General features: G+C 40.6%; 951 protein-coding genes, 40 tRNA genes, 6 rRNA genes, 1 other RNA gene, 215 pseudogenes, 8 riboswitches and 1 other annotated feature (2 of these 1222 only partly in view). Of the genes and pseudogenes, 827 read left to right on the top strand and 386 right to left on the bottom strand.

Going from position 1 to position 922,746, the window contains the following annotated elements; all coding sequences use genetic code 11:
* The 3 genes from G4D76_RS06480 to G4D76_RS06470 form a co-directional block, all read left to right on the top strand.
* On the top strand, positions 1 to 822 hold the 3' portion of the coding sequence (locus tag G4D76_RS06480; protein ID WP_250130245.1) for a PDDEXK family nuclease. It extends 18 nt beyond the left edge of the window; 822 of the gene's 840 nt are visible here — the last part of the coding sequence; its start codon lies off the left edge, out of view; it ends in the stop codon at positions 820 to 822.
* A 227-nt stretch (positions 823 to 1,049) separates the two neighbouring features.
* Positions 1,050 to 1,211: a hypothetical protein gene (locus tag G4D76_RS06475; protein ID WP_213810866.1), complete on the top strand. Its 162-nt coding sequence runs from the start codon at positions 1,050 to 1,052 to the stop codon at positions 1,209 to 1,211.
* Between the two features lie 270 nt (positions 1,212 to 1,481).
* Entirely contained in the window at positions 1,482 to 2,315 is an 834-nt protein-coding gene (locus tag G4D76_RS06470) for a benzoate/H(+) symporter BenE family transporter (protein ID WP_213810865.1), read from the top strand.
* Between the two features lie 359 nt (positions 2,316 to 2,674).
* Here G4D76_RS06470 and G4D76_RS06465 read toward each other — a convergent pair whose 3' ends face one another.
* On the bottom strand, positions 2,675 to 3,166 hold the full coding sequence (locus tag G4D76_RS06465; protein WP_213810864.1) for a hypothetical protein: 492 nt from the start codon (positions 3,164 to 3,166) through the stop codon (positions 2,675 to 2,677).
* A 47-nt stretch (positions 3,167 to 3,213) separates the two neighbouring features.
* Between G4D76_RS06465 and G4D76_RS06460 the strand changes: the two genes are divergently transcribed.
* Positions 3,214 to 3,891 (top strand): hypothetical protein, encoded by a 678-nt coding sequence (locus G4D76_RS06460; RefSeq protein WP_213810863.1) that lies wholly within the window; start codon positions 3,214 to 3,216, stop codon positions 3,889 to 3,891.
* Between the two features lie 18 nt (positions 3,892 to 3,909).
* On the opposite strand, the gene G4D76_RS06455 is transcribed toward G4D76_RS06460, so the two are convergent.
* A complete protein-coding gene (locus G4D76_RS06455; RefSeq protein WP_213810862.1) occupies positions 3,910 to 4,839 on the bottom strand; it encodes a diacylglycerol/lipid kinase family protein in 930 nt (309 codons plus the stop codon).
* Positions 4,840 to 4,955: 116 nt separating this feature from the next.
* Here G4D76_RS06455 and G4D76_RS06450 point away from each other — a divergent pair.
* The 3 genes from G4D76_RS06450 to G4D76_RS15885 all read left to right on the top strand — a co-directional run bounded on the left by G4D76_RS06450 (position 4,956) and on the right by G4D76_RS15885 (position 5,540).
* A tRNA-Thr gene (locus G4D76_RS06450) sits at positions 4,956 to 5,026 on the top strand.
* 23 nt (positions 5,027 to 5,049) lie between these two features.
* On the top strand, positions 5,050 to 5,343 hold the full coding sequence (locus G4D76_RS06445) for a hypothetical protein (protein ID WP_213810861.1): 294 nt from the start codon (positions 5,050 to 5,052) through the stop codon (positions 5,341 to 5,343).
* A gap of 71 nt (positions 5,344 to 5,414) precedes the next feature.
* The gene (locus G4D76_RS15885) at positions 5,415 to 5,540 is read left to right on the top strand and encodes a hypothetical protein (RefSeq protein WP_256440543.1); all 126 of its coding nucleotides are present in this window, start codon (positions 5,415 to 5,417) and stop codon (positions 5,538 to 5,540) included.
* A 36-nt stretch (positions 5,541 to 5,576) separates the two neighbouring features.
* Here the strand turns inward: G4D76_RS15885 and G4D76_RS06440 are convergent, their stop codons facing one another.
* Together G4D76_RS06440 and G4D76_RS06435 are read right to left on the bottom strand one after the other, a co-directional pair.
* A complete protein-coding gene (locus G4D76_RS06440) occupies positions 5,577 to 5,930 on the bottom strand; it encodes a YsnF/AvaK domain-containing protein (protein WP_250130300.1) in 354 nt (117 codons plus the stop codon).
* 26 nt (positions 5,931 to 5,956) lie between these two features.
* Entirely contained in the window at positions 5,957 to 6,310 is a 354-nt protein-coding gene (locus G4D76_RS06435; RefSeq protein ID WP_213810860.1) for a hypothetical protein, read from the bottom strand.
* A 114-nt stretch (positions 6,311 to 6,424) separates the two neighbouring features.
* Between G4D76_RS06435 and G4D76_RS06430 the strand changes: the two genes are divergently transcribed.
* Entirely contained in the window at positions 6,425 to 7,198 is a 774-nt protein-coding gene (locus tag G4D76_RS06430) for a serine hydrolase (protein ID WP_213810859.1), read from the top strand.
* Between the two features lie 43 nt (positions 7,199 to 7,241).
* Here the strand turns inward: G4D76_RS06430 and G4D76_RS06425 are convergent, their stop codons facing one another.
* Positions 7,242 to 7,568, bottom strand: coding sequence for a four-helix bundle copper-binding protein (locus tag G4D76_RS06425; RefSeq protein ID WP_213810858.1), 327 nt, complete (start codon positions 7,566 to 7,568; stop codon positions 7,242 to 7,244).
* Between the two features lie 88 nt (positions 7,569 to 7,656).
* Positions 7,657 to 7,753: riboswitch (TPP riboswitch) on the top strand.
* Between the two features lie 79 nt (positions 7,754 to 7,832).
* On the opposite strand from G4D76_RS06425, the gene tenA reads away from it, so the two are divergent.
* From tenA to G4D76_RS06395, 6 genes are all read left to right on the top strand, one after another.
* A complete protein-coding gene (tenA, locus tag G4D76_RS06420; protein ID WP_213810857.1) occupies positions 7,833 to 8,513 on the top strand; it encodes a thiaminase II in 681 nt (226 codons plus the stop codon).
* A 142-nt stretch (positions 8,514 to 8,655) separates the two neighbouring features.
* Entirely contained in the window at positions 8,656 to 8,826 is a 171-nt protein-coding gene (locus tag G4D76_RS06415; protein WP_156897183.1) for a hypothetical protein, read from the top strand.
* A gap of 125 nt (positions 8,827 to 8,951) precedes the next feature.
* Positions 8,952 to 9,140 (top strand): hypothetical protein, encoded by a 189-nt coding sequence (locus G4D76_RS06410; RefSeq protein WP_035785199.1) that lies wholly within the window; start codon positions 8,952 to 8,954, stop codon positions 9,138 to 9,140.
* A 140-nt stretch (positions 9,141 to 9,280) separates the two neighbouring features.
* Positions 9,281 to 10,672, top strand: a complete 1,392-nt coding sequence (locus G4D76_RS06405) for an MFS transporter (protein ID WP_250130244.1) — start codon at positions 9,281 to 9,283, stop codon at positions 10,670 to 10,672.
* A gap of 78 nt (positions 10,673 to 10,750) precedes the next feature.
* The gene (locus G4D76_RS06400; protein WP_213810856.1) at positions 10,751 to 11,569 is read left to right on the top strand and encodes a metallophosphoesterase; all 819 of its coding nucleotides are present in this window, start codon (positions 10,751 to 10,753) and stop codon (positions 11,567 to 11,569) included.
* A gap of 150 nt (positions 11,570 to 11,719) precedes the next feature.
* Positions 11,720 to 12,688, top strand: coding sequence for a nuclease-related domain-containing protein (locus G4D76_RS06395; RefSeq protein ID WP_213810855.1), 969 nt, complete (start codon positions 11,720 to 11,722; stop codon positions 12,686 to 12,688).
* 262 nt (positions 12,689 to 12,950) lie between these two features.
* On the opposite strand, the gene G4D76_RS06390 is transcribed toward G4D76_RS06395, so the two are convergent.
* Entirely contained in the window at positions 12,951 to 13,382 is a 432-nt protein-coding gene (locus G4D76_RS06390; protein ID WP_213810854.1) for an acyl-CoA thioesterase, read from the bottom strand.
* A gap of 132 nt (positions 13,383 to 13,514) precedes the next feature.
* Between G4D76_RS06390 and G4D76_RS06385 the strand changes: the two genes are divergently transcribed.
* On the top strand, positions 13,515 to 14,372 hold the full coding sequence (locus tag G4D76_RS06385; RefSeq protein WP_213810853.1) for a fumarylacetoacetate hydrolase family protein: 858 nt from the start codon (positions 13,515 to 13,517) through the stop codon (positions 14,370 to 14,372).
* 6 nt (positions 14,373 to 14,378) lie between these two features.
* Complete coding sequence (locus G4D76_RS06380; RefSeq protein WP_213810852.1) at positions 14,379 to 15,089, top strand: MOSC domain-containing protein; 711 nt, start codon at positions 14,379 to 14,381, stop codon at positions 15,087 to 15,089.
* Between the two features lie 24 nt (positions 15,090 to 15,113).
* Here the strand turns inward: G4D76_RS06380 and G4D76_RS06375 are convergent, their stop codons facing one another.
* From G4D76_RS06375 to G4D76_RS06355, 5 genes and pseudogenes are all read right to left on the bottom strand, one after another.
* Positions 15,114 to 15,890, bottom strand: a complete 777-nt coding sequence (locus G4D76_RS06375) for an alpha/beta hydrolase (protein ID WP_213810851.1) — start codon at positions 15,888 to 15,890, stop codon at positions 15,114 to 15,116.
* A gap of 65 nt (positions 15,891 to 15,955) precedes the next feature.
* Complete coding sequence (locus tag G4D76_RS06370; RefSeq protein WP_213810850.1) at positions 15,956 to 16,645, bottom strand: ABC transporter permease; 690 nt, start codon at positions 16,643 to 16,645, stop codon at positions 15,956 to 15,958.
* A gap of 1 nt (position 16,646) precedes the next feature.
* Positions 16,647 to 17,459 (bottom strand): osmoprotectant ABC transporter substrate-binding protein, encoded by an 813-nt coding sequence (locus G4D76_RS06365; protein ID WP_250130243.1) that lies wholly within the window; start codon positions 17,457 to 17,459, stop codon positions 16,647 to 16,649.
* Positions 17,460 to 17,582: 123 nt separating this feature from the next.
* A pseudogene (locus G4D76_RS06360) lies at positions 17,583 to 18,203 on the bottom strand (ABC transporter permease).
* Positions 18,200 to 19,352 (bottom strand): annotated as a pseudogene (locus tag G4D76_RS06355) (betaine/proline/choline family ABC transporter ATP-binding protein). The pseudogenes G4D76_RS06360 and G4D76_RS06355 overlap by 4 nt, the downstream one beginning before the upstream one ends.
* Before the next feature lie 263 nt (positions 19,353 to 19,615).
* On the opposite strand from G4D76_RS06355, the gene G4D76_RS06350 reads away from it, so the two are divergent.
* The 25 genes and pseudogenes from G4D76_RS06350 to G4D76_RS06240 all read left to right on the top strand — a co-directional run bounded on the left by G4D76_RS06350 (position 19,616) and on the right by G4D76_RS06240 (position 40,658).
* Positions 19,616 to 20,530, top strand: coding sequence for an AEC family transporter (locus G4D76_RS06350; protein ID WP_250130242.1), 915 nt, complete (start codon positions 19,616 to 19,618; stop codon positions 20,528 to 20,530).
* A gap of 107 nt (positions 20,531 to 20,637) precedes the next feature.
* The gene (locus tag G4D76_RS06345; protein ID WP_250130241.1) at positions 20,638 to 21,816 is read left to right on the top strand and encodes a M20 metallopeptidase family protein; all 1,179 of its coding nucleotides are present in this window, start codon (positions 20,638 to 20,640) and stop codon (positions 21,814 to 21,816) included.
* Between the two features lie 408 nt (positions 21,817 to 22,224).
* Entirely contained in the window at positions 22,225 to 23,784 is a 1,560-nt protein-coding gene (locus tag G4D76_RS06340) for an ABC transporter substrate-binding protein (protein ID WP_250130240.1), read from the top strand.
* A gap of 85 nt (positions 23,785 to 23,869) precedes the next feature.
* On the top strand, positions 23,870 to 24,787 hold the full coding sequence (locus G4D76_RS06335; RefSeq protein ID WP_213810848.1) for an ABC transporter permease: 918 nt from the start codon (positions 23,870 to 23,872) through the stop codon (positions 24,785 to 24,787).
* A gap of 13 nt (positions 24,788 to 24,800) precedes the next feature.
* Positions 24,801 to 25,707: pseudogene (locus tag G4D76_RS06330) on the top strand (ABC transporter permease).
* Positions 25,708 to 25,723: 16 nt separating this feature from the next.
* Positions 25,724 to 26,729 (top strand): annotated as a pseudogene (locus G4D76_RS06325) (ABC transporter ATP-binding protein).
* 2 nt (positions 26,730 to 26,731) lie between these two features.
* Complete coding sequence (locus G4D76_RS06320; protein ID WP_213810847.1) at positions 26,732 to 27,748, top strand: ABC transporter ATP-binding protein; 1,017 nt, start codon at positions 26,732 to 26,734, stop codon at positions 27,746 to 27,748.
* A 17-nt stretch (positions 27,749 to 27,765) separates the two neighbouring features.
* The gene (locus G4D76_RS06315) at positions 27,766 to 28,905 is read left to right on the top strand and encodes a M20 family metallopeptidase (RefSeq protein ID WP_250130239.1); all 1,140 of its coding nucleotides are present in this window, start codon (positions 27,766 to 27,768) and stop codon (positions 28,903 to 28,905) included.
* 146 nt (positions 28,906 to 29,051) lie between these two features.
* Positions 29,052 to 29,585, top strand: a complete 534-nt coding sequence (locus G4D76_RS06310; RefSeq protein WP_213810846.1) for a thioredoxin domain-containing protein — start codon at positions 29,052 to 29,054, stop codon at positions 29,583 to 29,585.
* Between the two features lie 57 nt (positions 29,586 to 29,642).
* Positions 29,643 to 29,915 carry a YciI family protein gene (locus G4D76_RS06305; RefSeq protein WP_213810845.1) on the top strand — a complete coding sequence of 91 codons (273 nt, stop codon included), beginning with the start codon at positions 29,643 to 29,645 and terminating at the stop codon, positions 29,913 to 29,915.
* A gap of 15 nt (positions 29,916 to 29,930) precedes the next feature.
* On the top strand, positions 29,931 to 30,203 hold the full coding sequence (locus tag G4D76_RS06300) for a hypothetical protein (protein ID WP_213810844.1): 273 nt from the start codon (positions 29,931 to 29,933) through the stop codon (positions 30,201 to 30,203).
* Positions 30,149 to 31,270 carry an anthrax toxin lethal factor-related metalloendopeptidase gene (locus G4D76_RS06295; RefSeq protein WP_213810843.1) on the top strand — a complete coding sequence of 374 codons (1,122 nt, stop codon included), beginning with the start codon at positions 30,149 to 30,151 and terminating at the stop codon, positions 31,268 to 31,270. The genes G4D76_RS06300 and G4D76_RS06295 overlap by 55 nt, the downstream gene beginning before the upstream one ends.
* Positions 31,271 to 31,431: 161 nt before the next feature.
* Entirely contained in the window at positions 31,432 to 31,866 is a 435-nt protein-coding gene (locus G4D76_RS06290; protein WP_213810842.1) for an MBL fold metallo-hydrolase, read from the top strand.
* A gap of 312 nt (positions 31,867 to 32,178) precedes the next feature.
* Positions 32,179 to 33,404, top strand: a pseudogene (locus tag G4D76_RS16750) (Nramp family divalent metal transporter).
* An 18-nt stretch (positions 33,405 to 33,422) separates the two neighbouring features.
* On the top strand, positions 33,423 to 34,295 hold the full coding sequence (locus G4D76_RS06275) for a DUF6282 family protein (RefSeq protein WP_250130238.1): 873 nt from the start codon (positions 33,423 to 33,425) through the stop codon (positions 34,293 to 34,295).
* A 29-nt stretch (positions 34,296 to 34,324) separates the two neighbouring features.
* The gene (locus G4D76_RS06270; protein WP_213810839.1) at positions 34,325 to 35,026 is read left to right on the top strand and encodes a FadR/GntR family transcriptional regulator; all 702 of its coding nucleotides are present in this window, start codon (positions 34,325 to 34,327) and stop codon (positions 35,024 to 35,026) included.
* Between the two features lie 9 nt (positions 35,027 to 35,035).
* A pseudogene (locus G4D76_RS06265) lies at positions 35,036 to 36,440 on the top strand (FAD-binding oxidoreductase).
* Positions 36,433 to 36,608 (top strand): annotated as a pseudogene (locus G4D76_RS16745) (4Fe-4S dicluster domain-containing protein); the annotation flags it as partial. The pseudogenes G4D76_RS06265 and G4D76_RS16745, both read left to right, overlap by 8 nt.
* Positions 36,609 to 37,049 carry a 4Fe-4S binding protein gene (locus G4D76_RS14845; protein ID WP_371814660.1) on the top strand — a complete coding sequence of 147 codons (441 nt, stop codon included), beginning with the start codon at positions 36,609 to 36,611 and terminating at the stop codon, positions 37,047 to 37,049.
* The gene (locus tag G4D76_RS14840; protein ID WP_250130236.1) at positions 37,046 to 37,222 is read left to right on the top strand and encodes a heterodisulfide reductase-related iron-sulfur binding cluster; all 177 of its coding nucleotides are present in this window, start codon (positions 37,046 to 37,048) and stop codon (positions 37,220 to 37,222) included. The genes G4D76_RS14845 and G4D76_RS14840 overlap by 4 nt, the downstream gene beginning before the upstream one ends.
* Before the next feature lie 146 nt (positions 37,223 to 37,368).
* Positions 37,369 to 37,698 (top strand): annotated as a pseudogene (locus G4D76_RS14835) ((Fe-S)-binding protein); the annotation flags it as partial.
* A pseudogene (gene lhgO / locus G4D76_RS06255) lies at positions 37,699 to 38,890 on the top strand (L-2-hydroxyglutarate oxidase).
* A gap of 207 nt (positions 38,891 to 39,097) precedes the next feature.
* Positions 39,098 to 39,424 (top strand): helix-turn-helix domain-containing protein, encoded by a 327-nt coding sequence (locus tag G4D76_RS06250; RefSeq protein WP_213810838.1) that lies wholly within the window; start codon positions 39,098 to 39,100, stop codon positions 39,422 to 39,424.
* Positions 39,397 to 39,765 carry a helix-turn-helix domain-containing protein gene (locus G4D76_RS06245; RefSeq protein ID WP_213810837.1) on the top strand — a complete coding sequence of 123 codons (369 nt, stop codon included), beginning with the start codon at positions 39,397 to 39,399 and terminating at the stop codon, positions 39,763 to 39,765. Before G4D76_RS06250 ends, G4D76_RS06245 begins: the two co-directional genes overlap by 28 nt.
* A gap of 38 nt (positions 39,766 to 39,803) precedes the next feature.
* Positions 39,804 to 40,658, top strand: coding sequence for an IS3 family transposase (locus G4D76_RS06240; protein WP_213810949.1), 855 nt, complete (start codon positions 39,804 to 39,806; stop codon positions 40,656 to 40,658).
* A 105-nt stretch (positions 40,659 to 40,763) separates the two neighbouring features.
* On the opposite strand, the gene G4D76_RS06235 is transcribed toward G4D76_RS06240, so the two are convergent.
* Positions 40,764 to 41,915: an aminotransferase class I/II-fold pyridoxal phosphate-dependent enzyme gene (locus G4D76_RS06235; RefSeq protein ID WP_213810836.1), complete on the bottom strand. Its 1,152-nt coding sequence runs from the start codon at positions 41,913 to 41,915 to the stop codon at positions 40,764 to 40,766.
* A 139-nt stretch (positions 41,916 to 42,054) separates the two neighbouring features.
* Between G4D76_RS06235 and G4D76_RS06230 the strand changes: the two genes are divergently transcribed.
* The 6 genes from G4D76_RS06230 to G4D76_RS06205 all read left to right on the top strand — a co-directional run bounded on the left by G4D76_RS06230 (position 42,055) and on the right by G4D76_RS06205 (position 45,944).
* On the top strand, positions 42,055 to 43,056 hold the full coding sequence (locus G4D76_RS06230; RefSeq protein ID WP_026858860.1) for a DctP family TRAP transporter solute-binding subunit: 1,002 nt from the start codon (positions 42,055 to 42,057) through the stop codon (positions 43,054 to 43,056).
* A gap of 107 nt (positions 43,057 to 43,163) precedes the next feature.
* Positions 43,164 to 43,517, top strand: coding sequence for a TRAP transporter small permease (locus tag G4D76_RS06225; protein WP_250130234.1), 354 nt, complete (start codon positions 43,164 to 43,166; stop codon positions 43,515 to 43,517).
* Positions 43,517 to 44,800, top strand: coding sequence for a TRAP transporter large permease (locus tag G4D76_RS06220; protein ID WP_213810835.1), 1,284 nt, complete (start codon positions 43,517 to 43,519; stop codon positions 44,798 to 44,800). The genes G4D76_RS06225 and G4D76_RS06220 overlap by 1 nt, the downstream gene beginning before the upstream one ends.
* Positions 44,801 to 44,813: 13 nt before the next feature.
* A complete protein-coding gene (locus G4D76_RS06215) occupies positions 44,814 to 45,149 on the top strand; it encodes a cupin domain-containing protein (protein WP_026858857.1) in 336 nt (111 codons plus the stop codon).
* Between the two features lie 55 nt (positions 45,150 to 45,204).
* A complete protein-coding gene (locus G4D76_RS06210) occupies positions 45,205 to 45,696 on the top strand; it encodes a hypothetical protein (protein ID WP_213810834.1) in 492 nt (163 codons plus the stop codon).
* A gap of 62 nt (positions 45,697 to 45,758) precedes the next feature.
* Entirely contained in the window at positions 45,759 to 45,944 is a 186-nt protein-coding gene (locus G4D76_RS06205) for a hypothetical protein (protein WP_213810833.1), read from the top strand.
* Positions 45,945 to 45,981: 37 nt separating this feature from the next.
* Here G4D76_RS06205 and pdxS read toward each other — a convergent pair whose 3' ends face one another.
* Positions 45,982 to 46,836, bottom strand: a complete 855-nt coding sequence (pdxS, locus tag G4D76_RS06200; protein WP_035785178.1) for a pyridoxal 5'-phosphate synthase lyase subunit PdxS — start codon at positions 46,834 to 46,836, stop codon at positions 45,982 to 45,984.
* Positions 46,837 to 46,928: 92 nt separating this feature from the next.
* Between pdxS and G4D76_RS14830 the strand changes: the two genes are divergently transcribed.
* A complete protein-coding gene (locus tag G4D76_RS14830; protein ID WP_250130233.1) occupies positions 46,929 to 47,219 on the top strand; it encodes a GntR family transcriptional regulator in 291 nt (96 codons plus the stop codon).
* 169 nt (positions 47,220 to 47,388) lie between these two features.
* On the top strand, positions 47,389 to 48,252 hold the full coding sequence (locus G4D76_RS06195; protein WP_250130232.1) for an aminotransferase-like domain-containing protein: 864 nt from the start codon (positions 47,389 to 47,391) through the stop codon (positions 48,250 to 48,252).
* 645 nt (positions 48,253 to 48,897) lie between these two features.
* Here the strand turns inward: G4D76_RS06195 and G4D76_RS06190 are convergent.
* Positions 48,898 to 49,977, bottom strand: a complete 1,080-nt coding sequence (locus tag G4D76_RS06190) for a branched-chain amino acid aminotransferase (protein WP_026858853.1) — start codon at positions 49,975 to 49,977, stop codon at positions 48,898 to 48,900.
* 211 nt (positions 49,978 to 50,188) lie between these two features.
* Here G4D76_RS06190 and G4D76_RS06185 point away from each other — a divergent pair, with 211 nt between their 5' ends.
* The 11 genes and pseudogenes from G4D76_RS06185 to G4D76_RS15875 all read left to right on the top strand — a co-directional run bounded on the left by G4D76_RS06185 (position 50,189) and on the right by G4D76_RS15875 (position 60,135).
* Positions 50,189 to 51,289, top strand: coding sequence for an NADH-dependent flavin oxidoreductase (locus tag G4D76_RS06185; protein ID WP_213810832.1), 1,101 nt, complete (start codon positions 50,189 to 50,191; stop codon positions 51,287 to 51,289).
* Positions 51,290 to 51,428: 139 nt separating this feature from the next.
* The gene (locus G4D76_RS06180) at positions 51,429 to 52,958 is read left to right on the top strand and encodes an AbgT family transporter (protein WP_213810831.1); all 1,530 of its coding nucleotides are present in this window, start codon (positions 51,429 to 51,431) and stop codon (positions 52,956 to 52,958) included.
* Between the two features lie 89 nt (positions 52,959 to 53,047).
* Positions 53,048 to 54,208 carry a M20 metallopeptidase family protein gene (locus G4D76_RS06175; protein WP_250130231.1) on the top strand — a complete coding sequence of 387 codons (1,161 nt, stop codon included), beginning with the start codon at positions 53,048 to 53,050 and terminating at the stop codon, positions 54,206 to 54,208.
* A 127-nt stretch (positions 54,209 to 54,335) separates the two neighbouring features.
* Positions 54,336 to 54,633: pseudogene (locus G4D76_RS06170) on the top strand (metal-sensing transcriptional repressor).
* An 18-nt stretch (positions 54,634 to 54,651) separates the two neighbouring features.
* Positions 54,652 to 57,025 (top strand): annotated as a pseudogene (locus tag G4D76_RS06165) (heavy metal translocating P-type ATPase).
* 43 nt (positions 57,026 to 57,068) lie between these two features.
* Positions 57,069 to 57,275 (top strand): copper chaperone CopZ, encoded by a 207-nt coding sequence (gene copZ / locus G4D76_RS06160; RefSeq protein ID WP_026858847.1) that lies wholly within the window; start codon positions 57,069 to 57,071, stop codon positions 57,273 to 57,275.
* Positions 57,276 to 57,398: 123 nt separating this feature from the next.
* On the top strand, positions 57,399 to 58,628 hold the full coding sequence (locus G4D76_RS06155) for a hemolysin family protein (RefSeq protein ID WP_371814659.1): 1,230 nt from the start codon (positions 57,399 to 57,401) through the stop codon (positions 58,626 to 58,628).
* A 19-nt stretch (positions 58,629 to 58,647) separates the two neighbouring features.
* A complete protein-coding gene (locus G4D76_RS06150; protein ID WP_250130230.1) occupies positions 58,648 to 59,337 on the top strand; it encodes a metallophosphoesterase in 690 nt (229 codons plus the stop codon).
* Positions 59,334 to 59,507, top strand: a complete 174-nt coding sequence (locus G4D76_RS14825) for a hypothetical protein (RefSeq protein WP_250130229.1) — start codon at positions 59,334 to 59,336, stop codon at positions 59,505 to 59,507. The genes G4D76_RS06150 and G4D76_RS14825 overlap by 4 nt, the downstream gene beginning before the upstream one ends.
* The gene (locus G4D76_RS15880) at positions 59,504 to 59,881 is read left to right on the top strand and encodes a LysE family translocator (RefSeq protein WP_213810829.1); all 378 of its coding nucleotides are present in this window, start codon (positions 59,504 to 59,506) and stop codon (positions 59,879 to 59,881) included. The genes G4D76_RS14825 and G4D76_RS15880 overlap by 4 nt, the downstream gene beginning before the upstream one ends.
* Positions 59,830 to 60,135 carry a LysE family translocator gene (locus G4D76_RS15875; protein ID WP_213810998.1) on the top strand — a complete coding sequence of 102 codons (306 nt, stop codon included), beginning with the start codon at positions 59,830 to 59,832 and terminating at the stop codon, positions 60,133 to 60,135. The genes G4D76_RS15880 and G4D76_RS15875 overlap by 52 nt, the downstream gene beginning before the upstream one ends.
* A gap of 402 nt (positions 60,136 to 60,537) precedes the next feature.
* Here the strand turns inward: G4D76_RS15875 and menC are convergent, their stop codons facing one another.
* Positions 60,538 to 61,677: an o-succinylbenzoate synthase gene (gene menC, locus G4D76_RS06135; protein ID WP_213810828.1), complete on the bottom strand. Its 1,140-nt coding sequence runs from the start codon at positions 61,675 to 61,677 to the stop codon at positions 60,538 to 60,540.
* A gap of 154 nt (positions 61,678 to 61,831) precedes the next feature.
* On the opposite strand from menC, the gene G4D76_RS06130 reads away from it, so the two are divergent.
* Both G4D76_RS06130 and G4D76_RS06125 read left to right on the top strand, forming a co-directional pair.
* Positions 61,832 to 62,944 (top strand): amidohydrolase, encoded by a 1,113-nt coding sequence (locus G4D76_RS06130; RefSeq protein ID WP_213810827.1) that lies wholly within the window; start codon positions 61,832 to 61,834, stop codon positions 62,942 to 62,944.
* 68 nt (positions 62,945 to 63,012) lie between these two features.
* A complete protein-coding gene (locus G4D76_RS06125; protein ID WP_213810826.1) occupies positions 63,013 to 63,894 on the top strand; it encodes an SDR family oxidoreductase in 882 nt (293 codons plus the stop codon).
* Positions 63,895 to 64,052: 158 nt separating this feature from the next.
* On the opposite strand, the gene G4D76_RS06120 is transcribed toward G4D76_RS06125, so the two are convergent.
* The 4 genes from G4D76_RS06120 to G4D76_RS06105 all read right to left on the bottom strand — a co-directional run bounded on the left by G4D76_RS06120 (position 64,053) and on the right by G4D76_RS06105 (position 68,152).
* Positions 64,053 to 64,652, bottom strand: a complete 600-nt coding sequence (locus tag G4D76_RS06120) for a hypothetical protein (protein ID WP_213810825.1) — start codon at positions 64,650 to 64,652, stop codon at positions 64,053 to 64,055.
* 91 nt (positions 64,653 to 64,743) lie between these two features.
* Positions 64,744 to 64,989: a hypothetical protein gene (locus G4D76_RS06115; protein ID WP_213810824.1), complete on the bottom strand. Its 246-nt coding sequence runs from the start codon at positions 64,987 to 64,989 to the stop codon at positions 64,744 to 64,746.
* A 69-nt stretch (positions 64,990 to 65,058) separates the two neighbouring features.
* Complete coding sequence (locus G4D76_RS06110; RefSeq protein WP_213810823.1) at positions 65,059 to 67,698, bottom strand: MMPL family transporter; 2,640 nt, start codon at positions 67,696 to 67,698, stop codon at positions 65,059 to 65,061.
* Positions 67,682 to 68,152 carry a MarR family winged helix-turn-helix transcriptional regulator gene (locus G4D76_RS06105; RefSeq protein ID WP_026859541.1) on the bottom strand — a complete coding sequence of 157 codons (471 nt, stop codon included), beginning with the start codon at positions 68,150 to 68,152 and terminating at the stop codon, positions 67,682 to 67,684. The genes G4D76_RS06110 and G4D76_RS06105 overlap by 17 nt, the downstream gene beginning before the upstream one ends.
* A gap of 158 nt (positions 68,153 to 68,310) precedes the next feature.
* On the opposite strand from G4D76_RS06105, the gene G4D76_RS06100 reads away from it, so the two are divergent.
* The 3 genes from G4D76_RS06100 (at position 68,311) to G4D76_RS06090 (ending at position 71,241) form a co-directional block, all read left to right on the top strand.
* Complete coding sequence (locus G4D76_RS06100; protein WP_213810822.1) at positions 68,311 to 69,303, top strand: hypothetical protein; 993 nt, start codon at positions 68,311 to 68,313, stop codon at positions 69,301 to 69,303.
* 117 nt (positions 69,304 to 69,420) lie between these two features.
* Positions 69,421 to 70,344, top strand: a complete 924-nt coding sequence (gene rarD / locus G4D76_RS06095; RefSeq protein WP_213810821.1) for an EamA family transporter RarD — start codon at positions 69,421 to 69,423, stop codon at positions 70,342 to 70,344.
* Between the two features lie 69 nt (positions 70,345 to 70,413).
* The gene (locus G4D76_RS06090) at positions 70,414 to 71,241 is read left to right on the top strand and encodes a hypothetical protein (RefSeq protein WP_213810820.1); all 828 of its coding nucleotides are present in this window, start codon (positions 70,414 to 70,416) and stop codon (positions 71,239 to 71,241) included.
* 298 nt (positions 71,242 to 71,539) lie between these two features.
* Here the strand turns inward: G4D76_RS06090 and G4D76_RS06085 are convergent, their stop codons facing one another.
* Together G4D76_RS06085 and G4D76_RS14815 are read right to left on the bottom strand one after the other, a co-directional pair.
* Complete coding sequence (locus G4D76_RS06085; protein WP_250130228.1) at positions 71,540 to 72,178, bottom strand: VOC family protein; 639 nt, start codon at positions 72,176 to 72,178, stop codon at positions 71,540 to 71,542.
* Entirely contained in the window at positions 72,121 to 72,465 is a 345-nt protein-coding gene (locus tag G4D76_RS14815) for a VOC family protein (RefSeq protein WP_250130227.1), read from the bottom strand. Before G4D76_RS14815 ends, G4D76_RS06085 begins: the two co-directional genes overlap by 58 nt.
* Before the next feature lie 162 nt (positions 72,466 to 72,627).
* Between G4D76_RS14815 and G4D76_RS14810 the strand changes: the two genes are divergently transcribed.
* Together G4D76_RS14810 and G4D76_RS06080 are read left to right on the top strand one after the other, a co-directional pair.
* The gene (locus tag G4D76_RS14810; protein ID WP_250130226.1) at positions 72,628 to 72,765 is read left to right on the top strand and encodes a hypothetical protein; all 138 of its coding nucleotides are present in this window, start codon (positions 72,628 to 72,630) and stop codon (positions 72,763 to 72,765) included.
* Positions 72,740 to 73,174 (top strand): alpha/beta hydrolase, encoded by a 435-nt coding sequence (locus tag G4D76_RS06080; RefSeq protein WP_250130225.1) that lies wholly within the window; start codon positions 72,740 to 72,742, stop codon positions 73,172 to 73,174. Before G4D76_RS14810 ends, G4D76_RS06080 begins: the two co-directional genes overlap by 26 nt.
* On the opposite strand, the gene G4D76_RS06075 is transcribed toward G4D76_RS06080, so the two are convergent.
* Positions 73,169 to 74,020: a Cof-type HAD-IIB family hydrolase gene (locus G4D76_RS06075; RefSeq protein WP_026859284.1), complete on the bottom strand. Its 852-nt coding sequence runs from the start codon at positions 74,018 to 74,020 to the stop codon at positions 73,169 to 73,171. The two genes, G4D76_RS06080 and G4D76_RS06075, sit on opposite strands and share 6 nt — an antisense overlap.
* A gap of 122 nt (positions 74,021 to 74,142) precedes the next feature.
* Here G4D76_RS06075 and G4D76_RS06070 point away from each other — a divergent pair, with 122 nt between their 5' ends.
* From G4D76_RS06070 to G4D76_RS06025, 10 genes and pseudogenes are all read left to right on the top strand, one after another.
* Positions 74,143 to 75,018, top strand: coding sequence for a hypothetical protein (locus G4D76_RS06070; RefSeq protein WP_213810819.1), 876 nt, complete (start codon positions 74,143 to 74,145; stop codon positions 75,016 to 75,018).
* A 65-nt stretch (positions 75,019 to 75,083) separates the two neighbouring features.
* A pseudogene (locus G4D76_RS06065) lies at positions 75,084 to 75,182 on the top strand (SEC-C metal-binding domain-containing protein); the annotation flags it as partial.
* Positions 75,183 to 75,238: 56 nt separating this feature from the next.
* Positions 75,239 to 75,787: a chromate transporter gene (locus tag G4D76_RS06060; protein WP_035785379.1), complete on the top strand. Its 549-nt coding sequence runs from the start codon at positions 75,239 to 75,241 to the stop codon at positions 75,785 to 75,787.
* Positions 75,784 to 76,314 (top strand): chromate transporter, encoded by a 531-nt coding sequence (locus G4D76_RS06055; protein ID WP_213810818.1) that lies wholly within the window; start codon positions 75,784 to 75,786, stop codon positions 76,312 to 76,314. The genes G4D76_RS06060 and G4D76_RS06055 overlap by 4 nt, the downstream gene beginning before the upstream one ends.
* An 84-nt stretch (positions 76,315 to 76,398) precedes the next feature.
* Positions 76,399 to 76,566: a hypothetical protein gene (locus tag G4D76_RS06050; protein ID WP_213810817.1), complete on the top strand. Its 168-nt coding sequence runs from the start codon at positions 76,399 to 76,401 to the stop codon at positions 76,564 to 76,566.
* A complete protein-coding gene (locus G4D76_RS06045; RefSeq protein WP_213810816.1) occupies positions 76,502 to 76,906 on the top strand; it encodes a GNAT family N-acetyltransferase in 405 nt (134 codons plus the stop codon). The genes G4D76_RS06050 and G4D76_RS06045 overlap by 65 nt, the downstream gene beginning before the upstream one ends.
* Positions 76,907 to 76,978: 72 nt before the next feature.
* Complete coding sequence (locus tag G4D76_RS06040; protein ID WP_026859279.1) at positions 76,979 to 77,191, top strand: hypothetical protein; 213 nt, start codon at positions 76,979 to 76,981, stop codon at positions 77,189 to 77,191.
* 49 nt (positions 77,192 to 77,240) lie between these two features.
* Positions 77,241 to 77,501, top strand: coding sequence for a carboxymuconolactone decarboxylase family protein (locus G4D76_RS14805; RefSeq protein ID WP_371814618.1), 261 nt, complete (start codon positions 77,241 to 77,243; stop codon positions 77,499 to 77,501).
* A gap of 176 nt (positions 77,502 to 77,677) precedes the next feature.
* Entirely contained in the window at positions 77,678 to 77,986 is a 309-nt protein-coding gene (locus tag G4D76_RS06030) for an OsmC family protein (protein WP_213810815.1), read from the top strand.
* Positions 77,987 to 78,527: 541 nt separating this feature from the next.
* The gene (locus tag G4D76_RS06025; RefSeq protein WP_213810814.1) at positions 78,528 to 78,710 is read left to right on the top strand and encodes a hypothetical protein; all 183 of its coding nucleotides are present in this window, start codon (positions 78,528 to 78,530) and stop codon (positions 78,708 to 78,710) included.
* On the opposite strand, the gene coaW is transcribed toward G4D76_RS06025, so the two are convergent.
* On the bottom strand, positions 78,703 to 79,497 hold the full coding sequence (gene coaW, locus G4D76_RS06020) for a type II pantothenate kinase (RefSeq protein WP_213810813.1): 795 nt from the start codon (positions 79,495 to 79,497) through the stop codon (positions 78,703 to 78,705). The genes G4D76_RS06025 and coaW overlap by 8 nt on opposite strands.
* A gap of 75 nt (positions 79,498 to 79,572) precedes the next feature.
* Positions 79,573 to 81,023: pseudogene (locus tag G4D76_RS06015) on the bottom strand (BCCT family transporter).
* Positions 81,024 to 81,320: 297 nt separating this feature from the next.
* Between G4D76_RS06015 and G4D76_RS06010 the strand changes: the two are divergent.
* The 34 genes and pseudogenes from G4D76_RS06010 (at position 81,321) to fabZ (ending at position 109,777) form a co-directional block, all read left to right on the top strand.
* On the top strand, positions 81,321 to 82,151 hold the full coding sequence (locus tag G4D76_RS06010) for a GNAT family N-acetyltransferase (RefSeq protein ID WP_250130224.1): 831 nt from the start codon (positions 81,321 to 81,323) through the stop codon (positions 82,149 to 82,151).
* Positions 82,152 to 82,224: 73 nt separating this feature from the next.
* Positions 82,225 to 82,731, top strand: coding sequence for a DNA-directed RNA polymerase subunit delta (gene rpoE / locus G4D76_RS06005; protein WP_026859273.1), 507 nt, complete (start codon positions 82,225 to 82,227; stop codon positions 82,729 to 82,731).
* Between the two features lie 140 nt (positions 82,732 to 82,871).
* The gene (locus tag G4D76_RS06000) at positions 82,872 to 84,476 is read left to right on the top strand and encodes a CTP synthase (RefSeq protein WP_250130296.1); all 1,605 of its coding nucleotides are present in this window, start codon (positions 82,872 to 82,874) and stop codon (positions 84,474 to 84,476) included.
* A gap of 310 nt (positions 84,477 to 84,786) precedes the next feature.
* Complete coding sequence (gene ehuB / locus G4D76_RS05995) at positions 84,787 to 85,665, top strand: ectoine/hydroxyectoine ABC transporter substrate-binding protein EhuB (RefSeq protein ID WP_213810811.1); 879 nt, start codon at positions 84,787 to 84,789, stop codon at positions 85,663 to 85,665.
* A gap of 68 nt (positions 85,666 to 85,733) precedes the next feature.
* Positions 85,734 to 86,394, top strand: a pseudogene (locus tag G4D76_RS05990) (amino acid ABC transporter permease).
* A pseudogene (locus tag G4D76_RS05985) lies at positions 86,394 to 87,093 on the top strand (amino acid ABC transporter permease). Before G4D76_RS05990 ends, G4D76_RS05985 begins: the two co-directional pseudogenes overlap by 1 nt.
* A 7-nt stretch (positions 87,094 to 87,100) precedes the next feature.
* Positions 87,101 to 87,880: pseudogene (locus tag G4D76_RS16380) on the top strand (amino acid ABC transporter ATP-binding protein).
* A 530-nt stretch (positions 87,881 to 88,410) separates the two neighbouring features.
* On the top strand, positions 88,411 to 88,701 hold the full coding sequence (locus G4D76_RS16740; protein WP_371814617.1) for a transaldolase family protein: 291 nt from the start codon (positions 88,411 to 88,413) through the stop codon (positions 88,699 to 88,701).
* A 33-nt stretch (positions 88,702 to 88,734) separates the two neighbouring features.
* A pseudogene (locus tag G4D76_RS05970) lies at positions 88,735 to 89,999 on the top strand (UDP-N-acetylglucosamine 1-carboxyvinyltransferase).
* A 93-nt stretch (positions 90,000 to 90,092) separates the two neighbouring features.
* A complete protein-coding gene (gene glpX / locus G4D76_RS05965) occupies positions 90,093 to 91,058 on the top strand; it encodes a class II fructose-bisphosphatase (protein ID WP_213810810.1) in 966 nt (321 codons plus the stop codon).
* 274 nt (positions 91,059 to 91,332) lie between these two features.
* Positions 91,333 to 92,624 (top strand): annotated as a pseudogene (rho, locus tag G4D76_RS05960) (transcription termination factor Rho).
* Between the two features lie 116 nt (positions 92,625 to 92,740).
* Positions 92,741 to 93,001 (top strand): type B 50S ribosomal protein L31, encoded by a 261-nt coding sequence (locus G4D76_RS05955; RefSeq protein ID WP_026859267.1) that lies wholly within the window; start codon positions 92,741 to 92,743, stop codon positions 92,999 to 93,001.
* 100 nt (positions 93,002 to 93,101) lie between these two features.
* Positions 93,102 to 94,181 (top strand): peptide chain release factor 1, encoded by a 1,080-nt coding sequence (gene prfA, locus G4D76_RS05950; RefSeq protein ID WP_026859266.1) that lies wholly within the window; start codon positions 93,102 to 93,104, stop codon positions 94,179 to 94,181.
* Positions 94,168 to 95,022, top strand: a complete 855-nt coding sequence (prmC, locus tag G4D76_RS05945) for a peptide chain release factor N(5)-glutamine methyltransferase (protein ID WP_213810809.1) — start codon at positions 94,168 to 94,170, stop codon at positions 95,020 to 95,022. Before prfA ends, prmC begins: the two co-directional genes overlap by 14 nt.
* Positions 95,015 to 96,058 (top strand): L-threonylcarbamoyladenylate synthase, encoded by a 1,044-nt coding sequence (locus G4D76_RS05940; RefSeq protein WP_213810808.1) that lies wholly within the window; start codon positions 95,015 to 95,017, stop codon positions 96,056 to 96,058. The genes prmC and G4D76_RS05940 overlap by 8 nt, the downstream gene beginning before the upstream one ends.
* Positions 96,051 to 96,527: an arsenate reductase/protein-tyrosine-phosphatase family protein gene (locus G4D76_RS05935; RefSeq protein ID WP_250130223.1), complete on the top strand. Its 477-nt coding sequence runs from the start codon at positions 96,051 to 96,053 to the stop codon at positions 96,525 to 96,527. The genes G4D76_RS05940 and G4D76_RS05935 overlap by 8 nt, the downstream gene beginning before the upstream one ends.
* A pseudogene (gene rpiB, locus G4D76_RS05930) lies at positions 96,524 to 96,949 on the top strand (ribose 5-phosphate isomerase B). Before G4D76_RS05935 ends, rpiB begins: the two are co-directional and overlap by 4 nt.
* Positions 96,918 to 97,464 (top strand): annotated as a pseudogene (locus tag G4D76_RS05925) (TIGR01440 family protein). The pseudogenes rpiB and G4D76_RS05925 overlap by 32 nt, the downstream one beginning before the upstream one ends.
* Before the next feature lie 14 nt (positions 97,465 to 97,478).
* Positions 97,479 to 98,705, top strand: a pseudogene (gene glyA / locus G4D76_RS05920) (serine hydroxymethyltransferase).
* Between the two features lie 60 nt (positions 98,706 to 98,765).
* Positions 98,766 to 99,392 (top strand): annotated as a pseudogene (gene upp, locus G4D76_RS05910) (uracil phosphoribosyltransferase).
* Positions 99,393 to 99,411: 19 nt separating this feature from the next.
* A pseudogene (wecB, locus tag G4D76_RS05905) lies at positions 99,412 to 100,549 on the top strand (non-hydrolyzing UDP-N-acetylglucosamine 2-epimerase).
* 126 nt (positions 100,550 to 100,675) lie between these two features.
* Positions 100,676 to 101,038 (top strand): ATP synthase subunit I, encoded by a 363-nt coding sequence (locus G4D76_RS05900; RefSeq protein WP_213810806.1) that lies wholly within the window; start codon positions 100,676 to 100,678, stop codon positions 101,036 to 101,038.
* Between the two features lie 4 nt (positions 101,039 to 101,042).
* Positions 101,043 to 101,776: pseudogene (gene atpB / locus G4D76_RS05895) on the top strand (F0F1 ATP synthase subunit A).
* Between the two features lie 46 nt (positions 101,777 to 101,822).
* Positions 101,823 to 102,038, top strand: a complete 216-nt coding sequence (gene atpE / locus G4D76_RS05890; RefSeq protein WP_026859255.1) for a F0F1 ATP synthase subunit C — start codon at positions 101,823 to 101,825, stop codon at positions 102,036 to 102,038.
* A 99-nt stretch (positions 102,039 to 102,137) separates the two neighbouring features.
* Positions 102,138 to 102,656 carry a F0F1 ATP synthase subunit B gene (locus tag G4D76_RS05885; RefSeq protein WP_026859254.1) on the top strand — a complete coding sequence of 173 codons (519 nt, stop codon included), beginning with the start codon at positions 102,138 to 102,140 and terminating at the stop codon, positions 102,654 to 102,656.
* Complete coding sequence (locus G4D76_RS05880; protein WP_026859253.1) at positions 102,656 to 103,198, top strand: F0F1 ATP synthase subunit delta; 543 nt, start codon at positions 102,656 to 102,658, stop codon at positions 103,196 to 103,198. The genes G4D76_RS05885 and G4D76_RS05880 overlap by 1 nt, the downstream gene beginning before the upstream one ends.
* Before the next feature lie 15 nt (positions 103,199 to 103,213).
* Positions 103,214 to 104,722, top strand: a complete 1,509-nt coding sequence (atpA, locus tag G4D76_RS05875; protein ID WP_026859252.1) for a F0F1 ATP synthase subunit alpha — start codon at positions 103,214 to 103,216, stop codon at positions 104,720 to 104,722.
* A gap of 30 nt (positions 104,723 to 104,752) precedes the next feature.
* Positions 104,753 to 105,628, top strand: a pseudogene (gene atpG, locus G4D76_RS05870) (ATP synthase F1 subunit gamma).
* Positions 105,629 to 105,649: 21 nt separating this feature from the next.
* Positions 105,650 to 107,059 carry a F0F1 ATP synthase subunit beta gene (atpD, locus tag G4D76_RS05865; RefSeq protein ID WP_213810805.1) on the top strand — a complete coding sequence of 470 codons (1,410 nt, stop codon included), beginning with the start codon at positions 105,650 to 105,652 and terminating at the stop codon, positions 107,057 to 107,059.
* A 16-nt stretch (positions 107,060 to 107,075) separates the two neighbouring features.
* On the top strand, positions 107,076 to 107,480 hold the full coding sequence (locus G4D76_RS05860) for a F0F1 ATP synthase subunit epsilon (protein WP_213810804.1): 405 nt from the start codon (positions 107,076 to 107,078) through the stop codon (positions 107,478 to 107,480).
* 56 nt (positions 107,481 to 107,536) lie between these two features.
* Positions 107,537 to 107,764, top strand: coding sequence for a DUF1146 family protein (locus tag G4D76_RS05855; protein ID WP_213810803.1), 228 nt, complete (start codon positions 107,537 to 107,539; stop codon positions 107,762 to 107,764).
* A gap of 69 nt (positions 107,765 to 107,833) precedes the next feature.
* A pseudogene (murA, locus tag G4D76_RS05850) lies at positions 107,834 to 109,124 on the top strand (UDP-N-acetylglucosamine 1-carboxyvinyltransferase).
* Positions 109,125 to 109,136: 12 nt separating this feature from the next.
* The gene (locus G4D76_RS05845) at positions 109,137 to 109,325 is read left to right on the top strand and encodes a DNA-directed RNA polymerase subunit beta (protein WP_026859246.1); all 189 of its coding nucleotides are present in this window, start codon (positions 109,137 to 109,139) and stop codon (positions 109,323 to 109,325) included.
* Between the two features lie 8 nt (positions 109,326 to 109,333).
* A complete protein-coding gene (gene fabZ / locus G4D76_RS05840; protein ID WP_026859245.1) occupies positions 109,334 to 109,777 on the top strand; it encodes a 3-hydroxyacyl-ACP dehydratase FabZ in 444 nt (147 codons plus the stop codon).
* A gap of 53 nt (positions 109,778 to 109,830) precedes the next feature.
* On the opposite strand, the gene G4D76_RS05835 is transcribed toward fabZ, so the two are convergent.
* Complete coding sequence (locus G4D76_RS05835) at positions 109,831 to 110,259, bottom strand: YwpF family protein (RefSeq protein WP_026859244.1); 429 nt, start codon at positions 110,257 to 110,259, stop codon at positions 109,831 to 109,833.
* A gap of 197 nt (positions 110,260 to 110,456) precedes the next feature.
* Here G4D76_RS05835 and G4D76_RS05830 point away from each other — a divergent pair, with 197 nt between their 5' ends.
* The 11 genes and pseudogenes from G4D76_RS05830 (at position 110,457) to yidC (ending at position 118,213) form a co-directional block, all read left to right on the top strand.
* Positions 110,457 to 111,005 (top strand): single-stranded DNA-binding protein, encoded by a 549-nt coding sequence (locus G4D76_RS05830; protein WP_051239009.1) that lies wholly within the window; start codon positions 110,457 to 110,459, stop codon positions 111,003 to 111,005.
* Between the two features lie 443 nt (positions 111,006 to 111,448).
* Positions 111,449 to 111,778, top strand: coding sequence for a LysM peptidoglycan-binding domain-containing protein (locus tag G4D76_RS05825; protein WP_213810802.1), 330 nt, complete (start codon positions 111,449 to 111,451; stop codon positions 111,776 to 111,778).
* Positions 111,721 to 112,218, top strand: coding sequence for a LysM peptidoglycan-binding domain-containing protein (locus tag G4D76_RS16375; RefSeq protein ID WP_371814658.1), 498 nt, complete (start codon positions 111,721 to 111,723; stop codon positions 112,216 to 112,218). Before G4D76_RS05825 ends, G4D76_RS16375 begins: the two co-directional genes overlap by 58 nt.
* A 211-nt stretch (positions 112,219 to 112,429) precedes the next feature.
* Positions 112,430 to 113,305, top strand: a complete 876-nt coding sequence (locus G4D76_RS05815; RefSeq protein ID WP_342664942.1) for an ABC transporter ATP-binding protein — start codon at positions 112,430 to 112,432, stop codon at positions 113,303 to 113,305.
* On the top strand, positions 113,302 to 114,768 hold the full coding sequence (locus G4D76_RS05810; protein WP_213810801.1) for an ABC transporter: 1,467 nt from the start codon (positions 113,302 to 113,304) through the stop codon (positions 114,766 to 114,768). Before G4D76_RS05815 ends, G4D76_RS05810 begins: the two co-directional genes overlap by 4 nt.
* A gap of 139 nt (positions 114,769 to 114,907) precedes the next feature.
* A riboswitch (TPP riboswitch) is annotated at positions 114,908 to 115,007 on the top strand.
* A gap of 71 nt (positions 115,008 to 115,078) precedes the next feature.
* Positions 115,079 to 115,872, top strand: a pseudogene (gene thiD, locus G4D76_RS05805) (bifunctional hydroxymethylpyrimidine kinase/phosphomethylpyrimidine kinase).
* 28 nt (positions 115,873 to 115,900) lie between these two features.
* Positions 115,901 to 116,389: a hydroxyethylthiazole kinase gene (locus G4D76_RS15870; protein ID WP_256440542.1), complete on the top strand. Its 489-nt coding sequence runs from the start codon at positions 115,901 to 115,903 to the stop codon at positions 116,387 to 116,389.
* 2 nt (positions 116,390 to 116,391) lie between these two features.
* Positions 116,392 to 116,640, top strand: a complete 249-nt coding sequence (locus G4D76_RS15865; protein WP_256440541.1) for a hydroxyethylthiazole kinase — start codon at positions 116,392 to 116,394, stop codon at positions 116,638 to 116,640.
* Complete coding sequence (locus tag G4D76_RS15860) at positions 116,640 to 116,768, top strand: hypothetical protein (RefSeq protein ID WP_256440540.1); 129 nt, start codon at positions 116,640 to 116,642, stop codon at positions 116,766 to 116,768. Before G4D76_RS15865 ends, G4D76_RS15860 begins: the two co-directional genes overlap by 1 nt.
* A gap of 34 nt (positions 116,769 to 116,802) precedes the next feature.
* Entirely contained in the window at positions 116,803 to 117,255 is a 453-nt protein-coding gene (gene thiE / locus G4D76_RS05795) for a thiamine phosphate synthase (protein ID WP_250130222.1), read from the top strand.
* 96 nt (positions 117,256 to 117,351) lie between these two features.
* Positions 117,352 to 118,213 (top strand): annotated as a pseudogene (gene yidC / locus G4D76_RS05790) (membrane protein insertase YidC).
* A gap of 175 nt (positions 118,214 to 118,388) precedes the next feature.
* Here the strand turns inward: yidC and cls are convergent.
* Positions 118,389 to 119,868 (bottom strand): annotated as a pseudogene (gene cls, locus G4D76_RS05785) (cardiolipin synthase).
* A gap of 120 nt (positions 119,869 to 119,988) precedes the next feature.
* Here cls and G4D76_RS05780 point away from each other — a divergent pair.
* Entirely contained in the window at positions 119,989 to 120,138 is a 150-nt protein-coding gene (locus tag G4D76_RS05780; RefSeq protein WP_169516118.1) for an Lmo0850 family protein, read from the top strand.
* Between the two features lie 39 nt (positions 120,139 to 120,177).
* Here the strand turns inward: G4D76_RS05780 and G4D76_RS16735 are convergent.
* Positions 120,178 to 121,349, bottom strand: a pseudogene (locus G4D76_RS16735) (FtsW/RodA/SpoVE family cell cycle protein).
* Positions 121,350 to 121,443: 94 nt separating this feature from the next.
* Between G4D76_RS16735 and murF the strand changes: the two are divergent.
* The 17 genes and pseudogenes from murF to G4D76_RS05690 all read left to right on the top strand — a co-directional run bounded on the left by murF (position 121,444) and on the right by G4D76_RS05690 (position 134,682).
* Positions 121,444 to 122,796 (top strand): UDP-N-acetylmuramoyl-tripeptide--D-alanyl-D-alanine ligase, encoded by a 1,353-nt coding sequence (murF, locus tag G4D76_RS05760; protein WP_213810798.1) that lies wholly within the window; start codon positions 121,444 to 121,446, stop codon positions 122,794 to 122,796.
* Positions 122,783 to 123,496 (top strand): alpha/beta hydrolase, encoded by a 714-nt coding sequence (locus G4D76_RS05755; RefSeq protein ID WP_250130221.1) that lies wholly within the window; start codon positions 122,783 to 122,785, stop codon positions 123,494 to 123,496. Before murF ends, G4D76_RS05755 begins: the two co-directional genes overlap by 14 nt.
* Before the next feature lie 66 nt (positions 123,497 to 123,562).
* Positions 123,563 to 125,083 (top strand): annotated as a pseudogene (locus tag G4D76_RS05750) (DEAD/DEAH box helicase).
* A 97-nt stretch (positions 125,084 to 125,180) separates the two neighbouring features.
* Entirely contained in the window at positions 125,181 to 125,579 is a 399-nt protein-coding gene (locus G4D76_RS05745; RefSeq protein ID WP_213810797.1) for a PH domain-containing protein, read from the top strand.
* Between the two features lie 55 nt (positions 125,580 to 125,634).
* Positions 125,635 to 126,471, top strand: coding sequence for a PH domain-containing protein (locus G4D76_RS14785; protein WP_250130220.1), 837 nt, complete (start codon positions 125,635 to 125,637; stop codon positions 126,469 to 126,471).
* 2 nt (positions 126,472 to 126,473) lie between these two features.
* Complete coding sequence (locus G4D76_RS14780) at positions 126,474 to 126,923, top strand: PH domain-containing protein (RefSeq protein ID WP_250130219.1); 450 nt, start codon at positions 126,474 to 126,476, stop codon at positions 126,921 to 126,923.
* A gap of 13 nt (positions 126,924 to 126,936) precedes the next feature.
* Positions 126,937 to 127,200 (top strand): PH domain-containing protein, encoded by a 264-nt coding sequence (locus G4D76_RS14775; RefSeq protein WP_250130218.1) that lies wholly within the window; start codon positions 126,937 to 126,939, stop codon positions 127,198 to 127,200.
* Positions 127,157 to 127,642 carry a PH domain-containing protein gene (locus G4D76_RS05735; protein ID WP_026859229.1) on the top strand — a complete coding sequence of 162 codons (486 nt, stop codon included), beginning with the start codon at positions 127,157 to 127,159 and terminating at the stop codon, positions 127,640 to 127,642. Before G4D76_RS14775 ends, G4D76_RS05735 begins: the two co-directional genes overlap by 44 nt.
* Positions 127,639 to 127,998, top strand: coding sequence for a holo-ACP synthase (gene acpS / locus G4D76_RS05730; RefSeq protein WP_026859228.1), 360 nt, complete (start codon positions 127,639 to 127,641; stop codon positions 127,996 to 127,998). The genes G4D76_RS05735 and acpS overlap by 4 nt, the downstream gene beginning before the upstream one ends.
* Positions 127,985 to 129,137, top strand: a pseudogene (gene alr / locus G4D76_RS05725) (alanine racemase). Before acpS ends, alr begins: the two are co-directional and overlap by 14 nt.
* A gap of 80 nt (positions 129,138 to 129,217) precedes the next feature.
* Positions 129,218 to 129,403 (top strand): hypothetical protein, encoded by a 186-nt coding sequence (locus tag G4D76_RS05720; RefSeq protein ID WP_026859226.1) that lies wholly within the window; start codon positions 129,218 to 129,220, stop codon positions 129,401 to 129,403.
* The gene (locus tag G4D76_RS05715; protein WP_213810796.1) at positions 129,404 to 129,829 is read left to right on the top strand and encodes a type II toxin-antitoxin system PemK/MazF family toxin; all 426 of its coding nucleotides are present in this window, start codon (positions 129,404 to 129,406) and stop codon (positions 129,827 to 129,829) included.
* Positions 129,826 to 130,845: a SpoIIE family protein phosphatase gene (locus G4D76_RS05710; protein WP_051239008.1), complete on the top strand. Its 1,020-nt coding sequence runs from the start codon at positions 129,826 to 129,828 to the stop codon at positions 130,843 to 130,845. Before G4D76_RS05715 ends, G4D76_RS05710 begins: the two co-directional genes overlap by 4 nt.
* A gap of 81 nt (positions 130,846 to 130,926) precedes the next feature.
* A pseudogene (locus G4D76_RS05705) lies at positions 130,927 to 131,252 on the top strand (STAS domain-containing protein).
* Positions 131,253 to 131,255: 3 nt separating this feature from the next.
* Positions 131,256 to 131,727 (top strand): annotated as a pseudogene (rsbW, locus tag G4D76_RS05700) (anti-sigma B factor RsbW).
* On the top strand, positions 131,705 to 132,457 hold the full coding sequence (gene sigB, locus G4D76_RS05695; RefSeq protein WP_213810795.1) for an RNA polymerase sigma factor SigB: 753 nt from the start codon (positions 131,705 to 131,707) through the stop codon (positions 132,455 to 132,457). Before rsbW ends, sigB begins: the two are co-directional and overlap by 23 nt.
* Before the next feature lie 86 nt (positions 132,458 to 132,543).
* Positions 132,544 to 134,682 (top strand): annotated as a pseudogene (locus G4D76_RS05690) (Tex family protein).
* A 41-nt stretch (positions 134,683 to 134,723) separates the two neighbouring features.
* Here G4D76_RS05690 and G4D76_RS05685 read toward each other — a convergent pair.
* Positions 134,724 to 136,225, bottom strand: a pseudogene (locus tag G4D76_RS05685) (catalase).
* 312 nt (positions 136,226 to 136,537) lie between these two features.
* Between G4D76_RS05685 and G4D76_RS05680 the strand changes: the two are divergent.
* The 14 genes from G4D76_RS05680 (at position 136,538) to G4D76_RS05620 (ending at position 146,903) form a co-directional block, all read left to right on the top strand.
* A tRNA-Glu gene (locus G4D76_RS05680) sits at positions 136,538 to 136,613 on the top strand.
* Positions 136,614 to 136,815: 202 nt separating this feature from the next.
* Positions 136,816 to 136,904: transfer RNA gene (locus G4D76_RS05675), tRNA-Leu, on the top strand.
* A 27-nt stretch (positions 136,905 to 136,931) separates the two neighbouring features.
* A tRNA-Gly gene (locus G4D76_RS05670) sits at positions 136,932 to 137,005 on the top strand.
* 183 nt (positions 137,006 to 137,188) lie between these two features.
* Positions 137,189 to 138,740: ribosomal RNA gene (locus G4D76_RS05665) — 16S ribosomal RNA — on the top strand.
* A 234-nt stretch (positions 138,741 to 138,974) separates the two neighbouring features.
* Positions 138,975 to 141,862 (top strand): 23S ribosomal RNA (locus tag G4D76_RS05660).
* Positions 141,863 to 141,945: 83 nt separating this feature from the next.
* Positions 141,946 to 142,060: ribosomal RNA gene (gene rrf / locus G4D76_RS05655) — 5S ribosomal RNA — on the top strand.
* The 16S, 23S and 5S rRNA genes sit together here with 3 tRNA genes alongside, the layout of an rRNA operon.
* Before the next feature lie 109 nt (positions 142,061 to 142,169).
* The gene (gene tsaE / locus G4D76_RS05650; RefSeq protein WP_213810794.1) at positions 142,170 to 142,559 is read left to right on the top strand and encodes a tRNA (adenosine(37)-N6)-threonylcarbamoyltransferase complex ATPase subunit type 1 TsaE; all 390 of its coding nucleotides are present in this window, start codon (positions 142,170 to 142,172) and stop codon (positions 142,557 to 142,559) included.
* A gap of 248 nt (positions 142,560 to 142,807) precedes the next feature.
* Positions 142,808 to 142,993 (top strand): hypothetical protein, encoded by a 186-nt coding sequence (locus tag G4D76_RS16730; RefSeq protein WP_371814610.1) that lies wholly within the window; start codon positions 142,808 to 142,810, stop codon positions 142,991 to 142,993.
* Positions 142,994 to 143,238: 245 nt separating this feature from the next.
* Positions 143,239 to 143,664: a ribosomal protein S18-alanine N-acetyltransferase gene (gene rimI / locus G4D76_RS05640; RefSeq protein ID WP_051238955.1), complete on the top strand. Its 426-nt coding sequence runs from the start codon at positions 143,239 to 143,241 to the stop codon at positions 143,662 to 143,664.
* On the top strand, positions 143,657 to 144,721 hold the full coding sequence (tsaD, locus tag G4D76_RS05635) for a tRNA (adenosine(37)-N6)-threonylcarbamoyltransferase complex transferase subunit TsaD (protein ID WP_213810793.1): 1,065 nt from the start codon (positions 143,657 to 143,659) through the stop codon (positions 144,719 to 144,721). Before rimI ends, tsaD begins: the two co-directional genes overlap by 8 nt.
* 226 nt (positions 144,722 to 144,947) lie before the next feature.
* A complete protein-coding gene (locus G4D76_RS14765; protein ID WP_250130217.1) occupies positions 144,948 to 145,592 on the top strand; it encodes an ATP-binding cassette domain-containing protein in 645 nt (214 codons plus the stop codon).
* A gap of 25 nt (positions 145,593 to 145,617) precedes the next feature.
* Positions 145,618 to 146,400, top strand: coding sequence for an ATP-binding cassette domain-containing protein (locus G4D76_RS14760; RefSeq protein WP_250130216.1), 783 nt, complete (start codon positions 145,618 to 145,620; stop codon positions 146,398 to 146,400).
* Positions 146,401 to 146,466: 66 nt separating this feature from the next.
* Positions 146,467 to 146,745, top strand: coding sequence for a VOC family protein (locus G4D76_RS05625; RefSeq protein ID WP_213810792.1), 279 nt, complete (start codon positions 146,467 to 146,469; stop codon positions 146,743 to 146,745).
* Complete coding sequence (locus G4D76_RS05620) at positions 146,688 to 146,903, top strand: VOC family protein (RefSeq protein ID WP_213810791.1); 216 nt, start codon at positions 146,688 to 146,690, stop codon at positions 146,901 to 146,903. The genes G4D76_RS05625 and G4D76_RS05620 overlap by 58 nt, the downstream gene beginning before the upstream one ends.
* A 334-nt stretch (positions 146,904 to 147,237) precedes the next feature.
* On the opposite strand, the pseudogene G4D76_RS05615 reads toward G4D76_RS05620, so the two are convergent.
* Positions 147,238 to 149,153, bottom strand: a pseudogene (locus G4D76_RS05615) (ABC-F family ATP-binding cassette domain-containing protein).
* A 126-nt stretch (positions 149,154 to 149,279) separates the two neighbouring features.
* On the opposite strand from G4D76_RS05615, the gene G4D76_RS05610 reads away from it, so the two are divergent.
* From G4D76_RS05610 to G4D76_RS05555, 12 genes and pseudogenes are all read left to right on the top strand, one after another.
* Positions 149,280 to 149,912 carry a redox-sensing transcriptional repressor Rex gene (locus G4D76_RS05610; protein WP_026858549.1) on the top strand — a complete coding sequence of 211 codons (633 nt, stop codon included), beginning with the start codon at positions 149,280 to 149,282 and terminating at the stop codon, positions 149,910 to 149,912.
* A 41-nt stretch (positions 149,913 to 149,953) separates the two neighbouring features.
* Positions 149,954 to 150,184, top strand: a complete 231-nt coding sequence (locus tag G4D76_RS05605; protein WP_051238956.1) for a twin-arginine translocase TatA/TatE family subunit — start codon at positions 149,954 to 149,956, stop codon at positions 150,182 to 150,184.
* A gap of 80 nt (positions 150,185 to 150,264) precedes the next feature.
* Positions 150,265 to 150,978: pseudogene (gene tatC / locus G4D76_RS05600) on the top strand (twin-arginine translocase subunit TatC); the annotation flags it as partial.
* 24 nt (positions 150,979 to 151,002) lie between these two features.
* Positions 151,003 to 152,169, top strand: a complete 1,167-nt coding sequence (locus tag G4D76_RS05595; protein ID WP_213810789.1) for a glycoside hydrolase family 32 protein — start codon at positions 151,003 to 151,005, stop codon at positions 152,167 to 152,169.
* Complete coding sequence (locus tag G4D76_RS05590) at positions 152,126 to 152,461, top strand: GH32 C-terminal domain-containing protein (RefSeq protein ID WP_213810788.1); 336 nt, start codon at positions 152,126 to 152,128, stop codon at positions 152,459 to 152,461. The genes G4D76_RS05595 and G4D76_RS05590 overlap by 44 nt, the downstream gene beginning before the upstream one ends.
* Positions 152,462 to 152,601: 140 nt before the next feature.
* On the top strand, positions 152,602 to 153,438 hold the full coding sequence (locus G4D76_RS05585; RefSeq protein ID WP_026858553.1) for a MurR/RpiR family transcriptional regulator: 837 nt from the start codon (positions 152,602 to 152,604) through the stop codon (positions 153,436 to 153,438).
* Positions 153,439 to 153,592: 154 nt separating this feature from the next.
* Entirely contained in the window at positions 153,593 to 154,462 is an 870-nt protein-coding gene (locus tag G4D76_RS05580) for a hypothetical protein (protein WP_213810787.1), read from the top strand.
* Between the two features lie 28 nt (positions 154,463 to 154,490).
* Positions 154,491 to 154,730, top strand: coding sequence for an LPXTG cell wall anchor domain-containing protein (locus G4D76_RS05575; RefSeq protein ID WP_213810786.1), 240 nt, complete (start codon positions 154,491 to 154,493; stop codon positions 154,728 to 154,730).
* 305 nt (positions 154,731 to 155,035) lie between these two features.
* Positions 155,036 to 155,386: a hypothetical protein gene (locus G4D76_RS05570; RefSeq protein WP_213810785.1), complete on the top strand. Its 351-nt coding sequence runs from the start codon at positions 155,036 to 155,038 to the stop codon at positions 155,384 to 155,386.
* Between the two features lie 18 nt (positions 155,387 to 155,404).
* A complete protein-coding gene (locus G4D76_RS05565; RefSeq protein ID WP_213810784.1) occupies positions 155,405 to 156,097 on the top strand; it encodes a hypothetical protein in 693 nt (230 codons plus the stop codon).
* Between the two features lie 112 nt (positions 156,098 to 156,209).
* Positions 156,210 to 156,383: a hypothetical protein gene (locus G4D76_RS05560; RefSeq protein ID WP_213810783.1), complete on the top strand. Its 174-nt coding sequence runs from the start codon at positions 156,210 to 156,212 to the stop codon at positions 156,381 to 156,383.
* 176 nt (positions 156,384 to 156,559) lie between these two features.
* Positions 156,560 to 156,949, top strand: a complete 390-nt coding sequence (locus tag G4D76_RS05555; protein WP_250130295.1) for a WxL protein peptidoglycan domain-containing protein — start codon at positions 156,560 to 156,562, stop codon at positions 156,947 to 156,949.
* Here G4D76_RS05555 and G4D76_RS05550 read toward each other — a convergent pair.
* Positions 156,935 to 158,079, bottom strand: a protein-coding gene (locus G4D76_RS05550) for an IS3 family transposase (protein WP_213810781.1) whose coding sequence is annotated in 2 segments (ribosomal slippage) — positions 156,935 to 157,833 and positions 157,833 to 158,079 — 1,146 coding nt in all. Because the reading frame shifts where the segments join, the coding sequence is not laid out codon by codon here. The two genes, G4D76_RS05555 and G4D76_RS05550, sit on opposite strands and share 15 nt — an antisense overlap.
* A 660-nt stretch (positions 158,080 to 158,739) precedes the next feature.
* Here G4D76_RS05550 and G4D76_RS05540 point away from each other — a divergent pair.
* Positions 158,740 to 159,789, top strand: coding sequence for a tartrate dehydrogenase (locus G4D76_RS05540; protein ID WP_213810780.1), 1,050 nt, complete (start codon positions 158,740 to 158,742; stop codon positions 159,787 to 159,789).
* A gap of 55 nt (positions 159,790 to 159,844) precedes the next feature.
* Here the strand turns inward: G4D76_RS05540 and G4D76_RS05535 are convergent, their stop codons facing one another.
* Entirely contained in the window at positions 159,845 to 161,545 is a 1,701-nt protein-coding gene (locus tag G4D76_RS05535) for a M3 family oligoendopeptidase (protein WP_213810779.1), read from the bottom strand.
* A 160-nt stretch (positions 161,546 to 161,705) separates the two neighbouring features.
* Here G4D76_RS05535 and G4D76_RS05530 point away from each other — a divergent pair.
* Positions 161,706 to 162,300 (top strand): annotated as a pseudogene (locus G4D76_RS05530) (LemA family protein).
* Complete coding sequence (locus tag G4D76_RS15855) at positions 162,300 to 163,139, top strand: TPM domain-containing protein (RefSeq protein WP_026858558.1); 840 nt, start codon at positions 162,300 to 162,302, stop codon at positions 163,137 to 163,139. The pseudogene G4D76_RS05530 and the gene G4D76_RS15855 overlap by 1 nt, the downstream one beginning before the upstream one ends.
* A 155-nt stretch (positions 163,140 to 163,294) precedes the next feature.
* On the opposite strand, the gene G4D76_RS05520 is transcribed toward G4D76_RS15855, so the two are convergent.
* Positions 163,295 to 164,059: a CPBP family intramembrane glutamic endopeptidase gene (locus G4D76_RS05520; RefSeq protein WP_213810778.1), complete on the bottom strand. Its 765-nt coding sequence runs from the start codon at positions 164,057 to 164,059 to the stop codon at positions 163,295 to 163,297.
* 189 nt (positions 164,060 to 164,248) lie between these two features.
* Here G4D76_RS05520 and groES point away from each other — a divergent pair, with 189 nt between their 5' ends.
* Both groES and groL read left to right on the top strand, forming a co-directional pair.
* Entirely contained in the window at positions 164,249 to 164,533 is a 285-nt protein-coding gene (groES, locus tag G4D76_RS05515) for a co-chaperone GroES (protein ID WP_026858560.1), read from the top strand.
* 39 nt (positions 164,534 to 164,572) lie between these two features.
* Positions 164,573 to 166,196, top strand: a pseudogene (gene groL / locus G4D76_RS05510) (chaperonin GroEL).
* Between the two features lie 61 nt (positions 166,197 to 166,257).
* Here groL and G4D76_RS05505 read toward each other — a convergent pair.
* Both G4D76_RS05505 and G4D76_RS05500 read right to left on the bottom strand, forming a co-directional pair.
* A pseudogene (locus G4D76_RS05505) lies at positions 166,258 to 167,384 on the bottom strand (tyrosine-type recombinase/integrase).
* A 60-nt stretch (positions 167,385 to 167,444) separates the two neighbouring features.
* Complete coding sequence (locus G4D76_RS05500) at positions 167,445 to 167,918, bottom strand: helix-turn-helix domain-containing protein (RefSeq protein WP_213810777.1); 474 nt, start codon at positions 167,916 to 167,918, stop codon at positions 167,445 to 167,447.
* Between the two features lie 158 nt (positions 167,919 to 168,076).
* Between G4D76_RS05500 and G4D76_RS05495 the strand changes: the two genes are divergently transcribed.
* The 18 genes from G4D76_RS05495 (at position 168,077) to G4D76_RS05415 (ending at position 176,096) form a co-directional block, all read left to right on the top strand.
* Positions 168,077 to 168,310, top strand: coding sequence for a helix-turn-helix transcriptional regulator (locus G4D76_RS05495; protein WP_213810776.1), 234 nt, complete (start codon positions 168,077 to 168,079; stop codon positions 168,308 to 168,310).
* Complete coding sequence (locus G4D76_RS05490) at positions 168,288 to 168,590, top strand: helix-turn-helix domain-containing protein (protein ID WP_213810775.1); 303 nt, start codon at positions 168,288 to 168,290, stop codon at positions 168,588 to 168,590. Before G4D76_RS05495 ends, G4D76_RS05490 begins: the two co-directional genes overlap by 23 nt.
* 14 nt (positions 168,591 to 168,604) lie before the next feature.
* Positions 168,605 to 168,793, top strand: a complete 189-nt coding sequence (locus G4D76_RS05485) for a hypothetical protein (protein WP_213810774.1) — start codon at positions 168,605 to 168,607, stop codon at positions 168,791 to 168,793.
* Positions 168,794 to 169,060, top strand: coding sequence for a hypothetical protein (locus G4D76_RS05480; protein ID WP_213810773.1), 267 nt, complete (start codon positions 168,794 to 168,796; stop codon positions 169,058 to 169,060).
* Entirely contained in the window at positions 169,047 to 169,223 is a 177-nt protein-coding gene (locus tag G4D76_RS05475) for a hypothetical protein (RefSeq protein ID WP_213810772.1), read from the top strand. Before G4D76_RS05480 ends, G4D76_RS05475 begins: the two co-directional genes overlap by 14 nt.
* Positions 169,207 to 169,335, top strand: coding sequence for a hypothetical protein (locus G4D76_RS15850; RefSeq protein WP_256440539.1), 129 nt, complete (start codon positions 169,207 to 169,209; stop codon positions 169,333 to 169,335). The genes G4D76_RS05475 and G4D76_RS15850 overlap by 17 nt, the downstream gene beginning before the upstream one ends.
* Positions 169,328 to 170,605: a bifunctional DNA primase/polymerase gene (locus tag G4D76_RS15845; RefSeq protein WP_213810771.1), complete on the top strand. Its 1,278-nt coding sequence runs from the start codon at positions 169,328 to 169,330 to the stop codon at positions 170,603 to 170,605. The genes G4D76_RS15850 and G4D76_RS15845 overlap by 8 nt, the downstream gene beginning before the upstream one ends.
* Complete coding sequence (locus G4D76_RS05465; RefSeq protein ID WP_213810770.1) at positions 170,565 to 171,773, top strand: DUF927 domain-containing protein; 1,209 nt, start codon at positions 170,565 to 170,567, stop codon at positions 171,771 to 171,773. Before G4D76_RS15845 ends, G4D76_RS05465 begins: the two co-directional genes overlap by 41 nt.
* A 329-nt stretch (positions 171,774 to 172,102) precedes the next feature.
* Positions 172,103 to 172,528, top strand: a complete 426-nt coding sequence (locus G4D76_RS05460) for a hypothetical protein (protein WP_213810769.1) — start codon at positions 172,103 to 172,105, stop codon at positions 172,526 to 172,528.
* Positions 172,529 to 172,607: 79 nt separating this feature from the next.
* Positions 172,608 to 172,898, top strand: coding sequence for a hypothetical protein (locus tag G4D76_RS05455; RefSeq protein WP_213810768.1), 291 nt, complete (start codon positions 172,608 to 172,610; stop codon positions 172,896 to 172,898).
* A gap of 59 nt (positions 172,899 to 172,957) precedes the next feature.
* Positions 172,958 to 173,533, top strand: a complete 576-nt coding sequence (locus G4D76_RS05450; protein ID WP_213810767.1) for a hypothetical protein — start codon at positions 172,958 to 172,960, stop codon at positions 173,531 to 173,533.
* Positions 173,534 to 173,551: 18 nt separating this feature from the next.
* Entirely contained in the window at positions 173,552 to 174,127 is a 576-nt protein-coding gene (locus G4D76_RS05445; RefSeq protein ID WP_213810766.1) for a hypothetical protein, read from the top strand.
* Positions 174,128 to 174,145: 18 nt separating this feature from the next.
* Complete coding sequence (locus G4D76_RS05440; protein WP_213810765.1) at positions 174,146 to 174,364, top strand: hypothetical protein; 219 nt, start codon at positions 174,146 to 174,148, stop codon at positions 174,362 to 174,364.
* 5 nt (positions 174,365 to 174,369) lie between these two features.
* On the top strand, positions 174,370 to 174,777 hold the full coding sequence (locus G4D76_RS05435; protein WP_213810764.1) for a hypothetical protein: 408 nt from the start codon (positions 174,370 to 174,372) through the stop codon (positions 174,775 to 174,777).
* Positions 174,778 to 174,920: 143 nt separating this feature from the next.
* Positions 174,921 to 175,187: a hypothetical protein gene (locus G4D76_RS05430; RefSeq protein ID WP_213810763.1), complete on the top strand. Its 267-nt coding sequence runs from the start codon at positions 174,921 to 174,923 to the stop codon at positions 175,185 to 175,187.
* Positions 175,184 to 175,384, top strand: coding sequence for a P27 family phage terminase small subunit (locus G4D76_RS05425; protein WP_250130215.1), 201 nt, complete (start codon positions 175,184 to 175,186; stop codon positions 175,382 to 175,384). The genes G4D76_RS05430 and G4D76_RS05425 overlap by 4 nt, the downstream gene beginning before the upstream one ends.
* An 11-nt stretch (positions 175,385 to 175,395) precedes the next feature.
* Entirely contained in the window at positions 175,396 to 175,617 is a 222-nt protein-coding gene (locus G4D76_RS05420; protein ID WP_213810761.1) for a hypothetical protein, read from the top strand.
* Between the two features lie 2 nt (positions 175,618 to 175,619).
* On the top strand, positions 175,620 to 176,096 hold the full coding sequence (locus tag G4D76_RS05415) for an HK97 family phage prohead protease (RefSeq protein ID WP_213810760.1): 477 nt from the start codon (positions 175,620 to 175,622) through the stop codon (positions 176,094 to 176,096).
* A gap of 551 nt (positions 176,097 to 176,647) precedes the next feature.
* On the opposite strand, the gene G4D76_RS05410 is transcribed toward G4D76_RS05415, so the two are convergent.
* On the bottom strand, positions 176,648 to 177,307 hold the full coding sequence (locus tag G4D76_RS05410; RefSeq protein ID WP_250130214.1) for an SAV1803-related protein: 660 nt from the start codon (positions 177,305 to 177,307) through the stop codon (positions 176,648 to 176,650).
* An 88-nt stretch (positions 177,308 to 177,395) separates the two neighbouring features.
* Between G4D76_RS05410 and G4D76_RS05405 the strand changes: the two genes are divergently transcribed.
* Positions 177,396 to 177,686: a YolD-like family protein gene (locus tag G4D76_RS05405; protein ID WP_213810759.1), complete on the top strand. Its 291-nt coding sequence runs from the start codon at positions 177,396 to 177,398 to the stop codon at positions 177,684 to 177,686.
* Between the two features lie 139 nt (positions 177,687 to 177,825).
* On the opposite strand, the gene G4D76_RS16725 is transcribed toward G4D76_RS05405, so the two are convergent.
* The 4 genes from G4D76_RS16725 to G4D76_RS05390 all read right to left on the bottom strand — a co-directional run bounded on the left by G4D76_RS16725 (position 177,826) and on the right by G4D76_RS05390 (position 179,061).
* Complete coding sequence (locus G4D76_RS16725) at positions 177,826 to 178,038, bottom strand: deoxynucleoside kinase (RefSeq protein ID WP_371814605.1); 213 nt, start codon at positions 178,036 to 178,038, stop codon at positions 177,826 to 177,828.
* 85 nt (positions 178,039 to 178,123) lie between these two features.
* Entirely contained in the window at positions 178,124 to 178,312 is a 189-nt protein-coding gene (locus G4D76_RS16720; protein WP_371814604.1) for a hypothetical protein, read from the bottom strand.
* A 186-nt stretch (positions 178,313 to 178,498) separates the two neighbouring features.
* Positions 178,499 to 178,801, bottom strand: a complete 303-nt coding sequence (locus G4D76_RS05395) for a hypothetical protein (protein ID WP_213810758.1) — start codon at positions 178,799 to 178,801, stop codon at positions 178,499 to 178,501.
* Positions 178,802 to 178,854: 53 nt separating this feature from the next.
* On the bottom strand, positions 178,855 to 179,061 hold the full coding sequence (locus G4D76_RS05390) for a hypothetical protein (protein ID WP_213810757.1): 207 nt from the start codon (positions 179,059 to 179,061) through the stop codon (positions 178,855 to 178,857).
* Positions 179,062 to 179,670: 609 nt separating this feature from the next.
* Here G4D76_RS05390 and G4D76_RS14750 point away from each other — a divergent pair.
* The 3 genes from G4D76_RS14750 to G4D76_RS05380 all read left to right on the top strand — a co-directional run bounded on the left by G4D76_RS14750 (position 179,671) and on the right by G4D76_RS05380 (position 183,244).
* Positions 179,671 to 180,069: an Abi family protein gene (locus tag G4D76_RS14750; protein ID WP_250130213.1), complete on the top strand. Its 399-nt coding sequence runs from the start codon at positions 179,671 to 179,673 to the stop codon at positions 180,067 to 180,069.
* A 165-nt stretch (positions 180,070 to 180,234) separates the two neighbouring features.
* A complete protein-coding gene (locus G4D76_RS14745) occupies positions 180,235 to 180,633 on the top strand; it encodes an Abi family protein (protein ID WP_371814657.1) in 399 nt (132 codons plus the stop codon).
* Between the two features lie 1,339 nt (positions 180,634 to 181,972).
* Entirely contained in the window at positions 181,973 to 183,244 is a 1,272-nt protein-coding gene (locus G4D76_RS05380; RefSeq protein WP_213810756.1) for a RidA family protein, read from the top strand.
* Positions 183,245 to 183,285: 41 nt separating this feature from the next.
* On the opposite strand, the gene G4D76_RS05375 is transcribed toward G4D76_RS05380, so the two are convergent.
* From G4D76_RS05375 to G4D76_RS16715, 4 genes are all read right to left on the bottom strand, one after another.
* Complete coding sequence (locus tag G4D76_RS05375) at positions 183,286 to 183,735, bottom strand: QueT transporter family protein (protein WP_026858563.1); 450 nt, start codon at positions 183,733 to 183,735, stop codon at positions 183,286 to 183,288.
* 9 nt (positions 183,736 to 183,744) lie between these two features.
* A riboswitch (PreQ1 riboswitch) is annotated at positions 183,745 to 183,788 on the bottom strand.
* A complete protein-coding gene (locus G4D76_RS05370; RefSeq protein ID WP_213810755.1) occupies positions 183,788 to 184,561 on the bottom strand; it encodes an NRDE family protein in 774 nt (257 codons plus the stop codon). Its footprint overlaps the riboswitch before it by 1 nt.
* Positions 184,548 to 185,063 carry an RluA family pseudouridine synthase gene (locus tag G4D76_RS05365; protein ID WP_371814656.1) on the bottom strand — a complete coding sequence of 172 codons (516 nt, stop codon included), beginning with the start codon at positions 185,061 to 185,063 and terminating at the stop codon, positions 184,548 to 184,550. The genes G4D76_RS05370 and G4D76_RS05365 overlap by 14 nt, the downstream gene beginning before the upstream one ends.
* Before the next feature lie 2 nt (positions 185,064 to 185,065).
* Positions 185,066 to 185,224, bottom strand: a complete 159-nt coding sequence (locus tag G4D76_RS16715; RefSeq protein WP_371814603.1) for a hypothetical protein — start codon at positions 185,222 to 185,224, stop codon at positions 185,066 to 185,068.
* 131 nt (positions 185,225 to 185,355) lie between these two features.
* On the opposite strand from G4D76_RS16715, the gene G4D76_RS05360 reads away from it, so the two are divergent.
* Together G4D76_RS05360 and G4D76_RS05355 are read left to right on the top strand one after the other, a co-directional pair.
* Positions 185,356 to 186,450, top strand: a complete 1,095-nt coding sequence (locus G4D76_RS05360) for a phospholipase D-like domain-containing protein (RefSeq protein WP_213810754.1) — start codon at positions 185,356 to 185,358, stop codon at positions 186,448 to 186,450.
* Positions 186,413 to 186,799: a phospholipase D-like domain-containing protein gene (locus G4D76_RS05355; protein ID WP_213810753.1), complete on the top strand. Its 387-nt coding sequence runs from the start codon at positions 186,413 to 186,415 to the stop codon at positions 186,797 to 186,799. Before G4D76_RS05360 ends, G4D76_RS05355 begins: the two co-directional genes overlap by 38 nt.
* Positions 186,800 to 187,172: 373 nt before the next feature.
* Here G4D76_RS05355 and G4D76_RS05350 read toward each other — a convergent pair whose 3' ends face one another.
* On the bottom strand, positions 187,173 to 187,724 hold the full coding sequence (locus tag G4D76_RS05350) for a cysteine hydrolase family protein (protein ID WP_213810752.1): 552 nt from the start codon (positions 187,722 to 187,724) through the stop codon (positions 187,173 to 187,175).
* Between the two features lie 47 nt (positions 187,725 to 187,771).
* Positions 187,772 to 188,659 carry a fructose bisphosphate aldolase gene (locus tag G4D76_RS05345; protein WP_213810751.1) on the bottom strand — a complete coding sequence of 296 codons (888 nt, stop codon included), beginning with the start codon at positions 188,657 to 188,659 and terminating at the stop codon, positions 187,772 to 187,774.
* 151 nt (positions 188,660 to 188,810) lie between these two features.
* Here G4D76_RS05345 and G4D76_RS05340 point away from each other — a divergent pair.
* Positions 188,811 to 189,729: pseudogene (locus tag G4D76_RS05340) on the top strand (aldo/keto reductase).
* Positions 189,730 to 189,737: 8 nt separating this feature from the next.
* On the opposite strand, the gene G4D76_RS05335 reads toward G4D76_RS05340, so the two are convergent.
* From G4D76_RS05335 to G4D76_RS14730, 9 genes are read right to left on the bottom strand one after another with little or no spacing between them, the layout of a single operon-like run.
* A complete protein-coding gene (locus G4D76_RS05335) occupies positions 189,738 to 189,953 on the bottom strand; it encodes a hypothetical protein (protein ID WP_213810750.1) in 216 nt (71 codons plus the stop codon).
* Positions 189,954 to 190,008: 55 nt separating this feature from the next.
* Complete coding sequence (locus G4D76_RS05330) at positions 190,009 to 191,139, bottom strand: ABC transporter permease (protein WP_213810749.1); 1,131 nt, start codon at positions 191,137 to 191,139, stop codon at positions 190,009 to 190,011.
* Positions 191,126 to 191,341: a hypothetical protein gene (locus G4D76_RS05325; RefSeq protein WP_213810748.1), complete on the bottom strand. Its 216-nt coding sequence runs from the start codon at positions 191,339 to 191,341 to the stop codon at positions 191,126 to 191,128. The genes G4D76_RS05330 and G4D76_RS05325 overlap by 14 nt, the downstream gene beginning before the upstream one ends.
* A complete protein-coding gene (locus G4D76_RS05320) occupies positions 191,341 to 191,553 on the bottom strand; it encodes a hypothetical protein (RefSeq protein ID WP_213810747.1) in 213 nt (70 codons plus the stop codon). The genes G4D76_RS05325 and G4D76_RS05320 overlap by 1 nt, the downstream gene beginning before the upstream one ends.
* A 28-nt stretch (positions 191,554 to 191,581) precedes the next feature.
* Entirely contained in the window at positions 191,582 to 191,833 is a 252-nt protein-coding gene (locus tag G4D76_RS05315) for a hypothetical protein (protein WP_213810746.1), read from the bottom strand.
* 44 nt (positions 191,834 to 191,877) lie between these two features.
* Positions 191,878 to 192,174: a hypothetical protein gene (locus tag G4D76_RS05310; protein ID WP_213810745.1), complete on the bottom strand. Its 297-nt coding sequence runs from the start codon at positions 192,172 to 192,174 to the stop codon at positions 191,878 to 191,880.
* Positions 192,174 to 192,869: an ABC transporter ATP-binding protein gene (locus G4D76_RS15840; RefSeq protein WP_256440538.1), complete on the bottom strand. Its 696-nt coding sequence runs from the start codon at positions 192,867 to 192,869 to the stop codon at positions 192,174 to 192,176. Before G4D76_RS15840 ends, G4D76_RS05310 begins: the two co-directional genes overlap by 1 nt.
* Positions 192,870 to 192,886: 17 nt before the next feature.
* A complete protein-coding gene (locus G4D76_RS15835; protein ID WP_256440558.1) occupies positions 192,887 to 192,964 on the bottom strand; it encodes a hypothetical protein in 78 nt (25 codons plus the stop codon).
* Entirely contained in the window at positions 192,949 to 193,101 is a 153-nt protein-coding gene (locus tag G4D76_RS14730) for a hypothetical protein (RefSeq protein WP_250130343.1), read from the bottom strand. The genes G4D76_RS15835 and G4D76_RS14730 overlap by 16 nt, the downstream gene beginning before the upstream one ends.
* A gap of 113 nt (positions 193,102 to 193,214) precedes the next feature.
* Between G4D76_RS14730 and G4D76_RS05300 the strand changes: the two genes are divergently transcribed.
* From G4D76_RS05300 to G4D76_RS05265, 9 genes are all read left to right on the top strand, one after another.
* A complete protein-coding gene (locus tag G4D76_RS05300) occupies positions 193,215 to 193,367 on the top strand; it encodes a hypothetical protein (protein ID WP_213810744.1) in 153 nt (50 codons plus the stop codon).
* Complete coding sequence (locus G4D76_RS05295; protein WP_213810743.1) at positions 193,355 to 194,272, top strand: sensor histidine kinase; 918 nt, start codon at positions 193,355 to 193,357, stop codon at positions 194,270 to 194,272. The genes G4D76_RS05300 and G4D76_RS05295 overlap by 13 nt, the downstream gene beginning before the upstream one ends.
* A complete protein-coding gene (locus G4D76_RS05290) occupies positions 194,253 to 194,843 on the top strand; it encodes a response regulator transcription factor (protein WP_213810742.1) in 591 nt (196 codons plus the stop codon). Before G4D76_RS05295 ends, G4D76_RS05290 begins: the two co-directional genes overlap by 20 nt.
* A 21-nt stretch (positions 194,844 to 194,864) precedes the next feature.
* Positions 194,865 to 195,359, top strand: coding sequence for a GNAT family N-acetyltransferase (locus G4D76_RS05285; RefSeq protein ID WP_213810741.1), 495 nt, complete (start codon positions 194,865 to 194,867; stop codon positions 195,357 to 195,359).
* Positions 195,360 to 195,435: 76 nt separating this feature from the next.
* Entirely contained in the window at positions 195,436 to 195,861 is a 426-nt protein-coding gene (locus G4D76_RS16710) for a nucleoside hydrolase (protein WP_371814601.1), read from the top strand.
* Positions 195,862 to 195,883: 22 nt separating this feature from the next.
* Positions 195,884 to 196,384 (top strand): nucleoside hydrolase, encoded by a 501-nt coding sequence (locus G4D76_RS16705; RefSeq protein WP_371814599.1) that lies wholly within the window; start codon positions 195,884 to 195,886, stop codon positions 196,382 to 196,384.
* Complete coding sequence (locus G4D76_RS05275) at positions 196,377 to 197,312, top strand: nucleoside hydrolase (protein WP_213810740.1); 936 nt, start codon at positions 196,377 to 196,379, stop codon at positions 197,310 to 197,312. The genes G4D76_RS16705 and G4D76_RS05275 overlap by 8 nt, the downstream gene beginning before the upstream one ends.
* Before the next feature lie 21 nt (positions 197,313 to 197,333).
* On the top strand, positions 197,334 to 198,218 hold the full coding sequence (rbsK, locus tag G4D76_RS05270) for a ribokinase (RefSeq protein WP_026858578.1): 885 nt from the start codon (positions 197,334 to 197,336) through the stop codon (positions 198,216 to 198,218).
* A gap of 399 nt (positions 198,219 to 198,617) precedes the next feature.
* Entirely contained in the window at positions 198,618 to 200,618 is a 2,001-nt protein-coding gene (locus G4D76_RS05265) for a CocE/NonD family hydrolase (protein ID WP_213810739.1), read from the top strand.
* A gap of 47 nt (positions 200,619 to 200,665) precedes the next feature.
* On the opposite strand, the gene G4D76_RS05260 is transcribed toward G4D76_RS05265, so the two are convergent.
* The 4 genes and pseudogenes from G4D76_RS05260 to G4D76_RS05245 all read right to left on the bottom strand — a co-directional run bounded on the left by G4D76_RS05260 (position 200,666) and on the right by G4D76_RS05245 (position 203,872).
* Positions 200,666 to 201,190, bottom strand: coding sequence for a hypothetical protein (locus tag G4D76_RS05260; RefSeq protein WP_026858580.1), 525 nt, complete (start codon positions 201,188 to 201,190; stop codon positions 200,666 to 200,668).
* A 134-nt stretch (positions 201,191 to 201,324) separates the two neighbouring features.
* A complete protein-coding gene (locus tag G4D76_RS05255) occupies positions 201,325 to 201,789 on the bottom strand; it encodes an S-ribosylhomocysteine lyase (protein WP_026858581.1) in 465 nt (154 codons plus the stop codon).
* A 210-nt stretch (positions 201,790 to 201,999) separates the two neighbouring features.
* Positions 202,000 to 203,291: pseudogene (locus G4D76_RS05250) on the bottom strand (nucleobase:cation symporter-2 family protein).
* On the bottom strand, positions 203,291 to 203,872 hold the full coding sequence (locus G4D76_RS05245; protein ID WP_026858583.1) for a xanthine phosphoribosyltransferase: 582 nt from the start codon (positions 203,870 to 203,872) through the stop codon (positions 203,291 to 203,293). The pseudogene G4D76_RS05250 and the gene G4D76_RS05245 overlap by 1 nt, the downstream one beginning before the upstream one ends.
* 208 nt (positions 203,873 to 204,080) lie before the next feature.
* Here G4D76_RS05245 and G4D76_RS05240 point away from each other — a divergent pair, with 208 nt between their 5' ends.
* The 16 genes and pseudogenes from G4D76_RS05240 to G4D76_RS05175 all read left to right on the top strand — a co-directional run bounded on the left by G4D76_RS05240 (position 204,081) and on the right by G4D76_RS05175 (position 215,244).
* Positions 204,081 to 204,806: a GntR family transcriptional regulator gene (locus tag G4D76_RS05240; RefSeq protein ID WP_213810738.1), complete on the top strand. Its 726-nt coding sequence runs from the start codon at positions 204,081 to 204,083 to the stop codon at positions 204,804 to 204,806.
* Positions 204,807 to 204,980: 174 nt separating this feature from the next.
* Positions 204,981 to 205,400 (top strand): phosphonate C-P lyase system protein PhnG, encoded by a 420-nt coding sequence (gene phnG, locus G4D76_RS05235; protein WP_026858585.1) that lies wholly within the window; start codon positions 204,981 to 204,983, stop codon positions 205,398 to 205,400.
* Positions 205,401 to 205,410: 10 nt separating this feature from the next.
* Complete coding sequence (gene phnH, locus G4D76_RS05230) at positions 205,411 to 205,971, top strand: phosphonate C-P lyase system protein PhnH (RefSeq protein WP_213810737.1); 561 nt, start codon at positions 205,411 to 205,413, stop codon at positions 205,969 to 205,971.
* Complete coding sequence (locus tag G4D76_RS05225; protein ID WP_213810736.1) at positions 205,972 to 207,051, top strand: carbon-phosphorus lyase complex subunit PhnI; 1,080 nt, start codon at positions 205,972 to 205,974, stop codon at positions 207,049 to 207,051.
* Positions 207,048 to 207,898 (top strand): annotated as a pseudogene (locus tag G4D76_RS05220) (alpha-D-ribose 1-methylphosphonate 5-phosphate C-P-lyase PhnJ). Before G4D76_RS05225 ends, G4D76_RS05220 begins: the two are co-directional and overlap by 4 nt.
* Positions 207,885 to 208,727 carry an ATP-binding cassette domain-containing protein gene (locus G4D76_RS05215; protein WP_213810735.1) on the top strand — a complete coding sequence of 281 codons (843 nt, stop codon included), beginning with the start codon at positions 207,885 to 207,887 and terminating at the stop codon, positions 208,725 to 208,727. Before G4D76_RS05220 ends, G4D76_RS05215 begins: the two are co-directional and overlap by 14 nt.
* Before the next feature lie 13 nt (positions 208,728 to 208,740).
* On the top strand, positions 208,741 to 209,916 hold the full coding sequence (gene phnM / locus G4D76_RS05210) for a phosphonate metabolism protein PhnM (protein ID WP_213810734.1): 1,176 nt from the start codon (positions 208,741 to 208,743) through the stop codon (positions 209,914 to 209,916).
* Between the two features lie 10 nt (positions 209,917 to 209,926).
* On the top strand, positions 209,927 to 210,625 hold the full coding sequence (locus G4D76_RS05205) for a phosphonate C-P lyase system protein PhnL (RefSeq protein ID WP_213810733.1): 699 nt from the start codon (positions 209,927 to 209,929) through the stop codon (positions 210,623 to 210,625).
* On the top strand, positions 210,622 to 211,440 hold the full coding sequence (locus G4D76_RS05200; protein ID WP_213810732.1) for a PHP domain-containing protein: 819 nt from the start codon (positions 210,622 to 210,624) through the stop codon (positions 211,438 to 211,440). Before G4D76_RS05205 ends, G4D76_RS05200 begins: the two co-directional genes overlap by 4 nt.
* A gap of 94 nt (positions 211,441 to 211,534) precedes the next feature.
* A complete protein-coding gene (locus tag G4D76_RS16700) occupies positions 211,535 to 212,083 on the top strand; it encodes a PhnD/SsuA/transferrin family substrate-binding protein (RefSeq protein ID WP_371814597.1) in 549 nt (182 codons plus the stop codon).
* A complete protein-coding gene (locus G4D76_RS16695) occupies positions 212,062 to 212,589 on the top strand; it encodes a PhnD/SsuA/transferrin family substrate-binding protein (protein WP_371814596.1) in 528 nt (175 codons plus the stop codon). Before G4D76_RS16700 ends, G4D76_RS16695 begins: the two co-directional genes overlap by 22 nt.
* 96 nt (positions 212,590 to 212,685) lie before the next feature.
* A complete protein-coding gene (locus G4D76_RS05190; protein ID WP_213810731.1) occupies positions 212,686 to 212,847 on the top strand; it encodes a hypothetical protein in 162 nt (53 codons plus the stop codon).
* A 15-nt stretch (positions 212,848 to 212,862) separates the two neighbouring features.
* Positions 212,863 to 213,602 (top strand): annotated as a pseudogene (gene phnC / locus G4D76_RS05185) (phosphonate ABC transporter ATP-binding protein).
* Between the two features lie 7 nt (positions 213,603 to 213,609).
* Entirely contained in the window at positions 213,610 to 213,945 is a 336-nt protein-coding gene (locus G4D76_RS16690) for a hypothetical protein (RefSeq protein WP_371814595.1), read from the top strand.
* Between the two features lie 25 nt (positions 213,946 to 213,970).
* Positions 213,971 to 214,423: a PhnE/PtxC family ABC transporter permease gene (locus G4D76_RS16685; protein WP_371814594.1), complete on the top strand. Its 453-nt coding sequence runs from the start codon at positions 213,971 to 213,973 to the stop codon at positions 214,421 to 214,423.
* On the top strand, positions 214,423 to 215,244 hold the full coding sequence (locus G4D76_RS05175; RefSeq protein WP_213810730.1) for a PhnE/PtxC family ABC transporter permease: 822 nt from the start codon (positions 214,423 to 214,425) through the stop codon (positions 215,242 to 215,244). The genes G4D76_RS16685 and G4D76_RS05175 overlap by 1 nt, the downstream gene beginning before the upstream one ends.
* 85 nt (positions 215,245 to 215,329) lie before the next feature.
* Here the strand turns inward: G4D76_RS05175 and G4D76_RS05170 are convergent, their stop codons facing one another.
* Positions 215,330 to 215,596 carry a hypothetical protein gene (locus G4D76_RS05170; protein WP_026858597.1) on the bottom strand — a complete coding sequence of 89 codons (267 nt, stop codon included), beginning with the start codon at positions 215,594 to 215,596 and terminating at the stop codon, positions 215,330 to 215,332.
* A 112-nt stretch (positions 215,597 to 215,708) separates the two neighbouring features.
* Here G4D76_RS05170 and G4D76_RS14725 point away from each other — a divergent pair, with 112 nt between their 5' ends.
* From G4D76_RS14725 to G4D76_RS05135, 11 genes are all read left to right on the top strand, one after another.
* Positions 215,709 to 216,095 carry an alpha/beta fold hydrolase gene (locus G4D76_RS14725; RefSeq protein WP_250130212.1) on the top strand — a complete coding sequence of 129 codons (387 nt, stop codon included), beginning with the start codon at positions 215,709 to 215,711 and terminating at the stop codon, positions 216,093 to 216,095.
* Positions 216,096 to 216,140: 45 nt separating this feature from the next.
* Positions 216,141 to 216,425, top strand: a complete 285-nt coding sequence (locus G4D76_RS14720; RefSeq protein WP_250130342.1) for a hypothetical protein — start codon at positions 216,141 to 216,143, stop codon at positions 216,423 to 216,425.
* Positions 216,332 to 216,544, top strand: coding sequence for a serine aminopeptidase domain-containing protein (locus tag G4D76_RS14715; RefSeq protein ID WP_371814593.1), 213 nt, complete (start codon positions 216,332 to 216,334; stop codon positions 216,542 to 216,544). Before G4D76_RS14720 ends, G4D76_RS14715 begins: the two co-directional genes overlap by 94 nt.
* Entirely contained in the window at positions 216,544 to 217,134 is a 591-nt protein-coding gene (locus G4D76_RS05160; protein ID WP_213810729.1) for a nitroreductase family protein, read from the top strand. Before G4D76_RS14715 ends, G4D76_RS05160 begins: the two co-directional genes overlap by 1 nt.
* A complete protein-coding gene (locus G4D76_RS05155; RefSeq protein WP_213810728.1) occupies positions 217,135 to 217,299 on the top strand; it encodes a hypothetical protein in 165 nt (54 codons plus the stop codon).
* A gap of 111 nt (positions 217,300 to 217,410) precedes the next feature.
* Positions 217,411 to 217,536 carry a hypothetical protein gene (locus tag G4D76_RS15830; protein WP_256440537.1) on the top strand — a complete coding sequence of 42 codons (126 nt, stop codon included), beginning with the start codon at positions 217,411 to 217,413 and terminating at the stop codon, positions 217,534 to 217,536.
* Positions 217,537 to 217,544: 8 nt separating this feature from the next.
* Positions 217,545 to 218,762, top strand: a complete 1,218-nt coding sequence (locus G4D76_RS05150) for a polysaccharide deacetylase family protein (protein ID WP_256440557.1) — start codon at positions 217,545 to 217,547, stop codon at positions 218,760 to 218,762.
* Positions 218,759 to 219,115 (top strand): hypothetical protein, encoded by a 357-nt coding sequence (locus tag G4D76_RS16680; RefSeq protein WP_371814592.1) that lies wholly within the window; start codon positions 218,759 to 218,761, stop codon positions 219,113 to 219,115. The genes G4D76_RS05150 and G4D76_RS16680 overlap by 4 nt, the downstream gene beginning before the upstream one ends.
* Positions 219,103 to 220,059 (top strand): putative glycoside hydrolase, encoded by a 957-nt coding sequence (locus G4D76_RS05145; protein WP_371814591.1) that lies wholly within the window; start codon positions 219,103 to 219,105, stop codon positions 220,057 to 220,059. The genes G4D76_RS16680 and G4D76_RS05145 overlap by 13 nt, the downstream gene beginning before the upstream one ends.
* A 279-nt stretch (positions 220,060 to 220,338) precedes the next feature.
* Entirely contained in the window at positions 220,339 to 221,751 is a 1,413-nt protein-coding gene (locus G4D76_RS05140) for a purine-cytosine permease family protein (RefSeq protein ID WP_213810727.1), read from the top strand.
* 112 nt (positions 221,752 to 221,863) lie between these two features.
* Positions 221,864 to 222,478, top strand: coding sequence for a DUF421 domain-containing protein (locus G4D76_RS05135; protein WP_213810726.1), 615 nt, complete (start codon positions 221,864 to 221,866; stop codon positions 222,476 to 222,478).
* A gap of 183 nt (positions 222,479 to 222,661) precedes the next feature.
* Here G4D76_RS05135 and G4D76_RS05130 read toward each other — a convergent pair whose 3' ends face one another.
* The 3 genes from G4D76_RS05130 to G4D76_RS05120 all read right to left on the bottom strand — a co-directional run bounded on the left by G4D76_RS05130 (position 222,662) and on the right by G4D76_RS05120 (position 226,773).
* Entirely contained in the window at positions 222,662 to 223,861 is a 1,200-nt protein-coding gene (locus G4D76_RS05130; protein ID WP_213810725.1) for a dicarboxylate/amino acid:cation symporter, read from the bottom strand.
* Positions 223,839 to 224,705 carry a prephenate dehydratase gene (locus G4D76_RS05125; protein ID WP_026858604.1) on the bottom strand — a complete coding sequence of 289 codons (867 nt, stop codon included), beginning with the start codon at positions 224,703 to 224,705 and terminating at the stop codon, positions 223,839 to 223,841. Before G4D76_RS05125 ends, G4D76_RS05130 begins: the two co-directional genes overlap by 23 nt.
* 319 nt (positions 224,706 to 225,024) lie before the next feature.
* Positions 225,025 to 226,773: an ABC transporter ATP-binding protein gene (locus G4D76_RS05120; protein WP_213810724.1), complete on the bottom strand. Its 1,749-nt coding sequence runs from the start codon at positions 226,771 to 226,773 to the stop codon at positions 225,025 to 225,027.
* Between the two features lie 129 nt (positions 226,774 to 226,902).
* Between G4D76_RS05120 and G4D76_RS05115 the strand changes: the two are divergent.
* The 3 genes and pseudogenes from G4D76_RS05115 (at position 226,903) to pepT (ending at position 229,710) form a co-directional block, all read left to right on the top strand.
* Positions 226,903 to 227,954: pseudogene (locus tag G4D76_RS05115) on the top strand (D-alanine--D-alanine ligase family protein).
* Positions 227,955 to 227,968: 14 nt separating this feature from the next.
* On the top strand, positions 227,969 to 228,472 hold the full coding sequence (locus G4D76_RS05110) for a GNAT family N-acetyltransferase (RefSeq protein ID WP_213810723.1): 504 nt from the start codon (positions 227,969 to 227,971) through the stop codon (positions 228,470 to 228,472).
* A gap of 18 nt (positions 228,473 to 228,490) precedes the next feature.
* Positions 228,491 to 229,710 (top strand): annotated as a pseudogene (pepT, locus tag G4D76_RS05105) (peptidase T).
* Between the two features lie 128 nt (positions 229,711 to 229,838).
* Here the strand turns inward: pepT and G4D76_RS05100 are convergent.
* Together G4D76_RS05100 and G4D76_RS05095 are read right to left on the bottom strand one after the other, a co-directional pair.
* Entirely contained in the window at positions 229,839 to 231,320 is a 1,482-nt protein-coding gene (locus tag G4D76_RS05100) for a DHA2 family efflux MFS transporter permease subunit (protein WP_026858609.1), read from the bottom strand.
* 72 nt (positions 231,321 to 231,392) lie between these two features.
* Complete coding sequence (locus G4D76_RS05095; protein ID WP_169516108.1) at positions 231,393 to 231,569, bottom strand: hypothetical protein; 177 nt, start codon at positions 231,567 to 231,569, stop codon at positions 231,393 to 231,395.
* 119 nt (positions 231,570 to 231,688) lie between these two features.
* Here G4D76_RS05095 and G4D76_RS05090 point away from each other — a divergent pair, with 119 nt between their 5' ends.
* Positions 231,689 to 232,480, top strand: coding sequence for a class I SAM-dependent methyltransferase (locus G4D76_RS05090; RefSeq protein WP_026858610.1), 792 nt, complete (start codon positions 231,689 to 231,691; stop codon positions 232,478 to 232,480).
* 332 nt (positions 232,481 to 232,812) lie between these two features.
* Positions 232,813 to 232,971, top strand: a complete 159-nt coding sequence (locus tag G4D76_RS05085) for a hypothetical protein (RefSeq protein WP_213810722.1) — start codon at positions 232,813 to 232,815, stop codon at positions 232,969 to 232,971.
* Positions 232,972 to 233,168: 197 nt separating this feature from the next.
* Here G4D76_RS05085 and G4D76_RS16675 read toward each other — a convergent pair whose 3' ends face one another.
* Entirely contained in the window at positions 233,169 to 233,393 is a 225-nt protein-coding gene (locus tag G4D76_RS16675; protein ID WP_250130210.1) for a VOC family protein, read from the bottom strand.
* Between the two features lie 209 nt (positions 233,394 to 233,602).
* Between G4D76_RS16675 and G4D76_RS05075 the strand changes: the two genes are divergently transcribed.
* The 13 genes and pseudogenes from G4D76_RS05075 to G4D76_RS05025 all read left to right on the top strand — a co-directional run bounded on the left by G4D76_RS05075 (position 233,603) and on the right by G4D76_RS05025 (position 243,539).
* On the top strand, positions 233,603 to 234,268 hold the full coding sequence (locus G4D76_RS05075; RefSeq protein ID WP_371814655.1) for a methionine ABC transporter ATP-binding protein: 666 nt from the start codon (positions 233,603 to 233,605) through the stop codon (positions 234,266 to 234,268).
* Positions 234,261 to 234,947 (top strand): methionine ABC transporter permease, encoded by a 687-nt coding sequence (locus tag G4D76_RS05070; RefSeq protein ID WP_213810721.1) that lies wholly within the window; start codon positions 234,261 to 234,263, stop codon positions 234,945 to 234,947. Before G4D76_RS05075 ends, G4D76_RS05070 begins: the two co-directional genes overlap by 8 nt.
* A 12-nt stretch (positions 234,948 to 234,959) precedes the next feature.
* Positions 234,960 to 235,091, top strand: a complete 132-nt coding sequence (locus G4D76_RS15825; protein WP_256440536.1) for a hypothetical protein — start codon at positions 234,960 to 234,962, stop codon at positions 235,089 to 235,091.
* Positions 235,088 to 235,786 carry a MetQ/NlpA family ABC transporter substrate-binding protein gene (locus G4D76_RS05065; RefSeq protein ID WP_213810720.1) on the top strand — a complete coding sequence of 233 codons (699 nt, stop codon included), beginning with the start codon at positions 235,088 to 235,090 and terminating at the stop codon, positions 235,784 to 235,786. The genes G4D76_RS15825 and G4D76_RS05065 overlap by 4 nt, the downstream gene beginning before the upstream one ends.
* Positions 235,787 to 236,617 (top strand): MetQ/NlpA family ABC transporter substrate-binding protein, encoded by an 831-nt coding sequence (locus G4D76_RS05060; RefSeq protein WP_213810719.1) that lies wholly within the window; start codon positions 235,787 to 235,789, stop codon positions 236,615 to 236,617. It abuts the gene before it with no gap.
* 108 nt (positions 236,618 to 236,725) lie between these two features.
* Positions 236,726 to 236,977 (top strand): AAA family ATPase, encoded by a 252-nt coding sequence (locus G4D76_RS16670; protein ID WP_371814590.1) that lies wholly within the window; start codon positions 236,726 to 236,728, stop codon positions 236,975 to 236,977.
* A 37-nt stretch (positions 236,978 to 237,014) separates the two neighbouring features.
* Positions 237,015 to 237,683: an AAA family ATPase gene (locus G4D76_RS05055; RefSeq protein WP_371814589.1), complete on the top strand. Its 669-nt coding sequence runs from the start codon at positions 237,015 to 237,017 to the stop codon at positions 237,681 to 237,683.
* A gap of 226 nt (positions 237,684 to 237,909) precedes the next feature.
* A complete protein-coding gene (locus G4D76_RS05050; RefSeq protein ID WP_213810718.1) occupies positions 237,910 to 238,278 on the top strand; it encodes a hypothetical protein in 369 nt (122 codons plus the stop codon).
* Between the two features lie 54 nt (positions 238,279 to 238,332).
* Positions 238,333 to 238,878: a DUF58 domain-containing protein gene (locus tag G4D76_RS05045; RefSeq protein WP_213810717.1), complete on the top strand. Its 546-nt coding sequence runs from the start codon at positions 238,333 to 238,335 to the stop codon at positions 238,876 to 238,878.
* A complete protein-coding gene (locus G4D76_RS05040; RefSeq protein WP_213810716.1) occupies positions 238,875 to 239,771 on the top strand; it encodes a hypothetical protein in 897 nt (298 codons plus the stop codon). Before G4D76_RS05045 ends, G4D76_RS05040 begins: the two co-directional genes overlap by 4 nt.
* Positions 239,772 to 240,153: 382 nt before the next feature.
* On the top strand, positions 240,154 to 241,305 hold the full coding sequence (locus tag G4D76_RS05035; protein ID WP_213810715.1) for a hypothetical protein: 1,152 nt from the start codon (positions 240,154 to 240,156) through the stop codon (positions 241,303 to 241,305).
* Between the two features lie 18 nt (positions 241,306 to 241,323).
* On the top strand, positions 241,324 to 242,547 hold the full coding sequence (locus G4D76_RS05030; protein WP_213810714.1) for a metal-dependent hydrolase family protein: 1,224 nt from the start codon (positions 241,324 to 241,326) through the stop codon (positions 242,545 to 242,547).
* Positions 242,548 to 242,649: 102 nt separating this feature from the next.
* Positions 242,650 to 243,539, top strand: a pseudogene (locus G4D76_RS05025) (YitT family protein).
* A 134-nt stretch (positions 243,540 to 243,673) separates the two neighbouring features.
* On the opposite strand, the gene G4D76_RS05020 reads toward G4D76_RS05025, so the two are convergent.
* The 5 genes from G4D76_RS05020 to G4D76_RS05000 all read right to left on the bottom strand — a co-directional run bounded on the left by G4D76_RS05020 (position 243,674) and on the right by G4D76_RS05000 (position 247,739).
* Entirely contained in the window at positions 243,674 to 244,441 is a 768-nt protein-coding gene (locus G4D76_RS05020) for a class I SAM-dependent methyltransferase (protein WP_213810713.1), read from the bottom strand.
* A 663-nt stretch (positions 244,442 to 245,104) separates the two neighbouring features.
* Positions 245,105 to 245,728 carry a lysophospholipid acyltransferase family protein gene (locus G4D76_RS05015; protein WP_213810712.1) on the bottom strand — a complete coding sequence of 208 codons (624 nt, stop codon included), beginning with the start codon at positions 245,726 to 245,728 and terminating at the stop codon, positions 245,105 to 245,107.
* A gap of 9 nt (positions 245,729 to 245,737) precedes the next feature.
* Complete coding sequence (locus tag G4D76_RS05010; protein ID WP_026858624.1) at positions 245,738 to 246,676, bottom strand: phosphatidate cytidylyltransferase; 939 nt, start codon at positions 246,674 to 246,676, stop codon at positions 245,738 to 245,740.
* Positions 246,673 to 247,278, bottom strand: a complete 606-nt coding sequence (locus G4D76_RS05005) for a CDP-alcohol phosphatidyltransferase family protein (protein ID WP_026858625.1) — start codon at positions 247,276 to 247,278, stop codon at positions 246,673 to 246,675. Before G4D76_RS05005 ends, G4D76_RS05010 begins: the two co-directional genes overlap by 4 nt.
* A gap of 32 nt (positions 247,279 to 247,310) precedes the next feature.
* Positions 247,311 to 247,739, bottom strand: coding sequence for a GNAT family N-acetyltransferase (locus G4D76_RS05000; RefSeq protein ID WP_213810711.1), 429 nt, complete (start codon positions 247,737 to 247,739; stop codon positions 247,311 to 247,313).
* Between the two features lie 150 nt (positions 247,740 to 247,889).
* Here G4D76_RS05000 and G4D76_RS04995 point away from each other — a divergent pair, with 150 nt between their 5' ends.
* From G4D76_RS04995 to G4D76_RS04880, 26 genes and pseudogenes are all read left to right on the top strand, one after another.
* Complete coding sequence (locus G4D76_RS04995) at positions 247,890 to 248,312, top strand: SRPBCC family protein (RefSeq protein ID WP_213810710.1); 423 nt, start codon at positions 247,890 to 247,892, stop codon at positions 248,310 to 248,312.
* Between the two features lie 33 nt (positions 248,313 to 248,345).
* Positions 248,346 to 249,073: pseudogene (gene pxpB, locus G4D76_RS16665) on the top strand (5-oxoprolinase subunit PxpB).
* Positions 249,063 to 250,052, top strand: a complete 990-nt coding sequence (locus tag G4D76_RS04985; RefSeq protein WP_213810709.1) for a 5-oxoprolinase subunit C family protein — start codon at positions 249,063 to 249,065, stop codon at positions 250,050 to 250,052. Before pxpB ends, G4D76_RS04985 begins: the two are co-directional and overlap by 11 nt.
* A 27-nt stretch (positions 250,053 to 250,079) precedes the next feature.
* On the top strand, positions 250,080 to 250,487 hold the full coding sequence (locus tag G4D76_RS04980) for an acetyl-CoA carboxylase biotin carboxyl carrier protein (RefSeq protein ID WP_250130208.1): 408 nt from the start codon (positions 250,080 to 250,082) through the stop codon (positions 250,485 to 250,487).
* Positions 250,488 to 250,489: 2 nt separating this feature from the next.
* Positions 250,490 to 251,834: pseudogene (locus G4D76_RS16660) on the top strand (acetyl/propionyl/methylcrotonyl-CoA carboxylase subunit alpha).
* Between the two features lie 5 nt (positions 251,835 to 251,839).
* Positions 251,840 to 252,603, top strand: a pseudogene (locus G4D76_RS04970) (LamB/YcsF family protein).
* 14 nt (positions 252,604 to 252,617) lie between these two features.
* On the top strand, positions 252,618 to 253,829 hold the full coding sequence (locus G4D76_RS04965) for an NRAMP family divalent metal transporter (RefSeq protein WP_213810707.1): 1,212 nt from the start codon (positions 252,618 to 252,620) through the stop codon (positions 253,827 to 253,829).
* An 8-nt stretch (positions 253,830 to 253,837) separates the two neighbouring features.
* Positions 253,838 to 254,662, top strand: coding sequence for a putative hydro-lyase (locus tag G4D76_RS04960; RefSeq protein WP_213810706.1), 825 nt, complete (start codon positions 253,838 to 253,840; stop codon positions 254,660 to 254,662).
* An 87-nt stretch (positions 254,663 to 254,749) separates the two neighbouring features.
* Positions 254,750 to 255,232 (top strand): 5-(carboxyamino)imidazole ribonucleotide mutase, encoded by a 483-nt coding sequence (gene purE, locus G4D76_RS04955; protein WP_026858634.1) that lies wholly within the window; start codon positions 254,750 to 254,752, stop codon positions 255,230 to 255,232.
* A pseudogene (purK, locus tag G4D76_RS04950) lies at positions 255,219 to 256,338 on the top strand (5-(carboxyamino)imidazole ribonucleotide synthase). The gene purE and the pseudogene purK overlap by 14 nt, the downstream one beginning before the upstream one ends.
* Positions 256,339 to 256,343: 5 nt before the next feature.
* A pseudogene (gene purC, locus G4D76_RS04945) lies at positions 256,344 to 257,043 on the top strand (phosphoribosylaminoimidazolesuccinocarboxamide synthase); the annotation flags it as partial.
* Positions 257,044 to 257,303, top strand: a pseudogene (gene purS, locus G4D76_RS04940) (phosphoribosylformylglycinamidine synthase subunit PurS).
* A complete protein-coding gene (gene purQ, locus G4D76_RS04935; RefSeq protein WP_115885409.1) occupies positions 257,304 to 257,966 on the top strand; it encodes a phosphoribosylformylglycinamidine synthase subunit PurQ in 663 nt (220 codons plus the stop codon). It abuts the pseudogene before it with no gap.
* A 1-nt stretch (position 257,967) separates the two neighbouring features.
* Positions 257,968 to 260,145: a phosphoribosylformylglycinamidine synthase subunit PurL gene (purL, locus tag G4D76_RS04930; protein WP_213810705.1), complete on the top strand. Its 2,178-nt coding sequence runs from the start codon at positions 257,968 to 257,970 to the stop codon at positions 260,143 to 260,145.
* On the top strand, positions 260,124 to 261,542 hold the full coding sequence (gene purF, locus G4D76_RS04925; RefSeq protein ID WP_115885411.1) for an amidophosphoribosyltransferase: 1,419 nt from the start codon (positions 260,124 to 260,126) through the stop codon (positions 261,540 to 261,542). Before purL ends, purF begins: the two co-directional genes overlap by 22 nt.
* A 2-nt stretch (positions 261,543 to 261,544) precedes the next feature.
* The gene (purM, locus tag G4D76_RS04920) at positions 261,545 to 262,564 is read left to right on the top strand and encodes a phosphoribosylformylglycinamidine cyclo-ligase (protein WP_213810704.1); all 1,020 of its coding nucleotides are present in this window, start codon (positions 261,545 to 261,547) and stop codon (positions 262,562 to 262,564) included.
* A pseudogene (gene purN, locus G4D76_RS16655) lies at positions 262,557 to 263,124 on the top strand (phosphoribosylglycinamide formyltransferase). Before purM ends, purN begins: the two are co-directional and overlap by 8 nt.
* Before the next feature lie 2 nt (positions 263,125 to 263,126).
* Complete coding sequence (gene purH / locus G4D76_RS04910; protein WP_213810703.1) at positions 263,127 to 264,602, top strand: bifunctional phosphoribosylaminoimidazolecarboxamide formyltransferase/IMP cyclohydrolase; 1,476 nt, start codon at positions 263,127 to 263,129, stop codon at positions 264,600 to 264,602.
* Positions 264,603 to 264,620: 18 nt separating this feature from the next.
* Positions 264,621 to 265,873, top strand: a pseudogene (purD, locus tag G4D76_RS04905) (phosphoribosylamine--glycine ligase).
* A gap of 101 nt (positions 265,874 to 265,974) precedes the next feature.
* Positions 265,975 to 267,546, top strand: coding sequence for a glutathione ABC transporter substrate-binding protein (locus G4D76_RS04900; protein ID WP_213810702.1), 1,572 nt, complete (start codon positions 265,975 to 265,977; stop codon positions 267,544 to 267,546).
* A gap of 175 nt (positions 267,547 to 267,721) precedes the next feature.
* Entirely contained in the window at positions 267,722 to 268,018 is a 297-nt protein-coding gene (locus G4D76_RS04895; protein ID WP_213810701.1) for a hypothetical protein, read from the top strand.
* 43 nt (positions 268,019 to 268,061) lie between these two features.
* Positions 268,062 to 268,184 (top strand): pyroglutamyl-peptidase I family protein, encoded by a 123-nt coding sequence (locus tag G4D76_RS15820; protein WP_256440535.1) that lies wholly within the window; start codon positions 268,062 to 268,064, stop codon positions 268,182 to 268,184.
* The gene (locus tag G4D76_RS04890) at positions 268,180 to 268,629 is read left to right on the top strand and encodes a pyroglutamyl-peptidase I (protein ID WP_371814654.1); all 450 of its coding nucleotides are present in this window, start codon (positions 268,180 to 268,182) and stop codon (positions 268,627 to 268,629) included. Before G4D76_RS15820 ends, G4D76_RS04890 begins: the two co-directional genes overlap by 5 nt.
* Before the next feature lie 9 nt (positions 268,630 to 268,638).
* A complete protein-coding gene (locus G4D76_RS04885; RefSeq protein ID WP_371814588.1) occupies positions 268,639 to 269,118 on the top strand; it encodes a glucosamine-6-phosphate deaminase in 480 nt (159 codons plus the stop codon).
* Between the two features lie 34 nt (positions 269,119 to 269,152).
* Positions 269,153 to 269,353 carry a 6-phosphogluconolactonase gene (locus G4D76_RS16650; RefSeq protein ID WP_371814586.1) on the top strand — a complete coding sequence of 67 codons (201 nt, stop codon included), beginning with the start codon at positions 269,153 to 269,155 and terminating at the stop codon, positions 269,351 to 269,353.
* 52 nt (positions 269,354 to 269,405) lie between these two features.
* Positions 269,406 to 269,585, top strand: coding sequence for a hypothetical protein (locus G4D76_RS04880; protein ID WP_026858647.1), 180 nt, complete (start codon positions 269,406 to 269,408; stop codon positions 269,583 to 269,585).
* A gap of 69 nt (positions 269,586 to 269,654) precedes the next feature.
* On the opposite strand, the gene G4D76_RS04875 is transcribed toward G4D76_RS04880, so the two are convergent.
* The 4 genes and pseudogenes from G4D76_RS04875 to G4D76_RS04860 form a co-directional block, all read right to left on the bottom strand.
* Positions 269,655 to 270,014 (bottom strand): DUF6176 family protein, encoded by a 360-nt coding sequence (locus tag G4D76_RS04875; protein WP_213810700.1) that lies wholly within the window; start codon positions 270,012 to 270,014, stop codon positions 269,655 to 269,657.
* Positions 270,015 to 270,076: 62 nt separating this feature from the next.
* Positions 270,077 to 270,814: an ABC transporter permease gene (locus G4D76_RS04870; protein ID WP_250130206.1), complete on the bottom strand. Its 738-nt coding sequence runs from the start codon at positions 270,812 to 270,814 to the stop codon at positions 270,077 to 270,079.
* A 50-nt stretch (positions 270,815 to 270,864) separates the two neighbouring features.
* The gene (locus tag G4D76_RS04865; protein WP_213810699.1) at positions 270,865 to 271,425 is read right to left on the bottom strand and encodes an ABC transporter permease family protein; all 561 of its coding nucleotides are present in this window, start codon (positions 271,423 to 271,425) and stop codon (positions 270,865 to 270,867) included.
* Positions 271,418 to 272,314 (bottom strand): annotated as a pseudogene (locus tag G4D76_RS04860) (ABC transporter ATP-binding protein). The gene G4D76_RS04865 and the pseudogene G4D76_RS04860 overlap by 8 nt, the downstream one beginning before the upstream one ends.
* Before the next feature lie 98 nt (positions 272,315 to 272,412).
* Here G4D76_RS04860 and G4D76_RS04855 point away from each other — a divergent pair.
* From G4D76_RS04855 to G4D76_RS14675, 9 genes are all read left to right on the top strand, one after another.
* Positions 272,413 to 274,068: an ABC transporter ATP-binding protein gene (locus G4D76_RS04855; protein ID WP_371814585.1), complete on the top strand. Its 1,656-nt coding sequence runs from the start codon at positions 272,413 to 272,415 to the stop codon at positions 274,066 to 274,068.
* A gap of 94 nt (positions 274,069 to 274,162) precedes the next feature.
* Positions 274,163 to 274,711 (top strand): VanZ family protein, encoded by a 549-nt coding sequence (locus G4D76_RS04850; protein ID WP_026858652.1) that lies wholly within the window; start codon positions 274,163 to 274,165, stop codon positions 274,709 to 274,711.
* A gap of 107 nt (positions 274,712 to 274,818) precedes the next feature.
* Positions 274,819 to 275,109 (top strand): hypothetical protein, encoded by a 291-nt coding sequence (locus G4D76_RS04845; protein ID WP_213810698.1) that lies wholly within the window; start codon positions 274,819 to 274,821, stop codon positions 275,107 to 275,109.
* A gap of 85 nt (positions 275,110 to 275,194) precedes the next feature.
* A complete protein-coding gene (locus G4D76_RS04840) occupies positions 275,195 to 275,479 on the top strand; it encodes a hypothetical protein (protein WP_213810697.1) in 285 nt (94 codons plus the stop codon).
* A complete protein-coding gene (locus G4D76_RS04835; RefSeq protein WP_213810696.1) occupies positions 275,448 to 276,125 on the top strand; it encodes an ABC transporter substrate-binding protein in 678 nt (225 codons plus the stop codon). The genes G4D76_RS04840 and G4D76_RS04835 overlap by 32 nt, the downstream gene beginning before the upstream one ends.
* A 1-nt stretch (position 276,126) precedes the next feature.
* Positions 276,127 to 276,468 (top strand): hypothetical protein, encoded by a 342-nt coding sequence (locus G4D76_RS14685; protein ID WP_250130205.1) that lies wholly within the window; start codon positions 276,127 to 276,129, stop codon positions 276,466 to 276,468.
* 187 nt (positions 276,469 to 276,655) lie between these two features.
* The gene (locus tag G4D76_RS14680) at positions 276,656 to 276,988 is read left to right on the top strand and encodes a M23 family metallopeptidase (protein WP_250130204.1); all 333 of its coding nucleotides are present in this window, start codon (positions 276,656 to 276,658) and stop codon (positions 276,986 to 276,988) included.
* A gap of 1 nt (position 276,989) precedes the next feature.
* Positions 276,990 to 277,865, top strand: a complete 876-nt coding sequence (locus tag G4D76_RS04825) for a CapA family protein (RefSeq protein ID WP_250130203.1) — start codon at positions 276,990 to 276,992, stop codon at positions 277,863 to 277,865.
* Positions 277,866 to 277,927: 62 nt separating this feature from the next.
* A complete protein-coding gene (locus G4D76_RS14675) occupies positions 277,928 to 278,104 on the top strand; it encodes a hypothetical protein (protein ID WP_250130202.1) in 177 nt (58 codons plus the stop codon).
* Here G4D76_RS14675 and G4D76_RS04820 read toward each other — a convergent pair.
* Positions 278,101 to 278,283, bottom strand: coding sequence for a hypothetical protein (locus tag G4D76_RS04820; protein WP_213810695.1), 183 nt, complete (start codon positions 278,281 to 278,283; stop codon positions 278,101 to 278,103). The genes G4D76_RS14675 and G4D76_RS04820 overlap by 4 nt on opposite strands.
* Before the next feature lie 79 nt (positions 278,284 to 278,362).
* Between G4D76_RS04820 and G4D76_RS14670 the strand changes: the two genes are divergently transcribed.
* From G4D76_RS14670 to G4D76_RS04795, 6 genes and pseudogenes are all read left to right on the top strand, one after another.
* On the top strand, positions 278,363 to 278,521 hold the full coding sequence (locus G4D76_RS14670; RefSeq protein ID WP_250130201.1) for a thiamine-binding protein: 159 nt from the start codon (positions 278,363 to 278,365) through the stop codon (positions 278,519 to 278,521).
* Positions 278,518 to 278,664, top strand: a complete 147-nt coding sequence (locus G4D76_RS14665; RefSeq protein ID WP_250130200.1) for a hypothetical protein — start codon at positions 278,518 to 278,520, stop codon at positions 278,662 to 278,664. Before G4D76_RS14670 ends, G4D76_RS14665 begins: the two co-directional genes overlap by 4 nt.
* A 68-nt stretch (positions 278,665 to 278,732) precedes the next feature.
* Positions 278,733 to 279,059: a TIGR04104 family putative zinc finger protein gene (locus G4D76_RS04810; RefSeq protein ID WP_026858659.1), complete on the top strand. Its 327-nt coding sequence runs from the start codon at positions 278,733 to 278,735 to the stop codon at positions 279,057 to 279,059.
* A gap of 1 nt (position 279,060) precedes the next feature.
* Complete coding sequence (locus tag G4D76_RS04805; RefSeq protein ID WP_213810694.1) at positions 279,061 to 280,167, top strand: iron-containing alcohol dehydrogenase; 1,107 nt, start codon at positions 279,061 to 279,063, stop codon at positions 280,165 to 280,167.
* A gap of 19 nt (positions 280,168 to 280,186) precedes the next feature.
* Positions 280,187 to 280,607: pseudogene (locus G4D76_RS04800) on the top strand ((deoxy)nucleoside triphosphate pyrophosphohydrolase).
* A 12-nt stretch (positions 280,608 to 280,619) separates the two neighbouring features.
* Positions 280,620 to 280,793: a hypothetical protein gene (locus G4D76_RS04795; protein WP_213811067.1), complete on the top strand. Its 174-nt coding sequence runs from the start codon at positions 280,620 to 280,622 to the stop codon at positions 280,791 to 280,793.
* A 33-nt stretch (positions 280,794 to 280,826) separates the two neighbouring features.
* Here the strand turns inward: G4D76_RS04795 and G4D76_RS04790 are convergent, their stop codons facing one another.
* Positions 280,827 to 281,768, bottom strand: a complete 942-nt coding sequence (locus tag G4D76_RS04790; RefSeq protein WP_213810693.1) for a metal ABC transporter solute-binding protein, Zn/Mn family — start codon at positions 281,766 to 281,768, stop codon at positions 280,827 to 280,829.
* Between the two features lie 241 nt (positions 281,769 to 282,009).
* Between G4D76_RS04790 and rpmG the strand changes: the two genes are divergently transcribed.
* Both rpmG and G4D76_RS04780 read left to right on the top strand, forming a co-directional pair.
* The gene (gene rpmG, locus G4D76_RS04785; protein WP_035785093.1) at positions 282,010 to 282,159 is read left to right on the top strand and encodes a 50S ribosomal protein L33; all 150 of its coding nucleotides are present in this window, start codon (positions 282,010 to 282,012) and stop codon (positions 282,157 to 282,159) included.
* A gap of 108 nt (positions 282,160 to 282,267) precedes the next feature.
* Positions 282,268 to 283,140: a bifunctional 5,10-methylenetetrahydrofolate dehydrogenase/5,10-methenyltetrahydrofolate cyclohydrolase gene (locus G4D76_RS04780; protein ID WP_213810692.1), complete on the top strand. Its 873-nt coding sequence runs from the start codon at positions 282,268 to 282,270 to the stop codon at positions 283,138 to 283,140.
* 9 nt (positions 283,141 to 283,149) lie between these two features.
* Here the strand turns inward: G4D76_RS04780 and G4D76_RS04775 are convergent, their stop codons facing one another.
* On the bottom strand, positions 283,150 to 283,536 hold the full coding sequence (locus G4D76_RS04775; RefSeq protein ID WP_026858664.1) for a YolD-like family protein: 387 nt from the start codon (positions 283,534 to 283,536) through the stop codon (positions 283,150 to 283,152).
* A 114-nt stretch (positions 283,537 to 283,650) separates the two neighbouring features.
* Here G4D76_RS04775 and G4D76_RS04770 point away from each other — a divergent pair, with 114 nt between their 5' ends.
* The 3 genes from G4D76_RS04770 to G4D76_RS04760 all read left to right on the top strand — a co-directional run bounded on the left by G4D76_RS04770 (position 283,651) and on the right by G4D76_RS04760 (position 285,100).
* Positions 283,651 to 283,935 carry a hypothetical protein gene (locus G4D76_RS04770; RefSeq protein WP_026858665.1) on the top strand — a complete coding sequence of 95 codons (285 nt, stop codon included), beginning with the start codon at positions 283,651 to 283,653 and terminating at the stop codon, positions 283,933 to 283,935.
* 191 nt (positions 283,936 to 284,126) lie between these two features.
* The gene (locus G4D76_RS04765) at positions 284,127 to 284,360 is read left to right on the top strand and encodes a hypothetical protein (protein ID WP_213810691.1); all 234 of its coding nucleotides are present in this window, start codon (positions 284,127 to 284,129) and stop codon (positions 284,358 to 284,360) included.
* 11 nt (positions 284,361 to 284,371) lie between these two features.
* Positions 284,372 to 285,100 carry a nuclease-related domain-containing protein gene (locus tag G4D76_RS04760; protein ID WP_213810690.1) on the top strand — a complete coding sequence of 243 codons (729 nt, stop codon included), beginning with the start codon at positions 284,372 to 284,374 and terminating at the stop codon, positions 285,098 to 285,100.
* 310 nt (positions 285,101 to 285,410) lie between these two features.
* On the opposite strand, the pseudogene G4D76_RS04755 reads toward G4D76_RS04760, so the two are convergent.
* Positions 285,411 to 286,336, bottom strand: a pseudogene (locus G4D76_RS04755) (manganese-dependent inorganic pyrophosphatase).
* A gap of 185 nt (positions 286,337 to 286,521) precedes the next feature.
* Between G4D76_RS04755 and G4D76_RS04750 the strand changes: the two are divergent.
* From G4D76_RS04750 to gatB, 13 genes and pseudogenes are all read left to right on the top strand, one after another.
* Positions 286,522 to 287,971: pseudogene (locus tag G4D76_RS04750) on the top strand (nicotinate phosphoribosyltransferase).
* A gap of 6 nt (positions 287,972 to 287,977) precedes the next feature.
* Positions 287,978 to 288,794, top strand: a pseudogene (gene nadE, locus G4D76_RS04745) (ammonia-dependent NAD(+) synthetase).
* 26 nt (positions 288,795 to 288,820) lie between these two features.
* Positions 288,821 to 289,474 (top strand): annotated as a pseudogene (locus tag G4D76_RS04740) (DUF2179 domain-containing protein).
* Complete coding sequence (locus tag G4D76_RS04735; RefSeq protein ID WP_213810689.1) at positions 289,437 to 289,649, top strand: NETI motif-containing protein; 213 nt, start codon at positions 289,437 to 289,439, stop codon at positions 289,647 to 289,649. The pseudogene G4D76_RS04740 and the gene G4D76_RS04735 overlap by 38 nt, the downstream one beginning before the upstream one ends.
* Positions 289,646 to 290,937, top strand: a pseudogene (purB, locus tag G4D76_RS04730) (adenylosuccinate lyase). Before G4D76_RS04735 ends, purB begins: the two are co-directional and overlap by 4 nt.
* A pseudogene (locus tag G4D76_RS04725) lies at positions 290,937 to 291,613 on the top strand (D-alanyl-D-alanine carboxypeptidase family protein). Before purB ends, G4D76_RS04725 begins: the two co-directional pseudogenes overlap by 1 nt.
* A 231-nt stretch (positions 291,614 to 291,844) precedes the next feature.
* Positions 291,845 to 292,508: pseudogene (locus G4D76_RS04720) on the top strand (heptaprenylglyceryl phosphate synthase).
* Between the two features lie 18 nt (positions 292,509 to 292,526).
* On the top strand, positions 292,527 to 294,704 hold the full coding sequence (pcrA, locus tag G4D76_RS04715) for a DNA helicase PcrA (protein WP_213810688.1): 2,178 nt from the start codon (positions 292,527 to 292,529) through the stop codon (positions 294,702 to 294,704).
* A 6-nt stretch (positions 294,705 to 294,710) separates the two neighbouring features.
* Positions 294,711 to 296,682: pseudogene (ligA, locus tag G4D76_RS04710) on the top strand (NAD-dependent DNA ligase LigA).
* Positions 296,683 to 296,685: 3 nt separating this feature from the next.
* Positions 296,686 to 297,894, top strand: coding sequence for a CamS family sex pheromone protein (locus G4D76_RS04705; protein ID WP_213810687.1), 1,209 nt, complete (start codon positions 296,686 to 296,688; stop codon positions 297,892 to 297,894).
* Positions 297,895 to 297,966: 72 nt separating this feature from the next.
* The gene (gatC, locus tag G4D76_RS04700; RefSeq protein WP_213810686.1) at positions 297,967 to 298,269 is read left to right on the top strand and encodes an Asp-tRNA(Asn)/Glu-tRNA(Gln) amidotransferase subunit GatC; all 303 of its coding nucleotides are present in this window, start codon (positions 297,967 to 297,969) and stop codon (positions 298,267 to 298,269) included.
* A gap of 15 nt (positions 298,270 to 298,284) precedes the next feature.
* The gene (gene gatA, locus G4D76_RS04695; RefSeq protein ID WP_213810685.1) at positions 298,285 to 299,763 is read left to right on the top strand and encodes an Asp-tRNA(Asn)/Glu-tRNA(Gln) amidotransferase subunit GatA; all 1,479 of its coding nucleotides are present in this window, start codon (positions 298,285 to 298,287) and stop codon (positions 299,761 to 299,763) included.
* 1 nt (position 299,764) lies between these two features.
* Positions 299,765 to 301,191 (top strand): annotated as a pseudogene (gene gatB, locus G4D76_RS04690) (Asp-tRNA(Asn)/Glu-tRNA(Gln) amidotransferase subunit GatB); the annotation flags it as partial.
* A gap of 352 nt (positions 301,192 to 301,543) precedes the next feature.
* Here the strand turns inward: gatB and G4D76_RS04685 are convergent.
* Positions 301,544 to 302,290, bottom strand: coding sequence for a hypothetical protein (locus tag G4D76_RS04685; protein WP_213810684.1), 747 nt, complete (start codon positions 302,288 to 302,290; stop codon positions 301,544 to 301,546).
* A gap of 180 nt (positions 302,291 to 302,470) precedes the next feature.
* Between G4D76_RS04685 and G4D76_RS04680 the strand changes: the two genes are divergently transcribed.
* The 9 genes from G4D76_RS04680 to G4D76_RS04645 all read left to right on the top strand — a co-directional run bounded on the left by G4D76_RS04680 (position 302,471) and on the right by G4D76_RS04645 (position 308,252).
* Positions 302,471 to 302,662 carry a GrpB family protein gene (locus G4D76_RS04680; RefSeq protein WP_213810683.1) on the top strand — a complete coding sequence of 64 codons (192 nt, stop codon included), beginning with the start codon at positions 302,471 to 302,473 and terminating at the stop codon, positions 302,660 to 302,662.
* Entirely contained in the window at positions 302,625 to 302,912 is a 288-nt protein-coding gene (locus G4D76_RS04675; protein ID WP_213810682.1) for a hypothetical protein, read from the top strand. Before G4D76_RS04680 ends, G4D76_RS04675 begins: the two co-directional genes overlap by 38 nt.
* Before the next feature lie 23 nt (positions 302,913 to 302,935).
* Positions 302,936 to 303,883, top strand: a complete 948-nt coding sequence (locus G4D76_RS04670) for a diacylglycerol kinase (RefSeq protein ID WP_213810681.1) — start codon at positions 302,936 to 302,938, stop codon at positions 303,881 to 303,883.
* A gap of 34 nt (positions 303,884 to 303,917) precedes the next feature.
* Positions 303,918 to 304,256: a metallophosphoesterase family protein gene (locus G4D76_RS04665; RefSeq protein WP_213810680.1), complete on the top strand. Its 339-nt coding sequence runs from the start codon at positions 303,918 to 303,920 to the stop codon at positions 304,254 to 304,256.
* The gene (locus G4D76_RS04660; protein WP_213810679.1) at positions 304,253 to 305,476 is read left to right on the top strand and encodes a 5'-nucleotidase C-terminal domain-containing protein; all 1,224 of its coding nucleotides are present in this window, start codon (positions 304,253 to 304,255) and stop codon (positions 305,474 to 305,476) included. Before G4D76_RS04665 ends, G4D76_RS04660 begins: the two co-directional genes overlap by 4 nt.
* Positions 305,460 to 305,681 carry a hypothetical protein gene (locus G4D76_RS04655; protein ID WP_213810678.1) on the top strand — a complete coding sequence of 74 codons (222 nt, stop codon included), beginning with the start codon at positions 305,460 to 305,462 and terminating at the stop codon, positions 305,679 to 305,681. Before G4D76_RS04660 ends, G4D76_RS04655 begins: the two co-directional genes overlap by 17 nt.
* 25 nt (positions 305,682 to 305,706) lie before the next feature.
* A complete protein-coding gene (gene rlmD, locus G4D76_RS14650; RefSeq protein WP_250130196.1) occupies positions 305,707 to 306,573 on the top strand; it encodes a 23S rRNA (uracil(1939)-C(5))-methyltransferase RlmD in 867 nt (288 codons plus the stop codon).
* A 51-nt stretch (positions 306,574 to 306,624) separates the two neighbouring features.
* The gene (locus G4D76_RS14645) at positions 306,625 to 307,086 is read left to right on the top strand and encodes a class I SAM-dependent RNA methyltransferase (protein ID WP_256440555.1); all 462 of its coding nucleotides are present in this window, start codon (positions 306,625 to 306,627) and stop codon (positions 307,084 to 307,086) included.
* Between the two features lie 833 nt (positions 307,087 to 307,919).
* On the top strand, positions 307,920 to 308,252 hold the full coding sequence (locus tag G4D76_RS04645; protein WP_213810677.1) for a hypothetical protein: 333 nt from the start codon (positions 307,920 to 307,922) through the stop codon (positions 308,250 to 308,252).
* Between the two features lie 134 nt (positions 308,253 to 308,386).
* Here G4D76_RS04645 and G4D76_RS04640 read toward each other — a convergent pair whose 3' ends face one another.
* The 3 genes from G4D76_RS04640 to G4D76_RS04630 form a co-directional block, all read right to left on the bottom strand.
* Entirely contained in the window at positions 308,387 to 308,536 is a 150-nt protein-coding gene (locus G4D76_RS04640; protein ID WP_213810676.1) for a CoA-transferase, read from the bottom strand.
* An 11-nt stretch (positions 308,537 to 308,547) separates the two neighbouring features.
* Positions 308,548 to 309,375 carry an alpha/beta hydrolase gene (locus G4D76_RS04635; protein ID WP_213810675.1) on the bottom strand — a complete coding sequence of 276 codons (828 nt, stop codon included), beginning with the start codon at positions 309,373 to 309,375 and terminating at the stop codon, positions 308,548 to 308,550.
* Between the two features lie 72 nt (positions 309,376 to 309,447).
* Positions 309,448 to 309,777 (bottom strand): dioxygenase family protein, encoded by a 330-nt coding sequence (locus G4D76_RS04630; protein WP_250130195.1) that lies wholly within the window; start codon positions 309,775 to 309,777, stop codon positions 309,448 to 309,450.
* Between the two features lie 279 nt (positions 309,778 to 310,056).
* Between G4D76_RS04630 and G4D76_RS04625 the strand changes: the two genes are divergently transcribed.
* The 3 genes and pseudogenes from G4D76_RS04625 to G4D76_RS15815 all read left to right on the top strand — a co-directional run bounded on the left by G4D76_RS04625 (position 310,057) and on the right by G4D76_RS15815 (position 312,200).
* Positions 310,057 to 310,395: an endonuclease/exonuclease/phosphatase family protein gene (locus G4D76_RS04625; RefSeq protein ID WP_213810674.1), complete on the top strand. Its 339-nt coding sequence runs from the start codon at positions 310,057 to 310,059 to the stop codon at positions 310,393 to 310,395.
* Positions 310,374 to 310,823 carry an exodeoxyribonuclease III gene (locus G4D76_RS04620; protein ID WP_213810990.1) on the top strand — a complete coding sequence of 150 codons (450 nt, stop codon included), beginning with the start codon at positions 310,374 to 310,376 and terminating at the stop codon, positions 310,821 to 310,823. Before G4D76_RS04625 ends, G4D76_RS04620 begins: the two co-directional genes overlap by 22 nt.
* A 175-nt stretch (positions 310,824 to 310,998) precedes the next feature.
* Positions 310,999 to 312,200, top strand: a pseudogene (locus tag G4D76_RS15815) (DUF819 domain-containing protein).
* 86 nt (positions 312,201 to 312,286) lie between these two features.
* On the opposite strand, the pseudogene G4D76_RS04610 reads toward G4D76_RS15815, so the two are convergent.
* Positions 312,287 to 313,518, bottom strand: a pseudogene (locus G4D76_RS04610) (YeeE/YedE family protein).
* Positions 313,519 to 313,761: 243 nt separating this feature from the next.
* Between G4D76_RS04610 and G4D76_RS16645 the strand changes: the two are divergent.
* Genes G4D76_RS16645 through G4D76_RS16635 form a run of 3 tightly spaced genes read left to right on the top strand, consistent with a single transcriptional unit; the run spans position 313,762 to position 315,169 of the window.
* Positions 313,762 to 314,301, top strand: coding sequence for an MFS transporter (locus tag G4D76_RS16645; RefSeq protein WP_371814584.1), 540 nt, complete (start codon positions 313,762 to 313,764; stop codon positions 314,299 to 314,301).
* An 8-nt stretch (positions 314,302 to 314,309) separates the two neighbouring features.
* On the top strand, positions 314,310 to 314,804 hold the full coding sequence (locus tag G4D76_RS16640) for an efflux MFS transporter permease (protein ID WP_371814583.1): 495 nt from the start codon (positions 314,310 to 314,312) through the stop codon (positions 314,802 to 314,804).
* A gap of 38 nt (positions 314,805 to 314,842) precedes the next feature.
* The gene (locus tag G4D76_RS16635) at positions 314,843 to 315,169 is read left to right on the top strand and encodes an MFS transporter (protein WP_371814582.1); all 327 of its coding nucleotides are present in this window, start codon (positions 314,843 to 314,845) and stop codon (positions 315,167 to 315,169) included.
* Positions 315,170 to 315,277: 108 nt separating this feature from the next.
* Here G4D76_RS16635 and G4D76_RS04600 read toward each other — a convergent pair whose 3' ends face one another.
* Positions 315,278 to 316,237 (bottom strand): threonine ammonia-lyase, encoded by a 960-nt coding sequence (locus G4D76_RS04600; RefSeq protein ID WP_213810673.1) that lies wholly within the window; start codon positions 316,235 to 316,237, stop codon positions 315,278 to 315,280.
* A gap of 493 nt (positions 316,238 to 316,730) precedes the next feature.
* Here G4D76_RS04600 and G4D76_RS04595 point away from each other — a divergent pair, with 493 nt between their 5' ends.
* Both G4D76_RS04595 and G4D76_RS16630 read left to right on the top strand, forming a co-directional pair.
* Positions 316,731 to 317,393, top strand: a complete 663-nt coding sequence (locus tag G4D76_RS04595; protein WP_213810989.1) for a DUF4097 family beta strand repeat-containing protein — start codon at positions 316,731 to 316,733, stop codon at positions 317,391 to 317,393.
* A gap of 12 nt (positions 317,394 to 317,405) precedes the next feature.
* Positions 317,406 to 317,705 (top strand): TIGR04104 family putative zinc finger protein, encoded by a 300-nt coding sequence (locus G4D76_RS16630; protein ID WP_213810672.1) that lies wholly within the window; start codon positions 317,406 to 317,408, stop codon positions 317,703 to 317,705.
* An 82-nt stretch (positions 317,706 to 317,787) separates the two neighbouring features.
* Here G4D76_RS16630 and G4D76_RS04585 read toward each other — a convergent pair whose 3' ends face one another.
* Both G4D76_RS04585 and G4D76_RS04580 read right to left on the bottom strand, forming a co-directional pair.
* Complete coding sequence (locus tag G4D76_RS04585; protein WP_213810671.1) at positions 317,788 to 318,381, bottom strand: DUF2812 domain-containing protein; 594 nt, start codon at positions 318,379 to 318,381, stop codon at positions 317,788 to 317,790.
* Positions 318,374 to 318,685: a PadR family transcriptional regulator gene (locus G4D76_RS04580; protein WP_213810670.1), complete on the bottom strand. Its 312-nt coding sequence runs from the start codon at positions 318,683 to 318,685 to the stop codon at positions 318,374 to 318,376. Before G4D76_RS04580 ends, G4D76_RS04585 begins: the two co-directional genes overlap by 8 nt.
* A 179-nt stretch (positions 318,686 to 318,864) precedes the next feature.
* Between G4D76_RS04580 and G4D76_RS15810 the strand changes: the two genes are divergently transcribed.
* Both G4D76_RS15810 and G4D76_RS04575 read left to right on the top strand, forming a co-directional pair.
* On the top strand, positions 318,865 to 319,149 hold the full coding sequence (locus G4D76_RS15810; RefSeq protein ID WP_256440534.1) for an iron-containing alcohol dehydrogenase: 285 nt from the start codon (positions 318,865 to 318,867) through the stop codon (positions 319,147 to 319,149).
* Complete coding sequence (locus G4D76_RS04575; protein WP_256440533.1) at positions 319,122 to 320,075, top strand: iron-containing alcohol dehydrogenase; 954 nt, start codon at positions 319,122 to 319,124, stop codon at positions 320,073 to 320,075. Before G4D76_RS15810 ends, G4D76_RS04575 begins: the two co-directional genes overlap by 28 nt.
* Positions 320,076 to 320,108: 33 nt before the next feature.
* On the opposite strand, the gene G4D76_RS04570 is transcribed toward G4D76_RS04575, so the two are convergent.
* The gene (locus tag G4D76_RS04570; protein ID WP_026858706.1) at positions 320,109 to 320,315 is read right to left on the bottom strand and encodes a hypothetical protein; all 207 of its coding nucleotides are present in this window, start codon (positions 320,313 to 320,315) and stop codon (positions 320,109 to 320,111) included.
* A gap of 207 nt (positions 320,316 to 320,522) precedes the next feature.
* Between G4D76_RS04570 and G4D76_RS04565 the strand changes: the two genes are divergently transcribed.
* From G4D76_RS04565 to G4D76_RS04540, 6 genes are all read left to right on the top strand, one after another.
* Complete coding sequence (locus G4D76_RS04565; RefSeq protein WP_213810669.1) at positions 320,523 to 321,152, top strand: ABC transporter substrate-binding protein; 630 nt, start codon at positions 320,523 to 320,525, stop codon at positions 321,150 to 321,152.
* On the top strand, positions 321,109 to 321,462 hold the full coding sequence (locus tag G4D76_RS04560; protein WP_213810668.1) for a TroA family protein: 354 nt from the start codon (positions 321,109 to 321,111) through the stop codon (positions 321,460 to 321,462). Before G4D76_RS04565 ends, G4D76_RS04560 begins: the two co-directional genes overlap by 44 nt.
* Positions 321,463 to 321,476: 14 nt before the next feature.
* Positions 321,477 to 322,571 (top strand): NAD(P)/FAD-dependent oxidoreductase, encoded by a 1,095-nt coding sequence (locus G4D76_RS04555; protein ID WP_213810667.1) that lies wholly within the window; start codon positions 321,477 to 321,479, stop codon positions 322,569 to 322,571.
* Positions 322,572 to 322,907: 336 nt separating this feature from the next.
* Positions 322,908 to 324,089 carry an IS256 family transposase gene (locus G4D76_RS04550; protein ID WP_213810316.1) on the top strand — a complete coding sequence of 394 codons (1,182 nt, stop codon included), beginning with the start codon at positions 322,908 to 322,910 and terminating at the stop codon, positions 324,087 to 324,089.
* 237 nt (positions 324,090 to 324,326) lie between these two features.
* Positions 324,327 to 325,721, top strand: a complete 1,395-nt coding sequence (rlmD, locus tag G4D76_RS04545) for a 23S rRNA (uracil(1939)-C(5))-methyltransferase RlmD (RefSeq protein WP_051238960.1) — start codon at positions 324,327 to 324,329, stop codon at positions 325,719 to 325,721.
* Positions 325,722 to 325,971: 250 nt separating this feature from the next.
* Positions 325,972 to 326,289: a GNAT family N-acetyltransferase gene (locus G4D76_RS04540; protein WP_213810666.1), complete on the top strand. Its 318-nt coding sequence runs from the start codon at positions 325,972 to 325,974 to the stop codon at positions 326,287 to 326,289.
* 52 nt (positions 326,290 to 326,341) lie between these two features.
* On the opposite strand, the pseudogene G4D76_RS04535 reads toward G4D76_RS04540, so the two are convergent.
* Together G4D76_RS04535 and G4D76_RS04530 are read right to left on the bottom strand one after the other, a co-directional pair.
* Positions 326,342 to 327,313: pseudogene (locus G4D76_RS04535) on the bottom strand (NADP-dependent oxidoreductase); the annotation flags it as partial.
* A gap of 119 nt (positions 327,314 to 327,432) precedes the next feature.
* Positions 327,433 to 328,620 carry an NADH-dependent flavin oxidoreductase gene (locus tag G4D76_RS04530; protein WP_213810988.1) on the bottom strand — a complete coding sequence of 396 codons (1,188 nt, stop codon included), beginning with the start codon at positions 328,618 to 328,620 and terminating at the stop codon, positions 327,433 to 327,435.
* A gap of 163 nt (positions 328,621 to 328,783) precedes the next feature.
* On the opposite strand from G4D76_RS04530, the gene G4D76_RS04525 reads away from it, so the two are divergent.
* The 8 genes and pseudogenes from G4D76_RS04525 (at position 328,784) to G4D76_RS04490 (ending at position 333,982) form a co-directional block, all read left to right on the top strand.
* The gene (locus tag G4D76_RS04525; protein WP_213810665.1) at positions 328,784 to 329,206 is read left to right on the top strand and encodes a hypothetical protein; all 423 of its coding nucleotides are present in this window, start codon (positions 328,784 to 328,786) and stop codon (positions 329,204 to 329,206) included.
* A gap of 21 nt (positions 329,207 to 329,227) precedes the next feature.
* Positions 329,228 to 330,244, top strand: a complete 1,017-nt coding sequence (locus G4D76_RS04520) for an LLM class flavin-dependent oxidoreductase (RefSeq protein ID WP_213810664.1) — start codon at positions 329,228 to 329,230, stop codon at positions 330,242 to 330,244.
* A gap of 72 nt (positions 330,245 to 330,316) precedes the next feature.
* Complete coding sequence (locus G4D76_RS04515) at positions 330,317 to 330,589, top strand: glycine cleavage system H family protein (RefSeq protein ID WP_213810663.1); 273 nt, start codon at positions 330,317 to 330,319, stop codon at positions 330,587 to 330,589.
* 88 nt (positions 330,590 to 330,677) lie between these two features.
* Positions 330,678 to 331,444, top strand: a pseudogene (locus G4D76_RS16625) (protein-ADP-ribose hydrolase).
* 16 nt (positions 331,445 to 331,460) lie between these two features.
* Positions 331,461 to 332,327 carry an SIR2 family NAD-dependent protein deacylase gene (locus G4D76_RS04505; RefSeq protein WP_026858717.1) on the top strand — a complete coding sequence of 289 codons (867 nt, stop codon included), beginning with the start codon at positions 331,461 to 331,463 and terminating at the stop codon, positions 332,325 to 332,327.
* A 19-nt stretch (positions 332,328 to 332,346) separates the two neighbouring features.
* Positions 332,347 to 333,354 (top strand): annotated as a pseudogene (locus G4D76_RS04500) (lipoate--protein ligase); the annotation flags it as partial.
* A gap of 124 nt (positions 333,355 to 333,478) precedes the next feature.
* On the top strand, positions 333,479 to 333,775 hold the full coding sequence (locus G4D76_RS04495) for a hypothetical protein (RefSeq protein ID WP_213810661.1): 297 nt from the start codon (positions 333,479 to 333,481) through the stop codon (positions 333,773 to 333,775).
* Positions 333,776 to 333,817: 42 nt separating this feature from the next.
* A complete protein-coding gene (locus tag G4D76_RS04490; RefSeq protein ID WP_213810660.1) occupies positions 333,818 to 333,982 on the top strand; it encodes a hypothetical protein in 165 nt (54 codons plus the stop codon).
* Positions 333,983 to 334,500: 518 nt separating this feature from the next.
* On the opposite strand, the gene G4D76_RS04485 is transcribed toward G4D76_RS04490, so the two are convergent.
* The gene (locus G4D76_RS04485; protein WP_213810659.1) at positions 334,501 to 335,487 is read right to left on the bottom strand and encodes an NAD(P)/FAD-dependent oxidoreductase; all 987 of its coding nucleotides are present in this window, start codon (positions 335,485 to 335,487) and stop codon (positions 334,501 to 334,503) included.
* 73 nt (positions 335,488 to 335,560) lie between these two features.
* Between G4D76_RS04485 and G4D76_RS04480 the strand changes: the two genes are divergently transcribed.
* From G4D76_RS04480 to map, 3 genes and pseudogenes are all read left to right on the top strand, one after another.
* Entirely contained in the window at positions 335,561 to 336,127 is a 567-nt protein-coding gene (locus tag G4D76_RS04480) for a DUF3267 domain-containing protein (RefSeq protein ID WP_213810658.1), read from the top strand.
* Between the two features lie 50 nt (positions 336,128 to 336,177).
* Positions 336,178 to 337,247: pseudogene (dinB, locus tag G4D76_RS04475) on the top strand (DNA polymerase IV).
* Between the two features lie 50 nt (positions 337,248 to 337,297).
* The gene (gene map / locus G4D76_RS04470) at positions 337,298 to 338,053 is read left to right on the top strand and encodes a type I methionyl aminopeptidase (protein ID WP_213810657.1); all 756 of its coding nucleotides are present in this window, start codon (positions 337,298 to 337,300) and stop codon (positions 338,051 to 338,053) included.
* 307 nt (positions 338,054 to 338,360) lie between these two features.
* Here map and G4D76_RS04465 read toward each other — a convergent pair whose 3' ends face one another.
* The 5 genes from G4D76_RS04465 to G4D76_RS04450 all read right to left on the bottom strand — a co-directional run bounded on the left by G4D76_RS04465 (position 338,361) and on the right by G4D76_RS04450 (position 340,813).
* Positions 338,361 to 338,660 carry a hypothetical protein gene (locus G4D76_RS04465; RefSeq protein WP_213810656.1) on the bottom strand — a complete coding sequence of 100 codons (300 nt, stop codon included), beginning with the start codon at positions 338,658 to 338,660 and terminating at the stop codon, positions 338,361 to 338,363.
* Positions 338,661 to 338,846: 186 nt separating this feature from the next.
* A complete protein-coding gene (locus tag G4D76_RS04460) occupies positions 338,847 to 339,413 on the bottom strand; it encodes a beta-class carbonic anhydrase (protein WP_213810655.1) in 567 nt (188 codons plus the stop codon).
* Position 339,414: 1 nt separating this feature from the next.
* On the bottom strand, positions 339,415 to 339,969 hold the full coding sequence (locus G4D76_RS04455; RefSeq protein ID WP_256440531.1) for a YihY/virulence factor BrkB family protein: 555 nt from the start codon (positions 339,967 to 339,969) through the stop codon (positions 339,415 to 339,417).
* Positions 339,970 to 340,034: 65 nt separating this feature from the next.
* A complete protein-coding gene (locus G4D76_RS15805; RefSeq protein WP_256440530.1) occupies positions 340,035 to 340,442 on the bottom strand; it encodes a YihY/virulence factor BrkB family protein in 408 nt (135 codons plus the stop codon).
* A 53-nt stretch (positions 340,443 to 340,495) separates the two neighbouring features.
* The gene (locus G4D76_RS04450) at positions 340,496 to 340,813 is read right to left on the bottom strand and encodes a YtxH domain-containing protein (RefSeq protein WP_213810654.1); all 318 of its coding nucleotides are present in this window, start codon (positions 340,811 to 340,813) and stop codon (positions 340,496 to 340,498) included.
* 181 nt (positions 340,814 to 340,994) lie between these two features.
* Here G4D76_RS04450 and G4D76_RS04445 point away from each other — a divergent pair, with 181 nt between their 5' ends.
* The 12 genes and pseudogenes from G4D76_RS04445 (at position 340,995) to G4D76_RS14600 (ending at position 346,538) form a co-directional block, all read left to right on the top strand.
* Positions 340,995 to 341,195 (top strand): DUF1128 family protein, encoded by a 201-nt coding sequence (locus G4D76_RS04445; RefSeq protein ID WP_026858729.1) that lies wholly within the window; start codon positions 340,995 to 340,997, stop codon positions 341,193 to 341,195.
* Between the two features lie 7 nt (positions 341,196 to 341,202).
* Positions 341,203 to 342,432: an aminopeptidase gene (locus G4D76_RS04440; protein WP_026858730.1), complete on the top strand. Its 1,230-nt coding sequence runs from the start codon at positions 341,203 to 341,205 to the stop codon at positions 342,430 to 342,432.
* 84 nt (positions 342,433 to 342,516) lie between these two features.
* Positions 342,517 to 342,672: a hypothetical protein gene (locus tag G4D76_RS04435; RefSeq protein WP_169516111.1), complete on the top strand. Its 156-nt coding sequence runs from the start codon at positions 342,517 to 342,519 to the stop codon at positions 342,670 to 342,672.
* A 58-nt stretch (positions 342,673 to 342,730) separates the two neighbouring features.
* Positions 342,731 to 343,207: an acyl-CoA thioesterase gene (locus G4D76_RS04430; protein WP_213810653.1), complete on the top strand. Its 477-nt coding sequence runs from the start codon at positions 342,731 to 342,733 to the stop codon at positions 343,205 to 343,207.
* Positions 343,208 to 343,245: 38 nt separating this feature from the next.
* Positions 343,246 to 343,608, top strand: a complete 363-nt coding sequence (locus G4D76_RS16345; protein WP_213810652.1) for a regulatory protein RecX — start codon at positions 343,246 to 343,248, stop codon at positions 343,606 to 343,608.
* Between the two features lie 25 nt (positions 343,609 to 343,633).
* A complete protein-coding gene (locus G4D76_RS16340) occupies positions 343,634 to 343,918 on the top strand; it encodes a hypothetical protein (protein ID WP_213810651.1) in 285 nt (94 codons plus the stop codon).
* Positions 343,836 to 344,009 carry a hypothetical protein gene (locus G4D76_RS16620; RefSeq protein ID WP_371814581.1) on the top strand — a complete coding sequence of 58 codons (174 nt, stop codon included), beginning with the start codon at positions 343,836 to 343,838 and terminating at the stop codon, positions 344,007 to 344,009. Before G4D76_RS16340 ends, G4D76_RS16620 begins: the two co-directional genes overlap by 83 nt.
* Complete coding sequence (locus tag G4D76_RS04415) at positions 344,002 to 344,328, top strand: DUF1811 family protein (protein ID WP_026858733.1); 327 nt, start codon at positions 344,002 to 344,004, stop codon at positions 344,326 to 344,328. Before G4D76_RS16620 ends, G4D76_RS04415 begins: the two co-directional genes overlap by 8 nt.
* Positions 344,328 to 344,477, top strand: a complete 150-nt coding sequence (locus tag G4D76_RS04410) for a hypothetical protein (RefSeq protein WP_213810650.1) — start codon at positions 344,328 to 344,330, stop codon at positions 344,475 to 344,477. The genes G4D76_RS04415 and G4D76_RS04410 overlap by 1 nt, the downstream gene beginning before the upstream one ends.
* Before the next feature lie 104 nt (positions 344,478 to 344,581).
* Positions 344,582 to 345,813, top strand: a pseudogene (locus G4D76_RS04405) (hypothetical protein).
* 10 nt (positions 345,814 to 345,823) lie between these two features.
* A complete protein-coding gene (locus tag G4D76_RS14605) occupies positions 345,824 to 346,288 on the top strand; it encodes a hypothetical protein (RefSeq protein ID WP_250130191.1) in 465 nt (154 codons plus the stop codon).
* Positions 346,257 to 346,538, top strand: a complete 282-nt coding sequence (locus G4D76_RS14600) for a hypothetical protein (protein ID WP_250130190.1) — start codon at positions 346,257 to 346,259, stop codon at positions 346,536 to 346,538. The genes G4D76_RS14605 and G4D76_RS14600 overlap by 32 nt, the downstream gene beginning before the upstream one ends.
* 57 nt (positions 346,539 to 346,595) lie before the next feature.
* Here G4D76_RS14600 and G4D76_RS14595 read toward each other — a convergent pair whose 3' ends face one another.
* The 3 genes from G4D76_RS14595 to G4D76_RS14585 are packed head-to-tail and all read right to left on the bottom strand — an operon-like array spanning position 346,596 to position 347,570.
* Positions 346,596 to 346,817: a hypothetical protein gene (locus G4D76_RS14595; RefSeq protein ID WP_250130189.1), complete on the bottom strand. Its 222-nt coding sequence runs from the start codon at positions 346,815 to 346,817 to the stop codon at positions 346,596 to 346,598.
* Positions 346,818 to 346,834: 17 nt separating this feature from the next.
* Positions 346,835 to 347,158 carry a hypothetical protein gene (locus G4D76_RS14590; protein WP_250130188.1) on the bottom strand — a complete coding sequence of 108 codons (324 nt, stop codon included), beginning with the start codon at positions 347,156 to 347,158 and terminating at the stop codon, positions 346,835 to 346,837.
* Positions 347,115 to 347,570, bottom strand: a complete 456-nt coding sequence (locus G4D76_RS14585; protein WP_250130187.1) for a metal-dependent hydrolase — start codon at positions 347,568 to 347,570, stop codon at positions 347,115 to 347,117. The genes G4D76_RS14590 and G4D76_RS14585 overlap by 44 nt, the downstream gene beginning before the upstream one ends.
* 65 nt (positions 347,571 to 347,635) lie before the next feature.
* On the opposite strand from G4D76_RS14585, the gene G4D76_RS14580 reads away from it, so the two are divergent.
* The 6 genes and pseudogenes from G4D76_RS14580 (at position 347,636) to G4D76_RS04375 (ending at position 351,663) form a co-directional block, all read left to right on the top strand.
* Positions 347,636 to 348,067 (top strand): HhH-GPD family protein, encoded by a 432-nt coding sequence (locus G4D76_RS14580; RefSeq protein WP_250130186.1) that lies wholly within the window; start codon positions 347,636 to 347,638, stop codon positions 348,065 to 348,067.
* Between the two features lie 29 nt (positions 348,068 to 348,096).
* A complete protein-coding gene (locus G4D76_RS14575) occupies positions 348,097 to 348,348 on the top strand; it encodes a hypothetical protein (protein WP_250130185.1) in 252 nt (83 codons plus the stop codon).
* Positions 348,345 to 348,587 carry an NUDIX domain-containing protein gene (locus G4D76_RS14570; RefSeq protein WP_250130184.1) on the top strand — a complete coding sequence of 81 codons (243 nt, stop codon included), beginning with the start codon at positions 348,345 to 348,347 and terminating at the stop codon, positions 348,585 to 348,587. The genes G4D76_RS14575 and G4D76_RS14570 overlap by 4 nt, the downstream gene beginning before the upstream one ends.
* 135 nt (positions 348,588 to 348,722) lie before the next feature.
* Positions 348,723 to 349,256, top strand: a pseudogene (locus G4D76_RS04385) (DUF402 domain-containing protein).
* 50 nt (positions 349,257 to 349,306) lie between these two features.
* A pseudogene (locus G4D76_RS04380) lies at positions 349,307 to 351,039 on the top strand (ABC transporter ATP-binding protein).
* Positions 351,040 to 351,054: 15 nt separating this feature from the next.
* A complete protein-coding gene (locus G4D76_RS04375; RefSeq protein ID WP_213810648.1) occupies positions 351,055 to 351,663 on the top strand; it encodes a DNA-3-methyladenine glycosylase in 609 nt (202 codons plus the stop codon).
* A gap of 29 nt (positions 351,664 to 351,692) precedes the next feature.
* On the opposite strand, the gene G4D76_RS14565 is transcribed toward G4D76_RS04375, so the two are convergent.
* The 3 genes and pseudogenes from G4D76_RS14565 to G4D76_RS04365 form a co-directional block, all read right to left on the bottom strand.
* Positions 351,693 to 352,403, bottom strand: coding sequence for a hypothetical protein (locus G4D76_RS14565; protein WP_250130183.1), 711 nt, complete (start codon positions 352,401 to 352,403; stop codon positions 351,693 to 351,695).
* Positions 352,342 to 352,800, bottom strand: coding sequence for an FUSC family protein (locus G4D76_RS14560; protein ID WP_250130182.1), 459 nt, complete (start codon positions 352,798 to 352,800; stop codon positions 352,342 to 352,344). Before G4D76_RS14560 ends, G4D76_RS14565 begins: the two co-directional genes overlap by 62 nt.
* 11 nt (positions 352,801 to 352,811) lie before the next feature.
* A pseudogene (locus G4D76_RS04365) lies at positions 352,812 to 354,103 on the bottom strand (glutamate-1-semialdehyde 2,1-aminomutase).
* Between the two features lie 151 nt (positions 354,104 to 354,254).
* Between G4D76_RS04365 and bcp the strand changes: the two are divergent.
* The 4 genes and pseudogenes from bcp to perR all read left to right on the top strand — a co-directional run bounded on the left by bcp (position 354,255) and on the right by perR (position 356,177).
* The gene (gene bcp, locus G4D76_RS04360) at positions 354,255 to 354,701 is read left to right on the top strand and encodes a thioredoxin-dependent thiol peroxidase (RefSeq protein ID WP_213810647.1); all 447 of its coding nucleotides are present in this window, start codon (positions 354,255 to 354,257) and stop codon (positions 354,699 to 354,701) included.
* Positions 354,702 to 354,706: 5 nt separating this feature from the next.
* Positions 354,707 to 354,886, top strand: coding sequence for a hypothetical protein (locus G4D76_RS14555; RefSeq protein WP_250130181.1), 180 nt, complete (start codon positions 354,707 to 354,709; stop codon positions 354,884 to 354,886).
* Between the two features lie 14 nt (positions 354,887 to 354,900).
* Positions 354,901 to 355,638: an NAD(P)-dependent oxidoreductase gene (locus tag G4D76_RS04355; protein ID WP_250130180.1), complete on the top strand. Its 738-nt coding sequence runs from the start codon at positions 354,901 to 354,903 to the stop codon at positions 355,636 to 355,638.
* A 76-nt stretch (positions 355,639 to 355,714) separates the two neighbouring features.
* Positions 355,715 to 356,177 (top strand): annotated as a pseudogene (gene perR, locus G4D76_RS04350) (peroxide-responsive transcriptional repressor PerR).
* A 79-nt stretch (positions 356,178 to 356,256) separates the two neighbouring features.
* Here perR and G4D76_RS04345 read toward each other — a convergent pair.
* A complete protein-coding gene (locus G4D76_RS04345) occupies positions 356,257 to 356,652 on the bottom strand; it encodes a DUF2614 family zinc ribbon-containing protein (RefSeq protein ID WP_213810646.1) in 396 nt (131 codons plus the stop codon).
* Positions 356,653 to 357,306: 654 nt separating this feature from the next.
* On the opposite strand from G4D76_RS04345, the gene G4D76_RS04340 reads away from it, so the two are divergent.
* The 28 genes from G4D76_RS04340 to G4D76_RS04205 all read left to right on the top strand — a co-directional run bounded on the left by G4D76_RS04340 (position 357,307) and on the right by G4D76_RS04205 (position 364,613).
* Positions 357,307 to 358,855: ribosomal RNA gene (locus G4D76_RS04340) — 16S ribosomal RNA — on the top strand.
* Positions 358,856 to 358,995: 140 nt separating this feature from the next.
* Positions 358,996 to 359,072: transfer RNA gene (locus tag G4D76_RS04335), tRNA-Ile, on the top strand.
* Between the two features lie 15 nt (positions 359,073 to 359,087).
* Positions 359,088 to 359,163: transfer RNA gene (locus tag G4D76_RS04330), tRNA-Ala, on the top strand.
* 142 nt (positions 359,164 to 359,305) lie between these two features.
* Positions 359,306 to 362,191, top strand: a 23S ribosomal RNA gene (locus G4D76_RS04325).
* A gap of 83 nt (positions 362,192 to 362,274) precedes the next feature.
* Positions 362,275 to 362,389, top strand: a 5S ribosomal RNA gene (rrf, locus tag G4D76_RS04320).
* Between the two features lie 76 nt (positions 362,390 to 362,465).
* Positions 362,466 to 362,541, top strand: a tRNA-Val gene (locus tag G4D76_RS04315).
* Between the two features lie 4 nt (positions 362,542 to 362,545).
* Positions 362,546 to 362,621: transfer RNA gene (locus G4D76_RS04310), tRNA-Thr, on the top strand.
* Between the two features lie 11 nt (positions 362,622 to 362,632).
* A tRNA-Lys gene (locus tag G4D76_RS04305) sits at positions 362,633 to 362,705 on the top strand.
* An 11-nt stretch (positions 362,706 to 362,716) separates the two neighbouring features.
* A tRNA-Leu gene (locus tag G4D76_RS04300) sits at positions 362,717 to 362,801 on the top strand.
* Between the two features lie 33 nt (positions 362,802 to 362,834).
* Positions 362,835 to 362,909, top strand: a tRNA-Gly gene (locus G4D76_RS04295).
* 6 nt (positions 362,910 to 362,915) lie between these two features.
* Positions 362,916 to 363,004: transfer RNA gene (locus G4D76_RS04290), tRNA-Leu, on the top strand.
* Positions 363,005 to 363,024: 20 nt separating this feature from the next.
* Positions 363,025 to 363,098, top strand: a tRNA-Arg gene (locus tag G4D76_RS04285).
* 10 nt (positions 363,099 to 363,108) lie between these two features.
* Positions 363,109 to 363,182: transfer RNA gene (locus G4D76_RS04280), tRNA-Pro, on the top strand.
* 26 nt (positions 363,183 to 363,208) lie between these two features.
* Positions 363,209 to 363,284: transfer RNA gene (locus G4D76_RS04275), tRNA-Ala, on the top strand.
* A 41-nt stretch (positions 363,285 to 363,325) separates the two neighbouring features.
* Positions 363,326 to 363,402: transfer RNA gene (locus G4D76_RS04270), tRNA-Met, on the top strand.
* Between the two features lie 5 nt (positions 363,403 to 363,407).
* A tRNA-Ile gene (locus G4D76_RS04265) sits at positions 363,408 to 363,484 on the top strand.
* Positions 363,485 to 363,504: 20 nt separating this feature from the next.
* Positions 363,505 to 363,597 (top strand) — tRNA-Ser (locus G4D76_RS04260).
* A 21-nt stretch (positions 363,598 to 363,618) separates the two neighbouring features.
* Positions 363,619 to 363,690, top strand: a tRNA-Met gene (locus tag G4D76_RS04255).
* A 26-nt stretch (positions 363,691 to 363,716) separates the two neighbouring features.
* Positions 363,717 to 363,792, top strand: a tRNA-Asp gene (locus tag G4D76_RS04250).
* Positions 363,793 to 363,822: 30 nt separating this feature from the next.
* Positions 363,823 to 363,898 (top strand) — tRNA-Phe (locus tag G4D76_RS04245).
* Between the two features lie 5 nt (positions 363,899 to 363,903).
* Positions 363,904 to 363,976 (top strand) — tRNA-Thr (locus G4D76_RS04240).
* Between the two features lie 9 nt (positions 363,977 to 363,985).
* Positions 363,986 to 364,066, top strand: a tRNA-Tyr gene (locus G4D76_RS04235).
* A 7-nt stretch (positions 364,067 to 364,073) separates the two neighbouring features.
* Positions 364,074 to 364,144 (top strand) — tRNA-Trp (locus G4D76_RS04230).
* 9 nt (positions 364,145 to 364,153) lie between these two features.
* Positions 364,154 to 364,229, top strand: a tRNA-His gene (locus G4D76_RS04225).
* Positions 364,230 to 364,233: 4 nt separating this feature from the next.
* Positions 364,234 to 364,305: transfer RNA gene (locus G4D76_RS04220), tRNA-Gln, on the top strand.
* Positions 364,306 to 364,322: 17 nt separating this feature from the next.
* Positions 364,323 to 364,393 (top strand) — tRNA-Cys (locus tag G4D76_RS04215).
* Positions 364,394 to 364,409: 16 nt separating this feature from the next.
* Positions 364,410 to 364,481: transfer RNA gene (locus tag G4D76_RS04210), tRNA-OTHER, on the top strand.
* A 47-nt stretch (positions 364,482 to 364,528) separates the two neighbouring features.
* A tRNA-Leu gene (locus G4D76_RS04205) sits at positions 364,529 to 364,613 on the top strand.
* Positions 364,614 to 364,731: 118 nt separating this feature from the next.
* Here G4D76_RS04205 and G4D76_RS16615 read toward each other — a convergent pair.
* The 4 genes from G4D76_RS16615 to G4D76_RS04185 are packed head-to-tail and all read right to left on the bottom strand — an operon-like array spanning position 364,732 to position 366,532.
* Positions 364,732 to 364,956: a hypothetical protein gene (locus tag G4D76_RS16615; protein ID WP_213810645.1), complete on the bottom strand. Its 225-nt coding sequence runs from the start codon at positions 364,954 to 364,956 to the stop codon at positions 364,732 to 364,734.
* Between the two features lie 23 nt (positions 364,957 to 364,979).
* A complete protein-coding gene (locus G4D76_RS04195) occupies positions 364,980 to 365,423 on the bottom strand; it encodes a site-specific integrase (RefSeq protein ID WP_213810644.1) in 444 nt (147 codons plus the stop codon).
* The gene (locus G4D76_RS04190; RefSeq protein ID WP_213810643.1) at positions 365,404 to 365,787 is read right to left on the bottom strand and encodes a tyrosine-type recombinase/integrase; all 384 of its coding nucleotides are present in this window, start codon (positions 365,785 to 365,787) and stop codon (positions 365,404 to 365,406) included. Before G4D76_RS04190 ends, G4D76_RS04195 begins: the two co-directional genes overlap by 20 nt.
* A 40-nt stretch (positions 365,788 to 365,827) precedes the next feature.
* Positions 365,828 to 366,532: a S24 family peptidase gene (locus tag G4D76_RS04185; protein ID WP_250130179.1), complete on the bottom strand. Its 705-nt coding sequence runs from the start codon at positions 366,530 to 366,532 to the stop codon at positions 365,828 to 365,830.
* 199 nt (positions 366,533 to 366,731) lie between these two features.
* On the opposite strand from G4D76_RS04185, the pseudogene G4D76_RS04180 reads away from it, so the two are divergent.
* The 13 genes and pseudogenes from G4D76_RS04180 (at position 366,732) to G4D76_RS04125 (ending at position 371,745) form a co-directional block, all read left to right on the top strand.
* A pseudogene (locus G4D76_RS04180) lies at positions 366,732 to 366,942 on the top strand (XRE family transcriptional regulator).
* A 14-nt stretch (positions 366,943 to 366,956) separates the two neighbouring features.
* A complete protein-coding gene (locus G4D76_RS04175; protein ID WP_213810642.1) occupies positions 366,957 to 367,259 on the top strand; it encodes a DUF771 domain-containing protein in 303 nt (100 codons plus the stop codon).
* Between the two features lie 4 nt (positions 367,260 to 367,263).
* Entirely contained in the window at positions 367,264 to 367,422 is a 159-nt protein-coding gene (locus G4D76_RS04170) for a hypothetical protein (protein ID WP_213810641.1), read from the top strand.
* A 225-nt stretch (positions 367,423 to 367,647) separates the two neighbouring features.
* The gene (locus G4D76_RS04165; protein WP_371814578.1) at positions 367,648 to 368,307 is read left to right on the top strand and encodes a phage antirepressor KilAC domain-containing protein; all 660 of its coding nucleotides are present in this window, start codon (positions 367,648 to 367,650) and stop codon (positions 368,305 to 368,307) included.
* Positions 368,308 to 368,309: 2 nt separating this feature from the next.
* Complete coding sequence (locus G4D76_RS16610; RefSeq protein ID WP_371814577.1) at positions 368,310 to 368,405, top strand: hypothetical protein; 96 nt, start codon at positions 368,310 to 368,312, stop codon at positions 368,403 to 368,405.
* Positions 368,405 to 368,773: a hypothetical protein gene (locus G4D76_RS04160; RefSeq protein ID WP_213810640.1), complete on the top strand. Its 369-nt coding sequence runs from the start codon at positions 368,405 to 368,407 to the stop codon at positions 368,771 to 368,773. The genes G4D76_RS16610 and G4D76_RS04160 overlap by 1 nt, the downstream gene beginning before the upstream one ends.
* A complete protein-coding gene (locus G4D76_RS04155) occupies positions 368,770 to 368,958 on the top strand; it encodes a hypothetical protein (RefSeq protein ID WP_213810639.1) in 189 nt (62 codons plus the stop codon). The genes G4D76_RS04160 and G4D76_RS04155 overlap by 4 nt, the downstream gene beginning before the upstream one ends.
* Positions 368,945 to 369,181: a hypothetical protein gene (locus G4D76_RS04150; RefSeq protein WP_213810638.1), complete on the top strand. Its 237-nt coding sequence runs from the start codon at positions 368,945 to 368,947 to the stop codon at positions 369,179 to 369,181. Before G4D76_RS04155 ends, G4D76_RS04150 begins: the two co-directional genes overlap by 14 nt.
* 5 nt (positions 369,182 to 369,186) lie before the next feature.
* Positions 369,187 to 369,330, top strand: coding sequence for a hypothetical protein (locus G4D76_RS04145; protein ID WP_213810637.1), 144 nt, complete (start codon positions 369,187 to 369,189; stop codon positions 369,328 to 369,330).
* Positions 369,330 to 369,524, top strand: coding sequence for a hypothetical protein (locus tag G4D76_RS04140; RefSeq protein ID WP_213810636.1), 195 nt, complete (start codon positions 369,330 to 369,332; stop codon positions 369,522 to 369,524). Before G4D76_RS04145 ends, G4D76_RS04140 begins: the two co-directional genes overlap by 1 nt.
* Positions 369,525 to 369,794: 270 nt before the next feature.
* The gene (locus G4D76_RS04135) at positions 369,795 to 370,343 is read left to right on the top strand and encodes an ATP-binding protein (RefSeq protein WP_213810635.1); all 549 of its coding nucleotides are present in this window, start codon (positions 369,795 to 369,797) and stop codon (positions 370,341 to 370,343) included.
* Between the two features lie 5 nt (positions 370,344 to 370,348).
* On the top strand, positions 370,349 to 371,113 hold the full coding sequence (locus G4D76_RS04130; RefSeq protein ID WP_213810634.1) for a hypothetical protein: 765 nt from the start codon (positions 370,349 to 370,351) through the stop codon (positions 371,111 to 371,113).
* A gap of 71 nt (positions 371,114 to 371,184) precedes the next feature.
* Entirely contained in the window at positions 371,185 to 371,745 is a 561-nt protein-coding gene (locus G4D76_RS04125; RefSeq protein WP_250130178.1) for a hypothetical protein, read from the top strand.
* Here the strand turns inward: G4D76_RS04125 and G4D76_RS04120 are convergent.
* Entirely contained in the window at positions 371,734 to 372,399 is a 666-nt protein-coding gene (locus G4D76_RS04120) for a DUF4145 domain-containing protein (protein WP_213810633.1), read from the bottom strand. The genes G4D76_RS04125 and G4D76_RS04120 overlap by 12 nt on opposite strands.
* A 55-nt stretch (positions 372,400 to 372,454) precedes the next feature.
* Between G4D76_RS04120 and G4D76_RS04115 the strand changes: the two genes are divergently transcribed.
* The 37 genes and pseudogenes from G4D76_RS04115 to G4D76_RS03935 all read left to right on the top strand — a co-directional run bounded on the left by G4D76_RS04115 (position 372,455) and on the right by G4D76_RS03935 (position 395,109).
* Positions 372,455 to 372,622 (top strand): hypothetical protein, encoded by a 168-nt coding sequence (locus G4D76_RS04115; protein ID WP_213810632.1) that lies wholly within the window; start codon positions 372,455 to 372,457, stop codon positions 372,620 to 372,622.
* Positions 372,622 to 373,527 carry a recombinase RecT gene (locus G4D76_RS04110; RefSeq protein WP_213810631.1) on the top strand — a complete coding sequence of 302 codons (906 nt, stop codon included), beginning with the start codon at positions 372,622 to 372,624 and terminating at the stop codon, positions 373,525 to 373,527. Before G4D76_RS04115 ends, G4D76_RS04110 begins: the two co-directional genes overlap by 1 nt.
* Complete coding sequence (locus tag G4D76_RS04105) at positions 373,527 to 374,231, top strand: MBL fold metallo-hydrolase (RefSeq protein WP_213810630.1); 705 nt, start codon at positions 373,527 to 373,529, stop codon at positions 374,229 to 374,231. Before G4D76_RS04110 ends, G4D76_RS04105 begins: the two co-directional genes overlap by 1 nt.
* A gap of 1 nt (position 374,232) precedes the next feature.
* Complete coding sequence (locus tag G4D76_RS04100; protein WP_213810629.1) at positions 374,233 to 374,472, top strand: hypothetical protein; 240 nt, start codon at positions 374,233 to 374,235, stop codon at positions 374,470 to 374,472.
* Positions 374,473 to 374,682: a hypothetical protein gene (locus tag G4D76_RS04095; RefSeq protein ID WP_213810628.1), complete on the top strand. Its 210-nt coding sequence runs from the start codon at positions 374,473 to 374,475 to the stop codon at positions 374,680 to 374,682.
* On the top strand, positions 374,679 to 374,894 hold the full coding sequence (locus tag G4D76_RS04090; protein WP_213810627.1) for a hypothetical protein: 216 nt from the start codon (positions 374,679 to 374,681) through the stop codon (positions 374,892 to 374,894). The genes G4D76_RS04095 and G4D76_RS04090 overlap by 4 nt, the downstream gene beginning before the upstream one ends.
* Positions 374,895 to 375,102: 208 nt before the next feature.
* A complete protein-coding gene (locus G4D76_RS04085; RefSeq protein ID WP_213810626.1) occupies positions 375,103 to 375,291 on the top strand; it encodes a hypothetical protein in 189 nt (62 codons plus the stop codon).
* Positions 375,278 to 375,523, top strand: a complete 246-nt coding sequence (locus G4D76_RS04080) for a hypothetical protein (protein WP_213810625.1) — start codon at positions 375,278 to 375,280, stop codon at positions 375,521 to 375,523. Before G4D76_RS04085 ends, G4D76_RS04080 begins: the two co-directional genes overlap by 14 nt.
* A 215-nt stretch (positions 375,524 to 375,738) precedes the next feature.
* A pseudogene (ssb, locus tag G4D76_RS04075) lies at positions 375,739 to 376,214 on the top strand (single-stranded DNA-binding protein).
* A 15-nt stretch (positions 376,215 to 376,229) separates the two neighbouring features.
* The gene (locus G4D76_RS04070) at positions 376,230 to 376,781 is read left to right on the top strand and encodes a phage replisome organizer N-terminal domain-containing protein (protein ID WP_213810624.1); all 552 of its coding nucleotides are present in this window, start codon (positions 376,230 to 376,232) and stop codon (positions 376,779 to 376,781) included.
* 296 nt (positions 376,782 to 377,077) lie between these two features.
* Positions 377,078 to 377,782, top strand: a complete 705-nt coding sequence (locus G4D76_RS04065) for an ATP-binding protein (RefSeq protein ID WP_213810623.1) — start codon at positions 377,078 to 377,080, stop codon at positions 377,780 to 377,782.
* 89 nt (positions 377,783 to 377,871) lie between these two features.
* Positions 377,872 to 378,075 (top strand): hypothetical protein, encoded by a 204-nt coding sequence (locus G4D76_RS04060; protein WP_213810622.1) that lies wholly within the window; start codon positions 377,872 to 377,874, stop codon positions 378,073 to 378,075.
* 110 nt (positions 378,076 to 378,185) lie between these two features.
* Entirely contained in the window at positions 378,186 to 378,491 is a 306-nt protein-coding gene (locus G4D76_RS15800) for a dUTP diphosphatase (protein WP_213810621.1), read from the top strand.
* Positions 378,475 to 378,711, top strand: coding sequence for a dUTP diphosphatase (locus G4D76_RS15795; RefSeq protein ID WP_213810620.1), 237 nt, complete (start codon positions 378,475 to 378,477; stop codon positions 378,709 to 378,711). The genes G4D76_RS15800 and G4D76_RS15795 overlap by 17 nt, the downstream gene beginning before the upstream one ends.
* Positions 378,712 to 378,723: 12 nt before the next feature.
* On the top strand, positions 378,724 to 379,065 hold the full coding sequence (locus G4D76_RS04045) for a hypothetical protein (RefSeq protein WP_213810619.1): 342 nt from the start codon (positions 378,724 to 378,726) through the stop codon (positions 379,063 to 379,065).
* Positions 379,052 to 379,384 carry a hypothetical protein gene (locus tag G4D76_RS04040; RefSeq protein ID WP_213810618.1) on the top strand — a complete coding sequence of 111 codons (333 nt, stop codon included), beginning with the start codon at positions 379,052 to 379,054 and terminating at the stop codon, positions 379,382 to 379,384. Before G4D76_RS04045 ends, G4D76_RS04040 begins: the two co-directional genes overlap by 14 nt.
* Positions 379,385 to 379,396: 12 nt before the next feature.
* Positions 379,397 to 379,816 carry a DUF1064 domain-containing protein gene (locus G4D76_RS04035; RefSeq protein WP_213810617.1) on the top strand — a complete coding sequence of 140 codons (420 nt, stop codon included), beginning with the start codon at positions 379,397 to 379,399 and terminating at the stop codon, positions 379,814 to 379,816.
* The gene (locus tag G4D76_RS04030) at positions 379,816 to 380,049 is read left to right on the top strand and encodes a hypothetical protein (protein ID WP_213810616.1); all 234 of its coding nucleotides are present in this window, start codon (positions 379,816 to 379,818) and stop codon (positions 380,047 to 380,049) included. Before G4D76_RS04035 ends, G4D76_RS04030 begins: the two co-directional genes overlap by 1 nt.
* Positions 380,050 to 380,051: 2 nt before the next feature.
* Complete coding sequence (locus G4D76_RS04025; RefSeq protein ID WP_213810615.1) at positions 380,052 to 380,474, top strand: hypothetical protein; 423 nt, start codon at positions 380,052 to 380,054, stop codon at positions 380,472 to 380,474.
* Positions 380,475 to 380,494: 20 nt separating this feature from the next.
* Positions 380,495 to 380,938: a hypothetical protein gene (locus G4D76_RS04020; RefSeq protein ID WP_213810614.1), complete on the top strand. Its 444-nt coding sequence runs from the start codon at positions 380,495 to 380,497 to the stop codon at positions 380,936 to 380,938.
* 233 nt (positions 380,939 to 381,171) lie between these two features.
* Positions 381,172 to 381,474, top strand: coding sequence for an HNH endonuclease (locus G4D76_RS04015; RefSeq protein ID WP_213810613.1), 303 nt, complete (start codon positions 381,172 to 381,174; stop codon positions 381,472 to 381,474).
* Between the two features lie 162 nt (positions 381,475 to 381,636).
* On the top strand, positions 381,637 to 381,954 hold the full coding sequence (locus G4D76_RS04010) for a P27 family phage terminase small subunit (protein ID WP_213810612.1): 318 nt from the start codon (positions 381,637 to 381,639) through the stop codon (positions 381,952 to 381,954).
* Positions 381,941 to 383,624: pseudogene (locus G4D76_RS04005) on the top strand (terminase large subunit). Before G4D76_RS04010 ends, G4D76_RS04005 begins: the two are co-directional and overlap by 14 nt.
* A gap of 15 nt (positions 383,625 to 383,639) precedes the next feature.
* Positions 383,640 to 384,890, top strand: a complete 1,251-nt coding sequence (locus G4D76_RS04000) for a phage portal protein (protein WP_250130177.1) — start codon at positions 383,640 to 383,642, stop codon at positions 384,888 to 384,890.
* A pseudogene (locus G4D76_RS03995) lies at positions 384,883 to 385,606 on the top strand (head maturation protease, ClpP-related). The gene G4D76_RS04000 and the pseudogene G4D76_RS03995 overlap by 8 nt, the downstream one beginning before the upstream one ends.
* 11 nt (positions 385,607 to 385,617) lie before the next feature.
* Positions 385,618 to 386,781 carry a phage major capsid protein gene (locus G4D76_RS03990; RefSeq protein ID WP_213810611.1) on the top strand — a complete coding sequence of 388 codons (1,164 nt, stop codon included), beginning with the start codon at positions 385,618 to 385,620 and terminating at the stop codon, positions 386,779 to 386,781.
* A 28-nt stretch (positions 386,782 to 386,809) separates the two neighbouring features.
* Complete coding sequence (locus G4D76_RS03985; protein ID WP_250130176.1) at positions 386,810 to 387,130, top strand: head-tail connector protein; 321 nt, start codon at positions 386,810 to 386,812, stop codon at positions 387,128 to 387,130.
* Positions 387,114 to 387,440 carry a head-tail adaptor protein gene (locus G4D76_RS03980; RefSeq protein WP_213810610.1) on the top strand — a complete coding sequence of 109 codons (327 nt, stop codon included), beginning with the start codon at positions 387,114 to 387,116 and terminating at the stop codon, positions 387,438 to 387,440. Before G4D76_RS03985 ends, G4D76_RS03980 begins: the two co-directional genes overlap by 17 nt.
* Positions 387,441 to 387,555: 115 nt before the next feature.
* On the top strand, positions 387,556 to 387,852 hold the full coding sequence (locus G4D76_RS03975; protein WP_213810609.1) for a hypothetical protein: 297 nt from the start codon (positions 387,556 to 387,558) through the stop codon (positions 387,850 to 387,852).
* A 405-nt stretch (positions 387,853 to 388,257) separates the two neighbouring features.
* On the top strand, positions 388,258 to 388,533 hold the full coding sequence (locus G4D76_RS03970) for a major tail protein (protein ID WP_213810608.1): 276 nt from the start codon (positions 388,258 to 388,260) through the stop codon (positions 388,531 to 388,533).
* Positions 388,523 to 388,876 (top strand): major tail protein, encoded by a 354-nt coding sequence (locus G4D76_RS03965; protein WP_213810607.1) that lies wholly within the window; start codon positions 388,523 to 388,525, stop codon positions 388,874 to 388,876. Before G4D76_RS03970 ends, G4D76_RS03965 begins: the two co-directional genes overlap by 11 nt.
* 23 nt (positions 388,877 to 388,899) lie before the next feature.
* Positions 388,900 to 389,250 carry a hypothetical protein gene (locus tag G4D76_RS03960; protein ID WP_213810606.1) on the top strand — a complete coding sequence of 117 codons (351 nt, stop codon included), beginning with the start codon at positions 388,900 to 388,902 and terminating at the stop codon, positions 389,248 to 389,250.
* Positions 389,251 to 389,290: 40 nt separating this feature from the next.
* Complete coding sequence (gpG, locus tag G4D76_RS03955) at positions 389,291 to 389,710, top strand: phage tail assembly chaperone G (protein WP_213810605.1); 420 nt, start codon at positions 389,291 to 389,293, stop codon at positions 389,708 to 389,710.
* Between the two features lie 50 nt (positions 389,711 to 389,760).
* Positions 389,761 to 389,910, top strand: a complete 150-nt coding sequence (gene gpGT, locus G4D76_RS03950; RefSeq protein WP_213811066.1) for a phage tail assembly chaperone GT — start codon at positions 389,761 to 389,763, stop codon at positions 389,908 to 389,910.
* A gap of 48 nt (positions 389,911 to 389,958) precedes the next feature.
* Positions 389,959 to 393,996 carry a peptidoglycan DD-metalloendopeptidase family protein gene (locus G4D76_RS03945; protein WP_213810604.1) on the top strand — a complete coding sequence of 1,346 codons (4,038 nt, stop codon included), beginning with the start codon at positions 389,959 to 389,961 and terminating at the stop codon, positions 393,994 to 393,996.
* Complete coding sequence (locus G4D76_RS03940; protein WP_213810603.1) at positions 393,989 to 394,846, top strand: phage tail family protein; 858 nt, start codon at positions 393,989 to 393,991, stop codon at positions 394,844 to 394,846. Before G4D76_RS03945 ends, G4D76_RS03940 begins: the two co-directional genes overlap by 8 nt.
* An 11-nt stretch (positions 394,847 to 394,857) precedes the next feature.
* Positions 394,858 to 395,109, top strand: coding sequence for a hypothetical protein (locus G4D76_RS03935; RefSeq protein WP_213810602.1), 252 nt, complete (start codon positions 394,858 to 394,860; stop codon positions 395,107 to 395,109).
* Here G4D76_RS03935 and G4D76_RS03930 read toward each other — a convergent pair.
* Positions 395,084 to 395,341, bottom strand: a complete 258-nt coding sequence (locus G4D76_RS03930; RefSeq protein WP_213810601.1) for a hypothetical protein — start codon at positions 395,339 to 395,341, stop codon at positions 395,084 to 395,086. The two genes, G4D76_RS03935 and G4D76_RS03930, sit on opposite strands and share 26 nt — an antisense overlap.
* A complete protein-coding gene (locus tag G4D76_RS03925) occupies positions 395,328 to 395,942 on the bottom strand; it encodes a hypothetical protein (protein WP_213810600.1) in 615 nt (204 codons plus the stop codon). Before G4D76_RS03925 ends, G4D76_RS03930 begins: the two co-directional genes overlap by 14 nt.
* A gap of 98 nt (positions 395,943 to 396,040) precedes the next feature.
* On the opposite strand from G4D76_RS03925, the gene G4D76_RS03920 reads away from it, so the two are divergent.
* The 11 genes and pseudogenes from G4D76_RS03920 (at position 396,041) to G4D76_RS03875 (ending at position 404,385) form a co-directional block, all read left to right on the top strand.
* The gene (locus tag G4D76_RS03920; protein ID WP_213810599.1) at positions 396,041 to 397,009 is read left to right on the top strand and encodes a hypothetical protein; all 969 of its coding nucleotides are present in this window, start codon (positions 396,041 to 396,043) and stop codon (positions 397,007 to 397,009) included.
* 74 nt (positions 397,010 to 397,083) lie between these two features.
* Positions 397,084 to 398,079, top strand: a complete 996-nt coding sequence (locus G4D76_RS03915; protein ID WP_213810598.1) for a hypothetical protein — start codon at positions 397,084 to 397,086, stop codon at positions 398,077 to 398,079.
* 33 nt (positions 398,080 to 398,112) lie between these two features.
* Positions 398,113 to 398,595, top strand: a complete 483-nt coding sequence (locus G4D76_RS03910; RefSeq protein WP_213810597.1) for a hypothetical protein — start codon at positions 398,113 to 398,115, stop codon at positions 398,593 to 398,595.
* Positions 398,502 to 398,897, top strand: a pseudogene (locus G4D76_RS16605) (phage tail protein); the annotation flags it as partial. The gene G4D76_RS03910 and the pseudogene G4D76_RS16605, both read left to right, overlap by 94 nt.
* Before the next feature lie 6 nt (positions 398,898 to 398,903).
* Entirely contained in the window at positions 398,904 to 399,947 is a 1,044-nt protein-coding gene (locus G4D76_RS03905; RefSeq protein WP_250130175.1) for a hypothetical protein, read from the top strand.
* The gene (locus tag G4D76_RS03900) at positions 399,940 to 400,263 is read left to right on the top strand and encodes a hypothetical protein (RefSeq protein ID WP_213810596.1); all 324 of its coding nucleotides are present in this window, start codon (positions 399,940 to 399,942) and stop codon (positions 400,261 to 400,263) included. The genes G4D76_RS03905 and G4D76_RS03900 overlap by 8 nt, the downstream gene beginning before the upstream one ends.
* 39 nt (positions 400,264 to 400,302) lie before the next feature.
* A complete protein-coding gene (locus G4D76_RS03895; protein WP_213810595.1) occupies positions 400,303 to 400,692 on the top strand; it encodes a hypothetical protein in 390 nt (129 codons plus the stop codon).
* A 4-nt stretch (positions 400,693 to 400,696) separates the two neighbouring features.
* Positions 400,697 to 400,954: a hypothetical protein gene (locus G4D76_RS03890; RefSeq protein ID WP_213810594.1), complete on the top strand. Its 258-nt coding sequence runs from the start codon at positions 400,697 to 400,699 to the stop codon at positions 400,952 to 400,954.
* Positions 400,955 to 400,956: 2 nt separating this feature from the next.
* On the top strand, positions 400,957 to 401,235 hold the full coding sequence (locus G4D76_RS03885) for a holin (protein WP_213810593.1): 279 nt from the start codon (positions 400,957 to 400,959) through the stop codon (positions 401,233 to 401,235).
* A gap of 65 nt (positions 401,236 to 401,300) precedes the next feature.
* Positions 401,301 to 402,779 carry an N-acetylmuramoyl-L-alanine amidase gene (locus tag G4D76_RS03880; RefSeq protein WP_213810592.1) on the top strand — a complete coding sequence of 493 codons (1,479 nt, stop codon included), beginning with the start codon at positions 401,301 to 401,303 and terminating at the stop codon, positions 402,777 to 402,779.
* 181 nt (positions 402,780 to 402,960) lie between these two features.
* The gene (locus G4D76_RS03875) at positions 402,961 to 404,385 is read left to right on the top strand and encodes a P-loop ATPase, Sll1717 family (protein WP_213810591.1); all 1,425 of its coding nucleotides are present in this window, start codon (positions 402,961 to 402,963) and stop codon (positions 404,383 to 404,385) included.
* A gap of 213 nt (positions 404,386 to 404,598) precedes the next feature.
* Here the strand turns inward: G4D76_RS03875 and G4D76_RS03870 are convergent, their stop codons facing one another.
* Complete coding sequence (locus tag G4D76_RS03870) at positions 404,599 to 404,982, bottom strand: hypothetical protein (protein WP_213810590.1); 384 nt, start codon at positions 404,980 to 404,982, stop codon at positions 404,599 to 404,601.
* A gap of 88 nt (positions 404,983 to 405,070) precedes the next feature.
* On the opposite strand from G4D76_RS03870, the pseudogene G4D76_RS16600 reads away from it, so the two are divergent.
* The 3 genes and pseudogenes from G4D76_RS16600 to G4D76_RS03860 form a co-directional block, all read left to right on the top strand.
* Positions 405,071 to 405,167, top strand: a pseudogene (locus tag G4D76_RS16600) (YolD-like family protein); the annotation flags it as partial.
* The gene (locus G4D76_RS03865; RefSeq protein ID WP_371814653.1) at positions 405,146 to 405,442 is read left to right on the top strand and encodes a YolD-like family protein; all 297 of its coding nucleotides are present in this window, start codon (positions 405,146 to 405,148) and stop codon (positions 405,440 to 405,442) included. The pseudogene G4D76_RS16600 and the gene G4D76_RS03865, both read left to right, overlap by 22 nt.
* Positions 405,443 to 405,591: 149 nt before the next feature.
* On the top strand, positions 405,592 to 405,843 hold the full coding sequence (locus G4D76_RS03860) for a hypothetical protein (RefSeq protein WP_213810588.1): 252 nt from the start codon (positions 405,592 to 405,594) through the stop codon (positions 405,841 to 405,843).
* A 424-nt stretch (positions 405,844 to 406,267) separates the two neighbouring features.
* Here G4D76_RS03860 and G4D76_RS03855 read toward each other — a convergent pair whose 3' ends face one another.
* The 3 genes from G4D76_RS03855 to G4D76_RS03845 are packed head-to-tail and all read right to left on the bottom strand — an operon-like array spanning position 406,268 to position 407,157.
* Positions 406,268 to 406,465, bottom strand: a complete 198-nt coding sequence (locus G4D76_RS03855; protein WP_213810587.1) for a hypothetical protein — start codon at positions 406,463 to 406,465, stop codon at positions 406,268 to 406,270.
* A gap of 45 nt (positions 406,466 to 406,510) precedes the next feature.
* A complete protein-coding gene (locus G4D76_RS03850) occupies positions 406,511 to 406,714 on the bottom strand; it encodes a hypothetical protein (RefSeq protein ID WP_213810586.1) in 204 nt (67 codons plus the stop codon).
* A 17-nt stretch (positions 406,715 to 406,731) separates the two neighbouring features.
* On the bottom strand, positions 406,732 to 407,157 hold the full coding sequence (locus G4D76_RS03845) for a hypothetical protein (protein WP_213810585.1): 426 nt from the start codon (positions 407,155 to 407,157) through the stop codon (positions 406,732 to 406,734).
* Positions 407,158 to 407,689: 532 nt separating this feature from the next.
* Between G4D76_RS03845 and G4D76_RS03840 the strand changes: the two are divergent.
* The 3 genes and pseudogenes from G4D76_RS03840 (at position 407,690) to G4D76_RS03830 (ending at position 411,483) form a co-directional block, all read left to right on the top strand.
* Positions 407,690 to 408,779: pseudogene (locus G4D76_RS03840) on the top strand (carbohydrate kinase).
* A pseudogene (locus G4D76_RS03835) lies at positions 408,776 to 409,689 on the top strand (pseudouridine-5'-phosphate glycosidase). The pseudogenes G4D76_RS03840 and G4D76_RS03835 overlap by 4 nt, the downstream one beginning before the upstream one ends.
* Positions 409,690 to 411,051: 1,362 nt before the next feature.
* Entirely contained in the window at positions 411,052 to 411,483 is a 432-nt protein-coding gene (locus G4D76_RS03830) for an alpha/beta hydrolase family protein (protein WP_371814574.1), read from the top strand.
* Between the two features lie 38 nt (positions 411,484 to 411,521).
* Here the strand turns inward: G4D76_RS03830 and G4D76_RS03825 are convergent, their stop codons facing one another.
* A complete protein-coding gene (locus G4D76_RS03825) occupies positions 411,522 to 411,950 on the bottom strand; it encodes a MarR family winged helix-turn-helix transcriptional regulator (RefSeq protein WP_026859498.1) in 429 nt (142 codons plus the stop codon).
* Between the two features lie 94 nt (positions 411,951 to 412,044).
* Between G4D76_RS03825 and G4D76_RS03820 the strand changes: the two genes are divergently transcribed.
* Complete coding sequence (locus G4D76_RS03820; protein ID WP_026859499.1) at positions 412,045 to 413,448, top strand: DHA2 family efflux MFS transporter permease subunit; 1,404 nt, start codon at positions 412,045 to 412,047, stop codon at positions 413,446 to 413,448.
* A gap of 39 nt (positions 413,449 to 413,487) precedes the next feature.
* Here G4D76_RS03820 and G4D76_RS03815 read toward each other — a convergent pair whose 3' ends face one another.
* The 3 genes and pseudogenes from G4D76_RS03815 to G4D76_RS03805 form a co-directional block, all read right to left on the bottom strand.
* On the bottom strand, positions 413,488 to 413,988 hold the full coding sequence (locus G4D76_RS03815; protein ID WP_213810583.1) for a hypothetical protein: 501 nt from the start codon (positions 413,986 to 413,988) through the stop codon (positions 413,488 to 413,490).
* Positions 413,952 to 414,290 carry a hypothetical protein gene (locus tag G4D76_RS03810; RefSeq protein WP_213810582.1) on the bottom strand — a complete coding sequence of 113 codons (339 nt, stop codon included), beginning with the start codon at positions 414,288 to 414,290 and terminating at the stop codon, positions 413,952 to 413,954. Before G4D76_RS03810 ends, G4D76_RS03815 begins: the two co-directional genes overlap by 37 nt.
* Before the next feature lie 150 nt (positions 414,291 to 414,440).
* Positions 414,441 to 415,744: pseudogene (locus G4D76_RS03805) on the bottom strand (Na+/H+ antiporter NhaC family protein).
* A 62-nt stretch (positions 415,745 to 415,806) separates the two neighbouring features.
* Positions 415,807 to 415,908: riboswitch (SAM riboswitch) on the bottom strand.
* 252 nt (positions 415,909 to 416,160) lie between these two features.
* Between G4D76_RS03805 and G4D76_RS03800 the strand changes: the two are divergent.
* From G4D76_RS03800 to G4D76_RS03785, 4 genes are all read left to right on the top strand, one after another.
* Entirely contained in the window at positions 416,161 to 416,691 is a 531-nt protein-coding gene (locus G4D76_RS03800; RefSeq protein ID WP_213810580.1) for a YceI family protein, read from the top strand.
* A 198-nt stretch (positions 416,692 to 416,889) separates the two neighbouring features.
* A complete protein-coding gene (locus tag G4D76_RS03795; RefSeq protein ID WP_213810579.1) occupies positions 416,890 to 417,882 on the top strand; it encodes an LLM class flavin-dependent oxidoreductase in 993 nt (330 codons plus the stop codon).
* A gap of 84 nt (positions 417,883 to 417,966) precedes the next feature.
* Positions 417,967 to 419,295, top strand: a complete 1,329-nt coding sequence (locus G4D76_RS03790; protein WP_213810578.1) for an FAD-dependent oxidoreductase — start codon at positions 417,967 to 417,969, stop codon at positions 419,293 to 419,295.
* Positions 419,296 to 419,578: 283 nt separating this feature from the next.
* Positions 419,579 to 419,992, top strand: a complete 414-nt coding sequence (locus G4D76_RS03785) for an immunoglobulin-like domain-containing protein (RefSeq protein WP_213810577.1) — start codon at positions 419,579 to 419,581, stop codon at positions 419,990 to 419,992.
* A 128-nt stretch (positions 419,993 to 420,120) separates the two neighbouring features.
* Here the strand turns inward: G4D76_RS03785 and G4D76_RS03780 are convergent, their stop codons facing one another.
* Entirely contained in the window at positions 420,121 to 420,675 is a 555-nt protein-coding gene (locus tag G4D76_RS03780) for a Maf family protein (RefSeq protein ID WP_213810576.1), read from the bottom strand.
* Between the two features lie 187 nt (positions 420,676 to 420,862).
* Here G4D76_RS03780 and G4D76_RS03775 point away from each other — a divergent pair.
* Positions 420,863 to 421,215, top strand: a pseudogene (locus G4D76_RS03775) (DUF6176 family protein).
* 42 nt (positions 421,216 to 421,257) lie between these two features.
* Here G4D76_RS03775 and abc-f read toward each other — a convergent pair.
* Positions 421,258 to 422,760, bottom strand: a complete 1,503-nt coding sequence (abc-f, locus tag G4D76_RS03770; protein WP_213810575.1) for a ribosomal protection-like ABC-F family protein — start codon at positions 422,758 to 422,760, stop codon at positions 421,258 to 421,260.
* Between the two features lie 295 nt (positions 422,761 to 423,055).
* Between abc-f and queG the strand changes: the two are divergent.
* The 4 genes and pseudogenes from queG to G4D76_RS03750 all read left to right on the top strand — a co-directional run bounded on the left by queG (position 423,056) and on the right by G4D76_RS03750 (position 427,105).
* Positions 423,056 to 424,183, top strand: a pseudogene (gene queG / locus G4D76_RS03765) (tRNA epoxyqueuosine(34) reductase QueG).
* A gap of 12 nt (positions 424,184 to 424,195) precedes the next feature.
* Entirely contained in the window at positions 424,196 to 424,666 is a 471-nt protein-coding gene (trmL, locus tag G4D76_RS03760) for a tRNA (uridine(34)/cytosine(34)/5-carboxymethylaminomethyluridine(34)-2'-O)-methyltransferase TrmL (RefSeq protein WP_213810982.1), read from the top strand.
* Positions 424,667 to 424,675: 9 nt separating this feature from the next.
* Positions 424,676 to 425,422: an oxygen-insensitive NADPH nitroreductase gene (gene nfsA, locus G4D76_RS03755; RefSeq protein WP_371814573.1), complete on the top strand. Its 747-nt coding sequence runs from the start codon at positions 424,676 to 424,678 to the stop codon at positions 425,420 to 425,422.
* Positions 425,423 to 425,557: 135 nt separating this feature from the next.
* Positions 425,558 to 427,105 (top strand): glutathione ABC transporter substrate-binding protein, encoded by a 1,548-nt coding sequence (locus G4D76_RS03750; RefSeq protein WP_250130174.1) that lies wholly within the window; start codon positions 425,558 to 425,560, stop codon positions 427,103 to 427,105.
* Positions 427,106 to 427,311: 206 nt separating this feature from the next.
* Here G4D76_RS03750 and G4D76_RS03745 read toward each other — a convergent pair whose 3' ends face one another.
* Both G4D76_RS03745 and G4D76_RS15790 read right to left on the bottom strand, forming a co-directional pair.
* Entirely contained in the window at positions 427,312 to 428,016 is a 705-nt protein-coding gene (locus G4D76_RS03745) for a dihydropteridine reductase (protein ID WP_213810573.1), read from the bottom strand.
* Between the two features lie 195 nt (positions 428,017 to 428,211).
* A complete protein-coding gene (locus G4D76_RS15790) occupies positions 428,212 to 428,340 on the bottom strand; it encodes a hypothetical protein (RefSeq protein ID WP_256440529.1) in 129 nt (42 codons plus the stop codon).
* A 198-nt stretch (positions 428,341 to 428,538) separates the two neighbouring features.
* On the opposite strand from G4D76_RS15790, the gene G4D76_RS14545 reads away from it, so the two are divergent.
* The 13 genes and pseudogenes from G4D76_RS14545 to G4D76_RS03685 all read left to right on the top strand — a co-directional run bounded on the left by G4D76_RS14545 (position 428,539) and on the right by G4D76_RS03685 (position 439,306).
* Positions 428,539 to 428,847, top strand: coding sequence for a hypothetical protein (locus G4D76_RS14545; protein ID WP_250130173.1), 309 nt, complete (start codon positions 428,539 to 428,541; stop codon positions 428,845 to 428,847).
* An 8-nt stretch (positions 428,848 to 428,855) separates the two neighbouring features.
* Positions 428,856 to 429,116, top strand: a complete 261-nt coding sequence (locus G4D76_RS14540; RefSeq protein WP_250130172.1) for a sugar phosphate isomerase family — start codon at positions 428,856 to 428,858, stop codon at positions 429,114 to 429,116.
* Positions 429,117 to 429,190: 74 nt separating this feature from the next.
* Positions 429,191 to 430,573 (top strand): annotated as a pseudogene (fumC, locus tag G4D76_RS03735) (class II fumarate hydratase).
* Between the two features lie 10 nt (positions 430,574 to 430,583).
* Positions 430,584 to 431,141, top strand: coding sequence for a Ppx/GppA phosphatase family protein (locus G4D76_RS16595; RefSeq protein WP_371814572.1), 558 nt, complete (start codon positions 430,584 to 430,586; stop codon positions 431,139 to 431,141).
* 334 nt (positions 431,142 to 431,475) lie between these two features.
* Positions 431,476 to 432,108, top strand: a complete 633-nt coding sequence (locus G4D76_RS16590; protein ID WP_371814571.1) for a hypothetical protein — start codon at positions 431,476 to 431,478, stop codon at positions 432,106 to 432,108.
* 39 nt (positions 432,109 to 432,147) lie between these two features.
* A pseudogene (locus G4D76_RS03725) lies at positions 432,148 to 434,270 on the top strand (RNA degradosome polyphosphate kinase).
* Positions 434,271 to 434,482: 212 nt separating this feature from the next.
* Positions 434,483 to 434,674 (top strand): FadR/GntR family transcriptional regulator, encoded by a 192-nt coding sequence (locus tag G4D76_RS16585; protein ID WP_213810981.1) that lies wholly within the window; start codon positions 434,483 to 434,485, stop codon positions 434,672 to 434,674.
* 774 nt (positions 434,675 to 435,448) lie between these two features.
* Positions 435,449 to 435,793, top strand: coding sequence for a type 2 periplasmic-binding domain-containing protein (locus G4D76_RS15785; protein ID WP_213810571.1), 345 nt, complete (start codon positions 435,449 to 435,451; stop codon positions 435,791 to 435,793).
* Positions 435,794 to 435,819: 26 nt separating this feature from the next.
* Complete coding sequence (gene dctP, locus G4D76_RS15780; RefSeq protein ID WP_213810570.1) at positions 435,820 to 436,389, top strand: TRAP transporter substrate-binding protein DctP; 570 nt, start codon at positions 435,820 to 435,822, stop codon at positions 436,387 to 436,389.
* A gap of 25 nt (positions 436,390 to 436,414) precedes the next feature.
* Positions 436,415 to 436,723, top strand: coding sequence for a TRAP transporter small permease (locus G4D76_RS03700; protein WP_213810569.1), 309 nt, complete (start codon positions 436,415 to 436,417; stop codon positions 436,721 to 436,723).
* A gap of 283 nt (positions 436,724 to 437,006) precedes the next feature.
* On the top strand, positions 437,007 to 438,290 hold the full coding sequence (locus G4D76_RS03695; protein ID WP_256440528.1) for a TRAP transporter large permease: 1,284 nt from the start codon (positions 437,007 to 437,009) through the stop codon (positions 438,288 to 438,290).
* A gap of 21 nt (positions 438,291 to 438,311) precedes the next feature.
* Positions 438,312 to 439,103 (top strand): ornithine cyclodeaminase family protein, encoded by a 792-nt coding sequence (locus G4D76_RS03690; RefSeq protein WP_213810567.1) that lies wholly within the window; start codon positions 438,312 to 438,314, stop codon positions 439,101 to 439,103.
* On the top strand, positions 439,100 to 439,306 hold the full coding sequence (locus tag G4D76_RS03685) for a hypothetical protein (protein WP_213810566.1): 207 nt from the start codon (positions 439,100 to 439,102) through the stop codon (positions 439,304 to 439,306). The genes G4D76_RS03690 and G4D76_RS03685 overlap by 4 nt, the downstream gene beginning before the upstream one ends.
* Positions 439,307 to 439,980: 674 nt before the next feature.
* Here the strand turns inward: G4D76_RS03685 and G4D76_RS03680 are convergent.
* From G4D76_RS03680 to G4D76_RS03670, 4 genes are read right to left on the bottom strand one after another with little or no spacing between them, the layout of a single operon-like run.
* Entirely contained in the window at positions 439,981 to 440,748 is a 768-nt protein-coding gene (locus G4D76_RS03680) for an RluA family pseudouridine synthase (RefSeq protein ID WP_213810565.1), read from the bottom strand.
* 47 nt (positions 440,749 to 440,795) lie between these two features.
* Positions 440,796 to 441,074, bottom strand: coding sequence for a thioredoxin family protein (locus tag G4D76_RS14530; protein ID WP_250130283.1), 279 nt, complete (start codon positions 441,072 to 441,074; stop codon positions 440,796 to 440,798).
* Complete coding sequence (locus tag G4D76_RS14525) at positions 441,071 to 441,292, bottom strand: hypothetical protein (protein ID WP_250130171.1); 222 nt, start codon at positions 441,290 to 441,292, stop codon at positions 441,071 to 441,073. Before G4D76_RS14525 ends, G4D76_RS14530 begins: the two co-directional genes overlap by 4 nt.
* 19 nt (positions 441,293 to 441,311) lie before the next feature.
* Positions 441,312 to 441,719, bottom strand: a complete 408-nt coding sequence (locus tag G4D76_RS03670; protein ID WP_213810564.1) for a disulfide oxidoreductase — start codon at positions 441,717 to 441,719, stop codon at positions 441,312 to 441,314.
* 131 nt (positions 441,720 to 441,850) lie between these two features.
* On the opposite strand from G4D76_RS03670, the pseudogene G4D76_RS03665 reads away from it, so the two are divergent.
* The 10 genes and pseudogenes from G4D76_RS03665 to yhaM all read left to right on the top strand — a co-directional run bounded on the left by G4D76_RS03665 (position 441,851) and on the right by yhaM (position 452,498).
* Positions 441,851 to 442,941: pseudogene (locus G4D76_RS03665) on the top strand (GAF domain-containing sensor histidine kinase).
* Entirely contained in the window at positions 442,942 to 443,574 is a 633-nt protein-coding gene (locus tag G4D76_RS03660; RefSeq protein ID WP_026860174.1) for a response regulator, read from the top strand. It begins immediately after the preceding pseudogene.
* 157 nt (positions 443,575 to 443,731) lie between these two features.
* Positions 443,732 to 445,051 carry a dicarboxylate/amino acid:cation symporter gene (locus tag G4D76_RS03655; RefSeq protein WP_213810563.1) on the top strand — a complete coding sequence of 440 codons (1,320 nt, stop codon included), beginning with the start codon at positions 443,732 to 443,734 and terminating at the stop codon, positions 445,049 to 445,051.
* 226 nt (positions 445,052 to 445,277) lie between these two features.
* A pseudogene (locus G4D76_RS03650) lies at positions 445,278 to 445,723 on the top strand (helix-turn-helix transcriptional regulator).
* Between the two features lie 86 nt (positions 445,724 to 445,809).
* Positions 445,810 to 446,940 (top strand): DUF445 domain-containing protein, encoded by a 1,131-nt coding sequence (locus tag G4D76_RS03645; protein ID WP_026860171.1) that lies wholly within the window; start codon positions 445,810 to 445,812, stop codon positions 446,938 to 446,940.
* 53 nt (positions 446,941 to 446,993) lie between these two features.
* Positions 446,994 to 447,344 carry a YlbF/YmcA family competence regulator gene (locus tag G4D76_RS03640; RefSeq protein ID WP_035786020.1) on the top strand — a complete coding sequence of 117 codons (351 nt, stop codon included), beginning with the start codon at positions 446,994 to 446,996 and terminating at the stop codon, positions 447,342 to 447,344.
* An 89-nt stretch (positions 447,345 to 447,433) separates the two neighbouring features.
* Positions 447,434 to 448,618 (top strand): metallophosphoesterase family protein, encoded by a 1,185-nt coding sequence (locus tag G4D76_RS03635; protein ID WP_026860169.1) that lies wholly within the window; start codon positions 447,434 to 447,436, stop codon positions 448,616 to 448,618.
* A gap of 7 nt (positions 448,619 to 448,625) precedes the next feature.
* The gene (locus G4D76_RS03630; protein ID WP_250130169.1) at positions 448,626 to 451,115 is read left to right on the top strand and encodes an AAA family ATPase; all 2,490 of its coding nucleotides are present in this window, start codon (positions 448,626 to 448,628) and stop codon (positions 451,113 to 451,115) included.
* A 147-nt stretch (positions 451,116 to 451,262) separates the two neighbouring features.
* Entirely contained in the window at positions 451,263 to 451,547 is a 285-nt protein-coding gene (locus G4D76_RS14520) for an ATP-binding protein (RefSeq protein ID WP_250130168.1), read from the top strand.
* Positions 451,548 to 451,559: 12 nt separating this feature from the next.
* Positions 451,560 to 452,498 (top strand): 3'-5' exoribonuclease YhaM, encoded by a 939-nt coding sequence (gene yhaM / locus G4D76_RS03625; RefSeq protein ID WP_213810562.1) that lies wholly within the window; start codon positions 451,560 to 451,562, stop codon positions 452,496 to 452,498.
* Positions 452,499 to 452,977: 479 nt separating this feature from the next.
* On the opposite strand, the pseudogene G4D76_RS14515 reads toward yhaM, so the two are convergent.
* The 4 genes and pseudogenes from G4D76_RS14515 to G4D76_RS03610 form a co-directional block, all read right to left on the bottom strand.
* Positions 452,978 to 453,471: pseudogene (locus G4D76_RS14515) on the bottom strand (peptidylprolyl isomerase); the annotation flags it as partial.
* A gap of 31 nt (positions 453,472 to 453,502) precedes the next feature.
* On the bottom strand, positions 453,503 to 454,090 hold the full coding sequence (locus tag G4D76_RS14510) for a peptidylprolyl isomerase PrsA (protein WP_250130167.1): 588 nt from the start codon (positions 454,088 to 454,090) through the stop codon (positions 453,503 to 453,505).
* A gap of 109 nt (positions 454,091 to 454,199) precedes the next feature.
* Positions 454,200 to 454,583 (bottom strand): YtxH domain-containing protein, encoded by a 384-nt coding sequence (locus G4D76_RS03615; RefSeq protein WP_026860165.1) that lies wholly within the window; start codon positions 454,581 to 454,583, stop codon positions 454,200 to 454,202.
* A 52-nt stretch (positions 454,584 to 454,635) separates the two neighbouring features.
* Positions 454,636 to 455,066, bottom strand: a pseudogene (locus tag G4D76_RS03610) (HIT family protein).
* 89 nt (positions 455,067 to 455,155) lie between these two features.
* On the opposite strand from G4D76_RS03610, the gene G4D76_RS03605 reads away from it, so the two are divergent.
* Genes G4D76_RS03605 through G4D76_RS14500 form a run of 3 tightly spaced genes read left to right on the top strand, consistent with a single transcriptional unit; the run spans position 455,156 to position 457,086 of the window.
* Positions 455,156 to 455,896: an ABC transporter ATP-binding protein gene (locus G4D76_RS03605; protein WP_305794288.1), complete on the top strand. Its 741-nt coding sequence runs from the start codon at positions 455,156 to 455,158 to the stop codon at positions 455,894 to 455,896.
* The gene (locus G4D76_RS14505; protein WP_250130166.1) at positions 455,886 to 456,494 is read left to right on the top strand and encodes an ABC transporter permease; all 609 of its coding nucleotides are present in this window, start codon (positions 455,886 to 455,888) and stop codon (positions 456,492 to 456,494) included. The genes G4D76_RS03605 and G4D76_RS14505 overlap by 11 nt, the downstream gene beginning before the upstream one ends.
* A complete protein-coding gene (locus G4D76_RS14500; RefSeq protein ID WP_250130165.1) occupies positions 456,475 to 457,086 on the top strand; it encodes an ABC transporter permease in 612 nt (203 codons plus the stop codon). The genes G4D76_RS14505 and G4D76_RS14500 overlap by 20 nt, the downstream gene beginning before the upstream one ends.
* Here G4D76_RS14500 and G4D76_RS03595 read toward each other — a convergent pair.
* Positions 457,083 to 457,622 (bottom strand): hypothetical protein, encoded by a 540-nt coding sequence (locus G4D76_RS03595; protein WP_213810559.1) that lies wholly within the window; start codon positions 457,620 to 457,622, stop codon positions 457,083 to 457,085. The genes G4D76_RS14500 and G4D76_RS03595 overlap by 4 nt on opposite strands.
* A gap of 174 nt (positions 457,623 to 457,796) precedes the next feature.
* Between G4D76_RS03595 and hemE the strand changes: the two genes are divergently transcribed.
* The 8 genes and pseudogenes from hemE (at position 457,797) to G4D76_RS03555 (ending at position 464,821) form a co-directional block, all read left to right on the top strand.
* A complete protein-coding gene (gene hemE / locus G4D76_RS03590) occupies positions 457,797 to 458,822 on the top strand; it encodes a uroporphyrinogen decarboxylase (RefSeq protein ID WP_026860160.1) in 1,026 nt (341 codons plus the stop codon).
* A gap of 8 nt (positions 458,823 to 458,830) precedes the next feature.
* Complete coding sequence (gene hemH, locus G4D76_RS03585) at positions 458,831 to 459,748, top strand: ferrochelatase (RefSeq protein WP_213810980.1); 918 nt, start codon at positions 458,831 to 458,833, stop codon at positions 459,746 to 459,748.
* A gap of 65 nt (positions 459,749 to 459,813) precedes the next feature.
* Positions 459,814 to 461,137, top strand: a pseudogene (gene hemY, locus G4D76_RS03580) (protoporphyrinogen oxidase).
* Positions 461,138 to 461,207: 70 nt separating this feature from the next.
* The gene (locus G4D76_RS03575; protein ID WP_213810558.1) at positions 461,208 to 462,200 is read left to right on the top strand and encodes a lipoate--protein ligase; all 993 of its coding nucleotides are present in this window, start codon (positions 461,208 to 461,210) and stop codon (positions 462,198 to 462,200) included.
* Between the two features lie 524 nt (positions 462,201 to 462,724).
* Positions 462,725 to 463,318, top strand: a pseudogene (locus tag G4D76_RS03570) (competence protein ComK).
* Between the two features lie 224 nt (positions 463,319 to 463,542).
* Positions 463,543 to 463,617, top strand: a tRNA-Asn gene (locus tag G4D76_RS03565).
* Positions 463,618 to 463,620: 3 nt separating this feature from the next.
* Positions 463,621 to 463,709: transfer RNA gene (locus tag G4D76_RS03560), tRNA-Ser, on the top strand.
* A gap of 854 nt (positions 463,710 to 464,563) precedes the next feature.
* Entirely contained in the window at positions 464,564 to 464,821 is a 258-nt protein-coding gene (locus G4D76_RS03555; RefSeq protein WP_213810557.1) for a hypothetical protein, read from the top strand.
* 76 nt (positions 464,822 to 464,897) lie between these two features.
* Here the strand turns inward: G4D76_RS03555 and G4D76_RS03550 are convergent, their stop codons facing one another.
* Complete coding sequence (locus G4D76_RS03550) at positions 464,898 to 465,608, bottom strand: sulfite exporter TauE/SafE family protein (protein ID WP_213810556.1); 711 nt, start codon at positions 465,606 to 465,608, stop codon at positions 464,898 to 464,900.
* Positions 465,609 to 465,715: 107 nt separating this feature from the next.
* Complete coding sequence (locus G4D76_RS03545) at positions 465,716 to 466,705, bottom strand: C45 family autoproteolytic acyltransferase/hydrolase (protein WP_213810555.1); 990 nt, start codon at positions 466,703 to 466,705, stop codon at positions 465,716 to 465,718.
* Positions 466,706 to 466,997: 292 nt separating this feature from the next.
* On the opposite strand from G4D76_RS03545, the gene G4D76_RS03540 reads away from it, so the two are divergent.
* Entirely contained in the window at positions 466,998 to 467,756 is a 759-nt protein-coding gene (locus G4D76_RS03540; RefSeq protein WP_213810554.1) for a deoxynucleoside kinase, read from the top strand.
* A gap of 145 nt (positions 467,757 to 467,901) precedes the next feature.
* Positions 467,902 to 468,102 (top strand): cold-shock protein, encoded by a 201-nt coding sequence (locus tag G4D76_RS03535; protein WP_026859579.1) that lies wholly within the window; start codon positions 467,902 to 467,904, stop codon positions 468,100 to 468,102.
* Positions 468,103 to 468,181: 79 nt separating this feature from the next.
* Here the strand turns inward: G4D76_RS03535 and G4D76_RS03530 are convergent, their stop codons facing one another.
* Positions 468,182 to 468,625: a PH domain-containing protein gene (locus G4D76_RS03530; protein WP_213810553.1), complete on the bottom strand. Its 444-nt coding sequence runs from the start codon at positions 468,623 to 468,625 to the stop codon at positions 468,182 to 468,184.
* A 229-nt stretch (positions 468,626 to 468,854) separates the two neighbouring features.
* Positions 468,855 to 469,718, bottom strand: a complete 864-nt coding sequence (locus tag G4D76_RS03525; RefSeq protein WP_213810552.1) for a VOC family protein — start codon at positions 469,716 to 469,718, stop codon at positions 468,855 to 468,857.
* A 124-nt stretch (positions 469,719 to 469,842) separates the two neighbouring features.
* Between G4D76_RS03525 and G4D76_RS03520 the strand changes: the two genes are divergently transcribed.
* The gene (locus tag G4D76_RS03520; protein ID WP_026859582.1) at positions 469,843 to 470,172 is read left to right on the top strand and encodes a winged helix-turn-helix transcriptional regulator; all 330 of its coding nucleotides are present in this window, start codon (positions 469,843 to 469,845) and stop codon (positions 470,170 to 470,172) included.
* A 40-nt stretch (positions 470,173 to 470,212) separates the two neighbouring features.
* On the opposite strand, the gene G4D76_RS03515 is transcribed toward G4D76_RS03520, so the two are convergent.
* Positions 470,213 to 470,779, bottom strand: coding sequence for a thermonuclease family protein (locus G4D76_RS03515; RefSeq protein WP_213810551.1), 567 nt, complete (start codon positions 470,777 to 470,779; stop codon positions 470,213 to 470,215).
* A gap of 129 nt (positions 470,780 to 470,908) precedes the next feature.
* Between G4D76_RS03515 and G4D76_RS03510 the strand changes: the two genes are divergently transcribed.
* Positions 470,909 to 471,640: a MerR family transcriptional regulator gene (locus G4D76_RS03510; RefSeq protein ID WP_213810550.1), complete on the top strand. Its 732-nt coding sequence runs from the start codon at positions 470,909 to 470,911 to the stop codon at positions 471,638 to 471,640.
* 20 nt (positions 471,641 to 471,660) lie between these two features.
* On the opposite strand, the gene G4D76_RS03505 is transcribed toward G4D76_RS03510, so the two are convergent.
* The 3 genes from G4D76_RS03505 to G4D76_RS03495 form a co-directional block, all read right to left on the bottom strand.
* Positions 471,661 to 472,104, bottom strand: coding sequence for a Rieske 2Fe-2S domain-containing protein (locus G4D76_RS03505; RefSeq protein ID WP_213810549.1), 444 nt, complete (start codon positions 472,102 to 472,104; stop codon positions 471,661 to 471,663).
* A complete protein-coding gene (locus tag G4D76_RS03500) occupies positions 472,101 to 472,781 on the bottom strand; it encodes an FAD-binding oxidoreductase/lyase (protein ID WP_371814652.1) in 681 nt (226 codons plus the stop codon). Before G4D76_RS03500 ends, G4D76_RS03505 begins: the two co-directional genes overlap by 4 nt.
* A gap of 147 nt (positions 472,782 to 472,928) precedes the next feature.
* Positions 472,929 to 473,180 carry an FAD-dependent oxidoreductase gene (locus G4D76_RS03495; RefSeq protein WP_213810547.1) on the bottom strand — a complete coding sequence of 84 codons (252 nt, stop codon included), beginning with the start codon at positions 473,178 to 473,180 and terminating at the stop codon, positions 472,929 to 472,931.
* 180 nt (positions 473,181 to 473,360) lie between these two features.
* Here G4D76_RS03495 and G4D76_RS03490 point away from each other — a divergent pair.
* The 7 genes from G4D76_RS03490 to G4D76_RS03460 all read left to right on the top strand — a co-directional run bounded on the left by G4D76_RS03490 (position 473,361) and on the right by G4D76_RS03460 (position 474,000).
* A tRNA-Met gene (locus G4D76_RS03490) sits at positions 473,361 to 473,432 on the top strand.
* A 24-nt stretch (positions 473,433 to 473,456) separates the two neighbouring features.
* A tRNA-Asp gene (locus G4D76_RS03485) sits at positions 473,457 to 473,532 on the top strand.
* 21 nt (positions 473,533 to 473,553) lie between these two features.
* A tRNA-Phe gene (locus G4D76_RS03480) sits at positions 473,554 to 473,626 on the top strand.
* 19 nt (positions 473,627 to 473,645) lie between these two features.
* A tRNA-Gly gene (locus tag G4D76_RS03475) sits at positions 473,646 to 473,719 on the top strand.
* Positions 473,720 to 473,731: 12 nt separating this feature from the next.
* Positions 473,732 to 473,803, top strand: a tRNA-Asn gene (locus G4D76_RS03470).
* A gap of 3 nt (positions 473,804 to 473,806) precedes the next feature.
* Positions 473,807 to 473,876: transfer RNA gene (locus G4D76_RS03465), tRNA-Glu, on the top strand.
* Positions 473,877 to 473,913: 37 nt separating this feature from the next.
* Positions 473,914 to 474,000 (top strand) — tRNA-Ser (locus G4D76_RS03460).
* 206 nt (positions 474,001 to 474,206) lie between these two features.
* On the opposite strand, the gene G4D76_RS03455 is transcribed toward G4D76_RS03460, so the two are convergent.
* The 3 genes from G4D76_RS03455 to G4D76_RS15775 all read right to left on the bottom strand — a co-directional run bounded on the left by G4D76_RS03455 (position 474,207) and on the right by G4D76_RS15775 (position 475,573).
* Positions 474,207 to 474,926, bottom strand: a complete 720-nt coding sequence (locus G4D76_RS03455) for an SNIPE associated domain-containing protein (RefSeq protein ID WP_213810546.1) — start codon at positions 474,924 to 474,926, stop codon at positions 474,207 to 474,209.
* 109 nt (positions 474,927 to 475,035) lie between these two features.
* Positions 475,036 to 475,200, bottom strand: coding sequence for a hypothetical protein (locus tag G4D76_RS03450; RefSeq protein ID WP_213810545.1), 165 nt, complete (start codon positions 475,198 to 475,200; stop codon positions 475,036 to 475,038).
* Positions 475,201 to 475,288: 88 nt separating this feature from the next.
* On the bottom strand, positions 475,289 to 475,573 hold the full coding sequence (locus tag G4D76_RS15775; RefSeq protein WP_256440554.1) for a PH domain-containing protein: 285 nt from the start codon (positions 475,571 to 475,573) through the stop codon (positions 475,289 to 475,291).
* A gap of 790 nt (positions 475,574 to 476,363) precedes the next feature.
* Between G4D76_RS15775 and G4D76_RS16580 the strand changes: the two are divergent.
* The 7 genes and pseudogenes from G4D76_RS16580 (at position 476,364) to G4D76_RS03410 (ending at position 485,549) form a co-directional block, all read left to right on the top strand.
* Positions 476,364 to 477,924 (top strand): annotated as a pseudogene (locus G4D76_RS16580) (acyl CoA:acetate/3-ketoacid CoA transferase).
* A 17-nt stretch (positions 477,925 to 477,941) separates the two neighbouring features.
* Complete coding sequence (locus G4D76_RS03435) at positions 477,942 to 479,450, top strand: long-chain-fatty-acid--CoA ligase FadD (RefSeq protein WP_213810544.1); 1,509 nt, start codon at positions 477,942 to 477,944, stop codon at positions 479,448 to 479,450.
* 56 nt (positions 479,451 to 479,506) lie between these two features.
* Positions 479,507 to 480,712 (top strand): acyl-CoA dehydrogenase FadE, encoded by a 1,206-nt coding sequence (locus tag G4D76_RS03430; protein WP_026859589.1) that lies wholly within the window; start codon positions 479,507 to 479,509, stop codon positions 480,710 to 480,712.
* Positions 480,713 to 480,762: 50 nt separating this feature from the next.
* A pseudogene (locus G4D76_RS03425) lies at positions 480,763 to 483,018 on the top strand (3-hydroxyacyl-CoA dehydrogenase NAD-binding domain-containing protein).
* A 33-nt stretch (positions 483,019 to 483,051) separates the two neighbouring features.
* The gene (locus tag G4D76_RS03420; protein WP_213810543.1) at positions 483,052 to 484,236 is read left to right on the top strand and encodes a thiolase family protein; all 1,185 of its coding nucleotides are present in this window, start codon (positions 483,052 to 483,054) and stop codon (positions 484,234 to 484,236) included.
* Between the two features lie 193 nt (positions 484,237 to 484,429).
* On the top strand, positions 484,430 to 485,041 hold the full coding sequence (locus tag G4D76_RS03415) for a GNAT family N-acetyltransferase (RefSeq protein WP_245573127.1): 612 nt from the start codon (positions 484,430 to 484,432) through the stop codon (positions 485,039 to 485,041).
* Positions 485,042 to 485,138: 97 nt separating this feature from the next.
* Positions 485,139 to 485,549, top strand: a complete 411-nt coding sequence (locus G4D76_RS03410) for a FixH family protein (RefSeq protein WP_213810542.1) — start codon at positions 485,139 to 485,141, stop codon at positions 485,547 to 485,549.
* A gap of 37 nt (positions 485,550 to 485,586) precedes the next feature.
* On the opposite strand, the pseudogene G4D76_RS03405 reads toward G4D76_RS03410, so the two are convergent.
* Positions 485,587 to 486,533 (bottom strand): annotated as a pseudogene (locus G4D76_RS03405) (bile acid:sodium symporter).
* A 217-nt stretch (positions 486,534 to 486,750) separates the two neighbouring features.
* Between G4D76_RS03405 and G4D76_RS03400 the strand changes: the two are divergent.
* Positions 486,751 to 487,218 carry a hypothetical protein gene (locus G4D76_RS03400; protein ID WP_213810541.1) on the top strand — a complete coding sequence of 156 codons (468 nt, stop codon included), beginning with the start codon at positions 486,751 to 486,753 and terminating at the stop codon, positions 487,216 to 487,218.
* 267 nt (positions 487,219 to 487,485) lie between these two features.
* Here the strand turns inward: G4D76_RS03400 and G4D76_RS03395 are convergent, their stop codons facing one another.
* Positions 487,486 to 488,139: a DUF4352 domain-containing protein gene (locus tag G4D76_RS03395; protein ID WP_213810540.1), complete on the bottom strand. Its 654-nt coding sequence runs from the start codon at positions 488,137 to 488,139 to the stop codon at positions 487,486 to 487,488.
* An 80-nt stretch (positions 488,140 to 488,219) separates the two neighbouring features.
* Positions 488,220 to 489,135 (bottom strand): annotated as a pseudogene (locus G4D76_RS03390) (1,4-dihydroxy-2-naphthoate polyprenyltransferase).
* A gap of 487 nt (positions 489,136 to 489,622) precedes the next feature.
* On the opposite strand from G4D76_RS03390, the gene G4D76_RS14480 reads away from it, so the two are divergent.
* The 8 genes and pseudogenes from G4D76_RS14480 to menE all read left to right on the top strand — a co-directional run bounded on the left by G4D76_RS14480 (position 489,623) and on the right by menE (position 495,289).
* Complete coding sequence (locus tag G4D76_RS14480; protein ID WP_250130160.1) at positions 489,623 to 489,847, top strand: hypothetical protein; 225 nt, start codon at positions 489,623 to 489,625, stop codon at positions 489,845 to 489,847.
* A gap of 26 nt (positions 489,848 to 489,873) precedes the next feature.
* Positions 489,874 to 490,601: pseudogene (locus G4D76_RS14470) on the top strand (chorismate-binding protein); the annotation flags it as partial.
* A 112-nt stretch (positions 490,602 to 490,713) separates the two neighbouring features.
* Positions 490,714 to 491,271 (top strand): thiamine pyrophosphate-binding protein, encoded by a 558-nt coding sequence (locus G4D76_RS14465; protein WP_371814651.1) that lies wholly within the window; start codon positions 490,714 to 490,716, stop codon positions 491,269 to 491,271.
* 73 nt (positions 491,272 to 491,344) lie between these two features.
* Positions 491,345 to 491,515 (top strand): hypothetical protein, encoded by a 171-nt coding sequence (locus G4D76_RS14460; protein ID WP_250130159.1) that lies wholly within the window; start codon positions 491,345 to 491,347, stop codon positions 491,513 to 491,515.
* A gap of 246 nt (positions 491,516 to 491,761) precedes the next feature.
* Entirely contained in the window at positions 491,762 to 492,265 is a 504-nt protein-coding gene (locus tag G4D76_RS14455) for a thiamine pyrophosphate-binding protein (protein WP_250130158.1), read from the top strand.
* Entirely contained in the window at positions 492,252 to 493,046 is a 795-nt protein-coding gene (menH, locus tag G4D76_RS03375) for a 2-succinyl-6-hydroxy-2,4-cyclohexadiene-1-carboxylate synthase (protein WP_213810539.1), read from the top strand. The genes G4D76_RS14455 and menH overlap by 14 nt, the downstream gene beginning before the upstream one ends.
* The gene (gene menB / locus G4D76_RS03370) at positions 493,043 to 493,861 is read left to right on the top strand and encodes a 1,4-dihydroxy-2-naphthoyl-CoA synthase (protein ID WP_213810538.1); all 819 of its coding nucleotides are present in this window, start codon (positions 493,043 to 493,045) and stop codon (positions 493,859 to 493,861) included. The genes menH and menB overlap by 4 nt, the downstream gene beginning before the upstream one ends.
* Before the next feature lie 57 nt (positions 493,862 to 493,918).
* The gene (gene menE / locus G4D76_RS03365; protein WP_213810537.1) at positions 493,919 to 495,289 is read left to right on the top strand and encodes an o-succinylbenzoate--CoA ligase; all 1,371 of its coding nucleotides are present in this window, start codon (positions 493,919 to 493,921) and stop codon (positions 495,287 to 495,289) included.
* A gap of 27 nt (positions 495,290 to 495,316) precedes the next feature.
* Here the strand turns inward: menE and yidD are convergent, their stop codons facing one another.
* Complete coding sequence (gene yidD, locus G4D76_RS03360) at positions 495,317 to 495,550, bottom strand: membrane protein insertion efficiency factor YidD (RefSeq protein WP_026859603.1); 234 nt, start codon at positions 495,548 to 495,550, stop codon at positions 495,317 to 495,319.
* Positions 495,551 to 495,779: 229 nt separating this feature from the next.
* Here yidD and G4D76_RS03355 point away from each other — a divergent pair, with 229 nt between their 5' ends.
* Positions 495,780 to 496,085, top strand: coding sequence for an NUDIX domain-containing protein (locus tag G4D76_RS03355; RefSeq protein ID WP_250130157.1), 306 nt, complete (start codon positions 495,780 to 495,782; stop codon positions 496,083 to 496,085).
* A gap of 241 nt (positions 496,086 to 496,326) precedes the next feature.
* On the opposite strand, the pseudogene pckA reads toward G4D76_RS03355, so the two are convergent.
* Positions 496,327 to 497,914 (bottom strand): annotated as a pseudogene (gene pckA / locus G4D76_RS03350) (phosphoenolpyruvate carboxykinase (ATP)).
* Positions 497,915 to 498,190: 276 nt separating this feature from the next.
* Positions 498,191 to 498,295: riboswitch (SAM riboswitch) on the top strand.
* 99 nt (positions 498,296 to 498,394) lie between these two features.
* Here pckA and metK point away from each other — a divergent pair.
* The 12 genes and pseudogenes from metK to G4D76_RS03295 all read left to right on the top strand — a co-directional run bounded on the left by metK (position 498,395) and on the right by G4D76_RS03295 (position 509,779).
* Positions 498,395 to 499,583, top strand: a pseudogene (gene metK, locus G4D76_RS03345) (methionine adenosyltransferase).
* Positions 499,584 to 499,612: 29 nt separating this feature from the next.
* Positions 499,613 to 500,521, top strand: a complete 909-nt coding sequence (locus tag G4D76_RS03340; protein ID WP_213810536.1) for a nuclease-related domain-containing protein — start codon at positions 499,613 to 499,615, stop codon at positions 500,519 to 500,521.
* A gap of 71 nt (positions 500,522 to 500,592) precedes the next feature.
* Positions 500,593 to 501,971, top strand: a pseudogene (locus tag G4D76_RS03335) (NAD-dependent succinate-semialdehyde dehydrogenase).
* A gap of 691 nt (positions 501,972 to 502,662) precedes the next feature.
* Positions 502,663 to 503,509 (top strand): annotated as a pseudogene (locus G4D76_RS03330) (patatin family protein).
* 136 nt (positions 503,510 to 503,645) lie between these two features.
* Positions 503,646 to 504,355: pseudogene (locus G4D76_RS03325) on the top strand (threonine/serine exporter family protein).
* A 9-nt stretch (positions 504,356 to 504,364) separates the two neighbouring features.
* Positions 504,365 to 504,763, top strand: coding sequence for a threonine/serine exporter family protein (locus G4D76_RS03320; RefSeq protein WP_371814570.1), 399 nt, complete (start codon positions 504,365 to 504,367; stop codon positions 504,761 to 504,763).
* Between the two features lie 73 nt (positions 504,764 to 504,836).
* Entirely contained in the window at positions 504,837 to 504,995 is a 159-nt protein-coding gene (locus G4D76_RS14450; protein ID WP_250130156.1) for a hypothetical protein, read from the top strand.
* Positions 504,962 to 505,411: a GNAT family N-acetyltransferase gene (locus tag G4D76_RS03315; protein WP_371814650.1), complete on the top strand. Its 450-nt coding sequence runs from the start codon at positions 504,962 to 504,964 to the stop codon at positions 505,409 to 505,411. Before G4D76_RS14450 ends, G4D76_RS03315 begins: the two co-directional genes overlap by 34 nt.
* Before the next feature lie 61 nt (positions 505,412 to 505,472).
* Positions 505,473 to 506,145 (top strand): annotated as a pseudogene (locus tag G4D76_RS16575) (GPP34 family phosphoprotein).
* A gap of 174 nt (positions 506,146 to 506,319) precedes the next feature.
* Positions 506,320 to 506,709: a hypothetical protein gene (locus tag G4D76_RS16570; protein ID WP_371814569.1), complete on the top strand. Its 390-nt coding sequence runs from the start codon at positions 506,320 to 506,322 to the stop codon at positions 506,707 to 506,709.
* Entirely contained in the window at positions 506,598 to 508,139 is a 1,542-nt protein-coding gene (locus G4D76_RS03300) for a purple acid phosphatase family protein (protein ID WP_371814568.1), read from the top strand. Before G4D76_RS16570 ends, G4D76_RS03300 begins: the two co-directional genes overlap by 112 nt.
* Positions 508,140 to 508,369: 230 nt before the next feature.
* Positions 508,370 to 509,779, top strand: coding sequence for a Na+/H+ antiporter NhaC family protein (locus G4D76_RS03295; RefSeq protein ID WP_213810534.1), 1,410 nt, complete (start codon positions 508,370 to 508,372; stop codon positions 509,777 to 509,779).
* 33 nt (positions 509,780 to 509,812) lie between these two features.
* On the opposite strand, the gene G4D76_RS03290 is transcribed toward G4D76_RS03295, so the two are convergent.
* Both G4D76_RS03290 and G4D76_RS03285 read right to left on the bottom strand, forming a co-directional pair.
* Positions 509,813 to 510,721, bottom strand: coding sequence for an aminoglycoside phosphotransferase family protein (locus G4D76_RS03290; protein WP_213810533.1), 909 nt, complete (start codon positions 510,719 to 510,721; stop codon positions 509,813 to 509,815).
* Positions 510,714 to 511,238 carry an isochorismatase family protein gene (locus tag G4D76_RS03285; RefSeq protein WP_213810532.1) on the bottom strand — a complete coding sequence of 175 codons (525 nt, stop codon included), beginning with the start codon at positions 511,236 to 511,238 and terminating at the stop codon, positions 510,714 to 510,716. Before G4D76_RS03285 ends, G4D76_RS03290 begins: the two co-directional genes overlap by 8 nt.
* Before the next feature lie 88 nt (positions 511,239 to 511,326).
* Between G4D76_RS03285 and G4D76_RS15770 the strand changes: the two genes are divergently transcribed.
* The 10 genes and pseudogenes from G4D76_RS15770 to G4D76_RS03240 form a co-directional block, all read left to right on the top strand.
* Entirely contained in the window at positions 511,327 to 511,650 is a 324-nt protein-coding gene (locus G4D76_RS15770) for a DUF429 domain-containing protein (RefSeq protein WP_256440527.1), read from the top strand.
* Positions 511,647 to 512,069 (top strand): DUF429 domain-containing protein, encoded by a 423-nt coding sequence (locus G4D76_RS15765; protein ID WP_256440526.1) that lies wholly within the window; start codon positions 511,647 to 511,649, stop codon positions 512,067 to 512,069. The genes G4D76_RS15770 and G4D76_RS15765 overlap by 4 nt, the downstream gene beginning before the upstream one ends.
* A gap of 78 nt (positions 512,070 to 512,147) precedes the next feature.
* A pseudogene (locus G4D76_RS03275) lies at positions 512,148 to 513,194 on the top strand (2,3-butanediol dehydrogenase).
* 590 nt (positions 513,195 to 513,784) lie between these two features.
* Entirely contained in the window at positions 513,785 to 514,144 is a 360-nt protein-coding gene (locus G4D76_RS03270; protein WP_213810531.1) for an FYVE zinc finger domain-containing protein, read from the top strand.
* A gap of 73 nt (positions 514,145 to 514,217) precedes the next feature.
* A pseudogene (locus G4D76_RS03265) lies at positions 514,218 to 515,228 on the top strand (lipoate--protein ligase).
* A 234-nt stretch (positions 515,229 to 515,462) separates the two neighbouring features.
* Positions 515,463 to 516,014, top strand: coding sequence for a M20/M25/M40 family metallo-hydrolase (locus tag G4D76_RS03260; protein ID WP_213810530.1), 552 nt, complete (start codon positions 515,463 to 515,465; stop codon positions 516,012 to 516,014).
* 231 nt (positions 516,015 to 516,245) lie between these two features.
* Positions 516,246 to 516,515, top strand: coding sequence for a M20/M25/M40 family metallo-hydrolase (locus G4D76_RS03255; protein ID WP_250130155.1), 270 nt, complete (start codon positions 516,246 to 516,248; stop codon positions 516,513 to 516,515).
* A gap of 23 nt (positions 516,516 to 516,538) precedes the next feature.
* The gene (locus G4D76_RS03250; protein WP_184282574.1) at positions 516,539 to 516,904 is read left to right on the top strand and encodes a PH domain-containing protein; all 366 of its coding nucleotides are present in this window, start codon (positions 516,539 to 516,541) and stop codon (positions 516,902 to 516,904) included.
* A 95-nt stretch (positions 516,905 to 516,999) separates the two neighbouring features.
* Positions 517,000 to 517,197 (top strand): DUF1413 domain-containing protein, encoded by a 198-nt coding sequence (locus G4D76_RS03245; protein ID WP_250130154.1) that lies wholly within the window; start codon positions 517,000 to 517,002, stop codon positions 517,195 to 517,197.
* 272 nt (positions 517,198 to 517,469) lie between these two features.
* A pseudogene (locus G4D76_RS03240) lies at positions 517,470 to 519,043 on the top strand (solute:sodium symporter family transporter); the annotation flags it as partial.
* 73 nt (positions 519,044 to 519,116) lie between these two features.
* On the opposite strand, the gene G4D76_RS03235 reads toward G4D76_RS03240, so the two are convergent.
* From G4D76_RS03235 to G4D76_RS03220, 4 genes and pseudogenes are all read right to left on the bottom strand, one after another.
* The gene (locus tag G4D76_RS03235) at positions 519,117 to 519,479 is read right to left on the bottom strand and encodes a fluoride efflux transporter FluC (protein WP_213810529.1); all 363 of its coding nucleotides are present in this window, start codon (positions 519,477 to 519,479) and stop codon (positions 519,117 to 519,119) included.
* The gene (locus G4D76_RS03230) at positions 519,472 to 519,837 is read right to left on the bottom strand and encodes a fluoride efflux transporter FluC (RefSeq protein ID WP_213810528.1); all 366 of its coding nucleotides are present in this window, start codon (positions 519,835 to 519,837) and stop codon (positions 519,472 to 519,474) included. The genes G4D76_RS03235 and G4D76_RS03230 overlap by 8 nt, the downstream gene beginning before the upstream one ends.
* Before the next feature lie 18 nt (positions 519,838 to 519,855).
* Positions 519,856 to 520,838, bottom strand: a pseudogene (locus tag G4D76_RS03225) (proline dehydrogenase family protein).
* 91 nt (positions 520,839 to 520,929) lie between these two features.
* Positions 520,930 to 521,427, bottom strand: a pseudogene (locus G4D76_RS03220) (gamma carbonic anhydrase family protein).
* 79 nt (positions 521,428 to 521,506) lie between these two features.
* On the opposite strand from G4D76_RS03220, the gene G4D76_RS03215 reads away from it, so the two are divergent.
* Positions 521,507 to 522,313 carry an alpha/beta fold hydrolase gene (locus G4D76_RS03215; RefSeq protein WP_213810527.1) on the top strand — a complete coding sequence of 269 codons (807 nt, stop codon included), beginning with the start codon at positions 521,507 to 521,509 and terminating at the stop codon, positions 522,311 to 522,313.
* 22 nt (positions 522,314 to 522,335) lie between these two features.
* Here G4D76_RS03215 and G4D76_RS03210 read toward each other — a convergent pair whose 3' ends face one another.
* Complete coding sequence (locus G4D76_RS03210; RefSeq protein WP_213810526.1) at positions 522,336 to 522,881, bottom strand: tRNA 5-(aminomethyl)-2-thiouridylate-methyltransferase MnmM; 546 nt, start codon at positions 522,879 to 522,881, stop codon at positions 522,336 to 522,338.
* Positions 522,882 to 522,934: 53 nt separating this feature from the next.
* Between G4D76_RS03210 and G4D76_RS03205 the strand changes: the two genes are divergently transcribed.
* The 6 genes and pseudogenes from G4D76_RS03205 (at position 522,935) to G4D76_RS16565 (ending at position 528,339) form a co-directional block, all read left to right on the top strand.
* Positions 522,935 to 523,624 (top strand): ABC transporter ATP-binding protein, encoded by a 690-nt coding sequence (locus G4D76_RS03205; RefSeq protein WP_250130153.1) that lies wholly within the window; start codon positions 522,935 to 522,937, stop codon positions 523,622 to 523,624.
* A 169-nt stretch (positions 523,625 to 523,793) separates the two neighbouring features.
* Positions 523,794 to 524,360 (top strand): hypothetical protein, encoded by a 567-nt coding sequence (locus G4D76_RS03200; protein ID WP_213810525.1) that lies wholly within the window; start codon positions 523,794 to 523,796, stop codon positions 524,358 to 524,360.
* A gap of 50 nt (positions 524,361 to 524,410) precedes the next feature.
* Entirely contained in the window at positions 524,411 to 525,214 is an 804-nt protein-coding gene (locus G4D76_RS03195) for a hypothetical protein (RefSeq protein ID WP_371814649.1), read from the top strand.
* Between the two features lie 12 nt (positions 525,215 to 525,226).
* Positions 525,227 to 525,688 carry a methylated-DNA--[protein]-cysteine S-methyltransferase gene (locus G4D76_RS03190; protein ID WP_213810523.1) on the top strand — a complete coding sequence of 154 codons (462 nt, stop codon included), beginning with the start codon at positions 525,227 to 525,229 and terminating at the stop codon, positions 525,686 to 525,688.
* Between the two features lie 237 nt (positions 525,689 to 525,925).
* Positions 525,926 to 527,670, top strand: a pseudogene (leuS, locus tag G4D76_RS03185) (leucine--tRNA ligase); the annotation flags it as partial.
* The gene (locus G4D76_RS16565) at positions 527,650 to 528,339 is read left to right on the top strand and encodes a class I tRNA ligase family protein (RefSeq protein WP_371814648.1); all 690 of its coding nucleotides are present in this window, start codon (positions 527,650 to 527,652) and stop codon (positions 528,337 to 528,339) included. The pseudogene leuS and the gene G4D76_RS16565, both read left to right, overlap by 21 nt.
* Positions 528,340 to 528,566: 227 nt before the next feature.
* Here the strand turns inward: G4D76_RS16565 and G4D76_RS03180 are convergent.
* Positions 528,567 to 529,818 (bottom strand): annotated as a pseudogene (locus tag G4D76_RS03180) (NAD(P)/FAD-dependent oxidoreductase).
* Positions 529,819 to 529,901: 83 nt separating this feature from the next.
* Here G4D76_RS03180 and G4D76_RS03175 point away from each other — a divergent pair.
* The 8 genes from G4D76_RS03175 (at position 529,902) to G4D76_RS14440 (ending at position 537,733) form a co-directional block, all read left to right on the top strand.
* Positions 529,902 to 531,536, top strand: coding sequence for a putative polysaccharide biosynthesis protein (locus G4D76_RS03175; protein WP_213810522.1), 1,635 nt, complete (start codon positions 529,902 to 529,904; stop codon positions 531,534 to 531,536).
* Positions 531,536 to 532,222: a pseudouridine synthase gene (locus G4D76_RS03170; RefSeq protein ID WP_213810521.1), complete on the top strand. Its 687-nt coding sequence runs from the start codon at positions 531,536 to 531,538 to the stop codon at positions 532,220 to 532,222. The genes G4D76_RS03175 and G4D76_RS03170 overlap by 1 nt, the downstream gene beginning before the upstream one ends.
* Before the next feature lie 77 nt (positions 532,223 to 532,299).
* Complete coding sequence (locus G4D76_RS03165) at positions 532,300 to 532,797, top strand: hypothetical protein (protein ID WP_213810520.1); 498 nt, start codon at positions 532,300 to 532,302, stop codon at positions 532,795 to 532,797.
* Positions 532,798 to 533,141: 344 nt separating this feature from the next.
* Positions 533,142 to 534,557 carry a dipeptidase PepV gene (gene pepV, locus G4D76_RS03160; protein ID WP_213810519.1) on the top strand — a complete coding sequence of 472 codons (1,416 nt, stop codon included), beginning with the start codon at positions 533,142 to 533,144 and terminating at the stop codon, positions 534,555 to 534,557.
* A 427-nt stretch (positions 534,558 to 534,984) separates the two neighbouring features.
* Positions 534,985 to 535,797 carry a phosphotransferase family protein gene (locus tag G4D76_RS03155; RefSeq protein ID WP_213810518.1) on the top strand — a complete coding sequence of 271 codons (813 nt, stop codon included), beginning with the start codon at positions 534,985 to 534,987 and terminating at the stop codon, positions 535,795 to 535,797.
* 22 nt (positions 535,798 to 535,819) lie between these two features.
* Complete coding sequence (trmB, locus tag G4D76_RS03150; RefSeq protein ID WP_213810517.1) at positions 535,820 to 536,452, top strand: tRNA (guanosine(46)-N7)-methyltransferase TrmB; 633 nt, start codon at positions 535,820 to 535,822, stop codon at positions 536,450 to 536,452.
* An 86-nt stretch (positions 536,453 to 536,538) separates the two neighbouring features.
* Complete coding sequence (locus G4D76_RS14445) at positions 536,539 to 537,003, top strand: beta C-S lyase family protein (protein ID WP_250130152.1); 465 nt, start codon at positions 536,539 to 536,541, stop codon at positions 537,001 to 537,003.
* Positions 536,963 to 537,733, top strand: coding sequence for an aminotransferase class I/II-fold pyridoxal phosphate-dependent enzyme (locus G4D76_RS14440; RefSeq protein WP_250130151.1), 771 nt, complete (start codon positions 536,963 to 536,965; stop codon positions 537,731 to 537,733). Before G4D76_RS14445 ends, G4D76_RS14440 begins: the two co-directional genes overlap by 41 nt.
* 14 nt (positions 537,734 to 537,747) lie before the next feature.
* Here G4D76_RS14440 and G4D76_RS03140 read toward each other — a convergent pair whose 3' ends face one another.
* Complete coding sequence (locus G4D76_RS03140) at positions 537,748 to 538,017, bottom strand: hypothetical protein (RefSeq protein WP_213810516.1); 270 nt, start codon at positions 538,015 to 538,017, stop codon at positions 537,748 to 537,750.
* A 96-nt stretch (positions 538,018 to 538,113) separates the two neighbouring features.
* Between G4D76_RS03140 and G4D76_RS03135 the strand changes: the two genes are divergently transcribed.
* The 9 genes and pseudogenes from G4D76_RS03135 (at position 538,114) to ccpA (ending at position 546,799) form a co-directional block, all read left to right on the top strand.
* A complete protein-coding gene (locus tag G4D76_RS03135) occupies positions 538,114 to 539,187 on the top strand; it encodes a M42 family metallopeptidase (RefSeq protein WP_026859642.1) in 1,074 nt (357 codons plus the stop codon).
* A 3-nt stretch (positions 539,188 to 539,190) separates the two neighbouring features.
* A pseudogene (locus G4D76_RS03130) lies at positions 539,191 to 540,178 on the top strand (PTS transporter subunit IIC).
* A gap of 15 nt (positions 540,179 to 540,193) precedes the next feature.
* Positions 540,194 to 541,006 (top strand): DUF1444 family protein, encoded by an 813-nt coding sequence (locus G4D76_RS03125; RefSeq protein WP_213810515.1) that lies wholly within the window; start codon positions 540,194 to 540,196, stop codon positions 541,004 to 541,006.
* Positions 541,007 to 541,023: 17 nt separating this feature from the next.
* The gene (ytpR, locus tag G4D76_RS03120) at positions 541,024 to 541,608 is read left to right on the top strand and encodes a YtpR family tRNA-binding protein (RefSeq protein ID WP_026859644.1); all 585 of its coding nucleotides are present in this window, start codon (positions 541,024 to 541,026) and stop codon (positions 541,606 to 541,608) included.
* A 12-nt stretch (positions 541,609 to 541,620) separates the two neighbouring features.
* The gene (locus G4D76_RS03115) at positions 541,621 to 543,306 is read left to right on the top strand and encodes a DNA translocase FtsK (RefSeq protein ID WP_213810514.1); all 1,686 of its coding nucleotides are present in this window, start codon (positions 541,621 to 541,623) and stop codon (positions 543,304 to 543,306) included.
* Positions 543,307 to 543,321: 15 nt separating this feature from the next.
* Positions 543,322 to 544,623, top strand: a complete 1,302-nt coding sequence (gene murC / locus G4D76_RS03110) for a UDP-N-acetylmuramate--L-alanine ligase (protein WP_026859646.1) — start codon at positions 543,322 to 543,324, stop codon at positions 544,621 to 544,623.
* A gap of 94 nt (positions 544,624 to 544,717) precedes the next feature.
* Positions 544,718 to 545,191 (top strand): DUF948 domain-containing protein, encoded by a 474-nt coding sequence (locus G4D76_RS03105; protein ID WP_051239043.1) that lies wholly within the window; start codon positions 544,718 to 544,720, stop codon positions 545,189 to 545,191.
* A gap of 35 nt (positions 545,192 to 545,226) precedes the next feature.
* On the top strand, positions 545,227 to 545,682 hold the full coding sequence (locus tag G4D76_RS03100) for a YtxH domain-containing protein (protein WP_026859647.1): 456 nt from the start codon (positions 545,227 to 545,229) through the stop codon (positions 545,680 to 545,682).
* A gap of 128 nt (positions 545,683 to 545,810) precedes the next feature.
* Positions 545,811 to 546,799, top strand: a pseudogene (gene ccpA, locus G4D76_RS03095) (catabolite control protein A).
* A 132-nt stretch (positions 546,800 to 546,931) separates the two neighbouring features.
* On the opposite strand, the gene G4D76_RS03090 reads toward ccpA, so the two are convergent.
* The 3 genes and pseudogenes from G4D76_RS03090 to G4D76_RS03080 form a co-directional block, all read right to left on the bottom strand.
* Entirely contained in the window at positions 546,932 to 548,059 is a 1,128-nt protein-coding gene (locus G4D76_RS03090) for an acetoin utilization protein AcuC (protein ID WP_213810513.1), read from the bottom strand.
* Positions 548,060 to 548,303: 244 nt separating this feature from the next.
* Positions 548,304 to 548,690, bottom strand: a complete 387-nt coding sequence (locus G4D76_RS14435; RefSeq protein ID WP_250130150.1) for a CBS domain-containing protein — start codon at positions 548,688 to 548,690, stop codon at positions 548,304 to 548,306.
* Positions 548,691 to 548,708: 18 nt separating this feature from the next.
* A pseudogene (locus G4D76_RS03080) lies at positions 548,709 to 549,277 on the bottom strand (N-acetyltransferase).
* Between the two features lie 265 nt (positions 549,278 to 549,542).
* Here G4D76_RS03080 and acsA point away from each other — a divergent pair.
* A pseudogene (gene acsA / locus G4D76_RS03075) lies at positions 549,543 to 551,244 on the top strand (acetate--CoA ligase).
* Positions 551,245 to 551,384: 140 nt separating this feature from the next.
* Positions 551,385 to 553,048, top strand: a pseudogene (locus G4D76_RS03070) (formate--tetrahydrofolate ligase).
* 227 nt (positions 553,049 to 553,275) lie between these two features.
* On the opposite strand, the gene G4D76_RS14430 reads toward G4D76_RS03070, so the two are convergent.
* Together G4D76_RS14430 and G4D76_RS14425 are read right to left on the bottom strand one after the other, a co-directional pair.
* A complete protein-coding gene (locus tag G4D76_RS14430) occupies positions 553,276 to 554,742 on the bottom strand; it encodes a transglycosylase domain-containing protein (protein ID WP_250130149.1) in 1,467 nt (488 codons plus the stop codon).
* Positions 554,743 to 554,840: 98 nt separating this feature from the next.
* A pseudogene (locus G4D76_RS14425) lies at positions 554,841 to 555,471 on the bottom strand (transglycosylase domain-containing protein).
* Between the two features lie 747 nt (positions 555,472 to 556,218).
* Here G4D76_RS14425 and tyrS point away from each other — a divergent pair.
* Positions 556,219 to 557,474, top strand: a pseudogene (gene tyrS, locus G4D76_RS03060) (tyrosine--tRNA ligase).
* 411 nt (positions 557,475 to 557,885) lie between these two features.
* Here tyrS and G4D76_RS03055 read toward each other — a convergent pair.
* Complete coding sequence (locus G4D76_RS03055; RefSeq protein WP_250130148.1) at positions 557,886 to 558,881, bottom strand: YjiH family protein; 996 nt, start codon at positions 558,879 to 558,881, stop codon at positions 557,886 to 557,888.
* A 472-nt stretch (positions 558,882 to 559,353) separates the two neighbouring features.
* On the opposite strand from G4D76_RS03055, the gene G4D76_RS16560 reads away from it, so the two are divergent.
* Complete coding sequence (locus tag G4D76_RS16560; protein WP_371814566.1) at positions 559,354 to 559,926, top strand: dipeptidase; 573 nt, start codon at positions 559,354 to 559,356, stop codon at positions 559,924 to 559,926.
* A 164-nt stretch (positions 559,927 to 560,090) separates the two neighbouring features.
* Complete coding sequence (locus G4D76_RS16555) at positions 560,091 to 560,294, top strand: membrane dipeptidase (protein ID WP_371814565.1); 204 nt, start codon at positions 560,091 to 560,093, stop codon at positions 560,292 to 560,294.
* Between the two features lie 47 nt (positions 560,295 to 560,341).
* Here G4D76_RS16555 and G4D76_RS03045 read toward each other — a convergent pair whose 3' ends face one another.
* Together G4D76_RS03045 and G4D76_RS03040 are read right to left on the bottom strand one after the other, a co-directional pair.
* The gene (locus G4D76_RS03045) at positions 560,342 to 560,548 is read right to left on the bottom strand and encodes a hypothetical protein (protein ID WP_213810512.1); all 207 of its coding nucleotides are present in this window, start codon (positions 560,546 to 560,548) and stop codon (positions 560,342 to 560,344) included.
* Between the two features lie 88 nt (positions 560,549 to 560,636).
* Positions 560,637 to 560,831 carry a hypothetical protein gene (locus G4D76_RS03040; RefSeq protein WP_213810511.1) on the bottom strand — a complete coding sequence of 65 codons (195 nt, stop codon included), beginning with the start codon at positions 560,829 to 560,831 and terminating at the stop codon, positions 560,637 to 560,639.
* A gap of 115 nt (positions 560,832 to 560,946) precedes the next feature.
* On the opposite strand from G4D76_RS03040, the gene G4D76_RS14420 reads away from it, so the two are divergent.
* From G4D76_RS14420 to G4D76_RS16545, 12 genes and pseudogenes are all read left to right on the top strand, one after another.
* A complete protein-coding gene (locus tag G4D76_RS14420) occupies positions 560,947 to 561,123 on the top strand; it encodes a hypothetical protein (protein WP_250130147.1) in 177 nt (58 codons plus the stop codon).
* Entirely contained in the window at positions 561,105 to 561,947 is an 843-nt protein-coding gene (locus tag G4D76_RS03035) for an MFS transporter (RefSeq protein WP_250130146.1), read from the top strand. Before G4D76_RS14420 ends, G4D76_RS03035 begins: the two co-directional genes overlap by 19 nt.
* Positions 561,935 to 562,087, top strand: coding sequence for a hypothetical protein (locus G4D76_RS14415; RefSeq protein WP_250130145.1), 153 nt, complete (start codon positions 561,935 to 561,937; stop codon positions 562,085 to 562,087). The genes G4D76_RS03035 and G4D76_RS14415 overlap by 13 nt, the downstream gene beginning before the upstream one ends.
* 61 nt (positions 562,088 to 562,148) lie before the next feature.
* Positions 562,149 to 562,418: a hypothetical protein gene (locus G4D76_RS03030; protein WP_026859661.1), complete on the top strand. Its 270-nt coding sequence runs from the start codon at positions 562,149 to 562,151 to the stop codon at positions 562,416 to 562,418.
* A 168-nt stretch (positions 562,419 to 562,586) separates the two neighbouring features.
* The gene (locus G4D76_RS03025) at positions 562,587 to 563,792 is read left to right on the top strand and encodes a DUF418 domain-containing protein (protein WP_250130144.1); all 1,206 of its coding nucleotides are present in this window, start codon (positions 562,587 to 562,589) and stop codon (positions 563,790 to 563,792) included.
* Positions 563,793 to 563,803: 11 nt separating this feature from the next.
* A pseudogene (locus tag G4D76_RS03020) lies at positions 563,804 to 564,476 on the top strand (response regulator transcription factor).
* 6 nt (positions 564,477 to 564,482) lie between these two features.
* Complete coding sequence (locus tag G4D76_RS03015; protein WP_213810510.1) at positions 564,483 to 565,169, top strand: sensor histidine kinase; 687 nt, start codon at positions 564,483 to 564,485, stop codon at positions 565,167 to 565,169.
* The gene (locus tag G4D76_RS03010) at positions 565,139 to 565,474 is read left to right on the top strand and encodes an ATP-binding protein (protein WP_213810509.1); all 336 of its coding nucleotides are present in this window, start codon (positions 565,139 to 565,141) and stop codon (positions 565,472 to 565,474) included. Before G4D76_RS03015 ends, G4D76_RS03010 begins: the two co-directional genes overlap by 31 nt.
* A gap of 102 nt (positions 565,475 to 565,576) precedes the next feature.
* Positions 565,577 to 566,338 (top strand): annotated as a pseudogene (locus tag G4D76_RS03005) (ABC transporter ATP-binding protein).
* Positions 566,325 to 567,605, top strand: a complete 1,281-nt coding sequence (locus tag G4D76_RS03000) for an FtsX-like permease family protein (RefSeq protein ID WP_371814563.1) — start codon at positions 566,325 to 566,327, stop codon at positions 567,603 to 567,605. Before G4D76_RS03005 ends, G4D76_RS03000 begins: the two are co-directional and overlap by 14 nt.
* Positions 567,602 to 567,892, top strand: coding sequence for a hypothetical protein (locus G4D76_RS16550; RefSeq protein WP_371814561.1), 291 nt, complete (start codon positions 567,602 to 567,604; stop codon positions 567,890 to 567,892). The genes G4D76_RS03000 and G4D76_RS16550 overlap by 4 nt, the downstream gene beginning before the upstream one ends.
* A gap of 5 nt (positions 567,893 to 567,897) precedes the next feature.
* A complete protein-coding gene (locus G4D76_RS16545) occupies positions 567,898 to 568,272 on the top strand; it encodes a hypothetical protein (RefSeq protein ID WP_371814560.1) in 375 nt (124 codons plus the stop codon).
* A gap of 96 nt (positions 568,273 to 568,368) precedes the next feature.
* Here the strand turns inward: G4D76_RS16545 and G4D76_RS02995 are convergent, their stop codons facing one another.
* Together G4D76_RS02995 and queF are read right to left on the bottom strand one after the other, a co-directional pair.
* Positions 568,369 to 568,977, bottom strand: coding sequence for a queuosine precursor transporter (locus G4D76_RS02995; protein ID WP_250130143.1), 609 nt, complete (start codon positions 568,975 to 568,977; stop codon positions 568,369 to 568,371).
* 84 nt (positions 568,978 to 569,061) lie between these two features.
* Positions 569,062 to 569,550, bottom strand: coding sequence for a preQ(1) synthase (queF, locus tag G4D76_RS02990; RefSeq protein WP_026859668.1), 489 nt, complete (start codon positions 569,548 to 569,550; stop codon positions 569,062 to 569,064).
* Between the two features lie 52 nt (positions 569,551 to 569,602).
* Positions 569,603 to 569,648: riboswitch (PreQ1 riboswitch) on the bottom strand.
* A gap of 143 nt (positions 569,649 to 569,791) precedes the next feature.
* On the opposite strand from queF, the gene G4D76_RS02985 reads away from it, so the two are divergent.
* A complete protein-coding gene (locus G4D76_RS02985) occupies positions 569,792 to 570,610 on the top strand; it encodes an alpha/beta hydrolase (RefSeq protein ID WP_213810508.1) in 819 nt (272 codons plus the stop codon).
* A 107-nt stretch (positions 570,611 to 570,717) separates the two neighbouring features.
* On the opposite strand, the gene G4D76_RS02980 is transcribed toward G4D76_RS02985, so the two are convergent.
* Entirely contained in the window at positions 570,718 to 570,933 is a 216-nt protein-coding gene (locus tag G4D76_RS02980) for a hypothetical protein (protein ID WP_026859670.1), read from the bottom strand.
* A gap of 82 nt (positions 570,934 to 571,015) precedes the next feature.
* On the opposite strand from G4D76_RS02980, the gene G4D76_RS02975 reads away from it, so the two are divergent.
* From G4D76_RS02975 to G4D76_RS02910, 17 genes are all read left to right on the top strand, one after another.
* Positions 571,016 to 571,639: a GNAT family N-acetyltransferase gene (locus tag G4D76_RS02975; RefSeq protein WP_035785696.1), complete on the top strand. Its 624-nt coding sequence runs from the start codon at positions 571,016 to 571,018 to the stop codon at positions 571,637 to 571,639.
* Positions 571,640 to 571,678: 39 nt separating this feature from the next.
* Positions 571,679 to 572,854, top strand: a complete 1,176-nt coding sequence (locus G4D76_RS02970) for a M20 metallopeptidase family protein (protein WP_213810507.1) — start codon at positions 571,679 to 571,681, stop codon at positions 572,852 to 572,854.
* A 2-nt stretch (positions 572,855 to 572,856) separates the two neighbouring features.
* Positions 572,857 to 573,513, top strand: a complete 657-nt coding sequence (locus G4D76_RS14410) for a M20/M25/M40 family metallo-hydrolase (RefSeq protein ID WP_250130142.1) — start codon at positions 572,857 to 572,859, stop codon at positions 573,511 to 573,513.
* 17 nt (positions 573,514 to 573,530) lie between these two features.
* Positions 573,531 to 573,821 (top strand): peptidase dimerization domain-containing protein, encoded by a 291-nt coding sequence (locus tag G4D76_RS14405; protein WP_250130141.1) that lies wholly within the window; start codon positions 573,531 to 573,533, stop codon positions 573,819 to 573,821.
* 11 nt (positions 573,822 to 573,832) lie between these two features.
* The gene (locus tag G4D76_RS14400; RefSeq protein WP_250130140.1) at positions 573,833 to 574,132 is read left to right on the top strand and encodes a zinc-binding metallopeptidase family protein; all 300 of its coding nucleotides are present in this window, start codon (positions 573,833 to 573,835) and stop codon (positions 574,130 to 574,132) included.
* Between the two features lie 119 nt (positions 574,133 to 574,251).
* The gene (gene pruA, locus G4D76_RS02960; RefSeq protein ID WP_213810506.1) at positions 574,252 to 575,793 is read left to right on the top strand and encodes an L-glutamate gamma-semialdehyde dehydrogenase; all 1,542 of its coding nucleotides are present in this window, start codon (positions 574,252 to 574,254) and stop codon (positions 575,791 to 575,793) included.
* Between the two features lie 296 nt (positions 575,794 to 576,089).
* Positions 576,090 to 577,400: a CitMHS family transporter gene (locus G4D76_RS02955; protein WP_213810505.1), complete on the top strand. Its 1,311-nt coding sequence runs from the start codon at positions 576,090 to 576,092 to the stop codon at positions 577,398 to 577,400.
* 169 nt (positions 577,401 to 577,569) lie between these two features.
* Positions 577,570 to 578,271: a hypothetical protein gene (locus G4D76_RS02950; RefSeq protein WP_213810504.1), complete on the top strand. Its 702-nt coding sequence runs from the start codon at positions 577,570 to 577,572 to the stop codon at positions 578,269 to 578,271.
* A gap of 32 nt (positions 578,272 to 578,303) precedes the next feature.
* On the top strand, positions 578,304 to 578,915 hold the full coding sequence (locus G4D76_RS02945; RefSeq protein WP_213810503.1) for a thermonuclease family protein: 612 nt from the start codon (positions 578,304 to 578,306) through the stop codon (positions 578,913 to 578,915).
* Between the two features lie 164 nt (positions 578,916 to 579,079).
* Positions 579,080 to 579,280, top strand: coding sequence for a cold-shock protein (locus G4D76_RS02940; RefSeq protein ID WP_035785698.1), 201 nt, complete (start codon positions 579,080 to 579,082; stop codon positions 579,278 to 579,280).
* A 131-nt stretch (positions 579,281 to 579,411) separates the two neighbouring features.
* Positions 579,412 to 579,729: a hypothetical protein gene (locus G4D76_RS02935; protein ID WP_213810502.1), complete on the top strand. Its 318-nt coding sequence runs from the start codon at positions 579,412 to 579,414 to the stop codon at positions 579,727 to 579,729.
* Positions 579,683 to 580,417, top strand: coding sequence for a hypothetical protein (locus G4D76_RS02930; RefSeq protein WP_213810501.1), 735 nt, complete (start codon positions 579,683 to 579,685; stop codon positions 580,415 to 580,417). The genes G4D76_RS02935 and G4D76_RS02930 overlap by 47 nt, the downstream gene beginning before the upstream one ends.
* 89 nt (positions 580,418 to 580,506) lie before the next feature.
* Positions 580,507 to 580,800 (top strand): hypothetical protein, encoded by a 294-nt coding sequence (locus G4D76_RS14395; RefSeq protein WP_250130139.1) that lies wholly within the window; start codon positions 580,507 to 580,509, stop codon positions 580,798 to 580,800.
* Positions 580,709 to 581,158, top strand: coding sequence for an AAA family ATPase (locus G4D76_RS16540; protein ID WP_371814647.1), 450 nt, complete (start codon positions 580,709 to 580,711; stop codon positions 581,156 to 581,158). Before G4D76_RS14395 ends, G4D76_RS16540 begins: the two co-directional genes overlap by 92 nt.
* Positions 581,159 to 581,211: 53 nt before the next feature.
* Entirely contained in the window at positions 581,212 to 581,604 is a 393-nt protein-coding gene (locus tag G4D76_RS02920; RefSeq protein WP_371814646.1) for a hypothetical protein, read from the top strand.
* The gene (locus G4D76_RS16535; protein WP_371814556.1) at positions 581,495 to 581,764 is read left to right on the top strand and encodes an AAA family ATPase; all 270 of its coding nucleotides are present in this window, start codon (positions 581,495 to 581,497) and stop codon (positions 581,762 to 581,764) included. Before G4D76_RS02920 ends, G4D76_RS16535 begins: the two co-directional genes overlap by 110 nt.
* Positions 581,719 to 582,201, top strand: coding sequence for an AAA family ATPase (locus tag G4D76_RS02910; RefSeq protein WP_213810498.1), 483 nt, complete (start codon positions 581,719 to 581,721; stop codon positions 582,199 to 582,201). The genes G4D76_RS16535 and G4D76_RS02910 overlap by 46 nt, the downstream gene beginning before the upstream one ends.
* Positions 582,202 to 582,337: 136 nt before the next feature.
* Here the strand turns inward: G4D76_RS02910 and rpsD are convergent.
* Together rpsD and G4D76_RS02900 are read right to left on the bottom strand one after the other, a co-directional pair.
* Positions 582,338 to 582,941, bottom strand: a pseudogene (gene rpsD, locus G4D76_RS02905) (30S ribosomal protein S4).
* A 220-nt stretch (positions 582,942 to 583,161) separates the two neighbouring features.
* Positions 583,162 to 583,629, bottom strand: a complete 468-nt coding sequence (locus G4D76_RS02900) for a GAF domain-containing protein (RefSeq protein WP_213810497.1) — start codon at positions 583,627 to 583,629, stop codon at positions 583,162 to 583,164.
* A gap of 115 nt (positions 583,630 to 583,744) precedes the next feature.
* Here G4D76_RS02900 and G4D76_RS02895 point away from each other — a divergent pair, with 115 nt between their 5' ends.
* The 4 genes from G4D76_RS02895 to G4D76_RS02880 all read left to right on the top strand — a co-directional run bounded on the left by G4D76_RS02895 (position 583,745) and on the right by G4D76_RS02880 (position 588,071).
* A complete protein-coding gene (locus G4D76_RS02895) occupies positions 583,745 to 585,439 on the top strand; it encodes a septation ring formation regulator EzrA (protein WP_213810496.1) in 1,695 nt (564 codons plus the stop codon).
* Positions 585,440 to 585,496: 57 nt separating this feature from the next.
* The gene (locus tag G4D76_RS02890) at positions 585,497 to 586,624 is read left to right on the top strand and encodes a cysteine desulfurase family protein (protein ID WP_213810495.1); all 1,128 of its coding nucleotides are present in this window, start codon (positions 585,497 to 585,499) and stop codon (positions 586,622 to 586,624) included.
* Entirely contained in the window at positions 586,621 to 587,796 is a 1,176-nt protein-coding gene (gene thiI / locus G4D76_RS02885) for a tRNA uracil 4-sulfurtransferase ThiI (RefSeq protein WP_213810494.1), read from the top strand. The genes G4D76_RS02890 and thiI overlap by 4 nt, the downstream gene beginning before the upstream one ends.
* A 110-nt stretch (positions 587,797 to 587,906) precedes the next feature.
* The gene (locus G4D76_RS02880) at positions 587,907 to 588,071 is read left to right on the top strand and encodes a hypothetical protein (protein WP_213810493.1); all 165 of its coding nucleotides are present in this window, start codon (positions 587,907 to 587,909) and stop codon (positions 588,069 to 588,071) included.
* Positions 588,072 to 588,385: 314 nt separating this feature from the next.
* On the opposite strand, the gene G4D76_RS02875 is transcribed toward G4D76_RS02880, so the two are convergent.
* Positions 588,386 to 588,769: a cytidine deaminase family protein gene (locus tag G4D76_RS02875; protein ID WP_213810492.1), complete on the bottom strand. Its 384-nt coding sequence runs from the start codon at positions 588,767 to 588,769 to the stop codon at positions 588,386 to 588,388.
* Between the two features lie 15 nt (positions 588,770 to 588,784).
* Positions 588,785 to 589,582, bottom strand: coding sequence for an NAD kinase (locus G4D76_RS02870; RefSeq protein WP_026859684.1), 798 nt, complete (start codon positions 589,580 to 589,582; stop codon positions 588,785 to 588,787).
* Positions 589,583 to 589,787: 205 nt separating this feature from the next.
* On the opposite strand from G4D76_RS02870, the gene G4D76_RS02865 reads away from it, so the two are divergent.
* The 10 genes and pseudogenes from G4D76_RS02865 (at position 589,788) to G4D76_RS02825 (ending at position 595,386) form a co-directional block, all read left to right on the top strand.
* Complete coding sequence (locus tag G4D76_RS02865; protein ID WP_213810491.1) at positions 589,788 to 590,042, top strand: AsmA family protein; 255 nt, start codon at positions 589,788 to 589,790, stop codon at positions 590,040 to 590,042.
* The gene (locus tag G4D76_RS02860) at positions 590,039 to 590,314 is read left to right on the top strand and encodes a DUF6241 domain-containing protein (protein WP_213810490.1); all 276 of its coding nucleotides are present in this window, start codon (positions 590,039 to 590,041) and stop codon (positions 590,312 to 590,314) included. The genes G4D76_RS02865 and G4D76_RS02860 overlap by 4 nt, the downstream gene beginning before the upstream one ends.
* Before the next feature lie 144 nt (positions 590,315 to 590,458).
* On the top strand, positions 590,459 to 590,734 hold the full coding sequence (locus G4D76_RS14390) for a hypothetical protein (protein WP_250130138.1): 276 nt from the start codon (positions 590,459 to 590,461) through the stop codon (positions 590,732 to 590,734).
* Positions 590,722 to 591,459 (top strand): signal peptide peptidase SppA, encoded by a 738-nt coding sequence (sppA, locus tag G4D76_RS02855; RefSeq protein WP_371814645.1) that lies wholly within the window; start codon positions 590,722 to 590,724, stop codon positions 591,457 to 591,459. The genes G4D76_RS14390 and sppA overlap by 13 nt, the downstream gene beginning before the upstream one ends.
* A gap of 12 nt (positions 591,460 to 591,471) precedes the next feature.
* The gene (locus G4D76_RS02850) at positions 591,472 to 591,969 is read left to right on the top strand and encodes an RDD family protein (protein WP_213810489.1); all 498 of its coding nucleotides are present in this window, start codon (positions 591,472 to 591,474) and stop codon (positions 591,967 to 591,969) included.
* Positions 591,970 to 592,160: 191 nt separating this feature from the next.
* Positions 592,161 to 592,826, top strand: a complete 666-nt coding sequence (locus G4D76_RS02845; protein ID WP_213810488.1) for a class I SAM-dependent methyltransferase — start codon at positions 592,161 to 592,163, stop codon at positions 592,824 to 592,826.
* Positions 592,827 to 592,856: 30 nt separating this feature from the next.
* Positions 592,857 to 593,057: a hypothetical protein gene (locus G4D76_RS02840; protein ID WP_213810487.1), complete on the top strand. Its 201-nt coding sequence runs from the start codon at positions 592,857 to 592,859 to the stop codon at positions 593,055 to 593,057.
* Positions 593,032 to 594,253, top strand: a pseudogene (locus G4D76_RS02835) (acetate/propionate family kinase). The gene G4D76_RS02840 and the pseudogene G4D76_RS02835 overlap by 26 nt, the downstream one beginning before the upstream one ends.
* A 28-nt stretch (positions 594,254 to 594,281) precedes the next feature.
* Entirely contained in the window at positions 594,282 to 594,785 is a 504-nt protein-coding gene (locus G4D76_RS02830) for a GNAT family N-acetyltransferase (RefSeq protein WP_026859689.1), read from the top strand.
* An 82-nt stretch (positions 594,786 to 594,867) separates the two neighbouring features.
* A complete protein-coding gene (locus tag G4D76_RS02825) occupies positions 594,868 to 595,386 on the top strand; it encodes an isochorismatase family protein (protein ID WP_213810486.1) in 519 nt (172 codons plus the stop codon).
* A 647-nt stretch (positions 595,387 to 596,033) separates the two neighbouring features.
* Here the strand turns inward: G4D76_RS02825 and G4D76_RS02820 are convergent.
* Both G4D76_RS02820 and G4D76_RS02815 read right to left on the bottom strand, forming a co-directional pair.
* The gene (locus tag G4D76_RS02820) at positions 596,034 to 597,089 is read right to left on the bottom strand and encodes an LLM class flavin-dependent oxidoreductase (RefSeq protein ID WP_213810485.1); all 1,056 of its coding nucleotides are present in this window, start codon (positions 597,087 to 597,089) and stop codon (positions 596,034 to 596,036) included.
* A 110-nt stretch (positions 597,090 to 597,199) separates the two neighbouring features.
* A complete protein-coding gene (locus tag G4D76_RS02815; protein ID WP_026859692.1) occupies positions 597,200 to 597,697 on the bottom strand; it encodes a universal stress protein in 498 nt (165 codons plus the stop codon).
* 140 nt (positions 597,698 to 597,837) lie between these two features.
* On the opposite strand from G4D76_RS02815, the gene ald reads away from it, so the two are divergent.
* Positions 597,838 to 598,953: an alanine dehydrogenase gene (gene ald / locus G4D76_RS02810; protein WP_026859693.1), complete on the top strand. Its 1,116-nt coding sequence runs from the start codon at positions 597,838 to 597,840 to the stop codon at positions 598,951 to 598,953.
* A 104-nt stretch (positions 598,954 to 599,057) separates the two neighbouring features.
* Here the strand turns inward: ald and G4D76_RS02805 are convergent, their stop codons facing one another.
* On the bottom strand, positions 599,058 to 599,621 hold the full coding sequence (locus G4D76_RS02805; RefSeq protein WP_213810484.1) for a hypothetical protein: 564 nt from the start codon (positions 599,619 to 599,621) through the stop codon (positions 599,058 to 599,060).
* Between the two features lie 96 nt (positions 599,622 to 599,717).
* Between G4D76_RS02805 and G4D76_RS02800 the strand changes: the two genes are divergently transcribed.
* Complete coding sequence (locus G4D76_RS02800) at positions 599,718 to 600,407, top strand: metal-dependent hydrolase (RefSeq protein WP_213810483.1); 690 nt, start codon at positions 599,718 to 599,720, stop codon at positions 600,405 to 600,407.
* A 110-nt stretch (positions 600,408 to 600,517) separates the two neighbouring features.
* Positions 600,518 to 601,780: a DRTGG domain-containing protein gene (locus G4D76_RS02795; protein ID WP_213810482.1), complete on the top strand. Its 1,263-nt coding sequence runs from the start codon at positions 600,518 to 600,520 to the stop codon at positions 601,778 to 601,780.
* A gap of 82 nt (positions 601,781 to 601,862) precedes the next feature.
* Here G4D76_RS02795 and G4D76_RS02790 read toward each other — a convergent pair whose 3' ends face one another.
* On the bottom strand, positions 601,863 to 602,198 hold the full coding sequence (locus G4D76_RS02790; protein WP_250130137.1) for a YtpI family protein: 336 nt from the start codon (positions 602,196 to 602,198) through the stop codon (positions 601,863 to 601,865).
* A gap of 75 nt (positions 602,199 to 602,273) precedes the next feature.
* Between G4D76_RS02790 and G4D76_RS02785 the strand changes: the two genes are divergently transcribed.
* The 29 genes and pseudogenes from G4D76_RS02785 to G4D76_RS02655 all read left to right on the top strand — a co-directional run bounded on the left by G4D76_RS02785 (position 602,274) and on the right by G4D76_RS02655 (position 631,733).
* Complete coding sequence (locus G4D76_RS02785) at positions 602,274 to 603,230, top strand: DHH family phosphoesterase (protein WP_213810481.1); 957 nt, start codon at positions 602,274 to 602,276, stop codon at positions 603,228 to 603,230.
* Between the two features lie 14 nt (positions 603,231 to 603,244).
* Positions 603,245 to 603,664: pseudogene (locus tag G4D76_RS14385) on the top strand (PHP domain-containing protein); the annotation flags it as partial.
* 236 nt (positions 603,665 to 603,900) lie between these two features.
* Positions 603,901 to 605,630 (top strand): annotated as a pseudogene (dnaE, locus tag G4D76_RS14375) (DNA polymerase III subunit alpha).
* Positions 605,631 to 605,816: 186 nt separating this feature from the next.
* The gene (locus tag G4D76_RS14370; protein WP_250130136.1) at positions 605,817 to 606,389 is read left to right on the top strand and encodes an OB-fold nucleic acid binding domain-containing protein; all 573 of its coding nucleotides are present in this window, start codon (positions 605,817 to 605,819) and stop codon (positions 606,387 to 606,389) included.
* A 67-nt stretch (positions 606,390 to 606,456) separates the two neighbouring features.
* Positions 606,457 to 607,672 (top strand): annotated as a pseudogene (locus G4D76_RS02775) (NADP-dependent malic enzyme).
* A gap of 315 nt (positions 607,673 to 607,987) precedes the next feature.
* Positions 607,988 to 608,110, top strand: a complete 123-nt coding sequence (locus G4D76_RS15760; RefSeq protein WP_256440525.1) for a hypothetical protein — start codon at positions 607,988 to 607,990, stop codon at positions 608,108 to 608,110.
* A gap of 18 nt (positions 608,111 to 608,128) precedes the next feature.
* Positions 608,129 to 608,978: pseudogene (accD, locus tag G4D76_RS02765) on the top strand (acetyl-CoA carboxylase, carboxyltransferase subunit beta).
* Positions 608,979 to 608,980: 2 nt separating this feature from the next.
* Entirely contained in the window at positions 608,981 to 609,928 is a 948-nt protein-coding gene (locus G4D76_RS02760) for an acetyl-CoA carboxylase carboxyltransferase subunit alpha (RefSeq protein ID WP_213810480.1), read from the top strand.
* A gap of 188 nt (positions 609,929 to 610,116) precedes the next feature.
* Complete coding sequence (gene pfkA, locus G4D76_RS02755; protein ID WP_213810479.1) at positions 610,117 to 611,073, top strand: 6-phosphofructokinase; 957 nt, start codon at positions 610,117 to 610,119, stop codon at positions 611,071 to 611,073.
* 12 nt (positions 611,074 to 611,085) lie between these two features.
* Positions 611,086 to 612,845, top strand: a pseudogene (pyk, locus tag G4D76_RS02750) (pyruvate kinase).
* 18 nt (positions 612,846 to 612,863) lie between these two features.
* Positions 612,864 to 613,034 carry a hypothetical protein gene (locus G4D76_RS02745; protein ID WP_213810478.1) on the top strand — a complete coding sequence of 57 codons (171 nt, stop codon included), beginning with the start codon at positions 612,864 to 612,866 and terminating at the stop codon, positions 613,032 to 613,034.
* Between the two features lie 83 nt (positions 613,035 to 613,117).
* On the top strand, positions 613,118 to 613,597 hold the full coding sequence (locus G4D76_RS02740; protein WP_213810477.1) for a hypothetical protein: 480 nt from the start codon (positions 613,118 to 613,120) through the stop codon (positions 613,595 to 613,597).
* 348 nt (positions 613,598 to 613,945) lie between these two features.
* Positions 613,946 to 615,061 (top strand): citrate synthase, encoded by a 1,116-nt coding sequence (locus tag G4D76_RS02735; protein WP_213810476.1) that lies wholly within the window; start codon positions 613,946 to 613,948, stop codon positions 615,059 to 615,061.
* Between the two features lie 25 nt (positions 615,062 to 615,086).
* A pseudogene (gene icd, locus G4D76_RS02730) lies at positions 615,087 to 616,348 on the top strand (NADP-dependent isocitrate dehydrogenase).
* Between the two features lie 97 nt (positions 616,349 to 616,445).
* Positions 616,446 to 618,015, top strand: a pseudogene (locus G4D76_RS02725) (AbgT family transporter).
* A gap of 433 nt (positions 618,016 to 618,448) precedes the next feature.
* Positions 618,449 to 621,044 (top strand): annotated as a pseudogene (gene polA / locus G4D76_RS02720) (DNA polymerase I).
* A gap of 9 nt (positions 621,045 to 621,053) precedes the next feature.
* Positions 621,054 to 621,917 carry a bifunctional DNA-formamidopyrimidine glycosylase/DNA-(apurinic or apyrimidinic site) lyase gene (gene mutM, locus G4D76_RS02715; protein ID WP_213810475.1) on the top strand — a complete coding sequence of 288 codons (864 nt, stop codon included), beginning with the start codon at positions 621,054 to 621,056 and terminating at the stop codon, positions 621,915 to 621,917.
* Positions 621,918 to 621,975: 58 nt separating this feature from the next.
* Positions 621,976 to 622,518, top strand: a complete 543-nt coding sequence (gene coaE, locus G4D76_RS02710; RefSeq protein ID WP_250130135.1) for a dephospho-CoA kinase — start codon at positions 621,976 to 621,978, stop codon at positions 622,516 to 622,518.
* Positions 622,519 to 622,590: 72 nt separating this feature from the next.
* Positions 622,591 to 623,594: pseudogene (gene gap, locus G4D76_RS02705) on the top strand (type I glyceraldehyde-3-phosphate dehydrogenase).
* Positions 623,595 to 623,675: 81 nt separating this feature from the next.
* Positions 623,676 to 624,095, top strand: a complete 420-nt coding sequence (locus tag G4D76_RS02700) for an antibiotic biosynthesis monooxygenase family protein (RefSeq protein ID WP_213810474.1) — start codon at positions 623,676 to 623,678, stop codon at positions 624,093 to 624,095.
* A gap of 454 nt (positions 624,096 to 624,549) precedes the next feature.
* Positions 624,550 to 625,008, top strand: coding sequence for a transcriptional regulator NrdR (nrdR, locus tag G4D76_RS02695; protein WP_026859713.1), 459 nt, complete (start codon positions 624,550 to 624,552; stop codon positions 625,006 to 625,008).
* Position 625,009: 1 nt separating this feature from the next.
* Complete coding sequence (locus G4D76_RS02690) at positions 625,010 to 626,356, top strand: replication initiation and membrane attachment family protein (RefSeq protein ID WP_026859714.1); 1,347 nt, start codon at positions 625,010 to 625,012, stop codon at positions 626,354 to 626,356.
* Positions 626,357 to 626,464: 108 nt separating this feature from the next.
* On the top strand, positions 626,465 to 627,283 hold the full coding sequence (gene dnaI / locus G4D76_RS02685; RefSeq protein ID WP_250130134.1) for a primosomal protein DnaI: 819 nt from the start codon (positions 626,465 to 626,467) through the stop codon (positions 627,281 to 627,283).
* 309 nt (positions 627,284 to 627,592) lie between these two features.
* Positions 627,593 to 629,522: pseudogene (thrS, locus tag G4D76_RS02680) on the top strand (threonine--tRNA ligase).
* A 48-nt stretch (positions 629,523 to 629,570) separates the two neighbouring features.
* Positions 629,571 to 629,709 (top strand) — a sequence feature (ribosomal protein L20 leader region).
* A gap of 14 nt (positions 629,710 to 629,723) precedes the next feature.
* The gene (gene infC, locus G4D76_RS02675; protein WP_213810973.1) at positions 629,724 to 630,254 is read left to right on the top strand and encodes a translation initiation factor IF-3; all 531 of its coding nucleotides are present in this window, start codon (positions 629,724 to 629,726) and stop codon (positions 630,252 to 630,254) included.
* Positions 630,255 to 630,276: 22 nt separating this feature from the next.
* Positions 630,277 to 630,480, top strand: a complete 204-nt coding sequence (gene rpmI / locus G4D76_RS02670; protein ID WP_026859718.1) for a 50S ribosomal protein L35 — start codon at positions 630,277 to 630,279, stop codon at positions 630,478 to 630,480.
* A gap of 20 nt (positions 630,481 to 630,500) precedes the next feature.
* Positions 630,501 to 630,860 carry a 50S ribosomal protein L20 gene (rplT, locus tag G4D76_RS02665; RefSeq protein WP_026859719.1) on the top strand — a complete coding sequence of 120 codons (360 nt, stop codon included), beginning with the start codon at positions 630,501 to 630,503 and terminating at the stop codon, positions 630,858 to 630,860.
* 181 nt (positions 630,861 to 631,041) lie between these two features.
* A complete protein-coding gene (locus G4D76_RS02660) occupies positions 631,042 to 631,272 on the top strand; it encodes a hypothetical protein (RefSeq protein WP_213810473.1) in 231 nt (76 codons plus the stop codon).
* Entirely contained in the window at positions 631,233 to 631,733 is a 501-nt protein-coding gene (locus tag G4D76_RS02655) for a nuclease-related domain-containing protein (RefSeq protein WP_213810472.1), read from the top strand. Before G4D76_RS02660 ends, G4D76_RS02655 begins: the two co-directional genes overlap by 40 nt.
* Before the next feature lie 268 nt (positions 631,734 to 632,001).
* Here the strand turns inward: G4D76_RS02655 and G4D76_RS02650 are convergent, their stop codons facing one another.
* The gene (locus G4D76_RS02650) at positions 632,002 to 632,190 is read right to left on the bottom strand and encodes a hypothetical protein (protein ID WP_213810471.1); all 189 of its coding nucleotides are present in this window, start codon (positions 632,188 to 632,190) and stop codon (positions 632,002 to 632,004) included.
* Positions 632,191 to 632,477: 287 nt separating this feature from the next.
* Here G4D76_RS02650 and G4D76_RS02645 point away from each other — a divergent pair, with 287 nt between their 5' ends.
* The 32 genes and pseudogenes from G4D76_RS02645 (at position 632,478) to G4D76_RS02500 (ending at position 659,843) form a co-directional block, all read left to right on the top strand.
* Positions 632,478 to 633,167 carry a YhfC family intramembrane metalloprotease gene (locus tag G4D76_RS02645; RefSeq protein WP_213810470.1) on the top strand — a complete coding sequence of 230 codons (690 nt, stop codon included), beginning with the start codon at positions 632,478 to 632,480 and terminating at the stop codon, positions 633,165 to 633,167.
* A 349-nt stretch (positions 633,168 to 633,516) separates the two neighbouring features.
* Entirely contained in the window at positions 633,517 to 635,070 is a 1,554-nt protein-coding gene (locus G4D76_RS02640; protein WP_213810469.1) for an alanine/glycine:cation symporter family protein, read from the top strand.
* Positions 635,071 to 635,184: 114 nt separating this feature from the next.
* Positions 635,185 to 636,261, top strand: coding sequence for a M42 family metallopeptidase (locus tag G4D76_RS02635; protein WP_213810468.1), 1,077 nt, complete (start codon positions 635,185 to 635,187; stop codon positions 636,259 to 636,261).
* Entirely contained in the window at positions 636,255 to 636,998 is a 744-nt protein-coding gene (locus tag G4D76_RS02630; RefSeq protein ID WP_026859723.1) for a TrmH family RNA methyltransferase, read from the top strand. The genes G4D76_RS02635 and G4D76_RS02630 overlap by 7 nt, the downstream gene beginning before the upstream one ends.
* Before the next feature lie 303 nt (positions 636,999 to 637,301).
* Positions 637,302 to 638,366, top strand: coding sequence for a phenylalanine--tRNA ligase subunit alpha (gene pheS / locus G4D76_RS02625; RefSeq protein ID WP_026859724.1), 1,065 nt, complete (start codon positions 637,302 to 637,304; stop codon positions 638,364 to 638,366).
* Positions 638,353 to 640,753 (top strand): annotated as a pseudogene (gene pheT / locus G4D76_RS02620) (phenylalanine--tRNA ligase subunit beta). Before pheS ends, pheT begins: the two are co-directional and overlap by 14 nt.
* 46 nt (positions 640,754 to 640,799) lie before the next feature.
* Positions 640,800 to 641,303 carry a hypothetical protein gene (locus tag G4D76_RS02615; RefSeq protein ID WP_213810467.1) on the top strand — a complete coding sequence of 168 codons (504 nt, stop codon included), beginning with the start codon at positions 640,800 to 640,802 and terminating at the stop codon, positions 641,301 to 641,303.
* 187 nt (positions 641,304 to 641,490) lie between these two features.
* Positions 641,491 to 641,727, top strand: coding sequence for a cell division protein ZapA (zapA, locus tag G4D76_RS02610; protein ID WP_213810972.1), 237 nt, complete (start codon positions 641,491 to 641,493; stop codon positions 641,725 to 641,727).
* Complete coding sequence (locus G4D76_RS02605) at positions 641,724 to 642,254, top strand: CvpA family protein (RefSeq protein ID WP_250130132.1); 531 nt, start codon at positions 641,724 to 641,726, stop codon at positions 642,252 to 642,254. Before zapA ends, G4D76_RS02605 begins: the two co-directional genes overlap by 4 nt.
* The gene (gene polX, locus G4D76_RS02600) at positions 642,233 to 643,990 is read left to right on the top strand and encodes a DNA polymerase/3'-5' exonuclease PolX (protein ID WP_213810466.1); all 1,758 of its coding nucleotides are present in this window, start codon (positions 642,233 to 642,235) and stop codon (positions 643,988 to 643,990) included. The genes G4D76_RS02605 and polX overlap by 22 nt, the downstream gene beginning before the upstream one ends.
* Positions 643,983 to 646,115 (top strand): endonuclease MutS2, encoded by a 2,133-nt coding sequence (locus G4D76_RS02595; protein WP_250130131.1) that lies wholly within the window; start codon positions 643,983 to 643,985, stop codon positions 646,113 to 646,115. The genes polX and G4D76_RS02595 overlap by 8 nt, the downstream gene beginning before the upstream one ends.
* Positions 646,112 to 646,309 carry a Smr/MutS family protein gene (locus G4D76_RS14365; protein ID WP_250130130.1) on the top strand — a complete coding sequence of 66 codons (198 nt, stop codon included), beginning with the start codon at positions 646,112 to 646,114 and terminating at the stop codon, positions 646,307 to 646,309. The genes G4D76_RS02595 and G4D76_RS14365 overlap by 4 nt, the downstream gene beginning before the upstream one ends.
* 178 nt (positions 646,310 to 646,487) lie before the next feature.
* Entirely contained in the window at positions 646,488 to 646,802 is a 315-nt protein-coding gene (gene trxA, locus G4D76_RS02590) for a thioredoxin (protein WP_026859731.1), read from the top strand.
* A gap of 52 nt (positions 646,803 to 646,854) precedes the next feature.
* On the top strand, positions 646,855 to 648,630 hold the full coding sequence (uvrC, locus tag G4D76_RS02585; protein WP_305794277.1) for an excinuclease ABC subunit UvrC: 1,776 nt from the start codon (positions 646,855 to 646,857) through the stop codon (positions 648,628 to 648,630).
* Between the two features lie 113 nt (positions 648,631 to 648,743).
* Positions 648,744 to 649,355, top strand: a complete 612-nt coding sequence (locus tag G4D76_RS02580) for a succinate dehydrogenase cytochrome b558 subunit (protein WP_213810465.1) — start codon at positions 648,744 to 648,746, stop codon at positions 649,353 to 649,355.
* Between the two features lie 14 nt (positions 649,356 to 649,369).
* A pseudogene (sdhA, locus tag G4D76_RS02575) lies at positions 649,370 to 651,113 on the top strand (succinate dehydrogenase flavoprotein subunit).
* 52 nt (positions 651,114 to 651,165) lie between these two features.
* Positions 651,166 to 651,915: a succinate dehydrogenase iron-sulfur subunit gene (sdhB, locus tag G4D76_RS02570; protein ID WP_213810970.1), complete on the top strand. Its 750-nt coding sequence runs from the start codon at positions 651,166 to 651,168 to the stop codon at positions 651,913 to 651,915.
* Positions 651,916 to 652,982: 1,067 nt separating this feature from the next.
* Positions 652,983 to 653,426: a MarR family winged helix-turn-helix transcriptional regulator gene (locus tag G4D76_RS02565; protein ID WP_026859737.1), complete on the top strand. Its 444-nt coding sequence runs from the start codon at positions 652,983 to 652,985 to the stop codon at positions 653,424 to 653,426.
* Positions 653,419 to 653,745: a glutamate racemase gene (locus tag G4D76_RS14360; protein ID WP_250130129.1), complete on the top strand. Its 327-nt coding sequence runs from the start codon at positions 653,419 to 653,421 to the stop codon at positions 653,743 to 653,745. Before G4D76_RS02565 ends, G4D76_RS14360 begins: the two co-directional genes overlap by 8 nt.
* Positions 653,742 to 654,236, top strand: coding sequence for an aspartate/glutamate racemase family protein (locus G4D76_RS14355; RefSeq protein ID WP_371814644.1), 495 nt, complete (start codon positions 653,742 to 653,744; stop codon positions 654,234 to 654,236). The genes G4D76_RS14360 and G4D76_RS14355 overlap by 4 nt, the downstream gene beginning before the upstream one ends.
* A pseudogene (locus G4D76_RS02555) lies at positions 654,233 to 654,822 on the top strand (XTP/dITP diphosphatase). Before G4D76_RS14355 ends, G4D76_RS02555 begins: the two are co-directional and overlap by 4 nt.
* A gap of 12 nt (positions 654,823 to 654,834) precedes the next feature.
* Positions 654,835 to 655,320 (top strand): metallophosphoesterase family protein, encoded by a 486-nt coding sequence (locus G4D76_RS02550; RefSeq protein ID WP_026859740.1) that lies wholly within the window; start codon positions 654,835 to 654,837, stop codon positions 655,318 to 655,320.
* A 17-nt stretch (positions 655,321 to 655,337) separates the two neighbouring features.
* Positions 655,338 to 655,877: a GNAT family N-acetyltransferase gene (locus G4D76_RS02545; protein WP_250130128.1), complete on the top strand. Its 540-nt coding sequence runs from the start codon at positions 655,338 to 655,340 to the stop codon at positions 655,875 to 655,877.
* 78 nt (positions 655,878 to 655,955) lie between these two features.
* Positions 655,956 to 656,029: transfer RNA gene (locus G4D76_RS02540), tRNA-Arg, on the top strand.
* Between the two features lie 199 nt (positions 656,030 to 656,228).
* Positions 656,229 to 656,423, top strand: coding sequence for a hypothetical protein (locus G4D76_RS02535; RefSeq protein ID WP_213810464.1), 195 nt, complete (start codon positions 656,229 to 656,231; stop codon positions 656,421 to 656,423).
* 66 nt (positions 656,424 to 656,489) lie between these two features.
* Positions 656,490 to 656,562 (top strand) — tRNA-OTHER (locus G4D76_RS02530).
* Positions 656,563 to 656,915: 353 nt separating this feature from the next.
* Positions 656,916 to 657,125, top strand: coding sequence for a transposase (locus tag G4D76_RS02525; RefSeq protein ID WP_256440524.1), 210 nt, complete (start codon positions 656,916 to 656,918; stop codon positions 657,123 to 657,125).
* A 180-nt stretch (positions 657,126 to 657,305) separates the two neighbouring features.
* Positions 657,306 to 657,614, top strand: coding sequence for an IS3 family transposase (locus G4D76_RS02520; RefSeq protein WP_213810462.1), 309 nt, complete (start codon positions 657,306 to 657,308; stop codon positions 657,612 to 657,614).
* Complete coding sequence (locus G4D76_RS16530; protein ID WP_213810461.1) at positions 657,554 to 658,078, top strand: IS3 family transposase; 525 nt, start codon at positions 657,554 to 657,556, stop codon at positions 658,076 to 658,078. Before G4D76_RS02520 ends, G4D76_RS16530 begins: the two co-directional genes overlap by 61 nt.
* Entirely contained in the window at positions 658,033 to 658,473 is a 441-nt protein-coding gene (locus G4D76_RS02510) for a M23 family metallopeptidase (RefSeq protein ID WP_213810460.1), read from the top strand. Before G4D76_RS16530 ends, G4D76_RS02510 begins: the two co-directional genes overlap by 46 nt.
* A gap of 72 nt (positions 658,474 to 658,545) precedes the next feature.
* Complete coding sequence (locus G4D76_RS02505) at positions 658,546 to 658,815, top strand: lysozyme family protein (protein ID WP_213810459.1); 270 nt, start codon at positions 658,546 to 658,548, stop codon at positions 658,813 to 658,815.
* A 773-nt stretch (positions 658,816 to 659,588) separates the two neighbouring features.
* Positions 659,589 to 659,843 (top strand): hypothetical protein, encoded by a 255-nt coding sequence (locus tag G4D76_RS02500; RefSeq protein WP_213810458.1) that lies wholly within the window; start codon positions 659,589 to 659,591, stop codon positions 659,841 to 659,843.
* On the opposite strand, the gene G4D76_RS02495 is transcribed toward G4D76_RS02500, so the two are convergent.
* Positions 659,840 to 660,322 carry a hypothetical protein gene (locus G4D76_RS02495; RefSeq protein WP_213810457.1) on the bottom strand — a complete coding sequence of 161 codons (483 nt, stop codon included), beginning with the start codon at positions 660,320 to 660,322 and terminating at the stop codon, positions 659,840 to 659,842. The genes G4D76_RS02500 and G4D76_RS02495 overlap by 4 nt on opposite strands.
* 117 nt (positions 660,323 to 660,439) lie before the next feature.
* Between G4D76_RS02495 and G4D76_RS02490 the strand changes: the two genes are divergently transcribed.
* The 12 genes and pseudogenes from G4D76_RS02490 (at position 660,440) to G4D76_RS02435 (ending at position 669,179) form a co-directional block, all read left to right on the top strand.
* The gene (locus tag G4D76_RS02490; RefSeq protein WP_213810456.1) at positions 660,440 to 661,936 is read left to right on the top strand and encodes a DUF4886 domain-containing protein; all 1,497 of its coding nucleotides are present in this window, start codon (positions 660,440 to 660,442) and stop codon (positions 661,934 to 661,936) included.
* Positions 661,933 to 662,313, top strand: a complete 381-nt coding sequence (locus G4D76_RS02485; protein WP_213810455.1) for a DUF4886 domain-containing protein — start codon at positions 661,933 to 661,935, stop codon at positions 662,311 to 662,313. The genes G4D76_RS02490 and G4D76_RS02485 overlap by 4 nt, the downstream gene beginning before the upstream one ends.
* 48 nt (positions 662,314 to 662,361) lie before the next feature.
* Positions 662,362 to 662,616 (top strand): hypothetical protein, encoded by a 255-nt coding sequence (locus G4D76_RS02480; RefSeq protein ID WP_213810454.1) that lies wholly within the window; start codon positions 662,362 to 662,364, stop codon positions 662,614 to 662,616.
* Positions 662,617 to 662,798: 182 nt separating this feature from the next.
* The gene (locus tag G4D76_RS02475; RefSeq protein ID WP_213810453.1) at positions 662,799 to 663,941 is read left to right on the top strand and encodes a phage tail protein; all 1,143 of its coding nucleotides are present in this window, start codon (positions 662,799 to 662,801) and stop codon (positions 663,939 to 663,941) included.
* Between the two features lie 54 nt (positions 663,942 to 663,995).
* Complete coding sequence (locus G4D76_RS02470; protein WP_213810452.1) at positions 663,996 to 665,024, top strand: tail fiber domain-containing protein; 1,029 nt, start codon at positions 663,996 to 663,998, stop codon at positions 665,022 to 665,024.
* Entirely contained in the window at positions 665,021 to 665,221 is a 201-nt protein-coding gene (locus G4D76_RS02465; RefSeq protein ID WP_213810451.1) for a hypothetical protein, read from the top strand. Before G4D76_RS02470 ends, G4D76_RS02465 begins: the two co-directional genes overlap by 4 nt.
* A 204-nt stretch (positions 665,222 to 665,425) precedes the next feature.
* Positions 665,426 to 666,196, top strand: coding sequence for a CHAP domain-containing protein (locus G4D76_RS02460; protein WP_213810450.1), 771 nt, complete (start codon positions 665,426 to 665,428; stop codon positions 666,194 to 666,196).
* Positions 666,193 to 666,822, top strand: a pseudogene (locus G4D76_RS02455) (LysM peptidoglycan-binding domain-containing protein); the annotation flags it as partial. The gene G4D76_RS02460 and the pseudogene G4D76_RS02455, both read left to right, overlap by 4 nt.
* 9 nt (positions 666,823 to 666,831) lie before the next feature.
* Positions 666,832 to 667,002 (top strand): LysM peptidoglycan-binding domain-containing protein, encoded by a 171-nt coding sequence (locus tag G4D76_RS02450; protein WP_256440552.1) that lies wholly within the window; start codon positions 666,832 to 666,834, stop codon positions 667,000 to 667,002.
* A gap of 189 nt (positions 667,003 to 667,191) precedes the next feature.
* A complete protein-coding gene (locus G4D76_RS02445; RefSeq protein WP_213810448.1) occupies positions 667,192 to 667,473 on the top strand; it encodes a hypothetical protein in 282 nt (93 codons plus the stop codon).
* 307 nt (positions 667,474 to 667,780) lie between these two features.
* Complete coding sequence (locus G4D76_RS02440; RefSeq protein WP_213810447.1) at positions 667,781 to 668,248, top strand: hypothetical protein; 468 nt, start codon at positions 667,781 to 667,783, stop codon at positions 668,246 to 668,248.
* Between the two features lie 37 nt (positions 668,249 to 668,285).
* Positions 668,286 to 669,179, top strand: coding sequence for a hypothetical protein (locus tag G4D76_RS02435; protein ID WP_213810446.1), 894 nt, complete (start codon positions 668,286 to 668,288; stop codon positions 669,177 to 669,179).
* 298 nt (positions 669,180 to 669,477) lie between these two features.
* On the opposite strand, the gene G4D76_RS02430 is transcribed toward G4D76_RS02435, so the two are convergent.
* The 3 genes and pseudogenes from G4D76_RS02430 to G4D76_RS02420 all read right to left on the bottom strand — a co-directional run bounded on the left by G4D76_RS02430 (position 669,478) and on the right by G4D76_RS02420 (position 670,693).
* A complete protein-coding gene (locus tag G4D76_RS02430) occupies positions 669,478 to 669,822 on the bottom strand; it encodes a hypothetical protein (protein WP_213810445.1) in 345 nt (114 codons plus the stop codon).
* A 53-nt stretch (positions 669,823 to 669,875) separates the two neighbouring features.
* Positions 669,876 to 670,043, bottom strand: coding sequence for a hypothetical protein (locus tag G4D76_RS02425; protein WP_213810444.1), 168 nt, complete (start codon positions 670,041 to 670,043; stop codon positions 669,876 to 669,878).
* A 424-nt stretch (positions 670,044 to 670,467) separates the two neighbouring features.
* Positions 670,468 to 670,693, bottom strand: a pseudogene (locus tag G4D76_RS02420) (DUF2188 domain-containing protein).
* Between the two features lie 317 nt (positions 670,694 to 671,010).
* Between G4D76_RS02420 and G4D76_RS02415 the strand changes: the two are divergent.
* From G4D76_RS02415 to G4D76_RS16525, 24 genes and pseudogenes are all read left to right on the top strand, one after another.
* Positions 671,011 to 671,624 (top strand): annotated as a pseudogene (locus G4D76_RS02415) (NUDIX domain-containing protein).
* Positions 671,614 to 672,222, top strand: coding sequence for a hypothetical protein (locus G4D76_RS02410; RefSeq protein WP_213810443.1), 609 nt, complete (start codon positions 671,614 to 671,616; stop codon positions 672,220 to 672,222). Before G4D76_RS02415 ends, G4D76_RS02410 begins: the two are co-directional and overlap by 11 nt.
* 17 nt (positions 672,223 to 672,239) lie before the next feature.
* Positions 672,240 to 672,554 carry a hypothetical protein gene (locus tag G4D76_RS02405; protein ID WP_213810442.1) on the top strand — a complete coding sequence of 105 codons (315 nt, stop codon included), beginning with the start codon at positions 672,240 to 672,242 and terminating at the stop codon, positions 672,552 to 672,554.
* An 81-nt stretch (positions 672,555 to 672,635) separates the two neighbouring features.
* Positions 672,636 to 673,924, top strand: a pseudogene (gene tig, locus G4D76_RS02400) (trigger factor).
* A 132-nt stretch (positions 673,925 to 674,056) separates the two neighbouring features.
* Positions 674,057 to 675,310 (top strand): ATP-dependent Clp protease ATP-binding subunit ClpX, encoded by a 1,254-nt coding sequence (clpX, locus tag G4D76_RS02395; protein WP_213810440.1) that lies wholly within the window; start codon positions 674,057 to 674,059, stop codon positions 675,308 to 675,310.
* Between the two features lie 47 nt (positions 675,311 to 675,357).
* Positions 675,358 to 675,944: pseudogene (yihA, locus tag G4D76_RS02390) on the top strand (ribosome biogenesis GTP-binding protein YihA/YsxC).
* A 105-nt stretch (positions 675,945 to 676,049) separates the two neighbouring features.
* The gene (locus G4D76_RS14350) at positions 676,050 to 676,622 is read left to right on the top strand and encodes a glutamyl-tRNA reductase (protein WP_250130126.1); all 573 of its coding nucleotides are present in this window, start codon (positions 676,050 to 676,052) and stop codon (positions 676,620 to 676,622) included.
* 51 nt (positions 676,623 to 676,673) lie between these two features.
* The gene (locus G4D76_RS16335; protein WP_305794287.1) at positions 676,674 to 676,760 is read left to right on the top strand and encodes a hypothetical protein; all 87 of its coding nucleotides are present in this window, start codon (positions 676,674 to 676,676) and stop codon (positions 676,758 to 676,760) included.
* Positions 676,761 to 676,831: 71 nt separating this feature from the next.
* Entirely contained in the window at positions 676,832 to 677,392 is a 561-nt protein-coding gene (locus G4D76_RS14340; RefSeq protein ID WP_256440523.1) for a glutamyl-tRNA reductase, read from the top strand.
* Positions 677,393 to 677,407: 15 nt separating this feature from the next.
* Positions 677,408 to 678,232 (top strand): cytochrome c biogenesis protein CcsA, encoded by an 825-nt coding sequence (gene ccsA, locus G4D76_RS02380; protein ID WP_213810439.1) that lies wholly within the window; start codon positions 677,408 to 677,410, stop codon positions 678,230 to 678,232.
* A gap of 14 nt (positions 678,233 to 678,246) precedes the next feature.
* Positions 678,247 to 679,176: pseudogene (gene hemC / locus G4D76_RS02375) on the top strand (hydroxymethylbilane synthase).
* Positions 679,163 to 679,399, top strand: a complete 237-nt coding sequence (locus G4D76_RS02370; RefSeq protein WP_213810438.1) for a hypothetical protein — start codon at positions 679,163 to 679,165, stop codon at positions 679,397 to 679,399. The pseudogene hemC and the gene G4D76_RS02370 overlap by 14 nt, the downstream one beginning before the upstream one ends.
* Entirely contained in the window at positions 679,396 to 679,863 is a 468-nt protein-coding gene (locus G4D76_RS02365) for a uroporphyrinogen-III synthase (protein ID WP_213810437.1), read from the top strand. Before G4D76_RS02370 ends, G4D76_RS02365 begins: the two co-directional genes overlap by 4 nt.
* Positions 679,853 to 680,831: pseudogene (hemB, locus tag G4D76_RS02360) on the top strand (porphobilinogen synthase). The gene G4D76_RS02365 and the pseudogene hemB overlap by 11 nt, the downstream one beginning before the upstream one ends.
* A gap of 1 nt (position 680,832) precedes the next feature.
* Complete coding sequence (gene hemL, locus G4D76_RS02355; protein ID WP_213810436.1) at positions 680,833 to 682,119, top strand: glutamate-1-semialdehyde 2,1-aminomutase; 1,287 nt, start codon at positions 680,833 to 680,835, stop codon at positions 682,117 to 682,119.
* Positions 682,120 to 682,192: 73 nt separating this feature from the next.
* Complete coding sequence (locus G4D76_RS02350; RefSeq protein ID WP_250130125.1) at positions 682,193 to 682,555, top strand: hypothetical protein; 363 nt, start codon at positions 682,193 to 682,195, stop codon at positions 682,553 to 682,555.
* Positions 682,540 to 682,689 carry a c-type cytochrome gene (locus G4D76_RS14335; RefSeq protein WP_250130124.1) on the top strand — a complete coding sequence of 50 codons (150 nt, stop codon included), beginning with the start codon at positions 682,540 to 682,542 and terminating at the stop codon, positions 682,687 to 682,689. The genes G4D76_RS02350 and G4D76_RS14335 overlap by 16 nt, the downstream gene beginning before the upstream one ends.
* Positions 682,690 to 682,767: 78 nt before the next feature.
* Entirely contained in the window at positions 682,768 to 683,019 is a 252-nt protein-coding gene (locus G4D76_RS14330) for a hypothetical protein (protein ID WP_250130123.1), read from the top strand.
* On the top strand, positions 683,016 to 684,086 hold the full coding sequence (locus tag G4D76_RS02345; RefSeq protein WP_250130122.1) for a DHA2 family efflux MFS transporter permease subunit: 1,071 nt from the start codon (positions 683,016 to 683,018) through the stop codon (positions 684,084 to 684,086). Before G4D76_RS14330 ends, G4D76_RS02345 begins: the two co-directional genes overlap by 4 nt.
* A complete protein-coding gene (locus tag G4D76_RS14325; RefSeq protein WP_250130121.1) occupies positions 684,041 to 684,202 on the top strand; it encodes a hypothetical protein in 162 nt (53 codons plus the stop codon). Before G4D76_RS02345 ends, G4D76_RS14325 begins: the two co-directional genes overlap by 46 nt.
* Before the next feature lie 493 nt (positions 684,203 to 684,695).
* Entirely contained in the window at positions 684,696 to 684,944 is a 249-nt protein-coding gene (locus G4D76_RS14320) for an AbrB family transcriptional regulator (protein ID WP_250130120.1), read from the top strand.
* Between the two features lie 10 nt (positions 684,945 to 684,954).
* Positions 684,955 to 685,755, top strand: coding sequence for an AbrB family transcriptional regulator (locus G4D76_RS02340; RefSeq protein ID WP_250130119.1), 801 nt, complete (start codon positions 684,955 to 684,957; stop codon positions 685,753 to 685,755).
* A 326-nt stretch (positions 685,756 to 686,081) separates the two neighbouring features.
* Positions 686,082 to 688,709: pseudogene (locus G4D76_RS02335) on the top strand (valine--tRNA ligase).
* Positions 688,710 to 688,712: 3 nt separating this feature from the next.
* Positions 688,713 to 689,966, top strand: a pseudogene (locus G4D76_RS16525) (folylpolyglutamate synthase/dihydrofolate synthase family protein).
* A gap of 338 nt (positions 689,967 to 690,304) precedes the next feature.
* Here G4D76_RS16525 and mscL read toward each other — a convergent pair.
* Positions 690,305 to 690,691 carry a large conductance mechanosensitive channel protein MscL gene (gene mscL / locus G4D76_RS02325; RefSeq protein ID WP_213810435.1) on the bottom strand — a complete coding sequence of 129 codons (387 nt, stop codon included), beginning with the start codon at positions 690,689 to 690,691 and terminating at the stop codon, positions 690,305 to 690,307.
* 276 nt (positions 690,692 to 690,967) lie between these two features.
* On the opposite strand from mscL, the gene acnA reads away from it, so the two are divergent.
* Positions 690,968 to 693,670 (top strand): aconitate hydratase AcnA, encoded by a 2,703-nt coding sequence (gene acnA / locus G4D76_RS02320; protein ID WP_213810967.1) that lies wholly within the window; start codon positions 690,968 to 690,970, stop codon positions 693,668 to 693,670.
* Between the two features lie 273 nt (positions 693,671 to 693,943).
* On the opposite strand, the gene plsY is transcribed toward acnA, so the two are convergent.
* Positions 693,944 to 694,534, bottom strand: coding sequence for a glycerol-3-phosphate 1-O-acyltransferase PlsY (plsY, locus tag G4D76_RS02315; protein ID WP_213810434.1), 591 nt, complete (start codon positions 694,532 to 694,534; stop codon positions 693,944 to 693,946).
* Positions 694,535 to 694,732: 198 nt separating this feature from the next.
* On the opposite strand from plsY, the gene parE reads away from it, so the two are divergent.
* From parE to G4D76_RS15755, 3 genes and pseudogenes are all read left to right on the top strand, one after another.
* The gene (gene parE / locus G4D76_RS02310; RefSeq protein ID WP_213810433.1) at positions 694,733 to 696,694 is read left to right on the top strand and encodes a DNA topoisomerase IV subunit B; all 1,962 of its coding nucleotides are present in this window, start codon (positions 694,733 to 694,735) and stop codon (positions 696,692 to 696,694) included.
* Between the two features lie 8 nt (positions 696,695 to 696,702).
* Positions 696,703 to 699,121: pseudogene (gene parC, locus G4D76_RS02305) on the top strand (DNA topoisomerase IV subunit A).
* A gap of 84 nt (positions 699,122 to 699,205) precedes the next feature.
* Positions 699,206 to 700,605, top strand: a pseudogene (locus tag G4D76_RS15755) (alanine/glycine:cation symporter family protein).
* A gap of 85 nt (positions 700,606 to 700,690) precedes the next feature.
* Here the strand turns inward: G4D76_RS15755 and G4D76_RS02295 are convergent.
* Positions 700,691 to 701,359 carry a potassium channel family protein gene (locus G4D76_RS02295; protein ID WP_026859766.1) on the bottom strand — a complete coding sequence of 223 codons (669 nt, stop codon included), beginning with the start codon at positions 701,357 to 701,359 and terminating at the stop codon, positions 700,691 to 700,693.
* Positions 701,360 to 701,589: 230 nt separating this feature from the next.
* Here G4D76_RS02295 and G4D76_RS14285 point away from each other — a divergent pair, with 230 nt between their 5' ends.
* The 5 genes from G4D76_RS14285 (at position 701,590) to G4D76_RS02280 (ending at position 703,793) form a co-directional block, all read left to right on the top strand.
* The gene (locus tag G4D76_RS14285) at positions 701,590 to 701,781 is read left to right on the top strand and encodes an NUDIX hydrolase (protein WP_250130115.1); all 192 of its coding nucleotides are present in this window, start codon (positions 701,590 to 701,592) and stop codon (positions 701,779 to 701,781) included.
* Positions 701,763 to 701,927: an NUDIX domain-containing protein gene (locus G4D76_RS14280; RefSeq protein ID WP_250130114.1), complete on the top strand. Its 165-nt coding sequence runs from the start codon at positions 701,763 to 701,765 to the stop codon at positions 701,925 to 701,927. The genes G4D76_RS14285 and G4D76_RS14280 overlap by 19 nt, the downstream gene beginning before the upstream one ends.
* Positions 701,924 to 702,109 carry an NUDIX hydrolase gene (locus tag G4D76_RS14275; RefSeq protein WP_250130113.1) on the top strand — a complete coding sequence of 62 codons (186 nt, stop codon included), beginning with the start codon at positions 701,924 to 701,926 and terminating at the stop codon, positions 702,107 to 702,109. Before G4D76_RS14280 ends, G4D76_RS14275 begins: the two co-directional genes overlap by 4 nt.
* Before the next feature lie 29 nt (positions 702,110 to 702,138).
* Entirely contained in the window at positions 702,139 to 702,444 is a 306-nt protein-coding gene (locus tag G4D76_RS02285) for a TIGR04104 family putative zinc finger protein (RefSeq protein WP_213810432.1), read from the top strand.
* Positions 702,445 to 702,575: 131 nt separating this feature from the next.
* Complete coding sequence (locus G4D76_RS02280; RefSeq protein ID WP_213810431.1) at positions 702,576 to 703,793, top strand: MFS transporter; 1,218 nt, start codon at positions 702,576 to 702,578, stop codon at positions 703,791 to 703,793.
* Between the two features lie 311 nt (positions 703,794 to 704,104).
* On the opposite strand, the gene G4D76_RS02275 is transcribed toward G4D76_RS02280, so the two are convergent.
* On the bottom strand, positions 704,105 to 705,067 hold the full coding sequence (locus tag G4D76_RS02275; RefSeq protein WP_213810430.1) for a DUF1002 domain-containing protein: 963 nt from the start codon (positions 705,065 to 705,067) through the stop codon (positions 704,105 to 704,107).
* Positions 705,068 to 705,218: 151 nt separating this feature from the next.
* Positions 705,219 to 705,347, bottom strand: a complete 129-nt coding sequence (locus G4D76_RS15750) for a hypothetical protein (protein ID WP_256440522.1) — start codon at positions 705,345 to 705,347, stop codon at positions 705,219 to 705,221.
* 281 nt (positions 705,348 to 705,628) lie between these two features.
* Between G4D76_RS15750 and G4D76_RS02270 the strand changes: the two genes are divergently transcribed.
* From G4D76_RS02270 to G4D76_RS02260, 3 genes and pseudogenes are all read left to right on the top strand, one after another.
* On the top strand, positions 705,629 to 706,636 hold the full coding sequence (locus tag G4D76_RS02270; RefSeq protein WP_213810429.1) for an LCP family protein: 1,008 nt from the start codon (positions 705,629 to 705,631) through the stop codon (positions 706,634 to 706,636).
* A 61-nt stretch (positions 706,637 to 706,697) separates the two neighbouring features.
* A pseudogene (locus G4D76_RS02265) lies at positions 706,698 to 706,991 on the top strand (transposase); the annotation flags it as partial.
* 67 nt (positions 706,992 to 707,058) lie between these two features.
* Entirely contained in the window at positions 707,059 to 708,309 is a 1,251-nt protein-coding gene (locus G4D76_RS02260; RefSeq protein ID WP_213810427.1) for a cytochrome P450, read from the top strand.
* Positions 708,310 to 708,370: 61 nt separating this feature from the next.
* Here G4D76_RS02260 and G4D76_RS02255 read toward each other — a convergent pair whose 3' ends face one another.
* Positions 708,371 to 708,625 carry a hypothetical protein gene (locus G4D76_RS02255; RefSeq protein ID WP_213810426.1) on the bottom strand — a complete coding sequence of 85 codons (255 nt, stop codon included), beginning with the start codon at positions 708,623 to 708,625 and terminating at the stop codon, positions 708,371 to 708,373.
* An 83-nt stretch (positions 708,626 to 708,708) separates the two neighbouring features.
* Between G4D76_RS02255 and G4D76_RS02250 the strand changes: the two genes are divergently transcribed.
* Positions 708,709 to 709,299 carry a YdcF family protein gene (locus G4D76_RS02250; protein ID WP_213810425.1) on the top strand — a complete coding sequence of 197 codons (591 nt, stop codon included), beginning with the start codon at positions 708,709 to 708,711 and terminating at the stop codon, positions 709,297 to 709,299.
* Between the two features lie 85 nt (positions 709,300 to 709,384).
* Here the strand turns inward: G4D76_RS02250 and G4D76_RS14270 are convergent, their stop codons facing one another.
* On the bottom strand, positions 709,385 to 709,576 hold the full coding sequence (locus G4D76_RS14270; RefSeq protein WP_250130112.1) for an ion channel: 192 nt from the start codon (positions 709,574 to 709,576) through the stop codon (positions 709,385 to 709,387).
* Between the two features lie 313 nt (positions 709,577 to 709,889).
* Here G4D76_RS14270 and G4D76_RS02240 point away from each other — a divergent pair.
* Positions 709,890 to 709,991 (top strand): annotated as a pseudogene (locus G4D76_RS02240) (transposase); the annotation flags it as partial.
* Positions 709,992 to 710,229: 238 nt separating this feature from the next.
* Positions 710,230 to 711,558 (top strand): branched-chain amino acid transport system II carrier protein, encoded by a 1,329-nt coding sequence (gene brnQ / locus G4D76_RS02235; RefSeq protein WP_213810423.1) that lies wholly within the window; start codon positions 710,230 to 710,232, stop codon positions 711,556 to 711,558.
* Positions 711,559 to 711,637: 79 nt separating this feature from the next.
* Here the strand turns inward: brnQ (G4D76_RS02235) and G4D76_RS02230 are convergent, their stop codons facing one another.
* Both G4D76_RS02230 and G4D76_RS02225 read right to left on the bottom strand, forming a co-directional pair.
* Positions 711,638 to 713,065: an NAD-dependent epimerase/dehydratase family protein gene (locus G4D76_RS02230; protein WP_213810422.1), complete on the bottom strand. Its 1,428-nt coding sequence runs from the start codon at positions 713,063 to 713,065 to the stop codon at positions 711,638 to 711,640.
* A gap of 158 nt (positions 713,066 to 713,223) precedes the next feature.
* A pseudogene (locus G4D76_RS02225) lies at positions 713,224 to 714,385 on the bottom strand (YeeE/YedE family protein).
* Positions 714,386 to 714,602: 217 nt separating this feature from the next.
* Here G4D76_RS02225 and G4D76_RS02220 point away from each other — a divergent pair.
* The 3 genes from G4D76_RS02220 (at position 714,603) to G4D76_RS02210 (ending at position 716,737) form a co-directional block, all read left to right on the top strand.
* Positions 714,603 to 715,958, top strand: a complete 1,356-nt coding sequence (locus G4D76_RS02220; protein ID WP_213810421.1) for a M20/M25/M40 family metallo-hydrolase — start codon at positions 714,603 to 714,605, stop codon at positions 715,956 to 715,958.
* A gap of 61 nt (positions 715,959 to 716,019) precedes the next feature.
* Positions 716,020 to 716,244 (top strand): hypothetical protein, encoded by a 225-nt coding sequence (locus G4D76_RS02215; protein ID WP_213810420.1) that lies wholly within the window; start codon positions 716,020 to 716,022, stop codon positions 716,242 to 716,244.
* A complete protein-coding gene (locus G4D76_RS02210) occupies positions 716,219 to 716,737 on the top strand; it encodes a hypothetical protein (protein ID WP_213810419.1) in 519 nt (172 codons plus the stop codon). The genes G4D76_RS02215 and G4D76_RS02210 overlap by 26 nt, the downstream gene beginning before the upstream one ends.
* Positions 716,738 to 716,861: 124 nt before the next feature.
* Here G4D76_RS02210 and G4D76_RS02205 read toward each other — a convergent pair whose 3' ends face one another.
* On the bottom strand, positions 716,862 to 717,599 hold the full coding sequence (locus G4D76_RS02205; RefSeq protein ID WP_213810418.1) for a MerR family transcriptional regulator: 738 nt from the start codon (positions 717,597 to 717,599) through the stop codon (positions 716,862 to 716,864).
* A gap of 251 nt (positions 717,600 to 717,850) precedes the next feature.
* Here G4D76_RS02205 and G4D76_RS02200 point away from each other — a divergent pair, with 251 nt between their 5' ends.
* The 18 genes and pseudogenes from G4D76_RS02200 to G4D76_RS02110 all read left to right on the top strand — a co-directional run bounded on the left by G4D76_RS02200 (position 717,851) and on the right by G4D76_RS02110 (position 730,130).
* Positions 717,851 to 718,696: a hypothetical protein gene (locus tag G4D76_RS02200; RefSeq protein ID WP_213810417.1), complete on the top strand. Its 846-nt coding sequence runs from the start codon at positions 717,851 to 717,853 to the stop codon at positions 718,694 to 718,696.
* Positions 718,677 to 719,453 (top strand): hypothetical protein, encoded by a 777-nt coding sequence (locus G4D76_RS02195; RefSeq protein WP_026859778.1) that lies wholly within the window; start codon positions 718,677 to 718,679, stop codon positions 719,451 to 719,453. The genes G4D76_RS02200 and G4D76_RS02195 overlap by 20 nt, the downstream gene beginning before the upstream one ends.
* Entirely contained in the window at positions 719,443 to 719,868 is a 426-nt protein-coding gene (locus tag G4D76_RS02190; RefSeq protein WP_213810416.1) for a hypothetical protein, read from the top strand. Before G4D76_RS02195 ends, G4D76_RS02190 begins: the two co-directional genes overlap by 11 nt.
* A gap of 110 nt (positions 719,869 to 719,978) precedes the next feature.
* Positions 719,979 to 720,137, top strand: coding sequence for a hypothetical protein (locus G4D76_RS02185; protein WP_213810415.1), 159 nt, complete (start codon positions 719,979 to 719,981; stop codon positions 720,135 to 720,137).
* Positions 720,138 to 720,140: 3 nt separating this feature from the next.
* Positions 720,141 to 720,815: an ATP-binding protein gene (locus G4D76_RS02180; RefSeq protein ID WP_213810414.1), complete on the top strand. Its 675-nt coding sequence runs from the start codon at positions 720,141 to 720,143 to the stop codon at positions 720,813 to 720,815.
* 354 nt (positions 720,816 to 721,169) lie between these two features.
* On the top strand, positions 721,170 to 721,565 hold the full coding sequence (locus tag G4D76_RS02175; protein WP_213810413.1) for a hypothetical protein: 396 nt from the start codon (positions 721,170 to 721,172) through the stop codon (positions 721,563 to 721,565).
* Positions 721,514 to 722,089, top strand: a complete 576-nt coding sequence (locus tag G4D76_RS02170; protein WP_213810412.1) for a hypothetical protein — start codon at positions 721,514 to 721,516, stop codon at positions 722,087 to 722,089. Before G4D76_RS02175 ends, G4D76_RS02170 begins: the two co-directional genes overlap by 52 nt.
* Positions 722,089 to 722,679, top strand: coding sequence for a hypothetical protein (locus G4D76_RS02165; protein ID WP_213810411.1), 591 nt, complete (start codon positions 722,089 to 722,091; stop codon positions 722,677 to 722,679). The genes G4D76_RS02170 and G4D76_RS02165 overlap by 1 nt, the downstream gene beginning before the upstream one ends.
* A 174-nt stretch (positions 722,680 to 722,853) precedes the next feature.
* Positions 722,854 to 723,488 (top strand): annotated as a pseudogene (locus tag G4D76_RS02160) (FusB/FusC family EF-G-binding protein).
* Between the two features lie 447 nt (positions 723,489 to 723,935).
* Entirely contained in the window at positions 723,936 to 724,169 is a 234-nt protein-coding gene (locus G4D76_RS02155) for a hypothetical protein (RefSeq protein ID WP_213810410.1), read from the top strand.
* Positions 724,170 to 724,198: 29 nt separating this feature from the next.
* Positions 724,199 to 724,879 (top strand): SIR2 family NAD-dependent protein deacylase, encoded by a 681-nt coding sequence (locus G4D76_RS02150; RefSeq protein WP_213810409.1) that lies wholly within the window; start codon positions 724,199 to 724,201, stop codon positions 724,877 to 724,879.
* Complete coding sequence (locus tag G4D76_RS02145; protein ID WP_213810408.1) at positions 724,869 to 725,054, top strand: hypothetical protein; 186 nt, start codon at positions 724,869 to 724,871, stop codon at positions 725,052 to 725,054. Before G4D76_RS02150 ends, G4D76_RS02145 begins: the two co-directional genes overlap by 11 nt.
* Positions 725,055 to 725,177: 123 nt before the next feature.
* Positions 725,178 to 725,519 carry a hypothetical protein gene (locus G4D76_RS02140; protein WP_213810407.1) on the top strand — a complete coding sequence of 114 codons (342 nt, stop codon included), beginning with the start codon at positions 725,178 to 725,180 and terminating at the stop codon, positions 725,517 to 725,519.
* Positions 725,520 to 725,521: 2 nt separating this feature from the next.
* Positions 725,522 to 725,932 (top strand): AAA family ATPase, encoded by a 411-nt coding sequence (locus G4D76_RS02135; RefSeq protein WP_213810406.1) that lies wholly within the window; start codon positions 725,522 to 725,524, stop codon positions 725,930 to 725,932.
* 127 nt (positions 725,933 to 726,059) lie between these two features.
* Positions 726,060 to 726,944: a coiled-coil domain-containing protein gene (locus tag G4D76_RS02130; RefSeq protein WP_213810405.1), complete on the top strand. Its 885-nt coding sequence runs from the start codon at positions 726,060 to 726,062 to the stop codon at positions 726,942 to 726,944.
* 36 nt (positions 726,945 to 726,980) lie between these two features.
* Positions 726,981 to 727,346, top strand: coding sequence for a hypothetical protein (locus G4D76_RS02125; protein ID WP_213810404.1), 366 nt, complete (start codon positions 726,981 to 726,983; stop codon positions 727,344 to 727,346).
* Between the two features lie 509 nt (positions 727,347 to 727,855).
* Positions 727,856 to 729,379: pseudogene (gene istA / locus G4D76_RS02115) on the top strand (IS21 family transposase).
* Entirely contained in the window at positions 729,369 to 730,130 is a 762-nt protein-coding gene (locus G4D76_RS02110) for an ATP-binding protein (protein ID WP_213809565.1), read from the top strand. The pseudogene istA and the gene G4D76_RS02110 overlap by 11 nt, the downstream one beginning before the upstream one ends.
* 110 nt (positions 730,131 to 730,240) lie before the next feature.
* Here G4D76_RS02110 and G4D76_RS02105 read toward each other — a convergent pair whose 3' ends face one another.
* On the bottom strand, positions 730,241 to 730,327 hold the full coding sequence (locus G4D76_RS02105) for a type I toxin-antitoxin system Fst family toxin (protein WP_371814643.1): 87 nt from the start codon (positions 730,325 to 730,327) through the stop codon (positions 730,241 to 730,243).
* Between the two features lie 181 nt (positions 730,328 to 730,508).
* Here G4D76_RS02105 and G4D76_RS02100 point away from each other — a divergent pair.
* The 3 genes and pseudogenes from G4D76_RS02100 to G4D76_RS02090 all read left to right on the top strand — a co-directional run bounded on the left by G4D76_RS02100 (position 730,509) and on the right by G4D76_RS02090 (position 733,607).
* Positions 730,509 to 731,770: pseudogene (locus tag G4D76_RS02100) on the top strand (Y-family DNA polymerase).
* 19 nt (positions 731,771 to 731,789) lie between these two features.
* Complete coding sequence (locus tag G4D76_RS02095) at positions 731,790 to 732,047, top strand: hypothetical protein (RefSeq protein ID WP_213810401.1); 258 nt, start codon at positions 731,790 to 731,792, stop codon at positions 732,045 to 732,047.
* A gap of 456 nt (positions 732,048 to 732,503) precedes the next feature.
* Positions 732,504 to 733,607 carry a sodium:solute symporter family protein gene (locus G4D76_RS02090; protein ID WP_250130111.1) on the top strand — a complete coding sequence of 368 codons (1,104 nt, stop codon included), beginning with the start codon at positions 732,504 to 732,506 and terminating at the stop codon, positions 733,605 to 733,607.
* A 227-nt stretch (positions 733,608 to 733,834) separates the two neighbouring features.
* Here G4D76_RS02090 and G4D76_RS02085 read toward each other — a convergent pair whose 3' ends face one another.
* Positions 733,835 to 734,419: a TVP38/TMEM64 family protein gene (locus G4D76_RS02085; RefSeq protein WP_250130110.1), complete on the bottom strand. Its 585-nt coding sequence runs from the start codon at positions 734,417 to 734,419 to the stop codon at positions 733,835 to 733,837.
* 117 nt (positions 734,420 to 734,536) lie between these two features.
* On the opposite strand from G4D76_RS02085, the gene G4D76_RS02080 reads away from it, so the two are divergent.
* From G4D76_RS02080 to G4D76_RS02060, 5 genes and pseudogenes are all read left to right on the top strand, one after another.
* A complete protein-coding gene (locus tag G4D76_RS02080) occupies positions 734,537 to 735,097 on the top strand; it encodes a DUF488 domain-containing protein (RefSeq protein WP_213810400.1) in 561 nt (186 codons plus the stop codon).
* A 188-nt stretch (positions 735,098 to 735,285) separates the two neighbouring features.
* Positions 735,286 to 735,630 (top strand): hypothetical protein, encoded by a 345-nt coding sequence (locus G4D76_RS02075; protein ID WP_213810399.1) that lies wholly within the window; start codon positions 735,286 to 735,288, stop codon positions 735,628 to 735,630.
* A complete protein-coding gene (locus G4D76_RS02070; RefSeq protein WP_213810398.1) occupies positions 735,609 to 736,127 on the top strand; it encodes a hypothetical protein in 519 nt (172 codons plus the stop codon). The genes G4D76_RS02075 and G4D76_RS02070 overlap by 22 nt, the downstream gene beginning before the upstream one ends.
* 112 nt (positions 736,128 to 736,239) lie before the next feature.
* Positions 736,240 to 737,018: pseudogene (locus tag G4D76_RS02065) on the top strand (acetoin reductase).
* 312 nt (positions 737,019 to 737,330) lie between these two features.
* Positions 737,331 to 739,059, top strand: a pseudogene (locus tag G4D76_RS02060) (GMC family oxidoreductase).
* A 171-nt stretch (positions 739,060 to 739,230) separates the two neighbouring features.
* Here the strand turns inward: G4D76_RS02060 and G4D76_RS02055 are convergent.
* The 5 genes and pseudogenes from G4D76_RS02055 to G4D76_RS02040 form a co-directional block, all read right to left on the bottom strand.
* The gene (locus G4D76_RS02055) at positions 739,231 to 739,380 is read right to left on the bottom strand and encodes a c-type cytochrome (protein ID WP_250130109.1); all 150 of its coding nucleotides are present in this window, start codon (positions 739,378 to 739,380) and stop codon (positions 739,231 to 739,233) included.
* 64 nt (positions 739,381 to 739,444) lie between these two features.
* Positions 739,445 to 739,579 carry a hypothetical protein gene (locus G4D76_RS15745; protein WP_256440521.1) on the bottom strand — a complete coding sequence of 45 codons (135 nt, stop codon included), beginning with the start codon at positions 739,577 to 739,579 and terminating at the stop codon, positions 739,445 to 739,447.
* 141 nt (positions 739,580 to 739,720) lie between these two features.
* Positions 739,721 to 741,873, bottom strand: a pseudogene (locus G4D76_RS02050) (heavy metal translocating P-type ATPase).
* Positions 741,866 to 742,234, bottom strand: coding sequence for an ArsR/SmtB family transcription factor (locus G4D76_RS02045; RefSeq protein ID WP_213810397.1), 369 nt, complete (start codon positions 742,232 to 742,234; stop codon positions 741,866 to 741,868). The pseudogene G4D76_RS02050 and the gene G4D76_RS02045 overlap by 8 nt, the downstream one beginning before the upstream one ends.
* Before the next feature lie 123 nt (positions 742,235 to 742,357).
* Complete coding sequence (locus tag G4D76_RS02040; RefSeq protein WP_213810396.1) at positions 742,358 to 742,951, bottom strand: helix-turn-helix transcriptional regulator; 594 nt, start codon at positions 742,949 to 742,951, stop codon at positions 742,358 to 742,360.
* Positions 742,952 to 743,586: 635 nt separating this feature from the next.
* Between G4D76_RS02040 and G4D76_RS02035 the strand changes: the two genes are divergently transcribed.
* From G4D76_RS02035 to G4D76_RS02020, 7 genes and pseudogenes are all read left to right on the top strand, one after another.
* Positions 743,587 to 744,837, top strand: a complete 1,251-nt coding sequence (locus G4D76_RS02035; RefSeq protein WP_213810395.1) for an aminoacyltransferase — start codon at positions 743,587 to 743,589, stop codon at positions 744,835 to 744,837.
* Positions 744,838 to 744,953: 116 nt separating this feature from the next.
* Positions 744,954 to 745,151: a peptidoglycan bridge formation glycyltransferase FemA/FemB family protein gene (locus tag G4D76_RS16520; protein WP_371814539.1), complete on the top strand. Its 198-nt coding sequence runs from the start codon at positions 744,954 to 744,956 to the stop codon at positions 745,149 to 745,151.
* A gap of 44 nt (positions 745,152 to 745,195) precedes the next feature.
* Positions 745,196 to 745,995, top strand: a pseudogene (locus tag G4D76_RS16515) (peptidoglycan bridge formation glycyltransferase FemA/FemB family protein).
* On the top strand, positions 745,955 to 746,107 hold the full coding sequence (locus G4D76_RS16510; RefSeq protein ID WP_371814642.1) for a peptidoglycan bridge formation glycyltransferase FemA/FemB family protein: 153 nt from the start codon (positions 745,955 to 745,957) through the stop codon (positions 746,105 to 746,107). The pseudogene G4D76_RS16515 and the gene G4D76_RS16510 overlap by 41 nt, the downstream one beginning before the upstream one ends.
* Positions 746,108 to 746,131: 24 nt before the next feature.
* Positions 746,132 to 746,991 (top strand): annotated as a pseudogene (locus tag G4D76_RS14265) (peptidoglycan bridge formation glycyltransferase FemA/FemB family protein).
* Positions 746,927 to 747,433 carry a peptidoglycan bridge formation glycyltransferase FemA/FemB family protein gene (locus G4D76_RS14255; protein ID WP_250130107.1) on the top strand — a complete coding sequence of 169 codons (507 nt, stop codon included), beginning with the start codon at positions 746,927 to 746,929 and terminating at the stop codon, positions 747,431 to 747,433. Before G4D76_RS14265 ends, G4D76_RS14255 begins: the two are co-directional and overlap by 65 nt.
* 1,271 nt (positions 747,434 to 748,704) lie before the next feature.
* Entirely contained in the window at positions 748,705 to 748,929 is a 225-nt protein-coding gene (locus G4D76_RS02020) for a hypothetical protein (RefSeq protein WP_213810394.1), read from the top strand.
* A gap of 163 nt (positions 748,930 to 749,092) precedes the next feature.
* On the opposite strand, the gene G4D76_RS02015 is transcribed toward G4D76_RS02020, so the two are convergent.
* Entirely contained in the window at positions 749,093 to 749,920 is an 828-nt protein-coding gene (locus G4D76_RS02015; protein ID WP_250130273.1) for a lactonase family protein, read from the bottom strand.
* Between the two features lie 255 nt (positions 749,921 to 750,175).
* On the opposite strand from G4D76_RS02015, the gene G4D76_RS02010 reads away from it, so the two are divergent.
* Complete coding sequence (locus tag G4D76_RS02010; protein ID WP_213810393.1) at positions 750,176 to 750,421, top strand: hypothetical protein; 246 nt, start codon at positions 750,176 to 750,178, stop codon at positions 750,419 to 750,421.
* An 837-nt stretch (positions 750,422 to 751,258) separates the two neighbouring features.
* Here G4D76_RS02010 and G4D76_RS02005 read toward each other — a convergent pair.
* Positions 751,259 to 751,450 carry a hypothetical protein gene (locus G4D76_RS02005; protein WP_213810392.1) on the bottom strand — a complete coding sequence of 64 codons (192 nt, stop codon included), beginning with the start codon at positions 751,448 to 751,450 and terminating at the stop codon, positions 751,259 to 751,261.
* Between G4D76_RS02005 and G4D76_RS02000 the strand changes: the two genes are divergently transcribed.
* Both G4D76_RS02000 and G4D76_RS01995 read left to right on the top strand, forming a co-directional pair.
* Positions 751,449 to 751,904, top strand: a complete 456-nt coding sequence (locus tag G4D76_RS02000) for a DUF6241 domain-containing protein (protein ID WP_213810391.1) — start codon at positions 751,449 to 751,451, stop codon at positions 751,902 to 751,904. The two genes, G4D76_RS02005 and G4D76_RS02000, sit on opposite strands and share 2 nt — an antisense overlap.
* 19 nt (positions 751,905 to 751,923) lie before the next feature.
* Positions 751,924 to 752,097: a hypothetical protein gene (locus tag G4D76_RS01995; RefSeq protein WP_213810390.1), complete on the top strand. Its 174-nt coding sequence runs from the start codon at positions 751,924 to 751,926 to the stop codon at positions 752,095 to 752,097.
* Between the two features lie 216 nt (positions 752,098 to 752,313).
* Here G4D76_RS01995 and G4D76_RS14250 read toward each other — a convergent pair.
* Positions 752,314 to 752,607: pseudogene (locus G4D76_RS14250) on the bottom strand (helix-turn-helix domain-containing protein); the annotation flags it as partial.
* Between the two features lie 266 nt (positions 752,608 to 752,873).
* Here G4D76_RS14250 and G4D76_RS01985 point away from each other — a divergent pair.
* The 9 genes and pseudogenes from G4D76_RS01985 to G4D76_RS01945 all read left to right on the top strand — a co-directional run bounded on the left by G4D76_RS01985 (position 752,874) and on the right by G4D76_RS01945 (position 758,036).
* Complete coding sequence (locus G4D76_RS01985) at positions 752,874 to 753,305, top strand: hypothetical protein (protein ID WP_213810389.1); 432 nt, start codon at positions 752,874 to 752,876, stop codon at positions 753,303 to 753,305.
* A gap of 5 nt (positions 753,306 to 753,310) precedes the next feature.
* Complete coding sequence (locus G4D76_RS01980) at positions 753,311 to 753,637, top strand: helix-turn-helix domain-containing protein (RefSeq protein WP_213810388.1); 327 nt, start codon at positions 753,311 to 753,313, stop codon at positions 753,635 to 753,637.
* 1,141 nt (positions 753,638 to 754,778) lie between these two features.
* Complete coding sequence (locus G4D76_RS01975; RefSeq protein ID WP_213810387.1) at positions 754,779 to 755,135, top strand: YflT domain-containing protein; 357 nt, start codon at positions 754,779 to 754,781, stop codon at positions 755,133 to 755,135.
* A gap of 101 nt (positions 755,136 to 755,236) precedes the next feature.
* A complete protein-coding gene (locus tag G4D76_RS01970) occupies positions 755,237 to 755,902 on the top strand; it encodes a helix-turn-helix domain-containing protein (RefSeq protein WP_213810386.1) in 666 nt (221 codons plus the stop codon).
* A gap of 164 nt (positions 755,903 to 756,066) precedes the next feature.
* Positions 756,067 to 756,279, top strand: coding sequence for an IS3 family transposase (locus G4D76_RS16505; protein WP_213810385.1), 213 nt, complete (start codon positions 756,067 to 756,069; stop codon positions 756,277 to 756,279).
* An 18-nt stretch (positions 756,280 to 756,297) separates the two neighbouring features.
* Positions 756,298 to 756,795: pseudogene (locus G4D76_RS01960) on the top strand (IS3 family transposase); the annotation flags it as partial.
* Between the two features lie 214 nt (positions 756,796 to 757,009).
* Entirely contained in the window at positions 757,010 to 757,360 is a 351-nt protein-coding gene (locus G4D76_RS01955) for a hypothetical protein (RefSeq protein ID WP_213810383.1), read from the top strand.
* Positions 757,361 to 757,374: 14 nt separating this feature from the next.
* Positions 757,375 to 757,689, top strand: coding sequence for a hypothetical protein (locus G4D76_RS01950; RefSeq protein ID WP_213810382.1), 315 nt, complete (start codon positions 757,375 to 757,377; stop codon positions 757,687 to 757,689).
* Entirely contained in the window at positions 757,596 to 758,036 is a 441-nt protein-coding gene (locus G4D76_RS01945; RefSeq protein WP_213810381.1) for a lysozyme inhibitor LprI family protein, read from the top strand. The genes G4D76_RS01950 and G4D76_RS01945 overlap by 94 nt, the downstream gene beginning before the upstream one ends.
* 226 nt (positions 758,037 to 758,262) lie before the next feature.
* On the opposite strand, the gene G4D76_RS01940 is transcribed toward G4D76_RS01945, so the two are convergent.
* On the bottom strand, positions 758,263 to 758,526 hold the full coding sequence (locus tag G4D76_RS01940) for a hypothetical protein (RefSeq protein ID WP_213810380.1): 264 nt from the start codon (positions 758,524 to 758,526) through the stop codon (positions 758,263 to 758,265).
* Positions 758,527 to 758,716: 190 nt separating this feature from the next.
* Between G4D76_RS01940 and pepF the strand changes: the two are divergent.
* Positions 758,717 to 760,521, top strand: a pseudogene (pepF, locus tag G4D76_RS01935) (oligoendopeptidase F).
* A gap of 424 nt (positions 760,522 to 760,945) precedes the next feature.
* Here pepF and G4D76_RS01930 read toward each other — a convergent pair.
* Positions 760,946 to 761,674, bottom strand: a complete 729-nt coding sequence (locus tag G4D76_RS01930; RefSeq protein ID WP_250130106.1) for a CvfB family protein — start codon at positions 761,672 to 761,674, stop codon at positions 760,946 to 760,948.
* Positions 761,634 to 761,813: a S1-like domain-containing RNA-binding protein gene (locus G4D76_RS14245; RefSeq protein WP_250130105.1), complete on the bottom strand. Its 180-nt coding sequence runs from the start codon at positions 761,811 to 761,813 to the stop codon at positions 761,634 to 761,636. Before G4D76_RS14245 ends, G4D76_RS01930 begins: the two co-directional genes overlap by 41 nt.
* Before the next feature lie 186 nt (positions 761,814 to 761,999).
* Between G4D76_RS14245 and G4D76_RS01925 the strand changes: the two are divergent.
* The 8 genes and pseudogenes from G4D76_RS01925 (at position 762,000) to lysA (ending at position 770,737) form a co-directional block, all read left to right on the top strand.
* Positions 762,000 to 763,603, top strand: a pseudogene (locus G4D76_RS01925) (ABC-F family ATP-binding cassette domain-containing protein).
* A 62-nt stretch (positions 763,604 to 763,665) separates the two neighbouring features.
* Positions 763,666 to 763,845, top strand: a riboswitch (Lysine riboswitch).
* Between the two features lie 86 nt (positions 763,846 to 763,931).
* Positions 763,932 to 764,908, top strand: a pseudogene (locus G4D76_RS01920) (aspartate-semialdehyde dehydrogenase).
* Positions 764,909 to 764,922: 14 nt separating this feature from the next.
* Positions 764,923 to 765,805: pseudogene (gene dapA / locus G4D76_RS01915) on the top strand (4-hydroxy-tetrahydrodipicolinate synthase).
* A gap of 25 nt (positions 765,806 to 765,830) precedes the next feature.
* Positions 765,831 to 766,512 (top strand): annotated as a pseudogene (dapB, locus tag G4D76_RS01910) (4-hydroxy-tetrahydrodipicolinate reductase).
* Positions 766,496 to 767,240 (top strand): annotated as a pseudogene (gene dapD / locus G4D76_RS01905) (2,3,4,5-tetrahydropyridine-2,6-dicarboxylate N-acetyltransferase). Before dapB ends, dapD begins: the two co-directional pseudogenes overlap by 17 nt.
* Entirely contained in the window at positions 767,240 to 768,406 is a 1,167-nt protein-coding gene (locus tag G4D76_RS01900) for a M20 metallopeptidase family protein (protein WP_213810379.1), read from the top strand. Before dapD ends, G4D76_RS01900 begins: the two are co-directional and overlap by 1 nt.
* 2 nt (positions 768,407 to 768,408) lie before the next feature.
* Positions 768,409 to 769,479: an alanine racemase gene (locus tag G4D76_RS01895; RefSeq protein ID WP_213810378.1), complete on the top strand. Its 1,071-nt coding sequence runs from the start codon at positions 768,409 to 768,411 to the stop codon at positions 769,477 to 769,479.
* A complete protein-coding gene (gene lysA, locus G4D76_RS01890; RefSeq protein WP_213810377.1) occupies positions 769,469 to 770,737 on the top strand; it encodes a diaminopimelate decarboxylase in 1,269 nt (422 codons plus the stop codon). The genes G4D76_RS01895 and lysA overlap by 11 nt, the downstream gene beginning before the upstream one ends.
* 33 nt (positions 770,738 to 770,770) lie before the next feature.
* Here lysA and G4D76_RS01885 read toward each other — a convergent pair whose 3' ends face one another.
* The 5 genes from G4D76_RS01885 to G4D76_RS01865 form a co-directional block, all read right to left on the bottom strand.
* Positions 770,771 to 771,106: a LysR substrate-binding domain-containing protein gene (locus tag G4D76_RS01885; protein WP_213810376.1), complete on the bottom strand. Its 336-nt coding sequence runs from the start codon at positions 771,104 to 771,106 to the stop codon at positions 770,771 to 770,773.
* Positions 771,107 to 771,473: 367 nt separating this feature from the next.
* The gene (locus tag G4D76_RS01880; RefSeq protein ID WP_213810375.1) at positions 771,474 to 772,076 is read right to left on the bottom strand and encodes a hypothetical protein; all 603 of its coding nucleotides are present in this window, start codon (positions 772,074 to 772,076) and stop codon (positions 771,474 to 771,476) included.
* A 106-nt stretch (positions 772,077 to 772,182) separates the two neighbouring features.
* Positions 772,183 to 772,449, bottom strand: coding sequence for a nuclease-related domain-containing protein (locus G4D76_RS01875; protein WP_213810374.1), 267 nt, complete (start codon positions 772,447 to 772,449; stop codon positions 772,183 to 772,185).
* Between the two features lie 492 nt (positions 772,450 to 772,941).
* Positions 772,942 to 773,142, bottom strand: a complete 201-nt coding sequence (gene cspA / locus G4D76_RS01870) for a cold shock protein CspA (RefSeq protein ID WP_026859816.1) — start codon at positions 773,140 to 773,142, stop codon at positions 772,942 to 772,944.
* A gap of 87 nt (positions 773,143 to 773,229) precedes the next feature.
* Positions 773,230 to 773,553: a DUF1033 family protein gene (locus G4D76_RS01865; protein WP_026859817.1), complete on the bottom strand. Its 324-nt coding sequence runs from the start codon at positions 773,551 to 773,553 to the stop codon at positions 773,230 to 773,232.
* 123 nt (positions 773,554 to 773,676) lie between these two features.
* Here G4D76_RS01865 and G4D76_RS01860 point away from each other — a divergent pair, with 123 nt between their 5' ends.
* Together G4D76_RS01860 and G4D76_RS01855 are read left to right on the top strand one after the other, a co-directional pair.
* Positions 773,677 to 774,399 carry a 5-bromo-4-chloroindolyl phosphate hydrolysis family protein gene (locus G4D76_RS01860; protein ID WP_026859818.1) on the top strand — a complete coding sequence of 241 codons (723 nt, stop codon included), beginning with the start codon at positions 773,677 to 773,679 and terminating at the stop codon, positions 774,397 to 774,399.
* A 1-nt stretch (position 774,400) separates the two neighbouring features.
* Complete coding sequence (locus tag G4D76_RS01855; RefSeq protein ID WP_213810373.1) at positions 774,401 to 775,591, top strand: toxic anion resistance protein; 1,191 nt, start codon at positions 774,401 to 774,403, stop codon at positions 775,589 to 775,591.
* A gap of 401 nt (positions 775,592 to 775,992) precedes the next feature.
* Here G4D76_RS01855 and brnQ (G4D76_RS01850) read toward each other — a convergent pair.
* The 9 genes and pseudogenes from brnQ (G4D76_RS01850) to G4D76_RS01810 all read right to left on the bottom strand — a co-directional run bounded on the left by brnQ (G4D76_RS01850) (position 775,993) and on the right by G4D76_RS01810 (position 783,866).
* Positions 775,993 to 777,305 (bottom strand): annotated as a pseudogene (gene brnQ, locus G4D76_RS01850) (branched-chain amino acid transport system II carrier protein).
* Between the two features lie 94 nt (positions 777,306 to 777,399).
* Positions 777,400 to 777,594, bottom strand: a complete 195-nt coding sequence (locus G4D76_RS01845) for a DUF6501 family protein (protein ID WP_213810372.1) — start codon at positions 777,592 to 777,594, stop codon at positions 777,400 to 777,402.
* A 69-nt stretch (positions 777,595 to 777,663) separates the two neighbouring features.
* Positions 777,664 to 778,913 (bottom strand): annotated as a pseudogene (gene odhB / locus G4D76_RS01840) (2-oxoglutarate dehydrogenase complex dihydrolipoyllysine-residue succinyltransferase).
* A gap of 18 nt (positions 778,914 to 778,931) precedes the next feature.
* Positions 778,932 to 781,723: pseudogene (locus G4D76_RS16500) on the bottom strand (2-oxoglutarate dehydrogenase E1 component).
* 109 nt (positions 781,724 to 781,832) lie between these two features.
* A pseudogene (locus G4D76_RS01830) lies at positions 781,833 to 782,155 on the bottom strand (sensor histidine kinase).
* Positions 782,156 to 782,360: 205 nt separating this feature from the next.
* On the bottom strand, positions 782,361 to 782,534 hold the full coding sequence (locus tag G4D76_RS01825; RefSeq protein ID WP_213810371.1) for a histidine kinase dimerization/phospho-acceptor domain-containing protein: 174 nt from the start codon (positions 782,532 to 782,534) through the stop codon (positions 782,361 to 782,363).
* Positions 782,531 to 782,656 carry a hypothetical protein gene (locus G4D76_RS15740; RefSeq protein ID WP_256440520.1) on the bottom strand — a complete coding sequence of 42 codons (126 nt, stop codon included), beginning with the start codon at positions 782,654 to 782,656 and terminating at the stop codon, positions 782,531 to 782,533. The genes G4D76_RS01825 and G4D76_RS15740 overlap by 4 nt, the downstream gene beginning before the upstream one ends.
* A gap of 176 nt (positions 782,657 to 782,832) precedes the next feature.
* Positions 782,833 to 783,195, bottom strand: coding sequence for a hypothetical protein (locus tag G4D76_RS01815; RefSeq protein WP_213810370.1), 363 nt, complete (start codon positions 783,193 to 783,195; stop codon positions 782,833 to 782,835).
* Complete coding sequence (locus tag G4D76_RS01810) at positions 783,192 to 783,866, bottom strand: response regulator transcription factor (RefSeq protein ID WP_213810369.1); 675 nt, start codon at positions 783,864 to 783,866, stop codon at positions 783,192 to 783,194. The genes G4D76_RS01815 and G4D76_RS01810 overlap by 4 nt, the downstream gene beginning before the upstream one ends.
* Positions 783,867 to 784,015: 149 nt before the next feature.
* Between G4D76_RS01810 and G4D76_RS01805 the strand changes: the two genes are divergently transcribed.
* A complete protein-coding gene (locus tag G4D76_RS01805; protein ID WP_213810368.1) occupies positions 784,016 to 784,171 on the top strand; it encodes a hypothetical protein in 156 nt (51 codons plus the stop codon).
* Complete coding sequence (locus tag G4D76_RS01800) at positions 784,168 to 784,407, top strand: hypothetical protein (protein WP_213810367.1); 240 nt, start codon at positions 784,168 to 784,170, stop codon at positions 784,405 to 784,407. The genes G4D76_RS01805 and G4D76_RS01800 overlap by 4 nt, the downstream gene beginning before the upstream one ends.
* A 231-nt stretch (positions 784,408 to 784,638) precedes the next feature.
* Here G4D76_RS01800 and G4D76_RS01795 read toward each other — a convergent pair whose 3' ends face one another.
* From G4D76_RS01795 to G4D76_RS01670, 27 genes and pseudogenes are all read right to left on the bottom strand, one after another.
* Positions 784,639 to 785,259, bottom strand: a complete 621-nt coding sequence (locus tag G4D76_RS01795; protein WP_035784842.1) for a GNAT family N-acetyltransferase — start codon at positions 785,257 to 785,259, stop codon at positions 784,639 to 784,641.
* A gap of 81 nt (positions 785,260 to 785,340) precedes the next feature.
* Positions 785,341 to 785,910 carry a phosphatase PAP2 family protein gene (locus G4D76_RS01790; RefSeq protein ID WP_250130104.1) on the bottom strand — a complete coding sequence of 190 codons (570 nt, stop codon included), beginning with the start codon at positions 785,908 to 785,910 and terminating at the stop codon, positions 785,341 to 785,343.
* Positions 785,911 to 785,958: 48 nt separating this feature from the next.
* Positions 785,959 to 787,035, bottom strand: a complete 1,077-nt coding sequence (locus G4D76_RS01785; protein ID WP_213810366.1) for an undecaprenyldiphospho-muramoylpentapeptide beta-N-acetylglucosaminyltransferase — start codon at positions 787,033 to 787,035, stop codon at positions 785,959 to 785,961.
* Positions 787,036 to 787,136: 101 nt separating this feature from the next.
* Positions 787,137 to 788,243: a S41 family peptidase gene (locus G4D76_RS01780; protein WP_250130271.1), complete on the bottom strand. Its 1,107-nt coding sequence runs from the start codon at positions 788,241 to 788,243 to the stop codon at positions 787,137 to 787,139.
* Positions 788,207 to 788,707, bottom strand: coding sequence for a S41 family peptidase (locus tag G4D76_RS14230; RefSeq protein ID WP_250130103.1), 501 nt, complete (start codon positions 788,705 to 788,707; stop codon positions 788,207 to 788,209). Before G4D76_RS14230 ends, G4D76_RS01780 begins: the two co-directional genes overlap by 37 nt.
* A gap of 105 nt (positions 788,708 to 788,812) precedes the next feature.
* The gene (gene deoD / locus G4D76_RS01775) at positions 788,813 to 789,526 is read right to left on the bottom strand and encodes a purine-nucleoside phosphorylase (protein ID WP_026858035.1); all 714 of its coding nucleotides are present in this window, start codon (positions 789,524 to 789,526) and stop codon (positions 788,813 to 788,815) included.
* Positions 789,527 to 789,540: 14 nt separating this feature from the next.
* Positions 789,541 to 789,762, bottom strand: a complete 222-nt coding sequence (locus tag G4D76_RS01770; RefSeq protein WP_026858036.1) for a YozE family protein — start codon at positions 789,760 to 789,762, stop codon at positions 789,541 to 789,543.
* Position 789,763: 1 nt separating this feature from the next.
* Positions 789,764 to 790,198: a peptide-methionine (R)-S-oxide reductase MsrB gene (gene msrB / locus G4D76_RS01765; protein ID WP_213810365.1), complete on the bottom strand. Its 435-nt coding sequence runs from the start codon at positions 790,196 to 790,198 to the stop codon at positions 789,764 to 789,766.
* Entirely contained in the window at positions 790,198 to 790,719 is a 522-nt protein-coding gene (msrA, locus tag G4D76_RS01760; RefSeq protein ID WP_213810364.1) for a peptide-methionine (S)-S-oxide reductase MsrA, read from the bottom strand. Before msrA ends, msrB begins: the two co-directional genes overlap by 1 nt.
* 13 nt (positions 790,720 to 790,732) lie before the next feature.
* Complete coding sequence (locus G4D76_RS01755; RefSeq protein WP_026858039.1) at positions 790,733 to 791,284, bottom strand: DUF2140 family protein; 552 nt, start codon at positions 791,282 to 791,284, stop codon at positions 790,733 to 790,735.
* A gap of 3 nt (positions 791,285 to 791,287) precedes the next feature.
* Positions 791,288 to 791,764 carry a dihydrofolate reductase gene (locus G4D76_RS01750; RefSeq protein ID WP_213810363.1) on the bottom strand — a complete coding sequence of 159 codons (477 nt, stop codon included), beginning with the start codon at positions 791,762 to 791,764 and terminating at the stop codon, positions 791,288 to 791,290.
* Positions 791,765 to 791,774: 10 nt separating this feature from the next.
* Positions 791,775 to 792,727 (bottom strand): annotated as a pseudogene (locus G4D76_RS01745) (thymidylate synthase).
* A 207-nt stretch (positions 792,728 to 792,934) separates the two neighbouring features.
* Positions 792,935 to 793,366, bottom strand: a pseudogene (locus G4D76_RS01740) (BrxA/BrxB family bacilliredoxin); the annotation flags it as partial.
* A gap of 2 nt (positions 793,367 to 793,368) precedes the next feature.
* Positions 793,369 to 794,480, bottom strand: a pseudogene (locus tag G4D76_RS01735) (conserved virulence factor C family protein).
* A gap of 16 nt (positions 794,481 to 794,496) precedes the next feature.
* Positions 794,497 to 794,667, bottom strand: coding sequence for a zinc-finger domain-containing protein (locus G4D76_RS01730; RefSeq protein WP_084135631.1), 171 nt, complete (start codon positions 794,665 to 794,667; stop codon positions 794,497 to 794,499).
* Between the two features lie 41 nt (positions 794,668 to 794,708).
* A complete protein-coding gene (locus G4D76_RS16495) occupies positions 794,709 to 794,900 on the bottom strand; it encodes a reverse transcriptase-like protein (RefSeq protein ID WP_371814641.1) in 192 nt (63 codons plus the stop codon).
* 4 nt (positions 794,901 to 794,904) lie between these two features.
* Positions 794,905 to 795,114: a ribonuclease H family protein gene (locus G4D76_RS01720; RefSeq protein ID WP_213810361.1), complete on the bottom strand. Its 210-nt coding sequence runs from the start codon at positions 795,112 to 795,114 to the stop codon at positions 794,905 to 794,907.
* A gap of 5 nt (positions 795,115 to 795,119) precedes the next feature.
* Entirely contained in the window at positions 795,120 to 795,995 is an 876-nt protein-coding gene (locus G4D76_RS01715; RefSeq protein ID WP_026858046.1) for a 5'-3' exonuclease, read from the bottom strand.
* Positions 795,996 to 796,020: 25 nt separating this feature from the next.
* Positions 796,021 to 797,955: a dynamin family protein gene (locus tag G4D76_RS01710; RefSeq protein ID WP_213810360.1), complete on the bottom strand. Its 1,935-nt coding sequence runs from the start codon at positions 797,953 to 797,955 to the stop codon at positions 796,021 to 796,023.
* A complete protein-coding gene (locus G4D76_RS01705) occupies positions 797,861 to 798,292 on the bottom strand; it encodes a hypothetical protein (RefSeq protein WP_213810359.1) in 432 nt (143 codons plus the stop codon). Before G4D76_RS01705 ends, G4D76_RS01710 begins: the two co-directional genes overlap by 95 nt.
* Entirely contained in the window at positions 798,285 to 798,548 is a 264-nt protein-coding gene (locus G4D76_RS01700; protein ID WP_213810358.1) for a hypothetical protein, read from the bottom strand. The genes G4D76_RS01705 and G4D76_RS01700 overlap by 8 nt, the downstream gene beginning before the upstream one ends.
* 310 nt (positions 798,549 to 798,858) lie before the next feature.
* A complete protein-coding gene (locus tag G4D76_RS01695; protein ID WP_213810357.1) occupies positions 798,859 to 799,395 on the bottom strand; it encodes a dynamin family protein in 537 nt (178 codons plus the stop codon).
* A pseudogene (locus tag G4D76_RS01690) lies at positions 799,396 to 800,517 on the bottom strand (class I SAM-dependent RNA methyltransferase). It abuts the gene before it with no gap.
* 102 nt (positions 800,518 to 800,619) lie between these two features.
* Positions 800,620 to 801,010: RNase P RNA component class B (gene rnpB / locus G4D76_RS01685), an RNA gene on the bottom strand.
* 50 nt (positions 801,011 to 801,060) lie between these two features.
* Positions 801,061 to 801,386 (bottom strand): annotated as a pseudogene (gene gpsB / locus G4D76_RS01680) (cell division regulator GpsB).
* Between the two features lie 11 nt (positions 801,387 to 801,397).
* Complete coding sequence (locus tag G4D76_RS01675; RefSeq protein WP_213810356.1) at positions 801,398 to 801,937, bottom strand: SLOG family protein; 540 nt, start codon at positions 801,935 to 801,937, stop codon at positions 801,398 to 801,400.
* 96 nt (positions 801,938 to 802,033) lie between these two features.
* Positions 802,034 to 802,258 (bottom strand): hypothetical protein, encoded by a 225-nt coding sequence (locus tag G4D76_RS01670; protein WP_213810355.1) that lies wholly within the window; start codon positions 802,256 to 802,258, stop codon positions 802,034 to 802,036.
* A gap of 93 nt (positions 802,259 to 802,351) precedes the next feature.
* Between G4D76_RS01670 and recU the strand changes: the two genes are divergently transcribed.
* From recU to G4D76_RS01655, 3 genes and pseudogenes are all read left to right on the top strand, one after another.
* Positions 802,352 to 802,942, top strand: a complete 591-nt coding sequence (recU, locus tag G4D76_RS01665) for a Holliday junction resolvase RecU (RefSeq protein ID WP_026858052.1) — start codon at positions 802,352 to 802,354, stop codon at positions 802,940 to 802,942.
* A gap of 11 nt (positions 802,943 to 802,953) precedes the next feature.
* Positions 802,954 to 805,175: pseudogene (locus tag G4D76_RS01660) on the top strand (transglycosylase domain-containing protein).
* Positions 805,142 to 805,378: a hypothetical protein gene (locus tag G4D76_RS01655; protein WP_213810354.1), complete on the top strand. Its 237-nt coding sequence runs from the start codon at positions 805,142 to 805,144 to the stop codon at positions 805,376 to 805,378. The pseudogene G4D76_RS01660 and the gene G4D76_RS01655 overlap by 34 nt, the downstream one beginning before the upstream one ends.
* 142 nt (positions 805,379 to 805,520) lie before the next feature.
* On the opposite strand, the gene G4D76_RS01650 is transcribed toward G4D76_RS01655, so the two are convergent.
* The 50 genes and pseudogenes from G4D76_RS01650 to G4D76_RS01460 all read right to left on the bottom strand — a co-directional run bounded on the left by G4D76_RS01650 (position 805,521) and on the right by G4D76_RS01460 (position 841,659).
* Entirely contained in the window at positions 805,521 to 805,760 is a 240-nt protein-coding gene (locus tag G4D76_RS01650; protein WP_213810353.1) for a transposase, read from the bottom strand.
* A 28-nt stretch (positions 805,761 to 805,788) separates the two neighbouring features.
* Positions 805,789 to 806,226 carry a transposase gene (locus G4D76_RS01645; RefSeq protein ID WP_213810352.1) on the bottom strand — a complete coding sequence of 146 codons (438 nt, stop codon included), beginning with the start codon at positions 806,224 to 806,226 and terminating at the stop codon, positions 805,789 to 805,791.
* Positions 806,223 to 806,483, bottom strand: a complete 261-nt coding sequence (locus G4D76_RS01640) for a transposase (protein WP_213810351.1) — start codon at positions 806,481 to 806,483, stop codon at positions 806,223 to 806,225. Before G4D76_RS01640 ends, G4D76_RS01645 begins: the two co-directional genes overlap by 4 nt.
* Before the next feature lie 341 nt (positions 806,484 to 806,824).
* A pseudogene (locus tag G4D76_RS01635) lies at positions 806,825 to 807,712 on the bottom strand (BREX system Lon protease-like protein BrxL); the annotation flags it as partial.
* A 159-nt stretch (positions 807,713 to 807,871) separates the two neighbouring features.
* Positions 807,872 to 809,778: pseudogene (locus G4D76_RS01630) on the bottom strand (heavy metal translocating P-type ATPase).
* Between the two features lie 269 nt (positions 809,779 to 810,047).
* Entirely contained in the window at positions 810,048 to 810,359 is a 312-nt protein-coding gene (locus G4D76_RS01625) for an ArsR/SmtB family transcription factor (protein WP_213810350.1), read from the bottom strand.
* A gap of 343 nt (positions 810,360 to 810,702) precedes the next feature.
* Positions 810,703 to 811,844: pseudogene (locus G4D76_RS01620) on the bottom strand (IS3 family transposase).
* A 187-nt stretch (positions 811,845 to 812,031) separates the two neighbouring features.
* Positions 812,032 to 812,709: pseudogene (nth, locus tag G4D76_RS01615) on the bottom strand (endonuclease III).
* On the bottom strand, positions 812,681 to 813,304 hold the full coding sequence (locus tag G4D76_RS01610) for a DnaD domain-containing protein (RefSeq protein ID WP_026858054.1): 624 nt from the start codon (positions 813,302 to 813,304) through the stop codon (positions 812,681 to 812,683). The pseudogene nth and the gene G4D76_RS01610 overlap by 29 nt, the downstream one beginning before the upstream one ends.
* 58 nt (positions 813,305 to 813,362) lie before the next feature.
* Positions 813,363 to 814,642: pseudogene (gene asnS / locus G4D76_RS01605) on the bottom strand (asparagine--tRNA ligase).
* Between the two features lie 392 nt (positions 814,643 to 815,034).
* A pseudogene (locus tag G4D76_RS16490) lies at positions 815,035 to 815,590 on the bottom strand (aminotransferase class I/II-fold pyridoxal phosphate-dependent enzyme).
* Positions 815,591 to 815,615: 25 nt separating this feature from the next.
* On the bottom strand, positions 815,616 to 815,867 hold the full coding sequence (locus G4D76_RS16485; RefSeq protein ID WP_371814536.1) for a hypothetical protein: 252 nt from the start codon (positions 815,865 to 815,867) through the stop codon (positions 815,616 to 815,618).
* A complete protein-coding gene (locus G4D76_RS14220; RefSeq protein WP_250130101.1) occupies positions 815,857 to 816,270 on the bottom strand; it encodes a helicase C-terminal domain-containing protein in 414 nt (137 codons plus the stop codon). The genes G4D76_RS16485 and G4D76_RS14220 overlap by 11 nt, the downstream gene beginning before the upstream one ends.
* Positions 816,233 to 816,394, bottom strand: coding sequence for a hypothetical protein (locus tag G4D76_RS14215; RefSeq protein ID WP_250130100.1), 162 nt, complete (start codon positions 816,392 to 816,394; stop codon positions 816,233 to 816,235). The genes G4D76_RS14220 and G4D76_RS14215 overlap by 38 nt, the downstream gene beginning before the upstream one ends.
* Complete coding sequence (locus G4D76_RS14210) at positions 816,378 to 817,412, bottom strand: hypothetical protein (protein WP_250130099.1); 1,035 nt, start codon at positions 817,410 to 817,412, stop codon at positions 816,378 to 816,380. The genes G4D76_RS14215 and G4D76_RS14210 overlap by 17 nt, the downstream gene beginning before the upstream one ends.
* Positions 817,413 to 817,850: 438 nt before the next feature.
* Positions 817,851 to 817,982, bottom strand: a complete 132-nt coding sequence (locus tag G4D76_RS15735; RefSeq protein WP_256440551.1) for a PolC-type DNA polymerase III domain-containing protein — start codon at positions 817,980 to 817,982, stop codon at positions 817,851 to 817,853.
* Positions 817,928 to 818,356 (bottom strand): 3'-5' exonuclease, encoded by a 429-nt coding sequence (locus G4D76_RS14205; protein WP_256440519.1) that lies wholly within the window; start codon positions 818,354 to 818,356, stop codon positions 817,928 to 817,930. Before G4D76_RS14205 ends, G4D76_RS15735 begins: the two co-directional genes overlap by 55 nt.
* Positions 818,357 to 818,368: 12 nt before the next feature.
* A complete protein-coding gene (locus tag G4D76_RS01590; RefSeq protein ID WP_213810349.1) occupies positions 818,369 to 819,325 on the bottom strand; it encodes a biotin--[acetyl-CoA-carboxylase] ligase in 957 nt (318 codons plus the stop codon).
* Complete coding sequence (locus G4D76_RS01585) at positions 819,279 to 820,493, bottom strand: CCA tRNA nucleotidyltransferase (protein ID WP_213810348.1); 1,215 nt, start codon at positions 820,491 to 820,493, stop codon at positions 819,279 to 819,281. The genes G4D76_RS01590 and G4D76_RS01585 overlap by 47 nt, the downstream gene beginning before the upstream one ends.
* Positions 820,471 to 821,634 carry an N-acetyl-alpha-D-glucosaminyl L-malate synthase BshA gene (bshA, locus tag G4D76_RS01580; RefSeq protein WP_213810347.1) on the bottom strand — a complete coding sequence of 388 codons (1,164 nt, stop codon included), beginning with the start codon at positions 821,632 to 821,634 and terminating at the stop codon, positions 820,471 to 820,473. The genes G4D76_RS01585 and bshA overlap by 23 nt, the downstream gene beginning before the upstream one ends.
* A gap of 663 nt (positions 821,635 to 822,297) precedes the next feature.
* Positions 822,298 to 822,996, bottom strand: coding sequence for a zinc metallopeptidase (locus G4D76_RS01575; RefSeq protein ID WP_256440518.1), 699 nt, complete (start codon positions 822,994 to 822,996; stop codon positions 822,298 to 822,300).
* A gap of 55 nt (positions 822,997 to 823,051) precedes the next feature.
* Positions 823,052 to 823,633, bottom strand: a complete 582-nt coding sequence (locus tag G4D76_RS01570; RefSeq protein WP_213810346.1) for a DUF1405 domain-containing protein — start codon at positions 823,631 to 823,633, stop codon at positions 823,052 to 823,054.
* 45 nt (positions 823,634 to 823,678) lie between these two features.
* A complete protein-coding gene (locus G4D76_RS01565) occupies positions 823,679 to 824,479 on the bottom strand; it encodes a menaquinol-cytochrome c reductase cytochrome b/c subunit (RefSeq protein WP_213810345.1) in 801 nt (266 codons plus the stop codon).
* 15 nt (positions 824,480 to 824,494) lie between these two features.
* Positions 824,495 to 825,169: a menaquinol-cytochrome c reductase cytochrome b subunit gene (qcrB, locus tag G4D76_RS01560; RefSeq protein WP_026858063.1), complete on the bottom strand. Its 675-nt coding sequence runs from the start codon at positions 825,167 to 825,169 to the stop codon at positions 824,495 to 824,497.
* Positions 825,170 to 825,180: 11 nt separating this feature from the next.
* Positions 825,181 to 825,679: pseudogene (locus G4D76_RS01555) on the bottom strand (ubiquinol-cytochrome c reductase iron-sulfur subunit).
* 248 nt (positions 825,680 to 825,927) lie between these two features.
* The gene (locus tag G4D76_RS14200; protein WP_250130098.1) at positions 825,928 to 826,113 is read right to left on the bottom strand and encodes a DUF2487 family protein; all 186 of its coding nucleotides are present in this window, start codon (positions 826,111 to 826,113) and stop codon (positions 825,928 to 825,930) included.
* Complete coding sequence (locus G4D76_RS14195; protein WP_250130097.1) at positions 826,107 to 826,244, bottom strand: YpiF family protein; 138 nt, start codon at positions 826,242 to 826,244, stop codon at positions 826,107 to 826,109. Before G4D76_RS14195 ends, G4D76_RS14200 begins: the two co-directional genes overlap by 7 nt.
* Positions 826,245 to 826,249: 5 nt before the next feature.
* A complete protein-coding gene (locus tag G4D76_RS01545; RefSeq protein ID WP_213810344.1) occupies positions 826,250 to 826,726 on the bottom strand; it encodes a YpiB family protein in 477 nt (158 codons plus the stop codon).
* Entirely contained in the window at positions 826,707 to 827,432 is a 726-nt protein-coding gene (locus G4D76_RS14190; protein WP_250130095.1) for a tetratricopeptide repeat protein, read from the bottom strand. The genes G4D76_RS01545 and G4D76_RS14190 overlap by 20 nt, the downstream gene beginning before the upstream one ends.
* Positions 827,429 to 827,974 carry a tetratricopeptide repeat protein gene (locus G4D76_RS14185; RefSeq protein ID WP_250130094.1) on the bottom strand — a complete coding sequence of 182 codons (546 nt, stop codon included), beginning with the start codon at positions 827,972 to 827,974 and terminating at the stop codon, positions 827,429 to 827,431. The genes G4D76_RS14190 and G4D76_RS14185 overlap by 4 nt, the downstream gene beginning before the upstream one ends.
* Before the next feature lies 1 nt (position 827,975).
* Positions 827,976 to 829,105, bottom strand: a pseudogene (aroA, locus tag G4D76_RS01535) (3-phosphoshikimate 1-carboxyvinyltransferase).
* 32 nt (positions 829,106 to 829,137) lie between these two features.
* Positions 829,138 to 829,263 (bottom strand): hypothetical protein, encoded by a 126-nt coding sequence (locus G4D76_RS15730; RefSeq protein WP_256440517.1) that lies wholly within the window; start codon positions 829,261 to 829,263, stop codon positions 829,138 to 829,140.
* The gene (locus G4D76_RS14180; protein WP_250130093.1) at positions 829,260 to 829,661 is read right to left on the bottom strand and encodes a 3-dehydroquinate synthase family protein; all 402 of its coding nucleotides are present in this window, start codon (positions 829,659 to 829,661) and stop codon (positions 829,260 to 829,262) included. Before G4D76_RS14180 ends, G4D76_RS15730 begins: the two co-directional genes overlap by 4 nt.
* 158 nt (positions 829,662 to 829,819) lie before the next feature.
* Positions 829,820 to 830,081, bottom strand: a pseudogene (locus G4D76_RS14175) (hypothetical protein).
* A gap of 220 nt (positions 830,082 to 830,301) precedes the next feature.
* The gene (aroC, locus tag G4D76_RS01525) at positions 830,302 to 831,468 is read right to left on the bottom strand and encodes a chorismate synthase (protein ID WP_213810343.1); all 1,167 of its coding nucleotides are present in this window, start codon (positions 831,466 to 831,468) and stop codon (positions 830,302 to 830,304) included.
* An 87-nt stretch (positions 831,469 to 831,555) separates the two neighbouring features.
* Complete coding sequence (ndk, locus tag G4D76_RS01520; protein ID WP_026858071.1) at positions 831,556 to 832,002, bottom strand: nucleoside-diphosphate kinase; 447 nt, start codon at positions 832,000 to 832,002, stop codon at positions 831,556 to 831,558.
* A 66-nt stretch (positions 832,003 to 832,068) separates the two neighbouring features.
* The gene (locus G4D76_RS14170) at positions 832,069 to 832,326 is read right to left on the bottom strand and encodes a hypothetical protein (protein ID WP_250130092.1); all 258 of its coding nucleotides are present in this window, start codon (positions 832,324 to 832,326) and stop codon (positions 832,069 to 832,071) included.
* Positions 832,286 to 833,020: a polyprenyl synthetase family protein gene (locus G4D76_RS01515; RefSeq protein ID WP_250130091.1), complete on the bottom strand. Its 735-nt coding sequence runs from the start codon at positions 833,018 to 833,020 to the stop codon at positions 832,286 to 832,288. The genes G4D76_RS14170 and G4D76_RS01515 overlap by 41 nt, the downstream gene beginning before the upstream one ends.
* Positions 833,017 to 833,589: pseudogene (locus G4D76_RS01510) on the bottom strand (ubiquinone/menaquinone biosynthesis methyltransferase). Before G4D76_RS01510 ends, G4D76_RS01515 begins: the two are co-directional and overlap by 4 nt.
* A gap of 124 nt (positions 833,590 to 833,713) precedes the next feature.
* Entirely contained in the window at positions 833,714 to 834,220 is a 507-nt protein-coding gene (locus G4D76_RS01505; protein WP_213810342.1) for a hypothetical protein, read from the bottom strand.
* A 58-nt stretch (positions 834,221 to 834,278) separates the two neighbouring features.
* Positions 834,279 to 834,551 carry an HU family DNA-binding protein gene (locus G4D76_RS01500; protein ID WP_026858074.1) on the bottom strand — a complete coding sequence of 91 codons (273 nt, stop codon included), beginning with the start codon at positions 834,549 to 834,551 and terminating at the stop codon, positions 834,279 to 834,281.
* A 115-nt stretch (positions 834,552 to 834,666) separates the two neighbouring features.
* Positions 834,667 to 835,185 carry a hypothetical protein gene (locus tag G4D76_RS01495; protein WP_250130090.1) on the bottom strand — a complete coding sequence of 173 codons (519 nt, stop codon included), beginning with the start codon at positions 835,183 to 835,185 and terminating at the stop codon, positions 834,667 to 834,669.
* On the bottom strand, positions 835,140 to 835,385 hold the full coding sequence (locus tag G4D76_RS14165) for a hypothetical protein (RefSeq protein WP_250130089.1): 246 nt from the start codon (positions 835,383 to 835,385) through the stop codon (positions 835,140 to 835,142). Before G4D76_RS14165 ends, G4D76_RS01495 begins: the two co-directional genes overlap by 46 nt.
* Positions 835,373 to 835,528: a hypothetical protein gene (locus G4D76_RS01490; RefSeq protein ID WP_250130269.1), complete on the bottom strand. Its 156-nt coding sequence runs from the start codon at positions 835,526 to 835,528 to the stop codon at positions 835,373 to 835,375. Before G4D76_RS01490 ends, G4D76_RS14165 begins: the two co-directional genes overlap by 13 nt.
* Positions 835,529 to 835,599: 71 nt before the next feature.
* Positions 835,600 to 836,649, bottom strand: a pseudogene (locus G4D76_RS01485) (NAD(P)H-dependent glycerol-3-phosphate dehydrogenase).
* Positions 836,650 to 836,665: 16 nt separating this feature from the next.
* Positions 836,666 to 837,975: pseudogene (der, locus tag G4D76_RS01480) on the bottom strand (ribosome biogenesis GTPase Der).
* 90 nt (positions 837,976 to 838,065) lie between these two features.
* A pseudogene (gene rpsA, locus G4D76_RS01475) lies at positions 838,066 to 839,232 on the bottom strand (30S ribosomal protein S1).
* The gene (locus G4D76_RS01470) at positions 839,229 to 839,720 is read right to left on the bottom strand and encodes a lysophospholipid acyltransferase family protein (RefSeq protein ID WP_250130268.1); all 492 of its coding nucleotides are present in this window, start codon (positions 839,718 to 839,720) and stop codon (positions 839,229 to 839,231) included. The pseudogene rpsA and the gene G4D76_RS01470 overlap by 4 nt, the downstream one beginning before the upstream one ends.
* Before the next feature lie 235 nt (positions 839,721 to 839,955).
* Positions 839,956 to 840,609: a (d)CMP kinase gene (cmk, locus tag G4D76_RS01465; protein ID WP_213810341.1), complete on the bottom strand. Its 654-nt coding sequence runs from the start codon at positions 840,607 to 840,609 to the stop codon at positions 839,956 to 839,958.
* Positions 840,610 to 840,627: 18 nt separating this feature from the next.
* Positions 840,628 to 841,659 carry a LysM peptidoglycan-binding domain-containing protein gene (locus G4D76_RS01460; RefSeq protein ID WP_213810340.1) on the bottom strand — a complete coding sequence of 344 codons (1,032 nt, stop codon included), beginning with the start codon at positions 841,657 to 841,659 and terminating at the stop codon, positions 840,628 to 840,630.
* 179 nt (positions 841,660 to 841,838) lie between these two features.
* Here G4D76_RS01460 and G4D76_RS01455 point away from each other — a divergent pair.
* Positions 841,839 to 842,092, top strand: a pseudogene (locus G4D76_RS01455) (ferredoxin).
* Positions 842,093 to 842,257: 165 nt separating this feature from the next.
* Here the strand turns inward: G4D76_RS01455 and G4D76_RS01450 are convergent.
* The 14 genes and pseudogenes from G4D76_RS01450 to G4D76_RS16480 form a co-directional block, all read right to left on the bottom strand.
* Complete coding sequence (locus G4D76_RS01450; RefSeq protein ID WP_213810339.1) at positions 842,258 to 842,812, bottom strand: ECF transporter S component; 555 nt, start codon at positions 842,810 to 842,812, stop codon at positions 842,258 to 842,260.
* A 15-nt stretch (positions 842,813 to 842,827) separates the two neighbouring features.
* Complete coding sequence (locus G4D76_RS01445; protein ID WP_213810338.1) at positions 842,828 to 843,505, bottom strand: sensor histidine kinase; 678 nt, start codon at positions 843,503 to 843,505, stop codon at positions 842,828 to 842,830.
* Positions 843,502 to 843,909: a hypothetical protein gene (locus tag G4D76_RS01440; protein ID WP_213810337.1), complete on the bottom strand. Its 408-nt coding sequence runs from the start codon at positions 843,907 to 843,909 to the stop codon at positions 843,502 to 843,504. Before G4D76_RS01440 ends, G4D76_RS01445 begins: the two co-directional genes overlap by 4 nt.
* A 2-nt stretch (positions 843,910 to 843,911) precedes the next feature.
* Positions 843,912 to 844,154 (bottom strand): hypothetical protein, encoded by a 243-nt coding sequence (locus G4D76_RS01435; RefSeq protein WP_213810336.1) that lies wholly within the window; start codon positions 844,152 to 844,154, stop codon positions 843,912 to 843,914.
* Positions 844,155 to 844,237: 83 nt separating this feature from the next.
* Entirely contained in the window at positions 844,238 to 844,462 is a 225-nt protein-coding gene (locus G4D76_RS01430) for a hypothetical protein (protein WP_213810335.1), read from the bottom strand.
* Between the two features lie 44 nt (positions 844,463 to 844,506).
* On the bottom strand, positions 844,507 to 845,217 hold the full coding sequence (locus tag G4D76_RS01425; RefSeq protein WP_213810334.1) for a response regulator transcription factor: 711 nt from the start codon (positions 845,215 to 845,217) through the stop codon (positions 844,507 to 844,509).
* 18 nt (positions 845,218 to 845,235) lie between these two features.
* The gene (gene ccsB / locus G4D76_RS01420; RefSeq protein ID WP_213810333.1) at positions 845,236 to 846,441 is read right to left on the bottom strand and encodes a c-type cytochrome biogenesis protein CcsB; all 1,206 of its coding nucleotides are present in this window, start codon (positions 846,439 to 846,441) and stop codon (positions 845,236 to 845,238) included.
* A gap of 10 nt (positions 846,442 to 846,451) precedes the next feature.
* On the bottom strand, positions 846,452 to 847,225 hold the full coding sequence (locus G4D76_RS15725) for a cytochrome c biogenesis ResB family protein (RefSeq protein WP_256440516.1): 774 nt from the start codon (positions 847,223 to 847,225) through the stop codon (positions 846,452 to 846,454).
* On the bottom strand, positions 847,216 to 848,088 hold the full coding sequence (locus G4D76_RS01415) for a cytochrome c biogenesis ResB family protein (protein WP_256440515.1): 873 nt from the start codon (positions 848,086 to 848,088) through the stop codon (positions 847,216 to 847,218). The genes G4D76_RS15725 and G4D76_RS01415 overlap by 10 nt, the downstream gene beginning before the upstream one ends.
* Positions 848,089 to 848,099: 11 nt before the next feature.
* Positions 848,100 to 848,630: a redoxin domain-containing protein gene (locus G4D76_RS01410; protein WP_213810332.1), complete on the bottom strand. Its 531-nt coding sequence runs from the start codon at positions 848,628 to 848,630 to the stop codon at positions 848,100 to 848,102.
* A gap of 102 nt (positions 848,631 to 848,732) precedes the next feature.
* Positions 848,733 to 849,456, bottom strand: a pseudogene (locus tag G4D76_RS01405) (pseudouridine synthase).
* A complete protein-coding gene (scpB, locus tag G4D76_RS01400) occupies positions 849,453 to 849,989 on the bottom strand; it encodes an SMC-Scp complex subunit ScpB (RefSeq protein WP_213810331.1) in 537 nt (178 codons plus the stop codon). Before scpB ends, G4D76_RS01405 begins: the two are co-directional and overlap by 4 nt.
* Positions 849,990 to 850,022: 33 nt before the next feature.
* Entirely contained in the window at positions 850,023 to 850,376 is a 354-nt protein-coding gene (locus tag G4D76_RS01395; protein ID WP_213810330.1) for a hypothetical protein, read from the bottom strand.
* Positions 850,373 to 850,573, bottom strand: coding sequence for a segregation/condensation protein A (locus tag G4D76_RS16480; RefSeq protein WP_371814534.1), 201 nt, complete (start codon positions 850,571 to 850,573; stop codon positions 850,373 to 850,375). The genes G4D76_RS01395 and G4D76_RS16480 overlap by 4 nt, the downstream gene beginning before the upstream one ends.
* Before the next feature lie 136 nt (positions 850,574 to 850,709).
* Between G4D76_RS16480 and G4D76_RS01385 the strand changes: the two genes are divergently transcribed.
* Positions 850,710 to 851,255 (top strand): DUF309 domain-containing protein, encoded by a 546-nt coding sequence (locus tag G4D76_RS01385; RefSeq protein WP_213810328.1) that lies wholly within the window; start codon positions 850,710 to 850,712, stop codon positions 851,253 to 851,255.
* Between the two features lie 351 nt (positions 851,256 to 851,606).
* On the opposite strand, the pseudogene deoB reads toward G4D76_RS01385, so the two are convergent.
* The 4 genes and pseudogenes from deoB to G4D76_RS01360 form a co-directional block, all read right to left on the bottom strand.
* Positions 851,607 to 852,778: pseudogene (deoB, locus tag G4D76_RS01380) on the bottom strand (phosphopentomutase).
* Between the two features lie 7 nt (positions 852,779 to 852,785).
* A pseudogene (locus tag G4D76_RS01370) lies at positions 852,786 to 853,528 on the bottom strand (tyrosine recombinase).
* Positions 853,529 to 853,662: 134 nt separating this feature from the next.
* Positions 853,663 to 854,121 carry a ferric iron uptake transcriptional regulator gene (locus tag G4D76_RS01365; protein ID WP_026858097.1) on the bottom strand — a complete coding sequence of 153 codons (459 nt, stop codon included), beginning with the start codon at positions 854,119 to 854,121 and terminating at the stop codon, positions 853,663 to 853,665.
* A gap of 81 nt (positions 854,122 to 854,202) precedes the next feature.
* The gene (locus G4D76_RS01360; RefSeq protein WP_213810326.1) at positions 854,203 to 854,754 is read right to left on the bottom strand and encodes an NUDIX hydrolase; all 552 of its coding nucleotides are present in this window, start codon (positions 854,752 to 854,754) and stop codon (positions 854,203 to 854,205) included.
* A 113-nt stretch (positions 854,755 to 854,867) separates the two neighbouring features.
* On the opposite strand from G4D76_RS01360, the gene G4D76_RS01355 reads away from it, so the two are divergent.
* The gene (locus tag G4D76_RS01355) at positions 854,868 to 855,812 is read left to right on the top strand and encodes an alpha/beta hydrolase (RefSeq protein ID WP_213810325.1); all 945 of its coding nucleotides are present in this window, start codon (positions 854,868 to 854,870) and stop codon (positions 855,810 to 855,812) included.
* Here the strand turns inward: G4D76_RS01355 and rnz are convergent.
* Positions 855,763 to 856,689: a ribonuclease Z gene (gene rnz / locus G4D76_RS01350; protein WP_213810324.1), complete on the bottom strand. Its 927-nt coding sequence runs from the start codon at positions 856,687 to 856,689 to the stop codon at positions 855,763 to 855,765. The two genes, G4D76_RS01355 and rnz, sit on opposite strands and share 50 nt — an antisense overlap.
* Positions 856,690 to 856,791: 102 nt before the next feature.
* On the opposite strand from rnz, the gene G4D76_RS01345 reads away from it, so the two are divergent.
* Entirely contained in the window at positions 856,792 to 857,550 is a 759-nt protein-coding gene (locus G4D76_RS01345; protein ID WP_213810323.1) for a helix-turn-helix domain-containing protein, read from the top strand.
* A gap of 648 nt (positions 857,551 to 858,198) precedes the next feature.
* On the opposite strand, the gene G4D76_RS01340 is transcribed toward G4D76_RS01345, so the two are convergent.
* Positions 858,199 to 859,323, bottom strand: a complete 1,125-nt coding sequence (locus G4D76_RS01340) for a M20/M25/M40 family metallo-hydrolase (RefSeq protein WP_213810322.1) — start codon at positions 859,321 to 859,323, stop codon at positions 858,199 to 858,201.
* Positions 859,324 to 859,406: 83 nt separating this feature from the next.
* Between G4D76_RS01340 and prli42 the strand changes: the two genes are divergently transcribed.
* Complete coding sequence (gene prli42, locus G4D76_RS16475) at positions 859,407 to 859,508, top strand: stressosome-associated protein Prli42 (protein ID WP_156897159.1); 102 nt, start codon at positions 859,407 to 859,409, stop codon at positions 859,506 to 859,508.
* 60 nt (positions 859,509 to 859,568) lie between these two features.
* Here the strand turns inward: prli42 and G4D76_RS01330 are convergent, their stop codons facing one another.
* The 9 genes and pseudogenes from G4D76_RS01330 to G4D76_RS01295 form a co-directional block, all read right to left on the bottom strand.
* Complete coding sequence (locus tag G4D76_RS01330) at positions 859,569 to 860,006, bottom strand: BrxA/BrxB family bacilliredoxin (RefSeq protein ID WP_026858103.1); 438 nt, start codon at positions 860,004 to 860,006, stop codon at positions 859,569 to 859,571.
* A gap of 80 nt (positions 860,007 to 860,086) precedes the next feature.
* Positions 860,087 to 861,332, bottom strand: a pseudogene (locus tag G4D76_RS01325) (dihydrolipoamide acetyltransferase family protein).
* A 12-nt stretch (positions 861,333 to 861,344) separates the two neighbouring features.
* Positions 861,345 to 862,326 (bottom strand): annotated as a pseudogene (locus G4D76_RS01320) (alpha-ketoacid dehydrogenase subunit beta).
* Positions 862,319 to 863,314, bottom strand: a complete 996-nt coding sequence (locus G4D76_RS01315; protein WP_026858106.1) for a thiamine pyrophosphate-dependent dehydrogenase E1 component subunit alpha — start codon at positions 863,312 to 863,314, stop codon at positions 862,319 to 862,321. Before G4D76_RS01315 ends, G4D76_RS01320 begins: the two are co-directional and overlap by 8 nt.
* Before the next feature lie 16 nt (positions 863,315 to 863,330).
* Positions 863,331 to 864,679: pseudogene (locus tag G4D76_RS16470) on the bottom strand (FAD-dependent oxidoreductase); the annotation flags it as partial.
* Between the two features lie 52 nt (positions 864,680 to 864,731).
* A complete protein-coding gene (locus G4D76_RS14150; RefSeq protein WP_250130087.1) occupies positions 864,732 to 864,884 on the bottom strand; it encodes a hypothetical protein in 153 nt (50 codons plus the stop codon).
* Complete coding sequence (gene buk, locus G4D76_RS01305; protein WP_250130086.1) at positions 864,884 to 865,813, bottom strand: butyrate kinase; 930 nt, start codon at positions 865,811 to 865,813, stop codon at positions 864,884 to 864,886. The genes G4D76_RS14150 and buk overlap by 1 nt, the downstream gene beginning before the upstream one ends.
* Before the next feature lie 2 nt (positions 865,814 to 865,815).
* Entirely contained in the window at positions 865,816 to 866,910 is a 1,095-nt protein-coding gene (locus G4D76_RS01300) for a Glu/Leu/Phe/Val family dehydrogenase (RefSeq protein ID WP_213810321.1), read from the bottom strand.
* Between the two features lie 22 nt (positions 866,911 to 866,932).
* Positions 866,933 to 867,817, bottom strand: a complete 885-nt coding sequence (locus G4D76_RS01295; RefSeq protein ID WP_213810320.1) for a phosphate acyltransferase — start codon at positions 867,815 to 867,817, stop codon at positions 866,933 to 866,935.
* A gap of 236 nt (positions 867,818 to 868,053) precedes the next feature.
* Between G4D76_RS01295 and G4D76_RS01290 the strand changes: the two genes are divergently transcribed.
* A complete protein-coding gene (locus tag G4D76_RS01290; protein WP_026858111.1) occupies positions 868,054 to 868,311 on the top strand; it encodes a DUF2627 domain-containing protein in 258 nt (85 codons plus the stop codon).
* Here the strand turns inward: G4D76_RS01290 and G4D76_RS14145 are convergent.
* From G4D76_RS14145 to G4D76_RS01205, 21 genes and pseudogenes are all read right to left on the bottom strand, one after another.
* On the bottom strand, positions 868,308 to 868,988 hold the full coding sequence (locus G4D76_RS14145; RefSeq protein WP_250130085.1) for a DNA repair protein RecN: 681 nt from the start codon (positions 868,986 to 868,988) through the stop codon (positions 868,308 to 868,310). The two genes, G4D76_RS01290 and G4D76_RS14145, sit on opposite strands and share 4 nt — an antisense overlap.
* Before the next feature lie 13 nt (positions 868,989 to 869,001).
* A complete protein-coding gene (locus tag G4D76_RS14140) occupies positions 869,002 to 869,919 on the bottom strand; it encodes an AAA family ATPase (RefSeq protein WP_250130084.1) in 918 nt (305 codons plus the stop codon).
* A 64-nt stretch (positions 869,920 to 869,983) separates the two neighbouring features.
* The gene (ahrC, locus tag G4D76_RS01280) at positions 869,984 to 870,436 is read right to left on the bottom strand and encodes a transcriptional regulator AhrC/ArgR (RefSeq protein ID WP_026858113.1); all 453 of its coding nucleotides are present in this window, start codon (positions 870,434 to 870,436) and stop codon (positions 869,984 to 869,986) included.
* Positions 870,437 to 870,524: 88 nt separating this feature from the next.
* Positions 870,525 to 871,310 carry a TlyA family RNA methyltransferase gene (locus G4D76_RS01275; protein WP_026858114.1) on the bottom strand — a complete coding sequence of 262 codons (786 nt, stop codon included), beginning with the start codon at positions 871,308 to 871,310 and terminating at the stop codon, positions 870,525 to 870,527.
* Positions 871,288 to 873,177: pseudogene (gene dxs / locus G4D76_RS01270) on the bottom strand (1-deoxy-D-xylulose-5-phosphate synthase). Before dxs ends, G4D76_RS01275 begins: the two are co-directional and overlap by 23 nt.
* A 94-nt stretch (positions 873,178 to 873,271) precedes the next feature.
* Positions 873,272 to 874,153 (bottom strand): polyprenyl synthetase family protein, encoded by an 882-nt coding sequence (locus tag G4D76_RS01265; RefSeq protein ID WP_213810319.1) that lies wholly within the window; start codon positions 874,151 to 874,153, stop codon positions 873,272 to 873,274.
* Positions 874,137 to 874,346 (bottom strand): exodeoxyribonuclease VII small subunit, encoded by a 210-nt coding sequence (xseB, locus tag G4D76_RS01260; protein WP_213810318.1) that lies wholly within the window; start codon positions 874,344 to 874,346, stop codon positions 874,137 to 874,139. The genes G4D76_RS01265 and xseB overlap by 17 nt, the downstream gene beginning before the upstream one ends.
* Positions 874,339 to 875,676, bottom strand: a complete 1,338-nt coding sequence (xseA, locus tag G4D76_RS01255) for an exodeoxyribonuclease VII large subunit (RefSeq protein ID WP_213810317.1) — start codon at positions 875,674 to 875,676, stop codon at positions 874,339 to 874,341. The genes xseB and xseA overlap by 8 nt, the downstream gene beginning before the upstream one ends.
* A gap of 6 nt (positions 875,677 to 875,682) precedes the next feature.
* Positions 875,683 to 876,062, bottom strand: a pseudogene (gene nusB, locus G4D76_RS01250) (transcription antitermination factor NusB).
* A 26-nt stretch (positions 876,063 to 876,088) separates the two neighbouring features.
* A complete protein-coding gene (locus G4D76_RS01245; protein WP_026858120.1) occupies positions 876,089 to 876,439 on the bottom strand; it encodes an Asp23/Gls24 family envelope stress response protein in 351 nt (116 codons plus the stop codon).
* A 583-nt stretch (positions 876,440 to 877,022) separates the two neighbouring features.
* Positions 877,023 to 878,204 (bottom strand): IS256 family transposase, encoded by a 1,182-nt coding sequence (locus tag G4D76_RS01240; RefSeq protein ID WP_213810316.1) that lies wholly within the window; start codon positions 878,202 to 878,204, stop codon positions 877,023 to 877,025.
* Between the two features lie 272 nt (positions 878,205 to 878,476).
* Complete coding sequence (locus G4D76_RS01235; protein WP_250130083.1) at positions 878,477 to 879,220, bottom strand: Ltp family lipoprotein; 744 nt, start codon at positions 879,218 to 879,220, stop codon at positions 878,477 to 878,479.
* A gap of 110 nt (positions 879,221 to 879,330) precedes the next feature.
* Positions 879,331 to 879,621, bottom strand: a complete 291-nt coding sequence (locus G4D76_RS01230) for a hypothetical protein (protein ID WP_213810315.1) — start codon at positions 879,619 to 879,621, stop codon at positions 879,331 to 879,333.
* Positions 879,622 to 879,719: 98 nt separating this feature from the next.
* On the bottom strand, positions 879,720 to 879,866 hold the full coding sequence (locus G4D76_RS01225; protein WP_213810314.1) for a hypothetical protein: 147 nt from the start codon (positions 879,864 to 879,866) through the stop codon (positions 879,720 to 879,722).
* A 104-nt stretch (positions 879,867 to 879,970) separates the two neighbouring features.
* Entirely contained in the window at positions 879,971 to 880,273 is a 303-nt protein-coding gene (locus G4D76_RS14135) for a hypothetical protein (protein ID WP_250130265.1), read from the bottom strand.
* A 141-nt stretch (positions 880,274 to 880,414) separates the two neighbouring features.
* A pseudogene (locus tag G4D76_RS14130) lies at positions 880,415 to 880,849 on the bottom strand (acetyl-CoA carboxylase biotin carboxylase subunit); the annotation flags it as partial.
* Complete coding sequence (locus G4D76_RS14125) at positions 880,774 to 880,980, bottom strand: hypothetical protein (protein ID WP_250130341.1); 207 nt, start codon at positions 880,978 to 880,980, stop codon at positions 880,774 to 880,776. The pseudogene G4D76_RS14130 and the gene G4D76_RS14125, both read right to left, overlap by 76 nt.
* A gap of 33 nt (positions 880,981 to 881,013) precedes the next feature.
* Positions 881,014 to 881,313 (bottom strand): biotin carboxylase N-terminal domain-containing protein, encoded by a 300-nt coding sequence (locus G4D76_RS14120; RefSeq protein ID WP_250130082.1) that lies wholly within the window; start codon positions 881,311 to 881,313, stop codon positions 881,014 to 881,016.
* Entirely contained in the window at positions 881,310 to 881,741 is a 432-nt protein-coding gene (gene accB / locus G4D76_RS01215) for an acetyl-CoA carboxylase biotin carboxyl carrier protein (protein WP_026858124.1), read from the bottom strand. Before accB ends, G4D76_RS14120 begins: the two co-directional genes overlap by 4 nt.
* A 105-nt stretch (positions 881,742 to 881,846) precedes the next feature.
* A complete protein-coding gene (efp, locus tag G4D76_RS01210) occupies positions 881,847 to 882,404 on the bottom strand; it encodes an elongation factor P (protein ID WP_026858125.1) in 558 nt (185 codons plus the stop codon).
* Positions 882,405 to 882,431: 27 nt separating this feature from the next.
* Complete coding sequence (locus tag G4D76_RS01205) at positions 882,432 to 883,487, bottom strand: M24 family metallopeptidase (RefSeq protein ID WP_213810313.1); 1,056 nt, start codon at positions 883,485 to 883,487, stop codon at positions 882,432 to 882,434.
* Between the two features lie 115 nt (positions 883,488 to 883,602).
* Here G4D76_RS01205 and G4D76_RS01200 point away from each other — a divergent pair, with 115 nt between their 5' ends.
* From G4D76_RS01200 to G4D76_RS01185, 4 genes and pseudogenes are all read left to right on the top strand, one after another.
* Positions 883,603 to 884,163: a hypothetical protein gene (locus G4D76_RS01200; RefSeq protein ID WP_213810312.1), complete on the top strand. Its 561-nt coding sequence runs from the start codon at positions 883,603 to 883,605 to the stop codon at positions 884,161 to 884,163.
* Between the two features lie 15 nt (positions 884,164 to 884,178).
* Positions 884,179 to 885,085: pseudogene (locus G4D76_RS01195) on the top strand (DUF1385 domain-containing protein).
* Positions 885,082 to 885,296 (top strand): annotated as a pseudogene (locus G4D76_RS01190) (SA1362 family protein); the annotation flags it as partial. The pseudogenes G4D76_RS01195 and G4D76_RS01190, both read left to right, overlap by 4 nt.
* Positions 885,297 to 885,324: 28 nt before the next feature.
* Entirely contained in the window at positions 885,325 to 885,711 is a 387-nt protein-coding gene (locus tag G4D76_RS01185) for a rhodanese-like domain-containing protein (RefSeq protein ID WP_026858130.1), read from the top strand.
* Positions 885,712 to 886,301: 590 nt separating this feature from the next.
* Here the strand turns inward: G4D76_RS01185 and gcvT are convergent.
* The 9 genes and pseudogenes from gcvT to G4D76_RS01140 form a co-directional block, all read right to left on the bottom strand.
* Complete coding sequence (gene gcvT, locus G4D76_RS01180) at positions 886,302 to 887,384, bottom strand: glycine cleavage system aminomethyltransferase GcvT (RefSeq protein ID WP_213810311.1); 1,083 nt, start codon at positions 887,382 to 887,384, stop codon at positions 886,302 to 886,304.
* Positions 887,385 to 887,458: 74 nt separating this feature from the next.
* Positions 887,459 to 887,549, bottom strand: a riboswitch (glycine riboswitch).
* A gap of 65 nt (positions 887,550 to 887,614) precedes the next feature.
* Positions 887,615 to 888,102 (bottom strand): annotated as a pseudogene (locus tag G4D76_RS16465) (shikimate kinase).
* A 178-nt stretch (positions 888,103 to 888,280) separates the two neighbouring features.
* On the bottom strand, positions 888,281 to 888,697 hold the full coding sequence (locus tag G4D76_RS01165; RefSeq protein ID WP_213810309.1) for a hypothetical protein: 417 nt from the start codon (positions 888,695 to 888,697) through the stop codon (positions 888,281 to 888,283).
* Positions 888,666 to 888,923, bottom strand: coding sequence for a hypothetical protein (locus G4D76_RS01160; RefSeq protein ID WP_026858134.1), 258 nt, complete (start codon positions 888,921 to 888,923; stop codon positions 888,666 to 888,668). Before G4D76_RS01160 ends, G4D76_RS01165 begins: the two co-directional genes overlap by 32 nt.
* A complete protein-coding gene (locus G4D76_RS01155) occupies positions 888,913 to 889,344 on the bottom strand; it encodes a prepilin-type N-terminal cleavage/methylation domain-containing protein (RefSeq protein ID WP_256440514.1) in 432 nt (143 codons plus the stop codon). Before G4D76_RS01155 ends, G4D76_RS01160 begins: the two co-directional genes overlap by 11 nt.
* Positions 889,322 to 889,645 (bottom strand): competence type IV pilus major pilin ComGC, encoded by a 324-nt coding sequence (comGC, locus tag G4D76_RS01150; RefSeq protein WP_213810307.1) that lies wholly within the window; start codon positions 889,643 to 889,645, stop codon positions 889,322 to 889,324. Before comGC ends, G4D76_RS01155 begins: the two co-directional genes overlap by 23 nt.
* A gap of 13 nt (positions 889,646 to 889,658) precedes the next feature.
* Positions 889,659 to 890,432 (bottom strand): competence type IV pilus assembly protein ComGB, encoded by a 774-nt coding sequence (gene comGB / locus G4D76_RS01145; protein ID WP_250130081.1) that lies wholly within the window; start codon positions 890,430 to 890,432, stop codon positions 889,659 to 889,661.
* Positions 890,429 to 890,713: a type II secretion system F family protein gene (locus G4D76_RS14115; RefSeq protein ID WP_250130080.1), complete on the bottom strand. Its 285-nt coding sequence runs from the start codon at positions 890,711 to 890,713 to the stop codon at positions 890,429 to 890,431. The genes comGB and G4D76_RS14115 overlap by 4 nt, the downstream gene beginning before the upstream one ends.
* A pseudogene (locus G4D76_RS01140) lies at positions 890,676 to 891,675 on the bottom strand (ATPase, T2SS/T4P/T4SS family). The gene G4D76_RS14115 and the pseudogene G4D76_RS01140 overlap by 38 nt, the downstream one beginning before the upstream one ends.
* Positions 891,676 to 891,891: 216 nt before the next feature.
* Here G4D76_RS01140 and G4D76_RS01135 point away from each other — a divergent pair.
* Positions 891,892 to 892,140 carry a DUF2626 family protein gene (locus G4D76_RS01135; RefSeq protein WP_213810306.1) on the top strand — a complete coding sequence of 83 codons (249 nt, stop codon included), beginning with the start codon at positions 891,892 to 891,894 and terminating at the stop codon, positions 892,138 to 892,140.
* 52 nt (positions 892,141 to 892,192) lie between these two features.
* Here G4D76_RS01135 and G4D76_RS01130 read toward each other — a convergent pair whose 3' ends face one another.
* Entirely contained in the window at positions 892,193 to 892,804 is a 612-nt protein-coding gene (locus G4D76_RS01130) for an MBL fold metallo-hydrolase (RefSeq protein WP_213810305.1), read from the bottom strand.
* Positions 892,805 to 892,902: 98 nt separating this feature from the next.
* Here G4D76_RS01130 and G4D76_RS01125 point away from each other — a divergent pair, with 98 nt between their 5' ends.
* Positions 892,903 to 893,139, top strand: a complete 237-nt coding sequence (locus G4D76_RS01125) for a DUF2759 domain-containing protein (RefSeq protein ID WP_026858146.1) — start codon at positions 892,903 to 892,905, stop codon at positions 893,137 to 893,139.
* 57 nt (positions 893,140 to 893,196) lie between these two features.
* Here G4D76_RS01125 and argH read toward each other — a convergent pair.
* The 16 genes and pseudogenes from argH to G4D76_RS01055 all read right to left on the bottom strand — a co-directional run bounded on the left by argH (position 893,197) and on the right by G4D76_RS01055 (position 905,367).
* Positions 893,197 to 894,565 (bottom strand): annotated as a pseudogene (gene argH, locus G4D76_RS01120) (argininosuccinate lyase).
* Positions 894,558 to 895,762 (bottom strand): annotated as a pseudogene (locus G4D76_RS01115) (argininosuccinate synthase). Before G4D76_RS01115 ends, argH begins: the two co-directional pseudogenes overlap by 8 nt.
* 88 nt (positions 895,763 to 895,850) lie before the next feature.
* Positions 895,851 to 896,906 (bottom strand): rhomboid family protein, encoded by a 1,056-nt coding sequence (locus tag G4D76_RS01110; RefSeq protein ID WP_213810304.1) that lies wholly within the window; start codon positions 896,904 to 896,906, stop codon positions 895,851 to 895,853.
* A gap of 134 nt (positions 896,907 to 897,040) precedes the next feature.
* Entirely contained in the window at positions 897,041 to 897,259 is a 219-nt protein-coding gene (locus tag G4D76_RS01105) for a hypothetical protein (protein WP_213810303.1), read from the bottom strand.
* Complete coding sequence (locus G4D76_RS01100) at positions 897,249 to 897,821, bottom strand: 5-formyltetrahydrofolate cyclo-ligase (RefSeq protein ID WP_213810302.1); 573 nt, start codon at positions 897,819 to 897,821, stop codon at positions 897,249 to 897,251. Before G4D76_RS01100 ends, G4D76_RS01105 begins: the two co-directional genes overlap by 11 nt.
* Positions 897,822 to 897,917: 96 nt before the next feature.
* Entirely contained in the window at positions 897,918 to 898,181 is a 264-nt protein-coding gene (locus tag G4D76_RS14110; protein ID WP_250130079.1) for a PhoU domain-containing protein, read from the bottom strand.
* Positions 898,182 to 898,206: 25 nt separating this feature from the next.
* A complete protein-coding gene (locus G4D76_RS14105) occupies positions 898,207 to 898,569 on the bottom strand; it encodes a phosphate signaling complex PhoU family protein (protein ID WP_250130078.1) in 363 nt (120 codons plus the stop codon).
* 3 nt (positions 898,570 to 898,572) lie between these two features.
* Complete coding sequence (gene pstB / locus G4D76_RS01090; RefSeq protein ID WP_213810301.1) at positions 898,573 to 899,406, bottom strand: phosphate ABC transporter ATP-binding protein PstB; 834 nt, start codon at positions 899,404 to 899,406, stop codon at positions 898,573 to 898,575.
* A gap of 23 nt (positions 899,407 to 899,429) precedes the next feature.
* Positions 899,430 to 900,308 carry a phosphate ABC transporter permease PstA gene (gene pstA, locus G4D76_RS01085; protein ID WP_213810300.1) on the bottom strand — a complete coding sequence of 293 codons (879 nt, stop codon included), beginning with the start codon at positions 900,306 to 900,308 and terminating at the stop codon, positions 899,430 to 899,432.
* Positions 900,309 to 900,310: 2 nt separating this feature from the next.
* A complete protein-coding gene (gene pstC / locus G4D76_RS01080) occupies positions 900,311 to 901,243 on the bottom strand; it encodes a phosphate ABC transporter permease subunit PstC (protein WP_213810299.1) in 933 nt (310 codons plus the stop codon).
* Positions 901,244 to 901,314: 71 nt separating this feature from the next.
* Positions 901,315 to 902,337: a phosphate ABC transporter substrate-binding protein PstS family protein gene (locus tag G4D76_RS01075; protein WP_213810298.1), complete on the bottom strand. Its 1,023-nt coding sequence runs from the start codon at positions 902,335 to 902,337 to the stop codon at positions 901,315 to 901,317.
* A 186-nt stretch (positions 902,338 to 902,523) separates the two neighbouring features.
* Positions 902,524 to 903,273 (bottom strand): penicillin-binding transpeptidase domain-containing protein, encoded by a 750-nt coding sequence (locus G4D76_RS15720; RefSeq protein WP_213810297.1) that lies wholly within the window; start codon positions 903,271 to 903,273, stop codon positions 902,524 to 902,526.
* Positions 903,273 to 903,761, bottom strand: a complete 489-nt coding sequence (locus tag G4D76_RS16460; RefSeq protein WP_371814640.1) for a penicillin-binding transpeptidase domain-containing protein — start codon at positions 903,759 to 903,761, stop codon at positions 903,273 to 903,275. Before G4D76_RS16460 ends, G4D76_RS15720 begins: the two co-directional genes overlap by 1 nt.
* Before the next feature lie 48 nt (positions 903,762 to 903,809).
* Positions 903,810 to 903,926, bottom strand: a pseudogene (locus G4D76_RS15710) (hypothetical protein); the annotation flags it as partial.
* 266 nt (positions 903,927 to 904,192) lie between these two features.
* On the bottom strand, positions 904,193 to 904,633 hold the full coding sequence (locus G4D76_RS01060; RefSeq protein WP_213810296.1) for a hypothetical protein: 441 nt from the start codon (positions 904,631 to 904,633) through the stop codon (positions 904,193 to 904,195).
* A 132-nt stretch (positions 904,634 to 904,765) separates the two neighbouring features.
* Positions 904,766 to 905,367: pseudogene (locus G4D76_RS01055) on the bottom strand (superoxide dismutase).
* Positions 905,368 to 905,499: 132 nt separating this feature from the next.
* On the opposite strand from G4D76_RS01055, the gene G4D76_RS01050 reads away from it, so the two are divergent.
* The 5 genes from G4D76_RS01050 to G4D76_RS01030 all read left to right on the top strand — a co-directional run bounded on the left by G4D76_RS01050 (position 905,500) and on the right by G4D76_RS01030 (position 909,479).
* On the top strand, positions 905,500 to 906,243 hold the full coding sequence (locus G4D76_RS01050; RefSeq protein ID WP_213810295.1) for a DUF1189 family protein: 744 nt from the start codon (positions 905,500 to 905,502) through the stop codon (positions 906,241 to 906,243).
* Positions 906,244 to 906,318: 75 nt separating this feature from the next.
* The gene (ispG, locus tag G4D76_RS01045; RefSeq protein WP_156897161.1) at positions 906,319 to 907,440 is read left to right on the top strand and encodes a flavodoxin-dependent (E)-4-hydroxy-3-methylbut-2-enyl-diphosphate synthase; all 1,122 of its coding nucleotides are present in this window, start codon (positions 906,319 to 906,321) and stop codon (positions 907,438 to 907,440) included.
* A gap of 120 nt (positions 907,441 to 907,560) precedes the next feature.
* Positions 907,561 to 907,752, top strand: a complete 192-nt coding sequence (locus tag G4D76_RS01040; protein ID WP_026858160.1) for a hypothetical protein — start codon at positions 907,561 to 907,563, stop codon at positions 907,750 to 907,752.
* Between the two features lie 558 nt (positions 907,753 to 908,310).
* Positions 908,311 to 908,673 (top strand): helix-turn-helix domain-containing protein, encoded by a 363-nt coding sequence (locus G4D76_RS01035; RefSeq protein ID WP_213810294.1) that lies wholly within the window; start codon positions 908,311 to 908,313, stop codon positions 908,671 to 908,673.
* Complete coding sequence (locus tag G4D76_RS01030; RefSeq protein ID WP_213810956.1) at positions 908,634 to 909,479, top strand: IS3 family transposase; 846 nt, start codon at positions 908,634 to 908,636, stop codon at positions 909,477 to 909,479. The genes G4D76_RS01035 and G4D76_RS01030 overlap by 40 nt, the downstream gene beginning before the upstream one ends.
* 107 nt (positions 909,480 to 909,586) lie before the next feature.
* Here the strand turns inward: G4D76_RS01030 and G4D76_RS01025 are convergent, their stop codons facing one another.
* From G4D76_RS01025 to G4D76_RS01005, 5 genes and pseudogenes are all read right to left on the bottom strand, one after another.
* Entirely contained in the window at positions 909,587 to 910,000 is a 414-nt protein-coding gene (locus G4D76_RS01025) for a Fur family transcriptional regulator (RefSeq protein ID WP_026858161.1), read from the bottom strand.
* Positions 909,975 to 910,824: pseudogene (locus tag G4D76_RS01020) on the bottom strand (metal ABC transporter permease). The gene G4D76_RS01025 and the pseudogene G4D76_RS01020 overlap by 26 nt, the downstream one beginning before the upstream one ends.
* Positions 910,821 to 911,603, bottom strand: coding sequence for a metal ABC transporter ATP-binding protein (locus G4D76_RS01015; RefSeq protein WP_026858163.1), 783 nt, complete (start codon positions 911,601 to 911,603; stop codon positions 910,821 to 910,823). Before G4D76_RS01015 ends, G4D76_RS01020 begins: the two are co-directional and overlap by 4 nt.
* Positions 911,604 to 911,718: 115 nt before the next feature.
* Positions 911,719 to 912,624, bottom strand: a complete 906-nt coding sequence (locus G4D76_RS01010) for a deoxyribonuclease IV (RefSeq protein WP_213810293.1) — start codon at positions 912,622 to 912,624, stop codon at positions 911,719 to 911,721.
* 12 nt (positions 912,625 to 912,636) lie between these two features.
* The gene (locus G4D76_RS01005) at positions 912,637 to 913,965 is read right to left on the bottom strand and encodes a DEAD/DEAH box helicase (RefSeq protein ID WP_213810292.1); all 1,329 of its coding nucleotides are present in this window, start codon (positions 913,963 to 913,965) and stop codon (positions 912,637 to 912,639) included.
* A gap of 141 nt (positions 913,966 to 914,106) precedes the next feature.
* On the opposite strand from G4D76_RS01005, the pseudogene G4D76_RS01000 reads away from it, so the two are divergent.
* Positions 914,107 to 915,085: pseudogene (locus tag G4D76_RS01000) on the top strand (4-hydroxy-3-methylbut-2-enyl diphosphate reductase).
* Positions 915,086 to 915,203: 118 nt separating this feature from the next.
* A pseudogene (locus G4D76_RS00995) lies at positions 915,204 to 916,521 on the top strand (IS3 family transposase).
* A 64-nt stretch (positions 916,522 to 916,585) separates the two neighbouring features.
* Here G4D76_RS00995 and G4D76_RS14090 read toward each other — a convergent pair.
* The 12 genes and pseudogenes from G4D76_RS14090 to G4D76_RS00940 all read right to left on the bottom strand — a co-directional run.
* Positions 916,586 to 916,942: a Nif3-like dinuclear metal center hexameric protein gene (locus G4D76_RS14090; protein ID WP_250130076.1), complete on the bottom strand. Its 357-nt coding sequence runs from the start codon at positions 916,940 to 916,942 to the stop codon at positions 916,586 to 916,588.
* 85 nt (positions 916,943 to 917,027) lie between these two features.
* Positions 917,028 to 917,186, bottom strand: coding sequence for a hypothetical protein (locus G4D76_RS14085; protein WP_250130075.1), 159 nt, complete (start codon positions 917,184 to 917,186; stop codon positions 917,028 to 917,030).
* 268 nt (positions 917,187 to 917,454) lie between these two features.
* Positions 917,455 to 917,655, bottom strand: a complete 201-nt coding sequence (locus G4D76_RS14080; RefSeq protein ID WP_250130074.1) for a Nif3-like dinuclear metal center hexameric protein — start codon at positions 917,653 to 917,655, stop codon at positions 917,455 to 917,457.
* Positions 917,639 to 918,330: pseudogene (locus G4D76_RS00985) on the bottom strand (tRNA (adenine(22)-N(1))-methyltransferase TrmK). Before G4D76_RS00985 ends, G4D76_RS14080 begins: the two are co-directional and overlap by 17 nt.
* Positions 918,331 to 918,388: 58 nt before the next feature.
* Positions 918,389 to 918,769, bottom strand: a complete 381-nt coding sequence (locus G4D76_RS00975) for a c-type cytochrome (protein WP_213810289.1) — start codon at positions 918,767 to 918,769, stop codon at positions 918,389 to 918,391.
* Positions 918,770 to 918,861: 92 nt separating this feature from the next.
* A pseudogene (gene rpoD, locus G4D76_RS00970) lies at positions 918,862 to 919,970 on the bottom strand (RNA polymerase sigma factor RpoD).
* A 25-nt stretch (positions 919,971 to 919,995) separates the two neighbouring features.
* Positions 919,996 to 920,394 (bottom strand): hypothetical protein, encoded by a 399-nt coding sequence (locus tag G4D76_RS00965; RefSeq protein ID WP_213810288.1) that lies wholly within the window; start codon positions 920,392 to 920,394, stop codon positions 919,996 to 919,998.
* Positions 920,391 to 920,615, bottom strand: a complete 225-nt coding sequence (locus G4D76_RS00960; protein WP_213810287.1) for a hypothetical protein — start codon at positions 920,613 to 920,615, stop codon at positions 920,391 to 920,393. Before G4D76_RS00960 ends, G4D76_RS00965 begins: the two co-directional genes overlap by 4 nt.
* Positions 920,612 to 920,938, bottom strand: a complete 327-nt coding sequence (locus G4D76_RS00955; RefSeq protein WP_213810286.1) for a toprim domain-containing protein — start codon at positions 920,936 to 920,938, stop codon at positions 920,612 to 920,614. Before G4D76_RS00955 ends, G4D76_RS00960 begins: the two co-directional genes overlap by 4 nt.
* Before the next feature lie 8 nt (positions 920,939 to 920,946).
* Positions 920,947 to 921,744, bottom strand: a complete 798-nt coding sequence (dnaG, locus tag G4D76_RS00950) for a DNA primase (RefSeq protein ID WP_213810285.1) — start codon at positions 921,742 to 921,744, stop codon at positions 920,947 to 920,949.
* Positions 921,745 to 921,748: 4 nt separating this feature from the next.
* Complete coding sequence (locus tag G4D76_RS00945) at positions 921,749 to 922,573, bottom strand: pyruvate, water dikinase regulatory protein (RefSeq protein ID WP_026858172.1); 825 nt, start codon at positions 922,571 to 922,573, stop codon at positions 921,749 to 921,751.
* 7 nt (positions 922,574 to 922,580) lie between these two features.
* A protein-coding gene (locus tag G4D76_RS00940) for a transcriptional regulator CcpN (RefSeq protein WP_026858173.1) crosses the window boundary here: on the bottom strand, positions 922,581 to 922,746 show its 3' end. The gene runs 452 nt beyond the window's last position; 166 of the gene's 618 nt are visible here — the last part of the coding sequence; the start codon falls outside the window, past its right edge; the stop codon is at positions 922,581 to 922,583.

Raw genomic sequence — 922,746 nt, 5'->3', positions numbered from 1 at the left:
CAGGTAAGAAATGACAGCAAGGGGATTAGTGATCTTACTGCGATTGATAATAATGGTAATCTCGTCCTGATTGAGATTAAACGTGACCTAAAAGATATCACCAGCAGGAAAGAGGCTTTCGAATTTCAGGCGATTCGTTATGCTGCCAGCTATGCAACTATTCAGACACCTGAGGACTTAGTCGAACGTATCTATGCGCCTTACATAGAGAGATATCATAAGGAGTATGCTGAATTGAGTTTGACAAGTAGTGAGATTGCTGCCCGTAAATTGCAGGAATTTCTTGAAACTAACCACGCAACTCAAACATTTAATCACTCTCAGCGTATTATACTGGTTGCTTCTGAGTACGATGATCAAACATTATCGGCTGTTTCCTGGCTGAATCACAACAATGTAGACATTGAATGTTATAAGATCATTCCCTATCAGCTGCAGGATAATCTCTATATTTATCCGGAAAAGTTATTGCCAGTGATTCAGAATGAAGACTACTATATTCCATTCTCGGTAAAGTCAAAATCTAGTGCTAAAACAGAGAGTGCTGTAACACGGAGAAATCTGCCGAAAATCAAAGAAATGCTCGACTGGGGCGTCGTTAAACCAGATGACATTATCACGCCAAAAGATCGTGAAGGAGAAGGTGTGCTTACAGAAAATGGTCATATCAAAGTAGATGGAGAAGAGTTGTCTCTGCAGCAATGGTTGAAAGAAATCTATGGATGGTCCAGCATTCAAACCTATGCGTTTGCCATTCACAAAGAGAAAGGTATTTCCTTATCTCAAATACGAAAAGCGTATATGGATAGCAATAAACTATGATTCATTTCATAATGGAACGTCTATTAGTCTATATCATTTATTGATTTATAGAAGGTTACAAATATACTGGCTGGAGTAAGTTAGATTATTAATGGATATAACCTAATTTACGATAGGGATAATAAAAATCTCAGGATATAGTGATTTATAAAAAGTAAGGTAAATACTTTGGTATTCATCTTTATTATATTACGAATTCCATTGCAAGATCCTTAATCAGTAATAAAATGAATCAGATTTCTTTAATATCCAGTACTTTAAATAATCCGTTCTTTGTTGAAGATACGAGAACTATCGTCAATGCAGCATACCAAAAAGGATTTATAGTTAATGTATTCTTTGAAGAGGATGTAAGCAAAGTGAGTTTATACAAAACAGTTTTCAGTTAGAAGTCAGAGGGGATTATTCTTTCTTCTATGTATTACGAAAGTCAGTACTTTGAAGGTGGGATTGAAAATACCAGCACAAAAGCGGACACGCATGCATGCGTGTGCGTAGCAAATTCCATTTTGTTTTTTTGCTTGTCTACTTGACAGAGGGCAGTTCATGAATTTACTACAGGGGTTAATCTTATTGAATATTTAATTATTTATACTCATCGATTATTAAGTAATGGTATCATCAGAGTATTACATATCTAACGTAACGGAGACATCCATATGAACAATACTTATAACAGAGGATTTATAAATGATTTAAATACACAGAATATATCCGCCGGAATTATCACCGGGACGCTCGGCATCGTAGGAGCACCGATTATCGTCATTGAAGCGGCCGCAGCGGGCGGTTTTTCTCATATCGAGACAATCTCCTGGTTTTACGCTGTGCAGTTCTTTGGTGCCTTATTCGGGCTGATAATGGCATTCTATTACCGCATGCCGATTGTCGGGGCCCACTCCATTACCGGCGTCGCATTTTTAGTTACCGTGACTCCGCATTTTACATATGCGGAACTGGTTGGCGGCTTTATAATTACTGCCATTATAATTATGCTGTTCGGTATTTCCGGTATATTTAAAAAGGTCATGAGCTGGATTCCAAGGGAGATTATTTCCGCCATGCTCGCCGGTATTATAACGAGTTACGTAGTCGGATTAATTCCAGCAGCACAGGAGCTGCCGATTGTCGGCGTTACCGCAATTGCCGTCTACTTTATATTAACAAAGTGGGATTTAAGAATTCCGCCGATGCTCGGATCAGTGCTCACAAGTGTGATTGTTTTCTTCGTATTTCATGAATTTGATATGTCCGCACTTGGCACGGAAGTTGTAATGCCGATTGTGCATATTCCGGAGTTTTCACTGGCGGGGGCAGTCTCAATTTCAATTCCGCTGGCACTGATGATTTTAAGCAATGATGCGACACCAGCTGTCGGTGCGCTTGAACGCAGCGGTTATCATGCACCGACAAATAATATTTTAACGGTGAGCGGGATTCTGTCGATATTTACAAGTTCTTTGGTGGACAGTCGGCCAACGTTGCAGGAATGATGACGACAATCGCTTCTGATGAAGAGTCGGGTGAGATTGATAAACGTTACGTTGCTTCAGTCATATCAAGTATTATTATGTGATCTCGGACTGTTTGCATGGGCACTCGTGCTGATGTTGAATTGCCGGAAGCATTAATGGCGATGCTTGCAGGTTTTGTTTTACTAGGGGTATTGCTTCAACGATGAGAACAAGCGTTGGGAATTCCAAATACCAATGGCAGTCATTTTCACTATATTATTTCTGTATCGGGAATTTCATATTTTATGTCAGGCACCGGTATGGCGCTGTGATTGGAACAATTCTGGCAAAAGTCGTCAGGAAATAAACTAAAAAGCGTTTGATTCAAAAAATGTTTATTATTTCTTAAATTGTAATAGGACTGTTAAACATGGACCGAGTATACCAACTAATTTTGTAATTCCCAGAAGCTTTTGAGTTTTTAACTCTTTTAGTAAATTTTGTATACCTTTAAACAAGTAGCTTATACATATTGTGAATAAGAATAAGAAAGGAAAAATATAAAGATAATTTATAATGTATACTATTATATTTTTTCCAAAGATAAGTATAATTATGTATGGGAAAAACAAACCAATTAAAATTGACAATGAAGCAAAAAACAATGTAGTTATGCTTTTGAGTAAATTGTTTTCACTTTTCCCTGTTTCTGAAAGAAAACCAATAACCCCAATAAAGCCGGATAATCCACCAATTATGTAATTCATAATATCGGTTGGTAAAATAGCTGAGATGAAATCTGGGTTCCAAATTAGCAACACACTTACTAAAGAGAAAGCCATTGCTAGAGACATCCCAATATCATTTTTAGATAGACTATTCTTGGTCAAATTTATCACGCTTTCTAATTTTATAAAATATTTCAAAAGGAGCAATCATGAAAGACGAAAGAAAAATTGAAACATCAGTACTTACATCTATAATAATTATACTACTAATAGTATTTATTACATTTATCTGGACACTAAATTTTAATGAACTAGCTCATAATCAAATGATATTTAAAAGTGCCCATGTAGCATTAACATTTCTTGGGGTATTCTCTACTTTTTTTGGTGCTTTAATAGGTGCGAAAATATCGGGCGATAAAGCATTGAAAATTTCACGAGAAGAAAGAGAAGAAGTGAAAAGGAAAGAGGTTTATTCTTTTCAGGTAGAACAAGAAATTAAAGTACTAGACTTAAAAATAATTTTACAGGAAAAAATGCCTGGAAATATTTACTCCTACGCATATTTTAATGGTGAAAAAAAGCTTATTAACCATTTAAATACCATGAAACTGAAAAGTGAAAAAATTGATGAAATGTTCATTGAACAATTGAATATGAGTAAAAGAACATTATTGGAATTGAAGAAACACCCAGGATATCTTGTCTCTGTTGATAATAAAGTTAATCATTTAGATAAACTAATGAGCCAACTAGGGAAATTTATTGTGAGTTGTAAAAATAATTTTCAATTCGATAAAGAAGGAAGAATAAGCCAGGCTACAGGAAGTTTTTTAGATAATAGCCTAGAGTCAGTATATAAAGAAATAATTAAAATTATTGATTAGAAGCAGTATCTTTCAATTTTATTTTAGAAATAAACAAAGGGGCAGGGGATTTTTATCAGCAATGATTTGGTTTTTATTTTCAGCAAGTGACATACTGTCTTTAACCACCGATACTTTCACATCTTTATAATCGTGCAAATCTCCATCGATGTTCATTTCAGTTAAATCTCTTGTCGAAATCTCGACCTGTTCTGCTGTTAAATACATCACTTTCCGATGATTTGTAATATTTCCTGTAAACGCCATATAGATCAGCTGCACGATGTCTTTAATATTAATCGGTTCGATATTTAGTATATGAAGCAGTCCGTCATCCGGTCTCGCTTCAGGGAGCAGTTTCTCGACGCTGCCGACTGACGATATTTTAGAGACAAGTGTAAACACAGAGTCTGTTTCCATCTCCAGTTTATCTATTTTAATACTCACGCGATATGGATTTAACTTTATCAGTGTTTTGATTCCTTTAATGAGATAGGCGATACGTCCCACTTTATTTTTTACCGAGCTGTTTACTTTCGCAAATGATGTCATAAAGTTGCCGAATGCCACCATGTAGCCTGCATACGTATCATTGATTTTAATCGTGTCGATTGTTTTTGTGCGGGTTGTATCCAATTCTTTAGCAGCAAGAATCGGATTGAGCGGAATGTTATTGGCTCTGGCAAAGTCATTAACCGTGCCGGCGGGAATCACCGCAACAGGGAGATTAATATTATGTTTGCCAAGAATGCTGACGAGTTCACTGATGGTCCCGTCACCGCCTGCAGCAACGATTAGATCAATGCTTGCAGCGTGTGCCGCAAGTATATTTTCGAACCCGGTCGGTTCCGTATATTTGATAACCGGTTCATAATCCTGCGATTTTAAATTGCGGATCAGTGCCTCTTCCAGCCGTGCTTTTTTACCCATGCCTGAAGTCTTATTAATAATAATCAATGCCTTCTTCATATTCCACCCTCCGTTCTGTATAAGTCTCTAACACTTATTATACCGCAGCAGCAGAACAGATTGGGGTAGATAAAACACGGAGAATATACTATAGTAAAAGCTGATACTAAAAACATGCCGACATAGTTTAATGGCAGAACGCAGCCATGGTAAGGCTGAAATGCGAGTTCGATTCTCGCTGTCGGCTTAAGAAAAGGGAGACTACCCAACATGATTACAATAGGTGCAGTGCTCCTTATTGTTTTGATTTACGCAATTGTTATTGCAAGACAGTTTTTTAAAGATACCGGGCTCAGTAAGGAAGTGAAAGAGAAGATGCTGGCAAAGGCATTTAAGGCAGCTTTCATTACTGTAACAGCCGGCTGGTTTTTCTTTGAATTATTTATGATTATGAGAATAGATCCATCATTTGAAGTCTATCGTCTTGTAATGCTGATTCTTGTGATTATTTCATTTATCGTCTTCGGGCTGAATTTAAAAGTACAGAATCAGCGTCCTGAATAAGTAATCTTTTATTTTAATGCCTCTTCATGATAAGATTAAGAAAATTTAAATAGAAGATTGTAGGTTAATATATGAAGAACTTAATTATTAGAGTAATTAAGGAAACAATGAAAGATCCTGTTAAAAGAGAAAAAGTGATGAATTACGTTAAGCCGATTATTTCCAACTATACAAATAAGAATAATAAGAAGAAATAGAGAAAAATCCGGTCCTCAAAGAGGTCCGGATTTTTATTATTTATCAATATCTATATTCTTTACTTCTCTGACCTTAACGTCTTCATTCTTCACTTCATTGACTCTGATATCATCATGCTTCACAGTGCCTGATACATGCTCCATCTTCTCAACGACTTCTTTTGTAATTACAATTTCTTCTGTTACCACATGTTCCTTAATTACTCTGATACGTTCTTTTGTTACCGGAATTCGAATAATCCCGAGGTCGTCATCCGAGTCTTCTGTATTGTTATAGGTTTCAAACAAAGGCTCGCCTTCAACTGCACGGCGTTCTACCGTGACGTTATCCATATTTACAGGGACATCAAATTCTTCAACTTTTGAATCCGTATATTTCTCAACGACAATTTCTCCTGTTTGGACTTTCTCTTTATTTACTGCAAGCCGTTCTTCACGAAGTTCAAATGTTTCTTCGCCTTCAGGTGTATCCAGTTCAGATTCATCATCAATATAAACAGCAGTTCTCCATTATTCAGAGCGTTCGAATAATTTTCACGTTCCTGATTCGTCATCGTGAGACGCTGGCTGCCGTCAAGCTGTATAAGCAGTTCTTCCAAAGTGTTTCCGGCAGTCATACGCTCGTTCACTCCCGGATAATCCAAGAGGAAATCCTCATAACCGCGAGTCGACACCACAGTTAATTTGTTCTCGGGTACTTTTAAATCTCTGTAATGCTGCAATCTTTCCTGTAAATGACGTTCATTTGCAATCAATTCAATTTGCCCCATAATGTCAAACCTCCATGTAAATTATTACTGCTTTATTCCCCGTATAGACTAAGTGCAAACGGATACCTTGTTGTGATACTCTTTACTTAAACAGCAACAGGGGGAGATGACTAGATGTTTATAGATGAAATCAACGCATTGATTGAAAGCCAGCCGACGAAAGATATTTCTTACAAGATTCAGTTTGATAATAAGGTGTACGTACATAATGAACACCAGGTATATCCTTCTGCCAGCACGATAAAGGTGCCGATCAGCTTAATTAATCTGCAGCAGCATTTTCATAACTATGAAGATATTTCACTTACGGTCGGAAAAAAGGTCGGGGGCTGCGGCGTACTTCATACGCTTCAGAGCGTTAAACGCCTGACGTTATGGGATACGATTGTACTGTCGATTATCGTGTCTGATAATACTGCGTCCAACATGCTGATTGATAATATCGGCATCGAGCGGATCAACGAAGGTTTTACAGCACTCGGTCTGCATGACACAACACTCGCACGTAATTACTATGACACGACAGGCATTAATGAAGGAAAACGCAACGCAACATCTGCCGCTGATATGTTCACGTCGATGCAGTACGTCATTAAAGAAAATGATGTGCTGCCGGAAGAACTCAGACAGGCATTCTTTGAAGTTATGAAAAAACAGCAGATTAACGACAGAGTCGGCGGATTTTTTAATATCGATGAAGACCAAGAGGCCGAATTTATCGCGTCGAAAACAGGATCTGTGACAGCGCTCGAGCATGAATTCGGCATGATTCAGCTTAACGGCAAACAGCTGCTGTTCTCGGTGTTCTCAAATAACTGGCCATCGAACCAAGAAGGCAAACATTTCCTGAATGAGCTTGGTAAAATATTTAAAAAATATATGGATTAGAAAAAAGGCCGGGACAAATTGTCCCGGCCTTTTGCAATTTAATTTACGCCGCTGCTTTACACGCTTCTGCACATTCGAAACATGCTTTCGCACATTGCTGGCAATGATCGTGGTCGTGTTTCTCACACTCAGTGCCGCACGCTTCACAAATCGTCGCACAAACGCCTGCAAGTTCTTTAACAAATGGTGAATTTCTCGTAATTGCTTGTTCTAAATATGCACACATGTCTGCACATTCGCGGTCCAGTCTAATGCACTCCGCCATCATTTTTACGTCCGATTCTTTTAAGCACGCGTCGAAACAATGATTGCACGCTTCCATACATTCGTGCAGTGTCTTAAGTAATTGCTGATGCTGTTCGTGAGCCATTCATTATTCCTCCTTAAAATTATATACAATTTATTAATTCCCGAAGCAAAATCTTTTAAACTGTAGTACAGTGGATGTGTAAAAAAATATAAACGGCTGGGGGCGCACTGTGAGTGCTGAGAGATAATATCGACCCTTTGAACCTGTAGGTTAGTACCTGCGCAGGGAAGTCTGAGCTGATATATGTATAAAATTTCAGCCCGGACCTTCTCATGAGGTTCGGGTTTTTATCGTCTTCAGCTGAAAAGAAAAGGGGATAATATAATGAAGTTTACTGACAGACTATGGAACAGTGTGGAGGATATTTGGAATGGATATCTTCGCCATCCGTTTGTGACCGGGCTAGGTGACGGTACGCTCGAAGTAGATAAGTTTCAGCATTGGCTGAAGCAGGACTATGTCTATCTGGTTGAGTATTCAAGGCTGATGGCAATCGGTGCCGAAAAAGCGCCGGATTTACAGACGATGAATATGTTTTCTGAAATGCTTCACGGGACGCTGTTTGGCGAGATGCAATTGCACCGAAAATATGCTGCGGAGTTCGGTATTGAAGAGAGCGAATTGCTTAGGACGGAATCTTCTGCTGTAAACACGGCTTACACGAGCTATATGCTGAATCATGCACAGCGGGGTGATGCGGCGTCTGTGGCCGCGTGTTTACTAGCCTGTGCGTGGAGTTATAACTATATCGGCAGAGCGTTAGCCGATAAAAACCCGGATCTGGAAAGTAATCCTTATAAGCAGTGGGTTGATACTTATTCCGGTGAGGATTTCAGCGAATTAAATGGTACGGCGATGACCCTTTTGAATGAACTTGCTGATGGGAAACCGGAGCGCGAGCTTAAGCAGCTCGAGGAAATTGTCGTAAAAACGAGTCTGTATGAGTATATGTTTTGGGATATGTGTGAGGCGCGTGAAGAATGGCCTGTTCAGCTGAACTTATAGCTGGTTATGATTTTGCATAAGTTTTCGAAATTGTTAAGGGTCGGTAAATTATGCATATAGATGTTTTATCTGAGGTATGGTGACAGTAACATCAATGATCAGTCTGGAATCTACTATACTTTTTAAGGAGCTGGAACTTTAGATGAAGAAACTTTTAACTGTCGGATCACTTGTAGGCGTATTAGCACTTGCAGCATGCGGAGGAGGAACAGAAGAAGAAGGTACTGAAACAGAAACTGAGGAAACAGGCACGGAAGGTACAGAGACTGAAACAGATACAGAAAGTACAGAAACTGAAGACGATGGTGCTTAAATAAAAATGAATATTATATTGCCGCGGGTGTTTAACCTGCGGCAATTTCTTATAGTTCTGCGGTGTTAAATCATCAAATTATGGGTATATACATATTAATTCAGAAATTAGGAGTGATCGGACTTATGAAGAAATTCGCAGTTGTTTCAACAATGCTCGCAGTACTCGCACTTGCGGCATGCGGCGAGGATACAGAAGATGAAGACACAGGCGTTGAAGAAACGGGCGTCGAAGAGTCTGATATGGAAGACGATATGCTCGACGATTCCGACGACGATGATGAAGAAGACAGCGAAATTGAAGATGATGATTAATAATTGATTAGGTGCTGCCGGGTTCGGCGGCATTTTTTTAATCAGAATGACTTTTTTGTGACTTTCAATGTTCCAGCAAATAATTTTAAGCGTTTTCATTTATAATGGACGGGAATCTAACAAAAACAGAGATGAGAATTTTGTCTCAGACAATTATGAAAGCGCAAACCCCTAATAAGGTAATACTGGGTGTTATTTTATCCATCCTGACTTACGGGCTGTTTGCCCAAGCATTTTTAAACATTGCACCTGAAGTTCAAGCAACTTACAGCACGACGAGCCGCAGTATTATTAACCTGTCTGTCAGTTTAACATCGCTGATTACCGGGATTTTCATGGTCGCAGCAGGAAACATCGCAGATAAGATTGGCTATACGAAGATTACTTATATCGGTATTTTCTTAAGTATTATCGGGTCAATCATTATTATTCTGCCATTCCATACATCATTTTTAATTATCGGACGTATTGTTCAGGGCTTCTCGGCAGCAATGATTATGCCGGCAACTATTTCAATTTTTAATAACATATTTGAAGGCGAGCAGCGCCGCAAAGCGCTCAGTTACTGGTCGCTCGGTGCATTCGGCGGTACCGGTCTTGCATCACTTTTCGCAGGAACGATGGCAACATTCGTTGCATGGCAGTGGATTTTTATCGTGTCGATTGTGCTGTCGATTATCGCTTTATTTTTACTTAAAAACATTAAAGACGTACAAGATAAAAACCGCGGGCCGATTGAATTCGACTTTGCAGGCTTATCTATTTTCGTTGTGATGATCGGTGCAATCAGTATTTTTATTACGCAGGGAGAGGTGCTCGGGTGGGGCAGTCTTACATCGATTCTGCTGATAGCGGTGTTCGTTATCGGACTGATTGTTTTTGTTATTGTAGAACAGCGAAAACATGCGCCGTTTCTCGATTTAACTCTGTTTTCGAATAAAGCATTTTTAGGCACTGTCGTAACGAACTTCCTGTTAAATACAGCGGTCGGTTCGCTCGCATTATTCAATATTTATACGCAGCAGGGACTTGGTATGACTGCATTTTCAGCTGGGCTTATAACGATTCCTTATATTTTAACGATGCTCATTGCCATTAAAATCGGAGAGAAAAGCATCGCTAAACTCGGGCCGAAACCTGCGCTTGTGTCTGCACCCTTACTCTTAGCTGCCGGGTTAATTATGCTGTCTCTGACATTCTTAGGCAGTACGGCATATATTGTTTCCAGCCTGATTGGATTCGGATTTTTCGGTATCGGTATTGGTCTGTTTGCGACACCGGCGCTCGATACGGCCGTGTCAACGACGCCGAAAAATAAAGTCGGCGTTGCGTCTGCGATTTTCAAAATGGCATCGACGCTCGGCGGGGCATTCGGTATTGCGATTATCGTCGCAGTTTACTCGGCACTGTCGAACACAGTTTCAGTCGCAGCAGCGGGGAGCGCGGCGTTTATCGTTAACGTTGTTCTCTTAATAGCGGCATTTGTCTTCGCACTGGTTGTCATTCCAAAAGTCAGTGTGAAAGATAAGTAGCGTGAAGCGGAACTTTTTATGAAGGATAAAAGTTGTGGTAGCATTGAATAAATAAATTGATGCGGGAGCGAATGAGTAATGAAAATTGGAGTTATTTCAGATTTGCATATCGATCGCTACAACAGCGAGACTTTGAAGCAGAAAGACTTTTCTCTCACGCTTGCAAATGAAGTGTCGAGAGAGGCGCTCGACATGCTGCTGATTGCCGGCGACATTTCAAACGACCACGTCCGTTCGTACCGCTTTATGCAGGAACTCGAGCAGATGACCGGTGTGACAATTTATTTCGTGCCGGGCAACCATGACTTTTGGAACTTCAGCGGGGATCAGAAAAGTACCCGCGAAATATATGATTTTTTTAAAGACACGAAATATTTTAAAGAAGGTTCGCCGATTGATCTCGGTGATGACTGGGCACTTGTAATGAATCCGGCCTGGTACGATTATACGTATGCGAGTGACCGTTTTTCTCAGGAACGTTTAAGTCAGCGGGAATTTTACGGCGGCACGTGGCAGGATAAAGTAAAAATAAATTGGGGTATGACGGATCCGGAAGTATCTAAGTTGATGGCGGAACGCGCCGCAGCTGTTTTGGAATCGGTGCGTGATAAAAAGATTATTCTGATGACACACGTCGCGACTCACAAAGCATTCCGTGTGCCGATGCCGAACCGTCTGTTCGATTACTATAATGCATTCATCGGCACATCGGACTTCGATCAGTTTTACGAAGACTACGATATCCGCTACAGCATTATGGGACATATTCATTTTAGACATCAGGTCAGTGAAGGCGGCACGGATTATCTCTGTGCATGTCTCGGCTATAAACGCGAGTGGCGGACGAAAGATATCGTGCATGAAATGCGCGATGCGCTGCAGATTATAGAGATTTAATGATCATGGACCGCCTTCGGGCGGTTTTTTCCATTTTGGCGGGAATTATTTCAGTATTTACAGGTTTATAAATTAACCTGTACGAAATAAAAATAAATCGCTGATTTTCCGTATATATAGTATGAAGGGACTTTTTATAAGGAGGAACTCATGATTATATCGGAACGGAAAATCAGTAAAGAACTCGCGTATTACAGAGCATTAAGTTTTCGGTGCCAGCTGAACGGTGAAGATGCGAAAAAATTATCGGTGCTGGAACGCGGGTTTGCTGGCGAATTTATTTACGATGAAGTATTTGATGATGTTGGGCACGGTTCTGTTTTTGTGTTCCGCGATATTTATTTAGGGATTGAAGATAGTGTTGCACAGTACGATGCGTTAATCGTGAGCGATGCGGGAATTACAGTTAACGAGATTAAAAACTACTCGGGTTTTTATCGTGTGGAAAAGGAGAAGTGGTTTGCCGGGAATTTTGAAGTTCCTGATGATCCGCCGTCTCAGCTGAAGCGTGCGATGAACAAACTGCTCAGGCTTCAGTACATTCACCGGCTGAATTTCGAGATATCAGGGAAAGTTGTGTTTCCGCATATTGATTTCCGATTGAACTGCGATAATCAGGAAGTGCGGAAAAAGCTGGTGATGCGGTCGGAGCTGCGGGATTATTTAAAGCAGTTTAAAAATGATTATGCAGGACGATACGCAGAAGGTATTGTGGACGCGATTTCGGCACATATTATCGATAATCCATATTTTGATAAAAGTGCGGATTTTGAAGCGGTGCGTAAAGGATTATATTGCGGAAACTGCGGGAGTTTTGAGGTTGAGAAATTATCATATCACTTCTTTTGTACTTCATGCGGGTCTAAAGAAACGAAAGAATATCACATCATTCGGGCATTGAGTGATTATACTGTTTTGTTTATGAATGAAAAACTGACAAGGAAACGATTTTTGGAGTTTATCGATTATAGACTAAGCCCGCGCACGGTTGTGAGAATGCTGGGTAAATATTGTACTCGTTTCGAGATGAGTACGGCGAGCTATTATGAATTTAATTACGGTACTTATGAAGATGTGGTTGGAAACCAGGAATATTTAGAAGATACAAGAATCATCTGACTAAAATTTAGATTGCGCGCCACCGAAAAACGACGGTGACACAGAACAGGGGATTGCGCGCCACCGAAAAACGACGGTGGCACAGAACAAGGGATTGCGCGCCACCGAAAAACGACGGTGGCACAGAACAAGGGATTGCGCGCCACCGAGAAACTACGGTGGCACAGAACAAAGGATTGCGCGCCACCGAGCACGATTATGATAAACATCCGACCTAATCCAAACAAAAAAACGCGCCGCCAGGCGCGTTCCCAAATAAATATTATTTTTTAACTTTGATTTCTTCGTATTTGGCGTGCCATTCCGGAAAAACGCGCTTGAAAATGACGGGCTGGAATTCGCCGTCTACTTTTTTAACGACAATTAGTGTTGTTGTGCCGTGCGTACAGACTTCGCCGTCACCATTGACGATTTCGAACCCGTAAATTGTACGTACACCGGTGTTTTCTTCGATCCATGTACGAACGAATGCGCGATCACCATACTTGAGTGATTTTGCATAGGTAATGTTGACGTTATGGACAGGTGCTAGGTATCCTTCGCGTTCCATTTTCAAATAATCATAACCGATATCTTCAATAAGCTGCATGCGTCCAAGTTCCAGCCATTTATAGCTGCCGTGGTAGATCACTCCCATCATGTCGGTATCTGCATACAATATCTGTATTTCTTTTTCTGCTACATAAGCGCTCATGAAATTTCCTCCTAAAGATAACTTAAGGTAATTATATCATTCTGCCTCAATAATATTTCAAAGGAGTTTATCGTTTTTGGTTAAAAGGGTATGATAGATAGATAAGGCAATCAGAAATGGGGCAAAATTGACATGAAATTACTGACTTTTGTAGATGAAACAACCGGAAAATATCATCTTGGTGTGCTGACATCTAAAGGTGTGCTGGATATTTCCGAAGATTTTGAAACGCTGCAGGATGTCATGGCGAACAAAGAAAAGGCAGAGGCTTTGATTGAATTTTATCTGGAAGCGGAGTATATCGAACTGAAGCGTATCGACGAACTCGAGCTTGGACCGGTAGTGCCGAATCCGGAAAAGATTATTTGTATCGGAGTGAATTATAAGCGCCATGCGGAAGAAATGAAAATAGAAATTCCGGAAATGCCAATTATTTTTTCAAAGTTTAATAATACGCTGGCTGCGCATAACAGTACGATAAAAATACCGCAGGATAAATATATGATTGATTACGAGGGCGAGCTTGCGATTATTATCGGTAAAGAAGGCCGCAATATAAACCGTGAAGATGCGATGGATTACATATTCGGCTATGCTAATGCGAATGATGTATCTGAAAGAAGCTCGCAATTTTCGACGAGCCAGTGGCTGGCCGGTAAAACATATGACGGATTCTGCCCGGTCGGACCGTATATCGCGACGTTAGGTGAAATCGGTGAACCGCATAAGCTGCGTATTAAAACGTATGTTAATGACGAGTTGCGCCAGGATTCAAACACTAATGACATGGTGTTTAAGAGCAGAGGACTCGTCAGTCATATTTCAAAATATATGACATTGAAACCCGGAGATATTATTTTAACAGGGACACCGGAAGGTGTAGCTTCAGGTTATAAAACGGCTGACAAACCATGGATTAAAGCCGGCGATACAGTCACGGTAGAAATAGAATCGCTCGGCCGTCTGACAAATCGATTTGAAAAGGAATGATGTTTGATGTCGATCTACGGAAAAATTCATACACTTTACAAAGGCAAAGTGAAAACTGTCGGCAATCCTGAAGCGAAGAGCAAAATGGATCAGCAGTGGGAGACCGGTGCGTTTAAAAGTCAGACTGATGAGCCCGTATTTTTATCGGAAGAAGGGCTGAAGGGCGACGAGTGTGCGGATAAGAAAAATCACGGCGGCGCTGAAAAAGCATTATTTGCGTACAGCCTTGCGCATTACGATAAGTGGCAGCGTGAGCTCGGGAATCCGGCAATTACAGCCGGCGGCAACGGTGAAAATATTGCGGTCATGCATATGGATGAAACCACTGTGCATATCGGTGATATATACGAACTTGGTGAAGCAGTAATTCAAGTATCGCAGCCGCGCCGGCCGTGCTGGAAACCGGCACGCCGTCATCAGGATATCGATTTAGCGAAGAAAATTGAAGATACAGGCCGTACCGGCTGGTATTTCCGTGTGCTTAAAGAAGGTAATATCCAAGCCGGCGATACATTTAAATTGATCGAACGACCATGTCCGGAATGGACGATTGCCCGGATGAACGAAGTTCTGTACCATAATCGTGGAAATATTGGTCTGATGGAGAATCTGCGGGATTCTGAATATACGCCGCCAAGCTGGAAATCAACACTCGATAAACTGCTTGCCGGAGAACAGATAGATGACTCAAAACGACTCTACGGACCCAACGTATAATAAAAAAAATGAGCAAGGCTGATTTCAGCCTTGCTCATTTTTCGTCATCCACTGTATCGCTTTCAGGATACCTTGATCCCAGTATGCGTAGTCGTGTTCCCCGGGACCTTCCTCGTATTTAAATGAAATACCTTTAGAGTCAAGAAATGATTTGAACTCCACGTTATCTTCATATATGAAATCTTCAGTCCCGCACATCATGTATAACTCAGGAAGTTCCTTAATTCCAGCTGCATCAATTCCACTCTCAACAATCTGCTTAATATCAAGCGGTGTCCCTGCAGTGGTCGTGACGTCCCCGATAATGCCGCGCATTTTAAAGTCCGGCCAGTCGTAATTTAACAGCCGTTCGATGTCAGTTGCACTGGACATAAAGCATGCTTTCCCGAAGAGCTCAGCTTGCTCAAATGCTGTTTTAATAACTCCGAAACCGCCCATGGAATGACCGGCTAAAAAGTTATCTTTCCGCTCTTTTGACAAGGGGAATACCTGGTGGGCGTAGCGCCACACTTCCATAATATGATCGGCATAGCTGTGACCGTACAGCATATTAGCATAGAAACTGTGGTCGCCATCCGGTAAAATGACTGCGATATTGTGTTCATTTGCGTAGCGTTCAACATTCGTAAACCGTAAATATGAATTGTTATCGCTCGATAAACCGTGAAGTATCATCACTGACGGCAAGTGGGAAGGTACCTCACTAATATCATAATGTTCTTGCTGCTCCGGCAGTATTAAATTAAAGTGATGATGTTTACCGAGTGCTTCCGAGAAAAAATTAATTCGCATTAAAGCCATCTGATAATCTCCTTTTATAAGTTAATAAAAAACAGCCCCGCCAAAACGGCAGGACTGAAAAGATGTTAATCGTTAACCGTTTGGGCTTTCGGTGTTTTATCGTCCGGGTTATAAGTCGGATCGAGTTTGCGTTCCAGAAAGCGGAGCGCAAAGTCGATCATAATCGCGATTAATGCGATTGGAATTGCACCGGCCAAAATATATACCGTGCCGTCAGTTGCATTCGTACCGCGGATAATTAAATCCGACAGCGTCGGCGCACCGATGAATGAACCGATGGCAACAATACCGATCGCAACGACGAGCGCAATGCGCAGCCCGCCGATAATAACTGACAGTGCAAGCGGCAGCTCGATCATGCGCAGTACCTGGTTGCGCGTCATGCCCATACTTTTCCCGGCGTCGGTAATATTTTTATCGACACCTGTAATACCTGAGTAAGTATTTTTAATAATCGGCAGGAGTGCGTACAGAAATACCGTCAGAATAACCGTATTTGTACCAAGTCCCATAACGAGCATTAAAATCGACAGCATCGCGAGGGCGGGAATCGTCTGGATAATATTCGCAAGTGTAATCACAACACCTGAGAGTTTCGCATAACGCGCGATAAAAATCCCAATCGGAATACCGACGATTGCTGCAAAAAGCACGCCGTAAATACTCATCAGCAGGTGGTCTGTAAACAGGCTCAGCAGGTAGGCGAAGTTGTTGACGAAATAATTATATAAATCTGTTAATATATTACCTGTCATATTATTCACCTTCCTCTTCAAAGTAGTTGTGTTCTTCTAAAAATTCTTCCGCAACGAGCGCAGGCTCAATGCCTTCTTCATCGGAACGGTAGTTTAAATTCTGCATTGTCTCTGTTGAAACTGTGCCGACCAGACGAGATAGCGCATCGTCAATTTCCGGATATTCTTCAATTATTTCATGTGTCGCAAATGGTGACGCATCATACGGCGGGAAGAACTGTAAATCATCTTCCAGGACAACTAAATCATATGCGGGGATACGGCCGTCAGTCGTATAGCCGAGTGCAAGGTCCAGACTGCCAGTGTTTAATGCTTCATATACAAGACTGATCTGCATCGCACGGATATTGTCGAACTCGAAGCCGTATGCTTCCTGGACAGGATAACCGTCACCTGGGCGATTGAACCATGAAGTATCAACGCCGACTGCGAATTCATCCGTGTAGTCGGCTAAATCTGATGTCGTTTCAAGATCGTATTCTTCAGCAGTTTCACGCGTTACCATAAAGGCATACGTGTTATCGAAACCGTAAGAGTCGTAAAATTTCATATCGAAATCTTCATCAAAAGCTTTCTGTGTCTGTTCCAGTGCAATATCAGGATCGCTTTCGGGGTCTTTGTCTAACACGCCGGTAAGCTCAGTGCCGGTATAGCGTACACCGGATACCTGTGCATCTCCTGAGAGCAGTGCATTGTGCTGAATTGTTGATGAACCGAGGTTGTTAATCATCGTCGGTTCGATTTCTCCGTCGCTGTAATGTTCAATCATTAAGCGAGACATGTGAGAGACAATCTGTGATTCTGTTGTTGTCATTGATGTGATTGCAATACCATCACTGGAACTGCTGCTGAGACCGGGCAGGCTGCACCCGGATAAGACAGTCAGAGATACCAGTACGACGGCTAATAATTTTTCATTTGTCTCATGATACTCCTCCTATCGGGATACTTTTAAACCTTTTGGCGTCGCCCATTTTTCTGTCAGCGATAAAATAAAATCTGCAATGAGTGCGAGCAGGGTAACCATAACGGCAGCACTGATAATCAGTTCAGCTGGTACGAGTTCAGACCATTGAAGACAAAGTCTCCAAGACCGCCGGCACCGATGTAGCTGGCCAGTGTTGCCCATGAAATGACATAGACCGATGATAATCTGATACCGCTTAAAATTAACGGTATGGCGATCGGCAGTTCGACATTCCATATTAGCTGCATACGTGTCATGCCCATACTTTTCGCTGCTTCTCTGACGTTTGGATCAATGTTTTTAACACCGATAATCGTATTATTTAAAATTGCAGGAGGATAGGCGCTAAGCGCGATAATCGCCGGTACGCGTCCGACTCCAAAGCGGAATCCTCAGCGCGAGCACTGCGAGGGTCGGTACAGTCTGCAGCACGCCTGCAGTTTAGGACTAGTTACTTAATTTTTTAGTATTGCAATCGACATGCCTAAGGCACAGCATCAGAACACCAATAATTAATGAAATTTGAAGGTAAAAGTGTTCCCAGGTTTTAACGAGCAGTTCTGAGCCGTTTACACTTAAAAATTCCATCATACTTCATCAGCTCCTGACGTAACCGGAGCAGCCGTCTCCTCGCCCCAGATTGTGTCGTACACGATATCTACTAAGTTAGAGCGCGTGATTAAGCCGATTAATGTATTATTATCATCGACTACAGGAATGTTTCTGACGTTACGTTTTAAAATCGTGCGGACAGAATCCTGGAGTTTTGAATCGATGCCGATTTTGTAAATATCGCGGCCCATTAAGTCAACGATATCCATACCTTTACGGTAGCCATCGTTAATGTCTTCAATATCGATAAAGCCGAGCAGCTTTTTGACTGTCGGTAATAAGAATTGTATCGATGCGTTTTTCGCGCATCAGTGCAATACAATCGTTAATAGACTTGTCGATAGTAATGCTGACGGGCGTAATCATTGCATCTGCAACAGTACGCATATTCGGTCTGTCTTGAATCAGGCGGCCTTCACCGATAAAATCGCGGACGAAGTCATTTGCCGGATTGCGCAGAATTTCGTCAGGTGTGTCAAACTGAATAATGTCGCCGTGGCTCATAATACAAATTCTGTCTGCGAGTTTTATCGCTTCATCCATATCGTGAGTAACAAAAATAAATGTTTTGCCCAGTTTCTGCTGAAGTTCTTTAACCAGGTCCTGTAATGTATCGCGTGTAATTGGATCGAGTGCCCCGAAAGGTTCGTCCATAAGTATAATGTCCTGTTCGGCTGCGAGTGCTCTGACAACACCGATACGCTGCTGCTGTCCGCCTGAAAGTTCAGAAGGATAGCGGTCTAAAAATTCTTCCGGCAGATCGACGAGCTTAATTAATTCTTTTGCTTTTTTATCTTTATCTTCGTCGGACCATTTTAAAAGTCGCGGGACTAAAGTGATATTCTCTTTAATCGTCATATGCGGCAACAGACCAATCTGCTGAATCACATAGCCGATTTTTCGGCGGAGTTCCACCGGGTTTTTCTTCGTGATATCTTCACCGTTTATCGTAATTGTGCCTGAAGTCGGTTCAATCATACGGTTAATCATACGGAGTGCAGTCGTCTTACCGCTGCCGCTCGTGCCGATAAATGCGATAAATTCACCTTCCTCGATATCGAGGGAAATGTCGTTAACGGCTTTTTTATTGCCGCCGTAAATCTTAGTTAAATTCTTTATACTTAACATAGTCGTCTCCTTTACTTTATAAAGTTGAGCAAATTTATACTTTATAACTATAACATAATAGGGAATCTATTTCATTTTGCTCTTGGGATTTCACACATAAGAAATGTGGTTTTACGCATATTCTGTAATGCATTGTGAAAATTTAAACTGAAATTTTATTATATTAATTATAAAAAATATAAAATTATTTCTATTATAATTTCAGCTGATTTTGACAGTGATGATAGAATAAAAAAAACATAGTATATAGAAGGGGAATGCCAATGCTGTCATTATTAATGATTGTCGTGCCTGTATTCCTGGTTTTTGTGATTGGCTTTACCGCACAAAAACTTTTGAAAATGGACATTAAATCTGTGTCATCCGTCTCGCTTTACATATTATTTCCCGCACTGGCCTTTACGACATTTTATACGAATCCGCTGGACGGGGAATTTTTATATGCGCTGCTGTTCTCGGTAATTTTAATGCTGATTTTAACAGCAATTACTATAGTGATTGCGAGATTTCTAAAATACGGCAGAGCGGAAATCGGTGCGATGCTGCTTGGCGTGCTGTTTCCAAACAGCGGAAACTACGGTGCACCGGTCGTCCTGTTTGCGATAAATGCCGCGGCATTTGATTATGCAATTATGCTGACAGTTATTCATACATTTATTATCAGCACGGTCGGAATCTTTATAGCATCATACGGCAACGGTGCAGCGATTACTGTACGTGAAGGTCTGAGAAGCGTTATGCGCGTACCGGTAATATATGCGGTCGTGCTTGCAATTGTATTTCAGCTGATAAACTTTGAAATCCCGGCAGCTTTTATGGAAATTATTGAAATGATTGGCGCGGCATCCATTCCAATCGTTATGCTGATTTTAGGTATGCAGCTCGCTGAAATGAAAATGGGTCACAGTAGAATCACTGAAGTTACAGGGCTTGTGACAATGCGTATGGTTGTGTCGCCCGTCATTGCAATGGTACTGACTTTATTCATGCCGATTGACAACATTTTTAAACTGGTTTTTATCATTCTGAACGCGATGCCGGTCGCAGCGAATGCAACAATGATTGCTGCGGCATATAATACGAAACCGGACACCGTCTCCCTTGGGGCTTTTATCACCACGCTGTTAAGCCTGATAGCTCTGCCAGTCTGGCTCTTCGTTCTTGGAATTGGTGTATAGGCGTAAATCTAACTACTCTTTTTAATAGATTATTCAGACTATTGATTGACATGATTATTCGCCTAAGGTAGGTTTAAATCAAATTAATATTAAAGGGGATGCAGTATTTGAGTAATCACACTAGTTTACCTTACGCAGAAGAATTAAAAGATAAAATCATCGAATGGCGCAGACATTTGCATAAGCACCCGGAATTATCATTTGAAGAATACAAAACAGCGGAATTTGTAAAAGAAAAACTGGAGAAACTCAATTTTGAAATTGAGTACCCGGTAGCGAAAACAGGATTGGTTGCGACGTTAAAAGGAAAAACGGAAGGGCCGACGGTGGCTCTGCGTGCCGATATGGATGCTCTGCCGATTCAGGAAGAAGGCGAGACGGAATATAAATCAACCGTGGACGGTGTGGGTCATCTCTGTGGTCATGATGCTCACACAGCGATACTGCTCGGAGCTGCTCATATCATCAGTGAAAATCCGCCGGAACGCGGTAACATCAAGCTCTTGTTTCAGCCGGCGGAAGAAGGGTACGGCGGAGCTGATGTTATGGTGCAGGAAGGCGCTTTGAAAAATCCAGATGTAGATGTTGTTGCTGGATTACATGTACATCCTACGATTAAAACCGGAGAAACTTCTATTACGGAAGGGTTTGCAACAGCATGTACAGATTCTTTTGATATTAAAATTATTGGAAAAGGTGGTCACGCCGCCCATCCTCATTTATCTATCGATCCTATAGCAATATCATCGACAGTCATTGCATCTCTGCAACAGATTGTCAGTAGAAATATCGATCCTCTTGAAAATATTGTACTAACTATTGGCAAAATAGAAGGCGGATTTGCTAGAAATGTCATCGCGCCTGAAGTAAGAATGGAAGGGACGGTTCGTTTATTAAATCCTGAACTTCGTTCGAAAGTAAAAGAAACGATGCACGAATATTTAAATGGTGTAACTAGCGGAATGGGTGCTTCATATGAAATGGAGTACACATACGGTTATCCATCGGTGTATAATGAACCGTCACTGATTCCGACATTAAGATCCACAGTCGATAAAATTCTCGGAAAAGGCCAGCTGCTCGACGTCAATCCGAGTATGGGCGGCGAGGATTTTTCTTACTTTGCTCGCGAAGTGCCCGGCGTATTTTTCAGGCTCGGGACAAATGGCGGAGAAGATACTGCATATCCAAACCACCATCCGAAATTTAACGTGGATGAAGATGCACTTCCTTATGGTGCAGCAATATTAAGTCAGTTTGCTTATGATTATATAGAGAAAAACTAATATGAGTAGAAATAAATAAAAAAACTCTCAAATATTTTTGGGAGTTTTTTTCGTATTTATAATATTAATAATTACATAAAAACTCATTAAATATGTATAAAAATAATGTTTAATATTAAATTTTTAAATAATATATAAACAACATTAATTTCAAATGAATTATTTAACATTTAAATTATAATTACATATAAAAGCTCTACGAATTATTTTTGTAACCGCTTTAAAGATTAAAAATTTTAAACTTTCAGACTTATTATTGACATATCATATTATATAGGTTAATTTATAAAAAATGAATAAAATAAAGAGGTGAATGATTCACGGATTTTAATTGGGTTAATCTCTACTACTGAATAAATTAAAGGGGATGGGTGTATGAATTAAAAAGTTTTACTTTTTTTGATGTTGATGACACTGGTATTAGTTTTGGCTGCCTGCGGCGGCAATTCAGATGAAGACACTGGCGAAGCTAATGGTGAGAGTGAAGAAGAAACGGCTGGCGAAGAAACGGCAGCAGGAGATGAGAAAGTATTAACAATCGCTCTCGGCACTGATATGGTGTCATTTGATGTACATAACCATGTAAATACTTCAACGGAAGCAATTCATATAAACATGTTTAACTACCTTGTTAAACGTGATCCTGAGAGTGGAGAGTATGTATCGGATTTAGCAGAATCATTTGAAGCTGTAGATGATACGACTTGGGAATTTAAACTTAAAGAAGGTATTACTTTCCACAATGGTGAGGCATTGGATTCCAACGACGTTAAATATTCATTGGAAAGACCAGCACAGGATGATACGACGCTTGAACATATCAATTATGAAGTTATAGAAGAAGTTGAAGTCATCGATGATCTTAATTTCCGGATTCATACCAAAACACCGGACCCCGCTTTACTTAACCGTATCGCCCGACTCGGTTCTTCAATTTTACCAAGTGAATATATTGAAGAGAACGGTTTTGATCATTTTATGGCTGAACCTGTAGGTACAGGTCCTTTCCAGTTTGTAGAATGGGTTAAAGATGACCGTATCGTACTTGAAACATACGAAGATTATTTCGAGGGACAAAACGAAGAGTGGGATGAAGTTGTTTTCAGAATTATCCCTGAAAACTCTACAAGGGTTTCAGAATTAATGACCGGTGGTGTTGACATAGCAGTAAATATGCCGCCAAGTGAATGGGAAAGAATTGATAGCAATGAAGGCACACATATGTCTTATGAAACATCTAACAGAACGATGATGTTATTTACAAGACATACTGAAGGATGGCCGACAGCAGATAAAAAGGTAAGGGAAGCATTAGATCTGGCAATCGATAATAATGCGATTTCTGAAAACTTATTAGCAGGCAGAGCAGTACCAACGATTACGCGTGTTGCTCCGGGTAACTTCGGATTTGATGAAGAACTGTATGACACATATAACTACGATCTGGATCGTGCACGTGAGTTATTAGAAGAAGCGGGTTACGGTGACGGCTTGGAGATTACATTGCATTCGCCAAGAGGCAGATATTTACAAGATGCTGAGGTTGCCGAAATGGTTGCAGGTATGTGGAGTCAAATTGGTGTGACTGCAAACGTAGAGTTTATGGAATGGAGCAGTTTCGTCGATATGCGTAATGCGGGGGAGAACAAAGATGTATTTCTACTCGCACTTGGCAACTCGATGTTCGATGCGGCAAATGCACTTGACTGGTATGATTACGAACGTTTCGAAGGACAAATTGATTACCAGAATGAGGAATTTGAAACACTAGTAGAAGAAGCAGAGCAGAATATGGATCTAGAAGAGCGTGAACAGCAGTATATCGAAGCTCAGAAAATACTGGCTGAAGATGTCGCCCATCCTGTACTGCACCAGGAGTCAATTAATATTGGTGTCAGTGACTTCATTGACTACACACCGACTCTTGATGAAATGATTTATGTAGAGTCGATTACGCGAGCTGAGTAACAGCTGAACAATAAAAGATTTCATCCAGGGTATAGAAGAATTTTTCTTGCTATACCCTGTTTTATATTTAAGGAGGGCTGTATGAATGAATAATTACTTTGTCAGAAGAATTCTTCAAATTATACCGGTTTTATTTATTATCTCATTCATAGTATTTACATTAGTTTTTGTGGCAGGAGATCCGGTTTCGCTGATGCTGCCTGATGATGCACCGCCGGAAGCACGAGAAGAATTAATGGAAACGATGGGACTAAATGAACCATTCATTGTTCAGTACATTACATATGTAGGCAATATGCTGCAGGGTGATTTTGGAGATTCTTACAGATTCAATCAGCCGGCTTTGGATATTGTCCTGGACCGCTTGCCTGCAACACTGGAACTGGCAATTTTTGCAATTGTTATAGCTACAGTTGTGGCGATTCCTCTTGGAATATGGTCTGCTACAAAGCAAAACACAAGCCTGGATTTAATTGCAACGGGGGCGGCAGTTGTAGGTAAGGCTATGCCGAACTTTTGGCTAGGCATTATGCTGATTTTATTATTCTCAGTAACGCTGGGAATGTTTCCGGTATCTGGCCGGGGGACAGCGATGCATGTTATTCTGCCGGCTATTACACTTGCCACCGGTATTGCTGCTGAAATGACGAGACTGATTCGTTCAAGTATGCTGGATTCACTATCTCAGGATTATGTGCGGACAGCACGAAGCAAAGGTTTGAGAGACAGAATTGTAGTCTACAAGCACGCATTTAGAAATAGTTTAATTCCTGTGGTGACAATAACATTTTTACAAACATCGACACTGGTCGGCGGTACTCTTATAACAGAAACTGTGTTTGCTTGGCCGGGGCTCGGACAGCTGCTTATTCAGGCAGTAAATACGAGAGATATGGCAATTGTACAAGCGAGTGTATTTATTATTGCCATATTAGTAATAGTAATGAATCTTATTGCAGATATTTTATACAGATTCCTCGATCCGAGAATTAAATATAACTAAGGAGGGCACATATATGAGTCATGAAGCACAAACAGTAGTGAATGAAATCAAAACTGATGACTATAAAGAGCAGCGTCCGTCCTCCTTGAAAAGATGGGGAAGATTGCTGTGGCGCAGTAAGACTGGAACGGTAGGTTTGATTATTGTAGTACTTGCATGTTTAATCGCATTATTTGCACCGATTCTTGCGCCTTATGAACCGCAGGCAATTAATCCTGCCAATATGCTGCAGCCTCCATTTTGGATGGAGAGTGGGTCTACAGAACACATACTGGGAACAGATAACCTTGGGCGCGATATTAAGCCGTATACTTTATGGTTCGCAGATATCAATTTTAGTTGGTGTAATGTCCGTTGTAGTCGCAGGTTTTATAGGGGTGACTGTTGGCTTAGTTTCGGGATATTTTGGAGGAATTATAGATAATATTTTAATGCGTCTGGTCGATTCATTCCGACGAATTCTTTTGCTTTGGTAATTCTGGCAATTTTTGATTCAGGTGTTTTTACTTTGATTATTGTTCTAGGAGTTACAAATTGGGTGAATTACGCCAGACTGGTCCGAGGTGAAGTACTTACATTAAAGAAAGAGATTATGTTAAAGCAGCTCACTCAATTGGAGTCATAATTTTAAAATTATCGTAAGACACCTGCTCCCAAATGTTATTTCATCATTTATTGTTATTTCTACATTAAGTGTTGCAACAACAATTATTCTGGAAGCCTCTCTTAGCTTCTTAGGACTTGGTGTACAGCCCCCAATTGTTTCATGGGGATCAATACTAAGTGACGGCAGAGACTACTTAGCAACAAGCTGGTGGTTAGCGACGTTTCCTGGTATTGCTATTACGATTACAGTACTTGGAATAATATTCTTAGGTGATTGGTTGAGAGATGTGCTTGATCCACGTACACAAAAATAACGAAGGGTGAGTAATCATGAGTGAAAAACTATTAGAGATCAATAATTTAAAAACTCATTTTTTTACTGAAGCAGGTGTAGTACCTTCCGTTGACGATGTTTCTTTTTCTATAAATAAAGGTGAAATCGTTGCTGTTGTAGGTGAATCAGGCTCAGGGAAAAGTGTAACTGCGTTATCTATTATGAAGTTATTAGACAAAGCTGGAAAAGTTGTTAATGGCGAAATATTATTTGATGGAAAATTTAACTAAAGCGAGTGAAAAAGAGTTAAGGAATCTGCGAGGTGATGATATCGCAATGATTTTCCAAGAACCTTTAACTTCACTAAATCCAGTATTTACAATTGGAAATCAGATGATGGAACCGACAAGACTTCATTTGAAATTAAGTAAAAAGGATGCTAAAGCCCGTTGTATCGAGATGCTAGACAAAGTGGGTATTCCTAGAGCAGATAAGTCTTGATTCCTTTCCGCATTCATTAAGTGGCGGTATGAGGCAAAGGGTTATGATCGCAATGGCTCTGTCCTGTAATCCGATGTTACTTATTGCTGATGAACCAACCACTGCTCTTGATGTTACTATTCAAGCGCAGATATTAAATTGATGAGAGATATAGTAGAAGACTTGGGAACTGCGATTTTACTAATTACACACGACTTAGGTGTAGTAGCAGAGATGGCAGATAAAGTAGTAGTTATGTATGCCGGACAAGTTGTCGAATATGCAGACGTATTTACTTTATTTAAAAACCCTAAGCATCCGTATACACAAGGCTTAATTGACAGTACCCCTAAAATCAACCAGTTATATGAAAAACTGCATTCAATACCCGGGACAGTTCCGAACCCATTAAATTATCCAACGGGATGTCGATTCGCCGACCGGTGTCCATTTGCTATGAAACAATGTTTAGCTCATGAACCTAACAATATTTCTACAGAAGATGGGCATACTGTGAAATGCTGGCTGCATGAAATGGATGAAATTGAAAATGAAGCTTTAAAAGAGAAGGTGGGGAATTAATAATGCAGGAGGAAAAATTACTTGTTGTTAATAACTTGAAAAAGCATTTTGATGTGACTAAAGGTTTCTTAAACAAAGATAAAAGTTATGTCTATGCAGTTGATGGATTAAACTTTGATGTTAATAAAGGAGAAGTACTGGGAATCGTAGGTGAATCAGGATGTGGTAAATCTACGGCAGGAAATATGATTGGTCAATTGCTTGAACCGACGGATGGAGAAATTATTTTTGAAGGAGAAAATTTATTGAATCTTTCTCGAAGCCAGCTTCGAAAGCGCCGGGCAGAAATTCAAATGATATTTCAGGATCCCTTTTCGTCGTTAAATCCAAGGATGAGAGTCTTTGAACTTATAGCTGAACCAATACGTACACATAGAAAACTAAATAAAAAAGAATTAAGAGCCCGTGTAGAAGAACTGATGGATTTAGTAGGTTTAAACAGAGCGTACATGAATCGTTATCCACACGAATTCAGCGGTGGACAGCGTCAAAGAATCGGGATTGCAAGAGCTATAGCATTGAATCCAAAATTAATCATATGTGATGAACCGGTTTCAGCTTTAGATGTTTCCATACAATCTCAAATTTTAAACTTACTTGTTAAATTACAAAAAGAGCTTGATTTAACGTTCATTTTTATAGCGCATGGCTTGCCTGCTGTAAAGTACATCAGTGATCGAATAGCGGTAATGTACCTTGGTAAAATTGTTGAACTGACAACCAAAGAAAAACTATTTGAAGGAGCTCTGCATCCTTATACAGAAGGATTATTGTCTGCAGTACCTATTCCAGATCCTGAAGAACGTAGTAAAGAACGTCATATTATTGAAGGTGACATTCCGAGTCCGGAAAACCCGCCGAGTGGGTGTAATTTCCATACACGGTGTCCATTTGCAAAAGACATTTGCCGAAATGAAGAACCAGAGTTTGAGAAAAAAGCAAATGGTCGTTTTGCTGCCTGCCATTTCCCATTGAATACACATTTATTAGAAAAAAATGACACTGTTCAAAATACATAGTAAAAGGGGATGTTAATGTGAGTGATATAGAAGATAAACAGCAAGAGATGATTAAACTGCTAGAGAAGTTAGTGAATATTGACAGTGGATCTAATTTTAAAGTAGGTGTGGATAAAGTAGGTTCTATCTTAAGAGCAGAGTATGAAGAGATAGGGTTTACATGTGAAATAATACAAGAGGAGAAGGTAGGTAACCATTTAATGTTACAGCATAACACAGTGGACAAGCCTTCAATACTTCTCATTGCTCATATGGACACTGTTTTTAAAGAAGGAACAGCAGACGAGAGACCATTTTATATTAAAGACAATCGGGCATATGGTCCGGGTGTCGCAGATATGAAAGGGAGTCAAGTTACTTTACTTTATGCAATGAAGTATTTATTGGAAAACTCACCTGAATCGTTGGAAAAAGTGATGATACTATTAAATAGTGATGAAGAAATTGGCTCTCCTACTTCTAGGAAGGTCATTGAAAAATTATCGGTAAAAGTTGAATATGCACTCGTCATGGAACCGGCAAGAAAAGACGGCTCTATTGTAACGTCAAGGCGGGGCGGTGGTACATATAAATTGAGAATAACAGGTAAATCAGCTCATTCAGGTGTTGCACCTCAAGATGGACACAGTGCCATCGAAGAAATGGGGCATAAGATTGTAAGATTAAGTGAATTAACAAATCATGATGAAGGTGTATCGATTAACGTTGGTAAAGTTAACGGTGGAGAAGCAACAAATGTTGTTCCTGATGAAGCTACATTACATGTTGATGTCAGGGTAAGCAATGTAGAACAAAGTGAGTATATCGAGCAACAAATAGAAGATATTTGTGCAACTCCCGATATTCAAGGTACTAAAATAGAATTGACTGGTGGTATTAGAAGACCACCTATGGAGTTAGATCAAGAAAATATGGAATTATTAAATATTATTCAAGATGTTGGTGAATCACTGGATATCGAAGTATCGCATACACATACTGGTGGCGGCTCTGATGCATCTTTCCCATCGCATTTAGGTGTAGCCACCGTAGATGGATTGGGGCCGGTAGGTGGAGAAATGCATAGCGAGAAAGAATACCTGGAAATAGATTCAATTACAGAGAGAACAGTGCTTCTCGCTGAAACGATTCATAATTTAACAAGTAATACACATTAAATTTGCTTAGCTGTTTTAAAATATATAACCCCTTAACAGGCACTTTCCACCCGGGAAAGTGTCTGTTCTCTTTTATTAATGAGATTGCTCAGCAGTGAATTTGGGTATGTTTAGTACTAAGCGAAATAAAAATTGGGGGAGTTTTTGTGAAGAACAGATATACTGCTGATATAGAATACTTAACGGTGGGGCTCGAGAACGCATCGATTGAAGTGGAAGCTTTTGTGAATCTTGGGTGTCCGTACAGTGCGAAGTTTTTTGAAATTGCATCTGAAGTGATTAAACCGTATACAGACAGCGGTCACGTGAAATTTGTAGTTAAGCATGTAGACCGGACGAAGGAGCAGCTGCTCCGCGGAACTGTTGCTAATAACTATGTCGACCACGATGATCCAGTAGAAGGTTTTGTCGCAATGAAGAAATTATTCCAGACCCAGGAATCTTGGGTGAAGAGTTTCAGAAAAACACTCGAAATGTGTGAAGATACATTGGGGCTACCTGAAAAAACTGCGGCGTATGAACGCGGTGCGGCAGTGCTCGAAGATTTTAATGAACGCGGACTGAAGATTGTTCCGGCAGTATTTATTAACGGGGAGCATCTGACTGAATATAAACCTGCGGATCAGAGTAAAGAAGAAATCATCACACTCTTAACAGAGCGAATAGAGTCGTTAAAATAGGCTGGAGTTTCCAGTCTGTTTTCTTTTAGTGTATATTACTGTTAAGGAGATGAAGTGATGAAGTATTTCGCAGTGTTTTTATCGATGAAAGATGAAGAATTATCGCGTGTACACAGACCGGAACATTTGGATTTTTTAGCAGGTCAGAGAGAGGCTGGTACCGTACTGATGAACGGCAGGTTTACCGACGGTGCAGGCGGTCTTATTATTTACCGTGCTGAAGATGAAGAGTCAGCGGTCTCACTCGTAAAGCAGGATCCCTACATTTCGCTGGGTGCGAGAGATTATGAAATTCATGAATGGGATATGGAAACAAATTACGAGTTCTAAAAGTTCGGAGTGATAATGATGAAGCCAGCTAAGAGAGTTACATTATTAATACTGGGAATACTATTGTTGTGGGCACCGGGAATTCATGCACAGGGAGCAATAAATCCTTATTTGCAGAATATGGTGGATGTGCGGGCATCATCGGATGAAAGCTGGCAGGAAGCCCAGCAGATGATCAGCCGTCTGAATCACGTTGAAAACAGCATTCTATACCAGACAGCAGCAATGGTGCTGTGTTTATACTCGCTGATACACCGATTACAGAGCAGCCGGAATTTGCACATTTAAAAGGAGTGGTGCCGAGAGGCCATACAAACTCCTGGGATGACATTCCAGGTGCAGGCGGTCATGTGTCCATGGCACGTATCGGATACAGTGAGTACGGTAAAGGTCATTCGGCAATTAACCTGGAACTCCATGAATACGGACATGTCGTCGATGCATTTACGGTCGGCGTGCAGGTCAGTGAAACAGAAGAGTTCAGAGCGATTCATGCTGCTGAGGTGGATTCTCTGATGAACAGCAACTCACAGCGTGATTATTACGATATCGTTGAAGAATATTTCGGTGAAACATTCGCGATGTATTACTACACAGCGGAATCACGTGCGGAACTGGCAGAGAAAGCACCGAGAACATTTGCGTTCTTTGATGACTTTAACCACCGTATTTTATCGACCGGAGAAGTGACAGGGAACACTGTAACAATGTACTGGGATCTGCATGAAGATGCCGTGGAATACGAAATGTTCCGGAACGGTGAATCTGTCGGTACGACAGCAGGCAGCAGCTTCAGAAACGAAGGATTAAATACGGATACAACTTATGATTTTAAAGTTGTCGCAAAAAATGCGGGCGGTGAAGAAATCTATACATCCTATACACGTTCGGCACTGACAGGCAGCGTGCCGGATGCAGATACGACCGAACTTGAAGCAACAATTTCAGAAGTTGAAGCGGCCTATCAGGACCGTGAGATGGGACAGCCGCTGACAAGAGCGCTGGCCAATGCAAAGAGTTATATATCTGATGTGTATAGTCCGAAACAGGATGAAGTGGATAACTTAAACAGCTATCTGCAGGAAACATGGGAAGCCGATGAAGCAGCACAGCAGGCAGCAGAAGAACAGCGGCTGCGTGAAGAACAGGAAGCTCGTGAAGAAGCAGAACGTAAAGCTGAAGAAGAACGAATAGCAAAAGAAAAACAAGAAGCGCAGGAAGCGGCAGAACGTGAAAAAGCTGCGGAAGAAGCAAGAAAACAGGAACTTCAGGATACGATTATTAAAATAGCAATTGGTGCAGTGGGGATCATTGCTGTTGTTATTGGTGTAATTGCTTACAGGAAAAGAAAATAAGATGTAAACAGTTGAAACTCTCAGGGATTCCCTGAGAGTTTTTTCTTTCTATAAAGTTAAAAGAATTATCAGAATAATATTGTAAAATTTAAATCTCTATTGTAAGATTGTCATATTGTATTACAAGTGTAAGCGCATTCAAATTAAAAAGGGGGGATTATTTGGGATTTGAAATCATACCACTATTTCATGGCTTTCCTGCCAAGTCTTCTAGAGGATTTTTAGGGTGGAGTAGCGTATATCTCATAAAGGTTGAAGAACAGAATCAAGAAAAATTTATGTTATTTGATACAGGGGGTTATAATGAAAGATTTGAATTAATAAGACGATTAGAAGAGTTAAATCTAAATCTCAAAGATATAAACTCTGTATTTATAAGTCATTTACATTTTGATCATGCCGTAAATTGGACTTTATTTCCAAATGCGAATATCTATATTAGTTCAAGGGAGCTAATTGCTCAAGAAACAGTTGAAGATCTTATGATTCCTGATTTTCATTGTGAAAAATTAAAAAATCATATAAATACAAAGAAAATAGAAGAAGGGGATGTGATCCATGGCTTTGAAGTTGTCAGCTTACCCGGCATACTTTGAACTTAATGGGCTTAAAAAGAGGTGAAACTTACTTAGTTAGTGATGCTATCAAAATCGAAGAGAAATTCAAAAAAGTCGATTAACCAATACAATTAATAAAGAATTAGCAGTGAGTACAATAGATTTTATAATAAACAATGCAAATATAATTTATCCAGGACACGATGTTCCTTTAATAAAAAGGTCTGGGAATTGGGAACCAGTAATTAATAATGAAATGTCAATATTATATTCAGATTGTTTAATAGATCTTAATGGGAAATCAAAAATACAGTTAAATATTAAAGATTAACTAATTAGAGGGGTATGTAAATGAGAAAATTTTTAAGTATGATTAAAGAGATTGGTCCAGGAATGCTAGTTGCTGGCGCATTCGTTGGAACAGGAACAATTACCACAAGTATCGTCGCAGGAACAGAACATGGTTATACGTTATTATGGGCATCTGTTACGGCAGCAGTAATTATTACAATAATTCTACAGGAAATGACAGCGCGTTTAGCTATGACTACAGGAGAACCCTTGGCTAAAACGGTACGTGATAAATTAGGTTTATGGGCAAGTATCATGGTAATCATAGCAATCGTTGGCGGAAATTCAGTATATTCAGTCGGTAACTTGACCGGTGTTAATATAGCCATGGGCGGGTTAATTGAAGGTGTACCAGCGAGTTTCTGGATAATTTTAGTTACGCTAATATACTGGACTTTATTGATGATTGGTAATATAATGTTTTGGAAAAAACTGTTACAATACTTGTTGTTTTAATGGGGCTAGTGTTTTTGATAAATATGATTTATGTGAGACCAGATTATACCAATATAATCACAGGTTTAGTAGTTCCTACATTTGAATTAAATCATATAACTTTAATAATTGCTTTAATAGGAACAACTGTTGTTCCTTATAACTTTTATCTACATTCTACAGCTGTATTAGAACGAGGATGGCATAAAAATGCTAAAGCTAATGTGACACTTATGCGCTTCGATACTATCATTCCAATTTTTATTGGAGGTTTGGTAACTATGGCTATTGGTGTAGTAGCTGCAGCAGTTTTACACCCTTTACATTTATCAACAGGATTAGAGATTCAAGGAGCTAATGAAATGGCTATGACCTTAGAACCTATCCTTGGTAATATAGCATATTTTTTATTTAGTATAGGACTCTTTGCAGCAGCCGTATCTTCAATGCCTATGGCTGCACTTTCTGCAGCGTATGTTTTTACACAAAGTTTGGGCCTGTCTACAGATTTGAAAAGCACTCCATTTAGACTAGTATTTAGCTTTGTAGCCTGGGTTCCGGTATTTTTTGCTGTTGGAGTAACAAACCCAGTTTGGACGATTGTGTTAGCACAATCAATTAATGGAATGCTTCTACCAATCACTGCCGTATTAGTGATTTATTTGATTAATAGAAAAGATATTAGTGGAACATTAAGAAATAATAAAGCTCTTAATATTATAGGTGGCTGTGCTGTATTATTTACAATAATACTCGGTATTTTAAATATAATTCAAACTTTTGGATCATAATTAGAAAGTGGGATCGACGTGAAAAAGTGGAATTCATTACTAACTGATGCTATAGAAATGCATGCTCATTCGTCGCCAAGCATTTTTGAAAGAAGACAAAATGATTGGGAGTTATTAGAAGATGTTAATGAAGCAGGAATGAATGGGATTGTTTTGAAATCTCATGAGAGTACAACTTTTGACAGAGCAGAATTACTTCAGATTAAATATCCTGAATTAAATATATTCGGAGGAATTGTCTGTAATTTATTTACTGGAGGCTTAAATAATAACTCGGTCAATATGGCATTAAAAATGGGCGCTAAGATAGTATGGATGCCAACTTTATCAGCCTTACAACATAAAAAATATTTTTCTCAGAATACTAAAGGAAACATATTTAAAACTAGTAAGAATGTAGATGACTCTTCAGAGGGTTTAACAGTAATTAACTCTCAAAATAAAGTGAAAGATAATGTAAAGGAAATACTAACATTGATTGCTGAGTATGATGCAGTGCTAGCTACTGGTCATTTAAATCATTCTGAGGTACTTCTATTGGTGGAGGAAGCTAGAAGAATAGGTGTAGAAAAAATACTGATTCAACATGCAGACCTTGGCATAGCAGCCATCCCTTTAGAAGAACAAGTTTATTTGGCCCAACGAGGGTGCTATATAGAGAAATGTTATCTAGCATGTGGCCAAGATTTCAATAACTTATCCGTTAAAGAGTTAGCTGATTCAATTTTAGAAATTGGTGATAATCACTGTGTATTGGTAACTGATTATGGGCAAGCTCACAATATACCTGTTATTAATGCTTTAGAACAATTCATTGAAAGGCTAGTAGAAGAAGGTGTTCCTGAGGATAGTATCAAAAAATGGTTAGTGAAAACCCTAAATTTTTGCTAAATATCTAGTATATGTTTAACGGAGGAAGTATGGAGCCTATTAAGAAAGAGAAATTATCAGATTTAATTTTCGACAACCTTGTCGAACAAATAAAAAGAGGGGATTATAAGATAGATGATAAACTTCCTTCTGAGAATGAGCTGGCTAAGTTTTATAAGGTGAGCCGTGTGCCAATCAGAGAAGCATTAAGTAAACTCATTTCGATTGGTTACGTCGAATCCAGTCAAGGTAAAGGAACGTATGTGAAAAATACGTCTGTTTCAGAACAAGTTAAGCAATTTACTTATGGAACTTTTAATAAGAAAGAACTCTTTGATTTACTGGAAATGAGAACAGTAATAGAAGTCCGCTCAGCATACTTTGCAGCAGAACGCAGAACTGAAGTCGATCTTTTAAAAATTGAAGAAGCATTAAATCATTTTAAAAAAATTACTACGAATCAGCAGATTATAGGTATGGAAGCTGACTACGATTTTCACAAATCAGTGGTTATTTCGACTCAGAATGACTATCTGATTCAGACTTTTAAAAATCTGCAGTCGGTACACCGTGATGCACTTGAGTTTTCTCTTAAATTAAATGTCGGTAAACCTAGAAAAAGAGAACGGGTTTATGATGAGCATGTGATTATTTACGAAGCTATTAAAAATCAGAATCCGGAGCTTGCAGCTGACCTAATGAAGGAACATTTATTTAATATGAGAAGAAAACTTGGTGACGATAGAATTTAGGTGGTTTATATGGAAAAGATAATTGTGGATAAATTAAATGAAATTTTTAAAGAAAGATTACTGAAGGATGTAGACGATAGAGTTTCATATAGCTACGACGCTTCTTTTGGTCAGCATCTGCCGGATTTGGTTGTTCAGGTATTAAGTTCTGAAGAAGTCCAAAAAACTGTCGAGATTGCAGATGAATTTGAAATACCAATTTACCCAAGAGGTGCGAGTACCAGTTTATCCGGAGGCCCTCTGCCAGTTCATGGCGGTATCGTGATGGATTTCTCACAGTGGAAAAAAACTTGAGATTTATCCGGATGATCTGATTATAAAGGTTAGTCCAGGTGTAAAAACCGGAGATATTCATAGGTTGGCAGAACATTATAATTTAATGTATGCTCCAGATCCATCTTCTTCTTCTATTTGCACCATTGGCGGGAATCTGGCTGAAAATGCAGGAGGTCCAAGAGGTGTCAAGTACGGAGTAACTAAAGACTACGTAATCGGCCTGGAAGTAGTCACTGCTCAAGGGAAACTAATAAAAACTGGCGGCAGTACCGTGAAAAACGTGACGGGTTATGATTTGACAAAACTGCTTATCGGCTCTGAAGGAACACTTGGAATTATTACTGAAGCGACATTGCGATTAATACCTAAACCTTTGGATACGATGACTGCTATGATTATTTTTGATGATTTATATACTGCAGGGAAATCTATATCCAAAATACTGACTGCAGGTGTGAGACCTTCTAAAATGGAGATTTTAGATCAAAATTCAATAAATAAAGTAGAAGATTATGCAGGATTAAATTTACCAAGAAATGCGGCAGCAATTATTCTTGTTGAAGTGGACGGAGATCCTGAGGTATTGCCGAAAGAACTTGCTGTTATTAAGAAAGCATTAGAAGAAATTGGAGTTACAAATATTCAGGTTGCAGAAAATAAAGAGCAGGAACACAAGTTGTGGCAAGTGCGCAAGCTGGTCTCTCCTGCGATAGTAACAAGCGGATATACCAAAATATCTGAAGATGCAACAGTGCCGCTAAGTAAAATACCAGAAATGTTTAAAAAAATTGATGAAATCAAAAACAAGTATAATCTTAATATTGTTGTTTTTGGTCATGCAGGAGACGGTAACTTACATCCTACAATAAATACAAATATGAGAAATATAGAAGAAGTAAAAAACGTTGAGTTTGCAGTAGAAGAAATATTTAACTACGCAATTGAACTTGGTGGCACATTGTCGGGTGAACATGGCATTGGGACAATGAAAAAAGCATTTATGGTAAATGAAGTTGGCGAAGACGGGCTGGCTTTCCAAAAAGCAATAAAGCAAGCCCTGGATCCTAAAAACATTTTGAATCCGGGCAAAATATTTCCTGAAAAAGGAGAAAAAAGGTTAGTGTTGCGAAATGACTAATACATTATTGAATAAACTAGATCTCGAAGCGACGTTTGATTGTGTACAATGTGGTTACTGTCTGCCAGTTTGTCCGACATATATAGCATTTAAAAAGAGAAACACTCACCGAGAGGCAGAATTAATCTTGTTCAAATGGCAGCGAAAGGTAAAATAACTATTGAAGATATGCAAGAAGGAATAGATCTTTGTTTAGGTTGCAGAGCCTGTGAAACGGTCTGTCCGACCAATGTCAGATATGGAGACATACTTATGTCTGCTGTGGAAGTTTTGAAAGAAAATAAAGACATGGATGTAATTGAAAAGGTTAATCGAACAGCAGCTTTTAAATTTGCTCTGAAAAATAAAAGTGTCCTTAGAATTATGAATAAGGGACTTTATGCTTATCAGGTATCGGGAATACAGAAAGTAGTTAAAAATTATAATCTGCTGAAACCAATCAAGAAATTCAATCAGATGAATAAGGCGATGCCGGATGTAATCCTGAGTAAAAGAATTACACGGAATATCAATCCATTCCGACGCAATGATTTATCAATTGGTTCTTTTCAAGGTTGTATAATGGATTCATTTTTGCGAACATTAACGAACTTGCCATCAAAATCATGAAGAAGCACTATGTACAGGTAACAAATATACCGAAGCAGACATGCTGCGGTGCGTTGCAGCATCATGCAGGTGAAACACCACAAACAGTAGAACTGGCGATGCAGAATATTAAAGCATACGAGCAGTATGACTTTGATATCGTTAACACTATTGGCGGCTGCGTGCGACTTTAAAAGAATACGATAAATTTTGAGCCTGGAACTGAATGGCATAAACGCGCTGTTGATTTTACTAATAAAGTAAGAGATATCTCGCAGATTATGTCATTAATCGATTTGGATTTAGTGAATGGAATCGATAAGATGCAGTTTATCAGCCGTCATGTCACTTGGAAAATGTACAGAAAGTATTCAATGATCCGTTAAAACTGATTAACAGAATTCCTAAGTTAAATTACATAGAGATGCCTGAAAAATCTTTATGTTGCGGATCTGCAGGAATATATAATATTCTGCACTTCGATGAATCAATGCAGATTTTAGATATGAAGATGAATAATGTTAAATCGTCAAAACCCAATTTAATTATCACTTCCAACCCAGGTTGTCATATTCAGATGCAGCTGGGTGTCGAACGTGAAGGTTTAAGTAATGAAGTAGCAGTGAAACATATTGTTGAAGTCATTGCAGAAGCATGCGAGGTGGAATAAGTGAAAGCAGATATTTTAATTGTAGGTGCAGGGATAATCGGCTTGAGCACAGCATACCAATTGTCCGAGATAAACCCTTCTAAAAAAATTGTTGTGCTGGATAAAGAATCGAGAGCTGCTGAACATCAGACAGGGCATAACAGCGGAGTAATACACTCTGGGATTTATTACCGTCCGGGGTCTTACAAAGCAGAGTTCGCCAAAAATGGTTCAGCATCAATGATAGAGTTTTGCAAAAAACACAACATTGAATATAACCAATGTGGAAAAGTAATCGTCGCGACTGAGGAAGAAGAACTGGAACGTATGCGTAATTTATACGAACGGGGATTGGAGAACAAACTGGACGTTACACTGCTGGACGGAGAAGCGGTACGTAAAATTGAACCGTACGTTAATACAGTCGGTGGTATTCATGTGAAGAATACAGGGATTGTTAATTTCCGGGAAGTTACTGAGAAGTTTGGCGAACTGTTTATTAAAAATGGTGGAGAAATTCATTACAATAATAAAGTTGAAAAAGTGAATAACACTGCTGATACTATTGAAGTGACAACGAACAAGACTGTTTATGAAGCGGACTACCTTGTTAACTGTGCAGGTTTATATGATAAGCTAGCCAAACTGAGCGGAATTGATACGGATGTGAAGATTATTCCTTTTCGTGGAGAATACTTTAAGCTTAATGAAGATGTAGAGAACTATGTTAAAACATTAATATATCCGGTACCGAATCCCGAGCTACCTTTCCTGGGTGTTCATTTTACAAACATGGTTGGCGGGGGAGTAGATGTAGGACCGAATGCTGTCCTTGGATTTAAAAAAAAGCCTACAAGAAAATTGGTTTTGATAAATCTGAGACATTAGAGATTTTAACATTCCCGGGGCTTTATCGAATGGGATTAAAAAATGTTAAAGAAGCAATAGGGGAATACTACCGATCATTTAATAAAAAAGCATTTATTAAAGCGGCGCAGAAATTAATACCGCTTATAAAACAAATGACATAACGCCGATGGAAGCAGGGGTCAGAGCGCAAGCGATGAAACCTGACGGAACATTATTAGATGATTTTTACTTTGAAGAAAATGACCGCAGTATTCATGTGCTGAATGCACCATCACCTGCGGCAACATGTTCAATCGAAATAGGAAGAGAAATTGCCCAGCGCTTTAACTCTAAATTCAATTAAAAAGAGCACATGAGACCTGTATTTATATCAGGATTTTATGCGCTCTTTATATAAAAAATGAAATCCGTGCCACCGAGAACTGACGGTGGCACGCTCCTCAGATATAATCCCAAATACCCATTAAAAAAGGTTCGCCGGAAATTTGAGCTGACCCCCTCCAGGTTTACAGATGAAACAAAAATCTGTAAACCTGGAGGGGGTTCTTTTATGACAGGGAGAAATTTTTCGCCCGAAGAAAAACTGGAGATCATCCAAGAATGGATCCAAGGCGCCAGCCCAAGCCATCTGGCCGCAAAGCATCGGCTTCCTGACAAAACATTCAGAGAGTGGCGAAGAAAATATGAGACATATGGAACTGAGGGATTAAAGAGACGGAGCAGGCACAGGACCTACACCCGCACATTCAAAGAAATGATCGCAAGAGAACACCAGAATGAGACGATTTCCCTTACTGAACTTGCATACAAATACGACATCCCGTCAAAAGAGACTGTAAGAAATGGATTATGCGCTACAATAATGGTGAAGAAATAAGAACGACACGGGAGGGTGCTTCACCATTGAATAAGGGACGGAAAACAACATACGCAGAACGGATTGAGATCGCACAGTATCATGCGCAGAGAGAGATCAGCTATCGTGAGCTTGCCGAAAGGTTCGAGGTGAGCTACCAGCAGGCCCGGAACATTGTTGTGAAGTATCGGGAATATGGTGAAGTGGGCCTTGAGGACAAACGTGGAAAAGGAAAATCGGAAGCCCAGCTCACCGAGACGGACCGATTGAACAGGGAGATTTCCATGCTCAAAGCAGATAAACGGAAGCTTGAGGTGGAGAATGCGCTTTTAAAAAAGTTGGAGGAACTCGAGAGGGATTAAAATACAGCCGGGTTCACAGCGAAACGCTTCACACTGCCATCACTGCGCTGCATAATGAAGGCTACGCCATCTCTGAATTATGTCATGCGGCTGGCATCTCAAGACAGGCTTATTATCAATATCGGAAACGTTCCGTCCCCCACACTGAAGCAGAGAATGATATAGTGGCCAGTACGATTGCCGAAATCTATGTCGAAACGGACGGCATCTATGGCTATCGTCAGATGTGCTATGCGGTCAACAAAACCTTGGAGACGGCATACAACAGGAAGCGCATCTATCGGCTGATGACACGGATGGGCTTGAAATCGGTGACTCGGATTAAAAGGCAGCACTATATTCCCCACACCCCACAACAGGTCGCTGAGAATGTATTGAACAGAGAGTTCCACGCAGACCATGTGAATGAGAAATGGCTCACCGATGTGACTGAATTCAAAGCGTTGAACGGAGAGAAAGCCTACTTGAGCGCGATCATCGATCTGTACGACAACAGTATTGTGACTTACAAATTCGGCCGTTCAAACAATAATCAACTTGTTTTCGATACATTCACTTCCGCGATTCAAAAGCATCCGCAGGCAACACCGCTTGTGCACAGCGACCGTGGCTTCCAGTACACCTCCTACGGCTTTAAAAAGATTCTGGATGCCCAGCAGATTCAACAAAGCATGTCCCGTGTTGGAAGATGCATCGACAATGGCCCAATCGAAGCATTCTGGGGAAAGATCAAATCGGAACGCTTCCATATCAAACGCAAACAGAAATACTATAATGATTATCAGTCGATTATAGAAGACATTACACGCTACATCGACTTCTACAACCACCGCAGACCCCAGCACAAATTCAAGGGATTGAGTCCGCTTGAATTCAGGGCATTGGCGGCATAAAAAACGCCTGAGAATCCAGATTCTCAGGCGGGAAACATTTATATTATTTCATCTGTCAACTTGGCAGGGTTCAGGTCAATTTTCCGGCGAACCTTTTTCTGTTTATTAACTCAAGTCTTTCACAAATGCTTCCAGTCTATTCATACCTTCTTCCAGAGTTTCAATCGTGCTCGCAAAAGATATACGAATATGGCCGGCACCGTGTTCTGAAAACGAAGATCCCGGGACGACTGCCATATGTTTTTCTTTCAGTAATGCTGTAGCGAAGTCCCAGTCGTCCATTCCCGTAAATGCGATGTTCGGGAATATATAAAATGCGCCGCCCGGTTTTTCTACGGTACACCCCATCTTAATGAGTCGTTCGTAAACGTAGTCCCGGCGTTTTAAGTATGCTTCATTCATTACTTTAGGGAAGTCTTTGGAATTCGTTAACGCTTCAAGTGCCGCGTACTGGCTTGGTACTGCTGCACAGATTGAGTTATTTAAATGTACTTTTAATATTTCATCGCTTAAGTGTCTGGGTGATAATGTATAGCCGACTCTCCAGCCTGTCATCGAATGTGATTTAGATACGCCGTGAATCAGTATTGTTTTATCGCGTATATTTTCCATGCTGCCAAACGAAATATGTTTATTTTCATAAACATTTTCGCTGTATATTTCATCGCTGATAAGGAATAAGTCCTTAGTGCCTATGTAATTGGCGATATCCTTCACATCTTTTTCCGATAAAGATGCGCCCGTCGGGTTCGATGGGTAGTTTAAGAGCACAGCTTTAGTGCTATTAGTAACTAGAGCATCTAATTTCTCAATATTCGGAACAAATTCTGTATCGCTGACATCAAGGTATTTAACAACACCGCCGTTCAGTTTAATCAGCGATTCATATGCAGGATAGGCAGGTGCCGTAATAATCACTTCATCACCATCTGTTAATATCGTACGGAGTACTGAGTCCAATGCCTCACTTGCACCGTTCGTAATAACCACTTCGTCAGCCGTGTAGTGAGCGTTATACTTATCTGCAAAAAAGTCCGCAGCGGCCTGGCGCAGTTCTACGATGCCTGCGTTTAATGAATAGCCGGTTTTATTATTATTGATTGCTGTGATCGCCGCTTCCTTTACGCTGTCGGGTGTCGGGAAGTCAGGCTGTCCGATTGTTAAATTGACGCCATCTTCAAACAGCTGAACCTGATTTGAAAATACTCTGATTCCGGGGATGGATAATGCTGTTGCACGCGGATTTAATTCTGGCATTTATTTCACTCCTATAATGAACTATTCTTTCTATTATAGAATTTTCAGTTAATAAAAAGCAAATTGAATTCTAATTTGTATAATATTGCATTTTAACTTATAATTATAAGAAAAATAACAAAGGGGAGCTGATGTGGGTTTGAAAAAACATATATTATTAATCGGTATTTTATCGTTTTTATTATTACTCAGTGCATGCAGCAATGAAGATGAAAGTGTGACCTTGCAACTTGGACACGCCTTGCCGCCGGATACAAATCAGGCAATTAAAATTAATGAAATGGCCGAAGCTGTTGAAAGGGAGACCGACGGCAGAGTGAAATTTGAAATTTACCCGAACTCACAGCTCGGCAGTGAAACTGAAATGCTGCAGCAGGTTGATGTCGGTGCAATGCACGGACTTGCAGTGATGGTCGGTTCGATGCAGACGATGGATATGAGGCTCGCGATTGAAGACCTGCCTTATATGTGGCCGGACGAACATGCGGCACGTGATGCATATGATGGTGAATTTGGAGATTACATAGCAGATATTGCAGGGGAGTACGGCATGCACACGGCGGGATATTTGGAATGGGGCTTCCGTCACGTGACGAATAATGAAGGACCGGTCGTCGAACCGGAAGATTTACAGGGGATGAATATCAGGGTTGCTGAAACTGCACTTCGTGTCGATACGTTTGAACAGGTCGGTGCGCTGCCTACAGTCATGGCGTTCAGTGAAGTGTATGGCGCACTGCAGCAGGGCGCGCTCGATGCACAGGAAAACCCACTCGCGAACATCGTTGCACCGCGTTTTAATGAAGTGCAGGATTATTTATCATTGACCGGACATTTTTATAACACGGTAATGGTTGTCTTCGACGGTGAAACTTGGGAGAAAATCAATCCCGAGGATCAGCAGATAATTACCGATGAAATCGATAAAATTTCTAAAGAAATTCAGGATGCAAACGATGATACAGAATCGGAGCATATAAAATACCTTACTGAGAACGGTATGGAAGTTAACGATGATGTGAATAAAGAAGCATTCAGAGAAGCGATGCTGCCTGTTTACGAGCAGTGGGAAGAGGACGTGTTCGGTGAAGAAATGATGAATATGTACCGCAGGAATTCCGGATGGGAGGATGATGAGTAATATGACGAAAGCATTAGTAAAGGTTTTATATTGCGTGTGCAGTTGTTATTGCTCTGCTCACATTAATTGTTCTGACGCAGGTCATATCGAGATTTTTTGATTATTCAATGCCAGGGACTGAAGAGCTTTCCCGTTTGTTAGTTGTCTGGATGACGTTCCTCGGAATGAGCGTTGCTGTTTATGAACGGGGACACCTCGCGGTTAACTTTTTTGTTAAACGTGCGAGTGATAAGGTGCGTCCTTATTTATACTTAATGGTCAATATGCTGCTCGGACTGTTTTTCCTGGTCCTGACAGTATACGGTTTTGTATTCTCTTATCAGTCGCTTGATTTTACATCGTCGACGCTGCAATTGCCGATGACTGTATTTTATCTCGCGATACCGGTCAGCAGTTTACTATCGCTTTACTTCTTAATATTAAATGCCTGGAAACCTCAAGAAGAAAGTGAGGCGGTTTAATGCTCGCAATCTGTATGCTTATATTATTCTTTCTGCTCCTGTTCTTAGGAATGCCAATCGCATTTGTTATCGGGATTGTCGGACTTGTCATGCTGCTCGCTGGCGGCGTGCCGCTCGAAATTATTATTCAGCGGAGCTTTGCCGGTGTTAATAACTTTTCATATTTAGCGATTCCGTTATTTATACTGGCAGGGGACATTATGGGAAAAGGCGGCCTCACGAAACGCTTAATGGCATTTGCGAATGCTTTCGTCGGCAAGATGTCAGGCGGGACGGCAATTACGACTGTTGTGACCTCAGCGCTGTTCGGAGCGGTTTCGGGCTCCACAGTCGCAACGACTTACGCAGTTGGTTCCGTACTGGTGCCGAGATTGAAAGAAGAGAAATACTCTAATTCGTTTATCGCGAGCATTATTGGACCAGCGGGGGTACTTGGGCTGATTATCCCGCCGAGTATTACGATGGTTATTTTAGGTATTACAGCAAATATTTCAATCGGCGATCTATTCTTCGCGGGTATTATACCGGGGGTGCTGCTGGCGCTCGCACTATGTATTTACGTCTGGTATATGAGTAAGAAAAAAGGATTCGGTGATATACGGACAGAAAAAATTACAGGGAAAGAATTATGGAAAGTTACGAAATCCGCATTCTTCCCGCTTTTAACACCGATATTTATTTTAGGCAGCATCTTTTCAGGCTATGCAACAGCAACTGAAGCGGCTGTAATCGCAGTGGTGTATGGCTTTATTTTATCGCTGTTTTACAGAGAACTGAACTGGGCTAAAGTTAAAGATATTATGTCAGGTTCTGCGGTAACATCTGCAACGATTCTAATTATTATTTCGATGGCGAACGTCTTTACATACGTACTGACTGTGAATCATATTCCCGATGCAGTATCAGGATTCTTCCTGAACTTCGCGGATTCACCGCTTGTATTCCTATTAGCCGTATCTCTGATACTATTAGTATTAGGAATGCTGACAGAGGTGACATCACTGATTGTTCTGTTAACACCGATCTTTATGCCAATTGCGATGGAATTCGGTATTGATCCGATTCACTTCGGCATGGTTATGATTATGAACTTTGCACTAGCGAACATTACACCGCCGGTTGGACTGTCATTGATTGCCGGGGCATCTGTAACCGATAAAAAGATGGGAATCGAAGAAACACTCCCGTACATCCTGCACGTGTTATTTATTGTAGCGATTATGGTGGTACTGATTATATTCGTGCCGTCAATCTCAACATTCCTGCCAAACTTACTTAAATAAAGGAGCGGATTAAATGATTATCAATCCACAAGAGACTATTGAATTAAAAAACAGATTTGACGGCAGGGGCAGCATTTTTTCGACATCTTATATTAAAGAAGGGGATTTTGAAGGTATTCGCAAAGTGCTGGAAATTGAACTTGAACCGCATGCATCAATCGGCTATCACCAGCATATAGATGAGGGCGAAATCTATCATATAATAGAAGGGAAAGGTGAATTCCAGGATTCGGATGGTACATTTAAATCTGTAACGAAAGGTGATTGCTGCATCATTACTTCAGGTCAGTCGCACGGTTTAGTAAACACTGAAGATACACCGCTTAAAATAGTCGCAATTATATTTTAGAATTGAGTGAATATTATGATATATTTATTGTATTGTAATATTCAGGAGGGGTAGCATGAATGATGCACAGAAATTATATGATGCAAGATTAAAAAGAACTAATTTAAGGCCGGGACAGGATATCACAACTGATACTGTTGAAGCGGCATATGAAATTCAGGATGAAATTTTAAATATGCAGAATGAATCTGCAGCAGGCTATAAAATCAGTATGACGAGTCCTGAGACTCAAAGACTGTTTGACAGCAGTGAACCGGTCTTTGGTCCATTTACTGAAAGCCAGATTATTTCTGAAATGAGTTTAGCAGATTATAATATTCCTTTGGCAGAGCTCGAGCTTGTGTTTTATGTGAATGAAACGCTGAGTTTAGAAGATGACGCTGAAAATATATTATCGAAATGTACAGTGGCACCGGCACTTGAACTGCCGGACGGCAGATATGATGACTGGTTTCCGAATATTTCAAATACGAAGTCGTTGCAGACTGTGCCGTTGCCGGTGCAATTGTCATCGGGGAAGCTAAATCAGCGAGCTATGATGAGCTAGATAATATTACCGGAACACTTAATTTCAATGGTGAAGAACTTAAAAGCGGACAGTCGGGCGAAGTGATGGGACATCCTGTAAACGCAATGAAATGGCTGATTGAAAAACTGGGCAGCCAGGGCAAACAGCTTGAAGCGGGACAATTCGTTTCGTCAGGTACATTCATTCTGCCGGTGAAACTGGAAGTTGGAAAGTATGAAGGTATTTTTGAAGGATTCGGCAGTGTTGAAATAGAAATAAAAAAATAAGCTTCCCTTTGGGGAGCTTATTTTTGACCGATTCACGTTACCAGCCGCGTTCTGCCATGCGCTCTTCAAGTGATAGACCGTGAACATCAAGACCTCTCATCGCACTGCCGAGTTCCTTAGACAGTTCACCGATTAATTTATAATCTGTATAGTTTTCTGTTGCTTTAACGATTGCTTTTGCGAATTTTTCAGGGTTTTCCGATTTGAAAATACCTGAGCCGACGAAGACGCCGTCTGCACCGAGTTCCATCATTAATGCTGCATCCTGAGGTGTTGCAACGCCGCCTGCTGCGAAATTCGTTACAGGCAGTTTGCCTTCTGCTTTAATCTGTTTAAGAACATCGTACGGAGCGCCTAAATCTTTCGCTGCAGTCATTAATTCATCATCACTCATCACGCTGATTTGTTTGACCTGCTGATTGACTAAACGAATGTGACGGACTGCTTCAACGATATTTCCTGTACCAGGTTCGCCTTTTGTACGCAGCATTGATGCACCTTCACCGATACGTCTTGCAGCTTCCCCTAAATCTTTACAGCCGCAGACGAAGGGTGCTTTGTAGTCATCTTTTTTAAGATGGTATTCTTCATCAGCCGGTGTCAGCACTTCCGACTCATCTATGTAGTCGACACCCATTGATTCCAAGACGCGCGCTTCAACGATGTGTCCGATACGGCATTTCGCCATAACCGGTATTGATACTGCATTAATTACTTCTTCAATAATTGTCGGATCACACGCACGGGCTACGCCGCCTTCTGCACGAATGTCCGATGGTACACGTTCCAAGGCCATTACTGCAACTGCCCCTGCTGCCTCCGCGATTTTTGCTTGCTCCGCGTTAACAACGTCCATTATGACGCCGCCTTTTAATTCTTCTGCCAATCCCATATTTATCCCTCTTCCTTCTTAATTTAATATCAGTTTAAAATATAATGTGATATTCTATAAGTGTCAGAATACATAAAAAAAGGGGTCAGATTATGTTTATCAATCTCGATAAAGAAAACACTATACCGTTATATGAACAGCTGTACCAGGATATTAAGAAGAAGATTTTAAACGGACACCTGGCTGGAGAGACGAAATTGCCGAGTAAAAGACAGCTGAGTGCGGATCTTGCAATCAGCATGACAACGATTGAGCGGGCGTACAATCTGCTGGTTGATGAAAATATGATTTATACGAAAGAAAAAAGTGGTCACTTTGTTGTGCCGACAGAAACCCTCCGTACGCAGGATAAAAACTTTCGGCCATTCGTTTGCCTAAATTAAGTGAATCTGTACTGCCGCTCGGAAAAGTGGATACGTCGATTGTCCAGAACGATGTCATCAGACTGCTGAGTGCTGCAGTGTTTTCGGATATATCATTGTTAAATAGCGGAAATAAAAGCGGTGAAGCTGAACTGAAAGAAGCCATTCGTGAATATTTATATGTAAACCGGTGCAATGCAGCGCGGAACAGATATTTATCGGACCTTCAACAGAGCATTTGCTTGAACAGGTATTTTATCTGCTGGATTATCCGAAAGTGACATTGGAAGATCCGGGTTATCCAACGGTCAAGAATGTGCTGGAGAGATTAAAAATACCTTATGACACGGCACCAGTGGAGTTTGATGGAATTAATATTGAAACAGTAAAACAGCTGAATAATAAGTTGACGCACATTACACCGTCACACCAGTTCCCGAGCGGCGCGGTAATGTCTTTGAACAAACGAATCAGATTGTTAAATGCGATGAGTGAGCGGAACGGTTATTTAATAGAAGACGATTACGACAGTGAATTCCGTTATACAGGACGTCCGTTGTCCTCTCTGCAGGGGCTGGATCATAATGACCGAACAATATATATGAATACATTTTCGAAATCAATATATCCATCATTGAGAGTTGCTGTGATGATACTGCCGCCGGAACTGGCTGAGAAATATTATGAGAGCGGCTTGTCATGCAACGTTTCAAGACAGATGCAGCATATCGTCGCGCGATTTATTGATGATGGTTATTTAGTCAGGCATATAAACCGGGTCCGGAAATTTTACGGAGATAAGATGGAGAAAATCGTTGCAGAATTGGGGAGCCGTTATCCAGACATTGAAATCAGCGGAGAACATACGGGCATGCACTTTGTCCTTAAGGTACCCGGAGCTGATCTGCGGAGTGAGGCAGAAAAACATAAAATTATTTGTATGTCTGCATATTCATTGGAAGAAAACTTTAATGATACAGTGCTGGTCGGAATAGGCGGGAAGAGTGCAGATGAGATTGTCGGAATTCTGGATGGATTTTTAGAAGAAGTTTAAAATAGAGTTCTAGGATACACATGAGACCCGATCACGCCAGTTCTGGGAGTCTGGGATACACATGAGACCCGATCACGCCAGTCCCGGGAGTCTGGGATACACATGAGACCCGATCACGCCAGTTCTGGAAGTCTAGGATACACATGAGACCCAATCACGCCAGTTCTGGGAGTCTGGGATACACATGAGACCCGATCACGCCAGTTCTGGAAGTCTGGGATACACATGAGACCCAATCACGCCAGTCCTGGGAGTCTGGGATACACATGAGACCCGATCACGCCAGTTCTGGAAGTCTGGGATACACATGAGACCCGATCACGCCAGTTCTGGAAGTCTGGGATACACATGAGACCCGATCACGCCAGTTCTGGAAGTCTAGGATATACATGAGACCCAATCACGCCAGTCCACACCAGCAGCTTACTAATCAATAACCGCAGAAAACAAAAAACACAAAAACTAAGATTTCTGTGCAGATAAAACCACTATTACATTGAAGTATAACCGCCGTTTACGTTTAAAACAGTTCCGGTCAAGTAAGTTAATAAATCTGAAGCTAGCCATGCATTTGCTTGTGCAGCTCCTGGAGCTACTGAGTTAAAACGGACCGGCTCAAAGAGCCGATCCGTTATTTAAATTATATTATTTCACCGTCGATGTTACCTGATGTACCCAGCCGTATTTATCTTCAAGTTCACATGTCTGAATGCCTGTCAGGTTATCGTAGAGTTTCTGTGTCACTTCACCGATTTCATTGCCGTTAATTCTGTAGTCCGTGCCGTGGATATTCATAATGCCGACGGGAGCGATTACAGCAGCAGTGCCTGCACCGAATACCTCAGTGACAGAGCCATCTTTGATTCCTTCTTCTATATCTTTAATATGAATGCGTTCTTCATTTACTGTATAGCCCATACCGCTTGCGAGTTCAATCAGAGATTTTCTAGTAATACCCGGTAAGATTGAGCCGTTTAATTCAGGTGTCAGTAATTCTCCGTTTCTTACGAAGAAAATATTCATGCTGCCGACTTCTTCCACATATTCCTGATGCACACCGTCAAGCCATAATACCTGCTCGTAGCCGAGGTCAGCCGCTTTTTGCTGAGCGTGAAGGCTGGCAGCGTAGTTACCGCCGAATTTCACTTCACCGACACCGCCACGTACTGCACGCACGTAGCTGTCTTCAACGAAAATACTTGTCGGATTAAGCTGCGCGCCGTAATATCCCGCCACCGGTGACAGTACAATCAGCATCTTATAATTTTTAGCCGGACGTACACCGAGATAAGGTTCGTTGGCGAATACAAACGGGCGTACATATAAAGCCTGGCCTTCGCCACCCGGTACCCAATCTTGTTCCAGTTTCAGAAGTTCGGTTAAGGCAAGGAGTGCAAATTCTTCATCGATTCTCGGCATAGACAGACGTTCAAGCGAACGGTTTAGCCGTTTAAAGTTTTCATCCGGTCTGAATAAAGTGACATCACCATCTACATTATATGCTTTTAGTCCCTCAAATACGGTTTGTCCGTAATGCAGCGCCTGTGCGCTGGGTGATACTTCGATAGGCGCGTATGGAATAATAGACGCATCATGCCATCCAAGTTCTGCCGAGTAGTCCATTGAAAACATGTGGTCTGTAAAGTAACTTCCGAAAGGAATACCCGCCACTTCAGGTTTTTCTTTTAAATTTCGTGCTTTAGTTATTTGAAGTTGCTGTGTCATACATTGGGTCCCCCTAAATTGTCTCTATCAAATTTGAAAATTGTTATCATTGTATCAGCTGGGAAATAAAAAGGCAATATATTATCAGATAATTTAGAATTTAATTTAAACTTACAATTCATACTAAAGTAATATGTTATTTTAGTAGGATAACATGTAGAATGAGTATATATAAAATATGTTTTATCAGCAGAAGATAGGAGAATTTATAATGACTAAAAATATATTCGATAAAGTTCAATTATCATCCGGACAGACATTTGAAAACCGACTGGTCATGGCGCCGATGACAACGCAGTGCTCTTATCATGACGGTTCGGTTACCGATGAGCTGGTTCAATATTATTCACTCCGCGCAGGCGGGCCGGCAGCAGTTATCGTAGAAAGTACTTTTATCGACAATTACGGGCGTGCATTCGAAGGCGCACTTGGTGCTGATACAGACGATAAAATCCCAGGTCTGAAAAAGCTCGCAGCAGGCATTAAAAATAAAGGGTCGAAAGCGATTATTCAGCTTTATCATGCAGGGCGCATGGGCACACCTGAACTGAATAAAGGCCGTCAGCCGATTTCAGCGAGCAATATTGCAGCGCTGCGTGATAATGCTGCAGAACCCCGCACGCTTGAAGTGGAAGAAATAGAAGAGATTCAGCTGTTTGCGGATGCTGCACGACGTGCAATTGAAGCAGGATTCGACGGCGTGGAACTGCACGGTGCAAATACATATCTGCTGCAGCAGTTTTACTCACCGCATTCAAACAGACGCGATGATGAGTGGGGCGGATCCAGAGAGAACAGACTGCGCTTTCCGAGAAGAGTTACTGAGAAAGTACGCGAAACCGCAGTGAAATTAAATAAGCGGGACTTTATTATCGGCTATCGTTTCTCTCCGGAAGAGCTTGAAGAGCCGGGTATTGATTTTGACGATACGATGTATCTGTTAAATCATTTGGCTGACTATACGATAGATTATTTCCATTTCAGTACTAACAGCTGGCAGCGTACATCGATTATCGATACAGAAGACGAGCAGCTGCTTTTAGAAAAGTATCTGGATAATGCAGGTGACAAGCTGAAAGAAATTCCTATAATGGGTGCGGGGGGGATAAAATCTGTCGAAGATGCAGAGGAAGCAATTGGCAGCGGCTTTGATTTAATGAGTGTCGGCAAAGCCCATTTAATTAACCCGGACTTTGTTGACCATTTAAAAAATAATGAATTACCCAAGTCACTGTTAGCTGAAGGCGACGATGAAAAACTGACAATCCCCGCACCGCTGTGGAATATTCTCGGATTTTTAAAAGAAAAATAAATATATAAAATTTTATCAGATAATTCACAACCTTTGCAGTATTTCTGCAAAGGTTTGTTTTTATTTAGACAGAAGTATAGTAAAATCGTTTTTATAAGTCTTTGTGAAAAGGCTTACTGACAAAAATAAATAAAAGGGGATGTCATCTTTTGGAAAAAAAAAAAAAAAAGGAATAGGACAGTCCTTTTTGGACATTATTGAAAAACTGGGTAATAAACTCCCGGATCCGATAGTATTATTCATGCTTATCGCAGCATTAATACTTGTCGCTTCATGGATTGCCGGCATGCTCGGTGTATCCGTTAAAAATCCTGCTGATGGGGAAACGATTGAAGCTGTAAACTTATTATCCGGCGAAGGCCTAGTAATGATACTTACTGAAGCGATAAGTAATTTCGGCGCGTTCCCGCCGCTTGCGATGGTGCTTGTCGTTATGATCGGTATCGGTATCGCTGAGAAAACAGGATACTTTGAAGCACTGATGAAACGTTCATTGGAAATCACACCGACGTTTTTAATTATTCCGATGGTAATTTTTGTAGGGATTATCAGTAACGTTGCTGGTGATGCGGGGCCGGTAATTCTGCCGCCAATCGCAGCAATGATATTTATACGTCTCGGATTAAATCCGATCGGCGGAATATTCATGGCATATGCAGCGACGAACGGTGCATTTGCTGCAAACTTTATATTGGGTATGACAGATGCATTGGCAGTAGCATTTACTAGACCGGCAGCACAGTTAGTCAATCCGGATTATACCGGAAATATTGCAATGAACTATTACTTTATTGCTGTATCAGCAATATTTTTAATGATGATTATTTACTTTGTAGCGAAGAAAATTTCAATTCCCCGTTTAGGAAAATACGATGGTCCTCCTGTTGATGAGGAGCCTTTATCTAAAAAAGAAAAATCATCATTACTGTGGGCTAATATATCAGCACTTATTACCGTAGCTATCATTGCGGTGGCAACACTGCTGCCTGACGGAATACTCCGTAATGCTGAGACAGGTTCAATACTTCAGGAATCACCGCTGATGGACTCGGCAGTACTTCTGATTACAATATTATTCTTTGTACCAGGTTTAGTATTTGGTATGTTAATGAAAAATATTGACGGCACTAAAGGTTTTGCAAAAATGCTCGGCGATTCGATGGGGTCAATGGGACAATACATAGTACTCGTGTTTTTCGCAGCACAGATGCTCGCATACTTCGACTGGAGTAATCTTGGACCGATTCTCGCTGTAGGGGGTTCAGACTTGCTTCAGACGATTAATTTAACAGGAATTCCGCTCTTCATCGGCTTTATTCTTGTCGTTGCTCTGATTAACCTGCTGATTGGCTCAGCGAGTGCCAAATGGGCAATTCTTGCACCGGTCTTCGTGCCGATGTTTATGTTCTTAGGTTACGATCCGGCATTTACACAGATGCTCTACAGAATCGGCGACTCGGTCAGTAATCCGATTGCTCCGATGATGCCGTTCCTGCCGCTGATTATTATGTACGCCCAGCGTTATCAGAAAGATATCAAACTCGGTACGGTCATTGCGAACCTTCTGCCGTATTCGATCGCACTGCTGATTTCATGGTCTGTATTTATAATTATCTGGTACCTGATCGGCCTGCCTGTCGGTCCAAATGGTCCAATTTACCTGCCATAGTAAAATAATGATATACTATATTTAAATTATCAGAAGACTTCGATAAATATCGGGGTCTTTGATTTTAAAACAGGGAGATGAATGATTTTATGATAGATGATGCAATTAAAAAAGTTGAACCGAAAGTAATTGAATGGCGACGTGCGATGCACAGACATCCTGAACTTTCATTTGAAGAGTACTGGACAAGCGAATATATTGAAACGGCTTTAAAAGGAATGAACGGTATTGAAATAAGCCGGCCGACAGAAACGAGCGTGCTGGGTATTATTAAAGGTGATCATCCGGGACGTAAAGTGGGTCTGCGCGGGGACATTGATGCGCTGCCGATTCAGGAAGACCGCGACGACCTGGATTTCGTCTCTGAAATTGACGGCGTAATGCACGCATGCGGGCATGATTCACATGCTGCAATGCTGCTCGGTGCGGCACAGGTGCTCGCCGATAATAAAGATAAAATTCACGGCGAAATTTATCTTATATTCCAGCACGCGGAAGAACTGCCGCCGGGCGGAGCACAGGAAATGGTCGCAACGGGTCTGTTCGATGATCTGGATGTTGTGTTTGCACAGCATATTATGACGTCCAAACCGCTTGGTGAAATTCATATTAAATCCGGTGCAGTGACTGCGAACTCTGACCAGTTTGAAGTAACGATCAATGGTCAGGGCGGGCATGCGTCACAGCCGGAAAACTCAGTTGATCCGCTCTTAATCGGTTCCCGTATCGTTACACAGCTGCAGGATATCGTATCTCGTTTAGCCGGACCGATGGATAATTTAGTGATTTCTGTGACGAACTTTAATGCTGGAACTGGTGCTAAAAACGTTATTCCGCATACTGCGAAACTTAGCGCGAGTGTCCGTTCAGCAAGTGCTGAAATCAGAGCACTTGCCAAAGAGAAAATTGAAGCGGTAATAAAAGCGAACTGTGAAATTTACGGTGCGACGTACGATCTGAACTACGAGTACGGCTATGCAGCAGTAATGAATGACGAAGCTGAAACTGCACGAGTCAGACAGACATTAAATGAAGTATTCGGTGACGACAGAGTCATTGAACAGGAAATGATGATGGGCGGCGAAGACTTCGGCGCATTCACTGAGAACCTGCCGGGGGTATATATTCTTCTCGGAACTTATAATGAAGAGAAGATTATATCTACCCGCATCACCACCCTAAATTTGCAATTGATGAAGACGCATTTATCGACGGGGTCCGTGCACATGTCAATGTTGCACTCGGATTAGGTCAATAGAAGCAATAACTTCAGCCGGCTGTCCAGATAACAGACAGCCGGTTTTTTCAACACTTGACTAATACCCTATGGGGGTATATAATAAAAGTAATGAAAGATAAAAATGAGAGTGGGTGTAAATGATGGAAGACGTAAAACATATGTCGAGACCGCGTCCGGATGATGAGAAGCAGAAAATCTTAAATCGTCTTAAACGCTTGGAAGGACAGGTGCGCGGCATTCAGACGATGTCGAGGAAGATCGTTACTGCATTGATATTTTAGTACAGATCAGCGCAATTCAAAGTGCCTTAAAAATACGGGAATTATGATAACAGAACGCCACATGAAGCATTGTGTGACCGATGCGATAAATTCAGGTGACGGAGAAGCCTCAATTGAAGAATTAATGGCTGTGCTCAAACAATTTTCTAAATAGGGAAAGGGGGATTTATCCATGACAGAAAAAGAACGTGTTAATTTAAATATCAGCGGCATGACATGTGCAGCGTGTTCAAACAGAATAGAAAAAGTACTGAACAAAATGGACGGTGTCGATGCGAGCGTGAATTTAACGACTGAAAAAGCAAGTGTCGATTACGAAAAAGACAAAGCTTCAGTTGAAGATATCACGAAACGCATCGAAGATATCGGCTACGGTGTACTGTACGAGAAAAGTGATTTGGACATTACAGGCATGACATGTGCTGCGTGTTCAAATAGAATAGAGAAAGTGCTCAATAAAACAGATGGTGTAAAATCAGCTACAGTTAACTTAACGACGGAAAATGCGACGATTGAATATAATCCCGGAGTCATTGACGAGCGTGAAATTATCGGCCGTATCGGCAATCTCGGCTACGGTGCAGAACCGAAAAAATCAGCTGAAGATAAAATTTCACATAAGGATTCAGAACTTAAAAAGGAGTGAAGAAAGTGATTATAGCATCATTATTATCACTGCCTCTCTTAGTTACAATGCTCGATCATTTATTCGGTATGAGCCTGCCGGCAATCTTTATGAACCCCTGGTTCCAGCTGGCCTTCGCGACACCGGTCCAGTTTATACTCGGCTGGCAGTTCTATGTCGGGGCATATAAAAATTTAAAAAACTTTACAGCGAATATGGATGTACTCGTTGTTATGGGGACAACAGCAGCATACGGTTTCAGTTTATATCAGACGTATTTATGGATGACAGGTGCAGTCGAACATCCGCATCTGTACTTTGAAACCAGTGCCATTATTATTACACTGATTTTATTCGGTAAATATTTAGAAACAAGAGCGAAATCCCAAACGACCGGCGCGATTTCAAAACTGCTCGATATGCAGGCGAAAGAAGCGCGTGTTGTGCGTGACGGAATAGAGTCTATGGTTCCGGTTGAAGACGTTAAAGTAAACGATGTGCTTATCGTTAAGCCGGGTGAGAAATTCCCGCTGGACGGCGAGCTGGTCCGCGGACGGACGTCAGTTGATGAATCAATGCTGACGGGCGAATCAATTCCGGTAGAAAAAGAAATAGGTGATTCGGTAATCGGCGCGACGATGAACCAGAACGGTACAGTGAATTTAAAAGTAACAAAAACAGGGAAAGATACTGCCCTTGCGGGTATTATCAAAGTTGTTGAAGAGGCACAGGGGAATAAGGCGCCGATTCAGCGGATGGCTGATATTATTTCAGGCTACTTTGTGCCGATAGTTATTGTTATAGCCCTGATGACATTTATCGTGTGGTATTTCTTCGCCTCAGGGTAATCTCGAACCTGCTCTCGTTGCAGCGATTTCAGTGCTCGTTATCGCGTGTCCATGTGCGCTTGGTCTTGCAACCCCGACATCGATTATGGTCGGTACAGGTAAAGGTGCTGAAAACGGTATTCTTTATAAAGGCGGCGAGCATTTAGAGAAAACACATAAAGTCGACGTTGTTGTACTCGATAAAACAGGGACAATCACGAACGGGGCACCTGAAGTAACAGACTTCTCGGGTGATGATGAGGCACTTCGTCTTCTCGCGAGTGCAGAAAAGGATCAGAGCACCCGCTGGCATCAGCGATTACGGCTTATGCAGCTGAGAATAATATGAACTTGCTGAAGCGGACGATTTTTCAGCTATACCAGGACATGGTATCCGTGCGGTTTGACGGACATGAGGTGTGGTCGGTACACGGAAGCGATGAAGGATGAAAATATAGATATTTCGCAATAGAAGAAGATATGAAGCAGTTGAATATGAAGGCAAGACAGCAAATGATTGTCGCTGCTGACGGTAAACTGCGCGGAACTGTTGCAGTCCTTGATACAGTTAAAAGACAGCGAAACAGGCTGTTAAAGAAATGCACGAGCAGGGACTTGAAGTAATTATGCTGACAGGTGATAACGTGAGAACAGCAGAAGCAATTGGGCGTGAAGTCGGCATTGATCAAGTCATTGCAGAAGTACTGCCCGAACAAAAGGCGGAAGAAATCCGTAAGATTCAGGAGACAGGAAAAGTTGTTGCAATGGTCGGAGACGGCGTCAATGATGCACCGGCACTGGCACTTGCAGATGTTGGTATCGCAATGGGAACAGGAACTGAAGTAGCGATTGAAGCGGCTGACCTGACTATTTTAGGTGAAGATTTAACGCTGATACCAAGAGCAATTAACTTAAGCCACAAAACAATTAAAAATATTAAGCAGAACTTGTTCTGGGCATTTCTGTACAACACGCTCGGGATTCCAATTGCTGCACTCGGATTTTTAGCACCATGGGTAGCGGGCGCTGCGATGGCGTTTAGTTCTGTGAGTGTTGTAGCAAACGCATTACGTTTAAAACGTGTTAAAATATAGGTATATAAGAGTATAAATAAAATTATAACGGAGGATGAATATTATGGCTAAAACAGTAATCGATGTAGAAGGCATGACTTGCGGACACTGCAAATCATCAGTAGAAGGGGCGCTTCACAATCTGGACGGTGTTTCTACAGCAGCCGTTAATTTAGAAGAGAACAATGTCACTGTGGAATACAATGATACAATTGTCGACCGCGGAAAAATGACAGAAGCAATTGAAGATCAGGGTTACGATGTAAAATAATTTGAAAATATGAACCGGACGCATTCTGAGTGTCCGGTTCTTTGTTTGTGTAAATTTAAATCAGATAATGATAGAATGTTCTATAAGATTAAGTACATTAGGAGGAAAAAACGCTTGATATTTGTGATTATATTTTTACTGTTTATGTCACTGTTCTTTTCAGGCAGTGAAACTGCACTGACTGCAGTGAATAAAATCAAATTGCAATCCAAAGCAGCCGGGGGAGATCAGAAAGCGCAAAAGCTGTATAATCTGGTCAGCAAACCGAGTCAGTTCATTACAACAATATTGATTGGTAATAATATTGCGAACTTAATCGCACCGGTGCTTGTGACAGCGATGGCGATTCAGTACGGGTGGAGTGTAACAATCGCGTCAATTGTGCTGACAGTGACGATTATTATTTTCGCAGAGGTTATTCCAAAGTCAATCGCTGCGGCATTCCCTGAACGTGTATCGCACACGGTCAGGCCGATTATTGCTTTTTTAAATGTAGTTCTTTATCCGTTAACATTTTTACTCAACTCGCTGACAGACGTGATTACGCGCTTATTGTCAAAAGGAACTCAGCCGAGCTGGACGGTTTCTCGTGAAGAGATTGTTAATCTTGTGCAGATTGCAGATACAGAAGGTGCAATCGGCGGTGTGGAATCGCAGCGTCTGAAAGGCATTTTGGACTTCAGAGATTTAAACGTAAAAGATGTTATGACAACGCCCCGCACGGAAATGGTTGCGGTGCATATTGACGACAGTTATGAAACGGTTAGAGATAAAATTATTGATGAAATGCATACGAGATATCCGGTATACGATGAGGATCTCGATAACATTGTCGGCGTGTTTCATTCGAAATATCTATTGAAGTGGTCACTGAGTCCAAAACAGCCGCTGATGAATTTCTGTGACAACGATCCGTTTACGGTAAGAGAATTCCAAAATGTTGAAGATGTGCTGCGCCGAATGAGCAAACAGCGCCGTCACTTAGCTATCGTACTCGATGAGTACGGCGGCACAGAAGGTGTTTTAACACACGAAGATATTATTGAAACGATGCTCGGTTTTGAAATCGAAGATGAAAAGGATCTTAAAAATGATTCGGTGGTTCGTTCATTCAGTGAAGATCAAATTCTCTGCGATGGAAAAATTACACTGCACCGTCTGAATCAGCTGTTCGATACTGACATTCCACAGGAAGAAGATACATTGTCAGGCTTCCTGCTGTCTGAATTTGAAGAAGTTCCTGCGGAAAATGATATTACACATCTCGGCAACCTTGAATTTAAAGTGATGGAGATGGAAGATAATATGATTCGTCTCGTTAAAATTACAAAATTGGATGCTGGGACCATGTAAGCAGAATGAGGCGTGGAAAATGAAAAAATTAAATAAAGTAAAACTGAGTCAGGCCGTTTTTGGATTTATGATTGCTTCGCTCAGATTTTTATGGACAGAAGATAAGCATATTGTGACGACGCATTACACGTATCGTTCAAAAAATCTTCCGAAGAGTTTTGACGGCTATAAAATTGTCCAGGTGTCGGATTTTCACAACGCTTATTTGGGGCGCCGTTCGAAAAATCTGCTGAAAGCTGTTGAAGAGGCTGAACCGGATACGATTGTTATCACGGGTGATATTGTGGACCGCCGGACGCCGAATTTAAAACGTGCAGCGGTTTTAATCGAAAAAATCACTAAGATACAAGAGACATTTTATATCACGGGTAATCATGAGGCGCATTATAAGCATTTCAACAAGCTTTATGAGGTGATCGGCAGGTCCGATGTCCGCAATATTACGAAGCACAGCGCTGTGCTTGAACGTAATGGTGAAAAGATTAACCTCACTGGCATTAATGATGTCTGGTTTTTTGGTGATGAAGTGAATCCGAAGACGTATCGAAATTTTCAAAATGAGCTTCGGAATAAAGTGAGTGAACTGCCGCACGATTTACAGTGCTGCTTGCACACCGTCCTGAGCTTTTATCAATCTACAGTAAGAATGATGTCGATCTTGTTTTTTGCGGTCATGCGCATGGCGGACAGATTCGTCTGCCGGTTGTGAAAGGACTGTATGCGCCGCATCAGGGTGTGAATCCGAAGTATACAGAAGGTATGCATGAACAGAACGGTACAACCATGATGGTCAGCCGGGGTCTCGGCAACAGCCGTTTCCCATTCAGAGTGTTTAATCATCCGGAAGTTGTTGTCGTTGAATTGAGGGCTGAAGCATGAATGAAATAGTGTCATACATACTGGTCGTATCAGTACTGACAATAATGCCGGGTGCTGACTCGATGATTGTGATGAAGAATACAATGGTATATCAAAAATCGGCGGGACGTATGACAGTGCTTGGCATACTTGCAGGCCACTTTTTGTGGATTGTCGTATCGATTCTCGGACTTGCTGTTATTATTACGAATTCTCCGGCCTTATTTAATATTATTAAATATTTGGGTGCAGCGTATTTAATCTATATCGGTGTGAAAAGTTTTATGGCGACGACTCTTGTATCGGCGTCATCGCTCGATCATGCGGAAGATAAAAATCCGAAATCGAACGGTCTGCGCTCATCTTATATGAACGCTTTGTCAGCAATATACTGAATCCTAAAGTACTCATATTCTATATTACGATTCTGCCGCAGTTCGTCATGCAGGATGCGGAAATATCCGGAGTAATACAGTTAATTATTTTAGCTCTTATTATGCTGGTTATATCGATGACCTGGTTCCTGCTTGTCGTTGAAACCGTCAGCTATATGAAACGCTGGCTGCATAAACCGGGCTTCCAGAGTGCTCTTGCAAAAGGTGCCGGAATTATCATCATCCTGTTTGGAATCCGTACGGCGCTGTCGTAGGTTTTGCCGGGAAAGTCGTTTGCTCCGCAATGAGCGGGTGTCATTCCCGAGAAAGAGCGTTTGCTCCGCAATGAGCGGCTGTCATTCCCGAGAAAGAGCGCTTGCTCCGCAATGAGCGGGTGTCATTCCCGAGAAAGAGCGTTTGCTCCGCAATGAGCAGCTGTCATTCCCGAGAAAGAGCGTTTGCTCCGCAATGAGCGGGTGTCATTCCCGAGAAAGAGCGTTTGCTCCGCAATGAGCGGGTGTCATTCCCGAGAAAGAGCGTTTGCTCCGCAATGAGCGGGTGTCATTCCCGAGAAAGAGCGTTTGCTCCGCAATGAGCAGCTGTCATTCCCGAGTAAAGACAAATATTCCAACAAAAAAACCACTTTCCAAGTTCAAGACTTGAAAAGTGGTTATTTTTTAATTGTGCATAATCATATCGAGTTCATCGTCGGCTGTAATCGAGTCGACTTTAACTAAATACTGTTCCATCTTACCGAAGTCTACTTCTGCACCGATTCCGGGTTTGTCGCTGACTTTAACGACACCTTTTTCTGCAACGACTTCAGGTGTGATGATATCTTCAAACCAGTATCTTGAAGATGATGCTGTGTCGCCTGGAAGTACAAATTCGCTTAATGCTGTAATCGCCACGTTGTGCAGGCGTCCAACACCGGCTTCCAGCATGCCGCCGCACCACAACGGAATGTTGTGCTTTTTAGCAAGGTCATGGATTTTTATCGACTGGGTAATCCCGCCGACGCGTCCGACTTTAACGTTGATGATTTCACAGCTGCCGAGTTCGATTGCTGCAGCGGCTGATTCATATGAGTCGATGCTTTCGTCGAGACAGACAGGTGTTTTAATTTGTTTTTGCAGTTTCGCGTGATCGATAACGTCACCTGCCATTAACGGCTGTTCAATCATCATCAGATTAAATTCGTCCAAGGCTTTAAGCGTATCGATATCATCAAGAGTATACGCTGAGTTTGCATCAACCATTAATGGAATATCAGGGTAAACTGCGCGGATTTTACGAACCATTTCAACGTCGCGGCCAGGTTTGATTTTAACTTTAATGCGTTTGTAGCCTTCTTCAACTTTTTCGCCTATACGTTCAAGAAGCAGTTCATCAGTATCTTCAAGACCGAGTGAGACACCGACATCAACCTCTTTTTTAGCACCGCCTATTGCTTCGGCTAAAGAAATACCTTTTTTCTTAGCATATAAATCCCAGACAGCGCCTTCAATAGAAGCTTTCGCCATATTGTTGCGTTTGAATGGCTTGTAGATTTCCCAAACTTCGTCAGGATGTGAGATTTCTTTATTAATTACGAGCGGACCGAAATACTTTTTCAACGCGATGAGTGTAGCATCCATGAATTCTTCGGAGTAGAGCGGGTCTTCACCGGATACACATTCACCAAAACCGCTGGTACCATCTTCATCTATTGCTTCTACGATTGTAACAAAACGCTTCTGCTGAGTTCCGAATGATGTTGTGAACGGATTTTTCATCGTCATTAAGAGTTGATGGAGCTTAATTTCTTTTATTTTCATGTTATAGCCTCCGTAAAATGATGTATTCTTTATAGACGTATAAATATATTATACATAAGATATATTATATACAAATTAATTTAAATTTTCTTACAACTTATTTTGTGATATATTACAATAATATTAATGCTTAATTAGCTGAAAGAGGGATTTCATGATAGATACTAAAATAACTGAAATATTCAATCACGTACATACCAATGCTGAACTGAGCAATGAGGAGTATAAAACGACGGATTACATATATAATTTTTTAAAAGATGAAGGTTTTGAGCCTGTTAAATTTAAAAATATTACCGGCCTCTATTGCGATGTCGGAAATTGGAGCGGAGATTATCCGTTAATCGGCATTCGTGCAGATATTGATGCGCTGTATCAGGAAGTGGATGGCAAGCTGCAGGCGAATCATTCATGCGGCCACGATTCGCACATTGCGATGGTTATCGGTGCAATGCTGAAGATAAAAGACCACGAGGCTTTAAAAACACGCGGGGTGCGTTTTGTTTTCCAGCCTGCTGAAGAAGTTGGGACAGGGGCGCTTGATGTGCTTAAAGAAGGTGTAATCGAACCGCTTGATTATATGTTTGGCATTCATTTACGCCCAATCGAAGAAGCGGGTGACGGGTATTTATCGCCTAGCATTGAACATGGTTCCGCCGGTTCATTTGAATTTAAAATCGTCGGCAATGATGCACACGGCGCACGTCCTCATTTAAACCACAATTCGATTGAAGTCGGTACGGATATTGTGAATATGCTGTCGAAAATTCATATCAATCCGATGGTACCATCCAGTGCAAAAATGACCAAGTTCATGGCTGGTTCAAAATCGCTGAACATTATTCCGGGCTCTGCGGAATGCGGTATCGATGTGCGTGCCCAGACAAATGAAGCGATGAAAGAATTAAAATCACGTGTTCATAATATTTTAGAATATATTGAAGAATTTTATGATGTGAAGATAGAAGACTTGGAAGTGTCGAGCATGGTGTCGAGCGAGAGCAACGATGAAGCGATTGAAGTTTTCCGCTCTGCGATTATCGACACTGTCGGAGAAGAATATTTACTGGATCCTCTTGTGACGAGCGGGGGAGACGATTTTCATAACTACACGGTGCAGTATCCTGAATTAAAAGGTGCAATGCTCGGGCTCGGATGTGATTTAACTCCGGGACTGCATCATCCTGACATGACGTTCAACCGTGACCGTATGGAAACTGGTGCTGATGTACTGTATCAAGCAATTTTAAACGTGCCTGCTGAATAAAAATTATGTTTAAATCTTCCGTAACGTGGAATTATTATATATTCAATTCTTGAAGGAGGATATTATTAATGACTTCACCTAAAGATCCTAGAAATGAATTTTACACTGGAGATTTTGACAAACAGAAACAGCCGTATCCTGGCGTTCAAAAAGAGATGGAGCAAATTCCCGATTGCGGAGAAGAAACTTATAAAGGCAACGGCCGTTTATCCGGCAGAAAAGCATTAGTTACAGGCGGAGACTCAGGTATCGGCCGTGCAGCAGCGATTGCATACGCTAAAGAAGGCGCAGACGTTGCAATTAATTATATGGAAGAAGAACAAAAAGACGCTGAAGAAGTGAAGAAAGTCATTGAAGACGCGGGACAAAAAGCTTATTTATTCCCGGGAGATTTACGCGATGAAAAATTCGCAAGACAGCTTATTCACGATGCTAATGAATCACTCGGCGGACTGGATACGCTCGTGTTAAACGCTTCTATGCAGCAGGCAGTTGAGGAGTTCTCCGATTATACTGCAGAGCATCTGGAAACGACTTATAAAATTAATGTCGTCGCACCGGTAATGCAAATGCAGGAAGCTGAGAAAGTAATGTCTGAAGGTTCAAGCATTATTACCACTTCAATTCAGTCATTCTCGCCGTCAGCTCATATCGCTGACTATGCAATGACTAAAGCTGCACAAACAAACTTAATTAAATCACAGGCGCAGCACTTTATGGATAAAGGCATCCGTTTAAACGGTGTTGCACCAGGTCCAATCTGGACGCCGATTCAAATTTCAGGCGGCCAGCTGCAGGAAGCTCTGCCTGAATTCGGTCAGGATTCATTCGTTGGCCGTGCCGGTCAGCCGGTTGAACTAGCCGGAACTTACGTACACCTTGCAAGCGATGAAGCCAGCTATACAACTGGACAAGTCTACGGTGTTACAGGCGGCGCACCAATTAACTAATGAAATTTAATACTGAAATAAAAAAGTCGAAATCCGGATGATGGATTTCGACTTTTTTGTTTATCGGAAGAAGCCCGCTGCCGTGACAATGAGGGCAGCATCTCCACCTGGTAAAATGCAAAAAAGCCGGACTCTCCATGAGTCCGGCTGAATATCATTTAAATGTCTCTATTTAAATTCGGGTCGTTTGGATGTGAAGGGCGCGAGTCAGTGTGACCGTCTGCATCAGTACTGCCGTATCCTGCAGCGTCTGCTAAATCATCTTCTCCATATTTACCGTTAAATTCTTCTTTTAATTTACGGCTGTAGAGGAAGAGTATAACAATTGCAGCAATACCCGCAGTAACAACGTTTAAGAGTGCAAGCAGCACGGCGATTACCGGTTGTTTTACATATGCTGTAAAAATTCCGATAAATGCTATTGATTCCATCAGTAAGTACGTAATAACGAGGTCGCCGATTGATAGTCCCATTAAGTAGAGCACGAGTCCTGTAATCGCAAATGCAAGTCCGATATGTTTAGGGTCAAATGAACCCTTCTTTAAAATATTTCCGTCGTAGCCTTGTCCGCCGATGTAAAATGTTCCGAACGGTATGAAACTAAGCCATGGCAAATGGTATGATTTTATCTCCGCGACTCTGAATAAGAAGTATCCCTGCAGGAGCCATTTCAGTAAACCGATAATAAATATTGCAAACAGGATAAATATCCCGAGGGCAGCAGCTCCGAAAAATAGTGCAATGAATTCCCAGCCCATATTTTCACATCCTTTATAAGTTATTTCCAGTATAGCATTATCTTACCTTAGACAAAATAAATAGGGGCTGGATATCCAGCCCCTGTATTACTTATCGCCGTGAATTATATAATCTGCGGTTTACGCGTTCCGCATGGCGGTAGGCGTTTATGACACCGTATAACCACACAATCGGGAACGTGATAAAACCGATTAAAAGATACATCAGCAAACCGTTAATGACTTGTATGATAATGAGCAGGATACCTTTAAATATCTGCCCGTTATAAATTTGTCCGAGACCTGTAATGAAAAAGCTGAGTACAGCTGCGATTCCGGAATTTTTTGCTCCTGGCATATGTCAGCCTCACTTTCTGTTTAAATTCGTCTAGGTATTTATACCCGTTTTCGTACATTTTCAAACTGTTTATCTGTCGTCAAAACGGTCTTCGCGAGCTTTGCCGCCCGGCATTCTGAGGGGCCACCAGCTGCCGCGTTTCAGTGTGACGATCATTGCCGGGACTAAGAGCGGCAATACGATAAATGCATAGAACAGGAGCGCGAATATAATAACGCTTGTGACCTGAACCAGTATCGCTATACCTGACGGATACAATGCAGCGAATGTACCAGTTAAGATAATGACCGCTGTAATAACAACAGTGCCCATGCGGCGAATTGATGTTTCAATCGCATCACGGATTGTACGGTATTTCACTTCTTCTCTGAAGCGGTCGATAATAAATATCGAGTAATCAATACCGAGTGCGACAAAGATAATTAAACTGAAGAATGGAACAGCCCAGTTTAACTGATCGATACCGAACATCGACAGAATCCATTGTGATATTGTCATCGATGCAAAGTACGTAATGAAAATTGAACCAATCATTAATACAGGCAGTACGAGCGATCTAAACAATACAGTTAAGATAATGAACAGCGTCACGATAAACAGTATAACAACGTTTGTGTAATCGTCGCTTGTTACTGTATCAAGGTCTCTGTTCATGCTTGTGACACCTGAGAAGTACGCTTCTGTATCAGGGCGGTCAAGTCGTGAAAGTTCGCCGTTAACAGTTTCTTCAACCTCGTCGAGCACACCAAGTGCTTCGTTGCTGTATGGATCCACTGCAAGTACGACGTTCATCTTCACAGCCTCGCCGTCAGCGAATGAATACTGATCGATTGCCGCTTCAAATTCTTCTTTTTCAAGTATTGCAGCAGGTACGTTAATACCTGTCGCATCTACAGCTTCGTTCTCTTCAAAGGAAGTCATTAAATCACTGACTTCTGTTAAACCGTCATTAATATCTTCAATACCTGCTGAAATTTCACCGAGACCTGCTGCAAGTTCTTCCATTTGTCCGGCAGCTTCTGCGGTCATTATCTCTATTTCTGTATTTGCTTGTGAGACGCCTTGTGACAGCTGGTCAGCACCCTGAGACAATTGCTGCAGCTGCTGTGCTGCTCCCGCAGTGTCGCCTGTTGCTGCCAGGTACTGGTTTACACCGTCGATACCGTCAGAAATCTGGTTCACGCCAGTCTCAAGCTCTGTTAAATCACCAGCTTGTGTCTCAGAACTTGAAAGCTGCTCGTTAATATCAGACAAAGCAGTCGACATTTCAGTCAGGCCGTCCTGAATTTCAGCAAGTCCTGCATTTGCTTCGCCGAGCTGATAAGAGACAGTTAACTCATCCATCTTATCGCCGACCGGGCGTGTTAAGGTCTGTACTTCTGTGACGCCGTCCAGCTGAGATACTGCATTAGCGACGGACTCGAGACGTGTTAAGCCATCTTCTGTAACCAGGTCGTCACCGTTAGTGAAGATAACTTCCACAGGGAAAGTCGACCCCGCGTCAAAACTGTCACTGATAACATTCACTGCATGAACTGCAGAGTATGAATCATCGAGTTCTGCTAAAGAATCGTAGTGCACTTCATCATCGTAGAAGTAAATTAATGCGATAAGTACCGCAACGACTGAGAAAATAACACGAGTTGGATATTTAAGTGACAGCATACCAAGCGGCGTCCAGATTTTGCTTTCTCCTGAACCGGATGTCTGTTTGCTAGGCCAGAAAATATATTTTCCGAGTACAGCCATCAGTGTCGGTAAGACTGTAAACAGTGACAAGAGCAATGCAAGAATACCAATTGCCACGCCGACTGCCGAACGGTAAATTTCAAAGTTTGCAAAGTAGAGTACTCCGAAAAGAATTGCACCTGAGATACCGCTGATAAATACCGTTTTTCCGGCTGTTCTGAATGTATTGATAACAGCCTGGTTTTTATCGTGATGCTCGAGTTCTTCTTTAAATCTGTTTAAAAGTAATATGACATAATCGGTTCCGATACCGAATAATATTACGATTAAGAAACTTTGTGTCTGCGGGGAGACAGGGAAGCCGAACCATTCTACAAACCAGCCGACGAATGATTGTCCGAGCAGGTAGGCAATGCCGACTGCAATCAGCGGAACGAATGGTGTGACGACTGAACGGAACATTACGAGCAGGACGATAACGATAATCGCAATAGTAAATATTTCGGTCGTACGCACGCCGTTCATCGCATCTTCTTCAAGCGTGCGCTGAATCATCTCATTGGATGTCGATGAGATTTCTGCATCTGTATTATTCAAACTCTCTATTTCTTCAGCGTTATTAAGAATTTCAGGTGCTTCGCCTGTATATTCCAGCGGAATCATAATAACTCCGGAATCTTCATTGATAAAGTTTTCCTGCAAATCTGCATTGAAAGTAAATGGATTAATCACGTTATCCGTATAATCCAAAGTTCCAAGTTCTTCTATATAAGTTTCAATTTCCTCCTGATGTTCTGATGGTGCATCGTCAAACTCCAGCACAATCGACATCATTTCAAGATCCTGATTATTTTCTTCCAGGTATTTGCGGGCCTCTTCACTCGGCATATTATCCGGCAGCTGTACATCACCTTTTTCAGTTGCCAGCTGAGTTAAATTGGGTGAGATAATAAATGATACGACTGCAGCGATAAGCATCAGTACTGTAATCGGCCATTTAAATTTAAGCACGTGTTTCATTATATAATCCTCCATCTAAATTTATAATCTTAATAATTGTCCGTGCTGCTTCTCTCAGCGTCTTTGTATCTTCTGCTGAAATATCTTTAATGTGTTCGCCGATAATATTCTGTATATTACCGATAAACTCATCGAGTAGCTCGGCAGCTGCAGGAGTCAGTGAAATAAGCTTTGAGCGTTTGTCGTTGGTCAGCTTATTTTTCTCTGTCGAGATCAGTTTTTTCAGAGCGAGCTTTCTGAGTGCGTGTGCAATGGAGCTTTTATGTACATTAAGTTCAGTGGAGAGCTCTGTTGGAGTTGCTTCATTATGAAGATACAAGTACTCAATAATAGCCATCTGCTCTTTTGAAATATGCATTTTTCTTACTGATTCTGTGACTTCTGAGAAAATATGTGCATAACCGTAACCGAAAACAACGGTGAGATCTTCAATTGTCTGGCGCTGTAATGTCACTTTTTTATCAGTCCTTCCATTAAATATTTTAATAAGCAAAAGTAGTTTAACATGCTCAACTAATTAACGCAAAAGAAATCGTCAGTGTATTTTTTTCTTAAATATGTATGTGTATAATTAGAATAGGGTAAAGATTAAAAAAGGAGCGTGTCTAAAGTATGTTTGAGTATATTTCCCTGTACAGAAAAAACGGCGCCGGACAGCACGGCAAAGTAATTGGATTTACGATACTGCAGTTTATTTTATGTGTCTTCCTGCCTATGGCAGTTATTTTCGGGGCAATGCTGCTTCCTTTATTATTAACGATGACAGATGTCAGCGGAGAAACAGTTGGCATAACAATGGCGATATGGATGCTTGTAATAATGATTGTCTTTATTCTACTTATGCTTTTTGTAATTTATCCGATATTTGTCGGCATTCTGCGTTACTTTGCGAGTGCATATAAAGGTAAAGAGTTTACATTTGGCGAAGCTTATAAAGTTTTTAAAAACGGCAACTATTCCAAACTGATTAAAATCGCACTGCTCGTATTGGTACTATATTTTGTATTATCAATGATTATTGGGTTTATCGTAAATATTTTAATGACAATTGTGTTTATTCCGCTGCTGCCTCTCGGCGTAATGATGGAGGATCCAAATGCAGCAATGACAGGCGGGGCAATTGCACTGATTATTTTGGCAGTGGTCCTGATGTTTATCGTTATGATCGTCGCGTATATTCCATATATCATTCTGTATATTTACTTTGCAGTCGTATTTATGGTGTATATCGATGAACCGAAAATTCCGACTGTGGATAAACTGAAAGTGGCATGGAATGTTTCATTCAGCTCGGATGCGAGCATGGTCAAATTGTTCTTCAGCAATCTGCTTATGTACATTCTGATGACTGCGGTGATGTTTGCAGTCATGATTGCGATTGTACTTGCATCTGTATTCTTAATGGATTCTCCGGCAATAATTTCAGTAATTACCATTATTGGAACATTAATTGCGATTGCTGTCAGCATTTACATTTCTTATCTGATTGTCGGATCGATTGTGGCTTATTATTTTGTCGGCAGAGAGTCTCTGGACCGTAAAGCGGATATGAGATTTGAAGAAACAGCACCAGCATATAATAATGAGAATATTGATCTGCAGTAAAGGATTAAAACTAAACCGCCGGCTTAATACCCGGCGGTTTTTTATGGTTTAAATATTTGCATAATTCAGTTTCAGAGTTAAAATTAATTTATACATCAAAGAATTGTGGGTGAGTTAATGTCCGGAAAACAAAAAGGTATACTGTTCGTTTCAGGTGCATACATAATCTGGGGAGTGCTCCCGATATACTGGCGGCAAATCGAATCGATATCACCATTCGAAATTATAGCGCACCGGATATTCTGGTCCTTTATATTTATGGTGCTGTACATAATGGTCACAGGCAGATGGCAATATTTAAAAACGAATTTAACGTTTATTTTCAGCAATAAGAAAAAAGCGCTGAGCTTACTCGCAGCATCGATTATTATATCTGTAAACTGGCTGACTTACATATTTGCGGTTAACGCGGGGCATATACTGGAAGCAAGCCTCGGCTATTATATCAATCCGTTTATCAGCATACTGCTCGCATATTTTATTCTTAAAGAACGATTTTCAAAAGGCGAATGGCTGGCGATTTTTATCGTGTCGTTCGGAGTAATTTATATGTCGCTCGGCGTCGGACACATTCCATGGCTGGCGCTTACACTGGCAGTGACTTTTGGAGTGTACGGCCTGATTAAGAAAACGATAAATATCGATGCAACATATGCACTCGCAGTGGAAACCGCGGTGCTGGCACCGGTAGCGCTTTTGTATATACTGTATTTAAATGCCACGGGTGTAAACACACTTGATTTCGGACTGAATAGAGATACGGCGTTTACGATGGGAACAGGTGTCGTGACGGCAATTCCGCTTCTACTGTTCGCACTCGGCGCAATACGGATTCCATTATCACTGACAGGGCTGCTTCAGTACATCGGCCCGACACTGATGCTCATTATCGGCATAGTTCTCTACGGCGAATCATTTACAACGACACATAAAATCGCATATGGGCTTATCTGGACAGGGCTGATTTTCTACACGCTGCTGCGCTTTAAATCATCGCGTCCGCGTCGTCAGAAACAGAAAATCAAGCTGACAGATGATTAGGTTATTGTTAGATATAAAGATAACTCCATGTTACTATTTAGAAAGATTTTAGTGTAAGGGGAATGAGTCATGCGATATTTAAAAAACTTTGGCTTATTGTTGGCAGTAACAGGTGTTTTGGCAGCATGTCAGAATACTGACTTTGAGAGCGGCAGCGAAGTTGTCTCTGAAGATACAAATGTTGCTGCAACCGATGAAGAATCCGGAACTGAAAAAGATAAAAGAGAACCGGCAGGAGAAAATACTTCGGCAGCCGAACCGGCTGATATAGAAGATGTAGACGAACAGAAAATCGAAGATGATGCGTTAACAGATATTGTCGATAAGGCAGAAAATATAGAGAGCTACAAAGCAGAGCTGAATATGTCAGCAGCACTGGACGATACAAAACCGCGTGATTTAAATGCGGAAGTGCTGTATATCAACAGTGAGCCGCCGCAATTGCTGCTTCGTGCATTCGGTGAAGACCGGACGATTTCAAAAGACGGTAAAACATATTATAATAACAACTCGGAATGGATCGATATCAGTGATTCGATCGATGTTAATTTACTGTACAGTGTGACCTATGACAATGCAGTCGCATCTTTTGCAGAAATGCAGCCTCATATGGAAGCGGAAAAAAATGATGATGAGATTGTTTATACTTATGAAGGTAATAATGCAGAAATATATAAGACAATCGAATCCTTAGTGCAGGTTAACTTCGGCGAAATGCATATCGAAAACGTGAACTCGGCAGTGCAGGTTACTGTGAGTAAAGAAGATAATCTGGTTGAAGAAATAAAATTCGAAGCAGACGGTACAGATACACAGGGAACATTTAAACTGGACGGTGAAGCAGTATTCGATTCATTCAACGAAGTAGAAGAGATAGAAATTCCGGAAACGGAATAATTAAATATAAATAAAAATGCGCCTGACTCATTTATGAGCCGGGCGCATTTTCTATTGTGGATTTCATGCGTATCCGAGTAGTTTAGGACTGGCATGAGCGGATTTCATGCGTATCCGAGTAGTTTAGGACTGGCATGAGCGGACTTCATGCGTATCCGAGTAGTTTAGGGTTGGCATGAACGGATTTCATGCGTATCCGAGTAGTTTAGGGTTGGCATGAACGGATTTCATGCGTATCCGAGTAGTTTAGGACTGGCATGAGCTGACTTCATGCCAACCCCACTTACCAGCCATCCCCTCAACTCAGCGGATGCAGTCTCATTTCGATAAAGTCCCGGTCCTGCTCTAAAAATGGTGGCAGTGATAAGCTTTCACCTAAAGTTTCAAGGGGTTCATCGACTGTGAATCCGGGTGTGTCTGTCGAGATTTCGACTGTGATATTACCCACGGCACTGATGTACAGTGCTTTAAAGTAATGGCGGTCGACAACGCCTGAGTTTCGCCATTTTTCTCTGGTAACGCGTTCACCGATTTCTTTCAGTGCTGCTTCGTCTTTGACGCGCAGTGAAAAGTGGTGCACGCTGCCGTAGCCCTGCTTTTCAACGTTCGTCGTGCGCGTTTCTACAACGAAAACAGAGTCATCGCCGAAACGGACGCGTGCCTGCTCTGCATTATCAATATCTCCGTCGTATTTTCCGCCGAGCAATTGTAAAAACTCCACCATCGGTTTTAAATACTGAACGGTTACCTCGACACCGAATATGCCGGTAACTGCATATTCAAGCGGTATACTTCCACCGCCTGCATAGGGTTCTGAGTCATTATATACGCTGTCTGCGAGGAGCGCGAAGCGCTGTCCTTCTTCGTCAGAGAATTTCATTATTGTTTCTCCGAAGTAATCGATGATGCCTTCATGATAAACACCTTGTTCTTCCATACGTGTTCTGAAGTATTCAATGGCTTCGACTGAAGGTACACGAAGAATAGTACGGGAGATGGAATTTGTTCCCGGCGTAAATTTCGGGGCCATGCCGATTTCAAAAATGTGACATCGGTTCCCGGTGTTCCTTTATAATCGCTGTAAAATAGATGATACATATCCGGACTGTCCTGGTTGACTGTTTTCTTGACCAGTCTATGGCCGAGAAACTGTGTAAAGAAGTCGTGGTTTTCAATAATATCCTTTGTAATTGCCGATACATGATGAATGCCGTATGCGCTCACAGTGCATCCTCCTTTAATCTCTTTGATGTTATTATATAATACAAGTATACGTATCTCTATTAGGAGGACTTGTTATGAAACATTTATATTAAATCAAGAAAAGAAGCAGCGGAAGAAACACTCATATTATTTCACGGCACCGGGGGCCGTGAAACCGATCTTTTGGACGTTGCAACGACAGTAAACAATGAAGCAAATATTTTAAGTTTCAGAGGAGACGTTGATGAGAACGGCCAGACGCGTTTCTTTAAACGTTTATCTTTAAAAACTTACGATGAACAGCTTAAAAGAAGAAGCTGACAAAATTTACGATGAGCTTAAAAAACTGAGCGCAGAGTACAATTTTGATTTGGCGAAAGCTGTAATTATCGGCTATTCCAACGGCGCGAATATCGCGGCATATCTAATGCTTAATTATGAACTCGGTGTGAAAGGTGCAATGCTGATGCACAGCGCGTACCGCAGCGAAACGATTGGCAAAGGGATGATGTTTGATACGGAAGTGCTGCTGACTGCAGGAGCACAGGATACAACGGCAACAGCAGGTGAATCCTATACGCTTAAAAAAATGCTCGAAAATAAAGGGGCAAATGTCAGCGTGAAATTAACGGACGGCGGACATGAAATATCCCCTATGGAATTAATGGAAGGGCATGTCTGGTACATGCCGATCAAAAAATCCATAAGGGATGAGGATAAGTTACTATAAGTAATTTTTTCGTAAATACTGTTCCAGGCCATCTTCATCACAGCTGAATTCAGTAACATCATCAGCTATCTGTTTAACCTCTTCATTGCCGTTTTGCATCGCCGTTGATTTCCCGGCAATTTTAAACATTGGAATGTCGTTCATTGAATCACCGAATGCATGAACATCGTCTATAGAAATGTTCATTTTCTCAAGCAGTGTTAAAAGACCGGTACCTTTGTCCGTGCCGTAAACCATAATTTCAGAGTTGTGGTTAGATGTACGGTATATCTGATAGCCGGCATCAGTTGTAAATTCTTTATTCAGCAGTGTGAACCAGCGTTCAAGTTTTTCTTTATTATTGCTGAAAAAGTAAAATTTTATAATATCTGACCGGTCAATGCCATCTTCATCGATCCACTGTTCTGTACTATTCAGCGTACTTGCAGTGCCAATATTTTCATATTCGAGCACAGTCGTATCAGGCGTTTGTGTCAAATCATTTAAAGAATAATCGCGGTCTGTATTAAATGTATACGGGCCGCCATGAGTGCCCGTTGTAATCTCGTAGTAAATTTCATTCTCACGGACTTTTGACAGTACAAAGTCAATCTGTTCTTTAGTAAATGCAGTCCGTGCGAGGAGCGTGTCACCATGATGTACAGTCATGCCGCTGGCACCGACATAACCGTCAGCAGGTACGTCATGCGGCACCTTTTTATGTATCATCTGCAAAGAACGTCCGGTTGCGATAATGATTTTAATACCTTTATCGTGAACAGCCTTTAAAGTCTGTACGAGAGAGTCGGGAAATTCACCGGCATTATTTAAAACTGTACCATCTAAATCGAGAGCAATTGCCTTCATAATTTATAAAAGCTCCTATCTTCAGTTAATATTTTTGATGTCTGGATACTGCCTAAATTTTAGCATATTTTCATGTATGATAAAATTACATTACCAACAGTTCAGTAAAGGAGTCGTTAAAGATGACAAACACTGCAGCTTATTTAAAAAAGTATGATCTGGAAGACCTTCATCAGCTCGCGGTTAATACCGGAGTGACAAATGAAAAGGCACTCGATAAAGACGGATTAATAGAAGAAATCTCAGAAAATCTGCTGAATGATGATGTAATTAAGTATGCATTTCTGTACAGCGATGATGCAGCACTTTCGAGCTGGGAACAGGGAGCATTGGACGAAGAGTACGCCCGGAACCTCAGCCTGACAGATGTTTACGGATTATATATAATGGGCCACGCCTATGAATCACTTAATGAAGAAGACAGCTTTTTTATTATCGATGAAGTGCTCGAAAAATTTGATACAGTAAATACTGAAGAAAACCGGGAAGCGCGTACAGCGGTCCAGCGTCAGCTGAACTTAATACGTTCTGCACTGCATCTGTACGGCGTTGTTGAATTTAAACAGATTGTTCATTTATTTAAAAAATATTACGGGATGGACGTCACGATTGAAGAAGTCGTGGACCTGGTCAACCGTTCGCCTTACGTTATTACGATTAACGATAAGAACAAAGAATTTATTATCGATGATATGACGAATGAGCAATATGAGATTATCCGGAATACCCAGCAGAAATATAAATATTACGAGCCTGAATTCGGCAAGTTTATAAAATTCAGCAATCCGGGTTATATCGATGAATCAGCTGCTCATGAGTCTTTAAAAAAATGGGTGTCAGAACATCTGAATACGGACGTCGCGTCCGATTATGAATTGTATCTGCACGTACTCCGCATGATTATCAGCGGACGTAAGCGTGAAGATATTTCCGGGGAAAAAAAAATCTCGGTTATACGTTCCAGTCAGAAACAGAAGAAAATCAATTTTTTGAAATGATTCGTGATGTTGTTAAACAGACACGGCACTTCCAGTACCGCGGAAAAAGCGAAGCGGATATCGGGCAGAAAACTATTGTTAAAGAAGTTAAGGTTGGCCGCAACGATCCATGTCCATGCGGCAGCGGCAAAAAATATAAAAAGTGCTGCGGCAAAGCAGTATAGCAAGAAGTGGCTGGTATAACTACCATCCACTTTTTACATAGCGGGAGATGGGTATCATGCATTTTAAAATATTTATGGTGTTTTTCAGAGTGGGGATACTCGGTTTCGGCGGCGGTCCGTCATCGATTCCGCTCGTTAAAATAGAAGTCGTCGATAAATACGGCTGGATGACCAATGAAGACTTCCAGGATACGCTGGCGATTGCGAACGTCCTCCCCGGACCGATTATTACAAAACTCGCGGGGCATATTGGCTATCAGCTGAAAGGATGGACCGGCATTATTAATGCACTCATCGCGATTATCTTACCTACTGCAGTCTTAATGACAGTACTGCTCACACTATTTTCAGAGTTTAAGGACCTGGCCTGGGTGCAGGGCATGAGCGCAGGCGTCGTGCCTGTTGTACTTGTAATGCTGGCGGTCCTCACTGTCGAATTTATGAAAACAGCAAAAAATGCTTCAACATGGAAATTTTTAATTCCATTTACACTTGGTATGCTCGTTGTGCTTGAAGTACTGAACATTCACCCGGCGATAGTAATCGGTATTATTATAGTGTTCAGCCTGCTTCAGAAAAGCGGCAGAAAAGCAGGTGTCTCATGATTTATTTAGAAATATTCTTAGCATTTTTAATACCCGGCATACTCGGCTACGGCGGCGGACCGTCATCAATACCGCTCGTTGAACGTGAAGTCGTCGGTACATATGAGTGGATGACCACGGCTGAATTTGCGGAAGTGCTGGCCCTCGGCAATGCGCTGCCGGGACCGATTCTAACCAAGATGGGTGCATATATCGGCTATGAAGCGGGCGGAGTGTTTGGGAGTATCGTGGCAATATCAGCAAGTGTGCTGCCGTCGCTTCTGTTAATGATATTCTTAGCGTCCATACTGTATAAGCTGAAGGGCACGAACAAGTTCAAGACGCTGACGTTATTAATACGGCCGGTCATTGCAATTCTGCTCGGCGTTATCGTTGTAGACTTTCTGTTCAGCTCACTGGAAGTATCAGGAACATTCCATACAGTCTTTTTAATCGGCCTGTCATATGTGCTGCTGCATGTTGTTAAAATTCATCCTGCACTTGTTATTGTCATCGGACTGGTTTACGGCGCGGTGTTTATCAGGTGAGTAAGCACAAAATTTAAAACAGCTTTCTGAATGTACTATACTTGTGAAGAGTAAATAGTCAATCCAGAAAGGAAGTTAGCACAAATGGCATATGAAATTCGTAAAATGGAAGTACAGGATGCTGCCAGTATTATTGAACATAAAAAACTTGTGACAGCAGAAAATCCGGATACGCTGGCGACGGCGATTGAAAACAAAACAATTACAATCGAGAAGAGAAGAAGCAACGATAAAATCACTTGGTCCGAATGATCTGGGGATTGTTGCAGTCGATGGGAATACAGTTATCGGCATGCTGAACCTGCGTCAGGATCACCGGAAGAAGTTCGAGCATATCGGACAGTTCGGAATCAGTCTCCAAAGAGCATATACCGGCTCAGGTACAGGTACGAAAATGGTGGATCAGGCGATAGATTTTGCACGGAATAATGAAAAAATCGAAAAAGTAATTTTAACAGTCTTTGCAAATAATCCAGGTGCGATTAAGCTGTATAAAAGACTCGGCTTTGAAGAAGAAGCGACATTAAAAAATCAGGTGAAATTAACGGATGGCTATACAGATTTAGTCTATATGGCGAACTTTTTAAAATAATGAACATTCTGTTTAATTAAAGTGATATTATAACGTTAAGAATGACTATACTTTTAAAAATCAGGTGATTAAATGAAAGTTGTCCAGCTACTGACGTACGCGCTGCTCTTAACGTTGTTCACAGCAGGTATCATCTTCTCGACGATGGCATCTTATACGGAAGCTTCACCGCTGTCCTACACAGTAATCGGGATTTTTATGACAGTTTTATTTATCGTGTATACAGCTGTCTTAATTAAATACCGGGAGAGAAGAATCGAAAATGGTAAAGAGAATCGCGCCTAAGCGGTTCTTTTTGTATTTTAAAAAATATATTGAAGGATGGTGTGTTTAAATGGGAAACTTTGAAGAAATTAATAAGAGAGCACAAAAAAATACGGGGCGTATCCAGGAAGAGCAGCCTGATTTTATGAGAGCATTTAAAAAACTTCAGCAGGAAGGCTACAAAGCGAATGCGCTGGATGAAAAAACGAAAGAATATGTAGCACTCACATACGCGATTGCGGATAAATGCGAGGGCTGTATCGGAAACCATGTGAAAAACTTGTTAAACTTGGTGCAACGCGTGAAGAAATCAGTGATATCGTTGCGGTAACAATCGTTATGGGCGGCGGACCGGCAAGTGTCTACGGCGGTAAAGCACTGGAAGCATTTGATGAAGCAGTGGAAACAAAATAATTTAAACGGGGGAATCAGCATGAAAGTTAACTTAAAGTGGCAGGGGAAGTTGAAATTTGAATCGACAGAGAAACGACGGGATATAAAGTAGCAATGGATGCGAACGAAGCTGCGGGCGGAGATGCATCAGCGCCGTCACCGATGGAAATGGTGCTTCACGGTGCTGCAGGCTGTATGGCAATCGATATCGGCGTGATTTTAAGACATCATATGGGAAAAGTGACGAAGCTTGAAATTGAAGCGGACGGAGAACGTGCAGAAACAGAACCGAAATATTATAAACACATCACGATGAATATTATAATTGATGGAGATATCACAGCAAACAGGCCAGCGAGCAGCAGATTGTCAAAAGATAAATACTGCTCCGCAGTCATTCACTCGTTGCAGATGTCGACTTAAAAGTAATATTAAATGGCGAAGCGCTGTAATATGTCACTAAAAAAAGCTTGGTATCTATTACGGCAGCTTCAGCGCCGCAGCAGGAAAATATTGAATTTGAACCGGGCATACACGTGTGCTTGGTGAAAACGGCAGCGGGAAAAGTTCTGTACTGACCGGTGTTACAGGCTACAATCCCATGTAATTACAGTCCGTGAATTAGAGCTGAATATGAGCTGATCGACAAGACAGCAGATTATATCAGCTACTTGCCTCAGCAGAATATACCGTTTCAAATTACTGTCGAAGACTTTATTAAAATGACTGCGCAAACAAGACCATCTCAAAAAGACAGGCAGACGCTTCAGAAATTCGGCTGGAAAATTTTCAATATTCGTGCCGACAGTTTAAGCGGCGGTGAATTTAAGCGTGCTTTATGTGCGCAGCTTCATCTGGAAATAAGCAGGTCATGATATTTGATGAAATCGAACAGGGGCTGGATATTAACTATCACACCTGGTAATGAAGTGGCTTAAACATAAGCCGTTATAAAGTCATTATTATGGCGATGCATGATTTAAATGCTCGCACTCCGGTATGCAGTACGGTAACATGTATGAAAAAAGGCACCTTAACCGAAGTTAAAGTGCCTGTTAAAGAAGTAACTGAAAGAATGCTTACCGATACTTTTTCACGTGAAATGAAAATAATTCATTACGAGGATAAAGTAATCGCTGTCAGCTGATTGCACCAAGTGCACCGCTGTATTCGCCGTTTGGCACGACGAAAGCCCGGGCATTTTTCAATTCGCTGTATCTGTAAATAATATCGGTCATGGCTTTATTATCCAGTAAAGTAGAACCGATGAATACCATATCCTTCGTTTCGAATGCATCGGCTAAATTAATTGCCATTGCAGTGACAGTTTCTGCCACGAGCCCGATGACAGCAATCAGCTGATCTTCGGTCGAGGCAGTTTTTTGTGCGTTCAGAATATGTCCAAAGTTACTCGCAGTTAAGTCGCCGGGTATCGGTGAAGGTCTGCCATTATAAATATGGTGAACTTTTAAATCAACATTGTCACGGATGCCGTCTTTTGCACGTTCAATTATCGTATCGAAATCTCCGATGCCTGTAAGCAGGTAGCTTAAACCGATCATCGTGCCCCCGCCGACTCCGGAACCGCCGACCCGTTTTTGTGAATTCCGTGTAGCCTGATGGAAACTCGTTCCGGTGCCTACGTTTAAGTAAACGTATCGGTCGAGATCCATATCCGCTTCTTTTAAAAGCTGAGTCAGACCGCGGAATGTTGCATCAAATTCTATCGAAGCAGTCGTCTTAAAATTCAATTTTTCCTGAATGTATTCAGCTTTCCCCCCGGTTAAATAAACATCATCATCAGCGTGTTCGCTGTTCAGCATATTAATCACCTGGTCGATTTCTGCAGCAGGATACTTTTTGAAGGCTCTGCTGAGATCACTTAATAATACAACTTTAATTAGTGTACCGCCGGCGTCGATTCCTATCTTCATATCTTTACTCCTCACAAATGCGAAATTAAACAGCGCTCAAGATTATTGAGCGCTGTTCTAATCATTACTTCTATTTTAATACTTTTTACGTCGTTGTCTACGTTTCATTGCTTCGTTCGGTTCTCTTCTAAGTCCTTTCGAGACGGATGCGATCATCATTATGAGAATAATGGCGAACGGCAGACCGGCGAGCAGCGAAGCTGCCTGAAGACTTGTGAGACCGCCTGCAAGAATTAATGCGATGGTTAAGATACCAAGAAGAAGTCCCCAGAGTATTTTCAGTCCGGTAGGCGGATTATCCGTATTACCGATACTCATTCCTGCAACGATAAATGTTGCTGAGTCAGCTGATGTTACAAGGAATGTGAAGATCAGTATAATCGCGATTGCTGAGGTCAGCCATGAAAACGGCAGAGTCTCGAACAATGCGAACAGCGCCTGTGTCTGGTCATCTAAGACGATTTCCCCGATATTTGTGTTATTAAATAAATCCGAATAAATCGCTGTGCCCCCGAGTGCACCGACCCAGAGAAAGGACAGCATAGGCGGAACGATTAAAATACCCATAACGTATTCACGGATACTGCGTCCGCGGGATACACGCGCAACGAATGAACCGATGAACGGGCTCCAGGCGATTACCCATGCCCAATAGAATACTGTCCAATCCTGAACCCAGGCTTCGCCTGAATAAGGCTGCAGGCGTAATGAGTAGCCGACGAAATTCGTCAGGTAGTCACCGAGGCCGACAATAATTGTTTCCATAATAAATGTAAAAGGACCAACGGCCATAATAAACACCGTTATTACCAATGCAAGAATCATGTTTAAGCTGCTGAGAATTTCATCCCGCGCTTAAGTCCTGTAATTGTTGAGAAAATAAATAATCCTGTCATTAATGCAGTTAGAATAATTTGCGTTAACGGACCGGATGGTATGCCGAAAGCGATATCCAGACCGCCGTCCATTTGCATAATACCTAAACCTACTGACGTTGACATACCTGTAATCGTCGCGATGATTGCAAGGATGTCGATTGCTTTTCTGGCATTCTGATTATACTCGAGACCAAATAGAGGCTCGAGAGCTGTTGATACTAATCCATCGCGGTTTTTACGGAATTGGAAATATCCAATTGCAAGACCTGCGACACCGAAGATTGACCACTGTGAAATACCCCAGTGGAAATAAGTATATCCCATTGCGATTCTGGCAGCTTCTGCTGATTCAATAGGGCCGCCGAGGAATGGTGATTTCATATAATGTTCCATCGGTTCAGCGACACCATAGAAAACTAATCCGACACCTAAACCACTTGAGAATAACATTCCGATCCATGACCAGAATGAAAATTCAGGTTTAGAATTATCGCCGCCGAGTTTAACACGGCCGTAAGGCGAAAGTGCCAGGAATAATAGAAATACTCCAAATCCAAATACTACCAGCAGGAAAAACCAGCTGAAGTACTGTGAAACTGCTGCATAGATATTTTCTGAAGCAGCCTGGAACTGGGCCGGGATAATCATTGCAATTGCGGAAACAACTAAAATTATCGCAGTTGATACCCAGAAAACAGTGCCGAGCTGCCTCATATTAAATTTCTCCGGCTTTTCCGGATCTGTACTTTGCTTTGACGTAGTGCTGTCATCATTCGTCAAGTGAGTTCCTCCTAAATTGATATTAGTTCCTTACCTATTACCCATACAATACCAACAAAAAACGCTGAAATAATGAAAGTTGTAATGTAATGTCTAAATTGTCACTATAGGGGGTATGGAACTATAATAGCAAACTATAAAAAGATGTCAAAAAAGGGGTTAAACATGGATATTAAGATTAGAGAGTTTACAGAGGCGGACAGAGAACACCTGAAGAATTACATATTGAGCGAAAGACAGCGGGTATATTCGAGCATGCCGCTTGAAGTGCTTGATGATGCGCTTAAAGACAAGAACCGTACTGCCAATGTTGTCGTTACGGACCTGGGAGAGGTCATAGGATTTTTCGTGCTGCATAAGCATTATCAGCACGAAGGCTATGATACGCCTCACGAAGTCGTGTACGTGCGCTCTTTATCGATTAATGAAAAATATCAGGGGAACGGTTACGGTACAGCGGTTGCACAAAATCTGCCGGTGTACGTACAGGAGAATTTTTCAGCATTCGATCATTTATATTTAGTTGTGGATGGTGAGAATACGGGAGCGTGGAATTTATATGAACGTGCAGGATTCCTGCATCTGGCGACGAAAGAAGAGGGGCCAATCGGCAAAGAACGGCTCTATTATCTGGATTTAAACCGCAGCTATGTGCCGAATTTAAGACTGGAACTCGATGAAGAGACGCTAAGACCTGGAGTTAAATTGATACTTAAGCGGGATGACAGGGAAGCCGGGTATATCGAAGCGGAACTTGAAGAAGGTGTACTGGATATTAAACACATATACGTAGACGAAGCAGACCGTGAAGAAGGGGTGGCGGAAAGCGCGATGCGTCAGTTTGCAACAGTGGTCAGACGGAAGATTAATGAGGTGCATACTGCAACGGTTACAGTGTCGGATCCGGCGTTTTTAAGTCTGTTTACAAATGCGGGATTTGTCCTGATTGATGACCCGGAAAATACAAACCGTTATGTTAAATTAGTAAGATATTAATATAAAGCTTGAAACATCTGACAAATATTTGTATTATATCCTAAGGTATTTACATCTTGAAAGGATGACGTAAATGAGACTGGACAGCTATACAAAAGAAATGATGGACGAATATTCGTTTATAGATATGTCGCACATATATTTAGAAGATAAAGGCAAAGAAACAAATCTTTATGAAATGACTGATAAATTTAAAGAGATCGGCAATTACACTGAAGGTGAAATTGAAAACCGTATTTTACAATTCTATACGGACTTAAACACTGATGGACGTTTCCTCAGCACAGATGACGGCGTGTGGGGTCTCCGCGAGTGGTATGCAGTAGATGATATCAGCGATAAGATTGCACCGACAATTCACAAAATTGAGGCCGCAGCTGAGGAAGAATATATCGAAGAAGAAGTCGATGCAGACTTCCCGGGTGCGAAAGAGTTAGGCGAAGACCAGGAAGAAATCGATGAGACACTTCACGGTGAAGAAGAAGAAGAAATTGCCAGCAAAGATGCTGACGAAGAAATCGAGTTTGAAGAAAAAGAAAAACTCGAAGATGATTACGATGATGAAGCAGATGCATACTAATTTTTAATTGACTTTTTGTTTTAAAGTGATAGTATTTTATTTGGGCTCCCTAAAACAGGGACTAGTAAACGAGCTCCTTTTCACGCAGGTGAAAGGGAGCTATTTTTATTTTATACAGGAGGATACTTACATGACAAAATATCTTTGTAACAGGTGGCGTAGTGTCATCATTAGGTAAAGGAATTACAGCTGCATCTCTCGGCAGATTATTAAAAGACAGAGGATTTAACATTACAATTCAGAAATTTGATCCGTACTTAAACGTTGACCCGGGTACGATGAGCCCTTATCAGCACGGTGAAGTGTTTGTTACTGAAGACGGCGCGGAAACGGACTTGGACTTAGGACACTACGAGCGTTTTATAGATATCAATGTAAGTAAATATTCAAACGTTACTGCTGGGAAAGTATACTCCGAGGTGATTAGGAAAGAACGCCGCGGTGACTATCTCGGCGGAACTGTGCAGGTTATTCCGCACATTACCAATGAAATTAAATCACGTATTAAAAAAGCGGGTGAATCTTCAAAAGCTGATATCGTAATTACTGAAATCGGCGGTACAGCAGGTGATATTGAATCACTGCCGTTTATCGAATCAATCCGCCAGTTAAGAAGCGACCTTGGTAAAGAAAATGTAATGTTCATTCACTGTACGCTTCTGCCGTATATTAAAGCTGCCGGTGAAATGAAAACTAAACCGACACAGCACAGTGTTAAAGAGCTTAGAGGACTTGGAATTCAGCCGGATATGATTGTTGTGCGTTCTGAATTCCCGATGACAGAAGATCTGCGCGATAAGATTGCACTGTTCTGTGATATCGACGAGAAGAGTGTTATTAACGCAAAAGATGAAGAGACAATTTACGAACTTGTAATGTCACTTCAGGCACAGGATATGGATGATTTAGTACTTGAAAACCTGAATATCGAAGCAACGGGTGAAGCACAGCTTGATGACTGGAAACACCTTCTCGATAACTTAAGCAAAATCGATAAAACGATTAAAATCGGTTTAGTCGGTAAATACGTGGAGCTTCAGGATGCTTACCTGTCAGTTGCTGAATCACTTCGCCACGCAGGTTATGAAGTACACGCTGACATCGATATTCACTGGATTAATTCACAGGATGTTACACCTCAGAACTATAAAGAAATTTTAAGTGAAGTTGACGGTATCGTTGTGCCTGGAGGATTTGGCGACCGCGGCATCGAAGGTAAAATCCTGACATTAAACTATGCACGTGAAGAAAAAGTGCCGGTACTTGGGATTTGTCTCGGTATGCAGCTTGCAACAGTTGAATTTGCACGTAACGTTGCCGGTTTAACAGGTGCGAACTCATCTGAACTTGATGAGCATACACCGCATGCGATTATCGATTTAATGCCGGATCAGAAAGATGTTGTTGATCTTGGCGGAACGCTGCGTCTCGGCAGCTTCCCATGTGTTATTAAAGAAGGTACGAAAGCACGCGAACTGTATCAGGTAAACGAAGTGGATGAACGCCACCGTCACCGTTTCGAGTTTAATAATGCATATAAAGAACAGCTTGAAGAAGCGGGCATGATTTTCAGCGGAACATCACCTGATGGCCGTCTTGTGGAAATGGTCGAACTTAAAGATCACCCTTACTATGTGGGTGTTCAGTTCCACCCTGAATTCCAATCGCGTCCAACACGTCCGCATCCGTTATTCAGCGGTTTAATTAAAGCGTGTCTGAACGAAGAAGTGCAGGAAGAAAACTAAATAATTAACTATATAAATAAAGCTCCCCGGAGCCGGATCAGTAATTATATTGAACCGGCTGCCGGGGATTTTTTGTGTATTTATTCTCTTTTAATTTAGTTATTGTAATATATCCTTTAAAATTTATTGAATTATCTGTCAGCTGTAGTATTCTAAACTGTAAGAGATTAATGAAAATTCCACTTTTCACCTGAAAAATCCTTTTTATGGATTTGAAACCTCAATTTGACATAAGACCTATCTTTTGTATACTCAGTAATGTACAACTCGATCCAAAATAAGGAAAAACTTACCAGGAGGAGATTGTTTTATGAGAAAGGTTACGATATTACTTACTTTCGCTTTCGCACTTGTGCTCAGCGCATGCGGAGACAGCGGCACAGAAGGCGGAGAAGGTCGTGTGGCCGAGCTTCAGGAGGCTAACACGGTGAACATAGGATTTGCGAATGAACCGCCATATGCATATGAAAACTCTGATTCAGGAGAACTTGAAGGTGCTGCAATTGAAATTGCAGAAGCGGTATTCGCCGAAATGGGAGTCGAAAATGTTGAAGGGCATCTGACAGATTGGGGAGAATTGATTCCCGGTGTGCAGGCAGGTCAGTACGATGTAATTACAGCAGGTATGGCGATTCAGCCTGACAGATGTGAAAATGCATTATTTGCAGAACCTGAGATGCAGTACGGTGAAGGATTAGTAGTCGCAGCCGGCAACCCGCTTGATATAGAAAGCTATGCTGATATCGGTGAAAATCCTGATATCACAGTTGCACTGATGGAAGGGACAACACAATTTGAATTCCTTGAAACAGAAGGCGTCGATTCATCACAGTTTATGTCTGTTGCAGATATTCCGGCACAGCTTGCCGCAGTCCAGTCAGGAAACGCTGATGTTACGGCAGCAACTGAAGCTACTTTAAGAGCAGCATATGAGTCTCTCGGCAGCGATGATGTTGAAATTGTAGAAAATTTTGAGCAGCCTGATATCCAGGGCATTCCAAGCTTTGGTGCTGCTGCATTTAATATAAACGATGAAGAATTGCGCACAGCTTATAACGAAGCACTTGAAACATTAAAGAAGAATGGCACAATCGATGAAATTCTGGATGCTTCAGAAGGATTTACTGCTGATAACAACCGTGTGGAAGTTGGGGAAGTTACAGCATCTGCACTATGCGAAGGTGAATAATTAATAAAGGCCCAGTAATTCCTCAGGAGACACTGGGCCCTTTTATTTTAAAAATAAGGAGTGAGAGGATGTTTGATTCTGCCTTAAACATACTGTCCTACCTATCTCAAGGGTTAGGGACAACGGTCAGCCTGTTTTTAGCAGCAAACGGTTCTTGCATTTATTATTGCGTTCGTTGCAGGCTTGTGCCGAATTGTTAAGAACCCGCTTGTACGCGGCTTTACGATGTTCTACGTGGAACTTTTCAGAGGGACATCATTAATTGTTCAATTATTCTGGCTGTATTACGCCGTACCAATTCTGTTTATTCATCTCGGCAGCAACTGGTGGATTGGTGTTATAGCAATTGCCTTAAACTACGGTGCTTATATGTCTGAAGTAGTAAGAAGTTCAATACTTGCTGTCGACAAGGGACAGACTGAAGCAGCGATTGCCTTAAACTTGTCACGTGTACAGCGGATGAGACATATTATACTGCCGCAAGCATTACGGCTGATGCTGCCTGAGTTCGGCAACTATTCTATTCAAATACTTAAAGGTACAGCGTTAGTATCGCTGATCGGTCTGACGGATATTCTGTATTACGGTGATATTTACCGTTCAACAAATCTTTCAGAAGGCCCTCTTGCCTACTTTATGGTGCTGGTAATGTACTTTATTATCGCACTGCCGTTAATCTGGCTTTCTAAAAAAGGTGAAAAAATTGCGAAGAGAGGGGTGGCGAGCTAATGTGGAGCTGGGAAACATTTGCAGACGCATTTCCAATTATCATTACGGGAATCACCGTAACACTCGGGCTGACGATTACGAGTTACGCTTTAGCGCTCGCGGCCGGTTTTATCTGGCTCGTGCTTGAATCGACACCGCTTAAAATATTTAATTTTATCGTATACTGGATCAGAGAATTTATACGCTCAACCCCGCCCATCGTACAAATATTCTTTCTGTACTTTGCGTGGCCGATGGTCCCTTATATCGGTACGTCGTTTACGCCGTTTGTCGCAGCAATGCTCGCACTCGGCATCCACTTTTCCACTTATATTGCGGAAGTATACCGTTCGGGTATTGAAAGTGTTGATAAAGGCCAGTGGGAAGCAGCGAAAGCACTTAACTTTTCACAGAAGGACACGTGGTTTAAAGTCGTGCTCCCGCAGGCACTGCCGCCGACAATACCAATGCTCGGCAACTATTAATCATTTTTATCATTTTGTTTAAAGAAGTGCCGCGGCAGACTATCGGTGTGGTCGGTATATTAAGTCTCGCACGTCATATGGCGCAAACACATGGTCATACATTGAACCGCTGACAATAGTCGCGATTCTGTTCCTCGTGCTGAGCTATCCATCTGCACTCTTAATCAGACAGCTTGAGAAAAAGATGAACCGCAGATTTGATAAAAAGAATATGAAAGTGAAGGTGACGGAATAGTGAAACCATCGTTCAATATAAAGAAATTCATAAGTCATTTGGGATACCCATGTCTTAAAGGAATTAATCTGGATATAAATCCGACAGAGAAACTGGCGATTATCGGGCCGAGCGGTTCCGGTAAGACGACAATTATCCGTCTTTTATGACGCTGGAAGAGCCGTCGGACGGAGATATTATTGTCGATGGTACAAACTTATGGAAAATGGAAGCCGGCGGCAAAGAGAAAACAGCGAATGAAAACATTTAAGCAAAGTACGCAATGATATCGGGATGGTATTTCAGCACTTTAATCTGTTTCCGCATAAAACATTTTGGAAAACTGTGTGGTGCCGCTGGTCAATGTCCGGAAAATGAATAAAAAAGAAGCGGCTGAGCTTGCTAAAACATGCTGGACCGTGTGGGCTCGGGGATAAACACGATTCATACCCGTCTCAGCTGTCCGGCGGACAGAAACAGCGCGTTGCGATGGCGCGGGCACTCGTAATGAAACCGAAAATTATGCTGTTTGACGAAGTGACGTCGGCGCTCGACCCGGAACTTGTCGGCGAAGTGCTGGAAGTTATACGCGACCTTGCAGAACATGAAGATAGGCTATGGTGCTTGTCACACATGAAATGGGTTTTTGCACTGGAATCGAGACAGGGTGCTGTTTCTTGATGAAGGTGTAATAGCTGAAGAGGGAACCGCGGATGAAGTGATTAATAAATCTGACAACCCGAGACTGCAAGATTTCTTAAAACGTTTCAGAGGAGAGATAGTTACAGGCCAATATGGTATATTATAATAAGAAAAAATGACCGCGTTTTTTAAGCGCGGTCATTTTTTTATAAAATATTAAAATACCTTGCAGCAGTCGATACAGCAATTATTAAAATGTTTTAATTAAATTTAAATGAACTGTTAATGGTAAAGCATTGTCAGTTTGAGAAGCTTTAATTTATAATCTTAATATCACATTATTGGAGGACGAAAACAAGATGAAATACTTTATAGATACAGCAAATATGGACGAAATTAAAGAAATCCCGAGTGGGGCGTACTGAGCGGTTTAACACAAACCCGTCATTAGTAGCTAAAGAAGAGATATTTCATTCCACGACAGACTTGTTGAAATTTGCGAACTTGTCGGCGGACCTGTCACGGGGAAGTTATCTCGCTTGACGCTAAAGGCATGATCGAAGAAGGCGTGAACTTGCGAACTTCACGAGCATATTATTTAAATACGATGACAGCAGACGGTATGAAAGCAGTCAGCGTACTTGCTTCTGAAGCATTAAAACAAACGTTACTTTAGTATTCAACACAGTGCAGGCATTGAGCAGCACGCGCGGGCGCAACTTATGTGTCGCTTTTATCGGTCGTCTTGACGATATTGGTCTGGACGGACTGCAGTTAATTGAAGATATCGCAGCGATTTTCGCAATTCACGATATCGATACTGAAATTATCGCAGCATCAATCCGTAATCCGGGTCATATGCACGGCGCAGCAATTCGCGGTGCTGACATTGCAACGATTCCTTATAAAGTAATTAAGACATTAACAGACCACCCTTTAACTGATAAAGGAATCGAACAATTCTTAAACGACTGGAACAATAAGTAGTCTCCACATAATTAAATGACAAGGAGCTTTTATATGGCTGAAGATGTAATTAAAGTCCGGGGCGGTAATTCATTGACGGGGCAAGTTGATATCAGCGGGGCTAAAACAGTGCGGTTGCACTGATTCCAGCGTCGCTCATGGCTTCTTCCGGTACAGTTAGACTGGAGGGGCTGCCTGAAATCAGTGACGTTAAAACGCTGATGAGTCTTTTAAATGACCTGAATATTAAAACGGAATTATCAGGGACGACACTGGAAGTCAATGCTGAAGAAGCAGTGAATATGCCGCTTCCGAACAACAAAGTACAATCCTTACGCGCTTCATATTATATGATGGGTGCGATGCTCTCGCGCTTTAAGAAATGTGTTATCGGACTGCCGGGCGGCTGTCCGCTTGGCCCGAGACCGATCGATCAGCACATTAAAGGATTTGAAGCACTTGGCGCTAAAGTAACAAACGAGCACGGCGCGATGTATCTGACGGCAGAGAAACTGACAGGCGCAAAAATATTTTTCGATGTTGTATCAGTTGGTGCAACGATTAATATGATGCTTGCAGCGAGCTGTGCAGAAGGGCGCACGGTTTTAGAAAACGTGGCGAAAGAACCTGAAATCGTCGACGTGGCATCACTGCTTAATAACATGGGTGCAAATATTAAAGGTGCAGGTACGGATACAATTCGTATCGAAGGCGTAGAATCGCTGCACGGTACGACTCACAATATTATTCCTGACCGTATTGAAGCCGGTACTTATATGATTGTCGGTGCAGTTGCCGGAAAGAATTATAGAGTGAATAATATTATCCCGACGCACATGGAGTCACTGTCGGCAAAACTGGAAGAAATGGGTGTTGAACTGGACATCGGCGACGACTATGTCGTAATTAACAAGCCTGAGAAATTTAATGCTGTATCGATAAAAACCCAAGTGTATCCGGGTTTTGCAACGGATTTGCAGCAGCCGATAACACCGCTTATGTTTTTAGCTGATGGTGTCAGTAAAATTACTGAAACCATTTATCCGGCAAGATTCAGACATGTTGATGAATTGTCCCGCATGAGTGCTCATATTGAGAAGAAAAGCGGCAGTGCACTGATTTATCCGTCACAGCTTAAAGGTGCAGAAGTGTATGCAAGCGACCTCCGTGCAGGCGCATGTCTGTTAATTTCAGGCCTCATTGCTGACGGCGTAACGACAATTCATAACGTTAATCATATCGATAGAGGATATTCAGATATAGTTAAAAAACTGTCAGCGCTCGGTGCGGATATTTGGCGTGACACTTTAGAAGATTAAGGATGAGAAGACTGGAATTCATAAGAATTGCAGTCTTTTTTCTGTGTTATAATAGTTTAGAAAAATCAGCACGGATATTAGGGGGAGACAGTTTTGGAAAGAGGATTATCGATGGAGCTCGTAAGAGTGACAGAAGCAGCCGCACTTGCCAGTGCAGCATGGACAGGAAAAGGTCTGAAGAATGAAGCGGATGATGCGGCGACAGAAGCAATGCGCCGTCTGTTTGAAACGATTCCGATGACAGGTAAAGTTGTAATCGGTGAAGGCGAGATTGATGAAGCACCGATGCTGTATATCGGGGAAGAACTCGGAACGAAAGACGGTCCGGAACTCGATATTGCGGTCGATCCGCTGGAAGGCACAACGACTGTCGCAGAAGGCACTTTAGGAGCAATGACAGTACTCGCGGTTGCTGATAAAGGCAATCTTCTGCACGCTCCTGACATGTATATGCAGAAACTCGCAGTCGGACCGGACTGCCGTGGTTTTATCGATATTGATATGTCTGTGGAAGAAAATATCCGTGCAGTAGCAAAAGCGAAAAACAAAAATGTTGAAGACGTCACAGTAACAATTATTAAACGCGAACGCAGCAAAGAGATTATTGATCAGGTCCGTACACTCGGTGCACGAATTATTATGTTTGATAACGGTGACGTCGGTGCGGCAATTAATACTTGTTTTGACTGGACTGGAATCGATATTTTAATGGGCGTCGGCGGTGCACCTGAAGGTGTTATTGCAGCAGCTGGAATTAAGGCGCTTGAAGGAGACTTCCAGGGACGGCTCTTGCCGAGAAATGACGCAGAACACGCGCGCTGCATAGAGATGGGCGTCGACCCGGATAAAAAACTCGGACTTGAAGATTTAGTCAGCGGTGACGATGCAATCTTTGCAGCAACAGCAGTGACTGACGGTGAACTGATGAAAGGCGTCCAGTTTAAAAGCGGCTTTGCTGAAACCTCATCTGTCGTAATGCGCGCTAAGTCAGGAACTGTTCGATTTGTGAACAGCCGTCACAGCATGAAGAAGAAACCGAATATGATTGTGGATAAGTAATTAAATGGTCTGGAGCACGCCGCCGGGAACTGACGGTGGCACGCTCAGTTTCATCCCGGCAGTTTTTTCTTTGACATCGGCTGTGCTCCGGATGTAATATATATATGCCTTTCAAAAAAACTTCAGCATTGTACTCCAAATGAAGGATTCAACCCGCAGCTCCAGCGCAATTTCTAAATTTAATCCAAAAATATACAAAACGATAGACGAACATAAATTTATAAAATCAGTATTAGGAAGTGTAAATATGTCTGAGAAATCAAAGACACAGGATATGAAATATGAAACATTCGATGCTTTGTATAAAATAATACGACTAAAGCATTAACTGAACGTGCAAAAAGTTTACGGTTATCGAACTACAGCAAATTAAATAAAAAAGAATTAGTTCTTGCAATTTTAGAAGCTGAAATGGAAAAAGACGGTAACTATTACATGGAGGGTATTCTCGATGATATTCAGCAGGACGGCTACGGTTTCCTCCGTACGGTAAACTATTCAAAAGGTGAGAAAGATATTTATATATCTGCATCGCAGATTCGCCGTTTTGAACTGAAAAAAGGTGATAAGGTTACCGGTAAAGTCCGCAAACCTAAGGAAAATGAGAAGTATTACGGTCTTCTCCAGGTTGATTTTATTAACGACCATAATGCTGAAGAAGTGAAGAAACGCCCGCATTTCCAGGCACTGACGCCTTTATATCCGGATGAGCGTATCCGACTTGAGAACGAGCCGGCTGATATGTCGACGCGTATTATGGACCTTGTGACACCGATTGGTTTCGGTCAGCGCGGAATGATTGTTGCGCCGCCTAAAGCGGGTAAAACATCGCTGTTAAAAGAAATTGCTCAGGCAATTACGACGAATCATCCGAATGTGAAACTCTTTATCCTCCTAATCGGCGAACGTCCGGAAGAGGTTACGGATCTGGAACGTTCAGTTGAAAATGCTGATGTTGTGCATTCAACTTTTGATGAGCCGCCTCAGCACCATGTTAAAGTTGCAGAATTATTATTGGAACGTGCGAAACGCCTCGTTGAAATGGGTGAGGATGTTATCATTTTAATGGACTCAATTACGCGTCTGGCACGGGCTTACAACTTAGTGATTCCGGCATCCGGCCGTACATTATCGGGTGGTCTTGATCCTGCGAGTTTACACCGTCCGAAACATTTCTTCGGTGCAGCACGTAATATCGAAGCAGGCGGCAGCCTGACGATTCTGTCGACTGCACTTGTTGATACAGGCAGCCGTATGGACGATGTTATTTACGAAGAGTTTAAAGGTACGGGGAACATGGAACTTCACCTCGACCGTAATTTAAGTGAACGCCGTATTTATCCGGCAATCGATATCAGACGTTCGAGCACGCGTAAAGAAGAGCTGCTGCTCGATAAAAAAGAGCTTGAGATTTTATGGCAGTTGAGAAATCTGTTTAAGGATTCCTCCGACTTTACAGAGCGTTTCCTCCGGATTTTAAAAACAACGAAGACGAACGAAGAGTTTTTCGATGTACTGAGAGACCGTATGGTCAGCTCTCAGAAGACAGGAAAACCGGTTATATAAATTTTCGTGCGGATATTGATTTTTACAGTCTCAGCATGTATAATGGCAAAGTAATGCGTGGTGATAGCCACAAATAACTCTGTTCCAGATGGTCCAGGGCAAAGGAGCTGACAATTATGAAACAAGGAATTCATCCTGAATACAAAAAAGTAATCTTTTTAGATTCAACTACAGAATTTAAATTCTTAAGTGGATCTACACGTACTTCTTCTGAAACTATGGAGTGGGAAGATGGTAACGAGTACCCGGTTATTCGTTTAGATATATCTTCAGATTCACACCCGTTCTACACAGGACGTCAGAAGTTCGCATCTGCAGATGGCCGTGTTGAGAAATTCAACAAAAAATTCGGTCTTAAATCAAGCAACCAAGAATAACAAAATTTCAACTGTACTGAGATTCTCAGTGCAGTTTTTTTGTCTTAAAAATATGCTATAATAAAGTAACTAAAAAGTACCAGGAAAAGGACGTATTCTTATGTTTGATCAACTCGAAATAATAGAAAATCGATATGAACAGTTAACTGAATTACTCAGCGACCCCGATGTAGTCAGCGATCCTGACAAACTGCGCACTTATTCTAAAGAGCAAAGTGATATTCACGATACTGTTGAAGTCTTCCGCGTATACAGAGGACACATGGAAACAATTGAAGAATCTAAAGGAATGCTGAAAGAAACAGACGATCCGGAAATGATTGAAATGCTGAAAGAAGAAATTTCAGAGTCTGAAAGCATGCTGCCGAAACTGGAAGAAGATCTAAAAATTCTTATCATCCCTAAAGACCCGAATGACGATAAAAACGTTATTATGGAAATTCGCGGTGCTGCAGGCGGCGACGAAGCACAGATTTTTGCAGGAGATCTGTTTAGAATGTATACAAGATATGCCGAAGACCAGGGATGGCGCACGGAAACTGTTGACGCTTCAAGCAGTGAACACGGCGGATTTAAAGAAATCAGCTTCCTGATTCAGGGTAAAGGGGCATTCTCAAAACTTAAGTTTGAAAATGGTGCACACCGCGTTCAGCGTGTACCGGAAACAGAATCAGGCGGACGTATTCACACATCTACTGCAACTGTCGCGGTATTGCCTGAAGTAGAAGACGTAGAAGTGAATATCCGCAACGAAGATATTAAAATTGACACGTACCGTTCAAGCGGTGCCGGCGGACAGCACGTTAACACGACTGACTCGGCAGTTCGTATTACTCACCTGCCAAGTGGCACGGTAGTAACATCACAAGATGAAAAATCACAGATAAAAAACAGAGAGCGCGCAATGAAAGTACTTAAAGCGCGCGTTTACGACATGATGCAGCAGGAAGCACATGCGGAATATGCTGAAAAGAGAAAATCAGCAGTAGGTACCGGAGACCGTTCTGAACGTATCCGGACATATAACTATCCGCAAAACCGTGTGACTGACCACCGTATCGGTTTAACAATTCAAAAACTGGATCAGATTATTGACGGGAATCTCGATGAAATTATTGAAGCGCTGGCAATTGAAGAGCAGACTTCAAAACTGGAAGAATTGAACAATGAAACAATATAAAGCGGTACTTAAAGAGGCGGAAGCCTCTTTAAGTGTATCTGGACAGGAAATCCGCGTGGCTTCGATTGTAATGGAAGAACTATTTGGAATGAATTTTGCAAAGCTGATGATATACGGAGAAGATATGATGCCAAAAGAAGATTATGAAAAATTCGCATCTGTCATCGAACGTGTCTGCCATAATGAACCTTACCAGTATGTACTCGGAGAAGCATTTTTTTACGATGATTACTTTACAGTAACGCCGGACACGCTGATTCCAAGAAATGAAACAGAAGAGCTCGTGGAATTCGTCCTGAAGAATGAAAATGATCTCGGCTTAACAGCAGTCGATATCGGTACCGGGACAGGTGCAATCGGCTTAACATTAGCGGCTCACTGGAAATCGAATAAGGTAATAGTTACGGATCTGTCAGCGGGCGCCCTCAGAACTGCCAAAAAGAACGGAGAGCGCCTCGGAGTCAATGTTGAATATTTGGAGGGCAGCTTATTTGCACCATTAGTGGATAAAGAAATTAAAGCTGATATAATCATCTCTAATCCTCCATATATAAGCGAGGATGAGAAACATCTTATGACACCGTCCGTTCTTGAATACGAACCTGGTACAGCGCTGTTTGCAGACGATAATGGACTGGCGCTTTATAAAGCAATGATTCGTAGGCTCTCAGACGTGCTGAAACCCGGCGGCCGGGTATATTTTGAAATTGGCTTTAGTCAGGCAGATGCATTAAAGGAATATATCGGCAGCGTCTGGCCGGGCGTTGTCGTGCAGGTGGTTAAAGATATTAATCAACAAGATAGAATATTACATTTTACGTGGGGTGAATACAGTGACTAAAATATGGAATATTACCGAAGCCGATTTGACTGACGAGAGTAAAAAAGAGCTCCACGAACAGCTCGAGGAAATAAAAATTGCTTTTACTTACGGTGAAATTATCGGTATCCCGACAGAGACAGTCTATGGTCTTGCGGCTGATGCCCGGAACGGAGAGGCAATTAATAAGATTTTTTCTGCCAAAGGACGTCCGGGAGATAACCCATTAATTATACATATACATGATATTGGCCAGCTGAAAGATTTCACAGCTGCGCTTGACGAACGCGTGACTAAATTAATGGAAGCATTTTGGCCGGGGCCGATATCTTTTATCCTGCCGTTAAAAGGAGATTATCTATCCACAAATGCAGTGGCGGAACTCGATTCTGTTGCGGTGCGCATGCCGAGCCATCCGGTGGGACGAAAAATTTTGCAGTATGCTGATATACCGCTTGCTGCTCCCAGTGCTAATATCAGCGGCAAACCATCGCCGACGAATGCGCAGCACGTCATCGATGATCTTGAGAATAAATTGTACGGTGTTATCGACAGTGAGTCGGCAATTTACGGTATCGAAAGCACTGTGCTCGACTGCACGCAGTTCCCTTACAGAATTGCCCGCCCGGGTGCGGTGACGAAAGAAGAACTGGAAGAAGTTCTGGAAGCAGCTGTCGATACGGTAACTGAACAAACCGACAAACCGATTTCACCAGGTATGAAATATAAACATTATGCACCAAGACAGCCGCTGATTGTTATCGAAGGGGGTATCAATAATACGAAGCTGCCTGTCGGGCGCGATCAGAAAGTGGGTATTATTGCTCCGGAAACGAGCAGGGAATTCGTCGGCGAAGATATGCAGTTTATCAGTCTGTGCAGGGAACGGGATAGCTATAAAGAAGCGGCACGGAACTTATATTCAGCTCTGCGTATCATGGATACATCGGACGTGGATATTATTTTCATACATGGTTTCGATAAAGTGCCGGAATCTGAAGGACTGATGAACCGTGTTTATAAAGCGACGGGGAATGAAGTGATTCGGAGTGACTAAAATTATTTTTGTATGTACAGGAAATACGTGCCGCAGCCCGCTGGCAGAAAGTTACGCACGTATGAAGTATCCGCATGTGGACATTTCATCACGCGGACTCTCCGTTGTAAACAGCAGTACGAGCAGCCAGTCGCTGTCTCTTATAGAAGAGGCGGGATTGCCGGTGCCGTCACAGCCTGAGCAGCTGACAGAAGACGATATTGAAAACAGTACGCTGCTCGTTATGGGAAACAGTCATAAGAATGCAATCCTGGAACACTTCCCAACAGCAGATGTCAAACTTATATCTGAATGTGCGGATGGTGAAATAAAAAACATACCCGATCCATACGGTGGCACAAAAGCGCAATACGATGAAGTATTTTACATCTGCAAAAATACATCGATAAATTTAACTGGTAAGTCCGGTAATCTTTTGAAACTCTTAGCACTGATAGTTATAATATATTTTAAGGAGATGAGTGTATGAAAGTTGTGATTGCATCCGACCATGGCGGGCTCAATTTAAAGAGGATCGTTACGGAATATTTAACTGACAAGAAAATTGATTTTACAGATCTCGGGCCTGACAATACGGATTCTGTGGATTACCCGGATTATGCTAAGCCGGTCGCAGAAAAAGTAGCTGCGGGAGAATTGATAAAGGTATTTTAATTTGCGGTACCGGCATCGGCATGAGTGTTACTGCAAATAAAACTAGAGGCATTCGCTGTGCACTCGTGCACGATACATTTTCAGCAAAAGCAACACTGCACATATGATTCCAATGTACTCGCGATGGGTGAAAGAGTTATCGGCCCGGGTCTTGCACTTGAAGTGGTGGACACATGGCTGAACACTGAATTTGAGGGTGGTAGACATGAAAAACGCGTTTGTAAGATTGAAGAATGATATACAGACACTGACTGATGATTTATATGAAACAGAATTTTTTACATCGGGGAAAGTGCTCGTTATCGGATGTTCGACATCGGAAACTATAGGGAAGCACATCGGTAAAAGCAGTTCGGATGAAGCGGCGGAAGTTATATACAGCCACTTTCTAAAATTGCAGGGCAGGAAAACATGCATTTATTATTCAGGGATGCGAGCATATTAACCGTTCTCTGACAACGTCAAGACACACGATGGAAGCTTTGAATTTAGAAGAAGTTACAGTAGTGCCGCACAAAGAAGCGGGAGGCAGTCTGAGTGAATTTGCGTATAAAGAGCTGTCAGACCCCGTTGTCGTTGAGTCGGTCATTGCAGACCGCGGCATTGATATTGGCCAGACACTGATCGGTATGCATTTAAAACATGTTGCCATACCGGTAAGAACGTCTGTTAAAACAGTTGGCGAAGCAGTAGTGACGATAGCAACAACCCGTCCGAAATTAGTCGGCGGACCGAGAGCGCATTATAAATAAAGGGGAGATTTACAATGTCTAATATTAAATCACAAGATCCACAAGTACAGGAAGTTATTGATAAAGAACTGGAAAGACAAAACAACAACATCGAACTTATCGCGAGCGAAAACTTCGTTTCACCCGCAGTACTGGAAGCACAAGGTTCTATTTTAACGAACAAATATGCAGAAGGATATCCGGGGAAACGTTACTACGGCGGATGTGAACATGTAGACGTTGTGGAAAACCTCGCACGTGACCGTGCAAAAGAAATTTTTGGTGCAGAACATGCCAACGTGCAGCCTCACTCAGGCTCTCAGGCAAACATGGCAGTATACTTCTCGGTGCTTGAGCACGGAGACAAAGTGCTTGGTATGGATTTATCGCACGGTGGACATTTGACACACGGTTCACCTGTTAACTTCAGCGGGAAATTATTTAACTTCTTATCTTACGGTGTTGAGAAGGACACTGAAACAATTGATTACGATAAAGTTATGGAAATCGCTAAAAAAGAACAGCCTAAAATGATTGTTGCAGGCGGCAGTGCATATGTTAAAACACTGGACTTTAAAAAGTTCCGTAAAATTGCTGATGCAGTCGGTGCGTATTTACTGGTAGATATGGCGCATATCGCAGGATTAGTTGCAGCAGGACTGCACCGAACCCGGTACCGCATGCTGACTTTGTAACGTCAACAACGCATAAAACATTACGCGGACCGCGCGGAGGGTTAATTTTAACAACTGCAGAACATGCTAAAGCTGTTGATAAAAATATTTTCCCTGGTATTCAAGGCGGACCTTTAATGCATGTTATCGGAGCGAAAGCCGTGGCATTCGGTGAAGCAATGCAGCCGGAATTTAAAGCATACCAGCAGCGTGTTCTGGATAATGCGAAAGCGTTGGCTGAGTCACTCGCTGACGGCGGTCTTCGTATCGTTTCAGGTATGACAGATAACCACCTTGTACTCGTAGATTTAAGACTTTTGGTCTGACAGGAAAAGTGGCTGAGGAAGCACTTGATGAATCGGTATTACTGTTAATAAAATACAATTCCTTTGATGGCATCGCCATTCGTGACGAGCGGTATCCGCTCGGAACGCCTGCGATGACAACGCGTGGATTTACAACAGAAGATATGACAGAAGTGGGTCATATTATCGTTGAAACACTGACGCGTGTTAAAATGAAGAGAATCTGGATGGGATTTCAGATAAAGTTACTAAATTAACAGGAAAGTATCCACTATACAAATAAACTGCGTTATAATATATACGGATGGGATCATCCGGTTAATTTTTAGAGTGAGGAAGATATATGTCAAAGATACAAGTAATGGATCATCCGTTAATCCAGCATAAATGAGCTATATCCGTGATGAAAACACGTCGACTAAAGAATTCAGAGAATTGGTTGATGAAGTTGGGGTATGCTTAGGCTTATGAGAACGAGAGATCTTACACTCGAAGATGTGTCAGTACAGACACCGGTTCAGGAAACTACAGCTAAACGCCTGAGCGGAAAAAAACTGGGTATCGTCCCAATTTTACGCGCGGGCCTTGGTATGCAGGATGGTATTTTAAAACTTATTCCATCGGCTCGTGTCGGGCATATCGGATTGTACCGGGATCCTGAAACACTGAAAGCTGTTGAATACTATGCGAAGTTCCCGGGAGATATTGAAGAGCGTGATATTTTCGTTATCGACCCGATGCTTGCTACAGGCGCATCAGCGGTGGAAGCAATTACTGCAGTTAAAAAACATGGAGCGACAAAAATTCGTTTCATCTGTCTGATTGCAGCACCGGAAGGTGTAGAAGTATTAAAAGAAGCACACCCGGATGTGGATATTTACATCGCAGCACTCGATGAGAAATTGAATGAGAGAGTTACATCGTTCCTGGCTTAGGCGATGCCGGTGACAGATTATTTGGTACACGATAATAAATCATAGGAGATTGTTATGAAAAAAATTATGGCGATTTTCGGTACGAGACCTGAAGCTATTAAAATGGCTCCCCTTGTACTCGAAATGAAAAAATGAAGATATTGAACCGGTTGTAGTAGTTACTGCACAGCACAGAGAGATGCTTGATCAGGTACTGACAACGTTCGATATTACACCTGATTACGACTTGAATATTATGAAAGCGGGCCAAACATTGTCAGAAGTTACAGGGCGTGTAATTAACGGTCTCGAATCAGTTATTAAAGAAGTAAAACCGGATATGATTTTAGTGCACGGTGATACGACGACAACATTCGCAGGTTCACTTGCTGCGTTTTACAATGAAGTGGATATCGGTCACGTTGAAGCAGGTCTCCGCACTCATAACAAATATTCACCATTCCCTGAAGAAGCTAACCGTCAGATGACAGGTGTTTTAGCAGATCTTCATTTCTCACCGACAGAAGATGCACGTCAGAACCTGCTGAATGAAGCAAAAGATGATACAAAGATTTCAGTTACAGGAAACACTGCGATCGATGCACTGGCAACAACAGTTGATGAAAACTATCACAGCGATATTATCGAAAAACATAAAGACAACAAAGTGGTGCTCTTAACAGCGCACCGACGCGAAAATATCGGCCAGCCAATGCATAACATTTTCGGTGCGGTTCGTCAGATTGTTGACGAATTTGAAGATGTGACAGTTGTTTATCCAATGCATAAAAACCCTAAAGTACGTGAAATTGCCGAGGAGTACTTAGGCGATCACGAGCGCGTTGAATTAATTGAGCCGCTCGATGTACTTGATTTCCATAACTTTGCTGCAAGAAGCCACCTGATCTTAACTGACTCGGGCGGGGTGCAGGAAGAAGCGCCTTCACTTGGCAAGCCGGTACTTGTACTGCGCGATACTACTGAACGTCCTGAAGGTGTTAAAGCAGGGACGCTTAAACTTGCCGGTATTGAGCAGGAAAACATTTACAACATGACAAAAGAGCTGCTGACAGATGAAGAATTGTACAATGAAATGTCACAAACGCAAAATCCTTACGGTGACGGACAGGCTTCACGCAGAATTTGCGACAACATAAAGTATTATTATGGAATAACTAAAGAAAAACCTATCAGTTTTTCTGTAAATGATTAGCAAATGTGAACATGTTGTTAAAATTTCCATATTTTGTTGACACAAAAATTGCACTCCTATAAAATCATTAGAGTATGTAATTGTTTTCACAACATGCTTACATTACCCGAGGAGTCGTAAAAGACAGTGGAAATTTTTAAAGGATATTTTAAAAACTTTATGAAATATTTAATAATACTTTTAATATTGAGTATTATTGCTTATATATTTACTTCTTTGCCGTTCTTTGCAGGGTTGTGCATCGGTATCTTCGGATCGATGCTGCTGTCTTATAATTGGTACTACAATTTAAGAACGGCACAGCTCAGTGATGGCGAAAAAGTTAAAACAGGAACGTTAACGAGAATGCTTATTGTCGCAGCGGCCTGTTTAATATGGGTGAGGTTTCCTGAAACTTTGAATATCATCGGTATTTTAATCGGGCTGCTCCTCACTTATGCGCTGATTTTCTGGCGCGCAGCATTAGAACTTTTTAAACGGAAGAGGTGAAGAAATGGAACACGGAATTCCAACGTGGTCGTTTGATTTGTTCGGAATACCAATCGTATTCGAACTTGCAACTTCAATGATGATTATCATTACATGTCTGCTTATCTTCTTTACATTATTTTTCATGACGAGAAAGCTCGCAGTGCGTCCGACCGGTAAAGGTCAGGTGCTCGTTGAGGCGTTAATGAACTTCGTTAAAGGAATAATTAAAGCAATATGGCATGGAAAGAAGGCGCACAGTTCCACTTTTTAGCGCTGACATTGTTCTTATTCATTTTAATCGGCAACTTAATCGGTATACCGCTGTCGTTCGTCGCACCGGACGCGGATCATACACTGTGGGTGAAATCACCAACAGCTGACCCGGTCGTTACGCTGACGCTGGCAGGACTAATGATAGTACTGACACACTACTATGGTGTGAAGATGCAGGGAATGCGCGGTTATTTGAAACAATATGTTACGCCGATGTGGTGGCTTGCACCAATCAAATTCATCGAAGAATTTACATATAACTTAACACTCGGTTTACGTCTTTACGGTAACGTTTATGCTGGTGAGATACTTCTGTTACTCCTGTTGGGATTAGTAACCGGAGGCACGGTATTAGGCGCATTAGGATTTATTCCTATGATGGTATGGCAAGGATTCAAAGTATTTATAGGTGCGATTCAGGCATTTATATTCGTAATGTTATCAATGGTTTATCTATCACATAAAGTGAGCGATGATCATTAATATAATAAAAAATAATAATATACAATTTTCTAGGAGGAAATATTTTATGAATTTACTAGCAGCTGGTATTGCAGCAGGTTTAGCGGCTCTTGGCGCATCTTTTGGTATTGGTATGGTTGTTTCGAAAACAGTTGAAGGTGTTGCTCGTCAGCCAGAGTCACGTGGTCCGTTACAAACGATTATGTTCATCGGAATTGGTGTAGTTGAGGCTGTTCCAATTATGGCTATCGTTATCGCGTTCCTACTTATGTTCACGTTCTAAGAGTCGTTATATAAGGCGAAGTCTTGCTTGAAGATTTCGCCATCTTATTATGTAAATAACTACGAGAGTTAGAGACTTTTTTGAAAGGAGTGTACATAGGTGGAACTATTAATTTTAGGTGCTGCTGGTGAAACTATGGGCACGGCTGTTGGAACATCGCTTGTTCTACTGGCGAGTTTTCTGACGCTGCTTGCAGTATTGTCATACTATGTGTGGAAACCAGTTAAGAAAGTTATGGATGACCGTGAACAACTAATCCATGACGATATTGATTTTGCTGAAAACAGAAAATTAGAAGCTGAACGCTTAAAAGAAGAGAACGACGCACTGCTGAAATCAACGCAGGCTGAAATCTCTGAACTTATGGAAAACGCTAAAAGTCAGGCGAAGAAAGAACAAGAGTCAATCATCAGAGATGCTGAGGCGCGTTCTTCTCAACTGATGACAGAAGCGAAGACTGATATTGAAAGAGAAAAAGAAAAAGCAGTCCGCGATATCAACGATCAGGTTGCTGAACTTTCAGTACTGATTGCAGAGAAGATGATCCGCAAGGAACTTAACTCTGAAGATCAGAAAAACCTTGTTCAGAACTACTTACAGGAAGCAGGCGATAAATAATGGCTAATATCAGTCAAAAATACGCCAGTGCTTTGTTCGATGTAGCAGTTCAGCACGATAATCTTGAGAATGTTAAAGCTGATTTCTTTGAAGTAACTGAAGCAGCAGCTTCAGTGGAGAACTTTATCGAATTCATGGATAACCCGAAGATTACACGTAATAAAAGAACGGCAGCGGTAGAAGCAGCGTTTGGTAAAAGCGACAGACTTCTATTAAACCTGCTGCGCATCCTGTCGGATAAAAAACACATGTCATTACTCGAAGAAATATACAGCGAGTTCTTATCACTATATGATGAAAGTCATGATCAGGCTCGTGTAACAGTAGAATCGGTTTACAAATTATCTGCAGAAGAGCTGGATCAGCTTGGTCAGATATTTATCGATAAAACAGGTTATAAAAAGCTGCTTATTACGAATGAAATTAATGAAGAGCTTATTGGCGGCGTACGCGTGCTTCTAGGTTCGAAAGTTTACGACGGTTCTGTAAGAAACCAGTTAGACGGTATCAGAAATAATTTTAAAGAACATGCGAATAGCTAAAGGAGTGACATTTTCATGGCAATCAAAGCTGACGAAATAAGTGCTCTCTTAAGAAGCCAAATCGAAAATTATGATAAGGATATGCAGGTTACCGATGTCGGTACTGTTATCCAGGTGGGTGACGGAATAGCACTTGCTCATGGTTTAAACGATGCGATGGCAGGAGAGTTAATTGAGTTCCCGAGTGGTGTACTTGGACTTGCTCAAAACCTTGAAGAAAATAATGTTGGTATCGTAATACTTGGACCAAGTGACGATATTAAAGAAGGCGACGAAGTTAAACGTACTGGACGTATTATGGAAGTTCCAGTTGGTGAAGAACTTATCGGGCGTGTAGTAAACCCGCTCGGTCAGCCAATCGACGGAAAAGGTCCTATCAATACTACTAAAACACGTCCTATCGAAAGTCCTGCGACTGGAGTTATGGACCGTAAGAGTGTTGATGAGCCGTTACAAACAGGAGTTAAAGCAATTGACGCATTAGTGCCAATCGGCCGCGGACAGCGTGAGTTAATCATCGGTGACCGTCAGACTGGTAAGACGACAATTGCAATCGATACAATTATTAACCAAAAAGATCAGGATATGATTTGTGTTTACGTAGCGATTGGACAAAAAGAATCAACTGTACGCGGTACAGTTGAAACTTTACGTAAAAACGGTGCGCTTGATTACACAATCGTTGTTTCTGCCGGTGCAGCAGACCCTGCTCCATTACTGTATATTTCACCATATGCTGGTGTATCTATGGCCGAAGAATTCATGTTTAACGGTAAACACGTATTAATCGTATATGATGACTTAACGAAACAGGCTGCGGCTTACCGTGAATTATCATTACTATTACGCCGTCCGCCGGGCCGTGAAGCATTCCCGGGTGACGTATTCTACCTTCACAGCCGTCTTCTTGAACGTGCTGCGAAATTAAATGATGATTTAGGCGGCGGTTCTATTACTGCATTGCCATTCATCGAAACTCAGGCAGGAGATATCAGTGCATTCGTTCCAACGAACGTTATCTCTATTACTGACGGTCAGATCTTCCTGCAGTCAGACCTGTTCCACTCAGGTGTACGTCCAGCGATCAACGCCGGTCTTTCAGTATCACGTGTAGGTGGTTCAGCACAGATTAAAGCAATGAAGAAAGTAGCGGGTACGCTGCGTTTAGACCTTGCAGCATACCGTGAACTTGAAGCATTCGCTCAGTTCGGTTCAGATCTTGACGAGTCGACAAAAGCTAAACTTGACCGTGGTGCGCGTACAGTTGAAGTGCTTAAACAGCCTGAAAATGCCCCATTAAAAGTAGAGAAACAAGTTGTAATTCTTTTCGCACTTGTTAACGGCTACCTGGACGATGTTCCAGTTGAAGACATTACACGTTTCGAAGCTGAATTCATGAGCTGGCTTGAAGCGAACGACGCTGAATTATTAAACCAGATCGCTCAAACTAAACAACTTCCTGACAGTGAAGCATACGATAAAGCAATTAACAGTTTCAAAAAGCTTTTCAACCCTTCTAACTAAGAAGTAAGTAATTACTAAGGTGGTGAATTCATGGTTTCACTAAGAGAAATTAAAGGTCGTATTGGCTCTACGAAAAAGATGAGTCAATTGACAAGTGCAATGCATATGGTTGCTAACTCCAAACTGACCCGGGCTGAACAGAATTCAAAAAAATTCCAGCCGTACATGGATAAAATCCAGGAAACAGTCAGAGCTATTGCAGCCGGTGATACTGAAAGCTCACACCCTATGTTAGAAGAGAGAGACCAATTAAGAGAACGGGCTATATCATAATTTCAAGTGACACAGGTAAAGCTGGTCCTTATAATAACAACGTCGTTAAAGCAATTACTGAAGAAGCTAACAAACGACATGATAACAATCCCGATTCATATGATTTATTCGTCCTCGGAAAAATTGGCTATGAAACTTTAACAGGGCGTGGCTTCCATGTTACAAATCATCGTCTTGGATTACCCGAACAGCCGGACTTTGCCAGCGTGAAAGAAATCGCTGCTCAGTCGGTTAACGGATTTATAAACGAAGATATCGATGAGCTTTATATTATTTATAATAAATTTGTGAATATTTTAGAGCAGGGTAACAGTTCGTAAAGTATTACCATTAACAGAAACTGATATTCAGACAAATCATTCTGATTCAGCACTCGCAAGTTACGAGTTTGAACCGGATAAAGAAACAATTCTGGAAACAATTTTACCTCAGTATGCCGAAAGCCTGATTTACGGTGCACTGCTTGACGCAAAAGCGAGTGAGCATGCAGCGCGTATGACAGCTATGAAGGCAGCAACTGATAATGCAACTGAGCTTGTTGGCGATCTTCAGCTGCAGTATAACCGCTTAAGACAAGCGGCGATTACGCAGGAGATTACAGAAATCGTCGGTGGCGCATCTGCACTAGAATAATTGAGATTAGGAGGAAATTAAATGGCTTTAGGTCAAGTAGTCCAAGTAATGGGACCTGTAGTTGACGTGCGCTTTAATGAAGGTGAATTACCTGAAATTAATAACGCACTGGTAGTTAAAATTGACAATGCTAATTCAGAGCCAATCTCTCTGACACTTGAAGTTGCGTTACACCGCGGCGATAACATTGTCAGAACGATTGCAATGAGTTCTACTGACGGCTTACGCCGTGGTGCTGAGGTAGAGAACGCAGGTTCTCCAATCACAGTACCTGTAGGAGAAGAGACTCTTGGTCGTGTATTCAACGTATTAGGTGAACACATCGACCTAGATGGACCACTTTCAGCTTCCCAGCGCCGTGATCCAATTCACCGTTTAGCTCCGAAGTTTGATGAATTATCAACTTCAACTGAAATTCTTGAAACTGGTATTAAAGTAGTAGACCTTCTTGCACCTTACACTAAAGGTGGTAAAGTTGGACTCTTCGGTGGTGCCGGCGTTGGTAAAACAGTTCTTATCCAGGAACTTATTAACAATGTTGCACAAGAACACGGTGGTATTTCGGTATTCGCCGGTGTTGGTGAACGTACTCGTGAAGGTAACGACCTTTACTACGAAATGAAAGATTCAGGTGTTATCCAGAAAACTGCAATGGTTTTCGGTCAGATGAACGAACCGCCTGGTGCACGTATGCGTGTAGCACTTTCAGGATTAACAATGGCAGAATACTTCCGTGACGAACAAGGTCAGGACGTTCTGCTGTTTATTGATAACATTTTCCGCTTTACTCAAGCAGGTTCTGAAGTAGCGCTCGGACGTATGCCTTCAGCAGTAGGTTACCAGCCTACACTTGCAACTGAGATGGGTCAATTACAGGAAAGAATTACGTCAACTAACGTTGGTTCAGTAACGTCAATTCAGGCAGTATTCGTACCAGCCGATGACTATACTGACCCGGCTCCGGCTCAGACGTTCGCTCACTTAGATGCGACGACTAACTTAGAACGTAAACTTTCAGAGATGGGTATTTACCCGGCTGTGGATCCATTAGCATCTACTTCACGTGCACTTTCTCCGGCAATTGTTGGTGAAGAACATTATAAAGTAGCAAGAGATGTTCAGTCTACGCTTCAAAAATACCGTGAGCTGCAGGATATTATTGCAATTCTAGGTATGGATGAGCTTTCTGAAGAAGATAAAAATACTGTTGGACGCGCACGCCGCATCCAGTTCTTCTTAAGTCAGAACTTCCACGTAGCAGAACAATTTACAGGACAAAAAGGTTCTTACGTACCTGTTAAAGAAACAGTTCAAGACTTTAAAGCTATCCTGGAAGGTAAGTATGACCACGTTCCTGAAGATGCTTTCCGTCTTGTTGGCGGCATCGAAGACGCACTTGATAAAGCGCGTCAGCAAGGTGTAGAAGTCTAAAACGGGAGGGTAAAACATGGCAACAATTGCACTTGATGTAGTTACTCCTAACGGTTCTGTTTTCCACGAAGAAGATGCGGAAATCGTTGTTCTTCAAACTAAACAGGGTGAGCTTGGTGTGATGGCCGGTCATATTCCGACTGTAACACCGCTTAAAATAGGTGTCCTTCGTGTTAAAATAAACGGTAAATTCGAATACCTGGCTGTTACTGAAGGGTTTGCAGAAATCAGACCTGAACAGATTACAGTACTTGTACAGGCTGGCGAGTTTTCAAAAGATATTGATTCAGAACGTGCAGAGTCTGCGAAAGCGAGAGCAGAACAGCTGCTTTTAAAATCGCAGGATGAACGTGTCGATACGTATCGTGCAGAACTTGCATTACAGCGCGCGGTTAACCGTATAGAAGTATCTAAATATTAATTCAAACTAAAAGACTGGATCTTCCAGTCTTTTTTTTATCGAAAGGAGGAATTTTTTTGGGTTTTTCTCAGTTCGCGTTAATGCATATTATTCTGCATATTTTGTGTATCGGTCTTGCATTCTGGGTATTACAGGGAATAAGGATTGAAAATTCATTTAATAAAGGTGATGTTGGACGAATTCGACTGGTGCTTATCATGCTGAGTGTCTTATTAGGTACAGCGATGAGTAACTTATCATGGACATCTTTAGATACACAAGAAGCAGCGCTCATGTTCAGCTAATTGCTTTACAAGTGATACCCAAACACCGTATTATTATAATGAATGGTATAGAGAAATATGGAGTGAGAGATGGATAAAATCATTGTAAGGGCGGACAAAAACTGTCTGGTTCGTTGAGATCGAAGGAGCCAAAAATGCAGTATTGCCAATTCTGGCAGCATCGCTGCTGGCTGGCGAAGGACGCTCAATAATTAAAAACGTACCCGAATTATCAGATGTAAATACATTAACAAAATTAATTACCACACTCGGTGCAGAAGCATCGGCTGAAAAAAATAGTGTTACTATCGATGCGAGCGGAGAATTGAATTGTATCGCACCTTACGAATTAGTTAGTAAAATGCGTGCAAGCATGCTTGTCATGGGTCCATTATTAAGCCGTTACGGCTACTGTAATATTGCTATGCCCGGAGGCTGTGCAATCGGTTCACGTCCGATTGAACAGCACATTAAAGGTCTGGAAAAAATGGGTGTAGCTTTCGAACAGGCTGGCGGTTATATCGAAGGTAAGATTGACGGTCGTCTTCAGGGTACTAAAATCCACATGGATTTCCCAAGTGTCGGTGCGACTCAGAACTTAATGATGGCAGCGAGTCTGGCTGAAGGTACAACGCATATTGAAAATGCTGCGATGGAGCCTGAGATTACGGATCTTGCGAACTATATTAACTCAATGGGCGGCCGTGTGATTGGTGCAGGTACGGGTCATCTTAAAATTATCGGTGTAGAGAAACTGCATGGTTCAGAACACACTGTAATCCCGGACCGTATCGAAGCAGGAACATTTATGATTGCTGGTGCGATTACACGCAGTGAAATTCTTTTGAAGAATGTTGTGATTGAACACTTATCTGCAGTAGTAGCAAAGCTTGAAGAAGTTGGTATACGTTTTGTCGAAGAAGGCAATGATGTAAGAGTAATTCCTGCAGAGGAATATAAACCGACTGATCTGAAAACAATGCCGCATCCGGGATTCCCGACAGATATGCAAAGTCAGATGATGGCGCTCTTAACGACAATCGAGGGAACGAGTATCGTTACTGAAACAATATTCGAGAACCGCTTTATGCATGTGAGAGAATTTTCAGCGATGAATGCCAATATTTCACTTGAAGATAACCACGCGGTCATCCGCGGTGGAAACCAGCTGTACGGAGCGACTGTACGCGCATCAGATTTAAGAGCGGGTGCAGCGTTAGTACTTGCAGGCCTTGCAGCAGAAGGTTATACTTCTGTAACTGAACTTCAGCATCTGGACCGCGGTTACGTGCGTTTCCATGAAAAACTGAAAGCACTTGGTGCAGATATTAAGCGCGTGAACGACAGTGCGTCTGATAAGCATTTGGTGACATCAAAGTAAAGGGGTAATACTATGGCAGAACAACAACAGAAAATCGTTCACCGTAGGTTCCCATTGTTGGTTAGAATTCTATTGTTTTTCTACGTTGCAATCGTCCTCGTCTTTTTAGGACTGATGATTGGCTTTGGAATACTGGATAATCCATTTGGAGTATTCCGTATTGAAACGTGGGAACATATCATTAACTTAACTAGGGGTTGACGACAGACATGCTGACATACGATCAGATTAAAGCAATAATACCGCACCGCCCGCCGTTTCTTCTTATAGACAGAATTACAGAAGTAGAACCGGGTAAAAGCTGTAAAGGTATAAAACAGGTATCTGGGAACGAACCGTTTTTTGAAGGACACTTCCCGGATTATGCTGTTATGCCCGGAGTACTGATAGTAGAATCACTTGCGCAGGTAGGTGCTGTTGCATTGCTGCAGCAGGAAGAATTTAAAGGGAAGCTCGCGTTCTTTGCCGGTATTGATAAATGCCGATTCAAAAAACAGGTGACCCCGGGTGATACTTTGGAGCTGTCAGTAGAAATTACTAAACTCCGCGGACCGATAGGCAAAGGCTCTGCAGTTGCAACTGTCGATGGACAGGTTGCATGCCAGTGCGAAATAACATTTGCCATTTCAGATATTAAAACAGGCGAAAAATAAATAAAAAACCGTCTGAAAATCTTAAGCTAAGATTTTCAGACGGTTTTTTATTTTTACTCTTCATCTTCTTTTTTGAAGTCTTCTTTTGATTCCATACGAGAGTTAAATTCATTAATCAGTGTTTTGCCTTCGTAACCTTCTTCAACAAGGAACTCGAGCAGTTCTTCTGCGTAGTTCGGTCCTTGGACGATAATAGCTCCTTTAAAAACAACTGAAATCATATCATCCATCTGATTGATATCCATTACTCTGGCTGAGAATTTAGCAGGCGCATTGGACGGCCGTGTAATAGTGACCATCATTTCCAGCTGCTGTCCTTTCAGCTTTTCTAAAATTGAAGATAAATCTCCAGCGGTTACAATCTCAATAATCCACGGATTGTCTCCGTACTCCATATTAATAATAATGCCGTCTTTAACTTCGGGAACGATAAAGTTCTGCTCTTGAATAATCTTCATATCTATCACTTTAAACGATTTCATAATTACTGACCCCTTTTTAACAAAGTACAAAATTAGTTAATTTGCAGTGCAAAATAACCGGTAATAATAAAACTGAGTAATTTAAAGTATGTATTTCTAATTATTGTATTATATATCACACTGAAAAGAAATTATTGTCTTTTGCAGAATATTTATTCACCCCTTACATTGTAATTAGGAGAGGGGGGTGATAAAGAATGATGAACAAAGTATTGCTTGTCGGCGAACTTATCAGCAATAATGTTATTGCAAAAAATGCGCAGGGGAGTGTAAATGCATTTATCATTGCAACAGTTCGAGCACCAAAGGATACAAGGAGGGATAAAGAAGTCCACTTCCTCTATTGTAAAGCTTTTGGTAAAAGTATACCGGGTGTGCTTGACGAAACGAAAGCCGGTGACATTTTATGTGTCAGCGGCCAGCTCGCAACCACATCATTTACTAAAAAAGACGGATCAAGAGAATACCGCATGGAAATATGGGCAGAGAGCATAAAACATGTACCGGATAAGATTCAGGAACGCACTGATATATCCAATCCGTCCCGCTTAATTGAACAAGCAGTACATCATTATAATATCAATGAATCACTTGGCGAAAAGTATGTACATACACTCAGCCAGGAAAAAGCAGAACAGAAAAGCGAAAAAGAAAAGCATATTGAAATGATTTCAAGCATTGTAGATGAAAACGACAACGACAAGAACAAGCCCGCACCGGACGATAATAAAGCAAAAGTCTCCTAATAAATAACGTACCCTCTTGAACTGTGTTCTACACTCATTCATTTCTCACACACATGCATACTGATGACCAGCTGCGGTTCATCAGTATGCTTTTTAATGTTTAAAGAAATAGATTCTTTACAGCCGTTACTGTTATGTTACAAATGACAGACTAGTCAGTCGGATTGCAACATATATTTACCCATTACATAAACTTTACAAAGTCTGATTTGATAACGTTCCGTGTACTTTTAAAAAAACGGCTGGAAACTATGCTGTCACTGATACAGAGAATGTGTAATATAACTTGTCATTCAGAAATGAGTTTGTAACAAAATTGTAAAATAACAGCTGTCTTATTATATGCCTGTAACCTATGAAACATAATTATCCTCTATAATATGAAATAGTTAAAAAAACGAAAACGACAAAAAAAGGTCGTAAAATATATTAACAAATTATTTTTGGAGGAAGACATTTATGAAGAAAGTATTAGCTTTAGGTGCAGCAGTCGCTGTATCAACGACGATTCTTACAGTGCAGAAGCAGCATCTCATACAGTAGAATCAGGAGACTCACTTTGGGCTCTTGCTGAAGAAAATAACGTAACTATTGAATCAATTAAAAAAGAAAATAAATTAACTTCTGATATTATCGTTCCAGGTCAGATTATTGAAATCGACGGCGAGAAAGAAGAAAAGAAGAAGTTAAAGAAGAAGATAAAGAAGAAACAGAAATTTACACAATCAAAGCAGGCGATACATTATTTGAAATCGCAGTTGAATTTGATGTAACTGTTGCAGATCTTAAAGAATGGAACAACTTATCATCAGATCTTATTTTTGAAGGTAAAGAATTAATCGTTTCAGGTGACGCAGTACAAGCTGCAGCACCAGTAGAGGAAGCGCCGGCAGTTGAGGAAACTCCAGCAGCTCCTGCACAGGAACAAACATACGAAGAGCCTGCTCAAACTGAAAACACAGATACTAGCTACAACAACCAGTCTGAAGAGCCTGCACAAACAGCACCTGTACAGCAGCAACCTGTACAGCAGCCAGCTCCACAGACACAAAATGTCAGCACAAGCTCTAATTCTAACAGCGGCTTAAACTGGGGTGCTTTAGCAGCATGTGAATCAGGCGGCAACGCTAGCGTAGTAAGTTCAAATGGTCTATACCACGGACTTTACCAGTTTGATGCTCAAACTTGGCAGTCAGGGGCGGTTCTGGTGTAGCTTCAGACGCATCAGCAGCTGAACAGACTCAAAGAGCACAGCAGTTATATGATTCAAGAGGTTCACAGCCTTGGCCTGTATGCGGTGCGAGACTGTAATATAAATAAAAATTTTAAAGATCAGGACAATTGTCCTGATCTTTTTTCATGTCTAAAATGAATATGGTAAAATTGAACTGAAAACTAGGAGTAGGACTAGGGAGGGATTGCCGATGCTAAGTCTTAATAAGGTATCAAAACATTTCGGGAAAGTGCGCGCTGCTGAAAATCTTTCTTTTACATTAGAAAAAGGTGAAGTTTTTGGTTTTATCGGGCCGAATGGTGCAGGTAAATCGACGACGATACGAATGATTATCGGCGCATTGAAACCGACACAGGGAGAAATTCTGTACGACGGCAAAAATATAAAGAAAAATAAAAAATACATTGAAAAAATTGCTTACGTCCCGGGAGACGTTAATTTGTGGGGGAATTTAACCGGCGAAGAAGTTATTAATTTTATGATGAAGTCACGCGATTACAAAAATGACGATGAAAAATTGCGTCTGATCGGTAAATTTAAACTCGACGGCAGTAAAAAATGTAAGACGTATTCGAAAGGGAACAGACAAAAAGTTGCACTGATTTGTGCATTTCTAAGTGACGCAGAACTTTTAATATTTGATGAACCGACAACAGGACTTGATCCGTTAATGGAACGTGTATTCCATGAAGAAGTAATACAGGCGAAATCGACGGGCAAAACAATTCTGCTGTCCAGCCATATTTTATCGGAAGTGGAGAAGCTGGCTGACCGTATTGCGATCATTAGAAATGGTGAAATTATAGAGTCGGGAAGCATGAAAGAACTGCGGCATATTACCAGAATGGAATACATTGTCGAGACGGATGATGATATTACTGCACTAAAACACCGCAGTTTCGTTCATGAATTTTCCGAGTCACCTGACGGATATCATCTGTTTATCGATAATGATAAAATTCCGGAATTTCTGAAGTATTTAAAATTATATAATCTGAAAAATTTAACGACGGCACCGCCGCGGCTGGAAGATATTTTCATGCGCTATTATGAGGGCGCAAAATGACTTATTTTAAATTGCTGATGAAAAATCTGAGAATGAAAGCAGCGCTCTGGATATTTGCATTGTGCGGTTTGTCGATATCGGTACCGCCGGTATTTAACGGGCTGTACAGTACCGCGGCGGAGCAGGAAGGTATGAAAATGACCGTCGATAATCCTGCAATGGTTGCGCTGATTGGACCGGTACCGGGCGGAGATTATACATCAGCTGTTATGTTCGGTCACCAGATGCTGATGTTTATGGCACTGTTTCACGGCCTGTTCGGTATTTTGATTGCGAACGGTATTGCCCGGAGAGCTGAAGAGTCAGGATTAACAGAGTATGTACTTAGTGCCGGTATCAGCAAGAAGACAATTGTTACGTCTCAGCTGATGAGCGGAATTTTAATAAATTCACTTGTTTTTATTATATTATTCGGCGGTTTAAGCTTGTATGATATCGAAGGGCTTTCTATTACTGGAAATTTATACTATGCACTTGGACTGGCATTGTTTGGTCTATTGTTTTTCGTTATGACTCTTGTAATCGGAAATTTATTTGACAGTGGAGATATGACATTCGGCATCGCTCTGTCACTGCTGATTATATTTTATTTATACCGCGCGGTGACCGATGTCATGAATACAGCATACTCTGTAATTTCACCATATCACTGGTTGTCCCGGATTGAAGTATATGGAGATAATAGAGAAATATGGCTGATACCGTTCACTGTAATTTTAATTTTGATAATACTCAGCTATGTATTATTTTTAAAGCGGGATATCGGAGACAGTTATATAAAAATTGGTAAGGAAAAGAATTTGAGAAAAATATACAGTTATCCGAAATTAGCTTTTATTAATATGAGAGTAATGATAATCAGCTGGCTCATCGGACTATTTGCTGCCGGTTTGTCGTACGGATCCATATTCGGTGATTTAGAAAGTCTAATCGGAGAAAATGATATGCTCCGGGAGTCGCTCGGCAGCAATGATGCGGCAGGGTTCTTTATCAGCATGCTGCTCGTTATTTCAGCGCTGATGGCTGCGGTGCCTGCTCTGATGATTACCGGGCGCATGCTTAACGAAGAGAAAGACGGACGTCTTGAAGTGATTATCGCTGGTACAATGAACCGGAAAGTGTCCCGCACGAAAGTGTTTATCACACATTATCTGTACGGAGTTGCTGCCGGTGTTTCATCGTTTCTCCTCACCATACTCGGCATGTATCTCGCGAGTATGAATGTTGATGATTTAAGTATTACGATTAAAGATTATGTGCTTTCTGCTGTAAATTACAGTGCGGGCATTATATTTATTATAGGAGTATCTGCACTTTTTGCCGGCATTTCTAAAAAACTTCATCTTGCAGCATGGCTCTACGCAGCTTATATATTCTTTGCGAATTATTTCGGCGTACTGATCAATATCGATGAAGTATTTAATGCTCAGTCCATTTTATTATTTAAGCAATATGCCTTATGAAAGTATGGATATTCCAGCAGTCTTAATTATTGCGGGTCTTGGCATTATGCTTCTGATGATTGGAACGGCTGTATTTAAGCGCCGCAATTTGCTTTGATGCTTAAAAGAATTGTGTTACGCTTGTGTCAATAAAAACAATAAAACCCACTGGGGGCGCCGATACGGCTGAGATAGCGAATGCTTGTCCCTTTTCACCTGATCCAGATCATGCTGGCGTAGGGAAGTGCTGATGATTACAGGGAAGTTCTCTGAATCTACTCTGCCTACTTCGCCCCGGGAAGTGGGCTTTTATTATAGGAGGACATATTTTATGGTTGAATTTCCAATTGGTTTAACTGTTGCAGGCACTGATCCGACAGGCGGTGCAGGAATACTCGCAGATCTTAAGGCAATGCATTCACGGGCGTTTCGGAAGGCGGCGGGGTGACATCACTGACGGCGCAAAACACACTCGGGGTGCAGGACGTTTACAACGTGCCGGCGGATTTTATCGACAAAGAACTGAACAGTATATTTTCAGATGAAGTGCCGCATGCGATGAAGACCGGAATGGTCGCCGAGGCGGATATGATGACTGTAATTGCGGACTACATTAGAAAATACAATATTCCCTACGTAATGGATCCGGTAATGATTGCAACGAGCGGGGACCGCTTGATGACGGACGCATCGATGTCGACGCTGATTGATACGCTGATTCCTCTGGCAACGATAGTGACGCCGAATCTGCACGAAGCAGAAGCGATTACAAAGATGACAATCCGGACGGAAGAAGATATTCACCGGGCGCTGAAAATATTCACTGATGATATGGGCGCAGAGAGTGTCATTATTAAAGGCGGTCATCTGTCAGGTGATGCGACTGATTATTTATATGACGGTATAAATATTTCAACATTAACAGCAGCACGCATCGACACGGATCAGACTCATGGAACAGGCTGTACGTTTTCGGCAGTTTTAACTGCGGAGCTTGCGAAAGGCCGGACGATTGATGAAGCGTTCAAAACGAGTAAAGCGTATATTACCAATGCGATACAAAATTCACCAGGTATCGGCAAAGGCAGCGGACCGGTGAACCATTTCAGTTATAAAGGGGAGTAATTATAATGATAGAACAGTTAAAAAAGACGTGCCGCTCGTTGTGTGCATTACGAATGATGTCGTGAAGCCGTTTACTGCAAACAGTCTCTTGGCACTCGGCGCATCTCCGATTATGAGCGGTGAAAAAAGTGAAGCGGCGGATATTTTAAAACATGCGGGCGCATTGCTGTTAAACATTGGCACATGCTCGGAAGATAAAGTAATGCTGTATGAAAAGATGGCGAACTATGCTAATCAGTATAATATTCCCGTGGTACTGGATCCGGTAGGCTACGGCGCTTCGGCTTTTCGCAGAAATTTAACGGATAAACTGCTGAGTGATTATGACATTGCGCTGGTTAAAGGCAATGCTGGGGAAATACATGCATTAAGCGGCCGGGAAGCTGTGTCTAAGGGTGTTGATTCTATTATTGAAGGAAATACTCTTGATATTGCCCAAGCGGCACATGGGGTATTACACGTGCCTGTGCTGGTTACCGGTGAAACAGATGCACTGGTTACCGGTGAACAGATATAGTAATGCACAACGGTCATCATTATCAGGAAAGAATTACAGGATCCGGCTGTGTGCTCGGTGCAATAGCAGCATCCTTTTTAGCTGTTGAAAACAAGGCGGATAGTATTGTTAATGCGGTAAGCCTGTATAATATAGCAGCTGAAAAAGCAGCAGCATCAGCAGGAGGGCCCGGGACATTTGCGGTTCAGCTTATCGATGAAATTTATAATTTTAATGAAGATGACTACACTGCGAAAAGAGTGAACTATTAATGAATAAAGAAATTATGAGATTATATCTGATAGCGAGCTCCGGCAGTTTTAAAAATCCGCTCGGAGATTTGGAAACTGCATTCAAGTCAGGTGTGACATGCTTTCAGCTGCGGGAAAAAGGGCAGTGATATTAAAACAGGCGAAGACCTTAAAGATTTTGCAATGGAAATTAAGTCGCTGTGCAGACAATACGAGGTGACATTTATTATTAACGACGATGTAAAACTGGCTGAAGAAATCGAAGCAGACGGCATTCACATCGGCCAGGATGATATGGAACCTGATATGCTGCCTGACTATTTTAACGATAAAATTATCGGTTTATCGGTTGGCAGCGTAAAGGAACTTGAAGCGAGCAGCCTCGACAGAGTATCTTATCTCGGCATCGGTCCGGTATTCAGCACTTTATCGAAAGATGATGCCGGAGATGCTATCGGTACAAATGGTTTAAAACAAGTAGTGAACAGAACAAAACTGCCGACTGCAGCAATAGGCGGCATAACTGAACAAAACTATAAATCCTGCCTCGAAAACAACGCAGACGGCATTTGTGTTATCTCGGCGATTACCAAATCGGATAATATTGAACAAACCGTGACAGCTTTGTTGCAGTAACTTTGTGAAATATTGTACGGATACTATGAAATTGGTTTTTATACACATTTATTATGGTACAATTTTTTATGTGAGATAAAACTTAGAGGTGAAGAAATGATTAAAAAGTGGCTATTACCAGCGACTATGGTACTCGTACTGTTCCTCGCCGGGTGTGACTATTCCGAACCTGAGAATAGAGACGGCTTCTTCTATAACACTCGTCCAGCCAATGGATACGTTACTGCATTGGCTAGGAGATAATCTGGACAATAACTATGGTCTGGCTATTATCGTCATCACGCTGATTGTGAGACTAGCAATTTTCCCATTCATGATGCGTACATACAAAAATCAGATGATGATGAGAGAAAAAATGAAGATTGTCAAACCTGAAATGGAAGCAATCCAGCAGCGAGTTAAAGTTGCGACGACACAGGAAGAAAAAATGGCAGCCCAGCAGGAAATGATGGGTCTTTATAAGAAGCATGATATAAATCCGCTGAACATGGGTTGTTTACCTATTCTTATACAAATGCCGGTTGTTATGGCGTTATACTTTGCATTAAGATTCCCTTCAGAAGGCGGAATCACTTCTCATCCGGACTTCTTATGGATGAACTTAACACAAACAGACTACTTCATGGTTGCAATTGCAGGTATTGTATACGCGATTCAGGCATGGGTATCAACACGATATGTAGCAGAAGAGCAACGCAAACAAATGCAGCTGTTCATGTACATCTCACCGATAATGATTATCTGGATTTCAGCAATTTCACCATCAGCACTCCCATTATACTGGGCAGTCGGCGGTATCTTCCTGATATTCCAAACTTGGGCGGGTAACACGTTCTATCGTAAGAAAGTTAACGAAGAAATGGCTCCGATTATCGCTGCACACGAACGTGAGCAGGCAGAAAAAGAAGCACGTGTTAAAAACGCTAAAGTTAAGCCTAAGAAAAAACGTAAAAAATAAAAAAATATTAAATTTTTGAGAGCGGAACCCGAAGAGGCTTCCGCTCTTTTTGTTGCATAGATGTTTTTATCCGGGCGACATGTTCAATTACGGTAGTGATAGCCCGCCGTAATTCAATAGTAATCCGCACAAAAAGTCCCCTGAAGCTCATATAAGCTAAAGGGGATAAGATACGTTACAGTATCGGTGATATTAAATTGGCAAGGCCTTCTTTCATTTTTATCCGGAAGCCTCGGTTTTCATATTTCCTCTGTGAGTATTTCGCAATGTTTAATATCATCTTCAAATATTTTGCGGTGTTTCGTCGCTTCCTTCTCGCCGTACATAAATGCATTGACTTCAAAGTTTAAAAAAGCTGCGGTTATCAATATTTGTCGTTCCGACTGACACAACTTCATCATCGATAATAAATACTTTCTGATGGAGGAAGCCCGGCTGATACATGTATACTTCAGCACCCATTCTCATCAGAGAGGCAACATTTGAATACGTCGCCCAGTAAACGAATGGATGGTCAGGGAAACTTGGAATCATTATTTTAACCCGCACGCCGGATAATATGGAGATACGAATTGCTTCCATTATTGACTGATCGGGGATGAAATAGGGCGACTGAATATGAATCGTATGCTGTGCTCTGTAAATCATCTTCAGGTATCCGAATTTAATCTGCTGATAATTTTCATCCGGTCCGCTCGAAGCGATTTGCATCGTTGTCTTGCCGACAGAGTCAATTTCAGGGAAATAATGATCTTCATGTTTCATATTGTTGCGCGTGTCATGCGAGTTCCAATCCAGCATAAAGCGGAGCTGCAATGATTTAACAGCATTTCCTTCGATGCGGAGATGAGTATCACGCCAATCACCCATCTTCGGATCACGGCCAAGATATTCATCACCGACGTTGGCACCGCCAATATATCCGACCCTGCCGTCAATGACGACGATTTTACGGTGATTCCGGTTATTAATACGCGGGTTGATTAACGGGAGTTTACTCGGGAAAAATGCCTCGACCAAACCTCCGGCATGGCGTATATCGCTGAAGTTTCTAAGCGATAAAGACCGGGACCGATGTCGTCATAAAGAATTCGTACAGAGACGCCTTCTCTTTGTTTTTGAAGCAGGGCTTTATACAGCTGTGTGCCGATATTATCCATTTTAAAAATATAATACTGGAAGTGGATATGATCTTCAGCAGCTTCAATATCTTTTAACATCTGATCGAATTTTTCATGCATATCAGTAAAAGTCGTTACATCATTATTGCTTGTCACAAATGATTGGTTATTATAAAGAAGCATATGAATTTGTTTTTTATGTTTCTCTGCAATGGGGTTTGAAAATGTTAAACGGTTATGTTTGATTTCCTCCAGCTGTTCACTGACCAGATGTTCCAGTCCGACTTTGTCATCTTCATCAAGTTTGAAAAGTTCCTGCCGGTAAATTGTGCGGCCGAAAAGCATGTAGAGCACGAAGCCGACAATCGGCAGAAAGAACAGGACTAAAATCCATGCCCATACACTCTGGGCGCTGCGGCGTTCAAGAAAGACAAGTCCGGCGGCTAAAAGGAAGTTAATTATAAATAAGATGACAGTAATGATTGTTACTAAAGTAGCATCTGTGATGTAAATGTTCCAAATTGGTATCGTCATAGGTGTCCACCTTCTTTGCAATTTAAAAAATTAATAAGTCTGTAATAATTAATGCCTGAAAAGTATAGATAATTATAGCAACGAGTACAATTAAGTTAGCTATAAAAAGGGAGTGTCAATATGCGCAAAAACGACAAAAGCAAAGTAAAAGAAGTCGTCCAGATGCTGCATGAACTCGGTGTTAAAGTGACGGTTTCGAAATCAAGATTTGAAATTATGAACCGCATAGCAAATAAAGATCAACTCAGACTGAAAGAAAATAATATTTAAAATAAAAACTGCTGAGGAGGGTAATCCCCTTCAGCAGTTTTATATGTTTTTAGCGCCTTTACTGAGGTGATGGAAATACATGCTGAGCAGAATTCCGACAGCGAGCATATTTGACCACAATCCGCTTCCTCCGTAATGATGAACGGCAGAGGAAGGCCGGTGATCGGCAGCAATTGAATTGTCATGCCGATATTCTGGATAATGTGAAGACCAGTAAAGCAATATAGCCGATAACAAAATACGATGCAAAGCTGTCAGTTGCCATAAATGCCATACGGATTAAATGCATAATCAGCATAAACAGTACGATAATTACAATAGTTGAGCCGATAAAACCGAATTCCTCGCCGATAATCGTAAAGATGAAATCGGTATGGTTTTCAGGAATATAAATAATCCCATCAGTGTATCCCTTACCTGTAATGCCGCCGGAACCGATTGCGATAAGCGAGTTTGTCAGCTGGAATCCGCTGTCCGACTGAAAAGCTTCCGGTGTAATCCGGAGTAGATACGTTCGAACTGATAGGGATGTATGCGAGATAACGTTCAAGCAGATCCGGGGGTAAAAATACCGAGAATCAACGCAAGACCGGTTGACGCGGCAACGAAAGTGTCGGGATAATCAGCCACCAGCTGATTCCTGAAACACACGACGAGCCCGAGGAAGATAGCAATCATTACGAGCACCGTTCCAAGGTCGTCTGCAGCAGGATAAAGAGCATCGGCAAAATGGAAATTAAAATCAGCTTTAACAGCAGTCTTAAATCCATTGATAATGTGTTCGTTAATTTATATTTGTTATGCTGGCTGATGACGAAGCCATCGTTAAAATATAAATAATTTTTACAAACTCGGAAGGCTGGATACTGAAGAATCCAAATTGATACCAGCTCTTAGCGCCGTTTATAATTGGAGTCACGATGACACCGGTGCGATATATAAATAACCAGGCTCAGCACACCGAAAAATATAAACGCCCAGTATAGTTTTTTAATGAATTTAAACGGTACGAAAGGCGACGCAAGGACGAAACCTAAACCGTAAAATGCAATCTGGCGTGTGCTGAAATCCGTCCCGTACTGACCGCTGGTCATAGCCGAACTGATGGAAACGACACTGATTGCAGCAAGCATCAGAATTAAAATAACAAGAATCCAGTCGATGCGTGCAAAAAAGTTTGAATTTTGACGTGTATATTTGTTATTACTCAAGAAAGTCACCTAATTCATATAGAAATCATGACATTTAGTATACAACTATTTTATAATTATAAACAGCAAATACAAAACATTAGGATGAAATATTATGATAAAAGCGACTATAGAACAAATATCTGAATTCTGCGGGGGCACGATGAACAGCCGTGCAGAAACAATTAAAAACAGCATGATTAAAGGTGTATCTATCGATACACGTACTATAGAAGAAGGAAATGTGTTTGTTCCTTTTAAAGGAGAACATGCCGATGGCCATAAATTTATAGAGATGGCATTTTCAAAAGGTGCAGGCGTCACGCTCAGCGAAGAGCCGTACGGAGAGTCGGATTATCCGGTCATCCACGTGGCCGATGGACTTGCAGCTCTTCAAAGTATTGCCCGGGAGTATTTAAGCCTAGTAAATCCTAAAGTAATCGCAGTGACAGGCTCCAATGGTAAAACGACGACGAAAGATATGCTTGAATGTGTCTTAAGCACAAAATACAAAGTTCAGAAAACACCCGGAAACTTCAATAATGAAATTGGTATGCCCTTGACAATTTTACAATTGGACGAAGATACGGAAGTATCTATTCTGGAAATGGGTATGGATAGAATGGGGGACATAAATTTCTTAAGCAGAATGGCTGAGCCCGATATCGCAGTAATTACGAGTGTTGGTGAATCGCATATCGAAATGCTGGGGTCGAGAGAAAACATTGCCAAAGCAAAATACGAAATTGTCGATTATTTAAAAGATAACGGCACATTTATCTATTCAAGAGACTATCCACTTCTAGATACGATTGCGGATAAAGACACGGCATATGATATTCAAACTGCAGGACTTCTAGAGGGTAATCAGCACACAATCAGCAGCGTAACTGAAGACGATCAGGGTACACACTTTACTTTTAAAGACGTCCAGTTCGCTATTCCGCAGCTCGGTATTCACAACGCACTGAACGCTTCTCTTTCGATTCTTGCAGGAGAAACGCTCGGCGTGTCACTTAAGGAAGCTCAGAAAAACTTGTCCAAACTAGAAGTGACGAGTATGAGAATGGAACGCGTGACGCATGACAGCGGTGCATTAATTGTCAACGATGCCTACAACGCTTCAAAAGCGAGTATGATCAGCGCCATAGATACAGTTGGCCGCATGGCTCACACAAACAAGATTCTTGTACTGGCTGATATTCTGGAGCTCGGGAGTTACAAACAGGAACTTCATGAAGACGTTGCAAACTTTATTAATGAAGGAACGTATCAGTTTACGAAAATATATACGTTCGGTGACGGCGCGAAATATATTCACGATGCTTTAATGGTGGGTGAGAAAGAGCATACGTCATCAATTGAAGAATTGCGCGACAGAGTAACTGAACATTTTAATGAAGATACAGTTATTCTGCTTAAAGGATCACGCGGTATGGCAGTGGAGAGGGTGATTGACGATATCTAAAATCGGAGTGCTGTTTTTACACGGCTATACAGGCGGGCGGTTTGAGCTGGAGCCGACATTTCAATATTTAAAGAAACGCTATGATTTTGAATATGAATTCCCCCAGTACCCAGGACATGGCACGACGCTCGATTTATCAAGGGTAACCGGAGACGACTGGTATGAAGAAGCGGAGAAAGCGTATTTTAATTTAGCTGCACGCACCGATAAAATATACGTCATCGGTTTTTCAATGGGCGGGGTTTTCGCAAGTTTTATCGCGCAGAACTTCCATGTTGATAAGCTGGTGTTAATTGCCCCGGCATTTGACCATACGAAATTAAGCAGACTGAACAGGATTAAGCTGTCGCCCGCTGAGGTAAACGATCATTTGAAGCTGAATCTGATGTCCAGAGTGAGGCCGAGATTAAAAAACATTCCCATCAGAGCAATGCAGGAGTTCATTAAAATTGTGGATGCGAAAATTGGCGACCTTGAGAGCATTCATTGTGATACACTCTTAATTCATGGAAAGATTGATTTGCTCGTACCGTACCAGACGAGTATTGAAGCACAAAAAAGAATCCCGCATTCAAAACTTGTACTTATGGAACACACACCACACCTGATTATGTTCACAGAAGATAAGCTGCTGGAGCTTAATATTCTCACCGAGAGATTTTTATTTCTTGACAGCCAGTTAAAACATCTTGTGGATTAAAGTGTTAAGTGTTACTATAGAGAAGTTGTACATGCGAGAAATGAAATAGTCAAAGGAGACTAAAGTTTGAAGATTTTTAAAGAGTTAGGTATTAGTGACGACACAATTCAGTCACTAACTGATATGGGGTTCACTGAACCTACACCGATTCAAGTGGAAAGTATTCCACTAGCATTAGAGAAAAAAGATATCATTGGTCAAGCTCAGACTGGTACTGGTAAAACCGGTGCATTTGGTATTCCGATTATAGAGAATACAACTAAGGGTGCAGGCACTCAAGTTGTTATATTAACGCCGACTAGAGAATTAGCAGTACAGGTCAGCGAACAAATTAAAGCATTTGCTAAGAGAAAAAAATTAGCTACTGCAGTTATTTTCGGCGGTATGAGCATAGATCGTCAAATTAAAGATTTAAAAAGACAACCAGAAATTATTGTTGGTACGCCAGGCCGTATGATCGACCACATCAACCGCCGTACGCTTAAATTACAAGATGTTCATACACTTGTATTAGACGAAGCGGATGAAATGATGAACATGGGCTTCATCGATGATGTTAAATTCATCATGAGCAAAGTACCTGAAGACAACCGTCACACACTTCTATTTTCTGCTACAATGCCTAAGGCAATCCAGGATTTAGTAACGCGTTTTATGGACAAACCTCACGTCGTTAAAACGATGAACCAAAACAATTCAGATCCGTTAATCGATGAATATTACACAATTGTAAAAGAGCTGGAAAAACTTTCTGTATTTACATCGTTCCTTGATGTTCATCAGCCTGAGCTTTCAATCGTATTCGGCCGTACAAAACGCCGTGTTGACGAATTGACAAGTGCTTTAATTGCAAAAGGTTATCGTGCGGAAGGTTTACACGGGGATATTACTCAATCTAAACGTCTTGAAGTATTGAAGAAATTCAAAAACAATTCATTAGACATTCTGGTAGCTACTGATGTAGCTGCAAGGGGCTTAGATATTTCAGGAGTATCACATGTGTACAACTTCGATATTCCACAGGATACTGAGTCATATACACACCGTATTGGACGTACTGGCCGTGCCGGTAAAGAAGGAATGGCGTTAACATTCGTTAACCCTGTAGAAATGGAATTTTTACGTCAGATTGAAAAAGACAAGAAGAACCAATTGTTACACTTCGTCCACCAAGTAAAAAAGAAGTAGAAAAAGCTCGTGAAAACGAAGTCTTTGAAAAAATCGGTGCATGGTTAGCTGATAACAAGAATGAGCACACTTTCGAAGTGGCTGATGGGTTAATGAAAACTCATGAATCACGCGAAGTCATTGCAGCGTTAGTAAACGAACTTCTGTATGCCAAAGAAGATGACAATATTCAATTGTCATTTGAAAAACCACTTTCTCGCAAGGGTCACGGCGGACGCAGAGGTAAATCAAGTTATGGTAAAGGCGGCCAAAGAGGCGGCGGCGGTAATAGACGCCAACGCGATAATGGCGGCAGACCAGCAAGAAACAGCAGCGGCGGCAAACGTCAGGGCGGAAAAACCGTCATCAGGCGGACGCACTAGCAAACAAGGCCGTGTATTCAAAGATCATCAGAAATAATAATGACTTTACAAAGCATTCACTTTTAAGTGAATGCTTTTTTATGTTTTCTGAGTGTTGTATCATAGAGATAAACTAACAGTTGGAAGGGTAGCTTATGATAGAGTTGAACGAACGCGTCAGGCCGTACATGACGGTCAAAGCATTATTAGTATGGGTAACCAGTATTCTTATTTTCAGCAGCCGGTGCCGCAGTGTATTTTTTTCCTGGCCGGTGTGGCTGTATTACACTTTTATCGGTCTGCTCATTTTAGAGCTGGCTGGATTTGTTTTCTTGCGGCCATGGATTTATACAAAGGTGACATCTTATGAACTGCTCACCGACAGAATAATTGTGAGACAGGGTTTCTTTACGGTGAAAACACAGATGATTCCGCTTAAAAGGGCTCAGGGTGTTGAATTTAAAACGGGTCCTCTGTCGAGACGGTATGATCTTGGTTCTGTCCGTATTAAAACTGCGGGTATCGGCATTGATATGCCGCCTTTAAAAAACTGATGAAGCACGCGAGCTGAAAAGGAATATCATCGATATAGTAAAGGGGGAAAAACTGATGTATAATCCTCAGAAGCTTCATCCTGTTGCATATGCCGGGAGTGTAGTAAAAGGAATTAAAACGACGTTTTTCCCTGCCATTATTATCTTTTTTAACATGCGGGAAGAACTTTTTTCAGGTTCAATTAATCCGTGGATGCTGTTTGGCGGCATCGGCATACTCGCGCTGATTTTTATCGTGTTTACAGGATTCGATATGCTTAATATATACCGTACGAGATTCTGGCTTGAAAATAATAAATTTGTTTTTAAAAACGGGATATTCACCCGCAATGAAAAAGAGCTGGATATTAAACGTATTCAGTCGATTGATTTTAATCAGCCTTTTTTTCACCGTATTTTTGGAGCGGTTCAGCTCGATATTTTAACTCCGGGTGACGGTATAAAAATCGACACGATTAAAAAATCACAGGGGGAAGATATCCAGAAAGTCATTTACGAGACTCAGCAGGATATTGAAAGTGAAGAAACTGCAGTAAATATTGGAGATGCGAGTGTCTGGCCGAAAGAGCAGAATACAGAAATTACGCCTAAAACTGCTGCACGTGAATTCGCTACATTGAAGAAGATGAATTTTAAAGAACTTATTTTAATGGCGATGACCAGCGGCGGACTCGGAGTCTTTGCTGCGATATTCTTCGGCGTTCTGAACGTTGTCGGCGGAGAAATACTGATAGAAAACTATTTCGAGTATGTCAGCGGTATTGTGAGAAGTCTGATTTTCAGCATTGTTATCGCATCGATGGTCTTTGTAATTATCGGCTACGTCATCGGAACGGTGATTATAATGGTGCGAAATTATGATTACACCTTAAAAAAAGCGGTGAGGATCTGACAGTGGAATACGGCTTATTTTCTAAAAGGAATAAGAGTGTCAATATAAACAGAGTGCAAAATGTTATTATCTCAGACAGTATTTTACGCCGGTTAATCGGGTATTATGCACTGTCCGTATCGATTACGAGCGATTCGCTTGAGTCTGATGCGATCGACGGAAAAGTTCAGCTGCTGCCGTTTATAAAGAAAAAAGAACTGTACAGCATTCTCGGGGATATTTTCCCGAACTACCATTTGGATGTGCCGAAACGCATCGTGCCGTTCCGTGCAATTCGCCGCTACTTCCAGCTTACATTACTGTTTTTCATTATAGGAATAAGTGTTATGGCTTACTTTTTCCACGGAGAAACATTTATGCTGTACTTTTATATTGGGGCAGCTGTGATTCTGCTGCTCCTGATTGCGAGCGGAATTTACAGTGCGAGGAAATGTCGGTTTATGCATTTATAAAGATGAAATTAATATGATGACAGCATCGTTCTTTACACGCCGTCATTATGCAATCAAGCGCGATAAAATTATCGATACGACATACCGCCGAAATCCGTTTCTGCACCATGCTGATTTAGGTCATATTGAAGTGTCGACACCGGGCGGTATTGCCAGTTCGTCAGCAGAAATTAAGTTTATTGAAAAACATGATATTGAAACAATCTGGACATTTATAGAAAGGGGGCATGACGATGAAACGCATCTCGCCGAAAGCGATCAAACTGTGGCGGATTAGAGAGTATATTAACGCAGGTATCTGGCTGATTATTGGTGCTGCTATAGGAATTGCATCAATATTCTTCGATTTTATACCGTGGTGGATTTTTCTGGTTCCCGCTGCGATTGTGCTTTATATTATTATCGTTCATGCATGGATTATTCCGAAACTCCGCTATAAGTACTTCAGATATCAAGTGCTGGAAGATGAAATACACATTCACAGCGGCATCTGGTTTAAATCTGAAGTAGCAGTGCCGCTGTACCGCGTGCAAAACATCGATACAACTGTTGGTCCAATTATGAAACGGATGAACTTAAAAGGTATTTCGCTGCAGACTTCTGCTGAGAAATTATTTATTCCGGAACTTGAAACAGATAAGGCTGATCAGCTGCGTCATGATATCCGCGAACTGATTAATAAAAATGTGAATGAACTGCAGGGTGAGGGAACAATATGATTTTAGGACTGGGTACAGATATTATTGAAATATCACGTATTTCAAAAGTTAATAAAGAAGATCGTCTAGCGAAAAGAATTTTAACGCCGGACGAGTTTTATCATTATAAAGAAATAAAGAATGAAGAACGTAAAATATCTTATCTCGCAGGACGCTTCGCTGTAAAAGAAGCATACAGTAAAGCGCTCGGTACAGGTATCGGCAGTGCAGTCAGTTTTAATGAAATTAACTGTATGAATGATGCGAGCGGCAAACCGTCCTTAACGAATGCACCGAATGCGCATGTATCAATATCCCATTCGAGGGATTACGCTGTTGCGACAGTGATTATTGAGGAGGCAAATGATGAGCGATAAGTATTACAGAAATACAGTGCTCGATGTGAACCTTAAGGCTATAGAAAAAAACTACAGAGCGGTTCAGGGGATTAATCCGGAAAAAACGCTTATTGCAGTAGTTAAAGCCAATGCCTACGGACTCGGAGCAAAAGCTGTCAGTGAACATCTGGCAGAAGCGGGAGCGTCGTTTTTTGCTGTAGCAACACTGGATGAAGCGATTGATCTCCGTATGCACGGTATTAAACAGAAAACTTGTACTCGGGACAATCAGCCCTGAACATATTAATAAAGCAATACAGCACCGTATTGCAGTCACGGCCCCGAATCTTGAGTGGCTGAAAGAAGCGAAAAGTGAAGTGAATGACAGACATGACAAAGCAGTCTGGATTCACATTAAAGTAAATACAGGCATGAACCGCTACGGGACTTCGGATCTCCGTGAAATAGAAACGATGATTAATGAAATTAACTCATTCAGCCGTTTTATTTATGAAGGGATTTTCAGCCACTTTACTTCAAGCGATGAAGATAATGATATTACTGCAGCTGAATTTAATCTCTTTAAAGATATTGTTAATCAGGTTGAACGTCCGGAGTATGTCCACATATCAAATTCAGGCGGTGCCCTCACTTTAAAAGAAGACTTCACGACCGCTGTCCGTTCAGGTATTGCGCTGTACGGTTACTATCCAAGCGAGTATACAAAAGCTGAAACTGCTGTGAAACTTAATCCGGGGGTGAGATTATCGACTGAAATCACGGCTGTTCATCATCTTGAACCGGGTGACAGTGTCAGCTACGGCAGAAAATATACTGCAAAAACAAAGGAAACTGTCGCAACATTGCCGATTGGATATGCAGATGGGTTATTAAGACAGCATAATGGGTATAAAGTTAAATTAGAAGGTGGTGCCGATTGTGAAATCGTCGGGACCATCTGCATGGATGCACTGATGATTAAAGTTCCGGAACAGACTAATGCACAAGAGAAAGTTATTATAATCGATGATCAAGAGAATTCAGACCAGTCGATGGAAAGTTACAGCAACTATACGGGTACTATTTCATATGAATCGCTGTGTTCTTTCGGCCGCCGCATTCCCCGTCGCTATACCGGCAAAGATATTGAGTTAATCTATAACGAAGTAATTAACTAAATGAGCATTTGATTAATAGCAACAAAATGCATCAAATGTTATGATTAATTCAATAATTAATTTTTATGGAGCTGACTGTCTTGTCTTATTCATCTGCAAATAACGAGCTCGAAAAAGCATTGGTAAATGGCTACATTGAAATGGCGGAGATTAATTTATTAATCGCACGGGAAAGTTTTCACGTTGAAAGTGAAGCGTACAGCATCGGCATTACTGTCACGGAACTGGAATGTGCTGCATGTAACGATAGTAAAGATGGTGAATAGATGAAAAGAGGAGAAGTTTATCTGGCCGATCTTTCACCTGTGCAGGGTTCAGAACAAGGGGGGAAACGCCCTGTTGTTATTATCCAAAATAATGTAGGTAACCTTCACAGTCCGACTGTGATAGTTGCAGCCATTACTGGGAAAATAAATAAAGCGAAGATACCTACACATGTGGAAATATCAAAAGAAGCTTATAAACTGGATATGGACTCGGTAATACTGCTGGAGCAAATTCGCACGGTCGATAAGACCAGGTTACAGGAAAAGCTTACATATCTGGATGAAGACAAAATGCGCGAAGTTAATGATGCGCTGAAAGTCAGTCTGGAATTAGAACCGAAAAAGAAAGAAAAAAGAATAAGGCAAACAGAAAATAGACTTTTGTGTACAAAAGTCTATTTTAAAGATGGAGGTGTTTTAATATGACATATATTGATGATCTGGTTGAAGAATACAAAAGGCTGATTAATGATTACATAGCAGACGGCAATGAAGATTTACTTGCAGGCAAGGCCCATGAGTTCAGCGAAAAGGCGGTTGATCTGGACATTTCGCCTGATGAAATGGTGGCACTTCATATTGAACTGATTAGTGCAATCCCTCTCACGAACTATGAAGATGTAAAAACGTCGCTCGATGTGCTGCAGGAAATTATGATTCGTTTTGGATTTACATATAAGGATTACAAAGCAATGCTCAACAAGATGGAGCGTCATGACCAGGAAATGGATGTGGCTGCGAGTCTGCAGGAAACAATGTTAAAAACTGCAATCCCGGCAATTGAAAATGTTGAAATTGGCGCAATTAGTGTTCCTGCACGCAAAGTGAGCGGGGATTATTTTAATATTATTGAACACAGCGATGGCAAGCTGACGTTCGCAGTAGCCGATGTTATCGGTAAAGGGATACCTGCTGCGATAGCGATGTCGATGCTGAAATTCGGAATGGACCTGACTTCGTCGTCCAATCCGCCGTCGAAATCTTTAAAACGATTAAATGAACTCGTTGAAAAAAACGTCAACAAAAATATGTTCGTCACGATGTTTTACGGTCTCTATGATTTTAATGATCAGTCATTATGTTTTTCAAGTGCAGGGCATGAACCAGCATTTTTATATCACTATGAAGATGATGAGTTCGAAGAACTGGACGGTAAAGGACTTGTACTCGGTGTAATGAAAGATACCGAATATGAAGAAGTATCGTCGAAACTTGAGAAAAATGATATGCTGTTCATTTTTACTGACGGAGTGTCAGAACTTAGAAAACATGACGGCACATTTATTAACATGGATGATATTAAAGAAATGATCCGAGAAGCACGCGATCAGCACCCTCAGGATATCGTACAGTATATTTACGAAGCGCTGACACGTATGCGCAATCAGAATTATAAAGATGATTTAACAATGTTTATAATAAAAAATAAAAGTGCAAATTAAAAAGTTTTAAAGATGTTAATACAGGGTACAAAGATTAAGGTATAAAATTTACGAATGATTGATTGGAGTGCATACATAAATATGAATATAAAAATAGATGCTACGGAGAATAGCGGGGAGTATTTAGTCAGTGTCAGCGGCGAACTTGACGTATATACCGCACCGGAATTAAAGCGGGTTTTGAACCTGTTGCGACAGCGGGACAGCATGATTTAATTGTCGATTTAAGTGAATTGAACTATATGGACTCTACGGGGCTCGGTATTTTCGTTGGAACACTTAAAGATCTTAATAAACACGATAAAGAACTCCATGTTCTTGGAGTAAACGATAGAATTTTAAAACTTTTTGAAATTACAGGATTACGCGATTTAATGTATGTTAATAAGAAGTCGGAGGTCGACTGAAGAATGATGCCACAATATGATTTAATAGAAATGAAATTTCCGTCAAGTGCAGAATACGTAGGTCTCATCCGTTTGACACTGTCATGTTTTATCGAGAGCCGGAGCGACGTACGATGATATTGAAGATTCTAAAATTGCAGTTTCTGAAGCTGTAACGAATGCAGTTAAACATGCTTATCAAGATAATGAACAGGGTGAAATCTCTGTAGGATTCGCAGTGTACAGCGACAAGGTTGAGATTATTGTTGCAGATAACGGACAGAGCTTTGATTATGAAAAAATTAAAGAAGAGCTCGGACCTTATAACGAAGATGACAATATTGATTACCTCAGAGAAGGAGGGCTTGGCCTTTTCCTTATTGAGACACTGATGGACAAAGTTTCCTTTAGAAAAGAACCTGGTGTTACGATAAGCATGACGAAGTATATTAACGAAAGTCAGGTGCACCCGAATGGAGAAACAATCTCGCAATAGAAATTACGGACTGCCGCCTGAAGAAGTTAACGAGCTGATTAAAAGATATCAGGAATCAGAAGATGATATAGCACAAAGCGAACTCGTGGAAAATTATACGAAGCTTGTGGAATCGCTCGCTTACCGTTATTCACGCGGCCAGTCGCATCATGAGGATTTAGTACAGGTCGGGATGCTGGGATTATTAGGTGCAATCAGACGTTTTGATACATCTTTTGAACGCAGGTTTGAAGTTTTTTTAGTGCCGACAGTAGTCGGGGAAATTAAACGTTATCTGCGGGATAAGACATGGAGTGTTCACGTACCGAGACGAATTAAAGAACTCGGTCCGAGAATAAAAAATACGACGGATGCTCTGACGAATGAGCTGGAAAGATCACCGACAATCCAGGAACTGGCAATGAAACTTGAAGTGACAGAAGAAGAAGTCCTTGAAGCTATGGAAATGGGTCAGAGTTATAATGCATTAAGTGTCGATCATTCAATCGAAGCGGATAAGGATGGTTCGACGGTAACACTGCTCGACGTTATGGGACAACAGGATGACAATTATGACTTGGCTGAAAAGCGTATGATTTTAGAGAAAGTATTGCCCATCCTAAGCGACAGAGAACAGGAAATTATAAAATCTACATTTATTGAAGGTCTCAGCCAAAAAGAAACCGGTGAAAAAATCGGTTTAAGCCAGATGCATGTTTCAAGATTGCAGCGTTCTGCAATTAAAAACTGAGAGAAGCAGTTAAAGAAGCTGAATAAATTTATAAATGAGCCCGGTCTATTTTAGATTGGGTTCTTATCATTAGAGGAGTACATATTATGATGCATGATTTAGTAAATGAAATATCATCTGAAATGAAAATTAATAAAACAATGTAGAAAAAGTACTGGAACTTCTTAGAGAGAAAAATACAGTGCCTTTTATCGCGCGTTACCGTAAAGAACAGACGGGCGGGCTCGATGAAGTTGCTATTAAAGAAATTGAAACGAAGTATCTGTATCTTGAAAACCTGAATAAGCGTAAAGAGGAAGTTGTTCGTCTGATCGATGAGCAGGGGATGCTGACAGAAGAACTGCGTCAGGATATTTTAAAACAGACGAAACAAAGCCGGGTGGAGGATTTATACCGTCCGTTTAAACAGAAAAAGAAAACACGTGCGACTGAAGCGAAGCGTCTTGGACTTGAACCGCTTGCGAATATTATTTTAGCAGGTAAACACAGAGATATTGAAAATATAGCAGCGGACTACTTAACTGATGAAGTTACATCTGCTGACATGGCAATCAAAGGCGCCAAAGATATTATCGCAGAGATTATTTCAGATAGTCCGCAATACCGTCTGTACATATTAAAAATTATTAAAGATACATCGGAAATCGTTTCAGCAGTTAAAAAGAATGCTGAAGATGAGCAGGGTGTATTTGAAATGTACTACGATTATGCAGAGAGAGTTAAAAATATCGTTCCGCACAGAGTGCTGGCATTAAACCGCGGTGAAACATTAAAGGTTTTATCGGTTAAATTAACGCATGATACCGAAAGAATAGCGAACTACTTAAAAAAACAGGTTATCGCTCAGCATGTTAAAACGAAAGAGCTGCTGACTGAAGCAATTGAAGACAGCTTGAAGCGTCTGATTTTACCGTCACTTGAAAGAGAAGTACGTGCTGACTTAACGGAGACGAGTGAGAAACATGCTGTCGTTGTTTTTGAAGAAAATTTGAAAAGACTGCTGCTCCAGCCGCCGTTAAAAGGCAGAGTGATTTTAGGATTGGATCCTGCATACCGTACAGGATGCAAACTTGCTGTAATAAACGATACAGGTTCATACCTCGCGAAAGATGTTATATTTCCACATAAGCCTGTAAACAAAAGAGATGCAGCTAAAGCAGTCATTTTAAAATTAATAAAAAAACGATGTATCATTAATTGCGATAGGGAACGGTACGGCATCAAGAGAATCTGAAGAGTTTATCGGTGAACTGATAAAAGACGAAACTCTGGATGTTCCGTATATTATCGTAAATGAAGCGGGTGCCAGTGTATATTCAGCATCTGATATCGCAAGAGAAGAGTTTCCGGATTTTAATGTTGAGGAAAGAAGTGCAGTATCAATCGCAAGGCGTGTCCATGATCCGCTGAGTGAACTGGTTAAAATCGATCCGAAATCTATCGGTGTCGGACAGTATCAGCATGACATTAATCAGAAATTCTTAACAGAGTCATTAAACTTTGTCGTAGAAACGGCTGTAAACCAAGTAGGTGTTAACTTAAATACGGCATCGACGACGCTGCTGCAGCACGTTGCAGGGCTGTCGCCTGTAATAAGTAAAAACATCGTCATGTTCAGAGAAGAAAATGGCGGGTTTAAAAAGAGAAGTGAATTGAAGAAAGTGGCGCGCTTAGGGGACAAAACTTACGAACAGTGTGTTGGTTTCCTTAGAATATTCAACGGGAAAGAGCCGCTTGACGTGACGCCGATTCACCCAGAACAATATAAAAAACTTACCAGCTCATCAAATCAATCGGTTTAACAATTGAAAATCTCGGTGAAGATATAATGAGTGAAAAACTCGATGCTTTAAATATTAAGGAAACAGCAGAGATGCTGGATATCGGTGTGCCGACGCTTGAAGATATTGTTTTAAGTTTGAAAGCGCCGATGAGAGATATTCGCGATAAGTACGTATACGCCGCTGTTAAAATCAGATGTTCTCGGTATTGAAGATTTAAAAACAGGCATGACTTTATCAGGTACAGTTAGAAACGTGACGGACTTCGGCGCATTTGTTGATGTTGGTGTGAAGCAGGATGGACTGGTTCACGTATCACAGATTTCGAACCGCTTTGTCAAACACCCACTTGAAGTGGTGAACACTGGAGATATTGTTGAAGTTAAAGTAATGGATGTCGATGTGAAGAAAAACAGAATATCACTGACGATGAAAAATATATAAAAAACGGAAACGACTGAGTCGTTTCCGTTTTTTTCATTAGACTACATGTTGTGGAAGTAATCAGGAGTTTCTAAATCAACATCGTTGATGTCGATTCCTAATGCTGCTGCAACACCTTTACCGTAATCTGGATCTGCCTGATAGCAGTTAAAGATATGGCGGTGTTTAGTACGTGTAGTTGTACCAGTCATTTCATTTGCTGTGTTGTAGAATAGACGCTGTTTATCTTCGTCTGACTGCAGTCTGAATAATTTACCAGGCTGCTCGAAGTAGTTGTCGTCATCTTCACGGAAGTTGTGTTCGTAAACTGAGCTGTACTCAAGATCAAGCGCGGGCTGTTTAGCTTCCGGCTGTGAATTATGAGCACCATAGCTGTTCGGGTAGTAGTTTAATGAAGAACCTTCGTTACCGTCAACTCTCATTGCGCCGTCACGGCTGAATGGGCAGACATTTGCTGCACCTTTAGGTGAGTTAACCGGAATCTGGTGGTGGTTAACGCCTAGACGGTATCTTTGAGTATCTCCATATGAGAATAAACGACCCTGAAGCATTTTATCTGGTGAGAAACCAATACCAGGAACAATATTAGTTGGAGCAAATGCTGCCTGCTCAACTTCTGCAAAGTAGTTCTCAGGGTTCTTGTTAAGTTCGAATTCACACCAACCGGGATTAATGGATAATCGCCTTTATACCAAACTTTAGTTAAGTCGAATGGATTGTCAGGGTGGTTTTTAGCCTGTTCTTCAGTCATTACCTGAATGTATACTTTCCATTTAGGGAAGTCGCCTTCTTCAATAGTGTTAAATAAATCTCTTTGTGAAGATTCGCGGTCAACACCAACTAATTCAGCTGCTTCTTCAGCGGAATAGTTTTCAATTCCCTGCTGAGTGCGGAAGTGGAATTTAACCCATACGCGTTCGTTATTTTCATTAATCATGCTGTAAGTGTGTGAACCGAATCCGTGCATGTTTCTGAAACCTTTAGGAATTCCGCGTTCAGTCATAATAATTGTTACCTGGTGAAGTGCTTCAGGTAAGTTAGTCCAGAAGTCCCAGTTACTTTCAGCGTTATGCATGTTAGTTTTAGGGTCGCGTTTTACAACGTGGTTTAAACTTGGGAATAATTTAGGATCACGGAAGAAGAATACAGGTGTGTTATTACCTACTAAATCCCAGTTACCTTCTTCAGTATAGAATTTTAAAGCAAATCCGCGAATATCGCGTTCAGCATCAGCTGCACCGCGTTCACCAGCTACAGTTGAGAAGCGTGCGAACATTTCAGTCTGCTTGCCAACTTCGCTGAAAATGCTTGCTTTTGTATATTGAGAAATATCATTGGTAACTGTGAATGTACCATAAGCGCCAGAACCTTTAGCGTGCATGCGGCGTTCAGGTATAACTTCACGGTCGAAATGAGCCATCATGTCGAGGAAATACGGGTCTTGCATAACAAGTGGTCCGCGAGGGCCAGCTGTCATTGTGTTTTCACGATCGCCAACAGGATTGCCGAAAAGAGTAGTAAGTCTATTATCTTTGTTTGTCATCAATAACTGCCTCCATTAATTAGAATGATTATAAATAAACTATACCAAGCTAAATGCGCAAAAGCAAGTTCCGAAACCGCATTAATAATTTTATTTACTGGATTAATATGCTGTACAATTATTTAATATTTAATTGTTAAGAGAGAGAGGGGGTGTCTAAATGAGAAGACTGACAATAATATAGTCGCAGCTCAATATTTGCCTTTATATAGAAGGTTTTAAAAAACAATAAAAAATTTATATAAATTCGGCAGAAACTGTTGACTTCATATCAATTACTCTGTATATTAATAAACGTTGTATAAAACAGATGGCCCGTTGGTCAAGCGGTTAAGACAACCGCCCTTTCACGGCGGTAACACGGGTTCGAGTCCCGTACGGGTCACCATTTAAATTATTTAAAAAAACTGTTGACTTCAATTATTTACTGAAGTAATAAATAATCTAACCAGTTAACGGAAACGTAACAGGCTAAGATAAAAGATTTAAACTAAATGAAATTAGTTGTTGACATTAACGGCTGAACGAGATATACTAGTTCTTGTCGCTCAAAACATATTAACGAAAAGTTAATACATATAATAAGCTTTGCGGTTGTGGCGGAATCGGCAGACGCGCTAGGTTGAGGGCCTAGTGGGAGTTAAATCCCGTGGAGGTTCAAGTCCTCTCAGCCGCACCATTGAAAATTTATTATAATATATACCATGCGGGTATAGTTAAATGGTATAACCTCAGCCTTCCAAGCTGATGTTGTCGGTTCGATCCCGTCTACCCGCTCCATTAGAAATTTTACCTGAGCAATACAAAATAGAGAACATTGAAAACTGAATGACAATATGTCAACGTTTTAATTCCGAATGAAAAAGTCTTCTATTATATAGAAGCACACATTGAGGCGAACAATTCAAACGCAAACGAGATACTGTCAGCAGTATCACAAAGAGCTTAAGTTTAAGTTCTCCAATCATGGAGAGTTTGATCCTGGCTCAGGATGAACGCTGGCGGCGTGCCTAATACATGCAAGTCGAGCGCAAAGATCAGGAGCTTGCTCCTGTGATTTGAGCGGCGGACGGGTGAGTAACACGTAGGCAACCTACCCTTGAGATTGGGATAACTACCGGAAACGGTAGCTAATACCGGATACGACCTTTCCACATAAGTGGAATTGTTAAAAGGCGGATTTATCTGCCGCTCATGGATGGGCCTGCGGTGCATTAGCTAGTTGGTGAGATAGTAGCTCACCAAGGCGACGATGCATAGCCGACCTGAGAGGGTGATCGGCCACACTGGGACTGAGACACGGCCCAGACTCCTACGGGAGGCAGCAGTAGGGAATCTTCCGCAATGGACGAAAGTCTGACGGAGCAACGCCGCGTGAGTGATGAAGGGTTTCGGCTCGTAAAACTCTGTTGTTAAGGAAGAATACTTGAGGTAGTAACTGGCCTTGAGATGACGGTACTTAACCAGAAAGCCACGGCTAACTACGTGCCAGCAGCCGCGGTAATACGTAGGTGGCAAGCGTTATCCGGAATTATTGGGCGTAAAGCGCGCGTAGGCGGTAAAATAAGTCTGATGTGAAAGCCCCCGGCTCAACCGGGGAGGGTCATTGGAAACTGTTTTACTTGAGTACAGAAGAGGAGAGTGGAATTCCATGTGTAGCGGTGAAATGCGCAGAGATATGGAGGAACACCAGTGGCGAAGGCGGCTCTCTGGTCTGTTACTGACGCTGAGGTGCGAAAGCGTGGGGATCAAACAGGATTAGATACCCTGGTAGTCCACGCCGTAAACGATGAGTGCTAAGTGTTGGGGGGTTTCCGCCCCTCAGTGCTGCAGCTAACGCATTAAGCACTCCGCCTGGGGAGTACGACCGCAAGGTTGAAACTCAAAGGAATTGACGGGGACCCGCACAAGCGGTGGAGCATGTGGTTTAATTCGAAGCAACGCGAAGAACCTTACCAAATCTTGACATCCTCTGACAACTGTAGAGATACAGCTTCCCTTCGGGGCAGAGTGACAGGTGGTGCATGGTTGTCGTCAGCTCGTGTCGTGAGATGTTGGGTTAAGTCCCGCAACGAGCGCAACCCTTAAGTTTAGTTGCCATCATTAAGTTGGGCACTCTAGACTGACTGCCGGTGACAAACCGGAGGAAGGTGGGGACGACGTCAAATCATCATGCCCCTTATGATTTGGGCTACACACGTGCTACAATGGACAGGTTACAAAGGGCAGCAACGCCGCGAGGCCAAGCGAATCCCATAAAACTGTTCTCAGTTCGGATTGGAGTCTGCAACTCGACTCCATGAAGCTGGAATCGCTAGTAATCGTAGATCAGCATGCTACGGTGAATACGTTCCCGGGTCTTGTACACACCGCCCGTCACACCACGGAAGTCGATAACACCTGAAGCCGGTGGGCCAACCATTTATGGAGGCAGCCGTCGAAGGTGGGATGGATGACTGGGGTGAAGTCGTAACAAGGTAGCCGTATCGGAAGGTGCGGCTGGATCACCTCCTTTCTAAGGAATATATGGAGCATCTACTTGTTAGATGGACCATTCGGAAAAACGTTTTGACATATTGTATTCAGTTTTGAATGTATCTTTACAGTGTAAAGTTCATTCAGCAATTTATGTACATTGAAAACCGTATAGAAGTAAAGAGAAGAGTAAAACGATTTCAAATCGAGCAAGAAGAATTGAAAACGAGAACGCAAACGTATCTATAAGATACACTCACACAAATTTCATTACGATTAAGTAGTGAAGGGCGCATGGCGGATGCCTAGGTAGCAAGAGCCGATGAAGGACGGAACAAACACCGATATGCTTCGGGGAGCTGTAAGTAAGCTTTGAACCGGAGATTTCCGAATGGGGAAACCCAATACCGCGAGGTATTACCACAGTGTGAATACATAGCACTGTTGGAGGACACCTGGAGAACTGAAACATCTTAGTATCCAGAGGAAGAGAAAGAAAAATCGATTCCCTAAGTAGCGGCGAGCGAACGGGGAAGAGCCCAAACCAGCTTCGGCTGGGGTTGTAGGACGTTCACAACGGATTTAAAGACTTAGACGAATGGTCTGGGAAGGCCAACCGCAGGGGGTAAGAGTCCCGTAGTTAAAAAGTCGATAAATTTAGAACGTATCCTGAGTACGGCGGAACACGAGGAATTCCGTCGGAATCCGGGAGGACCATCTCCCAAGGCTAAATACTCCTTGCTAACCGATAGTGAACCAGTACCGTGAGGGAAAGGTGAAAAGCACCCCGGAAGGGGAGTGAAATAGATCCTGAAACCATGCGCTTACAAGTAGTCAGAGCCCGTTAATGGGTGATGGCGTGCCTTTTGTAGAATGAACCGGCGAGTTACGAATATATGCAAGGTTAAGCAGATGATGTGGAGCCGCAGCGAAAGCGAGTCTGAATAGGGCGAATGAGTATTGTTTGTAGACGCGAAACCAGGTGATCTACCCATGACCAGGCTGAAGTTCAGGTAACACTGAATGGAGGGCCGAACCGACTTACGTTGAAAAGTGACCGGATGAGTTGTGGGTAGGGGTGAAATTCCAATCGAACCTGGAGATAGCTCGTTCTCTCCGAAATATATTTAGGTATAGCCTCATATTAGCATCGTGGAGGTAGAGCACTGTTTGGATGAGGGGCCCATCCCGGGTTACCGAGTTCAGACAAACTCCGAATGCCACAGATGTGATGTATGGGAGTCAGACAGTGGGTGATAAGGTCCATTGTCGAGAGGGAAACAGCCCAGACCACCAGTTAAGGTCCCCAAATATATGTTAAGTGGAAAAGGATGTGGCGTTGCACAGACAACTAGGATGTTGGCTTAGAAGCAGCCATCATTTAAAGAGTGCGTAATAGCTCACTAGTCAAGTGACGCTGCGCCGAAAATGTACCGGGGCTAAACATATTACCGAAACTGTGGATTAAAATTTATTTTAATGGTAGGAGAGCGTTCTAAGTGCGGCGAAGCATGATCGTAAGGACATGTGGAGCGCTTAGAAGTGAGAATGCCGGTGTGAGTAGCGAAAGACGGGTGAGAATCCCGTCCACCGAACGACTAAGGTTTCCAGAGGTAGGCTCGTCCGCTCTGGGTAAGTCGGGACCTAAGCCGAGGCGATAAGCGTAGGCGATGGACAACAGGTAGAAATTCCTGTACCAGTAAGATTGCATTTGAGTGATGGAGTGACGCAGAAGGAAAAGATGAGCGCGCGGAAGGAAGAGCGCGTCCAAGCCATAAGGCTGCATGTTAGGCAAATCCGGCATGCATTAAGGCTAAGTGGTGATGGGGAGCCGAAAATAGTAGGCGAAGCATATGGACTCACACTGCCAAGAAAAGCTTCTAGCAAGTAATCATACTGCCCGTACCGTAAACCGACACAGGTAGTTGGGAAGAGAATTCTAAGGTGAGCGAGCGAACTCTCGTTAAGGAACTCGGCAAAATGACCCCGTAACTTCGGGAGAAGGGGTGCTTATAGCAATATAAGCCGCAGTGAATAGGCCCAAGCGACTGTTTACCAAAAACACAGGTCTCTGCCAAACCGAAAGGTGAAGTATAGGGGCTGACGCCTGCCCGGTGCTGGAAGGTTAAGAGGAGTGCTTAGCGCAAGCGAAGGTACGAATTGAAGCCCCAGTAAACGGCGGCCGTAACTATAACGGTCCTAAGGTAGCGAAATTCCTTGTCAGGTAAGTTCTGACCCGCACGAAAGGCGTAACGATTTGGGCACTGTCTCAACGAGAGGCTCGGTGAAATCATAGTACCTGTGAAGATGCAGGTTACCCGCGACAGGACGGAAAGACCCCGTGGAGCTTTACTGTAATTTGATATTGAATCTTGACTCCACCTGTACAGGATAGGTGGGAGCCGATGAAGCATGGACGTTAGTCTATGTGGAGGCAATGGTGGGATACCACCCTGGTGTGGTTGAGATTCTAACCCGCAGCCGTGATCCGGCTGGGAGACAGTGTCAGATGGACAGTTTGACTGGGGCGGTCGCCTCCTAAAGAGTAACGGAGGCGCTCAAAGGTACCCTCAGAATGGTTGGAAATCATTCACAGAGTGTAAAGGCATAAGGGTGCTTGACTGCGAGACCTACAAGTCGAGCAGGGTCGAAAGACGGACTTAGTGATCCGGTGGTTCCGCATGGAAGGGCCATCGCTCAACGGATAAAAGCTACCCCGGGGATAACAGGCTTATCTCCCCCAAGAGTTCACATCGACGGGGAGGTTTGGCACCTCGATGTCGGCTCATCGCATCCTGGGGCTGTAGTCGGTCCCAAGGGTTGGGCTGTTCGCCCATTAAAGCGGTACGCGAGCTGGGTTCAGAACGTCGTGAGACAGTTCGGTCCCTATCCGTCGTGGGCGTAGGAAATTTGAGAGGCGCTGTCCTTAGTACGAGAGGACCGGGATGGACATACCACTGGTGTACCAGTTGTCGTGCCAACGGCATAGCTGGGTAGCTACGTATGGACGGGATAAATGCTGAAAGCATCTAAGCATGAAGCCCCCCTCAAGATGAGATTTCCCCAATAGATGCCTCAGAGACTATGAGGTTGATAGGTTTGGCGTGTAAGTGTGGCAACACATTCAGCGGACAAATACTAATCCATCGATGACTTATTCAAAAGTAAGACCAGAAATTAAAAGAGTGCGTTCACTCTTCTCGATACTTCTATCCGGTTTTGAATGTATATACATTCACTAATAGTCTGGCGGCGATGGCGGAGAGGCCACACCTGTTCCCATGTCGAACACAGCAGTTAAGCTCTCCAGCGCCGATGGTAGTTGGACTGACGTCCCGCAAGAGTAGGACGCTGCCAGGCGATTACATAAGATTTACAAAATGGATGCGATGAGCCGCATTGAGACCTTTCGAGGTCTCTTTTTTTGTATTAAATAGATTAATATATTATTTATTAGAGGAGTATCATCATGCATACTTTAAAATTTAATTCATTGGCAGATACTGAACGGCTTGCTAAGCTATTATCCGGTGAAATTTCCGGAGGTACTGTTATCCTGCTGTCAGGAGATCTAGGCAGCGGCAAGACGACATTTTCACAGTTTTTAGGTAAGTATTTAGGTGTGAAAAGACATATGACATCACCGACATTTAATATTATAAAATCATATAACGCGGATGTTAAGCTTCATCATATGGACTGTTACCGCCTGGAAGATTCAGAAGAAGACTTAGGCTTCGATGAATATTTTAACGATACTGATATTGCGCTTGTAGAATGGCCGCAATTCATAGCTGAATTTTTACCTGAAGCAATCAAGATTAATATTCAGTACGAAATGAAAACGAGCGTCTTGTGACTATTGAAGCTACAGGAGATAATAATTAAAATTGCGGAGGATGTCTATGATAAGTTTACTCTGCTTGATACAAGCAATCAGGCACTGTCGGTTGCGGTAAACCGCAATAGTAAAATGGCTGCAGAAATCAACGAATTAAACCCACTCTGAAACGCTGGTGGATACATTCAAAAGTCCTCTCAATTGCAGATAAGAAATCTGAGATAGATAGAATAATTGTCGCAAGAGGCCCAGGTTCATATACAGGAGTGAGAATAGGCATTACAGTTGCCAAGATGCTCGCAAAACAGCTTAATGTTCCTGTATATTCAGTATCATCATTATTTGTACTTGCTGTATCGAATCATGTTTACAGGAAATACTGTGCCGCTTATCGATGCGAAAAGCGCATGTTTACGGTGCATTGTACAATATCGAAGAAGATGATATACTGAAGTTATTGCACCATCATACGTTGAATTTAAGGCTTTATCAGCTGATGTTGATGAGGCTGTGTATTTACTGAACAGCCAGGAAAAATTACAATTGATATTGTTGAGTATACTCATGTACACCTAGAATTTCAGAGGTAGAACTTATGAAAAAGCATTAAACTTGAAGATGCTGATCAGCTTGTACCTGATTATCTGCGCATCTCGGAGGCGGAAAGAAATTGGCAGGACAACCAGTAATTAGAGCAATGAAAGTTGAAGATTTAAACGCTGTATACGATATAGAAGTCGAAGCGTTTAAAAACTCAACGTGGACGATGGAAGCTTACACGAGAGAACTTGTAATGAATAAATTCGCTCACTATTTTGTAATGGAACTAGAGGGTGAGATTGTTGGTTATACAGGAATATGGCTGGTTGTGGACCAGTGTCAGATTACCACGGTTGCTGTTGCTAAGAAAGTGCGGGGTAAAGGATACAGTCATCTGCTTATCGAGCATATTAAAGAATATGTAAAGCCGCAGGCGGACGTTGTCTCACTGGAAGTGCGGGTCGATAATACACCGGCTATGAGACTGTATGAACGAAATGGCTTTAAATACGGCGGTGTACGTAAAAACTATTACGGAGAAGGACTTGATGCACACGTGATGTGGGTGAATCTTAATGAGTAAAGATATTAAAATACTGGCGATAGAAACGAGCTGCGACGAGACTGCAGCCAGCGTTATTCAAAATGGGAATGAGATTTTATCGAATGTAGTAGTTAGCCAGATAGACAGCCATAAACGATTTGGCGGCGTTGTGCCGGAAGTTGCATCACGTCATCATGTAGAAGCAATTACACACGTTATAGATCAGGCACTAGAGGATGCAGAGCTTGAGCCTTCAGACTTAACGGCAGTTGCTGTGACTGAAGGGCCCGGACTTATAGGGGCACTGTTAATCGGTATTAATGCAGCGAAAACATTTGCTTATGTGCACGACCTGCCGTTAGTACCGGTACATCATATTGCCGGGCATATTTACGCGGCACAGCTTGAAAAGCCGCTCGTATTCCCCCTTATAGCACTCGTTGTGTCAGGCGGGCATACAGAGCTTATATATATGAAGGATCATATGTCATTTGAAATTATCGGTGAGACGAGAGACGATGCTGTCGGAGAAGCTTTCGATAAAGTGGCGAGAGTAATAGACCTGCCTTATCCCGGCGGCCCGCATATCGATAAGCTCGCACAGAGCGGAGAAGATACCTTTAATTTTCCGAGAGGATTAATGAAAGAAGAGACGTTTGATTTCAGTTTCTCAGGCTTAAAATCTGCGGTGATTAATAAACTTCATAACTATAATCAAAAAGGTATTGAAGTGAATAAGAACGATGTGGCAGCGAGCTTCCAGGCAAGTGTCACTGACGTACTGACAGCGAAAACATTCGCAGCATTGAAAGAATATGATGTTGAAAACCTGATCATTGCAGGCGGTGTTGCAGGCAACAGCGAAATACGCAGCAGATTTTCATCGATGTGTATTGATAAAAATATTAATCTGCAAATTCCAAAATTGAAATTCTGTACAGATAATGCTGCAATGATTGGTGCTGCAGCATATCATTTATATAACAAAGACCATTTAGCAGACTTAACACTTAATGGACGGAATTTTATCGATATAGAGAGAATATGCGTTTTAGAATATGAAAAGAGTATATTTTCACTATCGGATATGGTATAATATGGATAAATAATTTAAGGAGGGGCATGACATGATACCGCGTATATGGAACACACTTTTGAATCAATAATTTAAAAAAATTTCAAAAGTCTTGTTCAAACTATATTTATACACGGGAGTAGTATGTCCTTTTTTAAAGTGGAAATATAAGTTTGAGACAGCAAAATGCTGTCTCTTTTTTTGTATAAAAATATAGTTTGCAAGCTCACAAGGAGTGCAAATTATAATGAATGAATTAAGTATAAAGCTGAGTAACATATCAGTAAGTTTCGGTAACAAAGATATTTTTGATATTGAAAACATGTCGGCATATATGAATGACCGTATTGCTGTTGTAGGACGAAACGGTATAGGCAAATCTACTCTGTTAAAAATAATTGCCGGTGAGTTTAAAGAATTTACAGGTGAAGTTCAGAGAGAAACCGAATTTAATTATTTAAGCCAGATTGGAGAGCTCAATCGAAATATCGATGAGACGCTGGATTTTGAAATGCTGAGCCGGATGAATGTACCGGATAATGCAAAATTAAGCGGCGGAGAAGAAACTAAATTCAGACTGGTGCAGACATTGTCAGACTATAAGACGGGTCTTCTGCTGGATGAACCGACAACACATCTCGATCAGGAAAGTATTGAGTATTTAATCAGCGAATTGGAATATTATTACGGGACACTAATTTTTGTCAGTCATGACAGGCATTTTATTAACAGTCTTGCGACTAAAATCTGGGAAGTCTCGGATGGAACAGTGACTGAGTATACAGGGAACTATACAGAATATGAAGAAATAAAGAATAAAGAAAAGCTGGAACAGGAACGTGAGCATGAGAATGTGAACAAAGAAAGAACGGCTGAATTCTGCTATAAATAAACAGAAAGCCAAAGCAGAAAAAATGATGTCAGGCAGTAAAAGTAAGGGGCAGGATATTAAGCCAGACCGGCTGTCGAGTTCCAAGCAGAAAGATACTGTACAAAAACAGGCGTTTAAAACTGCTAAAGCAATGGAAAGCCGTATGGAGCAGCTGAAAGAAACAATACTGCCGGAACATCAGGCTGAATTAGAATTTCCACTCACAAAAGCGATGATACTGCATAATAAATTCCCAATAATGGGACAGGATATAACGGTTAAAAGAGGCAGTAAAATTTTGGATAATGTAAGCTTTCAATTTCCGCTTGGACAGACGATAGCGGTGACAGGAAATAATGGCACGGGGAAATCAAGCCTCCTTCAAGATATAGTAAATGGAGAAAATTACTTTGATATTTCACCGAAGGTTACGATAGAACAGTATAAGCAAATGGATTATAAGCTTTTTGGAGATGAATCGGCAGTTAAATTTTTAATGCGCCATACCGAGCTCGAGGAGCCTGTTGTCAGAAGTATGCTCGTGAGTTTAGGATTCAGCCCTCATGAAGTTATGAAACCTGTAAATAAATTAAGCGGCGGTGAAGCAACGAGAGTTTCTCTGGCATTGATGTTTGTGAAACCATCGAATGTGATTATTCTGGATGAACCGACAAACTTTATCGATTTAGCAACGATTGAAGCGCTTGAAAAATTTATAAAAGCATACAAGGGAACGATTATTTTAACGTCGCATGACCAATATTTTGTAGAGCGTACAGCAAATCAGATATATAGGATTGAAAATCAAAAGTTACAGCGGATAAAATAATTTTAATTTATTGTTATCCGGGTGTATAATGTAAATGAATTTAATCTGCAGAACAGAGGTGGAATTATGATTAAAGCAATTCAGTACTTTAACTATTCCAATGCACTCGAAGCGCTCGAATTTTACGAGAAAAATTTTGATGCTGTAATTAACTCCAGAGTACTTGCTTCTGATCCAATGTTCGCTGATGCACTCGATGAGATGGGCATGTCACAAGAAGACGCAGAGACTTTTCTTATGAACGCTGAGTTTGAAGTGCTCGGACAGAAGTTTATGGCGAGTTCTACGTGGGAACAAAAGAGATTGATAACACTGGTGCAATTCTTGCCTTTACGTTCGATATAAATAATAGTGATGAGCTGCAGCAGGTAAAACAATTTTACGAGAAAGCAATTGAAGCAGGCTGCAGAGCAGACATGGTAGCAGGTCCAACAGAGTGGACTGAATACTTCGCGAGTTTTAAAGATCCCTATGGAATTAACTGGATGATCAGCGGAGAATAAATTAAAAACAGGCACTGATCTTAAAATCAAGATTCAGTGCCTGTTTTTTATTTAAATATGATTATTAATTCGAACGTACATTCACTTAATAATACGTTTGACACAGTGTTTGTTCTGTCAAGACGGAACGTACGTTTTGTCCACAGTTTGTGGATAGAATGTGGATAACTTATCCAGAACTGTGCACTAATCTGTGGATAAGCGTGTTGATAACTATGAATTCTGTGGATAAACGATGTGGAATGCACTAATAACAGCATTCCTCCTGTGCATAACTTTTTAAGAGAAATTTTACTGTTTCATCGAACATACAGTAAAATTTCTGTAAAAATCTTTAAAGTTCAGCGAGCAGTTCCTCAGCTTCTGACCATTCGGTCATCAGTTCTTCAAGTTTCTGATTAATTTCCTGCAGCCTGTCATTTAATTCCTGTGCTTTCTCGTAGTCATTAAATACTTCAGGTGCAACCAGTTTATCTTCTATCATCGTCAGTTCAGTTTCCAGCGTCTGTATTTCCTGCTCAAGCTTTTCACTTTGTTTTTTAACACGCTTTAATTCATTGCGTTTTTGTTTCTGGGCCTCATAATCAGAGACGTTTTCTTTTTCTCTGCTGCTGTTTCAACAGGTACTTCCATAAATTCAGCTTCTTTTTTCTTATGCAGGAAGTAGCTGTAGTCGCCGTCGACCATCATTACCTTATGCGGTTCTATTTCCATGACACGGGTCGCAATTTTATCAATGAAGTAACGATCGTGAGAGACCACGATAATCGTTCCCGGGAAGTTTTCGAGTGCGGTTTCCAGCACTTCCTTACTGTCGATGTCCAAATGGTTTGTCGGTTCATCGAGGATAAGCAGATTATTTTCTTCCAGCATCAGTTTAGCCAGCTGTATTCTTGCTTTTTCCCCGCCGCTTAATGAGTTGACCTGCTTCATTACTTCATCTTGAGTAAATAAGAAGCGGCCGAGTATTTTTCTAATGTCGCTTTCTTTCATCTGCGGATATTCTTTCCAGAGTTCTTCGAGAACATTATTCTGAGAAGTGAACTCGGCTTGTTTCTGATCGTAGTAGCCGATAGTCACATTTGTACCGTACTGAATATTGCCGGACAGTGCCGGAATAATTTTTGCGATTGTTTTAGCAAGCGTCGATTTACCGATACCGTTCGGTCCTAAAACAGCGAGACGTTCTCCTTTATCTACATTAAAAGATAAATCGCTCCGGAGTACAGTTTCATCGTAGCCGATTGATAATTCTTTTAAGCGGAGCACATCATTGCCGCTTTCACGTTTAATCGTGAAGTGGAAGTCTGCACTCGAACGGTCGATGAACGGTTTATCCATGCGGTCCATCATTTCAAGTTTCTTGCGGCGGTCCTTAGCCATGCCTGAAGTTGATGCACGGGTAATATTTTTATCGATAAAAGTCTCTAAGCGTTTAACTTCGCCCTGTTCACGCTCATACTGCTTCATTCTGAGACGGTGTGTTTTCTCTTTTTCTTTAACGTAATTTGTATAGTTTGTATGATAGAGCGTTCCACGGTGTAACTCGATTTCATAAATTTTATCGACGGTGCGGTCCAAAAAGTAACGGTCGTGACTAATAATAACCACTGCCCCGTGATAGCTCTTCAAATATTGTTCCAGCCATTCAACAGTTGCCATATCCAAATGGTTGGTAGGCTCATCGAGCAGCAGCAGATCCGGCTTCGTCAAGAGCATCTTGCCGAGAGCGAGACGTGTTTTCTGACCGCCTGAAAACTCTTCAACTTTACGTTCCAGGTCAGCTTCTGTAAACTGCAGCCCCGTCAGTACACTCTTAATTTGGGCATCGATTGTATAGCCGTCACTGTGTTCATATCTGAGTTGTATATTTTCATACCTTTTAAGTTTTTCAGTATAGTCCGGATGTGTATGTTCATGTTCAGCCAGCCATTCAGCTATTTCTGCCATATCAGTATTCATTTTAAGAATATCAGAGAAGGGCTTCTGAAGTTCATCTCTGACAGTTTCTTCAGACTCCAGCGTCATCTGCTGAGCAAGATATCCGAGTGAAACATTTTTAGGCATGCTGATTGTGCCGCTGTCGTATGTCAGTTCATCAGCCATGACTTTCATTAAAGTACTTTTGCCTGCACCGTTTTTACCGACGATACCAAGCGTTTCCCCTGACTTCACTTCGAGATCAAGGTTTTCAAAGATTGTATTCGTACCGTATGACTTTGAGACATTTCCCAATTGTAAAAGTATCATTATTGCCTACCTCATTTCACTCTTTAGTTTACACGAAAAAACGACATATTTCGACCAGAGAAACCGGTGGCAGCCGCTATATATTATGTTATAATTGAGCGACTAGAAATATAGAGGTGAAAGGGAATGTCTAACAAGAAAAAAATCCCTAATGCAACTATGAAACGTCTACCGCTTTATTATCGTTACTTCAAACAAGAAGAGAATAATGGTAATGATAGAGTTTCCTCGAAAGAAATTAGTGAAGCATTAGACATTGACTCAGCGACTATTCGCAGGGACTTTTCTTATTTTGGAGAATTAGGCAGAAAAGGTTATGGCTATAACGTCAGCAGCCTGCTTAAGTTCTTTCTGGAACACATCCAGGGGAGTAATGTAAAAAATGTAATACTTCTTGGTGCAGGTAATCTTGGCAGTGCGTTATTGAACTACAAATTTGCAAACATTCATGATAAAATGAATGTAGTTGGCGCTTTTGACAGCAATCAATCACTTGTAGGAAATGAGATTAATGGTATTAGTATTTTTCATACAGATGATTTAGAGGCAATCATACAGCAGGAGAACGTTGAAGTTGCAATTATGACTGTGCCGATGGAAGCTGGACAAGAGTCCGCAGAACGTTTAGAACAAGCAGGGATTAAAGGCATTCTTAACTTTACACCTATCCGGCTGAGCACTGGTCCTGATGTGACTGTACACAGTATTGACTTAGGCGTAGAGCTGCAGGCACTATTTTTCCAGATGAAAAATAAATAGGAGGGGTATTCATGATAGAAGTTCTTTTACCAAATACATTAATGGCGGTTACTCCAGTAAGTTTAATCGTTATTGCAGTAGTAGCGCTTATCATTTTCGGACCTAAGAAACTTCCGCAGTTCGGTAAAGCAGTCGGTTCTACACTGAAAGAATTTAAAGACGCTACTAAAGGTCTGGCTGATGACGATGATGATGACGACGACAGAGTCAGCAGAAAATCAGACAGCGAAGCTAAAAAAGAAGAACCTAAAAAAATTGAATCAGAAGCATAAATTAGAGGGTGGCGAAAGCCGCCTTTTTTTAAAGAGGTGATTTAAATGGCCGATGAGGAAGAGAGTTTACCGAGCATTTTGAAGAGCTGAGAAAACGTTTATTAACGGTAATGTACTTCTTTGCTGCCGCATTATTTGCCGGTTTTTATTTCTCAAAACCATTAATATATCAATTACAGAATGCACCATGGACAGAAAATGTTCAGATGCACGCATTCCAGGTCACAGATCCGCTTAAAATTTATTTAATTGTTATTGTGGCTATTGCCTTTATTATAATTTTACCAGTTATTATGTATCAGCTGTGGTCGTTTATCACTCCCGGGCTGTATGAGAAGGAACGAAGTATAACGCTGCTGTACATACCGGTAGTCATGATTCTAATGCTGCTTGGCATCGCATTTGGCTACTTTGTTGTTGTACCGTATATTATTAAATTTACATTTGATTTATCTGTTGAAATGGGAATTGAAACGACGATTGGTATTAACCAGTATTTCGGCTTCCTGTTCAGAACAATACTGCCGTTCGGCTTTATATTCCAAATGCCGGTGCTGACATTGTTCTTAACACAGCTGGGTATTATTACGCCGATGTTCCTGAAGAAGAACAGAAAATATGCATATTTTATTATGTTTGTGCTGGCAGCAATTATTGCTCCGCCGGATATTATGACGCACTTACTGCTGACAGTTCCGATGATTATTTTATATGAAATCAGTATTCATATTTCAAAAATTGGCTACCGCAGATATTTAAAAGCAGAACAGCAGCAGTTGGAAGATGAGCTGTAATAAAATGGGAGGTAATGAACATATATGCCAAAAAAACTTGAAGAAATTTCGCGTGCAGAGATAGACGATTTAATACAAGCAGCTGATGATTCGAAGTGGAAACAGGTATATCATGTTCAGCCGCCATTTGGATTTTTAGGTGCCCCGACGGGATTTAACTATGTAAATGGTATTTATCATTTATTTTATGAATGGTCACCGGACAGTGATTTAACAGTCACACCTGACAGTAAATACATCTATCATGCAACGTCAAGAGATCTTGTAACATTTCACAGTGAAGGCGTGAAAATTAAACCGGACTCGCTGTATGATGCTGAGAATATATTCGGTGGAAGCTTGTCTAAGGTGTTCAATGAAATCAGTTACTTTTATACAGGAGAACGTCTGAGAGGCGATGAGCTGATGACGTCCCAGCTTGGCGGTTATATGAATACCGACGGTAAAGTTCAGAAGTATGCAAGTCCGCTGATAAGAAATACGCCAGCGGAATATCTTGAGTACTTCCGTAATCCTTACGTTACTGTAACCGACAGAGAAGTCGTAATGTTCGTCGGCACGATGAACCGGGAAGAGTTCGGCAGAGTGCTCATATACCGCGGTCCGTCAGTGGAAGAATTGAGATTTGATAGTGAACTGGATACAGGCTATAAAGTCTTCGGCTACTTATGGGAACAGCCGGAGTTTTTTGATCTGGATATGGATTCAGTATTTATATTCAATGCCAGAGGACTCGATAAATTCTCTACGAATTTTTGGAACATCTACCAATCGGGTTATATGATCGGTGATTTCGAACGTCAGGGAAATTACTTCATCCACGATGACTTTTATGAATTTGACGGCGGCTTTGACTTTTACCGTCCTGCAACGACAGTAGATGAAGATGGCAACAGAGTGCTGATTGCATGGATGGCAGCAGAAGAGAGCGGCTATCCTTCAGCAGCAGACAAAACAGTTAATGCAATGACAATTCCGAGAGTGCTGACGATAGACGGAGACAGAATTAGACAAACACCTCATCCTAATTTAGAGAAGATGCGCGGTGAAGCAATTACAGCCGAAGGATATTTCAAAGAATATCCGACGAAACTGACGGCTTTTTACGGTGAAGTCTATGAACTGAATATCGATATACTGGAAAACAATGCGTCGATACTACATATATCTGCGCAAAAACACGCGTCATGAAACTAAACTCGTTTACGACAGTGACGAGCAGATTCTGACGCTGGACCGGACATTCAGCGGTGAGGAAATATTGAATGTAGACGGCCTGGTGAGGCAGATTAAGCTTGAAGAAGACCTTAGTAACATGAGAATTTACGTGGATAAATCGAGTATCGAAGTATTTATTAACGACGGAAAATATACAATGACAGCAAGAATTTTCCCAAGTGATAATGCTGAGGGACTCGAGATGGTAACGGAATTTGGAGACTGCCGTGTACAGTTAACACAGTATCCGCTCGAATTGCAATAACAGATATAAATATAGCGAAAAATTAGATAGTTTTAAAAATAGAAGTAAGAAGCTGTAACAATATATTGCGAGAAGTGATATAATTACACCATATTATTCATATCAAGTGTCAACATAACAGTAAAAAGAGGTGGTTAATTATGTTTTCTGTACTTAGTCAGATTAATAAACGGCTGGAATATATGACGCCGGTCGAACAGCGTATCGCAAAATTTATGCTGGAAAATCCAAATAAAGTTATCAATATGCCCGTCAAAGAAATTGCCAAACACTCATCGACGAGTGATGCAGCAATCGTACGATTCGCTAAAAGAATCGGACTGCAGGGGATCAAAGAATTAAAAGTGGAACTTGCAAAAGAACTGCACACGCTTGAGCAGGAAAAGATTTCACGTGTCATTGAACTTGAAGAAGATACCCATGCGGATATTTTTGATAAAGTATTTAAGAATACGATACAGGCTCTGTACAACACAGAGAAAATCGTCAATCGTAAACGTATGCAGGAAGCTGCAGAGCATATGGTTGAAGCAGATAATACATTTATATTTGGAGTCGGCGACTCGGCTAATGTCGGACATGACATGGAACAAAAATTACACCGGGTAAATATCAATGCTTTCTTTACTGCCGACAAATACTTATGTATGACACGTTTAACAAATGCGAAGCCGAATGATGTACTGTTTGTGATTACTTTATCTGGTAAAACACAGGAAGTTATTGAAATCGTCAAACTCGCTAAAAAATTAGGTGTAATGACGATTATTTTAACGCAGAACCATTCTTCGATTGCGAAAAGAAATTCGGATATTGCTATTGAAATTACTGAAGAAGAAACTAATATTCAGTATATGAATATGACAAGCCGTATTGCCCAGCTGATTATTTGTGATGTGCTGTTTTTCTATGTGTGCAAGGAACTCGGTTCAAGCGCATATGAAACGATTATTAACACATATGACATGACACACTAGTAAAATTACATAATAATACGTGAATATTAAGGTTATGTAACAACTTTGATATTGTATAGAAATACCCTCATGCATCAACTATAATAAGTTGTACATTAATGTGAAAAGTCTACTAAAATGTATAATTTATTTCAGGATGCGTGGAGGGGAAACAATGCGAAAATCAAAAGTTCGAAAAATGAAGCTAGCATCTTTACTGCTGCTGTCCACTGTACTAATCCCTAACATTGCTTATGCTGACGAAGAGATAGATGAGAGTATGGAAACCGAAGCTGTGACAGAATCGGCGGAAGTTCAGGAAGCACAAGAAACAGAGTCAGCAGAAGAAACACAGGAAACATTTAATGAAGAAGCAGCAACGGATATAAATAATAATGATATAGAAACGAATGCGGAGAACGCTGAGGAAGCGGTAGATAACAGCGGCGGCAGTAATGAAGAAACTGAGGCACCTATCCTCCAGCCTGCTGAACCTGATGAACAGACGGATCATACCGAAGCAGCCGATGCAGCAGAAAATACACCTGAAAATTCGGGAGAACAAATTGAGGGGGAAGAAGAGGCCCCTGAAGCGGAAATGCCTGAGAGCAATGAAGACGCTGAATCAGAGGATAATATCACTGCAGGACCAGGTAACAGCAACGAATCTGTTGAACAGAATAACCCGGATGAAAACACAGGAGCTTCTGAACTGCCGACAGATCCGATAGAACCTGTTGAACCAGAAGAACCGGCAGAACCGGCAGAAACTGAAACACCAGAACAGCCTGGTGCTGAAGACAGTGCAGAAGACGGTGAAAGTGAAAGTAATGACGCTGCATCAGAACAGCCGTCAGACGTAACAGAAGAGCCGGAGAGTACTGTTGAAACTGAAGAGAATGTTACACCGGAAAGTTCAGAGTCCGAAACAGAAACACTTGAAGAAGTAACAGTCTCTGAAGAAAATGCCGTTGCTGTAGGAACAGAATCGAAAAAATTATACCGTTATGACTACGGTGATTTTAGACGGTATTACTTTCAGTGAAGAAAGCCTTCAGGACGATATATCTACGTTGGATCAAAGAGTGACACGCGTAATGTCTTCTAAAATTATCGAAGAGAAAAACTTAACTGAAGCGCAGAAGCTTGAACTTGAACAGAAAGTGAAAGCAGAACAGACAAGCTCGTATGAAGGTGAAGAACTGCCGAATACAGGTGAAGCGGAATCGACTAACTATGCAGCTGCAGGGTTATTATCGATATTAGGAGCAGCATTATTATTTATGAGCAAGAAATTAAAAACAGATAATTAATAGATTTTGATATCTAATAAGAACAAAACGATTTGCAAGTTACCCTCGGTTATTTAACCGGGGGTTTTTTTAATGTTCTTTCAAATTTTTTCTTTTTTGTAAGCTAAATAGGACTAAGTACCAATACCTGTTATAAATGGTAAATGTGTCTAATTATTTACAAAGGATGATTGATTATAAAAAGTAACTAAATAACTATGGTTTTGTTTCGAAATCTAATGATATAATCTTGGTTGATTGAAAAATTGGAGGAGAAAAATGAAAAAACCATTTTTTATTTATTAACTGCAGGTTTAGCTTTTTCGATGTTAACAAATACTAATACAATTAACGCAGAAGTAGTCGACAAGAATAAATCAAATGCAACTATAGAATTCTCGGGTGGTGGACTTACACTCGATGAAGTATCTAATATAAATTTTGGGGAAACAGGTAACGTTGGAGGACTTGCTATGATCCCCACACGAAATTCCATCACAGGCGAGGTATTCCGATTACAAAAGAACTTCAGCGTACCAATGACAGAACGATACATGAAGATATTCAACAGTAAGCAGTTTGTTGTGAAGGTCGCTAGGCAGTTAGAACAGTTATATCCAGAGTACGATGTGACACTGGCGGAAACGGAAGAAAATTATATATTACGGATTAAATAAAAGGGAGATTACTTATACATGAAAAAACTATTATTATCACTCGGTGCAATTGCAATTGGATTAACACTATTTGCAGGTGGTATATTCGCATATCAATACTTAACATTCACAGGCACAGAACAGGCGGAACAAACAAATAACAACTCATCAGAAATGTTGCAGATTATCAAAGATTTAAGCGCAGATAAGATTACAGCGGAAGAAGCGGCGGAACAGTTACTTGCACAGCAGGAAGCAACGGCAGAAGAATTGGCAGCAGCACAAGCACGTGTGAAGGAATTAGAAGATATGAATCCGTCAGGACTGGCGAAAATCAACACACAACTGCGTGAAGACAAGAAACAGCTTGAAACTGACAACACACAACTGCGTGAAGACAAGAAACAGCTTGAAAATAATAACACACAACTTCATGATGAAAACGAACAGCTTAAAAATAATAACGCACAACTCGCTACAGATTTAAACGCTAAACAGAAAGAGATTAACGAAAAGAACCAGGCATACGATAATTTACAACAAGAGCGTGACGGTTTACGTGCTGAAATTGACAACTTAAACGCACAGCTTAACGAAGCAAACAACGGTAAGCAGTCGGATAAAGATGAAATCGCAAGGCTGGAAGCGGAATTGATTAAAGCAAACGAAACGATGGCAGCAGTCAATGCACAGTCAAACGCTGATGTGGAAGAAGCGAGGACTTATAAATAAGGGGTGTGTGAATAATGCTAAAAAATGACGAAGTGGACTACTGCACCAAATGTACGGTTAAACCTATTGTGAAAGAACACCTATGCGATGACTGCTACGAACCACATAACGAATGGCTGCCGCACTGAATTTATTAACAGGTAATGCAGAATCAACTGCAGGAGCAATTTATGATCCTAGCGTAACAGAAGGTATTAGTTTAGTATCTGGAGGAGATTCAGCTGCTGTGGTAACAGCTGGTGAAAACACTGGTTTAGGTACAAAATACTGCTACGTGGGCAGCTGAAGCAACTACGTTAACTGTACCAGGTTCTATAGCTACTGCTGGAGAAGCACATTCAGCTGTTATAAACTGGACTTTAGAAGATACACCGCAGTAATATGCTAAAATATATATTATTTATAGTTTTGCAATCTTAAAAAGACATCTCGGTTTTTATTCGAGATGTTATTTTGAAAGAAGTGATAAACATTAAGCTTAAAATCTTACTTAATCTAGTTTTATTTATATTAGTATTACCACTTACATTGACTGTTTATGCAAATGAAGATCAAGTACCTTACTCAGTTAAAGCAGTATTACCAGAAAATCAGATAAATGATGATGTAAGTTATTTTGATATTGGAATGAATACAGAAGAAGAGTTGAATTTGGAAGTCATAATTCAGAACTATTCTGCTGAAGAAATTACTATAAATATTACTAACAATACAGCAACGACAAATAGCAATGGATTAATTACATACGACGGAGTAGATGCTGAACCTCATTCATCTATGAACTATCCTTTTAATGAACTATCTACATTATCATCGGACGAAGTAAAGGTTGGTGTGTCAACAGAATATTAGACAGTTTTTATAGAAGTTTTCTTTATACTCCTTTGGCGTGAGATAATTCAATGCACCATGGGGTCTAATATTGTTATACCAGTTTACGTAGTCGAATAGTTCGATGTTTAATTGTTTTAATGATATAAAAGTATATTGGTTAATAAATTCAGTTTTCATCGCTTTGAACGTGGTTTCAGCCACAGCGTTGTCATAAGGACAGCCTTTCATACTAAGTGATCTTTCAATATCAAAGCCATCTAAAACTTCATCAATCAGCTGGTTAACGAACTCCTTTCCTCTGTCTGTGTGAAACATCTGCACATCTCTTAAATCATGCTTAATGGTGCTGATTGATGACAAGACCAGCTCTGCACTCTTTCTTGAACCTGCACTGTACCCAACAATTTCTCGATTAAAGAGATCAATAAATACACATATGTAATGCCATTTTCCTGCTACTTTTACATATGTTAAATCACTGACAATGACTTCCATTGGTTGTGCTCTGTTAAAATCTCGGTCTAGACCATTCGTGATCAGACGCTCGTTCGACTTCGACGGATAGGGCCTATAGCTTGCGATAGTATAGGTTGACACCAGATTATTCTGTTTCATGACCCGACCGATGCGTCTTCTCGAGACTGTCAAACCTAGTTTATGTAACGCATTTTTTATTCTTCGGGTACCAAAACATTTTCGGTTTGAATTAAATACATGAATAATCGTTTCATTGATATCGTTATCGCGCTCACACTGCTTGTTGGTCCTTTGTTTATTAATTTCAAAATAATAGGTACTTCTAGAGATTTGCAGGACTTTGCACATTGCTGACACTGAATATTTGTGTGCATTCTTACGAATGACTTCTATTTTCGTCCCATGATCAGCGCTGCTTGCTTTAGAATCTCGTTTTCCATTTTTAACTGTTGAATGTCTTTGCGAAGTCTTCTGAGTTCGCGCTCTTCTTCAGATAAATTGTCAATATGATTAAATGAACCTGTGTTCTGATGATTTTTAACCCATTTATCTAAAGCTGAAGCCGTGAGATCATACTCCCGTACAATTTCAGATTTTGATTTACCATTTTCAAATAATCGGACCATCTGTAGTTTAAATTCAGGGGTAAATGTTCTTCTCGTTCTTGACATAAAAAAACGCCTACTTTCATTGATTTAACAATAACCTCCCTCATAGGAGTTGTCCAATCAAGTGTAGACGATTCACAAGCTGAAAAAGGAGTAAATAAATCTCTAGAGATTTCAGTGAATATTAATAATGTAACTCCTGATGTGTTAAACTTGTCAGTGCCTGATTCTATAGTATATGAGAACACAGTGATTACAAATGAAGAAACAACTATCTATAGAGATTTACCTCATAGCAATTACGAGGTAAGAGTGATGAGAGACCGAATGGTGACTGGGACTTATATGTAAAAGCAACACCACTGTCGAATGGAAATCATAATATTAACAATGCCGTACATTTTATCGAAGATAACAATGACCGTGTTCTAAGCGAGAGTACCGATACTTTAATTGCACAAAAAGATCCGGAGGCAGGTAATGTTCAAACGCTATCCTGGGGAGCTGAAGAGGGTATTCTTCTCAAACTCAATCCAATTCAGGCACAGGCAGATACTGAATACAGTTCTACAATTACATGGACGCTCACCGATGGTCCTTAACAATAGATTCCGAGGTTACATCTTTTTAGGTGTAACCTCTATTTTGTATTCAATGTTATAATATTTTTATCAGTATTATTCAATATTCTGAAATTACATACATAAACATCGGGGTGAAGGAATGAAAACATTAAATATCGCATCTATTCCAGGGGACGGCGTGGGCAAAGAGATTATGCCTGAGGCGATTCGCGTAATGGAAAAAGTGGCACAGGTTCACGGGGGACTGCAGTTTAAATTCGAGGAGTTTGACTACAGCTGTGATTACTTAAAACACGGTGCAATGATGCCGGAGGACGGTATGGACAGACTCAGCCAGTTCGACAGCGTATTTTTAGGTGCTGTCGGCGATGCAGCGAAAGTACCGGATCATGTTTCCCTATGGGGGCTTTTACTTAAAATCCGTCAGGAGTTCCAGCAGGAGATTAATATCCGTCCTGCAAAACTGTTGAAGGGAATTAATTCTAAATTAGCAGATCCTAAAGATTTCGATATTGTCGTTGTTCGTGAGAATAGTGAAGGGGAGTACAGTTCGATCGGCGGACGTATTTTCCATGATGATCACGAAATTGCGATTCAGAATAATGTCTTCTCAAAACGTGCAACAAAACAGGCGATGAATGTTGCTTTTGATCTTGCATCAAAGCGTAAAGGTCTTGTGACCAGCGCAACTAAATCCAACGGGATTTTCCACGCCATGCCTTTCTGGGATGAGATTTTTGAAGAGATTTCAGGCAAACACACTATTAGATCCGAATCAAAACACATCGACGCGTTAGCTGCTTATTTTATTACACATCCGCACGAGCTTGATGTTGTTGTAGGCAGTAACTTATTCGGTGATATCTTATCAGATGTCGGTGCAGCGATTATGGGAAGTATTGGTGTAGCGCCTTCTGCCAACTTAAACCTGAATGGTAAATATCCATCAATGTTCGAACCGGTTCACGGTTCAGCTCCTGACATCGTCGGTAAAGGAATTGCCAATCCAATTGGACAGATTTGGACAGCGAAAATGCTGCTGGAGTTTAACGGAGAGGCTAATATTGCCGAGCATTTGATGAAAGTCATTGAATCTGTCACAGCTGACGGTTTCCAGACAGCTGATTTAGGCGGTAAATACAAGATGACTGAAGTGACAGATGAAATTATTAACAGATTAGGACAGTAAGATAATAGATAGAGAAATCCCGCGTGAATTAAATTCACACGGGATTTTTTGTATCTTACAGTTTTTTATCGTCAATTGAGTTCAGGTAAGCATGGACTTCATCAATCACTGTTTCAAGTGAACCTTCTTCAAACGGAGATTTCAAATTAGCCAGCTCTACTAGAGAGTTGAACGGCAGGGAGCCGCCGACTTTACATAGTGCAAGGTAATCAGCCCAAGCACCATTAAAATCATCCTTCGCGCGTTTCCAGAACTGCAGCGCACATACCTGAGCGAGCGTATAGTCAATATAATAGAATGGTGCGCCGAATATATGCCCCTGTCTGTGCCAAAATGCGCCGCTTTCAAGCGGTTCAATTCCATCGTAGTCAATGTGCGGTAAATATTTCGCTTCGATTTTCTTCCATTCCTGACGTCTTTTTTCAGGTGTAAGTTCAGGATTCTCATAAACCACATGCTGGAATTCATCGACTGCCACACCGTACGGCAGGAAGGAGATTGAATCCGCCATATGCGAGAATTTAAATTTATCAGTGTCTTCTTTAAAGAATAACTCCATCCACGGGTAAGTGAAAAATTCCATACTCATCGAATGGATTTCAGCAGATTCATATGTCGGGAATGCATACTCAGGCACTGTTAAGTGACGTGACATATACGTTTGGAACGCGTGTCCTGCTTCGTGCGTCAGTACTTCCACGTCGCCCTGGGTGCCATTGAAGTTCGAGAAGATAAACGGCGCTTTATAATCAGCAATCATCGTACAGTAACCGCCGCCTTCTTTACCTTTCTTAGCTTCTACATCGAACAGATTGCGTTCCGTCATGAAAGTGTAGAACTCATCTGTTTCAGGTGACAGTTCTTTATACATCGCTGCACCGTTTTTCATAATATCTTTAGTTTTTCCTTTTGGTGCGGCATTACCAGTAATAAACTCGAAATTTCCGTCATAGCTCTTCAGAGAGTTGAGACCGATACGCTCTGCCTGACGTTGTTTCAGTTCTGTAACGATTGGTACAACATATTCTTCAACTTGTTTTCTGAACTTCTCGACCATTTTACGGTCGTAGTCGATACGGTTCATGCGGATATATCCGAGTTCTACAAAGTCTTTGTAACCAAGTGTCGTCGCGATTTCATTTCTTGTTTTTACAAGAGCATCGTAAATATTATCGATTTCTTCAAGGTGTTCACCCATGAAGCCCTGGACAGCAAGTGTCGCATCTTTTCTGACTGAACGGTCAGGGTTCTGAGTATACGGAGTGAATTCTGACAGGTTTAATTTCTTGCCGTCGAATTCAATTTCAGCTGACGCAAGCAGTTTATCGTACTGAGTTGCCAGTTTATTTTCTTTTTGAAGCAGTGTTTTAACTGAAGGGTCAAATGATTTTAAAGCATTGTCCGACAGTTTGAAAAGCTGTTCCCCAAAACGAGCTTCCAGTTCATCGCGGAATTTACTTGTCGTGATTGCTTTACGGTAGCGGTTAGTAATTTCAGTGAACGATGGATCATTCTCATCGAAGTAGTCGCGTTCTTTGTCGTAGAATTTATCGCGTGTATCAATTGATGAACGGATTGATGCCAATGTCGCCATCGTATCTAGATGATCAAACTCCGTGTTCAGCTTGTCGATTACAGTTACCTGAGCATCTGCAGAATCAGCAGCATCAAATTCTTTCAGCAGTGAATCTACAGTTTTCTCAAATTGTTCTAAATCAGGACGGTCATATTTAAAATCTTCGAACTTTGTTACCATAAATTAATTCCCCCTTAATGGTCTTAACCCGTATTTTAGCATAAGGATTAAAAAGTCTGTTATAAATATAGTGTATAGTAATAATTTACTGAAATTGGGGTAATATATAAGAGCAATGTCTTATGCATAAATTTAAAATTTAACGAAAAGAGGACGAACGATGAAGAAATTTCTAATACCTATAGGTGTACTGATTGCGGTAATTGTTATTATTGCAATTATGATTGTACCGAGATATAACAGTCTGGTAAATCTCGATGAAGAAGTAAACCAGAAAGAATCACAAATCGAAACGCAGCTGCAGCGACGCGGCGATTTGATCCCGAACCTTGTAAGCACGGTTCAGGGCTATGCATCTCATGAAGATATTTACTGATATCGCAGATGCACGCTCAAGACTTGCGGGTGCAAGTGGTGATGTTGAAGAGCTTGCTGAAGCTAACAATGAAATGACAGGTGCTTTATCACGTCTGTTAGCAATTTCAGAGAACTATCCTGATCTGCAGGCGAGTGAGCAGTTTACAGGATTAAGAGATGAGCTTGCAGGTGCGGAGAACCGTATTGCTGTAGCACGTCAGGATTACAACACAGCGGTGAAGGATTACAACCGCAATACAAGAACATTCCCAGGTAACATTATCGCAGGAATTTTTAATTTCGATGAGAAAGCTTATTTCGAAGCGGATGAATCTGCACAGGATGTACCGGATGTGGAGTTTAACACTAATCAAGATGATACAGACGGTGGAGAGTAATGCAAAAAAGCTTTGCTTTTATAGCTGTTGTTCTTAGCGTTTTACTGCTAAGTACGCCTGTAGAAGCAAGAGTGGATTTGCCGGCGCTCAATGAAAGTCATTATTTTGTGCAGGATAATGCAGGTGTACTCAGCGACAGTACAATTAATGAAATTAATGAGAAGGGTACACATCTCGAAGAAGGAACGGGTGCCGAACTGCTTCTAATGACGATGAGTTCAACAGGCCAGGAACATCGTCAGGACTTTGCTCTCCGTGCACTGAGGGAATACGGTGTCGGTAAAGCCGAGAAGGATAACGGCATTGTCATTCTTTTGAATCTCGATAACGATAATGAATTTAATAATCGGGGTATTGAAGTACAGGTCGGTTACGGTGTTGAAGGATACTTAAACGATGCTAAAATAGGTCGGATTATTGATAATGTGGCATATGATGATTTAGTTGACGGTAATTACGAGACGGCGCTCAATAATCTGTATACGGCATTATATGAAGAGTCTTTAAGCGCATACGGTTATGAAGACGGTGAATTCACACGTGAAGAACCAGCTGAAGATACAGAATCAGGACAGAATGACAGTATATTCGCTATTCTGATCCGGCTGGCGATATTTATGACAGTACTGTATATCATTTATAAAATGGTATCAGGCGGTGGAGGTTCCGGCGGTTCCGGAGGCTCAGGCGGCAGACGCAGAAGAAGCGGCGGTCCCGTAATATTCTTCCCTCCAAGCGGAGGTGGATTTGGCGGCGGTTCAGGCGGCTTCGGCGGTGGAGGTTTCGGCGGATTTGGCGGCGGCTCCGGCGGCGGCGGTGGTGCTGGACGCGGATTCTAAAATGTTTGAAGAAATAAATAGGCTCGAGAATCTTGATATTAAGATTCTCGAGCTTTTTGTTATGACAACCGTTCATACCTACGCAAGCTCCGATGCGTATACAAGCAACAAAAAGGAGCCGTATTGCCTGAAACAGGCAATACGGCTCAAAATATTTACATAAACAGCGAAATGATCGCATTCAGCTGATTTTGAATTTCTTCCGCCTCTTCTAAAAAGTCAGCGAAGACCGTTTGCACGAGTACTACAAGACCATTCATAATAATATGAACCATTACTGGTACTAATAGACGTCCTGTAATAACATATAAGAAACTGAACACATAAGACATCGATAAATAAATCAGAATATGTGTAAAGTCAGCATGAGCGACTGCGAATATTAATCCGCTCACGAGTCCTGCAACTAAAAATGCGAGCACTTTCTGAGCAGTGCTGTTAACAGGAATTAATTCATAAATCTCACCGAATATTGCTCTTCTGAATACATATTCCTCAATAATCGGACCAAATAATACAACGACTAAAATCATCCATGGCGAGTTGAATATCATATCGACAATATCTGTCGTATTCTGACTCTCGACCGGATTGCCAAGTACGTATATATTAATGAGACCGGCGGCAATTTGCGACATATACGCCAGGAACACACCGCCGATAATCCATACTGTGGTAATCAGACCGTCTGCTTGCGATCCGCGTTCGATTCTGTTTTTATTCTTATGCAGATTGCCGATAAGTATTACAATGACTGCGCCAAGGGCGAATGCAGCAACTTGATATGGCATCAGTTTTTCAACAAGTTCCGCCGGACCGAGAGAAGGATCCATACCTGTGAAAATTAAGCCGATGGGAAGGAGTGCAAACTGCACTGCCAAAAATGTTAGGATAATTAATAAACTGTATACGCGTCTCATGTTTAAACCTCCAATAATCAATAATTTTATCTTACATTAAAAAGGTAAAAGTCAAAAGTAATACAGTCTTATCACTTGCATTTTTGACCTAATTTGATTATTATGATTACTGTTAGCACTCAATATTGATGAGTGCCAAATCACACAATTAATTTTATAGAATTTAAGATTAATAAGGAGGGCATTTCCGTGTTAAAGCCTATTGGAAATCGTGTAGTTGTAGATTTAACAGAGAAGGAAGAAACAACAAAAAGCGGCATCATTTTAACTGATTCTGCTAAAGAAAAACCGCAGGAAGGCACAGTAGTAGCAGTCGGTTCAGGACGTATACTTGAAAATGGTACAAAAGTAGAGCTTGAAGTTAAAGAAGGCGACAGAGTCGTTTATGCAAAATTTGCAGGTACAGAAGTACAACATGGAGATAATGACTATTTAATTCTCTCTGAATCAGAAATTTTAGCAGTAATTGAATAATATAAACATCGCATATAATTCACTTTGGGAGGCAATATAATGGCTAAAGAAATAAAGTTTTCAGAAGACGCACGCCGGTCAATGCTGGCAGGGGTGGACAAATTAGCTAATGCTGTAAAAGTAACATTAGGACCAAAAGGACGTAATGTCGTTTTAGACAAGCATATTCATCACCGTTAATTACTAACGATGGTGTAACTATCGCTAAAGAAATCGAATTGGAAGACAAGTATGAAAACATGGGTGCAAAACTCGTTGCAGAAGTTGCGAACCAGACGAATGAAATCGCTGGTGACGGTACGACGACAGCAACAGTACTTGCTCAGGCGATGATTCAGGAAGGTCTTAAAAACGTAACAGCGGCGCGAATCCTGTCGGAATCCGTACAGGAATCGGCATGGCGGTTGAGCGTGCAGTAGAAACATTGCAGGAAGTATCTAAACCTGTTCAGGATAAAGAAGCGATTGCACAAGTTGGTGCGATTTCTGCAGATGACCCTGAAATTGGTAAGTATATTTCTGAAGCAATGGAAAAGGTCGGCAATGACGGTGTCATTACGATTGAAGAATCACGCGGCTTTAAAACTGAACTTGAAGTTGTTGAGGGAATGCAGTTTGACCGCGGATATCTTTCGCCATACATGGTGACTGATTCTGAGAAAATGATTGCTGAACTGGAAAACCCGTATGTACTAATTACGGACAAAAAGATTTCAAGCATTCAGGACTTAGTGCCTTTATTAGAACAAATCGTTCAGCAGTCACGTCCAATCTTAATTATTGCAGATGACGTTGACGGCGACGCAATGACTAACCTGGTATTAAACAAAATCCGCGGTACGTTTAATGTTATCGCAGTGAAAGCACCGGGCTTCGGCGACCGCCGTAAAGCGATGCTTGAAGATATTGCGACGTTAACAGACGGACAAGTTATTACTGATGAGCTTGGTCTGGAGCTTAAAGATGCAACGCTTGATTTACTTGGTAATGCGAGCAAAGTTCACGTATCTAAAGACGACACGACGATCGTTGAAGGTGCCGGAGATAAAGAAGTAATCTCAGGACGTGTAAACCAGATTAAAGCGCAAATTGAAGAAACAACTTCAAGCTTTGATAAAGAAAAACTTCAGGAACGTTTAGCTAAATTAGCAGGCGGTGTTGCGGTAATTAAAGTTGGAGCTGCAACTGAAACTGAAATGAAAGAACGTAAACTGCGTATTGAAGATGCACTGAACTCTACACGTGCTGCAGTTGAAGAAGGCATTGTAGCCGGCGGGGGAACTGCACTGGTTGAAGTGTACTCCAAAGTTGCGGCACTTGAAGCGGAAGGCGATGTGAAGACAGGAATTAACATCGTACTTAAAGCACTTGAAGCACCACTTCGTCAAATTGTTGAGAATGCGGGACTTGAAGGTTCTGTTATCGTGCAGCAGCTGAAACAGCAGGATGCTGGAATTGGCTACAACGCGGCAACTGACGAGTGGGTTAACATGATCGATGCAGGTATCGTGGATCCGACTAAAGTAACGCGCTCAGCACTGCAAAATGCAGGCTCAGTAGCGGCAATGTTCTTAACGACTGAAGCAGTCGTAGCGGATATTCCGGAAGAAAACGGCGCCCCTGATATGGGCGGCATGGGCGGCGGAATGCCGGGCATGATGTAAAACATTGATATGATAGGGTTTGTGAGCTGTGTGTGCCATTATAGTGCCAGTTGGTACGCTCCTAGTCCAATATTTTAGAGAAGTCTTTCATGAGGTTACTAAACCTTGTGGAGGCTTCTTTTTTCATGTCTTTTGTCATTGCTGCATAAATGTTCATTGTGGTAGCTATATCAGCATGGCCTAAGCGTTCTTGTATCTCTTTGATGTGTACGTTAGCCTCAATCAATAATGATGTATGAGTATGCCTAAATGAGTGCGGTGTGATGTGCTTTTTAATACCTGTCATGGCCATCAGCCGTATCATTCTATTTGCTATAGTACGATATACCATCGGATAGCCTTCATTACCTGTAAAGACAAAATTATTATCAATATAGAACTCATGATTAATCTGCTTCAATTCATCTTGAACCGTCTCATGGTCCTGGAGCAACTTAATTACAGTCGGATCTATACTAATCGTTCTGATGGACGAATCTGTTTTCGGTGGTGTCAGTTTATAGCTGCGCTTATTATTATTGGGATTGTAATATGTTTTGGTAATTCTGATGGTATGTTCTTCAAAATCAATATCAGACCATTTGAGCGCCTGCAGCTCCCCAATTCTGCAACCGGAATATGCAAGCAGCGTAAATAGAACAAAGTCATTATCAAGACCATGTTCTTTAGCGACTGACAGGAATGTCATTAATTCATGTTTCTCTAAAAACTGTTCTGAATATTTTCATTTTCTAATTCTTCAACAGTCTTGCGCTTTTTCGGTCGTTTAACACCCTCTGACGGGACTTCTTTAATATATTGCATCTCTTTAGCATACTGGAAAGCCATGTCACTGGACGAGTGTATGCTGTCTACATAATTCTTACTGTATTTTTTACTCATATTATCAATGAATGTCTGATACACATTTTTAGTAATCTGATATAACTGATATTCCCCGAACTCATTTATAGCCACGTTTACAGCCTTCTGACGGGCGCGGACGCTGCTTTCTTTAGCATCTACACTGTAATGGTCAATCCATTGTGATACAAGCTTACTGAACGTCATTTTCACCGGTTCAAGGTATTCCCCGTTGTCTACTTGTCTTTCTAATATATCGGCCGCATGTTCAGCATCTTTTTTACTGCGGAATCCTGACTTACTTACACGTTTATATTTTCCAGTTATCGGATCTTTACCAACAATGACACGGTACTGCCAGTTAGGCTTTCTTTTGTGCCGCGGTTTGAATAGCTTGCCATTTAATCACTTCCTAGTCGTCCAATTTAATACTTCAATAATAAACTTCTTATGTTCTTCAGTTAATAAGTGAGATTTATAATAAACTTCCTCATCACTATTCAAAAGTGTATATAAATTGTTTTTAGTGCTTACAGTTTCCATAACTGCATTAGGACTTTTTTTGCCACCAACCAAGCTGCTGTTAACAAGCTTTTGATATTCCTCATCGGTAGCACCAAAAGCCTTGAGCATAGAATCAGTATAAGCGCCCTCATTTGATATTGGATAACCGGCTATAAACATAATATGAACAGGGTCGACATCTAAGCCATCAGCTATTTTTTGGAGCGTTTCCGGTTTGGGAATACCTTTCTTACCATTTTCTAACATGGATATATAAGGCTGTGAGTAACCTATTCGTTCTGCTAAGTCTTTTAAAGATAAATCTTTTCTTAAGCGTATTTCTCTGAGTTGTTCTCCGAAACTTACTGGGTCCATTGGGACACCCCCATACTTATTTTTTCGTATAATTCTATAATAACATTAAATATTAACCTTTTGGTTATTTTCTATTTGACTTTAGAAGAGATACAGTTTATATTAACTATATAGTTAATGTTAACTAAAAGGTTAATTAGAAAAGGTGGTGGAATGATGTGAATAGAATAAAAGAGTTCAGAGTTGAAAAAGGCATTACTCAAAAGGAATTAGCTTCAACTGTAAAACTTAGCATTGCTTCAATTTCTTATTTTGAAAGAGGCGTTAAAAGACCGAGCTTATTAAATGCTTTTAAAGTAGCAAATGCGCTAGGTACTACTGTTGAAGAGTTGTATCCATTCATGACAATAAGAGAGGGGGAACCAGACAATGTTCCAATTAAAAATAGATGAAGCAACAGCAAAGCAGATGATGGAAGCCGCAATTAATGAACGCGTTGAGGAATTGGCGAAAGAGAAATACTTCTTAACGTATAACGAACTGGCGGAATATCTTAATATTTCTAAGCCTGTTATTGAGGACCGTCTAATTAAGAATGGCATGAAGTTCTACAAAGTCGGCTCAAAATATTTGTTTAAGCGCGATGAAGTAGATCAGTTCTTAGATGAGATTACTCAGAGCATGACTATTGGAAACAATGATTTAAAGTTTTTTGAAAGACTAAAAAAATAATGGAGGTAATCAAAATGAATAAAGATTTTAACGCAGGACTTGAAGTTGCTTTATCAGCAATCTCAGACATGATGGAAGATTACAAGAAAGACCATGAAGCTATGGAAGTATCAGCGGAAACGGCACATCAAATTATTAATGCACTAGACACATTGGAGTTCGTTCTTAAAATGAAAAAAACAATTCAACTGGAGGAATTATAAATGACTAATAAAGAGCAGGCACTAGAAATGGCGGAAATCGTCAGCAGATCCATTAAGACAATCGAGCTGCAGAATCACATGATAGATTTTGCGGATAGTTCAAAGAAAGACATGACCACTGATGATGTACTTGTTCAGTACGCATATTTAACACGTGCGCTTGAAACTGTTTTCGAGCTAAATCAAAGCATGGTAAATGACCTTGAAAAAGCAGCAGTACATCTTTATGACAGTGCAGAGGAGGCGGAAACTGATGAACCTAATTAAATCATTGATACCGGAGCTTGTGTATTGTACCGGGGCAGTTATCGTGTTTATAACGATGTGGAATATCATGAGTTTTGTTTACGCTATGTTCTTCCTGGGCGCACTGTTATTTATAGTCGCAGGTTACCTGGATAGTGTCATGAGAAGTGAAAAAAGAGCATAAAAAAGCACCGTTTGCAGACGGCGCGAGAAACGTTCATTTAGAAAAACTTTGTACTTCAATTGTACATGTTCACGAGCTGAAAGACAACATGGAGGGGGAAAATATTGAATAGAACAATTAAGGAAGAAAAAATTCTGTTCCCGTTAAAGGGATATAAAAATAATGATGATTACCAAAATGCTAAGACACCGGCGGTTAGGGATTGGCCTAACCACCCTGGTGTTTCAGAGGATGAATACGAGCAGTGTATTGATAATAATCAATGGCTTGGGTTAGTAATTAAAAATACGACTGTCATTGATATAGATCAGATTGTAAACAAGGAAACAGGCGAGATTATCCAGGACGGCCATAAGGTCGGTAAGTTGCTGCTTGAATTGCTTAAAGCAGAAGAATATAACTTTCATGCTATTCATACACCGAATGGCTATCAATTCATGTTTAAGCATACAGATGACTTTGTAAATAATGCGAAGCAAGTTACACCGTTAGGAGTTATTTCTGATTACCGCGTTAAGGATAAAGGTTACATCGTATATCCAACTGAAAATACAGATGGCAGATACTTTGCTTACAAAACAGATAAAGAGTTATCCGAAGTGCCACCGTTTTTACATGCGATGAAGAAGCATCATGACAATATGAAGTTTCTTCCGATATTCCCGATACACGACGGCGCGAGAAATGACACATTCAATAGTTGGTTATTTGAAGTGAAAAACTTCTACAAAGATGATACACGCACTCAATATGTGACGGCTGTAGGCCATCTACTAGCCACTTATATGTGCAATGTACCCTATACTTCAAAAAATGATTTAAAAGCGCTGCAGGCGACTATAGACAGTGTTTTAAGCAAGCCGAACAGAGAAGTGAATAAACCTAAGTATAACATCAAGATTAATGAAGACTTTGACGACATTCCGAAGCCTTACATGATTTATAAAAATGAATTGTACAAAGAAATAACTAAAGGATCAGGAGATAATGTGGAAGTTATTCCTGTTCGTGTTAGTCGGGATATTCCGCGAATCACAAATATTTTAAAGGATATTGAAAACGACTACGAATATTACAAAGTCCAGTTCGATAATTTAAAACGAGAAACAAAAAGTACAGTCATAGAAAGTGCAAACGTGTTTATGGATACTCGAGAAATTATGGAACTCTCCAGGCGCGGTTATTCTATCAACTCAACGAATCGTGCTGAAATAATATCTTATCTCGATATTTACATGAGTTACAACGTTCCGCCGATTAAAAAAGCTGTTACACGGTTAGGCCATGTTAATGGCCACTTCATACACCCTGAAAAGAAAAACGATTATGAAATCATCTTAAATGATGATGGCTACAAAAAAATCATCGAATCAACGAACTAAGGGAACGCTTGAAGAATATCGTGAGAATGTCTTTTCGATGCTGAAAGGTAATACGGTTGCTTTATTTTACTTCTACGCGAGCCTATCATCAATTTTGTTCGAGAAGTTCAATGCAGAGCCGATTATCGTGGATATAAATGACAAGACTTCTACAGGTAAAACAGGGCTGCTTAAAATGGCATCGAGCATATATGGCTATCATCGTGATTTGGTTATCTCTTGGGATACTACAGTCGTAAATATCGAGCGCAGAGCAGCACTATTGAACTCATTCCCGTTGTTCGTTGATGATACGCAGAAAGGTAACACTAAGGATCTAACGAACTTTATATATAACTTTTCAAACGGTCAGAGCCGCGGCCGTGGGAATATTACTGGCATAGATAAAATGCTGACATGGCGGAATGTACTGCTATCTACCGGCGAGAACTCAATCGCTACGTTTACCGAAAATAAAGGTGGTGCAGGAGCTAGGGCGATTACCATCGAGCAGCCACCGTTTAAAAAAATGGACTTCACTAAGATGTATGACCAAATTGATAAATATTATGGTACTTTGTCTGTTGCATTTTATGAACAATACGAAAGCAATAAGGCTGATTACCACAAGTTATTTAATCAGTACGAACTCGAATACAGCAAAAGAGCAGATGGAAACGATGTGCTGCAGCGATTGGGGCGGTCATTTTCTATCATACAGCTTGCCGGTAAAATACTGTCAGACATTGAAGGTTTTGAAACGAATCATCTGCAGACTTGCCAATTTATATATGAAGATATGCGGAAAAGCAACAAGGCCATTGATAAGCCTAAACAAGCCCTGGAATCGATACTGTCAACTTTTGATACGAATAGATCATCACTGATTACTGACCACAGAGAGGTGTACCGTGGCGAGGTTATAGGCGCGATTAGAACAGACATGATTGGTATATCGCCGAGTTACCTTAATAGAGAATACGGCCATGAGGTCAATTCATTAATAAAAGATTGGAAAGAGCGCGGTTTCCTACTACACGATAAAGACAGGGCGCAAAAATCAGTCTATGTCAGAAGTAAAAAACATATGATGTATGCCATTAAACGTGAAGCAGTAGAAGAACTCGGCTTTGATTTATTTACCGGAGAATTAGAAAGAGATGGTCAGCCATTTGCGTTAACGAACTAACAATCGTGGTAATCGTGGTGCAAATCACACTAATCGTGATTTAAGAAACGTTGATATATAAGGGTTTACAGCACTTACACCACAGTTACCACAGTTACCACAGTTAAAATAAGGTATATAAGAGAATTTAATTTTTGTTCACTTTCCGCCAATCCTTTTATGTATATACAGGCACTCTAAAAAAGGTGTGGTAATCGTGGTAATCGTGGTATTTCTTTAAAGAAGTCAGTCGTACCAACGCTTTGAGAGCATCACACAATAGTGATATTAGTGATATTAGTGATATTAGGTGTGGTGTACTGTGGTATTTATTAAGAAGGAGCATACAAATGATAAATGAAGATGAAAAATTAAAAGTGACAATCGCACAGCTACTTAAAAAGAATGGTATAAATTCCCTGCATGGACTATCCGCAAAAGAGATCGTGGACAGTTTTATGAGGTATACACCGATTGGTCGAGAGTACATTATCGAGTACTACAGTAACTTGATTCCGACTAAGCAAAAGATGAACTGGATAGAGAAGACAGATTTTGAAGATAAGTTTTTCTACATTGGCGGAACTGATGCACTCACAGCAATGCTGTTACTTGGTTATAAAGTGAATACCAGTCGTGAAGCGAATTTTACAAAAATAAGTTTGACGAGATTAAAAAATCAAAATAAGAATTACTCAAAGCGCATCGATAATTTCTTTACACGTAACAACTTAAAGAGCAAAGACATCAACACCAGTTGGAATGACTGGATCTAATACTACTTAAACCTTGTGGGAGGTCTTCCAAACCGTCAAACCACATTAACGAGCTGTGACTAGGATTGAGAGGTGAAAAATGTACAGCAGACTAAATAGTCCGTTCGAGTTCAATGAACTCACAAAAAAAGAGCAGGGACAACTGCTCGAGTGGTGTGGCAATCTAGAAAAGACTAAGACGATTAATCAGAACGTAGATTCGTATTCAATTAAACATTTGTTCGAGAAGTCAGAGAATGGATTCTATATCCCAAATGGTGCTATAAAAGGCGCTTTGATTTCGGCAGGTTTTAAATGGTCAGGTGATGAGGACAGTGTTAATTACAAGTTTAACGTATCTCAACGCAGCATTAACAAATTTTATAAGTAACCTGATTGGTTCGGACATTTTTCATTAATACAATAATTATAACACGAGGGGTGTCCGAATTGAATCATTTTAAGCGTAACAATTCTAATCAGTTGGGTGAACTTGCGGAAACACTAAGCAGTTATGAAATGTTGTGTTTCTATAATCCATTTTTTTATAAGTGGAAGATGCAGGAACTTCATGAAGATAAGCAAGATTTATATTACAAATCAGCAGGTACAACAGACTTTGATTCAGTGATAGGTATAAGGAACGCAAGTATGAGCGTTGAAAACATCGGGGAGCATCTTATCGGGATTGGCGAGCAGATAGACCGCTTAGAGCGTGAGTATCGTGAACATAGACAAATACTCTACAAGCACACGCAGGACTGGCAGCGGTGCGCTCTCGACGATTTAAACAGGTACTTCAAAGCGCAGATGCGCGGGGAAGAATTAAAGCTTGATTCAATTGAAGAATTAAAGCGAACACTTTATCAGGTTGAATGTGCTGAGCGTAAGAAACGTAATAAAGTTGCTGAGAAATATCAGCGGATGGAAACAGAGCGGAAGGCTCGGGAGCTACAACGTAAGAGAGAGAAGTTAAAACGAAGGTGGAATGTGCCTGGCAAGAAAGAACTACCTGCAATAATTTAAATTAGGAGATGACTTTATATGAGATCAGTAGATGAAATTTTTGAGAATGAAGTAGTACAACGGATTAATGGAAAAACCGCATACTACAAAGAATATAAAGAGTTGAACGAGAAGTACAATGTACTGCGCAAAGAATACTACGAAGTCAATCAGTCTGATGATTATGCAACACGTCAGGAATCTAAACGAAATCTCGATGAGGTTCAGAAAGAACTTGATGAGTTTTTAAAAAAGCATGACACAAAAGATTTTATAATCCCTTCGGAAGTCATCCGGGAACTGCAAGAGGTTAGTGAGCAGGAGATAAAGGCAGGCCATCAGAATGTTAATAAAGAATACGATGTATTGATAGGTATGCTGGACGATGTAGCCGAACAGTATAAGAAGGTAATGGAGCATCAAGCGAAGGTAGTCAAATGCAGAGTGCAGGTGAATAGCGCAGTGAATTTAACGACTGGCTCACGTGTAGGATTACCGAACAAATTACATTACAGTGTGACGAACTATGCAGACAAAGGGATGCATAACACGAAAGATCCCCGTGCTGTATCCGCTCGATTACTAGAACAACTACAACAATTAATAAACTATTAAATAAGGAGATGGATGAATATGATGTTTGCAAAAGTACCGGCATTTAAAAGAGAAGATGAGAAGAGTTTTAACTACAAGGACATTGAGGAACGACTACACGATACATTGACAGTTGAGTTGCATGACCTTTGGATTGAGTACATGGCAACGGTTAGAAAGAAACGTGAAGAGTATGACGCACTGAGAATAAACAAATACTGCTTGGGTGGATATGAAGAGGACTATCATCAGACCTAAGAGTGATGAATGATATGCGCTCGGCCTACGAGAATACAGTGCGCCGTCATGATAAAGCTTCCGAACAGATGGATGAAGTTGAACAAAGAATCGCAACAACGATTGATCAAAAATCTATTGATGAAGATGAACAAGAATACATTTCTAAATTAAAAGATGAAGCGATTAAAAAGGATAAAGATATTTCAAAACGATTAAATAAGCATCTGAAAGAAATTCAGAACATATTAGATAATGAATATCGAGATGTAAAAACAGAACTTAAGCAGCTGCATAAAGTAGATAGATTGAACAAATCCGTGCATATGTACTGGGGACTGAAAACAGAAAGACCGTCAATCAGAATGACAGTGTTAGAAACGGAAACAGACAAGACACTAAACGAGTTAAGAAAGATTGCTGAGAGAAAATAAAATGTTTGAAGCCCCCAGGCACTCAATGCCCCTGATGGTTGAGCCTGAGAAATCCGACTGTATCCTCTTCTTAGAGGAAATCTCCCAAAAATAAGCTGGATATCACGGAAACCGAAAGACTTTTAAGAAAGGAGTGATAAATAATGGGAAGACCGCGAAAATTAATTGATAACACTTTAGGACATCGCACATTAAAAGAAATTGAAGTTCGTAAAGATACAGAACAACGTATGACAGAGCTTAAATCAATCGATACAGAGCCGCCAGAGCATTTAGATGACATTGCACAAGCAGAGTATAGACGGATTGTCCCGTTGCTTCAGGAGCTGCCTATCGCAGCCCTAGACTATGCTCAAGTATCTTCTTATGTCAGTTCTATTCAAACTGGATGCAAGCGACTGCGCAGATGAAGCATCAAGACTTCGTGATTACTACGGCCCACGGTGCGAGACAGAATCCTTTAATTGCGATTCAAAGAGATGCTCATGCTTCTATGGCTAGTATTGCTCAAAAGTTGGGTATGACAATCGACAGCCGACTGAAGATAATGACACCGAAAAAAGAAGAACAAAAGCACGATCCGTTTAAAGAAATGTTTAATGAATAGGAGTGTGACACATGGGAATGACTTATCAGGAATACCTGCGAACAGGTATGGAGATGGAAATTTTTAATCGATGTGATGGATTAACCGATGAAGTGGTCGAAAACGATAAGCATATTGGTAAGTTATTCTCTCATGCTCAATATTTAAAAACTCATTGCACAGATAATGAGGAGTTTAAAAAGAGTGTTGATGAAGTGGTAAAAAGTATAAATGATTATATAAGGAGTTGGTAAACATGAAAGCATCCGGTTATGCAATTTTATATGATGTGGCTGATAGTGAAGGGACAATCTACGAGAAAGGCTGCCTCGATAATGTAGACTTATCCTCAGTTAAAGTAACGGACGGGAAAAATAATCCAATCAGCACAGTTGAAGCTGAGTCACTTTCAGTAGAAGTCGATGACAAAGGATTGAAATTTACTACCTTCTTGTCTAATGGATTAACTTATAGCAGAGACGTATTAGAAAATATTCGAGTTGGTAATACTTTAGGTGTCGAAGTGTTCGCTGACACTGAAACAGTTATCAGAGCAGGGATTAAATATGTAACGCGAGTGGTAAAAGTCCGGGGTATTATTATCACGAGTGCAGCTAATGGCAAGTACTCTAGTATCAAGCTCATCGATGACTCAAAGGGCTTGAGTGAGATGACGGACGATGAGTATGCATCCGAAAGAGAAAGGTTAAAATTAGAACTCGAATTGATGTGATTTATCAAGACTGAATGGTGAAAAAATGATATAATAAAACTAGATATCCAGACAAAACAGTCGCCTTTAAACTCTACCTATTAAAATTTGCGAACCGCTCAGTATATGCTGAGTGGTTTTATTATAGGGTAATATGTGAGTGAATTAAATAATTCCACTACAAATGTACCCTTCTAACTGGAATAGGTGCCGGTAAGAGGGGTACTTTTATTTATTATTGTTCATGATTTTTTATTAAAGATAAACATTAAGATTTTTCTTTTAACAAAGGGTGTAACTCGTTTAGCAACTCATATTTAGAGGTATCTCTCTTTAAAGATCTTAGTTCCTTTTTAGATTTAACAATATCTTTATATTTAAAGGCGAATAAATAATTTAAAATTGATTGTCTAGATTCATTAATTGAAATCTTATAATGTTTGAATGAAGGATACATTTTTTAAAAACTATTTTCTTTTTTTATTATTAAATCTTTTTGCATTTCTTGCATAATTGACCTTTTTTATGTTTTAACTTATAATAATTTGTTTGCATTTCCTTTTTCATAATTTTCATTCTAGATTGGAAGTTTTATTAATAGTCATATTCAAATTTAATCTTTTGCGTAAATCCATGAGACTGTATGTTCTTTTTTCATAATTTTTAGGAGTTTTTGCTATGATTTCGTCCATTTTTCTTAGTATTATCTTAGTTTCTTTCGGATTTAGATAGGACCTTTCTTTACAAATCTTCATCCATTCAGGTTTAGGATCCAATTCATCTATATACCACTCACCAGCCATTGGAAATAAAAAAACTATATATCCGGATAGACCGAATTCTGTATTTGTTTCTTCAGCAATTAACGTGTGTAATATTAGATGTTCAAACAGATCGCAATATACCAATCTTTCTTTTTTATGATAGAAAAAAGGGTAGCGATACTTTTTTATATAATCAAAGTTAGACAAGTTTTCAAATTTGTTTTCATCTATATGATGACAATACAATCCTTCAAAAGTCCTTTGATATTTCCTCCTGGTGATACTTTTAATTTCTCCTCTTAAAAAGCGAGAGTATGATTTTTCGTTAAAATAGTCGTTGGTAGCAGGACCGTATTTCGCCAGTAGATATTTTACTGCTTCATAGTAGGTAAGACCCAACAATAATAGGTACCCATTTAATCTATCAGAGTGATTATCTAGTTCCACAACTTTACGGGAAACTTCCATAATTCTCCTATCATCATAATTTATTCTAGTATATCACCTTTACAAGCAGAACGTATGTTCGTATAATTGGAGTCAAGAGGTGGTATAAATGAACATAAACATCCCCCAAGGTCGCGGCATGATTAAGTGGGCACCATTCGCCACAATGCCAGAACAATACGAGAATGTGCGAACTTTACACGAAAACAATACGCATGTGCCTAAGCCGAATTTAAATACTGATCTGCAGCAGGAGCTTGAGCTGAAGTTGCGTGAACTGGTCGGGTGTAACGTCATACTGCGCTACTGGCAGTCGGGGCATGAATTTATAATAGAATGTACCATTGTAATGTGGATGAGTGGAGCAGTGTCGTTACGGTGCTTAAAGAGGGTAGTGTAATTACAGTAATGTTTAAGCATGTATACGGAGTGGATGAGTATGATTATTTAGGTGTAAATTAAAAAGGATCTATAATAAGACGCTCCTTTACATATTATTCTATTGGTTCACACTAAAATGAAATTGAATTAAAATATTATTAATTTTTAATTTCTAATATTGTTAATCCTTCTGTTGCTCTAGGCTCCTCAAAGAAAGCTGTTACATAATTAAAAGTGTCTTCTGTGTCAAAATTGTTTCTTTGTGGTTCTTCTCTTTGTCTTTGCTCAATTCGTTCTAAGCATTTTTCGTTATCAATATTTAGATATATGAGTCCATGTTCTGCACTAATTTCATTTGCGATATTTAGCAACCATTCCTTTGATTTAAAGTATTACCTGGAAAATCCATAACGACATTTGAACCTACAGTTAATATATTTTGAATATGGTTTTTTATTAGGGGTTTGATTTGTTCTGAAAAATTTTGATAATCTTTAAAAGTTTTAATTGATTTGGATATAAGTTTTCAAGCCATTCATCTTCTGATAATAATACGGCATTTTTTTCTTTTTTAATTGTTTCGCTTTCGTGCTTTTCCTGCACCATTTTTCCTGAAAAGAAATATAAAGTACCTAAATTCTTCACATATAATCCTCCTATTTTTTAGAGAGTTTCTTCTTATCATGCAAGTAATTATACAACCTGCCGGCTACAATGTAGAAAGGCGGTTTGTTTTTGTTTAAAATTCAATTCTTACTTTACTTTAGTTTCTTCTCTGCACGGTCGTATGATTCTCCATCAAGCATTGCAGGGATATTAATATCTATCCATTCAATGTCGTCTCCTGCGCCTTTCGTCCATAATGTAAGGAACAGTACCCGTGTACTCAATAGCGCCTAGCATAGAAGCCGTAATATTTTCAGCTAGGAACATGTCAGGTTCAATTTGTTGTCCTGTGGAAGTAACTACAACAGACTGATCTAAAAAGAAATCTCTTGGTGCTTCCGTTGTATTTTCTACTGTGTACTCAATTACTAAATTATCAACTTTGTCTCCGACTTCGTAGCCATCTAAGAATATGGCTAATTCTTCATTAACTTCAACACGATTGATTTGAGCTTTATTAACAGTCAAATTAACATTCTCAATTTGAGTCGTTTCACCGGGCTCAACTTCTTTAACAGTTTCTACACACCTTCTGTTTTCGGCTCTTCTTCAACTTCTTCAGTCTCTTCTTCTGTTTCAACCGCAGCAGTATCTTCAGCTTTTTCTGCAGCCGTTTCGGTAGTCTCCGTATCTGTTTCTTCTGCTGATGTATCTTCTTCTGTTTCTCCGCCACACGCTGCAAGTAATAATGCTGTGGATAATACAGTTCCTAGTAATAATCTTTTCATTCACATCTTCCCCTTAATTTTCATTTAGTTATCTAATTAAATATAGCAGATTTGTAAAATACTTACTACAAACTCTATACAATATAATTGATAAGAAAATAAGATTCTATAATAAATACGCTTTTTATTTTGATACTCAGATATGGATTTATGATATTATTTTAGATTGTCTAGATTATAGTACTTATTATGATAGGAATAACAGGATAAATCTGTTCGTTGTAAAAATTGACCGCCATACCTACACCTGAGAGCGTTGTTTTAACATATACTAGGGTGTTTGGCTAGAAAATATGAAGAGGCTCACAACGCATGTAAAGATCGTAGAATAGATTCGTCACAATTTGTGTATATTCACACTAATTAGTTGGAGTATGTTATATAGTTTTTTTAAAAAAAGGCTTGACAAGTGTAAATGTGATTTCATCTAATAAAACAATACATGTAGTAAGTTAATAAAATTAAAACACAACATATTGTGTTTTATTTGTCAATATTACATAAAATTGAATATGCTATAATAATTATAGAAGTATCATTTAATGATCTATTGGGCCAATGGGTAGTACCCACATGGCCCCTTTTTTTATATATTGGAGTGATTTAAATTTGGATGAGAAAATTTATACTAGATTTGAAGAAAGAATAGAACTATTAAAATCACGGAATATGAGTATAAGAAAAAATGCATCAAGAGAAATTAGAATTTTAAAAGAGAACAACTATTATAATCTAATTAATGGATATAAACATTTATTTTTAGATAGATTTGAAATGGGAAAAGAAGCAAATAAAGATAAAGGTGACATTTTCTTAACAGGTACAAAACCAAGTGAATTACACGCAGTATTAAAATTTGATAATACCCTGAGATCATTATTTTTAAAAGAATTATTGACTATCGAGGATAAAGTAAAACATGCTATAGTGCAATCTTTTATGAGCATTTTGAGAATGAAAATTTACATAAGCAATTTGAATACACAAAGCAAAAATATTATAATATAAGAACGTTTATTACGTGTCTAAGACCAATAAAAAGATAATACATAACGAAACTAGATTTGAAGAAGATGAGAAATCTCCAGTAAGAACTAATTTCACTCATGAAAGTGAGTATAGATATTTAGATCGTTTGAAGATACATAGAGAATTTCAAAATATAGTCACTAAATCTATATCCGAACAAAAAACAAAAAAGAATCTATTAAATCTTATGAGTTAGGTCATGGTTACGTACCTTTTTGGATACTTACCAATATATTAACTTTCGGTAATATTAGTAATTTATTTGTGATTTTAAATGAAGAAGTGGCATTTAAAGCATTAGATAAGCTTGGCATTAAGCATAATAGTAGTGAAATCGATATAAAAAATATGTACGTCATTTTGGGAATACTCTCTTTATACAGGAATATTTGTGCTCATAATGAACGTTTTATTTGTACACCTCATTCGTACCGTATAGATGATTATTTTATGAACTATGGCAAAAGTATACCGCACTATAAAGATCCTAGTAATAGAAGCGCTAGTCTTAAAAGCTATCAAAAGATATTAGAAAAATGTTAATCGAAAGCTGTACCCTCTAATTTTTAGTTTAATGATATTTTACAACGAGCCACGAAGAGAAAGGTTTATTGACCAAATAGAAAAAGAACTTAACTCACTGGATAAAAAAATAAATACTATAAATATTAATAAGGTTAAAAAAGATATTGGAATTAATTTTGATCTTATAAGATCTTTACATGAAATTGAAAAGAATCAATTATAATTTATAATATTTATTGAGAGTTTTAAGGATAAATAACAACACATTATAGTATGCAACTTCTGAGGGATGAATTTATTGATAATAAAACTATATTCCTCAGGGAACTTTCGGGGCGATTCTACGGAACAGCTGCGCATGGCGTAGAAATATTATAGGCATATAGCGCACTTATAATAACTTCAATTGATTAAATATAAAGGGATCTTATAATCAACAATACAATAATGAAGAAAATCGAGCCATTACCATGATTGCCAGGGTCAAAAAGTGTAATATTGTAAAAAGTGACCGCCATACAAGCTGATAGAGCAACGTTTAACAAGTAACTAAGGGAATGAATCCTAAAGCTGTTAAATACGCTGTATCGGCTTTATTTGTCGTTTAGTGGGATGTGTGGTAATGAGGGCATAAATTATAGATTGCAGGGGTAGTATACTACTTGTCGTTTGGTTCCAGGGAGCTAAACGAGTACCTACCCTGTTAAATTGCATAAAAAAAGAAGGGTATACGTGTTGTACCCTTCCATGGTCTTAAATTCAATTGAAGAATTAAAATGCAATTAAAAGAAGAAGCAAGTAAGCTAGCTATATAGCTTTTCTAGCTACCTATATTATACCATTATCTGTGCCAGTTTTGTGCCACTCAGTACACTTTTTAGGTGTTTTTAATAAATTGATTAATTTAAAAAACGTTGATATAACAGTATTTCAATCATCTGTTTTAACTGATTTTATGTATGGCGGAATGCCGGGCATGATGTAAAAATAAAACGATTGGTAAGTGGTCTATATTTAATAATAGTTAGTCCATTTGTAACTTAATATGTTTAAAGAAGGTCTTCCATGAGGTTACTAAACCTCGGGAAGACCTTTTTAAAACTCTATTATTGTAGGAAACAATAATATGAGCAGGTGAAAATGTGTTATCTGACAAATCTATTTATTTGTTACTGATGTAAAGTGGTTAGTGAAATATATACGACAAGGAAGAGGAAATATAAGAATAAAAACTTTGAAACTGACATAATTTTATTCCCTTTATGTTTTACCCTTTCCTTTTAATAGCAGGATGAGCAATAAAATCTGTTAATTATCTATTTCAAATAAACCTAACTTTAAAGGAGCATAATTATTTATGAGTGAATATAATGCAGTAGCACCAACTAATACGGATAACGCACCGAAGTTTGACCAGTCTTCTCAGTCAGCAGCGTTTTCACATTACAGCAATTTATCAGCACAGCTGCCAATCGATCCGGCAACTGGCAAATTAGTAGAAGGCGGCGTTAAAGCGCAGGCTGAACAAAGCTTTAAAAATATCGAAGCAATTCTTAAAAACTTCGGCCACGTAATGAGCGATATCGTAAGAATCACTGTTTTCGTTACAGACATCCAGGATGTAGAGGCTGTAAACGAAGTGTTCCACACATTCTTCCCGACATACGTACCAGCTCGTACGAATGTAGCGGTTAATGCTTTACCGATGGATGCTGAAGTTCAAGTTGAAGCACTTGTATCACATGGTGTAGGTACAATTCCTAATGCGCCGCAGGCTGGCGATTTAATTAAATTAACAAACCATACTGCGAATGCACCGGCAAATGCTTTATCTTCACAGACTGTTGCATTCTCACACTACAACAACATTACAGCTCAGCTGCCAATTGATCCTGCAACAGGCAGAATCGTTACAGGCGGAGTAAAAGCAGAAACTGCACAGAGCTTAAAAAATATTAAAGCAATTTTAGCTGGCATCGATGTTCCATTGGATGACATTGTTAAAATTAATATTTTCGTAAAAGACCTTGCAGATATGGACGCAGTAAACGAAGTTTACTCAACATTCTTCCCGGATTCTGCAATTGCAAGAACTGTTGCATATGTACCGGCGCGTACTGTTATCGAAGCGGCAGACCTGCAGATGGGTGCATCAGTACAAATCGAAGCAGTAGTATCACACGGAGACGGTACGCCGCCACAGGCTATCGAAGACAGACACGGTATTGTAATCAAAGCACACAACACAGAAAATGCACCGGTTGACAGCTTATCTACACAAACTGTAGCATTCTCACACTACAACCACCTGTCAGCTCAACTGCCAATCGACCCTAAAACTGGTAAATTAGTTGAAGGCGGAATTAAAGAACAGACTAAACAGGTTTTAACTAACATTAAAGCGGTTATCGAAAGCGTTGACCACGTAATGGAAGATATGGTTAAAGTAAATATCTTCGTTAAAGACCTTGCAGATATGGATGCTGTAAACGAAGTTTACGCAGGATTCTTCCCTGAAGGCACACCTGCAAGAAGAGTAGTCGGCGTTTCAGCTTTACAGGAAGATGCTCTAATTCAGATTGACGCAATTGCGGGCAACGCTGAAGGCACACCACCGGAAACTAAATAAAATAAGACACAAAAATGCCTCCATATTAATGGAGGCATTTTTTATTCCGGCAATATTCGATGGCCGATTTTTTTAAATATAAACGTGCCGATAAATGTAGTAATCAGCGTCGACAGTCCAACTGTTGCTGCACTGAACCAGTATGGCAGACCGAGTACTAAATACAGTGCCAGTCCGACTAACAGTCCTGCAAGCACGCTGTACTGAAGTGCATTTACCCAGACGTTTTTTATAAAGTAGCTTAATGAATAAGCGATTACGGATATAGTTACACCGACGAAAACGTCGATTAGGCCGAGGCTTGAGAAAACATTTGCGATACCGACTCCAAGAATCATACCTGCGATATATTTACGGTTGAAAAATGGAATAACACACAGCATTTCACTTATTCTGAATTGAATAGCGCCTGTGCCAATAGGGTTAATCACAGTAAGTGCGACATAAATTGCCGCTAAGACGGCATTAACAGCCATGTCTTTAACATTCATATTGCATAATTCTCCTTAGTTTTTTTGACAGGGAGTTTGCGAACCTGTTTTTTTATTTATTGACTGATATCGTTTCTGATATTTCACCGGTTTCGACACCATTTTTAAATGTGCGCTCAATCAGCGTAATATTATCCTGATGATCGACCAGGACAACAGTAGAACATCGCGTTCCATAATCAAAATCAGGAATATCGATAAACAGCGGCGATAATTTCTTTTCCAGGTCGAAATCGACTCCGGTCTTTTGTACGATGTCCTCTGCTGCTTGTGAGTCGATGCGGAGCAGGTTGAACAAGGCGTCAACATCTACGTCCTCTTCAGATAATACTTCATCTAATTTGGCTTTTCCAATCACGACTTTCGGCCACGGCGTATCGAGATATTCATTCGATAAACCATGAGTACCGTCGTCGATACGTGAGACATTGTTGTCGTAGTTATTCATGTAATAAAGCTCATCAGGATTCCCGGCGAGCAGATTAAATCCTGCATAGTCACTGCTCGAGGCAGCAAGATTCTTTAAGTAATCTTCAGGATTATCTTTTGAAAGCAAATAATTAACGACGAGTTCACCACGCGATTTTTTAGCTTCCATAGTCATTTCTTCGGGCGTTCGGATATTAGTCAATGCACCTATTTTACCCGATTTTGACACAGCGAGCCAGGTGCCTTTTGCTTTTAAATCACGGCCGCCTAAAATATTCTGATGATCATCCGAGTAATGCATGGATGCAGTCGGACGGGAATAAAACTCGTCGCGGTTAGCTGCAAGCACCATTTTATATTTTTGGTGCGAACCGATATTAAAATTAATAAGACACATCAAAATCACTCCACGGGAATGTTTCCGGCGGCTTGCAGAATACTTCTACGTATTCATCTTTCGTAGGATGTTTAATACGCAGGTAAGTCGAGTAAAGTGCAATCTGCTGACCGACTTTAGCACTCTTGTTATATTTCTGATCGCCAAACAGCGGGTGACCGAAATGAGACAGCTGTACACGGATTTGATGTGAACGTCCTGTGTGAAGTTTTACTTTTACCAGTGAATAATTATTATTTTCAGCTACCATTTCATAGTCCAGCTTAGCCATTTTTGAACCGCGGTGGTTTTTATGAACCACTTTGGAAATATTTTTCTTTTCGTCTTTAAATAAATGGTTCGTTAAAGTACCTTTTTTCTGTTCCAGATGGTTTTCTACAACCGCATGATACTGACGGTCAAAGTTTTGTAATCTTATTTCGTTTGATAATCTTGCAGCTGCTTTTGACGTTTTAGCAAATACTACAGCACCGCCGACTGGACGGTCTAATCTGTGTACCAGCCCTAAATAAACCGCTCCGGGTTTATTGTATTTCTCTTAATATATTCCTTTAACATAGTTAATAAGTCTTTATCTTCTGAACTGTCTTCCTGGACAGGGATGTTAACCGGCTTATCGACAATGAGTAAATGGTTGTCTTCGTACAATAGATTAATATTCACGCATTTCACTCCTTAAAATTCGTAAGTTATATTATACCATCTATACAGTAAATATCTTATCACTTTCGCAATGTTTATTTGATAGAATGGATATAAGTGTAAAATCATACTATTAATCATAGAGGTGAATAATGAGAAAACGTTATTTATTTTTAATTATTATTGCCGCTTTAATACTTATACCTCTAATTGTCGCCGGTGTGCGCTATTTTGTTCCAGTGCCTTCGGGGGTATCTTACGAGTCCGAAGAATATCAGACAGATGATGCAGAGTTTTTATACGACCTTACATATACAGATAATAATAAGGGAATTACTGAGGAACAGGAAGTTTTTGAAGAGATTTATACGATGATTGACGAAGCGGAAGAGTTTCTAGTCCTCGATATGTTTTTATTTAATGATGATTACAATCATGACACGCTCGACTTCCCGCCACTATCGCAAAATTTAACAGATAAATTAACAGCTAAAAAGGCAGAAAATCCGGAAATGGATATTATTTTTATTACGGATAGTATCAATACTTTCTATGATACGTATACACCGCCTCATATTAATGAACTAAAGGAAGCGGGCATAGAAGTAATTTTTACCGACTTAACTAAGTTGCGGGATTCGAATCCCTTGTATTCCGGTTTTTACAGAACATATTTCCAGTGGCTCGGAACGTCTGAAGATCAGTGGCTGGTCAATGCATTAAGACCTCAGGGTCCGGAAGTAAATATACGGTCTTATTTATCGATGCTGAACTTTAAAGCCAATCATAGAAAAGTAATTATTAATGAAAAGAATGGCCTGATTACGTCGGCAAACCCGCATGACGCAAGTGTTCATCATTCTAATATTGCTGTGAAACTAAGTGGGGATATACTTTACGACATGCTGGAAAGTGAACGGGCAGTCGTGAACTTCAGCGGAGGAAATACGAGAGTCTTCAGTGACTTTGCCGATAAACTTCCTGCAAAAACTGAAGAAGATGAAGGGGAGTATACCGTACAGCTGATTACCGAGAAGAAAATTAAAGATAATATAATCCACATGGTCAATAAGGCAGGGGAAGGGGATACACTCTCTGTCGGACTATTTTATTTATCAGATAGAGAAGTCGTGAACGCCTTTAAAGAAGCACTCGACCGCGGTGCAGAAATGAACATGATTCTCGATATTAACCAGGATGCATTCGGGAATGAGAAAAACGCGCGTACCGAACCGGCCGGTGGCTGATGAACTGATGAGTCACGAAACACCGGCGGATATTCGCTGGTATAAATCGAGCGGGGAACAGTATCATGCGAAATTTATAATGCTGGAAACTGCCGGTGAAGTTATATTTAACGGCGGCTCTGCTAACTTTACGAGTCGGAATCTCGATGACTATAATCTGGAAACAAACGTGCTGATTACAGCACCGGCAGACAGTGAGTTTGCAGGAGAAGTTACGGGTTATTACAACAGATTATGGACGAATGAAGGTGCAGAATATACGCTGGATTACGACGAAGAAGCGGAAGAATCGCTATTGAAAACAATACTGTACAGAGTACAGGAATTTACTGGGCTCTCGACGTTTTAATTTGAGCAGGCACTCCACTGGGTGTCTGTTTTTTTATGAGTTAAATTTTGCTCCGCAATGAGATGCTGTCATTCCCGAGTAAAGCCGCTTGCTCCGCAATGAAGCTCCGTCATTCCCGAGTAAAGCTGTTTGCTCCGCAATGAAGCACTGTCATTCCCGAGTAAAGCCGTTTGCTCCGCAATGAGACGCTGTCATTCTCGAGAAAAGCTGTTTGCTCCGCAATGAAGCTCCGTCATTCCCGAGTAAAGCCGTTTGCTCCGCAATGAAGCACTGTCATTCCCGAGTAAAGCCGCTTGCTCCGCAATGAAGCTCCGTCATTCCCGAGTAAGACACAAAAAAGCCGGGAATTCACCAACCCCGGCCTCACTCAAAATTATATAATTTTTGCACCAAGCGAATTTTCAAAGTGGCCAAGGGCGACTTCATGAGCGTCCAGGTTAAAGCTTGAGACACCGTTTTTATGAATCACAATATCGAAGCCTTTATTGTACGCATCGATTGCTGTATGCAGAATGCAAATATCCGTACACACGCCGATTAAATGAATTTCTTTAATTTCTCTGGCTCTTAAGCGCTGTTCAACATCAGTTCCTGCAAAAGCGGAATAGCGGGTTTTATTTGTGTAATAGACATTTTCACTATCTGAATGCTCCTTATACAGTGCTTCTAGCTCACCGTATAAGTCGCGGCCACCGGTACCAATAATATTATGCGGCGGAAACAGCTTTGTTTCAGGATGATACGGGTCGTTTTCTTCGTGGGCATCAATTGCGAAAATCGTATAATCCCCCTTAACGATAAATTCGCGCGTAATGTTCACGATATAGTCATGCAGCTTTTCGGCAGGTTCACCGGCTGTTAATTTGCCGTCCGGAGCAACAAAGTCATATGTGTAGTCGATATTAAGCAGTGCTTTCATAATCATTCTCCCCTTATAAAAAAGACAATGGCATGCCATTGTCTTTAGTATTCTTATTTTTTGTTTACTGATGCATCGAAGATAGAGTCGATTGCTTCAGCTAAGCTGCTGTCAAATTCTTCAGCAGATTGTGATGCATTTAAGTCGCTTGACAGTGCGCGTGAGAAGCTCGCGATAATGCCGTCATTTTCTTTTAATAAGTTGTTAGCTTCAGTTCTTGTGTAGCCGCCTGAAAGTGCAACAACACGAATGACATTCGGATGATCCACAAGTTCTTTGTACAGGTTAGGTACAGTAGGAATTGTCAGCTTCAGCATTACAAGCTCATCTTCAGCGAGGCCGTTTAGTTCTTCTAAAATAGCATCTCTTAAGATTTCTTCGATTGCTTCTTTATCCTCAGCATTGATGCTTACTTCAGGTTCGATGATAGGTACAAGACCTGCAGCGATAATCTGTTTCCCGACTTCAAACTGCTGTTCTACAACTGCAGTGATGCCTTCTTTGTTAGCTGAAAGTACGTTTGAACGCATTTTCGTTCCAAAGATATGACGGTCGTTTGCACGTGCTAATAAATCCTCAAGATCCGGCATAGGTTTCATCAGCTGCACACCGTTTTCTAAATCTGCAAGTCCTTTGTCGACTTTTAAGAATGGCACGATGCCTTTGTCAGCTAAATAGTTGCCAGTGTACTGTCCTTCAACTTCGCGGTCCATTGTCTGTTCGAAAAGGATTGCACCAAGTACTTTATCAGAAGTGAAAGAAGGTGAAGTAATGATACGTGAACGCATTTCATGTACCATATCGAACATCTCATCATTAGTATACTGATCTTCATTAACACCATATGCTTTTAAAGCTTTTGGCGTACTTCCGCCACTTTGGTCAAGTGCGGCAATAAAACCATGACCTTGTTTTACTTTATCAAGTTGCTCTTGATTCATTAAAAAACACTCCTTTAATAGTTTTCCACTCCTCTATAGTATGCTAAAAAAAGCGCTTTACTGCAAGGCTTAATCTTTAATATCGCTGATGTTTAACTAATCTGTTAAAAGGAAAGATATCGAATATGTTGAATATCAGGAGGTATGTAAAATGACAAATTTAGTTGAGTTAGGCAAATCGGGAATTAAAGTACATCCGATTGCCTTAGGCACGAATTTTGTAGGCGGTTATAATTTATACGGGGATGTTAATGAAGAAGAAGGAAAACAAACAGTACGGGACGCACTTAATACAGGTGTGACAATGCTCGATACTGCTTTATATATGGGCCGAGACGTTCTGAGGAAATGATTGGTGAAGTATTAAAGAGTATAATCGGGAAGATGTCGTTATTGCAAACGAAAGCTGCACATCGTGAACTGGACAACGGAGATATGGTCGTCGATAACTCGCCGGAATTTTTAAAGCAGGCAGTGGATGATGCACTGGACAGACTGCAGACAAAATATATCGATTTGTTTTATATTCACAACCCGGATGAAGATACTCCGAAAGATGAAGCGGTAGAGGCGCTTTATGAAATGAAAGTGCAGGGCAAGATTAAAGCAATCGGGGTGTCTAACTTTTCAGTTGAACAGCTGGCAGAAGCGAATAAAAATAATCAAGTTGATGTGATTCAGAATCATTACAATCTTTTAAACCGTGAAGCGGAAAAAGAAAAATGCTGGATTACACATCGGCAAATAAAATTACGTTTATTCCGTATTTTCCATTGGCAGCAGGACTCTTAGCAGGTAAATACGATAAAAACACGAAGTTTGAAGATTTACGTGCAAACCTGCCGTTTTATCAGGAAGATCAGTTTAAAGAAAATCTGGATAAGGTCGATAAGTTAATAGAACTTGCGAGAAAATATGATGAAGATGTTGCACAGCTTGTTCTCGCATTTTATTTAACGAGACCGTCGCTCGATGTAATTATTCCAGGTGCTAAAAAAGGCGAGCAGATTAAAGAAAATATGCGTGCTGCCGATATTGAGCTGGATCCAAAAGACGTAGAATATCGATGATGAAATATTTAAAATGAATTAAAAATAAAACACCGGTTAAGAACATTATGATATGTCCTTAACCGGTGTTCTTTATTATCTCTGTAAAGAATAAGTACTGCAAACGTTGAACCCACGCTGAATTTAATATCAATTACTTCAATATACTGATTGTCGTAAAAGAATTCTGCAATTTTCTTATCGAGTCCTTTTTCCGTCATGGCGGAAACTGTTTTGGTTTTCAAAGGCCGTCCCGTCCCTTCGAGTGAGATATCTTCACAGCCAGTATATAATATATCATCATAATTGTGTACTTTTACGCTGATTGCTGAAGATTATGCCGATAATCAGGAATGCGACCGTGTACAGTAAGAGAATTCCGATGGACAGTGCCGATTCGCTCCATGTGATGTCCGGTGCTGCGTAAATTTGTGTGAAATGATACAGGGGTAAAAATTCTGCGATGCGCTGAGCAGTATCACCGAATAATTCAATTGGAATGAATATACCGGACAGAAATGCAAGGCCCAGTGTGACGAGGTTTGCAAGGCCGTTGACGATAAAACGATTCGTCGTCAGTGCATTTATCGCATACTGGAGAGCCAGTGTAAATGCCATAATCAGCATCAGTGCAACAAAGATATGAGCAAGCGGCATGCCGTCGAGTCGATCGTAATAGAGTCCAATCAGACCGAAGAACATAACCAGCACTGCGAAAATCCCGACCACTGACTGCGCGCCTAATACTTGCAGTGCGCTCGATGTTGATGACATCGGGGCTGAAATAATACGTTTTTGCAGTTCCGGTTTATTGTATTCAGACATCAGGTTACCAACCGAGAGCATAATGAACAGCATGAGCCAGTAAGCAGCGAAGTTTGTATAAGCTGCGGCATTTGTATAGTTTTCATCGGTGTCGATAACCGTATCGTTGTTCAGCTCAACATTTACAGTGTCGGTTAATGCTGCCAGGAGTGTTTCTCTGTCCAGCTCTCCTGTATCGTTAAACTGGGCATTGGCAAACATGAGGAACTTAGCAATTTCACTTTCCAGCTGAACGGCTGATGCTGCACGTTCATCGCTGATGACTTCAAGGGCAGGTTCACCGTTTTTAACCTGTGTCTCAAAATTTTCTTCTATAATAACTGCACCGTGAATTTCCATCAGAAAGACTTGTTCTTTCAAATGCTCCCGGTCAGGTGTTGTCATTACTTCAACTTCATGTGAACTGCTTAAATATTCAAGCAATGCCTCTGACGTTTCTGATTTTGATTGATCCACAACAGTAATACCAAGTGTTTCACTTTCGAATGTGTCCGTACCGCCGACTGTACTGAACAGTGCTGCGATGCCAAAGAAGATAAGTGCCAGCGGTATAATCATCCATTTAAATTTCCAGAAGTGGAGGAGTATTATTTTAAATATGGTCATATTGTTTCCTCCTTAACGCAATTAAGGTGATGAAGAAACTGACGAACGTAATGCCAAGTAAAAATAATATTGTCGTCCAGTAGCTCTCGAAGTTATCCATCAAATTTACCCGGTAAATCGTATCTGTAATATGCGCCAGCGGATTTAATTCATTAATGAGCGGCATTTCCCGGTTGATTACTGTTCTGACTCCCGGTCCCATCAGCCCGGCAAGGAATGCCAGCCCGACGATAAGACGACAGGGACGACTGATTTTACGTTGATGTTCACTCTAGGTGTCAGTCCGATAATAAATCCAAGACCAAGTCCTGCAATGTTTCCGGCTAATACGATGCCGAGTGTCGGCAGCAGGTTGTTAAACAGTACCGACTCGCTGAATATCATTAAATATCCGATTAGGATCGCGTTTGACATCAGTCCGAGAAATAAGCCCGCAACTGAACTAGCGAGTATATTTTGTTTTACTGAAGGGGCTTGCGGAGAATCTGGCGCCCATCGTACTTAGATTCGGACGCATCGATGAAATCAGCTCCATACTTGTAAATACTGTATACAGTGAGACCATTGCGATTGTTGAATAGTACATTACAACCTGAGGTTCTGTCTCCATATCGTTTGACTGAATAAAGTCAGCCTCAAAATTAAAGTTTTCTGGTGAGACACCGAGTATAGACGTCTGGTGAATCTGGTTCATTACAGATTCTAAAACGGATGCTTGAAAACCGCTGCCCTGAACGATTAAACTGCCGTCTTCTGTAAATATCCCGTAACATTTTCTGCATCCAATTCTGCTCTTGCTGTGCTGTCGGACATTTCATTAACGGTAATAAAGTCAATCTGTTCCAATACTTGCGTGTATTCGTTGTCTTCTGTTACAGCGACTTCGATATTTGTCATATCCTCGCCGCCGAGATTGGACGTCGTCGCTATAAAAATCGTTACGAGTACCAGAGGATAGCCGATTGTCCAAAAAATAAATCCAAAATCTTTAAAATTAATGACGAGTAAATAATAGGTGAGGCGTAAAAAGTTCATCAGTCCCTCAGCTCCTTGCCCGTCAGTTCCAGGAAAATACTGCTCAGCGACGGCTGTTCACTCGCGATTTCTGTATAAGTCAGCGAGTTATTTTCGATAAAGCGGATAAGATTTCTGAGGTTGTTATGATTTTTCTCGAATTGAATATTGTACTTATCCTGAGATTTCGTAACCTGGTTGACGTGTGGAATTTGTTTTAGGCGTGTTACAAGGGTGTCGTCTTCAATGATAAATTTTACAGTGACACTTTCTGTCGTTGAAATTGATTTCTGCAGCTCGTCGAGTGTGCCGTTGGCAACATTGCGTCCGTTATCCATAATGACGAACGAATCGCATAAGTCTTCGGCTTCCTCCAGATAATGTGTAGTGTAAATAACAGTTGTTCCTTGTTCTTTCATCTTTTTAACGCCTTCAAGAATAAAGTTTCTGCTCTGTGCATCGACTGCGACAGTCGGTTCATCAAGGAACAGAATTTCCGGTTTATGGGCGATGCCACAGGCAATATTGAGCCTTCTCTTAAGACCGCCGCTCAGCTGCTTCGGCACGAACTTTCTGTATTTTTCCAGACCGACAAAAGCGATGGCTTCGTCGACAAGCTGTTTACGCTCTCTCTTATTCGTCACGTAAAGCCCGCAGTAAAAGTCGATATTTTCTACGACGTTTAGTTTTTCGAAGATAGCGAGCTCTTGAGGCACGATGCCTATCCGGCGTTTTATTTTTTATTGTTTGGGTTAACCGGTTGGCCGAATAGTTCAATCGTACCCTGGTCAAACTTCAGTAAGGAAAGCATGCAGTTAATCGCTGTCGTTTTGCCGCAGCCGTTCGGACCGAGCAGGCCGATAATTCATTCTCTTTAGCCTGAAAAGAGAAGTGGTCAAGTGCGATAACGTCTTTGTACCTCTTAACTACTTTGTCCATTGCAATCATATTATTGCCTCCTGTACTATATTGGTTAATTTAAGTTTATAATAAAATAAATGTACGATTAGTGTCCGGGGTCATGATTTGTGGTGACAATTGTCATATTGTGAGGTGAAGTAATGTCAAAAATATATGAAAAGATTATGATATTTATAGTGCTGTCGGCTTTCTATCTGCTGTCTTCAGATGACACGCATATAACTGTAATACTAATATCTTTTATTGCAGCATTCAGCATTGATGTCATCAGAAAAAATATATGCTGTTTATAATTATTGTGATGTTTGCTGTTCTTGTGTACATAGATATAAATTATCTGTATTTCCTGCCGCTTGTTTCTCACATCATATTTAAAGAATACGGCAGTTACGGGATTATTGCATTAGCTCCTATCGTCCTGTTTCAGGAATGGGCGTTGCTGTTTTTAAGTATCCTTATTTTCTACATGACAGTATTGTCCAGTAAATTGTCGGAAGCGAAACAGCTGAACAGAGAAATGCGGGATCAGCTGACTGAAGATAATATGCGTTTAAAGGCACAGCGTAATGAACTGATGAAGACTCACGAGAAAGATATTTATATGGCGGGACTTAATGAACGGAACCGGATTGCCCGCGATATGCACGATGCACTTGGTCACTCTCTGTCGAGCAGTATTTTGCTGATTGAATCGCTGCAATATGTTAAAGATGAAGAGACATTGCACCATTCATTAAAACAGCTGCAGGACAGACTGAAGATAGGCATGGAAGACGTGCGTCACAGTATTCATAATCTGTATGACACTTCCATAGACCTGGAGGCGAGAATTGAAAGTTATCTCGGGGAAATGGACGATTATTCGAAAGAATTTATATATGATGTAAATATCACGCTGACTCATGAACAGAAAATAGATATGCTGTCACTAGTCAGGGAAGCACTGACTAATATCCGCAAGCATTCAAATGCATCGGCGTTTAAAGTAATCATTAAAGAACATCCTAAATTTTTAGCACTGACTGTTAAAGATAATGGCAATGCTGATAAGGAATTTAACAGAGGCATGGGACTTCAGTCGATGACAGAAGCCGTGCAGAAGTACGGCGGTGTGCTGAACACGTTTAATGATGAAGGCTTTATCGTGCACGCAATATTTTACATGGAGGGGCTCGGAAATGAGAATAGTAATAGTTGATGATGATCCGCTTGTAGTGTCGGCGCTGTCGACAATAGTAGGGAATTCGAATTACGATGTTACAGCCACCGGCACGAGCGGTTTTGATGCGGTTGAATTATATAAAGAACATCGACCCGATTTGTTAATGACAGATATCCGTATGCGGGAGAAGTCAGGGCTCGAGGCCAGTAAAGATATATTGACGGATTTCCCGGAAGCTAAAATTCTGCTGATTACGACCTTTAGAGATGATGAATATATTCACGAAGCTCTGAATATCGGCTGCAAGGGATATTTACTAAAAGATAATCTTGCGGGAATAATTCCGGCGATTGAAGCGGTGCTGTCAGGCAATATGGTGTTCGACAGCAATATCGTTAAAAGCATGTCGGCAACATCATCGCATAAAGATTTGTCAGAGCTGTCTACGAGAGAGCAGGATATTATTGAACTGGTCGCAGAGGGACATAATAATAAAGAAATTGCCGAGCATCTTTACTTGAGTGAAGGCACAGTCAGGAATTATATTTCTCAAATGCTGACAAAGCTGGATTTAAGAGACAGGACTCAGCTGGTCGTTTATATATAAAAACTAGACGGAGGTGTTTGGATGACACTCGAAATCAGAAAAACTGAAGTTCGGGATGCTGAACGCATCAGAGAAATCTGCAGTACGGGATGGAAACAGACAGTTCAAGGTAAATTGAGCAGTACGTTTCAGCAGCAGACGGTTAATTACTGGTACAATGCTGATAAAGTGAAGCAGGATATTAAGAAAGGCAGCTATGCTTATACTGCTGTATATGACGGCATCGCTGTCGGTGTTATAGGCGGCGTAATCCCAGGTGCTAAACGTGCTGAAGTGTATGTATTTTATATCGACAGTAAATACAGATATCATGGAATTGGCAAGGCATTATTACATAAACTTACCGAACATCAAAAGAACAAAGGTGCAGCTGAGCAATGGGTGTCAGTTCAGGCGGACAATGAACTTGGGCTGCCATTTTACAAAGCGCGCGGCTTTATTCAGCAGTCGGTAAAAGAAACAAAGAGCGCATCAGGCGAAGTGCAGGTTTCTTTAAGAATGAAGAGAGACATTTAATTACAGTCTTTCTGTAAAATTAAGGCGTCACATGAGATAATTACTTTAACAACTATGATGAGTGGAGTGTTTACTAATGAAAAATGTTATTTTAGATTGTGATCCGGGGCACGATGACGCGATATCGATAATTATTGCAGCGTCTGATGTCAGTGATTTAAATATTTTAGGTATTACGACTGTTGCAGGAAATGTTGAAGTCGAGAAAAATACTATTAATACATTAAAAATTTGTGAACTGCTGGAGCTGGATGTGCCCGTTGTGCAGGGCGCGAGAAGACCATTGGTAAAGGCGAGTGAAATCGCACCTGAAATTCACGGGGAAACAGGCATGGACGGCCCGGTGCTGGCTGATCCTAAAATGCAGGTGACAGAAGGGCACGCAGTTGATTTTATTATTGACCAGGTAATGAATTCAGCTGAACCGGTTACTCTGGTTCCGACTGGACCGCTTACGAATATTGCGATGGCTTTAATTAAAGAGCCGAGAAGAGAATTATGAAAATATAGATGAGATTGTCTTAATGGGCGGCGGTACATTCGGTAACTGGACACCGGCAGCGGAGTTCAATATTTTTGTCGATGCTGAAGCGGCGAAAGTTGTATACGACAGCAGCGTGCCTGTTACGATGTTCGGTCTTGATGTGACGCATCAGGTGATTGCGACAAAAGATATTATTGAACGTGTTAATAAAATCGATAATGAAATTGCGGTCTTCGTCAAAGAATTATTAATCTTTTTCGGAGAAGCGTATAAAGATCATTTCGGCTTTAACGGCGGACCAATTCACGATGCATGTACGACGATGTATCTTTTAAAACCGGAGTTATTTAAGACAGAATATTTAAATGTAACTGTAGAAACAAAAGGTGAATACTCTTACGGTATGACAGTGGTAGATACGCTGAGTGTTACAGGCAGAGAGCCCAATACCAATGTTGCACTTGGTGTGGACACAGACGCATTCTGGACTTTATTTGAAGAAATTTTAATAACGTTTGGAGATAAAGATAAAAATGAATAAAACAAATATATGGATTGATTGCGACCCTGGAATTGACGATGCGATTGCGCTGGCTGCAGCAGCTGCCAGCAGAGATACTTTGAACATACATGGAATTTCCACTGTAGCGGGCAACCAGACGACTGAACGCGTAACGAATAATGCACTCGCACTGAGTTCCTTTCTCGGACTGGATATTCCTGTTGTTAAAGGTGCAGAAGGTCCGCTGACAAGAACTAAAGAAGATGCGGGTCATGTACACGGTGAGACAGGACTCGGCAATACTGTATTGCCGAAAACTGCGAAGCAGACCGAAGCAGGGAATTCGTTTCAGGTAATCAGAGATTATATTATGAATCTCCCTGCAGATGAAAAAATGACACTCGTGCCTATCGGTCCTTTGACTAATATTGCACTGCTGTTAAAAGTATTTCCGGAAGTATCTGAACGTATTGAAGAAATTGTCTTAATGGGTGGCGGCACGTTCGGTAACAGAACACCGACGGCAGAATTTAACATTTGGGGAGATCCGGAAGCAGCAAAAATCGTGTTTGATTCAGGTTTGTCGATTGTCATGTGCGGACTTGATGTGACGCATAAGAGCGGGCTTAATCGCAGTCAGGTTGAAGAACTGTTTAACAGCACAGACGAAGTTCAGAAAACATTCGGTGAGATGCTGAAATTCTACTTCGATTCACCGGCGTATATAAACAGCGAGCTTGTCCATATACATGATGCAGTCGCGGTAGTTTATCTGACAAATCCTGAGATATTTAAAGGAATGCAGGTGAGCGTTGACGTCGATTGTACGGACGATATTAACCGTGGAATGACAGTGTGCGATATGCGGAAAACTGCACCTGAAGCGGGACGTAATGTGAAACTGCTTAATGACATTGATTTAACAGAGTTTCAAAATATATTGCTGAATAAACTGGGCAATTTATAGTAATTCTTGGAGGTAAAACAGATGAGTAAGCCTAAAGTAACAATTGTGGGCAGTTTAAATATGGATTTAGTAGTGACAGCTGAACGTCATCCAAAAATAGGAGAGACGCTGACCGGAGAAAAATTTACGACACTGTGCGGCGGTAAAGGCGCAAACCAGGCAGTTGCAGCAGCAAGACTCGGCTGCGATGTGACGTTTATCGGCAGAGTGGGGAACGATGCATTCGGAATTGAAATGATTGAAAGCCTGAAAAATGAAGGTGTGAATGTCGATAATATTGAGATGATTGACGACGTGGAAAGCGGTATTGCAATGATTACAGTGAATCCGATGGACAACACGATTATTGTTGTGCCGGGAGCAAACGCTCATGTTACAAAAGACGTTATCGATAAACACCAGTCAGCAATATTAGAAAGCGATGTTGTTGTGACACAGCTTGAGATTCCAATGGAGACAGTCGATTACCTTGCACAAGTGTGCGGGAAAAATAATATCGATTTAGTCGTGAATCCGGCACCGGCCAGGAAACTGACGGATAATATTATTAATCACAGTACATATATTACGCCGAACCAGATTGAATTAACGCAGCTGGCTGCTGCACATCCTGAAATTTTACAAGATCACGTCGATAAATTTGTTGTCACGAGCGGCAGCAAAGGCTGTTACTATTCAGTCGATGCATTCCGTGTCGATGTGCCGACGATGAAAGCAGAAGTTGTTGATACGACAGGCGCAGGCGACTGCTTCAACGGCGCGTTTGTCAGCTACATTGCACAAGGCAAAACTCTGCAGGAAAGCTGTTATTTCGCTAACACTGCAGCATCGATCAGCGTAGAAAAATTCGGTGCACAAAACGCGATGCCGACAACTGAACAGGTGCTGGAAAGAATGCAGCAGTAAATTTATATTGATTTGACCCGGAAATCTGGAGATTTCCGGGTATTTTTGTTTTATTCGGCGTTTGCTCCGCAATGAGCGCCTGTCATTTTCGAGAAAGAAAGTTTGCTCCGCAATGAAGCTGTCATTCCCGAGGAAGAGCGTTTGCTCCGCAATGAGAGGCTGTCATTCCCGAGAAAGAGCGTTTGCTCCGCAATGAGCGACTGTCATTCCCGAGAAAGAACATTTGCTCCGCAATGAGCGCCTGTCATTTTCGAGAAAGAAAGTTTGCTCCGCAATGAAGCTGTCATTCCCGAGGAAGCGTCAAAAACAGAGGAATTCACTGATTAATCGTCTTTCCTTAAAGTTTTTACCGGGTAGTGTAGTATAAGTGAAGTAAATTAATTTTATGAGGTGACAATAATGGGAGTATTCGATGTAGATTACAACAAGGTGAACGAGATAGAAGACCTGCCATATGATGTCGAGATTACGAATCATAGCTGGATTGAAACGAGTGACGGCACAAAGTTGTCGGCAAAATTCTGGCAGCCGAAAGGGCTTGAAGTGACCAGAGGAACAGTCCTCGAGTTTCTACCGTACAGAAAAGATGATTTTACAGCGTTAAGAGATGAAATCAGACATAAATATTTCGCAGGCAACGGATTCACTGCCATGCGTGTCGATATTAGAGGTACAGGTGATTCCGAAGGAATTATTGAAGATGAGTATCATATATCTGAGCAGGATGATGCTATAGATATTATCAGCTGGATAGAAAACCAGAGCTGGTCGAATGGCTCTGTCGGCATGATAGGGAAATCATGGGGCGGGTTTAACGGGCTGCAGGTCGCAGCACGCCAGCCTAAAGCTTTAAAAACGATTATTTCATTATGTTCAACAGACGATCGTTACACAGATGATGTGCATTACCGCGGCGGTGTAATGATGGCATCGGATATGCTGTGGTGGGCATCGACGATGTTTGCTTATAATGCGAGACCGCCGTTTCCGCAGTTTGTCGGTGACCGCTGGTACGATATGTGGATAGACCGCATGGAAAACACACCGCCTTTCGTTGAGGAATGGGTCAGCCATCAGCGACGTGATGAATTTTGGAAGCACGGTTCTGTCGGTGAGAACTATGATGATATTCAAATTCCTGTGCTCACAATGAGCGGCTGGGCAGACGGTTATACGGACGCTGTTTATCGTATGATGGATAATTTAAATGTACCGAAAAAAGGAATCATCGGACCCTGGGCGCACGAGTTTCCAGATCTTGCGATTCCAGGGCCGCAAATCGGTTATTTACAGGAATGTGTCGACTGGTTTTCGAAATGGTTTACAGACGATCAGAGTGCAGTTGAACACGAAGATGAATTCCATATTTATATTCAGGACAGTGTCGAACCGTCGACAAGTTACGAGTATAGAGCAGGAAACTGGATCGACGTATACGCGGAAAAATTTGAATCCGTCGATATTCTAAGTCATTTTCACGATGAAATTAAGCTTGCTAATAATCAGCATCACGGACTTTATTCAGGTGTGTACTGCCCGTTTGGACAGGAAGGCGATTTAGCGGCTGATCAGACAATTGATAACGCACTGGCAACAACAATTTCAGTGGATGCTGCTGAAGAACTGAGCATCGCCGGACAGGCGAAACTAAACGTACGTGTTAAATCTTCTCACGATGAAGCGAATCTGCATGTACGTTTAACGGACGTTCACCCTAACGGTAAACGTACGCTGATTACAAAAGGGCAATTGAATTTAAATCATGTGAACAGTCACGAGCATCCGGAAAAACTGCCGATCGATGAATATATCGATGCCGAAATTCAGTTTGACGTTATCGGTTATACTGTACCAAAAGGGCACAGCATTGAAATTTCATTTGCGCCAAGCTACTGGCCGCTGATGTGGGCATCGAAAGATAAAGTGGAACTGACAGTGGATTTAAACAACAGTTCACTTGACCTGCCTTACGTTGAAAATTACACGCCGGTTGAAATGAAATACAAGACAGCTGAGATGGCAACGCCGCTTGAAAAAGAAATTATTGAAGAAGGCTACCGTACAAGAAACGTCATTAATGATCTGACGACGAATAATTGGATTCTGGATGATTATTCAAATGAAGGACAAAGGTTCCTTCCTCATTTAGGTATCACTTACGGTGCTGAAAACCATAATATTTACACGATAAACAACGATAATCCGTTATCTGCCTCAGTGCAGTGTGACTGGACAGTGGTTGTTGAAGATGCAGATATTAAAACAGAAATGAAAACAGAAAGTATCATGACATGCGATTATGAGAACTTTTATCTTGTAAACCGACTCATTGGTTATAAAGATGGGAAAGAAGTTTTTAATAAAGAATGGAAAAAGACAGTAAAGAGAGATTTTAACTAGAAAAATCTAACAGTCCCTGCCGCTTAAATTCGGCAGGGACTGTTTTGTTAAATTATTGATGAAAATAATGAAGTTGGGATAATAATAATCCACGGTGCCATTAATAATGTAGAGATAATACTGGATTTGGTAACTTGTTTAGCGTCCAGACCAAATTTTGCATAGATTTTCTGAGTGATTTTAAACTGTATTAAAATAATAACCACGAATAAAATAAGGACGAAAATCATACTGTAAATGCTGTTGAACGGATTCGCGATAACCCCTTCGAAGAATGCAACAATCCAGTCGGGTGTAGCATTACTGATTTCTTTAACATCATCAAATGATGTAGGGTTACTTCTGAACAGCGGATCAATGTATAATACTGCGTACATAATTCCGACAGCGGCGAGATGCAGACCGAGATCCGTCAGCCAAATTTTCCATGACGCTTTTACAGTCAGTTCCTTACGGTTATATTTTTTATCGAGTGGTAAATAAATAGCGAACCAGTCGATTAACATTTTTAAAGGTATTATCATAAAAACAACAGGTGGAATTAACCACATTAGCCATACCGGCATAATCATTAGGGAAAACCTCTTTCTTATTTTATGGATTATCCTGTACATTTTACGCCTATCGCGCAGTTATGTAAATTGAAATGGAGAATAGGGGAGACAGCATAAAAAAGGTCACTCCGGAGAGTGACCAGAATCAAATACTATTCAGCAAACACTGTGCTCCATGTGCTGCGTCCCTCAAGCATCTTGCGGGCGATTTCTTTAGCGCCTTCAAGACTGTGGCTCGCTGCCCAGCCGCACTGTACTTCGTTGCAAGCTGGAACTTCAGTTGCTTCAAGCACATCATTTAAAGTTTTTTCCATTACATCTTCAATACCTGTCTTATCATCGTCATTCATTACTGAAAGATAAAAACCAGTCTGACATCCCATTGGGCTTAAGTCGACAACACGTTCGTGGTGGTTGCGGATGTTTTCAGCCATCAAGTGTTCAATAGAATGAAGTGCAGGCATATCCATATGCTCTTTGTTCGGCTGGCAGAAACGGATATCGTATTTGTAAATCGTATCTCCGTGCTGGCCTTCGTTTGTCCCTGCAAGTCTGATATAAGGTGCAGCTACTTTTGTGTGATCCAGGTTGAAACTTTCAACGTTCATATTCTTCATTTATGACACACTCCCTAAATTGTTTACTCCATTTTATCTTATTACAATTTGACGAGGAATGGCAACCGGAAGGATTTTACCGGCGCGCGCCACCGAGAACCGACGGTGGCACGGAAAGTCTTAAAGCGCGCACCACGAGAACTGACGGTGGCACGCGCGTCTCCCAAAAAACAGCACGCACTGAATAGTCAGCGCGTGCCTTATCAATATCTATATATTTCTCGGATTAATAATGGATTTAAAGTTAAAGATTGCATTAAGTACGATTGCTGTCAGACTTCCCATTACAATTCCGCTGGAAGTAATGACTGACAGGCTTTCAGGCAGTGCCGCGAACAAATCGGGAACGACTGTAACGCCAAGTCCCATTGCTACAGAAATTGCCACGACAACCATGTTATCCTGTTTATTTAAGTCGACACGGGACAGCATTTTAATTCCTGCACCGATAACCATACCGAACATCGCGAGCATTGCGCCGCCGAGTACAGGGCCGGGTATAGCCAGTGTTGCTGCACCGATTTTAGGAACGAGTCCCAGAATAATCAGCATAGAACCTGCGATGTAAATAATTTTATTTCTGCGGACTCCTGATATTTGAATCAGTCCGACATTTTGAGAAAACGTAGTATAAGGAAAAGCGTTAACGAGACCGCCTAAAAATATTGCGATACCTTCAGCGCGGTAGCCGCGTTTTAAATCTTCACCTTTAATTTTCTTCTCTGTAATATCTCCAAGAGCAAAGTACACACCTGTTGATTCAACAAGGCTGACTACTGCAACGAGCGTCATCGTTAAAATTGGAACGATGTGAAACTCGGGTGTACCGAAGTAAAAGACTTGCGGCAAATGCAGCCACGAAGCGTCTGCTACCGGAGTGAAATCAACACGGCCGAAAAACGCACCGATAATTGTTCCAAAAATAATACCGGTTAATATCGCAATAGAACCAAAGAATCCTTTAGCGAATTTCAAAATGATTAAAATAATAATTAAGGTAGAAAAACCTAAAAACAAATTAATTGGTGAACCGAAGTCTTCAGCCCCCTGGCCGCCGGCAAGGTCATTGATTGCGACAGGGATTAATGTAATTCCAATGACTGTAACCACGGTACCAGTAACGATTGGCGGGAAGAACCGTATCAATTTACTGAAAAAAGAAGCAATCAGTACAACGAGCAGTCCCGATACTAAATTGCACCGTACACAGACTGAATGCTGTAGGTGTTTGCGATATTTATAATCGGTCCAACGGCGGTAAACGTACATCCGAGCACGACGGGTAAACCGATGCCGGAGAACTTATTCTTCCAAACCTGAAGAATTGTTGCAACACCGCACATCATAATATCGATAGCAATTAAGTATGTCAGCTGAGCGGGTGTCAGTCCGATTGCATTACCGACGATCAGCGGCACAATTACTGCACCGGCATACATTGCGAGCACATGCTGAAGACCGAGAGAAAAGTCTTTAACGTTGGATTGGCTCTGCTCCTGCATTATTCCATGTCCTCGACGAACGTAATTGTCCCGTCAGTTAAAGACTGGATACGTGCAAGTGATTCCACGCGGTAGTTTTTCTCTTTTAGAATTGATGCACCGCTCTGGAATGATTTCTCAATAACAATGCCGAGTCCGGCAACATGAGCGTCAGCCTGTTCAACAATGCTGATTAATGCACCGGCTGCTTCGCCGTTAGCTAAGAAGTCATCGATAATTAAAATATTGTCACCAGGCTGGATAAACTGATTTGATACGCTGATCATGTTCGTTTCCTGCTTAGTGTACGAAAAGACTTGTGCAGATAATAAATCATTAGTAAAAGTAAGTGATTTTCTTTTGCGTGCGAAAACGGCAGGCACACCAAAGTTCAATGCAGTCATTACCGCAGGGGCAATACCTGAAGATTCTAAAGTAAGCACTTTTGTAATTTGATTATCTTTGAATCTGGCATGGAATTCTTTGCCGATTTCCACCATTAATTCAGGGTCAATTTGATGATTTAAAAATTTATCTACTTTTAATACGTTATCGGAAAGTGCGATACCTTCTGACAGAATTTTATTTTTTAACAAGTCCATTCCGAGTGCTCCTTTTTTTATGTAAGTTAATGAATGTATTTATATTAACAGAAATAACGAACATATCAACATTTATTTTAAATAAAGTTCCTAAAAAAGCTTATTTTATGTATAAATATATAAAAACATTCGGTTATTGTTATTATTAGGATGAATTTTGACCTGCATGTATAATTAATTTATCGTGTCATAAGGAGATTGGGAAAGAATGGAAATAACAAAAGAAATTTTAATCAGAAGTAAAGTTCATGAAATGATACTGCGGGGAGAACTGCAGCCCGGAGATAAACTGCCGAGTGAAAATGAACTTGCTGACTTATACGATGCAAAAAGAATTGATGCGAGAAATGCGCTGGTTCAACTTGAAAAAATGGGCATCGTACACGGCAGACAGGGTGTTGGTCGTTTTGTGAATGAACCGCTGCCGACGATAGAATTTTTAATCACGGGAACGACGAGTTTTTCTGAGAAAATGAAGGAGCAGAACATACCGTATGAAAGCCGTGTTATTTACGCGGATTATGCAAGTGATGCCGAACAGGAGCATTACCGTGACTCGCTCAGGACTGGTAAAGATGTAAAAATATTTAAAGTATCACGCTTAAGAATTGTCAATGAAGTACCGTGCGCAATTCATATTTCATATATTCGTGAAGACCTGTTTCCTCATATATATAAGGAAAGAGCAGATCTTCAATCGGTATACAATTATTTTAAAGCCGCAGGGCGAGAAAATTTAAGCAGCAAAGACCGCGTGGTATTGACACAGTTTCCAACTCTGGAAGAAATGAAGTTATTGCAGTGCAGCGAACTGGTGCCGCTGCTCGTCTTTGAAACTGACACGTACGATAAAGATACAGATGAATGTTTGGAAAGAGTGAAAATATTATACAGAAGCGATTTGTTTAAACATCAGCTGTCAGATGAAAGTTAGACCGGGACTTTATGTTCCGGTCTTTTTTTGTCTTTTTGTCTATTCAGCAGTCTTAAAGTCACCATTTTAACCAAGCCGAAACATTCATCAATTGAATGTTTACATTCCTTTACCAACACTTAATCATACTGAACTTGGCAACAAGTTAGGATTAAATCATAAGGAGGTTGTGACATGCACAGAAAACAATGGACGCGCATTTTTGCGAAGTATGGCAGAACAGAAGCTCTAGAATTTTATAACAGGTATAAAGAAGAACTCGAGTTCGATATCATCAGCGAACCTGAAGAAGGTCTCGTAATGGTGAAGACGAGAGAGCATGCAAGAAATACTTTATTTTACATGGGTGAAGTACTGGTTACAGAAGCTAAAGTAAGACATGGCTCAACAGTGGGTCTCGGTCTCGTGAAAGGTTCTGATGAAGAATTCGCAGAGGCAATGGCTTTTATCGATTTAAGTTTTAAAAAGGAAAAATTTACAGCGGAATTAAATGAAATTTTAAACACGCTTAAAAATATTGAAGCAAATGATGTTGCAGAACGCACTGAAAAGATTTTACAGACTAAAGTCAGTTTCGAAATGATGAACGACTAGGAGGATTCCGGTGAAAACTATAGTACATACAACACAAGCGGTGTACCGCCAGCTTGTCAACGCGGCGAGCCGTCCCGGCCACATCGAGTTAATTACTGAAGAGGTTAAAAATTATTCGGACTTCAGCGATGCAGCACTGCTTATTTCAATGACACTCTTCGATAATGAGGTTTCTTTTTTCTCACGTGATAAAACGATGCGAAAAGAATTAAAGGTGTTAACAGGAGGCATCCCGAACAAAGATTACACGACTGCTGATTTTATCGTTTCAAAAGAAGCTGATTTAGAAAGAGAGTATTTTACGGAAGTGATGCACGGCATTTTAATTTCTCCGGAAAAGTCGGCGACGTTAATAATTGAAGCAAACAGTATTGGTGAAGGCAATGAATACCGCCTCAGCGGTCCCGGCATTAAGAATACGACAGATGTAAAGCTGTCTTTAGACAGCCGCTGGATCGAACTCCGCAATGACATATGTAAAGAGTACCCGCTCGGTATTGATCTCATTCTGACAGATAAAAATAACAACGTAGTAATGATTCCGAGAACGTCCAAAGTGGAGGTGCTGTAGATGGGTTACGTTGCAGTTAAAGGCGGCGCACATGCTATTAATAACTCAGTTATTTTATATAAAAACAGACGTCTTGAAGAAGGCGCGGATATCGAAGTCGAAAACATTAAAACGAATATGCGCCAGCTCATCAATCAGATTATGAGCGAAGCGAGTTTCTACGACCGTAATACCGCGGCGCTGGCAATCAAACAGGCGGAAGGGAATATGGAAGAAGCGGTTTTCTTAATGCGTGCACACCGTTCGACATTGCCGAGATTATATTATTCAACAGTAACGGATACGCGTGAAATGTTCGTTGAACGCCGCGTGTCGGCAAGTTTTAAAGATATTCCCGGCGGACAGATCTTAGGCGCATCACCAGATTATACGCACCGTCTTTTGGATGATGCTTTAAAAGAAATGGCGGATGGTCCGAAAGAGACAATTAAGTATAAAGAAGTGCCGTTCAATTACGAACTCGATAAACTGCCGAAAGTTATCGATTATTTAGAAGATGAAGGACTCTTCAAAAGAGAAGAAGTAAATAATGATGAACCGGATGATATTACGAAGAAAGCAATTGAGTATCCGAGTACAAGAAGTCAGCGGCTGCAGGCATTGACACGTGGTCAGACAGGCGCAGTAACATCACTCGGCTATGCGGAAATTCGCGGTTACGGTATTTCAGCGCATCCGAATATCGGTGAATGCCGTGTCGGCCAGCAGCCGGTCTATATTAATCCTGACGATGATTACGGAGAATATTTTATCGGTGATTTTGAAGTAACAGAAATCGACGCATTTATGCCGGATCTTGATGAAGATGACTCGGATGCCGGTGACAAAGATCTCATGATTAAAATCGGCTACGGTCTCGTCTTCGGTCAGAACGAAACGAAAGCAATCGCAATGAGTGTACTCGATTACAGTCTGGAACATCCAGAGCCGGGTGTCGCAACGAGTGATGATGAATTTGTGCTGTATCATATCGATTCTGTTGAATCGACAGGATTTATCTCACACTTGAAACTGCCGCATTACGTAACATTCCAATCAAAATTAGACCGTATGCGTCAAAGTAAGGGGGACCAGCAGTGAGCCAGAACTTCGCATTTCTAGATGAACATTCAAAAAAAGAAATACGCAGAAAAACTTTAAAAGCTATCGCCATTCCGGGCTATCAGGTGCCGTTCGCATCTCGCGAGCTGCCAATTGCGCGCGGCTGGGGCACCGGCGGTCTGCAGCTGACGCTGTCCTTAGTCGGTAAAGAAGATACGATGAAAGTTATTGACCAGGGTTCAGATGAATCGGTCAACGCAGTAAATATAAGAAATCTTGTGCAGAACACGACAGGCGTTGCCGAGACCATTCATACAGACGAAGCGACACTTATTCAGTCACGGCACAGAATTCCAGAAGTGCCGCTGAAGCCGTTCCAAATATTAGTGCTGCAAGTACCGCAGCCGGAAGCGTTAAGAACGGTTGAATCGAGCGAACGCAAAAAAAAATGCTCCACGGTGATAAAGAATACAGCGGCGCGTTTATAAAATTATTCGAACAGATTATGAAGTTTGGACATATTACTGACGATGCGGATTATCCTGTAATGGTGAACGACCGCTACGTGATGGCGCCGAGTCCCATTCCACGGTTTGATAATCCGAAGATGAATTACAACGAAGGATTAATATTGCTCGGTGCCGGACGCGAGAAGAAAATTCACGCGGTGCCGCCTTACACGAAAGTTGAGTCACTGGCATTTGAAGATTATCCATTTGAAGTTGAACAGTTCGACGACAAAGTATGCCGTGAATCCGGATTGTCAGGTGTTTATATGGATGAACTGCAGGATGAAAAAACAGGCGAGACTTACTATGTAACGAATGATACGAGCTACATGCTTGAAAAGCTGAACGAGGAGGCTGTACAACATGCCGGCAAATGATGATGTAGTTTTATCGGTTAGAGATTTATCAAAACAATTTGGCAGCGGCTGTGAATACTGCCGGGAGCAGTCTTTTGAACTGGAGAAAAACATGTGCCCGCACTGTCATACAGTATTCGCAGTAAGAGATGCATCATTTGATTTATATAAAGGAGAAATACTCGGCATTGTCGGAGAAAGCGGCAGCGGTAAAAGTACATTAATGAAAATGATGTATTTTGATGAGGATGCGACGTCAGGGGATTATATTCTGCCGGAAGACAGTACAGTGGAAGGCAACGTATTTAATGTGTCGAGCCAGAAGAAAAGACAAATCAGAAACGAACAGCTGGGGATGGTTTATCAGAACCCGATTCTCGGATTGAAGATGGATTTTTCATCGGTGACGAACATCGCAGAAAAACTTATTGCGAGCGGCAGCCGTAATGTTGGCGAGATGACCGGCCGTGCTGATCACTTTTTAGAGAAGGTAAATATTTCCCTGGACCGTAAATATGAAGCGCCTAAAAACTTCTCAGGGGGTATGCAGCAGCGTGTACAGATAGCGAAAGCATTATCGAACTATCCGCCAATTTTATTATTGGACGAAGTAACGACGGGACTCGACTTATCAGTACAGGCCGATGTGCTTGAACTTATCAAAGAAATTCAGCGCGATATGGGAGTCAGCATGATTGTCGTATCACATGACCTGGCGATTATCCGCATGCTCTGCGACCGTACGATGGTGATGCTCGACGGAAAAGTTATCGAGCACGGTATTACCGATCAGATACTGGAAGACCCGCAGCACAAATACACACAGCAGCTCGTGTATTCAATTCTTTAGGAGGTAACAGGTTTTGATAATTATAAACAGCAGCGTTATTACAGCAAACGAAATTCTGGAAGATTATGCGGTCGTGATAAACGGCGACACTATTGAAAAACTGCTCCCGATGAATGAGGTCAACACAGAGGATTACGGTAATGTCATTAATGCAAAAGACGGTTACGTCAGTGCGGGCTTTATCGATATTCATTCGGACTATATCGAAGGAATTATTGCACCGAGACCGACGACAATCATGGATTTTAATATCGGCATTAAAGAGTCAGAAAGAATTTTAAGTTCACATGGTATTACGACGATGTTCCATTCATTATCTATTTATAAAGAAGATTTATTCGGTCATAAGCCTGTCAGACAGCCGGACAATGTAAATAAATTGATTCATGCGATTCACCGTACACATTCAGAAAAACATTTAATCAGACATCGCATGCATGCACGCTTTGAGCTGGACTCGGTTGAAATGATGGACAAGATTAAAGAACACATTGAAGAAAATCGCATTCATCTGCTCAGCTTTATGGACCATACACCGGGCCAGGGCCAGTACCGGGATATTGAAAAATACCGTCATACCATGAAGGGCTACAAAGATCTTTCAGATGATGAAATTAATGCACAGATTGCAGTGAAAAAAGAGCTGTCGAGACTATCTGTTGAAGAGATGGAAACGATGTCCGAGCTGGCACGTAGTAAAGGGATTGCGATTGCCTCCCACGATGATGATGCTACTGAAAAGATTGATTTTAACGAATCGCTGAATACATCGATCAGTGAGTTTCCAATTACTATGGAAGTCGCGAAGTACGCGCACAGTAAAGGAATGTATACACTGGCCGGTGCGCCGAACATAATGCTCGGCGGTTCGCATTCAGGAAACTTAAATGCGCAGGATGCGATTATGGAAGGCTGCATTTCAATTTTATGCAGCGACTATTATCCGGCAGCAATGCTGCATTCTGTATTTAAACTCAACAGAAAAGCGAATTATCCACTGACTGAAGGCTTTAAGCTGATCACATTAAATCCGGCTAAGGCAGTCCAGATGGATGATGAAATTGGTTCAATTGAAGCAGGCAAGAAAGCAGATCTGAATATAATCAGGCTGTTTGATGATTATCCAACGATAACGGAATGCATCGTCAATGGAAAAGTAGTCAGCCGTTACCACTACAGAATCGATTAGGAGGAAAATCATGATTACAATAAATGATTTCAGCAAATCATTCACAATACATCATCTTAAACAGACAAGAGAAGCAATCAACGGCGTATCGTTCGATGTAGAAAAAGGAGAGTTTCTCGGTATTGTCGGGGAAAGCGGCAGCGGGAAATCAACTATTTTAAAAAGTATATACGGTACGTATAAGCCGACGTCAGGCATCGTCAGCTATGATTCTGAAATATTTGGAAAAGTAGACCTTCATACTATTTCAGACAGAGCACTGATTAAACTGCGCACACGTGAAATTGGCTATGTCTCTCAGTTTTTAAAAGTAATGCCGCGTACGACAACGCTTGAACTCGTCATTAATTCCATGCTCGAAATGGGCGAAGAGAAAACTACTGCAGCTGAAAAAGCAGAAGAAACACTTAGACATTTCGATATCCCGGAAGCGCTGTGGCACAACTATCCTAATACTTTCAGCGGAGGAGAGAAACTGCGTTTAAATATTGCCTGTGCAGTCGTTAAAAATCCGCGTCTGCTGCTGCTGGATGAACCAACAGCATCACTGGATGAGAATTCAAAGATGAAAGTAAGAGAAACGATTTCAAAACTGATTGATCACGGTACGACACTGATTGGAATCTTTCACGACCTTGAATTTATGGACGGACTCTGTAATAAAGTTTACGACATGAATACGAAAACGCTTGAGGAGCGCGCAATATGAACAGCAAAATAGATCTGCATCTTCACAGTAACTTTTCCGATGGTAAAGATAGTGTAAATAAAGTGATGGATCTTGCAAAAAAACGCAATGTTGAAATGTTAAGCTTCGTCGATCATGACACAAATCTGACATATAATGAAGCGCTGCCATATGCAAATAAGCTTGGCCTTGAATTGATTCCAGGCATTGAAATATCGGCATATGATTTTAAACGAGGCCGAAAAGTGCATGTGCTCGGTTATAACTACGATCCTGATGCGCCGAATATTAGTAAATTAACAGAGCCTTTACTTAGTGAGCGTCATCGACACTCAATGGAACAGATAAAAAAGATAGAAGCATATGGTATTGATGTTGATATTGACGAAGTGAAAAAGACAGTGGGACCTCTCGGAGTTATATATAAACAGCATGTAATGCACGCAATCTGCGATGAGCATTACACGAGCCCAAAGTATACGACGAAGTACCGTACACTGTTTAAAAACAGTGGCCCGGCAGCTGGGGACATTGAATATATCGATTATATTGATGCCTTAAAGGCGATAAAGAAAGATAACGGATTCGCTGTCATTGCTCATCCAGGACAATTGAACAGCTACGAACTGATTGATGAAAGCTATTCGCTGATCGATGGACTCGAGAAAGTTCATCCCGACCATGGTCAGGAAGATTATGAAAAAATTGATGCATTGATAGAGAAGTACGGATTTTTCACGACGGGTGGCTCTGACTTTCACGGAGATTTCGGAGCAGCTGTTGAGATTGGTATCGACAGCTCATTGTTAAGAGAAACATCTCAATTATTTAGATAAGATAAACATGTGTTAAGTAGCTGTAAATTGCATTTACTTGCAGCTTGTAATGATTTTAAATTAAGCATGTAAATAAAACTGAAGGAGTTTGAAAATGAAAAAGTTATTCAATGTTTTTCTTGGTTCGGTTTTTGTATTAGCACTTGCAGCATGCGGCACAGAAGAGAGTACTGAAGAAGGTTCAGCAGATGCAGCAGCAAATAGTGACGAGCCTCTAAGTGTCGTCTGGTACCCTAACGAATCCGGCAGTGAGCTGGCAGATGCACGTGAAGAAATCGGAGCGATTTTAGAAGAAACGACCGGCAGAGAAGTAGAACATGAACTGACTACAGACTATGCGATCGCAATCGAAAGCATTGCTAATGATAATGCGGATCTGGCATTTACAGGCGCAGAAGGATACATACAAGCTAAAGAACGCAATGACAACATCGTTCCTTTAGTCGTACCGTCAGGCCCGTCAGGAACTGAAGATGAAGAAGATGCGTTATACTACAGCTGGTTTGCAACGGCAGTTGAGCACATGGAGCAGTATGAAACAGGCGAAGGCGAATACTCAATCGATGAATTTCCGGGGAGCAACTTTCATTTGTTTCAACTTCATCAACTTCAGGATTCAGAGTGCCAACATCAACGATTTTAAATGAATTTACTGAAACTGAAGAGTTTGCAGATTTAACAGAAGAAGATTTAGCTGAAAGCGGCCGTTTCTTTGAACAGGTGATGTTCGGTAATACACATCAGGGTTCTGCAGTTAACTTAATTAATGACAGAGCTGACGTTGCAGCATTTTGTGATACTTGTCTTGAAAACTACGTAGAACTTGCTGAAGGTGAAGAAAATACACCTGGAGCAATTTACGAAGTTTCTGAAGGCGCGGCAGATCCATTTTCAAACTTAGCAGGCGAACAATTTGGAATTATTTCAGCAACACCTGTACTGAATGCGCCGTTTATCGCTAACGAAAGCACTTTAGGCGCAGATGTTGTTACAGAACTGCAAGAAGTATTCGCCTCGGATGAAGAAGTAGCGAATAATGAAAAGATTTTCGTACCTGAAGATGCAGAAGAAGGCGGATTATTCTCGAAATCGGCAGACGAGCGTTTTGTAGTTGTTGAAGATGAGTGGTTGATCCAATCAGAGAATTGAGCAACTAATTTATAACTGAACATACTTAACAGCATAAAGGTATTTATTTTAACAGAGAGGGGATTCCCCCCTCTTTTTAATTAGGAGGCAATATTTATGGCGGTGGACAGTAAAGTAAAAGAAGTCACGGAAACCAGAACGGATTTTAACAATAAAGAAGCAGAAGAAGTACTTATTTCATTCGATGAAGATTTGGAAATTACAGGTAATGAAGTAGAGATTGCGACGAAAGCAGAAACTAAAAGAAAATGCCTGTAATGTGTCGATGAAAACCTGAACAAAGAATATTCAAAAGGGAAATCGGTGCTTAAAGACGTTAATTTTGAAATTAAGCAGGGTGAACTGCTGTCTATTATCGGTCCATCGGGAGCCGGGAATCTACTTTACTTCGTTCGATTAACCGCATGATAGAACCGACTTCCGGAAAGATAACTTTCGACAATAAAAATATAACGAATGTTAAAGGCAGAGAGCTCCGTAATATGAGAACAAATATCGGGATGATTTTCCAGCATTATAATCTGGTGGACAGATTGTCGGTATTTGAAAATGTGATGCATGGAACACTCGGATATAAAAACAGTCTGCAGGGAATTTTTTCATTGTATACAGAATCTGAAAAAGAAGAAGCAATTGATATCATTACCGAACTCGGTATCGAAGATCATATTTATAAACGCTGCGATGAGCTGAGTGGCGGACAAAAACAGCGTGTCGGCATTGCTCGGGCTTTAGTGCAGAAACCGAAAATTATTTTATGTGATGAGCCGATTGCGTCGCTTGATCCAAGTTCTTCTAGAGTAATTATGGAACACCTGAGAAAAATTTGCAGTGAAAAAGGAATTACAGTCATAGTGAACCTGCATCAGGTGGATGTGGCGAAAAATTATTCCGACAGAATTATCGGCTTAAACAGCGGTGAAATTGTTTTTAACGGGCATCCGACAGAAATTAATAAAGAAGTTATTCAGGCTGTTTATGGTACAGACTTTGACGATTTAATCATGGAGTAGGTGACGAGTGATGAGTAAAACGGGCACTATTAATGCAAATGAAATAACTATTATTCAAAAGAAAAATTTATATCTGCTGCTGACAGTCGTCATTATCGTCGGTTTGATTATGCTTGCAGGCTACATAACAGAATACAGTCACGTTGAAGGTATCATGTCAATTCCGGCGGCAATATCATGGATGGCAAGCAACATGTGGTTTTCACAGTCTACCTTGTCAAATCTCGGCAGTGTGCTGCGTCTGTTATGGGAAACAATTTTAATTTCGATTGTTTCGACAACAACAGCTGCAGTATTCGCAGTCGTTTGCACTGTTAGGCTCAAAGCTGACTTATATAAATAAACCGCTGATGTATGCAGCGAAAATCGTGGCATCAATTTCACGTAACATTCCGGTGGTAGCGTGGGCGTTAATTTTAGTCATCAGTTTCGGAACGAACTCAATGACAGGATTTTTAGCTTTATTTTTCGGTTCATTCGGATTTTTAGTCAGAGCATTCCTTGAGACTATCGATGAAGGCAGTGAGGATTCAGTCGAAGCTCTGAAAGCGACAGGAGCAACATACTGGCATACGATTTTTAAAGCGGTACTGCCTGACAGCATGCCGCAGATGTTCAGCTGGATTTTATTTATGATTGAAACAAATATTAGAAGTGCCACGCTTGTCGGACTTCTGACCGGTACAGGTATCGGCTACTTATTCGACTTGTATTATAAACAGCTGAATTATGAAATGGTCTCGCTGATTACACTTGCGATAGTACTTGCTGTCTTAGTTATCGAGGCAATATCGAATATTATCAGAAGGGAGATTTTATAATGACTGCAGTTGTTGAACATAATAAAAATGGCGGCATTAAAGTCTCTAAACCGAACAGAGGACAGAGGATCTTAAAAGGACTGTTAATCGGTTCTGCGATTTTCACAGTAATCGGATTCTTCTTAATGGATTACTCGGGTCTCGATTTAGCACATGCAATTCCGATGACAATCGATAATCTCAGACAGATGTTTTTATCGCCGAGTTTAAATAATACAACATGGTCCAGTGCATTATGGCAAGTTGCCATAACATTGTCCCTCGCTTTTTTAGCGACGATTTTAGGGGCAGTGATTTCACTGTTTCTCGCATTCGGTACGGCAGTAAACTTATCGAAGCCGTGGATCAGCAACACGATAAAAGCAGTTATAACAGTCGTGCGTGCAGTACCGACTGTATTATGGGTACTGATATTTGCGATTGCGGCAGGACTCGGCGCAGTTGCGGCAGTTATCGGGATGATTTTCCACTCGATAGCGTATCTTGTAAAAGCATACTCGGAAGCATTTGAAGAAGTCGATCAGGGTAAAATAGAAGCACTTCGTGCAACTGGCTCAAGCTATCCCCATATTTTATTCCAGGTTGTAGTGCCCCAGACTAAAAGCTTTCTGATTTCATGGACATTCCTGAGGTTCGAAATTAACTTCGGTGTAGCAGTGGCGATGGGTGCAGCAGCCGGTGCCGGCGGCATCGGTTATGAATTATTCATGGCCAGCTCATTCTATTACGATATGCAGGAAGTCGGTGCAATCACGCTGATTATTCTTGCTGTTGCGATTATCTTGGAACTGATTGCGAACCGTTTAAAAATGGCGGCGTAACAGTAAGAAAAGCATTTTAAAATTTAAAAATCGTCCTTGCGCTCTAACAGGCAAGGACGATTTTTTGTTTATACTGTTCCAGATTTTATATAAAGAACAGCATATGAATCAGCGTCGGCACAACAAAGCTCCCAATAAAAATCATATAGTACAAATCCGGACGATCGCCTTCTTTTGCGAATTTATTTGCAAGTGTTCTAAACAGAACCGATGAAATAAAAGCAAAAATAACGAAAGCGAAAAAGCCGGTCGTATAATAAATAAAATTAAAATAAATTAATGCGACAAACATAATAAGGTATAAGAGAAACCCGCATGTAAATGAGAGTATATATTTTTTTTGATTAGACATATTTGCCCCTTTATAATTAGTATTTATATCAATAATATATTAACCCTTTAAGATATGCAATTTCACGCCGGAAAGGTTATAATTTCAAGTAACAGAGATTGGAGTGATGAACTTGTCATTTGTAAAATACATTGAGTCTAAAGACGGAACACTGCTTTACACGAAAGTGCAGACGACAGAAGAGCCGGAAACAGCGAAGGCGACAGTTATTATTGTCCACGGTCTTGCAGAACATCTTGGAAGATACGATGATATCGCAGGGGTGTTAATACGGAGCGGATTTAACGTCATTCGCTACGATCAGCGCGGACATGGCCATTCATCGGGAGAGAATACTTTTTATTCTAAAGTCGATGAGATCACGGATGATCTCGGTGCAATTGTGCTCTATACGAGAAAACTTCTGCCTGAACAGCAAGTATTTGTTATCGGCCACAGTATGGGCGGATATACTGCTGCTCTGTACGGCACAAAATATCCAGGTAAAGTTGAAGGGTAATTACATCGGGCGCTTAACGCGTTACATCATGAACTATTTGCCGGTGTGCCTGTCGGTCTAGACAGTAATGACTATGTCAAAAATGAACTTGGCAAAGGGCTCTGCAGCACCGAAATCGTCCTTAAGCATTACGTTGAGGATGCGCTGAATAAAAAAGAAATATCTGTCGGTCTGATCAGAACTCTTGAAAAAGGAATCGAATATTTAAAACTTGAAGCAGGAGACTTTAAAGATCGGTGCTCATTCTTCATGGTGAAAATGACGGACTGGTTTCTAGTGAGGACTCAGTGCAATTCCACGAGGAGATATCTTCAGATGATAAGAAATTGATTATTTATCCTGAGCTGGAGCATGAAATATTTAATGAATTTACTATGAAGACAGAAATTTTCAATACTATTATAAACTGGATTGAGGAGCGTCTGAAAAGTACGGAGGAAAAAATATAATGAATATAACTGAAGCAATACAAACAAGGCGGAGCATTAAAATCTTTAAAGATAATGAGCCGGTTAGTAAAGAAATTGTAGAACAGCTGCTGCAGGCAGCGATAATGGCACCGAATCACCACCATACAGAACCGTGGAAATTTTTCGTGCTGCAAGGCGACGGACGTCTGCCATTGTCACGCATCATGGGTGAATGGGCGAAGACAAGAGTGGACGATCCGGCAAGTGAAGCGGGTCAGAAACGCATTGAAAAACTTAGTGCGAAGCCGCTTGTTGCACCAACTGCAATTGTTGTGGCACTGAGTCCTAAAGCAGGCAATGACAAGGCGATTTATATTGAAGACGTATCCGCGGTCTCTGCTGCAGTCCAGAATATGCTTCTTGAAGCCCACGGTCTCGGCCTTGGTGCGATATGGAAGAGTGGTCCGGCTTATTATGCTGAACCCGTTAAAAAGTACTTTAATCTGACAGAGGAAGAAGAAATTTTAGGTGTGATCTTCGTAGGAGAGCCGGATATGAAGAAGATTCCGGAACCTAAACGCATGCCGTTTGAAGAGAAAACGGTATGGATCACAGAGGATGACAAATAAATGAAAAAAGCAGCAATATTTTTATTCTTAACAGCGACGCTGCTGATGTTCAGCGTAGGTACAATTATTCCTATCGAGTATAATTTTATCGTTTATCTCGCGGTACTTATACTATTCATTGCGGGAATGTACTGCAGCGTAAGTATTGATCCGGATTCTAAATGAAATAAATGTAAAAAATGCATTTTTTACGGCAGAGAGGGTAACTTCATTATATGGAGTTACCCTCTTTTTATTTTTTATAATGTGTAATGAATTTTGATTGGGGTGTTATCGATGAAAAAATACATAATGGCTATAATGCTTATGACTACTATGGTTATACTTGGCGCATGCGGCAGTCCGGAACATAAAGTTTCATCAAATATTGAAGAAATTGAAGAAACACAGCACCGGCATTAACGAACAGCATTCAGAGCATGATTGATTATGAAGCAGAACTGTCCGACTTGTTTAATGAATCTCTGACAGATGAGACACTGACCAGTTTTAAAGATGATCAGTCACCGCTGTATCAGAATTTAAATGAACGGTCTGAACTGGCAGTTGGGCTGGCAAAAATACATGAAGAACTGCAGGATTCTGCTGAAAAACTTAAATCTGCTGATGTCAGCGGCAGTGACACACTGAATGAAGAAACGGTAGATAATTTATCTGCTGCTGCTGGGCAGCTGGCTGAGGAGGTAAAGAACGTCCAGACGGGTTATCAGGAAGTTATAAGTTCAGAAACAGCATTTTTTGAATCGCTCGTTAGCGAAGAAGCGGATTATACTACATTGACTGACGGGATGGCAGAAGTAAATGGTCTTCATGAAGGGGTGGCCGCACACTACCAGTCAATCAATGAGCAGCTTGCAGCATTTGAAAATTACAGCAATGAAGTAAAAACTGCACTTGATGAAGAGACTTCAAGCAGTGAAAAGTCAGAAAGTATTGACTCTGAATCAGAAGGAGAAGCAGCGAAAAACAGCGAGCCGGAAAAACTGTATACGGTAGATGCTGCAACATCGGCTATTGTGCCATCAACAGATGATGTTGATTCAGCAGCTGTGCTTCTTACGATAGATGATGCACCGGACGAGAATGCAGTTGCTATAGCTCATACATTAAAAGATCTTGACGCCCCTGCCATATTCTTTGTTAACGGAATGTTTATAGAATCTGAAGAAGGCCAGGAGAAGTTGAGAGAAATACACGAACTTGGTTTTGAAATTGGCAATCATACTTACAATCACTTTAATATGGAAGAGATTACCCCCGAGGATACAGCCCTTGAAATTATCGATACAAGTGACTTAATTGAAAAAGCAATCGGCAAGCGTCCAAAATTCTTCAGAGCCCCGTTTGGCGTGAACACTGAAGCATCAATCAGTATCGCTGAGGAAGAAGATATGACTGTAATGAATTGGACCTACGGCTTTGACTGGGAGCCGGAATATCAGGAACCGGGAGCACTCAGTGACATAATGGTTAATACTGAAATGCTCGGTGACGGCGCCAATCTGCTGATGCATGACCGCGGGTGGACGAGTGAAGCGTTGCCGGATATCGTTAAAGGCCTCCGGGATAAAGGCTATTCACTTATTGATCCGAAACTCATCAATTCAGAAGGTGGGGTGACTGAATGAGTACAAGAAACTTTTTAATCTTAGTCGGAAGTATACTGGCTGTGCTGTTTTTCCTGCTTGCTTTGGCTATAAAAGGTGAGATGGACAGCGGAGAATCTGAAGTTGCAGAAGAGACAACAGAAGAAAGTCAGAAAGAAAAAACAGAAGATCCTGCTGAAGAAAAAGTACAAGATGATACGAAAGAACCAGCGTTGTCACTGAACTTAAATGATAGTCCGTTGTACGCAGTTAATGACGATACCACACCTGTATTTCAACATCAGTCCGGTGTTGATATTGCTTATCCAAAAGAAGGCGTAAAAGGTATTTTGTTACTGGATTTTCCGCAGGCGGGGAAAGAATGCAGGAACTGACGGAGCTAGTTAATAATACGGAGTTAAACTCAATGGTAATCGACGTTAAAGAAGATATCGGGGACATCATGATGCCGATCGATGTAGATAATGAAATTGCACAGAGTCATATGTATGATTACGTTAATCCGGAACAACTGATGACAACACTTGAAGATAATCAGATTTATCCGATTGCACGCATCGTTGTTTTTAAAGATTCGAGGCTGGCAATGGATCGTCCGGATTTATCGTATCAGAACAGCGACGGGACCGTTTGGCAAAATGGCAGCGGTGAAAGTTTCGTCAATCCGTTTCTTAAAGAGGTCTGGGATTACAATGTTGATATAGCGATTGAAGCGGCCAAGCTCGGATTTAAAGAAATCCAGTTTGACTATGTGAGATTCCCAGAGTCATTCGAAACGCTTTCTGCTGATCTGACTTACAATCTCGGTGAATATGGTGATACTGAAACCGATGAAGTGCAGCAGAGAGTCAATGCAGTAACAGATTTTGTCGCCTATGCAAATGAACAGTTAAAATCTTATGATGTTGACGTCTCGGTAGATGTTTTCGGCTATGCGGCAACACAGCGGGAAGCACTTGGTATCGGTCAGAACTTCTCACAGATAGCCAATAATGTCGATATTATCTCATCGATGATTTATCCTTCACACTGGGGTGCAGGGGCGTTTGACTTTGCAACACCGGATACTGAACCTTACGCGGTAATTGATGAGTATATGAAAGTAGAAAATGAAGTGCTCGGTAAACTTGAAGATCCGCCGAAATCAAGACCGTGGATTCAAGACTTTACCGCTTCGTATTTAGGCCCGGGTAATTATATAAATTACGGTGCGGCAGAAGTGGAAGCCCAGATTCAGGCATTAAAAGATAATGGTGTTGAAGAATATTTACTGTGGAATGCTCAAAATACCTATTCTGAAGGTACTGAATATCAATAAATTTCATTGAAATCCCATGTCAGAAAACCTAGTGATGACGTGGGATTTCGTCTATATTTAGCTAGTGCATTTTTGTGCAGAATTTCAAAAATATTATGCATTTTGAAATATAGTTTCATCATTAATTCGATAGTATACTTTCAATTTAATTGTTAATATACATATTATGTCGACTATAAAGTGTAATAATATACACAAGGGATTGATTTGTTAACTTAAACAGTGTATAGTGTAAAAGTCGTCTTAATATAAAATTTCATAAGATTGGAGAGGATATTTATGAGTTCTGTAGACGCGGGAGGTCAACTGATTGAATCAAGCGAAAGCGATCACTCATTATCAAAAGTTCCATATAATGAACGCAAAATGGGCTGGCTCAGCATTACAAATATTACATTTGGCATTGCCACAGCAATTTTCTACTTTCAAATCGGGAGTGTAATGGCACTCCAATTCGGTGCGATTAATGCGCTTATATCAGCAGCCTATGCAATTATCGTTGCAGGAGTGCTGGGAACAGTTATCGTTTACTTATCAGCAAGGTCGGGAATGAACGTTAATCTGATGTCGCGGGGCGGAGGCTTCGGTTACATAGGTGCGTCACTGACGTCTTTAATATATGCTTCTAACTTTATTATGTATTGTGCCCTTGAAGGTATGATCCTCGTATATGCAGTACATGAATTCTTCCCTGCTATTCCTGTATGGCTCCTTATAGTCGTATTTGGAACACTTGTTATTCCACTTAACTGGTTTGGAATTAAACAGCTGGATAAATTGCAAAAATGGTCATTACCAATTTTCTTCATATTTTTAATTGCAGCAATCGCTGTGGCATTTATGACCCCATCACAATACGACGGCGCATTCTGGACTTACATGCCTGAAGGTATGCAGGTCGGCGGGACAGCACTGTTACTTTGTATCGGTATGCAGCACGGTATTATTGGGCTGACTGCTCTAATTGCATCAGACTATGCTCGATTCTTAAAGCCGGGACACATTAAAGTTGGATCATTTGCCATTGGATTTATTCCGCAAATATTTGCATACGGTGTCATGGGTGGACTTGGGATATGGTTTGGTGTGCGTTTAAACGAACCGAATCCTGGTGTTTATATCGTTCACTTACTCGGTATCGGCGGTGCATTATTTACAATGCTGACGCAGGTTCGTATTAACGTAACTAACATTTACAGCAGTTCTTTATCGTTATCGAACTTCTTTGAGAACGTATTCCGTTTTAAACCGGGACGCAGATTCTGGGTTGTAGTTGCAGGTATCGCAGCAATGATATTAATGCTCGGCGGTATTACAGATCATTTAGATAATGCTTTGACATTCCAGGGAGTATTCCTGATGTCATGGGCAGCGATTTTAGTTGCTGATTTCCTTGTAGTAAAACGGATTATGAAAATCGGGCCGGGATATTATGAAGAACGCCAGGCGTACTTATACAAATGGAACCCGGTCGGTGTCTGGTCACTGATTATTTCAAGTCTGCTCGGAACAGTTGCAGCACTTGGCTTTATGGGAACATTTTTACAAAGTACTGCGGCATTCTTTGCAGCAGCAATGGCAGCAGTACTCACAATCGTTATTGCTTATATGACTAAAGGTAAGTACTACCTGAACAGTAAAGCTGAAGAAATCAAGGATGTTGACGAAAGAGACATTGTGAAAGCAAAATAAAACGTTTGATGAAAGGGCTGGGACAATTTTGTCTCAGTCCTTTTGTTTTGATTAAATGGGGAGGGTTATTTCTGTAAGTATATGAAAATACTTATAGAGGTGAGAGAAGACAATGGAAGATATGATGATGTACGCGCTGAAATTAACGTTGGGGTTAATCGGTGTACTGATTGTTTTAAGGCTAATGGGCAAAAAAGAACTGGCTCAAATTACCCCTCTTGATTTTGTTTACGCATTAATACTTGGAGGAATTATAGAAGAATCGCTTTACGACGCGACCGTTCCTGTTTATGAAATGCTGTTCTCTATTTTCTGGGCATTACTTATATTCGTACTGGAAAAATTTGCATTGAAAAGCCGCAGATTTAAAAGTCTTGCACAAGGTGATCCTGTAATTTTGATTAATGACGGACAGCTGAATGCAGAAGTGATGGAGAAAAATAACATGGATGTTGACGAAGTACGCATGCTGCTCAGATTAAACGGTGTATTTTCTTTAAGTAAAGTTAAGTATGCAATACTTGAAGAAAGCGGTGGTTTATCGGTGATGCAGTATGCAGGTGAAGAACCGCCTAGCCGTAATGAATTGAAGACGGACTATCCGGAAAATGTAATATCCTATTTGCTTGTTGATGCAGGCAAGTTGGAAGATCAGAGACTTAAAGAAATCGGCAAGGATGAAACATGGCTCCGTGAGAAGCTGAAAGAAGAAAGAGGTCGAACTTGAAGACATATTTTTTGCAGAATGGGATGAACAGAACGGATTCTTTATACAAAAACATCAGAAATAAAAGGAAACCATCCGGGAAATATAATTTCGGATGGTTTTTGTATGAGAATATTTGGTTCATTGCCCAAGTAAAGAATTGTCCCAAAAAATTATGATTCCGCAGAGAAAGTACTTTTCTTATTACGGCGTTTTTGATTCATCAATTAATATTGCAGCCGTTGCATCACCTGTGATATTCATTGTTGTATACGCCATATCAAGTATACGGTAGATTGCAGCGATTGGGCCCATAAGTTCAATTGGGAGACCAAGCAGTGTAAGGAATGAAGCGCCTAGCACTATACCGCCGCCGGGAATACCGGGTGCTGCCATATTAATTACTGTTGCAATAATTACGAGATAAATAATTTGTCCCACGCTGAGCGGGATATTGTAAAAGTCTGATACGAACACAGCGAGCAGACTAAATGAAATAGCCCCGCCTGCCATATTTATTGTGGTACCGAGCGGAACGACGAAGTTAGTAATTGATTCGCTGACTTTAAAATCATTTTTCGTGACTCTGATAGTTGTCGGCATAGTAACGGCAGAGCTTGTCGTTGCCAGTGACACAAGCCAGACTTTATAAATGCCTTTTAAGAATTGAACGGGAGTCATTCCCGTATAAATCCAAACTGGAATCAGCATTACTATGATAAATGCTATAATACATGCGGCATACGCGGTAACGATGTAAAGACCGAGAGCTGAGAATATACCTGCACCATACTCTGCAATGGCGAATGCCATTAAGGAAATGATTCCAATCGGTGTCAATTCCATAATGTAATTCAATACTTTAAATATGACTGTTGACAGGCTGTTAATGAAGTTTTTAACAGGTTCTGCTTCTTTACCAACTGCAACAATAGCTATGGAAAAAATAACAGTAAAAATAATTGTTGCGAGTATATCTCCTTCAGTCAGTGCCATAAACAAGTTGTCAGGAATAATATTCATAAAGAAATCTTCTACCGACGGGGAAGTAATCTCTCCGTCATATCCTGCAGAATCGATATTAATATGGTTCCCGGGTCTGACGAGATATGAAATTAATAACCCGATACCGGCGGTTGCAATAAACATCAATATAAATACTGATACACTTTTAACGCCTATGCGTCCAAGATCCTTACCGCTTCCGATATTAATAATACCGGTAGATACTGCGACGAATATAATAGGAATAATCATTGCCTGAATTATATTAAGGTAAATATCACCAATAAATTTTATCTGAATAGAAAAATCGGGGAGAAATATACCAAGCAGAATACCAAGAGCAAAACCAATCGCAATTCTTGTAAATAAATGTTTCTTACCTGTCAGTATGTTTTTCATTCTGAATCACTCCTTCATATTCCGGGATTTGCCCTTTAGCATAGCTGCCTAATATATTTATATATGATGTTTCCTTTGTCAGCACTGCAAGTGCCGCATCGAAATTCTGCATATCCGTATCGTTTTCTATATCGATAAAGAACCCATAAGCGAAGGGTTTGTTTTGAATCGGACGGCTCATTAAATAGAGCAGGTTGATGTTATATGTTTTAAAGATATCCAGAATATCACTTAATGAACCGGTGCTGTGATCGGATTCTATATACAGCGATGTTTTTTCATGCAGAACTTTCTTGCTCAGTTCTTTCGTGAAGATTAAGAAGCGTGTCGTATTGAGCGGGTTATCGCTGATGTTCTCACGGATAATATGCATGCCGTACATTTCTGCCGCATGGCTGCCCGCGATGCTCGCAATCGTTTCGTCTTCTGATTCTTTCACCATATGTACGGCGCCGGCAGTATCGCTGAATTCTTTAACTTCAATATTCGGGTACCGGCTTAAATACGTGTAGCATTGTTCAAGTGCTTCCGGATGCGAGTAAACTTCTGTGACTTTATCGAGTGGAATCGGATTTTTGGAAATGAGTGCGTGGTCAATCTTTACATACACTTCTTTAACGGCTTTAACATCTAAATATTTCATCAGATCAATTGTTCTCGTAATCGGCCCGCTTGTCGAGTTTTCAACCGGCAGTGCAATGTAGTCCACTTCGTCATTAAGCAGTGCTTCAACCAGCAGTTTAAACGTCATATAACCCTCAGTTGTATATTCTTCATCGCCGGCGTAAGATGCGCATGCGAGCGTGCTGTAACTGCCTTCTACTCCCTGATAACCAATTTTCATTTGAAACACTCCTTATTTTTAGTAGAAAAAAAGCCTCTTGAATTCTGTGTACAGAAATCCAACCGGCCTGGTGAAAGTACATATAAAAAATACCAGCCAATTAGATTTTACTAATGGCTGGTTTCTGCATCGTTAATTCAGCCATCATAGATTTAGGTCCCGCCTATATCCACGATGGAATACAGACGCTATCTAAAATAGCTGAAAAAGAATTTATTTAATTGTGATGTTTTTGTCTTGGATAACATAAAAATCACTCTCATCAATTAAAGTTTTAATAATGTTAATTAGTCTAACAATTAAGAATTCTTTTGTCAATTTATATTTGGCTGAACTGTGCCTGATGAAGTCCTTTGTATACCCCGTTATCAAGTGACAGCAGTTCGTCATGTGTGCCGCTTTCGGCGATACCGTCGGTTGTGACCACCATAATGCGGTCTGCATTTTTAATCGTTGCCAGCCGGTGGGCGATAACAAGTGTTGTCCGTCCTTCAGCCAGACGGTTCAAAGCATCTTGAATATACATTTCAGTTGCCGTATCAAGTGCACTCGTTGCTTCGTCGAGCACTAATATCGGCGGATTTTTTAAGAACATACGTGCAATTGCAATACGCTGCTTTTGTCCTCCCGACAGTTTCACGCCGCGTTCTCCGACAATTGTTTCAAGACCGTCCCTGTAACTGTCAACAAGATCTTTCAGCTGCGCTTTTTCAAGTGCATCGTAAACTTCTTCGTCTGTTGCTTCAGGCTTGCCGTAAGCAACGTTTTCTTTTAATGTACCGGCAAATAAAAATACGTCCTGCTGCACAGTCCCGATATTTTCACGAAGTGAAGATAATGTTAAATCTCTGATATCAGTTCCATCGATAGAAATACTGCCCTCCGAGACATCATAAAAGCGGGGAAGGAGTGAGCATAACGTCGTTTTTCCGGCACCTGAAGGGCCGACGAAAGCAATCGTTTCACCTGGTGTAATATTAAAGGAAATATCAGTCAGTACATTTTTCTCTTCATATTTGAAAGTCACATTATTGTATTGGATATTACCTTTTACATTTGTTAATGCATGTGCATTTTCTTTTTCTTTAACATCCTGCTGTACCGCCATCGTATCGAGAAAATGTTTAAATCCTGCAATACCATTGGGATACAGTTCAATCACGGCGTTAATTTTTTCAAGCGGTTTAAACAGTACGTTTGAAATTAAAATAAAGGCAGCGAACTCACCGTATGTCAGTTCCCCCTGCATTACATAATACGCACCGGCTATAAGAATAAACACCGTGACTAAGCGCATCAGCATATAAGTGCTGGACGTATTAAAAGACATAATCTTATACGCTTTTAATTTTGTTGCCCTGAAACGGTCGTTGATTTTTTTAAACTCTTCAAGTTCCTGATCTTCATTCGCAAAAGCCTGAACTAAACGGATGCCGCCGATTTTATCTCCGATTAAATGATTGAACTCGGATACACGGCCAAACAATTCCCGGAAAGCGACAGTCATTTTTTTGTTGAAGTAAATTGCGATAACTAAAATTAACGGCACGATAATAAATGAAATGATCGCGAGTTCAGGATGTATGTAATACATAATTCCGAATGCACCGAGCAGTGTCATAATCGCAATAAATAAATCCTCGGGACCGTGGTGGGCCATTTCACCGATGTTCATCAGATCATTCGTCAGACGCGTTAACAGTTTTCCTGTTTTCGTGTTATCAAAAAATCTGAATGATAACTTTTGTATATGTCCGTACAGATCGTTCCGGATATCCCGTTCGATGTTTGTACCGAGCATATGCCCCCAGTATGTTACGATAAACTGCATAAATGTATTAAACAGATAAATAAACACCAGTCCCATAGCAGCGATTAATATCCATTTCCAGTTGTTGGTCGGCAGCAGTTCATCTATGAACAAGCTGACAATTACAGGGAACGCGAGTTCCAGGAGACCAACGATAACAGCAGACAGAAAATCGACAGTAAATAAGAATTTATAAGGTGCGTAATAAGATAAAAATTTCTTCACCGTGCCCCATCCTTTTTTGTATAATATAAGCATTTAGATTATACCACTATTAAATTTTTTAAAGGTTGAGATTACCCGGTATGTTGTTTATAAAAATTAACTTATTGTCTGAATTGGTGTAAAATCAAGGGTACATAATAAACAGATTTGAGGAACTCATATATGAACAGAATAAACGTTGGTATTATATACGGCGGTAAATCGACAGAACATGAAGTATCAATACGTTCTGCAAAAAGCGTATTTGAAGCGCTTAATAAAGAAAAATATAATATCAAACTGATTAATATTACTAAAGCGGGCGAATGGCTCCTCGCAAACGATAATGAAGGAATAACAACGCTTGATAATGCAAACAGCAAAAAAATATCAGTGATGCCGTCAAACGGTCTGATGGCTGACGGTGAAATTATTGACATTGATGCGGTATTGCCGATCCTGCATGGTACTGCAGGAGAAGACGGCAGTATACAGGGACTGCTTGAACTGGCTGAAATTCCTTATGCAGGATGCAATGTCCGCAGTTCAGCGGTATGCATGGATAAGGACATGACGAAGCGGCTCCTTGAGCTTAAAGGAATAGGCGTCGCACCTTCAATCGTGCTCAGCTACTATGAAAAAGATGGACAAACATATGAGGATGCCAAAGAGAAACTGGGCGTGCCGATGTTTATCAAACCGGTCAATCAGGGCTCATCTGTAGGCGTATCGAAAGTTTCAGATGAAGCAACATTTTATGAAGCACTGGATTCAGCATTTTCATTCGATACGAAAGTGATGATTGAAAGCGGCGTAGAAGGCCGTGAGATTGAAGTATCCGTTCTCGGTAACGAAGAGCTGTTCGTCTCAGTGCCGGGGGAAATTGTCTCGCAGACCGACTTTTATTCATACAGTTCAAATATCTGGATGAAAGCGGCGCACTTTTAAATATTCCGGCGAAACTGGAAGAAGAACGAAAAAAAATACAGATTGCACATGATACGTTTAAAGTGCTCGATTGTGAAGGAATGGCGAGAGTAGATGTATTTTTAACGCCTGACGGTAAAATTATCGTTAATGAAGTCAATACACTGCCCGGCTTTACAAGCATCAGCATGTATCCTAAATTACTCGAAGCTTCAGGTATTCCTTACAATGAAACACTCGACCGACTGATTGAATTAAGCCTTGAAAGATATGAACGTTCTGAAAGATTGAAAACAGATATTTTTTAAAAGGGGACATATTTATGATCCGTTTAGCAGCACCAAGAGACGCACGGGGTATCGCACAAGTTCAGGTTGAAAGCTGGAATACTACGTATCCCGGCATTGTGCCTAAAAGTTATCTCGACAGTCTGGATGTAAAAAAGAGAGAGGAAATTTGGAAGCAGGCAGCGGTAAACCAGCCGCTCTATGTTGCCGAGCTCGACGGAGAAATTGTCGGCTTCGCTATCGGCGGAGAAAACAGAGATAAGGATACATATCCGGAATTCGACGGAGAACTGTATGCGATATATTCTTACGAACATGTTCATGGCAAAGGCATAGGACGTGCCCTGTTTGAAAATGCTGTAAGAAATTTAGCGGAACGCGGTTATAAAAAAATGGTTATTGCCGTGCTGTCGGAAAATCCGACGGTGAATTTTTATAAACATATGGGCGGTTATTATCTCGGAGAAGAAACGATTACCATCGACGGAGTATCTATACAGGAATCATTTTACGGTTATGATGATATTACTAAGATATAAACATAGGGGATGAAACTAATGAAAGAAGAATTAATTGAACGTTTATCAAGATATGCAAAAATCGATACACAGTCGGACGCATCGAGTGAAACAGTGCCGTCGACGGACAAACAGTGGAATCTCTTAAAAGAACTGGAGACGGAACTGAATGCAATCGGCATGAGTGATGTTAACTTAGACGATAAAGGTTATCTGTTCGCAGCTCTGCCTGCAAATACTGAAGGTAAAAAACAATTGGATTTTTAGCTCACGTTGATACTGCAACTGATTTTACAGGAACAAATGTTAAGCCGCAGCTCGTAAAATACGAAGGCGGCAGCATTACGCTTAACGACGCACTGGATATTGTACTGTCACCGGAACAGTTCCCGAATTTAAATAATTACAAGGGCCACACACTGATGACGACTGACGGTACCACATTGCTTGGTGCAGACAATAAAGCAGGTGTCGCAGAAATAGTAACAGCTGTAGAATATTTAATTAATCATCCAGAAATAAAACACGGTACAGTAAAAGTAGGATTTACACCAGATGAAGAAATCGGTCGGGGCCCGCATGACTTCGACGTTGAAAAATTCGATGCTGACTTCGCCTACACAGTCGACGGCGGTCCTTTAGGTGAACTGCAGTATGAAAGCTTTAATGCTGCAGGCGCAACAGTGAAAGTGACAGGAAACAGTGTCCATCCCGGCACAGCGAAAAATAAAATGGTGAATGCTGTCCGTATTGCAGCTGATATTATTACCGGTTTTGACGCGGACGACACACCTGAGAAGACAGCAGGCTATGAAGGGTTCAATCATATATCAAATTTCACAGGTGACGTGGAAACAGCAGAATTCAATATGATTATCCGTGACTTTGATACAGCATCATTTAAAGAACGTAAAGAAGCTGTAGAACAGAAAATTACTGACTTCCGGGATAAATATCCGGAAGCAGCAATAGAACTGGATATGGCCGACCAGTATTATAATATGAAAGAAATTATAGAAAAAGATATGACCATTGTAAATCTTGCTGAAGAAGCAATGAAATCATTGGAAATTGAACCGGTAATTCAACCAGTTCGCGGAGGAACAGACGGGTCGCAGCTGTCTTATAAAGGACTGCCGGCACCGAATATCTTTACAGGCGGAGAAAACTTTCATGGAAAATTTGAATTCGCTTCGATAGAGGATATGGAAAAATCGGCAAAGACAATTGTTAAAATCATTGAATTAAACGCAAAATAAAAAATGCCTTTGACTCCTAGGGGAATAGCATCAGCTTGAAACTACAGGTTCAAGCTGATGCCCCAGGAAAGCAAAGGCATTTTTTATATCAAAAGATATTACTATTAGTGATAAAAAATCGGCAGAGACTAATCTCTGCTGATTTTTTTCTTTTCGTCATTTATCGGACGTGCTTTAGCAAGCGACTTACCGATTGTATCTGTGGCATTAGACTGTTTCAAAAAGAACGAAGCGATAAGCGCTAAGAATAAGAAGCTTGTGCCAACGAGGAATGATAAGTTAATACCTTCCAGTGTTGCCTGGTTAATCATTGCTTCTGTAGGATTATCCATTTTGTTTACAGTAATGTTTGTATATGTCTGCATTACTGTAATCAGGAGTGCAATTCCGATCGAGCCGCTGACCTGATTCAGCATACTGTTCAGTGATGAACCATGCGGCGTCAAGTGAGCCGGCAGTGAGTTCATGCCGTTAGTCATTACAGGTGTATTGACCATCGTCATACCAAGAGCGCGAATCATATAAATTGTTAACAGATACGAGAATGATGTATCTATTTCGAGACGGCTCAGGAAGAATGTTGTGACAACTGCCATAGTCAGTCCGGTAATTGCCATTACTTTCGGTCCGTACATATCAAACAGCTTACCTGATACAGGACTCATCAGTCCCATAATCAATGCCCCGGGAAGCATTAAAAGACCTGTATCCAGCGGGCTCAGCCCCTGAATGTCCTGCATGAAAATAGGAATTAAAATCATTCCCGCAAATAATGCCATATTTGCGGCACCGATAATCAGTGAAGCAATTGTGTACATCCGGTATTTATATACTCTGAAGTCGAGCATCGGATGTTCCAGTTTGAACTGTCTCATGACATAAAGCGTAATAGCCGCAATACCCAAGAGCAGCGGAATTAACACGTTTGAGCTTGCCAGTCCATTCTCTCCTGCAGAACTTAAACCGTAAAGTACTCCGCCGAATCCGATAGTGGACAGGATAATGGAAGTTATATCAATATGTGCTTCCCGTTTCTGCTGTATTTCAGGAAGTTTCCAAAATCCGACAGCGAGAACGATAATCAGAATAGGAATCATCATATAGAAAAGCATATGCCATGAATAGTTTTCGACGACAACACCGGATACAGTCGGTCCGATTGCAGGTGCGAAGAACATCACTAAACTGAACAGTCCCATCGCGGTCCCGCGTTTATCAGGCGGGAAGCTGCTGATCATAATATTCATTAAAAGCGGCATCAGCATTGCAGAACCTGATGCCTGAATCATACGGCCTAAAATCAGAACGATAAAAGTCGGTGAGATTCCGGCAACGATAGTACCGAGAAGAAACAGCGACATGGCTGTTAGGAATAAAGTTCTGGCGCTGAATTTCTGCATCAAATATGCTGTGGTTGGTATGATAATACCGGAAACCAGCATATAGGATGTGGAAACCCATTGAACAGCTGAAGTCGAAATCCCAAAATCATTTTTGATTGCGGGAAGAGCGACATTTAAAAAAGTGTTCGATAAGAACGAGATGAAAGCACCGGATAATAAAATAATTATTAATTTGTAATCCGGTTTTTTCTGAGATATTTCAGACATTTATTTTCCCCTTTACCATAAAATCAATTTAACTATCATACCCCATATTAAATAAAATTTCATTAAAAAGATTTAACCTATGCGGTTATCAATCTGAATATAAATAAAGAAACCGATTGTAACTCCTAATAAGACTGAAATCGGCAAGGCATATGTGTCTGGTATTGATGGTAAGAAAGTTTCAATAACCCAGTGAATTCCTACAAAGCAAAGTGCCATAATAACGATAGAGCCTAAAACTCGGGTCATAATTCTCCTCCTTTTCGAAAATAACTGTATCTTTAAATCTTATCAAACCTTAAGGTAGACATGTGAGTAAAATACCTTGATAATATAAGGTAATCAGTATTAGTGGAGGGAAACTTATTATGAAGACAAATTTTCATAATTATGCCGAGGAGTATTTTAAACACAGAAATGATATTCCAAGTGTATTTTTTGAAGAACTGGCTAAGAGAAATGTCGACGTATCAGGAAGCAAAGTTGCAGACATCGGAGCCGGTCCGGGGTTCGTCAGTAAAGCATTGAGCGACTACGGTGCAATTGTCGATGCAGTTGAACCATCAGAAGAGTTTATTGAAATTGGCAAGAAATATGTCGGCAATGATGACAGAATCAGTTTTACTAAAGGTACTGCGGAAAAAACAGGCCTCGCAGATGATACGTATGATATTGTTATCGTAATGAGATCCTGGCATTGGTTTGACAGCGAGAAAGCAGCTAAAGAAGCGAGACGTATTCTTAAACCGGATGGCATTTTAATCGTCGCGGATATCGGATTTAAAGTTTCCAGCAAGATGATGAAAGACTCAATGAAAATTGTTAAGAAAAATTCCAAACACGAAGAATTAAAACCAGCCGGATCCAAAGATGATTCAATTCAAAAGATTAATGGTTTCCCTGTTGAATGGTTCAGCGACTGGCGTCATGAAAAATTAGATCTTGAAGAGTTCTTCAAGCATGAATACAAAGTTAAGTTTACAGATCAGGAATGGCTCGGCAGATTGGGTACTTCATCATGGCTTGTCAGCTTTAAAAAGAAACAGATGGACAAGACAATGGGAAAAATTGCAGAACTGCTGAATTCCATGGACGACGAGAAAAAACATAAAGTCCCTCACGTATTGAATGTAGCAATATTAAGAAATAAACATAAGTAATATTTAGGTTAAAAAAGGGCGATTATTTCGCTCTTTTTTATTTTTCTGCTCAAAAAATGAAAACGTTTCAATACATAATTAATTAATGAAAACGATAACAATACGGGTTATTATGCGCAAGAATGAATAATGTATATAAGGTTTAAAATATATAAAATTTTACTACATTAATTTATTTTTGTAAGTGAATTAACTAAAAATTGGTAATAGATTTACTTTGATAAATCATCACATAATCTTTGAAATACCTTGGTGTATATAGTATTATTAAGATACATAAAAGAGGTACAGAGAAATACTCTAATATAAAATTTCAAAAAGGAGGACTGAAAATGATTATATCTGATAAACTTACAGCAGAAGTTCGTATGCAGGAATATAAAGAAATTGCGTATAATAATTCAATTTTAACAGAGAAGAAAAGTAACGAAAAAGTTAAGCGTCCATTTTTAAATAAATTAATCAGCGCTTTATCTCGTAATACCAGTTAAATATAAATGTTGCCATTCCTGAAGAGAGAGGAATGGCTTTTTTGTGTTTAAATTAAATTTAATTGCCACGATACACCGAACTGATCCTGAATCCATGATAGCGTTTACTCACGTTATAGTCATCCAGCGGAATATGAATGGCTCCATTTTTCTTCAGCTTTCTGTACAGCAGTTCAATTTCATTTAAATTTTCACATTCAATAGATAGACATACTTGGCGTAAATGTGAATTCAGAAGGTACTTCTGAATCGCGAATCATCAGATGCATTTCACCGATGCGTATAATTGCCTGCTGTACTTTATTTGAATCTGTATAGTTCACAAGCTGGATAATATCGAAGTGATGGAACACCTCTTTATAGTATTCAAGTGCTTCAAAGGCACGTCCCTCAAACGTTAGGAAGGGCATTGCTGCTCTCATTTTATTTTCCCCCTTTACAACTGATATAGTATTGTTTACAATTTTATGAGAACAGACTGATACAGTTTAAAAACTGTTACATATCTATATTTTATTATAACAGTTTGCTGCAGATGAAATTTGCAAAGGAGGCATTAAATGATTGCGTTAAATGGTGTTGTTAAACAGTACCAGGGCCAAAGTGGACCTTTCAGTGCTTTGGATAATATATCTGTTCACATAAAGAAAGTGAAAAATTCGGCATTATCGGTGAGAGCGGATCGGGCAAGTCGACGCTTCTCCGCATGATTAATGCTTTAGAAACACCGGACGATGGAACAGTAATAGTAGATGGCGAAAATGTCAGCAGCCTGTCAGCGAAACAGTTAAGAAAATACCGCAAAAAAATAGGCATGATTTTTCAGCAGTTCAATTTGCTGAATAATAAGACAGTGGTGGAAAATATAATGCTGCCGTTAAAACTGCATAATTTTGAATCTTCTTTAAATATCGATGAAGTCTTGGCATTCGTCGGTTTGAGCGATAAGAAAGATAACTATCCGGGACAGCTGTCAGGCGGTCAGAAACAGCGTGTCGGCATTGCCCGCGCTTTAATTACGAATCCGAAAATCCTGCTGTGCGATGAACCAACCAGTGCGCTGGATGAAAAAACAACGGACGAGATTGTCAGCGTGCTGAAACGTGCACACGAAGTATACGGAATGACGATTGTCGTCGTGACCCATGAATTGAATGTGATTAAGCAATTATGCGACCGGACACTGGTACTGGAAGAGGGCAGAATAATCGATACAATCGATATAAAACCGTCAGCTCATGCATTGTCGGACGCCTCATATTATGACCGTATAGTAGAGGTGCTGAAAAATGAGTGAGATAATATCAATTTATTTTGAGCGTGTTGCAGAATACTGGCCGAACTTATTAACCAGTTTGAATGAAACAGGAATTATGATGGGTTTCGCAATGATTGCAGCAATAGTACTCGGACTGCCGCTCGGAACACTGCTTTACTTAACAGATAAAGATAAACCGTTACATAACAAATTTATTTACCATACGGCGAACGTTGTCGTAAATATCGTGCGGTCATTTCCATTTCTGCTGCTCGTTATTGCGATGCAGCCGCTGATACGGGAAGTTTACGGTCGGGCCACCGGAGACCCTGTTGCTGCATCATTTCCTCTGATGGTCATCGCGATTGCACTGTATGCAAGATTTGTGCAGCAGTCTCTTCTCGATGTGCCAAAAGGTGTTGTTGAAACAGCACAGGCGCTTGGAGCGTCAATACCGCAGCTGGTTTACCGATTCTTATTTGTAGAGGCAAGAAGCTCTCTAATCATCGGCTTCTCCACTGCGTTTGTAAGTTTTATTTCCTACTCAACAATAATGGGTGTTGTCGGAGGCGGGGGTATTGGTGACTTTGCAATCCGTTACGGTTATCAGCGCTATGAAACAGACATTATGTACACTGCGATTGTTATTATTATTATCTTTGTGCAGATTGCGCAGTGGTTCGGTTTATGGCTGGCAAGAAAAATTGATAAAAGATAAAAGGGGATTAGTATGATGAACAGAAAGTATTGGTTAGTGAGTGTTTTAAGTGCTTTTGTTTTAATGTTGGCAGCATGCGGCAATGGGGAAGAAACTGTTGAAGAAGATAATGAGATTACAGTTGTCGCACAGACGACACAATGACGGATGTTGTTGAAATTGTCGCAGAAAATATCGAAGAGCCCTACACGGTTAAGCTGGTAGAAGTTGCAGATAACATTCAGTACAATGAAGTATTTAACGATGAAGCTGATGCGAGTTTCGCACAGCATGAACCGTTTATGGAACAGTTCAACGAAGAAAGTGATGCGGATTTAGTTGCAATGGAAGAGATTTATAATGCAATTGTCGGTTTCTATTCACCGGTATACGATTCAATCGATGAGCTGGAAGACGGGGCAGAAGTTGCAATTCCGAGCGATCCAACAAACGAAGCACGTGCATTGATGATACTCGATGAAGCAGGAATTATTACATTAGCTGACGACGTTACTTTCGAAGCATCTGTCGATGATATTGAAGAAAACCCTAAAGACCTTAAATTTACACATGTTGATCTGCTTAACTTAAGCGCATCTTATGAAGACGGCATTCCGTTAGTCTTTAACTATCCAACTTACATTGAGCCTATCGGCTTAACTCCTGAAGATGCAGTGCTGCTTGAAGACGATGATGAAAATACATTCGCACTACGCGTTGTTGCACGAGAAGGCAATGCAGATTCAGATAAAATCAAAGCGTTAAACAAAGCCTTCACGTCACAGGAAGTTTATGACTTCCTCGATGAGCTTGCAGAGAAGGCGCATCTTGAGCCTGCATTTGAACCAGGTGAGGAATAAATGAAGAAACTATTTCCATTATTCCTTATACTGACACTCTTCCTTGCAGCGTGCGGAAATGATGAAGAAAGTGCATCATCAGAAGAAGATACACATATCGTTATCGCTTCTCAATCTGAACCGCTGACATCTATGGTTGAAACAGCGGCTGAAGTAATTGAAGAACCGTATACGATGGAGCTGCTGCCGGTAAACGACAATATTCAATATAATGAAGCAACATTTAATGATGAAGTCGACGGCAGTCTGAGCCAGCATGAACTGTATATGGAAGGTTTTAATGAAGAAGCGGGTGCTGATCTGGTTGCAATTCAGCCGGCTTACATTTCCAATGTCGGCTTTTACTCACCAGTTTACGATTCTATCGAAGAGATAGAAAATGGTGCAGAGGTCGCAATTCCAAGTGATCCGCCGAACGAAGCTCGTGCACTGCTGATTTTAGACAGTGCAGGAATCATTACTCTGGCTGAGGATACAGGAATCGATGCAGCAGTATCGGATATTGTTGAAAATCCTAAAGATCTTCAATTTACACCAGTCGACCTGTTTAACTTAACAGCAGCATACGAAGATGGTGTAGAACTGGTATTTGAACACCCCAACTTAATTGCGAATATCGGACTTTATCCGAAAGATGCAATTCTACTTGAGGATGAAGACGAAAAAAGATTTGCCTTCCAGCTGGTAACGCGTGAAGGCAAAGCAGGTAGTAAAAAAATGCAGGCGGCAAAACGTGCGCTGGCATCTCAAGAAGTTTACGACCTCTTAATGGAGGAATCTGAACACGAGATGTTTACACCGGCGTTTGAACCTGGTCAGCCTGCAGAATAAATTTTTAATGAAAGCACCGAGTTTGACCTCCCTTACTCGGTGCTTTTTTATTTTGTTCAAATATTGTTATAATTAAGAAAACGCATACATTTCAAGGGGGATTATTGCATGTCAGTCACAGAAAAGCTTAAACAGTTTAAAGAAGAAATAGGGAAAGTAATTATCGGGCAGGATAAAGTGATTGAACTGGTATTCATCAGTTTGATTCAGGAAGGGCATATATTATTCGACAGTGTGCCGGGAACCGGGAAAACGGTATTGTCTAAAGCTGTCGCCGGGACAGTTGACGGGAAGTTTTCCCGTATTCAGTTTACGCCGGATGTATTGCCGACGGATATTACGGGAATGAATATAGTATAATCCGAAAACACAGAGTTTTGATTTAAGGATGGGACCGGTGAATACAAATGTTCTGCTGGCTGATGAAATAAACAGAGCAACGCCGAGAACGCAGTCGGCACTGCTTGAAGTGATGGAAGAGCGTCAGGTAACGATTGACGGGGAGCGGGTTGAACTCGATGATTTATTTATCGTGCTGGCAACGCAGAATCCAATTGAATCGAGACAGGGTACATTTGACTTGCCGGAAGCCCAGATGGACCGTTTTCTGATGAAGATTACACTGAGCTATCCCGAACGGAATGAAGAACTGATGATGCTGGATATGCAAAGAGGTAAAAATTCTGTTACTGTCAATCCGGTGTTTACGAGGGAAGAAATTATGAATCTTCGCAAACAAGCAGCTGAAATACGTATTAACGATGCAGTGAAAGAATATATAATTGATATAGTGCAGGAGACGCGTGAGCATAAACATACAGCTCTCGGTGTCTCACCCAGGGGAACACTTGGTTTAATGCGTGCCGGGATGGGGGTTGCACTGATTAATAATCGTGACTACGTCACACCTGAAGATATTAAATATGCTGCTCCTTATGTGCTGTCTCACCGGATAGTGCTTAATATAGAAGGGATGACACTCACTACGGGTGAGGGGCTGATTCAGGATATTTTAAATGATGTGCCTGTGCCGGTGGAATTTGGAGTGAGTCGTGATGAGGTATAAATACGACTACAGCGAAGCGCCTGCTGCGGCACTTTTTGCAGTTGTGGCTGCTGTACTGATTATTTTGATATATTTTATGCTGCAACATTGAATCACTACATCGTATTTATACTCGGGATTATATTATCCGGTATGGTGCTGAACAGAATTTACGAAAAAAATGTTATGAAAAATATGAAGATCGATTATTAACGATGAGGTCAGGCATTATAAAGGCGAGTCCGGAGTGGTAAAAATCCGCATCGCACAAAGTGGAATAATGCCGGTGTTAGGTGCGGAAATGACAATCACTGCCGGTAATGATATTAAATTTACTAAGGACCAGGCCTTAAAGATACGCCAGCAGACCGAAACTAAGGCAGTATTTACAGTACTGCCGAAAAAAGAAACTGTTATTGAAGTACCGTATACCGCAGCCAGGCGCGGAGTGAGTTATATCGTTGAGAGCCGTATAAAGATTCCGCGTATATTCGGTTTCGGGCATATGGATTTAAAACAAGTCGGTCCGGCAAAACATGAGATTATGATTTACCCTGATAAGTTTGCTGTCCATAATGAACCGATTAAATTCAAAAATAGCGCAGGGACTGTTTAAAAATAATGAATCGCTGTATAAACGATCCGCTTTAACATCGGCAACAGAGAGTATATGGATATGGATTCCTTCAGGGATATCAATTGGAAACAGTCAGCAAAAACCGGCAGTCTGCAGTCGAAAATTTACGAGAAGACAACTTATACCGAGTGGCTGATTCTTGTTAATCTGCGTTCTGAATCTGTTTTTGCTCCGCCTAAAAATATTGAAACGATATTTGAAAAACTTAGTTTTTTAACAGGGGAAATAGCAAAGGAAGATATTACGTACAGTCTGATTGCGAATATGAAGACTTTCGATGAAGGCAGTTATTTCAGAATTGATGAGTTAAATGGGATTAAGAGTTACAGGCCTGTGCTTGAAGCACTGGCAAAAATTAAAACAGTTACTTTTACAATCGCGTTTGAACGTTTTTTAAATCATGTGAGACTGTATGAAAAAGTACCGTCGCATATTATTTTTACCGGAGAAACTGATGCACTGATTGACAGGGAGCTTGCGTATTTTTTACATCGGGGCATCACGATATACCAGCTGAATGAAAATGGGCTCGAACGCTACGGAAAAAAAGCGCCTGCAGCTAAGGCGGTGGCTCCATGAACAAAGTAAAGTACTATTCGCAATTTGTATTTTATTTCATAGTGGAAATGTTCGTCCCGGTTTTTATCGGAATACTGATTAATATTCATAATACAGCAGAGCATGAGAGTCATGTGCTGCCGCTTGCCGCGGTTCTTTTAATACTGCTGGTGCTGAGCCATAGTATCGCAAGGAGATGGCAGTTATCCTATGTGTACTTTCTTGTACCGCTCGGAATTTTGCTGTTAATGATTTTTGGATCCTACTGGCTGACAGCTTTTTTAGTAACAGGTTTTGCAGTATGGACGCTCGAACAGCTGCACGATAATATTAACAATCATTATAACGATAAGATGCTGATAATCATGCTCGTGCTTCTTATTATAATTAATCTGATTAATACACCGGTTTTACAAGCACATCAGCTGCTCATTCATTTAACTGCTATCGGCATGTTTGTGTTCTACTTTTTAGGAAGAATTATTATGCTGATGACAGGAAGCGGCTACCGGTTCAGTTCAAGGATACAAATATTTATAATGTCGTCACTCTTATTAATCGGTGCAGCTGCATTGTTTACAGGTTTGTATAAGTACGCTGTATTTGCTATTCATACAATATTTATCTTTCTATTAAACGGGTTTATTATGCTGCTGAGACCATTCTTCTCATATTTAGAAACGGTAGAGTTTAAATTCCCCGAGATGGAACAGGAGCAGATGGAAGTGAATGAAGACGGCGATGCTGTAGAGGAGTCATTTGAGGGGACCGCTGCGCTCGGTAATGTGCCCGTAATGACGATTTTATTAATACTGCTTGCTGTCGTTATTACAATCTTCCTTATAATGTACTTTAAGAAACGAAGCAGTCCAAAAAAAGAAGTTCTGAAGCTGCGGCATACAAAACGTTTGTGACAGACAGCAGTCTTGAAAATTATAAGAAAACGGGAGCAGCCCCGACAGTAAAGTAAGAAACCGTATTATGCTTTGAGAATGGCTCGCTAAAAGAGATCTTGGACGTTATCACGGGGAAACAATCGATGAGTGGGTAACGAGAGTCGGACTCACTGAAGAAATATGAAGGTATGCTGGAACGTTATAAAAATACCGTTATGACAGCAAAGAATTAACGTCAGAGGAATTCGGTGAATTTAAAGAAATGATTAAGGATTTTAAGAAGAAACTCGTCATTAAAAACAATTAATTCAGAAAATTCCCTCTATGGAAACGTAATCATATTTATTTATTGTTTGAATTGTCGTATAATTCGAACAATACCTTAAAAGGGGGAAGAAATATGATTGAAGAACCATTAGTTGCAACCGTCATGCTGTTTGCTTTACTGGCACTTGGTGAAGTGATCTCGATTTATTCAAGAGCACGTATACCTATGCTAATGACAGCAATGATCGGTTTTCTATTATTAACATGGACAGGGGTATTCCCTGAGAATATTTTAGAATTATCTACACTGCCGGCACTGGGTGCATTATTAATCGGGCCGCTGATTATACATATGGGAACTTTGATGCCTTTAAGTATATTGAAAAAACAATGGCGTGCAGTTGTAATTTCACTGAGCGGATTAATTGGTGCACTTGCTTTAGTGCTGCTGATTGTACCTGTTGTTTTTGATTTTGAAACTGCAGCGAGCGGCGTCGGTCCGATATCGGGCGGAGTTGTAGCATTATTAATTACGACTGAGAAACTGACAGAAATCGGACTGACAGCAATGATAGTCGTTCCGGTTTTAATCGCAGCATTCCAGACACCAATCGGCATGCCGTTAATCGCGTTCTTCTTAAAACGCTATGCAGGCCACTATGTCAGTACGACTAAGGTGACAGAAGATGAAATTGCTGCGCAAAAAGAAGAAGAAGTACCGGTAAGGTTTAATCTTTTGAAAAATAATATTATCTTATTATTTACAGTGTTTGTTCTGGCAGCAGCCGCTACAGTATTAAGCGAATGGACAGGTCTTCACTTTACGTTATTCTGTCTGCTGTTTGGTATTTTAATGCTGAATGGAAGACTGTTTCCGCAAGGTGTCTTGGAAAAATCAAATTCATTCAGTTTTATGATGGTGGCGCTAATATTTGTCATCATCGGCACGATGGGCGGAATTACGCCTCAGGACGTTATTAATAATATACCAGCAGTGCTCTTAATATTAGTCTGCGGTGTCGGAGGCTTGGCGATTGGCGGGTTTATCGCGTCGAAAGCAGTCGGCTGGCATCCGTTTAAAGGAATGCCGATTGCGCTTACAGCACTCGTTGGATTCCCGGGGGACTATATTATTTGCGAAGAAGTATCACGCAGTACTACTGATAATCAGGTAGACGAAACACGTGTATTTAATGAGATTGTGACACCGATGCTGATTGGCGGATTTGTTACCGTAACAGTCGCATCTGTAGTAGTTGCATCATTTGTTATGGGAATGTTATAAAAAAGGGGTTATTATATAATGAGTAAATTAATCGTAGAAAATATCAATTTAATTGACGGTAGCGGTGCTGACGTTAAAGAAAATGTCACGGTCGTTATTGAGGATGGCAAGTTCACACATATTGGCACTGCTGTTGAAACAAATAGTGCAGAGGTTATTGACGGACAGGGTAAATACATGCTGCCGGGCATGATCGATACGCATGTGCATTTATCGACAGAATTTAAACCGCTCACAGAACGTGTTGCGACTCCATTTTCATATCATTTTTATGAAGCGGCTCAATATGCAGAAAGAACGATCAATGCAGGTATAACAACAGTGAGAGATGCACTTGGAAGCTCGCTTGGGTTCAAACAGGCAATCAATGACGGTTTAATCGTCGGACCACGAATGCAGGTTTCTATCAATGCATTATCGATCACGGGAGGTCACGGTGACGGCTACAATTATTCAGGTGTGGATCTCGGCATTGTGAGACCGTATGAAGGAATGCCGGATGGTATTGCTGATGGTGTTGAAGAAGTCCGCAAAAAAACACGTGAATTACTGCGTGCCGGAGCAGATGTGATTAAAGTTATGGCAACGGGCGGAGTTTCAAGCCCGACAGATCATCCTAAATTTACACAGTACTCGCTGGATGAATTAAAAGTAATCGTCGAAGAAGCGCAGTTTAGAAATGGTGTTAAAGTTATGGCCCACGCGCAGGGGCTTGAAGGTATTAAAAATTGTGTTGAAGCAGGAATTCATTCGATTGAACACGGCATATATTTAGATGATGAAGTAATTGAGCAGATGAAAGTAAAAGGAACTTATTTAGTGCCAACACTGCTGGCGCCGGTGTCAGTAATAGAATTTGCTGATGAACTCGGAATTTCCGCAGTAGGACTGCAGAAATCAAAAGAAGTTATGGATGACCACAGAGCGAGCTTTAAGAAGGCGTACGATGCGGGCGTAAATATTGCGATGGGTACAGATGCCGGAGTATTTAAACACGGTACGAACCTGCGTGAACTTGAACTTATGGTGGAATCAGGAGCAACACCGATGGACGCAATTGTTATTTCAACTAAAAATGCAGCTGAATGTATGGAGATTGATGACCTTGGTCTTGTTAAAGAAGGTTACATTGCAGACTTTATTCTAACTGAAAATAACCCGCTTGAAGATATTGGGATTCTAAAAAATAACGATGAAATTAAAGTAGTGGCAAAAGATGGAAAAATACTGAAAAGCATATAATAAAAAGTAAGCCGTCCGCTGTGACGGCTTTTTTCATGCGTTGAAAGATATGTTAAAGTAATATAACATAGAAAAAGTATAAGTAATCAAAGGGGGATATGCATGAAAATCAGAAAAGCTTTAAAGAATACCCGGTTCGAAAAGATAAGACTATCATTTAATTCAGAGTTCACTGTACAGACGTTAATTAACGTTCTGACTATCATCGTAGGATCATTTCTCTTCGCTATCGGGGTTAACAGCTTTATGATTGCAGGAAACCTCGGTGAGGGCGGTTTCATCGGTCTCTCGATTATTTTATTTTATGCCTACGGTATACCGACAGCATTATCAAACTTAATAATGAACTTCCTTATACTTATCGTCGGCTTTAAGTTTTTAGGCAGACGCGCGATGCTGTATACAATATTTACGATTCCAATGACATCGCTTGCCCTGTGGGTAACGGAATCCTGGCATATACAAACAGACGAAATTTTAATCAATACAGTCTTTGGCGGACTATCGGTATGGGGATCGGGTTAATTATCCGTATTGGTTCAACTACAGCAGGGACGACAATTTTAGCAAAGATGGCTAACAAATTTTTAGATGTCAACGTTTCATATGCACTGCTGTTCTTCGATTTAATTGTAATTACAATCGGACTGACAGTAATGTCCCTTGAGCAGGTGCTCTTAACAGTTATCGCCTTATATATCGCAACAAAAGTCATGGACTTCATTATTGAAGGTATGAATCCGAAAAAGGCAGTCACGATTATCTCAAGAGATCCGGACCTGCTTGCAAACTTAATCAATACGAAAATACATCGTGGTGTTACGATATTAGACGGACACGGCTACTATTCAAAAGAAGAAAAAGATATATTATTTGTTGTTATTAATAAATCACAGCTTAACCGCTTGAAACGACTTATTAAAGCGAATGACGATCAGGCGTTTGTCGTCGTGCACGATGTAAACAGTGTACTTGGAAATTACCTGATTTAATATATTTAAAAGCGCTGGACCGAAAATATTTCTAAAACTAATAATCCGTACGTTAGACTCCTTGGAGAATAACGTACGGATTTCGTCTATAACAAATATTTTTTATTTTCTCAGGGCTTTTGTCCCCGCCCTTTTTATCGTTTAACAGCACTTAAAAGTACAGCTTCTCCCTGGAACGATTCAATTTGATTATCCTGCTCCTCGATTCGGAATTTTCGTTTTACATCTTCATTAGCGTTCACCATAATATCAGTAAGGTTTTCAATCTCATCATTGGTTAGATGCATACGGGTACACCAGTTTTCAAACTCAAAGTGTTTCTCAAAACGGTGCATTTCGGAAATTTCAAAGTTTTCCAGCTCGAGCATTTGGAACCACTCCGATTTTTTCCACGCCCTGAAGTGACTATAGTCACGCAGCTTTTCGATTTTATTATAGAAATGGTCAAATTCATCTTTTTCAGGAGCGGCATTGTCATTCAAAAGAAAACGACCGCCAGGTTTAAGAACACGGGAGACTTCCTTTATGAATTCTGTAATATTTGGGAAGTGATGGGGCGCAATACGGCAAGTAACAATATCAAATGTCTCATCCTCAAAAGGCATGTTCTCAGCATCGCCTTCGACAAATTCTACATTGGTATGGCCGTTACCCGTAATGAATTTTTCGGCAGAAGCAAGCATTTCCGGTGTGAGATCGAGAGCAGTTACGCGCTTAACAAGCGGAGCGAGCGCATTCGCTGTATGTCCGCCGCCTGTCGCAGCATCGAGTGCAAGGTCCGACTTTTCAGTCTGTGCCATTTCTATTAATGTCAAATCACCGCCAAGACGGTGTATTTTACTGCTGACGTAAGAATCAGCACTCCTTGCGAACTGTTTTTTAACATCTTCTTTAATATCCAAAAACCATTATCATTTTATGACTGAATAATTAGATATCTATTTCTATTTAATTTTATCACCATATAATAAGTAAAGATTATCAATATTATTAAATTATATAACTTTAGGTTATGTATGCGAGGGGCTAAAGTTTAAATCGGACTGTGTATATTGAAGTAAATGATGTAAACAATCAGCCACAACAAACCATATTATAATTTTCATACGCATAAAGAGTGTCTTAAAGACATAATGTGACAGCACATAGGCGATGACAGATACAGATAGAAATCGCAGCAGCCTTGCTGGAATTGTAAATACGAGAAACAGTAAGATTCCTGTATGCTCCGGGGCAGCTGAAGCAATAGTTTATATGGTACACCGAAGAGCGGGCCAGTGATCAGTGCGGTAAATGTGTTGTCTGACATAGAGCTATGGACATGTTCAATCATATAATCATGAACAGCAGGAATGCTGAGCATCATTGTTTCGACAGACTCAGAATGCAGACTGCTCCATATAAATATTATTATACCGCCGAGCATTGCCCCCGAGACGGCGACTATATTCGCATATACAACATATTTAAATCTTTTCGTACGAAGCGCATACAGCGACAAAATCACATCCGGAATGATAAAAAACCACGTTGCTTCAGCGAGTCCCCATATAAATATATTATCATTACCATTCGCTAAATTGTCCTTCCTTCTGCAAGGCGTCCATACGTTCATTCATTTCAACCATAAAATCATTGCGGTTGTCGGTATAGAAAAATTTATCTCCGACAAAGATATCAAAGAACGGCACAAAAACAAATGAACCTTTCGGCAGTGCTTTACCAAGACCGTGAATAAAAAGCGGAACTATTGGCACTTCCGGTTTTTCACGCATTAGATAATAAATACCGCTCTTATATTTACTCAGCTGTTCTGCTTCACCGCGGGATCCTTCAGGAAATAATATAATAATGCCGTCGTCGTCCAGGGCTTCAAGTACAGGCTTGAACATTCCTCTGAAGTCGCGTGTCATTTTCCGTTCTATCGGAATAATGTTCATGACTTTCGTCGAGAAGAAGGCGAGGAACTTATTCTTCATAAAATAATCACCCGCTGCAACTGGGCGGACCTTCGCAAAGCTTTTCCCTCTGAATAAAGACATCAGCACTAGTGTATCGAGATGACTGTTATGGTTTGCAATAATTACACAGGGTCCTTTATCCGGCAGCTTATGTTTTCTTCTAATATTTAAACCTAAGATAAATAATATGACTGGTCTTACTAACAGAGCAAACAGTATATTTTTCATAATCATCACCTAAAAGTAGAAGTATCTCGTAAAGTGGAAAAACAGCGGTGCTGTATATGTCAGTGAATCCACACGGTCCAGTATCCCGCCGTGCCCGGGAATGATTGCTGAAGTATCCTTAATATTTAAATCGCGTTTTAATGCAGAGATATTAACGTCGCCGATAAAACCAGTTAAGCCGATGTACAAGCCGGCGATGATGCTCGCAAGAAGAGAGAATGGTGTAATTAAGGGAGCTAAAATAACAGCGAGTACTGTTGTAGTCAGCACGCCGCCGATAAATCCGGCCCACGTTTTGTTCGGAGATACTTTTGGAATAATTTTCTTTTTGCCGAGTAATTTCCCCCATATAAACTGTGCAACATCGTTCGCCTGTGTAAGGACTACTAAAAACAGTACAAGACCCGCACCGGCGACGCTGTCCTCACGTCCTGGCAGAACGAGCAAAAAGGCCAGATGAGACAGTCCGAAAACCATAAGCATGACTCCCCATTGCACCGTTGCGATGGAACGGAGAAAGTTTTTAGTTTCTCCGACAATAATTGCCTGAATAGGAATAAGCAGAAACATATAGACAGGAATGAACACGATAAACATTCCGTACCAGCCTAGATATATTAAAGAAAACTGTACAGGAATCGTCATATACGCCCAGAACAGAACAAGCCGGTGTGCGCGGTTAAACGGAATGAGTGAAAAATATTCTTTTAAAGCGAGGAAACAAAGCAGTGCCATAAAGATGAGTGAAATTGTTGAATGAATAATCAGAGCGAATGTAAAAATGATGAACATTACCCACCATGAACGGATGCGCATCTCAACTTCTTTCAATCCGCTCGAGTTATTTTTCTGCTTCATTATTTTAGTAATAAGCGTAGAAATTATCAGCACAGCAACAATGCCAATTAAGACGTACAGGACTTCATCTGTCAGTAAGTTTATATTCATTGTGTTTCCTCCAGTCCGCCGACTGTGCGTTTATAAATATTAACTGCTATTAATATTGAGGCGATAATGAACACGATATGCAAGTATGGTTCGAGCGGTACATTGAAAAGGAGGAATACTGCAACAGCACCGATTAAAAATGCGCGGTCGCTTTTACCCATCGGTCCATCATAACGCCGTTCACCTGAATTGACTTCCGACAGCACTCCTGCCATTTCACTAATAATTGATAGTGAGATAAAAATAATTACGCTCACCGGTAAGGTTTGAGTGAGGAGTAAAAAAGGAATGAATAATGCAGTATCACTGATGACATCTGTCAGTTCATTTAAAACTTTTCCGAGGCGGCTTTGTAAGCTGAATTTTTTAGCGAGAACACCGTCAATAGCGTTCATCGCCATACGGACAAACATGAATACCGGAATGACAGCATAGATCCATGATGATTCATAATTAAAATAAAAAAGCACACCTATAATTATTGATAATAGGCATGCTGATATTGTCACCTGATTCGGGGTGACATGATTTTTGTGAAGAAGATTTACGAGCGGCATAAGCATCTGCTGGAATTTTGGTTTTAATTCATAAATGCTGATCATTTAAAATCACTCCAATATTCTATAGCCAAAAGCTAATATTTAATTTCCCGATCGAGCAGATACAATATAATATTGTCGTTTTCTGCGATGAGTTTAAAGCCTTTGTACTGCAGCCATGTTCTCGAAAAAGAAGTGCGGTAATGTTCATGTGAGAGTATGTAAATTTTACGGACATCTGCTGCTGCTGTTAAATATGCATCGAGCAGCTTTGAACCGATGCCGTGCGTTGGATAACCTGCATGCATCACAATCTCAGCAATATACTGGTTATAATTTCCGTCGCCGCTGGAGCGGATAAGACCGATCAGCTGATCATCATCGATTACACTGATGCAGTAATCAGAATTTAAAATGCTGCTGTAAAGCTGATCGTAATCAGTATAAAGTTCAGTGTCTCCGGAAGTGTAGAGTTCGAAGACATCGTCCTGTGACATGTTTTTCCGAGCTGTAATAGTGACCATGATTCACCCCGTAATTAATGTAAGTAACTAATTATATCAAGAATTTTCAGATATTGAAAGATGTCGTCTAGTTGTTTATAATCATAACTGTATACGGTTTCAAAGAAAAGTGAAATGTAAATAAAATACTTTAGAAACAGGGTGTTGTTAATGGAGCTTCAATTATATTTTTATCATCATGAAATAAATATGTCGCCGGAGGCGGTATTCAATACGATTAATAATGATGAGCTATTAAATACTATAGCAAAATTAACGGATATCGAGTACGTAAACAATACTCAAAACTCGAGGGAAGCGGGGACGAGAGGAATACTTCAATACAATGGTGATGCTGTTGAAGCTGAAATCGTCCAGTACAGAGCGGATAGAAGGATCGAGATGGAGTTAGAAATTCCGGCGGGAACATTAGTAACGATGTTCAATATCGTTCCGGTAGAAGATCGTTCTGAAGTGACAATATCGGTAAAACTTCTTACTGATTCAGCGGTGAGTTTTGCACTCTATGCACTTAAAATACCTGCGGTTAAAAAACAGTTTAACGAAGATATGAAGAGACTTGAGGGTAACTAACATCTCTATGCATTAAACGGGAGGAGATCAGGAATGGAAGTAAAACAGTACGCAGAAGATGCGCTGACGATTAATTTGGGCAGCAAAGTTGATGAAAAAATTAACAGACAGCTCGTGCAGCTGAAAGCGGCTGTCACTGAGCTGGAATTAGAAGGTATTACTGATATCGTTTTATCTTATACGAGTCTGATTATTTATTTTGATGTGCTTAAAGCAGATTCAAATAAAATAACAGCAGCTTTAAAAACGCTGGATTTAGCTGAACTAAAAGATATGGAATATGCATATAAAGTCGTTAAAATACCGGTCTGCTACGGCGGGGAGTTTGGTCCGGATATCGAACGTTTTAAAGAAAACGGCTTAACACCAGAAGAAGTAATCAATATGCACAGCGACACAGAGTATCTTGTTTATTGCTCGGATTTATGCCTGGTTTTCCGTTTCTCGGAGGACTTAATGAGAAACTGTTTAAAGCGAGACTGGAGTCGCCGCGAACTAATATTCCGGCGGGTTCTGTCGGTATCGGCGGACAGCAGACCGGCATGTATCCATTTGATTCTCCGGGCGGCTGGAATCTTCTTGGCAGAACACCCGTGCCATTGTATGACAGCAGCCGGGAAGATGCGATTCTGTATGAAGCCGGCGACAGAATTATTTATACGGTAATTGATGAAGCAGAATATGACCGGATAAAAGAAGCATACGGTAAAGGTGAATATACAGTTGAGACTGAATACAGAGGTGAAGCAAATGGCGCTTAAGATAATAAATCCAGGATTGTTTACAACGGTGCAGGACTCCGGCCGTTACGGCTATGAATCTTACGGGTTCACACCTGCAGGCGCAATGGATTATGAAAGCTATTACCTTGCAAATGCACTGCTCGGCAACGACTTTGACTGTGCTGTGCTCGAAATGACATTATACGGTGTGACTTTTGAAGTGCTGCACAGTACGAGTATGGCGATCTCGGGTGCGGATATGGAACTGACAATCAATGATCAGCCATTTGATACCGGGGCTGCTGTAGACCTTGTTAAAGGTGATATCGTGAAATTGGGCAGTGCTGCAAAAGGTGCCCGTACATATGCCGCTTTCAGCGGCGGACTGGATCTGCAAAAAGAACTGGGGAGTTATGCCACACATACAAGAAGCAATATGGGCGGCTTTAAAGGAAGATTACTTAAAGCCGGAGATATTTTACCGGTTAAAGAAAAAACGGTCGAGCATCATTTTAGAAAAACAACTAAAGAACTGGCCGAAGGCAATGAAATACGTTTTATTCCGGGCCAGCAGCATGACAGATTTGATGATGATAATAAGAAGTTATTCACAACAAGTGAATATACTGTAACGAAAGACAGTGACCGGATGGGCTGCCGTCTTGACGGTGTGGCGGTTGAAGCAGCGGATGATAATGATATTCTAAGTGAACCGACGCAGTTCGGAAGTATTCAGGTGCCTAAAAATGGACAGCCGATTATTCTGCTTGCAGACAGACAGACTGCAGGTGGTTATAAAAAAATCGGTACTGTCGCGAAAGTCGACCTGCCTAAAATTGCCCAGAAAAAACCGGGTGAGACAGTGACATTTAAAGAAATAAGTGTTGAAGAAGCTGCAAGGCTGTATAAAGACAGTCTGACAGCTTTAACAGACGGCACTTATATTGAGACATCGGTGAAATTTGGACATGCAAGACGACGGGATGCATTAAGTATTGCGCAATTAATGGAGGGATAAGACGATGAATTTTAAGAGATAAAAAAATTGGTTAAGTTATTAAAAGAAGAAGATTTGGCAGTGCTCAGCATCTCGGATGATGACACGCATATTCATATTGAACAGAAAGGATCAGCAGTTTCAGCGGAATCTCTACAGCAGGGCGACGCGGTTTCGCCGGCTGTACAGAATGCAGTATCTTCAGGGCTGGTGGAAATAACAGCAGGACAAATCGGTACTTTTTATAATCAGAAAGATGAAAACAGCGAAGAGACATTCGTTTCAGTAGGAGATAAAATCGAAAAGGGCGATCAGATCGGTTTTATCGAAGCAATGAAGGTGTTCAATGATGTGAAAAGTGACGTGGCAGGCGTAGTTGAAGAAATTACAGTAGCAAATGGAGATGCTGTGGAATTTGGCGGCGTCTTGATACGTGTACGTCCAGAGGAGGCGTAACAATGAAGAAAGTTTTAATTGCGAACCGCGGTGAAATTGCTGTCAGAATTATCCGCACGTTAAAAGAGATGGATATTGCCAGCGTTGCGGTTTACTCGAGCGGCGACAAGGATAGCCTTCATGTTGCACTGGCGGATGAGGCTTACTGCATCGGCGGACCGAAAAGTGCCGACAGCTATTTAAATATTGATAATCTTCTGCAGGCTGCATTAATGGCTAAAGCAGATGCGGTTCATCCAGGCTACGGATTTTTATCGGAAACACCTGAATTTGCTAAGCGCACCGAAGAACTCGGCATGATATTCATCGGACCGGCGCCTGAAACTATGGAAAAGATGGGCGACAAGTCCATGGCGCGCCAGACGATGGAAAAATCAGGCGTACCAGTTATTCCTGGCAGTAACGGCATTGTGAAGTCAAAAGATGAAGTGAAAAAACTTGCTGAAACAATTACTTATCCAATCGTCATTAAAGCCGTATCAGGCGGCGGAGGTAAAGGAATGCGTTTTGCACACAGCGATGAAGATGTTGATAAATTATATGATGAAGAAAAAGAAGCGAAAAGCTCCTTTAATGATGATCGTCTGTACATCGAAAAATACATCCCGAAAGCGCGTCATATTGAAATCCAGGTTATCGGTGACGGCAAGGGGGGCGCTATTCATTTATTTGAACGGGACTGCTCAATTCAAAGAAACAACCAGAAATTGCTTGAAGAGGCACCGGCGACAATTCTCAGTGAGTCAGAACGTGATGATATTACAGAAACGACCCGTCAGGCGATTGCCAAGCTAAATTACCGCGGTGCGGGAACGATTGAAACTTATATGTCGCAGCGGAAAAAAGATTTTATTTTATCGAGATGAATACACGTGTGCAGGTTGAACAGTGTCAGAAGAAGTGACCGGCATCGATATTATCAGAGCACAGATTAACGTGGCATTTAATAATGATATCGGTATTACACAGGATCAAGTAAAACTTTCAGGCCATGCAATTGAAGCGCGCATTAATGCGGAAGATCCGGATAATCGTTTTATGCCGTCTCCTGGTAAAATTGATAAATTACATTTCGGTCTAGGAAGAAATGTCCGTGTGGACACGCATATTTACAACGGTTATGCCATTCCGCCTTATTACGACTCGATGATTGCTAAAATTATCGTTAAAGCTGACAACCGTAAAGATGCACTATTCAAACTGAAGCTTGTCTTAGGTGAAACTGTGATCGAACCGATTAAGACGAATTTAGATTTTCAGTATTACCTTGCGGGACATCCGAAAGTTTTAGAAAATGATTACGATATTAAGTTTATTCATACAGAAAATATATTGAGTAAAGGATGATTTAATTGAGTAAATTAACGATTGATTTAAATGCTGACCTCGGAGAGAGTTACGGTAATTATAAAGTAGGCAGCGACGCTGAAATTATTCCGCTGATTTCCTCGGCAAACGTAGCATGCGGATTTCACGCAAGCGACCCCGTCGTTATGATTGAAACAGTTAAACGCATTAAAGAGTCAGGTTCAACAGGGCTTGGTGCACATCCGGGATTTCCGGATTTAATGGGCTTCGGGCGCCGTTATATGGAGCTGTCTGATGATGAAGTCCACGCTATTATGCTTTATCAGCTGTCTGCACTTGACGGTATTGCCCGTACATACGGCCTTGAACTTAACCATGTGAAACCGCATGGTGCACTTTACAATGCAACATTTAAAGATGAAAATTTAGCGCGTGTTATCGCACAGGCGGTTAAAGATTTTAATCCGAAGTTAAAACTGATGGGACTTGCGAATAACAATTTAGTTCAAGCGGGGAAAGCTGCCGGTCTTGACGTGATTAATGAAGTGTTCGCAGACCGTGCCTATGAAGATGATGGCACACTTGTATCACGCAGTAAAAACGGTGCAATGATTACCGACAGCAGCCTTGCGACAGAGCGGGTTGTCCGTATGATTACCGATGGTAAAGTAGAGAGTGTAAACGGTAAAGATGTGGAGATTCAAGCAGACAGCATATGTGTTCACGGTGATGGGGAAAAAGCATTGGAATTTTTAAAGAAATCAGACGGCAGCTTGAAGAAAAAGGGATTTCTATCGAAACGTTATAAGAAGGGGTGCACTTATGGAGAATAAACCGAAAATTACAGCCGCACAGCGCAGGCTGCTGTTCGGTGCAGTGTTCCTGATGGCAACATCGTCAATCGGACCTGCATTTTTAACACAGACAACAGTATTTACACAGCAGTTTATGGCGAGTTTCGCCTTTGCAATTTTAGCTTCTATCGTTATCGATATCGGTGCACAGCTTAATATATGGCGCGTCCTGTCAGTCAGCGGGAAACGCGGACAGGATGTAGCGAACGAAGTGTTTCCGGGACTCGGTTCACTGGTTGCAGTACTTATCGTCATCGGCGGCTTTGCATTTAACATCGGTAACGTCGCCGGTGCGGGACTTGGTTTTAATGCGATTTTCGGCTGGGATGTAAGGGTTGGTGCCGCAATTACAGGCATCTTCGCAATTATTATATTCTTAATTAAAAACGGCCGTGCCGTTATGGATATCGTGACGCAGGTACTTGGTGTACTGATGATTGGTATCGTTGCTTATGTAATGATTATTTCAGAGCCGCCAGTTGCTGAAGCAGCGAAAAGAGCGATTATGCCGGAAGATCCGATAGCGATGCTTCTGCCGATTATTACACTAGTCGGGGGAACTGTCGGCGGTTACATTACTTTCGCCGGTGCCCACCGTTTAATCGAAGCGGGTATGACGGGTGAGAAGAATCTGCGTTTTGTCAGCCATGCAGCCAACTGGGGAATTTTAACGACAGGTGTTATGCGTGTGCTGCTGTTCATGGCAGTACTCGGCGTGCTGACACAAGGTGCGGTATTATCAGAAGAAAATCCGCCGGCATCTGTATTCCAATTTGCACTTGGTGATATCGGCATGAAAATATTTGGTATTGTGCTGCTTGCAGCTGCATTATCTTCTGTAATCGGTGCAGCATACACAAGTGCGAGCTTTATGCGTTCATTTAATACGGTGTTTGACCGTTATAACAATATCGTCATCGTCGTCTTTATTGCGACATCGACATTGATTTTCTTATTTGTCGGACGTCCGGTGACACTGCTTATTCTGGCAGGTTCATTCAACGGACTGATTTTACCGATTACGCTCGGTGCAATACTTCTTGCTTCACGTAAGAAGAGCGTCGTTGGAAATTACCACCATCCGACATGGATGATAGTATTCGGTGTTATCGCAGTAATCGTTACATTAATTGCAGGATTTATGTCACTGCAGGGTCTTGCAGCATTATGGAATGGGTAGGTGATTAAATGACTGAAAATATTAGAATGGCTATCAGAACTGGTGAGCATACCGGACCGACTTCCGGCATCTCGGGGGATAAAGTACAAGCGAACTTAGCAATTTTGCCAAAAGAATATGCTTTTGATTTTTTGTTATTTGCGATGCGTAATAATAAGCCGGTGCCGATTATTGAAGTACTGGAGGCGGGTGAGTTTATTAGTAAATATGCGAAAAACTCAGATATTCGAACGGATATTCCTCTTTACAATATTTATAAAAACGGCGAGCTGACTGAAACAGTCAGCGATATTAAAGATTACTGGCGTGATGATTTTGTTACATTTTTAATCGGCTGCAGTTTTACATTTGAGCAGGCAATTCTAGATGCCGGCATTAACATTAAACATATTGATGAAGGGCGCAACGTTGCGATGTATAAAACGAACATTGAAACTGTACCTGCAGGAATTTTTTCAGGAGAGACGGTCGTGTCAATGCGTCCATTCAAGAAGGAACTTGTCGATCAGGTAGTCAGTATTACAAATGAATTTCCGAACATGCACGGCGGACCTGTGCATGTCGGAAGTCCCGAAAAGATTGGTATAAAAAATATCGACGAACCTGATTATGGTGAGAGAATCGACATTGCTCCGGATGAAGTGCCGGTGTTTTGGGCATGCGGTGTGACACCTCAAAATGTCGTGCTGAATGCAAAACCCGAAATTTTAATCAGCCATGCTCCGGGACATATGTTTATTACTGATATTAATAATGAGGAATATAAAACTGAAACCGGGCAGCTGCCCGGTTTTTTGTATTTAAGTATAATGCGGGTCAAAAACGGACGATAATCATAAATATTTAAGTATTGACATTTAATATACGCACATTATAATTAATATTATAAATAATGTTCGTCAAATGGGAGTGCATAAAAGATGACAGTGGGTATTATTATGGGCAGCTCGTCAGACTGGGAAACGATGAAACACAGTGCTGAAATGCTGGATTTTTTCGGAATCAGCTATGAAACGAAAGTAGTCAGTGCACACCGCACACCAGAAATGATGGTTGAATATGCAAAAAATGCGACAGCAGCCGGCATCAATATTATTATTGCCGGAGCCGGCGGTGCAGCGCATCTGCCCGGCATGATTGCTTCATTAACACACGCACCTGTAATCGGTGTACCGATAGAGTCAAAATCGTTAAAAGGTATGGATTCGTTATTGTCCATCGTACAAATGCCGGGAGGAATTCCAGTGGCTACGCAGGCGATCGGTGTCCCGGGCGCTAAAAATGCAGGGCTGATGGCGGCAAGAATGATTGGTATATCGGACTCTGAAGTGTTCGCTAAACTGGAAGAATACACGAAAAGTCTCGAAAAGAAAGTTGAGGATATGCAAAATGACCTTAAGTAGACGATTATATCCGGCAGCTGTAATTGGTATTATCGGCGGCGGACAGCTTGGAAAAATGCTCGCACAAAGTGCCCAGCGCATGGGTTACAAAGTTGCAGTGCTCGATCCGTCAGCAGATGCTCCGGCACGTTCTGTATGCCATACTTTTATCCACGCTGATTTCAGCGATGAAGAAGCATTGATTAAATTAAGTGACATGTCAGACGTTGTCACATACGAATTTGAAAATATTGATGCACATATTTTAAGAAAACTCGTCTCTGACTATTACGTGCCTCAGGGTGCAGAAACAGTACTTACTTTGCAAAACCGCACGACTGAGAAAAATGCAATTAAAGAGTCGGGTGCGAGTATAGTGCCATTTGAAAATATTTCATCTGAAGCAGATGTCAAAGCATTTGCTGAAATACATTCATATCCGTTAATTGTGAAGACGACAACAGGCGGCTACGATGGCAAAGGCCAGTATTATATCAGTTCAGAACAGGAACTATTAAATGAAAATATACCATTTGAAGATACAGCATTTATCGTTGAAAAATATATAGATTTATCGAGAGAAGTATCATTGACTGCAGCACGGAGTGCAAGTGGAGAGATAATTTATTTCCCGCTGCAGGAAAACCTTCACCGCAATCAGGTTTTATACCGGACAATTGCACCGGCTAGAGTCGATTTTTGAAAAGGCGAAAGCTGAAGCTGATGAAATTATGAAAGAGATGCTCTTCGTCGGCGTATTTACAATCGAATTCTTTATAGATCAGGACGGGGAACTGTACGTAAATGAAATTGCTCCGCGTCCTCATAATTCAGCACATTACACAATTGAGGCATGTAACATCAGCCAATTTGATGCACATATACTAAGCGTGACAGACCAGCCATTGCCGGAAGTTTATCAGCACAAAGATGCAATCATGATGAACTTGCTCGGAGAAGATTTAGACCGACTGGACCTTGAATTGTTTGATTATTCCGAATGGAATGTTCATTTGTACGGCAAATCAGACCGTAAACCGGCAAGAAAAATGGGACATGTAACAGTTTTAACCGATGATGTAGAAGCGGAGTTAGTGCGTTTAAAAACAAGCTTTGAGAAGGAGTGAGAAGAATGACTTTATTATACGAGGGCAAGGCGAAAAGTGTATACGAAACTGATGATAAAAATGTACTTTCTATTGAATACAAAGATGAAGTTACTGCGGGTAACGGAGAAAAGCATGACTTTATTCCAGGTAAAGGGCATTTAACAATATTATTTCAGCTGCTCTTTTTGAAAGACTCCATGCTTTTGGCATCCCTTCCCACTTTATAGCAAAGACCGGGGAAGCGAGTCAGCTTGTAAAAGAGTCGATATCATTCCGCTTGAAGTCGTTGTCAGAAATACTGCGGCAGGAAATATTGTAAAACGTTTAGGTGTCACGGAGGGGGAAGTGTTTGAAACACCGTTAGTCGAGTTTTACTTAAAGGAAGACTCGCTAAACGATCCCATTGTAACTGAGGATCATATTAAGCTTCTCGGTCATGGCACTGATTCCAATGTTGCAGAGCTGAAAGAAAAAGCACTCGCAGTTAACGAAGTCCTTACAGGAATTATGAATAAGATGAATTTGACACTTGTTGATTTTAAAATTGAATTTGGTAGAGATGTCGAAGGCAATATACTGCTTGCTGATGAAATTTCGCCTGACACTTGCCGCTTGTGGGACAAAGATACCAATGAAAACTTTGATAAAGACGTTTATCGTAACGATACAGGGTCACTAATTGATACGTATAATAAATTTATAATAAGCTGGAGGGAATTTAAGATGAAGAAAATTGAATTAATCGTAACATGCAGGAAGGAAAGGTTTTAGATACTCAGGGAGAAGCATTGGACAGGGCGGTAGCAGAACTTGGACACAATGAAGTATCTAATATTAGAGTAGGTAAAGTATTGTATTTCGATATTGCAGAGAATGATAATGACAAGATTGAGAATATTGTCAAACAGCTTGCTGAGAGATTGTTTACAAATACAGTAATTGAAACTTACGAATATAAAATTTTAGATAGGGAGACATTTTAAATGAAGTTTGCAGTTATTCGTTTTCCAGGGTCAAACTGTGACCGTGATCTATACAATGCAGCGATTAAAAGTGGTGCAGAAGCGGACTATGTGGATTATCGCGAAACCTCTTTGGATAATTATGACGGTGTTCTGATTCCGGGTGGCTTTTCATTTGGAGATTACTTGCGCTCCGGAGCTATGGCGAGTGTTGCACCAGTTACGGCTGCAATAAAAAAATTGGCTGACGAAGGCAGACCGGTCCTGGGTATTTGCAATGGATTTCAAATTTTAACTGAAATTGGTTTGCTGCCGGGAGCACTCATACATAATGACAGTCATACATTCATTTCCCGCAATGAGTCTTTAAAGATTGTCAACAATCAAACAGCGTTTACAGACCAGTATGAACATAATGAAAATGTGATTTTCCCTATTGCACATGGTGAAGGACATTACTATTGTTCTGATGAGACATATGAAATATTAGTGAAAAATAATCAAATTGTTTTAACTTATAATAATAATCCAAACGGTTCCAGAAATGATATTGCAGGAATTGTTAATGAAGCCGGCAATGTTTGTGGTATGATGCCGCACCCTGAACGTGCATTAGAAACTTTATTAGGCAGTGAAGATGGTTATAGAATTTTTGATAGTATCGCTAAGTGGGGGGACAAATAAAATGAGATTCATTGAGCCTACGGCACAGGACATAAAAGAACAGAAATTATATAAGGAAATGGGTTTGACGGATACTGAGTATCAAAAAGTTATCGAAATTTTATCAAGAGAGCCTAACTATACTGAACTGGGTATATTTTCAGTAATGTGGAGTGAACACTGTTCATATAAACATTCTAAAACATTTTTAAAACAATTCCCGACAACTGGCGAGCATGTTTTAATGGGGCCCGGCGAAGGGGCTGGGGTTGTTGACATTGGAGATAATCAAGCTGTTGTCTTTAAAGTAGAATCACATAACCACCCTTCGGCAGTAGAACCTTATCAAGGTGCAGCGACGGGAGTAGGCGGAATTATTCGCGATATAGTATCAATCGGGGCACGCCCAATCGGCTTGTTAAATTCACTTCGTTTTGGTGAACTTACAACTGCCAACAATCGAAGATTATTACGCGGTGTTGTAAGCGGGATTGGCGGTTACGGTAATTGTATCGGTATACCAACAGTTTCAGGGGAAGTTGAATTCGATTCATCATATGACGGAAATCCATTAGTAAATGCAATGTGTGTTGGAATTATCGAGCATGATAAGATTCAAAAAGGAACTGCTAAAGGTACCGGTAATAAAGTAATTTATGTGGGACTGAAGACCGGACGTGACGGTATCCACGGTGCCACGTTTGCATCTGAAGAACTAAGTGAAGAATCAGATGCTAAACGGCCATCTGTGCAAATTGGTGATCCATTCACAGGTAAAAAATTAATGGAAGCGACTCTTGAAGCGATAGACATGCCGGAACTTGTAGGTATTCAGGATATGGGAGCTGCCGGTTTAACATCGTCAAGTTCTGAAATGGCAGCTAAAGGAAACTCCGGTATGACGCTGTATCTTGACAAGGTTCCTGTGCGTGAAGAAGGTATTTCACCATATGAAATGATGTTATCTGAAACTCAGGAAAGAATGCTGCTCGTTGTTGAAAATGGATCTGAAGATAAGTTCCTGGAACTATTCGATGCTAAAGAACTAGATTCTGCTGTTATTGGCGAAGTAACTGATAATGACCGTTTGCTGCTTTATTTTGAAAATGAGCTGTATGCAGATATTCCTGTGATGCCTTTATCAGAAGAAGCACCAGAGTACATTTTAGAAGGACAAGAAGCTGACAAGGATGAAGCGCGCGAAGATTATTCAAATGAAGATCTGGAAAATGTTTTTATACAGTTAATCAGTCATCCAACGCACGGCGATAAGTCATTTATCTTTGATCAGTATGACAGCCAGGTAGGTGCGAATACTGTAAAAGAATCAGGTTTCGGTTCAGGAGTAACCCGGGTAGAAGGTACTGATAAAGCAATATCGATGGCAATCGACGGCAAGAGCCGATACGTCTATGCAGATCCTTATAATGGTGGGAAAGAGGTAGTTGCTCAAACATTCCGAAGTATTATTGCAACAGGCGCAACACCGCTGGCAATGACTGATTGTTTAAATTACGGTTCCCCGGAAAATCCAATTATATATAATCAGTTGAGCGAATCAACTAAAGGTATGGCGGAAGCATGCTTAGCGTTATCAACACCAGTAGTGTCGGGGAATGTCAGTTTATATAACGAAAATAGAGAAGGATCAATACTGCCAACACCAGTAGTTGGGATGGTAGGTTTAATAGATGATGTAAACTTTATGAAAAGCTCTAAAGTAAGTGAAGGCGATGCACTGTATCTTGTGGGTGAATTAACACCATCATTTTCCGGCAGTCAAATTGAAAAAATATTGGAAAATAGAATACGCAAAACAGTTCGTAATATTGATTTGGAACTTGAATATAAGCGTGGAATCAGTTTACAGAGGAAATTAGTTAACGGTGAAATTAATAAAATTTCACCACTTGGACGCGGCGGATTAATTACTAAACTTGCTCAGCTTGCTGGTTATTTCAACCTTGGTATTGATGTAAACGTAGATGTCCGCAAAGATCTGCTTTTCTCTGAAGGTGCATCTAATTACCTAGTTGTTGCAGAGAGCGGCATGGATATAGAAGATGCTGTAGAAATTGGAAAATTATCTGGTGATAAATTCAGCGTGAAGACAAAAGACTTTGAGCTGATACAATCGTTAATTGAAATTAAAGCGCATTGGGAAGGGGCAATCCCGTCATGTATGAATTACGTGGATTGAATGAAGAATGCGGTGTGTTTGCAATTTGGGGGCACAGCGAAGCAAGTAAACTGACATATATGGCGCTTCACAGTTTACAGCACCGGGGACAGGAAGGGGCTGGAATTGTAGCATCAAATGGTGAATATTTATTCGGAGCCCGGGGGATAGGGCTTTTAAATGAAGCACTAACCAAAACACAGCTGGAATCACTGAATCCTTTTTGGCAGGCAATTGGTCACGTAAGATATGCAACGACTGGCGGCAGTGAATTATCTAACGTGCAGCCATTTTTATTTAAAAGTCATACAGGAGATTTAGGACTGGCACATAATGGAAACCTGGTAAATGCATTGCAAATTAGACGTGCATTAGAAGATGACGGTGCGATTTTCCAGACGACATCCGACTCGGAAGTTTTTGCACATCTGCTAAGACGTGCAAAAGGACCGACGAGAAAGGCAAGAATTAAAACAACACTTCAACAGCTTAAAGGCGCGTTCGCCTTTGTAATTTTGCACGAAGATGCATTGACCGTAGCGCTTGATGATCACGGTGTCCGCCCCTTGATGCTCGGTTCGCTAGACGGTGCATACTGCGTAGCCAGCGAAACGTGCGCCTTTACCGCAATTGGTGCAGAGTACATCCGTGATATTGAACCGGGGGAACTCATTACAATAAGCGACGAGGGTATTGATTTTGATCGTTATACAGATTTCGAAAACCCGAATATGTGCTCTATGGAATACATTTATTTTGCACGTGCAGATTCAGAGTTCCGCGGCACGTCAACATACACAATTCGTAAAGCGCTCGGTGAAGAACTGGCTAAAGAAATGGATATTAAAGCAGATATGGTTATCGGCGTGCCGGATTCAAGTCTCGCTGCGGCTAAAGGGTTCAGCGATGAATCAGGAATTCCCGGCGAACAGGGGTTGTTAAAAAACCGTTATGTCGGAAGAACATTTATCGCCTCGGGACAGGAAGCGCGTGAACGTGCAGTCCGGATGAAACTGTCTCCGGTCAGAGATATCGTTGAAGGTAAGAGCGTCATTGTTATCGACGATTCCATTGTGCGGGGGACGACGAGTAAATTTATCGTCAAAGCTTTGAAAAAAGCGGGTGCTAAAGAAGTGCATATGGGGGTGTCATCACCGCCACTTAAAAATCCATGCTATTACGGTATCGATGTATCGACGCATGCGGAAATTATTGCCTCATCGAAATCAACTGAAGAGGTGCGGGAAGAAATTGGTGCAGATTCATTAACTTATTTATCCGTAGAAAAAATGCATGAAGTATATGAAAAATACGGTTCACGCGGACAGTGTGATGCGTGCTTTACAGGGAATTATCCGATTGAAAATACTGATGGCTTGCTACCGCAGGAAAAAGATGCGAAAACGAAAGGAGTATAACGATGTCTGAACAATATAAAAAAGCCGGTGTCGATATTAATGCCGGATATGAAGCGGTCGAACAGATGAAAGGGCATGTAAAACGTACGATGCGTCCGGAAGTAATCGGAGGTCTTGGAGGATTTGGTGCAGCATTTGATCTGTCACAGCTAAATATGACAGCGCCTGTGCTCGTGTCAGGTACTGACGGTGTCGGTACGAAACTGAAGCTTGCAATTGATTATAACCGTCACGATACAATCGGCATCGATGCTGTTGCAATGTGTGTAAATGACATTATTACAACTGGTGCAGAACCGTTATACTTCCTTGATTATATAGCTGTGAACAAAGTAGTCCCTGAACATATCGGTGAAATTGTTAAAGGTGTTTCTGAAGGATGCGTTCAGTCCGAATGTGCACTAATCGGCGGAGAAACTGCCGAGATGGGTGAAATGTATGGCGAAGGCGAATACGATATTGCGGGATTTGCTGTTGGTGCAGTTGAGAAACATGAATATATTGACGGCTCATCTGTTGAAGCAGGCGATAAAATTATTGGCCTCGCATCAAGCGGCATTCATTCAAACGGCTACAGTTTAGTCCGTAAAATTATTGAGGATAACAATATTGATGTCACAGCTGACTTAAACGGTGATAAGCTGCTCGATTTGCTGCTTGAGCCGACACGTATATACGCACAAGAAGTTAAAGCATTAAAACATAAAGTCAATATTAAAGCGATGAGCCATATTACCGGCGGCGGATTTATTGAAAATATTCCGAGAGCATTGCCGGATCATCTGGGCGTCAGTCTCGATGTTAAAAATATTGAAGTGCCTAAAGTACTTGCATGGCTGCTGGAAGAGAGCGGCGTGAGAGATGAAGAAGCATACAACGTCTTTAATATGGGGATTGGTTTTATAATCGCCGTCCCTGCAGACGAAGCTGATAAAGCACTTGAGATACTGAAAGATTTTGATTATACAAGCAGCGTAATCGGTGAGGTTACTGCTGAGGCTGGAATTAAAATTAATGGTTAAAAATATAGCTGTCCTCGTTTCCGGCGGCGGTTCGAATTTTGAGAACCTTGCATTAAAAAGCGCTGAGGCAGGGTTTGAGATTAAAATTTTAATCGCAGACAGTCCGGATGCCTATGCCGTTAAGCGGGCAGAGAAATTAAATATTCCTCATATAATTATCGACCGCAGTAAATATTCAGCAAAAAAAATTTGAAACTGCTGTAACAGAAGCAGTTTCAAATTTTAATATTGATTATATTGTACTCGCAGGCTTTATGAGAATTTTATCGGCTGAATTTATTAACTTCTATAAAAATCGAATTATTAATATTCATCCATCGCTGCTGCCGTCTTTTAAAGGCAGAAATGGTATCGAAGATGCTTATAATTACGGCGTAAAAGTGACCGGTGTGACAGTTCATTTTGTCGATGCCGGCATTGATACAGGTAAAATTATTGCACAGACTGCAGTTATAATAGAAGAAGATGAAACGCTTCTTTCATTAGAAGAAAAAATACATCAGGCGGAGTATGAACTATACCCTGCCGCACTGAAGAAAGTACTGGATGGAGGAGTCTAACTATGAAAGCATTGCTGAGCGTATCAAATAAAACAGGCATAGAAAAATTTGCTGAAGGGCTGCTTGAACAAGGCTATGAACTGTATTCAACCGGCGGCACGTTTAAAGCATTACAGGAAGCGGATATCGCTGTCAATCAGGTGAGTGATTTAACGGATTTCAATGAAATTATGGACGGCCGTGTTAAAACACTGCATCCGGCTGTTCACGGCGGCATCTTAGCAGACCGTGACAATGAAGCGCATATGAAAGACCTTCGTGATAATAGTATAGAAACGATTGATTTAGTTGCGGTCAACTTGTATCCGTTTAAAGAGACAGTCAGAAAAGCAGATGTCACTGAAAGCGATGCTGTAGAAAATATCGATATCGGCGGTCCGACTATGCTTCGTGCAGCGGCGAAGAACTATAAGCACGTCACAACAGTTGTTGATCCGTTTGATTACGATGAAGTACTGGAACGTCTTAAAGATAATGCGCTTGATGAAGATTTTAGAAAACAGCTGATGATTAAAGTATTCCGTCACACGAATGACTATGATCAGGCAATTGTAAATTTCTTTGCACAGAGCGAAAGAACACTCCGTTACGGTGAAAATCCGCATCAAAGTGCAAAATACGTTAAAACTTCAGACGATAAAAACACGATTCTTAATGCTGATGTGCTGCACGGCAAAGAACTCAGTTATAACAACTTAAGAGATGCAGACAGTGCATTTCAGCTGGCGAAGAAATTTGATTTACCGGCAGCAGTTGCTGTAAAGCATATGAATCCGTGCGGTGTCGGTACAGGTGATACGCTCAGCGATGCTTTCCAAAATGCATTTGATGCTGATAACCAGTCTATATTCGGCGGCATTGTTGCGCTTAATAAGACTGTGGACGCGCCAACGGCAGAAAAATTAAGCAAAGTATTTTTAGAAGTGATTATTGCTCCGCACTTCTCAGAAGAAGCATTAAATATTTTAACAGTGAAGAAAAATATTCGTCTTTTACAAGTTGATTTCACTGAAGAAGCTGTTCAGGATGAGTTTGTCAGCGTATCTGGCGGTTATCTCGTGCAGTCGCGCGACACTGGAAAACTCGATAAAGACTCGCTTGAATATGTCACAGAAAAAAAACCAGATGATGAGCAGCTAAAAGCTCTGGTACTTGCTTGGGAAGTATCGAAACACGTGAAATCCAATGCGATAGTACTCGCCAACAGTAAACAGACTGTGGGAATCGGTGCAGGACAGATGAACCGCGTCGGCGCCTTGAAAATTGCTGCAGAGCGTGCGATTGAGCTTGGAGAAAATGTTGTCCTTGCAAGCGACGGATTTTTCCCAATGCCGGATACGGTAGAAAATGCACATCAGTACGGCATTAAAGCAATTATCCAGCCGGGCGGTTCTAAACGCGATAATGAATCAATTGATTTTTGCAACGAGCACGGTATTGCAATGGTATTTACAGGAATGCGTCATTTCAAACATTAATACTGGAGGGCGAAACCAATGAATGTATTAGTAATTGGCGGCGGTGGACGTGAGCATGCTCTCGTTAAAATCCTGAGCCGGTCAAAACATACAAAAACAATATTCATGCAGTACCCGGCAACAGCAGCATGACAAAATATGCAGCTGTGCACAGCGGTATTCAGGATTCTGATATTGAATACATCGTTGAACTTACAAAACAGGAAAATATCAGCTGGGCGGTTGTCGGACCGGAAGCACCGCTTAACGCAGGTGTCGCCGATGCCCTTGAAGCGGCCGGAGTGAAAGTATTTGGTCCGAGAAAGCTGGAAGCACAGCTAGAATCATCCAAAGCCTTTGCAAAAGATATTATGTTGAAATATGGCATTCCGACTGCTGAATACCAGGCATTCACGAATTTAATCGATGCATCGGACTACGTGAAAGAACAGGGCGCACCGATAGTAATTAAAAAAGACGGGCTTGCTGCAGGTAAAGGTGTTGCGGTTGCAATGACTGAAACTGAAGCACTTGATGCTCTTAAAGAAATGTTTGCGGAAGGTGAAAATAACCCAGTCGTAATTGAAGAATTCCTTGAAGGTGAGGAGTTCAGTTTAATGGTGCTTGTTAACGGTGAATATACATTGCCGTTCGATATTGTGGCACAGGATCATAAACGTGCTTTTGACAGAGATACGGGGCCAAACACCGGCGGCATGGGGGCATATGCGCCTGTTACGCATATCGGAGAAGATGTTATAGAAGAAGCAATCAATAATATTGTTAAACCGATGGCGACTGCAATGGTTAGTGAAGGCTTAGATTATTTTGGTGTTATGTATCTCGGTGCGATTATTACTAAAGACGGCGTTAAAACAATTGAGTTTAATGCGCGCTTTGGTGACCCGGAAGCCCAGGTACTGTTAGGGCTCCTTGAATCGGATTTTATCGATGTACTGGAAGCGGTCAGAAAAAAAGAACCCTATAAGCTCGAGTTCAGCAGTGACTCTATGCTCGGTGTGATTTTAGCAAGTAACGGCTATCCTCAAGCTTATGAAAAAGGCGCGTCAGTTATTATTCCTCAAAAACTTGAGGATGCTGTGTTCAACAGCGGGCTTAAGCATGTTCAGGATGACCGTTATGAAACTGCCGGCGGCAGAGTGATGCTCGTGACCGGACGAGGCAGTACGCTTGAAGAAGCAAAGCAGATAGCGTACAAAAACACTGAGCAGATTGAATTTAATAATGAGTCGTTATTTTATCGTAATGATATCGGAGAACGAGGCGTGTAAACAGGTGATTATTTCATCTGTTTTTTTATTACAAAAAATGGGTGTAGCGGAATGTTTTAATTCATAGTATAATAATATGGATTTTAAAAATTGGAGGAACAATGAAAAAATTATTAATGCTGTTCATGACAGTATTTATTTTGATGCTCGCAGCATGTACGAGCGACAGCAATGTTGAAGAAGAAGTTTCTGATTCAGAGGGTGAATCAGCGGGAGGGGAAGCAATTGACTTCAGTATTATGTCATTGCCGAACTCACTTGATCCGCATGCAGCAAACGACGGATATTCACTTTATGTGATGACGAATATTTACGAAACACTTGTAAAACTTAACCAGGACCTTGAATTAGAGCCCGGTCTTGCTGAAAGCTACGAACAGATTTCAGATACTTCATGGGAATTTAAACTCCGTGAAGGAATTAAATTCCATGACGGCAGCGACTTCAATGCAGAAGTTGTAAAAGCCAACCTTGACCGCGTACGCGACGAAGAAGTTGCATCACCGCTGTCATTCCTGTTTACGGAAATCTCTGACGTAGAAATTATTGACGACTATACGGTTCAAATACATACAAATGAACCATTTGCAGCACTCCCTGCTCACTTGGCACATCCGGGTGGCCACATGATCAGTAAAGAAGTTATCGATGCGGATTACGCTCAAATGGAAGAAGGCGGCAACCCGCTGACTGAAGTTAACCGCACACCAATTGGTACGGGATTCTTTAAATTTGAAGATATTGCTGAAGGTGAACAAATCACATTAGTACGTAATGAAGAATATTGGGGAGAAGCGGCAAAGCCTGAATCAATCGTCTTCAGAGCCGTACCGGAAGACCAGTCACGTATTGCAGAATTAACTTCAGGTACCGCAGATATTATTTATCCGATGGACCCGAACGACGTTGCACAAGTAGATGCTAACGAAGGCAGCGAAGTACAGCAGCGCCCAAGTGCGAATATGACGTACTTGGGATTCAACACAGAAAAAGAACCATTCAACGATGAAAATGTAAGATTAGCTATCGCATCAGCAATTGATAAAAATGCGATTATCGAAAACATTTTAGTTGGTATTCATGAAAAAGCAGAAACGCCGTTAAACCCGACAGTATACGGCTACAGTGAAGATCTTGAGCCAATTGAGTATGATCTTGAGCAGGCTAAAGAATACATGGCAGCAAGCGACCATCCTGAAGGGTTTAGTGCAGAAGTCGTCCTGAACTCAAGAACACACCAGGACGTTGCAACTTATATGCAGGAAGTGCTGTCTGAAATTGGTGTAGACCTTGAAATTTCACTGATGGAAGCCGGCGCATACCAGGAATATACAGCGAACGGCGATCATGAAATGTTCATGGGCGGCTGGGGAACTGTAACACTTGATGCGGACTACGGCTTATATCCGATGTTCCACTCAGACAACATTGGTGCACCAGGAAACAGAACGAGATATTCGAATCCTGAAGTCGATGAATTACTCGATAACGCACGTGTAGAAATGGACGAGGAAACACGTCTGCAGATGTATGAAGATGCACAGCAGATTATCATTGATGAACAGCCGTTAATTCCGGTATTCCATACGAAATTATTAACGGGGATCAACTCTGACTTAGACGGTTACTACCAGTACCCGAGCAGTTTCCCTTACCTTAAAGACTTACAGTAGAATAATTATAGTGAAACTCCGGCCATGTAGTGCATGGCCGGAGTTTTTAATTGTAGAAAGATAAGGGGAACTGCCGTCGTATTCGAAGCAGTGAATATGGAGGCAGGGCGGTTACCTCGTCACTGTAGTTATCACAATGACGGGGAAAGCTAATCTCGTCATTGTGGTTTTCACAATGAAGGGGCAGGGTGCTAATCTCGTCATTGTGGTTATCACAATGACGGGGCAGGGTGCTAATCTCGTCACTGTAGTTATCACAATGACAGGGCAGGGTGCTAATCTCGTCATTGTGGTTTTCACAATGACGGGGCAGGGTGCTAATCTCGTCACTGTAGTTATCACAATGACGGGGCAGGGCGTTCCCCCGTCATCTGCCTACAAAAAATGGTTATGCAACACAGAAATTTCACACTTTTTATACGTTTTATGCTACTATTATTTACTTATTACTTTATTGATGAGAGTAATATAAAAAGGATTATGAAACATTACTATTAACTGGCTATGAACCGTTTTTGAAATTTAAAACAAATCCGACACAGTCTGCCGTGGAAAGTTTAGAAGGCAAAGTAATCGGAGATTATAAAATCATCGGCAGGGTTTATCCTGTAGCGTTTAAAGAAAAATACATTAATTGAACAGGATATTGAAACTGTAGAGCCTGACGCAGTTGTTTCTTTAGGACTTGCAAGCGGCATTTCAAGTATTCATCTTGAACGTATTGCGATTAATACAATTGACGGGCGTGAAGATAATACTGGTTTTAAACCGAATGGCGAGAGGATTCATGAAAATGGCGCAGATGGTTTATTTTCAAAATTACCGTTAAAGCAGCTTGAAACAGCGTTATTGAATGAGAGTATTCCTGTAAATATTTCAAATTCAGCTGGTACTTACTTATGCAATAATTTAATGTACAGCGAATTGTATTATTTAGAGCAGAAACAGCTGAATATTCCGGCAGGTTTTGTACATGTGCCGCCGAGTCATGAAATCGGTATTGCACAGCGTGTGCCGAGCTGGCCTCAGGAAGATATTACCCGCGCAGTTCATATTATTATTGAAAACCTGCAGTCAAATTAGGAGGACATTATGGATTTAGTAAAAGTTAGCAATTACGAGGAAATGAGCAAGAAGGCATCGGATATTTTATTTGATGTTAAAGAAAATGACAAACCAGTAATCGGTCTGGCAACAGGTTCAACACCTGAAGGGACTTATGAAAAACTGGTCAAAAAATTAAACAGCAGCGATATTGATCAAAATAATATCACTACATTTAACCTTGATGAATATGTTGGACTCGATAAAAACCACGAGCAGAGCTATTCATATTATATGCATGAGAATTTCTTTAATCATGTCTCGATTCCACAGGAGAATATCCATTTATTAAATGGTAAGGCTGAAAATGCGGAAACTGAAGTTAAAGCTTATGAAGAGGCTATCGATGAGTCGGGTCTTGATGTACAGTTATTAGGTATCGGGCGCAATGGTCATATTGCATTTAACGAACCAGGTACACCTTTTGATTCTGTAACGCATATCGTAGATTTAACACCAAACTATTGAAGATAATTCACGTTTCTTTGATGAACTTGGCGATGTGCCATCTAAAGCATTTACTATGGGCTTAAACTCAATTATGAAAGCTGAAAAAATTGTCATTCTCGTTTACGGTGAAAATAAAAAAGAAGCGCTCGACGCACTGTTAAGCGGCGAAGTTACTGAAGACAATCCAGCTTCTGTTTTAAACAATCACAAGGACGTTACAATTATTGCAGATACTGCTGCGATTGGTGAATAAATTTAAATTATGAGATAATACTTCTAATACATATGTGTTAGGAGTATTTTTTATGAATGAATATAAACAGAAAATGATATATACAGGCGCGATGCTGGTAATATTTTTAATTATCGCGAACACGATGGTGGAAGTGAACTGGTTTCTGCAGGTAATCGCAGTAATTTTCGCAGGCTATTATATTCTTTACAGCGTAAAATCGCTAAGGGATGAACAGAAAGATAAAAATTAAAATAACGGCACTGAATTCTAAAATTAGATTTCAGTGCCGTTTTTATGCGTTTTCAGCTTTATTTATAATTTAAACTTCTTCTGCCGCTTCTTCAATCTGCTTTTTGATTCGCTGCGGAATCATCACAACTTCTGTTTTAAGATTTTTTGGACGGTAGGTGACATCGATACATTTGTGGAAAAAATCAAGGTGTTTAGTATCAATGCACTTCTCAGTTTCCGAATTGGAATCACCGTCATCTGCCTGAATAGAATACCAGTAAAGATAATCTCGATTCCCCATCGTGTCTCTCATGATTGTTTCTACAAACATTTTTTCGCCATCAAGTGTAAGAAGGGCATCGTTCATATGTTCATTCAGGAATTCCATCCATTGATCGACAAGTTCTTTATCTTTTTTCACCCTAAATCGTGTTAACTCTACTTGCATATTCAGGACTCCTTTGTTTTTCGTCTACATCATGATACAACATTAAAATGGTTTGTCAATGACTATTTAAAATCTTTTTTGAATGTAAAATAAGAGCATAATTTAAAATTAAATAGAAATTTATTTTTAAATATTTTACTGCACAAAAATACATTTTTTAAATAAAAAACCCCCTTCATTTTTAAGGTGAAGGGGATGATTATGAACAGCTTATTTCTTATTCTTTTAAGATTTTTAATAATACCGCTCTCTGTCGACAGTACACTTCTCTTATAGACGAAGCCTGCGAGCAAGAGAGTAATAATAATTGTTGCAGTCATAATCGCGATACCGATCAGCATCGGTGTATGACCTGTATCGTTAACGAGCAGGCGCAGCGGCATAACGAATGGTGTGAAGAATGGGAAGTAACTTGTAATCGTCACTGCAATATTATCTGCAAATGACATTCCGCCGAGCGCGATAAAGTACCCGATCATGCTGAGGAATGTTACCGGCATAAGTCCCTGCTGCAGATCTTCCATCCGGTTAATAAATGAACCGAGCATCGCTGCAACAGACAGATAAAGAATTAATCCGAGAATGACATAGATAATACAGTAAATGACTATTTTCAATGTCTGGTCATTAGTCTCGAGGCCGAACTGCTCGAGCAGGGCAGTCGTATCAGAAAAATAAAATGCGATCAGACCGCCTGCGGTAATTAAGCCAACTTGTATAACACTGACAGAAATCATGGCGAACACTTTTGCCATTAAATGCTGCGTCGGACGAATGCTCGATACAATCATTTCTATCACACGTGAAGATTTCTCATTCGCAATTTCCGTCGCAATCTGACTTGCATAGTTCAGAATATAATGAACATCAGAATTACCGAGAAGTAGAAAACAATCATATTTAATACATTAGTATCATCGGCACCGGCTGCTTCAAACTCTCCTGAATCATCGCCCGCAGCTACTAAGAATTCAACTGGAACCTCCTCGTACACCTGTGCAATTTCTTCTTGACTCAGTTCGAGCGACTGCAGCACATAGGCGCGGTTTGTCTCGTTTAAGGCAAGCTGTATGTTCTGCTCCTGGGATGTTGAAATCTCTTCATCCATACGCATTTCAGCTTCGAGCGGCTCGGTATTCACAACTTCAAGCGTTGCATTGCCGTCTGCTTCGACGAGTTCAATCGTTTCATCATAAGACTGCAGTGTCGGTTCGAAGACTGACAGGAAAGACTCATCGGCGTCAACCTGAAGCATCAGCGCGTCATCTTCAGAATCGAACAGGCCGATAATTTTATCGAGGTTAAACGCGATAAACATTCCTGCAATAATAATCAGTGTTGTAACTAAAAATGATTTGGCTTTTAATTTCGAGAAAAAAGTGAGATTAAATGTCGTCATAAATTTATTCATAATCACGACCTACTTTCGCGATAAAGATATCATTTAACGATGGCTCATTGACTTGGAATCGTTTAAAGTAGCCGATATCAGTAATACGGTTATAAATATCTTCCGCATATTTTTCTTCGGCAATTTTAATGACTGATTTATTTCTTATCTGTTTCATTTCAAAACTCCCGGCATATCTTTAACGAACGAAATATCATGTTCACCTTCGATAATTATTTCTTTTTGGCCGAAGTCTTTTTTAATCTGGTCGATATTGCCGCTGACTATCTGTTTGCCGCGGTCGAGTATGCATAATTTCTTCGCATAGCTCTTCAACATGTTCCATACGGTGGGTACTGAAAATAGTGGAGCCCTGGGCATTCAACTCTTTTACCGCATCTTTCAGCATTTCAACATTAATGGGATCGAGTCCGCTGAACGGCTCATCGAGAATGATCAGCTCGGGGTTATGTATTATAGAAGCGATCAGCTGGATTTTCTGCTGGTTCCCTTTAGACAGTTTTTCAATTTTTTTAAATTTGTTTTCGGTTACTTTAAAACGTTCAAGCCAGTAATCCAGTGCTTTATTAGCTTCTTTTTTTGACATTCCTTTTAACTCGGCTAAATAAAGGACTTGTTCTGATACTTTTAATTTTGGGTGCAGTCCGCGTTCTTCGGGCAAGTAGCCGATTTTATCCGTCATATGATATCCGATAGTCTCACCATTATATAAAATGGTGCCTGACGTCGGTGTGAGCAGTTTTAAAATCATACGGAACGTTGTCGTCTTCCCGGCACCGTTACCGCCGAGAAAACCGTACATGCTTCCTGCCGGCACATTGATGTTAATTGAATCCACAGCTGTTTGTTCTCCGAATACTTTTGTAATATTCGTAATTTCCAGAGTCATAATATTCCCCCTTAACTTTGTTAAATTAAGTTTACCATAATGCTTAAACAGACAAAAATCGTTATAATGTAAGTTGGGTTTATGAGAGGGGCGGAAATTTGAATAATAATGAAGAAAAAGCATCATTCAAAAAGTTTATTAATTTAATAAAAAGTACCAATGTGAAAAAAGGGTTATTCTATACAGGTGTTCTGCTGACGCTGATAGGCACCATCGGTTCGTTAATCGTTCCGCTTCTGACACAGATGTTTATCGACGGCTTCAATACTGACCTGATTACAGCACCTCTTGTCGTTTTAATTATCGGTGTATTTTTAGGGAGCGCAGTCATCGACGGCATATCGTACTACATGCTCGCTAAAATAGGGCAGACCGTCGTCCGGAGTTTACGCGAAATGGTCTGGGAGAAGTTCCTTAAACTGCCGGTGAGCTATTTCGATAAAACTAAAAGCGGTGAGTCAGTCAGCCGTGTCGTTAACGATACGAGCATTATTCAGAATCTGATTACGAGTCATTTTCCGCAATTAATCAGCGGGATTTTAAGTGTTGCGGGCTCGGTCATTATCTTGTTTTTCCTCGACTGGAAACTGACGTTAATCATGTTCGTCTCACTGCCAATTTCGATTGCGGTTATTATGCCGCTCGGCAGCCGTATGCAGAAAATATCGAAAAAGCTCCAGGATGAGACAGCTGTTTTTACCGGCTCTATACAGGAAACATTGAGTGAAATCCGGTTAATGAAATCATTTAATGCAGAAAGCTACGAACAGGAAAAAGGCATCCGTGGTATTAACCAGCTGTATAAATACGGTATGAAAGAAGCGGTCATTAACGCATTGCTGTCACCGATTATGTATACGATTATGATGTTTGTGATTATACTCGTTATCGGCTACGGCGGACTCAGAGTGGCTGACGGCACAATGACTATCGGTACACTTGTTGCTTTCTTGCTGTATTTATTCCAGATTATTATGCCGATGACCATGTTTGCGATGTTCTTTACAGAGTATAATAAGGCACTTGGTGCAACGGGAAGAATTATCGGCATACTGGATATGGAAGATGAAAAACCCGGGAATATGGACAGTGCGGAATTATCATATAAGACGCTTCGCTTCAATGATGTGTCTTTTGGATATGACGATACTCCTGTGCTTGAAAACATTTCGTTTGCCGCGAATAACAATCAAAAAATTGCATTTGTCGGTCCAAGCGGCAGCGGGAAATCTACAATATTTTCTCTTATTGAACGTTATTATTCTGTATGGAACGGTGAGATTACAATAGATAATATTAATATTGAAGACGTTCCGCTCGGGGACTACCGAAGCGGTATCGGCTATGTTGCACAGGAAAGTGCAATCGTGTCCGGAACAATCAGGGAAAATATTACGTACGGACTGAAGACCGGTCAATATAATGACGAAGATATAGACCGGGCGGTGAAACAGTCTTACACGAGCGAGTTTATTAACGAGCTGCCTGCAGGACTGGAGACGGAAGTCGGCGAACGCGGTGTGAAACTGTCCGGCGGACAGCGTCAGCGTATCGGTATTGCCCGTGCATTTTTACGCAATCCGAAAATTCTAATGCTGGATGAGGCAACTGCAAGCCTCGACTCACAGTCGGAAAAATATGTCGGGGAAGCATTGAATGAACTGATGGCCGGCAGAACTGTACTCGTTATCGCACATCGTTTGTCGACGATTGTGAATTCGGATAAATATACTTTATCGACAGCGGACACCTGACAGGTGAGGGCACGCATGAAGAACTAGCATCTCACGAGATGTATAAAGCATTTACAGAACAGCAATTTGGAGAAGATTAGAGGCAGTATATTTTATGGGTATTTTATTTGAAGCATTTCAGCCGGTGATTCCGATATTTGTAATGATTTTTATGCTGATTACAGTCGTTACGCTGATGATTAATATAAAACACGGATATCATCTGGATTCCATTTCTAAAAAGATTAAATATTTATCGGTCATCGGTTTGACGATGAGTCTGGTCGGTATCTCCCTCGTGACGCTGATGCCGACTTCAAATGACAGTGATATCGTCCAGCTGACACCTTTTGAAAGCATTAAAGATTTGTGGTATTTTGCGACGACAGAGGCACTGATTAACAGTGTGCTGATGAATATTGTTCTGTTTATTCCCGCAGCGTTCTTTCTGTATATTATTATTAGGAAAGAACTGCTCACGACAATTTTATGTATGCTGCTGTCGGTGTTTATCGAAACAACACAGTATCTTCTGCCGATTGGCAGAATTACGAGCATCGATGATATTATTTTAAATTCCATTGGCGGAATTGCCGGAGTTATACTCGGTGTTATATTTTTAAAGTTTAAAGATGTTTATTATGTGCTCTTTGGTGGTAAGTAGTAAAGAACATATAAAAAAGGGATGTTGTCTATGTACAACAAATTAAAACACATAGAGGGCGTTAATTTATTGCCAAAAAAGTAGTAGGACCGGCGCTGGTAGGGTCAGTGGAGTATTTTGATGGGGAGAAAAGTACATACCACGGATCATTAGTTGCGACGACTCACAGATTGTTTCTGAATCTTGAAGATAATGATTTAGTCTGCGTAGAAGAAATCAGTTTTGAGAACATTACACGGGTGACGGTTGAAGAACTGCTGCTGGTTGGGCATATTCTTCATATATGGCAGGACGACAAGCTGCTGATCAGCATTAAGAGTATTTCTGAAGGGAAGCTGGATAAGTTTCTGGAATTTTTTATAAAACAAAGCACAGCATCAAGCAGATACTGTAAATAAAGAAGCATTTGCTTAAACGAAAAGCCGGGTATCCCCCGGCTTTTTTTATGTGTATAATGGCGGTATCAATAGTGAAGGTGACGAGATGAAACTAAAATTTATGATGCTGCTGACAGCAGTACTGATACTGACCGGCTGTTCAAGCTTTAGAGAAATTGATGTATCAGATGACGGCGAAGTAAGAAGAATTACGACAGAAGATACAAATGAGATTGATATTCCTGTCAGTCCAAAAAATATTGTGCTGTTCCGCTCGATTGACCCGGGAAACGCGTCTCTATTGGGATTTAATGTAAGCGGTGTTAACGAAGGACTGGAAAATAACAGTACAATTGAAGATGCCCTACGGCAAAGAAGTGACGTATCTTGAGCCGGGAGATCTTGAATCGCTTAAAGAAATTAATCCGGACTTAATCGTTACATACTCTCCGGATGAGTATTTTGAAGAATATCAGGAAATAGCACCGTCAATCAGGATTACTTATTCTTCAGGTATTATGAGTCCGTTTAGCCCGCGTGTGTATTTAACGCAGCTGTATTATTTAGGGGTTATATTAAATAAAGAGGATGAAGCGAACAAAATCGGCGATGAGTGGGAAGCTGAGACAACGGTCTTAAAAAGAGGTCTCACTGAACAGGTGGACGAGAAGAAAGCACTCGTTGCTGTAGAGAATGAGGATCGCTATCTGCTTTACAATGAATATATGAGCTACGGTACTGAAGCAGTTTACGATGTACTCGGATTCCAAATGGACGAGGCAGCTAAAGATGTTCAAGATAGTTTGTTCGATTTAAAACAGCCTGAAGATTTCGGGGCATTTGAAGCGGATTATATGTTCGTCAATGTTGAAAATCCGAATGATGATAATATTCGGAATGAATTTTCGGAAGCGCTCGGTATACCTCTAGAGAATGTTATTTTATTAAACAGCGATGATTATATTACAAATGATTTAATATCAATAAAAAATCAGACGGAGTATATTGTCGATAAAGTAAATGAGGCAGGTGAATGAAATGTCAGCAATTTATCCGGAAGAACTTGGATTTTATTTTAATCAGGAAAAATTTGAAGAGATATACTTTCAGACTGTAAAAGGATATCAGGACGTGATTCCCTTGAACCAGTTTAAAAAAGAAGCGGCAGCTTTTCATGAAGGCACCGGGGATTTTAAATTGTTTAAACACAATCAGCTGGAGCCGGGCGTAAAGCGCTACAGCTATGTGGATAATCAGACTATGCGCATGATAACCGCTGCATTTTCAAACGAGCGGGATATCGTGGGGCTGCAGTTCGGCATGCTGGAAAAATTTAATACCGATTATATTTATACAGAAAAAGTATGTACTGCCTTTTAGAACAGAGTGGTTTGTACTATGGGGCGGCAGCAATAACTTTTGGAATTACCACTATCCGCACGAGTCGCAGCGCTATGCTTATGATTTTATCGTCAAAAAAGACGGCAGACCGTACGAGGGCAGTGGAGAACGTTTAAACGACCATTACGGTTACGGTGAAGCGGTCACAGCACCAGGCACTGGAACAGTGGTTAAAGTATATGACGGCGTGGCTGATAATGCACCGTTCTCGATGAATATGGAACAGCCGGAAGGTAATGCGATTGTAATTAAGCACGGGGAAGCTGAATATTCCCTGCTTGCCCATCTAAAAGAAGGTTCGATATTAGTGTCAGAAGGAAGCGAAGTGCGTCCCGGTGATCTTATCGCGGCATGCGGCAACAGCGGGGCAAGCGATACACCGCATCTGCACTTTCATGTAATGGATGCGCCAATACCTGAAAAAGGACTGTCGATTCGAATTAGATTTGCAGAATTAAATTTTGAACCAAAACAGGGAGATACTTTACGGGGTGAATAATATGAAGATAATTTTGTCAGTATTGTTATTTTTAAATATTTTCTCAGGTTCTGATGATGAACCGCTTGAAGCGCATGCAAAAGAATTTAACCATATTGATAAGGAGCAGTTCTACGATAACCTGAGTCAGTATCTGGACAGTTCATTTACTTTTGCTGCAACGGGAGACATTTTAATTCACGATTATTTATATGAAGATGTGAGGACAGAAGAAGGATACGATTTCACGTCGCGTGTTGAAAGTGTTGCGCCTTACCTGCAGCAGCAGGATCTCGTATTTATGAATCAGGAAACCCCAATCGGCGGTGAAGAACTTGGTTTAAGCGGCTATCCGACGTTTAATGCACCGGAAGAGGTTGCAGATTTACTGAGTTACTTTGATGCGGATATTGTGAACTTTGCAAATAACCACACGCTCGACCGCAGTGCAGAAGGTGTGCTTGCAACAGCTGAAAACTTAACTGAACGCGGTATTGATTACGTTGGAGCAAACGTCAGCCAGGAAGATATGGAGCGCGACAGAATATTTACGGTGAACGGGATTGATGTCGGTTTCTTAGCATATACATATGGAACGAACGGTATTCCGGTGCCTGAAGGGCAGGAATACTTAGTGAATATAATCGATATGCCGAGAATTTTATCGGATATTGAAGCGCTGAGAGAGAAAGTGGATGTGCTGATTGTCAGTTATCATCAGGGTGTGGAGTACGATGATTTCCCGCGTGAAGAACATGTACCTGAATACCGTACGATGGCAGAAGCGGGTGCTGATATTATTGTAGGCTCACATCCGCACACACTGCAGCCGATTGAACATTATGAAAGACGAGACGGTTCTGAAGCCGTTATCGCATTTCGATGTCGAACTTCTTAAGTGCGCAGCAGTCATTGAATACGCGCCTCCGGTATTTTGGAAGTAAATGTTGAACTCCGGCGGTGGAAACTGACATCGGAGCGGTGCGCTTTATGCCGACATACGTCGACAGCAATGAGTACGAAGATTTTTATCTTCATCCTTTAGCCGATATGGGAATGGATGATGTGTACGGTGATGTCGAAGAGCATATGACATCATACAGTGATCAGGTCGACTTCGTACCGTACTTAGATTAATAATCTTCAGGCTCTTCTTTTTTAATAATTGACATAATCGATGCAGCACCGAGAACGAGCAGCAGGATGATTAGCGGAATATTCCATGAAGGACTCAGAAAATCCTGTGAGAAATAATAAATTGCACCCAATGCAATAACGATTAATATGATATTTAACCCTTTACTGATTTTAAACATAACTGTCACCTCAAAATGTTTGTTTTCTTTAATTTATAGTATCATAATGGTAGCAGAAAGTATTTGAGGAGAGATTTAAATGAACTATTTGATGAGTATTCAGGTTTTACCGTACCATCCGGGCGACGCTAAATTGTATTCGCATACGACAGGTGCAATTGAACTGATTGAGAGCTGCGGTTTAACGCATTTTGTCGGCCCGCAGGAAACGACAGTTGAGGGCAGTCTGGATGAATGAACTTAGTTAAAAAGATTAATGCCCATTTATCAAACGAAGGCTGCGAGCATGTAACGACGAATATTAAACTCGTACAGTCAAAAGAAGAAAACAGCATTAAAGATCTTTTACAAGATTACTATGAATTTGAAGATGATGAGTAGGAAGAGCAAATACGCTCTTCTTTTTTGTTATAATTATGCTAAGAAAAAATTAAAAGCAAGGTGATGTCATGGGAGAGTGTCCGTACTGCAAACATCAATGGACATACAAGGAAAAAGTGCTCGGCTATGCGCTTAAACCGCGGACGCGAATTAAGTGTCCAAACTGTAAAGAATATTTGGAACCGTCCACATTATCGATAATATATGACTATATTGCGATACTCAGTGTGGCATTGTTTATCTTTATATTAATTCCGATTATGAGCTGGCCGGTAGTGCCGTCACTATTAATCAGTTTTATTATGTTTCTGCTGTATTTACTTTTATTCCAGCCGCTGACGGTACGTTTTAAACGATATGATTACAATATAAAAGATAAACCAAGGGGGAAATAATTTGTTTACTTTTAATAATCCAACAGCAGTGCATTTCGGTGCGGGAATGCTGCAGACGATAGATACAGTTTTAGAAGAGTACGGTTATCAGTCGTATGTTGTCATTGCATCAAACTCACAGGTGAAAAACGGTATTGCTGAACTGCTGAAATCGCTGCTGCCGGGTCAAATCAAGGCAGTTGTATCAAATATTGAAGAAAATCCGACTGTCGGCAACGTCGATGATATTATCAATGCTGCAATTGAACATGATGCTGATGCGCTGATTGCAGTAGGAGGCGGCTCAACGATGGATGCTGCGAAAGCGGCAGCTGCTGCAGTCGTTAAAAATGTCGATGCGAGAACGATTATTCAGGATAAAAACATTACTGAAGCACTGCCGATTATCGCACTGCCTTCAACGAGCGGGTCAGCTTCTGAAGTGACACCATTCAGTGTAATAAGCGATAAGGAACAAGGAATTAAAACGTCGATTAACGGTAAAGTTCTTTATCCTAAAATTGCACTTGTCGATCCCGAGCTTACATATACATGTCCGCCGGCTGTGACAGCAATTTCAGGTATCGATGTAATCTGTCATGCGCTGGACTCAATCGGTTCAGTGAATAATAATCCGATTTCTGACGGACTGGCAGTGACAGCACTGAAGCTTGCATTTGATAATCTGGAGCTTGCTTATAACGAGGGCACAAACGCTGAAGCACGTTCTAATATGGCGCTTGCGAGCACGACTGCAGGTATCGGCTTCAGCCAGACTGCAACGAGCGGTTCTCACGCGATGAGCTACTATTTAACTTCGGAATTTGGTATTCCTCACGCTGAAGCTTGTGCTTTCAGTCTGGATCAATGGATTCTCTGCAATGCGAAAGTGGACCCGAGACTCGATAAAGTGAGTGTTCAGCTTGGTTTTGAAAACACTGAAGCGTTAGCGAAGGAACTAAACGGCTTGAAAAAACGTCTTGGTCTCTGCATGACATTTGAGGAACTCGGCATCGACCGTAAACATATTCCGGAGATTGCACGCCGGACAATGGCAGCAGGGAATTATAAAAATAATCTGGCGCAATTATCCGAAGATGAAATTATCCGGATGCTGGAAACGAAGTAAACAGACGGAGGATTTAATTATGTCGAAGGAAAAAATACGCGTCGTCGGTGCAGTAATAGAAGACGATAATAATATTATTGTGTGCACAACGGCCTGAAGGTAAAAACTTAGCATTAAAATGGGAATTTCCCGGCGGAAAAATAGAAGCTGATGAAACACCTGTTGAGGCTTTAAAGCGTGAACTGATTGAAGAAATGACTCTCGATATCAGTATCGGTGAAAAAATTACGACGACAGAATATGAATACGATTTTGGCATTGTTGAACTGACGACATACTATGCTAAAATACTTGCGGGTGAAATTCAGCTGCTTGAACATATTCAAATGAAGTGGATAAATCCTTTGGAAATTGAAAAATTAGACTGGGCACCTGCAGATATTCCCGCAATTGAGATTATAAAACAAAAAGTGGGAATAGAGTATAGAAGTGTTAATTAAGGGGGGATCGCTGTGGATCTTATTAAGGGATTATTAGGATTATTATTTAAAACGTTCGTAGTCTTATTTGCATTAACTGCTGTAGCAGCAGTCGTATTAGCATTATACTTAAAAAAGATGTGGATGAAATCCGCGAGTTTACGGAAAATATTAAACACGATTTATATCGCGGTAAAGAGTAAATAAAAAACTTCTGAGAATATTCTCTCAGAAGTTTTTTTATTTGCTGTTGAGTGCTTTATCGAGTGTTTCGATATTTTTTTTCATCATCGACTGGTAAGTCGAATCTTCAGGATCCTCTGTCGACAGCGACTCCAGATTATTGAAGTAGAGCGGTTCAGTATTCGTTTCCTCGCGGATGACATCTGTAACAGATGATGAAACATTAGGCTCATAAAGAATATAAGGAATATTTTGTGCTTCAATATTTTCGATAATCTCGGTCAGTTCCTGCTGTGACGGTTCCTGGTTGGACAGTCCGCTGATGCCGATCTGATGGAAACCGTACTGATGTGCTAAATATCCGATGGATTCATGAGAAATATAAACATCAGTATTAACCGGATTTTCTGTAACGGCAAGGAGCTGTTCATCTATTTCTTCGATATCACTTTTCAGTACTTCAAAGTTTTCGTTATACATATCGGCTGATTCAGGATTATGTTCAGCCAGTGAATTTTTAACTGCCTCTGCCATTTCTATAGCCAGATCCGGACTGAGCCAGATGTGGGGATCCATACTGCCGTGACCGTGGTCGTGAGCCTCTTCATCTTCACCGTGGTCATGCTCATGAGCGTGCTGGCTGTCGAGGAAAGCACCGGTGTCAATGTCAGCTGCTGTTTCAACAATCTCAGTGTCGCCGTTTATCGTGTCGGCAATACTTGCTGCGACCGGGTCGAGCTCGTTCGATGTCGTCATAAATAAATCACCGTCTGAGTAAGACATCATCTCTTTTTGAGTCGGTTCATAAGAGTGCATATCAACACCGGGCGGATAAATTGATTCTACATTAACAGTATCGCCGGCTATCTGTTCAACGAAGCTGGTTAACGGAAAGACTGTCGTATATATAGTTAATTCACTGTCGCTTGTGCTGTTATCTTCATTGCTGCATGCGGTAAGTATTAATAATAAAAGTAAAACGGGGAACAGTTTTTTCATAGGGGATCCTCTCTTTATCGTAATCATTACGATTTAAAATTATATAGGAATATGCTGCAATGTGCAACTGTATATTTAAGAAATAAGAAAGACTTGAAATTTTTTCGTTCTGCTAGTAAAATAGATAAGGTGATTTATAAAATATATACCAATCATCTACCAAGTGGATGATCAACTGGCCAGTTGATTCGAGTATATTATCATTTAATATCGATTTAACTTAACGAAGGAGGCGACAGAAATGAGAACAATCGTTACATTAGCTTGCACAGAATGCGGAGACCGCAACTACAGCACTAAGAAAAACAAAAGAAACAATCCAGAGCGTATCGAAATGATGAAATTCTGCCCTAGATTAAACAAGCACACTCTACACCGTGAAACTAAATAATTTCTTATCGCTATCATCTTCGGATGATAGCTTTTTTTTATATTTGATTTAGTTATGTTATAATTGTCGATGGGTAATTAACCAGAAAAAGTAAGGAGAGTGCTTTTAATGACAGTAGTTATGGACGGAAAAAAAGTAGCAGCACACTTATCTGAAGAAATTAAAAATGCTTTGGAAGTTTCTGAAGCTCACGGTATTAAACCAAAAGTTGCATTCGTCAGAATCGGCGACTTATCAGACTCGATTTCTTATGAAAATGCTGCAGTAAAACGTTTTGAAAAACTGGGTATGGACACAGCTCAATTTCATTTTCCGGAAGATGTATCGACAAAAGTATTTCTAACTAAATTCAGAGAAATAAACGAAGATTATTCAATTCACGGCATTCTGCTTCTGCAGCCGCTGCCAAAACATATCCCGATGAAACGTGTCGCGGAAATTATGAACTCGTTTAAAGACATAGACGGTATGAAAGCTTCGAACCTCGGCAAAGTGCTGACAAACGATCCTGACCGTCTGGAGCCGTGTACGCCGGCAGCAGTAATGAACATGCTCGATTTCTACGATATCGACTTAAAAGGTAAAAATGTTACAGTAGTCGGTGCAAGTGCAGTAGTTGGTAAACCATTGTCTCTGTTAATGATGAACAGAGAAGCTACGGTTACAACGTGTAACTTATACACTGAAAATCTTGTGGATAAATGTAAAGATGCAGACGTGATTGTCAGTGCAGCAGGTGCAATTAATCTGATTGATGAAGAACACGTTAAAGAAGGCGCAATTGTTGTTGATGTCGGTATTAACTTTACTGATGAAGGTAAAATGGTCGGCGATGTAAACTACGAAGCTGTTAAAGATAAAGCCTCGTTTATCACACCAGTCCCAGGCGGAATTGGCGCAATTACAACGACAGTTCTTGCATATCATTTAGTGAAAGCGACAGAGCACCAGAAAGAACCGGTATTATTCTTAGAAAAATAATATCAGCTGTCAGCTGGCAGATAATATATGAATATCCAATATATCGATAAACGGCACGAAGGTGAAATCTTCGGTCCCGTATATTTGACCAATGAGCATCATGCTCCATTGGTCTATTTTTATAATATGGAGAGAAAGACTGAAGCGGCTGCCATCGTAATAATAAGAAACTCTGACCGGAAGTTTTTCATCAGCAGCACGTTTTAAAGTATATTCAAGCTCGTCCAGCCGGTCATCAGATAATTCAGGACGTTTAATTTTCTTCTGATTATCCATCAGATTGCCGACATTTTCAAACTGCTCAGGCATCGTTGCAAAAGGCGCCCACTTCACCATGCCGCGACCTTCAGGAATATTTGAATGTAAATTTTCGGAAGGATTACCGCGATCATTCATAATAAACTCCTTCTTTCTTAACACTTAATAATCATTATACGAACATATGTTCTTTTTCAAGGCGGATATTTATGTTAAGTTATAGAGGATATAAAAAGCGAACGGGGAAATGAGATGAGAAAGAAAATAGTATGGGGCATTATTACGGCAATTGTACTTGCTGTTCTGGTACTTCCATTAGTAGATAAAACAAGCGGTACAACACGGGTTATTGTCGATCATACAAGCGGCGTAATAGTTGCTCCGGTATGTTATGATCAGGCGGATTTAACGAACTGGATAGATGAAATGTCATTCAGCAATGCACTGAACGAACTGCAATATAAAGTGAGAGATGACTGTTCAAAGAAACATTTGCAGGAAGGCAAAACGAGCGTACTCATGAGAATATTCGAATAGATAAATAAAACCGAGGCCGATATGGTTTCGGTTTTTTTGTTGAGTTGGAATAAAATGTTAAAAACAGAGAGGTTCGTGTAATAAGTAAACCAGTTTTGCTATTTTTGTGTTTAAGTAACTTTTTTAAAAGGAAATCGCTGTTTTCCCGTATATATAGGGTAGAAGGATCTTTTTAAAAAGGAGGAAAATGAATGTATTTAAATGACAGAAATGCAACGGCAGAACTTTTACATTACAGAGCATTGAGCAGGAGGGAGGTTTTAAGTGCTGAGGATGCGAGAAAATTGAAGATATACGAAAATGGGTTTCTGGGAGAATGTCTATACGATAAATTGTTCGACGAAACCGGCCACGATAATTTATATATTTTTAGGGATGTTATCTTGCATCTGGGAAATCAGGCGCGCAGTATGACAGTATTATAATTGCGAATGACGTGATTGCGGTAAACGAAATTAAAAATTACAGCGGCGAGTATTATTATAAAAATGGCAGATTCATTAAGAATAATGAAGTTGTTCCGGACAATCCATTTACACAGGTTGACCGGGCAGTCGGGAAACTGTACCGGATTTTCAGGAACGCTAAAATTACTGTTGATATTAAGGGGAAAGTGATTTTTCCAAACGATGACTTCAAATTGTATTCAGAAGATAATTCAATATGGAAAAATATCGTCATCCGTATGGACTTGAAAAAATACTTCCGGCAGTTTAAAGAAAGTTATAATACGGAGAAAGCTGAGGGACTGGTCTCGTTAATTCGTGAGCATATTACAGAGAATCCGTATTTTAATGGAAGTTCGAATGCTGAGCGGGTTAGCACTGGATTGTACTGCGGGAACTGCGGAGGTTTTAATCTGATAAAAACCCGTTACCATCGCCAGTGTGTGAGCTGCGGAATGAAAGAATCCAATGAAACCCATATGCTTAGGGTGATGAGTGATTTTAAATACTTATTTTACGGTGAAGGAATGACGAGGAAGTCAGTACTTGAGCTGATAGGAAATGAATTCGATAAAAAAGTAGTTTATCGTGCATTTTTGAAATACTGTGATGTGCATAAGAAAGGAAATCAGACGTATTATACATTTAAGTATCATGATTTTGATGATGCATATAAACAGACCAAAAAAAATATGAAGCATAGAGATTATTTAACGTGAAATCGGTGGCGGACCCCGTCACGGACCTCATGAAGGGATCCGCGCGCCTTTGGACCCCGTCACGAACCTTATGAAGGGATCCGCGCGCCTTTGGACCCCGTCACGAACCTCATGAAGGGATCCGCGCGCCTTTGGACCCCGTCACGAACCTCATGAAGGGATCCGCGCGCCTTCGGACCCCGTCACGAATCTCATGAAGGGATCCGCGCGCCTTCGGACCCCGTCACGAACCTCATGAAGGAACCCGCGCGCCCTGCTTCCCCAAAAACAACAGAAAACCCGCCAATCCGGCGGGTTTCCACAATATATTCTATAAATCAGCTAGTGCTTTTGTAATGTTAGGAACGACTTGCTTCTTGCGGGAGACCACACCCTCTAAGATTGCTGTGTTCTGATCGAGAGCAACGTCGAATGCGCGTTCTACAGATGAGAATTCAGGCCCTAAAGCAAGTACTTTAGAGTTGGAGTTCAGAATGTCTGTCACAATCAGTGTAAACAGGTCGTAGCCGTCTTTTTCGATTCGTTATTAATCGCAATTTCGATTTCTTCGCGGCGTGCGAATACTTCGTCTACGTCAACGACGTTAACTTGTGCGATTCGCACACTTTTTTCGCCGATATCGAATGTTTTAGCATCTCCTGTAATTAACTGAGCAGCTGTTTTATCAGAAGTTGATGCGCCTGCTTTCAGCATTTCAAGGCCGTACGCTTCCAGGTCAACGCCTGCGATGTCTTTAAGTTCAGCTGCTGCATCGATATCTTCTTCTGTCGTTGTCGGAGATTTGAATAATAATGTGTCCGAGATAATCGCAGAGAGCATCAGTCCGGCAGATTCTTTTGAGATTGTTAAGTTATTTTCTTTGTAAATTTTGTTCAGGATTGTTGCTGTACAGCCGACGGGTTCAGCACGGTAGTAGAGCGGTCCTTCTGTTTCAAAGTTTGCGATTCTGTGGTGATCGAATACTTTCGTCACTGTCGCATTTTCAATACCGAGAGCGGATTGCTGTTTTTCATTGTGGTCGACTAAAATAACTTCGTCGCCGGCGCCGACTTCATTTAGTAAAGCAGGTGCCTCCACACCGAAGTGTTCAAGTGCATATGCAGTTTCACTGCTTATTTCACCTAGGCGGTACGGTACTGCATCGTTGCCGAGCTGAGTTTCAATATCAGCAGCTACAAGTGCTGATGTGACTGTATCTGTATCAGGATTTTGATGACCGAATATTTTTTGTGTCATTACTGTCTGTCTCCTTTTTCTTTGTACTAAAATTATATATGATTACATTTTAACATTACTGCTTTTATCTATCTATATCTTAGTTTTTAAAATCACCGGATAATAGTGTATTCAAAACGTTCATACAATAAGTTTATATGATAAAATTAAAGCAAATATATTGTTAATGCACAGGAGATGGATGTATGTACCAGTATAAGGATGACAGCTTCATGCTGCACACGGATTTATATCAGATCAACATGGCAAAAACTTACTATGAGCAGGGTATACATGAACGTCAGACAATTTTTGATTTATATTTCAGGAAAATGCCTTTTGAAAACGGCTATGCTGTTTTTGCGGGCTTAACGCGTATTATTGATTATTTGGAGAAACTCCATTTCTCAGACAGCGATATCGAATATTTAAGCGCGCTCGGCTACAGCGATGACTTTTTAAATTACTTAAAAACAATTCACTTTACGGGAACGGTCCGTTCAATGGCTGAAGGAGAAACGGTATTTAATAATGAACCGCTTGTCCAAATTGAAGCGACACTCGTTGAGGCTCAGCTGATTGAAACGGCACTGCTCAATATCGTGAACTTTCAGACGCTTATCGCAACGAAAGCGAGCCGCATCAGACAATTGGTGCCTAACGACAACTTAATGGAATTCGGCACGCGCCGTGCACACGAGTTCGATGCTGCTTTATGGGGCGCACGCGCTGCAGTTATCGGCGGTTTCGACGGCACGAGCAACGTCAGAGCGGCGAAATTGTTCGGCTTAAAACCGAGCGGGACGCACGCTCACGCAATGGTGCAGGCTTACGGCAACGACTATGATGCGTTTAAAGCTTACGCTGAAACGCATTCGGACTGCGTATTTTTAGTCGATACATTCGACACATTAAAATCAGGTATTCCGACTGCGATTAAAGTAGCGGATGAATTCGGTGATAAAATTAATTTCAAAGGTATCAGAATAGATTCAGGGGATATTGCCTATTTAACGAAGCAGGCCCGCAAAATGCTTGACGCTGCAGGTTACGAGGAGACACAGATTATCGTCTCAAATGATCTCGACGAAGTGACGATATTATCATTAATGTCGCAGGGGGCTAAAGTTGACGGCTGGGGAATCGGTACGAAACTGATTACAGCTTATGACAACCCGGCACTCGGTGCGGTCTATAAACTTGCTGCGATTCAAAATGAAACAGGCGAATGGCAGAACCGCATGAAAATTTCAGGAAATGTTGAAAAAACGACGACACCCCAAGAAGAAAGTTTACCGTATCATAAATAAGGAATCAGGAATGTCAGAGGGAGATTATATTACACTTCATGATGAAGTCATCGATACTGACAAACCGCTCTTGATGTTCCATCCGGTGCATCCGATGAAACGGAAATTGGTTAAATCGTTTGAACCTGTTGAACTGCTGCATGATGTGTTCGTCGACGGCAAGGCTGTTTACAGTTCACCGTCAGTCGATGAGATGCAGAAGAACTGCCGACAGAGCCTCGATACAATTTGGGAAGAAACGAAACGTTTCTTAAATCCCCAGGAATATCCGGTGGATTTATCGACTGAATTATGGAATGTCAAAAATGAACTCATAGAAGAACTTTCAAATAATATATTGGAGTGATTTTATATGGATAAATTGCAACAGCACATAGTAGATGAACTGCACGTGAAACCGGAAATCGACCCGGCAGCAGAAACGCGTGAAATTATCGATTTTCTAAAAGATTATGTTAAAAAAATGATTTTATTAAAGTTTTGTCCTCGGTATTTCGGGCGGGCAGGACTCGACGCTGCTCGGTAAAATTGCACAGCTTGCTGTCGATGAATTGAACGAAGAAGGGCACAGCATTAAATTTTACGGCGTGCGCCTGCCTTACGGACAACAGCGCGACGAAGACGATGCGCGTGATGCAATGGAATTTATCGGCCCGAGCGTTGAAACGACAGTCAATATTAAACCGGCGGTTGATGCCGGCGTTAAGGCGCTGTCAGACAGCGGTTATGAGTTAAGCGACTTTGTCGAAGGCAACGAAAAAGCACGCGAACGCATGAAAGTCCAGTACGCTATCGCTGCCCATACCGGCGGAATTGTTCTCGGTACAGATCATGCAGCTGAAGCACTGACCGGTTTTTATACGAAGCACGGTGACGGAGCAGTAGACCTTGCACCGCTGACAGGATTGAACAAACGCCAGGGACGGGAGATTATGAAGTATCTTGGAGCGTCAGCTCATCTGTATGAAAAAATCCCCACGGCTGATTTGGAAGATGATAAACCGCTGTTAAGTGATGAAGAAGCACTCGGTGTTACTTATGAGCATATCGATGACTTTTTAGAAGGAAAATCAGTTCCGGATGAAGCATATAACAGAATCAAAACTTTATATTATCAGTCACAGCACAAACGCGATTTACCTTATAATCGCTACAATTTACCAATTTAATTAAAGAAAGAAGGCAGGATTAGATTATGCTTCAAGCAATTTCAGACAGTCCCATGCTGATGATATTAGTTATATTTGTTATTAATATTATCTACGTTACATTCTTAACCATGCGGACAATAATGACGTTAAAAGGATACCGTTTTGTCGCGGCTGCCTTCAGTATTTTAGAGACATTTGTTTACGTTATCGGGCTCGGCCTGGTGTTAGACAATCTGGACAAACCGTTAAATATCGTCGCTTATGCGCTCGGTTTTGGAGTCGGTATATTAGTCGGAACAAAAGAAGAAAAAGCTGGCGCTCGGCTATACTGTAGTTAATGTGACAACAGCGAAAAAAGATATGATCTGCCGAATGACCTGCGCAATTTAGGTTACGGCGTCACGCACGGACATCAGTATGGGCGTGATGGACAGCGTACGGTAATGCAAATATTAACGCCGAGAAAATATGAGCGCAAACTGATCGAGACGATAAAAGAACTTGATGACAGAGCGTTTATCATTTCTCACGAACCGAAAAATATACACGGCGGTTTCTGGACAAAAGGACTCAGCAGACGCAAGATGAGCAATTACGAACCGGAAAATGTTGAAGAAGTGCTTGAGGAAGTATACGAAGCACAGGAGCAGGGTGACGTTGATGGCAGAGCACAAAAAACCGAAAAAAAAGAAATTTAAAGTAGAAGAAGGCCAGGCGCTGTCAGATGTACTGACAGCGATGAAAGCCGAGGGCTATCAGCCGGTAAGAAGATTTGAGCAGCCCGTTTTTAAAGAGGAAAACGGTGAAATTACTGTATCGCATCAGGAAATTATGTTTGAAGGCAAATTAATGAATGAGGATGAGCCAAAATGATCAGTAGATATTCAAGAGAAGAAATGACAAAGATTTGGACAGAGGAAAACAGATTTGATGCGTGGCTGGAAGTTGAAATACTGGCATCGGAAGCATGGGCGGAACTTGGGATAATTCCTAAAGATGAAGTTAAAAATATTCGTCCGAATGCGCGCATTGATGTGGACCGCATTAAAGAGATTGAGGCGGAAACGCGCCACGATGTCGTTGCATTTACACGCCAGATTTCAGAAACTTTAGGTGAAGAAAAGAAATGGGTTCACTACGGACTGACGTCAACTGACGTTGTGGATACTGCCCAGAGCTACATATTGAAACAGGCGAACGAAATTATCGAGCAGGATCTTAATAACTTTATCGAAATTTTAGCTGATAAAGCGCGCGAACATAAACATACATGATGGGACGTACACACGGTGTTCATGCTGAACCGACATCTTTCGGTATAAAAATGGCTTTATGGCACCAGGAAATGACACGTAATCTTAAGCGTTTTAAAGACGTCCGTGAAGAAATTGAAGTTGGTAAAATGAGCGGAGCAGTCGGCACGTTTGCCAATATCCCGCCGGAAGTTGAAGAGTACGTATGTAAACATTTAGGTCTGACTCCCGCACCTGTTTCGACACAGACACTGCAGCGTGACCGTCATGCTCACTATGTTGCGGTACTTGCACTGATTGCAACATCTGTTGAGAAATTTGCAGTGGAAATCAGACATCTGCAAAAAACAGAAACACGCGAAGCTGAAGAAGCGTTTGCCAAAGGCCAGAAAGGTTCAAGTGCAATGCCGCACAAACGTAACCCGATCGGCAGTGAAAATGTTACAGGCATCGCACGCGTTATCCGCGGTTATGTTTCAACAGCATATGAAAACGTTCCGCTGTGGCACGAACGTGATATTTCGCATTCATCTGCGGAGAGAATTATGCTGCCTGACGTGACGATTGCACTGAACTACATGTTAAACCGTTTCGGTCGAATCATGAAAAATCTAACGGTATTCCCTGAAAATATGAAGGCGAATATCGACAAAACTTTCGGTCTTGTATACTCTCAGCAGGTGATGCTTACATTAATCGATAAAGGACTTTCACGCGAGGAAGCTTATGATTTAGTCCAGCCGAAAGCAATGGAGTCATGGGAAACAAGAGTGCCTTTACGTGAGCTTGCAGGAAAAGACACACGGATTCAGGAAGTTCTGACAACAGAGGAACTCGATGAGTGCTTTAACGAGAATCATCACCTGAGCCGTGTAGATACTATATTTAAACGTGCAGGACTGGAATAATGAAAGCATCAAAGCTGATTATCGCAGCACTCACCGCATCTGTTCTTACGGCCTGCAGCAGTGAAACTCCGGAGGAAATAGAAGCTGTCGGCTTTACGAAAAGCTATGAACCGCTGACGTTCAGTGATCTCGACGTACCGGTGAATGTTGAAGTCATCGACGGTATTACATATGCTGACGGTGTACTGATTGTGAATAAAGAAATACCGCTGCCGGCAGATTATAATCCGGAAATGCAGACTGAAGTTATCGATGCTTATACGGCATTGTTTGAAGATGGTGCGGAGCAGGGGTTAAATTTTGAACTGGTGAGCGGCTTCAGGAGCTACGACTATCAGGAGGATTGTATAACAACTATGTCGCACAGGACGGTAAGGAAGCAGCCGACAGATACAGCGCGGAGCCTGGTCATTCCGAACATCAGACGGGCCTCGCGATAGACGTCGGTTCATACGACAGTGCAGTATTGCTGCAGACGTCATTTGAATATACTCCTGAATTCCAGTGGCTGAAAGATGTCGCGCATGAATACGGATTTATTATCCGTTACATGAAGGGCAAGGAAGATATTACCGGCTATATGTACGAACCGTGGCATTTAAGATATGTCGGGGACAAGGCGCCGGCTATATACGAAAGTGGATTGACGCTTGAAGAATACTTTGAACTGGATTAAATAAATATATAATATTTAACCCGTACGCCAGCTTTCCCGGAGGCATCTGCTTGAGCCTGTAGTCTCAAGCAGGAGCTATTCCCCCGAAGAGCCTGACGTACGGGTTTTGTCTATATTATGTTCAAAGTATATTCTCTTTTAAAGCTTATATTCTCTGTCTTCTGCTTTAATGTTTTTTGGTATATAAAAATGATATAATCATCATATGAATTTTATAAAGGATATGGTCTCATGACACGACAGGCAAAGCATATATTTAAACTGGATCCGGCTAAAGAAATCGATGACAGTACGCTTAAGAAAATTGTGAACTCAGGTACGGATTTAATATTGGTCAGCGGGACTGATAATGTAACTGAGAAAAATGTCTACGGACTGCTCAGCCGTATCAGGGAGTTTGATGTTGCGGCAGCACTTGAAATATCGCATCCGGATGCGGCAGTACCGGGCTTTGATCATTATTTTGTGCCGACAGTTATTAACACGGAGGATGTTAATTTTACACATGGTATGCTCGTTGAAGCTTTGATGGAATATCATGATTTTATCGATTATGAGAGTATTTCCCTGCTGCCTTATATTATAATGAATCAGGAATGCAAAGCGTTTAAACATGCCAACTGTCATGCTGTATGCGATGAAGAGTTTATCGCAATGATTCACATGCTCGATAAATTATACAAAATGGATTACATATATAGAGTACAGCGGTGCTTTCGGCGACCGGGAGCTGGTTAAAGAAGCTTACGAAGCTGCAGAACATGCACGCATCGTTTATGGCGGCGGTATTGTATCGAAGGAAACTGCCAAAGAGATGGACAGTATCAGCGATATAATGGTTGTCGGCAATATTATTTATGACGATGCTGAACGGGCATTAGAAACTATCATTTAATAAATTGGAGTTTTTATAATGGATTTATCTACGATGAATAAAGAACAACTGGAAGCGATTAAAACGACGGAGGGCCCGCTGCTAATTATGGCAGGGGCAGGAAGTGGCAAAACACGTGTGCTTACGCACAGAGTGGCGTACCTGCTGGATGAAAAACAGGTGCCTTCATACAATATACTGGCAATTACTTTTACGAATAAAGCAGCGCGTGAAATGCGCGACCGTGTCGACAGATTAATCGCGGAGGATGCATCTAAAATGTGGATTTCAACATTCCACGCAATGTGTGTCCGTATTTTAAGACGCGATATAAGCTATTTAGGCTACGACACGAGTTTTTCTATTTTAGACCCTCTCGATCAGCAGTCGGTCGTGAGAGATATTTTAAAAACTCGTAATCTGGATACGAAACAGCATAATCCGAGAAGTATTTTGTCGGTTATTTCAAATTATAAAAACCAGCTTATTAAACCTGAACAGGCTATCGCAGAAGCGGGCGGTTTCCAGGACGAGCTTTACAGTGAAATCTACAAAGATTATCAGGAAATTTTATACCGCAACAGTTCACTGGATTTCGATGACTTAATTATGCTGACAATCGAACTGTTCGATAAGAAGCCGGATGTTCTTAATTACTACCAGACAAGATTCCAGTATGTTCACGTGGATGAGTATCAGGATACAAACCATGCACAGTATAAGCTCGTGCAGATGCTCGCTGCGAAGTACAGGAATATTTGTGTTGTGGGCGACTCGGATCAGTCGATTTATAAATTCCGCGGTGCGGACATCCAGAATATACTGAATTTCGAAGAGGATTATCCGGAAGCGACAGTAATTAAGCTTGAAGAAAACTATCGTTCAACGAAGACGATATTGGACGCGGCGAACGCGGTTATCGACAACAATACAGAACGCAAACCGAAAAACCTGCGCAGTAATAAAGGTGACGGCGTTAAAATAGAAGTGAACGTATCGTTCAGTGAACGTGAAGAGGGCCACCGCGTCGTCGAGAAAATTCAGGAGCTCAGTGCTGATTATTCATACGGCGAGATGGCGGTGCTTTACCGTGCGAACGCACAGTCGCGTGCGGTTGAGGATGCATTTGTTAAATCCAGTATTCCGTATAAAATGGTCGGCGGAACGAAGTTCTACAGCAGAATGGAAATTAAAGATCTGATGAGCTATTTAAAAGTTATTCAGAACCCGTCTGATGACATCAGTTTCCAGCGGATTATCAATGTACCGAAAAGAGGAATTGGTGAGAAGACAATCGATAAGCTGCGCGCTCATGCAGAAGAGCTGAACTCGAGCATCTATGATGCGATCCGCGACTCGGACTTTTTAGGTATTCCGGCGAAGACAGTGACTAAGTTAATGACACTGCTCGCGGTACTCGATAATTTAAAAGAAAAATCGAAGTATATGACAATGACTGACCTTGTCGACGAAGTGCTTGCCGATACCGGCTATCACGACATGCTGAGCTCTGATAAAACATTGGAAGCACGGAGTCGTCTTGAGAACCTTGAGGAATTTAAAACTGTAACGAAAGAGTTCGATAATGAATTCCCGATTTCAGATGATTTATTTAATTTCCTGAGTGATATGGCGCTTATCTCAGATCAGGACGGAAAAGACGATGTCACAGGTGTCACGATGATGACGATGCATGCGTCGAAAGGTCTTGAATTTAAAGTGATTTTTGTCGTCGGTCTGGAAGAGGGAATATTCCCGTCCCGCCGTGTGCAGTTTGATGATCAGGAGCTGGAAGAGGAAAGACGTCTGATGTACGTGGCGGTGACCCGTGCAATGGAGCACTTAATATTATCGCGTGCGGAGTCCCGCATGCTGTACGGTAAAACTGAATCGAATATGCAGAGTCGTTTCTTAAGTGAAATTCCAAAAGAGCTGCTGGAATCTTCAGGCAGTATCGGCCGTACGCCAGAAAGCAGTATGAGTTCAGGTGCCGGTTCATCTTTCTCACGCGGACCGAAAAAACGCTCGCGTATTATTAATAAGAAGACAGGTACTAATTTTAATGTCGGCGATAAAGTTTCCCACAAAGCGTTCGGAGAAGGTATTATCTCGCAGGTTAAAGGCGAGGGAGACAATACGGAGCTCGATATTATTTTTAAAACTGCAGGACCGAAAAGACTGCTTGCAAACTATGCACCGCTTGAAAAAAAGGACTGAATATAAATGAAAGAAAGAATTCATGAATTACAACGCTGCTTACACGCTACAATCACGAGTCATGTCGAAGATAACCCGTCGATTCCGGATACGGAATACGATGCTCTCCTCCGTGAACTGATTGAGCTGGAAAGTGAACACCCGGAATATAAAACAGATACGTCGCCGACAGTAAGGGTCGGCGGTGAGATTCTGAGTAATTTCGAGAAGGTCACACACAGCTCACCGATGCTGAGTCTCGGCAACGCGTTCAACGAAGAAGATTTAAGAGCGTTCGATCAGCGTGTCAGACAGAATGCCGGCGATGTTACATATATGTGTGAATTGAAGATCGATGGTCTGGCGGTCTCGCTGACTTACGAAAATGGCCGTTTCACACGCGGGGCAACTCGCGGTGATGGTACTGTAGGTGAAAATATTACAGAGAATCTGCGGACGATTCATGCGATTCCGCTGACGGTAGACTCAGATTTAACTTTCGAAGTGCGCGGCGAGGCTTACATGCCGAAAAGCTCGTTTATGAATCTGAACAAAAAACGAATTGAAGAAGATAAGCAGGAATTCCAGAATCCGCGGAATGCAGCGGCAGGGTCATTAAGACAGCTGGATCCAAAGCTTGCTGCAGCACGTAATTTATCGGTCTTCCTGTACAGCGTGACATCACCGGAAGCACTTGACGCTGTAAGTCAGAGCGGAGCTCTTGATAAGCTCGATGAACTCGGTTTTAAAACGAACAAAGAACGAAAATTAATGACGACCATTGATGACGTTATTGGATATATTGATTACTGGACGACGCACCGCTCGGAGCTTGCATATGAAATCGACGGTATCGTAATTAAAGTGAATGATCTCAGTACTCAGGATGAGCTCGGCTTTACGGTGAAATCACCTCGCTGGGCTATTGCATATAAATTCCCGGCGAAGCAGAAGAAGTCATCACGGAGATACTGGATATTGAACTGACAGTGGGGCGGACAGCGTCATTACGCCGACTGCGATACTGGAACCGGTAAAAGTTGCAGGAACAACTGTCGGACGTGCTTCACTGCATAATCACGAACTGATCGAAGAGCGGGATATCCGCATCGGAGACAAAGTTGTGATTCGTAAAGCCGGTGATATCATTCCGGAAGTGGTTAAATCATTAAAAGAAGAACGCACAGACCAGGCTGTGTACGAAGCACCGACGACTTGCCCGTCATGCGGACATGAGACAGTCAAGCTGGAAGATGAAGTGGCAATACGCTGTATTAATCCTGCGTGTCCGGCACAGCTGACGGAAGGTATCATTCATTTCGTCTCCCGAGGTGCGATGAATATCGACGGTCTCGGTGAGAAAGTAGTTCGCCAGCTGTTCGATGCAGAGCTGATAACTGATGTTTCAGATTTATATAAGCTTCAGTATGATGACTTAATTGAGCTCGAGCGTATGGGCGATAAAAAAGTAACAAATCTGCTGACGGCAATTGAAGCGTCGAAAGCAATGCCGTTAAGTAAATTATTATTTGGTCTCGGCATACGTTTTCTCGGTTCAAAAGCTTCACGGCTGATTGCAGAAGAGTACGGTTCGATGGCGGAAGTATTAAAAGCAACAAAAGAACAGCTGATTGAAATACCGGAAATCGGTGAAAAGATTGCAGATTCAATAGTGACATATACACAGAATGAAGATTTTATCGAGCTTGTTAATAAGCTCGGAGGAGCAGGTCTTAATCTTACTGAAGAAAAAGAAGAATTGTCCGGTACTGTGTTTTCCGGCATGACATTTGTTCTAACGGGCAAGCTGGTCGAAATGACCCGCGATGATGCGAAACAGAGTATTGAGTCATACGGCGGTAAAGTTACGGGCAGTGTGTCTAAAAACACAGATGTTGTTGTTGCAGGAGAAGATGCCGGCAGCAAGCTGGAAAAAGCGAATAAGCTCGGTGTAACCGTATGGAATGAACGAGAATTTATTGAGAAATTGGGGCAATGAGTTATGAAGTTTAAATCGATATTACTCGCAGGCGCAACTTTGCTGCTCTTGGCAGCCTGCGATGGTGCCAATGAAGCTGAAATCAGTGAACAGATGGACGAGGCATCATTGGAGAATGAAGTTTCGAATGTACAGATTGAAGAGCAGGATGACACAATCACTTCAAGCAGTGAAGATTTTTACCGTTCTGTTGTACCTTATGAATTATCTCCAGCCCGCGGTTTGTCGAGTGCAAATTTAGTTTCTTCATATAACGTGGAAGAGTTTGAAAAGGGGCTCTTTACGATCAGTCAGAGCGTCTTTCCTACAAATGAATATATATTCCGTGAAGGTCAGATTATTTCAGAAGAAATGGTCAGAGGTTATTTAAGCCGGCAGTATACGAGTGAAGAGCTTGAGAATATGGATGAAGCAGAGCTGCTTAATTCCGATGCTTTCAGTAATCTCGGGCTGAATCCGTCAACGAACGGCGAAACAGATCCCGAAGTTATCGCAGAAGAAGCTCCGCTCTATCTGTCTCATATACTTGAACAGAATTATATGGCAGAAGGCGAAGATGGCAATCTGTCGTTTGAAGGTATTACTATCGGCCTCGCAATGAACAGTGTTCATTATTATCAGACTGAACAGTACGGGCAGACACAAGAACGTGCACTTGATCCTGCAACAGTAAAAGAAAAAGGCGAGGAAATGGCAGCTGAGATTTTAACACGCATCCGTGCGAACGACCAGTATGTGGATAAAGAAATCGTCTTTGCAATATTTATTCAGTCAGGTGATACAGATATTGTTCCAGGTAACTTTGTATCGCAGGCAGTTGTAGCGCCAGTTGAAAATACGATCGAATCATTTACGGATATGAACGAACAGAACTTATTACTGCCATCCAGTGAAGCGGCGGAGATTTCACAGGAAGCGAACAGTGAATATCAAAACTTCAACAAAGATTTATCGTCTTATTTTGACAGCTTTACAACGTCTGTAGGCAGAGGGAAGTTCATAGACGGTACACTTGATACGCTGACAGTTGAAATACCGATTGAATATAACAGCCGCGGTGAAATGATCGGAATGTCCCAATTCGTCAGAGATCTGGTGAACGAGCATTTTACAGGTACGGATATCGAAGTTGAAATTAAAGATAAAGCGCAGGTCTACAGTGTAATTACACGTGAAGGCGAAGGTGCAGCCAATCTTTATATATTTGAATAATTTAAGCACATGGAAAAGTGCCCTGGTTTTTGGTAAACTTTAAATGTTGTATTTATAGAAGGAGGGTCATTCATGGAGGAACTTGATTTAAAGAAAATTCAGCGTGTGGCTGAATTATCTAAGATAGAAATAAAAGATGAAGAAGAGCTTAGAAATTTATCGACAAAAATTAAAAGTATTGTTGCGCACTCGGAGCGCTTGAATGACTTGGATTTATCGGATGTAGAACCGATGACGCATGCAATGCAGCTGCAGCAGGAGACCTCGGGCTCATTGCGTAAAGATGAAGCGGGAGAACCTGTAACACAGGAAGAAGCGCTTAGAAACACAGAGTTTACAGAAGATGGACAATTTAAAGTACCTAGAATGATTTAAGGAGGGTTAATAATCGTGAATATAAATGAATTAACAGTAGAAGAACTATACAGTAAAATTCACAGTAAAGAGATCAAACCTTCTGAAGTAGTAGGTGCTCTTTTTGACAGAATCGAAAAATACGACGGCAACATTAAGTCGTTTATTACTTTAACTAAAGAACAGGCGTTGGAAACTGCAGCGGAACTTGACCGTCTTCAGAAAGAAGATAAAATGGACGGCGAGCTGTTCGGTATTCCGGTTGGAATTAAAGATAATATCGTTACTAAAGATATTTTAACAACATGCGCGAGCCTTATGCTGCATAACTTTAAGCCGGTTTATGATGCAACTGTTATGACTAAGCTTAAAGACCAGAATTCAATTTTGATGGGTAAACTGAACATGGATGAATTTGCGATGGGTTCAACATCGGAAACATCTTACTTCCAGACGACTAAAAACCCATGGAACTTAGAATGTTCACCAGGTGGGTCATCAGGCGGTTCGGCTGCAGCAGTAGCAGCAGGATTTGTACCGTATGCACTTGGTACTGATACAGGCGGTTCAGTAAGACAGCCTGCTTCATTCTGCGGAATTGTCGGTATGAAACCGACTTACGGCAGAGTATCACGTTTCGGTCTGATTGCTTTCGCATCATCTTTAGATCAGGTTGGCCCAATGACACGTACAGTGCGTGACAATGCTAAAGTACTTGAGCTGATTTCAGGCGAAGACAGCAGCAACGACATGACAAGTGCGAGAAACCAGGATACTGATTTCTTAAGCGGCATCGAAAAAGATATCAAAGGCATGAAACTTGCACTGCCTAAAGAATTCTTAGGCGATGATGTCGATGAGTCTGTAACTGAAGCTGTATTAAAAGCGAAAGAACGCTTTGAATCACTTGGCGCAATAGTTGAAGAAGTGGAAATGCCAAACCTTCAATATGTAGTAAGTTCTTACTACTTAATCGCTTCAAGTGAAGCAAGTGCAAACCTTGCACGCTTTGACGGTATCCGTTACGGCTACCGTGCTGAAAATGCAAAAAACTTAGAAGAACTATATAAAAAATCACGCGGTGAAGGATTCGGCGATGAAGTAAAACGCCGTATTTTACTTGGAACTTACGTATTAAGCGCAGGTCATTATGATGATTATTACGTGAAAGCACAAAAACTCCGCCGTTTAGTATCTGACGATATTCAAAGAATTTTAACGGATTACGATTTAATTATCGGACCGACAACAACGACGCCGGCACATAAATACGATGAAGTTAAAATCGAAGGTACGAAGGAATATAAAAATGATATTTTAACAATTCCTGCAAACCTTGTAGGTGTGCCTTCATTAAGCATTCCGTGTGGAGTGTCTGAAGACAACAGACCAATAGGCATGCAGCTGATCGGCAATCACTTCGAAGAACGCAAAATTTACAATGCAGCGTATCAGTTTGAAACAGTATATAACCTGCATGAAGAGCTTAAAAATCTAACGATGGGGGCGGAGTAAAATGCATTTTGAAACAGTTATTGGACTTGAAGTTCACGTTGAATTAAAAACAAATTCAAAAATATTTTCCAATGCCCCGCTGCACTACGGACATGAACCGAACACGAATATTTCTGTAGTTGAACTCGGCTATCCGGGAACGCTGCCGGTTCTTAACGAAACTGCAGTAGAATACGGCATGAAAGCTGCAATGGCATTAAATATGCAGATTGCTGAGAATACTAAGTTTGACAGAAAAAACTATTACTATCCGGATAACCCGAAAGCTTACCAGATTTCACAATTCGATAAACCAATCGGTGAACACGGTTCACTTGAAATCGAAATAGACGGAGAGAAGAAAACAATCGGTATTACACGTCTTCACCTTGAAGAAGACGCCGGTAAATCAACTCACAAAGAAGATTATTCATTAGTCGACTTAAACCGTCAGGGAACGGCTTTAGTAGAAATCGTTTCTGAACCGGATATCAGAACACCTGAAGAAGCGTACAAGTATCTGGAAAAAATCAAATCGATTATTCAGTACACAGGCGTATCCGATGTGAAGATGGAAGAAGGATCACTTAGATGTGATGCTAATATTTCAATCAGACCTGTCGGACAGGAGAAATTCGGTACGAAGACTGAGCTTAAAAACTTAAACTCATTTAACTTTGTAAGAAAAGGTCTTGAGCATGAAGTGAAGCGTCAGGAGCAGGTATTACTGTCAGGCGGCATTATCGAGCAGGAAACAAGACGCTACGATGAAAAAACTGGCGAAACAGTATTAATGCGTATTAAAGAAGGCGCAGATGATTACCGTTACTTCCCTGAACCTGATTTAATGCACCTTCACATCGATAACGAGTGGAAAGAACGCGTACGTGCAAGTATTCCGACATTGCCGGATGAACTTCGTGAGAATACATTAACGAATATGATCTTCCTGTATACGATGCAGAAATTCTGACGATGAGAAAAGAAATGTCCGATTTCTTCAGCGATATGGTCGAAACACATAAAGCAGACCCTAAACTGGCTTCAAACTGGTTAATGGGCGGTGTAAACGAATACCTGAACAAAAATAATGCTGAACTTGATGATACAGGATTAACTGCCGAGAACTTAACTGGCATGATTAATATTATCGAAGACGGGACAATTTCAAGCAAGCAGGCGAAGAAAGTATTCTCTGTACTGATTGAAAAAGGCGGCACAGCAAAACAGGTTGCTAAAGACCTCGGTATGGAGCAAATCTCTGACCCGGCAGTGCTGACAGGTATGGTTACGGACGTACTTGATGCTAACGAACAGTCTGTAGAAGACTATAAAAACGGTAAAGACCGTGCAATTGGTTTCCTAGTCGGCCAGATTATGAAGAAATCAAAAGGACAGGCTAACCCTAAAATGGTCAACCAGATTCTTCTTGAAGAGATTAACAAGAGATATATAAACAAAAACACCGGTTTTCCTATTTGGGAAACCGGTGTATTTTTTCGTTATCGGTCATTGTGACTTAGACGATGACGGGATAGAGGTGTTACCCAGTCATTGTGACCTTGACGATGACGGGATAGAGGTGTTACCCAGTCATTGTGACCTTGACGATGACGGGATAGAGGTATTACCCGGTCATTGTGACTTTGACGATGACGGGATAGAGGTGTTACCCAGTCATTGTGACTTTGACGATGACGGGATAGAGGTGTTACCCGGTCATTGTGACTTTGACGATGACGGGATAGAAAATATTAACAACACAAAAAGGAACCGGGAAATTTCCCAGTTCCTTTTAAAACTACTGCAGCAAATAATTTGTAATACTGTTAATCATTTCATCTTCCAGCGAAGGGTTAAGCGTTTCGCTGTCATAAGGGTTTTCCGTTATAACTTCCTGATTATCGATGTAGAAATAATCATTTTCTGTGAAATACACAGCATCGCTTTCAAGTTCAGCCGCAAGGTTTTCGTTCTCATGTGCATTAGGGTTACCTAATATAATCACTGTTTTATCAGCGTTATATAAATCCATATACGCATTAGTTAAATTTCTTAAGTTTCTTTCCGGCAGAACTTCGGCATCATAATCTGCAATTTGCAGTGCGTCGAGAATGACAACATCGCTGTTGTCATTAACTGTAAGCTCGTTTATATTCGTCGTGTTTGCCGGCAGTTCAAGCTGGTTAAACTGAACTGTATCTGAACCAATTTGATTGTTCAGGCGTTCAGCGAAGTCTCCGTTGTAATGTGCCGGAAGCAGCACGTCGACGATGAGCTGTTCGTTATTGCTTACACGTTCGTCGTATTTTTCCTGAATAGCTGTTTCGTTAAATGCTAAATCATTTGTATTATCAGCTGGTTCTTCTGATGCGCTCTCTTCTTGTGCAGTGTCGTCTGATTCCTGCTGTCCATCATTTGCAACTTCAGTATCATTGGCAGTATCTTCAGCAGCTTCATCCGTGAAGATTGGACCTGTATGCATAAAGTTGAAATATATTCCGGCAGCAAACAATAAAAATAGTATAATCACTAAAGCTTTTTTCATGGTATCTCCTCAAATAATAATATCCCAAAGCATTACATATGATATAATGTTGGCAACATAATACTTTTAAATATTATTATACATGAATTACGAAAGTAAGACATTATTTTAGGATGATTATGTATAAATAAGTTAAATATAAATATTAAAGATAAATATATAGAGCAGGCTTTCGAGATATTGAATTTTTTCAAATCAATTATTATCGAAGTTCATCATATCGGTTCATCAAAGCTCGCAAAGATTCCTTATGATTGTGATATGGATATTCTTTTTATCGTTAAATCATATGATGATGTAAGAAATCTCGCGGATATTTTAATTGCTGAAGGGTATGTACACGTTAATCATTTCTCCGATTATTTCAGATGATATGGTCATGAGAAAAGTTGTCGACGGACATAACATAAACATGATATTTATGAGCAGTGCCAGCCGCAAAAAGAACGATATATTAATATGCACTGAGCATCTGCTTATGAATGAACAATCGTGCAGTGATTTTAAAAATTTAAAGAAATTACTTGTTAAAAATGAAGTGACAGAAGACGAATACGATGAGCATAAATATCGTCTTTTTCAAATGATTATAGATGAAGGCGATCATTTGACGAGCGTATAATTTCATATGTAGAGGAGATATTCATGAAAACAGCGAGAATAATATACAATCCCACTGCCGGCAAAGAAAGTTTTCAGGAAAAACTGCCTGCGGTGCTGAAGCGTTTTGAAGATGCAGGTTATATTACAAGCACTCATGTTACAACGGGGCCGAATGATGCGACCTATGCTGCGCGGTTTGCATGTGAACAAGGTTTCGATTTAATTGTCGCTTCCGGCGGAGATGGCACGGTTAATGAAGTTATTAACGGTCTCGCGGAGTACGATGAACCTCCGGAAATTGGAATAATTCCAATGGGGACGGTCAATGATTTCACACGTGCACTTAAAATACCAAATGACATTGACGAAGCAGTCAGTGTTATTTTAAACGGTAAAACAGGCAGAGTGGATCTCGGCAGTATGAACGGCAAGTATTTTATGAATATCGCAGGCGGCGGTAAAATCACCGAGGCCTCCTATGAAGCGCCGAGCAAATTAAAAGCAGTAATCGGTTCTCTCGCATATTATGTCAAAGGCATTGAACTGATTCCTCAAATGCGGAGCATTAATTTACGTATCGAACATGATGGTGAATTATTTGAAGGCGAAGTGATGATTTTTCTCCTTGGACTGACTAACTCAATCGGCGGCTTTGAGAAATTGGTGCCGAATGCAAAATTAAATGACGGAAATTTCTCATTGCTTATTCTTGAAAATGTTAATCTTGCGGAATTCGGTCATATTTTATCGCTGGCCACACGAGGCGAACATTTAAAACATCCGAAAGTGCATTATTATAAAGCGCAGGATGTCAGAATTACTTCTTATGATGAAGTGCAGCTGAATCTGGATGGTGAATTCGGCGGTGTACTGCCGGCTCATTTTAAAAACTTAAAAGAATTTTTGAAAATAAGAGTGTCGGATGAGTTTTACAATGAGCTGTACAGTAAAGATAAAGACTATACACTTCCGGAACCAACAGACGCTTAATTCCGATTATATATCGATTTATGAGGTGAATATATTGAAGCTGACGGTCTTTGCAACAACGGATGTGCACGGCGCAATTTATCCGTATAATTATTTTGATAATGAACCGAAAGATAATGCATTATTGAAGTTCAAAACATATATTGATAAATACAAAGCAATGAACGATAAAGAAACGGTCATAACAGTGGACAACGGCGATTTGCTGCAGGGAGACGTCTGGAGTGAATTTGACAGCACTAATCCCGCTCAGGCTCTCGTTCCGGGTATTATTAATGAAATGTACGATGTTATCGGATTAGGCAACCATGAGTTTAATTTTGGTCTGCCTTTTTTAAATGAATTTTTAAACAGGTTACTGTACCGATTGTGAATTCGAATGTAGACTTTTTGGATGATTCTTTAAAGGACCTGGTAAAGGGCAGTTATATTAAAGAAATCGAGACAGAAGAAGGTACGGTTAAAGTCGGATTTTTAAGTGTTGTGCCAACCCAGATTTTAAAATGGGATAAATTTCATTTGGAAGGCAGAGTGAACGCCGAACCGATGACTGAAGCAGTCAAAGAAACAACGGCGCAGTTGAAAACTGCAGGCGCTGACATTATCATCCTGCTGTCTCATACAGGAATGAGTAATGCAGATAATGATTTATCGCAGTTTGGAGAGAATCAGGCTGTGTTAATGGCAATGATGGAAAACATAGACGGTATTGTTTTCGGACATACCCACGATGTGTTCCCAAACGGCAATTTACTGATTGAGGACGACCGTATTGATATTGACAGAGGAACTTTCAATAATCTGCCGATGGTGCAGCCGGGAGTGTCTGCAAGCCATCTCGGGGTGCTTAGTTTTGAGCTTGAGTACAGTGCGGATCAATGGCAGGTCAAACAGGCAGACAGCAGACTAATCGGTGCAGAAGATATCGTCTTAAAAGATGATGAACTGGCTGATTACCAGAAAGATCATGAACGGGTGCTGAATTATTTAGAAATACCGATTGGTAAAACAGATTATCCGCTGAATACTTACTTCACGAGAGTAATTCCGTCACGCGGTGTGCAGTTCGTCTCGGAAGCGACAGTCTGGTTTGCAAAAGAACGGGCAGAACTGAAAGATATTAATACACCGGTCATCGGTTTTAATTCAGCGGTAAAAGTAGGGCGTGACGGCGCGCATGACTATACAGATATACCTGCAGGAGAAATGACTATTGCAGACAGTATCGATTTATATAAACATGCAAATACACTGCTCATTATTAAGATTACAGGTAAAGTGCTGAAAGAATGGCTGGAATGGGCCGCATCCTCATTTAATGATTATGATGGTGAGGAAATATTACAGCCGAATAATTCACGCTACGGTTTTCCAGGTTACAACTTTGATACATTCTTTGATCTCGACTATACATTCGACCTGACAAAACAGGCGCGCTATGAAAGCTCAGCACATCAGATTAATGATTCAGAACGGGTGATTAAAATGATGTACAAAGGTATGCCGATAAAAGATACAGATGAGTTTATCGTCCCGGCAAATAATTATAAAGTAGCCTATGCACCATTTTTAAGAGATGCAGAAATATTATGAATCGGATATTTCAGTACGGGATATTGTTACTGAATATATAAAGAGCGGTGAGACATTCAGCTATCATAATCCGATGACGATTATTCCGCATGATACGTATACATTTACGACGGCAGCAGCAGCGAAAGAATATACGGAAGGCTTGCCGATTGAGCATTTAGAAGATTGCGGCGACGGCTTCAGTACATTCCGCGTAAAGCTTTAAAATTAATGAAGTAAGAGGTTTTAACATGAATGCAGTAACTAAAAATAATAACTATGAGGCAGTAGTAGAGGACTATACCCACGAAGGAATGGGAATAGTTAAAGTCGATGGCTATCCGGTATTTTTACCGGATGTTTTAAAAGGTGAGACAGTAGAATTTAAAGCAGTCAAAGTGAACAGCAAGTATGCTTTCGGCAAAGTTTTAAATGTTCTAAAGCAGTCGCCGAACCGTCAGACGCCGCCGTGTGAATATTACTTCCAGTGCGGCGGCTGCCAGATACAGGTAATGAATGACGCCGAGCAGGCAGTGTTTAAACGTCAAGTCGTTGCACAGAACATTAATCAGCAGGCGAGATTAAATCTTAAAATTAACGATACGGTAACGGGAGATTCTCTGTATTACCGTAACAAATCACAGATTCCTGTACAGAAAATTGACGGCAGACTCGTGATGGGATTCTATAAACCGCGTTCTCACGATATCGTGGATATCGAACACTGCTATATTCAAAAACATTTGCATAATGATATTATGCTGTTTATAAAAGATAAACTGATCGAAGAAGATACATCGATTTACGATGAAACATCGCACCAGGGGCTGCTGAGACATCTTGTGATCCGTTCAAACAGCGACGACAGTGAAGTGCAGGTTGTCTTTATAACGAACGGCAAACGCAACGAGTTTTTATCGATTGTTAAAGCGTTAAAAGAGGCGTATCCGAATGTGAAGAGTATCGTGCAGAATATCAACGATGAGAAAACAAATGTGATATTCGGCAGACGTTCAATCGTCCTGCTTGGTCATGATTATATTACGGATACGCTGCTTGGCAAGTCATTTAAAATACGCGACACGTTCGTTTTACCAGGTCAACCATGCACAGACTGAAAAGCTCTATCAGATCGGGCTGGATATGGCAGATTTAAACGGGACGAAACGATTATCGATACGTATTCAGGCATCGGTACAATCGGTCTTGCAGCATCGGACCGTGTCAGCAAAATTATCGGTATTGAAATTGTCGACAGTGCAGTTGAAGATGCGATAGAAAATGCGAAACTGAACGGCATTGATAACGCGGACTACTACTTAGGGAAAGCAGAAGAAGTAATGCCGAAACTCGTTAAAGAGGGTGTCAGCGCTGACGTTGTATTCGTCGATCCTCCGCGTAAAGGATGTCATACACAATTCTTAGATTCGCTTATTGAAGTGAGTCCGAAGAAGATTGTTTATATTTCATGTAATCCGAGTACACTTCAAAGAGATATGAAATATCTGGAGAGACATGACTTTAAAGCATCAGAAGTCACACCTGTTGATTTGTTCCCGCAGACAAAACATATTGAAGCGGTTACTGTATTAGAAATACAAATATATAAAATAGATGAATCTGGGACATAAATATCTCTAGAATAAATACTCCGTACGTTAGCAATCCTTTAGGCATCGCGTAAGCCTGCAGTCTTACGCTGATGCTATTCCCCAAGGAGTCTAACGTACGGAATTTATCTATGTTTCATAAAACATATTATCTTCTCTGACTGCACTGTAAACCGAACAAGAGACAGCTTATAAAAAGCGTCTCTTATTCGGGTTTTTCTATGCTCTAAAGATTCTCTTGTTTATACTTAAATAAACTATCTGTACGGAGGGCTATCATGGCGAGACTTTTCACGTCTTTTGAAATTAAAGAACGGGAACAAAACCCAAATGTATTGAGGGTATCTGATCGATCTATCACATATCACCCGGAATTTAAAATACGCGCGGTAGAAGCCCATGAACAAGGCTTTAATCCCACAAATCTTCTGTAATCATGGGTTTTATTTGGATGTCATCGTTAAAAAATAATCGGTACGATGCTTGTTCCGCTGGCGTCAAACCTATGCATAATACTGACAAAAATGCTGTCAAAACTAATGGTACTGTTGCAACAAATGCAGCAAAAAAATTAGGTATAATAAAACAAACTACACATCACAGGGTCAGACGTTATACAAAAATGCGAAGTACATTGTATGATATTAATATGAAGAGGATAGGAGACTAAATGACTCAATTATTTACTAACTTGAATTTGAGTATAACTGCAAGTGGAGGAACACCATATTTCCTAGCATCAAAGGATAATAGGATTAGATTTGATATTGATTATGTAGATCATAATATTCTAAATAATATTTTAGTTTATTGAGTATCTCAAGTACTTATTTAAACTAATTTACTTGGATAATGTGGAAGAATTGGGTAAGAAGTATAGGGAAGAGACAAGTATTGTTAATGATTTTTTCCAAACTAATGAATGTGAAATTATATCAATAAAAGACGAAGAAGATAACAACAAAATATTTAATTTTCATCAGATAAAGAACTGTAAAGAAAATGATATATTAAATTATATTCTCGATATATCGAATGGAGGGTATAGTAACTTACTATATTTTTATAATGATAGCATGATCATTAAAATTAGTTCAGATATACTGGATATTGTTCATGAGGATTCCAATATTATTACTTTAATGAAAGTAGAGTTCAATAGTTTATATGATAAGTATCACGAATAACCTAAAGGCTAGATTACCTTGAGTAATCTAGCCTTATTTTATAGTTCAATATCTTTTGATTTGGCATCTCTTCACAGCGTAATGGACTTGGCATAATAAATTCTCCATTTTCTCTTAACTTAATGTCCAATTTATTATACCAAGTCCACCCCAAGCAGGGCATTTTCTGTGTGCAGATAGTATTTTTCCTTATCCAGATAATTGGCAACGAGGGTAGGGGTACCAATACCGAGGTTAATTACTGACTGTTCTTCCAATGCCCCGGCAGCGCGCTCTGCAATCATATCTTTTATACTCATTTCTGATCTATGAATTCTTTAATTTCTTTGTTTAAATCCGGATTATTATTGAAGACAATTTCATAATGAATAAGTCCATGATTCGTTGATTTTATATCACTCACTGTTTCCAGCATGAGGCTGTAGCCTTCCTTACTGAACAGTGGTGTATTATCTTTAATCGGACCGGTGCAGATAATGAGCAGTACCGGTATTTTTACATTTTGATAGATTTTCGAATGAGGATATTCATAAAAGCTTTCAAAATCCTGCTTGGTCAGCGTATAGTCGGATTTCGGATGAATTGCTCCATTAACTTCATGAGCGATGACCTGATTCATCACAGCTGACCATTTAACACCAAGTGCACCATAGGACTGCTTCATCATATCCAGATAGTCATCTGAGGAATCGAATGATTTCTCCAGCCGGCCGAGAGATGGAATCACCAAATTACTTGTATCTTCATTGGCAACACCGCCGCCGTCGACGAGAACAACTTTCTGAATTTTATCTGACTGTGCAGCTGTATCTAATGCAATATAACCGCCCATCGAGTAGCCCGCGAGAATGAATTTATCGTAATCGAGAGAATTCATCAGCTGCAGCAAATCTTCAGTGTGCTGATGAATATTTGTCGGGTCCGACTGAATAGAACTGTCGCCGCGGCCGCTTAAATCATAGCTCAGAGTATCGTAAGTATCTTTAAAATGCTCCTGGAAATGATGCATCTGCAGATAATTACACGTCAGGCCGTGAATAAATATTAATAAGACATCTTTTTTACCGTTACCGGTTTTATTTACATTAATCATTTTCTCTTTAGTTTGAATGCGTTCTGTCATGCTTATCCTCCTATTCAACAGTTTAAATTCCTCCTATTAATAAAAGGGCATGTCACCATGCCCGGTTTGTTACTACAGTTTACGCATTACGAAATCAAGTGATGCTACTTTATGATCTCCTTTATCGATAAGTTTTGTAATCAGTTCATCACGTACACCTTCAGCAACGTCTGTTTCCATCCACTTGTCACCCTCGAAGAAGACTTGAGTAATCAGTGTTTCGTGTCCGTCAGCTTTGAACATGAGGTGTTCATGAGCAGGACGCATAGGGTGCTGTTCCATATAACCAAGGAATTCACCAGTCGGGCTCTGGTCTGGAATAGAGTAAGGAATCGCCAATTTATGCGGCCGTACTGTAGGCAGGTCACATATAAAAATATTTACTGAAGAAATATTGCTCATTTCCGCCGTCCTATTTACACATATCGTACATAGATATGATATTCGAACACCCGTTCATTAATATATAACTAATGAAAGCATTATCAATAAGTTTTCGGAAAATTTGATAAAAACAATATATTATTTGAAGAGTATATACTTCTCCCGCTGTCTTGAATTATTTCTTGAAAAATTGTATAGTTCATGCATTCGCTTCAATTAAATCGCTGATTTTTCTATATAATGTGTTTTACCTGTCAGAAGAAAATTGAAGTGTCGTAATAATTAGGAGGAAATATTTTGAAGTTTATTTCATGGAATATCGATTCACTGAATGCCGCACTGACGAGCGAGTCGGCGAGAGCGTTATTATCGAGAGATGTCTTAAAATCAATACAGGCACATAACCCCGAAGTGATTGCGATTCAGGAAACCAAACTGTCGGCAGCGGGACCGACTAAAAATGTGGAAATTTTACAGGAGTCATTTCCAGGTTATAAAGCGGTATGGCGCAGCTCAGTAGAACCGGCACGTAAAGGATACGCCGGCACGATGTTTTATATAAAGAAGAACTGCAGCCTGAAGCCACTTATCCATCTATCGGTTCGCCGGGAACTATGGACAGTGAAGGCCGTATAATTACTTTAGAGTTTGATGATTTTTACATTACTCAGGTCTATACGCCAAATGCGGGCGACGCTTTGAAACGTCTTGAAGAACGTCAAATTTGGGATGAGTGTTATGCTGAATATATAAAGGAACTGGACTTTAACAAAACCGTTTTCGTTACAGGAGACTTTAATGTGGCTCACAAGGAAATTGATCTGGCTAATCCTAAAGGCAACCGCCGTTCTGCGGGTTTACAGATGAGGAACGTCAAGGCTTCACAATTGCTGGATAAAGGATTCACAGATACTTTTCGTCATATTCACGGAGACATACCGGTGTGTATTCATGGTGGGCACAGCGTGCAAAACGAGTGTAAGATTAATAACTCGGGATGGAGAATTGATTACTGGCTCGTGAGCAGCCGTATTGCAGAAAAAGTAATAAATCGAAATGATTGATTCCGGAACGAGACAGGATCATACGCCGATTCTTCTAGAAGTGGATTTATAAGAAGATGTGTCTGCTTTTATACAGCAGATGCATTTTTTTCTCTTTTAAAAGATTTACAATTATCTGTTAATATTATTTGCCCTGGAGTAAAATAAGAGTAACTATACATAAGGAGGAGAATTTATGGAAGAGACAACGAGTCTCATACATCCCGAAAATTACTGGGTGCTGTGGGCAATATTAATTGGTTGGGCCGCAGTAGCGATAATGCTGGAGCAGAAGTACAGCTGGGCATCGAAACTGTCAGGTGCGATTATCGCGCTTGCCGGTGCAATGCTGCTGAGTAATACAGGGGTCATTCCATTAGAATCACCGGTATACGATACGGTGTGGACTTATGTGGTGCCGCTGGCGATACCGCTGCTGTTATTTCAGTCGAACGTCGTTAAAGTATGGCAGGAGAGTAAACGGCTTTTAATATATTTTTAATCAGTACAGTCGGGACTATAGCGGGAACGATTACCGCATTCTTTATTCTGAAAGAATATATTCCGCAGCTGAATTACATCGGTGCGATGCTGAGTGGATCGTACACAGGGGGCGGAGTCAACTTTGCGGCAATGGCAACGCGTTTTGATGTGCCGCAGGATACAGTCTCTTCAACCGTTGTTGCGGATAATCTGCTGATGGTGCTGTATTTCTTCGTTCTGATTACGATACCGGCATTAAGTTTCTTCAGGAGTAAATTCGGTACGCCTCTATTGATGAGATAGAAAAAAGTGGCGGCAGCGATAACCAGGCTTCTAATTATTGGAAAGAGAAAGAAATATCGCTGCAGGATTGCAAAAGCTATCGGAACAGTTTGTGATTGTTGCAGTATCTTTCAGTTTAGCGAGCTTCTTCTCTAATCTGATTCCTGCAGACAGCAATATACTGTTTATCTATATTGAGCGGTATTATCGGTGATGATTATCTGATGCTGACGACACTGACATTACTTTAGTTGCACTGTTTCCTAAATACTTTGAAAGTATTTCAGGCTCTCAGGAATTCGGGACATTCTTTATCTACATATTCTTTGTAGTCATCGGTGTTCCTGCATCAATACCGCTGATCATACAAAATGCACCGTTAATTTTAGTATTTGCAGCAATTATTGTGTTTATAATATGCTGGTTTCATTTGGTTTTGGACGTTTTTAAAATTTAATCTTGAGGAAATTATACTGGCATCGAACGCAAATAGGCGGACCGACAACAGCAGCAGCAATGGCAATATCGCGGGGCTGGACAAAGCTCGTTGGTCCAATTTTAATTATTGGTACACTCGGTTATATTATCGGAAACTATATTGGTACATCACTCGGTATATGGTTTACTTCATAATGTAATAAAAATCCCCTTCATTAAAATTCACATTTTAATGAAGGGGATTTAATTTTAGCTGGGACTTTGGTCCAAGTTTATTCTTATTAACATACAGAGTCATTCGATTTTGGTACGGATAAGCCGAATAGGGGCCTCAGATAAAGTGCAAGGAATGTCCCGCCGATGGCAACGATGCCCCAAATATAACCGTGCAGGCTGAATGAAGCAATGCCGCCGAAGTAAGCACCGATGTTACAACCGAATGCGAGGCGTGCTCCGTAGCCCATTAAAAGACCGCCGATGACTGAAGCCATGAAATTACCTTTGTTGATTTTAGTGAACTTAAACAAACCGCCTGCTGCTGATGCTAAAAATGCACCCAGGATTACCCCGAAGTTAAGTACAGTAGTAGAGTCGGCAAATATTGATGAGTTTAGAGCAGTTGCCGCTTCTCCCTGCCAATAACCCCAGCTGGCAACGTCAAACCCGATGAATTCCGCGACTTTAGATCCCCATAGCGCAAATGCTGAAGTGATTCCCCACGGTTCACCGCGCGTCATCAGTGTCAAGGCATTTAACACTGCAAGAGCGACTGCTGCAACCATTAAAGGCCACGATCCTCTGAAAACTCTTTTCCAGCCGCGTGTACTTGGCAGCGGCGCAATTTTAGGGGATTTTCTCTTTTTCTCAACGACTTTACTGATAAAGGCGATTAAACCGAATATCAGTAACGAGACGACCAAAGCACCGCCGTAGCCAAGATTAGTCGAAGTTGCGAGTGAAAATGAGCCCATGGAGGGGAGATCTTCCGTCCAGAATGGTAAATGTGCTGCACCGATCGTCGTACCGATGATGAAGAAAATCAAGGTAATGAACATTACGGAACGCCCGGCACCGATTGAATACAGCGTGCTGGAGGCACAGCCGCCGCCAAGCTGCATGCCGATACCGAATATAAATGCACCAACAATCAGACTGACACCAATTGGTGAGACATAACCTGTGACTTCTGCACCGAAAAATGAAATGCCGAGTGCTAAAATAGGTGCGAATAATACAGTTGCTGTACCAAGCATTACCATATGCGCCCGTATTGCTTCACCGTTGCCGACAGACATCAGCCGTCTAAAGGCGGAAGTGAAACCGAAACGCGCATGAAATAACGTAAACCCGAGCAGTAAACCAAGCACCATAAGAACTGGCTGCATGATGACTGGGTGATTGCTAAATACATAAATAAAACTAAACTGACTAGAATTCCACCACCGATAAGCAATTTTTGAGGATCTTTCAGTGTATCTGCATGAGGCTGGACCGGGTCCATTGATTTACTCATGGTATTTTATTACTAATCAATTGAATCCCTCTATTTCTGAGTGATTTAGTATGATTTAGACAGTATAAGAGGACAGCAGACATTTGTCAAAGGAAATTATCATCTTCTTCTTTATTAAAATTAAATTTAAGTGGAGTAATTAAAAGATAATCTGCTATGATTTAAAGAAGTGCAGTAACCGGAATGTGCGTTGTAGAATGATTAATATAAGAAAAACTATTTTAAAACAGAAAGAAGAATGTAATGGAAGCTTTAATAAATACTAAACATACGAAATTAATGGCGTTTGCACTAATGCTCGGAGCGTTTGTCGGCCTGTTCGGAGAAACTGCACTAAATATGGCATTGACCGATGTAATGAATGAATACGATATTACGGCATCTGCCGCTCAGTGGCTGACTACCGGATATTTGCTGACGATGGCAGTATTAATACCTGTATCAGCATTTCTAATTAAATGGTTTTCAACGAGGCAGCTGGTTGCTGCTTCACTGTCAATATCAGGCCTCGGTGCGGTGCTGGCCGCATTATCTCCGAATTTTGAACTGCTGCTCTTAGGACGGATTGTTCAGGCACTTGGAACTGGAATAATATTACCCCTGATGCTAAGTGTGCTGATGGTGATTTTCCCGGTTCATAAACGCGGAATAGTTATGGGATTGATGGGACTTGTCATTACGGCCGCTCCGGCAATCGGTCCGACAGCTTCCGGTGTAATTATCACAACTATAGGCTGGAGTTTATTTTTTGGATCAGTGCAGCACTATATGCGTTACTGCTGATCTATTCATTGATAGTGGTCGAAAATGTTTCGACAGTGACAAAACCTAAGCTGGACTATGTTTCTGTTGTTTACTCTACGATTGGTTTTGGCGGTATTGTTTACGGTTTAAGCATGTATGCTGACAATCCGTTTACATCAGTGCTTGTCTGGATGCCGTTGATATTAGGTATAGCGTCATTAATTTTATTTGCACGTAGACAGACAGTGCTTGAAACTCCACTTATTAATTTAGAGATATTTAAATTTCCAATGTTTACATTTGGAACACTGATGATGTTTTTAAGTCTTTTTATAATTTTATCGACATCAATTTTAATGCCGCTTTATTTAAAAGGAGCACTCCTGTTTACAGCTGCCGCGGCAGGGCTGATTCTACTGCCGGGGAATATACTTAATTTTATAATGTCACCTGTTGTAGGGGCTATGTACAATAAGATTGGACCAAAGTTCTTTGTCGTTACCGGATTTGGTTTAATTACTGCTGCGAATATTGGATTTTAATAGTTCTTGGTGATACTACACCTGTATGGCAAGTTATTGTGCTGTTTATGATAATGTTTATCGGTTTGCCTATGACTATTATGCCATCTCAGACAAATGCGATGAATCAGCTGCCTCATCAGTTATATGCGGATGGTTCTGCTGCGATGAACACACTGACTCAGGTCGGCGGGGCACTTGGCACAGCAATCGCGATTACCTTGTTCACGATTGGACAGAGTTCTGCGGCAAATGAAGGTGCGGAGTTTGGGATTGCTGCAGGTACACACTTCGCATTTTACTTTATAACAGCAATTTCTTTAATTGGTTTAATTGGCTCATTATTTATCTATGACAGTACAAAAGAAAAAGGATCTGGGACATAAATGTTTCCAGCATAAATAATCCGTACGTTAGCCTTGCCTTTGGCATCGCGTAAGCCTGTAGTCTTACGCTGATGTCATTTCCCAAGGAGTCTAACGTACGGATTTTATTTAGAATTCAGTATCTTTAATGTAGTCGAGCTGATCAAAACCTAAGTTGCCGCCGGTAATGACGAAACAGATTTTATCTTCTCTGTTTACTTTGATTTCTCCGTTTAAAATACCTCCGATAGCGATTGAAGAAGATATTTCTGTTAAAATCTTCGCTTCCATCAGCATTAATTTCTGACCTTTTTTCATCGCTTCTTCACTGACTGTATGGAATGTATCAACGTATTTCTGTACGACAGGGAAGTTTTTCTCGCCTGGAATAATACTGACTAAACCATCTGCGATTGTCCCTTTGTTTTCAACCTGAGTGAGTTCACCATTTTGCAGACTAGTAGAGAATTTAGGCAGGTTTGCCGGCTCAACACCATGTACTTTAATATTATCTTTAGTTTCTTTAACCGCTGTAGCAATACCGCCAATTAGACCGCCGCCGCTTGCCGGTACAAAGATGTGATCCACATCCGGAAGCTGTTTTAGAATCTCAAGGCCGACAGTACCTTGACCGGCCATAATTCCGTAATCATTAAAAGGCGGAATCAATGTGTAGCCGTGTTCCTCAACGAGAGATTCCTGTAATTTAAAACGTTCTTCGACTGTTGTTGGAATAATTTCAGCACCGTAATCAGCAATTTTCTGAAGTTTAAACGGCGGCGCAGTATCAGGTACTGCCACAGTCGCTTTAATACCAAGCATTTTAGAAGCATAAGCAACCGCATGCCCGTGGTTGCCGGAAGATGAAGTGACGACACCGCGGGACAGTTCTTCATCTGTCAGCTGCAGCAGTGCATTCATTACCCCGCGCAGTTTAAAGGCTTTAGTACGCTGCATGTTTTCTAGTTTAACGTAGACTTCACAGCCTAAAATTTCTTCAAGATTATGTAATCTTAAAACAGGTGTTTCAATGATATAAGGTTTAATACGTTCGTGTGCAGCTTGAATATCAGATAGTGTTAACGTCATATGTCCATCTCCTTCTAATAAATTAAGTTAATCATAACTCTTTTTCAGAAAATATAAATATACGATACTTGGTAATATAATCGGACTCCATTTATAATGGTATTAAAGAGTAATATCGATATAATAAATTTGAGAAGCGGGAGAAGTTAGATGTCACTAAATGAGTTTATAAAAGAACTAGATCAAGAACTTAACGTACTGCCCGAAAATCGGCGCAAGGAAATTATAGATGATTTCGAAAAACAATAGGAAAAGCAATAGAGCTTGGGGACACAGAAGATATCTTCTTAAAATATTGGGAGAACCCCGTAAAGTCGCTGAGAAATTATCGCTGAAGAAATTGTTGAAGACAACCGGAGCAGCAACCGTGAAGTAACAGAAACGTTATGCTCCTGAACAGGGAATTCGTCAGAACTGAAGGCTATAATATTAATCAACTGTTATTAACGGTGAGATGGTGGATATTAATAATTGAAAGGGTAAAAAGCTCGGTATTAAATTTTTAAGTTACACTCATAAAGGCAAGCTTGAATATAAAGCGCAAAATAATCAGCTGACGATATATCACAGCAGTTCAAAAGATGAAGTGAAATTTAATAACATTATTGATTTTATGAAAAAGCGCAAGCATCTTAAAAAAGATGAACTCGTGATTATCTGGCCGGAAAAACTGGATATGATTTCCGTAAATAATAAAAATGGCAAAGTGATTATCAGTGATATTGAAGCGGAAGAATTTAAAATAAAAACTAAAGAAGGCGCTGTAGAAACTGCAGGACTGACAGGTAACTACGGTGAGTTTCAGTCCTCTATGGGAGCATTGAAAGTGGAATCGAGTGACTTCCAAAACCTTTATATGGAAACAGAAATGGGCAAAATTACTGCCGGCGGGGTTAAAGCAGAAAGGTATAATCTAGTGACGGAACTCGGTAAAATTTCATTGGATAACCTGACACCTGACAGCGATTTAAAAGCACTCAGCAAGATGGGCTCAGTCAGTGTGAACTATCGGACAAAGCCCGAAAACACAAAGATTGTTGCACGGGCAAACGTCGGTAAAGTTAAAAATGCACTGGAACAAAACAAAATAACAGAGCAGCTATACAGAGCGGAATATATGAGTGAGATGGGCTCGGTTAAAATAACATTATCTTAAGGGGCGGATTATTTGGCGCGCTGTACGAAATGTCAGACAGAATGGACGTTTAAAGATAAAGTGAGGACGTTTACAAATCTTGATGGATCTGCAAAATGTCCAAATTGCGGAGAAAAACAATACCTCAGTTTGAAATCGAAAAGACAGGGGTCAATGCTCAGTATGATAGTGATACTGGCAATGTTTGTACCGGGGTTTTTCGATACTCCGTTAATGGTACATATAATAATTGGATTAATTGCTGTAGTAATAGTGCTGTTGCTCCAAGTATCGTTAATTAAGTTGTCCGGGAAAGAAGAATTTCCAATATAAATTAAAACTCCGTGGAACATTCCGACGGAGTTTTATTATATTAATAATCTCTTTTTTAAATTTTCACTTTTAGACGAAACTGTTAATTTTCCAGTTCAAGTTCTTTTTTAGCTTTGTCCATTCTATAATAAGAGATGAGAAGCAGTACTACTGTTACAGGAAAAAGTATTGCTGGCGCCACTCTCATCAGCGCGAAGGGCAATTCAAACAGAAAAGCTCGCCAAAATTCCATGCCTTCCATTTCCCATAAGCCAGGTGTTAAAAATATCATTCCCGTGTCGTCCGGCAGAAAAAGCATTGAGTACACTAAAAACAAAATTGCCAATCCGCCGGTCATCTTCATATATCGCTTATAATAATTTATTTTAGATTCTCTGTCGGAAAACAATTCGTCATTGCCATCCGATACCTTCGACCAGACTTGTGTCATCATACCGAAACGTCCGCCTCTAATATGATTCCACCCGAATTCTTCGTGGATGCTGACGTATTCTTCGTATTTCTGTTTACCCATCTGTTCCTGGTAATCCACCCGTGTCATGTAATCTTCAGCAGTTTTCTCAAACTTATAAATGAAATCCAGTGAAATATCAGTTAAACGATATCCTTTTTTCTGCATCTGGTTAATCCATTGTTCTTCTTTCAGCGGATCGATAAAAAACTTGTACTTATTCATTTGAACCACCCTCATAAAGTGAAATAAATTTTTTAAGCCGCGTGTTTTCAAGTTCCAGTATTTCTTCGCCAAGTGTGGTGACCTGGTAGACTTTTTTACGTTCTGCAGGATCTGAAATCAGTTCTATATATTTATGTTTTTTTAGATTATCAAGCGCACCATAAAGTGTGCCTGCTGCGATATTAACCTGGCCGGCGGACATTTCGCTGACGAGCTGCATAATTGCATAGCCGTGCAAAGGCTTCCTTAATGCGATCATAATTAAATGCATTGTTTCCGATAACGGTAATAGTTTAGGTCTCATATTATTCACCTCTTAGTATATAGTTCAACTATATAGTTAGACTGTATACATGTCAACTGTATAGTGTTATTAAAATAAGCAGTGAATTTAATCTTTTTATCATTTTACTCTCACTCAAATTTAGGAATGGGTATATAGAATATATGTAACAGATTATTTCTGAACGTGTGGAAGGAAAGATGACTATGTTATTTAAAATGTACAGCCGTGCATATCAGGGGATAATGAAGAGTACTGCACACTTATTAAACTGGCAGCCGCCAACAGTAATGAACTGTGTGGGGTGCATTGATAGACTGGCTCCTAAATTAACTGAAGAAAATATAAAAAAAGTTTTAATCGTGACTGATGAAGGCATTGTAAAAGCGGGTCTTCTCGATAAGATGCTCGACAGTTTAAATGAAGAAAATATATTTATTTTATATATAAAGGCACAGTGGCGAATCCTACAACAGAAAATATAAAAGAAGCTGTAAATGTATATAACGAACAAAATTGTGATGGTATTATCGGCTTTGGAGGCGGATCGGCAATCGACTGCGCTAAAGGTACAGGTATTGCAGCAGCGAAAAACACTACGGATTTCAGCCGTTTTAAAGGTGTCTTGAAAGTAAGAAAGAAACTGCCTTATTTCGTTGCGGTGCCGACAACAGCGGGAACTGGCAGTGAAGCGACAATCGCAGCTGTTATTACCGACAGTGAAACGAAGGAGAAATACGCAATAATTGATACTAAGCTGATGCCTGATGCAGCAGTGCTTGATCCGGAACTTCTTCTTGGTCTGCCGCAGCATATGACGGCTTTTTCAGGTATGGATGCATTAACACATGCAGTGGAAGCGTATCTTAACCGCAGCAATACGAAGCAAACGAAAATGCTGAGCGAGGAAGCAATTGAACTGATATATGATAATTTATATAAATCTTATGACAACGGTCAGGACATTCAGGCGCGCACAAATATGCAGCGGGCGTCTTATTTTGCAGGCAAGGCATTTACAAGAGCCTACGTAGGAAATGTTCATGCGATGGCCCATGCTTTAGGTGCACGATACAATGTCCAGCACGGCCAGGCAGTTTCTATTATTCTGCCTTATATTCTGGAAGAATACGGCGAAGCGGTTCACGGTAAACTGGCGCATCTCGGTGATATTGCGAAAGTGACTGAAGAAGGGGACAGTATTGAAGTTAAAGCAGAGAAATTTATTGAAAGCATTAAAGAACTAAATACCAAAATGGATGTTGGTACGAAGTTTAAGGAATTGAAAAATGAAGATTTGAAATCACTGGCTGATGCAGCTTACAGAGAAGCGAATCCTTTATATCCGGTACCGGTAATGTTCAGTAAATCAGATTTTATAAGAATGTATAAACAATTAATGGTTTCTTAATATCAATAAAAGAAGGATAGTTCATCATGTGAACTATCCTTCTTTTTTAGTAGGCGGAGTGTGCAGAGATGCTTCAATAGCAGCGCCGGCACTAATGCCGAGTGCAATTCCTGCTAATATCCAAAAGCCGGCATGTCCGAAAATTAAACCTGTGATAATTCCTATTAAAATACCGATAGCAGCACCTATTGCCATAAACCGGTAGACGGAATTAAAGTCGCGATGTCTGTATGCAGTCATACTATCATCCCCTTAACGGTAAAATTTCTCTTTTTACTTATATACCACGAGGGTGTAAATCGAAACGGTAAAGGCATATTGACATATTATATTTTTGGCTGAGATGTATTAAGAATAGTTGACATTAAGCGGTATTAAGAATAGAATTCTATTTGATAATGATTATCAGTATCATATTTAATTATAAAAATTGAATGGAGAAAATAGATGAAAAAATTAGCAGTTTTAATGCTGGGAATCTCGATCTTTGCTGCAGGTTGCTCAAACAGCGAAGAAAATACAGCTGAAGAGTCAACAGGTGAAGAACGTACTTTAACGGATGATGCAGGCAATGAAGTTACAGTTCCTGAAAATCCGGAACGTATTATCGGTACATACCTTGAAGATGATTTACTTACTCTGGGAGAAACACCGGCGGCACAGTGGACAGTTGGCGAAGACAGTGTTCAGGAATACCTTCAGCCAGAAGGCCTGGAAAGACTGCCCTTAATGCCGTTTGATTTACCATTTGAAGCGGTAGTGCAGGAAGAACCCGATTTACTTATGTTAAGTTCATCCGATCTGGCTGATGGGGAAAAATACGACAGCTACTCTAAAATTGCTCCGACTTTCGTTGTTGAGAGCGGCAGCTACGATGACTGGAGAGACCGTTTAACCCGCGTTTCCGAAGTATTCGGAAAAGAAGATTTAGCACAAGAAAAAGTAGCTGAATACGATGCGCTTATTGAAGAAACTTCAGCGGAGTTGGAAAGTGAAGTTGGTGAAGAAACCGCAGTCGCAATCTGGTGGACAGGTGATTCTTACTTTATCTCAAATAAAGATAAATCGAGCGGGTGAAGTATTATATAACGATTTAGGTTTAAGCGTACCGCCGTTAGTAGAAGAACTTTCAACTGATAATGAAACACCGTGGATTGAAGCATCACTTGAGAGTCTTGCGGAAATGAAAGCGGACCATATATTCTTTATCGGCAATGCCGAAGGTGACAGCGAGACTGCATTTTCAGATGATGTATTTAAAAACATTCCGGCAGTAGAAAATGGCAATGTTTACGAATACACACAGGCTGACAGCTGGTTATACAGCGGCTATATTGCGAACAGTTTAATCGTCGAAGATGTCGAAGAAGCATTGGGTTCTAACTAAGGAGTGTATTGTTGATGACTAAGAATATATATGATGTCACTGTAATCGGCGGAGGACCTGCAGGATTGTTCAGTGCATTTTATGCAGGGCTCAGAGAAATGAAGACTAAAATAATCGACGGACAGGATAAACTCGGCGGCAAAGTTCATCTTTATCCGCAGAAAATGATTTGGGATATCGGCGGAACTGAGCCCCTTGCTGCAGGTAAATTGATAGAAAAATCGATTGCGCAGGGACTGACATTCAAACCGGACGTCGTCTTGAATACGATAGTGACTAATATTCAAAAAGAGAACGATGAATATTTTAGTGTTGAAACATCAACAGGAGATAAACATTATTCTAAAAGTGTCATCATTACTATCGGCGGAGGCGGTATGATTAAGCCCGTTAAGCTGAATATTGAAAATGCACATCTATTTGAAGATAAAAATCTTCATTATGCAGTGCCTGATATTAAACGCTTTTCAGATAAGAAAATACTCATTACCGGCGGCAGCTATTCAGCGGTCGACTGGGCAAACGACCTGTCTCCGATTGCACGTGAGATTCATATTATTTACCGCGGCGATGACCTGACAGCACACGAAGCGGATGTCAGCAGACTTCAGAAAAATGGTGTTAAAGTAATGACACAGTCTGAAGTCACAGGCGTCAGCGGCGGAGAGCTGATGGAATACGTCGAGATTACTAATAATCAGACAGGTGATATTACTCATAATGCTTACGATGAGCTGATTGTAAATCACGGCTACGATCAGGAAAATCTGCTGTTCAGAGAGAATAACCTCGGACTCAATCTGGAAAATGACTTTTTCGTTAAAGCTGCACCGACCGGCCTGACAAACGTACCGGGTATATTTGCTGCCGGAGACTGTATCAGATACACGGGGAAAGTGAACCTGATTGCCGGTGCATATGCAGATGCAGTGAACGCTGTGAACAACGCGAAAACCTATATTGATCCGAAGGCTGATCAGTTTGCAATGGTCTCTTCGCATAATCAGCGCTTTAAAAATAAAAAAAAAAATTATGTATTAATTATTAGGCGGCTTGGAAATCTTTATATTAAGATTTTTAAGTCGTTTTTACTTTTAGGACTGGCGTGACAGGGGCTCATGTGTATCCAGAGCTTTCGGGACTGGCGTGACAGGGGCTCATGTGTATCCAGAGCTTTTAGGACTGGTATGACAGGGGCTCATGTGTATCCAGGGCTATCGGGACTGGCATGACAGAAGTTCACGTGTATCCAGAGCTTTTAGGACTGGTATGACAGGGGCTCATGTGTATCCAGGGCTATCGGGACTGGCATGACAGAAGTTCACGTGTATCCAGAGCTTTCGGGACTGATTATGTCCATATAATTGTGTAAAAAAAGAGAGTCAGTATCTGACCCTATAGTACAATATTGCTACCAGACAAATTGACTAAGGGAGAATCAGATAATGACTCAACTAAATATTAACTTAAATATGGCTGATTTAACAGCCCAGATTCAAGAGTGTAACCTGAATGCCTTAACGAAAAGCTATACGATTGCGCTGCTCAATGCCTATATGGAAGCCGAACGTGACAAACATGTCCAAGCGGAACGCAGTGAACAAAACGACACCCGACAGGACTATCGAAATGGTTATTATGACCGTGAATATATGCTGCCTGTGGGTCGGATTAAATTAAGAGTCCCACGCACGCGCTCTGGCGAATTCTCGACAGAAGTGTTTGAGAAGTATCAGCGCATGGATCAGGCGCTGATACTGACCATGATTGAGTCTGTCATCAATGGAGTCTCGACACGCAAAGTGAAGAAACTGGTCAATGCATTATGTGGGGAAGAAGTATCTAAATCATTTGTATCGAACATCATGAAACGTCTGGATCCAGAAATTAAAGAATTCCGAGAACGCCCATTAAACTTAAAAAACTATCGATATATTTATGTCGATGCGATGTATATCGATGTCAGAGAGAACCATCGCATCGTGTCTAAAGCCGTGTATATCGCTCAGGGTGTCAATGATGATGACTATCGTGAGATTATTGGATTTATGGTATCTGGACAAGAGTCAGAGGCATCATGGACCCAGTTCTTTAAGAATTTACGCGCGCGTGGGCTCGGTACGCCTAAAATTGTGATTTCAGATGCGCACAAAGGATTAAAGAAAGCCATCAAGGGAGAATTTTTAGGGGCATCCTGGCAACGATGTACAGTTCACTTTCTTAAGAATATTATTGATGTGATGCCGAAAGATTCGAGCGATGAGCGTAATGCTTTAAAGCTCATTTTTAAAGCCACGAATCCGATGAATGCAAAGAAATACCGGACAGACTTTGAAGCATTGGTCAGCGGCAACCCCAAGTATGATAAGGCATTATTGAAATTGGACGAAGGGTTTGATGATGCGATGCAGTACTTGGTTGTGCCAGAACTTCACCAAAAGCACATTCGTACAACGAACAGTTTGGAACGTGTGAACGAAGAGGTTCGCAGGCGGGAGAATGTGATTCGTATCTTTCCTAACGTAGAATCTGCGGTTAGACTCGTTGGGGCCGTGTTGATGGATGAACATGAGAATATGTTAGCCCGTCGCAGCAGATTTCTCAGTGAGCCCCCTAAAAAGCAATAAAATTTGCCTTTCAGCCATGGCTGAAAGGCAAACATCACTACCTATTATCAATCGCTTTATTGTACTGTAAAAATCTTTACACAAGATTGTGGACTTGACTTCGGGACTGGCATGACAGGGGCTCATGTGTATCCAGAATTTCCAATCAGGCTTTTATCATTTTAGCTTGCAACAAGTCATCTCTATCAGTAAAATTATAAGAATGAATAGATGTGTGAGGGGATAATATTGGTTAAAATTGATAACGATCATATTGAAACATTTACAGTAACGATAGATGAACTGGATAGTAAAGGTTCGGGACGCGGTTACGCACTGCGCGACCATGGCGGACATAAACCGCGCAAATTGAATCTGGCTATTCCGCAGACATTGAGAGGGGAAACGGTGACTGTTGAAGTGCCGAATCCAACGAGAAAGCGTGCCAATGTCCTGCCAAAAGAAATAGTAACGGCGAACCCTGACAGGGTTACACCGCCATGCCCGCATTTTTCATTATGCGGAGGCTGCGTGTGGCAGCATTGGAGCTATGAGGCACAGTTAAAAGAGAAAACAGATTTTGTTAAGCGTGAACTGAAAAAGAACGATTTCGATACTTCACTTGTTAAAGATGCGATAGGCATGGAAAATAATCCGTTTGAATACCGTAACAAGATGGAATTTACGTTTGGTAAAAACGGTGAGCTCGGCATGCACGAACTTGGCAATTTCCGTAAAATTATCGATATCAATACGTGTTTAATTGCAAACAATGAAATGGTTGATGCCATGCTCGTTGTTTCTAAATGGGCGAGAAAATATGAGCTACCGGGATACGATAAAGAAAACCACACCGGACTGCTCCGTCACTTAATGGTAAGACGTTCTCAGGAAACAGAAGAAATGATGCTTGCAGTATTTGCAACTGAAAAACCGGAAGGTGATTTAGAGCCTTTAATCGATGAACTGGTTGAAGAACTTACTTCAAGTTTTAATAACATGAAGAGCATTATGTGGATGGTAAATACAGATATTGCCGACCGTACGCAATCTGAAGATACGCACCTGCTGCACGGCAGAGATTATATTCACGATGTAATGTACGGCTATAAATACCGTACATGGTTCGATACATTTTTCCAGACGAACCCGACTCAGGCGGAAAAATTAGTTGAATTGGCACTTGAAATGGCAGATGCGAAAGAACATGAACGTATGATTGATTTGTTTTGCGGTGTAGGAACATTCTCACTGCCATTTGCTCGGAAAGTAAAAGAACTTGCAGGCATTGAAATTGTTGAATCATCTATTGAATCGGCGAAACGCAATGCAGTAGACAACGGCATTGATAACACGTACTTTCTTGCCAAAGACGCACGTCGCGGTATGGATGAAATACTGGAAACGTGGGGCATTCCTGATTTACTTATGCTGGATCCGCCGCGTTCAGGTGCAGGCGGCAAAGTAATGCGCCGTATTGCCAGACTCGGAACGGACAGAGTTGTCTATGTATCGTGCAACCCTGAAACATTTGCAAAAGATATTACATGGATGAGAGAATTCGGCTATGAATTAAAAACTGTACAGCCTGTAGACTTATTCCCGCATACAGTTCACGTAGAAGTAGTAAGTCTGTTAGTGAAAACAAAATAGAAATCTTTAGTTTTATCAGTATTAAAAGTGAAAGGTGATTAAAACGGTGATTAATTTAATTCATTTGGATAAAACCAATGAATTGCCGAAGGTTAAAGATTTATATTTCGAGGCATTCCCTAAATATGAACGAGTTCCCTTTTGGCTTTTAATGTATAAATCAAAAAGAAAAATTGCGATTTATATGCGATTTATGATGAAAGTGAGTATATTGGCTTTTTGTACTTAACATTATAAAGATATTGTTTATGTGTTTTATCTTGCTATTGATCCGTCACAGCAGTCGAAAGGCTACGGGAGCATGGTATTACAACATTTAGAAGAAATTTACCAAGACAAACGTTTACTTTTAAATATAGAAAAAGTCGATCGTGCTGCGGATAATTATGAGCAGAGGTTTAAAAGAAAACAGTTCTATGAGAAAAATGGCTTTTTAAATACTAATTTTGAAATTGAAGATAAAAATATAGTGTACGAAATTTTATATTTAGGGGAAGATGTTTACGAATTTGAATATCATGCTTTATTCAAATCTTATTATGGCAGAATATTAAGCTTAATTTATTAAAAATAAAGAAGCCGTTTGAAGATGATAAAAATCTTCAAACGGCTTTTTACTATTAATCTAGTGAATCCGATACTTTAACGACCTGCTTGCCGAAATTGTCTCCGGTAAAGAGATTTCTAAAAGCTTCGGGCAGTTTATCGAAACCTTTTGCAATTGATACTTCGGATTTAATTTTACCTTCCTGAACCCACTGTGCAAGCTGCTTGCTCGTTTCTTCAGCTTCATCTTCGAACTGTGCAACGAGAAATCCCTGCATCAATGCCTGGGATTTAACCAGCTGTCCTTGAACACGTGGACCGTTATCGTTTTTACTGTTGTAAGAAGAAATGGTTCCGCAGACAGGAATTCTTGCGAATCTGTTCAAATGATTAAATACTTCGTCAGACACAGTGCCGCCGACATTTTCATAATATACGTCAATGCCGTCAGGGACAGCTGTTTTTAATTTATTGAAATCATCAGCTTTGTAATCGACACCGGCATCGAAACCTAATTCTTCTGTAAGGTAGTTTACTTTTTTCGAACCGCCGGCAATACCGACAACTCGTGCACCTTTAATTTTAGCGATTTGACCGACAACAGAACCGACAGCTCCTGAAGCTGCCGACACAACAACAGTTTCGCCTTTCTCCGGTTTACCGATGTTGAGTAAGCCGCCGTAAGCAGTGTGCCCCGGCATACCAAGTGTACTTAAATATAAATGAAGGGTACATCAGTTGAAACTACTTTACTTACATTTTCAGCTGCGGTCGTAATATTTTTTCCATGACAATCTGCCTGTCACGACATCATTTTCTTTAAACCATCAGCATTCGATTCGACAACTCTGCCCGATATATGACCCTTAGAGGTTCATCATATTAAAAGGTTTTGCATAGGACTTAGCATCATTCATGCGTCCGCGCATATAAGGATCGACTGAATATAAACACTTTCTATTAAGAGTTCATCAGTCTCAGGTCTTAACATCCGTCTCTTCGAATCTGAAAACATCATCACCCGGAAGACCTTCCGGACGTTTGCTAAACTAGGTTCATTCTTCAAAATAATCCTCCTCAAAATATTGTGTAAGAAGTGCATACTTAATATCAATACCCTTAAAAGGACAGTTTCAATTACTGTGGATAAAACCCGATAAATCAGCTATTCTTCATCCGCCAAACGTCTCAGTTCATCGCGCGTTTCTTTCGGCAGGCCTTCGCCGTAGTCCATCATGCGTACAATGTCTTTAAATGCGGCTTTAGGAATTTTTAAATCGTCCAGATCTGCAATAGTGAACTGCAAATCAATGTCGTCTTCGCGGCCGTCCCGCAGTTTAGGCACAAAGTCAGGTTCTGTAATGAACGGACTGGATGCGCCGACCATATCTGCATATTCTAATGCCTCCAATGCTTTGTCCGGGGTATTCACACCGCCGGTTGCCATCATCGGGATTCTGCCTTTAACATGCTCGTAGACGACTTTGTTCACCGGCTGACCCTGATAGGGGCCTTTAGCCCGGACTTCATTCTGATAAATATTGCGCCCCCAGCTGGCAATCGCAAGGTAGTGAATATCTGTAATTTCCCCGGCCCAGTCGACAAATTGCAAGAAGTCCTCCACGCTGTAACCGACATCATCGCCGCGTGTTTCTTCCGGCGTGCCCCTGAATCCGAATATAAAGTCTTCAGGTGCTTCTTTTTTAATAACGTCGCTCACTGCTTTAATCACTTCAAGGCCGAAGCGGGAACGGTTTTCGAGTGACTCTGCACCGTATTCATCGTCCCGTTCGTTTGAGAATTTCGAGAAGAAAGTCTGTATTAACAGCCGCTGTGCGGCAGATATTTCAATGCCGTCGAAGCCTGCTTCAATTGCACGTCCTGCAGCGTCGGCATATTGCTGGATCACCGTATCAATTTTACGTTTTGTCATCGGCAGCACCTGGTGTTTAATCGGCGTATTTAATTCCATAAAGCTCGGACCGTAAACAACACCTAGATCCAGTATTGCCTGGTTTGAAAAGCGTCCGGCATGTGTCAGTTGGAGAATGGCCTTAGCACCGTTTTTTTTCATGGCTGCAGCGAGCTTTTTTAGCCCCGGAATTGTTTTGTCATCAGCAACGCTGAAGCCGTATTCAAACAGCTGGCCGTATGGTTCTATATAAGCGGCCCCTGTGACTTGAATTGGTGCTGATGCCGCTCTTCTTGCATGATACAGTGTATCTTCTTCTGTTACATAGCCATCACGGGTTGATGAGTTGGTAATCATCGGCGACAGAACGAAGCGGTTTGACAGTTCAATGCCGTTCGGTAAAAGTAAAGGTTCAAATAAAGCTGAATATTTTTTATTCATCATGCTGCTCCTTATATACGTTCTTTTAATGATTACTTTCAAAGTAGCAATCTATAAAATTATTGTCAATCAGTTGAGTTCCTGATAATGAGCAAGCGGGCTGAGTTCATAGGGGGACTATGATACAATCATGTTATTATTATGATGGTGTGAGGGTTTATAAATGAAGCAATTACTGGATGTTTCTAATATTAAAAACGTAAAATTCACCGGAGTGTCTTTTATCGACGATATTGTCGGTCTCGGTGAGAAACGTATCGCAATCGATGCGAAACATTTTTACCGGCTGGATTTAGAAGCGCATAATATCGAACTGGTTATTAACCGGAAGTCATTGAATGAATATAGAGAAGAACGTAATAAGGTTTTGCTTGAACGTGAGAATTACGCAGAATTCGACCATATGAACAGCATGCTTGCCATGCTGGAACACGACTTTTTCAGCATCGACCGCATCAAATTATTTTATCGTGATAAAGATAATATTTCCGGGGAATATGTCATCGATACATCGGATGAAGACGCAATCGATATGACGACTGAAGTTCAAAACAAAGAACTGAGATTGAAAGTTCAATCGAAATGATGATAAAAAGGATATGTTCAGATGGTTAAATTAAACGTATTGGATTATGCCGTAATAGATGAAGGCGAGACGCCGCAAGAGGCCTTAAAAAATACTGTTAAGCTTGCACAGCAGGCAGAAAGTCTCGGTTTTCACCGCTTCTGGATGGCGGAACATCACGATGTGAATGCATTTGCCAGCAGCAGCCCTGAACTGATAATGATGCATATACTCGGAAAAACATCATCAATCAGACTTGGTTCCGGCGGCGTAATGATTCCGCATTACAGTCCGTTAAAAGTTGCGGAGAGCTTCAGGGTAATGGAAAGCTTATACCCCGGAAGAGTAGATCTTGGTATCGGGAATACGCTTGGGACCTCTGCTGTAAACAAATCGATGAACGAAATGCGTCCGAAAAAACAGCGTTACGAAGAAAATATCAGCGACATAAAAAAATACGTTACAGACACTGACGACGAGCTTCACCGTTTTAATGAAGTCACTGCGAATCCGACAGGCGAGACGAACCCGGAAATGTGGGTGATGAGTACGAGCGTCCGGACAGCGGAACTCGCTGCACGTCAGGGCATCGGTTTTACATTCGGATTGTTTCCGCACGCTTCAAAAGATAAGACAGCAGTAGGAAAAGAAGCTGCACGCATATACAGAGAAAAATTTGTACCATCACCGGTCATGCAGCAGCCGTTAGTAATGGTATCACCATTTGTCGTCGTCGCTGATACTAATGACGAGGCGGCATCACTCGCAAAAGCGCTCGACTTATGGCTTCTCGGCAAAATGAATTTCAGTGAATTTGAACGTTTTCCATCAGTTGAAACTGCAGAGAAATACACTTATACTGTAGAAGAACTTCAAAAGCTGTCGGCTAACCGTTCGCGCATGGTCGTCGGAGATGGACTAAGCGTAAAAAAACAGCTGGATACATTGGCAGAAACTTTCGGCGCTGATGAAATACTGCTGATACCGCTCATGCCGGGTGCTGCAAACAGACAGCGTGCGCTTGAATTAATATCATCGGAATTTCAATTAAAAAAATAGAAAGAAGGATAACAATGAAAAAAGTTGCTAAATTTATGGGTTGAAAAAAATGGCGAGGAGTACACGCTTATTATGACTCCGGAACTGCAGGACGATATTGGAACAGTAGGCTTTGTAGAATTTACAAAAGCTGGAGAAGTAGCTAAAAACGATTCACTGCTTGAATTAGAAGCTTCTAAAACAGTACTTGATTTAGCATCACCATTAGCAGGTAAAATTGTTGCTGTTAACGATAAGGCGACAGATGAGCCGACATTATTAAACTCGGCAAAAGCCGATGAGAGCTGGGTTGTTAAACTTACTGGTGTTGACGAAACTGAATTCAATGCGCTTGCGGATGCTTAATTAAAGCTAAATTATATTTATATTCAAAGGCTCGCATTCATATGTATTTACATAGGGTGTGAGCTTTTTTAGAATTGGGTGATAGTAAATGATGAGTCAGACAGACAGATTGCATTTTTTAATTTCTTATATGCAGCAGGAAAATAAGACAGAACAATCAGTACCCGATGACTTTGATGAGCGGTTTGAGGTATTCCGCGGTCTTGCCAACGAACGCCTGCGGTCAAAGTCAGCAGTGAATTTCTCGATGTGCAGGATGCATTTTTATCTGAATATAATACTGACGGTGTGACAGACTTAAATCTCTGACCTGTCTCAAAGCAGTTTTACATATGGCAGGGAGACATTACGACGCTGAAAATTGATGCAATCGTCAATGCAGCAAACGCTGAAATGCTCGGCTGCCTGATTCCGAACCATAACTGCATCGATAATATTATTCATACAAAGGCGGGTGCAGAGCTGCGTCTGGCATGTGCTGAATTAATGAAGAAACAAGGCAGAAAAGAAGCGGTTGGCAGAGCTAAAATTACTTCCGCCTACAACCTGCCTGCAGATTATGTAATTCATACAGTCGGACCGGTCGTCCAGAATGGTAAAGTATCATCGATGAAACAGGAGCTCTTAGCCAAATGCTACAGAAACTGTCTTCTACTTGCCGATAAAAACAATATTGAGGCAATTGCATTCTGCAGTATTTCAACAGGTGTATTCGGCTATCCGAAAGAAGCGGCTGCAGCAACTGCAGTGGACGCTGTAAAGCAGTATCTGGAGGAAACCGGGTCGGCAATCAGGGTAGTATTTAATGTTTTTGACACAGAAGATTTAAAAATCTATGAAAATCTTTTGACTTAAGAGAGGTTGTATATGCATGAAAGCTTGGAAGACGTTAGAACAAAACACTTCAGAAAGTGAACTGCTTGCGGGACTGCTCGATGAAGCAGATGCGGTTGTCGTCGGCATTGGTGCGGGAATGTCGGCAGCTGACGGTTTCACTTATATCGGAGAACGCTTTAAGAGCAACTTTCCAGATTTTATCGAAAAATATAACTGGTTTGATATGCTGCAGGCGAGTTTGTTTAAATTCCCGACACTGGAAGAGTACTGGGCATTTCAAAGCCGTTTTATAGTCCTGAATTATTTAGATCAGCCCGCAGGAAAAGTGTATATCGCATTGAAGAAAATGATTGAGAAAAAACCGTATCACGTCATTACGACAAATGCTGATAACGCCTTTTATGCGGCTGAATATAACATGGATAAAGTGCTGTATTACCAGGGTGAATATGTACGTATGCAGTGTTCGGCTTTTTGTCATGATGAAACATACCGCGATGATGAACTGATGCGTCAGATGGCTGAACAGCAGCAGAATATGGCAATACCGTCTAAACTTATTCCGTACTGTCCTCACTGTGGTGCACCGATGGAAAAAAATAAGCGCACAGCAGAAAAAGGTATGGTGGAAGACGCAAAATTTAACGCTCAAAGAAATGACTACAATGCATTCTTAAAAGAGCATAAAGAAGGTAAAGTTATTTACCTTGAAATCGGTGTTGGACATACCACGCCGCAATTTATAAAACATCCGTTCTGGCGTGAAACCCGGCAGAATGAAGATGCATTGCTTGTGACGATGAACCAGAAGTCCTACAGAATTCCGGAAGCTATTAAATCACGTACGGTTTTCTTAACAGATGATATTGGACAGACTATTTTAAACGCACATAAAATTTAACAGATAAAGGATGACTGAAATGTATTTAATCGAACCATTCCGTAATGGAGAATATATAACAGACGGTGCATATGCGCTTGCAATGCAGGTCTATGTTCAGGACAACATCTTTTTGGATGAAGGAATTATTTTCCCGTATCATTGTAAGCCGAAAGTAGAAATCGGACGCTTTCAAAATTCTGTTTCAGAAGTGAATCAGGATTACCTCGAAGAAAATGAAATTCTGCTCGTAAGACGAGATACCGGAGGCGGTGCAATTTTAGTAGATGACGGTGCTGTAAACGTATGCTTCTTAGTGTCTGAAGATACAGGGGTATACGGAGATTACAAGAAAATGTATGCACCGGTTATTAAAGCGCTGAACAATCTCGGTGTTAACAACGTTGAACAGAGCGGCAGAAATGATTTGATTATCGATGGTAAAAAAGTATCCGGCGGGGCGATGACAATGTCAAACGGCCGAATATACGGCGGGTTTTCACTGCTTTTAGATATTAACGTCGAAGCGATGGTTGCTGTACTTAATCCGAACCGTAAAAAGATTGAATCAAAAGGCATCAAATCTGTACAAAGTAGAGTAACAACATTGCGCGAACATCTTGCACCGGAATACAAGGATGTGACGACGGATGAATTTAAAGATTTAATTATTAAGGAATTTCTGTCTGTCGACGATGTAAATGAGGCAAAACGCTATGAGCTTACTGATAAAGACTGGGCAGAAATCGATAAGCTTGTTGAGGAGAAATATAAAAACTGGGATTGGAATTACGGTAAGACACCGCGTTATTCATATAACAGAGACGCGCGTTTATCAGCAGGAACAGTAGATATTTCTCTTGATATTGAAGCCGGCAGAATTGATCACTGTGCGATTTTTGGAGACTTTTTCGGACAGGGTGAGATTAAAGATGTCGAAGAAGCACTTAAAGGTACGAGAGTGGTCAGAGAAGACTTAAATGAAAAACTGAACTCACTTGATTTAAACCATTACTTTGGGAAATTGGAAGCTTCGGAATTGACGGATTTTTTTAAGTTAAATAAGAATAAATTATGCTGTTTTAGGGTATCTTCATTTATGAGGATACTCTTTTCAATATAAATTATGGTAAACTGTTAGAAATGCAGTATGTGTGACAGGAGGGTGTTTAGTGCAGCAGTTATATGCCAAAGTGATCGACGAAGAACAACATCAGGGTGTAACAATTATAGATAGTAATAACAATGTTGTCGGAGATGTTTTTGCGACGACGATATCAGGCTGTGATGAGAAGAATACTTATGGTTTTCAGCACGCTAATGGTACTGAAATTTTGCTCGGTCTTCAAAGAAGAAGATTTAAAGATTTAAACGTGGCAAAATATACAGTTGAACATATGGGTAAACGTTTTAAAAGAACGCAAGCTTCACAATTTTATGAACTTCAGAGCGGACGGCGTTGTACTTGAGACACCTTATATTTTGAAGATGACAAAGAGGTCACTTTAACGATGCACCGGGAAGAGAATTTAATCGGTTCGATGAATAATCATAAAATATTCGTAGACGATATTTCAGATATTGAAGCAGGACTTTTAATACTTATGTATTTTATGTTTAAGTTATATAAGCGGGAAGATTATCATATTGCCCGGATCCTGCATCGTAACTGGTAGTAAATGAGTATAAATTTTGTATAAATAATTTAAATATTGTAAAATTAAATAATGATTTAGTTGAGGAGGCAGTATAGTTAAGAATATTTTGTGTGGCGATTCCAGTCCTTGTTTTACTGCTGCCTCTATTTATGGATGCAGATGTGGTATGGATTTTAAATCCTTCTAACGTCGCTCGGAACGATTTTCGGGTATATTAACTACAAATACAGAAAAGATAAACTGTGGCTCGGCGTCTTGATTGTAAATGGTTTTATTCTTGTATTACTATATGCAATGATTAATTTTTCGTATAAAAAATGGCTGAGACAAAAGCTCAGAGAAGGTAATATGTTTAATGAAATATAGATAAAATCCGTACGTTAGACCTTGGGGAATAGCATCAGCGTAAGACTACAGGCTTACGCGATGCCCCAGGAATAACGTACGGATATTTATTAGAAACATTTATGTCCAGACTCTTTTTAATTTTGCGGTTCAATATAGCTGTAGTCCTGAAATCAAGTTCAGTAGGCAGGTTATTTAACAGACGCCACTTCATGTCCGACGAATGGACCGCTGTTCAATCCGGTTGAGCCCATGCCGTTAACGACGAAAGTATTATTAGCGACGTAGCCGATAAACGGCAAAAAGTCACGGGTATACGGTTTTAATCCGACACCCATTTCAGTAATTTCCACTTCTTCAGGTTTAAAGTATTTATACAGCTCATCCTGTAGATAATTATAACTTTCTTCAGTAGGAGCAGTATCAAATGAGTCCGTATCGATATGAGTCGTACCGATTACATACTCGTCGTTCTCCAGATGCACGATATAAGTCGGACCGAGTGCCATTACGACAGGGGACTGCAGATCTTTTTGATGCTTTAATTTAAAGTGCATTATTTCCGCACGCTGATGGGCGATTTCCGGTTTATATGCCTGTTCGGCGCCCCATGCACCGGTCGTGTATATTTTAAGCGTGTCATCATTGCCGCCGTCATAAGATTTATTTTCCCATATTCCGCCGTACTTGATAAATGCTTCTTTTAAGGCAGCAAGCAGTTTACGCCCTCTCACTTGACCGCCGCCCTCTACTATCAGTGCAGGGTATTCTGTTGTGAGTGACGGATGCAGCGCGGATAATTCATCTTTAGTCAGTTGTCTGACTTCACCGACATCCGGATTATCTATGGCTTTATCACTAATACGTTTCGTTGCTTTGTCAAAAATATTTTCTTTGAACAGACAGATTGCACCGCTGTTTTTATAGCCGGTTGACATGCCTGCTTCTTTTTCCAGCGTGCTGATAAACTCCGGATAATAATGAGCGCTTTTTGTGACGAGGCGGTACCATTTTTTATTGCGGCGCTGGCTGATCCATGGACAGACAATTCCTGCCGATGCGAAAGTTGCCTGGCCTTTATCGTTACGATCGTAAATCGTCACGCTGTTGCCGAGTTTGACGAGATGATAGCCGATTGAAGATCCGGCAAGACCACCGCCGATAATCGTTATATTCATTAAATCACTCCTGTGTTATGGCTGTTATAATTATGATATGTTAATTACAGACGAATAAGAAAGAGGCATGTACATGGACAAGCTGGAACTGAATATTTTTGAGAATAAATCTGCATTAAAGAGCATATCATGGATTCAAATACTGGTAATGATCGGCACGTTTATAGTGCTGTATTTACTTGAAGGATTTGTCATTCAGCCGACGGGCAGTGCACTTGTCGGCAGAGAACAATTTGGTATTGTCGGTGCAGTATTTTTCATTATCGCACTATTTTTTATTATTATCATCGTTCACGAGGCGATTCACGGTATCTTTTTTAAAGTTTTTAATCCCGAAGGTAAAGTGAACTACGGATTTAAAGCGGGGATGGCTTATGCAACATCACCGGGGACTATATATACGAGATGGCAGTTTTTTATCATTATCATTATGCCTTTTGTGATTATAACAGCAGTAATGGTGACTATGATGTTCATGCTGCCGAACCCGGCATATAAATATTACATCGCTCTGCATACAGGTGCGTGTGCAGGAGACTTCTACTATTTGTATCTGATACTAAAACACAAGCATCTGTCTTATGCTGTCGATACTGAAGTTGGCATGAGTCTTTACGAAACTAAGGAACAGACAATTTAATTTGTAGAACGTGTGTTCGTTATTTGGTATAATGAATGTGGGTGAAGACGATGGAAAAACGAATCATTCATATAGATATGGACGCATTTTATGCTCAGGTGGAGCAGTACGATAACCCTGAACTAAGAGGCAAACCTGTAATAGTGGGCGGACGCTCATTTAACAGAGGAGTCGTTGCGACTGCGAGCTATGAGGCTCGTAAATTTGGGGTGCATTCAGCGATGCCGACGAAAACTGCTCATAAACTGTGTCCAGACGGTATATTTGTCCATCCGCGTTTTGAACGGTATAAAAAATTTCAGCCCAGGTCAGGGAAATATTTTTGAGTTATACGGAACTGATAGAGCCGCTGAGCCTGGATGAAGCGTACCTTGATATTACAGAACTCGTCAGCAAAGAATCATCCTCAAGAGAAATTGCCTTATCCATTCAAAGTGATATTTTTGAAAAAACCGGGCTGACATCAAGTAGCGGGATTTCATATAATAAGTACCTTGCGAAAATTGCTTCAGGCATGAATAAACCGAAAGCGACGACTGTTATACATTACGATAATGTACTCGAGATTCTGCATGAACTGCCAATTGGGAAATTCCCGGGTGTCGGTAAGGTGACCGAGGAAAAAATGGTCGGCATGGGAATTAAAACAGGTAAAGATCTATATGATATAGCTAAAAATGATTTAATATTAAAGTTCGGTAAACGCGGTGAGAGTTTATATAATAAAGCGCGGGGCATCGGCACTAACGAATTGACCGTGCAGCGTGAACGGAAGTCTGTCGGTAAAGAAACGACATTCAACTATGACCGCAACGACGATAAAGAGATATTAGCTGTTCTTGAGAACCTGTCGAAGAAAGTCAGTATGAGACTTGATGATAAAGAACTTGCAGGCAGAGTAGTTACGGTGAAAATTAAAACCGGCGACTTCGAAGCACATTCGAAACAAATGATGACGCTGGATCCCGTATTTAAAGGGGAAGACATTTATCATTATGCTTACAATCTGTATCACGAAGTGAAAGAACAGGATGTGCCGATACGGTTAATCGGAGTGACAGTTTCAGCAATAGAGCAGCGCCTCTATAGAAATATGACCATATATGATTTTATAATGTAGCAAGTTTGTTATACTGTTTAAATAAGACTAAAAGTAAGAAGGTATAAATAATGATAGTAAAAACACAAGAAGAACTGAAAAAATTAGAAGAAATCGGCCAAATATGCGGTCGCGTATTAAAAGCGACAGTTGAACATGCGAAAGTAGGCATGACAACGAAAGAACTCGATGACTATGCAGGTAAACTGCTTGAAGAATACGGTGCAAAAAGTGCGCCAATAAGCGAGTATGACTTCCCGGGATACACATGTATCAGCATTAATGAAGAAGTGGCGCACGGAATTCCCGGTTCGCGTAAACTTAAAGACGGAGATATTGTTAACGTCGATGTATCTGCAGTAAAAGATGGATATTATTCAGATACGGGAATTTCATTTATCGCAGGGGAAAATGATGACCCGTTAAAACAAAAAGTTATTGATGTTACTGCAATGGCATTCGAAGAAGCGCTGAAGAAAATTAAGCCGGGTGCAAAAGTAAGCCAGATTGGCCGTGCAGTATTTAATACAGCACGTCAAAACGATTTGACAGTGATTAAAAACCTGACAGGCCACGGTGTAGGCACAAGCCTGCACGATCAGCCGCAGCATATTATGAATTACTATGACCCGACAGACAGAACAATCTTAAAAGAAGGAATGGTTATTGCAGTTGAACCATTTATCTCATCAAGAGCAACAATCGTTACAGACGGTAAAAACGATTGGGCATTTGAAACAAAAGACGGCAGCTACGTTGCGCAAAAAGAACACACAATTATGGTAACGAGCGAAGGCCCGAAACTGTTAACTAAAATTGAAGACTAATTTTAAATGAAAAGCCTGTGCATCCTTTGGATGTCCAGGCTTTTTTGTAGGTATTGTAGCGGTATCTCACCAATGAACGGGTTTCATGTCAGAGGTAACGGCTTATCTCACCAATGAACGGGCTTCATGTCAGAGGTAACGGCTTATCTCACCAATGAACGGGTTTCATGTCAGAGGTAACGGCTTATCTCACCAATGAGCGGGTTTCATATCAGAGGTAACGGATTATCTCACCAATGAGCGGGTTTCATGTCAGAGGTAACGGTTTATCTCACCAATGAACGGGTTTCATATCAGAGGTAACGGTTTATCTCACCAATTTAGTAATTACGAGTAAAGAAAAACAGTACTGAATGCGAAAACGATTAATGTAAATAACGATCGGAATTCCTGCTTTTATCGCCTTTTCTTTAGGGACCAGATTTTTATTTACAAAAAGTTCAATCGATAAAGTCATAAAGCTGAGTATTAAAGTGAGTGAGAAATGTAGCCCTACATTCTCTTTAAATGTATCTGTCATGGAAATTGAATTGATGAGAAAAGTTCCGAGTATTATTAATGTTAAAAAGTATTTAGTGATAAAGCTATCTTTTGGTGCGTTTTTCATGATTATGCCCCTTTAATTTTTATTAACAGTTCAGCAATATAAATTCTAACATTATTCCTTGTAGAGAGTATAATCAATATCACCCACCGGATACCTTCGCAAAATCCGCGACGTCGCCAGACAAGAAGAGTCATACTAAATTAACAAAAAAACGGACCCTAAAAGGGTCCGGTCTCAGAAAAAATATTATGCTTTATCATAGCCGTTAATCACAAGATCAACTTTTCCTGTTTCAGGGTCGATGATCATGCCATGCACGGGTACTGTTTTAGCCATCAATGGATGGTTCTTAACGTTATCGACTGTTTCTCTGACGCTTTCTTCGACGCTGTCGAATCCTTTAAGCCAGTTAGAGACTTCGATTCCTGAGTATTCAAGTGTTTCGAAGACTTCATCATTGATACCGCGGTTTTTCATTTCTTCAATAACCGGTTCCGGCTGGAGTGCGCCAAAGCCGCAGTCATGGTGTCCCATGATGTAGACTTCGTCCACGCCCAGTGCGTAAACTGCAACGAGCAGGCTGCGCATCGTACTTCCGTAAGGATGTGATACAACGGCACCGGCATTTTTAATTTGTTTGATGTCGCCATTTTTTAAGCCCAATGCTTTAATCGACAGCTCAGATAATCTCGTATCCATACAAGTTAAAAAAACTGCTTTTTTGTTTGGTGTCTTATCGGTTTTAAAAGCTTTGAATTCTTCATTTTTAACGAAAGCTTCATTTGCTTCGAGTAAATCTTCCAATAAAGTCATTTTAAACTGACACTTCCTCTTCATTACTTTGTGTTTGCTGTTCTTTCTCTATAGTGCGCTTGTATAAAATCGAGTTAATTTGCGCACCCAGAATTATTATAACACCAGTAATGTACAACCAGAAAATTAAAATGATTACACCGGCGATTGAACCGTATGTTGCTGAATAGTTACTGAAGTTAGATACGTAGAAACTGAATCCCCATGATGCAACGAGGAAAGCAACTGTCGTAAAGATCGTGCCCGGGATAACCGACTTAATTTTCAATTTAATATTTGGAGCAGTAATGTACATGATAAGGAATACAATGAATACGAGCAGTACTGGTAAAATACTTCTGACTAAGTTCCATACCAATGAGAACTGGTCGTCGAGTCCGATAACGCCGAACATTAAGTTACCGATTTGTTCACCGAATACGATGAGTACAAATGTCAGTATTACTGATAATGATAAAATAACTGTAAAGAATACTGACAATAATTTTGCTTTTACAAAGTTGCGGCTGTCTTCGACGTCATACGCGACGTTAAAGGCATTCATCAGTGCAGTCATACCGTTTGATGCTGACCACAGCGTTAAAATTAACCGATTGATAAAATACCGCCGCCGGGAGTTGCTTACACGTCGGTAATAATACCTTCCAGCAGTCCTGAAATTTCTGAAGGTGCATAATCCTGGATAAATCCTGTAATAAGATCCGGTTCAATTCTGAACAGCGGAACGATTGATAACAGGAAAATCAAGAGCGGGAATATCGCCAGCAGGAAATAGTATGCAAGTTGTGCGGCCATCCCTGTTGTGTTGTCATGTGAAAACCTGAATAACAGCCGTTTGAAAAAACCGGCATCTTCTTTCAGTTTTGCAGGTTTATTAATTTTGGAAACGTAAATATGTTCATCTGGTTTTTTGGCATCTTTTGATTTGAAATTAATCTTGTCGACGAACACATCGCCTTCACTATTCTCCTGCTCTTTTTCTTCTTTAATCTGATTCAAGAGTTTTGATGATGTTTCATTTTTGGTCATAATCTCACCTCGCCTAAAATAAAAGGACTATATTCAAATAGTCCTGTTTAATTTTAATTTAATTTTTTTTCGCGTTTTTCCTGGAAAGTATCCTTCGCGTCCATTACTGCACGTTCCAGCTCAGGGTTGTTGCGGCGGATTTCTTCTATAGTATCCTTCCAGAATAAAACTTCGTCTTTAATCATTTCTATTTTAGATGGTTCGCCTGACGGTTCATTGAAACGTTGTTTAAGATCATCAGGGTTCGTTGCGTAATGCTTTACGCTCTTAGTATTTGAAACTACAGAGTCGCGCGTGCCTTTATCGATTAATGCAATTAATCCGCCGACAGCGGCTCCAATTACTATAGCTGGTACTAATTTGTTTTTCATAACTGATTCTCCTTTAGATAGCTTTCTATTAAATATAACCTATATTTACTAAGTGTAAACTTTTTATCTAAAGAAATTAAGAGGAATAATAAAGAAAACAGTTTTTCTATACTTTTGTCAGATGATATATTTTTATTATAATTTGTTAAGATAGTTTATAAGGAATGGAAAGGGGACCATCATGGATAAAGAGCAGATTTTAAACGAAATTATACAAAAGTTAAATGTAGTAAATAAAGGTGTATTTAAAGCTGAGGATTACAGCGATGAAAAAATCAGTGAGTTAAATGATATTAAAGAATTACTGGATTCACGCAAGCAGATTTCTACAAGTGAACAGTCAGCTATAATCGAAGAACTATCAAAAATGAGAAAGCAGTGATCAGACGATGAATATTGAACAAAAATTATATAAATATGCCGAGCTCCTCGTCGATGTCGGTATTAACATTACAGATGGTAAAAGACTATACATCAGAGCAACAACGGACGCACTGCCACTCGTCAGACTCGTAACGAAGATTGCTTACGAAAGAGGCTCGAAAGAAGTTAAAGTTTCTCTCGGTGACGATACGATTTCAAGACTGAACGCCCAGTACAGAGACGAAGAGGAACTTTCTGTTGTTCATGACTTCCAGGTAGCGGAGCGTATGCACTACAGTGACGAGAAAGCAGGATTCCTGAGTATTATTTCAAGCTCACCGGAACTTTTAAAAGATGTTTCTCCTAAAAAACTGCAGGCAATGCAGATTGCAAACGGCCAGGCGTTTAAAGAATTTTCGAGCCGTACACAGAGTGATTTTCATTCGTGGTGTGTCGCAGGTTATCCTTCAGTAGAGTGGGCGCGTTTAGTGTACCCTGAACTTTCTGATGACGATGCGGTCAATGCACTGCTTGAGTTAGTACTTTACACGGTGCGTGTAGATGCAGAAAATCCGGTAGAAGCATGGATCGAACACGATAAAACTCTGCATGACAAAGTGGATTATTTAAACGCTAAGCAATTCACTGCATTACGTTACGAGGCACCAGGTACTGATTTAACGATCGGTCTGCCTGACAATCATTTATGGGCGGGTGCATCGAGCACTGACTCAAACGGCAACTCATTTATGGCAAACATGCCGACAGAAGAAGTTTTCACAGCGCCTGACAAGAACCGTGTTGACGGTTACGTAACAAACACCTTGCCGTTAAGCCACGGCGGTAATATTATCGATGACTTTAAACTGACGTTCAAAGACGGAGAAGTTGTTGAATATGAAGCTGCCAGAGGCTACGATATTCTGAAAAATATTATCGACACTGATGCCGGTGCTAAACGTCTTGGTGAAGTGGCACTTGTACCGTTTGACTCTCCAATTTCGAATAAGGGTATTTTATTCTACAATACGCTGTTTGATGAAAATGCGTCATGCCATATCGCACTCGGCAGTGCATATGCATTCTCTATCGATGGCGGTAAAGAGATGTCACGTGAAGAACTGGATCAAGCAGGACTAAACGATTCAATTACTCATGTCGACTTTATGATCGGTTCAGAGAAAATGAATATTTACGGTATTGATAAGGATGGAAATGAATCACCGGTATTTGCAGAAGGCAACTGGGCGTTTTAATAAAAATAAGCGTACAATTCATTTGAAAATATGATACAATTTAGGTAATTGTTATTATGGAAAATTCCGTTGAGGAGGATTTTTATGGGAAGCTGGCTAATGCTTTTAGTCGTATTATCTTTTGTATTTGCAATTCTCGGTTTTGCAGCGGTGCTTTATTACTTCCTGGCACAAGCGTTCCACAGTAAAGATGCACTTGTGATTGATACACCGGAAGAAGCGCTCGAGCGCAAAATATAAGAAATTTACTTAGAGGAGATGCATATCTCCTCTATTTTTATTATAAAGGGGAATATACATGAAAAAATTAATGTCCGAATCATATGCAGTGAAAACTGCCAACGTACTGCCGCCTGATTCAAATTCGCACGGGACGCTGTTCGGCGGAAGACTGCTGCAGTATGTAGATGATATTGCTGCAATCAGTGCACGCCGTCATTGCAGAGAAGCTGTAGTCACCGCTTCTATAGATTCTATGGACTTTCTCTTGCCGATAAACATCGGGGAAATTGTTATTCTTGAAGCAATGGTGACACATACCGGCCGCAGTTCTATGGAAGTAATGGTTAAAATATCAAAAGAAGATTTAACGAGAGAGTCCGGAAAAGAGCTCGCTGCTTTTTCATTTTTAACATTTGTTGCACTGGATGAAAATAATAAAACTGTTGAAGTCCCTAAAATTGAGCCGGATAATGAACGCCTGCAATGGCTGAGTGATACTGGCAAAGAGCGTGCTGAACGCCGTCTCGAAAGAAAGAACACAGCAAATCACTGAGTAACTTTTTCGCATCTGATTTATTGGAGTGAAGCTAGATGAAAATCAAACGTATTGTAAAACTGAAGAGGGAAATGTACGATGTCTTATTCGATGATGGACAGTCTATAAAAGTACACGAAGAATCCCTTGTGCGTTATGTACTGATTCCCGGAAAAGAACTGGACGAAGAAGAATTTAAACAAATTGTTCAAAATGTACAGTATGATCAGGCTTACGTAGCCGCGATTAAATATATCAGTTATAAAATCCGTTCGAACAAAGAGATGAACGATTATCTTAACGATGATTATGAAGAAAGAATTGTCAGTCAGACCATTCACCGTCTGCAGGATGAAGGGTATTTAAATGACGAGAACTATGCACGGTCGTTAAGAAATACAGTTCAACACGACAGATAAAGGACCAGGGCATTTGCAAAGAGAATTGAAGAAACATCAAATTCCAGAAATTATTATAGAAGAAGCGGATTCATTTGATGAGCTGATTGATGCTGAACGCATGAATAAATTAAAAGATAAATTTCTGAGAACTCATAGAGGTTCGTATGTGCAGTTCAAGCAAAAACTGAGAGAAAAATTAACACTGCGAGGATACAGCAGCCATCATTTTGAATTGATAGATTACGATGATGACTACGATGAGGATACTTATTTTGAGAAAGATTTTGAAAAATATTATAATAAGTACCAGAAAAAAAAGCGGATTTAAGCTTAAGCAGAAAATGATTGCGGCAATGATGGGCAAAGGTTACGCTTATGATAAAATCAGTGAAAAGTTAGGCGGAATGAACGATGGATGAAAATGTAAGTAAAATGACTCGCAAAGAGTTAAATCATTATATTCAAACGAAACGGGAAGCGATGAGACGTGCTGAAATGATGGGCGTTGAAAACGAATACCGGGTACTGGAACGCCAGGTACTTATTGCGGAATGCTATCTGATTGATCTGTCTCAAATTCAATACGGTAAGATTTATAAAGTTATCAGTCAGGAAGAACATTACTTTAAAGTGGAGTATATGAAAGGAATATTTGTCTGGGGCTTTTTCGTGAATGGTGATGAAAAAGAATCAGCTATTCCGGTGAGTATGCTGCAGCTGCCTAAACAGGTCAGATAATGAAAAATAACATCTTGTTAAAAGGGCTGGACTTATCTTATAGCAAAGAAGCACAAGGTTTTAAAAAACGCATGCTTGGCAATGCGGGCTCAATACAACTTAAAAATATTACATTCATTTATATGAAGGCGAAGTACTCGGACTCTTAAGTGATGCTGAGACTTTGTTCTATATTAAAGAAGTACTGTCAGGTACTTTAAATCCTGTCACGGGAAAAGTTAAAACACACGGCGGAATACTGAGTCTTGATGTGATGGATCATATTAATAACCCTTTCTCTTTGAGTTTCTTTATGGAAGAATTGCTGGAGGAATATAAGAGCGGCAAGGAGTTTCAGACTACGATTGAACTGCTGCATAATAAGCCGGTTATCCGTAATAATCTTAATAAGAAATTAAAGGATTTAAGCCGCAAGCAGCTGGCTCATATCCTGCTTGAAATCTCAGGTTTAATCGATGTTGAAGTAATTATCTATACAAATTTCCACGAACATCTTGAAGATTTAAACAAGTTCCGAAGTGTTGTGAACATGCACGAACAAAATAACAGGGGAGTTCTCCTTTTAGAAACATCGCTGGAACCGATAGAGAAAATGGCAAATTATTTTACATGGGTCAGCTACGGGCAAATCCGTTTTGAGGGCAGTGTGGAAAAGGGTGTCGAGAGCTACAATAAGTATCTTCGAGATAAAAGCATGGTCAAAAATATTGAACAGGAAGCGCTGTTTGACCTTGAATGGAAAAGACATGTTTATGAAGACGAGATGTACAGTGAAAACTTTAAGCGTCTCGGCAAGCAGCAGGCTTCAGTACTCGACAATATCAATATCCGTAAAATTATTGTGACACTTGTACTAGTATTCCTAATGGTGCTGTCGGCTCTCGTTATATTTATGAATATTTCATTTATTGGGGAATCACCGACATTTACAGAGGAGCAGCAAAACCTTAATGAAGAAGTGACATCAGAACGTCTATCATATGCATTTGTAGACAGAGACGGGCTTGAAATTGACGGCACAACGCTGCCGCAGTATACACTTCTTGAAGTGACAGCTGCTGATGAAGAAACATATACCGTAAATTACGGGGGTGCTGAAAAAACAGTGAACCGTAATGAAGTAATTTATTTCAATCCGGCAAGTTTGTATGCAGAAGAAGACTTTATGAACCTGCTTCAATATGCGAGTCCGGTCATTCAGAATAACTATCTGTTTTACTCAAACTATTTAAACGGTGACCGGGCTTTCCTCGAAGAGAATATTACATTTGATGTTCTCGATGAGAATCACGGCAGCGTGGCAGGCATTCCAATTACGTACCATTTTTCAGGAGATACTGTATTCTCCATGGAATTTGAAGGTGCTGAAAATATAAGATTACCGAAGATTTAAATCTGACTGGTGAAGTGACTATTTTCAGAGTAGATGAAGGATTTATGATTTACGACAGTGTTCAGAATAACTGGAATTATTTGAGAAGGTAGGTGCGCGGATATGAATTACAGAGTTAAATACTTGCTTAGACGCGTATTTAGACAGGCGGACAGGTTTACGCTCTTAAATTTAACGCCTGTGCTCATTTATATTGGGGGACTTGTGCTGCTTTTCATCGGTTTTATGACTGCCGAAGACAGTACGATGGTCCGGGTGCTGTACGGAACAGTCGGCTTTATGGCTGCGGTATGGATATTCAGTATGGTAATTCTGAATAAGAATGAAGCGTACGTTAAAGATTCTATTTTAAAAGTAAATTATATACCGCTGTATTTACGAATACTGCCGACGATGATTTACCAGACAATTATGTTTATGATTTTTATAACGATGTACAGTGCCTTTACAGCATTGTTCGTCGATAACTGGATGATGAATATACTCTCTTCTGTATTATATACTGCTCGGGGTTATTCTTGTAATTCCATTTACGATGCTGTTCTTAGGCGTATCGCTGCACATTAATACAAGTAAAATTAATCCGCTGCTGTTTGTTATTGTGATTTTAATCGTTCCGGTATTTTATTTGCCGGAGCAGCTGCCAAATGCAGTGGAAAGTATTTTCAGTCTGAATCCATTTTATTATGTGATTAACGGATTGCAGAATAATTCAATTCATCAGGCATGGTCTGTAAACCGTCTGCCTTATGACGTACTCTACATTACACAGGTTGCTATTCTTATTTATGGATGTTCGAAGCGTATAACAAAATGAAAATTCAATTATATAATGAAAAAAACAGCATGCCTGAATCTTAGGCATGCTGTCATTTTAATTACTGGCTAATTTTTGCTGCAGTTTAGTTTCTGAATACACCCATCCGGTGTAACTCGACTGGACTTCGTAATCATCTTTATCAAGATGCATAATGCAGACGAAAGGGTAATGTCCATCTTTTAAATATCTGAGATCGATATATCTGACTTCCACGGTATCCTCGCTTAATTCTTTAATTTCATACCGGTATATTGAAGAGAAGAATGTGAAGGACATAAAGTTTTCATCATATTTTACTGCTTCGAATAATTCTCCTTCAAGCGGTCCAATCTTATCAAAGCGGTCGTAAATACAATCTGGCCTTTAAAAGTACGGCCGACATAATAAGCATCTTCTGCAACAACTACAACGCGCCATTCATTAAAGCGGATTGTCGGCAGACAGAACACGCGGGTAATTTCATCATTCGGCAGACGTTTTTTAATCTTATCAATTAAATATTTTTGGTAAATATAGCGCGCAATGTAGTAAAGAATCAGTACAGCATATAATATAATGAATAGTGTAACCGGGTTAAAGCCGAAACCACAAGATAAAGTATATGATATGCATAACAATCATTGGAATATCGATAGTATTTATAAACCCGAGCTGCAGCCAGGTATGATTGAACGGCCGTAGCGCCTGGGTGCCGTACGCATTAAATATATCCGAAAATACGTGAAGTGACACCGCAAACAGCGACCATAAATACATATTGATGAATGGCAGACCGAAAAGCAGACTGCTTAATACAGCGAGTAAGAGCGGCCAGATAAAAAGAGTAAAGGGCAGAGAGTGTGTGATTCCTCTGTGATTTTTAATATATACAGCATTATTTTTCATTTTTAAGACAGTATCGAGGTCTGGAATAAGAGAAGCACCGACTACTGTCGTAATAAATCCGGCAGAAACCGGGTCTACTGCAGGGTCGATGTGGGCGAGACCGACAATCGCACCACCCATTAATGTATGTGTTAATGTATCCATGATATCACTCCGTTTCAATACGGCATTTTTATTTATAAATATATTTTAAAAAGGTGAGTTTTTAAATGTTTAAAAGACCGGTATTTAATAATACATTACTTAATTGGTATCAGGCAAATAAAAGAGAACTGCCGTGGAGGGAGACTTCAGACCCCTTTAAAATATGGCTCAGCGAAGTCATGCTTCAGCAAACCCAAGTCATTACTGTTATACCCTATTTCGAGAAATTTATAACAAAATACGAGAACCTCGATGCGTTGGCAGATGCAGATGAACAGGCTCTGTTAAAAGACTGGGAAGGGCTCGGCTATTACAACAGAATCCGCAATTTTCAGCATGCAGTAAAAGAAGTGCAGGAGAAATATGATTCAAAAGTACCGAGTCGTCCGGAAGAGTTTTTTAAGTTGAAAGGTGTCGGTCCCTATATCGGCGGCGCAGTGCAGAGTATTGCTTTTAACAATCAGCTTGCTGCTGTCGACGGTAACGTGCTCCGTTAATATCGAGGCTGAACCGCGACGGCAGGGATATGACTAAAGCAAGTGTGCAGAAAGATGTAAAACACTTTATCGAAAAAGATATGCCCCTTGAAGCAGGGGACTTTAACCAGGCTTTAATGGAAATCGGATCGACAATATGTACACCTCGTACTCCGAAATGTGTTATCTGTCCGGTTAAAGAACATTGTGAAGCGCTGAAAGCCAACGAAGTGATGCAGTATCCGCTGAAAAAGAAACAGAAAACGAAAAAGGAATACTACTATAATGTCTACTTATTTTGAATGACAAAGATGAAATTCTCCTCATTAAGCAGGAGGATGACTTATTAAAAGGAATGTATGAGCTGCCGAGATTTGATGTGGATACTTCACTCGAATCAATTGAGGAAAAATACAATTTGCAGCTCACCAGGCCGGGAGCACCGATCGGTGATCATAAACACGTATTTACGCATAAAATATGGTTTATGGAGGTTATATTGTTTATACAGCGAATGAGCACGAGAATTTTATCCCCTTAGAGACGTTAAAAAACTTCCGATGAGTATTGCAATGCAGAAGATGCTTTTTTAATGCGAGCCCGATTCAAAACTGTTTTTAATAATAATGCTGTTATGCTATACTGTTTACGTAAATATAAAGGTGGTGGCAGTATTATGGTGATGGAATCCATCCCAAAAGAGGGAAGCAAGATGAGGATTCAAAGCTATAAGCATGATGGTAAAATCCACCGGGTATGGAGTGAAACGACGATTCTAAAAGGTACGGATCACGTCGTGATTGGTAATAATCGTACGCTTGTTACAGAAAGCGACGGGCGAAAATGGGTTACGCGTGAACCTGCAATCGTTTATTTCCACAAAGATTTTTGGTTTAATGTCATTTGCATGTTCAGAGATGACGGAGTTTATTATTACTGCAACTTATCTTCACCATATGCCTGCGATGAAGAAGGTATTAAATATATCGACTACGACCTGGATATAAAAGTATATCCGGACGGCAAGTATCATCTGCTGGATGAAGACGAGTATAAAGTGCACCGCAGTAAAATGAATTATCCCGAGAGTATTGATGCGATATTAAAAACATCAGGTCGATGAACTTCAGCAGTGGATTGAACAAAAAAAGGACCATTCGCTCCAGATTTTATAAAGGTATGGCACCATCGTTTTAATAATGAACATTAACCAATCGACGAAACGTTGATTGGTTTTACTAATTTTTTGGAGGAACATAAATGATCAGACGTTATATGAAATTTGTTAAGCCGTATTACGGTATTATCGGCTTAACATTTTGATCGGCATACTTAAATTTGGTATTCCGCTTCTTATTCCGTTACTCGTTGCATATGCTATAGACGGAATAATTCTTGCTGATGGATTGGCATACGATGAACGGAAGGATGCTTGTTCAGGTACTGCTTGTTTTTGCAGTAGTATTCGTAGTTGTAAGGCCCCCTGTAGAATTCTTCAGGCAATATTTAGCCCAGCGCACAAGTAATAAAATTCTATACGATATCAGAAAGAAATTATATGGACACTTGCAGATGCTGAGTGCCAAATTTTATTCAAATAATAAAGTAGGGGAAGTTATCTCACGTGTAATTAACGACGTAGAGCAGACTAAAGACTTTATTATGACCGGCCTTATGAACGTCTGGCTGGACCTCGTTACTATTATCATCGCTCTGATTATAATGTTTAACTTAAACGTTGAATTGGCTTTCGTTTCAATGTTAATTTTCCCGTTTTATATTTTTGGTGTGTGGTTTTTCTTCGGCAGACTGAGAGCGAAAACAAGAAACCGTTCGCAGGCGCTTGCTGAAGTACAAGGTTTTCTGCATGAAAGAGTGCAGGGGATTAACGTTGTAAAAAGCTTTGCGATTGAAGACCATGAAGAAGAAAGATTCGATAAAAAAATAATAACTTCTTAACAAAAGCACTGGATCATTCACGCTGGACAGCCTACAGTTTTATGGTAGTTAATACGATTACTGATATCGGTCCGTTGCTGGTAATTGGTTATGGTACATTCCTTGTACTGAATGAAAACTTAACTGTTGGTGTACTTGCGGCATTCGTAGCATATCTGGAAAGATTATATGGTCCGCTCAGAAGATTAGTATCTTCATCAACTGCACTGACTCAGAGTATTGCCTCAATGGACAGAGTGTTTGGACTTTTTGATGTGCCTTACGATGTTAAAGATGAAGAAGGTGCTCAGCCGATTAAAGATGTTAAAGGTCATCTGCAAATCAACAACGTTTCATTTAAATATGATGAAAATGATAATGATATTCTGAAGAATATTAATCTGGATATCGCGGTCGGAGAGACAGTTGCATTTGTCGGAATGAGCGGGGGCGGTAAATCGTCACTCGTGTCGTTAATTCCAAGATTTTACGATGTCACGGCCGGCAGCATTAAAATCGACGGTCAGGATATTAGAGATGTTACAGTCCGTTCATTAAGAGATAACCTCGGTATTGTGATGCAGGATAATATTCTGTTTTCAGATTCTATAAAAGAAAATATCCTCCTTGCTAAGCCGGATGCAACAGAAGAGGAAGTTCTTCTGGCTGCTCAGCGTGCCAATGCACATGAATTTATCATAAATTTAGAAGAAGGCTATGACACGATGGTCGGTGAACGCGGTGTGAAATTGTCGGGTGGACAAAAACAGCGTATTGCCATTGCACGTGTATTCCTTAAAAATCCGCCGATTCTAATTCTGGATGAAGCGACAAGTGCACTGGATCTTGAAAGTGAAAGCATTATTCAGGATACTTTAGATAAGCTGTCATCTGACAGAACGACACTGGTTGTTGCACACAGACTGTCAACTGTCACTCATGCTGATAAAATTGTCGTTATTGAAAACGGCCAGATTTCAGAAGCGGGCACACATACTGAACTGATGAAGCGACAAGGTGCTTATAAAAACTTATACGATATTCAAGGTTTATAAAGGACTGACTTTTAAATGAATTATTTAGATATAGACTTTTTAAGCGATAATACACTAAAAGCTGCCAGGCAGCTCCTCGGTACAGAAGTTGTCACAACGATCGATGGTGAAATAACAAGCGGTTATATTACTGAAGTCGAAGCGTATCTCGGTTTAAACGATAAAGCAGCACATACTTTTAACGGGAAGATAACGAAAAAGAATGCAATGATGTTTGAACCGTACGGTCACATATACGTGTACACAATGCACGGACATAACTGTATGAACTTTGTGACGACGTCAGATCGTCCGGAAGGAATACTGATTCGGGGAATTGAGCCGCATCAGGGTATTGAAGTTATGAAGAACAGACGCGGTAAAGATACTGATTTAACGACCGGACCTGGCAAGCTGACTAAAGCGCTGGGTATTACGAGATCGGAACATAACGGTACGAATATTAACGGAGAAATACTTCATGTGCTCGCAGGGAAAACCCCTGCAGTAATTGAAGAGACTAAACGCATTGGCATCGATAATAAAGAAGAAGCTGTCGATTACTTATACAGATTTATCGTTAAAGGCAATCCTTATATAAGTAAATTTAAAGGGAAAGCTGATATTAATAATGGATGGCAATAAAAAAACTGCGGGGAGTTCCCCGCAGTTTTTTATATATCTAAAGTTTCATCCTGTATATCAATTTTATTCTTCTCGGTATGATAACTGAAGAAACTGTTGGCCAGTCTGTCAACGCGGTCAACCGAGCGTGAGTATTCATGCAGTGATGTAATAATCTCCAGAATGTTTTCAAAGCGGAGTTTATCTTCTCCATCAGTCAGCTGTGAGTACTCTTTAAGAAAATGCTCCATTAAGCTCATTTCATAATAGTGCGAGCCTTCGACATAAAGATTTGATGTTTCAGGCTTAATTTTTTCAGTGAATTTCATAAACACCTGCTCGTGATAAGCCATCATTTCATCCATTTCAATACGGATATGATATTTCAAATCATCCGGCAGATGCTTGTAGTCATTTTCGTAACGGTTAATACGCTTAAGCAGATTGTATGCTTGTCTTGTCGAAGCAATTAAATGCTTGAACAGGACTTTACGTCTGTGATCGCCAAAACGCTGTTTTTTAAACAAATTGCGTTCTTCTTTATACCATGAATACATGGTTTCCAGTTTTGTAACACGTTTTTGAAGCTGCTCCAGGTCTTTTTTGACATTTTGTGATTCAGTGACTGAGTTCAGTTCGAGACGCATCCATTTGAAAATGTCATTCGCGATATTAAAACAGTTATGATACATTTTCGTTTCATAACGCGGCGGTATAAAGACCAGATTGACAAGCAGTGATACGAGAACACCAATCATCAAGCGAGAAACGCGTGCCTGCAATAATCAGGAAATCAGTTGTGCCGAGATCAGTGCCAAAAGGCACATCCATTATTGCAATGACGGTAATGACTGCAAGTGTTGACACACTTTGTAATTTAAAGAATAAAAGCATTGCGAGCACTAATATTACAGTCAGTCCGATAATCAGCACGTTGCTGCCAAAGAGCAGCACCATGATAATTGCTGAAATGGCCCCGATTGTATTACCTCTGAATTGGTTCCATGTTGTTTCAAGAGAACGGTATACATTAGGCTGCAATGCATTAACCGCAGCAATTCCGGCGATAAGTGCCGGTGTTAAGCCAATTTGGTTTGTAATTAAGAAAGTTAAGACAACGGCTATACCCGTTTTTAATACTCTAGCACCAAAACGCATGGCACCAACTCCTAAAGGTCATTTTTGAAAACTTCTTCAACTATAGCAAGTGTATCATCAATATCTTTATCTGTATGTTCTGTCGTTAAGAACCACGCTTCGTATTTCGAAGGTGCGATATTGATACCGCGGCTGATAAGTCCTCTGAAGAACTTCGCAAACACTTCGCCGTCGCTTCTTTCAGCCTGTTTGTAATTTTTCACTTCTTCATCAGTAAAGTAAATTGTCAATGCACCGACCAGGCGGTTAATGTTAGCAGTGACGTTATATTTTCAATTAAATCGTTAAGTCCGGACTCAAGTTTCTCACCGAGCCTGTCGAGTTCATCATAAACACCGGGCTGTTCGAGTACTTCGAGACATGCGATACCTGCAGCCATGGACAGCGGATTACCCGCCATTGTTCCGGCCTGGTATGCAGCGCCGAGTGGTGCAACACTTTCCATAATATCAAGTCTGCCGCCGTAAGCGCCGATTGGTGTACCGCCGCCGATAATTTTACCCATGGCAGTTAAATCCGGAGTAACTCCAACAATGTCGGTAGCTGAGCCGTACCCGAAACGGAATGCGGTGATGACTTCATCGTAAATAACCAGCGAACCGTTGTCGTGTGAAATATCGTTAACGGCTTGTAAAAATCCATCTTCTGCTTCAACGATACCGAAGTTACCGACTATAGGTTCAACTAGTACTGCTGCAATTTCATCGCCGAAATGATTGATTGCAGTTTTAAAATCTTCAATATTATTGAAAGGGACGGTAATTACATCCTGTGCAACACTTTTAGGTACGCCGGCAGAGTCCGGTGTGCCGAGCTGGGAAGGGCCGCTGCCTGCTGCAACAAGAACCAGATCAGAGTGACCGTGGTAACAGCCTTCAAATTTAATTACTTTATTGCGTCCTGTATAAGCACGGGCTACACGGATAGTCGTCATTACAGCTTCTGTTCCTGAGTTGACGAAGCGGACACGTTCTAATGAAGGAATTGCATTACGCAGTTTTGTCGCAAAGTCGATTTCGAGCTGAGTCGATGTTCCGTAAAGGATACCTTTACTTGACTGCTCAGTAATTGCTTCATGAATTCTTGGGTGTGCATGTCCTGTAATAATTGGACCATACGCAGCAAGGTAGTCGATATATTTGTTGCCGTCGACATCGAAGAAGTAGGCGCCTTCTGCTCTTTCCATAACCAGCGGTGCACCGCCGCCTACAGCTTTGTAAGATCTTGATGGTGAATTGACACCGCCTAAAATGACTTCTTCAGCAGCGATTTGCAGTTTCTTTGAATTCGTATGATTATACATAATTTCATCCTTACTTTACGTCAATTTTATTCATTCAATATAATACCATACATCGGGTAATTATTTAAGGAAGTAGAATGGTTTAAAGTATTCAGGAGAAAGGGTATTATATATGTATAGATTAATTAATGATGAAAAGGATGACTTATAAATGGAGAAATTTCCAAAGTTTGAATTAGAAAACCAGAATGGTGAAATCGTATCTAATGATTCATTAAAAGGACGGACAGTAATTTATTTTTATCCGAAAGATAATACACCTGGGTGTACAACACAGGCATGCGATATGAGAGACAGCATGACGGATTTGAATGAACTTGATGTAACTGTATACGGTGTAAGCGGGGACAGTAAAAAGAAACATCAGAACTTTATCGAAAAGCACAGCTTAAACTTCGACTTATTAGTCGATGAAGACTTTAAACTGTCTGAGGAGACAGGCGTATACGGACCGAAGAAAGCATTTGGCAAAGAATTTAATGGTATTACGCGTACAACATTTGTAATTGATGCTGACTCGAACATCTTGAAACGTTTCGATAAAGTGAAGGCATCGACGCATGCAGATGAGCTGAAAAATTTTCTGAAAGAGGGATAATCATCATGAATATTACTTCAACTGTTAAACCAAGAGAAGAAATGATTGAGAAAATAGACGGAGAATATAACTACTTATATGTAGAGAAAGAAAATATGACCGGTAAAATCAAAGCGGAAACTGATATTTTCGTTACATACGGCGGTGATTTAACTGACGGTGAGCGGAGCAGTTTAAAAATCTGAAATGGGTGCACGTGATGAGTGCGGGCATCGATGAGATTCCGAAAGAATTTTTTGATAAAGCGATTGTAACAAATTCAACGGGTATTCATAAAATACCGATGACGGAATTTGCGGTCGGCATGCTGCTTCAGTACTATAAGAATTTTAATCAGCTGCATGAAGCTCAAAAGAATAAAGAGTGGATAACTTATTCACGTTCAGAGGAATTATACGGCAAAGAAGCTCATATTCTTGGAACGGGGAGTATCGGCAGTCATCTTGCTAAAGCACTGCAAATTTTCGGAGTGCGCACGGTCGGTTATAATACTAACGGGCGTTCAATAGAAGGTTTTGATCAGACTCATGCAATCAGCGAGTTGAATTCCCAAATCGGCAGTGCAGATATGATGGTGAATATTTTGCCAAGTACCGGGGAGACGACTAACTTCCTGCAGACTGCTACATTCAAAGCGATGAAAGATGAAGCGGTATTTCTAAATATCGGGCGGGGAACAGTAATGACGGATGAGGTGCTTATTGAAGTACTTGAACAGAAATACATTGCACATGTTTTATCGGACGTATTTAATGAAGAACCGCTGCCGGCAGACAGCCCGTTATACAGCTTTGATAATCTGACAATCACACCGCATTGTTCAGCGAAGACCCGGATGTATAATTTCAGAGCTTTTGACATCTTCACGTACAATCTAATGCGCATGAATAACGAGTCTGAAATGAAAAATGTTATCGATTATAATAAAGGGTATTAATAATGTTTGACAATGATTTTATATTCAAAGTACAATATATATTAGGTATATATAAATAGAAGGAAGGATCAGTCATATGAAGATGATAGATACTCATCATGACCATTTCGCAGAGTCTCTTGAGGCGCTCAAAAAAACAGGCGTGAGAATCACACCTCAAAGAAAAGCTGTTCTCAATTATCTGGTTGAGAGTGAAGTGCATCCGACTGCCGATGATATATTTCAATCACTGTCCAGCGACTTTCCAAATATGAGTGTCGCGACAGTATAATAACTTAAAATTATTTAAACAGACTGGACTGGTTAAAGAACTGACTTACGGTGATTCATCAAGCCGTTTTGATTTTAACTCAGTACCGCACTATCATATCATCTGCAGCGAATGCGGTAAGATTACAGATTTTCAATATCCGGCACTAGAAGAAGTGGAGCACCTTGCAGGTTTGGTTACTGATTATGATGTCAGTCATCATCGTTTAGAAATCTATGGTGTCTGTCCTGAATGCAGCGGCAGCGAGACAAGTAATCCAAACAGCTAAAACCAGTTCCTTCTATATAAACGGTATAAAAAGAACATAACCAAAAAGTCCCGGTGCAAAATGCACCGGGACTTTTTGGTTATTCGTTAGTGTTATCTCTTTCGCGTATCTCTTCAAGTTTCTTCTCTCTGCGGTGCTTAACATTGTAATCAATATTGAATTCTTCTCCTTCAAGTTCCTGATCTAATGTTAAAGGTTCTTTACAGTGCTGGCAGTAATCAACTCTGCCGAGAATTTTCGTATGACGTTCGCAGTTCGGACATTGAACAGTCACTGTACGTGCACTGATCATACCGACCCAGAAGTAGATAACGAAACTGAGCAGAAGAGGGATTGTACCCAACACTAGAAAAATCAGCATTACCCAGGGAGTCTCTCTGAAGAATATACCTAAGTACATTACAGCCATACCTATGAATATCATAGCAAGGGCCCAGCCGCGTATACGCATTATTTTGTTACCGGTTTTTTTCATTTATGTCACCTCTAAAATTATTCTATACTTTCTTAGGCTTATATGATAGTATATATCAAGTATTCGTTTTGCATATTTAACACCCCGTTACGAAGTTGTAACATTTCTAAACAAGATGTTAAATTAAATTAGAAAAGAGTGTTGACGAAACAAACGATACTTGGTAAGATATAGAAGTTGTCAAAAGACGACGCAACAAAAACTTAACAGACTTTAATAAGATGTTAAAAAATATTAATAATCTGTTGCATCTGTAAAACAGACGTGTTATGATATGTAAGTCGTCCAAAGGCGACACAACATCACTTAACAAACGCTTGAAATTAAGTGTTGCATCTGATAATCGGATGTGCTAAGATATAAAAGTCGTGTCAAACACGATGTAATCAAAACTTTATAATCTTAACAAAAACTTAATAAAAGCTGTTGCATCTGTAAAACAGACATGTTAAGATAACTAAGCAGTCAACGAGATTGCAAGCACCACACAAAACTTCACAAGAGAACATTGAAAACTGAATGACAATATGTCAACGTTTTAATTCCGAATGAAAAAGTCTTCTATTATATAGGAGCACACATTGAGGCGAACAATTCAAACGCAAACGAGATACTGTCAGCAGTATCACAAAGAGCTTAAGTTTAAGTTCTCCAATCATGGAGAGTTTGATCCTGGCTCAGGATGAACGCTGGCGGCGTGCCTAATACATGCAAGTCGAGCGCAAAGATCAGGAGCTTGCTCCTGTGATTTGAGCGGCGGACGGGTGAGTAACACGTAGGCAACCTACCCTTGAGATTGGGATAACTACCGGAAACGGTAGCTAATACCGGATACGACCTTTCCACATAAGTGGAATTGTTAAAAGGCGGATTTATCTGCCGCTCATGGATGGGCCTGCGGTGCATTAGCTAGTTGGTGAGATAGTAGCTCACCAAGGCGACGATGCATAGCCGACCTGAGAGGGTGATCGGCCACACTGGGACTGAGACACGGCCCAGACTCCTACGGGAGGCAGCAGTAGGGAATCTTCCGCAATGGACGAAAGTCTGACGGAGCAACGCCGCGTGAGTGATGAAGGGTTTCGGCTCGTAAAACTCTGTTGTTAAGGAAGAATACTTGAGGTAGTAACTGGCCTTGAGATGACGGTACTTAACCAGAAAGCCACGGCTAACTACGTGCCAGCAGCCGCGGTAATACGTAGGTGGCAAGCGTTATCCGGAATTATTGGGCGTAAAGCGCGCGTAGGCGGTAAAATAAGTCTGATGTGAAAGCCCCCGGCTCAACCGGGGAGGGTCATTGGAAACTGTTTTACTTGAGTACAGAAGAGGAGAGTGGAATTCCATGTGTAGCGGTGAAATGCGCAGAGATATGGAGGAACACCAGTGGCGAAGGCGGCTCTCTGGTCTGTTACTGACGCTGAGGTGCGAAAGCGTGGGGATCAAACAGGATTAGATACCCTGGTAGTCCACGCCGTAAACGATGAGTGCTAAGTGTTGGGGGTTTCCGCCCCTCAGTGCTGCAGCTAACGCATTAAGCACTCCGCCTGGGGAGTACGACCGCAAGGTTGAAACTCAAAGGAATTGACGGGGACCCGCACAAGCGGTGGAGCATGTGGTTAATTCGAAGGAAGCAACGAACCTTACCAAATCTTGACATCCTCTGACAACTGTAGAGATACAGCTTCCCTTCGGGGCAGAGTGACAGGTGGTGCATGGTTGTCGTCAGCTCGTGTCGTGAGATGTTGGGTTAAGTCCCGCAACGAGCGCAACCCTTAAGTTTAGTTGCCATCATTAAGTTGGGCACTCTAGACTGACTGCCGGTGACAAACCGGAGGAAGGTGGGGACGACGTCAAATCATCATGCCCCTTATGATTTGGGCTACACACGTGCTACAATGGACAGGTTACAAAGGGCAGCAACGCCGCGAGGCCAAGCGAATCCCATAAAACTGTTCTCAGTTCGGATTGGAGTCTGCAACTCGACTCCATGAAGCTGGAATCGCTAGTAATCGTAGATCAGCATGCTACGGTGAATACGTTCCCGGGTCTTGTACACACCGCCCGTCACACCACGGAAGTCGATAACACCTGAAGCCGGTGGGCCAACCATTTATGGAGGCAGCCGTCGAAGGTGGGATGGATGACTGGGGTGAAGTCGTAACAAGGTAGCCGTATCGGAAGGTGCGGCTGGATCACCTCCTTTCTAAGGAATATATGGAGCATCTACTTGTTAGATGGACCATTCGGAAAAACGTTTTGACATATTGTATTCAGTTTTGAATGTTTCTTTAATGAAGCTTTCTAGTATTTTTAATATAATAATATACTCATTCATTATTTAATGGGCCTATAGCTCAGTTGGTTAGAGCGCACGCCTGATAAGCGTGAGGTCGGTGGTTCGAGTCCACCTAGGCCCACCATTAAATATACGATATGGGGGCTTAGCTCAGCTGGGAGAGCGCCTGCCTTGCACGCAGGAGGTCAGCGGTTCGATCCCGCTAGTCTCCACCATTTTTATTATATTACTAATTTATGTACATTGAAAACCGTATAGAAGTAAAGAGAAGAATAAAACGATTTCAAATCGAGCAAGAAGAATTGAAAACGAGAACGCAAACGTATCTATAAGATACACTCACACAAATTTCATTACGATTAAGTAGTGAAGGGCGCATGGCGGATGCCTAGGTAGCAAGAGCCGATGAAGGACGGAACAAACACCGATATGCTTCGGGGAGCTGTAAGTAAGCTTTGAACCGGAGATTTCCGAATGGGGAAACCCAATACCGCGAGGTATTACCACAGTGTGAATACATAGCACTGTTGGAGGACACCTGGAGAACTGAAACATCTTAGTATCCAGAGGAAGAGAAAGAAAAATCGATTCCCTAAGTAGCGGCGAGCGAACGGGGAAGAGCCCAAACCAGCTTCGGCTGGGGTTGTAGGACGTTCACAACGGATTTAAAGACTTAGACGAATGGTCTGGGAAGGCCAACCGCAGGGGGTAAGAGTCCCGTAGTTAAAAAGTCGATAAATTTAGAACGTATCCTGAGTACGGCGGAACACGAGGAATTCCGTCGGAATCCGGGAGGACCATCTCCCAAGGCTAAATACTCCTTGCTAACCGATAGTGAACCAGTACCGTGAGGGAAAGGTGAAAAGCACCCCGGAAGGGGAGTGAAATAGATCCTGAAACCATGCGCTTACAAGTAGTCAGAGCCCGTTAATGGGTGATGGCGTGCCTTTTGTAGAATGAACCGGCGAGTTACGAATATATGCAAGGTTAAGCAGATGATGTGGAGCCGCAGCGAAAGCGAGTCTGAATAGGGCGAATGAGTATATGTTTGTACGCGAAACCAGGTGATCTACCCATGACCAGGCTGAAGTTCAGGTAACACTGAATGGAGGGCCGAACCGACTTACGTTGAAAAGTGACCGGATGAGTTGTGGGTAGGGGTGAAATTCCAATCGAACCTGGAGATAGCTCGTTCTCTCCGAAATATATTTAGGTATAGCCTCATATTAGCATCGTGGAGGTAGAGCACTGTTTGGATGAGGGGCCCATCCCGGGTTACCGAGTTCAGACAAACTCCGAATGCCACAGATGTGATGTATGGGAGTCAGACAGTGGGTGATAAGGTCCATTGTCGAGAGGGAAACAGCCCAGACCACCAGTTAAGGTCCCCAAATATATGTTAAGTGGAAAAGGATGTGGCGTTGCACAGACAACTAGGATGTTGGCTTAGAAGCAGCCATCATTTAAAGAGTGCGTAATAGCTCACTAGTCAAGTGACGCTGCGCCGAAAATGTACCGGGGCTAAACATATTACCGAAACTGTGGATTAAAATTTATTTTAATGGTAGGAGAGCGTTCTAAGTGCGGCGAAGCATGATCGTAAGGACATGTGGAGCGCTTAGAAGTGAGAATGCCGGTGTGAGTAGCGAAAGACGGGTGAGAATCCCGTCCACCGAACGACTAAGGTTTCCAGAGGTAGGCTCGTCCGCTCTGGGTAAGTCGGGACCTAAGCCGAGGCGATAAGCGTAGGCGATGGACAACAGGTAGAAATTCCTGTACCAGTAAGATTGCATTTGAGTGATGGAGTGACGCAGAAGGAAAAGATGAGCGCGCGGAAGGAAGAGCGCGTCCAAGCCATAAGGCTGCATGTTAGGCAAATCCGGCATGCATTAAGGCTAAGTGGTGATGGGGAGCCGAAAATAGTAGGCGAAGCATATGGACTCACACTGCCAAGAAAAGCTTCTAGCAAGTAATCATACTGCCCGTCCGTAAACCGACACAGGTAGTTGGGAAGAGAATTCTAAGGTGAGCGAGCGAACTCTCGTTAAGGAACTCGGCAAAATGACCCCGTAACTTCGGGAGAAGGGGTGCTTATAGCAATATAAGCCGCAGTGAATAGGCCCAAGCGACTGTTTACCAAAAACACAGGTCTCTGCCAAACCGAAAGGTGAAGTATAGGGGCTGACGCCTGCCCGGTGCTGGAAGGTTAAGAGGAGTGCTTAGCGCAAGCGAAGGTACGAATTGAAGCCCCAGTAAACGGCGGCCGTAACTATAACGGTCCTAAGGTAGCGAAATTCCTTGTCAGGTAAGTTCTGACCCGCACGAAAGGCGTAACGATTTGGGCACTGTCTCAACGAGAGGCTCGGTGAAATCATAGTACCTGTGAAGATGCAGGTTACCCGCGACAGGACGGAAAGACCCCGTGGAGCTTTACTGTAATTTGATATTGAATCTTGACTCCACCTGTACAGGATAGGTGGGAGCCGATGAAGCATGGACGTTAGTCTATGTGGAGGCAATGGTGGGATACCACCCTGGTGTGGTTGAGATTCTAACCCGCAGCCGTGATCCGGCTGGGAGACAGTGTCAGATGGACAGTTTGACTGGGGCGGTCGCCTCCTAAAGAGTAACGGAGGCGCTCAAAGGTACCCTCAGAATGGTTGGAAATCATTCACAGAGTGTAAAGGCATAAGGGTGCTTGACTGCGAGACCTACAAGTCGAGCAGGGTCGAAAGACGGACTTAGTGATCCGGTGGTTCCGCATGGAAGGGCCATCGCTCAACGGATAAAAGCTACCCCGGGGATAACAGGCTTATCTCCCCCAAGAGTTCACATCGACGGGGAGGTTTGGCACCTCGATGTCGGCTCATCGCATCCTGGGGCTGTAGTCGGTCCCAAGGGTTGGGCTGTTCGCCCATTAAAGCGGTACGCGAGCTGGGTTCAGAACGTCGTGAGACAGTTCGGTCCCTATCCGTCGTGGGCGTAGGAAATTTGAGAGGCGCTGTCCTTAGTACGAGAGGACCGGGATGGACATACCACTGGTGTACCAGTTGTCGTGCCAACGGCATAGCTGGGTAGCTACGTATGGACGGGATAAATGCTGAAAGCATCTAAGCATGAAGCCCCCCTCAAGATGAGATTTCCCCAATAGATGCCTCAGAGACTATGAGGTTGATAGGTTTGGCGTGTAAGTGTGGCAACACATTCAGCGGACAAATACTAATCCATCGATGACTTATTCAAAAGTAAGACCAGAAATTAAAAGAGTGCGTTCACTCTTCTCGATACTTCTATCCGGTTTTGAATGTATATACATTCACTAATAGTCTGGCGGCGATGGCGGAGAGGCCACACCTGTTCCCATGTCGAACACAGCAGTTAAGCTCTCCAGCGCCGATGGTAGTTGGACTGACGTCCCGCAAGAGTAGGACGCTGCCAGGCTGTTACATATTTTAAAAAACAATTGAAAATAATGATTGATTTATCAATCGATATATAAGATAATAGTATCTTACATGGAGAATTAGCTCAGCTGGGAGAGCATCTGCCTTACAAGCAGAGGGTCGGCGGTTCGAACCCGTCATTCTCCACCATGTAGCCGGCCTAGCTCAATTGGTAGAGCAACTGACTTGTAATCAGTAGGTTGGGGGTTCAAGTCCTCTGGCCGGCACCATCTCTTAACAAGAGCCATTAGCTCAGTTGGTAGAGCATCTGACTTTTAATCAGAGGGTCGCAGGTTCGAATCCTGCATGGCTCACATTTAGATACGCGGGTATGGCGGAACTGGCAGACGCACTAGACTTAGGATCTAGCGCTTTAGGGCGTGGGGGTTCGACTCCCTTTACCCGCACCATTTTAAAATTAACTTATACAAATAGTATAGTCAGCGGAAGTAGTTCAGTGGTAGAACATCACCTTGCCAAGGTGGGGGTCGCGGGTTCGAATCCCGTCTTCCGCTCCAGTTTAAGCCGGGGTGGCGGAACTGGCAGACGCACAGGACTTAAAATCCTGCGATAAGTGATTATCGTACCGGTTCGATTCCGGTCCTCGGCACCATTTAAATTTAATAATGCAATGCGCCCATAGCTCAATTGGATAGAGCGTCTGACTACGGATCAGAAGGTTAGGGGTTCGACTCCTCTTGGGCGCGCTTATAGAAACGGGAAGTAGCTCAGCTTGGTAGAGCACTTGGTTTGGGACCAAGGGGTCGCAGGTTCGAATCCTGTCTTCCCGACTCTTTTAAAAATGAAATATTATAATGGGGGCTTAGCTCAGCTGGGAGAGCGCCTGCCTTGCACGCAGGAGGTCAGCGGTTCGATCCCGCTAGTCTCCACCATTATTTAAAAAGTCAAAGTTATAGTGAAAATAATTTAACTCGGCGGCGTAGCTCAGCTGGCTAGAGCGTACGGTTCATACCCGTGAGGTCGGGGGTTCGATCCCCTCTGCCGCCACCATTTTTGGACCTTTAGCTCAGTTGGTCAGAGCAAACGGCTCATAACCGTTGGGTCGCAGGTTCGAGTCCTGCAAGGTCCACCATAGCTTAAACTTAATATCGCGGAGGAATACCCAAGTTCGGCTGAAGGGATCGGTCTTGAAAACCGACAGGGGCTTAACGGCTCGCGGGGGTTCGAATCCCTCTTCCTCCGCCATTTTTAATTTAATATTATTATCGCGGGATGGAGCAGTGGTAGCTCGTCGGGCTCATAACCCGGAGGTCGAAGGTTCGAATCCTTCTCCCGCAATTATTTTTTTGAAAGTTTATAAATAAGGTCCCGTGGTGTAGCGGTTAACATGCCTGCCTGTCACGCAGGAGATCGCGGGTTCGATTCCCGTCGGGACCGCCATTTTTAATTAATGAAAACTTCACATATAGTGGTTTAGTAGCTCAGTTGGTAGAGCATGTGATTGAAGCTCACAGTGTCGGCGGTTCGATTCCGTCCTGAACCACCATTTAAGCCGGCCTAGCTCAATTGGTAGAGCAACTGACTTGTAATCAGTAGGTTGGGGGTTCAAGTCCTCTGGCCGGCATTTTTTTACGGAAGGGTAGCGAAGTGGCTAAACGCGGCGGACTGTAAATCCGCTCCTTCGGGTTCGGCAGTTCGAATCTGCCCCCTTCCATTAGTATAGGGGTATCGTATAATGGTAATATAGAGGTCTCCAAAACCTTTGATGTGGGTTCGATTCCTACTACCCCTGCATTTTATGGCGATTGTGGTGAAGTGGTTAACACACCGGATTGTGGTTCCGGCATACGTGGGTTCGATCCCCATCAGTCGCCCCATTTTTGGGCTGTAGCCAAGCGGTAAGGCAACGGGTTTTGGTCTCGTGACGCGAAGGTTCGAATCCTTCCAGCCCAGTTTTTATAGTTTCCTTTGGCGCCATAGCCAAGTGGTAAGGCAGAGGACTGCAAATCCTCTATCACCGGTTCAAATCCGGTTGGCGCCTTAAACAATACTTTTATGCGGAAGTAGTTTAGTGTTCAGAACATGCTTCTTCCTGAAGCAAGACATAGGTTCAAATCCTATCTTCCGCTTTATACTTTTAAACTAATTAGACAGCTAATTAGTCTTTTTTTAATTAGCCACCGTGGCGGAACAGGCAGACGCGTTGGACTCAAAATCCAATTCTCGTTAAGAGAGTGTCGGTTCGATCCCGACCGGTGGTATAACTCTTATAGTTTTAAAAAGTTTTTATAGCCTTAAACGTTGTTACAGCAATGTTTTGGGCTTTTTTATTTACTTTTAAATAGTTGTAAATAGCAGTCTGTTGGTCACAAAAAAGTCTCATAGTTTAGCACTGATTTTCTTACTCAGATTCTCTTCCATGTTCTGTTTTTCTGGCAGCTGGTGCCTGTATGTTTTCCTCAATTGATCCGCACTCGCATGGCCTAAAAATTTATATACAAAATCTTCACTTAAACCATCCGATAAGAATATAGAGCCTAATGTATGTCTTAATACGTAAATTGTTATTGGTCTGTCTATAAAGCTCCTGGTTAAGTAATTCAATCGTTTATTGACCGTTTCATTACTTAGAAAACTACTTCCACGTTGGAAATATAACCGCTAATATTTCTAGGTAGTGCATCTATTTTTCTTTGCAAAGTACGGATATCCCTTTCGCTAACTTTTAATACTCTGTCGGCATGTTCATTTTTTGTACCAGGCAGATGTATGGTTGAGTTAATTAAATTGATGTCATCATACTTCATTCGGATTAAATCAGAATGCCTGGCAGCGGTAAATGATGCTAAATATAATGCGACAGATTCCAAGGTATCATCTAACTTGGCTTTTCGCTTTATCCCTTTAAACTCTGATAATGAAACAAATTTATCTTCTTCTTTTTTAGCGTTGTCTGTGAAGTTCAATTCGATATTGTAAGTAAAATCTTTTGTAATTAAACCTTCATACTCAGCATCGCGAATTGCATTTGATATATGGCCATGTACCTTCTCAACATTTTCTTTCGACATACCTTTCTTTTTGTCCTTTTATTTTCTGCTTCGAGACCGAACCAGTTAATAAACTTTTGATATTCAATCTTTTTATCTCTTTCAATTTTCTTTTCTTAAAATAGATATTGATGTACTTCAAAGTATAGTCGTAATTTCGAATGGTATTAACGGATAGACCAGTGGTCTTTACATCCTTCCAGGTCTCAAAGTAATCCGTGAAGGTAAGACCATGCGTAGTGTTAATTCCTTTCTTTAATTCAAATTTTAAATCCTCTTCAGCATCTTCGGCATCTCGCCGATCTTCCCATTTATGACTTCTATAACGTTCTCCCTCGTAATAAAAATCATAACCATATTTTTTCCCGCGTTTAGTTACTGCCATTTAATTCACTCCTATAAAATAGTAGGGTAGACGAGCTACCCTACAAGATTACTTTTCCTATTAATTCTATGCTTTCGTTATTGTAAAAATATAAATCTTCGTATTTAGAATTTAGAGAAACTAATCTAATTCTTTTCTCTTCTATAAAAACCTTCTTAACGTAAGATTCTCCATCAATTATAAAAATTCCGATTTGACCACTGTTAATATCTTGAGTTTTCTCAACGAAAATTATTTCTTTATCTTCAAACATCGGTTCCATTGAATCTCCATTTACTTGTAAAGCTATATCGTGAGGCGGAATGTATCCTTTAATTTCTTTTGTGAAAAGCACTTCATCTGTTAATGTTTCTCCTGTACCAGCTGATGCATAACCATGTACGTTAACTTCATATTTCGTATCATTTTTGTATGTACTCAACGATATAACTTTATTTTGCGTTTCATTCTGTAACATCAACTGATGATTAGCATATGATAGAACATTACTTTGTCTTGCTGCTTCAAGTTGAATTGTTATTGTCAATAAGTCTGTTATGTTAGATGTTTCGCACTCCATTAAACTTTCTGGTTTTATCCCCAGTCCTTTACATATCTTTAAAACATTTTCTACTTTGGAGTTCATAACTCCGCGTTCAAGAATTGACCTAACAGTAGTGTAAGCCAAGTCTATTTCTTTAGAAAAAGCGTTGACTGATCCGAATTTTAATTCGATTAAGTGCTTTAAATAATTTTCTATTTGCATATTTTAATCTCCTCTTTTCTAATCTCTACCTATATATTAACATGCGAAAAATCGTATATCAATATATAAAATATTATAATATACGAATATTCGTGTTGCATGTGTACGAATTTTCGTATATAGTAGTAACTAAGCAGTTGAGGAGATTGCTTTTTATTTAAATTCAATATACGAATTTTCGTATAAAGGAGGAGGTAACATGTTGTACAACTTAGAAAAAGTTAGAAAAGAAAAAAACGTTTCTTTAGTGGACATGGCGGATTTGCTCGGAGTGAGATATCAAACTGTTGCATAAAATTCATGGAATTTCTGAATTTAAATTCGGCGAAGCACTTAAAGTGAAGAACGCATTCTTTTCAGAGTATGATATAGAGTTTCTTTTTGCCAAAGACGAACAAAAAGTAATTTGAAAGGGGTGTACTAAATGCAAACTTTAGATGTAAAAATCTCAATACCCGAGACCCATGTACTGATCAGCGTGGATGAGTACAACGATCTAAAAGAGCGAGAGCTTACCGGTAAGTACTACACAATCAAAGATTTAGTAAACCTTACCGGAAAGTCCGAATCATGGCTATACGATAACTTGCTAAACAATCCCTACCGCCGAAAAGACATCAGGAAGTTTACGCATTACCCGAAAGGTAAGGGAGACCGCTGGTTATTTAAAGCAACAGGTTTAAGAGAGTACTTAGAAAATGAATTCTTAGAAATATTAAGGAGGTAACAGAATGAAGAAAGTAATAACAATAACTCTCCTAATCACGATGGCAGTCGTAATCAAGAGAGTTATTAAAAAAGATAATGCAGTTACACTAAGTGTTAATTCTGAGAGATTCCTAGTGCCACAGGAGAGAACTGTTCCGCTATACCGCAATTCAGACAAATAACAGAAATTAAATCTATACCCGGAGCTGGCAAGTTATTCGAAGCTACCGACAAAACGAATTTATCTGGCAATAATTCTTTTCTAGGACTAGAGCAGCACTTCGCTCTTTCGACGGAGTTTATCTTCTCCTGGATCTCCATTAATTGTTGCTGGCTATACTTTTCTCCACTCATTAATATCACCACCTTCCTATATGGAAGATTATAGCAAAGAAAGGGAGTAACAAATGAATCAATTAGCAGAAATACAAATTGAAAACAAGGAAGACTTAGGACTCGTTGTAAGTAGTCGAGTAGTAGCGGAAGAAATCGGTAGACAGCATCAACATGTTAGAAGAGATTTAGAAAAGATTTTAATGAGTCCAAATGTGGACGCATTGATTTTCGAATCAGAATACAAAGATTCACGAGGGAGAAATCAAAAAGAGTACTTGCTCACAAAAGACGGCTTCACATTATACATGTTCAATATCCAGGGTCACAACGATTTCAAAATGAATTACATCAATAAATTTAACGAAATGGAAAACCAGTTACAAAATAGATTGCCGGGATCATATAAAGAGGCATTGCTGCAGCTCGTCGCAACAGTTGAACAGAATGAATCATTGCAACTTGAAAACCACATGCAGAAACAACACATCGGAGAATTGAAACCTAAAGCGACTTACTACGATTTAGTTTTACAAAACAAGAGCTTAGTTACCGTCGGACAAATTGCTAAGGACTATGGTATGTCGGCTCAAGCATTAAACAAACTGCTGCATGAGTTAAAGGTCCAGTACAAACAATCCGGTCAGTGGTTACTATATTCGAACTTACACGATAAAGGTTACACACATTCGTCTACAACTGAAGTCGAACATAAGATAGTAGCACATCGGTAAGAATGAATACGAAGTGGACACAGAAAGGCAGACTCTTCATATATAACTTGCTTAAGCAGAATGACATCTTACCGATGATTGAACGAGGTGACTCCTAATGAACCTACCATCTGAATTTTCACTATCGGCACTCGAAGAAGAAATCATCGATGACAATTTAGCTGATGGCATGAATGGACTTCGTTTCCTGTTAGAAAATGCAGAAGCAGTAGATAGACTCGAATACGGCCGATTACTCAAATTGGCAGGATTCAAAGACCCGGAGAAGCAGTCCTTAGATCATTTCATTCACGACTCACTAAGGCTTGGGCCGGATGATTTCTACGATGCTTGGGGAGTGAATTACTGGATTGCTCGAAGTTTAAATATCCAGGTAATCGCCGAGATTTACAAAGATATGGGGTTGTTCATGCAAGTCAATTACTTACTCGATTTAGCTAAAAGAATAAAGGAGGGCCACTCATGAACCATAAACAAACCAATCCATCGAAACTATTCGGCAATAAACGCAGCGCACAGGAACAAGCGATTCACGATCGTCAGCTTAAAAGTAAACTGACTTGGGATGAAGAGATGGACCGTCACGAAAAATATATACACCATTTGAACCGTGAAAATGGAATAGGAGTGAAATCAAATGTTCAGAAGTAAAAAGAAGCTACGTGAGCAGCTGCAGTTTGAAAAAGAGCAGAACATCGCTTTACGAAACGCTCTGACATCATCGAAGAATGAAAATCGCAGAAAACAGTCGCTAATCCGCAATACGAAAGTTGCCCATCAAGAACTACGTCAGCAGTACGATGCGCTTCAAATTCTTTACATGAAAGCAACGGCGCCGAAGGAGCTTAAACGAAAGCAAATCGAAGGGAGGTGAGAGCATTGCCAACGCTAAAAGAATGGAAGCTGCTCGGTGTTATGTTTCTGCTGCTCGTGATTACGCTCGGACCGGCTTTCATATATCACCAGTCTGAAACAGCGCCAGTCAAAGATGAAGCATATGCGCAAGCGAATGGGGTGGAGTAATGGAAGAAGCGGACAAAGAATACTTTGAACAAGCGACATTAAAGGACCAGGCACTACGCACCTTGGAAGTACTCATAAAAGCGACACCCGAAATGAATCTCATGCTCACAACTATGACGAAAAATGGCATGGAAGAAAACGCGGCAATGTTGTCTGTAATGGAGTTCATGGAAAAACAATTTAAAAAGAAATGAGGTCAGAAAATGGATATAACTCACAAAAGTAAATTCAAACAATTCTTCTGTAAACATAAAAATAAAGATTGGTACAGAGAAAAAAATGCGGGTCTTTTCTCATCTTTGAAGGGAGAAAAACGTCACCTAGTATGTAAGGACTGCGGAAAATCATTAAGTTCATACACGGCAGAGTACGAAGGAATGGGCTTCAAATAAAAAAACACACCTACTAGCATAGGTGCGTTCAGCAAATTAACTACCCGAATTATAACACGGAGGTCATAAAAAATGAAATTGAGATTAATTTCTTTAAATATTAGCAACTTCGCCGGCATCAAGTCCGAGTCGTTCGACTTCGGCGGTAAGGATGCCAAAATCTACGGCGACAATGCGACAGGCAAGACGACAACAGCAGTCGCAATTAACTGGCTCCTATTCGATAAAGGCTTAGAAGGTCAGAAAATCGACATCGTACCGAAAGATGACAACAACAATCATATCCATGAAGCAGTGCCGACTGTAACTGCAGTATTCGAAATGGATGGCAACGAAATTAAGTTATCCCGTGAATCACATCCGAATTATGAAAAAGTCGAAGGCTCGACTAAAAAGCATTACAAAAACTCCAGGACCACCAAACAGTACATTGATGAAGTCCCTTATCCAATTACAAAGTATAAAGCAGAGATTAATAAAATCATCGATGAAGAAGTGTTCAAGCTCGTGACGAACCCTGATGCTTTCCCGCAGTTGCACTGGCAGGATAAACGCAAAATGCTATTCGAAATCAGCGGAGACATTACAGATGAACAAGTTATTGAAAGTAGTAAGAATTAAATTCATTGCTCGATGTCATTAATAACCGCTCGATTGAAGATGAAAAGAAAGTCATCAAAGAAAAGTTAAGCAAGGCGAAAGAGGACCTGGAATACATTCCGGTGCAGATTCGAACGCTCAATGATCAGCTGGATGATGACATTTATAAATACAATGTTTTAGCTATTGAAAAGGAACTCGAAGAACATAACAGCAAGCTTTCAGACCTGAATAATAAACGCATGGAAATTGAAAGTGGTGGGGCTGCTCTAGAAATAAGAAAACAGATTAATGAAAAGCAGTTCGAACTCGACAACATAAAGCGGTCAATCGAAAGTGATTCAGTCGATAAAAAGAACGGTGTAGAACGTGAGTTGTCTTCACTTAAATCAGATATGGAGATATTCGAATCGAAAGCAGACCGTATTTCAAGCGAGATTAAAGTGCTGAACGGTCGGAAGGATGGTTTGTTATCAGAGTATCACGAACTGGTTAAAGAACGTGATGCGGCGGAGATGGAGAGATTCCACGCTCATGTAAATGATACTTGTCCGACATGTAGCCAAACATTACCAGAGTCAGATATTGAAGTGGCTCGCAAGACTGCAGAAGAACAATTCAACATGAAGAAATCGCAACACTTAGAGCAGCTGCAGACTAACATCGAGCAGACCATTAAGGCAGGTAAAGACATGGCTGCAGCGATTGAGAAGAATAAAGAGCGTCGCAACGATATCGACACGCAGGAGCTGACGACTAAAACGTATCGAGACATTAGAACAGCAACTTGAGAAGTTAAAAGGCAATACGGTGTCTGCAGAAGATAATAGGATACCAGGAATTAAGAGATGAAATTCAGGCGTTGAAAGAAAGGTTATCAGACGATAAAGAAAATGTTCAAACGCAAGTATCCGGAATCAACGAACAAATCGTAAATGTTCAAAGTGAAATAAGCGAATGTCAAAACTTAATCGCACAGCATAAAGCTGCTGAAAATATTAAGAAATCTATTGAAGAATATCACTCAAAAGAGGATTCACTGCTTGATGTGATTGAAGAGCTGAAGCATCAGCAATACCTGCTCGATCAGTTTACGAAGACGAAAGTCAATCTGATTACTGAAAAGGTCAATGGAATGTTCGACCTGGCACGATTCAAATTGTTCCATACGCAAGTGAACGGAGATATTAAAGAAACATGCGAAATCATGGTAGACGGCGTGACTTATGACGGTGGCTTGAATAACGCAATGAAGATAAATGTCGGCTTGGATATTATCCAAACGCTGAGTAAGCACTTCAATATAGAAGCGCCGATATTCATTGACAACAGTGAGTCAGTGACTCAGTTGAAAGAAGTACCGGCGCAGCAGATTCAATTGGTTGTTAGTGAAGCGGATAAGAGATTGAGATTACGAATCTGATTCCCCTTTACGCAGTATCTTTTTATCATTACTAGTTTTATTAATAATGTCATATAGTTCGTTTGTCTCATTGCGTTCGATATACCATTTTTCGAATAGGAATTCGATGAGCTTAATTAACTTCTCGGCTTCATCAACTTCAATTTTGACTATTAAGCTTACATCTTTTTCAAAATGGGCTCCGATATTACCTAGTTCACGTAGCGAATGTAAAACCTTGTATTGGGAAGCAGGGATAATCTCTTCCAGCTGAGAAATTTCGTCGTATAAAGATTTCCCTCTTATACCATGGAAATCCCTTATCATGCCTTGGAGACACCTTCTAGATAATGTGGCAGATGCTTTGGGGCTTAACTCTAGAATTGAATAAGCTTCCTCATAATCTTCTCGGAGACCAGATGGTATGTATTCAGGAAAAATTCTAGCTCGACTCCTTGGATAAATAAAAATGTTTCCTAAGTCACTATATGGGGCTTGATTTCCTTCTAAGTAATAAGTTTTTTCGGAGCAACTCGGACATTTAACTTTGTGAATTATAAAGTCAACTTCAAATGGATTATATCCTCCAAAATCTACATTGAAACCCATAGGAGTTATTCGTTTAGTTGCATCAGTTTCTGCTATTGAAGCATTACAAAATGGACATATAAACATCAAATCACCTCATAAATTTATTAAACCAAGTATACCAAATAAGGAGACGATTTAAATGACTTCAACACTATTCAAAGCTTTCGAAGAAATTACCAACTACATTAAATCTGGAACCGTTACCCTCATCGAAACAGTTATCAATCACGACCATAACGAAAGAGATGGCCTGACTCACATCAGCATCAACTTAACTTTAAAACACAATACAAAGGAGAATGAATAATGACTGAAGAAAACAAATTACAAAAGATTGAGGACCAGCTGCTTGCAGAGAAAAACGTATCGGACAATGTACTGAACAAAGTACGTGTCCTTGAATCTCAGGGGAACTTAGAACTGCCGAAAGACTACTCACCGTCCAACGCAATGAAGCAGGCATGGTTAAAGATCAGTCAGGATAACAAACTGATGAACACATCTGATGCGAGTAAAGCCAATGCACTGCTCGACATGGTGACACAAGGTTTAAACCCGGCTAAGAGTCAATGCTACTTCATTCATTACGGTGACAAGATGCAACTGCAAAGAAGTTACCACGGCAATATTATGATGCTAAAACGTGATGCAGGGGCGGCTGATGTGGTAGCTCAGGTCATTTATGAAGGCGACACTTTCGAACAGGAGCTGGATGAAGTCGGCCGCATAAAATCAATCAGCCATAAACAAGCATTCGGAAATATCAACAAAGATAATATCATCGGTGCCTATGCGACAGTCGTGTTTGATGATAAACAGAATCACATTGAAATCATGACAATTGAACAGATTGAACAGGCATGGATGCAATCTTCAATGATTAAAGATAGAGATGCGCTGAAACGCTCGAAAACACATAACAATTTCAAAGAAGAAATGGCGAAAAAAACTGTTATTAATAGAGCTGCGAAACGTTATATCAATACTTCAACTGATGAAGGATTGCTCAAGTTTGCGAATGAAGCAGATCAGCGCCAACGAAAAGAAGTATTTGATGCTGAGGTAAACGAAAATATGGCATCCGAAGACTTAGATATTCCAGAGTATGACGAAGCGCAGTTCCAGGATGTGCCGGATCATGACGAAGAAACTGGAGAAATCAAAGGGGATTCTGAACAGATGGTGGCAGATGATTCAGAGAATCCATTCTAATGGATATTCTAACAATTGGCAGTGGATCGTCTGGTAACAGTTATAAAATGTCAGACGGCGAAACGGCCATACTCCTGGAAGCCGGTATCAAGTTCCAAAAAGTACAGCAGGCACTCAAATTTAAGACGAGACAGATTAAAGGTGTATTGGTCACACACGAACATGGTGACCATGCAAAGTACGTTGTGGACTATTTATTGAATGGACTTAACGTGTACATGACTGCAGGTACGAAAAAATCTTTAAATATTGAACATCATCGATTATTCACAGTCGAATATAAATCAGCTTTTAAAATCGGCTCATTAACTATCTTACCATTTGAAACGCAGCACGATGTCGCGGAGCCATGCGGCTATCTCATTAAAAGTGACAACGGCAGTAAGCTGCTGTTCGCTACTGACACGTATTACATCAAATATAAGGTGCCAGGCATTACGCATATGCTGCTCGAAGTGAATCACGATTACGATTACATGATGGAAAACGTTAAAAACGGACACTTACACCAGGGCTTAGCGAACAGAATTATGAAATCCCACCTCAACTTAGAGAACGCCATTAAGTACCTGCAGTCGTCCGATTTGAGCCAATTAAAAGAGATTCATCTGATTCATTTATCGAACAGTAATTCTAAAGCGAATGAGTTTAAAGAAAAGATACAGGCGATTACAGGTGTGCCTGTAAAGATTGCGGGGCGATGAAATGCAACGTCGGTGCGAAGAATGCAATCAGCTGAAAGACGAGCTACCTTTTCTTTTTGATTATAACGATGAACGAATGAACGTTATCGAAGAACGTAAAACTTGTTACGAATGTTGGGAAGTACTTTGCAGGACTGTCAGAGTTATCGCTCATGGTCCACAAGCGAAGCGGAATAAAACGACTTACAAAACGGTCCATGTGGTCGGTAAACCGATCAGCGGACAGATGGAGTTGTTCTAATTGAAAACCACATCAGATTTAATCATCGGCGAGCTGTACTACATCATGCACCATTTTGCACCGCCGGTTGAACGCAGGTATGGTAAATCCTTTTACGAACGTAAGTTTTTCATCAAATTAGGACGGTCGCTGCAAGATAAGCTGCCGTTCTACGATATTCAAACATCAGAGACAGACGACGAATATATTTTGAGGATTGATAAAAAATGAGTTACATCTATGAAATGACTTTAATATTAATACTCTTAATCGCTCTTGCAATTCAAGGTTATTACGTTAAAGAATATCAGAAAACTGCAGAAGAAGCCTTGGAAATAGCCGGTAAATGGCAGGAAGCCTATACAGAGCTTCAGCAGGATTACAGCCAGGCAGTAGAGAAAATAGAGTGGCTGGAATATGAATTGGGAGTGAAGAGTGAATGATTAAAACAATAAAGGTTAAAAAGCAGTTCGATTTACCAACTTTAATCGCATACGTGTGGGAGAACAAGTTATATCCAACATATGTAAAGAGTGCGCAAGGAAGATTCAAATTTAAATTTACGCCAGATGGGACTATGGTTTTGGCAAGTGAAATATAGGTGCATTTGGGCGCTCTATAGGTCATATAGATACTAAATATGAAATTGAAGTGGAAGAAGAAATTACGGAGGATACGGTGTTTGAACTCTTAATTGAAATATTACCGGATGATGATGCTACCAATTGGTATGGGCATTCTGTAAATGATTTTAAAAATCAGCATACCCAAAAAGTGTATGCGCTAATTGATGGAAAACTAAAACTAATCTGGGAGCGTGAAGGAAATGCAAGTATATGACCAAACGACCATCGTACCTAGAGTGAAAATCTTTGCAAATCAGAATACTGCAGAAGGATTAGAAAATGAAATAAATGAGTTCTTAAAAACTCCAAATACAGTAGTGCAAGAAATAAGATACTCAAACTATGCAGAGAATCATCCAGAAATGATGCCGGGTAGCGAAATCTTCAGCGCATTACTTTATTACACAAGACGAGTGTCAGCAAAAGATATATTACCGATGGATTAAGGAGCGTGAAGAGTAAATGAAATTAGGATATATAGTTCGAATAGGTCACTGCTTTTACAGAGTAGGGATGGGCTCCGAAGGGTGTCGAATAGTAAAGGATATTAAAAACGCAAATTTCTTCAGCGAAAAGAAAAGAGCGATTGATGTGGCAAATAGATACGGTGGACGAGCGTTTAAATTGCAGCTTACTAATTTAGATAACGAGGTGACTTCTGATGATTAACAGAGTAGTCCTAGTTGGTCGCTTAACACGTGATCCAGAAATGAATGTAAGCCAGAGTAATATCGCAGTCACTAAATTTAATCTCGCAGTAAACAGACCATTTACAAGCAAGGACGGGGAGCAGGGCGCCGACTTCATTAACTGCGTAACATTCCGTAAACAAGCTGAAAATGTGAACCAATACCTAAAGAAAGGCAGTTTATGCGGCATCGATGGTCGTATTCAAACAAGAAACTACGAGAATAAAGACGGTCAGCGTGTATACGTGACTGAAGTGGTAGCTGATTCAGTTCAGTTCCTGGAACCTAAAGGGACGAACAATGATTCGGGCGATAACAATAACAGCTATCGGCAATCTTACGGCGGTCAATCTAATCAAGCGACAGGCAGTAAGCCGAGTTAAAAGATAATCCATTCCCGAATAGTAAAGGACCTGTGGATATCAGTGACGATGATCTTCCATTTTAAGAAAGGGGTAGCGCAATGTCAGAAGTACATTGGATAAAACTTAAAGTCGATATGTTCGACAACGAAAAAATAAAGTTAATCGAAGCCATGCCAGATGCGGACAGCATACTTGTCATTTGGATAAAGCTATTAACGTATGCAGGGAAATCAAATTCGAGCGGTTACATCATGCTCACTGAAAATATAGCAATGAACGAAGAAGAGTTAGCAACAATATTCAGCAGACCATTAAATACAGTCCGTTATGCCATTCAAATATTCGAACGTTACGGAATGATTGAACGACACAATGAGTCGATAAGGATTAAAAATTGGGACACTCATCAAAATATCGAAGGCATGGAAAAAATAAGAGAACAAAACCGTCTCCGAAAGCAAAAACAACGAGAAAAACAAGCTAAAAAGCTAGGCGCACCAACGGTTTCGGGTAGTGGTCACGGGATGTCACGTGACGGTCACGCAACAGATACAGATACAGAACTAGAAACAGATACAGAATTAGAGAGAGAGAAGAAGAAGAAGAAGGAGAAAAAGAAGTACCTGCTTCTGCTGCCATTCAATCTTTAGAAAACTATTTCGGTTCAATATCCAATTACATGCTCGAAGATCTCGATTTCTATAAAGACAAATTCGATGAATTGGAACTCATTATTGAAGAAGCTATTGAAATATCCAGACAACGTAGCGTAAAGAACTGGAACTATACAAGAAGATTATCCAAGACTGGCGCAATCATGATTTAAAAACATTGAGTGATGTTCGTACTCATGAAGAAAAAGGCAAAAAACACATGGTAGAAAATCAGCTGGTACACCAAATCCACATCAGCATAATGATGATTTACCGTTCTAGGAGGTTGAATAATGAAGAGCCTAAAAGAAGAATTGTCAGGTAGCAATAAAATACCTGATGTATATAAAGTGACTATTGGCGAATGTCCAGAATGTCGTAACGGTACAATGTCGAATGGACAGCCGGAACGTAAGCGAATACTGCAACGACTAATATATGCAGACGGTACTGTAAAAGACATTCCTTGCATCTGCCATAAAGAACGTGAAGCACAACAAAAACAACGACTCATTAACGCCAGTAAAATCGACAGCTATTCTGTTATCGATGAAGAATATAAAAATGCGAGCTGGGACCACTTAGAATTGGAATCCAAACAGCAGCAGGAGGCTTATGTCACAGTGACCAACTATATTGACAACCTCGAAGAGAATATTAAAAAAGGACGAGGGTTATTGTTCCAGGGATCATATGGTACAGGTAAGACTTATATCTCTGCAATTGTCAGACGTGCCGTACTAAAAACAGGACATAGCGTATTATTTATCAGCTTTCCGGAATATTTTCAGCGTATGGCGGACAAACAGAAAACATTCAAGCAGGACGATAAAATTATCGACATCGCATCCGATGCAGATTTACTCATACTCGATGAAGTGAATGCAGATTTGAATACCTGGCAGCAAACAGAACTTTATCGCCTGGTCGATAGACGTAAAGGCAAAAGCACCATCTACACACAAATTATAAGAGCGATGACTTCAGAAAAGATGTGAAGCTCGCACAGTCTTTCAGTCGAATGATGCACAATAAAGATATTGTGTTGCTGAACGGTACTGATTATCGAATCAAAGGAGCGTTTTAAATGGAAATATTAATTGATAAAACTCCGACTGAAATCATCATGGATAAGCTAGCTAATCATGAAGAAATTACAAGAGAAGATGTTAAGGCTCTCGGACTTTTTAGCGATTACTGGATTGAAGAAAAGTTATTTAAATCAAGTCAATCAACAGTACATGGCAAAATGCTCGAAGTAATAACACGTGAACCGGTGGTGGTGTTTTAGATGGCACTCGCAGCAGAACAATTACTTTGGTTATTCGGTGCAATGGGAGCGAACCTTATCATCATGGTACTGCTCCTAATATGGCTCTATAAGAATCGGGAGGGAAGTAAATGATAAACACAGCACTCAATAAAGCGGATCTAATTTATCTGATGACACAGCAGGAGAAACTCGACAGCTCTATGAGAGATACCCACGAGATTAAAAAACGACATTGGCTAGAGAATATGTACAAAGAACACACAATCGCACTGAACGTTGAAAAACACGAATTCATTAATGAAGCGCACCAGGTCTGGAAGTACTGGAAAAAGAAACCGATGAACACGGCGCTCATCCTGGAAGAAGCTATCGATGTGATTCACTTTGTCATGCTGATACTCAATAAGCCCAGCATCAATGGAGAAGACCGCTAAACAGACGGCTGATTGGATTCTGACGTTTGAACCGCTTCATGACCGCAATGAAGTCAAGGATGCAATATACAATTTATCTGATCGACCGAACCATCCACGACAAGTGCTGACATTAGTTCTGCAAATCCTCGATTATTACGGCTTTGATGTAATGGATATTCTCAGAACGTATAAAGAAAAGAATACTAAGAACTTCGAGCGAATGATTAATAACTATTAGGAGGCTATGCCAATGAATTACACACTAATATTAATTGGATTCTTAGTTGGGATGTTGCTAGGCGTATTAATCACGAAACGCATATGTGATAAACATTTAAAAGAAATGCAAAAAAAAGATGAAGACTTCGCAGAGTGGAAGCAACGCAGGCACAAGAAATTCATTGCGGAACTCGATGAGATAGATAGAGTGTATGACGAACAGCAGAAACGGAATGACATGAATAGATATTCCGTCATTCCTAACACAGTCAATCCGAGAGTATTCACGAATAAGCAAGGTCATAAAATAGGTGTATACAGTCCCGCTGAGACTGACAGAATCTTAAGGAGTGAACGCAATGAAAATAATTAAAAGTATAAAAGAGAAGTTCAATAAAAACGAGACAGTAATTCCTTTATCGTACAAACCGGGTGACGCTATACCTGGTTATCCTAAACCGAGTTACGGATGGTTCAGACACGCTGAACCGGAGCTATCACATTTAACGGATGATGAAATAGAGAAACTGCTGAAAGAGAATAGCGATTCAATTCAAGAGGACTACATCAAAGCTGAGGCTTGGGATAAGCTAGTCGAGAAATTAAATCAGAATATCGTCAACGCGGAAGCTGAACATATGCTGATGGAGATGCAACGCGTATATGTGGAAGTCGAGAAAGATTACAAATAAGGAGTGACATCGTTGTCTAAATATAATGCAAAGAAAGTAACTGTTAATGGCATACTGTTTGATTCCAAACAGGAAGCGGAATATTACGAGCTGCTCTTAAAGAAACAAGAACTCGGCATCGTTAAAGAAATAGAAGTGCAACCAGTTTTAAACCTATCTCCGGCATTTGAGTACTTTGGGAAGAAGCGCAGGAGAACAGATTATAAACTCGATTTCCGCATCGTATACTCGGACAGCGTGGAAGTTTATGTAGATATCAAGGGAATGGCGACAGAAACAGCCAAGATTAAGCGCAAGTGGGCTGAATCGACTTATCCTACCAAACATATCATATGGCTCTGCAAGAGTATCAAATGGGGCGATAAAACAGGTTGGATAGAATACGATGATTTGGTTAAGAAACGAGCGGCAGCTAAAAGGGGTGCGAAGTAATGGATTTTATACATTTAATTGCAATAACTAAGGAAGATGACAAACCGCAAAAGCTAACGCTGCCTTTAGAATTCGCTGCAAATCTTAATGAACAATTCAAAAAATTTCCGGGTGGTGTACCAATTGTCACTGAAGAAAGAACAATAACCGTTAAAGCATTGATTATAGCAACTAAATCTTTTTGGGAAGAACCATTTATATTAATACCTAATACTGAACTGGAGGACAAATAATTATGACTACTGAAAACAAAATGAGAAACATTCGCACATCGGAAAAGCTTATCGTAAAAACATTCGGAGTGGACCACGACAAAGTGTTATTCAATACATTCAACATCACAGATAAGCATTTAACATTCAGCTTGGAATGGACAAACACCGGCAACATCATGCAAGCCACGATTACAAAGGATGCAGTGAAACCGAAGTTCACATTGTCTTATGAAGATAATGAATTCGTCCAGGACCAGCTCAAGTGTTTATTCTATATGAAAGATGAATTGTTCACGGAAGACGAGGATAAAGTAAACGATGAGATATTCGAGGACCAGGAGTATGATCCGGCTCGGGGATATGTAGAGAAGAGTAATGAGCGGCAGGTCGAAGTAGAATTTGAACAGGAAGCAGCTGCAGAGGATTCCAATACTGAACAGTAAAGCATAAGGGAGTGTAGCATGTGTACTTTATAAACGACATCAGGCAAATCATAAACGATTACCATTGGAAGAAGCGGCTCATTCAATCCCAAGTCTATGAGATGGATAGTACATCGACTGCACAGTATGGTATCGACTCTGCGATGCCGAAAGGCCAGGGGCAAACCGGAGATAAGATATCAACAATGATTATCCGCAATGAGAATCAGCAGCGGAAGATTGAGTCGCTGATAAAAGAAGTATCGTTTATCGACGAACATGAGCATTGTATAAACAGTGATAAGAACTTCCATATACTGCAGCTGCTAAAGCAAGGCGAGAGCAAGCAGAGGATTAAGGTGCTGTTGAATATGAGTAATGGCAATCTATATAAACGAATAGACCAGATCATTATCATATTGTTCAACTCTCAACCTGAAGCGAAAGAGAAGGATAAGAAGGATTGGAAAGAAAAGAACAATTAGAAACATTGGAAGGTATGACAACAAATACTAATTACATATCCATTCGGTTTATAATGTGTATGTAATCAAGATACAAAGGACTCGGGCAATCGCTCGGGTTCTTTTTTATTGTCTAAGGAGTTGGTGTTCATGGTTCATGTATCGAATAGTAATCGATGGCACAGCTTGAAGGGAAGTGATCAGCTATGTTGATGAGGGTAGCTGTATCTTGATGGTCATAGAGGTGACTGAACATGGCGAGACATACACAAGAGTACGATTGGTTCTATCAAAAGAAAGCTTGGAAGCTCACGAGAGCTAGAGCATTGGCAAGAGATAATTATCTTTGTCGAATGTGCAGTGATCATGGAGAAATAAAAGCAGCACAACTTGTACATCATATTATTTATGTTGAAGAAGATATTCAAAAAGCATTGCAGCTGGATAACCTCTTATCTCTTTGTCATTCCTGTCACAATAATATTCATAAAGATGATGAGAAACGAAAGAAGAAAAAGAAAAAAGTAAATCGAAATGTCCGCGTGATAAAAATTTAATACCCCCCTGCCACTGTTTGAGAAAACGCAAGCAAAAAATAGCGGCGTCCATTCCTTCGCTCCGCGCGTGGGAAGATTTTTACCCAAAGGGGGGGTAAACTTTTAAAACTAAATATTAAAATCGTAGGCTTTATTTTATTTATATCGGTAGGAGGTGAGTACATGAGTGTTCCAACTAAGAAAAAACTAATTGGGTTTTTAGGAGATAATTATACGCAGTCTGATGACCAACTAATCGATTTGTATATTGATAATCACAAGATTTATCGACGTATGAAAATCGAATTGACTAAAGGTGAATTGATGATGCCGTATACCAATAAAGCCGGGGCCACGAATTACATTAAAAATCCCTTGCTCATTGAAATTCCTAAATATACAACGACACTCAATCATCTCCTCAAATCCCTCGGTTTGACAGCTGCGCAACGCAGGGCAGTTATAGAAGAGAAAGAAGACGACGGATTTGATACTTTCTAAACCGTCTAAAAAATTACTCACCACAGAATACGCGCAGCAAGTTGTAGATGGGAAAATCATTGCCGGTGAGTATGTAATAAAAGAGTGTCAAAGACATTTAGATTTTTTGGCTCGTGATGATCATGATTGGGTGTTTGACGAAACATTAGCCTACCGCCCTATAGATTTTATCGAGCGATTCTGTGAGCCAACAAAAGGAGACTTTGACCAGCTGGTAATGCAAGGGTGGCAACATTTTGTATTAGGTAGTTTATATGGTTGGGTCCATAAAGAAACGAGATTAAGGCGCTTTAAAGAGGGCCTTATTTTTGTTGCAAGAAAAAACGGTAAATCAACATTGGTCTCTGGACAAAGTATTTTCGGTGCATCTAAAGATGGAGAACGTGGTGCTGACGTCATCTTACTTGCAAACAGTATGAAGCAGGTTAAACGTACGATCTTTGATGAAACGAAGAAGATGATTAAAAAGTCTAAAGCATTATCGACACGCTTTAGACCGCTCCGTGATGTCATATATTTTGATAAAACAGATTCCAGTATTGAACCACAAGCGAGTGATTCAGAAAAATTAGATGGATTAAATACTCACTTAGGGATATTTGATGAAATTCACGAGTTTAAAGATTACAAATTAATATCTGTTATAAAAAACTCTAGGCAAGCCAGAAAACAACCGTTGCTCGAATATATCACTACTGCGGGTGCACAGTTGGATGGTCCGCTCGTAAAAATGGTTGAGCAAGGCAAAGATGTTCTGGATGGTCTTTTTGACGATGAACGCACATTCTATTTTCTTGCTTCTCTAGATGATGACGATGATATTAACGATTCTAAAAACTGGATTAAAGCGAATCCGAATTTAGGCATCAGTATTGATTTAGAAGAAATGGAAGAAGATTGGCGCTTAGCTAAACGGGACCCGGAAGAACGAGCGGACTTTATAACGAAGCGATTAAATATATTGCCAATAACTCTGAAATGGCTTTCCTGGACCTTAAAACAATTCAAAAGAATAGTAAGATTATTGATTTTTCGACTCTCAGAGGAAAAACCGGCGTCGGTGGCTATGACCTGAGTAACACTGAAGACTTTACAGCCGCGAATATAGAATTCCCGTTGGAAGATGGTTCGATTGCGGTGCTATCACATACTTGGGTTCCAGAAGAGAAAACCAAATTCGATAACGAAAAGATTCCATTTAAAGCCTGGGAAGAATCAGGTCACTTGACCATCGTCCCTGGAGTTCACATCGATCATGAACTTGTGATGGAATGGTTTGAAGAGATGGCCGAAAAATACAATATAGAGGTTGTCGCTTATGACCCGGCTAATGCATATAGACTCAATATCGATATGAAAAATAAAGGATTTAAAACTCAAGTTGTACGACAAGGCGCAATTACATTAAGCCCAGTACTAAAAGATATTAAGACGATGTTCCGCGAGGGTCAGGTCATTCACATAACCCGGTATTAAACTGGTATTTCAAAAACGTAAGGCTGGTTAAAGATCGTAATGGAAACTTACTCCCGTCAAAACAAAACCGATACCGAAAGATAGACGGATTTGCAGCGCTGCTTAATAGTCACGCGCATACGATTGATAAGTTGGTTACACCAAAAGGCAACGGCAACATGAGCGTTGTATCTCTTGATGATTTAATGGGCTAGAAAGGCGGTGAGAAAGTGAAATGGTGGCAAAAATTAGAAAGTAGATTAGGGAGTACCGCGTACAATGCGCCTAAACAGCAAGCAACGGTGACCCCGTCAAGTGATTTATCTGTCTTTGAAAATCGTATGTTTTGGGATGTTGAGAATGACGGACTAGCTAATAATGAAACAATATTTAGCGCTGTAACAAGATTGGCCAGTACGATGTCATCTTTACCAATGAAGCTGTATCAAAATTATGAGTCAATAAATAACGATGTAGCAGATTTGCTGACCACGCGGCCGAATAATTATATGACTCCATATAACTTTATCAATTTAATCGAAACGACACGTAACGAAAAAGGGAATGCTTATGTATTTATTGAACGTGATATTTACGGACAGGCACAGCAGTTACACGTCTTAAACTCTGACATCGTTACTTTAGCGATGGATTCAGACCAAAGAGACCTGTATTACATCATTAAAGGCAAAAAGAATAAAAAGATGATTGTGCATCAGATGGAGATACTGCACTTTAAACATATTCACAGCGTATCAAGTCTGACAGGTATTTCTCCGGTAACAGTATTAAAAGGCACAGTGGATTTTGATGTGTCTGTCCGAGAATTCAATATTAAAGAAATGAGTACACCAGACAGCTTTAAAATTGAATATGGAGCATCTATTACTGATGAAAAGAAAGCTGAAATTGTAGAAAACTTTAAAGCGTTCTACAGAAATAATGCCGGTATCCTCTTTGAAGATGATGGTATTAAAATTAATCGATTGGAAAGAAAGTACGTCAGCGAAGATCTAATTAAATCAGAAAACATTACACGCTCCAGGGTGGCCAACGTATTCCAATTACCGTTGGCTTTTTTACATGGAGAAAATGCAATGAGTTTTTCAAAAACTGAGGATTTAAACAGATTCTATCTGCAGCACACAATCATGCCGATCTGTAAACAATACGAAGAAGAATTAAACAAAAAGCTACTCACTCGGCAGGACCGTAAAAACGGAATGTATTTCAAGTTTAATGTACATGCGTTACTCCGGGGCGATGCTTCCACACAAGCAGAAGTGTACTTCAAGAAAGTACGTAGCGGCATTAATACAATCAATGAAATACGAGCACTGGAAGACCTGCCGCCTGTTGAAGGCGGAGATATTGCAATGATCAGTGGAGATTTATATCCAATTGATACACCAATTTCAGAACGAAGAGGATTGTCTGCGAAGGGAGGTGGAACCAGTGACGAAGGAGCAAACGATGGATAAAAACAAATACTTTAAAATGCAGCAAAAAGGCATAGTTGGTGAAATTATTATACGGCGATATTGTATCGTATCAATGGGATGACACAGATGTGTCTGCAACGAGCTTTAAAGACGGACTCGACACATTAGGAGACGTGAATCAGCTCGATGTTTACATTAATTCGGGTGGCGGTTCAGTGTTTGAAGGTATCGCAATCTACAACATGTTGAAACGACATAAAGCAAAAGTGAATATTTATGTAGATGCTTTAGCTGCATCAATCGCAAGTGTCATCGCAATGTCGGGTGATACTATTTTTATGCCGAAAAACAGCATGATGATGATTCACAATGCATGGACATATTCGGTTGGTAATGCCGATGAATTAAGAAAATCCGCAGATGATTTAGATCGTATCAACGAGTCATCAAACCAAGCTTACCGTGAAAGAAATTTAACTATTTCTGAAGATGAACTTCAGTCATTGCTCGATGCTGAAACGTGGTTAAGCGCTGATGAATGTCTGCAGTACGGATTATGTGATGAAGTCATTCAATCCAATGAAGCAGTGGCACAAGTGTCTAAAGACATGTTTAAAACGTATCAAAAAGCACCTGAAACTATCGAAAACATGGTTGAAACACCTCAAAAAGCAACGATTTCCGATGAAGAACGAAAGAGAATTCAAGATTATCTGCAGACGGTAGATACCAAACTGCAAAATATAAATTTATAGGAGTGTTAAATATGCCAACGATTTATGAAATGAAAGAAAACAGAAACAATATTGGTCAGCAGCTTAAAAAAGAAAAGAATGAACTGTACCAAATGTCTAATGATACAAGTGTGTCTATGGAAGATATTAAAGCGAAAAAAGATCGTATCGGAGACATTGAACAACGTTTCGATATTGTTTCAGAACAATTAAATGAGGCTGAGAAGAACCAAAAGGCTCAAGCTCAAAAAATGCAATCGGATTTCTCACGTTTGGACGATGAAGGAAAAGTTGTCAAAGCGAAAGCGGAAGTTTACCGACACATGCTTGCACCAAATGAATATTCTAAGCCGTCAACTGAGGCACTTCAGTTACTACACGCAATCCCTGCAGGCAATGAATCAGGCGGAGACGAACTTCTCGCTACAAACATGATTAAAGAAGTTATTACAGCACCTACAGTGACGAATAAACTTAGAGAACTTTCGCCTGTAACTAATATTAAAGGTCTGGAATTACCAAGAATCATGTTCACAATTGATGATGATGATTTCATTACTGACTTAGAAACTGCGAAAGAAGTTAAAGCGAAAGGTGATTCCGTTTCTTTCAATCGTTTCAAATCTAAGTTGAAAGTTGAAGTATCTGACACTGTCATTCATGGTTCTGACATCGATTTAGTTTCTTACATCGAGAACGGTCTGAAATCGGCAGCTGCTGCGAAAGAGAAACGCGTTGCATTTACAAAAACTCCTAAAGTTGGCGAAGAGCACATGTCATTCTACCAAACAGGAGCTATTACAGAAGTAACTGGTGTAGATATTTATAACGCTGTAGTTAATGCACTCGCTGATCTGCACGAAGATTATCGCGAACAAGCTTCAATCGTTATGAGATATTCAGACTTCATCAAAGTGACGTCAGCACTTTCGAACGGTACAACTAACTTCTTTGATGCACCACCTGAACGAATCTGGGGCAAACCAGTCAAATTCATGGACGGCGCAGTGGATCCTGTAGTTGGTCACTTTGCATATTTCCGCCTGAACTATGATGGTTCAACGTACGATACTGATAAAGATGTAGACAAAGGTATTTACAAGTTCGTATTAACTGCATGGTACGACCAAAAACGTACATTAGACTCTGCGTTCCGTATTGCTAAAGTAGCTCCTGAAGTTCCAGAGGGCGTTTAATTTAGCTGAAAAGGAGTAGGTGATACGAATGGCTACTGAAGACACTAATATCCCTATGGAGGAGCTTAAACGGTTCCTCCGTGAGGATGGGAAATTCAACGAACCTACAATACTGCTGTTATGGGAAAGTGCAAAATCGGAATTGAAATTATCAGGTGTTCCTGATTATGAAGATACTGATGACGAATATCCTTTGTATAAAATCTGTTTATTTTTGGTAGTCTCCAGGGACTATGAAAAAAGAGCATTAGAAAACAATGAGCTGCAGGCACTTGAAAAGAACATTCTACGAATTAGGAAATTCACTACTCACGAAAAAGAGGTGAATCCTGATGAGACGATCGCTTAATAACAGAGCGAAGTTTTTTGAAGAGGGTTCTAGCGGTCCCGAAGCACATGGCGAGACATATACAGAAGTATACGAATGCTATTGCGAGGATTACGAACCATCGACGAAGGATTACACGGTAATGACAGCTCCAGCAGGTAAGAAAACAGTAACGATTATCATTCGTGACAATTACAAAGAATTTAAACCGGATTACAATCATTTATTTGAATTGCAGTCCGGTTATTTTAGTGGCACGAAATTCAACATTGTAAACGTATCTCCTGATAACAGTATATCGCCGCAGATAAAGATTGTAGGTGAAGCCTAATGTTCAAATTTGAATTAGAAGGTGTCGAACAAACTTTCAGGACCTAGAGAACTTATTCAGTGCCAAATCGCTGATAGAAATCAAAGATAATGCGCTTAAAGAAGGCGCAGAGTTTATGAAGGGTAAGCTACATGCTGCGCAGTTACTGACAAAGGACAGCGGAACGATGGCAAGTGAATTAACGTTCAGTGAACCGCGTTGGGATGGCACGGAGCGTGTCATATCTATTCACTGGAAAGGCGATAACGAACGATACAGAGTGGTTCATCTTGTCGAAAATGGTTTCTATGCCAAAGATGGGAGCTTCGTCAAACCGGCAGCTTATGGACAAATCGAGAACGTACTTGCATCCAACAGAGCAGCATATATTGAAGTTGTTAAAAATTCTATCGCCCGACAGATTGGAGCATAGCTTATGGACATACTCAATCATATATCACATTACTCAAGGACGACCCCTTCATGCATAAGCATGTTGAGGGTCGTTTTATGTATAACGAAATGCCAGATGTTAAAGACATACAAAAACTTACGTCGCAATTAATCCAATCGTAAATGGAGCGCCCGTAGATTATGCGGACGGAAAGCGTATTGCTGACGCCAAATCTGCGCGTGTGGACATCTTATTAAAAGTTCGTGATGGAATGTCTGAAAATCCGCGAACGTTGACCAACGACATTATGGAGCGTATTGCAGATATTTTGGACGACAACAATTACAGACAAACCGCAACTTTTTCTCCCGAGTACGACAAAGAACACAAGCTATATCGCGAATCAAGAAGTTTCGAAATTAACTACTATAGGAGTGATTATTGATGGTAATTGAAAATAAAGCGAAGACACCGAAAGCATATATTAACGTTACAGAATTAGGGTTTGCACTGATTGAGAGTGAAGAGAGTGGTGTAATCACTTACGGTACACCGATTCAAACCCGTGGACTTAAAACAGTTGGTTTACCAGCTGGCGGCGACATTACTGTTGCCTGGGCAGACGGCTCACCGATTGAATCTGCAGTAGGTGATGGTGAACCGACACTTACACTCGGTTTGCATGAATTATCTCCATTAGAAAGAAGAAATGATTTTTAATCATACCTTCGATTCGGAAGGGATTGTAGAAGAAAATTGGGGCCATCAACCGCGCCCTGTTGCAGTATGGTTCAAGTCTGAAAGACTGGATGGCACATACCGATGGACAGGCTTTAAGAAAGTATTGTTTGCTCCGCCTGAAGAAGAACGTGCAGCTAAGGAAGGCACAATCGAATTTGGAGATAAATCAATTGAAGGGCGCATTATGAAGGCGGAAGGTTCTGAAGCTAAGAAAGTAATGGCCGATTCTAAGAAGGTGGGAGACTCTGGAACATTCAGTGATGATGCGTTTTTCACTAAATTACTCGGAGATTCTTACACGCCTGCACCTGAGGGCGTGTAAAGTAAAATAAAGGAGAATGCTGAATGAGAATTAAAGATATGAATGTTGAGGAATTGAAGTCATTCGTTGAAAGAAACAACCTCACAGTTGAGGGAACTGGTAAAAATGGTTCAATTATTCGTCCGGATTTAGAGAAAGCTATCGAAATTGCTGGATTGTCAGAGAATGATGTTTCTGAATCTGAATCAATAGAAGAACAGTATGTTGTATTAAAACCTTTCAAAGATTTAAAAGACGACAATTATATTTACGAAAAAGCTGGCGAAGATTATCCACGTAATAATAAACAAGCTGATCCAGAACGCGTGAAAGAATTACTATCTAAAGAAAACAAGCGTAAAGAGCCAGTTATTAAGATCAAGGATAGAGAGTAGGGGATTCCCTGCTCTTTTTTATTATAAAGGAGAATGCTAAATGGCGAATAAACTAAAAAGAAACTATATCCAACTCGTAGAGAAAGTAAACGATAAAGGCGAGCCTGAATTCGAAACCTACTTAACACCGCATTTTATTTCTGCATCTGTATGGTATGAATCTATTGATACGTTAGATCAAATTCAAACAATGGAAGATGATTTAAAAGCTGAATATAAAGCTGCTGAAGAAGCAGATGAGCCTGTAGAACTGAAGAGTAGTTCAACACTTATGAAAGAGCAAATTGAAATGTTGATGGATACAGTAGTTAAAATCTATGGTAAACAATTTACGAAAAAAGATTTGAAAGCTAAGATGCATGCGCCAAATATGATTGAAGACTTACGTGAGCAGCTCGAGTTTATCGCTTCTGGTCAACAAGACGAAGCTACAAAAAAGTTCGTGGAGAGCAAATCCTAAGAACCGAAGATTTCTCTTGGCGAAAACAGCGTGAGAGTTTCGATGAATTATTGAAAGACGGTATGAAAGAAGGCAAGGACATCAACGATTTGTTGAATATGCCGATGGCATACATGATTTCGATTATTAACGAAAACAATACAAATATGACAAACGAAGAAGAAGAGAGGGCGCTCGATAGCTTTCTTAACTCCATTTAGCACTCTTTTGAGTGCTTTTTTATTTGCGTATTGGAAAGGGGGTAAGATATGTCAGGCGATAGAATACAAGGCCTTAGTATTGGCATGGGCATGGATTCAGCAGACATTAGTCGTTCGATGTCTGAAATAAAACGTTCGATGCGCGGGTTAAACTCTGAAGCGAAAGTCACCAGCAACAACTTTAAGTTCGGTAAAAAAGATACAGACTCATATAAGAAAGCAATTGACCAATTAACAGGAACGACCGAAAAACAACGCAAAAATGTAGAAGAATTGGGTAAACGCTATGCACAAACTGTCGAAGAGCAAGGGGCCTCATCTAAAGCAGCACAAAACCTTGCTACTGAATACAATAAGCAAGCTGACAATCTAAACCGATTAGAAAATGAACTCGGCGGAATGCAGAATGAACTTGCTAAATTAACTGAAGAACAACGCATTGCGGAAAGTCAGTGGACCAAAACTGGTGACGCTATGGAGAAACATGGTGGTCGACTTGAGAAAGCAGGCGGCGGGGTCCAAAAAGTTGGTGGTATATTTACAGCGATGAGTGCTGCGGTTGTTGGCGGTATCGCTGGTTTAACCGGTGGATTATTTGCACTAACGAACAAAGCTACCGAAGCAGCAGATGCTATCGCAAAAGGCTCTGAACGTATGGGAATATCCACAGATTTTTATCAAGAAATGGACTTCTGGGCAAGTCAAAACGGTTTAAGTCAAGATAACTTGGAGAAGGCTGTTGGTCGTTTAAATCAGCGTATGGGTATGGCACTTGACGGTAATGAAAAATATTCGACTGCTTTAGAACGCTTAGGCGTTGACTTAGAAGGTGTTCGAGATGGCACGATATCAACGGAAGACGCGATGGCTCAATCGATTCAGTCTTTATCCGAAATGGAGAATGAACATGAGAAAGCAGCGCTTGCAACTGAAATGTTTGGTACAAAACTCTCGAGGGAGTTACTACCGGCTCTAAATGACGGATCACTGTCCATTGAAGATGCTAAAGACAAAGCTCAAGAGCTTGGACTAGTCATGAGTGAAGACCAGTTACACGCAGCAGAAGCATTTCAAGATGCACAAGATCAGATTAAACGTGCATTGGGTGCAGTGGCAACTCAAATCGGATTAGACCTGATGCCACAGTTCCAAAAAATGCTCGACTGGATACTGGAGAGAATGCCGCAAATCCGTGAGACTATATCAAATGTATTTGATAGTGTGGTCGATAAAGTCAAAGGTGTTGTCAATTGGTGGAACGGTTTGAGCGATACAATGAAAAAAATCTTCCCTGTTATCGGTGGATTGGCACTGGCTTTTGGACCGGTATTATTAATTGTCGGTAAAGTTATGTCTGCAGTCGGTGGGCTTATGATTGGTCTAGCTCCAGTAATGAAATCTATTGCTACGGCAGGTGGACTACTTAAATGGTTAACACCATTGTTCGCAGCACTAACATCTCCAGTTACATTAACTGTAGCAGCGATAGTTGCTTTGGGCGCCGGATTCGTCCTCGCTTATAAAAAGTCTGAAACCTTCAGGAATTTCATAGGTGGATTGGGTGAACGATTCCAAATAGCCTGGGAAAAAGTAAAATTGTTCGGAGATAATGTAAAAACTGCCTTCGATGGCATCTTTGCGATTTTTAAAGGCGATGAAGAAGGCGGCATTAATTTACTGCAGTCACTCGGATTAAGTGAGGATAAGATCACACTCATCACTTCTGTTATTGATAGCATTAAAGAAAAATTCACCATAATGAAAGATGGCATTAATAATGCGCTTGGCCAGGTGAAAGAATTCTTTATTAATCAGTTCAATAGCCTTAAAGATTGGTGGGATACTGACGGCGCTTTAATTTTTTCTGCCATACAGACAGTCGCGGAAAATGTGTTCGACAGTATAAAGTGGGCTGCAGATATCGGGCTAACGTTCGTACAAAATTTATTTGAAAAATTCGCTCCGATAGTCGAAGGAATATGGAATTTATTATGGCCAACAATGCTTTATCTCATAGAAAATGTTTGGGAGAAAATAAAACTTGCCATTGGAATTACGATGGATTTAATTCAGGGCATTATATCGGGAGTTTCAGCCTTAATTGAAGGAGACTGGTCCCGATTCGGGGAAATTCTTAAGGAAACTGCACTATCGATTAAAGATAGAGTGACAGAGTTCTTTGGAAATTTGAGAGATAATGCGCTTGATTTATTTAATAAATTAACTGGCGGTGCCCTTGGTAAATTTACAGAACTCAAAGATGGTGCTGTTCAACGCGTGACTGACATGTTCAATTCCGTGACCGGCTGGTTTAGTGACTTATGGTCCAACACAACTCAGAAAGCAACAGATATTAAAGACGGTGTGGTTAGCGGATTTAACAGTATGAAAGATGACTCCGTCGCAAGAACAAAAGAAATGTTTAATTCTGTTACTGGTTGGTTTGGAAATTTATGGACAGATACGACATCTAAAGTAACCGGAATTAAAGATGATACAGTTGGTTTATTTATCGATATGAAGGACGGCGCGATAGAAGGTGTGCAGAAACTCTATAACGGCGCTTCGGGATTATTTGATGATGTTAAAGACTATGCTAAGGATACATTCCAGAACATGGTAGACGGCGCGAAAGAACTGCCAGGGAAACTCGGAGATGCCATTAAAAACGGTGCATCGAAAGCTGTAGACGGTGTTAAATCTTTAGGTAATAAAATGACTGATAAACTAGGTTCAGTCGTTAACGGCGTTATCGGTGGTCTGAACAGTATTACCGGAAAGATTGGCATTGATACAAAAATAGGCCTGTGGGATGTCCCAACATTCTCCACTGGTACAGGACAAGGGTCGCCATCTGGTAAGCTTACTAAGAACGGCAAGATTGCGATGGATACACTAGCCACTGTGGGGGATAAAGGTAAGGGCAACGGCTCTGGAACACGTGAACTCGTTCACTATCCAAATGGTAAAGTTGGCTTGTACGATAACGATGCAACGATCTTCGCTCCAAAAGGTACGACGATATTCAGCAACCAGGAAACCGAAGCACTGCTTGGTCAAATTCCTAAATTCTCTGAAGGTACTGGATTATGGGCGAGCATTAAAAACATCGCAAGCAAAGCTGTCGATTACATTACCAATCCTAAAAAGATATTCGATGATTTAATTAGTGCGGTCGGAGAAAACTTCGGCGATATGACAGGATTCGCAGGTAACTTCATTAAAGGTGCCTGGAATATGATTAAAGACGGCATGTTTGGTTGGATTAAAGATAAGTTTTCTGAAGCAACTGTGGGTAAATCGCAGAAGTGGATGGACTACAAGATGACCACACCTTACAGCCCTAACGCACCAGTGCCTGGTTATCCGACATCATTTAACGGTGGACGACATTACGGGATTGACTACGGCACACCAACAGGTGTGAATATTACAGCGCCTATGGCCGGTACAATCACTCGAATGAACGACCAGGGCGGCGGTAACGTGGCCCGACTCGATGCAGCAGGTAATGCAGCGCAGTACTTCATGCACATGTCATCAGTTAAAACTGGTAAGGTCGGCATTGGTGATTCCGTAGGTAAATCAGGTAACACTGGTAAATGGACGACTGGTGCACACGTGCACTGGCAGCACGAAGATCCGTCTGCAAGCTACGTCCAAAACAGAAACACGAAGAATCCATTAAGCATGATTAAAGGACATCTCAAAGGCGGTCAGATACTCTCTGATGGTCTATTCAATCTGCATAAAGGCGAGTACGTGATTAATCCGAATGAGCCGACTGAAGCAATGAAATTACTTGCGATTGTTGGTAAAAAGTTAGCAGGCAAGAGTAAGCAGACGAAAGAACTACCGAATGTTCCTCGAGGGAATGATAATGAAACGGTCGAAGCACTAAAACAGATTATTGCGAATCAACAAGAGCAAATCAAACAAAACACAGAGTTAATTAAAATTGCGCTAGGTATTGAGGACAAAACAGGTATTACAGAAAACCAAATCGGCAGAACAAACGATCGTTACAACGACCGCCATTCATCTAAGCATAGCGTGAAAACAGGGAGGTTTAATTACAATGTTTAAAATTTATGATTTGAATTACAAAGAAGTTAACTTTCCTGTGGATGATTTAGGGTTTGGCTTGAAGTCGTTAGACATCAACGTTGGTCCAATAATTTATGAAAATATCTATACAAGTTCTAGTCGTGCTGATCAGCTTGTCAAACGCTATCCAAAAGACAGAGATGTTAGCATTAACGCTATGTTCACAGCTTACAATACTGTGGACTGGCGTTTAAAACGTGATAGGGTGTACAGCTTTTTCCGTAACCTAGGTGTGTTCTACATTGCGGAAAGTTATCAACCTTATAAGTTGTTAAAAGTCATCGTAGATGAAAGTTACGAAGTTGATAGACCTGTCATTCGTTGGGGGATGCTTGAAATCCCTCTTAAAATTATCGACACACCTTTCAAACAATCCCTACACACAACATTGGACATCGACCGTGAAGGTGTAAGCTGGAACGATAAGTGGGCGTACGGTATGGGATTAAGCAGCGATCGTGAACAGTGGAAGTATTCGTTTGGACCAAGTGATACAAGTTCCTCTGTTCACAAGTTCCGACTCTACAACGCAGGTACTGAAGAAATTAAACTGATTCAGCAGAAAGAAAGTGTGATTACGCTTGTTGCGTTATCCGCAGCATCGTCGATAGAAATATTTGACGGTAAAAAAACTTTTCGTATTGACCGACCGTTTAAGATTGGAGACCGTCTTACGCTTAAAGGTCATCAAATCAGAGTGAACAATGCAAATGTGCTTCATCATACGAACCGAACATTCTTAACGGTTAAAAAAGGATGGAATGAATGGCAGATAAAAGGGATTACAAACTTTGAGTTCGATGTCGATTTTAGATTTTTATATGACTAGGAGGGATGACAGTGAAAGTGTTTAAGGTAACAGCGGACAATGCGACTTACGATGAATATATTTCAGTAGTCATCGTTGCAGAATCGAAAGAAAGAGCATTTGATATTGTTACAAATGAAAGTCAACCATACAATTCAATGAGAAATCGCACTGAACAGTATGATGTAACTTTTATTTTTGAAGAACATCAAATGCCTTTATATATTGAAGAAATTTCATTAGAAAAAGAGAGTATTGTTACCTCTGAATATCACGGCGGATAGGACTCAAATGTTTAAAAATAGTGTTTTTAGAATCATAAAAATTCGTTGCTTTTATATAGTGATAATCAGGGTTGTAAGAAATATCTATATCAAAATGTTTGCGTAGAGTTATTAAAACTTCATATGCTATTTGTCTAATTGCAGCATGCAAAGAAAATCGAATAGGAAACCAGAGTTCTTTTTTATCTTCTGTAGGCTGATAGATATCAGAAAGAACATCAATGTAATTCACTACTAATATTTTCAGCTAATTGATATAAATTATAGGGCGGTTGATCATCAATATGCGCACCGCCAGATTTATTCGCAAAATATTCGATAATGTTTCTACGTGTCACTTTTATTCTATTCACACTTCCAAAGTTAAATCTCGTAAGTTTTTTAGCTACTTCTGGATTTAAGAGAAAAACTGGTTGCTCGTTATAAAACTGATGATAGTTTAACCAAGTGACTTCTCCAGACTTCATAAATGGAGAGTTTAGTTTAGGGATGAAAATATTAATTCTCCCTTGCACTTCACCATCTTGGAATAATATTTTCTCACATGGCTCGATAAGTCCTACTAAATAATCGATGTCAGAGTAATCTCTCAAATATTCACTTGTACTATGGTAATTGATGTCAATACGTTTACCTAGAAGTTCCAATAAAGAATCTGAGTATTTGGTTTGATGCAATATTACACGAAGAGAAACAGCTAGAGGGTAGACAAAAACCATATCTCCCTCATCTATTTTTCTGGTGTAGTGAAAAATTAAATCAACATGCTTTTTCAATTCTTCCAAATAGTCATCATTTTCACGTTTGTAAAATCTTTGATTATTGTTAGTCATAAAATACCACCTCATAAAAATTATAGCATTTTAAATCTTTGAAGACTGAGAGCTGTTGCTCTTGGTCTTTTTTAATACAGAAAAGGAGTGATCAAATAATGATAGGTAATTTCAGAAGTCCTTTTGATGATACAGCATTAAATAAACTTAACTTAATCTCTAACTTTGTAGACCAATTTGACGGCACTCGCCTTTATGAAGTGTCATACAACTTATTTAACAAAGAGACTGTCGGCAATGGGAGCGTCGATGGCGACACCGGGGACATCAATGACGACGGATTCAGACATGCGGTCATCGAGGTCAAACCCAATACACCGTACGTCATGACATCAAAAGGCAGGGGCGCACTGCTGACGGCGACGGGTGAGCATGTTCAGAAAATCCTCTCGTCGACGACATCATTCGTCACGCCGTCGAATGTCCATCTGTATAAAGTGACACTCGGTTCCGCACAAATTGACACTTTTATGATCCATGAGGGAACGGTGCTAAAACCGTATAAACCATGGGGCGTAGAGCCTTCCCCGTTGCTGTTCGACCAGGACTTTTTGGATGAAGTGAATGATGCCCGGGAGTATTTCGAGAACGTGGATGCACTGGGACTGAATTATGGCAAGGATTTCCCGTTGAAATCCGTCGCACTCGGCAGCACTACACAAGAACCGATCGCACAGCGCGTCAAAAACATCGTGCTGGATGCAAAGGTGTACGGTGCAAAGACGGGGTATTACTACCGGGTGGATTTTGTGGCGAATGGCTTCGTCACCAGCGGTAAAGCGCGATACGGCATCAATGTGCGGGAGATTCCGGTCGGTTCAGCTACCGGCCCGTATATTTTCAAATACGACGATGATGCGAGCCCTGAGAATCACCAGAATGCGAATGTGCAGAAGTTATCGGACGGAATCGACACCATCATTGCGGATGGCGGCGACATCATTGTCAGTGTCACCGTAGACCGGGCTGCGATTTCCGAGTCGAGCAATCCAACGTTTTTAAACCTCAACAGTGGGGCAGGAAGCAGCCCAACTGCCGTCATTGATCCGGTCAATCATTTTTTTTAAGACGCAAACGAAAGGAGATTGATGATGATGTAATATTCTTTGATAGACAAAGTGAACAAGGATTTACTGCACACTTGGGTGATGCAACAATCACGTTCGGCGAACTCGGCATAAACAAAATTACACATCCCGTTAAGCTAACAAACGATAAAGGTACGACAAGCATCCGAACGGATTGGAACAGTCCTTACATCGCAGGCGCAATCATCGACGGTGTAGAATCGGGTAATCATGCTGCAGTCAGCGGTAACCACGGTACGAGCGGCGGTGATGGCTTTGCCACTGCGAATACAAGGAGTACAGAAGTTAAAGTAGATGATCGATTAATTAGTAATAGTTATAGTGGACTAGCGAAGAAAATAGAAGTGACTATCGTCAACGAAGTGACCTTAAAAGAAAATATCAATTTAACAAATGGCGTAAGAAATAGCGTTGACTTTATTGAGACGACTGTATATGTGATTGAGCATAACCACATGCGTATCAAAGATGTGTCGTTAGAAGCACTCACGCCGATGTATATCACGACTTACATGGGACCTCAGTTCACGCGAGAGTACAACGATAAAATGTACTTCACTTACGACGAAGTTCAATCTCTCGTATATACAAATACTGGTACTCGAATCAATAGTGGTACTAAGTCCGAAAGTCCAAATATGACACGTGCCACAATGATGAATGATAACAAAGAGCTTCTTCACGTATATGTAGATAAGGATTATGGCATCGGTTATGACCACATCGGGGATAACGGAGTGCCGGCATATATGAGAGAGAATTACGCTAAGTTTTATTACCACCTAATAAAAGTTGGGCAGACTTTATCATTTAATGCAGGAGACATTAACAGCTATCGCGGCGGTTATATATTCTCTAAAGATTCTGGTGAAAATGCCTATGTCACGCGTTTTGTCGAAGAGGGCGTAAAGAAAGCATTTATTGACTTTAAATCAGTAGCAACAGAAAACATAGAATACTCTTCCATAGAAGAAAGTCAGAACGTTACTGGAAACGGCACTTCATTAACGGCATCGACTAATAACGCTTATGCGAAGGTTGTGATTTGATGCTCACAGTTACAGATTTAGAAGGAAAAGAGTATGCTGCAGATGCACAAGTGCCGAGAACTAGAATTATCGGAGAGCGAGAAATATCACTCTTTTTTACACTCAGATATTAACGATGAGTTTTTGTCAGAGATTGAAACAGGCTGGACCGCTGAATTCCAAGGCGATGAATATTGGTTATATAATCCGCGTGAAGATAAACACGGCAATAAAAGTTTTGAAGGCTTGCTCGACTTTGTCAGACAGGGGAATAAAATATGGCACATTGATGATGCAGAAAACAAATCGATGACAATACAAAATTCAATCGGCCCGCTGATTGATGCTATGCCTAACTACACATTAAATATCATTGATAACTTTTATGCCAACACAATGAGCTATTCTAACCGCCAGACGACAACTGAGCGGTTTTATATTTCATTGGTCGGCATGATGCGGAGTTTGATATTCCAATCGGAAGCAAAACAATTCGAGTCGTCAATAAAGTCGGGACGTATCGCGATGATCTGTTAATTCATGAAGATGATAATCTGATTGATTTTCAACTGGATACCCAGAGCGCTTCTTTTTGTACGACTGTAACGGGTTACTACGATTTTGATGATGAGGGCATACCACGCAAGCATAAAACATTTAGAAGTGATTTAGCAGATAAATATGGAGACATTCCCGGTGAACCCATTTTAGACGACAGATACAATGATGAGGACTCAGTATATGAGGCAGCGAAGAAAAGGCAAGAAGCATCGTTTAATATTTCATTCACTATATCCTCTGAGCTATTCGAAGCTCCAGTCAATCCTGGTGACTACGTTCCGGTAGTGCTTCCGTCAAAAAACATTAATATGTATATTCGAGCCGTTGAGGTCAACGAACTTTTTGACGAAGAAGGCGAACTCATCAATGCAACGTATTCTTTCGGAAATGAGAATATAGCGAATTTGTATCGAAAGGCGCAGTATGATGCGTTGCAAGACGTGGCTGATATGATGCGCGGGAAGAAGCCGTTGCCCCCATCTGTATTTCCGAAAAAGATGAGACAGGCTTATGAGATTATCATTGGCGATAATGATTCTGTGATGGAGTACCGAAAAGACCGCTTAACCGGCCATCATGATAAAGATAAAGGAAATGCCGTGGAGATGAACGTATCTGGGCTAGTCTTTATCCGTGGCGGAGAACCTAGAAGCGCTATCACTTATGAAGGAGTCGTAACTGAAGCATTAACTGCAGGTACCATTGATACGAACCGTATTAAAATTGTTGGTGCAGAAGGCTATTTTTATATTGACGGGGACGAACTATTCGCGGCGAGTTACGGCAATATAAACAAATGGTTTAAATTATCTCCGAAAGATGGCTTAACTCTCAATCGCTTGCCTGTCCAATGGAATTCGTTTGATGGAAGGGAGTTTATCGTTGATGGCATCATGCGTGGCTCTCAAGTTGCTCGACTTCAACAGTTTAACTTAGATTCTTTCGTTCCGGATAACGGCAGGGATATGATATTGACGCTCGAAGATTATCATCGTGTATATGTATTATGGGATGAATATAAAGGCCGTTTTATCGATTTAAGTGGCACAGTACGATTAACAGATGACAGCACACATATCTGGCGATGGGTGAACGTCAAAATTGTCGAGTTAGGTAGTCAAAATACAGTCGCGAGTGTAAGACTTGAAGCGTATAAAACGTTTGACAATACCATTACAGATTGGGATTTGCGTATTGATTTGCAGACGTATTTCGGAGTGGTGCCAGACTATCGGAAGATAAGATTCTATATCGAAGTAAACATCCAAAACGCTTATGGAACTAATATAGCTCATTTTAGAGTGAATGAAGGTGAATTTAATGGTTAAGGTTTATAATTCCATCAAAGATGAGCACGGAAATCTGATTGCGGGAGTAACTAAGTTGTTTATCATCAGCACTCAATCTGATCATACGATAGGCAAGTTTATCAGTGGAATAGCTTGCGTACCAGAAGGTAATGGTACTATGTTCATCGTCGATGAGTGGATTATCAATCAAGTAGATAAAGTTCAATTTAAAGACGGCGCACTATCAGTTAAAGATGGCGAAGAACTCATACCGCCTGTTAAAACTGAAAAAGAATTACAACGAGAAGCACTCTTAAAACAGATTGCTGAGTTAGATTCACAGCCCTCGGAATAACCGCGGGTTTTTATTATGCAGAAAAGGGGTGGGTTCAATGTGAGTGAAAAAAATAAGCAAGTCGTTAATAAAGTAATCCGCAATGAAAAAGTAAAAGTGCTGTTGTACCCAGTCGCATTTTTTGCGCTGATTTACGGCGTGTGGATATCCGTACAACCGTCAATTTTGAGAAATTACGATGTATACAACTTAATTAGTAGCATCGTCGAGCCGTACCAAATCGGCGGGTTATTTATAGCCATCGCTACTGTCATTTTCATGAGTTACTGGCTTAACCAACGTAAGTTATTGTTTATTGCTGCAATGAGCTTACTGGTGATTTGGAGCGTATTTACAGTATCATTCGTCATTTCTCCGCCGCCCAACACTGTATGGCTGTTATCAGCGACATGGACTTACTTTAGCTTTGAATTAGTCAGGCGGGTGTAGTTCTATGAGCGGAGAGTACGTTGTAATGATTTTAGTAGCGGGTATTACCGCGGTCGGTGGATGGATTGGTAACCATATCAGTAACAAGCCAAAACGAGATGACAGCCAGATGAACAGAATCAACTTGATTATCACGCAATATGAATCATGGAATGATGATTTAAAAGAGCGGAACATTAAATTAAAAAAAGAAAATCATGTACTTCGTGAAAAAATAACTTGCCTTGAAAAGCGTATTAAAGAACTTGAAGGAGGTGAGTAGCATTGGAAGCTATTTTAATTTTTGCGGGTATCATTACTGCAGTTACCGCAGGTGTGGTTCAAGTCATTAAAAAAACAACAGCCATTCCCGCGAAGTTGATGCCTTTAATCAGCTTGGTTATTGGTACAGCGGTCGGGGCGGCAACATTATTTGTACCGGAACTGAACACGAACTTATCGACAGGCGGTCAAATTCTTGGAGGACTGATCAGCGGCTTGGCTGCATCGGGATTATATGATGTCGCAAGTAAAACAACAGACGGAATAAAAGAGAGCGTGTAAGGCAACTATTCGGAAATCCCGAACGGTTGCTATTTTTATGCAGAAAATAATAAGGAGTGAAATGAATGTATACTGCTATTGATTATTTAACTAAAGCAAAAGATTGGGAGATTTCAAGTGATCCGAGAACTTACAGCGACTATCCCAATAATTATGGTTTAAGAAACTATACTCAAAATGGCATTAATCACGATGCAGATTCCGGCGGCTATCACAGAGCTTTTGACTTATACAACAATAAGACGAGTAACGTGCCGTCTGTAACTGATGGTACAGTTGTAAGAGCGGTTAAACGCGGTAGTTTCGGCGGGGAAGTCGTCATCAAAGATAAACGCGGCTATTACTTTGTGTACGGTCATTTACAACGCAATAGTATTAAACTTAAAAAAGGCGACAAAGTTAAACAGGGTGATACAGTCGGTTTGCAGGGTAATTCAAATTACTATGATAACCCGATGGATAAACATCTCCACATTCAGCTATTGGCTCCGAATGCGAATATTACTCAGGGGAAATGGTATATCGAAGGCTTAGAGCTTGACCGTTACGATATTAAAACAGGTGAGTACAATCCTGTTAACGAAAAGGTGCATTTACTGGTTGCAGGGCACGGCGGCATTGACCCCGGAGCGATTGGTAACGGTACAAACGAACGCGACTTCACACGCGACCACATTGTTGGCAGAGTAGCGAAGTATATTAACGCTGTACCCGGTCATAGAGCAGTTATTTACAACAAGAAGTACAATATGTATGTGGACACTCAAAGACCGGGCGGCGGCATGTATTGGGCGTTAAAACAGAAGTTTGCGACCGTCACAGAATTCCATCTTGATGCTGCCAGCGCTGCTGCTCGAGGTGGACACGTGATTGTATATAGTGGCTTTGCTCCGGATAAGATTGACTTAGGTATCAGAGATGCCTTACAAGAGCATGTGGGCATACGTTACGAGCATAAAGGACACGGCGGTATCAGCGGTAGAAACAATTTACTGCAAGTCAATGTAGCGGCTGAAATCGGAGTCAACTACAGATTAGTAGAACTAGGATTCATTACTAACACTGCAGACTTCAAAGCGATTAATGATAATATCGAAGCGTTAACAAAAGATATGGCTGAAGCGATTACGGGCGGTACGGTATCGGCCGAAGTATCAGACAGCAACAAACCGGCCGTTCAGCCCGCTCCGGATAAAGCTGCAGATAAAATTGATCCGGCAGCAGTAACGCCACGATTAATCGGAGATTGGAAAACAAATCAGTATGGTACGCAGTACATTAAAGCGGAAGGAACGTTTACGGTCGGCAATACCGAAATCATGAGTACAAAAGATAGTCCATTTGATTCATCGCCTTTAGGCGGATACGCATATCCAGGTTATAAAATTAAGTACGATGAAATTGTCAGGGTCACAGAAGGGCCTAGAAAAGGTCACGTAGAAATCGGCTACAATCAAAACAGTGGCAGATGGTACTTACCTTATAACACGTGGGACCCTTACACTGGAGAAGTCGGCAACGAGGACTGGGGCACATTTAGCTAAGTAATGTGCAGTAATTAGTACACAATATATATGTTTAACAGCGGCTTTAACACCCGCAAAATTTTACCCCTCTTTCGGAGTCATTGCCGAAAGAGGGGTATTTTTTTATTTAATCTTTTAAAGTGTATTATTGATATAATAGAAATTAAATAAAATATTATATTAAAAAGGATGAGCAACTATGTTACTAAAAGAATTTGAATTTGGTTATGCAGATGCATCTAAAGAATACATATATGCTAAGGATTTATTTGATTTAAGTTTTCACGATCCAAATGACTATATCGATAAACTTATTAATGGAAATAAGTATATGGTCGTGGGGCGAAAAGGGGTAGGAAAGACTGCTATTTTATCAAAAATAAAATTTATTACAGATAAACAAGAAGACAACTACTCAGAAGTATTAAGTCTCTCTAACTTAGAGTATAATACTTTCAAAAAAACGAAAATCGATAAAGATGTTCAAGGATCTAATAAATATAAGCGGTCATGGGAATTCCTTTTATTACTTTCAATAGTTAAACAATTTTATAAATCCAATTCAGTAGAAAATGAATTGTTTTTAGAATTAGTTGGTTTCTTAGAGTCAATAGGGATAAATATTAATGATGCTAAAATTAAATCAGATGTCACTTTTCTTAGCAAATTAAAATTAGGTACTAACATCCATATTTTTAAAGCAGAACTGGAAAAAGATTTTAGTGAAGATGTCAGTGATTACTCATTTAATATTGGTTTTCTTATAGAAAAGATTAAGGAAGTTCTTGAGACCATTCATTTACCTGATTATAAGCTTTTTTTACTAATAGACGGATTAGATGATGTGTTGAGATATAAAGTTGATCAGCACGAAATAATAAAAGGTTTAATAAGAGCTATAGATGAATTAAATATTTTTTTATACGAATTAGATGTTTATATAAAAATTATCCTTTCTGTAAGGGAAGACATTTTAAATGAACTTAATGATCCCGATATGAATAAAATAAAAAGAGATGGGTCAATTAATGTAGACTGGAGAAACAAGCAAGGAGACTTAATGGATTTAGTGCGGAAAAGATTAATTTATTCGGGATTGCCAGAAGCAGAGTCACACAAGTATTTTGAAAATCTTTTTAGTCTGCGTATGGGTAAAAAATATACTTGGGATTATATATTCGATAGAACCTTATTTAAACCGAGAGATATATTACAATTTTTTATTACGTGTCAAGATATATATCCTGAAAATGATAGAATAACCAAAGGAGAACTAAAGGATTGTATTAAAAGATATTCAAATGATTATCTAATAGAAGAGATGAAAGATGAGCTTTCGGGATTTATAGAGGATGAATATATTCAAATTTTACCAGAAATCTTTAAGCAAATTGGCAACAAAGATTTTAAAATCAATGACTTCTCAGAATTTATTAGCGAACAAATTGATATAAGTCAATCTAAAGTAAACAATCTAATTACTTTACTTTACAGTGCAGGTTACATTGGTCAACTGATTAGAAGCAAAGACCGTACAAGTGTACAATTTAAATATAGAAATCCTGGAAGTAGATTAGATTTCGGTAATAACTTAATTTACATTATGGAATTAAAGCCGGCTTAGGAATTGCTTTATAATGTTTAATGTGATAAAAAAGAGGTACAAGTATTTTAGAGGCGTGAATTTTCATGGCCTGTAACACGACCGAAACCGAGTGTTACATTATAAAATTTAAAAAACAATATTCAAAAACCACCTCACTGTAGGTGGTTTTTTATTTGTATCTTTTTCTATCGAGTTCTGTATTCTTAAAAATTAGATTTTGTTTATAAGTTACTAAATCAATTTTGTGTGACGTGTTGAATAACTTTTTTTGAATTTTAGATTTATTGTTTCTATTAGTTGTTGGTCGAACTCCGGTAAACTGATATCAAGCTTACCTTCTTCTATAAACCTATAAGGCATATTTACTTCGTAAGTAGAAATACCGTTATTCAGTCCGTTGTTATCAAACCTCATGGGGTCTCTTTCATCATAAATAGGATTGTATATATTAACTTCAATATATGTGCCATACTTTGCCTTTCCACATATCAACAACAAATACATGTGCAATTTATTCGTTTGCTCGTAAAATATTACCGAGACTATAAAACCAATAATTAAACCAATAATTACATAGATAATATCTTTTATTGTTATCCAATCTGCTAAGTTCATAAAATCACCTCATATGTTATTTATAAAGAGTATACCACTTTACAAATAGAACGTATGTTCTATACAATGTCATTATGAGGTGGTATAAATGAACGTATCTAAACTAGCTGACATCAACATCCCACAAGGTCGCGGCATGATTAAATGGGCGCCGTTTGCCACGATGCCTGAGCAGTTTGAGAATGTGAGCAGAATGAAAGTAGAGCAAGCACATGTACCTGCACCGAATTTAACTGATGAACTGCAGCAAGAACTGGAATTAAAGCTACGTGAACTGGTAGGGCAGAACGTCATACTAAGGTACTGGCAGGCGGGCCATGAATATATAATAGAATGTACCATTGTTAATGTGGATGAGTGGAGCGAACATGTAACTGCAGTTAAAGAGGGTAGTGTAATTACAGTATTGTTCAAGGATGTCTATAGTGTAGATGAGTATAAAGGCTTAGATGTGGTATAAATAAAGTAAAGACCGTCTTACTTAGACGAGTCATTACATATTATCCTATTGGTCACACCAAAAGGAAATTGGAATAAATGCAAAGGAGGAGAAGAAATGAAGGAGTTAGATATTCTAGTTTATAAATATAATAATAAGTTACATTATGAATGGCAGACTATATTGATAAAGAGAATGAAAATTATGTTTTAGTAAAAGGGGAAATTGGAAGGAAACTGAAACATTATACTAAAGGGAAAGTGTTTAATTGTCCGTTGAAATCTTTAGAGTTCTTTTCTCTTATAGAAGGTTTTACAGTAAACATTGATATTTCTAATTCAGGAGATATTGAATATTATTGTAATATTTGTTTGCCTTCAAAATTTAATTTAGAAGAAAAAATTTATCATTTATTGATTTAGATTTGGATTTAATAATAGATAATAAGGTCATGTAAAAGTTATTGATGAAGATGAGTTTATTAAATTCATTGAGTATGTCTTATCCAAAAGATATTATTGATCTAACTTATAAAAACTTAAAAAATTTAAAGAGAAAAATAAGAAATTGAATTTCCTTTTGATGGTTTCTTTGAAAAATACATAGCAGAATTAAATAAAATATATGACCTTTTTAAAGGTCTTTTTTTAGTAAGAATAGGGAGGATATGAGGGTGATTTTTATATCCGTAGGTTTAACTTCTCACTCTTCTTTTTTATTAATCGCCACATTATCACCCCCCGTAAGAGTAATGATTTAAATATTATTGCATTTATATAGTTAGAATAACCGCCCAACTACTAATGTAGAAAGGCGGTTTAATAATCTCTCTTGCCCGAGATTTTATTATTGTGATATTTCTATTATAATATCTTTTACATATTTTTTCGCTTTTTCAGTTTCCCACAAAACTTTTCTACCTTTTCTGTACTCGCAAGATTTCATTCGCGGATCATTCAGAAAATACTTTTCAAAATAACCTGTACTGACACATATTTTTTCGCACAATGTAATCTTATCAATAAACCAATCACCTTTTGACAAGATAAACAGCTCCTTTCTGTGGGAAGTCAGGGCGGTCTTTTTTATTTAAAACTCCATTTTATCAGTATATTTTTTAATCGCTATTGTGACTCTGCCATTAACTATATCTTGGATTCTTCTAATTTGATCATCACTAAAACCATTTTGTTTCAAACTATGAACTCTAATATCCCCATCACCATGCTTACCTTCTAAACATTCAGTGGCAGCTACGTAAAAGGCGGCTTGTAACTTTTCTCGGCTATTCATATTGTTCAAGCCCCTTTTTATCTATAGTAATTATCTACGAAATCTATTACATACTCTTTCTTCTGCTGTTCGTTAATCTTGCCGTCTTTATGAGCCTTTTCAACTTCATTTATTAACTCAATTAAATCCTGTTCTGGAGTCTCATTTTTAGGCTGTTTACGAGACTGCTTGACTGCCTGGTAACCTAAATATATTGCGGGAGTCCAAACAGCTGCGGTAGTGTGCAGACCGGCTTTAGTCATGGACTTACCAGCGCTTTGCATTTTGTTACCGATAGACTCAGAAGCATTGGCTGCTTTAGTCCATTTACTATTATCAATAAATGCTTGATGTAATTTGTCAGCTGCTGACTCATCGCCGTTTTTCAAATCATTATATAAGCTGATCATGTAATTCTCATTATCAATTTTATCTTGCAACTGCTGTTTTTTGCTTTCATTCATAAATCTTCCGCTTTGCTGTTTGGTTAATTTCTCTATATTTTTCTTAGTTTTTCGATACTCTTATCAATTTTTTTCTCATTCATAATACAACAGCTCCTTTGAATCAAATATAGCAGTAGTATAATGTATTATCAATGCAGTTAGATTGTCGAATAACTTCCTATTAATATCGTCATCGTCAAAAATAGGGCTCAAGTCTCCATGTGGTCACAAAAGACTCAAACCCTATATGTGACGGGGTGTAGACATCCCGACCGGTGGTATACAGTAAACACTGTGCTTCTTGCACAGTGTTTTTTTTATATAGATTTATTTTGATGTTCATTAACATCTTTCTTTGTAAAGTTCATAATATAAAGTGTATATTATACTTAATTCCTTTAAAAAATGTACCTTTAGTGAAAATATTCTCATAATTTTAATTAAAAGCGTTACTTTTTAACATAACTATGGTTGATTTGTGTTAAAATAAGTTTTTATTGCTTAAATACCTTATATTTAAAGCAGTAAAAAGTGAGCTAGGAGGATAACAATGCATCCTAAAGAAAATGACATTTTAAAACATATAAAGGATAACCCTTTCATATCACAAACTGAACTGGCTAAAAAGGTAGGACTGACAAGTTCTGCAGTTGCAGCAATCGTATCTGAGCTTGTTAAAAAAGAGTTCATTCAGGGGCAGGCCTATGTGCTGAATGCCGAGTATCCGATTGTCTGTGTTGGTGCTGCTAACGTTGACCGTAAGTTCTTCGTTCACGATGAGCTGTTACACGGCACATCCAATCCAATTCAGTCTGCACATTCGGTCGGCGGTGTTGCACGTAATATTGGTGAAAACCTCGGCAGACTTGGTGAGAGTGTCGCCTTAATTACGACACGCGGTGATGATGGTGAATGGAAGACGATTCACGATTCGAGTTCACCGTTTATCAACCTTGATTTTGCAGAACATATAGAAGGACAGAGTACAGGTTGTTACACCGCTTTAATCAGTCATGAAGGTGAGATGGAGTATGGTTTCGCTGATATGAACATCTACGATCATCTGACACCTGAAGTGCTGATTAAACAGACATACATATTAAAGCGTGCAAAATGCATCGTTGCGGATTTAAATACGCCTAAAGTATCCCTCGACTTCTTATGTGCATACGCAGAGAAACATAATCTTAATCTTGTGCTTATACCTGTATCGGGACCGAAGATGAACCGTATGCCGGATAATCTAAGACCGGTGGACTGGATAATCGTCAATAGAGATGAAACAGAATTTTAATATTAAGATTAACAGTGATGAAGAGCTGCTTGAAGCAGCAAGTATGTGGAATGATGCAGGTGTCAGTCATGTTATTGTGACGAATGGTGTTAAATCGATAGCTTACAGCGGCAAGAACGGCGCCGGTAAAGTATACAGCATAATCCCCTCGGATAAAGTTGTTGATGTCACAGGTGCGGGAGATTCGTTTTCCAGCGCAATTGTCTACGGCTGGCTGAAAGGTTATTCAATAGATGACATCGTTAAGATGGCAATGATGAACAGCAGCAAGACAATAGAGACAGAATATACCGTACGTCAGGATTTAACAGAAAAACTTATTAAAGACATGGAGGAAGTTAAATGAATCATTTAATCGAATTACACCCGGATGTTAAAGAAGCGTTAGCAAGCAATAAACCGGTAATTGCTTTAGAATCAACTATTATTTCTCATGGTATGCCTTACCCGCAAAACGTGGAAATGGCTAAAAAAGTAGAAGATATCGTGCGCGAAGGCGGAGCGGTTCCTACAACAATTGCAATTATGGACGGCAAGATTAAAGTCGGACTTGATGAGGCTTCACTTGAGAAACTCGGTAATTCAAAAGGCGTTGCGAAAGTATCACGCCGTGACCTTGCAGAAATCATTGCAACAAAACGTATCGGTGCAACAACTGTAGCATCGACAATGATATGTGCTGAAATGGCAGGCATTAAATTCTTCGTTACAGGCGGAATCGGCGGCGTACACCGCGGAGTGGAAGATACTATGGATATCTCAGCTGACCTTGATGAATTAGGGAAAACTGATGTAGCTGTAATCTGTGCAGGTGCTAAATCTATTTTGACCTCGATAAAACGATGGAATATCTTGAAACTAAAGGTGTACCTGTAATCGGTTATCAGACTGAAGTGCTGCCGGCATTCTTCACACGTACAAGTGATATTAAATTAAACACTGTGTCTGAAACAACAGCAGACATTGCTGCGATTATTAAAGCAAAACATGACCTTAAACTTGAAGGTGGCGTTGTTATCGCTAACCCTATTTTAGAAAGTGACGAGCTGCCTAAAGAATACATCGACAAGATTGTTCTGGAAGCTGTTAAAGAAGCTGAAGAAAACGGCATCGGCGGTAAAGATTCAACACCATTCCTATTAGGTAAAATTGTAGAAAAAACAGAAGGTAAATCTCTAGAAGCCAACATTAAATTAGTGTATAACAACGCTAAAGTCGGCACACAGATCGCTGTAGACTACTTTAATATGCAATAATTATAAAAATGAGCCCTAATCCTTACAATTCGCTGAGGATTAGGGTATTTTTATATATAAGGATTACATAATTTAAAGAGGGTGCCGAAGTGACGGAGTTTACTAAATATCTATCATTAAAACTGGATAAAACAAAAGAAAATTTGTATGTTATTTCTGATGAAACAGGAAAGCGCGAACTGCACAGCTATAATATTAAAGATAAAAGTTATGTAAAAATATCAGCTGAACAGGAAAACGTTAAAAACTACTGGTTTGAAGATGAAGGCTTATTAATTGCAACGGATTTAAACGGCAATGAACGTGAGCAGCTGACACATTTTAAAGGGCAAGAAGTGAATCAGCTGACGGCGGACGATGACTATTATCATCATTACGGTGTCCATATGGACGGTAGGTTTATGTATCTTAGACATCATAAAGAAGGCAAGACGTTTGAAATGATTGATTACGAGGACGGGCAGCAGACTGTTCTTAAATCATTTGAGACACCATCATCAATTATCGGCAAATTTGATGAAGATTATATACTGATGAGCCAGGATGTAAATAATTTAGATAAAAAAATATTTCTGTATAATATAAAAACAGCTGAATTAACAGATACCAAACTGCCGCCAGGGCGTTTCGGCAATTACCGTTCTTTAAATGATTCGGAGGCGCTGTTTACGAGTGATTACTTAGAAGGGCATTTAAATCTCTATAAACTAAATAAAGACACTTTTGAATTTAAAAAGCTGACTTATTTTAAATGGGATATTCAAAAAGTTATTGTGCTTGAAGATAAAAACACTGTGGTTTTTGAAGTAAATAAAAAAGGTTACTCGAAACTTTTTAAGTACAATGTTCAGGAGGATCTACTTGAAACACTGGATTTCTTCAGTGAAGGAGTAATGCATTCACTGGTTAATTCAGGCAATACGCTGTATGCACTGTATTCCGATATGGGTACGCCGCATGCAGTATATGAATTCAATTTAATAGATGGAAGTACAGAAAAACTATTCGGCAACGATAAAATTGAAACTGTTATTAACAAGATGTATTCGACATATCCGTCATTTGACGGGCTGGATGTGCCTTACTACTTATATCAGCAGCAAAGTGAGCATACACCGACGGCAATACACGTGCATGGTGGACCGGAATCAGAGGCTCGGCCGGAATTCAACGAACTGTATTATAAGCTCTACAAAGAGGGCTATCAGATTGCTGTACCGAATATTAGAGGCTCAACGGGTTATTCCAAATTTTATATCGGTCTCGATAATCAGGAGAAGCGTATCGATGCAGCGAAAGATGTGGTTGAGCTGCGGGAGCATTTAATAAATAATCATCAGTCTGATAAAGATAATATTTTTTATGGGAAGAAGCTACGGCGGCTTTATGACGCTCTTGTTAATTACCCAGTTTCCGAAACTGTGGAAAGGTGCGGTCGATATTGTAGGAATATCGCACTTTACAACACTGCTGTCGAATACACCTCTGTGGCGCAGGGAACAGCGTTCATACGAGTACGGGTTTATCGGTAAACACGATGAATTTATGCAGTGCATCGCACCGCTGAACAATACTCAGAGAATACGCTGCCCGCTAAGAATTTTCCATTCTTATAACGATGTGAGAGTGCCTTATTCTGAATCCGTGCAAATGTATGAAAGAATGAAGAAAGAAAATAAAGATGTCGAGCTGACCGCTTATGAGAACGAAGGACATCAGTATTTGTATACTGAAAATCAGGATGATATGAATACGAAAGTAATAGAATTCTTTAACGAACAGAAAAATAAATAAAAATGAGCCGTTTCACCTGTAGAGGTGAAGCGGCTGTTTTAATTCATTAAATTATTAAATTTCTGAAGCAGATGGGCAAAATCTTCAATTTCTGTATCTTCCCATTCATCAATCATTTTAGCAAAACGCTGCTTTCTGCCTTGTCTGATATGTGCAATCGTATCCCAGCCTTTATTATTAATCTCATAGAGATATGAGCGCCGGTCTGTTTCAGATTTCTTTTTCTTGAGCATTTCATCTTCCATTAAATCGGCAGCTTGTCTGCTGACTGTAGAAATATCAAGGTGAAGTTTTTCTGCGATACTTTTAACACCCATCGGACCATTTTTAGAAATAAGCAGCAGTATTAAATAACTGGCGCGTTTAAATTCCTGTTTTTTATCAGTTTCAGCAATCCGGCTTCTTAAAGCACGGACCATCATAGCAATTTCCAATTCTAAAACTTCCAATGAGTCATCGTTAACCATTCTAAGCACGTCCTTTCAAATTCTATTCTTGACTTCATATATAGTTGTATTATACAATCAATAATTGTGTAAGTCTATGAAAGAAGGAAAATGAATGAGTTTAGCAAATGAAAACAGCAGTAAATTAACAGATAAAAACAGAACGATATTAATGGCTGTGCTTTTATCGGGTGCATTTGCAGCAATATTAAATCAGACACTCTTAGCGACAGCGATACCTCACATAATGACTGATTTGAATCTGGAAGCTGATGTTGCTCAGTGGCTGCAGTCGGTCTTCATGCTCGTTAACGGAATTATGATACCAATTACAGCATTTTTAATTAATAAATTCTCAACGAGAACGTTATTCTTTACCGCGATGTCGCTGTTTGGCCTTGGAACGCTGATATGCGGTATTTCGCCGTCATTCTCTGTGCTAATGGCAGGCCGTATTTTACAGGCCGCAGGGGCAGGTATTATAATGCCGCTGATGCAGACGATTTTATTCTTGGTTTATCCGCGCGATCAGCGTGGTAAAGCGATGGGAATGTTCGGTCTTGTCATAAGTTTTGCACCGGCAATCGGACCGACACTGTCGGGATGGTTTATCGATATATATCCATGGCGAGGACTGTTTTACATGTTGCTGCCGATCGTAATTATCGATTTAATCGTTGCATACTTTATTTTGAGAAATGTTACAGAGAAGACGAATCCAAAGCTCGATATGACGTCTATTCTTTTATCGACACTTGGATTTGGGGGACTGCTTTACGGGTTCAGTGCAGCAGGTAACAGCGGCTGGCTGAGTCTTACGGTAATTCTGCCGATTATAGTTGGTGCAGTTTCGCTGTACATGTTTATTAAACGTCAGAACAGACTGGAAGAACCGATTTTAGAGTTCGGAGTATTCAAAGATAAAATCTTTACTCTGTCGACATCTTTAGGAATGATTGTCTTTATGTCGATGATCGGCGGAGCAGTAATTCTGCCGATATTCATGCAGACAATGCTCGGTTTCAGTGCAATGGAATCTGGTATGATGCTGCTTCCTGGTGCATTAATTATGGGGCTGATGAGTCCGATTACAGGCCGGCTGTTCGATAAATACGGTGCGAGATGGCTCGCTATTATCGGACTTGGCATGCTGACGGTGACGACACTAATGTTTGCGAACCTGAGTACAGAAACTACCTTTACGTATCTCGCAGTCGTCAACTCCTTCCGTATGCTTGGTGTGGCGATGGTGATGATGCCGGTAACAACAGAAGGACTCAACAGATTATCGAACTCGCTTGTACCGCATGGTACTGCGATGAGTAATACGATGAGACAAGTTGCCGGAGCAGTCGGGACCGCATTATTGGTCTCAATTATGACCAATACAATGCGACCGGGAGAAGGTACTGAAGGTATGATACATGGTGTTAATATGTCATTCCTGTTTGCAGGTATACTGGCATTTGTCGGGTTTGTACTTGCCTTTAAACTAAGCAGAACAAAAGATATGGATTAAAATTAAAAAGCTTACTGTCATTTGACAGTAAGCTTTTTTCTATGATTCGCTCGTATTTGAACCTTTAGCTCTTAAATACTGAGCGATAATAATAATGATTAAACCGATGAACATAAAGTACTGTACGATAAACTCCGATACTCCATTTAAGAAATCGAAAGGATAAATCAAGCGCCCTGCACTGTAAATCAGCAGTACAATAAAAATTAACTTGCTGGCCCACGATTCAGAACTGAAAATGAAGTACACTGAAGCGGCAGCGACAACAACAAATACGACAAAGAGCAGTGTATCGACTGCAGAAGCATCGTAAGACGTGATTTTTAAAGGACTGAGTATTTCAGAATTCATAAACAGTATTAAAAGGTTCGCACCGACAAACAGAATTAAAAATAAGAAACCGGAAATCAGCTGCTTATTTCCGCGCGCTGAGGACTGATGTTTTATACCGTGGTTCATTAAAGGAACCATGGCCAGTATTAACACGATAATTCCAGGCAGCACTAGTGAAATAACGATTTCTCCAAAGATGAAATACATGCTGAGAACAGTATGGCAAAATAGACACCGAGAATTGCTGCATCAGACCAGTATTTATTCCGTTCTTTCGGTAAATCTTTTGAAGCTACACGGGCAACATCTTTTGTTTTCGCGTTGTAATACGTTACGTAATCCTTGCCGGAACCTACCATTACATCAGCCATTATATACAATCTTTCATACTTAGCATCTTCGGTAACAAAGTGTTTATCAAACTCAGTATTCAGCGAGTTAAATGCCAGCTGATCATCTTCAGACAGCCCGCTGAATACTCTTTCATATTCATTTTTATAATTCGTCATAAAAACATCCTTGTATAATATATATATTCATAATTATATCAGATATTGAGCATTATATATTGTTATATGTGCGTTTTCATGGTATTACCTGTTTCATTTTTCACCTTTTAAAAAACGGATACAGCACCGCTGCATCCGACTAACATTTGTCTATTTCATTTCATCTTTAGAGTACTTCTTCGGGAAGCCAATCAGTATCGCAGCAATTCCGCTAAGAATTAACAGAATCGGATAGATTGAATAGGGCATGATTTCTACTGGAGATATTCCTGCTGCAAGTCCAGAAGCGGCAAGCATCTGTCCGCCGTATGGAATCAATCCTTGGAAGCCTGTAGCAAATGTGTCTAGTATACTTGCAGATTTTCTTGGATCAACATCGTATTCATCAGCGATATTTTTCGCAAGCGGACCAGTCATCATAATGGAAATCGTATTGTTAGCAGTGGATACGTCAGTCACGCTGACTAGACTGGCAATCCCAAGTTCAGCGCTTTTTTTCGTTTTAATTTTACTCATTATCGTATCGAGCAGGTAGGTGATACCGCCGTAATGGCTGACGAGACCAATCATTCCTCCGATTAATATCGTAATAATCACAATTTCCTGCATGCCTGCTATTCCTTCTCCGGCAGCTGATATTAGCGTGAGTATATCAAATGCACCTGTAAACAGTCCAAGTACTCCTGCAAGTACTGCACCGCTCATTAGTACAATCATTACGTCCACGCCGAGTAGCGCGATGATCAGCACTGCAAGATAGGGGAGGACTTCGATAAAGCTGAAGCTATAATTTCCTGTTTCACTAAGCGAAACATCGGCACTGAGAAAATATAATATGACTACAGTAAGCAGTGCTCCCGGCAGTACAATCCAGAAGTTCACTTTAAATTTATCAATCATTTTTACACCCTGTGTTCTTGTAGCAACGATAGTCGTATCGGAAATAAACGATAAGTTATCTCCAAACATCGCACCGCCTATTACAGTCGCGAGTGCGAGTGCCAGCCCAATCTCAGTCTGATCAGCGATACCGATCGCAATTGGTGCAATCGCTACGACTGTACCCATACTTGTTCCCATAGATAAAGAAACAAAACAGCAAATGATAAAAATACCGCTGAGTAAAAGACTGCCCGGGAGGAATGTTAATCCCATATTTACAGTTGAATCAACAGCGCCCATTGCCCCGGCGATTCCGGAGAACGCACCGGACAGCAGAAAGATTACTACAATCAGTATGATATTTTCCTGAGATGCACCTTTTAAATAAGCTGAAAGTTTATCTTTAAATGGTACTTTAAAATATAACAAGAAACCTGCCACTGAAGCGATAATAGCGGCGACAGTAATCGGCATCGCATTGAAGTCTCCTGCGAAGAGTCCTGTACCGATAAATAAAAAACAAATATAAATAAGGGCAGCAATGACACGATACTGCCTTTTTTATTAGACATAAATCCTCCTATTGAAAAATCCCCATTACTTATCAGTAAAGATAAGAGATGGGGACGTCCTCGGCTTATCTTCGAGCAGTGTCTGCTCCTGGAATTAGCACAGTACCTTACGATCTGTTGCTGAGGTATCGACGGGCCAGTCCCTACACCTCTCTGGATAAGAAGTTATTTAATTAATGAAATTAAGGATACATGCATAATAAATAAAGGTCAACTTTAATAATATAAGATAAAAAAGTTTAATTTTTCTGAAAATAGGCAATCGATTCATATATACTTAGAAATGAAAAAATGTATTAAATTTAATTTATTTTAAGTTTGTTACTTGCTTTTTGTAACTAAGTGTATTAATATAATTATAGTAATAGTTCGAAAGCGAAGCATTAACAAACAAAATTTTGGAGGATGAATTAATTATGGCTAAATTTGTATTAGACACAGCACACTCGGAATTAGAATTTACGGTAAAACACATGATGGTAACAAAAGTTAAAGGTACTTTCGGTGATTGGTCAATTAACTTAGATGTAGACAATATTGAAAATCTTTCATCAGCGAAAGTTACAGGAAGAGCAAGCACAGCAACAATCAATACTAAAGTAGCGGATCGCGATGCTCACTTAACATCTGCTGACTTCTTCGATTCAGAAAACTATTCTGACATTACTTTTGAATCAACTAAAATCGAAGGTTCAGGTTCAAAATATGATGTTACTGGTAACTTAACTATTAAAGATGTAACTAAAGAAGTTACTATTCCTTTAGAATTTAACGGTAAAGCGTTAAACCCATGGGGCGTTGATGTTTACGGTTTCGAATCTAAGTTCTCAATCAACCGTGAAGAATTTGGTTTAACTTGGAACCAGGCTCTGGAAACTGGCGGCGTTATGGTTTCTAAGGACGTTAAAGTTAACCTTGAGTTACAATTTAATCCTGCTGAAGCATAAGAATTAGAAATTAAGTAGCTGAAAAATGATATAGATATATGGGTCAATACTCCCTGGTATTCTTCAATGGATATCAGGGAGTATTTTTAAATTCAATATCATGAAGTTCTCAAGCACTTAGTTTCTTAAACATAGGATAAATTGATATTCTTAAAAGAAGAGTATATTTATCGATAAAAACTAAAGGATGTATAAACTATGAAACTGAGTATATTGGATCAGGCTCCTATAACTAAAGGCAACACAGCTGCGGGGGCTTTAATAAAAGCAGAAGAACTTGCGGTACTGGGTGACGAGCTCGGGTATGAACGTATGTGGATGGCTGAACATCACGGCACATCTGCTTATGCAAGTTCTGCTCCTGAAATTACTGCGGCACATTTGGCAGCTAAAACAAAAAATATCCGTATCGGCACCGGTGGAGTTATGATGATGCATTACTCTCCTTTAAAACTGGCAGAAGTGTTTAAAACACTCAGTGCATTTGCACCTGGCCGTATTGATTTCGGCATGGGCAGAGCACCAGGCGGGGACCAGTTCTCTATATACGCATTATCAGAAGGACGTCCGCCGATGGTACATAATATGTATGAAAAATTTGATACAGCTCTGCAGCTGATTAACGACGAAGTGCCGGAAAATGAGTTATATAACAGAACAATTGCTACACCATCTAACATCGTATTGCCTGAATCATGGCTGCTTGGTTCGAGCGGCAACAGCGCTGTAGAAGCAGGGCGCCGAGGTGCGGGTTATTCATTCGCTCAGTTTTTTAACGGCCAGCTGTCAAAACCGATTCTCGATGCATATAAAGATAATTTTGAACCCTCTGCTTTTATGGAGAAGCCTGAAATTACAGTATCTTATATGGTCACAGCAGCTGACACGAAAGAAGAAGCTGAATTTGAAGCAAAACCTCAGGATATCTGGCGCCTTCAATTTATGAAAGGCAGAAGCGGACAGCTGTTGACGCCTGAAGAAGCGCAGGATTTTCCGTTAACAGAAATGGACCGCATTAAAATTCACGAAGGCCGTAAATTGCATTTGGTTGGGTCTGCAAAAGAAGTCGCAGCTCAATTACAGGATGAGCAGATAAAATATGGGTTTGATGAAGCAATGATTTGTAGTATTCCGCATTCACAACAAGCGCGTCTTAACGTGTATAAATTGCTGGCCAAGGAATTGTTTTAACAATCTGTCACTGCAGCACTTAGTTTGTTAAACAGTCATCACGGGTAAATATCTGGTGATGATAAACTTAAGGAGATGCTGTATTTGACACATTTTGACGCAATAATAATCGGTTTCGGTAAAGCTGGCAAGACGTTAGCAGGAGAACTTGCAAATCGTGACTGGAATGTAGCGTTAATCGAAAAAGATAACACAATGTACGGGGGGACATGTATTAATATCGCATGTATTCCGACGAAGTTATTAATGCACGATGCACTTGAAAAGAGAGAATACCGCGCTGCTGTTGAACGCAAAAATTCAGTAATCAGCAAACTGCGTGATAAGAACTATCATAGCGTTGCAGATTTAAATAAGGCGAAAGTTTACGATGCTAAAGCGTCGTTTATCAGCGACAGTGAAATTGAAATAGAAGCGGCTAATGGTAAAAAAGAAGTGCTCACTGCTGATAAAATATTTATTAATACCGGTGCAGAAAGTATCATTCCGCCAATTGACGGGGATATAAACTCTGACAAAGTATATACAAGTACGACATTAATTGATGAAGATATTCTCCCTGATAAACTTACCATTGTCGGCGGGGGCTATATCGGACTTGAGTTTGCAACGATGTATAATGCTTTCGGTTCAGAAGTCAGTATAATTGTTCCGGACGATAAAATACTAAAATCCGAAGACAGCGATATTGCTGCTGAAATTACTAAGGATATGCAGGAGAGCGGCATTAACTTTATCTTTGGTGAACGCGCAGAAAAAGTGACAGAAGAGAATTATAATAATATTACTGTAACTTTATCGAGTGGCAATGAACTCACATCAAATGCAATATTATTTGCTACGGGACGTAAGCCGAATATAGAAGGACTTGGCATTGAAAATACAACTGCCGGACTGACGGATAAAGGTAATATTAAAGTAAACAATCATCTGCAGACTGAAGCTGAAAATATTTATGCAATGGGCGATGTAAAAGGCGGTATGCAGTTCACATATACATCACTCGATGATTACCGCATCGTGAAGAGTCACTTATTTGATGATGGCGAGTATTCATATGACTCACGCACAAATGTGCATTACACGATGTTTACAGATCCGCCGTATTCACGTGCAGGACTGACACTGGAAGAGGCGGAAGAACAGGGATATAAAGCAGCCGAAAACAGTATGCAGATGTCAGGTCATCCGAGATCTCATATTAATAATGAACTGAGGGGCTTGTTTAAAGCGGTAGTGGATACTGAGACTAAAGAAATCCTTGGGGTACACTTATACGGTGTGAATTCGGAAGAACTGATTAACACGGTGAAGCTCGCAATGGATAATAATATTCCGTATACGTCGCTCCGCGACCAGATGTACAATCATCCTGTAATGAGCGAAGCATTTAATAACCTGTTTGATATATAAGTTGAAATCCACAGGCTGTATGTAGTGCACCCAAAAGTTGATTTTTTTGGTTAAGCTATTTTGTAAAAGGTATGTTTCCTGTAAATTTCAGGAAACATACCTTTTCATTTTGTGTTCTTTAATTATTATTATTTTATGACTGAAACATATTCATTTAAAGATAAGCATCAAATACCTCCAGCTTATATTATAATTAAAGCAAAGAAGGTGCCGGAATGAAACGAACGCATTTTTCATTATGATATTCCTCATTCCATTTATTTTAAGCGCATGCATCAGGACGGTGACCCCTGAACTCCTGGACGATCCAAGTCCGCGCCAGGATATACAAAGTTCGAATAATGGTCTCCGGATGAATATCGAACAATCCAACCCGGAACGTGCAAATGCAAATATCAAAATGGATATCATCAATTCCAGTGATACACTGTTCGGTTATGGTGAATTCTTCTATATAGAAAAGAATGTGGATGGTGACTGGTATATGCTCGCTTTCGACGATGCCGTTTTTTCGGATTTTTCAGACTTTGATAATTATGGTAAAGTGATATCACCCGGCACGAAAGATGAAATCATCATTGATCCAAAGAACTACCAGCTGACACTTGACAGCGGGGAGTACCGTATTGTCAAAGCTTTCAGGTATCACGATGACCAGACAGTATTCTGGCTGACAGCTGAATTTGAAGTGACGTAGTAAACACATATGGACTGCTTCAATTTTCCATGATCAGATGTACACTCAGCCGGTGGGAAGTATGGCATTTAATACTTTATCTGATATATAGAAAAATTCCCGCATGCTTAACAGCACACGGGGATTTTTTAAAAGCCGTATTTTTTTAAAGCTCTGTAAACTTTAGAAAGCGGCAGGCCGACGACGGTATTATAATCGCCTTTTATCTCTTTTACGAATACAGCTCCGAAACTCTGAATACCGTAAGCTCCGGCCTTGTCATATGGTTCGTCGGTATTAATATACTGTTCTATTTCCTCTTCTGACAGGTCGTAAAACGTGACTTCTGTACAGTCGGAAATAATTTCCTCAAAGCCTCTTGACTTTAATATGGCTGCGGAGTACACTTCATGAGTGCTTCCGGATAGAGCCGTTATCATTTGACGTGCATCTTCAATAGTGGCTGGTTTTTCATAGATTTTATTATTGTGGCTGACAACTGTGTCGCATGTTAGCAGAACGGAATTATCATCCACCGTCAGAACAGAAGATTTTAATTTGGCAGTTTCAATCACTTTAGTTTCGGGAACGCTGCTGGTAATCTGTTTTTCATCGGCATTAGGAACGAGAATTTCATAATCCAGTCCTGCCTGTGTGAGTAATTCACGGCGTCTTGGCGACTGTGAACCCAGTATAAGTTTCATTAATGATACCTCCGGTGCATAAATTGAGTGAAATATTCTTATCCATTGTCTTTGGCCGGAAAAACGTTATAATGGCCTTAAAGCAATTTTTTCAGATAAAAGGCTTAAAATACATATAAAAACTAATTAATTTTAATAATACATAGGTTAAACCTAAATAGATAGTCGTTTTAAGAGGGGAGCAATCATGAGAGTAGAGTTGACGAAGTACAGAGTTAAAGAAGGTAAAAGTAAGCTGGTAGATGAGTGGATTGAGTATATGCATAATCATATGGACGATGTTCTCATGAACCTCGAAGGCGAAAAAATGTTCGTTGAAACAATCTTCCGTGAAGTTAATGATGTAGAATATTATACTGGTACAGTGTTCAGGATGACAATCAGTCAGAAGAGAATATATCTAGAACTGACCTTGATGAAAAACATCTGGATTACTGGGAGAAGTGTATTGATAAAACATTCAGACCTGAAGATATGAAAGCTGAAATCGTGATGATACCGGAGCGTATCAGACGTGCGATGAAATATAATAACAATTAAAAGGCATCCTTTGGGATGCCTTTTATTTTTTGAGCTGTCATTCTAATGATCTTTCAATTGATTCTTTTGTTTAATCAGCTTTTGGAATTCTTCTTCCAGGTCCGGTGTGGAGGCTTCCGAAAGCTCGCTGAGTACACGGGTAATCTGAGTTTCCAGCACCAGCAGCTCATCTTTCTTTGGATTTCTCGGCGGTGGAGTATCCAGGTTAATGAGCTGTCGCTTATCAATGTTATACGAAGTCTCTGCGATACTTTCACGGAAGCGTTTATCATGTGAGACTAAAATAATTAATCCGGGAAAGCTTTTAATCATTTCTTCGAGCGCTTCGATTGAATGGACATCGAGAAAATTTGTCGGTTCGTCGAGTATCAGCACCTGGCTGTTCGACATCAGCAATTTCACCAGCTGAACTTTCACACGTTCACCGCCGCTGATTACAGAAACTTTTTTATGAACTTCATCAGCTTTAATATTTAAGCGGGCGAGGGCAGTTCTGACAGTAGTTTCATCGTAATTGCTGCTGTATAGAATATTTTCAAGAATAGTCGAATTTAAATCAAGCGATTCGAGCTGCTGATAAAAGTAGCCGACAGATAAGTTAGAGTTCTGATACTTATCGTAAATATAATTAAGCAAAGTAGTTTTGCCCGAGCCGTTCTTGCCGGTAATGCTCACTTTATCTGTCGCCTTTAAATAGAGGGAAACATCTTTTAACAGCACTTTGTTCTCTCTCGCTATATTTTCACGTTCAAGCCGGATAATTGTTTTCCTGCCAAGTTTCTCAATATCCTGAGTGTAGAAAATTACTTCTTTTTCTTCTTCAGGTTTTTCTTTTTCTTCAAGCTGATTGAGACGGGTTTCCATGCCTGTACGTACTTTATCTAATTTCTTCTGCATTTTATTGAAGTAGGGTGTTTCTTTAGTTACGTATTTTTTTGTTTCCTTGTCGTATACTCTGTTAGCTAAAGCAGCTTGTCTCGATTTACTTTCAACTGCTTTTTCCAGATGCTGTTTTTCGCGGACATACTTATCGTATTCAAGTCTGGCACGCTGTTTGTTATGTGCCTCAATTTCTTTGTAATGCGAGTAGTTCCCGGGATAGATAATGACTTTTGTATCTTCAATTGCCCATATTTCATCTGCAATCTTATCGAGAAAATCACGGTCATGTGATGCGATAATCTTAAGTGCTTTCTTTTGATTAAGTTCGTCCCTAAGCCATGTGGCATTCGTGTCATCGAGATGTGTCGTCGGTTCATCCAGTAAAATAATACCGGCTGAATTTTTCAAACCTTCCTGCAGATAAACTTTTGTCGTTTCACCGCCGCTTTTATGAAAGTCACTGTTTTTCAACTGCGGAATATAAGTGATCCGCTGATCTGTATGCAAGGTGCCGCTGTTAACCATGTGTTCCATCAGCGTTGTTTTCCCGCTGCCGTTACGGCCGATCAGACCGATTGTCTTCTGATCCTGTACGGTAATATTATCAATAGAAATAATTGTTTCACCGTTAATTTCTAAATTGATGTCATTAAGATTCATCATAAAAAGCCTCATTTCGTTGTCGAAATAAGGCCTCACCAGTATAATAATACTATCAGCACTCCCGCAAATTAAAGAGGGGAGCAGAATGATTGCATAGAATTATATATGAACTGCAGAGATTACCCTATTTCGACTAATTTTTCGCATAATAAATACGCCTGAATCGCATAATAAATTTGCATGAATATGTCATAAGAAAAGGATAATCTATTTCATTGTCCTGCGTTCAACTCGTACGTGTATTGTTACTTAAATAAAAGCACATAAGAATAATTTGCAAATAAGGATGGGAATTATGGACCGTCATGACTTTAAAAACGCATAATTGAATATGCACATTCGATTGGTATCGATGATATCGGATTACGACGGCTGAACCGTTCACTGAGTTTAAAGCTAAACTTATTGATTACTATAAAAATGGGTTTGAGTCGGGATTCGAAACGGGCACGATTGAAGAACGTACAAACCCGAAAGCGAGTCTGCCTAATGCCAAGAGTATTATTTCTATTGCTGTAGGATATCCGAATAAACTGCGCAATGCGCCTAAATCGAAACAGGGCGAACGCCGCGGTATTTTTGCGAGGGCATCATGGGGGATGGATTACCATACGCTTTTAAGGAGCAGGCTTCAGAAACTCGAAGCTTTTATCAATGAACTGGATCCATCTGTTGATTGCAAATCGATGGTGGATACGGGCGTACTCAGCGACCGTGAAGTCGCTCGGAGGAGCGGTCTCGGTTTTACCGGCAAGAATGGTTTTATCATCAACCCGAAACTCGGAACGTATTCGTATCTCGGTGAGATGATTGTAAGCTACGCCTTCCCGGCAGATGAAGAGTTACTGGATTCATGCGGGGACTGCAACATTTGCGTAGACCGCTGTCCGACAGGCGCACTGGTTGGTAACGGTCAGGTCGACTCTAAAAAGTGTATTTCATTCCTTACTCAGACAAAGGATTTATGCCGATGGAGTATCGTTCTAAAATAGGGAACAGGTTATACGGCTGTGACACTTGCCAACAAGTATGCCCGCGTAATAAAGGGATTAATACTGAACACCACGAAGATATCGTCCTTGAACCGGAAATATTAAAACCTGAACTGACCGGGCTGCTGCAGATTTCCAACAAGGAATTTAAAGAAACATACGGACACCTTGCGGGTGTATGGCGCGGCAAAAAGCCAATTCAGCGCAATGCAATCATTGCACTTGCTCACTTTAAAGAAACCGCAGCAATTGATATACTTAAAACTGTTGCAGAAACTGATGTGCGTCCGGTCATTAAAGGAACAGCCTATTGGGCAATCGGACAAATTTCCGGAGATGCAGCACTTGATTATATTTATGAACGATATGCCATTGAAACAGATGACGATGTAAAAAAAGAAATGCTTACAGGCATTCAAGAAGCGAGTTAGGAAGAAGGAAAAATAATGAATCACGTTGTACTATATCAGCCGGAAATACCGCAAAACACAGGAAACATCGCAAGAACATGTGTCGCAACAGGCACACCGCTCCATCAGATTAAACCTTACGGTTTCAGTCTGGAAGACAAGTATGTGAAACGTGCGGGTCTGGATTACTGGAAAGACCTCGAGCTTTATGAATATGAGACAATAGAAGAGTTTTTTGACAAGAACAAAGGGAATTACTATATGATTTCCAAGTTCGGTAAAAAGAACTTTACGGATATGGATTACAGCAATTCTGAAGAAACTCATTACTTTGTCTTTGGCCGGGAAACAAAAGGACTCCCGGACTGGTTAAAAGATGAGTATGAAGAATCGCTGATGAGAATACCGATGACTGACAAAGTGCGTTCGCTGAATTTATCTAACACTGTCGGTATACTGGTATATGAAGCATTAAGACAGCAGGAGTATCCTGGACTGAAATAGGAGGATTTTTTGATGAATGATGTTATAAAATTATTGAATAATCACCGCTCTTTAAGAAAGTTTACAGATGAAAAGTTATCACTTGAAACGATTAAAACACTGGTCGGTGCAGCGCAGAGTGCAAGTACATCAAGCTATGTACAAGCCTATTCAATTATGGGAGTCACTGACCCCGAAAAGAAAAAAGCACTGCGTGAAATCAGTACACAAAGCTACGTTGAACATAACGGACATCTGTTTGTTTTTGTTGTGGATTTTTATCGTCATAAAGAACTTGCTGAACGGGCGGGGAAAGAAGTTTCATACGATAAAACAGAAAACCTGATTGTCGGTGTCGTGGATGCAAGTTTAGCAGCGCAAAATATGGCAGTTGCAGCAGAAAGCATGGGCCTCGGTATTTGCTACATTGGTTCACTGCGTAACGATATTAAAAAAGCCGGTGAAATTTTAGGACTGCCGGAAGGTACATTCGCGCTGTTCGGTATGGTTGCAGGCTATCCTGAACCAGGAGAAGACGGTTCGAAAAAAGAACGCCTGCCGTTTGAAGCGGTATATCATGAAAACACATATCAGAGAATTGACGAAGTTCAGAGTGATATCGAAGCATACGATCAGCGTATCAGCGATTATTACAGCAGTAGAACTGACGGCAAACGCGATGATAAGTGGAGCGAACAGATTATTGATATGCTCAGTAAAAAACAGCGTCTGGATGTAGACACTGTTTTAAAAGAAAATGGCTTTTTAGGTCAGTAAAGATATTTGAGTACACATATGAATGTTCATATGTGTATTTTTTTACATCAACTATTAAATTATTCAGAAATTATGTAGACGAACATAAACCCTAGTGATATAGTATGATTTAAATACATAGCAGAGAGGTATAATATGAAAACATTTAAAACATACTTATTCGCCGGATTACTTATTTTTGCATTGGCGGGCTGTTCGGATGACAGTGAAGTTTCAACGGAAATATCAGATACTGTCGGTGAAAACGGAGAAAAAATTTCACTCACTCAGTCATTACCTGCAGATGCAGTATCACTGGATCCGCACGGAAGTAACGACACACCTTCTGAAAAGGTAAGGTCTCACATTTATGAAGGGCTCGTCAGTCAGAACGAAAATCTGGATATCGTTCCGGAACTGGCATCAGAATGGGAACAAATAGATGATGTAACATGGCAATTCACTTTACAGGAAGGTGTCGAATTTCATGACAGCAGTGAATTTAATGCTGAAGCAGTGAAGGCTAATTTCGACCGCCTGCTTGATCCGAGCCGGGGCTCAACAAGAGCGTTTGTTCTTGAAATGATTGAAGAAGTTAATGCAGTCGATGAATACACGGTAGAGATTATTACAGAATACCCATTTTCACCTTTACTCGGTCATCTGACACATGGCGCCGGTGATATGCTATCCAAAGAACTGATTGATGAAGATTATCAGCATGCGCTTGATGAAGCAGGAATTGATATCACACTGGATGAATATTACGAAATACGTGAAGCGGGCGGCAGCGACCATGAAGATATTGCAGAACAAATAACTGAATATACAAGTACGGTAGTAGAACAAAATCCAGCGGGAACAGGATATTTGAAATACGAAGACAGAACACCTGGTGAACAAACAGTTCTGACAAGAAATGATAATTACTGGAATGGCGACGTTAATGTTGCTGATTTAACATTAAAAGTTGTAAGCGAAGCATCATCAAGAATTGCAGAAGCTGAGACAGGACAGTCAGATATTATTGCAGACGTACCGCCAAGCGACAAGGATAGAATAACATCTAATGATGATTTAATTTTGAATGAAACACAATCTGTGGCGCTTGAATATATAGGTTTGAACACACGAAATGAATATCTGCAAGATAAGCGCGTCCGACAAGCGTTGACACATGCATTCAATAAACAAGCTGTAATAGACGGTATATATAACGGTGCCGGTACTGAAGCAATATCGCCGCTCGCACCTGGTGTTTTCGGCTATGACGAATCGCTTGAACCTTTGGAATATGATATGGAAGAAGCAAGAAGATTACTTGAAGAAGCAGGTTATGAAGATGGTTTTACGCTGACGATGATGGTAAACAGCGATAATGCACAACGTGTGGACACTGCAATATGGCTGCAGCAGTCTCTTGAAGAACTGAATATTACATTGGAAATAGAGCAGCTGGAGTGGGGCACATTCCTTGAAGCAACAGGAAACGGGGAACATGATTTATATATTATGAGCTGGGGGAACTCAACGGGAGATCCGGATAATGCGATTACACCCTTGGTTCATTCATCCAGGTTAGGAGGACCAGGAAACCGAGCTTTCTTTGAAAACGATAAGATAGACAGTCTGCTTGAAGAGGGCAGCAGAGAAGCAGATGATGCAAAAAGAAAGAAATATACAGTGAAATTCAGACTATCTTAGTCGAAGAAGCACCGCTGATATTTATCTTGCACCCGCAAAAATATAATGTTTATAAATCATCTCTAGACGGTATAGAAATTAGTCCTTATGAGGAATTCGATTTCCAAAATGTGAAGAATAATGAATAAACTATAATAAAAAATCGCGGTATCTTTAGAGATACTGCGATTTTTATATTTATCATTTATTTATATTAATAAGCTGAATTAATTAGCAAAGAACTGTTCTTTTTGGCTTTCATGTTTGTCGAGCAGAATCTGATGATTTGGAATACCTTGTTTCAGCAGCAGTTCAACATTCTGTTTCAGAAACTCATCGCTGCCGACCACGTAAAATAAGGCATTTTTATCTTCTGTCAGTTTTTCTGCTTCTTCATAGTATTCATCACGAGTGCTGACAAAATCCGCAGTCAGGTTTTTATCAGTCTCTGACTTGAATATATCGGTAAACAAATAATTTTTGGATGAATCAATATTTAACGAGTGTATTTTAGCAACATTTTCACTGTTGTTAAGATAATCGAGAGCGAGCGGTCTGAAAGTAGCGAGACCGACACCTGAAGAAAGCATATAAATATTTTTGCCCTCACGTTTTAAAGGCACGTTAGTATGTGTTTTGAAAATTGCTGCTTCAGTGCCAATCGGCATTTCATTTAAAATCTGTTTAAACTTCGATGCATCCTGTCTGACACGCGTTGTGATACCAATTGTATTTTCATCTCTCAGTGTTGAAATCGACATATGTCTGATTAAGCTTCTGTCAGGTTTTTCACCAGCATTGAAACCTTTAAAAGCAAGGTGGATGTGAGAACCTTCTTCCCACGTATAATCTTCAGGGCATTCAAAAACGAAAGTTTTCACTTCAGGCGACTCAGTAATAATATCTATGAGCTTGCTCCAGTAAATTTGCATGAATATAATCTCCTTAGTACTGCTTAATATGTACAGCATTTACATATTATTGTATATTAATTGATAATAATTCTCAATCATTTGATTTAAAGGAAGTTTGGTAGGGCTGGAGGACGACAAGGAAACACCGTCGTATTCTACTCTCAAAATCAGCATAAAAAAACTGAGCAGCACAAAGCCACTCAGTTTAAAAATTTATTGAATAAAACTATTCTCTAATTTTGTCTCCCCATCGTCCTTGTATCCCCAGTCAGTTTCGCGGCCTGCTGTAAGAATTGAAGTCAGGAAGGCTGCACAAACCATTAAAATAAGAAATGCTTTCATTATTGATGTGCCTCCAGTACTTATATATTAATTACATTTATTATAAACCATTCTGCAGAGATTAAAAAGGCTTTGTTGTAAAAAAGGTAGTTTCTCATTATTAATTTACGTTTCTTATCAAGATTACGTTATTTTAATCGACGTTTAGGGTAATATAAGATTAAACTACAATGTGACGATTAATGGAGGATAAAAATTATGGCAATGAATTTTAAAATATTTGAAACTAAAGAACTTGCAGATATTTTTGCAGCAGATTTATTACGCAAGCAGATTCACAACAATCCAGAAAGTATTTTAGCTCTTGATGTTAATGAAGACTTGTCACAAGTATATGAAAAATTTGTCGGTGAAGTAAAAAATCATCCTGCAGATTTATCAGAAGTACAGCTTTTTGCAGTAGGCAAGGGTGGTATGGATGTTTTCAAAAATCTTGATATTCCTTCATCACAGCTGAACAACGGCGGCACAGCCGATGATCTTGATGACAAAGGCAAGAAAAAGTAAACGTGGCAATGCTCAATTTAAATTCGAATAAAAAAGTCGGTTTCAATAATGATAACGAGGAACTCTTTAAAGCTAAGGAGCTCTTTATCTATGCAACTGGCCCTGATAAGAGTGCGGTAGTAAGAAGTCTTTATGATGCTAACCTGGAAGGTAACGGTACATTAAGTGATATTAAGAAGCATCGCATGGTAACTGTCGTTATTGATAAAGAGGCAGCAGCCAATTTAGACCAGGATATTGTGGAATATTACTCTTATAAGTTTGCATAGCTCTTTTCTTAATGAATCCTTTCGCAATATAGTATAAACTAGTAAGGAATACTATATTTCGGGGGGATTTTTGTATGTCATTTAGAATTGAACACGATACAATTGGTGAAATTAAGGTGCCTGCTGATAAGTTTTGGGCAGCACAAACTGAAAGAAGCCGTCAGAACTTTCCAGTAGGCAAAGAAAAAATGCCGATTGAGGTTATCGTAGCATTTGCTCACTTAAAGAAAGCAACTGCGATCGTAAACAGCAATTTAGGAAAACTTTCTTCTGTGAAAAAAGATGCGATTGTATTTGCATGTGAAAAAATAATTGCCCGTGAACTGGACGAGCATTTCCCGCTTGTCGTTTGGCAAACAGGCAGTGGAACACAAAGTAATATGAACGTTAACGAAGTAGTAAGCTACGTTGCGAACCAATACTTGAAAGATCAAGACAGTGATGAAGTTGTACATCCAAACGACGATGTAAACAAATCACAAAGTTCAAATGATACGTATCCTACTGCAATGTACGTTGCACTGAGCCAGGCAATTGAACACCAGCTGATACCTGCACTTGAAAAACTTCACGGGACGTTTGAAGAGAAACAGGAGAAGTTTAAAGATATTATTAAAATTGGCCGTACGCACCTTCAAGATGCGACACCAATTACTTTAGGCCAGGAAATCAGCGGCTGGTCATATATGCTTGAAAAATCAAAAGAATGATCAATCAGTCCAGAAAACAGCTAGGCAACCTTGCTATCGGCGGTACAGCTGTAGGTACAGGACTAAATGCTCACCCGGAATTCGGTGACAAAGTAGCTGCACAAATTGCCAAACAGACTGGTCTGCCATTTGTGTCATCACCTAACAAATTCCATGCATTAACTTCATATGAAGTTGTTTACGTGCACGGTTCATTGAAAGCACTTGCTGCTGATTTAATGAAGATTGCAAACGACGTTAGATGGCTTGCATCTGGACCACGTGCTGGTCTTGGCGAAATTGAAATTCCTGCAAACGAGCCGGGCTCCTCAATTATGCCGGGCAAAGTAAACCCGACTCAGTCTGAAATGCTGACAATGGTCGTAGCGCAGGTATTTGGTAATGATACTGCTGTAAGTTTCGGAGCGTCACAGGGGAACTTTGAGCTAAACGTATTTAAGCCGGTTATTTTATATAACACATTGCAGTCAATTTATTTACTTGCTGACGGCATGGATACATTTAACGACAAATGTGCTGTAGGAATTGAACCTGTTCAGGAAAACATCGACAGATTCTTAAATAACTCATTAATGCTGGTAACAGCATTAAATCCGCACATTGGTTATGAAAATGCTGCGAAAATTGCTAAAAATGCACACGCCAAAGGAATCACATTAAAAGTCTGCGCTTAATTCAGGATTGCTGACAGAAGAGCAGTATGATCAATGGATTAGACCGGAAGACATGATTCACTCTAAAGAGTAGGGGTTTTTCGATGACAAAAATAAGCTTAATTGATATCGGGTCCAACACGATTCGACTTGTACTTTTTGAATACACTAAAAAACACGGTATAAAGGAAATAAGAAATATTAAAACGCCAGCACGTTTAGCCCAGTATATTGATGATGACGGCTATATGGCTGAAGAAGGTATTTTAGCGTTATTAAAAATCCTCAACAGTTTTAAGCAGATTTCTGAGAAATATCATATAACTAATATTTATCCTGTGGCAACAGCTGCTATAAGACAATCCAATAACCGTGATGAAATTATAGAGCGTATTAAATCCGAACTTGATCTGGATGCTAAAATTATCAGCGGTGCAGAAGAAGCGACACTTGGATTCGAAGCAGCGGTTCATACTATCAGTTATTACGATGCCGTGACAATTGATATCGGTGGGGGAAGTACAGAGCTTACTTTTTACGAAGATAAAGAAATTGTTTACCGGACGAGTTTATCGTTTGGTGTGGTTACTTTAAACAAAATGTTTTTGAAGGTAAAAACCATAATGATAAAGCAGCAATTAAACAGACAAAGCAATTTGTAGAAGATGAATTCAGCAAAGTAAACTGGCTGCGTGACCGCCGTGTACCAATTTTAGCTATCGGCGGGAGTGCGCGTAACATAGCGCGTATTCACCAGTCGATGATCAGTTATCCGATTGCCGGCGTTCACGGCTATACGATGGTGCGTAATGATTTACATGACGTGTATAAGCTGCTGAAAAAACAGATACTGAGAATCTGGATGATATCGACGGGCTGAGTAAAGACCGTGCTGATATTATTCTGCCAAGCAGCGTCGTTTTTAAAACACTGCTTAATGTCGTCGGCGCTAAAGAATTCAAATTCAGCCGTAAAGGGCTGCGTGAAGGAATGGCGATGAGGATTTTCGGTAAAGAATACCCTGTTGCTTTTAATAAGTACAGAGTATTTGAAGATTCTATCGAACAGCTGGCCAATGATTTTAATCTGGATCCGACAGATACAGAAAAGCGGACAGAAATCGTTGATCGTCTTTATCACGAGCTGGAGCGTCTGGATATACTTTCGTTATCACGGACAAATAAAATGATTATGAAACATGCTGCGGGGATATATTACTTAGGTGACTTTATCGACAGAGATGCCTCAAGTCAGCATACGTACTATTTAATTTCCAACAGTAACATTAACGGAATCGGTCACCGCGATCGTGTCAGACTTGCTCTGATTGCCAGTTATAAAAATAAAACACTGCTTGATTTTTACGCGAAGGAAACAGGGTGGTTTAATGATGAAGAGCTGGATGAAATTCAGTCGCTCGGCTCCCTCGTTAAATTCGCGAACGCTCTGAATATTTCCAATACGGAAATTGTTGATAATTTACAGTTATTCAGAGTGAACGGGGACTTCAGACTGAACATTCAGTACAATGGAGACCCGATAGCAGAAGAGTATCATTCAGTGCGTCAAAAGAAACATATTGAGAAAATTCTCGGCGGGGATTTGTGGATAGAATTTACAGAATCTTAATATTTATACGCTATAATTATCAGGAGCAGGAGGATTATAATGGCTTACAAATTAAATGATAAATCTTATTACAATAACCGCGAATTAAGCTGGCTGCGTTTTAATTACAGAGTAGTGACAGAAGCAGGCGATACACGTAATCCTCTTCTTGAGCGTTTAAAATTTATAGCAATAACGAGCTCTAATCTGGATGAGTTTTTCATGGTTAGGGTGGCTGGCTTAAAAGACCAGGTTAAGATGAATTATGCCGAACCGGACACTAAAACAGGTATGACACCTGAAGAACAGCTGTCTGGAATCGGTGAAATAAACCGTGAAAACTGCCGGATTCAATATGAAACTTATCATGATTTGATGAATGAACTGGAAAAGCTGAATGTCTTTTTAAGGAGACCGCATCAGCTGCATCAGTCATTGCAGGATAAATTGGAAAAGTTATTTGATGAAGAAATATTACCGGCATTAACGCCTTTAGGAATCGATGCATATCGACCGTTTCCTAAATTGATGAACAAAAAGATTAATATATTTGTAGATTTATCCAACGAGCTCGGTAAGCAGACTGCGATTGTACAGCTGCCGACGGTTATTAAGAGATTTTATGAATTATCTCATGAAGATAAAACGTACTTTGTTCTTGCGGAGGATATTATCGAGGAATATGTATATAAATTGTTTAACGGTTATAAAATTGACAGAACATTCCCGTTTAGAATTACGAGAAATGCCGATTTAACGATACATGAAGAAGGCGCAGCCGATTTATTAATTGAAATCGAGCGTTTCTTAAAAGAACGTACGAAAGGTGCCGCAGTGCGTCTGGAAATTGACCGCAGCCGTGATGTTACGATTAACGGTTCATTTTTAGAAGAACAGCTGTCATTGCATCATGAAGACGTTTATCGTTTTGACGGGCCGCTTGATTTAACGTTTCTGTTTGAACTGACGGGGAAATTGAAACACAGATTTCCAAATCTTGTATTCAAACCGTTTTTTCCGCAGCAGTCTCAGTTTTTAGGCAATCGTAATGTGTATGAAACAGCAATAAATGAAGATATATTCTTCCATCATCCGTATGAATCCTTCCAGCCGATTATCGAATTCGTTCAGCAGGCGGCGACGGATAATAATGTGCTGGCAATTAAACAGACACTTTACCGGGTCTCCAGTGATTCTCCCATTATCGAATCGTTAAAATTAGCGGCGGAAAACGGCAAGCAGGTTACTGTGCTTGTTGAACTGAAAGCCCGTTTCGATGAGCAGAATAATGTCCATTGGGCAAAAGAACTGGAAGATGCCGGATGCCATGTTATTTATGGGATGAACTACTTGAAAACACACAGTAAAATTACGCTGGTTGTTAAAAAAGTGAATAAAAAAATTGTTAAATACGTTCACTTAGGCACCGGAAACTATAACGATTCGACAGCCAAACTGTATACGGATATGGGAATTATTACGACAGACCCGCGTATCGGTGATGATGCTGTAAACTTCTTTAACTATTTAAGCGGTTATTCACTTAAGCCGGAATATAAAGAACTGCACGTTGCACCATTTGAAATCCGCGACATGTTTGCAGAGCGCATCGATCTTGAAATCGAAAGTCATAAAAAACACGGTAATGGTTATATCTTTGCGAAAATGAACTCGTTAACAGACAAGAGAATAATCGATAAACTGCTGCAGGCATCTCAGGAAGGCATTAAAGTGGATCTCGTTATCCGCGGAATATGCTGTTTGAGACCGGGAATTAAAGACGTCAGCGATAACATTAAAGTATAAGTGTTGTCGGCAGATTTCTTGAACACTCGAGGATTTATTATTTCTATCACAACGGCGATAAGAAAATGTTCTTATCCTCAGCTGATATGATGACAAGAAATATGATAAAACGTGTGGAAATCTTATTCCCGATTAATGATCCGAGAATAGTTGATGAATTAATCAAGGTTAATGAGTTGTTCTTAAAAGACAATGTCAAAGCCCGCATGCAGATGCCGGACGGCACATATGAATATGTTAAAAATGACCTGCCGCCGCTAAGCGTCCAGGATGAATTGATGAAACGCGCCATGGAGAACGGCGAACAGAAGAAAACAGAATTACTTCATGAACACAGCAACATACTGGAACGAATTAAGAGCCGGTTCAGGAAGTAGGTTGTTGAAGGTATATTATCTGAACTCAGATAATATACCTTTTTATTTTAGAAACATATTTGAAGTTATTTGTGAAATTCTTTATACTTAATCTAAATATCCTACATTAGAATATACTTTCAGGAAATAATACTATAGGAATAGGTGTTCAATATGTATAAACCGTCTTCCCGAGTAATGTTATACGAAGATGTAATTAATCAGATGATGACATTAATAAAAAAGGTAAGTGGCAGCCAGGTGAAAAAATACCAACTGAGAATGAACTGTCTGAATATTTTCAGGTAAGTAGAAATAGTATTAGAGAAGCAATGAAAGTTTTAACCCATTTAAAAATTTTAAATTCCAAAGCTGGCAGTGGAACTTTTTTTTTAAAGATGCTGTTCAGAGTATTCAAGTTCTAGAATTAAATAATACAATTAGAGAAAAAAGTACTTATAAATCTATAATGGACACTAGATTGATAATAGAACCTGAACTTGTATATAGAGCTGCATTATCTGCAACTCCTAATGAAATTTCTCAGCTGAAAAAATAATAAATGAGAGCATAGAGACAATTAACAGTGGAACATATTCAAAATCTACTGTGGGTTTTTCATTTCATATGGAAATAGCCAGGATATCTAAAAATGAAATCCTATTTAAATTTTTAGAGTCTATCACCTTAGAATTAATGAATGTTCGAGAAGCTACAATGCAGAGTCATAGTAAAGCGGACTTAGTTGAAGAAATAAATGGACACAAACAAATTTAATTACATACATAAAGAATATGAACCTGAGAAAGCAAAAGAAGCAATGTATAGTCATTTAAAAATGCACTTATTAATTTAGAAAAAATAAGATAACTTTAGAAAGGCTGCTAATTTAATTTAGCCTTTTTATATGAAAATTTAGATTTATCTAAAAACTCCTTGTGTTATTAAATACTAATCACTATACTATTAATTATAACTAGTCTTAATGTAGGATGTTTAAACAAATATATTACATAATTATGAAAGCGCTATTATAAGTTTCGAGGAGATGATTATCAGTAAAATATTTTAACGGGAAAATAGTTAGCTAAATATATTGAAAGGGGTTATTCATTATAAAAACTAAAGGATTGGCTTTTATTACCTTAATAATAATAATGTCAGCACTATTATCGGCATGTAGCGTCGGGAGTGCTACAGTGCCGGATGAGAACGGAGAAGTTACATGGAAATTAAATCATATTCGCCCATCTGGAACTCGAACTGATATCAGTGCAAAACAATTCTCAAAAGATATTTTTGAAGGTACCGATGGAAGAGTAGATATCGATGTGTATAACAACTCGCAATTAGGGGATTACCAATTAGTTCAAGAGAGTGTTTCTCTTGGTGAGGTAGAAATGCAATTGGCTACATTAGGTACTAACGTTGATAGAACATTACAAGTAGCTATTACTCCTTCTCTGGTATCCAACTATGAGGAGGCCAGGGAATTATATAATTCCGAAGACGGAGTTCTTAATAATATTTTAAAGAACAATTAGCAGAACAAAATATAAAACTTCTAGCAGTGTATCCACAATATTTTGGATCGATATTTTTAGCAGATGAGGCAAATGATCCAAAAAATCCTGATTCAAATAAAAACATAAAAGTTCGTGTACCCGCAATGAAAGCATTTGAAGAATATGGAGAAACACTTGGATTCGTAGTTACACCGTTAGCTTCATCAGAAATGTTTACTGCAATCCAAACAGGAATTGTAGATGGGGCAATCGGTGGTGGGACTGAATTGTATTACAACGAGTTTGGAGAGCTTGGACAACAGATTTTACCAGTAAACACACATTTTGAAGCTCATTATTTAACGGTAAATGAGGAAGCTTTTGATGCATTAGCTGAGGAAGATCAAAATACCATTTTAGAGTTTGCAGAACAGTTTGAAGAAGATGCTTTTATACAAGCAGAAGAACAAGAGAAATATAATCAATTAATTACAGAGGAACATGGTGTTGAAGTAGTAGAATTTACTGATGAAGAGCTTCAGGCATATGCTGATAAAGTACGTGAAGAAGTGTGGCCAAAATTAGAAGATGAATACGGGGACATATTAGATGAGATTAAAAATGAATTAGAATAGATTTTTATTTGAAGGGGGTATGAGTTTGTCAAATTCAAATGTAAACGAAAAGAAGAACAAAGTAATAAATGGTTTAATAAAATTTCAGAAAATTTTTAGTGTAATTATGATTATTCTAATGTTATCTTTGGTTTTTTTCCAAGTTATTTTAAGATCACTTAATCTGCCTTTAATGGGGATTGAAGAGCTGTTAATTTTACCTACTATATGGCTGTATATGATAGGAGCAGCAAACGCATCTCAGGAAAGATCTCACATTTCAGTTGATATAATTGAAGTATTTTTAAAGAATAAAAAACTGTTAATTATTTTATCAATAATAAAAATATTGTGAGTTTATTTATAGGAATAATATTAACTTACTGGATGTTCATTCATTTTAGCTATTCATTATCAATGTGGAAACTTAGCCCTCTATTGTCAATGCCTTTGTTCTTAGTAGAATCAGCATTGTTTGTTGGAGTTTTCTTGATGACTCTATATACATTTATGGACACGATTAGAAGTATAAAATATAGAGGTGATTATCCAATCAATAGCAACCGCGAAGGAGGGATACAGTGATACTTTTTGTAATAAATATATAATACTCGTTGCGTTGTTAATAGGAAACTCCTTTGCCATATGCTTTTGGCGGTGCAGTAATTTTCATGGTTATTTTCGGTGATGTACCTATAATCAGTATTATTCTATGGGGATTTAATCAAATAACATCATCATCATTATTAGCTGTACCGTTATTTATACTTTTTGGATCAATTGTTTCTAAAAGTGGAATTGCCGATAAATTATTAAGGTTTGCAGATATATTTATAGGAAGAATAAAAGGGTCAATCGGTGCAGTGGTGATACTAACTTCAGGATTTTTGGGAGCGATTTCAGGAAGTTCCTTTACTGGGATAGCATCAGTTGGACAAATTATGATTCCTAGAATGCTCCAACAAGGGTACTCAAGAGGATATTCAACATCACTTGTCAGTGTTTCATCTGTGTTAGGCGCACTTATTCCTCCGAGTGTCATGATAATTATTTATGGTTGGGCGACAGGAACAACAGTTACAGGCTCATTTCTATCAACTATAGGACCTGGGGTACTTTTAATTATTCTATTTATAATAATTCATTTCGTTCATACTAAAAAATATTTTTCTAAGGAAGGCAAAGGTACATACAAAGAGTATGCGGAAATACCTATTAATAACGATCCTGAAGAGATGGAGAAATTCCGCAAGCGTAATACCAAATTTAGAATTTTCTTAGCTGCGATTCCATCACTATTATTACCAGTAGTGATACTGGGAGGAATTTATGGAGGATTCTTTACTCCAACAGAAGCAGCAGCAGTTGCGAGTGTACTAGGCTTCTTGGTTGGCATAATTTTTTACAGACAACTGAAATTTAAAGACATTATGGATTTACTGCATGACTCTACAGCTTCAATAGGATCTATAATGGCAATGATTTTTTTCTCGCTATTATTAGCACAGACATATGTACATCTACAAATACCACAAGCAATCGTTGAATTATTTTTAGATGTTACAGATAGCAAAGTATTAATCTTAATAATTGTTACGGTCTTCCTTATTTTCGTAGGAATGATTGTTAATGATACTACAGCAATTATTTTAACAGCACCATTACTGTTGCCTTTAGTCGTTTCTTTTGGAGTCGATCCTATTCATTTCGCAGCAATAATGGCGATTACTTTAGCAATGGGTGGAATTACGCCTCCTTATGCGAGTGTATTATATTTTGGAATGAGGGTTGGAGAAGCTAATTTCAGCGAGGTAGTTAGACCTACTATGGTGTTTATCATATTTGGTTTCATACCAGTAATCATTTTAACTGTATTTTTCGAACCACTATCGATGGCATTACCGAGATTATTTGGATATTAAAAATTTATGGAGGAATAACTAATGACAGATACATTATTGATAAATCAAGGACAAATAAAAGAGCTTGTTACAATGAAGGAAATAGTAGAATTAGTGGATAAAACATTTAAAGATTTAGGAAAAGGAAAAACCATTAATCCTACAAAAGTATTGCTGGATTTAGGTGAAACTGCAGATTATCCGCCTTACGAAGGATTTATGAATGCTATGCCAGCCTATATTGGATGGCAGGATGTAGCTGGACTCAAATGGGCTGGTGGATTTTTAGGTGAAAGAAAAGAATTAGGGCTACCTTATATCACTTCAATGATTATGTTAATCGATCCTAAAGTAGGGAATTTTCTTAGCGTGCTTGATGGTGCCTTTATAACCAATGTAAGAACTGGAGCACAAAGTGCAAATGCTCTGAAATACATTAAAGGCAATGACAAGAAAATTAAACTGGGAATATATGGAGCAGGTATGCAGGGAAGAACACAGACTATGGCATTCTCTGAGATTTTTGATATTGAACAATTAACGATTTATGATATTTTTTCTGAGGCTTCAGAAAACTTTAAAGAATCAATGAAAATAAATGGAGAAATTATTGTAGCGGAAGATCCAAAAGAAGTTGCTTTAGATGCAGATGCTGTTATTTGTGTAACTCAATCGAAAGATGCATTTGTAAAAGATGAATGGATAGAACCGGGAACAGTCGTATTTCCAATGGGGTCTTATCAGGAAGTAGAAAATAATTCCTTCTTAATGCGGATCATATTATCGTCGATCACGTTGAACAAAGTCTTCACCGCGGTGTACTCAAAGACTTGAATTCCCAAGGTAAGATAACAGAAAAAAACATTTATACAACTATTGGAGAGCTAGGCAACGTTAACAAACCAATAGATGATTTGAGCAATAAAAGAATTGTTTGTATTCCTATAGGAACAGGTGCGATGGATATAGCAATTTCTAAATTTGTCTATGATAAAGCTAAACAAGGCATAGGAGAAAACTTTGATTTCCTGGGTTAAAAAAATTGCTAGAAAATATAACACTACGGTAGAAGCATTCTTCTGTAGTGTTTTTACTTTTATATAATAGTGATATTTTTAATTTATTACTAGCTATTTATTCGACATGGTAGTCCGGAGGCGTTTGAGTTACGATGTGCATTTTACATGGTAGTCCGGAGGCGTTTGAGTTACGATGTGCATTTTACATGGTAGTCCGGAGGCGTTTGAGTTACGATGTGCATTTTACATGGTAGTCCGGAGGCGTTTGAGTTACGATGTGCATTTTACATGGTAGTCCGGAGGCGTTTGAGTTACGATGTGCATTTTACATGGTAGTCCGGAGGCGTTTGAGTTACGATGTGCATTTTACATGGTAGTCCGGAGGCGTTTGAGTTACGATGTGCATTTTACATGGTCATCCGGGACCGTTTGAGTTACGATGTGCACTCGACATCGTCATCCGGGACCGTTTGAGTTACGATGTGAACCCGACATCGTCATCCGTAGCCGTTTGAGTTACGATGTGAACCCGACATGGTCATCCGGAACCTTTTGAGTTACGATGTGAACCCAACATCGTCATCCGTAGCTGTTTGAATTACGATGTGAACCCAACATGGTCATCCGCAACTCAAAATACAGAACAAAAACAAAAAAACCTGCTCCCACAATGGGAGGCAGGTCAGAATATACTATACGTTTAGCGATACGCTGATTTCTTCGTCTGTAATCGGGTGTATGAATGATACTTTGTAGCCGTACAAGTGAAGGTAGGGTGATGGCGGTCCGCCATACAGTTTATCTCCAACAAGCGGGGCGTTTAAGTGTTTCATGTGAGCACGGATTTGGTGCGTACGTCCCGTTTCCAGTTCGATTGTCAGTTCTTCGTACTTGTCTGTAACTGTTTTTCCTGTGATATGAGTAACAGCATCTTTACCCGTTCTCGTCACATGGAAAATATTCGTATGCGGCATTTTACCAAGTGGAGCACTGATTTTCTGAACAGCAATTTTACTGTTTTTCTTAACGTGTCCCATGTAAATGCGTTTGATGTTATTTTCAGCAAGCATATAGTCGAGCATTTTTTTCATATATGCGTTTTTAGCCATCAGTACAACTCCTGTTGTATCCACATCAAGACGGTGAACCGGTTCGACATAGTCGCTGTCAACAGTGTTAATAACATCGTTAACGAGCGTATTATGCTCTGTCGGTTCATTCGGATGTACTTTTTGGCCGGGCGGTTTAGATGCAATCAGCAGGTTTTCATCTTCGAAAAGAATAACCGCTTTTTTAGTACTCTTTTTATAGCTGCTTGGTTCACTGAAGTCAGGTAGTGTAACAGTATCACCAGCACTGAGTGCAGTTTTTACCGGCTGTATTTCATTATTAATGAGGATGTCCTTTGACATACGCAGCCAGTGTAGTTCTTTTTTAGGAATATGGAGTGCGATAAGCATTTCTTCCAAAGTAGTTTCATTGAATTTCTCAGGTACGAAATTTCATATTATTCTCCTGCTGCTGTCATAAATTCTTCGAAACCTTCAGGTGAGCCTGGGTTACCTTCTAAACGTTCAACTTCTTCACCGTTTTCAAAGTAAATAAGTGTTGGTGTTGCATTAATGTTCCAAGTTTCCCAAGCGTCTTCATATTCTAAAACGTTAAGTTGTGTTACTTCGCCGTCATTGCTGTCCAGTGCCTCAGTCAGAAGCGGTGTTGCTTCCTGACAGTGTGAACATGTCGGGCTCCAGAAGTAGACGAATTCGCCTTCGCCTGAATTTACTATTTCTTCAACTTCTGTGTTTTGTTAGCCTGATAATTTTCATCATCCAGCAGATCGATTGTCGGTCCTGTCAGTTCATCTGGTTCTTTATCAGTGTAAGGGTAATACCCTGAATCACTTAAACTTTCCGGATCTGATGCCTGATTGTTCATAAATAAAAATACTCCTACGAATACAACGACGATTAAACCAATAATGCCGTAAAAAATCTTATTGCCCATAATTAATAGCTCCTATTCTTTAATCTTTTTTAATGAAGAATGATAAAATGAAAATAATGATGAATGCAGTCAATGCAAGAAGCGGGATAGTAATAAAGCTAGCCCAATTTATATATTGTACTGTACAGGACACACCCATACAAGCATTGGCGCTGTCACCGAGTGCCGGAATTTTTTGTAATGCATAGTGATAGGTAGATACCAATATACCAATTCCGCTCATCACACGGACGTACAACCCGGCATTGATATCATTTTTAATGATACCGATAAACGACAGCAGCACAATCGGATACATTAGAATACGCTGGTACCAGCACATCTCGCATGGCTCATACAGTCTGACTTCACTGAAGTACAAAGAACCGAGCATAGCGATTAGTGACACGATAAAAATCATTTGCATATACAATTTGTTATTTTTCATATCAGTGCCTGACCTTTCATTTTTGTTTTGTAACTTACTTTTTTATTATAAGTGCTAATCACTGTATTAAGTGTAACAAATTTCTTACAATTTATTAAAAGAGGTGTCAATTGTGAAAAGTAAACTGGCAGCTGTTAAAAGATATCGCAGAATTTTTAAATACGGAGACACACCGCCAGTCGATGATTGACGGGGCTTTAAAAATGCTCATTGATCATTCCAGCTTTAAAACCGGCTGGATTTTCTTTATTAATGAAGAAGGCAAACATGAGCTGAGTGCGCATTATCAATTGCCGCCGACGCTGCAGCATGACAGTAATACTTATCTTTGCAATGATAAATGCTGGTGTGTAAATAAATTTAATAAAGGCGAGCTGTCAAATGCGACAAATATCGTTGCCTGTTCAAGACTTGAAAAAGCTGCACGGGAAATGCCGGATGAGAACGATAATATTACGCATCATGCGACAGTGCCGCTGATCTCCGGCGATGAATCGTTCGGCTTATTAAATGTAGCCAGTCCATACAGCACCAAATTTCAAAAAGATGAATTGGATCTGCTCGAATCCGTTGCATTTCAGCTCGGTTCTACATTAAAGAGACTGGATTTAACAACGCGTGAAAAAGAAAATATGATTATTAAAGAACGCCAGCGGCTTGCAAGGGAACTGCACGATTCCGTTAATCAGATGCTGTTTTCCATCGGTATTACTTCACACGCGGCGAAAGCTATAAAAGACAGCGAACAGGCCGGTCTAGCTTTTGAAAGAATAGAGAATACATCGAAATATGCAATGAAGGAAATGAAAGCATTGATATGGCAGTTAAAACCAATCGGTCTCGAAAACGGTATTATTGAAGCGGTTAAACATTATGCCAAGATTCTAGATTTGAATATAGAAATTACCGTCAATGGATTTTATAATATAGCGGATGACATGGAAATAGAGCTGTACCGCATCATGCAAGAAGGCCTTAATATATTAGGAAGCATGCAGGAACAAAAGATGCACAAGTACTGCTGGAAATTACAGATGAGGAGCTCATGCTCGTTATCAGTGATAAAGGTCAAGGATTTATTCCGGCTGAAAAAATTGGCCTGAGCCACGGTTTAACAAATATGCACGAACGTGTTCATAAGATGAACGGCGCACTCGAAATTAAATCAGCTAAAGGGCAGGGCACCATATTAATTACACGTTTAAAACTCGGAGGGAATTAAATGTACAATATAATTTTAACTGATGATCATCAGGTGGTAAGAGAAGGCATGAAGTTTTTATTATCGACGACATCGGATATTAATGTAGTAAAGGACTTTGACAACGGTGCTGAAACACTTAAATATCTTGAAAATAATCACGACAATATTAATCTTGTATTAACAGATCTCGTTATGCCGGAAATGGACGGCATTGAACTGACTAAATTATTAAAAGAAAAATATAAGCATATTAAGGTGCTTGTGCTGTCGAGTTATACGAGCGAAGAATATATCCGGCCTGTTTTTCGTGCAGGTGCAGACGGCTATATTATTAAAGAGATGGAAGTCGATGAACTCGTTCAGTCGATAAAAAATGTTATAGAAGGGGACAGAGTTGTTCATCCTGATATTTTAAAGGTTATCGATGAAAAAGGAAATCTGCCGCATGAACGAAATATACTGTCGAGAAGAGAAACTGAAGTTCTAAAAGAAATTGTTAAAGGGCAGTCGAATAAAGAAATCAGCGAGGCACTTTTTGTCAGTGAAAAGACTGTAAAAACTCATGTCAGTCATATACTGAATAAACTGGAAGTTTCAGATCGGACTCAGGCCGTCATTTATGCAATAAAATTCAATATTATCGATTTTTAGAGCAAAGTGAGAAAAAAGTTTAACTCATGAAAACGCTTAACCATGCGATTTTAAGGGGTTTAACAATAATTTTACATTAAATTTTATGGACAAATCTCCGATGCTCAAAGTATACTTGAATACATGTTCAATGAATTATTAGCTTAGGGGGATACATATGAAAATAGGAAATAAACTCACAATCTATATTGTAATCGCTTTAATTGCGGGGATTGCAGTAGGTTCAATATTTAATACAATGGCGGATGCGGCGTGGGTCCAGTGGATTGATCAATACATATTTAACGTGTTAGGACAAATATTCTTAAATCTTATCTTTATGGTTGTTGTTCCAGTCGATTCATTTCTATCGTCTGGGTGTTGTCAGCGTGGGGATCCGCGTGGGGATCGCGTTATCGGTATTAAAACGATGATGTTCTATCTGGCAACAACAGCAATTGCGATTTCACTGGCAATTGGAGTTGCACTTATACTGCAGCCGGGTGAAGGACAGGCAGACTTACTGAATACTGAAGAAGTATCGGAGTACCGTTCAACAGAACTTGAAGGCGGAGATACTGAGCTCGCTATGCAGACAACATTTGATCAGACTTTAATTAACATTATTCCGGACAATCTGTTCATGGCGATGGCTGATCAGAATATGCTTCAGATTATTGCTTTTGCAATCTTCATCGGTGTCGGCTTAATCGCTGTTAAAGAAAAAGCATCAGGCATTGTTAAACTTTTTGAACAAGCTAATGAAGTGATTATGTGGATTGTTCTGGCAATTATGAAATACTTCGCTGCACTTGGTGCATTTGGTTTAGTAGCTACTGCATTTACACAGGCAGGGTTTGGCGCAATCCAGCAGCTTGGAATGTACTTTATCTGTGTACTGTTAGCATTGTTTATTCACTTTGCTGTAGTGTACGGCTCTGTAGTACAGTTCCTTGGGAAGAAAAGTTTCGTATGGTTCATTAAAATGTTTGCACCTGCAATGTCAGTGGCTTTCAGTACATCATCATCAAGCGCGGTGTTACCGGTATCACTAGAAACAGCGCAGAACAAACTGGGAATACGGAAGAGTATCTCAAGTTTCGTACAGCCTTTAGGTGCGACTGTAAATATGGATGGTACTGCAATTATGCAAGGTGTTGCGACAGTGTTTATCGCACAGCTGTCAGGTATTGATTTAACAATCGGGCAGATGGTAACAGTTGTAATTATCGCAACAATCGCAAGTATCGGTACAGCAGGTGTTCCGGGTGTCGGACTTGTAATGCTGGCAATGGTATTAACGGCAGTAGGACTGGATCCTGCAGCAATTGGTATTATTATCGGTATCGACAGACTTCTTGATATGACACGTACAGCGGTCAATATTTCAGGTGATGCAACAATCGCACTTGTTATCGATCATCAGCAGAATGTTAAAGAAGGCAAGTTCATTAAAGGTAAGAGTAAATACGTAGACGGTAAAATCGTTAACAAATAATTATTACTTAAAAGAAGTATGACCGGCAGTTTATTATTGTCTGTTCATACTTCTTTTTTATATTTTAAGTAGGATGAAAGAAATTGTTCAATAGTGAATAATTAGTGAATTTTTTCATAATCTCTTTAATTTGTAATGATTATCATTTACAATATATATCAGGTAAATTGATATACAAGCATGATTGATTAAGTTTTAATCGCGGTGCTATGAAGGGACGATTTTAATGGATAAGCAGGAATTTACAGAGATTCTACAGTCTAAGTTCAAGATAGTTCGGACGGAGGCTGGATACACCCAGGATGCTATGAGCCATACCATTGGATTATCCAAAAAAACGCTGGTACAAATAGAAAAAGAGCGAATATTACCTAACTGGACAACATGTATCTCGCTTTGTGCACTGTTTAGAGATAGTGAAGTACTGACGAATATTTTTGGCGGAGATCCACTGGAGCTGACACAGGTATTATCACGCGGCTCAGCAATATACCCAAATTATGAAAAAGAAAATATATATGGGAAACGCTTGAATCAAATAACGGCTTTAAATTAGAATTCAACAAAACGAATTCAATTTACAGAGTGTTAAATGCAGATAACCAGCCGGTTCATGCATCATATATTGAAAGAGAAATAAGAACTTATTTCGAGCGCAAAAGCAATCGATAAATTCCAGGCACCCGCAAGGGTGCTTTTTCTTTAATTTCTGCAAAAAGTAATATATAGTTATTAAGCTGATAAGGGGTGAAATAGTAATGAATCCAGTAACTCAGGTTTTTCTGATGGCATTAATTGGTGCACTTATCGGAGGAACGACAAATACAATCGCAATTAAAATGCTCTTCAGACCGTACGAAGCAAAATATTTATTTGGGAAACGTCTGCCCTTTACACCGGGTGTTATACCGTTACGGCGCGACGAAGCATCGACTAAGCTTGGAGAGATTATAACAGGGCATCTGTTAACGCCGGAAGTATTCAAAGAGAAACTTAATAGTCCTGAAACTGATAAATTAATTATGCACTTTATAGATAGACAGATAGAGACTATTGAAACTGAACGCCTGACACCGGGTTACTTTTTAGAACGGCTGTCAGCAGGACTGACGGATAAAATTGTCGATTCATTTAATGAAGAAATCCGCTCTAAAGTTACCGAAGAGGGCACGAAGCTTTACGATAGAAATATTGATGATATCATGCCGCCTGATGCGTTGAATGCTGTAGACTCAAAAGTCGCCCATCTTGCGTATGATATAAACGAAAAGCTGGTGCAGTATATTTCTTCAGATAAAGGGTTCAGTGATATTTATACGATGGTTGATGAGTTTACCGAAAACAGAGGAAGACTCGCACGCAGTATAAAATATGTAATGACGAAAGAATCAATGACTGAACGTGTTCAGACGGAACTGCTGAAGCTGATTCAGCAGGAGAAAATGATTGATATTGAAAACCGTGTGATTGAAGATGAGTATAATAAATTGAAACAAAGCGGGTTATCGGAACTTGTAACCGGCTCCGACCTCGATAATATTTTAAACAGTATAATAGAAGTACTGCAGCAGAAAATCGATATTAGACAAATATTGAATACACCGATTACTGATTTCAATAAAGAATTATTTGAGCGTTTTAAAGAAAAAGGGAAATATAAACTTAAAGATAATTTTATCGATTACTCAGGTAAAAACATGAGTAAAATTATGAATAAGCTGCAGCTTGCAGAAGTGATTAAAAAACAGATCGACAGTTTTGAATTAAGTAAACTGGAAGATCTCGTCATGGATGTTGCAAATAAAGAATTCAAAATGATTATGATGCTTGGGTATGTACTCGGCGGAATTGTCGGAATTGCACAGGGGATATTAGTATTGTTTTTCTAAATAGTAAATTTGTGTTAATGTAACAATATCAAACTTAAAGGAGTTTTATATTAATGGTTAATGTATACGATCAGGCTAATGCCCTTGAAACAGCATTACGTGAATCAGAAGAATTTCAGCAAATGAAGGATCTTTACAGCAAAGTGAACGGGGATGCTGAATCAAAACAATTGTTTGATGAGTTTAGAGAACTCCAGATGACATTACAGCAAAAACAAATGCAGGGCGAAGAACTTTTAGAAGAAGATATTCAAAAAGCTCAAAACTCAGCACAAGAAATTGAAAATGATGAAAACATTAAAAGTTTAATGGAAGCTGAACAGAAAATGAGTCAGCTTATCCAGGACTTAAACCGTGTTATCATGAAGCCTATCGAAGAGCTTTATGAAATTAACAATCAATAGTTAAAAATATCAGTTGAGAGGCCATGCTGGCCTCTTTTTTGTTATAATGTTGAAGAATAGAGTTTTTTTCCGAAGGAATGGTGAACCCAATGGTAAAATTTATCCATGCGGCAGACCTGCACCTGGACAGCCCGTTTAAATCCCGGTCTAAAATGCCTAACAATATACTCGAAATATTAATGACAAGTACATATAAAAGTGTCTCGCGGATGGTCGACTTCGCTATTAAAGAGAAAGTAGATTTTTTACTTATATCAGGTGATATTTTCGATCAGTCGAACCGTTCTTTAAAATCTGAAATTTTTCTGAAGAAGGAATTTAACAGATTAAAGGAGAAAGGTATATTCGTCTACATGATTCACGGTAACCACGATCCGATTTCTTTTGGCTTTAAAACAACGTGGCCGGATAATGTTTCTGTGTTCAAAGAGAACGTTGAAACATATGAAATGCTGAGTTCAAAAGGTGAGCGTATTTATCTGCATGGCTTCAGCTATCTGTTGGATGAATCATACGAAAACAAACTTGATGAGTATCCGACGAATACAGATAACCGCGGCATTCATATCGGCCTGCTGCACGGAACGTATGCGAAAACGAAATACGAAGCGAAGCGCTATACGGAATTTAATTTAGAAGCACTGAACAACAAGCTGTATCATTACTGGGCACTTGGTCATATTCACGTGCGATCGCAGCTGGCAGATTTACCGCAGGTTCATTATTCAGGAAACATTCAGGGACGCCATAAAAACGAAACCGGTGAAAAAGGATTTCTCCTTGTTGAAGGGGATGACGTTTCATTGGCGGCAAACTTCGTGCCGGTTCAGGAAGTAATCTTCGAAAATCTGGAGCTCGATACTGAGTCGCTTAGAAAAGAAGAACTTTATCAGCAAATTGTCGAATTTAAGCAGGGGCTGAGAGAACAGAGCAAGTACATCGTTAATCTCCAGCTGAACTATGACGGAGAAGATGAAATTTCTCAAAGTGACTATGCTGAGCTTATTGATCTCCTGCAGGAAGACGAAGTTAATATTTCTCAGTTCGTCTGGATTGATAATATTAAAGTCTCATATAATAATGAAGAGCAGATAGCAGTGCTGAAAGATATTAAGAAGAGTTACTCAGATAATGAAGAGTTATTCAGAAGCGCGGTTAATACTATGTACATGGATCCGAATATTAACCGGTACCTGCCGCCAATTGGTGAAGTATCTCCGGAAGAACTTCTCAAAATGGGTGAAGATCGTCTGAAAATGTTGATGAGGAAGTAGTGAAATTATGAGAATCCTATCAGATATATACGGTTACGGAAAAATTATTAAACAGGAATTTAATACGAATCAGGATTTCGTTCAGATATTCGGTGAAAATGAAGCCGGCAAGTCGACGATGATGTCATTTATCCATTCGGTACTGTTTGGGTTCCCGACTAAGAAAGAACAGGAACCCCGTCGTGAACCGCGTATGCATAACTTATACGGCGGCAAGCTGACTGTTAAATTTAAAGATGAACCGGAGCCTGTAGAAATAGAAAGACTTAAAGGCAAGGTCCAGGGCGATGTAAAAATTTACTTTAAAGACGGTACAACAAAAGGTGAGGAATGGCTCACTAAAAAAATGAATTATATAGATAAGCGTACATACCGCTCAATCTTTTCATTTGATGTGCTTGGGCTCCAGGATATTCACAAAAATATGACGGAAGACAAGCTGCAGGAATACCTGCTTCGTGCAGGAGCTCTCGGTTCTCACGAATATGATGAGATGCTCGGCGCAATCGATAAGGAGCTTAAATCTCTCTATAAAAGAAACGGCATTAATCCCGTCATTAATACAGAACTCGAAGATTTAAATGAGCTGAGCGATAAAATCCGCGGACTTGAAAAGAACGAGGATGAATATAAAACGCTGATTAATGAACAGGTTAAAACGCTTGAGAGCTTAAATTCCAAAAAACATGCACTCCATCAGATGGAATTAGTCCGCAAGCAGAAGATGAAAGAAGTTATGTATCATAAAGATATTAAGGACTGGAAGCAGCTTGAGAGCAAACTTAATATCGAACCGGTAAACTTTCCGGAACGGGGTATTGAACGCTATGAATCACTGCGTAACCACGTTAAGCAGTCTGCTAAAGATATTGGACTGCGGCAGGAAAGGCTTAAAACACTGATTGCTGAAATTCAGCATGTGAAGCTCCCTGACAAAACGATAGTAAGCTATTTAGAAGCGCTTCAAAAAGAAGAACCTGAAATTAAACAGCAGAACTTGGAAGTTATGCGTTTATCGAATTCGGTGTCAAATCTTGAAAATGATATATTAAATCTGCAGAAAGATATCGGCTGGAAAGAGGAATATCCGGATGTTGATGACTCAAACATCGTCCGTGAATCGGTGCAGTCGCTGCTGTCGAAATACGATGAGATTATGCTGGAAGAACAGTACTTAATTCGTGAAATTGACCATCTGAGAGCGGATATAAAACAGCTCGATGCAGAGATTGAAGAATCGTCACAAAATCAGATTGACGATCAGAGAATGAAGAAAAAACGTGAAGTGCTGGACCGTGAGTTTGAACTGACTGAGAAGAAGCGGATGTATCAGCTGATCGAAAAAGATTACGAGCGTGAGAAACGTGAACGTGACAGAGTTAAAAACTGGCAGGCAGCGCTGATTATTACAATCAGTGTGATTTCAATCGCAATCGGTGTAATGTTCATTATTAATAACAGCTATCTGTACGGCGGCCTTGCACTTGCTGTCGGAGCAGCAGCATTGTTTATCCTCGTTATTACAAATAACCGGGAACAGGATACGCTGAAGACCGATTATCAGCTTGAAGTCGACTCGCTGCAGGAAGAAATTAATGAACTGAAAAGCGAGTACAATATCGACTTTGATATCGAGGATGCGAAAGACCTGCGCCAGGAGCTGAAAGGGCTGCGTGCAAAACGTAATTCGTTTGCAGTTAAACTGGATGACCTGAAAGAAACGCTGTCGGTTAACGAAGCGAATCAGGATCATTTGAATATCCAGCTTTCTGAAGCGAAAGCGAAATTAAAAGTAAATCCTGAACTTGACGATAAGTATATTGTCGATGCGATATATACAATCCGTCAGATTAAACAGAAGCGTCATCAAATCAACCGTGAACAGCAGGAACTCGATAACAATAATCAGAAACTGAATGATTTTGATAAGCGTGTAAGTGAAGAAGTGAGCGCATTCGGCATTCATTATAACAAAACATCGATATTCCATGAAGCAGCTCAGCTTGCTTCAAAACTGAGTAAAGACGAAGCGGCATATTACAGCCTGCGTGAACAGGCCAATCTGCTTGAGAATGAAATAACAGTTCTTGAAGAAAGAAATAGCACATCACAGCGTGAACTGAACCAGCTCTTAGACTATGTCGATGCGGATGACGAAGAAGAATACTACTACTATGCAAGAAAACATAGTGAGTATGTCAGTAATGTTACCCGCTTTAAAGAACTCAGCGATAAACTGGATGAAGAACATTTCGATTACGACCTTAGAAATGAGCTGTCGGGACGCCTGCTCGCAGACTTGAAAACTGATGAAGATAATATCAGTGAACAGCTGGATAGTTTAAATGAACAAATTCAGCTTGAACAGCAGTCACTTGTTGAAATTAACAATGAAATCAAGGTGCTGGAAAGCGACGGCAAGCTGAGCGAACTGAATCACCTCTACGGTATGCGTAAAGGTGTTGTCCAGAGCCTGGCTGAAGATATATGTCGTTAGCATATATCCGCATCTTAATTGAGACGCATATTAAAGCGATCAAAGATGAACGTCTGCCGATTGTTTTAGAGAGAAGCGAGGGAAACATTTGAATTCGTAACGAAAGGCCGTTATATTAATGTCATCTACAGTGACGAAGGCATTTTCGTGAAACATAAGAATGGCCAGGTATTCCATCCGCTTGAACTGTCGCAGTCAACGAAAGAGATGCTGTACATCAGCTTACGTTTAAGCCTTATCAGAGCACTCAAAGGCTACTATCAGCTGCCGATTATTGTCGACGATGCATTCGTCCATTTCGACAGCGAACGTACAAAAACGATACTTGATTACTTTAGAAGGTCAGACGACCAGGTACTGTACTTTACATGTAATTTAAATACGAGCATACCATCAGCTCAAACGATTAAACTGAAAGAAAAAACGAAGTAGGAGGGTTCAGTAATGAATAAATTTCATCATTACAGCCTGGAGAGATTCTGTAGATACATTTTTCTGATTAAACGCAGTCAGCAGGGCGTGACTACACAAGGCAAACCATACATGACAATCGTGCTGCAGGACAAGACGGGAGAAGTTGAAGCAAAACATTGGAACGTCTCACCGAAAGACATCGATGTACTTGTTCCTGAGGCGTTAGTTAAAGTAAAAGGCGATATTATCGACTACCGCGGCAAGAAGCAGATGAAGATTGCAAACTTCCGTGTGGCAACACAGGAAGACGGACTGGAAGCTAAAGACTTCGTAGAAAAAGCACCGATTGACGGTGAAGAACTATACGATAAAATCTTAGACTACTGTCTGAAAATAGAAAACGGCAGTCTGCAGCGTATTACACGCCAGCTGCTGAATAAATTCCGTAAAGAGTTCTCATACTATCCGGCAGCAATGACGAACCACCACGACTTTGTGTCGGGACTGGCGTACCATGTCTACTATATGCTCCGCGTGGCAGACTCATTATGTGATATTTATCCGACGTTAAACAGAAGCCTGCTATTCAGCGGAATTATTCTCCACGATATCGGCAAAGTGAAAGAACTGAGCGGACCAATCGGCACGACTTATACTAACGAAGGAAACTTGATCGGGCACATCGTAATCGCAACAGAAGAAATTACAAAAGTTGCAGATCAGCTGAACATCGAAGGCGAAGAAGTTATGTTGCTAAAACACTTAATTCTCAGCCATCATGGTAAACTTGAGTACGGTTCACCGAAAGTACCGATGGTTAAAGAAGCAGAAATTCTGCACTTTATCGATAACATCGACGCACGTATTATGATGATGGACAAACATATTGATAAGGCGGATAAAGGTGCATTCACGGAAAGAATTTTCCCGCTTGAATCACGTAACTTCTACCGTCCGGAAAGTTTTTAATAGAATTAGATTAGATCCCCAGAGATGCGGGGATCTTTTTGGTGGTGGTGTGTAAACCGGGCGCGTTGGATTCAGAACAGGGAAACGCCGTTGTAACCCGGGAGCGTTGGATTCATAACAGGGGAACGCCGTTTTTAACCGGGGGCGTTGGATTCAGAACAGGGAAACGCCGTTGTTAACCGGGGGCGTTGGATTCACAACAGGGAAACGCCGTTGTTAACCGAGAGGGCTGGATTCACAACAGGCGAACGCCGTTGTTAACCGAGAGGGCTGGATTCACAACAGGGACACGCCGTTGTTAACCGGGAGGGCTGGATTCACAACAGGGACACGCCGTTGTTAACCGAGAGGGCTGGATTCACAACAGGGAAACGCCGTTGTAAACCGGGAGGGCTGGATTCACAACGGGGGAACGCCGTGGTATTTCAACAACAAAAAGACGCAAAGCCTATAGGCTTTGCGTCAATTCATATCAAATATTATTCAGCGTCTTCTTCAGTATCTGCTGATTCTTCTTCAGCATTCTCCTCAGTTGGAGCACCTTCAGATTCTTCTTCAGCTGCAGCGTCTTCCTGCTGCTGTGCATTTTCTAATGCTTCGTCAGCGTTAAGGAATGTTTCTTCAATGTACGTCTGAATTTCTTCGTTTTCAAATGCTACATTGTATTCTTCTAGGAGATCACGGTAGCCCTGCAGTGCCTGGCTTGGATCTTCCTGGATATTTTTGTTTACAATTTGTGTTTTAATTGTGCTTAATTCTTCTGCAGGTGTGTCTTCAAGAGTTACATCTTCATTAAGAATGATGTGGTAGCCGAATTGTGATTCGACCGGCTCTGAAATTTGTCCCGGCTCAAGTTCGAATAGTGCTGTTTCGAATTCTTCAACCATCTGTCCTTCACTTACATAACGAGCTCGCCGTTTTGCTGTGCGCTTCCTGTATCGTCTGAGTGCTCAGCAGCAAGTTCACCAAAGTCTGCACCGTCATCAAGCTGTGCTTTTAAATCATTAGCTTCTGCTTTTGCTTCTTTCTTTAGTCATTGCCGGTTCTTCTTCTTCACCTTCGGCGCCTGCAGCACTTTCTTCTGCATCTTCTTCAGCGAATGATACGAGTATGTGAGATGATTTTCTCACACTGTCGAATGCTTCTTCATCAGTGATTTCAAAGTAATCAGCAAAGTATAAATCATTTAGTGCATTGGATACACGCTGCTGTTTATATGTATCGACTGTCATTCCCGGCTGTGATTGCTGTAACATCATCGAGAAGTTTTCCTCGCCGCCGTATTGTTCAATTTCAGCATCGATTTGCTCATTGAGCTCATCCATATTTAGTTCTTCACTATATTTATCAGTTAAAACTTTGTCTAATACTAATTGGAAAGTCTGGTTTGCAACTTGATTAGTACCAATCTGGTTCAGCACGTCGTCTGCAGTAATATCTCCTGCATCACTCGTAGCAAGAACACTGCCGAATTCTACATCTCCGCCTTCATCTGTCGAAGCTGAATCCGTGCTTTCTTCACCTTCATTGCTGCAGGCAGCAAGACTTACTAAACCTAATCCTATTATAAATGGTGCAAATTTCTTCTTCATTCGAAAATTCTCCCTCCGGTTCATATACAAGGCATAATATATCATATAAAAAGGACGGTGCACAAACTTAAACACACCGTCCATTGTAAATATTCTGTTTTTTTAACTGTTAGTTGTTATCGCTGTCATCTTTTTCATCTTTACCTTGTACTTCCGACATCGCAGTATCAGCTTTATTCGAAATAATCTCAATATTCTCCTGCAGTCTCTCGACGTTCGGATTAATATCCGCCTGGAAGTTTGAAATCATCGATTTCACTTCGTCACCGAGAGTGGAGAAGACTTCACTTGATTCGTGTTTCGTTTTTAGAAAAGAGTTTTTAATTTCTTCTCCTTCGATTTTAAGCTGGTCCATCTGTGATTTTAAGTCATTTGAACCTGTTTTTAATGACTGCTGGAGTTCTTTACCTGATTTAGGTGCATTTAAAAAGGATATGAGCATGCCGCCTGTAATTCCGACTGCGAATCCTACACCGATATTTTTAAGTTTCATAAATTCATTCACATCCTTATCTCAAATATAATATACCCTGATTTAATCTTAATTATTCATTTAATTTATTTTTAATTGCCGCTTCAACATCCGAACGAATCTCCGCTGTGTTGCGATCATCTTCCACGCTGACCCATTTATAGCCGAAGCCATCGTGTTTTCTTTGTAACGGGGAATAATATGGAAGTGAAGATGGAAAACTGACTGTGATGCGTAAGCACCGTTATTCTGAACTACGTTTAAGCCCGCAGGCTCAAATGCATCTTTGACTGCATTAGATACTTTCGTAATGACACTCATTACTTTCGCCCCTGTTTCTGCATCCAGGTCATAAATATTTTCAATCGGCTGTTTAGGAACGACTAACGTATGCCCCTTAACGATTGGGAAGGCATCCATAAATGCGATAACGTGGTCGTCTTCATACACAATATTGGCAGGTATTTCTCTGTCGATAATTTTTTCAAAAATTGTCTTGTTCATCTCATTATCCTCCATTAAAAACTTATGATATAGTTTTACTTAAGTATCAGTATACAAATAATTAGAATTATTTAAAAGGAAGTCAGATGATGGTCTTAGAAATTAATGAACTTACAGGCGGGTATTCGAAAAATCCCGTCATTCACGATATCTCTTTCAATATAAAAGCCGGTGAAATTATCGGGCTAATCGGTTTAAACGGAGCAGGTAAAAGTACGACGATTAAACATATTCTCGGGCTGCTCAGGCCGCACAGCGGAAACATTAAAGTAATGGACAAAACAATTGACTCAGACGTTGAAGCGTACCGCAGACATATGGGTTATATTCCGGAATCACCGATTCTTTACGAAGAACTGACACTCCGGGAACACATTAATATGACGGCGATGGCTTACGGGTTAACACCACAGGAAGTAGAGGCGAGAAAAGGACCGCTCTTAAAACGTTTCCGGCTCGATGATAAGGAAGATACATTTCCGAGCCACTTCTCAAAAGGAATGAAGCAGAAGGTTATGCTGATTTGTGCGTTTATCGTAGAACCGGAGCTCTATATTATCGATGAGCCGTTCCTTGGTCTCGATCCGCTCGGCATCGAATCGTTAATTGAACTGATGATTTCTGAACGCGATAAAAACCGGTCCATTTTAATGAGTACACATATTCTTGCAACGGCGGAACGCTACTGTGACCGGTATATCATTATCGACCAGGGGCGTAAAATAGCAGACGGCACACTGGATGAGCTGCGAGAGCAGACAGGGCTGTCTGAAGGCACACTTGATGATGTATATATCCAGCTGACTGGCGGGAAACGTCATGAGCAGTAAACTGTTTAATACGCGCATGGAGGAAGACGTAAAAATACGGAGCTATTACGGCAAGTTTATTTTTAACAGTCACTTCCTCGTATTCTTAATGATTGCGGCCGGTGTGCTTCTGTATACGCTGCTCGGTTTAAGAGAGACACTCAGTCCAAGTCTGTATATCGACACGCTGTGTGCGCTCTTAATGGCGGCAGTATTGCTGCCGAAGTATCGTACACTCTTAAAAGAAGCGGATATGCTTTTCTTGCCGCCTTACGAAAAGAAAATGGCTGCTTATTTTAAGCGGGCGGATATTTACAGTCTGTCGCTCGGTCTTGCTGTGCCGGCAGCAGCATCTGTTGCTGTATTGATTCTCTTATCAATCGGTCACGATTTAACATCGATTTTACTGTTTTTTTTACTGGCAGTCTTATTGTATTTCAACGCCTTTAATATCAGACGCCTGTCGGTCAATACAGATTATACAAAATGGGCTGTCACTTCAGCTTTAATACTGCTTAACTTTATTTCGCTGATGCTGGTGCTCGTTAATCCGTTCTTTATGATTGCAGGGCTCTTCTTTTATTATATTTACCGTAATTATGAAAAAAAGTTCATTTAAAACATTGTCATGGCTGAACTACGTGCAGTATGAAAAAGAAGCGCTGCAGCAGTATTATCAGACTGTCAGTATGTTTACGAATGTTAAACGTATCGACAAAGCATTTAAACGAAGACGTATTTTGGATGTCCTTCTCTGGGTGCCAAAAGCTGATAAGTTCAATAAAAAATATATGTACGAATATTTATTTTACCGTTCATTTATGCGAGACCACGATCTGCCGATGATTGTGCTCCGCATCATATTATTATTCTTTATTATTATGTTTTGGATCGGCAACTTGTATGTATCGCTGATATTCAGTCTGTTCGGCATTTATTTAATCGTGCTGCAGATGTCTCAAATATATACAGCACAGGCATATCTTCTATGGCCAAAAGTATGGCCGGTATCCCGGACGTATATTCAGGACAGTTATATCAGATATTCGCATAAAATCGTCTTTGCTATTACGCTTATTTTTGCATTTATGTTCACGGTGACGCATCCGGCGCAGTTTTTCTATGCACTGGCCTTCCCCTTGTGGGGCTATCTGTTAAACAGAGTATTATCAAAATCCATCTATAAAAAAGAAAGAGAACTCAGCGATTAATCGCTGAGTTCTTCTTTTTCTTCTTCAGTATATTCATTGTCATCGATATTGTAGTAAAACTTCGATGATAAATAGTCGCCGAACAATGATTCTTCATTGCGGAAACTCTTTAATGATTCTGATGTTAAATAGTTTTTATAGACATCGGTATGTTTAAAATCATTGTAAATACTCATGTCCGCCCATTTAATAAGCACGATGTAATTCTCATCGCGTGTGTTGACGCCGACTCTGTATGAGACAATGCCGTTAACTGCTCTTAATTCTTCAGAAAGATCGCTTAAATGTCCTCTTAAGGAATGCGTACCATCTCCTGCAGCAGGTATATAAAACATTGATAATGGGAGTTCTTCATCAAGTGAACCTTGCTCGTTAAGTATGTCATAGGTCATGTTAGTGGAGAAAATCGATTTTTCTTTATTATCTTCATAATATAAAATTGCTTCCGGACCTCTTGCACTAATCGATACATTAGGGTGTTTTTGCTGAAGGGAGGAGAGAAAATCAATCGTCCCGGTAGTTGCGTGTAAATACACTGTGCTTCACCTCTTGTTTAGTTATGTTAATCAGTATATACCTGAAATCATACAATGTTAAACAAATCTCAAATAGTACGTTTTTTTGACAACTTGCGTCTAATTAATAATTGTTCTAAAGAATGTGATAAAATGTGTAGATGTATGAACATATAAATATTAGGGGGTACCACTGTGTTTAATGATACACTCATTCGAGCAGCACGCGGAGAAAAGACAGAACATACACCAGTTTGGTTTATGAGACAGGTTGGGCGTTCGCAGCCTGAATATCTAAAAGTTAAAGAAAAATATTCTTTAATTGAAATTACAAAACAGCCTGAACTTACTGCTTATCTCACGGCTACACCTGTAGATAACTATAATGTCGATGCGGCAGTGCTTTATAAAGATATAATTACACCGCTGGCACCAATCGGTATTGATGTTGAAATCAAGTCCGGGGTAGGACCTGTAATACATAATCCTATCCGTACTGAACAAGACGTTGAAAATCTTGGAGAACTGGATCCGTTTAAGGATTTAGACTACGTCTACAAAGCAATACAGATTTTAACGCAGGAAAAATTAAATGTCCCGCTTATCGGATTCTGCGGTGCACCGTTTACAGTTGCAAGCTATATGATAGAAGGCGGACCATCTAAAAACTATCACCGTACGAAAACAATGATGTATTCGAACCCGAAATTGTGGTTCAAATTAATGGATAAGCTAGTTGAGACAAGCATTACTTACTTAACAGCACAAATTAAAGCAGGCGCAAGTGTCATTCAGATTTTTGACTCATGGGGCGGTGCGCTTAATAAAGCGGACTACAACTTCTATCTTGCACCTGGCATGAAAAAAATTATTAATGCGGTTAAAGCACAAAACGTACCGGTGATTATTTTCGGTATCGGCGCGAGCCATTTAGCAACTGAATGGGATAAACTCGGCAGTGACGTACTTGGACTCGACTGGAGAATGTCGATTACAGAAGCTCGTGATTTAGGTATTACGAAAGCATTGCAGGGTAACCTTGACCCGGCGTTATTATTATCGGACTGGTCAGTAATAGAAGAACGTGCAAAGAAAATCGTTGAAGAAGGAAACAGAACAGGACATATCTTCAATCTTGGCCACGGTGTCTTCCCTGAAGTAGATCCGGACGTTTTAAAACGACTGACAGAATTAGTACACACACACAGTAAAGGATTGTGATTTTGAAAATGGCAGAGAAAAAAGCACTATTAGTTATGGCATACGGTACACCGTATAAAGAATCGGATATTGAGCCTTACTACACACATATCAGACGTGGCAGAAAGCCAAGTGAAGAAGCACTGCAGGACTTAAAAGACCGCTATGAAGCAATCGGCGGAATTTCGCCCCTGGCAGATACTACAAAACGCCAGGCGGAAGCTCTGGTAAATGCTCTAAATGAACAGAGTGATGATGAGTTTGAACTGTTTATCGGTTTGAAGCACATTCACCCGTTTATCGAAGACACTGTTAAAGAAATCAGCGACGCCGGCATTAAAGAAATTTACAGCGTGGTGCTTGCACCGCATTATTCAAATTTCTCTGTCGGTTCATATAACAAACGTGCTGCTGAAGAAGCGGAGAAATACGGCATTACTGTTAAATCTGTAGAATCATTCTTCGAACAGAAGCCGTTTATCGATTTCTGGGTTGATGCGCTTGAAACGACTTTCAAAGAAGAAATTCCTGCTGACGAAGCGGATAAAACTGCGATTGTAGTGAGTGCGCACAGTCTTCCTGAGAAGATTAAAGAACATAACGATCCATACCCGGGTCAGCTTGAGGCAACAAAAGATTTAATTAAAGCACGTTTTGACAGCGGTCATTACTTCGTCGGCTGGCAGTCGGAAGGTAACACGCCGGATCCATGGCTTGGACCGGATGTTCAGGACTTAACACGTGAATTATATAACGAACACGGCTTTAAGCACTTCGTTTACATTCCGCTTGGCTTTGTATGCGAACACCTGGAAGTGTTATACGATAACGACTACGAGTGTAAAGTTGTGACTGACGAAATCGGTGCGGTCTATCACAGACCGAATATGCCGAATACAGATTCACGTTTCATTCAGGCAATGGTTAACGAATTAATTAAATTGTAATAAGCGAGGCGTTAAGAGTGAAAAGAGTAGCGATAGTAGGTGCAGGAATCACAGGATTGTCGGCAATGCATTATCTTTTAAAAGATGGAACAGACCTGACAGTCGATTTATACGAAGCGTCAAACCGAGCCGGCGGTAAAGTAAATACTCATATTCGTGATGGTTATACAATCGAGCTCGGACCTGAGTCTTATTTAGCGCGTAAAGAAGTCATGACAGAGCTCGCAGAAGAAGTGGGACTCGGTGACACGCTGGTCCGTAATCAGACGGGACAGGCGTACATCTATGCGAAAAATAAGTTGTCACCGGTGCCGAAGGGCACGATGCTCGGCGTACCTATGGAGCTCTCTCCGCTCTTAACGACAGATTTAGTGTCGTGGGCAGGGAAACTGCGTGCAGGACTTGATTTTATCAAGCCTGCGATGCCGTTATATAAAGATATTTCAGTAGGTGAATTCTTCCGTGCACGTTTCGGAAACGATCTTCTTGAGCATATGATTGAACCGCTTTTAGCAGGAGTATACGGTACAGATATCGACAAGCTGAGCTTAATGTCGACGTACCCGAACTTCAAAGAGACGGAACAGGAATACGGCAGTCTGATGAAAGGCCTGATGGCTGAAAAGAAAGACAAGCCGGCAGCTCCGAAGACGAAAACGGGTGCTTTTCTGCAGTTTAAAAACGGACTGCAGTCGTTTATCGACCGTCTGGTCAGTGAAAACGAAAAGCGCGGCGGGCAGATTCATTTCAATTTCGATGTGACTGCGATTGAAAAAACTGAAGACGGCTATGAACTCACGGCAGACGGCGGCACGCATCATTATGATGAAGTCATCGTCACAACACCTCATTTCCAGTACAAACGCTGGTTTAAGGATAAGGAATTTGAATACTTCAAACATATGGAAGCAACGAGTGTTGCGACAGTTGTGATGGCATTCGATGCCGAGCAGGTGAAAAATACGATTGAAGGTACAGGTTTCGTCATCAGCCGCAATATGGATACATCGATTACTGCATGTACGTGGACGAATAAAAAGTGGGAACACTCCACACCGGATGGTAAAGCGCTGCTGCGTGCTTATGTAGGCCGCCCGGGGGACTTTATCGTACATGAGAAATCAGACGAAGACATCGTCCGTCTGGCACGCGAGGATCTGGATAAAATCATGGAGCTGGACGGTGAACCTGAATTCACTATCGTTACACGCATGATGAATGCAATGCCTAATTACTTTGTCGGACATAAATATCATCGATGATATTCAAAAATATGCTGCGGAAAATTATCCGGGACTGCACTTAATCGGTGCATCACATTACGCAGTCGGGCTTCCTGACTGTGTGCAGACTGCGAAAAACACAGCAGAAAAAATATTGAATAAGTAAAATATGATTTTAAGACCTGTTTCTATTATAATAGAGGCAGGTCTTTTATTATGTACCAGGGGGAAAAACAATGAAGTTTATTTCAAACAATGACATCAAAGATCCAATGATTAATCTGGCGATGGAGGAATATATACTAAGAGAAATTCCAACGAATGACTCGTATTTTTTATTCTATGTAAACCAGCCGTCAATTATTATCGGGAAAAACCAGAATACGATTGAAGAAATTAACGAACCGTACATTAGAGAACACGGCATTAAAGTAGTGAGACGCGTATCAGGCGGGGGCGCAGTATACCATGACGAAGGCAACCTGAACTTCAGCTTCATTACAGAAGACGACGGCGACAGCTTCCACAACTTTAAAAAATTCACGCAGCCGATCGTAGAAGCACTAAAAGAAATGGGCGTAGGCGCTGAACTGTCAGGACGAAACGACATTGAAATCGAAGGCGGCAAGAAAGTATCAGGAAACGCGATGTTCACACAAAAAGGGCGTATGTTCTCACACGGTACCTTAATGCTTGAAAGTGACATTTCAGAAGTGCAGAATGCGCTGAAAGTGAATCCGAAGAAAATACAGTCAAAAGGAATTAAATCGGTCAGTGCACGAGTTGGGAATATTAACGACTATTTAGATGAGAAAATTGATATCGAAGAATTTAAAGAGAGAATTCTTGCAAAAATTTTCGGCGGACTTGAAAACGTTGAAGAATATAAACTGACAGACGACGACTGGGCGAAAATTAACCAGCTGTCTGAAGAAAAATACCAGACGTGGGCATGGAACTACGGCAAAAACCCTAAATACAACTACGACAACTCACATAAATTTGCTGCCGGTTTGCTAGACGTAAGACTGGAAGTCAAAAGCGGGCGCATCGAACATGCGAAAATATTCGGTGACTTCTTCGGCGTCGGTGAAGTAGTGGATATTGAGAATCTGCTGATCGGTGTGGAGCATAACCGTGAGCACATTGAAGAAGCAATTAAAGATGTGGATATCAGCCACTATTTAGGACGTATTACGAGAGAAGAGTTCTTGGATTTGATATCATAAGAGTTTATTTGAGGAGCCGGCGCTGAGGAGTGCCGGTTTTTTCTTGTTTGTGAGGGTGTGTGAGCATTTGGATGACGATGTCGATTTCACAAGGTAGTCCGCCGGCATTTGGTTGACGATGTCGATTTAACAAGGTAGACCAATAGCGATATTACTGCACAGGCAAATAAAAAAGCACAGCCGTAGCGGGGCTGTGCTCTTTCTATATGTACATCTATTACAATTCTTTTAGTAAAGCAGTGTACTTCATGAATTTCTCTTCGTTTTTCTCTATGAGTGATTCTTCTATTTTTGCTTCATATAATTGAAATGAAATGGTGCATGGATTCTTGCAAAACAAGATCTGCTGATAAATCGTTAATTGTGTTGATGAAGCCTCTTAATTGATTTGCAGGATAAACTGGTCTACCCATAATAAATTACCCCTCTCGAAACTATCTTTAATCAGATTATATAATACATTCTCATTTAGGTCAATGATAATGAGAATCGAAGTTCTATGTATTCTGATAATTAACTTTTAGATGCTGATTTTAAACAATAGGCAACATTTAACATTATTAGTTAACATTTTAAATATTCTGTGTTATATTGATTGTAATAATAAATACAGGGGGGAAAATATGAGCCGACAGCATTATATTATTAATGATGAAACGATGTACATTGTTGCTAAGTCACTCGGGCGTTATACTGAAAGTGTAATAGGGGAACTCTACGGGGAGCCTATAGAATGTCTTTCCATTCCTAATAAAATATTGGAACATAATTGTAAATATCATTTTCAGACTTACGCATCACGTAAAGACTTAACAAGAAGTTTATCTGGTATACGATCAAAGCATCCGATTATTTTAGATTTATTTGGTTCATATATATTTCTGTACACACTCGGATCGTGTTAACGAAAACTGCTGGTTTAATTTAAGATATATTGACAGTTATATGATTATAATGGCAATACAAAAGTTAAATTTGAAAATAATGAAGAGATGGAAGTTAATATTTCATACAGTTCATTTAACAATCAGTATTTAAATGCGGTGAAGCTGCACTATAAATTTAATCTGGCTAAAGAAAAAACTTACCGTAAGGATGAAACAAAAACTCGCTTATGAACATCAGCATCAAGAAATGCAGATTAATGAAGCAGCGCGGGATACTTATTTAAAATACATGCGTGGAATTGATCAGATTAATAAAATCTAGTGAATATTAATGATAGGAAGTTTAATTATTTATCATTAATGTAAATTTTACTTAACAATTATTAAGTTTACTGTTGATTTAATTAACGTTCATTGCTATAATAAATCTTGTTCGATTGAAACATACATACTATTCCACAGTAGCTCAGTGGTAGAGCTATCGGCTGTTAACCGATCGGTCGTAGGTTCGAGTCCTACCTGTGGAGCCATATGGGGATGTACTCAAGTGGCTGAAGAGGTGCCCCTGCTAAGGGCATAGGTCGCATTGCGCGGCGCGAGAGTTCAAATCTCTCCATCTCCGTTAATATATTTGCTCAATCCCAATAGGGGTTGAGCTTTTTTTGTTCTGATTTCTTAAAGTGAGGAATTGGATAAGCTGGTCCATAGATTTTCAACCTTTATCATGCAGTTTTTTGATATATTTAGATTATTGCTAAGGAGAGGTTGTATGACTGAAAAATTAAATGATAATGAAGTTATGAATTCAGTGCAGAGACAAAATGATCAAGTAACTAAACTGCTAAAAAATTTATAGATGATTTCGCAGGGTGGTGAAATAATTAAAGACAAATCCGGTGAAGAATTTATTACTGAAATCATTCAGAAGAGGAAGTTATTATCAATCAGAGGTTAAGATATTAGAGGGCGGTCGGCTGTCATATTCTCCTGAGACTGATGTTATAAATGTGGAGAAAACCGATGCCAAACTTGAACTGCAACTCATTAATGTTCTGAGAATAGATGGAAATAGTATTATTTATTTGAATACAAATGAAGAAGTAACACCGTATGACATATTGAATTATTTTAAACTGACCGATTCAATCAAAAGTATAATTTAATTTTCGCATGCAGCTTAAACAAACTTCACATTCCTGAGATCAAAGAGCAAATGAAATTCGAGTCTAAATATTATTTTGAAACAGTAGAACAATTTAACCGTTTTATATTTAATTATTGAGGCATAATGGTATATTTCATGTTCACCCATTACGGATAGTATTTATCAATCTCTAAATTAGTTATTAATAATAAAATGAGGACTTACTACAAAAATGTTTCTTTTCACCGTCTAGGATGTAATGAATTTAAATTATATACTCTAAAATTACCGAAGGTGGTATGATTAAGTTCATACAAAAGAGGAGGAACTACGTGAACAACATTTTAAGTTTAATTAATTCGAGATACTGGGTAGTCGTAGCGTCCACGGACGATGAGATCACTTTCACTACAGAACGACATGAGTATACGATATCCAAACGCCCGATTCTCGGTTACCGTTTAACCATCTCATCTTTTAACAGCATTGATCGTGATGAGACAATTTTTAAAGATGAAGAAGAGCTCATTTCATTTATAAAATCTAATAAGCCAGTCTGGGAAGAGAAGGTTGTTAAACCTCTTATTTAATACACCAGGTTACTGCTCATATAAATAAACAGCCGCCTGAGACAGGCGGCTGTTTTTTTGTTCACATTTTTAAATACTAGTAATCACCAAATATTCCTGTAAATATCAAAATTACATATGTAATATTTAAGAATACTTTCTGGGTAATTTTTTTGAACACCATCTGTCCGATAACTACGCCTAAAAAGAGCGCAGGGAGGGCAAGAGCGGATGATATCCATATTTCCGAATGCGTTCCGCCAAATATGATCTGCATAATCAAACTGACGGTATATATAAATAAGTAGAAGGCAAGTGTTGTACTGCGTAATATAGTTTTATCAATTCTTGCACCTGAAAAATACAGCAGCAGTGGTGGACCTGGAACGCCGATACTCGTTGTCAGCAGTCCTGACAGTCCGCCCGCTGTATAGTCTTTAAGCCCTGTTCTTTTTAACGTGAAGTTACTGATTAAAAGTATAGTTAGAATCAGCACGATAATCCCGACACTGAGTTTAATAAATCCTGTATCCATATACAGGTATATAAGAATTCCGGCAAAGAGTCCAATCGGACTGCCGTATATTAATTTTTTAAGCAGTTCTAAATCAATTTCTGTGCGTATTTTATAAATCATCACCGATGATAAACAAATTGAAAGGATAATGTTAATCTGAATTGCTTCATGAAATGGGAACACCATCAGCAAAAAAGGTGTGCCGACAATTGAAAATCCGTACCCGGTGCTTGTCTGTAGCGACGAAGCTATGATAACGATGAGAAATAATATAAGAAGTTCTTCGTTCAAAAGTAACCACCGGCCTATCTAATATTGAATGTTTATACTGTATTAACAGCTCACTTCATATTAACAAAAGGCTTGTCAAAGTCCAGCTCACCTTTGATCTTCGTACATTAATATCTTTCCCCTCCCTGCAGCCATTTATTAAAATCAAAAATAACTGGTTTCCTGTCCAGACCAATAACAAATAATGCTTTTAATTCCTTCGGCAGATAGACCGACGTATGAATTGTTCCGGCAGATGCATCGTATTTGGTTGATGCAATACCTTCATTAAGACTGTTCATGATTTTAAAGGCTTCATACGGTTTACTCGTATTTTGCTGCTTGTTCATGATGTTTTGTTCACGCTGAAGTGATTCTTCCTGTCTGTAGCGGTTTTCTTCCTGCAGCATATGGAAGTGATTTGTACATATATTAGACTGCCTGACAGCGACATTTCTCGGTGAGGCTTCTATCACATAAGGAATGCCTCTCGAATCCTGTACGACATAGCTGAACGAATGCCTGTGGGGTATGTCTTTCAGCAGTGCGACTGCTTCATCAGTATTTGCACATGTTTCCAGAACAAGCCTTGCAATCATACTGCACATAAATCCGTCTGCAGATTTTTTAGTGTGAGTGAAGTTATAACCGATAACGAGACCTTTCTCATTCATACCGTCAATACGTCCTGTGATCTGCATCGTCGGACCCATAAAAGCGTAGCCTCGATCTGTCGGCTGATAAAATATATAACGTCCTTCGTAACCGCGGGGATGGCTGTCGTAATTCCGGACGAAAAAATCATTGCCAGTAAAAATAGAACAGCCGCTCCGTGTCAGCTCCAAATAATAACCGCCGAACTTTTTAAATGCTTCTGTGATATCGAGTTCCAGTGCATCGGCAAGTCCTTGAATTTCATCCAGTACTTGAGGGGCAATCTTCCGCAGCATATTCATAGACGTCTCAGGGTCAACGATAAAATGACGATTCTCTCTTTTGCGCCATTGTCTTTCACGATTCGATAAAATGGGGGAGTTTTTCAACTGCTGTCCCTGTAAATAGCCGAAGTCGTAATGAGTACCCCTGAACTGAAACACATCGCTGTAGTATGATTTCATATTACTTTCTCCCTTTATTCATAGTATGACCAGTGTATTATGAAATGCCTAAAGGCTGGAAATTTAATGCTTGATGCCAGCTAAGAGATGAGTAATTTTACTTATATAGTAGAAAATAAAGGACACTTTTAAAACGATTAGAGCAAAAAGTGACATGGAACGATAATTGCCAAAATTAAGTGGTAGTTTTATACTGTTTTTCTGGTAAAATAGTGAAGGCTTAATTTTGATTAAACAAAGAAATATATCAATTATATTAGTAAAGAAAAAAACTATAAATTTGGTGAAAAAAATGATCCATGGAAAAGGTGACGGTATATTGATTACATTAGCAGGAACAATTGGTGCAGGTAAAACAGAATGGGGTAAAGTCATAGCGAAACATTTTGAAGTGGAATTGCTGGAAGAGAAAGTAGACGGCAATCCATTCTTGGCAAAATATTATGACGAGCCGGAAAGGTACAGTTTCCACCTTCAGGTGTTTTTCCTCAATCACAGATTCAAAGCGATTAAAAAAGCAATGGCACATCCTAACTCAGTGCTGGACCGTTCTATTTATGAAGATGCGATGATCTTTGCGAGACTTCAGTATGAAAACGGCTCAATGGATGAAGCGGAATACGAAACGTATTTAGATCTGCACGAGAACATGATGGAAGAACTGAATGATTTATATAAACAGCAGGTGCTGTTTAAGAAATCACCGGACTTGATGGTTATGGTTCACGGGTCACTTGAAGAAGTTATAAGAAGAATTAAAAGACGCGGCAGAGACTTTGAACAGATTGAAGGCAACCCTGGTCTATACAAATACTATCAGGACCTCTATAACATGTACGAAAACGAATTCCTGACTGAGTACAACAGCAAGGAAATTTCACCTGTTTACGTCATTGATATAGATAAGATGGATTTATATAACCCTGAAGATGTTAAAACTGTTCTTACAGGAATTGAAGAAACCCTTAAAAGAGACAGAGGTTTCGTACATCCGGAAGAACTGGAAGAGACTCCAAAAAAAATATATAAAAAGAATTCCACAAACAGTTGACTTTTACACATAAACCCTGTAGTATCTTAAGAGTAGTTCTTAATCAACAAATATTTTAATTGTTTCATTCGTTTGAAAAACTCTTAAAATTTTTACATTAACAATTGCAAATATTTAAGTGCAAAAGCACTAGGAGGTTTTTTCTATGAACGAAGGAACAGTAAAATGGTTTAACTCAGAAAAAGGATTTGGATTTATCGAACAGGAAGCTGGAGACGACGTATTCGTACACTTCTCTGCTATCCAAGCTGATGGTTACAAATCATTAGAAGAAGGACAAAAAGTTAACTTTGAAATCGAAGAAGGACAACGTGGCCCACAAGCTACTAACGTCACTACGGTTTAATATAAGCTTTCAAAAGACAGCCTCGGCTGTCTTTTTTTATGCAAAAAATAAAAATCTGCACTGATCAGCTACAGATTTTCTATATATCTTGATATTGTGCATGACTTGCACGTTTTTTTAGTTCTTCTATAAATATATCTTTATTCTGAGGAGATATTTTCACGCTGCCTAAACCGATACTTCTGGAATGAATCTCGAGACCATCTTTAGAGGTCATTATCCGGTATCCTGAAATAAAGTTTGCGGTGGAATGTACTTTATAAATATCCCTGTACGGGATCTTACTGCCAAACAGTGCGGATTTTGCATGAAGATAATCATCATGGAAAATATATCTGGTAGTAAAAGTCATTAGAATAAGCAGAAGAATTGCAGGGAGAGTAGCTGTAAAAAGTATAGTAACAGACCAAAAATCTAAAGGTTCATCGAGAAAGAAGGGGAGAAAACCGACAATTGCTAACACAGCAATTGATGTAATCATCATTATACTGAAAGGCAAGTCTATTTTTGATTTAAAAGTCATGCTGATGCCTCGTTTCCCAGTTGGTCTTATAAGTGTACCAAAAATTAAGAAAAGCCACACCCTGGGTCTGGGTATGGCTTTATAAATGTGCGTACATTAGATTTAAGTAGCTGAAAATGATTTTTATTAATAAGAGGGGGCCTATTAATTTATAACTGATAATCATTTTCAATTACTAATATACAATACTTATTGAGAATGAGTCAACCTAATTGAGAATCTCTTTCAATTAATTATGACTTTTGTGTGTCTGCATTCTAATGTGATTGCCGGAAGGGTCCAGTGTCAGTGTATAGCTATCTTCTTTTTCAGTTGTGAAACCAAGAGCTGTAAGTCTTGATACAGCATCGTTCAACGCTTCATCTGACGGATAAATTACAGTATAGTAATCCAGGCCGATACTGCCTTTTTCAGGTGCTGGTGCCCCGAGACCGTTCCAAACGTTTGCTGCAATATGGTGGTGATATTTCTCAGTTGCCATAAATAGCGCCTGCCCGCCGAAGTTGAGAATCACTTCAAAGCCAAGGCCTTCTGTATAAAACTCATCAGTCTTTTGAAGTTCACTGACATGAAGGTGAATGTGTCCCATTATTGTATCTTTCGGTAATCCTTTAAAGTTTGCAGGATCCGGTCTGTCTTTCAGCAGGTCCTCAGCATTCAGCGGGTCAGTAACCATGTGTACCTGACCGTCATTCCAAATCCAGTGTTCAGGCTCTCTGTCGATATAAATCTCAATGCCGTTGCCGTCTGGATCATCTAAATAGAGTGCTTCACTTACGTGATGATCTGCTGAGCCTAAAGGTATTCTCTTTGCAGCCAGGTGCATTGTAATCAGTGCAAGGTCTTCTCTTGTCGGCAGCAGCAGCGCGAAGTGATATAATCCTGCAGCACGCGGGTGTGTGCGTTCTTTATCGACCTGGTTTAAAATAAGCAGAATATTTTCTCCGTCTGCAGTCAGTTCAGCACGTGTACCGTCCTGTTCTTTTACAGATAAACCGATTGTATTAGTATAGAACTCTACAGAACGATTAAGATCTTTTATATTTAATGATACTGTTTCTACATATGTTGCGTTATTATTATGAAATGTCATAGTAATCCTCCTAATTGGTAACTTAATGTAACTTAGTATACAATGACTATGTAGTTATGGCAAGTAATTAATTTTACTTTTAATATATACTTTTTTGCTATTATATTTTAATAAGAGTGGTGTAATGTCCAAGAATGAAATGTGCCCACGCTTTGAAAAAGCGGTAAATATATTAAGTCAAAGATGGACTGCTCTGCTTATTTATCAAATGCTGGATGGTAATTCCAGATTCGGTGAAATTCAGGCAGCAACCGGTGTCAGCGGCAAAGTATTATCAGATCGTCTGAAAAGCATGGAACAGGAAGGCCTTATCAACCGTGAAGTTATTCCGGAAACGCCTGTTGTTATTAAATATACTTTAACAGAAAAAGGTCATTCACTTGAACCTGTGTTAAAAGATATTGAGAAATGGTCGCAGAACTGGATAGAGTCTGATAGCAAAGTAGAAGCATAAAAGTAAAAACTGGGAATCCTCAATCAGGGTTCCCAGTTTTTTATTGTGCTGACCACATTCCAGCGCCTTCATTTTTAGCATCCTGTTCAGCTTCTTTCAGCAGGTCCTCATATTTATCGTTTGGAGGATGCACATAATCTACAGAAGCGAGTCCTTCTTGAACGAGGACTTCATTGACCATCTCATCATCTGCATATACATACGCTAAGTAACGGTCATAGTGGTCTTTTTCTTCTTCATCGAATTCCACTGTAATCGTGTCAGCATTATCAAGCAGTTCCTGAGTTCTTTCAAATGCTTCTTGTGCGTACGGCTCATCCTGCTCGCCGTCTCTGCCGATTTCCGGCGTATTAATAATTAAGTATCTGAAGCTCTCAGAACTGCCATTGTAGTTAAAACGTGTCGTATCACCATCGATGTGCTGATCCACTGTGACTTCATTATCGCCAGTTGTTTTCTGTTCTGTATCTTCACCGGCGAAATTATCATTATAGACAGTTACACCGATAAATAATAACAGAATTACAATCATCCCGGGGAGTCCCAATTTTTTTAAATGTCTCGGACGGATAAATTTATTATTTTTTCTGTCGTTTTGCGGTGCCATTGATTATCATCCTCTTTTAGTAAATATTAATTCTATCTTATAGTTTATACCCTGTTAAAACAATAATAAAATTGACATTGACCATAACGTAACGTCATCGTTTATACTCGAAATTAAGAGGTGAGGGATATGAAAATTAAAGAACTGGCAGACATTGCAGGTGTGAGCGTCAGAACGCTGCATCATTACGATAAAATCGGATTGCTGACACCTGATACAAATAAAGTAAATGGCTACCGTGATTATGCAGATACAGATATTTCAAGACTTCAGCAAATACTTTTTTTCAGACAGCTGAATTTTAAACTTACGCAGATTAAAGAAATTCTGGACAGTCCGTATTATGATAAAACAGAAGCACTGCAGATACAAAAAAGTATCATTTTAAAGGAGCAGTCGAGACTAAATAGTATACTGAAACTGATAGATAAAACAATCAGCAGTGAAAAAGGAGAGATGATGATGACAAATAAAGAGAAATTTGAAGGTGTGGATTTTTCGCACAATCCCTATGAAGAAGAAGCGAAAGAGAAATGGGGGAGTGATGCAGTTGATAAATCTAAGCGAAACTTAAAAAAGACGGGAACAAAAGAAGCGGAACGGAGATTCAATGGAATTTATACAGAACTAGCCAATGTCAGACATCTGGAACCAGAATCAGAGGATGCTCAACAGCAAATTCATGAGTGGTATGAATTTCTAAATGAAATAGGGGACTATTCTCCAGAAATGTTTAAAAGTCTTGGAGATATGTATGTCGAAGACGAGAGATTCACTAGAAATATAAATAAATTTGGAGACGGACTAGCTCAATTTATGCAGCAGGCAATGAGTATTTACTATGAAAATCATAAAAAATAATCCCCGGAAAGGGGATTATTTTATTTGGATGGTCTGATTTCAGAATCAAGATTATCCGTGGCAGGACCTTCGATAACTTTTCCTGTGTAATTGAATCTGGATCCGTGGCAGGCGCAGTCCCAAGTCTTGTCATCATTATTCCAGCCTAAACTGCAGCCCATATGAGTACAGCGGTTAGATACGACGTAATAGTTATCTTCATCACGATAGACACCTTTTTTAGACATTCCATCTTTTGCAACTGTACCTTCACCTTTTTCCAGATGCAGGTCATCCAGATTCGGATGAGATTCAGCCATGTTCTTTATTTCTGATTCTGCAACATGGAACGGATTGGTCAGGTGCTGTTTTAACTGCTGAAAAGTGCCTTTTTTACGGCCGGGATCAAGCATTTCTTTATACATGTTATCTTTATCTTCTATTAAATCACTGATTATCAGAGAGGAAAGTACGACGTTTGTCATACCATATTTATTGAAACCTGATGCGACAAAATAGTGCTTATCCTGCTTATGAAATGACCGATGAAAGGCAGGGAGTCGGCAGTCATTAAATCCTGTGCGCGGTATGCATACAAAGTATCCTTGTTTGCAGTTTTCTGTCCTGCGTAATGTTCGAGCTTAGACAGCTGCATAGCCATATCGTTTTCTTCATATGAACCGTGTCCGAGTCCGCCAAAGAGAAGTACCGGTAATGCACTATCGGGTTTCACAACGTTTCTAATAGATAAACCGGCACCGTCATGACCGCTCATTGAAAGATGCTCCGGTATTGGCGTGGATGTTTCTGCGACGAGACCGTAGCCGTAACTGATTTTAAAACTGTTAAAGTAAAAGTTTTCAATATCGAGGAATGGAAAGTGTGTCGCGATAATCAAATACTCAAAATCTATACTATGATTATTTACTGTCGTAAGAGTATTGCCGTCAGCGCTTTTAGCACGTGTATGTTCATATATCGTTACATTTAAATCTTCAAGCACTTCAATAATTCCTTGTAAAAACTTAAGAGGGTGGAATTCAGCCTGGTTCTTCATAATAAGTTCTCCGGCTGTTTCAAATGGAAGGTCATGTTCATTTGTTGTCAGGTGACCGTCAATTGAAAGTTCCTTATATTTTTCTTCTTTTTTAAGATCTTCAATGATTTTTCGTGCTCGGCATAAATTACGCTGTCCACACGTTTAAAATCACAATCATATTATATTTTTTAACAATACTTTCGATTTCGTTAATTGCACTCATTTGAGATTCGTAATATAACTGCGCTGTGTTAGCATCCTTCTGGCTTTTCAACTGACTGTAAATGAGACCCTGCTGTGCAGTTTTCTTGCAGTTGTATTAGCTGTAGTTCCGCCGACCAGTTCATTGCCTTCAATTAATGTTACTTCATATCCTCTGACAGCGAGCTGGTAAGCGTTCATTAAACCGCTGATGCCGCCGCCGGCTATAAGTATATGGGAAGTTATATTTTCCTTGAGTTCAGGATATTTTGGAAGCTCAACGGAAGCTGACCAGTACGATTGATTAACATCATTGCTCATAGAATCCCTCCTGAAATAATAGATAATACCCTTACCCTAAAAAAGAGAACTCAGCTGTTAAACTTCAATAATCAAGAAAGTGTAAATTTGTTATATGAAAATGGTTAAAAAGACTTGAAATATTCATCTTAAACCTATAGTATATATAACAGACATTAAATATATGTTAAATAATATTGGCGCGGGATGGAGCAGTGGTAGCTCGTCGGGCTCATAACCCGGAGGTCGAAGGTTCGAATCCTTCTCCCGCAATTTTTTATTTTAATACATAAGAGTGGTCCCGTGGTGTAGCGGTTAACATGCCTGCCTGTCACGCAGGAGATCGCGGGTTCGATTCCCGTCGGGACCGCCATTTTTAAATTTTATATAGCATGGCTCAGTAGCTCAGTTGGTAGAGCATGTGATTGAAGCTCACAGTGTCGGCGGTTCGATTCCGTCCTGAGCCATATTTTATTAATTACCTTTGCGGGTATAGTTAAATGGTATAACCTCAGCCTTCCAAGCTGATGTTGTCGGTTCGATCCCGTCTACCCGCTCCATTTTTTTATTATTCCACAGTAGCTCAGTGGTAGAGCTATCGGCTGTTAACCGATCGGTCGTAGGTTCGAGTCCTACCTGTGGAGTCTGGCCCGTTGGTAGCGGTTAAGACACCGCCCTTTCACGGCGGTAACACGGGTTCGATTCCCGTACGGGTCATACACAGAAGTGTAATCGCACTTCTGTTTTTTATTCTGGATAGTTGGCCGAGTGGCTTAAGGCGCACGCTTGGAAAGCGTGTAAACGTTAACTCGTTTCGAGGGTTCGAATCCCTCACTGTCCGTAGTATATTTTTAAACCCCATCATATCAAAGTTGATATGATGGGGTTTGTTGTTAAATAAATCACTTTATTACTTATTGAATGATTTAATCGACTCTGTTGTTGACTCAATTAGTTTAAGAGTTTCACGATATTGATGAGCTTCAGCTTCCATTTCGAATCTTACTGTGTCATTATGCTCCTGAAGTACAACTTCTTTGATTCTGTCTAGCTCAACTCTAAAGAATTTTTTCTCGTATTAATTTTATTTAATTCGTATTCTCTGAAATATTTATGCAATGTATTCTCAAGTTTAGGTGCATCGTCACTAAAAATAATTGCATGTATATCAAATTCAAACGGCACCGATGCACTGCTTAACTCTTTAATTCTATCTCTTGGTTCTAACCTACGAGTAACTCCAATTTTATATATATTTTCTCCGAATGAACCTACATTACTAATGATATATACGTATCCAGCACGTGTATTTTCAAGTCTCTTATTAATATTGATTTTATTGTCTTGTAAAGATTTAAGTTGTTCTTGCAATTGTTTAATTTTTTCTGCATAAACTTCTTTTTCTGCATCATTAGATGTGTTTTGCATATACTTTGTAAGTTTATCGGTTTCATTTTTAAATTGGTTCTCTTCTTTTTGGAGCTTAGTTAGAGCATTATTTAATTCTTTTTCCGCTTTCTGTTCTTCAGCGATTCGTTCTCTTTCTTCTTTACGAATTTGTTTCTCTTGTTCTAATGCAATATTATATTGAGCTATTAAACTGAGTTGATCTAATTTGTTAATCAAAATTTCTTTATTGATTTTCACATTGTCTACTTCAAACAGTTTATTTAATTGTTCATATGTCTTAACCAACTTGTTATGACTATTCTCAACATTTTTATGAGTCATTTTACTGAAAATGAAATCGCATTCAACATTAAACATTCTTAGTATTTGTCTTTGTTGTGATTTATGCTCTCGTTTATTAAGAATTTCATCATCATGTATTAAAGAGTAGACATCTTCTATTTCTTTTTCATTTAATTTTAGTAAACTAAGTTGAGTTTTTAAGTCGTGAGTGAGAGGGGATTTGGTCGTAGTTATCAAAAGGCATAATCAAGTTTTTATGATACTCTCTAATCAGCGGTGAAGTTTCTTCTTTAGCAGATTCTACAATAGCATTATAGTAGTTGTATTCTTCATTTAACTTCTTGATCAAATTTTTGTCTTCTAAAATTTTACTTTCCAAATCATTTTTTTCATTCTTTAATTTTTCGATTTCTTGCTGATAGATATTCGAGAATTCATTAAATGTTTTTTTCTTTTTTCTTCATATAATCTTTTATGTCTTTTATGACATTTAATAATTCACTTGGGCCATCAAAGTGAGAGCTAAAAGAGTGGCTTCTTGAATTTTCTAATTTCATTGTTACTGTGCTGTCATCTTTAATCACTTTAAGATCTCTTATTTCATCGTAATTATAGGATTCTTCTAAGTGACCAAACATTTTTATGAATACTAATATAATTCGTTTGTTAGTTGTACAAATTAAACCATCTTTATTTCTTATCTGATTACTATCAGAGCTAATAGAAGCTTTAACTCTAGAGAAGTAATATATTTTTCTTCAGGTTTCAGTACTTTTTTATCTAGTAAAGATAATTCCATAGGTGCTTTTTTGCCATTTTAATATCCCCCTCTAATTCTAATATAAATAAACTTTATGAATAACAGTAAGAAGTCTTAATTATTTACTTTCATTCCTTTGTTCATATGATTGAAACTCAATTCTTTTCTTAAATTTTCATATATAATTCTCGGAAAATAGTTTGAATTCTAATTAAAATATCAGTCCTGGTAAACATAGGCAATGAATGTTTTGCGTATATATGTATAAAATCAGTTTCTAATTATAATTTTTTTAGTTAGTAATTTTTTCGCTGTCAGTTTTATCTATCATCAATTCTTACTTAAAACATAAGAACAGTTTCGGCATGATAAGATGTAAAAAAACTTAAAATTTAAGCAAAGCGAAGACATTAAGTGGACGGACCAATTTATGGTACTTGGCCATTTTTTGACATTAAAGTCAAGTCATAATTATTTCATATTGAAGAAAGTAATATTTTCTGAATATTAATCTTAGGTAAATAGTTTAAAACGTTATTATATCAATGGTATCAGCACTTACAGACTTATTAATAGTACCTGGTATTAACAGTTAGTATGAAATTATATAATGTAAAATTTTTAAAATAATGAAATGAAATCGTTTACAATTTAAAAGCGTGGTGGTACATTTGAAAAAGTGAAGGGGATAAATAAAGAAAGGGTTATATGCAAAAGATTAACTGAATATAACTATGTCGGGAGAATAGAATATGGAGATTATTTCATATAAGGATTTAAGAAATATTATTAAAAGCGGTGATGTTATTTCAATAGCTGCTCTGTCCACGGGGAACTTACCGATGGAAGTGCTGAAATATCTGGCAGAGCAGTATGATGAAGATGGAAAAACTGACAATTTAACTTTTGTTGTGTCGAATGATATCAGTGATTTTGATGACGGCTTTGACCTTGATTCATTCGTCTCACGCGGCATGGTTAAAAGAATTATTGCCAGTCTCGTGATTGCTTCTCCTGTAACGGTTGAAGCGATTAAAAACAATGAAATTGAAGCATATTTTCTACCGCAGGGTATTATCGCAACGTCATACCGGGAACAGGCTTCTTCTTCGCCGGGGATGATTTCCAAAATCGGTTTGAATACGGTTGTTGATCCGAGAATGTCCGGCGGGAAAGTTAACGATGCTACTCGTGATGATTTAGTTTCTTTAATAGAGATTAATAAGGAACAGTATTTGCATTATGACTTTCCAAAAATTGATGTGGCTTTATTAAGAGGTACATTCGCCGATGAGAACGGGAATATTATATGACTCACGAATCGCATCTTGGTGAAGGTTTCAGTGCAGCTTCTGCTGCAAGACAAACGGGGCAAGGTAATCGTTCAAGTAAAAGAGCTAATTGAAAAGGGGAGTTCAATCCGCGCGATGTATTTATACCATCGGAGCTTGTCGATTATATTGTAGTAAACAAAAATCCAAAATATCATAAGCAGGTGATACAGACATACTACGATCCCGCTTTATCCGGCCATCACAGAATTCACAGAGTAAGGAAAAGTTTTTAGAGTTTAGTTCCAGAAAAATAATTTTACGGCGTTCAGCCCAGTTTTTAAAGCCCGGTCATACAGTCAGTATCGGTTACGGGATTAATAATGAGCTATCCAATGTACTGCGTGAAGAAGGTGCTGAGAATCTTGTCAAATTGAACATCGATACCGGTATATTCGGGGGAATGATCGGCAGCGGAAATCACTTTGGCATGAACTATAATCTGGATGCAAGAATGCGCCATGATATGACATGGGACTTTATATTTAACGGGGGACTCGATATCGCATTTCTCAGCTTTGCTGAAATCGACAGTTCCGGCAACGTCAACGTCTCGAAGTTCGGAGACAGAATGAACGGCAGCGGCGGTTTTATCGATATCAGCCAGACAGTAAAAACGTTAATATTCTCAGGTACGATGGTCGTCGGGAGCGACTCGCATTGTGAGAATAATGAACTGATTATCGATTCAGAAGGACATTCCAAGAAGTTCGTCCGGAATGTTCAGAGTATGGATTTCAATGCAGAGTATTCAAGGGAGCTTGGTCAAAATGTCTACTATGTCACAGAGCGTGCAGTATTTCAGCTGACTGACAGGGGAATGGAACTGATTGAAATTGCTCCGGGACTTGATCTCGAAAGAGATATTTTATCTCAGATGGATTTTAAGCCTTTAGTGTCTAAAGATTTAACAGAAATAAGCAGTGAAATATTTCAGGAAAGCTGGGGGCAATTGACTCAGTCAATTAAAAATAATCATTAACAAAGGGGAAGTTGTAAATGAATTATGATTGGATTAAAACAAGATCGGACTATGATGAAGTAAAAGCGGCAATTATTGACCCTGCGAAAGGAACACAGTGGTCTTATCAGGATTTAAATACACGTGCTGAAAACCTGGCGAATTATTTGCAGGAACAAGGTATTAAACGCGGAGATGTTGTAGGTATTTTTGCACCGAATGATGTGGCAATTTTTGACCTTTTATTTGCTTCATTCAAGATGGGTGCTGTCTACCTTCCGATTAACTGGCGCTTAAAACCGAAGGAGATACAGAGTATCATTGCAGATTCGAGAGTTAAAATGATTTTCTACTCGCTGCGTCATAAAGAAAGCTTAACTGGGACTCCTGAAGAACTGCTTCACATGGATATCGACTCACCGGAGTACGATAAAATCTGTAATCCGGCTCAGCATCGTCCGTTTGAAACTGTTGAAGTCGAAAGCGAAGATCTGGCTTCACTGATGTATACAAGCGGTACAACGGGAATGCCAAAAGGAGTAATGTTTACCTACGAATCATTTGTTGCGAATGTTATTAATGCAGTATTGACTTACAAAGTGACCGGAGATCAGACGACGATTATCTCGACACCGACGTTCCACGTCCTTGGCTTGAATGATACGGCACTGCCTTTAATTATGGCTGGGGGCACGCTTGTGCTTCACCGTTACTTTGATGGTGCAGAGCTGAACGATCTGATGAGCAAATTTAAACCGGATTATCTGATTATGATTCCAACGATGTATTACGGCATGTTGGTTGCAGATAATTTTAATATAAAAAACTTTGAAAACATTAAATATCTGATCCAGGGCGGATCTTCACCGCTGCCTGCTGTACAGAAGAAATTTGAAAGTATCGGGCACACGCTGATTAACGGATACGGTCTGACAGAAGCACCGCTTACTATGGTAAACACGCCTCATAATTCGAAAGTAAAACCGATGAGCATCGGGAAATCAATTATGTACGTTGAAAGCAAGCTGCTTGATGATGACGGTAATGAGGTCGAAGTCGGGGAAATCGGTGAACTGGCAGTTAAAGGGAAAAATGTTACACCGGGTTATTGGAACAAACCGGAAGAAACAGCCAAAGTATTTAAGAACGGCTACTTCCTTACAGGCGACCTTGCTAAAAAAGATGAAGACGGTGATATCTTTATCGTCAACCGCAAGAAAGAGTTAATTATTACCGGCGGTGAAAACGTCCTGCCTTCAGAAGTTGAAGCGGCACTGTCTGAACATCCGATTGTACGTACAGCTATTGTTGTGGGTTATGACAGTCCTGAGTACGGCGAATCAGTTTCTGCGGCGATTGTACTGACAGAAGAAACAGAGAACTTCGAAGAGATTCTTGATAAACACGTCAGAGCACGTATTGCAGGGTATAAAATTCCGAGGATGTATATGGAAATGAAAGATATTCCATTAAACTCTACTGCGAAACCGGATAAACTGGAAATTCAGCGTTTAATGAATGAGAAAGCAAAAGAAAACGGGTTGTAGCTTAAAAATTTTAACTTTATTTGAAAGCGTTATCATATAAGGCGGAGGGAAATACTATGACAGAAAAAGACCAAATACTGAAAGAATTATATCCGGAGGATATTTTAAATAATGCTAAGGAACTTACTGAAGGGGAAGTTAAATTTCTAAAACAGCTGGACGATCTGCTTGAATCCAAATATCGTGATTCAATTAACAATCACTGGGCAAATGCAACAGTTCCTGAAGACTTCTTCGATGATATGGGGAAATTGAACTATTTTAGAAATCCGTTGTTATTTGAAGGCCGTGAAGGTGCAAAAACTCCGAGCCAGCTGTTCCAGTTCTTTATGTCATATACAATCGCACGTTTCGACGTATCACTGGTAACAATTCTTGGTGTACACCAGGGGCTTGGACACAATGCCTTTTTATTCGGCGGTTCAAAAGAGCAGATTGCTAAATATGTGCCAAAACTTCAGTCTCACGAACTCAGAACGTGTTTTGCACTGACTGAGCCGGATCACGGTTCCGACGTTGCAGGCGGTCTTGAAACAACGGCTAAATTCGACGGAGAAAACTGGATTATTAACGGTGCGAAAAAATGGATCGGCGGAGCAAATGTCTCCGATGTTATTCCTCTGTTTGCAGTAGATGTAGAAACAGGGAAGCCGAAAGGATTCATTATCCGTCCTGAACAGGATGGCGTAGAAATCGATGTAATCGAAAATAAAATTGCATTAAGAATTATACCGAATACTAATATTCGTTTAGATAATGTAGTCGTGAAAGAAGAAGATAGACTGCAGAATATTAACAGCTTTAAAGACATTGCCAAAATCCTCTACTCTACTCGTGCAGGTGTATCATACATGGCAACTGGTGCGATGGCCGGAGCGCTTCGTGCAACGCTTGATTACGTTACACAGCGTAAACAATTCGGAAAAGAAATAAGCAAGTATCAGCTGATTCAGGAAAAACTTGCGATGATGCAGGGGAACCTTTCACACGCAATAGCAATGTCAGCACAGCTTGCGCGTATGCAGGAAAACGGCGAGTACGATGAAGTGGCAACATCAACAGCGAAGATGATGAATGCGTTACGACTGCGGGAATCAGTAGCAATGGGACGCGGAATTCACGGCGGCAACGGTATTCTGGCAGAGTATGATATTGCGAGATTCTTCTCCGATGCTGAAGCTGTCTACACTTATGAGGGCACGCACGAAATAAATGCACTGGTAATCGGCAGAGCGCTAACAGGCGATTCAGCATTTATTTAAAGACAAAGTGTATGAAAAGTATAAAGATAAAATAATTTGGAGGGTTTTTCATGACGATAAGAAAAGCGACCGTGCTTGGGGGGGAGTGATGGGCAGCCAGATTGCTGCCCTGCTCGTTAATGCAGGCTTAAAAGTAAAAATACTTGATATAGCAATTGATAAAAAAGATCCAAACAAAATTTCGAGAAAATCTTTTGAAATGATTACGGATAAAAAACGTCCGCAACTGTTTGATTTAAACTTTGCTCCAAATTTAACATACGGCAACTTTGAAGAAGATCTGCAGGGTCAAGACGACTCAGATATTTATATCGAAGCGGTTAAAGAAGAGCTGGAGATTAAACACAGCGTATGGAAGCAAGTTAAAGCAGTGGCGAAGGATAATGCATTATTTGCAACGAATACTTCAGGGATTCCGATTGAATATATTGCGAAAGTTTTCAATAAAGAAGAACGCCAAAGATTTTTCGGCATGCACTTCTTTAATCCTCCGCGTATTATGAAACTGGTTGAAATTATTCCTCTGAAAGATACAGCTGAAGAATCAGTAAAAGCAGCTCAGGATTTTGCAGAAAGCAAGCTTGGTAAAGGTGTGATTGTTGCCAATGATGTACCTGGTTTTGTCGCTAACCGTGTCGGTACACAAACGATGAACGATATTATGCACCGTGCAGAAGAAAGCGGGAATATCAATTTCCGACACTGATGCATTGACGGGGAGAAGCATCGGCCGTCCAAGTACCGGAACTTACGGCTTAAGTGATTTAGTTGGTATCGACATTGCAGTCACTGTAACTAAAGGAATGCAGAAAGTACCGGGCGAAGAGAAGTTCTTCAGCAGTACAAAAGTTGCTGAAAAATTAGTTGAAGCGGGAGCACTCGGCAGAAAAACTAAACAGGGATTTTAAAAAAGAGAAGAATAAAATTCTCGTATTTAATCCCGAAACAAGTGACTATGTTGAACAGTCAAAACCGCAGTTTCCAATACTCGGCAAGTTCAGCAAAGATTTAACAGCAAATATGGATGTTATTTTTAATGCTGACGACAAAGCAGGATTATTCATGTGGGAAACGATGAGGAACAATTTCTATTATTCAGCATTGAATGTTCCTAAAGCAGCATCGGACTATAAAGATATAGACCGTGCACTTGTCTGGGGCTTTAATTGGAAACAAGGGCCGTTCCAGCTGTGGGATATGATGGGCTTCAGTCGAGTAAAAACCGTATGAAAGAAGAACTCGGAGAACTGCCTGAATGGATTGAAGAACGCACTCAGCCTTTTTACGAAGAAGGCGAATCGATCGAGCGCGTGACACCGGTAAGTGAATTAATCGACAGTGAAATCTGGAACCGGGAAGACTCAAATCTATCGGTTGTTAATACGGATCAGCTGCTGTTAAAACTGCAGAGCAATAACAATATAATTTCTGACGGGTTTTCGAAAGATTTAGTTGAGGCTGTTGATTTGCTGGAGACGGAAGATTTTTCAAGTATGGTCTTATATGCTAACGGCAGAAACTTCAGTGTCGGAGCAAATCTGTATATGATGAAAAAATCTCACGAAATGAAAAAGGTCGAAGAATTAGTCGGACCGGCAATCGACCAGCTGCACAACAGTTTCAACCGTATGAAGTATTCACTTAAACCGATAGTAACAGCAGTTCAAGGTAAAGCACTCGGCGGAGGCTGTGAGTTAGTACTTCATTCACCATTCGTCGTAGCTGCGAGTGAAACTTATATTGGTATGGTTGAAGCGGGTGTCGGCCTCTTACCGAGCGGCGGCGGACTTGCTGAGATGTCAGACCGTATATTAAGCACGAATCATAAACACGATGATAAACAGCAGTCGATGACTGAAGTACTGACAAATATCGGTATGGCTAAAGTATCGACGAACGCATATGAAGCGAAAAGATATGGTTATTTAAGAGATACAGACTCAATTATTCTGAACGTTGAGAAGCGTGTGGAAGCTGCACTGAATAAAGCGCGTCTGGAATCGGAAATGAATTATATTCCTAAACCTGAAGGTAAGTATATTGCACTTGGCAGAGACTTTAAAGCACTGGCGGAAGGAATGCTTGATGCGCAGCGTCTTGGAAACTTTATCAGTGATCATGATTATGAAATTACTTTGAAGATTGCAGAAGTATTATCGGGCGGGGATGTACCGCGCAACACGTACGTTAATCAGCGATATTTACAAAAACTCGAAAGAGAGAGATTTTTAGATCTCCTGCAGAACGAGAAAACATATGCACGTATCAGTCATATGCTTGAAACGGGCAAACCGCTACGTAATTAGTAACACGTACAAACAGAGAAAGGATGAAGTTAAATGCAGGATGCATATATAGTAGCTTACGGAAGATCTGCTGCCGCGAGAGCAAAAGGCGGCGCGATGTTCCACGACAGACCAGATGAGGTGGCAGCACAGGTTCTTAAAGGTGTACTTGGCCGTGTCGACGGTAAATTCAGCCCTGAAATGGTTGAAGACGTTATTGTCGGTAACTCATTCCCGGAAGGATTACAGGGTCAGAATATAGCACGGTCAATCGCACTGCTTGCAGGCATGCCGAATGAAGTACCGGGTCAGACGGTAAATCGTTACTGTTCATCAGGACTGCAGACGATTGCAATGGCGGCAAACCAGATTATGGCAGAGCAGGCAGATGTGCTGGTTGCAGGCGGAGTTGAATTAATGAGCGCTGTGCCGATGGGCGGTAATGAACCGACGAACAGTCCAATACTGCAGAATCAAGACTCAGGCGTGTCATATCCGATGGGACTGACTGCTGAAATGGTCGCAGAAGAGTTCAAAGTATCAAGAGAAGATCAGGATGCTTATGCAGTGCAAAGCCATCAGCGGGCAAAAGCAGCACTTGATGCCGGAAGATTTGAAGATGAAATTATGCCGGTTGAAGTGAATAAAGTGGATTATAACGAAGAAGGACCGGTTGTTACGAAAGGTGAATATAAAACTGACGAACATATCCGTCCGGATACAAATATGGAAGGACTGGCGAAGCTTAGAACAGTATTTAAAGCGGATGGTACTGTTACAGCTGGTACTTCAGCACCGCTGACAGACGGTGCAGGATTTGTTGTGATGATGTCGGGTGATAAGGTGAAAGAACTTGGAGTAACACCAATCGCACGCTTTGTCGGCTTTAAAGCAGTCGGTGTGGATCCTAAAATTATGGGAATCGGTCCGGCATATGCAATACCGGAAGTACTTGAGCAGGCTGGATTATCAGTAGAAGACATGGACTTAATTGAACTGAATGAAGCATTCGCCTCACAAACAGTAGCGTCGATTAGAAAAGCGGGGCTGGATATTGAAAAAACGAATGTGAACGGCGGAGCAATATCACTCGGTCATCCGCTCGGAGCATCAGGTGCAATGCTGACAGCGAGACTGCTCGCTGAAATGAAGCGCAGACCGGAATCGAAATACGGTATGGTAACAATGTGTATCGGTGTCGGTATGGGTGCAGCAGGAATATTCGAATATGTAAGATAATTAGCGTTAAGTAAAAGTCTAATAATTGTTAATATCAACTCCCCATCAAATTAATTTGATGGGGAGTTGATATATTTTATATAATATAAATTTTGAGGGGATATCTCCTATCATTTTATGTAAACTGTACAATTTATTTATCTATTTATATAATTAATAAATACTAATCTTAAACAAAACAGGGGGAATATGTTTGGAATTACATAATGGAGAATTTAAAATAGTAAAAGCAGATGAAACAGATCTTGATGTAAGGGAACAGATGGGACAGATATTTGCCGATGGATTTTCACAGTGGCTGAATTTTTTCTCAAAAGATAAACAGGTTATTGCGAAAGCATTTCAGCATATGTTTGTGCTCGATAAATTTTATGTAGCTGTTATAGATGGTGAAGTTGCCGGAGTCACTGCTTGTACGAAAAGAAATTATTCATCAGTAAAATTAAATAAAAAAGAACTGAGAAAACATTTAGGCTTATATAAAGGTGCTCTTGCCGGATTACTTTTAAAGAAACCATTTGAAAAGTATCACGAGAATCTTCTTGAAAATACAGGAGCTATAGAGTTTGTCGGAACAGCGCGAAATTTCCAAGGGAGAGGTGTCGCGTCTCTGCTTATTCAACATATTATTGAAAATACGCCTTACGATAATTTTATTATTGACGATGTTGCTGATACGAATATTCCTGCAATTAAACTGTATGAAAAACTTGGATTCGAAGAGTATGACAGAACAGAGATGCCCGGTGCATCTGCTAAAAATAATGGGATGAACTACCTGGTATCATTCAAATATATGAATTAATTTATTCGTATGTTGTCACTAAATGAACTTAAAATATACAGTTATGCATAAACCGGCCTGAAAATGAGTGCATACATAATTTTGGAAGGATATTTTTATGAAGAAGTTACTTTTACTGTCAGGCCTGACTTTGGCACTCGCTGCATGCGGCAATGGAACTGAAGAAGCACAAAGCGAAGAAACTCACGAACCTGCTGAGGAAAGCGCCGACCATCACCATGAGCATGTACTGGATATTAATCTGACGGTTGATAATGAAGCAGATCCTTCAGTGGTCAGTGTTGAACTGCTGAAAGAAGATGAAGCATACGAAGCGGACCGCGTCCGTTTTGAAGTGCAGGAACCTGAAACAGAAGAAATTACATGGCTGAATGCTGAACATCAGGGCGACGGAGTATATACTGCCGAAACAGCAGAAGTTGAACCTGGAGAATACAGTATTACAGCTCATATTAATGGCCCTGAAGACCTGCATGAACATACAGATGATATTTTTGAAATAGAATAATTTTAAAAAACACTCAGCCCGTTAAGCTGAGTGCTTTTTATTTGATCAGTTTTGGTATAAATTTTATATAAAATAACTCGCCGACTAATTCGGTAATCGTCTGGGTAACGATAACTGCCGAAGCGATTACACCCCATTCTCCCGGGAGTGCTAACGCAAGCGGCAATACAACGAGTGAATTTCTCGTGCCGGCACTGAAGGCAAGTGCACGTCCGGCATGTGGTTTTAATTTAAATATTGAGGCAATCAATTTAGAAATAAACGGTGTAATAATCAAATACAGAATATAAATTGGAATGATAGTTAAAATAATACTCAGGTCATTATAAACTTTACCGATTTGTGCTGCGACAACTGTAAACAAGACAGCCGCCATCAGTAATTCGGGAAGCTTACCGGTAAGTTTCAACAACGATTTACCGGCTGCTGTGTTTTTAGCAAGCAGCTGTGTAATAACTGCTAGTATCAGCGGAAGTACAATAAGCAAAAGGAACGACTCAATAAACGACCCGATACTAATAATTGCTGAAATATCCGTGCTGATAAATAGCGTCAGATACACGGGTAGTAATAGTATTTGGATGATAAATAACAGCGGTGTTGATGCTAAAACTAATTTTTCATCACCTTGACCAAGCTTAGTAAAAGGAATAACGTAATCGATGCATGGTGTTAAGAGAACGAGACAAACGCCTAGTAAAATTGCAGGATGCAGCGGGAATAGTATAATTAAAACCCATACGACTATTGGCACAGCAATAAAATTAGCGATTAACAGAGCGATTATAAACTTAGTATTGGACAAAGCTTCACGTAAATTTAAAAATGGAATTTGCGCAAACATGACATACATCAGCAGTGCAATGAGGGGGAAATCAATGGAGCTAAAATACTGCCGATATTTACATTTAACAGCCCGATAATACCGCCAGTTATAATTACAATGGCATATATTAATATTTGATTATCTTTAATTGTTTTCAATTTGAACCTCGCTTATAGATTATTTATTCTTGTCTACTGAAAGTAAAATCGAAATGCCTAATATGATGAAAAGAATAAAGGAAATTCCGATACCGCTTAAGATTTCAATCATAAAATCGACTCCTTAACAAAGTCTTTTTAATATAACATAATTGTTTTTATCGTACATGTAATGATAAAATTATATAAATGAAGTTATAAGAGAGTTGGAAAATATATGGATCCATTATCATTCTGGATAGAAATAATTGTCGTCCTGGCGTTATTTATCGTGGCAATAGCCGGTCTCGGTATTTACTTTTCAAGAAAACGTGCAGAGGTCATGACGACTCAGCCGCTTTTAATGATTGACGAAGTCGGCTGGAAAAATGACGACCGCGGACAGTATATGATGTTCCGAGTTGAGAATAAAAATGATAACCCGTTTCAAATTGAGAAAGTCTATATTAAAGGTTACGATTTTACGACGAAATACCACTACATAAAAGATGAAATTGAAAATGATGTAGTGATTCTGAAATTTTACATGCAGCCAGATCAGACGATGAACTTCCGTATTCGTATTTTATACAGAGACTTCAATAACAAAGGTCATATTATGATGTCTGTCCGCATGGATATGGAAGGCGGGGAACTGACGTACGAAGCAGAAGGTACGAAGTTTATCCTGACGAAAACGAAATAATGAATTGTAAGCCGTCCTGTTCAACTTAAGGACGGCTTATTTTATGTCGGGACCTCGATGAGTTTATTTCATCGGAATCCTGGAGGTTTTGGAGTTCAATGAGCTCGTTTCATCAGAATCCTGGGGGTTTCGGAATTCTATGAGTTTATTTCATCGGAATCCTGGAGGTTTGGAGTTCAATGAGCTCGTTTCATCAGAATCCTGGGGGTTTCGGAATTCTATGAGTTTATTTCATCGGAATCCTGGAGGTTTTGGAGTCCTATGAGTTTATTTCATCGGAATCCAACAATCCCCAAACAAAAAAACAGCACCATTTTCATGGCGCTGTTTTTTAAAATCTATTTCTTCTGCCGGTGCTAATTCAAGCTCAATTTCATGATCCATTGATTCAGTTTCTTCGATTGGATTTTCTCTTGCCTGAAGGTGTGTAGCGAGTTCAGGATCAAGCGGGCCATATGCAACTACTGCTGTTGCGCTTTCGCCCGGTTCGACTAGTTCAGCTGAAGCTGCTTTACCTTCTGCAAATTCACCTTCGTCTTCAAGGTCCATCGTATAGTTTTCTGTCGGTGCTTCGCCGTCTTCACTCACCTGGCGTATTGCAAGGTCAAGACTGAATGCTTCCGACGGGGTTGATGTACGTTCTGAAGTATTCGTATATTCGAATTCAGCAGCGACTGCCTGGATTGTCGTGTCATTGCCTTCAGCGTCAGTTGCCGGCACTTCAACCGGTGTGAATTTCGTGAAGCTGTAATCCCCATTAACTCCTGAATACGATAACCCATCTTCTGAAGTTTCTTCTCCTGTTGTTTCTTCAGCAGGTGCTTCTTCTGTACCAGCTTCTTCGGTGCTGTCCCCATTACATGCGGCGAGTAAAAGCATACTTAGAAGTCCTCCCGCGAATAGCGTGCGTTTTAAGTGCATGATAAATCCCCCTATATTGTTTGTTTCAACTATATTATATTCCTTGGAAGAAGAAGAAGAAACACAATTTTCAGGAAAGTTTATACACCTGTCACACCGTAAATAATCAATCCGATAGTAAGGAGCAGTCCCATTATCGTATTAAGTTTACCCATCGATGCCATTGCCGGGATCAGCTCGATTGGTGTATCGCCTTTACGCATCAGCATAATTGTCTTTATCGCAAGCGGTACAGATAACAGCGGAATGAGCAGGAAAACAGAACCCATCGCTGTAAAGAATGCGATATAAATTAAAAAGATATAGCTGAACAAGAGCAGTGCAGCAGATGTCATTACGGCGAACGGTTTGCCGACGAGGATGACAAAAGTTTTACGTCCATTCTTTATCTTTTCTGCGGTTCGCGTATATTATTTGCCATATTCAACAGCCCAATTGTAATTGCGGGAGGGATAGACATTAAAAAGGGAATACGTGCAGCGTGCCGGTATGAATGTAGAATGTAATCATAATAATTACAGTACCCATAAAGAAGCCTGCAAAAATTTCACCGAACGGCGTCCAGGATATCGGGAAAGGACCGCCTGTGTACAAGTAGCCGACAGCCATTGATACAGCACCGATTATCAGTATCCACCATGATGAATTTATCGTAATGATAATACCGATAACAGCGGCAATGCCGTAAAATATAAGAGCGATTGTCAGTACGAGGCGCGGGCTCATGCCGTTTCTTACGATGGCGCCTGCGATACCGACGGATTCATGCGAATCCAGACCGCGTTTAAAATCATAGTATTCGTTAAACATGTTCGTTGCTGACTGTATTAAAATTGTGGCGATAAGCATAAGGAAAAACATTCCCCAGCGGATATCCGCAAATAATAATACGCTTGCCGTCCCGACAAAAACAGGTACAAAACTTGCTGTTAAAGTGTGCGGGCGCGTCAGCATCAAATATTTTTTAAATCCTGTGTGTACTTGTGCTTCCTGCATGACTTTCTCCTTTAAAACATGATGGCTATAATTTTATCATATTTAAGACTTGTCCATACACACAGTAGGTAAAAAATGATAAAATAAAGCTAATTATGATGAAAGTAGTGTGACTCATGAAATTACAATCGTCTCGAACATTTATAGAGAATATCAGTCTGGATTCGGACAAGCAATATCTTACACTGCATATCCCTATGGATGAGTATAATATTGACGAAGAAAAAATTTACATATTTTAATGATCAAAGGGCTCACGCTATTGGTTCAAGTCAAAAGACAGCACCTATAATGTTGTCGGCATCAATTATATCGAAAGTATGTGGCGCGATAAGTTTCAGCCAGAAGCGACAGCAGACAGCAAAAAAGCACTGTTTGCAAAATTGCAGCAGGAAAAGCTCGGAGATGATTTAAAATCTAAACTGAGCTTATTTGGCGGCACATTATTGATGATAAAGACACGACTGATGAGTGGAACGACTTTAAAATGGTTGAATTCCATTTGCCCGAGTGGCAGTTTGATCTTAAAAAGAATGAAGTATTTTTAACCCGCAGCAAAACAGAACTGAATATGGACGGGCTGCTTGAGGAAATTGACGGGGTGTTATCAAGGATAGAAAATGCTGAAATTACAGAGAATGAAAAACCGGTCGTTAAAAGTAAGCGTGATATTTCCCGAATGAATGGAAACTCCTCGTTGAAGAAGCAGTAAATAATTTAAACGACGAGTTTAAAAAAGTTGTGCTAGCCCGCCAAAAACTCATTACTTTTGAGTCGAAGGCAAAACGCCTGTATTTAATCAGACGCTTAAAAGACGAAGCGGATACGTATACGATTTACTATGAAAAAGGAAAATCGACCTTCGTTTCAAAAACACCTGAGAAACATTTTCTATCGACGGGGAACAACTGACTACGAATGCGATCGCAGGTTCTATTCAGCGTGTTGAAGACGCCGAGGAAAATAATATTCAGAAAGAATTCTTATTGAACGACGAAAAAAATCTGTTTGAACACCGCGTCGTCAGAGAATCAATCGTCAGCGATATCGTACCGTTTTCAGAAGGACTCAATTATAAAAAGAATCCGCTCTTAATGGAAAATAAATATATATATCATTTATTTACACCGATTCAGGCAAAACTGAAGAAGGATGCAGATGAGTTCAAGATATTAAAGCAGATTCATCCGACACCAGCAGTAGGCGGTTTGCCGAAGAATCTGGCAAAAGACTATATTAAAAACATGAATACGGCACAAGAGGACTTTATGCAGCGCCGCTAGGCATTATTCATGAAGATAAGGAATGTGAAATTTGCTGTCGGACTCCGTTCGATGCTGATTTCTGCACGCAGTGCGACATTATTTGCTGGCTGCGGCATCGTTAAAGGATCGGATCCGGAAGCTGAATTTTTAGAAACGGAAGTTAAATTCACCGATGTTGAACGTCTTGGAGGCGACTACTAATGAGCTACACAGAAGCACTAACGGTACAAACGTTTAGTATTATAGATGCGCTGTACGAATACGGCATGAATGAACTGGTTATCAGCCGGGATCGCGCTCAACACCCCTTGCAATAGCGGCAGAGCTGCACGAAGGCATTAAGACTTATATTCATCCGGACGAACGCGGTGCGGGATACTTTGCCGTCGGACTGACTAAAAAGAGACGTCAGCCGGTGGGCATATTATGTACTTCGGGTACAGCTGCAGCGAACTACACGCCGGCTGTCAGTGAAGCAGGACTGAGTCATCTGCCCTTAATTGTTCTGACATCGGACCGCCCGCATGAACTTAAAAATGTGGGGGCACCGCAGGCGATTGAACAAAACAATATGTACAGTAATTTTGTCCGCTATCAGACCGAACTGCCGATTGCTGACACGCATGACAGTGCGGAATCGTTAATTAACGATAAAGTGCTGCAGGCAAGCCAGTATTTTAACGGGATTAATATGGGACCGGTGCATTTTAATATTCCGGTCCGGGAACCGATTATGCCGAACATTGAGCGTCTCGATTTATTTAAGCGTAAGCAGAAAAAGCGAATCCCGGCAATGACGCTACCGGGCAATATTGAAAAATTAACTGGGACCGGTTTAGTAATTATCGGTGTGAAACAGCAGAAGATTTAACGTCGCTGAAACCAGTTCTTGAACAGGGTAATATTATACTGTCTTTGACCCGCGCCAGAATTTACGTACTGATGTGAAGGACGGAATCGTTAATCACGATATGATGTTTTCGAATTTCACAGACAAGCACCGTGAATACATTAACAGCAATGTAGATTTTATTATCCGCATCGGCGAGCCGGTCACATCAAAAAGACGAATGCATTTTAAAGCAGACAACAGTATCGCAGTATTTAATCAGTGAGTTCCGGATATTAAACATTCCCGGTAACGCCTGATGAAAACGTATGTCGGTACAGTGAATGAAATTCTGCCAAGAATGATTAATGATAATTTCAAGAGTGAAGTTAAGAAACGGTTCATCAAATTATCGAAGGATATTTATGATTAGTATGATGAGAATATAGAAAAATTTGACGATGAAGGCAGATATGTCTATGACATTGTTCATCAGACGGACGAGGGGCGAACATTCTTCTTATCGAGCAGTATGCCGATCAGGGATTTCGAACGCTACGATACGCGCGTTACTCATGAGGTATACGCAAACCGCGGTGCTAACGGTATTGACGGAGTCATCTCAAGCGCACTTGGTATCGGTACGAAAGAACAGGTCACAATGCTGATTGGTGATGTGTCGATGAACCACGATATCAACAGCCTCTTAATGGCCAAGCTTGAGAATATCGACTTTACAGTTATTGTATTTAATAATAACGGCGGCAACATTTTCAGCTACCTGCCGCAGTATGCACATAAACCGCACTTCGAAAGATTATTCGGTACACCGCTTGATCTGAACTTTGAACATGCGGCAAAACTTTATGATTACGAATACGTTCAGATTGAAAATCCAGATGAATTAACAAAAGACATGCTGAATAAAGCAGGACGCCAGATGATTGAAATTAAAACAGACAGAGAGCATAATCTCGAAAGTCATAATGAACTGAAACGGCAGCTTAAAAATCTGGTAGATAATGCTGAATTTTAATTACGAGCTGATTGATAACAAACAATCAAAAACGATTATACTGCTGCATGGGTTTTTATCGTCTAAAGAAAGCATGAGAAAGATTGCCGAAGGATTAAGCGATTTGCGCAACGTCATCTTAGTCGATTTACCCGGGTTCGGCGGAACGAACAGTACTTCACATGGTTACCGTATGGAAGATATTGCCGCTGGGCTCATTGCTATTGCTGACCGTCACCAGATTAACACTTTCGATGTGCTTGGCTACTCGATGGGCGGACGGACAGCCCTTGCGTTAACTGTCCAATTTCCTGAGCGTATTGAAAAATGTATTTTGGAAAGTGCGTCACCGGGCATTGCTGACGACGAGAAGAAAGCTGAGCGGCTCACTCTAGATCAGGAACGCAGTAAATTAATCGTCAGCGATTATTATGAATTTCTAAATTTCTGGCAAAGTATGCCGCTGTTTCAAACTCAAGAGCATGCTGACGAATCTCTGCTTAAAGCACAGCATGAAGAGCGGCTGCAGCTGGTTCCGGCTGAAGCGGCGGACAGCCTGTTGAAGTACGGCACGGGTGTACAGCGGTCTTACTGGAATGATTTAAGCGGTCTGAATAACCATTTTTATTTAATTACAGGCAGTGAAGATAAGAAGTTTATCAGAGTAGCAGAAACGATGTCAGAACGGCTGAAAAGTGCTAAACTGGATATAGTTGAAAATTGTGGTCACAATATTCATCTTGAAAATTACAAAGCGTACATAAACACAGTACGAAAGTACTTAGAGGAGGATAACTCATGACTAGAGTTTGGGAAACAGTTAAAGAATATAATGAAATTAAATATGAATTTTATAATGGTATTGCTAAAGTAACAATCAACCGTCCGGAAGTGCGCAACGCATTTACACCGGATACTGTTGCAGAAATGATCGATGCATTTACACGCGCGCGCGACGATCAGCGTGTAGGCGTAATTATTTTAACAGGTGAGGGTGACCTTGCGTTCTGTTCAGGTGGAGATCAGAAAAAACGCGGTCATGGCGGATATGTGGGCTCGGATGATGTGCCGCGTCTAAATGTCCTTGATTTACAGCGTTTAATCCGTGTGATTCCTAAACCGGTTATTGCCATGGTTGCTGGTTACGCAATCGGCGGCGGACATGTGCTGCACGTCGTATGTGACCTGACAATTGCTGCAGATAATGCACGATTCGGCCAGACTGGTCCTAAAGTCGGTTCATTTGATGCTGGTTACGGTTCAGGCTACTTAGCACGTATCGTTGGACACAAAAAAGCACGCGAAATCTGGTACCTATGCCGTCAGTATGACGCACAGGAAGCGCTGGACATGGGCTTAGTTAACACAGTCGTGCCTTTAGAACGTCTTGAAGATGAAACTGTTGAATGGTGTGAAGATATTTTACAGCACTCACCAACGGCACTTCGTTTCTTAAAAGCATCAATGAATGCTGATACAGATGGACTTGCAGGACTGCAGCAGCTTGCTGGAGATGCAACGCTTCTCTATTACACTACTGATGAAGCGAAAGAGGGCCGTGACGCGTTTAAAGAAAAACGTAAACCGAACTTCGATCAATTTCCTAAATTCCCGTAAATTTCATAGTTTTAAAATATAACACCCGTCTATGATGGGTGTTTTTGAGGTGAAGTAATGTCTTATAAATGGCTTGAAACAGCAAGTTTTACTTATCCTGATAACATTGCTGTAAAGTGCAATAATGAATCTCTGACGTATCAGATGCTGTACATGCATGCGCATTCTCTCGGCACACATATGCAGGCGCTCAAACTAAAACGCGTCGGGTTATATATCGACAACTCGCTGGATTCTGTTAAGCTGATTCACGGTCTGATGATGCTCGGCGTGGAAATGGTTATGCTGAACACACGTCTGACACCGGCTGAGCTCAGTTCTCAGCTGAAAGATGTGTCGGTGACAACAGTTATTGCGACATTACCCGTGGATATTCCAGGGGTCGAAGTGATTTTGTATGATGATTTATTTGAGCTTGAGACACAGACCTTTATCGTCAATAAACCTGAGCCGGATGATATCCTGTCGATTATGTTTACGTCAGGAACGACCGGACGCGCGAAAGCAGTGCCGCAGACATATAAAAATCATGCAGCGTCACATAATAACTGCCAACAGCATTTTGACTATGACAGTGACAGTACATGGCTCATGGTTAATCCGATTTTTCATATTTCAGGACTGTCGATACTGTTCAGAACGGTAATGACTGGCTGTACGTTAGTCGTTGAAAATAAATTTGATGAAAAGCGTGTCTGGAATATTTTAAATGAAGATAAAATCACTCATACGAGTATGGTGCCTGTGATGCTGAAGCGTTTAATGAGCATGGAAGGCACACATCACCTTAAAGGACTGCTGCTTGGCGGGGCGAGTACAACGCCGTCACTTTTAAAAGAGGCGATTGAAAAAGATCTGCCGGTATTTAATTCATTCGGCATGACTGAAACATGCTCTCAAATTGTTCAAATCTCTTCTAAAGATGACAGGATTTTAACTGGAGCTGTCGGTAATGTGCAGGGTTATGATATCAAAATAGACCGAGAGACCAATGAGCTGTTAATTAAAGGTGACAGTGTTGTCAGAGATTACTTAAATGCGAATTTGAAATTAAAAGACGGATATTTTAATACGGGAGATCTTGCGCAAATTGATGATGAAGGGTATTTATATATTCTGGACAGACGTACTGATTTGATTATCAGCGGCGGTGAGAATATTTATCCGAAAGAAATTGAAGATGCAGTGTATAAAATCAGCGGCGTGGACCGCTGTGTCGTCATTAAAAAGGATGACGACGAATGGGGCAATGTGCCGGTGCTGCTTTTAGAAGAAGCAGTCGATGAAGCATTACTCTTGAATCATTTAAGCGAACATCTGGCGAAATATAAACTGCCGAAAGAAATTCATTACGTCGATAAAATTATTATGACATCCACTGGGAAAATTTCCCGCAGTCAGAACCAAAAAATGTTTCTAAACCGTTAAATACAGGTATGGACTAATAAGATATAATTACTGACGTTTTTTCTTTTTGTTTACGGGAACCGGATCAAAACCGCCTTCGTGGAATGGATGGCATTTTAAAATACGTTTCGTTGCCATAAAGCTGCCTTTTAAAGAACCATGCTCAGCAACTGCTTCAAGAGCATAATTTGAACATGTCGGATAAAACCGGCAAGTCGGCGGCGACATTGGAGAAATATGTTTCTGGTAAAAATGAACGGAGCCGATTAATACTTTTTTCATTGCAGCATCACCTTTTAAAATTAATACAACTATTGTAGCTGATATCTGCAAGAGTGCAACTAGGAGGATTATACATGAAAACATTTACTGATCATGAAGGCAGACGTGTCACATTGGAAAACAGTTACGTTGAAAATACGAAACATGTCCTGATTATTCCTAAGTTTTTAACGGCCAGTTTTTACTGACGAACCATAAAGAACGAGGGCTCGAATTTCCGGGCGGTAAAGTGGATGAAGGTGAATCACTCGTCGAAGGTGCACAACGTGAACTTTATGAAGAAACCGGCGGTTTGGTAGGGAATCTGCACTTTGTCGGTACATATACCGTTCATGATGGTGATGAAACATTCAGTAAAGCAGCATTCTGCTGTAACATCGAGCGGCTGGACCAGCTGAAACACTACCATGAAACAAATGGTCCGATGCTCGTCAATCATATCGATGACATTGCTGAAGAAGATAAAAGCCTGCTCCTGAAAGATGATTGTGTAGTTTATTTATATAATGAAGTCAGGGAAAACGGCTGTCAGTAGCGAGTGATAGTGGACCGGAACAACATATGTTGTTCCGGTTTTTTGCTGTTAGGATGTTTGGTAGACAATGTGAAATGAACAGAGTCTACAGAAAGAGCTGCATATACAATGTGAAATCAATAGAGTACATACAAACGCTCTGTATAGCCAATACCGTGTCATCGGCTAATCAAAAAACAACAGAACGATAAAAAAATCCCGGGATAATTTTTATCCCGGGATTTAATATATTCAAATATTATTAAAATCCGCCTTTTTCAGCAATCGCTGCTGATTCTGAACCGAATTTTTTGAAGTTTTCGATAAACTGCTCTTTAAGTGCTTGTGCTTTTTCATTGTAAGCATCAGCTGATTCCCAAGTGTTGATTGGTGCAAGAATGTTTTCAGGTACACCAGTTACTGATTTAGGAATTGACAGACCGAACATTTCATCTTCAGCGAATTCACCAAGTTCTAATTCACCGCTGATAGCGCGTCTGACCATTGAGCGTGTGTGTGCCAGGTTCATACGTTTACCAACACCGTATTCGCCGCCTGTCCATCCTGTGTTTACAAGATAAACATTAACGTCATGCTTGTCGATTAAATCACCAAGCATGTTTGCATATACTGTTGCGTGCAGTGGTAAGAATGGAGAACCGAAACATGTTGAGAATACCGGCTGTGGTGTAGTCACACCGCGTTCAGTTCCTGCAAGTTTAGAAGTAAACCCGCTCAGGAAGTGATACATTGCCTGATCTTTACTTAACTTAGCGATTGGAGGAAGTACTCCAAATGCATCTGCTGTTAAGAAAATAATTGTTTTCGGGTGGCCTGCAACTGAAGGAATGCGTGCATTGTCGATATGGTCAAGCGGATATACAGCACGAGTGTTTTCAGTAAGTGAATCATCGTCGTAATCAGCGTTGCCATTTTCATCAATCACAACGTTCTCGAGAACTGAACCGAATTTAATCGCTTTAAAGATTTCAGGTTCTTTTCTTCTGATAAATTAATAGTTTTAGCATAGCATCCGCCTTCGATGTTAAATACACCGTCGTCGTTCCAGCCGTGCTCATCGTCGCCGATAAGGTCGCGTTCAGGGTCTGCAGAAAGCGTCGTTTTACCAGTTCCTGATAAACCGAAGAATAATGCAACGTCTTTGTTCTCACCGACGTTGGCACTGCAGTGCATGCTGAGCACGCCTTGTTCAGGAAGCAGATAGTTCATAATAGAGAAGATAGACTTTTTCATTTCTCCGCCGTACTCAGTACCGCCGATAAGAATAATTTTCTTCTCTAATGACACAAGTACGAATACTTCTGAGCCTGTGCCGTCAACTTTCGGGTCAGCTTTAAAAGTCGGTGCTGAAACAATCGTAAATTCAGGGTCGATTGCCAGTGCTTCTTTTTTGTTTCAGGGCGGATAAACATAGTTTTCGCAAACATGTTGTGCCAGCTGAATTCATTAACAACCTGAAGTTGAAGCTGTGTATGCGGGTCTGCGCCTGCATAGCCGTTAAAGACAAATAATTCTTCTTTGTCATTTAAATGTAGTAACTTTATCGAATAAATTATCGAAAACTTCTTGTGAAATCGGCTGGTTCACATCGCCCCAGTCAATTTTGCTGTCCGATACACTGTCTCTTACGATAAAAACCGGTTTTTCGGGCTGCGTAAGTGTATTCTCGTGCTGTCCACGTATTCGCGTTGCGCGCGCAGGGCACCTGTATTTGTCAGAACTGCTTCGTCGCGTCGAATAGATGCTTCGACAAGTTCAGCGTTTGATAATTGTTTGTGTGTAGAAGGTTTGTTAACAAGACCTTCGATTAAACTTTTATGATTAACCATGATTCGCCTCCAAAATATTTGTCATTAACGAACTATTTAGAAATTAGTATAACACATTCGATTTTATGTTTACACATATAATACGATAACGCATGTGTATATTGATATATATTTTTCAATGTTATTTCATAAGTATAAGTTATAAATGGCTTATAAAACATTAAGAATATGTTTTTAAAATAGCAGATTAATTTTAAAGAGATTAAACCTGTCACAAATAACACTTTGTTAATCTTGATTTGAATTTCACAATATTGTAAGATGAGTATAAGTTATCTCTTATCCAGAGGTGGTGGAGGGATTCAAACCCGATGAAGCCAGAGCAACCTCCTTTTTCAAGAAAGGTGCTAAAGAATGCAGAGTAATTCTGAGCGATAAGGGAAAAGGGCGAGCCTTTTTCTCTGTTTAATATGGAGAAAAAGGTTTTATTTTTTGCTTTTGAAGAGATAGCTAAATCAGCTATAAAGGAGATTTTTATAAATGTCAGAACGTAAATTATTTACTTCAGAGTCAGTCACAGAAGGTCATCCGGATAAAATCGCAGACCAGATTTCAGATGCGATTCTCGACGCAATTCTTGAAGGGGACCCATACGCACGCGTTGCCTGCGAGACTGTAGTAAATACAGGGCTTGCAATGATCGTCGGTGAAATCAGTACGGAAACATACGTTGATATTCCGAAAACTGTCAGAGAAACAGTAAAAGAAATCGGTTATGTCGATGCGAAGTACGGTTACGATTATAAAACGATGTCTGTATTAACAGGCATCGAGCAGTCGGGGAAGACATCGCTGTCGGTGTAAACAATGCATTTGAAACACGTGAATCACAAGGTGTCTCTACAGGTGCAGGCGACCAGGGATTAATGTTTGGCTATGCAACAAATGAAACGAAAGAATTCATGCCGCTGCCAATTTCACTGGCTCACAAAATTTCACGCCGTTTAACAGAAGTACGTAACGTAAAGACAGCACGATTTCTTACCTGCGCCCAGACGGTAAATCACAGGTTACTGTTGAGTATGATGAAGACGGCAAACCGCTGAGAGTAGATACAATCGTTATCTCAACTCAGCATCACGAAAATATTCCGGCAACTCAAATTTATGATGATCTGCTGGAACATGTCATTCAGGAAGTTGTTCCTGCGGAGCTCTTAGATGAAGAAACTAAATATTTCATCAATCCGACAGGCAGATTTGTTATCGGCGGACCGCAGGGTGATGCTGGACTTACAGGCCGTAAAATCATCGTCGATACTTACGGCGGATACGCTCGTCACGGCGGCGGCGCATTCAGCGGTAAAGATCCGACTAAAGTTGACCGTTCTGCAGCATACGCTGCACGCTACATTGCAAAAAATATTGTGGCGAGCGGCATTGCAGAAAAATGTGAAATTCAGCTGGCATATGCAATCGGCGTATCACAGCCCGTATCTATAGCTGTCGATACTTTTAATACAGGGAAATACGATGAAGGAAAAATTACAGAAGTCATCAGAGAACTGTTTAATTTATCACCAGATGGTATTATAGATATGCTAAACTTAAGAAGACCAATTTATAAACAAACTGCGAGTTATGGACACTTTGGTCGTACGGACATCGATTTACCGTGGGAAAAACTCGATAAAGTCGATGCGCTGAAAGATCTTCTTAGAAATAGCTAATTTAAGCAGTTCGGAAAGAGAGGAATAATATGAATACTGATATTTTTACAGATCCGATATTTATCGCGGTCGCAGCAGTACTTCTCATCATCGCAATATGGTTTTTAGTATATTACTTTAAACACCGCAATGAAGTGAAAACTGTGGAACAAACTTATTCGAAAGAAAAAGAGTCACTTGTTGAAAAATATGAAAGTGAACATGAAGAGGAACGTTTAGGACACAAGAAAGAAATGTCTACTTTAAACGAAAAGTATCATAACGATACGACATTACTCGACAACAAACTTTCGAGCCTGCATCAGTTTACTGTAGATAAAGGCGAGTATTTAACAGACCTTTCTTTAATACAGTTAAAAGACAAACTTGTTAAAGATGAAAAAATCCGTGAGACAGATATGATTATTCTGTCGAACATTTATTTACCATCAAGAAATTACACAAACACGCGTAAAATCGATCATTTAGTATTAACGCGTACCGGCATTTATCTGCTTGATTCTAAATACTGGAGCGGCCACATTTTACACGGTGTGAATGAAAATCAGTTTGAAGAAATACCGTATGTTGAATCATTCTTCGACCTGCTTGAACTTGATAAGCAGAAAGAACAAACTTTAATTTTTGAAAAAGCAGATTCAGAAAACGTTTCGGTTAACCATTACAACGGTATTATCGATGAAACAAAAGTGACTGCTGAAAAACTGAAAAATAAATTTAAATTACAATATGATATCGTACCGATTATTTACTTTAATCCGAAAGATAATGGTAACTATTCAATTACCAACTATTCGGAAGACCCTTCGATCAGAGTAATTGTCGGACAGGAAGATTTAGAAGCATTCTTCCTGAAATATGTATTCCACGGCAGATTCCAGTACACAGTTAAAGATCTGGATGAAATTGCGAATGCATTAATCGATCAGAGCCTGTAACTTTGTAAATTGAAACCAATCGTCCTATAATTATTTATAGGACGATTTTTTATATTTTGGAGGGGAATTAAATGACAGAGGAAATTATCGTAATTAATCCGGCAACACAGGAAGAAGCCGGACGTGTAAAAAAAGACAGCAGTGAAACAATCGAAAAGAAAATTAATACTGCACACGAAAAATTTCAGGATTTTAAGAAAATGAATGCACAGGACCGTTCAGATTTACTTTTGAAATGGGCAGAAAAAATCGAAGAAAACAGACAGGAAATCGCAGAACTCGTTACGCTTGAAGGCGGAAAGCCGCTGACGGAAGCACTTGGTGAAGTCGATTATGCCAACAGTTATATTAAATATTACGCTGAAGAAGCAAAACGTATATACGGACGGACAGTGCCTGCAAACAATGATGAGACGAGAATTGTAGTAACGAGACATCCAATCGGAGTCGTTGCAGCAATTACACCGTGGAACTTTCCGGTGGCGATGATGGCGCGTAAAGCAGCACCGGCTGTAGCAGCAGGAAATACTTTTATCGTAAAACCGGCAAGTGCGACACCGATGTCGGCAGTGAAGTTTATAGATCTCGCGGTAGAAGCGGGCTTTGATGAAGGTGTGATACAGTACGTCAATGCATCGGGCCGTGATGCTGGTGAAATATTTACACAGTCCGATAAAATTATGAAACTGACATTTACCGGTTCGACTGAAGTCGGTAAACAGCTGATGAGCGACGCATCGGTGACGGTTAAAAACGTCACGATGGAACTCGGCGGACATGCGCCGTTAATCGTTCATCGTGATGCTGATATCGATAAAGCAGTCGAAGGTGCGATGGCTTCGAAATTCAGAAACTCAGGACAGACATGTGTATGCGCCAACAGATTTTATGTGCATGAAGATGTGCTTGATGAATTTACCGAGAAGTTTACAGCGCAGGTTAAAGAACTAAAAGTCGGCAACGGTATGGAAGATGGTGTCAAAATCGGTCCTTTAATCGATGAAGACGGCTATGACAAAGTAATGAAACACATTGAAGATGCAGTTGAAAAAGGCGGCAAAGTAACGACCGGCGGTAATGGAGATAAGTCAGGCGGCTATTTTGTCGAACCGACGGTTATTACGAATGTGACAGACGATATGATCTGTATGAGTGAAGAAACATTCGGACCGCTGGCGCCGATTCAAAGCTTTTCAAATTTAGATGAAGCAATCAAAAAAGCAAACAGCACAGAATTTGGCCTTGCAACCTATTATTTCACTGAAAACTACGCGACGGGAATCAGCTTAACAGAAGAACTCGATTTCGGAGTGCTCGGCTGGAATAATGGGGCACCAAGTGCAGCAATATTCCATTCGGCGGCTTAAAAGAAAGCGGCGTCGGCCGTGAAGGTGCGCCGGAAGGGCTGGAACCTTATACGGAAACGAAAGTGACGTCGATTAAAATATAGTTTGAATTGAAAATGAGCATGCCTGTGAGGTATGCTCATTTTTTGTGAATCCCACGTATTCGGTTAACAACGGCGTTTCACCGTTGTAAATCCAAGGCTCCCGGTTCACAACGGCGTTTCCCTGTTGTGAATCCAAGGCTCCCGGTTAACAACGGCGTTTCCCTGTTGTGAATCCAAGGCTCCCGGTTAACAACGGCGTTTTCCTGTTGTGAATCCAAGGCTCTCGGTTAACAACGGCGTTTCCCCGTTGTGAATCCAAGGCTCCCGGTTAACAACGGCGTTTCCCTGTTGTGAATCGAAGGCTCCCGGTTAACAACCGTATTTTAATACCACACCCAAGCAATCATCTTTTCCCATTATGCTCATTCCTGCGCGCAGCTTCTTCGTCTTTTTTAACATTTGATCTCACAGCGAGTGACAGGAACGCGACGACTGCTGGCATGAACAGAGAGTTCAGTATGCTGACTTCATCAAGAATAAATATTGCAAGGCGATAATAATAGCGAACACAAATATGTACATATATAAAAGCGTTGATTTTTCTTTCTTCATAAGTGCTCCTGAAAGCGTATTCTTATATAACAGGTCCAATAAAAGGAATAATATCAACGTGTAAATTATACATCTGTTAAATCTATGGTATTTTGTTTAATACAATCATTTTTACACAGAGATACAAGGAGCAGATAAAATGAATGACACAGGACTTATTTTGGAAGGCGGCGGTATGCGCGGATTATATACAGCCGGCGTCCTTGAATATTTTGCACAGCACGACATACATTTTCCTTATATTATCGGCGTATCAGCGGGTGCCTGCATGGCCGCATCTTTCCTGTCGGAGCAGCAAGGAAGAAACAGAACAGTCAGTATTGATTATGTAAATGATAAAAGGTATTTATCGTTCAGTAATTTCATCCGTAAAGGTGAATTGTTCGGTATGGATTTTATTTTTGATGAAATACCAAATACTTTAGTGCCGCTCGATGTGAATAAAATTATTTCAGGTAAAGAGGAGTTCGTTATCGTTACTACGAATTGTGAAACGGGCGAACCGATGTATTTTTATAAAGAGGATTACGATGCACAGACACTCGGTAAATTACTGCGTGCATCAAGTTCAATTCCATTCTTCGCCGATGCGGTGAAACATGATGGGAAATATATGCTCGACGGCGGTATTGTCGATCCGATTCCAATTATAAAAGCGGAAAGTGACGGCTTAACAAAAAACGTTGTCGTGCTGACAAAACCGCGTGGTTATTACAAAAAAGAGAGCAGAATGTCGACTATCATTAATTATAAAAATATCCAAAAGTCGATGAACGCATGAAAATAAGATATAAACATTATAACGAGAGACTGGATTATATTTTTGAGCAGGAGAAAAAAGGTAATGTTGTCGTTATTGCACCGAGCGAGAATCCAGGTGTCGGCAGAACGACACGCACACAGAAAAGCTCGAAAAATTATATGAGCTCGGATTTAATGATGCCAAAGAACAGTATGAAGCAGTAAAATCGTTAGCGAAAGCATAATCGTGATAAGCTTTAGCAGGTGCTGAAGCTTATTTTTTATACTATTATAGGTGTATAGATATTATTGGAGGTGTTGTGGGTGAAAGTTGAAAAACTTCATATCGACGATCATGAAGAACAGGTTAAAGATGTTGTCATGCTCGCAGCACGTATTTGCTTGAAGCGGGTGCGGAAGGAACACGGACGGAAGACACAATGAACTACATAGCTTCACATTATGGTTTCATCAAAAATAATAGTTTCGTTACCAACACGGTGATAAACTTTATACTGCATGACCAGTCTTATCCAAGAATTTACAGAATTAAAGAGCGGAATACGAACTTAATTAAAATTTCCAAAGTGAACAGCGTGTCACGAAAATTAGTTAGGGATGAACTGACGCTAAAAGAAGCGTTTAATCTGCTCGAAGAAATATATATCAAGACGAAAGACCATCCGATTTGGTTTAAGACAATAGCAGGTGCGATGATTGCCCTCAGTTTTTTATACTTGCAGGATGGCTTGAAAATAGATATATTCACGACGCTTTTAGCGGGCGGTCTCGGTATTTGTGTCACAGAGATTATAAAGAAAAGACTGACGACGCAATTTATACCCGAATTTTTCGGCGGGCTTACGATTGCCTTAATGGTCGTTACCGGGCATCATTATATACCAGGCGGAGACTTGTCAACGCTGCTGATTTCTTCAGTTATGCCGATTGTTCCGGGAGTACTCATTACAAATGCTATCCAGGATCTGTTCGGCGGTCATATGATGATGTTTACGACAAAATCATCAGAAGCGCTGGTCACATCATTCGCAATTGGTGCCGGTGTATCGTCTGTTTTAATATTCGCTTAAGGAGGAATAATGATGGATTGGTTATTAAACTTAGTGTTTAGTTTTACTGCATCTTACTTTTTTGCTGTTGTCTTCGATGCGCCGAGAAAGTTATTTCTTCCTGCGGGTATTGTCGGAGCTATCGGCTGGATGATGGGGCAGACATTTGGCATAATATTCGACCTGCCGCTCGTTATGGTGAATTTCATCGGTGCATTTACTCTTGGGATAATGAGTCATATAATGGCAAGGGTGCATAAAGAGCCGTCGACGATTTTTTTAATCCCGGGAATCATACCGTTTGTTCCTGGCGGACTTGCGTATAATGCTACGAGCAGCATTATTTTATCGGATTACTTCGGTGCGGTAAATATAATTATGGAAGTCATTATCAGCGCCGGCTCAATCGCTGTAGGAATAATTTGCTGAACAGTTTGCATTGTTATTTATCAAAAACAGACGGTTATTTTTCATGAAAAAAAGATAATAAAAGGAGCTTATTATGGAAATTAGAAATTATGAAGAAAAAGACGAAAAAGGCTGGGTCAGATGCCGCGTATTATCATTTTTAGATACTGCGTATTACGACGATGTTCATAGAGAAAAGAGAAATTTGAGAATCCAAGTATTGAACTCGTTGCAGTTAAAGATGACCAGGTAGTCGGTCTGATTGATATAGAATACGACACGGAAGAAGAAAAAGTCGTTTCAGAAGAAGAAAAGGGCGGGATGATTTGGCATCTTGCTGTCCATCCTGACTTTCAGGGGCAGGGTATCGGTAAAGCACTGATGGAGCGTGCCGTTGAAGAAGCGATTAAGCAAAACCTTGAAATTCTTGAAGTATGGACCCGTGACGCCGGTAATTCAGCGGACTGGTTTGAAAAGAATTCATATAGAAAAGTTGATGAATACTACCATCTTTACTTATCGGATGAAGATATGGCGCACAGCGTGCAGCCGGGAGACAAAGCTCTTCACCCGCTGTACATGTTTGCAGAGTACACTGGAAAAGACATCGAACAGTTCGATTCAATTGAAAGAAAATATAAGTGCATGTGCTATATTAGAAATCTGTAATTAAATGGATTGTTTAAACTTCGTGCATTGATGGTATTATATAAATCCTGGAGGTGTCCGAATGTTTACTATAGCTGAAGTGCTTATTTTACTTGGTACAGATGACGATAAAGGCACGGCTGTATCGTCGGCATCATCATCGCTGAATTACGGTCTGGTTGGTTCCATATTATCCGAGCTTGCAATGAAAAAACATATAGCATTAAAAGAAGGCAAAGTTGTACTTGCTGATGATACATTAACAGACGTTTCATATTTCAATACTGTGCTCGATGAAATTAAAGAAGACCATAAAGAACGAACGGTTGAGCATTGGATTAATCATTTTGCCGGTAATACTAAGGCGATTAATGATCCGGTGTATTTATCACTTGTTGATAAAGGAATTTTAAAAGAAGAAGATCAGACATACTTTTTTTTTTAATACTAATGTCTATCCGACCGTTGATGCACGTCCGGAACAGGAAATCCGCAAGCATGTTAACGATGTTGTGTTTAATAATGCCGAAGCGGACGCTGAAGTCGCGATGCTGCTGAGTTTAATTAAAACATGCGATTTAACTGAGGAAGTGTTCGGCAAAGAAAGAAAAAAATCAGCTGAGAAAAAGCTGATTGAGATTATTGAAACTAATGAATACGGCAAAGCTGTCAGCCAGTCGGTTAAAGATATGGAAACTGCGATTTTAATGGCGACAACAACAGTATTAACGACAACAGTTATTATGAATAATTAAAATCATAACAGGCTGGAGCATAATGCTCCGGCTTGTTTTATTATTTAAGAAATTCATAGACGGCGGTTTTCAATATTAAGTAACCTTTACAATATATTAAACAAATAAAATATTCGTTCTGTAAGATTTGACAAGCAGCATCAAAATCAGTCAAATTAATGGAGGGTTTTATTTATGAAAGAAGATTTATTCAACAAGAGACCATTGGTAACAAAACTGTCAGCCGGTTTTCTGGCAGCAGCACTTGGGGTTACTGCAGTGTTCAGTCCGGTCGCAGAAGGCGCAGGCGGCGGTAATCCAAATAGTGCAGGGACAGCAGCACCAATAGAAGATACAAGCGCGGAAGAAGAATTCTCTCCGATACTGTCAAATGACAAGCCTGCTGTTGCAGAAGTGCGGATAATATGCCGAACCGTATTATCACGACAATTAATGGTGATACAAGGTCGGGAATGGCATTCAACTGGTACACCACAGATTTATTTGAAGATGCTAAAGTATGGGTTTCTAAATCAGGAAACTTTGATGATACGATGGAGTTTGCTGCAGAAGCATCTGAAGTGACTTCAAGTTACGGTGAACGTGACGAAAACGGGAATTACATATTTGGTGAAGTGAAAGAAGATAAAGAAGGAGAGCCGGTTGAAGATGAAAACGGCGAACCTGTAATTAATGGATATTATACAGACCGTCAGGCGCATGGTGCTGAGTGGATGTCCGGAGATTACGGACATATTGAACTTACTGATGTGACGGAGTATTCTTATAAAGCACAGGCAGCTGAACTTGAGCCGAACTCGACTTATTCTTATAAAGTCGGCAGTGAATCAGGTGAAGTCAGCGAAATTGGAACATTCAAAACGTCAGGTGAGTCAGGAGATCCATTTAAATTCGTACACTATACAGATACACAGAATGCTTTCTGGAATGAAAATGTACGTAACGAGGCTTCATTTGGTGCAAATACTTTAATGAATGCACTTGAAACAGCAGGAGATGCTGATTTCGTTCTGCATACAGGTGACGTTGTAGAAACTGCTGAAGTGGAAGATGAATGGGTGGACTTATTCGGTCAGTCACAACCATACTTCATGCAGGCTGCAATGGCAGTGGCGTCAGGAAACCACGATGAATATGCTTTAAACTACGGTGACGAGCCGCTGACCGAAAAATTCAATGAGCACGTTAACGTACCGGCAGCAAACGATGAAATTGACGGCGGTTCTTACTATTCATTCGATTATAACGGTGTGCATTTTGTCACACTGAATACGAATGATAATGAATCTGAAGATAATCCGGAAGGAAAAGCAATCGGCGAAGAGCAGATGCAGTGGATTCGTGAAGATGTTGAAGCAGCACGTGACAATGGAGCAGAATGGATTGTCCTAAACTACCACAAACCGCTTTATTCTAAATCATATCACTCACTGCAGGATGAAGATGTGCAGAAAGTAAGAGAGGAATTAACTGCATTAATCGATGAGCTGGATATTGATCTTGCTCTGCAGGGTCACGACCACGTTATTTCAAGAACTCATTCATTAACACACGTACCGACAGAAGAAAACTTCTCTAATGCTGAAGATGTAGAAACATTTGTCGGCGACAACGGTGTAGAGTACATGGAAGATCCGGACGGTACAGTATATGTACTTCCAAACACAGGCGGGACGAAAGAGTATGATGATGTGTACTCTAAAGGCCTCAATCATCTGCACGAAGTAAGACCGGATCTTGACTGGATGACTCAGGAAGATATGGATCATTACAACAGCCTATTTGGTTTCGGCGGCCAGCCGCAGGACACAGAGGCATTTGAAGAGTCACACTCGAACAACCGGGATTCTTCTACACAGAACTTCGCAATTTACGAAGTGGAAGACGATGAAATGATCGTCAGCATGTATCAGCTTAGCGGTGATTTTATGCTTGGTGAAGAAAGAAATGTGGAACTCGTAGATCAGTTCGGCATTCAAAACGGTGATAATTAAAACTTAGATTATTAAAAGGGTGAGACTGCGGTCTCGCCTTTTTGCTGTTTTCATTGACCAGGCGGTACTGTATTATTAACAGATATAAATAATAAAAATACGAAAGGTGTTTTAAGATATGGAATATGGGTTGTTATCGCTCCTGCCTCCGCTCTTGGCAATTATTATTGCCATTCTTACTAAGCAGACCGTCGTCGCAATTTTTAGGCGTCTGGTTTGGTGCAACAGTAATGAATGAGTGGAATCCGGTTTTAGGTTTTACATATACAGTTAACGAAATCATGGTGCCGTCAATCGCGGACCCGTGGAACGCATCGTTAATACTGCTGGTTGTGTTTACAGGAGGATTTATTAATGTGCTCCGTTCGACGGGAGCGGGCAAGGCGTTCGCAGAATTTGCAACGAAGAAAGTGAATACCCGCCAGAAAGGACAGAACTTTGTCTGGGGCAGTGCATTTTTATTCTCTTATACAGAACCGGTATTAATACTCGGTACGGTTACAAGACCGATAACGGATAAATTAAAAATATCACGTGTAAAACTTGCCTATATTGTCGACTCGATGGGCAGTCCGGTGGCATCAATGTCGCCAATCAGTGTATATGCGCCGTTTATTACAGGGTTGATTGCGACGCAGCTTGCAGCGCTCAGTTTATCTGAAAATCCATGGACGTTATTCATTCAGATGATACCATTCCACTTATATGGCATTTTTGCGATTGTCGGCGTGCTGCTCGTCATTAATATGAAAATTGATATTGGACCGATGTATAAAGCAGAACAGCGTGCGATTAAAACTGGCAAATTATACGGCGAGCACGATAAGCTGATGATTAATGAGACAGGAAATGAAGAAGCGGCTGATGCAGATATTTTCAGTTTCCTTATCCCGCTGGCACTGTTTGCAGGGATTTTCGGAGTTATATTCTGGACCGGCGATATCGGCGCAAATGGACTTGCAGGTGCATTTTTAAATGCAGATATTATATTTGCTATTACGACAGGATTCTTCCTCGGTTCAGTTGGCGGAATGCTCTATGCGAAACTGCGCTATGGCCAGCCGCTTGAAGAACTGCTGAACGGATATGTAGACGGCATTATGCAGGTCATGATTGTACCGGTTATTTTAGTCATGGCATGGTCTATCGGAACAGTCGCAACAGAAATGGGGCTTGGCGATGTCATTGCACATTACGCAGGAAGCTATTTGCCGGCGTTCTTAGTACCAGTAATTATCTTTATACTGGGCGGTCTGATTGCATTTGCATCCGGAAGCTCATGGGGAGTATTCTCGATTATGATACCAATCGCAATTCCAATGGGAATTGCACTTGACTTGGAACTGGCACTTGTCATCGGTGCGGCAATCAGCGGAGGGGTATTCGGCGACCACTGTTCACCGATATCCGATACGAGTATTATGTCATCCACCGGATCTGCAGCTGACCATATGGAACACATCCGTACACAGCTGCCATACGCAATGATTATCGGTTTATCAGCAAGCGCAGGATTTCTGATGAGCGGATTGACTCAAAGCTCAATACTAGGCATTATTACGACTGCGGCTGTACTGGTCGCGATACTGATGTTTGTAAAGAACAGAATGAAGCGCAGAAACTTAGGTATGGACGAATAAAATAAAAAGCACTGAAATTATCAACAGATGATTTCAGTGCTTTTTTCTGTACCATTTCGGCACTGTCAGTTCAAAATCATCATACCAGTCGAGAATTTCAGCATACGAACGTCTCATCGTTTTGATTTCTTTATCTCCAAAACGAATTGCCCATGGCAGCGAAGACAGCATGTTGGATGCAATATACAACTGCAGCAGTTCCCAGAACTCAGCGGGTACATCATAATTAAAGTAACCGTCAATTCTGCCGCTGGCAAAAGCAGGACTGAGAGAAGCACACCATGTAATTCTGTTGAACTCCTCATAAGCTTCGCCCGTATCATGCCGGTCAAAATCTATAATATGCAGTTTGTGATTCGCATCAATAAGCATATTCCCAATATGAAAATCACCGTGATGCTGTACATCTTTACGGTCCTCAATCAGATGTCTGTATTTCTCAACTACGTCAAAAAGTAAATAACCGTTATCGTATTTCAGTTTACAGTCGTTATACATATCGATCTTCCGGTCAATTTTACGATTATATCTCTTATCCCATGATTTAGGACTGACTGAGACTGGCTTAAAATTATGAATCTCAATCAAAATTTTACCTGCAGTCACACCAAAATTATACTGCTCTGACAAGGAGTAATCAGCAAGGACGTCTTCAGCATCATTACCATCTAGCCAGTTTAAAAGAAGACAGTAATAAGTACCATCTAAACATTCACCGTGTGCAATTAAGCTGTGTGTGGAAATGTTATGTTCTTCTGCCTGCCGAAGCAGAGCAGCATGCTGTACATATCTTTCCTTATTTTTAATATCACCGACGCGGAGCAGGTATTTACTGTCTTCAGTTTCAACGATAAACTTCCGGTCATCAGACCATCCTTTATTAAAAGGAGAAATAGATTTAATATCATTAAGCGGCAGCTCAGATTTCAGTGAGTTAATCATCGTTATACTCTGTCTCTTCCAGATATTTATTTGTTACGAGTTCTGACCAGTCGAGAACTGTACCGACAAAGTCAACAATATCCAAATCATTCATCTCATAGGTTTTTCCATCATTTGCACTGCCACATAAATCTTCTATGACTGTTACTTCATAACCTCTGTCTGCAGCTGCTATTGAAGTGAACAGAATACAAAACTCCATGTTAAATCCTGCAATAAACAATTCTTTAATTCGATGCTCTTGTAAATAATTATCCAAATCAGTTTCTTTAAACGAAATTGGAAACTTTTTCTGAATAAGAATATCTGCGCTGTCAGTTAAAATATCCGGTATATTTGCACCATCGGTCCCAAACTCAATCGGACTTCCTTCCATTTCATCAATATGCTGAATGGCGACAACTTTGTCATTGTTTCTTAAAAACTTGCGAGCGACTTTTGCGATGCGTTCCGGCAGTTCCTCATACCCTTTTAAAAAACCATGCTGCACGTCAATAATAAGAAGTGCTTTGGACAATAATACCATCTCCCATGTTAATAATTTACTTTTAGTATAATATACTTGGAGCAGCATCAATAATGATATACAGAAGTGAGTGATATAAATGAAATTTATCGGTATAGATTTGGCGTGGACATATAAAAATGAAAGCGGCATTTGTGTCATGGATGAAAGCGGAGAAGTGCTTATTCTCGAATCTGCTGTGTTCAGCGATGAAGAGATTATTAATATTACTAAATCATACGGTGATGAAAAACTCTATATCGCAATCGATGCGCCGCTGGTTGTAAATAATGAAACAGGATCGCGTCAGGCTGAACGCGATTTGCTTAAAGGCAGAATTAACGGTCACCGGGTATATGCTTTTAATTCCAACAGGACTTTTTTGACGAAACAACATTTAAAAGTATCCGGGGAGAAGTGTTGAGCAATTTAATAATCGAACATCTCCCAAATATCAGCATTGGCATTAATGAAGAAGGTTCAAGTATAATTGAGACATTTCCAACGGGAATTGTGAGCGGCTTGTTCCCGGATATTTACCCGGTTAAATATAAACGTAAAGTAGGAATGACATTTGAAGAAACAGTTGGTCAGATGAAGCTGCTGACAGAACGTATTGGCCTGCTTGAACAGCGGGGTATTATATCCGGATTCAAAGAAAAACTAATGGTGGATGAAGCAGCGATTAACCAGAAACATCATAAGCACCTGGAAGATAAGCTGGATGCTGTCCTGTGTACTCTAGGACTTTATCTGATTTATAAAGAGATGGCTGCTGCGAGAAAGTTCGGCCTAGATAAAGATGGTTTTATACTTCTGCCGGAAGCTTTTGAAGAAATATAGTTTATAATTGTGATTTTTTTTCACTTCACAATAGGTTATAATATAAGTAAGAAAAACATTCAAGGAGTGAAGTGGTTTATGAAAGCAGTAGTATACTATGACACAAAAGATGTTCGAATCGAAGAAGTGGCTGAACCTAAAGTTTATGCTGAGGGTGTTAAAGTAAAAGTTGCCTGGACAGGTATATGCGGTACTGATCTGCATGAGTATCTCGGGGGTCCAATTTTTATTCCGGGAGACGCGCCGAATGGTGTGACAGGTAAAGAGAGACCTGTAATTATGGGACATGAATTCAGCGGTGTAATAGAAGAAGTCGGAGAAGAAGTTGAGGGACTGGCTGCCGGAGATAAGGTTGTTATCAATCCTGTTCTGACAAATAAACAGCATGACAATCCTTTATACGATTTCTAAAGAAGGAACGTTTATCGGACTCGGAGATGACGGCGGTTTTGCTGATTTTGTCGTCGTACCTGCAAAAACATAGTTAAACTGAAAGACACTACGTCATTGAAAATTTGTGCTTTGGTAGAGCCGACAGCAGTTGCACTGCAGGCGATTCGTGAGTCGGAACTTCAGTTTTCTGAAACAGTAGCAGTCTACGGTGCAGGTCCTATCGGTCTTGTGACTATATTAGCTGCCCGTGCAGCCGGAGCGAAAGATATCTTTGCCTTTGATTTATCGGATGAGCGCCTCGAGAAAGCTAAAGAATTTGGTGCAACACATACTGTAAACAGCGGTAAAGAAAATCCTGTAGAGTATATTAAGTCGATTTACCCGGACGGTGTCGACCGGACATTTGAAGTCGCGGGTGTGAAACAGACGCTTGAACAGTCTATTCAGTCGACTAGACCGAGAGGCATGGTCTGCATTGTTTCCATCTTTGAAAAAGAAATCGATTTAATCCGATGATGCTGACAACGTCGGGAGTAAGAATATCAAGTTCTTTAGGTTATGAACCGGATATCTTTGAAGCGACTGTAAAAATGATTGAAAGCGGCCAGATTGATCCGTCGCTGATGATTACTGAAGAAATAGAACTCAATGAAGTGATAGAAAAAGGCTTCAATAAATTAATTGAAGAAGTCTCAGGCTAAAATTCTCGTTAAACTGAGCGGGGAAGAATAACTGAATATATACTTTAAAAACCGCGGTGATTATATCAATCACCGCGGTTTTAATCTGTTATAGTAGTCTTAAAAGAAGTTTTTAAGAATTCATTAAAGGATTGAGAATATGGATAAAACATCATGGCATGTACTGTCAAATGGCGAAGATTTAACTGCTTCAAGCAAATTGTCCATGGCGCTTGATGAAGCGATGCTGTATTAATCGGTGTTGGCGCAGGCATGGCGGCAACAGATGGTTTACATATGCGCGACCGAGATTTACACAAAATTTTCCGGACTTTATCGAAAAATACGGTGGCTGGATATGTTTCAGGCAAGTGTGTTTGAGTTTGAAAACCTAAATGAAGAGTGGGCATTTTTCAGCCGTTTGTTGATTTAAATTATATGAGCCAGCGCTTGGTGAGTCCTATGTCCGTCTTAAAGAATTACTTGAAGGCAGGAAAGAATTATATTTATTACTTCCAATGCAGACAATGCATTTGAAATCGCAGGCTTTAATCAGGACAAAGTTTTTTGTCCAGGGTAAATATAATCTGCTGCAGTGCTCAAAGGGATGTACTCCGAAAACGGTTTAACAATGAAGAATTAATGAAAGATATGATAGAACAGCAGCAGAACATGAAAGTCCCGGATGAGCTGATTCCGTACTGCCCGGAATGCGGTGCATCGATGGAACTGAACAGACGCAATCATACCGACTGGATGGTTGAGGATGATAAATTCTTTAAAGACCAAAAGCTGTTCCATAATTTTTTAGACCGCAATATAAATAAAAAACTGTTAATACTGGAACTGGGCTGCGGCTATATGGCACCGCAGGTGATTAAACATCCGTTTCAGCAAATGACGGAAAATCGAAATAATGCTATATATGACTGTGAACTTAAAAGATTACAGAATACCGCCTGCAATCAGAGAACGGTCAGTATGGCTGCAGGAAGATATTAAAGAACTGTTATTAAATGTTCAAAAGGAAAAGTGGTTTACTAAAAAGAAAACTTACGAAACGGAGTACTAGTCAATGTATCTTATAGAAGTTAAACGCAACGGAAAGTACATATACGACGGAGCAGTCGCTCTTGCTGTGCAGGTCTATGCCCAGAAAAATTTATTTTTAGGTGAAGACATGGTCTTTCCATATTTAACAAAACCGCTGGTCCAGGTCGGCCGCTATCAAAATGCACGGGAAGAAGCGAATCTTGAATATATGAAAGAACACGGTATTAATCTGGTGAGAAGAGATACCGGAGGCGGTACGATTTATCTCGATATGGGCGGAGTGAATTTCTGTTTTGTCAGCGACAATACCGATGTGAGTGCGGATATTAACTTTGACCGGATGTATGAACCTGCGATTCAAATACTCAAAGAACTCGGTTTAAAAAATGTTGAAAAGAGCGGGCGTAATGATCTTCATGTAGATGGGAGAAAAGTATCAGGCGGTGCGATGAATGTCGTAAATGGGCGGACATACAGCGGATATTCGCTGCTGCTTGATGTCGATGAAGAGAAGATGGAAAAATCGCTGAAACCAAACAAAAAGAAAATGGAATCCAAAGGCATCAAATCTGTCAGAAAGAGAGTAATTTCCTTAAGAGAATATTTAGATGAAGAATATAAAATCTGTCCAGTATTGAATTCTGCGAACTGATGATTTTAAAAATATTCAACGCAGCCGACAGAAGTGAAATAAAAACCTATGAACTGACTGATAAAGACTGGGCCGGAATTGATAAGTTAATGGCTGAAAAGTACAGCAGCTGGGACTGGACTTTCGGGAAATCACCGCGATTTAAATATTCAAAAGACGGCAGATTTTCAATCGGCACTCTGGATATTACGCTCGATGTAGACTCAGGTATCGTCCAGCATGCTAAGATTTACGGTGACTTTTTCGGCAGCCGTGAAATCAGTGAAGTCGAAGAAGTGTGAAGGTGTCAGACTGAAAGAAGAAGATTTAACCGAAGCATTGTCTTCTATCGACTTACAAAAATATCTCGGCAGTATTACAAAGAAGAAGTTGTCCAATTAATATTGGAATAAATTCAAAACTTAAGGGTAAATATTAAGAAAGCATTTTAAAAGGGGCGCATCCACAGTGGAAACTAAAAATAAATGAAGACAGATTACTAAACAGAATTAATGAACTTGGGCAGGTTGGACGAAATGATAAAGAACAGTTAATCAGACTGGCACTCTCGGATGAAGATAAAGAGGGCAGAGATTTACTGGTCAGCTGGTTTAATGAACTGGACTTAAAATAGAAGTGGACCGTTTTGGTAATATTTTTGCGACATGGGAAGAAGAACATAACAAAGGTGAGAAACCGTTAATGCTCGGCTCGCATATCGACTCTGTAATCGATGCAGGGATTTATGACGGCAGTTACGGCGTATTATCAGGACTGGAAACCGTGCACATTAAAAAAAACAAGTTAAAACAAACACCGGTAACGATTGCTGCATTTACGAATGAAGAAGGCGTACGCTTCCCGCCAAGCATGCTTGGTTCGCTGGTATATTCGGGTGATCTGGACATCGATAAAGCACTGGATACCATCAGTATCGACGGACTCAGATTAGGTGATGAACTGGAGCGTATCGGTTATGCAGGTGACAATGAACCTGGATTTATAGAACCGGAAGCTTATATTGAACTGCATATTGAACAAGGACCTGTACTCGACAAAGAAGGTTTTGAGATTGGCGCAGTTCATAATCTGCAGGGAAACTCGAGACGTGAAATTACCTTTACAGGTGAAGCGAACCATGCGGATCTACACCGAACTACTTACGTAAAGATCCGATGCAGGCAGTGATACACTTTATGTCGACGCTGTATAACTATATTAATAAAAATGGTCACGATACAGTAGCAAACTGGGATCAATCCAGCTGAACCAAATGCGGCAACGATCATTCCGTCGAAAGCTACTTTCACGCTGGATATGAGAAGTCCGTCAGAGAAAGGGTTCGATGAAGCACAGCATTGGTACGTGACACTCTGGATGAATTAAAGCAGAAGAAAATAGGTGTGCAGGCAACAGAATTTGCGATATTTGAACCGTATCCTTGATAAGACAATCGTTGAAAATATCGTTGCAGCTGCAGGGGACTTAAAACTGAGTTCCAAGTTAATGACATCAGGTGCAGGGCACGACGCTCAGATGATTAACAGGATTGCACCGTCAGCGATGATTTTCGTACCAAGTAAAGACGGTGTCAGCCACAACCCGATGGAATATACGTCACCGGAACAGCTTGTAAATGGTGCGAATGTACTGCTGCTTACAGCAGGGAGACTGCTTGACGCTAAATAAAACTAATAAGGCAGGGTTATATTATGGAAATGAACAACATTCTGGAAGTCACATTGTTCAGTGAAATTCCAGTGCCGGAAGATATAAATGAGATGCTCGTAAATGGCGAAGAAGCGGTTGCATCATACAAAACATTCCGCGACAGTGTCACATTTACGACTAAACGAATTATAGTACGTGACTCACAGGGTATGACTGGTAAAAAAGTTGAAATTTACTCAATACCATACAAAATTATCGATATATGGTCTTCGGAAAATGCCAGAGGCATGTTTGATTTAAATGCTGAAATCGAACTGTGGACGAGAACCGGACGCTTTAAAATTAAACTGGATAAGAAAATTGATATCCGGGAAATCGATATGCTGATTGCCAACGCAGTACTGTAACTGTTAGTCAGCTTGAAAATCGGGTATTACTAATCTAATCAAAAATTTGAGGTGGTAACAATGGCAAAAAATGAGGAAAAGATTATTAAAAAAGCATGGCAGGAAACGAAGAACTTAAAAGCGAAGTATTTCTGCTTAAGGACCTTTTTAAAGGCTATAAATGGAACCGTCTGAAAATGGAAATGCGAAGCAGCTTAGGACGACTGTTTTTAGAAAAAGTACAGAAGAAAAAATCAGTTGAAGCAATTGAAAAGACATCATCCCATCAGCAGCAGTACAGAAAGCTCGGATAAGCTTTATCAGAACCAGGTTTAACACTGGTTTTTTTGTTCTGAAATAACGTGACGTATTAATATGTTGAAATATTTCATTTAAAACGATAATATAATACAATTAAAAGTATTCAATTTGGAATTGTATTACACATAAAGAGGTGGAAATTTCAGATATGGACCCGAGGATTTTAACGGAGTTTGATATCATTGCTAAATTTACTTATTCTTTATTTAAAAAGCTGAATGAACTGCTTATTGATTAACATTATTAAATAGGGAGAGATTTAGCTTTGAGTGTTTGGTCTATTATTATATTTTTAACAGTAATTATCGGCGTGGCACTATATGCATATTTCAGATCAAGAAGCGTAAATAAAAAAAGTGCATCCGGATACTTTATGGGCGGACACAGCCTGACCGGTTTGCGGTAGCATCAGCAATAATCATGACAAACTTATCAACCGAACAGCTCGTCGGACAGAATGGCCAGAGCTTTGTTGCAGGTATGGAAGTTATGGCATGGGAAGTCACAGCAGCAGTCGCAGTAGTGCTGCTGTGCTGGGTGTTTTTACCTAAATACTTAGGATACGGTATCAGTACGATCTCGGAATTTATCGAAATGCGTTATGATGTTTTCACTAAAAGACTCGTATCTATGTTATTTATATTCACATATGTGGTATCATTTCTGCCGGTTGTATTATATTCAGGATCACTTGTTTTTAACCAGCTGTTCAATGTCAGCGGATTTCTGAATGTAAGTAATAATACGGCGGTTATTATTATCGCAGCGGTTATCGGTGTTGCAGGCATACTGTATTTATTCATCGGCGGTCTGTCGCTGAGTGCATACAGTGATACATTGTATGGAATCGGCTTAATAGTCGGAGGACTTATCGTTACGATACTTGCACTTAAGTATCTGGGGAGCGGAAGTTATCTTCAGGGATTCGACCATATTGTAAAAGAAACACCTGAGAAATTAAACGCCTGGGGTGCAGTTGACTCAACGATTGTACCGTGGCCAACATTATTTTTCGGAATGTTATTTAACAATTTATTCTTCTGGTGTACGAATCAGATGATTGTCCAAAAAGCACTGGCAGCTAAAAGCTTGAAAGAAGCAAAAAGGCGCGATATACTTAAGCATATTTAAAATATTCGGTGCGCTGTTCTTAGTGCTGCCGGGTATTATTGCATATAATATTTTTAACGGTAATGTAGGCGGTACAGCAGATAACGCCTATCCGATGCTGATCAGTACGATATTACCGGGATGGGCATACGGATTATTCGGTGCGATTATCTTCGGTGCAATACTGAGCTCATTTGTAGGTGCATTGAACAGTACGGTGACATTGTTCTCACTGGACTTTTATAAATCATTTATTAATAAAAACGCTTCAGACAGAAGAGTGTCATATGTCGGGAGAATTACGACAATCGTTGTCGGTGTAATTGTGGTAATACTCGCGCCGGTAATTTCACTGTTCCCGTCAGGACTGTATGCAGTAGTGCAGCAGTTTAACGGAATATACAGTCTGCCGGTATTAATATTGGTAGTCGTCGGATTCTTTGCGAAGAAGACATCAAAACTGGGTGCAAAAGTAACATTTATAACGCATATCATATTATATGCATCAGCAAACCTGTTTTTAGAAGACGTACATTATTTATATATATTAAGCGTACTGTTCTTTATAGATCTGGCAGTACTGCTCGTATTTAATAGACTGTATCCATCGAACGAATTTGATTTACAATCAAACTTCTCGAAAGTGGATATGACACCATGGAAATACACAGATATGTCGCAGGAATTGCTGTACTGGCGATTGTTGTCGGCAGTTATAATCTTTTCTCCGTTAGGAATAGCGGCGTAAAACAGATAAATAAGCACCTCCATTTCAAATACGAAATGGAGGTGCTTTTGATGTTTAAACAAACATACTCCCGGCAATCAGTCCGAATGCAACAGCGACTAATGTGAAGAAAATAGTGCTGATGGAGTATTTAAAGAATAATTTTGTTTTCTTTTCACGAAGGAGATTAAATTGATCTAAAGCAAACTGTGAATACGTCGTAAAGCCGCCTAAAAACCCGGTGACAATTATTAAATAATACTGGGTATTTTCTGCAACCAGCATTACGGTAAAACCCATTAAAAAAGCACCGGCGATATTTATGGCCATCGTACTATAAGGCATATCTTTATTTTTTAAAACAGGCAGCTGGTGAATATACGCACGCAGACTTGCACCAAGGGCGGCTGCAACCATCATCGTCAGTATATTAATCATTTAATTTTCTACCTCCGAGCGTAAATCCAAGGAACACAGCAACGACTCCGAGGAACAGATTGAGGCCAAGATAAATAATAAACATTAAATAATCTCCGTAAGAAAGGAGCAGGTAATGTTCATAACTCAGCATGGAAAATGTCGTAAAGCTTCCAAGGAATCCTGTAATTAAAAAACTGTGCAATGACGGCTTCAATTCTTTTGCGGTAAAGAAGCCAATCAACAGTGCACCGGACATATTCACTATTAAAGTACCGCTGAAAAAAGGCAGCTGGAGTGTCAGTGCTCCTATGGATAGTAAAAAGCGCAAAAGTGCACCGAGTGCTGCACCTGCGCCTATACTTAAATATTTAGTCATAAAAATTCCAATCTAATCTTAATTTTTAACTGCTTTTCGTACAAGTGCCAATCCTGCGATTACAGCAGCTGCAGCAGCGCCAGCTTGTACTTTTTTACTTGAAGTCAGAGACTTAACAACCAGATTAAGGTTTTGAGGTCTTTCTGCCAGTCTTCTCATAAAGTAAGCATACCAGTCAGTCCCGTATGGTACATACACACACATGTTAAACCACGTGCGACTAAATCCTGCTGATAATCTTTACGGAAACCGTACAGCATCTGGAATTCAAATTTGTCTTTTGAAATATTCTGCGTTTCAATAAAACGAAGTGTCTTCTCAATGATGTGATGGTCATGTGTCGCAATTGAAGTGAAACCATTTCCTTCTACTAAATGCGTTTTTAAATTTCAAAATAAGACTGATCAATATCAGCCTTCGACTGGTACGCAAGCGTATCTGGCTCTTTATAGGCGCCTTTTACTAAGCGCGTACGGATGTTCTTGTATTTTCTTACGTCTTTTTTAGCATCATAGAAATATGCCTGAATAACAGTACCAACATTGTCGTATTCCTCGAGCAGGTTATCAAGAATATTCAGTGACTGTTCTTTTGATAAATAGTTCTCCATATCCAGGTTTACAAACATATTTGTTTCTTTGGCTGTATCAAGAATTTCTTTTATATTGTTATAACAGAAAGTTTCATCAATATTAAGCCGATTTGAGAAAGTTTAACTGAAGCGTGGGCATCCAGTCCTTCTTTTTGAATCTCTTTAATCATTTTAATAATATTATTCTTTTCTTTCTCAGCTTCTTTGCGGTCGGAAATGAATTCCCGAGGTTATCGAATGTAACACTCATACCCTGATTATTTAAGTCCCGAAGGCAATTAAGAGTGTCTTTTACACCCGTTCCTCCGACTACTTTCTGTGCACCAAATCTAAGCCCCACCTGCTTTGATGCATCATTTAAAATCTTGTTTTCTGATAAACCGATGAAAATATCCCTAACTACTCCCATTGCTAATCCTCCTGTAAATAAAGCGTTTTCTTTTTAAGCTTAACTCATTATATCGCCTTTTAATAAAAAAGGGTGTAAAAAAATTTAATTTTTAGTTTTTGTAATTTGGAATGTGACCAACATATGTCTCATTGATGCGTTTCATTTCTTCAAGGTCTTCTGCTGTCAGCTCTCTGACTACTTTTGCAGGACGTCCGAAGGCCAGTGTGTTCGGCGGAATAACAGTCCCTCCAGTTACTAATGAACCAGCACCTACAAATGCATTTTCCCCAATAACAGCTTCATCAAGCACGATTGAATCCATGCCGACTAATGCGCCTTTTTAACAGTACAGCTGTGCAGCGTCACTTTATGGCCGATTGTCACATTATCTTCCAGCGTCAGCGGCAGGCCTGGGCTGGTGCAGTACTGAGAGATCTTGAACATTCGTATTATTGCCGATGCGTACTGGTGCGATATCTCCGCGGACGACTGTGCCGAAAAATACAGATGAGTTGTCGCCAATCTCAACATCTCCGATTATTGTTGCGTTTGGTGCGATAAAAGCAGAGTCACTAATTTTTGTGTGATTTTTGTAATCTATTATCATTTTAAATTTCCTTTCCCATCTCAAATGTTATAATAAATTCATCATATCAAATTTGCATTTATTTGTAAGGAGAAAGCTTATGTGGAAGTGGGAGACAGAAAACGAACCAAAGGGTGTCGTGGTCATTGTTCATGATTTACTGGAGCACCATGAATACTACGATGAGCTCACAGTAAAGTTGCGCCGTGACGGCTATCACGTCATTATTGGTGATTTGCCGGGGCATGGTCAGACGACACGTATGAACAAAGGGCACATCAACAGTTTCGAACAGTATGTGGAACGTGTGGCCGAATGGCATGAACTTGCGGGGCAATACGATTTGCCGACATTTATAATCGGACAGGGCCTCGGCGGTTTAATCGCTCTGGAAGCTCACAGGCAAAATAGAATCCAGTCTGACGGTATTGTCGCATTAAATCCGCTCTTGTCATTTAAACAGTCATTTATGAACCGTAAAAATACAATCCTGACAAGCGTGCGTGTAACGAGCGACGAATCCAGATTTAACCTGGGTATTAAAATGAATTACTTTACGCAGGATAAACGGTTTCTGGAGCGTTATAAAGAAGATGAACTGATTGTCGACAGAGTGAGTTACCAATGGTACAAGACGATTATTAATCAGATGAAATTAACATCGGAAAATATGGAAGATATCATCGGAGTGCCGATTCTTTCTGTAATGAGCAGTGATAATCAGATTATTAATTCTTATTTATCTGCGAAATACATTAAGAGAACACAGTCGGATGATTTCCGTTTTACGATGCTGGATTCCGATGAGCACAGCATTTTCCAAAGAGAGAATATTGAATATCCGTATTATTTAATGACGCAATTCTTTAATGCACAGTTATTTTCTATCGGTATAGTAACGGATTAATTGAAGTAAGATATTAAATATCTTACTTCAATTTTTCTATCACGAGTAAAAACGGCGCGCTGTTTTTCTGATTAATATATTGATACTGCAGCACCTGTGCTTGGTCCTGCGGCCAAGCCGACAGTGTTTCTATAAGCATATCACGTTCAACTTTGCCGCTGTCGTGGCCGTGGTAAACGACAATTACAATTCTGCCGCCAGGTGTTAATAAATTAAACAATTCATTAACCGCGGTAATAGTAGTGTCGTACGCCGTCGTTATTGATTTGTCGCCGCCGGGAAGATAGCCCAAATTAAAAATACCGGCTTTAACAGGTGAGGAAATGTATTTGGATATATTTTCATGGCCGTCATGTATAAATGAAATATTAGGTTCACTATATTTTTCTTTTGCATTATTTATCGCGTCGGCCTGCACGTCAAAACTGTAGACATGACCGTCCGGTGCGAGACGCGCAAGAAAAGAAGAGTCGTGGCCGTTGCCGCAAGTAGCATCGACTAATATATCTTCCGCGTTAACCACTTCTTTAATGAAGGTTTTTGCGGTTGGGAGAATTCTTTCAAGCATATTATCAATCCTTTCAATTACTATTAATTTACCATAAGAAAGTTGGGTCACTAATGATTACTGCCAGTAATTTAACTAAAAATTTCGGTGGAAAAACCGCCGTTAAAAATATAAATATTTCCGTAAAAAAAGGCGAACTGTTTGCCTATCTTGGTCCAAACGGCTCCGGTAAATCAACGACGATAAAAATGCTGATGGGACTTCTGGAGCCGACTGAAGGTACAGTTGAAATACTGGGTGAACCGATGCATTTAAATAATACAGAACTGAAAAGAAAAATCAGTTTTGTACCGGATACACCCGATATTATCGGTAAGCTTACAGGTAATGAATATTTAAATTTCACAGCAAGTATTTATAAGATGGATAAAAAAACATACACAGAGAAACGCAATGAACTGGTAAATATGTTCGAGCTGCAGAATGATCTAGGAACTTTAGTGGAGGAATATTCACACGGTATGCGCCAGAAGCTTGTTGTTATCGGTGCCTTGATGCATTCACCTGAAGTTATCTTCCTTGATGAACCAAACGTCGGACTGGATCCGAAAAGTAACCGGGAATTGAAAAATTATTTAACGGAGTATGTAAAACAGGGGAACACAGTATTTTTGACGACTCATACGCTCAGCCTCGCTGAAGAAATCGCCGACAGAATTTGTATTATTTATAAAGGTGAAATTAAGGCGCTTGGTACACTTGAAGAACTGGGTGAACAGGCGGGGAGCGGGGAGAAGGCTTGAAGATATCTTTTTAGCGCTCACCGGCGAGGAGGACGTGCATGTTCAAGAGCATACTGAAAGTTGAAGCACAATCCAGACTGAATTATTTTAAAGCACTCAGCACAGGAAAATAATATTATATTTATTTTTAGCGCTATTTATACTTGCACTGATAGTTCCAGCTGTATGGATGGTCCTAAACATATTTTTAATAAACGCTGAAGAATTTCTTATCGGTAAAGCAGCAGTACTGCTGTCATTATTTATTATTCCGGTCTTAGCACTGTTTCTAGTTAACGGCATTATTAAAGAAATGTTTATGGATAAAAATATCGATTCATATTTGGTTCTGCCGGTGACGCCGAAAGCTGTATTTTCTGTAAAATTATTTTATCAATTTACATTTAAAGTATTGCCGATTGTGCTATTTATAAGCATGGCGGCAGGCCTGACACTGGCTGCGAGGTATGAATCGCCGCTGCTGATTTTAAGCAATATAGTATACTTTATTTTTATTGGTGCAGTCAGTACAGCATTTGCATATCTTATCGTTTTTATCGTTACGAAAATTTCATCGGCAAAACGTGTCGGGGAAATACTAACTTTGGCAGGCGGATTTGCGAGTGTGCTGCCGTATTTCATTATTATGGCGGGCAGCCAGTATTTAATCGGTATTATTGACTTCATGCCCGATGTTAGTTTTATCTTCTCAGGATTTTTATATAAGCCGGAAATAGTAAAATATTTCTGCTGTTAATTATTTTTCTTGCAGCAGCTGCCGCTTTAATTTGGCTCGTCTTGAATTACGTGACTGATGCCTTTGTTAAAGGGACAGCGAATACGAACCGGATTCAGCGCAAAAAACCGGCGTCAGCTGAAGTAAGTTCATCTATAAGTGCGCTCCTGAAAAAAGATATTTCGATGACGAAACGAGATTTTAAGGAATGGTCAGCAGTGCTGCCGCAATATTTATTTCCTTTTGTCTTTTTATATTTACTGACTTCAAATCCGTTGATATACGGTGGAGAAGCATCATCAGACGATCAGGTTATGATTTCAATCGCATTCGCAGGATCGATTATGATTTCACTGTTTGCCGCTGCGATGAATACAGCAAGAGATGCACGAACATACACATTTTTAAAAATGATGCCGGTCAGCGGCCTGGATATCGCAAAAGCAAAATATTTATATAATCTTATAACGATTGCACCGATGTATATATTTATTACAATCATTATTTACTTTATACTTGATGTACCTGTCACAACGCTGATTTACGCCATTCTCGTTTCAGTGCTGCTTGTGATGATTGCAGCACCGCTTGGTATGCTGCTCGGAACAATTAATCCGGTAGTCTCAAGGAAAAATCCGGCGCTGCGGCTGGATACAGCAGCGAATGTTATTATTTCCGTTACAATATTTGCACTGATATTTTTAATGGGCTATATGACTCAATTTACAATTGAATTCAACGGTGAAGCATATGTGCTGAAGCATGACACGATGTTTATGGTGATTGGAGTCTTAATTGTGTTAAGCATTTTATCGTATGTATTCTTGTTAAGAAATAGGACGGAAGTACGATCAGGGATACAATATTACGTATAAGGACTGATAACTATGACTGGTACTGTATATTTTCAAAAATTTGATATCGGCTGGCTGCGGCTTGAATCGAGCGATGATGCGATTGTCGGAGTAGATTACGTCGATGAAGCGGGGGAGCCGGCTACGCCTGACAGCGTAATTGAACAATGTATTCGGGAGCTCGGTGAATACTTTAATGGAGACAGACAAGCATTCGATGTTAAAATAAATCCGGGTGCTCACGGGACGCCATTTCAGCAGTCTGTCTGGCAAGAACTAAGGCAGATTCCCTACGGTGAAACGATCAGCTACAAGACGCTTGCTGAAAGGATTAGCGGAAGTAATTATTCCCGTGCTGTCGCCAATGCTAACGGTAAAAATCCAATTTCGATCATCATTCCGTGCCACAGAGTCATAGCGAGCAATAATACGCTCGGTGGATATACCGGCGGACTCGATAAGAAAAAACTGCTCTTATCCGTCGAAGGACGCTGACAGCCTTGCTATATTAACAAAATTCAGCTATATTATTAATATCAGAAGCAGTAGCAGAAACGTTTCTTTAAGCGAGCCGGTGGGCGGTGTGAACCGGTATTAACGTTAAGTGAACTTGTCTGTGTTAATTTCATACTATTTAAAGTTGCATAAATGTGAATGCGGGTGGTACCGCGGTCGTATAGATCGTCCCATATTTTTTAGATATGGGATTTTTTTATTTAATGAGGAAAACCAATGACGTTTAAACACAGAGACATCGAAAAGAAATGGCAGCAGCACTGGGAAAACAACAAAACATTTAAAACAGAAGATGAGATCGGCAAAGAGAAATTCTATGCACTCGATATGTTCCCTTACCCATCAGGAGCAGGACTGCACGTCGGTCATCCTGAAGGTTATACGGCGACAGATATCGTCAGCCGCATGAAACGTATGCAGGGCTACAATGTGCTTCACCCGATGGGCTGGGATGCATTTGGTCTGCCTGCTGAACAGTATGCGATTGATACGGGAAATGATATTCATGCATTTAACGAGAAAAATATCGATACATTCCGACGTCAGATTAAAGAACTCGGTTTCAGCTACGACTGGGACAGAGAACTGAATACGACGGATCCTGAATACTACAAATGGACACAGTGGATTTTATCCAGCTTTATAATAAAGGACTTGCTTACGTTGACGAAGTACCTGTGAACTGGTGTGAAGCGCTTGGAACAGTACTTGCAAATGAAGAAGTAATCGACGGTAAAAGTGAACGCGGCGGACATCCGGTAGTACGTAAACCGATGAGACAGTGGATTCTTCGTATTACTGAATATGCGGACCGTCTGTTAGAAGATCTGGATGATCTTGACTGGCCTGAATCGTTAAAAGATATGCAGCGCAACTGGATCGGTAAATCAGAAGGGGCTAATGTCACTTTTGACATCGATGGTTTCGATGAATCATTCTCTGCATTTACAACACGTCCGGATACGATTTACGGTGCGACATATGCAGTGCTTTCTCCTGAACATAAATTAATCGATAAAATTACGTCTGACAATCAGCGTGAAGCGATTAAAGCTTATCAGGAAAAAGCGGCGCATAAGAGCGAGCTTGAGCGTACTGATCTTGCCAAAGAGAAAACAGGAGTATTTACAGGAAGTTACGCAATTAATCCTTTAAGCGGTGAAAAACTGCCAATCTGGATTGCGGACTACGTTCTCGCTTCATATGGTACAGGTGCAATTATGGCTGTTCCGGCACACGATGAGCGTGACTATGAATTTGCTAAACAGTTTGACCTTAAGATTTTACCTGTACTTGAAGGCGGTAATGTGGAAGAAGCAGCATTTACCGGCGAAGGTGCACACATTAACTCAGGCGAGCTTGATGGTTTAGGACTTGCTGACGGTATTGCTAAAGCAATTGAACTGCTTGAAGCGAAGAATGCCGGAGAAGCGAAAATCACATACAGATTGAGAGACTGGTTATTCAGCCGTCAGCGTTACTGGGGCGAGCCGATTCCTGTAATTCATTGGGAAGACGGCACGATGACAACAGTTCCTGAAGAAGAACTGCCGTTAGAACTTCCTGTAATGACAGAAATTAAACCGTCAGGTACAGGCGAGTCACCGCTTGCAAACAATACTGAGTGGATTAATGTTGTCAGAGAAGACGGCGTTAAAGGCCGCCGTGAAACGAATACAATGCCGCAGTGGGCCGGCAGCAGCTGGTACTTCCTGCGCTTTATCGACCCGGACAACACGGAACAGCTTGCTGATCCTGAAAAACTGAAACACTGGCTGCCTGTAGATTTATATATCGGCGGCGCAGAGCACGCGGTGCTTCACCTTCTTTACGCAAGATTCTGGCACAAGTTCCTGTACGACCTGGGTGTTGTTCCGACGAAAGAACCATTCCAAAAGCTGTATAATCAAGGAATGATTCTCGGTGAAGGTAACGAGAAGATGAGTAAATCAAAAGGGAACGTTGTAAACCCTGACGATATCGTTTATTCACACGGTGCTGATACTTTAAGACTGTATGAAATGTTTATGGGACCGCTTGATGCATCAATTGCCTGGAATGAAAACGGACTCGACGGGGCGAGAAGATTCCTTGACCGCGTATGGAGACTTGTTATTAATGAAGAAACTGGTGAAACTGCAGCGAAAATCGTTGACAAAGAAACACCGGAACTCGATAAAGTGTATAACGAAACTGTGAAGAAAGTAACGGAAGACTTCGAGTCGCTGTTATTCAACACAGGAATCTCACAGCTGATGGTATTCGTTAATGAATCTTATAAGGCACAAGAAGTAAACAAAACTTACATTGAAAACTTTGTGAAACTGCTGTCGCCTGTCGCACCGCATATCGCAGAAGAGCTGTGGGATAAACTTGGCAATAACGATACACTTGCATATGAAGAATGGCCATCATACGATGAAACAAAACTGGTAGAAGATACAGTTGAAATCGTACTGCAGGTGAACGGGAAAGTTAAAAATAAATTAGAAATTGCAAGAGATCTGTCAAAAGATGAAACAGAAGAAATTGCACTGGCTGATGAAAAAATTAAAGCAGAATTAGAAGGTAAAACGGTACGTAAAGTTATCGTTGTTCCTCAGAAATTAGTTAATATTGTAGCTAATTAATTAAAACACCGCTCCGGACTGAATTTAGTCAGGGAGCGGTGTATTTTTATAAAAAATTATCCGAGTTTCAATTATAAGCCGGATATAAGCCGGATTTTGCGCATCGAGTGCTCCCGGTTAACAACGGCGTTTCCCTGTTGTGAATCCAAGGCTCCCGGTTCACACGGCGCTTCGTGTTGTGAACCGGGGGATGAACCACGACGATATACCCATTAATTAAAAGAGTTTTACCCGTTTGAACAATGATATCCTGCTACGTAACCGGTCACGAGGGCACTTGTTATATTGTATCCGCCGGTGTAGCCGTGAATATCGAGAACTTCGCCTGCGAAGTGGAGTCCTTCGATCAGTTTGCTCGACATCTTAGAAGGGTTAATTTCTTTTAAGTTCACGCCGCCGCCGGTAACGAATGCTTTTTCAATTGACTGAGTGCCGTTGACGTTGAAAGTGAAGCGTTTGAAAAATTCAACAAGTGCTTGTTTCTGCTGATTTGATACGTGGTGGCCGCTGGTGCTGCCGTCGATTTTTAAATACTCGAGCACGAATGTAATCAGGCGTTCCTGATGAATATTTTTTAGAATGTTTTTAAGACTTTTATCGACGTTGTCTTTAATAGTCTTATTTATATATTCCTGCATTTCGCCCATCGTGTACTGCGGAAAAAAGTCGAGCTGCATTTTAATATTATTTTTTCTGTGCCTGCTGTTCTTTATAAACGAACTGGCTGCAGCGCAGCGCCGCCGGGCCGCTGACACCAAAGTGCGTAAAAATCATATCCATCTGATGTGTAATACGCGGTTTGCCGTTTTTCTTTAAGACAGATAAAGCAACGTCGTCCAGGCTGATGCCTTTTAAGGAACCGTCTGTAAAGAATCGCTGATTGGATGTAATCGGTACTTCAGTCGGGAATAAATCTGTAACTGTATGGCCAAGTGATTTCGCAAATTTATGGCCGTCGCCGGTAGAGCCTGTCTGCGGCACACTCTTGCCGCCGGTCGTAATAATGACATTTCTGGAATTGTAAGTAGTACCTGTTGTCGTTTTTACGCCGGTGGTTTTATCGTCTTCGGTTAAAATTTCTGCGACTTCAGTTTCAAAATGGATGTCCACTTTATTTTGTTCAAGCTGTTCCAGAAATACATTCAGCACGTCTTTTGCTTTGTTCGAGACAGGGAACATCCGGCCGTGGTCTTCTTCTTTTAATTTAACGCCGTTGGATTCGACAAAATTAATAATCGATTCATTATCGAAAACCGAAAACGGACCGTATAAAAATTTACCGTTGCCCGGTATGTGTTTAATAATTTCTTCATAGGGCAGACGGTTGGTAACATTGCATCGTCCGCCGCCTGAAATCAGCAGTTTCTTGCCGAGTTTCTTGTTTTTTTCTATTAAAAGTACCTTGTTATTGTTTAAACTTGCCGCGGTCGCAGCCATAATTCCGCTGACACCGCCGCCAATTACTATCGTATCGTACATGAGTTTGCTCCTTTTAGTTTTAAAGTATTCTATAATCCATTATAATAATGTGTATGTTTATTATAGATAAGAAGGGTTAATATATGTCGGATCAGAAAAAGATGTTTCGCGGTACATTTCTTTTAACCGCAGCTACATTTACAACACAGATTTTAGGAATGCTTTATTTAATTCCATTTTACAGCATTATGGGTGGAGAAGAAAACCTAGCTCTCTACGGGTATGCATATACACCGTATACAATCATGCTGTCGATTGCAGCTGCCGGCGTACCCGGGGCTGTATCGAAATTCGTTGCGAAGTATAATGCACTCGGTGCTTACGAAACCAGTCAGAAGCTTTACAAATCAAGTCTTCTTGTCATGATGGTCTCAGGTGTTATTGCGTTTCTTGCCTTATATTTTATGGCACCGGTCATTGCCGAAGCACAAAGTGCCGCTAGCGGCAGCGGGGATCACCGCTGGAGTACTGAAGATATTACTAGTATTATACGCGTCATCAGTTTCGCAGTCATTATCGTACCATTTATGTCAACTTGGAGAGGAATATTCCAGGGACACGAATCATTTGGTCCTACGAGTGTTTCGTCAGTTGTTGAACAGGTTTTACGTATTGCAGTACTTTTATCGGGTGCGTTCATCGTTATTAATGTAATGGACGGTTCGATAAAAACTGCGAACGAGATTGCCGTATTTGCGGCTTTCGTAGGGGCGGTTGGTGCGACTGTGACACTCGCAATATTCTGGAGAAAACGTAAACCGTTTATGGCAGAACAGCGCAAACAGGATACGAGCGGCATCGATTTGTCTTACAGCCAAATGTATAAAGAAATTATCCGTTACGGCCTGCCGTTTATTATTGTCAGCATGAGTATTCCGGTCGTGTTATTCATCGATCAGATGACTCATAACAACGCATTGTCGCTTGCCGGTGTGCCGGGCAGTCTGCAGGACTCATGGTTCGGTATGCTCAACCTGACGACACACAAACTCGTGATGATTCCGACAGCATTCGCATCAGCATTTGCGATAACGATTCTGCCGTTCATTACGAAAAACTATCAGCAGAAACTGTTTGATAATGTGCACAGCCAGGTGAAATCGATGATTCTGATGCTGTTATTCTTTGTTATTCCTGCAGGTCTTGGGATGATGATTTTATCAGCACCAATCTATACAGCGTTTTACAGCTATAACGAAATCGGCATTATGATACTGACGTTTTATGCACCGGTCAGCATTATTATTTCACTATTTTCTGTAACATGTTCTATCGTACAGGGAATCGATAAACAGAATTTAACATTCTACGTGGTTATCATTATGCTGATTATTAAAGCAGCAGTGAACATTCCGCTGATTATGAATTTCTACACAGTCGGTGCTGTAATGGGGACAGCAATTGCACTGGGTGCAGGTGTAATTATGAACCTGATTATTATTAAAAAACATGGTAAGATCCGTTTTCGTGCATTCATTGCACCGATATTCCAAATTATCGTCTGTGCACTTGCGATGCTTTTAACAGTTGAAGTGGTGTACTACTTACTAATGATGAACATCGACGAAATGACAACAGTAACTTCTGTGCTGACATTATTAATAACAGTGCCGGCAGGGGTTATAGTCTATCTGTTTATATCATTTAAAACAGGACTTGCAGACGAAGTACTTGGTGAGCGTGCAGGGAAAATCCGCCGGAAAGTGAAGTTTTTATAATGAGACTTGATAAATATCTTGCGAATGCCAATTTAGGCAGCCGCAAAGAAGTGAATAAGCTGATAAAAAAAGGAGAGATTTACGTTAACGGCACTATCATCAAAAATCCTAAAACAGACGTCGGCTACGAAGATGATATCGTATATATTGACGTGCCGATTATACTGGAAGAATTTATGTATTTTATGATGAATAAACCGGATGGGGTGATCTCTTCAGAAGAAGGTCCGACAGAAACAGTCATTGATTTAATTGCCCACCCGCAGCAGGGAGAACTGTTCCCTGTCGGCAGGCTGGACAAAGATACTTTAGGGCTTTTATTTATTACGAACGACGGCAAACTTGCCCATAAGCTGCTGTCGCCTAAAAACGAATACTACAAAACGTATCATGTGACACTCCGTGACGAAGTGACCGAGGCGGATATTACACAGCTTGAAACAGGTATTGAACTGAAAGAATTTACGACGAAACCGGCAAAAGCTGAATTATTAAATCCGCACGAAGTATCGTTATCGATTACTGAAGGGAAATTTCATCAGGTGAAGCGGATGTTTTTAGCAACCGGCAATGAAGTGGTAAAGCTGAAGCGCACAAACTTTGCTGCACTTGAACTCGATGGGGCACTTGCTGAAGGTGAATATCGCAGATTAACTGAAGAGGAAATAAAAAAATTAAATAATTAAGTTTATAATACGCCGCTAAGGGTATAATTTATATTAAGTCCAAAGAAAAACAATTTTATAATACGAGGTGTATTAAAATGGGGAAATTATTTAATTTAGTATTTAGAGTCGGTGCGGTACTTGGTATTGCATATGCTGCAAAGAAACTTGCAGACAATAAAGATGTTGTAAAAGAAGAATACGCAAAAGCTAAAGAAGATCCGAAAGCTTATGCACAGAATGTGCAAGAAAAAGCGACTGCTAAAGCGCAGGACGTTCAAGCTAAAGCTCAGGAAGAATATTCTAAAGCTAAAGAAGATCCGAAAGCATACGCAGAAAACGTTCAGAACAAAGCAGCTGAAAAAGCAAAAGAAGTTCAAACTAAAGCTAATGAGCAAGTAAACGTTGCAAAAAACAAAGCGACTGAAGTTCAGTCTAAAGCTAAAGACGAGTACGCTAAAGCCAAAGAAGACCCTGAAGCTTATAAAGCAGAACTAAAAGAAAAAGGTCAAGAAAAAGTGGATGAAGCTAAAAAAGAAGCTGAAAAAACCAAGAACAATGTAAAAAAAGAAGCTAAAAAAGTAAAAAAGAAGTAAAGGGTCCTGAAGCAGATGCCAAGCCGGATAAAGAAAATACCGACGATATTGATCAAAGAGAATCTGTTTTAGCAGACGAAGGCGGCATTTCAGAGAGTGAAGTAGAAAAATTTGAAGAAGAGCACAGCGTTGATGTAGTAGATGAAGCAGGCGCTAAAGATGAAAATCATAATGTGCATGTAGTTACAGATAACAAACAGAACAATAAAAAATAAGCAGTTATTTTGAGGAACCGCAGATGCGGTTCCTTTTTTGTCCTGCTGCCTGATTATTTCCCGCACAAACTGAAATAATTTACTAAAAAGTATATAATGGAAGAAAATCTATTGCTGGAGCTGATTTAAGTGGATGCGAAACATTTAGTAAGCCAATATAAAGATGATTTAATTGATGATTTAATCGGATTGCTGTCAATTGACAGTGTAAAAGGGGAAGCGGTTAAAGGTGCACCTGTCGGCGAAGGTCCGAAACAAGCACTCGAATATATGATTGACCTCGGTGTGAAAGCGGGTCTGCCGACGAAAGTTGTCGATAATCTTGCCGGTCATATTGAGTTTGGCGCAGGTGAAAAATTATTTGGTGTGCTTGGGCATGTCGACGTTGTTCCTGCAGGTAAAGGCTGGACGTCTCAGCCGTTTGAACCTGTAATCGTTAATAATGAAATTATTGCACGCGGTGTCCAGGATGATAAAGGGCCGACAATGGCTGCCTACTATGCACTGAAGATTTTACATAACGAAGGATATAAGTTTAATCAGCGTGTCCGTCTGATTGTCGGTACGGATGAGGAATCTGACTGGCAGTGTACAGAAGCTTATTTCAAGAGCGAAGAAATGCCCGACGCCGGTTTTTCTCCGGATGCTGAGTTTCCAGTTATTCACGGTGAAAAAGGGATTACGTCATTTAATATCGTTCAGTCTCATCTCGACGATGAGTATATGGACAGCGATATTGAATTGAAAGCATTTATTGCCGGTGAACGCTACAACATGGTACCTGAATCTGCGGAAGCAAAATTAAAAGTTCTTACACAGATGAGTTCGATTATTCAGGCGTATGAAGGGTTTATCCGCAAAACAGGAAACACAGGAACATATGAAATCGACGGCGGTTTCTTAAAACTTGAACTGTCAGGAAAAAGTGCACACGGTTCAACACCTGAAGAGGGTGTTAATGCTGGAACGGAACTGCTTAAATTCTTAAGAGAAATCGAGCTGGATAGAAACGCCAGACAGTTTGTCAGCTTTGCACAAAGTTATATTACCGGTAATTTAACGGGTGAACAGTTTAACATGGCGCATCATCACGAAGAGATGGGCAACGTCAGTGTTAATACCGGAATGATAAATTATACGGAGGTTGACGGCGGTATTTTCGGTGTGAACTTAAGATATCCAATTGGTCTCGATTTCGATAAAGGAATTAAAGACCTGGAAGAAATAATAAAAGAAACAGGCTTTACGATAGAAGATATCAGCGATCAGAAACCTCATTACGTCGATAAAAACGACCCGCTTGTGCTAACGCTGCTGGAAAGCTATCAGAAACACACAAATGACGACAGAGAAGCATTTACTATCGGCGGCGGAACTTATGCGCGTACGCTTGAAACAGGCGTTGCATTCGGTGCAATGTTCGAAGGTACGACGGATACGATGCATCAGAAAGATGAACGGATTAATATTGATGAACTGATGCTGGCAACAGCGATTTATCTGGAAGCATTATATAATACATGCGTAGTTAAATCTGAAGTTTAAAACTTCAATTTACACATTAAATGAATATCTGCTATCCGCAGGTCACAGAATAATAACAGATATTTTCAAAGAGCAGAAAAGCGGGTATAGAGTGTGCTAAAGAATGAAATCCTCTATTCCCAGAAAGCAGAAAACCTGTTATACTAACATTTGCTTCTTTGCCAGGTGCCCGCCATTAGAATTAAGCAGCACGGCAAAAAAATGAGCGTATAATATATTGCATCATTCAGTTAACTTTAAACAACATTTTGTTTAATGTATAATAATTTATCTGAACAACATCACAGTTAATAAGTACTAACATTCAGTTGGCAAAAGTATTCCATCTTTTGTCCTTGAAATAAAACAATAAACCCGATAAAATTTTAAACATGAACTAAATTTGCGCTATCAAATTAATATTATAGCGCAAATTTTTATTTGACCGATGAAACGAGAAAAAAAAAAATTCGATCATTTCTATCAACTCGGCTGGCAATTAGATCCTTTGGGAGGTCCATCCGGTGAAGCTTATAAAGCAGAGCAGGACGGACGCAAATTATTCCTTAAAAGAAATGCCAGCCCTTTCCTAGCGGCGTTATCCGCAGAAGGCATCGTCCCGAAACTCGTTTGGACTAAACGAATTGAGACGGGCGAAGTGGTAACAGCACAGCATTGGAAAAATGGCCGGGAGTTGACACGTGAAGATATGGGAGGGCTGCGGGTCGCAGCGCTGATGAGTAAGATACACACATCAGAACCGCTCCTCACGATGTTAAAACGTCTCGGTATGAAACCGATGCTGCCGGAAATTTTACTTAATAAAATACAGTCATCATTATCTCCGAAAGTTAACGCCCATCACGTCGTTAGAAATGCCATCCAATACCTCGAAAACGCAGTGCCTGAAATTGACGCTGCAGATTTGAGAGTATGCCACGGTGATGTAAACCATCATAACTGGCTACTTTCCGACACAGACGAACTGTTTTTAGTCGACTGGGAAGGTGCAATGATTGCAGACCCGGCGATTGACCTCGGCATGATTTTATACCCGTACGTCGACCACAGTGAGTGGGACAGCTGGCTTCAAAATTACGGTGTCGAACTCGATAATGATTTACGTTCCCGCATGAAATGGTACACATTCGTTCAGGCGATTACAATGATTCAATGGTACGAAGACCGTAAACGTTTTACAGAGATGAACGAATGGATTTTGTTCTTATCGAGAGTGATCGACAAAGACCGACTTATTTAATAATTGAGAGTAGTGAATATTTTTGAGAATGCGCAATAAGCCGTGGGCAATTGATTATTTGGAATCAAATGACCATATTGTTGATGTCAACAATACGTACAGCAAAAAAATTAAAGAGTTTTTCAGTACAGTACAGCCGATTCATATCGAAGTAGGTACAGGAATGGGCACGTTTATCACGACGCTTGCACAGAATAATCCCGATATTAATTATGTCGGGATTGAAATCGATAAAAACGTCATGATCCGCGTTACGGAAAAAGTATTAGAGCTTGGACTGACAAACGTGAGACTGCTGCTGCTGGACGCAAATAAACTGATGGAATACTTTAATGAGAATGAAATCGATAAAGTTTATTTAAATTTCTCGGATCCATGGCCGAAAACACGCCATGCGAAAAGAAGACTGACACACAGCAACTTTTTATCAAGTTATAAACAGCTGTTAAAAGAACATTCAATCGTTGAATTTAAGACGGATAACAGAAGATTATTTGAATTCAGCCTAATGTCGATGAACGCATACGGCATGAAATTTAATAACCTTAACCTCGATGTCCATGACGATGAACCGGAAGAAAATATCCGTACAGAGTATGAAGAGAAATTCTCTAAACGCGGCCATAAAATATACTGGATCCAAGCATCTTTCTAACGAAAGGTGCTTTTTCTTATTCGTGTATTATCCATTAAAGAATGTTAAAATATAAGGATACAGAACATTTAGAGTGGAGGTATATAATGACACAGTTCGATTTCAACAAAACGACGTCAAGAGAAGGTACATACAGTGTTCAGTACGACGGCACCGAAGCTTTATTCGGAGCGACAGGACTTGAACCTTTCTGGATTGCGGACATGGATATAGAAACGCCTGAAGTGATTAGAGATGCGATTAAAAAACGTCTTGATAATGGGATTTTCGGTTATACAATGTGGCAGAATGAGCGCTTTTACGGTCCAATTATAAACTGGTGGAAAACACGCTTTAATATTTCTTTAAATGAAGATGATATTCACTACGCAGCGTCGGTATTATATACGGTCGGCGAAGTGATGAGACAAACGACCAGCGAAGGAGACGGTGTAATCTTAACGACACCTTCCTACAATTCTTTTCCGAATTTAATTAAAGGAAATGACCGTAAAATAGTGGAGACACCGCTTGTTTACGATACCGAGAAAAAAACACTTTTTAAATATTGAAGAGTTCACGAGTCTCTGTGAGCGTGAAGATGTAACATTATATATTCACTGCAGTCCACATAATCCAACCGGGAAAGTATGGACCAAGGATGAACTCTTGGAGATTAAAAAAATATGTGCTGACAATAATGTATATTTAATCAGCGATGAAATTCATATGGATTTCGTCAGACCGAAAGAAGATTTTGTATCTGTGGCGTCAATTATCGAGGACAACGATCTTGTACTTGTAACGACAGGATTAGGAAAATCGTTTAACTTAGCGAGTATTCCGCACTCTTACTTTATTACAAAAGACAGAACCATAACGTCTGATATTACCACTGCAATGGGGAGCAGATATAATGTCAACACTGCTTCAAGCTTAGCACTTGCTGCGATTGAAGCAGCGTATACGGAATGCGGCGAATGGATTGACCAGCTGAACGAACATGTTGAAGGAAACTTCCAGCTGATTAGTTCTTATATCGATGAGCACCTGTCTGAATATTTATCATTTGATGTGCCTAAAGCGACTTATCTCGGCTGGATCAGTTTTGAAAAATCAGGTCTCGATGCTGATACAGTGCATAAGGCGCTTGTAGAAGTCGGCGGAATTGCCGTATCACCGGGCAAGCTGTATCTGGATGCAGAAAATAAGCATTTCAGATTTAATGTAGCATCAAGCAGAACACGTATCGAGGATGGGCTCGAGCGTATTAGAAAAACATTTGAACATTTAGGCAAATAAAAAAATCATGGGGATTACTGAACAGTAATCTCCATGATTTCAGCTGTATAAGGATCTGCTAAAAAGTTATATTTCACCGTGTTTTCATCATTGCCCACATGCAGAACTCCGCTTACCGTATTTGTGTTTAAACCAAAACGGTTTTGGCCATCTGCCTGATAGTCAAGCGAGATGAATGAGATGTTTTCAAACTGCAGATGCAAGTTGTCTACAACTTTTTTAGTATCGACTCTGCGGTGCAGTACTAACCATACTAGCAGGGGAATAACCGTTACAGCTAACAATGTAAATATATCAAATTACGCTTCATATGTACATCCTCCTTATGAAGTAGTTTAACATAAAATATTGGATAAATAACAATTTAAAGGGGTATTTTCATGGAACTGTCGAAAAAAACATTGGAAAGAATGAAAACTCTAACAGAACTGCACGGGGCACCGGGATTTGAAGATAAAGTGCGTGACTATATGAAAGCTGAACTGTCGGAATATGCTGATGAAATAATTCAGGACGGGCTCGGCGGGGTTTTTGCAGTTAAAAAGAGCAAAAATGAAAACGCGCCGAAAGTTCTTGTTGCAGCACATATGGACGAAGTCGGTTTTATGGTCACAGAACTTGCTGACAACGGCTTTATTAAATTTACACCGCTTGGCGGCTGGCCGACTGACGTATTATTAAGTCAGCGTTTTTCAGTACGTACATCAGCTGATGAAGAAATTACAGGTGTCATCGGGAGTGTGCCTGTGCATTTCAGAAGAGGCGAAAACAAGAATACTAAAATTGAAGATATGCTGCTGGACGTTGGTGCTGATTCAAAAGAGGAACTGCTTGAAATGGGAATTAACCTCGGAGACTCAATCGTGCCTAAAGTTGATTTTCAGGTGCTTAAAAATGAAAAGAAATTACTCGCTAAAGCATGGGATAACAGATACGGCTGCCTGATTGCCATTGAAGCACTGGAATCGCTTAAAGATACTGAACTCGACTGCGACCTGTATATTGGTGCGAACGTTCAGGAAGAAGTTGGCTTGCGCGGAGCGAAAGCAAGTGCCAACATGATTAAGCCTGACATTGCATTTGTTGTTGACTGTTCACCAGCAAATGACATGATGGGCAAAAAAGATGATCTCGGAAAAATAGGCGAGGGCACATTGCTGCGCCTGTTTGACCGTACGATGATTCTCGCACCGAAAATGCGCGAATTTCTGCTCGATACTGCTAAAGCATCAGATGTTAAATATCAGTACTATCATTCGCCGGGCGGCACGGATGCAGGCAGCATTCACGTGTCAAACGACGGCGTGCCGTCAGCTGTAGTTGGTATCTGTTCACGCTACATTCATACAGCAAACTCTATTATTAATTATGAAGATTATTTCCATGCGCATAATTTATTAACGTCGCTGATTAAAAACGTAAATAATGAAACAGTTGATAGAATAAGAGGGTAGACAATGAAAAAATTACTGCACCGCTGGTTTATTGAAGCGATGAGTTCTATGGCACTCGGCTTGTTCGGTACTTTAATTATCGGCCTGATTATTAATACTATTGCAACATATGTACCATTTTTAAGCAGTTTGTCGGTGATTGGTGAGACAGCACAGAGTTTAACCGGTGCGGCGATCGGTGTTGCGATAGCATACGGCTTGAAGTCACCCCCGCTCGTTATTTTTTCTGTGCTTGCTGTCAGCCAGCATGCCTATGATTTAGGCGGGGCAGCTGCAAGTTTTATCGTGAGTTTAATAGTCATTGAAATCGCGAGACTGTATCAAAAGAGAACGAAACTGGATATTATCGTGACGCCGTTGCTCACTTTAATCATCGGTCTGCTGCTTGCCGGTTTAATTGGGGAAGCAGTGGGCGGTGTAATGACAGGACTCGGAGATGTAATCGTCTTCGCAACTGATCAGCGGCCGTTTATGATGGGTATTCTCGTGTGTTGTTTTCGGGATTACGCTGACAGCGCCGCTGTCCAGTGCGGCACTCGCATTAATGCTCGAGTTAAGCGGCGTAGCCGCGGGAGCTGCGGTTATCGGCTGCTGCTGCCATATGGTGGGACTTGCTGCGATGAGCTACAAGGATAACGGTATATCAGGCGTCATTTCAATCGGCGTCGGCACATCGATGCTGCAAGTGCCGAATATTTTAAGAAATCCGTTTGTTATCGTGCCGCCGGTTATCGCAAGTGCGATTATTGCACCGATTATGACTGTATTTTTTCCTATGGAGAACAACGCAGCCGGTGCCGGTATGGGGACGAGCGGTTTCGTCGGACAGATTATGGCAATTGAAACGATGGGGCTGTCAATGTCTACTGTTATGCTGATTTTAGTATTTCATATCGTTTTACCTCTAATTGTAACTCTGATATTCTATAAGCTGTTTAGCTTTTACGGCTTTATTAAACAGGGCGACCAAATTATTAGCTTAGGTAAATAACACAGGAGGTAAATTATGAATATATATAAAATGCGTGATTTGATTATTGAAGGAATCACTGCAAAAAGAAATGATGTTTCACATAAATTCGACCGTGAAAATGAAGAACTGCGCGTTGAACGTACAGATAACGGGCAGGGAATTACAATTGCTTTATCTAAAGCACTGAATAAAGCGAAGAATGATGATAAAATTATAGATGAACTTGTTTATTATATCGATGAATCGATAAATCGTATGGGAGAAGAGAAAATTGATGCGGAAACAGCGACAATTTACCCTGTTGTCCGTGCAACAAGCTTCCCCGATAAATCTAAAGCAGGGGACCCGTTTATCATTACACCGCACACTAATGAAACGAATATCTACTATGCGATTGATTTTGATAAAAGTTACCGTTTAATTGACGAAGCACTGCTCGAATCACTCAGCATGTCTGCAGAAGATATGAAAGTGCTCGCAGCCAATAATTTAAAAAACCTGCCGGTGGAAATAAAAAAACAGACGGTTCAGGACAATGATTTTTACTTTATTAATCATAACGACGGCTATGACTCGTCCCGTATTTTAAATACGGACTTTCTGCACGAAATGCTCGGTAAAACTGAAGGCGAAATGCTGGTCGGTTTACCGCATCAGGATGTGCTGATTATAGCGGACTGTAAAAATAATGTCGGTTACGATGTTATGGCGCAGATGATGATGCAGTACTTTGCAGAAGGACTGACACCGATTACATCGCTGTCGTTTTCTTACGACGGCACTAAACTGCAGCCGGTATTTATTTTAGGCAAGCAGAGAAATTATAATAATAAAAACAAAAAGTGAAGAAAGTAGTGAAGAATGTGAGACTCACATACAATGAAAACGTTGGAGATGTATTGTTTGTAACATTAAGAAAGACGGAGGAAGTATCGTACGAGCATAATGGTGATATTACTCTGATTAAAGATGGCGATGAAGTTATCGGCTTGAACATCTTTAATGCAAACAGCAATCTGGCACTTGAAAATACAAATATCGACGACTATGAAACAATGGTCCTGCGCATTAATGAACTGCTTCAGAAGAACGGCATTGAAACACTCGAATTCGATCTGACTCCAAAATTTATCGTCGGTAAAGTTATCGAAAAAGAAGCGCACCCCGATGCTGATAAATTGAACGTGACTAAAGTTGACGTCGGTACTGAAGTCCTGCAGATTGTCTGCGGTGCACCGAATGTCGATGCGGAACAAAAAGTAGTCGTCGCACGTGTCGGCGCCATTATGCCTGAGGGATTATATATTAAACCATCGCAGCTTCGCGGCGTGGATTCAAACGGTATGATCTGTTCTAAAAAAGAGCTTAACTTAAAAGATGACGGGGTAAAAGGTATTTACGTTTTAGACGACAGCTATAATGTCGGCGAGCCATTCCCGGTCGGATAAAGGTGAGATTAAATGACAAGAAGACAAAATAGAAAATTTAATAAGGAACGCCACGATAAAGACGTGAGCAAAGAAGCATTTAAATTTCCTCTTGATATCGACATTTCAGATGATGCCGGTACAAAATCAAGTCCGCCATTATATTCAGAGCCTGAATATGTCAGACGTCCTGAGCGGCAAACGAAGTACAGGGCGTCGAAGCCGTCGGTAAAACGTCCAACAAGAATGACTATTTCAAAAGCACGCCAGGTGCCTTCTTCTATTCACGGTTTGAAAAAGCCGGAACGAACAGAGCGGGATGAGCGTGAAATTTATCTTGAAAAATTTAAAAATTATAATTCTGTAATTGTCGATAAAATTGTCCGGGAACGGACGGAGCGTGAAAGACGCAAAGATAAACAGAAAATGAAAGAACAGCAGCAGCGTGCAGAGCTTGCAGCATTGAAGAAAAAAAGAGATGCTGAGAAGGCAAATGGCGAACTTGTCAGGCAAAAATCACCAGCTAGAGAAAAGAAGAATGATACACTGAGTGTGCTCGGTACAAAGCAGGAAAAACTGCGTGAAAAACAGCAGGCATCGACCGGCAAAAGAATCGGCCCGAATGCCACACAGCCGGGTATAAGTATGCTTGGCAATGCGCAGGCTGCTGATTACAAAGAGCCGAACAAGGCACTGTCAGAAAAAATTGATGCAGCATTTACTAAACTGAATGTTGAAGGGCGTGTCATCAGCTATACTTCAAACGGCGTAATCGGCCGTTATGAAGTGAAACTGAATCGTGCATTCAGAGTCAGCAATATACCGCGTTTAAATGCCGCTTTGAAAGAAGAACTCAGCCTCGGCGAACTGCGTATTATGAGCCCGCTTATCGGAACGTCTAATATAGGACTCGAAGTACCGCTTGAAAATGTGCGTCCGATAACATTCCGCACGCTGTTTGAAGCCAGCAGTTTAAAACTGCGTAAAAGTGATTATAAATTTGTTATCGGGAAAACAGTTGACGATAAAATATTCAGTTATGAACTGTCAAAAGCAGGGCATGTTTTAATTTACGGCAATCAGCCTAATTACGATACAAATGTGATTGATAATATTTTATTATCACTTCTAATGAACCATAATCCTAATGACTTAAAAGTCGCTATCGCAGCTGATAATGACAATTATGATGACTACTTGGATATACCGCATTCATTCAGCAGCAGAGTGTCTCCAGGCGACCCGGAAGCTCTGAAAATTTTTATGCATGAATTAAATGAACGCAGCGTGCAGTTCAGAAGAGCGCATGTAAGAAATATTCAAAGCTACAACAGCCGTGTAAAATTTGAATCCAGAAAAGCGACATTAGTAATCATCATCGATGATCTTTCAGCACTGCTGCAAAATAAAAATCCGGAAGCAGTACGCTCCCTGATACAGATTTTAAAACAAGGTAAACCTTTAGGTATGCATGTGATTGCAAATTATGCGACTACTGATTCCGGTATCCGCTACGAGCTGTTACAGCTGCTGCAGACTAAAATCGCATTTTACGATGCAGATAATAATACAGTCGGCGGCACGGATGAACTGACTCAGGGCAATGATGCGCTTGCTGTCATTCCTACTTCCAACAAACCGAACCGGATATCAATGGGTGCGGTGAATAAAATAGTAAAACAAAGTGTGTTTGATCACATAAAACATAATAATCGATGAAAGATTGGTGTAATCGTGAAGAAATATCATTTTATCGGAATAAAGGGTGCGGGAATGAGCGCTCTTGCTCAGGTTCTCTTTGACATTGGTCATGAAGTGCAGGGTTCTGATATTGAAAACGAAGTATTTACAGAAGGTCCTCTGCGTAAAAAAGGGATAAAAATATTACCCTTTTCCGAAGATAATATCATTGAAGGCATGACATACATTGCTGGAAATGCATTTAAAGATGACCATCCGGAAATAAAAAAAGCAAATGAAATGGGCTTTGAAGTCATCCGCTATCATGTATTTTTAGCAGAATTTATGAGCAATTATATTTCAATCGGGGTAACCGGTTCACACGGTAAAACGTCGACGACAGGTCTTCTTGCGCACGTGATGAACGGGGATGTCGATACGACGTATCTTATCGGAGACGGCACTGGTTTCGGCATGCCTGAAAGCAAATATTTTACGTTTGAATCTTGTGAATATAAGCGTCATTTCCTGAGCTATTATCCGGACTATGCAATCATTACAAATATAGATTTTGATCACCCTGACTACTTTAATGATATTTCAGATGTAGTGGATGCGTTTAAAGAAATGGCTTCACAGGTTAAAAAATGCATCATTGCATACGGCAATGATCCGCATATTGATGACATTAAAAATCAGGTGCCGGCGATGCTGACTTACGGTATTGACAGCGATGATGATATTGTCGCGAAAAATATTAAAGTGACTGAAAACGGCACTTCATTTGATGTGGATATTAAAGGTGAGCATTTCGACACTTTTAAAATCCCGATGTTCGGCGATCATCTCGTATTAAATTCACTGGCAGTTATTGGTGTATGTTACTTGGAGAAACTGGACATTGAGCTGATTAAGGAATCATTCTTAAATTATAAAGGCGTAAAACGCCGTTTCTCTGAAACTAAACTTCATAACATGGTTATCGTCGATGACTATGCGCACCATCCGAAGGAAATCGACGCGACGCTTGAAACAGCGCGTAAGAAATATCCGAAACGAGAAATTATTTCGGTGTTCCAGCCGCATACATTCTCGCGTACAGAAAAATTCCTACAGGAATTTGCAGATGTGCTGTCAACATCCGATAAAGCGTATATCGTAGATATTTTCGGTTCGGCGCGTGAAAAGAGCGGAACTTTATCGAGTAAAGATCTTGTGGATTTAATACCGGGAGCAGAACTGTTAACAGAAGCTGACCTTGAACGCCTCGATAAACATGCTGACGGCGTAATTATATTTATGGGTGCAGGCGATATCCAGAAATATGAGAAGCGTTTCACGGAATTACTATCTTAAAAATACAAAAAGTATTACAAAATAAATGTTTATATCATTGTGAATTAGGTTATGATAATTAAGAATACAGAAAAGAAATATTGGAGGCGTTAAAATGGATTGGCAAATAGTATTATATATTGCCGCGGGTGTTGCCGCGATTGCATTTTTAGTATTATGTATCGCAATTGCAGTAGTACTGTTCTCGGTTAAGAAAAACCTGGATCATGTAGCCAGCACATTAGATGGACTGGATGGTCAAATTCAGGGGATTACGCGTGAGTCAACAGATCTTCTGCACAAATCAAATCGTTTAGTTGAAGATATTCAAGGTAAATCTGAAAAACTTAATGCTGTAGTAGATGCAGTACAGGGTGTTGGTTATTCTGTAACTAACTTAAATGATTCTGTCGACCGTGTGACGAATTCTGTTACGCATAACATCTCTCAAAATGAAGAGAAAATTTCACAGGTTGTACAGTGGTCAAACGTTGCAATGGAAATTGCAGACAAATGGCAGGTCAGACAGCAGCAGCGCAACAGAGCTTACAATAAAGTTAATGTGGACGGACAGTCAGAGAATTTATAACAGCTCAATGATTGATCCTGTTTGGAGGTTAGATCATGGAAACGTATAACAGAGACAGACATGTAAAAGGTGTCGAGAGTTATGATGCTCAAATTGAAACATCAACGGGCCGTGATTTTACGGTCGGCCTCGCACTTGGTTTATTCGTCGGCGTTGTAGGCGGGCTGTTTATCGCTCCTAAATCAGGCGATGCTTTAAGAGATGACATTAAAAAAGTCCAGGATTCAATGGTCAATGACCAGCACGACGGACCTTCAATGTCAGCAAAGCTCGATGACAAAGTCAGCGACGTAAAACAGATGGTTAAAGACAAAAAAGCTGAAATGGATGAAAAATCAAGAGTGAAAAAACTCGATGAAACAGCAGTTCATATTCAGCAGCAGGCGATTAGAGAAGAAGCAGCGGATGATAATCTGCAGCGACCGAATGTAGTCGATATGTCTAAATATGCTGAGAAATCCGGCTCAGGACCAAAAAAATCGGATAAATAGTTCAGTCACTTCCATGTGACTGAATTTTTTTGTTATAATATTGTTACATATGCAGTACCATTGAGGGCTAAAATTTGGTATTATTAATTAAAACGTTTACATTTTCACATTAGACTCGGAGGGATATTATGACAGTTACTATATATGATGTGGCTAGAGAAGCAAAAGTCTCAATGGCAACAGTTTCTAGAGTCTTAAATGGTAATCCAAACGTCAAACCTGAAACAAGAAAAAAAGTTAAAGATGTTATAGATAGATTAAACTATCGGCCGAATGCGGTAGCAAGAGGACTTGCAAGCAAGAAAACGACAACAGTCGGCGTGATAATTCCGGACATTTCAGACCTTTATTATTCAGCATTGGCGCGAGGACTTGAAGACATCGCAGAAATGTATAATTATCAAATTATTATTACAAACACAGATCAGGATCCAAAGAAAGAACGCAATGCCTTTTTAAACCTTGTAAGCAAGCAGGTTGACGGCATTATTTCCTTGGCGGAAAACTGGATAGTGAAGTGCTGCAGGATATAGAAAATTCTAAAGTACCGGTCGTTGTATGCGGATCAGGCGAAGAGGACAATGATATTCCGAACGTTAATATCAATTACTATGAAGCAGCAAAAGAAGTTTCAGCGAAATTAATTGCTGACGGCACTAAAAACATCTGCTTCGTTACAGCAGGATATTCACGCTTCCAGGAATCACGCATGATCGAGGGCATGAAAAAAGCATATGCTGAAGCTGGACTGAACGGTGACGACTATTTAACAACAGAAGAAGCTGGAGATTACGAAAGAGGTAAAGAAATATTCGGCAAACTGCTCGATACAGACCGTGATGCGGTAATTGTTATCAGCGATGAAGCAGCAATTGGCATACTTCACGGCGGACATGAACACGGTGTGGCAATGCCGCAGCGCCTGCAAATTGTCAGCTGTTCAAACACAAGACTCGTGACGATGGTAAGACCGAAAATCTCGAGCATCGCAGTACCATTGTATGATCTTGGTGCAGTAGGAATGAGATTACTGACTAAACTGATGAATGAAGAAGCAGTAGACTCTAAATCAGTAGAACTTCCATATAGCATTGACTACCGCACGACAACAAGATAAGTAATAAAAAACCGGAGGACCTGTCTCATTAATGAGACAGGTCCTCCGGTTTTGTGTTTTATGGGTTTTATAGACAATGTTGATTTAACAGAGTCCATACAGCTGCAATTTCCACTTACTGTTCTAAATACATTATAATACGCTCAAGCGTACTTTTATTTTTTCTGATATTTCAACTCTGCGCGGAATTTCTGTAAAGTCTTCAAGTGTATCTTCCCAAAGTACGGGGAAATCGACTTTACATTGTTCTTTGTATTTATCGATAAATTCTTCCGGCAAGTATCCTGACGGTGCATCGATTTGTTTCATTGCAAGCCATATCTGACTCCACATGCGCGGGACGACCTGCCAGATGTTATAGCCTCCGCCCCCGACCGCAATCCATTTTCCGGCAGTATACTTATCTGCCATCTCGCGCACGAAGCGGGGAATTTCTTCATAGGATTTTGATGTCAGAGACAGATGGGTCATCGGATCCCTGAAGTGGGCGTCAACGCCATTTTGACTTAGAATAACGTCAGGTTCGAATGATTGTATCACCCCTTCAAGACTCGTTTTAAATACTTCTAAAAACGATTCATCTTCTGTAAATGCATCAATCGGCAGATTTACAGTATAGCCGAAACCTTCTTCTATGCCGCGCTCTGTGGCACTGCCTGTGCCCGGGAATAAATATCGGCCTGTTTCATGTATCGAGTACGTCAAGATGTCATTACGGTTATAAAACGTCCATTGTACACCGTCTCCGTGGTGAGCGTCTGTATCGATATACAACACTTTCTTGCCGTATTTCTGTGCAATGTATTCACAGGCAATCGCAGTATCATTATAGACGCAAAATCCGCTCGCTTTACCGCTGAATCCGTGATGCAGTCCGCCGGCTAGGCTCAGCGCCTTATCGGTTTCGCCCGACATGACCAGATCTACTGCAGTCAATGTTGCTCCGACGAGTGCGGCGCATTTTTCATGCATATTTTTAAAGCTCGGTGTATCTTCCGAATCCAGTCCGTATTTTGCCAGTTCTTCTGCCGACAGTTTATCTTGTCCCGCTGCCCGCACTGCCTCGATGTAATCAGGAGAATGGACGAGTGAAAGTTCCTCATCAGTCGCAATCCGCGGTTTAATAATATCCTCATCATTTAAAAATCCGGCATCCGTTAATAAATCCGTTGTTAATTTTAAGCGCATCTGATTAAAAGGATGAGTATCATTAAACCGGTATTTAAGCAGTTCATCATTATAAACATACAGGGGTTTCATTACGACATCTCGCTCGGATCCAGTACATTAAACCCGGATTCTTTTAGTTTTTCTATAGCAATTAACGGATTCATTGCATCGATGCGGAGGACGATAATTTATGGTCTTTTTTAACAGCGTTCGGATAAATTGAAATGCTGACAATTTTAATATTCAGGTCTTTAAACACTTTGCCGATATCAAATTACACCCATGCGGTCTTTAATATCAATTTCAATAATAGAGCCGGGTTCTTTAATTCCAGTCAGTTCAAGAAATGTATTGAGCATATCTTTCTGGGTGACGATGCCGACGATTTTTTACCGCGCATAACTGGAATTGCCCCGATCGCAAAATGATAAAAATCTTTCGCAATTTCTTCGACAAAGTCGAGCGGGTGGCAGGTCGTGACCTGCTGGCGCATAATTTTACCAAGTTCTAGATCCAGTGACAGATCTGCATCTTTACTCGCGATGGACGGCAGCGCGAGATTCACGTCTTTATCTGAAATAATCCCTGCTAAATTATTATCATCATCGACGATCGGAATATGGCGAATCGACAGGCGACTCATCAGATTCATTGCCTCGTGAATCGTATCGTTGACGTGGAGTGTCTCCACGGGAGAAGTCATAATTCTTTCTACTAGCATATGCAATCGCACCCCTCGTTAAATTAAAAATCGGTTTTTAAAACGTATTTCATCAAACTGCTGCATCTGTTATCATTAATATTTTTTCCTATACGGGCCATCAGTGTATTGGCGGGGTGGCCGGTAATTTCAGGATCATTCGTCTGAAACACTTCATAATCCGCACGCTGCATTAAACGAATCATCAGTTTTTTAGTCGTAGACGTCGAGACCGCTGTTTTTTAAATCCCAGTGCCAGTAATATTCCGTCGTAATAATTATATAATTTTCGATAAAATCATCATATGTTGATAGTTCAAGCATTTTTCCGGCAAGGCCGTAACTCCGGTAGGGCAGTGCAACTTCTACTGCGCCGAGTTCCATAATGAATGAATGACCGTCCGACCAGCGCTCAAGCGGATCGGGATGAAGAATATAATGTAGCCGACAATATGTTTATTTATATGACTGACAATAATTCTTCCTTCAGGAAGTTCTGCGATTTCAATCAGCGCCTGAAATTGTTCTTTAGGACGTCTGAATGCAGTTAAATTATCGTCAAATGTATATGTTTTCAAAATATCGCTGTCAACAGGACCTTCTATAATGACGGTGTCCGTCTCAGTTTTGTTTCAGTTTTAAAAGTGTGTTTGATGCCTCAATGGAACACCCCTTTTAAAAGTAATTAAATGATGAAAAATAAATTCATTATCATTATATAATAGTGAAATTATACTAAGTGAAAGCGATTTTATTTCATAAAAAATAAAGAAAAAATGAAATCAGTCTTTTTCATAGAATTCTGAACTGTCTTTCAATATAATAGGCATATGAAAGCGAAATCATAATTACAAATAAGGGGTGTCGTTAAGAATGAAAGTAGAACTTTACGAAGCAACAGATCAACATGCAAACATGCCGAATTACGAAACGGCAAAAGAAAATTTCTCATGGGAAGATATTGAAAAGGAATTTTCATGGTATGAAACTGGAAAAGTAAATATGGCTTATGAAGCTATTGATAAGCATGTGGACGAGGGATATGGAGATAAGATTGCGCTTCATTACAAACTGGAAGATAATATTCAGTCGTTTACTTTTAAAGAAATGAAAGAGAACTCAAATAAAGCAGCAAATGTTTTAAAGAATGCGGGTGTTAAAAAAGGAGACCGCGTATTTATCTTTATGGCACGGTCGCCTGAACTTATTTTGCACTGCTCGGTGCACTGAAAATCGGTGCCGTAGTAGGACCGCTGTTTGAAGCATTTATGGAAAAAGCAGTAAAAGACCGTATGGAAGACAGTGAAGCAACAACAATTATTACAACGCCTGAACTGCTGCCGAGAATTCCGGTTGATGAGCTGCCGGACTTAAAAATGTAGTTGTCGCAGGTGATGACGTTGATGAGCGTTATATTAATTTAACGAGGAATTTAATAATGCTTCTTCAGAGTTTGAAATTGAATGGCTGGGTAAAGAAGATGGACTGATCTTACATTACACAAGTGGTTCAACAGGTCAGCCTAAAGGCGTGCTGCATGCACAGTATGCAATGGTGCAGCAGTATATTTCAGGTAAATGTACTCGATTTAAAAGAAGACGATGTGTACTGGTGTACAGCTGACCCGGGCTGGGTCACAGGAACTTCATACGGCATATTTGCACCGTGGCTGAACCGTGCGACGAATGTTATCGTCGGTGGCAGATTTTCTGCTGAATCATGGTATGGAGCGCTTGAAGAACTGAAAGTAACGATTTGGTACAGTGCACCGACAGCATTCAGAATGCTGATGGGCAGCAGTGACAACGCTGTTGAAAAATACGACTTATCAGCACTTAGACATATTCTGTCTGTTGGTGAACCGTTAAACCCTGAAGTAGTTAAGTGGGGGATGGAAGTATTTAATCTGCGCATTCACGATACGTGGTGGATGACTGAAACAGGTGCACATATGATTGTGAATTTCCCGTCCATGGATATTAAAGGCGGTTCGATGGGTAAACCGCTGCCGGGTGTCGAAGCAACAATCATCGATGATCAGGGTAATGAACTGCCGCCGAACCGCATGGGTAACCTTGCAATGAAAACAGGCTGGCCGGCAATGATGCGTGAAATATGGAAGAATAAACCGAAGTACGATTCTTACTTTATTGGCGACTGGTATATTTCCGGAGATTCCGCCTACCAGGATGAAGAGGGCTATTTCTGGTTCCAGGGCCGGGTCGATGTCATTATGACAGCGGGCGAACGCGTCGGACCATTTGAAATCGAGTCGAAACTGGTAGAACATGAAGCAGTGCAGGAAGCGGGAGTTATCGGTAAGCCTGATCCTGTGCGCGGTGAGATTGTTAAGGCGTTTATCGCTTTAAGAGACGGTTACGAGCCGACTGATGAGCTTAAAGAAGAAATTCGGGTATTCGTGAAGAACGGACTCGCGGCGCACGCAGCACCTAGAGAAATCGAATTTAAAGACAGTCTGCCGAAAACACGCAGCGGTAAAATTATGAGACGCGTGCTTAAAGCATGGGAACTCGATTTACCGGCGGGCGATTTATCATCTATGGACGATGATTAAGTTTACAAATTATCATAAAATTTAAATAGATTAGGAAATACAGGCCGTTTATAATGGCCTGTATTCTTTTTTTATGTCATAATGATTATGAAGTTGTGAAATCGTTTTACAACTGCAAATTATATTTAGGAGCTGAGAAGATGGCACATTTGACTGACCAAGAGATTGCGTCTAAAGCCTCAATACAACCAATTCAGGATATTGCTAAAAAAGCAGGAATCCCTGAAGAAGCGTTAGAAATGTATGGTAAATACAAGGCAAAAGTAGACATCCACCAACTTGAAGGAAACAAGGAAGATTCTAAAATCGTTCTTGTATCCGCTATGAACCCGACACCTGCAGGTGAAGGGAAATCAACAGTAACTGTTGGGTTAAGTGATGCTTTTAATAAAATTGGTAAAATAATGGTCGCTTTACGTGAACCTTCACTAGGACCTGTTATGGGTGTTAAAGGCGGAGCAACAGGCGGAGGCCATGCACAAGTATTACCGATGGAAGAAATCAACTTACACTTTAATGGTGATCTACACGCAATTACTACAGCAAATAATGCATTGAGTGCATTCATTGATAACCACATTCACCAGGGAAATGCGTTAAACATTGACCCGCGCCGTGTATCCTGGAAACGCGTTATCGACATGAATGACCGTGCACTTCGTCAAGTCGTTGTCGGTTTAGGCGGACCTACAAGAGGGGTTCCGCGTGAAGATGGATTTGATATTACAGTTGCGAGTGAAATCATGGCTGTTTTATGTTTATCAAACGACATCATGGATCTTAAAGAAAATTAGCTAAAATTGTATTCGGTTATACTTACGATAAAAAACCAGTAACAGTTGGGGAGCTTGAAGTTCAAGGTGCACTAGCACTTCTTCTTAAAGAAGCTATCAAACCTAACTTAGTACAAACTATGGAAGGTACACCTGCATTAATTCACGGTGGACCATTCGCTAACATTGCTCACGGATGTAACTCAATCATTGCAACAAACACTGCAAGACAGCTTGCTGATATTGTTGTAACTGAATCAGGTTTCGGTTCTGACCTTGGAGCGGAAAAATTCATGGATATTAAAGCACGCATGGGCGGATTCAAGCCAGATGCTATCGTTTTAGTAGCAACAATTCGTGCACTTAAGATGAACGGCGGAGTAGCTAAAGCTGATTTAGGCGAAGCTAACGTTGACGCTCTTAAAGATGGCGTTGTTAACTTAGGTAAACACATCGAGAACGCTCGTAAATTCGGCGTTGAACCGGTAATCGCGTTAAACGACTTTGTAACTGACACTGACGAAGAAAGAGATTTCGTTCTTGACTGGTGTAAAGATCAGGGCGTTCGCGTTGCATTAACACAAGTATGGGAAAAAGGCGGAGAAGGCGGCGTTGACTTAGCTAATGAAGTATTAGCAGCAGTTGAAGCCGGAAACGACTTCAAACACCTGTACGAAGATGAACTGCCAATTGCTGACAAAATCGAGAAAATCGTTACAGAAGTATACGGCGGAGACGGTGTTGATTTCTCAGCTAAAGCTAAAAAACAAATTGCTGATATCGAAGCTAACGGCTGGGGCAACTTCCCGGTGTGTATGGCTAAGACTCAGTACTCATTATCAGACGACCCTAAAAAATTAGGACGTCCGACAGGATTCAGAGTAAGCGTTAGTGAAGTTATTGCTAAAGCAGGTGCAGGATTCGTTGTTGCACTTACTGGTGATATCATGACGATGCCTGGACTTCCTAAAGTTCCTTCAGCTGTCAAAATGGACGTAAATGCTGACGGGTCTTCAACTGGATTATTCTAGAACCTATATAGAGAAAGCCCAAAATCTCCGGATTTTGGGCTTTTTTGTATTGGATGAATTTTGGAGAGGAATTACCGATATTATCGTCATCTGGTGGGCCAATTTAGCATGTGAGAACTTTACATTGTCCGACAAATCAGTTTATCGGACAGTGTCAGTCACAATAAAATTCATTACAAAAAAACACCCCCACTCAAAGTGGAGGTGTCCATTTCAATTTCACTTAATTAATCATCATCATCATCATCATCGTCGTCATCGTCATCTGATGAGCTGCTTCTTGATGATCTGCCGCCGACTGTATATGTGTCATCATACGTCCGCGTGACACGTCCTCTTAAATCACTGTTTGAAAGGCCGCTGTCAACCGCTGCGCCCATACGCGCCTGGATTGCAGGATCACTTAGTGAACTCTTGTTCGAGAACTGTGTATCTTCTGCGATTAATCCCTTAATCGGTTTGTCCATACTGCTTGAGCAGTCATCTTTCAGTTCCATTGTCAGTGCACAGAATTCTTCTTCTCTGACTGATGATGGTTGCTGGAATTCTTCGTAGGCACCGAGTTGTTCAGGTGCAACGTTTGTTAATGCCTGCGCCATATTTCTCCAGTTGTACAGGTGATAGTACTGTTCATCGTCTGTGTCGTAGACCTGGGGAATGTTACGGTCGTAACCCATCCATATACCTAAAGTAACTTTCGGGTTAAAGCCGACCATCCATGAATCGACGAAACGCTCGGATGTACCGGTTTTCGCTGACCAGTCGTAAACACCCTGTACTGAGTCATAGTAATCTTTAATGTGATAAACAGAACCGGTAACAAATGATTCTTTCAGCATGTCAGCCATTAAGAATGATGTTGAATCTTTAAACACTCTTGTTGGATCCTGCTGCTGTTCATAAACTACTTCACCGCTTGGATCAGTAATTGATTCAATCATATAGCTCTCTGTCATTTCACCTTCGTTGCCGAACGTAGAAAATGCATCGACGTTTTCTACAACCGATACGTCGTTCGAACCGAGCGGCAGTGAAGCTGTGCTTAACAGTTCGTCCGATACATTCAGATTCATCTGTTCTAAATACTGTCCCGGATTATGGTTTTTAACTTCAGACCACAATCTTAAAGTACTTAAATTATATGAGTTGCTGAGTGCGTGTTTCGCAGATACTAAGCCGTATTCTTCAGTAGAGTAGTTACTTGGCTCATAACCGTTATCGTTGAACTCTTTATCAAGTAATACTGTATCTGGTACGATTAAGCCCTGATCGATTGCCGGAGCAAATGTGCTCAGCGGCTTCATCGTTGAACCTGCCTGGCGTTTTGTCTGGGTTGCATGGTTAACTTCGGATTCATCATAGTTGCGTCCGCCGACAAAACCAAGTATTTTACCAGTGCTATTATCTTTTAGAACCATGCCGACTTCGTGATTGAGTATTTCTTCTTCTTCGCCTTCAGTCGCGTTTAGTGCATCCAGACTGCTGCGCTGGCCGTAGTAGGTAAAGTTGTTATTTTTTGTGTCCTGCATCGTATCGTAAATCGTTTTATCGATTGTCGTTTCAATCTGATAACCCTCATTACGCATTGCTTCATTCGCTTTTTGAGTGTACTCCTGATTGAGCAGAGGCGTTGAATTAACATCTTCACGGCTGATGCCTTCCTTCGGCGAGGATATATTTAATAATTTCCACACCGCGACGTTCCACTTCATCTGTCAGGAACGGATAGTTCTGGTTTGGTACAACAACACTTGATGCCATATTGTCATAGATGTTGTATTGAAGTGCCTGATCATGTTCTTCCTCGGTAATTGCACCTCAGCATTCTTGAAAGGACGAATTCCTGGCGGTTCTTACCTGCCTCGAGCAATTCAGGTTCTTTCATTGTACCGTCCTGATTAAATGGTGTGTATGCGTAAGGATTTTGCGGCAGGCCAGCCAAAAATGCACTTTCAGCAATATTTAAATCTGCTGCCGGCTTGCCGAAAACACCTTGGGCTGCTGATTCAATACCAGCGATATTTTGCCCGTTGGCATTACGCCCAAACGATACTGCATTTAAGTATGCTTGCATAATTTCTTCTTTGGACATGATATTTTCGACTCTGAATGCGAGCAGAAGCTCTGTTGCTTTACGGTCGAATGTCGGGTCGTTAGTAAGCATCTGGTTTTTCACCAGCTGCTGTAATGGTACTTCCCCCTGAACTTTCATCGCCGCCTGCAACCTGCTGCAGGGATGCGCGCATGAATGCTTTTGGAACGACACCGTTATGTTCATAAAAGTGTTCATCCTCAGTTGAGATTAATGCATCCATGACGTTTTCAGAGATGTTTTCATAATCGACAGTTTCCCGGATTAAGTCGGATCTCAATGTTCCGAGTACTTCGCCGGAGCCGAATGATACAGTCGTACTTTCAGTCATTTCGGTAAGATCGGTTAAAATTTCTTCTTCAGCAAGCACTTCTTCATCTGAGACTAGTGCTGCAAAGTAACCGAGGCCGATGCTGAAAAGGAATATCCCAAGCAGGGTGAATGCTAAAAGTAAAAAAAAACTACATTCCATATAGTGTCATATGCTGTGAAGAATGACACCCTGAGAGGGGAACCTGCTTTTTTAAAGCGGGCGACTGTATTATGATATTTGTCCTTAGCATTTGCTCCGTGAACTTTGTCTTTCTTTTTGTCAGGATCTTTGCGGGAGAACATCTTTTTATATTATCAATAAAGTCATTTTTCTTATCCATGCCAACCTCCTATTAAAAAGATTATATCATATGTTCTTATCGCACTCATAGTGATAAAAGCCCGTGTAAACATATTGTAATTCAACCATGTAATCGTATATCAAAACGTATAAAAGTCAAAACAATTAGACTGGGCTGCAGGATGTAAACTTGACATTTTATCATCCTGATAATATACTTGTTTAAAATTTAATGAATAATTTGAACGATGAGAGAAGTAGTACTGTTATTTGATTCAGAGAGCCGGCGGATGGTGCGAGCGGGTGATGATAATTATACGAATACACTCATACTAAAAGTTCAGATCGTAATAGATGACGTACATTCTAATTTAGAGATAAATTGTTTGGTGGTACCGTGTAACGCACCCATACTGTATAAGTATGGGTGTTTTTTTATTCATTAAAATAATATTACTGGAGGAAATTATGACTACATTATTGGAAGACCTGCAATACCGCGGTATTGTGTATCAGATGACTGACGAAGAAAAGATTAACGATATGCTCGAACAGGAAAAAATTTCGCTGTACTGCGGGGCGGACCCGACGGCGGACAGTCTTCATATCGGCCACTTAGTACCATTTTTAACAATGCGCCGTTTCCAGCAATACGGTCATCGTCCGGTAGTATTAATCGGCGGGGGCACAGGAATGATTGGTGACCCTTCATTTAAAGCGGACGAACGCAAACTGCTCTCTGAAGATGAAGTGGATCAGAACGTCGACGCGATAAAAGGCCAGATGGAAAGAATTTTTGATTTCAGTGACGATAATGCAGCAGTGCTCGTAAACAACAAACTGGCTGAAAGAAATCAGCTTAATTTCATTTTTACGAGATTACGGCAAACATGTTGGATTGAACTACATGCTGTCGAAAGACGCGATTCAATCACGTCTTGAAACAGGTATTTCATACACTGAATTCACATACACTATTTTACAGGCAATCGATTTCGGACATTTAAACAAAGAGTTTGATGTCAGAATCCAAATCGGCGGTTCTGACCAGTGGGGGAACATTACAAGCGGTCTTGAATTAATGCGCAGAATGTACGGTACTACAAACTCTGAAGGACTGACAATTCCGCTGATTACCAAAGCGGACGGCAAGAAATTCGGTAAAACTGAATCTGGCAACATCTGGCTCGACAAAAAACGTACTTCACCGTACGAATTTTCAGTTCTGGCTCAACCAGAGAGACGAAGATGTAATTAAGTTCCTTAAATTATTTACGTTTGTTGAACGCGATGAAATTGAGGAACTAACTGTATCAGTTGCTGAAGAACCGCATCTCAGAAAAGCACAAAAACGTCTTGCAGATGAAATTACTGAATTTATTCACGGTTCAGAAGGACTGGAAGAAGCTAAAAAAGTAACAGAAGCATTGTTCAGCGGAGATATTAAATCGCTTGATGCTGCACAAATTAAAGATGCATTGAAAGATGCGCCGTCGGCAGAAGTTGACGCTGAAGATAATACGCTTGTTAATGTACTTGTTAGTGCGAATGTATCACCATCAAACGCCAGGCACGCGAAGATATCGGGAACGGCGCAATCTATATTAATGGTGAAAGAATGCAGGAAGTAAACCATGAAATCACTGAAGAAGACAAAATTAACGGTGAGTTTACTGTATTCCGCCGCGGCAAGAAAAAATACAATTGTTAATTATAAATAAGTTAGTAAATCAGCAGCAGAATTATTGAGATTCTGCTGCTGATTTTTGATTTTGAACAGTTCGGTGAGCCCCGGATACATATGAAACCCTGTCACGCCAGTCCCGGATACATATGACCCTGTCATGCCAGTCCGGCGAGCCTCGGATACATATGAGATCTTGTCATGCCAGTCCGGCGAGCCCCGGGTACATATGAAACCCTGTCACGCCAGTCCCGCGAGTCCCGGATACATATGAAACCCTGTCATGCCAGTCCGGCGGGGTCCGGGTACATATGAAACCCTGTCACGCCAGTCCCGCGAGCCCCGGATACATATGAAACCCTGTCATGCCAGTCCGGCGGCGACTCCCACCTTAAAATTTATAGAAAAAGTCCTCTGGAATTTAAATTTCCAAAGGACTTTTCACATATTAGAAAATAAGGAATGCTGCAACGATAATGATTGGTAAAGTAATCACAGTTCTCAATAAGAAAATTACAAAAAGCTTGCCGATTCCAAGGGGAATCTTCGAACCGAGAATAACACCGCCGACTTCAGAAAGGTAAATGAGCTGTGTAATGCTCAGCGCACCAACGATAAAGCGGGTCATATCACTCTGTACATTTTCAATCAGGATTGCTGGTAAGAACATATCAGTGAAACCGATAAAGATTGTTTCACTCATTGCCTGAGCTTCCGGAATTCCAATCATCTCTAAGAGCGGAACGAATGGCATACCGAGCCAAGAAAAGATTGGTGTGTATTCTGCAAGAATGGTACCCAGTGTACCAATTGCCATAACAACCGGCAGTACGCCAAACCATGTATCGAATACTGTTTTAATACCTTCTTTAATTAGAGAAAGGATGCCTGGCGAATGTTCAGCCTTGTCCATTGCTTTCTTATACCCCCATGAAAATGGGTTATGGCCGGCAGGAATTGTTTCTTCGAGTTCAGAAGCATCATTGTAATACGTGTCTTCGATTTTGGATAAAGGCGGGATGCGCGGCATAATTAATGCTGCTGCAACACCGGCCACGATAATAGTTAAGTAAAATTGTCCGAACATATTCATTAAACCGATTAAATCGAGAATAACAATCGTAAATGTAATAGAAACAACTGAGAATGTTGAAGCGATAACGCTCGCTTCACGTTTTGAGTAAAAACCGTCTTCATACTGTTTACTCGTTAAAATAACACCGACAGTACCGTCGCCGACCCATGATGCAAGGTTATCAACAGTAGAACGGCCCGGCAGAGTGAACAGCGGGCGCATCACTTTAGAAAACAGCGTGCCGATAAATTCAAGCAGCCCGTAATTTAACAGAAGCGGCAGGAAGAAACCTGCAATAATGAATACTGTGAATAATGTCGGCTGCAAATCATTTAAAATCATTGCACCGGTATTCGCAGAAGTAATCATTTCCGGTCCAACTTGCGTATACGCAAGTACTGCGATGCGAAAACACCGACTGTTCTGAGAACAACCCAGAAGTTTGATGTATTAAATACGTCATGCATAAAGCCTGAACCGGATTTAACTAACCAGCTGTATATATACTGAACACTGCAGAGATTACAATTGTTATAACTGTTAGCAGTGTAATCGTTTCAATAGTAATGAATTCTATAATTGTGTTAGCGAGAAAGGCAACAGGAACAGTAGTTTCTCTCGATCTTCAGCGGTATAAGGAACATGAACATACCGATTACTGAAGGGATAAAGAACTTTAAAAATGTAGGAAAACGCGACATAATATACCCTCTTTTTTATTGTGGATTTTAATATGAATGTACTAAATAATTATACGAGATAATGAATAGTAAAGTGGAAAACGTTTTCATATGTATTAAATTCTATTATAATAGAATTAGAATGAAAAGGGGAGATATTTATGAATATTATTGATACACATTGTGATGCATTATTAAAACTGCAAGGTGATGCGCGTCGGACACACAGTTATTTTCAACAGAATCGTCAGCTGAATTATTTAAATTCTAAAGAACTTGATACAAATATGGAGCGGAGAATTGAAGGGAACGTCAAAGTACAATTCTATGCAGTATTCATATCTCCCGGCATACCGGATAATGAAAAATGGCAGCATGCACTTGAACAGATCGATGCATTTTACGAGGAAGTGCTAACGATGAAAAACATGGTGCATATTAAACAGCTGTCGGATATTCAAAAATTAAAAGAGCATGAATTCGGCGCAGTGCTGACGCTGGAAGGATCAGACGCTTTCGGCAATGATTTAATGAAGCTGAGAACCTTATTCAGACTTGGGGTTTTATCGCTTGGACTCGTGTGGAATAACGGCAACCTGGTTGCTGACGGTGTAGGAGAAAAACGAGGCACCGGCCTAAGTGAATTCGGCTTGAAGGTTATAGAAGAATGTAACAAAAATAATGTGCTGATCGACGTCAGTCATTTAAATGTTGAGGGATTGAAGATGTTATAGAGCACGGCAAACTCGTTTTTGCGAGCCACTCAAATGCCAGAATTCATAATCATGCAAGAAACCTGCACGACGAACAATAATTAAATTGATCAATAAAGGCGGAATGATTAATCGTCTTCTGCCCGCCGTTTATCGGAGAAGGCAAAGTAACGTTAGATGATGTAATGCTTCATATCGATAAAATTATCGAACTTGGCGGAGAGAGACATATCGGTCTCGGTTCAGACTTCGACGGTATAACGGAATTTGTTGAAGGGCTGGAAGACGCAGGACAGTACGGTAATTTAATAGAAGCTTTAAATTTAAAATACGGTAAAGAATTTACAGAAGGAATTGCTTCGCGTAACTTTACAGAACGATTCTGTTAAAAAAATCTCCGCAGATTTAATAATCTGCGGAGATTTTTATCTGAACACTATTCTGCTTCATTGTCTCCAATTAACTGATGGACATTATCTTTTGCCTTTTCCATATCTTCTTCTTGTGTACTGATTTTATCCAGGCTGCTGTTTAGCTGGTCATCGATGGAGTCATCACCCAGAGGATTAACAAAAAAGAACTCTTCATTAAATTTGCTGTACAGTTCCATTAAATCTTCAACTTCATTTAAATAATCAATCATCGCTTCTTGTACTTCAACATGCTGCTCATCGCTCAATGTATAGTTGTTAATTGTCTGGCGAAAGTCAGTAACTCTGGGAATAATATCTTCATTTATACTTTTTAAAGCTTTTCCCGGTTCGATTCACTGCTAATGTTTTCTGCTGTTCATTGAGCATCGTATTCAGTTCTTTATCGTTTCGCTCAAAAGCACCGAGCATCTGCGTATAGTTTTCTTTAGATTCACTGCTGCATGCACTGAGTAACAGTACGATAAACGGCACTAAAAACATTAATTTCTTCATATTTACACCTCATAAGTTAATTAAAGACAGAAAGTCATTTGAAACATTTCTACTTTATTGTATAATAATCAGGTTGCCTTTTTAAACTATATTATATTAAATGCGAGGAATACATATGAATAAAAAATTAATTATTACCTTTACAGTGGGGATTTTCCTGCTCGGAATGATGGAACTGATCGTTTCCGGAATTCTGGAATTAATGAGTAATGACCTTGGTATCAGCCACGCTTTAACCGGACAGCTGATTACTGTTTACGCAGTCAGTTTGCTTTGTTCGGTCCGATATTAATACGCTTAACTGAAAACATGCCGACAAAAATTGTCGTGCTGCTTTCACTGATAGTGTTTATAATCGGTAACGTGGTCTTCGGACTTGCCAACTCGTTCTTAATACTGTCACTCGGCCGTGTTATTACGGCGATGGCGGCAGCGGTCTTTATCGTTAAAATACTTGATATGACAGTTGTCCTGTCAGAACCGCATATCCGCGGAAAAATGCTTGCACTTGTCTATATGGGATTCAGCGCGGCAAACGTGTTTGGAATTCCAATCGGAACGATTATCGGCGCACAGTTTGGCTGGAGAGTGATCTTCGCAATCGTTATTGTAATCGCAATTTTAGTCGGACTTGGCATAATGATGTTTGTACGTTCCGAAGCGCTTGTTGACCATACACCTGCCGGCGTGCAAAAGAGTAAAGTTAAATCGAGAAAAAACGTTGCACTTTATATTACGGTGACACTTGCTGTGTTAATCGGTAACTATATTATTCTCGGTTATATATCTCCGCTGATGACGTCTCACGGATTTACACTTGAAAACGTCTCGCTCGCTTTATTAATTACGGGAATCGGCGGTATGACAGGAACGTATCTAGGCGGTAACTTAGTCGATAAAATCGGTCCGAAGAAAACCGTTATGATAATGATGTCATTTTCCTTGTCAGTTTGTTTATCATGCCTTTCCTTTACGGCACACCAGTATTGTTCTACATCAACATGTTTGCCTGGAGCTTGTTCCAGTGGGCAACTTCACCTGCAGTGCAGGGCGGACTTGTTGAGAATGTTGAAGGCTCAAGCTCGAATGTCTTCAGCTGGAATATGTCAGCACTGAACTTAGGAATCGGTATCGGCGCTGTAATCGGCGGACTGTTTATCAGTAACTTTGATATCAGCTACGGGCCATGGCTCGGCTTTGTTATTGTACTTTGCGGATTAATTGCTGCAACACAAATTAAACCGCAGACTGTGTAAACTCTTTGAATAATAGAAGGAATCCATTATAATTAAATGACGATAAGAGGGAGCGGTTAATGTGTTAATGCGTTTAGTAATGATAGTTTTAGCCAGCGTCGCATCGATTTTTGTTATTAATTACACTGGATTTTATATTCTGGATTATACATGGCAGAACATACTGTATGGTGCACTGATAATTATCGGCATCATGATTTTATATAAAATACTGACGAAGTTTTTAAAATTGTTTTTATTTGTAGTAATAGTTGTACCGGTCATCGGTATTTGTTTCTACTATATATATTCATATGTTACAGGTGAACCGCCATCATTCATGCAGTTCTAGTACGGCAGCCCGGAAATCTTAAAATAAGATTTTCGGGCTTTTTATTTTGGGTTGGCAGTGTACATGCGGTCGAAAACAGATTATCGGCCGCATGTAACTGACCAATTGAATCATCAGTTTTATTTTATCTTCCTTACAAGTATACTTGTTGTAAATGGAGGATGAATTATGGGAGAGAATAATCCGATAGAGTTTAACAAAAGAGTTCTTGAGATTGACGGCATCCGCGGATTTGCATTGCTCGGTATATTGATGATGAATATCATGTCATTTGCCGGCCCGGATCTCGATGACAGTTTTTCAGGCACACGGAGTGAGATTTATACCGGATTCTGGAATGAGTTATCATTATTCTTTATAAATATATTTATCACGACGAATTTTTACACGATGTTTTCATTTTTATTCGGCCTTGGATTCTTTATATTTTTATCGCGTGCCCAAAAGAAAAACCAGTCGACGTCTGCTTTGTTTTTAAGAAGACTCGGACTGCTTCTCGTGTTTGGTTTATTGCACGGAATTATACTGTGGTACGGAGATATTTTATGGACGTATGCAGTTACGGGACTGTTTCTGCTGATAGCGTACAAATTTAAACCGAGAACGAATTTAATCATTGCGGCCGTTCTCTTGATTATTACATCAATCATGGTCATTCTAGCTTCAGCTGCAGTATACATGATGAATGCAGTGTCCGCAGGAAGCGGTCTGGAATCGGAAGGTTTTTACTTTTCACTGAATATGACAGAGACAATTTTAAATGGTACATATGGCGACATTATTAATATGAACGCAACTGTTTTAGGAATGTCTGCTGCGGGTGCTGTTTTTGTAGTGCCGAATATACTCGCAATGTTTTTAATCGGCCTGTATGCGGGACAAAAAGGTTACTTTACAAATTTAAGACAGCATACAAACCTGCTGAGAAAAACGGCAGTTATCGGTATTGGAATAGGCTTGCCGGTAAAAATATTTACAGGATACTTAACAACATACCGGTCACACGATGATGTATATGTTCAGCTTTCACAGCTGTCCAGTACAATCGGCGGTCCGCTGATGTCACTGGGCTATGTTGCAGCATTTGCGTTACTTTTACTGAAACTGCCTAAATTGGTGAGCCTGCTGCAGCCGGTGGGCCAGATGGCGCTGACGAACTATATTGGTCAGACGGTAATTATGCTCGTAATATTTTACGTGTTCGGACTGTTTAACAGTATTGATGCAGTTTGGTTTATTCCAATTGCCACCGGGGGCTTTATCCTGCAGCTGATATTAAGTCATTTATGGATGAAGTACTTCAGCTACGGACCGCTCGAATGGATCTGGCGCAACTTTACGTATTTAAAAATGATGCCCTTTAGGAAACGATAAGGAGTTTTAAAATGAAATTACTTATAATTGAAGATGATCCGGTACTGATGGATGAACTGGCAGCACGTTTTAAAGAGTGGGATATCGAGGCATATGGAGTGACGGATTTTAACGATGTGATGAATGATTTTATCAGGCACACGCCTGAACTCGTTATTGTCGACATTACTCTGCCAAAATACGATGGTTTTTACTGGTGTCGCATGATCAGAAATGTTTCCAGTGTACCGATTATTTTTCTGTCATCGAGAGACCATCCTGCAGATATGATAATGAGTATGCAGATGGGGGCTGATGATTACGTGCAGAAGCCGTTTAACTTTGAAGTGCTGAATGCGAAAGTGCAGGCGCTTCTCAGAAGAACGTACGAGTATCAGCATAAGGAAATCGACGTCTTTAAATTCAGAGATGCGGTATTTGATTTTAAAAAGCTGACTGTAACGATAAAATGACAGCATGGAACTGACTAAAAATGAATCATATATTCTGTCGATTCTTGCACAAAACACCGGGGACACGGTATCGAGAACTGAAATTATTGAGTCTCTTTGGGATGACTCGAAATTTATTAGCGATAATACGCTGACAGTTAACGTTAACCGGCTTCGTAAAAAACTTGAATCGATTGGTCTGACAGATGCCGTGCAGACTAAGACGGGTATTGGCTACACTTTAAAGGAGTAGATGAATATGTATGTTAAAGAAAATATTCCTGTATTCCTTTTGTTTCTCGGATTTAACTCGGCTATTCTTTTAATCGGCTATATCGATAACAGTATTCCGAATGTTGCTGTCATATATATTTTTTTCTTTAATCTGCTTATTTTGCTTGTGTATATTATTTGGGATTATACGAGAAAAAAATCATTCAGCGGCGACTTTTTAAATCTCGAAACGCTGGATGATGCGGTGGTAATGTCGGAAGGTAATACGCCAATGCAGCGCGAAGTTTATCAGAAACTTGATGAACTGCGTCTCGCTCATCAGCGTGAGCTGGATAAAGAATCGCAGAAGACGCGCGAAAATTTAGATGAACTGACCCGGTTTATTCACGATATGAAGATGCCGGTCACAACGATGAAACTGATGATTGATGATTTAAACGGCACCGAGCGGCATAAACTCAGTACAGAATGGACACGTTTGAACAGTATGCTGAACGAAGTGCTGTATTTAAAACGGCTGCCGAATATAAAAAATGATTTATATATCGAACAGATCAATCTGGCTGAGCTGTTAAACACATCGATTAAAAAACTCCGTGATATCTGCCTGCAGAAAAATATCGGTTTTGATATCAGACTGCATGAATCTGAAGTTCATACCGATAGCAAGTGGATGCAGTTGTGCTGGACCAGATTATTACTAACAGTGTGAAGTATTCTAAAGACAAAGATATTGTAATCAGCGGGCAGGTCATTAAAAAACAGATGATACTGACGGTGACGGATTACGGCAGAGGTATTAAAGAGAAAGATATTGCTCGCATATTTGAATCCGGCTTTACTTCTACAAGTGACCACGATGATGATCAGTCTACAGGAATGGGACTGTATTTAACGAAAGAAGTATGTGACGTACTTGGAATTAATATCGATGTGCAGTCTGTGTACGGTGAACATACAACGATAACTTTAACGTTTAAGCAGGCGAATAAATTTACCGAAATCACTATGAAGTGACGAAAATGTCACTTTGTAGTGATTTTTGTTCGCTGAATCAAACGATACCGCATGAAAAACGGTATAAACTGTAGTTAATCAAGAAAAACAGGAGGCTTTCTTATGCTGTTAAAAGCGACAGATATTAAAAAAGTTACGGGAATAAATTCAACCGCACAGAAGTGCTGAAAGGCATAGATATTAATTTAAACAAAGGTGAGTTCGTGTCCATTATGGGTGCTTCAGGTTCCGGCAAGACGACGCTCTTAAATGTGCTGAGTTCAATAGACAATGTGACAAGCGGTCATATTTATATCGACAACGTGGACTTTACGACATTAAAAGATAAAAAACTCGCGGACTTCAGAAAAAATGACCTCGGCTTTATTTTCCAGGATTATAATCTTCTCGACACACTGACAGTAAAAGAAAATATTATGCTGCCGCTGTCTATCCGCTCAATGTCGAAAAGTGAAGCGGAAACACAGTTTTAAAAGTGTAGCGGTGCAGCTGGGTATCGAGGAACTGGCACAGAAATATCCGGGCCAGATTTCAGGCGGCCAGGCACAGCGTACAAGTGCTGCAAGGGCATTTATCCATCAGCCAAAAATCATTTTTGCAGACGAGCCGACAGGTGCACTGGATTCAAAATCAGCAAGTGAACTGCTGAAAAAACTTCAGCAATTGAACGAAACATTAAGTACAAGTATCTTAATGGTCACACACGATGCGACAGCCGCAAGTTTCTCACACCGTGTAATTTTCTTAAAAGACGGTCAGGTGTATACGAGCCTGTCGCGCGGTGAAATGTCACAGGATGCGTATTACAGAGAAATACTGGATACGCAGCGTGTATTAGGCGGTGTCGTCGATGAAGCTGAATAATTTAGTTATTAAAAACTTTATTAGAAACTTAAATAACTACGCATTATATATATTTGCACTGGTCTTCAGTGTGGCACTGTTTTTCTCACTCTTAACGCTGACGCTCGATGAAAATACAATAGAGGAAATTGCTGCGAGTACACCGATGAGTGCTTTATTTTCAGTCGGATCCGTGACCGTCGTCATTATAATTATTCTGTTCGTGATGTTTGCGAATATGATTTTTATAAAAAGACGTCACAAAGAGCTGGCACTGTTTCAGCTGATTGGAATGAACCGCAGTAAAATCTTTAGAATTCTGCTGCTTGAAAACTTCGTTATATATTTTGGCAGTTTAATCGGAGGCGTTGTTCTCGGTTTCTTTATTTCAAGACTGCTTCTGATGCTGCTCTTAAAAATTATGCAAGTTGATATGATGGTAGAAATGAACTTTTCTCCAACTGCTGTGCTGATTACAGCGGGGGTGTTCGTGTTTATTTTTATCGTGCTGATGATTCAGAACTATGTATTTTTAAAACGTTCATCTCTGATTAACATGCTGAAGCTGAATAAAACTTCAGAAAACACAGGGAAACCAATTGGGAAAATGACTATTGTCCTCGGGATTGCTGGTATTTTAATGATCGCTCTCGGCTATTACATGTCGCAGACGATGTTTGACCGTGCGATGGAAAATCCGATACTGCTGCCGATTTATATGGTAGCAATTTTATTACTGACAATACTCGGAACATATTTCACATTTAAATATTCCGTTGCATTTATTTTAAATATGAGCCGTAAAAGTAAAAACGGGCACGTCAATGTCAATGACGTGCTGTCAGTTACGAGTGTTATGTTTAAAATGCGCTCTAATGCATTTCTCTTAACGGTGATTGCTGTTATTACGGCAATCAGTATTACAGCAATGACACTGTCATACATTACGTATTATTCAACCGATAAAATGCTCGACAGCAGAACGCCGTATGATTACACGGTGAGTCATGCTGAAGATTTAGATTTCTACGAAGACCTCTTGACTGAGAATGGTCATGAAATTAACAGAGTTGAAAAAACATTTATGCATTATAACATTGTCAGAACAGACGAAAATACCGACATTCCTGAAAATGAAAATTCTTCAATGAACAGCGGTGAAATGGGTATAGTCGTAGCAAGTGATGCTGAGTTTGACAATTTTAATGTTGCTGAAAATGAAGCGAAGGTTACAGGAACCATTGCGATTTTAGATATGTTTATGTCATTTGATGAAGGAGACCCGTGACCTTTACGGATGGTCAAGAATTTGAAAGAACTGTAGAAATCACTGAAACGATGAGTGAAGGTGTAGTGCCGCCGTATCTGGCATTCGGACTGCCGACTTTAATAATCGACGATGCTGTATATCAGGAACTGGCGGAGAATAAGCCGGAAGAAACCGGTGGTTTCGAAATGCCTTCAGAACTGTTTGCCTTTGATATTATCGACGGAGATAGTGAAGTAGTTTATGAATTAATGGATCAAGAAGAACACCCGGGATTTAACTCGAGATTAAAAAATATAATGAAATGATTCAGATGTCAGGAATGATGGCATTTATCGTTGGATTTTTAGGTTTCGCCTTCCTGCTGACATCGGGATGTATTTTGTACTTTAAGCAAATCGATGAATGTGAAGACGAGAAAGGCAGCTATAAAGTGCTGCGTAAACTTGGTTTCTCACAAGGAGAAATATTAAAAGGACTAGCGCTGAAAATGATAATATCATTCGGTATTCCATTAGTCATTGGCCTGCTGCATTCGTTATTTGCAGTCAAGTCAGGATGGTTCATCTTCGGAATTGAGATGTGGACACCCATGCTGATTGTGATGAGCGTATACACAGTGCTGTATTCAATATTTGCACTGATGTCGCTAGTATATTACCGGAAAGTTGTCAGAAATAGTTTATAAAATATGAAATCCTCCGTCTGCATTTTGCAGATGGAGGATTTTTTTAGTCACAATGAACGGAATTCATAGTAACCTACAGATTCAGAATCATCTAAATCAATGCAAATGCTGCGTCACGTTCATTAAAAGTGTACGTTCTTTAACGAGCTGCTTTCGTGCTAACGCGACAAGTAAGTAAACAAGCGGTGTATCCAGCAGCACGATAATAATTTTCGCGATGTACTGCATAAATATCATACTGATTAACACTTCATTCGGTACCGTGCCGATAAATGCAATGACGATAAATATACTCGTATCGGCAAATTGTGTAATGACTGCCGAAAAGTTATTGCGCAGCCATAAGTGGCGTCTGCCGTGACGTTCTTTTAGTTTATGGAATATAAAAACATCGAGGTTTTGGCTGACCAGGTATGAAACAAGACTCGCGATAATGACCTGGAAGCTGCCGCCTAAAATCATTTCGTATTCTCCCTGCATATTAAAGAACGGTGCAGCGGGAACTTCTATTGCTATGTAAATAAAAAATAAAACAATAATCTGCGTAATAAATCCTGCACGGATTGCGCGTGCAGCCATTTTCTTGCCGTAGACTTCGCCAATCACATCTGTAATTAGAAATGTTGCCATATAAACGATGACAGCGGCGGGTAAGTCAAAGCCGAAAATCGTAAATACTTTAACTGCAAGTATATTTGAAACCACGAGCAGTCCCGCAAAGAGGCGGTCAAATAAAATATCATTGTGTTTCCTCCAGTTATAAATGGAAGAAATTCTTAGCCGTCTCTCTTATCTGTTGTCTATCTTTTCCGGATACATATCGTGATTCATCAAGCGGTGGTCTGCCATCTGCTCATACTTAGTCCCGGGTCTGCCGTAGTTCACGTAAGGGTCAATTGAAATGCCGCCGCGCGGTGTGAACTTGCCCCATACTTCAATATATTTCGGATCCATCAGTTCAACCAGATCGTCGACAATCATGTTGACGCTGTTTTCATGAAATCCGCCGTGGTTGCGGAAACTGAACAAATATAACTTCAATGCTTTACTTTCAACCATTTTTACATCGGGAATATAACTGATATAAATTGTTGCGAAATCCGGCTGGCCGGTCATCGGGCACAGTGTCGTGAATTCTGGGCAGTTAAATTTCACAAAATAGTCGCGTCCAATATGACCGTTTTCGAATGTTTCCAATATTTCCGGATTATAATCAAATTTATATTCTACGTTCTGATTTCCGAGTAAGCTTAAATCTTTTGAGTAATCTTCAGTCATTATAAATCCTCCTAAAAATAAAAAAACACGCGCCAACGAAGGCACGTGTTAATGTGTCTTAGTTTTTTTGAGAGGGTGTGGCTAAGAACCTCTTCGTCATTTTATTTGCATTGTTCATTATACATAGAGGCCCCGGAAAGGTCCATACCCTTAATTTTTTTAACGGGCGGATACACGATTCTTCATATCGTTCTCAATTTTTTGTTACTATTGAAGTAATAAGAGTACGGAGGCATAGACGATGGAAATTAAAAAGTTTAAAGTTGGTAATTATTATGCTGAGGTCACAGCAATGCTCGGGGATTCAGGTGTGAAATTCGAAGCGAAACCGGCTGTGGTTATTTGCCCCGGCGGAAGTTATATGTACGTCTCAAAGCGAGAAGCGGAACCCATTGCTTATGAGTTTCTGGCACAGGGCTATCAGGTATTTATCCTGCGTTATTCTACGATTGGCACGATGATTGAAGCGGAGGGGAGAACACCGGAAAGAGATGAAATGTACAAAATTGCATCGATGCTCAAGCCGGATAAAACGCTCGGCTCCGAATTTCCAAACCCGTTAATAGAACTGGCTTTAACGATGTCGCATATTCGCGAAAATATTCATGAATACAATGTCGATGCGGATAATATCGGTGTACTCGGATTTTCTGCCGGCGGTCATCTTGCAGCAAGTCTCGGCGTACACTGGCATCAGGACTGGCTTACTGAGCTCGTCGGTAAAGAGTCCAGATGGTACCGTCCGAACTTCCAGGTTCTCGGTTATCCAATACTCGATTACGATTTGAACAGAATTATTGCAGAAGAAAGAGGCATCGGTGATCCGCAGTATATGTCGATGGCAAGCCGGATGGTTTTCGGGAAATCAATTGAAGAAGATGTACTCGATAAAGCAACTGCCAAAAACTATGTATCTGAAAATACACCGCCGACATTTATGTGGCATACGGGAGAAGACAACTGGTCTTTATCAAAAACACACTTGATTTCGCAAATGCGCTGGAACAGCATAGTGTGCCGTGGGAACTTCATACATTCCATAAAGGTGACCATGGTTTAAGTGTCGCGTCAAAAATTACAGGCAAAGTAAACCCGCACGTGCAAAAATGGGTGCCTTTAATGTTTGAATGGCTGGAAGATATTAAATAAAAAAAACAGCCGTTTAAATTAACGGCTGTAATCTAAATTATATTCCAAATATAATTCTGTATGGTCCGGGTAAATCAGCTCCACTAATAAATTATCCTCATCAAAATCGCTTGTTTGTCTCATGCAGTTATATATAAAGGAATCCAGTGATGCTTTCTCAGCATCTAGATTAGTTATCAGTTTAAAGAATGATTTGTTATTACTGGAGTTCATACATTTCACTAATATATTCATTTTACACCAACTCCTCAATATATTAATAACCGGAATTGGCATAATCTAAACATCAAATACACTTAAGAAGGGCGGCAGTGCAATGAAATTTGTAAAACTTAACTTAAATGATATCGAGGAAATTCTGGAGCTGCAGGATTCGATTTACGAGTTTTTAGAACAGAAAGAAGTACTTGAAAAACTGACGAGAAAAGAATTTGAAACTTGCCTAGAGCAAGGATACGTCACGGGAGTCTTTCACGAAGATGAGCTGATAGCACTTCGTATGATGTACATTCCTTCATTAACAGAAGAAGAGCACCTGGCTGACGATGTCGGCGTTAATAGAGAACGTTCGATTTACTCAGAAATTTCATTGGTCAACCCTGAACACCGCGGACAGAAACTGCAGATGAAAATGGGCGAGTATTTAATTGAACAAGTACGTGAGAGCGGAGACTTCGATTATATTTTCTCAACAGTAATGCCGGCTAACCTGGCGAGCTTAAAAGATAAATTTAAACTCGGTTTTAAAATAATGCGCACGAGATTGAAATACGGGGGCAAGCGCCGCCATATTTTATATCTTCCATTGAATGAAGAAATAACAGTTAAAGGGGAAGCTTTGAATATTAAATTTGATAATTACGACTGGATGATGAATGCCGGACAGGATTATATCGGCAATTCTTTACAGGATGACTTTATTAAATATTACAAAAAATAGTTATTCGCTCGTGTATAATTATTTGTGAGGTGAAAAATAATGAAGATTAATAACAGCATTATTAATGATGCGATTGAGTTCAGAAGAGTGCTTCATCTGAATCCGGAGTTAAGCACTGAGGAGTATGAAACATCAAAACGCATCCAGGAAAAACTGGATGAATTTAATATTCCGTATGAGGCGGGATATGCCGGCACGGGCGTCCTCGGAATTATAAAAGGGGAAAAAGAGGGCGGGATAATCGGTATCAGAGCAGATATCGACGCCCTGCCTATCACTGAAACTTCAGGTGAAGAATTCACTTCGTTAAATGAAGGCGTTATGCATGCCTGCGGTCACGATGCGCATACATCAATGCTGCTTCATGCCGGAAAAATTTTAAATGAGAATAAAGATAAAATTAAAGGAACGATACTGTTAATTTTCCAGCCGGCAGAAGAACTCTCACCCATTGGCGGTGCCAAACGCATGCTGGAAGATGGTGTGTTTGATGAGTATACTCCGGACATGCTGCTTGCACAGCACGTCTGGCCAGACCTTGAAGTAGGGAAGTTCGGTATAATGGCCGGACCGATTATGGGTAACTCAGACCGCTTTAAAATTACTATTACCGGCTCGGGTGGACATGCGTCAATGCCGCACAGTACGACGGATGCAATTATCGTTGCCAATCAGGTCGTCAGTGCCTTGCAGACTATCGTCAGCAGAAACACTGATCCGATGCAGCCGGCTGTCGTAACAGTCGGTCGATTTGATGCGGGGACAAAACATAATGTTATTGCGGAAACGGCGGAATTGGAAGGAACAATCCGCACACAGTCAGATGCGACTAAAGTACTGACTAAAAAGCGCTTCTTTGAAATTGTAGAGCAGGTCACTTCGGCGATGGGTGCTGATGTTGAAATCGAATTTTACGATGGTTATCCAGCCACGGTAAACGATATTGAATGGGCGGCTCAGCTGAAAAAATCCATCACTAATCTTTACGGTGAAGAATCCACACCAGCACTCCTGCCGAGTCTTGCCGGAGAAGACTTCAGCAGATTTTTAAAAGAATATCCGGGTGTGTATTACTGGCTCGGGACATCTGTCGGCCAAGGACAAAAACCTCTCCATAATCCTGCGTTCAGGCTGAATGAGGATGCTTTTGAGTACGGCATCACTGCAATGGTTAATATGGCAGTGGATTCATTAAATAAATTGGCGGAGGCGTAAGAATGACAAACATTAAACACGAACTCAGCGAGATGCGCCGCAAATTTCACCGCTTTCCGGAAGTTGGTTTTACCGAATTTATAACGACTTATAAAATTTATAAAAAGTTAGAAACGATGGATTTCAAACTCTATCTTGGAGATGATGTGCTTTTAAGAAGCGCGAGAGTCGGTGTGCCGGATAATGAGGCATTTCTTCACAGTTATGACAGGGCAGTAAAACATGGAGTGCCTGAAGATTTCTTAGAACATGTTAAAGAAGGAACAACCGGTGTAATTGCTACACTCGATACAGGGAAATCCGGCCCGCATTTTGCTGCGCGTTTCGATATAGACGGCTTGCCGATTAAAGAATCAGCGGATGATGATCATATCCCGTCCATAGAGAATTTCAAGTCAACTCACGAAGGTGAAATGCATGCCTGCGGTCATGATGGACATATAACAACCGGCTTGTTTTTAGCAGACTATATAAATAATAATAAAGATAAGCTGCAAGGCAGATTTACGATTATTTTCCAGGCAGCAGAAGAAAGTGTACGCGGAGCGAAATCAGTTGTTGAAAAAGGCTGGCTCGACGACGTTGATTATTTCTTTTCAAGTCACCTTGGTATCAGAAATTTACCTGTAGGAACAGTAAGTGCATCGACGACTTTTTAGCAAGTTCGAAATTCGATGTGAAATTCACAGGGAAATCTGCACATGCCGGTGTAGAACCTGACGCTGGCAACAACTCGCTGCTCGCAGCTTCAGCAGCATTAAATCTGCATGCGATCGCCCGTAGCGGCGATGGAGCAACACGGATTAACGTCGGTACAATGAAAGCGGGCAGCGGCAGAAATGTTATCGCAGATACTGCCTTTATGGAAATAGAGACTCGCGGAGAAACGACAGAGCTTAATCACTATATGTATAACAAAGCAAAAACTGTTATCCAGGCAGCTGCTGATATGTTGAAAATGAAGTAGAAATTATTGAGATGGGTGAAGCACCAAATGCGGTCTGTTCAGATGAACTGATTGAGGTTGTGAAAGAAGCAGTTAAAGATAATGGTTATATCACAGACTTTAAAGAAGCACTGCCGCTTGGAGCTTCTGAAGATGTGACAATGATGATCGAGCGGGTACAAGAAAAAAATGGTAAAGCAACTTATATGCTGTTCCCATACGAACTGGAATATGGTCATCATCATCCAAAATTCGATTTAGATGAGAGCGTTTTACACGTTGCTGTGTCAACATATATAGATATTGTGAATTCATTGATGAAAAACGACTAAATATTTAAATAATAGCTTGAATCAGTTGGACAATTTAGTAAATAATGTTATCTTAAAAATGCGGAATAAATTGAATAAGTTTTAAAATGATTATCAAAAAAACAAAGGAGAATTTATTTATGATACCGTACAAACACGAACCATTTACAGATTTCTCGTTAGACGAGAACAAAGAAGCTTTAAACAAGGGATTTGAAACAATTAAAAAAGACTTCGGATCGGACTATCCGTTAATTATTAACGGTGAACGTATCCTGACTGATAAAAAATTGGAATCATATAACCCGGCTAAAAAATCAGAAATCATCGGTAACATGTCACAAGCGGGTGAAAAAGAAGCACTAGACGCAATGGATACTGCAAAAGAAACATTTAAAGAGTGGAGAAAATCAACATTTGCTTTCCGTTCTGATGTTCTTTTCAAAGCAGCAGCAATTGTACGTAAAAGAAAATTTGAATTTACAGCAGTGCTTGTAAAAGAAGCAGGTAAACCTTGGAAAGAAGCGGATGCAGATACTGCAGAAGCAATTGACTTCCTTGAATACTATGCAAGACAAAACCTTGAGTTAAAAGACGGACGTAAAATTGAATCACGCCCAGGCGAATTCAACAGATTTGATTACATTCCATTAGGTGTCGGCCTTGTAATCTCTCCATGGAACTTTGCATTTGCAATCATGGCGGGTACAACAGCAGCAGCACTTGTTACAGGAAATACAGTATTATTGAAACCGTCATCTAAAGCATCTGTAATTGCGTATAAATTTATGGAAGTATTAGAAGAAGCAGGTATGCCTAAAGGTGTAGTTAACTTCATCCCAGGTTCAAGCCGTGAAATCGGTGACCTGTTAGTTGAACATAAAGATACAGCATTCGTATCATTTACAGGTTCAAGAGATGTCGGAGTTAACATCTACGAAAAAGCAGCAATCGTACAAGATGGCCAGGTTAACCTTAAACGTGTTATCGCTGAAATGGGCGGTAAAGATACTATCGTTGTTGACAGCAGTGCAGATCTTGACCTTGCAGCAGACTCAATTGTTAAATCTTCATTCGCATTCAGCGGACAAAAATGTTCGGCATGTTCACGTGTAATCGCACTGTCGGATATTCACGATGAATTACTTGAAAAAGTAGTAGCGAGAACTAAAGAATTAACAGTTGGCGATCCTGAAGGAGATATCTACATGGGACCGGTTATCGACCAGGCTTCTGTTGATAAAATTGAGAAATATATTGAAATCGGTAAAGAAGAAGGTAAACTTGAAGTCGGCGGAACAGTCGACAATGAAACAGGTCACTTCGTTAACCCGACAGTATTCTCAGGACTTAAGCACGATGATCGCTTAATGCAGGAAGAAGTCTTCGGACCAGTAGTTGGTTTTGCGAAAGCAGAAAACTTCACTGAAGCTATCGAATTTGCTAACGACACAGACTACGGTCTGACAGGTGCTGTTATTACTAAAGACAGAAAACACATTGAAGAAGCAAGACGCGACTTCATGGTAGGTAACTTATACTTCAACCGTGACTGTACAGGTGCAATCGTTGGATACCACCCATTCGGCGGATTCAAGATGTCAGGTACTGACTCTAAAGCGGGCGGACCGGATTACCTCCAGTTACACATGCAAGGCAGAACAACTTCAGAGATGCTTTAAGATATAAATTTCAAGGATAATCAGTTCTTAATTGAACTGATTATCCTTTTTATGTTTATGTATAAGGGTTATACATTTTTTCTTGCCTATATCATAAGAAAAATGAATGATTCAAAGAAATCAAAATATTTCAAGTCTTTAAATAATAATTTTTATTTTATACTGAGTCCTTATTGAGAAATTTCTGGGAAAGGGTTTTTTAATAAGGTATTTTGAAAGCGCTTGCCGCATTTTTGAAAGCGCTATTTATAATTTTTTATTTTCCCATCACATATATAGATAGAGGGGGTAATATTTTGCTTAGTATTATCGGTTTATTAGTTATATTAACGATTGTTATTTTATTGATCACTCAAAAGCTCAACCCGATTGTAGCGTTAGTAATTATACCGTTCATCGGTGCACTTGTTGCCGGATTTGGTCCAGGAGAAATTACTGAATTCTTTAATGATGGAATTAGTTCTGTAATTTCTGTCGTAATAATGTTTATTTTTGCAATTCTGTTCTTTGGAATTATGCAGGATACAGGGATGTTTAATCCACTTATTAATAAAATGGTTAAATTGTCTCGTGGTAATGTGATTCTTGTTGCGATGGCAACGGTAATTATTGGAGCAATTGCTCACTTGGACGGTTCAGGGGCTTCTACATTCCTGATTACGATTCCAGCATTGCTGCCTTTATATAAAAAGCTGAATATGAGCCCGTACATGCTCGTCATGCTCATCGGTATGAGTGCGAGCATTATGAACATGGTACCGTGGGGCGGGCCGCTGGGACGTACTGCAGCCGTCTTAGGTGTTGACTCGTCAGAGTTATGGCAGCCGCTTATTCCACTGCAAGGGGTCCTGATTGTACTGCTTATTGCAACTGCTGCACTAATCGGAAGTCTTGAGAAGAAGAGACTGCATAAGAAAGATATGCTGATTGAAGGGATTAATTTTGATAACTTTAATTTGGATCAGGAAATTGATGCTGAAGCAGAAGCTTTAAAACGACCGAAGCTGTTATGGTTTAACCTTATACTGACACTTGCTGTTGTTGGACTATTGATGTCAGGATTACTGCCTGCTGGATTAATATTTATGCTGGCGGTAAGTATTGCATTGCCGATTAACTATAGAAATATGAATGTACAAATGGACAGAATTAAAGCACATGCTCCAAGTGCATTAATGATGGCGGCAATTATACTTGCTGCTGGATCTTTCTTAGGTATACTTGAAAACACAGGTATGCTTAATTCACTTGCGGAGGATATAGTAGTAATACTACCTGCGTTCTTAGTACCATTCCTGCACTATATCATTGGATTCTTTGGTGCACCGCTGGAACTTGTACTGAATACGGATGCCTACTACTTTGCACTGCTGCCAGTTGTGGAGCAGATAGTATCTGCGCACGGCGTAGACAGTATTACAGCAGCATACTCTATTATGATCGGGAATGTTATTGGTACATTTATCAGTCCGTTCTCGCCGGCACTGTGGCTTGCTGTAGGACTTGCAGGTATTGAGATGGGCCGTTACATTAAATATGCTATATTCTGGGTATGGGGCTTCAGTATACTCGCGGTGATAGCAGCATTTATAATGGGAATTATTTAATCGTCATATATCGACCAGTATTGGACTTTAAAAAGTTCAGTGCTGGTTTTTTATTAAGGTGATATTTGGATAGTGCCAACTTGGTCAAATCTTCCATTAATTGTTTATTCACATATACTTTTTATCAAGTATAATAAATAGACATGATTATTAATGGAGAGAAGATTAAATGGGGATTATATTCGGATTTTTAATTTTTATAGCAACTACTACAGCAGTATTATTCGGTCTTGCCATGCATGGACATTGGACTGACAAAGATGACAGCGCGTCATTTTGGAAATCGGTAATTGTATTGTTAACGGTGTCGGGCATTCTAATGATAAACCGTGCACTGACTGTCGAAGGTGCAACAATTAATGAAGCATTCTTAATTTTATGGGTCATGATGTCGATAGGAATGTTTATTTCTATGGCATCGAGCCGATTTTATAATTTGAAATATAAACAAAAAGGTAAATTCAGGAAAATTACACGCAATTCTTTTATCGTTGGTTTTCTACTGTTTCTTTTATTTATATTTACAATGCCCGGAACGAATGTAGAAGAAGGGGCAGCAGCGGTTGAATCGGAAACTGTAAAGACCGCAAAAGAAATTTCTGAAGATAATGAAGCGGGTTCTGATGCTGAAAAGCAGGCAGAGGAAGAACGCTTAGCTGCTGAGAAAGCTAAAGAAGAACAGGCAGCAGAGAATAAAGCTAAAGAAGAACAGGCTCAGGCTGAAAAGGAAGACAAGCTGAGCGTGAAGCGCAAGAGCAGAAAGAAAAAGAGCAGGCTGAGAAAGAGAAACAGGAGAAGCTTGCTGCTGAAAAGGAAGCTGAAGAAAAAGCTGAAGTTGAAAAACAGGCTGAAGCAGAGTCTTCTGCAATAGATGGTCTTACAGCAGTAGAACTTTATCGTGTAGTGGATGGTGATACTGTTCATGTAATCGACAGCGACAATAATATGCTGAAGTTAAGACTGTTGTTAATTGATACACCGGAGACAGTGCATCCAAAGAAGCCTGTTGAAGCATTTGGTCCTGAGGCATCAGCGAGAATGACTGAGCTGATGAATAACGCAGAGGACTTACATATTGAGTACGATGAAGGTGAACAGACTGATCATTACGGCAGACATCTTGTATATTTATATGCTGACGGTGAAAGTGTTCATGAAGTGCTGCTTGAAGAAGGACTTGCCAGAGTAGGCTATATATATGAGCAGCAGCGTTATCTCGAAGCTTTCCGTGAAAAAGAACAATATGCTAAAAATAATCAGCTTGGTATCTGGTCAGTGCCGGGTTATGTAAATGAAGCCGGTGAAGGTTTCAACAGCGAAGAGGAAGAAGCTGTCACAAAAACCGTTCCTGAAACCAATGCGAACCAAAGCACAGCAACCGATTCAGGCGCTTCGTACAACTTCGCGAATTGTACTGAATTAAAAACTGAATTCCCTGATGGGGTAGCCAGCGATCACCCGGCATATCAGTCTAAAATGGATGGAGATAAAGATAATTGGGCATGTGAAAGTTAAAAAAAATTGATAATTGGGTTGGCTTATTGGTCAGACCATGGTATATTAAGAGTGTAGTTTTTAAGTCAAAGTTTAAATAGTTTCTATTCATATTCTGAAAAAACTCTTTTAAATGTTTAAAACTGCAAAAATAACACGTGCATAAGCACAAGGAGGTTTTTTCAATGAATGAAGGAACTGTGAAATGGTTTAATGGAGAAAAAGGTTTTGGTTTCATCGAGCAAGAAGCAGGAGACGACGTGTTCGTACACTTCTCAGCTATCCAAGGTGAAGGATACAAAACTTTAGAAGAAGGCCAAAAAGTTACTTTTGAAATCGAAGAAGGACAACGCGGACCACAAGCTGTCAACGTTGAAACTGTTTAATAAATAGTTTAATTTTTAAGAGGCACCTCCGGGTGTCTCTTTTTTGTCTTTTTATTTATGAATACTTTCGCCTGGTATATAGTTTATAATGAGTAATAATAACAGTAAACTGTAATTCGGAGGTCTTTTACATGGGAAAAGATATATACGTAGGTGATGGAAGAAAAGAAATTATTTTCCAGGATATTTTTAATAATATACAAAATGGCGACCGGGTGATTATGTCTGAAACTAAATCTTTTCACACTTTGACCGATGGACTCACTGTTCCTGAAGACGGTGAACTTGAAATCGTGGGAAGAGCAGGCGAGGACGTCATTGTCAGCGCAGGTATGACAGTTTACGGACAGTTGGTATTGAGAAACCTAACCTTGGACCTATCACTGACAGATGCAAATGCCGGTGAAAGAATTTGTAGACAGAGGGAATCTGATTTTAGAAAACGTTAAAATTATTGGAAGCGCACGTACAGCGAGTCCGGTTATGGTTAACAGCGGTAAAATAATTCTGAACAGCTCGACGGTTATAAATAAGGCTGAACAGAGCTATGCTGTTGAATTGAAAAATGCCAGTACCGGCAGCGTTGAAAATTGTAATGTCGACGGCCTTGTAGTCATTGGCTCCAAAGTAGAAGTATATGATTCAAACGTTTATAAAGGTGTATTTGTTAAAGAACAGTCGGAATTTGTGGGAGGAAACACGAATTTTGACTTTGCAGATGCAGTGGATCCTCGCAATATTTACTGTACCGACAGTGCGCTGACCTTAAAACAGTCAAGTGTAACGGGAGATAAAGTTGATAATCCTATCCGTGCTTTTAGAAGCGAGCTGTACTTAAGTGAAATGAGCATGATGAATGTCAGAGACAATGGTTTCGCACTGGAGCTGAATGAGGGAAGTATAGCGAACATCAGTATTTGTAAAATACGTGGAATATTTGCGAAAGCATCTACTGTGCAAATAGACGGGGATGTCACAGTTTTAAATTTCCTTGAACTATACGATAAAAGCCGGTTGACAGGTGCGGACATCAGAGTAAATATTGCACCTCCCAATTATTCGATGCAGGTGACTGAAGGTTCATCAGTCGATCTTGAAAAACTTAACTCACGTTTCTCTCCGATAAAAAGTAGATAATTCTGCATTTAAAGTAGCAGGAAGATATGTAGAGAGAGGAATTATAAATATTGATGCTATTGGGAATACGGATATCGAAGGTGACAATATTGAAATCCGTGAACTGGAAAAGGCTGAAAAACAGCAGTCTGCTGAAGAAACGTAATACAGTAGATGAGGACAGTGATGCACTTGAAAAGCTGAACGAGATGATTGGACTTTCAGAAGTGAAAGCTTCGGTCAGAAAGTTTATTAACTTAACTAAAGTGAATAAAGAAGAAAGAACGGGGACTCCCGGCAAGGCAGTCATCACTGCATTCAGTTTATCTGGGCAATCCGGGTACCGGAAAAACGACTGTTGCAAGACTCGTCGGTCAGGTTCTTTATCAGGAAGGCGTCCTTAAATCGAATAAGTTTGTCGAAGTATCACGTCAAGATCTTGTATCGGGTTTTATCGGTAAAACTTCTGAAATTACACTGGATAAACTAAAAGAAGCCCATGGTGGTGTATTTTTCGTCGATGAAGCATATACGCTGAATTCAGGCGGAGGTTCGACCAACTATGGCCAGGAAGCTCTCGATACGATACTCAAATATATGGAAGACAACCGCGACAGCATCATGATAATTTTTGCGGGGTACACGAAAGAAATGTACGATTTCTTTAATATGAACCCGGGGCTCAAATCGAGAATTCCGCACTATTTTAATTTGAAGATTACACACAAGAAGAACTATCTGAAATTGGCATTAAGGAACTGAAAAAGAGCAGTACCAATTCGATGAAGCGAAGTATATGAAAGAGCTGAAGAAAAATTATAAACGCGAGCGATACGAGCAATGCGAGGTTTGTTCGCAACTTTAACGAAGCGTTGATTCTTGAACAATCAAACAGAGTCGCAGAAGCCCAGCTTTCGGAATCGGAAGATTTCTTAAAGATCATCGAAGAAGACTGGAATAATGCACTTGGTGTAAATGAAGATGAATCATCAAACAGCCTCGCATCTATTCGTAGAGAACTGGATAATTTAACCGGACTGGAATCCGTTAAACAGTTTATAAATAAGTTAATAAAAGAAGCTCAGGCAAATAAAATGTTTGAAGAACGCGGTATGGACATCGGGAGTTCAAGTTATCACATGGTATTTACCGGACCACCTGGGACAGGGAAAAACAACTATAGCCAGATTGATTGCGAAATTCTTTAAGAAGCTGGATATATTGCTGGATGATAAACTGATAGAAGTCGACCGCAGTGATTTAGTTGGGTCTTATATCGGACATACGGAGAAAAATACAAAAATGCAATCGATCGTCGGGCGATGGGCGGCGTGCTCTTTATCGACGAAGCCTATCAGCTGTCGATAGAAAACAGCGACAATGACTTTGGTAAACAGGCGATTGAAACGCTGATTACCGAGCTTGAAAACAACCGCGATAAATTTATTGTTATCTTTGCAGGATATTCAGAAGATATGGAACGGTTTATGAATGCCAATGAAGGCTTGAAATCACGTGTTCCATATACGATTGAATTCCCGGCCTACAAAGCAGAAGACGTGGTGGAAATTGTGCTGAACATGCTGCGAGGACAATGGAGATTCAACGAAGACTTCCTGCGTATGACTGTAATGAACGCATACGAACAGCTGCCGGAAGCAGATAAGTCAAACGGACGCTGGGCAAGAAACTTTACTCAGAAACTGCTGATGCAGCATAAGAACTATATTGTGAATGAAGATGTGGAACCGGATAATTTTGATTTTATTACAGATAAAGTGATATTCGGTATGGGTGAAGAATAGATTTTATTATTTAGCGACCTGGAGTCCTTATTTGGAACTTCGGGTCGTTTTTAAATGATATATGCTATTTATCTTTGCACAAAAAAAGATCCGAAACCATTTTTCAATGATTTCGAATCTTTTAAGTTTGAATCTATTATCTTGAGTAGTACTCAACGATTAACTGTTCGTTAATATCGGCATTTAATTCACTGCGTTCTGCTGCAGTCGTCGAAAGTAACTTCTAAGTTATCTTTGTTGAATGTCAGGTACTCAGGTGTGAAGTTGCTTAATTCAACAGCTTCAGCGATGATATCAAGGTTACGTGATTTTTCACGAACTCCGATAACCTGTCCTGGTTTAACGATAAATGAAGGAATGTCTACACGTTTGCCGTCCACAGTAACGTGACCGTGGTTAACTAACTGACGTGCTTGACGTTGTGTGCGAGCAAGACCTGAAGCACGAACTACTGCGTCTAATCTAGTCGCTAGTAAGATCATGAAGTTCTCACCGTGAACACCTTTCATTTTACCTGAACGGTCGAATAATGTACGGAATTGACGTTCGTTAACGCCATACATGTAACGAAGTTTTTGTTTCTCCTGTAACTGTTTACCATACTCTGATAATTTAATTCTTTGTGTTGGACCGTGTGGACCTGGTGGATACGGACGACGTTCCAATTCTTTACCTGTGCCAGTTAGGGAAATTCCTAAACGACGTGATTTTTTCCAAATTGAACCTGTAAAACGAGCCATATTAGCTCCTCCTTATGTTTTATTAATATATGCAAAAAACAATCATAAGGGAATAATCTCCTGCGAGGGTATACGATTTAAAGTGCCTTCGCCTCATAGCATTGGTTACGCAGCACACCAACCGCGGGGACCGCATACTTACTCGCAATGACTATCCGCTACTTATACTGTTCATTTACACAATAGTTTATTTTACATCTTTAGTTACTGAAAGTCAACGTTAAATATAGTTGATTAATGTATCGACGAATGCTTTCAAACCGTTGCGGTCTTCTTCTGTAAAACGGTCGTAAATCGGTGCATCGATATCAAGTACGCCGATGCCTTTGCCATCTTTATACAGAGGCACAACAATTTCTGATTTACTGTTTGCATCACATGCAATGTGACCCGGGAATTCATTCACGTTATCAACGATAAAAATATCGTTGCCGCGGAATGCTGTACCGCATACGCCTTTGCCGTTTTCAATGCGTACACATGCAGGCAGTCCCTGGAAGGGTCCGAGTACTAATTCATTCGTACTTTCTTCATACAAATAAAAGCCAACCAGTTTGTCTTTAAGGAAAAAGTTAAGTAGACTCGATGCATTAGACAGGTTCGCAATTCTATTTGTTTCGTCTTCGATAAGGCTCTTGAGCATTTTGTTTAACGTGTCGTAATCTTTAATTTCTATATTCGTGAACATATTATGCCTCCATGATTTTTATCTATAATGGTGATTTTAAAGAATTATACATTTATATGTTTTGCAACACAACGTTTTGAGCTATAATTGAGTATATATCTAGGAGGTAAAGTGTATGTGGGTGTATATATTAATCGCGATTATCATTTTGGTCATCGTGACAGCAGCTGTACTGCTGTACTTAAGATCTGTAAAAACACAAATGATTGATACTCAATACAGCAGACTGCATGAAGTGAATCAGCTTCCATTTAAATTGGATTTAGTGAAATTGAAAAATTACAACCTGCACGGTGAAGCTAAAGTGCTTTATAACAACTGGCAGGATGAATGGAATGAAGCATTAAATACTCATAGTACACATGCAGAAAATGCACTTGAACAGTCTAAAACAAACGTTGAGCAATTTAAATTTGCTAAAAGTACTAAAAATAATGAACTCGCAGGGGAGAATATAGAGGTCATTAAAAATAAGTACGATGAACTGACTGAAGAAGTTGCCAGGTTTGTAAAAGCTGTTGAAGAGGGGAAGCATCAGAATATTGAAAGTGAACGTCTGTACCGCGAAGCGAAACGCGACGTGCTTGCGAACGGACACAAATTCGGAGATGCTAAAAAGCCGCTTGAAGAAGTGATTAAAGCTTATGAACCGGAAGTTGCTAAGTATGAAAAAATGGTCAACGATGGGGATTATCTCCGGGCCAATGAGTTTATCTTCAGTACTTACAACGAGCTTTTAAATTTAAAAGACAACATGGATGAAATTCCAAAACTGATTAAAGAAGTGCAAAAAGAATTGCCTCAGCAGTTCCAGGAACTCCGTTACGGCTGCAGAGATCTGCGTGCGCAGGGCTACGATCTTGACCACATTAAAGTCGAAAACAGATTATCGACACTGAAAAGCAATTTAAACCGCGTTGAACCTCTGGTTGCAAAACTGGAGCTCGAAGAAGCGGAATCTATTTTAGACAATATTCACGATGAGCTTGATGACATGTATGAACTCGTTGAGCATGAAGTCAACGCGAAAAATAAATTTGACAGCGGTAAAGATGTTATTACCGACGAATTATTTAACGCTAAAGCATTGAACTATACACTGCGCACTGAAATCGATTATATTAAAGAGCACTATCATATCGATGAGTCTGATGTCCAAAAAGTAATGAACTATGAAAATGAGATTGAAAATCTGATTACGATTTACAGCGATATGATTACTGAGACTGAAAAAAATACGACACGCTACAGTGCGATTGTGGATAATATCGATTATTTAAAAAATAATGCACATACGATTCATGAAGAACAGAACAGCATTCAGGAGCATCTGGTTAACCTGAGAGAAGATGATGCAGAAGCGCGCGAAAACCTGCGTTACGTTAACGACCGTAAAGAAAAGGTCTACCGTGAACTGATGTCATCGAACCTGGTAACTTTACCTGAGCAGTTTATCGTTATGAAACATGAAATTGAAGTGAATATCAGAGAAGTTGAAAATTACTTCAGCCGGCGTCCGCTGAATGTTGAATATGTTAAAGCGAAAGTAAATGATACTGTTCTGATGATGAACAAGTTTGAACAGGAAGCATATGCGGTGATGAGAGATTCACAGCTGACGGAACTGATGATTCAGTACGGAAACAGATTCCGCAGTACGGATTCGGATTTAAATGCTCACTTAAACGAAGCTGAACGGTTGTTTAAAGAAAACCGCTACAAGCGTGCCCTTGGCCTTGCGAAAGATGCAGTGGAAAGTGTTGAACCGGGCAGTGCAGCGAAGATAGAAAAACAATTTGATAATAATTAACAAAATGACTTAGGATATGTCATATCCTAAGTCATTTTATGTGAGAGGTGAATCAGGATGATATATTTTGATAATGCAGCGACGACAGCACCTTATAAAGAGGCGCTTGAAGCCTATATGACGGCCAGCGAGAAGTACTTTTACAATACAGCAAGTATTCATCAGAGCGGCAAAGATGCAGCGAGACTGCTAGAGGCGGCGCGTGCTCAAATACTGGAACTGATGGATTTGAAAAAATACGATTTAGTCTTTACATCGAGTGCGACAGAAAGTAATAACATTGCGATTCAGAGTATGCTGAAGAAAAAGAAACAATTCGGCAAGACAATATTGACGAGTGAACTTGAACATCCGAGTATCGTTAACGTCCTTGAAGAAATGAAAAAGGACGGCTTTACGGTTAAATATATAAACACAATGGCTGACGGGACAGTTGATCTCGAACATTTAAAAATACTGCTGAACAGCGACGTAGTATTCGTTACAGTGATGGCACTGAATAACATAATAGGCAGTGTGCAGCCGATAAAAGAAATTACCGGGATGCTGAAAGATTATCCGAAAATCCATTTCCATGTCGACGCAACACAAGCAATCGGCAAAGCGGATCTGGATTACAACGGGGTCGATACAATCAGTATTTCTGCACATAAATTTAACGGTGTTAAAGGCATCGGCGGACTGTTCGTCAGAGACCTTGCAACGCTCCGTGCTGTACAATACGGCGGCGGACATGAGTATAATATCAGAAGCGGTACGGTGAATCTACCAGGCATTGTAGCAATGGCAAAAGCACTTCGTCTGACGCTCGGTGAAGCACGTGAAGTGAATAAGCGCCTCAGCCGGTTTAATAAAAAAATAAGAGACGGAGTTAAAGGTTTAAAAGCTGTTTATCTCCAGCCTGAAGCAGCACCTTATATTGTCAACATGTCATTTGCCGGAGCAAAAGGCGAAGTAGTAGTGAATGCATTATCAAAACGCGGTATCGCAGTATCGACGACAAGCGCCTGCGCATCTAAACTCGCAACATTAAACGAAACACTTCTCGCATTAGATAATGAAGATAAAATTATCGAGGGCAGCATTCGTATCTCAATGGGACGGAATACAGCTGAAGACGATGTAAATAAATTAATTACAGCATTACAAGAGGTTTATGAAGAATTAGGAGATGTACTGAAATGAAATTTGACCACATATTAATCCGCTACGGAGAACTGACGCTGAAAACAAAAAACAGAAAAATGTTTGTGAATGCGCTCCGTGACCGTATGCGAAAGGCACTGAAACAATACGACGTGCAGATTAAAGCGAACCGCGACCGTGCTTATATTGTTTTAAACGAAGAAGACCCGCATGAAATTATCGATAAGTTAACAAATATCAGCGGAATTTTAAGTATGTCACCGGTTGTCAGACTGGAAAAAACAGACGAGGCAATGAAGGAGACAGCACTTAAATTTGCACATGAAATCGAAGCTGGTTATTCATTTAAAATTGAAGTGAAACGTGCAGACAAACAGTACCATCTGGACACATACGGAGTGCAGCAGCTGCTCGGTGATTACGTAACAATGAATACGTCACACCTTACGGTTAATGTGAAAAAACCGGATTATAAAATACTTGCTGAAATTAGACCCGACGCGATTTACATGTACTATGAAACGATTAAAGGACTTGGCGGACTCCCGCTTGGTACAGGCGGCAAAGCACTGTTAATGCTGTCGGGCGGCATCGACTCACCGGTCGCAGGTATCGATATTATGCGGCGCGGAGTGGAAATCGAAGCAATTCACTTCCATTCGCCGCCGTATACGAGCCCGCAGGCAACAGACAAAGTCAAAGCACTTGTCGACATTATGAGTGAAAGAACAGGCTTCGATATTAAACTTCACATCGTGCCGTTCACAGAACTGCAGACGACATTATATGACCGCATTCCGGACAACCTGTCGATGACATCAACACGACGTATTATGCTCCGTATTGCTGAGAAATTGACAATGCAGATTGGCGGAGAAGCAGTCGTTAACGGTGAGAACTTAGGTCAGGTTGCGTCTCAGACACTGACGAGCATGTTTGCGATAAATGAAGTAACAACACTGCCGGTACTGCGTCCGTTACTCACTTTAGAGAAAAACGATATCGTTAAAATGGCGAAAAATATGGGCACATATGAAACATCAATCCTGCCATTTGAGGACTGCTGTACAATATTTAAACCAAAAGCACCGAAGACCAAACCATCATTAGAATCGGTTAAGAAATTTGAGAAAGCTGTAGATTTTGAACCGATGATTGAAAAAGCGATGGAAAATATTGAAGTGTATATGCCATCTAAAAAAGAAGAGTAAAGAAGAATTCAGCGATCTGCTGTAGAAATATAATTACCTCCGAGAGTTTAACTTTCGGAGGTTTTATTATATAGTCGGAATTAAGTACGGGGGTAAAGTGGAGGGATTTAATGAAAAGCTTAGGGTTTTTATGTCTGCTTGTTGTCATTCTTTTATTTGTGACACTGGCACTTGATTTACATAATTTTGGTCTGCTGACATACGGTCTGGGATTTAGCTTAACAATAGTATATTTTTCTTTAAAGCATCGGTTGAAGCTGGCCAGAAATAGGTGATATATACTGCTATATGAAGTTGATTCACAACGGTGAACCGCCGTTGTGAACCTAGAGCCTTGGAATGACAACAGGGAACCGCCGTTGTGAACCGAGAGTGCTGGAATGACAACAGGGAACCGCCGTTGTGAACCTAGAGCCTTGGAATGACAACAGGGAACCGCCGTTGTGAACCGAGAGGGCTGGAATGACAACAGGGAACCGCCGTTGTCATTCCAAGCGAGAGAACGCCCAAACTCCACCGCAATAACTCCGTATAAATCAAAAAAGTCAGCCCGGACAATCAAATCCCAGGTCTGACTTTAATTTTTCAGCTATACATCCCAGCGCTCGGGCAGCAGTTCGCTCAATGGAACGAGTCTGTCACCAGGAAGGTGGACAGCGCAGTCATAATTCTTATTATGAATCTGCACGATAAATTCCCGGCACCTGCCGCACGGCGGAAGTATCCGGCCGTCACGGTGCACCGCGATAATTTCTTTTATCCTTGTTTCCCCTGCTGTAACCATCGCTGCGATTGCTGAGTGTTCTGCGCAGAAACCGATTGAGCATGCAACATCGATAGCGACGCCTGTATAGACATTATCGTCTTTAGTAAGCAGGGCGGATGCAACGTATCCTGCTTTGCCATTTCTCGCAAGCTTTCTCGGCCGCAGCGTATTTTTAGCTATTGTCTGCAAATCATATTTTTCTATCATATTAAACTGCCGCCTTTACAGGAAGTTTCTCTGTGCTTTGTGCCAGAATGTATTGTTGTGGAGTCTGATTGTGTTAATTTTTTTATCGCTTAATTTAACACTGACTTTTTCAGTGTTCTGTACGCTTAATGCTTCGTTATCCATACTCATGATTGGATAGTAATCGTCAGATTGATCGATAACGAGAGTGATTGGACGCTCTTTTGATAACAGAAAACTTGTGCCGAGTGTACGGTGGTTATTATTGTTTACACTGCCGAGTTCAGTGACCTGCATCGCATTGACCAGCGGGTCAACGACAGCACCGCCAAGCGACTTGTTATAGCCCGTGGAGCCGGTCGGTGTTGATATCACAATACCGTCACCGTTAAAGTGTTCGAACAGAAAGTCTTCTATGTAAAGATCCATTTTTATCGTGCGGACTAAACTCGAACGCAGCGTAAATTCATTCAGACAGTAGTTTGGCTGATTGTTATTTACCTTTACTTCAATTACAGGATAGCTGCGTGTTTCGAAGTTATTCAATTTAAAGACCTGTCTGATTTCTAATAGATTATGGTAATTAAAATCTACATACATATAGTTTTTCTCTTTAATACCGATGCCGATATACATGCAGTCGTTTCTGAAATCGTTCTTTCTAACCGCCTGTAAGAAGGCGCCGTCTCCTCCGATGGATGCTACAATACTCGCCTCATTACAGTTTTCAACAGTTTTAATTCCGATATCTGCAAAAAGATTTTCGAGATCACTGACAATCTTTTTTGAATTCTTATTGTTTGGTTCAAAGAAATAAATAGTGTTATTTGTCATATTTAACGTACTCCTATATCAAAATAATTCATTTATACATTTAAATTTTCGAATAATATTGGGAAATAAGTAAATTATTGCTAAAATTAATAGTTCTGTATTCTATTAAAAACTCATTAATATGATTAGTTCAAATTATATACTAGTGAGTCATTTTATGCATGACCGAATGCTGAGTATGTCCAAATATGAAAGGGGGGAGTTCTTGAAGAAAGAGATGAAAATAGCGGTGACTGTTTTTCTGATTATCCTTGCGATTGTCCTGGCGGCAGGTATAATTTACTTTGTTTATACAGACTACGGCAAGACCTCGGGGAATGAACAGGCAGAATCATCAGTTGATCCGGACGGCGAGATTCAGCGTCTGTTGGAAACTGATAAAAAATCGAGTTTGACGACACTGCAAATTCAGAAGGGGAGCCTTCGGAATGGAACTTCTCTGATGATCTTCATAAAATGACACATCAGAAAGTTAAAGCGGAGATTAAATGGGGCAGTTTGGAAATTACAAAAGAGCGTATTAACAACATGCTTACAACGGCAGAGAAATCTGATTATCAGTACAAAGATTTTTACATAGAAACATTATCAGCCTGGCAGCAGGGTGATTTTACGAATGCTGTGCAGGTACATAACGTCATATGGAAATCACAAGACGGGAGTATCGGTATTGCGACCGGTCTTTTAACAGAAAAAGAAGAAATGGAATATAAGGCGAAACATTTTGATTAAAAAAGACATCTCCGGATGTCTTTTTTAATTTCTAATACATGTTAAGCGGTCATAAAGTTGATATAAACAAATCATGCTGCCAGGCGAAACACATACAAAAAAGTGTTATCATAAAACTGACTTTTAAATAGAGGAGGATGTTTCATGAAAAGAATTATCGCGTTAGTTTCAGCAATAGCGCTGGTCATCCTCGGTCTCGGTGCGTCATTTATGACGTCGCTGTGGGCGAGTGACTGGGAAGATATGTTCAATGAATTTTCAGGTGCAAATGAACCGGTGAGTCAGGTGCTTGAAGAAGGGGACGCCGGCAATAAAATTGCTGTTGTAAACTTTGATGGTGTCATTCAGGATACGGGGACTACCGGCAGCGGAATGTTCGCTACAGAAGGCTATGATCACCAAATGAAATTCAGGCCTTAAAAGATATTGCAGCTGAAGATACATACAGTGCAGTACTGCTCAATGTTAACTCGCCGGGCGGCGGTGTCTTCGAAAGTGCGGAGATACATAAATATCTGATGGAAATTAAAGAAAGCGGCAAGACAATTTACAGCTCGATGGGCAACATGGCAGCATCAGGCGGCTATTATGTTTCAGCACCGGCTGATCAAATCTTTGCTACAGATGAAACAATCACCGGATCAATCGGTGTCATTATGCAGAGCATGAACTACACTGAGCTCGCTGAAAACGTCGGAATTTCCTACGATGTGTATAAGAGCGGTGAAATGAAAGACATGATGTCTGCTTCACGCGAAGCAACTGAAGAAGAGCAGGATTACCTGCAGAGTATCGTCGATACGATGTTCCAGGATTTCGTTGATGTTGTTGCGGACGGACGCGGCATGTCTGAAGAACAGGTAAGAGAACTTGCTGACGGCAGAATTTATCTCGGCGGCGAAGCAATTGAAAACGGTCTTGTTGACCAGCAGGGTTACTTTGACGATGCGCTTGCTGCATTGAAAGAAGAAGTCGGCGGCACTCCGCAAGTAGTGGAAATCGGCGGCGCACAAACAACATCATTCCCGTTCGGCGTTAAAATCCAAAGCGCAATAGAAAGTCTTACAGGCGGCGGAGAAGTAAAAATGGTTCAGGAACTGATAAACAACCGTCAGGGTGTAGAGCCGATGTATCTATATGAATAAGGAGGAATTTCGATGGAAGAGAATAATGGAATTGTAAGAAAAGATACCGATTATATCCAGCAGCTGGATTACATGACGCATGCTTCCTTTTTCCCGAGATTCATCAGCTACATTATAGATATTATCGTGCTGTGGGCAGTGGCCCAGCTGACAATCGTACCGATTTTAACGGTGCTTGAAGTCAGGGACGTCTATTTTGGAATTGAAGCATTATCGATTGAAAACATTTCGACGACGCTGCTGTACTTCATCTACTTTACACTGATGACTTATTTCCTTAAGCAAACATTAGGTAAAATGATTTTAGGTATCAGTGTTATCTCAGCAAAAGGCACGAAACTGACATTCAGCCAAGTGTTCTTCAGAGAAACTGTAGGCAGAATCATTTCAAATGCACTGCTGTATTTGCCATATCTTGCAGTATTATTTACCGACTCAAAAATCGGACTGCATGACTTTATCGGTGATACGTATGCGGTTAATAATAATATAAAGAATACGGCGACGTAATTAAGAGCGAAATGCATCCGCATACCGCTCACAAATTACAAGAAAAAGAAGAAATCAGCCACGTGTCGGACCGAACTTTCCAATAAAGCCGATGTTAAGTGTTTGAAGCGGCGACAGTGATATAATATAATCAAGTTAACTAGGGCTATCCTATACGGATAGTCCATATTTTGTTTAAAGAGGGATATTTAATGGCCAAAACTACGATGGAACAAGTATATGAAGAACTGATTACCAGAATAGATGAGATTGTCAAAAACGATGAAAAATCAAGATTGGAAGCATTAGCAGAAAGCTTGCTGCAGGTAAATGCAGAAGGTTCGATGAGTGACCTTAGAAAAGCGTTCCAGTTTGCTTACCTGTACCAGGTAAAAGAAGAACCTGTACAAAGCAATCACCAGCTGACGCCGGATGCGATCGGTTACTTAGTCGCTCATATTATCGATTTATTTACTGCAGGAAAAGAAACTGAACTGATGGATGTCGGCAGCGGTACAGGACACCTTGCAATGACAGTGAAAGAAATGGTCGACAATGTAAACCTTTCAGGTGTTGAAGTGGACCCGGCACTCGCAGAAATTAATGCAAACTTATGTGAGTTCTTAAAAGTGCCGATGTACATTCACCCGCAAAACGTTATTGAACCGAGCAGGATTCCGTCAGCAGAAATTGCAATCGGAGACTTACCTGTAGGCTATTACCCGCTCCCGGCTGTGGATTACAAAACAGCATTTTCAAAAGGCCAGAGCTACGCTCACCTGCTTATGCTTGAAGCGGGCATGAACTTAGTGAAAGATGACGGCTTAGGTGTGTTTATCGTACCGTCAATATGCTTGAAGAAAATAACGAGACGATAAAAATATATTTCCGAAGATGCGTCATTGCTGATGTTCTTAAACCTACCGGCAACAATCTTTAAAACGGAAAAACAGCGTAAATCAATTATTGTACTGAAAAAAGGATTCTCGCCGCTTGTGAACAACGAAGTGCTGATCGGCGATGTGCCTGATTTTAAAAATGCCGAGAAAATGCAGGAGTTTTTACGTCAGCTGAACGATTGGTATGAACAATACAGCGGAAAGCAGTGATAACACCATGACAAAAATTATTGCGATCAATGCCGGCAGTTCGTCCTTTAAATTTGAACTGTTCAAAATGCCTGAAGAAACTGAAATTGCCCGCGGTTTAGTCGAGAGAATTGGACTCGGCGGCGGGAAATTCACACTCGCCTATAAGGGTGGACGGGAAACGTTTGAAAGAAACTTTAAAGATCATAAAGAAGCAGTTAACGTCATGCTGGAAGCATTGATAAAAAAGAATATTATTAATCTATGGATGAGATTGAAGGCACCGGGCACCGTGTCGTGCACGGCGGGGAAACATTTACCGAAGCTGTAGTTATCGATGACGAAGTCATCAGAGAATAGACAAGCTTGCTGAATTTGCGCCGCTTCACAACCCGGCAAACTTAATGGGCATAGAGGCAATGATGGAACTGCTGCCGTCGGTAACTCACGTAGCAGTATTTGATACATCATTCCATCAGACCATGCCGGAAAGCTCGTACTTATACAGTCTGCCTTACAAATATTATAATGACTACCGTATTCGTAAATTCGGCTTTCACGGTACGAGTCATAAATATGTAACCGGCCGTGCGAGTGAATTGTTAAAACGTCCGATTGAAGAATTAAGACTAATCAGTTGCCACCTAGGCAACGGAGCAAGTATCGCTGCAGTTAAAGCCGGCGAATCATTGGATACATCAATGGGCTTTACCCCATTAGCAGGTGTAACGATGGGAACACGATCAGGAAACATCGATCCGTCTCTCATACCGTATATAATGGAGAAAACCGAGAAAAGTGCGGTTGAAGTACTGAACGTGCTGAACAAAGAATCGGGACTGCTCGGAGTCAGCGGATTTTCAAGTGATTTAAGAGACATTACCGATGAAGCGAGAAAAGGCAACAAACGCGCCGAACTTGCGTTAGAAGTATTCAGCTCGAGCATCCATAAATATATGGGCTCTTACGCCGCACGCATGGGCGGGGTTGATGCGATAATTTTCACCGCAGGTGTCGGGGAAAACTCTGCTTTGATTCGTGAGAAGGTTTTAGACAGCCTTGAATTTATGGGCGTTTATCTGGATAAAAAAACCAATAGCGAAACAGTCGGCATTGAAGCGACAATCAGCCATTCGTATTCACCGGTCAAGGTATTAGTCATTCCGACGGACGAAGAGGTTATGATTGCTAGAGAAGTATTGAGATTGGCGGAGTAGTTTATCCCTTTTTAAGGAGAGTTTTATCATGAAAATCAGAGCGCTCGAAGAAACGGATTTGGAGTTCGTACATCAGCTGAACAATGAATATTCGATTATGTCGTACTGGTTTGAAGAACCGTATGAATCGTTAAGCGAATTAAAATATTTATATGAAAAACATATGATGGATGCTGACGAGAGAAGATTTGTGATTGAAGACGACGGTATGCTGGCGGGTATTGTTGAACTGGTTGAGATTAATTATATTCACAGAAACTGTGAAATTCAGATCATCGTCAAACCTGAGTTTAACGGTAGAGGCTATGCGAAATTTGCGTTTGCACAGTGTCTTGCGTATGCATTCAACATTCTGAACATGAATAAAGTTTATCTGTACGTCGATACTGAAAATGACAGAGCTGTTCATATTTACAAGAAGAGCGGATTTGAAATAGAGGGCACTTTAAAAGAGCAGTTTTATACTAAAGGTCAATATCAGGATGCCTATCTGATGGGGCTTTTAAAGCGCAATTGGCATCAAGAAGACTAGCAGCTCATTTGAGCTGTTTTTTTAATACTTAAAAATAATGGGTATATATAGAATATAAACAATTTAGACAGGATGTGGGAATATGCTTGTAGTAATAGACGTCCAAAATGATACGTTTGATAAAAGAGGTACGAACTTTGCCGAGTGGTCCAAAGTTATTGAAGACGGTATTGCGAGGAGAATTGATGAAGCAATAGAGAATAACGAATCCATTATATATACGAAAAACTTATATCCCGACTTCGAATACGACGAACGTTCCGCGGAATCAATCCATTTTGATGAAGCGATATATCCTAAATTTTACGAACGTCTTGAGGGTTACGGCGACGGATATACAAAAACCTTTTACGGTATCCCGCCGGAACAAGGAAAAAACATTTACGAAAACTATAAAGATGAAGTCGAGACCAATCAGAAAATCGAATTCATCGGTGTCGAAACAAACGTATGCGTCCTCGCGAATATTATGGTAATTCAGAATATCTTCCCGAAAGCTAACATTACGGTGAATAAAAAACTCGTTGCCGCAGCCAGCGACGATCTGCACGATAAAACACTCGAAGTATTGTCGAACATGAATGTATTTATAGCAGAATAGGAGCTTGGGACATATGAGTGTCCTGAGTTCTTATTTATTTTTGACTTTTTAACGGAGTCGGATAACGTTGTGGCTTTGACATGGTAATCCGGGAGACTTTGGACTACCATGTGGCTTTGACATGGTCACCCGGGAGACTTTGGACTACCATGTGGCTTTGATATGGTAATCCGGGAGACTTTGGACTACCATGTAGCTTTGACATGGTCACCCGGGAGGCTTTGGCCTACCATGTAGCTTTGACATGGTCACCCGGGAGGCTTTGGACTACCATGTAGCTATGACATGGTCACCCGGGAGGCTTTGGCCTACCATGTAGCTTTGACATGGTCACCCGGGAGGCTTTGGCCTACCATGTAGCTTTGACATGGTCACCCGGGAGGCTTTGGACTACCATGTAGCTATGACATGGTCACCCGGGAGGCTTTGGCCTACCATGTAGCTTTGACATGGTCACCCGGGAGGCTTTGGACTACCATGTAGCTATGACATGGTCACCGGGGAGGCTTTGGACTACCATGTGGCTTTGACATGGTAACCCAAAACGCTTTGGACTACCATGTTCATTCGACAAGGGCATCCAAACCAAAAATTACCGCCTTACAATAAAAAAAGAGGACATTTTCAAATGTCCCCCTCAAAAAATACTATATCTTTCTTTCAGCTTTTATCTTCGCAACTCCGTCTCTGACAAGCGGTGCAACTTTTTCACCAAACAGTTCAATAGTCCTAATGACCTGATCGTGAGGCATTGTACCGACAGGTGTTTGAAGTGTAAAGCGCTCAACACCCATGTGTTCGTACAAAGCGATAATTTTTCTTGCGACGGTTTCCGGGCTGCCGACGTATAGTGCGCCCTCCGGATCACACATATTATCAAAGGCTTCCCGTGAATATTCTCCCCAGCCGCGTTCGCGTCCGAGCTTCGTCATCGACGTTGAAATTGATGGGAAGAACAAATCGCGTGCTTCACCGTCTGTATCCCAAACAAATCCATGGGAATTCGTTGCGACTTTTAATTTACTTTCATCGTGTCCTGCAGCTGCACCAATCTGCCGGTAAAAGTCAGCGATTCTCGCAAACTGAAACGGGCTGCCGCCGATAATCGCAAGGACTAAAGGAATTCCGAGCTCTGCTGCGCGTTTAGCAGATTGCGGTGTACCGCCGCTCGCTATCCAGATTGGAATTTCATTTTGGACAGGTTTAGGGAATATCTCAGCATTCTCAAGTGCCGGCCTGTGCGTCCCGGACCAGTTAATTTTTCCGCCTTTTTGCAAAGCCAACAGTAAATCCAATTTCTCATTGAACAGGGTATCGTAATCATTTAAATCGTAGCCGAATAACGGAAACGATTCGATAAACGACCCGCGTCCTGCCATAATTTCAGCACGGCCGTTTGAAATTCCATCCAGTGTCGCAAAGCGTTCGTAAACGCGAACCGGATCATCTGAGGACAGCACAGTTACGCCGCTCGACAGACGGATATTTTTAGAAACTGCAGCGCCGGCCGCAAGTACAACATCCGGGGCACTGACCGCATAGTCATTTCTGTGATGTTCACCAATTGAAAACACATCGAGACCAACGCGGTCAGCGGCTGCGATTTCACGTACAAGTTCCTGCAGGCGTTCTGCATGTGATATTGTTTTCCCAGTCTGGGGGTCAAAGACCGCATCACCAAACGTATTAATTCCAAGTTCCATAAGTAACCTCCGAAAGTAAATTTGAATTCAGTGTAGCTGATATAGTAGAAAAAAAAAGTAATGAGCCCGAAGAGCCCATTACTTTTAATATTAAAACATTCTTTTAACCATTAACGGTTTTGTTCCATAAAGTCTTCAGTCGCTACTAGCGGTTCAAAGTCCGAAGGTAGTGTTTCAGTGCGGACGACTAATACGTCACATTTTGCGTTTCTTACAATCGCTTCTGATACCGAACCGATAATGAATCGCTCAACAGCATTCAGACCGGTAGAACCACAGACGATTACGTCCGCGCCAATTTTTTCCACAGCTTTTTTAGGAATAATTGATTTCGGTGAACCATAGTCGATGATTTTCTCTACATGTTCAACACCTTTGTCTAATGCGACTTTCTCATATCCATCAAGGAGCTTCTGAGCAAACTCGTTTGCACGTGCTGAAATTGAACGGTCATACGCTTCAACAGACGCGAAAGAGCGTGTATCGATAACGTTGATAATAGAAAGTTTCGCATTGTTACGTTTCGCAGCTTCGACTGCTTTCTGGAATGCCCACTCTGCTTCATGTGACCCGTCTACTGCAACTAAGATGTTTTGATATTGTAACATTTAAAATCAACTCCATTTCCTTTTCTTACTTATATACCACATGTGTGCGCTTCCAAAACTTTAAATATTAAGATAGTTATAGACCAAATTGCGGATTATTGTGATACAATATATTTGTTTGATTAAAGGGGGATTTGGAAATGATTATTGGTATACCGAAGGAAGTAAAAAACAACGAAAACAGAGTAGGTCTGACACCAGGCGGCGTATACGCTTTTGTGCAGGCAGGACATACTGTTCTCGTAGAAACAAACGCAGGCAGCGGTTCGTATTTTGAGGATTCAGCGTACACAGAAATGGGTGCAAAAATCGTCGGTACAGCAGCGGAAGCCTGGGCTGCTGAAATGGTAGTAAAAGTAAAAGAGCCATTGGCTGAAGAATTCGATCTTATTAAGGAAGATTCAATTCTATTTACATATCTGCACCTTGCGCCGGAAGAAGCACTGACTCAAGTGCTTGTTGATAAAAAAGTAACTGCAATCGCTTATGAAACGATTCAGCTGCCGGACGGTTCACTGCCGCTTCTTGCACCGATGAGTGAAGTAGCAGGACGCATGGCACCACAAGTCGGCGCTCAGCATCTGATGAGCATCAACGGCGGAAAAGGTATCCTTCTTAGCGGTGTACCTGGTGTTGAAAAAGCTAAAGTAACTATCGTCGGCGGGGGAGCTGCGGGTACGAACGCTGCCAAAATGGCACTCGGCCTTGGCGCAGACGTAACAATTTTAGACTTGAACCCTAAACGTTTAAGAGAGCTGGATGACCTGTTCGGCGCGCGCGTGCAGACTTTAATGTCTACGCCGTTAAATATTAAAATGGCTGTTGAAGCAAGTGATTTAGTTATCGGCGCAGTATTAATTCCAGGAGCGAAAGCACCGAAATTAGTATCTGAAGACATGATTAAAAACATGGCGCCGGGATCAGTTATCGTCGATATTGCAATCGATCAGGGCGGTATTTTTGAAACGACTGATAAGATTACAACACACGACGATCCGACATATGTGAAGCACGGCGTTATTCATTACGCAGTCGCAAACATGCCGGGCGCTGTACCGCGTACATCTACAAACGCACTGACAAACGCGACACTTCAGTACGGATTATTGATTGCGAACAACGGCTATAAAGAAGCACTTGTTAAAAACCCTGTAATTGCAGGCGGATTCAATACATTCCAGGGGCACGTCACTTATGAAGCAGTTGCCGAAGCTCAAAACAGAAAATTCGTAAGTATTCACGACTTATTAGTATAGAACGATAAAAAAACAGCCCTCGTGGCTGTTTTTTTGTTTATGCGGCGGTGTTTATCGTGTAGCTGGGCTTGAGTCATGCATCCGTTCGAACGTCTACTGATCAATCACTGCAACTTCAAAAGGTATGCTCTCTTTAAATCCTTGAGCTGTTCCGGACGAATCAGCGGGATAATCGACAAACGTTTTTTAACGTGCATTTTTAATTTCGCAAGCGGCTGCAGCTGACTAAAGTTTCTTATATCAATATCTCGGAGGTCATACATTACGCCAGAGACATCATGGTCGATAAATATCTCAGCCAGCCGGCTGTGCAGAAAGTAGGGCACTTTCGTAAATGACGGACCGATAATAAAATGTTTGTTCCGTATTTCACTCGACAGTGTTTCCAGCAGCACGGTATTCACATCGTGGAAATCGCGCGTAAATATCTGGTCGATGATAAAACCGTCGGCCGCACTTTCCTGTCGTATCGTTTCAATCAGAGTATTTTCAATCATGAAGTCGTTCGTTTCATAAAAGTTATTTATCGTTATATATATTTCACTGTCCGGTGTGAGTTCACGCTGCATTTTAGGCAATATTAAGTTCGGTGTATTAAAGTCAGGATATGAAAATAAGACAGCGTCAGATTCCATGTTGAGTGCATGTGTTAAATAAATGTGTTTCATCGTTTTATCTCCTTATATAAAATGTCGTTTCAATGATTATTAAAAAGTTTTTCAGGGAATAGATAATTATTAATAATTTAAACAGGAGTGGTAATTTTGACTGTAAAATTTCATGGACATGCGGTACTTTCGTTTAATAACAATGATACAGATGTCATCATCGACCCGTTTATTAATGGCAATGATTTAACGGATTTAACAGTAGATAACGTTAAAGCTGATTATATTATACTAACACACGGTCATAATGACCATGTTGGCGATACGATTGAAATTGCTAAAAATAACAATGCAATGGTAATTGCACCGGTGGAACTGGCAGCTTATATAGAAAGTCAGGGTGTTGAAAAAACTGTCGGCATGAACGTCGGCGGCGAAGGTGAGTTCGATTTCGGGAAAGTGAAATTCGTGCATGCCTTCCACACGTCAAGCTACACTGACAATGATGGTGTTACGCATTATACAGGTGAGCCGATGGGCTTAATTTTAACAATCGGCGAGAAGAAAGTATACGTGACAGGCGACACCGGACTGTTCGGTGATATGGAACTGATTGCGAAAAGAAATGGACCGATTGATGTCTGCTTTATTCCAATCGGCGACCACTTTACGATGGGCATCGACGACGCGGTGTATGCGGTTAACGAACTGATTAAACCAACAGTAGTTGTGCCGGTGCACTACGATACGTTCCCGCCAATCAAGCAGGATCCTGAGGAGTTTAAAAAGAAAGTTAATACAGTATGCCAAATACTGAAACCGGGTGAAGCAGCGAAGTTCTCATAACACCAATGATGGAAACTCTCTATAATAGAAGAGTTTCCATTTTCTTTTATACACATCAATCATTCATGCTATGATAAATTCAACGTGAAATATAGAAATTGGGTGAAGACATGTCTAAACATGAAGATATATTAAAATACATAAGAGGACTCCGGGAAGGCAGCAGTCTGTCGGTAAGACAGATTTCAGGCTTTATGGGCGTGTCGCTCGGCACGAGCTACCGCGCGATTAAACAGGCGGAGCAGGACGGGCTGGTGAAGACAATTGAACGCGTCGGGACTTTCCGTATCGTGCAGCGCGAAGTGAAGAGCCACGGAAAAATTATGTTCCGGGAAGTGAACCGCGTTATCCAGGGGACAGTCCTGACCGGTGATAACTACCTCGATAAAGAAATTTCGAGAATTTTAATCGGGGCTATGCAGACAGAAGATCTCGTAAAATATTTGGAGCCAAGCGGTCTCTTAATAGTAGGGAACCGCGAAAGATCCCAGCGTAAAGCACTCGAAAACGGTGTCGGTTTATTAATTACCGGGGGTTTTGGTACCGGTGAAGAGATACTGAAACTTGCCGAAGAAAAACAGCTGCCAGTTATTTCGACAACGCATGATACCTTTACATGCGCATCGATTATTCACAGAGAAGTATACAGTTTATCGCTGTCGCAAAATATCGTCACGGCAGGCAGTCTGATGGTGAAACAGGGACAGTATACGATTGACATTAATGAACTTGGCACGGAAATTCATCCCGAAGATAAAAATATGATTCTCTTAGACGGCAACCGTTTCGTCGGTGCCATTCGTTCGAAGTTTCTAAAAGAAATGACGAAGGAAAATTATACGACTTATCTGCTGCCGGATTACAGCGCAGAGGAAGATACGACGCTGCTGTCACTAAGACAGATTATGAGCTGGCATCAGCTGAATATTATCCCGGTCGTAGAGTCTGGTGATTACAGAGGCATCGTGCACCGGAGAGAAGTATTTAAAAATATATCTTCACGCAATTTAAAATCCGGCATGTCGACAGATCAGCTGATCGACAGGGAAATTAAAATTGACAGTAACAAAATTAATATCCGGGTGATGCCGTTTATGGCAGATGAATTCGGGTCATTGTCCCAGGCAAACTTTATGCGCCTTGCAGAGCGGCTGATTCTCGTCGTACTGCAGGAAAATGACATCCACAGCTATCATATCGATACGTATAATATTATGAACTTTAAAATTGTTCAGCTCTATCAGGAAATCGAATTGAGCGGTGAAATTATCGACAGAGGCGAGCAGTTTATCCGTCTGGAGATCGTCTTGAACGTTCAGGGCACAGCATATTCAAAAGCGACCTTTATGATTCAGCATTTCAACGAAAAATAAAAAACATCCCGCTGTATATTTTACAGCCGGGATGTTTTTTATATGTATTACTTTTGTTTTTTGCGTTTAGCTTTATTTTCCTTCATCGCTTCAAACTCTTTCCATGCCTGTTCTTCAATCGGCAGATTTCCTTTAAAGTACTTTTTGCTTTATTGAAGTAAAACACTTGATAGCCGCCTAAAAGAACGAATATACCGCCGATGATATAAGCGACGAGAGTGTGAAACTGAAGCATTGTGTTCAGCCCGAAAACGACAAGAAACAAGCCGAGCCAGATTCTCGCAATACTATTATAATACGCGCTTCTCACATCGCGGATTGTCCGTATCTTTCTAACTTTGAATACAACAAAAAGTATGAAAGTGGCGACAATCGCTGTGACGAGAAATGACACGGCAAACGTGAATAAGAATTCCATACGTTACAACTCCAATCTCTTATGTAGTAAATTGATTGATGAATGTAAGTAAATTAATATTGAGGAGTTTCGCCATTGTTTAATAAATTAACCGGACATCTGAACGACTTAAAAACGTATGCTTTTGACGTATTGAAACTAATAGAATCACATGATGAGATTGTTATCCTGAGACACCAGAAACCAGATCCCGACGCTTACGGCGCACAGCTCGGACTCCGCGCTTATTTACAAAATAAATATCCCGGCAAAAGTATTAAGGCACTCGGGATGGGCGAACCGTCACTCAGCTTTTTAGGGGAGATGGATTCACTCTCAACGATTGAACGTCCGCTCGTAATCGTTGTGGATACAGGCAATCAGGAACGCATCGACGGGTCACTCGATTATGCAGAGAAAATTGTTAAAATCGACCATCACCCGAACGTTGAATTGTACGGAGACGTGTCAATTGTTGAAACTGAAGTATCGTCAGCAAGTGAACTGATTTATCTTTTAATTGATATATGGGACAGCACGGCGATGAACGACGAGGCAGCAGCCTTGTTCTATATGGGAATTGTCGGAGATACCGGCAGATTTCTATATAACAATACGAGTACTTTAACTCACGCAGTCGCTTCAAAATTAAAAGAATTTAACTTTGATGCAGCAGCTTTAAATAATCAGATGCATAAATCATCGATGAATAAATTTAAATACAAAGGCTATTTAATTAATAATGCAGTATTTACGGATTCAGGCATCGCATATGTTTATGTGCCGAAAGCAATTATGGAAGAATATCATTTAAGTGTCAGCGAAGCGGGGCTTGACGTAAATATATTCAGAGAAATTGAAGATGTAAAAGTGTGGTTTATCGCACTGGAAGGCGACGGTGAAATCCGCGTCCGTTTACGTTCAAAAGAAGTGGTTATTAACGACGTCGCAGCGATGTTTGACGGCGGCGGGCATCCATTAGCTTCAGGCGTCCGTGTAAAAGATATGGACATGCTGGATGAACTGCTCGTGAAAATTGAAGAAAAACTGTAAGAGTAGGTGTTTCAATGCTTAATTTAAATGTGCACAGCTCATTTGATTTTTTAAATTCAAATATTACATTGGAGCGGTTGTGTGAAAAGCTGACGGCGGACAGCCAGCGTGCAGTTGCGGTAACCGATTTAAACCGCATGCATGCAGTCTACCGGCTGATGGCGCTCGCACCGAAATACGATATTAAACCGGTGCCCGGCATGGAGATTATTGTCGAAGACGGCATGAACGGCGTGCCGCTTGTACTCCTTGCTAAAAATCAGCAGGGCTATCTCGAGCTCGTACGGACAAGTGCAATGCTGTCTTACAGAAGTTTGACGAGAACCTCTCTTAAATTTGTGCAGGATAATATTAAAAACTGCATCGCTGTCGGTAAAACATCAGATGCACCGGCAATTCTCGGTGAACTGAATATCGCTGAAGAAGATAAATATATGGCGCACGACGTCGATAGCGATTATAAGAAAGTATTTATAAAAGCGGCGCATTACGTAAACGCTGACGAACGCGGTTCGTTAAAAGTGCTGAATGCGATACGCGATAATCAGAAGCTCAGTATCGACAGCGTGCAGAATCTGTACGGGGATGCATGTATTCAGACTGCTGATATGGTTCCCGCTGATGCACAGGTATATTTAAAAATAATGAAGATATTATTAATAAGTGCAATGTGCCGATACCGTCCGTTCAGCATACACTGCCGAAGTTTAATAATCCAAAAGGCACAAGCTCAAAAGATTATTTATGGCAGCTGCTGCTGGAAAAGTTCCAGCAGAGAGAACTTCAGGCTGGGCAGGATAAATACATGGAACGTCTGGAATATGAATACGGCATTATTACGAGCATGGGCTTTGAAGATTATTTTTAATCGTTGCCGATCTAGTAAACTATGCCAAATCGAACGGTATCTACGTCGGGCCGGGCAGGGGGTCGTCCAGTGCGAGCTTAGTATCGTACATGCTGAATATTACCGAAGTCGATCCGCTCGAATACAATTTGCTGTTTGAGCGTTTCTTAAATCCGGAACGTGTCAATATGCCGGATATCGATATCGACTTTGAAGATTCGAGACGGGACGAAGTCGTTGCCTATTTAATTAAACAGTACGGTGATATGCAGGTCGCGAACATTATTACATACGGAACGCTGAGCGCCAAAATGGCTGCGCGCGACGTTGGGCGTGTCTTCGGTTTTTCAGACGATGAGCTGAAGCTGCTGTCGAACTTAGTTCCGGATGAGCCGAATGCATCGCTTAAAGATGCATTCACGAGCAAGCGTTTTAACACGCTTTTAGAAGCAGACGACAAGTATAAAACGTTTATGGATATTACTTTGAAAATTGAAGGGCTGCCGAGACATACGTCAACACATGCAGCGGGACTCCTGTTAAGCAGCGAAACGCTCACGAACAGCGTGCCGGTTATTTTCTCAGAAGGGCACGTCATGAGCCAATGGCCCATGAAAGATGTTGAAGCGGCGGGTCTTTTGAAAATAGATTTACTGGGTTTAAAAAACCTCTCTTTAATCCGCTATATGGTGCAGAGCATCCGCCGGACAGAAAAAAGCTTTTCACTGGATGATATTAAAGAAGATAAAAGAGTGTATAAAATGCTGTCAAAAGGACTCACGCTCGGTATCTTTCAGCTCGAATCTGCAGGGATTAGGCGGGTCATTGAAAACTTTAAACCCGAAAGTCTGAAAGATCTGGCTGCAGTGCTGGCATTGTACCGTCCAGGTCCGATGAAAGAAATCGATAACTTTATATACAGAAAAGAACATCCCGAAACAATCGAATATCCGCATGAAGACCTCAGAGAAATTCTAAAAGAAACATTCGGCGTTATCGTCTATCAGGAACAAATTATGCAGATTGCAGGTAAAATTGCCGGATTCAGTTACGGGGAAGCGGATATTCTAAGACGCGCCATGGGGAAAAAAGACCGTGCTGCACTGACTAACGAACGGGAACATTTTATCAGCGGTGCTGTAAAAAGAAATTACACTGCAGCGCTCGCTGAAAACATCTTCGATTTGATTATGGAATTTGCCGACTACGGTTTCGTTAAGAGCCACGCAGTCGCCTACGGCAAAGTTGCTTATACGATGGCTTATATGAAACTCCATTACCCCGAACATTTTTATGCGGTTATTTTAACGCACCACCGCAGCAATGATGAAAAAATCAGCCAGCTCTTAAATGAATTAAAAATGATGCGCATTCCTTTGCATCCGCCGAACATTAATAAATCATTTTGGCAGAATTCAGAGGGAGAAGGTATTCTGCTCGGCTTTTCAATGGTAAGCGGAATATCAAGACCGCTGTTCGAGGCGATCATTACAGCGCGGAAGCACGACGGTCCCTTTAAAGATATACGACCTTGTATCGCGCACCGACTTTAAATTTAATGAAAAAATCTTAAGGAAACTAATTATCTCAGGTGCACTGGATGAATTTGAAGAGAACAGAAAAACGCTGCTGCAGACGCTGCCGGATATTTTGTCGGCGGGGGGAGACGGTTACCATCACGACTCGTTTTTAAGTTCGCTCGGTTTTAATCTTAAAAAAAATACCGGTATGCTTCAGAAATGGACGGTGCTGAGAAAATTGAAGGCGAGAAAGAAGCGCTCGGATTTTATATTTCAGCGCATCCTGTGCTGTTAAAACATGAGGAACTTGAGTTTATTCCGTTTTCGCTGATTCATCACAAGCGTAAATACGGCACATATCTGCTTTATATCGAAGATCACCGCACGATTAAAGTGAAGAAGACCGGGCAGAATATGGCTTTTCTTACATTGACGGACGGTCATTCAAATATTGACGGTGTATTATTTGCAAAAGAGTATTTTAAATATCACCCTATGTTAAAAGAATCGATTGTCGCAGCTGAAGCTACGCTCGGTGAACGCCAGGGCAAACCGCAGCTCGTTATCGACAGATTGTTTCCGGTTGAGGAGTATGTCCGGACTTATATCGAAAAGACGAAGAAGATATATATTAGAGATGTTGAGCCGGAAGAAATTTCAGAACTCCTTGCTGACAGCGGTGTGCCGATTCACGATTTCACTACACAAAAACTCGCCGGGTATATAAAAATCAGCAATATAGAAACATTAATTTCGAAAATACATTTCGAAAATATTCGTTTAATCGTGTAAATCTATTGTAAATTAAAAAATAAAATGATAATATACCGTGGTATGACCACTAATAGGAGGAACTGATTTGTCTTTAAAAAGCGATGCATTAGAACTGCACAAAGTTAACCAAGGAAAGCTTTCCGTAAATTCAAAAGTAGCATTAAAAGATAAAGAGGCGCTCAGCCTTGCATACTCACCAGGAGTAGCTGAGCCATGTAAAGAGATCTATGAAGATGAAAGAAAAATATTTGATTATACGATTAAAGGTAATACTGTAGGTGTTGTCACTGATGGTTCGGCAGTACTCGGACTTGGTAATATCGGTGCAGCAGCAAGTCTGCCTGTTATGGAAGGTAAAAGTGCACTGCTGAAAAGCTTTGCAGGTGTGGATTCATTCCCGATCGCTTTAAAAACAAATGACGTCGATGAAATCGTCAATACAGTCAAACTGATGACTCCTGTTTTCGGCGGAATTAATCTAGAGGATATTTCAGCGCCGAGATGTTTTGAAATCGAAGAAAGACTTAAAAAGGAAACTGATATTCCTGTCTTTCACGACGACCAGCACGGGACGGCAATCGTTACCCTCGCTGGTTTAATCAACGCGGTAAAATTAACCGGCAAGTCATTTTCCACCGTTAAAGTTGTGCTGAACGGCGCAGGTGCTGCAGGAGTGGCAATTGTTAAACTGCTTCACAGTTTCGGTGTGAAGGATATGATTATGTGTGATTCAAGAGGTGCGATTTATGAAGGCCGCGGGACGGGCATGAAGCGAATTAAAGATGAAGTCGCGAAATTTACGAATATCGATAATATCGAGGGTAAACTCGAGGATGTGCTTACAGGTGCTGATGTGTTTATCGGTGTATCGGTTGAAAATGCTGTGACTGCGGACATGGTCCGTTCGATGAACACAGATCCGATTATTTTCGCTATGGCAAACCCGACACCGGAAATTATGCCGGATGTTGCAATTGCAGCCGGTGCCAAAGTAGTAGGCACAGGGCGCAGCGACTTCCCGAACCAGGTGAACAACGTACTTGCGTTTCCGGGAATTTTCAGAGGTGCTTTAGACGTTCAGTCGACGCATATCAATGAGAAATGAAAAAAGCAGCAGTTCTTGCGATTGCCGAAATCGTTACTGATAAAGAGCTGAGTGCGGATTATGTTATTCCAGATGCCTTCCACCCGGGAAGTAGCGCCGACAGTAGCAGAAACGCGTCGCAGAAGCGGCAATGAACACAGGCGTGTCACGCAAAAAAGTAGAACCCGGCTACGTTTACAATAGAACGAAAAACTAATTAGCGAATTGAACTGATAGTCATGGAAAAAAAAAAGGTCTTCAGACGATACTTGAAGGAATTAATAAAATTATCGAGGATCAGATATTGGCATCGGCGAGAAATTCGAGTGAACGCTACTTAAAAGAACGACTGAATGTGAGCCGTCAGGTGTTAGAGAAGCGCTCCGGGCACTTGAGCTTATTGGTGTTATATACGTAAAGCGGTGAGGGAACTTACCTTGCGGATATAGACAGCCACCAGCTCTACACTTTAATAGCGAAATATCTGCTCCGTACGGACAGACAATATGAAGAGTTAATTGAACTAATGCATATGATAGATTATTATTATGAGCATAAATCCAACGGTACAGAGACTGTTGATAATAGTAATAATCAAGTCGTGCAGAGAATTTATAAGCTGCTTAAAAAATATGCTGACGGTTACGAGCATTAACTTCGATGGGGTGTAAAAATGTTAAAAGATATATTTTTTAAACTGAACAAAAAAGCAAGTGATGAAAAAGCGGACGGCAGCACTGAAAAACAGGAAACGATTATGACGAAGTGTCCAAGCTGAAAAAGATATTACTCAAAGGACCTGCACAAACGTTTGAATGTCTGCTCAAATTGTGACCATCACCTGCCGATTATAAGCACGGATCGTATGGATGCACTGCTTGATATCGACAGCGGCACAGAACTGTTCTCAAATATACGTCGGTTAACCCGCTGAATTTCCCGAATTATGAAGAGAAACTTGCTTCGGATAAAGAAAAAAAACGGGACTGGAAGAAGCGTTAATCGTCTCTCATGGTAAAATTATGGGCAATGAAGCAGTCGTTGCGATTATGGATCCGCGTTTTCGTATGGGAAGTATGGGTTCTGCACTTGGTGAAAAGCTGGCGCGCAGTTTTAAGTATGCAACAGAACACAGATTGCCTGTCATCGTCTTCACAGCAAGCGGAGGCGCTCGTATGCAGGAAGGGATTTTATCGTTAATGCAAATGGCGAAAGTCAGCGTGGCAATCGAAAGGCATAATAAAGCAGGGCTCTTGTACATTGCCTATATGACTAACCCGACGACGGGCGGAGTTTCCGCATCATTTGCGTCAGTCGGCGATATTAACTTAGCGGAAAAAGGCGCGTTAATCGGTTTTGCCGGACGACGTGTTATTGAAGAAACGATTAAGGAAAAACTGCCGGACGATTTCCAGACGGCGGAGTTTTTACTCAAGCACGGGCAGCTTGATGAAGTCGTCAACAGAGTGAACATGAAACGCTATCTTGGCACGATTTTAAAGATGCATAAAGAGGTTGTGTAATTATGGTATTTGAATTTGAAAAACCAGTTGTTGAACTGGAAAACAAAATTAAAGAACTTGAAAAATATGCCCATAAAAACAAGCTGGATCTGACGACGGAAATCAGCTTTTTGGAGAGAAAAGTGAAGGATAAAAAAGCAGAAGTATACTCACAGCTCACACCGTGGCAGCGCGTAGAAATTGCACGCTACATAAAGCGTCCGACTTCAAAAGAATACATTGCAGCTTTATTTGATGAATTTATCGAGTTTAAAGGTGACCGTGCTTACGCGGATGATAATGCAATTATCGGTGGTATCGCGATGTTCAGAGGCCGTCCTGTCACAGTTATCGGCAACCAGCGCGGTATGGATACGAAAGATAATATCGCCCGCAACTTCGGTATGGCGCATCCCGACGGCTACCGTAAAGCACTCCGTCTGATGAAACAGGCGGAGAAATTTAAACGCCCGGTAATTTGTTTTATCGACACTAAAGGTGCGTATCCCGGTAAAGCTGCTGAAGAACGCGGACAAAGCGAATCAATCGCCCGCAATCTGGTTGAAATGGCTGGACTGACTGTGCCGGTAATCAGCATTGTTATCGGTGAAGGCGGCTCAGGCGGTGCACTTGCCTTAGGCGTTTGCAACAAATTGTATATGCTTGAAAATGCAACGTACTCGGTCATTTCACCAGAAGGTGCAGCGAGTATTCTATTTAAAGATGCTTCGCTGAAAGAAATCGCAGCGGAATCGTTAAAAATTACTGCAGCGGACTTATTTGAACTTGGAGTCAGCGACGGCACGATTAAAGAACCGGCCGGCGGTGCCCACCACGATAAAACATTCGTGTTCAATGAAACGGATCAGGTACTGCAAAATGCACTAGCAGAATTAGTGCCGATGGACGGCGATAAGCTTGTTGATCAGCGCTATGACAAGTACATGTCGATCGGCCAGTTTAGTGAATAATATTATAAAATTTTTAAGCGCACTTGCCCGTATGGAGGCGGGTGCGATTTTTACTTTACTGAGCCAAGAGAGCCCTTCCTTGGACGGTATCAGAACGGCAGTCAAATACTTATATTCCCTGTCAAATAGATAGACCGTGAAAGCATAATTATGCTATGTTTAAATGGACTAATAGGTGGGTGATGGACATGAGGAAGATTGCGGTTTTAACAAGCGGCGGCGATGCGCCCGGCATGAATGCTGCGATACGTGCGGTTGTGCGTAAAGCGGTTCATGATATGGAAGTTTACGGTGTGAATCACGGTTTTAACGGACTGATTAATAATGATATTTACAAAATGGATGTCGGTGATGTCGGTGATATTATTCACCGCGGCGGTACGTTTTTATATTCTGCACGCTGCGAAGAGTTTAAGACACTTAAAGGCAGACAAAAAGCGGCGGATAATTTAACAGCACTCGGTATTGAAGGGCTTGTCGTTATCGGCGGTGACGGTACGTATATGGGGGCCTCTGAACTTGGCAAGCTCGGCATTAAAACGGTCGGTGTGCCGGCGACAATTGATAACGATATTGCCGGCACCGATGTAACAATCGGCTACGACACTGCATTAAATACCATCGTGGATATGATCGACAGAATCCGTGACACGGCGACAAGTCACGAGCGGACGTTTATCATAGAAGTAATGGGCAGGGATTCAGGTGAGCTTGCGTTAAATGCAGGGCTTGCTGCTGGTGCAGAAACAATTTTTATTCCGGAACGGGATACGAAGATGGAAGATGTTGCCGGGCGTATTCAGGCCGGGCTTGACCGCGGCAAGAAACATTCTCTGATTGTCGTTGCCGAAGGGGTCATGTCTGCAGAATATTGTAGCACTGAACTGGCAAAGTATATTAATATAGAAACTAGGATCAGTGTTCTTGGACATATTCAGCGCGGTGGCAAACCGAGCGCTTCTGACAGAGTGATCGGCTCGAGGCTTGGTGCGTATGCAGTCAGTCTGCTGCAGCACGATCAATCGGGTGTCGGTGCAGGTATTTCCAAAAATGAACTCACAGCCACAGATTTTACGTACGTACAAGTACACGATAAACAATATGACAACAGTATTTATCTGCTTTCAAAAGAGCTTTCAATTTAGGAGGAAAGAAGAATGAGAAATACAAAGATTGTATGTACAATTGGACCGGCTTCAGAATCTGAAGAGGTATTGGAAAAAGTAATTATGGCGGGTATGAACGTTGCGCGTTTAAACTTTTCACATGGTGACCACGCGGAGCATCAGGCGCGTATCGACACGATTAGAAAAGTTGCGAAGCGTTTAGATAAAACAGTCGGAATTCTTTTAGATACTAAAGGACCGGAAATCAGAACTCACTCTATGGAAAACGGCCAGGTTGAACTTGTCCGCGGACAGCAGATTGAAGTGTCGATGACAGAAGTTCTTGGAAACTCAGAACGTTTCTCTGTATCTTATGAAGGGTTAATCGACGACGTTGTGCCTGGAGACTTTATTCTTCTTGATGACGGTCTGGTTGAACTTGAAATCAGCGAACTGAACAAAGAGACGGGCATCATTACAACGACAGTTAAAAATAACGGTCTCTTAAAAAATAAAAAAGGTGTTAACGTACCGGGTGTCAGCGTTAAACTTCCGGGCTTAACTGATAAAGATAAGTCGGATGTGAAATTCGGCATCGAGCAGGGTGTGGACTTTATCGCAGCGAGTTTTGTGAGACGTGCACAGGATGTGCTTGAAATTAGAGAACTCCTTGAAACTCACGACGGTGAATATATTAAAATCATTCCTAAAATTGAAAACCAGGAAGGAATCGACAATATCGATGATCCTGAAAATTCTGACGGCCTGATGGTTGCGCGCGGTGACCTTGGCGTTGAAATCGCACCGGAAACAGTGCCGATGATACAGAAAGAACTGATAAGAAAATGTAATCTGCTTGGTAAGCCTGTTATTACCGCAACACAGATGCTTGATTCAATGCAGACGAACCCTAGATGTACACGTGCTGAAGCTAGTGATGTGGCCAATGCAATTTACGACGGTTCGGACGCGGTAATGCTGAGCGGTGTGAAACAGCTGCAGGTGCATATCCGGTTGAAGCGGTACTGACAATGGCTAAAATCGCAGTGTCGGCTGAAGAAGCTCAGGATTATAAAAAGCTATTATCTGACAGAACGAAATCAACACAGACAAATATGGTTACAGCAATTGGTGTATCTGTTGCACATACAGCGCTTAACTTAAGCTGTAAAGCAATCGTTGCGGCAACTGAAAGCGGACATACAGCGAGAATGATCGCGAAATACCGTCCACATGCAAATATTGTAGCGGTTACACCTTACGGACATGTTGCACGCCAGCTTAACTTAGTATGGGGTGTAAACCCGATCGTTAAAGCAGCAGAAAAAGATACGGATGATCTGTTAAATACTTCAGTTATGGCAACGCTTGAAAAAGGCTACGCTAACGAAGGCGACTTGATTATTATTACTGCAGGTGTGCCGGCAGGCCGTGCGGGAACGACTAACTTAATGAAACTTCACGTTGTTGGAGATACGCTGATTAAAGCTCAAGGTATCGGCGATAAAAGTGCGGTAGGCGAAGTTGTTACTGCGAGAAATTATAATGAGCTTGCAGAAAAAGATACAACTGACAAGATTGTCGTGGTCCAGTCGGTCGACGCATTAATGACTCCGCTGTTAATTAAAGCGGCAGGGTTAATTACAGTTGAAGGCGGACTGACAAGTCAGGGTGCAATCGTTGGATTGAACTTGGAACTGCCGACAATTGTCGGTGCGACAGAAGCGCTTGAAGTGCTGAAAGACAACATGCTCGTAACAATCGACAGTGAGCAGAGTGTAGTCTACAGCGGACACGCGCATGTGCTATAAAGATTAGAGGTGTATTAGATGAAAAGAACGCTCGCTGCATTATTCGGCAGTATATTAATTTTATCAGCATGTTCAGGCGGGGAAGAAGAACAGCCTGTTGAAGAGAACACGTCAGAAGAAACTGCAGACCAGGCAGCCGATGAAAATGCTGAAGAATACAGAAGAAAACAGCCCAGAACAGCGATATAACATCAGCAGAATTAATACAGAATGCGGTTGAAAACAGTGACGGCATTACGAGCTACGAAGCTCGGCAGTCATTTAATATCACAATGCCTGACGAAGAAAGTACGATACGTACGATTATGACTTACGGCGGACAAAATAAATTTAAACTGTCGGTTAATAACAACGGTGACATCGTTACACACTACGTCGTCGAAGGCGATCATTTTATGTACTCCGGCAACGAAGTTATCGATACTGAGGAAACAATGGAAATTGAAGGCGGCGATTATCAGACGATTGTCGCCTCGCTTGAAAACTATCCGGAAGGCGAAGTCAGCGAGCTCGAAGAAGGATATGCACTGACGATTAACGTGACGGACATGTCCGGCTTCAGTAATTTATTAGACGAAGAAACGCTCATGGCAGTTGAAGCGGCAGAAAGCATTAATGGCACGATGCAGCTTTACTTTGATGCGGAATATAAGTTTACCGGCAGCGAACTGACAGCGGATCTTGTTGATGAAGGCGAAAACATACTATCCATTCGACAGTCGATTACACGAACATCGATAACGTTGATATGATTGAAAAACCGCACAATATGACGGAATAAAATTGTGAATTTGCCCCCGGGGCTGCAGCAAGCTGCGGTTTCGGGGGTTTTTATGCTTTTTCTGGAATGCTTCGTGGTTTGGATGGCAACTCGCTCTTTAAATAACTTATAATTATGATATAATATAAGTTAATTAACTGATTCTTATTACACGATAAAAATTCAGTTAATTCATAGACAAGTACAGCAGCATCATGGGTTGCGCTTACATTTTGTATTCTTATTCACAAACTGCATCTGCAAGTAAGGGTAAACATAATTGTGACAATTTTGTTATACTTGATTTAAAGATTCTGTTACATATTTAGGAGGGGTATTTATGACTGGAAACAGCGGTTTAGAAGGTGTCGTAATTGGCGAATCAAGAATCAGCTCGATTATCGGCACACAGCTGACGTATTGCGGTTATGAAATTGATGATTTAGCAGAAAATGCTGAATTTGAAGAAGTAGTTTATTTATTATGGCACGATCATTTACCAAACAAAGAGGAACTGAAAGCTTTCAGAAAAGAGTTATATGACCATGCATTTTTAACAGAAGATGCGAAAGGTTTCTACAAAACTTTTGTAGATAAATCTGTACATCCTATGAGTGCACTGCGTACTGCAGTATCATTGCTTGCACACACGGATGAGCAGGCTGAAGATCAGTCTGAAGAAGCGACCCTGCGTAAAGGTATTCGCATTCAGGCAAAAATTCCTTCAATCGTCGCGGCAATTGCACGCACACGTGAAGGTAAAGAAGTAATCGACCCGAATCCGGAGTACGGTTACGCGAAAAACTTCCTGTACATGCTTAACGGCGAGGAGCCGACTGATGTTCAGGTTGAAGCGATGAATACGGCACTTGTGCTTCATGCTGATCACGAAATTAACGCATCAACATTTGCTGCACGTGTTATCGTAGCGACATTATCGGATGTATATTCGGGAGTTACTGGAGCGATTGGTGCACTTAAAGGACCGCTTCACGGCGGAGCGAATGAAAAAGTTATGGCAATGCTTGAAGAAATCGGTACTCTTGATAATGTTGACAGCTACATTCAGAAAAAATTCGACAACAAAGAGAAGATTATGGGCATCGGGCACAGAGTTTATAAAGAAGGGGACCCGCGTGCGAAGTATCTTGAAGATATGGCACGCCGTCTGACTGAGGAGAACGGTCAGCCTGAACTTTATGAAATGTCTGTGAAAATCGCGAAGATTATTGAAGAAGAGAAAGGCTTACTGCCTAACGTCGATTTCTTCAGTGCATCTGTTTACCATTCACTTGGTATCGCTCACGATTTATTCACGCCGATTTTTGCAGTCAGCAGAACGTCCGGCTGGATTGCACATATTTTTGAGCAGTTCGAAAATAACAGACTGATCAGACCGCGTGCGGAGTACAACGGCCGTACGAACATGAAATACGAACCAATTGAAAAAAGATAATTAAAAATCAACGGAGGTTTCACTAATGGCAGGAGAAAAAATTCAAACTAAAAATGGTGTATTAAACGTACCAAATAATCCAGTTATTCCTTATATTGAAGGAGATGGAATTGGTGCTGATATCTGGGCAGCAGCGAGCAAAGTGATCGATGCAGCTGTAGAAAAAGCTTACAATGGTGAGAAGAAAATTGACTGGCTTGAAGTATACGCAGGACAAAAGCATTCGATAAAACAGGCGAATGGCTTCCTAAGGATACTCTCGATAAGATCGAAGAGTATCTGATCGCAATTAAAGGGCCGTTAACGACTCCAATCGGCGGCGGCTTCCGTTCATTAAACGTGGCACTTCGTCAGGAATTGGATTTATTCGCATGCTTACGTCCTGTAAGACACTACACAGGTGTGCCTTCACCGGTTAAACATCCTGAGCACTGCGATATGCAAATTTTCAGAGAAAACACTGAAGACATCTACGCTGGAATCGAATTTAACGAAGGAACGCCTGAAGTTAAAAAAGTAATCGACTTCCTGCAGGATGAAATGGACGTTAAAAACATCCGTTTCCCCGAGTCTTCCTCAATCGCTATTAAACCTGTATCTAAAGAAGGTACTGAACGTTTAGTGCGCTCTGCAATCAACTATGCAATCGAGCACAGCAAACCATCAGTTACTTTAGTCCACAAAGGTAACATCATGAAGTTCACTGAAGGCGGATTTAAGAAGTGGGGCTACGAATTAGCTCAGAGCGAATTCGGCGACAAAACTTTCACATGGGCTGAATATGATGAAATCGTTGAGCGTGACGGTAAAGGAAAGCTGATGCAGCACAGGATAAAGCAGTTGCTGACGGCAAGATCATTATCAAAGACTCTATTGCAGATATCTTCCTGCAGCAGATCCTTACACGTCCTAAAGAGTTCGACGTTGTTGCAACGATGAACTTAAACGGTGACTACATCAGTGATGCACTTGCAGCACAAGTTGGCGGAATCGGTATTGCACCTGGAGCAAACATTAACTACGAAACTGGACACGCTATTTTTGAAGCAACACACGGTACAGCGCCTAAATACGCTGGACAGGATAAAGTGAACCCTTCATTATTACTGTCAGGTGTGTTAATGCTTGAACACTAGGATGGCAGGAAGTGCTGACCTGGTTAACCAGTCTATTGAAAACACAATAGCTAAAAAAATCGTCACGTATGACTTCGCTCGTCTGATGGACGGCGCTACAGAAGTGAAATGTTCTGAGTTCGGCGATGCATTAATCGAAAATATGCAATAATTCAGATTGTAAAATCTGCAACTAAATATTATAATAGTAAAAGCCGCTCAATTTGAGCGGCTTTTACTTTTGATACATATTGGAGGACGTATAAGCTGTGGACGAGATTAAAAAGAAACAAGGATTTTTTCAAAAGTTTTTAGACTTTGTAGAATGGCTGGGTAACAAACTGCCGCACCCGGTTACGCTTTTTGCTATTTTGGCGGTACTTACTTTAGTTTTATCATCAATTTTCGGAATACTTGGAATTTCAGTCACACATCCAGGTGAAGGTAACGAAGAAGTTGCAGTTAAAAACTTATTAAATGCCGAAGGTATTAGTTATATATTCGAAAGTATGACGGATAACTTCATCAACTTCGCACCGCTTGGCGTTGTACTTTTAACAATGCTCGGTATTGGAGTAGCGGAGCGTTCCGGTTTAATCGGTGCTGCTCTGAAGGCTTTTGTACTTTCGATTCCAAAAAACCTGATTACTGCAGGTCTTGTATTTGCAGGGATTATGTCATCGGTTGCATCCGATGCAGGTTATGTAGTATTACCACCGCTTGGTGCACTTCTGTACTTAGCACTTGGCAGACACCCGCTTGCGGGTCTGGCTGCAGCATTCGCCGGTGTCTCTGCAGGGTTCTCTGCGAACTGCTGAGCGGAACGGACGTAATGCTTGCTGAACTGACAGCAGCGGGCGCAGCGTTAATCGACCCTGCATATGCAGATTCAATTAACGTGGCAATGAACTGGTACTTCATCGCAGTCAGTGTATTCCTGCTGACTTTTGTCGGCTGGTTCGTATCTGCTAAAATTGTTGAACCCCGTTTAGGTTCATTCAAAATGTCGAAGGAACAGGAAGAAGATTTATCAGGTGAAGATGTCGATGGAATTCAGACACTTCAGCCTGTCGAGAAGAAAGGTCTTATCTGGGCTCTAATCTCGGTTATTATTGGTTTGGTACTTGCAGCACTCTTAGTAGTACTGCCGAACTCGCCGATGCGGGGATCCGATGAAATTGGATCTTACATGGATACGATAGTTCAGTCGCCGTTCATGAGTTCACTTGTACCGATTATTGCGATTTTATTCTTTATCCCGGGTGTTGTTTACGGTATCGTAACGAAATCAATTAAAAACGATAAAGATGTCGCAGGACAAATGACTGACACGATGGCATCTATGGGAATGTTTATCGTCTTAGCATTCGCAGCAGGACAGTTCGTAGCTTACTTTACCGAGTCTAATCTCGGTCTTGTGATCGGGGTTTACGGTGCCGAGCTCTTAGACAGTCTGAGCTTGACCGGAGTACCGCTGTTGATCGGCTTTATGCTTGTGACTGCATTGATTAATCTGTTCATCGGCAGTGCGAGTGCCAAGTGGGCATTGATGGCACCGATTTTCGTGCCGATTCTAATGCAGCTTGGATACTCTCCGGAACTGACGACGATGGCTTACCGTGTAGCGGATTCAAGTACGAATATTATTACACGCTCATGACTTATTTTGCAATCATCATTGCATTCGCACAGAAATACGATAAAAATATCGGTATCGGTACGCTGATTTCAGTTATGCTGCCGTACTCTATTTTCTTCTTTGTTTTCTGGGCAGTAATGCTTATTGTCTGGACTCTTCTTGGAATTCCATTAGGTCCGGATTCACCAGTTTATTATTAAAGTGTTAAACACCTGACTTCTGATGAAGTCAGGTGTTTTTTTATGTGTAAGAGCTCTCGGTTAACAACGGCGTTTCTGTGTTGTGAATCGAAGGGTCCCGGTTAACAACGGCGTTTCTGTGTTGTGAATCGAAGGGTCCCGGTTAACAACGGCGTTTCTGTGTTGTGAATCGAAGGGTCCCGGTTAACAACGGCGTTCCCGTGTTGTGAATCGAAGGGTCTCGGTTAACAACGGCGTTTCCGTGTTGTGAATCGAAGGGTCTCGGTTAACAACGGCGTTTCCGTATTGTGAATCCAGCGCTCCCGATTCACAACGGCGTTCACCCGTTGTGAATCGAACACGCCTTTATACCAAAAGCCTTTTTTTATTGGCTAATATTCACTGGAACTGTATAATTTAAAGTAAGAATGTATGACTAACTAAGGAGAGTATTATGGCTAAGTTAATTCTCATGGATGGAAACAGTATCGCTTTCCGAGCGTTTTACGGACTGCCTCTGTTAACGAATCAGAGCGGGCTTCACACGAATGCAATTTTCGGTTATGCGAGACTGCTTGAAAAAGTAATAAAAGAAGAACAGCCCGATTATTTTTTAGTGGCGTTTGACGCAGGTAAATCCACGTTCAGACATAAACAGTACACGGAATATAAAGGCGGCAGACAAAAGACCCCGCCGGAGCTCGGCGAACAGTTTGCACCGATCAGAAATTAATCGATGCATACGGCATTAAACGTTTCGAGCACGAAGACTACGAAGCTGATGATATTATCGGGACGTGGACGAAGATTGCTGACGAAGAGAAGTTTGAAACAATCGTTATTACAGGCGATAAAGACTTAACGCAGCTCGCTTCAGAATATACGAAAGTATATATTACGAAAAAAGGTGTCTCTGATATTGAAGTGTACACACCCGAACACGTCGCGGAAGTTTACGACGGTTTAGTGCCGATGCAGATTATCGACCTTAAAGGCCTGATGGGCGATAAGTCGGATAATATTCCCGGTGTTCCCGGTGTCGGTGAAAAAACTGCAGTTAAACTATTAAAAGAGTACAGCAGTGTGGAAAATGTTCTCGATATATAGAGAACATCGGCGGTAAGAAATTAAAAGAAAACTTAACGAATAATAAAGATATTGCTTTAATGAGTAAAGATCTCGCAACAATTTACCGCGATATGACATTCGATTTTAAACTCGAAGAGCTTAAATTTAAGAACGAAGATTCAGCAGTGAAATACGAATTGTTTAAAGAGCTTGAATTTAACTCGCTTTTAGGAAACATGGAAGCAGCTGAAGTAGAAGAAGTGGCATCATTTACAGCTGAACCGACGGACAGTTTAAATGACTTCGGTGACGATATCAGCATTTATCTTGAAGTTCACGATGACAACTATTTAAAAGCACAGCCTGAATATATCGGTATTGCGGATGCGGACTCTGTGTTAGTAAAACATGCGTCTGAATTTGATGCCGATGAGCTCAGCCAGTTTTTAAATACACGCGAGTCTGTAACGACTTACGATTTAAAACGTCAGGTGGCTTTGTTGAATCATCTGAATGTAGAGTTCGATAACTTCACAGAAGACATTATGCTCGGCAGCTTCTTATTAAATCCGTCGAAGAAAATTATCGATGTGGCGGAAACTGCTGCTTTATTCAAGGTGTCGATTAACAGCGACGACTTCCATTACGGCAAAGGGCGCAGGAAAGACCCGGATGCTGGTGAAACGAAAGATTTCGTTGCCGATAAAGTCCAGGCGATTGAAAAGTCAGAGAGCCAATGTCAGCTGAGCTTAAGGCTGATGAAATGTATGACTTATGGCAGGACCTTGAAATTCCATTATCAAAAGTGCTCGTACAGATGGAACTTAAAGGCATTAAGATTAAAACCGAACGTCTAAAAGAGATGGAAACTGAATTGAGCGGACGTCTGCAAGATATTGAAGAAAAAATCTACGGACTTGCCGGGGAAGAGTTTAATATTAATTCTCCGAAACAGCTCGGGGTAATTTTATTTGAAAAACTTGAACTGCCTGCAATTAAAAAAACGAAGACGGGCTATTCAACAGCAGTCGATGTTTTAGAGCAGCTCGCGGATAAGCATGAAATTATCGAACATTTTAACTTACCGTACAATCAGCAAGCTCCAGTCGACATACGTCATCGGACTGCAGGGTGAAGTCACTGACGATTCCCGTATTCATACACGATTTAATCAGACGCTCGCACAGACGGGACGTTTATCGAGTGTGGAACCGAACCTGCAAAATATTCCTATCCGTCTTGAAGAAGGCCGTAAAATCCGTCAAGCATTCGTGCCGTCAAAAGAAGGTAATGTACTGCTCGGACTCGACTATTCACAAATCGAACTGCGTGTCTTAGCGGCGATTACGAAAGACGACTCGATGATGGAAGCATTTACGAATGATATCGATATTCACACAAAAACGGCGATGGAAGTGTACGGCGTCGAATTGGATGAAGTCACTTCATTAATGCGCCGTAACGCAAAAGCGGTTAACTTCGGTATCGTTTATGGCATCAGTGATTATGGACTGAGCCAGAACTTAGGCATTACGCGTAAAGAAGCGGGGCAGTTTATCGACACATATCTAGAATCGTTTAAAGAAGTGAAGCAGTTTATGCACGACATTGTGCAGGACGCTAAACGCGATGGTTACGTAACAACTATGCTGCACCGCCGCCGCTATGTGCCGGACGTGAACAGCAGAAACTTTAACGCACGTTCTTTTGCAGAACGTACAGCGATGAACTCGCCGATTCAGGGGAGTGCTGCGGATATTATTAAACTTGCGATGGTGAAGTATGCCAAGAGCGAAGAAGCACAGAAATTTAATGCAGAATTATTATTACAAATCCACGATGAGCTGATCTTTGATATTCCAGAGAATGAAGTAGAAGCCTTTATTCCGGTGATCAAAGATATTATGGAAAATGCTATAGACATCGACGTACCGCTGAAGGTAGATGCGGGGTACGGTACGGATTGGTATGAAGTGAAGTAGGTGGAATAGATGCCGGAATTACCGGAAGTCGAACTCGTTAAGCGGGAACTCACGCCCGTAATCAATTTAAAAATTACGGATGTCTTGTTGTCGGAACATATTTATAACGGGCATAAAAGCAATAAACGTACGATAGTAAAAGACGATCTTGAAACATTTAAAGAGATTGTGACCGGCAAAACGATTACGCATATCGGACGCCGCGGAAAATATTTATATTTTTTAATTAACGATGAGTACAAAACTACACACTTAGTGAGCCATTTAGGCATGTCGGGGGCCTACTTTATCGTGTCGGATTTTGAAGATATTAAAGAAAATAATTTTAAGAAGCACTGGCAGGTTATTTTCTCATTAGATAACGGTCAGAAGCTTGTCTATTCGGATATCCGCCGCTTCGGCGAAATGCATACGCATGACAGTCTGTCGGACTTTCCGCCGTTTGCTCGCATGGCACCGGAGTATACGGATGCGCTCAGTTTTGATCATTACATGCAAATGCTGCGCACGAAGAAATACGCAGAGAAGCCGATTAAAGTGGCGATTATGGACGGTGAAGTGATTCCGGGTGTCGGCAATATATACGCGGTTGAAAGCTTGTATCTGTCACACATTCTGCCGACCAGGAAAGTGAAAAATGTATCCGATAAACGGCTTCTTGAACTGTTCGACCGGATCACAGAAGTATTTGAGCTGTCATTAACGAGAGGCGGCTCAACGATTTCCGATTACCGGAGCGTAACCGGCGGCAAGGGTGAAATGCAAAACAGCTTTAGTGTGTATCAGCGGGAAGAATGTCCGCTCGGGCATCCGCTGACGACCAAAGTGATTAGTACACGCAATACATTTTATTGCACAACATGTCAGAGGTGACCAAGTCTATGTATAAAATAATCGGATTAACAGGCGGTATCGCCACGGTAAAACGACGGTGAGCGACTATTTAAAGGAGCGCGGCTATACTGTGCTCGATGCAGATGCATACTCCCGCAAGACGACGGAGAAAAATGGTCCGGCGATTCCGGCAATTAAACAAGCTTTCGGCGATGATATTGTCAATGCCGACGGTGAACTTGACCGGAAGAAACTGGGCGGTATTATTTTTAATGATGCCGATAAACGCCGCGAACTGAATGGAATTGTACATCCGCTAATCAGAGATATGATGAACGGTGATGAGCAGAAGTTTATCAAAAAAGGGCACGTGTTCTTAGATATTCCGCTGCTGTTTGAAAACGGCTTGAATGAACGCTGTGATTTTGTTGTTACAGTGTTCGTCGACCGTGATACTCAGATTAAACGTCTGACTGCAAGAAACGACTTAACTGTCGAAGAAGCAGAAGCACGGATTAACAGCCAGATGCCGCTGACAGAAAAAGTGCGCAAGAGTGAATACCGGCTCGATAATAACGGAAATCTTGAAGCGTTATATGAACAAATCGACAGATTTACTGAAGAGTTGGAAAGTATGTGAAACCGTGTTCAATGATTACTATAGTTGTGGTATAATATTTATGAAAATGAACTTTCAAAAGGAGCTCTAGTCATGAAAAAAGTTGCAATTAATGGTTTAGGTAGAATTGGAAGAATGGTGTTTCGAATTGTCTCAGAATCAAAAGAACTTGATCTTGTGGCAGTCAACGTAACATCACCTGCGAAAACAATCGCACATTTAATTAATTATGATACTACGCACGGTACATGGGACAAAAAAGTTGAGGTTAAAGGGGACAACATTGTAGTCGACGGTAAAGAAATTACTGTTACAAGTGACCGCAACCCTGCAAACTTACCATGGGCAGACCTCGGAGTCGATGTAGTTATCGAAGCAACAGGTGTGTTTAACCACGGTGATAAAGCCCAGGCTCATATTGACGCCGGTGCTAAAAAAGTATTATTAACAGGACCGTCATCGGGCGGAAATGTGCAGACATTAGTTCGCGGCGTTAACTGTGCAACATTAGACACGTCATCATACGATGTATTCTCAAATGCATCATGTACGACAAACTGTCTTGCACCTGTAGCGAAAGTATTGAACGATGAGTTCGGAATTAAAAATGGTCTTGTAACGACTGTACATGCGTACACGAACGACCAGATGAACCTCGACAACCCGCACAAAGATTTACGCCGTGCGCGCTCAGCTGCAGAAAATATTATTCCAACTTCAACAGGTGCTGCAAAAGCAACAGCTTTAGTACTTCCTGAACTTGAAGGCAAACTGGATGGTATGGCACTTCGCGTACCAGTTTCAAACGTATCATTAGTAGACTTAGTTGTAGATCTTGAAAAAGATGTAACTAAAGAAGAAGTTAATGAAGCGTTCAAGAAATACGAAGCTGACGCAATGAAAGGTATTTTAGGCGTAAGCGATGCACCATTAGTTTCAAGCGACTACAATACAGATCCACGCAGTTCAATCGTTGATGCAGACCTGACAATGGTTATGGCTGACAACAAAGTTAAAGTACTGTCATGGTACGACACGAGTGGGGTTACTCTGTAAGATGTGTTGAATTAGCTGAAATGATCGCTAAAGATATTTAACAATAAAGTCACAGGAGGGTAGTTGATGCTATCCTTTTTTTGCTACATTAAAAGTAATAATATGAACGAAGGAGTGCTGGTATGAAATTAGTAAATAACGACGGACAGAACACGGACCTGATTATCGAAGGCGAAACAGCCACATTTAAAGGAGAAGAATACGATATTCTTATCCATGACGGAGAAATCTCTGTTGCAGGACATATTGCAACGAATAACTTTATCGTAAAAGAAGAATATATTGAAGAAATGGTTGAGAGATTTAAAAGCCGTAAAGGCAACGTCGACCAGTACAACGGTTTTGCAGGCTTCATGCTCATTAAAAAAGAGAAGAAAATGTCAGTGCTGACAGGATGGGATTCAATCAAAGACTTCACAGCATGGGGGGAATCGGAAGCATTCCAAAACTCTCACGTTAAAAAAGAACAGCGCGTGAAATCACAAGGCAGCGATTACTTAGAAGCAATGCCTGTACGTGAAAGCTTCAGCGTCGAAGGATAAAGTTTTCTCTTCATAAGCAGTTGTGTCACCTCTGTTGGGGCTGGCGTGGCTGTTTTTATTTTGGATTGAACTTTAAAAATCGACGATGGCGGGATTTGGTGTCTATCCCGTCACTGTGACTTCGACGATGACGGTATCGGGTGTCTATCCCGTCACTGTGACTTTGACGATGACGGGATTGGATGTCTATCCCGTCACTGTGACTTCGACGATGACGGGATGAGGTGTTTATCCCGTCACTGTGACTTCGACGATGACGGGATTTGGTGTTTATCCCGTCACTGTGACTTCGACGATGACGGGATTTGGTGTCTATCCCGTCACTGTGACTTCGACGATGACGGGATCAGGGGTTTATCCCGTGACAGCGCCAATCCGCTTTCTTTTTTTATGTTTAGTGCTTTCGGTGTTATAATAATTGAAACTAATCTATTATTAACGAGGTGAACATCACATGAGATGTCCAAAGTGTCAGCATACGAATTCGAAAGTTGTGGATTCGCGTCATGCAGATGAGATGAATGCGATTCGCAGACGCCGGGAATGCGATGATTGTCAAACGCGTTTTACGACGTTTGAGCGTATTGAATTGTCACCCCTTGTCGTTATAAAAAAAGATGGGACACGTGAAGTATTCGACAGATCGAAAGTACTGGACGGTCTGTTAAAAGCATGTGAAAAACGGACGATTCCTTATGATGAAATTGAAAAGCGCGCGGATAATGTTGAAGCGGCCTTACGAAATTTAAACAAGGCTGAAATTACTTCCAATGATATTGGCGAGTCTGTTATGCATGAATTAATTACTCTCGATCAGGTGGCTTACGTGCGTTTCGCATCGGTGTACAGAGAGTTTAAAGATATCGATCAGCTGATGGATATCCTCCAAAATTTAGAAAAAGGTAAGGCTTAACATGAAATTTAATGAACGTTTAAAACCGAATACAGAGTTTATCGTTTACCAGCCGGGGACTCTTGCAAACGATGATTACGAAGTCTTAAATGCATTGTATTTACCGGTGATCGGCACAGAGGCCTTTAGTATTTACTTGTATTTATTTGAGTCGACGAAGGTCCACGATACGCTTGCGGTGCGTTTTCACCGTGAGCTCATGGATGAGCTGTCGATTAATTTGTCGAATTTTGAAGCGTCGCTCGATAAGCTTGAAGCGATTGGCCTCGTCAGAACCTACGTGTCGAACAAGGCGCACGATGATTTGTTTGTCTACAGACTGCTGCAGCCGCTGACGCCGGAAATGTATTTCAAAGATCCGATGCTGTCGATGTATTTATATTCACAGGTCGGATCGGCTAAATTTAACGATAAAAAAGAGCGTCTGATCTATCCGGAACTGCCGGCGGATATTACCGAGGTGACGAAGAAATTTACCGAGGTATTTTATCATTCGAGAGACGCTAAATTCCATACGCCGGACGATCACTTTAAACAAGATGATGTGTCCCGGGGGCCGGCGATTGATCTCGATGATTTCGATTTCGAAGTGCTGTTCACCCATTTAAAAGGCACGCGCATCGATAAGCAGTTTTTCTCAAAAGAAGTGAGAAGGCTCGTCGTACAGCTGAGCCAGCTGTTTAAACTGAACGCGTATGATATAAAACAAATTCTGCTTCAGTCGACGAGTCCGCAGTTCGGAATCGATAAAGAACGTTTGAAAACTGAAGCACGCAAGTACTATCAAAAGGAATACGGCGAAGTCATTCCAAGCTTTACGACGGCAGAAGAGGCGCTGAAGCCGTCGAGCGATGAAACGTATTTAGAAAGTCTCGATAAAGTCAGTCCGCTCGACAGAATTAACGATCTTAGAAGTTATAAACCGTCGGAGAATGATTTAAAAGTCGTGACGGAGCTAATTGTGAAAACCGGTCTTGAAAACGGAGTTATCAACGTGCTCCTGGAATATGCGATTCAGATGAAAGACGGTGATCTGCCGCTCAGATACGTCATGACTATCGCGGAAAATTGGGGTAAAGAAGGTTACCGCACAGCAGGCGAGGCGTACCAGTCGATTATGGAATTCCGTGAAGCTCAGGAAGAAAAACGCCAAAAACGCCAGTTTAAATATGCAGGTCCGGGCGAAGAACAGCCGGCTTGGCTGAAAGAAAAAACGACAGCGAAAAAACAGCCTGAAAAACCTGCTGCTGACAAGAGAGATGCTAAGAAGAAAAATAATGAACCGATGAAAACACTGAAAGACGATGAAGATTTCAGTAAACTTATAAATAAATTTAGAGAAAATTAGGTGAGGCGATGGAACCGTTAAGCAGTTTCGTTAAAAATTCTGAGAGGATTACAGAGAATAACGAACGTATTTAACGAGATTATTAATCATCCGAAGATGAAGGCGTTTATGGATGCGCATGAAGGTGAAGTTACCCGCTCCATGATTCAAAACGATTTGATGATTTTAAAACATTATATTAATCAGCCGACAGAATGTGAATCGGCAGGGGAGGGCAAATGCCTGAGTCACCCGGACGGTTTTATTATTAACCTTGAAATACGCCAGGGTCGTTTTAATATGATTTATTCAAAATGCCCGGTTAAAGCAAAACACGAGGAATTCATTAAACGTGAAAGCCTGATTCAGAGTTTTCATATTCCGCGCGATGTGCGTGAAGCGACATTCGATACGATTTTCCTAAACGATGATCGCCGGGATGTTTTAAAAAATGCGATTGAAAAAGCTGATAAAATTGCGCGCGGCGAAGGTTTCCGCGGACTTTATATACATGGTGAATTCGGTATCGGTAAATCATATATACTCGGCTGTATAGCAAACGAGCTGAAAGAAAAGTCGATTTCATCGATGATGATTTACGTGCCTGAAATACTGCGCGATTTAAAATCCGGCTTTAACGACGGCACGACAAACGAGCGCTACGATGCTATCCGCAGCGCAGAAGTGCTGATACTGGATGATCTCGGAGCGGAAGATGTCACTGCTTGGAGCAGAGACGAAGTGATTACGAGTATTTTAAACTACCGTATGGTCGAACAGCTGCCGACGTTTATCAGTTCAAACTTTGCGATTAATGAATTAAAAGGCCGCTACAGCTACACGAAAACGAATGGCAAAGAAGAGACGAAAGCACTCCGCATGATCGAGAGAATTCGTGCATTGTGTGAAGAAGTTGAGCTCTCAGGCGACAATTTAAGAAACACATAGCTTGTTGACAGGGTCATCGTGTACTATATAGCTATATTTCATTAATAATCCAAGGACAATACAATTTTTAAAATGTTTATCAAAGAGAGTGCATGACCTGCTGAGACATGCATAAACCGCGAATTGTTACTGCCTGAACACGGATGCTTTCTTAATCGAAAGCCGGGTGGACCGTTATCTCCAAGCTGAGACACGGGACATTTCTGTGTAAATCAGGGTGGTACCGCGGTAAAAGTCGCCCCTATTTTCTTAATAGGGACGGCTTTTTTATTTTTTAAAACTAAATTGGAAACTGAGAGGATGTTTAGCATGGTTGAAAAAATCGAAGTAAGATTCCCCGACGGGAACGTAAAAGAGTTTGATTTCGGTGTAACACCGGAAGAAATTGCCTTTTCAATCAGCCCAGGGCTGAAGAAAGCGGCACTTGCTGCTAAAGTGGACGGCGAATATTACGATTTAACTCGTCCGTTGGAAACAAACAGCGAAGTGGAATTAATTACGAATAAGAGTGAAGAAGGCATTGAAATTCTGCGTCACTCGACTGCGCATTTAATGGCACAAGCGCTGAAACGTCTTTACGGCAACGTTCATTTCGGTGTAGGTCCGGTCATTGAAGAAGGATTCTACTACGACTTTGACATTGATGAAAACATTCGTCAGAAGATTTCCCTAAAATAGAAAAGAAATGAAACGCATCGTCGATGAAAACATTGCGATTGAACGCAGAGTCTTGTCACGCGACGAAGCGAAAGAACTCTTCTCGGACGATCCTTATAAACAGGAATTAATCGAAGCAATTCCAGCTGATGAGCAGGTTACTGTATACTCACAGGGCGAATTTACTGACCTCTGCCGCGGTGTACACGTACCGAGAACTGCGAAGATCAAAGTGTTTAAACTGTTATCGACTGCCGGCGCATACTGGCGCGGGAATTCCGACAACAAAATGCTGCAGCGTATATACGGTACAGCATTCTTCGATAAAAAAGAACTGGCTGCTTATATGACATTATTAGAAGAACGCCGCGAGCGTGACCACCGCAAGATCGGTAAAGAGATGAAACTGTTTGAAAACAATCAGCTGATCGGTGCAGGTCTGCCGCTATGGCTGCCGAACGGTGCAACAATCCGCCGCGAAATCGAACGTTATATAGTGGATAAAGAAATCTCACTCGGTTATAACCACGTGTATACACCAATTATGGCGAACACAAATCTTTACAAAACAAGCGGACACTGGGAACACTATCAGGACGATATGTTCCCGCCGATGGACGTCGGCAACGAAGAACTGGTACTTCGTCCGATGAACTGCCCGCACCACATGATGATTTACAAAAACGAACGGCACTCATACCGTGAACTGCCGATTCGTATCGCAGAACTCGGCATGATGCACCGCTACGAAGCCAGCGGTGCGGTAAGCGGACTCCAGCGCGTGCGCGGCATGGTCTTAAACGATGCGCACGTATTCGTCCGTCCGGATCAGATTAAAGAAGAATTTATCCGTGTAGTGGAATTGATTCAGGAAGTTTACAAAGACTTCGGTCTGAGCGACTATTCATTCCGTCTCAGCTACCGTGATCCTGAAGATAAAGAAAAATACTTCGACGATGATGAAATGTGGCAGCGCGCTGAAAGCATGCTGAAAGAAGCCGTTGATGAAATGGGACTTCAGTATGAAGAAGTGGAAGGCGAAGCAGCATTCTACGGACCGAAACTTGATGTGCAGGTTAAAACTGCGCTCGGCAAAGAGGAAACTTTATCGACTGTACAGCTCGACTTCCTGTTACCTGAACGCTTTGACTTAACTTATATCGGCAAAGACGGCGAAGAACACCGTCCGGTCGTTATTCACCGCGGCGTAGTGTCAACGATGGAACGTTTCGTTGCCTTCTTAACTGAAGAATACAAAGGAAACTTCCCATTATGGCTCGCGCCGCAGCAGGTGGAAATCATTCCGGTTAACGTTGATCTCCACTACGATTATGCCCGTGAAATTCACGACGAAATGAAGAGCCAGGGCATCCGCGTGCATATCGACGACCGCAATGAGAAGATGGGGTATAAGATCCGCGAAGCTCAAATGAATAAAATCAAGTATCAGATCGTAGTGGGCGATAAAGAAAAAGATGAGTCGCTCGTTAACGTGCGCAAGTACGGTGAAGAGAAACAGGAGAGCTTTGACAAAGAAGAATTCCTTTATCAGTTAATCGATGAGATCAGATTAAAAAAATAAGTTTGACACAACTGATTTACTACTGTATAGTATTAAGAGTTGAAACAAACGGACAAGTTGAAGCTCCCGCTTCACACCCGCAAATGATCTTTTGTGACCGGGTAAATTGGGAAATGCAGACTCAGTAACTATTGTGCCTGCAAATTCTAAGGCGGGTGCAGTAATGCATTCGCCTTTTTTGTTCGTTAAATATTCTTGGAGGTGCTAAACATAGCTAAAGATCAAACATTGATCAATAATCGTATTCGCGCAAAAGAAGTTCGTTTAATCGGAGAAGATGGTTCACAGTTAGGTATTAAAGCAACGAGAGATGCAATCGAGATGGCAGAAAATGCCAACTTGGATGTAGTGCTTGTTGCACCAAACGCAAAACCGCCTGTTGCACGTATTATGGATTACGGTAAGTTCAAGTACGAGCAGCAGAAGAAAGACAAAGAAGCTCGTAAGAAACAAAAGGTTATTAACCTTAAAGAGATTCGTTTGTCACCGACAATCGAAGATCATGACTTTAACACTAAGTTAGGCCATGCAAAGAAATTCCTTGCTAAAGAAGACAAGGTTAAAGTCTCTATTCGCTTTAAAGGCCGTGCAATTACGCACAAAGAAATCGGACGTAAGGTACTTGAGCGTTTTGCTGAAGCACTTAAAGAAGATGGCCAGATTGAACAGAGACCGAAGATGGAAGGACGTTCCATGTTCTTAATCGTAGCACCATTTGCAGACAACAAATAAAAATTAATCGGAGGACTTTATCATGCCAAAAATGAAAACGCATAAAGGTTATGCTAAACGAGTTAAAAAAACTGGTACAGGCAAATTCAAACGCTCACAAGCGTTCACTAGCCACTTATTCGCTAACAAAACAACTAAACAAAAACGCCAATTAAGAGGATCAGCTTTAGTTCATAAATCAGATGCAAGAAGATTAGTTCACTTATTAGCTAAATCTGCTAAATAATATAAAAGGAGGAGTTAGAAATGGCTCGCGTAAAAAATGGATTAGTATCTCGTAAGAGACGTAAAAAAGTATTAAAACAAGCAAAAGGTTATTTTGGTGCTAAGAGCACTTTATATAGAACAGCTAAACAAGCTGTAATGAAATCAGGTCAGTACGCATACCGTGACCGTAAACAGAAAAAACGTGAATTCCGTAAATTATGGATCTCACGTATCAACGCTGCAGCACGTCAGCACGACATCAGCTACAGCCGTCTTATGAATGGTCTTAAAATCGCAGAAATCGATATCAACAGAAAAATGCTTTCTGAAATTGCTATCGCTGACGAAGCGGCTTTCGGTCAAATCGTAGAACAAGCTAAAAAAGCTTTAGCTAAATAAATATTTTTAAAAGAGGGCACCCATAAAGTTGGGTGCTTTTTTTGTATGTGATTTTTTGGAAATATTTGTAATATATTATTGTTTTGTTAAATAATTAAAATAACTTGTACGATAAAAAAATAAATCGCCGATTTTCCGTATATATAGTATAAGAGCGTATTTTATATTGAGGAGGAAGATCATGATACTGTTTGACAGATTTGTCGGTATGGAATTAGCATACTATCGTGCCTTGAACAGGCGTGTACTATTATCCGGTGAAGATGCAAAAAATTTGTCGGCCCAGGAAAAAGGTTATGCCGGTGAGTGTACATACGACCGGATATTTGATGAAGTGGGGCACGGCTTTGTATTCGTATTCCGTGATGTTATTTGGGGATTGAGGGCCGCGCTGCGCAGTACGATAGTTTGATTGTCAGCGATGACGGGATAGTCGTTAACGAAATTAAAAACTACTCCGGTAATTACCGGTATGACAAAGGAACATGGTACATAGGTAAGTCTCCGGTATCTGATGATGCACTGTCGCAGCTCCGGCGGGCGGTTGGTAAATTAGTTAAGCTCCGTTATCAGGTGCGTGGCAAATTTAATATCTCCGGTAAAGTCATCTTTCCGAATATCGAATTTCGTTTGCAGAGCAATGACGACGAGCTGTGGGATAACGTTGTGATGCGGTCCGGCCTGCGAAGCTATTTAATGCAATTTCAAAATATGAACGCAGGCCGAGTTGCCGAAGACATCGTCGAGCTGATCCGGAGTCACATCGTACCGAATACCTATTTCGATAAATGTGCCGATTTTAGTGCGGTACGTAAAGGATTATACTGCTGCGAGTGCGGCGGTTTTGAGCTGGAGAATCGAAAAATCATCTAGTCTGCGAATCGTGCGGCTCCAGGGAAACGAAAGAAACTCATATCATTCGTGCCATCAGTGATTATAAAGCACTGTTTTTAAATGAGAGATTGACTAACAAGCGATTTATGGAATTCATAGGGTATAAGGTGAGTGAAAAAACTGTCTTTAGAATGTTAAATAAGTATTGTGAGCAGCATTTGAAAGGACCAGCCACTCACTATACTTTTAAATATAAGAGTTTTGATGATGCATGTGAAAATAATGACCGTTCGTGGAGATATAAAGATTATATTGATGGCTTAGTAAGGGATTGATAGAAATTAATAGTTTTTTTAGCCTGTCCCGTCATTGTGCCTTCGACGATGACGAGATAGGCGTGTTGTCCCGTCATTGTGCTTTCCACGATGACGAGATAGGCGGTTTGTCCCGTCATTGTGCCTTCGACGATGACGAGATAGGCGTGTTGTCCCGTCACTGTGCCTTCGACGATGACGAGATAGGTGGGTTATCCCGTCATTGTGCTTTCCACGATGACGAGATAGGCGGTTTATCCCGTCACTGTGCCTTCTACGATGACGAGATAGGCGGTTTATCCCGTCACTGTGCCACCCACGATGACGAGATAGGCGGGTTATCCCGTCACTGTGCCACACATAACGACGGCGCATTAAATCCCTTCCCAAATTTTAACTATAATAATTCAATCTCCGTTGCCCACCCCTCCGTTTACCGCTACAATATTCATAAAGGAGCGTGTGCACAATGATTCCTCAATCAGAAATTGTAATTATGGCGGCTGTAGGGGTTTTATCAATTTTACTGCCGTTTATTTTTATGTTCATCCTCAGGAAAAAGTTTAAAATCAGGTGGCTGCCGTTCATTTTGGGTATCGGCGTATTTTTAGTGTTTGCTTTAATCCTCGAACAGATTATGCACGTAATCGTGCTGAACCCGCAACCCGACGGGACAATCGGATTAATATCATCATCACCGTGGCTTTATGTGCTCTACGGAATTTTCGCAGCGGGTATTTTCGAAGAGACGGGGAGATTATTCGCATTCCTACTCACAAAAAAGCATTATCGTGATATCGACAGCGCGGTATCGTACGGTATCGGGCACGGCGGTTTTGAAGCTGCCGCGGTCGTTGGTCTTGGGATGCTGTACGGAATAATTCTTGCTGTGCTGATAAATTCAGGATCGGACGCAATCAGCGCATTGCCGGTCGCAGCCGAAGATTTAGTTGTGAGCCAGCCGTGGTATATGTACTTAATCGCGATTATGGAAAGAATTATTGCGATGAGTCTCCACATCGCACTTTCGGTTATCGTCTTCTCAGCAGTGATGATGAAAGGGAAGTGGTGGCTGTATCCATTGGCAATTCTCCTTCACGCGCTCGCGAATACAACGGCGGCAATGATGCAGGCGGGACTGCTCACTATATTTATTTAATGTATGCAGGGTTAATCATTATGGCTGCAATTACAATCTTCATAGCGGTCAGATTGGTGAAAGATTATAGAGCAAATTTTATCCGCTGTAGGATAAAAACCGGATGCCTGGAAAGGTGCTTTTCACATCAAATAATAATATACTGATAATTCAGCCTTATCCATTTAATGGATAAGGTTTTTTTACAGCTCTCAGCCTTTACGCCCCAACGGTTTGAGGAGATAATGTTGATATATCAATGTTGTAAGCGGTAACAATTTTATAAAAAGTTATAGACAATGATTAGTAAATAGACTATATTTGAGTGGTAATTTCTTATTATAGAAAGAAAACAAAGGGGAATCATTTAATGGAGACAGTTGTAACGTTTTTTAACGACATCGTCTGGAGTGCGGCACTCGTCATACTTCTCGTTGTCACAGGATTGTACTTCTCAATTCGCATGAGATTGTTCCAGGTGCGATACATAGTCGACATGGTCCGTTTAATGTTGAGGGGTGGAAAATCAGAAGAGGGGATTTCCAGTTTCCAGGCCATTGCCGTATCACTGGCAGGCCGTGTCGGAACAGGTAACATCGTCGGGGTGGCTACCGCAATCTTTATCGGGGGTCCAGGTGCAGTATTCTGGATGTGGCTGATTGCCTTCCTTGGTGCAGGTAGTGCGTTTGTAGAGTCAACGCTGGCACAGATTTACAAACAGAAAGAAGACGGTCAGTACCGCGGGGGGCCGGCGTACTACATCGAAAAGGGGATCGGTGGAACGTTTGGTAAATACTATGCATTGCTGTTCGCAGTAGTAACAATACTTGCCTGCGGACTTTTACTTCCGGGCATTCAGTCCAACTCAATTTCAAGTGCAGCAACAAATGCATTTCCGTTTATTGAATCATGGATGATCGGTCTTTTCTTAATCATCATTTTAGCAGTAGTAATTTTCGGTGGAATCCGCTCGATTGCCAACGTTGCAACAGCAGCTGTTCCATTTATGGCAATTGCGTACATCATCGTTGCAGTAATTATCGTAATTATGAATATTTCAGAAGTACCGGCTTTAATCAGCTTAATCTTCAGAAGTGCGTTCGGTCTTGAACAGCAATTCGCAGGTACGGTTGGTGCAATGATTATGATCGGTATTAAACGCGGATTGTACTCAAACGAAGCAGGTCAGGGTACTGGCCCTCACGCAGCAGGTGCTGCGGAAGTTTCACACCCGGCTAAACAAGGTTTAGTTCAGGCGTTCTCAGTATATATCGATACTTTATTCGTATGTACAGCAACGGCACTGATGATTTTAATGACAGGTATGTATAACGTGTCTGACGGCGACGGCGGACTCATTGTCGATAACGGTGTATATCAGACTAACGTAGACGGCGAGAGAGATGTCAGCGGTACGGTAGTATTTACACAGGCTGGTATTGACAAAGCATTCCACGGTATGGAAAGCTTCCAGGAAGGCTTTATCGGATTCGGTTCATACTTCATCGCATTTGCGCTCTTGTTCTTCTGTTATACGACCATGCTCGCGTATTACTATATAGCAGAGACCAATCTGGTCTACATGCTGAAAGGCAGAATGCCGTGGCTGAAATATGTGCTCGGTATCGTATTAATCGGTTCAGCATTCTACGGTACGATTTCTACAGCTGGCCTTGCATGGCAGATGGGTGACCTCGGTGTAGGACTGATGGCGTGGATTAACGTTATCGGGATTCTTATACTGCAAAAACCGGCACTCAAAGCGTTCCGGGATTACGAACGACAGTACAAACTTCAAAAACAGGGTAAAATTGACGAAATCGTTTATACACCTGATCCTGAAGACTTTAAAGATCACAACTTCTGGGTGGATGAATATCCAAGAAGAGATGACCCGGATTACACGTATCCGGATAGAAACTAATTACTAAAGAGCACTCTCCTCAAGGAGGGTGCTTTCTTATGCAGTATATATATTTCGAAAGCTGAAATACTTTATGGTAAAATTGAGACACAACAACTTTAAAGGGGATTTTAAATGGATAAACAACTTGAAATGTTAAAAGACTTAACAGATGTCAATGGTATTGCAGGGTTTGAAAATGCAGTAAAACATAAAGTGAAAAACTACCTTGAGCCTTTAAGCGATGAAATTATTGAAGATAATTTAGGCGGGGTATACGGTAAGAAAACTGCCAAAGACGGCAGCAAAACGATTCTAATCGCAGGGCACCTGGATGAAATCGGCTTTATGGTAACTGAAATTGACGATAACGGCTTTCTTAAATTTACGCCGGTCGGCGGCTGGTGGAATCAGGTAATGCTGTCTCAGCGCATGAACATTACGACAGGTGAAGGCAATGTAATTACAGGGGTCATCGGTTCTAAACCGCCGCACGTATTATCGCCGGAAGAGCGTAAAAAACCTGTTGATATTAAAAATATGTTTATCGATATCGGTGTTGCTTCAAAAGATGAAGCACTTGAAGCAGGCGTGATGCTCGGTGATATGGTAACACCTGCATCTGAGTTTGAAGAGATGACGAATAAAAATTACCTGCTTGCAAAAGCATGGGATAACCGTTTTGGCGTGGCATTGTCAATCGAAGTCATGAAGAATCTTGCACAAGAAAATATAAATATTAACCTGGTAAGCGGTGCAACAGTGCAGGAAGAAGTAGGTCTGCGCGGCGCTAAAGTGGCGGCGAATAAAGTAAAACCGGACTTAGCAATCGCAGTAGACGTTGGTCTCGGCATGGATACACCGGGAATGAAATCTTCAAACGGTACAGGCGATCTTGGTAAAGGGCCGCTCGTTATTTTACTTGATGGTTCAAATATCGGACATGTGCCGTTCAGAAAACATATATTAGAAGTTGCCAAAGATAAAGATATCCCTGTACAATTACAAGTGATTCCAGGCGGAGGCACAGATGCAGGTTCATTCCACGTATCAAACGACGGTGTACCGTCGGTAGCAATCGGCGTACCGGTGCGCTACATGCATTCGAATGTGTCAATTATGCATAAGGAAGACTACAACAATGCAGTTAAACTCGTAACGGAAGTAGTCAAATCATTAAACGACGATAAGGTGGACGAAATCATTTGGTAAAAGAAGTTATTGCTTCAAAAGATAACACGCGCATTAAAAATTACCGTAAGCTCCATACGGCAAAAGGGCGCAAAAAGACAAATCAGTTTTTAATCGAAGGTGTTCATTTAGTTGAAGAGGCGATTAATTATAACCAGCCGGTCGAGACGATTATTATCGAAGACGGGTTCAAGCACGATTTAAATATCGATAAATTTAAAACGCTGTACGTTTCCCGAGACGTGATGAAATCTTTATCGACATTGGATACACCGCCCGGCATTGCGGCGATAGTAGATCAGCAAAAGCAGGGAAAGATTGATTTTCAAAGAGTACTGCTGCTGGAAGACATTCAGGATCCAGGCAACCTCGGCACACTTATCCGCACTGCGGATGCGTTCGGCTTTAAAACAGTGCTGATCACGCCGAAGAGTGCAGATCCGTACAATCCGAAAGTTTTGCGCAGTGCCCAGGGGAGTCATTTCCACCTGAACATTTTACAGCGTGAAGCAGCGGAAGCTGTCGCAAGCTTTAAAGGAATTAAAATTGGTACATCGCTGAATGATGCAGTGTATATTGATGATTTCAATAAGCCAAAAGGCGATATTATGCTTGTCCTCGGTAACGAAGGTCAGGGGCTGACTGATGAAACGCTGCAGCTGATGGATATTAATGCGAAGATTAATATGCCCGGGTCAAGTGAAAGTTTAAACGTTGCAATCGCCGGTGCCATCATGATGCATCATTTTAAATCTTGATTTTAAGCGCAGTTGGGCTATAATGGATGTAACAATATTATAAATCTGCTTCGGTTGAAGTTAGGAATAAATGATTATTATGACCAGTCACAGAGAACATTAATAGCAGCTGAAAATTAATGTATGGTTTTAATCAGTGTTCACCTGATTGATGAAGTAATACGGGCTTGCGTCACCATATAGACGCGGTAAGTGTCTGCATATGCAGAAAATTAGGTGGTACCACGGAACTCCGTCCTTTTATTTAGGACGGAGTTTTTTTGTTTTTAATAATATACTTTAAAAATATGAGGAGTGACGGGCATGACACAGGTGATGGAAACAATGCAGCTTGAATTTAACGATAAATTAAGCGGAATCGATAACAGTAAAGCACTCGCTGATTTACGTGTTGAATATTTAGGTAAAAAAGGTAAAGTAACAGGTTTAATGAAAGAGATGAAAAACCTGTCAAACGAAGAGCGTCCGGCTTACGGCCAAAAAGTTAACGTGCTGCGTAACGACATCGAGTCGAAACTCAGTGAACTTGAAGCGGAACTGTCTAAAAGAGCGCTTGAAGCAAAACTTGCTGAAGAAACAATTGACGTAACATTACCGGGACGCACGCTTGAAATCGGCGGGTCGAATCCGATTGACCGTATCGTTGAAAATATCGAAGATTTCTTTATCGGCCTCGGCTACGAAATTAAAGAAGGTTACGAAGTTGAGCAGGACTACTATAATTTTGAAGCATTGAACTTACCGAAATCACACCCGGCACGCGATATGCAGGACAGCTTCTACATTTCTGAAGATATTCTCTTACGTACGCACACATCACCGGTTCAGGCGCGTACGCTTGAAGCTCAAAAAGGCGAAGGTCCGGTTAAAATTATTTGCCCTGGTAAAGTTTACCGCCGCGACAGCGATGACGCGACGCATTCACACCAGTTCACCCAGATCGAAGGACTTGTAGTCGATAAAAACATTCACCTCAGTGACTTAAAAGGCACGCTCGAATTATTTGCGAAAGAAATTTTCGGCAACGACAGAGAAGTTCGTTTACGTCCGAGTTATTTCCCTTTCACTGAGCCGAGTGTTGAAGTCGATATTTCATGCTTTAAATGTAAAGGGTCAGGCTGTAACGTTTGTAAGCAGACAGGCTGGATTGAAATTTTAGGTGCCGGCATGGTACATCCGAACGTACTTGAAATGGCTGGCTTTGATTCTGAAGAATATTCAGGATTTGCATTCGGAATGGGGCCGGACCGTGTGGCAATGCTGAAATACGGCATTGAAGATATCCGTCATTTATATACGAACGATTTAAGATTTATCGATCAATTCATTCCGACAGAAGATGGAGGCGAACAGAATGAGAGTATCTAGAGAATGGTTAGAAACGTTTATCGATATTAATGTGCCGACCGGTGAACTTGCTGAAAGCATTACACGCGGCGGGATTGAAGTGGATGACATTATCGATTACACAGCGGATATTAAAAAACTGGTTGTCGGCTATGTGAAGTCGGTTAAGCCGCATCCTGAAGCAGACCGTTTAAACTTGTGCGAAGTGGATACCGGCGAAGAAACAACCAGACGTCTGTGGTGCACCGAACGTTAAAGCAGACAGCTACGTTATCGTCTCTAAAGTCGGCGGGAGACTGCCAGGCGGAATTAAAATTAAACGCGCGAAACTTCGCGGTGAAGTATCGGAAGGCATGATTTGTTCGCTGGAAGAAATCGGCGTAAAAGAAGAATATGTGCCGGCTGAATATCAGGGCGGAATTTTCATGTTTAACTCAAAACCGGCTCCAGGTACTGCTGCGCTTGAAGCTTTATATTTAGATGATCAGGTGCTCGAGTTCGACTTAACACCAAACCGTAAAGATGCCTTATCGATGATCGGTGCAGCATATGAAACGCGCGCCTTATTCGGCGGTGAAGTTGCAGTGCCGGATACATCTGTTAAAGAAATTGACGATGTAGTTACAGTCGCAGTTGAAAATGAAGACAGTGAAGCGGTGCCGTTTTACGCTGTCAGAGAAGTCAGAGATTTAACAATCAAACCGGCACCGTTATGGATGCAAATTCGTTTAATTAAAGCAGGCATCCGTCCGATAAACAACGTCGTTGATATTTCGAACTACGTGTTAATGGAATACGGTCAGCCGCTCCATATGTTCGACCGCGATAAAATCGGCTCGGACAAAATTGTGACGCGTTCCGCTAAAGCAGATGAGAAGTTCACGACGCTCGACGGCAAGGAACGCACGCTGACGCTTGATGATATCGTTATTACAAACGGCGAAGTGCCAATCGCATTAGCTGGTGTAATGGGCGGTCAGGATTCTGAAGTAACCGGGCAGACGGTAAATGTTGTAATTGAATCTGCATTATTTGAACCGGTTAGAATCCGCAAAACGAGCAGCCGTTTAAACTTGCGCAGTGAAGCATCACAGCGTTTTGAAAAAGGGGTCTCACACGAATTTATTTTACCTGCGGTAAACCGCGCAGCATATTTATTAGAAAAATATGCAGGCGGCAAGACGCTGAGCGGCATTGCATCCGAAGGTCAGCTTAATTTAGAGCCGGGTGTCATTCAGACATCTGTGGACTTTATCAACAATCGTCTCGGTACTGACTTAACAGTAGCTGAAATTCTCGGCACACTGCAGAAACTTGGATTAGGCGCTGAAGAAAAAGACGGTTCGATCGACGTCATTATTCCGTCACGCCGCGATGATCTGAAAATTCCTGAGGATATTTCTGAAGAAGTGGCTCGCATATTCGGCTACGACAATATTCCTTCGACATTGCCGGAATATTCGACAATTACGCCGGGCCGTTTATCGGATGAACAGCAGGAAGTGCGCGTAATTAAGCGCCAGCTGAATGCACAAGGCTTCAGCCAGGCGATAAACTACGCGTTAACGAGCAAAAAACGCATCGGTGAATTCACGACGCTGACAGATTCACTTAAATTATTAATGCCGATGAGTGAGGACCGCGCAGTGCTGAGAACGTCACTCGTGCCGCACTTAGTGGATAACGCGACGTACAACGTGAACCGCCAGCAGAAAAACGTGTCACTGTTTGAAATCGGTAAAATATTTGTGACTAACGGGCAGGATAAACTGCCGGATGAAGTAGAAATGCTCGCTGGAATCGTTACAGGCGAACAGCATAAAACAGCATGGACAAACACTTTTGTGCCGTCAGATTTCTATACGGTAAAAGGTGTGCTCGAATCACTGTTTACGAAACTCGGTCTTCTTGACCGCGTGACTTATAAACAATCGTCGGTACACGGCGAACTTCACCCCGGACGGACAGCTGAAGTTTATCTTGACGATAAAGCGATCGGTTTCGCAGGCGAAGTGCACCCGCAATATGCTGCAGACCATGACCTTGGCCAGACGGCAGTATTTGAAATTAACTTGGCAGAAGTACTGCGCGTTAAAACGGGCAGCATTCTGTATGAATTCCTGCCGAAATATCCGTCGATGTCACGCGATATCGCACTTGAAGTTGCGAGCGACGTAAACGTGTCTGAAATTATCGAGGTGATTCGTGAAGCAGCACCGAAATATTTAACAGACGTATACCCGTTTGATGTGTACGAAGGTGAACACATCGCAGACGGCAAAAAATCTGTTGCGCTTCACTTAACTTATTTAAACAGAGAAAAAACGTTGACAGATAAAGACATCGAAGCACTTCACACACCAGTTGAAGAAGCATTAATCGCAGCAGGCTATGCAGTCAGAGGATAAAATTAATATATGAGCAGAGACGAAATTTGTCTCTGCTTTTTTTGGTTTGATTGGGTGGGCGCTGAATAATGAATATACAAGACATGAGCAAGGTCAGTTGGAAAATACGTATCCTGCTCATTATGAAGGGGAAAATGAGCAAGGTCGCATCGAAAAAGGCAATCCTGCTCATAAACAGGATGAAAATGAGCAAGGTCTCTTCGAAAAAGGCAATCCTGCTCATAAACAGGATGAAAATGAGCAAGGTCTCTTCGAAAAAGACAATCCTACTCATTATAAAGGTCAAAATGAGCAAGGTCAGTTGGAAAATACGTATCCTGCTCATTATGAAGGTCAAAATGAGCAAGGTCTCTTCGAAAAAGGCAATCCTGCTCATAAACAGGATGAAAATGAGCAAGGTCTCTTCGAAAAAGACAATCCTGCTCATTATAAAGGGCAAAATGAGCAAGGTCGCATCGAAAAAGGCAATCCTGCTCATCGAAGGGGGCAGATGACGAAAATAGTGGCAATTTGTCTTATAAACGGTGACAAGTCCCACAAAATCCGCTGACTTATCACCTGCCACCACCAAAAAATCTCAAAATCCTCAACAAGCTCAACAACAGCAACATTTTAATTGCTTGTATTAACATTCGTGGATAAGTATAATAAAATATTGAAATAGATAAATGTGTGAGAAATTTTATCGATATGGGGGCAATGTAATATGAGCGGGAAAAAACACGCATTGCTGTAAAATATATAATGAATATTACACGCTGGTGGGTAATGATAACGAGGATCATCTGAGACAAGTGGCGGAGGCGGTCGACAGTAATATTACGGCGATTGCTGCAAAGAGTCCGGGTCTCGATACGACGAGAAAAGCGGTGCTTACCGCTTGTAATATCATGGATGATTATATAAAGTTAAAAGAAAAATACGAGGCGCTGGAAAAGAAAACAGCGCGCTTAAAAAAGGGAACTAGCTTATGACTTTAATACTTTTAATTATACTTTTAATCGGACTGATTGCCGGTTACCGGCGCGGGATTATATTACAGTTCCTGCATTTGATCGGTACAATATCGGCTCTCGTTATTGCTTCATTAAATTATGAAGCGCTCGGCAGCAGGTTTTATTTAGTGATGCCGTATCCATCGACTGCACAGATGAATCCAAATGCAGTGCTGGGCGATGTTGGAAATCTTGAATATGCATATTATTATATGTTTGCTTTCTTTCTTATTTTTATCATCAGTAAAATTGTTATTCAGATTATCGTCAGTGGATTTGATTATCTGCAGCAGGTCACAACAGGCGGCTTGGTTACAAGTATCGGTGGTACAGTGCTCGGCTTAATCGAGATTGTCTATGTACTTGTGGTTATATATTTTTCACAGCGACGATTCCTTACGCACCGGTTCAAGAAGCACTGGCGGAATCAGGCATTGCCACATTTATTGGAACACACATTTATAATATCGGAAAAATTAATAGAATGGATACAAGTAGGGTCATAGAGATATGGCTCTTTTTTGGAGGCAGACATGAAAAAAAAGATGTAATCAGACTGCTTGAGAAAATCGCAGTATATATGGAATTAAATTTAGAGAATCCTTTTAAAGTATCCGCATACCGTAAAGCGGCAGCGGCTTTGGAAACGGATGGGAGAACACTCGATGAAATCCCCGATTTCAGTGAACTTAAAGGAATCGGTAAAGGCACGAACGAAGTTATCGCAGAATTTGTCAAAACAGGAGAATCCACAGTCCTTAAAGAACTTGAGGATAAAGTCCCCAGCGGCTTAATCCGCATGCTGAAACTGCCGACACTCGGCCCGAAGAAGATTGCTAAAATTCACGACGCACTCGGCATCAGTACGCTCGAAGATTTAAAAACAGCGTGTGAAGCGCAGAAAGTCAGCGCTCTTTCAGGCTTCGGCAAGAAAACAGAAGAGAACATATTAAAATCGATTGAAACGGTATTAAACAGACCGGAGCGCTATCCGATTTCACGCATATTAAAATTCAAAAAAATCATCACCGATGTTATCGACATTATCCCGGGCGTTGAACGTTACGACATGACGGGCAGCGGCCGCCGGACGAAGGAAACATCTCGAGATCTGGATTTTATCGTCAAAGTGGAAGATTACGAACTCTTCACGGAAACGATGGTCAATCAGAGTTTCGTGACGGATATCGTCGCCAGAGGCGATAAAAAACTCTCAGTAGAAATCGAGCATGATTTCGATGAAATTAACGTCGATTTCAGATTTGTAAACGGCGAAGAATATATTTCAACGCTGCAGCATTTTACCGGTTCAAAAGATCATAACGTGAAGATGCGCCAGATCGCCAAAGCACGCGGTGAAAAAATTAGCGAATATGGCGTTGAAACACCGGACGGCGTAAAAACGTTTGACTCGGAAGCAGCATTTTACAACTACTTCGATTTGCCGTACATTCCGCCGTCCATGCGTGAAACGGGTAAAGAGACAGACATCGATGTCGCACAAATCGTTAAGCCCGAAGACATTAAAGGCGATCTTCATATGCACACGGTGTACAGTGACGGCGCATACAGCGTGCGTGATATGGTGGAAACCGCACGCACGATAGGCTACGATTATATTGTTATTACCGACCACTCGAAAAGTTTGCGTGTTGCTAACGGCTTAAGCGATGAACGTCTTCTTGAGCAGCTTGCAGAAATCAGAGCAATTAATGCAGAATACGACGATATTGACGTCTACAGCGGAACTGAAATGGATATTTTAGCTGACGGTACGCTGGATTATTCAGAAATTCTCGAACAGCTGGATTACGTCATTGCTGCGATTCATTCGAGCTTCCAGCAGTCGGAAGAAGAAATTATGCACCGCTTAAAATCAGCTATGGATAATCCGTACGTCCGCCACATTGCGCACCCGACGGGACGCTTAATCGGTGTCCGAGACGGGTATCAGGTTAATATGGATGAATTGTTCCGTTATGCCAAACAGACGAACACAATATTAGAAATTAACGCCAATCCTCAGCGCCTCGATCTATCGAGCGATGTGATTGCGAATAGAGACGTCATGTTTACGGTAAACACCGATGCGCACCATACCGACCACTTTGATTTTATGAAATATGGTGTGGCGACGCTGCAAAAAGCATTCGTCAAAAAATCACAGGTACTAAACACATTAACAAGAGCAGAATTTAAAGCATTTATTAATAAAAGTAAGCAGAGTGATATAAATGAATGATAAAACATTCACCAAACTGGAATTCGATAAAATTCTCGAATCTGTCAAAGCATTTGCAGTCAGTGATCAGACGAAGGAGAAATTAAATTTTTCCATCGTTGAAACTGACATCGATAAAGTAGTTAAAAATATTGAAGAATCCGACGATGCATCATCGATGCTCCGTTACCGCCACGTTGAACTCGCTGGTATCAGCGATATTAAACCCTTTGTAAAACGGGCGGAAATCGGGAGCATATTAGGTGTGAGCGATTTTAATAAAATAAAATCCTTATTAAACCGCAAGCATATGCTGCAAGGTCTAATGAACGCCTTTGTAGAAGATGAAATTTTTCTTACCAGCCTTAAACCGTACATCTTAGAACTTGAAGATATTCATTTTCTGTACAAGAGAATCACTGAAACTGTCGATGAAGTGACGGTCTTAGACCATGCATCAGCAGAACTGCTCCGCATCCGCAGAAAAATCGGTTCAGAAGAACAGAAAATCCGCGAGCGTCTAAACGACATCGTCAGAAAAAATCAGCGTAAATTAAGCGACAGTATTATTACGATGCGTAATGGACGCTACGTCATTCCGGTCAACGTGGATTACCGCAGCGAATTTAAAGGAATTATCCATGATTCATCGCAAAGCGGCCAGACCATTTACGTCGAACCGACGGCGATCGTTGATATGACGAATAATATTACACGCTTAAAAGAATCCGAAGAAGCGGAAATTACTAGAATACTCAGTGCACTGACAGAGCAGGTAAACGAAGTGGCGCACGATTTATATGAACATAATATAAACCTGCACCATATTGACCTGGTCTTTGCCAAAGCAAAATACGGTGCGCATATTAAAGGCACAAAACCCATCATTACCGATGATGAATCCATCCGCTTAATCGGCTCCTTCCACCCCTTAATCGACAGCGAGTCAGTCGTGAAAAACGATATCGTTATCGAACCGGAAACAAAAGCGGTTATTATTACCGGACCGAATACCGGCGGTAAGACCGTGACAATTAAAACGGTTGGCTTATCGGTCCTAATGGCACAGGCCGGCATTCCAATTCCGGCGCGTGACGGTTCATCGATTTCAGTCTTTAAAAACGTCTATGCCGATATCGGTGACGAACAGTCGATTGAACAGTCACTGTCTACATTCTCGAGTCATATGACAAATATTGCTGACATTCTAAAGCGTGTCGACAGTGAGTCACTGGTTATTTTAGATGAGCTCGGTGCGGGGACGGATCCTGAAGAGGGTGCAGCACTCGCAATCAGCATTATTGAATACTTGCTCGAAAAGCAGGCGAAAATTATTTCGACAACCCATTATCCGCAGCTGAAATCATTCAGCTACACGCGTGAAGACGTGATTAATGCGAGTGTTGAGTTCGATGTGAGCACTTTATCGCCGACGTACAGATTATTAATGGGGATTCCCGGGAGATCAAATGCGTTTGAAATCTCCAATAAGCTGGGACTAGATCACGGCGTAATCGAACGTGCGAGAAGCTTAACGGGCCGTGACAATATGGAAGTTAACGAGATGATTACAGCGCTCGAACGCCATACGACGTCAGCGCGTGAGCATGAACATGAGACGCATGAACTGATGCGTGAAGCTGAAAAGCTGCAGCAAGAACTTACAGAGAACAATGAACAATTCGCTAAATATAAAGAAAAACTGATTCAGAAGGCGCAGGATGATGCGAACCGCATCGTTAAGCAGCGCGAGCTTGAAGCGGCGGAAATTATTAAAGAACTTGAAATGATGAAGGAACTTGGTGCCGACAGCATCCAGGAACACGAACTCATCAATGCTAAAAAAGAATTATCCGACAGCTACTACCAGCGCGATATTAAGAAAGACGTCCGCAATGAAAAAGTTGAAACACTCGCCGTGGGCGATGAAGTCGATGTGCTGACTTACGGACAAAAAGGCGAGATTATTGCACTGAATAATGATGAAGTCACAGTGCAGATGGGCATTATTAAAATGAAGCTCGACAAGTCCGAAGTGAAAAAACGGAAAGCTAAAAAAGCACAGAAACCTGTTACAATCCGTCAGAACAAACACACGTCAACCGCACGCTTGATCTCCGCGGTGAACGTTACGAAGACGCATTGATCCGTCTCGAGCATTATCTTGACCAGGTGCTGCTGTCGAACTTCTCTGATGTAGAGATTATTCACGGCAAGGGCACAGGGGCGCTGCAAAAAGGTGTGCAGCAGTATTTAAAACGCCACCCGAAAGTATCATCATTCAGAGGCGGCATGCCGAGTGAAGGCGGCTTCGGTGTGACGATAGTCGAAATGAAGTAGGTGAGTCTCCGTGGATAATTTTGATATGTATAAACTTGCAAAGGTACTTATAGTGATTAGTGTGTTAATGTTTATAAGCGGTATTATTTATCTGATGTACTTCGTGTAAGCAATACCGTTGAGTGACAAAATGAATTGTTGTATAATAAAAGCAATACAAATATGGAGGTAGTTTTATATGGCATTATATGAAGTGAACGATGCAGGATTTAAAGAAGAAATTGGTAGTGGACTTACATTAGTAGACTTTTGGGCACCATGGTGCGGGCCTTGTAAAATGATCGCTCCAATCCTTGAAGAATTAGCACCTGAAGTTGAAGGTAAAGCTAACATTGCTAAATTAAACGTTGACGATAACCAAGCTACAGCAAGCGAGTACGAAGTGATGAGTATTCCAACTTTAATTCTTTTCAAAGACGGCGAGCCTGTTGATAAAGTTGTTGGATTCCAGCCTAAAGAGCAGCTTGCTGCATTAATAGAAAAACACGCTTAATTTTTTAAAAGCCGCCATTGAGGCGGCTTTTTTTATGAAGAAGGGATGAATCATGTCAGAACTTAAACTGAAATTGTCAGTCCTGCCCGTCGAACCAGGCTGTTATTTAATGAAAAACAGCGACGGTGAAATTATTTATGTGGGCAAGGCGAAAAATCTCAGAAGCAGGGTGCGCTCGTACTTTACCGGTGCGCACGATGAGAAAACAATGCGCCTCGTTGCCGATATCGTCGACTTTGATTTTATCGTTACGCAGTCGGAAGTCGAATCGCTGCTTTTGGAAAATACATTAATTAAAAAACATCTTCCGAGATATAATATTTTATTAAAAGACGACAAAAGCTATCCATTTATCAAAATCACCAAGGAAAAACATCCGAAACTCGTCGTAACGCGCACAGTTAAGCCGAAGACGGGAAAATACTTCGGACCGTATCCGAACGCCTACAGCGCGCACGAAACGAAAAAACTGCTGGACCGTATTTATCCGCTTAGAAAATGTAACGTTATGCCGGATAAATTATGTCTGTATTATCATATTGGCCAGTGTCTCGGACCATGTGTATTCAATGTTTCAGACGAACAAAACCAGCAGATGATTGACGGCATCACTAACTTTTTAAACGGCGAAACTGACGGGGTAGTAGCAGAATTAAAAGAGAAAATGCACGCTGCCGCGGAAGAACTCGAATTTGAAAAGGCAAAAGAATACCGTGATTTAATGGGGCACATTGAAAATACCATGCTGAAGCAGAACATGCTGACTGCTGATATGACCGCACGCGACTGCTTCGGCTACGCTGTCGATAACGGCTGGATGTCGGTGTCTGTGCTCTTTATCAGAAGCGGTAAATTAATCGAGAAAAAAGCGGAAATGTTTCCGATGAATGACTCGGCAGAAGAAGAGTTCTTTAGATTTATCGTGCAGTTCTACGACCTCAGCTCAAATCTGATGCCGAAAGAGGTGCATATTCCGAAAGAATTCAACGTTAAGCTGCTGGACGAAGCGCTGCCGGCAAAAGTGAAGGCACCGTCACGCGGTGCTAAGCGTGAAATGGTGGAGCTTGCGTCGAAAAACGCGAGCATTGCTGCGGATAATAAATTTGAAATGATTGCACGGGACGAGGCGCGGACGATTAAAGCGATTGAAACGCTCGGTGATATTATGAACATTGAAACGCCGCGGCGCATTGAAGCGTTTGATAACTCGAATATTCAGGGCGTGGACCCGGTCAGTGTGATGGTGGCTTTTATCGACGGCAAACCATCCAAAAAAGATTACCGTAAATATAAAATTAAAACGGTTAAAGGTCCGGATGACTATGCGTCAATGGCTGAAGCGGTCAGACGCCGCTATACGCGCGTCTTAAAAGAAGGGCTGCCGCTGCCGGACATGATTATCGTCGACGGGGCAGTCGGCCATATGAACACGGTTAAAAACGTGCTCTTAAATGAACTGTCGCTCGATATACCGGTCGCCGGTCTTGCTAAAAACGACAAGCATGCAACGGCGGAACTGTTGTACGGCGATCCGGCAGAAATCGTTCCGTTGAAAAAGAACTCGCAGAGCTTCTATCTCTTACAGCGGATTCAGGACGAAGTCCACCGTTTCGCAATTTCATTTCACAGAAATACACGGCGGAAGACATCGATTGTATCCCAGCTGGATAATATCGAAGGTGTGGGTCCCACACGGAAGCGAAAGTTACTTTCAAAATTCGGCTCAATCAAAAGAATGAAAGAAAAGAATGTGAGCGATTTCACAGAGATGGGTATTCCAAAAAATGTAGCTGAAAACATATTTAGAAAACTAAACGACCAGGCATAATCACGCGAATGTAAAATTAAAGTGTAAAAGATTAAACGCTGTCTTGATTTGTAAAATTATTACGGGTAAAATAAGAGTTAAAGTTTGTTGACAAATAGTTAGGGGGTCTTTCAGTGTCGAATCAAGATTCAGGTTTTTACATTCGCAGATTACATTCATTACTCGGTGTAATTCCGCTGGGTGTCTTTTTAATCCAGCATTTGCTGGTTAACTTTACAGCTACATACAGTGAAGAAGCATTTAATATTGCTTCAAGTATTATGGGTAACCTGCCTTTCGTTATTCTGCTTGAAATTTTCATCATTTACTTACCAATTCTGTTCCACGGTATTTACGGTATTTATATCGCATTTACTGCTAAAATTAATGTGGGCAGATACGGAACATACCGTAACTGGATGTTCGTGCTTCAAAGAATTTCAGGTGTGGTTGCGTTTATCTTTATCGCAGTCCACGTGTACCAGACGCGTTTCCAAGTATTCTTAGGTGAAGAAGTAAACTTCCAAATGGTAGAGCAGATTGTTGCGAATCCATTCTGGTTAGTATTCTGGCTCGTCGGTGTTATTGCGACGGTATTCCACTTTGCTAACGGTTTATGGTCATTCATGATTACTTGGGGTATTACACAGTCAAATAAATCACAGCAGATTATGAGTTACGTAGCAATTTTAGTTTTCTTAGCAATTTCTACAATCGGAGTCATGGCAATCTTAGCGTTTGTATAAAAGGAGTGTAAATAATGGCGGATAATAAAGTAATCGTTGTCGGCGGGGGACTCGCAGGTTTAATGGCAACGATCAAAGCAGCAGAAGCTGGTGCTAACATAGATTTATTTTCAATCGTTCCGGTTAAACGTTCACACTCAGTGTGTGCACAGGGCGGAATTAACGGTGCAGTAAATACAAAAGGTGAGGGTGACTCACCTTCAATCCACTTTGACGATACAGTATACGGCGGGGACTTTTTAGCGAACCAGCCGCCTGTTAAAGCAATGACGGATGCAGCACCGGAAATTATTCATCTGCTTGACCGTATGGGCGTAATGTTCAACAGAACACCTGAAGGTTTACTAGACTTCAGACGTTTTGGCGGAACGCTTCACCACCGTACAGCATATGCAGGTGCAACGACTGGCCAGCAATTACTGTATGCTCTTGATGAGCAGGTAAGAAGCTTCGAAGTTAAAGGACAAGTCGACAAGTATGAAGGATGGGAATTCCTTGGAGTAGTTGTAGACGACGAAGGCAGAGCACGCGGTATTACAGCACAGGAAATCACAAGCGGAGAAATTAAAACTTTCAAAGCTGACGCTGTAATCATGGCGACAGGCGGCCCTGGAATTATCTTCGGTAAATCGACGAACTCGATGATCAACACAGGATCAGCGGCTTCAATTGTTTATCAGCAGGGCGCAGTATACGCAAACGGTGAGTTTATTCAAATTCACCCGACAGCAATTCCCGGAGACGATAAACTTCGTCTGATGAGTGAATCTGCACGCGGAGAAGGCGGACGTGTTTGGACTTATAAAGACGGCAAGCCCTGGTACTTTCTTGAAGAAAAATATCCGGACTACGGTAACTTAGTACCCCGTGATATCGCAACTCGTGAAATTTTTGACGTGTGCGTGAATCAAAAGCTCGGCATTAACGGCGAGAACATGGTTTACCTTGATTTATCACATAAAGATTCGCACGAACTCGATGTAAAACTCGGCGGGATTATTGAAATCTACGAGAAATTTACAGGCGACGACCCGCGTAAAGTTCCAATGAAGATTTTCCCGGCAGTACACTACTCAATGGGTGGTGTCGTAGACTACGACCAGATGACATCTATTCCGGGATTATTTGCAGCAGGAGAATGTGATTACTCGCAGCACGGCGGAAACCGCTTAGGTGCAAACTCATTACTGTCGGCAATTTACGGCGGGATGGTTGCAGGACCAAATGCGATAGAATACGTGCAAGGACTTGAGACTTCTTATGAAGATCTTGATGAGTCACTTTATGAAAATATGCTAACGCTGAGCAGGAGAAATTCGATAATATTCTTGCGATGGAGGGTACGGAAAATGCGTACATAATCCACAAAGAACTTGGAGAAATCATGACAGCAAACGTAACAGTTGTTCGTCAGAAATAAATTGCTTGAAACTGACAAGAAAATCTTAGAGTTAATGGAACGCTACAAACAAATCAACATTAACGACACTAAGAAATGGAGTAACCAGGCGGCGTTCTTTACACGCCAGTTATGGAACATGCTTGTCCTTGCACGTGTAATTACAATTGGTGCATACAACAGAAACGAATCACGCGGTGCACATTACAAACCGGACTTCCCGGAACGTATGACGAAGAATGGCTGAAAACAACTAAAGCATTCTTTGAGGACCGACTGAAGCACCAAGATTCGAATACGAAGACGTAGACGTGAGCTTAATTCCGCCGCGTATTCGTGACTATTCAGCTAAACATTAGTAGAAGGGGATGGCTAAATAAAAATGAGTACTACAGCAACTGAAACAAAACAATAAAGCTAAGTATTAAACGCCAGGAAAATCCGGAAGCTAGCGCTTACTGGGAAGAATTTGAAATTCCATACCGCCCGAACATGAACATCATCAGTGCGCTTATGGAAATCCAAAGAAACCCGGTTAACTCAAAAGGCCAAAAAACAACTGCAGTAACTTGGGACGCAAGCTGTCTTGAAGAAGTCTGCGGAGCATGTTCAATGGTAATCAACGGCAACGCGCGCCAGTCATGTACTGCGCTGGTTGACCAGTACCAGCAGCCAATCAAATTAGAACCAATGAGCACTTTCCCTGTAGTGAGAGACCTTCAGGTAGACCGTTCATTCATGTTCGACAACTTAAAACGCGTTCAAGCGTGGGTGCCGATCGATGGTACATACGACCTTGGACCAGGACCAAGAATGCCTGAGAAAAAACGTCAGATCGCTTATGAATTATCAAAATGTATGTCATGCGGCGTATGTTTAGAAGTTTGTCCGAACGTAAACGACAAATCTAAATTCATGGGTGCAGCACCAATTTCTCAAGTTCGTTTATTCAACCTTCACCCGACAGGCAGCATGTCTAAGAACGAAAGACTAGATGCACTAATGGGTACAGGCGGAATCGCAGAATGCGGAATGGCACAAAACTGTGTTGAAGCATGTCCAAAAGGAATTCCTTTAACGACATCAATCGCATCAATGCAGCGCGAAACAACATTCCACATGTTCAAATCATTCTTTGGCAGTGACCACGAAGTAAACTAATACTTTTAATATGATTTAGGCAGGACCCCTTTGCGGGGTCCTGTTTTTTTGTTTGATAATTAGCTCATTTGATGGCTAGTTTGGTGGGTTAGCTCGTTTTCGGTGATAAGTCGCTGAATTTTCCTTGAGTTATCATCGTTTATACCGCTTTTGAAGGCACCTTGCTCATTTTAGCTGTCGAGATGAGCAGGATTGAGGTTTTCGAAGGTACCTTGCTCGTTTTTGTTGTCAAAATGAGCAGGATTAAGATTTTCGGAGGCACCTTGCTCATTTTAGTTGTCATTATGAGCAGGATTAAGATTTTCGGAGTCACCTTGCTCATTTTAGTTGTCATTATGAGCAGGATTAAGATTTTCGGAGTCACCTTGCTCATTTTAGTTGTCATTATGAGCAGGATTAAGATTTTCGGAGTCACCTTGCTCATTATAGCTGTCAAAATGAGCAGGATTGATATTTTCAAAGGCACCTTGCTCATTTCAGCTGTCATTATGAGCAGGTTTATCAATTTAAAGCTAATCTTGCTCACAATAATGCATTAGTGTTGTAGAAAGTGGCTTAAGTAATGCATTTATCATACAAAAGAGCATTAGTATAAATAAAATTCAGCTCACCAATGCTTTTTTACCTGCACACCTGTATTTCCATCCTAATCTGCGGTACTATTTTCATAAGGAACCAACTCACTCTAATAAAGGTCGTGATTCCGCAATGATTATGAGATTAACTTATTCAATTATAGGATTAGCAATATTCGCATCTTTGCTGATTATTTCTATTCCTTTCCTATTTAATAATCCAATAGGGAATACATTGTATATTATTATGGCTGCGCTATTAATAATTTGTGTAGTTTTCATAATCACTGCCATCAGAGCCCGACGAAAATTAGACAAGAAGTTTAATAAGAAGTTTCATTAAAAAGGCGATAAATTTATCGTCTTCGTTTAATTTTTCACATTAATGAATACGAAACGCCACGGCTAACAACTCAATCCACCCATCTTCCTATTTTTTCTTTCGATTTACGTTATTATATTTATAAAGGATTTTTAAGGGGACTGGCAACTATGTATGATGAGCAGGAGACTAAATCAATTGAAAAATCATTGCGCTACATCGCATCGCACGTCAGGGTAAACGGCAGAGAAATATTAAAGCATCACGATATTTCGCCGCTGCAGTTTGTAGCACTCCAATGGGTAGGCGACAAGGACGGCATTACGATTGGCGAACTGGCGAACAGACTTTACTTGGCGCATTCGACGACGACGGATATTGTCGATAAGCTGGAGGCTGGCAATTATGTGAGGCGCGATCGTTCCGATAAGGATAAACGCCTCGTGCTTGTCAGCATGGAGGATAAGGGCAAGGAAATTATTCAAAAGGTAATCGATAAGCGGATTGATTACATTGCGAAGATTACGGCCAACCTGAGCGAAGCTGAACGGGAAATACTTCCCGGTGCCCTGGAACATGTTCTAAGGGAAAGCGAGCGGATCAATTATGAATAAACCGATAGGCATTATGGATTCAGGAGTCGGCGGCTTAACAGTAATGAGAGAAATTATTCACGCGCTGCCGGCGGAAGAAGTATATTACTTTGCAGACAGCCTGAATTGCCCGTATGGGCCAAAGAGCCAGGATGAAGTAAAGCACTATACAAAGGAAGCTGTGCAGTTTTTAATCGATAAAGGCGTCAAAGCTGTTATTATCGCCTGTAACACGGCGACAGCTGCGGTCATGCCGGAATTAAGAGATGAAATTGATATTCCGGTATATGGTGTGATTAACCCTGGTTCGCTTGGCGCACTTCGTAAAAAGCGTCGATAACAAACGAAATACTGCTTCTAGCGACCGAAGGGACGATAAAATCCGGCGCGTATGAAGCGGGGATTTTAAGCTTCGATAAGGATGTTAAAATTTATAATCAGGCATGTCCGGAGTTCGTGACACTTATAGAGAGTCTGGATTATGAAAATCCGTCAATCACAAAAACAGCGGTCGCGGAAAAACTTGCACCTTACAAAGATACAAAAGCGGATACGGTCATTTTAGGCTGTACGCATTTTCCTATTATCGAAAAGTATATCGCTGAGTTTTTTAATGGAGAAAAACATATCATTGATGCAGGATTTGAGACAGTGACGATTGCGCTGGTGCAATTACATAAGAAGAAACTGCTGACAGCAGATAACAACACACCGCACCACCGGATTTTTATTCACGGTGAAAACAATACTTTTGAAAAAGTAATGAACAGCTGGATTCCGGATATCGAATACAGCATCGAAAATATTTTATTACAGGAGACTTACAAATGACAAAAATAGTTATAGCGAGCGGCAATAAAGGCAAAATCAATGACTTTAAAGCAATATTTGAAGATTTCGAAGTTGTCGGCATTAAAGAGATTCTGCCGGAATTTGACGTTGAAGAAACAGGCACGACATTCAGAGAGAACGCGATCTTAAAATCAGAAGCAGCGGCAGAAGCGTTAAACTTACCGGTAATCAGCGATGATTCAGGGCTGTCGGTTGAAGCGCTGGAAGGCAGACCTGGGGTATATTCAGCACGCTATTCAGGAGAAAATGCGACTGACGAAAAGAATAACGAAAAACTGTTAGAAGAATAAAAGGCATTGAAAACAGAGCAGCATACTTCACATGCGTGCTGGCTTTATCGATTCCCGGTGAAGAAACAATTACTTATGAAGGTACATTAGCAGGCGAAATCCTGACTGAACCGCATGGCAGTGCAGGCTTTGGCTACGATCCTCTGTTCAAAACGCTGAAAGGAATTTACCTGGGTGAGATTACTTCTGAAGAAAAAGGGGAAATCAGTCATAGAGGGAAAGCGCTTGAAAAGTTAATGAGTGATACTGAAGTATTCAATAAGTTGAAAAAATAGGGGGATTCACAGATGAAAGTATTAGTCATTAGTGATAATCACAGTGAGAAAAATATTTTAACTGAAGTATATGACACGGTAAAACCTGATGCAGCGATTCATTTAGGCGACAGCGAATTTCCGTACGATGATCCTGAAATGGAGAAATATTTGCGCGTAACTGGTAATACCGACCGCGATGATAACTATCCGGAAACAGGCTTGCTGGAAGAAGCGGGCATGTTCTATACGCATGGCCATCTGTTCGGTATTAAATCAGACCGCAACACGCTGGCAGAAAAAGCAGCTGAAACAGGTGCTAAATATGCATTATACGGGCATTCTCATGTAGCGAAAATCGAGAAAGTGCAGGGTGTCTACGCGATAAACCCCGGCAGCATTACATCTTCACGAAATGAATATCCTGAAAGTTATTTAGTCATTGATACGGATGCAAAAATCGCATCTTACTACAGCCGTAAGCATAAACTGATGGATGAATTTAACCTCGACAACTAAAAAGGGACTGAAACATCATGAAAATTAAAATTGATGACGAGCTTGAACTAAAACAAGTTCAGTCACATGAACACCAGGAAATGTATGAGCTTGTCGATCAGAACAGAACCCAGCTGCGCGAATGGCTGCCGTGGGTGGACTATATGTCAGCGCCGGCGCAGTATATCCCAATTATAAAAGATTGGGTTGAAATGAACGACGCCCATGAAGCACTGACGCTCGGTGTGTATTATAAAGGGGAGCTCGCCGGCATGTGCGGCTTCAACAGAATTGTCGGACTCAGCCGGCGCGCTGAGATCGGCTACTGGCTGGCAGAGCAATATACCGGCACAGGCATAATGACGAAAGCTGTAAAGGGATTAATCGATTACGGCTTTAACGAGCTCGGCCTGCACCGGATAGAAATTATTGCAGGTACAGAAAATAAAAAGAGCAGAAAAATCCCGGAACGCCTGAAATTTACAGAAGAAGCTGTTATGAAAGATTATGAATTTTTATACGACCATTACCATGACTGCGTACTTTATCGGCTGTTAAAAACGGACTGGTTAACGTAAAATTAACATTATATTAAAAAAACCAAAAAATACATTGACTTTATATATCCTGGTTATAATAACTATTGTGTTAATTAAGTCCTGGTAGCTCAGCTGGATAGAGCAATGCCCTTCTAAGGCATCGGTCGGGGGTTCGAATCCCTCCCAGGACGTCAATGTTTAAAAGATAAGCTCCTGCATCTGAAAATGATGTGGGAGCTTATTTTTTTCGCTTTTAAAAAATGAATGTTAAAATTGTAAATATTCAATATCGTTTATAATGCTGTATAATATATGTTTGCAGATGTTGTATTTTCTTTATAGAAATTACAAAAAGGACTAAAAAATTGGAATAGTGGAAACGGAGGGATTATGATGAAAACTGCCAAATTATCAGATATACGTAAAAGAAACGCAGGACGAAGAGAGCAAGGGCTTCGAGCAGCCAGACGTGTCAGTCCTGATTTCGTTCCGGGAATGCGCGTCTTCGACAAACCGCGTAAAAATCCAAAAAAGCAAAGAATTCTCGAAGAGATGCAGGAGCGAGAGCTCGAATTAAAAAAGTAAACACAAAAAAGTTGATTCAAGTATATTCGCAGCACTTAAGAAATGAATAGAACAATTTATAATCATGTCCCGGTAGCTCAGCTGGATAGAGCAACGCCCTCCTAAGCGTAGGCCGCGGGTTCGACTCCCGCCTGGGACGTTATACTATTGCGTCAAAATACTTATGTAACATACGGTACGTGAGTTTCTTTTACATCGTGCCATTTTCGTGCCAGTACTTCGATTGTTTTCGATTCTTCTTTCAGTTTGTCTTCTTTAACGAGATGCGTATAAATCGACAATGTGACACCAACATTAGCGTGTCACAAGCGCTGTGAAATGTAACTGAAGTTAGACTAGAAAGTGGACACAGTAAATTGAGTGAGACAGTATTATAATAGAATTAATCAATTTACGTGAGGTGTTTGTAATGAGTAGAAAAAGAACGTATAATCAAACGTTTAGAATGGAAGCAGTGAGCTTAGTTAATACCAGCAATAATCTATCGCTGCTGTGGCCAGAGAATTGGATATACCGCCTCAGACATTAACCCGGTGGGTTTCGATGTATGGCAATGAAGGTTCAGATGCATTTGTGGGCAGCGGTAACCTAAGCTCAGAAAAGCAAGAAGAGAGAGATTTACAGAAACAAATCAGAGATTTAGAAGAGGAGAACAGAATACTAAAAAAGGCTATGCGCATCTTTGCCAACGACCAGAAGTGATTTTTGGTTTCATCCAGGCACACCGACACGAATTCCGTGTATCAAAGATGTGTGAAGTCCTCGGTGTCTCCAAAAGTGGATTCTATCAATGGCTGAAGCATGCACCCACACCGCAGCAGGAACGAAAAGCACAGCTAAAGCGTCAGATTAAAAAGATTCACAAACAATCCAAGGCACGGTATGACAGTCCAAAGATTACAGATTACACGGATGTTGTGGAAAGAAGGTACCGTTGTGTCTGAACGGACTGTCAGTCGGCTGATGAAGGAAATGGGCATCCGTTCAAAAGTCGTCAAAAAATACAAAGCGACGACAAATTCTCAGCACAATCTGTCAATCTATCCAAACCTCGTCGATCAGGATTTTAAAGTCAACGCACGTGGCATCATCTGGGTCTCCGATATTACCTACGTTCACACGAATGAAGGTTGGCTCTATCTGGCCACGCAGCTGGTCATCAGAGCATTAAAGCGCACTTTTCAGACGTAGCCACCGACAGCTGGCCTGATCCATCATTCGGACAGAGGCAGTCAGTATGCCGCATTAGAGTATCAGGCATTATCACCAGTATAAGTCGTAAAGGCAACTGTTATGACAATGCTTGTATCGAGTCGTTTCACAGTATTATCAAGAAAGAATTGATCCATCATGAGCGTTATAAGACTCGGTCTGAGGTGACGATGAGCATTCTTGAGTACATCGTGAGTTTTTATAATTATGAAATAATTCATGGCTACTTGAATTACTTATCCCCAATGACATTCGAAAAATGTACGCGCAACAGGGAATTCCTGGCATATTTAAAAGCAAAAAATAATATACCAGGGTCAAAATTTTACAAATTTATAGATTTAATTTACCGTGTCCGAAATCTTGACATAGGTCCACATCGCATTCATTCGGTCAAATGGTCGCAGATATTTACGAATACTTGGATGATCCTGCAGCAATAATTAATCAGTTGATGTCTGAGGCGAATATACCAGGTGCCGAAGTTGTTTCAGAACTCGACGGTGGGATGTTAAACAAGCTGACACAGCCGTTAATCGATAAAGTTAAATCACTTTTCGACGCTGTATCATCTACCGGCGATGGTTCACACATCCTGGGCAAAGCTATCACAGCTCATTTTGGAAGATATCCAAGAGGCATTAACTTTAATAATGGTATTCACTATGGACTAGATACTGCGCATAGTTATGATCCGTTGTTATCACCGGTTAACGGTAAAGTAACGCGTACCTGGAATGATTTCGGCGGTGGTAACTCTATAGAGGTTAAATCCGGTAGAGACTACTGGTGGTTTATGCACTTAAGCAAAATTAACAAGTGTAGGGAACACCGTTAAAGCCGGTCAGGTATTGCTGTTACAGGTAACACAGGGAATTGGACGACCGTCGCGCATTTACACACGCAATACATGCCAGGTGCTCCAGGTAACTCTAATGCTAAAAACCCATTACCAGTCTTGAGAGGTTTATCGAATAAAGGTTCGTTTGAAAATGGCGGAATTATCAGCTCTCACGGATATTACGAAGGCGCTGAAGGTAACAAGCCGGAGATGGTCATCCCATTAACAAACAAATCAAGAGCGATTGGTTTAATGTTCCAGGCAATGAGCCTGATGTGTGTGGTGGGAACAATCAGCAGCAGAATCCTATTATTAGTCATACGCTTTTCCAAGCACTGATTCAGGAGTTAAAAGAAATCAATAAATAAGCAAACCATATTCTCAATTTAATCTTCAACAAAGACATCGATATTATACTGGATGGTGAATCCATTAAGTTGAACATGGATGAACGGGAGTATGATTAGGAGCTTATTAATAGACTGCTTAAGGGCCGTAAGAAAGGAGTTGAGACAGCATAGTGTTTATCATTTATGATTTGAATTTCAGAAAAATACAATTACCAAAAGATAACTTTGGTTTAGGTCTGGAAGGTCTCGACTTATTCTTTTCATCGATTGGCAGAAGTGTTTCTGATGAAAACAGGACACATGTGATAGATGGCCCACGCAGCGCAAATATTAAAGCATACATTAAGTCAATGAGTAAGGCAGGATTACAAATTAAAACGTAATCGTGTCTATTCTTTTTTTAGACAACTCGGAGTTTTTTATGTTGCCGATATTGATGAGCCTAATAAGCTGCTGAAAGTTAGTGTGGATTCAGAATTTACACCGAACTGGCTTGACGGGGTTAACCATGCTGCAGAAATGGATATACCTTTATCAATAATAGACAAACCCTACCGCATATCATGTTATAGAACGTTGGAATTACAAGATTTAAAACGGGACGGAAAGTGGAGCCGGGGAATGAATTTGAAAAGAGATGTAGCATATCAGCAGTATGTTTTTAATAATTAGACTGACATCAATGTGTACAATCCTTCTGATACCGATTTATATATTAAGCAACATTTGGATTGCAAGATTACTTTCGAATGTCTGCAGAGTATGAGTCGAATCAGTTTATTAGATGCAGACAGTAAAGAATTTGTTTTTACAGATGCATTAAAAGCTGGAGATATCGTAGAGATTGAAGGACATCGCATTAAGAAGAATGGACAGCTTGCAGCTGCGAAGTTTAACGATGTGTACCCGATATTGAAAAGTGGATATAGCGAAGTGTATCAGCTGTATTCGATGAACAAGATAAAAGTGAGCCCTGGTCTCAAAGTAACGTTTGATTTCAGGGCTAAGTATGATTAACTCTTAATTTTCGATATTATTTGCTTATTAGTATTTTTGAATTGATGTGCAATTGCAACAACAGAAATCATACCAACTATAGTTGAAAATTGAGTTGGGTTTGTAATGCTGGCAATGATAAAAATAGTTGTTATTAGCAAAAATGTACCTAAGGCAAAGATAAAATTTTTTGTGCTGAAAGGTACCTTGAAGAAAAAATTAAATAGAGGGTATCCGAATCCAACTAAAAGGATTGCGCCACCAAATATAATAGCTAGCACTTTTAAAGATGCCATATTGAAATTGATATATAAACCTTTAGCTATTTCATTCATAGCAGTACCTTCTATACTCACAGCGAACTTACCTAAAAACCAGGGTACTAGTCCTAGCAAAATCAAAAATACAGCAAGCATAACACCGAGTATAAATATGATTCCTAAAAAATGTAGGAAATTTACCCATTTATCTTTTAAGGGAATATCTTTATTTCCATTCACATATATCACCTCCAATCTAAATTTAACTATATCATATTGGATTAACAAAAATAGAAATATTTAGGCATCTCATTATATGAGGTGTCTTTTTTATTACTCAAAAAAGAAGTGATTTAATTGGCAAAAATACCTTATGTAACAACTAGTTTGGATGACGGAGATATGAATACTATTAATAGAACTATAGATGTTGTTAACAAGGTTCCTGATTTAGATAAAATTTCTGATGACGCAGTAGGTAAAATTAATACCTATGTAAATAACATTGAAACCGTCGGAACATTACTGGCTAACAAAGGGGTTATTTACCCTTTAAAAAACGAAAAAAGATGGAATCATGCATCCTTTGATGATGAAGTGAAAAATGTTGTTTTAGATGCGAAAGTCTTTAATCCTACACCTGGTAAAGTATATAGCATTCGAGAAGTTTTAAATGGAGCTGTAGCAGGTGGAGTCCCTGGTTACGGAATAAGTATTGATGAATATGATGAAGACACATTTTATACAAATAATGAGCAAAGTAGAAAAAGTATTATATCTTCTCGTTTAGCAGGGAGTATTCCTAAACCTACCGAGAGCATTCAAACAATAGAAGTTACTGTAGAAAATACTCGTTTTGTTGTTACTGTTGATTTTTCAGCAATGAGTATAAGTGCCTTATATATAACAGGTGTGGCATCGCCTAAAGCGGAAGGGAACATCATTCATCCGAATAATTACGTTTATAGTATGACAAAGCAATTAGAATTACCAGATAGAAATAAGGGAATCATCTATCCATTGCACAACGTTAAAAGAGATAATGAAATGCATCCAGTTTCTAATGAAATTAAAAATGTTGTACTAGATGCGAAAGTTATTGGCGCAGAAGAAAGAAAAGTTTATGCTATTTCATATATCGCAAATGGCGCTTTTGATTCTTACGGATTCTACATTGATGAATTTGACGAAGCCGCATTCAGTACTGACAGTTCTATCAGTAAAAGAAGGTTAGTTGATATTTTAGCCCCACCCTTTGAAAATCCTGGTGGAGAAGTGATAACGAGAGTAGTGCAAGGTAATAACGCTGTTAAGTTCGTTATCACTTTAGATTATTCTGAAATAACAGGAACTTATTTAAATAATCAAAATGCAGGTAATATACACGGTTACGGATTGATTATAGACAAGTCGAACTATATTTACAGAATACAGAGCAGTGGTGAAGATATAGTACGAGAACCACTCAAAGTTTTAATGGTTGGAAATAGTTACGCTAGGAATGTAACTAATTACATTCATGACATCGCAGCATCAGCTAATGTTGATTGTATATTCGGTGTACTCTATAGAGCTGGAGAAAGTTTACAGGGGCATTGGGATCAAGCGAGTAACGATTTATCGTCGTACACTTACTATAAAAGGATTTCTAATAGTGCCTTTCCATCAAACACAATTACCAATAATTTTTCGATAAGCACGGCATTTTCAGACGAAGATTGGGATATTGTGACTTATCAACAATCACCTTCTCCGGCGAGAGACTACTCAAGCTATCAACCTTATTTAAACAATCTTATAAATTACATTGAAGGTTTGGCAGGAGGAAAAAACTTGAACACGCTATCCACATGACGTGGAGCCATGCGAAAAGTTTAGATAACAGTGGAACGATGTACACGGATATTGTGGATGCTTACGCACAGTCCATGAATGCAGAGAAAATCAACTCATTAATCCCTATGGCAACGGTAGTAGAGAACGCTCGTACTAATAAATATCTCAATGCTGTAGATGATGAATTAACTAGCGACGGCTACCGTCTAAGTGATTGCGGGGAGTATCTCGGAGGACTCGGACTGTTTGAATCTTTGCTTGCAGGTCGTTTTAAGAAAGAAATTTTTTCTGATGTTACTTTCATATCCACAAGTGGAGATAAACATTTAGCGTATCTCGGGAAATTATCAGTAAAAAATACAGTGATGAATACCTTTAGAAAAACGGAAATATAGATAATAGGGTCCTAATGTTTGGTATGATTGATTCATCAAATATTAGGAGTGATTTATAGTGCATTACGTGATCAAACAGACAGAGTATACGAAAAAACAAAAGAATTTAAGAAGCCGACTGCAGTTGGTTCGGAATATTTTGATAACAAACCTGAAAAAGGTGAATATATCGTTACTAAAGATCGCAGAACATTTGTTGTTAGAGCTGTACTCCACAGATCGCAACTCACGAACGAAAACTACACCGGAGATGAACCAACGACAGAGTTGATAGTAGAGGAAAGCGAAATTTTTCTAACATAATACTAAATGTATAAGACACCTCATCGCAGGTGTCTTTTTTATGCCCAAATTCAGGAGGTGAACGACCATACTAAAAGTCATAGATTTAAAGGGTAAACCATACCCAGCACGATCAATAGTCAATAGAAAACGTACTGTAAATGGAGAGCGGACTTTGTCCCTCTCTTTTTTTAATGGACGAAATGAATGCTGACTTCCTTGAAAACTTAGATTTCGACTGGAGGGCAGCGTTTGACGGTGATGAACACACGCTGATCAATCCATCTACACAGGCGATTTTAAAAGGTAAGTCTGTTTCAGCGGTACATCGTTTCTTTACAGACTTCGGTAATCACTACCTGCAGGACGAGGCAGAAGATGAGTCACGGACAGCGCTCAATGCTTATGTCGACTTATTCCAAGGCATAGGCTACACCGTCCACCTGGTCAATAACTTTTACGCAGCCACACTCAACTATCAGAAGAACCAAACTAAAGATGAGCGTTTTCATTATTACAATGAGCGCTATAAAGCAGAGTTTATCATTAGCGGTCACAACGTCTATCTGTATAACAAAATCGGGACTTACAAACCTGATGTTCGAATCGATGAAGATCTAAACGTTAAAGATGCAAAGGTCATGATGGACACTCAATCATTTTGGACCTGGTGTAAATGTTGTTTTGACAAAGAAGATGACACAGACGGCGGTGAAGAGGTTTATCGTCAGGAATATGTGTATCAAAATCATGACTTGATTGCCATATACGGAGAAAAAGAAGGGCCTGCACTGTACCAGGGTGCGATTAAGCATGTGAATGTCATGAAGGAGTTTGCGCAGTCCTCTCAAGAAGCGAGTTATTCAGTCTCACATGAAGTCAGCCTGATCGATTTGCGTAAGCAAGGATACGAAGAATTTATATTTAATGAGGGCGACACGGTCCGTTTGAGTTTGAAGTCTATAAATCAAACTTTGGACATTCGTGTGATTGAAATAGACGAGACCTTTGTTGAAGATGAACAGGGCGATAAACAGCTCATAGATTTTACTTTGACACTCGGAAATGAGAATGTCGTTAAAGCACATAAGAATAGCAAGAACACGGCAATGATTACCCTGCAGGAATGGATAGATGGTCGTAGAGAAATGCCCTTCAATATACTTCCTAGAGCAATTCAACGTGCTGCTGATATTGTCATGGGTGATACTGACTCAGTGATGGAATATCGTAAAGATAGACTGATTGGACATCATGATAAAAATGCCGGGAACAATGTCCAGTTGAACGTCAGCGGTCTGGTGTTCAATCGAAATGGCGTACCAAAAACAGCGATGACGTATTAAGGCATCGTCGCTGATGCAATTACTACAGGTATTCTTATTGCTAATAACGTAGTGGTGTATGGCGAAGATGGCGATAAGTACATGTACATGACCGGCGCTCAATTTATATCACACGGCGACTTCACTCGAACCTGGACCGGAGTGACTGATACCGCGGAATTGAATCTTGGGATATACAACGGCCGTATTATGGTTTCTAACGAAGTCACAGGTTATAACCTATATATGACCGAAAAAGGATTGTCCACAACGATGTCAGGAGCTATAGAAGATTTTACTGCGGGAACTTTAGAATTTCATAGTCAGCGATATAACGAAGAATCCAGAGGTGTCACGTTACACTCGACATCTGGTGCAGTGGCGTTGGAATCGGATTACAGTACGATATACACCGTGTCTGATTTGACAAACAACATAGAAAGTCGACAGTATTCTGTTTACGTAAGACCTTTTCGAGATTCCAGGAACGGTGTAAATGAATTCCAGTTTTATGTGAAAGATAATGAATCATCCTCAGAAACTGATGGTGCACTATTGTTTGGTAACTTGACCGAGGGCGCAACACACGGTTCCGGCATACGATTCAGCAAGCAACGTGATAATCCGAAAATTTACGCGACAAATAACAACGGTGACATTGGCACGGGCGGATTACCTGCTAAAGAAGTACAAGCTGAAAGTATTCGTGTGCTAGATGAAGGGTCGAACCTTTATTTAGGTACATCCACAGGAGAAGTGCGAGTGACCAACAACTTACTATACAACGGCGCAGATATTGGTTACAAGCCGATTAAAGCATCAGCGTTTACACAAGCTTCTTTTCAGACATACAAAACAAATATAGAAGATGTCGGTAACATCGGTCTTGAAACTATTAAAGGTTTAAATGTGGTTGAATACGATCTGATAGATGACATCGAAGAAGGTGTGACTGACAATAGACAAATCGGATTGATTGCGGAACACAGTGGTCCTGTTGCTACGAAGGAATTAACAGGCATAGATTTATATAAAATGTCGAGTTACAGTATCAAAGCAATACAGGAACTAGAAGGAAGAGTTAAATTATTGGAGGCTAAATGATGGAGCAGAATACTGAAGGGTTAATAAACGTTGATGAATTGGCAGCGTATATAAATGCAGAATGGGCACAGTCTATGTCAAGAGCTAATCAGAAAATCGCACATTTGATTGTGGAAAATAAAATTATTCATGAAGAAAATAAAGGATTAAAAAGTGAATTGAATCGATTGAAGGACCGGAAGCCTGCCGAGAAGTAGGTTTTTTTAATACAACGAAAGGGGTGGTTAACAAACCTGTCAACGGGTGGTCAAATACTCGGTGGTTTAATCAGCGGTTTAGCCGCTAGCGGATTATACGATGTCGCAAGCAAGACGACAGATGGAATAAAAGAGAGTGTATAAGCAACTATCCGGAATTACCGGAGGGTTGTTTTTTTATGCGGAAAATGAGGAGTGAAATGAATGAAAACATATAAACAAATGCATGACAGATTGAAGTGGTATGTTGGAAGATATATTGATTTCGACGGCGCTTATCAAGCACAGTGCATGGATTTAACTGTGGACTTTATTTGGTGGGCGACTGATGGCAAGTACCGAATGTGGGGGATCGCGATTGATGCAGTAAACGATAGAGTTAACAACTACGGTAAATTTGCAACGATTCACAAGAACACTAAGAACTTTCTTCCACAGGTTGGGGATATCGCGGTGTGGACGAAACCAACTGCACATGAAGTATATGGTCATATCGGTATTGTTTACGGAAATATTAATTTAAGTACATGTACGATGCTAGACCAAAACTGGGACGGAGACCCATCAAGACCTGCTAAGTTACGTACCGATGATTACAGAGGTGTGACTCACTTCATCCGTATTAACTTTGAAGAGGAGCCAATTCCTTCACCGCCTGTACCAAATGATAAGAATGCAGTTATCGTAGATATTTCAGAATATCAAGCGCCATCAGCGATTAATTATGATAAGTTTGCTAAGCAAGTGGACCACGTTATTATTCGGACTATGGATGCTGATTACGAAGATAAAGTGTATAAAACGCACCACAAAGAGTTGCAGGCTCGATGCATTCCGACAGATGCTTATGCTTTTGTAAGAGAGCAGAACGATCAACACATGATTAATGAAGCGAAGATGTTCTATGATAGAACGAAAAATATAAACCGACATTCTAGTGGCTTGATGTCGAAGCCGTTACACATCCGAATATGAGATATGGAGTATCTGTTTGTATCAACGAATTACGCCGCCTGGGAGCGAAGAAGGTCGGACTGTACATCGCACATCATTTATACAAACAGTTGAATCTAGACACATCAGAAGCTGATGCAGTGTGGATTCCACAATACGGTTCAGGAAGTGCTACAGTTGACAGTAAGCCTGACTTCTACGCTGATATTCATCAGTACACCGAACACGGCAGCTTACCAGGTTACAGCGGTAATCTTGATTTAAACCGTTTGCTCGGCGATAAACCGCTCGAATACTTCACAGACGGACAGGCAAGTAAGATTAAACTTGCAGCACTGAAAGAGTCAACAAGCAATGCGACTACTAGCGTTGAAACGTACAAAGTTAAATCAAGTGACACATTAAGTGGCATTGCACTTAAATTTGGTACAACTGTTGCCAACTTAGCTAATCTGAATGGTATTACGAATCCGGACAGAGTCAGTGTCGGACAGTTGTTGTATGTGAAAGGAACTGCAAAAACGAAAACTTACACGGTTAAAGCCGGCGATACTTTATCTGGCATTGCAGCACTATAAGGCACAACGACAAAAGCATTGCAGAATTTAAACGGTATTACCAATGAAAGCTTAATTTATGCAGGGCAGAAACTCATCGTGAATGGAACTGCTAAGAAGTCCACAACGAAGTACCATACAGTTAAATCCGGCGACACTGTAAGTGGACTGGCTGCACGTTACGGATCAACGCAGAAGCAGATTGTTAACTGGAATAAGTTAGCCAATGCTAATATGATTTATGTAGGTCAGAAATTAAAAGTTAAATAAGACATATCACTAAGCATTCAAGAAAATAAATAATTGCATAAATACATATTTACTTGCAAGCCTATTTATGATTTAACAAACCCCTCAATCGGAATCATTGCCGAAAGAGGGGTTAAAATTTGATTGTGTATTACTATTGACAAATAGAGTATACTGATATTTATAAGACGCTTTATTCGGGGGGATTTAATGTACTGTAAGATATTTAAAAAATCTAATGAGATATTTTTGATGGACTATATCCCTGAGCAGATTAGTTACTCCGATTTTATTAAAAGTTATATAAAAGAACAGTATATGCAAGTAATAATTACGAGTGCAAAGATGGTCAATATTTTACAAACTGTTCATGAGTCTAAAGGGTTAATTAAATATATTAAATTAAGTAGTGATATATATGATGATGGTAAAGAACAAATTGAAATAGATAATAGAGTAAATCAAATTAATAAAGAGATGAAAAAGATATAATAATGGATATTTCAAATGCTCTTTATCATAGTGATGAAGACTCCATTGACATACACAGCATTAAATGTAAATTTAATAATATTTACTTCACCGTTTTAGCTAATGGAATTATACTATATGAGAACTCAGAAGATAAAATAGTTATAAAAAAGGTTTTAGAGCCTTCGATATTATGATGAATAGAACAATAAACGAACTCAAAAATTACTCTAGTATTATATATCCTTTTTTTGCAGGACTCTTAATACTAACTTTACATTTCAAATTTGATTTCTCCTTTGTGAAATTATTGTTTGGAAGTCTTAGTATGGAGGTGGGGTTAACTCTCGATATCACTCTAATTCTTCCAACAATGGTTTATATTGCTAATATTTTTTCCGCTCTAATATTAGATCTATGTTATAAAGAGGTATATATTGACATCAGTAGTGAATCTATACACTCAGAAGAAATTATATTAGAAGATCCAACAGACGAAAAAGCAACTTTTCAAAATATTTATTTCGAAGTTAAAGTAAATAAAAGGTTTAAAAAAGATAAAGTTTTAATTTTGAATAAACCCGAATGGATTCATTATCAAGTTGAAGGGAATTCTCAAATCATCGATTATGATAAAGAGATAAATGCATATGTCATTCATCTTAATAAGATAAAGACTCCTATAGATAGTCATTTTTTCGGGGAAAATATTAAAGGTATAGTAGCTAGTAACTATACAGGGAAAAATATAAATCAATTATTGTTTGAAAAAAGAGAAAAGGATTTTATAAGTTAAATGTGGAATCAATAACATTTATGCAAGGGGGAATTCGATGAGAAGTTCATATAGTTTCTCAAAATATACAGACAATGAATTAAAAGTATTCGATAATATTATTCAAAAATTAGATAACAAGTGTAAGAATGAAACAAGAGTCGAACCACATTTCACAGAAGAATCTTTGAGATATACCTTTGAGTCTATGAGTGGAATAAAAAATTACAGTATGAACGAATCAAGTTATCGTTATAAAGTTTATCATTTATATAAAGAAGATATTAATGTAGGTTTTGAAAAAGATCCTAATCGAGAAGTAAGAATAAGTATTACTGATTTATATATATTTGTTTTAACAAATGAAAGTATTACCCAATTCATTATAAATAAAAGTAGTAATGATGCAACAGGCAAAACGCTCTTAAGAAATCTTTTAGACTATGAGGGAAGAAACGAACTAGAATTAAATAATATTAATCTCTTATTAGATAAAGATTTTTATTTATGGCTATTTCATACTGTACTAAATCGAAGAGATAGTGAAGATGATATTATTATAGAGAGTATTGAAGGGTACCGGGGTGGAAACTCTAATTCTTTAGCCCATGTTACTGGTATAGGAAGCGAAGTCTTAAATTTACTAAGCACTCTTACTTTTATTTTCGAATCAGAAAGAATTAATAGAGTTAAGGTTATAACTAAACATATGTCACATAAATTCTCGATAGACTTATACCAAAATGGAAATTTAAAAATATCATTTTCTGAGTATGAAGGTAGTCATGATGAATTAGAAACATTTGAATCTATGGCTAATATTATTTTTGATGTGATGTTAATAGTCCTACCTAAATTAAGCTCTATTTATAATAACGATGATTGGGATTTGGATCAGTTTAAAAATATAGGCAAAGATGTCATAGAAAAAATCCAACAAAAAATAAGTTAGTATATAAAAAATAATACACTTCAAACGACATTATTCTAGTTTGATTCTTTAAATACTGTATATTTAATACTATTATAAAAATTTGCACCTTAGTATTAAGAGGCTTTTTCGGACTTTACATATAGAATGTACGTTCGATATAATTACCCTAAGAGGTGATTCCATGAACACAAATATTCTCTTCATGGCTGCGAAACCTACTTAATATTTTTTATCGCCCTTCGTCTTAAAGTAACGGAGGGTATTTCTTATACAAAATAACCGCCCAACTACTGATGTAGAAAGGCGGTGTTTTTGTTTATTCAGGTGTAACAGTGTAAATAGATTTTTCACCGCTGAATGACATCATTGGTGCAAATTCTAATTCAATTTCTGAAGGCTCGCCAACTAATGCATAAGCGACTGAACCTGATGAACTTCTGCCGTCAGATACTACATCTAAGACAATATCACCCACAGGGTACTCTTCTGCTTTAGATCCGTCAGCGTAGACACTCATATCAAATGTTGGTGAGTAGTCTTCGCCTGTATTATTTGTGAATGACACATCTAAAATTACAACGCTGTCAGCTTCGATTTCAGCGAATTCGTTTCTTTCGTCAGTGTAGTAAGCAGCATCTAAAGTGAATTCCACACCGTCCATTTCAACGGTATCTCCCACTGAAAGGTTTTCATCTACTGTTTCAGTTTCTTCTTCTACAACTTCTTCAGTATCTTCAGTTTCTGCTGATTCCGTTTCAGCTTCTTCTCTGCAGGTTCTGCAGCTGTGCTTGTGTCCGTCTCTTCTGTCGGTTCTTCCATTTCCCCGCATGCAGCGAGTAATAAAGCTGTAGACAATGCAGTACCTAATAGCAATTTTCTCATATGTAAAGACCCCCTAAATATTTTGAATTCTAATTAAATATAACAATACTTACATATATAGGCAATCTACTTTTACCAAAGTTGGAAATATTTTATTTCTACTATATAATAGTCGATAATAAATTATGTAATGGATAAATATCAATAGAGTCTAACATTTAGGTATTTCTAAAATCTATAAAATCTTGCTCGCTGTCAAAAGAATACGGGAAAAGGAACAGAACTAAAATTGTTGAAGATAAATTATTGTCAACCAACGCTTATAACCTTTGATATTAAGCGTTTTGAAACTCCCGCCTGGGACGTTTGCTCAGCAGGAAATATGCACCATTTGTTAATAAGTAAGCTTTATTACCGATCAGGAACAAAGCTTACTTATTAATCCATTCTATTTACTTTTAATATATATCAGGCTGTTAATCGTTTATCCTTTCGGCGGATATGGATTGTTACCGTAACTATCTTTATCTCTGATTTTTCCATCATGACCATGAATTACATTTTCAGAACGGTTTTTACGCGCTATATCACGCCCTGCATCTATGCTTTTTCTGTGTGTCATGAATACTGGTTGCTCGTTTGTTACCTTCTTTTTTTACATTCCATTTACCATCGCTTCCAGGAATTATATGAACATTTTTCTTTTTCATTTTATCGGCCCTTTCAACAGTTATATTATTTATTATTATATCAAATATATCAATTGAAGATAGAATTTTCAGATTATTCAAGTCGCATAAAACTTATCAGCTTTACACGTTTTAAACTGGTTGTCATTATCCGTCACCCCTTGAAAACCCCCTTAATATTGTGTAAACTTCCATGAGTAAATAATTATCTTGAAATTTGAAAGCTCAAATATCATTTAATTGAAAAGAACGACGGCGAATATTAATTAAAACTGATTTCCAGAAACTTTTTTAATTATTAAATATAGAGAAATTTTCAGCCTGCGAGGAGATTATGCATGAGTAAATTTGATGAACAGATTTTAGTTGTAAATCGCGATACATTATTTAATGGGGAACAGAATGCGTTCAACGGTTTTATTTCCAAAGATGATAATCGCTATAGAGAGATTGTGAATTCGTTCGGCGGTTTCGAAGTGAAGCGCCGCGGGGATATGGAAGAGGATCCGGGCTACAAGCAGCTGATCAGCTACTGCATCATTACGCATGACGACGAGACGCTTGTTTATAAACGTCTGGAAGGCGGCGGGGAGGCGCGTCTGCACGGCTTATTATCAATCGGTGTCGGCGGTCATATGAACGATGTTGAGTCTGAAGCGGATATCGCCGGCAAGCTGCGTGTAAATGCTGCGCGTGAGCTTGAGGAGGAAGTCGGTCTGAAAGAGGATGATGTGAAGAATATCGAAATCCACGGTCTGATTAACGACGATGATAACGAAGTGGGCAAGGTCCATATCGGTCTCGTTCTTAAAATCGATGTTGAAAAAGATAAAGTAATCAACAACGAAACGGACACGATTGCGCTTGAGTGGGTTAAAACGATATCTTAGAAACGATGTCGCCTTACGAATCGTGGAGTGAGTTAATTATCAGAGATGCTTATGGACAATAAGGTTACGACGCACGACAGATTTATTAAGAAGTTCGAACGCGATCTTAAAGCACATTACGATGCCGGGGATGACATGCATTTCTTAAAAACGTTTAACAAGTATATGGATTTATCGGAACCGTCCGAATTGGCTGAAGAGATGCTGTATGAAACATTGCTCCGGGCCAAGCGCCCAGGTGAGCTCGTCGACTATTCGCTCGAGCAAATGAACAACGGCGACGGGGATTACGAAACGCACATGGTCTACATGCTGCAGGCGTTATCTGATATGGGCAACTACGAAGAGGTGCTGGAGTTTTCCGGCCATCTGCTGGAAGAACCGATACCGCAAGGTTTCCGTGTGGATATTTTGTCTTTAAGACAAAATGCATCGAACAAGCTGAGAGGAATGCTCGCTGCGTCAGAGCCCGTTATCTCTAAAGAAGACTTTGACAAATTCAATCTGTTTCAGCAGCTTGAGTTCGTCGAGAAGATTACGGAAAGTCATGACATCACGTACATGGATTTTATTATAGAAGCTTTCGGTAAAGCAGAGCGCAATGAATTACAGACCGCTATGCTATTATATTGCGAAGCGTACGTTCTAATGGTACGCTAACCATTGAGAAATGCGGCGTGAAGATGACGGTGAAGCCGTCTGAACTCACGAGTCTGGAAGATTACTTTATCGCCCGGGATGTCCTGCCGAAAGTACTTGATGAAGTTGAACAGTTCAACCCGTCATTTACCGAAGCGACAACCGAGCTCATAATGGGCCATGCGATATATATGTATCCGGTGCAGCCTGATTTTACGAGTGATGCCGTGGTTAAAGCATACAGTGAGCGTATTGAAGAAATGCTCGGTATGGAACCATCGTACGAAGCGGATCCAAATGTGAAACGCTGGCTCAGTGAAATCGAGAACGATATTGCGAAGAACTCGCTGTAAATCAATCATTTGAATCAATATTTGTATGTGTTATAATATACAGGTTAATTGAAAAATCGACTTAATGGAGGAAAATGTATTATGTCTCAAACATGGGAAAAACAAGAAGGTAACCAAGGAATTTTAACAATTACAATTCCAAGTGAAGAACTAAACACTGCTTTGGATGAAGCATTTAAAAAAGTATCTAAGGACATTGACATGCCTGGATTCAGAAAAGGTAAAGTACCGCGTCAAATGTTCGAAAAACGTTTTGGTGTAGAATCTCTTTACCAGGATGCATTAGACATTCTTTTACCTGTACATTACGGGAAAGCTGTAGACGAAGCTGGTATTACACCGGTTGCTCAGCCTGACGTAGATGTTGAACAGATTGAAAAAGGCAAAGAAGTTATTCTTAAAGCAACTGTTACAGTTGAACCTGAAGTTAAACTAGGCGAATACAAAAACCTTGAAGGTGAAGAAGTCGACACAGAAGTGACTGACGAAGAAGTTAATCACCAAATCGACCACATTCTTACTGAGTATTCTGATTTAGTAGTTAAAGAAGAAGGTACAGTTGAAGAAGGCGATATCGCGACAATCGATTTCCACGGATTCGTTGACGGAGAAGCTTTCGAAGGCGGACACGCTCACGACTACGAAATCGAAATTGGCTCTAACTCATTCATCCCTGGCTTTGAAGAGCAAATGGTAGGCATGGAAATCGGCGAAGAGAAAGACGTTAACGTTACTTTCCCTGAAGAGTACCACGCTGAAGAGTTAGCTGGTAAAGAAGCAGTATTCCAAGTTAAAGTGAACTCACTTAAACAAAAAGAAACGCCGGAATTAACTGATGAGTTTGTAGCTGAGCTTGAAAACCGTGAAGCTAAAACTGTAGACGAACTTAAAGCTGAACTTCAAGAAGAAGTTAAAGCTAAAAAAGAAAGCGACTACGAAGTTACATTAAAAGAAAGCTTAGTAGCTAAAGCTGCCGACAACGCTGACATTGATGTACCGGATGCAATGGTTGATACTGAAACTGACCGTATGCTTCAGGAATTCGAACAGAACTTATCACAGCAGGGCTTAACTCTTGAACTTTACACACAGCTGTCAGGTCAAGACGAAAACGCTCTTCGTGAACAAATGAAAGAAGATGCACTTAAACGCGTTCGTACGAACTTAACGTTAAGACAAATTGCAGAAGAAGAAAATATCGAAGTAACTGAAGCAGATACAGACGCTGAACTTAGCCGTCTGGCTGAGCAGTTCGGTATGCCTTTAGAAGATGTTAAGAACGCTCTTGGCGGCGCTGACATGCTTAAAGAAGATGTTAAAATACAAAAGCTTTAAACGTATTAGTAGACAACCGTAAAAAAGCTGAATAATCTATAAATTGAACCACATACATGAAAAGCTCTGCACCTAAAGTGTAGAGCTTTTCATCAATATGCAGCTCAATTGATTTAAGGTAGATTTTCTAGTATATTTATTAGAAGTATATAATGAGGTGTATATAAATGTTTAAATTTAATGAAGATGATACAGATTTAACCTGCTCATTCTGTGGTAAAGATCAGGAACAGGTTAAGAAACTTATCGCCGGCAGCGGTGTATACATTTGTAACGAATGTATCGAACTATGCTATGAAATTATAGAAGAAGAACTTAAGATGGATCACACTGCAGTTTTCGATTATATTCCGAAACCGCAGGAAATTTTAGAATCACTCGATGAGTATGTTATCGGCCAGCTGAACGCTAAACGCGCACTCAGCGTAGCTGTATACAACCACTACAAGCGTATTAACAACATGGGCGAAGATGAAGTTGAAATTGCTAAAAGTAATATCGCTTTAATCGGTCCTACAGGAAGCGGTAAAACACTGCTTGCACAAACATTAGCTCGTTCACTGAACGTGCCGTTTGCGATTGCTGATGCGACGAGTCTGACTGAAGCAGGTTACGTGGGTGACGACGTTGAGAATATTCTCCGTTTAATCCAGGCAGCTGACTTCGATGTTGAACGTGCTGAACAGGGCATTATTTACGTTGATGAAATCGATAAAATCGCACGTAAGAGCGAAAACACATCGATTACCAGAGACGTATCCGGTGAAGGCGTACAGCAGGCACTGCTTAAAATCTTAGAAGGCACAACTGCAAGCGTTCCTCCGCAAGGCGGACGCAAGCATCCGAACCAGGAGTCTATCCAGATCGATACGACGAACATCCTGTTTATTCTCGGCGGTGCATTCGACGGTATGGAAGACATCATTAAACGCCGTCTAGGCGATAAAGTGATTGGTTTCGGCGGTGCAGGTGAAGACTTTACGGATAAAGACGCGCTTATGGCGAAAGTACGTCCGGACGACCTTCAGAGCTACGGTCTGATTCCAGAATTTATCGGCCGTGTGCCGATCATCAGCTACTTAGAGGAGCTTGATGTTGACGCCTTGAAATCAATTTTAACTGAGCCGAAAAACGCGCTCGTTAAACAATATACGAGAATGATGTTAATCGACGACGTTGAACTTGAGTTTGAAGAAGACGCACTTGACGCAATCGCAGAACTTGCTATCGCACGTAAGACAGGTGCCCGCGGACTGCGTTCAATCATTGAAGAGCGCATGGTGGACATTATGTTCAAAGTGCCTTCAAACGACGACATTAAGAAAGTCGTTATTACCCGTGAAACGATTATCGATGAAAAAGATCCGCTGATTTTTGATGCGGACGGCAAAGAAATTACAGAAGATAAAAAAAGTGCATAAAATAAAGGCTGTCATTGCGACAGCCTTTTTTAAAGGAAGTGACCAGCATGAAAATTAATCCAAGTAACGTAGATATTATTACTTCTGCAGTGAGTCCGGAACATTACCCGGAGACCGGTTTAAAAGAAATCGCATTGAGCGGGCGTTCAAACGTCGGTAAATCATCATTTATTAACGCTATGTGCGGCCGTAAAGGCGTCGCGCGTACTTCATCAAAACCGGGGAAAACAATTACCCTGAATTTCTACAACGCAGATAAGAAGTTTGTCTTTGTCGATGTGCCGGGCTACGGCTACGCAAAACAGTCGAAATCTGAACGCGAGAAGTGGGGCGGCATGATCGAAGGATTTTAAAAGACCGTCAAACACTGACTTGTGTTGTACAGTTAGTCGACCTGCGTCATCCGCCGACAGCAGATGATATTTCGATGTACGATTTCTTGAAATATTACGAACTGCCGGTAATTATCGTTGCAACGAAGGCTGACAAAATTGCCCGCGGTAAAGTTCAAAAGCACATCAGTGTTATAAAAAGAGAGCTGGAAATGGAACCTGAAGACCAGATTTTCCCATTTTCTTCCTTAGACAAGCGAAATCTGCCTGAAATTATGACAGCTTTACAAAAGTTTGTCTAGAATGCTTGATATATACCTAATTTATAATTAGTATAAATAGGGAATAGATAAAGTGGTCCAACTGAGCACCTTTATTTGTGAGTTAAGTTTTGAGGGGGCATTATAGTGCATATTATTGCATTAAGTCTAAATTATAAAAAAACCGGCGTTGAAGAACGCGAACAGGTGACATTCCAGGACGAAGAAGTCGTTGAAGCACTGCATAAATTACGCGAACAAAAAAGCATACTTGAAGCGACATTGCTGTCGACGTGCAACCGCACAGAATTGTATGTAGTGAGTGATCAGGAACATACGGGGGCGTATTATTCCAGAAAATTCCTCGCTGACTGGTTCGACGTTGAATACGAAAAAATTAAAGATATGACAGATATGAAAGTAGCTGACGAAGCTGTTTCTCATCTGTTTAAAGTGACTGCCGGACTAGATTCGATGGTGCTGGGTGAAACGCAGATTCTCGGCCAGATCAGAGATGCGTTTTTAACTGCGCAGGAAGAACATACGACAGGGACAATCTTTAACAAGCTGTTTAAAGAAGCGATTACTGTCGCTAAACGCGGCCATAGTGAAACTGCTATTTCGAAGAACGCAGATCGATTTCATATGCAGCGGGTAGAGCTTGCAAAACGCATTTTGCCAATGTTAAGAAAAGCCGTGTGTCGTTATCGGTGCAGGTGAAATGGCTGAAGAGTCACTCTTAAACTTAACGTCAAACGGTATCGAAGAGTAGTGGTCTTAAACCGTTCGGTTGAAAAAGCAGAAGAGCTGGCAGCACGCTTTAACGGCCGTGCAGCAAATCTGCACGCTTTAGGTTGAATTAAAAGAGCTGAATCGTAATTTTCAAGCACATCGTCACGGTATTTGTCATAAAAAAGATATGAATCGACATGGTGAATAAAACACGCGGCGGTTCACCGCTTATTTTAATCGATATCGCAATGCCGAGAGACATTGATCCTGAAATTGATTCAAGCGGCAACGTCTATATGTACAATGTGGATGATTTGCAGGGCTTAGTTGACTCTAACCTCGCTTCACGCGAACAGGAAGCCGAGAAAATCAAAGCGATGATCGACGGCACGACTGCGGAATTTGAAGATTGGCTCCGCGTTCAAGGTGTCGTGCCTGTTATTCAGGCGATGCGTACGAAGTCTTTAAACATTCACGACGAAACACTGGATTCACTGGAGCGTAAACTGCCGGATATGACAGAACGCGACGACCGCACGGTAATCTCAAAACACATGAAGAGTATTATTAATCAAATGCTGCGCGATCCGATTATCTTTACGAAAGAAATCGCCGGCGACAAAAAACGCGATGAGAAACTCGAAGATATTATGGCAATGTTCCATATTGAAGAAGAGGTTGAACTGGCACGCGAAGATTCAAGTTCGAAACAAAGAGAGAAGCTCAGAGCACGTAAAGAACAGCTTAACCTTAATTAGCAAGGTGGATATCTTATGGATATGATGTTCCGCATTCAAGAAATTATATTACTGCTTTACTTTATCAGCCTTTCTGCACTGTCATATGATTTGTTTTTAAGAAATCGACAAGTCAGAAAGGTTTCTCTGTATGTACTGACCCCGGCGGTAATACTGCACTTTCTGTCTGTTGTGCAGCTCGGAATCCAGCTTGGCAGAATTCCAATATTAACGCTTGCTGAAAGTATATTCAGCTTAAGCCTGGTATTTATACTGCTCGGGCTTATACATTTTATGAAGACGAAATCGGAATTTATACTACTGTTTTACTTAATTATTACGATAGTTTTAATGACGTTCTATACATTTTCATCGCTGAACTTCAGTTCAACGGCGCTGACGCTTGAAATTGTGAACGAGCTCTTAATCGTCCATGTAGGCAGTGCACTGGCAGCCTATGTTATGTTCTTTATCGGCATGCTGAATGCCGTTATATACTTAGTTCAGCGCCGCAACTTAAAGCAGAAAAAATTCAACAGAAGTTTCTTTTCGCTTTTCAGCATCGGCACCGCCGAAAAAGTAATGCTCAGGCTGACCTTTATCGGTGTGATTTTAATGAGTATAAGTATTATAATAGGAATCGTCTGGGGACTTCAGATCATCGGTCCAAGTGTCGTCTATGATCCGAAAGTCATCGGCACTGTATGTGTTATTATTATGTACAGCATTATTTTAACAATGGTTAAATTTAAAGGTGATACGGCGAAATTTGCAGTGTACAGCATCGCAATTTTTGTCTTTGTCATGCTGAATTATTTAATTCTTTCAGAATTATCGAGTTTTCATTTTTGGTCACTTTAAGGAGAGTATAAATCATGAGAAAAATTATCGTTGGTTCACGCAGAAGCGGACTTGCCTTAACGCAGTCGAAACAGTTCATTAAGAAACTGCAGGCACAGTTCCCGGATGCTGAAATTGAAATAAAAGAAATCGTCACTAAAGGTGACCGCATCGTCGACGTACAGTTATCTAAAGTCGGCGGCAAGGGATTATTTGTTAAAGAAATTGAAGAAGCACTTAAAAATAAAGAAATCGACATGGCGATTCACAGCTTAAAAGAGACCGAGCGAACTGCCTGAAGGCTTCACAATTGCATGTGTGCCTGAACGTGAAGATATGCGCGACGCCTTTTTATCGAATAATAAAGTATTATTTAAAGACCTGCCGGCTGGCAGCATCGTCGGCACGTCAAGTCTCCGCCGCGGTGCACAGCTGTTAGCAATGCGCGATGATATTACTGTGAACTGGGTCAGAGGCAACATCGATACTCGCATTAAGAAAATGGAGTCGGGCGAATACGACGCTATTTTACTAGCAGCTGCAGGACTTAAACGTATGGGCTGGAGCGACAACGTTGTCACTGAATACTTCGACCCTGAAGAGTTTATTCCGGCAATTGCACAAGGGGCTTTAGGCATCGAAGTGCGTGAAGATGACGCTGAATTAATAGAAATGCTGCAAACTGTCCACTCGGACCATGACGCAACGTGCACGACTGCTGAGCGTACGTTCTTAAAACGTATGGACGGAAGCTGCCAGGTGCCAATCGGCGGTTATGCAACGCTTGAGGACGGCGAATTGTACTTAACAGGATTAATTATGTCCGAAGACGGCAATGAACGGTTTGTTGTAAAGAAATCACATCAGGATCCGGTTCAGCTGGGTAACCTTGTTGCTGATGAAATGCAGAAAATCGGTGCGAAGATATTATCGACATGATTAATGAGAATAATGCCGAGCAGTAAACCGGTTGTTTACGTGACACAGTCAACATTTGAAGAGGGGGAGGACGAGGCCTTAAATCTCGTCCATGCACCGCTCATTACGACTGAACGTCTGCCTTTTGACGAGACAGTTTTAAAGACACACTATACGTGGCTCGTCATGACGAGTAAAAACAAGAGTGTGAAGCATTTCTGCCGCTTTTTAAACATGTCAAAACGGATAAAATCTCAAGCATCGGCGTGAAAACGACCGAAGCATTGAACAGTTACGGCATCGATGTGGACTTTGAGCCGTCGACCTATACGCAGGAAGGGTTTATCGAAGAATTCTCGATTAAGCCCGGCGATAAAATACTGTATCCGGCGAGCACGAAAAAACGTCCGCTGATGCGGGACTATATGCGTGAATCGGGGGCAATCGTTACAGAAATTGAATTGTATTACCCGAAAGTTCACGAAGGTTCGATTGAACAGATCAGAAAAAACATAAATCATATCGATTATTTAACGTTATCATCACCGTCTGCAGTCGACAGTTTAATGGGCCATTTTAAAGCTGATGAACTGAAGAACATTCATTTAATCGCGATTGGTCACGTGACTGAAGCGAGATTAAATGAATACGGCCTGACTGCATCAAAACCGGAGCATGAAACACTCGGACATATGATTGATTTTATAAAGGAGAGTATTCATAATGAACTTTGACAGACATCGCCGTTTAAGACAAAGCGGCTTTATGCGCGACATGGTACGCGAAACAAAACTATCAAAAGATGATTTAATCTATCCGATTTTCGTCGTTGAAAAACCGGACGTCAAACAGGAAGTATCATCGATGAAAGGTGTATATCAGATTTCATTGAACCTGCTTAAAGAAGAGCTGGATGAAGTCGTTTCACTTGGCATTAAGAGTGTTATTTTCTTCGGCATTCCGAATGAAAAAGATCCTGAAGGTACAGGGGCTTACCACGATCACGGTATCGTACAGGAAGCGTGCCGCCTGTCGAAAGAACATTATCCTGAACTGCTCGTTATTTTAGACACGTGCCTGTGTGAATATACAGATCACGGCCACTGCGGCTTAATTGATCCTGTAACGAAAGACGTCGACAATGATGCATCACTGCCATTGCTCGTACAGACTGCAGTATCACAAGCTAAAGCCGGTGCTGATATTAGCACCAAGCAATATGATGGATGGTTTCGTTACTGAAATCCGCCAGGGGCTGGACGCTGCGGGCTACTCGCATATTCCAATTATGAGCTACGGCATTAAGTATTCGTCTAAATTCTATGGTCCGTTCAGAGATGCCGCGGAATCAACACCATCATTCGGCGACCGCCGCACGTATCAGATGGATCCGGCGAACCGTCTGGAGGCACTCCGTGAACTAGACAGCGATATACTTGAAGGTGCGGATATGATGATCGTTAAACCGGCCTTGTCATACCTCGATATTATTCGCGATGTGCGCAATAACTCAAATCTGCCGATTGTTGCTTACAACGTGAGCGGCGAGTATGCAATGACGCGTAACGCAATTGATCAGGGTCTTTTAGATGAAGAAGTCATTGCTGAACAGATGATTTCAATGAAGCGCGCAGGCGCAGATATGATTATTACTTATTTCGCGAAAGAACTTGCGAAAAAAATTAATAAGGGAGAAATTTAAGATGTATAACAAGTCAAAAGAATTATATGCTGAAGCAGTTAAAGTAATGCCCGGCGGTGTGAACTCTCCGGCACGTGCCTTTAAATCGGTCGGCGACCACCCGTTATTTATCGACCACGCTAAGGGTGCGCGTCTTTACGATGTTGACGGCAATTCATATATCGACTATTCATTAAGTTTCGGCCCTTTAATTTTAGGCCATGCAGACGATAAAGTCGTAAAAAGCGTGCAGGATGCCGCAGTTAAAGGCACATCTTTCGGTGCGCCGACAGAGCTTGAAACGACAATGGCTGAACTTGTTATGGAACGCGTGCCATCTATCGAGATGATTCGTATGGTATCGTCAGGTACTGAAGCAACGCTTGCAGTATTACGTCTAGCGCGCGGCTATACAGGCAGAGAAAAAATACTTAAATTTGAAGGCTGCTACCACGGCCACAGTGACTCGTTATTAATTAAAGCAGGTTCCGGTGTTGCAACGCTTGGACTGCCGGACTCACCGGGAGTACCTGAAGGCACTGCGAAAAATACAATTACTGTGCCTTATAATGATGAAGAAAGTCTTAAAGAAGCATTCGATAAATTCGGCGATGATATCGCAGCAGTTATTATGGAGCCTGTAGCAGGCAACATGGGTGTCGTACCGCCGGTTGAAGGCTACCTTCAGTTCGTGCGCGATATTACAGAACAAAACAACACACTGTTAATCTTCGATGAAGTGATGACAGGATTCCGTGTCGGCTACAACTCAGCGCAGGGACACTTCGGTATTACACCAGACTTAACTTGTCTCGGTAAAGTAATCGGCGGCGGACTGCCGGTCGGCGCTTACGGCGGCAAGAAAGAAATTATGGAACGTATCGCACCAGCAGGCGACATTTATCAGGCTGGCACACTGTCAGGAAACCCGCTGGCAATGAGCGCAGGACTTGCGACCTTAAGCCAGTTAACTGGAGACAGCTACAAATACTTCGGCAAGCTGGCAGATCAGCTTGAAGCGGGACTGACAGAAGTATTTGCCAAACATAATATTCCTCTTACAATTAACCGTGCAGGCTCGATGATCGGTTTCTTCTTAACGGAAGGACCTGTGACTGATTTCGACAGTGCGAACAAGAGTGATTTAAACTTATTCAGAGCAATGTACCAGGCCTTATTAGCAGAAGGTATTTACCTTCCTCCATCACAATTCGAAGGTATGTTCTTATCAACTAAACATACTGAAGAAGATATAGAAACGACTATTACTGCGTTTGATAATGCATTAAGTAAAGTTACGGCTAAATAATTTAAATTTTGTACTTCATGCGGGATAGAATATGTGTATAATAGTAGTATTAGTATAAATGGGGGTAGACATAATGAGTGATAAGAAAAAACGTTCACGCGGCGTAAAAGTCGATGGCCAGCCTCGTGTCATCGAGAAAAATCCAAATAACAGCACAAAAGGTACGGTGCATCTTTACTGGGTGATACCGGTTATAGTCGTTTTCCTAATTGTTCCTTTACTTATTTTTCACTTAGGCAGCGGTGGCGGAAGCGACACAGCTGAAGAAGAATCTGCAACAGAAGAAACAGCGGATTCAGGAGAAGAGTCAGGCGCATCTGAAGAGGCGGCGAAGAAACTGCATCTAGCGGAGACGTTGATGCTGAAGGAATCGCCCGCGATAACTGTGCGTCATGTCACGGACAGGACTTCTCAGGAGCTATGGGTCCAGCTTTAGCAGGAACTAGTCTTTCAGAAGACGACTTTACATCAATCGTTCGCGATGGTCAGGGATCTATGCCTGCATTTAGTGCAGACCAGGTTGCTGACGAAGAACTGACAGCAATGTACCAGTTCTTCAGTGAACAATAATATTTGAGATAAAAAGACAAACTCGTATTGTATGAGTTTGTCTTTTTCTATATATACAGAGGTTGGGAGACGGAGTATATGAACAAGACAGGGGAAAAAGGGAATTTAAACGGCAGAAATCTGGTCATTGCGATTTTAATTATAGGTGCGTTTATTTCGATTTTAAATCAGACGCTGCTGGTCACGGCCGTACCGGTCATTATGAAAGATTTGGACATTCCGTTCAGCACAGCGCAGTGGCTGACGACCGGTTTCTTTTTAGTGAACGGAATAATGATTCCGATATCTGCATTTTTAATTATAAATTTACAACGCGGAAACTCTATATGACCGCGATGATTTTATTTACAATTGGAACGATTGTCGCAGCACTGTCGACAGTGTTTCCAATGCTGCTCGCCGGGCGCATACTGCAGGCATCAGGGGCAGGTATTATGATGCCCTTATCACAAGTCATTCTACTGCAGATGTTCACAGTCGAAAACCGGGGCAAGGCGATGGGACTGTTCGGACTGATTATCGGCTTTGCGCCGGCCATCGGACCGACACTGTCAGGCTACATAGTTGAATTCTGGCCCTGGCGAACGCTGTTCATTATCATTACACCGCTTGCAGCATTGAATATAGTGTTTGCATTCTTCTATATGCGGAACGTCACTGAACAGACGAATCCGAAAGTGGATATCCTCTCAATCGTGATGTCGACACTTGGCTTCGGCGGACTGTTATACGGTTTCTCAGTCGCAGGCGTCAGCGGCTGGCTGAGCGTTGAAGTCATTCTGCCAATCTTTGCCGGACTATTTATAGTCGGTCTGTTCGTCAGAAGACAATTTAAACTGACGCAGCCGATATTGGAAATACGTGTCTTAAAAAATCCGTATTTCCTCATGGCGTCACTGATCGGGATTATCGTCTTTGTGTCGATGGTCAGTGCGAACAATATCGTTCCTGTCTTAATGCAGGACATGCTCGGCTTTACCGCATTCCAGTCAGGACTGTCACTCTTACCGGGTGCCCTGGTCATGGGTGTCATCTCACTCATCGCCGGCTGGCTCTTTGACCGCTACGGCATCCGGCTGCTGACATTTACAAGTCTAATCTTAATATTAGTCACGTCGGTGCTGATGTCGTTCTTAAGTACAGAAACAACATTTACCTATATTACAATCGTTTATACGGTGCGCCTTGCAGGTGTCGGACTGTCGATGATGGCGCTGACAACCTACGCGATGAACGCGCTCGATAACCATATGATCTCCCACGGCACATCGCTGAACAATACGATGCGCCAAATCGGCGGCTCGCTTTTCACGGCACTATTTATTACAATCATGACGGCGTCGCGTTTAATGTGTCCGGCGGAAATCCGACAACTGCGGATGAAATCGCAGGGGTAAACGCCACATTCATCACATCCGCAGTGCTGGCGTTAATCGGTTTAATATTTGCATTCTTTTTAAAAGAACAGGAAAGAGTTGTGAGTGATAAAGAGGCTCCTGAGGAGATGGAATGACAGCGGCGTTTTCCTGTTGTGAACCGAAGTTAATAACAACGAGTATTAACGAAAATTAAGGGTATTTGAAAGTATTGATATGTGATTCATCTAGTTAAAGTCCGACGGGGAAGCGGTGTCGTAGTCGAAGCGGTGTTAAAGTACGACGGTCAAACACCGTCGTATTCGAAATGATGTTAAAGTATGACGGGGAAACGGTGTCGTATTCGAAGCGGTGTTAAAGTACGACGGTCAAACGCCGTCGTATTCGAAGTAGTGTTAAACTACGACGAGAAAACGCCGTCGTACTCGAAGCGATGTTAAAGTCCGACAGTCAACCGCCGTCGTCCTCCAACAACCGGCCAGCACTCAAAATCAACACAAATCACTCTAAACAACACCAAATCACGCCGCAGCACAGTTTTCTGAATAAAGTGTAAAATGCACCTTGCTTTATTTCAGTCTCAATATAAGTTATTATTATAGATGACAAACGAATAGATAAGGTGATGTTATGAAAGTTCTTCGTTTACTACTGCTTGTGGCCGCTGCGGCTCTTATTTCTTACGGACTGTCTTCACTCGGCATGATTTTACCGTGGCTGTTTGGTTCGATGATTGCAACCATTCTTTATATCCGGCTCGTCAAACGCGAGTTATATTTCCCGCGCTGGCTCGGTGATCTCGGTGTAATCATTATGGCGATCGAAATCGGCTCCACATTGACTCTCGACGCACTCTTAGACATGCGCGCTGATATTTAATATTTTTCTTATGACGATTCTCGTTCTTTTACTTAGTCTCGCATTATCGAGACTCTTCATTTATTTAACCGGCAGTACACCGGAGACTGCGGTGCTTGCTTCCGTGCCTGGTGCCTTGTCTCAAATGCTGATTATGGCCGAAGAGGAGAAGCGCGCTGATATTCTGCTCGTCACGCTTACTCAGATGTCGCGGATTATACTCATCGTACTGATCGTGCCGTTCGTTTCAGGCTTCTTCAAGCCGGCATCAGAAGCGAACGCACTGCCAATCGAAGTCGATTATATTTCGACGATTTTCACACCACAAATGCTCATTATTCCGCTCGCTGCACTCGTGCTTATTTACCTTCTCAACAAGATAAAATTCCCGGCGAGTTTAATGCTCGGCCCAATCATCGTCTTAATTATATGGAACTTAACAACGGGCATTGAGTTTTCGCTGGATCTCGCATTTATTAACGTCGCTCAGATTCTGTTTGGTATTCGTATCGGACTGCAGATTGCCTCTCTGATGACACAGCTGAACAAGCGGCTTATATTCTCGATATTACTTCAGAATTTAATTCTGATTTTCGGCACCATGTTCATTGTCTTTGTCTTCCAGCTGTTTACAACGCATCAGTTTAATGACTTGTTCTTAAGTGCCGCACCAGGCGGGCTTGGACAGATTATCGTGATTGCGATTGAAACCGGCGGCAACATCGCGATGATTTCCAGTTACCACATCTTCAGAATCTTCTTTATCATTATCGTCGTCGTCCCGATCGTCGGCTACTATTTAAAATATCTGAACAAAAAACGCGCCAAATAGTCTGTCACTTCAATCTTGACAGTTATTTAAAAGTCGCATAATATTAACTTATATAAATAAGAGACGTAGAAGAGTAGCTGTATGCAGGCGATAATCAGAGAGTAAACGATTGGTGAAAAGTTTACCGGTGCATGCTGTGAACGTAGTCTGATAAGTTTTGTGTGAACGCCGGCCAACCAGCCGACCAGTAATCCAAAACGTGCGGTGAGCGTTAATCACCAAGTTGAGATGCAGGCTTAAAGCCTGAATTTAGGTGGCACCGCGGAACTCCCGTCCTATTCATGGACTGGAGTTTTTTTGTTTTTAAAATTATGAGGAGTGATCATATGGAAATGCCGAAAAAGTATAATCCGGCTGAAGTTGAAAAAGGTAAGTATGAGAAGTGGATTGAACAGGGACTATTTAAATCAGATGTAAACAGTGATAAAGAACCATTCTCCATCGTCATTCCGCCGCCGAACGTTACGGGTAAACTTCACCTTGGGCATGCATGGGATACGACGCTGCAGGACATCATCACGCGCATGAAGCGTATGCAGGGATACGATGTACTGTATTTACCGGGCATGGACCACGCGGGTATCGCAACGCAGGCTAAAGTGGATGCGCGTCTCCGTGAAGAGGGCATTAAAGCGTCGGACATCGGCCGCGAGAAGTTTTTAGAGCACGCATGGAACTGGAAAGAGGAATATGCGTCTCATATCCGTGAGCAGTGGGAGAAACTTGGCTTAGGTCTCGATTACGATAAAGAGCGCTTTACCCTTGATGCAGGACTGTCGAAAGCAGTACGCAAAGTATTTGTTGATATGTACAACAAGGATTTAATTTACCGCGGTGAATATATTATTAACTGGGATCCACAGACACAGACAGCTCTAAGTGATATTGAAGTGATTCACAAGGATATTGAAGGCAAATTCTATCACGTGAAATATCCGTTAACGGACGGTTCAGGTTTCTTAGAAATCGCAACGACGCGTCCCGAGACAATGCTCGGTGATACTGCGGTTGTTGTGCACCCGGATGACGAACGCTATAAAGATTTTATAGGCAAAACTGTCACGCTGCCAATCGTCGGCCGTGAACTGCCGATTATTGCGGATTCTTACGTGGAACAGGAATTCGGTTCAGGTGCAATGAAAGTGACACCGGCACACGACCCGAATGACTTTGAAATTGGTAACCGTCACGATCTTGAGCGTATTAATGTCATGCACCCGAACGGTGTCATTAATGAGCTTGGCGCCCAGTATGAGGGTATGGACCGTTTCGACTGCCGCAAGCAGCTGGTTAAAGACCTTGAAGAAGCAGGTTATATGATTAAAATCGAAGCACATATGCATTCTGTCGGACATTCTGAACGCTCTAATGCAATCGTTGAACCGTACTTATCAACACAGTGGTTCGTCAGCATGAAGCCTTTAGCTGAGAAAAGTCTTCAAAACCAGGAAACGGATAACCGCGTAGATTTCGTACCAAACCGTTTTGAGCATACGTTTAACGGCTGGATGGATAACATCCGCGACTGGGTAATTTCACGTCAGCTATGGTGGGGCCATCAGATTCCTGCATGGTACCACAATGAAACAGGGGAATTATATGTCGGTGAAGAAGCGCCTGCAGACAGTGAAAACTGGACACAGGACGAAGATGTTCTGGATACGTGGTTCTCAAGTGCCTTATGGCCGTTTTCGACAATGGGCTGGCCGGACGAAACACCGGATCTTGCCAAGTACTTCCCGACGAATGTACTCGTAACAGGTTACGATATTATCTTCTTCTGGGTGGCACGCATGATCTTCTCATCTCTTGAGCAGACTGGTGAGAAGCCGTTTGACGATGTGCTGCTGCACGGCCTTGTACGCGATGAGCAGAACCGTAAAATGTCGAAATCACTCGGCAACGGTGTCGACCCGATGGATGTTATTGAGAAATACGGCGCAGATGCGCTCCGCTACTTCTTATCGACAGGTTCAACACCAGGCCAGGATCTCCGCTATTCAGACGAAAAAGTGGAAAGCGTCTGGAACTTTATCAACAAAATCTGGAACGCTTCACGTTTTGCGCTCATGAACATCGGTGAAGACTTTACGCTGGAAGATATTGATTTAACGGGCGATAAATCACTCGCTGACAAATGGATTCTGACACGCTTAAACGAGACAATCGCTGACGTGACTCGCTTATCTGAAGACTACGAGTTCGGTGAAGTCGGGCGTTCATTATATAACTTTATCTGGGATGATTTCTGTGACTGGTATATTGAAATGGCGAAAGTGCCGATGACAGATGGTACAGATGAAGAGAAACAGATGACACGTTCAGTGTGCTTTATACGCTGGATAAAATTCTGAAAATGCTTCACCCGTTCATGCCGTTTGTAACGGATGAAATTTATCAGACGATCAACAAGAAAACGTCAATCGTCGTAAGCGAATGGCCGACAGTTGACGAATCGTTAAACTTTGACGATGCTTCAGCTGACATGGAACTCTTAGTAAATATTATTAAATCGGTTAGAACGACGCGTAACGAAGTCAATACGCCTTTATCTAAACCAATTGATATTAAACTTGAAGTAAAGATGAAGCGAGACGTGCTGCGGTAGAACGCAACAACCACTATATCGAACGTTTTACTAATCCTGAACATTTAACAATCGCTGCAGCAATAGAAAAAGGCGATGACGATAAGACAGATGTGGTTAAAGGCGCGACAGTAATACTGCCGCTTGCCGGACTCATCAACAAAGAAGAAGAATTGCCCGTCTTGAAAAAGAACTCAGCCGCCTGTCAGGTGAATTAAAACGCGTTGAAGGTAAATTAAACAACGACAAGTTCGTCAGCAATGCACCGGATAAAATTGTTGAAGAAGAACGTCAAAAACAAGCAGGTTACGAAGCGCAGTATAAAGAAGTAGAAGCGCGTATCGTAAGCTTGAGGGATGTGAAGTAATAAATGGAGTATCAGGACAGCCTGAATTGGATACACGAACGTGCCAATTCGGTATTCCGGGTGTGAAGCGGATGCGGATGGAATGGATGCTGGATAAGCTGGGCAATCCTGAGAAGAAAATTACGGGTGTCCATATCGTCGGCACGAACGGCAAAGGATCGACCTTGTCTTATATGCGGAGTGCATTGAATGAAAACGGCTATACAGTGGGGACATTTACGTCCCCCTATATCGAGTATTCAACGAGCGTATTTTCGATTGACGGCAGACCGATATCTGACGAAGACATTGCCATGCTGGTTAATATTGTGCGCCCGGTGTCGGAACGTATGGTGGAGAAACGGATTTAGGCACGTCGACGGAATTTGAAATCATTACGATGATGATGTTCGTCTACTTCGGTAATGTGCATCCGTGGATTATGTGCTGGTTGAAGCGGGTTTAGGCGCAACACATGACTCGACAATGTCTTTAATCCGGTGATGACGCTCTTAACGAGTATCGGTCTTGATCATATTGATATTCTCGGAGACACGCTCTTAGACATTACTAAAGATAAATCAGTGTGATTAAGATATTCCTTTAGTCTTTAACGTAAAATGATGCGTGCCGGGATTATATTTATAAAGTGCTCGATGAGAAAAAATGCGAAAGGCATTGGCTGACACGAGTTATTTTAGTCGCAAACGGTGAAGAATTCAGCTTTAAATACGGCAAATACGATTTTGACGATATTAAACTTGAATGCTCGGCCGCCATCAGCAGGAAAATGCATCGATTGCGATTGCTGCACTGCTTGAAATGATGGACCGTGATCTGGTTAAACTGGACGTCAATAAAATGATCCAGGGTGTGGAAAAAACATTCTGGACGGGCCGTATCGAACGCATCAGTGAAGATCCGGTTATTATTTTAGACGGTGCGCATAACAACGAAGCGGTGGATGTACTTATCGATACGATGCGTGAGCATTACTCTGATAAAAAGATTACGGTCTTGTTCTCTGCAGTCAAAGGCAAGCCATTAGATACGATGGTGTATAAAATCGGTATGCTGGCAGATACGTTTAACGTCACGGAGTTCGACTTCTTTAAAGCAGAAGACGGAGAAGTGCTGTTTAACTCGATTGAACATCCGGATAAACACTTTGTGAAAGATTATATTGAGTATATTAAGAATTTTGACGGGGAAATGCTGCTTGTTACAGGAAGCTTATACTTTATAAGCGAAGTGAAACAGGGATTAAGAGCAGAATAGATATTTGAAGCAGCAGGGGAGCAATCCTCTGCTGTCTTTTTTCTCGTTTAGGTAAAAACAGCTAATTGTCCCATTGAACTGACTACATTGGGGTGATAAACATTCAACCTAATGAAGCCGCAACGATGGGGTGATAATTGGTATTTGCCCCAATGAAGCCGCAACGATGGGGTGATAACTGCCGCGCTCCGCTTGGCTGCCTCCCCACAGGACGTAAGATTAAAATTTTATGTCCTGTGGGGAGGTTAATGGGAGATGGATATACATGAGCCAGCCAAAAGGATCCCATAAAAAAAGAGCACCCAAGGTGCTCTCTAAAAAAATTTAATAAGTGAAAATTATAAACCAGTACCATCTTTTTTGTTGTCTTCCATACCTTTTAATGAATCTCTCATTTCGCGTAATAGAACCAACTGTTCGTCTTCAACTTCTTCTTCAACGAATTTGTTCTTAGTTAATTTGTTAACGACTTTAACAAATACGAATACTGCTGCACCGATAATAACGAAGTCGATAATTGCCTGGATGAACACGCCGTATGTAATGCCCATATATACCCAGTTTGATGCGAAATCAGTATCACCAAAAATTAACGCGATTAACGGCATAATAATATTTTCTACTAATGCCTGAACAATTTTCCCGAATGCTGCACCGATAACTACTGCGACTGCCAAGTCTATAACGTTGCCGCGCAGCATAAAGTCTTTAAATTCCTGCCACATAAAATGACCTCCTGAGTGTTTGAAATAGTAACTTTTATAATAATACATGAATATTTCATGATATCAAGTGTTATTTTACATATTAATAATACCTTAACACAAGGACTTGCAAGCAAATCACTAATAATGTTTAGTTATGAATGTTATAATTAAAGATAATTAAATGTTATTCTTATATCAAGCTTATTCATATCACAAGTTTCGATGAAAGCATTTACTTTATATTGAGAGTAAGTATACAATTAGGATGACTAAATTTAGAGGGGGCTTTTAATGATGTCAAAGAACGTTAAAGACAATTCTCGTCAGACATTATCAGTGAATGGTAAAGATTATACTTATTACAGCCTGCAATCACTAGCAGATTCAGGCATGAGCAAGTCTGAGAACTTGCCGTATTCAATCCGCGTATTACTGGAGTCAGTATTGAGACAGTATGACGGCAGTGTGATTAACGATAATCATATTGAAGCATTAGCAAACTGGGATAAAGGGGATATTAAAGGTAAAGAAGTTCCATTTAAACCTTCCCGCGTTATTCTGCAGGATTTCACAGGAGTTCCTGCGGTAGTTGACCTTGCTTCACTTCGTACAGCGATGGAAGCAGTGGGTGGAGACGTTCAGAAAATCAACCCTGAAGTACCGGTTGACTTAGTAATTGACCACTCAGTACAAGTTGATGAGTACGGCAGCACGAGTGCCTTACAGAAAAATATGGATCTTGAGTTTGAGCGTAACATGGAGCGTTATGAGTTCCTTCGCTGGGCAACTAAAGCGTTCGATAACTACCAGGCTGTTCCGCCTGCAACAGGTATCGTTCACCAGGTTAACCTTGAGTATCTTGCTAACGTAGTGCACGCAAGAGGAGAAGAGGGCGAACAAGTTCTTTTCCCGGATACATTAGTAGGCACTGACTCTCATACGACGATGATTAACGGTCTCGGCGTTCTTGGATGGGGTGTCGGCGGTATCGAAGCTGAAGCGAGTATGCTTGGACAGCCTTCATACTTCCCGGTTCCTGAAGTTATTGGTGTACGTATGACTAACTCATTACCTGAAGGTACAACTGCAACAGACCTTGCTTTAAAAGTAACTGAGGTTCTTAGAAAGAAAGGCGTTGTCGGTAAATTTGTAGAGTTCTTCGGTCAAGGGGTAACAGAATTACCACTTGCTGACCGTGCAACAATCGCAAACATGGCACCGGAATACGGTGCAACTTGCGGATTCTTCGCAGTTGACGATGAAACACTTGATTACATGAGACTGACAGGACGCGACGCAGATCACATCGATGTTGTTCGCGAATACCTGAAAGAAAATAACTTATTCTTCGATCCGGCAGTAGAACCAACTTATACTGACGTTGTTGAAGTTGACTTATCAGTTGAATCATCACTTGCTGGACCGAAACGTCCACAGGATTTAATCAGCCTGTCAAACATGAAAGATGAATACAAAAAATCAGTTACAGCACCGAGCGGTAACCACGGCCACGGCTTAACTGAAGAAGAATTCGGTAAGACAGGTACTGTGAAGTACAACGACGGCGAAGAGCAGGAACTTAAAACAGGTGACCTTGTAATCGCTGCAATCACTTCATGTACTAACACATCGAATCCGTACGTTATGCTTGGTGCCGGTTTAATTGCTAAAAAAGCAGTTGAAAAAGGTCTGACTGTACCTAAGTACGTTAAGACTTCATTAGCACCGGGTTCTAAAGTTGTTACAGGATACCTTGAAGACGCAGGTCTTCAGCCGTACCTTGATCAGCTCGGATTCAACTTAGTTGGTTACGGCTGTACAACATGTATCGGTAACTCAGGTCCATTACGTCCTGAAGTAACAAAAACAATCGTTGATGACGACATGTTAGTGTCATCTGTATTATCAGGTAACCGTAACTTTGAAGGACGTATCCACCCGTTAGTTAAAGCGAACTACTTAGCTTCGCCTCAGCTTGTTGTGGCATACGCACTTGCAGGTACTGTTGATATCGATCTTCGCACTGAGCCATTAGGTCAGGACAAAGATGGTAACGATGTATTCATGAAAGATATCTGGCCTTCAATTAAAGAGGTTAGAGACACAGTAATGTCTACAGTGACACCTGAATTATTCAGAAAAGAATACGAAACAGTATTTGATTCAAACGAAACTTGGAATAATATTGAAGTGACTGATGCACCATTATACGACTTCGGTGACGAATCATATATTCAAAACCCGTCATTCTTCCAGAACTTATCTAAAGAAGCTGGTAAAATTGAGCCATTAAACGGTCTCAGAGTACTTGGTAAATTTGGAGATTCTGTAACGACTGACCACATTTCACCAGCAGGTGCAATCGGTAAAGATACGCCAGCAGGTAAATGGTTAATCGAACAAGGCGTGTCACCACGTGACTTTAACTCATACGGTTCACGACGCGGTAACCACGAAGTAATGGTACGCGGAACATTCGCTAACATCCGTATCCGTAACGAAATTGCTCCGGGTACAGAGGGCGGATTCACAACACACTGGCCGACAGGCGAAGTAACAAGCATCTATGAAGCGTCAGAGAAATACCTTGAAGAAGGTACAGGACTGATGATCGTAGCAGGCGACGACTACGGCATGGGATCAAGCCGTGACTGGGCTGCTAAAGGAACAAACTTACTTGGTGTTAAAGCAGTATTAGCAGCAAGCTACGAGCGTATCCACCGTTCAAACTTAGTAATGATGGGTGTTCTGCCATTACAATTTGTTAACGGCGAAAACGCTGAAGACCACGGACTTGACGGTTCTGAGTCTTTCGATATTAATATCGATGAAAGTGTTACAGCTGGAGAAATTATCGATGTTGTTGCGACGAAAGTCAACGGCGACAAAGTTAAACTTAAAGCTAAAGTACGCTTTGACTCAGACGTTGAAGCAGACTACTACAGACACGGCGGTATTTTACAGCTTGTGCTCCGTAAGAAGATTGCATCAGCTTAATAAGAATTTAAAAACAGATTTCATAAATCCATCAAAGCGATGCTTTGATGGATTTATATTTTGAGCTGACCGATGCCGCATGTGTTCCTCTCATCCGGTCGATAAAAACCAATTAACCGCATGTGCCACATTCATCCGGTCGATACAAACTAATTGACCGCATGTACCACACTCATCCGGTCGACGACACAAACACTAAACCCAGCAATACAGGCAGCAAAAAAACGGCCTGAAAGTCCAGATTAGACTTCAGGCCGTTCTCTTATTTGTCAATTACATAAACGTAATCTTCGGTTCAGTGCCGTCTTTAATACGTTGCATGTTGGAAATATGTTTTACAACAACGATAATTCCAAGTACAATTCCAAAGCCGATCATAAAAGGGTCGCCGGTAAACATCACACTGATGATTAATGCAATGGCTGCAAATACACTTGAAAGTGATACGTATTTCGATACTTTTAAAGTGATTAAAAACGTTGCAATCAGCACCAGGAAGATAATCGGATTTGCTGCTAAAATAGCACCGCCGCCTGTTGCGACTGCTTTGCCGCCTTTGAATTTTAAAAATATTGAATAGACGTGGCCGATTGCCGCGACAACCCCGAATATTACTACAGGGAAATCAACGTCAGTACTGACGAGCATTGCAACCCATACCGGTATTGCACCTTTTAACAGGTCGAGAATCAGTACAACGATACCGGCTTTCTTGCCGAGTATACGGAATGTGTTCGTCGTGCCGATATTGCCGCTCCCATGTTCACGCAAATCAATTTTATAAAATGTTTTGCTGATAAACAAGCTGAATGGAATTGAGCCGAAAAGGTAGCTGAAAATTAATAATAAAATAACTGTATACACTAAATAATCCCCTTTTGCTATCAGGTACTAATAGTTTACCATAAAAAAATATTTTCGCCATATAATTATAAAGTAGTCTATAATATAATTATGTCAACTTTATATATTTTGTTGCAAAACTTAGAGATTTATATAAAAATAGATAAGTAGATTAATTTAACGAACATACGTTTGTATTGTTTGTAGGAGGATACAGACTTGGCAAAACAAACTGGATATACTGATGAGTCCATTCAAATATTAGAAGGCCTGGATGCTGTTAGAAAGCGTCCGGGTATGTATATCGGTTCTACAGATACGAGAGGGCTCCATCACCTTGTATATGAAATAACCGACAATGCGGTCGATGAGATTATTAACGGCCACGGCAATGAGATCAATATTACGATTAACAAAGATGAAAGTATTACTATCCGTGACAACGGCCGCGGACTGCCGACAGGCATGCACTCAAGTGGGCGTCCAACAGCTGAAGTAATATTTACTGTACTTCATGCGGGCGGTAAGTTCAGCTCGGATAACTACAAATCGGCCGGTGGACTGCACGGCGTTGGGTCATCTGTAGTTAACGCCCTAAGTGAATCGATGAAGATCCGTGTCTTTAGAAACGGCAAGATTCACGAGCTGTCGTTTAAAAACGGCGGCAAGGTCGACGGCAAGTTAAAAGAAGTCGGCAAAACGAAAGAGTCGGGAACAGAAGTTACCTTTAAAGCGGATCCTGAAATCTTTAAACAGACGATTGCGTTTAACTTTGAAACAATCGCTGAGCGTATGCGCGAGTCTGCATTTTTAACTAAAGGCTTAAAGATTACGATTAACGATAAAAGAACTGATGAAGAAGAAATCTTTCAGTTTGAAGACGGGCTGAAATCATTTATTGAATTCCTCAATGAGGGCAAGGATGATATCGGTAACATTGTGATGTTCGAAGGCACATACAATGAAATGGTTGCTGAGGTTGCCTTCCAGTTTAACGATCAATATTCTGAAACGCTTATTTCATTCGTGAACAACGTCCGCACAAAAGACGGCGGCACGCACGAAGTTGGCTTTAAAACCGGCTTTACTCGAGCATTTAATGAATACGCACGTAAAATCGGTGAATTAAAAACGAAAGATAAAAATTTAGAAGGCAGTGATATCCGTGAAGGACTGACTGCTGTCATATCCATTAAACTTCCCGAACACCTGCTCCAGTTCGAAGGCCAGACAAAAGGCAAGCTCGGTACTTCAGAAGCCCGCAACTTAATGGAAACTTTATTAACGGAACAGCTGCCGTACTATTTAGAAGAGAACGGCGCCTTATCAACACAGCTCGTTAAAAAGGCAATTAAAGCCCGCCAGGTGCGTGAAGCTGCCCGTAAAGCGCGTGAAGAAGCGCGCAGCGGCAAAAAGAATAAATCGAGAGATACGCTGCTGTCAGGTAAATTGACACCAGCGCAGAGTAAAAATGCGAAGAAAAATGAATTGTTCCTGGTAGAGGGTGACTCTGCCGGCGGTTCAGCCAAGCAGGGGCGTGACAGACGCTTCCAGGCAATTTTGCCCTTACGCGGTAAAGTAATTAACACTGAAAAAGCGAAGTTCGAAGACATCTTTAAAAACGAAGAAATCAACACGATTACGCATACAATCGGTGCGGGTGTCGGTACTGACTTTAAAGTGGATGATACGAACTACGACAAGATTATTATAATGACCGATGCGGATACGGACGGGGCGCACATACAAGTATTGTTATTAACGTTCTTCTTTAATTACATGCGTCCGTTATTTGAAGCAGGCAAGATTTATATTGCACTGCCGCCGCTCTATAAACTAGAGAAAAAAGGCAAGAAAAAAGATATTAAATATCTCTGGACTGAAGACGAGCTTGCTGCAGCACAGGAAGAAATGGGTGGTAATGTCGAACTGCAGCGCTATAAAGGTCTCGGTGAGATGATGGCCGAACAGCTGTGGGAAACGACGATGGATCCGGAGACACGCACGCTGATTCAAGTGAGAATTGAAGATGAAGCATTATCCTTAAAACGTGTCACAACGCTGATGGGTGATAACGTTGAAATCAGACGTAAGTGGATCGATTCAAACGTGTCATTTACGCTGGAAGAAGGTAACAGCATTCTTGATAATCAGGATGTAGAAAAAATTAGCAGAGAGTGATGAAGATTATGGCCGAGCATAACCCAATTCAGCAATTAAAATTAGAAGATGTAATCGGAGACCGCTTTGGGAGATACAGTAAGTACGTCATTCAGGACCGGGCAATACCGGATGTGCGTGACGGACTGAAACCCGTGCAGCGCCGTATTTTATACGCGATGTATAAAGAGGGCAATACGTTCGATAAAAACTACCGTAAAAGTGCAAAAACCGTTGGTAACGTCATTGGTAACTATCACCCGCACGGTGAAAGCAGTATATACGATGCCATGGTCCGTCTGGGTCAGGATTGGAAAATGCGTGAAGAGCTGATTCTGATTCACGGTAACAAAGGGAGCGTCGACGGCGACCCTGCAGCTGCGATGCGTTATACGGAAGCGAAACTCGCTGAGATTTCAAGTGAGCTGTTAAGAGATCTCAACAAAAATACTGTGCCGTTTATGGATAATTTCGATGATACGGAACAGGAACCGTCAGTACTGCCGGCAAAATACCCGAACCTGCTCGTTAACGGCGCAACGGGGATTTCTGCAGGGTATGCAACGGATATTCCGCCGCATAATTTAGGCGAGGTAATCGATGCGACCTTAAAAATCATCGATAAGCCAAGTGCTTCTATCGATGAACTGCTTGAAATCGTTAAAGGCCCGGATTTCCCGACAGGGGCAATTATCCAGGGTAAAAACGAGCTTAAAAAAGCGTACACAACAGGCAAAGGCAGAATTGTTGTCCGCAGTTTAGTTACAAAAGAAGAAACCCGCGGCAACAAATGAACATTGTAATCACTGAAATTCCATATGAAGTGAATAAAGCGAATATGGTTAAGAAAATGGATGAATCCGTGCAGACAGACAGGTGGACGGTATTATCGAAGTCCGTGATGAAACGGACAGAGAAGGTATGAGAATTGTGATTGAAGCGCGTAAAGATGCGAATATCGATGCGATTATTAACTACCTGTACAAGAAGACTGATTTACAGATTTCATATAACTTCAATATGGTGGCAATCAGCGACCGGGCACCGAAGCAGATGGGCTTAAAAGATATACTGGAAGCGTATATTAAGCACCAGAAAATTGTTGTTACGAAACGTTCTCAGTATGATCTTGAACATGCTGAGAAGCGTATGCATATTATCGAAGGGCTGATTAAAGCATTATCCATTCTCGATGAAGTCATTCGTACAATCAGAGAGTCTGAGAATAAACGTAATGCCAAAGAAAATCTGGTGGAACGTTATGACTTCACCGAGCGTCAGGCAGAAGCGATCGTTATGCTTCAGCTGTACCGTTTAACGAATACGGATATTGCAGAGCTTGAAACAGAACAGAGCGAGCTCCAGTTCCAGATTAATCAGCTGACTGAAATTTTAGGCGATGAGAAAAAATTAAAAAATGTTATTAAATCAGAACTCAGAGAAATTAAGAAAAAGTATGCTTCAGAACGTTTAACTTCAGTAGAAGATGTCATTCAGACGATTGAGATTTCTAAAGAACAGTTAATCGCCAAAGAAGATACAGTCGTTTCTCTGACAAAAGAGGGCTACGTGAAACGTACGAGCCTCCGGAGCTACAATGCATCAAAACCGGAAGAGCTGGGAATGCGTGAAGGAGATAAGACACTATTCAGCAGTATGTCGAATACACTGGAACAGCTCTTAGTCTTCACAAACTTCGGCAACTATATGATTATTCCGGTTCACGGCCTTCAGGATACTAAATGGAAAGATATGGGGCAGCACTTGTCGTCGAGATTCAATTTAAAACATGCTGAAGAGCCGATTTTTGCCACGACGATCGCTAAGTTCGATGAAAATGTCAGTGTTGTGATGGCAACGAAACTGGGCCAGGTGAAACAGACCTTGTTAAGCGAATTTGAAGCGACGCGTATTTCACGTCCGATCGTCAATATTAAGCTTAAAAAAGATGATGAAGTCGTTGGTATTTCTATTACAGAACTGGGTAATGAATCATTACTGTTCGTGACAGAAAAAGGATTGACGCTTAAGTATCCGGCAATTGAAGTATCGGCAACAGGCTTGAAATCTCAAGGTGTTAAAGCGATGAACGTAAAAGCAGATGATAATCTCGTCTTCGGTGAACTCATCCCTGAAGAAGGAAACCTCGTTACAGTATCAAACAGAGGTGCGGTAAAACGCACGAGTCTCGATACGTTCGAACCAGGTGCAAGAGCACAGGTCGGTTCAATGCTGTATAAAGATATTAAATCTAAACCGCACAGAGTGGTTGCAGCTTCTGTCACAAGGGCAGGCAAAGACCAGTCAATTGAACTCATATCAGAAACGAACACTCACATACTGCGTGCCAATGAAGTGCGTTTAAGCGGTAAGTATTCCAACGGCTCCTTTGTCGTTGAAGAAGAAAGCTTCGGCGTAGTGACAGATGCACACTTCAGCGCCTTATAAATATAAAAAAATGCAGGAATGGGTGAAATAAATGGAACAAGCATTTAATATTTTGAAACTGCGGTAAACTTTGCCAATGATTTACTGTGGCAGGAAGTATTAATCGGGCTGTTAATTGTTGCCGGCTTATATTTTTCTTTCACATCGAAATTCGTCCAATTCCGCTGGCTGAAGATCATGTTTTCTTCTCTTGGGGAAAAACGGGCGAAAATGCCGGACGGCTCGAAAGGAATTTCATCTTTCCAGGCGTTTACCATCAGTGCCGCCCAGCGTATCGGGACTGCGAATATCGCAGGGGTCGCGACAGCTATCGTTGTCGGGGGTCCCGGTGCGGTCTTCTGGATGTGGGTAGTTGCACTCTTGGGTGCGGGAACTGCATTCTTTGAAGCAACACTGGCTCAAGTTTATAAAGTACGCGATAAAGAATCAAGCTTCCGCGGAGGTCCGGCCTACTATATGACTAAAGGTTTAAATCAAAAGGCATTGGTTACGTATTTGCGGTATTGATGACGATTACGTTTGGTATTGTGTTTGTTATGCTGCAGTCGAATACGATTGCGAATGCATATGATGAAGCATTTGGGATTAATACAGCGGTCAGCGGTATTGTCGTTGCGATTATTGTCGCGTTGTAATCTTTGGCGGTGCGAATCAATTGCCAATGTAGCTACAGCGATTGTTCCGGTAATGGCAGGCTTGTACATCATTCTGGTCACAGTGATTCTTGTGATGAATACGATATGATTATTCCGATGCTGCAGACGATTGTAGTGAATGCTTTAGGTATTGAAGAAGTATTCGGCGGTGCGATAGGGGCTGCGATTATTAACGGTTTCCAGCGGGATTACTGTCAAACGAAGCGGGTATGGGTTCAGCACCTAACGCGGCGGCATCAGCGGCAGTGCGTCATCCGATTCAGCAGGGGTTAATTCAGTCGCTCGGTGTGTACTTCGATACGATTATCGTGTACGGCAACAGCGATTGTGATTCTCATGTATACAGACTTAAGTTTTGGTGCGGATGCACCGCAGGGAATCGCAGTCACAGGCTGCAATGGATCAGCAGTTCTTTGGTTACGGCGGTATTATTATCGCAGTATTCATTCTGCTGTTTGCATTCTCGACAATTCTTGGTAACTACTTCTATGCACAGAGTAACTTAAGCTTTATTGTGGATAATAAAAAAGTAACATTTGCGTTTAGAGTTATTGTTGTAATTATGACAGCAGTCGGTGCCGTACTCGGCGTACAGCTGGTATGGACTCTGGCCGATTTATTTATGGCCTTCCTTGCGATCATTAACTTAATGATGGTCGTGGCACTGAGTCCCTTAGTATTTGAACTGATGAGGGATTATAAGAGCAAAAAGACAGAGGAGAATCTCCGATATTCTATGCGAAGAATATTTCTTACAAACTGCCGGATGATAACCAGTGGGGCGATGAGGATTACCGTAAGGACGACCCTGAAGATTATAATAAGTAAATAAATTCAGGACATAAATTTTACTGTAAATAAAAGACTGTCCCGGGCGCATTAGTGCACCGGGGACAGTCTTTTATATTATTACTTAACTTTTAGGCTTAATCATCTTACTCTCAAATCTGTTCAGATTTTCAATTTTACCAATTATGACGAGAACATCATTCTCCAGAATGTTCATCTGGGGATCCGGCGGTACGATGACTTCTTTATTACGCTTAATCGCAATAACATTTAAGCCGAATTTTTCACGTATACCAATATTAATCAGTGCAGAGTTAATAAATCGTTCATTGGCATCATATTCCACTATGGCAGTATCATCTGATATTTCCATATAGTCGACAAGGGACATATTAACCAGCTGATTTGCGAGACGTATGCCCATTTCAGTTTCCGGGTGCAGGATATTGTTTGCGCCCAGTTTTTTCAGCACCTTGGCGTGGTGATTACTTTGAGCTTTTGCAGTAATACTTTCAACACCTAATTCTTTTAAAATTAATGTACAAAGAATGCTGGTTTGTATATCTTCGCCAATCGCAATAATCACCTCATTGTAATGTTCGATACCGATAGCCCTCAGCATATTCTCATCGGTGGCGCTGCCGACGATGCATTCAACAGCGTAGTCTTCATAGTCCTTGACCTTACTTTCGGATATATCTATTACAGTGACATCTGCTGAGAGCTTATGTAATTGTTTTACTGCACTGCCCCCAAATTGCCCGAGACCAATGACCGCAATTTCTTTAGTCATACTGTTCACCCAATCACTTTAAGTTTTATAGTATTAGTTCTTGAATCTTCTATATTATCCAGTATAACTTTTTCGTCAGAAAGAATGAAATGTTCCGAATAGTATAAGCACACCTGCTTGATATGTCAGACAGATAAAATACTTTAATGTTATTGCCGGCACTTTAATTGTGGTGTAAAATTGAATTATGATAAGGTATCTATTATGTCTGCAGCCGGAAGGATATACTTATGGAACTTTGGGATTTATATGATAAGCACAGAAGACTGACAGAACAGACGATGGTGCGCGGTGATGCAATGATTAAAGATACATATCATCTCGTTATTCATGTAGTCATTTTCAACAGCAAAAACCAAATGCTGATTCAAAAAAGAAATATGATAAAGTCAGCAATCCGAATATGTGGGATATCTCAGTAGGCGGCAGTGTAACAGCAGGGGAAACCAGTCAGACGGGTGCCATGCGTGAAACTGAGGAAGAACTGGGCTTACAAATCGATTTACATAATCAGCTGCCGCACTTATCGATGACCTTTGAGCGGGTTATGATGATATATACATCGTGAACCGTGAAGCGGAAATAAACGAACTCGCAGTACCGAACGATGAAGTATCGGATGCGAAATGGGCAACGATTGATGAAATTTACGAAATGATCGATGACAGAACCTTCATCAATTACCGTAAAAGCTTAATTCAGCTGCTGTTTGATATGAGATATCAGTATGGTGGAGTGATAAGAGATTAATATTAACAATTATATAGAGGAGAGATTACATGACCAAGTGTGCAAGCTGCAATAAGCAGTGGACCGGCATGTTATTGTTTAAGGCGCATTTTGCTTCAGAAAAAGGAGTGGAGTGTGATTACTGTCATGAAAAGCAGTATGTATCGGAGAAATCAAAAAAACGTATGATCATCCCGCTACTGTTAGTGACAGCAATGTTATTAATAGGACTGTTTGCACCGCCGTCTGTCACACAGTATTTCTGGGTGTATATTATGATTACAGCGGTCACAATAATATTCATGTATGTGAGTCTGGAACTCACGAATGTACCGCCTGAAAACCAGAGAAATTAAATGTACATTATTAACAGAGACAATATTAAATTGTCTCTGTTATTTTTCTGAATTTTTGATATACTTCTGTAATACATAAAAAGAAGAAGGTTATTATATCCAATCAACTGCGTATCGGCTCAAGTATTTACATGAACTATATACTGCTCGGCATGATTAATTTAATCATTGCTTTACATATGGGCTTTCTGACTGAACAGCTCAATACAGATGCAGCGGCAATTTCCGCTCTAATATCGGCTATCGGCATCGGTAAGCTGATTGCCTTGTCTTTTGCGGGCAAGCTGTCGGATAATCTCGGACGCCGGCCCATGCTAATCACAGCGTGCTTTTTGTACGTCGTGTTTTTAGTAGCCATTCCGTTTGCCCCGACCTACACAATCGCGTTTATGTTTGCACTGCTGGCAGGAATGGGTAATTCAATTCTCGATACGAGTTCGTATCCGGCACTGATTGAAGTGTTCAGAAAACGTTCGAGTTCAGCAACGGTGCTTGTTAAAGCATTTATGTCTGTCGGGTCAACAATTCTGCCGTTAATGATTACGTTCTTTATGGCACGTGATATGTTCTACGGTTACACGTTTTTTATAATGGCGACAATTTTCTTATTCAACGCTATTCACTTATTTACTCTGAAATTCCCGGAAGCGAATTTGCTTGAGGAAGTACCGCAGACAAAAGCAGAGAAAGAGAAGAATGTTAAACCGGTTAAAGCTGCATTGATCTTCAAGGGAAAACCGAAGTTTATGCGTGAGGGAATTACAGTTATCGCAATTGGCTTTACGTCAGTAGGATTGTTCCTTATTATCCAGACGTGGATGGCGACATTTGCACAGGAAGTGATTGGACTATCGGAAGCACAGGCAATTAACCTTTTAAGCATTTACAGCTTAGGTGGATTTTTAACAGTAATCATTTTAGCGACACTGCTGGATAAATTATTCAGACCGATTACGGCACTGATTATCTATCCGATGATTGCGATCGCAGGATTACTTACTTTACTGTTCGTGGAGAGCTATACAATACTAATCTGTATTGCATTCATTCTCGGTATGGCAACATCTGGACTGTTCCAGCTGGCAGTGACTTTAATGGCCCAGTTCTTCCCGGAGAAGAAGGGGACAAGTACAGCCTTCGTTACACTGTCATCGAGTATCGCATTTATTACACTGCCGTATGTGACGGGACTGATTAACCGTCACATGGGTGTCTCTTATGTATTTATGTTCGAGATTGTTATTGCAGTAATCGCAGTAGTGCTTGCAGCATTCATTTCGTTCCGTTACCGTAAGGTGTTCGATCTTGAAACTAAAACTAAAAATAAAGTGTTGTGGAGAAATCCGTAATTATATTGCCCTGGTCAGAGACGACTGTTATATTTAGTTGAGAGATTTAACAGAGTGAGAGGTGACCTGTATTGGCAAAGTTATTCAATATCGTTTTAATTATTTTGGGATCTCATCTCTGATAAACGGATTTTCACATATCCCTTCAAGTATGTTTCTTGCTGCAGTAAATATAATCGCAGCTGTAATATTACTGTATGTGGGTATTAAGATGCTTAGAGCAGGTAAAGAAGATAATCAATCTGCTGATAATTAAATAATATAAAAAAGAGCCAGATACATTTTTTTAATGTATCTGGCTCTAACTCTGTTTAAAACAATCCTTTAAAGAATTCTACTATACGTTCCCAAAAGCTTCTGAGTGAGTCCATGAATGAAGATGCTTCTTCCGAGTTAACAATGTCGTTTCCGAGTTCTGTTGCTTTGTCTTTAGCATCCTGGAAGCTGTCGCTTGATGTGATTCTGTCAAGCAGGTCTTTTGAACTGTCCACCAGTCTGTCTGCTTCTTCACCTGTAAAAAGGCCAGAATCTTTAATGTTCATAATAATGACGATGATACGGTCGATCTGCTGCTGGCTGAGCATACCGTCGAGACCATTCTCTGCCAGTTTCTCATCAACAATAGTACGTACCTGTTCTTCAGTGACATCACCGTTAAAGTTATTTACAATTTCAACTTTAACTTCAGTGATGACTTTGTTCAGTTGTACTTGTGAGAAGCCTTCAACACCAGAGTTTTCTTCAGAGATGTCTGTGATGGTTTCAAGTTCGTCCTGGGCGTTTTGTGTTTTTGCAGGGTCAATTGCTTCGCCTTGGGCTTCAAATGCTTTGTATACACCGGCTAAGGCACTTTCGCCTGTAACATCCTGGGCTGCTGCGATTGTGACGTCAGCGTCTGTAATGCCTGAAGTGAGCAGTGCGTTCTGATATGTTTCTTCAGAGATTAACAGTATCTGCCCCATCTCTTCATTAATATCAATATTTAATCCGCTGCCTTCAGCAGTCTGGATAATACGGATGCTTGATTTCAGTACGCTGTTATCGTAGTTCTTGTTGATGTATTGATTAACGTCTTCTGAGTAAACGTAATCGACGATGTCGGTATCTTCAACACCGAGTAAGTTTGCTGTTTCATTTTGTAAATTTGAATCCTGTTCCAATGCTGCACCGTAGACGGTTACCGCATTATCCCATTCACTTGCTGCGTTGGCATTTTGGGCGCCGAATGGAATCATTGCAGCGACTAATGCGATTGCAAGTATTTTTCTAATCATAATTTTAACTCCTAACTGATTTTTTCTTAGAATACTACAGATATATATTATCTCTATTATATAATATTTATTAAAGGATGATGAAAGATACATATAAATATCTGTATATATAAATGAAAGTCACTCCGTGCAGAATGACTTTTGTTTTTATTTATTCTGTCTGTGCGATAAAATCCGGGTTCTCAATAATATTTTCTTCTGTTTCAATATAAAGCAGTTCCTGATTGATTTTCTGCTGCAGCTTTTCTTTCTTTTCTGTGCTTAACTCCGGCTTGTTCATTTTCTGTTCGTACTTCCAAATTTTTTCTTTAGAGTTTTCTATATCTTTTTGTGTGCATCGATGCGTTTCTGCTCTTTCTTGTCAAGGTTAGCCATGTTTAACATCTCCTAACTGATACTTTCAATATATCAATAATAGGGTCGTTAAAAAAACTTAACGGTAAAGAATATTACATTAAATGTGAATCGAATACCTTCTTTATACTATAGATAGGTTTTGACTTTATAAAAAATTTAAGAAAGCGTACAATGAGTGCTTAAGAAAAGTTTAGGGGCATTGCAATGGACAGAGAGACGATGAGAAGGTCAGATAAGGAAGAGTATCAAACTGTTAGGAAAACACGGATTAGAAAAAGAGGATTTATAGTTTTAGGTATCATTGCATTTATAAGCATTTTAATACTATATATAATTTTCAGTTACAGATCAGGATTGAATATCGCAGCTGAAAATGGCGTGGAACCGACAGGGGAAGAGTTTAACCCGGTGGATAATCATGATGGCAAGAAGACGATGATGATTATTGGTAAGGACCGTATGGACGAAGGTGCAGAACGTACTGACGTCATTATGATTGGCCAGTATGATTATATGCAGAAAGAAATGAAACTGGTATCGGTCATGCGAGATATTTACGTAGAGATACCTGGTTATCAGAGTTATAAAATTAATGCGGTGTATTCACTAGGCGGGGTAGAGTTGCTGCGTGAAGTCATTGCGCATAATTTTGATATTAATGTAGAAGAATATGTCACAGTGGATTACGATGCATTTATGGAAACAGTCAATGTGGTAAACCCTGATGGTATTACTATAGATGTAGAAAAAGATATGTCAGAGAAAATTGATACTGAATTAAAACAGGGTGTGCAGCAGTTAAATGGTAAAGGTCTGTTAGCCTATGCACGTTTCCGTAATGATGAAGAAGGTGACTTCGGCCGTGTGCGCCGTCAGCAGCAAGTTCTTTCAGCAATACAGGATGAAGTTATCAGTATCGGTGGTATTGTGAAGGTGCCTAAGATTCTAGGTACTGGTATGGGATATGTGGATACTTCAATGTCGAATAAAGAAATGTACCGTATGATTATGAGCTTCATGATTAGAGGAGATAAAGATATCGCGACGATGACACTGCCGCTGGAAAACACGTATCAGTTTATTGATACGAGTCATACAGGGAATGTAATTGATATGGACTTTGAAGCGAATAATGCTGCTTTAAAAGAGTTTTTAAATAGTAACAACTCTAAAGAGCAAGTAGATACACAAAATGAAGGCACAACAGAATAAAGTAATTAGGGCAATTTCAACGAATTTTAGTTGAGATTGTCCTTTTTAATTGAGAAAATGAGGAAAGGAGTTCGATAACCAGCTGATTGCTGAAGTTTTAGATGGCTTTGATATTGAAAGATCACTTAGTATGAAAGGCTGTCCTTATGACAACGCTGTGGCTGAAACCACGTTCAAAGCGATGAAAACTGAATTTATTAACCAATATACTTTTATATCATTAAAACAATTAAACATCGAACTATTCGACTACGTAAACTGGTATAACAATATTAGACCCCATGGTGCATTGAATTATCTCACGCCAAAGGAGTATAAAGAAAACTTCTATAAAAACTGTCTAATATTCTGTTGACATACCAGTGTAACAAATCGTTATCTAGGGTAAAACTAATTAATATCTATTAATTAGGAGTGTTTAAATGAATTCAAATATGCCAAAAGAATTTGGTTTTGACAAGACTTTAAGTATTCTTAAAGAGGGTTACGAGTTCATCATGAATCGTGACAGAGAGCTTGATACAAACATTTTCGAGACGCGTATTCTCGGTGAAAAGGCCATCTGTCTCACAGGCAGTAAACAGGCTGAATTATTTTACGATAACACCCGCTTCAGACGCAGTGATGCGGCACCTGCCAGAGTACAAAAGACGCTCTTCGGCGAAGGGGGCGTTCAGGGTCTCGACGGTGATGCGCACAAAAACCGTAAAGCGATGTTCATGTCTTTAATGGACAACAAGGCCATGGACGAAATTGAGGATTTGACAGAGAAATACTGGTACGATTTTTTTGCGGAGATCAGTTGGAACGATACTGTGGAGTTATACGAAGCAGCGAAGGTAGTATTTCTGCAGGTTGCCTGCGACTGGGTCGGTGTTTCGCTGGAAGATGAAGATCTTGAAACCCGCGCGGGTCAGATTTCTGATTTATACGAGTCGCCTGCAGCGCTCGGAATCCAGCACTGGAAAGGGCGTAAATCACGGTCTGAGACTGAGGACTGGATTCAGGGGCTTATTGAAGGTGTGCGTAATGGTGAGATTGAAGCGGATAAAGACAGAGCGCTCTATCAGTTCGCTATGCACAAAGATTTAGACGGCGAGCTTTTAGATTATCAGATTGCGACAGTGGAGCTCTTAAATCTTATCCGTCCGATTAATGCCATTAGTGTCTGGGTCGCTATGATAGGTCTTGCTCTTCATGAGCATCCAGAGGCAGCAGAGAAACTGCAGGATGCCAATCAAGAGCAGCTCGAATGGTTCATTCAGGAAGTCAGACGTTATTATCCTTTCTTCCCGGTCGCAGTCGCACGTGTGGCGATTGATTTCGAATGGCAGGGCTATGAGTTTAAGGAAGGTACTTTAACGCTGTTGGACTTATACGGTACTAACCGTCATCCTGATGACTGGTCAGAGCCTGAAGTATTTTCTCCGGAGCGTTTTGAAGGCTGGCAGCAGACACCGTTTAACTTTATTTCGCAGGGCGGCGGATCTTATGACTTCGGTCACCGCTGTGCAGGGGAGTTTATTACTATAGTGGTCATGCGGACAACACTCGACTTTCTGGTCAATCATCTGGAATTCGAAGTACCGGACCAGGATTTCAGCTTTGAATACAACGATATTCCAGCTGTGCCGAATGACAAAGTGAAAATAAAACCGACGCGTTTAAAATAACTGAAATAATCAAATGAAATTGAATGGAGAAGGATGGGGGAAAATATTAACCCCCATCCTTTTATGGAATAATTTCATCTAATAATTGACCGTACATACCAATATTATTCTCAGATAAGAGAAGACCGTAATTTTTAAGAATGATTCTTTCAGTTTTCCATCCCTGATTTCTGTAAAATCTTTCACCTTGTTTGCTTGCTGCCAATGCATTGAACGGATTGTCATCATTAGAATCCCCAGTATCATTCTCTCCAATAAACCAAGTTATAGGGAAGCTTCCATCAATTACATCTTCTTTTCTAAATGATTCATTCAATTCTCATCAGACTTTACTTTCTATTTAAGTTATATGTGCTATTATAATGCTTATTAATGAATCAAGACAATTGGGAGATAACCATGAAAATAAGAATGACAGTCATCATCATATGTATTGTTTTAATGCTGATGGTGACATCAGTCATAGACAGCTTTAATCATAATGAGACAGACATACCAGAAAAAGCGGATGTCATTATTATGCTCGGCGGCGGAGATAAGGGGCGCATGGAAAAAGCAGCCGAACTGTATCATGCAGGCTCGGCAGACTATGTCATCATTACCCCTGAGAGTGAGGATATCTATCCGCAGAGTACAGCATTTGCTGTGGAGCTCGGTGTTCCTGAGGATGCTATTATAGAAGAGTATGAGGCAACGAGTACTTATACTAACGCAGTTGAGTCATTTAAAATCATGGATGAATACAGCTTTGACAGTGCGCTCGTTGTCACAAGCGACTATCACTTGAAGCGGTCCAAATTGATTTACGACAGAGTCGGTGATGGACAATATGATTTGTCATATATCGCAGCCCTTGGTGCAGGCGGTGAAAAGTGGAACGAAAGATCTTATGCAGACAGAATCTGGTTCAGTGAATTTTACAAGCTGTGGGGATACCGGCTCGGCTTATACAACTTTATAGATGTGCCGGAGGAAGAAACGGATCTGTAAATTATCAGTCAAGCAAAATTACAAAGATTCGTATATGAAGAGGAGAAGCCAGCCCGAGCCGGGCTGGCTTATTTTTAAAGTCATTTTACTGCTTGTTTTCACTATTATAATTAATGACTTCTTTTGCAATCATAGCGAGCAGACTTATCATAATCCCCACACCAACGAGTAAATACATCATTGTGAATATTTTTCCTGTGCTGGTAGAAGGGCTGACTCCAGCTTCTACACCTGTCGGGATAAGACTGACTACTCCGAAGTAAACTGCATCAAGCACATGCCATCCCTCTATCTGAGTATAAAATAATGTGCCGGACAGCAGTATTAAAAATAATGTACAGCAGGGACTGAAAAACTGGCCTTGCCATGGCTTTCCCGAGGGCTTTAAGTAAACGGGCAGCAGTTAAGAAAAATGAAATCATAGTTTTACTTCCTTTTTAAGAAAATGTAATGAATTGTTAAATAATATTATATCAGCATATGCTGAAACAAAAGATTCGGAAAAAGAAAATCTTTAAATTTATAGGGATAAACGGTGAACTTGGTATAATAGATTGGACATTAATTTAATAGTAAATGGGGAATTTATTATGCCAAGAAGAACCTATGATAAACAATTTAATATTCAAGCCGTTAAGTTAGTTATGGACGGCGAGTTTTCAGTTAAAGAAGTATCAGAACAATTAGAAGTCATCATAATATTTTAGCAGTTACACCTGGATTCGGTGTTTTATATGCAACTTCCCATTTTTAATCATATTATATGATATTTTGAACTGATTCAGGCGATAACTTGTACTATAATTAAGAAGCTTCAATTTTTCAGGTCCTGAGGAGAAAACAGGGCAGATTCTAAGAGTGTCTAAAAGTCACAATATTTATGAGAATTTGGACACAGTAATTATTTAAACAAAGTTCAGGAGGCTTATAATGAGTCGAATCAATGTTTTATTTATAGGATTCATGCTTTTTTCTTTATTTTTTGGCGCTGGCAATCTTATTTTCCCGCCTCTGTTAGGCTGGGAATCCGGGGACAATTTTGGGCCTGCGATTACAGGTTTTCTCATCACAGGTGTTCTTTTACCGTTTATGGCCGTCATGGCTGTAGCACTGGAAGATAACGGTTTAATCTCCATGGGGAGCCGTGTGCATCATATTTTCGGTATAGTCTTCGCCATCATTATCTACCTTTCTATTGGTGCTTTTTATGGAATTCCCCGTGCTTCCAGCGTGGCTTATGAATTAGGTTTCCAGCAAATTTTTAAAATTGATGACAGATGGGGCGTTTTTGTATTTTCACTGATATTTTTCACTATTACATATTTAATCAGTTTAAATCCTAAAAAAATTGTGAACCGCATCGGGCAATATCTGACGCCCATTTTACTGCTTGTTTTAGCTGTGCTTGTCATCCAGTCTTTTATGACGTTTGAGAACGTTTCCTCACCAGCTGCTGGAAAGTACGCATCAGCGCCTCTGGTTGCCGGAATCCTGGAAGGGTATTTCACGATGGATGCGGTCGCAGCCCTGGCGTTCGGAATTGTTATCATCAATGCGTTGAAAGATAAAGGTGCAGCATCCAAAAACGAGCTCGTCAAGGGGACGCTTGTCTCTGCTCTTGTAGCCGGTACAGGTCTCGTTGCGGTTTACTTTTCTTTAGGCTGGATTGGACGCGTTATCCCGGGAGAGACCGGCTTTGAAAACGGCGCTGAAATCTTAACCTCTGCATCAGGTATCCTGTTCGCAACCAGCGGCAATATTTTGTTTGGTCTTATCGTTATGCTCGCATGTCTCACCACATGCGTCGGACTCATCAATGCCTGCTCAAGCTTTTTTAACGAAATTTATCCAAGGCTGTCTTATTCCCGCTATGTTACTATTTTTGTCATCATTGGTTTACTGGTATCCAACTTAGGCTTAAATATGATTTTGCATGTGGCAGTGCCTTTATTGAGTTTCATCTATCCCATCGCTATTATTCTGATTGTTCTCAGTTTGTTAGAGCATATTACCGGAAAGAGCAAAACAATGTTCCAGCTTGCGGTAGCTGTGACAGCTTTCTATGCACTGTACGAAGCATTGGTCAGCATCGGGTTTGAACTGGAATTCCTCACCGGCCTATTGGATATCGCTCCCTTCTTTGAACAGGGACTCGGCTGGGTGCTTCCCGGCTTTCTTGCAGCCATGATTGGTTACGGAATAGATATAATTAAGAACAAGCCCATCGATGAATCCCGGGAATCAATAATTATAAAATAAGTATGATTACAGTCAGCACTTTACCTTTAAGCAGATAAAAATGAGCCTGGCAGTGACCAGACTCATAATCAGTAAAATATTAATTCGACGTCGGACTGGAAGCGTATTTCGCATATTTGGAATCTAAGGTATTCGCAAGTATGGCCGTTTCAAAGCCGAAGGCGCGCATGACTAAAAGATGGACTTTCGCCTGAGTCAGCGTATAGACAAACCACGGCAGGGTCGGTTCATATTCATGAATCGCGACCAGCACTTCGTTCGTATCAACAATTCTTCTGAATTCGAGGCGGGCCCGGCCGTCTTTTCTTTCCTGAGAAAATCTGCCGCCCTTAATATAGTAGAGAATCCGGTCTTCATACGATCGTTCTTCCGAGCGTTCCAGTATCAGAATCGGATTGTTGAAGAAGGGCAGAGTAATGGATGTTTCAGCATCCTGAACCTGTGTGGTAATAAACTTGCCGCCGATTCTCGACAGCCAGTTGACGTAGTAATCGGCCGTATCATCGATGGACCACTGTTCCGGTATGCGGATACGCTGGACGGATTTCACATCATTTTTTTCCAGATCCTTTTTATGCACAAACTCCGGAGCAGATGGGGTATTCTGATCCATTTCTCCGTCGAGCGCAATACGCACACTTTCTTTAAAGGTCGTCGGCGCATTAGAAATCCCTTCGACATAATTCTTTTTGCTCATGACCATATTATGTGTCAGACTTTCAAGTAATGGATAGACCATTTCTTTCGGTTTCTGGGCAATCAGCCGTACCCATAACTTCGACAGGAAGATGGGTATAATCGGCAAATCCATCATCGGCAGTTTTTTACCTACAACTTCCGCTGTCTCCTGGAATAAGTCTTTGTAAGTTTTCTCTTTTGGCCCGCCGATATCGATGGACTCATTTGCTTTCGGCTGACGTTTTACGACTTTCGATAAGCCTGTAATCACATCTTTTAAAGCAACCGGATGCGTCCGGTTATATGCCCATGCCGGCAACACTAAAGCGGGCAGCCGTTTAACGAGGTTATACAGTATCGGGAATGACGAGCCCTTCGGTCCGACAATGAGACCCGCCCTTAAAGTGGATACGGGAATCCCGTAGGAACCGAGAATTTTTTCGCACTCGAGCCGGCTTGAAAGATGTTCAGACAGTTTATTATCATCGGGTATAATGCCGCTTAAGTAGATAATCCGCTTCACACCTTTACGTTTCGCTGCCCATGCAAAATTATCTGCGAGGATGGCGTCCATATCCTTAAACTTCGCCTGGGAGAGTTTGGAAGCCGGCTGCATGGAGTGGACTAAATATATCGCGATATCAATATCTTCCATAACATTTTCTATATCAAGCTGCGAATATAAGTCCGCTTCTTTCCAGGTTACATTCTGTTCATCTTCTTTATTTTTTGTATTTCTGGATATGGCCACAACTTCGTAGTCTTCTTTTAAGGTTTGCAGTAAATTTCCGCCGATGTAGCCCGACGCACCGGTTAGTAATATTTTCATTATTTCACTCCTTATTCTTGCATGACTTTTATATTTATACCCTTAATTGAAGAGAACAGTCTTCTATTCACAGACATAAAAATGACCCCGCATTAAAATATAAATTTTAATGGGAGTCTTTTGATTTTATGGAGGACATTTGTCCGGGTTTGTTCTTACTAACATACAGAATCATTTGATTTTGGTACGGATAACCCAAACAGGGGTCTTAAGTAAAGTGCAAGGAATGTACCGCCGATGGCAACGATGCCCCAAATGTATCCGTGCAGGCTGAATGAAGCAATGCCACCGAAGTAAGCACCAATGTTACAGCCGAATGCAAGGCGTGCACCGTAGCCCATTAAAAGACCGCCTGCTGCTGATGCTATAAAGGCACCCAAGATTACCCCGAAGTTAAGTACAGTAGTAGAGTCAGCAAATATTGATGCGTTTAAAGCAGTGGCCGCTTCTCCCTGCCAGTAACCCCAGCTCGTGACGTCAAATCCGATGAGTTTTGCGGCTTTAGATTCCCAAAGCGCAAATGCTGAAGTGATTCCCCACGGTTCACCGCGCGTCATCAGTGTCAGGGCATTTAACACTGCAAGAGCGACAGCTGCAGCCATTAATGGCCACGAGCCTCTGAAAATTCTTCTCCAGCCGTGTGCAGTTGGCAATGGTGCAACTTTAGGAGAGTTTTTCTTTTTCTCAACGACTTTACTGATATAGGCAATTAAACCGAATATTAATAACGAGACGACCAAAGCACCACCGTATCCCAGATTAGTCGAAGTTGCGAGTGAAAACGAGCCCATCGAAGGCATCTCTTCTGTCCAGAATGGTAAATGTGCTGCACCGATTGTCGTACCGACTATAAAGAAAATTAAAGTAATGAACATGACCGAACGACCGGCACTGATTGAATACAGTGTACCGGACGCGCAACCCCCGCCGAGCTGCATACCGATACCGAATAAAAGGCACCGACAATGAGGCTGACACCGATTGGCGAAACATAACCTGTAACTTCTGCACCGAAAAATGAAATACCGAGTGCTAAAATAGGTGCGAATATTACAGTTGCTGTACCAAGCATTACCATATGCGCGCGTATTGCTTCACCGTTGCCGACAGACATCAGCCGTCTAAAGGCGGAAGTGAAACCGAAACGCGCATGAAATAACGTAAACCCGAGCAGTAAACCAAGCACCATAAGAACTGGCTGCATGATTGACTGGGTGATTGCTAATACATAAATAAAACTAAACTGACTAGAATTCCACCACCGATAAGCAATTTTTGAGGATCTTTCAGTGTATCTGCATGAGGCTGGACCGGGTCCATTGATTGACTCACAGTATTAATATGACTGACCAATTGAATTCTCCTATTCAGAGTTATTTAGTATGATTTAAACAGTATAAGAGGACAGCGGACATTTGTCAAAGAGTGTAATTATGCGGGGGTAACTGACAGCAAAATAAAATATCAATTATCATTCCCTTTTAAATTGTAGTAATATTATGACAACTCACAAAGTAATTAGTAAAGGGGAACAGATATGACACTTGAAGAGATGGATTCAGTTTTACTGAAACAAAAAAACATGTATATGGAGCAGCTGTTTAACTTTCTTAAAATTAAGAGTATCAGCACCGATAGTGAGGCAATCAGACAATGTGCCGGCGTCCTGAAAACAGATATGGAAGCACTCGGTATTGATACCCGGATTATGGAAACCGGCGGCAATCCGGTCGTGTACGGCGAGCTGATGAACGATAATAACCGCTTCACCTTATTAATCTACGGCCACTACGATGTTCAGGCTGTTGAACCGCTGGAACTGTGGGAATCAGATCCATTTGAACCCGAGATAAGAAATGGGAGAATTTACGCCAGAGGTGCCGGCGACAACAAAGGACAATTAATGGCCCAGCTGCTTGGTATTAAGACGTATCAGGAACTCTACGGTGAGCTGCCGATTAATATCAAATTTGTCTTTGAAGGTGAAGAGGAACTCGGCAGTGTGCACCTGCCCGAATTTGTGGATAAGAACAAAGACTTACTTGAAGCGGATCTTGTCTATACCGCAGACGGTTCATCTCACAACAGCGGCAATCCGTTAATACTGCTCGGCGTAAGAGGCATACTCAACTTTGAAATGACGGTAAAAACTGCAGACTTCGATAACCACTCCGGCAATACCGGGAACGTTGTACCAAATCCGATGTGGAAGATGATTGAACTGTTAAACACAATGAGGGATGAGGACGGCAAAGTACTCGTGGATGGCTTCTACGATGACATTCGTGAACCTTCTGAATCAGATTTGAGACTTTTATCTGCCTTACCTTATGACAAAAAAGACATTGGAGAGAAGATCGGCTTTACAGATTTAAAGCTGGACGGTGAGACCTACTACCATCGTCTTACAATGGAACCGTCGTTTAATATTGCCGGCATGTCGAGCGGTTATACAGGAGACAATGCGAAGACGATTATTCCGTCAACTGCGACGGTCAGCATCGATATGAGACTCGTTGCTGATCAGGACCCGGCAGAGATATTTAAGCAGATTGAATCACATGTCAGAGCCTTCGATGCTGATGTTAAAGTGACATACAGAGGCGCAATGAACCCGTCACGAACACCGTCGGATCTCGATATAGTGCAGGTGGTGACAGATGCTGTCGGTGAGTCTTACGGTAAGATGCCGTTAGTCCAGCCGAGCATGCCGGGCTCACTACCTGACTATGTATGGACCGATTACCTGGATACACCATCCATCATCATGCCGTACGCCAACTTCGACCAGCACAACCATTCACCCAACGAGAACTTGAAAGTGGAGAACTTTTTCGGTGGCATTAAATGTACTTGTAATTTGGTGAAGACGCTCGGAAAGAAGTATGAATGAAAGTGACAGTTATCTAGGCAAAAACCTTTTTAATTAAGTTAAATTTGAGGTGAGATACTATATGGATGATGTGAAGTATGAACTCTTAATAGATTTTCTTAATACATTAGAGATTGATGATTATGCAGAAATTATTATACCCAAAGGAATTGTTGGGGTAGCAAATAAAGCTTGGAGTTATCGTCAAAACATTAAGGTTAAGAATTATTTAGAAGGATTTCATCTAAGTATAGAGAATAATAATATAACTAGAGAAAAAAATGAATCATCAGAAGGTTATAGGTAATAAAAGCAAACAAGAAATTTTCCTCGAGGTATTAGAATCTGCATTAAAATCATCAACTGAAAAAATAGCACAACTTTTAGGATATTATGCTGGAAAAATTATTATAAATGAGAGAATAATGAGTTATGATGATCAACTTATTATTGATGCATTAAGCAATTTGAATGACTGGGATTTGTCTAATTTGACAAGAGTTTACAATTATTTTGATGTATATAAGAATAATAATACTGGAGCAACAGCTACTGCAATATACTTTAACTTTGATATGGATGATTTAGACGGTTTGATGGATGAGAATGAAATTACCGATTATGAAATATTTTATAATGTAGATTTGAGAATGTTCAAGTCAGCATTGAAAAAGTTAATATCTGTTCAACTTCTAGATGAAGGTGCATTATATGGTTTTGCAGATGCAATTTCATTTTTAATGAATGATTTAGGTAATGAAATTTGTAGACTTTCAGAGAAGATTGAACTGAAGATTTAATTAATATTAGAAACCTCTAAAATTAAGAATATAGATTTATCATCAATTAAATTAAACTTGATATTCTGTAAGGGTGTAACAAAAAGGAATCGGGATTCTTATCCCGCTTCCTTTTTGTTAAAGTTTACTGCTTCTGTTTGACGTATGCAGTTACAGCCTCACTAACATACTCTGCAGTGCCTTCACCAAACTGATCGATATTCTTTTTGAACCGTTCATCCTGAACATAGCCCAGTCCGATACTCTCGAAAACTTCCAGAGAACAGTCGAATGAATACTCACGTATATGATGGTGCAGTGATTTCGCAAGTTCAACGTTTTTTGAATCGGATGGTGAAATACCTGCCGAGTGATTATTCGCAAAAGCAAAGAACAGCTCATTAAACCCATCTGTCATTTCCTGCTCTTTACCCTGATGTTTCTTAGCTGCTGTATCAATCACTTCTTTACCGTACTTTTCAGCCGCTTCTGCTTTGTACTCCTCGTTATCATCGTAATTTAACCCTTTAAAACGTTCCTGACTTGTCATACTAATCCCTCTTTCCTTCGCCAGAATCGTAGACTCCAGCGTATTAATGATTGTCAGTATTCTCCGGTTTTCATCATGCATCAGTTGCAGCTGTCTTCTTAAATGAGTCAGCTGATTATCTTTACTGTCTGCAAACATCTCTTTAATTTCCTGGAGTTCAAATCCCAGATGCTTATAAGCCAGAATGATTTGAAGCTTATCGAGATCTTTATCAGTATAGTAACGATAACCATTGTCGCTCCTGTTAGCCGGTAAAAGACCAATGGAATCATAATGATGCAGCGTACGCACGGAAACACCAGTCCATTCACTGAGTTCTTTAACATAATACATTTTTAAACCTCCTGACAAATTAAGAATAGAGTATGACGTTATGTAAGGGTCAACCGGTATTTTAATATTTTTATGGACTGAGTCTTTAATATGTACTATAACGTGACAAAATGAATAATTCTATACATTGATTTGACGCAGGGGCAGAGGAGTATGAAGCGTCCTGTTGGGGTATAAGTAAAAGCAAAGTGTAAATTATAGAATCTGTCATCGAACGTATAAAAATGAGACGGATAACTGGGGGATATATTATGAATGCAGCATTGATGAACCAGCTTAAAGCAGTCATTGCCAGTGAGCAATTTAAAGAAATCGTTAAAGAAACAAGTATGGTTGTCGGCAGGGAAGTCATGAAGAATGCTGGAGACAAGCTGAAAGCATATGCCCAGCAAAGATCAGAGAATATGGAAGACGGTATGAACAGTGATCAGTCATTTAACCGTGAGTTACGTCAATTTGATGATCTGGAAGAAGTATCTACAGAAGGACTGGATTTATTTAATAATACTTTTTCACAGCTGGAAGATCATTTTGACTTAGCTGATAACGCTCTGTATTCGAGCTTTAAAAAATATAAAGCATATCTTGAAGGCAATATGACCGATGAAGAGGAAACGACACTGATTAATAAACTGTATCTTTTAGCAGATGAACTGCTCGACAGCCGTGATCTTGACAAAAATATCGGTGAAGATAATTACAAGATGCTGCTTACTATGATGATTAAACATAGTATGAGTGTTTCACATGCAGTGTATGAACATGGGCAGAATAAACTCACTGAACTCCAGCTGAAAGAGAAGATGAAACAGCTGTATGAGAATTATATTATTGCCATCATGGACTTCGTCAAGCATAATCCGCTTGTCAGAGAACATGGACTGACTATTTTAATGCTGGCATTCGGACCGAAATCAGCGCTGATACAAGGTGTTGTCATTACAGTCGCAGTGACTGCACTGGACAAAGAAAAGCGTGAAGAGATGGTCGATGCTCTGAATACAGTGAAATCTAAATTACTTGTGAGAAACAGAGCATCAGAACGTAAAGAGACAAGCAAAAATAAGGAGTCGGATTATGAGAACTTTGAGTCCTAAAATTTCATTCAGAAACAATTTGATACATGACATACCAGGATTAATTAAATACAGAAATAAGTTGGAGCTGTATGAGAAATTTAAATCGGATGATTTGAAGATATGGGCAAGTAATCATTTAGCTGTTGAAGTTGTTAATAGTGATGACACGATTGAAGGGTATTATCAGTTTATAAGTATGCTGGATAACAGTGTGTCCTATACTTCGGAAAAAGAGGCATTTCAGCAATTGTTAAATACACTCTGGTCAGAGAGAAATGATGATTTTAAAACTGTTTTAAATCTTATAACAGAGATTACTTTGGATTATGAGTTATTCTTTGCCGAGCTTTCTGATGGTGAGAAATCAGCACTCATGAACAGCAGTCTGGATTTTTTCCTTGGCTTCTCCATTACTATCGATCACTACTCCGGTGAGATATCCGAGCAGTTTATTAGAAATATACTTGTATTTCTTAAAGACGGATACTGGGGAGACGATGATGTATCCAGTCTGGAGATACACCGTGCAGATGATTTCACACAGATTACAGAATTAAGGACTAAATTTATAATCACCAGCTGTAAAGGACCATTAACACTGGAGAATCTCACTCCGGCATATGAAGGTGCTGAAAGTGCACGTTCGTTTGTTGATATTTATAACAAAAGAAGTGAGCAGCAGGTGGTCAACAGAATTTATGCACCTGGCGCTAAAATAGATTTAAAAGACTCAAGTGCTTATGCAGAATATATAGAGGTGAAATATGATGAATAATAACAGAAGACTGGAATTTGAAGTGACCAAGTTTATTCAATCAAATATTCCCCTTATTTTCCTGCAGAGATTCAGTCTTGATGAAGTCGAAAAAACGATGAGAAGTTTTAAAACCAAAAGTCAGATCGAACATGTATTTTCTTTTAATATTACTCAGGGGTTTAGTGAACATCCGAGCGTTGAACTGAGCGACTATGATGTACTCCTCGGCGCATTAACTGAATTACTGAAGACAGACAAAGGTCAGATTGTTGTTATTCACGGTGCAGAATCATTATTCAATGGTAACCGGACCGATGAGTCTGACAAACTGAGTGAAATCCTGAGTGTTTTTGTACATAGAGTACAGACGAATAAATATTATAATACGACAATTATTTTAATGGCAGTCATTATGATATTCCACCTCAATTAAGACGGTGCAATGATTATTGAAAATCCGCTTCCGGATGAAAATGATATTACGATATTATTAAGGAATTTATCAGCACGAATAATCTGGAAGCATATACAGATGCCGGGAATATGGACCCAAACTTAATAGAGAGGATTAAAGGATTATCCTATTACGAAATAACGCAGGCGCTGTCGTTTATATTTTACGAATTTGGAATTAAAGTATTCAATAGTAAAATAGACAGCAGCATATCGAGAGAAATATACGATCAAAGAACAGATGCTTAAAAAATGGGGACATTATCCATTGTTGAAACTACAGAGAATGTTGACGATATTATCGGTCTGGATCATTTAAAAGCATATATTGAAGAACGGGCGGCATTTTCGAATATGAATCTGCTGACGACGAATGGTGTGGAATTACCGAAAGGTATACTTATTTTAGGTGAGCCTGGTACAGGTAAGAGTATGACAGCAAAAGCCGCTGCGAATGCTTTAGGATTAAAGCTTATTAAATTCGATATCAGTAAAATCATGGGGAAATACGTTGGTGACAGTGAAAAAAACATTATGGAAACATTGAAAATCATTGAGCATATGAGCCCCTGTGTACTGTGGATTGATGAAATAGAAAAAGCATTCTCCGGTGTCAATGATAATGACAACCAGGTATTAAGAAGAGTATTTGGTATACTGCTCAGCTGGATGAGTGATGATAACAAAGGCGCCTTTGTTGTCGGTACTGCAAATAACGTTGACGGTGTGCTGCCGCCTGAGTTTTTAAGAAAAGGACGGTTCGATGAAATCTTCTATGTAAGTAAACCTGGTAAAGAGGCAAGATTGCTACTGTTTCAGGATAAGCTTAATAAGCGGGCAATTCCGTTAAAGCTCCATGATGATGAATTGGAGCAGCTGGCCCGGGAATCAGCAGGATTTACCGGTGCAGATATAGAGTATATGTAACCGTACAGCCAGAAAGTTTCATTTATCCAAAACTGAAATCGGTACGAACAGGTATTCAGAGACAATCAGAGCACTGCTTCTTACAGAAGTACAATTTGTCCGGGATAAGAGAGAAGCAGAACTGACAGCTGAGACTTACAATGAACTGGACGCTTACTATAAAGAAATATACGGCGAAGAACTAAAGTATTTAAGTAATAATGAGCAAAGTAAAGATGCTCTGGAAAATAAAATATCAGCAGTGCTTGAAAGTAAAATCTCAGAAAAAATCGATCAGGATATTGAAAAAATGCTGAACAGAAAACGAAACCGCAGCAAATACAGGAATGCGGATGGTTAGAACGGAGGGTGTTTATGAGTGACGAAAACATTAGTAATATGCAAACATTCATCAATCAGGTCGCTGAATTTAAAGAATTAAATACTGCTGACCAAATCATTGCGGAACAAAACCTCCGTAATCTCATTGGAGAATTTAATCTGATTATAGATCGTGAGCTGACACAGTCAGATGATTTTCTGGAGAAGTTTTTCTTTGGGCTGTTCGGGATTGATCACATGGAAGTGCGTAATCTCTCTGAAGAAGTTAAACATAAAGACACACTTCATTTGCTTAATTACCGAAGCGGAATTAAGAGTACACAGTATTTAAATTATCGTAATTTTATACAGCCGGTTAATATCTGGTTATCAATTTTATGGCGCTCTTTAACAAAGAAGAAATCTATGCAGAACAGCCAGTTAATATAAATAATGAATCATCAGATAAAACATTAGTTTTACTTGCAGATTCATCACAAACACAAAATATTTATGACAACTATATACTTCCTGACTACGGAGAGAACGTATATGTTATTGTCGTCGATAAATTCAGCTTGCCAAGTGCTGTTAAAACAGTTAACAACCAAAGAAGCAGCGTTCTGATTCACGACTTTGACAGTTCATCTGTTGCACCGGTTATTGACTACGGAAGACTTATTGATAAATATGACTCATTTTATAAAATAATCAGTGAAGACATTAAAGAGAAATCAGCAAACACAAAAACGTTCAACGAACGGCTGACAGACTTTGAGAAGCATATATCACGAATTCGTGAGAAAAAAGAAATGCTGAAAAATCTGGCGGCAGAGAATAAACAGTCGATTGATCAGTTAATAAAGCTGCAGCTTTATGATGACTTAACAGTAGAAAAATTACTGGAACAGATTGAAACTCAAGGTGTTAAAATGAAGAAAAGGAACAGAAAGCATTTACGGAACATGTGCTGATGGAGAAAGTGGAAATCATCAATGCTGAAGTCCGTAGTAAAATAGAGTATTTCAACGAGAAAACAGACGAAGCGATTGAAAATATAGAGCATGAATTTATCAACGTATCCGGACTTAAGTTCGGTAATAACTCAAAAAACTGGTTTGTCACCGGACTCGCAGGACTCGGGTCATCGGGCGCACTCGCTTTATATATGTCCTCATTCGGAAAACTTGGAAGCACGGCACTGCTGACTAAAGCATCCGGAATACTCGCGAGCTTTGGAATGTTAAAAGCCGGTGCAGCTGCAGCCTTTTTAGCAAGTCCTTTAGGTCTGACACTCAGTGCTGCGATTGGTGCGGGTATGGTATTTAAATCCATCACAGGATGGAAAAAAGGACTGACCAAACATATAAGGAAAAACGCAGCGAAAAAAGTAATTCCGGATTTTAAAAACTACAACCACCAGTTATGGAGCGAAACAGAGGAAGCAGTTGTCGCCGGGTTTAATACAATGATCTCAGAAAGCCGTGAGCACTTTATCGAGCAGAACAAAGCACTGATAGATAAAGGCAGAATGGGTGAAATCGACGGGATTACGAGTGTGTAAATAAATGTCTGTTGTAATAACAATGATTTAAATTCGAGGAGATGATTGAATGAGACACAATAAGATGTCAGTCATCGTACGAACGAGCACTTATTTTATAAAATACGAAGTGCTTTAATGGAATAATAATGTCATTTTCATAAAGTACTTCTAATAAACAGGAGGAAATTAGAAATGAATCAGTTGAAAGTATATGAATTCAACCAGGTGAAAAGTCTGGTGACTGAATTAGTGAGATTATATAAAACAAACGATGTCAAAACGCTGCAGGCACACAAGGATTTTCTATTAAATGAAATTAAAAGTGTGTTTGATAATAAAGATATAGATGCCGGTGAATTTCTTAAGGATATCGATGATGTTAAACTGTCCAGGAAGCGGGCAGACCAGCTTCTGGAGAAATTGAGAGCAGTTGTGGAAGACTATGAAATGCCATCAAATCCGCAAGTGAGTAAACTCTTTAAAAAGGTGAAGAAACTAAAGGTACCTGATTTTGGCGAGATGGATAAAAAGTCGGTATGCTTCATCGCGTGGAATGACTTATCATCGAACCGTAAGTATTTTATATATAAAAATAGGGATAAGCAGTTTGACGGAATATACGGCGAATTATCATCGAACAAGATTAAGGATTCTGTAAGATCTGCAACCAAGAATCCAAAGTTTCTTTGTTTTTATGTAAATCAAAAACATCCGGCGACGGCACATATAAGAAAAAGGGCGATTATATTTGCAGCGACAGCGCAGTGTGTAATCAGCACCTGACGGATATTGAAGACTTATATGCTTTTGTTGAGAATGTGAAGTAGGGATTATATAAAATTAAGTCCTAATCTACTAGAGTAGGTTGGGGCTTCTTTGTATTCTAATTATAGAAGAGTTTTTTTAGTCTTGCTAAGATACTTGTAGTGTTGTTTTTAGTGAGATTTCTATTCGGTTATTCAGTTTCCTAAGAATAAAAAAGTAAGTAATTATAATAGTTTAATTGTTATAATTGATTGAAAATAAAGAATGTTTTTGAAGGTATTAAGTAATTATTTAAATCTTTTTATAAAGTAATTACTTTATTTATTATATGCGTAATCTTAGTAGAGAGGTGAATAATTAGTGAATCAATATTTAATTAATGAATTAAAAGAGAAATATAAAATAATAGAGTTGTTCCATTTATTGGAGCTGGATTTTCTATCCCGTTTAATCTACAATCCTGGGGAGATTTAGTTCATGAACTTAAAAAAGATTTTGTAGACTCAAGAATGTGGCCGGCAATTAATCATAGTTTAGAAAAAGGGGATTATCAAGAAGCAATTAAAGATATTAAAAAATTTGGTTTAATAAATGATCAACAAATACAAGAAAGAATCGCAGATAATTATTCCTTAGATAAAATTGATATAAGAAAAGTTGAAGATAATAATTATCAAGATTTATTAAAAGATAATTTTAAAGTATATGTAACAACAAACTATGATAAATTAATGGAAAAATAATCCCGAGTATTCATAGTTTTAATACTTTATTGGATTATACTTCTGACATACAGAGATTATTTCACAATGACAAAGAAAAATATCTTTTTCATATACACGGCTGTGTATCTAATCCTGATTCGATTGTAATTTCTCCGGAAAAGTATGACGAACTTTATAGTGATGAACAATTCGATAACAAAATGAAAACTTTTTCGAGTTCATATAGTTTTTTATTTCTTGGTTTTTCGTTCAGCGATACGTTTGTTAAAGAACTTTTGAAAAATCATAAGGAGTTTTTCAAGGGAACACATTATTTATTAACAGGTAATAATCAAATTGATCAGAATATGATAATAAAATTAAGAGATCAATATGGTATAAAAATAATTAAATATGACGTTAGTAATTCCACTCATGTAAAAGAGATTAGGAAGTTGCTCACTGAAATTACTGAGGAGAAACCGAATTTAATGTCTCCGTATAAAATTAATCCCGCTATTGGCTTGGAAGGATTGGAGAAAATTCAGACTCATGAAAATAATTTATTCTATCGAAAGCTAGAAATAGCAAATATTGGTGAAAAAATGATTAAGCTCAGTAGAATGTTCTATTTAGCTGCCGAAATATTCATCAGAAACTGTAAAAATTTAGGTTTACCCAAAGAATTTATTGACGGAATACTAGGAGAAATTTTTATGACATATCAAGAAAAATATATTGAGATATGATGATGAAAAGAGAACTAGTAAAGATTTATTGACAGAAATTCATAAAAATTTAGGAGAAATAGATTTAGAGAGATTAGTCAGAGATAATAAGCCAACAGCAAATGAATCAAAAGGTTTTATTCATATTCTAGCTGATGACGATCAAAAAGAAATCTGGTGGGGGGATGAAAGATGAATCAAAATAGGAAAAACTTTGTCCTTCCAACCGAGATAAATTTGCTATTTGATAATAAGAAGCTTGATATTTGAAATATCTTGGAATGCTTTATTTTTATCAGAAAGAGTATAGGAAAAAGAGATGAATATAGAAGATATACTAAAATGCTATGTATATATTCATTTTGGCAGCAATGAGAAAAACTTACCTGTGGTTTTTAAATTTTTAAGAGATAAACAGAATGTAAATGACATAATCTTATATTTATCTAACTTGAATTTAGTCACGGTACATGGAGATTTATTAAGCCAATCAAGTAAGCTAGCAATATCAATTACTAACGAAGGTATTTTAACAATTGAATCTTTAGAGTCTGAAAGTATTAACGTGTATTTGGAAAATATGTTTAATGATATTAGAGACTATCAAGAACGCTATGGTGATCAAAATACCCATTATTTCTTATTTGAGGGGAGAATTTAATTATGATTATAAACAAATTAATAGTTCAAGGGAAAACATACCAAAGAACATTGTTTTTTTCTAAAGATTTAAATGTGATTAGTGGTGAAACTACATCTGGTAAATCATTGGTACTATCTTTAATAGATTTTTGTCTTGGGAAAGATAGTTTATCATTAAAGGTTCAACCAGAGCTAAAAGAGTATGTTGATATAGTATTTTTACAGCTAGAAATCAATAGAGAAATATTCACTATTGCAAAAAATATTAATAAAAATACTTCTTCATCATTAATTTATTATTGTGAGTTTAATTCTATTAGTGAATATATGCCAGAAAAAATGAGAAAAAAAGAATTCCAAAAATTTTTAATGAATAAACTTGGAATAATGGAATTTAAAAAAACAAAAAACAACCACGTAGCAACGAATTGACTACTGAAACAATATCCTTTAGAGATCTGTTTAGATACAGTTATATAAATCAGCATGATCTCGGAACACATAATTTTTATCAAATAATATTCCTATGGTACGATATAAAAATCCAATTTCTTTCGATATGATATTTGATTTAATTGACTATTCTAATAATGAAATACAAACAGAAATAACAGAAGTGCAAAACCAAATATTGAATAAGAAGAATAAAATGAATAACCTTCTTGGCTATTTAGATCAGAGAGGTAATTCAAATTATAGCGAACTTATATCTGAAATTGAAAATTTTGATATACGAATAAATAAACTCATAAAAAGAAAAGAAGATTTAATTGAAATGCAGAATAGTGAGAAAGAGTTAGTTTCGAGTAATAGAGAATTTACATTATTGAATTCTGAACTTAATGAGTTAGATAGCAATATAGTTAATATTGAGGGAAGAAAAAAAGAAATTAATTTATCTATAGTAAGTAACGAATATCTTTTATCTGATTATCAATCAGAAATGAATGACATAAAAGCAACAGGAGAAATAAACTATAAACTTGTAATAGATAAACATATACTTACTTGTCCTCTATGTAACTCAGAAGTAGAAAATAAATTACACAATGAAAGAACTTCTAAAAGTACCACCACTAACTTTAATCGAATACTAAAAGCTATCGATAATAAAGTCAAGATGGTACATGAAGTTTTAGATTCAAGTAATACAGAATTGGAAGAATTAGAGATTGAGTTAAATAATAATCTTAGGAAAAAGGAAATTTTAGAGCTTGCGTTACAAGAGTTTTCGAAAGATATAAAAGTACCGTATCTCCCTCAAATTAATAGTATTAATATAAATATTAATACTTTGGAAAAAGACAGAGAAATTTTAGTGGAAAGTAAAAGGGTATTTAATAAAGTAAGTGAATTTAAAAAAATAATAGAGGATGACGAGTCTACATTAAATACTTTAAAACATAAGTTGAGCAATACAGAAGGAAAAAGAAAGGAAATTTAAAATATTTGATGAGCTTAATAAACTTATAAATGGAATATGAAAAAACTAAAATATTTAGATGTTTCAAATACATTTATTCATGAAGATAAATATATCCCATTTTATAGAGATGCGAGTGTTTACGAACATGAAAGTGGTGGATTGTTAGAATGTATGCAACTTTCTTTTTTAGATGCAATTATTTCAAGTGAATTTTCTAAGTATCATCCACAATTATTAATTCTTGATTCTATCAGTAAGTATTTTGGGACTAACAAGTATCATGATGATGTTGCAACACATACTTTGATAGAAGATCCAGAGGTGTATTTAAACATCTACTATATGCTTATAGATTTATCGAAAAAAGCTCAGATTAGTAGTAGAGAATACCCCACCAAAAGAAGTCGAAATGTTTGTTAAATATACATTTAGAAAAGGAGAAAATGGTTTTATCGATCTTAGTGAGAATGAGTTGTCTGTTCAGTAAGTGAATTTCATATCTTATCGAATAATACTATTATAAAGTTTAAGATGATATAATCAAAATACAAAAAGATAATCCATTGCAACACCTTACCTCCAATCTACTGGTCATAGATTGGAGGTTCATTTTATATTTTAAACTGTGAGATTATCTCAAACTGGAAATCAGCTTCACATTATGCTAAATTAAAGTTAACAAAAATAGTACACATGACTTCACCAAACCCCCAAGTGCTGGGAAGTGCTTACGGCGCTGCTAAGTTACCACTGCGTCGTTGCGTTTGATACCACCCAAATCGCACCGCTCGTTACCACCTAAATCGGATAATATATACGCACCTAATCCTCTGATAGAGGATTATGACTTACTTTTTCAATCTCATTAGTGCTATAAATGTTTTATGTCGCACAACAGCGGCATAAAATATTTATGGAGGTGGCAGTCAATGCCCAATTATTTAGAGATTGTCCGATTGAATGAATTATCATTCAGTCAAAGGAAAATCAGTGACATGGTCGGATCCGGTCGGCCCGTCATTAAACGCACCATCGATACCGCCAGTCAGCACAAACTAACCTACAAAGAATTAAGTGGCTGGGATGCCGACCGGCTCGATACATTGTTTGGACCCAGGCCATCCAAACCCACTCAACGAGACATGCATTACACCTTGCCGGATTACGCATCGTTATCCAAGTCGCTCGCCCAGCCGGGTGTGACAATGCAGTTATTATGGGAAGAGTATGTCGATATGTGCCGGCATACTGGTCAACCGTACTATCGTTTGACGCAATTTAAAAAGTATTTTAATGATTATCTGAGTCAGAAGTCATTTACGCATGTCATGAAACACAAAGCAGAACGTGTGGAAGTGGATTGGGCCGGCACAAAATACGCTGGATCGATCCAGATACCGGTGAAGTGATTTATGGGTACTTGTTTGTCGCTGTGTTGCCCTTCAGTGGATATGGATTTGCGATGGGCTGTCATGATATGAAGCAGCCCAGTTGGATTAATGCACATCTTCAGATGTTTGAATATTTTCAAGGGGTGCCGACCGTGCTGGTCCCCGATAATTTGAAAACAGGCGTAACGAAGCATACCCGAACGACGCTTAAAATAAATGAAACGTACGAATCGATGGCGAATCATTATCACACGATTATTTTACCGACTCGGGTACGCAAGCCAAAGGATAAGGCGACTGTTGAAAATACGGTCAAATCATTAACGACCCACATTATTGCACGCATGCGGAATTATCAATGCTTTGGCTTGGATGATTACAATGATTACTTAAGAAAAGAACTGAATCGTTTTAATCAAAAACCGTTTCAAAAGAAGCCAGGCTCTCGATTCTCTATGTTTAACGACATGGAGCGTACGGCCCTTCAATCTTTGCCAACTGTCCCATTTGAGTACTGTGAATATAAAACAGTGAAGGTTTATAATAATGCGCATATCAGTTATCAGAAGCACCATTACTCTGTGCCGTATCAATATATCGGTCAGCGTCTCAAACTTAAAATTTATGCGAAAAAGATCCAGGTATGGTATCAAGACCGCATGTTATGTGAGCATGAGACATTGAATAAACTGCCGGGCGGCTATACTACGGTCCTCGAGCACTTACCTAAAAATAGTGCGACACATGGCGAGTGGAATAGTCAACGCTATTTGAAGTGGGCGCGACATATTGGTCCCGACGTCCATTTAGTCGTTGAAAAGATGTTTTCGGATGGCCCGGAACAAACACACAAACGGGTCCACGCACTATTGAAATTGGCAGACACTCATTCAGATTCCGCCCTGAATGTTGCCTGCCATCATGCATTAGAACGTACATCTCATCCAGCTTATCGCTTAATCACGCAATTACTGAACACTGGCACGTCCCACTTAAAGTCTAGCACCCCGGAAAGTCCCGGAACAATCCTTTTTGAGAGGGGCTGATTATTATGAGCAATAATCAACAGCGCTTACAAATGATTATCAGTCAGTTACGTGAGATGCGACTGACAACAATGGCAGATCAGCTCCATAGTATGTATTTGTCAGAGCAGAATCATGCGTTGACGCCACTGGATTATTTAGAAGTAATCGTTAACGAAGAGTATCAAATCAGACAAGATAATCGCATTGAACGGTATCGAAAACAAGCCACTCTGTCACATAAAGAGGCACAGATTTCAGATATCCGCTATGAATCGACCAGAGGATTACGCAAAGAAAGTATTGAACAATTATCAACCAACAATTATATTCAACATCATCGAAATGTCATTGTTCAAGGGGCGACAGGTACAGGTAAAAGCTATTTAGCCAACGCTCTCGTCAATCATGCGATTGAATCTGGATTTACAGGTAAATATTATCGGATGACTGAATTATTGAATGATATTGATCTCGCTGAATTTCATGGCACGTTAGATAAATTGTTGAAGAAACTCATGAAAATAGATGTGCTGGTGATTGATGATTTTCTCTTAACGTCGACTAAAGAACAGGAGCAAAAGCATTTGATGGAAGTCTTTGAGTTAAGGAGTCGCGAGAAATCTTTAATTTTGTGTTCACAGATGTCTTCAGCAGAATGGCACAAAAAATTAGGTGGCGGTGCGATTGCGGACGCTATTTTAGATCGTGCATGTTCAAAATCCTATAAACTCATCTTAAGTGGTGAATCCTTACGTAAAATCGATGGTATCGATACGTCGATTTAAGTGGTAATGACAAACGCGATTTACGTGGTATCGTAAATCGCGTTTTTATGGTAACTTAGCAGCGCCGTATGCAGGGAAGAGCGCCTGGGGGTTTTTTGGTGTTTTATCGCCTAATCTTTTCTTTGCTGTTCCAGCCAATACCTAAACAGCTGCACGATGCACCCGACGATAATCGGGCCAACGAGATATACAAAAATAGTACAGATAATACTCCACTCCTCCCGGTCAATATTTCGCCCGGGATGGATAGGCGATATACTAATTATACCAAAAATAGAACACTTGTTCGATTGTTTTTATAAAATCAAAATTAAAACCCGTATTTTTTGGCACTCTTATGCTAATATAGAACATATGTTCTATATAGGAGTGGTATTCATGTATGACTATAATCTGTGTCCGCAGTACGATATTCTGTGCATCGATTTAAAAGCTTCTTTGCCAGCGTGTCATGCAGGCTGAAGGGGCTGGATCCGAAGACAACCAAACTCGCTGTGGTAGGGGACACAAAGAGTATCGGTTCTGTTGTGCTCGCAGCGACACCTGAATTGAAGAAACTCGGCATTAAGACGGGGTCCAGATTGTTCGAGATTCCCAGCCGCAGCGATATTTACATTATCAATCCGTCCATGAAAATCTATTTGGATTACTCCATGCGTATTACGGAAATTGCACTCAAATACGTCGCACCTGAAGATTTTCATCAGTATTCCGTCGATGAGTTCTTTATGGACGTCACGCACAGCTACAAACTGTTTGCCGCTTCACCGAGAGAGCTTGCCAGGAAGATAAAGACCGAAATCTATGAAGAGACCTTAATCGAATCTGCGGTCGGTATCGGTGATAATTTGTTATTAAGTAAGGTTGCCTTGGATATTGAAGCCAAGCACATGCCAGACGGGATTACCGAATGGCGGTATAAGGATGTGGTAGAGAAAATGTGGCACATTAAGCCGCTCAGTAAATTCTGGGGCATCAATAAGAAAAGTGAAAAGAAACTGAACCAGCGGGGAATTTTTAATATTGGGGATTTGGCCAACTATCCGCACGAGTACCTGAAGCGGGATTTCGGTATTATCGGTGTCGACTGGCATCTGCACGCCAACGGCATCGATTTCAGCAAAATCAGCGAAAAGCATAAGGTCCATTCGCCGTCTATTGCAAAAAGCCAAATTCTGATGCGCGACTACAAGTTCAGCGAAACTTATGTTGTTTTGCTTGAACATGTCGATGAAGTGACACACCGTATGCGGCTCATGCACCATCTCGTACGTACCGTGCAGTTTTCCATTGGCACGAAAGACGGTCATATCTACCGCAAGCAGTTTACTATTAAAGAAGGCACCAACAGCGAAGATGTGATTATGAGAAGACTCTGGCAGGAGCTGAAGAAAATCGCAGATCCGTACGCCCTGTACCGGACGATTAGCGTGACATTGACGAACTTTATCCCGGACAGCCAGAAACAGGTCTCACTTTTTCAGGACGTCGACAAAATGCTGAAAGAAGAAGCGCTGATGAAGACCATCGATGCACTGAAAGTGAAATATGGCCAGCTGAGTGTAATGCGGGCCATCAGCTGCACCGAAGCCTCTACGCTCAAGCTCCGTGAAGGTTTAATTGCGGGACATAAAAGGTAGAATATGGATAAGGAGTGATATGATGCGGATACTGATACTTATTTTATCAATATTGAACTTAATCTACTTGATTACGGCGATTGCGGCGAATGAAGCGGGCAATATTTACCTGTCACCGTTGGGTCTGCCGTATTATATTGCCATCGGTCTCGCGATTTTAAGTGTGGTCCTCCTCTTAATCACACAAACCGGCGAAGGCAGAGCGAAAAAACTGAGTTTGTCAGCGATCCTGGTTAACGTTGCAGGGATATTTTTAGTCAGCATACTGTTTATGTAGGAATAGATGAAGCGTCCGGTGAGCAGCCGGGCGTGTTTTAGTAAGGTTAAGATATGATATTATTAAAAAGATGCTTTAGCAGCATAATTCATTACACCCATGACAATTCAAATTTAAGGAAGCGAGTGGTTATTTGTTTGATGGAAATGAGAGAATCATCTTATCAGTCATTGTTTTTGTGTACTTCATATTATTGATTTTGCTGGCTCTGTATATCAACCGAAAGACGAAAACATATGAGGATTATAATGTTGCCGGCAGAACTGTTTCATTCTTCCCTTTAATCCTGACATTCATCGGTACCGGGGTCGGGGGATCGACATTGCTCGGCTACATGGAGAATGGTTACAGCCTGGGCATGGGCCAGCAGTGGATACATATCACTATGTTTATTTGCGTCATTATTTTTGCATGTTTGTCCTCAATCGTGTCCGAAGTCTCGGAGAAACTTATAACATGGTCACGATCGGTGACTATACTGCACTGCGCTATGGTGAGAAGGCGCGTATACCGACAGTCATCAGCATACTATTTTCATATTGTGCGATGACCGGTATGCAGTTTGTCGCCATCGCGACGATATTGAACGTGACTCTCGGCTTGGATGTTACGATTGGAATTATCATCGGCTGGGTACTGCTCACGCTTAAAACTTATTTCGGCGGACTGAAGACCGTCATCTGGCAGGATACTTTCCATGGAATTATTCTTGTGCTCGGTATCGTCCTGCTGTTTGCAGCAGTATTGATGGCTGCAGGGGGCTGGGGTTCGATTGCGGACCGGGCCGCATCTGCCGGTGAAGGCGATATGCTCAGCGTGATGAATATTACACCGGGTGAGATAATGATCTATCTCCTTACGCTTGCAGTCTTCCAATTTGTCAGGCAGGATCTCTGGCAGCGGGTCTGGGCAGCCGATAGTATAAAAGTAGCAGGTAGTGGATATATCATTTCCATGGTCGTCGCGGTAACGATCGGTGCGGTTGCCGTCGCCATCGGCGTACTCAGCCGCTACGGCCTCCAGCTGGGAAATATTGATCCAGTTCTCGTCTATTACGGCGTCGTTGATGAAGTATTCCCTTTTCCGCTGGTCGTCTTTATGATTGTCGTGCTGCTCGCAGCCGTCATATCCAGTGCGGACTCGTTCCTTCTGGCAGGGTCGTCCTCGCTCGTCAATGATATCATCAGACCGAACTTTTCACACTACGGTGATAAAATGATGCTCTTATGGAGCAGGTTGTCGGTATTGATTATATCCGTCATTGCGCTTGTGCTGGCACTCACCATTCCCGGACTCGTCAATCTGATGGTGACCGGCACGGCGATGACAGTCTCAGGTTTGTTTGCACCGGTAATCTTTGGCATGTTCTGGAAAAAGGTGACGAAGGCTGCCGGTCTTGCTTCCATGTGGAGCGGACTGATTATCGCCGTCATCTGGCAGATTGCAGGACATCCTTTCGGTTTGCATCCCATCTTCATCGGGCTGCCGGTGTCTGTGATTATACTGCTTGCAGTGACATTCATCACAAATGGTAAGAAACAGTCAAAGCATAAAAATTAAATTCAATCAAAATAGCATATCATTAACTTAAGAATATTGATAGACAAAGGGTTCAGTGTTTGAGATCATCATCTCGAACACTGAACCTATTTTTAATCACCTGTGTCTGTTCCTTTCTGTGATTTTTAGACGGTTATTTACTCTCCTTACGTTTATTTCGCCAGTAACGGTAAGAAATACAAATGGCTGTGAGCGCTATCATCCAGGCTGTAACCAGCATGATGCCGTTAAAGAGAGACTGATGGGCTGCGAAGGCGCCAAGGGAGACAAGGGAAACCTGCCCCGGGATGGAAGCAATCAAGGTTGCTGAAAAAGACGTACTGGCTGATACCTAAAGCGCCTGCGCCGTAATTGACTGGCCAATAGGGCAGTCCCGGAATCAGTCGTGCTGTACACATGGCTAAGAAACCTGCATTATTCAAATATTTTTCAACCGTCGGTCCATGTCTGCCAAGGAGTTTGAATGTCAGGTCTTTACCTGTGAACCTCGCTAACCAGTAGCCAATCCAAGAACCGAGTAATATACCGGTAAAAGAAAATAAGCTGCCGGCAATGACACCGTATAGAGAACCTGCGACTAAGGCCGGAATAGTGACAGGAATCGGGGTAATAGCAATCAGGGCTGTAATGCCGATAAAAATCAGCCAGCCAGCCCAGCCGTATCCTTGAATCATCTCTTTTAAAACTGCAGGTTTTGGAATATGTACATTAAAACTTAACCATATCAATATGCCTATGAATACTACTAAAGTTAATAGAGAAATGATTGAACGGAGAGAAAAATCATCGGTATAATCTTTTTCTGAATTCATTATGTTTCCTCTTTCCTCGAATTTTTATCGGATGATATATCTCTTTACTTTAACTAAGGTCTTAAGAAAAGGGAATAGATATTTAAAAATTTTAAAACTATAGGAGGCAGCTGTTCTATGCGTATTTATACTGTCGGTCATTTTGATTATTCACTCGATAAATTTCAGGAAATGCTGCAAACAGCAGATGTGACATTCGTGATGGATGTGAGGGCATTTCCTAACAGTAAAAGCCATCCGCAATATAATCAAGAATCATTTCAGGCGTGGCTAGAAGATAATGATGTAAAATATTTTCATAATAAGCTGCTCGGCGGACGACGAAAACGGTCAGGCACTGTAGGAGAAAATTTGAATGAAGGCTGGGAAAATCAATCATTTCATAACTACGCAGACTACACGCTGACAGACGACTTCAAACAAGGCATCAAGTTGCTGATGGAAGATGCGAAAGAAAATACAGTCGCTATTTTATGTGCTGAACGTCATCCATCCAGATGCCATCGTTTAATTGTTAGTAACTGGTTAGTTGCCCACGATGTGAATGTCGGTCATATAATAGTGAATAATAAAGGTGAAATAGAAATAGTCCCGCATCAGCTGGGACAATGGGGTGCCATGCCGATCATAGAAGAGGATGGGGAGGTCGTTTATCCTAAGAAAACAACGAATAAGTAAATTTAAAAGAATTGACTATTAATATTGCAAGACCCGCCTAAGTCACAGAACGGGTCTTTATATATGGGACTCATTTGAAGAAGATATGACTAAAACCGGGGATTCGAAGCCGTTTATATCAATTGCTCACATAAATGTATATATTATAAGTAATAGACCAAACTTAATCTGGGAGAGGAAGAAGCTACTTGAAAAGAATCAGTGTGTTACTTATGATTCTGTTTGTCAGCGCCTGCGGTGATGGACAGGCTGAACAAAGTGAAGCGGACAGTCAGGAAGAAACAGCGTCAACCGAAGAACAATCCAATGATGAGTTGACGGAATTAGAAAAAGAAAATGAAGAGCTGCGGAAAGAACTGGCAGAGAAAGAAAAGAAGAAGCCGAAGAAAATACGGCTAGTGAAGCGGATAAGGCAGAAGACTCAGAAGGTGAAGCGGCATCGCAGAATGACAATAAGAAAACTGCAGCTGTTGAAGAAGAAACAGCTGAACTCGCTGTACAAGAGTTCACTATGGAAGAACAGCAGGAAATGACCCAGCACTTCTATGACTGGGCGATAGAACGCGCCGAAATTGGAAATATGGCAGTAACCAATATGTACTTCAGTCATGGAGCAGCAGGACGCGGGGATTGGTATGCTATGACGCCTGATGGTGAAGTACAAACTCAAAATCAGGATAACCCCGGCTTCGATCATTTTGATATACATGCTGTCGGCGGCGTGGCATTTTATCAGCCTGCAAGCGGTGACTTTGGAGAAGATACGGATGCACCATTCCCGGGTACAGCTGAGGGTTACTCCAGATTAGCGCTGGCGGATACAAATATCCACAAGTATATGCTGGCCGACAACGGCGTGGTTTATGAACTGATTGGTAAAAAAGAAAATATGAGTTTCTCATCAGGATTCGGAGAGTACGATGATGAAGGTACATATGGAGAATACCCGCCGGGACGTGAGTTTGAAATATCAGGAGACCAGGATGCCCAGCAAGAGTGGAAAAGAATACTGAGAATGTATCAGAGATAGTTTTTTGGAAGGGAACATTTAATATCCGCATCTTAATTGAGCGAAAATTTAGTAAATACAACATGAAAAGTATATAATATTATATATAAACAAACTAATTGGAGGCTATATCATGACATTAGACAGAGTTGCAGTAATTACAGGTTCGGCTCAAGGTTTAGGTAAAGGTATTGCAGAAAAATTAGGTGAGAACGGCTTTAAAGTTGTATTAAGTGATATTAATGAAGAAGTGCTTAATGAGACTTTAGAAGAACTTAAAGGTAAAAACTACGAAGTGACAGCAAAAGTTGCAGATGTTTCAAAACTGGACGATCACACTGCGCTGGTTAAACATGCAGTAGATACGTTTGGTAAATTAGATGTTTATATAAATAACGCTGGTGTTGAAGGCGCAGTTGAGCAGATAGAGAATATTACTGAAAAAGATATTGATTTTGTTTTAGATGTTAACGTTAAAGGTGTCCTATTTGGAATTCAGGCAGCAGCCAAGCAGCTCAAAGAGCAGGGCCACGGCGGAACGATTATCAATGCATCAAGTATTGCCGGGCATGAAGGTTTCGACTTCTTGTCAACTTACAGTGCATCTAAATTCGCAGTGCGCGGCTTAACTCAAGTTGCGTCGAAAGAATTTGCCAAAGACGATATTACCGTTAATGCATATTGTCCTGGTATTGCGGCAACAGGAATGTGGGAACGTTTAGATGAGAAGTTTATGGATGTTATTGGTACTAAGAAAGGCGAAGCATTAGAACAATACGCTTCTTCTATTTCTTTAGGACGCACCCAGGAACCAAAAGACGTGGCGAACTTAGTAGCATTCCTTGCTTCTGAAGATGCAGGATATATACTGGTCAGGCTATCTTAACTGATGGCGGTATTGTCTATAGATAATCTTCAAATTTTTAATCTGTAAAAGCGGAGCACCCCTAATCAGATATTTCTGATTAGGGGTGCTCTTTGATATTTGAGGTATAGCAATGAAAATGGTCAGGTTAACACTACTGGGGAAATGCTGAGGCGAATTGCTCAAGTTTTCATTAAACATGGTAATAATATTTTGTAATTATTATACAACTTAAACTTATATTTCTTTAAAACTCTTACATAATATTTTAATAATGTTACAATGATCTAATGTAGGATATATTTGTAAATACGATTTTTATGAAAAGATACGGGTGTAAATAATAGGAGGATAATGAAATGGCAAAAGAGTTAGATAAAGTAGACGTTGTAACGATTGGGGCCGGCTGGACAGGCGGAATTGTTGCTGCAGAAACTGCGAAAGAAGGATTAAAGGTTAAAAGTTTAGAGCGCGGGGGCTACCGTGATACGACTGACTATCAGCATATACATGATGAATTGAAATATGCTCAGCGCTATGAACTGATGCAGGATACTTCAATTGAAACTTTAACGTTTAGAAATACTAGGGATGAACAAGCACTTCCTGTTCGTCGTTTAGGTTCATTTTTACCGGGCAGCGGACGAGGCGGAGCTGGTACACATTGGAATGGACAAACTGACCGTTACATGCCATATGATTTTGAAATTAAGTCAATGACAGAAGAAAAATACGGGGAAGAAAAACTCGGAGAAAAATCTGGACTGCGTTATCGTGACTGGGGCATCACATTTGATGAACTGGAAAAATACTATGACAAGTTTGAAAAAACTGCCGGAGTCAGCGGTGAAGAAAACCCGCTTGGTGAGGAGCGCTCCAGTCCTTATCCAAACCCGCCAATGCTTAAAACTAAATCTTTAAGACTGTTTGAAAAAGCGGCGAAAGAACTGAATCTGCATCCCATTATGATGCCGTCTGCCAACATGTCACAGAGTTATGAGAACCCTGATGGCGAGGTTTTAAACCAATGTCAATACTGTGCATTCTGTGAACGTTTTGCATGTGAGTATGATGCAAAAGCAACACCTGACGTGACAGTGTTAAAAACAGCAGAAAAAACTGGAAACTATGAAATACGTTATCATTCAAACGTTACTGAAATTGTTACTGATAAAGATGATGATAAAAAAGTAACTGGTGTGAAGTTCATAGACACTATGACGCATGAAGAATTTTTCCAGCCAGCAGATGTTGTTGTACTAACAAGCTTCTTATTTAATAACTATAAGCTGCTCAGAGTTTCAGATATTGGAGAACAATATAATCCTGAAACAGAAAAAGGGACACTCGGAAGTAATTACTGTTACCAGACTGGTTTAGGTGCAACCGGTTTCTTTGATGAACAGTTTAATACATTTATGGGTGCAGGTGCACTGGGTATGATTCTGGATGATTTTAACGGCGATAACTTTGATCATGATGATCTTGATTTTATTCACGGCGGATCAATCCACTTTACTCAAACAGGTGCCCGTCCTATTTTATCGAACACAGTTCGTAAAGATACGCCTGAGTGGGGAGAAGAATTCAAAGAAGAATCAATTAAAAACTTTACAAGAACATTAGAAGTATATTCTATGGCACATACAGGACCGCATAAAGATCATTACCTGGACTTATGAAACATACAAGGATGCATTTGGAAATCCGCAGGTCATGCTCACTTACAATTGGACAGAAGAAGACAATGCAAGAAATAAATATCTGACAGGGAAATGTAAGGATATTATGGAGAAGATGGGTGCAAAACATATAGATGTATCAAATGATGATATCGGTGCATATGATATTGTGCCTTATCAATCAACAAATATTTCAGGTGGTACTCCGATGGGTACAGAACCTGAGAACAGCGTAGTTAACACTTGGCTGCAGCATTGGGATCGTGATAACTTGTTTGTTGCAGGATCCAGTACGTTTGTACACAACTCAGGAAACAACCCGACAGGAACAGTCGGCGCGATAGCGTATCGTTGTGCTGAAGGAATAATTAAATATCATAAAGATAACCAGAGATTAGAAAACTAAGACAGACACAAACACACGCAAATTTTGCGTGTGTTTTTTTATCTTTTTAAGTTAATAACTTAATTAGAAAGCAGGAAATCATCGGGTCGTCTTTTTGTAATGATTTCAAGAGTAAACTCCTCCTAAAGTAGTTTACTTTAGGAGGAGCATATTAAAGGACGATTTTTCTTCTTACTGTTCGCTGAAGAAAGTGTAGAGTGCAGAGAGCTCTTCATCTTTAATTTGATCTTCGCTGAAAGCAGGCATTGACCCTTGTCCGTTTCTTACAATTTCACTGAATTCATCCTCGCTGAGACTTAAGCCGGCAAGCGCCGGACCCATGCCGCCTGAGAAGTCTGAACCGTGACACGATGCACATGAGTCACGTGCGATGTCTGCATTAGCATCACTGCTTGAAGCGCTGCTGTTCTTCTGTTTCTGTTACAGTTTCATCCGACCCATCTTCTCCGCCGTTGCCGCAAGCGCCGAGAACGAGTACCATGGACAGGCCGCTGACCATTAGAAATTTCTTTAAACTCATTAAAAGTCCCCCTCAAATTTTTTTAATACTTACTGTATACCCAATCCATCATAAGTTTAGTAAATAATAAAAATATTTGTAATCAATTTCATAAAAAGACGCTGCCGGATTACTCTGACAGCGTCTTTTTTCGTTTATAATCTATTCAATTTCATCGTCTTTAACTCTCATCAGTCTCATACTGTTCAATGCCACTAATATCGTTGCACCCATATCCGATAATATTGCAATCCACAGTGTCAGCCACCCCGGGATAACCAGCAGCAGGGCAAGGACTTTAATCGCTATGGCGAACGTAATATTCGCTTTAATAATATTGAGTGTCTTTCTGCTCAGCTTCACAGTGAACGGCAGCTTACGCAGATCGTCTCCCATTAATGCGACATCTGCCGTTTCCAGTGCAGTGTCCGTTCCGGCACCGCCCATGGCAATCCCAACCGTTGAAGCGGCAAGAGCAGGCGCATCATTCACACCGTCACCAACCATACCCACATGTTTATACTTCTCTTTTAGTTTATTGATTACATTCAATTTATCTTCCGGCATTAATTCAGACTGTACGTCTGTAACACCAACATGCTCGGATATTGCTGCAGCCGTACTGTGATTATCACCGGTCAGCATCACAGTTTTTTCGATACCCGCTTCATGCAGCTTTTGAATCACACGTTGACTCGTTTCACGGACTTCATCCGCGACCGCAATGAGTGCGAGCACTTTATCGTTTGTACCTGCAAGCATGACAGTTTTACCCTGTTCCTGAAGCGAGGTCACTTTATTGTGAACTTCTTTTGTGAAGTCAGGCATGTTTAACTCAGTGAATAGAGCCGGACTGCCGATGTAATATGTTTCATTATTAACATCACCCTGAATGCCCCGTCCTGTAATAGAAGAGAAGTGATTGATTACTATATTGTTATAATCTGCATTCATACTGTCGGCTTTTTTGATAATTGCTGAAGCCAGCGGATGCTGCGAACGGTTTTCCAGGGCACTGATGATTGACATCAGTTCAGTTTTGTTTGTTTCGCTGTTTAAGATTTCGTAGTCCGTTAATATAGGGACACCCTTTGTCAGCGTACCAGTCTTATCAAATGCGATGGCTTTTAAGCCGCCCATCTCTTCAAGGTGAATACCGCCTTTAATTAAAACCCCGTGTTTTGCCGCATTACCGATGGCCGAAACGATCGATATCGGTGTTGAAATTACCAGGGCACATGGACAGCCGACGACCAGTACAGCCAGCCCCTGATATACCCATGTGGACCAATCTGCATTAAAGAATAACGGCGGGATAATTGCCACTAAGAGTGCAAGCACCATAATCGCCGGTGTATAGTACTTCGCGAATTTATCCACAAAGGCCTGAGCCGGTGCACGTTCTCCCTGTGCTTCTTCCACCAGATGGATGATTTTTGAAATCGTCGTGTCTTCTATGAGTTTCGTAATTTTAACTTCCAGAAACCCTTCTTCATTCAGAGTGCCTGCAAATACTTCATCGTTATTGGATTTCTCTACAGGCAGTGACTCACCGGTAATGGCTGCCTGGTTTACAGATGAGTGACCGGAAGTAATAATGCCATCCATAGCAATCTTCTGTCCGGGCTTCACCATCATAATATCATTTACTTTTATATCATCGACATGGATCAGCTGTTCATGGCCGTTTCTTTTAATGAGCGCTTCTTTCGGCACAATATCCATTAATGAGCTGATTGATTTTCTGGCACGTTCCATTGAGAATCGTTCCAGTGCTTCACTGATTGCGAATAACACAACAACAATCGCAACTTCTGCCCATTCGCCGATTAAGACACCGCCGATGACTGCGACAGTCATCAATGTTCTCATATCGAATTCCAGTTTTGTTAAATTGATTAACCCTGTTTTCAGCATATTACTGCCGCCGATCAGCATGGACGCGATAAACAACAGCGGCGTTAAAATATTATCGTTGCCGTTAACTGCCATCGATATAAAACCGAAGGCAATTAAAAGAATGGAGTAGAGGAGGGTGCTGTGTTTTTAAGGAAAGGGTCTTCCTCTTTTTTATCATCTGTCTTCTGATTTGTGACGCCGATTTTCGTTTCCGGTGTGACTTTAAGGTTTTCAAACGCACCTGCCTGCTCCAGTTCGTCTATAGTTGCTGTACCGTATACCGAAATTTTGGAAGCACCGAAGTTTACTTTAGCACCATGAACTGCGGGAAGTTTCTGGACATTTTCAAACTTTCCTGCACAGTTGGCACATGAAAAACCCTGTACACGGTAAACTGTTTTATCCGCTTCAGACATTGGCCGTCACTCTTTCCCCGGACATGAGTGCAAATGTTATCAGCTGTTTAATATTCGGATCTTTCAATGAATAGAACACCAGCTTGCCTTCTTTACGTGACGTCACGATACCTTCTTTATATAAGGTGCGCAGGTGATGGGATGTATTTGCGATTGTGATATCCAGTATCAATGCAATATCACAGACACATAGCTCATCATCCTGACAGAGAATATATGTAATCTTCGCTCTGTTCTTATCCGCAATGGCTTTCAGCATTTGCGACATACCCGCAATGTCGACTGTCTTTATATTTTCCTGAAGTCTGTCTACCTTGTCTTCGTCGTAGCAGAATACTTCACATACGTCTTTATTAGTCATGGTCCACCTCTATATTCAAGTATTTAATTGAATGTAATTATAGAGTGTTTTATCTTGTTATTCAAGTGGATACTATAATGAGTTTTAAAAAAGAGATAAGCGATGATTAACCGCTTATCTCTTTTAATTCAGTTCGTATTGTTCGCTGACGTAATCGATAATTTCCGTCAGCTGTTTGACCCGTGATGCATGGACATGTTTCGAAATCGTCGACACAGATCGTTTTGTCAGTCTTGCGATCTCCTTCTGAGTAATACCTGTTAAATAGTACTGCATGACTTCCTGTTGCAGTGGGGTCACCGTTCTGAAAATGTCAGTTGCATACATTAACGCAATTTCGATACCTTTCGGCATATCCGGGCTTGAGAAATCCTGTACTTTCGATTTTTTAATCGTTTGAAGCGATTCTCTTACTGCTTTTATGGAAGGATGGTTCCAGCGATCCGGATTGTATTCAGGGTAAGAGTCATCCACAGTATAGAAGCTGCATTTTAACGGGAAGTCCGAAGCAGGCCATAATGATTTCGCATAAAATGATAACAGAATAGTGTAATGCGGCTGTGATGATAAAATAAACAGTTCTTCGCCCATACGGTAATTCATATATAATTTGTTCTCATCTGAGTTTAAATCCCGCAGCTTACGTTCTATATGAGAGAGGTGGTTGTATATCTCCGGTGGTGCCTTCGTACTGTTTGATACATCCAAAATCAGCATAGATATTATGGCGACCAGCTCCTTTACTGTAATGAATATATTCTACAATAATTCGCCTTAAAAGGCGAATTAGATATTTAAATTCGCTTAAATAGGCGAATTTTATAGGCGTGAAAGTGGTGTGAAGATTTCTGAGAAACAACAAAAACTCATACAAATAGCGTTCCACGATAATCGCAGCTGATTTAATTTGGCTACGATTTTTATATTTTATAAACTGATTTCGAGTACGACGCCACCCCAGTGTCGTACTTTAGGAGGTCTTGGGATACGACGGTGTTTTGCCGTTGTATTTGTACGAGACTTGGAGTACTACGGGACTCTGGTGTTGTCCTTTACGGATGGCTGGAGTACGATGGGACTTTCACATAGTACTTTAAAGGCTCTTACGATACTACAGGGATCTGACGTCGTACTTTAAGAGGGTTTGGAGTACGACGCCGTTTCGCCGTTGTCCTCCAGCGCGGGCAACGCCCAATACCGCACCGAGCATCACCCCACGCCGGCGACGAGATTTTATCTTTTAAAAGAATTTAGTTTGAACTGGCGCCTTTCCGTCTATGTAATTAGATGAAACACAGGCTGAAATCTGTTACTATATTAGAGATTGAGAATTGATGAACGGGAGTGCCATTATGCAATTTACAGAGTTAACATTGGAAGAATTCAATGACTACACAGGAAAACATTTCAGTCATTTTACCCAGACAGAACAAAATTACAAATTAAAAACAGACAGCGGCATTGAGACTTATTTAGTAGGTGTAAAAGACGGCGACGCGGTTAAGGCTGCTTGCCTAGTTACATTGACGCCTGTCATGAAAGTATTTAAATACGCATATACGAATAGAGGGCCGGTGCTTGACTACAGCGACGAAACGGTTTTTACTACATTTTTTGACGGCTTGACGAAGTTCTTAAAACCGAAGAAAGTCATGTACCTGCGCGCGGACCCGTATGAAGTGATTAATAAGCGCAATCACGAGGGCGAAGTTATTAAGAGTATGGAAAATGATTATATCTTTGATAACTTTAAAGCCCTTGGTTACGATCATGATGGATTTAAAAACGGCTTTGACCCGATTGTCCAGGTTCGATGGCATTCAGTGCTGGATCTTGCAGGGAAAGATAAGAAGACGGCATTCGATGAAATGGATACGCTCCGTAAGCGTAATATTAAGAAGGCGGAGAAACACGGTCTGCATATTAAGTATCTTGATATCGATAATATCGAAATCTTCCGTAAGTTTATGAAAGATACGTCAGAGATGAAGTCTTTCTACGATAGAGATGACAGTTTCTATATTGATAGAAAACGCTACTTCAAAGATCAGGTTATGATTCCGATGGTATACGTGGACTTAGAAGATTATAACGAGTCTATTGCACAGGATAAGGCGAAGATGGAAAAGAGTATCGAAAAAGCGGAACGTGCTTTAGAGCGTGATCCGGATAACGAGAAGAACCAGAATAAAATTAAGAACCTGAGCGAGCAGCTTGAGAACATCGATGCGAAGCTGACTGAAGGTAAAGCGCTGCTGGAGACACACGGCAAGGAACTGCCGCTGTCGAGTGCGTACTTTATAGTGACACCGCATGAAGTGACTTACCTGTCCGGCGGGACAGATAACGACTTCCGTCATTTTGCAGGGAGCTACTTAATTCAGTGGACAATGATTCAGTATGCATTGGAACAAGGCATAGACCAGTACAACTTCTACGGTATCAGCGGAGACTTTACTGAAAACGCTGAGGACTACGGTGTAATTCAGTTTAAGAAAGGGTTCAATGCTGTAGTGAACGAATATATCGGGGACTTTATCAAACCGGTGAACGGTCCGGCATATAAGATTTATAACGGACTGAATAAGCTGCGTAATAAATAAGAGAGAGTGAATCGCATGAAGTTTTTAGAATTAACTGATGAAGAATATGCGGCATTTATAGAAGAAGGCCATGAGGCGGCTTTCTTCCAGATGCTTGAAATAAAACCAACCGTGAGATGAATGGCGAAACGGTTAAACTGCTCGGTGCTAAAGATGATGCGGATAAAGTTGTGGCAGCATGTCTGTTTACACTGCAGCCGACAGTGATGGGCAAATATTTCTATTACTCGAACAGAGGCCCGGTACTCGATTATCATAATTTAGAGCTGGTACGTTTCTATTTTGAAGGCTTAACGGAATACCTTAAGAAATAACTGTTCATACGTTAAAGTCGATCCGAACTGGATTTACAAGAAGTATGATAAGGATGTTCGAGAAGGGAGAATACCCGGCGCAGGATGCCTTAATCAAGCTGATGGAGTCGCTTGGCTACGGTCATGAAGGATTTACACGCGGTTATTCTAAAACATCCCAGGCACGCTGGATGAGTGTTTTGGATATGACGCCGTTTGACAATGAACAGCAGCTGGTTAAGTCATTCGACTCACAGCGTAAGCGCATATGAAGAAAGTACAGAAATACGGCGTGGAGTTTAGATTTTTAGAAGTCGATGAAATCGATAAGTTCGTGAAGCTGTATGCCGATACGTCAGAACGCCAGGGCTTCTTTACACATCCGGATCCTAAGGGATATTTCTCGAACTTTAAAAAAGCATACGGCGATAAGGTGCTCATTCCTTATGCTTATATCGAACTCGATAAGTATGTGGCGAATCTGACTAAGGAATTAGAAGATGTTACAAAACGCTTAGAGACAATGCAGGCCAAAGAGAATAAGAATGAGAAAACATTAAACAAGATAAAAGAAATGGAAAAACAAGTGAGTAATCTTACCGGCGATCTAGATGAAGCCAAAGTCATCCACGAGAAGGAAGGCAATGTGCTGGATCTTGCTGCCGGTATTTACTTCGAAACGCCGTATGAGCTTGTGTATAACTCAGGGGCAAGTACATCTGAGTATCCGCAGTTCGTTGGACCGTATAAAATGCATTTAGAGATGATGAAGTATTGCATTGACAATAACATTTCACGCTACAACTTCTACGGCGTAAGCGGAGATTTCTCTGAGGACGGGGAACTACGGTGTTTATCGATTTAAACGCGGATTCAATGCAGAGATTGAAGAACTCGTCGGGGACTTTGTTAAAGTGATTGCGCCAATGCAGCACAATGTCTATAAAGTAAAAGCGAAACTTGGACTGAATAAGTAAAGCATAGAAAGGTTTGATCCAGCGATGGAAGTAAAACCAATAACAGAAGAAGCATTTAGATTATTTGTACAGACCTATGACGGGCATATGCACTATTTTCATGATGAGCTGTTCTACGATTACATTTTCCGTGTGAATGAAACGCATCTGCTCGGGTTATACGATGGTGAAGATTTGGCTGGAGTGTCACTCTTAAGTGCGACGTCAGTACTGAAGAAGTTCAGACTGTTTACGTCTCATACGGGACCGCTGATTAATGACTTTACTAATGAGCGTTTGAAGTTCTTCTTAGAAGCCATTGATGCGTATGTCAAGAAGAACGGTGCACTGCAGATGATTCATTCGCCGTATACTGTGTATCAGATGCGAGATCATGATGGGAATGTGTGTGAGTCGGATGAGCGTAATAACCAGGACATCGTTTCTATATATGAGAATCTAGGTTATAACCATCACGGCTTTACGACAGAACTGATCACTGAAGAGCTGTTACGCTATCAGGCAGTAATCGATGTCGATAAACCGCTCGATGAGATATTAAAGCAGATGGATACGACGACTCGTTATAATACACGTCAGACAGAAACAATGCCGCTTGAATTGAAGCTGCTCGGTGAAGACGAGTATGATAAGTTTATCGATATATTAAAGAGACAGAAGAACGCATTGGCTTTGACCCGGTACCGGCGGAGAAAATTAAAAATCTGCTGAATACGCTGAAGGACCGCATGTTTTTAGTGCTGACGCATGTGAATGTGGACAAGTATCTGGATCAGCTTCATGAAGAACGTGAAGCGGAACTCGCTAATATTGCAGAGATTGAAGAGAAAAACTGCGAACGGCACAGCGACGAAACGAGAGAAGAAACGTGTAAACGAACATAAAGAACAGCTTCTGAGTAAAGATAAGCGCATTCAGAAGATGGAAGAATTCAAAGCCGAATTCGGGACGGAGCTCGATCTGTCAGCAGGTATGTACTATTATAATAACCATGAAATGGTATACTTGTTTAGCGGAAGCTACCCGGAACTGTCGTTCTTTAAAGGCACGAACTTTGCGACCTGGGAAATGATTAAGAAGGCGCAGGAATTAGGTGTGAAGCGGTTTAACTTCTTCGGTCTGACAGGCGACTTTACTGAACAGGCGCAGGACTACGGCGTTTACCGCTTTAAACGCGGTTTTACACCATATATCGAAGAACTGCCGGGCACGTTTGACAAAGTATTCAACAAACCGGTCTATACGATCGCGAAAAAAACTTGGGAAGATATAGATATATATAGGAGCGGCCTGCAGGATATCTTGCAGGCCGTTTTTTTATATTGATTTGATGATGCTCAGTCACTGTGGAAACTACAATGACTGGATAGATGGTTATCCCGTCACTGTGAAAATGACGATGACGGGGTAGAGGAGGATAAGGTTCATCCGTCACTGTGGAAATTACAATGACTGGATAGATGGCTTATCCCGTCATTGTGGAAATGACGATGACGAGATAGAAGGTTAATCCGTCATTGTGGAAATGACGATGACGAGGTAGAAGGCTAATCCCGTCACTGTGAAAACGACGATGACGAGATACAAGGTTAATCCCGTCACTGTGGAAATGACGATGACGAGGTAGAAGGCTAATCCCGTCACTGTGAAAACGACAATGACGAGATACAAGGTTAATCCCGTCACTGTGGAAATTACAATGACGAGATACAAGGTTAATCCCGTCACTGTGAAAATGACGATGACGGGGCAGAAGGCTTATCCCGCCCTGTGAATGTCACAATGACCCGAAAAATGGTTTGCCGGCTACTTGTGGAAACGACAATGACCCGAGGGCGGCGTTCCGGGTCATTGTGCTATTTATTGTTAAAGAAAATCCATATGATAACTTTTAAATATAAAGAAAGGAACTTAATTTGGTATATAATTAATTGATCGAATTTTCAAACTTATTACGTTCTTTATTTTAATCTGAAATTGATGAATTAGAAGTAATCATTGTATGAATAGGGTGATCTAAAATGGGCTCATTCGGAAACGAAATGAAGAATGTTGATGAGATTTTAGATAAATTAACAGAAATTGATTTGATGTGTGAACAGAATAAAATATATGCAGAAATTTGATTTTAGGTGGAGCAGGACTGTTATTAATTATGGAGATGCAGGGAGATTCTTTTAGATCAACAAGAGATGATATAAATTTGATTTCTTCCACGAACGAGAAAGGATTCCGTGAAGTATTAAAGAGATTTGAGGTCGATATACTGGATGGTATAATTGAAGTTCCGCCCAGAGGATTTTGAAGATGAAGAAAAATACAAGATTACAAATACTGGCTTTAAAAATCTGGAAGTATTTGTTCTAAAATTGAATTATTATCTTGTACCAAAATATTTTCAGTTAGAGAAAAAGACCTGCAAGATTTAAGAGATACGAATCTTTTAATGTATTGTAATAAAAAAGAACTGCTGGAAATGGTTGATGAGTATAAAGATTTTATATGAATATAGATAATCCAGATTTAAATTATCATCAGCTGTTAGTATTTAAGAGATAAGGGTATATAATAGAATAAATAGAAAGGATGGTGTTTGCATGGTGACAGTTCAACAATTGAAGAATGAACTTACTAAAGATCTCGAGCTATTTAGAAATGATGGAACTGAATATCGTCAAGAAACTGCAGAGTTATCACTTAAAGTACTCGGAAATGTGCATACACTTACACCATTCATGGATAGGGCGAGAACATTTAAAGTTGTTTCAAATGAATTAAAAGAAGCAGATACAGAAAGAAAAAAGATGTGGCTAAGATGTTAAATGTTACTTACGTGCAAATGAATACGCGCCAAAACTATTCATCTGATTTTAAACGGAATTAACTCAAAGAAAAAGACAACGTGGGAAAAACTTTAGAATTAACTAAATAAATTTAAAATGACCTGGGTGCACATCAAAGCTCTCAGGTCATTTATTTTTTACCTTAAAGAAAATCCACGAAAATTCCTTCAGGGACTTCGATTTCACTGTCTAAACAGGTGATTGTACCGTCTTCATTGATATTGAAGAGGACCACGTTGTGCGATTTCTCATGAGCGCAGACGAGATACTGTCCATCTGGCGTAATATTGAAATCACGGGGCCAGTTGCCGTTTGACGATTCAATCTGCAGTCGATTAAGTGACTTGCCGTTGTCTTTAATTTCAAATACCGCAATACTGTTGTGTCCGCGGTTCGAGGCGTAAATATATTTGCCGTTCGGGTGCTTGCGGATTGCTGCTGCCTGAGAATGCTCAGTGAAATCTTCCGGCAGTAGGGAGTATGTTGCAATCGGGCTGAAGGCACCGTCATTATACTCTGCAGCAATTACTTCGTTTGATAACTCCGTTAGAATATACGCGTAATCGCCAGCATCGCTGAATACCAAGTGGCGCGGGCCGCTGCCGGGCGCGACTTTGGACTCTGCCACGACGACGAGACGTTCTTCTTCTATTGAAAACGTCACAATCTTATCTGCACCTAAATCTACGGCTGCAAAATATTTGCCGTCCGGCGTTTCCGTAAAAAAATGCGAGTGCGCGTGGTCCTGGCGTTCATGCGGGCCATTGCCTTCTACTTGAAAAACATCGAGCCGTTCCACAACAATGCCGCGCTCGTCCATTTTATATAAACGGACCTTGCCTGAATCGTACACAGCATCAAGCATATACTTGCCGTCAGACGACGGCGTTAAGTAACAGCCGTTTTCGCTTTCAGGCAGACATTCTTCAATGAGTTGCAGCTCTCCATTTTCAATTTCAAATGTTGCTATGCCGGCTGTATTGCCATCCTGTTTCAGAGAGTACAGTTTATCGTTTGTATATTTAAATATAAGGGACCCGGAACTTCTTCAATTAAGTCGCCGCCATTAATCTTCAGCTTCGAATCTAAAGTAAACGGTAAATGCCCTTACTTTTGTCCTGCGTATACGTGCCTATATCCAATTTAATCTCCTCCTGGTTTTTAAGTATACCCTGAATATGAAATTTAAAAGGGTATAATGAACTGATAAAAGAAGGAGGCGCGCATGTGGAAAATAGTGCGGATAACGATAGATATTGCAGAATTTCAGAAAAATCCTGAGAATGTTTTTAAAACAGCTGAAAAAGAGCAAAGTGTTGGCGACATCGATGGCGATACAGTTGCGGGTGTTCTGATGAGTAAAGCGCAGTATGAATTTGCGCGGGATGAAATCGAGTCGCTGTATGATGTTATCGATGAACTGACGGTAATGAGAATTAGCCCAACTCGGATGAGAAGACATTTTCGTTGACGAGCAGTATGAAAAGATAAAAGAATTGCAGCTGGAAGAGGACTGGGAGTAAATATATTGTTTAATGAAATGATCAGTTAAAGTGCTTTAGATGAAAAAAAACTAACCCCCAATCTACCTCTATAGATTGGGGGTTCTGTTTAACAATTGGATTCAGATTCGACCTTTTTCCGGCCTTTACTGATTGTCCAAATAGACAAGCATAACAGCAGAGCCATACTTAAAACAGTCCAGTTTATTTCTCCATTTTTAAGAAGATGTATGTATAAGTACGATTTAGGGTGTAAAAGAATCGAATCCCCGTCATTAAAGTTTTCGCAGCAGCTAATTAATTGTATATGGTTTTTATGTTTAATACCTTATCGTGATCGAATTGATACGTGATATTGTCGATAAGCATACGTGATATGTCGTTGATTTGTTGATTCGTAAATCCTTCGTTGTTTTCTAATAGGCGGGCAACTTCGTCAGACTGGAATCGTTCTTTCACTTGTGTTGCTTTCACATCGTCAATAATTGTTGTCTCTTTTTCAAGGTGATGGATTTCGTGTTGGGCATTCTTTAAATATTGTGATTAGTGACGGTCAAACATAAATCTTTCACCTTTGAATTGTAATTAATAGGTACAGTACACATTACTAATAGAGTCGAACAATAACGGCTTAAATCGAAAGAGGAATTCATAGGGGGAATTAAGATGACGATAGAACATTAATATTAATAGAGTTAAACGAACAGGAAACATATTATTTCATTAGTTCAATTAATTAGTTATTTCACCGTTTAATATTAGAGTTATTATTGATAAAGTTAAGAAGGTACTAATAAGAACAATTTTCAATTAGGGGGATTATTTATCAAAACACCAACGAAAATCATATCAATTTTTTTATCTCTAATCGCAGTCGGTCTGATTACGTTCATAACGATTTCATTAATCGATAAGAATAATAAGGACGATGAAGCGAAAGCGGAAAGTAAGCCGAAATTATCCGCACCGAATGACCCTACGAAAACAACTAAAGGCATGAATCCGAACCGTGAAACAGCACTTAGCTTCGAAGACAATCTCGAACAACCTTCGCAAGAAGTTGCCGAAAAGGTTTCTGATATGATTCACCGAATGACGCATGAAAAAGTACGTGCGGAATCTAAGTGGGGTCATTTGAAAATTTCCGAAGAAAGAATTAACGAAGTGATTTCATTGTTAGAACGCTATGACGTGGATAATCGAACATTCTTGCACGAAGAAATGCTTGACTGGAAAGACGGTGATTTTTCAAATTCGATTAAAATTCATAACATACTAACACAGCCGAGCGACGAAAGGTATGTGAGACCTGGAAAAGCGTACGGACTTCTATCAATACAAGAACAAAAAGAATTTAAGGAACGCTATGAAGAAAACGAAGACGTGCCGCAAGAAGAATACGAAGGATATTTACGAATGCAAGAAACAATCAAGCAATATAGCAATCCATGACAGGCGACCGGGTGTCCTGATGAGTAAAGCGCAGTACGAATTCGCGCGGGATGAGATCGAATCGCTATATGACGTTATCGATGCCTTGACTGTGAACGATGAACTGGCCAACTCGGATGAGAAGACATTTTCCGTTGATGATGCAGCGTATGAAAAGATAAAAGAATTGCAGCTTGAAGAGGACTGGGAGTAAATATATTGGTTAATGAAATGATCAGTTAAAGTGCTTTGCATGAAAACAGCTAACCCCCAATCGATAGCAGTAGATTGGGGGTTCTGTTTAACAATTGGATTCAGATTCGACCTTTTTCCGGCCTTTACTGATCGTCCAAATAGACAAGCATAACAGCAGAGCCATACTTAAAACGGTCCAGTTTATTTCTCCATTTTTAAGAAGACTGGCCAGGATAATTCCCAGCATAATTCCTGCTGTGAATAAAATAGATGAAAATACTGAAGGTTCTTTAGGTTGCTGGCTGTCCTGTATCACTTTATCTTTCAGGTCTTCATCGCTTTTCAGCAGTTCATCAATTGAGATTCCAAATAAATCACTAAGATCAATAATGATTTCAATACTTGGATAATTCTTTCCCGTTTCCCATTTAGAAACAGACTGACGGCTTACATGAATTTGTTCAGCCAGATACTCTTGAGACCAATTTCTAAGCTCTCTTTCTCTTTTTAATTTCTCTCCAAAAATGATGTGAATCAGCACCTTTCTTAATATTTATATTATCAAAGAAGTTTCAGAAATAAAGCGAGAATAAGGTGCACGAGGGCGCAACCTTGCGTTGACACATTGATATCATAGGTTTTGTGACGTATTAGCGGAGTAATAATAGATTAGCAACATTGGTTTATATAGAATAATTATGCTAAAAAATATGCTTAAAACGATATAAATATTTAGATTATTTATATCGAATATGATATATTATTAATACTATGAAAAACATAACTATAGAGTTTTTGAACGATACTGATGGCAAACAGCAGGTTATGGATTTAATTCATGAAATAGGAATGAAGGCACAATCGGATGAAGAATACATGGAGATGGTTAAAAGGGTAGCCCAAGTATTTTATTACCTAAAAAATGCTGGTGTACCACCGAGGCATCAAAGAACTATTAAAGTTAAATCTAAAGATGGTTTTGATATTACTTTAACTGAGATAGTAAAAGAATTAATTTATCATAAGCCTTTACTAGAGGTGCGAGTGAACTGGCGACCCGTAGGAGCATTTAGAGCAATCTTTTTTTACGAGCAGGATGCTGATGGAAACCAGAATTTATACTTTACTAAAGCAGTTATCAAAGATAATAATTATTCTGAGGCTTTTGAAAGCATTGTGGTTGAAAGTGAAATCATAATGAATGATTTTTATATCGGAAAGGAGTAGATTAGATGTCTAATAAGACATTCTCAGATATGATGGATACACTAATGGCTGTCCCCGAAGTAAAAGAACATATTAATTCATTGCCAGTACAACTTGGTTTAAAGGTTCTTAAACAGCGTATTGAGCTAAATTTAACTCAAACACAAGTTATTAAACTGGCTAAATATAAAGGGATACAGCTTACTCAAGCGCAGTTATCAAGAATAGAAAATGGTGACACAAATACTAGTATTGAAGTTTATAAGCGGGCGCTTAATGTATTAGGGGGATCAATGAAAGTAGAAGTGGAGTTTGATCATCCGCCAACTGAACGTGAGCTGCTCAACATCTAATTATCAGTTTGTTTCATTTTACAACACTTAAATAGGATGATATAATGTACTTATCAATTAAAGTGCTGAACATGAATCACCGAACGCCCAATCTACTGTAATAGATTGGGCGTTTTTTTATGGTGTATTAGCGGCTGTCCAGTTACTTATCGTCTTTATTCAGCCATAACTGAACAACACGATCGTTGTACCGACTGTAATCGGTGCAAGTAATAACTCAAAAAAGTGCTAAACATGATGTCACCTCCCTCCATGCTATATGCACGGAAGTGAACTGGACAACCTCTATAATTTTAACACAAATCATACCTGTTACATATGTAATAATAGGGTGGATTTATATCTTAATATTAATTGAGTGCAATATTCTGACAATTTAGATTGATAAAAATATCGCACCAATTGCAATACATATAATATAAGTATTTAACGTAATTTGGATAGAAATTGCCAAATATATACGTATATAAGGATTATCAGGAACTGATCCAGCATGTATTAAAACTCAGCTAAAATATACGTAAAAACGTATTTTAACGTTAAATAAGTAAAATCTATATAAGCTGAAATCCTGAATTTGATAAAATTAGCCAAATTTAAGGATGATTTTAAGAACTTAACTGAAGGATTATACGTAGAATAATATTAACTGAGCTCAGAGAGCTTGAGCTGGATGACAGATTGAGGCACAGAGGCGCAGCTGAATGCAAATCTGCAGCGTGTGAATTGCAATCTGAGACAAATGCACAGAAATTAACCATATAAACACGCAAATAAATTATGTTAAATAAGATATAAATACATGAATTTGAACCTTTATTTAGTTATGCATACTAAAGTTTACATAACATATATTATGGGAAGTTAAATGTATTGCCAAATACTGGGTTGTACAGTGACCTATCTGGATGTTTATATGTTAAATACAAGTATGATATATAATTCACATATGATATTTACCTTTTATTTTACAGATATCTCTTAATCAGTGCTGCCCCTCGGTAAACTTCAGAGCATCCACACCAGGACACGAGATCTTTATCGTTTTATACACGCCCTATGTTTTAAATCCCATCAAACGGATATACATAATAATGTGTTCAACAGAACTACAGTAAAAATTATTTGGAGGGATATTATTATGGCACCATTCATTAAAGCGTATCATGATGATGATAAGATCCAAGAAGCGATTGAAATTTTAAAATCTAACAAGGTTGATATTAAAGATATTTATGTTATCACCCACGACGACGATCGTACGAAACGAGTTGCGGACAACTCCGGTGCGAATACTATCGGTATGAGTGAACAAGGTCTTGCTGACGCTGTGAAAACAACATTCAAGAAAAAAGGCGATGAACTTCGCAATAAATTGCAAAACATCGGTTTTGATGAAAATCAGGCAACTCAGTATGAATCTCAACTCGACAAAGGTGTCGTTTACCTGATTATTACAGAAGCTTACGGTATCGACTTAGATACTCTCTTAGCTTAATCATATAAAAATTAATTGAGCTGCGCCCCACTATATTGAGCTGACCCCCTCCAGGTTTACAGATGAAACAAAAAATCTGTAAACCTGGAGGGGGTTCTTTTATGACAGGGAGAAATTTTTCGCCCGAAGAAAAACTGGAGATCATCCAAGAATGGATCCAAGGCGCCAGCCCAAGCCATCTGGCCGCAAAGCATCGGCTTCCTGACAAAACACTCAGAGAGTGGCGAAGAAAATATGAGACATATGGAACTGAGGGATTAAAGAGACGGAGCAGGCACAGGACCTACACCCGCACATTCAAAGAAATGATCGCAAGAGAACACCAGAATGAGACGATTTCCCTTACTGAACTTGCATACAAATACGACATCCCGTCAAAAGAGACTGTACGAAAATGGATTATGCGCTACAATAATGGTGAAGAAATAAGAACGACACGGGAGGGTGCTTCACCATTGAATAAGGGACGGAAAACAACATACGCAGAACGGATTGAGATCGCACAGTATCATGCGAGAGAGATCAGCTATCGTGAGCTTGCCGAAAGGTTCGAGGTGAGCTACCAGCAGGCCCGGAACATTGTTGTGAAGTATCGGGAATATGGTGAAGTGGGCCTTGAGGACAAACGCGGAAAAGGAAAATCGGAAGCCCAGCTCACCGAGACGGACCGATTGAACAGGGAGATTTCCATGCTCAAAGCAGATAAACGGAAGCTTGAGGTGGAGAATGCGCTTTTAAAAAAGTTGGAGGAACTCGAGAGGGATTAAAATACAGCCGGGTTCACAGCGAAACGCTTCACACTGCCATCACTGCGCTGCATAATGAAGGCTACGCCATCTCTGAATTATGTCATGCGGCTGGCATCTCAAGACAGGCTTATTATCAATATCGGAAACGTTCCGTCCCCCACACTGAAGCAGAGAATGATATAGTGGCCAGTACGATTGCCGAAATCTATGTCGAAACGGACGGCATCTATGGCTATCGTCAGATGTGCTATGCGGTCAACAAAACCTTGGAGACGGCATACAACAGGAAGCGCATCTATCGGCTGATGACACGGATGGGCTTGAAATCGGTGACTCGGATTAAAAGGCAGCACTATATTCCCCCACCCCACAACAGGTCGCTGAGAATGTATTGAACAGAGGAGTTCCACGCAGACCATGTGAATGAGAAATGGCTCACCGATGTGACTGAATTCAAAGCGTTGAACGGAGAGAAAGCCTACTTGAGCGCGATCATCGATCTGTACGACAACAGTATTGTGGCTTACAAATTCGGCCGTTCAAACAATAATCAACTTGTTTTCGATACATTCACTTCCGCGATTCAAAAGCATCCGCAGGCAACACCGCTTGTGCACAGCGACCGTGGCTTCCAGTACACCTCCTACGGCTTTAAAAAGATTCTGGATGCCCAGCAGATTCAACAAAGCATGTCCCGTGTTGGAAGATGCATCGACAATGGCCCAATCGAAGCATTCTGGGGAAAGATCAAATCGGAACGCTTCCATATCAAACGCAAACAGAAATACTATAATGATTATCAGTCGATTATAGAAGACATTACACGCTACATCGACTTCTACAACCACCGCAGACCCCAGCACAAATTCAAGGGATTGAGTCCGCTTGAATTCAGGGCATTGGCGGCATAAAAAACGCCTGAGAATCCAGATTCTCAGGCGGGAAACATTTATATTATTTCATCTGTCAACTTGGCAGGGTTCAGGTCATATTTTGGGTGCGGCTTTTTTGTTGTATGCGCCCTCCTACGTTTACTGATTAAGATGACAAGCATTCCCTTTCTGCTTATAAGATTACAGGTTACATAATTTCAATATAATGTAATTTTAAACGGAGGATGAACAGATGATGGTCAAGAAGAAAAGTTGGATTATGTCTCTGATGTTAGCAACTGCCCTATTTTTAACAGCATGCGGCGGTACGGCCGAAAGTAAAATTACAGGTATTTGGAAACTGGATTATGATGATGAAGAACCCACATTTTTAGAAATTGGTGAAGAACAGATTATCAGCAGGAAACCGTCTAATGATGAACCGATGATTGCGAGTTACATATTTACGGAAACACAAAGCGACAACTTCATTCTTGAAGCAATCAATCCTGAGGATGGTTCTAAAGTATTCCTGTTAGAAGGATACATGGATGGTAAAGACAGAATAGCAGTCGTTGACGCTCCGGGAGAACCTGCGACTTAATCAGAGTTGAAGATATGGAAAAAGAAATAGAAGAACATGAAAAGAAAGCAAAAGCTGCTGAAGAAGAACAAGCGAGAATAGATACAGCACAGCGTAAAGAAGATGAAAACAGCAGCGTAAAGAAGAAAAACGACAGGAAGAACAAGAGAAAGCTGATGAAAAAGCACGTACTGACGAAGAAGAACGTAAAGAAAATGAGCGTAAAGTTGCAGCTGAAGAGCGTGAAAAAAAAGAATTGGCTGAGACTGAAAAAGAAGATGAAGAGGAAAATGAGAAGTCTGAAGTTGATACAGCTGCGGCAACTTCCAAGCCTTCTAATGGAAGTGTAAAAGATGAATATTACCAGAAGGCAAGAAATTTACACGATGAAATGAACTCAGATGCAAGTGAGATCTATAGTGAAGGTGGAACTCCAAGTGAAGGGTTTGCTGGCCAATATTATACAGACTGGGATAATATTCTGAACGAGGTATGGAGTTTACTGGAAGCAAATATGCCGAGTGATGAATATGAAGTGCTGCTAGCAGAACAATTGGAGTGGATTGAAATGAAAGAACATACTTTTGCAACTGAATATAGCGATTTAACAGCAGCGGAAAGAGAGAAAGGATATGCGTATCTCTCTAATGCTACACAAGAGAGAGCCCGTTATTTGATTGATAATTACTTAGAATAATTTACACAGCCATATCCCCTATTATTATGGACATGGCTGTTTTTATTATTTAGATTTCTAAATTTATTGCTGAAAATTCAGAGGAAAATTGCGGCTTGATTAACAACGGCGTTTCTCTGTTGTGAATCAAACGCTCCCGGTTAACAACGGCGTTTCCCTGTTGTGAATCCAGCGCAATCCTCCCGCAAAAAAGACGCCAACTCAGTTAGCGTCCTAATTAATCGTATTATATTTCCTTTTTATTCTCTGCTTCGTCAATCGTTTCATTCGGGCTGCGGTTTTCTTTTGAGCGTTTGCGGTTTCTTTTAACTACCCACATCGACATCGTTAAGACGAACGACAAGACTGCTAAAAATGCAGCATAGCCTAAGAGCGGCTCCCACGCGAGATTATTGTAAAAGTTCGGCAGTACAAATGCGGCGATGCCCATTGCGACGAAAGTTACGACCGGCATAAGCAGATATTTATTCGTGAAAAAGCCGACGGCCATTGAAAGAATTATCACTGCTAAAATTGTATATATATAAAAACTGTACATCACTGACCATATTCTCACCTCTACTTAAATAATTACCCCATTTTTTAAGAATCATTCACAGTTTCTAATGAATATACAATATTCAAAATTTTATGTATAATAAGTTATGTAATAAAGGGATAAAAACCAGGGAGATGATTTAATGTCAGAGTTACAAAACAGACAGGATGCCGATGTCAATTACACATGGGATCTCAGTCCTTTATTCAAGGATGATGATTCGTGCACGTCGGCGATTGACTCTGTAAAACAGAATGTGGATTCTTTTGAATCCGAGTTTGCGGGACAAATTGAAGATATTGCCGCAGCTGTTAAAGCAATCAGCACTTACCGCAATATTTTAGAGCAGTTTGTCTTAATCAGTACATATGCGAACTTGCGTTTATCAGGGGACCGCAGCGATCAGGAGGCACAGAAACTCGGTGCACTTGTCGGCAATGCGGGGACAAATCTAAGTGCAAAAACAAGCTTTTTACAAAGTGAATTATTAGCGAAAGATGAATCTTTCTTAGAAGATGTTGCTAAAGAGAAAGAGGAATATACAGGATTTATCGAAGATTTATTACGCGATAAACCATACCAGCTTGACCAGAATGTAGAAAAAGCACTCGCTTCATTCTCTTCTGTATTTAACGGACCGTACGATTTATACCAAAAAACTAAATTACTCGATATCGACTTCGGTACGTTCACTGCTAATGGTGAAGAGCATTCTTTATCGTATTTAGCATTTGAAGGCGGACTTGAATCGAATCCTGATAAAGAAGTCAGACGCGCAGCGTTTAAGAAATTCTCGGAATCACTGCGTCAGTATCAGCACACTACAGCCGGTACGTACGATATTCATTTAAAACAGGAAAAAGCTGAGGCGGATTTACGCGGCTACGATTCAGTCATCGACTACCTGCTCCACGGACAGAAAGTCGACCGTAAATTATACGACCGTCAGATCGATGTGATTACTGAAGAACTTGCACCGCACATGAGACGTTACGCTAAGCTTCTTAAAAAAGTGCACGGACTCGATACAATGCGCTACGAAGATCTGAAGATTCCTTTAGATCCGGCAAGCGAACCGGAAATCAGTGTTGAAGAATCACGCAAGTATATTCTGGATGCCCTTGGGATTATGGGGGAAGATTACACGGACATGATTAACCGTGCATACGACGAACGCTGGATTGACTTCGTTATTAATAAAGGGAAATCAACAGGTGCATTCTGTTCAAGCCCTTACGGCTCACATCCGTATATTTTAATTTCGTGGTCTTCTTTAATGGAAGAAGTTTTTGTTCTTGCTCATGAACTTGGTCATGCAGGACACTTCTATAACGCAAACCGTGCGCAGAATATTTTGATACGCGCCCTTCTATGTACTTTATCGAAGCGCCAAGTACGATGAACGAAATGCTTGTCGCAAATAATTTACTGAAGAACTCGGACGATCCGAAATTTAAACGCTGGGTAATCAGTTCGATTATCTCACGCACGTACTACCATAACTTTGTGACTCACCTGCTTGAGGCGGCGTATCAGCGCGAAGTATATAACCGCGTTGATAACTACGAATCAGTAACGGCAGAATCATTAAACGAAATTAAACGCGGCGTCATTGAAAAATTCTGGGGTGACGATGTAGACATCACTGAAGGCGCGGAGCTTACTTGGATGAGACAGCCCCACTATTATATGGGACTTTATCCGTACACTTACTCTGCAGGATTAACAATCGCTACAGAAATGTCACAGCGCATTCTGAACGAAGGCCAGCCGGCAGTCGACGAATGGCTTAAAGTTTTAAAAACAGGCGGCAAAGAATCGCCGGTTGATTTAGCGAAGATGGCAGGCATCGATATTACAACAGACGCGCCGCTGAAAAACACGATTAAATATATCGGTGAACTGGTCGATGAATTAGAAACACTGACTGAAGAAATCGAAGGATAAAATTTATGTAACTGGAGGGGCTTGTCGCCCTTTCCAGTTTTTTTGTTTGATGAAACGCGCTCATATCAGAGATAGCGGCTTATCTCACCAATGAAACGACTTCATATCAGAGGTAACGGCTTACCTCACCAATGAAACGACTTCATATCAGAGATAACGGCTTACCTCACCAATGAAACGACTTCATATCAGAAACGATTACCTCACCAATGAAACGACTTCATATCAGAGATACCGCTTACCCACCAATGAAACGCGCTCATATCAGATACGGCATGGAACTACCCACAATGAAACGCGCTCATATCAGAGATAACGAATTATCTCACCAATGAAACGACTTCATATCAGAGATAGGCCATAAAAAGCACAAAAAAGCGGAAGCCCCTCCAGGGGATTCCGCCTTCATATTATAAATATAAACTTATTTCTTTAAGTGTGTTGCGCCGTTTTCAAATACGATTTTGCCTTCTTTTAAAAGGCCGCCTAATGCGCGTTTGAACTGGCCTTTTGATAAGTTGAATGTGGCTTTTATGTCTTCCGGTGAGCTCTTGTCTGTGAATTCCATCATGTCACCGTGCATCTGCATGTATTCTACGATGCGTTCGCCGTCTGTGCCTAAACGTTTATATGCTTTTTCAAGGAATGATGCGTTGACTTCGCCTTTTTCGTTGATGCCGATAACGCGGAAACTTACTTCCTGGCCGAGGCGCGGTTCCTGTTCACGTTCTGTTTCATGGACGAATACTTTGTATCCTTCTTCGGATAAAATAAATGTACCCACGCGTAACAGACGGTATGGACGGCCTTTCAGCCATTTGTTGCCAAGTGTTTCGTAGTCTTCTTTTTGCAGCGGCTGGAATTTCTCGTCTGCTTCAGTTTCGTTGATTAAGCGTCCGAACATCTGATCGTCGGCTTCAACACGAATTGTTGCGTATACCATATCGCCTACTTGCGGCCATACTTTCATGCGCGGAAGATCGATCCACGGAATTAAAATTTCACGCGGTGAACCGATTTCGAGGTAGGCGCCGTCACGGTTTACTTCGCTGACTTCAGCGTAGCCGAATTTATCAGCAGTAATACTTGGGATAGTCGGTGTTGCGAACAGTTCACCCGAGCGGTTTGGATATAAATACAAGTATTTCTTCATCGATCTCGTATTCTTTATCCCCTTCGATTTCTGAACTGTTCATGCGGATATACTTGTTGTCATCTGTCACTAGAGTGTAAGTTGATCCTTCTTTTTTAATCACTTTTAAAAATTGTGTAGTACCTGAAAGTTTTGTCATATAGACTCCTCATTTATTTGTTTCTATTGTGTATTATTAGTTTATCAGTTAATGTTTAATATTGTGGTTTTTAAATAGTAAGCATACGGATGAACATACTGGTGTATTTAAATAATACCATATTTATGGTATTATCGCTTATGAATGTAAACTAAAAATGATTGTTTTATATAAAGGAGAATGCACATGCTGCAAGTAAGCGAAGTGAGTCTGAGATTTGGAGACAGAAAATTATTTGAAGATGTAAATATTAAATTCACACCGGGGAACTGTTACGGTTTAATCGGTGCGAACGGTGCCGGGAAGTCTACTTTCCTTAAAGTGCTGACAGGTGAAGTTGACTCGGACGGACACGTTATTTTAGGCGCGGACGAGCGCATGGCCTTTCTTCGCCAGGATCACTTCGGCTATGAAGATACACGCGTATTAGATATCGTAATGATGGGCCATGAAAAATTATGGTCTATTATGAACGAGAAAAACGAAATTTACATGAAGCCCGACTTTTCGGATGAAGATGGAATCAGAGCAGCTGAACTCGAAGGAGAATACGGCGAAATGGGCGGCTGGACTGCTGAAAGTGACGCAGAAACACTCCTTCACGGCCTTGGTGTCACGCACGACTTAGTTGATAAAACGATGGGTGAAATCGATAACACTGCAAAAGTTAAAGTGCTACTTGCACAAAGCCTGTTCGGTAACCCCGACGTTCTTCTCCTCGATGAGCCTACAAACGGACTTGATATCGAAGCAGTTCAGTGGCTTGAAGAATTCCTGATTAACTTTGAAAACACTGTCATTGTCGTATCCCACGACAGACACTTCCTGAACAACGTATGTACGCATATCGCTGACTTAGACTTCGGCAAAATCCAGGTATACGTAGGAAACTACGACTTCTGGTACCAGTCAAGCCAGATGGCATTACAAATGTCTCAGGATCAAAACAAGAAAAAAGAAGAAAAAATTAAAGAGCTTAAGGACTTCGTTGCACGTTTCAGCGCCAACGCTTCGAAATCAAAACAAGCAACGAGCCGTAAGAAAATGCTCGAAAAAATTGAACTGGATGATATTAGACCCTCGTCACGCCGCTATCCTTTCGTCGGTTTCACTTCTGAAAGAGAAATAGGTAACGAACTTTTAACAGTAAGAGATCTTACTCATTCTATTAACGGCGAAACAGTACTTGATAACTTAACGTTTACACTGTCACCGAACGATAAAATTATTTTAACAGGCGGTTCTGAACTGCAGCGCACTACCCTCTTACGTATTCTTGCAGGGGAAATTACTCCTGATGCTGGAACAGTTACATGGGGTGTTACAACACTTCACAGAGCTACTTCCCGAAAGATAACTCGGAGTTCTTTGAAGGCATCGACTTAAGTCTTGTTGAATGGCTGCGTCAGTACGCTCCGCCTGAAGAACAGACTGAAACATTCCTGCGCGGTTTCTTAGGCAGAATGCTGTTCAGCGGTGAAGAAGCGAAGAAAAAAGCAAGCGTCTTATCCGGTGGAGAAAAAGTTCGCGCCATGCTCAGCAAAATGATGCTGGCACAGTCGAACGTTCTTTTAATGGATGAGCCGACTAACCACCTTGACTTAGAAAGTATTACTGCAGTCAACGACGGTCTGAAAAAATTCAAAGGGTCAATTATCTTCACATCACATGACCTTGAGTTCATAAATACAATTTCAAATGTCGTGCTTGATTTAAGTGACAACAAAGCACTTGTTAAGGAAATCGGCTACGAAGATTACCTGATTGAAAAAGGTGTTATAAAGAAATAGGAATTGTCTGTTTACTTTAAATACTTTGTTATGTATAATGACAATCAACATCAAAAACTGAATAGAACGGATGAGGCGCATCAATCAACAGTACTCATATACTTAACTTCTGCAAAAGTGTATATGACGAAAGGGTGAGATGCCGAAATAGTTAACGTGCAGCCGTTAACTGTTGGATCTAGTGGTTAAGAGCTATGGATTTGTCATTATTTTCGAAAGAATAATGGAGGGCATCGCTTGTATATAAATTTAAAACAAGTCCGGTACCCGGGCTTGTTTTTTTATTTGTAAATTTTTATTCAGATAAACTTCTAGGAGGCTGTATTTTATGAAACTCGCAATTGTCGGTGCAACAGGTGTCGTCGGTACAAAAATGCTCGAAATGGTTGATCAGTATAAGATTCCTTATAACGAACTGGTACTCTTCTCTTCTAAACGCTCAAGCGGCAAGGAACTTGAAGTGAACGGTGAAACAGTTACAGTTCAGGAGCTGACTGAAGACAGAACAAAAGAAGGTTTTGATTATGTAATTATGAGTGCCGGCGGTTCTACGAGTGAAAAGTTCGCCCCGCTCTTTGAAGCGGCAGGCTCGATCGTTATCGACAATTCAAGTTTCTGGAGAATGCATGAAGATATCGATTTAATCGTTCCGGAAATTAACACACCATCATTAAAACGTAAAATTATCGCGAATCCGAACTGTTCAACAATCCAGTCGGTCATCGCTTTAAAACCTTTATACGATAAATTCGGCGTCACACGCGTACACTACGCAACGTATCAATCAGTATCAGGCTCCGGCGCTGGCGGCATCAGAGATCTTGAAGAAGGTGCAAAAGGCGCTGAGCCGACGACTTATCCAAAGCCGATTTACAATAACGTTATTCCGCAGATCGATGTATTTTTAGGCGACGGCTATACGAAAGAAGAAGTCAAAATGATTGATGAAACGAAGAAAATTCTCGGTGACGATAACATACAGGTTACTGCAACATGTGTCAGAGTGCCGGTGATTTCCAGCCACAGCGTACAGATTAATGTGACATTGGACAAAGCGGCAACGGAAGAAGAAGTGCGCGACGCATTTAGAAATATTCCGCATATCGTCTTAATGGATAATCCGGCAGAAGGTGTTTATCCTACTCCGTTTGAAGCGACAGACGAAAACGAAATTACGTCGGCCGTATCCGTAAAGACCCGACGCTGGAAAACACTTTCCACGTATGGTGTGTCGGCGATAACATTCTAAAGGGCGCAGCACAGAATACAGTGCAGATTTTGAAATCATTAATAGATAATAAATAAGGAGAGCGATATATATGAGTCCGATTTTCGAAGGTGTCGGCGTGGCAATGACCACCCCGTTTAGAAATAATCAGGTAGACTACGATGCTTTTCAGAGCCACATTGAGTATTTAATTGACAACAATGTTCAGAGTTTAATTATTAATGGTACGACAGGCGAATCCCCTACTTTATCGCCGGAAGAAATTAAAGAACTTTTACGTGTCGGTGTTGAAACTGCAGCTGGCCGTGTACCGGTCATTGCAGGGACAGGCACGAACTCAACTCACAGTCGATTGATTATCGGTGTTCGCAGAAGAAACAGGTGCTGACGGAGTGATGCTGATTACGCCTTATTACAACAAGAGTAATCAGCGCGGTTTAATCGCACACTTTACAGCGATTGCTGACAGTATTAATATTCCTGTTATTTTATAACGTGCCGGCACGTACAGGTATGTCAATCGATCCTGAAACAGTGTTAGAGTTAAGCCAGCACAAAAATATCGTTGCACTGAAAGATGCAGTGGGCGATTTAAATTATACAATCAATGTTTTAACCTTGTTGATTCTGAATTTTCACTATACAGCGGCAACGATGACAATCTGTGCGACTTTACTGCACTCGGCGGCAAAGGATTAATTTCAGTTGTCGGCAACGTGATTCCATGTGAGATGCAGGAAGTATACGAACGGATTGCTGCAGGCGACGCTGCAGCAAGACAGCGTTTCGCTTCACTGATGCCGGTAATTAACGCAGTACAGATTGATGTGAACCCAATTCCGGTTAAAGCTTTAACAGCTGAACTCGGGTTTGGTAATTATGAGCTTCGCTTACCGCTCTTGCCTCTTGAAGAAGGTGCAAGACAGGCGATTGTCGATGCATTTAACGAATTCAGAAAAGGTGTAAGGGTATGAGAATCTCTTAATCGGTTACGGGACGATGAACAAAATCGTTGCCCGTCTCGCAAGTGAAGCCGGACATGAAATTGCGGGAGTGATTTCATCCGGAGAGACTGACTACCCTGCTTTTACAAATATCGATGAGGCGAATGCGGATGTGGCGATTGACTTTTCCAATCCCGAGCGCATTCAGCCGCTGATTGAAAAAGACTTCCAGACTCCCCTCGTTGTCGCAACGACAGGAAAAAAAGAAGAATTGTCTCAGCCTTAAAAGAACGTGCTGCACAGGCACCGGTATTTTTCAGTGCCAATATGAGCTACGGCGTGCACGTCTTAAACAAACTGCTCCGTGAAGCTCTGTCACAGCTTAGTGATTACGATCTGGAGCTGGTTGAGCGTCATCATAATAAGAAAGTCGATGCACCGAGCGGTACGCTCGTTAAACTCCTTGACACGGCACTTGAAGAGCGTGATGGCAGTTATCCGTCTACGACCGGTCATCTGTCAGTAATCCGCGTTCGAAAGATGAGATCGGCGTCAGCGCAATACGCGGCGGCACGATTGTCGGCGAGCATGAGGCAATTTTTGCCGGGCTCGATGAAGTCATAGAATTGAAACACATTGCGCAGTCGAAAGATATTTTCGCAAACGGTGCCCTTGTCGCCGCAGAAAGTCTGGTAAACAAAGAAAACGGATTTTACGACTATAACAACATATTCTAAGGAGTTTTTACACAATGGAAAATTTACAGCAGAAGAGATTATTCAATACATTTCAAACGCGGAGAAAGAAACACCTTAAAATTTATGTTAACGGAAACTTTGAAGGTGTCCAGTTCGATGAGTCATTTAAAGTATTCGGGACAGAGGATTCAAAAACTGTGTTCGCAGATGCGCGTGACTGGCAGAAGTTTTATCCTTCAATTGAAGATAAAGTGACAGATATCGTTATCGAACAGGACCGCCGCAACTCGGCTATTCCTTTAATGGACTTAACGAATACGAAAGCGCGTATCGAACCGGGTGCATTCATTCGTGAACATGCAGTAATTGGTGACGGCGCGGTTGTCATGATGGGCGCATCAATAAACATCGGCGCAATTGTCGGCGAAGGCACGATGATCGATATGAATGCAGTGTTAGGCGGCCGTGCAACGACTGGTAAAAATGTCCACGTTGGTGCTGGTGCAGTACTTGCTGGTGTTATTGAACCGCCAAGCGCGTCCCCTGTCGTTATCGAAGATGATGTATTAATCGGCGCGAACGCTGTTATTTTAGAAGGTGTGACTGTCGGTAAAGGTGCAATCGTTGCAGCTGGTGCAATTGTTACTGAAGATGTTCCTGCAGGAACTGTCGTTGCGGGTACTCCGGCACGTGTGATTAAACAAGCAAGCGACGTTACCGGTTCTAAAAAAGAAATCGTACAGGCGCTTAGAAAGCTGAATGACTAATGTCAGAACGTTACGAAAAAGAGCTTAAGTTCGTTACCGAACACCGGAGATATCTGCATCAGCATCCGGAATTAAGTCTTAAAGAATATAAAACAACTGAGTACATTATTGCTGTACTTGAAGAAATTGGTATACCGTCCTGCCGGGTGCTGGATACGGGTGTCGTCGCTTACTTAGAAGGCAACAGCAAGACGACACTTGGCTTCAGAGCCGATATAGACGGCTTGCCGGTGCACGAACAGAATGATGTTGAATATAAAAGCCGTGTGGATAATGTAATGCACGCGTGCGGACACGATGGGCATACCACTGCCCTTCTTTTATTTGCACAGCGTGCGAAAGCATTAGCGGATAAAGGTGAGCTGAAACACAATTCGGTATTTATTTTCCAGCCGAGTGAAGAAGCGAATGCCGGTGCGAATTTAATGATTAATGCATGGAATAACCGCCCGGATTTCGCTGCGATTTTCGGCGTGCATTTAATGCCTGATGAAGATGAAGGACTCGTTTTATACAGAGATGATGAACTGACAGCAAGTGCAACGGAATTTCACTTTACAGTGACAGGCTCAAGCGCTCACGTGGCACAAAAACATCAGGGTGTTTCTGCTCTGGAAGCAATCCTGAAAATTGCTTTAGAAGTTGGCAACATTCAGCAGTTTCATTTAGACGGCTTAAACCGCAACATTATTCATATGGGTCAGCTTAGTTCAGGTGAAGCTGTTAATACGGTACCTGCAAACGCAGCGCTCCGCGGGACAATCCGCACTTATGAAGCGTCGGATCTTGCTGTAATTAAAGCTCAGCTGACTAAAATTAAAGAAGCTGCAGAATTATTGTACGGCGCGTCAGTTGAACTGAATTATACTGAAGGCTATCCTGCAGTGAAGAATAACCCAGAGTTAAAAGAAATGGTCGAATCATCAATTCAGGATGCCGGGCTTCGAGGTATAGAGAAAGATAAACCATATTTATTCGGAGAAGATTTCAGCTTTTATTCCAATATCGCAAAAACCTATTTTGTCTTTGCAGGCGCAAGGAATTTAGAAAAAGGCTTTGCATCAAGCCTTCATACAGATACGTTTAACTTTGATGAGCGCGTGCTTATTAAAGTGGCAGATTACTATGAAGCGCTGTTAAATAACTACATGTCAGGGAGAGAATAGCAATGGGTGGTACTTTTCAAATAGATGAAGCGCAGTTTATCGAACAGGCTCGTCGTCAGTTTCAGCTGACGGACCGGACGATTGCCGTCGTTAAAAATAATGCATATAACTATGGACTGGAATTCGCGGTTAAAGCATTTGCGATTTCAGGAATTCGTGCGTTTGCGACAACTTCGGTGGACGACGCGGTTAAAATCAGACACATGTGCGGAGATAAAGTTGACATTATATTAATGAATCCGACGACGGATTTTAAACGCGCACGCATGTTCAATCTTCATATCACCCTCCCCTCCCGGGATTATTATGATGCTTATAAAGACGAGCTGCATGATATACATATCCATTTAGAATATGCCGGACTATTTAACCGTTCCGGGCTGTCTTCTATAGAGGAACTTGAGTATATTTTAAATGATATGAATGAATCAGATCTTGAGCTCAATTTCACAGGACTTTGGACGCACTTCGGCTACTCAGATGAGTTCGACGGCATTTATGAAACAGAGCGCGGCATGTGGGAGCAGTTTATCAGTGATGTGCTGGAGCTCGGAATTAAACCATCTATTCATGCACAGAACAGCGCGAGCTATGTCAGAGACGGACTTTTGGATAAGCACTCGCACGTGCGCTTAGGTATCGGACTCTACGGTTCGAAACCGTATGCGGATTTAGACGATAAAGACTTTGTTCAATCGTCGACACTGTCAGCACCCATTGTTCAGTTCAGACGCTTAACTGCGGGCATGACGCTCGGTTACGGCGCCGCCTTTAAAGCGGACGAAGACTGTACTGTTGCAGTTGTGGATATCGGATACGGCGACGGTGTCCTCCGTGCACGTGCCGGCCATGAATGTGAAATTGGCGGAAAAACTTATCCTATCGTCGCACTTATGATGAGTCATATGGTCGTACTGGTCGATGACGATGTAGAGGCACACATGTCCGTTTATCTGTATAACAAGAAACTCCGCATCGACAAATACACACATCTCGGTGTTGGGGCTAATTCTGAACAGCTCGGTGCGTTAAACTATCAATCATTAGGGAGAGAAATTATTTATGACGTTTAATTATCAATCAGGAGAACTTCAAGTAAGAGGACATAAAATCAGTGATATTGCAGCAGAATACGGTACGCCGGTCATCATTTACGATGAAACGTATATGACCGGAATGATGCAGAAATATCACAGTGTATTAAAGCGTCATAATCTTCCCTACTCTGTATCGTACGCATCAAAAGCTTTCAGCAGCGTGCAGATGATAAAACTGCTTGAAGAACAAAATATGGAACTCGATGTCGTGTCAATCGGTGAACTGTATACAGCTTTAGCTGCAGGATTTCCAGTTGAGGATATTCATTTTCACGGGAATAATAAAACGCCCGAAGAGCTTCAATATGCTTTGCAGCATGGCGTGCGTTTCTTCATTATTGACGGGCTTGATGAGATTGAGCTGATTGACTCGCTCGCGGCTGATGACGTAAGCGTGCTGATTCGTATAAACCCGAGTGTTGAAGTGAACACGCACGACTATATTTCAACCGGACAGGAAGACAGCAAATTCGGTCTGTCACTGTCGAACGGTGCGGCTAAACGTGCGATTGATAATATTAATGCGAGTAAATACCTGCATTTTAAAGGCATTCACTATCATTTAGGTTCACAGCTCGATGACAGCGCGCCGTTTATTAATGCGGTGACAAATGTTTACAGCTGGCTCGATGAACATAATATTGATATTGAAATATTAAATATGGGCGGCGGCTACGGTGTGAGATATACCGAAGAAGATGTGCGTTTCCCGATTGAAGAAGGGTTTAATGCGATTATCGGCCACTTAAAAGAAGTCGTGAGTGCATCCGGCCGTGAGCTGCCGCACGTTATGATAGAACCGGGACGTTCCATTGCCGCCGAAGCAGCGATTACCGTTTATGAAGTCGGTACAATTAAAGATATTCCGGGAGTCGCGAAATACGTCTCTATAGACGGCGGCATGAGCGATCACATCCGTACACCATTATATGGTGCGGAGTATGAAGTTGTGCCCGTAAAGGATGCAAATGAGGATGCTGACGAAGTTTCGACACACGTTGTCGGTAAACTGTGCGAGTCTGGCGATATAATCGGTAAAAACAAAATGCTGCCTGGCAATTTGCAGCGCGGTGATCTGCTCGCTGTGAAAACTACCGGAGCATACCACTACTCCATGGCATCAAACTACAACCAGATGCGAAAACCCGCAGTCGTGTTTGTAAATGAAGCCGGTGTGCGTCAGGTGATTAAACGTCAGACTTTGGAACAATTGATAGATGATGATGTGAGATAAAGAAACTCAGCCGGAAATCCCGGTTGAGTTTCTTTATTGTTTGAAGTGAATTTTTGTCTGTTCGATAAATAAATCAACTAGCGGATTTTGCCAGCTCTGCTTTCTCGTTAGCAGCAGTGAACGGAATAAATCAAACTCGAAATTATGACGGATCACTTTAAGATTGCCGGATTCCAACTCTTTTTTTACTTTTCCTAAAGGCAAGACTGAAAAGCCGATATCATCCAGCAGAATGCTTTTTATGGCACCGATACTCCACAGCTCTGTTATTTTCTCTATGGAATCTTTGGCAAAAGATTCGAACATTTGCCGGTATGTCGCATCTTTTTCATTAGTTACAAAATGGTTATATTTATTTTCTTGAATCATATGCTGGTTTACTCTGCTGTCAGTATATTTATATGATTTGTACGGGGGGATATTCCACCTTAATTGGAGTACGACGGCGGCTCGTTGTCGTACTTTGACAAGGCTTGGGATACGACGGTGAATCGCTGTTGGTGTTTAACGTAACTTGGAATACGACGAGGATTTCGCGTCGTACTTGAACGCATCTTGGAATACGACGGTGATTTCGTGTCGTACTTGAACGCATCTTGGAATACGACGGTGATTTCGTGTCGTACTTGAACGCATCTTGGAATACGACGTCAGATTGGTGTAGTCTTTTAACGTAACTTAGGATACGACGGCATCTCACCGTCGTATCCCAAGAATTCTAATCATACAGGATTCATCAAATATGGTCTTTATATCTCATATACACGTCAGATTTTTTTAAGGCATCATCAAAATCATAATATTTAAATGTATATACAGTCTTTCTTCCTTTTCTATCAACATAACAATGTTTTAAAAGTGCTCTTGAAATAGCTTTATGATGTAAATCATTGTCAATAAACTCCAAAAGATTATTACGTGTCATCGGCTGATTATAGAATAAGAATTTATAATCACTCATCGCACGAAGCAGATGTGTTTCATTACATTCTGTGCACCTGCATTTGTTGCATGTCAGATGAAATCTCTTCTTACTCAGATTAAAGCTTCCGCAATTTCCACAGTACAATCCGAATTTCAGTCGGGTTTTATCCGTTTGAGGATTAAAGAAAGTATTCTCCACAATGCTTTCACTGATTAACCGTGAAATATATTGTGCTCTATTTCCTGTTGTAATTCCCGGCTGGTTAAACTGATGAAAATAGTCGCGGATGCCTGAGCGAAGTATCATTTTATCCCAATTAGATTGATCGTCTGAATGGAAAGTGAACGTGTCATTTGGAAAAACCAGCTTTCCGGCGACGTTAAAATCAGCTTTAGCTGAGTTACGAAGTTCCATCAGTTTTCCGACTGCCCTGTTGAGCTGACTGAATGCATTATTAGGAATCAGATAATCACCTCTGAACCAATATCCATTTCTAACGGTACAGTTTCCGGTGAAATTTTTAATTCATTTGAAAAATTCCTTTATCACTAATAATCAAACTGTCATACTGGGTAACTGAATTATCAATATTAAGAAAAACATCTCTGTAAATCAGAATATTATCATGCCCGATACTGTCAAAGAGCTCGTCATACATCAGCTCCCCTTCATAGCCATTTTTATATGTCTTAAATTTTCTGAATTCTTCCTTCGTTAATGCGGTTCTTGCACTAAGTGCCTCGTATAAAAGTAAATCATGCGGTTTTGTTCTTTCATTGATAAACATCTTAAGTCCTCCTTTTAAAATAAAAACCTTCTTACCCTATATATAGGTGAAAAGTGGCGTTTCCTTTTAAAAAAGTTACTTGAACACAAAAATAGCAAAACTGGTTTACTTTCTACACCATTTTAGTTATAAATGGAATTATATGGCAGGTGAAATTTGGATGAAAGTATTCTATTATCATAGATAATGGGGGATAATTAAGGGTTAGTGATGTATTAAATCATCTGAATTATGAGGTGATCGTTGTACCTCGGGAATACGCAGCTTGGAGTACGACAGAGGGTCGGTGTTGGACTTTAACACGCCTTCGAATACGACGGTCTCACGGTGTCGGGCATTAACGCATCTTGGAATACGACAGTGCCAAGGTGTCGTACTTCAAGAGGGAAAACTACCTCGAAATACAGAAATCCCAACAAAAAAAGCAAGTACCCGGATATAACCGGGCACTTGCTTAGAAGTTACAAATTATTCTAATGAATCAATTTATAATTATAGTTTAGCAACGTTTGCAGCTTGTGGACCGCGGTCGCCTTCAACTACTTCAAATTCAACTGCTTGACCTTCTTCAAGAGACTTGTAGCCTTCTTGGTTAATTGCTGAGAAGTGTACGAATACGTCGTTTTCTCCTTCAATTTCGATGAAGCCAAAACCTTTTTCTGCGTTAAACCATTTCACTGTACCTTGTTTCATTAATAAAATCCTCCAAAGACATAAATTACCAATAAGAAGAACTTACTGATGATTCATATTATACGATATATTTAGTTATATTGCAAGTCAATTTCCAACGATTTTGTGACGTTTTTCATCATTTTTATAAAATTCATTATTTTGTGTCATTATCGGCGTATAGTATATTTGGACGTCTTCATCGCAGTCTTCACAAAATTCTATCTCGCATGCGTTAAAGAATGCGTATAAATCATATTTACCCTGCACATAACTATTATAGTCATTTTTCATTTGATCTATTATTGCTTTGTAGCCAGATATCATTGCAGTTATATCATCGTACTGATGTCTGCTGATGATATCTTCCTGCCAATCATCGAAGAGCCACCAGCCTTCATAATCCGCCTTAACAATCACGACTTCATACATGTTTAAAACTCCATTCCCTAGCCGATATTATTCATCATTATAAACGCGTATAATTAGCATTATCAAGCATAACGCTTTATAATTATAATAAATAGCCACATATATACTAAGGGGTTTTGAACAATGAAGAGTAATTATTCACATTTCATTGCTTCTGTGATTGCTGTACCGGCCGGCCTTGTTGCGTGGGTTCTGTCGTCTAACGTATTCGATATTCATATGTTTTTAGACGTCATCGTCGGTATCGGCGGTTTTGGTGCATCTTACCTGCCTGCCCAGCGTATTTCACATAATAAGCATTTAGAGAAATTAAAACTCACGAACAGTGAGTATAAATATATAAAAGAACAGCTCGCTCAGGCGAAGGAGCATACGAATCGTTTGCGTTCCAGCTATATGAATATCAGATCGATAAAAGATGCGAAGATGATATTCGATATTAACCGGATCGTTAAAACGATTATTTCATCTGTAGAGGAAGACCCGAGACAGTTTTACAGCGTTCAGCAGTTCTTCCACTCTAATTTGGAAACAGCTGTTAACACGATTGAAAAATATCTTTATCTGCATAAGATGCCGGGTAAAACTAAAGATGAGCGCATTCAGCTGCACGAGACACGTTTATCAATGTTAGAATTGAAACGTACACTGCAGTCGAACTTGTCCCATATGAATCAGAGTAGCTACCAGGATTTAAACGTCGAGCGGGATTTGATTAAGATGAACTCGGCACGCGCGAAAAAACGCCAGGCTGCGCTTGGTAATAAGCTCGGCAAAGAAAAAGTGAATTTGCATAAGAAAAAAAACACTGAAAAAGAAACAGAAAAAGTACATCGGGGTGAATGAAATGGCTGAAGACAGAAACTTAAAAGATGAGTTGCTTAAGGATCCATTTAAAGAAATGAGTGACACTGAGGATAATTTAATACTGCAGCCTAAAGAAGCTGCAGCGAACAAACCGAAGGAAAGCGAAATGCTGACGACTTACAAAGACCAGTTCAGTGAGTCTGATCTTAAATCGATTCGTGAAATTAAAGATAAAATTGAACCGCTGAACAATGATGCACTGATTACTTACGGTGCGAACGCTCAGCAGGCAATGTCTAAGTTCTCTCATCAGATGCTGAATGAAGTCCAGTCAAAAGACGTTGGACCAATCGGTGAAACATTAGAAGAACTGATGAAGAAGCTGAAAGAAATTGATCCGGAAGAACTGACTAACGAAAAAAGAAATATATTCAAGCGTATGTTCGGACGCGTTAAGCGTTCAGTTAATGAAATGATCTCAAAGCACCAGAGTATCGCTTCACAGGTCGACCGTATTTCAATCCAGCTTGAGCATGCAAAAGAAGTACTCATTAAAGATGTGAATATGCTCGACGGGCTATACAATCAGAATAAGGATTACTTCGATGCAATTAATATTTACATTGCAGCAGCTGAACTTAAAATGGAAGAACTCGAGAATGAAACACTGCCCCGCTTAAAAGCTGAAGCAGACTCGTCAAGCAACCAAATGGACGTACAGGATGTAAATGACATGATGCAGTACATCAACCGTCTAGAGAAGCGTGTGCATGATTTAAAACTGTCCAGACAGATTACACTGCAGTCGGCACCGCAAATCCGCATGATTCAAAATATTAACCAGACGCTGGCTGAAAAGATTCAGAGTTCAATTTTAACGAGTATTCCATTATGGAAAAATCAGATGGCGATTGCTCTTACCCTGCTCCGTCAGGAGTCGGCATCCAAAGCCCAGCGTGAAGTAACGAATACGACAAATGATTTGTTAACGAAAAACAGTGAGATGCTGAAACAGAACTCATTAAGAACTGCAACAGAAAACGAACGCGGTATCGTCGATATCGAGACGCTGAAAATAACTCAGGATAACTTAGTCACAACGATTGAAGAAACACTTAGAATTCAGAGTGAAGGTTCACAGAAACGTAAATCTGCTGAAGCAGAACTTGTAACGATGGAGAAAGAATTGAAAGAACGTCTCCTGCAGATTAAAGATAAGCACAGATACTAATAGAAATACTGAATGAGCTCCCCGCTATTGGCAGAGAGCTCATTTTTTGTGCTGTCTATGACCGGGGGTTCTTCGTTAGTTGGGAAGAAAAAGCTTTTTGTCCCGATGAGACAATCTCATGCGGTTAAATACATATTTCCGGCCGGGTGGATATACATCCGGTCTATTAGATTCTAGCAACCTATGTGAAGTGTTCATGCGGTCGATTAATCGATTTCAACCTGATGTGAGGACTTCATCGGACCGATAACTAATATTATTATTCTTGCCTATGCAACACTTCAACGGTATACATGAGAAAGCTGTTTATCTTTAAAACGCCATTCCCTGCTGAGAACTTCCATAAAATTTCCCGCAAAAAAGCCACTTTCCGAGACGGGAAAGTGGCTGCTGTTTAATATTTACGTATACTCTACTCTCGGTTTCTTAAGACCGATTAAGTAGCCTAAAATGTAGCCGGCAATCATGAATGGAATCCACTCAAAGCTGTAGCTGAATAATGGAAGTGACTCAAGCCAGCTCATTTCCATCCAGCCATTTCTATGAAGGACAGACAGGATAGATAGTGCTGTCACTACATATACCGGAATCTGCAGGCTCAGTCTTGGTGACGGTAAGAAATATGTCACGATCAAAAGCAATACAGTTGTCATGGCGATTGGATAGATGATGGACAGTATTGGTACACTTGTTGCGATAACCTGATCCAGTCCCTGGTTCGCAAGGCCGAATGAAATTAATGTAAATACAACGACCCAAAGTTTGTAAGGGACTTTAGGCAGAATGCTGTTGAAGTACTCAGACACTGATACGATAAGCCCGGTACCTGTCGTAATACAAGCAAGGAAGACAATGACTCCCAGTAAAATTGGTCCGAAGATACCGAACACATCACTGCTCATGTAAGTCAGCAGGAATGTTCCTAAGTTCTGATCATCAACTAATGCTCCGCCAAGGTCTACACGGTTTGCCAGCCATCCAAGTGAAATGTAGATTGCTCCAAGCAGTACAGCTGCAAGTAAAGCAGATTGATTGTGCCGATAAGTAAATCACGGCGGTTAGTAATACCAAGCTGTCTGATTGAGTTCAGTACGAGAACACTGAATGCAATCGCTGCAATCGCGTCCATCGTTAAGTATCCCTCAGTAAAGCCGATTGTAAATGGTGAAGACTCCTGGAATGTTACTGATGCCGGGTTGATTGAGTTTGAAAAATAAGCAATCCCTGCAACGATGATTAAGAGTACAATTCCAATAAGTAAGAGCGGTGTGAGCACCTGCCCGATAGTGTTAATTAAAGTTCCTGGTTTAAGACTTAATAATAAGACTATGATAAAAAACGCTAATGAAAAAACCAGTAACCAGATGCCGGTGTTTTCACTTAAGAAAGGCACGATAGCCATTTCATAAGCAGTTGTTGCTGTTCTTGGAATTGCAAAGAACGGTCCGATTGTTAAGTAAATAGCGACCAGAAATGCTACTCCGAATGCCGGGTGAATATGTTTTAAAGATTCTTTATATCCATCTTTAGAAATTGAACCTACGATAACTCCGATTAAAGGAAGACCTACCCCTGTAAGGACGAATGCAAGCATTGCAGTCCAGAAGTATTCTCCGCTCCCAAATCCGAGCGCCGGCGGGAAGATTAAATTACCTGCTCCGAAGAACATGGCAAATAATGTGAACCCGACCATTATGACTTGTTTTGTACTCATGGACATCGCCTCTTCTATAAAAATTAGTATGCAATTATCTTACACTAATATTGCAGAAAAATCTACAAATATTTGAATTATCTGACTTTTATTACTAAGAAAAATAGGTTTTGTAAAATCCGCCGATTTTTCCTGAGTTGTCTTTAACAAAAATATACTCTTCTGTTTCATTTACAACTGTATATTCTTTGCCGACAGTCAGCATATCAGAGACTTTGTACTTCTCTGCATCTGTGTGTTTTACAGTAACCGTTCTAAGATTATTGTATTCCCATTCATTTTGAAGCATTCTATTTCCACTAAGTAAAAAAGAAAAGGTATCACGAGGATACCTTTCTCTTATTAAATTGTTTTAAATTTAACCTTCTAATAATAAATCTTCAGGGTTCTCAATTAATTCCTTAATTGTTTTAAGGAAGCCGACTGATTCAGCACCATCAATAATTCTGTGGTCATAGCTTAATGCAATGTACATCATTGGACGGATTTCAATATCGTCACCAATTGCTACAGGACGTTTCTGAATCGTGTGCATACCAAGAATAGCAGCCTGTGTACCATTGATAATCGGTGTCGACATTAGCGATCCGAATACACCGCCGTTAGTAATTGTGAATGAACCGCCTGCCATATCGTCAAGAGATAATTTTTTATCTTTTGCTTTCTTAGCAAGTTCAGCAATATCATTTTCAATTTCAGCGAATGTTTTACGGTCTGTGTTGCGGACAACCGGCACCACTAAACCTTCATCGGTAGATACTGCAATCGATACGTCGAAGAACTCTTTGAAGATAAAGTCCGAGCCGTCGATTTCAGCATTTACTGCCGGGTATTTACGTAGTGCAGCTGTTGCAGCTTTAGTAAAGAATGACATAAAGCCAAGTCTTGTTCCATCGTTACGTTCCTGGAAGCTTTTTTACGTTTTCTAAGTTCCATAACGTTAGTCATATCGATTTCGTTAAACGTTGTCAGCATTGCAGTGTTTTGTGATACGTCAAGAAGACGTTTAGCAATTGTCTGTCTGCGGCGTGACGCCGTAGCATTTCTCGCGTTCAAACCGGTTTTTTCAGGTGCAGCGTTTTGAGCTGGAGCCGACTTTTTAGGCTCTTCTTTTTTAGCTTCAGATTTAGGAGCATTGCCGTGGTTTTCAACATCCTGGCTGCGTACTAAACCGCGAGGGTCAGTCGGGTTGATGTCTGAGATTTTAATCCCTTTTTCACGTGCAAGTTTTCTAGCTGAAGGTGTTGCAACAACAAGTGCGTCGCTGTCGTCTTCTTCAGCCGGCGCTGCAGGCGCTTCAGATTTAGTTTCTTCAGCTTTAGCGTCTTTCTTGTCTTCCTGTTTCGGTTCAGCTTTCTCAGCAGTTTCCCCGCCGCCTTCACCGATTACAGCGATAACCTGTCCAACTTCAACAGTGTCGCCTTCTTCAGCTTTAAGTTCAGAAATTACGCCTGCTTCTTCGCTGACGATTTCAACGTTTACTTTATCAGTTTCAAGTTCGAGTACGTTCTCGCCTTTTTCAACTGAGTCTCCCACTTGTTTAAACCAAGTAGATATTGTTCCTTCTGTAATTGATTCTGCTAATTCAGGCACGATGATTTCAGCCATTTTATAATTTACCCCCTATTATTTTAAAGCTTTTTCTATAATATTTTGCTGTACTAACTTGTAAGAACCGCCGTTGCCTTCAGAAGTCGAAGCGCTCGGTTTTCTGCCGATATAGTTAAGTTTTGCTTTAGACGGTACGATATCGAGCAGGTATGGTAATGCAAAATGATGAACCCTGGTTTTGCGGTTCTTCCTGGACGAAGCGCACTTCTTTCAGGCCTGTAATATCATTTAATACTTCTTTAATTGCTTCAGCCGGGAACGGATACAGCTGTTCCAGTCTGATAACGATTACTTCGTCGTTCGGTGTTTCTGCTTTAGCCTGTGCTTCAAGCAGGTCTACCGCTACTTTACCACTAGCAATGGCTACTGTCTTAACTTTTGTTTTCTTGTATTCAGGCACGATAATTTCGTGGAACTGGTTATTTACAAACTCGCTTACCGGCTGGCTCGCTGTTGTGTTGCGCAGCAGGCTTTTCGGTGACATCACGACTAACGGACGCATTTTCTCAGTGTTTAAGTACTTCGCCTGGCGTCTTAACAGGTGGAAGTAGTTGGCACTGCTCGATAAGTTAACGACTGTCATGTTATTTTCAGCACATAACTGTAAATATCTTTCGAGACGTGCAGATGAATGCTCAGGTCCCTGACCTTCCTGTGCGTGCGGCAGCAGAAGCGTTAATGCTGTTCTCTCACCCCACTTGGAATGTGCAGATGACATGAAGACATCAAAAATCGGCTGAGCCATGTTTGCAAAGTCTCCGTACTGGGCTTCCCAAATCGTTAATGCGCTGTTGTTCTCGACGTTGTAGCCGTACTCGTAAGCAACCACTGCCATTTCAGTTAACGGCGAGTTGTAGAGCTCAAATGAAGCTTCAGCGTCGCTGATGTTGTGCAGCGGCGTGTGTTTCTTGCCTGTTTCAGGATCGTGCAGCATGCATGCGGTGTGCGAACGTACCGCGCTCTGCATCTTCACCTGTGAAACGGATTGGCGTGCCGTCCTGGTTAATTGTTGCGAATGCAAGAGCTTCCGCATGAGCCCAGTCGACAAGTGCCGTGTCGTCTTCAAATGGTTTTTTACGTCTTGATAAAACGTTGTTTAACTTTTTAAGCGGTGCGAATTCTTCAGGATACTCTAAAAGCTCTTCGTTAATTTTAGCAAGGCGGTCGAATGTAATATCTTCTTCAACTTCATTCGCCTGCCCTTCCATAATGACTTCAGGTGTCTGAATATCTTCAGTAACGACAGTGTCAGCTTTATCAATCTTGTCATGCTCAGCTCTTAATTCATCCTGAATCGCCTGTATGATGCTGTTTTTATCTTCCTCTGTAATGACACCGTCAGCTACGAGCTGATCTCCGTAAAGATTGTCGATTGACGGGTATTCGTTTACTTCATTATAAAGGTTCGGGTTAGTCGTCATCGGTTCATCCATTTCGTTGTGGCCGTAGCGGCGGTAACCGATTAAGTCGATAACTAAATCTTTTTTGAATTTCTGGCGGTACTGAATCGCAATGTCGATCACTCTGAGAACATATTCCGGACGGTCCGCATTGACGTGGAATACAGGCATATCGAAACCTTTAGCGATGTCAGATGCGTACAGTGTTGAACGCGCATCCCACTCTTCAGTCGTAAAACCGATGCGGTTGTTAGTAATAATATGCATTGCACCGCCGACTGAGTAGCCTTCAAGGTTAGATAAGTTCATCGACTCAGGGTTAACGCCCTGACCTGGGAATGCAGCGTCACCGTGAATAATTACACCGAGTGAATTATCAACGTCGTGAGTCGCTTTTCCAGCCTGGTCAGTTTTCTCCTGCTGAGCACGTGTACGACCCTGTACGACAGGTCCGACAATTTCAAGGTGCGACGGGTTGTTGGCAAGCGTTACTGTTTGTTCGATCCCTTTGTCCGTTCTTGTTTTAACACCGCCAAGATGGTACTTAACGTCGCCCATCCAGCCGTTTGTCAGTTTCAGTGAACCATCTTCCGGCAGGAATTTCATCGGGTCAGTCGACATAAATTCACTCAGCATCATTGCGTACGGTTTTTGCAGCGTATGCGTCAGCACGTTTAAGCGTCCGCGGTGAGCCATACCGATTTGCAGGTGCGGAATGTTTTCTTCAGCCATACGCCCGAGGAGGTGGTCGAGCATCGGTACGAGCGAGTCCCCTTCAATTGAGAAGCGTTTTGCGCCGACAAAGTTTTTGTGAAGATATTTTTCAAAACCTTCAGTTTTAACTAATTCCTTGAAAAGATAAAGTTTCTTATCGTTGGAAAGTTCGACTTCGCCGAGACCCTCGATTGTATTCTGCAGCCAGTTTCTTTCTTCAGTGTTATTAATATGAGTGTACTCATACGATAACGGTGAAGTGTAGATTTGTTCAAGGTAACGTGCTGCTTCAAGCGCATTGCTGAATTTATCAGCAAGTGCTTCAGAGACGATACTTGCAGGCAGGTTTTCAAGATCCTGATCCGAAAAACCATAAGCGTTGAAATCAAAGTCAGGTGCATTGTCAATTTCCGGAGAGTAAACCGGATAGACATCCGCTTTTAAATGACCGTATTGTCTAATGTCATTTAACCACTGCAAAATACCTTTGATCTTATCCTGGCCTGATGAACTAAGTGCCTGGTTCGATTGACGAGTATTACTTCCTTCACTTGAAGAAATGCTTTCGAATAGTAATTGCATTTCCTCAGATACTGATTCCGGGTCTTCTTTGTACATGTCAAAATACTCAAGAATCATACCTAGATTTGTTCCAAATCTTACAGGAGCATTCTCAACTTCATTTTGTTGCATTGTACTGCCACCTCTTTATAATTTTTAAATACTCTTTACGTATAAAATTTTACCATTTTACAAGTGTTCTTGAAAGCGCAATTGTAGTTTGTATCTAATGTTTTCGATGTTAATTTTTAGATTTTGGGAATTTTATGTGAACAGTTGTTGAATTTCCTTCAATACTTGTAATCCAGACCTTGCCGCGGTATAATTCCACGATTTTTTTAGCAATTGATAAACCGAGTCCGTTTCGCCCTGGTCACGGCTTCTGGATTTATCGACACGGTAAAATCTGTTGAATACCTGCTCGATTTCATCTTGTGGAATACCAATACCTGAGTCGGTAATTGAAATTTCAATACTGCCGTCACTATTTAGTTCCGATGCTACCGTAATATGCTTGTGCTCCGTATCAAATTTAATCGCATTATCGAGGAAAATAATCAGCATCTGTTCAAAATGATAATTATTAATCGGATACATAATTTTGCCTTTATGAAGTTTTGCGTCGAACGTATAATCCGGATGCACTTTATCGAGACTTTCAAGACGGCTCATTATTTCATCATTTAAATTGATGCTTTCAGTCTGTAAATAATCTGAGCCCTCATTTTCGTCAGGAGCAGCAGCTCTTCGACAAGCTTGTTAATGCGTTTCAGCTCTTCAATTGAAATGCCGAGCGATTCATCGAGTACTTCAGGGCTGTTTCTGCCCCCCGGTTAATCAGCTGCAGATGTCCCTGAATAATCTGCAGCGGTGTTCGGAGTTCGTGCGATGCATCTTCAACGAACTGTTTCTGATTATATGACTCTTCGAGCGCACCCATCATATATTAAACGACTCAATCATATAATCCGTTTCAATAATATTCGTCTTCAAATCGAGACGCTCGGCAAAGCCCTGGTTCTCAATTTCTTCAGCTGACCGGTGAATCTGCGATTGGCTTGACATCTGAATCGAGAAGAAAATAACTGATTATCGATGTAAATGTAATCGATAAAAAAACCGATTATGGTTGCGATGAACAGCATCATGCGGATAATCGTGTTGTATCATTCAGCGGATGCACGACCGACACGTAGCCGTGCCAGTAATCCGACTGCAGCATGCGGGTGCCGACAAGGAAATCATCCCCGTCGAGGCTGACTGTTCATAACGGGATTGACGTTCGCCTCAAAATCAGTATCAATATTTAACTGGGTGCGAATCGGCCAGCGGTAAACCTCTTCCCCGCTCAGCGTGTACAGCCCCATCTGCTGATTATCATACAGGCTCGTGTAAATATCCCGTTCGGTAATCGAGTTGAACGGCTGATTTTCATATAATGTACTGACATCCGATAAACTTCTCGAAACCGACCGGTATTCCTGGTCTTTTAAATAAACACTTGTCGCGTAAATTAACAGTGAACTGAAGATGAGATACGTAATCGTTATAATCAGAATGGATAATTTCAGCCACTGCATGCGGAGTGATGTTACACGATTCATTGTCTGATCACGTACCCGACGCCGCGCACAGTTTCAATCACTTTATCCTTATTGAACGGTTTTAATTTATTGCGCAGATATCTGATATATACATCGACAACATTCGTTTCCACTTCGCTGTCGTAGCCCCAGATAATATCGAGAATCTGTTCGCGTTTCATTACAATGCCCATGTTTTTAACGAGCAGATGTAAGAGCTCATGTTCAGTTTTCGTCAGTTCAATCGGCGTACCATCGATTGCGACTGTATACGCAGACGTATCGATAGAAATCCCGTGGAGCTCGAGCGTATCGTGATTCGTCTCCGTCGTCTTATTGCGGCGCATAATTACGCGGAGGCGTGCGAGCAGCTCCTCAATCTCAAACGGCTTCACAATGTAATCATCCGCACCGTAATCAAGACCGACGACTTTATCGTACGTATCCCCTTTTGCCGTAATAATAATAATCGGTGTATCCTTGGACTTTCTGAGACGCCTGCACACCTCGAGCCCATTTAACTTGGGTAGCATCAAATCCAGCAAAATTGCATCATAATCATTCTCTGACGCCAGATCATATCCTGCCTGCCCATCTGAAGCAAGCGTCACATTATAACCCTCGTGACCTAATTCCAACTCTATGAAACGCGCTAAATTCGTTTCGTCTTCAACTACTAATACTTCCGGCATAAGCCTCACCTACTTTGTCTACATATTATCATGAAAATGATGGTGATTAAAAATGAAAGGTGCAGTTTGGCTGGGGTTTTGAGCAAGATTGTAAGATTTGACTCGACCTTGCTCATTTTTGTCGTGATTATGAGCAGGGTGGCTTATTTTTGAGTGAGCTTGCTCATTTATGTCGTGATTATGAGCAGGATAGCTTATTTTTGAGTGACCTTGCTCATTTTTGTCGTGATTATGAGCAGGATAGCTTATTTTTGAGTGACCTTGCTCATTTTTGTCGTGATTATGAGCAGGATAGCTTATTTTGAGTGACCTTGCTCATTTTTGTCGTGATTATGAGCAGGATAGCTTATTTTTGAGTGACCTTGCTCATTTATGTCGTGATTATGAGCAGGGTGGCTTATTTTTAAGTGACCTTGCTCATTTATGTCGTGATTATGAGCAGGATAGCTTATTTTTGAATGACCTTGCTCATTTTTGTCGTGAATATGAGCAGGATGGCTTATTTTTAAGTGACCTTGCTCATTTATGTATTAATTTATGAAGAAAAGCGTATTTATCAGACAGTGTCAATTTCACATTGTCCGACAAATCATTTTATCAGACAGTGTCGCCATATATTTTTAGAAATTACACTTTTGACTGTCTATGTAAATTCTACAATGTCATTCAAACGATAAAAAGCTCGAATTCCCCAGCCCATCAGCCAAAAAAAATAAAAAACCGGAAATCCTTTCTCAAGGGTCTCCAGTTTAGCTAAATATTATTTATATCATTAACTTACAATTGTATTTGGTGTTTCCATCATATAGCTTTGCTGTTTAATAAGTAAATTCGTTTTTACATCGGGCCATTCGTCGTCGATAATTGAATATATTATTAAATTGCGCGGCACGCCGTAGAGGGCGCGTTCTTTTCTGATGATGCCTTCTTTTGTGAAGCCGATACGCTCGATCGCCTTGTTGCTGCGTTCATTACGTTCGTCTGCGCGTACTTGTACGCGCATGAGCTTTAACACTTCGAAGCAGTATTCGAGCAGCAGGAATTTGCTGTCAGAGTTAATGAATGTGCGCTGGGCTTTTGTGCCGAACCATGAGGCGCCGATTTCGCAGCTTTGGCGTTCGTAATCGATATGCTGAATGCGCGTAGCGCCGACAACTTCGCCTGTTGCTTTTAATACGACAACAAATGGTATTGTTTTCAGCTGATTGCGAAGCTCAATAGCACTCTGAATCCATTCGCTCATCGCTTCTTCGTTTGTGGCCTGAAAAAGCATGTAAGTCCAAATACTGTCATGATTGATTGACTGAAGTTCTGCGGCGTGGCTTAACTGCATGGGCACGAGTCGAATTCTGTCGTTTTCAAGCGTAATGTTTTCATATAAATTTATTGCCATATTATCACCTGCCGTCTTAATATTACCCAAGGTAATTTCATTATAATTCCTCGAAAAATATTAAGCAAATAATATTTTAAATTAAATTAAGGCCGTTTTTTTAAACTTTTTATGGAGCACAGCACTTGTCCCGACGACTACTGCAAGGCCGATAACAACGCCTGCCAGCACGTCTGTCGGATAATGTACGCCGAGGTATACTCTGGATGATGAAATCATCAGAATAAACGTTGCGCACACTGTCATTAACAGAGCTTTATTGTTTAAATCAGTGTTCTTAATTATGGTCGCAAGCGAACCGAAAAATATCGTCGAGCCCATTGCGTGCCCGCTCGGGAAACTGAATCCTGAAATTTCAATCAGACGGAGCATTGACGGACGCTCGCGGTCGAACGAGTTTTTCAGAACTGGAATTAAAACGCTCGATGCCATCATGGAAATTAAAATGAAAAGCGTATGAATCTTTAATTTATAGAGCATTAAAATTGAAATCAGAATGAGCGACATGACAATCATGGACAGTACTTCACCAAGCTGGGTAAAGCCGAGCATCAGTGCCGTCGTAATAAAACTTTCGGATGCGTAAATAAATTCATAGACTTCACGGTCAATCCAGCGGCCGAGTCTCGACTCGTGAAAAATAGCGATCACGCCGAATATTAAAGTAAAGACTAAGAATAGACATTTTCTTACTCCGGCTCACTCCGACGCCTCCCCAATCAGTTTATCGGCAAGTTCTGCCGGGTTAACTCCGTCGTTAAACTGTGTCATTTTATATGTGATATCACTGTAGTTATCATCGATATAGTTCAATTTTTCATTTAAATTTTCAAGGTTCAGATTTTCTTCTTTAAGAACTTCTGCATAACCTTTCTTTTTAAAGTATTTAGCATTTTGAATCTGATCGCCCCGGCTCTGATCAAGACCGAGCGGAATTAAAATCATCGGTTTCTTCTGGAGGAGCAGCTCGAATATTGCGTTCGAGCCGCTGCGGGATATAACGATGTCGCTGATTGCGAGTAAGTCTGCAAGCTCATCGCCGACGAATTCAAACTGTTTGTAATTCACATTGCGAATCTTTTTATTAATATTGCCCCGCCCTGTTAAGTGAATGATCTGGTACTTTTCTGTCAGCTTATCGATATTGTCATGCACGAACGCATTGATTATTTTCGCACCGAGCGAACCGCCCATGACGATTAAAACCGGCTTGCCGGAGTTGAATCCTGTTAAAGCGTAGCCCGCCTCGTGAGTCCCTGAAGAAAGCTCCGGACGGATTACCGGACCGAGGTACTCGGCTTTCGCGTCGGTAAATTGCTCTGCGGTTGTCTCAAACGTGCAGAATACTTTTGTCGCAAATTTGCTGGCAATGCGGTTAGCAAGTCCAGGTGTTAAGTCTGACTCGTGAATGTAAACCGGCACATCTTTAGCAGCGGCTGCGAGTACAACAGGTACCGACACAAAGCCGCCTTTAGAAAAAACAAACAAGGGTTTTTCACGTTTTAAAATTTTCTTCGCATCCGTGACGCCTTTAACCACTTTAAAAATATCTTTTAAATTTTCAAATGATAAATAACGGCGCAGCTTGCCGCTCGAAATTTCATGGTATGGAATATTCAGCTCCGAAATGATATCTTTCTCGATACCTTTTTTCGAACCGATATAATGCGGTTCAATATTTTGCTTTTGAAATTCAGGAATTAGAAGTTTATTGAGCATAACATGGCCGACTGTACCGCCGCCTGTCAGCATTACTTTTTTATTTTCGTGAACCATATGCGCCCTCCATAATACTTAGTGACTTTACTTTAAACTATTTACAAATTGTCTACAACAAAAAATTCCGTACAAATGCAATCTGTACGGAATTTGATGTCTTATTCTTCCTCTTCTATCTCTTCGTCTTCAGTTAAATTTTGTTCATCTTCAGTGACCGGCGGAATATGCGGTGCATTGTCCCTTGCCTTTTGTTCAATTTCCATAATTGACATGTCACCGTTAATATAATCGATTAAATAATTCAACTGAGCGTCATTTTCGTTAATGGTTTCACGAATATCAGACAGAATGCCTGTTGTCGTTTCACCGGTTACAATACCATCAGCTTCAAGTTTTTCATCTGTCTGATAAGCCATTACGGCTGCAGTCAGCTCGCTGTCGAAGTTATTATCGAACTTCGTAATATCATAGCCAAGCTCATCGAGTGCCACTTTAATCGACAGAACTTTATCGTTTGTCTGCCCTTCAGCGAACACTTCGTCTTCAGTGAGCAGTTCGATGCGGTAGTAATCCGGATTAATTAATTCAATATCCGGCGTAATGCCCTCATCCTGCACCCATGTCTTATCAGGTGTCAGCCATTTAGTATTCGTGTATTTCAGCATTGAGTTATCTTTAAACTCGCTCGTGCGCTGAACAACACCTTTACCGAATGAAGTCGTTCCTGCAATCTGAACATTTGTTAAATCATCGAGAGCGCCTGTAAATACTTCAGAAGCACTTGCCGAACCTTCATTAATTAAAATGTACACATCATCGAATGATTCAGCGTTCGGGTTCTTCTCGTTTTCAGTAACGATTTCCTGCTGGTTGCCATGATTATCTTCAAGGTACAGTGCAGCAGTACCAGAATCAACAAACTGGTTGATCAGTGTCACTGCTTCGTTTAAAAGACCGCCCGGATTGTAGCGGAAGTCGATAATAAGCTCGTCAACACCGTCTTCGGCTGCCTCATCGATAAACGCACTGAACTCATCAGTAGTACCCTGCTGGAATCTGTTGACGCTGATATGTCCGACACCATCGATTTCTTCATATGTCACACTGTCGATATGAATCGTATCTCTCGTAATCGTAATATTTGACGGGCTGCCTTCGCCGCGCTGAATCGTCAGAACAACATCAGTGCCCTGTTCGCCGCGGATCAGCTGTACTGCTTCTGTCGTCGTCATGCCTTCAAGTGATTCACCGTCAACAGCGAGAATCTGATCACCGGGCTCAATGCCGGCCTGTCTGCCGGAGAGCCTTTCATCGGACTGGAGATAATGATTTTGCTGCCTTCCATCATTACTTCAGCACCAATACCTTCAAAGTCTCCGGTAATGCTTTCTTCGAAGTCACCGGTTTCATCGATATTCATATACTCACTGTATGGATCGTCAAGTCCTTCGACCATACCGCGGATTGATGATTCGATTAAAGCGTCTGAATCGACATCCTCATAATAGTCTTCATTCAGTGTGTCGTAGACACTGTACAGTTTTGCAAATTCGGTTCTCGTATCAGTTCCGACGTTGACTGCACGTTCCTGATTATTTGATATTGCAATTGCTGTTATTACTACACTGATTATAATCGTCGTTAAAATAATGACGATAAACCAGAATATATTCATGTGAACGGACCGCAGTTTAGACTGAACGTTCTTGTCATTGTTTTCTTCGTCCAAGTTATGCACCCAATTTCTACCTATGTATTACTCATATATTATCAGTTTACTTGATTAAAGAAAAGAAAAGAACAGTGAAATCACTGTTCTTCAAAAAATAGATGATTATTCTCCAGCAAATGGTACTGCTGCATCAAGCGCAACTTCAATCATATCGTTGAATGTTGTCTGTCTTTCTTCTGCAGTAGTTACTTCACCTGTAATAAGGTGATCTGAGATTGTCAGGATTGCTAATGCACGTGCATTATACTCTTCAGCGATTGTAAATAATGCTGCAGATTCCATTTCAACCGCAAGCACACCGTAATCTGCAAGCTGTTTAGTATCTGTTTTAGTATCGTAGAATGAGTCTGCTGTATAGACGTTTCCGACTTTTACATCAAGACCGCGTTTTTTAGCTTCGTTGTAGCTTGCTAAAAGCAGGTCGAAGTTTGATGTTGGCGCAAAGCTCACGTTACCGAACAACTTGTTGTTCTGGTAAGAGTCTGTTGTTGCACTTTGTGCAATAACAACGTCGCGTACTTTAACTTCTTCTTTTAATGCACCGGCAGTACCGACACGAATTAAGTTTTTAACGCCGTAGTCGCGCATTAACTCATGAATGTATATTGAAATTGACGGTACACCCATACCAGTTCCCTGCACTGAAATTCTCTTGCCTTTATAAGTTCCAGTGTAGCCGAACATATTGCGGACTTCATTGTAGCAGACAACATCTTCTAAAAATGTTTCCGCGATATACTTCGCACGGAGCGGATCGCCCGGCAGTAAAATAGTATCGGCGATATCGCCCTGTTTTGCATTAATATGAATACTCATATTTTCATCTCCTCTTATGATCGTAGCCATTCTGTGTAGTCTGAAAAACTTTCATCAAACGTATCTAATGATATATTAAGATACGGGTTCTTTTCAAGATAATCTGAGATTTCTTCGTAATTATTTGAATACTTCGGGAAAGACATATCATCCGCAATATGGTTTGCCAGCTGACCAATGTCATTTTTCGCCCCGATTTGTGTCTTTATATACTGGTAATATGGTCGATCTTTCATATTACGCCTTAGAATCTAACAGCTTGACGTATTCTCCGTAGCCTTCTTGTTCAAGCTCGCTTTTCGGAATAAAATCAAGCGCTGCAGAGTTAATGCAGTATCTTAAGCCGCCAAGTTCCTGCGGTCCGTCAGGAAAGACGTGACCGAGGTGCGAGTCTGAAGTTTCACTGCGGACTTCCGTGCGGCGCATGCCAAATGACGTGTCTGTATGCTCGGATACATCTTCATCTGACAGAGATTTAGCAAAGCTCGGCCAGCCGCATGAGGAATCGAATTTATCAAGTGACGTAAACAGCGGTTTGCCGCTCAGTTTATCCACGTAAATTCCTTCTTCAAAATGTGTCCAGTATTCATTCTCAAATGGTGCTTCTGTACCATTCTCTTTCATTACCTGTCTTTCAAGGTCTGTTAATTCACTAATATCTTTTCTTGCCATTATTTTTCACCCCATACATTTTCTACGAAACCTTTGCGTCCTGATCCTTTGTAATACGCATTGTAATGTCCTGTATTTTTCTTATAAAAGTCCTGATGTTCATCTTCTGCTCTGTAGAAGTTTTTATACGGCAGCAACGGTGTATTGATCGGGGCCGGAAAAATATTTGCTTCATCAAGTTCTTTAATTAATTCAAGTGCCGTATTATGCTGAGCTTCATCGTGGTAAAACACTGCCGGCATATAATGCGGGCCGCGGTCGCCAAACTGTCCGCCGATATCAGTCGGATCGAACGTTTTGAAAAATACTTCCAATAGTTCGCGGTAGCTCATCACTTCTTCATCGAAGTCAATCTGCACGGCTTCAACGTGTCCTGTTGTACCTGTGGATACTTGTTCGTACGTCGGATTCGGTTCGTCACCGTTAGAATAACCTGAAACTATTTCTTTCACGCCGTCCCATTGGTCAAACGGTTTAATTAAACACCAGAAACATCCGCCTGCTAAAGTTGCTGTAGCCATAAATTAATTCCTCCTAAAAATTGTTGTTAACTGAAAAATACCATGCATTGTTTTCATAGTCTATTTTGTCGGCTTGGAGTTCTACACCGAAATACTGTTCAAACAGTGACATATCGATTACAATCGCACGTTCGGTTTCGCTCATCGCTATGCCTTCTGGCAGATCGACAAGCTTTCTGAGTGCTGTGTACAGCGTATCTTCACTGAACGGCAGCCCCGCTAAATTTAAATCTGTTAAGTGAATAATAATATTATCCCCGTTTACGACCGGTTCTCCGGCAATGCTTGAATTAATAGAAAATCCGAGCAGCTGCTGTTCAATATCAACAACGATGCCGTCTTCATTAATATTAACAGTAAATTCGTCATATGGAATATTATCATTAATCAGAGTTTCAATCGTACTGTTCGTTAAAATAAACTCAAGTTCTTCAGTCTTTTCTGGCGGTTCGTTCCCGCTTGTCTGTTCATAGGACTGGTTGAAGAATGAGGCAAGCACAACGACAACAGCGATATTCACCGCGAGCAATATGAAGAAAGAAATCATCCATATATTTTTACGCATCGCTTACAGCTCTCTTGTCAGGTGCAGGAACTTATGAGGGTAGCGGTTTTTATCGTCTGCTATACCCTCTACTGATGATTCGATTGTCCAGTCGTTTAAATCATAAGCGGGGAAAAATGTATCGCCGGCAAATGTTTCGTCAATAACTGTAATATACATTTCATCGACCAGATGCATGGTCTGTTCATAGATTGTGCTGCCGCCGAAGATAAATACTTTGCCGGAAAGGTCTTTAATGTCATCGATTGAATGAATGACGTCCACACCTTCAGCTTTAAAGTTTTCATCCGTAGTTAAGACGACATTTCTGCGGTTAGGGAGTGGACGTCCGAGCGTTTCAAATGTCTTTCTTCCCATAACTATTGTATTCCCTGTCGTGTGTTTTTTTAATCCTTTTAAATCTGCCGGAAGACTCCAGGGCATGTCGCCTTTAAAGCCGATAACGTTCTGATTCGCATGTGCAACTATTAAAGATACCATTAGTTTCCTCCTATACTGCAATCGGTGCTTTGATTGCCGGGTGGGATTCGTAGCCTTCAATTTCAAAGTCTTCGTATTCAAGTTCAAACATCGATTTGTCCGAATTAATTTTAAGTTCCGGTGCCTCGTAGCTTACCCGTGACAGCTGCGTATTCACCGCATCGAAATGATTTGAGTAAATGTGCGCGTCACCGATTGTATGCACAAACTCGCCTGTTTTAAGGCCGCATTCTCTCGCAACGAGTGCCAGCAGCAGGCTGTAGCTGGCGATATTAAATGGAATGCCTAAGAAGATATCCCCGCTCCGCTGATAGAGCTGCAGGCTTAATGTGCCGTCTGCCACGTAAAACTGGAACAGCGTATGACACGGCGGCAGCGCCATCGTTTCAATTTCTGCCGGGTTCCATGCACTGACAATATGGCGTCTTGAGTCCGGTTTGTTTTTAATGCCGTCAATCAGATTCTCAATCTGGTCGATAACTTCACCGTTCGGTCCGACCCAGTGGCGCCATTGTTTGCCGTAAACATTGCCGAGCGTACCGTATTTTTCACTGAACTTATCATCGTTTAATACTTTTTTTTAAACGATTTCATTTCAGCTTTGTACTGTTCATTAAAGTCTTCGTCTGCCTGCGCCCGGTGTCCAAAATCAGTCATATCGGGCCCGCGGTAATCTTCTGACTCAACATATTTTTTAAAAGCCCATTCGTTCCATATATTATTATTGTACTGAAGGAGATATTTAATATTCGTATCACCGCGAAGGAACCAGATTAACTCGGTTGCCACGAGTTTAAATGAAACCTTTTTAGTCGTTAAAAGCGGAAATCCTTCTTTTAAATCAAAACGCATCTGATGACCGAAGACGGACTTAGTTCCTGTATTTGTGCGGTCAGTCTTCGTTGTACCCTCTTCCATCACACGGTTCATCAGGCTGTGATAGGCATTATCAAATGAATTCATTAAAATCACCCTTTTCTTTTATAATGTACTTCTATATAATTAGTATTAATTAAGAAGAGAATATTATTGTGATCGGAGTGTTCAGAATGGAAATTTTATTCACAGTCGGTTTAACTTTACTTGCAGGCTACATGATTACAATGTGCATCTACGAGTAAGAAAATATTTAGAAAAAAGGAAAGGGTATACCCTTTCCTTTTTTTTTGCACAATATTCGTCAAAATCTGCTTTCAGATCCATCATGATATCTTCAATCGTTCTATTTTCAATATTTTCACGTGCTGTAAATGACACGAGTTTGCCGCCTTTAAATAAAGCGAATGACGGGCTTGACGGTTCAGCATCAATATATTCGCGCATTGCAGCTGTCGCCGGACGCTCCTGGCCCGCAAATACAGTCGCCAGACGGTCAGGTTTCACCGGGTTCTGGTTTGTCACTGTTACAGCAGCGGGTCTGGCAAGACCTGCTGCACAGCCGCACACGCTGTTAATAACGACAAATGTCGTTTCGTTTTCTTTAGTATTCTTCATAAAATCATGCACACCTTCAGGCGTCGTTAATTCACTAAAATCGTAATTCGTCAGTTCCTGCCTCATAGGTTCTGCAATTTCTTTCATATATGCCTGATATGCATCCATGTTTACCGCTCCCTGTTCTGCATTTGTTTCCACACGCTGCCGAGTGCATCTTCGCCCTGTTCAATACGGGCAATTGCTATTTCTATCTGCAGCCTTACATCGTACTGCGGATCATTCTGATGTGCTCTCAATACTTCCAAACTCGTGTCATCGCCGCTTTCGTATATAAACATTGCCGCACGCCAGCGGACAATTGGATTTTTATCTCCGAGTGCTGTATGCATATCTCCGAGTCCGTCTTTAAAACCGAGATCGCTGTATGCATCTGCTGCTGTTCTTCTGACCGGAATTGCGCGGTCACCCATAGCAATTCTTAAATATTTAAGTGTTTTTGGGACTTCAATCATTGCTAACAGGCTGACACTCATGCGTCTGACCTGCATTTTCTCATCATGAAGTGCGTGTTCCAAAAGCGGGTAATCGCTCTCATTAGGTGTATCGAAATGATTCAGCATATAGAGGCGCTCTTTCCAGTCCTCTGTATTTTTAAACTCATCAAGCGAAACCTTAAAGTATTTCATCGGCGCCGGCTGCACGCGGTTTTTTGCTTCAGCCACGAGTTCCTTGAGCGTTCCTTGTGGATACAGTGCTTCAATTTCCTCAATGACTTCAGTAAATACGTCTTCCGGCGAACCGTAACGGGTACTTAAATTTTCCCACTTGCGGTCAAAAATAATGTTATCTTCAGGCAATGTTGCGTTAGTGACGGCTTCAGTAAATCTTGCCGGCAGTTCGCGGCGGTGTTCTGTACCGTCATTTAACTTTACCTGATAAGGAATTCCTTTAAACATGAGCACCTGAGTGTTCACTTCACCAAAGTTCGACTCAGGTGTCAGTCTTTTTTTGCTTCACCGGGTTCTGCGTTATTAAAAGTCGCTTCAATTTTCGGAATCAAAGTTTCCCAGTCTGTTTTCGAGCTTTTATCGACAGAAATAAAATCGAGTGCGTGGAAGACGCTTGTTACATCTTCAAGTTCCAGTACGCGCGCGATAAATGCCGGTGTATCCTCAGTGACCGCTTTGTAAGTTGAAGATCTCATTTCCTCTTTTGTTTCATTAACAGTAATTTTCATAGTATTCGGGCTTGGTGTCGGTTCAATTCTTACGATTTCCATAGTAGTGCCTCCAGTATTATAATTTATTGCCGTACATTTTCATTTCGATGCCGACGGAACATTCCGTAATGCAGAATGAATGTGCACTTGATTTGCTTCCTTCAGTCCGGTTGACTTCTTTCAACATACATCCTCTGCAGTATGTACGTTCAAGATGATTAATTTTATCCAGAACTTTCGTATCCATTATCATACCTCATTATTTTAAATTGCAACATAGCTAAAAAGCTAATTCAAATTTAATTTTTTGCGCTCTTTATACAAACGGTCTTTAGCCAGTTTGTCTGCACCACGGTTATTTTTTCTCGGTGTATGAGTAATTATAAACATATCGAGCGATTTTGTTAAGGAAACGACTCTGTCGTAGTATGATTTGAATACTTTATTTTTAACGTGGCCTTTATCAAAAGTATCGACGATAATTTTAGAATCCGTATAAACGATTAGATGTCAGCTTCAGTTTCTCTGCTTCTTTAAGTGCAAACTCCAGCATCGCCCATTCCGCTTCATGGTTATCCATTTCACCGAGCAGCACGGACTCTTTTGAGTTCAGCAAATCGTCTTTAATAATAAGCCCGCCGCATGCAAGTTTCGGTTTGAGGCTTGCTGCTGCATCGATATATATTTGCGCCATTTATATCACCCTAAGTTTAAAGTTGATAAATACTTCTCTGCGAGACGGAGATCATGATGCTGCAGCACCTTGTTAATATGTCCAATATCAAGGTTAAGTGTGCTCTTGTCCATCAGTCCGTCCAGTTTCATCGGCACGTCCGTAATAATTTCAGCAAGACGCTGGGACATTTTAAGTGAGTCCATATCATTTATAATCTTGTCCTGCATTTTCGGCGTCAGGGTATCCAGATTGTTTAACAGCTGATCGACCGAGCCGTGGGTTTGAATCAGTTTAAGCGCCGTCTTCTCTCCAATACCTGCGACACCTGAATAGCCGTCACTCGCGTCGCCCATCAATGCTTTGACATCGATAAACTGCTCCGGTGTAATACCGTACTGGTCATGAAACGCCATGAAGTCGTAATAGTGATATTCCGTATAACCTTTTTTAGTCAGCCAGATTCTGTTTGTCTGGTTAATGAGCTGGAGCAGATCGCGGTCACCGCTGACAATCGTCAGGTTATCGATGTGACGTGCGACTGTGCCGATGACATCATCCGCTTCATAGCCGACGATACCGTCCTGATAAAAACCGATATCGTGCATAACGTCTTTAATCATGCCGAACTGCGGCACCATTTCTTCAGGCGCCGCCACGCGGTTTGCTTTATAACCTTCGTACCATTCGTTTCTTACTGACTTCGAACCCATATCCCAGGCGATAATAACATTATCCGGTTTAGTGAGTTCGAGCAATTTGAACGTATGTCTCAGCATGCCTTGAACACCGTTCGTCGGAACATCTTTACTGTTATACATAAATTGATTACGGAAGCTTGTCGCGTAAAAGTGTCTGAACAGTAAAGCCATGCCGTCTATTATTAAAGTGTGCTGTGTCAAAATGTTCCCTCCATTGATAAATCCATTAAATAGAAATGCTTTCCACTGCTTTAAGCAGATTCGCATCTTCATCGTAGTCCGTCCGCGATATTTCATCAGGCTCAGCTTGCAAGGCTGCTGTAATCATCACACGATCTTCTTTAAGCTCCGCGTCAAGCAATGCTGTATATTTCTCTGCCAGCTGTTCCATATGCGCTTTTAATGCAGCTGTATCGACTGACTGGACAATTGTCTCTGCCAGTTCCAATAATGCATCTCTGTAGTCTCCGGTCTTGTTTTTGTTCTGATAGAGAATCTTATCGAACGGTACTAATACTTCAGCATCAATATGAACTGACGGTTCTTCTGCCTTAACACTTGTCACTGACAGTGTACCCGGTGTCCCTGCAATCTCTAAGCGTTCGTTAAACTGTGTAATCATCTGTGACGTCTGCCTGTCTGCCTGACGGTATACTGCATTAAAGGCAATGCTCGTCTCAAGCGTCAGGAAGTCTTCGATATTACGTACGATAATAGATTTATGATCTCTGATGTAATGCTTATTGCTCATCGCGGAAACAGTTAACAGCCCTTTTAGGTGATCATACAGCTGGAGGCGAAGCCGATTCGTCAGATACGTAAGTATAATATCGATTTCCTGTTTCAGCGTATCGTTAATACTCCCTGCTGTAATGCCGTCGATATTATTAAGTAAGTCCTTTCGAAGTTCAAGCAGTTTAGCCCGCTCTTCTCCGTTATCTTCAAACTGGCGCATATTACTCATTAATGTATTGATCAGCTGTCTCTGTGTTTCCTGCAGCGTCTTATACTGCACATTCCCCGAATGCTGGTCAGCGATATGCATAATTTCAGCTTTAGCTGTAGTGAAGTACTCGTCACCTTCGTCTAAGGCGCGTTTACTTGAAACTGGATAGAGCACGTGTTTAATATGCATTGTGTTTAACGCATTACGCATATAATCGAGCACTTTGTCTTTATCCGCTTCAGACTTCATTAAGTCTACTGCATTTATAATAAAGATAATCGGGAAGTCCTTCCCTTTCAGCGATTGAATATACTGCAGGAAAGTTTCATCCGAACGCGAGAATACATGGTTATAGTACGACACGTAAATAATCATATCGCTATCAGTAATAATGTCTCTCGTTTCCGATGTATGACGGGCGTTAATAGAATTAATCCCCGGCGAGTCGACCAGCGTATATGATTGAGTCATATCGTTATCGAGGGAGACATTCGCTTTATGAATAAAGGTCGAGTCTTTATCATTACTGATCTTCGCAATCAAGTCCTCTGTATCGATGCTGACTGTCTGACCGAGATCGTCTTTATAATGAGCGTAGTTTTCCTGTATACCGGCTAAGAGCGGCTTATATGTGTCATCCACCTTACCGATGTTCCTGCTGATCCACTTCTGATAGCCGCCGGCAGTATCATGACGCTCTCCTGACAGTGCAGCAAGTGTCTCTGTTAAATCCGCTTCACTTTTATACACGACAGTACTCGTCTCATCATTATTAATCTCCGTAATTGTTGCAGTAGTCGGGTTTGGGCTTGTCGTTAAATGCTTAGCCCCCATCAGTGCGTTAATGAACGTTGTCTTTCCTGCACTGAATCCGCCGAAGACGCTAATGTTTGCCTTGCCGTTATCTATACGCTGAAGCTTATCGTTTAACAGTCTTCTGTAGTCGGTATAGCGCGGTGAGTCTGACAAGAGAGTAACGAGTTCACGAAAGGCGGTTAAATTCATATCATCTTCATTGTTAACCGTAAATTCATTATGTCTACTTTCTGTGACTTCGACGTGATTATCATCGTCATACGATAAAGTAATCTCTTCCAGCAGATTTAACTTGTCAATCTCATCATCCATATGAATGTAGAAATGACGGTAATTCTGCGTATCGAGTGATTCGATTAAGCCGCAGCTCGCCTGCTTTAATATAGAGTTCTTTCTCACTCGTTAACGTTGTCTGTGCTTTTACTTCCCCGGTATCGGAGGCAGTCAGCTTGTCCATATGAACGATTGCTTGTTCCGAAACTTCTTTAGTTAAGGCTGCCTTCAGCTTATCGAAGTAATTAGTAATATAAGTCTGGTTCAGTGAAGTAATCTTCTCCGTGCCTAGGAAGGCGTTATTCCATTCAAACTTAAATGGTTCTCCGATTAAGCCGAGCGCCTGAAAGAAGCTGTTAATATTCGCATTAATTTCTGTATGTATGACAGGCTGTATTGATTCATTTACTTCCTTAAGGCTTTCTTCATACAGTGCCTGTTCTTTTTTCTTCTTGTTAAACAATCCGCCCGCTTTTGTCCCCTGCCATTACTTTTAAATATGCCGTAATCGCATCTTTTACCTGATGCGGAAATAAGTAGCTGTCTTTGACGAGTTTCTTAACGGATTCTTTGACGTGACTTCTTAATTCATCTGCGTCACTATGCAGATAATTAATTTCAGCCTTCTTCAGTTCGTTGTTTAAATACTCAATTCGTTCAGCCGCCTTCTCACTTGTCAGCTCATTATCGAGCTGCAGCGACTCATGTAATGCAGCCATTTCATCACGTAAATACGCAAGCTGTTTATCCTCGATATTTTTAGTAATACGCGTGTCATACGATATTTCAAATGCTGCACGGTTTCTTCAGTCTGCTGGATGAAGGCCTTTAATTCGTCTATACGGTTATAGGGCGACTCATAGATAGAAGTTGTGAATAATAAATGCTCCGATGAATGTTCCAGTTCGTGAGCGTACGTTTTAACGCGGTTTAAAAAGGTATCTAAAGTACTCGCGGTCATCGTGCTTATCGATCTGGTTAATAATTAAGACGAGCGTATATTAAGCCCGGCGATTTCCTTCAGCAGTGTTAATTATGCTCGCTCTCCACGTGGTTGTATTCCACGGTGAAGAAGATTAAATCACTGTTCAGTAAAAAACGGTTGGCGGATTCTTCATGACTGTCTGTATTGGAGTCCACCCCCGGCGTATCTTGAAAAACTGTATTGTGCTGATAGTCTGGTGCTTGAATGTCCATAGTGATGGCCTGGATATCCATATCTTGTGTGTTCAGCTTTTTTAATTCGTCGTAGTTTTCAAGTGCTGCATACTGATACTGATTAATAAATGCCTGGATGCCCGTGCCGTCACCAATTTGCACCGCGACGGTATTGCTTGTCGTCGGTACTGGTGATGGGAGAATGTCCTGATTAAGCAAGTAGTTAATCAGGCTTGATTTCCCGGCAGAGTAATGGCCGATAAAAGAAAATACCAGCTGTTCGTTATACGTCTTTTGAATCGCATGGTCAATTTGCGAGACGAGCGTATCGTTATCGGACTTCAAAATTTCTTTTTTAAGTTTATACAGCGTATTAAGCGTCTGTCTATTTTCCCCTTGTGCTGACAACTATTCTTTCACTCCCCAGTATTGGAAGAACGTCGTTTCAATATAGCCGTTAAACAGCTTTCTGCGTTTCGTTTGCTTTCTTGCCGACGATTTCTTCAAACTCTTTATTCGATGTCATTAATATACGTTCAGCGACGGGTTATCTTCCATCAGTTCACCGATTTTCCCGTACATGGACTCCACGGCTTTTGCTTCACCAATACGTTCCCCGTAAGGCGGGTTTGTGACGAGCTGTGCATTTTTATCGAGATCCTTAAGATCGTGCACATCGAGCGTGCTGAATTCAATATCCGCTTCCAGTCCGACTTCTTCCGCATTTTTAATTGCGATATTAATCATATTAGGTTCAATGTCTGTCGCGTAAATTTTAATTTCTTTGTCGTAGTCCGCTTCGTTTTCACATTGCGTGCGTACTTCTGTCCACAGCTCTTCAGGAATAATGTCCCACGACTCACTGTCGAATGTACGGTTGGAACCTGGTGCGATGTTACGTGCAATCATCGCTGCTTCCAGCGCAATTGTTCCTGAACCGACGAACGGGTCATACAGGGTCTTGTCCCCTGTGTAATTTGCAAGCTTCAGCATTGCAGCTGCGAGCGTTTCTTTAATTGGAGCATCACCCTGAGCGAGTCTGTAACCGCGTTTATGGAGTGCGTCACCGCTCGTGTCGACAGTTAGTATTGCTCTGTCTTTTAAAATGTTAATATCAATTTTATAGCGTGGGCCGTCTTCAGGCAGCTTCCCTGTCATCTTAAAAGCATCTTTTAAATGTTCAACGATGGCTTTTTTCGTAATCCGCTGCACGTCAGGCACACTGAACAGTGTCGACTTGTGGGAGCGTCCTGTAACGGGGAATTCAGCGTTTGGTCCGAGAATGTCTGATAATGGCAATGCTTTAACCGCTTCAAACAGTTCGTCGAACGTTGTGACGTTAAAATCGCCGAGGACAATTCTAATACGGTCCACTGTACGGAGTTTTAAGTTTGTTTCGACGATTGTGCGTTCATCGCCTTCGAAGTATACGCGGCCGTTTTCAAGTTCAGTTTCAAGGCCTAATGATTTAATTTCATCCGAGACACGTTCAAGTCCCATGGGTGTGTTGACAATAAATTTAAAGTTCATATTAAGAAGCTCCTAAAGTTTGATTTAATTACATTATAGTATGAAAATAAGCATAAAAAAAGCTCTCCTCAAATGTGGAGAGCTTTTTGTCTAGTCCGGTTTCTCTATAAGCCATGTTTTGTCCCGCTGTGCTGCTGGCGTGCACTAGTATACACTCGCACATTGGTGATAATCATCTGTCTATATTAAATGAATAATACTCTCCGTCAGTTGAATTCCTGTTGGAAAGTGCTCCTACCTAATTTGGATTGCTCACTCGAGGGGTTTACCGCGTTCCATCTTCATCATTTCTTTTGAAGCTCGTTTCTGTGGCACTTTTAAAGCTACTCTATTCATATGCTTAAGCATTTAGAATATTTCGCAGCCGTCAAGATATAAAATATCATTGCCCAGACTTATGGTTTCATCTGGCACGAACACTACGGCCATCTCAGGCCGTGTGAGCATGGACTTTCCTCTATGCAGGCATGCTGCATAGCGATTATCCGAGTTACCGTCTGTTTTATTTTAAAAGTTCTTAAAATACATTGTTAATATTGCTCTTTACTTGTTTGCTGTGCTGCCAAAAACCTGTTTTTCAAGACTCGAAAGACGCTTTAAAATATCAATCTGCTGATTTTGACCGCTGCCGCCCTGAGTGCGTGTATTTGTTGCCACTCTGATGCGGAGATCCTCAACTTCCTTTTTTAAACGTGCATTTTCTTCTTCAAGTTTTTTAATATTGTTGTTCATGTCTGCCATTTTTTGATAATCACTGATAACGTCGTCAAGAAAACTATCTACTTCTATCGGTTTAAACCTCTTAGTGATTTTTCGAATTCTTTCTCGAATATATCTTTTGCAGACAGCCTTAGCGTATAGTCACTCATACTTACACCTCTTAACTATCATATCTGTCATTAATGAAATCATTAATATCATCAAATTGTATTCTTTCAATATTATAATGACTTTCCGCACTTAATTCAAGCATAACCCTGTATATATATTTTAAATTTGTATCCGTCTCGCTGTCATAGACGAGGAGACCGTAATCAGAATGCGCGGTCACGAACTGATTAATCGCTTTAAACATACTCGGATCCCCGTACTCCCGTTCAAAGATAAACTGATGAAAGTCCGCGTGTTCCAATATATTATTTAAATTGATTTTATCGGATTCGTTATAGCGGTCGTCGAATTTATGAAACGGCTTTATGACACCGAGCTTAATATCGTAGTCTTCCTTTAAGTCGATAATCTCATTTGCCGCATACATTTCTATTCCCGTATAGCCCTGGATGATAAACCACTCGGCGCCCTCTTCAGCGAGATTGATAATCCGCTGACGGAGGAAATCACGGAGTACTTTTACTTCCGGCTGGGAATCTTTAAAGATGCCGAGCTCGTAGTGGCGGTAGCCTGTAATGAACACTCTCACAGCAAACCTTCCTTGCCGGCATGATGCACCCACATATTAATATATTTGAATTTTTCATGATACAGTTTTAAACTGAAGGGGATACGTGACAGCTCATTAAGAGTTTCCATCAGCTCGTCTCATGATTTCCCTGACCCGCTCCGTCAGCCGTTCATCGGTCTGTATTTGGAGCAGCTGGTCTGCGAGTACTTTATTCTGCTTAAGAAAAGGTTCTATTTCTGTAGCGAAATCGAACTCGTAACCGGCTCTTGCTTTATCGTAGCGGCTCGCGATTTCATCGAGCATTTCGCGGTAATCGCTGTATGATGCATTTCTTGACAAATTGGACACACCACCTATAATAATGAAATGTTAATCAAACTCTAATTAATATAATAATAAGTATATATAATAACAGTCTGGAGTGCGAGTTTAATGAAATACCCTCAGGGTGTCAAAAAAAATCAATCGAATGTAACTCTTGCGAATAAAGAAACGAACTATGGTCAGCGCGGCATGACTCTGGAAAAAGATCTCGATAAGACCAATCAATTTTATCTGGATACTAAGCGGGCAATTATACATAAGAAGCCCACGCCGGTGCAGATTGTCGATGTTGATTATCCGTCACGGAAAAAAGCTAAAATAACGGAAGCCTACTTTAAAGTTCCGTCGACCAGTGACTATAATGGTTTATATAAAGGGAAATACATTGATTTTGAAGCGAAAGAAACCCGCAACAAAACGCGCTTCCCTTTGATAAATATTCATGCACATCAGGTCGAGCACATGCGCGCCTGCCACAATCAGGGCGGCATTGTTTTTCTCATTGTTAAATTTACCGTTCACGATGAAGTCTACCTTTATCCGTTTGAACATTTCGCTAAACACTGGGATTTATTTATAGGCGACGGCAGAAAGTCCATAACCTATGCTGACATTAAGGATGAGAGTATTTTACTACCAATAAAATACAATCCGCGTTATGATTATTTAGCTGCAGTTGACGAATTTTATTTTGAATAGGGAGAATATATATGGAATCGAATTTTAAAAGGAGTAAACAGTCTGACAAGAAATCCGAACAGAAAAAGCAGTCGAAATCCAAATCATCGATTATTAAAAAAGTGTTTTTATACGGTGCACTGCTTGCACTGATTGGTCTTGTTATCGGTGCTGTGCTGTTTGCGTATTACGCATCACAGGCACCAGCTTTCAGCGATGAAAAGCTGAAGGACCCTGTTCCCGCTGAAATTTATGATCAGAATGACGAACTTGTCACCACCCTTTTCCAGGGACAAAAACGGGAATATGTGAGTATTGAAGATGTGCCGGAAGGCGTAACGGACGCAGTACTTGCAATTGAGGACGACCGCTTTTACGAACACGGAGCGATTGACTTTATCCGTCTCGGCGGTGCGGTCATCAGCAACATCACAGACGGATTCGCATCACAGGGTGCGAGTACTATTACCCAGCAGGTCGTAAAACGCGCCTTCCTGACAGAAGAGCAGACAATTGAGCGTAAAGCACAGGAAGCATATCTGTCATACCGTTTAGAGCAGGAGTATTCAAAAGATGACATTCTTGAAATGTATCTGAACAAGATTTACTACTCTGACGGCATCTACGGTATTCGTACAGCGAGCCTGTATTATTTCGATAAAGAACTTGCGGAGTTAAATATCGCAGAGAGCGCTTATCTTGCAGGGCTCTCCAATCTGCCGAACGTCTATAACTTATACGTCGACGCTGAAGCAGGACAGAACCGTACAGATACGGTATTATACCAGATGCTCAATCACGAGAGAATTACACAGGCTGAATACGATGAAGCAATCAATATCGATATTACAGATAACTTAGTCCCTCGCGATGAGGCAGAACGTGCATCGACAGAACAGGAAGATCCTGAATACGCTTCTTACATTAATTCCATTAAAGCGGATCTTCAGTCACACGATGAATTTAGAAACAAAGATATAAATGAAGTTTTATCGAGCGGAATTCAAATTTATACACATATGGATTCGAATGTTCAGTCATACCTTCAGAATATGACGAACAACCGCAATTACTACTACAACGATAAATTCCAGAGCGATGATTTCAATATCGCATCAACTATACTCGATACAGCGTCAGGCGGACTGGTTGCGATATCGGGCGGCCGTGATTACCAGGATGTTGTCGATCAGAACTTGGCACGGGTACAGCACAACGTCGGCTCTACAATGAAACCATTCTTATCATACGGACCGGCAATAGAAAACATGGAATGGGCGACAAATCACACAATTCAGGATGAACAGTCGTACAATCCACAAGACAGTCCGAACAATACAGTGTACAACTACGATAATCAGGGACACGGCAACGTGACCATGCGCGACGCATTAAGACAAAGCTTTAACGTTCCTGCGGTGAAGACATTTGAAGCGGTGAAAGAAGAAGCTGGTAATAATGCACCGGAAGAATTTGCCCGCGGAGTCGGACTCGACTACTCGACGAAAAATGAAGGCGAATATACAGTATCATTTAACGACGTGCTCGGCGGCGGCGAATCACGCTTCAGTCCGCTGCAGATGGCAGAGGCTTATGCGACACTCGGCAACAACGGAGAACACAACAAAGCACAGTCGATCCGCTACATCGTTACAGCAGAAGGCGATAAAATTGAATTCGAAAACGAATCAAACAAAGCGATGGAAGACTCTACAGCATTTATGCTGACAGATATGCTGAAAGACACATTCGCAAATCAGGGAAGCGCCGACTACATTCAGATGAACGGTCTGAATATCGCAGCGAAGACAGGAACGACATCCCTCGATACGAGCATCCTTGAAGAAAATGACTTGCCGAACAACAGTGCAAAAGACGCATGGATCGTCGGCTACACACCTGAATATACGATGAGTGTGTGGACAGGATTCGATAATGCAGCTGCAGGCTACTCAGAAGACAAAGTATTCGTCGGCACAGACGAACACATTACACCGCAATGGTTCTTCAGAGATATAATGCAGTACATCAGCACATTCAACGGTCAGGACTTTGAACAGCCGGACAGTGTTGAACAGATCAACGGCAATGAATTTAGAGTGGCCGGCGGCGGCGGTTTCTTTAACAACGGCGGCAGCAACAACAATAATAGTAATAATAACGGCAGAGTAATAATAGCAGCAATAACAGCAATGATAGCGGCGGCTCTACAAGCGGCACATGGAGCTGGGAATATACGAAGACGGTGAAATAGAAACCGAGGGTGACGTACCGGACAGCGAACTGCCGGACGGCGCTGAACTCGCTGAACCCGAAAGCGGCAGCGAAGACGAAGACCTGCACCGGAAGAAGACGAGCCGGCGGCTGATGAAGAACCGGCAGAACCAAGCGGCACTACAGAAGACGCAGAACAAGCTGAAGAAGAAGCGGCTGACGAAGAATAATATTATTGTTTAAATGAAACGGGGCTGGGACAAAAGCCCTGAAGAAATAAGAGAAACGGCTTGGAAATCTTGAGTTTAAGATTTCCAAGCCGTTTTTTGCTGGTTTGAGTATAGTCAGTACAGATTGCCGGACGAGTTCTTGAGGTTCACGGCTATTAAAGCGATGCCCATTCGTTACGAACCGGATTATTCCCCCGGACAGACATCCGAGTGAACCCCAAATTCGCCATCAAGTTTCCAAAAGTCGTTTCGACATCGATTTTGCGTTGCGCATAGCGTTGTCGACCTTCCGGGCTTGAAAGCGTCTGGTTCATCTGTGCTTTGAAATACTCCAGGTTCATATTTTTTTGAATACGTTCCGGTTGATCCGGTGCGGATGTTTTACACAGCGCCATCAACGGACAATCATGACAATCTTCGCACTCATATATTTTTAAACACCCGCTGATAACCATACTTGTCTGTTCGAGTCGTGTGACTTTTTAAAGGCAACCAGCGGCGGTTCGGACAGACATAGTAATCATCGATTTCGTTATATTCCCAATGATTTGGATGCATCTCATCCATTTTATAACGCTTCTTTTGTTCTTTATAATAAGTATTGTAGGGAATCAATGCCTGACGTTCATATTTATCGACCACATACTCATAGTTGGATTCACTGCCATACCCCGCATCCGCCACAATATATTCTGGTAAATGCTGAAATGTGTGCTGCATCGTATGGAGAAACGGGTCGAGTGTGCGTGTATCGGTTGAATCCCAATAAATATCATAGCCTAGAACAAACTGATTATTCGTCGCAATTTGTAAGTTATACCCGGATTTCAACTGACCGTTCTGCATATGATCATCTTTCATCCGCCCTGCAGTAAGGCTTCAATCTTACGGCCGGAGAATGCGGATTGGCTGTATGCACAGAGTAAAATTTTGAGCATCATTTTGGGGTGATATGACGATTGTAACGATGCACCTTGGGATTGCCTGAAGCCATTGAATACATCTTCAGGCATACTATCGGCCAACGTGTGAACGGCTTTCGATATATCATTGTCTGGAATCAGGATTTCAGTTTCAAGTGGCAGTGTGATTTGGTTCATGTTATAATTTTTGTACATAAGGTCCCTCTTTTCCTTTTTGGTTGTGGTAACTACATTGTATCTGAGGGTCTTATTTTTTTGAATTAATATCCTATTAAAAAATAAAAAAAACTGCCTCAGGAGCAATTGAGCTCCTGAGGCAGTTTTTCGTTTAGAGTCAGGACTTATGTCCCAGCCCCTTTTTTTGTATGTGGGGATGTTTATGTCCCTGCTGAGGAATTCATTAATGAAGAAATATTGGAATATAATATATATTATTAATTCTAGTGCTTCTTTTGAAAAGCTTGAGATAATTATAAACGCACCACTGTCAGCTTTGACACCAGCAAATGCTCCATAAATTAAATGGACTGCTTTTACTAATTCACACCTAATGCTTTATAAACTGCATCAATAGAATCTGAGTAAAAAATCGGTTGAATTTTAACTAATAAATCGGATGGGACTGTTTGTAAATCTTGAACGGAAGATGATGGCAATAAGACGCGTTTGGCACCTGCATCTACACAAACTTGCAAAATATTCGCAAATTCTGGCACTTTAGATATAGTTCCGCCCATCGTCATATTTCCTATCACTACTAAACTTTCCTGAATTGGCCTATCCAAAGCAGCTGAGCTTAAACCAATTAATTCTGCTACAGCTAATTCTTCCGTTAAACCAATCCCTTGCATATCTTCAATATGCATCAAGTAATCCTTTGTTTTGACACTGATAGAACTACTAATACTTTTAATATTGGCAGTAAAATACCGAAAAGCCGTATCTAAACTCTCTCTAGCTCGATCACTTCCTACGCCAGATTTTTCATGCTTCCCTGTACCGCTCACAACTTGATTCTCAAGCTTATAGATTCCAATCATGCTAGAGCTCCCTCTTCCCGCTACGTAGACATGACCAGGTTTATTCATACCTTCTGGAATCAATTTGCCGCCACCTTGTTCAGGGACAGAAATATAATGCTCTTCTGTAGTTTCCTTATCGATATAAGAGAACATGACATCATAGAATTCCATGCCCCCAATCTTTTTCAATTGCTCTTTGACTCTTCGGCGACCTTCTAAAGCGTACTCCAGAACTTCTTCTACTTCTTCCTTCGTAAATTTACCATGAGGATAAATTAATTTTAATAAGCCGGACACGGTTTTTCGGACACCAATCGTATCTCGTTGATTTAAATTATTTCCTATAAATAAGTCAAAAAAATTCTGGAAAAAGTCATCCGCTGCGCCAGCATTTGACTTTTTCCAGAATTTTTAACGAAAACTACATGTGATTTAATTAACAATAAACAAGTAACAGTGATTTTCAGTATTATGCAACACTAGTGGAATATCACATATTTTTGCATTTCAATAAAAAGCAAATATAACTTTGAAAATCATTCTTGTTGATCAATTCATTGTTTATTTAGATGTTAATAATCGAAGTCCATTTAGTATAACGACTAAAGTACTTCCTTCATGAATTATTACACTAATTGTAATATCAGTTAATCCTAACAAACTAACTACTACTAAAAAGGCAACAACTGCCATTGAAAAAATAATATTTTGCCATATAACACGACTCATTTTTGAAGAAATTTTATGAGATTGCACTAATTTAGATAAATTGTTCTGCATTAACACCAAATCAGATACTTCTACTGCCACATCAGTACCGTCTCCCATGGCTATACCAACATCTGCATTAACAAGGGCTGGTGCATCATTCACACCATCTCCAACCATAGCGATAACCCCATATTTTTCTTTTTGTTCATCAATAATTCTAGACTTATCTTCAGGCATTACATTAGCGATAACTTCGTCTATTCCTAATTGTTCACCCACAGCTTTTCCTGTCATTTCCGAATCACCAGTAATTAAGGTAGTGTGGATACCAAGCTTCTTAAAGTAATCAATTGTTGTTCTTGCATGCTCATTCGGAATATCCATTAGAGCTATAAGACCAATAACTTCTTCATTTTCTGCTACGTATACAACTGTCTTTCCTTCTGTAGCCCATTCATTATTTAAACGGATATACTCCTTAGAAACATCATGAAAAGAAGTTGGTTTACCTATACGATAATTATTTTGATTATAAACTCCTGTCAGACCTTTCCCTATCTGATTGGTAACTTCAATATCTATTTTTTTTTTGCTTCAAATTTTTCTAAAATAGCATTTGCTAGTGGGTGATTAGATTCTTTTTCAAGAGCCACTATAATATCAATAACTTTCTTCATTCACAGAATCAGCAAAATAATAATTTGTTACTTCAGGTTTTCCTTTAGTAAGGGTACCTGTTTTATCGAAGGCAATTGCACCTAAATCCGCTATTGTGATAGGTAAGTACTTCCTTTTGAAAGCACTCCTTTTTTAGCTAGGTTAGAAGTTGTTGACAATGTCACTGATACGGTAGCTGCTGCTAGAGCACATGGTGAAGCTGCGACTAAAAGCACTAATCCTCTATAAATACATCCGACCATGTCCAATTAAATAGAAATGGAGTAAGTACCATTACTAATGGTATTACGATTAAAACTAAATTAACATATTTAGGCTCGAACTTTTGTATAATACTAGCAGCTTTTGTTTGATTATCTTGGTTTTGATTAACTAGTTGTAAAATTTTTGAGAAGACAGTATCTTTGTTTTCTTTAGTGACCTCCATCGTAAAAGTACCTGTTCCATTAATCGTACTCCCAAAACTCCGTCTCCTTTAGACTTCTCTTTCGGTATACTTCACCATTAATAGAAGATTCATCAATGGAGGTAGTACCAGATAAAATAATTCCATCAATTGGTACTTGGTCACCGTTTAGTACTTGGAGTTGATCTCCAACTTTTAATTCATTAACATCAACGATTTTTGTATTTCCATCAGGAAGAATTAATCTAGCTGTCGTCGGATTCATTTCGAGCAACTTAGTAACTTCTCTTTTACTTCTTCCTTCAGCGTAATCTTCAAGAAAATGGGCACCGGAAAAAATGAGAATCAATAGTGTTCCTTCCCAAAAATTACCGATTAGAGAGGCTCCAATTGCAGCTAATCCCATTAGAATATGGGAATTAGGCGTAAATTTCTTTTTTATTTTAGTATTTGCAATAGTCTCTCCAATTCCTTCGAGTATAATTACATGATAACCAGATGTGATTGTAGCAATCGAAAATAGAATGTTTTGTAATATTAAATTTTCATCATTTAAAAATAACGCAATTATAGCTAACCCTAAGCCAACGAAATATGAAATAATTGGCATTTTTCCATGATCATGATCGTGGCTATGGTTTCCGTGGGATTGATGCTCGTGAATATCTTCCATCTTGATCACCTTCCTAAAAATATGATAAAACGAGTTCCAATAAACCCGCTATTTGTTTTGCACGAACTAAGATGTTAAATTGATCACGTTCAAATTTTTGCAACCAATAATACATCTGAGCTTTTAGACCATGTTCACTAGTCCACGCTAAACTCATTACACTATCTTTCCAGGATCTTGTTAAAATTACATGCAACATACATTTGTATATGCTCATATAACAATATTGATCGCGCATTTTACTATTACCTATTATTTATTATCAAGTACTAATTATGACAAGCGTGCTCTATAGTTTGTCTTAGCGTATTCATTACATGATCATCATCATGAGAGTAATATAACGTTGTACCATCCCTACGATATTTCACTAAGCGTAAATTTTTCAGAAACCGTAACTGATGTGAAACAGTCGATTGTTTAAGATGTAAGGTATCGGCAATTCCATTCACAGAGAGTTCTTTATGAAACAATAGATTAAGAATCCTTATTCTTGTTGGATCACCTAATGCTTTAAATGTTTGTGATACGATAAATAGTGTTTCTTCATCTAAGTCCCTCCCCTTATTTTCATCATCCATTATAATTTCTCCTTTTTATTCAATATTACTTTCGTTTGTAAAATCCTAAGGCAAGTAGTTTAAAATATATTTTACTATTATTTAAATCACATATATGAATATATGCTCATATATATTATACGCAGATTATTAGGTGTTGTCAATTATAAATAAATTTGAATTTACCCAAAATTTTATGATTTTCTGAACGGTGCCAAAAGCCCGAGGTATACACATGTGGAAAACATGGTATCCTCGGGTTTTTGAGCAGTCCGCAGCTTAAATCTGTGGACATAATAAGTTCCTCCCTATTCTTTTTATTTAGTATACACCTTATCTTTTATGTCCAGCAAAGTATGGTATGTCAACAGAATATTAGACAGGTTTTATAGAAGTTTTCTTTATACTCCTTTGGTGTGAGATAATCCAATGCACCATGAGGTCTGATTGTGTTATACCAGTTTACATAGTCGAATAGTTCGATGCTTAACTGTTTTAATGACATAAAAACATATTGTTTAATAAACTCAGTTTTCATCGCTTTGAAGGTAGTTTCAGCCACAGCGTTGTCATAAGGACACCCTTTCATGCTGAGTGATCTTTCAATATCAAAGCCATCTAAAACTTCATCAATCAGCTGGTTATCGAATTCTTTTCCTCTGTCTGTGTGAAACATCTGCACATCTCTTAAATCATGCTTAATGGTGCTGATTGCCGACGAGACCAACGCAGCATTTTTTCTTGAACCTGCACTGTACCCAACAATTTCTCTATTAAAGAGATTAATAAATACACATATGTAATGCCATTTTCCTGCCACTTTTACATAGGTTAAATCGCTGACAATGACTTCCATCGGCTGTGCTCTATTAAAATTTCTGTCTAGACCATTCGTGATCAGACGCTCATTCGATTTCGATGGATAGGGCTTGTAGCTTGCGACAGTGTAGGTTGATACTAGGTTGTTCTGTTTCATGGTCCGACCAATACGTCTTCTCGAAACTATCAAATCTTGTTTATGTAACACTTTTTTATTCTTCGGGTGCCAAAACATTTTCGATTAGAATGAAATACCTGAATAATCGTTTCATTAATATCGTTGTCTCGCTCATACTGCGTATTAGTTTTATGTTTATTAATTTCAAAATAATAGGTGCTCCTAGAGATTTGAAGGACTTTGCACATTGCTGACACTGAATATTTGTGTGCATTCTTACGAATGACTTCTATTTTCGTCCCATGATCAGCGCTGCTTGCTTTAGAATATCGTTTTCCATTTTTAACTGTTGATTGTCCTTGCGAAGTCTTCTGATTTCACGCTCTTCTTCAGATAAATTATCGATATGATTAAATGAGCCTGTGTTCTGATGATTTTTAACCCATTTCTAAAGCTGAAGCTGTGAGATCATACTCCCGTACAATTTCAGCTTTTGACTTACCATTTTCAAATAGTCGAACCATTTGTAGTTTAAATTCAGGGGTAAATGTTCTTCTCGTTCTTGTCATAATAAAATCGCCTACTTTCATTGATTTAACAGTAACCTCCCTCATGGGAGTTGTCCAATCAAGTGTAGACGATTCACATACGTATTTTTGTCCAATTAAATTCTTAAAGCTCTCGCTCTTACTAATATTTACTCCAAACCACTCAAACAAAAACCGCACCTCCTCACAGGAAATGCGGCTCCAATCATTAAATTTTAACCAATCCTTTTTTCAAACGTTTCTGTCCTTCCCGGCATTCTGCCAGTAAAGGACATTCGTGACATTTAGGATTGCGGGCCAGACAGTGATAACGTCCGAAAAATATTAACTGATGGTGTGTTTTGCTCCAGCGTTCAGCAGGGATTTTACGCATCAGTGTTTCTTCAACCTGCAGCGGCGAGTCTTTATAACGCGCAATACCGAGCCGCTTTGAAATTCTTTCAACATGCGTGTCGACAGCAATCCTCGGCGTATCGAACGCTACAGACAGCACGACGTTTGCAGTCTTCCGCCCGACTCCCGCCAGCGATACTAAATCATCATAATTCCCAGGGATTTCTCCATTGTATTTATCGATTAAATCCCGGCAGAGCTTCTGAATATTTTAGCTTTTGTACGGTATAAACCGATTGTTTTAATGTGCTGTTCTATTTCAACGACACTCTACTTCCAGATAGTCTTCCGGCGTTTTAAAGCGCTTAAACAAACCTTCAGTTACTCTGTTTACCCCGACGTCTGTCGTCTGTGCACTTAAGAGCACGGCAATTGTCAGTTCAAATGCGTTGGTATAGTTTAATTCTGCTTCTGCGTCCGGAAACATCTCCGCGATGACGTCGATAAATTCCATCGTTTTTTTCTTACTTGTTGTCAAGTCGGCTACCTCCATCGAGCCATGATATAACAGGCAGTCCTGTTCCTTTCACCGGCTCGCTTTTTGACGTGCTGCTCAAAATACGTTCGACGTACTGCAGCGACGTAATATTACTTTTATATGCAATGTCGACAGCATCCTGAATCGTTTCCGGCTGGTAGTTTGAATCGTTCATCCAGCTGTTCAGGCGTTCGTATTCGTTCGGGCTGATTGCCCGTCCGTACAGCTGTTCGATGTATTCAAACAGTTCGCGTAATGTCGTATCGTCTTTGACCGGTGCTTTTTCTTCCAGCATGATAAAATCCTCGAGCTTAGAATAAAGCGGCTCAAAGTTGTAAGTTTCTGTATATTTACCATCAATCTGATGTGTATCTAACTCCAGCAGCTGTTCTTTTATCAGCGACTGAATAATATGCGTAAGTTCAGTCTCATTTAATGTCGTCCCGCTTAACAGTTCGCTGAAATCAAGCGGTGTATTATACGTGCGGTGACGTTCCAGCAGCTTGATCAATATAATAACGCCTCTTTCATCGAGGCCAATTTTAGCGTAGTTATCCAGCAGTATTTTACTAACTGGAATTGTAATATATTTCAAATAATCGTTAACCATATATTTTCCCTCCAATAACAGAATGGAGACATTAGGGAACCTAATATCTCCATTGATTTTATGGGTATAAACGATTTAATAATCTTGGGAACGGTGCTGTTTCTCTCACGTGCTGCACACCTGAGAACCAGGCAACTGCACGTTCCAGACCAAGTCCGAATCCTGAATGCGGAACCGTACCGTATTTGCGCAAGTCTAAGTACCATTCGTAAGTCAGCGTTAAGTCCTGATTCCACAATACGCTCTTTAAGCTCATCGTAGTCAGAAATACGCTCACTGCCCCCGATAATCTCACCGTAGCCTTCAGGTGCGATTAAATCTGCACACAATACTGTACGCGGATCTTCCGGGTTCGTGCTCATGTAGAATGATTTAATTGCTTTTGGATAGTTAACGATAAATACCGGCTGATCAAAACTGTTTGCAATTTCAGTTTCATGCGGTGAACCGAAGTCATCGCCCCACTCGATATCATCGAATCCTTTTTTATGCAGCAGTTCGATTGCGTCTGTGTATGAAATACGCGGGAACGGCGCTTTAATTTTTTCTAAAGCTGTCGTGTCGCGGCCCAGTGCTTCTAAATCCAGTTTACAGTTTTCAAGAACATTTTCAGCTAAGTACTGAACGTACTGTTCCTGCACTACTAAGCTGTCTTCGTGATTATAAAATGCCATTTCAGGCTCATCATCCAGAATTCGATTAAGTGACGGCGTGTTTTAGACTTTTCTGCACGGAATGTCGGTCCGAAGGTAAATACTTTACCATGTGCCATCGCAGCTGCTTCAGCGTAAAGCTGACCGCTGATAAATAGGCATCTTCATCGAAATATTTAGTATGGAATAATTCCGTTGTACCTTCAGGAGAACTGCTCGTTAAAATCGGCGAGTCAATTTTCTTAAAGCCATTGTCGAAATAAAAGTCATACGTGCTTTTAATAATCTGGTTTCTAATGTTCATTACAGCATGCTGCTTTCTTGAACGTAACCATAAGTGTCTGTTGTCGAGTAAAAAGGCAGGACCGTGTTCTTTCGGTGTAATCGGATAGCCTTCAGCACTCTGAATAATTTCAATGCCTGAAACTTCCATTTCGTAGCCGAATGACGCTCGTCCTTCTTTGATCATTCCAGTAACGTACATTGACGTTTCCTGGTTTAAGCCTTTAGCGGTATCGAATAATGCTTCATCGTTAGCTTTTACAACGACGCCCTGCATAAAGCCGGTACCGTCACGGAGCTGCAGAAACTGAAGTTTCCCGCTGCCGCGTTTTTGTAAAAGCCAGCCGCCGATTGTGACTTCCTGTCCTGCATATTGTGGAGCCTGGTTAATAGTGATTTTCATATCTTCATACATCCTTAGCTTTGAGTTTTTTCTACAATAAAGTTTCTAATACGTGAAATTGCTTCATAAATGTTTCTTCATCAAGCGAGTAGCTGATTCTTGCATATTCGGGTGTGCCGAAGCCCGATCCCGGAACAAATGCAACATTTTTTCACGGAGAACTTCTTTGACGAAGTCATCCACGGTTTTGTAACCGCATGCTTCGGCGCATTTTTGCATATGTGGGAAACAGATAAATGCACCTTCCGGTTTAATGCAGGTAAAGTGAGGAAAGTTTGAATTTGTGCATACGCGTTGTCGCGTCGGCGCTCAAAAATTGCTCTGTATGCTTCCGATTTTCCGGATTCATATTGTATGCCGCAATCGCGCCGTATTGTGCGGCTCTGCCAACACTAGTAGTACTGCGATGTCAGTGATGAGAGTGCGGAGATTAACCCGGCATCACCGCAAGCGTAACCGACTCTCCAGCCTGTCATTGAGTGAGACTTGCTGACGCCGTTAACGATAACCGTCTGAGCTTTTTTATCATTTAACGACGCGATGGATACCTGAGGCTCACCATATGTAAGCACTTCGTAAATTTCATCGACAACGATAATAATATCTGTTTCTGCAAGCACATCGGCAAGCGCCTGAAGTTCATCTCTCGAATAAACGGAGCCTGTCGGGTTATTCGGAGTATTTAACACAAGCATTTTAGTTTTTTCGGTAATGTGCGTTTTAAGAGTTTAGGTGTTAATTTAAAATGAGTTTCTCTGTCGTCGCAGCAGTTACGGTTCACCGCCGACCATTTTAATCTGTTCTGTATAGCTGACCCAGTACGGAGAAGGCACGATAACCTCATCGCCCTGATCCAGTGTTGCCAGGAATATTGTACAGCACCTGTTTTGCGCCGTTGCCGACGTAAACTTCAGTCGGTTCATAAGTCAGATTATTGTCGCGCTGCATTTTTTTAGCGATTGCTTCTCTTAATTCAGGAACTCCGGCAGACGCTGTATTTAGTATGTCCCGCTTTTGCAGCTTCGTATACAGCCTCGATAATTTCATCAGGAGTATTAAAATCAGGTTCTCCTGCTGACAGGCTGATAACATCTACGCCTTCAGCTTTTAATTGTCTTGCAGTATTAGTGATTTCTATCGTTTGGCTGGGTGTATCGACTTTACCTTTTTTGATAATTCCATGCTGCAGTCTCCTAACAATTATGTTTTCCTTATTATAGACCAAAAAGCAGTGCTTTAAAAGTTTCTCTGTCATGAATGACATTTTCTTCGGGGAAATATTTTAAAAATGCATTTTTATACGGTTTAGTCATAATCCTGTCGTCGAATAAGAGAACGACACCTTTATCTTCACTGCTGCGTTTGACTCTCCCGATAATCTGTCTGAAATGAATGACGGCTTCAGGCAGATCCGTCGTATAAAAATCTCTGAAACTGTCACCTTTTGGTACCGGAAACGGCAGTTTTGTCAGCATCAGCGTTTTATCTTTATCGCTGACGAGGTTAATACCTTCGGTAAAGGTATACGTACCGAGCAGAAGACACTGACTCAGCTGATTGTACTGGTTGAGCAGTTTTTCATTGTTCGAGTTATGAGACTGCCGGAGCACCGGAATCTGTTCGAACAATTCGATGTCTTCGGTGAAAAACTTTATCGAGCAGTTCATAATTTGAAAATATAACGACGAGTTTCGAGTTCGTCTCACTTAAATACAGTGCAATATAATCGAGAATATCAACGATAATTGTCATCTTTAGGATCATAGCTGCTGATGTCGTTCGGGATAAAGAGTTTGATATCGCTGTACATTTCAGTGTTATTCATTACTGTCGTCTTAAAGTCATAGTCGCCGAACCAGTATTTTAAATGCTTAAAGCTGTCGTGCACTTCAAGCGTTCCGGACAGGAGAATCTGACACGGAATAGATCTGAGCGCGTCGGCCAGTGTGTCGAGTACATCTGTCCGTATTATCACTTCAGTTTTCTGGAAGTTTTTGCTGCTCTTATGATAATCATCATATCGGAGCGCATAAAGCAGATTTTTAAGCGATGCATCAAAATAGTGCATGTGATTATACAGCGCCTGGTAATTATCAGTGCCGCGTATCGTGCTTAAAAACATATCCGTGTATTTAACGAGACTGTCCAGAGTTTCTATAGACTCATCGAGCTTTTTACGGGAGACCTGCTGGAACAGAATATCAATATTTTTATTTAAATTAATAACAATATCTTCAAGCAGATAAAGGGACACTGCGCTGTTTGTTTTACTGTACTGGCTAAGAAGCCTGTCCTGATTAATCAGCCCAACCTGACCGATAAAGAACTTCAGTTCCGGATAATTGAACGTTCTGCGCTCTTTCATATCGAGCGCCTGCTTCAGCTGATGTGCTTCATCGATAATTAAAGCCTGAATGCCCTCAAGACTATTGAGGCAGTCATTTAAAAAGTAATGATTGGTCACGATAATCGGCACTTTTTTAGCGTTTGATAAGGCACGCTTAAAGTAAAAGTGGTGTTTCTTATCCCCTGCCTGAATCAGCATCGTTTCGTAATACGATTTCTCCGGCCCGCGCAGATTAACTTCAGACAGATCACCCGTTTCAGTTTCAATCAGCCAGATAAGCATGCGCATTTTAAGGAAACATATTTCCGGATTCGTATCATCCAGCCCGAGCAGCGCAGTAAATGCGTTTAAATCAACATAATTCAGTCTGCCTTTTAACAGAGCAAATGGTGTTTCGTACGACACGACTTTTCTGAGACGCATCAGCGATTCCTCAATCAGCTGATTCTGGAGAATTTTACGCGATGTCGATACGACGACCTGACCGTCATATGCTGAATAGTAGCTCAGTGCGGCAATTAAAAATGCATCGCTTTTCCCAAGTCCGGTATACGCTTCAATCGCATGGTAATTTTCTTCGACAAGTGAATCGTATTTAATAAAGCAAGCTGGTACTGATCCTCGCGGTAGTCGTTACCCGAATATTTAAATATTTATGATAAAGGTCATGGACACTGACAGAGTCAATATTTTTATGTGTGACCTCCGTATCCTTAATATAAAACTGATTGAAACTAATAATATTCTCATCATTATCGTCTGAATACCGGTTTAATATTGAGAAAATTAAGTCGGTTAAATTTGTACGCATTGATTTAGATAAGTGATAAATTTTTATCAGTGTTTCACGGTGTGTACTTATCATTTTTTAATGATAAAAACCAGCACTTCAGCCGTGGCATAAGCATCTTCATCTGCGCGATGCGCCTGTGACAGTTCTACACCAAGATGTTCCGCGACCAGATGAAGCTGGTAGCCGGCAACGGAAGGCAGAAAAATACGGACGAGTTCGACCGTATCGAGTGTGTGCACAGGATTATAGGACAGTCCCGCGATTTAAATGCAGACTGTAAAAATGTTAAATCAAAATCGACGTTATGCGCAACGAAAACCGCATCTTCCAGCTGGTTTTTAATATCATCGGCAACGTCTTTAAATTTCGGTGCGCCAATCAGCATATCTGAAGAAATATTCGTCAGCTCGCGGATAAATGGCGACACGGTTGTTTCATCACTTAAAAAAGTATTGTACTGTCCTGTAATTTTAAAATTACGTACGAACACAATACTTAATTGAATGATATTATCTTTTTCTAAATTATTTCCAGTCGTTTCAAGATCGACGACTGCGAATGTTTTATTTAACATTATATCACCAAGCTAAATTTCAATATCGGCACTGATTACCTTATGTATGTTGTGGTCCCCGTCCAAAATGACCAGGTACCCTTCATCAGTAATATCGAGAGCTTTTCCTCTCAGTTTTTCTTTGACAGTTGTAATTGTCAGGTCGCGGTTAAAAATAATTGCCTGGTCGAGCCAGTCATCTTTAATCGAACTGAACGATTCACTTAAAAACTTGTCGTAATAATACTCTATTTTTTTAAACAGCACATCGATAAAATGATTCATATCAAATTCCGAGCCTTTAAGTTCACCGGTTATGGTCGTCGCCGTACCGAGAGCTTCGGTCACAGCTGACGGATTAATATTAATGCCGATACCGCAAACAATAGTTTCTACTATATTATCCGCACTGATGACTTCTGTTAAAAATCCGCATACTTTTTTATCGTTAATTAAAATATCATTCGGCCATTTAATGCCGCTCTTAAGCCCTGCTGCTTCGCGAATTGCTTCGCTGATTGCGAGAGAGATAAATAAATTAAATACAATCATATTCTGATTGCTGATAGCCGGACGCAGCACTAGAGACATGTACAGTCCTGTTTCATCCGGCGACAGCCATTCGCGTTTAAAGCGTCCGCGGCCTTGACTCTGCTCGCCGCTCACAATTACTATATTACCATCATACTGGTCTAAAATCCTGAATGCATGATTTTGTGTAGAGTCAATCGTCTTTTTATAAATCAGCTGATCTAAGAGGCCCGATTTCTCTACAGTCCCGGCCAGCAGCGATTCATTTATTCTATTGGAAGGTTCAACAAGCTTATAACCTTTATTCGTGACGGCTGTAATATTATAGCCGTCCTCTTTCAGCTGCTGAATATTTTTCCAGACAGCTGTCCGTGAGACGCCGAGCTTTGCGAGTCTCGTTCCGGATAAGTAATTACCTTCCATCAGTAAAGACAATATTTCCGTCTTCGTTTGTGACATGTGAATTCACCCAATTAATTATTTCTGATTCGTTATTTTCTATATTCTCTAAAAGTACTTCTTGCTCAATCGTATCCAGACACACGCTTAGCCATGGACCCCCTCGCGCATTTAAAGCGGTCATCAGAGCATTGCCGTTAACAGCGAGTTCGTTTCTGTTGTGTATTACAAGGTGTGGCTCCATGTCGATTGCTGACTGCAGCTGTTCTTTATGATTGGCGCTAAGCAGTTCGTTATTGTTAATTATAACATTTACACTGGTTAAAATGTCCGTCTCATAACGGTATGCAATAAGTTTGATGTTAATCTCGTTTTTTAAATCTTCAAGCAGTTTCAGTGACTGCTTGATAGTCATCTTCTGACGGTTTGACAGCTTGAGTTCACTCAAATGTGCACTTAAGCTGTCGTTGTATATATGTATTACAGCTTCCTCTTCCAGTGACTGTGCTCTGGACTTTAAATATTGTACTTTATCGATATGTTTAAAGAACGGCATATGTGACTTCAAGCCTGTTGCTGCAATCATGTCTTTCGCGCTGTTAACGTTAATACCGCGGTACAGTTTTTCAAGCTCTGCAGTAATCCGTTCAACAGCAACATAATCCAGCCTGCCGGCATGCTGACTGATTGCTTCTTTTGCACCGTCAGCCAGCTCAAAATCAAGCTGCGACATAAAGCGGACTGCACGGAGCATGCGGAGCGCATCTTCACCAAATCGGTCTGAAGCAGTTCCGACAGTGTTTATTATCCTGGCCTTAAGATCTGTGCCGTCATATGGGTCATATAATTTCATATCAGCAGTCATCGCCATCGCATTAATGGTAAAATCCCTGCGGCTTAAATCTTCTTTAAGATGCTGAGTGAAAAATACGTTGTCAGGTCTGCGATGATCCGTATATTCGCCTTCGACACGGTAGGTCGTCACCTCAAATGGCAGCTCATCCATCAGTACAATAATCGTGCCGTGTTCTTTCCCGACATCGATTGTTTTTTCGAATAAAGTCTCAATCTCATCGGGAAGTGCGTTGGTCGTAATATCGACATCGCTGACTGCCCGGCCGAGCGTATAATCACGTACTGCCCCGCCGACAAAATATCCTTCGTAGTTATTATCTTCAAAGCGCTCTATAATTTTTGCGCCGGTCTTAAATAGATTGTGTTCCGTCATTATCTGCACCTGCCAAAAGCTTAGTATATAAATTTTCGTACTCTGTAACGATGTTCTCCATGTCAAAACGTGTCTTTACATCTTTAAGCATCTTTTCCTGCATTGTTTTGTACAGCACATCATCGTTCAACAGTTTAATTAAATGCGCGGCCGCCTGTTTATAATCACCGACATCAACGATATAACCCGTGTCATTGTGCTGAATGACTTCTGAAATCCCGCCTGCCGTCGAGCCGATGGGAATCGCACCGCAGTACATCGCTTCAAGCATTGCGAGACCGAAGCTTTCCTTGGCACTTAACAGTAAAAAAGTATCGCTTAATTTGTAATATGAACTGACGTCTGACTGCTGGCCGGCGAAATGCACACGGTCTTCAATACCGAGATTTTTAACGAGTTCCCTAATACTGTACATGTCGGGACCATCTCCAACAAGGACTAGATGGCAGTCGATCTCTTTCGATGTTTCGTGGAAAGTGTGAACGATATCATCGACATTTTTAATCTTTCTGAAATTAGAAGTATGCATCAATACTTTAGCACCAGGTGGAATATTTAATTTTTCCTTAAGTTCTTTTTTAACGGCTAATCTGTTGTCGGTATTAAAACGGGATTCATCGACGAAATTATAAACAGTCGTAATTTCACTCTCTGGATTAATTAACTCGTACGTCTCCTCTGTCAGACTGTTGCTGACAGACGTAGTGATATCCGAGCCGTCAATGCCGAATTTTATCGCGCTGACCAGTGACATATCGTGTCCGAGCACAGTAATATCAGTCCCGTGCAAAGTTGTGACGATGCCGACATCTTTCTTTTTTGACATCTGCCTTGCCAGAATTCCGCAAACCGCATGCGGAATGGCGTAATGCATATGAATGACATCGAGCTCGTAGCGATCGATGACCTCAGAAATTTTACTCGATAAAGTAATATCATACGGCGGGTATTTAAAGACACTGTAGTCATTTACCTCTGTCCGATGCGTGTATATATTATCATAATTATGCTCCAGCCTGAACGGCACACTCGATGAAATAAAGTGCACCTCGTGCCCGCGGCGAGCCATTTGAATACCAAGTTCCGTAGCGATAACTCCGCTGCCGCCAACACTTGGATAACATGTAATTCCAATTTTCATAATTATGCACCTCTATTGCTTATAGTATCGTTAATCAATGTTAATTATAATGAATATAAGAGTATAAGGGAAATGAATCTGTTTACATTGCTGATATAAGTTGTATGGAAACTCTATGAGTTCACTTCATAGAAATCCAAAACACTCAGAAATTCTATGAACTTACTTCATAGAAATCCAAAACACTCAGAAATCCTATGAACTTACTTCATAGAAATCCAAAACACTCAGAAATCCTATGAACTTACTTCATAGAAATCCAAAACACTCAGAAATCCTATGAACTTACTTCATAGAAATCCAAAACACTCAGAAATCCTATGAACTTACTTCATAGAAATCCAAAACACTCAGAAATCCTATGAACTTACTTCATAGAAATCCAAAACACTCAGAAATCCTATGAACTTACTTCATAGAAATCCAAAACGCTCGGAAATTCTATGAACTTACTTCATAGAAATCCAAAACGCTCGGAAATTCTATGAACTTACTTCATAGAAATCCAAAACGCTCGGAAATTCTATGAGCTTACTTCATAGAAATCCAAAACGCTCGGAAATTCTATGAGCTGATATAATCGTTAAAACACCAGCCCATAACCCCACAAAAAAACAGCCGCATCATCCATCCAGGATAATGCGGCTGTCTCCAACAAAATTATTAGCTTTGGTTTCTTGCGATCATAATAAAGCGTAACAGCTCTGCTACAGCGACTGCTGTTGCGGCAACGTATGTCATTGCTGCAGCGTTCAGTACTTTCTTAGCGTGGCGGTATTCTTTACTGTTCACAATGTTTAATTCTTCGATCTGGTTCATTGCGCGTCTTGATGCGTCAAACTCAACAGGCAGTGTAACGAGCTGGAATAATACGGCGAATGCCATCAGTCCGATTCCTGACCATAATAGAATTTCACCAAGTCCGCCGCCTGCAGCGCTTTGTGCTGCTGTCAGGATAATACCTGCAATAATTAGGAAATACGAGAAGTTGCTTCCTAATTGTGCGAGCGGGAATAATGCTGATCTGAAGTTTAAGAACTTATAGCCGGTAGCATGCTGAATCGCATGGCCGACTTCGTGTGCAGCGACTGCTGTGCCTGCAACGCTCGGGTTGTCGAAGTTGCCGGGAGACAGAACGATTTTTTTGTTTTTCGGGTCGTAGTAGTCTGTCAGGACACCTTGACCGCGTTCAACTGTAACATCGTAAATTCCATTTTCCCGGAGGATGTCTTCTGCAACCTGCTGACCTGTAAGTCCGCTTGTCGAACGTACTTTTGAATACTTGTTAAACGTAGATTTTACATTCATCTGCGCAAGCATTGGTACGACCATTAATATTACAAAGTAGATTATAAGATACAAGTTAGTCCCTCCGTTTAGTTCATAGTACTATTTTACTAAACTGTTTTTACTTAAGTCAATTATTATGTCTAGCCGCGAGTTTATATAACAGCACGAGGACAATCACCGTCAGCCAGAATGCGAGATAGCCTATCTCAGCTACATGCGGATGAAGGTTACCGTATCTCGGGTACTGCATATATACATAATCGATAAAATCATTATGAAACAGCCAGATTGCAGTGACATAAAAATGCCACGGCTTAATTTCGATATAAGGCAGGAACATAAATGCCATCAGCGCCATCGCAGCATGCGAAGCAATGAGCATTAAACCGATCCAGGATACAAAGCCCATATCGATAAAGTTCCAGATATTCATAATAACTGCCCAGACGCCGTATTTTATCAGCGTTGTAAATGCGAGTGCATCTATCAAGCCGAATTTCTTATTAAACAATATTAGTAATATTAATATTGATAAAAACAGCGTTGCTGTCGGGCTGTCGGGCACGAATGGGTAGAAATACCAGGGCGTAATTGACAGCTGTCCGCCGTACCATATATAGCCGTATATTGTACCTCCGACATTGCAGATCAGCAGGAAGACGAGAAATATTCGATTAAACATTAGTTTATATAAGTTATATATCATCATTTCACCTATAAGAAGACCCTTCTGTTGCCAGAAGGGTCATTATTATTATTCTGCTGATTCTTCAGTGTTAGCTGCTTCGTCTCTTGAAGTAAGTTCCAAGCCTGCAACATATTCAGAAATTGCTGTAATTTCTTCGTCTGTAAGCTGACCTTCAAAGGCAGGCATTTCTTCTGTACCATTTCTTACGAATGCATCTACCATCTCAGGAGAAAGATCCGGTTCAATTAAGTTAGGACCTGATCCTCCGGCTAGTTCACCGCCGTGACAGCTCGTACAGCTCGTACGGATTAAGTCATTGAAAACAGGATCTTCTGCGTCTAAGTTAGAGAAGACAATCTGCCCCTGCTGGCTTTGCTGATCCCAGTCGTGATAAGCTACCGATTCCCAAGTTGTATAGAAAATAATACCAATTGCAATCAGCATCATTCCTGATGCAACAGGACGTTTTTTCCAGTGACGTTCTTTTTTGCCGTCAAGCCAAGGTGCAAGTAATAAAGCACCGAAAGCAATACCAGGAATAATCATGGCACCGACAACGTTAAACGGTCCGGAAGCATATGTGTACTTAAGAATCTGATAAAGGAATAGGAAATACCAGTCTGGTAATGGAATATAACCTGTATCAGTTGGATCTGCCATACGCTCAAGCGGTGCTGGATGCGCAACAGTCAAGCATAGAAAACCTATTAAGAATACCGCTCCGACTATCCACTCTTTGAGCAGGTAATCTGGAAAGAACTCCTCTGTACGACCAGGGAATTCTGAATAGTCACGATTTAGTTTTGGTTTGTCGTATTTTTGGATTCGTGAGTCACCGACAAAAGTGAGACCTTTACCGTGTTTCATATAGTTACCCTCCCCTTATAGTGGTCCTGAAATACCTTGTCTACGTATTAAGATAAAGTGTATTGCCATCAATACAAACAGTGCTGCAGGCAGGAAGAATACGTGGATGGCAAAGAACCTTGTAAGTGTCTGAGCACCGATAATTGTCGAATCACCTGCGAGAAGTGTCTTAATCCATTCACCAATGAATGGTACACTTTCTGCAATATCCAAGCCTACTTTAGTAGCGAATAATGCTTTCATGTCCCATGGCAGCAAGTAGCCTGTGAATGCAAGACCGAGCATAACTGCGAATAACAGTACACCAACGACCCAGTTTAATTCACGAGGTGACTTATAAGCACCTGTAAAGAATACTCTGAGAGTATGTAAGAACATCATAACTACTACTAAACTCGCACCCCAGTGGTGCATACCTCTGACGATAACACCGGCTGCTACATCCTGCTGAAGGAAGTACACAGAGTTCCAGGCATTAATAATGTCGGGTACGTAATACATTGTTAAAAACATTCCAGATAAAATCTGGATAACAGTAATAAAGAACGTCAGTCCTCCAAAACAGTAGACGAAAGCTGAGAAGTGGTAGGCAGGGTTAACATGCTCTGGCACTTCGTGATCAGCTACGTCTCTCCAGATCGGAGTGATGTCAATTCTGTCATCAATCCAATCATAAATACGATTTAGCATTTAATTCCCTCCTATACCAATTCATTCTCGTGGACGGCACCGATTGTTAAGAAGCCATCTGATTCTCCAACTTCGAACATATCAAGTGGTCCACGCGGCGGTGTACCCGGTACGTTAGCACCGTTCTTTTCGTAAAGGCCGTTATGACATGGACAGAAGAATCTATCCGGGTTAGCGGCATCACTTGCCCACGAAACCGTACACCCTAAATGTTTACACACAGGCGATAACGCTATGATTTCATTGCCTTCGCGATAAACCCAAGCGAAATCCGTTACCTCACTCACATACCAACCATCTGTTTGTTCGAATGTGAAGTCAACACTAATTGGCTCCTCTGTGATTTCATCAATACTAACACTAGTAGTAATCATGTCACCTGCAGACGATTCCTGGAAAAGTGGATCAAGTGCAAATCTACCCATCGGCAGAATCATACCTGCCGCCATGAACGACCCAACACCCATTAAAGAGTTTCATAAACTGGCGTCTTGTTACTTTTTGCGACATTTTTGTTTCCCCTCCTCAAACGCACATACTTTTACATATAATATAACTAGGACATTTCAATTTTAGCTCATTAAAACTAGGCGGTCAATATGGTTTTCAAATAATTGACACATGATAAACAGAATTGTGTAATTCTACTTTTAATTATTGATTCCACACACCGATAATCTGTTTGATGACAGTTTTCACTTCATCATTAATAATTGAAATTTTCATTTCATTATCCATATCGCTGATTGGGATACTGTTTAATTTATATTGTGGACACCTTCTGTTTCCAGTGCATCGAAAGACAGGCTGACAACATTTTTAAAGCCGTATTCTGTCAGCTGATTCTTATAAGTTTCCAAGGCTGAGCTGTCTTTGTCCACAGTCGTCAGTGACGGCGTGATCATCAGACGCCCTTTCAACTGCTTCTCCAGAATTGTTACCACAGCAACTCCAGGTTATTAGAATGGTGCAGCAGATTGCTGTCGAAATCCACACTCACGACAGGAACGATTGCCGTATCGACAAATTCAATTTCATCTTTTAATACTCTTAAATCACGATTATTATAAAGCACAAATACTAACCTCTTTTATCATTTAGTTTTTGTAGTTCATCAGTTAATTCGAAAAAGCGTTCTTTATCTTTTGATACGAGTGCTTCATCGATTAAGCTTTCGAGTTCTTCAATATCTTCTAATAGAATTTCATCATTTTTCATCAGTTCTTTTGACTTCGCCTGATTATATCGCAGGTCGTTTTTCGCGAAGATAAATTCAACGTACAGTGCATCTGTTTTGTTCAGATTCAGCTCATGGAATATCGTCTCGCCGTTCGCAGTTACAGTACCGTTCTTTTCAAACATTAAAGTCGGACGGTTCGTGCTGCTTTCGGCGATTCTGAGCTTGCGCTCGAGCTCAGAATTTGTAAATGAAATATTATGCGTTATCAGAGGATGGGATTTTATAAAATTTAAAATCCACACTGCAGTATGGTCTTTGAATTCATAATTATATAAGCAATAATTTATAAAATCTTTTTTAAAACTCGTCTTCCTCACCTGCTATTCGCTCGAAATCCAGCTGCCACTCCAGATTATCGGGTTCTAGTTTAATTAGTTTTTCGAGTACATTTTTCTTATTCGGATGATTAATCTCTGTCAGATAGTAATAATAATCTGCATAAAATTCTGATGAATCACCGATTAAGCTTTCAGCATCTTCGTAATATTCAATTGCTTTATCATCGTTTTCGTTTTCAGCTTCGATTTTAGCCAGCAGATAAATTGATTCACCGCTCAGCGAGTTAATATCGAGATGCTTAACGTAGTCATCAATCGTACTTGTCTCACCTGTTTTCAAAATACTTTCAAACAGCATGAGGTAAGCATCATCGTAATCTTCATCAAGCGACGTTGCCAGGCTGAAGTGTTCAATTGCTTCTGCCGGCTTGTTCTGTCTGAAGTAAAGACGTCCGATATGGAAATATATGAGTGCATTTTTATCATTTTCACGCAGGTAGCGGAGCATTGTTTCAAGCGCGTCATCGAGATTATGTTCAGTTTCATAAATGTTCATTAAAAGAATATATGCATTGATAAAGTACGGTTCATTGTCGAGTACTTTTTCAAGCAGTGTTTTCGCACGGTCGTATTCTTTTAAATTATATTCGAGAAGTGCTTCTTTATAAAAGTCTTCGTTTCCGTAAGATTCGTCCGGCACGTTATCGAAATACGCGCGTGCATCGTCGAAATTCAGAAGATTCAAGTTGATATCAGCGAGACGATGATAATGATGCCGTTAACTTCTTCCAGACCTTCGTTCAGCACTGTTTCGTAAAAACGGATGGCTTCTTCAAGATCTCCCGTTGTGTAATAGAGTTCGGCAAGCGCAAAATCGATAATAATATCATCGGTCATTGTTTTCGCATCGAACAATAGTCTGACAGCAACGTCATTTAAGTTCATCTGCTGAAATATTTCAGATTTCAGCATAAGTACTGTCGGTGTTTCCGGGCTGTTGTTAATCAGCGTCAGCGCATCATCGAGACGTGCTTCACTGATATACGAGTCGACGAGATAGCTGATGACGTAATCATCGTGGTCGACATTATCGTTCAAGTGCAGAAACACCTGTCTTGCCTGATGGTCTAGTCCTGCCTGCTGCAGCGCATCGCCGAGTAAAAATAAAGCTTCCAGCGATTCGTCCGAATGAAACTGCTCCAGACTGTTCAGTATATTATTTAAATCTTCTTCCGGATAAGACCCCTGACGGAGTTTATCGATTATACGAAGTATTTCTTCCTGCATATTACCGGTCCTTTCTTAAACCTTCAAGATCGCTTACGAACGAAGGGAACGATACGTCTATTGCGCTCGAATCATCAATTTCAATATTTGTATTTACTGCGATCGCCATAACGATCAGCATCATGATAATGCGGTGGTCATGATAGCCTTTAAAAAGCTGGTCCTGTTTAATTGTACTGTGACCTGGGCTCACTTTAAAGCCGTCATCATACTCTTCAAATGATACACCGAATTTTTCCAGTTCCGCAATAACTGCTGTGATGCGGTCTGTTTCTTTGAATCTTAATTCTTCTGCTCCGCGGACAGTACTTGCTCCGCTGGCGAATACTGCAAGTACAGCGAGAATTGGAATTTCATCAATCAGGCGTGGAATTATATCTCCGTCGATATGGAACGGTTTTAAGTCTGGTGTATACTCTACTCTAATATCGCCGAACTTTTCACCTGTCGAATCGTGTTCGGTAATAGTAATGCTGCCGCCCATTTCTTTGACGACATCGATAATGCCGGCACGCGTTTCGTTCAGAGATACATTTTCAATCGTAATATCAGCACCTTCAGTAATCAGTCCGAGCACGATTAAAAATGCTGCCGATGAAATATCCCCGGCACGGTTACGTCTGCCGCTGAAAGTTTACTGCCGCCGTTCAGTTTAACAGTTGTGTCCGATACGGAAATATCCGCACCGAACTGGGCCATCATAATTTCCGAATGGTTGCGTGACTGATGTGTTTCATGAACGATTGTCTCTCCGTCTGTGAACAGTCCTGCAAAAAGTATCGCACTTTTCACTTGTGCTGAAGCGATCGGCATATCGTATTCAAGCGGTTTTAAAACTGCCGGATAAATATTGACCGGCGGATATTTATCGTTCTTTAAGCTGATGTCAGCACCCATGTCAGACAGCGGTATAACGACGCGGTCCATCGGGCGTTTGGCAATTGTAGCATCACCTTCAACCGATGCGGTAATGTTTTTAAGACCAGCTAAGAGTCCTGTAATTAACCGTGTTGTTGTGCCGCTGTTGCCTGTATACAAAGTTTGTTCAGGTGACGTTAAACTGTCATGACCATTTGAAATGACTTTAAAACCGTCGCCTTCACGCGTTATTTCAGCACCCAGCTGGCGCATATTTTCAAAAGTTCTGAGCGTGTCCGCACTGATTAAGGGCGGTATATATTTGTCGTTCCGTGACTCAGTGCACCGAGCATTAGAGCGCGGTGTGTAATCGACTTATCTCCAGGTACTCTTATGGTGCCTTTAAATGTTCCATTCAGTAATTGCTTCATATGCGCTCCTTTAACGCTGTCAGTATATTTTTAAGTTCTGAAACTTTAATATCTGAGACAGCCAGTGTACTTTGATCTTTAAACAGCACGTAGCTGATAGAGTCATTGCGGTGATTTTTTTTATCTTTCTGCATCAGACTGATCATTTCAGCAATGTCCATTTCTTTAAGCAGCAGAACTGGATAGCCATGATTTTCCATATAAGACATATAGACATCGATGTCGAAGGCTGTATCATTCAGTTCGTTGGATATATAAAGCGCTGCAATAATACCGAGCATAACTGCCTGGCCGTGAGGGATTTTATATTTATATTCCACAGCATGAGCGAGTGTATGGCCTAAGTTTAAAAACTTGCGGCTGCCGCTCTCGTGTTCGTCTTCAATCACGATTTTCATTTTTGTTTCAATGCCTTTAATGATAACGGAGTGAGATTTTGTACATCGATACTGCCCTCAGTCACTGTAAGGAGTTCTTCAAGCGTCTCTGGACTGTGAATCATCGCGTGCTTAAACACTTCACCCGAAACCGCTGAGAATTTGCAGAAGGCAGTGAATCAAGAATTCAAGATCATAGATAACAGCTTTCGGACGGTAAATGCACCGATTAAGTTTTTACCGTGACGAGAATTAATCGCAGTTTTTCCGCCGATAGCGGAATCATGAGCGAGCAGTGTCGTCGGCACGTGAATAGTCCACACCGCGAAGTACCATGCTTGCAATAAAGCCGCCGGCATCCCCCGTGGCACCGCCGCCTATAACGACAATTAGCGAATTGCGTTTAATGCCGGATGCCAGCAGTTCTTCCACAGTGTGCATTAAAGGAGAAACGTATTTAAACGGTTCTCCTCCTGTGACGACCAGCGGTGATTTTATAAATGATAATTTTGTCTCTTTGTATATATCATATACATTTTCATCGATAATATAATATACGGATTCGTACTGTTCGGTATAAGTGTTTAACTTGTTTCCCAAAATATTCCGTGCAACGTGAATTTTATAATTATTATCTTTATAGGCCGTCGAAATATCCATGTTAATACTCGCTTAAACGTTTATTGTACAATTCCAGTGATGCTTTCAGATCACCGAAGTCATCGCTAGGAAACTTGTCTAAAATAGCTTCTGCGACTTCAATGGCAACCATATGTTCAGCAACAATCGAAGCTGCGGGCACTGCACAAGGGTCACTGCGCTCTATCGTTGCAGTAAATGCGTCCTTCGTCTCAATATCGACACTCATTAACGGTTTGTATAAAGTTGGTATCGGCTTCATGACACCGCGGACAACAATCGGCATGCCGGTCGTCATTCCGCCTTCAAAACCGCCTAAGTTGTTTGAGCTGCGGTAAAAACCGTCTTCTGAATCGAATTTAATTTCATCCTGAACTTCAGATCCCGGCGTTTCAGCCATTTTAAAACCCATTCCGAATTCAACACCTTTAAATGCATTGATGCTGACGATGCTGCGTGCAATTTTTGCGTCGAGCTTACGGTCGTAATGAACGTGAGATCCTAAACCTACCGGCGGATTCTCGACGATAACTTCAACGACGCCGCCAAGTGTATCTCCGGCTTTCTTAGCCGCATCAATAACTTCTTCTGCAGCTTTAGTCGCATCATCCGAAATCATACGCACGCTTGAGTTATTTGATTTGTCACTTAAAGTAGCATAATCGTATGCGCTGTCATCTGTGACCTGCCCTATTTTAGTCACGCGGGAAGTAATATTTATATCTAGAGCATGTAATAATTCTTTACAGAGTGCGCCTACAGCGACACGTGCAGTTGTTTCACGTGCAGAAGAACGCTCCAGAATATTGCGGAGATCACGGTGATTATACTTCATACCGCCAACCAGGTCAGCATGACCGGGACGCGGTTTTGTTATAATGCGTTTCATTTCAGCTTCTTCTTCTTTAGTAATCGGCTCGTCACCCATAATATTGACCCAGTGTTTAAAGTCGTCATTATTGACTTCCATCATAATCGGGCTGCCGAGCGTCTTGCCGTGGCGGACACCTGAACCAAATTCGAAAGTATCTTTCTCAATCTGCATGCGGCGGCCGCGGCCGTATCCGCCCTGGCGTTTAAATAACTCTTCCTGCATGCGTTCTTTATTAATTGGAAGGTTCGAAGGGAAGCCTTCGACAATAGCGTTAACTTTCGGGCCGTGCGATTCTCCTGAAGTTAAAAATCTCATTGCAAGCACCTCTATCTGAATTATTTATTTATATTAATATATGAAAAAAAGACTGAGTAATGTTATTACCCAGCCTGGCTGCAAGTTTTAGTAAATCCAAGGGCTATTAGACAGGTTGTAATCTAATACTTCAGATTCGTTGAAGAATAAGTTAATTTCTCTTTCAGCACTTTCAAGTGAATCTGAACCGTGAATGATGTTTTTACCAACAGTTAAACCGAAGTCTCCGCGGATAGTTCCAGGTGCAGCTTCCTGCGGGTTAGTAGATCCTACAACTAAACGTGCAGTTTTAATTACGTTTTCACCTTCAAGAACCATTGCAAAAACAGGTCCAGAAGTAATAAATTCTACAAGCTCGCCGAAGAAAGGTCTTTCACTGTGTTCACCGTAGTGAGTTTTAGCAAGATCTTCAGATACCTGCATCAGTTTAGCACCAACAACTTTGAATCCTTTGTTTTCTAATCTTTCAACGATAGGTCCGATAAGATTTCTTTGGACGCCGTCTGGTTTAATCATAAGAAATGTTTTTTCCATTATAATAAGCTCCCTTAAATATGTTTTCGACTATTATTTTAGCATTATATACAGTGTGTTTACAAACTAATTTCGTCTGTTTTTTAACATACCGGTAATTTCAGTAAAATAATGTCTGATTGGTTCGTCAATATTGCTGATTTCAGCTTCAGCCTGCTCTAAATGCTCTGTACTTACCCGAAGTGCCTGGTCGACTGCATCACTGTTTAGAATATAGTCGATTAATGCACCTGGATTTTCTTTCGTGTCAGAGAATTTTTCCAGCATCGCTTTGAATACTGGATCACTGTCTCTTAAGAGCCACTGGTAATGTGTAATGCCCATTTTTGATATCCGAGTAATTCGGCTTGCCGAGCGTACGTGTACTGCCCGTAAAGTCGAGACAGTCATCGATAATCTGGAAACTCATGCCGATGTGATAACCGTACGTGCGCAGTTTGTCCATCAGCTCATCTTCGAGATGTGCTGCATGCCCGCCGAGTTCGATGCTCAATACGATTAACAGCGCAGTTTTACGGTAAATTTTTCTGAAATACTCATCCAGTGTCTGGGCTGCGTCAAACTGCGTATCGAACTGGATAAGTTCACCCTGCACGATTTCCCGGATGCCTGAAGAATATGTCTCATGGAATTTACGGCTGTCGATTTTACTGACAATCTGCAGTGCGGAAGACAGCAAATAATTTCCTGTGTTGACAGCCTGAAAATAACCGTGCTCGTAAAAGACAGTCGGCTTGCCTCTTCTGAGTTCGCTGTCGTCGATAATATCATCGTGCACAAGTGTTGCCATATGAAGCAGTTCGAGACTCGCACTTGTTTTCAGTACATCATTATAGTGCTCTTTATCCCCTAATTTACCCGCGAGTATAGTAAACATGGGACGAAGTTTCTTTCCCCCAGAGTTAAACAGCTCGAAACTCTTATCATTAACGATTGTACCATTTGGTTTAAGTTCTTCTTTAACAATTTTTTTAACATGGGACAATTCCCCTGCCATAAGTTTCTTTAAAGATTTCACATTGCAGCCTCTAGCGGTTTATATCCGATATGAGTAGCTGCAGTACCAAATGTATGAGGGATTACTTTGATATTTATATATCCGTTCTGATGCATCATCGATTTTAATTCATCTTTTGATAAAAAATTGCTTGTCGATTCATACAGCCACGTGTATTCCTGGCCACTGCCGGCAATCAGCTGACCAAGGTGCGGCATAATTTTACCGAAGTAAATATTAAAACCGTAGTTAATCAACCCGTTTTCCGGATTTGATGTTTCAAGAATAACAAGCTGGCCGCCTGGTTTTAAGACGCGGTAAAATTCCTCGACTGCTTTATTATAGTCAGGCAGATTGCGCAGACCGAATCCAATCGTAATAATATCGAATGAATTATCCTCGTAAGGAAGTTCAGTTGCATCGCCCTGCAGCAGCGTGATGTTTTAATATCAGCTGTTTTTTCAGCGGCTACTTTCAGCATGTTTTCACTGAAATCCAGCCCCGTTATCAGCCTCTTTATTTTCAGCAAGCTGAATAGTCCAGTCACCTGTACCGCAGCACAAATCGAGCACCTGATGGCCCGGTTTCACAAAGATTTCCTTGTTCGTGCGGTTACGCCATATCGTATGCTGATTAAAGCTTATAAATCGTTCATATGGTCGTAATCATCTGAAATGGAATTAAAGATTGTCTGAATTCTGTTTTCTGTTTGCATTAGCGCTCACCTTTTGTATTTATTATGTATGCCAGCTTTGAACGGTCAATGTTTTTAATATAACGGCCGAGTACGTTATCGAGATCAGACGTCACATACCCATTATCTATTAAATACAAAAGCGGTGCAAATAGCAGGTACTTTAATTCACTGTCGGAAACTTCGAGAGCGTCTTCGTAAAGTCTGGATTTTTTAGATGACAGGATTTTGGATATTTCCACCATGTCATGAACGACATCCATTTCACCGTGGCTTGCAAGTGACGAGTAAAACTCGCTGAAATAAAAGTCCCCGGCAAGAACGTGGCTTTCCCGTTCATCAGCAGAAGGTATCCGGTCGAGCTGATTTAAAGCATATGTAAATAAAAGAACCGCATGTGTAACGTGTCTTTTATGAATTATATTTTTACTGTCTGAAAAAAAGTCAGTAATTTCATTTTGATCAAGCTTAGTAATCAATTCAGATAATGCTGAATCGTTATATGGTTGCACGGCTGAGTATTTCATAAATATCACCTTATAAATGAATAGACCTAACGTTTCAAAGTTAGGCCTAGTAGATAAATTATTTAACTGCGTCTTTAAGTGCTTTACCAGCTTTAAATGCAGGTACTTTTGATGCTGGGATTTCGATTTCTTCACCAGACTGCGGGTTGCGGCCTTTTCTTGCAGCACGGTCACGTACTTCAAAGTTACCGAATCCGATTAACTGTACTTTTTCACCATTTTGAAGTGAACCTTGAATTGATTCAAAAACTGCGTCTACTGCAGCTCCTGCTTCTTTTTTTGTAAGGTCAGCTTTGTCGCTGACAGCGTTGATTAAATCTGTCTTATTCATCTGATAGACCTCCTATAATCTGTATAATGATATTATCATTATGTTTTGACTTTACCATACGGCCGTAGGGACTGCAACGGATTTAACCGTTTTTTCCATTAAAAATTGAAGTGACTTAACTTTTATGCACACTTGTCATAAATATTGCTTCGTTATTTTCATCAACTGTCATTTCAGGCGAGTATATCGGCACTATTGGTGTATATTCATACAATACTTCACGAATATCTTCTCCAGTCTCGAATTCGAGACCTTCGTTCTCAATCATCATATTCAGATCATCTCTGTAATCGACGACGAAATCCTGACCGCCGTTGTAATAGACATTAAGTTCCTGTCCTGTATAAGGACTAGTAACTGTCGGATTGTCAGCGAGGTTATAATGCTCAAGGTCAAGCTGATATACGTTAGGGCCGACTTGTTCTCCAAGTTCCACATGTTCACCCATGCCGTTAATCCGGAGGCTGAGTGAGCGGAGCTCTTCGATTATTGCAAGGTCTGCAATTTTTACAGTCGGATCTTCTTCTTCATCGAGTATAACATACTGAAAGTTTCCGCCGTTTTCGTATGCCGTTACCGGAATCTCGCTTAAATATTCCGGTACGACTCTGGTGAATTCAATCGGGTATTCCAAATACTCAACAGCATCTTCAGTCGTTTAATCGGCAGAATGCCGCCTTCAGACTCCTGGAAGTTGTCGACTGCATTCTGGACGTTCTGAATATCTGTTTCAGGCGGAATATTGCTGCCTGCCCGCTGGTCATCCGGATACATGCACCCCGTCAGCACAACGAGTGACAGCGTGAAAGTTAAAAGAAATCCTAATTTACGCATGTGTGGATCCCCCAATGACTAGAATCATCAGCAGAAACGCGAGTATTAAGAGTACCCATGCAATTAAAGAAATAAAGAAAACTGACGAAACGAATAGTAATTACAAACCTTGCCAGATAAATTAATACCGCTGCAAGTGCCATAAAGCCAATCGACACGAATGACACCCACATTAAGTCCATTCTTGAAATATCAAACATACATATACCTCTAACTATTTACTATTTTTTATTTGACTCTCTAATAATTGTTTCAAGCCTTCCGATTCCGAAGTCTTCTCGCGCTTCATCAGCGCGCTGAATGCTTCGTCTTCACTGATTCCATTAAATAAGTAACCGTATAAAACTTTCGTAATCGGCATATCGACATCGTGTATTTCAGCGAGTTCATAAGTTGCTCTGGTCGTATTGACACCTTCGACAACCATGCCCATCTTCTCGGTAGCTTCTTCAAGAGATAAGCCCCCTGCCATCATTTGCCCGCAGCGGTAATTTCTTGAGTGCTGGCTCGTAGCCGTAACGATTAAGTCCCCCATTCCCGTCAATCCGAGGAATGTCAGCGGATTCGCCCCGAGTTTCGTACCGAGACGTGCAATTTCATGGAGCCCGCGTGTAATTACGGCAGCTTTCGGATTATCCCCGAAACCGTAGCCCGCAAGTGCGCCGACAGCAAGTGCGATGATATTCTTCAATGCACCGCCGATTTCAACGCCGACCATATCGTTGTTAACATATACTCTGAAGTAATCCGTCATAAAGACATCCTGAATTACTTCTGCACCTTCTTCACGGATAGACGCAGTACTTACCGTCGTCGGCTGTCTGAGTGCTACTTCTTCCGCGTGACTCGGTCCGCTGAGTACACAGATGTCCGATACGCGGTCTTCATCGAATACTTCTTCAAGCACTTCAGAGACACGGTTGTACGTATTTAATTCAAGTCCTTTTGCGACATGCACAACGAGGACCTGTTTATCTAATTTTTTTAAGAGTTTATTTAACTCAGACGCTACAGAACGCATTGCGTTAACGGGGACAGCCAGTACGAGGATTTCCGCATGTGCTGCTGCTTCTTCCAGTGACGCTGTTGCTGTAATTCCTGGTGACAGCTTAATATTTTTTAAATAACGGCTGTTCGTATGCAACTCATTTATTTCTAAAACATATCTTGATTTCTCCCGTACATCATTACCGATTATTATTGTCATTTAAGACCATGAGAGGCTCGTACCAAAACTACCTGTTCCAATGACTGAGATGTTCATATTGATACCCTACTTTCTAATTTCTTTTACGGGTGATAATGTGAATCGGCGTGCCGGTAAAATCAAATGCTTTACGCAGCTGATTTTCAATATACCGTCTGTAGCTGAAATGCATCAGCTCAACGTCGTTCACGAACAGGACGAATGTCGGCGGTCCAACACTGACCTGCGTACCGTAATAGATGCTTAAACGGCGTCCTGTTGAGTCTGTAGGTGTCGGGTTCATGCTGACACTGTCTACAAGTACTTCGTTCAATGTACTCGACTTCACGCGCATATTACTCGATGCATATGCCTGCTGAATAAGCGGGAATAATGTTTTAAGACGGACTTTAGTCATTGCAGAGACGAAAGTGATTGGTGCGTAATCCAAGTACTGGAAGTTTGCTCTGATATCCAGTTCGAATTCGCGCATTGTTTTTTCATCTTTTTCCACCGCGTCCCATTTGTTGACGACGATAATAATCGCACGTCCTGCTTCATGGGCAAGACCGGCAATTCTCTTGTCCTGTTCACGTATACCTTCTTCACCGTTAATAACGAGCACAACATTGGAACGTTCAATGGCACGAGTGGCACGAAGAACGGAATATTTTTCTGTTGCTTCGTAGACTTTACCGCGCTTTCTCATACCTGCTGTGTCAATCAGTGTGTAAGATTCATCTTCATACGTATAGGCCGTATCTACCGCATCGCGGGTCGTACCGGCTATATCGGAAACGATAACACGTTCCTCGCCGAGAATTGCGTTGACGAGGCTGGATTTACCAACATTCGGACGGCCGATTAATGACACTTTAATAGACGGGTCTTCTCAACTTCAGTTTCCAGAGTTTCAAAGTGCTTGACGATTTCGTCGAGTGCATCACCAAGTCCGAGACCATGTGATCCGGATACCGGCCATGGTTCACCAAGACCGAGCTGGTAAAACTCATATATTTCACTGCGCATTTCATAGTTATCAATTTTGTTTACTGCAAGAACGATGGGTTTCTTTGATTTTTGTAAAATTCTTGCGACGAATAAATCATCGCTCGTTACCCCGTCTCTGCCGTTCACAATCATTAAAATAACATCTGCTTCAAGAATCGCAATTTCCGCCTGCATTTTAATCTGCTGCTGAAACGGCTCATCTTTAATTTCAATACCGCCGGTATCAATTAAATTAAAGTTATAATTTAACCAGTCACCTTCGGCGTACAATCTATCTCTTGTAACACCTGGAGAATCTTCGACAATTGCCTTTCTTTCTCCGATAATTCTGTTAAAAAGCGTGGACTTGCCGACATTCGGCCGCCCTACTACTGCTACTGTTGGTTTATACATTGTTACCCTCCCTGTATGCACATTTATTTTAACACAAATAAAATAAAGAGCGATAGTATCATCGCTCTTTATTTATGAGTGAGTCTAATATTATAAGTCTAAGTTTTTAAAACGATCGCCGAACACGTCACCTAAAGTTGGTGCGTCGTCGTCATTATCATCTGTGTAAACTTGTGTATTTTCTTCGCGCTTAGCCTGTTTAGGTCTAGCCGGAGCTGTTTCTAAAGCTTTAATTGATAGTGAAATTTTCTCGTTATCTTTATCAAGACCGATGATTTTCACTTCGATTTGCTGTTCTTCTTTAAGCACGTCCCCTGGTACATTTACGTGTTCATGTGCAATTTCTGAAATGTGCACAAGACCTTCAACACCCGGTTTGACTTCAACGAATGCACCGAAGTCAACTAAACGTTTAACAGTACCTGTTAACACATCGCCTGTGTTGTGAGTATCGATAAACTTGTTGAATGGAGATTCGCCTGCCTGTTTAATAGATAAGCTGATACGTTCCTGTTCAGGATTTACTTCGAGAACTTTAACTTGCACCTTCTGACCGATTTCAACTGCATCTTCGACACTGTTAACGGCTGTAGCTTAGTTCTGAAATATGAGCAAGACCGTCTACGCTGCCAATGTTGATGAATGCACCGAAAGTAGTAGTACGAACAACTTCACCTTCAATGATGCTGCCGACTTCCAGGTCTTCAAGTTCAGCCTGGCGGTGTTTCGACTTTTCACCTTCTACAATGCGTTTGCGGTTAAGAATTACTCTGTTTTTCTCCTGATCGATATCTTCAACTTTAACTTCCAGAGTCTGGCCGTTGAATTGTTCAAGGTCTTCAATATATTCATCAGAAAGAAGTGATGCAGGAATAAATCCTCTAACGCCAACATCTAATACCAGACCGGCCTTAACTGCTTCTACAACAGTACCTTCAAGCGTTGCATCAGCATTCTGCTTCTGTTTTAAATCTTCATAAGCTTTCTGTTCATCAAGCTTGCGCATTGAAACAATGATGTTTTTAGCATCATCTTCAACTTTGATAACTACTGCAGTGATTGAATCATCAAGTGCAATATATCGTTCGGGTGCTCGATACGTTTGTTTGTAAGCTGACTGATTGGAATTATGCCTTCGTAATCAGAATCATCTACTTGAACTTTTACAAACTTATCTTCGATGTTAAAAATCGTACCTGTTACTGTGTCACCCACTGCAAACGGACTGTTTTCAGCCGTTTCAGTTTCATTTTTCAAATCTGCGTTGTTGTCAGGTGCGTCGTTTGACTGTGTTTCCTCAATGTTTGATTCTTCGTTCTTAATGTCTTCTGTCGCCTGTGCTTGCCTCCATTACTATACAGTGTATTAAATAACTTCTTACAAATCGAACCTTTTGTCAAGTGATTATTCTGAAAATGTAAATTGTTAAGATTTTCTTCCAATTTACGTGTTAAATCCTTGCGGGTATTGCCCGACTCTAAAAATTCTTCGGTGTTAATTGGTTTTCCAAATACTATTGTAACACCCTTTTTACGATTATACTCGCCTTTAATAACAACTGGTACAATCGGTGCTTCGGATTTCGAAGCGATAAAGCTCGCACCTTCCTGCAGATTCTGCAACTGTTTAACGTCGCCTTTGTTGCGGTGCCCTTCAGGGAATATTAACAGACAGCGGTCTTCTTTCAGTGCGTTTATAGAAGTTTTAAGCGCTGCTCTGTCACTTTTTCCGCGCGATACAGGAATTGCATTTAGGCTCGGGAAAACTTGCCGATGACCGGCAGCTCAAATAATTCCGATTTTGCAAAGAATGACAGACGGTCAAGTGCAAGACCGATAAAGGCGGATCAAAATCCGACACGTGGTTTGAGCAGAGCATAACAGGACCTGATGACGGCACTCTGTCTTCGCCGATGATTGTTATTTTAAATCTCAGTTTGTAATAGCATTTAATTAAAAACTTTGCAATTTCATAAATCATTTACTGTACCTCCAGTTTATCTTCGACCAGCTGAATTATTTTCTGTTCTGCTTCATCGATCGATAAATGACTCGTATCGAGAAGGGTGGCATCTTCAGCTTGTACGAGCGGTGAAATTTCTCTCATGCTGTCAAATTCATCACGGCGGATGATTTCTGCAGTCAGTGTAGCGAGATCAATATTGTTGCCGCGTGCAGTTTCTTCAAGCAGCCTGCGTTGTGCTCTGACTGCAGGCGAAGCCTGCATAAAGATTTTAACATCAGCATCCGGCAGCACAGTCGTGCCGATATCTCTGCCGTCCATAACAACATTGCTGGTTCTGCTGATTTCACGCTGCATCTCGACGAGATATGTTCTGACTTCGCCGATTGCAGATACACGGCTGACATTATTAGTGACTTCCGGCGAGCGGATTTCAGCGGATACATCTTTATCATTTAAATATACTTCGTCATTAATGCCGAACGTAATATGAATGTGTGATGCAATATCCTTAATAACACCATCACCATGTTCAAGCACGTACAGTGTGACTGCACGGTACATTGCACCGGTATCGATATATAAAAACTCTAATTTTTTTGCGACGCGTTTTGCGATTGTACTCTTGCCGGCAGCAGCCGGCCCGTCAATAGCGATGCTGATATGTGACATTTGATGCCCTACTTTCATTTACGGTATTATAAGTTCCTGTCCGACACTTAAACTATCGGGTGTGACGCCGTTTGCTTCCATGATGCGCTGTACATTCTCTGCACTGCCGTCACCGTAATACTGAATTGCAATACGGTATAAATTATCCTGGGGTGTGACGACGTGCGATGCATTGGCGTTTTGTGTTTCAGAAGAATCGGACTCTGTATCTGTCTCAGTATCTTCTGCTGTTTCAGTTTCTTCTTCAGGCTCTGCTGCAGGTTCGTCTTCTTCTGACTCAGCGCTGTCTGCTTCAGCTTCTTCTGTATCGGCGCCGTCTTCTTTACTGCGGATGGCACTAAGCGCAGCTTCTTCAAGCTCCTGAAGTTCTTCCTGAGAATAATCTGTTTCGATGTTTTTCGCAGCTAAATCTTCATTGCGGTTTGCTGCGAGGCGTCTTTCATGTTCAGCTTTTTGTGCTTCAAGTTCGTCGTTAAAACCTTCTTCGCTATCTTCTTCAGCTCCGCTATTATCAGCAGTCTCTTCAGAAGTGTTTTCCTCGGCCAGCTGAATTTCATCATTCAGTGACGGCCAGAAGTTAGAAAATATTAAGAATGCAAATAAGACTGTAATCGGAATTAACACGAGGACAGCAAGCACCCATGGAAGCATGCGTTTTTTACTGCCGTTATTCTTCTCCGGTTTTTTGCCTGTTTTCTTTGCAGCACCGAGGCCGCCGAGCTTTTCTTTTGAAATCTTAATCTCGTTTTTAATACGGTTTTGATATGAAGAAAATTTGCCTGCAAATAACGCTTTGCCCTTAGCGGCGTTCTCAGCGCTGAAATACCCTTTCAGATTATCGGTAAAGTTATTTTCTTTTTGCTGTTTTTTTGGCGGTGATTTTTTCTCCGGCGGTTTATTCTCGCCGGTCTCTTTAGTTTTGTGCCGCGCACTGCGGCTTAAAGTTTCGCGGTTTTCTTTTTCTGACTTTTTGCTGCCTGCATTTGTTTTACTAGATTTTTCATCCTGTGCCCGCTTATGTTTAATATCTTTGTAGAAATCATCTTTCATAGCGCATTCTCCTAGTAACTTCATTCTTAGTTTAATTATATATTGTTTGAAAGGACATTTAAAGAGTAATCATCCTTCCGATGGATTGTTGACGAATTCAATGATTGTTCATTGATAAATTTTTGATTTTCTCTTAATATTAGTTATGAACTAATCGTAAACGTTAAGAGGTGAAATATATGAGCGCAAAACAGTACACAATAGTAGATCAAGATACTTGTATCGCATGCGGCGCGTGTGGTGCTGCTGCACCAGATATATATGATTACGATGACGATGGCATTGCTTACGTCATTTTAGATGAAAACAGGGCGTTACCGCTGTGCCTGACGACCTGCTCGAAGACATGGAAGACGCATTTGATGGATGTCCAACAGATTCAATTAAAGTTGAAGATGCTCCATTTGACGGCGATCCATTAAAATATGAATAAAATTTATTAAGATAAAGGATGGGACCGACACGGTTCTGTCCTTTTTTGAATGCTGTCGTACTTTAAAGCACGATTCTGCTAAAACATCCCGGAATACGGCAATGTGAAATCTTGTCTCTCCGCATAAAAAAGTCATCCGGCTCAACCGGATGACCATAAATTACATTATTGTCTGTTTATCAGAACAGGAAGTGCTTTTTTATAAATTACATAACAAATCAGACTTAGAATAACCCCTTTAACGATATTGAACGGAATGATTCCCGCCGTAATTACCGTACGCAGATTATTAATAATATCTGTCTGGTCAACGATCAGACCGTATGCCGGCAGCAGAACGAAGTAATTCAGTACTGCAAGCGCCAGGGTCAGCACGATAATTCCGGCAATGAATCCTGCGATTAAACTTTTCGCAGTTTTACGTTTGTAGTAAATAAAATATACAGGCAGCAGGAATGAAAATGATGCGAGCAGGTTTGCAATGGGTCCGATCGGCTCACTTGCCATTAATATACTGTACAGCACTATTTTCATAATGATGATTAACGAACCGCCGACGCCTCCGAATAGTATAAAGCCGATAAAGGCCGGTATATCAGATAAATCGAGCATTAAAAACGGCGGCAGGAATGGCAGCGGAAATTGTATCAGCATCAAAATGAATGATAATGCACTTAATATACTGATGTAAATAATTTTTCTCAGGCGCTGTCTGTCCAAATCGCTCATTCCTTTCTATTCTTTAGGTAGTTTAATAGTGAATGTTGTACCTTCGCCGAAGATACTGTCTGCAGCAATCGTTCCGCTGTGCTTCTTAATAATATTGCTGACAATATATAAACCGAGTCCGGTGCCGTGTTTTCCTCTTGTCCGCGCTTCGTCTACTTTATAAAAGCGTTCAAATATATGTTTAATATTTTCCCGTTTTATACCGGTTCCGGTATCGCTGACTTCGATTGTTACACAGTCTTCATCTTCTGCAATATTTATTGTAATCACATCGCCGGCTTTTGTATAGCGGATTGCGTTATCGATTAAATTCGTGAAGACCTGGTTCAGTTTATCGTAATCGAATGGGAACGTGACAGTTTCACTGCCGGCATTAATATTCAGCTCAATGTTGTTATCTTTAAGTTTATAATCAAAACGCTGGTCCAGCTCGTGAAGCAGCAGCGTAAAGTTCCGCGGTTTAATATCATAAAGGACATCATCAGAATCCATGCGTGCAATAATCAGCAGTTCCGAGACGAGTTTGTTCATGCGGTCGGATTCATCTTTAATAATCGAGACCATTTCCTTAACTTCTTCCGGTTCAGTAACGATATCATCTAACAGAGCTTCTGAATAGCCGCTCAGCATCACCATCGGTGTTTTAAGTTCATGGGAAACGCTCGAAATAAAGTCTGTTCTCATCTTTTCAGTATTGTTTCATCCGTAATATCACGAATCAGCACGGTTACGCCGTTTTGTTCTTCAAGTGATTTAACGGGAGACATTGCCAGCTGTAAATGCAAATCTTCAATATCGAGACGTTCAAGGTGGTTTTCATCTGATTCAGAGACTTCGATAATAAGCGATTTAAAGTATTCAAATTCTTCTTCAGACTGCTGGAACAGTTCATAGTAGCTCCGACCCCTGTCGTTCGAATAGACAGGCTCTCCGGACGTATTAAAGTACATAAGACCGTTCGACAGAGAAGAGAATACAGTTTCCCTTAAATTTTTCTCATGTGTCAGTTCTGTAATCGTACTTTTAATATTATCATTCATCTTATTAAAGGCCAATGTCAACTCACCGATTTCATCTCTCGATGTCACTTTCAGCTGATTGTAATTCCCGCTGCTGTTGAGAACGAGGAATTTTTCAGCGCAATAAGCGGCTTAGTAATTCTTGAAATTAGGAAAAATGCAAAAAAAGTCGTAATCAGAAACAGAATCGCCGCAGTGATAATTAAAATAATTAATACTGTTAAAAATGACTGGTTCAAAGTATCGAGATTGTTGTATTTAATAATCGCAGTATCGGATTCAAAGAACTCGCTTAAATCTGATACTTTAACCATAAACTCGCGGTCGTTAATATCGTTAACGATAAACGTGCTGCTCGACAGGTTTGAAGTGGTAATCTCGTTGTAAATCTCTTCGGCTATCTGGTTGCTGCCCGCGATAAACTGCCCGTCTGAATAATAATCAGGTTTTCTTCAGCTGCAAGGTATGAGTCGTTTAAATCAAGAGTATGATTGCTGAGCACGACATTTTCAATCCGGCTCAGTTCTTCTTCCAGATGATCTTCCGTGCTGCCGAGCGCATAGTTCCTGAAGTAAAAACTCAGAATGATAGATAATATAATTAAAACTGTAGTTACTATCATTAAGATAGTAAACCACAGTTTAGTTACAACGCTGGAGAAAAAACTCATTTGTCATTAACCTCGAATTTATAACCGATACCCCAGACCGTGTGAATCATCTGGCTGGCTTCAGGAGACACTTTGTTCAGTTTCTCCCGGAGACGCTTAACATGTGTATCGACAGTTCTTAAATCGCCGTAGAAGTCATAGTTCCATACTTCTTTCAGCAATTCTTCGCGGTTAAATACTTTATCGGGACTCTTCGCTAAAAATAATAACAATTCGTATTCTTTCGGTGTTAAATTCACCTTTTCATCATCGGCTAAAACGCGGTGAGCGTCGTTGTCGATAACAAGATGTTCATAGACTATCATATCTTTTGCTGATGAATCTTTTTCGATAAATGCCGTTTCAGAAGAACGGCGTAATATTGCTTTTACTCTGAGGACAACTTCGCGGGGTGAAAACGGCTTAACGATATAGTCGTCGGCACCGACTTCAAGTCCTTCAACGCGGTCCCCTTCTTCACCTTTCGCTGTCAACATAATGACGGGTGTTGATTTTTCCTTGCGCAGTTCTTTTGCGACTTCAATCCCGTCCATTTCAGGCATCATGAGATCGAGCAGAATACAGTGGAAATCTTCATTAAGTGCAAGCTCCAATGCTTCTTTGCCGTCTCCAGCTTCAGTGATTTCATAACCTTCACGTGTAAGGTATAAGTTAAGCAATTTACGAATACGTTCTTCATCGTCGACTAATAGTATTTTTTCTGCCATAATTACCCTCTTTTCATATTATGCGTACGAATGCAGGCCAGCTACAATTAAGTTAATTGCAATCAGGTTAAACAGAATAAGAATGAACCCGCCTACTGCTAACCATGCAGACTTCTCGCCTTCATATCCGCGGTTTAAGCGCAGGTGAAGGAAGATTGTGTAGAACATAAATGTAATGAATGCCCATGTTTCTTTCGGGTCCCAGCCCCAGAATCTGCTCCAGGCAATCTGGGCCCAGATTGCAGCGAAGAAAATGCCTCCGAGTGCGAAAAGCGGGAAACCGATAATCACAGAACGGTAGCCAATTTCATCCATCAATGCAAGGTCAGCTTTTTTAGTTAACGGTTTAACGAGAGCAAAGAGGCGTTTTCTAATAACAAGACGAACAATGCCGTAAGTAATTAAACCGATAATAATTGACCAGACTACTGTATTTAAAGTTTGTGCTTTAATTACAGGCGGTAAATCAATTCCAAGGTGGAAATGATCTGCGGGCTCATATTCATTATTACCGATATGTTCTACCGGAATCGCCTCGCTGTAATTTATAAGACTTGGAAGATGGTATTCAGCAATGACCTGCTGTCCCTGCTGATCAGTATAATAGAACTCATCGTCATAGCCGACAATATTCTGCATGAATACTGTAGTAACTATATACATAACGACAGTCAGAATACCAATCATTATAGCTTCCAGCCAGCGTGCGCGCCATGAATTTTCTTCTGCAGGAATAGCTTTCAATAAGTAGATAAGCCCTGCAACTGCACTCATCGACAGTATACCATAAGACAATGTAACAGTAATAACGTGAATAGCCAGCCAGTTACTCTGCAGCGCCGGGATAAGCGGCTGAACATCTGTTGAGAACATACTGCCGTATCCTAACAGAAGCAGTGAAATCGGAATCGCGAACAGACCGAATACTTTCGTTCTGAAGTAATGATACGTAATTAAGAATCCGCCAATCAGCATGATTGAGAACATCGCTATAAATTCATACATGTTTGAAACCGGAGCATGTCCAGTCGCCATCCAGCGCAGAATAAAGTACGCGAGTTCAAGGACGAATGCAATAACGATTATCCAAATTGCAATTTTTTCGTATTTCTTAGATTGTGGTTTCGATTTAATGCTTATGCCGAGCGGTAAAAGTGATACCAGCAGCATAAGAAACGCGATAAATATCAGTGTATTACTCAGTGATAAGAATGTTTCCTCCATAATTTAAACACTATCCTTTCAGCTTGTCATTTTCCTCTTTTTCCTGTTTATCGAATATCTCGGCTAAATGGTGAGATTCAAGTACTGCGTTCATCTCTTTTTTCAGTCCGAAATAGTTTTTGTTAGTGTGAGCCGCAACGTTCATCGTGTCGCCTTCTGCATTAATCCATATTCTGCGGTGATTAATGTAAGACCCGATAAACAGACCGATGAGGAAAATTACAAATCCAGTTGCAATAATCGGCATTGATAAATCTTTTTTCAGAGTCAGGACAGTTGCCATATGCTCTTCTGCTTCGACGAATTTAATACTGTATTCGTTGTCCTGCGTAATATCAGTTGAGTTCATAATCTGCAGCAGGCTGAGTTCTACTTCGTCTCCTTCTGCAACTTCAAACACGAATGCCGGATTTGTCGGAACCGGTGTTTCAGAAACAAGGGTTCCGTTATCTTCAATTTCTAAAAAGTCCGGTGCATAGGCTTTCATGTTAATCGTAATATCTTCAGTTATTTTATAACTGTCAGCAGGATCATCAAGGCTGACTTCAAAGTTCTCACCGAGGACATTTCCTTCGCTATCTTCAAGTCTGAAGGTCATCGATTTTAATTGCGAGTTATCGTAACTTGACTGATACAGTTCGTAATCGTCAAAACGGTACGGATGGTTTACACGGATACTGTAATTATCAATTTCTTCCAGCTCCGGCGATGAACCGACGATATCAACAGTTTTGTTTTCATACATAGTGATATCGGTCTGGAAGTTACTGATTGTCAGAGCCATGCTGTTCTGCAATGTCTCATCAATACCGTGCCCGAATCCTCATCGTATGTATCAATTGTGAAACCATCGTTACGCATGTAATACTGTCCTTCAGTTGTTGGAATGCTTACTGTTTCTCCTTCTTGTGCATAGATGATTTCATCTATATAAACACCGGGGAAAAATCTCAGCATGCTGCCCGCGAGTAAAATAATTAAGCCGGTATGGTTAATATACGGCCCCCATCTGGACAAACGGCCTTTTTCAAGCAGATAGTGATCGCCGTCAGTTTTAAGTTTGTACTTTTTACTTTCAAATGCTTTCGCAATGTCAGCTGCATTATCAGTGGATTCATATTCATTAAATAAACGCTGGCGTTTAAAGAATGAAGCGTGTTTTTTAGCGCGCTGATTCTTTAATGATTTATACAGCGGTACACCTCTGTCGACACTGGCTGCAATTAAGGATAAGGCAAGAAGTCCCATTAACAGCACGAACCACCATGAAGAATAAAGCTGGGTAAACCCGAACTTGTAATACAGCGTTCCGAATGTACCGTATAGCTCAGTGTAGTGCTGAGCGGGATCTGCACCGATCGGAATAAAGTATTCCTGCGGCAGAATCGTACCTACAGCAGCGGATATTGCAATTATTGCAATAATAGTGACCCCGACTTTTATCGAAGTGAAAAAGTTCCATATCTTATCAAAGATACTTTGTGAACGGACTTTCGAACGTACAGCACTTCCGTCGTAGCGCATAAGATCTTTAATTTTTTTCTTATCGTAATCTTCATTGATCATTTTCCCGCATGATTGGCACAGCTGAGTGCCCGGAGGATTGACATGACCGCAATGATTACATTGTATTTCCTTCTGTTCCATATAAGGTCATCCTATTCCAGAGATTCATCTATAAATGCATAGATATCCTCTTTAGTCAGTTGATATTCCTGTTTCTTAACGACGACACCTTCTTTGTTAATAGCGATTGTCGTTGGCAGCGGTCCGATATTGTAAGCTTTCGTTACACTGCGATTTGAATCTAATGCAATCGGGTAATCAAGATCTTCAGATAGCCCTGAAAGAAACTGTTCAATCTGCTGAGGGTTTTCAGAAACGTTCACAGCAATAATTTCATAATCTTCATGACCTTCGTTATACACCTGGTTCATTTCCGGCATTTCTTCCCGGCATGGTTTACACCATGTACCCCAGAAATTGAGTATTACGCCGTTTTCGGCAGTGACTTCAGACAGCTGAAGTTCTTCTCCGTCCAATGTTTCCAGTTTAAAATCAACTGCATCATCTCCGACGTTTACAGTTTGAGTGCCATCCCTCAAATTTAAGTAAAGTGTTACGCCGAGGAGTACTGCAATCGTAATAATTGTACCTGTACGAATAATTTTTCTAGTTCCTTTTTTCAACGTCAGGCCCCTTTCGTAAATTAATATAACCGCAATAAAATGCGTGCGTAGCAATAATTATAACACTACACATTTTGTTGTGGTTTGACAGTATTATGACATTTAACTTACCTTGCTGTTGGCAATCAGTTTTTTAATTTCATGCGGTTTAAGGAAACGGTATTCGCCTTCTTTTAGGCCGTCGAGTGTCAGGAAGTCAAAGTAGATACGCGTAAGTTTCGTTACGTTTAAGCCGAAGTGCTCAAACATTCTTCTGACCTGGCGATTACGTCCTTCGTGAATTGTAATTTCAAGAATCATGTCCTTGCCGCCCTTGTCGCGGATCACTTTCAAATCACATGGTGCAGTTTTTCCGTCGTCGAGTCTAATACCTCTGCGCATCTCATCGCTGATGACGGAGTAAAATACCATCTGTTTTAACTCTGTAAGTTTTCTTCATTTCAAATTTCGGATGTGTCATGTGCTGTGTAAATTCTCCATCGTTAGTAACGAGTAATAATCCGGATGTATCGTAATCCAGACGACCTACAGGATAAAGACGTGCATCGATGCCGTGGAAGACGTCAATTACCGTGTCGCGTTTTTTATCGTCTTCTGCAGCTGAGATTTCACCGGCAGGTTTGTAGTATAAAATATGCACGGGTTCCTCTTTCGTTAGCTGAATGCCGTCTACTGTTACGCGGTCTTTGTCTGTAACCTGAAGTCCGAGTTCTGTAACGAGTTTGTCGTTAACGAATACGCGGCCCTCTTCTATTAGTGTATCTGCTTTACGTCGTGAAGTAATTCCTGCGTCAGCAATTTTTTTATTTAAACGTGTAGTTTTCATTGATTTTGCTCCTTTAAGCTATTGAAGAACAAGTCGATATCTTCTTGTTCTGTAATCATATCATCTGCCGGTAAGTCATCTAAAGATTTCAAACCGAATATTTCTAAAAAGCTTTGTGTCGTTTCGAAATGTGCGGCGCGTTCATCAATTATATTTTTCTTTTTCACTAACCCTTTATTGATCAGTGTTGAAATTGGACCATCTGAGACAATGCCGCGTACACTTTCTATGCCGTTCCTTGAGATTGGCTGGTTGTATGCGATAATTGCAAGCACTTCCAATGCTGCCTGCGATAATTTCTTTTGGGGTCTGTCAGCCAGTACCCTCTTGATGTATTTTTCCATATTCTCTGTCGTTTTTAAAAAATACATATCGCCATGACGTGTAATTATTAAATGTTCTTTATCGTATTTTTCTAATTCTATTTCCAGCTGCATTTTAGTAATCGGCACGTGCATCATCAATGCCTCTTCACTTAAACCCAGGTCGCCGGCAATATATAATAAACCTTCAATAATGTTTATCTGCTCCATACTTAAGCCAACCTTTCGAGCTCAAAATCATCTTCATCGATGCGCGTAATATGATAGAGATTTTGACTGATATACTAGAATAGTTATAAATACCTGCACTACTTTGCTGCGGGGTTCATCGAAAGTAAGCAACTCAGTCATTTTTAATGACTTTCTGTCTTTAAATTTCGACGCGATAAAAATCACAGCTTCTTCTTTCGTATAGACCTCGCGCTGCACGACGACATATGATTCTTCGGTGATAGATACACGGGATTTTACTTTGTTATACGCTTCTAAGAGATCGTGGAGACTCAGCTCAAGTGTATCCGTGTCATCTTCATCATCTTCGAATAAATGCGGCGCCTTGACGAATTGAAGTCTGTTTTCCTCTTTCAGCTTATTCAATTCTTCAGCATATATTTATAATTTTGATATTCTATTAGCTGGGACATCAATTGCTCGCGCGGATCTTCATAATCATCATCGGCCATAGGTTCCGGCAACAGCATGTGACTTTTAATTTTCACAAGCTCGCTCGCCATAACGAGATAATCGCTTGCAACGTTAAGCTCAAGTTCTTTCATCTGATTAATATATTCCATATACTGCTCTGTGAGCATTTTCATCGGAATATCGTAAATATCAAAACTCTAATCAAATGAAGGAGCAAATCGAGCGGTCCTTCAAAAACATCTAGTTTCACTTATAAGCAGTCATTACAAAACCTCAATTTTAGGAGTGATACGTATCGATAAAGAAATACTTTTACAATTCTTTAACGAATTAATTATAAAGCAAGATTACTTCGAATGCCATGAAATCATGGAAGAAGTGTGGAAAGACAAGGGAATATTTACGAAAGAAGACCCCGAAGTGTTTTTTGTGCTCATTGTTACCGGTGAATATCATTACCGGAGAGACAATATCATCGGTGCAGCGACATCTTATAAACGCGCGTTAAAGCTGTATGACAAACACCGCTATGACGTGAAGGCGTTTGGATTTGGCGAAGAATTAGCTGAAATGCTTCAGAGCCGGTTTAATGGGCTGGCAGATACATCGTTCAAACCGATGAATTACCCTGTTGACAGCTGGGTTTACGAATCGCTTTATGAGTTGTATCAGGATGACTATGAATCTTACAGCGCGTTTACTTTAGAAATCCTGGAGCGCTTTGAAAAAGACGAGAGTATTATCCATCGTCACCGCCTGCGCGACCGCGAAGACGTTATTGAAGCGCGGCTCGAGGCGTTAAACAGGAAACTGGCACAGCGCGGGCAGTGAATTTAACCGCTCGATGGGACGAATACGCGTATTCGTCCCAATGTGAGGTGCTCAATGAGACAAATAAGATTATTCGTCCCAATGAACGTTTCCTTCATAAGCTAGATAAAAAATCTTATGCTGGAGAGTCATTTTTGACTCTCTTTTTTGCTGAAAAATTGTACTCAGAGGTTAAAATCCAAACTTCTGCCCTTGAAAATAAAAAACAGTCAAAACACCTTAAACTAAAGGTGTTCAGACCGTTTATCAATCTTACTTATTCAACTTAAACTAAAACATCCAATAGAGGAATCCCCAAACGATACTCATGAGAAGTATTCCGAAGAAGATAACGTATTTTGCTTTCTTCATCTATTTTATTTCCTTTAAGAAGCTCGTACCATGTGTGTCGTATTCAACGCCGAAGTTTTCAGCGAGAGTTGCTGCAATGTTGCTGAATGTGGCACACTGATCAATTTTACCAAATTCGAGGTCTTTGCCTGTCGTAATAAGCAGCGGCACATATTCTCTCGTATGGTCTGTTCCTGTATATGTTGGGTCGTTACCGTGGTCTGCAGTAATAATTAAAAGATCGTCTTCTGTCAGTTTGCCAGTTATTTCAGGTAGTCTGTCATCGAATGCTTTTAATGCATTGCTGTAGCCAACGGGGTCACGGCGGTGGCCGTATTCTGCGTCAAAGTCTACCAGGTTCAGGAATGATAAACCGTTAAAGTCGCGGTCCATTACTTCGAGAAGTTTGTCGACGCCGTCATCGTTGTTTTTCGTACGGACTGAATCTGTGACTCCGCTGCCTGTGAAGATATCGTTGATTTTACCGATTGCGATAACATCTTTGTCATCTTCTTTCAGGGCGTTCAGCACAGTTTTACCAAATGGCTGAAGTGCGTAGTCATGACGGTTTTCCGTACGTTTAAATTCTCCTTTTTTAGAGCCGACAAGGGACGTGCAATAACGCGGCCAACTAAAAATTCAGGGTCTTTTGTCATTTCGCGTACTTTTTCACAGATTTCATAAATTTCTTCAAGTGGAATGACTTCTTCATTCGCTGCAATTTGAAGTACAGGGTCATTTGATGTGTAAATGATTAAGTCCCCTGTCTCCATCTGGTGTTCACCGAATTCTTCGATGATGTCAGTACCGCTTGCCGGTTTGTTGCCGACAATGCCGCGTCCTGTTGCTTCTGTAATTTTATTCAGCAGTTCGTCAGAAAATCCGTCCGGATATACTTTAAACGCAGTATCGATGTTTAAGCCGGCAATTTCCCAGTGACCTGTCATCGTGTCTTTACCTTTAGATACCTCCTGCATCTTAGTGTAGAATCCTGTAGTATTTTCCGTCTCATCAACGCCCGGCAATTTATCGATATTGCCAAGCCCGAGTTTTGCCAGGTTCGGCAATGTGTTCGGATGCGCTTCAAGCGTATGTTTCAAAGTATGCGTGCCGACGTCTCCAAATTCTTCAGCATCCGGTGCTTCACCGATACCGACTGAATCAAGAACGATTAAATGAATTTTTTTGTACATAATTTACCTACTTTCTTGGATGGAACTGCTTATACATTTCTCTGATTTTCGTCGCAGAGATTTGTGTGTACACCTGAGTGGTGGATATATCGGAATGACCGAGCATTTCCTGCACAGCGCGAAGGTCAGCACCGTTTTCGATTAAATGCGTCGCAAAAGAGTGTCTGAACGTATGCGGCGTAATATTTTTGTTGATGCCGCTGATCAGCACATACTTTTTATAGTCTTCCATAACCCCTGACGGGTGAACCCTTTACCTCTGTTCGTAAGGAACAGTATATCAGTATTTTCATGCTTTAATAACCTTAAACGCTGATTTTTTTTATAATTATTTAATTTATCTGCCACATATTCGGTTGTCGGGACAATTCTTTCCTTGTCGCCCTTACCGTATACATGAATAAAACCCATATCCAGATTCAGGTCGCTGAGCTTTAAGTTAATCAGTTCACTAACTCTAAGCCCGCTTGCGTAAAGGAGCTCCATTATTGCGTTGTCTCGTATGCCCTGTGCACTCAAATCCGGTGAATGCAGCAGTGTTTCCATTTCATCAACAGTCAGCACTACCGGCAGCTCACGTTCTTCTTTAGGCGTGTTCAATCTGAGCGCAGGGTTCGTCTCGATAACCTGCTCGAGCTGCAAAAACTGGTGAAAGTTTCTGAGCGTCGACTGCACTCTTCTGATCGTTTTATTGCTCTTGCCGTTAAGCGATAAAAACTGTAAAAATGTTACGAGGATCTCTGTCGTAATCTGCTCGACACCCGTAACATTTTCATCACTTAAATATTGGCTGTATTGTTTTAAATCCTGTTTTATGATGATATCGATGCATCACTTAAACCTCTTTCAATCTTTAATACGTTAAGTATTCATCGATATAACGTTTAAGCATCTGTGTTTCCTTCTTTCCCTTTGCACAATTTGCAAACGCCGTGGAAGGTTAGACGATGGTCGATGATGTCGAAATTAAAATCCCGTGTAACGATTTTCTCAACATCTGTCAGTAAATCTTCTTCAACTTCTTCAACCGAACCGCAATGTATGCAAATTAAATGATGGTGAAAGTGCTGTGCACCTTCTTTTCTGAGATCATATCTTGAAACGCCGTCGCCAAAATTCACTTTGTCGAGGACGTTCAGTTCATTTAAGAGTTCAAGTGTACGATATACTGTTGCCAGTCCAATTTCCGGATATTTATCTTTTACTTTCATAAAAACATCTTCAGCGCTTAAATGAGAGCTTTCGTTTTCGAGGAGTACTCTCACAGTGACTTCACGCTGTGGAGTTAATTTATACCGAGCATCGTGCAAGGCCTCTTTAATTCGCTCAATTCTTTTTTCCACAACTGCACCTTCCAACTTTCGTAATCTTATTAATAACTATTATACATAAGAGAGCAGAGTTTTAACAGTTATTTATAATGATTATAAATAACCTTGTGACAGCAGCACATGGTGTACAGCAACCAGTGTTTTACCATCTCTGAACTCGCCATTATGCATTTTCTCTTTTAATTCTTTTAACGGAACTTTAACGATATCGAGGAATTCATCTTCTTCCAATTGAGAATCACCGAACGAAACATCTGCTGCTTCGTATAAATGGATTAATTCATTTGAGAATCCGGGTGATACGTAAAATTCATAAAGCTTTTTAATGTTGTCTGATTCTCCGCCGATTTCTTCTTTTAATTCTTTTTTCACTGTGTCATCAGGGTGTTCATCAACTTCAATTTTTCCTGCCGGCACTTCGAGCAGTACTTCTTCTGTTGAAATTCTGAACTGTTTGACAAAATACATATATTCCCGGTCAATCGCTATAACAGCGACTGCGCCTTTATGATAGACGACTTCCCTGTATGCTTCTTTGCCGTTTGGCAATTCCACAGTCAGTTTTTTGACATCGATTATTTTACCATCATAAATATCTTCTTTGGAACGTGTATTCTCTATCAAATGATCATTTGAAATAGTCATCACCGCTTTTCAATAGTTATATTAAATATATCACATTATATTATAAAAATAAGGATTTGAAAATATTATACAGGTGATATAATAATGTTTGTTAATAGAATGGAGGACCACAGATGAAAAGTTTTTCTAAATGGCTTGCTGCTCTTGTCGTATCGGCAGCTGTGATGTTTATATCGCTCGGCTATTTTGCTTCGAGCCAGATTATGTTTTTTAAATTGAGAGACGTTGAAATTGTTAAGCGCCGTGAAACGCGTGCGAAACGGATGAATATGGAAGAATACGATAAACTTCCTAAAGACATCGTGAACGTCCCTTCAAGGTTCGGCTATGATATCAGTGCATCATTTATTTATCCGCACCAGACTAATAAATGGATTGTTATTTGCCACGGTGTATCGGAGAACAAACTCAGTTCAACGAAATATGTCAATTTATTTAAAGACATGGGCTTTAACTGCGTTGTCTACGATGCACGACGTCATGGCGATACAGGCGGTGTCGATTCAACCTACGGTTTCTATGAGAAGTTTGATCTCGAAACAGTTATTGAATACCTGCAGGAAAACTACGGCGATGATATCGAGTTCGGCGTACACGGTGAATCGATGGGTGCAGCAACAACACTGCTTTATGCCGGTGAGCTTTCAAACCAGGCGAAGTTCTATATTTCGGACGCATCATTTGCGAAGTTCAGAGATCAGCTCACACATATTTACACATCCTATTCACGTGTTGCGTCACCGATAGTATTGTTGTTCACTTATATATTCTTAAAAGTGCGCAGTAAATTCAGCCTGTATCACGTATCACCGATTAAAGTAGTCGATAAAATCGAACAGCCTGTACTGTTTATCCATTCAAAACGCGATTCATTTATTCCTTATGAATCGACTGAACAGCTGTACGATAAGAAAAAAGGACCGAAAGAGCAATGGTACCCGGAACGCGGCAATCATGTAGAAAGCTACAACCGCAATCCAAAAGAGTACCGTCAGACGGTCTCAGAATTTATTGAACGTTACGCGGGATGGGAAGTTCAAAATAATCGTAGGCAATAACAGCATGATTATTTAATCCGGCATTGACTTCTTTAATATCTTCATCGGTATAGCGGCTGCTGATATGAACGAACATCAGCATCTTATAATTAATATTTTTAAAAACATCGAGCACCTGGTTAATTTCCGAATGGAAATAATCATGTGCTTTTTCTTTTTCCTCTTTTAAAAATGTTGCCTCATGCACGATTAAATCCGAGCCGTTTATCAGCTTTAAATATTCATCATCACTGTTTAAACGCGTATCACCGTGCACCGTAATTTTACGTCCTTTGATTGTTTCACCGATAAAATCTGACGTATTATAAACAGTATCATCGACAGTGAACGTCTCACTCGATTTAATCTCGCCATATACAGGGCCTGGTTTTATCCCCAGTACGCGGAGTTTATCAGTCTGCAGCCCCCCTATTTTGTCATCTTCTTTAAAAATATAAGCGTACGACTCAATACCATGAGATAATGGGACGACATGAACATCAAAATCATTCAGCCGTAAATTCATATGCGGTGCAACTTCAACAATTTCGAGCGGATAGTTGAGCGTACTTTCCGATATCCGGAAAGTCGTCTGCAGCCACTCTGTGAGTCCCTTTGGACCGTAAATTTTTAAAGGTATACCTTCCCCGCCCTGGAACGCTCTCGACGATAAAAATCCGGGCAGCCCGAAAATATGATCGCCGTGCAGATGCGTAATAAATATGTTTTTTATTTTAGATGGTTTAATATGAGTATGAAGGATGCGGTGCTGCAAAGCTTCACCAGCATCGATTAAAATATATTCGTTGTATTCAAGTACACAGTCAATAACAAAGCTCTGCGTATTTCTATCTTTGGACGGCAGCCCGGCCCCCGAGCCTAAAACAGTAAATTTCATTTCGACACCTCGTTAATTAATTGTTTTATTATATCATATAATCAGTTGTGTTTTAGAGCCGCGGGTGGAATAAATAACAGTACATTAAGTATAGGTGATTACATGGAAACGATTCGATTCGTAGAAAGATTTATCGTATATATAGAAGACCACCTCAGAGAAGATATAGATTTCAGTGAGGTTTTGGAAAACATGGGAGTGGAGCAAAAATCATTTATGACGATATTTACATCCCTCGTCGGAATGACGCCGTCCCAGTACCAGGAAAAAAGACGTATGACAGAAATTGCATATGAAGTTTACCAGGGGCACAGACGTCTTGTGGATATTATTAAATATTACGGCTACCGCGACGTTGATAGTTTCAAAAAACTCTACACGCGCACATTTGGTATTTCGGTGCATGAGACAGAACGCAATATTAAAAAGATCGATCTGCTCGATTACATTTCATTTGAAGTGGTGCCGACTAAAAAACCTAAATATCCATCGTATAGAAGTTTTGTAGAAAGCTTCAGACTGATTGGTATCGCACAGTACTTCGATATTAATTCATATCACTCCGACTACAAGTACAAGTTTTTAAAGATCCTTGAACGCGACGGACTGATTGATGAAATATTAAGATACAACGACGGTTTCGTCAAAGGAATATTCGTGCAGGAGCGTTTTGTCGACGGAGAAATAGAAATATTCGTCGGCACAGCAAGCTACCAGCACACACCATTTGACGAAACATTTACCGAAACGATGAACTATCAAGTATTTGAAACATCCGGGGAACCCGGTATTGCTATCGATAAAGTATACGAATATATTCAGAAGATGGCACTTCAGAGAAAACGTCAATATGACGTGTGACTTCTCGCTCGAATTAATTAAACACACTTACTCTTTTGAAGACCCTACTACTAAAATACAAGTATGGCAGGCATTAGATGAGTAAAAATAATGAACCCGCTAAAAATCTTAGGATTTTGGTCGCACACGACAAACGTCGTGTGCGACCAAAATACTATTTTGTTTTTTTACCTGTCTACTTGACAGGGAGCAGTTCAGGATTTTGGCGGGTTTTTGTGTTTTTTTACTTTATGCGGTTCGTTCATGCGGTTGAATAGTGTTTATTGACCGCATATGAGCTCCTCATACGGTTGAATACATGTTTTTAGCCTGATGAAAGTTCTTCATGCGGCCGATTAATGTTTATCGACCGCATATGAGTTCCTCATACGGTCGAAAATAAGTTTTCAACCCGATGTGAGCAACGGCATCCTTTTTCATGTATACGTATTTCCGTTTACGTAGGCATGACAGAATCTCATATATACGTAAATCCTTAATCGTAGTCATGGACAGGTCTCATGCCTACGTACTCCCTTTTGCGTATACATGATGAGACCACATGCAAATGAATCAGACTTTCCGTATACATGAGCCCCACACTCCACACAAAAGAACCCGTATGCAGGCATCTTCCCGCATACGGGTTCTTAAAATTACATAGTAATATTATTTACTCTCATTTCGATAATGTACTTTAACAATCTCAACGATCAGTTCAGTCATTTTATACAATTCTTCAAGCGGCATACGCTCGCTTGTTGTGTGAATGTATTCATAACCCACACCTAGAATTGCTGTCGGTACACCCTGGCCGTGGAAGATATTGCCGTCGCTTCCGCCGCCGAGACTGATAATATCAGATTCTCTGCCAATATTTTTAATTGCTTCAGCTGCTGTTGTAATGACAGGGTCTTCTTTAGGTGCATACAGTGAGGGATACATGATGTCGACCTGCACATCAGCGCTCCCGCCTAATTCTGCTGCTGTTTCTTCGAATGCTGTTTTAATTTTATCTGACTCAGCGTGAAGCTTTTCGTCTGATAAACTGCGCACTTCTGCTAAGATTTCTACGTTATCTGCAACGATATTTGTCGCCTGTCCGCCTTTAATTGTACCGATATTTGATGTTGTTTCATCATCGATACGGCCGAGGTTCATCTTGCTGATTGCTTTCGCAGCTAGGTTAATTGCACTGATTCCTTTTTCAGGTTCAATTCCGGCGTGTGCTTTCTTACCGAAAATTGTTGCTTTAATCTTCGTCTGTGACGGTGCACGGTTAACAATTGTTCCTACCTGGCCTGTTCCGTCCACTGCGTAACCGAATTTACTTTTAATGTTATTAATATCAAGCGCTTTCGCTCCGATTAAGCCGGTTTCTTCTCCGACAGTAATAATAACTTCAACGTCGCCATGAGGAATGTTTTCTTCCTGCAGGACGCGTACCGCTTCGATAATTGCGGAAATTCCCGCTTTATCGTCAGCGCCTAAAATTGTTGTGCCGTCAGAATATACGTAGCCGTCTTCGATATGAGCCTTAACACCGATACCTGGTGTTACTGTATCCATATGTACCATGAATGCGACCGGTGAAATGTTTTCTTCGCCTTTTAGCGTGAAGATTAAGTTCCCGGCACCGTAACCTGTTACTTCCTGTGTATCATCTTCAAAACCGGCAAGTTCCAGTTCATTTAACAGATTTAATAAATAATCTGCCACCTGACGCTCTTGTCCTGATACTGAATCGATTTGTACGATTTCTAAAAATTGTTCTGTCAGACGTTCTTTATTCATAAAATATGCCTCCAGCAGTTGATATATTGATTTGTCTTCATGTATAGTTATTATAACAATAAATTCTTAAGGATGATGGACGAATGCATAATAAAAAAGTACAAAGACTTATTATCTGGTTTATGATAATTCTTATAGTAGTTTCCGGTCTTTTAATGGGCGTCAGCTACTTAACTTCATTTTAATTAAATATTTGCTTACAAAAACACCCTCTTCAGCAGTTGCTATTGGAGGGTGTTTTTTTATTAAGCTTCTTTACCGTGTTCTTCAAACCATGCTTGCAGATTAGTAATAACGCTCATAATCTCATGGCCTTCAATTTCGTGGCGTTCAATCATATCGACGATTTTACCGTCTTTAAAAAACGCGAATGATGGAGATGATGGTAAAAAGTCAGGTGCTTTGTCACGCATTTGTTCAGTGGCTTCTTTATCCTGACCGGCAAATACAGTGAGTACCTGGTCCGGAAGTTTGTCGTAGTTTAACGCATGAATTGCTGCAGGGCGTGCAATACCGCCGGCACAGCCGCATACAGAGTTTACCATAACAAGAGCTGTTCCCTCTTTGTTTAAGTGTGCATCAACTTCGTCAGGTGAACGCAGTTCTGTGTATCCTGAGTCAGTTAATTCATTACGCGCATTCTGAACTAAATCCTGCATATATAAATTAAAATCCAATTCCATTTTAAAAATCTCCTTTATACGACTCATTAAAAGTCATGTCAGTACTGTTTATTTTAGCGAGCGCATGACTGTTTGTAAAGTTAATAAACTGAAACCGCATCAGGATCGAGATTTTCTATTTTTTCTTTGACAGCTTTCAGGAATTCCCCTGCAACTAATCCGTCCAATACTCGGTGGTCGATAGACAGGCACAGATTGACCATATGGCGTGCTGCGAGCATATCTCCGATAAAGACCGGTTTCTTGACGATTGATTCCACCTGCAGAATAGCTACCTGAGGCTGGTTAATAATACCCATAGACTGCACTGAACCGAATGCACCTGTGTTATTCACAGTGAACGTGCCGCCGGCCATGTCGTCGCCTGTCAGTTTATTCGTACGCGCTTTATTTGCAAGCGTGCTGATGGATTTAGCGATACCAGTTAATGAGCGTTCATCAGCGTTTTTAATCACCGGAACAAACAGCTTATCTTCATTCGCCACAGCGATTGATAAGTTGATATCATCATGCACGGTAATTGTATCGCCATCCCATGAACTGTTTAAAATCGGATAGTCTTTTAATACTTCAGACACAGCTTTAACGAAGAAACTAAAGAAGGTTAAGTTATATCCTTCTTTTTCTTTAAACGCTGCCTTGTGTTTATTACGCAGATTGACCAAGTTTGTTGCATCGACTTCCATCATCAGCCATGCATGAGGAATTTCAGTTTTTGACTGAACCATGCGTTTTGCTATTTCTTTTCTGATGCCCGAGACTTTAATCGACTCGCCACTCTCATTAGAAGATTTAGCTTTTGGCGCTTGAACCGGTTCAGGTTTTACTGCGGTCTTCTGTACTGGTTCAGCTTTTTTAACCGGGCCGTCAGCAAGATACTTCTCAACATCTTTTTTAGTAATGCGGCCGTTAAAACCGCTGCCGTCCAGTTCATCGATATTATTATTTCACACCGATCAGGCGCATCACGACTGGTGATAATCTGCGGTCGCCCTGCTGTTTAGGCATGGCAGGCTGTTCATTTTTAACAGGCGCTTCAGTTTGCGCCTCGTCATTATTGCTGTCAGCTGTTTCGTCAGCAGACGCATCGCCGTCGACCTCAATTTTGTAAATTGGTGCGCCGACATCAACTGTCTCGCCTTCTTGGACGAGTATTTCAGTAATTACACCGTCGTGCACTGATGGCACTTCAGCAGTTACTTTTGCTGTGTTAACTTCACAAACCGGATCGTATTCGCTGACGTGATCGCCAACTTTAACCAGCCAGTTTTCTAACGTTCCCTCGGTTACACTTTCTCCGAGTTTAGGCATTGTAATTTCCGTCATCCTTGTCACCTCTTAATACTCGCTCAATTCGAGCATTTTTTTGTAAATCTTTTCAGGATTCATCATAAAGTAATCTTCCATCGGCGGTGCATACGGCATCGACGGCACGTCAGGTCCTGCGAGGCGCATAATCGGCGCATCGAGGTCATATAGACAGTTTTCACCGATAATCGCAGACACTTCACTGATCAGACTGCCTTCAAGGTTATCTTCAGTTACTAATAGAACTTTTCCTGTTTTAGACGCGGCTTTTATAATCGCTTCTTTATCAAGCGGATACAGCGTACGAAGGTCCAGTATTTCTGCTTCGTAGCCTTCTTTTTTAACTGCTCTGCAGCCTGGATCGCGTAATTGACACACAGTCCGTAAGTAATAACAGTAATGTCATCACCTTCACGCTTAACGTCGGCTTTACCAAGCGGAATTGTGTAGTCGCCTTCTGGTACTTCACCTTTTAATAAACGGTATGCTTTTTTATGTTCAAAGAATAATACAGGGTCGTTATCTTTAATCGCTCCCATTAATAATCCTTTAGCATCCGCAGGTGTTGATGGTACGACAACTTTAAGTCCCGGTGTTGAGACGAAGAGCGATTCGATAGACTGCGAGTGATACAGCGCGCCGTGAATTCCTCCGCCGTATGGTGCACGGATGACCATTGGGGCATTCCAGTCATTATCTGAACGGTAGCGGACTTTAGCCGCTTCGTTTAATATTTGGTTGACTGCAGGGAGAATATATCAGCGAACTGAATTTCAGCAACCGGACGTTTCCCCATCATTGCTGCGCCGACACTTGTGCCGACAATATTACTTTCAGCGAGCGGTGTATCCAGTACACGCATTTCACCGAATTTTTCCTGCAGCCCTTCTGTTACTTTAAAGACACCGCCTTTTTTACCGACATCTTCACCTAAAACAAATACATTATCATCCTGCTCCATTGCAACAAACAGCGCATCGCGAATGGCATCGAGATAAGACAATTTAGCCATTGTTTACCTCCTCATAAACGTGTTTTAAAGCGTGTTCAGCTTCGGCATAAGGTGCAGCTTCAGCGGCTTTCGTCGCTTTGTTTACAGTGTCCTTGATTTCAGCTTCCGCTGCTTTTAGCCATGCTTCATCTATTATTTTCTCATCAAGTAAATATAATTTAAATGATTCGAGACAGTCCATATCTTTATTTTTAGCCAGTTCATCAGCTTCGCGGTATTTATCGTCATCGTCAGACGAATGCGGTGTTAAACGGATAGACATTGCTTCGATTAATGAAGCGCCTTCTCCGTTAATTGCACGCTCACGTGCTTCCTTCATTACTTTATACACGGCGATGGGATCGTTGCCGTCCACTTGTTCACCGTGCATGCCGTAGCCGATTGCACGATCTGATAATTTGTCAGCTGCATATTGCAGATGCGTCGGTACACTGATCGCGTACTTATTGTTTTCAATCAGACAGATAAAAGGAAGCTTATGCACGCCGGCAAAGTTTAAGCCTTCGTGGAAGTCACCCTGTGACGTTGAGCCTTCACCAAGCGTAGCCAGTGAGACGCGTTTTTCGCCGTCCATTTTAAAGGCATAGCTCGCACCGACTGCGTGAGGAATCTGCGTTGTTACAGCAGAGCCCTGAGTCATAATGTTGCTCGCTTTTTTACTGAAGTGGCCCGGCATCTGACGCCCGCCGCTCTGAACATCCGCACCGCGTGCAAATGCTGACAGCATTGTTTCCTCCGGTGTCATGCCGAAGTGTGTGACTAACGCTAAATCTCTGTAGTACGGATTTAAAATATCAACTTCTTTATCGAGAGCAAAAGCTGCGCCGACCTGTGTTGCTTCCTGCCCCTGGCATGAAATAACGAACGGCAGCTTTCCTGCACGGTTTAATAACCACATACGCTCATCAAGACGTCGTGAAATGAGCATCGTCTTGTACATTTCCTGTAAATCTGTTGCTGTTAAATCTGTTTCTTTATGTGATAACAAAAAGTTCACCTTCCTAAACGTGAATTGCGATACCTTCGGCATCGAGTCCGACTTCTTTAATAATTTCCCCGACAGATGGATGCGCAAATACCGCGCTCGACAGCTCGAGTGCCGATGCATCCATAAATTTCGCCAGCGACAGCTGATTAATCAGTTCCGTCGCATTTGCTCCCACTATTGAAGCGCCGAGAATATCTCCTGACGGTGACACATTTAACTTGATAAAACCTTCACCGCCGTCTTCAATAACAGCTTTCGCAATTGAAGAGAGTGGTAATTTATGTGTTTTAAACTCTGTATTCTGTTCTTTTAACTGCTTAGCGGTATGACCAATAGAAGCAACTTCCGGCGACGTGTATACACATCTCGGTACATTACTGTAGTTCATGACGAGCGGATTATTATCTGTAATATGTTCTGCAGCAATTAATCCTTCTTCTATCGCCACGTGTGCAAGCTGAGGTGATGATGTGACATCGCCAATTGCGTATATGTGGGATTCTTTCGTCTGCTGAAACTCATTGACTTCAATTACGCCGTTATCCATTTTAACTTTAGTGTTCAATAGACCGAGATGCTCAGTGTTTGCCTTACGTCCGATTGCAACGAGTGCTTTATCAAAAACTGCAACTTCATCAGCAATAGTCAGGCTGACATTATCATCTTTAATATCAACGCCTTCAGCTTCCAGTTTAACACCTGTCTTAATTTCAACGCCACTCTGAGTCAGTGATTTATGCACGGCCTGCGCCACGTCTTTATCTTCAGTCGGCAGTATATGCTCTGACGCTTCGACAATTGTGACGTCTGTACCAAAGGCATTAAGTATTGTTGCAAACTCAACACCGATGACGCCCCCCCGACTATGACAATTTTCTCTGGGATGTCTTCCATATACATTAAGTCATCACTCGATAAAATTACATTGCCATCAAACGGCATAAAAGGCAGTTCGGCAGGTTTTGATCCTGCAGCGATAACGACGAAATCATTGACGAGTATTTCACTCTCTTTTTCCTCATCTTCATAGCTGACGCTGACAGCGCCTGCAAGCGGGGAAAATAAAGATGGTCCAAGTACTGTTGCTGTGCCTTCGTAAATATCCACTTTATTTTTATCCAGCAGGTATTTAATGCCGCTCTGCATCTGATTAACAACCTTATCTTTCTGTGCGATAATATTAACAATCTCAAATGATGGTTCCGCGGGTGTAATCCCGTAAAGATCTGCATTTTTCATAGTGTTAATGACATCAGCACTCTTTAAAAAACTTTTCGTCGGAATACATCCTTTGTTTAAACACGTTCCGCCAAGTTTACTTTTTTCTACGACTGCGACCTGCTGGCCGAGCTGGCTGAGTTTAATCGCAGTGACATAACCGCCGGTTCCCCCGCCGATCACTACTGTATCGTAATTTTTAGACATGTGTCTCCTCCGCTCTGTAAGTCTTAAGCAACGTTCTGTCTTTATTTATCGTATATGCACCATATGCCAGTGCTTCCATTTCAAGTTCACCGGGATAAATTGTAACAGGCGCAAGAAATGAAATATACGGGTTAATTAAATTCATTACATAATCACTGTAGCTGACGCCGCCGGTAAAAATAATCTGGTCGATCTCACCGTGCAGCACAGCTGCTTTAGCACCGATTTCTTTGCCAATCTGAAATGCCATTGCTTCAAGTACTTCTGCACTGTGGTATCTCCGTCATTAATATCACTGACAATATCCCGGACATCTTCTGTATTTAAATGAGACAGCAGTCCGCCCTGTTTTGAAATCAGCTTATTAATATCCTGATGTGACAATTCGTGTTCTTCTATATACTTCAGCAGTCCGTTTACCGGCAAGCTGCCTGCGCGTGTCGGGCTCATCGGTCCGTCGCCGTTTAAGCCGTTATTCACATCGATGACACGGCCGAGATGATGGGCACCCACTGTAATGCCGCCGCCCATATGAATAACAATTAAATTTAAGTCTTCATAATTCTTATCGACTGAAAGAGCGTACTTTCTTGCAACTGCTTTTTGATTTAATGCGTGAAAGATTGATGTCCGCCTGACATTTTTAATGCCGGTATATTGAGCCTGCATACACAACTCATCGACAACAACCGGATCGGTAATTACAGCTTCGATATTGTAGTTCCCTGCAAATTCTGCTGCGAGTATACCGCTCAAGTTAGATGCGTGATCGCCGTACTTTCCAGATGATAAGTCATTCAGCATATCGTCGTTAATTAAATATGTGCCCCCCTCGACGGGATGAAGCAGTCCGCCGCGTGCTGCAACGATACTGATTTCTTCCGGTGATACTTCACACTCATGAAGAAACTTAATTATTGTTCCGTAGCGTACTGTCTTCTGCTCGTTAATCCCCTGGCTGATTAGTTCCTTGTCATGGGAGTAGGTCTTAACTATGTGGCAATTTAAATCCCGGAAGAGCGCAACTTTCGTCGTTGTACTCCCGAGATTTAATACAAGTATAAACTTTTTCATTATTATTTTCTTCCGGAAAGGATGTTTTTATCAGTTTGAGAATAAACGCTCTTCACATTTTGAATTGCTTTGATGCGTGATTCTGCTAAATGATCAGCTGCATGCTGCGGTGAAATATTTTCATCTTTAGCAATTGTAAAGATTTTATCTAATTGGTTGTATACTTCTTTAACTTTAGCTGTTGCACGTTCTTTGTTGTATCCTTCAAGCTCGTCAGCAACGTTTATTACGCCGCCTGAGTTTACTACGTCAGGTGCGTATACAATACCTCTGTCCTGAAGTGCTTTACCATGTTTTTCAATGTCCAGAAGCTGATTATTTGCACTGCCGCAAATTGCTTTAACTTTAAGCTGTGGAATCGTGTCGTCGTTTAAAATACCGCCGAGTGCACATGGTGCGAAGATATCTGCCTCCACGCTGTAAATCTCATCAAGACCGACAGCAGTTGCACCGAAATCATCTACTGCGCGCTGTACTGCTTTATCGTTAATATCAGTAACGATTAATTTAGCACCAGCTTCGTGCAGGTGTTTACAAAGACTATAAGCAACGTTGCCGACACCTTGAACTGAGACAGTTTTGCCGGTGAGGTCGTCTGAACCGAATGCTTCTTTCGCTGTACGCTGTGTTGCAACGAAAAGACCAAGTGCTGTGAACGGGCTCGGGTTACCGCTTGAACCGTAAGCTTCGCTGACACCGCATACGTAGTCAGTTTCCTGATAGATATAATCCATATCTTCAACAGTTGTGCCGACATCCTCTGCTGCGATGTAGCGCCCGCCAAGGTTGTTAATGTATCGTCCTAAAGAACGGAAAAATGCTTCTGATTTATCTTTGGATGCATCGCCGATTACGACTGCTTTACCGCCTCCGAGGTTAAGTCCTGCAGCTGCATTTTTATATGTCATACCTTTAGCAAGACGGAGTACGTCTGTGATTGCTTCATCTTCATGTTCGTAATTCCAGAATCTGATTCCGCCTAGAGCTGGTCCGAGTGTAGTATCGTGAATACATATAATCGCTTTAAGGCCGCTCGCTTTATCCTGGCAAAATACCAGCTGTTCGTAGTCGCCTTGTTCCATTTCTGTAAAAATCATATTAAATATCCTCCTGATTGTGTTACATCATTTTAATTGCTAATTTAATTGAATTATACTTCTCTTCTTTTGAATCTGCACGCGAAGTGAGTACGAATGGCACTTTCAGTCCGGCAATTATGCCTGCAACGTGAGCCCCTGCTGTAGTAATTAATGCTTTATACAGTATATTGCCTGCGTCAATATGAGGCATAATCAGTATATCTGCATCGCCTGCTACAGCTGAGTCGTAACCTTTAATCCGTGACGCAGATTTTGACATTGCCAGATCGTACTGCATCGGTCCGTCGATAATTGCACTTTCAAAATTATGAGCCTTTACTATTGTATCATTTGTGACAGTAGAAGCTATTTTTTCATTCACTTTTTCGACTGCAGAAACGAGTGCAATTTTCGGTTCTTTTATACCGAGCTTGCCGGCGACAGTGATTGTGTTTTCTATTATTTTAATTTTAGTTTCTGTATCCGGATCAATGTTCATTGCAGCGTCGCTTATAATTACCGGTTTATGGTAGTTCGGCAGACTGAATAATGCAACGTGGGATAACAGTGCCTGATCCAGTAATTTTAATTCTTTATTCAATACTGCTTTTAAAATAACGCCGGTTGAGATAAGTCCTTTCATCAGCACGTTTGCTCCGCCCGATGAAATTAACCTGCCAGCTTCTTCTGCACAAGCAGCATCGTCAGTACAATGATGAATCGTCACACCGAAGTTGCCGTAATCGAATTCCATTGCGCTGAATGCTTCTGCAAGCACTCTTTCATCATCAAAAAGATGCCATTTTATACCGTGTTCAAGTGCTGATTCACGGACTAAATCAAGCAGGTCCTCTGAGCCTGCTCTGACGAGTGCAATTGATGCATCGGTGTTAAAATTGCTCTGTAATGTTTCATCAAAATTCATGAATTCGCCTCCCCGGAATTATTATACAATATTTCGGATAAATACATTTGCCAGAGCTCTTTTGAAAGCCCTTACAAAAAGCATACAATTAATTATTGCAAAAGAAAAGCGTATTAAAAATGTTTAATAATTAAGAATATTACAACGCGTTATTTCATACATGTTTCATAAATTGTAAATTTTACTTTCTCCAGTTTGCTGTATAATTAATTTAGAAATGATTTTAGGAGAAGACTATGCTGAAAATAATTGCTTTAATAATATTAGTGATCCCAGGTATTATCGCGGGGGTCGGAATAAAATTGATGCGTGACAGTGTGTTCGGAATTGTTATCGATCCGTTTACTTATACTGCACTGCAATTTTTTGCCGGCCTTATTATGACTATTTTTGGAATATGGTTTATCGGGGGCTACCTGCTCTACCGCGAACGTAAAAACAAACGTGCTCAGGAACGTTTTATGAAGCAAACGAAAAAATCCAGTGAAGATTAGTCTTCGCTGGATTTTAGTAATTCTGCAGCATTCAGCCGTGCGGCTTCAGTTATTTTAGAGCCGCTGATCATACGTGCAATTTCTTCGATTTTGTCTTTGTAATTTAAATATGATGCGGTTGAACGCGTACGTTCATCTTCAACCGTTTTCTCCACATGGAGCAGATGGTCTGCTGTTGCTGCTGCCTGAGGCAGATGTGAAATCGCCAGAACCTGGCGCTGTTTTGATAAAAGCTTCATCTTCTCTACCATGCGCGCGGCAACCTGTCCGCTGACTCCAGTATCAATTTCATCAAAAATAATCAAGGAATCGCTGTCAAATTCCGAGAAGATTGTACGGAGAGCCAGACTCACACGGGACACTTCCCCGCCCGACGCAATTTTATTCATCGGTTTTAAAGGTTCTCCTTTGTTTGTTGCAATTAAAAATTCAACATCGGTAAAACCAAGCGCATTAAAATGGGATTCTTTTAAACTGATTTCAAATTGTACGTTCGGCATCTCGAGTTCACTCAGCTCGCGGCGGAGTTTACTTTCTAAGAAATGTTTCCGCTCACCGCGGTAATTGTGCAGCTTCATCGCAGACTGCTCCATTTTCAGATAGAACTCTTTTTGTTCTTCTTCCAGTCTCGTAAACGATTGTGAAATATTCTCGAGATCATCGATGTCTTCCTGCAATTCCTGCTCGAATTCAAGGAGTCCCTGATGTTTTCGTAAATTTACGTTTCAGCTGATTAAACTGATTTAATCTCGACTGAATAGAATTCAAACGCTCGGCATCGTAATCAATCGATGACAAATCATTCGATACTTGCGTGTTCAGTTCTGTTAAAAGGTAGTATGCATCTGTCAGCGTATCTCTATATGATGTATATGACTCATCGAACTTAGTTACTGTATCGAGTGACTGATTAATATCATAAAGCATGCCCTGCGGCGGATATTCACTGACAAGCAGTGCTTTAATCCGGCTGAGTGCGCCGTGGATATTTTCATAGTTTGATAAGAACTCAAGCTCCTGTTCCAGTTCTTCTTCCTCGTCTTCTTTCAGCTCGAGCGCTGAGATTTCCGCCTGCTGCATTTTTAGCAGCTCGAGCTGCGTCAAACGGTTGCGGTCTTTGTACTCAAGCTCTTCTATACGCTTTTTAACTGATTGATATGACTTGTAATGTTTCTGATATTCCGTAAAAATACTTTCTTTTCCGAGACCGATATAACGGTCGAGATATTCAATCTGTTCACTTTTTTGCAGTACAGCAGCTTGTGATGACTGTGAATGAATCGACAGCACGAGCTCCATAATCTGCTTTAAATTATTCAATGTGATCATTTGATTATTAATTTTGATTAAACTTTTACTGCTGGTCATCACTTCACGGCGGACGATGTATAATTCGTCCTCTACAATACCGAGAGAATTAAGCATACTGGTCAGTTTATCATTGACGGGAAAATCAAACACGCCTTCAATGACAGCGCCGCTGCTTCCGTAGCGAATATCGTCTGCAGATGCGCGGCGCCCTTCTAAATAGCTGACAGCTTCTATAATTTTTGATTTACCGGCACCTGATTCTCCGGTAAATACGGTCATTCCTTTGGAAAAATCCAATTCAATATTTCAAGCACGGCAAAATTCTGCACACTTAATCTGAGCAGCACATTAAACACCCCAGTTAAATAAGATTAAAAATACGATCTTTAATTAATTGCTGTGATTCTTCGTCACGGCAAATTAACAGACATGTATCGTCTCCGCAAATCGTGCCGACAACTTCTTCCCACTCAAGCTGATCGATAATCGCACCAATTGACTGTGCGTTACCCGGTAATGTTTTCAAGACGAGCAAATTGCCCGTAAAGTCCAGTTTAACGAAACTATCCATCAAATAACGGCCGAGTTTTTCTAAAGGATGGTACTGCCTGTCTTTTGGCATGCTGTAAACATATTCCCCGCCCGGTGATGGTACTTTAATCAGCTGCAGTTCTTTAATATCCCTTGAAACTGTTGCTTGTGTCACATTAAACTTATGGTCGATAAGTTTGTCGACAAGTTCTTCTTGTGTCTCAATACGGTTATTAGTAATGATTTCTCTGATTTTAATTTGTCTGATTGATTTATTAGACATTAAAATCCCCCCTTTATAAATGAATTGCTGAATATTTATTCATTATTTATCATACAGCAGGTCCTTTGCATAGCAAAAACAAAAGACATCAACCGTATACAACGGTTTTGATGTCTTTGTCTGTTAATGCATATTCACTTTCTTTACTTGTCAGATAGAATAAATATTCTATATTGCCTTTAGTTCCGGTAATCGGTGAACGCTCTATTGCTGAAATATTAAGGCCGAGTAATTCGCATTCCTTCAGTACGCGCTGAATTACTTGGTAATGCGTGTCCGGATTCGTAATAATCCCGCTTTCTTCACGTTCTTCCAAATAACTTTCAAACTGCGGCTTAATCAATGCTGCAATTTCAATATTGTGGCTGAACAGGGATTTTATATGACGGAGTATCGGCACAATTGATGTAAATGATACATCAATCGAGATGACATCCGGCAGCGGTTCGAAATCTTCGATAACCGTTTCTTTAAAATTCGTCTGTTCCATTACAGATACGCGTTCGTCAATTCTTAACTGGTACGCAAGCTGATTTGTTCCGACATCCACTGCATAGACATGCTTCGCGCCATGCTGCAGCGCACAATCGGTAAATCCTCCTGTTGAGGAACCGATATCGAGCATTACTTTCTCAGTTACCTCAAGACCGAATGAATCAATGGCATGTTTTAATTTTAGTCCGCCTCTCGAAACAAACTGCTTCACATTTTTAAATCTGACATGTGCTTTGTCCGGTGCGATTTTATCAGAGGCTTTATAAACAGGTTCGTTATTATTCAGCACCTTGCCTGCCATAATCAATTTTTTTATATCATCAATTGAGCCGACATTGAAATGCTCAAAAATATATTCATCGATTCGTATTTTCTTCATGAGGCGCCCCTGTAAGTTTCTTAGTACGCAGTGCGATATTCGGAGCAGTAATGCCGATATCACGGAGAAGCAGATCGACATCACCGTGTTCGATATACTCATTACCGATACCAAGACGCTGAATTTTATTCGTATATAATTCATCATTCATATAAGTCGAAATCATACTGCCAAGTCCGCCTGTAAGCATTGATTCTTCAATAACAAATACAGGTATGCCGCTCTCACCAAATGACTTGAGCATAGCGTTATCAAGCGGTTTAATAAAGCGCGCATTAATTACTTTAACTTCAATACCGTCTTTTGCAAGTATTTCTGCTGCTTCCATAACAGTCGCAAGTGTCGGACCGTATGAAATTAATGCTGCATCTGCACCTTCTCGGAGAACTTCCCAGCTGCCTATTTTAAGCGGCTCCCGGTTTTCATTCATATCGATGCCGAGTACATTGCCCCTAGGATAACGAATCGCCATCGGTCCAGCTGTAGCAAATGATAAATCAATCATCATTTCAGCTTCTTTTTCGTCTCTCGGCATCATTAAAGTGATGTTTGGCAGCGGCGAGATAAAGCTGATATCGAATACACCCTGATGAGTTTCACCGTCTGCACCGACAAGACCGCTCCGGTCAATGCCTAAGAGGACGTCCAGGTTTTGTCTGTCGACGTCGTGCAGGAGCTGATCGTAACCGCGCTGCAGGAATGTCGAATAGATTGCAAGGTACGGTTTCATACCTGCAGCTGCCATGCCTGCAGCCATTGTAACTGCGTGCTGTTCTGCAATGCCCGTATCAAAGAAACGATTAGGCAGTTCATTCTGGAACTTAGTGAGCTTGCTGCCGACAGGCATCGCCGGTGTCATAGCTACAATTGTCTCGTCTTTGTGAGCACGGTCTAATACAGTATTAGACATAAATGCACTCCATGATTCGGCTTTCTTCGTACCGAGTACTTCACCGGTATCTATTTTATACGGTCCAAGACCGTGCCAAATACCAAGTTTGTCATGCTCTGCAGGATGATATCCTTTACCTTTTTTCGTAATGACATGAATGATGACAGGACCGTCATATTCCTTAGAAGTTTTAATTGCAGCACCGAGGTCTTCAAAATTATGACCGTCGACCGGACCGATATATTTAATACCTAGTTCTTCAAAGAAAATGCCGTCGACAAACATATTTGGTGCTGTCTTTAAAACGGTCTGCCAAATCACGAAGGGTTGTACCGACCTGCGGCAGACGCTCGATAAACCCTTCAGCACCGTGTTTAAATTTATTGTATTGTGCATTTGTTCTCATACGTCCGAGCATATTGTGCAATGCTCCGACGTTTGGTGCGATACTCATTTCGTTATCGTTTAAAATAATCGTCATGTTCGTCTTATCGCTGCCGATATGATTAAGTGCTTCAAGCGCCATGCCGCCTGTCAGTGCACCGTCACCGATAATCGGTACAACGTGATTTTTTTGACCTTTAATATCGCGGGCTTTTGCAAAGCCCATTGCTGCAGACAGCGAAGTCGATGAATGGCCCGCTTCCCATACATCGTGTTTGCTTTCGCGCATTTTAGGAAATCCGCCTAAGCCTTTATATTGTCTCAGCGTAGCGAAATCTGCACTTCTGCCTGTTAATATTTTGTGTATATATGCCTGGTGTCCTACATCGAAAATCAGTTTATCGACGGGTGAATCAAAGTACTTATGAAGTGCGATTGTCAATTCAACAACACCTAAGTTGCTCCGATGTGGCCGCCTGTAACTGCACATGACTCGATGAGAAATTCTCTTATGTCACTTGCTAGCTGTACGAGCTCTTCTTCATTTGAGTTTTTCAAAAATGATGGCTCGTCAATACTATATATATTCATATAGCAACCACCTTTAATTTTACTATTAATAATTATAACACTTTACTGTTCCGACAAAAAAGAAAAATGATAATTCATACTGACATATGAATTATCATTGGTCTCTTTCAGCAAACATCTGAACGATTTTACGTAATCCCGCTGTCTCTATTAATTCATCCAGGCTGTCTAGGATTCTGTATGCTTCTGTTTCTTTTTGCTGCAAAGCTGTTTTGGCACCTTCAAGTCCGAGTTCGCTAACGTAGGTTACCTTGCCTTTTTTCGCATCGCTGCCTATGTTCTTACCGGTAATTTTTGGATTGCCTTCAATGTCTAATATATCATCTTTAATCTGAAATAAGACACCGATGACTTCACTGAAATTTTGAAGACTTTCAGTAACCTCAGGTACCGCTTCAGCAATAATACACGCTGCTGTTACAGGTGCTGTTATCAGTGCGCCGGTTTTATAAGCATGAATCGTTTCCAATTCGTCGAGTGACGTTGGACGTTCTTCTGCTTCAATATCGAGCATCTGACCGCTGATCATACCTGCCTGTCCACTCGCCGTAGCAATCGTTTCAACGAGTTTAATTCTGATTTCTGCAGACAATTCCTTATCTTTAGCTATCACATTAAAACTTTCATTAAGCAGATTGTCTCCTGCAAGAATAGCTGTGCCTTCGCCGAAGATGATATGATTCGTCGGTTTACCGCGTCTTAAATCATCGTTGTCCATTGCCGGCAAATCATCGTGAATAAGAGAATACGTATGGATCATCTCTATCGCGGATGCCGTACTGAGACCTTTAGAAATATCCGTATTCAGCGCTTCAAGCGCAGTAAATAACAGTAACGGTCGGAGTCCTTTGCCGCCTGCTTCAACGGAATACTTACTCGCATTGTAAATCGTTTCAGAATGCTGATACGTTTTTAAGTGCACTAATATATGAGACTTCACTTTATCGATGTACGATATGCTATTCTCCATCGTCATCAGTATCCTTATTGAGTTCTTCCACTTTTAACTCTGCGTTTTTCAGTATATTGTCGCACTCTTGTGAAAGTTTAATACCTTCCTGATAAAGTTCCAGCGACTTTTCAAGAGATACTTCCTCTTCGTCTAGTGATTTAACGATTGTTTCCAATCTCGTCATTTTCATTTCAAAAGTCTGATTGTTTTTAGTCATCTGTATTCACCTCTGTCACTTTAGCGCTGACTGTGCCCCGATTAAATGATGTTTCAATAACATCGCCAACATTTAAGTTTTTTGCTTCTGTTACTATTTTATTATTAAACGTCGTATAAGAATAGCCTCTTTTTAATATTTGTACGGGGCTGACTGATTCCAAGACGTTAATATTACCAGCAAGACGTTCTGACTTCTGGCCGATTACTGCTTTCATACGGCGTTTCAGTTCATTTTCAGTTCTTAAAAGTTCTTCCTGGTAATTCCTGATATCGGGTGCCGGATCGTTATACGACAGCCCTGACATGTGCTTATTAAGCATATGCCGGTTCTCAGAAAGTGATAAGGACATATGGTTCTCTATAGTTACTGTTAAATCGCGCAGACGTTCAGTCTGTTCTGTATATAATAAATTCGGATTTTTAAATTTGTAGTAATTTGATAAACCATCCAGCACTTTACGTGAACGCTCGATTTTAGACATAATCAGATTATCCGATTGTCTGTGCAGTTCGCCGAGACGAAGCTGTAAATCCCTGATGTTTGGTACAGCCTGTTCGGCTGCTGTAGGAGTTGGTGCACGGAGATCACTCACGTAATCTACAAGTGTAATATCGGTCTCATGACCAACACCTGTAATCACCGGTGTATTCATATTAAACACAGCGAGAGCCACTTCCAGCTCGTTAAACGTCCACAGGTCTTCAATAGAACCGCCGCCCCGGGCAAGAATTACAGTATCTGCACCGAGTTTGTCAGCACGCGTAAGATTCGTTAACACACTGTCCTGACTGCGGGCACCCTGCACATATGTATTTAATAATGTCACCTTAACGAGTGGATATCTGCGCGTTAAAGTAGTAATCATATCTTTTATTGCAGCACTTGTACTGGATGACACGATGGCGATATGTTCCGGAAAATCGGGAATCGCTTTTTTATGCTCCGGATTCAAATAACCTTTTTCCTTCAGCAGCTCTTTGTTCTGCTCGAGCTTTAAAAATAGTTGGCCAATACCGTCAATCTGCATTTCTTTAACGTAAATCTGATATTGTCCGCGGGCTTCGTACAGAGTAATATTCCCGGCGAGAAGAACATTCTGGCCCTCTTCGGGTTTGAAATTGAGCTTCTCGGCATCGTATCTGAACATGACCGCACTGATGACAGACTTGTCATCTTTTATAGAAAAATATATGTGGCCGTTCGTATGATGTTTCACATTCGACAGCTCACCTTTAAGAAAGACCCGTTGCAAGTACGGGTCTTTTTCAAATTTATATTTAATATACTTTGTTAAGGACTGAACTGATAAATACTTTGTACTATCCATTTTTACCTAACCTTCATTCTGCACGGCAAAATTCTTTAATACCCCGTTAACGAAACGATGGCTGTCTTTGTCACCGTAATTTTTTGCGAGTTTAATTGCATCAATAACAACCTTTACAGGTGCACCGTGACTCTGCAATTCACTTACCGCGAGGCGTAATATATTCTTTCTACTTTTGATATACGTTCAATCGTATACCCTGTTAAGTAACGGCTGATTTCATCATTTACTGATTCCTGATTGTGAACATAGTAATCGACGACCGATTTAACAAATGTCTCAGTCTGGTATACCTCGTAAAAACGGGTATCTTTAAGATTAACGACGTTTTTATCTACCTGGAATAACAGCTGAAATGCTTTCTTACGTTGTTCATGTCTTTTCATGCTTACACCTAAACCTATCTATTAACTTATTTAATAATATTGACGATGTGCACGTTAGTTTCGTTAACTGTGACTTCGAGCATATCATTTACAGCTTGTTTAACATTTTCCTGAATACGCTCAGCTACGCTGTGAACGTTCCGGTCAGTCGATAATACGACGTAAATCGCAATGTGGATCTGATCATCTTTAGTTTCAACTTTAACACCGCGACCGCGGAATTTCTTCCCAATCTTTTCGATATTACCACTGGCAAAATTATTTTGCAATGAGTGAACACCTTTAGTTTCTTCAACCGCAATACTTGCGATTACTTCAATGACTTCACTGGAAATTTCGATGCTGCCTAAATTTGTCTTATGATTTTGTAAAATCATACAATCACCTCACTGTTTTATTATATCACGTGATGCAGGTAATATTAAATGGTTTACTGAATGGATTGATAAACATTCCGGGTCGTCTGAAAACTGAAAAACCGCTGTTTTTAATACTTTAAATATATGACTATTTGTTTGTTTAGTCAATAAGGTGCGGAATACGGGGAGGTTGAGTTCTTTGGTTCTTTGCTCCGCAATGAAGAGCTGTCATTGCCGAGTAAACGACTTTGCTCCGCAATGAAGAGCTGTCATTCCCGAGTAAACGACTTTGCTCCACAATGAAGAGCTGTCATTCCCGAGTAAGTGACTTTGCTCCGCAATGAGAGCGTGTCATTCCCGAGTAAGCGACTTTGCTCCGCAATGAGAGCGTGTCATTGCCGAGTAAGCGACTTTGCTCCGCAATGAGAGCGTGTCATTCCCGAGTAAGCGACTTTGCTCCGCAATGAGAGCGTGTCATTGCCGAGTAAACGGCCTTGCTCCAGTCAAGTCCACAATCTTGTGTAAAGATTTTTACAGTACAATAAAGCGATTGATAATAGGTAGTGATGTTTGCCTTTCAGCCATGGCTGAAAGGCAAATTTTATTGCTTTTTAGGGGGCTCACTGAGAAATCTGCTGCGACGGGCTAACATATTCTCATGTTCATCCATCAACACGGCCCCAACGAGTCTAACCGCAGATTCTACGTTAGGAAAGATACGAATCACATTCTCCCGCCTGCGAACCTCTTCGTTCACACGTTCCAAACTGTTCGTTGTACGAATGTGCTTTTGGTGAAGTTCTGGCACAACCAAGTACTGCATCGCATCATCAAACCCTTCGTCCAATTTCAATAATGCCTTATCATACTTGGGGTTGCCGCTGACCAATGCTTCAAAGTCTGTCCGGTATTTCTTTGCATTCATCGGATTCGTGGCTTTAAAAATGAGCTTTAAAGCATTACGCTCATCGCTCGAATCTTTCGGCATCACATCAATAATATTCTTAAGAAAGTGAACTGTACATCGTTGCCAGGATGCCCCTAAAAATTCTCCCTTGATGGCTTTCTTTAATCCTTTGTGCGCATCTGAAATCACAATTTTAGGCGTACCGAGCCCACGCGCGCGTAAATTCTTAAAGAACTGGGTCCATGATGCCTCTGACTCTTGTCCAGATACCATAAATCCAATAATCTCACGATAGTCATCATCATTGACACCCTGAGCGATATACACGGCTTTAGACACGATGCGATGGTTCTCTCTGACATCGATATACATCGCATCGACATAAATATATCGATAGTTTTTTAAGTTTAATGGGCGTTCTCGGAATTCTTTAATTTCTGGATCCAGACGTTTCATGATGTTCGATACAAATGATTTAGATACTTCTTCCCCACATAATGCATTGACCAGTTTCTTCACTTTGCGTGTCGAGACTCCATTGATGACAGACTCAATCATGGTCAGTATCAGCGCCTGATCCATGCGCTGATACTTCTCAAACACTTCTGTCGAGAATTCGCCAGAGCGCGTGCGTGGGACTCTTAATTTAATCCGACCCACAGGCAGCATATATTCACGGTCATAATAACCATTTCGATAGTCCTGTCGGGTGTCGTTTTGTTCACTGCGTTCCGCTTGGACATGTTTGTCACGTTCGGCTTCCATATAGGCATTGAGCAGCGCAATCGTATAGCTTTTCGTTAAGGCATTCAGGTTACACTCTTGAATCTGGGCTGTTAAATCAGCCATATTTAAGTTAATATTTAGTTGAGTCATTATCTGATTCTCCCTTAGTCAATTTGTCTGGTAGCAATATTGTACTATAGGGTCAGATACTGACTCTCTTTTTTTACACAATTATATGGACATAATCCTTGCTCCACAATGAAGAGCTGTCATTCCCGAGTAAGCGGCCTTGCTCCGCAATGAAGAGCGTGTCATTCCCGAGTAAGCGGCCTTGCTCCGCAATGAACTAATTTTAAAATAAAAACATGAACTGGATAATTGAATAAAAATTGACCGGCTTCTTGAGCCGGCCAATAAATAAACTATTCCAGATTATCGATTGCGTATTGTGCTTCTTCCGGCGTAAATTTCTCACCATATTCAGATATCAGCTGATCATAAATTGCTGAATGCGACATACTCATCAGGTCCTGATAATTTTCAGCTGATTTCAAAGCATTTTCATTCCAGTCGAATTCAATATTATCAATCGCATATTGCGCAGCTTCTTCCGGGAATGCTTCACCATACTCGGATACCAGCTGGTCATATATACCTGCTTTTGACATGCTCATAATTTCGGCATAGTTATAAGCACTGCTTAATGCAGATTCCCATTCTCTCGGGACATCGTCTGAATCATCTGATGATGAAGCAGTTGCTTTTTCTGCATCTTCCTGTTCATCTGCTGGTTCACTCGCTGATTGATCCTCAGCTGCGAGCTCCAGTTCTTCGACTTTTGATTCAGTTTCTGACAGGCTCGTTTCTAAAGAAGAAATTTGTTCATCTTTCTCAGCAATTTGATTTTCCAAGCTGTCTATTTCTTCTTCCAAAGCAGTTACATCAGTATCATTTGAATTGGTTTCATCATTTTCTGAAACCTGCCCTTCCAATTCTGTAACTTGATTTTCCAGTTCACCAATTTGTTCATTCAACTTCTTATTTTCCTCTTCTACCTCAGAAACCTCAACGTTTTCTGCAGACGCATCTTCAACTTCATCTCCTGTACCGCACGCGGCAAGTAACAACATAGCCGATAAACTTCCCAGCATTAAAAACCTTCGCATTAGACAACTCTCCCTTAATTACAATATTTACATTAATTATAATAAATATAAGTACTAAAGGCTATATAAATTTAGACTTTTCTGTTATTTTAGTTCGTTAAAGTTTAGTCCTACTGTCCGTCTTTCCCCACATATCTCGCGAGTCTTGCAACGTGCTTCTCTAATACTCTCTCAAACTGATCGGTTTCAACAACACCATCCGCGTCCTGGTATGGAATACCAACGAGGTCGTCTTTGTCATTGTCTTCGGTCGATGTGTGTTTATCTTCAAAGTAGTAATGACCGTTGTCATTCGTCTGCACCAGCATATCCGGCAGCTGCAGTTTACCGCCAACTTTAATTCTGTAGGCTGCCGGCACATTGGATGATACTCTTCTCTTTTGCAGCTGATACGAAATCACCGTACTGCCTTTATATAAAACAGCAACTTCATCTCCTGCTTTGTATACTTCTGTATGCCTGACCTCAGCCGTGTATCATTTTTCCTGAATAACTTCAATCACGGTCCGAAGTGGCCGGGAATATCACCGATATCCTTTTCAATTTCTTCTAAAAAGTTGTCATTTTCATGCTCTTCAGTTTGTTCTGCATCATTACTCTGCACTTTTTTCAGCTCATCATTAAATACTTCAAGGACCTTATTCATAGTCTTATATCCTCCTCAATACTATTTATTAATGTGTACCCTAAATTTAAGAAGATAAAAACCGCCTCCCTATTCCGTGAGGAATAAAAAGACGGTTCAAAGTCTTACTTCATAATATCCTGTTCTGCCAAAAAGTTAGTATTATAGTCATTGCTTAAGAATGCATTGTTTAATAATATATTCTGGTGGAACGGGATTGTCGTATCGATGCCGCTGATTTGGAATTCATCGAGTGCACGTTTCGCAGTTGCGACTGCTTCTTCTCGGTTTTTACCGTGAACGATCAGTTTAGCAATCATTGAATCGTAATACGGAGGAATCACATATCCTGCGTATGATGCAGTGTCCATTCTTACTCCGAATCCGCCAGGCTGAAGGAATTCTGTAATCTTCCCTGCTGATGGCATAAAGTTTTTATACGGATTCTCAGCGTTAATTCTAAATTCAAATGCGTGGCCTTCGAATTTAATATCTTCCTGTTTATAAGGAATCGGTTCATGGTTTGCGACTAGTATTTGTGATTTCACTAGGTCTATACCGGTAATCATTTCTGTTACCGGATGTTCGACCTGAATACGTGTATTCATTTCCATAAAGTAATATTTATGATCGTTTAAGTCGTAGATGAATTCAATCGTGCCGGCACCGATATAGTCGATACTTTTCGCTGCACGGACTGCTGTTTCGCCCATTTCAAGACGTGTTTTTTCACTAATGACCGGGCTTGGTGCTTCTTCCACAAGTTTTTGCATGCGGCGCTGTACTGTACAGTCGCGCTCGCCTAAATGGACAACATTGCCATGGTAATCTCCGAGCACCTGAATTTCAATATGGCGGAAGTTCTCAATATTTTTCAATATAAAGACTCTTATTGCCAAATGCACTTTCAGCTTCCTGCTCAGTTAATTTATAGTTTTGAGTCAATTCTTCTTAGTACGTGCGACACGGATTCCTTTACCGCCGCCTCCGTGGCTTGCTTTAATAATGATGGGATAGCCGATTTCTTCAGCAATAATATAAGCGTCATCAAGTGATTAACTACACCGTCGCTGCCTGGTACTGTCGGTACATCCGCTTCAATCATCGTCTTTTTCGCAACGTCCTTCACACCCATAGTGAATTGTTTCAGACATCGGTCCGATAAAGATTAAGCTTGATGATTCACCATCTCAGCAAAATCACTGTTTTCAGCTAAAAATCCGTAACCCGGGTGAATTGCATCACAGCCTGTGGACTGTGCAATAGTTATAATACCTATCATATCCAGGTAGCTGTCTTTTGAAAGCTTGGGTCCGATGCAGTATGATTCTGTCGCTAGTTTCCGGTGTAGACTATCATGATCTGCTTCAGAGTATATACTGACAGTTTCGATTCCAAGTTCATGACATGCACGAATGATTCTTACCGCAATCTCACCGCGGTTGGCGATTAATACCTTTTTAATCATCGTAATCTGAATAATGGCTGATTGTATTCAACCATATCTCCGTCGTCTACTAGAATCTCTGTGACTTCACCGGATACTTCTGCTTGTATTTCATTGAATAGTTTCATCGCTTCTAAAATACAAACGACTGATGTACTTGAAACTGTGTCCCCTACTTTTATGTAAGCTTCAGCTTCAGGTGAAGGTGCTTTGTAGAACGTACCAACCATCGGCGCTCTGACAACAAGACCTTCGTCTGCAGGCTGAGTTTCTGCAGCTGGAGCCTGATGGGCTACTGCTTGCGTTTGTGCCACCTGAGGTACTGGTGTAACCGCTGGTGCTAATTCTCTTTTAAGTTTAATATCCACATCTTTGTCTTTATAAGAAATTTCAGTAAGAGATGCGCGTTCCATTTTTTCTATTAAAGAATCGACTTGTTCTAAATTCATTAGTTTTACTCTCCCATAAAATAATATGTCTACATTTTACATAGGTGGTCATACCAATTCAAGTATAAATTAGGAGCAGTAAATATTTACTGCTCTTAAAATGTCTTATGCTCTTGAAACGTACGAAGCTTCATCAGTATTAACAACCAGCATATCGCCCTGGTTAACAAATAAAGGTACCTGAATTGTTATACCTGTCTCAAGTGTTGCTGTTTTAGATGCACCGCTCGCAGTGTCACCTTTAATTCCCGGTTCTGTTTCTGTAACTTCAAGTTCAACAGTTTTCGGAAGTTCTACTCCGAGTGTTTCGCTTCCGTACATCATAATTGATACCGGCATATTTTCTTTAAGGAATTTTAGTTCGTATTCCAGCTGATCGCCAGGAATTTCAATTTGTTCATAAGAGTTGTTATCCATGAATACATAGCTGTCGCCATCTGCATATAAATACTGCATCTTCATGTTATCAATTTGAGCTCTGCCGACTTTCTCGCCTGCTCTGAAAGTTTTTTCCTGTATTGCGCCGTTGCGAAGGTTTTTTAATTTACTGCGCACGAATGCCGCACCTTTACCCGGTTTAACGTGCTGGAAGTCTAAAACTCTCCAGATATTGCCTTCTACTTCTACTGTAAGTCCAGTTTTAAAATCGTTAACTGAAATCATGATTTTCCTCCTAGTAATCTGCTTTTCTTATACGATAAACAGTTTTTTACTGCTGTGTGTTAATTTTTTAAGACCAGTTTCGGTAACTATCGTATCATCTTCGATACGCACACCGCCTAAACCGTCCACATAAATACCGGGTTCAATCGTGACACACATGCCGGGTTCTAAAGTCATTGTACTTTTTTGTGCGAGACCTGGCAATTCATGTACTTCGAGGCCGAAGCCGTGACCGAGTGAATGACCGAAGTTTTCGCCAAAACCGTGTCCGCTAATTACATCGCGTGCAATAGTGTCAGCTTCCTCCCCTGTCATACCAGATTTAATTTCTTCCAATGACTTGAGTTGAGCTTCTAAAACGACATTATATATGTTCTCCATCTCTTCAGATACAGAACCAACGCCGAATGTACGCGTAATATCGGATGCATATCCTTTATAGTAAGCACCGAAGTCCAATGTTACCATATCGCCTGATTCAATCACTTTGTCTGAAGCGACACCGTGAGGCAATGCGCCTCTGTGACCGCTGGCTACAATCGTATCGAAGCTTGGTCCGCTGGCACCGAGTTTTGTCATATAAGCTTCGAGCTCATTTTTGACTTCCATTTCAGTCATGCCGGCTTTAACGTAAGTTAAAATATATTCATAAGCCTGATCAGCAATTTCACATGCTTTTTGAATTAATTTTATTTCTTCATCCGTTTTAATTAAACGGATTTTTTCAACTTCTCCTGTTAATGGCACTGTTTCAAAATCTTCTTTAATTTTACTGTATGTATTGTAGTTTACGTGTTCCCCTTCGAAACCAATACGTTTAATGTTTTTTGATTGCATAAATGAAATTATTGAATCAAGCAGTCCTTTTTCCTGCAGTACAAACTGGAAATCTTCAGCCTGTTCAGCTCCCTGGGCTTTATACCTGAAGTCTGACATTAGGAATCTTGAGTCCTTCGTAATAATAAGCGCTCCGCTGGAGCCGGTAAAATCACTTAAATATCTTCTGTTGTGACTGCTCATTACGAGTAATGCATCAAGGTGTTCTCTCTCTAACAACTGTTGTACTTTATCAAATTTAATCATTTCTCCTCCACCTCTCCATAACCATTTTACATGAAATTAATATCTATTTCATTTTCTTTTTATATTTTAACGCTAACATGTTAAAATAGTCTAATGAAATATAGGAGAATGTGCGATGAAACTTAAACTGTCTGCAATGATATTAATATTACTCGCTGCGGGGTGCTCAAATAGTTCACCTGAAGAGTCGCTCATAGAGCAGGAGGAATACAAAAGTGAATTGGAAGGCCTGCTGCAGACCGAACAGGTACGCAATCAGCAGCTTACTTTGCATTTGGAAAACCTCGACACACAAATAGTTAACTTCGAACGTGACCGCGATAATCCCAATGTCGAAAAATATGTAGAAATCGTAAGTACATATGCAACCGGCATTACAGAAAACCTTAGTAAAATGAACGAACACATTGCTGCCTACCGCGGTAACGAACAGCTGAATACAGGCGATATCGTCAAAACAAGAGATGCAGTTACCGACACAGTTGATACATATTATGCTGCTGTCAGCGAACTGGAACTCACCGACGTTCTCGAACGGGAACATTCCAATGTGGTTCTTGCCAATGAAGAAATTACTGAAGCTGTCAACCAGATTGCAGATGCACTGGCTGCAGAAGACGATGCACTGCTTAACGAAGCAATTGAGCGGCTGCAGTCGGCGACAGAATACTTGTAGAGAGAATGAAGAATAATGACAAAACCGATCTACGGCGGCCAGGCAGTGCCTGAGGGCGTCATGTTCCAGTCGAAAACCCATATGTCTACAGCTATCCGGCGGACAAATGGCGACATTGATTATTTTGAGATGCCGCGGCCCGAAAGGTCGTTCTTAACTAAACTAAAGAAAATACCGCTCGTCCGCGGCAATGTCGCCATTTTAGAAGCAAGTGTCTACGGCATGAAGCATATGGACTTTGCAGCGGACCGCTACGACCGGCACCCTAGGGAAGATTATAAAATAGAAGCGGAGAAAAATTCTGCAAATACTGCGAAAGTCGTGCTTTCCACTGTAATTATCGGTATACTTACCTTCTTAATCGGTAAATTTGTGCTGACTTTGATACCTGTTTTTGTAGCGGAGATATTTTCCGGTATTATTACCGGAAAATTCGGACAAGTTGCACTGGAGACACTGATTAAATTAATTATTCTGCTCGGTTACATCTATTTGCTGTCGCTGACACCGATGGTAAAAAGACTGTTTCAGTATCACGGGGCCGAACATAAAGTCATTAACTGCTTTGAACAGGACAAGCCGCTTACGGTGGAAAATGTTCAAGCAGAATCAAGGCTCCACTACCGCTGCGGCAGTTCTTTTATACTGTTTACAGCTTGTCGGATTCGTCGTGTACATGTTTGTACCAGTCGACCCGCTGTATGTGAGAGTAATCAACAGAATTTTACTGATACCTGTCGTGCTCGGGCTGTCATTTGAAGTACTGCAGCTTACGAACAAGCTGAGAGAAGTTCCAGTATTGAAATTCCTTGGACTTCCAGGTTTATGGCTGCAGTACTTGACTACAAAACAGCCACATAATGATCAGGTGGAAGTTGCTATACATTCATTCAACCATCTTTTAGGGAGTGATAAAAAATGAAAAGAGCTTTGGTAATTATCGTTTTACTTATCGCAGCAATCGGCCTTTTGATGAATCTTGATATGGTCTTAAATATGATCGTCAGCTCATTGATTTTTCTTTTAGTGCTTGCAGCAATTTTATACGGCATTTACTATTTCGTTATCTTAACTGAAGATCAGAGAAATATAAAAAAGCATTGCGCAAAGCAAAACGTAAACAACGTAAAAAAATAAACATATATAAGGAGAGGTTTTTAAGTGGAAAGCTGGATTATTGCTTTAATTATTCTGGCAGTTGTCATCATTGCATTGGTGATAAATGCATTTTTAAGTATGAGAGGCGTCAACATGCTGAAGGAAGATGAATTTAATCAAGATCTGCGTAAAGTACAGCTGGTGGATTTACGCGAGAAAGATAAATTTGAACACGGACATATCCTCGGAGCAAGAAACCTTCCAATATCATCATTCCAGATGAAAAAAGGCGGTATCCGTAAAGATAAACCGGTTTACTTATACGATCAAAATGGACGTACGGCATTACGTGCAGCACGTATGCTGAAAAAAGACGGTCATAAAGACATCAACGTTCTTAAGCAGGGAATTGCTAAATGGACAGGTAAGATTAAATCTAAAAACCGTTAATATAATATTAAAGCGTCTGGCCGGAATCGGTCAGACGCTTTTTTTGATGACGACGGGAGGATGATTCCCTATAGATAACAAAAGGGCTTGGGAGGACATGGTCACTCGCGGTGCTTTGGATTACCATGTGACTTTAACATCGTCACTCGGGGAGCTTTGGATCACCATGTGACTTTGACATGGTCACTCGGAGAGCTTTGGATCACCATGTGACTTTGACATGGTCACCCGGGAGGCTTCGGATCACCATGTGACTTTGACATGGTCACTCGCGGTGCTCCGGATTACCATGTGACTTTAACATCGTCACCCGGGAGGCTTCGGACCACCATGTGACTTTAACATGGTAACTCGGGAAGCTTTGGATTACCATGTGACTTTAACATCGTCACCCGGGAGGCTTCGGACCACCATGTGACTTTAACATGGTAACTCGGGAAGCTTTGGATTACCATGTGACTTTGACATTGTCACTCGCAGTGCTCTGGATTACCCTGTCCATTCTACATAGGTATCCAAACCGGGAATTTTCACCTCCCAATAAAAAATGGGCTGGGAATCTTAATAAAAAGATCCCCAGCCCGTTTTAATTAGTTTTTATGGAATGGTGTTTTAACGAATTTAGCAGGTACGTCTTTGTTACGTACTTTGATTACGAATTCTTTATCTAACTCATAGAAGTCAGTATCAACTAGTGCGAAACCGATTGAGCGTTTAGTCGTTGGTGACTGTGTACCGCTCGTTACGTAACCTACTTTGTTTCCTTCGTTGTCGTATACTTCGTAATCCGTACGCGCGATTCCTTTGCCTGTAATTTCAAATCCAGACAGACGGCGTGGAATTCCATTTTCTTTTTGTGCTTTTAATACCGGCTGACCGATAAAGTCGCCTTTGTCCACTTTAACAGCGAAACCGATACGTGATTCAAGTGGTGAGATTTCAGGTGATAAATCCTGTCCGTGAAGTGGAAGTCCAGCTTCAAGACGAAGTGTATCACGTGAACCGAGCCCACATTCAACAGCACCGTTATCTACGAATAGTTTCCACAGGTGAAGTGTATCTTCTGGTTTGCAGTAAAGCTCAAATCCGTCTTCTCCAGTGTAACCGCTTTGTGAAATAATAACGTCTTTACCGTCTACTTGAGCGCCTGTTACAAAGTTGAACATTTTCAGTTCAGAAAGATCAGTTTCTGTGAATTTTTGTACTAATGCTCTTGCATTCGGTCCCTGTACTGCAAGCTGACCGTAATCTGCAGATACGTTTTCCACAACAGCATCGTATCCTTCGATAGCTTTAAGCCATTCGAAATCTTCTTCTGTGTTGCCTGCGTTAGGAATAAGCAGGTATTCATTGTCAGCGAGCTTGTATATTACAAGGTCGTCGATTACTCCGCCTTTTTCGTTAGCGAGCGCAGTGTATTGAGCTTTTACATCTGTTAACTTAGTAACGTCGTTAGTCAGTGCATAGTTTAAGAATTTTTCAGCCTCGGCGCCTGTAACACGAATTTCACCCATGTGACTGACATCGAAAATACCAACGTCTTCTCTTACTGCTGTGTGTTCTTCTTTGATGCTTGAGAATTGAACGGGCATTTCCCAGCCGCCAAAATCGACCAGTTTAGCACCGTTCTCATGATAGTACTCGTTTAAAGGTGTTCTTTTTAACTCACTCATTACAATTTCCTCCTCAAATAAATAAAACAGGACAGTGACTAATCGCTGTCCTGTTGAAATAATCTTCAGGATTACGTCGCAATACTGTTCTTTTGCCTGAGAGATTGACCTTCTTAGGCTTGCTCCTTCGGCGACGCATAATGCGTTCTCTCCAGTATTATTCATCCGTAACTGTCTTTCTGAATCCGTATACATTACTCATAATTTATTTAAAATGGCAAGCTGAATACTCACGCCTTAAAATTCACTCTGTCCATGTAGCCAATGATTTCAGCAGCTGTTTTTTCAACTGTCTGCATAGTGCTTATTTCGCTGTCGGCAAGTGAAACGTACTTATCCAATCTTGAATTATAAAGCGTTTGTACTTTATCAATATCCTGATTGCCGAGCGGACGGTTTTCATCTTGCTGAATCCGGCTGTACAGCTCTTCAAATGGTGCGTTTAAAAAGAATACCGGTCTGCCGGTTAAGTCTTTTAACAGATTGTAAGATTTTTCGTACGTGACGACCCCCCGCCTGTCGCGATAATGACATCTTTTTTAAGCGTTGTATGAAGTGCCTGGAATTCATATTCCCTGAAGGCTGCTTCCCCTTCTGCATCAAAGATTTCCGGAATCGTTTTGCCGGCGATTGTCGGAATCACTGCATCGAGGTCGATAATTTCTTTATTCAGTTGAGTACCCAGTTCATGTGCGATAGTCGTTTTTCCGCAGCCCATAAAGCCGATTAATATCATATTATCATTCACCTAATTTATTATTTGATCAATTCTTGAAATATAGATTTCAATTAAATTCATGCGGATATCGAGTATCAGCTGAAATCTATTATAGTAATGATAGTATACCCCGATTAAATATATAAGTAAAAAGTATACCGACAGGCTAAAGAACCCGTCACTTTTTAAAAATGAGTGTTTCATCGGCTGCTCCTTTCAGCTGCAGGGCAATCGTTTCTTTCGTTTCTGTAATGACAAATGAGTCGATATTGAACATTAAAGTAACAAACCCCGCACTATCGATACTTTTAATAATCCGACCGCTGCTGTAGCTGTATGAAATTTTTCCTCTGTCTGTCTTAAAATTAATTTCCGACTTTCCTTCAGCACCGATTTCTTTAGCTGCATTAGATACTTCTATAATATCCAGCATAAAGATATCGGTATCATAATGATCTTCGTGAAGCGTCAATCCTTGAAACAGTATCATCACGTTAGGCATAACCGCCATAATTAAAGCGGCCGTCATCAACGACAGCAGCATCTCCAAATAAGTAAATCCGTCAGCCGCATATTTTTTTGAGCCGCTCGTCACATGGTATCCCCGCCTTATCAAAGATTTTTTCTGCAGCTTTAATATAGTCGAGAGGTTCGTCATAACTTGCGCTCAAAATATACAGTTCACGGTAAACTTTCAGAGATTCCAGACTCAGCTGGTCGGTGCTTGAAATATAAAAAATTCCCGGCAGCAGCAGAACGATGAATGTGAAAATCAAGAGAGCCAGCATACTGTCAAACAAAAGAAATCCGTTATTGTTCAATTCTGAATCTTCCTTTCTGTATTTGAAAAATAAATTTAACGATTTTACCTCCGCACGATATATGGACTGTACCGAAAGCATTCGTGTCACCATTTTCTTTGTAAGTGAAACTGTTCATACCGTAGTTTTCCAGACGGCATGTCTTCAGTTCATAACTTGAAATTATTCTGCGTGCTTTATCCCTTACCGTAATCGTTTGAATATCGTGATCCATTAACACGATAAATGACTCTTCTGCAGCGAGCGCCTTCATCTGGGCGCCTTGAAAGACATAGCTGATGCTGTCAATTTCATCCGCGGCACCATTTTCCCGGTACTCAGGTAAATGCGGAATGGAAAGTGACAAAATGATGCTGACGAGCATTAGCGCCAGCATCATTTCCATCATAGTAAATCCGCTATTGCCGCGTTGCTTCGCCATTAGTTATCGTAATAGAATCACCATTTTGGCAGCTGACCTGTTCAGCTGTTAAATAATCGGGCACTAATTCCTCGATCGACGCAGGTGTTCCGCCTTCATTAATTGTATATGCTTCTATCTGGCTTTGAACCATACGGACCTGCGCTTCACATCCTGTGTCCTGTACATTTCTGCTCTGTGCGGCAATATTCGGGATAATAAGTATAATCAGCACTGAAATAACAAGCAGTACCAGCAGCATTTCAATCAGTGTAAACCCTTCTTCATTGTTGTTAAATTTACGTTTAATTGTTTTTCTCATAATATAATTCCTCCTATTTTATCGTGCTCATCATATTGAATATTGGTAATACAATTACTAAATACAAACAGACGATTAACAGCCCGAGAATTAAAAATATAATAGGCTGTATTTTCTTCGTTAAGCTTTCAATTTTAATAATGATATTTTCTAAAGAATATTCGCTGTAAATAATGAGCTCCTGCCCTACATTGCTGTTGTATTCGCCGTGATTGACGAACACTGCGAGCCGCCTGTCCAGCATATCCAGTTCTTCAATTGCGTCACCAAGTGATACGCCGTAGAGCAATTGCTGTTCGATTGTCTGTGCCAGCAGGCTTAAGTAACGGTTAATGGTCTGTGTTTTAAACAGTAGAATAATCTCTTTTACTTCAAGTCCGTTATTTAAAAAGTAGCCGAACTCGCGCGAGAAGCGGTAAGTGACATAATATTTAAAGTAAGTTTTAACGACGGGGATCTTTAACAGCAGTTTAGATGCGAGCTCAGTATTTTTAAGATTGATGATAATCAGCACTGTGAGTGCAAAGAAGAATACTACCAGCAGCATTCCTAAAGCTGCATACGGCAAGTAGTTTAAAATCAGCGTCAACATATTGACGAGCATTGTTTTATCGGCCTGCATAGCGCTGTAGAGATCATTAAACTGCGGAATTACCGTGTAATTTAACAGCACCAGCATAATGATGAAAATACAAACGAGCACGAGTGGGTACTGCAGTGTCTTTGCGAGCTGCTGCATCGTCTTTCGCCGCGTATTTAAATATTCCCCCGACTGTTCCAGGTTCATAATAACTCACCGTGTATTTCTGCGAACGACACTTGCATAATTATCGAATTTGAAAAGCCCAGATACTTAAGTACGGTGCTTAATGATGCACCTTCGTTGATCATATCCAGTAAATTTTTTCTGTCCGTTTGCTTAATTACGTCATACTGCTCCGTTAAAAACGTTAACGCCTGCTTCATCGTGAAGCCGTTTTGAAGTAAACCCGCAAGTTTTGTTAAGAAGTGTGCATCGTATTTACCGAGCTTATTGGAACGACCGATGGTAATATTCATATTCTTCATCCGTCAGTGCCCCTTCCCCGTGTATTTCCTGAAGTTTATCCTGGATCGTTTTATACGATACGCGGCCCCCGTTTAAATGAGTCTGAATCATTTCTTTGTCCAGATACTCATACACGATAAAAGAACCGCCGGCAGTATGAATCAGCCGCTGATTGACGATAAGTGAAATGCTCTCGGCCATCTCTTCTTTGTATAAGCCGTAATCTTTCAGACGCGTCAGTGTGCTGAGCGCGTTTTTACTGTGGAAGGTGCTCAGCACCAGGTGACCCGACAGACTTGTTTTCAGCAGTTCTTCAGCAATTGTACTGTCGCGAATTTCACCGAACATAATTATCAGGATCGCACCGGAGCACACCGCGGATCAGCGGTCGATAGCTTAGTTTTGCTTTATCATTTATTTCGACCTGCACGAGACCGTCTATTTCAAACTCGACGGGATCTTCAATACTTATTATCTGCCGCGTACTCTCCGTGACTGCATCAGTCGCGAGACGGTACATCACTGTACTTTTGCCGGAGCCTGTCGGCCCTGTAAAGAGTATCAGCCCTTGTGATAATTTCATGTATGAAGTGAGAAATTCATAATCTTCATCTTTATAAAAAAGACTTTCTGAAGATTTTCCTGCACTGGTATTCAACAGTCTGATGACTACAATTTCCTTCATAATCGTAAGTGGCAGCGTGCTGACGCGTATATTGCATTGTAAGTCATCAATGTAAAAACTCGTGCGGCCACTCTGGGGAATTTTATGTTCGTTAATATCCAGTTCTGCAATGAACTTTAAATAGTTAATCAGACGTTTCAGCATACCTATTTCCAATGAACGGACGGCTACCATCTTGCCGCGAATACGTTTTTTAACCGAACCTTCGGTCTTTTCAAACGTAATATGAATATCGCTTGCGCCACTGTCGTATGCATCCTTAATTATTGTTTCTGCCAGCTGTTTCAAAAAAAACACCTCCTACCCTATATATACGCGGAAAGTGCGATTTCCTTTTAAAAAAGTTACTTTAATACAAAAATAGCAAAACTGGTTTACTTTTTACACTAACTTACATAGTTTTGGAATTTAATTACAGCAAAATAAATGCAATTCCTATTTACATTGCCGCTGAGTTTATCTATAATTGAATTTAATGATATGTGAAATTATTCAGGTGGGAGGATGTATCACATGGATAAAGTATTTAAAATGATTGGATTCTGGACTGCGATGTTTGCAATTCTGTTCTATATCGGAGATATGGTTACAATGTCACTATTCTTCGTAGCACAGACTGGACTCTTTGTATTACTTGGTTACATGAAATTAAGTGAAAGAATGTACATGTACATATTTGCTGCCTACTTAGTCTTCTTCTTTGTCGGCTTTACATATTACACAACGTTCTTACTTGAACCATCATTCGGCAACGAAAATTAATTAAAATAAAAGGCAGGAACACATTTGTGTTCCTGCCTTTTTAACTGACTATTTATCTTACGTACGGATTATTTTCTTTTTCATCACCAATTGTTGTCGGTGTATTATGACCCGGATATACAATTGTTTCAGGCGCAAGCTTATACAGCTTCTCTCTGATTGAGTACATTACTTCAGCTGTGCTCCCTCCGTAAAGATCAGTCCGGCCGACACCTTTATTGAATAACACATCACCTGATATGACAAAGTCATAGAATTTATAGCTCAGTGAGCCAGGTGAATGGCCCGGAGTATGAATGACATCGAATTTAAACCCTCCTACAGCAGCTGAACCCTCTTTCAGGGTATTTGGTCTCACTGATGAAGTAATCTCCTCAGTGAAGCGTATTGAGCCGTTTTTAGCGATATCTGTCAGCCAGTCGATTTCGATATCTGACATGTAGACTTCAGCTGCTGTAAAAGCCTGAACTTCATCCAGAGCGCCGAAATGATCGTAATGTGCATGAGTTAACAGAATGCCGTCCACCGGCAGTCCGATATCTTTCAGCTTACCGATAATTACTTTCGCTTCCGCTGACGGATCGACTACCAGCAGTCGTTCTCCGTTACTGACAATGTAGCAATTTGTTTGTAAAGCTCCTAAAGGCAATCTAGTTATTTTCATTAGTAATCACTCTCCAAAATGTTCTCGACAAAACTATAGATTAATTATACAATATTATTAAGTGATTGTTTAAAGAGAAAGATTAGGGGGTCAATATAATGCCTTTCTTCGATACAGGAGAATTATTTACTATTGGTGGATTAACTATTAGAATCGGTGTTAACGCACTTGCAATTCTTATGGGCTTAGTAGCAATTTTTGGAGTGATTGGACTTTTAAACTCTATGAAAGCTAAAAACCTTCTTGCTGCGGGTTTTAGTGCATTAACAGTTCTTGTCTTCGGACTTTGGACACTAGCAACGATATTCACATTCGGTTATCCGGATCTCGGTTAAAAATTTAAGTATAATAAAACTCCCTTTCGGAATATTCCGAAAGGGAGTTTTTAAAATTTACAGATGATTTTTAGCAACTTCCAGCTGCTGTTTAACAGACTCTGTGCCTGTTGAGCCGTAGCTGATTCTTCTGTTAACGACAACTTTCGGAGACAGAATATCATAAATATCTTCTTCGATTACATCGCTCGCAGCTTTAAATTCGTCAAGTTCCATATCTTTTAAATAAATACCATTTTGTATACATTCAAAAACCAGTTTGCCGACCACTTCGTGAGAATCTCTAAATGGAATGCCTTTAGACACTAAATAATCAGCAAGCTCCGTCGCATTGGAAAAATCTTCAGTAACTGCTTCTTCAAGCACTTTTTCATTAATCGTCAGCGTATCGAGCATGCCGTTCATAATTTTAAGTGAACCTTTAACAGTTGTTAAAGAGTCAAACAGGCCTTCTTTGTCTTCCTGCATATCTTTGTTGTAAGTCAGCGGCAGGCCTTTTAGCAGCATCAGCATGGACATAAGGTGCCCAGCTGTACGTCCGCTCTTACCGCGAATCAGTTCTGCCATATCCGGATTTTTCTTCTGCGGCATCATTGAAGAGCCTGTCGTAAACGCGTCACTCAGCGTCACGAAGTTTGCCTCATCTGTCGTCCAGAAAATCAGTTCTTCTGACAGTCTCGATAAGTGGACCATCGTCAGAGAGATATTCGACAGCGTTTCAACAATATAACCCTGTCGCTGACAGCATCCATACTGTTATGATAAATACCTTCAAAGCCCAGTTCGTCTTTCGTCTGGAAACGGTCGATATTAAAAGTTGTACCGCTGATTGCCCCTGCGCCGAGGGGAGAGACGTCAATGCGTTTTAAAGAATCGTTAAAACGTGATTTATCGCGTTCCAGCATCCAGAAATATGTCAGTATATGATGTGAAAATAAAATCGGCTGTGCACGCTGCAGGTGCGTGTAGCCCGGCATAATATCAAGGTGTTTTTCTGCAAGTTCGATAATTGTCTCCTGCAGCAGTTCCACACTGCTAATGACTGCATTTACTTCTTTTTTACATATAAATGCATATCTGTTGCGACCTGATCATTTCTGCTTCTCGCTGTATGCAGTTTGCCGCCCGCTGCACCGATTTTTTCAATCAGTTTCGCTTCGACATTCATATGAATATCTTCCTCGGAGACGCTGAATGTTAATTTATCATTATTATAATCATCCAGTATGCTGAGCAGCCCTTCTCTAATCTGACTGTTCTCATCTTCTGAAATGATATCCTGTGCTGCAAGCATATTGGCATGTGCAATACTGCCGTTAATATCTTCTTCAATCAAAACTTTATCAAAATGGATGGAAGCATTAAACTCTTCCACCCATGATATTGACTCTTCCTGGAACCTGCCGCCCCAAGCTTTTTTACTCATCCACAGCAACTCCCTGTTCAAGCATTGCTTTAACTTTAGTCGGAAGTCCAAAGATTTCGATGAAGCCGACTGATGCTTCCTGGTTGAACGCATCTTCTTTCGTGTATGTTGCAAGTTTTTCATTATACAAGCTGTTCTCTGACTTACGTCCTGTAACAGTTACGTTGCCTTTGTATAATTCACACGCACATCACCATTTACCGGCTGCTGCATATCTTTCAGTGTTGCTCTTAACGTGTCTGATAATGGAGTAAACCATAAGCCGTTATACACCTGTTCTGTATATTTCTGCTCGATTACCGGTTTAAAGTGAGCGATATCTTTTGTCAGCGTAATCGTTTCTAAATCGTGTTTTGCAGTTAAAATAACTTTCGCAGCAGGTGTTTCATAAATTTCTCTCGATTTAATACCGACAAGTCTGTTTTCAACATGGTCGATTCTGCCGATGCCGTGTTTACCTGCAACATCATTTAAATGCAAGATTAATTCGTGCAGTTCAAACTTTTCATTATTAATTGCGACCGGCAGTCCTTTTTCGTATGTGATTAATAACTCTTCAGCTTCATCCGGCGCATCTTTAATATTTACAGTAAGGTCATATGCATCTTCCGGAGGCGCCGCCCACGGATTTTCAAGAATACCGCATTCGTTGCTGCGTCCCATAAGTTCTGGTCTACTGAATATGGTGAATCAAGATCAACTGGAATCGGAATGTTATGCTCTTTTGCATATTCAATTTCTTCTTCTCTTGACCATGTCCATTCACGTACAGGTGCAAGAACTTTAATTGTCGGATCAAGTGATTTAATTGCCACTTCAAAACGCACCTGGTCATTACCTTTACCTGTACAGCCGTGCAACGTAATCAGCATTTGTTTCATGTGCAATTTCTACTAATTTTTTAGAAATTAACGGACGGCTGAGTGCCGATACCAATGGATATTTTTCTTCATACATTGAGTTTCCGTAAATAGTGTAGGCAACGAATTCTTCTGCGAATTCTTTTTGCGTATTTATGATGTGACATTCATGGCACCCATTTTTAGTTGCTTTGTCATGAACCTGGTCAAGGTCCTTGCCTTCACCGACGTCCAAACATACCGCTATAACGTCGAATCCTTTATCGATAAACCATTGAATCGTAACGCTCGTGTCCAAACCGCCTGAATATGCTAAAACTACTTTTTTCTGTGCCATATATGTCACCTCATAAGTTTATTTGTTTTCTTGATAATTTATACTAACATCATAAACTTACATAATCAAGTATATTTATACATATTTATTAATTGGCTTCATCGAGGAGAATCTGCAGGCCTTTATCTTCAACAGGCGTATCCAGTTTGCTGATCGCTTCATTCATACTTTCATAATCCTGGACTTTACGGAATTCGAGTATTTTTTCTTTGGCAGCAAACTCATTTGATGGATCCATCTCATAGCTTTTGTCTACGTACTGCTGCCCTTTCTCTCCGTCGCCCGACTCAATATACAGCTTGCCGAGGAGATAGTAAGTCATATCTGTCGCAACTTCTTTATTAATCGAATTATTTACGACCTCCAGTGCAGCGTCGTAATTGCCCTCTTCATAATAGTGCAGAGCTTCATCGTCCATCGGATGAACAGAAGTCTGCTGATTCATGCCAAAATGGCTGAACATCGTGAATAAGATTAAGACAGCTGCAGCTATAATCGTATATTTAAACTGAATTTTTCTGAAATTGAATATGATACCAAGTAGCACGCCGACAATCAGTCCGCCGATATGTGCATAATGATTAATGTTTGCTGTGAACATAGATAAGACTGAAACGACTGCAAACACTGCGATTATTTGGAAAATCAGTTTTGCTTTGATTTTTCTTGTGATTAATAAATGTATAATAATTAATCCAAGCAGTCCGTATACAGCGCCGCTCGCTCCGAGAGATATTCCTTCGGTAATGAAGACCAGTGAAAACAGGCTCGCGATGGTGCCTGCTGTAATGTACGTTATGAGCATATGCCACGGCGTGTATATTCCTTCAACGAACTTGCCGAGTATATACAAGGCGAAGATGTTAAACAGGAAGTGGCTGACTCCTACGTGTAAAAATGTACTGGTGACGAGTCTGTAATATTCACCTGAAGCGACTTCGTAATGACTGACTGCAAGAAGATTCGTTAATTCATAAGTATTAAACAGATGAACAAATATTAGATTGATTAACAGCACAATCGTATTTAATGTAACGAGCAGTAGAGTCATCGGCGTAAATTTGATCATGTATTTCTCGAATGGATGACGGGACATCAGTCTGCGTTTATAAAATGCATCATCTTTCGGCTTCTTATATTTCATATCTATTTTATAAAAAGGGTTTGAGATAATCTTTTCAAGATTGTTAACCGTCCGGTGATTCACTTTTAATGTTTTTGATTTAAATTTACGGGTGAACTTTTTCTCGGTTAAATGATATAAATTAATTGTTTTAACTAAGAAGCCTGCGATTTGTGACAGATTATCCTGTGAATTAAAAATATTATCTGTAATGATTCAAGCTCACTGTCAGACAAATCAAGATCTAAAAGACACATCAGTGTTTTCTTTTTGCGGTCTTTCAGCCAGATGATTTCCGTATCATTTTCATAATGAAGAAAATCATAATTTGTATATTTAGCAACTTCAAATGCTGCCTGCCATTTATTCTTCATGCTCTCTCACTTCTTTTACGTTAAATATCTCTTTATCGGTAATCAGTGTATTAACCGGCAGATCATATTCTTCAACGATAGTCTCCCCTATCTGCTCACTGAAAATTAATGAAGCTGTATCGCCTTTAAAAGTCGTTAGGAAACGATCGTAAAAGCCGCCGCCGTATCCGATACGGTATCCTTCAGGACTGAAGATGAGGCCGGGCACGATTAATAAATCCACATCGTTGTTAACCGGTGCATCAGGACTCGGAATTGGAATATTTTTCTTATCGAGCGTCACTTCATCCCTGGAAGTCAGACGGTGGAAAGTCATTGACTTATCATCGTAATGACATTGCGGTGAAAACACGTCTACATTCATTTCAAGCAGTTCATCAATCAGTTTCCACGTATCGTATTCTATTTTCATCGGCAGTACTATGCCGACACTCTTATAATTGCCCGACTGAATAAAGTCCGCTGCATATGCTGTAATATTTTCTTCAGCACGCAGTTTAGCCTGTTCGTCCATCGACTTTAAGGTGCTGATCATATTTTGACGTAATTCTTTTTTAGTCATCTTAAAAACCCCTTTATATATTTATTTCATATATTGCTTCCTTACAGTTATTCTATATGAATATAGAAAAACCTCCAGAATTACTGGAGGTTTCTCTTATTCGCTCTTGTGCTTTTCGTACGGATTGCCCGTATGAATATAGTAAATATGTTCAGCAATACTTTTAATGTGGTCGCCGATACGTTCGAGGTATTTAGCTGTTAATTGTATCTGACCGGTTAAAAATGCATCCGATTCTTCAAAAATATCAGAAGTGGTAATCTGGACGAATACTGCGTCGATATCCTGATCTCTCAAAATAATTTCATCGAGCAGATCCATATCTTCTTCTTTGAAGGCGGTATAAACATCTTCAAGCATTAATGAAGCGAGACGCTCCATCGTTTTAAACGGAGCAGCGTGCGTTCATTCGTATTTTAATACGTTTCCTTACTTCTGCCACATTGCTTATATTATCACCGATACGCTCTAAGTTATCAGCGATCTTAATGCATGAAATAATCATTCTTAAATCAGTTGCGACAGGCGCCTGTGTCGTAATTAAATTAATAGCATGCGCATTAATATCTGCTTCCATTTTATTAATCTCCGCATCTTTACGGACGACTTTCCTTGCCTCGTCAATATTTTCTGCAACAAGTATTTCAACAGTGTTTGCCAGTCTTACATGACATTCTTTCCCAAGGATTATACATTCGCTGATCAGTGAATTAAGTTCTTCATGGAACTTTTCACGATAAACAGTCATATTTTAACCGAATCTGCCCGATACGTAATCTTCTGTACGTTTGTCAGAAGGATTTTCAAAAATAACATTCGTATCGTCTGATTCAACAACATAGCCTTGGTAGAAGAAAGATGTTCTGTCCGACACACGTGCAGCCTGCTGCATGTTGTGCGTCACGATAATGATACTGTAATCCTTTTTAAGTTCCTGCATTAAATCTTCAATTTTAGTCGTTGAAATCGGATCGAGTGCACTTGTCGGCTCATCCATTAAAATAACTTCAGGTTCAACAGCTAAAGCACGCGCGATACAAATACGCTGCTGCTGTCCGCCTGACAGGCCGTAAGCATTGTCGTTAAGACGATCTTTAACTTCGTCCCAGATTGACGCACTGCGCAGTGATTTCTCTACAATCTGGTCAAGCACTGCTTTCTTTTTAATGCCGTGAACACGCGGGCCGTATGCCACGTTATCATAAATTGATTTCGGGAACGGATTTGGCTTCTGGAAGACCATGCCGACCCGTGTTCTTAATTCTTCAACTGACATGCCGCTTTTAAAAATATCATCTCCACGGAACTGGATATCACCTTCTGTACGGACAATCGGTACTAATTCCGTCATACGGTTTAATGATTTAACGAAAGTTGACTTACCGCAGCCTGATGGTCCGATGATCGCATTGATGTCGTTTTCGTGGAAAGTTAAGTTAATATCCTGGAGTGCATGGTTGTCACCGTACCACAGATTAAAGTTTTTAGACTGGAAAACAATGTCTTTTTCTTCCTGGATAATCGGCGATTTCTCTACGCTTTGTTCCTGTGTATTGTGTTTAACTGCAGTTTTTAGTTCTACCATTTATAAAACTCCTCTTTCAAAAATTAATATCTGTTCGAAAACTTATTGCGGATAAATATTGCGACTGAGTTCATCAAGAGCAGTATGACAAGCAGGACAATAATCCCTGCGGCTGCGATGTACTGAAATTCTTCATTCGGCATTTTAACCCAGCTGTAAATCTGCATCGGCATTGCCTGGAATGAATCGAATATGCTGCTTGGAGTAACCAGCAGTGTCGTCGGAACTCCGATGACTACAAGCGGTGCTGTCTCACCAATCGCGCGTGATATTGCTAAGATAATACCTGTGATAATACCGGGAATTGCTGCTGGTAAAATAATTCTTGATACAGTCTGCCATTTAGTGGCACCCATACCGATCGATGCTTCACGGACTGAAGCAGGCACTGCGCGGATTGCTTCCTGTGATGCCACTACAATAACCGGCAGTATCATCAGTGCTAGCGTAAGACCTGCAGCGAGTACCGAGTTGCCAAGTGCTAATGCCCGGACGAACATTGCCAGTCCTAACAGACCGAACACGACTGAAGGTACTCCTGCGAGGTTTGAAATATTTATTTTAATGAATTCTGTAAATTTATTTTTAGGTGCATACTCTTCTAAATATAATGCTGTTCCGACTGACAGTATAATTGCAACCGGTGTGGTTACAAGCATCAGCCAGAGCGAGCCGACGATTGCGCCGAAGAATCCGGCATTCTCAGCCCTGCTCGAGTTAAAATTAGTCAGGAAGTCGAGATTTAACCGGCTCCAGCCGTCCATCAGCGTATCGGCAATCAGCAAAATTAATACTGCCAGACCGAACATCGTGCAGAGGAAGAATAACCATTTAAATATTTGGTTTCTCGATTGTCTGCCGGTACGTTTTTTGGCAATGATATCTTTGTCTACCAAAGTCATGATTAATACTCCTCCTTAAATCTCTTAGTGAACCACGATGCAATCACATTCATTAACAGTGTCATAATGAACAGCATCATACCGACGGCAAACAGACTGTAGTATAAATCAGTGCCGAATGCAGCATCACCAGAAGTAATCTGAACGATAAACCCTGTCATCGTCTGCAGAGGTTCTGTTAGATCGAAACTTGCGTTTGGCATTGAACCTGCTGCAATTGATACGATCATCGTCTCACCGATAGCACGTGAAATTGCGAGTACAAATGAAGCAACTATGCCGGAAAATGCTGCCGGGATAACGACTCTGACGGCTGTTTCAAAACGTGTTGCTCCCATACCGAGCGAACCTTCACGCATGGCAGTTGGAACTGAGCTCATTGCATCTTCACTTAAGCTCGCAATCATCGGGATAATCATAATACCTACTACAATACCGGCAGAAACCGCATTGTATAAACCAAAACCGCTATATATACCCTGGAGGATCGGGTTAACAAAATTAATTGCGAAGAATCCGTAAACTACTGTAGGAATACCTGCAAGCACTTCTAACATAGGCTTAATAATACGTCTGACTCTTTCAGATGCGTATTCACTTAAGTAAATTGCAGCTCCGAGCCCGATTGGCACAGCGAAAACAACTGCGATTGCTACAATTTTAAGTGTTCCCATAATAAGTGCCCATATTCCCCACTCGCCGTCGCCAACGTATGGCTGATGGCTGCCATGTGCTGAAGTCAGGAATTCAGTAATAGGCACACGTGAGAAGAACTCAAAAGACTCAGACAGTAATGTGACCAGAATACCGATAGTTGCGAGAATAGATACTGAAGTAATTAAGAGTAAAATGACTGGAATCAATCTCTCAAAAATATTGGATTTATTTCTGGTGTTGTTAATAATTTGATCTCTGATATTTTTATTACTCATCATAAAGCCTCTCTTTACTTTAAAAATGGACGGGATAAAAGGATCCCCGTCCATCTGTTATAAGTTTTTAATTCTTACTGTTCTAAGTTTGGAAGTTTAGCAAGTTCTTCTTCAAGCGCGCTGTCTTCAAGAGGTACGTATCCAACTTCTTCTGCAGCTGATTGTGAATTCTGAAGCGTGTATTCCATAAATGTATGGAACGTTTCATTTTCTTCTAATGCAGCATTGCTCGCATAAACATAAAGCGGACGTGACAATGGATAAGAGAAGTTCATTACATTGTCAAATGTTGGTTCAACAGCTTCTTCGCTGTCAGGTCCTGTGATTGAAACAGCTTTTAATGAATCTTCATTTGCCTGATAGAAACTGTATCCGAAGAATCCGATTGCATTCTCGTCAGCTACTACAGATGAAACAACCTGGTTAGTATCCTGGATTAGCTGACCCTGGACACCTTCTTCGTCCATGACTTCTTCATTAAAGAAGTCGTGCGTACCATGTGACTGGTCCGGACCGTATGCTGTAATTGGTTCTTCAGGGAAATCTTCGCGAACATCTGACCAGTTTTCAGCTTCGCCTGAATAGATCATTTTCAGTTCATCGAATGTTAAATCTTCTACGAAGTCGTTAGACGGGTTAACTGCAACAGTCAATCCGTCAGTAGCTACTAAGAATTCTGTCCATTCAACTCCGCCGTCTTCAAGAGCATCAATTTCTTCCTGCTCAATACCACGTGATGCGTTAGCGAATTGTGCTGTACCGTCGATTAACGCACTGAAACCTGATCCAGTTCCGTTACCTCCAAGCTCAACTGCTACACCGTGGTCAGCGTTAAAGTCTTCGACCAAAAGGTTAAGTATGGGGAATACTGTTGAAGAACCTTCACCAGCGATCTGCTCGTCATCTTCATTTACATTGCCTGTAACTTCAGCAGATGATCCGCCTTCTGAACTTTCGTCCTCAGTATTTTCTTCTTCAGTGCTTTCTTCAGTTGAAGCTTCTTCGCTGCCTGTATCTTCTTCTGATCCTGAACCAGAACAAGCCGCCAGAATGAACATTAAGCTCATTAGTAGCGCAGCAAGAAATAAATTCTTCATAGCTAAAATTCCTCCAATTAGTTATCTAGTAATTTATCTTACATTCTTATTCTAGCCTGCTATTGTAAATGTAAAATTAATGAATTGTTAAGGTTATGTAAAGATGCAAAAAAAGACCTTAATCCGTAGATTAAGGTCTAAAATTTAATAGCTGCCAAACTCGAGCTGAGTAAAAAGTCATCTGCATCATAGTTGTAACAGAGGTTCCGCTCCTGGCAGTAGTATTTCATAATATTTCTCTATAACATCCTGTCCCATGAATTGCGCCGGGAAGAACGGCACAGTACTCGGCATGGTTGGAAAAATAATTGAAAATGCCATATCGGGATTATCATATGGTGCATAGCCGAGGTAAGTCTGATTTAAAACAGGGTCGCCGTCTCTGAAGCTCTCCGCGGTACCTGTCTTGCCTGCTGCTTTCGGTTCCAGATTTTGATAAGCATCCCAACCGGTACCGTACATATCTCTCGCTTCATCATGAGTGTTGAAAACATCATAGAAACCTTGCTGAATCTGTGTCATCTCGCTTTCAGTAATCGAAATCGTATTCAGAACGTTCGTGCCGTATGAATTTAATACCGGTCCTTTTTCATTAGCGTTACTGCCGCGTACCTCTTTAGCTAGATGCTGCTGAACGCGTTTGCCGTCAGCTGCAAATGTCGACATGTACTGCGAAAGCTGCAGTGCTGAATACGTATCGTACTGTCCAATGCTTAAGTACAGATAATTCATCGGATTTGTCAGCTGAGGCGAGAGACCCCTCGCTTCATTTGGCAAATCGATTCCTGTCGATACGCCGAGGCCGAACTGGTACAGACCGTTACGGAGTGCGTAACCTGCTGCTGTAACATCCGTCGGCAGCGGCATGTTCGGACTGTACTCTTCACCCATTATAGCGAGTGCAATTTTAAACATATACGTGTTGGACGAAACCATCAGTGCTCTCTGGTCATCACCGGCACCTGGTCATTACGGTTAAAGAATGAACTTACCGTAGCCGTGCCTGAAAATGTCATCGGTTCATCGATAAGTGTTTCCCCGACATCGAGAATATCTTCCTGATAACCTGTCGCAACAGTTGCACCCTTAACGGATGATCCAGGAACGTAAGTTGCCGTCAGTGTGCCGTAATCATAATCGACGATATCACCGTCTTCATTAATATGTTTGCCGATCATCGCGAGTATATCTCCATTGTTCGGATCCTGCACAACAAGCTGCACGGTATCGATATATTCTGGAATAATCGTATAATCAATATCACCATTCGCTTCATCCATCTCTACTATTTCTTCAGCCATGTCCCGGATGCCCGTTAAATGATGCTCGGCTATCTTTTCAAGTTCAAGCTGCAGTTCGATATCTATAGTGAGATATAAGTCGTCTCCGGCTTTTCCTTCTTTGATCGTCTCCTCGCCAGTCACTCTGCCGGACTTATCGGTCGTATATTTAACCTGCGGTTTTTCGCCGCGGAGAACGTCTTCATACTGGAATTCCAAATAAGACTTCCCTACTCTGTCGTTACGTGAATACCCGAGTGCCTGGTAATATTCAACAAGTTCACGAGGCAGTCCCTCATCATTTGTTGATACTTCACCGAGAACTGTGCGGAGCGCTGCATCATAAGGATACTCCCGCTGCCAGTCAAGACCGGTGAAATTCCTGCAAGCTCTTCAAGATCTTCATTAACTTTTGCAAACTCTTCCTCGGTAACATCTTCACTCTTCACGATGACCGGATTAAGTTCACTCGCTGAGACCATTTCAACATAAACAGCGATAATATTTAAATCTTCTTCATTTAATACTGAATCTGCAAATTCTTCGTCGATATATTATAAGCATCTTCATTAAAATCATTCTGGGAAATTCCTCCGTTTCAAGCAAAGTAACCTGTTCAGGCATAATTGCTGATAATTCTCCCGGTAGTTATTAATAATATAATCCTGCTTATCACGGAGCGACAAACTTTCAGTGTCCATAGTTATGTATGTACTGAGAGTATTTGCGACATCCATTATTTCGAAGTTAGACATATTTCTGTGTCTGGTGAAATAAATAGCTTTTTCAGCAGTGTTGCCAACAAGAAGATTGCCGTTGCGGTCGTAAATTTCACCACGCGGCACACTCTGATTGATTTCAACATACTGTGCATTCTCAACCTGTTCCTGGTATGTATCGCCGAGAACAATCTGCAGGTAGCCGAGACGTATAATTAGAATTAAGAAAAGAATAAAAATTATTAGCATAATTATATTTATACGCGATTTCAGCACCTGTTTATTTATAGCATCCAAACTTTTAATTTTTGCTCGTTTCAACCTGCATCAAACCCTTTTATAAAGTCCACATCATTTTAACATATTTTAATGCGGGTATACTAAAATAAAAAAAGACGAGGATAGAATCCCCGTCTTTTTAATGCTGTATTATTTAGCAGCCTGATATAATTCGCTAACTTTGTCCCAGTCTACTACATTCCAAATTGCGCCTAAATACTCAGGGCGTTTGTTTTGGTATTTAAGGTAGTAAGCATGTTCCCAAACGTCAACACCGAATACTGGAGTTTTACCTTCAGATACAGGGTTGTCCTGGTTAGGTGTGCTTGTAATTTCTAAAGCACCGTTGTTAACTACTAGCCAAGCCCAACCTGAACCAAAACGGCCAGCGCCTGCTGCTTCAAATTCTTTTTAAATTTATCAACTGAACCGAAAGCTGCTTCAATTGCTTCTTTTAAGTCACCTGATAATTCTTTTTTCTCTGGAGAAAGTAATTCCCAGAAGAATGTGTGGTTGAGGTGTCCCCCACCATTATTACGTACCGCAGTCTTGATGTTTTCTGGTACAGCGTCTAAGTTTTTAACAATTTCTTCGATCGATTTAGACTCGAGATCTGTACCTTTAACTGCGTCGTTTAATTTTGTTACATAAGTGTTATGGTGCTTAGAGTGGTGAATCTCCATCGTTTCTTTGTCGATATGAGGTTCTAAAGCATCATAAGCGTATGGTAATTTTGGTAATTCAAAAGCCATAATTAAAAATCTCCCTTCAAAATTGTTTACATCCTAAATATAGCAATTGATGTTAAAATAACAATTAGATTGCTTAAGGTTTATTTAAATAAGACTAAGGTCTTATTATTATACATATTTAAGGATGATAGAATGAAATACTTTGAATTTATTAAACGTCTTGCAACATTTAAAAAGTATCCTCTGTTTCGTACTGTACCCTTTCGGTATCTGCTGCTAAACATATTACTGCTGTCGATTCTTATTTCGCTGCCTTTTATTACTTCTTTATTGGCAACGGTAAATACATTTTCCAGCCTGTCTGAAATTGGCGATGAAATTCCCGAGTTTCAAATAGCAAACGGTGAGTATCAGGGTGAAGAGAAACTGCTTAACCTAAATGATCAGCAGCTTCTGTTTACGCCGGATATCTCTCAGGATGATACAGCTGAACTGGGCGATGATATTCTATTCGCCTTTCTGAGCGATGGGATTTATATAAAAGATATTCAAAACGGCACATTCAGCTACAGCTTTATCGGAGATATAAATGATAATGAATCACTCGAACAATTTGTCTCAAGTCAGATGTCGAGTTTGTATTTCTACATATTTATTTATATTACTATATATGTTGTCGTTATTTATTTCTTTATTTTTACGCTGATGCTGATGCTGTCTTTATTATTAAGTTTTATTGCAAATCTTGCGGGCAGGAAAACAGATTATATGAACTGGTTTAAAATCGGTTCATATATAATGATGCTGCTCGCACTGCCGATTGGAATAATTGCAGCCTACACAGAAACCTTTTACTGGGTTATACTGGTAACCGCATTAATACCGTATATTTATTACTTTAAAAAGCTGCCAAAACAAAAGAAAACGCATTCCTAATGCAAGACGGTTACATTTGTCTCAGTTTTTTATTATAATAAGATTATAAATTAGAAAGAATTTTAGATTAGGGGCTTGTATATGTCTGGAATTACACATCGTACACAAACTAGAAAAGTTAAAGTTGGCGATCTTACTATCGGCGGAGCCGATGAAATTATCATTCAAAGTATGACAACTACGAAAACACATGATGTTGAAGCGACTGTTGCTCAGATTAACGAGCTTGAAGAAGCAGGATGTCAGATTGTTCGCGTTGCATGTCCAAAAGAAGAAGATGCGCTTGCTATTGCAGAGATTAAAAAACGCATCAATATACCGCTTGTTGTCGATATTCACTTCGACTATAAGCTTGCATTAATCGCAGTTGAAGGCGGAGCGGATAAAATCCGTATCAATCCTGGGAACATCGGGCGCCGTGAAAAAGTGGAAGAAGTCGTTAAAGCTTGTAAAGCTAAAGGCATTCCAATCCGTATCGGTGTTAACGCAGGAAGTCTTGAACGCCATATTATTAAAAAATACGGTTTCCCGACTGCAGACGGAATGGTTGAAAGTGCACTGCATCATATTAAGATCTTAGAAGATCTTGATTTCCACGATATTATCGTTTCGATGAAAGCATCAGATGTTAACCTTGCAATTGAAGCATATGAAAAAGCGTCTGAAGCATTTGATTACCCGCTCCATATCGGTATCACGGAAAGTGGAACGTTATTTGCAGGTACTGTTAAAAGTGCCGCTGGTCTCGGTACAATTATTTCAAAAGGTATCGGCAACACAATGCGTATTTCATTATCAGCAGATCCGGTTGAGGAAATTAAAGTATGTAAAGAACTTCTGAAAACTTTCGGTCTTGCGAGTAATGCCGCGACTCTTATCGCCTGCCCTACATGCGGACGTATCGAAATTGACCTGATTGCTATTGCAAACGAAATGGAAGAATACATTTCGCACGTTAAAGCACCGCTTAAAGTAGCAGTACTCGGTTGTGCAGTAAACGGACCCGGTGAGGCCCGCGAAGCCGATATTGGTATAGCTGGTGCCCGCGGAGAAGGATTACTCTTCATGCATGGTAAAACAGTGCGTAAAGTACCTGAAGAAACTATGGTTGATGAACTCAAGAAAGAAATCGACATTATGGCAGAAGCACACTACGAAAAACAGCGTCTTGAAAAAGAAGAAGCTGAAGCTAAATAATATATTTACACCCGCGGCTTGTGCCTCGGGTATTTTTATGTCTTCATTGCTATTTTATATATAGATATATATAGTAAATCATGGAAATTAATTTATTTGAATAAAAGTCAGGTGTAATCTATGAAAAAAGTTATGAATATAATATTTCTTACAATAATCGCTCTGATTCTGCTTATTGTCTTAGTATTCTGGTTTACAGATACAGTTATCCGCCCCTCAGTTGCGGTATTGCTAGTAGTAATTCTCGGCATCGCTGTAATTATTAAAAACAGCTTGGCGAAGAAAACGAGCGAAGAAGAACAAGAGAAATAGTGATGTTCAGGGGCGTTGTTCAAAACACAGTGACGACTTAACCCTTCTATCCCGTCATTGTCAAAGTCACAGTGACCCGTTAAGCTCAATATTTCTTATAAAAACAAAAAACAGCGCGTAACTCCAAATGATATGCTCCCCCTAAAGTAGACACTTAAAAAAGTAAACTACTTTAGGGGGAGTTTTCTCTTGAAATCAAACATAAGGTATTCAACGAATGAACTGATTGAATACATCGAGTTATATTTAGATGGCACTTCGTTTCGAGCACTCCGTGAAGATTATGATTTAGATTTAAACGAATCAACCTTCCGACTCTATCTAGATAAATACTTGCAGCATGGGACGACTGGAATACTGAGATCACAAAAGAATCGCAACTATTCAAAAATATTTAAACATCAAGTGGTTCAAGAATACTTCAATAGTAATTTGTCCTATAAAGGTCTCTCTGTTAAATATAATATTCCGAGTGATCGTACGATTAGAAACTGGGTGATGCGATATACTGAAGGCAAAGAGAATCGAACGTATTCTCCAAAACTGGAGGTCTATCAAATGAAAAGTAGAAAGACAACATACGAAGAACGAATCGAGATTGTGGAGTATGTCATCAATCACCAACTATCTTATAAAGACGCTGCAGAAAAATTTAAGGTCAGCTACACTAACGTCTATTCATGGACGAGAAAGTATAAACAATTTGGACCGAAAGCACTCGAAGACAATCGAGGTAAGAAGAAGACATCGGAAGCTCAGACGGGTGAAGAACAGTTGAAAGCTGAGATTGAAGCGCTCAGAGTCCGAAATCAGTGGTTAGAAATGGAAGTTGAGACGCTAAAAAAGCAGGAACAAATGGAAAGAGAGTTGATCAAACAAGAATCCGCCAAAAAGCGTCGTACCAAACGGTCGAAGCGTTAAAACATAAATATCCGATTGTCCATCTTTGCCAGGTGCTGGGGATTTCCAGAGCGAGCTATTATAAATGGCTCAATCGAAAACCTGCACAGTATGAAAATAGAGATCAATCATTGATGACCATGATGTTAGACACATATAATGCGTTAGATGGCATTTATGGGTATCGTCGAATGACGATATACTTGAATCATTACAGACAGGCTAAGGTGAATCACAAACATGTGTATCGACTAATGAAAATGATGAATTTAAAATCGGTCATCCGTAAAAAGAAACGTAGATATAAGAAAGTTAAGCCGGATTATATCGCTGCGAATATACTGAACCGTGAATTTCATGCAGCTAAACCGATGCAGAAACTGGTGTCAGATATTACTGAATTCAGTACGACCGACGGACGTAAAGTCTATTTAAGTGCTGTGTTGGATTTATGCACGAATAAAATCATTGCGCATCACATGGACACGCACAGCGAACAATCTCTGGTGACTCAGACATTCAAACAAATAGAGTCACAGATCATCGGAGGTCAAACCATCATTCACACAGACCGTGGTTCCCAATACACTTCTCATGCGTTTCATCATTTTATTAAACACACCCAATCCATTCATAGTATGTCGCGTCCAGGTAAGTGCATTGATAACGGACCGATTGAAAATGTTTGGGGCATTATTAAGTCTGAGAAGTATTACTTAAATTCATACGATACTGTTGAGACTCTTAAACAGGATATCAATGCGTACATCAAATTTTATAATACGCAGCGTGTCACTTTGAAGATGGGCTTAAAGATACCCGCATAAAAAACGCACACGACAAACGTCGTGTGCGACCAAAATACTATTTTGTTTTTTTACCTGTCTACTTGACAGGGAGCAGTTCAAAATTAAGAGTTACACGCTGTTTTATTCTATTGGCATACTTCGCATAAACCGTATAGTTCCACTTTATGGCTGTTAATTTTAACGCCGTTTAATTCGCTTTCCCACGTTTTGACCGGGCAGTATTGAACGACTTTCGTTTCTCCGCAGCGTTCGCATATAAAATGATGATGGTGATGATCCGTACAAGAGATCTTATACTGCATTTCTCCGCCGAATGTCGTCTGCTCCAGTACATTGATGTCTTTTAGAGTATGAAGGTTCCGGTAAATCGTATCATAACTGATTCCCGGATATTCCTTATTCATCATCTCCTGAATTTCTTTAGCAGATAAATAGCGTTCGTCTTCCATAAATATTTCAATCATGCGAAGACGTTTTTTAGTTACTTTAAATTTTGCTTCTTTTAACATTTCTTTATAATCCACTAGTTCTTTGTGCATTCCTAACCACTCCTACACGATTTAATACCAGCGTACATAATAATATAGCGATAGATACAAGTACTATCGTACCTCCGGGTGATATGTTCAGATGGAACCCGAGGAACAGACCCGCTATTACTGAAATTTCTCCAAAAATTATGCTGACAATCATAAGCTGCTTGAAACTTGAAGTGATTCTCATCGCACTTGCAACCGGCAGTGTCATCATTGCACTGACCAGCAGTATGCCGACGATGCGCATCGATGCACTGATTACTAGCGCAACAAGGATAATAAATGATGTGAATATATTTGCTCAATTTCATAACGCCTGCATATTCTTCATCAAATGAAATAAAGAACATCTCTTTGTATAAGAAGAATACAAACAGGATAACGATTGCACCGATTATACTAATCAGTATGAGGTCGCTGAAACTGACCGCGCTGATACTCCCGAACAGGTAACCGAATAAATCCTGATTAAAACCGTTTGCCAGCGATAAGAATAATACACTGAGTGCGATACCGAGACTCATTATTATCGGAATTGCTATTTCCGAGTAATGTTTATACAGGCCTCTAAGCTTTTCAATACCGAGCGCACCGATTACAGAAAATACGACACCTGAAATTACCGGATTAATTACGACATTAAATATTGATGTTAAGTACACACCGAAAGCGATGCCGCCAAGCGCAACATGACTTAGTGCATCTGCGATTAACGACAGCCTTCTCACCACGATAAACGTCCCGAGGAGCGGTGCGATCAGTCCGACGATAATTCCGCTGATAAATGAATATTTCATAAAGTCGTAGTTTAATATTGCTTCGATCATTTACAGCACTCCCTCTGATGGTTATGAGAAACAAGCTGCAGTGGAAATCCGTAAATTTTCGATAACTCTGCTTCGCCGAGATTCTGGAACTCCGTATTAGTGCCGTGGAAATGAAGGTGCTCATTTAAACAGGCAACTTTATCGGCATTATCGACAACGACACCAATATCATGCGTGACAAGCAAAATCGTTACATTTTGTTTTTTTAATTTGAACAGCACATTATAAAAATCTTTAACATGCTTGCTGTCAATTCCCTCAGTCGGCTCATCCAGCACTAAAATGGATGGCTCATTAATCAATGCACGTGCGATAAATACACGCTGGGCCTGGCCGCCGGACAGGTTTGATACGTTCTGATGCTTAATATGTTCAATATCAAGCAGTTTTAAAGTTTTATCCAGCTGCTCATTATCCTTTTTCGTAAATCTTTTAAATAGCCCTTTTTCTTTCGTCAGCCCGCTTAAGACAACTTCTTTGACGGTAGCCGGGAATCCTTTAGCATGTGCCGCTGCTTTTTGCGATACGTAGCCGATTTCCTGCCATGCATTAAATGATTTACGTGTCTTTCCGTTAATCAGTATATTGCCCTGCTGCAGTTTATATACACCGAGAATTAATTTCAGCAGTGTGGATTTCCCGGAGCCATTCGGTCCGACAATTGCCAGAAATTCTCCCTGGTTAATTGAAAAGGAAATATTCTGGAGTGCAGGTGTCGCTTCCAGCTTATCTTTATATTCATATGTTACGTCTTTAATTTCAAACACAGGCACAGCCATTAACAAGACTCCTTTTATTTATGTCCAAATATATTTTACAGGAATCATTACGTTTTGTAAATAGGAATGATTACGAAAAAAAGAACACCCCCGAAGAAGTGTTCCCTGAATTTAACTATTCTAATGCAGCTACGGCAGGATTAATTTTTACTAACAAGTTCGGATCAAATTCCCACGACTTAATCATATCAATTTCGTGTTTGTATGGTGCAACGCGATTTGTCTTATCCGGACCGACGAATGGAGTTTCTAATATTTTTGGAACGTCAGTGAATTCCGGATGATTTATAATATAAGCCAGTGCATCAAACCCGATATGGCCGAAACCAAAGTTTTCATGTCTGTCTTTATGTGCGCCAATTGGATTTTTAGAATCATTCATGTGAAGAATTTTAATACGGTCGATACCAACAAGTTTATCAAACTCGTTTAATACACCGTCAAAATCGTTTTTAATATCATAGCCTGCGTCGTGAACGTGACACGTATCGAATGTAACACTCAAACGTTCGTTGTTCGTGACACCGTCCATGATATGTGCGATTTCTTCAAATGTACGTCCGATTTCAGAGCCTTTGCCCGCCATAGTTTCCAATGCAATCTGCACATCGTTGTCGTTAGATAAGACTTCATTAAGTCCTTTTACAATCTGCTTAATTCCCGCTTCGCTGCCGGCACCGACGTGGGCACCAGGATGAAGGACAATCTGTTTTGCGCCAAGTGCTTCAGTACGGACAATTTCTTCCTGTAAAAATTCAACGCCTAAATTGAAGACATGAGCTTTTTCAGTATTGGCGATATTAATAATATAAGGTGCGTGGACGACGAAATTCTTAATACCGAGTTCTGCCATCGCCTGCTGTCCTTTTTCGATATTCAGATCTTCAATTTTTTTACGGCGCGTATTTTGCGGTGCACCGGTATAAATCATAAATGTAGATGCACCATAATCTGCTGCAGTAGTCACTGACTCTTCCAGCATTTTTTTACCGCTCATCGAAACATGTGATCCCAATAACATTTATATCAACCTCTACTTATTGTCTTTTTTTTTTTTCTCATTGCGTGATTTTGCTTTGGCATATCGTCTGCGTTCCTGGCGTTCAAGTTCTTCTTTTTGGAACTTAATTTTCTTTTTATAGCCAGGTTTTACTTTTTTAGGACTGCGCACTTTGTAATTTTGTGTTTTGTTCGTCTTGCTGCGTGTGTTTCTGCCTGCACGCTGCGTACGATCCTTAATTTCTTTCAGCTCGCCGCCGCGGATGTCTTCATGATTGAAAACATATCCTTTACTTTCAAGAGCATCAATTTCATTTTGTTCACTCGGCTCGTAAAGCGTAATCGCAACACCGCTGTACTGTCCTCTGCCGACACGCCCTACTCTGTGAGTAAAGAATTCAATCTGCTTCGGAATATCGTAGTTAATAACATGTGATGCGCCGTCAAAATCCAGTCCTCTTGATGCCAGGTCACTTGCAACAACCCAGTGGTAGTCAAGATTTTCTATTTTCTTAATTTCCTGTGCTCGTTCACGCGGCTTTAATCCTCCGTGGAATAATCCAGCGTTAATGCCTGCTTCTTTTAAATAAGCATACAATTCATCGGCACGTTCACGTGAATTGGCAAATATTAATCCGGTATACGGAGTAATATTTTTAGTCAGCTCGAGAGTTTTCTCTAATCTGCTGCTTCCTTTTACAGGTACAAGGCTGTAATGAATAGACGCTTTATTAAGCGGTGTATCAATTACAATAATTTCAGTTTCGCCAATGTATTTTTCCATAAATTGTTTTACCGGTTCAGGGATAGTGGCCGAAAAGACCAGAAACTGGCTTGCTGTCGAAATGCGGTTGGATATATAGTCGACGTCAGCCATAAAGCCTAAATCAACCATTAAGTCTGCTTCATCGATTACAACAGACTTCGCAGAGTGAATATCCAGTGCCTGTTTATCGATTAAATCCTTGATGCGTGTCGGTGTACCAATAACAAGCTGAGGATTTTGACGTGCACGCTCTTCATCGCGTTTCATTTCCGTTCCGCCGATAAATGCACGGCAGCTATCATCGTATGATTCGAGAACTTTTCTCGCCATATTATCCAGCTGTTTCGCCAGTTCTCTCGTCGGCGCCATTACTATAACCTGAGGCGTTTTTTTAGCGCCGTCGATATTATAAATAAGCGGCAGTAAAAAGGCATGGCTCTTCCCGCTCCCTGTTGCTGACTGTGCAACAACATTGCTGCCTTTCATTATACGGGGTATCACTCGCTCCTGCACCATCGTCGGATGTGTGAACCCGACCTTCTCTATTGCATCGAGCATTGTGTTGTTAAATTCAAATCTTTTAAATGCATTTGACATATATGTCACCTGTCCCTTTCAAACTCCTTATCAATTATAACTAAAAATGCATATTTACGCTATAATAATCGTTCATCCATTTGGATGATTTGAATATCCCGTAAAATTAAGTATAATCATATGTAAGGAGGAGTTCTACTAATGGATATTATAAAAATCTCACCGCGCGGTTACTGTTACGGTGTTGTTGATGCAATGGTGATTGCACGCAACGCTTCTTTGGATCAGTCACTGCCGCGTCCTATATATATTAGGTATGATTGTACACAATAAACATGTGACGGATGCTTTTGAAGAAGAAGGTATTATCACACTCGACGGGCCGAACCGCCTTGAAATCCTCGAGCAGATTGAGAATGGTACTGTTATTTTTACAGCTCACGGTGTCTCACCGCAGGTAAAAGCACGCGCTAAAGAAAAAGGACTTGTCTGCATCGATGCAACATGTCCTGACGTAGAATTCACACATGATCTGATCAGAGAAAAAACGGCGGATGATTATGATGTTATCTACATCGGCAAGAAAGACCACCCTGAGCCGGAAGGTGCAATAGGCGTTTCACCGGATCACGTTCATCTAATTGAAACACAGGAAGACGTTGCAACTCTGCCGGCCCACCTTGCAGATAAAAAACTTATCGTTACAAACCAGACGACGATGAGCCAATGGGACGTCAGCCATATTATGGATGAACTTAAAGTACAGTTCCCGCACATCGAAGTGCATAAGGAAATCTGTCTTGCGACTCAGGTCAGACAGGAAGCTGTCGCAGAACAGGCAGGAGAAGCTGATCTTCTTATCGTAGTCGGCGATCCTAAGAGTAACAACTCTAACCGTCTGACACAGGTTTCAAAAGAAATTGCTCATACGAATGCTTACCGTATCAGTTCATTAAACGAATTGAAAAACGAATGGCTTGAAGGCGTTGAAAAAGTTGCAGTTACTGCAGGTGCTTCTACCCCGACACCAATCGTTAAAGAAGTAATTACGTATATTAAAAACTACAACATTGAGCAGCAGACTGCTCCTGAGTCATCAGTACCGATGGCTAAAATTTTACCGAAAATTAAAAACCCTACACAGTTAGGTGATGGAATAAAAAAAGACTGCGAAATCTAAATGTGAATTGTAACCCGAATAATAGACAGCTTAAAAAAGCGGCTATTATTCGGGTTTTTATATGCCCTGAAGATTATCTTGTTTATACTTAAATAAACTATCTGTACGGAGGGCTATCATGGCTAGACATTTTACGTCTTTTGAAATTAAAGAACTGGAACAAAACCCCAATGTCTTGAGGGTATCTGATCGATCAATCACATATCATCCAGAATTTAAAATGCGTGCGGTGGACGCCTATGCACAAGGCGTCACACCGACAAAAATCTTTCTAAATCACGGATTTGATTTGTCTGTCGTTGGTAAAAAACAACCTGAACGATGTTTGTCACGATGGCGTAAAAGCTATGCACAATATGGTAAAAGTGGTCTGGAACGTGACCAGCGTGGGAAAGGTGCCACAGGTCGTCCGACGAATAACACACTGAACAGTGATGAGAAACTAAAGAAAGCTGAAGCACGTATTAAATATTTGGAAGCCGAAAATGAATTTCTAAAAAGCTCGAGATGAAAGAAAGGCAGGCGAAACAGAACCGTCGCAACTAAAACCGTATGAGACTTATGAATTGATTGAAATGATTTGTCGGAATCACCAACTCAAAAATATGATTACTTATCTTTGTATGCTGGGAGAGGTATCGAGAAGTGGTTATTATGCATGGAAGAAGAATGAGTCAAATCGGTCACTCAGACAAATCAATGATGAAGCAGACGTCGTCCTCATTAAGGAAATCTATGCAGCTGAGAAAGGAAAAGTCGGTGCCTTACAAGTTAAGATGATATTGAACAATGATTACCATATTATGAATCAAAAGGATTAGACGGCTTATGAAAAATATAACCTAATCGCACAAATCCGCAGAGCGAATCCTTATAAAAATGATGAAAGCAACGCAAGAACATAAAACATGTAAGAATATATTGGACCGTTCATTCAATCAAGCAGAACCAGGCAAAGTACTGTTAACTGATATCACCTACTTGTACTACGGTAAAGGTCAGAAAGCATATTTATCCTGTGTGAAAGATGGTGCGACTCGAGAGATCGTTGCGCACGTCGTATCCACATCATTAAAATGAGTATCGTTTACCAGACATTAAAGCAGCTCTCAGATGCCGTGGATGACTTCCACCCGGATGCACTCATCCATTCCGATCAAGGGTTTCACTATACCCATCCTGAGTTTCAATCTAAAGTGAAACAGTTGGGACTCGTTCAATCAATGTCTCGTCGAGGCAACTGCTGGGACAATGCATCAATGGAATCATTCTTTGGGACTTTCAAAGATTGGGTCAATCATAAATCTTGTGAATCCTTAGACGAATTAAAATATAAAACAAATGAATATATTAATAAGTATAATAACGAACGTTATCAATGGGGACTAAATAAGATGACCCCGGCACAATACCGGGGTCATCTACTCACAGCGTAACGCTTTTATTAAATTGTCTATTTTATAGGTTACAATTCAATTTTAGATTTCGCAGTTTTTTTATTTATTCAAATGGATTTGTTGATACTTTTGATGCTGTAACAGGAACATCGAGCTCGTCGTCAATTAACTCTGCAAGCCCCGACGTCATTAATACTTCCAAGTAGTGACCTGCGTCGATTATATTATGCCCTGCAGCCTTTGCATCATATGCTTCATGATACTTAACGTCACCTGTAATGAGCACGTCAGCACCCTTGTTAAATGCTGCTTCACGGTAGCTCATTCCTGCGCCGCCGATAACAGCTGCAGTGTTAATGATTCTATCGTCTGCTTTAACGACATTAACAGTTTTAAGCCCGGTTTTGTTTTCTATCAAGTGAACAAGACTGTCCAGTGTATCCCCGTAATTGAATTTCACTCCCAGTCCTGTGTCAGCTCTCTGTCGAGACTGTAGACGTCAAAAGCGGGCTCCTCATAAGGATGATACTTTCTGACTGCATCAATTACAGCATGCTGATCCCTGCCGTCAAAATACATTCTATGATATATTCATCCACGTATTCAAGTTTTCCGGATTCACCAATCGTCGGATTAGCTTCAGCTTCAGGTTTGAACTGGCCGTGAACTTCGTATTCATAGCTGACTTCTGTATAATCTCCCATATCACCTACCGGTGCATTTTCAGCAGATTTTGTTTAAACGCTTCTTTGTCCTCAGTATTAATATTTACTCTGAGTTTTTGAAGTTCCCTTTTTTAGGCAGCAGAATTTCAGTTTCAGGATAGCCGAGTGCAGCTGCAATTATATGCTGACTCCATTCTTCTGATGATCCAGATTTGTATGCATCACAATCAAATTATATCATTCTTAATCAGTTTGCGGATGACCAGCCCCGGCCCTTCGTTTACCACTTTTGAAATTTCAGGGAAAATTAAAGGATGATGGGATAATAACTGGCATTTTTCATGACGGCTTCATCAACAGTATCAGCACTGCAGTCAAGCGCAGTAATAATACCTGTTACTGTGTCCTCTTCATTACCAACCAGCAGTCCCGTATTATCCCATTTTTCACTGTCTGAAAATGGGGCAATTCCATTTAATTGTTTAAGCAGATCACTTATCTTTAACATTCTCCAGCACCTCATCGACATATTTAAGATTAGATTCAAGTCTTTCAACTTTATCTATATTCTTCTCTCTATCGTTGATACCATTTAATATTTTCTCCATATGACTCTTTTCACGTTCCAGCTGCCCGATAAACACCGGTTCTCTTTTTTCTATATTTACAGGACCAAAACGCAGTTCAGCTTCACTGTATTCAACAGCTTCTTTTGAATGGTCAAAAACAATAATATCGTAAAAATGAGGACCGTCTTTTAACTGCAGTTCCTCGGTAATCTTATAATTATGTTCAGCCATTATTTTACGTATTGGATAAGGATAAGTATTGGCCTGCACGATAAAGCGCGGTGTACCTTGAACAAACTTCATTCCGCTTTCAATAATACTTGCGATTAATGGTCCGCCCATGCCGCAAATCGTAATAGTATCAGCATCATCCATACTGCGAAGGACAGATAAACCGTCTCCCAGTCTGATTTTAATTTCATCGGATAATTTATTCTGCTGTACATTTTTAACAGAAGAATCATAAGGTCCTCTGGCAATTTCTCCGCATATCGCTTTTTTAATAATATTTCATTTACAGCGTAAATCGGTAAATACGCATGATCGGAACCGATATCAACAAGTGCATCTCCAACAATATATTCTGATACTGTCTTAAGCCTCTGGTTTAACATTTCCTCACTCCTGTATTAAAAAAAGACTCCCATCATTGAGAGTCTTTTTTATAGATAATTACTGTTCAGAAAAGAACTGATATAAAGCTGTAAGTTCTTCATCTGCAATCTGGTCTGCCGAGAATGCAGGCATAGAACCTTGACCGTCACGTACGATTGACGTGAACTCGTCTTCAGCAAGACTTGTTCCAACTAGTGCAGGACCCATTCCGCCGCTGAAGTCTTGACCGTGACATGAAGCACAGGTATCACGAGCGATACCTTCTGCGTCAACGTCGCCGCTTGATGCTTCTTCGCCGCCGCCTGATTCCTCAGAACCTTCTTCTGTTGCAACATCTTCTTCACCGTCATCAGTTGCGCCTAGTCCGGAAAGCAGGAACACAAGTCCGACTCCAAGGAATATAATCAGTAAGAATGGAATTATAGGATTTTTATTCATTATACCCCCTCATCTGTTATTCATGTTATCTCATATAAATTGTATCTCAAATTGTGTCAAAGTCAAAACAATTTTAAGAAAATATTACACTGCTAATCCATAAAGTCTTTTAATTTCTTACTTCTCGATGGATGTCTTAATTTGCGCAGTGCTTTTGCTTCAATTTGTCTGATACGTTCGCGGGTAACACCGAATACTTTACCTACTTCTTCCAATGTGCGCGTGCGTCCATCGTCAAGACCGAAACGCAGACGGAGTACATTTTCTTCACGATCTGTCAGGGTATCAAGCACGTCTTCGAGCTGTTCTTTTAACAGTTCGTAAGCTGCATGATCTGACGGGCTCTGTGCATCCTGATCTTCGATAAAGTCACCAAGATGGCTGTCGTCTTCTTCACACCGATAGGCGTTTCAAGAGACACAGGCTCCTGAGCGATTTTAAGAATTTCACGGACTTTTTCAGCAGGCAGATCCATTTCTTCACCGATTTCTTCAGGAGTCGGTTCGCGTCCTAAATCCTGAAGCAGCTGGCGCTGAATACGGATGAGTTTGTTAATTGTCTCAACCATGTGTACCGGAATACGGATTGTTCTTGCCTGGTCGGCAATAGCACGAGTAATCGCCTGGCGAATCCACCAAGTTGCATAAGTCGAGAATTTAAAACCTTTAGTAAAGTCGAATTTTTCTACAGCTTTAATCAGCCCCATGTTTCCTTCCTGAATCAGGTCAAGGAAGAGCATGCCGCGTCCGACATAGCGTTTTGCAATACTTACCACGAGACGTAAGTTTGCTTCAGCCAAGCGGCTTCTCGCAATATCGTCCCCCTGCTCGATACGTTTCGCCAGTTCTACTTCTTCAGCAGCAGTTAATAAATCAACTCGTCCGATTTCTTTAAGGTACATACGCACAGGGTCGTTAATTTTAACGCCTGGAGGTGCACTCATATCAGAGAGATCCAGTTTTTCGTTTGTATCCGACGAATCTTTTTCATTAATCATCTGAACTTCATTTTCGTTTAATTCTTCGAAAAATTCGTCCATCGCATCTGAATCCAGCTCGAAGTTTGCTAATTTATCTGCAACTTCTTCATGAGACAGCTGGCCGTCCTTTTTCCCTTTTTCCAACAGGTATCCTTTCGCCTGTTCGACAGTTGTGAATTCAAGTTCTTTAATTTCAGCTGCAATTGTTTTTTTCTTCGCCATACTGTGCCTCCTAAGTTATCAAAAACTACATTTTGTACGTCCGGTTAAGCTCAACTAGTTCCTGGGTAAGCTTAATCTGCAGTTCAAAGTCATTATCACGTTCCGCAACTTCAAGTCTGCGGTATAATTCCTGTTTTTCGTTTTCACTATTTCTTATACCACTTAAATCTTCCAGATAATCATTTATTTCACTATGTGAGACATCTTCATGAATCGACATGCCGTCGAGTTCTATCAATGTGTCCGTCAGTGCGGGATCAAGATAATTAAGGGCTAGAGACAGATCGAAAACTGTATGTGCTTCAAAATAGGCACAAAGTCCTCTTATTATATCATAGTAAGGACCGTAAGTTAAGACATTCCCATCAAGCGTATCACTGTATTCAAGCAGATACTCGCGGTTTACCATCATTATTCTCGTCACATAGCGTTCTTTTTTCTGACGCTGTGATAATGCTGACGCTGCGGTTCAGGTATAGCGTAGTTTGTCTCCTGCCTCACCGGTTGTGGTATTTGCCCGGATAACGCCTGCTTATCGACACCGAAAATAGAACTGATTGTACCAACCAGCCGTTCAGCTGTTAAATGATCACTGACATACTGCATGTCGTTTGCAAGTGAGTTCAAGTGCTGTGTAAACTTCATGTCGTTCTCTTTCGCGTCGTGGCGCAGGACTTCTGCTTTAAAGTGCAGATAATGCTGCTGCTGGTCCTGAATAAACTGTTCAAATACCTCTGCACCAAACGTTTCAATATTTCATCCGGGTCCATTTTATCAGGAATTTTCTGCACATAGACATTTAGGCCGCGCTTAAGGAGAGTATCCCCCACTTTCAGCGTAGCATTTCGTCCGGCAGAGTCGCCGTCGAACATAATCGTGACGTTTGATGACAGACGTTCAAGCAGATTTAAATTTTCCTGGCTGAGTTCCGTTCCCATCGTTGCAACGATATGTCTGACCTTGGTCATTTTAACTTTTAAAACGTCAAGAGACCTTCCATTAAAATGATGTTATCGAGCTTTCTGACATGTTTTCTGGCATCGTTTAAGTTAAAAAACAGTTCCCGTTTTTTAAATATTTCTGTTTCAGGTGTATTTAAATATTTGGGTTCACTGCCGTCGATGCTCCTCGCAGTATAGCCAACGTGGTGTCCCTGATGATTCTTTATTGGAATCATAATGCGCCCGACAAAGCGGTCGTAATAAGAAAAGTTTTCTTCATTTCTGGACAGCAGGCCTGCCTGGTATGCCGTTTCTTCGTTATAGCCCTGTTCAAGCAGTGCATTTTTTGCAAAGTAAGACATATTCGGTGCGAAACCAATTTTTTCAGCGCGGATCAGATCTGTGCTGAAGCCTCTGTCCAGCAAGTATTGGAGCGATTTTTCACCCTCGTTGGTGTTCATAAGAAGATGATGGTAAAGATCCGTCATATAATCGTGCATGCGGATAAGCGTCATATCGCTTTCAGCAACATTGCTCGTTTCAGTATCTATTTTTATATTCAGCGGTTCTCCGAGTTTTGCTGCCGCTTCAGCGAAAGACATACTCTCAATTTCCATTAAAAACTGGAATACGTTACCGCCCTTTTTACAGCCGAAACAATGTGCAATCTGTTTTTCCGGACTGACGGAAAAGGATGGTGTCTTCTCATCGTGAAACGGACAGAGACCAACATAGTTTCTCCCGCGCCGTTCAAGTTTAATATAACTTGCAACTAACTCAGTGATGTCGGTCTCGTCCTTTATTTTAGCTATGGTTTCCTCGGGTATTCTCAAATTATCACCCTCTAATATTACTATCGCTGTCTACGTATTTCATAATAGCATTCGCTGTTTCCTCAATCGCTTTATCGGATACGTCTATTATCGGACAGCCTATTTTACCGATTATTTCATCGAAGTAAGTAAGCTCGTCTTCAATGCGCGTACTGTTGGCATACATTGCTGTGTCTTTTAAGCCGAGCTGGCTTAAACGCTCCTTGCGGATTTTATATAATGTATCCGGGTTAATGCGCAACGCGACACACTTTTCAGGGTCTACATCGAATAATTCAGCCGGCGGCTTCACTTCCGGTACGAGCGGAACATTCATCACTTTGTATTTCTTTAAAGCTAAAAATTGCGACAGCGGTGTTTTCGAAGTTCTTGAAACACCAAGCAGCACGATATCTGCCTTATCAAGTCCGCTTGTATCTTTGCCGTCATCGTATTTCACAGCAAATTCAATCGCTTCGATTTTTTTGAAATACTCTTCGTCAAGACGGTGAACACGGCCAGGTTCATTGTATGGTTCAAGACCTGTTGCTTTCGCTATTTCATCCATCAGCGGCCCCATTACATCGATATAGGAAATGTCTTCTTTTTCGAGTTCAGCGGCCATGTATGTTCTTAAATCAGGTGTAATTAAAGTATAGACGACTAATGCATTTTTGCTTTTAGCTAAATCTATCACGTCATCAATGTCATCGCAGCTGTTCACATACGGATAACGATCGATGACATTATCGGGTGCGTCGATTTTAAATTGTGACAGGCATGCTTTCGTTACGAGTTCGCCTGTTTCTCCGACTGAGTCTGATGCAACGATTATTTTAAAATTCGACATTATTTTTTCACTCCATTAAATTTACAAATACTTTTGTAATATTGGTTTTAGTAATCCTGCCTGTAACTTCAATTCTGCCGTTACTTTCTTTTACTACCGGCAGTGAATCAATCTGTCTGTCAATGATCTGTTTTGCAACATATAAAAGAAGGTCATCCGGATAACACATCGTA

Source organism: Jeotgalicoccus sp. WY2, from assembly GCF_018437745.1.
Classification (GTDB): Bacteria; Bacillota; Bacilli; order Staphylococcales; family Salinicoccaceae; genus Jeotgalicoccus; species Jeotgalicoccus psychrophilus.
Note: the sequence above shows the minus strand (reverse complement) of the source record. Positions and strands in the feature narration are given on the sequence as shown.

Excerpts from the sequence above, each read along its gene's own strand:
- G4D76_RS04155 (WP_213810639.1), top strand. The coding sequence starts at position 368,770 with ATGAACCATAAACAAACCAATCCATCGAAACTATTCGGCAATAAACGC.
- G4D76_RS03800 (WP_213810580.1), top strand. The coding sequence starts at position 416,161 with ATGGCTAAATTTGTATTAGACACAGCACACTCGGAATTAGAATTTACG.
- G4D76_RS05605 (WP_051238956.1), top strand. The coding sequence starts at position 149,954 with ATGGCGGTTACTCCAGTAAGTTTAATCGTTATTGCAGTAGTAGCGCTT.
- G4D76_RS03925 (WP_213810600.1), bottom strand. The coding sequence starts at position 395,942 with ATGACTAACAATAATCAAAGATTTTACAAACGTGAAAATGATGACTAT.
- G4D76_RS06460 (WP_213810863.1), top strand. The coding sequence starts at position 3,214 with ATGAAAGACGAAAGAAAAATTGAAACATCAGTACTTACATCTATAATA.
- G4D76_RS05245 (WP_026858583.1), bottom strand. The coding sequence starts at position 203,872 with ATGGACTTGTTAAAAAATAAAATTCTGTCAGAAGGTATCGCACTTTCC.
- G4D76_RS04775 (WP_026858664.1), bottom strand. The coding sequence starts at position 283,536 with ATGAATGATCGCGGTAATCCTTCCGAAAATTTACATTCAAATATTCCT.
- G4D76_RS14585 (WP_250130187.1), bottom strand. The coding sequence starts at position 347,570 with ATGGATACATTAACACATACATTAATGGGTGGTGCGATTGTCGGTCTC.
- G4D76_RS03850 (WP_213810586.1), bottom strand. The coding sequence starts at position 406,714 with ATGAATAGCCGAGAAAAGTTACAAGCCGCCTTTTACGTAGCTGCCACT.
- G4D76_RS04140 (WP_213810636.1), top strand. The coding sequence starts at position 369,330 with ATGGAAGAAGCGGACAAAGAATACTTTGAACAAGCGACATTAAAGGAC.
- G4D76_RS06085 (WP_250130228.1), bottom strand. The coding sequence starts at position 72,178 with ATGGAAGAACAAGGTGTTTATCATGAAGGCATCATCGATTACTTCGGA.
- G4D76_RS06040 (WP_026859279.1), top strand. The coding sequence starts at position 76,979 with ATGAAAGTTGTCCAGCTACTGACGTACGCGCTGCTCTTAACGTTGTTC.
- G4D76_RS05110 (WP_213810723.1), top strand. The coding sequence starts at position 227,969 with ATGATCCGTTTAGCAGCACCAAGAGACGCACGGGGTATCGCACAAGTT.
- G4D76_RS06300 (WP_213810844.1), top strand. The coding sequence starts at position 29,931 with ATGATGAAGCCAGCTAAGAGAGTTACATTATTAATACTGGGAATACTA.
- G4D76_RS15725 (WP_256440516.1), bottom strand. The coding sequence starts at position 847,225 with ATGGCTCTGACAATCAGTAACTTCCAGACCGATATCACTATGTATGAA.
- G4D76_RS00945 (WP_026858172.1), bottom strand. The coding sequence starts at position 922,573 with ATGTCGAATTTTAAAATAATCGTTGCATCAGACTCAGTCGGAGAAACA.
- G4D76_RS02435 (WP_213810446.1), top strand. The coding sequence starts at position 668,286 with ATGAGAAGTTCATATAGTTTCTCAAAATATACAGACAATGAATTAAAA.
- G4D76_RS03680 (WP_213810565.1), bottom strand. The coding sequence starts at position 440,748 with ATGCTTATCGCACTCCATATTCCTAAAAAAGAACTACACTGGCTGCGT.
- G4D76_RS02935 (WP_213810502.1), top strand. The coding sequence starts at position 579,412 with ATGGGAAAAGATATATACGTAGGTGATGGAAGAAAAGAAATTATTTTC.
- G4D76_RS05310 (WP_213810745.1), bottom strand. The coding sequence starts at position 192,174 with ATGAACTTTTTACGCCTCACCTATTATTTACTCGTCATTAATTTTAAA.
- G4D76_RS01900 (WP_213810379.1), top strand. The coding sequence starts at position 767,240 with ATGTCAGAACGTTACGAAAAAGAGCTTAAGTTCGTTACCGAACACCGG.
- G4D76_RS05175 (WP_213810730.1), top strand. The coding sequence starts at position 214,423 with ATGACTGCAGTTGTTGAACATAATAAAAATGGCGGCATTAAAGTCTCT.
- G4D76_RS01340 (WP_213810322.1), bottom strand. The coding sequence starts at position 859,323 with ATGAATAAAGAACGTCTGACAGAACAATTTTTAGAAATCGTACAAATC.
- G4D76_RS04150 (WP_213810638.1), top strand. The coding sequence starts at position 368,945 with ATGTTCAGAAGTAAAAAGAAGCTACGTGAGCAGCTGCAGTTTGAAAAA.
- G4D76_RS06225 (WP_250130234.1), top strand. The coding sequence starts at position 43,164 with ATGCCAGGGACTGAAGAGCTTTCCCGTTTGTTAGTTGTCTGGATGACG.
- G4D76_RS01730 (WP_084135631.1), bottom strand. The coding sequence starts at position 794,667 with ATGGATACGAAAGTTCTGGATAAAATTAATCATCTTGAACGTACATAC.
- G4D76_RS03985 (WP_250130176.1), top strand. The coding sequence starts at position 386,810 with ATGGCTACTGAAGACACTAATATCCCTATGGAGGAGCTTAAACGGTTC.
- G4D76_RS03025 (WP_250130144.1), top strand. The coding sequence starts at position 562,587 with ATGGGAGAGAATAATCCGATAGAGTTTAACAAAAGAGTTCTTGAGATT.
- G4D76_RS06365 (WP_250130243.1), bottom strand. The coding sequence starts at position 17,459 with ATGACAACAACAGAATCACAGATTGTCTCTCACATGTCTCGCTTAATG.
- G4D76_RS04880 (WP_026858647.1), top strand. The coding sequence starts at position 269,406 with ATGAATGAATATAAACAGAAAATGATATATACAGGCGCGATGCTGGTA.
- G4D76_RS04525 (WP_213810665.1), top strand. The coding sequence starts at position 328,784 with ATGAAGCAATTACTGGATGTTTCTAATATTAAAAACGTAAAATTCACC.
- G4D76_RS04960 (WP_213810706.1), top strand. The coding sequence starts at position 253,838 with ATGACTGAAAATATTAGAATGGCTATCAGAACTGGTGAGCATACCGGA.
- G4D76_RS03655 (WP_213810563.1), top strand. The coding sequence starts at position 443,732 with ATGAAAATAGGAAATAAACTCACAATCTATATTGTAATCGCTTTAATT.
- G4D76_RS04810 (WP_026858659.1), top strand. The coding sequence starts at position 278,733 with ATGGGAGAGTGTCCGTACTGCAAACATCAATGGACATACAAGGAAAAA.
- G4D76_RS01875 (WP_213810374.1), bottom strand. The coding sequence starts at position 772,449 with ATGTTTATCAATGAAAGAACAAAACCGCATGATTTACTTTTATACGAG.
- G4D76_RS03945 (WP_213810604.1), top strand. The coding sequence starts at position 389,959 with ATGTCAGGCGATAGAATACAAGGCCTTAGTATTGGCATGGGCATGGAT.
- G4D76_RS03270 (WP_213810531.1), top strand. The coding sequence starts at position 513,785 with ATGAAAGATATGATAGAACAGCAGCAGAACATGAAAGTCCCGGATGAG.
- abc-f (WP_213810575.1), bottom strand. The coding sequence starts at position 422,760 with ATGATGAATCTTAATGACATCAATTTAGAAATTAACGGTGAAACAATT.
- G4D76_RS04485 (WP_213810659.1), bottom strand. The coding sequence starts at position 335,487 with ATGAATATAACGATTATCGGCGGTGGTCTTGCCGGATCTTCAATCGGC.
- G4D76_RS14480 (WP_250130160.1), top strand. The coding sequence starts at position 489,623 with ATGGTTGAATTCCATTTGCCCGAGTGGCAGTTTGATCTTAAAAAGAAT.
- purM (WP_213810704.1), top strand. The coding sequence starts at position 261,545 with ATGTCTGAACAATATAAAAAAGCCGGTGTCGATATTAATGCCGGATAT.
- bshA (WP_213810347.1), bottom strand. The coding sequence starts at position 821,634 with ATGAAAATTGGAATTACATGTTATCCAAGTGTTGGCGGCAGCGGAGTT.
- G4D76_RS02170 (WP_213810412.1), top strand. The coding sequence starts at position 721,514 with ATGGCGCTCTTTAACAAAGAAGAAATCTATGCAGAACAGCCAGTTAAT.
- G4D76_RS16610 (WP_371814577.1), top strand. The coding sequence starts at position 368,310 with ATGAATACGAAGTGGACACAGAAAGGCAGACTCTTCATATATAACTTG.
- G4D76_RS05265 (WP_213810739.1), top strand. The coding sequence starts at position 198,618 with ATGGGAGTATTCGATGTAGATTACAACAAGGTGAACGAGATAGAAGAC.
- G4D76_RS06010 (WP_250130224.1), top strand. The coding sequence starts at position 81,321 with ATGGATATTAAGATTAGAGAGTTTACAGAGGCGGACAGAGAACACCTG.
- G4D76_RS16645 (WP_371814584.1), top strand. The coding sequence starts at position 313,762 with ATGGAAGCTTTAATAAATACTAAACATACGAAATTAATGGCGTTTGCA.
- G4D76_RS06025 (WP_213810814.1), top strand. The coding sequence starts at position 78,528 with ATGGCGATGCATGATTTAAATGCTCGCACTCCGGTATGCAGTACGGTA.
- G4D76_RS15760 (WP_256440525.1), top strand. The coding sequence starts at position 607,988 with ATGATAGATTATTATTATGAGCATAAATCCAACGGTACAGAGACTGTT.
- G4D76_RS03960 (WP_213810606.1), top strand. The coding sequence starts at position 388,900 with ATGAGAATTAAAGATATGAATGTTGAGGAATTGAAGTCATTCGTTGAA.
- rimI (WP_051238955.1), top strand. The coding sequence starts at position 143,239 with ATGAAAGTTGAAGATTTAAACGCTGTATACGATATAGAAGTCGAAGCG.
- G4D76_RS14120 (WP_250130082.1), bottom strand. The coding sequence starts at position 881,313 with ATGATTAAAAAGGTATTAATCGCCAACCGCGGTGAGATTGCGGTAAGA.
- G4D76_RS05225 (WP_213810736.1), top strand. The coding sequence starts at position 205,972 with ATGGGTTACGTTGCAGTTAAAGGCGGCGCACATGCTATTAATAACTCA.
- G4D76_RS04440 (WP_026858730.1), top strand. The coding sequence starts at position 341,203 with ATGAATATTGAACAAAAATTATATAAATATGCCGAGCTCCTCGTCGAT.
- G4D76_RS03430 (WP_026859589.1), top strand. The coding sequence starts at position 479,507 with ATGACAGAAAAAGACCAAATACTGAAAGAATTATATCCGGAGGATATT.
- G4D76_RS14420 (WP_250130147.1), top strand. The coding sequence starts at position 560,947 with ATGAATAAAAAATTAATTATTACCTTTACAGTGGGGATTTTCCTGCTC.
- G4D76_RS15750 (WP_256440522.1), bottom strand. The coding sequence starts at position 705,347 with ATGAACAAGCCGGAGTTAAGCACAGAAAAGAAAGAAAAGCTGCAGCAG.
- G4D76_RS01040 (WP_026858160.1), top strand. The coding sequence starts at position 907,561 with ATGAAAAAAGTTATGAATATAATATTTCTTACAATAATCGCTCTGATT.
- G4D76_RS16710 (WP_371814601.1), top strand. The coding sequence starts at position 195,436 with ATGAAAAATGTTATTTTAGATTGTGATCCGGGGCACGATGACGCGATA.
- G4D76_RS16680 (WP_371814592.1), top strand. The coding sequence starts at position 218,759 with ATGAGTACAAGAAACTTTTTAATCTTAGTCGGAAGTATACTGGCTGTG.
- G4D76_RS16700 (WP_371814597.1), top strand. The coding sequence starts at position 211,535 with ATGAAAAAGTTATTCAATGTTTTTCTTGGTTCGGTTTTTGTATTAGCA.
- pcrA (WP_213810688.1), top strand. The coding sequence starts at position 292,527 with ATGGATTTATCTACGATGAATAAAGAACAACTGGAAGCGATTAAAACG.
- G4D76_RS14730 (WP_250130343.1), bottom strand. The coding sequence starts at position 193,101 with ATGATTGCAATGGACAAAGTAGTTAAGAGGTACAAAGACGTTATCGCA.
- G4D76_RS05325 (WP_213810748.1), bottom strand. The coding sequence starts at position 191,341 with ATGGGACCGGGAGTCAGAACAGTAATCAACCGGGAAATGCCGCTCATT.
- G4D76_RS03200 (WP_213810525.1), top strand. The coding sequence starts at position 523,794 with ATGGTCCTAAACATATTTTTAATAAACGCTGAAGAATTTCTTATCGGT.
- G4D76_RS05535 (WP_213810779.1), bottom strand. The coding sequence starts at position 161,545 with ATGGTAACAAAGTTCGAAGATTTTAAATATGACCGTCCTGATTTAGAA.
- xseB (WP_213810318.1), bottom strand. The coding sequence starts at position 874,346 with ATGACTAAAAACAATCAGACTTTTGAAATGAAAATGACGAGATTGGAA.
- G4D76_RS03880 (WP_213810592.1), top strand. The coding sequence starts at position 401,301 with ATGTATACTGCTATTGATTATTTAACTAAAGCAAAAGATTGGGAGATT.
- G4D76_RS02045 (WP_213810397.1), bottom strand. The coding sequence starts at position 742,234 with ATGACTAATAAAGACGTATGTGAAGTATTCTGCTACGACGAAGACAAG.
- tenA (WP_213810857.1), top strand. The coding sequence starts at position 7,833 with ATGAAGTTTACTGACAGACTATGGAACAGTGTGGAGGATATTTGGAAT.
- G4D76_RS05745 (WP_213810797.1), top strand. The coding sequence starts at position 125,181 with ATGATAGAGTTGAACGAACGCGTCAGGCCGTACATGACGGTCAAAGCA.
- G4D76_RS14580 (WP_250130186.1), top strand. The coding sequence starts at position 347,636 with ATGTTTAAAAGACCGGTATTTAATAATACATTACTTAATTGGTATCAG.
- G4D76_RS06055 (WP_213810818.1), top strand. The coding sequence starts at position 75,784 with ATGATTTATTTAGAAATATTCTTAGCATTTTTAATACCCGGCATACTC.
- G4D76_RS05565 (WP_213810784.1), top strand. The coding sequence starts at position 155,405 with ATGAAAAAACTATTATTATCACTCGGTGCAATTGCAATTGGATTAACA.
- G4D76_RS00975 (WP_213810289.1), bottom strand. The coding sequence starts at position 918,769 with ATGAATAAAAATCCTATAATTCCATTCTTACTGATTATATTCCTTGGA.
- G4D76_RS03990 (WP_213810611.1), top strand. The coding sequence starts at position 385,618 with ATGCCAACGATTTATGAAATGAAAGAAAACAGAAACAATATTGGTCAG.
- G4D76_RS01010 (WP_213810293.1), bottom strand. The coding sequence starts at position 912,624 with ATGTTATTGGGATCACATGTTTCGATGAGCGGTAAAAAAATGCTGGAA.
- G4D76_RS03810 (WP_213810582.1), bottom strand. The coding sequence starts at position 414,290 with ATGACGAATTATAAAAATGAATATGAAAGAGTATTCAGCGGGCTGTCT.
- G4D76_RS14435 (WP_250130150.1), bottom strand. The coding sequence starts at position 548,690 with ATGCTAGTAGAAAGAATTATGACTTCTCCCGTGGAGACACTCCACGTC.
- G4D76_RS14150 (WP_250130087.1), bottom strand. The coding sequence starts at position 864,884 with ATGAATTTAATTAACCCGTATATTTCATTTCTTGCGCCTGTTACAATT.
- atpA (WP_026859252.1), top strand. The coding sequence starts at position 103,214 with ATGGCAATCAAAGCTGACGAAATAAGTGCTCTCTTAAGAAGCCAAATC.
- G4D76_RS14205 (WP_256440519.1), bottom strand. The coding sequence starts at position 818,356 with ATGTTAAATAAAACATTCGCAGTCGTCGATCTTGAAACGACTGGAAAT.
- G4D76_RS14180 (WP_250130093.1), bottom strand. The coding sequence starts at position 829,661 with ATGAAAATCGTGATTGAAGACGAACACGAGAGCGGCAGCCGCAAGTTT.
- G4D76_RS01650 (WP_213810353.1), bottom strand. The coding sequence starts at position 805,760 with ATGGCGCTGTGTAAAACATCCGCACCGGATCAACCGGAACGTATTCAA.
- G4D76_RS02155 (WP_213810410.1), top strand. The coding sequence starts at position 723,936 with ATGTGGCCGGCAATTAATCATAGTTTAGAAAAAGGGGATTATCAAGAA.
- G4D76_RS04100 (WP_213810629.1), top strand. The coding sequence starts at position 374,233 with ATGCAACGTCGGTGCGAAGAATGCAATCAGCTGAAAGACGAGCTACCT.
- G4D76_RS01770 (WP_026858036.1), bottom strand. The coding sequence starts at position 789,762 with ATGAAAGATCGACCATATTACCAGTATATAAAGACACAAATCGGGGCG.
- G4D76_RS04435 (WP_169516111.1), top strand. The coding sequence starts at position 342,517 with ATGGGAAGCTGGCTAATGCTTTTAGTCGTATTATCTTTTGTATTTGCA.
- G4D76_RS05030 (WP_213810714.1), top strand. The coding sequence starts at position 241,324 with ATGAGTAAATTAATCGTAGAAAATATCAATTTAATTGACGGTAGCGGT.
- G4D76_RS06215 (WP_026858857.1), top strand. The coding sequence starts at position 44,814 with ATGATTATCAATCCACAAGAGACTATTGAATTAAAAAACAGATTTGAC.
- aroC (WP_213810343.1), bottom strand. The coding sequence starts at position 831,468 with ATGAGATTTTTAACTTCAGGAGAATCGCACGGCCCGAAAGTTAACGCT.
- brnQ (WP_213810423.1), top strand. The coding sequence starts at position 710,230 with ATGAGTCGAATCAATGTTTTATTTATAGGATTCATGCTTTTTTCTTTA.
- pstB (WP_213810301.1), bottom strand. The coding sequence starts at position 899,406 with ATGGTAGAACTAAAAACTGCAGTTAAACACAATACACAGGAACAAAGC.
- G4D76_RS05095 (WP_169516108.1), bottom strand. The coding sequence starts at position 231,569 with ATGACCCGAGTTTTAGGCTCTATCGTTATTATGGCACTTTGCTTTGTA.
- G4D76_RS04705 (WP_213810687.1), top strand. The coding sequence starts at position 296,686 with ATGAAGTTTAAATCGATATTACTCGCAGGCGCAACTTTGCTGCTCTTG.
- G4D76_RS14280 (WP_250130114.1), top strand. The coding sequence starts at position 701,763 with ATGTGGGATATCTCAGTAGGCGGCAGTGTAACAGCAGGGGAAACCAGT.
- G4D76_RS05610 (WP_026858549.1), top strand. The coding sequence starts at position 149,280 with ATGTCTAACAAGAAAAAAATCCCTAATGCAACTATGAAACGTCTACCG.
- G4D76_RS05205 (WP_213810733.1), top strand. The coding sequence starts at position 209,927 with ATGATTACAATAAATGATTTCAGCAAATCATTCACAATACATCATCTT.
- purH (WP_213810703.1), top strand. The coding sequence starts at position 263,127 with ATGAAAGCATTGCTGAGCGTATCAAATAAAACAGGCATAGAAAAATTT.
- G4D76_RS03300 (WP_371814568.1), top strand. The coding sequence starts at position 506,598 with ATGGCATTCAACTGGTACACCACAGATTTATTTGAAGATGCTAAAGTA.
- G4D76_RS05625 (WP_213810792.1), top strand. The coding sequence starts at position 146,467 with ATGATTAAAGCAATTCAGTACTTTAACTATTCCAATGCACTCGAAGCG.
- G4D76_RS03875 (WP_213810591.1), top strand. The coding sequence starts at position 402,961 with ATGTTACTAAAAGAATTTGAATTTGGTTATGCAGATGCATCTAAAGAA.
- G4D76_RS03865 (WP_371814653.1), top strand. The coding sequence starts at position 405,146 with ATGCCTGAGCAGTTTGAGAATGTGAGCAGAATGAAAGTAGAGCAAGCA.
- G4D76_RS14415 (WP_250130145.1), top strand. The coding sequence starts at position 561,935 with ATGTCAGCACTGAACTTAGGAATCGGTATCGGCGCTGTAATCGGCGGA.
- G4D76_RS05880 (WP_026859253.1), top strand. The coding sequence starts at position 102,656 with ATGGCTAATATCAGTCAAAAATACGCCAGTGCTTTGTTCGATGTAGCA.
- G4D76_RS04670 (WP_213810681.1), top strand. The coding sequence starts at position 302,936 with ATGAAAACAGCGAGAATAATATACAATCCCACTGCCGGCAAAGAAAGT.
- G4D76_RS14670 (WP_250130201.1), top strand. The coding sequence starts at position 278,363 with ATGAACTATTTGATGAGTATTCAGGTTTTACCGTACCATCCGGGCGAC.
- G4D76_RS02195 (WP_026859778.1), top strand. The coding sequence starts at position 718,677 with ATGAGAACTTTGAGTCCTAAAATTTCATTCAGAAACAATTTGATACAT.
- G4D76_RS02175 (WP_213810413.1), top strand. The coding sequence starts at position 721,170 with ATGAGTGACGAAAACATTAGTAATATGCAAACATTCATCAATCAGGTC.
- hemL (WP_213810436.1), top strand. The coding sequence starts at position 680,833 with ATGTATAACAAGTCAAAAGAATTATATGCTGAAGCAGTTAAAGTAATG.
- G4D76_RS05480 (WP_213810773.1), top strand. The coding sequence starts at position 168,794 with ATGACTAATAAAGAGCAGGCACTAGAAATGGCGGAAATCGTCAGCAGA.
- G4D76_RS03615 (WP_026860165.1), bottom strand. The coding sequence starts at position 454,583 with ATGAAACTTAAAAATATCGGTGTAGGATTCGCAGTCGGAATTACAGGC.
- ccsA (WP_213810439.1), top strand. The coding sequence starts at position 677,408 with ATGGATATGATGTTCCGCATTCAAGAAATTATATTACTGCTTTACTTT.
- G4D76_RS05160 (WP_213810729.1), top strand. The coding sequence starts at position 216,544 with ATGAATATAACTGAAGCAATACAAACAAGGCGGAGCATTAAAATCTTT.
- G4D76_RS04685 (WP_213810684.1), bottom strand. The coding sequence starts at position 302,290 with ATGAAAAAAGCTTTAGTGATTATACTATTTTTATTGTTTGCTGCCGGA.
- gcvT (WP_213810311.1), bottom strand. The coding sequence starts at position 887,384 with ATGAGTGAGTTAAAAAGAACACCTTTAAACGAGTACTATCATGAGAAC.
- G4D76_RS15795 (WP_213810620.1), top strand. The coding sequence starts at position 378,475 with ATGGAGAAGACCGCTAAACAGACGGCTGATTGGATTCTGACGTTTGAA.
- G4D76_RS03870 (WP_213810590.1), bottom strand. The coding sequence starts at position 404,982 with ATGAACTTAGCAGATTGGATAACAATAAAAGATATTATCTATGTAATT.
- rbsK (WP_026858578.1), top strand. The coding sequence starts at position 197,334 with ATGAGTAAGCCTAAAGTAACAATTGTGGGCAGTTTAAATATGGATTTA.
- G4D76_RS05255 (WP_026858581.1), bottom strand. The coding sequence starts at position 201,789 with ATGAAGAATATGAACGTTGAAAGTTTCAACCTGGATCACACAAAAGTA.
- G4D76_RS02875 (WP_213810492.1), bottom strand. The coding sequence starts at position 588,769 with ATGATAGAAAAATATGATTTGCAGACAATAGCTAAAAATACGCTGCGG.
- G4D76_RS14245 (WP_250130105.1), bottom strand. The coding sequence starts at position 761,813 with ATGACAAAACTTTCAGGTACTACACAATTTTTAAAAGTGATTAAAAAA.
- G4D76_RS03400 (WP_213810541.1), top strand. The coding sequence starts at position 486,751 with ATGGATCCATTATCATTCTGGATAGAAATAATTGTCGTCCTGGCGTTA.
- bcp (WP_213810647.1), top strand. The coding sequence starts at position 354,255 with ATGGAGAAATTTCCAAAGTTTGAATTAGAAAACCAGAATGGTGAAATC.
- G4D76_RS02430 (WP_213810445.1), bottom strand. The coding sequence starts at position 669,822 with ATGGACGGTGTGGAATTCACTTTAGATGCTGCTTACTACACTGACGAA.
- G4D76_RS04520 (WP_213810664.1), top strand. The coding sequence starts at position 329,228 with ATGGTTAAATTAAACGTATTGGATTATGCCGTAATAGATGAAGGCGAG.
- G4D76_RS02180 (WP_213810414.1), top strand. The coding sequence starts at position 720,141 with ATGGGGACATTATCCATTGTTGAAACTACAGAGAATGTTGACGATATT.
- G4D76_RS14410 (WP_250130142.1), top strand. The coding sequence starts at position 572,857 with ATGACAAACATTAAACACGAACTCAGCGAGATGCGCCGCAAATTTCAC.
- G4D76_RS05100 (WP_026858609.1), bottom strand. The coding sequence starts at position 231,320 with ATGTCTGAAATATCTCAGAAAAAACCGGATTACAAATTAATAATTATT.
- G4D76_RS06175 (WP_250130231.1), top strand. The coding sequence starts at position 53,048 with ATGATAGATGATGCAATTAAAAAAGTTGAACCGAAAGTAATTGAATGG.
- G4D76_RS15830 (WP_256440537.1), top strand. The coding sequence starts at position 217,411 with ATGAAAAAATACATAATGGCTATAATGCTTATGACTACTATGGTTATA.
- G4D76_RS02510 (WP_213810460.1), top strand. The coding sequence starts at position 658,033 with ATGGTCGCAGATATTTACGAATACTTGGATGATCCTGCAGCAATAATT.
- G4D76_RS14785 (WP_250130220.1), top strand. The coding sequence starts at position 125,635 with ATGTATAATCCTCAGAAGCTTCATCCTGTTGCATATGCCGGGAGTGTA.
- purL (WP_213810705.1), top strand. The coding sequence starts at position 257,968 with ATGAGATTCATTGAGCCTACGGCACAGGACATAAAAGAACAGAAATTA.
- G4D76_RS06395 (WP_213810855.1), top strand. The coding sequence starts at position 11,720 with ATGATTATATCGGAACGGAAAATCAGTAAAGAACTCGCGTATTACAGA.
- G4D76_RS03000 (WP_371814563.1), top strand. The coding sequence starts at position 566,325 with ATGAAGCTGAATAATTTAGTTATTAAAAACTTTATTAGAAACTTAAAT.
- G4D76_RS05375 (WP_026858563.1), bottom strand. The coding sequence starts at position 183,735 with ATGAATGTTAAAGACATGGCTGTTAATGCCGTCTTAGCGGCAATTTAT.
- rnz (WP_213810324.1), bottom strand. The coding sequence starts at position 856,689 with ATGAAATTTACTGTTTTAGGCTCGGGGGCCGGGCTGCCGTCCAAAGAT.
- G4D76_RS05300 (WP_213810744.1), top strand. The coding sequence starts at position 193,215 with ATGTCAAAAATATATGAAAAGATTATGATATTTATAGTGCTGTCGGCT.
- G4D76_RS15825 (WP_256440536.1), top strand. The coding sequence starts at position 234,960 with ATGATGAACAGAAAGTATTGGTTAGTGAGTGTTTTAAGTGCTTTTGTT.
- G4D76_RS05070 (WP_213810721.1), top strand. The coding sequence starts at position 234,261 with ATGAGTGAGATAATATCAATTTATTTTGAGCGTGTTGCAGAATACTGG.
- G4D76_RS05320 (WP_213810747.1), bottom strand. The coding sequence starts at position 191,553 with ATGTCAAACGCGATCCTAATCGGATATTTAATGATATTCAGCGAGTCG.
- G4D76_RS01865 (WP_026859817.1), bottom strand. The coding sequence starts at position 773,553 with ATGTATGAAGTCGTGATTGTTAAGGCGGATTATGAAGGCTGGTGGCTC.
- G4D76_RS02520 (WP_213810462.1), top strand. The coding sequence starts at position 657,306 with ATGACAGTCCAAAGATTACAGATTACACGGATGTTGTGGAAAGAAGGT.
- G4D76_RS16555 (WP_371814565.1), top strand. The coding sequence starts at position 560,091 with ATGCTTCATATCGATAAAATTATCGAACTTGGCGGAGAGAGACATATC.
- G4D76_RS05810 (WP_213810801.1), top strand. The coding sequence starts at position 113,302 with ATGACTTATTTTAAATTGCTGATGAAAAATCTGAGAATGAAAGCAGCG.
- G4D76_RS01200 (WP_213810312.1), top strand. The coding sequence starts at position 883,603 with ATGAAACTTAAACTGTCTGCAATGATATTAATATTACTCGCTGCGGGG.
- G4D76_RS04065 (WP_213810623.1), top strand. The coding sequence starts at position 377,078 with ATGAAGAGCCTAAAAGAAGAATTGTCAGGTAGCAATAAAATACCTGAT.
- G4D76_RS15865 (WP_256440541.1), top strand. The coding sequence starts at position 116,392 with ATGCACAACGGTCATCATTATCAGGAAAGAATTACAGGATCCGGCTGT.
- G4D76_RS15720 (WP_213810297.1), bottom strand. The coding sequence starts at position 903,273 with ATGGTTTCGTCCAACACGTATATGTTTAAAATTGCACTCGCTATAATG.
- G4D76_RS03515 (WP_213810551.1), bottom strand. The coding sequence starts at position 470,779 with ATGGCACCGCAAAACGACAGAAAAAATAATAAATTTATCCGTCCGAGA.
- G4D76_RS16670 (WP_371814590.1), top strand. The coding sequence starts at position 236,726 with ATGTCAGTCACAGAAAAGCTTAAACAGTTTAAAGAAGAAATAGGGAAA.
- G4D76_RS02550 (WP_026859740.1), top strand. The coding sequence starts at position 654,835 with ATGAAAGTATTAGTCATTAGTGATAATCACAGTGAGAAAAATATTTTA.
- G4D76_RS03015 (WP_213810510.1), top strand. The coding sequence starts at position 564,483 with ATGTATGTTAAAGAAAATATTCCTGTATTCCTTTTGTTTCTCGGATTT.
- G4D76_RS14555 (WP_250130181.1), top strand. The coding sequence starts at position 354,707 with ATGAATATTACTTCAACTGTTAAACCAAGAGAAGAAATGATTGAGAAA.
- G4D76_RS04780 (WP_213810692.1), top strand. The coding sequence starts at position 282,268 with ATGACAGTAGTTATGGACGGAAAAAAAGTAGCAGCACACTTATCTGAA.
- G4D76_RS02285 (WP_213810432.1), top strand. The coding sequence starts at position 702,139 with ATGACCAAGTGTGCAAGCTGCAATAAGCAGTGGACCGGCATGTTATTG.
- G4D76_RS02645 (WP_213810470.1), top strand. The coding sequence starts at position 632,478 with ATGATTCCTCAATCAGAAATTGTAATTATGGCGGCTGTAGGGGTTTTA.
- G4D76_RS01610 (WP_026858054.1), bottom strand. The coding sequence starts at position 813,304 with ATGGTTAACGATTATTTGAAATATATTACAATTCCAGTTAGTAAAATA.
- G4D76_RS02640 (WP_213810469.1), top strand. The coding sequence starts at position 633,517 with ATGGAGACAGTTGTAACGTTTTTTAACGACATCGTCTGGAGTGCGGCA.
- G4D76_RS05735 (WP_026859229.1), top strand. The coding sequence starts at position 127,157 with ATGAAACGCATCTCGCCGAAAGCGATCAAACTGTGGCGGATTAGAGAG.
- G4D76_RS02095 (WP_213810401.1), top strand. The coding sequence starts at position 731,790 with ATGATGCGGATACTGATACTTATTTTATCAATATTGAACTTAATCTAC.
- G4D76_RS04445 (WP_026858729.1), top strand. The coding sequence starts at position 340,995 with ATGGATAAAGAGCAGATTTTAAACGAAATTATACAAAAGTTAAATGTA.
- G4D76_RS04505 (WP_026858717.1), top strand. The coding sequence starts at position 331,461 with ATGAAAGCTTGGAAGACGTTAGAACAAAACACTTCAGAAAGTGAACTG.
- G4D76_RS02830 (WP_026859689.1), top strand. The coding sequence starts at position 594,282 with ATGAAAATCAGAGCGCTCGAAGAAACGGATTTGGAGTTCGTACATCAG.
- G4D76_RS06090 (WP_213810820.1), top strand. The coding sequence starts at position 70,414 with ATGCGATATTTAAAAAACTTTGGCTTATTGTTGGCAGTAACAGGTGTT.
- G4D76_RS03820 (WP_026859499.1), top strand. The coding sequence starts at position 412,045 with ATGAGTTTAGCAAATGAAAACAGCAGTAAATTAACAGATAAAAACAGA.
- ccsB (WP_213810333.1), bottom strand. The coding sequence starts at position 846,441 with ATGGAGGAAACATTCTTATCACTGAGTAATACACTGATATTTATCGCG.
- G4D76_RS04015 (WP_213810613.1), top strand. The coding sequence starts at position 381,172 with ATGGCGAGACATACACAAGAGTACGATTGGTTCTATCAAAAGAAAGCT.
- G4D76_RS01855 (WP_213810373.1), top strand. The coding sequence starts at position 774,401 with ATGGCTGAAGACAGAAACTTAAAAGATGAGTTGCTTAAGGATCCATTT.
- purF (WP_115885411.1), top strand. The coding sequence starts at position 260,124 with ATGTATGAATTACGTGGATTGAATGAAGAATGCGGTGTGTTTGCAATT.
- rlmD (WP_250130196.1), top strand. The coding sequence starts at position 305,707 with ATGAATGCAGTAACTAAAAATAATAACTATGAGGCAGTAGTAGAGGAC.
- G4D76_RS02545 (WP_250130128.1), top strand. The coding sequence starts at position 655,338 with ATGAAAATTAAAATTGATGACGAGCTTGAACTAAAACAAGTTCAGTCA.
- pdxS (WP_035785178.1), bottom strand. The coding sequence starts at position 46,836 with ATGGGATTGGCAGAAGAATTAAAAGGCGGCGTCATAATGGACGTTGTT.
- G4D76_RS05000 (WP_213810711.1), bottom strand. The coding sequence starts at position 247,739 with ATGGTCACTATTACAGCTCGGAAAAACATGTCACAGGACGATGTCTTC.
- G4D76_RS02950 (WP_213810504.1), top strand. The coding sequence starts at position 577,570 with ATGGGGATTATATTCGGATTTTTAATTTTTATAGCAACTACTACAGCA.
- hemH (WP_213810980.1), top strand. The coding sequence starts at position 458,831 with ATGGCAGAGAAAAAAGCACTATTAGTTATGGCATACGGTACACCGTAT.
- rpoE (WP_026859273.1), top strand. The coding sequence starts at position 82,225 with ATGAGACTGGACAGCTATACAAAAGAAATGATGGACGAATATTCGTTT.
- yhaM (WP_213810562.1), top strand. The coding sequence starts at position 451,560 with ATGAATAAATTTCATCATTACAGCCTGGAGAGATTCTGTAGATACATT.
- G4D76_RS14760 (WP_250130216.1), top strand. The coding sequence starts at position 145,618 with ATGTCAGGCAGTAAAAGTAAGGGGCAGGATATTAAGCCAGACCGGCTG.
- G4D76_RS06250 (WP_213810838.1), top strand. The coding sequence starts at position 39,098 with ATGACAGGGAGAAATTTTTCGCCCGAAGAAAAACTGGAGATCATCCAA.
- G4D76_RS06190 (WP_026858853.1), bottom strand. The coding sequence starts at position 49,977 with ATGACACAGCAACTTCAAATAACTAAAGCACGAAATTTAAAAGAAAAA.
- G4D76_RS03230 (WP_213810528.1), bottom strand. The coding sequence starts at position 519,837 with ATGACTAAATATTTAAGTATAGGCGCAGGTGCAGCACTCGGTGCACTT.
- G4D76_RS06115 (WP_213810824.1), bottom strand. The coding sequence starts at position 64,989 with ATGCCAGGAGCAAAAAATTCCGGAATCGCAGCTGTACTCAGCTTTTTC.
- G4D76_RS05015 (WP_213810712.1), bottom strand. The coding sequence starts at position 245,728 with ATGAAAAATATACTGTTTGCTCTGTTAGTAAGACCAGTCATATTATTT.
- prli42 (WP_156897159.1), top strand. The coding sequence starts at position 859,407 with ATGCATAATAAAAAAGTACAAAGACTTATTATCTGGTTTATGATAATT.
- G4D76_RS01810 (WP_213810369.1), bottom strand. The coding sequence starts at position 783,866 with ATGCCGGAAGTATTAGTAGTTGAAGACGAAACGAATTTAGCGCGTTTC.
- thiI (WP_213810494.1), top strand. The coding sequence starts at position 586,621 with ATGAAATTTGACCACATATTAATCCGCTACGGAGAACTGACGCTGAAA.
- G4D76_RS15880 (WP_213810829.1), top strand. The coding sequence starts at position 59,504 with ATGAATGAAATAGTGTCATACATACTGGTCGTATCAGTACTGACAATA.
- G4D76_RS02185 (WP_213810415.1), top strand. The coding sequence starts at position 719,979 with ATGGACCCAAACTTAATAGAGAGGATTAAAGGATTATCCTATTACGAA.
- G4D76_RS06350 (WP_250130242.1), top strand. The coding sequence starts at position 19,616 with ATGCTGTCATTATTAATGATTGTCGTGCCTGTATTCCTGGTTTTTGTG.
- G4D76_RS06305 (WP_213810845.1), top strand. The coding sequence starts at position 29,643 with ATGAAGTATTTCGCAGTGTTTTTATCGATGAAAGATGAAGAATTATCG.
- G4D76_RS05390 (WP_213810757.1), bottom strand. The coding sequence starts at position 179,061 with ATGAAAAGATTATTACTAGGAACTGTATTATCCACAGCATTATTACTT.
- G4D76_RS03245 (WP_250130154.1), top strand. The coding sequence starts at position 517,000 with ATGGCAGGAAACGAAGAACTTAAAAGCGAAGTATTTCTGCTTAAGGAC.
- G4D76_RS01035 (WP_213810294.1), top strand. The coding sequence starts at position 908,311 with ATGAAAAGTAGAAAGACAACATACGAAGAACGAATCGAGATTGTGGAG.
- G4D76_RS03410 (WP_213810542.1), top strand. The coding sequence starts at position 485,139 with ATGAAGAAGTTACTTTTACTGTCAGGCCTGACTTTGGCACTCGCTGCA.
- G4D76_RS00955 (WP_213810286.1), bottom strand. The coding sequence starts at position 920,938 with ATGACCAAGGTCAGACATATCGTTGCAACGATGGGAACGGAACTCAGC.
- G4D76_RS02790 (WP_250130137.1), bottom strand. The coding sequence starts at position 602,198 with ATGGAATTCTTATTCACGTTTGCCGTGTCATTTCTCGTCACAGCGATT.
- yidD (WP_026859603.1), bottom strand. The coding sequence starts at position 495,550 with ATGAAAAAAGTATTAATCGGCTCCGTTCATTTTTACCAGAAACATATT.
- G4D76_RS02280 (WP_213810431.1), top strand. The coding sequence starts at position 702,576 with ATGAACTATATACTGCTCGGCATGATTAATTTAATCATTGCTTTACAT.
- G4D76_RS01655 (WP_213810354.1), top strand. The coding sequence starts at position 805,142 with ATGGAGCTGGGAATATACGAAGACGGTGAAATAGAAACCGAGGGTGAC.
- murF (WP_213810798.1), top strand. The coding sequence starts at position 121,444 with ATGATAAAAGCGACTATAGAACAAATATCTGAATTCTGCGGGGGCACG.
- G4D76_RS03420 (WP_213810543.1), top strand. The coding sequence starts at position 483,052 with ATGCAGGATGCATATATAGTAGCTTACGGAAGATCTGCTGCCGCGAGA.
- G4D76_RS03645 (WP_026860171.1), top strand. The coding sequence starts at position 445,810 with ATGAATCCAGTAACTCAGGTTTTTCTGATGGCATTAATTGGTGCACTT.
- G4D76_RS03190 (WP_213810523.1), top strand. The coding sequence starts at position 525,227 with ATGACTGGTACTGTATATTTTCAAAAATTTGATATCGGCTGGCTGCGG.
- G4D76_RS02485 (WP_213810455.1), top strand. The coding sequence starts at position 661,933 with ATGACGTGGAGCCATGCGAAAAGTTTAGATAACAGTGGAACGATGTAC.
- G4D76_RS04415 (WP_026858733.1), top strand. The coding sequence starts at position 344,002 with ATGGATGAAAATGTAAGTAAAATGACTCGCAAAGAGTTAAATCATTAT.
- G4D76_RS05465 (WP_213810770.1), top strand. The coding sequence starts at position 170,565 with ATGATGATGGCTACAAAAAAATCATCGAATCAACGAACTAAGGGAACG.
- G4D76_RS04900 (WP_213810702.1), top strand. The coding sequence starts at position 265,975 with ATGAAAAAATTATTAATGCTGTTCATGACAGTATTTATTTTGATGCTC.
- G4D76_RS03530 (WP_213810553.1), bottom strand. The coding sequence starts at position 468,625 with ATGACTTTTAAATCAAAAATAGACTTGCCTTTCAGTATAATGATGATT.
- G4D76_RS01445 (WP_213810338.1), bottom strand. The coding sequence starts at position 843,505 with ATGAGAACAGACTTTATTTCGAGCGTTTCCCATGAACTTAAAACACCG.
- G4D76_RS03900 (WP_213810596.1), top strand. The coding sequence starts at position 399,940 with ATGGTTAAGGTTTATAATTCCATCAAAGATGAGCACGGAAATCTGATT.
- G4D76_RS04550 (WP_213810316.1), top strand. The coding sequence starts at position 322,908 with ATGACTCAACTAAATATTAACTTAAATATGGCTGATTTAACAGCCCAG.
- G4D76_RS03525 (WP_213810552.1), bottom strand. The coding sequence starts at position 469,718 with ATGACATTTCATAATAATAACGCAACATATGTAGAAACAGTATCATTA.
- G4D76_RS05710 (WP_051239008.1), top strand. The coding sequence starts at position 129,826 with ATGACATATATTGATGATCTGGTTGAAGAATACAAAAGGCTGATTAAT.
- G4D76_RS03940 (WP_213810603.1), top strand. The coding sequence starts at position 393,989 with ATGTTTAAAATTTATGATTTGAATTACAAAGAAGTTAACTTTCCTGTG.
- G4D76_RS03690 (WP_213810567.1), top strand. The coding sequence starts at position 438,312 with ATGACAGATACATTATTGATAAATCAAGGACAAATAAAAGAGCTTGTT.
- G4D76_RS16520 (WP_371814539.1), top strand. The coding sequence starts at position 744,954 with ATGAATGGCGAAACGGTTAAACTGCTCGGTGCTAAAGATGATGCGGAT.
- G4D76_RS14830 (WP_250130233.1), top strand. The coding sequence starts at position 46,929 with ATGTTTATCAATCTCGATAAAGAAAACACTATACCGTTATATGAACAG.
- G4D76_RS02125 (WP_213810404.1), top strand. The coding sequence starts at position 726,981 with ATGAAAAAACTAAAATATTTAGATGTTTCAAATACATTTATTCATGAA.
- G4D76_RS03250 (WP_184282574.1), top strand. The coding sequence starts at position 516,539 with ATGGAAATGAACAACATTCTGGAAGTCACATTGTTCAGTGAAATTCCA.
- G4D76_RS01235 (WP_250130083.1), bottom strand. The coding sequence starts at position 879,220 with ATGCGAAGGTTTTTAATGCTGGGAAGTTTATCGGCTATGTTGTTACTT.
- G4D76_RS01590 (WP_213810349.1), bottom strand. The coding sequence starts at position 819,325 with ATGTCACAAACGAAGACGGAAATATTGTCTTTACTGATGGAAGGTAAT.
- G4D76_RS01015 (WP_026858163.1), bottom strand. The coding sequence starts at position 911,603 with ATGGCTGTGCCTGTGTTTGAAATTAAAGACGTAACATATGAATATAAA.
- G4D76_RS01105 (WP_213810303.1), bottom strand. The coding sequence starts at position 897,259 with ATGAAGAATAAATGGCAGGCAGCATTTGAAGTTGCTAAATATACAAAT.
- G4D76_RS01755 (WP_026858039.1), bottom strand. The coding sequence starts at position 791,284 with ATGCGTAAAAATATATGGATGATTTCTTTCTTCATATTGCTCGCGGTG.
- G4D76_RS01050 (WP_213810295.1), top strand. The coding sequence starts at position 905,500 with ATGAAATACTTTGAATTTATTAAACGTCTTGCAACATTTAAAAAGTAT.
- G4D76_RS14390 (WP_250130138.1), top strand. The coding sequence starts at position 590,459 with ATGAAAAGAATTATCGCGTTAGTTTCAGCAATAGCGCTGGTCATCCTC.
- G4D76_RS06425 (WP_213810858.1), bottom strand. The coding sequence starts at position 7,568 with ATGGCTCACGAACAGCATCAGCAATTACTTAAGACACTGCACGAATGT.
- msrB (WP_213810365.1), bottom strand. The coding sequence starts at position 790,198 with ATGGCAAGAAAAGATATTAGTGAATTAACAGACCTTGAAAGACAGGTA.
- G4D76_RS02840 (WP_213810487.1), top strand. The coding sequence starts at position 592,857 with ATGTTCTTAAACCTACCGGCAACAATCTTTAAAACGGAAAAACAGCGT.
- G4D76_RS04345 (WP_213810646.1), bottom strand. The coding sequence starts at position 356,652 with ATGAAAAAAACCGGTAACAAAATAATGCGTATACGCGGCTGGGCCCTT.
- G4D76_RS01895 (WP_213810378.1), top strand. The coding sequence starts at position 768,409 with ATGGGTGGTACTTTTCAAATAGATGAAGCGCAGTTTATCGAACAGGCT.
- G4D76_RS06340 (WP_250130240.1), top strand. The coding sequence starts at position 22,225 with ATGACACTGGTATTAGTTTTGGCTGCCTGCGGCGGCAATTCAGATGAA.
- G4D76_RS05005 (WP_026858625.1), bottom strand. The coding sequence starts at position 247,278 with ATGATCAGCATTTATGAATTAAAACCAAAATTCCAGCAGATGCTTATG.
- G4D76_RS06075 (WP_026859284.1), bottom strand. The coding sequence starts at position 74,020 with ATGAAGGCAATTGCTCTCGATTTAGATGGTACAGTTTTAAATAATGCC.
- G4D76_RS04030 (WP_213810616.1), top strand. The coding sequence starts at position 379,816 with ATGGATTTTATACATTTAATTGCAATAACTAAGGAAGATGACAAACCG.
- G4D76_RS01245 (WP_026858120.1), bottom strand. The coding sequence starts at position 876,439 with ATGATTTTACAAAATCATAAGACAAATTTAGGCAGCATCGAAATTTCC.
- G4D76_RS05435 (WP_213810764.1), top strand. The coding sequence starts at position 174,370 with ATGAATGATATGCGCTCGGCCTACGAGAATACAGTGCGCCGTCATGAT.
- G4D76_RS05410 (WP_250130214.1), bottom strand. The coding sequence starts at position 177,307 with ATGGAAGTTTCCCGTAAAGTTGTGGAACTAGATAATCACTCTGATAGA.
- polX (WP_213810466.1), top strand. The coding sequence starts at position 642,233 with ATGGATACAAGTAGGGTCATAGAGATATGGCTCTTTTTTGGAGGCAGA.
- G4D76_RS03640 (WP_035786020.1), top strand. The coding sequence starts at position 446,994 with ATGGTTAATGTATACGATCAGGCTAATGCCCTTGAAACAGCATTACGT.
- G4D76_RS03975 (WP_213810609.1), top strand. The coding sequence starts at position 387,556 with ATGAAGGGTAAGCTACATGCTGCGCAGTTACTGACAAAGGACAGCGGA.
- G4D76_RS05355 (WP_213810753.1), top strand. The coding sequence starts at position 186,413 with ATGAGAAAAACGCGCGTACCGAACCGGCCGGTGGCTGATGAACTGATG.
- G4D76_RS16545 (WP_371814560.1), top strand. The coding sequence starts at position 567,898 with ATGTCAGGAATGATGGCATTTATCGTTGGATTTTTAGGTTTCGCCTTC.
- G4D76_RS03105 (WP_051239043.1), top strand. The coding sequence starts at position 544,718 with ATGGATTGGCAAATAGTATTATATATTGCCGCGGGTGTTGCCGCGATT.
- pfkA (WP_213810479.1), top strand. The coding sequence starts at position 610,117 with ATGAGGAAGATTGCGGTTTTAACAAGCGGCGGCGATGCGCCCGGCATG.
- G4D76_RS05830 (WP_051239009.1), top strand. The coding sequence starts at position 110,457 with ATGATGAACAAAGTATTGCTTGTCGGCGAACTTATCAGCAATAATGTT.
- G4D76_RS06445 (WP_213810861.1), top strand. The coding sequence starts at position 5,050 with ATGATTACAATAGGTGCAGTGCTCCTTATTGTTTTGATTTACGCAATT.
- G4D76_RS05860 (WP_213810804.1), top strand. The coding sequence starts at position 107,076 with ATGGCAACAATTGCACTTGATGTAGTTACTCCTAACGGTTCTGTTTTC.
- G4D76_RS03635 (WP_026860169.1), top strand. The coding sequence starts at position 447,434 with ATGGTAAAATTTATCCATGCGGCAGACCTGCACCTGGACAGCCCGTTT.
- G4D76_RS04460 (WP_213810655.1), bottom strand. The coding sequence starts at position 339,413 with ATGACTTTATTGGAAGATTTACTCGAAGCAAATGAAGCTTTCGTTAAA.
- map (WP_213810657.1), top strand. The coding sequence starts at position 337,298 with ATGATAGTAAAAACACAAGAAGAACTGAAAAAATTAGAAGAAATCGGC.
- G4D76_RS06100 (WP_213810822.1), top strand. The coding sequence starts at position 68,311 with ATGTTTGAGTATATTTCCCTGTACAGAAAAAACGGCGCCGGACAGCAC.
- G4D76_RS04835 (WP_213810696.1), top strand. The coding sequence starts at position 275,448 with ATGCCCTACGGCAAAGAAGTGACGTATCTTGAGCCGGGAGATCTTGAA.
- G4D76_RS01640 (WP_213810351.1), bottom strand. The coding sequence starts at position 806,483 with ATGTACAAAAATTATAACATGAACCAAATCACACTGCCACTTGAAACT.
- G4D76_RS03825 (WP_026859498.1), bottom strand. The coding sequence starts at position 411,950 with ATGGTTAACGATGACTCATTGGAAGTTTTAGAATTGGAAATTGCTATG.
- G4D76_RS14105 (WP_250130078.1), bottom strand. The coding sequence starts at position 898,569 with ATGACTGTTTATCGTGAAAAGTTCCATGAAGAACTTAATTCACTGATC.
- mscL (WP_213810435.1), bottom strand. The coding sequence starts at position 690,691 with ATGTGGCAGGAATTTAAAGACTTTATGCTGCGCGGCAACGTTATAGAC.
- G4D76_RS01720 (WP_213810361.1), bottom strand. The coding sequence starts at position 795,114 with ATGGCGCAAATATATATCGATGCAGCAGCAAGCCTCAAACCGAAACTT.
- G4D76_RS02090 (WP_250130111.1), top strand. The coding sequence starts at position 732,504 with ATGGTCACGATCGGTGACTATACTGCACTGCGCTATGGTGAGAAGGCG.
- G4D76_RS02970 (WP_213810507.1), top strand. The coding sequence starts at position 571,679 with ATGAAGATTAATAACAGCATTATTAATGATGCGATTGAGTTCAGAAGA.
- G4D76_RS01110 (WP_213810304.1), bottom strand. The coding sequence starts at position 896,906 with ATGAAATATAAGAAGCCGAAAGATGATGCATTTTATAAACGCAGACTG.
- G4D76_RS01930 (WP_250130106.1), bottom strand. The coding sequence starts at position 761,674 with ATGAAGAAATACTTGTATTTATATCCAAACCGCTCGGGTGAACTGTTC.
- G4D76_RS02900 (WP_213810497.1), bottom strand. The coding sequence starts at position 583,629 with ATGTTCACGAATATAGAAATTAAAGATTACGACACGTTAAACAAAATG.
- pruA (WP_213810506.1), top strand. The coding sequence starts at position 574,252 with ATGATACCGTACAAACACGAACCATTTACAGATTTCTCGTTAGACGAG.
- G4D76_RS02230 (WP_213810422.1), bottom strand. The coding sequence starts at position 713,065 with ATGAAAATATTACTAACCGGTGCGTCGGGCTACATCGGCGGAAATTTA.
- comGC (WP_213810307.1), bottom strand. The coding sequence starts at position 889,645 with ATGAGAAAAACAATTAAACGTAAATTTAACAACAATGAAGAAGGGTTT.
- G4D76_RS14185 (WP_250130094.1), bottom strand. The coding sequence starts at position 827,974 with ATGCAGGAAGAAATACTTCGTATAATCGATAAACTCCGTCAGGGGTCT.
- G4D76_RS06110 (WP_213810823.1), bottom strand. The coding sequence starts at position 67,698 with ATGAAACACGTGCTTAAATTTAAATGGCCGATTACAGTACTGATGCTT.
- G4D76_RS02815 (WP_026859692.1), bottom strand. The coding sequence starts at position 597,697 with ATGTTACAATATCAAAACATCTTAGTTGCAGTAGACGGGTCACATGAA.
- G4D76_RS05445 (WP_213810766.1), top strand. The coding sequence starts at position 173,552 with ATGAGATCAGTAGATGAAATTTTTGAGAATGAAGTAGTACAACGGATT.
- trxA (WP_026859731.1), top strand. The coding sequence starts at position 646,488 with ATGGCATTATATGAAGTGAACGATGCAGGATTTAAAGAAGAAATTGGT.
- G4D76_RS03175 (WP_213810522.1), top strand. The coding sequence starts at position 529,902 with ATGTCGGATCAGAAAAAGATGTTTCGCGGTACATTTCTTTTAACCGCA.
- G4D76_RS14210 (WP_250130099.1), bottom strand. The coding sequence starts at position 817,412 with ATGCGTCTCAGAAAAGTCGTGTCGTACGAAACACCATTTGCTCTGTTA.
- G4D76_RS02275 (WP_213810430.1), bottom strand. The coding sequence starts at position 705,067 with ATGATTAGAAAAATACTTGCAATCGCATTAGTCGCTGCAATGATTCCA.
- G4D76_RS14540 (WP_250130172.1), top strand. The coding sequence starts at position 428,856 with ATGCTCAATTTAAATTCGAATAAAAAAGTCGGTTTCAATAATGATAAC.
- G4D76_RS14285 (WP_250130115.1), top strand. The coding sequence starts at position 701,590 with ATGGAACTTTGGGATTTATATGATAAGCACAGAAGACTGACAGAACAG.
- G4D76_RS15745 (WP_256440521.1), bottom strand. The coding sequence starts at position 739,579 with ATGAGTTTAAAGAAATTTCTAATGGTCAGCGGCCTGTCCATGGTACTC.
- G4D76_RS15835 (WP_256440558.1), bottom strand. The coding sequence starts at position 192,964 with ATGCTTTCCTTACTGAAGTTTGACCAGGGTACGATTGAACTATTCGGC.
- deoD (WP_026858035.1), bottom strand. The coding sequence starts at position 789,526 with ATGAGTATTCATATTAATGCAAAACAGGGCGATATCGCCGATACTATT.
- G4D76_RS03890 (WP_213810594.1), top strand. The coding sequence starts at position 400,697 with ATGAGCGGAGAGTACGTTGTAATGATTTTAGTAGCGGGTATTACCGCG.
- G4D76_RS03135 (WP_026859642.1), top strand. The coding sequence starts at position 538,114 with ATGGAACTGTCGAAAAAAACATTGGAAAGAATGAAAACTCTAACAGAA.
- G4D76_RS04135 (WP_213810635.1), top strand. The coding sequence starts at position 369,795 with ATGAAATTGAGATTAATTTCTTTAAATATTAGCAACTTCGCCGGCATC.
- G4D76_RS02500 (WP_213810458.1), top strand. The coding sequence starts at position 659,589 with ATGAGTCGAATCAGTTTATTAGATGCAGACAGTAAAGAATTTGTTTTT.
- G4D76_RS05570 (WP_213810785.1), top strand. The coding sequence starts at position 155,036 with ATGTTAACAAATACTAATACAATTAACGCAGAAGTAGTCGACAAGAAT.
- G4D76_RS02535 (WP_213810464.1), top strand. The coding sequence starts at position 656,229 with ATGATGAAAACTGCCAAATTATCAGATATACGTAAAAGAAACGCAGGA.
- G4D76_RS02040 (WP_213810396.1), bottom strand. The coding sequence starts at position 742,951 with ATGCTGATTTTGGATGTATCAAACAGTACGAAGGCACCACCGGAGATA.
- G4D76_RS03205 (WP_250130153.1), top strand. The coding sequence starts at position 522,935 with ATGATTACTGCCAGTAATTTAACTAAAAATTTCGGTGGAAAAACCGCC.
- G4D76_RS03845 (WP_213810585.1), bottom strand. The coding sequence starts at position 407,157 with ATGAATGAAAGCAAAAAACAGCAGTTGCAAGATAAAATTGATAATGAG.
- G4D76_RS06320 (WP_213810847.1), top strand. The coding sequence starts at position 26,732 with ATGCAGGAGGAAAAATTACTTGTTGTTAATAACTTGAAAAAGCATTTT.
- G4D76_RS03455 (WP_213810546.1), bottom strand. The coding sequence starts at position 474,926 with ATGTTTAATGTTGAATGCGATTTCATTTTCAGTAAAATGACTCATAAA.
- G4D76_RS02200 (WP_213810417.1), top strand. The coding sequence starts at position 717,851 with ATGAATGCAGCATTGATGAACCAGCTTAAAGCAGTCATTGCCAGTGAG.
- G4D76_RS03090 (WP_213810513.1), bottom strand. The coding sequence starts at position 548,059 with ATGAAACCCCTGTATGTTTATAATGATGAACTGCTTAAATACCGGTTT.
- G4D76_RS14400 (WP_250130140.1), top strand. The coding sequence starts at position 573,833 with ATGGGTGAAGCACCAAATGCGGTCTGTTCAGATGAACTGATTGAGGTT.
- G4D76_RS05580 (WP_213810787.1), top strand. The coding sequence starts at position 153,593 with ATGCGAAAATCAAAAGTTCGAAAAATGAAGCTAGCATCTTTACTGCTG.
- G4D76_RS16595 (WP_371814572.1), top strand. The coding sequence starts at position 430,584 with ATGACAAAAATAAGCTTAATTGATATCGGGTCCAACACGATTCGACTT.
- rpmI (WP_026859718.1), top strand. The coding sequence starts at position 630,277 with ATGCCAAAAATGAAAACGCATAAAGGTTATGCTAAACGAGTTAAAAAA.
- G4D76_RS01025 (WP_026858161.1), bottom strand. The coding sequence starts at position 910,000 with ATGCACAAAGAACTAGTGGATTATAAAGAAATGTTAAAAGAAGCAAAA.
- G4D76_RS14135 (WP_250130265.1), bottom strand. The coding sequence starts at position 880,273 with ATGCCATCAGCAGGGAAGATTACAGAATTCCTTCAGCCTGGCGGATTC.
- G4D76_RS14560 (WP_250130182.1), bottom strand. The coding sequence starts at position 352,800 with ATGCGTTTTGGTGCTAGAGTATTAAAAACGGGTATAGCCGTTGTCTTA.
- G4D76_RS05140 (WP_213810727.1), top strand. The coding sequence starts at position 220,339 with ATGAGTTCTGTAGACGCGGGAGGTCAACTGATTGAATCAAGCGAAAGC.
- G4D76_RS16620 (WP_371814581.1), top strand. The coding sequence starts at position 343,836 with ATGATGACTACGATGAGGATACTTATTTTGAGAAAGATTTTGAAAAAT.
- rpmG (WP_035785093.1), top strand. The coding sequence starts at position 282,010 with ATGAGAACAATCGTTACATTAGCTTGCACAGAATGCGGAGACCGCAAC.
- G4D76_RS06030 (WP_213810815.1), top strand. The coding sequence starts at position 77,678 with ATGGATGCGAACGAAGCTGCGGGCGGAGATGCATCAGCGCCGTCACCG.
- G4D76_RS02745 (WP_213810478.1), top strand. The coding sequence starts at position 612,864 with ATGAAAAGAACGCTCGCTGCATTATTCGGCAGTATATTAATTTTATCA.
- qcrB (WP_026858063.1), bottom strand. The coding sequence starts at position 825,169 with ATGCTAAATCGTATTTATGATTGGATTGATGACAGAATTGACATCACT.
- G4D76_RS14085 (WP_250130075.1), bottom strand. The coding sequence starts at position 917,186 with ATGGGAGATTATACAGAAGTCAGCTATGAATACGAAGTTCACGGCCAG.
- G4D76_RS05170 (WP_026858597.1), bottom strand. The coding sequence starts at position 215,596 with ATGTCTAATCAAAAAAAATATATACTCTCATTTACATGCGGGTTTCTC.
- G4D76_RS02820 (WP_213810485.1), bottom strand. The coding sequence starts at position 597,089 with ATGGAACTTGGAATTAATACGTTTGGTGATGCGGTCTTTGACCCCCAG.
- G4D76_RS03290 (WP_213810533.1), bottom strand. The coding sequence starts at position 510,721 with ATGATTAACTCACTGAAATCTGAGCTGCCGCTTAATGATATTAAATCT.
- G4D76_RS01130 (WP_213810305.1), bottom strand. The coding sequence starts at position 892,804 with ATGAAAATAACTAGATTGCCTTTAGGAGCTTTACAAACAAATTGCTAC.
- G4D76_RS02940 (WP_035785698.1), top strand. The coding sequence starts at position 579,080 with ATGAATGAAGGAACTGTGAAATGGTTTAATGGAGAAAAAGGTTTTGGT.
- G4D76_RS01565 (WP_213810345.1), bottom strand. The coding sequence starts at position 824,479 with ATGAAACACGGTAAAGGTCTCACTTTTGTCGGTGACTCACGAATCCAA.
- G4D76_RS14165 (WP_250130089.1), bottom strand. The coding sequence starts at position 835,385 with ATGCGTAAATTAGGATTTCTTTTAACTTTCACGCTGTCACTCGTTGTG.
- G4D76_RS03980 (WP_213810610.1), top strand. The coding sequence starts at position 387,114 with ATGAGACGATCGCTTAATAACAGAGCGAAGTTTTTTGAAGAGGGTTCT.
- G4D76_RS06475 (WP_213810866.1), top strand. The coding sequence starts at position 1,050 with ATGAATCAGATTTCTTTAATATCCAGTACTTTAAATAATCCGTTCTTT.
- G4D76_RS14450 (WP_250130156.1), top strand. The coding sequence starts at position 504,837 with ATGGAAATTAGAAATTATGAAGAAAAAGACGAAAAAGGCTGGGTCAGA.
- G4D76_RS06400 (WP_213810856.1), top strand. The coding sequence starts at position 10,751 with ATGAAAATTGGAGTTATTTCAGATTTGCATATCGATCGCTACAACAGC.
- msrA (WP_213810364.1), bottom strand. The coding sequence starts at position 790,719 with ATGGCTACAGCAACTTTAGCAGGCGGATGTTTCTGGTGTTTAATTAAA.
- G4D76_RS04600 (WP_213810673.1), bottom strand. The coding sequence starts at position 316,237 with ATGACGTTAACACTATCTGATATTCAAGCTGCACACGAACGTATTAAA.
- G4D76_RS03495 (WP_213810547.1), bottom strand. The coding sequence starts at position 473,180 with ATGAGCAATGATGTTAATCAATCGTACTGGTCAGCTTCCGTTGAGCTT.
- G4D76_RS05425 (WP_250130215.1), top strand. The coding sequence starts at position 175,184 with ATGAAGCATCAAGACTTCGTGATTACTACGGCCCACGGTGCGAGACAG.
- G4D76_RS03040 (WP_213810511.1), bottom strand. The coding sequence starts at position 560,831 with ATGAAGAAATTAATGTTTTTAGTGCCGTTTATCGTACTGTTACTCAGT.
- G4D76_RS05475 (WP_213810772.1), top strand. The coding sequence starts at position 169,047 with ATGAACCTAATTAAATCATTGATACCGGAGCTTGTGTATTGTACCGGG.
- G4D76_RS02165 (WP_213810411.1), top strand. The coding sequence starts at position 722,089 with ATGGAGAAAGTGGAAATCATCAATGCTGAAGTCCGTAGTAAAATAGAG.
- G4D76_RS04375 (WP_213810648.1), top strand. The coding sequence starts at position 351,055 with ATGAATTATTTAGATATAGACTTTTTAAGCGATAATACACTAAAAGCT.
- G4D76_RS02085 (WP_250130110.1), bottom strand. The coding sequence starts at position 734,419 with ATGAATTCAGAAAAAGATTATACCGATGATTTTTCTCTCCGTTCAATC.
- G4D76_RS02845 (WP_213810488.1), top strand. The coding sequence starts at position 592,161 with ATGGCCAAAACTACGATGGAACAAGTATATGAAGAACTGATTACCAGA.
- G4D76_RS05490 (WP_213810775.1), top strand. The coding sequence starts at position 168,288 with ATGTTCCAATTAAAAATAGATGAAGCAACAGCAAAGCAGATGATGGAA.
- G4D76_RS06380 (WP_213810852.1), top strand. The coding sequence starts at position 14,379 with ATGTCGATCTACGGAAAAATTCATACACTTTACAAAGGCAAAGTGAAA.
- G4D76_RS05285 (WP_213810741.1), top strand. The coding sequence starts at position 194,865 with ATGACACTCGAAATCAGAAAAACTGAAGTTCGGGATGCTGAACGCATC.
- G4D76_RS05040 (WP_213810716.1), top strand. The coding sequence starts at position 238,875 with ATGAACAAAGTAAAGTACTATTCGCAATTTGTATTTTATTTCATAGTG.
- accB (WP_026858124.1), bottom strand. The coding sequence starts at position 881,741 with ATGAATTTAGAACAAGTCGATTCTTTAATAGAAAAAATGGAACGCGCA.
- G4D76_RS02250 (WP_213810425.1), top strand. The coding sequence starts at position 708,709 with ATGAAAATAAGAATGACAGTCATCATCATATGTATTGTTTTAATGCTG.
- menB (WP_213810538.1), top strand. The coding sequence starts at position 493,043 with ATGACTAGAGTTTGGGAAACAGTTAAAGAATATAATGAAATTAAATAT.
- G4D76_RS03545 (WP_213810555.1), bottom strand. The coding sequence starts at position 466,705 with ATGAAATCATACTACAGCGATGTGTTTCAGTTCAGGGGTACTCATTAC.
- G4D76_RS01075 (WP_213810298.1), bottom strand. The coding sequence starts at position 902,337 with ATGAAGAATTTATTTCTTGCTGCGCTACTAATGAGCTTAATGTTCATT.
- recU (WP_026858052.1), top strand. The coding sequence starts at position 802,352 with ATGAAATACCCTCAGGGTGTCAAAAAAAATCAATCGAATGTAACTCTT.
- G4D76_RS01885 (WP_213810376.1), bottom strand. The coding sequence starts at position 771,106 with ATGATTCAAGAAAATAAATATAACCATTTTGTAACTAATGAAAAAGAT.
- G4D76_RS01290 (WP_026858111.1), top strand. The coding sequence starts at position 868,054 with ATGCTGAAAATAATTGCTTTAATAATATTAGTGATCCCAGGTATTATC.
- G4D76_RS03395 (WP_213810540.1), bottom strand. The coding sequence starts at position 488,139 with ATGCACTTAAAACGCACGCTATTCGCGGGAGGACTTCTAAGTATGCTT.
- menE (WP_213810537.1), top strand. The coding sequence starts at position 493,919 with ATGTCTTATAAATGGCTTGAAACAGCAAGTTTTACTTATCCTGATAAC.
- G4D76_RS01205 (WP_213810313.1), bottom strand. The coding sequence starts at position 883,487 with ATGATTAAATTTGATAAAGTACAACAGTTGTTAGAGAGAGAACACCTT.
- G4D76_RS06270 (WP_213810839.1), top strand. The coding sequence starts at position 34,325 with ATGGAGCCTATTAAGAAAGAGAAATTATCAGATTTAATTTTCGACAAC.
- G4D76_RS03210 (WP_213810526.1), bottom strand. The coding sequence starts at position 522,881 with ATGCTTGAAAGAATTCTCCCAACCGCAAAAACCTTCATTAAAGAAGTG.
- G4D76_RS02860 (WP_213810490.1), top strand. The coding sequence starts at position 590,039 with ATGACACATCAGAAAGTTAAAGCGGAGATTAAATGGGGCAGTTTGGAA.
- G4D76_RS04555 (WP_213810667.1), top strand. The coding sequence starts at position 321,477 with ATGACTAAGAATATATATGATGTCACTGTAATCGGCGGAGGACCTGCA.
- G4D76_RS01240 (WP_213810316.1), bottom strand. The coding sequence starts at position 878,204 with ATGACTCAACTAAATATTAACTTAAATATGGCTGATTTAACAGCCCAG.
- G4D76_RS14805 (WP_371814618.1), top strand. The coding sequence starts at position 77,241 with ATGGGAAACTTTGAAGAAATTAATAAGAGAGCACAAAAAAATACGGGG.
- G4D76_RS03045 (WP_213810512.1), bottom strand. The coding sequence starts at position 560,548 with ATGATTGATTATTTAAATGAAGTTGAAGATTTAATGGAACTGTACAGC.
- G4D76_RS05035 (WP_213810715.1), top strand. The coding sequence starts at position 240,154 with ATGATTGAAGAACCATTAGTTGCAACCGTCATGCTGTTTGCTTTACTG.
- G4D76_RS01785 (WP_213810366.1), bottom strand. The coding sequence starts at position 787,035 with ATGGTTCACGAAAATAAAAAAGTAATGCTGACAGGCGGCGGTACAGTC.
- G4D76_RS05045 (WP_213810717.1), top strand. The coding sequence starts at position 238,333 with ATGGATATGGATTCCTTCAGGGATATCAATTGGAAACAGTCAGCAAAA.
- G4D76_RS02215 (WP_213810420.1), top strand. The coding sequence starts at position 716,020 with ATGGATGATGTGAAGTATGAACTCTTAATAGATTTTCTTAATACATTA.
- G4D76_RS03970 (WP_213810608.1), top strand. The coding sequence starts at position 388,258 with ATGGTAATTGAAAATAAAGCGAAGACACCGAAAGCATATATTAACGTT.
- G4D76_RS01225 (WP_213810314.1), bottom strand. The coding sequence starts at position 879,866 with ATGAATAAGGTCCTTGAAGTATTTAATGATGAGCTGAAAAAAGTGCAG.
- G4D76_RS03155 (WP_213810518.1), top strand. The coding sequence starts at position 534,985 with ATGAAACGAGAAAAAAAAAAATTCGATCATTTCTATCAACTCGGCTGG.
- G4D76_RS14110 (WP_250130079.1), bottom strand. The coding sequence starts at position 898,181 with ATGCTTGAAGATGTTTATACCGCCTTCAAAGAAGAAGATATGGATCTG.
- G4D76_RS03750 (WP_250130174.1), top strand. The coding sequence starts at position 425,558 with ATGAAAACATTTAAAACATACTTATTCGCCGGATTACTTATTTTTGCA.
- G4D76_RS06470 (WP_213810865.1), top strand. The coding sequence starts at position 1,482 with ATGAACAATACTTATAACAGAGGATTTATAAATGATTTAAATACACAG.
- G4D76_RS05500 (WP_213810777.1), bottom strand. The coding sequence starts at position 167,918 with ATGGACCCAGTAAGTTTCGGAGAACAACTCAGAGAAATACGCTTAAGA.
- G4D76_RS05155 (WP_213810728.1), top strand. The coding sequence starts at position 217,135 with ATGAAAAAAGCAGCAATATTTTTATTCTTAACAGCGACGCTGCTGATG.
- clpX (WP_213810440.1), top strand. The coding sequence starts at position 674,057 with ATGTTTAAATTTAATGAAGATGATACAGATTTAACCTGCTCATTCTGT.
- gatC (WP_213810686.1), top strand. The coding sequence starts at position 297,967 with ATGGAGGAACTTGATTTAAAGAAAATTCAGCGTGTGGCTGAATTATCT.
- G4D76_RS04190 (WP_213810643.1), bottom strand. The coding sequence starts at position 365,787 with ATGGCAGTAACTAAACGCGGGAAAAAATATGGTTATGATTTTTATTAC.
- G4D76_RS02190 (WP_213810416.1), top strand. The coding sequence starts at position 719,443 with ATGATGAATAATAACAGAAGACTGGAATTTGAAGTGACCAAGTTTATT.
- G4D76_RS14665 (WP_250130200.1), top strand. The coding sequence starts at position 278,518 with ATGAACTTAGTTAAAAAGATTAATGCCCATTTATCAAACGAAGGCTGC.
- G4D76_RS01860 (WP_026859818.1), top strand. The coding sequence starts at position 773,677 with ATGAAGAGTAATTATTCACATTTCATTGCTTCTGTGATTGCTGTACCG.
- G4D76_RS06375 (WP_213810851.1), bottom strand. The coding sequence starts at position 15,890 with ATGGCTTTAATGCGAATTAATTTTTTCTCGGAAGCACTCGGTAAACAT.
- G4D76_RS01585 (WP_213810348.1), bottom strand. The coding sequence starts at position 820,493 with ATGACGGAACACAATCTATTTAAGACCGGCGCAAAAATTATAGAGCGC.
- G4D76_RS16565 (WP_371814648.1), top strand. The coding sequence starts at position 527,650 with ATGAGTAAATCAAAAGGGAACGTTGTAAACCCTGACGATATCGTTTAT.
- G4D76_RS06245 (WP_213810837.1), top strand. The coding sequence starts at position 39,397 with ATGCGCTACAATAATGGTGAAGAAATAAGAACGACACGGGAGGGTGCT.
- G4D76_RS14360 (WP_250130129.1), top strand. The coding sequence starts at position 653,419 with ATGAATAAACCGATAGGCATTATGGATTCAGGAGTCGGCGGCTTAACA.
- G4D76_RS14505 (WP_250130166.1), top strand. The coding sequence starts at position 455,886 with ATGAGCAGTAAACTGTTTAATACGCGCATGGAGGAAGACGTAAAAATA.
- G4D76_RS06180 (WP_213810831.1), top strand. The coding sequence starts at position 51,429 with ATGTCATCTTTTGGAAAAAAAAAAAAAAAAGGAATAGGACAGTCCTTT.
- G4D76_RS02345 (WP_250130122.1), top strand. The coding sequence starts at position 683,016 with ATGACCGCGATGATTTTATTTACAATTGGAACGATTGTCGCAGCACTG.
- G4D76_RS04585 (WP_213810671.1), bottom strand. The coding sequence starts at position 318,381 with ATGAATAAGTACAAGTTTTTTATCGATCCGCTGAAAGAAGAACAATGG.
- G4D76_RS04735 (WP_213810689.1), top strand. The coding sequence starts at position 289,437 with ATGGCAGAGCACAAAAAACCGAAAAAAAAGAAATTTAAAGTAGAAGAA.
- G4D76_RS14510 (WP_250130167.1), bottom strand. The coding sequence starts at position 454,090 with ATGAAGAAGAAATTTGCACCATTTATAATAGGATTAGGTTTAGTAAGT.
- G4D76_RS14455 (WP_250130158.1), top strand. The coding sequence starts at position 491,762 with ATGCCGATCAGGGATTTCGAACGCTACGATACGCGCGTTACTCATGAG.
- lysA (WP_213810377.1), top strand. The coding sequence starts at position 769,469 with ATGACGTTTAATTATCAATCAGGAGAACTTCAAGTAAGAGGACATAAA.
- G4D76_RS03295 (WP_213810534.1), top strand. The coding sequence starts at position 508,370 with ATGAATGAGTGGAATCCGGTTTTAGGTTTTACATATACAGTTAACGAA.
- G4D76_RS14525 (WP_250130171.1), bottom strand. The coding sequence starts at position 441,292 with ATGGGCAATAAGATTTTTTACGGCATTATTGGTTTAATCGTCGTTGTA.
- G4D76_RS05460 (WP_213810769.1), top strand. The coding sequence starts at position 172,103 with ATGATAAATGAAGATGAAAAATTAAAAGTGACAATCGCACAGCTACTT.
- G4D76_RS05440 (WP_213810765.1), top strand. The coding sequence starts at position 174,146 with ATGATGTTTGCAAAAGTACCGGCATTTAAAAGAGAAGATGAGAAGAGT.
- G4D76_RS04070 (WP_213810624.1), top strand. The coding sequence starts at position 376,230 with ATGTCAGAAGTACATTGGATAAAACTTAAAGTCGATATGTTCGACAAC.
- G4D76_RS03520 (WP_026859582.1), top strand. The coding sequence starts at position 469,843 with ATGTCCAAGAATGAAATGTGCCCACGCTTTGAAAAAGCGGTAAATATA.
- dnaI (WP_250130134.1), top strand. The coding sequence starts at position 626,465 with ATGGATGCGCATGAAGGTGAAGTTACCCGCTCCATGATTCAAAACGAT.
- G4D76_RS01460 (WP_213810340.1), bottom strand. The coding sequence starts at position 841,659 with ATGAAAGATGATTTCTACAAAGATATTAAACATAAGCGGGCACAGGAT.
- G4D76_RS01700 (WP_213810358.1), bottom strand. The coding sequence starts at position 798,548 with ATGGCTGCATTACATGAGTCGCTGCAGCTCGATAATGAGCTGACAAGT.
- nrdR (WP_026859713.1), top strand. The coding sequence starts at position 624,550 with ATGAGATGTCCAAAGTGTCAGCATACGAATTCGAAAGTTGTGGATTCG.
- G4D76_RS03115 (WP_213810514.1), top strand. The coding sequence starts at position 541,621 with ATGACAAGAAGACAAAATAGAAAATTTAATAAGGAACGCCACGATAAA.
- G4D76_RS05380 (WP_213810756.1), top strand. The coding sequence starts at position 181,973 with ATGAGTGAATATAATGCAGTAGCACCAACTAATACGGATAACGCACCG.
- G4D76_RS06385 (WP_213810853.1), top strand. The coding sequence starts at position 13,515 with ATGAAATTACTGACTTTTGTAGATGAAACAACCGGAAAATATCATCTT.
- G4D76_RS03235 (WP_213810529.1), bottom strand. The coding sequence starts at position 519,479 with ATGATTAATATACTGACGATGATGGTTGCAGCCGCCCTTGGTGCAAGT.
- G4D76_RS01425 (WP_213810334.1), bottom strand. The coding sequence starts at position 845,217 with ATGGCAGAAAAAATACTATTAGTCGACGATGAAGAACGTATTCGTAAA.
- G4D76_RS04530 (WP_213810988.1), bottom strand. The coding sequence starts at position 328,620 with ATGAATAAAAAATATTCAGCTTTATTTGAACCTTTACTTTTACCGAAC.
- menH (WP_213810539.1), top strand. The coding sequence starts at position 492,252 with ATGCTGAATTTTAATTACGAGCTGATTGATAACAAACAATCAAAAACG.
- G4D76_RS05090 (WP_026858610.1), top strand. The coding sequence starts at position 231,689 with ATGAAGACAAATTTTCATAATTATGCCGAGGAGTATTTTAAACACAGA.
- G4D76_RS14445 (WP_250130152.1), top strand. The coding sequence starts at position 536,539 with ATGACACAGTTCGATTTCAACAAAACGACGTCAAGAGAAGGTACATAC.
- G4D76_RS14330 (WP_250130123.1), top strand. The coding sequence starts at position 682,768 with ATGAACAAGACAGGGGAAAAAGGGAATTTAAACGGCAGAAATCTGGTC.
- coaW (WP_213810813.1), bottom strand. The coding sequence starts at position 79,497 with ATGAAGATAGGAATCGACGCCGGCGGTACACTAATTAAAGTTGTATTA.
- G4D76_RS05590 (WP_213810788.1), top strand. The coding sequence starts at position 152,126 with ATGCGTCGATACTACATATATCTGCGCAAAAACACGCGTCATGAAACT.
- G4D76_RS02975 (WP_035785696.1), top strand. The coding sequence starts at position 571,016 with ATGAAATTTGTAAAACTTAACTTAAATGATATCGAGGAAATTCTGGAG.
- G4D76_RS03780 (WP_213810576.1), bottom strand. The coding sequence starts at position 420,675 with ATGAAACTTATACTGGGTTCACAGTCGCCAAGACGCCGTGAATTACTC.
- G4D76_RS02410 (WP_213810443.1), top strand. The coding sequence starts at position 671,614 with ATGGACAATAAGGTTACGACGCACGACAGATTTATTAAGAAGTTCGAA.
- G4D76_RS01940 (WP_213810380.1), bottom strand. The coding sequence starts at position 758,526 with ATGGCCGTCGGCTTTTTCACGAATAAATATCTGCTTATGCCGGTCGTA.
- queF (WP_026859668.1), bottom strand. The coding sequence starts at position 569,550 with ATGACTGAAGATTACTCAAAAGATTTAAGCTTACTCGGAAATCAGAAC.
- G4D76_RS04010 (WP_213810612.1), top strand. The coding sequence starts at position 381,637 with ATGAGTGTTCCAACTAAGAAAAAACTAATTGGGTTTTTAGGAGATAAT.
- G4D76_RS04620 (WP_213810990.1), top strand. The coding sequence starts at position 310,374 with ATGGACAGTGAAGGCCGTATAATTACTTTAGAGTTTGATGATTTTTAC.
- G4D76_RS05240 (WP_213810738.1), top strand. The coding sequence starts at position 204,081 with ATGGAAATAACAAAAGAAATTTTAATCAGAAGTAAAGTTCATGAAATG.
- G4D76_RS01645 (WP_213810352.1), bottom strand. The coding sequence starts at position 806,226 with ATGAAAGATGATCATATGCAGAACGGTCAGTTGAAATCCGGGTATAAC.
- G4D76_RS04355 (WP_250130180.1), top strand. The coding sequence starts at position 354,901 with ATGAGTGCGGGCATCGATGAGATTCCGAAAGAATTTTTTGATAAAGCG.
- G4D76_RS04160 (WP_213810640.1), top strand. The coding sequence starts at position 368,405 with ATGAACCTACCATCTGAATTTTCACTATCGGCACTCGAAGAAGAAATC.
- G4D76_RS05120 (WP_213810724.1), bottom strand. The coding sequence starts at position 226,773 with ATGCTTATATTATACAAAAAAGGATGGGGCACGGTGAAGAAATTTTTA.
- G4D76_RS01625 (WP_213810350.1), bottom strand. The coding sequence starts at position 810,359 with ATGGATGATGAAAATAAGGGGAGGGACTTAGATGAAGAAACACTATTT.
- G4D76_RS02690 (WP_026859714.1), top strand. The coding sequence starts at position 625,010 with ATGAAATTTAATGAACGTTTAAAACCGAATACAGAGTTTATCGTTTAC.
- G4D76_RS05520 (WP_213810778.1), bottom strand. The coding sequence starts at position 164,059 with ATGAGACGCGTATACAGTTTATTAATTATCCTAACATTTTTGGCAGTG.
- G4D76_RS03815 (WP_213810583.1), bottom strand. The coding sequence starts at position 413,988 with ATGTATTTCATCTTTGGAGAAATCGTTATTTCACTAGTGCTGCCTGGA.
- G4D76_RS01970 (WP_213810386.1), top strand. The coding sequence starts at position 755,237 with ATGACAGGGAGAAATTTTTCGCCCGAAGAAAAACTGGAGATCATCCAA.
- G4D76_RS04635 (WP_213810675.1), bottom strand. The coding sequence starts at position 309,375 with ATGACAGAACGCATTCAAACTAAAGAGAAAATGATTAATGTAAATAAA.
- G4D76_RS02605 (WP_250130132.1), top strand. The coding sequence starts at position 641,724 with ATGACTTTAATACTTTTAATTATACTTTTAATCGGACTGATTGCCGGT.
- G4D76_RS04025 (WP_213810615.1), top strand. The coding sequence starts at position 380,052 with ATGACTACTGAAAACAAAATGAGAAACATTCGCACATCGGAAAAGCTT.
- G4D76_RS14170 (WP_250130092.1), bottom strand. The coding sequence starts at position 832,326 with ATGGGCATTACACATTACCAGTGGCTCTTAAGAGACAGTGATCCAGTA.
- G4D76_RS03575 (WP_213810558.1), top strand. The coding sequence starts at position 461,208 with ATGAAGTTTATTTCAAACAATGACATCAAAGATCCAATGATTAATCTG.
- G4D76_RS02740 (WP_213810477.1), top strand. The coding sequence starts at position 613,118 with ATGCCTGACGAAGAAAGTACGATACGTACGATTATGACTTACGGCGGA.
- G4D76_RS06410 (WP_035785199.1), top strand. The coding sequence starts at position 8,952 with ATGAAGAAATTCGCAGTTGTTTCAACAATGCTCGCAGTACTCGCACTT.
- G4D76_RS05350 (WP_213810752.1), bottom strand. The coding sequence starts at position 187,724 with ATGATTATGAAAGCACTGCTTAATATCGACTACACATATGACTTTGTT.
- G4D76_RS04430 (WP_213810653.1), top strand. The coding sequence starts at position 342,731 with ATGAAAAAATTAATGTCCGAATCATATGCAGTGAAAACTGCCAACGTA.
- G4D76_RS05845 (WP_026859246.1), top strand. The coding sequence starts at position 109,137 with ATGGCAGAACAACAACAGAAAATCGTTCACCGTAGGTTCCCATTGTTG.
- G4D76_RS03340 (WP_213810536.1), top strand. The coding sequence starts at position 499,613 with ATGAATACTGATATTTTTACAGATCCGATATTTATCGCGGTCGCAGCA.
- G4D76_RS05275 (WP_213810740.1), top strand. The coding sequence starts at position 196,377 with ATGAATAAAACAAATATATGGATTGATTGCGACCCTGGAATTGACGAT.
- G4D76_RS14080 (WP_250130074.1), bottom strand. The coding sequence starts at position 917,655 with ATGTTAAAGATAAGTGATCTGCTTAAACAATTAAATGGAATTGCCCCA.
- G4D76_RS01995 (WP_213810390.1), top strand. The coding sequence starts at position 751,924 with ATGAGTAAAGCGCAGTACGAATTCGCGCGGGATGAGATCGAATCGCTA.
- G4D76_RS03660 (WP_026860174.1), top strand. The coding sequence starts at position 442,942 with ATGTACAATATAATTTTAACTGATGATCATCAGGTGGTAAGAGAAGGC.
- G4D76_RS14775 (WP_250130218.1), top strand. The coding sequence starts at position 126,937 with ATGATGACAGCATCGTTCTTTACACGCCGTCATTATGCAATCAAGCGC.
- G4D76_RS16675 (WP_250130210.1), bottom strand. The coding sequence starts at position 233,393 with ATGAGAGCAGCAATGCCCTTCCTAACGTTTGAGGGACGTGCCTTTGAA.
- G4D76_RS01125 (WP_026858146.1), top strand. The coding sequence starts at position 892,903 with ATGCCTTTCTTCGATACAGGAGAATTATTTACTATTGGTGGATTAACT.
- scpB (WP_213810331.1), bottom strand. The coding sequence starts at position 849,989 with ATGGAGCAGATAAACATTATTGAAGGTTTATTATATATTGCCGGCGAC.
- G4D76_RS03605 (WP_305794288.1), top strand. The coding sequence starts at position 455,156 with ATGGTCTTAGAAATTAATGAACTTACAGGCGGGTATTCGAAAAATCCC.
- G4D76_RS03320 (WP_371814570.1), top strand. The coding sequence starts at position 504,365 with ATGATGGATTGGTTATTAAACTTAGTGTTTAGTTTTACTGCATCTTAC.
- G4D76_RS02870 (WP_026859684.1), bottom strand. The coding sequence starts at position 589,582 with ATGACAAATAACACTATTTATTTCTTTGAACCAAACAATAAGAATTCA.
- menC (WP_213810828.1), bottom strand. The coding sequence starts at position 61,677 with ATGAAAATAAAAGAAATTAAGCTCCATCAACTCTTAATGACGATGAAA.
- G4D76_RS04455 (WP_256440531.1), bottom strand. The coding sequence starts at position 339,969 with ATGACTGCACTGATGAATGCCTTTAACGTCGCGTATGACGTCGAAGAC.
- G4D76_RS05780 (WP_169516118.1), top strand. The coding sequence starts at position 119,989 with ATGCGCAAAAACGACAAAAGCAAAGTAAAAGAAGTCGTCCAGATGCTG.
- G4D76_RS04825 (WP_250130203.1), top strand. The coding sequence starts at position 276,990 with ATGAAGATAATTTTGTCAGTATTGTTATTTTTAAATATTTTCTCAGGT.
- G4D76_RS05065 (WP_213810720.1), top strand. The coding sequence starts at position 235,088 with ATGACGGATGTTGTTGAAATTGTCGCAGAAAATATCGAAGAGCCCTAC.
- G4D76_RS05315 (WP_213810746.1), bottom strand. The coding sequence starts at position 191,833 with ATGAACCAGATTCACCAGACGTCTATACTCGGTGTCTCACCAGAAAAC.
- G4D76_RS04655 (WP_213810678.1), top strand. The coding sequence starts at position 305,460 with ATGCAGAAATATTATGAATCGGATATTTCAGTACGGGATATTGTTACT.
- G4D76_RS02010 (WP_213810393.1), top strand. The coding sequence starts at position 750,176 with ATGTGGAAAATAGTGCGGATAACGATAGATATTGCAGAATTTCAGAAA.
- G4D76_RS01975 (WP_213810387.1), top strand. The coding sequence starts at position 754,779 with ATGGCACCATTCATTAAAGCGTATCATGATGATGATAAGATCCAAGAA.
- G4D76_RS01155 (WP_256440514.1), bottom strand. The coding sequence starts at position 889,344 with ATGGCGAAGCAACGCGGCAATAGCGGATTTACTATGATGGAAATGATG.
- G4D76_RS05595 (WP_213810789.1), top strand. The coding sequence starts at position 151,003 with ATGCCAAAAAAACTTGAAGAAATTTCGCGTGCAGAGATAGACGATTTA.
- G4D76_RS14685 (WP_250130205.1), top strand. The coding sequence starts at position 276,127 with ATGTCAGCAATTTATCCGGAAGAACTTGGATTTTATTTTAATCAGGAA.
- G4D76_RS16480 (WP_371814534.1), bottom strand. The coding sequence starts at position 850,573 with ATGGAATATATTAATCAGATGAAAGAACTTGAGCTTAACGTTGCAAGC.
- G4D76_RS06435 (WP_213810860.1), bottom strand. The coding sequence starts at position 6,310 with ATGGGGCAAATTGAATTGATTGCAAATGAACGTCATTTACAGGAAAGA.
- G4D76_RS01950 (WP_213810382.1), top strand. The coding sequence starts at position 757,375 with ATGGAAAAAGAAATAGAAGAACATGAAAAGAAAGCAAAAGCTGCTGAA.
- G4D76_RS05295 (WP_213810743.1), top strand. The coding sequence starts at position 193,355 with ATGCTGTTTATAATTATTGTGATGTTTGCTGTTCTTGTGTACATAGAT.
- G4D76_RS01265 (WP_213810319.1), bottom strand. The coding sequence starts at position 874,153 with ATGACGATGGAGAATAGCATATCGTACATCGATAAAGTGAAGTCTCAT.
- G4D76_RS01980 (WP_213810388.1), top strand. The coding sequence starts at position 753,311 with ATGTCTAATAAGACATTCTCAGATATGATGGATACACTAATGGCTGTC.
- G4D76_RS01415 (WP_256440515.1), bottom strand. The coding sequence starts at position 848,088 with ATGGAACAGAAGGAAATACAATGTAATCATTGCGGTCATGTCAATCCT.
- G4D76_RS05330 (WP_213810749.1), bottom strand. The coding sequence starts at position 191,139 with ATGACCATATTTAAAATAATACTCCTCCACTTCTGGAAATTTAAATGG.
- G4D76_RS06415 (WP_156897183.1), top strand. The coding sequence starts at position 8,656 with ATGAAGAAACTTTTAACTGTCGGATCACTTGTAGGCGTATTAGCACTT.
- G4D76_RS05060 (WP_213810719.1), top strand. The coding sequence starts at position 235,787 with ATGAAGAAACTATTTCCATTATTCCTTATACTGACACTCTTCCTTGCA.
- G4D76_RS06430 (WP_213810859.1), top strand. The coding sequence starts at position 6,425 with ATGTTTATAGATGAAATCAACGCATTGATTGAAAGCCAGCCGACGAAA.
- G4D76_RS16590 (WP_371814571.1), top strand. The coding sequence starts at position 431,476 with ATGAGGATTTTCGGTAAAGAATACCCTGTTGCTTTTAATAAGTACAGA.
- G4D76_RS03170 (WP_213810521.1), top strand. The coding sequence starts at position 531,536 with ATGAGACTTGATAAATATCTTGCGAATGCCAATTTAGGCAGCCGCAAA.
- G4D76_RS14335 (WP_250130124.1), top strand. The coding sequence starts at position 682,540 with ATGGGTCCAGCTTTAGCAGGAACTAGTCTTTCAGAAGACGACTTTACA.
- G4D76_RS05345 (WP_213810751.1), bottom strand. The coding sequence starts at position 188,659 with ATGAATCAAGAGCAACTTGATAAAGTAAAACAAGGTCATGGTTTTATT.
- G4D76_RS05415 (WP_213810760.1), top strand. The coding sequence starts at position 175,620 with ATGAAAGCATCCGGTTATGCAATTTTATATGATGTGGCTGATAGTGAA.
- G4D76_RS02000 (WP_213810391.1), top strand. The coding sequence starts at position 751,449 with ATGAATCCGAACCGTGAAACAGCACTTAGCTTCGAAGACAATCTCGAA.
- G4D76_RS02295 (WP_026859766.1), bottom strand. The coding sequence starts at position 701,359 with ATGACTAAAGAAATTGCGGTCATTGGTCTCGGGCAATTTGGGGGCAGT.
- mutM (WP_213810475.1), top strand. The coding sequence starts at position 621,054 with ATGCCGGAATTACCGGAAGTCGAACTCGTTAAGCGGGAACTCACGCCC.
- G4D76_RS01355 (WP_213810325.1), top strand. The coding sequence starts at position 854,868 with ATGAAAAGTTTTTCTAAATGGCTTGCTGCTCTTGTCGTATCGGCAGCT.
- thiE (WP_250130222.1), top strand. The coding sequence starts at position 116,803 with ATGGAAATTAAGTCGCTGTGCAGACAATACGAGGTGACATTTATTATT.
- G4D76_RS02760 (WP_213810480.1), top strand. The coding sequence starts at position 608,981 with ATGGTATTTGAATTTGAAAAACCAGTTGTTGAACTGGAAAACAAAATT.
- G4D76_RS05405 (WP_213810759.1), top strand. The coding sequence starts at position 177,396 with ATGAACATAAACATCCCCCAAGGTCGCGGCATGATTAAGTGGGCACCA.
- G4D76_RS05815 (WP_342664942.1), top strand. The coding sequence starts at position 112,430 with ATGCTAAGTCTTAATAAGGTATCAAAACATTTCGGGAAAGTGCGCGCT.
- cmk (WP_213810341.1), bottom strand. The coding sequence starts at position 840,609 with ATGTCACATATCAGCATCGCTATTGACGGGCCGGCTGCTGCCGGCAAG.
- G4D76_RS15790 (WP_256440529.1), bottom strand. The coding sequence starts at position 428,340 with ATGAAAGCATTTCTTATTTTAATGGTTTGTGCAGCCTTCCTGACTTCA.
- purQ (WP_115885409.1), top strand. The coding sequence starts at position 257,304 with ATGAAGTTTGCAGTTATTCGTTTTCCAGGGTCAAACTGTGACCGTGAT.
- G4D76_RS14125 (WP_250130341.1), bottom strand. The coding sequence starts at position 880,980 with ATGGGTGTGAAGGACGTTGCGAAAAAGACGATGATTGAAGCGGATGTA.
- G4D76_RS14605 (WP_250130191.1), top strand. The coding sequence starts at position 345,824 with ATGAATTACAGAGTTAAATACTTGCTTAGACGCGTATTTAGACAGGCG.
- G4D76_RS04570 (WP_026858706.1), bottom strand. The coding sequence starts at position 320,315 with ATGACTGCATACAGACATCGCGACTTTAATTCCGTCTACCGGTTTATG.
- G4D76_RS16705 (WP_371814599.1), top strand. The coding sequence starts at position 195,884 with ATGGGCGGCGGTACATTCGGTAACTGGACACCGGCAGCGGAGTTCAAT.
- prmC (WP_213810809.1), top strand. The coding sequence starts at position 94,168 with ATGAAACAATATAAAGCGGTACTTAAAGAGGCGGAAGCCTCTTTAAGT.
- comGB (WP_250130081.1), bottom strand. The coding sequence starts at position 890,432 with ATGAACCTGGAACAGTCGGGGGAATATTTAAATACGCGGCGAAAGACG.
- G4D76_RS14600 (WP_250130190.1), top strand. The coding sequence starts at position 346,257 with ATGCTGTTCTTAGGCGTATCGCTGCACATTAATACAAGTAAAATTAAT.
- G4D76_RS04105 (WP_213810630.1), top strand. The coding sequence starts at position 373,527 with ATGGATATTCTAACAATTGGCAGTGGATCGTCTGGTAACAGTTATAAA.
- G4D76_RS01815 (WP_213810370.1), bottom strand. The coding sequence starts at position 783,195 with ATGAATCGTGTAACATCACTCCGCATGCAGTGGCTGAAATTATCCATT.
- G4D76_RS05135 (WP_213810726.1), top strand. The coding sequence starts at position 221,864 with ATGGAAGATATGATGATGTACGCGCTGAAATTAACGTTGGGGTTAATC.
- fabZ (WP_026859245.1), top strand. The coding sequence starts at position 109,334 with ATGCTGACATACGATCAGATTAAAGCAATAATACCGCACCGCCCGCCG.
- G4D76_RS06120 (WP_213810825.1), bottom strand. The coding sequence starts at position 64,652 with ATGGGCTGGGAATTCATTGCACTATTTTTCGGAGCTGCTGCCCTCGGG.
- G4D76_RS14765 (WP_250130217.1), top strand. The coding sequence starts at position 144,948 with ATGAATGAATTAAGTATAAAGCTGAGTAACATATCAGTAAGTTTCGGT.
- G4D76_RS01825 (WP_213810371.1), bottom strand. The coding sequence starts at position 782,534 with ATGATGGGTGCGCTCGAAGAGTCATATAATCAGAAACAGTTCGTTGAA.
- G4D76_RS03745 (WP_213810573.1), bottom strand. The coding sequence starts at position 428,016 with ATGCAAATTTACTGGAGCAAGCTCATAGATATTATTACTGAGTCGCCT.
- G4D76_RS14845 (WP_371814660.1), top strand. The coding sequence starts at position 36,609 with ATGCAAGAAGGAATAGATCTTTGTTTAGGTTGCAGAGCCTGTGAAACG.
- G4D76_RS04790 (WP_213810693.1), bottom strand. The coding sequence starts at position 281,768 with ATGAAAAAACTGTTCCCCGTTTTACTTTTATTATTAATACTTACCGCA.
- G4D76_RS15810 (WP_256440534.1), top strand. The coding sequence starts at position 318,865 with ATGACTATGTTATTTAAAATGTACAGCCGTGCATATCAGGGGATAATG.
- G4D76_RS04640 (WP_213810676.1), bottom strand. The coding sequence starts at position 308,536 with ATGATTGCAGAGCGCGCTGCCGGGGCATTGGAAGAACAGTCAGTAATT.
- G4D76_RS01300 (WP_213810321.1), bottom strand. The coding sequence starts at position 866,910 with ATGATTTTTACAGAAATGGAACAAGGCGACTACGAACAGCTGGTATTT.
- G4D76_RS05835 (WP_026859244.1), bottom strand. The coding sequence starts at position 110,259 with ATGAAATCGTTTAAAGTGATAGATATGAAGATTATTCAAGAGCAGAAC.
- G4D76_RS04120 (WP_213810633.1), bottom strand. The coding sequence starts at position 372,399 with ATGTTTATATGTCCATTTTGTAATGCTTCAATAGCAGAAACTGATGCA.
- G4D76_RS02220 (WP_213810421.1), top strand. The coding sequence starts at position 714,603 with ATGACACTTGAAGAGATGGATTCAGTTTTACTGAAACAAAAAAACATG.
- G4D76_RS01570 (WP_213810346.1), bottom strand. The coding sequence starts at position 823,633 with ATGATGATATATAACTTATATAAACTAATGTTTAATCGAATATTTCTC.
- G4D76_RS04840 (WP_213810697.1), top strand. The coding sequence starts at position 275,195 with ATGAAACTAAAATTTATGATGCTGCTGACAGCAGTACTGATACTGACC.
- G4D76_RS04580 (WP_213810670.1), bottom strand. The coding sequence starts at position 318,685 with ATGAGACCTAAACTATTACCGTTATCGGAAACAATGCATTTAATTATG.
- G4D76_RS02140 (WP_213810407.1), top strand. The coding sequence starts at position 725,178 with ATGAATATAGAAGATATACTAAAATGCTATGTATATATTCATTTTGGC.
- G4D76_RS16345 (WP_213810652.1), top strand. The coding sequence starts at position 343,246 with ATGAAAATCAAACGTATTGTAAAACTGAAGAGGGAAATGTACGATGTC.
- G4D76_RS03055 (WP_250130148.1), bottom strand. The coding sequence starts at position 558,881 with ATGATTACTTCTGCGAATACCGGTGCAATGATTTTAAATGATTTGCAG.
- G4D76_RS05145 (WP_371814591.1), top strand. The coding sequence starts at position 219,103 with ATGCAGGAACTGACGGAGCTAGTTAATAATACGGAGTTAAACTCAATG.
- G4D76_RS02135 (WP_213810406.1), top strand. The coding sequence starts at position 725,522 with ATGATTATAAACAAATTAATAGTTCAAGGGAAAACATACCAAAGAACA.
- G4D76_RS04170 (WP_213810641.1), top strand. The coding sequence starts at position 367,264 with ATGAAGAAAGTAATAACAATAACTCTCCTAATCACGATGGCAGTCGTA.
- G4D76_RS03215 (WP_213810527.1), top strand. The coding sequence starts at position 521,507 with ATGTGGAAGTGGGAGACAGAAAACGAACCAAAGGGTGTCGTGGTCATT.
- G4D76_RS05955 (WP_026859267.1), top strand. The coding sequence starts at position 92,741 with ATGAAACAAGGAATTCATCCTGAATACAAAAAAGTAATCTTTTTAGAT.
- G4D76_RS04565 (WP_213810669.1), top strand. The coding sequence starts at position 320,523 with ATGAAAAAATTAGCAGTTTTAATGCTGGGAATCTCGATCTTTGCTGCA.
- G4D76_RS04850 (WP_026858652.1), top strand. The coding sequence starts at position 274,163 with ATGGGTATTTTATTTGAAGCATTTCAGCCGGTGATTCCGATATTTGTA.
- G4D76_RS05560 (WP_213810783.1), top strand. The coding sequence starts at position 156,210 with ATGGCTGCCGCACTGAATTTATTAACAGGTAATGCAGAATCAACTGCA.
- G4D76_RS04450 (WP_213810654.1), bottom strand. The coding sequence starts at position 340,813 with ATGAAAAACAAATTAGTACCAGCTATAGTAATTGGAGCCGCTGTCGGC.
- buk (WP_250130086.1), bottom strand. The coding sequence starts at position 865,813 with ATGAAAAAGTTTATACTTGTATTAAATCTCGGGAGTACAACGACGAAA.
- G4D76_RS03910 (WP_213810597.1), top strand. The coding sequence starts at position 398,113 with ATGCTGCAGATGCACAAGTGCCGAGAACTAGAATTATCGGAGAGCGAG.
- G4D76_RS14840 (WP_250130236.1), top strand. The coding sequence starts at position 37,046 with ATGAAGAAGCACTATGTACAGGTAACAAATATACCGAAGCAGACATGC.
- G4D76_RS05360 (WP_213810754.1), top strand. The coding sequence starts at position 185,356 with ATGAGAAAACGTTATTTATTTTTAATTATTATTGCCGCTTTAATACTT.
- ald (WP_026859693.1), top strand. The coding sequence starts at position 597,838 with ATGATTATTGGTATACCGAAGGAAGTAAAAAACAACGAAAACAGAGTA.
- G4D76_RS04195 (WP_213810644.1), bottom strand. The coding sequence starts at position 365,423 with ATGTCGAAAGAAAATGTTGAGAAGGTACATGGCCATATATCAAATGCA.
- G4D76_RS05010 (WP_026858624.1), bottom strand. The coding sequence starts at position 246,676 with ATGAATATAAACTTACTGACAGATGAAGTCCTGTACGTCTTAATTGGC.
- G4D76_RS05585 (WP_026858553.1), top strand. The coding sequence starts at position 152,602 with ATGTTTTCTGTACTTAGTCAGATTAATAAACGGCTGGAATATATGACG.
- G4D76_RS02210 (WP_213810419.1), top strand. The coding sequence starts at position 716,219 with ATGAATCATCAGAAGGTTATAGGTAATAAAAGCAAACAAGAAATTTTC.
- G4D76_RS04115 (WP_213810632.1), top strand. The coding sequence starts at position 372,455 with ATGACTTCAACACTATTCAAAGCTTTCGAAGAAATTACCAACTACATT.
- G4D76_RS06080 (WP_250130225.1), top strand. The coding sequence starts at position 72,740 with ATGAACAGCTTAAAAGAAGAAGCTGACAAAATTTACGATGAGCTTAAA.
- G4D76_RS04875 (WP_213810700.1), bottom strand. The coding sequence starts at position 270,014 with ATGCAAGTAGAGTTAACACGATTTAGGGTGAAAAAAGATAAAGAACTT.
- G4D76_RS00960 (WP_213810287.1), bottom strand. The coding sequence starts at position 920,615 with ATGAAGTTTACACAGCACTTGAACTCACTTGCAAACGACATGCAGTAT.
- G4D76_RS16570 (WP_371814569.1), top strand. The coding sequence starts at position 506,320 with ATGAAAGAAGATTTATTCAACAAGAGACCATTGGTAACAAAACTGTCA.
- G4D76_RS02505 (WP_213810459.1), top strand. The coding sequence starts at position 658,546 with ATGCCAGGTGCTCCAGGTAACTCTAATGCTAAAAACCCATTACCAGTC.
- pheS (WP_026859724.1), top strand. The coding sequence starts at position 637,302 with ATGACACAGGTGATGGAAACAATGCAGCTTGAATTTAACGATAAATTA.
- G4D76_RS03125 (WP_213810515.1), top strand. The coding sequence starts at position 540,194 with ATGAATATATATAAAATGCGTGATTTGATTATTGAAGGAATCACTGCA.
- G4D76_RS01435 (WP_213810336.1), bottom strand. The coding sequence starts at position 844,154 with ATGGTTAAAGTATCAGATTTAAGCGAGTTCTTTGAATCCGATACTGCG.
- atpE (WP_026859255.1), top strand. The coding sequence starts at position 101,823 with ATGAATTTACTAGCAGCTGGTATTGCAGCAGGTTTAGCGGCTCTTGGC.
- ahrC (WP_026858113.1), bottom strand. The coding sequence starts at position 870,436 with ATGTCTAATAAATCAATCAGACAAATTAAAATCAGAGAAATCATTACT.
- G4D76_RS14595 (WP_250130189.1), bottom strand. The coding sequence starts at position 346,817 with ATGTCCTTCACATTCTTCTCTTCAATATACCGGTATGAAATTAAAGAA.
- G4D76_RS04410 (WP_213810650.1), top strand. The coding sequence starts at position 344,328 with ATGAAAAATAACATCTTGTTAAAAGGGCTGGACTTATCTTATAGCAAA.
- G4D76_RS02850 (WP_213810489.1), top strand. The coding sequence starts at position 591,472 with ATGGAAGAGAATAATGGAATTGTAAGAAAAGATACCGATTATATCCAG.
- G4D76_RS04165 (WP_371814578.1), top strand. The coding sequence starts at position 367,648 with ATGAATCAATTAGCAGAAATACAAATTGAAAACAAGGAAGACTTAGGA.
- G4D76_RS15805 (WP_256440530.1), bottom strand. The coding sequence starts at position 340,442 with ATGACCAAAAATGAAACATCATCAAAACTCTTGAATCAGATTAAAGAA.
- G4D76_RS15740 (WP_256440520.1), bottom strand. The coding sequence starts at position 782,656 with ATGTCAAGCCAATCGCAGATTCACCGGTCAGCTGAAGAAATTGAGAAC.
- G4D76_RS02425 (WP_213810444.1), bottom strand. The coding sequence starts at position 670,043 with ATGAGAAAATTGCTATTAGGTACTGCATTGTCTACAGCTTTATTACTC.
- G4D76_RS04060 (WP_213810622.1), top strand. The coding sequence starts at position 377,872 with ATGGAAATATTAATTGATAAAACTCCGACTGAAATCATCATGGATAAG.
- G4D76_RS04040 (WP_213810618.1), top strand. The coding sequence starts at position 379,052 with ATGAAAATAATTAAAAGTATAAAAGAGAAGTTCAATAAAAACGAGACA.
- G4D76_RS04765 (WP_213810691.1), top strand. The coding sequence starts at position 284,127 with ATGTATTTAAATGACAGAAATGCAACGGCAGAACTTTTACATTACAGA.
- G4D76_RS15800 (WP_213810621.1), top strand. The coding sequence starts at position 378,186 with ATGATAAACACAGCACTCAATAAAGCGGATCTAATTTATCTGATGACA.
- G4D76_RS05215 (WP_213810735.1), top strand. The coding sequence starts at position 207,885 with ATGCCGGCAAATGATGATGTAGTTTTATCGGTTAGAGATTTATCAAAA.
- G4D76_RS06070 (WP_213810819.1), top strand. The coding sequence starts at position 74,143 with ATGACAAACACTGCAGCTTATTTAAAAAAGTATGATCTGGAAGACCTT.
- G4D76_RS03540 (WP_213810554.1), top strand. The coding sequence starts at position 466,998 with ATGATCCATGGAAAAGGTGACGGTATATTGATTACATTAGCAGGAACA.
- uvrC (WP_305794277.1), top strand. The coding sequence starts at position 646,855 with ATGTCAGAACTTAAACTGAAATTGTCAGTCCTGCCCGTCGAACCAGGC.
- G4D76_RS03510 (WP_213810550.1), top strand. The coding sequence starts at position 470,909 with ATGAAAATTAAAGAACTGGCAGACATTGCAGGTGTGAGCGTCAGAACG.
- G4D76_RS03965 (WP_213810607.1), top strand. The coding sequence starts at position 388,523 with ATGATTTTTAATCATACCTTCGATTCGGAAGGGATTGTAGAAGAAAAT.
- G4D76_RS14340 (WP_256440523.1), top strand. The coding sequence starts at position 676,832 with ATGGTGAATAAAACACGCGGCGGTTCACCGCTTATTTTAATCGATATC.
- G4D76_RS06060 (WP_035785379.1), top strand. The coding sequence starts at position 75,239 with ATGCATTTTAAAATATTTATGGTGTTTTTCAGAGTGGGGATACTCGGT.
- G4D76_RS01750 (WP_213810363.1), bottom strand. The coding sequence starts at position 791,764 with ATGGTATCTTTAATAGTTGCACATGCGAATCAGAACGTTATCGGCTTT.
- G4D76_RS02735 (WP_213810476.1), top strand. The coding sequence starts at position 613,946 with ATGACTGGAAACAGCGGTTTAGAAGGTGTCGTAATTGGCGAATCAAGA.
- G4D76_RS02205 (WP_213810418.1), bottom strand. The coding sequence starts at position 717,599 with ATGTATTATGTTAAAGAACTCAGTGAATGGACTGGTGTTTCCGTGCGT.
- G4D76_RS01275 (WP_026858114.1), bottom strand. The coding sequence starts at position 871,310 with ATGAAGAAAATACGAATCGATGAATATATTTTTGAGCATTTCAATGTC.
- G4D76_RS05125 (WP_026858604.1), bottom strand. The coding sequence starts at position 224,705 with ATGAAAATTGGTTATCAGGGAGTAGAAGGCAGTTACAGCACGCTCGCA.
- G4D76_RS03670 (WP_213810564.1), bottom strand. The coding sequence starts at position 441,719 with ATGAAAAATAACAAATTGTATATGCAAATGATTTTTATCGTGTCACTA.
- G4D76_RS05485 (WP_213810774.1), top strand. The coding sequence starts at position 168,605 with ATGAATAAAGATTTTAACGCAGGACTTGAAGTTGCTTTATCAGCAATC.
- G4D76_RS02130 (WP_213810405.1), top strand. The coding sequence starts at position 726,060 with ATGATATTTGATTTAATTGACTATTCTAATAATGAAATACAAACAGAA.
- G4D76_RS05085 (WP_213810722.1), top strand. The coding sequence starts at position 232,813 with ATGATTATATCTGATAAACTTACAGCAGAAGTTCGTATGCAGGAATAT.
- G4D76_RS01295 (WP_213810320.1), bottom strand. The coding sequence starts at position 867,817 with ATGAATTTTGATGAAACATTACAGAGCAATTTTAACACCGATGCATCA.
- G4D76_RS04675 (WP_213810682.1), top strand. The coding sequence starts at position 302,625 with ATGTACACGTTAATCATTTCTCCGATTATTTCAGATGATATGGTCATG.
- G4D76_RS04090 (WP_213810627.1), top strand. The coding sequence starts at position 374,679 with ATGAGTTACATCTATGAAATGACTTTAATATTAATACTCTTAATCGCT.
- G4D76_RS06390 (WP_213810854.1), bottom strand. The coding sequence starts at position 13,382 with ATGAGCGCTTATGTAGCAGAAAAAGAAATACAGATATTGTATGCAGAT.
- G4D76_RS04895 (WP_213810701.1), top strand. The coding sequence starts at position 267,722 with ATGAAGGGGCAGGGTGCTAATCTCGTCATTGTGGTTATCACAATGACG.
- G4D76_RS04490 (WP_213810660.1), top strand. The coding sequence starts at position 333,818 with ATGCACCGGGAAGAGAATTTAATCGGTTCGATGAATAATCATAAAATA.
- G4D76_RS15885 (WP_256440543.1), top strand. The coding sequence starts at position 5,415 with ATGAAGAACTTAATTATTAGAGTAATTAAGGAAACAATGAAAGATCCT.
- pstA (WP_213810300.1), bottom strand. The coding sequence starts at position 900,308 with ATGACTTTGGTAGACAAAGATATCATTGCCAAAAAACGTACCGGCAGA.
- G4D76_RS01880 (WP_213810375.1), bottom strand. The coding sequence starts at position 772,076 with ATGGAACTTCGTAACTCAGCTAAAGCTGATTTTAACGTCGCCGGAAAG.
- cspA (WP_026859816.1), bottom strand. The coding sequence starts at position 773,142 with ATGAAACAAGGTACAGTGAAATGGTTTAACGCAGAAAAAGGTTTTGGC.
- G4D76_RS01135 (WP_213810306.1), top strand. The coding sequence starts at position 891,892 with ATGGATAAAGTATTTAAAATGATTGGATTCTGGACTGCGATGTTTGCA.
- G4D76_RS03630 (WP_250130169.1), top strand. The coding sequence starts at position 448,626 with ATGAGAATCCTATCAGATATATACGGTTACGGAAAAATTATTAAACAG.
- G4D76_RS02880 (WP_213810493.1), top strand. The coding sequence starts at position 587,907 with ATGAAAAGCTTAGGGTTTTTATGTCTGCTTGTTGTCATTCTTTTATTT.
- G4D76_RS01795 (WP_035784842.1), bottom strand. The coding sequence starts at position 785,259 with ATGGCAATAAATTTATATGAAAACATTACGCTTGAAAACGACAGAATT.
- rplT (WP_026859719.1), top strand. The coding sequence starts at position 630,501 with ATGGCTCGCGTAAAAAATGGATTAGTATCTCGTAAGAGACGTAAAAAA.
- G4D76_RS14320 (WP_250130120.1), top strand. The coding sequence starts at position 684,696 with ATGAAAGTTCTTCGTTTACTACTGCTTGTGGCCGCTGCGGCTCTTATT.
- G4D76_RS06130 (WP_213810827.1), top strand. The coding sequence starts at position 61,832 with ATGATAGATACTAAAATAACTGAAATATTCAATCACGTACATACCAAT.
- G4D76_RS14370 (WP_250130136.1), top strand. The coding sequence starts at position 605,817 with ATGGACGGTGCTGAGAAAATTGAAGGCGAGAAAGAAGCGCTCGGATTT.
- G4D76_RS06455 (WP_213810862.1), bottom strand. The coding sequence starts at position 4,839 with ATGAAGAAGGCATTGATTATTATTAATAAGACTTCAGGCATGGGTAAA.
- G4D76_RS14575 (WP_250130185.1), top strand. The coding sequence starts at position 348,097 with ATGACTAAAGCAAGTGTGCAGAAAGATGTAAAACACTTTATCGAAAAA.
- ndk (WP_026858071.1), bottom strand. The coding sequence starts at position 832,002 with ATGGAAAAAACATTTCTTATGATTAAACCAGACGGCGTCCAAAGAAAT.
- G4D76_RS01345 (WP_213810323.1), top strand. The coding sequence starts at position 856,792 with ATGGAAACGATTCGATTCGTAGAAAGATTTATCGTATATATAGAAGAC.
- G4D76_RS05200 (WP_213810732.1), top strand. The coding sequence starts at position 210,622 with ATGAACAGCAAAATAGATCTGCATCTTCACAGTAACTTTTCCGATGGT.
- G4D76_RS03920 (WP_213810599.1), top strand. The coding sequence starts at position 396,041 with ATGATAGGTAATTTCAGAAGTCCTTTTGATGATACAGCATTAAATAAA.
- G4D76_RS05260 (WP_026858580.1), bottom strand. The coding sequence starts at position 201,190 with ATGATTATGCCGGTATGGCTAATGTGGTTAATTCCACCTGTTGTTTTT.
- G4D76_RS04885 (WP_371814588.1), top strand. The coding sequence starts at position 268,639 with ATGGATTTAGTAAAAGTTAGCAATTACGAGGAAATGAGCAAGAAGGCA.
- tsaD (WP_213810793.1), top strand. The coding sequence starts at position 143,657 with ATGAGTAAAGATATTAAAATACTGGCGATAGAAACGAGCTGCGACGAG.
- G4D76_RS14115 (WP_250130080.1), bottom strand. The coding sequence starts at position 890,713 with ATGAAGAATATGAATATTACCATCGGTCGTTCCAATAAGCTCGGTAAA.
- G4D76_RS06335 (WP_213810848.1), top strand. The coding sequence starts at position 23,870 with ATGAATAATTACTTTGTCAGAAGAATTCTTCAAATTATACCGGTTTTA.
- G4D76_RS02460 (WP_213810450.1), top strand. The coding sequence starts at position 665,426 with ATGAAAACATATAAACAAATGCATGACAGATTGAAGTGGTATGTTGGA.
- copZ (WP_026858847.1), top strand. The coding sequence starts at position 57,069 with ATGGCTAAAACAGTAATCGATGTAGAAGGCATGACTTGCGGACACTGC.
- G4D76_RS02795 (WP_213810482.1), top strand. The coding sequence starts at position 600,518 with ATGTCTAAACATGAAGATATATTAAAATACATAAGAGGACTCCGGGAA.
- G4D76_RS04995 (WP_213810710.1), top strand. The coding sequence starts at position 247,890 with ATGGAGCTTCAATTATATTTTTATCATCATGAAATAAATATGTCGCCG.
- G4D76_RS02070 (WP_213810398.1), top strand. The coding sequence starts at position 735,609 with ATGGAAGAACAGCAGGAAATGACCCAGCACTTCTATGACTGGGCGATA.
- G4D76_RS04465 (WP_213810656.1), bottom strand. The coding sequence starts at position 338,660 with ATGAAAAACGCACCAAAAGATAGCTTTATCACTAAATACTTTTTAACA.
- G4D76_RS04985 (WP_213810709.1), top strand. The coding sequence starts at position 249,063 with ATGGCGCTTAAGATAATAAATCCAGGATTGTTTACAACGGTGCAGGAC.
- G4D76_RS02475 (WP_213810453.1), top strand. The coding sequence starts at position 662,799 with ATGAATGCTGACTTCCTTGAAAACTTAGATTTCGACTGGAGGGCAGCG.
- G4D76_RS02080 (WP_213810400.1), top strand. The coding sequence starts at position 734,537 with ATGCGTATTTATACTGTCGGTCATTTTGATTATTCACTCGATAAATTT.
- G4D76_RS02825 (WP_213810486.1), top strand. The coding sequence starts at position 594,868 with ATGCTTGTAGTAATAGACGTCCAAAATGATACGTTTGATAAAAGAGGT.
- G4D76_RS06150 (WP_250130230.1), top strand. The coding sequence starts at position 58,648 with ATGAAAAAATTAAATAAAGTAAAACTGAGTCAGGCCGTTTTTGGATTT.
- G4D76_RS04965 (WP_213810707.1), top strand. The coding sequence starts at position 252,618 with ATGGAGAATAAACCGAAAATTACAGCCGCACAGCGCAGGCTGCTGTTC.
- ehuB (WP_213810811.1), top strand. The coding sequence starts at position 84,787 with ATGAGAAAGGTTACGATATTACTTACTTTCGCTTTCGCACTTGTGCTC.
- G4D76_RS04175 (WP_213810642.1), top strand. The coding sequence starts at position 366,957 with ATGCAAACTTTAGATGTAAAAATCTCAATACCCGAGACCCATGTACTG.
- G4D76_RS02020 (WP_213810394.1), top strand. The coding sequence starts at position 748,705 with ATGGTGACAGTTCAACAATTGAAGAATGAACTTACTAAAGATCTCGAG.
- G4D76_RS03505 (WP_213810549.1), bottom strand. The coding sequence starts at position 472,104 with ATGACAAACGTCGTACTTTCCTCTCTGATAATCAGTGATTTAATAGAA.
- phnG (WP_026858585.1), top strand. The coding sequence starts at position 204,981 with ATGCACAGAAAACAATGGACGCGCATTTTTGCGAAGTATGGCAGAACA.
- tsaE (WP_213810794.1), top strand. The coding sequence starts at position 142,170 with ATGCATACTTTAAAATTTAATTCATTGGCAGATACTGAACGGCTTGCT.
- G4D76_RS05190 (WP_213810731.1), top strand. The coding sequence starts at position 212,686 with ATGGCGGTGGACAGTAAAGTAAAAGAAGTCACGGAAACCAGAACGGAT.
- G4D76_RS02465 (WP_213810451.1), top strand. The coding sequence starts at position 665,021 with ATGATGGAGCAGAATACTGAAGGGTTAATAAACGTTGATGAATTGGCA.
- G4D76_RS02980 (WP_026859670.1), bottom strand. The coding sequence starts at position 570,933 with ATGAATATATTAGTGAAATGTATGAACTCCAGTAATAACAAATCATTC.
- G4D76_RS01955 (WP_213810383.1), top strand. The coding sequence starts at position 757,010 with ATGATGGTCAAGAAGAAAAGTTGGATTATGTCTCTGATGTTAGCAACT.
- G4D76_RS02890 (WP_213810495.1), top strand. The coding sequence starts at position 585,497 with ATGATATATTTTGATAATGCAGCGACGACAGCACCTTATAAAGAGGCG.
- G4D76_RS02110 (WP_213809565.1), top strand. The coding sequence starts at position 729,369 with ATGAGCAATAATCAACAGCGCTTACAAATGATTATCAGTCAGTTACGT.
- pstC (WP_213810299.1), bottom strand. The coding sequence starts at position 901,243 with ATGATGAGTAATAAAAATATCAGAGATCAAATTATTAACAACACCAGA.
- G4D76_RS04080 (WP_213810625.1), top strand. The coding sequence starts at position 375,278 with ATGCAAGTATATGACCAAACGACCATCGTACCTAGAGTGAAAATCTTT.
- G4D76_RS02595 (WP_250130131.1), top strand. The coding sequence starts at position 643,983 with ATGAATGATAAAACATTCACCAAACTGGAATTCGATAAAATTCTCGAA.
- G4D76_RS06220 (WP_213810835.1), top strand. The coding sequence starts at position 43,517 with ATGCTCGCAATCTGTATGCTTATATTATTCTTTCTGCTCCTGTTCTTA.
- G4D76_RS02445 (WP_213810448.1), top strand. The coding sequence starts at position 667,192 with ATGTACTGTAAGATATTTAAAAAATCTAATGAGATATTTTTGATGGAC.
- G4D76_RS02700 (WP_213810474.1), top strand. The coding sequence starts at position 623,676 with ATGAAATTAGTAAATAACGACGGACAGAACACGGACCTGATTATCGAA.
- G4D76_RS05130 (WP_213810725.1), bottom strand. The coding sequence starts at position 223,861 with ATGAAAAACATACTGACAGGTAAGAAACATTTATTTACAAGAATTGCG.
- G4D76_RS06185 (WP_213810832.1), top strand. The coding sequence starts at position 50,189 with ATGACTAAAAATATATTCGATAAAGTTCAATTATCATCCGGACAGACA.
- G4D76_RS01500 (WP_026858074.1), bottom strand. The coding sequence starts at position 834,551 with ATGAATAAGACAGATTTAATCAACGCTGTCAGCGACAAAGCTGACCTT.
- G4D76_RS04045 (WP_213810619.1), top strand. The coding sequence starts at position 378,724 with ATGAATTACACACTAATATTAATTGGATTCTTAGTTGGGATGTTGCTA.
- G4D76_RS01845 (WP_213810372.1), bottom strand. The coding sequence starts at position 777,594 with ATGCTTCAAAATGAATGGGAATACAATAATCTTAGAACGGTTACTGTA.
- G4D76_RS15860 (WP_256440540.1), top strand. The coding sequence starts at position 116,640 with ATGAATAAAGAAATTATGAGATTATATCTGATAGCGAGCTCCGGCAGT.
- G4D76_RS05420 (WP_213810761.1), top strand. The coding sequence starts at position 175,396 with ATGGGAATGACTTATCAGGAATACCTGCGAACAGGTATGGAGATGGAA.
- gpG (WP_213810605.1), top strand. The coding sequence starts at position 389,291 with ATGGCGAATAAACTAAAAAGAAACTATATCCAACTCGTAGAGAAAGTA.
- G4D76_RS05715 (WP_213810796.1), top strand. The coding sequence starts at position 129,404 with ATGAAAAGAGGAGAAGTTTATCTGGCCGATCTTTCACCTGTGCAGGGT.
- G4D76_RS01100 (WP_213810302.1), bottom strand. The coding sequence starts at position 897,821 with ATGACTAAAAAAGAATTACGTCAAAATATGATCAGCACCTTAAAGTCG.
- G4D76_RS16560 (WP_371814566.1), top strand. The coding sequence starts at position 559,354 with ATGAATATTATTGATACACATTGTGATGCATTATTAAAACTGCAAGGT.
- G4D76_RS02350 (WP_250130125.1), top strand. The coding sequence starts at position 682,193 with ATGAGTGATAAGAAAAAACGTTCACGCGGCGTAAAAGTCGATGGCCAG.
- G4D76_RS04630 (WP_250130195.1), bottom strand. The coding sequence starts at position 309,777 with ATGAGCAATATTTCTTCAGTAAATATTTTTATATGTGACCTGCCTACA.
- rarD (WP_213810821.1), top strand. The coding sequence starts at position 69,421 with ATGTCCGGAAAACAAAAAGGTATACTGTTCGTTTCAGGTGCATACATA.
- G4D76_RS05455 (WP_213810768.1), top strand. The coding sequence starts at position 172,608 with ATGTACAGCAGACTAAATAGTCCGTTCGAGTTCAATGAACTCACAAAA.
- G4D76_RS02805 (WP_213810484.1), bottom strand. The coding sequence starts at position 599,621 with ATGAAACACATTTATTTAACACATGCACTCAACATGGAATCTGACGCT.
- acnA (WP_213810967.1), top strand. The coding sequence starts at position 690,968 with ATGTCAAAGAACGTTAAAGACAATTCTCGTCAGACATTATCAGTGAAT.
- G4D76_RS02270 (WP_213810429.1), top strand. The coding sequence starts at position 705,629 with ATGGACAGAGAGACGATGAGAAGGTCAGATAAGGAAGAGTATCAAACT.
- G4D76_RS02895 (WP_213810496.1), top strand. The coding sequence starts at position 583,745 with ATGTGGGTGTATATATTAATCGCGATTATCATTTTGGTCATCGTGACA.
- G4D76_RS03165 (WP_213810520.1), top strand. The coding sequence starts at position 532,300 with ATGGGGAAATTATTTAATTTAGTATTTAGAGTCGGTGCGGTACTTGGT.
- G4D76_RS02055 (WP_250130109.1), bottom strand. The coding sequence starts at position 739,380 with ATGGGTCCGGCGCTTGCCGGCTTAAGTCTCAGCGAGGATGAATTCAGT.
- G4D76_RS01505 (WP_213810342.1), bottom strand. The coding sequence starts at position 834,220 with ATGAAATACTCAGCCGTGCAACCATATAACGATTCAGCATTATCTGAA.
- G4D76_RS04110 (WP_213810631.1), top strand. The coding sequence starts at position 372,622 with ATGACTGAAGAAAACAAATTACAAAAGATTGAGGACCAGCTGCTTGCA.
- G4D76_RS14500 (WP_250130165.1), top strand. The coding sequence starts at position 456,475 with ATGAAAAAAAGTTCATTTAAAACATTGTCATGGCTGAACTACGTGCAG.
- xseA (WP_213810317.1), bottom strand. The coding sequence starts at position 875,676 with ATGGATAGTACAAAGTATTTATCAGTTCAGTCCTTAACAAAGTATATT.
- efp (WP_026858125.1), bottom strand. The coding sequence starts at position 882,404 with ATGATTTCAGTTAACGATTTTAAAACTGGACTTACAGTAGAAGTAGAA.
- G4D76_RS03795 (WP_213810579.1), top strand. The coding sequence starts at position 416,890 with ATGAAACTGAGTATATTGGATCAGGCTCCTATAACTAAAGGCAACACA.
- G4D76_RS01005 (WP_213810292.1), bottom strand. The coding sequence starts at position 913,965 with ATGTCAAATGCATTTAAAAGATTTGAATTTAACAACACAATGCTCGAT.
- G4D76_RS01330 (WP_026858103.1), bottom strand. The coding sequence starts at position 860,006 with ATGGAATTGGATTTTAATTTATATATGCAGGATTTAGTTCAGAATGCG.
- G4D76_RS04480 (WP_213810658.1), top strand. The coding sequence starts at position 335,561 with ATGGACAAGCTGGAACTGAATATTTTTGAGAATAAATCTGCATTAAAG.
- G4D76_RS02440 (WP_213810447.1), top strand. The coding sequence starts at position 667,781 with ATGGAGGTGGGGTTAACTCTCGATATCACTCTAATTCTTCCAACAATG.
- G4D76_RS02035 (WP_213810395.1), top strand. The coding sequence starts at position 743,587 with ATGCAATTTACAGAGTTAACATTGGAAGAATTCAATGACTACACAGGA.
- G4D76_RS04770 (WP_026858665.1), top strand. The coding sequence starts at position 283,651 with ATGAGAAAGAAAATAGTATGGGGCATTATTACGGCAATTGTACTTGCT.
- G4D76_RS01430 (WP_213810335.1), bottom strand. The coding sequence starts at position 844,462 with ATGATAGTAACTACAGTTTTAATTATATTATCTATCATTCTGAGTTTT.
- G4D76_RS06050 (WP_213810817.1), top strand. The coding sequence starts at position 76,399 with ATGGCATATGAAATTCGTAAAATGGAAGTACAGGATGCTGCCAGTATT.
- G4D76_RS05370 (WP_213810755.1), bottom strand. The coding sequence starts at position 184,561 with ATGTGTCTTATTAATTTTAATATCGGTTCGCACCAAAAATATAAAATG.
- G4D76_RS15730 (WP_256440517.1), bottom strand. The coding sequence starts at position 829,263 with ATGAAGCAATTACTGAATGGAACATTTAAAGGCACCATAAGAGTACCT.
- G4D76_RS05540 (WP_213810780.1), top strand. The coding sequence starts at position 158,740 with ATGAAAACATTAAATATCGCATCTATTCCAGGGGACGGCGTGGGCAAA.
- G4D76_RS01360 (WP_213810326.1), bottom strand. The coding sequence starts at position 854,754 with ATGACTATTTCAAATGATCATTTGATAGAGAATACACGTTCCAAAGAA.
- G4D76_RS15855 (WP_026858558.1), top strand. The coding sequence starts at position 162,300 with ATGCAAAAAAGCTTTGCTTTTATAGCTGTTGTTCTTAGCGTTTTACTG.
- G4D76_RS04865 (WP_213810699.1), bottom strand. The coding sequence starts at position 271,425 with ATGAATAAATTTATGACGACATTTAATCTCACTTTTTTCTCGAAATTA.
- G4D76_RS05430 (WP_213810763.1), top strand. The coding sequence starts at position 174,921 with ATGGGAAGACCGCGAAAATTAATTGATAACACTTTAGGACATCGCACA.
- acpS (WP_026859228.1), top strand. The coding sequence starts at position 127,639 with ATGATTTTAGGACTGGGTACAGATATTATTGAAATATCACGTATTTCA.
- G4D76_RS14215 (WP_250130100.1), bottom strand. The coding sequence starts at position 816,394 with ATGACAATTATCGTTGATATTCTCGATTATATTGCACTGTATTTAAGT.
- G4D76_RS01490 (WP_250130269.1), bottom strand. The coding sequence starts at position 835,528 with ATGGCACTTGCAGCGGTATTAATTTATCTGGCAAGGTTTGTAATTACT.
- G4D76_RS03435 (WP_213810544.1), top strand. The coding sequence starts at position 477,942 with ATGAATTATGATTGGATTAAAACAAGATCGGACTATGATGAAGTAAAA.
- G4D76_RS03860 (WP_213810588.1), top strand. The coding sequence starts at position 405,592 with ATGGCAGACTATATTGATAAAGAGAATGAAAATTATGTTTTAGTAAAA.
- G4D76_RS06370 (WP_213810850.1), bottom strand. The coding sequence starts at position 16,645 with ATGACAGGTAATATATTAACAGATTTATATAATTATTTCGTCAACAAC.
- purE (WP_026858634.1), top strand. The coding sequence starts at position 254,750 with ATGACAGTGGGTATTATTATGGGCAGCTCGTCAGACTGGGAAACGATG.
- G4D76_RS02340 (WP_250130119.1), top strand. The coding sequence starts at position 684,955 with ATGACGATTCTCGTTCTTTTACTTAGTCTCGCATTATCGAGACTCTTC.
- G4D76_RS02635 (WP_213810468.1), top strand. The coding sequence starts at position 635,185 with ATGGATAAACAACTTGAAATGTTAAAAGACTTAACAGATGTCAATGGT.
- G4D76_RS02985 (WP_213810508.1), top strand. The coding sequence starts at position 569,792 with ATGGAAATTAAAAAGTTTAAAGTTGGTAATTATTATGCTGAGGTCACA.
- G4D76_RS02565 (WP_026859737.1), top strand. The coding sequence starts at position 652,983 with ATGTATGATGAGCAGGAGACTAAATCAATTGAAAAATCATTGCGCTAC.
- atpD (WP_213810805.1), top strand. The coding sequence starts at position 105,650 with ATGGCTTTAGGTCAAGTAGTCCAAGTAATGGGACCTGTAGTTGACGTG.
- G4D76_RS04515 (WP_213810663.1), top strand. The coding sequence starts at position 330,317 with ATGACTCCGGAACTGCAGGACGATATTGGAACAGTAGGCTTTGTAGAA.
- G4D76_RS02910 (WP_213810498.1), top strand. The coding sequence starts at position 581,719 with ATGGGCGGCGTGCTCTTTATCGACGAAGCCTATCAGCTGTCGATAGAA.
- G4D76_RS14545 (WP_250130173.1), top strand. The coding sequence starts at position 428,539 with ATGGCAATGAATTTTAAAATATTTGAAACTAAAGAACTTGCAGATATT.
- G4D76_RS02660 (WP_213810473.1), top strand. The coding sequence starts at position 631,042 with ATGATACTGTTTGACAGATTTGTCGGTATGGAATTAGCATACTATCGT.
- G4D76_RS03535 (WP_026859579.1), top strand. The coding sequence starts at position 467,902 with ATGAACGAAGGAACAGTAAAATGGTTTAACTCAGAAAAAGGATTTGGA.
- G4D76_RS03100 (WP_026859647.1), top strand. The coding sequence starts at position 545,227 with ATGGAAACGTATAACAGAGACAGACATGTAAAAGGTGTCGAGAGTTAT.
- G4D76_RS05290 (WP_213810742.1), top strand. The coding sequence starts at position 194,253 with ATGAGAATAGTAATAGTTGATGATGATCCGCTTGTAGTGTCGGCGCTG.
- G4D76_RS06125 (WP_213810826.1), top strand. The coding sequence starts at position 63,013 with ATGACTTCACCTAAAGATCCTAGAAATGAATTTTACACTGGAGATTTT.
- prfA (WP_026859266.1), top strand. The coding sequence starts at position 93,102 with ATGTTTGATCAACTCGAAATAATAGAAAATCGATATGAACAGTTAACT.
- sigB (WP_213810795.1), top strand. The coding sequence starts at position 131,705 with ATGGAGAAACAATCTCGCAATAGAAATTACGGACTGCCGCCTGAAGAA.
- G4D76_RS04185 (WP_250130179.1), bottom strand. The coding sequence starts at position 366,532 with ATGCAAATAGAAAATTATTTAAAGCACTTAATCGAATTAAAATTCGGA.
- G4D76_RS02370 (WP_213810438.1), top strand. The coding sequence starts at position 679,163 with ATGCCGAGCAGTAAACCGGTTGTTTACGTGACACAGTCAACATTTGAA.
- G4D76_RS03830 (WP_371814574.1), top strand. The coding sequence starts at position 411,052 with ATGGGAAGAAGCTACGGCGGCTTTATGACGCTCTTGTTAATTACCCAG.
- G4D76_RS06235 (WP_213810836.1), bottom strand. The coding sequence starts at position 41,915 with ATGCCAGAATTAAATCCGCGTGCAACAGCATTATCCATCCCCGGAATC.
- G4D76_RS15770 (WP_256440527.1), top strand. The coding sequence starts at position 511,327 with ATGAAATTTATCGGTATAGATTTGGCGTGGACATATAAAAATGAAAGC.
- G4D76_RS02005 (WP_213810392.1), bottom strand. The coding sequence starts at position 751,450 with ATGCCTTTAGTTGTTTTCGTAGGGTCATTCGGTGCGGATAATTTCGGC.
- G4D76_RS04820 (WP_213810695.1), bottom strand. The coding sequence starts at position 278,283 with ATGTTTAAAATCAGTAAAGGGTTAAATATCATATTAATCGTTATTGCA.
- G4D76_RS06210 (WP_213810834.1), top strand. The coding sequence starts at position 45,205 with ATGAATGATGCACAGAAATTATATGATGCAAGATTAAAAAGAACTAAT.
- G4D76_RS02260 (WP_213810427.1), top strand. The coding sequence starts at position 707,059 with ATGAATTCAAATATGCCAAAAGAATTTGGTTTTGACAAGACTTTAAGT.